Here is a 922,746-nt window from a genome sequence, read left to right on the forward strand (position 1 = left end):
TATTCTCCTTACGGATACTATGGTTGGGGATGGGGACCATATTGGGGGCCTAATAATACAACAGTGTCGACTTCTATAGAAGGAACACTTTATATAGACGTTCTAGACACAAAGAAAAAAGCGTTAATCTGGCAAGGAATAGGAACAGGATACCTAGACAACGCACCTACTCCAGAGAAAAAAGAAGAGAGAATACACGAGTTTATCGAAAAGATCTTAACTAAGTTCCCTCCTACTCTAGAGAAGAAATAATTCTTCCTGTAGATGATATATACAGAGGCTTTCCTTTAGAGGAGAGCCTCTGTTCTTTTATAGTTTCCTAAAGAATTATCTTAATGCTTCGATTAAAAACACAACAATAAGGTATTCTGAGTGCCTATCATCCATTGTTTTTATTATATTTACGACAAACAATAACAAATTTCATTTATGAAAACACAAGAATATGAAAGTAACGACTTGATCGAAAGATTACCACAGCATTTAAAACAATTTATCAAACCACAGAGTTATCAGGATTATACACCTATTAATCAAGCTGTGTGGCGATACGTTATGCGTAAAAATGTTGATTATCTATCTAAAGTTGCACACGAATCATATCTTGACGGTCTAGCTAAAACAGGTATTTCTATAGAAAGCATTCCTAGTATGTATGGAATGAATAGAATATTAAAAGAAATTGGTTGGGCTGCTGTAGCAGTAGATGGCTTTATACCACCGAATGCCTTTATGGAGTTTCAGGCGTATAAAGTACTTGTTATTGCATCAGATATTAGACAACTAGAGAATATAGAATACACACCTGCACCAGACATTATACACGAAGGGGCAGGACATGCTCCTATTATCGCTAATCCAGAGTATGCTGAGTATCTAAGACGCTTCGGAGAGATAGGTTGTAAGGCTATTTCTTCAGGTAGAGACTATGAGATATATGAGGCTATCCGCTTACTGTCTATTTTGAAAGAGGCTGAAGGTGTCGATCCAGAAGAAATCAAAAAAGCAGAAGAGCAAGTAGATTATCTACAAGGCATAACAGAAGAACCTTCTGAGATGGCACTTATCCGTAATCTACACTGGTGGACAGTAGAATATGGACTAATCGGTACTACGGAGCACCCTAAGATATACGGAGCAGGCTTATTATCTTCTATCGGAGAGAGTGCGTGGTGTATGACTGATAATGTAAAGAAACTTCCTTACAGCATAGAAGCGGCGTACCAAGGCTTTGATATCACTAAACCTCAACCTCAGCTATACGTGACTCCAGACTTTGCTTATCTAAGTGAAGTATTAGAAGAGTTTGCGAATAAGATGGCCTTAAGAAAAGGGGGCTTAATGGGAATAAACAAACTAATAGATTCTAAAGCCCTAGGTACGATAGAACTGAATACAGGTCTACAGATATCAGGTGTATTCACGCGTGTAATCGAACACGAAGGTAAACCTGCTTATGTACAGACAACAGGAAACACTGCTCTAGCTTATAGAGAGAAAGAACTAGTAGGACATGGGACAGAGACACATCCACACGGATTTGGTACTGCATTAGGTCGTTTAAAGGGAATCAACCTTGCTATAGAAGACATGAGCCCTAGAGACCTTAAAGCTTATAACTTATATGAAGGCAAGCCAGTGACTCTAGAGTTCGAAGGAGGTATCACTGTATCTGGAACTAATATCACAGGTATTCGCAATATACATGGAAAGATTATTCTGATTAGCTTTAGTGATTGTACAGTGAAACACAATGACGAAGTACTATTCCAACCTGAATGGGGTACGTATGATATGGCTGTTGGTGCTCATGTCATATCTGCTTTCTCAGGGCCTGCTGATTACCACAGTTTTGATCTAATCAATCACGTTCCTTCTAGCCAAACAATAAAAGCAAAAAGAGACGAGAGTAAAATAAAGCTCGAAAACTTCTACAAAGAAGTTAGAGCCATGAGAGAAGAGAATAAAACAACTGATTTAAACAACGTATTAGACGTTCTAATCAACGACTACCCTTCTGATTGGTTACTTACAGTAGAAATACTAGAACTTGCTAAAAAAGCTTCAAATATAGCATTAGCTGAAAAAGCAATGAGCCACCTTAAATCTGTTCAAACAAACAGACCTGAAGTAGCTCATTTAATCAAAGACGGTATAGATATTATTCTAAAAAGCTTATAAAGCCATATCTAATACTAAGTCTTTATCACTTTGAATAACGTTACCCTGATACTCTAGTTTCCAACCTAGAGTATTGGTAACTATTAATATTTTAGAAAGTTCACTGACAAGTCGATTCTCTGCATTCGATTTTAAAGTGGACTTTTCTATTTTATCCTCTAAGTCTTTCTTAACCTTCGCATTAATCTTATTGTAGTCATCCCCTTTAAAAGGGTTGAAAGTACTCTGTTCTACATCTAATATTTTATAGTCAGGATAGATATTTACTTCTGCTTCTGGGATATATATTAATTGCACTACCTTATTCTTCTCATCGATCTGATATTGTAGTTGACTCAAATCATACGCTACAGTAGCCTTAGCGTTAATAATAACAACAGCCTTCTTGTCAAAAGAAAGCATATTCAAAAAATACTTCTGCTGATCCTTATACGTCATTACTTGTGAGAAGGTAGCTTCTGTCACTACTAGCTTGCTCACATTCTTTAATTGCTCTTGGATTAGAGCTGTATTGTATTGCATATCGTCTTTACTTCCTTTTACAAAGCTGTTATACAAAACAACTCCTGCAAACATAAAGAAGAGCACTATAAATATTCCGAAGAGTACGCGCAATAACTTTCTCATAACTATCTAAAGTTCATAAATGGATATTTCTCTAATAAATAATCTATCTTGGCTACCAATGTATCTAAGAAAGCTAAGTGCTGTTCTGCAGTAGGATTAAAAGGTCTATGGTTCAGTCCTTTTTGCACCTCATCTACTTTATGCATGATCGGATACATATCAGGATGAATCCATGTCGTCATAAAGCGCTCCCAGATATAGTCTATCGCCAACTCATTTGGATGTAACATATCAGCCTTATAGAAGCGATAATCTCTTAACTCATCCATCACAATCTCATAAGAAGGGAAGTAACTAATCTCTGCTCCCTGCTCATCTTTTTGTGTATCTAACACATCGTGTAAGGCAGTAAATAATACTGACTTACTTCTCTGATTCTCTACGATACCATCTTTAAAATGTCTCACTGGAGATATTGTAAACACAATCTGTATATCAGAGTTAATAGCTTGTACTAATTTAATGATTTTAAACAGACTAGCCTTTATTTCCTCGTAACTTAATAATCTCTTTTTGAAATTGTGCTGTGGTACCTTATGACAATTAGCAACAACCATTCCACTCTCGATATGCTCATACACCCAAGCCGTTCCTAAAGTGATATACATAAAGGCACTTTCTTTTAACGCTACCTGTAGGTCAAACAACTTTACATTCAGCTTCGTCACGATATCTTCTTCTTCTAACTCATTCAAATCAGAATGCGCGATAAAGCTACTCCACACCTCATTATGACAGAACACATCTGCGCTAGTAAACTCATGTCCTTTCGCAGCATACTCCAATACACGCTCTATCGCAATAGGATGAAACAGAATACCGAATGGGTTCACCACACTCTGGAACTGATACTCTTTTAACTTATCACTGATATTCACAGCAAAGCAAGACCCCATAGATAAGATCTTATCCTCATACTTAATTCTGTCCTTGGCTACCTTAGTAGGCACTACTGTACTAAACTTCATCCTCCTAAATTTATTAATGCACCTTGAATCCACAGCCACCATTTACTGCGAATAAATTCTACTTTACATAGCTTCAATTAGCTCTAAAACCACACTATAGTGTGCTTTAATCACTAATCTTGCTCTGTTTTGTATAATTTATTCTCGTTTAAACGTTTTCTATAGATTTAAGGTTGCTTAGATTCAACAAATAAATGCAACAGCATTTAAAAGAACAGCGGGGAACATTTGCCCCATGGGGCAAATGTTCCCCGCTGTTGGCGAAAAAAAACATCTACTTTTGAAGTTCCTACACAATCAAAAAGATGTCACATTTAACGTTAGAACAAAGATACAAAATAGAAGCATATAAAAATTTAGGTAGATCACTTAGTGAAATAGGTGATTATATAGGCAAAGACAGATCAGTTGTTAGCAGAGAGCTTAAACGTAATTCAGATGGTAGAAACGGTGTTTATAAAGCCGATCTTGCTCAAAAAAAGACAACACTTCGTCATAAAGAAAAACCTAAGCATAAACGCTTAAATAAAAGTGTCAAAGCAACCATTTTGTCGCTGCTCAATAAAGATTATAGCCCTGAACAAATAGTAGGAAGATGTAAAATAGAGAAGATAGAAATGGTTTCAGTAGAATGTATTTATCAGTTTATTTGGAAGGATAAAAAGCAAGGAGGAAAGCTTTATAAGCATCTACGAAATAAAGGGAAAAAATATCGTAAAAGAGGAAGCAATAAAGATAGTAGAGGGGTAATATCGAACAGATTAGATATAGATGAAAGACCTGGTATTGTTGACAAAAAAGAAAGAATAGGAGACTTAGAAATTGATTTGATAATAGGAAAAAATCATAATGGAGCCTTATTAACTATTAACGATAGAGCCACAGGGATTTTACTAATGGGGAAGGTTGAATCTAAACAAGCTCATGCGATAGAGGCTAAAACAATAGAGCTATTAAAGGATTACAAACCTCTTCTACATACAATCACTTCTGATAATGGAAAAGAGTTTGCAAACCATCAAAATATAGCTAATGCGTTACAGATTGCCTATTATTTTGCAAAACCTTATCACAGTTGGGAAAGAGGCGCTAATGAAAATTTAAATGGTTTAGTCAGACAATATTTCCCGAAAATGAGTAACTTCGATTTAATTACACAACAACAAATAGATAGAGTTGTAAATATTTTAAACAATAGACCAAGAAAGAGATTTGGTTTTAAATCGCCTAATGAAGTTTTTGCAGATAAATTAGACAAAATAGCAACTGTTGCATTTATAACTTGAATTCACGTTGTATAAAAAAAGATTCTCATATGAGAATCTTTTTTATCTATTATTATTACAAATATAATACTATTTCAAATAATCTTTTGCGTGAGCAATAGCTTCTGCCATACCAGCTGGGTTCTTACCTCCTGCTGTAGCGAAGAATGCTTGTCCACCACCACCACCTTGGATGTGTTTACCTAACTCACGTACGATAGTACCAGCATTAAGACCTTTGCTTTCTACTATATCTTTAGATACATAACATGTCAGCATTGGCTTATCATTAGCTACACTACCGAACAGTATATATAGATTAGAGAACTCATTACCTAACTCATACGCTAAGTCTTTCGCTCCTGAAGCATCTAAGTCCACTTCTACAGCTAAGAAAGCAATACCGTTCACTTCTTGGATTTGACCTTTTAAGTCTCCTTTTAAGTTCTTCGCTTTCTCTTTTAATAGTTGCTCTACTTGCTTTTTAAGTTTAGCATTCTCCTCTTGAAGAGCACCGACCGCTTTTAGAGTATCTTGTGGATTCTTTAATACCATTTTGATCTCTTTAAGAGTCAACTCTTGTTCAGCGTAGAACTGACGAGCAGCTTTATTCGTAATCGCCTCAATACGACGAATACCCGCAGCTACAGCACCTTCACTTACAATCTTGAACTGCCAGATATCACTAGTATTCCCTACGTGAGTACCTCCACATAGCTCCATACTCTCTCCGAACTTAATAGCACGTACCTCATCACCATACTTCTCACCGAATAATGCCATAGCACCCTCAGCGATAGCCTGAGCCATAGGGATACTTCTGCGCTCTACTAATGGCAAGTGATCGTGAATTCTATCATTCACAAATGCCTCTACTTGTGCTAACTCTTCTTCTGTCACTTTAGAGAAGTGAGAAAAGTCAAAGCGCAAGTGCGTAGGAGCTACTAACGAACCTTTTTGTTCTACGTGAGTACCTAAGATAGTACGCAATGCTTGGTGTAGTAAGTGAGTAGCAGAGTGGTTAGCCATAGATTGCTTACGAGCATCTACATCTACCTTCGCTACTAAAGTTCCTTCTACATTAGCAGGAAGCTCTCTTACGATATGTAATATTAAGTTATTCTCTTTTTTCGTATCGATTACTTGGATCGTGTCATTAGCAGATACTAATACTCCAGTATCTCCTACCTGTCCTCCTCCTTCTGGATAGAATGGTGTAGCGTCTAATACGATTTGGAATAACTTACCATCTTTTTTACTGTCAATCTTTCTATAACGAGTAATCTTTACTTCATTCTCTAACTGATCATATCCTACGAACTGCTCTACATTTCCTGATACTAATACAGTCCAGTCATCTGTAGATACTTCAGATGCCGCACGAGAACGTGTTTTTTGTTCTAACATTGCCGCGTCAAATCCAGCTTCGTCTAGTTCATACCCTTTCTCTCTAAGGATAAGCGCTGTCAAGTCAATAGGGAAACCAAACGTATCGTATAGTTCAAAAGCCTTCACTCCTGATACTACTTTTCCTTCTGTTTGTTTGATTACATTGTCTAATAAATGTAACCCTTGCTCTAACGTTCTTAAGAAAGAAGTCTCTTCTTCTTTAATCACGTTTTTCACTAATTCTTTTTGACTTGTGATTTCTGGGAAGAATGCTCCCATCTGTGCACTTAACACCTCTACTAATTCATAGATGAATGGTTCTTTCTTATCTAAGAACGTAAATGCATAGCGAATAGCACGACGTAAGATACGACGGATCACATACCCTGCACCATTGTTAGAAGGCAACTGTCCATCTGCAATAGCAAAGGCAACTGCTCTTACGTGGTCAACGATAACACGGATAGCAATATTAATCTTCTCTTCCTCATCATCTTTTGCTTTCATTGTGTACTTACCACCTGTAAGCTCAGATACTTTAGCAATAAGTGGAGAGAATACATCTGTGTCATAGTTAGACTGTACACCTTGAAGCACCATACATAGACGCTCAAATCCCATACCTGTATCTACGTGCTGAGCAGGTAACTTCTCTAGAGAACCATCCGCTTTACGGTTAAACTCCATAAATACGTTATTCCAGATCTCTACTACCTGTGGGTGATCACCATTCACTAATTCTCTACCTGCTATCTTTGCCTTCTCCTCAGCACTACGGATATCTACGTGAATCTCAGTACATGGTCCACATGGTCCTTGGTCTCCCATTTCCCAGAAGTTATCTTTCTTATTCCCCATCAAGATACGATCCTTGTCAATTAGGGTACTCCAGATATCATAAGCTTCTTGGTCGAATGGTACGTTCTCCTCTTCGCTACCTTCAAATACAGTAACGTATAAAATATCTTTAGGGATGTTATAAACTTCAGTCAATAATTCCCAAGCCCAATTGATAGCTTCTTTCTTAAAGTAATCTCCAAAACTCCAGTTCCCTAGCATCTCGAACATCGTGTGGTGGTATGTATCGATACCTACCTCTTCTAAGTCATTGTGCTTACCAGACACACGAAGACACTTCTGTGTATCAGTGATACGGTTACTTTTAGGCTTGGCGTTTCCTAAGAAATACTCTTTAAACTGGGCCATCCCAGAGTTATTAAACATTAAAGTTGGATCGTCTTTAAGAACGATCGGCGCAGAAGGTACAATCATGTGACCTCTTTCTTCAAAAAAGTTTAAAAACTTCTGACGAATTTCTTGTGATTTCATATCCTTTGGAAACTAATTTATTCTTTTATATTCTTATTATTAAGTTATTCGGTTAGTTGTTAAACATATTATAAATTAACGAATAACTAGCTTTTATTTTATTCTCTTTGGCACTTAAACTATCATTATAACGAAAACATTTTTTAAATTTGTTAGCTAACCAATGACAGCACTTTTTATAAGATACAAAAAAGATAGTGCAAAAATAGTGTTTTTTTAAAAATATGGCTAAGGTAAAATATTATTACGACCCTGAAAAATTAGCGTTCCTTAAAATACGCCCTAAAAAGTTTAGACAGATAGGTAATATACTCTTGTTTTTACTCACAGCAGCTATTTTTGGAGTGCTTGGATTAATCTTTTTAATTAATAGTGACATTCTACAAACTCCTAAAGAAAAGAAACAAGCTAGAGAAATAGCAGAATTCAAAACTAACTATACTCTTCTAAACAAGAAACTTGACCTGATCACAGAGGTACTAGACGAACTAGAGGTGCGAGATAACGATATTTATAGAGCTTACTTTAATACCGCGCCTATCCCTGATGAACAACGCAAGTCCGGTCTAGGAGGTATTAATAGATATAGATCATTCGTAGGACTTAACAACGAAAAGCTGTTAACAGAAACGAATGTGAAGATGGATCAACTACTGAAACAGGTAGCCATACAGTCCCAATCTTTAGATGACATCATCGCACTGGCCAAGAAGAAAGAAGAATTCTTATCTTCTATCCCTGCGATACAGCCAGTGAAGAATGAAGATCTGAAAAGAATGGCATCTGGATACGGATATCGTAGTGACCCCTTTACTAAAATCAAGAAGTTCCACGCTGGTATGGACTTCTCTGCAGAGGTAGGTACTCCGATATATGCTACTGGAGATGGTAAAGTAATCCGTGCTAACAATGAACTATCTGGGTATGGTAACCTAATCGAAATAGATCACGGATACGGATACCTAACTAGATATGCTCACTTAAGCAAGTACCAAGCTCGAGCTGGACAATCTGTTAAACGTGGAGATATCATAGGATATGTAGGTAGTACTGGGCGTAGCTCTGGTCCTCACTTACACTATGAGGTACACTACCAAGGGAATGTAGTCAATCCACTGAATTACTACTACGGAGAAATCTCTGCTAAAGAATTTGAACTTCTATCACAAGAAGCTAACCAAGAAAACCAATCACTTGACTAATGGAATTAAACTTGCCTGATAAACGATACTATAGCATTGGCGAACTTGCCAAGGCATTTGATGTAAATGCTTCGTTATTGCGATTCTGGGAGAAAGAATTTGACATTATCAAACCTAGAAAGAACGCAAAAGGAAATCGAATGTTCACACCTCAGGATGTGCAAAATCTTCAACTCATCTATCACTTAGTGAAAGAAAGAGGATTCACACTAGACGGTGCTAAAGAACACATGAAGAAGAATGCAAAAGACATTATGGATAACTTCGAAATCATACAGAAACTAGAAGGAATCAAAACAGCGCTACTGAATATTAAAAATGAACTCTAAATAACAATAAAATCAAAATGAAAAAAGCTTTACCAATTATCATCGTACTTGTAGTATTAATCGGAGGATTCTTTATGTATTCAATGAGTGTACGCAACAAAGCATTAGCATTTGACCAAGAAGTTAATACCTCATGGGCAGATGTACAAGGGGCTTACCAACGTAGAAACGACCTTATCGGAAACTTAGTAAACACTGTAAAAGGGGCTGCAGATTTCGAAAAATCAACATTAGAAGCTGTAGTAAATGCGCGCGCAAAAGCTACTTCTATTAATATAGATCCATCTAATGTAACTCCTGAACAATTCCAAGAATTCCAACAAGCTCAATCTGGTGTATCTAGTGCTTTAGGAAGACTATTAGTAACTGTAGAGAAATACCCTGATCTAAAAACAAATCAAAACTTCTTAAAACTACAGGATGAACTAGCTAGTACAGAGAATCAGATCTTTACTCAACGCAGTCGTTTTAATCAGACTGTAAAAGCATACAACACTTATATTGGTGGAGAACCACAAACTTATTTTTTAGGAAAATACCAACCTAGAGCGCACTTCCAAGCAGAAGCTGGAGCAGAGAAAGCACCTGAAGTAAAATTCTAAAAAACTAGATAATGGATAGACTAAGAGAGTTTTTAACCAAAACGGATGAAGAAGAAATTGTTCTTGCTATTACTCAAGCAGAGAAGAATACTTCTGGAGAGATTAGGGTTCATATCGAAACGACTTCTAAGAAAGATCCTTTTGAAAGAGCTCAGGAGGTCTTCTTCGAATTAGGCATAGATAAAACAGCTGCTAGAAATGGTGTGCTGTTTTACATCTGTATTAGCTCTAAAGCATTCGTGATACTAGGGGATCAAGGAATAGACCATAAAGTTAAATCAGACAACTTCTGGGAAGGAACCAAAGAACTAGTCATTAATCACTTCAGACAAGGTCTGTTCAAAGAAGGATTAGTCTACGGTATCCTTAAAGCAGGAAGTCAACTAAAAGTACACTTCCCTTCTCTAGAAGAAAATAAGAACGAATTATCAAACGAAATTTCAAAAGCATAAATCAATGATCAAGCTATTACTAAAAGCATATCATTTTATAACCCTGATTATAATTCTATTATTATCACAGGTAACTTATGCACAATTAGACGTTCCAGAGAAACCTTCTTTCCAAACTTCTGTATACGACTATGCTACCATACTAGAAGCGAATCAAATGAAGCAATTAGAGCGCAAACTTATTGCTTATAGTGATTCTACTTCTACTCAGATAGTACTAATTACCATTCCTTCTCTAAAAGGAGAAAATATTGGTATACTAGGACCTAAATGGGGACAAGAATGGGGCATCGGACAGAAAGGAAAGGACAATGGTATCGTGATCCTAATGGCGGCAAAAGAACGTCAGATCGGTATCTACCCAGGTTACGGAGTAGAACACCTTATCACAGCTGGACAAGGAGGAGAGATTATCCGTAATATCATTATCCCAGAGTTTAAGCGCAATGATTATTACGCAGGATTAGACAAAGGGACAGATGCTATCTTCGAGCTATTGACTGGTACCTATAAGGCAGACAAGACCGTTAGAACAGATGGGGATAATAGTATCGGTGGTCTAGCCTGTTTAGGAATCATCATATTGATCATCGTACTGACTATTGTATTCGGTAAGAAAGATAACAATGGAAGAGGCGGAGGTAATCATCGCTCACGTGACTTTGGAAGTAGCCTACTAGACATCCTGGTATTAAGCAGTCTTGGCCGTGGTGGCGGAGGCGGTGGAAGCTTCGGTGGCGGTGGTGGCTTCGGAAGTGGAGGTGGTGGCGGAGGCTTCGGTGGAGGCTTTGGCGGCGGTGGATTCTCCGGAGGAGGATCTAGCGGTAGCTGGTAGACATACGTCATTCTAAATATATAAGCAGGTAATATAGTAAGTGCTAGTCGCTTCTACATTACCTGCTTTTTTTATGCACTCTCGCTTGCTTTCATTAAAACACAACTACTTTACACCTCCGTACTGACTGCGTTATTTCACTAAATAAAACGGAGTCAGTACGGACTCATAACGGACTCACTACGGACTCAGTCCGCACAAATCAAAAAGGCAAGTCGAGTATAACTCCTATTCTAGCTATACTCTACTTGCCTTTATTATATTTTCTTGTATTTTATTTATGTACTGTTTTTAATAACTCATCACACGCATCGGTCTAGAGACTCCTCCTCTTCCTCTATTCCCTCCTTTTTTAGTTCCTGCGAACTCATTAAGCTTATAAGTCAGTGAGAACATCACATATCGCTTCAGTACTAAACTCTCAGAATCCACTATCTGCATTGGGTCTATCGTACGTGTACTACTTGTATTCTGATTTAATACATCATACACTTTCACCTTAGCACTGAATTTGTCTTTATAGAAATCATACGCTAGACTAATATTCCACATATAGAAATCCTTCTTAAACCCTTTAGCAATCTGTGAATTATAATTATAAGCAAAGTCGTTACCAAATGTAACCTTCTTCGGCCAATATGTTGTAGTCTGTATATTAAATCGATGCGTAAAATTAGAAGCCTTATCCACTGAAAAATTAGTATAACTCGTTGTATTATAATTATAGTTATACGATGGTTTTATAGACACCCATTCTCCGTAATCATAGGTTAGGTACACACGTGGCCCCATCGTATTCCCTCTAGCGGTATAGGTCTCTCCGTCTATATACCCATTATTAATGGTCTTATTATATCTAAACATAATACCGTATCTCAGCGCATGCTCACCCCATTTACTATTCTTAAACCAGTCAGCCGTAACTCCCCACTGATAGTTCCCCTGTATATTCTTATACGTAGAGATAGCCTTCTTATCCTCATCATAGATTACAGATCCTACTATACTATTATCAAATATTCCTGCATTAGCCGAAATACTATATCCAGCACGAGTCTGAAAGTCATACGAACGGTAGCTAAGATTAACGTTATGCTGACCAGTAGGTTTTAGATCAGGGTTACCGATCGTAGTCGTTAATGGGTTAGAGATATCTGTGATGTCAAGTAATTGACTTGCGCTTTGATAATTGACATTATATCGATAGATACCGAATAGACTCTTGTCCTTCGTCAGTCTATAATTAATCATTGCATTAATATTCGGGTCGATATAATGTTTATCTAGACTATACCATTTCGCATTATAAAGAGCTGTAGCCGTATTCTTAACGATCTGAGTCCTCGTCGAAATATTAATATTGTACTTATTCTTATTCAACGCAAAGTTTACATAAGGAGACACCTTATTCCCAATATCCGTATATCTATTTGTCTCTAGTACATTGACATCAGTATACCCCTGTTCTGTCTCATTATAGTTAAATACTTGGAGATCATTAATGCTCTGATTTCTACTCCAGTCCACCCCCACAGATACTCTTAATGAATCTGTGATAGGCTGTGTGAACTCTACAGATAGACCATAACTATCCGTAGTCGTATAATTCTTTCTATATTGTCTACGCCAATCGTCTTCTGTATCTGATTGAAAAAACTGCGTCAGAGATTCACTCAATGCATTATTCGTAGCACTCCTATTACTGTTATTAAAACCAATACTTAGATACTGTCCTTCTTTTTTAAACTTGCGTGTATATTGTGCAGACGAACCAAAACTATCAGAATTCCCTCTAGACGAAGAATGAGCATTACTGCTATTCAGTTTTTCTCCATGCTCATCATAAGAAACTTGATTGCTCTCACTAGTCGAATAGGTGTGATCTGTACTAAAATGAGGGCTAAAATAGAAAGCGTCTTTTTCTCCCATATAATCTACAGATACATTCCCTCTATGCCCTTCATTCCCTCCTAGTGAAGAAGAATTAGAATCTGTGCTAAACTGCCCTGAAGGCAAAAACTTAGTACTAGACGACTTATTAGCTTGTTCTGTCTCTGCAAAGTTATAATCGTAACTACCATTAACCTTGAGCTTATCAGATACATCCTCTACAAAGTTTAGTCCTAACATACGCGATTCTGTAAACCCACCTCTAGAGCGCCCCGTACGCATATTATCAAACACCTTGTCCATAGAGAATCCAACAGCATTGATATTATTAGCAGATCCAATCAAACTAATCTTTCTACGCTTATTAAAGGTATTTAAGAACATTCCTGCTTCATAGTGCTCATCTGTTCCATATCCACCTGATACTCGCCCAAAGTGCCCTTTATTCTTATCCTCGTCTATCGTGATATTGATACTCGCATCATCTGTTCTACTGCGTTCACCTGTGAATTTTTCTTTCTTAGTCTTTTTTTCAGTGACCTGTACTTTCTTGATAATCTCAGCAGGTAAGTTCTCTAGTGCTACTGCACCATCTTCGTTAAAGAAAGGTTTGCCATTGACTAAGATTTCATTGACAGGCTTACCATTGACCGTGATCTTTTTATTCTCATCTAGCTGCACTCCTGGTAGATTCTTTAAAAGCTCTTCAAGATTAGCATCAGGTCTTACCTTAAACGAAGCAGCATTAAACTCTAAAGTATCTTTCTTCATTCGAATAGGTGGAGCATCAGCCACAATCAATACTTCGTCTAGCTGATTGCCATATTCTTTAAGGATAAGTGTTTTAAGGTCTAGATTTTCTTGTACCCCTTTTTCAAACTTCTTAGCGTAATCTTGGTACCCTACCATAGAAAGCTTGAGCACTGAAGGATCAGATAGCTTACTGAAGGCAAGCTTAAAGTTACCTTTGACATCCGTCATGGTGTACTCCACTAGCGTAGAATCTTTCTCTTTCGATAGATATACCGTCACCGCTTCTATCGGCTGTTTTAAACTATCTACTACTGTCCCAGTAATATTCACAGTGCTCTGTGAGTACATATTCACACAGGAGATTAATAGTAGTAACGTCAATAAGTTTCTCATAAAAAAAGCGGTCAATGTTATTACACAAAGACCGCTAGTATATATAGAATATATTACTTACTATTTCTGACGGAAATAAATATCGATAGGCACACCACTGAAGTTGTACATTTCTCTTAACTTATTCTCAATATATCGTTTGTAAGGGTCTTTGATATATTGTGGCAAGTTAGCAAAAAATACGAATTGAGGTGTAGCTGTAGGCAATTGCATACAGTATTTTATCTTGATATATTTTCCTTTAATTGCAGGAGGTGGCGTATTCTCTACGATAGGCAACATCGCTTCATTAAATTTAGAAGTCGAAATTCTTGCTTTTCTATTTTCATATACTTCCACAGCAGTCTCTAACGCTTTTAATAAACGTTGTTTAGTCACTGTAGATGTAAAGATAATAGGCACATCTGTAAATGGCGCAATCTCTTGACGGATTCTATCTTCAAACTGTTTAGTAGTCATAGTATCTTTCTCTACTAAATCCCATTTGTTTACAAGGATAACAACCCCTTTTCTATTCTTCTCTGCTAACCAGAATATATTCTGATCTTGTCCTTCGAACCCACGTGTAGCATCTACCATCAGGATACATACATCACTGTGCTCGATAGCTCTCACAGATCTCATCACTGAGTAGAACTCTAAATCTTCTTTTACTTTTGATTTTCTACGAATACCAGCAGTATCCACTAAGTTAAAGTCAAAACCAAACTGTGTAAAACGCGTATCAATAGCATCACGTGTAGTACCAGCAATATCTGTAACGATATAACGATCTTCACCGATAAGTGCATTGATAAAGCTAGATTTACCAGCATTAGGACGACCTACAACACAAAAACGTGGTAACTCTTCTTCTTCTGTCTCTCTTACTTCTTCTTCTGGCAATGCAGCTACTACAGCATCTAATAGATCTCCAGTACCACTTCCACTCATCCCTGCGATAGGGTATATCTCTCCTAAACCTAGGTTATAGAACTCGAATGTATCATCCATACGCTTCGAGCTGTCCACTTTATTAACAGCTACGAACACAGGTTTAGTCTCCTTGCGCAATAAACGAGCTACTTCAGCATCCATAGGTGTGATACCCTCTTCTACATCTACTACAAATATTACTACATCACACTCTTCAATAGCTAAAGATACTTGACGTCTAATCTCACCCTCAAAAACGTCGTCAGATCCTTTTATATATCCTCCGGTGTCAATCACTGAGAACTCTCTTCCATTCCACTCTGACTTGCCGTAGTTTCTATCACGTGTCACTCCACTAACCGAATCTACGATGGCATCTCTTCTTTGAATCAATCGATTAAAAAAAGTTGACTTCCCTACGTTTGGTCTACCAACTATGGCTACTATATTACTCATAAATATTTTAAATATGTCGCAAAGTTAGTATTTCAATGCGATATTTTAATGATTATTTTATTATTCCTTATTTCTTTTGATTATATCCAAAACGACGTAGTTGATAGTCGCTCGATCTCCAATCTTTATTCACCTTTACGAATAGTTCTAAGTGAACTTTCTTCATAAAGAATTGTTCCATTTCTTCTCTAGCTGTTATCCCTACTTTCTTTAAAGCAGCACCTTTATGTCCGATGATAATCCCCTTCTGACTATCGCGCTCTACCATAATAACAGCTTTAATACGAATGATATTCTCTTCTTCTTTAAACTCCTCTGTCTCTACCTCTACAGCATAAGGCACCTCCTTATCATAGTTAAGCAAAATCTTCTCACGTATAATCTCGTTCACGAAGAAACGTTCTGACTTATCTGTTAGGGCATCTTTAGGGAAATACGGTGGAGATACTGGCAATAGTTCTATGATGCGATCATATACAGCCTGCGTATTAAACTTCTCTAAAGCAGATATTGGAAATATCTCAGCATTAGGAACCTTCTCACTCCATAGGGTTACTTGTTCTTCTAGTTGTTCTTGATTAGATTTGTCTATCTTATTTAGAAGCAACATTACAGGTACTTTAGAGTTGTTAATTCTAGCGAAGAACGCTTCGTCTTTTAACTCTCTCTCCCCTATCTCTACCATATAAATCAATACGTCCGCATCCTCAAAAGCAGATTTAACGAAGTCCATCATTGATTCTTGTAATTCGTATGCAGGCTTAATAATACCAGGAGTATCTGAGAAAACGATCTGATAATCATCTCCATTTACGATTCCTAATATTCTATGTCTAGTAGTCTGTGCTTTAGAAGTGATGATAGACAATCTCTCTCCTACTAAAGCATTCATTAGTGTTGATTTACCTACATTTGGATTACCAATAATGTTAACGTAACCAGCTTTATGCGTCATATTATTTAATTTTTTCGGTAGCAAAGGTAGCTTATATCAATGACATAGGAAAAATTAAATATTATTTATAACAACACTTTATATATATTTAGCTTTTGAAATATAGATAAACAATTAGCCTATCTAAGGTTATATACTTAAAAATAGAAGAGAACAAATGATAGATGAGAACAAAAAACATTGGTCTAAAGTAGAATACCTACACGAAACAGTCAAGAATCCTAATATACATATCAAGGGAACAACAAGTTATTACAGCAATGCCTGGACGGACAGCTTTGAAGATAGTGTAGTACGTTACCTATATGGTGATGAATACAGTCTACAAGCCTGGGAACCACTATGGCATATAGATCAGTTATACATAGGATCTCATGTCTGTATAGCGGCGGAAGTCGTTATCTTAATGGGAGGGAATAATACGCATCGCACAGATTGGTTTAGTCTATACCCTTATCTAGATGTGATACAAGAAGCGTATCAGGCAAAAGGAGACACTACGATAGGTGATGGCGCATGGTTAGGTATGCGATCTATGATCATGCCAGGCATCACTATAGGTGAAGGAGCTATTATCGCTTCAGGTGCTGTCGTTATAAAGGATGTCGAACCGTATACTATCGTAGCTGGTAACCCTGCAAAGCCAATAAAACAGCGTTTCTCAGAAGAAATAATAAAAAAGTTATTGGATTTAAAAATTTATGATTGGTCAGAAGAAAAACTAAATCATCTCCTTAAACACCTATGTAACAATGACATTGAGGCTTTAGAATCAGCTCATTCTGAGTATACACAAGGCTTACAATCAAAATAAAAGTAAAAAAGAGCGAATTATTTTAGGAGCTCATTTGTGAGTTCCAAATATTCGTTCTATATTTGCACCACAATAACGCGGGATAGAGCAGTAGGCAGCTCGTCGGGCTCATAACCCGAAGGTCACAGGTTCGAGTCCTGTTCCCGCTACTAAGTAAAAGCCATTTCTAACGAAGTGGCTTTTTTTATATCCCTACTTTAGTTTAATTCAGATTTATATCAAGAACAAATAATACATTGTCAAAAATGAATAACCTAATCAAAACTTTATTAGAATTAGAAAAACTAAAATATGTTGAACGAAGTACATCTGTAAAAAATCGAAAAGAAAGTACTGCAGAACACTCTTGGAGTTGTTTAATGATTGCCGATGTATTAATAGAATATATAGATAAACCACTTAATAGACTAAAAGTCTTCGAATACTTACTATACCACGATATAGCAGAAGTCTATGCTGGAGATGCTAAGTTTAATAATCCTCAAGAATTACTTTTAAAAGAACAGAAAGAAAGGGATGCATTAAAAACTATTGAGTCTTTCTATCCTAATAAATCTAGATTAATCAACATATTAGACCAATATGAATCACGTTTAGATTTAGAATCGCAATTTGCTAAAGCAGTCGACTGCCTAGACTCTTGTATTAGAAATATCAACGATACCAATAAAACTAGTGCAGATGGTTTTACAGAAGAACTGATTCGCCATAAATATCTACCTTATGTATCTAAATTTACGATTACATTAAATCTATTTGAAACTTTTATGTCTATACTTAAGGAGCAAAATAAATTATAGTGTTTTATCTAATAGTTCTTATCTAAATATCAGTTTACTATAATACTCTGTTGGTACTTATACATATTTATGGCAACACTTAGCAATCCAAGCAAACCAATACCTAGTACAAGTAAACCAACTGCTATCTCTTCTAAAACACTAGAAACAGCAAAATAGTATCCTACTCCACCACCAATAAAAGAAAGCACAGCCATTAGCGTTATAATATATAAGGCTATTACACCTTTCTTCTTGTCCTGCCATATACGTTTAGAAAAATTATTCTGCGTCTTGGTCGAATCCTGCAATGCCGAAAAGCTGACCCCAATTCCTATAAACATCAATGCATTATTCATACACGATAAATAAGTATCCATATTACCGAAAGCTATTCTATCATAGATCGGTTTAAAGCTATAGAATAAAGCTATTAATAGAAAAGGGTACTGTAGGTAACTAATAATTTGAAATGTTTTCTCAATATTCTTCATATAATAGGGAAGTATTAATTCATAATAAGTCTCAGAAACAGAATAAGTACTATTATTACCCTGACTAACACAGTCAAAAATACTAAAATATTCACAAAATAAATGAATCACCTCTTTTTTAATTAACACTTACACACCTATCAAACAACTTTCTTAAAAAGAATATAACCTTCTAGTAATATTACTTCTATAAAATATATTATCAATAATAATTAAGTAAAAAAGACTCCTAGCAGTGAAAAACATTTAACATTAAAGCCAATAAACACTGTTTTACTCAATTGTCTGATTTTGTCAACCCGAATATTGGTTGTACATTTGTACCACAATAGCGCGGGATAGAGCAGTAGGCAGCTCGTCGGGCTCATAACCCGAAGGTCACAGGTTCGAGTCCTGTTCCCGCTACTAAGTAAAAGCCACTTCAATCACTTGAAGTGGTTTTTTCTTGAAATAATATAACTTTATTACGCCTATTTTATAAAAAAAGGGATTACTTAATGTAATCCCTTTTTTATTATCTATTGTAATTGTTCGTGGATTTCTTCCCACTCAATCATCAAATCATCAATCTTATTCTTTTTCTTCTCATAGTCACTAAAGAAATTAGAGTCAGCCATTAGTTTTTCATAGTCCACAGCTAGACGTTCATCATCCTTAGCTACCTTTTTTTCAAGTTCAGCTATTTCATTCTCAATCTTGCTCAATCTATTTTGAAGTGTCTTTTGCTTCTTTTGTTCTTCATAAGATAAAGCAGGTGCTTTTTTCTCCTCCACCACTACTGCTTTAGCTACTGGAGCAACAGTTACTTTCTCGATTTCACGCATATTCTGTGCATTGCGCTCTTCTAAGAAGTAATTGATATCACCTAAGTACTCTTTTATCTTTTGATCTTTAAACTCATAAACTAACTGCGTTAACCCTTGTAAAAAGTCACGGTCGTGAGATACTAACAGTAAAGTTCCCTTAAAGTTCTCTAGAGCTTTCTTCAATACATTCTTAGACTTAATATCTAAGTGGTTCGTCGGCTCATCCATCAGCAATACGTTGATAGGAAGAAGTAACATTTTACACAACGCAAGTCTGTTACGCTCTCCTCCAGAAAGTACTTTTACTTTCTTCTCGACATCATCTCCTCTAAACAAGAAAGACCCTAGCATATCACGTACTTTCACACGGTTACCATCAGTAGCTGCATCTAACATTGTGTCTAATACCGTTTTCTCACCATCTAAGTAGTCTGCCTGGTTCTGAGCGAAGTATCCTAACTGAACATTGTGTCCTAGTTTAATAGTACCCTCGTATTCAAACTCCTCCATTATAGCTTTAATCAACGTAGATTTACCTTGACCATTCTGTCCTACAAATGCTACTTTAACCCCGCGCTCTACTAATAAGTCGATATCTTTAAAGATCACTTTATCACCATAACGCTTCGTTACTTTATCAATTTCTAAAACTACTTTACCTGGATCTATACTCACAGGGAAAGAGATATTCATTACCGCATTATCATCCTCGTCTACTTCGATACGCTCTACTTTATCCAATTTCTTTATAAGAGATTGTGCCATAGAAGCCTTCGTCGCTTTATATCTAAACTTCTCGATAAGTTTCTCTGTCTCCTCTATCTTCTTCGCCTGATTCTTTTGAGAAGCTAACTGCATCTCACGAAGCTCTTCACGCAATACTAAATACTGTGAATAAGGCTTATTAAAGTCATATATCTTCCCTAGTGATATTTCTATCGTACGATTCGTTACGTTGTCTAAGAACATCTTATCGTGCGAAATAATCACTACTGCACCAGCATACGACTTTAAGAATTGTTCTAACCAAATGATACTCTCGATATCCAAGTGGTTCGTTGGCTCATCCAGAAGTAACAAATCGTTATCTTGTAATAACAATTTCGCTAGCTCGATACGCATACGCCATCCTCCAGAGAAAGTATCTGTCTGATTATTAAAATCCTCACGTTTAAAACCAAGTCCTAATAAGATACGTTCTGTGTTACCAACATAATTATATCCTCCGATAATCTCAAAGCGGTGCGTCAAATCACTTAACTTTTCGATTAACTCACTATAACTTTCAGACTCATAGTCTGTACGTTCATTTAATTCAATATTAACCTTTTCAAGATCTGCTTCTACCTTCTTGATTTCTACGAAAGCTTGATAAGCTTCGTCTAGTACAGTCCTACCAGGTATAAAATCAATATCCTGTCTTAAGAATCCGATACGGAGGTCTTTTTCAACAGCCATACTTCCAGTATCAGGCTCTAAATCTCCTGATAATAATTTCAACATAGTGGACTTACCAGCTCCATTCTTCCCAACTAACCCCACACGGTCACCTGCACCGATGCGGAATGTCACATTCTCAAATAAATACTCACCAGAAAAAGAAACTGATAGATTGTGTATATTTAACATACTTAGATTGTACTAAAATTTAAACTTCTTATATCTATGAATAGAGATATTCTCCTCTAGCTCCATAGCCTTTTCTATATTATTATATAATTTCTCTGCTAAGAAAGGGCCTAATAACACCCCTCTAGTTCCCAATCCATTCAACACATGGATTCTCGCAGACTCTCTACTTCTTCCTAACAATGGACGACGATCTTTTACAGTAGGACGCACACCAGCATTATGAGCTACTACTTCAAAGTCTAAGTCAACAACATCTCTCAATCCTTCTAATAACTCTCTTAACCCTTCTTCTGTAGTCGTATCTGTTTTATCTTCCCAATCATAAGTAGCACCTACTTTATATAGATCATTACCTACTGGGATTAAAAATACATTTGCCTTCAATATAATATCTATATTAAGATTTGGAATCTTCACCAAAAGCACCTCACCTTTAGTACCATCTAAAGGCAAATCTTTAAAGAATGGATTCTGTAACATCCCAAAACCTTCTGCAAAAACAATATGCTTAGCCACTATATCCTTATAGCTAACTTCATCCTCTGTATAACTTAAACAATCGTAATCAAAATCCTCTTGTCTATAACTATTGATTTCGTTCAAATAAGCTCTATAAGCCTTAATCAAGGTTTTAGTTTCGACATAACCTGTATAATTCACTTCACCAAAACCAAAAGGAGACTTCACTCCATTAATTTCATTACGAACTAACTTAGGCGATAAATACTTTTCTAAATTAGGTTTATCAGCTGCATGAAACCAATTATTCTGCTCCTCAACAGATAACAATCTTCTGTACAAAGGCATTTCAAAGATAAACTTCTCTCCTAACTTCTTTTCTAATGCTGCATAAAAAGGCAAAGCAATATCTAATTGTTCTCCTACTTTCCACACATCCGTGAAACGCTTTAATACAACAGGGTTATACATACCACCGGCCATTAGTGAAGATGAGCGCTTCTCATTGTCTATCACCACAAAGGTCTTTCCTTCACTAGCTAGTTTTTCTGTAAAACAGATTCCTGCCAAACCCGTACCTACTACAATATAATCTACCATACTTAAAGCCATTAAAAAAGCTCTTATCTATTCTAATAGATAAGAGCTTAATAAATTAGAAACTACAAAATTAGTAATTCCACATATCATCTTCAAGGTTTCGAATCAATTCTTTAATTCTTTCTGCCTCAAATAAACGTTTTAAATCATTACTCTTGATGTAATCATCAATTTTACGATTACCGTATTGGTTATCTGCTTTATAAATAGTAGCACTGAATCTTCTCGAGTTTAACAAATGGTCAAAATTGATTGGATTAAGTGGGTTCTTAGCATTGAATGCATAGTTTTGGAACAATGTATTACGAGCATCAGCAAAGAATATCCAGAATAACTCTACATAGTTCTCGTTAGCTGATCCTTTAGTATACAAGTCTGCTACTACTGGAGCAATACCTAATAATCTATATTTTAACTGTCCTTCATTTCTATCGAAATACCACATACCCATGATGTGATACTCTTTAACATCAGAAGGTCTTAACTCTACTTTCTGAATATATTCCTCAGGAATAGCTTCTCCAGCATTGTAATATTCGATACCAGCATCTGTAGTATCAACTCTCACGAAAGAGTCTTGAATATCTTTTAATGTACGTTGATTTTTAAAATCACTATTATCATACACTTCAGTAATCTCTCCAGATTTAATACCATCGATTAAAACTTGGAACAGAGGTTTTCTTCCTTCAGATGAATACTCATCAATAGGATATAGATACATCTCATTCGCTTTCTCAGCTAATGAAATATTCTCCCATACTTTAATACCGAATAAGATATCTTTCTCACGAACGTGTCCGTAAGGTATTGGTCCTTCTGCTTTGATTAGAATCTCCGAGATTGGCATAATACCAATATCAGCAGCAGATTTTGCATTCAATAGATTCGTCTGAGCGAATGATGCTATTGAAAACAGCGTAAACACTATATATAGTGAAAAATTCTTCAAGTTCATATTCTTCAAAATTTTCTTCTTATAAATTTAAGTGAAATTACATAATCTCAAACGTACATGGTGATGTTTTTTTCAATGCATAGTCTCCTGCACCTTCTAAACGCACTTTAATATCCGAAATTACTACCACGTCACCTAACTGAGCTCTACGAATAGCCGCTTTTGCTCTTTCATTCATTCTATTTCCAGGAACAACGATACTAGGTTGTCCAGGTATTTGCAATACAAAACTAGTAACTGTAAGATTTAAATCAAAGTCAAAGTCTTCTAATTTAGCACCGATAGTCACAATCTCTAAGTTAGACTTAGGTCCCTTAGCATTGAACTCCCCACGTACTGTTCCTCTTGGAGAAGGAATATCTTTAATACGGAAAACTTTTCTATCAGATACTTTTTGTCCATCAGGTAAAGTCCCTGTTACATTAATAACTACTTCTCTTCCTGATTGTGGTCTTAGTGTATATTTACCACCTCCTTGACTTGTAAGTCCTGGAGCAGAAGCTTGTACTTTATCATTAGCGATACCAGCAAACGAAATAGTCATAGGGTTAGAAACACCACGATATACTACGTTCATCTTATCAGCAGATATATTAGCTGAGTTTGGTTTAGGTACTACTACATAACTACCTTTAATATCAATCTCTACTGGCTGGCCATCCTCTACGAAAGTAAACTTACCTCCGATTTGGTGCTCACCTACGTTACCAACAGTAAACCCTAAGTTAACTTGTCCATCAACTAATGATTTAGATAAATCAATGTTTTGACCATTAACAACTACTTTAGTAGGAACAGTTGATTTGTCATAACGACCTAAGACAACTTTACCTTTATAAGTTTCACCAGCAAAAAGAGTAGATTTATCAGCTACTACGATTGCTTGATAGTTCTTCATAGATGCAGCTTTACTAAGTGTATTACCCATTAAGCTGTTATAAATCTCTGCCTCAACTATTTTTGCATCGTTTTGCATTGTTGATAACTTAGTCAAAGAAGCAATAGCTGGGAAACCATAGAAGTTATAATTTAAATAAGCTCTATCTTTTCCTTGGCTATCTTTAACATCGTTTAGATTAAATTTACTATTTATATCTAATACAATCGGTTGGAACTTAGCATCTTTTTCTAAGATATCAAGAAGTGCTTTTTTGTACTTATTAATACCATCGATAAAAGCCTGTCCTTCTGCTGAATAATTATCACCTGTGAACCAAGCATCATTGATAATATCAGATTTATTCATACGCTCAGCAGGTAACTTACCATTCTCTGTGCGTTCTCCTTCAAATTCGCTAGTAATTAGAGTTTTATATTTCCCCACGAAGTCATAGAACTCTTGCGTAATTTTCTCTACTTGCTTTGCTTTTTTTGCAGGGTCAGCGAATTGAGCTGGGTTTTCCTCAGCTTTCTTCTCTAAAGCCCCTAGCAAACCTTCATTATTTGCTTTTGCACCTTCATTAGCTGCCTCGAACTTCTCGTTCACTACACCAAAAGCTGATAAAACCTCTGTAGATACCTGAAGTGCCATCATCGCGATAAACACCAGATACATCAGGTTAATCATCTTTTGTCTTGGGGTCAGTTTTTGTTTAGCCATTACCTTATAATATTTTAAAAATTATAAACTAATTAGCATTTCTTCCACCACCCATAGCAGAAAGCATTCCACCATAAACGTTGTTTAATGACGCTAAATTGTTTGTTAATGCTTGCATTTGCTCTTTTAACTGAGCATTGTTTTCAGCTACTGCCTTATTGATTTCAGCATTCGCTGTTGCGCTTTCTAATTGTACTTTATAAGCTTTATTTAGAGACTCTAACTGTTGAGCAGCTAATGTCATTTCTTGCGCATATTTTTGTGTTGAAGCAACAGAATTCACAGAAGGCCCCATCTCTCTAGAAGCAGCCTCGAAGTTACGAATACTATTTCCTAAGCTATTCATTAACTCTCCATCAATTTTAGCATCCTTCAACATCTGATCTAATTTTTTAGAAAGCATCCCTTCTGTATCTTGAGGCTCTACAACAGCTTGTTTAGCCACTTTTACTTCTCTAGCTTTCCCATCTTTTAATTCTGGATATACCTTTGCCCAATCTAATTCCTCATCAACTGGCTCGAATGCAGAGATTGCAAAAATAAACGCCTCTACTAATAGACCTGCAGTTAACATATTGTTACCATTAAAAGGTCCAAATTCCATGTGCGTAATTTTAAATAATGCACCGATGATTACTACTGAAGCTCCCATTCCATAACAGAAGTTCATCACTTTTTTAGATATTGCCATAGCCTTTTTCTTCTTTTATTTTTTTGTTTGATTATTAACGAGCCATTTTTGCTTGGTTAACACGTGATAAAGAACCTGACACAGATTGTACTGTTCTAAATCCAATGTAACTTCTTGCTGAATCTGCGTACTCAGAATCACGAGTAGCAACTTGTAAGAAATATGCTGGGTCTCTCCAAGAACCACCTCTTACTACTTTTAGTGGGCTTTCGCTAGGTCTATTTCTAGGCTTTAAAGCTGACATGTGATCGTAACTAGAAGCATCATAAGTAGAGCTAGTCCACTCTGCTACGTTACCTGCCATATTGTATAAGTTATATCCATTAGGAGGGTAAGAACGAACATTAGCTGTATAAAGAGCTCCATCTGCTGCATAATCAAAACGAGTTGGTTTAAAGTTTGCCATAAAGCATCCTTTCTCATCCGTTGCATAAGGTCCACCCCAAGGATACATAGCTCCTTCTAGACCACCTCTAGCAGCGTACTCCCACTCACTTTCCATTGGCAAACGGAATTCATTGATCTCAAGAGTCATCTTATTATCTTTCAGATAAATGTTTTTATACATTGATCTCCATGCAGCGAATGCTTTAGCTTGGTGCCAGTTTACCCCTACTACAGGATAATCACCAAAAGCTTCGTGCCAGAAGTAATCATTGTGCATTGGTTCGTTATAAGAATATTGGAATTCTTTAATCCAACGTGTTGTATCAGGATAGATTAATAGCGTCTCCGTTTTTAAGTGTCTATTTCTCTTCCCTCTATTTTCTGTTGATCTATCTCTAGTAGCTGCATCTACATCTACATAAGAATATTTAAACTTCAACTTAGAGTTATCGAAAGTAGTCATGCCATTATACGTCTCACTAGCTGGGATATATAATGAATCCATTACTTCCACATAGTTAGCGTCTGGATACTTTCTAGTATCTTTCACTAAAGGAACTTTTTTATTTAAACGACGTCCAGAGTAGATATCATCACTCACCTGAAGGCTGTAATAGTTCTCATACATATATCGTTGGTATGGGGTCATTCTTTCTAAATCCTCTTCGGCATCTAAGAATGCATACGCACCGATACCACCTGATTCTTTAGCCACACCCATTTCATCAGCTGCAATAGCTAATTTAGTTCGAACAACTGAATCCTTTACCCATTCTACGAATTTACGGTATTGGTTATTCGAAATTTCAGTTTCATCCATATAAAATGAACCGATAGTAACTGTTTTTGTTGGTGCATCTTGGGCTCCTAAGAAATCCTCATTGGCTTGACCCATGGTAAAAGTACCTCCTGGAATAAGTGACATCCCTTGTGGTTTCTCACTGCTCCATCTTTTTCCAGCCTCACCATGCATCAATTCACCTCGATCTCCAGTTCCACAACTGGTCATCAAAGCTAAAACTGCTCCTAACGTAATGATCTTCTTCATATAATTTTAGGTTTTTATGTACTACTATAAAATACTTACAAGTAATTTTTTTTCTTTTTATTTCACAAAACAAAGCTAAAAATTAATTTAACTTAATTATTTATTTTTGTTAAATTAATTTTTATACTACACTTTTTTTTATTGTTCGCCACCATCTTTCAGGTATAACTTGGCTTATAGCCAGCTCATAATCCTCATAACTACAAGGCAACAACACTTTTCTTTCGGCATCCATCGTTTCTATAGAAGCCTCTATCCACCAGCGTTCAGAGATATCACTCTTATAGAATATCAAGTCGTCATATCCTTCTATCGGCACGATATACTTCATATAACTAGCCTTACTGACAAAAGGGTATTCATTCGATCTATAATTAACACCTTCCACAAAATACCAAAGGATTTGTGCTATTAATAACGTTTCATTTTTATTATTATTATAATTAAATATTCCAAAAGATGAAACTCTATCACTTAACCCACTATATCTAGCTAAGGCACATATCTCTCTTCCATCAAATCCATTCGGATTAAAGAACTCAAAATTACCAGAATCAGCAGACTTAACAGAAGTCATATCGATACTTACGATATCAGCATCTCTAAGTACTGGCTCAGCTAATTTTATATTACCAGATATTTCTCCTACTCTATACGCCTCAAAATATAAACTTGCAATTAAGTCTATTTCTTCTTGCGCATTGAAGTAAGTCTGATACCCAATATTAGAAAAATTAAACAGATTCGTAGGCTCTTCTAGTATAATACGCGTCAGATAACTATTTGCCACATCACCTTCTGTCTTAGAAAGGTCTAACTTAGCATCTATAGACACTAGATTCACAGACTGCTCTAGCGCATCATATGCTCTATACATCGCATAGGTCATATCCTGAGACCCTCCTACGAATATAGGGATTACCCCTTGTCTCACTAGATCAGCTACTAGATTCTTCACTAAATAATAAGTATCTTCTAATCTCTCACCCGCTACTACATCTCCTAAGTCTATAATATTCACACCCCAGTTACCAGGATATAACGAATACCAAGCCTTTCTTATTTTAGTGATATCTACTATACTCACTCCTTCACCATTACCTCGATTATCGCTAATACCTATAATAGCAATATTATATCGACCTTCATTCTCAAAAGAACCACCAGAGAAGAACGTTACTTTCTTCCCTATACACTGACTCTGTAAACCATCTATATAAGTGATTAATTCGTTATTTATCGGTCTTAGCAGTTCGTAGATCATTCTTTCTTATTTTTTAGTCGTCTTCTTAGTTGCTGTTTTCTTAGCAGTAGTAGTTGCTTTTTTAGCTGTCGTTTTCTTAGCAGCTGTCTTTTTAGCAGGCGCTTTTGCTTCGATCATTGCCTTTACCTCATCTAGAGATAACGCTGCAGCATCCACATCCTTACCTAGCTCTATCTTCGTTTTTCCTTTTAAGATTACAGAACGACCCCATCTTGCTTTCTCTACTCGGATACCTTCTTCTGCCCAATCGTGAATTACCTTATCCTTCTCTTTCTGAATCTTATCTTCGATTAGCTCGTTGATATCCGCTTGAGATAGATTGTCGAAGTTATACTTCTTATTCACGTTGATAAAAATACCATTCCACTTTAAGTATGGTCCGAAGCGTCCCACACCTTTCTGCACAGGCAGCTCTTGGTATGTAGCGATAGGAGCATCTGCTTGCTCTTTCTCTTTGATTAATTCTAATGCTCTATCTAGCGTCACATCAGCAGGTTCTTCTCCTTTAGGCAGAGAGATAAATGACTTACCTACTCTCACATAAGGACCAAATCTACCATTGTTTACCTCTACTTCTTCTCCTTTATATTCTCCTAATACCTTTGGCAATAGGAATAATGCTAGTGCTTCTTCTAATGTAATCGTACCGATATTCTGCTCAGCAGTAAGGCTAGCATATTGCTTCTCTTCATCCTCAGGATTACCGATCTGCGCCACAGGACCAAACTTAGCTAAACGCACTAATACTGTACGTCCACTCTTAGGGTCGATACCTAATATACGCTCTCCAGACTCGCGCTCTGCGTTCTCTTCTACATCTTTCACTGTTGGGTGGAAGTGATCGTAGAACTCTCTCATCATCTTAGCCCAATCCTCATTACCAGCCGCGATCTCATCGAAGTCCTCTTCTACCTTAGCAGTGAAGTTATAATCTAAGATCGTCTTAAAGTTCTTCACTAAGAAGTCATTCACGATCATACCGATATCTGTAGGTACTAACTTCCCTTTATCAGATCCCGTTTTCTCTGTCAGCACCTTCTCTTTCACCTCAGCACCTCTAAGCATCATCATCTTATAGTTGCGCTCTTTACCTTCAGTCTCTCCTTTTTCGACATACGTTCTAGCGATAATAGTAGAAATAGTAGGTGCATAAGTAGACGGACGACCGATACCTAGCTCCTCTAACTTCTTCACTAATGACGCTTCTGTATATCTAGCAGCAGGCTTAGTAAAACGTTGAGTAGCTACTAACGCATTTTGTTCTAATCCTTCTCCAATTCTCAATGCTGGTAAGATTCCTTCTACTTCTTCATCCTCATCATCATGCCCTTCTAAGTACACTTTTAAGAATCCTTCAAAAAGCAATACCTCACCCGTAGCCACAAATAACTCTTTAAACTTATTTGCTTCTATACGCACATTCGTTCTCTCTAACTGAGCATCACTCATCTGAGATGCCAAAGTACGCTTCCAGATCAGATCATATAGACGAGCCTGATCTCTATCTACAGGAGCACTGTGCAGAGCCATATTCGTCGGACGGATAGCCTCGTGCGCCTCTTGAGCTCCTTTGCTCTTAGTCGTATAAGTACGTGGTTTAGAATATTCTGCTCCGTAAGACTTCGTGATTTCAGCTGCTGCTGCACTCATTGCCTCTTTAGATAAGTTCACACTATCCGTTCTCATATACGTGATCAGTCCGCTCTCGTATAAACGCTGCGCTAACATCATCGTCTGACCTACTGAGTAGTGAAGCTTTCTAGCCGCTTCCTGTTGTAGTGTAGAAGTGGTGAATGGAGCTGCAGGTGATTTCTTAGCAGGTTTAGTCTCTAAATCTGCTACTCTGTACGCTGCTCCAATATTAACTGCTAAAAAGTCTCTTGCCTCTTTCTCAGTTGCAAAGTTCTTAGGCAGTTTAGCTTTTAATGTTTTTCCTTCAGCAGTCTTAAACTCTGCTGATATATGGTAAGATGACTCTACCTTAAAGTCATTAATCTCTCTTTCTCTCTCTACGATAAGACGTACAGCCACAGACTGTACACGTCCAGCAGATAATCCTCCTTTTACTTTTTTCCACAGTACTGGAGACAATTCATACCCCACTAATCTATCTAGTACACGACGAGCCTGTTGTGCATTCACTAGATTATAGTCTATCTGACGCGGGTTATCTATCGCTTTTAAAATAGCATTTTTTGTAATCTCGTGGAATACAATACGCTTTGTGTTATTACTCTTTAAATTTAGTTCTTCCGCTAAGTGCCATGCAATAGCCTCTCCCTCGCGGTCCTCATCGGATGCTAACCAAACCATTTCAGCTTTCTTCGCAAGATCCTTTAACTTCTTAACTACCGCCTTCTTATCACTCGATACCTCATATTTAGGCTTAAAGTTATTCTCTACATCTACTCCTATTTCTTTAGAAGGCAGATCCGCTATATGTCCATAGCTAGACTCTACCTGATAATCCTGTCCTAAAAATTTTTCAATGGTTTTTGCCTTTGCAGGTGACTCAACAATCACTAAATTCTTTGCCATACTTCATTATTTTGTGAAGCAAAAATATATGATTTTTTTGAATATATCCGTGCCACTACTTATTAATGCTTCTTTTAACTAATATGCCAGCATATAAAAATTGTAATAATTACCTAGTTATTCGTAAAATAAACCAACATTCTAGTAATAAACCGATATATTGATTTTTTTTACAAACAAAATCAAGAAATTACACAATTTAATAACAATTCTCTAAATTTTTTAATTTTTACCTCTCTCAATGCTTTTATACCCCTTTTATTTCGCACAATGCTTAAAGTTTTCTAAACCTTTAGAAGTAAAAAAGTCAATAGTGAATCTACTGTTTAACAACTAAACAAATTGCATTTTTTTAAAATCACTTTTTATTTATAACCTGAGTTCTATTAATCAATTGTTTTAAATAATTACTTAATAAGCAAAAACAGTATTAGTTTAAACATTATAAATACAACGACTTAGTGTTTTTTAAAGGCGTGTACGTAAAAAACTATTTTTAGCTCATCAGCATATACTAGTTAACTAAAGATATTTTCGTTCTGATCTACTAGGGGATTGCTTGAGGGTTTCTTGCACCTTTCTTCGACAAAGATGCCTTCTGGGCAAGGAAAGCCCTAGAAAACTCCTAGGAATCCCCTAAGAAGTGCAAGCGAAGTACACATATTTATATCATTTAAAAACAACATTATTCTAGAATCGTGCATAAAATCTTTTTAATTGAACTGAGGTTTATATGTTTTGTTTAATATTTATAGTTTTATATATATGCCCCACTATTCATCGTATCATTATTAGAAATTTCCTTGTATTCCATTTTATTTTGGTAGTAGATGGTTCGGGTAGAGATAGGGTTCGCTTTTAGAAAACACCTCTCATCCCAAGTAAACACTGACTATCTCCGAACAGCTTCCGAACGAAAATAAACCAAAACAACACTACACACTGAATATCAACAAAATAAAATCAAAACAAAAGTGCATACGAGGTCAAAAAGGGATTATAGAGCCATAAACGCCAAATCAGTTCATTAGTATCCATTCTGTAATAATCAACTCAACAACTTAGAATTACAACTCAAAGATTATGAGCAAAAAAGGTATTCTATAGCGTTAAATAAAATGGGGTACAAAAAAACCTTAAAACTAACACTGTCATCTTGTCAGTTAGACAAAAAAAAGTATCTTTGCTCCTTAAAGTAAAACATCCTTAAAGTATCTTATGGAAAAGGTAATTGACGAAAATAAACAAGGTACAAGCTTACATTTAGAACAAAAACAAGACAACAACAAGAAGCTATTTATCGAAAGCTACGGTTGTCAAATGAATTTCTCTGACAGTGAGATTGTAGCATCTATCCTATCTAACGAAGGGTATAATACAACAGACAACTTAGAAGAAGCGGACTTAGTGTTAGTAAACACTTGTTCGATCAGAGATAAAGCAGAACAAACTGTTCGCAAACGTTTAGACCAATACAACCAAGTAAAAAGAAAGAACCCTGGTATGAAGGTAGGTGTTCTAGGGTGTATGGCTGAGCGTCTTAAAGCAAAGTTCTTAGAAGAAGAAAAAATCGTGGACATGGTAGTAGGTCCTGATGCTTATAAAGATCTTCCTAACTTACTTAAAGACGTAGAAGAAGGTAGAGATGCGATCAACGTGATCTTATCTAAAGATGAGACTTATGGTGATATCTCTCCAGTGCGTCTACAGAGTAATGGGGTGACAGCATTCGTATCTATCACTAGAGGATGTGATAATATGTGTACATTCTGCGTGGTACCATTCACTAGAGGTCGTGAGCGTAGCCGTGACCCACAGAGTATCATAGAAGAAATCACAGACTTACAAGAGAGAGGTTTTAAAGAAATCACATTACTAGGTCAGAACGTAGATAGCTACCTATGGTATGGTGGAGGTCTTAAAAAAGACTTCGATAAAGCTAGCGATATGCAGAAAGCGACAGCTGTAGATTTCGCTCAGTTATTAGATCAGTGTGCTACTACATTCCCTAAGATGCGTTTCCGTTTCTCTACTTCTAATCCTCAAGATATGCATATCGAGGTGATAGAGTCTATCGCTAGACATGAGAACATCTGTAAGTATATCCACTTACCAGTACAGTCTGGAAGTACACGTATCTTACAGGAGATGAACCGTCAGCATACTAGAGAAGAATACATCGAACTAGTAGATAAGATCTATGCATTGATACCAGATATCTCGTTATCACAAGATATGATCACTGGATTCCCTACAGAGACTGAAGAGGATCACCAGGACACATTATCACTAATGGAACACGTGAGATATGACTTCGGGTTTATGTTCGCCTACTCTGAGAGACCAGGTACATTAGCTGCTCGTAAGTTAGAGGATGATGTACCAGAAGAGGTTAAAAAACGTCGTCTTACAGAGATCATCGCTGTACAAAACAAAATCAGCCTTGAGCGTACAAAACGCTTCGTAGGTCAAACGGTAGAAGTACTTATCGAGAAAACATCTAAGCGTAACGAAGACGAGTGGTCTGGGCGTAACTCTCAGAACACTACAGTAGTATTCCCTAAGGAGCACTATAACGTAGGAGACTTCGTGATGGTAGAGATCGCTGACTGTACTTCTGCTACATTAATCGGTAAAGCGGTAGGATACTCTCCTATGCAAGGATAGTAAATAGCAATATTTAAAATATAAGAATGGAAAACCTTCAAGTCATAAAACAACGCTTCGAAATTATCGGTAACGATGTCAAACTAAACCGTGCATTGGAAAAAGCTATACAAGTAGCTCCTACTGATATCTCAGTCTTAGTCACTGGAGAGAGTGGTGTGGGTAAAGAAAGTATTCCTAAGATTATACACTCTATGTCTCATCGAAAGCACGGTAAGTTCATCGCGGTGAACTGTGGTGCTATCCCAGAAGGGACGATAGACAGTGAGTTATTCGGACACGAAAAAGGGGCTTTTACGGGTGCTATAAGCACTCGTGAAGGTTACTTCGAAGAGGCAGATGGCGGTACGATCTTCTTAGATGAAGTGGGAGAACTACCTCTGACTACTCAGGTAAGACTATTGCGTGTGTTAGAGAATGGAGAGTTTATAAAAGTAGGTTCTTCTAAAGTCCAAAAAACAGATATACGCATCATCGCTGCGACTAATGTCAATATGATGGATGCTATTAATAAGGGCAAGTTTAGAGAAGACCTATACTACAGACTGAGTACGGTAGAGATCACCTTACCTCCTCTACGCGAGCGAGGTGAAGATATACACCTACTGTTCAGAAAGTTTGCTTCTGACTTCTCACATAAGTATAAGATGCCTCCGATAAAGCTAGAGCCTGCTGCAGCTGCATACCTTATGCGCTATAGCTGGAATGGTAATATCCGTCAGTTAAGAAACGTGGCAGAACAGATATCGGTATTAGAGACCAATAGAGATATTTCTCTACCTGTACTTCAAGGGTATTTACCCAACCATGACAGACAGTTACCTTCTATCGTGAATGGGCCAAAGGCAGAGTCTGACTTCAGCAATGAACGAGAAATACTGTACAAAGTCCTATTCGACATGAAGAGTGACTTAACTGATCTAAAGAAGCTGACACTAGAGCTACTACAACACGATAAAGGGACAGTATCCGAAACCAACAAATCTCTTATCCAAAAGATCTATGGTACGAAGAAGACTGAGCTACCAGAACTGATGGCTCCACCGAGTACTAATCTAGACATCATCGCTATGGATACTCCGGTATCTCCTAGTGCTAATCTAGGTTTTCACGAGACAGTAGATGATGACGAAGATACTTCTAACTATCTAGAAGCAGAGACAGTAGATGATGAACCTCTAAACTTAGCAAATCAGGAGATAAAGCTGATCAAACTAGCACTAGAGAGACATAACGGCAAGAGAAAGGCTGCTGCTAAAGAATTAAACATCTCAGAGAGAACATTGTATAGAAAAATAAAACAATACGACTTATAGACATGAGAATCAAACAATTATTTGCTCTAATATTTATATCTTTATTTTTTACTAGCTGTAAATATTATAACTTTACGGGAACAGGTAAGATAGATGCTAGTTCATTTCAGGTCAACTCATTCCAGAACAATGCTCCTTTAGTAGAGCCTGGTATAGAGCGTACCTTCACAATGTCCTTACAAGATCTTATCCAAAACCAAACTAGTTTAAGTCTTACTAATGCTGATGCTGACTTAGTCTATGAGGGAGAAATCGTAGAATACCGTATCAGTCCGATGACTGCTACAGCTGATCAAAGAGCGGCTCAGAACAGACTATATGTGTCTGTGAATGTGCGTTTCTTCAACAAGAAAAAACCTGATGACGACTTCGAAAAGAGATTCTCATTCTATTATGACTATGATGCGAACGTACAGTTAGCAGGGGCTAGTCTTAACACAGCTATCGAGACTATCTATGAGCGTATCACACAGGATGTGTTCAATGAATCATTAGCTAAGTGGTAATTATATAAAAATAAATATCTTGACTCTAAACGAATTAGACATATTGCTTCGTCAACCTCAGCAAATCCAAGAGAGTGACAGTCCTCAGCTAAAGCAACTCATAGAGAAGTATCCGTACTTCCAGTCTGTGAGAAGTCTTTATTTGAAGAGCTTATATGTACAAGAAAGTACAGAATATAACTTAGAGTTAAAGAAGACTGCTGCACATACGCTAGACAGAGATATTCTTTTTGATTTCATCGTTTCTCCAGAGTTCGCTACGTATACTCCTATCGCGATAGAGATAACAGAGCCTGCAGCTGCTGAGGAGGCTGAAATACCAACAGAAGAAGAACCTCAACAAGAGGCTCCAGAACCTAAGCTAACCTCTACGGCTATTAAGAGCTTGCTACAGTCTATCACCTTCCACGAGACAGACGATAAGGAAGAAATACAAGATCCTGTAGAAGAAACACCTACAGAAGTCGTTATAGAGCCTGAAGAGGTCATCACAGAGGATCCTATCGTCACTACGCTAGAAGAAAGAGAAACTGTACAGCAAGAAATAGAAAAGCTAGAAGAGAAATTAGAAATAGGAAAACCATTAAACTTCTCAGAAAACGAGAAATTGTCTTTCCAAGAGTGGTTACAATTATCTAAAATAAAGCCGATAGACAGAGAAAATGATTCTATTTTAACAGATTTAGAACAAAAATCAGATATCGAAAAACAAAAAAAAATAGAATTAATAGATAAATTTATAGAAACTAACCCCAAGATAGTTCCTACTAAGAAACCAACCGTAACCCCTGCAAACATTGACACTTCGGTACAAGAGAACAGTAGTTTAATGACAGAAACGTTGGCAAAAATCTACTTAGAACAAAAGAAATATCAGAAAGCAATACAAGCTTATGAAATATTAATTTTGAAATATCCAGAAAAAAGTAGTTTCTTTGCAAACCAAATATTAGATATAAAAGCGTTACAACAACATAATAGTTAACACCATGAACACATTTACAATATTTTTAATCTTAATCGCAATTGTATGTTTTTTACTAATCGTAGTAATTATGGTACAGAATCCTAAAGGTGGAGGATTAGATTCTTCTTTCGGTGGATCTACTGTAGCTGGAGGAGTTAAAAACACAAATGATTTCTTAGATAAAAGTACTTGGACATTAGGTGCAGCATTAATCATCTTAATTCTGTTATCATCTACTAGTTTCAGTGGTGGAGCTGCTGGAGATTCTAAATTATTAGATCCAAACGCAGTAGTACCTACTCAAAATCTGACACCAGAAGCGCCTGCTACGCAAGAAGCTCCTGTGACAACAGAAGAGACTACTCCAACTCAAGAGACTCAAAATCAAGCTGAATAATTTTAGCTTTAAACAATACACGAAATGCCGGCTGTCAAGCTGGCATTTTTTTTTGCCTATATTGTCACTTTTTAGCTTTGGCACACTTTATGCCTTTTCATTATCTATAATAATTAAAAATAATAATTCAATTTCATAAACTATAAAACTATGGCAGTAAATATTAAACCACTTGCAGACAGAGTTCTTATCGAACCATTACCAGCTGAAACTAAAACTGCTTCAGGATTATTCATCCCTGATACAGCAAAAGAAAAACCACAAAGAGGTACTGTAGTAGCTGTAGGAAATGGGACTAAAGATCATGAAATGACAGTAAAAGTAGGAGATACTGTATTATACGGTAAATACGCTGGTACTGATCTAAAATTAGAAGGTACAGACTATCTAATCATGAGAGAGGACGACATTTTAGCAATCGTTTAAAATTGAATCATTAACAACTAAATCCAAAAGAATAAAATGGCAAAAGATATTAAATTCGACATCGAAGCTCGCGAAGGTTTAAAACGCGGAGTGGACGCTTTAGCAAACGCAGTAAAAGTAACATTAGGACCAAAAGGAAGAAACGTAATCATCGGTAAATCATTTGGTGCGCCTACAGTAACTAAAGATGGTGTGTCTGTAGCTAAAGAAGTTGAGTTAGAGAACACATTAGAGAACATGGGTGCTCAGATGGTGAAAGAAGTTGCTTCTAAAACGAATGACTTAGCTGGTGACGGTACGACTACTGCTACTGTATTAGCTCAAGCTATCGTAAAAGAAGGTCTTAAGAACGTAGCTGCTGGTGCAAACCCAATGGACTTAAAACGTGGTATAGATAAAGCTGTAGAAATCATCGTAGAAGACTTGAGAAAACAATCTCAAGAAGTAGGTGGTTCTATGGATAAAATCAAACAAGTAGCATCTATCTCTGCTAATAACGATGACTTCATTGGTGAGTTAATCGCTCAAGCATTCGAAAAAGTAGGTAAAGAAGGTGTTATCACTGTAGAAGAAGCTAAAGGAACTGAGACTTATGTAGATGTAGTAGAAGGAATGCAGTTTGACAGAGGGTACTTATCTCCATACTTCGTTACGAACTCTGAGAAAATGGAAGTAGAATTAGATACTCCATATATCTTACTATACGACAAGAAAGTATCTTCTCTTAAAGAACTTTTACCAGTATTAGAGCCAATCGCTCAATCAGGAAAACCTCTATTAATCATCGCTGAAGATGTGGATGGAGAGGCGTTATCTACATTAGTAGTAAACAAATTAAGAGGAGCGTTAAAAATCGCTGCTGTTAAAGCTCCTGGATTCGGAGATAGAAGAAAAGCTATGTTAGAAGATATCGCTATCTTAACAGGTGGTGTGGTTATCTCTGAAGAGCAAGGGTATACATTAGAGAATACTACTTTAGAAATGCTAGGTACTTGTAAGAGAGTTAGCATCGATAAAGATAATACGACTATCGTGAGTGGTGATGGTGAGGCTGATATGATCAAAAACAGAATCAACCAAATCAAAGCTCAAATGGAAACTACTACTTCTGACTATGACAGAGAGAAGTTACAAGAGCGCTTAGCTAAGTTAGCTGGTGGTGTAGCTGTATTATACGTAGGTGCTCCATCTGAAGTAGAAATGAAAGAGAAGAAAGATCGCGTAGATGACGCTCTTCACGCTACTAGAGCTGCTGTAGAAGAAGGTATCGTAGCTGGTGGTGGTGTAGCTTTATTAAGAGCTAAAAATACTTTAGTTGACATTAAAGCTGAGAATGCTGATGAAGAAACAGGTATCGCTATCATCGCTAAAGCAGTAGAAGCTCCATTGAGAACTATTGTTGAGAATGCTGGATTAGAAGGTTCTGTAGTTGTTTCTAAAGTATTAGAAGGAAAAGAAAGCTTCGGATACAATGCTAAAACGAACGAGTATGTAGATATGCTTAACGCTGGTGTAATCGATCCTAAGAAAGTAACTAGAGTAGCTTTAGAAAATGCTGCTTCTGTAGCTGGTATGATCTTAATCACTGAGTGTGCATTAGTAGATATTAAAGATGACAGCGCTGCTGCTATGCCTATGGGTGGTGGTATGCCAGGTATGATGTAATACCTTATCTTATTTCAATATTATATAAGAGGTTGTCTTTTTAGACAGCCTCTTATTTTTTACCTTACCAGTAAGAACAAAAAAAGGCTTAGTGTACTGAATACACCAAGCCTTTTTTATATCATTATTTTAAACTTCTTACTTAGAAGTAATTTCTTTTAAGTCTGCAATAGTTGCGATAGGATCAGCAGCACTGAACACAAAGTTACCTGCTACTAAAGCGTCTACTCCAGCATCTACTAAAGCTTTTGCATTTTTATTATTTACCCCTCCATCTATCTCTATCATTACATTCGCTCCTTTAGCTTCTATCATTGCTTTTAGTTTACGCACTTTTTCATACGTGTTCTCAATAAAGCTCTGTCCTCCAAAACCAGGGTTAACACTCATAATAAGTACTAAATCTAAGTCTTGAATGATGTCTTCTAATACACTTACAGGCGTATGAGGGTTAAGTGCTACTCCAGCTTTCATACCTTCAGCTTTAATAGCTTGTACTGTACGGTGTAGGTGTGTACACGCTTCATAATGCACAGTCAAGATATCTGCTCCTAGCTCCTTAAACGTCTTAATATAACGATCAGGGTCTACTATCATTAAGTGAACGTCTAATGTCTTCTTAGCATGCTTATTAATAGCAGCTAATACTGGCATTCCAAAAGAAATATTTGGCACAAATACTCCATCCATAATATCAATATGGAACCAATCTGCCTGACTGTTGTTCACCATTTCAATATCTCTCTGAAGATTAGCAAAGTCTGCTGCTAATACTGAAGGTGCTATAATCGTATTTTTCATATAATTGTGTTGTTTGTACAAAGATAAAAAAAATCCCAACAGCGAAGGCTCTTGGGACGTATATTGCTTATTGTTTAATAACTTCTGCTTCGAATAATTCTGAGAAATATTGGATAATCTTAGCTCTTACCTCATCTTCATCTACCTGCTCTACACCTAGTTCTACATTCAGAGAAGTAACTCCTTTACCACGAATACCACAAGGGATAATATTATCAAAGTAACCTAAGTCCGAGTTTACGTTTAAGGCAAAACCGTGCATCGTCACCCAACGAGAGGCTCTTACCCCCATCGCACATATCTTACGTGCAAAAGGTGTTCCTACTCCTAACCATACTCCTGTCTCTCCTTCACTTCTACCAGACTCTATTCCGTAATCTTTTAAAACTAAAATGATAGTCTCTTCTAATAAACGCAAATATTTATGTATATCTGTGAAGAAGTTCTCTAAGTCTAAAATAGGATATCCTACTACCTGACCAGGTCCGTGATAAGTAATGTCTCCTCCCCTATTAATCTTATAGAATGTAGCTCCTTTTGCCTTTAACTGTTCATCGTTTAAAAGCATATTGTGTACATCTCCACTTTTTCCTAATGTGTAAACATGTGGATGTTCTACGAATAGTAAATAGTTATCTGTATCGTCTGTACGCTCTTCTCTTCTATTTCTAATTTTGACATCTAAAATAGATTGGAATATCTCTTCTTGGTAATCCCAAGTATCTTTATAATCTTTCTCGCCTAAATCAATAAGCTTTACTTGTTTATTCATTGTGTTGTTTGTTATTTATTGTATTTAGGATTATTTAGTATGACTAATGCCGCAATAACCCCTGGTACCCAACCTGCGATAGTCAACAGTGTCACTATCAAAATAGATCCACATCCCTTGTCTAAAACGGCTAAAGGTGGTAAAAAAATAGATAATAATACTCTTCCTAAACTCATGGCTAAATAATTTTGTCTGATACAAATTTCGGCATTTTTTAGTCAACTCCCTCGTTAATGAAGTTAAAATGATGAGACCTACCTCGTTTTATTACAAAGTATTGCAAATTAAGTCGTTTTATAGCGAATACTAATTGTCGCATTTTCAAAGATTAACTATATTTGCCTTTTAAATTAATTTACAGTTATTATGCAACTTTCAGAACAAGAAATCATCAGAAGAGAAAAGCTGAGCAAGTTACAAGAGCTTGGTGTGAATCCCTATCCTGCTAATCTATTTCCAGTAGACCATACATCGAAGGAGATAAAGAACGATTTTGAAGAAGGTAAGAAGGTTATCGTGGCTGGTAGATTAATGTCTTCAAGAATTCAAGGAAAAGCTTCTTTTGCAACTATTCAAGATAGCGAAGGAAAGATTCAGTTATATATCAATCGTGATGAGTTATGCCCAGGAGAGGACAAGACTCTTTACAATGAGATTTACAAAAAACTTATTGACTTAGGTGACTTCGTTGGTATCGAAGGAGAGTTATTCACTACACAAGTAGGAGAAAAAACAGTACGTGTACAAGGATTACAACTATTAAGTAAATCTTTACGACCACTTCCATTACCAAAAACGGATGCAGAAGGAAATACATTTGACGCTTTTACAGATCCAGAATTGCGTTACAGAATGCGTTATGTTGATTTAGTGGTAAATCCAATAAATAAAGATATCTTCATTAAACGTACGAAGTTATTCAACGCTATGCGTCAGTTCTTCAACGAAGCTGGTTATATGGAGGTAGAAACTCCTGTATTACAGTCTATCCCAGGTGGAGCGTCTGCTCGTCCATTCATCACTCACCACAATGCACTAGACATTCCTCTATACTTGAGAATTGCTAATGAATTGTACTTAAAACGTTTAATCGTTGGTGGTTTTGATGGTGTGTATGAGTTCTCTAAAAACTTCCGTAACGAAGGTATGGACAGAACACATAACCCTGAGTTTACTGCTATGGAGATCTATGTAGCTTATAAAGACTACAACTGGATGATGGAATTCACAGAGCGTTTATTAGAATTCTGTGCTATCGCTGTTAATGGAACTACTAAAGCTACTTTCGGAGAACACGAAATCGACTTTAAAGCTCCTTACAAACGTATCACGATGGCTCACTCTATTAAAGAGTTTACAGGATTTGATATCACTGGTAAATCAGAAGATGAGATTCGTCAAGCTGCTTTAGGCATGGGTATTCCAGTAGATGAAACAATGGGTAAAGGAAAACTTATAGACGAAATATTTGGAGAGAAATGTGAAGGAAACTACATCCAACCAACATACATTACTGACTATCCTAAAGAAATGTCTCCATTGACAAAAGCTCATAGAGATAATCCAGAATTGACAGAGCGTTTTGAGCTAATGGTTTGTGGTAAAGAGATTGCGAATGCTTACTCTGAGCTTAATGACCCTATTGACCAAAGAGAGCGCTTCGAAGCTCAAATGGCTTTAGCTGATCGTGGAGATGATGAAGCGATGTTTATCGACCAAGACTTCTTACGTGCATTAGAGTATGGTATGCCTCCTACATCAGGATTAGGTATCGGTATGGACCGTTTAATTATGTTCTTAACCAATAATCCTTCTATCCAAGAGGTGCTATTCTTCCCTCAAATGAGACCAGAGAAAACAGCTCCTTCAGTAGAATTATCAGATGAAGAGAAAATCATTATTCAGATATTAGAAAACAATGACAATAAAGTAGAATTAGGTTCTCTAAAAGAACAAGCTTCTTTAAGTGGTAAGAAATGGGATAAAGCAATGAAAGGACTTGCTTCTCACAATCTTACTAAAGTAGAAACTGAAGGTGATACAAAATATGTAGTGTACCAACACTAAGAAATAAAAAACGAGACTATTAAGTCTCGTTTTTTTATACCTATATTCAAGAAAATGACTTGCGGTAATGATCTGGTGTAATCCCTTCTTGTTTTTTAAAGAATGTAACAAAGTAAGACGTACTATCAAAGCACAATTCCTGCGCAATCTCATTGACATTAAATGTGCTAAACTGCAACAATCTCTTTGCTTCTACCACAATGCGTTGACGAACTAATTGTCCTGCAGTTATCCCTCGCTCTTGTTTGCAAAGTTTATTGAGATAGTTAGGAGTCACACATAGCTTCTCAGCGTAAAAAGAAGGTGTTTTAGCCTCTTTAAAGTGAACTTCGACTAAATCCATAAAAGCAAGAATACGATCGTTATAACCAGCCTTATTATACTCTATCGAAAAGTGCTGATCTTCTTCGTCCACGCTCTGTAACTCACATAGCAATATATTTAAATAAGAACGCAGAACCTTCATTCGATATACTCTATCAGTACTATACTCACCCAACATCATATCTACCAATAACACAACCTTAGTACGCACACTCTCACTCACTATCTGCTGAGAGGCACTATCTAATTGAAAGAAATCAAAATAACGCAATATGTTCTCATGATAGCGTTGAGAAAAGAAAGAATCCTCAAAACCGATGAATATACCTGTACATTCAGTATTGAACTGCATCTGTACAACATCACCTGGTTTTATAAAGTAAACACTTGACTGATAATCAACATAATCAACCCCATTAATCTTAATAGCATAACTCCCTCTATACACAAAGACAATCATGTAAAAGTTAGCCCTAAAACTATCTTTTAATAAAGGATAAGCATTGCCTAAGGCACTTATTGGCTTAATAAAAAATGAAGACTGATCTTGTGTAAAATAACTGATTGGAAAGGATTTTATAATCTTAGTAGACATAAGAATCTTTAATTAATATTATACATAAGCTCACTGACCGCACTACTATAGATAGACGATCAAATAATCACATTATAAATACTAATTAAACGAGAGGAGGACGTAGATCCTGACGGCTAAATAAAGAGGAATACAAATTATTATATCTATCATAAACCTTATGTACTCCTTTTATATCAAAATTAGGAGTAGGTAGTTCAGATTTATAATCAACATACATCAAAACAAAAGCAATAGTATATACCTGCTTAACAGCATCTTTCTTTTGTTCTTCCTTAGCTATCTTAGCTAATTCTTGCATTAGATAACACTGTCCATTACAATGCATCTCAGGCTTGTCTTGATTCACACATAAAAAAGTAGCGATATAATCATAGTCTACCAGGTAGTCTACCAACGGCACTACTGGTCTAAATACTAATAAGGATATGATTATAAACAAAAACTTTCTCACAATACAAATATACGCTAACCTAAGGTATAAAAAAAAGCGTTACCTAAATAGTAACGCTTCTAATCTATATTATCCTAAGTATGTCTTAAGAATTTTACTTCTAGACGTATGTTTTAATCTACGAATAGCTTTCTCTTTAATCTGTCTAACACGCTCTCTAGTAAGATCGAATGTTTCTCCTATTTCTTCTAATGTCATAGGATGTTGATCACCTAAACCGAAGTATAAACGTACAACGTCAGCTTCTCTAGGAGTCAAAGTCTCTAATGCTCTCTCGATTTCTGTTCTAAGAGACTCATGAATAAGCTCTCTATCTGGATTAGGAGACTCACCTGAACGCAATACATCGTATAAGTTAGAATCTTCTCCTTCTACTAACGGAGCATCCATTGATAAATGACGACCAGAGTTCTTCATACTCTCTTTTACATCATTTACAGTCATATCAAGCTCTACAGCGATTTCTTCTGCTGAAGGTGGACGTTCATTAGATTGCTCTAATAAAGCATACATCTTATTAATTTTATTAATAGAACCGATCTTATTCAATGGTAAACGTACGATACGAGATTGTTCTGCTAAAGCTGATAAAATCGACTGACGAATCCACCATACTGCATAAGAAATGAATTTGAATCCTCGTGTCTCATCAAAACGCTGTGCAGCTTTGATCAGACCTAAGTTTCCTTCATTAATTAAATCGGGTAATGTCAATCCTTGGTTTTGATATTGCTTTGCCACCGATACTACGAAACGTAAGTTTGCTTTCGTTAATTTCTCTAGTGCTCTTTGATCTCCTGCTTTGATTCGTTGCGCTAACTCTACTTCCTCATCCGCAGTAATTAAATCTACTTTACCAATTTCTTGCAAGTACTTATCTAGAGAAGCGGTCTCACGATTCGTTACCTGCTTGGTAATTTTAAGTTGTCTCATATTATTTCTATCCTTATTTTTGCTATGATGTGCTCTTCACACATTAGTTATACGTACACTATTACTAAAAGGTTACAACATTTTTAAAAATATTTTTTAACCTCATATTACCTACACAAAAAAAGCGCCACAAAATCAAAATCCTGTAGCGCTAACTTTATTTTATAAAAAATATAACTCTTTATCTTAGTAGTAATTCTCTTTACTTAATTCTAACTCATCTACCTCTACCTCATCCAGATACCTTTCTAAGCTATCATCTAACTCCTTCATCCATGGTGTATGATGCTCTTCTGCAGTGACACCTGTCATCACAGAAGTATATACTTTATCTCTATAATTTAGAATATTAGTTTCTTTATCATTTAACCAACTTTTAAACATCTCTGCCACTCTATCTAGATCAAATGTAGGATAATCTGTCATCTCTATCAATTCTTTGATATAATCAGTCTGGAAGTCTACATGCTCCTCTCCTGTTACAGACGCTTTTTCTAGTTCTACCCACTTAGCGATATCCTTATCCCTAGTTTCTTTATTAGGTAAAGCGATACGTCCTAACATATAATCTCTAGCAAACCAAGCTTGCGTATCGAACATATTGAACGTATAATATTGATCTTGCATTCCTAAAAAGATTAGTCGCTCATTCTCATTGAACACAACTCCTTTGTACAGATTATCTGGATATAGGTTATTCTTTGTCTTTAACCTTAAATTATCTGGCAAGAACGGGAACTTATGTTGGTACCCCGTACACAGAATTACGGCGTCATATTCCTTCTTAGAACCATCTTTAAAGTGAGCCACATTATTCTCGAAATGGGTTACAATAGGCTTTTCTTCGATACCTTTAGGCCATTTAGCACCTATAGGATTGGTTCTATATGAAATAGTAACTGATTTACTACCGTGTTTAAAACATTGTACACCGATATCCTCAGCAGAATAACTACTTCCTATTAACAAAATATCTTTATCTATAAACTGATCTGCACCTCTAAAATCGTGCGCATGCATAACAGTCCCAGGGAAGCTATCTATTCCCTTAAAATAAGGCATATTTGGCGTTGAGAAGTGTCCCGTTCCCACAACTAAGTAATCGAAGTACTCCTCAAAAGTTTCATTCTTTACTAAGTCATCGAATATAACTCTAAACTGCTTCTTATCTTCTAGGTAATCTACCCATCTAGCCACAGTATTAAACTTGATAAAATCTCTTGCATTACTCTGCTTAATACGCCCTTGTATATAATCGAATAAAACCTCTCTCGGTGGGTATGAAGATATAGGTTGTTTAAAGTGCTCCATAAATGTATAATCAGAGAACTCTAAACATTCTTTAGGCCCATTAGACCATAAGTATTTATACATACTCCCGTGTATTGGTTCACCATATTTCCCTACACCTGTACGCCAAGTATAGTTCCACATTCCTCCCCAATTATCTTGTTTTTCATAACATTTAATCTCTGGAATAGGGTTACCTTTTTTTTGTTCTGACTCGAACGCACGTAACATGGCTAATCCACTCGGACCAGCACCAATAATTCCAACTTTTAAATTTAACATAACTACATAACGAATTTGTCCTCACTATAAAGTGAAGAAATTAATAAAATGATTATCACTGATTGCTCAGCCGAGATAGAATACCACATGTTCGTATTCTATAATAGATACATCTAATAAACGATGTACATTAGGCAGCATAATTATATGCTGAAAATAAGGTCAAGTATATCAAACTTGAATTTGGATAGGAGTTGAATACACATGCTAAAAATATATAAGCATGCCACCCCCTATTAACGTTAATTGCTAATATAATACAAATTAATGACTTAACCAAAAAACACCATTATTAACCGCAAAAACACAACTACCACAATGACAATAATCAGCAGTATATAATATCGATATGGAAAGAGGAGGTCAGATATACTAACAGATATCTAGGATAGCCACCACTTGACTAGCTATCTCATAAAAATGAATACAAAAAAAGGACACCTATTACTAGATGTCCTTTATATAATAAAAAGAATTACTCTTATTTATTTTCTTGTTTTGGAGCCGCGTCTTTTTTCTCTTCTCTAGGAGGACGTGGCATTAAAGCTTTACGAGATACTTTAGCTTTTTTAGTTTTAGGGTCTATACCTAAATACTTAACATCTAATTCATCTCCCATTTTAAGAACGTCAGATACATTCTCAATACGTTTCCAATCTAATTCAGATACGTGAAGTAAAGTTTCTTTACCTGGTACAAATTCTACTACTGCACCGAAGTCAAGCATCTTAACCACTTTAACATGGTAAGTCTCACCTTCTACTGGAGAGAAAGTAGTATTACTAATAGCAGCTAATGCTCTATCCATACCTGCTTGATCAGTACCTAATACTTCGATGATACCATAATCACCTTCTTCGTTAATAACGATAGTAGTACCAGTTTCTGCTTGAAGCGCTTGGATATTTTTACCACCTGGTCCGATAACTGCACCGATAAAGTCTTTAGGAATTGTAACAGTAACAATCTTAGGAGCTTTAGGTTTAACAGTAGGATTAGGCACAGCGATAGTCTCTTGTAATAATCCCAAGATATGCATACGACCATCATGAGCTTGTTTTAACGCTTGCTCCATAATATCATAAGCTAATCCTTCGATCTTAATATCCATTTGACATGCAGTGATACCATCTTTAGTACCAGTAACTTTAAAGTCCATATCTCCTAAGTGATCCTCATCACCTAAGATATCAGACAATACAGCCCAACGTCCAGTTTTTGCATCAGAGATAAGTCCCATTGCAATACCTGAAACTGGTTTTTCAATTTGAATACCTGCATCCATTAATGCTAGAGTACCAGCACATACAGTAGCCATAGAAGAAGAACCGTTAGACTCTAATACCTCAGATACTAAACGAATAGTATAAGGACAGTCTGCAGGGATCATGTTTTTCAAAGCACGTTGTGCTAAGTTACCATGACCTACCTCTCTACGAGAAGTACCTCTTAATGGTTTTGCCTCACCTGTAGAGAATGGAGGGAAGTTATAATGTAAGTAGAACTTCTCTTCACCTTGCTCACTTGGTAAGTCGATAATATTCGCATCTCTTGATGTACCTAATGTTACAGTAGCTAACGCTTGCGTTTCACCACGTGTAAAGATAGAAGACCCATGCACTGAAGGTAAATAATCTACTTCACTCCAGATAGGACGAATCTCAGTAGTCTTACGACCATCAAGACGAATGTTTTGATCTAAAATAAGGTTACGTACAGCCTCTTTTTGAGTTTTCTTAAAGTATGTACTGATCAGTTCAGCTTTCTCTTCTAAATCTTCTTCAGAGAATAAAGCTTTAACTTCTTCATACACCTCAGCGAATTTCTCTCCACGCTCAGATTTAGCACTAGCATGAGAAGCTATTTCATACAATTTAGCATACGCTGCATCATGTACGATTTTCTCCACCTCTTCATCAGTTGCTTCTGGTTCGTACTCACGGTAAGTAAGTCCTAATGCAGCACGCATCTTCTCTTGAGCTTCGATCTGAATTTTAATCGCCTCATGAGCAAACTTTATTGCATCAATCATTTCTTGTTCTGAGATTTCTTTCATCTCACCCTCCACCATACATACAGAGTCTTTAGATGCACCGATCATCATATCAAGATCAGATGCGTCTAGTTGTTCTCTAGATGGATTGATGATGAACTGCCCATCAACGCGAGCAACTCTTACCTCAGAAATAGAATTATAGAATGGAATATCTGATACTGCTAATGCTGCAGAAGCAGCTAATCCAGCTAATGCATCAGGCATTACATTTTCGTCATGAGACATTAATTGAATCATAACTTGTGTTTCTGCGTGATAGTCATCTGGGAACAATGGACGTAAACAACGGTCTACTAAACGCATTGTTAACACCTCTTGATCACTCGGACGAGCTTCACGTTTAAAAAAGCCTCCTGGAAAACGTCCAGCAGCAGAAAATTTTTCTCTGTAATCTACAGTTAAAGGAAGGAAGTCTACACCAGGGTTAGCAGTTCTCGCTGATACAGCTGTAGCTAAAAGCATACAGTCTCCCATACGAACAACTACAGAACCATCTGCTTGTTTCGCTAATTTCCCAGTTTCGATCGAGATGCTACGGCCATCTCCTAAATCGATAATCTCTTTAGTTACCTTAGGAATCATAATAAATTAATACTTTAGGGTTTCTGTCTCTCCGAAGAGAGACATTAATAATTGTGTGTTGTGTTGTGTGTGTTGTTGTGTAGTTGTATGAAACCCAATGAAAAACCAGTCTTTTTCTGCAAAAAGGCTAAAAAGAAAAAGAGGCGCACAAAGGCACCTCTTCTCTATATTGATTATTTTCTAATACCCAATACTTTGATAATCTCACGATATCTGTTAATTTCTGTATTCTTTAAGTAGTCAAGAAGTCTTCTTCTTTTACCTACTAAAAGAACTAATGAACGCTCTGTATTATAATCTTTACGATTTTTTTTCAAGTGCTCAGTTAAATGCGTGATTCTGTATGTGAACAAAGCGATTTGTCCTTCAGCAGATCCAGTGTTAGCTGCAGCTCCACCGTGTTGTGCGAAGATCTCAGCTTTTTTCTCTTTTGATAAATACATGCCAATATTATTTTTAATGATTTTTATGCATGAAATATGGTGTATCCATATTTACGTTTGCAAAGGTAATTTTATTTTTCAAAATACAACTATAAATAATACACTTTTTTTTAGGTTCTTATTTACCCTCTAGTACATTGATTACCAATACCTCAATTAATAACAGTATAATCTAAACAAAACGCAAGTCTTCTTTATAATAGGAACTAAATAAACAATTTAGCTATTTCTACATTTAGTAATTCTAAAAATGATTGATCCTCAGCTGTAAATGCATTAATCGTATTAGAATCAATATCTATTTGTCCGATATTAACTCCATCAACAAATAACGGAACTACAATCTCAGACTTAACAGTAATACTACAAGCAATATAATTATCTTGAGCAGTCACATCTTCTACTAAAAAAGTCTCATTACTAACAGCCACCTGTCCACAAATCCCCTTACCAAAGGGAATCACTGTATGGTCTGTCTCAGGACCGCTGTAAGGTCCTAAATGAAGCACTCTCTCTTCTGGCACTGCAAAGTAGAACCCAACCCAATCATAGTACGCTATTTTCTCATTTAACAGAACACATACTTGCTTTAACTTCTCTGTTCTATCTAATACATTAGATTCTAATATTGCCTTAGATGCCACTAAAAGCTCTTGATATAAATTATTCATCTTAATTATGGTTTTATAGAAAAACAAATATAACAATCACTTCATTCTATCAATAGAAGTATTTCAAAAAAACTTACACATAGGTATAAAAGCAAAAAAGCATTAGAACTCACCTCTAATGCTTTTTTCAAACAACAATATGTAATTTCGTAGCCAAACTCACAAACTACAAAATATAATAATCTTTTTTATAGCAATTCTTTTTATTCCTTATTCGTATTGCTTTATCAAATACTTAATCAAATCAGTACTAGTAAGCATTCCTACTAATATATCTCCATCCATAACAGGCAATGATCTAAATCCTCTTTCGATAATTATTTCGGCTGCATCCTTAATACTACAATCTGCTTGTATAGTCACAACGTCCTTAACCATTACTTGTTCTATAGAGAACATATTATATATAGTGGTATCAATAATATCATCATTATCTCCTACCGTCTCTGCTAAACTAATTCTTACTAAGTCAGTATAACTGAGAATTCCTACTAACTCTCCTCCAGATAACACAGGAAGATGTCTAATCTTGTTCTCTTTAAATAACTTTTCAGCATTTGTCAATGAATCTGTTAGATTTAACTTGACAAGTTTTGAAGCCATAATACTAGAAATTGGTACATTCTGTCTCATATCATAACTTATTTTGTTAGGACAAATGTAACCTAACACTATATCTAAAAATATGATATTTATCAGATTCCATCTTTTTTCATTTATTTTTTAAAAAAAGGCAATTTTATTTTCAGTCTAACACAACACCAATTGCGTCCTCCCTTAGCGTTTATCACTACTTATCACTTCACACAAAAGAAATCTACCCCTACAGAATAATCTCTACCCACTACAAAAAAAGAATATTACCTCTCTCTTCAGCAGTCTTTTTTATTACTAAAATAGGGGTGGTCGGCTTGTGGTCGGCATATGATAGGCATGTGCTCGGCTAAAAAGTACTATAAATAAGCCCATCACTACCCGATCACATCCCCATCAATATCCGATAATATAAAAGTAGGAGTATAATAAAGAGATAATAAGAGTATAAAACAGGCTTTTGAAAAATCTATTCTTTAACTAGGAGATAGCTTGCTACATAAGTCATCATTATAGCAAACAGTAAAGTCTATAAAACAAAAAACGCTATTATCTATGATTAGATAATAGCGTATATATTTTGCGTCCGCGGGAGGGTTCGAACCCCCAACCCTCAGAGCCGAAATCTGATATTCTATCCAGTTGAACTACACGGACATTAAATCTACTATTTAGACAATAGAGATTTTACTGCAGATGAGATGGTCTTACCATCAGCTTTACCAGCTAATTCTTTAGTAGCGATTCCCATTACTTGTCCCATTGAAGACATACCACTGAAACCACCATTCGTAATTATCTCACCTATTATTTTTTGAACTTCTTCTTCTGATAATTGCTCTGGCAAGAATTGTTCTATGATTGCAGCTTGTGCTATTTCTGGCTCAGCTAAATCATTTCTCCCTTGCTCTGAAAAAATATTAGCACTGTCTTTTCTTTGTTTTACTAACTTCTGAAGAATCTTAATCTCCTCTTCTTCTGTTAAATCAGCTTGTGCTCCTGATTGAGTTTGAGCTAATAATAACTCTGACTTTACTGCTCTTAATGCTTCTAAAGCTACTGTATCCTTCGCTTTCATTGCACTTTTTATAGCGTCCATGATCTTTGATTGTAAACTCATATCAATTATTTTTATTTTTTGCAAATATATAAAAAAGCCCATGTAACTAACAAAATCATATAGTTATAAGTTCACTAAATTCTTTATATTATACAATAATCAACTTATTTATCCGAATAATGTACCTCTTTTCTGTTGGGAATCAGAATTAAAAGTTTTAAAAATTAACTTTTAAAAATATTCATAATCATAATAAAATTTGATATTTGTCAAAACTCGTCTGAACCCAATATAGAGACGGTCTACTAAAGCATCAAACCAAAACTAACAAACATAAGAAGCGATATAACGTAAACAAGCAATAAAACATTATAAACACCTATTACTACCTTACAAAATATGCTAACTTCTATCGAACTAAAATCTACCTATGGTATAGAGGTAGGTAGAGCTACTTACCTTACAGAAGACACTGTGCCGTTCGAACAACACAAAGATGTCTACCAACTACTTTGGTTACAAAAAGGAAAAGTAACTGTCACCCTAACTACGAACAAAAAAGAAATTAAAGAAGGAGACTGTCTATTCTTAGGAAAGAATGAGCTATTTCGCTTAACGGCTTCTGAGAGTTACACCTTATACTATGTGCAGTTTACAGATAATTTTTACTGTAGAACAGAACTTGACAGTCACTTTTTAAGCAAGTGTTTCTTCTTTGATAATACGAATGCTATTAATTCGATTACGCTTAAGCCGGAGCACGAAGTTTTTGTACAATGTTATTTTACCACTTTATTAAAACTGAAGTCAAAAGAATATAGTGATGTACATTATATGTTAGCTCATAATATTATAGAGAGAGTTCTTCTGTATATTATGGCAGGCCATATAGAGAAGTTTGTCAGCTTTAATAAAGAGAAACTTACTCCACTACAAATACAACATACTGTAAAATTTAATGAGTTGATCAAAAATAACATTAGAAAAGAAAGAAACGTTCATTTCTATGCAGAACAGATGAATATCTCTATCGCTAAGTTAACTGAAGTGTGCAAAGAAGTATTTGGGACTACGCCTAAAAAAATAATAGCGAGTGCAGTGGTCAACGAAATAAAGCTATTATTAAAGCATACTCCGATGACCATTAAGGAAGTTGCTTTTGAGCTAAACTTTGAAGACGTGAGTAACTTCATCCGTTTCTTTATAAAAGCAACAGGACTGAGCCCTAAAGAATATAGAGAACTATTATAATATCGTTTATCCCTTCTCCCCTTGTAATGACTATTTACAAGGGGATTTTTTACATCCTTCACAGTCAATTCTCTCTCCGACTAAATAATCCTAACAAAAAGAGGTTTTAATACCGTTTAAACTTAAAAACCTAAATAACAACAATCTACTACTATTTAAAGTGTCAATAACATATAAAAACACATCTTAGACTACATAAAACAAATTCACAAATCTTTAAAATCAAGGCTTTTATTAAGAATATTTTATCACATTATGTGATAAATGACAATTCTTTGAAGATAAATGACACTATTTGAGAATCAAAGCTGCTATACTTTTGCCAAACAAAATAACAAATCAAGTATTCCCACAATTAAAAAGAAATAAGCAAATGAAAACAACATTTAAATTAGTATTAGTAGCAGTTTTAGCTTTCGCAAGTACTTCAACTTTCGCACAAGACAAAAAAAGTACAGGAAGCACAAACTTAAACGTTAACTTATCAGACGTTTATGAATTGACTGTTAAGAATCCTAATGTAAATATCCAAATGAACACTGTAGAACAGTTTCAAAAAGGTAGTACTTCAGGTGAATTACAAAACCACTTAGAAGTAACAGCTACTCAAAAATATGAAGTAAAAGTGATCGCTAGCAGTGATTTAACAAATGATGGAGTTAGCATCCCTGTAAACACAGTAGAAGTAAGAGTAAAAGGTAACAATAACTTAGCAGAAGGTGCTGCACCAGCTAACTTTAATGCTACTCATAACATCACTCCATTAGCTACTACAGAGAGCAGCTCTTTAATCACTACATCTGCAGGAAGTGCTAAGATGGGATATGCTATCGAATACGCTATACCAGCAAGCCAAACTTCTGCATATACAGACAAAAAAGCAGGTACATACAGCACTACAGTTACTTATAACTTATATGCTCTATAATAAGATATAGCCTTATACAATATAAATCTACTGTAGTGATATCATTCACTTCAGTAGATTTTTTTTTGGACTAAAAAGCGAATTAATACCCTCTGCTTCTATTCCATTTATTTGTTACCCAAAACAGCTAAAAACATTGACGATTATTGACTTTGTACGCTTTTTTTTACTAAATTTAGAATATCTAAAACAGATGATATGAGACAATTATTCTTTACCTTCTTTTTGATCTTAGTCAGTGTGGTAATGCATGCTCAGAATACTGCGCAAACTAACCTTATCGTGACTCTAAAACCAATACAGTCTATAAAGATTAATGATCAACAATCTAATATCAATCTGTCTTTCGAAACAGTAGAAGATTATACTAAAGGAAAGATCAGCGACCAAGCAGATCATATAGAAGTAATGAGCAGTGGTACTTATGAAGTAAGGGTGGCTGCTAGCTCTCCGCTGACTAGTAATAATGAACAAATAAGTTTAGAAAACATTAGTCTAAACCCTACATTAGGAACTATCGGTGACTTTAGAGAAAATATAACCATGATACCTGTATCACTATCTATGAAAGAACACAATATGATTAGTTCTAATCTAGGTGATGTGAAAAGAACTTTCAATGTGTCTTATAAAATGGATGCATCCGAAGAATTATTAAATAAACCAGTAGGTACTTATAGTACTGTAATTACTTACACTATCTTATCATTGTAATATTACACGTGTTTAAAAAATCATTATTCATCACACTCCTCTTCTGTGTCACCAGCATCGCTATGGCTCAGATAGGATCTACAAGGGCTAGGATAGTACTAAACTTTAAGGAGCAACAATCCTTGGTTATCTCACATTCTACTGTAGATTTAAACTTAAATAGAGGAGAAGTATATACACAAGGGGCAGAAACAGGTATTCTGAAAAATCATGTGATCATAAAGTGTTCTACTCCATACGAATTGTCAGTACGCACCATAAATCCATATTTTCAATATGAGTCAACATTGTCATCACTGCCTGTGTCTATCATTCATATCAAGCCAAGTGTAGCCACATCTACCCTATTAAACTTCCCGTTGAGATTAAGTACAATCAACTTATCTGATAAGCCTCAGATAATCTTACAATCTGAGAACAGAAGTAACAGTCAACAAATAGATGTCAATTACGCGATTCCGAAACAAAACATTGTAAGTATATTAAATAAAAAAGCAGGAACATATAAAACAGAGATTATATACACGCTACTGCCTCACTAAAATTAAAGCACCACATCATAATGAAAAAACTAATACTACTATTCCTTTTACTAAGCGCTCTTCCAATATTCGCACAAGCAGGACTGTCTATCTCTCCTGGTAAAATGTACTTTAGAAATGCTGCTGGAACTATAGCTACTCAAAAAGTTCGTATAGCCAATCCAAATGACAAAGCTGTCGAAGTAGGAGTCTCTATTGGAGATTGGAATTATGATGAGAGAGGTAGTAATAATGTAGTAGAAGCTAATACATTAGAAACTTCAGCTTCTCAATGGATTCAAGTATTACCTAATTCTTATTTTGTAATTGAACCAAACGAAGTCAAAGAAGTAGAGATTATACTTAATGTTCCTCAAGACCTGCCTGCTAATATACCTGTACATACAGCGATGGTGTTCTTCACTCAGTTAAATCCTGGGAATGCAGTGGATGAAAACGGTGCTGCTATCAAAGTGACAGTGCGTATGGGACTAAAAGTATATCATGCAAATCAAAATAATACAGAGTCTGTAGAAATAGTAGATATCAAACCTGCCAAGACTGCTGAGGGAGAAAAAGCGATAGAAGTTAACTTTCAGAACGATGGAAAACTATGGAGTGACGGAAAGATGACAGCGAGTATCTTCAATCAACAAACGGGAGAGAAAACAACATTGAATACACTAGATTTTTACAGTCTACCTACTGACTTAAGAAAGCATATTATACCACTACCGAATCAACTAAAAACAGGCACTTACACCTTTATTATCCAACTAACTTATGGCAAGGATAATATCGTAAAAGTGGCAGAACTAGACTTCACGCTATGAACCTAAAGTTAAATATATACATCAGCCTATTTTTATTACTACTGAGCAATACGGTATTAGCACAGTATGACTTAAATATTTATGGAGGCGGACAGTCTGTATTAAATTCATATAATGATCTAAAAGTAGGGAAGACAGAAGATAAACAGATCTCTGTACAGTTTCGCAGATTCTACGGAACGCCTTCACCTACCAAATGGAAGTTAACGGTAAGACTACTCGATGATTACTATGCAGGAAACTATATGGTACCTGCTGAGATGTCAACATTAAGTACGAATAAACAAGGGGGTAATTTTAATCAACTTGCCTTCAGTGTCGTGGGAAGAGATTTACCTCTAAGCAAATATCAAGAAAATACGATCATAGAGAGTACAACACCTCTACCAGAAGGTAACTACTATACCTTAAACTTTGACTTGACTATTCGAGGAGGGGTACATTTACTGACTATTCCTAACAATACTTATATGAGTACATACGAGTTCTCCTTATATGATACTTCGTCAGGTAGAGACCAGTTACTTCTACGTAAAACATCTGGTACTGGTAATGCAAGATTCCAAATTAACTATGTAGGAAATCACGGAGATCAAATAGCAGAGTTGCGAAATGGTGCTAGTGAATTTGTCTTTAACTTTGATTCACCAGATGATATTGTAAAAGGGAAAACGATCACGATAAGCAATGCTCTTTACATCAAGAGTTATCAAGGTCATCAAGTACTCGTAAAGACAGCAGATAATATGATGTATAATAACACGATGTCGAATAGCTTACCTGTTTCTATACTAAAACTAAAGGCGACTTTAAATAACCTTGAAGGAGGTAGTCCTTCAGATGCTAGAGATGTAAAGATATTCGGTCCATTATCACTGTCTGCTAATGAACAGCCTCTTGCCTCCTTCTCGAGATGGAGTCAATCGATGTCATATAACCTTGAACTGAGCATTCCTCCTAATCAGAAGGAATTACAACAAGCTAGTGGTAGATACGAAACTTATTTATACTTTGTAATTGTCCCTAATTAATGCTTAAACAGCTTTATACATTACTGTTTATCTGTTTGTTTTCACTTTCATACACACAACAAACACCTATACATTTAAAGTTTACGGATATAGAAACTCCTGCGGATGAATATGGTAATATCTCATCAGCCATAGAAGTATCTAATGTCAGTAATACACAATGGTCTGGGAATATAAAGATAGAAGGTAATTCTACTAACTTACGCATATCTAGTAACGCTAATAAATTCATTCAGATACACCCTGGACAGAGAGTCTATGTCCCTATCATAGCGAATATAGACCAGTCTGCTAGTAGTGAGATAGATTTGTTCATAAGAGCTAGTCTAAGCAACAATCTAAATCAAATCATACAAGTAGCTGAACAAAAGATTTTAATACAAAGAAACAGACGTATCTTACTTCAAAATCAGAACAATCATTTACAGTTCCAAAAAATAGGAGATACGATACATTTAAAAGCTTCGATTCAAAATAGAGGTAATACATCAGAAAAGCTTCATTATATCATAACCTTTCCGAATCAGGTCAATAAACACCGTACTCATACTTCTCATATCACATTAGCTCCACAGCGAGATACTCTCATTACTATCAACCAAATCATCTCGAAAGAAGCTGTTAAACTAGAGGATTTTGATATCACTGCTACGCTATTATATGAAAATGGAGATTTTATATCACGTACTAACTATAGTGTCAGCTCTTTAAAATCTAAACGACGATATAAAATAGATAATTCGAATACAGATCCTTATTACCAGAGAAACACAATAGAACTTAACCGTGTTAGTGGTAATAATGTAATGAACTCATTTCAGTTGATAGGTTCTACAGAAGTTCACTTAAGCGAAAAGACTAAAGTAGGATTAACTGGAGATCTAATCTATTGGGACAAGGAGAACAAATATAATCTACGTCACTTCCTAGCAGATATCAAGACCGAAAAAGTACAAGTACTAGCTGGTAATATTTACCAAACAGGGGAATTCTCATTACAAGGACGAGGGATACAAACTAATATTAATATAAAAGACTCCATTTCTATACAAGGTGGATACTTAGATAAAACCTATTTAATCACAGATGCAAGTGATCGCTCTATTGGCTATAATACATGGATTGGGTTTACTTCGCTTAAACACAAGTGGAGACAATCACAGCTGTACTATGATCTAAACCATCGCTATGATGAGAAAAAGACGCTGTGGTATAATACATTTAGCCTATGGAATACTCCTACATTTAATTTAGAAATGATGGAAGGTATCTCTACTATAGATAGTAAAGAAAATAATCAATTAGGAGCCTTTATAGGGATAAATGCATATGCCCGATGGGACAAGTATCAATTCCAAACAAATAGCTTCTACAGTAGCCCTTATTATGCAGGTATTAGACAAGGTGCTTCTCAAGTGTCTAGTAGCATCAGAAGAAACTTTGATAAGCATAGTTTTGGCTTGACACAAAGTTTCGTCCACTATGCTCCTAAATACAGTTATACAGATTATAATAACTCAAAACAACAATCTAATACCATAGGGCTAAACTATTCCTATAGAATTCAGACCAATATGCTTCTACTAAGCCCACGTTATGTAAATGAACAACGCTTCAATTACAAAACTCAATTAATGGATGACTTAGATGCATTGAGATTAAGTACTTCATTCAATCACAATAGTTTCACTAGTGGCTTAGGATATAATGTATCACTTGATTTAGGGAACTATCTCTCTAAGGTAAGTTTAACTGATAAATTACACTACCGCTTAAATGCCGGAGTCAACTATAAAAGTGTTGATTTTGGAGTGAGCTATCAGTACAATTATAGCAATCTAAGTGAAGTCATCAACTCGAGTTACTTAGGCTTTATAGATACAAGTACTTATACTAATCTGATGATTATGGGAAACTATAGACAACGTTTTTTCAATAATCATGTAGGAGTGGTACTTAACGCTTATTATACGAAGACATCAACAACAGATGACTTATGGCAATTAAATAGTCGTTTAGAATATAAGTTGACAAAGGACTTTGATATCTATGTTAGTAGTTATAACAACTATGGAGGCTTTTCTAAGAACAATAAAACAAATTATGTACAAATAGGTGTAATCAAACAATTAATGCCTTACAAGCCTTATGAGAAAGCGTATACTCTAAAGATAATCGTTTACTACCAAGATGAAGCGAATAATAACTATCCTGCATCTAATAGAATAGTCTATATCAACAATAAATCATTTATCACGAATAAAGAAGGAGCAATAGAATATAAAAAGTTACCTCTTGATAGCTATACCATACAAGTCAAAAATGATCAGGAATGGTTTGCTAATACAGATAAGATCGTATTAAAATCAGATACCACACATAGCATTCACTTAAGACAGACAACTACGTTATCTGGTAGTATTAATTATGAATTCTCTGAGAACTCGCATCTTATCAATAGAAATCTCTCTGGACAACGTATCGTAGCTCAAAGCCATACTGGAGAAAGCTACACTACCTATACGTCAGATAGTGGTAACTATATTCTATACATTCCTAAAGGCGACTATATACTAACGCTATACCCAGAGAATAGTGCTTATGTAGATGTTCTAAAAAATGCTATCAAAGTAAGTACCCATATTAATCAACCGCAGATAAATAATTTCACTATTAAAATCAAGGATAAAGAAGTACAAACTAAAAAGTTTAACTCTATCCAATTCTAGCGTCAAAATATGGCGAAAAATAAAAGGACTATCTTTCGATAGTCCTTTTAAATAATATACTTGTAATTAATCTACATTATCGTGTAAATATGAGTTGTTAGATCTTAACTGCCCATCGTTATTACTATCTAACCCGAAAGTAATACGTGACTTATTAGTTGTCTCGTCTGACTCGTGTAAGTCTACTCCACTTCTTTTATAAGCTGGCTCACGCTCTAACTCTGTTAACTGACTGTTCGTATTATTAAACTTGTAGTTAAACTCTTTCATCTTTTTTCTGCGTTCAGCAGCGCGACTCTTAAGTGTAAACTCCTCGATACTCATCTCGATAGGGTTTACTTCATCTAGTTCCTCTTCTACTACTGCATTAGATGCTTCTACTGCAGCTGGAGTTGGTTCCTCAGATTTAATAGAAAATCTAAATTCATCTTCTATTGCATCTTGATGTTTATTAATCGGTTTTGCTGATGCTAACTCACTTTCTTTATCTGTATAATCTTCTAAAGAGAACATGATAATTTCTTCTTTAGGAGCAGCCATATTTTGAACTGATTTAGCTTCATTACCATAAGCAATATTGCTTTTTGCTTCTACCACATCATCCTCTAAATGATACACAACAGGAGCATTTGCTTGTGGTTGTTGAGACACTTGTGTTTCTGGTCTTTTTGCTACATTTACAATAACAAACTCAGGATCAACAACATTTATATCTCTTATATCTTTTGTTTTTGCTAAATTTTGCTCTTCTGAAATACTAGTATTTTTTTTTACTTCCTCAGAAGGCGTTACGATTTCAAAAAAAACATCTAATCCATTAGCATCACTTGCTTTCTCAGTAGCTTCTGCTGTCACTTGATTTACTTGAACGTCTTCCTCATTCATTGCCTCTACAGAGATACCTTCATCAAGATCTTCATCTTCAAAATCACCTAACTGATGTACAGTAATTTTTTCTGTTTCTTCTACTGCATCTTCTGAAGAAGAAATAATAGTAGTAACCTTAGATAATGGCTCATCTGGAGAAGAGTAGCCGAAAGACTCTACAGATGAAGCTTGCATTAAATTATGCTCTAACTTCTGATCACCTTCTAATACGTGAATAATCTTATTAGGCTCACCTGTTGTAACAATACTTTTTTGTTGTTCGATATTGAAACCTGTAGCAATGATTGTTACAGAAATAGCATCTCCTAAAGACTCATCTTCACCAACCCCCATAATGATGTTAGCATTATGCCCAGCTTCTGTCTGGATGTGGTCGTTGATTTCACCTATCTCATCAATTGTAATCTCATTTGCACCAGACACAATTAATAACAATACATTCTTAGCACCGCTAATCTTATTATCATTTAATAGAGGAGAATCTAATGCATCTACAATAGCATCTTTAGCTCTAGTTTCACCAGAAGCTGTAGCAGATCCCATTATAGCAGTACCACTATCAGATAATACAGTCTTAGCATCCTTTAAGTCAATATTCTGAGTATAGTGATGCGTAATAACTTCTGCGATACCACGAGCTGCAGTAGATAAGACTTCGTCGGCTTTGGAGAAACCAGCTTTGAAACCTAAATTACCATATACCTCTCGTAACTTATTATTATTGATAACAACTAAAGAGTCAACTTGTTTACGTAGACGTTCAACCCCTTTTAAAGCTTGGTCTTGTCTTACCTTACCTTCGAATTGGAAAGGAATAGTAACAATACCTACTGTAAGGATATCACGTTCTTTAGATAACTGAGCAATAACTGGAGCAGCACCTGTACCAGTACCACCACCCATACCAGCAGTGATAAATACCATCTTAGTGTTGGTATCTAACATCTTCTCTATCTCTTCTATACTTTCTAAAGCAGACTGTTGGCCCACTTCTGGATTAGCTCCTGCTCCTAACCCTTCCGTAAGGTTAACTCCTAACTGAATTTTAGTTGGAACTGGACTATTTTCTAATGCTTGAGAGTCAGTATTACACACTATAAAATCTACACCTTTAATTCCTTGTTGGAACATGTGATTAATAGCATTACTTCCACCGCCTCCTACACCTATTACTTTGATAACGTTTGATTGGTTTTTCGGTAAATCAAACTTTATTCCTCCAAAATCTGTATTCTCCATATACGTAGCCTTTTTATTCTTGCTTTTCAATAAAATCTTTTATTTTTCTAAAAAAAGTACCAAAGAAATTTGATTCAAATTTTTCTGCCGTTGGCGATCTAAATTCAGTCTCTTTTGGTTCTTCAGAAACTTTAGGTCTTTCTTGACTTACTGTTTCTATTGGATCTTGTGATACAACTGGTTGTTGCACCACAGGCTCTGCGCGATTAACAACAGGCGCCTCCACTTCTGGAACTCTATTCTCAACAGCAATATCTGCTAATGAAACAGCTCCTTTTATATGATGTCTTTCACTTTCCATTACTAACCCTACCGCAGTAGCGTATAATGGACTAGATATCTCTAAATTAGAATCTCCTGCTAAGTGCTCATTAGGATATCCTATACGAGTATCTATACCAGTGATATATTCTACTAATTGCTTAATATGTTTTAATTCAGAACCACCTCCAGTTAAAACAATACCAGCAATCAGTTTCTTCTGTGGGCTTTCATATCCATAACTCTTAATTTCAGAGAATACCAATTGTATGATCTCTTCTACTCGAGCATGAATAATCTTAGACAAGTTCTTTAAAGATATTTCCTTTGGTTCTTTTCCTCTTAATCCTGGAATAGAAACAATCTCATTATCTTTATTTTCTCCTGGCCAAGCAGACCCAAACTTTACTTTTAGTATCTCAGCTTGACGTTCTATAATAGAACATCCTTCTTTAATATCTTCTGTAATAACATTTCCTCCGAAAGGCACTACAGCTGTATGACGAATAATACCGTCTTTAAAGATAGCTAAGTCCGTTGTACCACCACCGATATCGATAAGTGCTACCCCAGCTTCTTTTTCTTCTTGACTTAGAACTGCTTCAGCTGATGCTAAAGGCTCTAAAGTAATACCTGAAAGCTCTAATCCTGCATCTTTAATACATCTCCCTGCATTCTTTATTAATGCGGCTTGACCTACTACTACATGGAATACAGCTTCCAAACGACTTCCATACATTCCGATAGGTTCCTTAATACCAGGCTCTCCATCTATTTTGAACTCTTGTGGAAGTACGTGTATAATTTCTTCTCCTGGAAGCATACTCAACTTCTGAACTTGAGTAATTAATTGCTCAATGTCCTTGTCTCCTATTACTTCATCAGGATTATCTCTACTTATATAATCACTATGTTGAATACTACGTATATGTTGTCCAGCAATACCTACTACTACATTCTTGATCTTATACCCTGCTGCTGACTCAGCATCAGTAACAGCATTCTGAATAGACTGAATAGTCTGCGTGATATTGTTAACAACACCTCGTTTAACACCTAGACTTTTAGCTTTACCTAATCCTAAAATTTCTAGTTTACCGTATTCGTTTTTCTTTCCAATCATTGCGACAATCTTAGTTGTCCCAATGTCTAAACCTACAGCTATATTTTCTTTTTCCATACTCTTTTTCTATTTCGTGCATACCACTTGTTGGGTAAACTTGAGGTTTATATACTTGTATTTCTCTTGTTCAACATTCTCTCTTATCAAATACTGTACAAAGGCTTTATAGTTTTGTAACTTTATTTCCATTTCATCAAACCCTCCAAACAAAATGTCAAAACGGTTTGTACGACTAATCAACATTAAAGTTCCTTTTGGTTCTATAACAATCCCTGTAATGTCTTCTCTTAAGAATTCGTCCTTGTTGATTAATTCAAGTATTTCCTTAATATCTCTTTCATTACTCTTGTTCACCTTTCCCTGCACCATAGGAACTCTATCAGAAAAATTACTTGATAATGGCATCATTTTCCCTAACTCATCAAGATAATAATTATTATCCCCATCTATCACTCTTCCGATTGCTTTTTTTTGCCAAATATCAACGATTATTTTATTATCTATCGTCAAATAAACATCCGCATTTCTGATTAATTCATTTTTTAGCACGTTTTTCTCTAGATTATTCAAATCTAAAACACTTCTATTAATCTCGGAAATTTTTGGAAATTTATTTTTAAGCAAATTGCGAATTTCACTACTTGTTACAAAGTGTTCTTCACTTTCCTTAAAAACCACATCGATATCCTTAACTTCACGATCATTACTACGTTTATTAGTAAAAGAATACAAAAACAGTAACAGTCCACACAATAGCAATATGCGAACATCTGACCACTTTATTTTCTTAAACAACTTTTCCACGTACTAAAACTTCTATATTATTCTAATCCTTTCTTTATATCTTCTACCATTTCTCCTAAATCACCAGCTCCTATAGTCAAAACTAATTCAGCCTTAGAAGCCTTTAAATAAGGTAATAACTCCTCTTTTTGCAAGACCACTTTATCCACTGATGTCATTTGATCTAACAATGCTGCTGACGTCACTCCTTCTATAGGCAACTCTCTTGCTGGATAAATATCTAATAACACTACATGATCGAAGGTAGATAATGCTATAGCAAACTCACTCATAAAGTCTCTTGTACGACTATACAAATGAGGTTGGAACACAGCTACTATCTTCTTATCACTATATAACTCATGTACCGCCTGACTTACTGCTTGTATTTCTGTCGGGTGATGAGCGTAATCATCTATATAAATAAGATCATCTCTTCTGATCTTATAAGAAAACCTTCTTCTAACACCTTTAAAGCTTCCTAAACCATCTACTAATACATTTGCATCTATTCCGTAATTATAAGCCATAGCGAAGGCTACTAATGCATTAGATAGGTTATGTCTACCTGGTAATCCAAAGCGAACACCTTCAATGCTCTCATTAGGAGTTATAATATCAAAAACATACCATCCATTATCAATAGATATGTTCTCTATTCTATAAATACAGTCCTCTCCAAAACCAACTTTAATACCATTTAAGTCTACTTGTTCAGTTTTAAAGAATTTAGTCTTATCCTCAACCTTATTTGCAAAGTCTTGGAATGCTACTAACATTTCTTCTGCAGTACCAAATATATCTAAGTGATCCGCCTCAGTAGAAGTAATACAAGCTGTATCAGGATACAATCTTAAAAAAGAACGATCAAACTCATCTGCCTCTACTACTGTTACTGTTTTACCACTTCCGATTAAGTTAGTCTGATAATTCTCTACTACTCCACCAACAAATGCTGTTACATCAACACCTGCTTGAAATAATAAATGTCCTAAAATACTTGTTGTTGTAGTCTTACCATGTGTTCCTGCTACTGCAAAACAATAGGTATCCTTAGTTATCAACCCTAATACTTCAGAACGCTTACGAATATCAAATCCATTATCGATAAAATAGTTCCACTCTGTATGTGTACTAGGTATCGCAGGAGTGACTACAACTAAAGTTGTTTCCTTATCCTTATACACATCCTTTACTAACTCTAAATTATCTTCAAAGTGGATATCAATTCCAGCTTCTTTTAATTCATCAGTTAATTGTGTTTCAGTGCGATCATATCCTGCAACATTCTTTCCTATAAATTTAAAATAACGAGCTAAGGCACTCATACCTATGCCTCCGATTCCTATAAAAAATACGCTCTTTATCTTACTTAATTCCATACTTAAATATTCATTATAGCTTCTACTTGATCTACTATATCTTTTGTTGCATTAGGTAACGCTAACCTTCTAAAGTTAGTACCTAACTTATTTTGCAACTCTTTATCTTCTACTAACGCAGTAAATGTTGGCAAGAACTGCTCTGCTAGCTCTGCTTCTTTTAGCAATATTGCTCCTTCTTCGCTTACAATACTCATCGCATTTTTAGTCTGATGATCTTCAGCTACATTAGGAGAAGGAATAAATATAACAGGCTTACCTACCAATGCTAATTCAGAAATAGAAGAAGCTCCTGCTCTAGAAATCACATAGTCTGCTGCTGCATAGGCTAAGTTCATCTTCTCCACAAAAGCAGTTACTAATACCCCCTCTGCCTGATATTTCTTATACTCCTCATAATACAGCTTACCACACTGCCATATAACTTGTATATTCTTCTTCTTTATCTCTTCTAAATTCTCTTCAATCAATTGATTTATTCTCCTAGCTCCAAGACTTCCTCCTAAAACTAAAAGAATGTCTTTAGAACTATCTAATCCAAAAGAACGAATACCTTCCTCCTTCATAGAACTAACATCTAATAAATCATTTCTAACAGGGTTACCTGTCTTTATAATCTTTGACGCAGGAAAGAATCTTTCTAGATGATCATACGCCACACATACCTTATTTACCTTCTTTCCTAATAACTTATTCGTTATACCTGGAAAGGAATTCTGCTCTTGGATTAATGTCGGTATATTCTTACCAGCAGCAACTTTCACTACAGCTCCACTAGCAAAACCTCCAGTACCAATTACTACATCTGGTTTAAACTTTTTAATTATTTTACCAGACTTCCATAAACTACTAATCAGTTTAAACGGAAACGCAAGATTATCTACAGTCAACTTTCGTTGAATACCTGATATCCATAATCCTTCTATCTTATAACCTGCCTGCGGCACCTTCTGCATCTCCATTTTATTCTCAGCTCCTACGAACAAGATTTCAGCATCTGCATACCTTGCCTTAATCTCATTAGCAATAGCTATCGCAGGATAGATATGTCCTCCTGTTCCTCCTCCACTTAATATGACTCTCGGTGCACGTTTCATTTATTATATTATTTCCTATATTCTATTTTACTAATTCTTGATTTTGCCTAAGCTCTTCTTGTTTACCTAGCTCTTCTTGCATACGCTCTTCCTCTATCATTCTTTCCATCTCTTGTTTCTGTATCTCCTGTTCTTTTTTGGTAACACTTAGAATCACTCCTAACGAAATACAAGTCATCCAGATCGATGTTCCTCCACTACTAATCAGAGGTAACGTTTGTCCTGTCGTAGGCAGTAACGACACAGCTACTCCCATATTGATCAAGGCTTGGAATATAAAATAAAACCCTAACCCAGTAACCAACAACTTCCCAAATAAAGTCGGAGCCTTATGTGCTGCAATCAAAAACCTAAAGAACAAATACAGATAAAGAAACAGTATCGATAGTCCACCCACCATACCATATTCTTCAACAATAATAGCATAAATAAAATCCGATGAAGACTGTGGTAAAAAGTTCTTCTGAACACTTTTCCCAGGCCCTTTTCCCACTAATCCACCAGATGCGATAGCTATCTTAGCGTTGTCAACTTGATAAAGATCCTTTCCTCCTTCATCTGCATTAGCGAATCTATCTATACGACTTATCCATGTATCTACACGGTTAGGCATCGTTCCTTCAGGTAAAGCTTTTGCTGCCAATACAAACAAGGTCACAAACAACATTCCTGCTCCAAAAATAGCTGCTAGATATTTAAAAGGATACTTCCCCACAAATACCAATATACCAACCATCAAGAAGATCAAAGCTGCTGTAGAAAAGTTAGCTGGAAAGATTAATCCAACTACAACCATAACAGGCAACCATAACTCTAATACTGAAGGCCAAAACTCAACTTTCTTATCTTGAATACTGACCAGATACTGCGCTACATACCCTAGTACAACTACAGCTGCTATCGCAGATGGTTGTATCTGAATAACGCCTAAGTCTAACCACCTACTCGCATTTGCTCCTCCTATGGTCTTACCTTGAATCAAAGTAAAGAACAGTAACACAATGGCTACTGGCATCATAAGAATGGACAATTGCCTAAAATATCTATACTCTAGTTTATGTGCTAAATACAATAACACAAAACCAATAGATAAGTGAGCAAAATGCTTAAACAAATAAGAGAATGTAGACTTCCCTGTACCTATCGTATAAACTAAGTTAGTACTCGCACTATATACAGGTACAAACGAAAATAAGGCCAGTAAAAATATTACTGTCCATATATGTTTATCCCCATATAAATTAGCAACTAACTTTTTCATTTTATCTTATAGATTATTTACTTCAGCTTTAAACTGATGTCCTCTATCTTCGTAATTTTTAAATAAATCAAAACTTGCACAGGCTGGTGACAGTAATACTGTATCACCACTCTCAGCTAAGCGTTGTGCCATCTTCACAGCATCCTCCATACTCTGAACCTCGATCAATGTGTCCACTACCTGTTCATAAGCTGCTTTTATCTTACTATTATCAACACCTAGACAAATAATACTCTTTACTTTCTCGCGAACTAAAGGCATTAACTCATCATAATCATTTCCTTTATCTACTCCTCCAACAATCCATACTGTTGGTGTCTTCATACTTTCTAATGCAAAAAAGGTAGCGTTGATATTAGTTGCTTTAGAGTCATTTATATACTGAACATTCTCTACTTTCATTACCTTTTCTAAACGATGTTCAGCTCCTTGAAAATCGGATAAGCTCTCTCTAATACTTTGCTTTCTTATTCTTTTTAATTGTGCCACAGCCGTAGCTGCCATAGCATTCTTAACATTGTGCTTTCCTTCAACACCCAATTCGCTAATTGGTAATACCACTGTTTCCTTGTCCATAGCCACTACAATATTTTGCCCTTCTAAATAAGCTCCATATTCTAACTTTTTAGTAATAGAAAATGGTACTCTTTTAGCGGCAGTTTTATTATTAGTTAACCAACGTTGAATCTCCACATCATCATCATCATAGATTAAATAATCCTCTTTGGTTTGATTCAATGTAATTCTAAACTTAGCATTGATATAATTTTCATATTTATAATCATATCGATCTAAGTGATCTGGGCTAATATTAGTAATAACAGCGATATGAGGTCTAAACTTGCGTATGCCATCTAATTGAAAACTGCTCAATTCTAACACATAACACTTTTCAGGATTCACAGCTACCTGCTTAGCGTAGCTATCACCTATATTTCCTCCTATACCAACGTTCAATCCTCCCTTACTCAATAGATGGTAAGTAAGCATCGTCGTTGTTGTTTTTCCATTACTACCTGTTATAGCGACAGATGGCTCTGTATTAAAAGTATAAGCAAACTCTATCTCCGAAATAACATCAATATCCGCTGCTAATGCTTTTTGAATAATAGCTACTTTATCTGGTATCCCAGGACTTTTAACTATTATATCACCACTCAATATTTCTGTTTCTGTATGTCTTCCTTCTTCCCAGCGTACATTGAACTCATTAAGAACAGCCTTGTACTTATCTTCAATCTGTCCAAAATCTGAAACGAATACATCATACCCTTTGGTCATAGCTAGTACAGCTGTACCTACTCCACTTTCTCCTGCTCCTAATACAACTACCTTCATACTATCTAATTTTTAAAGAAACAATACAGAATATTCCTAACAATATTCCGATAATCCAAAAACGAGTTACAATCTTACTCTCGTGATATCCTTTCTTTTGGAAATGGTGATGAAGTGGTGACATTAAAAATATCCTTCTTCCTTCTCCATATTTCTTTTTTGTATATTTAAAGTAACCTACCTGTAATACTACTGATAAGTTCTCTGCTAAAAATATTCCACATAATACTGGAATGATTAATTCTTTTCGTACAGCTATAGCTAATACTGCTATAATACCTCCGATAGTTAAACTACCCGTATCCCCCATAAATACCTGAGCAGGATAAGTATTATACCATAAGAACCCTATCAATGCACCCATAAAGGAGGCTATATAAATAGTCATCTCACCTGAATGGGGTATGTACATTACATTCAAATAGGCTGATAACACAACGTTCCCCGAAATAAACGCAAAAATTCCCAACACAAATGTTGAGATTGCTGATGTACCGGCAGCCAATCCATCGATACCATCTGTTAGGTTAGCTCCGTTAGAGACAGCTGTCACAATAAATATCACAATAGGAATAAAGATCAACCAAGTATATTTCTCTGCTCCTTCTCCTAACCAACTGATTAAAATCGAATAATCAAATTCATTATCTTTTAGAAAAGGAATAGTCGTTGCTGTTGATTTTACATCGTATCTACTAGCTACATCTTCTACTAAAGCTCTATTCGCAGGCATTTCTCTGACTGTCACAGTAGGGCTAAAATAAAGCACTGCTCCTACGATTAATCCTAGTCCTACCTGTCCTATTACTTTAAATCGTCCTTTTAGTCCTTCTTTATCTTTTTTCTTCATCTTTAGATAATCATCTAAGAATCCAATAGTCCCCATCCATACTGTCGTTAATAAAAGTAATAAAACGTATGTATTGTCAAGTTTTGCAAACAATAGAACTGGTATAAGAGTTGCTACAATAATGATTAGTCCTCCCATAGTTGGTGTACCTGCTTTTTCCTTCTGCCCTTCTAATCCAAGCTCACGCACAGTCTCACCAATCTGCATTTTTCGTAGATATTTGATAATTCTCTTACCGTAGATGATCGAAATCAGCAATGAGAATATCATAGCCATACCTGATCGGAAAGTGATGTATTGAAACATCCCCGCCCCAGGAATTTTGAAATAATCATCTAAGTACTCAAATAAATAATATAACATACCTTAAATCTCCCTTATTCTATTGTTCTAAAAATTCAGTTACAATCTCTAAATCATTAAAATGATTTCTTACCCCTTTAATCTCCTGATAAGTCTCATGTCCCTTACCAGCGATTAAAATAATATCCCCAGCTTCTGCCTGCTGACAAGCTAATTTGATAGCTTGCTTACGATCTACCACTATTATCGTCTTCATCGTATTCTGAGGCTCCACTCCTTTTTCCATTTCTTCTAAGATTACAACAGGGTCTTCGAATCGTGGGTTATCTGAAGTGAATATTACTTTATTACTCAGTTCTGAGGCTATCTGTGCCATCTCTGGTCTTTTTGTTTTATCTCTATTACCTCCACATCCTACTACTGTGATCAGCTTCTCATTATAAGTACGAATAGAGTTAATTGTTTCTACTACATTTTTTAATGCGTCAGGTGTGTGAGCGTAATCTACTATAGCAGTAACCTTCTTAGAAGATACTACGTATTGGAATCTTCCTGCTACACTAGTTAACTTACTTACTTCTAACAAAGCCTCATCTTCATTCACTCCTAATTGAATAGCTGCTGCATAAACAGCCAATAGATTAGAAGCATTGAAGAGTCCTATTAGTTGAACCCAAATCTCTCGCTGATTAATCTTCATCAGCATTCCTGAGAACTGACTTTCTAATACTTCTGCTTTATAATCAGCTACATTCTTAAGACCGTAAGTCTTGATAGTTGCATCTGTATTTTGGGTCATAATCAACCCATTTTTATCATCTACATTCGTTATTGCAAAAGAACCTTTAGGCAACTGATCGAAAAAGGCTTTCTTCGCATTTCTATATTCAGCAAATGTTTTGTGATAATCTAGATGATCGTGTGTTAGGTTAGTAAATATCCCTCCATCAAACTCTAGACTATGTGTACGCATCTGAACAATACCATGCGAACTAACTTCCATAAAACAGTATTCACATCCAGCCTCTACCATCTCATTTAAATAATGATTGATCGTAAGAGAATCTGGCGTAGTATGAGTAGCATTATAATCTATATCTCCTACTTTTATAACTACAGTAGACAATAAACCTGCCTCGTATCCTAAATTCTTAAACAATGTATATAGTAGAGTAGCAATAGTCGTTTTACCATTGGTACCTGTTACTCCTACTAATTTTAATTTAGAAGAAGGATTGTCATAAAAATTACTAGCAACGATGGCTAATGCCTTATTACTATCTTCTACTAAAATATAAGTTACTCCTTGTGCAATATCAACTGGTAGTTTCTCACAAATAACAGCACTAGCACCATCTTTGATTGCTTGTGTGATATAATCATGACCATCTACTACAGTACCAGGTATAGCTACAAATAGAGTCTCTTTTGAAACTTCACGTGAATCAAATGCAATCTTTGCTATAGAAAGTTCTAAATCACCTCCTGTAACAGATATCATTTTTGCTTTGTATAATAATTCGTTTAACTTTTTCACGATAGTTCTAATACTACTTTTTGATTTCTACTTATTTTTTGTCCAGCTATTACAGACTGTTTCTTTATTTTTCCTATTCCTTTTATTTCTACTTTTAAGCCTAGATTTTCTAAAAGAGGTACTGCATCCATTGCATACATTCCTCTCACATCAGGCATAACTTCAAGATTATCCATTACTATTTCATGATAATCTTGGTAACTCGTTCTCACATTAGATGGTACTTCATCTATATTGCTCAAACTTGTTGTTGTAGGCACATCCGTATATATCTTCTGTGCTATACGTTTAAATACTGGTCCAGACACATCCGCACCATAATAACTCTTCGTTCTATCTGGTTTATGTATAATTACTATACATGAATATTTCGGATTCTCTGTCGGGAAATAACCAGCAAAAGAAGAAGAATAATACATATCCTTTCCTTTTCCTTTTCCATAATTTACCTGAGCAGTTCCCGTTTTACCCGCCATTGAGAAATTAGGAGAACCTACTTTTCTACCTGTACCTTTTACAACTACATTAGTCAGTACTCCTTGTACCTGTTTAATAACCTCTGGAGAAGCAATCTGAGGGTTTAAAACCTCTGGTTCAAACTTCACCACTGTTTTATTAAACTCTTTTACTTCTGAGACAAACATTGGTTTCACCATTACTCCATTATTTGCTACTGCATTATACAATGTCAATGTATGTAAAGGTGTTATTGAAATACCATACCCAAAAGCCATCCAAGGCAGCGCTAATCCACTCCAGCCTTTTTTACCAGGTTTCGGTATATAAGGTACACTAGCTCCTTTAATAGGTATATCTAATGCCTTATCCATACCTAGAGTAGATAGATAATTAGTAAACTCACTAGGCTTATCTTTAAATCCTTCATTCACTGCTTGTGTTATTACAGTGTTTGAAGACACCTCTATTCCTCTAGCTAACGATATCTTACCATATCCTCCCCATTTAGAATCACGAACTCTAGCATTATAGAATTTCACAACACCATCATTCGTATCGTATATCCTAGCAGTATCACTTTTACCTTTTTCTAAAAGAGCTAATAATGATGCTAGCTTAAACGTAGAACCAGGCTCGTGTTTCTCTCCTACAGCATAATTAATCGTTTCATAATAATTACCACTTTCAGATCGTCCTAAATTAGAAATAGCCTTAATAGCACCAGTTCCAACTTCCATTACCACCACACACCCATGATCTGCACTATAATACTCTAATTGTTTTAGTAGTGCATGGTGAGCGATATCTTGTATATAGACATCAATGGTAGATACGATATCTTGCCCATCGATAGGCTCTATCTCATTTTCATCATTAATAGGCTTCCATTGATCCTTTCCAAGACTTTGCATCTTTCTACGACCATCTACTCCACTTAAATAAGATGTAAATGCTCCTTCTATTCCCACTCGAGTGAAAGAATTATCCTCATTCTTTCTTTCATACCCGATTGTTCGTTGTGCAATCTTACCAATAGGATGTTGCCTAATTGTTTTTTGCAGAGATATAAGCCCTCCTTTATAAGGGCCTCTTTTTAAAAGAGGAAAGCTTTTAACTCTTACATATTGTGTATAACTAAGATCTTTAGCTATGAATACATATCTGTTTCCATTCTTTCTGGCCTTTCTAAGCAAATTCTCATAATAGCTAGAAGGTTTCTTAAACATCACTCCTAAAGAATCAGATAATGGCTTCACATTCTCATAAAAATCCTTCTCACTAGGTGCCAAACCATCAAAACGAATTTCAAAGACCGGTACAGAAGTCGCTAATAGACTTCCATCTGACGAATACACATTCCCTCTATTCGCAGGAATCTCTTCTATCTTTACTCTAGTTTTATCTTGAGCCTTAGCTCTTAGCTCTTTTCCTTCTATCCCTTGGATCTGTACTAATCGATAGACAATCCCCCCTGCAAAGAGCAAAACCAAAGCAGAGATAAGGTATATATTCACATAAATATTCTTATTATTTAGCGCCATAACTTATCCCAAAAACTTTCTTTTTCTACTTCTCTAGTTACTTTAATCTTCGTCGCTGGTGTCTCTGAAGGGAATATCCCATCTTCTTCTAAGTTCTTAGTGATGGTAGATTCCATCTTCAGTTCCATTAACTCTGATCGTGTATCAACAAACTCTGCACGCAACATCTTCACTTCATGAGTTAGTTTTGCTATTTTAAATACTTTCGCCTCATACGACTGAGTATTACCAATTAACAATAAACTTAAAATGATTACATAAATAATAAATGCCCAAGTCTTAGCTGAATTCTCATTAACAAGAATCTTCGCTTTGATAATATCTCCTGGGCTACTTATTTTATTTTTCATTTTTTCTCGGCAATTCTCAATTTCGCAGAGCGAGCTCTATTATTTACTGCAATTTCTTCATCAGTAGGCAAGATTAACTTCCCTAGCTGTTTCATCGGAACTTCAAATCTTCCAAAGAAGTCTTTTTCAGGTTCTCCTTCGAACATTCCGTTTTTCATAAATCGTTTCACTAAACGATCTTCTAATGAATGGTAAGAGATAATGCTCAATCTCCCTTTCGGCTTCAAGACCTCTTGACTTTGCGTCAACATTTCTTTCAATACATCCATTTCCTGATTCACTTCTATTCGAATCGCTTGATATATCTGAGCCAAAATTCTAGCACTCTTATGTGCAGGTAAGAATCTAGCCAACACCTCTTTTAATTCATCTGTATTCTTGATTGGGGCATCTGTTCTAGCTTTGACAATTGTATTTGCAATTGCTCCGGCATTTTTTAATTCCCCATACATATAAAACATATTTCTAAGGTCTGCTTCTTCATACTCATTCACCACGTTAAAAGCAGAGATATCTCCAGACTGATTCATTCTCATATCTAGCTCACCATCGAATCTAGTCGAGAATCCTCTCTCTGGCACGTCGAACTGATGTGATGACACTCCTAAATCTCCTAACACTCCATCTACCTCCTTCACTCCATGAAAACGCAAATAACGTTTCAGGTATCTAAAGTTTTGATTAATCAAAGTAAACCTTGGGTCATCTATCGCATTAGCTAATGCATCCTCATCTTGATCAAATGCAAACAACTTTCCTTCACTTCCTAGACGGTTAAGTATCTCTCTAGAGTGCCCTCCTCCTCCGAATGTCACATCTACATAGACACCATTCGGATCAGTAATTAATCCATCAATACTCTCTGTCAACAAAACAGGTCTGTGATAACCGTATTCTTCTTTACTCATCAAAACTTATATTACTCATTACATCCTGAGCCAACTCTCCGAAATCAAAATCATCTACCTCTAGCGTTGCCTCATACAATTTCTTATCCCAAATTTCCATTATATTCACTTTAGACGAAAAAACAAGATCCTTGCTTATTTGTGCAAAGTCGATTAAGTCTTTCGCTATCAAAAGACGTCCTGCATCATCTATTTCAACATTCTTTACACCGGCCATAAAACGACGAATAAAAGCATCATTCTTTTTATCAAAAGGATTCAACTTTCCTATTTTGCTCATCATTTTATCCCATTCCGCCATCGGCCATAACTCTAAACAGCTCTCAAAAACAGAACGTTTTAATACAAAACCATCACCAATACCAGGCAACTGCTTCTTTAGAGAAGCAGGTACTAGCACCCTTCCTTTGGCGTCTATTTTGCATTCATATGTTCCGATTATTGCCATCTATGTACACCTATAAATATAATCTTAGCAAATGTAGTCAATTTTTTACCACAATTTACCACTTTTTCCCACTTTGTTGATAAGTTTTGAGTGTTAAACTAAATAATTCAAGTAAATAGGGTAATCAGCTGACTAATAGCCCTTAATTTTAAAATACAAATCACAATTCGAACCCTCGCATTTGACTATAAAAATGCTTTTATCAACATCCATAAATTAGCATTTACAACAAGGCCAGAAGCGCTGAAATGGACAAATTCACACTTTTACAATAAATTATTACTCCTTTTAGAATTTTTCTCATATTTAAAAACGTATATTTGTGGGAATTTAAAAATCGCATTTAGAAACTACATGGAGCGAACTTTAAAAGAAGATGGTAAATTCCGTTTTATAGAAATTGGCGAAGGTACACCAATTGTTATCTTACACGGATTAATGGGAGGTCTGAGCAATTTTGATGGTGTTACAAATTTTTTCCCAAATGAAGGTTACAAAGTAGTTCTTCCAGAACTTCCACTTTACACGAACAGTATTTTAAAAACGAATGTAAAGGCTTTCGCAAAATTTGTAAAAGATTTTATAGATAGAAGAGGTTATAAAAAAGTGATCTTGCTAGGAAATTCTCTAGGAGGACATATCGCTTTGTACTTTTCAAAAATGTATCCTGAATATCTTCAAGCGATGGTATTAACAGGAAGCTCTGGCTTATACGAAAGTGCTATGGGAGACAGTTACCCTAAACGTGGGGACTATGAATATATCAAGAAGAAAGCTGAAGATGTATTTTATCACCCAGAAATAGCTACTAAAGAAATCGTAGACGAAGTCTTTGCTACAGTTAATGATCGAATGAAAGTAATCAAGACTATTACTATCGCCAAAAGTGCGATACGACACAATATGTCTAAAGATTTACCTAAAATAAAAGTACCTACGTGTTTAATCTGGGGAAAGAATGATAAAGTAACCCCTCCTGAAGTAGCTGTAGAGTTCAATGAACTACTACCTGACTCTGACCTGTATTGGATCGATGAGTGTGGACATGCTGCTATGATGGAACACCCAGATCAATTCAACGAATTACTAAACGCGTGGTTTATCAAAAGAAATATCAAGTAAAATGAAAATAAATACAGCTGAATTTGTTGTTAGTAACTCTGACGCTAAGAAGTGTCCTAATGAACCTATCCCTGAATACGCATTCATCGGTAGATCTAATGTAGGTAAGTCTTCTCTGATCAATATGCTTACTAATCAAAAATACTTAGCCAAAACCTCTTCTAGACCAGGAAAGACACAACTAATCAACCACTTTAAAATTAATTCTAATTGGTATTTAGTAGACTTACCAGGTTATGGGTACGCAAAAGTATCTAAAAAGACTAAAGCTGTATTCCAGAAGTTCATCACAGATTACTTCGAGAATAGACAACAATTAGTAAGTGCCTTTGTATTAGTAGATATCAGACATGAGGCTCAGAAGATTGACTTAGAATTCATGCAATACCTAGGAGAGACAGAAGTTCCTTTCTCTATCATCTTTACTAAAGCTGATAAAGTAGGTAAGCAAAAAGTAGCTGGACTAATAGCCGACTACAGAAAGAAAATGTTAGCTGATAACTGGGAAGAAATGCCTCCGTGCTTTGTTACCTCATCAGAAGACAAAACTGGTAGAGACGAAGTCTTAAACTATATCGAAGAAATAAACGTTGAGATGTTTAAAAATCAAAACTTTATATAAAACAAAAAAACTGCTTAATAGCAGTTTTTTTTATTTCTATCATTAGATATAATACTCATTTACTGTAATAATACCTGCCCTAATAGCATATCGCGTTGCATCATACACATTGCTAACACCTAGTTTCTTAAATATATTCTTGCGATGTGTTATCACTGTATGAGCACTAATATTGCGGTCTGCAGCTATCTCCTTAGTCATTTTTCCAGATGCTATTTCTTTTAGTATCTCACGCTCAGCATTAGTAAGCACCTGTTCCACTTTCAGAATACTATCCTGATGTTCTTCCAGCTTCTTCATTATCCAAGGTGCGAGATAGGTCTCCTTAGAAATAGTCTTATAGATACCCTCCTTGATATGTTCTAGCTTATCATTTTGGAAGACAATATTAAAAGCAGAAATGCGATTAGACAAAAACTGTTTTAACCATTGCTCATTTAACTCACTAAAAAACAACAACCATTGTGACTTCTCACTTTGCTCTCGCAGCAGTAGCAATAACTCCGTTTGCTTCTCTAGACATCTACTAAAAGGATCTACAATAATGACTGCACTAGGGTTCTTTAGAAGATAACTCTTTAAGCCCGTCAAATCATCAATCTCAACAATACTTACCTCTCCTGAGCAAACCTCTCTAATAAGCCCTTGTAAAGCGTAACGCGTGATTTCTTGACTCTCTACTATCCCTATATTTAACATCCTTATCTCCTTAAGTTAACTCTTCCACTCCTCTATTGCTAGAATAAAGTATCTTATTAATATTCTACTACAAAAATACATAACTTTTTCTAGTATTAACACAACACTAAATAGTCTTATAACAAAAAAGGTTACTCTTAATTATAATATTAAGAGCAACCTTTTATATGAATAAACGCTAACTAATTCTTTTTATTTTTTCCCTTATTTATAAAGGTTTCCATTTTCGATCTCCTCTACCTCTGGAATTCTAAATAAGTAATTCACACTATTAGGAACAAAAGAAGACTTGTCAGAAAAACTAATGATTCTATGTCCTTGTGGTAATAAATCTACCGTTATCTGGCTTATCTTACCTTGGCTATCCATTACTTCATAAGTATAAGGAACCAACTTATCTTGAGGATATAACTTTCTTTCTACAGCCAACTTGTTACGCACAATATCCACTCGTGAAAATCCTTCACCAAACAATTCTTTTCTTCTCTCTATCCAGATTTCATCAAGAAGAGCTTGTCCACTTAATCCACTCACTTCCTTAGCACCTCTTGCTGTTTTTAAAACATTCAAGGCATTAATAGCATCAGCACGTCCTAATCTAGCTTTTGCTTCTGCACTTATTAGATACATCTCTGACGAACGCATTAATACAATATCTGCTATACGACCAGCTTTAAACTTAAATTTAGCATATCTCATATAAGCTACATCTCTCGTTTTCGGAGAAGTATTAGAAGGATCTGGAGTCCAGTAAATCATACTTTTTCTATAATCCCCTTCATCAAATAACTCTTTAAAGTAAGGGTCAGCATTAAAACTGAAATAATAACTCTCTTTTGATGTTACATCTAAATAGTTAAACTGATAAGAAGCCCCACTTTGTTCAGATGTCTGTTGATGTCCCCATATCCACTCTACATTACTAGAGTCGTTAAAACCACTCTTATAATCATCTTCTGACATCAATTGACCATACTTGCTCAACACTGCCTCTGCATAAAAATTAGCTTTCTCCCAATTCTGAGTATACAAATAAGCACGTGCCAATAATCCTTGTACTACAGTCTTATCAAATTTATACTTAAGATTTCTCTTATAAGTATCAGGTATCAAAGACAACGCTTCTTCTAAATCCGAAATGGCTTGTTTATACACTTCTGTCACAGTAGCTGCTGATGCAGGTACTGTACTAGGTGTAGTTGCAGTCAAATAAATAGGCCCTACTACAGCATTAGGATTTACGTCTATAGCTAATGCATAACTAGAAGCTAAGTGTAAGTACATAAATCCTCTCAACGCTAATGCTTGACCACGTACACGCTGTTTTTCATTTACAGTACCTTCTGAAGCAAATACTTTATCAATTACGTTATTAGCATTATCAATCGTTTTATACGTAAGATTCCAACTAAACGAATTTGTCCCTCCACGATTATAAAGAGCTGTGAAAGCATAATGACTACTAAATCCATACATATTATTCACCACTACATCATTCCCCATAGCGTCGTTTGTTCTTAAAAACGCTCCATATCCTGGATTAGCATAAGTACTATATGAATCCATTAAGTTAGCCCATGTACCGATCAATACCTTGTCATTACCTTCTACTGTAGTAAAAACATTCTCATTCACCACTGCATCTGTAGGTTCAGTATCTAAAGAACAAGAAGTCATTCCAATAGAAAATAGAACACTAAACGCTATATATTTAAAAATTGTTTTTCTCATGATTTCTTAATTCTTTATAATTTAATATTTAATCCTAAAGACAATGTCTTCATCGCTGGGTATCTATAATAAGTAGTCCCGTTGAATGTTTGCTCTGGATCAAAACCTTGTTCTTTTGTCCATGTAAATAAATTCTCTGCTTGGAAATAAATAGAAGCAGATGATAAATTAATTTTTCTTAACCACTCTTGTGGAACGTTATAAGCTAACGTAAGGTTCTTTAATTTTAAGTATGAACGATCTACCAAGAAACGATCTGAAGTATTCGTCCAGCTATTAGCAGGATTAGTTGTTAATCTAGCGATATCAGTATTAGGATTCTCTGGCGTCCATCTTCCCATCATATCCGCACTCCATGTACTACCGTTACCAGCATGTCTATACATTCCTACCTTATCCCCATTATAAATCTTACCTCCTATATTATAGGTAAAGTTAGCAGATAATTGCCATGACTTATAAGACAACTCTGTTGAGAAACCTCCAGATACATCAGGTAACGAAGTTCCTTTGTATACTTTATTTTTATTTCCACTTACACTGCTGTAGTTCTCAGTCACTGTACGACTACCATCCTCATTCTGAATATACCATTGTGCATTACCATTCTCTGGATTTACACCAGCCCACTCAGGCAAATAGAAATCATAAATAGATCCTCCTACTTTCCATATCTGATTTCCTTTATTGATTTCAGAACTAGGTAATGAAGTAATTTTATTTTTATATGTAGTCAAGTTTAATCCTACACGCCATCTCCAATCTTCTGTTTGAATAGGAATACCATCTAAAGTAAATTCCCATCCATAGTTTTTAATTCCTCCAATATTTACATCTTTACTAGCAAATCCAATAGATGGAGCTAACTGTTGATTAAATAATAAATCTTTTGATCTTCTTTCGAAGTACTCTACTGTACCTGTCAGACGATTATCAAACAATCCAAAATCTAATCCAATATTTAAGTTTAAGTTCGTTTCCCACGATAAGTTAGGCGTTTCCATTCTAGAGCTAACTAGTCCAGATTCTCCTAAGTTATTACGTATAGCGTACAACCCTTGATAAGCATAATACCCTACCTTATCATTTCCTTGTGCACCATAACTTGCTTTTAATAATAAATTGTTTAACCAAGTATCTCTATACTCACTCATAAAGTCTTCATCTATAATTCTCCATGAAGCACCGAATGACCAGAAACCTCCCCATTTATTAGATGATTTAAAACGAGACGATCCGTCTGCTCTATATGACCCTGATAAATAATATTTCTTATCATAAGAATAGTTTACACTCCCGAAGAAACTCAACATACTATATTTATCAGCCTTTCCATAAAAATCTATCAATCTAGAAGCAGCATCAGGCTCCTCGAATCCCATCATCGCAATCTGTTCTCTTGCACCTCCAAAATAATTAGAATCATACTGATAATACTCTTGTCCTGCCATTACAGCTAATGCGTTCTTATCATCTAAATCAATATTGTAGTTTAAAACATTATTAAACGTCATATTAATTGTTCTTGTATTTCTACGGCTAATACTTCCTCCATAATTAGCAGAAGCTCCTTTATCAGGGTTTGACACACTATGGTCATACATACTATTGTAATCAACACTTAAAGATGTCTTTAATTTTAAGTTATCCAAAAACTTAACCTGTCCGTATGTTCTAATACTCGCTACATCTCTTTTTATTTCACTCTTATCCAAAGGAAGAGTTTCTACTAAGTTGTAATTTCTATAAGATGTAGTTCTATAGTTCCCATAATCATATATCAGTCCTCCAGTATTTGCATCTCTTAGATATTCTCCTGTAGCTAAATCACGTTGATAAATAGGATAAAAAGAAGGTAACCCTCTCGCAAAACCAATTACATTATTAATCGCACTATCATCCTGTTTCGGATAGTCTTGTATAGAATGAGACGCAGAAACATTCATCCCTATTTCTAACCAATCCTTAGCATCTATCACAATGTTAGAACGCATATTAAAACGTTTAAAACCTGATTCTAACACGTATCCTTGATCGTTTAAATACCCTCCAGAAACGTAGTATCGAGTATTCTTACCTCCTCCACTTACACGTAAATTAATATCTGTAAATCTCGCATTCTGACTTAATGCATCATTCCAATCGTCATTCCACAAAGGCTTTAACCCTGGCAATAACTTACCGTCTGTACCTACAGGAAATGGATTACCTGTTCCATAAGGGTTAATACCTACAGAACCAATCAAGTTATTTGTAGCATAAGCAGCTGCTTCGGTAGCATTCATTTTTGCAGCATCCATCTGCCCATTTCTTAATGCTTCCCACTGCAATTCCATATACTGATTAGTACTTAATTGTTTATAATCACTACGTGCTCTATCAGAAAAACCATGCTTTGCACTGATTTCTATCTGAGGTTTTGTTTCTTTACCACCTTGCTTAGTTGTAATCATTATTACCCCATTAGCTGCACGAGATCCATATAAGGTCGCTGCAGTAGCATCTTTTAACACTGATATAGATTCGATATCTGTAGGAGAAATAGAGTTTAACCCTCCTTCAAAAGGCACACCATCAACTACGAATAACGGATCACTATCTGCATTCATAGACCCAATACCACGGATTCTAATTGTCGCATTAGACCCTGGCTGTCCACTAGCCGAGAAAGACTGAAGCCCTGCTACAGTACCTTCTAATGCTTTAGACACATCACTTACTTGTGCCTTTTCTATATCTTTAGCTTGCACTAAACCTACTGACCCAGTATATGTCTTCTTATTAGCAGTACCATAAGGCACTGTAATTAATACTTCTCCTAATTCACTCGCTTCGTCTGCAAGTTTTACATTCAGAACTTCCTGTCCTTTATATGTAATATTCTTTGTGGTATATCCTATAAATGAAAAGACTAATACCTGTCCATTATTAACTTTTATAGAGTAATTACCATCTAAATCTGTCATTGTTCCTTCATCACTTCCCTGAATCAGAACACTCACACCTGGTAAGGCTCCACTTATATCTGTAACAGATCCTGTCACAAGTTTTTCTTGCGCCTGTAAGTTTAAAACACTAACAAACACAAATAAGATTGCGTAAATTTTTTGCATAAAACAATTAGTTTAAAATGAACTATCTTTGAAAGACTGATTCATTATGTCTAGAAATATTGAAATGTAGTATCGGTACAGCCACTATGAGCTGACCTAAAAAGAATAAACTATAGGCAGCAACACATGCACATCATAGAAGATGCGCTAGAAGAAAAGAAATCAGTAAATCTAAAAATACGAGTGTCAAGTTCTCGCTTTTGTTGAATTGATTGCATAATATTTAGGTTATATAATTTTTTCTTATCAGTGAAAAAAGCAAAGTAGGGAAACCCTTATATGTAATTATTTTCTTACAAAACAAACAATAATTATACACAACAGATTAAGGATATAGCACTCCCTACTTTTGTAATACAAAGGTATTTCAACACCTCATTCTATGAAATACCATGTATATGGTATATTTTAATTCTCTCTCATAATATTCAGAGAAGAAAGACACCATAACCATCCAAAACGACAGAATAGTCAACCTTTTAATTAGAGCCAAAAACTAGTAAATACAACGAGGGAGTAATCCTTGTTTCTCAACAAAAACGCGACTGGTCGCATAGTTATCGCATAGTGATGGCATACTGCTCGCATAGTTTTACCCATTTTTTATGCGATCACTATGCCATCAATACCCCATTACCTTATGACCAGATAAATTATAGGCCAAAAAAAAGGGCTCCCATTACTGAGAGCCCTTATATAAGTATACTTATAATCTTACTTTACATGTAAAACGAAGTAATTTTTCTTTCCTTTTTGTAGTAATACGAATTGATCATTAATCAAATCATTTGTAGTCACTACGTAGTCTTCAGCTACTTTCTCTTTGTTTACAGAGATAGAATTAGCTTGTAACGAACGACGAGCATCTCCATTAGATGAAGCCAAATTAGAATTAGCAGCTAAGGCATCTACGATAGTTAACCCTGCTTCGATATCTGCTTTTGCTACTTCTGACTGTCCTACTCCATCGAATACCTCTAAGAAAGTCTTCTCGTCTAATTGTTTTAAATCTTCTGTAGAAGAGTTACCGAATAAGATATTAGACGCTTTGATAGCATTATCTAATTGCTCTTGACCGTGTACCATAATCGTTACTTCTTCTGCTAGGCGACGTTGTAGCACACGTAAATGTGGAGCCTCTGAATGCTCTTTAACTAATGCTTCAATATCTTCTCTAGAGATGAATGTAAAGATCTTAATATAACGCTCAGCATCAGCATCAGCCACGTTTAACCAGTATTGGTAGAATTTATATGGAGAAGTGTACTCTGCAGACAACCAAATATTACCCCCTTCTGACTTACCGAATTTAGTTCCGTCAGCTTTAGTAATCAATGGGCAAGTAAGCGCATATGCTTTCTCGCTAATTGTTCTACGGATTAACTCTGTACCAGTAGTAATATTTCCCCATTGGTCAGATCCTCCCATTTGTAATGTAATATTATTCTCTTTGTATAAATGCAAAAAGTCATATCCTTGCATTAATTGATAACAGAACTCTGTAAAAGACATTCCATCTTGGAACTCACCGTTTAGACGTTTCTTTACAGAATCTTTAGCCATCATATAGTTCACTGTGATATGCTTCCCTACTGTACGGATAAACTCTAAGAAAGAGAAATCTTTCATCCAGTCATAGTTATTTACTAACACAGCAGCATTCTCAGCACCTGAATTAAAATCTAAGAAACGACTTAATTGTTCTTTAATCGCATTTTGATTATGACGTAAAGCTTCTTCGTCTAATAAGTTTCTTTCATTAGACTTTCCTGAAGGGTCACCTACCATACCAGTAGCACCTCCCACAAGAGCATAAGGTTTATGTCCAGCTAATTGAAAGTGTTTCAATAGCATTACTCCTACTAAATGTCCAATATGCAATGAATCGGCTGTTGGGTCAATTCCCACATACGCAGCACGCATTTGCTCCAACAAATGTTCTTCAGTGCCTGGCATTACGTCGTGGAGCATTCCTCTCCAAGTCACTTCTTCAATAAAATTCTTCATTTAAATAAATTTTACACAAAGATAGCTCAAAACCTTAGCTTATGGAATAAAAATTCTCAAACACTGCATTTTTATACGTTTTCTACATTTATCCTTTAAGAACTAATAATAGGGGCGTTAGAATTCAACTTTATTTCATAATTTTTCACTATGTAAAACATATAACTTACTTTTGTCTAAATATGATACTAGTAACAGGAGGTACAGGCTTAGTAGGAGCACATTTATTATTACATCTTCTTCAGTCAGAAGGTGCAGTTCGTGCTATTTATAGAAATGAGGATAGTATTAAAAAAACGAAGAACCTCTTCGTCTTAAACAATCAAGAAGCCCTATTCTTAAAAATAGAATGGGTCAAAGCAGATCTAATAGATGTACCAGCACTTGAGAAAGCCTTTGTTGGAATTGATTATGTATATCATTGTGCAGCTTTAGTCTCTTTCGAGCCTAAAGATGAAAAAAAACTTCGCAAGACGAATATAGAAGGTACCGCTAATATCGTGAACCTATCTATCGCCTTTAACGTAAAAAAACTGTGCTATGTAAGTTCTATCGCCGCTCTAGGTGAGACATTAGCCAAAGATAAAATCATTACAGAAAAGACAGATTGGAACCCTGAGCTATACCATGGAGACTATGCTATCACTAAGTATGGAGCCGAAATGGAGGTATGGAGAGGAACTCAAGAAGGACTAGATGTAGTCATCGTCAATCCTGGTATTGTATTCGGACGTGGCTTCGGTTATGAAGGCAGTGGAGCTTTCTTCCAAAAAGTAAAGAAAGACTTTCCATTCTACACCACAGGTATTGCGGGAATCGTAGGAGTAAATGATGTAGTAAAAGCAATGCATCTCCTCATGATCAGTGATATTAAAAATGAGAGATTTGCATTAGTTTCTAATAATATTACTTACCAAGAGCTTATCAATCATATCGCAGACTTAATGGGTAAGAAACACCCTAGTATCCATGTATCGCGTACATCAAGTCTATTCGCATGGAAGTTAGACAACTTCGTCTCTCTGATAACGAGAAAAAAAAGAAGCTTTACACGATCAATCGCGCAAGCTTCTCATTCTTCTTATATTTATGATTGTTCAAAAATTAAAAACACTATTGAATTTGATTTCGAAGACTATCAATCTTTTCTCGGTCCAATTTCAAAGTATCATCAAGTTTAATATCTTCTTTCTTTAATTCGTCTTTAGGCTCTTCTTGAGATTTAGACAATAAAGAATCTGCTACAACCTTAGCTGCTTCTAGACGACTTAGAATATTGTTCTGCATAGTGTGATACACACCATCGCCTAACTCTACATAATATCTATTATTCGATACGAAAGTAAGACTGTCTATATCGTATTTTTTAAAGACAGAGTTAACGTTAAGCCTTTTCAGAGTATCTTCTCTACTATACGCACTTACACTCTCGATAGAGTATAACAATGCCATATCATATAAGATATCTTCCATTTTTTGTTGCTCGATAAATGGAGACGGTTTTACCACATCATTCTTACATGACATAAGTATAAACACAGCTAATATTACTAAGTATTTATTCATCTATTCTTTGATTTTATCGTACGAATAATAATCGTTGTCCTTTATGTTCTTCTTTTACCATATCGTTCTCATACGCTAAGAAACCATTTACAAAAGTATGAGTAATTTTAGAACTAAATTTCTCTCCTTCGAATGGAGACCACCCACATTTATATAAAATATTGTCTTTATTTACTTCCCAGTCATGATTCACATCTACGATAGCTATATCAGCATGGTATCCTTCTTTTACATAACCGCGTTTCTCTACTTGGAATAAAATAGCAGGATTATGTGCTGTTTTCTCTACGATTTTCTCTATACTGATTTTCCCTTGTTTAGAAGCTTCAAATAGCGAAACTAAAGCATGCTGCACAAGTGGCCCTCCAGAAGGAGCAGAAGAATATGCCTTACTCTTCTCTTCTAAAGTATGAGGTGCATGGTCTGTAGCGATAACATCTATTCTATCATCTAACAACGCTTTCCAAAGACCATCTCTATCAGCTTCTGTTTTTACAGCAGGATTCCACTTAATAAAGTTACCTTTTTTATCGTAATCTTTATCCGTGAACCATAGATGGTGAACACATACCTCTGCAGTAATCTTTTTATCTTTTAAAGGAATATCGTTTCTGAACAACTCTGTTTCCTTCGCTGTAGAAAGGTGGAATACGTGTAGTCTAGCTCCTGTTTTCTTCGCTAGTTCTATCGCTTTAGAAGAAGATAAATAACAAGCCTCTTCACTTCGGATAATTGGGTGATACTTCACAGGGATCTCTTCTCCGAACTCTTCTTTATACTTCGCTAAGTTAGCCTTAATCGTTCCTTCATCCTCAGCGTGTACAGCGATAAGCATAGAAGTACTCGAAAAGATCTTTTCTAATACATCCTGTCTATCTACTAACATATTACCTGTAGACGAACCTAAGAAAAGCTTAATACCAGCTACATTACGTGGGTTTGTTTTTAGCAGTTCTTCTAAGTTATCATTTGTACCTCCCATCATAAATGAATAGTTAGCAAACGATTTAGTAGACGCTATTTCGTACTTCTGTTCTAATAATTCTTGAGTCACAGCATTGGGCACTGTATTCGGTTGCTCTATAAAAGAAGTAATCCCTCCAGCAATAGCTGCTCTAGACTCAGATTCTATATCACCTTTATGAGTCAAACCTGGTTCTCTAAAATGCACTTGATCATCGATCATTCCAGGAATGACATAATTTCCTTTCGCATCGACAACAGTTACATCATTAGAAACTTCGATATTAGAAGCTACTTTCACAATAAAGCCATTCTCGATTAGAACATCCGCTTCTACAATAGTCCCTTCGTTTACGACTTTTCCGTTTTTAATTAAATAGTGTGTCATTATAGTGTGTTTAGTAGTTTACGTATACGTAGATTAATAACGCCAAAAACAGCTTCTTTAATAATTCCTCCAGACATTTTAGATTCGCCTCTCGTCCTATCTGTAAAAATAATAGGCACCTCGGTAATCGAAAAGTTCTTTACATAAGTACGATACTTCATCTCGATCTGAAAAGCATACCCAACAAAGCGCACCTTATCAAAATCAAAACTCTCTAATACTTTGCGTGAAAAACAAACAAAGCCTGCTGTCGTATCTTTAATCTTCATCCCAGTTATCATTCTAACATAAATAGAAGCTCCATAAGACAACAAAACACGGTTTAACGGCCAGTTCACTACATTTACTCCTGTAACGTATCTAGAACCTATGGCTAAGCCTTGATTCGCTTTACAAGCCTCTAAAAGTTTAGGAAGGTCATTCGGATTATGAGAGAAATCCGCGTCCATTTCAAATACATAGTCATAGTCACGTGCCAAAGCCCATCTAAAACCATGGACATAAGCAGTACCTAGCCCATTCTTACCTTCTCTCTTCTCTAAAAACAAAGATTCGGGATACTTACTTTGCAACTCTTCAACTACAGCTGCAGTACCATCAGGGGAATTATCATCAACAATCAGAACATGAAAATGCTGAGGCAATGCCATAACAGCATCGATAATCAATTCTATATTTTCAATTTCATTATACGTTGGTATAATGACAAGTCCTGACTCCATTTTTTAAAACGTTTGCCACAAAAATAACCTTTTTCTAGAAAGTTATCACTTAAATAAAATACAAAGTCAATCTAAAAGGTTTTTTTGCTAATTTTGCAGATATTATGGAGAATCTAATACTTATCGAGCGTGTACTCCCTAGTAAAGATTGGGCAACAGTCCTATTCTTTATCGGATTCTCTATTATTGCAGTTAACCGTACCATCTTCGGCGTACGTTTTTCTGAGTTTACAAAACTAGCAGCATCGAATAAGTACTTAAAGATTTATAAGGATAATACAAACTTAAGAAATAGTTTCACTTTATCTTTTTTACTTGTACAACTTATATCGATTACTTTCTTTATACAAATAACATTAAAAGCTTTCGAACTCATACCAGATTACAGTTTTGGTTCGTTCTTAATGCTTTTAAATTTTGTAACCACCTTTATCATCGGAAAGTATTTAATAGATAAGATTATATCAACAACATTTGGTATAGACGAATTTTCGGATGCCTTAAATCTACAAAAAGCTACCTATCGAAATTATATCGGAATGTTACTGTTAGCAGTAAACGTTCTTTTATTCTACAACAATATAACCAACAAACTTATAATTGGGTTCATGTTGATTGCATTAATCGCAACAAATATCCTTTTATACGTTCTTTTTATAAAAAACAACCAAAAATCAATAATGAATAAGGTGTTCTATTTTATTTTGTATCTTTGCACCCTTGAAATAGCTCCTTATCTATTATTATATTTCTGGTTAAAAGATTACGGAGCATTATAAGAAAAAGTACAATTATGAAAGTGAAAACAATTTTGGTTTCTCAACCAGAGCCTAAAGTAGAAAACTCACCTTACTTCGAATTAGAGCAGAAATTCAAAGTAAAAATTGACTTTAGACCCTTCATCCACGTAGAAGGTGTACCAGCCAAAGAGGTAAGACACCAAAAGATTGATTTAAACAATTACACTGCTATTATTTTAACAAGTAAGAACTCTGTAGACCACTTTTTCCGCGTAGCAGAAGAAATGAGATATAAAGTTCCTGAAACGCTTAAGTATTTCTGTCAGTCAGAGGCGGTAGCATATTATTTACAAAAATATGTAGTATACCGTAAAAGAAAGATTTATGTAGGTCAGAAAGACTTTGCAGAATTAGCTCCTTTGATTAAGAAGTATAAAGATGAGACCTTCTTACTTCCTGCATCAGATCAATTAAATCACGATGTACCAACTACTTTAAATGATTTAAAAGTAAATTGGACTCCAGGTACATTCTATCGTACTGTTATGAGTGACTTATCAGATTTAGCAGATGTGAAATATGATGTTTTAGCTTTCTTTAGTCCAACAGGTATTAAATCTCTATTCAAAAATTTCCCTGACTTTAGTCAAGACAATACGAGAATAGCTGTATTTGGAACTACAACGCAAAAAGAAGCTTTAGACAATAACTTAAGAGTAGACATCATGGCTCCTGCACCAGGAACACCGTCTATGACTATGGCATTAGAAAAGTACATTCAACAAGTAAATAAATAATATCTATTTATATCATAAAAAACCACCTCTATGAAGAGGTGGTTTTTTTATACTTATTAAATAAGAGTTCACTGCTTAATTAAGAGCAAAAAAAAGGAGATGATTACATCATCTCCTTTTTTCTATAGCTATAATTATATTATAATTGAGGTCCAGCAGCTACTAGAGCTTTACCTTCATCATTATTAGAATATAACTTAAAGTTTTCTACGAATAATCCAGCTAATTCTTTTGCTTTCTCTTCCCATTCAGAAGCATTAGCATACGTATTACGAGGATCTAGAATAGTAGTATCTACACCTTCTAAAGCTGTTGGTACAGCGAAGTTATAGATAGGCACGATAGTAGTCTCAGCATTCTCGATAGAACCGTCTAAGATACGATCAATGATAGCTCTAGTATCTTTAATAGAGATACGTTTACCAGTACCATTCCATCCAGTGTTTACCATATAAGCAGTAGCATTGTGCTCTTCCATTTTCTTCACTAGCTCTTCACCGTATTGAGTTGGGTGTAGAGATAAGAAAGCCTTACCGAAACAAGCAGAGAATGTAGGCTCTGGTTTAGTTACTCCACGCTCAGTACCTGCTAACTTAGCAGTAAATCCTGATAAGAAGTAGTATTTAGTTTGCTCTGGAGTTAACTTAGAAACTGGAGGCATAACACCAAAAGCATCTGCAGTTAAGAAGATAACTTTAGTAGCATGTCCAGCTTTAGACACAGGCTTAACAATATTCTCGATATGTTCGATTGGGTAAGATACACGTGTATTTTGTGTTACAGAACCATCGTTAAAGTCAATAATACCATTAGCATCAACAGTAACGTTCTCTAATAAAGCATCACGACGGATAGCACCATAGATATCTGGCTCATTCTCTTTGCTCAAGCTGATTGTCTTAGCGTAGCAACCTCCTTCGAAGTTAAATACACCTTCGTCATCCCATCCATGCTCATCGTCTCCGATTAACTCACGTTTTGGGTCAGTTGATAAAGTTGTTTTACCTGTACCTGATAATCCGAAGAATACAGCTACATCACCATCTTTACCTTTGTTAGCAGAACAGTGCATAGCAGCCATTCCTTTAAGAGGTAAGTAGTAGTTCATCATTGCGAACATACCTTTTTTCATCTCACCACCGTACCAAGTACCACCGATAACTTGAATCTTCTCAGTCAAGTTGAACGCGATATAAACCTCAGAGTTTAATCCGTAATCTTTATAGTCTTTGAAAGTAGTTTTAGAACCATTCATTACTACGAAGTCTGGCTCACCGAAGTTAGCTAACTCTTCTGCAGTAGGACGGATAAACATATTAGTTACGAAGTGCGCTTGCCACGCTACTTCCATAATAAATCTAACTTTTAAACGAGTATTCTCGTTAGCTCCACAAAACGCATCAACAACGAATAATCTTTTTCCAGATAACTGATTAACAGTATTCTCTTTTAAAGCATTCCAAGTTCTGTTATCGATTGGTTTGTTGTCATTTGGAGATTCTGGTGAATTCCACCATACTGTGTTTTCTGTAACTGAATCTTTAACGATGTACTTATCTTTAGGAGAACGTCCTGTAAACTCTCCAGTCATTACGTTAACTGCACCTAGCTCAGTTACAACTCCTTTATCATACCCTGTTAAGTTAGGGTTAGTTTCTTCATTATATAAAACGTCGTACGAAGGATTATAGATTACCTCTACAACATCTTTAATACCATATTTTTCCAGTGAAATTGATTCAGAAATATCCATTTTCATTATTTAGGTTGTGTATTAATTTGTTTGCAAACTTAGAAATAAATTTAAAATATAAATATACAAAAGAATTATTTAATCATGTTTTTACTTTTATACGCCTGAATTCCAGCATATAGCCATGCAACAATGAACAATACTCCTCCTACAGGAGTAATTGGACCAACAACTCTTAAGTCTATGGTTATCATATCTTTAAAGGTAAGAAGGTATATAGAACCGCAGAAAAACAATATTCCAAACAAAACCAGATACATAACTATTTTTTTAGCCTTGTCTGAAAATATTCCGCATATACCTATAAAAAGTAAAAAAAGTGCGTGGTACATTTGATAACGAACGCCAATTTCAAAAGTAGCTACTTGAGCCTCTGTTACAACTTTCTTTAGACCATGAGCTCCAAAAGCCCCTAGCATAATACCAATTGCGCCGATTATAGCAGCTATAAATATAACTTTTCGTCCCATTTATTTTTCTTTCAAATATACAACTTATCAGACAAATAGCACATTAAAAATTTTGTAGAATTTAATCTATTTATTGAACTACTAATTTTTGTATCTTGAAAAACCAACTAGAATATTATGACAAAAGAAATTTTAATAGTAGGAGCAGGCAGATCCAGCTCTTCATTAATCAAGTATCTCTTGGACAAATCAGACTCAGAGAACTTACACCTTACTATAGGAGATTTATCTCTAGAATCCGCGAAGCAAAAAGCGATGAATCATCCTAATGCTACGGCGATCGCATTTGACCTATTCAACGAAACAGAAAGACAAACCTTAGTACAGAAAGCAGACATTGTAGTTTCTATGTTACCTGCCATACATCACTTAGAACTAGCTAAAGACTGTGTGAAGTATAAAAAACACATGGTTACGGCATCTTACATCAGCCCTGCTATGCAAGAACTCAATGAGGAAGTAACTAAAAACAACCTCATCTTCATGAACGAAATAGGCTTAGATCCAGGGATAGACCACATGAGTGCGATGAAAATTATACATGATATCGAAAGAAAAGGAGGGAAAGTCATCTCTTTTGAATCTTTCTGTGGTGGACTAATCGCTCCAGAATCTGACAACAATCTATGGAATTACAAATTCACTTGGAACCCTCGCAATGTAGTATTAGCTGGACAAGGTGGTGCAGCTAAATTCTTACAAGAAGGCCAATATAAATACATCCCTTACAACAAAGTATTTAGACGTACTGAGTTTTTAGATGTAGAAGGATATGGAAAGTTCGAAGCTTACGCCAATAGAGATTCTCTAAAATACAAAGATGTCTATGGACTTCGTGATGCTAAAACCATCTTTAGAGGTACGATCAGAAGAGTAGGATACTCTAGAGCCTGGAATCTTTTTGTAGAATTAGGAATAACAGATGATAGCTATACTATAGATAATTCTGAAGAGATGACCTATAGAGAGTTTATCAACTCCTACTTGCCCTACCACCCTACAGATACTGTAGAGACCAAACTAAGATTAGCACTAGGTATTGACCAAGATGACATTATATGGGACAAGCTACTAGAGCTAGACTTATTCAACCCAACTAAAAAAATAGGATTAAAGAAAGCGACTCCTGCACAAATCTTAGAAAAGATCTTAAGTGATTCTTGGTCATTAAGCCCAGAAGATAAAGACATGATCGTGATGTATCACAAGATAGGATACGAACTACATGGACAGAATCACCAGATAGACTCACGTATGGTCTGTATAGGAGATAATCAGATCTACACTGCTATGGCTAAGACAGTAGGTCTTCCTGTAGCTATCGCTACGCTAAAAATATTAAAAGGAATCATCACTACACCAGGTGTACAGATGCCAATAGAAGAGGAAGTATATACTCCTATTCTCAAAGAATTAGAAGAGAATGGCATTCACTTTATAGAAGAAGAAGTTCCTTATTCAGGATATAACTAACTAAAAAAAGCTCCAGTATCGGAGCTTTTTTTCACTATCTTATTTCGGAATAGAACTAATCAATCCCTTTGTGTACTCAGTCTTAGGGTGAGCATACAACTCATCTGCCTCGCCTATTTCCTCTATCTTACCTTTATTCATCACCATCACCTGATCAGACATATACTTCACTACAGACAGATCATGAGATATAAATATATAGGTAAAGTTATACTTATCCTTCAAATCGTTTAGTAGATTCAGCACCTGAGCTTGTACAGATATATCTAGTGCAGACACAGACTCATCACAGATGATCAGTTTAGGTTGTACCGCTATCGTCCTAGCGATACCGATACGCTGTCTCTGTCCTCCAGAGAACTCATGTGGATAACGGCTAAATACAGACTCATCTAACCCTACTCGGTATAGTATTTCGATCACTCTCTCCTTTCTATCCGCATCACTACTTCCTATCTTATGTACTTTCATAGGTTCTAGAATAGCTTCTCCTACAGTCAGACGAGGGTTTAAAGACGAATACGGATCCTGGAATACAATCTGTATATCTTTTCTAAACACCCTAAACGCCTTAGAAGAAAGCTTCGTAATGTCTTGACCTTTATAGAATATCTGTCCTTTAGTAGCTCTATCGAGTTGTAGGATGACATTGCCTAATGTAGATTTACCACACCCACTCTCACCCACTAGTCCAAGTGTCTCACCTTCATATACATTAAAACTAATATCTTGTAGCGCGTGGAATACCCCTTTTTTAAACAGTCCTCCATTAATGACATAATCCTTGAACACATTCCTAATCTCTAGCAACGGAGCATTACTATATAACTTTTCTAATCTATCTTTTCTATCCTCAGTAGTCACCACATCTCTCACCACCTTATTATTCAGAAAGTCTCCTATCGTAGACAGTCTTTTTAATCGCTCTGTAAGAGAAGGTCTAGACGCTACTAAGGCTTTAGTATACATATCTTGTGGATTGTTAAACACTTCTGTTGACTTTCCTTGTTCTACGATATCCCCTTTATACATCACTAGAATACGGTCGCTGATAGACGACACTAGATTCAAGTCATGAGAGATAAATAAGATACTCATCTTATTATCGCGTTGTAGGTCTTTCAGTAGATTAATGATTTCGTTTTGCACAGTCACATCTAATGCTGTCGTAGGCTCATCAGCTATCAGTAGCTTAGGCTTGCACGCTACAGCCATAGCGATCATGACTCTTTGCTTTTGTCCACCAGAGATTTGGTGAGGGTATTTAGTATAAACTTGATTAGGATTAGGCAATTTAACTCTATCGAAAAGGCGTAACACCTCTTCTCTTAAAGCCTTTCCTCTGAGCGAAGTATGCTCTCGAAGTATCTCAGCCACCTGTTCGCCACAAGTAATAGAAGGATTTAGAGCACTCATCGGCTCCTGAAATATCATAGATATCTGAGCTCCACGCAACAGTCGGAACTCACTATCTGTATTATGCGTAATATCTTTTCCTTCAAACACGATATTACCCGAGCTAATACGAGATATTTCTCGAGGCAATAGCCCCATTAACGCAAGTGATGTAACTGACTTACCAGAACCCGACTCTCCTACTACACCAAGAATCTCGTTAGCATAGATATCAAAAGAGCTACTTTTGATAATAGTATTCCAAGATTTCTCTTTCAGAAAATCGATTTGTAAATCCTTTACAGATAATATAGGTATATTTTCTTTCATTTTTTATATTCAGTACGATCACTAGAATAACAAAAATATATAATAATTGTGATATAGTATAAGCTATCTAATAAACTAATTAAACATCTATACTATACCACAATTTTTACAGAATATACGAACATACTACGCTACTTTTACTTGGTCATATTCCTTGACTAACGTAACGATAGTAGGAGTTTTTTCTTTAAAATTTGCAAACATTGGGCAAGCTGATTTTACAGCATCTAGCCATTCTTTTAGCAACACTATAGATGCCTCAGAAGTAGGTTTTACGATTACATCTACTCTGTTGAAGTGGTCTAAGCTATCCTTTTCGAAGCCTTCCCCTTTTATCACACCAGACACTTCTATCTGAATAGATTTTAGATCTAACCCCAATGTATTACCGATTAATTTTCCCACTGCGTGGATACTACCTGCTAGCTTAGCTAATAATAACTCTGCAGAGTTCGCATTCACGTCTCTTACTAATTCTCTTCCATCTTTCACTGTGAAAGAGTAGTTGGCTGTTTTTACAGCGAATTGTTGTTCCCTTACTGAGAAGCCCAACACTTTTAAAACTTTACTTTCCATTCTTTTAATTATTTATAAAATTGACACTATACAAAAAGGTCCCTTCAGCTATCTGCCAAAAGGACCTTCTTATTTATTCTTAACTATAAAAATAGTATGATCAAAACAAGCTATCTCTCTTGGCTACGTATGTATACATCGAATGCTTAGGAAAACAAATTCCCTTATATGATGTTGACGTTAATAGATTATAGACTAAATTCATTACTTTATTTTTATATGTTTCTTTCTTAAAAAAAATAAGCCCCTGTGAGGTACAGAGGCTTATTAAATATCTTTATACGTATCCAAAGACAGCTCTATACCATAAACGATGCATTCTTCTTAGAGAATACACATTTTGTTGAATAAACCATATTTGAATAAATTTTCTGCATTACTATTTCCTTATTTGAAGTCAAAATTAGAAAAAAATTATTTTAACAACAAGCACTAACCAATGTTTTTTAATATTTCTTTAACTTAAACAGAAAATATCTCGCTCTGACTTAATAGTTCCTCACGCTTAAATCTCAGCAAAACCTGTGCCACTGCTACCACATCTTTCTCACAATACACGATTATTCTGTCAATATCTTTATCTTCATAATACACCTTAGCCACCTCACTCCCGTCTATATCGTCTTTAGGAGAGGGTATACCTAATATTCTAGTCAAAAGCCTTAAAGATGTAAAATGTTTATAATCTCCTATCTTCCACATTTCCATAGTATCTAGATGATTCACCTCCCACGGTTTTTTCCCAATAATACACAGTTTGTTGGGGATTTTTACCTCATTTATCAACATCCGCCTCACAACAAAGGGAATATCAAATTCCTTAATATTATGCCCACATAGAACGCGAGTAGGATCATTAAAATATTCGTCTATTAAATTAGAAAACTCTTGTAACAGACGGCGTTCCTCTCCTGCAAAGGATTTTACCCTAAACTGTCTATCCCCATTCTTATAGGTAAAATACCCCACTGAGATACATACCACCTTACCAAACTCTGCCCAAATCCCTGCACGTTCATAAAACTCCGCTGCAGTCTGCCCATCTCTTCTCTGATAAGCCGTCTTGATATCAAACAGATCTTGCATCTCCTCATCTAGATCATTAAAAGCAGGCACTTCAGGCACTGTCTCAATATCAAAAAAGAGTAAGCTATCTAGCATCACATTTCTAAGCATATCTTATTTCCTTTGGTTCAACATATTATAAGCCTCATCGATATAAGTATACAGATCGTTACTATGAGGATCTTCCTCTGTCTGTAATCCCTTTAAGTGTCCTAGACGCACAATGATCACATTATCCTTAGGAGACACGATCACGAACTGTCCTAAATGACCTCGCATATAGAAGAAATCTTGTCCATTGTGATTCACTAACCACCAACCATAGCCATACTCAGGCGCATCTTTAAAACGTGGAGTAACTGACTTTTTAATAAACGTACTATCTAATATCATATCACCGTTCCACAATCCCCCGTCTTTATACAACTTACCAAATCTAGCAAAATCACGTGCATTACTCGTAAAACAACAGTATGACTTCTCTACACCATCCCCTTCATGATCTATCTGCCATAACGCTGGATTCTCTGCTCCCATAGGCTTCCAGAAATGTTCTGATATATAATCCGTCATATACTTACCAGTAGCTTTCTCTAACACCATCGTCAATAGCTCTGTATCTCCACTTTTATAAATAAACTCTTGTCCAGGCTTATCCTTTATCTCTAAGCCTAGCATTACATTTCTCAAATCTTTATCAAAATAAGCTCTCGTCACCACTGAGAACGGACTGTAATATGCCTCATCCCAATCTAATCCTGACGCCATAGAAGACAGGTCTCCTACAGTCACTTCGTCTTTATACTTCCCTTTTAACTCTGGTAAAAACTCTATTACCTTCTGATCTAAGCTCTTGATCTCACCCCTCTGTAATGCCTTACCTAAGGCTGCAGATACGATACTCTTAGCCATCGAGAAAGAGTTAGTATAAGAGTCCTTTCCATACCCGTCATAATAAGCCTCATAGAAGATACTATCATTCTTGATGACTAAATAAGCTATAGACTCCAGTTCTTTATGCGTATTCTCTAAGTTGTCACTCGCTTTTATCGTATTATAATCCTTCGTGAATGCCCACGGCTGCCCTACATCATTCTTAATCTCCCTAGTCGGAAAATATTTATAATCATCTAAGAATGCTGTCTTATATCCATTAAAGTATATGGTACGCACCGCCGTAAAGAGGTAATCCACTTTAAATATATACATCAGTGCCACAACTAGCGCTATCAAAATCACTAGCCACTTCAGAACTTTCTTTAATACCTTCATAATAGTTTAAATAATTGGTTCCTATAAATTTAGAAAAATAAATCACTTCTCTAGCAGTTATTTTTAATAACACCTTTTAATATGATCACATCACGATGACTCTATTTGGAGTATTTGGCTATTAATTACCTTTTTGACCTATTATGAAGTTCTACATAGAGCATAATCCACTCTACATCAACACTTCCTGTTTATTAATGTAATTTCTGTTCGGATAGTGTTCGGAAATACCAAGTAAATACTAGGGTTAAGAGGTGTTTTTGCGAACTGTACTAATTCTCTATCCGAACCATCTATACAGTAGATCTACAGTATATATCGCTATTTACGGTCTAAGCAAACTCTAAATAGACTAATAATCATAAAACTACAGGAGTATTTGGTCAACGTTCAATCTAGGATTATATTTGTGCCTTTAATTATTACTTGAATTTCGATTATGCATTTTATATCACCAGAGTTAGAGGATTATGCGGCAAGACACTCAGAAAATGAGCCTGAGTTATTAGCCAAACTAGATAAAGAAACGTACCAAAAAGTACTACAGCCTAGAATGCTGAGTGGTCACTTCCAAGGTCGTTTTTTGAGTATGATCTCTAAGCTAGTTAACCCTCAGCACATATTAGAGGTAGGTACATTCACCGGATATGCTACACTATCACTAGCAGAAGGGCTGAGAGCTGATGGTACTATCGATACAATAGATGTAAACGAAGAGTTAGTAGACTTTCAACGAAAATACTTCGATATGTCTGACTATGGGCATCAGATCACTCAGCACTTAGGTAGTGCATTAGACATTATCCCTACTTTAGATAAGAAGTTCGACCTAGTGTTCTTAGATGCAGATAAAAAGAATTACACAAACTACTTTCACCTCATCATCGAGAAGATGAATAAGGGAGGAATCATCCTATCTGATAATGTCCTATGGTCTGGTAAGGTAGTAGAAGATATCAAATGGAATGATAGAGCTACTATAGAGATCGATCAGTATAATAAATTACTAAAAGAAGATCCTCGTGTAGAGACGATACTATTACCGATAAGAGATGGACTAACAGTATCAAGAGTACGATAACAAAAAAGGCTTAAAATATAGATTCTAAGCCTTTTTTTAGTGTTAGTTAAACTAACTTATATTTCTTTTCTACCCATTTAAATCCTTGGTAGAATAATGTTCCTGAGATAATTCCTGCACACATTCCTACGAAAATGTCTGTAGGGAAATGCAATGACAAGTAGATTCTACTATATGCAAATACGAGTGGGAATATAAATACTAAAAACGCGTACTTATAATATCTTCTCAATATTAAGAATAAGAACAGCATCGTCGCAGTAGAGTTAGAGGCATGTCCTGAGAAGAAACTCAGTGAACTACTGCACTTCACTACTCTAAGCATCGCTTTAATATCCTCTGTACTACACGGTCTAGGGCGACCTACTGTACTTTTGACTAGATTAGTAGACTGATCTGTAAAGGCGATAAGCCCTGCTATGAACAACAGGATAATACCCAGTGTCTTTAGGGATACTTTCTTATATACTAGGTAAAGTAATAAGAGGTAAAACGGAAGCCAGTTAAACTGCTTCGTGATAAATAACCAAAATGGGTCAAATGTAGGAGTACCTAAGTTGTTTAAGAACAGCATTAGTTCCTTATCCCACTGCACAATTGTTTCTAACATTAAAGTTGTCTTTTTATTGGCCCTGTAATATTCTCAATGTCCTCTTTCTGCTTCTCTACTTCATTCTGAATATCCTTCATAGGATTAATATCTATATCGAAAGTCTCTGTTATATCTTTTTTAATACCAGACTCTTCTGCGCTTTTATTGATTTCGTGTTTGATATCGTTTGTTGCATTCTTTAACTGAGCCATAAACTTACCAAAGGTACGTGCCATCTCTGGAACCTTATCAGAACCAAACAACATTAAAATTATAATAATGATGAAAAATATTTCACCCCCTCCGATTCCAAACATAAATATTCGTTTTTCTATTTATAAGGTTACAAATCTACGAAGTTTATTAAATTCTCACATAGATTTTATCTAAAACCATTTGTTAAACTATTCTATCTTAGTCTGCTTCACTTCTAGATCTAACTTCTCCTGGATCAGCTCTATAAACTCTAAGGCAAGTTCTCCAGCCCTACTAGCGACTTTCTTTTCGTCTACTATATTCGTGTTCAGAATAGAAGACATTAACTCATCTGTAGCTACATAATAGGCAAACCCGTAAACATAATCTTTAGGAATGCTGTAATCTTTAGTCAGCTTTTCTGGGCTAATATACATTAAGAACTTATCTTTTCGTCCTTCTTGTCTTTCATAAGCTAATGCTTTCTTCAGCATCTTAGTACGTCCTGAAATCATATTCACTATCGCATCTACAGAAATCAGTCCACTTCCTGTAGTAGCGGTATATAACTTACGCTCAGCTGGTGTACGTATCTTAGTCCCTTTAGGGATTAGCCCTAGAGATTCTGAAGTGATCTTCGTGATCACTATTTCGTCTAATTCATAATAGAGTGAGTTAGGCTCTAGTGGTATTAAAATAATATCTCTCTTTAAATCTATATCATCTAACTGATGTCTATATCCTAGAAAAACAGGTCCTGAAAACATAATCGTATCATTCTCCTGTGCCTTCAGTTTAAAATATCCTCCAGGAGCAGTCATCGTAGACTCTCCAGTATTAATATTCGCTACATATACCCCATCTAATCTCTTCGTTCTAGATACAATCTTACCATCTATCATCTTTCTTTCTTGCGCGAAAACAACAGAAAAGTTCAATATTAATAGAAAGGCTACAAATATTCTCATCATTCCTTAATTATAATTGTAAAAATATTCCATTCTATAGGATACACAAATTTTACCCTCGCAAACTTATGTTAAATAAAACAATGTGCTTATAAACACTATAACTGATCCTGTTTAAATAACGACCTATAACTAGATAAATCACTTATTTAATCGCTCTGCCCCGGTACTTGTTGTTCTAATTCTTTAAAAGGTCTGTCCTTAATCACTTCTAAGAAGTCGACTGCTACAGGAGCAATCACTGTCTCTAGGTAAGTCATATCTACAGGTGTTACCTCTAGTGCTTCTTTTACCTTCTCATCGTTCACTGCATAAAGAGCAAAACTCTCTACGTAGTCATAAGGTATCTTATATTTATCAACCAATAGCTCATCACTTACGTAGTCTAAAAATTTATCTGCTCTAAACCCGGCACGCTCATAGACCAGCGCTTTCTTAAGCATCTTAGTTCTACCGTTGAGCATATTGATTAAAGGTGCGATAAGACCAGAAGTAGCATAAGCTAGCTGTCGTTCCATAGGACTAGGCCCTTTAGACTTATAAGTATATTTAGGGTATGGAGACTTATTCTTTTTCGTAACAACTATTTCGTCCAATACCTCTCCTATAGTATTTCTTTCTAAAGAAAACAGAACAAGGTCTCTGTTTAAATCTACTTCAGTAATCATATACACATGTAATAGGTATGATAAACTAACGAATCTCAAAGTATCATTCGCTTCCCCCTGCAGACTGAAGTATCCCTTATCATCTGAAAATACAGAAGTTCCTTTAGAAGCATTAAGAACCAACACTTCATCTCTATCGCCATCTCTAAAAAGAATTTTTCCATTTAATGTCTTTAATCCTTCTTGAGCTAATACAAATTCTCCCAAAAGAAGAGTTACTATAATGGCAATGTATTTTATATTCTTCATATACTAGTTTATAAAGTGTTCACTTCTAAGCAAGCAAAGCATTGATAAACTCTGCTAACATTCCTAAAACTCAAAATAAGTATTCAATAAAACTTCCATCTAACCACACCCATCTATCTCTATTACCTCAATGCCCCCCGATCTATTTAAATCTCTAATAACTCAGAGGTGATCAAAAGAAGAGAAGTTACACCTCCTCTATTCTTCTAGAACAAGCAAATACTACAAGACTAGGAAGAAGTATAAGTAAGCTATAATAGGTTATTTTGTCTTCGTTTTGACCATTTCTAGAAAATCTAATACAATTGGAGCTATCATTCTTTCTAAGAATTTAGTATCAATTATCGTAGCATTTACGATATCTCTTATCTCTTCTCTAGACACAGCATAGTACGCAAAGCTCTCTACATAATCAGGAGGTATCTTATAATACTCTACTAACCTTTCTTCATCTATCGTGTTTAACAACTTACTTACTCTGAAGTCCTCCCTCTCATATGCTAGATTCTTCTTAAGCATGGCAGTCCTACCAGATAATAAATTCACCAGTGGATCTAATATTCCTGTAGTAGCTGTTCTGAGCTTTCGTTCTGCAGGAGTATATCTTTTCGTATATTTATTTGTAAATCCTTGTCCTCCTGCATCTACTTTAGTGATTAGAATCTCGTTTAATCTCGTACTTAAATCAGGCAAGGGTTCTAAGGGAAATAAGAGCACACCTCCCTTTATATCTGCTTCTGCTATGACATAAGTATATTCCATATGATATACACTACTAAATCGTATAGTATCTTGTGGTTCTCCATATATATCAAAATAACCTTTCTTATCCGCTAATGTCGTTTTGCTTCTATTGATATTAGTGACCACAGTCCCATCTAAATCACCTCCACGAGTGACTAGCTTACCACTTATCATCCCTCCCTGTTCTTGAGCCAAACCGTGACCTATCCCAGTTAACAAGATTAATAAAGTCAATAACTTCTGAATTATATTCATTACAATACTTCTATTTATTGGAAGACAATACTCTGCCTTGACAGCCTTCTTTATATTATACTAAATATGACCTTGTACACATATCATATTTCTTCTTCCTTCTTATTCTTAATCATTTCTAGAAATTCAAATACCACTGGTGTAAGCTCTCTTTCTAATTCATTGACATTAACCATTCCTACATTGAGTAACTCTTTTATTTCTGTTTTTTCTACTGCATAATACGCAAAACCCTCCACATAATCTAAAGGTATTTGATAGTAATCAACTAATCGTTCGTTAGTAACCACTTCTATCAGCTTATCTACTCTGTGGTCTGTCTTCTCATAAGCAAGGTTCTTCTTAAGCATACTCATTCTCCCTGACAGCATATTTACAAAGGGATCTATTGGTATCATTCCTCCACCTGTTTTAGCAGTTCTGAGTTTGCGTTCTGCAGGTGTGTACCTCTTCGTATATTTATCTGTAAAGCCTAGTGCATCACTATCTATCTTCGTGATGACAATCTCGTCAAGTCTATTGATGCTGTATAACGGTTCTAATGGAAATAGTACAGGACTGCGCTTGATATCAAATTCGTTAACTACATACTGATACTCTGTATGATTAGGACTGATAAATCTTATCGTATCATTAATATGACTGCGAATAGAGAAGTACCCCTTATCATCAGATAATACAGAAATGTCCTTTGAAGAATTTAGAATCACTATTCCTTCAAAGTTTCCGTCTCTAGTCACTATTTTTCCATTAAGAACGGATGGGGAGTCCTGAGCAAGGTGAATACTACTTACAAAAAGCAGTATTATACTCAAGAGTTTTTGAGTTAGGTTCATGATAGTGTTTTATAGTTAGGTGAACATTTGCAGGTGAAAAGGCAAATGTTCTATTTAAACGACTTATTTTTACAAAAATTATTTATCCACATGAAAAATCTAATTATTGCGAGTACTTCTACCATATATAATGGAACTTATCTAGAGTACTTATTACCGACATTAAAAGAACATTTTAAGAACATATCAACACTATTGTTTATTCCTTATGCAAGACCAGGAGGCATCACGCATGATCAATATACAGAAAAAGTAAGAACCGCTTTTGCTACTATCAATATTGATGTCAAAGGAATACATGAGTACACTAACCCAGTAGAAGCTTTACAACAAGCAGAGGGAATCTTCACAGGAGGAGGAAACACCTTCTTATTGGTACAACAACTCTATAAAAACAATGTACTGAATGCGGTAATAGATGTTGTAAACAACGGAACTCCTTATCTAGGATGTAGTGCGGGAAGTAATATCTGTGGACTAACAATGGAAACGACTAATGATATGCCTATCGTATATCCTCCTTCATTCAAGACATTTGGTTTCGTACCCTTTAATCTAAATCCTCATTACCTAGACCCTATCGAAGGTTCGACTCATATGGGAGAAACTAGAGAAACACGTATCAATGAGTTCCACGCTTTTAATACACAACCTGTAGTAGGGCTTAGAGAAGGTAGTTGGTTAGAAGTAAAAGGTGACCGAATCACTCTAAAAGGTGAATTAGACGCTAGAATATTTGAGCAAAATAAAGAAGCTTATGAAGTAAAAACTAATACAGACTTAAGCCATCTTAACTAAACAAAAAAAGCCCTAACAAATGTTAGGGCTTTTTTTATAGAGCGGAAGACGAGGCTCGAACTCGCGACAACCAGCTTGGAAGGCTGGAGCTCTACCAACTGAGCTACTTCCGCAGATGATGTTATTTTAAAACCTACATCAGGTTTGTAGAGCGGAAGACGAGGCTCGAACTCGCGACAACCAGCTTGGAAGGCTGGAGCTCTACCAACTGAGCTACTTCCGCAGATGATGCTATTTTAAAACCTACATCAGGTTTATAGAGCGGAAGACGAGGCTCGAACTCGCGACAACCAGCTTGGAAGGCTGGAGCTCTACCAACTGAGCTACTTCCGCAGACGATGTTATTTTAAAACCTACATCAGGTTTGTAGAGCGGAAGACGAGGCTCGAACTCGCGACAACCAGCTTGGAAGGCTGGAGCTCTACCAACTGAGCTACTTCCGCAGATGATGTTATTTTAAAACCTACATCAGGTTTGTAGAGCGGAAGACGAGGCTCGAACTCGCGACAACCAGCTTGGAAGGCTGGAGCTCTACCAACTGAGCTACTTCCGCAGATGATGTTATTTTAAAACCTACATCAGGTTTGCAGAGCGGAAGACGAGGCTCGAACTCGCGACAACCAGCTTGGAAGGCTGGAGCTCTACCAACTGAGCTACTTCCGCTTTTGTGGATGCAAATATAATGCTATTTTTAATTTTGATGCAAGCATTTTAGTTGATTTTTTTTAAATAATTCTTCAATTAAATGTTTTCTATCATAATATCAAATAGATGCAAAAATGTTCCTACTATAAAATACATCTTATATAGACGCCATCTAAATAATTAAGAAACTTTTAAGTTTGGTTGGTTCGGTAATTACAAAACTAACCGTATATTTGCATCTCTCAAAACATTAAAGTAAAATGCAATACGACCAAAATTTAGTAGACTTATTCCAAGATTATTGCGCTCACCATGAACTGGTGCACCACTTCTCACCATTAACTGCACAGATTTATACATACATTATGTTTAATAATAACAGAGATGGCGTGACTTTTGATGAATTAGTTGAAAGATTAAATGCAAGTAAGAGTTCTGTCTCTACAAGTTTAAATCTATTGATTTCGAATAACCAAATTGAGCATTTCAATAAGATTGATGAAAGAAAAAGATACTTCAGATTGAACCCTAACTATATGACTCTAAGATTACAAATCATTAGAGATGTATTAGAACGTGAGCATGCATTGTGTCTTAAAATGCTTAAATTCGTTGATGAAGGTGTTTTAAAAACAGACAATTGCAACAATAAAGTAGAACTTTATATAGATCATTTAGCAAAAAGTAAAAGTCATTTAGCAGATACAATAGAAAAATTAAAAAGTACAAATTAAGTAATTATATGAAACGTTATTTACAATCGATCACTTTCGCTGCAATCGCTATCACTGTAGCGTCATGCGGAAATAAAGATCAACAGCAAGGGGGACCTCAGGCATTACCTTACAAAGTAATCGAAGTACCTACTCAAAATGTAACAGGTTATAAAAACTACCCTACTAATATCCAAGGGAAAGTTGCTAGTAGCGTTCGTGCTAAAATAGCTGGATACATTCAAGAAGTTTATGTAGACGAAGGTGCAATCGTTAGAAAAGGACAACCTCTATTTAGACTTGAGACGAACACTTTAAACGAAAGTGCTGATGCAGCTAAAGCAGCAATCAGAACAGCTGAAGCTCAAGTTAATGTTGCTCAAGTAAACGTTGACAAATTAGTACCTCTGGTAAACAAAGGGATTATCAGTAAAATCCAGTTAGAAACTGCTGAAGCTAACTTAGCTAGTGCAAAGAGTCAAGTAGCTAATGCTAAAGCACAACACAAAAGTATAGTTGCTAATATTGACTACGCTGTGGTTAAAAGCCCTATCGATGGTATTGTAGGACAAATTAACTTCCGTGAAGGGGCATTAGTAAGCCCTAGTGACCCTCAACCGTTAACTGTAGTATCAGATGACAGTAGTGTATTTGCTTATTTCACACTTAATGAAAAAGAATACTTCGATTTCTTAGAAAAAATAGAAGGTAAATCTTTAAAAGAGAAATTAAGTCACTTACCTACAGTAAAATTACAGTTAGCTAATGGACAAGTGTATGAAGAACCTGGTAAAATCGAAACTATCTCAGGTCAAATTAATCCAACTACGGGTACAGTACAGTTAAGAGCTGCTTTTAACAACCCTAACAGATTGTTGGCTAATGGTAATAGTGGTACCTTATTACTTCCTAACGAATATACTAATGTATTAGTAGTTCCTGAATCAGCTACATTCGAACAACAAGGTCAGGTATATGTATATACTGTGGCAAACGATACAGCTAAGGCTACTAAGATCGAAGTAATCGATAGAATCAACAAGTTGGCAATCGTAAAAGATGGTGTCAAAAAAGGAGAAAAAATCATTGGAACAGGCTTAGGAACACTGCGCAGTGGATCTCCTATAACTCCAGTACCAGAGAAATTTGAAAAAATTAACGAAGACATCAAATCAACATTCTAAAGTATGTTAAAAACATTTATTGAAAGACCTGTATTATCTACAGTTATTTCTATACTTATAGTAATACTAGGGGTACTGGGATTAACAGTACTTCCAGTTACGCAATATCCAGATATTGCGCCGCCTACTGTACAGATTGCTGCTTCATATCCTGGAGCCAATGCTGAGACAGTAATGCAATCTGTTGTTATTCCTATTGAAGAACAGGTGAACGGGGTTGAAAACATGGACTATATTACCTCTACAGCATCGAATGATGGTAGTGCTAGTATTCAAGTTGTGTTTAAACAAGGAGTTGACCCGGATATCGCTGCAGTAAACGTACAAAACCGTGTGGCACGTGCTACACCACTTTTACCAGCAGAGGTAACGCGTTCAGGGGTAACTACTCAGAAACAACAAACAAGTGCATTAATGTTCTTGTCTTTCTATTCGACAAGCCCTAACTACGATGCTATTTACATCCAAAACTACATGAATATTAACGTTATTCCTGTACTAAAACGTGTAAGTGGTGTTGGGGATGCACAGGCTTTTGGTTCTCGTAACTACTCTATGCGTATTTGGATTGACCCTGCTAAGATGAAAGCTTATGGATTAGTTCCTTCTGATGTTGTAAGAGTCCTAAACGAACAGAGTTTAGAGGCTGCTGCTGGTCAGTTAGGTGAAAATAATGCTGAGGCATTCCAATATGTAATTAAGTATAGTGGTAAATATAAAACGCAAGACCAATACGAAAATATCGTAGTAAAATCATTGGGTAATGGACAAGTACTATACTTGAAAGATGTCGCTAAGATAGAATTAGGTGCAATGTCTTATGTAGGTAGTTCTGAACAAAATGGACACCCTGCTGTAGCTATGGCTATCTACCAAACACCAGGTTCTAACGCTCAAGAGATTATTCAGAACTTACATACTGAACTTGAGAATATGAAGACTTCGTTCCCTGATGGTATTAATTATACAGTACTGATGGATACGAACGAATTCTTAGATGCATCTATTAGTAAAGTAATCAGCACACTTATAGAGGCATTCTTACTAGTATTCGTAGTGGTATATATCTTCTTACAGGATTTCCGTTCTACGTTAATTCCTTTAATTGCTGTACCAGTTGCAATTATAGGTACGTTCTTTTTCTTAAGTGTATTCGGGTTCTCAATTAACTTGTTAACACTGTTTGCACTTGTACTGGCCATCGGTATTGTGGTGGATGATGCCATCGTGGTAGTAGAGGCTGTGCATGCGAAGATGGAAGAGACAGGCCAAGATGCTAAAGAAGCGAGTTTAAACACCATGAGTGAGATTTCAGGTGCTATTATCTCGATTACATTAGTAATGTCTGCTGTATTTATACCTGTAACCTTTATTCCAGGTCCTACAGGAGTATTCTATAAGCAGTTCGGTATTACACTTATTGTTGCGATTTTAATTTCGGCTGTTAACGCCTTGACCTTGAGTCCTGCATTATGTGCACTGTTCTTAACTCAACATGGAGCTCATGGAGAAGGAAAGAAAAGAAACTTTGTTCAACGCTTCTTTGATGCATTCAACGTTGCATTCAACAAATTAACTCACAAATATGGTAACTCATTTAAGTTCTTATTAAAACATAAATGGACTACGTTTGCCATCTTACTTGCGTGTTTAGGTATTACATATTATGCTGCTAAAACAATGCCTAGTGGATTCGTACCAAACGAAGACCGTGGATTCATCATGGGTAATATCGAGTTACCTGCTGGTGCTTCTCAAGACCGTGTAACGAGTTTACAACAACAGTTCTCTAAAGTAGTACAGCAAATCCCAGGAGTAGAAGGGGTAACTATCGTATCAGGATTCTCATTCATCAACGGACAAGGTTCTAACTACGGTATGGCGATGATTAAGCTAGACGACTTTAAAGATAGAACTACACCTGAGTTAGCAACTGATGCGATCATTGGTAAACTGTTTGGTATCGCTGCTACACAGTTCCAAGATGCTAGAATGATTTTCTTCCAACCGCCAAGTATACCAGGTTTCGGTATGTCTTCAGGTTTTGAGATGAAATTATTAGATAAAACTGGAGGTGCGCTTACTGACTTTGACCAAAAATCAAAAGAATACTTAGGAGCATTAATGCAACGTCCTGAAATCTTATATGCTCAGTCATCATTTAATACAAACTATGCTCAATACGAGTTAGACTTAAATATCCCTAGAGCTAAAGAATCAGGAGTACTAGTAAGTGATATTTTCTCTGCTCTTCAAGGGTATATTGGAGGTATCTATGCAGCTGACTTTACTCGTTTTGGTAAACAATACCGTGTAATGGTGCAGTCTTTACCTGAGTACAGATCAGACAAGAATAGCTTAAACGAGATTTATGTAAGAACTGCTTCAGGAGAAATGACTCCGGTAACTCAGTTCGTTGATTTGAAAAAAGTATATGGTCCACAGTCAGTGAACCGCTATAACTTATTTACATCTTCGAATATCACAGGAGCTCCTAAACCAGGATACAGTTCTGGAGACGCAATTAAAGCGGTACAAGAAGTAGCTGCTCAAACCTTGAGCACTGATTACGGTATTGACTTTACAGGTCTATCTCGAGAGGAGATTAGCTCTGGTAACCAAACTGTGATGATCTTTGCTTTATGTATTATTTTCGTTTACTTCTTATTATCTGCTCAGTATGAAAGTTACTTATTACCACTAGCTGTAATCTTATCATTACCTACTGGTATCATGGGAGCGTTCATCGCACAGAAATATGCAGGATTAGAAAACAATATTTACTTCCAGATTGCCCTGGTGATGCTGGTCGGGCTTCTTGCTAAGAATGCTATTCTTATTGTGGAGTTCGCTTTACAGAGACGTCAGCATGGAGAGTCTATAGCAGAGTCTGCAATCAACGGTGCTAAAGCTCGTCTAAGACCGATCTTAATGACCTCTTTTGCCTTCATCTTAGGTATGATGCCATTAGTATTCGCTAAAGGTGTTGGAGATGTGGGTAACAGATCTATCGGTACTGGTGCAGCATTTGGTCTATTGATTGGTACTATACTTGGGGTATTCGTAATTCCAGTACTTTACGCTATCTTCCAATACATACAAGAAAAAATTAAACCGATTAAATTCGTAGAGCACAAGTCAGAATAATATGAAAAAACAAACTTTATATAGAGCTTTACCTATTGCTGTTTTAGCTGTTACTATGCAGTCTTGTATCGTATCTAAAAATTACGAGAGACCTGAAGTAACTAACGAAGCGCAATTCCGTACTGATAACATATCTCAAGATACTCTTTCTATGGCAAATATGTCATGGAAAGAGCTATTCTCTGATCAAACGCTTATTCAATACATTGAACACGGATTAGAAAATAACTTAGATATCAGAATCGCATTAGAGAATATCAATGCTGCTCACGCTTATATGCAACAAGGTAAATGGGGATACGCTCCTACATTAAACCTAGGTGCTAACTATACTCACTCTGTATTATCTAAAAACGGACCTCAAGGTATCGCTTTTGGAGATACTAGAGTTAAAAATGATTTGTATGATGTTACAGGACAGTTCTCTTGGGAACTAGATGTATGGGGTAAAATCAGAAGTGATAAAAGAGCTGCAGGTGCTAGCTACCTACAAACTCTTTCTGCTCACCAAGCTGTAAAAACTCAGTTAATCTCTACTATCGCTACAACGTATTTTCAATTAGTAGCTTTAGATGAACAAAAACGTGTAACAGAACAAACTATCGTAAACAGAACTAACAGTTTAGAAACGATTGAAGCTTTAAAAGAATCTGGACAAGTGAATGAAGTAGCTGTTAAGCAAACTCAAGCACAATTGTTCAATGCAAAAGCTCTTTTAGTTGATCTTGAAAACAATATCAAACTAACAGAGAACGCATTCAGTATTCTATTAGGTAATAATCCTGGTACAATCACTAGAGGAGAACTTAAGAGTCAAAAACTTAATGCTGACCTTTCTGTTGGTGTACCACTTCAATTATTAAGCAATAGACCTGATGTAAGAGCTGCTGAGTATGGATTAATTAACGCTTTTGAAATGACTAATGTTTCTAGAGCGAACTTCTATCCATCTTTCAGACTTACAGCGAATGGTGGTTTACAGAGTTTAGATTTTGATAACTTATTCAATACAAGTTCTTTATTTGCAAACTTCATCGGTGGTTTAACTCAACCTTTATTAAATGGTAGAAAAGTTAGAACTGCACATGAGGTAGCTAAAGCAAAACAAGAATCTGCTTACCTAAGTTATAAACTATCTATTCTTAATGCGTCAAAAGAAGTTTCTGATGCATTATACACTTACCACAGTTCTTCAGATAAGTTAAAACTTAAAAAGCAAGAATACGAAGCATATAACCTAGCTACTGAATACTCAGAAGAGTTATTAGTACAAGGTATGGCTAACTACCTAGATGTATTGACAGCTAGAGAGAGTGCACTTGCTGCAGAATTAAGTTACATTAATACAGAATTAGCACAACTTACCTCTATCGTACAGCTTTATAGAGCTGTCGGAGGTGGTATAAAATAATTTTATAGTTAATTGTTATTCATTAAAAGAGAGTAGTTATTTAGTTAACTACTCTTTTTTTATACATTTGACTTATGAATATCTCTAGATTACTTCTTCCTCTTCTTTTTCCAAAATACACTTGGAAAAGGCCAAATACTCAAAAGCACATTTACTTAACTTTTGACGATGGCCCTATACCCGAAGTCACAGAATGGGTATTAGATATACTGAAGCAGTATCAAGTAAAAGCCACATTCTTCTGCATAGGTGATAATGTGAGAAAACACCCTGCTCTATTCAATAGAATCTTACAAGAAGGACATCAGATAGGCAATCATACTTTTAATCACTTAAATGGCTGGAAAAACGCAAATGAAGTATATATAAACAACTTCTGCTTATCAACGGAAGAAATGGCCAAACACACTAGCTTTGAGAACAGAACACGTCTATTCAGACCTCCTTATGGTAAAATAAAAAAGCAACAAGCTAAACAAGTAATATCAGAAGGATATGACATCATCATGTGGTCACATCTTACCAAAGATTATGATAAGAACACCACTCCTGAAGAATGTTATAAAAGAGCCATAACGAATATGGCTCCTGGAAGTATTATTGTATTTCATGATAGTATCAAGGCTAGTCATAATTTATACTATGCCTTACCTAAGACTATTGACTACTTATTATCTAAAGGGTATACCTTCTCTACGTTATAGTGTCTTAGTGACATTGATAAGAGAGTTTGCATCCATAACACCGCTTTGGCGCCAGATCATACTACCTCTTTTATACAGCATCATAGTAGGCACTTGCTTTATTCTTAAAGCCTCTACTAGTTCACCATTTTTCTCAACATCTATTTTTACTATACGCAACCTATCCCCCATAGCAGCTGCTACATCGATTAAGACAGGATTCATAGTAGTACATGCTTCGTTCCACTGTGCATAAAAGTGGATTAAAACAGGAACATCTGCTGTTACTAACTCTCCGAATTTTGACATATAATATAAATTAACTTTACTATAAACTTCTTTTAATATACAAAAATATCACTTTTTAGCAATATTCTTTACTTTTTTCGCCTTAATTCTATCACTGTGATTTCTGGCCAGATACCTGTACGTCCTTGATAAGCGTGATATCCAAATCCTCTATTTACATAAATATACTTACCCATCTTCTCATAAAGCCCTGCCCACTGCTTATACACATACTGTATAGGACTCCATTTTATAAATCCAGGTATCTCTATACCGAACTGACTACCATGCGTATGACCTGCTAGAGTCAATTGAAAATTCTTTTTGTGTTCTAATATTTTAGCTTCCCAGTGTGATGGATCATGACTCATTAAGATCTTAAAGTCTTTAGAGTTCACTCCTTCTGTAGACTTATCTAAATCTCCTAGTTTCTGAAAGTGTCCTCGTACTCCCCAGTTTTCTACTCCTACCACTGCTATCCGTTGACCATCTTTCTCAAACCACACATGCTCATTTCTCAATAATCTGAAACCTAACTTTGGACTGATATCACAGATATCTTTAAAGTTCTTTTGTCTCTCTTCCTCTGTGTCCCAATGTGCATAATCTCCATAATCATGATTTCCTAATATAGAGTATTTACCATATTTATAATGGCGTATTTTATTGAACACATCATACCACGGAAGCATCTCATCTGCTAGACTATTCACTAAGTCTCCCGTAAATAACAGTGCATCTGATTCTTGACTATTAATTAACTCTACCGCATATCTAATCTTCTCTTCATTGTCAAAACTCCCACTGTGTATATCAGAAATATGGGTAAACTTAAATCCATCAAACGCCTCTGGCAAATCCTCAAACTCTATGATACTCTTCCTAACCTCGAATTTATATCGCCCTATCGTGATACCGTGTAATACTGAGATAAAAGGTATAGACGCTATCCCAAAGGCAAGATGAGATACAAACTTTCTTCGCCCTGGCACGAAAGATTCTTTATCCTCTTTCTTTACTTTAACGCCTTTACTATAATTCCAGATACCTCTACCTATTCTTACTACATCCTCAGTAATTAGTAATATAGTAATAATCGCTTTAGGCAAATAGAATAAGATAACTAAAGCTCCTGCTACTAGCGACTGATGATTCCTAGCGTGATTGCGATCAAACTGTGAAAAACCATATATGATATATATAATACCCAATAAAGAGACCACCACATAGCCCCATCTCATTAGCTTATTTTTAGTCACCTGACGAACAGCCTGAAAACAATAAAACTCTATTATAATAAATACTAACAGTAATACTATAAATCTCCCCATTTCAATAATCTATAAATAACAAATTTAATTTTTTCCAAATGCTTTCAAAGTATCTTTAACAATATTTAATGATATTTATCAAACATCTAAATCACAAAACTTTTGTTCTCTCCTAAGTCCTACTACAAATTCATTATCTTTGAACATATAAATAATTACCCTTAATAAAAAACCACATTATAGATGGCTAATAAAAATCGTCTTTTCTTACTAGATGCCTATGCTTTAATATTTAGAGGATACTACGCATTTATAAAAAACCCTAGAATTAACTCTAAAGGTCTTGATACCTCTGCTATTCTAGGGTTTATGAACTCACTAATAGACGTTATAAAAAGAGAATCTCCTGATCACCTAGCTGTTGCTTTTGACAGAGGTGGTAGTGATTTAAGATTAGAATTATTTCCAGAATACAAGGCTAATAGAGATGAGACTCCAGAAGCCATCAAAATAGCTGTTCCGTATATTAAGCAAATCTTAGAAGCCATGCATATCCCTATCGTAGAAGTGAGCGGGTATGAAGCTGATGACCTTATCGGAACATTGTCTAAACAGGCAGAGAAAGAAGGCTTCGAAGTATATATGGTGACTCCGGATAAAGATTATGCTCAGTTAGTATCTGAGAATATCTTTATGTATAGACCAGCTCGTATGGGGAATGGTATCGAAATATGGGGAGTAGACCAAGTAAAAGAGAAATTCGAAGTAGACTATCCAGAACAAGTGATAGACTTCTTAGGAATGATGGGGGATGCTGTGGATAATATCCCTGGACTACCTGGTGTAGGAGAAAAAACAGCGAAGAAATTTATCAAGCAATACGGTTCTATGGAAAACCTATTAGCCAATACACATGAGCTAAAAGGTAAAATGAAAGAGAATATAGAAGCAAATAAAGAGAAAGGATTACTTTCTAAAAAACTGGCTACTATCATCCTAGACTGTCCTGTACAATTCAATGAAAAAGACTATATACTAGAATGTCCTGATATTGAGAAATCAGAAGCTTTGTTTATTGAACTTGAGTTTAGAAGAATGAAAGAACAATTCGATAAACTATTCAATAAAGGAAAAGAGGCCATTCCTACTCCAACAGTTACTGCTACAACTACAAGTGGAGCTGATGAGCAATTCTCTCTTTTTGGAGATGATTCGAGTAATACCTCTTCCTCTACTGAAGCTTATTTTGGTAATCTAAATACAACTAATCACGTATACCAACTGTGTAATAGCAGTATGGCTATTCGTTTATTAATCCAAAACTTACTAAACCAAAAGTCAGTGTGCTTTGATACAGAGACGACAGGTTTAGACCCTTTTACTGCAGAATTAGTAGGTATAGCTTTCTCTTTTGAAAAAGGGACAGCATTCTATGTACCTTTCCCAGAGAACCAAGACGAGGCAAAGGCGCTTGCACAGCAATTCGCTCCTTTCTTTGAAGCAGAAAATATTGAGAAAATAGGACAAAACCTTAAATATGATATCAAGATTCTAAAACAATATGACATTGTAGTAAAAGGTCCTCTGTTTGACACGATGATTGCTCATTATTTAATCAATCCTGATATGCGCCATAATATGGACGTATTAGCAGAGACTTACCTTAAATATACACCGCAACCTATCGAAGAACTAATCGGTAAAAAAGGAAAGAATCAAAAGACTATGCGTGACATAGATGCCGAGATAGTCAAAGAATATGCAGGAGAAGATGCTGATATCACTTATCAACTAAAAGAAACTTTTGCGCCTCAATTAGTTGCTACACATACACAAGAGTTATTTGACAATATCGAAATACCTCTAGTAAATGTATTAGCAGATATGGAGACAGAAGGTATACGCTTAGATACTGAATATCTAAAGTCGCTATCTGACACCTTATCTACTGACATTAAGCTGTTAGAACAACGCATATTCTTAGAAGCAGGAGAAGAATTTAATCTTGCATCACCAAAACAATTAGGTGACATTCTATTCGAAAAACTTCAAATAGGAGGCTCTAAACCTAAGAAAACAAAAACAGGTCAATATGCTACTGGTGAAGAAATATTAAGTGACTTAGCACCTAAGCACGAGATAGTACGAGACATATTAGAATGGAGACAGTTAGTAAAACTACAAAATACTTATGTAGATGCACTACCTGACCAAGTGAATATAAAAACGAATAGAGTACACACAGAATATATGCAAGCTGTAGCTGCTACAGGTCGTCTTAGTTCTAACAACCCTAACTTACAGAATATTCCTATTCGTACAGAGAGAGGTCGTCAGGTAAGAAAAGCCTTTGTAGCTCGTGATGAGAACTACGTTCTACTAGCAGCCGATTACTCTCAGATAGAACTGCGCATCATAGCAGCACTGAGTCAAGAGCCTAATATGCTAGAATCGTTCCAACGTGGAGAGGATATTCACCGTTCTACTGCTGCTAAGGTATTCAATGTACCTTTAGAAGAAGTAACTAAAGAACAACGTAGTCATGCCAAGACTGTTAACTTCGGTATTATCTATGGAGTATCTGCCTTCGGACTAAGTAATCAGACTAATCTATCCCGCGCAGAGAGCAAGGAGCTAATCGATGCTTACTATGCTACCTATCCTAAACTGAAGAGTTATATCGCTACTCAGATAGATTTCGCTCGTGAGCATGGATATGTACAGACTATCTTAGGTCGTAGAAGATATCTAAAGGATATTCACTCTCATAATGCTGTCGTGAAAGGTGCAGCTGAGCGTAATGCTGTCAATGCTCCTATACAAGGTAGTGCCGCAGACATTATAAAGATAGCGATGATCAATATCAACAAGAAGTTGACTGCTGAGAATTGGAAATCTAAGATGCTACTACAAGTACACGATGAGCTTGTCTTTGATGCTCATAAAGAAGAACTTGAAGCATTAAAGACAATGGTCAAATCTGAAATGGAAAACGCTTATAAACTAGATGTACCATTAATAGTAGACCTAGGTACTGGAGAAAATTGGCTAGAAGCACATTAATTAAAACATATATAGTATCCCCTTGAAGTTTAGATGTCTTCAAGGGGATTTCTTTTGTTCATATTTAGAATCAACTTATTGCATAATGATGAGCATCACTTCTATTTTTAACTACCTACTCTATTACTGATAATAACATTAGCATTTTATTACAATAATCATGTAATCTAGACCTAACTAAATTATTCTATATTTGCCTCAAATAATTATTAAGATAAACAAGATGAAAAAGTTACTAGGCAAAATAATGTTAGGAATCACGGGATGGAAGTACGCTCCTAATAACTTTGACCCAAAAAAAGAAAGGAAGACTGTACTTATCTGCGTTCCTCATACTTCTAACTGGGACTTCTACTACGCATTAGCCTGCTTCTGGATTATGGGGGTACCTATACGCATGTTTATAAAAGATTATTATACTAAAGCATGGTTTGGTTTTTTCTTTAAAGCACTTGGATGTATCGGTGTAGATAGAACCAAAAGACAAAATCTAGTAGAATACGCAGTCAATGTCATTAATACTACTGATGATATAGCTATCATTAATACTCCTGAGGGTACCCGTGGGTATTCTGATCAATGGAAACAAGGGTTTTACCATATCGCTAAATCTGCTAATGTACCTATCGTATTAGGATATGCAGATTATAAAAAGAAAGAATGTGGTATCATTAAACTTGTCCATGTGGAAGATAAAACATTCGAACAAGTATTAGACGAAATCGGCCCTCACTATAATGCAGAGATGGCAAAGTATCCAGAGAACTACAATTCAAAATTATATTAAAGGCTCATAGAAGTAGAAGAGAATAACTACACTAGGTAACCAAAATCTCTTTATGTTACCACTCTTACATTAGACATCTATCAGTTCTAAACGAGATAGATTCAGTACATGACCTTATTATTTCAATATTAAGTCCATAATGACTCCGTTATTTTATAAGATTTTACGGAGTCACTACGGACTCATAACGGACTCACTACGGACTCATTCAAAACCAAAATGCATGTTTTCTCAAATAAAAGCACATGCTGAATAGAGTAAAATCAGAGTTCAAATCACTCAGCATGATCTCCTAGTTTTACTACCATACTATATATACATGTTATAATAAACTCTTTTGTAAGCCACAAAACACGTTTCGACTACAACATCCCTCTTCAAGAATTTTATCTCTTGATAAAGAACACTCCCGTTTGACTGTGATTTACTTTCCTAGTATCATCATTTAATTACAAACTCTACCTCTTTAATAAAACTACCATTATCAGTTGCTAGTTGTTTTATAATCTTATAAGTACCTTTCTCATATTTTAGTTCCTTGCTAAACAAGTTGATATCAAAACCAACTCCTTCACCTGGCCCAATAGGATGAATCATTCTATCAAAACCAATACCTTTCATATCCATCACCTCCCAAGACTTTCCTTTTAGAACGTTGATAGAGTAGTCTGAGCCAGTACTTACTTCTACTGAAGATTGATTAGTTATCGTTAAATGAAGTACTTCAGGTGCTTTATCATAAGCCACTTGTTCTAACACCATAGTTACTTGGTTACTTATACTATCTAGCGACTCTTTCTGATTAGGCGTTTTAGTAACTACTTCTTCGATTACTTCTTCATGTGTTGCCGCTTCTTTCTTTTGTGGACATCCAGCCATTATTAGCGCTAATACTGCCATTACAGGTAATGTGATCTTTTTCTTCATATCATTTATTTTTATTTACTAAATTACTCAAAACAAACATTTTATAATTACAAAAATCAATGAATTTAGTGTACATCGTATCTAGTAAAAAATACTAACCTAAATAGAGCAATTGATATTGGAAGTAGAGTAGCGATACAATTGTTAGTCAAACAATTGAGCGCCAATATTTTCTAAAAAAGGGAGTAGAAATTTGTAAAGTACAGAAATAATTGTACTTTTGCACTCCCTTAATTGGGAATGGAATGTTTAATTAAATACAAATTTATTGTGGAAAGTTTAAGCTACAAGACAGTATCGGCTAACAAAGCAACTGCTCAAAAAGAGTGGTTAATTGTTGACGCTGAAGGTCAAAATTTGGGACGTCTTGCTTCAAAAGTTGCAGTACTTTTAAGAGGTAAGCACAAAACAAATTATACACCGCACGTAGACTGTGGAGACAACGTAATCGTTATCAACGCAGAGAAAATCAACCTAACAGGTAACAAATTAGATGACAAGACTTACATCCGTCACACAGGTTACCCAGGAGGACAAAGATCATTAACTGCTAAAGTAATGCAACAAAAAAACCCTGCATTATTGATCGAGAAAGCAGTAAAAGGAATGTTGCCTAAAAACAAATTAGGAGCACAATTATTCCGTAATTTAAATGTTAATGTAGGTTCTGAGCACAAACATGAAGCTCAACAACCTAAGGCCGTTAATTTAAACGAAATTAAGTAATGGGAGTTATTCACAAAATCGGTAGAAGAAAAACCGCTGTTGCTCGTGTTTATGTTTCTGAAGGATCAGGTAACATCACAGTTAACAAAAAAGATTTTAAAACTTATTTCCCAACTGGTACATTACAGTACAAAGTATTACAGCCTCTTACAATGACTGAGAACGCTGAGAACTTTGACATAAAAGTAAATGTATACGGTGGAGGAACAACAGGTCAAGCTGAAGCAGTGCGTATGGCTATCGCTAGAGCAATGTGTGAACTTGATGTTGAAAACAGAGCAGTTCTTAAACCAGAAGGATTATTGACTCGTGACCCTCGTATGGTAGAGCGTAAGAAATTCGGTCAGAAGAAAGCTCGTAAGAGATTCCAATTCTCTAAACGTTAATATTTATTTATTATTAAAAATCTGGGTTTTTGTTGCCCCACTTACAACATGCTGTAAGAGGTAGTTTAGCATCTAAATAATTGAGACCAATTTATTGCTACTCGATTATTGCTAAAGTAACAGAACGTAAACTATTAGAAAATGGCAAACAAAGTAGAAGTAAAAGATTTACTAGAAGCAGGTGTTCATTTTGGACACATGACTAGAAAATGGGATCCAAACATGGCTCCTTATATCTATATGGAGCGTAATGGTATTCACATTATCAATCTATATAAAACTGCAGCTAAAATAGAAGAAGCTAATGAAGCTTTGAAAAAAATCGCTGCATCAGGAAGAAAAATCCTTTTCGTTGCAACTAAAAAGCAAGCGAAAGACATCGTAGCTGAAAAAGCAGCTGCTGCTAACATGCCTTACATCACTGAAAGATGGCCAGGTGGTATGTTAACAAACTTCGTTACTATTCGTAAAGCTGTTAAAAAAATGGCTTCAATCGATAGAATGAAAAAAGACGGTACATTTATGACTCTTTCTAAGAAAGAGCGTTTACAAGTTGAACGTCTTCGTGCAAAATTAGAGAAAAACTTAGGTTCTATTGCTGACATGACTCGTCTACCAGCAGCTCTATTTGTTGTAGATATTAAAGCTGAACACATTGCGATAAAAGAAGCTCAAAAATTAAACATTCCGATCTTCGCTATGGTTGATACAAACTCTGACCCACGTCAAGTAGATTTTGTTATTCCAGCAAACGATGATGCTTCTAAATCAATCGATAAAATTTTATCATTAGTGACTTCTGCTATTATCGAAGGTAATGCAGAAAGAAAGTCTGAAAAAGAAGAAGCTACTAAAGTAGAAGCTCCTGCTGCTAAGGCATAATTTTTTAACAATATCATAAAGTCGTTATGCTGATAGTTGTCTACCTTTGTATACACTGTCGATAACGACTTTTTTTTATTAACTCATTAATACTCTTTTAAAATGGCAAATATTACTGCTGCAGAAGTAAATAAACTAAGACAACAAACAGGTGCCGGAATGATGGACTGTAAAAAAGCTTTAGTTGAAGCTGAAGGAGATTTCGATAAAGCTATCGAAGTTTTACGTAAAAAAGGACAAAAAGTTGCTGCTAACCGTTCTGACCGTGAGTCAAGCGAGGGTGCTGCTGTAGCTTTAGTTAATGCAGACAAAACTAGAGGTGTAGTTATCACATTAAACTGTGAGACTGACTTCGTAGGTAAAAACGAAGGATTCCAAGCTTTAGCAAAAGAATTAGCTGAGAAAGCTATCAACTTTAACACTAAAGAAGAATTCTTAGCATCTCCATTCGACGCTACAATGACTGTTGCTGAAAAATGTGTTGAGCAAACAGGAGTTATCGGTGAGAAAATCGAGATCGGTTCTTTCGAAGTATTAGAAGGTGCTTTCATCGGTTCTTACGTTCACGGAAACAAAATCGCTGCTATCACTGCTTTATCTGAAGCTGTTGCTAAAGCTGACGAGATTGCTAAAGACGTATCTATGCAAGTTGCTTCAATGGGTGCTGAAACATTATCTTACAAAGATTTTGACGCAGAATTCGTTGCTAAAGAAACTGAGGCTCGTATCGCTGTTATCGTAAAAGAAAACGAAGAATTAGTACGTTTAGGGAAAACTCTTAAAAATGTACCTCAATATATTTCTTACGCTCAACTTACTGAAGAAGTATTAAAACAAGCGGAAGAAGATGCTAAAGCTGAATTAAAAGCTGAAGGTAAACCAGAAAACATTTGGGATAGAATCTTACCAGGTAAAATCCAACGTTTCATCAGTGACAACACTACTTTAGACCAAGAGAAAGCATTATTAGACCAAAACTTCATTAAAGATGAGTCTAAAAAAGTTGCTGACTATGTAAAAGGTTTCAACGTAGAAATCACTGGATTCAAAAGAGCTTCTTTAGGTTAATCAATAACCTTTTAGCAATATTTAGAAAAGCCTCAGTTAATTCTGAGGCTTTTTTTTATTACTTTTACCTGACACAACTAATTTTATTATGAAATTATTAAAGAACAATCTGCTAGTGCAGATCATTATCGCTATCGCTTTAGGTAGTGTGTTAGGAAACTATCTACCAGAATCAATAGGTAGAATATTCAGTACTTTTAACAGTATATTCGGTGGCTTTCTAGGCTTCTCTATCCCGCTTATCATTTTAGGGCTAATCGTTCCTGCGATTGGTAACATTGGTAAAAATGCAGGTAAATTACTTATCATTACCACAGCTATTGCTTATGGTTCTACCCTATTCGCAGGTTTTATATCTTATGGAGTGAGTATATCGACATTCCCAAGTATACTAGCGACAGAACAAATGGGAGATATTACAGAATCAACAAAGAACCTAGCTCCTTACTTTAATATCGAAATGCCTCCAATGTTTGATGTCATGAGTGCCTTAATCATCTCTTTTATTTTAGGAATAGGAATCTCTAAAGGTAATTTCAAATACTTAGAGGGTGTTTTTAACGACTTTCAGAGTATTATCATGTCATTAATCAACAAAGCCATTATTCCGTTCTTACCGCTCTTTATTTTCGGTATATTCTTGAATATGACTTATAATGGGCAAGTATTCATTGTACTAGACACCTTTATAAAAATCATAGGAGTAATCTTCTTACTACACATCTTCGTTCTACTGTTCCAATACATAATAGCAGGTACGATAAGTAAGCAGAACCCTATTAAGCTAATGAAAAATATGTTACCTGCGTACTTTACAGCTCTAGGGACACAATCTTCTGCGGCAACAATACCTGTGACATTAGAACAAACATTAAAGAATAATGTAGATCCTAAAATAGCTGGATTTGCTATACCTTTGTGTGCGACAATACACTTAGCAGGTAGTACATTAAAAATTGTAGCGTGTGCTGTTGCATTAATGTTAGTACAAGGGCAAGCTGTAGACTTTACGTTAATGGTTGGTTTTATCTGTATGTTAGGAGTTGCGATGGTAGCAGCGCCTGGTGTACCTGGAGGTGCTATTATGGCTTCTTTAGGAGTACTAAGTTCTATCTTAGGATTTGATACAGAACAACAAAGTTTAATGATTGCACTATACATCGCTATGGACAGCTTCGGTACAGCTTGTAACGTTATGGGGGATGGAGCTATCGCTATTATAGTAAACAGAATATCTAAAAACACAGCTATAACAGAAGCATAATGTTCTAGCGAATTCACAATTATGTACGAGAAAACATATCCGAGTAAGAGATTTAAAAAGACAATGGAGTTTGTCAATAAGCACATTTCAAAAGACTCACAAATACTAGATCTAGGAGTAGTTAACCCACTAGCCAAAATAATGAAAGAAGATGGCTATCAAGTAATCAATACTTCTGGCGAGGACTTAGACGAAGATCAAAGTGTACTTTTAAATACTGATTATGATGTGCTAACAGCTTTTGAAATTGTAGAGCATTTACTAAATCCTTATACGGTATTAAAGTCGTGTAAAGCTTCTAAAATAATGATTTCTGTTCCTTTGCGTTTGTGGTTTAGTACTGCATATAGAAGTAAAACAGATATGCTAGACAGGCATTATCACGAATTCGAAGCTTGGCAATTAGACTGGCTAGTAGAGAAAGCAGGGTATAAAATCATAGATAGAGATATGTGGACACACCCTATCAAAAAACTAGGGATACGTCCGATCTTTAGATGGTTTACCCCTAGATACTATATCGTTTACGCTGAAAAAATATAAGTATACAAACGCTGAGGAATTCCCTCAGCGTTTTTTTATTATATCATGTTATCCCTACACCTAATTTGCACAGTTCAAAAAAAGACCTATATTTGCCTCAAGCTTTAGGGGTGTCTACAAGACTTTGTAGGCTGAGACTTCACCCTTGGAACCTGATCTAGTTAATACTAGCGTAGGGAAAAGTAAGATGACTTCATTAGATAGGTACGTTCGTACCCTATTGTAGCCATTCCTAAAGTTATATATCAAAACGAAAAGGAATGGAACTAAAAATCAACAATCAACAAGTACTATTTGACACGGATACCTTGAGTATTCAGGCTATGTTGGATATTTATTATCCACAGAAACAAAAAGGGATAGCGGTAGCTGTGAACCAAACTGTTATTGCTAAACCCCTATGGTCTACTTATCACTTATCTACTAGTGATGATATCTTAATTATAACTGCTACACAAGGTGGTTGATTCCATTCGTTTAAAAAACTAAATAACTCTTAAAACTAAAAGACAATGGAACAACACAGCATCTCACAAACTCCTTTCCCTAACTCAAAAAAAGTGTACATCAAGGGAGAGCTCTTCCCAATAGAAGTAGCGATGAGAGAGATATCTCTTAGCAACACTAAACTATCTAATGGCGGTACAGAAGAGAATCCTCCTGTAACAGTATATGACACATCAGGTCCTTATACTGATCCGGATATTACCATAGACATACGCAAAGGTATTCCACGTCTACGCGAAGAATGGATACTAAATAGAGAGGATGTGAATACATTATCTTCTATCACATCAGAATATGGTAAAGCTAGATTAGCAGATGAAAAACTAGATCACTTGCGCTTTGAATTTAGACATAACCCAAAGGTTGCTAAAGAAGGAGCTAATGTTACTCAACTACATTATGCTAAAAAAGGTATAATAACTCCTGAAATGGAATATGTAGCCATCAGAGAAAACCAAAGAATAGAACAGCTGAACAACGCTACCTCAGCCATGAAGCAACAGCATCAAGGCAATAGTTTCGGTGCCAATACTCCTAAAAACTTTATTACTCCGGAGTTTGTCAGAGAAGAGATTGCTAGTGGACGTGCTATCATTCCTAATAATATCAACCACCCTGAAAGCGAACCTATGATTATTGGGCGTAACTTCTTAGTGAAGATCAACGCTAATATCGGAAATAGTGCTGTGACCTCATCGATAGAAGAAGAAGTAGAAAAAGCGGTATGGGCATGTCGCTGGGGAGCAGATACGATTATGGACTTATCAACAGGTAAGAATATTCACGAGACAAGAGAGTGGATTATACGCAACTCTCCAGTACCTATAGGAACAGTACCTATCTACCAAGCATTAGAAAAAGTAAAAGGAATAGCCGAAGATTTGACATGGGAGATATTTAGAGATACCCTGATTGAACAAGCAGAACAGGGAGTTTCTTATTTTACCATACATGCGGGAGTACTACTACGTTATATTCACTTGACTGCTAATCGAGTGACAGGTATTGTATCTCGTGGAGGGTCTATTATGGCGAAGTGGTGTCTATTCCATCACAAAGAAAACTTCTTATATACTCACTTTGAAGAGATATGTGAAATTATGAAGCAATACGATATAGCGTTCTCTCTAGGTGATGGACTAAGACCAGGCTCTATCGCAGATGCTAATGATGCTGCTCAATTTGCAGAGTTAGAAACACTAGGCGAACTAACTAAAATCGCGTGGAAACACGATGTACAGGTCATGATAGAAGGACCAGGACATGTACCTATGCACATGATTAAGGAGAATATGGAAAAGCAACTTCGCGACTGTGGAGAAGCCCCTTTCTATACATTAGGCCCACTAACTACAGATATAGCGCCTGGTTATGATCATATCACTTCAGCTATCGGAGCAGCTATGATAGGGTGGTACGGAACGGCTATGCTATGTTATGTAACGCCAAAAGAACACTTAGGCCTACCTAACAAAAAAGACGTGAAGGATGGAGTGATTACCTATAAACTAGCTGCTCATGCGGCAGACTTAGCGAAAGGACATCCTGGAGCACAATACAGAGATAATGCACTGAGTAAAGCCCGCTTTGAATTTAGATGGGAAGATCAGTTCAACCTTTCACTAGATCCTGATACAGCAAGAGAGTTTCACGATGAAACACTACCTGCTGATGGCGCTAAAGTAGCTCACTTCTGTTCTATGTGTGGACCTAAATTCTGTTCTATGAAAATATCACAAGAAATTAGAGATACAGCAGAACAAGGAATGCGCGAGAAGTCAGAAGAGTTTATAGAATTAGGAAAAGAAATATATCTATAAAAGAGAACAGAGATGGTGGTCATAACCTACCCTACTCCTATAGAAAACGAGACAAGCCTTATCAACAAAATGTTTGAGAAAGGCTTGCCTCTACTTCATGTTCGCAAACCGAATATGTCCTATGAAGAGTTAGTAAAATGGGTGAATAATATCGACAATTACTATCATCCGTACTTAGTTATACACATACCAACAATAGTTATTAACAACAATGAACACGTTTTTAAACAATATAAAGCACTTATCAACAAGATAAACAGTACTTATACACACTTATCAACAACTGATTGTTTATATGTTAATAACTATAGTGTAGAACTGCCTAAGTTATCAACATCTGTTCATTGTATAAGTGAGGTTAATAAGTTATCAACAAACATAGACAGAGCATTCATCAGTCCTATCTATCCTAGTATATCTAAGAGAGGGTATGTCTCAACTATTGATTGGACAGAGGAATTAAAGCAAAGAACTAATAACAGAGTAACCTTAGTTGCCCTTGGAGGTATCACGCCTTTTCACATCGAATCTATTCATACAATGGGATTTGATGATTATGCCTTATTAGGAACAATATGGGAAGCTGAGCAACCCTTAAAACAATTTGAATTATGTCAATATTACGACCAATTGCATTGGCAATAGCTGGCTTTGACCCTACTAGTGGTGCTGGGGTTATGGCAGACATCAAAACATTTGAACATCATCAAGTATACCCCATGGCGGTGCTATCTGCTAATACGATACAGACAGAAGATAACTTTATCCATGTAAGATGGGAAGAAGAATATACTATCCGTCAATTATCTGTTATACTTGAGAACTACACTATAGCAGCAGTAAAAATAGGTATTGTCAGAGACCTTGATACATTGAAGCTATATGTGGATACTATCAAAGGTTTATCTCCAACGACCAAAGTTATTTGGGATCCTGTATTGCGTTCATCTAGTGGTTTTGACTTTCAGACTATTGAACGAATAGATTCTTTAACTACTGTCTTACAACAGATAGATCTGATTACGCCAAACTACCTAGAGATACACCAATTAGTCACTACGAATGACGATGCTATTCAAAAAGCACAGCGATTAAGTCAATACTGTGATGTTCTGCTAAAAGGAGGACATAATCCTAATGCATTGGGCTTTGATTACTATGTGAGTAAAGAGGTGATACAAACTATACCTCCAACTCAGCTATCAGATTATCCTAAACACGGTTCTGGCTGTGTATTATCCTCTGCGATAACAGCTAATATTGCAAAAGGAGATCACACATTGACAGCTATTCAGAAGGCTAAAGCCTACATAGAAACATTCTTCAACTCTAATCATACCTTACTCGGATATCATGCTAAATAAAATACAATACATCAGTCATGGAGATACTCCACAAGAACAATTATATCACATAGAAACTGTATTAGGAGCGGGACAACAGTGGATACAGTATCGCTTCAAAAATACGACGAATACTACCCTGTGGCAAACAGCAGAACAGGTCAAGAAGCTATGTGAACAATATCAAGCTACTCTGATCATTAATGATCATGTAGACTTAGCTAAAGCTATAGAGGCCGATGGTGTCCACTTAGGACTTACTGATCTAAGCATCACACAAGCCAAAGCTTATTTGCCTAACAAGATCATAGGAGGTACAGCTAATACAATAGAAGACATCCAACTTAGACATGCAGAAGGTTGTGATTATATCGGTCTAGGCCCTTATCGATTTACTACTACTAAACAGAAGCTAAGCCCTATACTTGGTCTAGCAGGTTATCAACAGCTCCTAAAACAGATGCAAGAACTAGATATCAACATCCCCGTAGTAGCTATAGGTGGCATACAACTAGAAGATGTAGAAGACTTAAAACAAGCAGGACTACATGGCATAGCGATATCTGGTTTACTTCAAAACAGCACTGATAAAAAAACATTACTACAACAACTAAACTATATACTCAAATGAATACACAACCACTTACAATAGCGGATAAGACCTTTCAGTCACGCTTATTCTTAGGAACGGGTAAATACGGTTCTAACGCAGATATGGAAATCGCTACATTAGCATCCGAAAGCGAACTAGTTACAGTCGCTCTGAAGCGAATAGACACGACCACTGACACCAATGCTATACTCACTCATCTACAGTACCCACATATCCACCTTCTACCTAATACATCAGGAGCAAGAAATGCTAAAGAAGCAGTCTTCGCAGCACAACTAGCTAGAGAAGCACTAGAGACAAACTGGCTTAAACTAGAAATACACCCAGACCCTAAATACCTACTTCCCGATCCTATCGAAACCCTAAAAGCGACAGAAGAACTAGCCAAACTAGGGTTTGTTGTCTTGCCATACATACACGCAGACCCTGTATTGTGTAAACGACTAGAAGAAGTAGGTACAGCAGCTGTCATGCCTTTAGGAGCCCCTATAGGTACCAATAAAGGGTTAAAAACAATGGACTTCTTAGAAATTATCATAGAGAATAGTAAAGTTCCTGTTATTGTAGACGCTGGTATCGGAGCGCCTTCGGACGCAGCTAAGGCTATGGAGATAGGCGCTGATGCTGTACTTGTCAATACTGCTATAGCAGTAGCTGGTAACCCTGAACAAATGGCTACTGCCTTTAAACTCGCTGTCAGAGCTGGTCGCCTAGCGTATGAGGCTAAGCTAGCTACTGTAGTAAATCACGCTCAAGCTTCTAGTCCACTAACAGCATTTCTAACAGAATAAACTATGTCTTTTATACAAACTTATGAACAATACGACTGGGAAGAGATTAAGAGAACAATCTATGAGACAACCTCTGTACAAGTAGAACAGATCTTAGCTAAGAATAAGAAGACCCTCACAGACTTTATCCATCTTATCTCTCCTGCTGCTACACCCTATCTAGAAGAGATGGCTCAGCAGAGTCAACAGCTTACTCAAAAGAGATTTGGCAAGACGATATCACTATATGCTCCGATGTATCTTAGTAATGAGTGCAATAATATCTGTACCTACTGTGGCTTCAGCTTAGATAACAACATTCGTAGAAAGACTCTCTCTCCAAAAGAAATAGAACAAGAAGTCAAAGTAATCAAAGCACAAGGGTATGATCATATATTACTCGTAACAGGAGAAGCTAATCACGTAGTCAATATCCATTACTTCAAACAGAGTATAGAACAGATACAGCAGTCTTTTTCTACCATTTCTATAGAGGTACAACCCCTAAAACAAGATGAGTATGTACAGTTAGCTGATCTAGGTGTATATGCTGTACTAGTATATCAAGAGACCTACCATAAAGAAGTATATAAACAATACCACCCAAAAGGGAAGAAATCCAACTTTGAATATAGATTAGACACCCCTGATAGAATAGGGAGAGCTGGCATACATAAGATAGGATTAGGTGTACTCCTTGGACTAGAAGACTGGCGAGTAGATAGTTTCTTTAATGCACTACATATAGACTATCTACAAAAGACTTATTGGCAAACGAAGTACTCTGTCTCCTTCCCTAGGCTAAGACCTGCAGAAGGCGTTATAGAGCCTAACTTCATCATGGAAGATAGAGACCTCATACAGCTCTTATGTGCATACAGAATATGGAATGAAGACCTTGAGATATCTATCTCTACCCGTGAGAGTGAAATACTGAGAAACAATGTATTTAAACTAGGTGCTACTACGATGAGTGCAGGTTCTAAGACCAATCCTGGAGGATATAGTGTAGATGAAAACTCTCTAGAACAATTTGAAATATGTGACTCAAGAAGTACATCAGAGATATACCACCTGATAAAAGAAGCAGGATATGATCCTGTATGGAAAGACTGGGATAAAGCCTATCAATAAATAAAAAACTATAGTATGGATACAACAGATTTCTTGCGATATAACAGACAGATGAATCTACCTGAAGTAGGAATAGACGGTCAGATGAAGATAAAACAAGCTAAGGTATTAGTAATAGGTGCTGGAGGATTAGGTTCTCCAGTGCTAACTTACCTTGCTAGTTGTGGTGTAGGCACACTAGCGGTAATAGACTTTGATACTATCGAACATCACAACCTTCACAGACAAATACTATTTACAGAAGCTGACATCAACAAAAACAAGACTAGTATAGCCAAACAACGCATCGAACAAATAAACCCACATATCCACTTCACAATATACGATGAACAGTTAACCTCTGACAATGCAGTAGCTATTCTGAGTTCATTCGATATTATCGTAGATGGTAGTGATAATTTTAGCACACGTTATCTAGTGAATGACACATGTGTAGCATTAGATAAGACACTAGTCTATGGTACTATATTAGGTTTTGAAGGTCAGGTGAGTGTCTTTAATCATCATAACAATGCCAACCTCCGTGATCTCTTCCCAGAGCCTCCTGCTCCAGAAGATGTCCCTAACTGTAGTCTTAATGGGGTACTTGGTACATTCCCTGGTATAATAGGAACTATTATGGCTCATGAGACACTGAAAGTCATCTTAGACCTTCCCTCCCTTTCTGGTCAACTTCTTATCCTCAACACATTGACCTGGGAAATAAATAAACTGAAGTATGGTAGCGTTACCTCTTAGGTAAATATTCTAGAAATACCTCTCTAGGTATCTCATAAGCACCTAAAGAACTTAGATGATCATTATATACTTGACAGTCTAGTAGCTTATACTTTTTATCACTTAGATATTCACATAAGTAGATAAAAGCTACTTTACTAGCATTTGGTACGAAGGAGAACATACTCTCTCCACAGAACACAGGTTTCATATCTACACCATAGAGACCACCTACCAGTTCTCCATCTTGCCAAACCTCTACAGATTTAGCGATGCCTAAGTCATGTAGATTGCAGTATGCCTTGATCATATCATCTGTAATCCAAGTACCTAACTGCCCATCGCGCTTAGCGTTCTGGCAATTATTAATTACATCTGCAAAACAAGTATTAAAAGTAACTGTAAATATATTTTTCTTTAAGATACTACGCATACTCTTAGAGATATATACCTCATCAGGCTCTAGCACCATACGCATATTAGGAGACCACCATGTAATAGGCTCTCCATCTTCAAACCAAGGAAATATCCCAGACTTATACGCTAATATCAATCTATTAGCAGATAAATCACCACCGATGGCTAAAATACCTGACTCATGCGTATTATCTACTGCTGGAAAGTATAAGTAATTACTGTCTAAGAGTGTTATCATAGGCATAAAAAAGTCCCTAAGAATAATCTTAGGGACATCTTAAAAGAATATTTTTAGAATGGTAAATCATCGTGATCTTCCTCCATATAGCTTGAAGCAGGAGGAAACTGTTGTCCCATATTACTTTGTCCTTGGTTAAAACCTTGTTGGTTTTGGTTTTGATTGAACCCTCCCATTTGTTGAGATTGAGTATTCTGAGCAAAACCTTGTTGTTGGTTTTGGTTAAATCCTCCTTGTTGAGCTTGGTTATTTTGAGCGAAACCACCTTGTTGCCCTTGATTAAACCCACCCATTTGTTGAGCTTGATTGTTCTGAGCGAAACCTTGTTGTTGGTTAGATTGTTGTTGCATACCAGCATTTCCGTATTGAGACTGCATATTATCTTGTTGTCCCATATAAGGTTGTTGGTTTTGTCCCATGTTACCACCTTGTTGAACTGGCATCATGTGTTCTATTCTCCACCCTTGGATTGTATTAAAGTATCTGATTTCTCCTTGTGGACTTTGCCACTCTCTACCTCTCAAATTAATAGATACACGTACTTGCTCACCTACTTGATAAGAGTCTAATAAATTTACTTTATCTTGTGTAAACTCAATCATAATGTGCTGAGGATATTGCTCTTCCGTAGTTACTACTACTTCTCTCTTTCTGAATGATGAACTGATATCTTGTGTATGTCCAATTAATTTGATTCTTCCTGTAACTTCCATTTTAATCTCTTTTTTTAATTACAATCTATTTGGCTAAAATTGTTTTCCAAGCCAAAGGTACATTATTTTCTTCTAAATATTTTTTTGCTAATTTAAATTTATTGATTTGATTCTTAGCAACCAAAATTTCTTTTAACTCTTCATTTGCATTCACAAAAGAAGCAACCTCCTCTTCCGTAGGCAGCTGCTCTACATTACCTAATACTCCAAGGTCATTACCAGAGAACACTCCACTCTCCACTACTCCTTCTGGTAGAGCATCTACTCCTAGGCCTAGTGTAGTCAATGGTTTTTCTACTTCAAATATACCATCATTCGCACGAGTATACCAGTTCGCTCCCATACGTGCTACTAGATCTATCTTATGCTGATCTATCTGTCCGTTCTCATCTAATATTTCCTCATTGACATGTATTTTTACCACCTCACAGATTACTAGATTACCAGCACCTCCATCATTACCCAGTCCGATTACCTCCTGTACCACACATTCATACTGCACTGGACTTTCTTTGACTCTGAATGGCTTCACGATATCAGATGGCACCATCGTCAATCCTGATTTGACAAACTCATTCACCCCATCCTTATATTCTGTACTAGATAGAGAAGTCTGCTGTACCATATCATAAGTCACCACGTTAATCACTACTTGTAGATTAGCTTGTACGTTAAATAAGGTATGTTTATTCGTATTATCTCTTACACGTCTAGACGGAGAGAAGACCAATATAGGCGGGTTAGTACTCACCATATTAAAGAAGCTAAACGGCGACAGGTTAGGTCTACCATCAGCATCTACGGTACTTGCTAGTGCTATAGGACGAGGTCCGATAGACGTCTGCATTAATCTCTGTAATTCTACTACAGATATATCTTTAGGTTCTATAGATTTCATATGTATATTTAATTGAAGAAAAGTAAAGTTACAAAAGCTTTTAGGAACCATAAAATTTTTAATACTTCATTAAACTAAATTCAATTCATTTATTTTAATTACTTTTAAATGTTCATAAAACCCATATCAGAACTTGAGAAGTAAAAAAGAAATATTTCGTTGGTCAGTCATTACTGCAGCCTTAATCACCTTATTAGTCATCCTATGGAACACCTATTCCTTTTTTCAAACCTATAAGACAGAAGAGAGAACCAAGATGAAAATATGGGCAGAAGCGCTGAATACACTTGATATAGCTACTTCTATAGAAGCTGACGTTTCTCTACCCTTTCTGATTATCATGGAGAATAAGACTATCCCTATTATCCAGACAGATGAGCATGATAAGATCATCTCTCTAAACAATATAGACGAACAAATAGTCAATACTCCTGAGAAAAAAGAAGCTCTACTGCGCAAACTGAAGTTTCAGAACCCTCCTATTATCCTAAAAGTAGGTAAGCAAACTCAGTATGTCTATTATGGTAACTCATCCTTACTGACCAAGCTAAAGTACTACCCTGTCACATTAGTACTTATATTCTTATTCTTCACAGTTCTGCTATTCTACTTCTATAGAAGTAATAAGATCGCTACTCAGAACAAGCTATGGACAGGAATGGCGAAAGAAACAGCCCATCAGATAGGTACACCTCTATCCTCACTATTAGGTTGGGTAGAGATCATGAAGCTAGATAATGTAAGCCCTGAAATTACAGATGAAATAGAAAAAGATGTCAAAAAACTTCAGATAATAGCAGATCGTTTTTCTAAGATCGGGTCTATACCGAAGCTAACTAATGTAGATATCGTATCAGAGACGAGGAAGTCATTTGATTATTTCTCTCTGAGAAACTCTAAGCAGATTATCTTCACGCTAGACTGTCCTGACTACGAAATTAATATTCCTCTAAACAAGGAATTACATAGCTGGACTATAGAGAACCTAATCAAGAATGCTATCGATGCCATGAAAGGAAAAGGAAAACTAGCTATCCTGATACAGGATAGTGAGAAGACTGTCAATATCTATGTAACAGATACAGGAAGCGGGATACCGAAGAAGATGTTTAATAAAATATTCGAGCCTGGTTATACCACTAAAAAACGTGGATGGGGGCTAGGACTATCTCTAACGAAGAGAATCGTAGAAGAATTCCAAAACGGAAAGATTAAAGTAACGCAATCAGAAATAGGTAAAGGAACTACATTCTGTATCACATATCACAAAAAAAAGGCTGATCTATAATCTAGACAGCCTTTGTTACATTATCCATACAGTCTTATAAATGACTGTTAATAGCTTTAGCTACACTCTCGAACTCTTCTGGAGTTAGCTTTTCTTTCTTAATGAAACGCATATCATCCATTTCTTGAAGAGGGATTAAATGCACATGTACATGAGGTACTTCTAACCCTACTACAGCCATCCCTACTCTCTTACACGGTACAGCTAGCTCTAACGCCTTAGCCACCTTACGAGAGAACCTCATCAATTCCATATAATGATCCTCTTCCATATCAAAAATCTTATTGATTTCCTTTTTTGGAATACATAGTGTATGTCCCTTTGCATTCGGATTAATATCTAAGAATGCAAGGAAATTATCATCCTCTGCTACCTTATAGGCAGGAATTTCTCCAGTAATGATTTTAGTGAAAATAGAACTCATAATATACTTTTTAAAATTAGTCTCTAGTGATCTCAAGAATCTCAAACTTCATGATTCCATTAGGAACCTGGATCTCAGCTACATCTCCAACAGATTTGCCTAGAAGTCCTCTTCCGATAGGTGAAGTTACTGAAATTTTTGCAGCTTTTAAGTCTGCTTCACTTTCAGCTACTAATGTATAGGTAATCTCCATTCCATTAGCTTGGTTCTTTATTTTCACTTTAGATAATACTAAAGCCTTAGACATATCTAACTGAGATTCGTCTATCAACCTAGCATTAGCTACTACTTCCTCTACTTTTGCTATTTTTAGTTCTAATAAACCTTGTGCTTCCTTAGCGGCATCATACTCTGCATTCTCAGATAAGTCTCCCTTATCTCTCGCATCTGCAATAGCTTGAGATGCCTTTGGACGCTCCACACTCTTCAACTGCTCTAACTCGTCTTTTAGTTTTTTAAGACCCTCCGCAGTATAATACGAAATCTTACTCATAATTAACACGTTTATATAAATAGAAAAAATCCCATAAAAACGGGATTCTTCGCTATAAAGATATTTTTATTTTTATCGTTAAATCAATAATTAACTGTTCTACTATATTTGTCAAAGTTAAATAATTAAATTTGTTTTTCAAATAGTTTATTAAAATGAAGAAATTATTTCTAATCCTATTTACTTTACTAATATCTATAGCATGTAGTAAAAGCGGTAGTGGGTATCACAACCCTTATCTACCTAATGTAAAAGTCAATCTTATGGTAAATCTGTACCAAGCAGATGCAGACTACCTAAGATATCAGAACGGTACTTATGTGAATTATAGTCAAGGCATTATAGGTGTAGCAATATTCAACGCTGGCTCACAATATTTCGCTTATGATCTAACCTGTCCTGACCATGCCTTTGACCCTGTTACCTCTAGATTAGTACAAAAAAAACCTAATGATCCGTATGTATACTGTACCAATAAACATCAACATAACGGAGAGGAACCTGCCTTCTATCTAGGTAATGGGCAGTCTATAAAACCAGGGTTAAAATACAACCAACTGAAGCCTTATCCAGTAAGAAAAAGTGGTGACAATATCTTCGTGACTTATTAATAAGTAAATCCTATCAATCTATATCAATACTCCTTCATCGGAGTATTTTTTTGTACCTTACTCTCTTGTGGAGATGGTTCGGGTAGAGATTTAGTACGGTTCGGTAAACCCCTTCTCAACCCAAGTAAATACTAGTTATTACCGAATAGCTTCCGAACGAAATAAAAACAAAAAAGAATAAACACTTATATTTCAATCATTTAAAACAAAAACAATTCTCCATTATAAGTCAAAAAGAGCAAATAGAGTCATTCTCTCTATATTAGTTCATTAGATCTTATAAGACCTACAGCATCTTACTAAAAGCAACATTACGATAAAACGAGGTCAAAAAAAACCACCATATCGCTATGGTGGTCTCTATAAATAATCTAGCCTATTAGATTGTTTATTAATATGGATTAGAACTTAATAGTCAGTCCTGCCAAGATATTAAACTCTGCCTGTGGATAATAAGCAGGTCCCCATTCTGGGTCATAATATCCATTAGACATATATTTTACATTAAATATATTATTTGCTAATACAGATACGCCTACAGATCTTACCCATCCTTTAATCGGGAACTCATAAGTAGCACTTAGATCGTTGATAAAGTATGAATCAAGCTTTGATTCCTTAGCATCTAAGTTGGCCATATATTGTTCTCCTACGAACTTCGTTAGAAGAGATACACTCATCCCCTCTACAGGTAAATACGTAATGGCATTAGAAGCAATAAAATCAGGAGAGAATGCGATATTCGTAGTACCTAGGTTTACAGGTAAATCAGCTACTGTAGTCATAAAGTTCTTATTCTTATTAGCACTAATAGTCATACTAGGTGCCCAATATAACTTATCTAATATTCTCACATTCGCATCGATCTCGATACCTGCTCTATAACTATCACCACTATTTGCTCTTAACATGGCTCCTACATCGTTTATTTCTCCTGTTAAGATAAGTTGGTTTCTATACTTCATATAGTACGCATTCACATTCACAGTAGCACGGTCTCCTTTAAATCTCCATCCTAGCTCATAGTCATCCATGCTCTCAGACTTAGGTTTTCCTTCGCCTTCGTAGTCCTTTCTATTCGGCTCTCTATTCCCTTTAGCATAAGAGAAATATAGTTGGTTCGAATCATTCAACTGATAAGTAATACCTCCTTTTGGGTTAAAGAAGTTAAATTTATCATCTACTAGCCCTGTCTCGATACCGTTAGCCTCATAAGTAACACGTCTATACTGCATATCTCCATATAAGCTCCACTGATCAGCGAACTGCCAAGTAGCCTTCGCGTAGAAGTTAAGGTCTGTCTTTACAGCATCGTCTCTGTAGTACTCATAGTTAGGTGCTATCTTCACAGGTTCTCTAGTCCACAACACATTACCGAAGTGGTCTCCTTCGTATTTATTAGCCCCTCCACCTAAGATTACATTAAGCTTATCTGTAGTGTAGCTCGTATTAAACACCATACCGTAGAAATGATTCGCTAAACTCTTCTGTCTGATAAGGTCTGTCTTATTTACCTCCTTACCGTCTACGATGATAGGTTGGAAACCATAAGTCTTAAACTTCTGGTTCGTCTTATAGTTCTCATAATATCCATCTCCCTTAGTATAGTGAAGTGACACATTAGATGACCACGCTGATGACCACTTCTCGCTCCAATGTAGTTGATAGTGCGTCTGGATATAATTATCAGTCTCATTGTCATAGAACTGTGTATTGCCTTGATCATCCTTATACTTCCCTGCAGGGTTATAACGACGACCATACTTATCTATGTCTGCCTGAGATACACCATTCCACGCTTGATAGGTCTTCTGTTTACCACCGAATACGACAGCCTTCACTAATGATGTCTCACCTACATACACTCCCTGTAAGTAGTATGACTTCATCCTAGAAGACGCACGGTCTATATATCCATCAGACTTCATATCTGATAGACGACCAGCAATCTCAAACTTATCATTGATCAATCCTGTACTAAACTTGACAGTAGACTTACGCGTATTATAACTTCCAAAAGAATTAGAGATTTCTCCATTCGCCTCATGTGAGAAGTCATCTGTCTTTAGATTAAGACTCGCACCGAATGCTGCTGATCCGTTAGTAGAAGTACCTACACCGCGCTGTAACTGTAGATTCTGGACAGATGATGTAAAGTCTGGCATATTTACCCAAAACGAACCTTGTGACTCTCCATCGTTATAGGGAATCCCATTTAAGGTCACGTTGACACGTGTAGCGTCTGATCCTCGTACCCTGAAGCTAGAGTACCCTATCCCATTACCGGCATCTGTAGTAGTCACTACTGAGGTCATATAAGACATGATGGTAGGGATATCTTGTCCGAGATTGCGCTTTCCGATCTCATTCTTAGACAAGTTAGCATAAGCGATAGGCGTCTTCTCATCTGCACGCACAGCTGATAATACGATCTCGTTAAGTGTTGATTGTTGAACAGAATCTTTAACTTGTTTCTCTTGTGCATAGGTCGAACTTGCACAAACAGCAGTTAACAATAAAGATTGAAGTAATGTTTTTTTCATTCGTAAAAAAAATATCTACAAATAAAAGGGGCAATTATTCTTATTAATTAATAATTACACTAGTCCACAACAGTTCTAGAATGAACTGTATATACTCCCTTGGCAGCATTACCCGCCCAGGTTCTATGGGTATGATCTCAGCCGTACGGCACCCCTTTGAGATTTATGGTACAAATATAGGCTGTTTTTCTAGAGAAAAACAACTATATCTAAGAAGAAGAGATGTTTAACACCTTTTGGGTTAAAACACTCTCTTTCTCAAGGCTTTCTTTAAAGAATTCTGTTGTTTATTGTCTTTTCTTTTTTGCAATACTCTACGAGGAGTTTTCGTCTCTCTACGTTCTTTCTCGATGTGTAATCCTATCGCTAATAACTGAAAGAAACGATCAATGACAATCTCTTTATTCTTAACCTGACTACGTGTATTATCTGCGTCTAGAATAAGTACACCTTCTTTATTAAATCTATTTTTCAGACGTTCTAATAGCAGTGTTCTCTCTTCTTCTGTTACTCCTTGAGAGTTTAGACAGTCCCAAGACAGAACCACTTTAGACGATACTTTATTTACATTCTGACCACCAGCTCCACTACTGCGCACAGCCTTAAATGTCAGTTCTCTTTCGATTATTTCTCTAAGCATTTTTCTCTATTTATTGTTTTATACCACGATATATAAGCCATCGTAGCTAATACTGTAAAGATAGCAAATTGTACTGCTAATATCCCATATCCTCTATAAGCATATAACGGAACAGAGATAATATCTCCTATAATCCACAGTGTCCAGTTCTCTATCTTCTTTAGTGCCATATAGTACATTCCTGTGAAGAAGATACCTGATGTGATAATATCTATATAGTTCTCAGGTAGGATCTCTTTGCCAGAGAAGTGATATACGCCATAGATGATCACAAGAGTAACTGCGAATATGATAAGTCCTTTTATCTTCTCACTAGTGTTCGTACGACTAATCTTCAGAAGAGTATCTCCGTCTTTCTGTCTAGACCAGTTATACCACCCATAAACACTCATGATAGAATAATACCCATTCAAAATCATATCTCCATAATATCCTATCACATAGAGTAAGTAAACAGTGATAATCGTAGCAATAATGCCTGTAGGGTAGACAAGGATGTTCTCCTTACCTGCATACCATACACTCATAATCCCAAAGATAAATACGATAGATTCTAACACTATCTGAAGCGTACTAGTCTCTCTATATGCTCCAAAAAAAAAGTCAATCATAACAAATACACTTAAAATAAAAAACCGCACTCTTCATGGAATGCGGTTCAAAAGTATAATATATCTTTCTAATTAGTTGTTTCTACTCATTACAATTCTCAGAATATACCAGAAAAGTAACATTAACGAAGCAAATAATGATAGAGCAGCTGGTACGTGTTGGTTAGCTGCGTATTCATTTTTAATCTGCCATGTAGAGTATAAGATCGATCCAGAAGCTAAAGCTACCATCGCTAAAGAGAACCATAACCCAAGGTTAAATCCGAAGATCATACCACAAATAATAGTACCTAAAGCTAAGAAGAATCCAATACTAAGGATAGATCTCATAAAAGAGAAGTTAGCATTAGAGCTAAATACTACTCCAGTCAATCCACCAAATAAAGCCAATGTCATAATACCTGCCTGAGAAATCAGAGTAAGGTCATTAGTCATAGACATAGCGATATATAAAATAGGCACAAAGATAAATGCCTCTGCTAATACATATAGAAACAGTCCAGCATACTGAACCTTTTTATCTACTGAGTTATCAGCAAGTCTCTGTGCATACCAAGTGATCCCCATAAAGGCACCTAGCACGATCAACCATGAGAACTTACCCATCCCAATAATAGTAAACATCCCTTCTACAATGAAAGGTGTGTTCAACATAATAGCTTCTAATACAATAAAAGCTAATACTCCTGCTGCTAAAGTAGCATACGTCTTTTTATAAAACTGTGCTCTTACTACTTCAGATTCCATAGCTACAGGTAGCGTGTAATCAACATTTTCAAAATTGTTTTTCATCATCTATATTTTTCTCAAAAGTACTAATTATCTTTTTAAAATTACTATTGCATTAAGACTCTAATGCATAAACCAACACAAAGTTATCTAATTCTATTGTTTTATATTCGAATTTTTGATTAAAAACTTCATTATTAACAAAACATTCTTTCGTTTTAAGTTCTACCTGCATATCACTTTTAAAACTCAGGCTACGTGACTCACACATCTTAAACATAGCTTCTTTCGCACACCATATCTCTGTCAATGTATCAATCTCATCCGAAGAATTTAAGGCCGTGTTTAGTTCTTCTTCATTGCAAAACTTATTTGCAATACGCTTTATTTTATCGCGCTTCATTTCTACATCTATACCCACATTCTCCTTGCCTATGATAATACTAGCATACTCAAACGAATGCGAAATAGAGATAAATGAACTATCACTAAGACTAGGTCTACCGTTTATATCATAACACAAGTCGCTATCACTATATCCTCCATGGTGCAGCAACTGTCTGACTGCCATAAATCCCTTTTGGTGTACTTCAGATTTCATTCCTTTTAATCGCTCAGCAGAGCGCTCTTGTAGCATAACACCGTTCATCAGTTCCACGAGATTCTCTTCTACTTTCCAAACTAACACCTTGTAGGTTATTCCTTTGATTTCTTTTACTAAAGGCATCTTATCTATTTAATTACGCAGACAAATATACTTGAATAATAAAAAATCCTAAAGAAACATTTCACTCAATGGTACATACTGACTTTTTAATCCACAAAAAAAGCCGCTCGAGTGAGCGGCTTTAACTAATCAATATATTTAATTAAAAAATAACATCATAATCCCATGTTGGTAAAACTATAGGAGCTTTACTAGAAATAAAAGTAATAACAGGATTACTGTATTGTACAGTACCTCTCTCTTTTCTAATATATAAATTCTCTCCTAGGAATAAATCATTTAATTCAATTACTTGGGCAGGTAAACTTAATGTATTCCAACCTAGAGGAACAACTTGAACAACATTCCCTTGTAATTCTTTTAATTGGAAGAAGTAAACGTAACTTTTTCCTTCAAAAACATATTCTGACAAAGCACAAGGCACTACTCCACTTCCTGTATTAACAGTTGTATTAAAAGTTAAATTAACTGCTGACATTTTATATTCACCATTGGCTCCTTTTCCATACTCTGCAATTTTGTTTCTAAGAAATACTGAAGTAAATTTAGATCCTAAAATTTGATAAGAACTACCTGTTCTAAACATAAAATAAGGTTCTTTAGGATTAGTAGGTAAAGACAATAGTTTTTTATAGCTCATATCAGTCCAAACAACAGGTTTATTTGAATATTTAAAACTAACCTTAACATTACCTTCTTTTCCAATAAAGGAATCGCTTATCTCATCATATAAAAAAGATGTTATCTTCTGTCCTCCAACTTCCATCGCAGGAGTTACAATAAACCCTCTAGTATTATAAGTCAAAGCATAATCACTATCTTTAAAAAGTTTATTACCTTGTAAATCAACCATTCTTACAGAACCTAGATTCGTAAAGTCGAATCTCTCAACCTTACCAGCTACTTCAACATCTACAACTCTAAAATAAGGTTTAGATAGTGAATTCATATTATCAACCATAGTATATTGTTGATTAAATGTTTCCCAATCTTCTTTAGTTGCTTTGACAAATGTTAACTCTTGATCTTGTTTTGGAGTTCGAAAATAAATCTCATTTTCAGTATTACCATAATAGCCAAACTGATACTCTCCATAATATCCCTTACCTGCAGCATACGGTGAATTAGCAGGATCTGATAATTGATGTATTTTGGAACGAGTTGTAAATACTAAACTCGCAGTTGCTCTTTGATGAATAGCATATTCTGTAACCTCACTAATAGGCCCTGATGCATCAAAATCAGATACCATTTCAACATTACGAGTATCTTTAAATCTCATCAAATAAGTATAACTACCAAAATCTCCTTCAGAAGTATTATATACTAATTTCCATCCATACTCTGAAGACAATAGTAAATCTTGTAATTTTTTTTCTTGCTCAGAAAGACGTTCTGCAACAGATTCATCGAAAACTCGATCCTCTTCTTTTTGACAAGAAGCTATTCCAGCAAGAATTATTGTTGCTAAAAAAGCTTTAGTTATATATTTTTTCATAATTCTAAATCTTAATAAGTATTATTCTTCTAGATCACCTGCCATCACTGCTTGTGTATTTCTCTCAGCAGCATCACGTAGTGCATAAAAATCCATATCAAACTGATTTTTAAAATACTGTTCTACTAATTGAAACTTCTGCTCAATAATTTTTCTCCCTTCAGCATCTTTAATATCTTTCAAAAATGCTTGTTTTTCTGCCTCTGATCTCAATAGTACAAAAGCTGCCGTTTCAGCAAAATCCTCATCATAATTACTACGAGCATAAGGTGTCACGAAGCCTAAATTATTACTAACATCATCGCGCTCAATATACCAACTTGATGTATATCCTCCTTTTAAACTTGCTACTTTACTCCAAGCTTTCAAATCATAAGGTTTAGTTTGATTTAGAATATGAATATACTCGTGTTGAATAGTATGTACAAACTGTCTAACACTTGCTAAACTTTTATAGTTAATATAATCTGTATTATACATCGTAATTCTCGCACCTCCTCCAGCATCTCCTAATACAATTGTACCATTATGATTCAGATTGTAACTTCCTATGAAATGTAATTGTCTAGGTGCTAATTTCTTAACAAAATCCTCACCACCTATCTCTGTATAAGTATCAATCCATATTTTCTTGATAACTTGCAAAGCTGGTTTTACACTAGACACTTTAGGAGGAAACAATGTTTTATCAGGCTTTCCTAATGATTCATCCCATAAATAAGTAGCCGAAATATTATATGGCTTTGTATACTTATTTTCAATCCATTGATCTAATTCTGTTTTAGGTTTTTCTGTAGTATCAAAAATAGATTCATCTCTTAATTTATCATCACTAGAGCAAGCACTTAATAATACAGAGGCTGTAAAAACTAAACCAACTCCTTTTATTATATTTTTTACTGTCATAATCTTTCTTTTTTAAGGTTTATCTTGGATTAGCTTGGATTCCATTATCTATTGCAACTTGAGGAATTTGTAATTGATATCTTAGATCTCCTTTTTTAAGAATAATTTCAGGACCTCCTACCATTTGATGTTTTACTTCCAAACCAAATCTTCTAATATCAAACCAACGATATCCTTCTTCAAAACCTTCTCTTCTTCTCATATCAGCTACAGCTTCAAGCATTACTGCTTGTTTCTCATTAATAGTTTTTAAAGGAGTATATTTTCCTGGAACATATGGAAATAATTCTTCCACATACTCATACTCCATAACATCTAATAAATCCTCTGGTTTCAACTCTGGTTTAATCAAAGAGCGACTTAACACTAAGTAAGAATACATTTTTAAAGCCTCATCAATTCTATCCTCCATCACAAATGCTTCCATACGATCTAAATATAACATATCATTAGAAAACAGCACAAAAGCAACATATGGATTACCCGTCATATTCGTAAAGTCTTTGATTTTAAAATACTCATAGAATTTAGGAACATAATACACATCATTATTCTGATAAGTAGCACTAGGATAATTCCACGTTATTCCTAATGGGTTTGCATCAGCAGTAAATAATCCTTTATCTCTACTAGCTACAGCAGATGTTAATACAAAGCGTGTTGTATGTTGGCTTCTACCTTTTATTGATTCTGAATTAGCAACTAATAAGTTAGTTACTTTATCTGTTTTAGCAAATTCTCTATTATTCTGTTTATCATCCCACTTTCTAGAATCATAAACATCTCTAAGTTTACCAACTGGCACATTTCCAAGCTGATTAGAGTACTCTATTGTTTTAGCATAATCTCCCTTAAACAAATAAAAACGAGCTGCAAAAGCTTTAGCTGAAGCCTCTGTAAAATGATACTTAGCAATTTCAGGGCTACTATATGACGCTCCTTTTATTCCTTCAAGACCTTCTAATAAATCCTGTTCTATGAATTTATAAACTTCAGCGACACTATGTCTTTTATACTCTTGTTTTAACTGTGTTTCAACAGTAGTAACATAAGGTACTCCTAAATCACTTTCTGCTGTAGCTGGATTATAACTTTTCGCCCATAAATTTACAAGCATAAAATGATTATAAGCACGAGCTAATAAAGCCTCTGCTCTCAACTGTTTTAATCCATAATTAGATGAAGGTTTATTAGCATATTCTTTCTGCATTTCTTCTAAAGCCTCCAAAGCCTTATTAGCACTAGCAATCGCTTTATAACTATCCATCCAAAAAGCATATTGAGAATCTATATCTTCCTCTGTAGCAGGTAACCATTGATAATTTTGTTCTGTTTGCAAAGAAGTAAAATGCAAACGCCCACTATCAACAACATTATCACTCATCTGTTCAGCAAATTCAGCATGACTAGTATTTGGATAAGCTCCTACCAATAATTCTCCCACCTTTTTAGGTGTATCTATTTGAGTTCTATTATCTGGCACTTCTGAAAGAAAGTCACTACAGCCTACTGTAGCAGTTGCCAAGATTAATAATCCTACTAATATCTTTACTCTGTTCATAATAATCTAAAATTTAAAAACCAACATTAAGTGTCAATGTGTATTGACTTGTTTGTGGCATAGCTACCCCTCCTGTTCTGTAAAATTCTGGATCTTCTCCATTAAGCTTTTTATCTGCATAGATTAACCATGGGTTAGTTGCATTAAAACGCAATGAGAAATTAGACATTTTCATAGAGCGTTTGAAATGATCAGGGAATTCATAAGTCAATGAAACGTTCTTTAATCTCACAAATCCACCATCAGCTACACGCTCTGAAGAATAATTATAAGTATTATAAGCTCTTTCCATGACTCTACTTCCTAACACACTTACAAGGGTATTATCAGGTATAACAGGTACATTAGTAATATTCTCATCACCTGGATTAATCCAACGATCTTCAAATGACTTACTAAATACATCTGTATCACTATATCTAGCTGCATAAGATGGATATAAACGAATTTTATTTCCTCCTGATGCTACAATCAAGAAATTTAAACTCCAATTTTTATAAGTGAATGTATTCGTTAACCCTAAAGTCTTATTTGGTTCAATCGATCCTTCATATTTTAAATAACCTGTTGGATTATTGGTATCTTGAAAATTAGCTCCACCAATTACATCTGTTTGACCAGGTGCTTGTAAAAAAGTTGGTAATCCTCTATAATCTAGCCCTGTAAATTGATAAGAATATAAAGCATTACGAGGTCTTCCTACTACGTTACCATTAAATCCTTGTACTAAATCAATCACACGAGGAGTATTTTGTAACCTAGTAACTTCTTGATTGTAGTAAGATCCGTTCAATGTAGTAGACCAGCTAAACTCAGGTGTTTTAATATTAGTAGTCGTAATACCGAACTCAATACCTCTAGTACGCATATCTGCATTATTACCTAACTTAACATTTTGACCACCTACACCTGATGTACGTACATAATCAATTAAGTCAAAAGCATTCCTTTGGTAGGCATCTACTACTAACTGCACTCTATTATTCCATAAACCTAAGTCAATACCAATATTTGCTTCATGTTGTTTTTCCCATGTTAGCTCTGTATTTTGAAGATCCTTAATAGAAATACCATTCTCTATAGTATTCAAATCAGGTCTAGGCGTAACATATGGTCTATAGATTGCTAAAGAATTCGTTGCTGGTCCAGATGTAGCAGTTAATCCATAAGAAGCACGTAATGCTAAATTACTCACCGTATGTGAGTTCTCCATAAACTTTTCACTAGAGATATTCCACTTTCCTGAAGCAGTCCAAGTTGGTAACCATCTAGAAGAACCTGTATCTCCTTGTCTATTTGACCCATCGTAACGCCCTGTTAAAGCCACTGTATAACGTCTATCATAGGTATAAGCTGCTCTAGCAAAGAAGGCTACTGTTCTTTCTTTCTCTTCACCATAAGTAAAATACTCTCCCCCTTGCTCTAACAATTTACGCATTGCTAATAACTCTGGATAAGTAGTTAAACCCTTGTCAAATTGAACTCCTTGAGCTAAGAAATAATCTTTATCACGGTTTACTACTCTCATCTCTGTACCTCCGAAAACATCTAATTCATGTAAATCGTTAAACACATTGTCATAAGTAAAGCTGTTTCTCAATAAGAAAGATGTCATATCATTCGTAAATGTTCTCTTTAGCCCTGAATTTGTCATAATAGGCATTGGAGGAACTTCTTTTTGATCAGGATCTCTATATAAAAAGATATTTTGATCGCGTTCTACTGTTGACTTATCTGCATTATAAGCACCTATCACATTTGAATCCTGAGTCACATTATGCACACGTTTTGTAGTTGCATAGCGAGCAGATCCACTTAAATTATACGTTAAGTTAGGTAATAACTTATAATCTAAATCCAATTGAAAACGAATATCTTTTACATCAATATCCATATAGTTATTGTCTAACTCATTCATGATATTAAATGGAGCCCAGTTACTTCTATAGTACTCATAGTTTCCATTGTCATCATAAGGGCGTAACGTTCTAGTTGTATTTAAAGCATAACTAAATGGATTAATGTCAAAATCACGTTTTACAGATCCATTTACTACATCTTTTTCTGCATCATAAGCCCCTGGTGCTTTCTGATCACGTACTGAAGCAATAGATGATAACGATATTTTTAACTTATCATTTACAAAGAATGTATTCTTTAGGTTCAATGTCAGACGGTGTACTTTATCAGCAATAGACCATCCTGAATCAGCTAAGTAACCAATAGAGGCAAAATAGGCATTATTTTTTCCTCCTCCATTAAAACTTAATGAATGTTGTTGTACAATAGAAGGCCTAAATAATTCTTTAAACCAATTTGTATTTGCTTTTTCATAAGTTTGTAAAAACTTATTTTGTGCAGCTTCCCCATTATGCACCCCATATTGATTATGCACAGGATCAAATTCATTCATAGCACGATACATAATTCCGTATGCTCCACTATGTCTCCCATATAACATAGAAGCATAATCTAAATAGCCTTTATTCTGAAGCTCTCTATACGCCATCATATTATCTTGTGAATTCATCACATCATATTGATTGTACTGAGGTATAGGACGCAGTGTATTCTCCATCGTATAGCTAATAGACATAGGCGTATCTCTTCTACCAGATTTAGTAGTGATCACCACTACCCCATTCATGGCACGAGATCCATAAATAGCCGTCGCAGAAGCATCCTTAAGTACGTCAATACTCAATACATCATCCGCATTAATTCCAGACAAAGCAGAACTTAAAATAGACTCTGAGTTACCTGAAGCTAACTGCTCAAATGATACGTTCACAATATCTTCCTGTACTACACCATCAATTACCCATAGTGGTTTAGTATCTCCCATAATAGAAGAAGCTCCACGAATAGTAATTTTAGGAGCAGCTCCGAAAGTACCTGAAGGGTTTTGTATAGTTACCCCTGCTACCTTACCTTCGATCATTCTACTCACATCCGCTACCCCATCTACCTTCAGATCTTTCGCTTCGATACGACTTACAGCTCCAGCCTCCTTACGTTTAGTAATAGTCTGATACCCTGTATTAATCACTACTTCGTCAATCATCTCCGTTGCTTCTCCTAAAGAAACATTGATAACTGCTAGCTCTCCGACTTTCTTCTCTGCTGAATTGAATCCCATGAATTCAAACACAAGAACGGCGTCCTTACCATTTACCTTAATAGAGTAATTTCCATCTATATCTGTCTGTACTCCCTCTTTAGTACCTTTGACAAATATAGTAGCGCCAGGCAATGATGAACCATCATCAGAAGCCACAACTCTTCCTTTAATTACCTTTTCTTGCGCATACACACTTCCAGTAACTGTAAGTGCTAATGAGAAGAAAAAGAATTTAAGTAAACCTTTCTTCATACTTGTTAACTATTAATTAATTTATCATTAACAAATAAATAACATAATATTATCAAAAACTAGAGGTAATGTGATTTTTATCAAATTATCATCATAATACACTATTTATTAAATAATATAAACTTTTAAATATATTTAATAAAAATTACACACTATAATTTATTTATATTAACTACTATGTCAGATAAGGTAAATAAAAAAGGGTATACATAAAGTATACCCTTTTTTATTATCACAAAGCGATTTTAAGAAACCACAGTCATAATATTATTGTTTCTTTAACAAATCTCTGATTTCTGCTAAAAGATCCTCTTGAGTAGGTGCTGGTGGTCCTGCAGGTGCTTCTGGTGCAGCCTCCTCTTTCTTTCTTAATGAGTTAACTCCTTTTACTAAAAGGAATACACATAGAGCTAACAATGTAAAGTTGATTACCTCTGTAATAAAGCTACCATAAGCAAATACAACATTACCGTCTATTCCTCTTGCTGCTGCTAGAGGTGCCCCATCAGGTGCATCTCCTTTTAACACTACATACATATTAGTGAAATCAGGTGTTCCGATGATAGCAGATACTAATGGCATAATAACATCGTTTACAACACTCGTTACAATTTTACCGAATGCTCCCCCGATGATTACCCCTACCGCTAGGTCCATTACATTGCCTTTGACAGCGAATTCTTTAAATTCTTTTACAAATCCCATAGTCTTTATTGTTTAAGTTTTGAATAGTTAAAAATATAACTTTTTTACTCTATAAAAAAAATTCTTTTAACGCGAAGTGCAATACTCGTTAAAATCTCATATGGTATTGTTTTTATTTTATCTGCTATAATAGTGACTGGCAGGTCTTTACCAAAAATAACAACCTCATCATTTTCTTGGCATTTTATTTCTGTTACATTGATCATTAACATATCCATACAGATAGATCCTGTGATCTCTGCTTTTTGCCCATTTACTAAGACATAGCCCACAGGTCCCCATGAGCGATGTACTCCATCAGCATATCCTATGGGCACAGTGGCGATACGTGTTTTACCTTCTGCGCGAAATCTCCGACCGTATCCTACACTGTCTTTATCTTTGATTTCTTTGATTTGCATAATGCGAGTTTTAAGCGTACTAACATTAGCCAATTGTTGCATTTCTTCTCTATCATTACCAACTCCATACAATCCTATTCCCAATCGAACCATATCAAACTGATGCTCCGAAAAGTTAAAAATACCGGATGTATTCAGAATATGACGTATTGGGTTAATCCCTAATTCTTGTATTAGTTTATCTGAGTTATCTGTAAACATCTCTATCTGTCCAAGTGTAAAGTCTGTATATTCAGGCATATCACTTGATGATAGATGTGAGAATATAGATTTGACTTCGACCACATTAGTATGTCTAAGCACTTCTATTAACTCGTCTAGATCTTCAGTCAAAAAACCATGTCTATGCATACCCGTATCCAGCTTGATATGGATAGGATATTCATAGCAGTTGCGTTCTCTAGCTACTTTTAAGAATGCATTAAGCTCACGTACAGAGTACACCTCTGGCTCTAGATCATACGCTATCATCGCTGAGAATGCATTAATCTCAGGATTCATCACGATAATCTTAGTATTCACACCAGCCTTGCGCAATTCTATTCCCTCATCTGCAAAAGCTACTCCTAGATAATCTACCTTCTCATGAGCTAATAATTTCGCTACTTCATAGCTACCATTACCATATCCGAATGCCTTCACCATGACCATCACTTTAGTCTCTGGCTTTAGCTTTGAACGGTAGAAATTAAGGTTGTGACACATCGCAGTAAGATTAACTTCTAGTACAGTCTCATGCGTTTTCTTCTCTAGCATCGTGACGATTCTGTCAAAGCGGAATCCTCTAGCCCCTTTGACTAAGATATTCTCATCACTAAAATCCTCTACAGATACTTTCTGTAAGAACTCTTCAGTGTCTCTATATAGATAAGTGTTCGTCGTCCCGATTAGATACTTACTTATATGCTCTCCTATACCGATCACACGAGTTATCTGATGTGTAGACAACAGCTCTTTTAGCTGACCATATATCTCCTCCTCCTCATACCCACTCTTAAACATATCTGATAGTATCACAGTCTTAGACGCACTCACCTTATGCTTCTCTAGAAAGTCAAGAGCGATAGATAGTGACTGATAATCTGCATTATACGCATCATCTATTATCGTACAGTTATTCACACCATTCTTTACCTGCATACGCAGTTCTACTGGATAGAGTCCTTGGATACGCTGTGCTATCTTCTCTAAGTCATACCCTAAGTAAGACATCGTACTAATACAAGTCATTATATTACGCATAGAACTATCATCTGTGAATGGAAGTTCTACTGAGTACGAATCACCTTGATCAATAGATACAGTAAGACTAGAGGAATAAAGCTGTCCATAGACATTCGCTGACGTATCTGTCAGACTCCAAGTATATACAGAAGCAACAGAACTAAAATATTGTAATAACAACTCATTCTGCTCACAAATAACTACCTCAGCATCCTGGAATAGTTTAGCTTTCTCACTCACTTTTTCTTCTAATGAGCGAAAACCTTCTCCATGCTCTTCTGTAAGTGCTGTAAAAACACCTATAGTAGGCTTGACCACCTTAGCAAGTCTCTCCATTTCACCCACAGTAGATATTCCAACTTCGAAGATACCTAAGTTGTGCTTCTCCTCTATCCCAAATACAGATAGTGGCACACCCGTCTGAGAATTATAACTCTTAGGGCTCTTGATGATCTTATACTCTTCGCTCAGTAGATAGTTAAGCCATTCTTTTACTACCGTCTTTCCTTTACTACCTGTAATTCCGATAACTGGAAAATCAAAACGATCTCTATGAAAAATAGCCGCACCCTGAAGTGCAGCTAATGTATTATTTACTTTAAAGAAAAGTACTCCTTCTATAGGACGTACCTTAGTCTGGTCAGAGATGACGATATATCTGACTCCTTTATTTACCAATTCTTCGATATAATCATGACCATCATGATTACCTCCTTTTAATGCAAAAAATAAAGTGTGTTGATCATTCTGCAATGACCTACTGTCTACGGATATATTCGAAATATCTACATATTCACTCTTACTGTTTCCTATAATGTCTGCTCCAATGAATGAACAGAACGCATCCGTATTAAATTTCATTATTTTGCCTTATTTGATACACAAAGGTAAAGAGAGTCATACCACTCTCTATCTATATAAAATCTTAAAAATTACATTTTATATAAGACCACCCTTCTTCTTGTTTTTCGATAATATAAACTAATCCTGAAGGTACGAATCCTACATTCTCGATAATATCTGATTTATCTATTTTGCGAGCATTGATTGTATTCTCACACGCAAAGAATTGTATACCTTTTTGCATCACTGCCTTAAGAGGTTCTCCTACCATCGTCTTGCTTTTTCTAAGCATTCCGATACCAGGCCCATGCACGACTACTTGTATCGTTACATCCTCTTTCCAGTGATTTCTAACATTAGATACATAAGTCATTAGTGCATTCTGTTCGTTAATGTTGTCTGTGTTTAATTGAAATACAACGTTGTGCTTTGTATTTTTCATAAGTATATCTATTTTTAAGTTTTGGGTTCTATTTTTTAAGTTCTATAAAACTACTAAAAACCACTCATATCGACTAATAAACTCTCACAAACTTTTGCTACTATTCTGTTTAAAATTCTATTCAGATCTAAATCTATCCTTTCAAAAAAAGGAATTTCTTTTTTTTGTTTTCAGCATAAATAAGTTCCTATTTATACCCAAAATTCTCTTTCAACACCTTCTTTTTTAAAAAAATTACCTCAAAAACCATCTATAAGAACAATTTTTCTAAAAAAACAATTTACTTTTTTTACCACCAAAAAAACAACAATACACTAATTATCAATACAATAACCCTAAAACACCCCTATACCACCTCAATCACAATACTCCCCTTATACTTAGTAAAATAAGGCTTTAGAGGCATTTCCTTCGACAATACATGGACAATACCCCGAGAATGATGGACATAGAAGCACTTTTCTCCAACAATACACCTTTTATACACCCAGTATTCTCCTCTTATCACAGTATTACGTAGTATTAATTTTCACTTACATTCCTATATCCAATCATCTTTCAATATAAATGGTGTACTAACAAAAAAGAAGTGCTGTGTATCCTAGGTTACATTTCTTCTCGATTTTAATCGAGAACTTTGTCTTATTAAATTAAATGTTATGGAATGGATATATGGCCCATGGCCTTGGTATGTAGGAGGTTTATTCATCGCTACTACACTTATATTACTTTTATTAATGGGCAAATCTTTTGGGTTTTCCTCTAATCTACGCACCATGTGCTCGATGATGGGAGCAGGTAAGAGTTGTGATTTCTTCTGCTTTAACTGGAAAGCTCAGACGTGGAACTTACTTTTCTTAGTAGGTACTATCCTAGGAGGGTTCATCGCATACCACTTCTTGAGTGTAGAGCCAGCAGCGATACCACTAGCCGATCAGACGATAGAGAAGCTACATACACTAGGTATAGAAAGTGCTGGCAAGGCATATATACCGACAGAGCTATTCTCTAATGAAGTATTCGGTTCTATTAAATCTATCGGACTACTATTATTAGCAGGGTTCTTCGTAGGGTTTGGTTCTAGATATGCAGGAGGATGTACTTCAGGACATGCAATCAGTGGGTTGAGTAATCTACAATTGCCTTCCTTGATAGCTGTAATTGGTTTCTTTATAGGAGGGTTAATTATGGTACACCTACTGTTCCCTTTTATTTTCTAACACAAGTGATTAACAATATTTATATCAATAAGATACAATGAAAAAATTAGCCTATTTATTAGTCGGAATGCTTTTCGGGATAGGGATGTTTAAGTCTGGCGCGGCATCGTGGTTCAGAATATATGAAATGTTTCAATTCGACAGCTTCCACATGTATGGTATTATGGGAACTGCGTTAACAATCGCTGTTATCGCAACCTATATTATCAAGAAAAAGAATATCAAAGACTTCTCTGGTAACCCGATAGAGTTCACCCCAAAAGAGAAGAGTGTACCACGCTATCTGATAGGAGGAATCTTTTTCGGGTTAGGATGGGCATTAGGAGGAGCTTGTCCCGGACCTATGTTTGCCTTATTTGGAGCAGGCTTTTTACCTATTTTGATTGCCATCATCGGAGCATTATTAGGGACTTGGTTCTATGGATTGATCAGAAGATGGCTTCCTCATTAATAAACAATATGGATTAAAGGAACTAATACTTTTGATATATTGTCACGATAAAGTAACTTAGAACCATTAATTCATTTGTTTATTCTTTTATGGAACATATCATACGAAACAAGTACCGCTCTACCTTCGAGGAGAAGTTATTAGAAGAAATCATAGAAGTATCTACTATAAAAGACTTTAAAGAAGGAGAAAAGTTGATGGAGATAGGAGAATACATTAAGAAGATTCCTCTACTCCTAGAAGGTGCTATCAAAATCATCAGAGAAGATCAGCGAGAGGGAGAGATAGTCCTATACTATATAGAAGAAGGAGATACCTGCGCGATGACACTGACCTGCTGCTTAGGTGAGACGAAGAGTCAGGTGCGCTCTATAGCAGAACGCGATGGTAGTGTAGTCTTAGTTCCTGTAGGAAAAATGGATGAATGGCTGGTAAAATATAAGAGTTGGCGCAACTTCGTACTCAACAGTTATAACAACCGTATGAACGAAATGCTAACTGCTATAGATAGTCTTGCCTTCATGAATATGGAAGAACGTCTATGTAACTTACTGAGAAGTAAAGCGAAGATATACAACAGTCGCTTTATCAACAATACACATCAAGAATTAGCTGACGAACTAAATACCTCTAGAGTAGTGATCTCTAGAATACTAAAAACTTTAGAAAACGAAGGTATTATACAGCTCAATAGAAAATATATCGAGCTACTTAAGCCTTAAGTACAGATATGGATTATACAGCATTAATAGGGTATGCACTAGCCTTACTTATCGGGATATCACTAGGCCTTATCGGTAGTGGTGGATCTATACTCACCGTACCTATCCTCGTGTATATCATGAAGGTAGAGCCCTTCGTAGCTACAGCATACTCACTATTCATAGTAGGATCTACTTCTCTAGTAGGTGGTATAAAAAACTATATAGACAAAAAAGTAGATCTAAAAACAGTATTGCTCTTCGGGATACCCTCTGTCATCACAGTATATATCACGAGAGCCTACTTACTCCCACTTGTACCAGATGTAATATCCATCGGTAGCTGGAGTATAGATAAGAATATTGTGCTGATGGTCTTATTTGCCTTAGTGATGTTCACTTCGGCAACTAAAATGATCAGACCAAAAAAAGAAATAGAGGTAATAGATACTAAGCCAGCCTTATCAGGGCTAGTATTACAAGGCATCTTGATCGGACTGCTAGCAGGTACAGTAGGTGCTGGAGGAGGATTCTTAATCATTCCCGCTTTAGTCTTATTTGCCAAAATGCCTATGAGACAAGCTGTCGGCACCTCATTATGCATTATCGCTATACAGTCCTTAATAGGATTCTTAGGCGATCTAGGTCATACCGCTATGGACTGGGCGATGCTACTTACTTTTAGCGGGATATCTATGGTAGGGATCTTCATCGGTATCTATTTAACAAAGTACGTTCCTGATAAAAATTTAAAAAAGTGCTTTGGTTATTTCGTACTAATCATGGCTATTTATATCCTAATTAAGGAAGTGTTTTTATAGTTTGTAACCTAAGTTACTGTCATTTTAAAAACATCTTCTTACTTTTACTACAAACAAAGAAATAAACTACAATATGAAAATAGAACAAATTTATACAGGATGTTTAGCTCAAGGAGCTTACTATATAGAGAGCAACGGAGAAGTTGCTATCATCGATCCACTAAGAGAGGTACAGCCTTACTTAGACAGAGCGGCTAAAGATAATGCGACGATTAAATATATCTTCGAAACACACTTCCACGCAGACTTCGTGAGTGGACACGTTACATTAGCTGAGAAAACAAATGCTCCTATCGTATACGGACCAAATGCTAACCCAACGTTTAAGGCACATATCGCTACAGATGGAGAGGTATTTAAAATAGGAAATATCACAATCACAGCATTACACACTCCGGGGCATACGATGGAGAGTACTACGTACTTACTAAAAGATGAGAATGGAAAAGATCACGCTATCTTCAGTGGAGATACGTTATTCTTAGGTGATGTAGGTCGTCCTGACTTAGCTCAGAAAGCGGCTGACTTGACTCAAGAGCAATTAGCAGCTACGCTATACAATAGCTTACGCACGAAGATTATGACGTTAGCAGATGATGTTATCGTATATCCTGCGCATGGTGCTGGGTCTGCTTGTGGAAAGAACTTAAGCAAAGAAACTGTTGGTACCCTAGGGGATCAAAAACAAACGAACTATGCACTACGTGCTGATATGACAGAAGCAGAGTTCGTAAAAGAAGTAACAGATGGTCTACTACCTCCTCCTGCATACTTCCCACTAAATGTGAAGTTAAATAAAGAAGGATATGAGAATGTAGAGACGATCATCAATAACAACAAAGCCCTTACTCCAAAAGAGTTCCAAGCTTTAGCAGAAGAGTCTGGTGCCTTATTATTAGACGTACGTTCTGCTTCAGACTTCGCTAGTGGACATATACCAGGAGCTATCTTTATCGGATTAGATGGTCAATTCGCTCCTTGGGTAGGTGCATTAATCACAGATATTAAACAACCTATCTTATTAATCACTCCAGAAGGACGTGAAGAAGAAGCTGTGATTCGTCTATCTCGTGTAGGATATGACAATACGTTAGGGTACTTAAAAGGAGGATTCTCTACTTGGAAAACAGAAGGTTTTGAATACGATACTGTACAACAAGTAACAGCAGAAGAACTAGCTGATAAAATAGTGAATGAAGATATCAAGGTAGTAGATGTACGTAAGCCAGGAGAGTACAATTCTGCTCATATCAACTATAAAAACTTGACTCATTCTCCATTAGATTATATCAATGATAATATCGCTGACTTCCCAACAGAAGGTAAATTCTTTATCCACTGTGCAGGAGGATACCGTTCATTAATCGCGTCTTCTATCCTAAAAGCTAGAGGATACCACAATATGATCGATGTAATCGGAGGTTTCGGCGCTATCAAGAACACCTCTATCCCATTACAAGAAGGAGGTAGCTGTACAGCAACATGTCCAACAACTAAACAATAATACAATGAGTAATTTTCAAGAGTTAATCGATAGAGATCAGTTAACTTTAGTTGATTTCTTCGCTACGTGGTGTGGTCCATGCCAGATGCTAGCTCCTGTGCTAGAAGAAGTAAAAAAAGAGCTACAGGATGATATCTCTATTATCAAAATAGATGTAGATAAGAATACGGCTCTTACCACACAGTACAGCACACAATACCAGATGAGAGGTGTACCTACACTAATGCTTTTTAGAAAAGGTAAACTTCTGTGGAAACAATCTGGATATATGGATAAACAGACATTATTAGGTCATATCGATCAGTATAAGCATAATTATTAAAAATAAGGCTACCTATCAAAGGTAGCCTTACTTTTTATAATACTATTCAAAGATTAAAACCCTGCTATATATCAGTTGTTCAATTTATTAGAATTAATATTATATATTTATGACAATTAACCTTAATTACTGACTTATGAAAAAAATAATGTATACACTTATGTTTGCATTGACAATAAGTGCTGCAGATTACGCTCATGCTCAACAGAAGGAGAAACCAACTTTCGTAACCTCTGTTGAAGACATTAAAGAATACAAACTGTCTAATGGGCTAAAGGTACTCTTACTTCCTGATGCTACTCAGAATAATGTGATAGTTAATATCGTGTACAACGTAGGGTCTAAACATGAGGGATATGGAGAGAAAGGTATGGCTCACCTATTAGAGCACATGCTTTTTAAAAGCACTACTAAACTAGGCGATATCAAAAAAATGCTCTCTGACAAAGGTGGCCAAGCACAGGGGACTACTTGGTATGACCGTACAAACTACTATGAGATATTCGCTACTTCTGATGAGAATCTAGCATGGGCACTAGAGATGGAAGCAGATCGTATGATTAACGCTACTATACTTCAATCTGATTTAGACAAAGAGTTCTCTGTAGTGCGAAACGAATTTGAGATAGGAGAGAATAACCCTAGTAGAGTATTAATGGAAAGAACTATTAATACAGCTTACTTATGGCATAATTACGGGCTTAGTACCATCGGGTCAAAAGAGGATATCGAACGTGTTAAAGCTCCTCAATTAAGACGATTCTACGAAAAATACTATCAACCTGATAATGCTACTCTACTTATAGCTGGTAAGTTTGATGAGGCTAAAGCATTAAAATACGTAGAAGATTACTTCTCTGTGATTCCTAAACCTAAACGTGTATTAGATGAAATATTAACTGTAGAACCTGCTCAAGATGGTGAGAAATTTGTAGAAGTAAGACGTGCAGGTGATTCTAAGCATATACAGACCTTATACCACACTGCTTCATACGCAGATAAAGACTTTGCGGCACTTGTAGCACTACAATCTATACTGACTAATGACCCCTCTGGATATTTATATAAAGATTTAGTAGAGACTAAGAAGGTATCATCACTATACTCTTTTAGCCCTACAGTGAGAGATGCAAGTTTTATCTTATTTAACTTTGATATTCCTCTTGATAAAGATCAAAATGAGACACTGAAAGATATCAAGACTGCTTTAGCTAAAATAGAAACTATCAAGTACACACAAGAAGACTTAGATAGAGCTAAAACAAGAATCTCAAAAGGTCTAGAAGATTTAAAGAACAATACTATCCGAACTGCTATTAACTTAACAGAGATTATCGGAGCTGGAGACTATCGCCTGGCTAATTTGTACAGAGATAATGTAGAGAACTTAAAACTAGAAGATATCAATAGGGTAGCTAAAAAGTACTTTAAAGATAATAACCGTACAGTAGGTATGTTTATCCCTTCTAAGGATGAAATAAGAGTGAAGCCAACTGAGTTCTTAGATAAAGACATTAAGGCGCTAGTAGAGAACTATAAAGGAAAAGAAGCATCAGAAGAGTTAAGACCATTCGAAGCATCTATTGCTAATTTACAGAAGAATTATTCTACTGCTAAACTTGGAAATGGGCTTAAATATGGTATTATAGATAAAGATATCAAAGGGGAGAAAGTACAAATAAGTATGACACTACCAGTAGGTAATCAAAAAGACTTATTAAACAAACAATACATAGGTTCTTTTGCAGCAAACCTATTGAATGCTGGGACTAAGACTATGACTAAACAACAGATAAAAGATAGGTTAGATCAATTAAAGTCAACTATATCTGTTAGATTTAATGGTCAAAATATTAGCATAGGAGTATCATCATACAGAAGTAGTATAGAAGAAACGATGGTTATTCTTAAAGATTTATTGACTAACCCTATCTACCCTGAAACAGAATTAGAGAAATTAAAAATAGACTATATTACTAATTTAGAGTCTCAACTAAGTGATCCTCAAGCTATCGCTTCCAACAAAATCTCTCAATTAACAGAGAAAGAAGAAAAAGGAAGTATCTTCTATACTCCATCAACTCAAGAGAACATTGATGGTATTAAAAAAGTTAAACTAGAGGAAATTAAGGACTTCCACAAGAATTTCTTTGGTGCCAATAACGGTATTGCTACAGTAATAGGTATGAAAGACAAAGAAGCTGTGGATAAGCTATTAGAGAACACGTTCGGTAACTTTAATAGTAAAGCTAAATATGAAAAAGCATATCCTAAGTTTATAGACACTAAACAAGTAAAAGAAATATTCGAAACTCCAGACAAAGAAAATGCTGTAGCTATAGGTAAACTAAACTTTGAGATGAATCAATCAAATCCTGACTATGCTGCATTAGTATTTGCAAACGAAGTAATGGGAGGTGGATTTATGACTGCGCGTATCCCTCAACGCTTACGCGAAAAAGAAGGAATTAGCTATGGTGCAGGTACCTCATTAAGTGTACCTAGTGATCCTAAAAACGTGAATGCTTCTTGGTCTATATACGCTTTTATGAACCCTACTAAACGCGTTGATGTAGAAAAAGCTTTGAATGAAGAGTTTAATAAATTAATTACTTCAGGTATTACTGAAGATGAATTAACTGCTAACAAATCTTCATGGAAGAATGCAAAACAAGCAAATCTAGGTAGCGATGGATACTTAATATATTTATCTTCTTTATTCTTGTTATACGACACTCCATTTACAGAGCATGACAAATTAAATGCTGAGATAGACAAACTAACTGTCAAACAAGTGAACGACGCTGCTAAGAAGTACTTACAGCCTTCTAAATTCACAACAGTTTACGCTGGTGATTTTACTAAAAAATAAAGCAAATAACCTTTAAACAAAAAGCCGATTGATTACTCAGTCGGCTTTTATATTTATATACACTAGTCCATTTACTAACAACTAAAGTCTACAGATATAGCTCCTGCTAAGTAGATAAAATGTTGAGCTCCTTTAGATAAATATACTTCTACAGACTGTATTTCATATTCAGGTGAAGCATCGAACACAAAATCTAAGTTGCCATCTCCGTCTAAATCCCCAACAAACAACAACTGTACAAAGGTGTCATTAAAGCTTGGGATATCAAGGATTACTTGTTCTGCCTCTCCATTGACTGTAAGGTATAACTTATAATCTTTAAACTTCTTATATTTCTTAGTCTTACCACTATCATCTGTATAGTCATAAGAATCTACTTGCTCACCTTCTGCTCTCAAAATATACTGTTTCCCATTAAATAGATACTCCTGTGGAGCATCAGGCCATAAAGGTTGCTCTTTAATGTTTAGAGCAGTCTTAGTGCCTTTCTTGATCATTGCATTGGGACCTAAGAAAAAAATAGGTTCCACAGGGCCTGTAGAGAAGATTCCTAGTTGCTCACTTTCTGTACACTCATTCATCTCTTCACTGATGGCATAATCTGCTTTAATAACTTGAAAAAGTCCTTTCTTTTCTTCAAAAGCTAACCATTTATCATTGACCTTATTGAATTCTTCTTGGTGGAAATCCTTGTCGTAATATCTAGGAATAAGAATGTCTAGAATGATGTTTTCTTCCTTACCATATATTGTTAGAGCAGGTTTTTCTTCTTCTGTCGCAGTTACTACTTCTTCTGTAGAAGGTTTAACCTCAGGAATCACTTCTTTCTCTTTTGTTTCTTTACACCCTACCAATGCAAGTAGTGTGAATATGAACAAGGTTTTTTTCATATCGTATATTGGTCTGTTATATTTACATTTTAAATCAAAAAAAAAGACTACCAATGTTGATAGTCTTTTCATTAAATATTTTAAAAGCTGTATTTAGTCATTTAACTTTAATACAGCCATAAATGCTTCTTGTGGGATTTCTACGTTTCCTACTTGACGCATACGCTTTTTACCTGCTTTTTGTTTTTCAAGTAATTTACGTTTACGAGAGATATCCCCTCCATAACACTTAGCTGTTACGTCTTTACGAAGAGCTTTTACTGTTTCACGAGCAATTACTTTTACTCCGATAGCTGCCTGAATAGGAATATCGAACTGCTGACGTGGGATAAGTTCTTTTAATTTCTCACACATCTTCTTACCGATATGATAAGCGTTATCAGCGTGCATTAATGCTGATAATGCATCCACTACGTTAGCATTGAGCATTACGTCTACTTTCACTAAGTTAGAAGTACGCATTCCGATAGGAGAATAATCGAACGAAGCATATCCTTTAGATACAGTCTTCAATCTATCATAGAAGTCAAATACAATCTCTGCCAATGGCATATCAAACATTAACTCAACTCTATCTTCTGTAAGGTAAGTTTGGTTAGTGATAATACCACGCTTATCAATACAAAGACTCATTACTTGTCCAACGAAGTCAGCTTTAGTAATAATAGTCGCTTTAATATATGGTTCTTCTACTCTTTCTAATTTAGAAGGTTCTGGTAAGTCAGATGGGTTATTTACTATAATAGGTGTATCAGGTTCTTTCTTAGTATATGCTAAGTAAGAAACGTTAGGTACAGTAGTAATAACAGTCATGTTAAACTCACGCTCTAAGCGCTCTTGGATGATCTCCATGTGTAACATTCCTAAGAATCCACAACGGAAACCAAAACCTAAAGCGGCAGAACTCTCTGCTGCGAATACTAATGAAGCGTCGTTAAGTTGTAACTTCTCCATAGAGTTACGCAACTCTTCATAATCTTCTGTGTCTACAGGATAGATACCCGCAAATACCATTGGTTTTACGTTCTCAAACCCTTCGATCATATTTTGAGTAGGTTCTTTTGCATCAGTGATGGTATCTCCTACTTTTACTTCTCTTGCTTCTTTAATACCAGAGATTAAGTAACCTACGTCACCTGTTTTAATCTCTTGTTTAGCTACTTGATTTAATTTAAGTGTTCCAATCTCATCTGCGAAATACTCTTTATTAGTAGCCATGAACTTAATCCTCTGACCTTTCTTAATCGTACCATTAACCACACGAAAGATTACCTCAATTCCACGGAATGGGTTATATACAGAGTCAAATATTAAAGCTTGTAATGGCTCCTCAGGATTCCCTTTAGGTGCAGGAACTCTCTCGATAATAGCTTCCAAGATATCTTCTACCCCTAATCCTGTCTTACCTGATGCAGGAATAATCTCTTCATAGTCACATCCTAATAAATCAACGATATCATCGCTTACTTCTTCTGGATTAGCACTTGGTAAGTCAATCTTATTTAATACAGGAATAATCGTTAAATCATTCTCTAATGCTAAATACAAGTTAGAAATAGTCTGAGCCTGGATACTCTGAGCAGCATCAACAATCAATAACGCACCTTCACACGCTGCAATAGACCTAGAAACTTCATAAGAAAAGTCTACGTGTCCTGGGGTATCAATTAAGTTAAGTATATATTTCTCTCCTTTATGAGTATATTCCATTTGGATAGCGTGAGATTTAATAGTAATACCTCTTTCACGCTCTAAGTCCATACTGTCTAAAAGCTGAGCTTGTTGCTCACGAGCAGTTACAGTCTGTGTAGCGTCAAGTAATCTATCTGCTAACGTACTTTTACCATGGTCAATATGAGCAATAATACAAAAGTTTCTAATGTTCTTCATCTTCGTAATATCAAAGTTTATTGGATTATATGCCCATTAGAAGTATTGAAACCACTTTCAATAATCATATAATCTAGATTCTAAGGCTCTTACATTCTTTTAATTAAAGAATCTACCTAGCCTATATTTTGCAAATATACTTTAAAGTTTCAATTTTTAGTTATTTTTCTGTCTTACAATCTCCCTTTATTTAAAAGAAATTGGTTATAATATCTATTGCATTAGATTTAGTAGTCTATTCTATGTTTTATAAAGACACATTTAGTAACTTTATATTCATAAAAGAATACACTATGAAATCATTACTTACAATATCCTTATTCTCTTTAGCGACCTTAGTAAGTTGCGGACAAAAGAGTGATATCACAAAAGATCATATCATACTTCCGAATAACCTTAAAGAGGTATCAGGGCTATACTATGATGCTACTTCTAATTCATTCTGGGCACTACAAGATAGTGGCAATAAGAATGAGTTATATCAAATCAAAGCTGATGGTAAAATAAGCCATACTCTAAAAATAAAAGACCAAAAGAATATAGACTGGGAAGAATTAACTGCAGATAAAGAAGGCAATCTTTATATCGGAGACTTTGGAAATAATAAGAATACTAGAAAGGATCTACGCATCTTAAAGATAAACAAAGACGATTTGCAAAAAGATAAGACAGAGGTAGCTGCAGTAATCTCATTTGAATACCCTGAACAAAAAGCCTTCCCTCCTAAAGAGACTGAATTATTATATGACGCAGAAGCTTTTATCTTATACAATAATAACTTCTACATCTTCACTAAAAATAGAAGTAAAGGCTTCGATGGAACCTCTTTAGTATATAAAATACCTAATCAAGCAGGGCATCACAAAGCTGAACATGTACAAACATTCAATGGATGTAATATATACAAACACTGTGCTATCACAGGCGCTGCTATCAGTCCAGACGAGAAGACTTTTGTACTGCTATCTCATTCTAAACTTTGGATAATAGACGGTTTTAATCCCAACGCTATTATGGATGGAAAGATTAGTGAGCACAAACTACACCACGTCTCTCAAAAAGAGTCTGTGACTTTTGGAGACAACAATACTATCTATTTAGCTGACGAGGTAAAAGATAAAAAAGGTGGTAAAATTTATAAAGTGGATTTGGGTACATTAAAACCCAAACCCTAATCCAAATACAAAGCGACCTCCATCTACACTGTTAAAGAAAGAGCAGTGTAGAGTCGCTTGTTCTACAGCACTTATCCACAGTCCTGCCCCATAAGAGTTATGCCATTTAGTAGAAGACTCCCCTGGCTGCCATACTCTACCGTAATCGAAGCCTCCATAGAAACCATAACTCATAGGAAGAAACCCTGCTGTAAACTGACCTGCATTAAATCTTAAATCTGTTGTTTGTACAAAAGATGTCTTTCCTGTAAAACGCTCTGGTCTAAAACCTCTTAAGTTAGCATTACCCCCTATAGTGGCTGCGTGGTAAAAATCGTAGTTATCATTAAACCTTGTTTGGTATGTAAAATTAGTCGCAAGTACTAATCTTTCACCTCTATCAATATAGTGTAAGAAACTCGCTTTAAGGTCTAAATACGCAAAGTTCTGCTTAGTCTCCTCTAAATTCATTCTCCACCCAAGTTTTGAATTAAAACCAAAGCCAACTGTTGGATTAGCAGGATAATTATACTGCTCATAGTTATACTCTACCTTAAGACCTCCATACTGTTGAAAATCAAAAACCTTAGTATCTACACCATTTACATCATCGGTGATATATCTATCCGTTTGATGTTTTACCTTTAAGGCATCATATTCTAAGTTTGCTTCAAAACTAGCTCCCTGTTTTCCTTCATATCTATACCCAGGAGAAACAGAATAGCTCTCAATGCGTACTCTCTTATAATCTTTGCCTTTTTCTTTATCAAAATAATACGTTTCATTCCCCAGTCCGTAGTAATTAACTGCAAAGTTAGGACTAGTCGCTCTACCGCCTATCGTAAACATCCAGTCATTAGTCGCATTAGGGAAATACCCTTTATACTCTGCCTCTAACCCCTTTGTATTAAAAGAGTAGAAACCTTTCAACACATGCTTTGCTGTATAAGGATCTTGAATAAACTTAGAACGTGTAGAACTGTATAAAAAGCCAAGCTTAACACCATCTTCCGGATTAAAACCAATATTTGGCAATAACATATTCAAGTTAAGAGGTACTCGCTCATAATTAAAGTTATTAATGTCATACTTATTAGTCAGTATTGTTCTTCCATTAGAACCTTCCATCTTTACTTCATTCTTCTTATCCGCATAATCATACACGATTACTTTAGAAGCATTATCTACTAAGAAAGTGTCTTGATTCTTACCACCTATTAATCTAATCTTAATCTTCGCTTTCTCATCTCCACTTACTTTAAAAGTATCCTCATCGTTCAGTCCATATACCCAAATCTCTTTAGTCTCAGTAGCATTATATACCTTATCGAATACTAGTTCTTCTCCAGTCTTTTTAGCTCTATATTGTTTTACACGAACATTCCCTTCAGCCAATCTCTCAATATCAAACATCTCTTTCTTATCAGTTCCTGATAAGATGACATACTCGCGTAACTGTTTATAATATTTCGGCAAGAAAGCATCTATCTTACTACGTCTTGCTTTGAATATTCTTTTGATTTCTTCTACCTCTTTTGTTAGTACTTCTTGAGGCAATTTACTAAACGCCTCGTCTAAAGCCTCATCGTCTAACTTCTCTACAACATCCTTAGCCTCTCTCAACCAATCTTCTAAAGAAGTACCTTTTAACAAGTATTGATCTAATGGAAAAGCTGTTTTATTAATCCATCTAGGATTAGCGAAGTCTTCTGTATAATTCTGCATATGTCTAAGTGGTGGTAGCTTCTTTATCAATGATAACAAAGCACCATCTATCTTAGCAAAAGCCTGATCTCTATCTCTAGGTACTGGTCTATAGATAACTTTATCTCCTTCTGTAAACTCTGACCATCTCCACTGGTCACCATGTCTATCCCAATCCCCGATAAGCATATCAAAGATTCTAGCACGCATATAAGCCGTCTGATCTACCTCATACTTCTCATCTTTTCTCAACTTCGCAATAACATCAGTTGTACTGATAATATTACTAACGTTCCCAAAGCTTACTTCATCCTCATATCCTGACGAAGGTCTCTCCTCAATCATATACAATTCGTCCCCATAGTTATCATTAAACCTACCTAAGACAGACTGCTTAGGTACATAATACAACTCTGGATTAGTGTGATACATCCCTATCTTATCTGCTAAACCATCAAGTATAAATGGTGTATATGGATGTGAAGTCGTATAGAAGTCATATATAAATCGCTCTGTCCAAGTATTGTCAAAAGCATTCATCACATAGTGATCCTTAAACACGGCAGTCTGTGCAAAACGAGACACACTCTTACGCACACCACGCATCACATACTCTTTACCCTCTTTATCTACTAGTCTTAAAGACATAGACTGATTACCTCCTCCAGATATAGTAGGTGTAAGTCCTCCTTTTAGAGTAGTCAAATCTGCTACAGACGCCGTTATCGGTGTACCGTATACATTGCGATAATGCTCCCCCCATAAGAATCGATAGAACTTACTCTTTTCTGTCCATTGTTTAGGATATACACTAGCTTGTGCTGTTTGTTGTTCAAGCTCTTTATTATCTATATCTCGGTTTTCTTTTCCACCTCCAAAGTTATCTAACATCACAGTGCTATATAAAGCTGTATATCCCCCATCTTGATAACCATAGAAAGAAAGCTTAGCACTCTTATCTTCTCTAATCTCAAGCTTAGAATACCCAAACACCCCAGCAGAGAAATCTCCTTCTACAACCGCTCTAGCAGGCGTAAGATTGCTCATCGCTCCACTTATTATCTGCTTTACACCACCTCTGTCTATATACTGTAGATTATGCTCATGACCTGATGCTATCACTACATTTGTATACATTTGCGCGATTGTTCTTATGCGCTTATTTAGCTCATTGTATTTTTTGCTTTGAAGATCTTGAGGATTGATTCCAGACATCTGTCTAGTATAGTTGTATATACTGCCTATAACTGGTAGAGGCACACTCCCTCCTAAAGGAAACAAATGATCTTGCACAGAGAACTTCCCTCCATGATTACCATTGCTATATACAGGGTGATACATCGCTAATACCACCACCTTATTCTGATTCTTATTAATCTCACCTCTTACTTCTTCGAAGAAATCTTCTCTCGTCTTTATATCACAGTCTTCATTGATATTCGGATGGTTATCCCAATTCTCAATGTACCACTGACTATCAATCACGATTAGCACAGTCTCATCATTTACCTTAAGCCTTTCTAGTCCACATACTTTACGAGGAAGTAGAGCTTTCTTATTCCCTGTTCTTTCGACTAAATATTTATCTAGATTCTTAATTCCTTCATAACTACCTTGCCAATCTGATTCACCGTTAATGAATACTGTCGTTCCCTTATTACTCTCCAATAACCCCAAGTGACTCACTAAGCCATCTTCTGCTTTCTTTCTTTTTTTAGAAGAAGTACCTGGCATTCCTTTCTTGGTATTATTCCCTAATAATACTAATGTTGAGTTCTTATCACTCTCTTGACTCAACATCTGTTTAAAAGCTTCTAAATGCTCTTGTTCCTCCGTATTATTTGCTTGGCTTAAGTTTCCAACCAAATAATAAGTATGCACAATTTTTTGATTGCTATTGCGTTCTTGAGAAAACGCCCCGCTTTTAGTACCGTACTGAGGCTCTAATGTTGCACAAGATACTAGACCTACTAAAGAGGTTAAAGAAAGTACAACAGCGATTTTTGAAAGCTTTAACGGTGTTTCAGAAAATATTTTCATATTTTAGGGGTTATAAAGGTTATGACTATGACGATTCTACAAAAGATTGAAGAACACATCTTTCAGATACACAAAGATACACTATCACATCAATATACGTACCACAATTTTAACCATACAGTACGTGTTGTTAATGGTTTAGAAGAAATTTTAAATCATTTAACAGTAGATAGTCATAATGCTAATTTATTGAGATATGCCGCATGGTTTCACGATATAGGTTATATTAATTCTTGGGAAGGACATGAAGAACGAGGTGCACAGATGGCACAAACTTACCTATTAGAGAACGGAGTACCTCATGATGACGTATTAACCGTTATGCAATTAATACGTGCTACTAAGCTAGACTATGTTCCAGATAATGACTTAGAGTGTATTATTAAAGATGCAGACTTCGCACACTTCTCAGACGAGAATTATGTAGAGACTAGTAATCTGCTAAAGAAAGAAATAGAAAACTTATGTTCTAAAACATTTACTAGACTAGAATGGTTAGAGCAGAATAGAGATGTGATGCTGTATAGACATCGCTATTACACCAACTATGCTCAACAAAATTGGCAACCTACTAAACAAAAGAATCTGCTAGATGTACTGTCTAAAATAGATAAAATCAACTCTAACAAAAAGAAAAAAGAGAAGATAGAATCGAATAGAACAATCGATACTCTATTCAGAACTACTTTGCGTAACCATACTCAACTTAGTGCCATAGCAGATAGAAAGGCGAATATCTTATTATCTGTCAATGCGATTATTATCTCTATCTGTCTATCGACATTAATACCTAAACTAGACAGTCCGAGCAATGCTCATTTGATTGTGCCTACATTTGTATTATTAATATTTAGTGTGGCAACTATCATCTTTGCAATACAATCTACTAGACCCAAATTAACGTCAGGTAAATTCACTAAAGAACAAGTAGAAAACAGAGAAGTAAACCTATTATTCTTTGGTACTTTCCATCAGATGCCTTTTGAAGAATATGAAGAATCTCTAAGTGAAATCATGAAAGACAAACAATACCTACACCATGCCCTGACTAAGGACTTATATAGCCTAGGTATTGTCTTAAACAAGAAGTATAAGTTCTTGCGTATCACTTATGCTGTTTTCACATTAGGTATTATTTTATCTGTTATTACCTTTACATTAGCATTTAGAGGTATTGGTTTTTAAGGTAATTATGCATCAGTGTATCATAATCTAATGATTCTATATCAAAGTCTAGATTCACACCTATACGCAGTCCTATAAGACCAGATACACTCTGCATATCTTCGATTAGGAACTGCTCTAAATTATGGTCTAGAAGACCTGCCTTTTGACCAAACTCAATGTATCCTAGATATTCTTCTAAATCATAAGTAGAAGCAAAGGCAATTGTAATCTTTTTGGGTTGTACGATGCGTTCAGTCGAATCTTTTATATTCGCTTTATCTAATCTTTTTTTGATTATTTCATATCGGGTATTATATGCACCATCGATATCGAAGCGCTTCTCGTCCATTCTGAACTGAATACCAAGAGAAGAATCATATACTAAGATTAGTACAGTCACATCCATCTTTAATGGTTCATGTACATTATTGCGATAGTGTATACACATCTGTTCACACATCACCTGTAATTGCCACAAACGGAGATTGTGTAGATAAGTAAAGTCAAAAGACTTCATCGGGCTGATAGAACTACCTATATAAATATTGTGTTCTACCCCATCTGTCTTAAATCGTTCATAATAATGAGGAAAAACTTTCTGTACAGACTCTTGTCTCTGATCTAATAGATCAGTGAAAGTCTTATTCATCTTACCCACCTGAGTATCATATATCTTTCTATATCTATAATAGATACCTAGCTCTTCATCTATATAAGAAAAGTACTCGTCTAATCGAGGTCTATAGAATAAGTGTTCATCCTTTAATAAATAAGGGTGTACCTCATTGGTCACATAGTTCTGAATGCGCTGTTCTAACCCTGTCACGAAGTCCTCTTCTAAGTGTCTCAAATAGGCTTTTAACTTTAGAATATGTCTTTCTAAGATTAACGCATTCTCGCTAAAAGTACAATTGCGAAACACAGCGATTAACTTCTCTAGCTGCTCTCTTAGGTCACCTAGAATAGCCTCGTTGCGGAGTGCTCCAGATCCTTTTATATCTATCTCTCCATATAAAGGATATACATTCTGAAATGCAATAGGATTAATAAAGTAATCTTTATCTGCTACACTATCGATATAGTTGCGTCGAGCTTCTTCTAAGAACTTCCAATAAACACTAGGGTGTATCGTCGTAAACTCTCGTTGGATAATAGCCTCTACCTGATTAAGCATATCTGACTTCACTCGTTGGAAAGTCTCTGATATAATCGGCATCAAAGCATTTAGCTTCTGTGCATTCACACTATTCAATACTCTAGGTTCTTCTGAGACTATCTCGAATACACCTTCTACACCACTAGACAGTACTACAGGGCTAAACAGTCCACTGCGCACCCCATGCCTTTTAAGGTGTAAGCACATCACGCACTCCTTATCATTAGCTAATACTACATCCACATCAGAGATACTATAATATCCTTTTTGATCAACCACAGTCGCATACGCCTTCTCTGATAAGAGAATAGAAGAGTTCTCCTCATCTAGTAAAAAACTAGGCATAGCCATCATCTCATTAGTCTCCTTCTGTATCAATGTATCTACTACTAAGGGCGTGTACCCTATACGCAGATTAGGCACTCTGAATATAGAGCTGAATAGTTGCCCTAAGATAGCTCCTATTGGTTCACGTTGTAACTCTGCTTTTAAGAAATTCTCTTTTAATAAAGACATCGCATTCTCTATTGTGGCATCTACTAGACTAATAATACCGAATCCTTTCAGCACCCAACTCTTCTGAGGAAACTTCTCTTTCCACAACTCTAGATTATCAAAATTATCTTCTAGTAGCTCGATATCTTCCTTAGTCAGCATGACCGCATCTTCTGTAGGCACTACCTCTACGAAGTCTGCATTATACAGTACTCTATAGTGATGGATAATCCCCTTAGCGTCTGGCAAGTCTACAAACAGAGGACGAGTTAAGTCAAATGTCGCCTTAAAATAATGATTCATGATAATACAACAGCACGCTATATAATACTGCTGTTGGTTAAAATCTCTGATCTCTATATTATAGTTACCACCACTCTCCTCGATAATCTTTCTAAACCTTCTACTGTGATTAAACATCAACTTCTGAAGAGGCATCCCCACTGCCTTAATCTCATTATCCGTCAAGGCTATCGGAAATAATATCTCTAGTAACTCCCCTATCAATGCCTCATGTTCTACTAATAGATTATAATCTTCTATGATCTCAAGCAAACATGGCACTTCATTGATACGACCTAATAAGTCTCTAAAATACGTCTTCTTCATTTCATTCTTCTCAGGATCATCGATAAAAGCTTGCATAGCTTCCACCAGACGGTGAAAAGAAAATTTGATATCAAACGGGGTATAATCAAAAGTGGCGAGTCTCATAATATGTTAGGTGCTTTAGGAGATAAAGATACGAAATTCTCACTTTTACATTACACTTATCACATCCTCTAATTTTCCTATTTCACAACAATATCAAAACTAAAAACCTGAAATCTAAAAAAATCGTACTTTTGCCTCAAATTTCTAGAACGAATATGATTAAAATAGGCAATATAGAACTACCAGATCACCCATTGTTATTAGCTCCAATGGAGGATGTTAGTGACCCACCTTTTCGCCGTCTGTGTAAGAAGCACGGTGCAGATCTAATGTACTCAGAGTTTATCTCTTCTGAAGGACTGATTAGAGATGCGATGAAAAGTAAAATGAAATTAGACATCTTCGACTATGAACGCCCTGTAGGGATACAGATATTCGGTGGTGATGAAGAAGCGATGGCAGAATCTGCTCGAATCGTAGAGACTGTACAGCCAGATTTAGTTGATATTAACTTTGGTTGTCCTGTAAAGAAAGTGGTATCTAAAGGAGCAGGTGCGGGTGTACTAAAAGATATTGACTTGATGATTCGCCTGACCAAGGCAGTAGTACAGAGTACTCACTTACCTGTGACAGTGAAGACACGTCTAGGATGGGATGAAGAATCTATCAATATTGACGAAGTAGCAGAACGCTTACAAGATGTAGGGGTTCAGGCATTGACTATACATGCACGTACTAGAGCGCAGATGTATAAAGGTCATTCTGATTGGACACATATAGAGCGCATTAAGAATAATCCACGTATCCAGATTCCTATCTTCGGGAATGGAGATATAGACAGCCCACAAAAAGCCTTAGAGTACAAAGAGACTTTTGGGTTAGATGGTATGATGATCGGTCGTGCTGCTATTGGTTATCCGTGGATATTCGATGAGATCAAGCACTTTTTTAACACAGGAGAGATATTACCTCCTCCTACTATCAAGGATAGATTAGAAGCTGCTAAAAATCATTTGATCTGGTCTATGGAATGGAAAGGAGAGCGATTAGGTATCGTAGAGATGAGACGTCACTACACTAATTACTTTAAAGGAATACACGGTTTTAAACCACATCGTTTAAAATTAGTGACTACTGATGACCCTATCGAGTTATTATCCCTATTCGATAGAATAGCAGAAGAATATAAAGACTACGTAATAGAGTAAATCTTATACATAAAAAAACCACCTATTAATAGGTGGTTTTTTCTCTTTTTCAAAACAATTTCTATACTGTAATCTCTGATTCACAGACTTACTAAATGAAATTATTCACATAATTACTAGCGCATAATTATGTTATCACTAACTATACCAAAATGTCCTCTGAAGCGAACTATTTTTATTGGTTTCTGTTTATAAACGCATTTCTGGCTCCGTTAGTATTACGCTGCTGGAAAAATACCATATTTAAACAACTGAAACCATCTATCTACATATTCACTGTTAAAGTCTAGCACCTTCATCACTTCTCTACTAAACTCTGTAGCTCCTATACCACTAGCTGTTACTACATTTTGATCTCTTACCACGAGCTGATCTACATAGTTCTTCTCTCCGTGATAAGTAGGTACAAATCCTTTCATATAGAACAAGGCATTACTCGTATGCTTCACGTAGTCTAGCATACCTTTCTGAGCTAAATAAAGCGTAGCTCCACAAATAGCAGCTATTGGTAACTGGTATTTATAAATCCCATAAACTACCCTATCAATAGCATTAAAGTTATTTGTACTCTTTTCCCACATCTCTCCTCCTGGCAGTATTAAAAGTTTCAGTGTAGAGATGTCTATATCCTCTAGACTACAGTCTACCTTAACCTTTAACCCTCCTACCGAAGTAACATCAGCACCTGTATTAGAGACAGTTAATACCTGGTATCGACTATCTTGTATTAATTCAGGCATCAGATATCCAATCTCCCAATCTGAATATCCATCAAATAAGTAAATGTAAATATGATTTGCTTCCATCTTCTTCTTTTTCTCAAAGATATAGCAATATTGTATCAACTTAAATAAAACAGTCGCTACAAATCATAGCAAAAAAAACTCCTTTCGATTTGAAAGGAGTTTTCTACTATTCTTATTTATTTTATTTCTTTATCTGAGATAACATGTATATCTCTCTGTGGAAATGGAATCTCGATATTAGCATCATCTAAAGCATTCTTCACTATCTGCTGAATCGCGAATACTGTATCCCAGTAATTAGCTTTATCCATCCATACACGTACATTTAAGTTTACAGAGCTATCTGCTAAACTATTCACAAAAATGATTGGCTTCGGATCTTGCTTCACCTCTTTGTGCTTCGCTAATGCTTCTTGGATAACATTCTGTGCTGTCTTAATATTAGTATCATATGAGATACCTACTACGAAGTCATATCTACGTGAAGATATATCACTATAATTAGTAATCACAGAATTGGCTAAAGGCCCATTAGGACTAAAAATCTTTAATCCAGTAGGTCCTGTTAGAGTAGTATATAACAAATCTATCTTATCTATAGTACCTTCTGTACCACTAGTATTAGATACATAATCCCCAACCTTAAAAGGTTTAAACAATAAGATTAATACTCCTCCTGCAAAGTTAGATAAACTCCCCTGAAGCGCTAAACCAATAGCTAAACCAGCAGAGGCGAATATCGTTAAGAACGATGTCGTCTGAATACCCATAGTAGAAGCAGCAGTTAATATCAATAAGATATATAAAACCACTTTAATAATGCTCAATAAGAATCCCCTTAAAGACTTCTCCATATCACGCTTCTCAAAACGACGACCTAATCCTTTTAAAATAGCTTTAACAATAAAACTACCAATAACTAGTATTAATATTCCAACACCGATTTTAGGTAGAGCTCCCAAAGTATTAGTAATCATATTCTCTATTCCTCCAGCAAATTTTTCCATAACATTTTTTTTATTTTTATTTACAATTTCATTTTCTTAGCGATTCCCTTTGGGATACCATCTTTATGGATCATGATATCCGTTGTTTTATACTTCACGAACTCTTTACTCATATACATATATCCTTTATAGTCATTCGTAGTTCCCCAAGAGTTCTTGATGATATAGTACTCTCTACCTTTTTGATCTTTAGCGATACCTACGATGTGCATCCCGTGATCATCTGTAGTCGTATAGTTATCGAATGCCTCTTGACGCATCTCAGGAGTTACTTTTCTCTCTGGTTTTGGTCCGTTAAACATTTCTTCTTTCTCTTCAGCAGACATATCCTCCCAATCCTTCTCAGGAACGAAAGCTACACCATTTTTCCAGCTAAAGTATTTCTCACTCACATCACCAGCCCATGCTACAGTAAATCCGTTATTTACAGCGTGATCGATGATCTCAGTTAGCTCCTGCATTGGTACATTATACACTTGATTAAAAGCCCAGTTATCAGGCACTAATAATACAAACTTCTCGTACATAGGGTAGTTTAGGTCTGATCCTATCTCTACATAATCATCAGCGTTAATCCCTACTACCTCTTTCGCAAAGCTCTGTGGAGTATATTTTTTACCTTCCCATGTAAACTCCTTAGGAGCCTCTCCTAGATAGGCGTCTATAGCAGCAGTATATGCTTTCTCCCAGTTCGGAGTTAATTTTCTATTCGGGTTAGATACTACCGCCTTTAAGATACCTTCTTGTACCGCAGCCATCTCTCCAAATTTATTAATCGTCGTACCATAGTTCAGTCCATCATATACAGACTGAGGTACTGCTCCATACATTCTATACATATTCATCACATCGTGAAACGCACCACCATCACCTAGCGTTACCGCACCATGCATTCTTACATACATTTTTCCTTTTTCGATATATGCATTACGAGCAGAGAATATCTGAGAAATCTCTACAGGGCGTTTTCCCATTCTCATCATTTCTGACTCGATAAATGAGTTCGCTGAGTAAGACCAACATGTCCCTGAAGAACCTTGATTTTTCACAGAAGTGTTTTCAATATTCACTACATCTGTAAACGTGTAAAGCTCTTTACTCTTTGCACTTGCATTTAATTTTAATGAGTTTACTAAGTTATCTTGCGCTACTGTAGTAACAGAATATCCAGCCGACAACATAAGGGCTAAAACCCATGCTTTTAATTGATTTTTATACATATCGTTAGGTTTGTTAGAATCGTAAAGATAAAAAAAGTGATTTAAACAGCCTTACCTTCTACCACAAAACTACATTTCTTTAGCATATTCATACAAAATCGTCTGAATAACTACTTCATTAACACTCTTTCACTCCATCTCACTCCCCATTAACTCATTTTCGTTACATCCTACTATTACACTCCTCTAGATTTAGCTATAGTTACTATGATTACAATATGTTCCCAATGTGATCGGGTAGTGATAGGCTATTTTTGGTACTTTTAAGCCGACCAAATGCCCATCACAAGCCGACCACAAGCCGACCACCCCTCAAAAAGTGGTAAAAAACACCCTATAATCATTCTTTGATTAACCTATATAAGAAAGGTAAATATCACTTTTATAAACGAAAAGTCGTATAATAAAAAAACAGTGTATCTATATTCTAGAATACACTGTCTTAACATACTAACTGAATAGTATAAAGTCTCTTTTCAATTAATAGAAAGAGTACATATATTTTATTTTGAATAACTATAAGTAGTTACAACTTCTATGTCATTAGACAACCAATCCGGAACATATTTACCATCAACATAATCACCAAAATCCATTTGTCTAGTTCCTTTTAAAACTGTTTTAGTAGGATAATTATTCTCGTCATAAGAGTAAGTTATTTTTAAGTCATCCAGTACAATTCCATCTTTATTCGTATAAGTATAAGCAATAGGATTATTATTAGGCAACAATTCTTTAGCCATTTTTAACTCTGCTGGTACGCTTGGACTAGCAAGATTTAATTCAACACCATCTAATAAATCAATAACTCCTGCAGCTCTTAATGTGTGGAATCCAAAGAAAGGTTTGTCGTCATACGTAATTTTAATTACATACTCTTCCATCTCCTTATTATAAGCAAGGATTTCAGATGGATTCTTTTTGTTGTCATACTTAAGTACTTTACCATATTTATAAGCCGAGTTTTGGTATACCAATAAATCTTTTATCAATATCACCTCTTTAGGAGTAGTGATTTTCTCTACTTTCTTATTACTTCCGTATGCTATATCTCCTTTACTATTTTCAAAGATACTACCACCCTTCTTACGTTTAATATATTCAATAGAAGTAAGTTTACCATCTGCTGCATAACTCAGGTTAAACGTTTTGTCTTCTTCCTTATCTCCATCTTCATAAACAACTACATCTATCTTCTCAATGTTCTTAATGACTTTATTAGGTTCTGTTGTCGTAGGTGTACTATTATCATCTGAACTACATGATGATACTCCAACAAATGCAAGTGCTGCTAAAGCACTAAAAATAATCTTTTTCATAGCTAATTTATTTTTATGCAAATTTAAGTTAACAAGCATATACTTTGTACAGATGAATTAATTATTCCATTTTTACTATCGAAATAACCACACTTTTATACTAATCACATATTTAAAAGTGGTTTTTAACATAAATCAAATAATTATACCGAAACGATAAAATAAAAATATTGACATAAAAAAACAGTGTACCTCTGATATCAGAGATACACTGTTCTTAACTATTAATATACTATATATTACAACGTTTCTTTCAACCAACGGAAGAATTCACCTTGCCATACTTGTGCGTTTTGTGGTCTTACTACCCAGTGATTTTCATCTGGTAAATATAAGAATCTACTTTTCACACCTCTTAATTGAGCAGCTTGGAATGCTTCTTGTCCTTGTCCAATAGGCACACGGTAGTCTTTACCACCTTGGATAATTAGGATAGGCGTATTCCACTTATCTACATTATTAATAGGGTTAAAGTTAGTGTATGCATTCTGAGCATCCTTATTATCTTTTTCCCAGTATGCTCCACCTGTATCAAAGTTAGGGAAGAATACCTCTTCTGTAGTACCATACATACTTACTAAATCAAATACTCCACAGTGTGAAATAAACGATTTGAAACGGTTCTCATGGATACCTGCTAAGTAGAATACTGAATATCCTCCATAACTAGCTCCTACAGCTCCTAATCTATCTCTATCTACATACTTCTCTTTCGCTACGTCATCAATAGCTGCTAAGTAGTCTTGCATTGGTTTTCCAGCCCAGTCTTTAGAGATTGCTTCATTCCACTCTACTCCATGTCCTGGCATTCCTCTACGGTTAGGAGCTACTATAATGTATCCCTCTGCTGCCATTAATTGGAAGTTCCAACGGAAAGAATAGAACTGAGACAATGCTGACTGTGGTCCTCCTTGTGCATATAACAATGTTGGATATTTTTTGTTTGGATCAAAGTTAGGTGGATATACTACCCAAGTAACCATATCTTTACCGTCTACAGTCTTCACGATTCTCTTCTCACTCTTGCTCAATGCAATCTTAGAATAAGCGTCATTATTCACTTTAGTCACTTGATTCCAAGTCTTCTTAGCCATATTATAAGCATATACCTCAGAAGCATGGTTAAAGTCTGTACGAGTCACTAGTGCTACATCTCCTGTCACATCTACGATACTCGTCACGTCAAAGTTACCATCAGTGATTTGTCTTACGTTGATAGCGATACGTGTTCTACCAGGGAAGTTCACTTCGAACAACTGCACAGTACCTCCTACAGCTGCGATAAAGTAAATCTTCTTACCATCTTTACTCCATCTGTAACTATCTACAGTACCATCCCATCCTGCAGTAAGGTTCATTTTGATTCCATTGTAGTCTACAATGATATCATTCTTATCAGCCTCATACCCATCACGCTTCATCTGTAACCAAGTTAGGTGTCCTTCTGGAGAGTAAGTAGGATGTGTATCATATCCTTTATTTTCTTCTGTTAAGTTCTTAGTCTGTTTAGTCGCTAAGTCGTATAAGTATAAGTCAGTATTCGTACTTGTAGCATACTCCGTACCGAATTTCTTCTTAGACACATACACAATACCTTTACCATCAGGAGTCCATACATAATCTTCGTCTCCACCGAATGGCTTCTGTGGTGCATCATAAGGTTCGTTACCTAAGATATCTATCTTCGCTTCTTTATTATCTGTAGGAGCATATAATACGTGATTATGTGTACCATCGTTCCACGTATCCCAATGTCTATAGTCTAATCCGTCATATACATATGCATCAGACTTCTCCATCGTAGGATATAGGTCTTTACCTAATACTTTATTGATTTTTACAGCCTCATCGAATAAAACTAATTTTCCATCAGGAGAAATGTTTTTATCATTAAGTAAGTGTTTGTATTCCTTAATTTCAACAGGAGTACCTCCAGTTACAGGAATTTGATAAGTCTTAGAATCAAACTTATCTTCTGTCATATTAGCGTGGCTTACTTTGTAGATTAAGTTTTTACCATCTTTAGTAACTCCTACTGGACTTACTCTACCTAATTTCCACAGAAGCTCTTTAGTCATTACTTCTTGAGAAAAAGCAGATAAACTCGCTAAGCTTAAAGCAAATAAGAATATTTTTTTCATTGTTAGGGTTTTATTAAAGCGTAAAAATAGGCTTTTCTTTTGATTTTGCTCGAAAGTTAACTAATTCTCTTAGTTTAGACATTCTTTCTTATACAAACGACAACAAATAGTGTACTCTAATAAATAATGTACTTCTATAATACTGAGCGTAGATTTAATTAATAGTATTATTGATAATAAAAAAGTAAAAAAACAACCTAAACGATAATAATTGAATTTCACACCATTATAGTACGTTATTTTTTTTTAAAATCGTCTTGATTTGAAAAAAAAAGAGGTATTTTCACGCTCAAATTTGATTTACATGAAAAACAATAAACTTTTTATAGCGATCATCATTGCGCTAGTACTTGGTGTAATCGTTGGAAGTATTTATCACTATTCATTCCCAGAATACAAATTAGGATTTGCAGAAAACATTAAATTATTAGGTACTATCTTCATCCGTTTAGTACAGATGATTATTGCTCCACTAGTATTCTGTACCCTAGTAGTAGGTATCGCCAAAATGGGAGATATGAGTATGGTAGGAAGAGTAGGTGCTAAAGCAATGGGATGGTTCATCACTGCTTCACTAGTCTCTCTAACGATAGGTTTAGTATTAGTGAACTGGTTCAAGCCAGGTATCGGAGCTAACTTTGATTTAAACAATGTCTCAGGAGCTAGTGACTTACTAACTAAAACTGATTCATTAAGCTTACAATCATTCGTAGAACACTTAATTCCAAAAAGTATATTCGAAGCCTTTGCCCATAATGAAATTCTTCAGATAGTAGTGTTCTCAGTATTCTTTGGAATCGCGCTATCTACATTAGGTAAAAAAGGAAAATCAGTAATCAAATTATTTGACAAAATATCAGAGGTAGTCTTAAAGATGGTAACTTATATCATGTGGACTGCACCTCTAGGGGTATTAGGAGCTATCGCAAGTGCAGTAGCACTATACGGTCTTTCTATTTTCTTAACGTATGGTAAGTATCTATTAGCCTTCGCATCAGGATTGGCTGTTTTATGGGCAGTCTTAATCTTAGTTGGTTACTTGATCATCGGTAAAGATGTATGGAGACTGTTAAAAGCAATCAAAGAGCCTCTACTAATCGCCTTCTCTACAACTAGTAGCGAGGCAGTATTCCCAAAATTAGTAGAGCAATTAAAAGCTTACGGATGTTCTCCAAAAATCGTATCATTTACCTTACCTTTGGGGTACTCATTTAATCTAGATGGAAGTATGATGTATCTAACATTCGCTTCTATCTTCATTGCTCAGATATATGATGTACATATGAGCCTAGCAGATCAAATCTTGATGCTGTTAGTCCTAATGGTAACAAGTAAAGGTGTAGCAGGAGTACCTCGTGCTTCACTAATCGTTATCGTAGCTACATGTGCTATGTTTAATATCCCGCCAGAAGGAATTGCGTTTATTTTACCGATCGATCACTTCTGTGATATGGGAAGAAGTATGACTAATGTATTAGGAAATGCTTTATCAACTGCTGCGATAGATAAATTTGAAACAAACAATGAACAAACTAAACAATTAAGTTAGATTACAGAACATAAAAGCACTATGGACGAATTTTCAATAGCACAACTTATAAACCCTGAATTCTATATAAACTTACAGATAGCAGGACATTCAATAGGTATATATGTCGTATTATTTATTGTATTTGCAGAGACAGGCTTATTCGCAGGTTTCTTTTTACCAGGAGATAGTTTACTTTTCTTATCAGGGATATACAGTACAGCTCTAATGGCTGAAGTAGTACCGATAGAAAGTGACTTCTTAAATGTAGCCTTATTATCTACTCTAGTCGCCTTGGCAGGTATCCTCGGTAACAGTTTTGGGTATTGGTTCGGTAAAAAGAGTGGAAACTATCTCTACAATGTCAAAGACAACTTTATCTACAAGAAGAAATACTTATACGAATCTAAGGTATTCTTCGAAAGACATGGAGGAAGAGCAATTATATTCGCTCGTTTCTTACCAGTAGTAAGAACATTCGCTCCTATTATAGCAGGTATTGTACACATGGACATCAAGAGGTTCATGCTATACAATGTGATCAGTTCTTTCTTATGGGCTACTACATTAATCTTTGCAGGTCACTACCTACAAGTATGGTTATTAGACAGCTATGATATAGACTTAAAACACTACATCGAATACATTATCTTATTCTTAGTATTAGTGACTACATTACCTATCGTAATGAAAGTGATTAAAAGCAAGAAGAAGGATAAAGAAGAAAGCGAAGAGATATAATATATAAAGGAAGTAAAGTATGTTGTACTTTACTTCCTTTTTTTAATCCTTTACAGCTACTTTTAATAAGAAAAGGTCTCTTACATGAAACCATAAAATAAGGCTTGTATCGTACGATACAAGCCTTATTTTATTAAGATATATTAAATCTCTATTCTATCCTATTGGTGCGATTTCGAAGACTAATCCTTCTACCTTCTCATCTACAGGTATCTGACAACTTAGTCTACTAGTAGGTTTAACATTACGAGCATCCGAATCTAACAATGCGTCTTCTTCATCACCCTTCTCTGGTAATTCCACTTCATCTCCATTAATCATATAGCATTGACAAGAAGCACACATCAACATACCTCCGCATATACCGAATGTACCGTCTTCTGCTAGTTCATAAGCACGAACAACTTCCATCATATTCATCCCCATATCCGTTGGGGCATCTATAACATGAGTCTCTCCTTCGCGATCGATAATGGTTACTTTTATATCCTCAGCCATAACTAGTCTATAGATTTCACTACTGCTTTTTCTGCTTCTTTACGTGTACCATCGAATCCGTTGATACCTGATACAGTAGTATATTTTAATACAAATTTCTTACCTGGATTCAACATATTGAACACACTCTGACACATCAAAGTAGCTTCGTGGAATCCACATAGAATTAATTTTAACTTACCTGGGTAAGTATTGATATCACCAATCGCGTAAATACCAGGTATGTTTGTTTGATAATCTAATGCATTATTAACCTTAATAGCATTCTTTTCAATCTCTAATCCCCAATCTGCAATAGGTCCTAACTTAGGTGTTAAACCAAATAATGGAATAAAATAATCACAAGCTATTTCGCGTTTCTCTCCATCGATATCTACGACAACCGCTTCTAATTTATCTGCTCCTTTTAACTCAACAACTTCGCCTGGAGTTAACATATTAATCTTTCCTTGGTCTTTAAGAACCTGTACTTTCTCTACAGAGTCTAATGCTCCACGGAATTCATTACGTCTATGTACCAGACTTACTTCAGCAGCTACATCTGCTAAGAAAATACTCCAATCTAGAGCAGAGTCACCCCCACCAGCAATAACTATTTTCTTACCAGCGAACATTTCTGGTTTTTTAACGAAGTATTCTACTCCTTTATCTTCATAGAATGCAAGATTCTCTATCTCTGGTTTACGAGGTTCGAAAGATCCTAAACCACCAGCGATAGCAACTGCTTTACCATGATGTTTTGTCCCCTTGTTAGTTGTCACGATAAACGTACCATCTTCTAACTTCTCAATATTCTCCGCTACTTCATTTAATGTAAAGCCAGGTTGAAACTGCTTTATTTGTTCCATTAAATTATCTACTAGCTCACCAGCTCCAACGCTAGGATATCCTGGAATATCAAAGATTGGCTTCTTAGGATACAATTCTGTTAACTGTCCTCCTGGTTGTGGAAGTCCATCGATAAGATGGCATTTTAGTTTTAATAATCCTGCTTCGAATACAGCGAACAGACCAGTAGGGCCCGCTCCAATAATTATTATATCGGTCTCAATCATGATGTAGTTCTTTAGTGCAAAGGTATCCTTTGCGAAATTTATTAAAAATGATAAAAGTCAATCTTAAGTAACTAGTGCTAATAAAGCCTTCAATTACTCAAGATTGACTATGTTATTTTTATCCCACATTAACTACAGATTCGATCTCTGGAGCATACTTTTTAATCGTAGTCTCTACTCCAGCACTTAAGGTCATTTGATTAACACTACAAGCCGTGCAAGCGCCTTCTAAGCGAACTTGTACAACTTTGTCATCTTGAATATCAATAAGAGTGATATCTCCACCATCTGCTTGTAAAAATGGACGGATCTCATCTAACGCCTTTTCTACATTCTGTTTTATAGTTTGTGATGCCATATATTTTTCTTGTATTAAGTCTTATTTTTTAGCAACTGATGAACATCCTGCCATAGTTGTAATTTTGATAGCTTCAGTAGCAGGTAATGACTCATTTCTCAACACTACTTGTTCTACTACATTTCTGCTTAAATCTTCGAATACCTTTGCGATGATAGTATCGTTTTGTAATGCTGCTGGACGACCATAATCACCAGCCTCACGGATACTCTGTACGATAGGTACTTCTCCTAAGAAAGGAACATCTAAGTCTGCTGCTAAGTTCTTAGCACCATTCTCACCGAAGATATAGTATTTGTTATTTGGTAATTCTTCTGGAGTGAAATACGCCATATTCTCAACGATACCTAATACAGGAACATTGATACTCTCTGACATAAACATTGATACTCCTTTTTTAGCATCAGCTAGCGCTACTGCTTGTGGTGTAGATACCACTACAGCCCCTGTAATAGGAAGAGACTGCATAATAGATAAGTGAATATCTCCTGTACCAGGAGGTAAGTCTAATAATAAGAAGTCTAGTTCTCCCCAGTCTGCATCAAAAATCATTTGATTTAATGCTTTTGCAGCCATAGGTCCTCTCCAGATTATTGCTTGGTCTCCTTTTGTAAAGAATCCGATAGAAAGGATCTCTACTCCATACGATGATACAGGCTTCATCTTAGAACGTCCTTCTACTTCTACTGAAATAGGTTTAGCTCCTTCTACATCAAACATGATTGGCATAGATGGTCCATAGATATCTGCATCTAACACTCCTACTTTAAAGCCCATATTAGCTAAACTAGCAGCTAAATTAGCAGTAACTGTAGATTTACCTACTCCCCCCTTACCAGAAGAGATAGCAACAATGTTTTTAATACCAGGAATAGCTTTTCCTTTAATCTCAGGCTTTTCAGGAGCCTCTACTTTTATATTTACTTTTACTTTCGCCTTGTCATATACTTGATCGTGAATTACTTTCATCACGTCAACTTCTGCTCTTTTCTTAATGTGTAAAGCTGGTGTACTAAGTACTAAGTCCACTACTACTTCGTCTCCGAAAGTCATTACATTACTTACAGCTCCACTCTCCACCATATTTTTTCCTTCTCCAGCTAGAGAAATGCTCTCTAAAGCCTTAAGGATTTCTTTTCTATCTAATTTCATTATATGCGATTCGTTTTCAACAATTTAATATAAATTCTGACTAACGCAAATATAGTGGGAATATTTGAACTTTTAATGTTAATATATTCTAAATACAAATAATGTTATAACTAATATTTATAGTGTATTTGTATTGAAAAGTTTAAGCTTGTTTTCCATAAAAGAACGATTATAAGCGTTCTTAATCAAAGCAAATTGAGAGTTCAATAATTGATTTTTTGAAGCATTAAATGAGAAAATATCAACCTTTCCATTCTCATACTTTGCTTGTGTTGTACTGAATGATTTCTCTGATAGCTCAATACTTTTTTGAAGCTGTTTTGCGATATTTTCTAACTGTGCAATTTCTGCTTTTAGCTCTGTAATTTGATTGTTTAGATTAACTTCACTCTCCTTTATTTGCAAGGTATTCAAACGTATTTCTTCATTTTTCACTCTTACTTGTCTACGTATATTTCCACCTTGAAAAACTGGTATACTCAATCCAAAACTAACGTACTGACTCTTGTTATCTCCCATCTGTTTTGAGAAAGAATTAGTGCGCAATTCTATATAACTATTAAACGGCTTAGAATAGAAAGAACCATATTGATAATTCCCAACTAATCGAGGTAAATTCTTAGACTTAATCAGTTTCTTCTCTTGTTCTAAAACTTGTTGTTTCAGTCTAGTTTTTTCTAGTGTTGGATTAAACTCATATCCTTCTATTTGTGCTATAGATTCCTCCTTTTGTACCACACTAAACTCATTCACTCCTAAATCTTCTATATTTAATAAATGAAGTAGCTTTAGTTTCTGATTCAATAAAGTATTCTCTGTCTGCTCTATACTAATAGTCTCACTGTGATAGATGTATTCTATATCATAGAAATCACTTTTAGGTTTGGCACCAGCTTCTACTTCTTTCTGTACACGCTCTAAGTTAGCCTTACTGTTAATTAATTGTTGTTGTTGTATTTCTAAAAAAGACTGTGAACCTATAATCTCATAAAATAACTCAAGAATAGCAGTCTGATATTGAAATAAGACTTCTTCATTCTCTAATTTAGCATAATCAATAGCTAGGTTATCTTTCTTGTATTGTATAAAATTACTAAAGTCAAATAATGTAACTCCAGCATCTAATGAAGCTCTTGTAGACTGAATATTAGAACTCACACGACTATTCGTAACAGGATCAATAGCAGATCCAAAATTATAAGACTGTGCCCCGTTCACCCCTATATCGGGCAAATAATAAGAAGCCACACTTTGCTTTCTACTTTCAGCAACTTTAGTCTCTAAAGCAGACACCATCAATCTTAAACTATTCTCTTTTCCTTTTTCTACACAGTCCTCCAAAGTCCACTGCTCTTGAGCTACTCCTGCAATACTAAACAAAATAGTCAATACTAAACACCAACTCTTACTCATACTTTATATATTTTAAAACATCAATACGTGTCGCTTTATAAGCCTTCCAAAACACTAACAACATTGAAAAAAGCATTAAGCTTACAAAAGCAATAACAAATGGTAACACGGTAATCGAAATACGATAAACAAAGTCCTCCAACCATATATTCATCACATAAATCACCGGGTAAATAGATAGGATAAATCCAATTAGACAATACATAACAAAACGCACAGATAATTTCAGAATCAAACTAATTGAGTTTGCTCCTAGCACTTTTCGAATAGCAATTTCTTTTAATTTACTTTCAATACTAAAGGACACGATTGCCATCAAACCGAACAAGGCTATAAATACTGATACCCCCATCAAACACACAAATAATGTACGTTGATATAACGTCTTTTGGTAACTTTTAGCAAAGTCTTCATTGACAAATTTGTATTGTATTGGATAGGTAGAATCAATTCTCTTATTCCAAAACTCTTCTAAAGCTTGTAAGGTTATTTGCGTATTGTTAGTATCTATTTTTACCGCTATATGATCTGTTAAATGATAAAACCAATCCACTGAATTAGGCATAAAATAAGTTACAGGATTAGTACTCTGACTAACCCCTTCTACCTTCATATCTTTTACAACACCAATAACTTCAAACTCTTTTCCATTCCATTTAATCTTTTTTCCTAGTATTCCATCTGAAAAATTAAAAGTTGATTTAAATGTTTCGTTAACAACAACTTTACTAATACTATCTGTCGCCAAACTACGATCAAAAAAACGTCCTTCTTTCAATTCTCCATCAAATACTTTCAAAAAATCATATCCTACAGGAACGTTGTTACTTTGTACAGAAGCTTCTCCTATTCTATTTCCTGAAGCACTATTATACCCACCTCCAATAACCATTGAATGAAGTGTTACTTCTTTTACTCCTTTAATCTTTTTTAAATCAGACTCAATATCATAGTAAAGATCATTTCGCCTCTGAATATCTTTAATTTTAAAATTAATATTAACAACCTGATCTCCATCAAAACCTAAATCCTCTTGAAGAATATGCTCTACCTGTTTATCTATAAAAACAGCCGTTGACAAAAAGAAAAAGGCGATTACAAATTGTAGAATCAGAAACATATTTCGAAGACTAACACCCGCTTTTCCTCTTAAATAATTTCCTTTCAACACTTTTAATGTATCAAACGACAATAAGAACAAGCTTGGTAATGTACCAGATAATAAAACAACTCCTAAGACAATTCCTAAAATAGGCAAAGTAAATACCCAAACATGGAAGGGCATAGTTCTATTAACCAACAAATTAAAATAGGGTAACAATATCTCAACAAGCACTAAGGCAATCACTAAAGCTAGTAATACGCAAATAATAGATTCGAAGATAAACTGTAGAAATAGTTGCCATCTTGTAACACCAATTGCCTTTCTTATACCAATTTCTTTTGCACGTTTAAAACTGTTTACTAAAGCTAAATTAACTGCATTTATAATACTCAACATTAGCAATAACACAGAAGATGTCATCATTATATTCAATACCTTAGAAGCTGCTGGTCCTCCTCCTAACCCTTTTGAAATTGGGTTTAAATGAATTGTATCTAATGAATTAAAATTAAGTATAGCATTAGCATTAAAGTTCTTCTTCACCTCTTCTAAAGTCATGGACTCCTTCTTCATATACATCTGGAAGACATCGTCATAAATCACATCTCTTATACGTTCTTGGACATCTTTAATCTGAACGCCTTCTTTTAACTTGAGTAATAGAGTGTAATTATGATCTCCCCAGTTATTCTCTTTATTATTGGCAATCTGATCTTCCGTAACGAATGAAGTCAACCCTTTAAAATTAACTGAACTATTTCCAGGAATACGATAAACAAAACGAATAGACAATACCTTTCCATTTTCCAATATAACTGTCTTTCCTATTGGATCAATACCTTTACCAAACAAACGCTCCGATTGGTCTATATCTATTGCTAAAGCATCTTTATAATTCGTCTTATATTCTTCTGCGCTACCATAAATAGTCTCGAAAGGAAAGAATTCAAAAAAATTAGCTTGCTTTTCATCAATATCATAGAGAAATTCCTTACGTCCATCCACCTCAACACTTGAAATATCGTCAAATGTAAAGCTAAAATTATATGCCTCTACAATATCTGATAACTTGTCTAAATTGTTAGCTACAGGTGCAGGAAACCAATTCTTAAAGAAAGACTCTGATGTTCCTTCAACTTCATAAACTCTCTCTTTAAAAGGGTTCCAGTGATTATAACTATGCTCGTTATGCCAAAACAACAATACAAGTATAACAGCTGTCATACCAACAGCTAATCCTAAAATATTTAGAATTGAAACCACCTTATTCTTCCAGAAATGTTTCAGGTATAATTTAAACCAATTATTAATCATAAGTATTCGGATGAAGTATTACACTGCCCAATGCATATATCCTAAGATAAGTGATAGATAGTCATTATAAACATATCTATCACTAGTCTAGAAGCTATAAGAATTAATCTATATTTTTCACTTGTCCTGAAGACGAAGTATTTGAACTAACTATCTTAGCTCCTCCTGTATATTGAACACGTCCTGAAGAACTCGCTCTACCAGATACCTCCTCAGTTACATTAAACACCATAGAACCTGATGAGCTAGCTTTACCTTCTAGTGTTTTAGTTGTAAAGCTAGATCCTTTAATAGAACCACTACTAGAAGCAGAAGCGCTCACAGAATCAGCATTCCCAGATAAACTCAACCTAGCAGAGCTACTAGCTCCGAAGTCCCCAGTTTTAGTCTTTAATGAAATATCTACACTTGCTGAAGAACTAACACTTGCAGATGATTTCTTTGTCACCTCAAAACTACCTTCTATTTTAGAAGAAGAACTTGCCTCTATAGATAGGTTATCTGCTTGTACTAACTCTCCTCTAAACCTTGCTGAACTACTCGTTTTTACATCAAATGATTTAGCAACAGCTTTGTTCAATAAGTTAAACTTAGCAGAAGAAGACAACCTTACCTCTTCTAAACTAGGGTTATTTATAGTAACTACTACTTTTCCAAAATCTCTAATATTGATACCGTTCTTCCATTTTTTATTAGTTTTTTGATCAATGAAGATATCTAACCCTCCAGTAATTGTCGTTTCTGTCTTGACATCTTTCATATTCTCAGATTTCTCTACTTCCACTACTACACTCTTAGCTCCTCCATAAGTAAAGTTCACTTCTATTCCTTGAGAAGCTTTTACAGATTTAAAATCACTAACTTGACGCGTTTCTTTTGATTGTGCGAACACACTTCCTCCTACTAATAAGAAGAACATTACTATTTTTTTCATATTTAAATTTGTTTTATGGTTATTCATATTTTATATATTTCAGTACATTGATCTTTGTTGCTGACCATGCCTTTAAGAACACAACTACGCCTGTTAATATTAGTATCACAATCAAGCAAATGATAAATGGTTCTACACTAATATCAATTCTAAAAGCATAATCACTCAACCATTTGTTTAAGAAATAATAACTAGGGAATATAGCAATACCAAAACCTACTAGACACATCACTACATACTGTACAGACAATTGTTTTAATAAGCTAGAGGAACTAGCCCCCAGCACCTTGCGAATAGCTACTTCTTTTAGGCGGTTATTAATATTAAAAGAAGCCAAACTATACAATCCAAACAAAGCAATAAACACAACTATTCCATTTAGTGTTAAGAAAATATCTCTCTCTTTCTTTACATTATTAAATGTCTTTGCATATTGCTTATCTAAAAACTCATAACTAAAAGGCTCGTCAGAGATATCCCTGTTCGCCCATATCTTCGCTATTTCATTCATTGTCTTCTCAACATTATCACCTTTAACCTTGACTGTAATCTGTCTACTATTTAATCCCACCCAAGGAATTGTTTTTAAACTAAAGAAGACTAGAGGAGCATAGTTAGATTTAAGACCATATAGATTAAAGTCCTTTACCACACCTACTATTGTCAGCTTATTACCGTTCCACTCTATTGTTTTTCCTATAGGATGCTCTTCTTTCATTTCATAGGCAGTACGTTCATTAATCAATATATTAGAGATAGAGTCAGTCGCAAATTCAGGTGATAAACCTCTTCCCTCTTTCAGCTTTATATCTAAAGTATTTAGATAGTTATAGTCCATTCCTACATTAATACCCTGTATTCTATTTCCATTATGTATAAAACCTGAAGAACTACCATAACTACTCCCTATACTGATCGAAGCGATAGACATATTCTCTACTCCATTGAGCCTTGTGATCTCCTCTTTCAGAGATTGATATATATTAATCTTCTCCTCATAAGGACCTTTACTAATGAAAGGAATGACTACCACTTGATCTCCTTTAAACCCAAGATCCTTATTTAACATATAAGTTACTTGCCCATATACAATATAACTTCCAACCATAAAGAAACAAGCCACCGTAAACTGTACTATTAACATGACGTTCTTTAATGTCTTACCTTTCTTACTCTTATTTACTTCTCCTTTCAGAACTTCTAACGTTTTAAAACTAGCAGTAAATAAAGCAGGAATAATACCTACTAATAAAACAATAATCACAATGAACAATAGCAACCATGGTAGTATATAAAATACTTCTATTTCCATCTGTGAATCTAAGAATACTTTTAACCATGGCATCGTAAACTCAATCAATACAAAAGCAATAATACAAGCTAGTATAGAGGTAACTAGAGCCTCAAATAACCCTTGTAATATCAAATTCTTCTTAGTCGCACCTAATGTCTTTCTAATTCCAACTTCTCGTGTACGACCTATCGCTTGGGCAGTGCTTAAGTTGATATAATTAAATACAGATAATACTAATATCAATAAAGAAAGGCCTATCATGATATTCAATCTCCCAACATTAGTTGCTCCCTCAGGAGTACCATTTAAGTCAGAGTTATTCTGCATTCTTTGTGTTGCTAAGACATGTAGTTTATATCCTTTATTTTTTAGATTCTTAAACTCCTCCAGTGTCACACCTTCTTCTTTTTTCATATACTCCTCAAGACTCAATCCTTCATCCTTCGCTAGCGATACATACACTTGCTTAATCAAGATATCCTTTATTAGCCCTTCCACTTCGGTAGTATACTTAGCATCGTCTAACTTTAACCAAATAGTTGAGTTATAATTACCCCATTGCTCTATTCCCTCTTTCTCATATTGATCAACTGCATTAACCAGTATATTTGCCATTATTGAATTCCTGTTCTTCCCTAGTTTATACACAGCACTTACTACATATGTATCCTTATTGTATTCAAAAGATTTACCTATCGGATCTTCTTCATTGAATAATTGCTTAGCATACTCATCAGTAATAACAGCAGTATTCGGCCCATTAAATGGCTTATTCTTATCTCCTTTTACAATCTCATAAGGAAAAAAGTCAAAGATGTTAGACTTTACATATCCTACCTTTTCTACACCTTTTTTCACCCCATCTACAGTCATTGTCCCACCTCCATAATAATTATCCAAATAAGTATAATCAATGATATGTGAAGACTCTTCTTTTAACTTAGAACCAAAAGGATATGGTAACTTCATCCAACTCGTATCTGCATTCAGAATAGACTCTACTGTGAAAATATTATCCTTATTCGGATTCGCCTGATCATAAGATGACTCTTCTCTGTAATGCACGAATGACAAGATAACAGAGGCAAAACCCACTCCTAAACTTACTAATGTTAGAATAAAATAGACTTTATTCTTCAGCACATTAGACCAATATATTTTTAACCAGTTCTTTATCATACTATTCGTATTTGATATACTTTAATACATCTACTCTAGTGGCTTTAAAAGCACGACTTATAACAATTAGTAATGTCAATATTATAATGATGACAAAACAAAATATAAATGGCCATACACTCATCTCTATTCTAAAAGCATAATCACTTAACCATTTATTCAAGAAGTAATAACTGGGAAATACAGCTATTCCAAAACCTATTAAACAAAACACAATGTACTGCCCTGTTAACTTCTGTATCAGATCTTTAGGTCTCGCACCTAATACTTTGCGTATAGCAACTTCTTTTAACCTAGAGTTAATCGTAAATGATGCCAAACTATACAATCCAAAAAGAGCAATAAAAACAACCAATAAATTCAAGACTAAAAATACTTTGCGCTCTTGTAAAGACCGTTCAAAACTCTGTGCAAAACGCTTATCTACGAACTCATAAGTAAAAGGTGAATCAGAGATATTATGTTTTTTCCAAACCTGTTCTATAGCTTCCATCGTCTCTTTAACATTCTCCGTATTTATCTTAATAGACATCTCATTCATATTGCTCCCCCATCCTTGTTCAAAATCTAATGACATAAATATCATTGGACGATAATCTTCATGCAATCCAAACAAATTAAAATCCTTTACAACCCCAACAATAGTAACTTTCTCTTCATTCCATTCAAATTCTTTTCCTAAAGCATTGTCAGTAATACCCATCATTGTTATTGCCTTTTCATTTAGCAATACATTTTTTATACTATCAGAAGCAAAATCTTGAGACAGTGCTCTTCCTTCTTTTAATTTAATATCAAATAGTTTTAAAAAATCATCATCCATAGCTGCTACACCTGCCTGTATTTGTTTGCCTTGATAAGAATATCCTACAGACGAATAATTTTTTCCGCCTATTGCCAATGACCACGCACTTGCCCCCTCAACTCCTTTTATTTTAAGAATATCTGCTTTTAGTCTTTTATAGATAGGTAGAGTATTCTCTACAAGATCTCTTTTAAGGTTATACGGTACCCCTACTATCTGATTTGCATTATAACCTAAATCCTTGTTAAGCATATAATTCACTTGTTGATTAACAATCAAAGAACCGATGATAAAAAAACAAGCAACGATAAACTGAACTGTTAGTAATGTATTCTTAAACCAAACTCCTTTCTTACTTCTTTTTATATTTCCTTTTAAAACTTCTATTGTTTTAAAACTAGAAATATAGAACGCAGGCACTGTTCCCACTAAAAAAATTACAGTTATTAGAAACAATAAAACCTGAGGCACAAATTCCAAAACATTAAACAACAATTTAGCTTTAAAAAACACTCTCAGACTAGGAAGAGCATATTCAACTATAACTAAAGAAATGATAATAGATATAAGTACTGTTACAGCTGACTCAAAATAGTTTTGCAGCATTGTACTTGCTTTATTAGCTCCTAATACTTTGCGTACACCTAACTCTTTACCCCTATTCATTACTTGTACTGTAGTAATATTGATATAATTAAATACTGACAATAACATGATAAGACTTGAAAGACCTATAGCAATATAAATTCTATTTCTATTCGCTATTCCTTCTGGCAAAGCGTTTTTTTGATTCGAATTAACTAACCGTTGTCCTTTTAAATCATGTAAATAAAATGTCAATACATAATCTTTTTCTTTTTTTAGTTCCTCTATCGTGAGTCCTTTGCTTTTTGCTACAGGAGCAATCACTTTTTCGTCGTATATACTTAATAATTGTTTCTCTATCAACTCTTTTGACTCTGGACTTTTTAATTTAATCCAAAGTGCTGAACTATAATTTCCCCAACCATTACTACCTATAGCATTTTCTACTCGTTCGTCCAAAACATTAAATACCATATTAGGATTTATAGAACTCAGTGTTTCTGCTTCCTTATAAACTCCTTTTACTGTAAATGTCTTTCCCCACAAAAGAATTACTTGCCCTACAGGTTCTTCATCTTTAAATAGATATTTCACATAAGTATCCTTGATAAATACCTGATTAGGTCCATCAAAAGGTTTTATTTTATTTCCTTGTACAATCTCAAAAGGGAATACGTCAAAAAACGCTGATTGCCCAAAACTAGCTTTTTCAAAAACTTTAGCCTCTCCATTGATCAACACTACACCTCCCTGATAATGAGCATCTAAATAACTATAAGTTTCTACACGATCTGAAATATCCTTTAAAACCTCTCCATAAGGATAAGATAATGATGGCCAGCCTTCCTCTTCACTAAACTTAGTCTCTACCATAAATACACGATCACTATCCTTGTGCCAAGTATCATAAGACATCTCTTCAGTATAATATAAATACGAAATAATCACAGCTGATAATCCTATCGCCAACCCTATGACTGTCAACAAGAAATACATCTTGTGTTTCATCGTATTGTACCAATAAATCTTTAACCAGTTTTTTATCATACTACTCGTATTTAATATATTTTAATACATCCACTCTAGTCGCTTTATAAGCACGACTGATAACAATTAGTAATGTCAATATTATAATGATGACAAAACAAAATATAAATGGCCATACACTCATCTCTATTCTAAAAGCATAATCACTTAACCATTTATTCAAGAAGTAATAACTGGGAAATACAGCTATTCCAAAACCTATTAAACAAAACACAATGTACTGCCCTGTTAACTTCTGTATCAGATCTTTAGGTCTCGCACCTAATACTTTGCGTATAGCAACTTCTTTTAACCTAGAGTTAATCGTAAATGATGCCAAACTATACAATCCAAAAAGAGCAATGAAAACAACCAAAGAATTCAATACTAAGAATACATTTCGTTCCTGTAAAGACCGTTCAAAACTTTTAGCAAATCGCTTATCTACAAATTCATACTGAAATGGTAAATCAGTTATATTATGTTTCTTCCACACCTCTTCAATAGCCTTCATTGTTTCCTCAGCCTTGTCAGCTTTTATCTTAATAGACATCTCTTTCATATTGTTTCCCCACTGATTATTAGACAGTGTAACAAATAATAATGGTCTATAATCTTCTCTAAGTCCTACTAGATTAAAATCCTTTACTACTCCTACTATAGTATATTCCCCTCCATTCCATTTTATATTCTTGCCTATAGGCTGTGACTCCCCCATTATGGACATTGCTTTCTCATTAATCAAAATATTTTGAATACTATCATTAGCTAAATCCTTTGATAACATTCTTCCTTCTTTCATTTCAATCTGATATAATTCCAAGAAATCATAATCTATTGCAGCTATACCAGGCTGCACATCTTTTTCTTTATAACTAAAGCCTGAAGACACATATCTACTACCGCCAATATCTAATAAACACGCACTCGCTCCTTCCACATTACTTAGATTTAAAACATCTGTTTTTAATCTCTTATACACGTCATATTTATTGTTTATACCCTTCTTAAAATTATATGTCACCCCTACTATTTGTTCAGCCTGAAATCCTAAATCTTTTTTCAACATATAACTCACTTGCTGATAAATAATAAAAGATCCTATAATAAAAAAACAAGCAACAATAAACTGAACTGTTAATAGAAGATTTTTAAACCACACCCCTTTCTTACTTCTCTTTATATTACCTTTTAAAACTTCTATTGTTTTAAAACTAGATACATACAGAGCAGGTATAGTTCCCACTAAAAAAACTACTAATATTAAGAAAATTAGTAATTGTAGTATAAAATCAAACAAATCGAAGATTAACTGTGCCTTAAAAAACACTCTTAAACTAGGTAAAGAGAATTCTACTATTACAAAAGACAATACTATAGATATTAGTACCGTTATAGTTGATTCAAAATAGTTTTGATATATCAGACTTAAACGATTCGCACCAAAAGTTTTACGCATACCCACTTCCTTACCTCTATCCATCACCTGTACTGTAGTAATATTAATATAATTAAATACAGATAACAATAAGATTAGCAATGATAAACCTATAGCTATATATATTCTATTAACATTAGCACTCCCTTCTGGTAATGCATTTATATCAATATTTTTCTCAAAACGTTGTCCCTTTAAATCATGTAGATAATAACCAAAATAACGCTCCCCTCTACTTCTTTTATACTCGTCTACAGATATACCTTTTTTATTAGCCTCAGGCAACATGACATACTCATCATATATAGCGAGTAACCTTTTCTCTATAGTTTCTTTAGACTGCGTATCCTTGAGTTTTACCCATAAAGCAGAACTAAAATTTCCCCAATACCCTTTCTCTACTGCTTCTTTCTCCCTTTCATCTAAATCATTTATTATGATATTAGGATTGATAGAACTTAATGTATTTGCTTCTTTAAATATTCCTTTTACTACATAAGAGACATCCCATATCACTATAGTCTGCCCTATAGGATCTTTATCTTTAAATAAATAGTCTACATATGTATCTTTTATATATGCTTGATTTGGGGCATCAAAAGGTTGTAGTTGACTTCCACTTACTATTTCAAAAGGAAATACAGTAAAGAAATTAGACTGTACGCTAATAGCCTTGGTATAAGAAAGCAGTTCTCCATTACGCAGTAACATTCCATCATCATAGCTATTATCTACATAAGAATATGCTTCTACTTCAGGAGATATTTCATTTAATTTAGATCCAAATGGATAAGATAACATTGGCCAGCTCTCCTCTTCACTAAACTTAGTCTCAACCATAAATACACGATCACTATCCTTGTGCCAAGTATCATAAGACATTTCTTCAGTATAATATAAATACGAAATAATCACAGCTGATAACCCTATCGCCAATCCTATTACTGTCAACAAGAAATACATCTTGTGCTTCATCGTATTGTACCAATATATTTTTAACCAGTTCTTTAACATCTCTATTCGTATTTAATATACTTTAATACATCTACTCTAGTCGCTTTATAAGCACGACTAATAACAATCAACAATGTCAATCCTAAAATCAACAACAAACTATACACATACACACTCCATCCTATCTCTATGCGATACGCATAATTCTCTAACCACTTATTTAAAAAGTAATAACTAGGGAATACTGCTATTCCAAATCCAACCAAGCAATAAATTACATACTGAAATGTCAATTGTCTTAACAGTCCGAAAGTCTCAGCTCCAAGTATCTTTCGGATAGCTACTTCTCTTAACTTTGTTCCTATCGTAAAAGACGATACAGCAAACAGTCCAAATAAAGCAATGAATACAACTGTATAATTTAATACTCTAAATACTTTTCTCTCTAATAACACACGGTCAAAAGTTTTCGCATAACGTTGATCTACAAATTCATAAACAAAAGGAATTTTACTATCTATATTATATTTCTTCCATATTTTTTCAACAGCATCTAGAGTAGACTCTATCTTATCTTTACTTAATTTAATAGAGACATATAGAAAATTATTTCTTATCCTTTGATTAGTATGAAAGTGGTAGTAAATCTTAGGTTTTACTTCGTTTGCTAATCTTTCATTATTATAGTCATCTACCACACCTATGATTGTGTACTTAAAACCTTTGCCTTCTATAAACTTCCCTAGTGGTTCTTTCTGTTTCATTTCTCTAACGAAGGCCTCATTGACAATAATGTTATTAATACTATCTGAAGCAAACTGAGAAGATATATTCCTCCCTTGTTTCATCTTTATATCATATAAATCAAAGTAGTTATAATCCATTCCTATTTGTTCGACTAAGAACTCTTCTGATTGATATGAATGATAAGTAAACGTATTAGATAATGCATTACTTCCAAAGTGTGAAGAAGCTGTTGACACATCCTCCACTCCTTTTATTTGTAGAAGTTCCTCTTTAAAATTATAGTATTGATTTAATCGATCAGAAGTCCCATCGTATTCTCTATTTTCCTTAAATAATACACCTATTACCTGATCCCCCTTAAAGCCGAGATCTTTATTAAGCATATAATTAACCTGTTGATGTATCAATATCCCACTTGTGATAAAAAAACTAGCAATAACAAACTGTAGAACTAAAAAACTATTCTTTATTACTCTTCCACTAGTGCTTTTATAGATAAAACCTTTAAGTGCTGATAACGTATCCATCTTATCGAGATATAGTGCTGGTAAGATACCCACCAAGAGAGTGACAACTATTAATACACTCGATAATAAGCCTATAAACTTAAAAAACGAGAACTCAATCGTTGTACCCACAAATACATTTATGAACGGCACTAATAATTCTAAAATAATAACACTTAATAATAAAGCTATTCCTGTTGTTATAAAGGACTCTAAAAGCCCTTGACTAATAATTAAACTTCTATTTGCGCCTAAAACCTTTCTCACCCCAACTTCTTTAGTTCGATTCAGAGACTGAGATAGTGCTAGGTTGATAAAATTAAATATCGATAACAATAGAATCATAACAGAAAGTCCCACTATAATTTTCAACATCAATAGATTAGTATTTCCCTCAGGAAAAAAATAACCTATTGCATTCATCCTAGCGCCATTTAAGGGTAATAAATAACTCTTAGCATAGAAGCTTTTAAAAGTCGTCTCTACAAATTCTTCTACAGAAACTCCTTTAGACTCTGCTAAAACAGAATAAAAATGTTTATAGAATAAATTATCAATAGCGACTCTAGTCTGTTCTTTATCTTTGGTTTTAACTACTAAATTATAATTACTTGTAAACCAATCTCCTCTAGACGCTATCTCTTCAGTACTTAACTTATCTATTACAATATTAGGACTCATAGAACTTCTTATATCATGTCCTATTCTATAGACAGCAGATACACTATACTTAACATCATTTATCTCAATTTCTTCTCCTAATGGATTAACATTCTTACCGAATAATAATTCAGCTAATTCTAGTTCTATAGCAATATCATTTGGATTATTAAACGCTGTTTTCTCATTGCCATAAACAAACTCAAAAGAAAAAAAAGAAAAGAAATTCTTCTGAGCATATATTACTTTCTCAATAGTATATTCCTTCTCATCTATTTTTACATTTCCTCTAAAATACACCCCATTATAGTACATATAATCTTCCACTATAGGGTAATTCTCTTTTAAGAAATACCCTAGTGCAAAGGGCTGACTATTACTAGAGATCTGATCACTTTTAGACTCTAAAACAAAAACCTCATCCTTATAAGGATTCCATTGATCATAACTAGACTCTTCTAGATAATATAACGATGCTAATGTAACTGACGCAATACCTATCGCCAACCCTACTACTGTCAACAAGAAATACATCTTGTGCTTCATCGTATTGTACCAATAAATCTTTAACCAGTTCTTTAACATCTCTATTCGTATTTGATATACTTTAATACATCTACTCTAGTCGCCTTATAAGCACGACTGATAACAATCAACAATGTCAATCCTAAAATCAACAACAAACTATACACGTACACACTCCATCCGATCTCTATGCGATACGCATAGTTCGCTAACCACTTATTTAAAAAGTAATAACTAGGGAATACTGCTATACCGAACCCAACCAAGCAATAAATTACATACTGAAATGACAACTGTCTTAACAGTCCGAAAATCTCAGCTCCTAATACCTTTCGAATAGCTACTTCTCTTAGCTTTGTTCCTATCGTAAAAGACGATACGGCAAACAGTCCAAATAAAGCAATGAATACAACTACAGTACTTAGAATATTAAATATTCTCTTCTCCATCTGTACTTTATGGAAAGTCTCTGCAAACTGCTTATCTACAAACTTGTATTGAAACACATCCCTTTCTTCTATATTATACTGCTTCCACAGCTTCTCGATATCTACAATAGTCTTACTAAAATATTCTGGAGCCACCCTTATGTATATAACAGAATACATCCCATAGCTATGCTTAGTCTCTGGCATATAAGAATATACAGATGGCAATATTTTTACTTCAAGTCTATCGATATTAAAGTCTTGAATTACTCCCACTACTGTTTTCTTCTTGCCTAACTGTTCTATTGAAGTATCAAGAGGATTAGTCAAATTCATCCTACGAACAAAAGTCTCATTCACCACCACATTATCTAAACTATCAGAAGATAATTGAGCAGATAACATCCTACCTTCTTTTAGCTTAATCTCTAATACATCGAAGAAATCATAGTCTATCATAACATTACTAATCATCAAATTCTCTTTCCCGTTGTTATGATAGGTGCCAAATACACCATTTGAAGTATTTCCAAAACCTATAGTACTAGTAGATACCGACTCAATTCCTCTAATCTTTTCTAGTTCGGCTTTAAAGCTTGCATATTTAGTAGCACGTTTCCCTGTATAACTATTATGATTAAGAAACTCTATATTAATAACTTGATCTCCTTTAAAACCAAGACTTTTATTGAGCATATAACTTACTTGTGCATTGACGATGATAGAACCTATAATAAAGAAACAAGCTATTGTAAATTGAAGAACTAAAAAACCATTACTAAGCCATTTACCTCCTCTAGTTCCTATTATATTTCCTTTTAATAATTTGACAGTCTCAAATCTTGAAACAAAAAAAGCAGGAATACCACCACATATCAGAATCACTAAAGTGGCAATAACGATAAGAACAGCTAAATCATTGATAAACGAAAATGTGATATTCGTCTCTAAATACACATTGATATAAGGCAGAATGAGCTCAATAATACAAATAGCTAATACTAAAGAAAGAATAACCACAATAGCAGTTTCAAAAATACTCTGCTGATAAAAACTTCTCTTACCTCCACCAGCTACTCTTCTCATTCCTATTTCTTTTCCTCTACTCACTACTTGCGTTAATGATAGATTGACATAATTAAAAATAGAAAGTAAGAGTATCGTCATAGATAAGAAGATACTTATGTTTAACATTTGCACATTTGCACTACCTGCAGGGAATAACCTTTTATTCGGTAGCATACGAGCATCTGCAAGCTTATTTAATACAATATCTCCTGTATAGTATTTAAAAGGCTCTTCTTCTTTATATTGCTCTAATGTTAGACCATCCTTCTCTGCATTAGGAATGGCAACATATTTATCTCTAAGCTCCACTATAGCCTTTTTAATTTTTTCAGGCTGTTTAGTCTTCACACATAGATTTAATCCAAATTCCTTCGTCCAGTCATCACTGTCCCTAGACTTTTCAGTCAAATTATTCATAACTGCATTAGGAGCAAAAGAACTGCGTAGGTCTCCTATTTTGTATACACCAGAGATTATAAACCTAGTGTTACCCTGACTATCATAGTTTGGATTAATAGCTTCTATTGTCTTACCTATTGGGTTTACTCCTTCCCCAAATAGTGCTTCAGAGATCTTAATATCTATTGCTACATCATTAGGGTTAACTAATGCTTTTTCAGTATTCCCATATACAAACTCGAATGGAAAAAACTCAAAGTAGTTATCTTGTACAGTATATGTATCCTTTACATCTATTGTCTTCTCATTATAAATAAAATTTAAAGAACCATTATATCCAAAATACATATAATCATCTAGTTCCTTATAATTATCCTTTAGATACCTTCCCATAGGACGGAACTGATCTGTCATAGAGAAATTCGGAGCTACAGTCTCTACGAGATACACCTCATCCTTATTCGGATTCCACTGATCATAACTAGACTCTTCTAGATAGTATAATGATGCTAATACAACTGACGCAATACCTAGTGTTAATCCTACTACTGTCAACAAGAAATACATCTTGTGCTTCATCGTATTGTACCAATATATTTTCAACCAGTTCTTTAACATTTTTATTCGTATTTGATATAATTAATAATATTGATTTTAACAGCCTTATACAGCTTACTTGCTAAAACCACAAAGACTAAAACAGAGAGTAGCACTAAAGAAAGTACAAATGGGTAAACCGAAATATCTGTATGATCTACAAACCTATCTAACCATTTACTCATCAACCAATATGTAGGGTATAGTACTAATACATAAGTAATCCCCAGAGCATATATAAAAGGCTTTAATAACTTCAGATAGAGTTCTTTCTCACTAGCCCCTAATACTTTTCTGATCACGATTTCCTTTAATTGTTGTTCTATTGCAAAGGACATCACCGCGTAGAGTCCGAACAGAGCGATCAACACTACTGCTCCATTCCACAGCATAAACATATTGCGCTGTGATAATGTTTTCTGATAAGTCTGAGCAAACTGTTTCTTCACAGCCATCACCTCAAACGGATACTCATAATCAACATTCACTATCCAGAACGCTTGTAGACGTTCTAGAGTTTCTTCCTTTATCTCTGGATCTATCTGCACAGATAGAGACTCTATACCATAAGGCAAAAACTCTATATCTCTCCAGTGAAACAGAAGCATTGGCTTTATACTCTCTTCAAATCCGTCTCGGTTAAAGTCTCCTATTACCCCTTTTATGATAAATGTATTACTGTCATACGCTATGACCTCTCCTACTACATCACTAGGTTGTTTACCTAGTTGAGTAACAAATTTCTCATTGACATATACGGTTGGGAGATCTTCATCTATATCCTCCTGAATCGCCAGCATATTGAATCCCATCATCTGTATATACCCTTCATCTACCCCATCCATGATGAAGTCCGTTATTTTCTGTTGTTGGTAATAAGCCGTATGGTTCGTATTCATACTATTTCCTTTAAAAGAGATCGTAGACAGCCCTACACCTTTCACCCCTTTTATATCCGCTATTTGCTCTATGACTTTAGATGATCTATACATCTTACGTCTGATCTGTTGTGTATATAGCTTGACTTGATATACCTGTTCTCCTTTAAATCCTAATTCTTTGCTTTGCATATAATCCACCTGATTATACACTAGCCATCCAGCGATTAAGAAAAAGAAAGCAATCACCAACTGTATTCCCACGAATGTCATTCTCCACTTAGAGATACTTAAATGAAGCTGTACTTGCCCTCCCTTAGTGTGTTGTCTAGCGATAATACTACCGTATAAAGCAGGTAACAAACCTCCTAGGCAAATAATTCCTCCACCTATCAGTAAAATCAAAATCCCCATAGCTTCCCAAGAGAATACTAAGTGTTGATGTAAAAAACTGTTGTAAATAGGTAAACTCAATTCTACTAAAACCAAAGAGATACTTAACGCAACTAAGACATTCAGTACCGTCTCAAAAAGTAACTGTAATACCAACTGTCCTTTTGAAGCTCCTATAATTCTTCTTAGAGACAACTCCTTTGCTCTACTTAATACATTAGACTGATTCAGACTGATATAGTTCACTACAGTCAGTAAAAAGATTAAGAACGAACACCCACTGATTAACCCTATTGTTTCTCTCTTCGTATTCCCTTCTAATAGAGTACTCTGCTTAGATTCAAATCGAGCTTCTGCTAATGGAACTAACTTAGAAGTAACCTCATCTCCTCTATCATCGAAGTATTTATTCTTCTTTTTCTTATTGTAGTAAACTTCTTCTAGTTCTTTTAATAACTTAACCTGGTCTACTCCTTCTGCTTTTTTAAACACGAGTCCACCTACATTCTCTTGCCATAACTCATACTCTTCCATATCATCAAAGTCTATAGAAGCAAGTACAACCTCAGGCATAATTGTAGCACGTTGATTTAATTCATACACCCCTCTTATCACATACTTCTGATGTGCTAACGAAAGTGTATCTCCGACAGGATTAGCCTCTCCAAAAAAACGAGTAGCTAGATTAGAAGATATTGCTATAGAATAGTCATCTATGAACAGTCTATCTTTATCGCCATACTTAAATTCAAAAGGAAAAAAGTAAAAGAACGTATCTTGTGTATTCAATATCTTACTTACAACTCCTTGTTCTGTTTTACTCTCCCCATAGAAATCTAAATACTCTAACGCGTAGTAACAGTAGTCTTCAGCTAATCGATTCTCTAATAAATAAGGTCCTACCCCTGCAGGGATATAGATAGAATTGGATTGTTTTCCCATCTCTAGGTTTACTTCATACATATTACCTACCTTAGGTATCCATCTATTATAGCTATACTCACTCTTATAGTAAGTCACTGCTAGGATAACAGAAGCCATACCAATAGCTAACCCTATGATATTCCACAAAAAGAACAATCTAGAGTTGCTGATATTTTTAATATATATTTTAAACCAATTCTTTAGCATAACACTAATTACCTGCCTTAACTGATCCCATAGAATCTGTATATTTCTTTAATTCTTTTGGTGTATTATAGTACACCACTTTACCCATAGAGTCTGCATAAGCATTTAGACTTTCTGTAGGATACACTTCTGCCTTCCCCATAGAGTCTACCTCAGCTTTTACTGTTTTTGCTTTTAAGCCTTTGCCTGCGAATGTCGCTGCACTATCCACATTGACTACAAGGGATTCGACATCTCCTGTCACTTCCACACGACCTGCTGAGTCTACATTAGCCTTCATCGTCTTCGCTGTTACATTACCTACATACTTAGAGGCTGAGTCTACATTAATACTGATTGTATTCACAGAGAAATTAGCATTTATAGATCCAGCCCCATCAACAGATATCTTAGCGCTATCACCAGATACTCTACCAGACACCACTATTCTAGCCATAGCACTAGCGTAATAAGTAAGTACTGACTTCTGAGAAACATTCACTGTAATCTTTCCTATACTTTTATATCTTCTGTTTGGAGATTTGGATTCAATAGACAATTTAGTTCCTACCTGTCTGATTTGTACTAACTCTTCTGGGCTCTCCTTATCAGTGACTATTTCTACTGTATTAGAATCCCTAGTTGCATCAACATTAACTATCACTATAGAAGATACTTCTATACTCTGTACTCCACCTGCTATAGTAACCGTTTGCTTACCTTGTCCATACATGATGAAGGACAATAGCGCAGCTACAAGTGTTAATAAAAAACGTATCATAATTCTGTGTTTTTATTCTGCAAAAACATCTACGATTTTAGTATTCATTTTCTCTGATAAGATCATTCCATCTTTCATTAAAATCGTGCGTTCTGAGTACGAAGCATCGTGATTCGAGTGAGTCACCATGATGATTGTAGCTCCTTGTTGGTGCAGTTCTGTTAATAATTCCATTACTTCGTTACCATTCTTACTATCTAAGTTACCTGTAGGCTCATCGGCTAGGATAATCTTAGGGTTCGTTACCAAGGCACGCCCTACAGCCACACGTTGTTGTTGTCCTCCTGATAACTGTTGTGGATAGTGTTTTAATCTATGTACTATATTTAAGCGCTCTGCTATCTCCATTACCCTCTTCTTGCGCTCACTACTAGGTACTTTATTATAGATTAGAGGAAGTTCTATATTATCATACACTGTCAACTCATCGATTAGATTAAAGTTTTGGAATATAAATCCGATGTTTTCTTTTCTAATCTGTGCTCGCTGACCTTCTGTTAATCCCACCATCTCCTTGTCTAATAACAGGTAGCTTCCACTACTCGCATTATCTAATAGTCCGATGATATTTAACAACGTTGACTTTCCACATCCTGAAGGTCCCATAACAGAGATAAACTCTCCTTTTTTTACATTTAAAGAAACCTGATTTAAAGCTGTTGTCTCTATTTCTTCTGTCTGAAATACACGAGACATTTGATTAATAGTTATTACCATAATTATTCTTCTATGTTTAAATGTTCTACTCTTAAATAATCTTTATAACTTGATACGATCACTTCTTCTCCTACTTCTAAGCCCGATATCACTTCATAGTAAGCAGGGTTCTCGCGTCCTATCTCTACATTCCTTCTTGTAGCCTTATTGTTTTTTACTACATATACCCATTCTCCTTTTGTGTCTTGAAAGAAATTACCTTTAGGTAATAAGAGCGCTTTCTCTTTTCCTGACAAGAATAACTTCACTCCGAAAGTCGTCCCTTCCTGTAGTTTTAATTCCTTTTCTGTATCGAAAGCCAGGTGTACTTCGAATCTACCGCTCTTCACCTCAGGCAACACTTTGATCACTTCTACATTCGTGATCTGCCCTTTCATATCGATCTGCCCTCTCTGCTTAAGCATTATTTTATCGAGATAGAACTCATCTACCTGTGCGACTAGCTTATATCCTTCCATCACATCTATCTTACCGATACTCTCTCCTCCGTTATACGTCTTTCCTAATATAGCCTCGAACGATGACAGCCTCCCCGATACAGGTGCTTTTAATAAGAAATTCTGTTTATTCTCTCTTAGCTGCTCTAAGCTTCTATTGATGACAGCTATCGATTGATCTATTTGTTTTACTTGTAACGCATTACTTTGTTTCTCTTTTTGGATACTCTCTTCCATCAGCGCCTTACGCTTTTTTTGATATGTTAGAGCCTCTCTTGTTTTGTTCCAATCACTCTCTGACAATATCTCTTGATCATATAATTTCTTATTCAGATCATACTGTAGCTCTGCATTCTTATAATCGTACTCGATGCTTATCAAATCTTTCGTTAAATTTAACTCTTGATTACGAATATTCATCTTATTCACATTCAAATTATTCATTTGATCAATCAGAGAAGCTTCTTGAGACATAAAGTTAAACTCAGAACTCGGGTTATACAGTCTTACTAAAGGTTGTCCCTGTACTACCATACTACCATTCTCTACTAATCTCTCCATCACCGCTCCTCCTTCTGTGATATTAACTAACAAAGAATGCAATGGTTCTACCTGAGACTGAAAAGAAATATACTCTTCGAAGAAGTTCTCTTCTACAGGACGAATACGTATCTCTTTCTTAGAAACGTTTAAAGCGATATGCTGAAAAAAAGTGATATAACTGATCAATAGCAAAGCGATAATACCAACTGAAACAAGTATTATCTTAACTTTTTTTCTATTTTTACGAGGAATAGTACGATCCATTATTAATTGTTTTATAGATATAATAACAATAATGTGCCAATCATTAATGAACACATTAATCATTACAAATCAACAACTTAATATTTGATCAAAAAATAAACTGTTCAGTTTCGGACACTAAAACGTTCGCTTTTGAAATAAACCTTTACACCATGAGAAAAACTAACGCTACAATTCTTGTATTAGACGACAATTCTGAAGTTCTTATCGCAGCAAAAATGTTGCTAAAAAGACACTTTGAAACCATATTGACGAATAATAACCCAAAAAAAATAGCAGAAATACTTTCTCAACAAGAAGTAGATGTGATTATTCTAGACATGAATTATCGTGTAGGCTTCGAAGATGGTAAAGAAGGGATATTTTGGTTTAAAGAGATTAAAAATATTGCACCGAATACACAGATTATACTGATGACTTCTTATGGTAATGTAGAAACTGCTGTAGAAGGTATCAAACTCGGAGCGGTAGATTATATCCTAAAACCATGGAATAATGAAGCACTTATAGAAACCGTAAAAGGAGTAGTCAAACAACTGCGCAAAAAAGAAACGCTAGTAGACAAACCACAAAAAGAAGATAACGTATTTATAGGTCAGGCTCCTAGCATTCAGAAAGTATATACGATGGCTAGTCGTGTAGCTAAAACAGATGTTAATGCACTAATATTAGGAGAGAATGGTACAGGTAAATATGTACTGGCAAAGCATATACATGACAATTCTCCTCGAAAAGAGCAACCATTTATTCATGTAGACTTGGGGTCTTTAAACGAAAATCTTTTTGAGAGTGAGCTATTTGGTTATGCTAAAGGAGCTTTTACAGATGCTAAGCAAGATACGGAAGGTCGCTTCGAAGCCGCCAATGGTGGTACTATATTCTTAGACGAAATCGGCAATGTACCTCTTCACTTACAAGCTAAGCTTCTTCAAGTCATCCAATCTAAAAGCGTGATTCGACTAGGGGAGTCTAAAGCTCGCCCTGTAGACATCCGCATCATCACAGCTACGAATGCTAATATAGAACAAGAGGTCAATGAGAAGTCATTCAGAGAAGACTTGTATTACCGTATCAACACTGTGACACTACAGCTGCCTCCATTAAGAGATCGTCTAGAAGATATCTTACCTCTACTACAATTCTTTGTGGAAGAGTATGCTCATAAATATGATCGAACTGTACCGAGTATTAGCGAATCTACTCAGCAAGCCTTAACTTACTACGACTGGAAAGGGAATATACGCGAAATGCAAAATCGTGTGGAGCGTGCATTAATCCTAACAGAAGAGGATGAGCTAAACCTTCATGATTTCGGTATTTCACCAACTATGATTAACGATACCTCTACAGAAGAGAATACCTTACAAGATATGGAGCGTATCTCTATCCTTAAAGCACTAGAGAAGTACGATGGCAATATCTCTCAGACGGCTGAAGAACTAGGGTTATCTAGAGCCGCATTATATAGAAGACTAGAAAAATACAATATCAAAAACTAAGTTTAATCCTATGCAATCATTCCACTTTAAAGCCTTCTTGCGCATTATAGTTATCCTTCTATTAGGATTGTTAGGCATGTATTTGTTCACTAAGAACCTTGTGTATTCCTTTGTCTTGGTATGTATACTGATAATCGCTTTATTCATTGAACTTTTCTTTTTTCAGAAGAAATATTACACAGCTATAGACCGTATCGTACTAGCGATGATGTATGATGACTATTCGCTTAAGACTACAAAAGAGCAGCCCAATGAGACATTAAATAACTTACAGAAACTCTATCATAAACTGCAAACACAACAACAGCAAAACGAAATACGTGAGCTGGTCTATCTAAATATTTTAAACAATATAGAAACAGGTATTCTAATTCTAGAGAAGAAGAACGATAAGTGGGACATATTCCTTATCAATGATTACTTCTCTTCCCTATTCGATATACCGAAGATTAGGTCTTGGACAAACCTAGAACGACTACTCCCTACACTGACACATCATCTACAACAACTAAACTTTAAAGAATCTAAAGAGTCTATCGATATCAAAATAGAGCATGAGGAGAAACAAACCTTTATGCTCCAAACTTCTAATACAATAAGTCAAAATCAAGAGTACTTCATCGTATTATTAGATTCTATTCAGAAAGTGTTAGAGAAAAAAGAAAAAGATACTTGGGAGAATCTAATGAAGATTATCTCTCATGAGATCATGAACTCTCTTACACCTATCCACTCACTTGCTCATAATACTCAAGAAATACTAGAAGAGGAAGAGCTGTCAGAAGAAGATATGGATGATATCAAAGTAAGTATCAATACAATCGTTAACCGTACTAATCACTTACAGCAATTCATAGACAACTATAGAAAATTAACCATGCTGACTTCTCCTAAAAAGCAGTCAGTCCCCGTTAATCGCATTATACAGATGAGTATAGAAACTCTGATGCCTCTATTCAAAAATAATGGTATCAAAGTACAAACGAACTTAAATCTGCAGATCAATCTAGAGTGGGACATTAAACAGATGGAGCAAGTATTTATCAACTTATTGACGAATGCAATACACGCCACTGCCAAACAAGAGGTAAAAGAAATCCATATTAACTTATACGAAAAGAACAATCGTATCTACATAGATATAGAAGACAGTGGACTAGGAATCATCCCTGAGATTAAAGAAAAGATATTCATCCCTTTCTACACCACCCGTGAAGAAGGAGCAGGTATTGGATTACCTCTATCTAAGAATATCGTAGAGATGCACAATGGATACCTAACGTACCACAGACGAGAAGACAGAACAGTCTTCAGTCTTAACTTCCCACTGTATTAAATTAATTAGGAATTAGAAATTGCACCTATGGCATAATATCTAGTATCTTGTCATTCCGACGATAGGAGGAATCACACTAGCATATCCACAAACGCATTTAGCCCACACGCCTCCTGACTACGTCAAAGTACAGACGCATTATCATGCGCGTCACACAATGGACATCACTAAAAATGTCTACTAGATATTTTCTTAATACCCGACCTTTTTGACCACATATCTATATATGATCTCTAAAGCTATCAAAAAGAGGAATACTATAAATAACAAAACTCCACCTAATCAAGTGGAGTTTTTTCTATAATTATTTAAAACTTTCAACTATTTCAGCTATTTTATCTAATAAAGCATCACTTATTCCCATACTTAATTGATTGGTATGAATTACTATCCTACTAGGTTTTTCAAGATTATCATAATGAATATTTATATAATTTGATTTTGTAACATCAATAGTACTTTGTTTCTTGTCAAACGTTACATCAAATATTTCTTCAATATTTATATCTTCGTCTCTTACATAGTGTCCTACTGCAACTATAACAATAGGAAAATCACGATAAAAATCATTAGATAAAAACTTTCTTCTTTTCTTTATACTAATAGTTCTCTCTAGCTTATCAACTCTAGAACTACTTTTTGCAGATGCTTCACTCAATTCAGTTATAAAAGAATTCTCAAAGAAACTAACACAATTATTCTTTACTCCATTATTATAAATCTTATCATATAATTTTTGATAATTATACCAAGTAGCACTTGTTCCTCTTTTTCCTCTTTCTATATTCTTTTTAGTATCAAAAGAATATATTGTATTCTTTTGTCCTTTATATGGATAAAGTGGATTAAATAATGGTTCATTACTACACCAACTCATAACTTCTTCTTGAGATAAATTTTTACTTATATTATCTACCCAGTATAAATGATTATTCTTTACTTCTTGATTATATCCTTTTAGATTATTTTCTATATCTATTGCAGCCTCTTTTCCAACAAACAAAATTTTCCCCATAGGGTTACCTTTTCCAATATAAAGTTCGTCTTTATTTATTGCTATTAAATCTTTAAAATTTTTATTATACTCCATAATATTAATCTCTTTTCTTATAAAGATAATGTAAGATCTAAGAACCTGAAAATTGAGTCATGACTTTTTACAACCATATTAGCACAGACTCACAGTCCATACCTATCTCGCCCCTTCATGATATCCTTTTATCTCCTGATGTATAGCTCTACCATCTCCTTCAAGATATTCTCCAGAGAGAGCATCAAATAAACTCAATCCAAATATTCGATTAAATACACTACTGTACAAAGGCAATTGATTAAACACAAGATCTTTATTCTTCATCTTAACCCCTATCCCATGCTTGTTGCGAAAGCCAATGTATATCACTTCTTCTATATCTCTCCACTTAAGGGTAATCCCTCTCTCATAGTTAATAATCTCATCGGGTGTAAGTCTCAATAGGACGTGTCGACTTGCTGACTTTCTTAACAAGATAATGCCTAGAACTATCCAGACTATACCTACTCCTATGAATAGTGATAACAATAAAGTCAACTGCCAAAATGTTATAAATAACGTGATACTCACCTCCACATCTCTAAGTATAAAATAACACAGTACTAGCCCGAATACTAAACCTATAGCACCTATGATCACAAGGCTTCTACCCATGCTAGAACCATAATAATATACTTTCTCTTCTTTCATTCAGGTATTTTTTAGTAAATATAATGATATCAGAAAAACAAAGCCTGTACTGATAAGTAACAACTAACTAATCATTCGTTTTTTCTATCCCCTTCAACACTCCCTCAATATTCCTTCAAGACTTCTTCAAGAAATAAGTGCTCTAATAGAGTAATCTTGGGGAAATGTTGAAGAACTCTTGAAGGAGCTCACTCTAAAGCGTACTATATCTAGGATTACAGGCTATTCTGGTTTTTAACCCCTAAAAACAAAAACAACCACAAACAACTAATAATCAATGATTTGAATCATTAAAATCTCAATATGAATGCAAAAAAACTAAGCTTATTTTTTAAAAAAAGACACAAAAAAAGGCTTAAATAGCCTAAATATGCAAAAAAACAGTAAATAAAGAGTCTTCTAAAACTCTTAAAAAGGAAATAACAGCTATTTATTAGAGAAAAACAGACCTCTTTCTGTAAAAATAAGAAGTAAACAAACTAATTCAAAATATGAACTAATAACATCTAAATAATTGGATTAAAATACACTACTAGAGAAAAGAAGCGGTCTATGAGGTTAATTATTCTCCTTCGTACACAGTAGGTTCCCAAAGGAGTTCTTTAAAATTGACCACTTTATTATCTACTACCTCAACCCCTTCATTCTCTAATAACTGTTGCATCAGATTAGTTCCATCAAAATGAAACTTACCTGTCAATAATCCATTGCGATTCACTACACGATGTGCAGGTACTGTATCATCATCATGAGACGCATTCATCGCATAACCTACCATACGCGCCGAACGCGCTGCTCCGATAGCTCTAGCTATAGCCCCATAAGTAGTCACTCTACCTACGGGTATCTGTCTTGCAACAGTGAAAACTCGTTCAAAGAAATTAGCCTGCTTGTCCATTATTTCAATAACTTATATATCGTGATTAAACAGATAATACCCGTAATAGTTCCGATTACATAATTAATATTGCGCAAGATAAAAGCATCTTCTCTAGAGGGTTTCTTAAAAAAGGAAATATAGAGATAAAACATCATCGCTGATCCTATCACTACCCCTAATGAGAAGAATATAGTACAGATCAGGTCAAAGATATGATAATCATAAGTAGCTAAAGTAATACTTAAAAAAACGTAATAGGGAATTAAGAATACATTGATCGAAGCTAAGAAAAGTCCATAAACAAAAGGCGACTTGCTCTTCTTAGGATTATTCTTTTTCTTCATCTCTTTTTTCTTTGCAAAAAAGAAGAAGTAAATCGTCAATATTGCAAAAATAACTAAACCGATTTCGTGTAATGCCTCAGTAATACTCGGGCTAGAATCAATAAGCTTAGAAAAGAATATGGCGATAAAGGTCTGAATAAAAATAACGGTCGAAGCTCCTAAGACATACGAGAAAGCATTGCGCCCTCCTTCTTCCTTAGCAATCTTGACAGCTGTCATATTAAGCAGCCCTGGAAGAGAAACTCCCAAGGTAGCTGCTAAAAAACCGAAAAATAAAAGTGTGACAACTTCTACTCCCATCTTACTTAATTCTAAATTGAATGTAAGTTATAGGTTTATTTTGTTCTAAATACTGTGATTCGTAAAAAGTTTGAATTTCTGTTACTACTGAAGGTGCACCTTCATTTTTATAAATGTGGTGATTAGCGTAGATAACTTCATGTCCTTCTCCATGTAGAAGTCCTAATGTATAACCATGCATGAACTCACTATCCGTCTTTAAGTTCATAATACCATCTTCTGATAAAATATTCTTATAACGTTTAAGGAATTCACTATTCGTTAGACGGTGTTTAGTACGTTTATACTTGATCTGAGGGTCTGGGAAAGTAATCCAGATTTCGCTCACCTCACCTGATGCAAATGCATACTCGATAAGTTCGATTTGTGTACGTAAGAAAGCCACATTAGTCATTCCTGACTCTACAGCTGTCTTAGCCCCACGCCAAAAACGAGCACCTTTAATATCAATACCAATAAAGTTTTTCTCAGGAAAACGCTTCGCTAGCTCTACTGTATATTCTCCTTTTCCACATCCTAGTTCTAATACTATAGGATTGTCATTCTTAAAAACGTCTTTATTCCAATTACCTTTTTGAGGTAACTCTCCTATCATATCTTCTCTAGTCGGCTGATATACAATGTCAAAAGTTTCGTTCTCTCTGAATCGCTTTAGTTTATTTTTACTTCCCACGTGATATACTTCATTATAAATTTGCGCAAAATTAAGTAATTATAGTGAAACTATCCTATTTTAATTTTATCTGCAACAAATAGATACCCTATTGGCACATAATTAATTATCAGTAGGGTCTACGAAAGCTTTCTCTAAAGTGAAAGAGAACTCTGATCCATAGCCAAAACTACTCTCTACATAAATATGTTCTTCATGTGCCTCTACAATATGCTTCACGATAGACAATCCTAATCCAGAACCACCCACTGCTCTAGCTCCACTCTTATCTATACGATAGAAGCGCTCGAATAGACGAGACACATTCTCCTTCTTAATCCCTAAGCCATTATCTGTAACACGGATAATTAATTTATTATTCACTAAGTCTTCAATAGTTACTTCCGTAGTCCCTTTTTCCTTACCATATTTAATAGAGTTATCTATTAGATTCGTAATGACTTGTCCTATGCGTTCCTTATCACCTACTACATAAATAGGTTTGTTATAATTCAGATCGAAGATTAGAGATATATTTCTTTTTTTGGCTTTATAATCTAAAAAGTCAAAAGCATGTCGAATCGTCTCTACAATATCAAAAGTCACGATATTAAGGTGTAGATCACCAGACTCAAGCTTAGTAATCATATCTAAGTCATTAACGATATAGATAAGACGATCTACACTCTGAGCTGCCCGCTCTATATAACGGTCCCTGACTTTAAGATCATTAATCGCACCATCCTGTAAAGTCTCTAAATAACTCTGTATCGTGAATAGAGGAGTCTTTAGTTCATGAGATATATTCCCTAAGAACTCTCTTCTATATTCTTCTCTCACTTGAAGAGACTCAATCTCAATTTTCTTGTTTTTAGCAAATTTCTGGATTTCTTCTGTCAAGGTCTGCATATCAGTCGTCACGGCTTTACTTCTCAGCTCAGCATGTTCTAACAGAGAGACATTGTCATATATTTTTTTAATTCTTCTGTAGATAAAGTGCTCTACACGATACTGAAGAATAAAAAAGGACATCGTAAATAAGATTAAAAGATATCCTAACACTATCCAAACTGGGATGTTTAGATAAAATACACCTATGGGAAAGGTTACAATAAAGCTTATCAAGGTAATAGAAGATGAAGACTTTATTGCAAACTTATAAGAGTTTTTAAACTTTGTAGCCATTAACTATTCTGCGTGGTCAAATTTATATCCTACTCCTTTTATAGTCTTAAAGTAACTATCTCCGATTTTTTCTCTTAGTTTTCGGATATGTACATCGATAGTTCTTCCGCCTACTACCACTTCATTACCCCATACTGCATCTAAGATCTCGTCACGAGTAAACACTTTACCTGGCTTAGCCATTAATAAATAAAGTAGTTCAAATTCTTTTCTAGGGAATACAATTTCTTCTTTGCGAACAAATACTCTGTATTCATCCCTATCTATTCTAATATCTCCTACTTCTATAGTATTACTAGAAGTATCGTCACTGAAGCGTGCACGTCTAAGTAATGCCTTTACCTTACTCATTAGTACCTTAGGTTTGACAGGCTTAGTAATATAATCATCCGCACCTGCTTCAAAACCTGCTACCTGTGAATAATCTTCCCCACGTGCTGTTAAAAAGGTGATTACACTATTAGATAGACCACTGTTTTTTCTAATCAACTCACATGCTTCTATACCGTCCATCTCAGGCATCATTACATCTAATATAATAAGGTGTGGTTTGTTTTGAGTTGCAGACTCCACTGCTAGCTTACCGTTTGTTGCAGTAAATACTTGATACCCCTCTTGCTCTAAATTATATCCAATGATATCGATAATATCTTGCTCATCATCAGCTAAAAGGATCTTAATTTCAGAATTTTTCATACTTGTGTTGCGTGTTTTAGTAGGTCAAATATAGAGCATAATACATTACTAAATATAGACTTTACAATAATTTAATATGTTAACAATTTGATAACCTAATATACGCAAAAAATTAAACTTTGATTAACATTCACTATACATTCATCTAGGTTCTTTGCACCAATAATACAACACACTTATTTATATGAAAAATTTCTTAGTGATCTTAACCTTAATGGTATCAGCCACTTTTTATGGACAAAAGGCCGAAATTAAAGGAAAAATAACAGATGACTCTACGCATGAACCACTAGCCTATGCTACCGTGGCAATTAAAAATACTTCTGAAGGAGTAAACACAGAATTAGATGGAAGTTACAGTATCTCGATAGAAGCAGGTACTTATATATTACAGTTTCAATATATGGGATATGTAACTCAAGAAAAATCAATCACAGTTGCAAAAAAAGAATCAAAAACATTAAATATAGCATTAGCCTCTGAACACGTAGAACTAGAAGGAGTGATAGTGGAAGCTACACGTTCTAAATCTAGAGAATCAGCTCTACTTATAGAACAACAGAGATCTAGTGAGATCAAACAACATATAGGTTCACAAGAATTATCTCGTAAAGGGGTAAGTGATGTAGCTTCTGCAGTAGCTAAAACAACAGGTGTAGCCAAGCAAGAAGGTACAGGAACAATATTCGTACGTGGACTAGGAGATAGATATAACAGTACTTCTCTAAATGGATTGCCACTAGCCTCAAATGACCCAGAGAAAAAGAATATTGATTTAAACTTATTCTCTACTGATATCGTAGAATACATCTCAATAGATAAAACATATAGTGCAAGAAACTCTGGAGACTTCGCAGGAGGAAATATAGACATTATTTCTAAAAAACACAGTGGAGAAGGATTCTTCAACATTAGTTTAGGATCAAACATTAATTCTAATGCTGTAGGAGAAGATAAGTTTAGATCTCTATCAGACAGAAACTTTTTAGGATTCTCTAATACAAAACAACCTAGTAATGCGCTTCAAAGTTTTAGTTTTAAAAACTCTGCTCAGACAAAAAACAAATCTCCTTATGGAATAAGTTTAGGACTGAATGGTGGTAAATCATTCTACTTCGGAGCAGAGTCTTCATTAAACATCTTTGCTACTGTATCATTTGACAATAATTACAAATTCAAAGAAGGAATTAATCGTACTGCTCAAGCTCAAAACAGTTTTACAAAAGATTTATACATGAAGTCTTATGAGTACAATACGAATACTACTGCGATGTTAAATGCTGAGTATAATATCAACTCTAGAAATAGTATTAAATACAATTCTCTTTTAATCAATGGTACTCAAGAAAAACTAGATGAATACACTGGTTTTATCAGAGATATTACAGATAGAAAAGACTATTATGAAAATACGCTTCTATCAAGACAAAACTACAGACAAGATCGTCTATTCGTAAACCAATTATTAGGAGATCATAAACTAAATGATCAAATAGACCTAAACTGGGGGTTAGCGCTTAATAACATCTCTGCTCAGACTCCTGACAGACAGATGTACACTTTAAACAAAGTTAAAGGAGAGGATAACTACGAATTCTCAACTAACTCTAGATCTGATAATAACAGATACTTCGAGGATCTAATCGAAAACGAAGTAGGTGCAAATATCGCTGCATCTTATAAATTCAGTAAAAACAGTGAGAACCTATACAATGGAAAGTTAACAGTAGGATATAACTTACGTCAAAAAAATAGAGAGTTTAAGGCTACACAGTACGTATTTCAGATCAATGCTGATTACAACAACAATATAAATCCGTATGCATTAGATAACTTCTTTAATCAACAAAACTTCAACAACGGATACTTCCAAACATACACTTTCAGAGGAGGTGCGAATACACCTAATGCATTATTACCTCAAACGTATGATGGAGATATGACAGTACATGCAGGTTTTGCGAATGTAGAATACAAATTATCAGATAGATTATCAGGTACTATCGGAGCTAGATTTGAGACAATCACTCAAAAAGTAACTTGGCAAACACAGTTAGACGCAGATAAGAGCTCTAATACATTAGATAAAAATGCATTCTTACCAAGCTTATCTTTAAAATATGCTGTTGATGATAGAAATAACCTTCGTTTTGCTGCATCTAAAACATATACTTTACCTCAATTCAAAGAGAGAGCTAGATTTATCTATGAGGATGTAACTGAGATTAAAGTAGGTAACCCAGACTTATATGCATCTGATGATTATAACGTAGATCTTAAGTGGGAATTCTTCCCTACTAATGATGAAGTATTCTCTGCTTCTGTATTTGGTAAATATATTAAAAACCCAATCAACGAGATTGTTTCAGCTTCTTCTTCTAATGATATCACGTATGCGAATACAGGTGACTATGGATACGCAGCAGGAGTAGAAATAGAAGTACGTAAAAACTTAATCAGCTTCGATGATGTAAATACTAATAAACTAACGGGAGGGTTAAACGCTTCTATAATGAAGACGTACCAAAAATTAGATAATGAAAAAGTAAATCGAGAGAATAAATATATCACTACCTCATTTACACATGACAATTCAGACTTCACAGGTGCATCAGATTTCTTATTAAATGCTGACTTATCTTATATCAAAGAATGGGGTGAGAAAAACTTAATGGCTACTGTATCTTATGCTCATTTCTCTGATAAATTATACTCTATCGGAACAGAGCAAAGTGGTAACCTAGTAGACAAAGCATTTGGTATGTTAGATTTTACTTTCAAAATGAAATTTAATAAAAGGTTTGGTATTGGTTTAAATGCTAAAAACTTATTAGACCCAAAAATTGAAAGAGAACAACAAAACAAGACTCAAGATGTCTTAGTAAGATCATATAAACTTGGAAGAAACTTTAGCTTAAGCCTAAACTATTCATTCTAGAATCTAAATATCATATAATACCCCAAAAGCAAAGCGAGAGTCTTCTAATAAGGCTCTCGCTTTATTTTTTACTAAAAAAGGTCAATTAAAATCATATTCAATATGATCTATTTTAAAAAATATTTCTCTCCTAATTACTTACAAAAGTACTCATTCCTCTTTCCTATTTACACTCGCTTAAACTACAAATCCATATACTATTATAATTAACCAACTTAACACCTATTTAATATTGAGGAAACAAACTATTAATCATTCAATGATAATGAGTTAACATACTTTTTCTGTTTTCTAGACATCTTTGTATCAAACAATATAAAAAACTATATTACACATGAAAAAATTATTAAGAGCAGGATTCAGTATTGCATTAGTTACATTAACATTAGCAAGTTGTTCATCAAGTGATGATAATAACGGAGGAGGAACAACAGATCCTGGAACAACTACTCCAGGTCTAAAAGGAGACATATTAGGTGGAGAACTTAAAAAAGGAGATAAACTAAGCTTAGAAGCAAACAAAACATATAAATTAACTTCTAAATTAATAGTAAACGATGGAGCTACTTTAAACATCCCAGAAGGAGTTAAAATTATTGGAGAAGGTGGTACTTCTGCTTATATCGCAGTGGGACAAGGAGGAAAAATCTATGTAGAAGGAAAACAAAACAATCCTGTAGTAATGACAGGTGTAGAGAAAAGTAGAGGAAACTGGGGAGGTCTAGTAATCTGTGGAAAAGCACCTATTAACAAAGCAGAAACAGCAACAGCTGAAGTATCAGACTTAACATACGGAGGTAAAGTAGCTAATGATAACTCAGGTTCTATTAAATATTTAAGAATCGAATACGCAGGAGCTAACTACAACGCTGAAAAAGAGTTCAATGGACTTTCTTTATTCGGAGTAGGAAGTGGGACTGTAATCCAATATGTACAAGCACACGAAGGGTCTGATGACGGATTTGAGTGGTTCGGAGGAACAGTTAGTGCACAATATTTAGTGTCTACTAATAATGATGATGATCAGTTTGACTGGACAGAAGGATGGTCAGGGAAAGAAAACAAATTCTGGTATTCAAAACAATCAGGTACAGCAGATAAAGGATTCGAAGCAGATAACAATTCTAAAAACAGAGCTGCAAACCCTTACTCTAATCCAACTATCGTAGGAGTAACATTATTACCTGCAGTAGACGGAAAAGGAACAGCAATGAAATTACGTGAAGGAACAAAAGGAAATATTTCTGATGTAGTAATCGGAGCTTATGCAACTGCATTCGACGTGGAACACGATGAGACTATTGCTAACGTTAAAGATGGTTCTTTAATCTTAAGCAATGTAAAACTTATCAATGTAGGTAAAGCTACATCTGGTAAAAATACTAAAGGAGATGCAGTAGATGTATCTAAAGTATTCACTGCTGGAGAGGCTAAAGGAGCAGGAAATGGAGTTGGTGTTCCAGAGTGGACTAAAGGTTGGACAGTAGGTCTATAGTAATACTAAGATAAAAATGTTAAAAAAAAGTGCTTATTTAAAAAAATAGGCACTTTTTTGTTTTTTTATGTCATTTTAAATAATTACTTTTATACCATAATTTTAGTTAGATGGCAAAAAAATACTTTTATATCATAATGCTCATTGCAATGCTAGGCGGAAGCACAGCATTTGCGCAAAGTGGTTTGCGCTATAATAATGAACCTCGATACGCTAATCAGAATATCGAAGGGCTATCTATTTACCCTAACCCAGCGGTTTCAAATGGTAAATTGTACATTGAGTCTACTAAAAATGAACCAAAAGAAGTAGAGCTTTACAATGTTGTAGGAAAAAAAGTATTTACAACTACTGTTAATAACAGAGAGTTGAACTTACCTTATAGTGTAAATGCTGGTATTTACATCATGAAGATAAAGGAAAGTAATGCTACTGCTACTAGAAAAATAGTAGTAAAATAAGAAATACATTTTAATGATTTTATATTCTTAAAAGAGTATCACTAAAGTGATGCTCTTTTTTTATTTGTATTTTTGTACTTAAATATAATAGACCGTGTTTAAACCTGAAGAAATCATCCAAATACAAACAAAAAAAGATTTTCATAGAGTAGCTATGAAAGTCTTTAGATTCCAGTATGAACATAATCCTGTTTATCAACAGTTCTGTAATCTTCTAAATAAAACTCCTGAGCAAGTCAAAACATTAACTGATGTACCTTTTCTACCTATCGAGTTCTTTAAGAGCAAAGATGTTTTATCTTCAATAGATCCTATAAAAATAACATTCACAAGTAGTGGTACTACCGGAATGATAACTAGTAAACATCATGTGACTGATCTAGACTATTACGAATACAGCTTTAGAGCAGCATTCTCTCACTTCTATGGAAATATCGAAGACTATGTTGTTTTAGCTCTTTTACCTGCTTATTTAGAAAGAGAAGGTTCTTCTCTAATCTATATGGTAGAAGATCTTATAGAAGGTTCTAATCAGCCTGAAAGTGGATTCTACCTACACAACTATGAAGAATTAGCTAAAATGCTAATCGATTTAGATAAACAAGGTAAAAATGTTCTATTAATAGGTGTTACCTATGCCTTACTAGATATGATAGAAATGCAAAAGTTTAACCTTAGCAATACTATCATTATGGAGACTGGAGGCATGAAAGGTAGACGTAAAGAAATGATACGAGAAGAACTACACCAAGTATTATGTGAAGGTTTCGGGGTATCTAAAATACACTCTGAGTATGGAATGACCGAACTATTATCTCAAGGCTATTCTTTTGGTGATGGTATCTTTGAATGTCCTCCATGGATGGATATCTTAACTCGTGATCCAGAAGATGCTTTAACCTATGTAGAAGAAGGCAAAACAGGCGGGGTCAATGTAATCGATTTAGCTAACCTTAATTCTTGCTCGTTTATTGCTACACAAGACTTAGGAAAAAAATATAAAGATGGTTCTTTCGAAATACTTGGAAGATTTGACCATTCTGACATAAGAGGTTGTAATCTTATGGTTGTATAATAAAAGAGCCTCATACATTTAAACGTATGAGGCTCTTTCTTATAATTACTTTTCTAAAAGATCTAATTTCTCTGCAAAATAATCACAGAAGTCTTTCATTGTTGCTGCCATCTTCTCATCTTCTGTAGCACGCTCAAATGTATCTGACATTGCCACTAATGTTTGATGAAAGAACTTTTTCATCTCATCTACAGGCATATCCTTAGTCCACAAGTCTATACGCAATGTCTCTTTGGCTTTATGATCCCAGATAGATAATAACATTGCTTTAGAACTAGCTTTCTCTACACCTCCATCTTTAGCAGTCCAAAACAATTTATCTGGTACTTTATTCTCGTCTAACTCTACTCTAATATTTATATCAGAAACGTGATTTTTACTCATTACTTCTTTGGTTTATACTTTGATTTTTCAAATATTTCTTTTGCATCCGTATTAAACAGATCATGCAAAGTTACATTATTATTTTGCATATACGCATTAACAATCTGCCAACCTAACCAAGCTCCAGTTCTCCCTGGGCTATCACCATCAATATCTAAATAATACTTAGAAAAAGGAGCAGCTGTAAGAAATCGACTACTCAACTTACTGTCTGTATCAAATAATAAATTATTCTCTATAAAATATCTCCACATCTCTGGCTCATTCTCCTGACACCACTGTATCTGCTCTAAAGTATACCCCATGATATAAGCATCATTAACTTTAGGCAACAATAATTTCTTAGCGTATAATACCTTACCGTATTGTACCATACCTCCTAAGAAAGTACGATCTCTATTGCCTCCTATTTTCTGTAAAACGAAGCTTTCTGCTAAATCAGGTAATATCTGTGTGGGCTCAAAAGATGGTCTTAAATACTCAGGAAAACTAACATAGAAATGATGATCCTTCCCTAAATAAGTATCTAAAGCAATCAATGCTAACGAATCTGCATAAATAGCTTTTGCTGTCACATCCACTTCCGAGATTAATGTGATTACCTTTTTCTTCGAAGCCTCATGTGGATAATAATACTTCACATGTTTAAAGAACTCTTCTAATTGCTTTGGCAATTCACCTAAATCTTGGTATTTCTTCTCTACCTCTTCATTTAACTCAATGAATATGGTATCTTGTTTTTTCTTTATCCAAAACTCATCAGATAAATTCTCATTAAAGAAATACGGATACTGCTTTTTAATACTTGCTAGATCAGCATCTTCTGACTTGAAGAACTCCTGATCAAAGCGAGTAACAGTCATATCTATAGGAATAGCATTAATCTCTTTATCAAGTTCACTCTGCTTATCTCCACAGCTAGACCAAAAAACACAGCTCACTAGTAATACAGCACTAGATAAATTAGTAAATTTGGAAAAAGTCATTTTATCTTTTTTTATTTTCAATGTACAAATATAATAAGATAGATATCAACCTATTCCATAAATATTTAAAGTCATGGTAAACAACACTAAAATGAATACTTCAGCAGTAACAGATTATATCGTTAATTGGTTAAAAGAATATGCGCAGAATGCAAGAGTAAGTGGATATGTAATAGGAATATCAGGTGGTATTGATTCTGCGGTAACCTCAACACTATGCGCTATGACAGGACTACCGCTATTATGTGTTGAAATGCCAATTCATCAAGATTCCTCACAAGTATCAAGAGCAAAAGAACATATCTCTTTCTTACAAGAAAAGTTTACTAATGTAGCCTCTACTGTAGCAGACTTAACTTCGACATTTGAAACATTAAAAACAGCTGTTCCCTCTTCAGATGATGAAGCTATCTTAAACCTTACACTTGCCAACACACGTGCTAGATTGCGTATGACTACATTATACTACTATGCTGGACTACACAGAAGTCTAGTAGCAGGAACAGGAAATAAAGTAGAAGACTTCGGAGTTGGTTTCTTTACTAAATATGGTGATGGTGGTGTAGACGTAAGCCCTATAGCAGACTTAATGAAATCAGAAGTACGTGCTATCGGAGAGTACTTAGGAGTTCCTAGTAGTATTATAGTAGCTAAACCTACTGATGGATTATTTGGGGATGAGCGATCTGATGAAGATCAACTAGGTGCTAATTATGACGAACTAGAAATAGCTATGCTAGCACACGAAAAAGGAGCTAAAGCAGAAGACTTCACAGGAAGAGAAAAAGAAGTTTTTGAAATATATAGCAGATTAAATAGAATCAACCAACATAAGATTAACCCTATACCTGTTTGTATAATTCCTATAGAAATCAAATAATTACTTACTAATATATTTTTTTATTATTAACTATATATTAAAACAAATACCTTTGTTAAAAAATATTAGTTATGAAAAAGTTTTTATTGTTTTTACTTACCATATTATCAATATCCCTAGCAGGATGTTCTTCAGATGATGATTATTGTGGTAATGAAACCTATAGATCATTACAACTTAATGAGACACCTAATTTTAGCCCTTTAAATTTCTATGTAAAAGGACTCAAAGGAGATTCCTTTATTGTCATTAGAAATGAAAGAGATTTCCAAAATAGAGTGCATGGAGCTCAATACTATAGAAATGTTATAGATTGGAGATATGATGAGCTGATTATTGGACAAAAATATGAAGAGCGTTTCAGTAAAATTATTGACATATCAACATTCTATAAAGAAAGTTGTAATTACAACTTTCAAAACATTCTAAATGTAGAAATTAAAGTGAACAAAGGCTATAGATATAATGGTTATATTACTTACCATACCATTGTTCCTAAAACAAAAAGTGAGCAATACGATGTAATAACTACTGTTCAATTCTATAATTAATACAAAAAGAGGCAATAGCCTCTTTTTTTAGTCTTCTATCGTTTTAAATCTTGATGTTACTTGACCTAATCTCTTAGAGAACATATTCATCAGACTTGTGTAATCCATAATTAGCGTAAGCATCTCATAAGATCTCTTCTCATCACTATCTTTCAGCTTTACCTTATACTTTTCTATCATGGTATTCAATAAGAACATTCTAAGAGTTAGAATAGTTTCTGTCACATATTGAGATACTCCCTGCTCCTTCTGTTTCACTATAATATTCTGAGACTCCCAATTGTGCAAAGCTTCCTTCTCATCCTCCATGATAATATTAGTTACTTCCTGAGCCATTTCTGGATCTAATGTCTTTAAATACTTCTCCAGATCCCAAGCGTTATGATGATAGTAATCCATAATATCTTTATAAATCACTTTGAACATTGGATTGGTTAGCTGTACCTCATCTTCCTGCAAACTAAGGTAAATACGTTCATATACCTTCTGTTCTACTTTATGTTCTACCTCTATTACCTCATTGTCCTCATTCACATCTAATAAGAGCTCTATAAACAACTCTTCCATATTACCATACAACAGCAATATCTCGATGATCTTGCGTTCTAAATTATATTGTGGATCAATTGCTTCTTTTGGTTGTTGCTCTGAATGCACCACCTCCATCTGCTTCCTCTCCTGTGTATATTTCTTATTTGCCTCAGCTAATTCTTTTCGACCAATCTGAGCTAAAGAATTAAAGATTACATCCTCAGAAATATCCATTATACGAGCACATTCCTGCACATAGATTTCTCTCTGTATCTGATCAGGAATCTTAGAGATACTCTGTACCATATCTCTAATTAACTCTGCTTTCTTAATAGGGTCATTCTTCGCTTCCCCCATTAATAGATTAGCCTTGTAACGGATAAAGTCAGTAGCATTATTCTTGAAATACTCGTCTAGCTGTTCTTTAGAATGCTTTCGAGCAAAACTATCTGGGTCTTCTCCATCAGGCAAAGGACATACGCGTACGTTCATCCCTGCCTCTAATATCAAGTCTACCCCTCTAAGAGAAGCTCTAATACCAGCAGCATCCCCATCAAATAACATCGTGATATTCTTAGTCAATCGACTAATCAAACGGATTTGGTCAGGCGTTAATGCAGTACCCGAAGAAGCGACGACATTCTTTATACCGGTCTGATGCATCTGTATAACATCGGTATATCCTTCTACTAAGAAACAGTTATCTTGTTTGGCAATTTCTTGTTTAGCATGATAGATACCATATAGTACCTTACTCTTGTGATAGATATCACTTTCAGGAGAGTTTAGGTATTTAGCAGCTTTCTTATCAGTAATAAGAATACGTCCTCCGAATCCTAATACTCGACCGGACATACTCTGAATAGGAAACATAACTCTTCCCTTAAATCGGTCAAACTTACGGTCTTCTTTTACAATGGTAAGCCCTGTTTTCTCTAAGTATTCTAAAGAATATCCCTTCTGAAGAGCTGCATCTGTGAAAGCACTCCACTGATCTGGAGAATACCCTAATCCGAACTCTTTAATTGTCTCTTGAGTAAAACCACGCTCTTTAAAGTAGGTCATTCCTATTGCCTTACCTTCTTCCGCATTGAACAATGTCTCTTCAAAGTACTTCTTCGCAAACTCAGACACGATGAACATACTCTCCTTTTCATTCAGTTGCTCTTTCTCCTCATCGCTCTGTTCTGTCTCTTCTATTTCGATACCATATTTCTTTGCTAAATATCGTATTGCCTCAGGATAAGAGAAGTGTTCATGCTCCATAATAAAGCTAATCGCATTACCTCCCTTTCCAGAACTAAAGTCTTTCCATATTTGCTTCACAGGTGACACCATAAATGACGGAGTCTTCTCGTTTACGAAAGGACTTAAGCCTTTGTAATTACTCCCTGACTTTTTCAGAGTTACAAAGTCTCCTATCACCTCCTCTACACGAGCAGCGTCAAATACAGCATCTATGGTACTTTTGGAAATCATATTTTTATTGGAATGTGCTTACAAAGATAAAAAAAGAAGTCGCTTAATATATACTAAGCGACTCTTTCTGTTTTTATACCGTTTATTACTATTTTACTTTTTTCTTTCTATAACATAATTCACCATCGTGAACAGAGCTTCTCTATAAGTAGATTCTGGAAACTCCTGTAGTATATTTAAAGCCTCTTGTTGATACTCTACCATCTTAGTAGTAGCGTATTCTAGACCTCCTTTTTGTTTGACGAATGCGATGACTTCTTTCACACGTCTTTTATCCTCATTGTGATTTTTAACAGAGTTAATCAACCATTTCTTTTCTTTTGGTTCACAAGTATTCAAAGTATAAATAAGAGGAAGTGTCATCTTTTGTTCTTTGATATCAATACCTGTCGGCTTACCAATAGGCCCATCCGTATAGTCAAATAAATCATCCTTTATCTGGAATGCCATACCGATTAACTCTCCGAACTTACGCATCTTCTCTATAAGTTCTGCATTATCTGGATCGACAGCAGCAGCTCCTAATGAACAACAAGCCGCAATCAATGTAGCTGTCTTCTGACGAATGATCTCATAATACACCTCTTCTGTAATGTCTAATCGTCTCGCTTTCTCTATCTGAAGTAATTCTCCCTCACTCATCTCACGTACAGCCACTGAGATAATTCGAAGTAAATCAAAATCACCGTTATCAATAGACAATAAAAGTCCTTTTGCTAATAGGTAATCACCTACTAACACGGCTATCTTATTCTTCCATAAAGCATTAAGGGAAAAGAAACCTCTACGTTTATTACTATCATCTACTACATCATCGTGTACTAGAGTAGCAGTATGGATTAACTCTATAACAGATGCTCCTCGATAAGTACGCTCATTAACCTCACCTGCCACCATCTTCGCTACTAGAAATACAAACATAGGGCGCATCTGCTTCCCTTTTCTATTTACAATGTAGTAAGTGATTCTGTTTAGTAAGGCTACCTTAGTAGTCATTGAGTTGCGGAACTTCTTTTCAAAAAGCTCCATCTCATTCTGTATAGGCTGTTTTATTTGCTGTACTATGTTCATTGCACCCAAAAATACGACTTTTTTATATCATTCGATAGTTTCCCTCAAATAGAAATCATTAAGAAATTGCTAAACAATTCTTTACGTAATTTCCTCTAAACTAAACTTATGATTTATTAGCCAACTGACCACAAGCTGCATCAATATCTTTACCACGACTACGACGTACCACTACAGTGATATCATTCTTCTCTAAAGCTGCTATATAGCTATTCGTAGCACGTTCATCTGCTTGTTGGAACTCTCCATCATCGATAGGGTTGTACTCAATCAAGTTTACTTTACACGGTACATACTTACAGAACTTCACTAATGCATCCACAGAAGCTTTGTCATCGTTAATTCCTTTCCAAATCACATACTCATACGTAACGCGACTCTTCGTCTTACTATACCAGTACTGAAGTGATTCACGCAACTCCGTTAATGGGAAATTCTTAGTAAAAGGCATAATACGATTACGTGTCTCTTCGATAGCAGAGTGTAAAGACACTGCCAACTTAAACTTCACACCATCATCTGCCAACTTCTTGATCATCTTAGGCAATCCTGAAGTAGACACTGTGATACGCTTAGGAGACATCCCTAGCCCTTCTTCAGAAGTAATCTTCTCAATGGCTTTCTGTACGTTATTATAATTCATTAACGGCTCTCCCATTCCCATAAACACAATATTAGACAACGGGTGTCCATGATTCTGTCTACTTTGTTGGTCGATTGTTAATACTTGATCATAAATCTCATCAGGATTCAAGTTACGCATACGCTTAAGGCGAGCAGTAGCACAGAACTCACAGTCTAAACTACACCCTACCTGAGAAGATACACAGGCTGTAGTACGTGTTTCTGTAGGAATCAAAACAGACTCTACGATAAGACCATCGTGTAACTTCACACCATTCTTGATAGTACCATCAGTACTTACCTGCATACTATCTACTTTGATATGATTAATTACGAAGTTAGCATCTAGCATCTCACGGGTAGCCAATGATAAGTTACTCATATCTTCAAAGCTATGAGCCCCTTTACTCCATAACCACTCGTACACTTGGTTTCCTCTAAATGCCTTATCTCCCTGAGAAACAAAGAAATCCCTTAATTGTTCCTTAGATAAACTTCTGATGTCTTTTTTGTCTATTTGCATGGCGCAAAGTTAATCTCAAATTATCCGACTGCCAAATACTGTAATAAAATTATAACAATAATGTAAGGAACAATCAATTAGGAACTAGTGTACTGTATAACCAACTAGTATCCACAAAGCTAGTCATTCTTAACCGTCCACCATAAACTGTCAACTGTCAACTGTTAACTGTTAACCTTTAACCGTAACCTTCTTCACTGCCAGCACATGCTTACACATTCCTCTATCTCCTTGGTACTTACCATACCACTCACAAGTACATCGCTCCTGATCACCATCTAAGATTACCGTATGTCTCACACCACCAGTTCCCTCTACACGAGCTTCTACCCGTCCATTAGCATCACTAATAATCTCTACTTTATTCTCAGCTATTAGTTTCTCAGCATTCTTTAGGCGAGGATTTAGACTTAGGATACGCTCTAGCTTAAAGGGCAATCTTCTATAAAAGAAAGCATTGTCATCTAAGTCAAACCCTAATAATCCCATAGCTGCTAATCGCCCTGTCAGACTATCTGCATCAGTGAAACTCATCCCTTCTTCCATCGCAAACATCGTCGGGTTAAAGCGTTGATTCGCATAAGCATACTTATCCATCGCATCTATCCACTCGTCATCCACATCATCTATTAACGACTCTAATGCTGCTCCCTCTCCCGAGAACCCTCTAAAAGCTTCACGAGATAAAGACAAACTAAATCGAATATCGCCAAAATACAACTGCCACGTGGTGCTCTGCATATCAGGATGTGGATATACTTGCATAGTATCTATATAAGGCAATAGAGGTTCTAACAATCTCAAGCGATGAATACCTCCTACACAGACTGCATTAGCAGACTTAACAGGTGTAAACACAGGCATATTACCACGTACAGTTAAGTAATAATCTGTCTTGATCGCCCCTTTCGGAATACCTCTAAACAGTTGTTGTGTCTGTATTTTATTAAACGTATGTACTTTCTCTGCCTTAGACAGATAGATCTGTACCGTACTCAGTCCCTTAATCCACTTAATCGGAAGAGGTACTTTTCGTTCCACTATTTTCTTATCCTCAGTCTGAATACTAACCTCCTTCTGACCTATTGACAGCAGTACATTTTCCTTTTGCTTAATACTATTCAGCGCAGTAAGCATCGGTTGGTTAAAGTCTACATTCGTAGTCCCATTCTCTAAGAACTCCCCATCTAACCCATCAGGCAATACATCTACACGAGCGTACACTCCTGCACAGTGAGAGAATCCTTCGAATCGCACTCTACCATCCCCAGCTGTAGCAATAGGGTCTTTTAGCTTAGCTAGATCAGCAGGAGATAAATTAAAACTAGACTTCACCACATTAGACAACGTGATTAAACAACGTGCCATAATAAAAGGATCCTTCACATTACCCCAAAAAAAGCATGGAGCATCAGTCTTCTTCTGTATCTCACTGTACTTCGCTAAGAATAATTCGTCCCCTCCCTTGCCTTTCGTTAAGCTAGAAGGGTTATTGTATATATAAGATAATAAGTCGTTCATGGTACTTACAAATGAGTAAGCAAGGTACTAAAATTCATAGAAATATAACCTTCTAGAACTGTACACATCTGTTCTCTTATTTTAAAAAAAGGCAATTACTCTTTGATAATAAACCCATTACACATTATCTTTGTCCATTATGCAGCAATAGTAAAATAACATTCCGAATCACAGTCGCCCCCTACAGCGTAGTAAGTGACTCAGTTTATTTAAGCGTACCCCCTCTTTAGGGTACCGTTATTTTATTATATATACTTATGCAATCAAACAAGATTAACAGCATCGTAATATTCATTACGATCACCATTATATTAGACAGTGCTGGCTTCGGTATTATCTTTCCAGTATTACCAGAACTATTAGAACACGTACTACATGCTGACCTCAGCACAGCAGCGAAGTACGGAGGTGTACTTACGTTAGCTTACGCCTTTATGCAATTTATCTTTGCACCAATCTTAGGGATTATTAGCGATCGTTATGGACGTAGACGAGTATTATTACTTTCTCTTTTTGGATTCTCTATAGACTGTTTTATTATGGCACTTGCTCATAGTTATTGGTTACTATTCATCAGTCGGCTTATCGCCGGGGTGACAGGTGCTACCTTTGCCGTGGCATCAGCTACGATTACAGATGTTACAGATGAAGATAACAGAACGAAATACTTCGGCTATTTAAATGCAGCTTTTAATATTGGCTTTATCATAGGCCCTTTAGTAGGAGGATTATTAGGAGAATATCATTTTACCTACCCTTTTTACTTTGCGGGAATATTAGGTTTATTAAATGTTCTTTATGGGTATTTCTTCTTTCCAGAAACCAATACTTCACGTTCACTGAAACGATTATCACTAAAAGAAATCTCCCCTTTACAATCTCTAAAAAGTATCAAGCGCTTTAAACAACTAAGTCTACTATTTATTGTATTCTTTTTACTTTCGGCTGCATCACATAGCATGGAGAGTACGTGGTCATTCTATACCATGATACAGTTTGACTGGAGTAAACAGCAAGTAGGATTATCACTAACCATTATAGGCATCATAGGTTTCTTAGTACAAGCATACCTATTGCAATACTTGTCTACTAAACTATCAGACCAAAGACTTGTCTACATCGGTTTATTAACCTGCTTTATAGGATTACTCTTATTGAGTTATTGTGTTACTGAAATACAACTCTGGGTAGGTATCACATTATACTTACTAGGAAGTATACAACAGACAGGTTTTCAGTCTATGCTATCTAAGTCACTAGATCAGCAACATCAAGGAGAACTACAGGGGGTATTAGGAAGCCTTAACGGATTAACGACTATTGTGGCTCCACCAGTATTTACCTATTGTTTCTACCTATACACACAGGACAATACCTTACCATACTTACCTGGTATAGCCTTTGCCATAGCAGCTTTATTACTCCTAATTAGCTTATTACTACTCTTGAGACATAAGAAGTAAGTTTTAAAAAAACAGCCCTATTCTTTACTAGAATAGGGCTACTTATATTATTATTCAGGCACTTATATTGACTATATCAATGTATGATATACTAATATGATTCCTCCTATCGTCGGAATAACAAAGAAGTAGTAATATTTGGAAGTTACTACTAACCTACACCTTACCCGTTGTCTTTGTCATCTTGACGTAAGGAAAGATCACACACGAGATGTAGAAATAGTCGTGAGAATAAACTAGTGCGATTCCTCCTATCGTCGGGATGACATACTGTGTGCTATACAGTATGTCAATAGGAAGTGACACAGAACAGAGCCTTAAAAAAACATCTGTTTGACACCGTTAGTGAATGGGACATTCCTAATTCTAAATTCCCAATTAAAAAAAGCCGATACTGTCGCTAGTATCGGCTTTTCATTGTCGTCTATAAATTGTTAGTTTATCCTTGTTTTAAAAGTTAGGTTTATGAATAATCACATGCCATAGGCACACATTCGTAATTCCTAACTCTCAATTCCTAATTGATTACTATAGATCTGCGAAGAAGTCATTTCCTTTATCATCAGTGATGATGAAGGCAGGGAAGTCTTTCACTACGATCTTACGTACAGCTTCCATTCCTAATTCTGGGAAGTCAACCACCTCTACGCTTAAGATATTCTCTTTTGCAAGGATAGCAGCTGGTCCTCCGATAGAACCTAGATAGAAACCACCGTGTTTTTTACACGCATTAGTTACCGCTTGGCTACGGTTACCTTTCGCTAACATAATCATACTTCCACCTACCGCTTGGAAACTATCTACATAAGGATCCATACGCCCTGCTGTAGTTGGTCCGAAGCTTCCTGATGGCATACCATCTGGAGTCTTAGCTGGCCCTGCATAGTACACTGGGTGATTTTTGAAGTATTCTGGCATCTCTTGTCCATTGTCTAACATCTCTTGGATCTTAGCGTGAGCGATGTCGCGCGCCACGATAACAGTTCCGTTTAACATTACACGAGTTTTGATAGGATGCTTCGTTAACTCTGCTAATTGTTCTTTCATTGGCTTGTCCAAGTCGATTACCACAGGCTCTTCTAAGTGAGGAGCTACTGCAGGCAAGAAGCGTCCTGGATCAGTCTCTAATTGTTCTACGAATAATCCCTCTGCAGTGATTTTCGCTTTTATATTTCTATCTGCCGAACAAGATACTCCTAATCCTACAGGACATGAAGCAGCGTGACGAGGAAGACGGATCACACGTACATCATGAGTAAAGTATTTACCCCCGAACTGTGCTCCAATCTTAGACTCTTGACAGATTAATTGTAATTTTTTCTCCCACTCTAAGTCACGGAACGCTTGACCTCCCATATTCCCAGAAGTAGGTAAGTTATCATAGTATCCAGCAGATGCTTTCTTTACAGCCGCTAAGTTTGCCTCAGCAGATGTACCACCGATCACTAATGCTAAGTGATATGGAGGACAGGCAGCAGTACCTAGATCCATGATTTTCTCTTTGATAAATTCCGTTAAGTTTTTATCATTAAGAAGAGATTTTGTTTTTTGGTATAAGAACGTCTTGTTAGCAGATCCTCCACCTTTCGCTAAGAATAAGAACTCATATTTAGCTCCTTGTGTAGCATAGATATCGATCTGTGCTGGTAAGTTAGAACCTGAGTTTTTCTCCTCAAACATACTGATAGGTACGATCTGAGAGTAACGCAAGTTTTTCTTTTGGTATGTTTCAAAGATACCTTTAGATAAACTCTCGGCATCATTCGATCCCGTATATACGTTTTCTCCTTTTTTTGCCACTACGATAGCAGTACCTGTATCTTGACAAGAAGGCAATTGTCCTTCTACTGCTACTTTTGCGTTTTGTAATAAGTTATAAGCCACAAAACGATCGTTATCTGTCGCTTCCGGATCGTCTAGGATAGCTTTTAATTTTTCTAAGTGCGATGTTCTCAACATGAATGACACATCTGTCATCGCTGTCTCAGCAATCATCTCAATCGCTTTAGGATCAACCACTAATATCTCTCTATCTCCTAATTTTTCTACTTTTACATAGTCAGAAGAAATCTTTTTGTACTGCGTATCATCTTTCTGAATCGGATACGGATCTTGATATATGAAGTCCATTGAATTGTTAGTTTATTTTTGTTTAGTAAAATTACTAATTAAAGTCCTTATAAAATCGTAGAATGCTTCTAAATAGCCAGTGTTTATAAGGGATATAGATCATTTACACTTTACAGATTAATATTAGAACTCTTCATTTTATTTCTCTAAGAATGAGCACTTTCTTCGCATATTAGACAACATTTTTTTATTCTCTTTTTATAATATGTAGCACTATCTTATTCCTTCACCTCCTATCACACTAATATTAAGCACATTACTATGCTTTCTATTCTAATTCCCTTTTACTCACTTTTACGCTCCTTCCACTTGCTCACTATATGATACCTATATGATGGGATAGTGATAGGCTATTTTTGGTACTTTTAAGCCGACCAAATGCCCATCACTAGCCGACCACATGCCGACCACCCCCTAATAAATAGTATTTTATTCCCATTTATCATTCAATCTAGTCTGAATTGCATTTTATATTAATGGGTAAAATCTATCTCTTACTGAATATAAAAAAGCCTTGAATCTATTGACTCAAGGCTTTTCGATATCTTACTGTTTATTTATTATCTATAAACTTCGCATATAGGCAATAAGTGCTTCCATTTCTAGATCGCTAAACTTCTTCGTGATCTCTAAGTTAGCTTGCATAATGATAAACTGAGACGGATCAACTATAGGTTCCTCATTTCCTCTCAAGAAAGAAACTAGATCAGCGTTGTGTTTATCATACACTTGTAATATTTCTTTGACACTAGGTCCTATTATTTTTTTATCTGTCTGATGGCAAGAAGCACAGTTTCCTTTTCCTTTAAAGATGTCTTCACCTAGTTTGATTTTTTCAGACATAGTCATTTCGGCTACTTCTCCTCTCTCTGATTCGTACACAGCTTCAGGTTGTGTTTTATCATCCTTACCGCCACATGCTACTACACTAATAGTAGCAAGAAGTAGCAAACTAGTTTTTATAATTTTTGTCATTGTTGTTGTTTATTTATTTCCATCAAAAATAGAGAAACAAAATGAACATTATAGTATACAAAACAGTCCTTTTAGTGCAATAAACGGACAAATAACATTTAGTAGTCTCTATATCGTTTAGTCAAAATCAATAAAATCATCTATCGTCAGGTAGTAATCTAATGCCATGATGAGCTCTTCTACCGTCACTGTGGGTTTCTGGCTCACTGCTAAGTCTACTACATCTTGTATATCTTCGTCAGAGCACAGATACCACATATCTAGTTCTGTAACAGCGTCTGGATATATCTCTTCATCATCCTCTGTCACCTCAACAGGATCACCAACATAAATCTCTAATTCTACATCTGCCTCATCTTCTACAGCATAAATAGCATACTGATAGGCTGGATCATACTCCGTAGTTCTTTCTTTTCGATCTTTAACAAGTAAGATAAACTCTGCTAATCGATATGTTTTATTTTTAAAATCAGGCGTCATATATTCTATAATTTTACTAGTGGATAAAGTTAAAACACTTCTTACTACTATTTAGAAAAAAAGTTATCAATAGCTTATAATGAAAAAAGCTCGTTGACAAAATCAACGAGCTTCTTTTATTTATAGTACTTATTCTAACTATTTATTCAATAAAATAGACGCTTCTTTAGCGAAGTATGTTGAGATAATACTTGCTCCAGCGCGTTTGATACAAGTTAATTGTTCCATCATTATCTGATCGTGATCAAGCCACCCTCTCTCTGATGCAGCCTTTACCATAGCGTACTCACCAGATACTTGGTACACAGCTACAGGCACATTCACAGCGTCTTTCACTTCACGTACGATATCTAAATAAGCCATACCAGGTTTTACCATAAGGATATCTGCTCCTTCTTCTACATCGTATAACGCCTCTTTCACAGCCTCAATACGATTAGCATAGTCCATCTGGTATGTTTTTTTGTCTTTTGGTATCTCTACATCTGCTCTCGGTGCGCTGTCTAGTGCATCGCGGAATGGTCCGTAGAATGCAGATGCATACTTAGCAGAATAACTCATGATACCTACATTCGTAAATCCTGATTGGTCTAATGCTTCACGCATACGTAAGATACGTCCGTCCATCATATCACTAGGTGCTACGAAGTCTGCTCCTGCCTCTGCATGAGATACGCTCATCTTCGTCAGTGCATCTACTGTAGGGTCATTCACTACTACTCCATTCTCTATAATACCATCATGTCCGTATATAGAATATGGGTCTAATGCTACGTCTGGCATTACGATCATACCTGGACATGCATCTTTTATCGCTTTGATAGCAGTCTGCATTAATCCATTAGGATTCCATGCTTCTGTACCTGCATTGTCTTTTAAATGATCACTTACTTTTACATAGATATTCACTGCGCGAATACCTAATGCATAAAGCTCTTTTACTTCCTTTACTGTCAAATCCACAGAACGTCTAAACATACCTGGCATCGAAGGAATAGCTTCTTGTACATTAGTCCCTTCTGCTATAAACATAGGGAACATAAAATCTTGTGGAGTCACGATAGTCTCTCTTACCAAACTACGAATAGACTCATTTGTTCTTAATCTTCTACCTCTTTGTAATGGAAACATAATTATTTTTGGTTTACGGTGAACGGTTTACAGTTTACAGTTGCTCTCGACATCTATAAACAGAACGTTGACCTGTGTTCTTATTTTAGTTTACGGTGAACGGTTTACAGTTTACAGTTGCTTTCTACATCTATAAACAGACCGTTGACCTATGTTCTTATTTTGGTTTACGGTGAACGGTATACAGTTTACAGTTGCTCTCGACACCTATAAACAGACCGTTGACCTATGTTCTTATTTTGGTTTATGGTGAACTGTTTACAGTTTACAGTTGCTCTCGACATCTATAAACAGAACGTTGACCTGTGTTCTTATTTTGATTTACGGTGAACGGTATACAGCTTACAGCAAGCGGTTTACAGTTTACAGTTAAATGTACCCGATAATTCTATTAATGTTCTATTTATAGAATAAACAATATTATAGTTTACTTTTTACTATCCATTGTTTCTCTTATTCTTTTAATCAACACTACAAGCATCTTTTTAATACTTACAATATCATTCTGAACTGAGTAAAAATCATTCTCATTCAAGTAACCTAAGTCTTTTGATAAAAATATTAAATACTCAACTTCATGTGCTGAACCTGAGGCGATATATAGATATCTAACAAGTTCTTTTTGTGTATCCTTACCACATCCTTCTGCGATATTGGTAGGAATTGATACTACTGCCCTTCTTATCTGATCTATTAAATTTCTTTCCTCATACTTAGGATATAAATTTAATAATGGATAGATCTTTAATACCAATTCATGGCTCAGTTTCCAAACATTATAATTTCGATAGTCTATCATATAATTCATGGTTATTTATAGTACCATAAATTGCAACAACAAACATTCCATTATACACAAAATCTAATAACTTAATAATTTGTTTATATAACTAATTATCTCTATTAAGTAGTTTTATACTGTAAACTGTTAACCGTGAACTGTAAACTATTTCATCCAATCAACAGGATTAGCTAATACCTTCAACAGCTTTTCTTCCCAACTGTTTTCTTCTGGATGGTGGTCATATACCCATTGTACATGTGGTGGCAAACTCATTAGGATAGATTCGATACGTCCATTGGTTTTTAGGCCAAATAGAGTTCCTTTATCATGAACAAGATTAAACTCTACGTATCTACCTCTTCTGATTTCTTGCCATGTACGGTGCTCATTGCTATAAGGGGTATCCATACGACGTTCTACGATAGGTGCATAAGCTTCTAAGAAGCTATCTCCTACTTCGGTTACGAAGTCATACCACTGTTGCATAGACATTTCTTCTGTTACTTCTAAGCGGTCAAAGAATAATCCTCCGATACCACGTGCCTCTTCTCTATGTGCATTCCAAAAATATTCATCACATTGCTTTTTATACAATGGATAAAACGCTGGATTATGTTTATCACAAGCTGTCTTACATACAGTATGAAAATGCGTAGCATCCTCATCGAATAGGTAATAAGGTGTAAGGTCTTGTCCTCCACCAAACCAAGAACGCACTACTGTACCTTCTTTGTCATACATTTCAAAATAACGCCAGTTAGCATGTACTGTAGGTACCATAGGACTCTTCGGGTGAATCACTAACGATAGTCCACAAGCGAAGAAATCTACATCTCCTACATTAAAGTACTTTTGCATCGCTACTGGTAATGGTCCGTGTACGGCAGAGATATTCACTCCTCCTTTTTCGAATACTGCTCCATTCTCGATTACGCGTGTGCGACCTCCACCACCTTCAGGACGTTCCCAAAGGTCTTCTTGGAATTTTGCCTTTCCATCTATATCTTCAAGTCCTTTTGTAATGGTATCTTGAAGCTGTTGTATATATTGATAAAATTGTTCTTTCATATTATAAATAGTACATATCCTCTCTCTGTCAGGATACTCATCATTAAAAAAACTATTGTTCCGTAGTTCAGCCAATACATTATATTACACCTCTCTACCTTATCTTTAAATAAACAATAGTAAGCAGACTCCTCTAGTCCTACATATCACTATCATAGTGTGTATGATACCTCAACCTGTTTCTGCTGTAAATAGTGATCTCTTAAAGACGACTAATCTTAGTCATGATATTAAATGAGAATGCTTTACTCTCATCTTGGATATATTGATAGACAGCCTTTGCTTTTGCTTTTAATAAAGGCTCTTGAGAAGACCACTTCACTAATAGATCTGTGAACTCTTCCATCTTATCCCAAGGGAAGTTGAATTTATGTAAGTGTAAGGCTAAGTCCTTACCTTCTGTTATCAACAGTTGTTCATAACTCAGGCCTATCTTTTGAAGCTCTACGTCTAGATCTTCTATAAATTTCTTGTCCTCTGGTGTAAATCCAATAGAAGACAACTTCTGAACAATAGACTCTATACGTCTTTCTTCTTCACTTTTTGTTCCTTTGTTTAACATAGGTCAAATGATATAGTAAAACAAAAAAGCCTACGTCATACTTCGGCAGGCTTTTCTGTCAATATTTTACTTGTGTTCGTATTCTTTTACCGCTTCGATAAATGCTTTTGCATGATCTACTGGGATATGAGGTAAGATACCGTGACCTAAGTTCACTATATACTTATCTTTACCGAAAGCATCGATCATCTCGTGTACCATTTTCTTAATAGTAGGGATCGGAGACATTAGACGGCTTGGGTCAAAGTTACCTTGTAATGTGATATCTCCTCCTGTGAATAGACGAGCGTTCTGTGGGCTACAAGTCCAGTCTACTCCTAATGCAGAAGCTTTTGACTTCGCCATTTCAGGTAATGCAAACCAACATCCTTTTCCAAATACAATAACTGGAGTGATATCAGCTAATGCTTCTACTATTTGATTAATATACTGCCATGAAAACTCTTGGTAATCTACTGGAGATAACATACCTCCCCATGAATCGAATATTTGTACTGCATTTACACCTGCTTTTACCTTTTCTTTAAGGTATAAAATAGTTGTATCTGTAATTTTTTGTAATAACGTATGCGCCGCTACTGGGTCAGAAAAACACATTCCTTTCGCTAAGTCAAAGCTCTTAGAACCTTTTCCTTCTACTGCATAACAAAAGATAGTCCAAGGTGAACCAGCGAATCCAATCAATGGTACCTCATCGTTTAACATCTCTTTCGTTACTTTAATAGCATCCATTACATATCCTAATGTCTCTTCGATATTAGGTACGATAACTTGCTCTACATCTTTAGCAGAACGGATAGGATTAGGTACCCATGGCCCTACTCCTGGTCTCATCTCTACATCAATGTTCATAGCTTGCGGTACGACTAAAATATCTGAGAATAAAATAGCAGCATCTGGTTTTACAATACGAATCGGTTGTACTGTAATCTCAGCTGCGATTTCTGGCATTCTACAACGTGTAAAAAAATCATACTTATCTCTTAATTCGCGAAACTCTGGTAAGTATCTACCTGCTTGACGCATCATCCATACAGGTGGTCTCTCTACTGTTTCACCTTTTAACGCTCTTAAGAATAAATCATTTTTAATCATTTCTATTCGATTTTAATACGTCAATTTTTAGCTGACTCTATTTATAATAATCCACACAAGCTTGTAATGTAGCCTCCACTGTAGGTTGCTTCGCTATTACAATATTCTGTGTAACTCCTTTTAATGGTTCTGCTGTAGTATCTCCTATACAGAAGCACACTTCTGTCGTGATGCTGTTCTGCTGAAGATAACTCTCTATCGCTGAAGGACTGTAAAAGCACAATCCATCTATTTTATATTCATTCTTTACTGGATTAAGTACAGTCTGATATACTGTGAACTCATTAAAGACCACACCATTTGCTCTAAAAGCATCTGGCAATAGATCTCTTCTGATACTTCCACTAAAGAATGTTATGTATCTATCTTTATAGTCCTGAACAATGATAGGAGCTAATTCTTTTGCATAATGTGCCCAAGCCTTAACTTCCCAACCGTTCTCTTCCAACAATTCTTTTGTTTTTATCCCTACACATAGCGCTGGTTTCTTATTCAGAACTTCTCTATACCCTTGACTAATCACACTCTTCACCGCATTCTGACTTGTAAACAATACATACTCATGTACAGCATCTAAGTCGAATACCAAGTGTTCTGTCAAGATATAATCTTGTTCTACTAAATGCACCTTCCCTAAAGCAACAGTGTCTAATACACTCGCTTTAATCTTACGTGTAGATAAAATAGTTGGATTAAAAGACATTTTATTTTTTTAATTGTTGACGTAGTGTTTCCATTAATTCACTACCACCATTCTCAAGAATTTCTTTAGCCGCAAAGAATCCAAGTTTCTTCCACTCTGCGATATCCACTACTTTGTTCACTTCGAACTTCTGTTGACCATCTAAAGAGAATAATACCCCTTTAAAATTAATCGTGTCATCGTGATCATTATAAGTAGCTAAAGCACCGATAGGAGCTGTACACCCACCTTCTAGTGTTCTTAAGAACTGTCTTTCTATATAAGTAGTCATCTCTGTTTCATAATCATTTAACTGAGCTACTGCGTCTAAAGCATGATTATCATCTGCATTTACGACTACTACCATAGCTCCCTGTGCAGGTGCTGGTATCATCCAGTCAAGATTAATGAAGTTCGATGGTTTCTTTTTAATACGATCTAAACCAGCTGAAGCGAAGATTGCTCCATTCCAATCGCTGTTTTGTAGTTTTTCCATACGAGTATTTACATTACCTCGTAGGTCAACTGTTGTATGCTTTGGGAAACGGTTTAACCATTGAGCTTTACGTCTTAAACTTCCTGTAGCTACTACTGCCTCAACCTCTTCTGACATAAAAGATGTATCTCCTTTATGTAATAAGATATCTACAGTATTAGCACGTTTAAGTACTGCTCCTTGTACGATTCCTTGTGGTAGAGCTGTTGGTACATCTTTCATAGAATGTACTGCGATATCTACCTCTTTTTTAATCATTGCCACATCTAGAGTCTTAGTAAAGATTCCTGTGATTCCCATCTCATATAGTGGCTTATCTAACACTAGATCTCCTGTAGATTTAACAGGTACTAACTCTGTTTTGTACCCTAATTTCTGAAGAGATTGTTCAACTGTTTTTGCTTGCCACATTGCTAGTTCACTATCACGTGTACCTATACGAATAATTCTACCCATTTTAATTTGATTCTATATGAAACACTTTTTCTATCCATTCTATACTCTGATCCACTACTGTATCTTCATGACGAAGATGGTTTGCAAAGTGCGTAGTGATCTTCTGTATGATGCGCATACTGATTAGTTCAGCCTGCTCAGAATCAAAGTTATCATATTTCTTTTTATGATAATCTAATTCCCCATCTTTTATCTGCTCTAGCTTAGATTTAAGAGCATGTATAGTAGGTGCGAATTTTCTCATCTTCGTCCAAGCGATAAACTCAGACATGATCTCTTCTATAATTTCTTCTGCTTGTGGAATGAACTCTCTTCTTCTCTCGATCGTCTTATCTGTCATTTGAGATAAATAATCAAGGTGTATTAATTCTACTCCTTCTATCTCAGTCACATCATCACTCACGTTCTTAGGAATAGACAAATCTAAAATAACAAGAGGTTTTGTCAAGTTAAGCAACGCCTTATCTACTGTAGGTTTCTGCGCACCAGTCGCTACGATAAGCACATCTGATTTGCGTATTTCTGCTTGTAAATCTGCATAATCCTTTACGATAAGGTTAAACTTACCTGCTACTTCTAATGCTTTCTCTTTTGTTCTATTAATAAGTGTGATATGATCATTCTTAGTATGCTTCACTAAGTTTTCGCATGTATTTCTACCGATTTTACCTGTTCCGAATAACAAGATATTCTTATTAGAGATATCTTCTACATGGTCCATAATATATTGTACAGAAGCAAATGACACAGAAGTAGCTCCAGAACTAAGCTCAGTCTCATTCTTGATACGTTTACTTGCTTGGATAACTGCATTGACTAATCTCTCGAAGTAATTTGTTGTCAATTCTTTCTCCTTCGCTAAGTAGAAAGCATTCTTAATCTGACTGATAATTTCAAAATCACCTAATATCTGACTATCTAGTCCTGTTCCAACACGGAATAAGTGTTCTATCGCCTCCTTAGTCTTATATACATAAGCCACGTTGCGGAAGTCATCCACTGTACCATTACTGTTATCACATAATAATTTAATCAGTTCGAAAGGGTGTTGTGCGAAACCAAATATCTCCGTTCTATTACATGTAGAAATCACGATTAAACTCTCGATTCCTTCATTTTTAGCTTGAGTTAATAAATTGTCTTTGGCCTCATCACTTAGACTAAACTTACCGCGCATTTCAGCGTCCGCTTTCTTATAACTTAATCCCACTGCATAAAAAGTCGCAGGTTTAGTCTTATCTATTTTGTCCATACCACAGAGTTAATTCAAAAAAGTAAACAAATTTAAGATTAAAGAATCGACAAAAGTAACGCTAGAAGGACTATTTATATCGCTAAGGGATTTCTGAAAAAAAAAGCCTTGCATTTCATTATAATACAGTACATTTGCAACAATAGCAAGGGTTAAAAGACACCCTATATAGAATCGTTCTAAATAAAAAATAACTAGATAAGTTTCTAACTTAAGTTTAAAAAGTATCGCTATGAGTCCTACGGAAGAAATAATAATTGATGATAATTTTTCGATATTAAGATTCGAAAACAACTTGACAGAGAACATAACATTTCAACGAGAAATGGGAACAGATGTTATCCAATTTTACTTTGGTTTAAAAGGGTCTGCCAAATTTGTATTCAATCAAGGAGCCTATTCTCTTCCTCTTAATGAAGAAAAGTTCTTGATCTTATACAACCCACAAAAACAGCTTCCTGTACACTTAGAGATATCCCCTAATACATGGGTCATAAGTGTTTTAATTTCTATCAAGAAGTTCCATGCTCTATTTTCAACAGAAGCAGAGTTCATCGGTTTTTTAACTGGTGAAAACAGAGACAAGAAGTATTACTCTGAAGAAGAAATTACTCCTTCTATGGCTATAGTCCTAAATCAGTTGTTTAACTTCTATATGAATCCAACTATCAAAAAGCTATACTACACTGGTAAGACATACGAGTTACTTAGTTTACTATTTAATCAGAATGAAGATCAAAACATAGAGAATTGCCCATTCTTATCTGATGAAGACGATGTCGTTAAAATCAAAAAAGCGAAAGATATCATCATCAGTAAAATGGCTGAACCACCTACTCTTCAAGAGTTAGCAGACTCAGTAGGTATTAACATTAAAAAACTAAAAATGGGCTTTAAGCAGATTTACGGTGACTCTGTATTCAGCTTCTTGTTTGATTATAAGATGGAATACGCACGCAAGCTCTTAGACAACGGTAGTTATAATGTAAACGAAGTAGGACTAAAGATCGGTTATAGTTCTGCTAGTCATTTCATTGCTGCCTTTAAAAAGAAGTTTGGCACTACACCGAAAAAATACTTAATGTCTCTCAACACAAATAATTAACAACATGCAAGGTATATTATTAGTTAACCTAGGCTCACCTAAAAGCCCTACAGCAAAAGACGTAAAACCATACTTAGGAGAATTCTTAATGGATGAAAGAGTAATAGACATGCCATACATCCTAAGAAGTTTATTAGTTAAAGGAATCATACTGAATACTAGACCAAAGAAATCAGCAGAAGCTTATTCTAAAATATGGTGGAAAGAAGGTTCACCACTAATCGTAATTTCTGAAAGACAACAAAAGAAAGTACAAGCAAAAGTGGACATACCAGTAGCATTAGCTATGAGATATGGAGAACCCTCTATCCAAACAGGTTTACAAGAATTAAAAGACAAAGGTATAGATGATGTACTAATGATCCCTCTTTACCCTCAGTTTGCCATGGCAACTACAGAGACTATTAATGTATTAGCAGAAGAAGTAAGACAGAAATACTTTCCTCAAATGAAAGTTACGAGCTTCCCAGCTTTCTACAACAAGAAAGAATATGTAGATGCTCTAGCTCATACTATACAAGGTCATCTAGAAGGGTATGACTATGACCATATCGTATTCTCTTATCATGGGGTACCTGAAAGACATATCCGCAAATCAGATGTAACGAAGGGACACTGTACTATAGACGGCTCTTGCTGTCAAACAGCTTCTAAAGCACATGAGTTCTGCTATAGACACCAATGTTTAGAAACAACAAGACAAGTAGTAGAGAAATTAAACATCCCTGCTGATAAATACACTAACTCATTCCAATCTAGATTAGGAATGGACAAATGGCTACAACCTCCAACTGATGCTACTGTAAATGGATTAGCTGAGAAAGGCATTAAAAAGCTAGCAGTAGTTACTCCTGCCTTTGTAGCCGACTGTCTTGAAACACTAGAAGAAATAGGCATGGAAGCACATGACGAATTCTTAAAACACGGAGGAGAAGAGTTTAGAACAATCCCTTGTATGAATGATGATGACATGTGGATAGATGCAATGGTTACTTGGATTAAAGAATGGCAAAACAAATAATAGCATGTTATACCTATATCTAAAAGCTCTACATATTATTTTTATAGTATGCTGGTTTGCAGGACTATTCTATATCGTACGTCTATTTGTATATTACTCCGAGACGAAGGATATGCCTGAAGTACAATCCAACATCCTAAGAGATCAATACACCATCATGACTAATCGCCTGTGGAACATCATCACATGGCCTGCGGCAGTATTGGCAACTATTTTTGGAATATGGATGCTGATAGCAATACCTGCTTGGTTAAGTCAACCTTGGATGCATGTAAAACTATTATTTGTAGTAGCATTAATTGCTTATCATCTAAAATGCCATCAGTTCGTCAAACAAATCAACAATAGAACGATGACTAAAACATCTTCCTTTTTTAGAATTTGGAATGAAGGAGCAACCTTGATTTTATTTTCTGTAGTATTTTTAGTAATTTTAAAAAGTACTTTTAATTGGATATTTGGAGTTGTAGGTCTAGTAGGATTATCAATACTATTAATGCTAGGAATACGCTTATACAAACGAATTCGCGATAGCAGAAAATAATGAAAGATGACTTTATATTAAAGAACTTTTCTCTGAGAAATAGAATATTTTTCTCACTTATATTTTTGAGTATTATCTCATCTGTATTGATATCAGCTGTATCAGTGTATCAATTCAGAGAAGAAGCACGTACTTATCATCAATATAGACTAGAAAGGACAGAAAACTCTATCAACGAGAATATAAACTACATCTTAACAACCTCAGAATACCCTCTAACAACAGAGAATATCCCTCGCATTTTTAGAGATAAAATACATGAGCTAGCAGCCATACACAATACAGAGATCAATATACACGATCTACAAGGACACCTCTTGATTACCTCAAGAGGTACCTTTTCTGTAGATAGCATCTCTAAAAACATCTCTCCTTTAGTTTTAAAGACAATACAGTCCTCTCCAAACAAACGCTTTGTAGATATAAAAACGGTAGATAGCAACCGTATACGTATCGCATATAGCTTCTTAAAGGATTTAAAGTACAAACCCCTAGGTATACTTAAAATACCGTATGAGGAGAAAACAGAGTTTTACGAGAACGAGATTCAGAACTTCATGGTTAAATTTGGACAAGTATATATCATTATGCTGATTATGTCTATTGCTATCTCTTACTTCTTGTCAAACTATATTACCCAAAGTCTAAACAATATTAGTGTCAAGATTACAAGTACTAAGTTCGGGCAAAAAAACGAAAAGATTGATTCTAGCAACACTAGTAAAGAGATCTCAGCTCTTATCACTGCATATAATGATATGGTGGAGAAACTCGATGATTCGTACGAAAAACTAGCTCAAACAGAAAGAGAGCAAGCTTGGAGAGAAATGGCTAAGCAAGTTGCACACGAAATAAAAAATCCTCTTACTCCAATGCGTCTGACTGTTCAAAGCTTTGAAAGAAGATTTGACCCTAATGATCCTAATATTAAAACTAAACTAAAAGATTTTTCACAGGTATTAATACAACAGATAGATACGATGACTTCTGTTGCAACAGCGTTCTCAAGCTTTGCTGCAATGCCTGCTCAGCAAGACGAAACTCTTGACATTGTCAATACTGTAAAATTAACACTTGACATCTTTAATGAAGACTATATCTGGTTTGAAAGCACCGATCAGGAGATCATCTCTAAAATAGATAGAACACAACTAATCAGAATTATTACTAACTTAGTCAAAAATGCAATACAAGCTATCCCATCTGAGCAGAAGAGCCCACAAATAAAAGTGAGTATATCTAGAACAGAAGAAAGCGCAATCATCAAAGTAGCTGATAACGGAACAGGTATAAAGCAAGAAGATCTAAACAAAATATTCCAACCTAAGTTCACTACCAAAACAAGTGGCATGGGATTAGGATTGGGAATCATAAAAAACATAATTACAAATTACAACGGTACAATAGTCTTCGAAACAGAAGAAGGTCTTGGCACCACATTTATTGTTACCTTGCCTATTATAAATAATTAATCAAATAAAAGATATTATGGATTTTGAAAATATTCTAGTAGAAAAAGAAGGAAGTCTGGCCATTATAACCATTAATAGACCAACTAAATTAAACGCTTTAAACAAGCCAACAATTGAAGAGCTTCACCAAGCCCTTAAACACTTTGAAAAAGACCGTGAAACACGTGTTATCATCCTTACTGGAAGTGGAGAAAAAGCTTTCGTTGCAGGTGCTGACATTAAAGAATTCTCTAGCTTCAACACTAGTGAAGGTTCACAGTTAGCTGCCAAAGGACAAGAGCTTCTATTCGACTATGTTCAAAATTACAACAAACCAGTAATCGCTGCTGTTAATGGATTTGCCCTAGGAGGTGGATTAGAGTTAGCGATGTCAGCACACTTCAGAATAGCTTCTAATAACGCTAAAATGGGACTTCCAGAAGTAACACTTGGACTAATCCCAGGATATGGCGGAACACAACGCTTACCTCAACTTATTGGAAAAGGAAGAGCAATGGAGCTAATCATGACTGCAGAGATGATAACAGCTGATAAAGCTCTATCTTATGGATTAGTGAACCACGTTGTAGAGCAAGAAGAACTATTAGCATTCACAAAGAAAATAGCGAACAAAATAGCTTCTAACTCTGCTTCTGCAATTGGAAGAGCAATAAAATCTATTAATGCTAACTTTAAAGATGGTGTAAACGGATACCACGAAGAAATCAAGAACTTCGGAGAATGCTTCGAAACAGAAGACTTCACAGAAGGAACTACTGCTTTCTTAGAAAAAAGAAAACCTGAATTCAAAGGTCAAAACTAATAACAAAAAAAGGTCAGAGCGTGCTCTGACCTTTCTTATTTCAATTCCTTATTCTTGAAATAAAAAAACCTCTTGAATGATCAAGAGGTTTTTTGTTGGCCTACTAGGACTCGAACCTAGAACGACTGAACCAAAATCAGCTGTGTTACCATTACACCATAGGCCAGTACCATTTCATTACTTTGGCATAATTACTTCAGTAATGCGGATGCAAAATTAGCACATTTTTTGATTCTTCCAAATATAAAATGTCTTTTTTAATCACTCTCAGCCCCCTATTTTGCTAAGATACTCATAGTCAAGAGAGAGTATTGATAATTTTAACATTTTATTTTTACGTACAATTAAAATAAAAAAAGCCTCTTGAAAAATCAAGAGGCTTTTCTGTTGGCCTACTAGGACTCGAACCTAGAACGACTGAACCAAAATCAGCTGTGTTACCATTACACCATAGGCCAATACCTTTTTTACATACCGTAAAGCGTAATTACTTCATCAATGCGGATGCAAAAGTATAACTATTTTTATAATCTCCAAACTTTTCTATCAAAAAAATTAATTTTTTCTAATTCCTTCACGCAACACAAAAAAAATCTTTTCTTTGTATATACAATCTGAAAAAATATCTAGTAATTACAAATATGTTGACATTCAATTACAAGAAGTGGAATGTTATAGGAGGATGGCTATGTTTTGCCATTGCCCTATTGACTTATACACTAACAGTAGAGCCTACAGTAAGCTTTTGGGATCCAGGAGAATATATTGCTACCTCTGCTAAACTACAGGTAGGACACCCTCCAGGGGCTCCTTTTTATCAAATGTTAGGAGCTTTCTTCTCGATGTTTGCTACCTCTCCAGATAAAGTTGCCCTAATGGTAAACATGGTTGCTGTTATTTCCAGCGCGTTTACCATTCTTTTTATGTTCTGGACATTATCTAATTTACTTAAGAAAATCGTCGTTGCGAAAAGTGAGTGGACGAATATCAATGCTATCGTTGTTTTAGGTAGTGCTGCTGTTGGTTCATTAGCCTTTTCATTCACAGATAGTTTTTGGTTTAATGCTGTAGAGTCTGAAGTATATGCTTCTGCGATGCTTCTGACATCACTTCTATTGTACTTAGGTGTGAGATGGTATGATGATATCGACACTCCTAAAGGTAATCGTTGGCTATTATTGATAGGATTAGTTATCGGAGCTTCATTTGGAGTCCACCTAATGGCTTTGTTGACAGTTCCATCTATCGCATTACTATACTTCTTTAAAAGATATCAAAAAGTAACTATCAAAAACTTTATCATAGCCAATATAGCGGCTGTGGGAGTTTTATTCTTCCTTTTTGCTTTCTTATTCCCTAAGACCTTAGCCTTATTTGGTAAGACAGAGATCTTTATGGTGAACTCGATAGGAATGCCATTTAACAGTGGGACTATTGTTGCCTTCTTATTGATTGTTGCCTTCTTTGTATTCGGGTTGAGATACACAGAGAAGAAAAACAAAATAATGGCGAACACGCTTATTCTAACACTTCTTTTTGTATTTGTCGGATTGACAAGTTGGATAATGTTACCTATCCGTGCCAATGCAAAAGTAGTGATCAATGAGAACACTCCTTCTGATGCTTCTGAGTTATTAGCATACTACCAACGTGAACAGTATGGAGAAGAAAGTATCTATTACGACTCTTACTTCACTAAAAAATATGTAGGATTAGATAAAAACAATCCTTGGAAAGACGAAAAACCAAACTACGAAAGAAACTACCAAACAGGTAAATATGAAATCGTAAACGAATATAAAAACGCAGGACAAAACTTCGACAGTACTCATAAAGGATTCCTTCCTAGACTGTGGAGTACAGACAAAAATCACCGTGTTAACTATATGCGTTACACTAAACCGTTAGACTTCAGAGTATCTTCTCAATATGCTGGAACAAAAGAGTTAGAAGAATTAGTATCTGGAGTAAAACAAGGTCTTGCTAGTGGTGAAATTGACTATGACGGACTTGATAAGTTCCTAGATCAATATGGAGAATACCTAGAAATCGAAGTACCTTCATTCTCTAGTAATATCGGTTTTATGTTTGAGTACCAATTCGGATATATGTTCTGGCGTTACCTGATGTGGAACTTTGCAGGAAGACAAGATGATGTACAAGGTCAAGGTGACTTACAACACGGTAACTGGATTAGTGGTATCAAATTCTTAGACGAAATACGTTTAGGTTCTCAAGATAACTTACCTTCAGATACATTAGAAAACAAAGGTAGAAACACTTATTTCTTCTTACCTTTTATACTTGGGCTTATCGGTATTGTATTCCACTATCGTAAAGACCCTAAGATGTTCTGGGTATTGTTAGTGTTATTCCTATTTACAAGTTTTGCACTTAAAATATTCTTGAATGAACGTCCATTCGAACCGCGTGAACGTGACTATGCTGTAGTACCAGCATTCTATGTATTCGCGATGTGGATTGGATTCGGAGTATATGCTATCTTCGACGGTCTTAAAAAATATGTACAACCAAAAATAGCTGGTCCAGCTGTTCTAGTTGTATCATTATTTGCAGCTCCTGTATTATTAGCACAACAAAACTGGGATGACCACGACCGTTCAGATCGTTATACAGCCCTTGCTAACGCTAGAGCATACTTAGATTCATGTGATCCGAATGCTATCTTATTTACTATTGGAGATAACGATACATTCCCACTGTGGTATCTACAAGATGTAGAAGGATACAGAACAGACGTAAGAGTTGTATGTACGAGTTTACTTCCATTAGACTGGTATATTGACCAGATGAGAGCAAAAGCGTATGACTCAGAGCCTCTACCTATCTCATTCACACATGATCAATATGTAGGTAATAAAAGAGATGCTATCATCGTAAACAAGATGATTGACGAAAGAATAGACATCAACTCTCTTCTTAACTTCATTAAATCTGATGACGATAGAACGAAGATTAAAACAGAGGCAGGAACTACATTGTATATCGCTCCTACTAATCAGATCAGAATACCTGTAGATAGTGCTAATATAGCGAAACACAATATCGTATCTCCTCACTTAAGAAAAGATATATTACCTTATCTAGACGTTAACATTACTGACCAGGCTATCTATAAGCACCGCCTTATCATGTTAGATATAGTAGCAAATAATAACTGGGAACGACCTATATACTTCTCTGGAGGTAGCTGGGGAGATGATGATTTCATCTGGATGAAAGATTACTTACAGTTAAGTGGTTTAGTATATAAACTAGTTCCTCTGAAATCTGATACAGAGAGTTCTCATGCACTAGATAGAGGTTCTATAGACGCAGATAGAATGTACGATATCGTAACGAAGTGGTACTGGGGTAATATGGGAAGTGATAAAATCTATCACGATCCTCAGACTAGACGTAATGCACTGAGCTACCGTATCAACCTTGCTCGATTGATGGAACAACTATTAATAGAGGGTAAAGATGAGAAAGCGAAGAAAGTTATCGATATAGCGATGACGAACATGCCTATCAAATACTATGGTTTATACGAAGTTGTACATCCATTCGTAGAAGGTTCTTATAAAGTTGGCGAAAAAGAAAATGCTCGTCAAATGGCTAAAGAATTAATTCAAAAATCTCAAGAATCACTTACTTACTATAAAGGCCTTGAGATAAATGATATCGAATACTATGCTAGAGAGATTATTACTGAAATAGAAATATGGCGCTCTCTGTTACAAATAATAGAAGAAGAAGACCCTAGCTACTACGCTAGTCTAGTACCAGACTTCAATACATATAATGGCTATTTTAAATATTTTAAAAGAGCTAACTTATAGTTTAAAAGGCGATAGAAATAAATCTATCGCCTTTTCTTTTTACCTTTGCATTACTTTAAAATAAAGCAGATATACGATGATCGAGAATAAAAATCAATCTAAGACAGATATAGGACATTTAGGTGAGTTTGGATTAATAGAACATTTAACACAAAACTTTACAATAGAAAACGAGAGTACAACTAAAGGCATCGGAGATGACGCTGCAGTATTGTCTTTTGGAGAAGATAAAGTAGTTGTTTCTACAGATTTATTAATCGAAGGAGTGCACTTTGACCTTGCATACTCTCCTCTTAAGCATTTAGGATATAAAGCGGTGGTAGTTAACCTATCCGATATCTGTGCGATGAATGCCATCCCTACACAGATTACAGTATCTATCGCAGTATCTAATCGTTTTCCTCTAGAAGCTCTAGATGAGTTATACGAAGGAATCGCCTTAGCGTGTAAGTATTATAAAGTAGACTTAGTAGGCGGAGACACTACCTCATCACAAAAAGGGTTGATTATAAGCGTGACCGCTATTGGTAAAGCTAAAGAAGAAGAATTAGTATACCGCAATGGAGCGAATGACAACGACTTATTAGTGGTAACAGGAGATATAGGATCTGCTTATATGGGATTGCAAATCCTAGAGCGTGAGAAACAAGTATTCTTAGTAAACCCTAATAATCAGCCAGACTTATCTATCTACGAATACATCATCGAAAGACAGTTAAAACCAGAGGCGAGAACAGATATCAAACAGCTCTTAGCAGATCTAGGTGTAAAACCAACAGCGATGATAGACATCTCTGATGGATTGTCTTCTGAGATTATGCATATTTGCAAAAGTTCTAAGGTAGGATGTAATCTATATGAAGAGAAACTTCCATTAGACCCTCAGTTTATGAACACTTGCGAAGAGTTTAATATCGATGCCACTACGATGGCTATCAATGGTGGTGAAGACTATGAACTGTTATTCACTATTAAAATGGAAGACTTTGACAAAATCAAGGGGAATCCAAACTTAACAGTGATAGGTCACACAACACAAGAGAGTGAAGGTGTTCATCTTATCTCAAGAGCAAACACTAAAATCCCTTTAAAATCAAGAGGATGGAATCCTTTAAAAAACAAAGACGAAGAATAATAACTATTATAAAAGGTAATTTCTAACTAGAGATTACCTTTTTCTTTTTACCCCCTTCTCCATTCTCACTCCACATTCCCTTCACACCTCCTCTAGACTAGTTTTCCATCTTAGCTAACTACCTATATTACCCCTCCATAATAACTCCGTTGTTTTGTATAAAATAACGGACTTACTACGGACTCATAACGGACTCACTACGGACTCAAATACAATAAAACACAATGTTGATTAAAGCCGTTTAGCTATCAGAGAATACCTGTTCTACTTAACGAGAATAGTATAAAAAATTCCGATTGAATACCTTGTAACCTCTTTTATCTTATTTATTTACAATCAGAATCAACCAAAATTATTGTAAAAAAACAATATTTCCACCATAGTGTAGTAAAAAATTAAATTATCAATAAATATTATTTATATATCACACATTTAATTATATTTACGAATACCAAAAACTAAAAATATAATGAATAAAACGTATCAATTAAAAGTGAATGCTGATACTGTTTTTGAAAGTGAAGATTTATTACAAGGAGACATCAATGTATCTCGTGTAAATGAATCTACATATCACGTACTCAAAAACAACAGATCTTATGACGTGGAAATACTTGAGAACTACTTTACAGACAAAAACTATACTGTAAATGTCAACGGGAATAACTATTCTGTTAATATCCAAACCGAACTCGATAAGCTAATCAATCAATTAGGCTTCTCCTTAAACTCTACTAAGCAGGTTAATTCTATCAAGGCTCCTATGCCTGGTCTTATCCTAGATATTTTGGTAACTGTAGGGCAAGAAGTAGCTGAGAATGACAACTTATTAATCTTAGAAGCTATGAAGATGGAGAACAACTTATCTTCTCCTAGAGCTGGGATTATTAAGTCCATCAACGTGACTAAAGGTGCCACTGTTGATAAAGGATTAGTGTTAATTGAATTCGAATAAAGATGAAAAAAATATTAGTTGCCAACCGTGGCGAAATAGCTGTACGTATTATGACTACAGCTAAAAAAATGGGTATTAAGACAGTAGCTGTGTACTCTACTGTTGATCGTAATGCTCCACACGTACGTATGGCTGATGAAGCTGTATGTATCGGAGAGGCTCCTTCTAACCAATCTTATTTATTAGGAGATAAAATATTAGAAGTAGCAAAATCATTAAATGTAGATGGTATCCACCCAGGATATGGATTCTTAAGTGAGAACTCTAACTTCGCTTTAGCGTGTAATGCAGCTGGGATTACCTTTATCGGTCCAGATACGCATGCTATAGAAGTAATGGGTAATAAACTGGCTGCTAAAGAAACTGTAAAAGACTATAACATCCCTATGGTGCCGGGTCTAGACGAGGCTATCACTGACGTAGCCAAAGCGAAACAAGTAGCGAAAGAAATAGGCTTCCCTATCCTAATCAAAGCTGCTGCTGGTGGTGGTGGAAAAGGGATGCGTATCGTAGAAAAAGAAGAAGAATTCGAAAGTCAAATGCAGCGTGCTATTTCTGAAGCAACCAATGCTTTCGGAGATGGTTCTGTTTTCATTGAGAAATATATAGGTTCGCCTAGACACATTGAGATACAAGTGTTAGCGGATAAACATGGTAACGTAGTTCACTTATTTGAAAGAGAATGTAGTATCCAACGTCGTCACCAAAAAGTAATAGAAGAAGCCCCTTCTGCTGTATTAACTCCTGAAGTGCGTAAAGCTATGGGAGAAGCAGCTATTAAGGTAGCTAAGTCTTGTGATTATGTAGGAGCTGGTACGGTGGAGTTCTTAATAGATGAGCACCTTAACTTCTACTTCTTAGAGATGAATACTCGTCTTCAAGTAGAACATCCAGTCTCAGAGTTAATCACTGGATTAGACTTAGTAGAGATGCAAATCAAGGTAGCTCGTGGAGAGAAGCTTCCTTTTACACAAGAAGACTTAGAGATCAAAGGACATGCTATGGAACTTCGTATCTATGCAGAAGACCCTCTAAATGATTTCTTACCTAGTGTAGGGAACTTAGAAATCTATCAACTACCTACTGGAGAAGGTATCCGTGTAGATAACGGTATAGAAGAAGGTATGGATGTACCTATCTACTACGACCCGATGTTAGCCAAGTTAATTACTTATGGACAGACACGTGAGGAGGCTATAGAGATTATGATCGAAGCCATTAAAGCATATAAGGTAAAAGGTATCAGTACGACATTGCCATTCGGTAAGTTCGTAATGGAACACAATGCTTTTAGAGAAGGTCATTTTGACACGAACTTCGTGAAGAAATACTACAATGCTGATTTAATCAAAGAAGAGTATAAAGATGAAGCAGAGATAGCGGCATACCTTGCGTTACAGATGTATTTAGAAGACCAAAAACAACTTCGATTACCAAACTAAGAATCCTATGAATCCGAAAATAAATAAATTACAAGAAATACAAGCCCAAGCTAAATTAGGCGGAGGGCAAAAAAGAATAGATACACAACACAGCAAAGGGAAACTTACTGCTCGTGAACGTGTAGAATACCTACTAGACGAAGGTTCATTCGAAGAAATCGGTATGTTAGTAACACACCGTACGACCGACTTCGGTATGGATAAAGAAGTATATCACGGAGATGGTGTAGTGACTGGCTATGGAACGATCAACGGTCGCTTAGTCTATGTATTCGCACAAGACTTTACCGTATTCGGAGGAGCACTGTCTGAAACACATGCAGAGAAAATCTGTAAAGTAATGGATATGGCTCTTAAAATGGGGGCGCCAATGATAGGTCTAAACGATTCTGGAGGAGCACGTATACAAGAAGGTGTAAGATCATTAGGTGGATATGCAGATATCTTTTACCGCAATGTACAAGCATCTGGTGTGATACCTCAGCTATCTGCTATTATGGGGCCATGTGCTGGAGGAGCAGTATATTCTCCTGCGATGACTGACTTCACAATGATGGTAGAAGGGTCTAGTTATATGTTCGTAACAGGACCTAACGTTGTAAAAACAGTAACTAATGAAGAGGTAACTTCGGAAGAATTAGGAGGAGCAAGTACTCACTCTACGAAGTCTGGAGTAGCTCATACGACATCTCCTAACGACGTAGCCTGTCTAGAGGATGTAAAAACGCTATTGTCTTATATGCCTCAAAACAATATGGAGAAGCCTATGAGCCTTCCTTATACTATTGGCGAAGAGTATAGATATGAACTAGATGAGATAGTACCTGAGAGCTCTAATAAGCCTTATGATATGAAAGAGGTAATTAATCATATCATAGACGAGGACTCTTTCTTCGAAATACACAAAGACTACGCAGAGAATATTGTAGTAGGTTTTGCTAGACTAGGAGGTAAAAGTGTAGGTATTGTGGCTAACAATCCTATGTTCTTAGCAGGATGTTTAGATGTAAACAGCTCTATTAAAGCGGCACGTTTCACTAGATTCTGTGATGCTTTTAATATTCCTCTATTAGTCTTAGTAGACGTACCTGGATTCTTACCTGGTACAGATCAGGAGTGGAATGGCATCATCGTACACGGTGCTAAGTTACTGTATGCATTAAGTGAAGCTACAGTACCTAAAGTAACGGTGATTACTCGTAAAGCATATGGAGGTGCTTATGATGTAATGAACTCTAAACACATCGGAGCAGATATGAACTTTGCTTGGCCAAATGCCGAAATAGCAGTAATGGGAGCTAAAGGGGCAAGTGAGATTATCTTTAAAAAAGAAATAGCAGAAGCAGCTGATCCAGCAGCAAAACTAGCTGAGAAAGAAGCTGAATATGCAGACAAATTTGCTACTCCATATAGAGCAGCACAACGAGGATTCATTGATGAAGTAATTCTTCCTAATGAGACTCGTAGAAAACTGCTTAAGGCATTCTCTATGTTAGAACATAAAGAAGTAAATATGCCAAACAGAAAACACGGAAATATTCCTCTTTAATAAATTCAACAGCCCTTTAGTCACCTGTCTAAAGGGCTTTTTTATCTACTTCTCCCTCCCTACTCAAAGGCTTTCTATTCCCTAATCCTTATGCTCTTATTTCTTAAAATCACCCTTTACTTTCTTAAAAAAAACCTTTACAAATTAACAAAAAAGAAGTAAAAAAGAACACTCAATACTATTTTAGCCAAAAAGAGTTAATTAAATATTGATTTTTAAACATATAAGTATATTTTATTTGTTAAATAAAAACTATATTTGATCTATTAAAATAGAACCACTATGGAAGATAATAAAAACCTAGAAGGGAAGAAAGTTTCTGAAAATACGGAGCATACTCCTCCTCCAGTGCCTTCATCTGAAGAAACTAAACGCGACGAATCTATTGTTGATAGAGTAACTTCATCTATCGAAGAGACAGTAGACAACATAGAGAAAGAAGTTGTTGAGCCAATCGTTGAGACGATAAAAGAAGAAGTTATTGAGCCTGTAGTAGAGGCTGCAAAAGAACTTGAGAGAGAAATAGAGCAAGAGGTTAGATCTACACCTCCTCCTCCACAACAAGGATACAATCAACAACAAGCTTATTATCCTCCTATAGTTCCAGAAAAGAATAATCTTGGATTAGCAGGATTTATTTTATCAATTGTTGCATTTCTTCTGTTTTGGCTTCCTTTTATAAACGTAATATGTTGGTTATTAGGGTTGATTTTCTCTGCTATCGGAGTATTTAGAAAACCAAAAGGATTAGCAATTGCAGGTTTAGTGATTTCATTAATAGGTGTTATCTTCTTTATATTGACACTAACTCTTTTTGCTACAGCAGCAGTCTTAGGTAGTTAAACATATAACATACCCACATACTTTATAAAAAGGTTGTCTAAATAGACAGCCTTTTTTCGTATTTTGCCGAAAAATAAAGGATGAAAACACTTACTGATTTAATAAACATAGAGGAACCAGGAATTGCCCTTATCAATGAATGGCTAAACGATGCAGTAAGACCAATATCATTATTGCCTCAATACAATAAAGAGGTAGCTGAAGAAGCTCTCTTACAACTTCAAGTAACGACACGTTCTCCACTAGGTGCTATAGTATATGAGACTGGAGGAATACTGATAGACAATGGATGGATCAGAGTACTAGGTGGAGGAACAGAAACGCTACCTTCTAGTTATCAATGGAACAAAGGCAAAACAATAGATCAAAACAATCAATCTAGTGGTTACTATATTATCGCATTAGATGTCTTAGGTGGCTACTTCTGTATCAATAGTGGAGGTCTAGGAGAAGACCTTGGTAAGGTATATTACTTTGCACCTGACACATTAGACTTTGAGCCACTTGATATCAGTTATTCAGACTTAATTTATTTTTTCATAGCAGGTAATATAGATCAGTTTTATCAAGATTTTAGATGGAATACATGGAAAGAAGATACGGCACAACTTCCGTTAGACAAAGCTTTTCATATTTTCCCTCCTATGTGGACTAAAGAAGGAAAACACATTGATTCTACATCTATCAATCCTATTTCGATTGAAGAATTGTATCAAATCAATAAAGACTTTAAAGGAGGTTTAAATAATATAGAAGAGAAATATATATAAATGAGTAAATTCAATCACTATACAGTCATTCCTAATATCCATACACAATCATCAGAATTAGTATTACCATCTGTTGAGGATATTAACAATTGTGAACAAGTACTAAACTTCAACTTTGAAGAAGATTACAAGACCTATATTTTACAATATGGGGTAGGTATACTAGGGGGCACATATATCCGTATCTATGCTCCTAATCGAATGATAACAGAAAGAAAAGAATGGTTAGAACGAGTAACGCAATACTACTTCTGGGATGATGGTAAAGATGTACTAACTAAAGAACAAGTATTAGAAGGGATTTGTATAGGAGATACTTTTGATGGAGATGAGATTATATTCTATAACAATACCTATTTTGTATTGCCTAGACATGAGGAGAATATCTATGCTTTAGGAAACAATCTATATGATGCAATAGAATGGCTATGTAAAAAAGGAATACTTACTGAAGCATTTCCAGAAAGAGAATTTGAACCTTTTAATGAATAATAGCTTTTAAAGATAATCTTAGCACAATATTTGTATTAGTATTAATCTATACAAAGGTTTATTTTAACTTTTAAGCCTTTTATTTATACTTAATTTACAGTACTTTAGTTAAGTATTCTAGGGATGATTTAAACGCTTAACCATTATATATGCAAGACAAAATAACACTTTTAGAAAAGTACTTCGAAACAGGTCTATACGAAGATTTTCACTCTTTACAGAGCGACTTAGTGATCTGGGTAGATTGGAGTGAATACGATGATGCAATAGTAGAATATATAGAAACCTGTCTTCAAACAGGTCATCTATCAGCATCTATAGAAGACCTACCAAATGAGCAACTACAACTAAAGGTAAATTATGACAATAAGATTCATACTCATATTATCGTAGACAGAGATAATACGATTATATGGCTTAACAGTATATTACAGCCTGAGTATGAGATTCGCTTTTGCAAAATATCAGATGGGTCAGATACATTAGCATTCTTACCATTAACTAGAGAACATTGGAGACAATTAGAAACTATCTATACCTTAGAAAAAATAGAAGAACACTTTGAAGCTATTCACAGTGATTCTGTTTTCTTTAATAAGGAATATGATTTTGACGAAGATAGTTTTTTATCATAGAGATACTAAGCACCTACTCTTAAGAGCTAGGTGCTTTTTTATTCAACCTACATAACATCAACCTCATTATTAAAATCTCATTAGAACTTAACAGTATATTTACTTTGAATAAATACAAATTACTATCTTGCGTCATAATTATACAAGGAATTAGTAACTTTGTACTAGTCAATTCATAAACAACCAATTAAAGTGAAAAGAAAAATAGCAATATTTCTTATGGCACTCTTTTTAATTTCGACAACTGAGCTAGGTCAGGTGTTGAAGTTTCCGCTATTGGTTGAACATTACATTGAGCATACGACAAGTAATCCAGATTTATCACTCTGGGGATTCTTACAAATACATTACAGTGAAAGTCATAAAGAAGAAGGAGATCCTATGGATGAGAAACTTCCTTTCGTTACGCACACACACTTTGTAAGTATAGTAGGCATCGTTACCCCTACTCCTATTCTAAAAATAGACCGTATTAAGTTCAATACACTGGACAATAAAATACACGCTTTCAACGAAGATGAAGTTGAGAGTAATTACCTATCCTCTATTTGGCAACCGCCTAAATACTGTTAATACCTTATCGCAAAGAATAAGTTAGCTTTCTGTGTATCTATACATGGATAAGTTGGCTATACCTATCACGCAATTTTAACGTATTAACAGACTAAAATCATGTTAAATAAAATAATTGAGTTTTCTGTAAAGAATAAACTCATCATTGGGCTATTTGTATTAGCTCTAATCGGTGTTGGTATCTACCAGACATCTAAACTACCTATTGATGCTGTACCAGACATCACAGATAACCAAGTACAAGTCATTACAGTTGCGCCTTCTTATGGAGCTACAGATATAGAGCGGTTAGTAACCTTCCCTATAGAACAAGCAAACAGTAATATTCCAGGGATTAAGAATATGAGAAGTTTCTCTCGTTTCGGATTATCTCTAGTGACTATTGTATTTGACGAAGACGTAGATATCTATTGGGCAAGACAACAAGTAGGAGAACGCTTAAATCAAATTAAAGCTGATATCCCACAAGATATTGGACAACCAGAACTAGGTCCTATCTCTACAGGACTAGGAGAAATATACCAGTATGTAGTAAGACCATTAGAAGGATATGAAGACAAGTTTGACCTTACAGAACTACGATCAATACAAGACTGGGTTGTGCGCCGTCAATTACTCTCTGTTAAAGGAGTAGCCGAAGTCAGCAGTTTTGGAGGAAAACTAAAACAGTATGAAATAGCTGTTAATTCTAACAAGCTAGACGCCTATGGCATCACAATTAACGATGTGTTCTCTGCTCTAGAAAACAATAATGAGAATACAGGTGGGGCTTATATAGAAAAAGGACCTACTGTATTATATATACGAACAGAAGGATTAGTAGCCTCTATAGAAGACATAGAGAATATTGCTATTACTTCTAAAAATACTGAATTGCCTCTTCTAATTAGAGATGTGGCTAAAGTACAGATAGGGCATGCTACACGATATGGCGCCATGACTTATAATGATAAAGGCGAAGTATCAGGTGCTGTCGTAATGATGCTTAAAGGTGAGAACAGCAATGATGTCATCAAGAATGTCAAAGATAAAGTAGCCGAAATCCAAAAGACTTTGCCTGAAGGCGTTGTTATAGAACCTTTCCTTGACCGTACTAAAATGGTTAATAATGCCATCGGTACTGTAGAGACCAATCTAACTGAAGGAGCACTTATCGTCGTATTTGTACTAGTCCTATTCTTAGGAAATATGAGAGCAGGGCTGCTAGTGGCCTCTATTATACCCCTAGCGATGTTATTTGCTATTTGTATGATGAATCTCTTCGGAGTAAGTGGTAATCTAATGAGTTTAGGAGCTCTAGACTTTGGATTAATAATAGATGGAGCTGTAATTATTGTAGAAGCCGTACTCCATCAGTTCTCCCATAACGCCAGGTACAAATCAATGAATAAGCTATCTCAAGAAGATATGAATAAGACTGTAGTACACTCAGCATCTAAGATGATGAACAGCGCAGTCTTTGGTCAGATTATCATTCTTATCGTATACATCCCTATTCTTACATTAGAAGGCATTGAAGGTAAGATGTTTAAACCGATGGCTCAGACAGTAGCCTTCGCCTTATTAGGAGCATTCTTATTATCATTAACGTATGTACCGATGATGAGCTCTCTAATTATGAGCCGAAAAGTAACTCATAAACCAAATTTCTCTGAACGAGTAATGGCGAAACTAGAGAAGTTCTATCAGAAATGTCTTGTCAAAGTATTAGAAATACCAAAAACAATCTATGCTATTGTAGGAGTCTTATTTGCTATTGCCCTATACATCTTATCTACTTTAGGAGGAGAGTTCATTCCTTCTCTTGAAGAAGGAGACTTTGCAGTAGATACAAAAGTACTAAATGGTAGTACGCTAACCACGACTATAGAAAGTACTCAAAAGACTGCACATATCCTTAAATCACGCTTCCCTGAAGTAGAGAAAGTAGTGACTAAGATAGGTAGTGCAGAAGTACCTACAGACCCTATGCCTATGGACGCTAGTGATATGATGGTTATCCTAAAAGACAAAAAAGAATGGACATCAGCAAAGACATTTCCAGAACTAGCAGAGAAGATGACTAAAGCATTAGAAGAAGTACCAGGCGTGACTGTCGGCTTCCAATTCCCTGTACAGATGCGTTTCAACGAACTAATGACAGGTGCTAGACAGGATGTCGTAGTCAAAGTATTCGGTGAAGACCTTGATCAATTAGCAGAAATAGCAGGTAAAATAGGTAATATAGCTAATACTGTAAAAGGAGCAACTAACTTATATGTAGAACCCGTAACAGGAATGCCTCAATTAATGATTGAGTATAACCGTCCTGCTATTGCGCGTTACAGACTATCGATAGCTGAGATCAATAGAATAGTCAATTCTTCGTTAGCTGGTCAAAGTACAGGCATGGTGTATGAAGGAGAAAAGCGTTTTGACATGGTTGTTCGTATGGACGAAACCAACCGAAAAAACCTATCTGATATCGAAAATCTCTTAATCCCTACTCCTTTAGGTAATCAAGTTCCATTAAATCAATTAGCAAATGTAGAAATAAAAGAAGGTCCTAATCAAATCCAACGTGAAAACGCACAGCGTAGAATATTCGTAGGATTCAATGTAAAAGATCGAGATGTACAGAGTATAGTAGAAGAGCTACAAGAAAAAGTAGAAGCACAAATCAAACTACCTACAGGTTATCAAATTACCTATGGAGGGCAATTCGAAAACTTAAACGAAGCAAAAGAGCGATTAGCCATAGCAGTTCCCTTAGCGCTTGTCTTGATATTCCTATTATTGTTCTTTGCCTTTAGAGATATCAGAGAGTGTTTAATGATCTTTACAGCCATTCCATTATCTATCATTGGAGGTGTATTCTTATTAGCCCTTAGAGGCATGCCGTTCAGTATCAGTGCTGGAGTAGGCTTTATTGCACTGTTTGGTGTAGCTGTTCTAAACGGGATAGTACTTATTGCTGAGTTTAATAGACTTCAGAAATCTGGAATAAAAAACATTGTATTCATCGTAGTTAGAGGGGCTAAATCTAGGCTTCGCCCAGTATTAATGACTGCTTGTGTGGCATCCTTTGGTTTCTTACCTATGGCATTGAGTAACGGTGCAGGAGCAGAAGTACAGCGCCCATTGGCAACAGTAGTAATCGGAGGTTTAATGTTAGCGACATTCCTTACCCTATTTATACTACCGTTGTTGTATATCACATTTGAACAAAAATTACACTTCAGCTTTATGAAAAAGAAAAAAGTGATAACAGCTATTGCTATCTTTTTAGGACTAGGTCTTTCTGCTCAGGCACAGACGCCTATCAGCCTAGAGAATGCCTTAGCTCAAGCGATAGAGAATAACAGTACTATCCGTGCAGAAAAACTAAAAACAGAATATGCTAAAGCATTTATTAGAACAGCCACAGATATACAACAAACAACTATCACAGGAGAGTTTGGACAGATAAACGGCCCTTATACGGACAATAAATTCTCTATCTCTCAGGACTTTGCTTTTCCGACGGTATATAATAAACAGAAAAACGTATACAAAGCTGAACATCAACAAAGCATTTATAACCTTAACCTAAAGGGATATGAGCTAAAGAAAACAGTCACTCAGAACTTCTATGATTTTATCTATTGGCAAGAGAAAGAAGCTCTATTACTACGTGCAGATAGTCTGTACGCCAATTTCTACAACAAGGCTACTCTTCGTCTACAAAAAGGAGAGAGCAATATCTTAGAGAAAACAATGGCTCAGAATCAACAACTAAGTATTCAAGCACAATTAGGTGAAGTACAAAAAACAAAACAGTTAATTCAACTTCAGCTTCAGTATTTATTAAATACATCTGAGAACATCGTTCCTTCATTAGAACAGAAAAAACTAGAACTGTCTAGTCTAGAAAGTGATTTAGAAAACAACCCTGTGCTTCAATTAATAGAGAACCAAAAGATAATTGCACAAGAGCAAACTAAACTAGAGCGATCTAAACAACTTCCTAACCTACAAGCGGCTTATAATAACAGTAGCTTTATGGGCATGGCGGCTAACGATGTGTATTATGACAGGAATAATCGTTTCCATTCCTTTCAGGTAGGTATCTCACTACCCCTATTCACTAGTGGGCAGAGAGGTCGTATTAAAAGTGCTAAAGTAGCAGAAGAAGTAGCAGAAGCAGAATACACGATGACTAGAGACCTTATGAACTCACGTTATCAACAGTTATTAATAGCCCATCAGAACAACCAAGGTATTCTAAATAAATATGAAAGTTTCTCTTTTGATAACTCTAATACAATTACAAAGACAGCCCAATTACAGTTCATCAACGGAGATATCAACTATCTAGAATATGTGATGCTGATCAACCAAGCTCTAGAAACTGTCAATAAGTACTTAGATACACTAAAAATGTACAATGACAATATCATCCAGATTAACTACTTAACTTCTAATAATTAATAATCATGCTATCTAAATATATCAATACCAAATACTTTGTTCTAGGACTTGCCTTAGCGAGTATCACACTATTCACCCAATGTAAGACAGAGCCAAAAGAAGAAGAACCTATCTCTGCAACAGACGAAGACACAACTACTGTACATCTAACAGATGCACAGATAAAGAATACAACTATAGAAACAGGTTCTCTGACTGAGCGCAAAATAGCAACAACGCTAAAACTAAACGGTAAAATAGATGTACCTCCACAGAACCTCATCTCCATAACTAACCCTCTAGGAGGATACCTTAAGAGTACTAAGTTATTACCCGGTATGCATATCAAAAAGGGTGAACTAATCGCTACGATGGAAGACCCTCAGTATATTCAATTACAACAGAATTACTTAATCGCTAAGGACAAATATGAGTTTGCAAAACTAGATTACAACCGTCAGAAAGACCTAAACGCAAGTCAAGCGAGTAGTGATAAGGTCATGCAAATCGCGCAAGCAGAGATGAATAATCAACGCATCACGATGAATGCATTAGCACAGCAGTTAAGTTTAATCAACATTAGCCCTGCTTCACTGACTCATACTAATATTAGTAGAACTATTAATATCTACAGCCCTATTAATGGCTTTGTGAGTAATGTTTTTGTCAATGTGGGTAAGTATGTAACTCCTTCTGATGTAATGTTCGAATTAATTAACCCTACCGATATACACCTAAACCTAAAGGTGTATGAAAAAGACCTTGATAAGCTAGAGATTGGACAGCGTGTAGTAAGTTATACTAACGGTGCACCAGATAAAAAATATGAAGGAGAGATTATACTAATCAGCATGGATGTAAACACAGATGGAGTATCAGAAGTACATTGTCACTTTGAAGCTTTTGATAAGAAGCTAGTTCCTGGTATGTATATGAATGCTGACATAGATACACACGCAGCTGTATCACAAGCTTTGCCAGAAGAAAGTGTTGTTTATTTTGAGAAACAAAACTATGTTTTTATAGAAACAGCAAAACAAACTTATGAGATGACTCCTGTAAAAATCGGCCCTAAAGAAGATGGATATGTACAAATAATAAACGCAGATCAATTAGCTAATCAGAAGATAGTTACTAAAGGAGCCTACACATTACTTATGAAGTTAAAAAATACAGAAGAGGAAGAATAACTTCACTTCTCATCTACTACCAAAGGGGGTATTATCTAGATAATACTCCCTTTTGCTTTTTACGCAATAAGGAATCACTAATAAACAATATGTCAAAGAACTACACCACAAAGCTACTATTCTACTGACACTGCTTTGATGATACAGACTCTTATGACTATATCTGACCCTATATGCCCCATAATGGTCGCAACTAATGGGACACTATAACATTAAAACCTCAATTATAAAAAAATGCTATCCAAAAAGGATAGCACTCTCTAAGTATACTATTTAAGCCGTAATTAAGGCTTTAAAGCTTTTTGATATTTCTCAGCGATAGCTTGGAATCTAGCAGTTTGCTCTTTAGTGATAGTCGATGGGTCAGTTTTTTGTAACTCCTCAGCGATTTTCATTAATTCCTCGCTTACTTTAGTAGCGTCAGTAAGAGCTGCAGTGTCTCCAGCTTGTACTTTTTTCATCAAAGCGATGTGCTCATCAGCGATTTTTTCATACTTGTCTAATACTGCATCGTATCCAGAAGCAGCAGGAGCCTCTTCTTTTGCAGGTGCTTCTACTTCAGTTGTAGTAGCCTCTCCTTCTTTTGCAGTTTCTTTCTTCTCACCACAAGCAACAGCTACCATAGCAGCCATTCCTAATACCATAAACGTGATTTTTTTCATAGTTAATTTTGTATATAATTAAACAACCTTTAAATTATTTGGTACTACCCTTATTTACTTAATTATCATAAAGATATGCACCTCATTAAAGACTATGTAAATTTAACACAAATTAACTTACAACAAAATATTTAGTAGAATATTTTTCATTTACCACCCTCATTGACAATAAGTAGCGCTATTTCGCAAAATATTCACACTACTATATTAACATCTGCTCCGCTATTCATAAGGGTTAGCAATATTATAATGTTATTTTTTACTCCTAGCCTACCCTAGTGAATTCTTACTTATTTATAATTCAACTACTTATTTCTCCTTGATTATTACACTACTTTTAACCAAACATCATAATTCTGATGTAATTCATAAAATTATACCAAAATATTCTAATCTAAGTATCGATTATTCAATAGATATCCACTAACTTTAATTTTTCTAAGAGCCTTATCTTCCGATTGAGGCATTTTTTATTTACATAATACAGTAATTCTATTCACTATGAACAGACGTGATTTATTAAAACTATCAGGAACGTTGTTCGCAGGAAGTATCCTTACACAAGGATTTGCAACAACACAAGCATTAGGATCTATTGCAGATTTAGGTTTACCAACATCAGTTGATGACCCGTTATTCTTACACTTTAACGAAAATAGCTTAGGTATATCTCCTAAAGCTAAAAATGCAATTATTGACGTTTTATCTAATGTAAATCGATATCCTGACAGTTATATAAAAGAATTACAACGCACCATCGCTGATATATTTAAGATGTCTCCAGCTCAGGTGACTCTAGGAGTGGGATCTTCTGATCTAATTAGAGCTACAGTGAATTTACAAGTGTATAAAGCAGTCAAAAATGGGCAGAAAGTACAGCTTATCTCACCAGATCCATCGTTCTTCTTAGCTGCTAGTCATGCAGAAGGCATGGGTATTCCTGTCGTTAATGTACCACTAGATAAGGAGTTCTGTATGGATCTAGCTAAGATGAAGCAAGCAGCAGACAACTTTGATGGCATCTCTATCATCTACTTATGCAACCCTAATAACCCGACAGGGACATTAACTAGCTCTAGTGCTATCGCAGATTGGGTAACTAGTGTTGACGCTAAGAAGAACTTCTTCATGGTGGACGAAGCCTATGCAGAATACATCACTGACAAAAACTTCGTGAGTGGGACTTCATTCATTAGAGAAGGGAGAGAGAATGTCATTGTACTGCGTACCTTTTCTAAGATATTTGCCATGGCAGGTATGAGGTTAGGATATAGCCTATCTACAGAAAATCTAGCGAATGAACTAAGTCCATATATGGCAGTAGAGAACATTAGTATGACTACTGCAGTAGCAGGTACAGCCTCTTTAAAAGACAATGCCTTCATCGTACACAGTAGAGCAGTGAATGCTAATTCTCTTGGTATCACGACAGAGACCTTTGATGCACTAGGAATAGAATATCTACCTAGCCAAGGAAACTTCTTATTCCACAAGATAAAATGTGATCAACAGCAGTATATAGATGGCATGGCATCAGAAGGTATTATCGTAGGTCGTCCTTTCCCTCCCCTATTACAGTGGAGCAGAATAACGTTAGGCACACCAGAAGAAATGAACCAATTCTTAGCTGTTATCCAAAAATTCAAGAAGAAAGGATGGGTATAACCTCATCACTAATCTCAATACGAAATAAATAAGCCATGCACAGAATACTTAGTGTCATAACGATGTTAATCTGTACTACATTAGTACACGCTCAATCTGACAAACTAAAAATCAAACAACTCAATGATAATATGTATATATACACTACTTATCAAGAGTTTCAAGGAGTAACATACTCTTCTAATTCGATGTACGTACTGACAGACGAAGGCGTTATTCTAATAGACACACCTTGGGATAAAGATCAGTACGAACCTCTATTAGAGTACATCAGATCGAATCATAACAAAGAGGTTAAATGGGTCATCACTACCCACTTCCACGAAGATCGTTCTGGTGGATTAGGTTACTTTAACAGTATAGGAGCACAGACGTATACCTATGCATTGACCAATGAAATATTAAAAGAACGCAATGAACCACAAGCTCAACATTCTTTTAATAAAGAAAAACAGTTTACCTTTGGCAATGAGAAGTTGGCTGTATACTTTTTAGGAGAAGGACATTCACTAGATAATACCGTAGTCTGGTTTCCAAAAGAAGAAGTATTATACGGAGGATGCCTGATTAAGAGTGCCGAAGCTACCACTATAGGTAATATAGCCGATGGTAACGTGATAGCTTGGCCTAAGACTATCGAAGCCGTAAAACAAAAATTTAAGAATGCTAAAGTCATTATACCAGGACATGATGAATGGGATATGACAGGCCATATCGAGAATACTGAGCGTATATTATCAGCATACAATCAACAACATTCAACTAAAAACGATTAATTAATATAGTAAATCAATAAACTTTAGGTTATTAACACTAAAATGCCAATGGCAGAGTTCCTAATCTTAAAGTCTTTTATTACTTTTGCACTATGGCAAAACAAGATGATATTTTTAAGAACGTTATTTCGCATGCTAAGGAGTATGGATACATCTTCCCTTCTAGTGAAATATACGATGGTCTAAGCGCAGTATATGACTACGCTCAGAATGGTGTGGAGTTAAAGAGAAACATTAGAGAGTACTGGTGGAAATCCATGGTACAAATGCACGAAAATATTGTAGGAATTGATGCCTCGATTTTTATGCATCCTACCACTTGGAAAGCTTCTGGTCACGTAGATGCGTTTAATGACCCATTAATTGATAATAAAGACAGTAAGAAAAGATATAGAGCTGACGTTCTTATCGAAGACTACTGTGAAAAATTATACCAAAAGGCTCAAAAGGAAATCGAGAAAGCGAAAAAGCGCTTTGGCGAATCTTTTGACGAAGAACAATTCGTAGCTACTAACCCTCGTGTAGTAGAATATTTAGCGAAGAAAAAAGAGATCTTAGAGCGTATGGCTCGTGGTCTTGATTCAGGAGATTTAGCAGATGTAAAAGCACTTATCGAAGAGCTAGAGATCGCTGACCCTGATACAGGTTCTAAAAACTGGACTGAAGTACGTCAGTTTAACCTAATGTTTGGTACGAAGCTAGGAGCTTCTGCAGACTCTGCTATGGACTTATACTTGCGTCCTGAGACTGCACAAGGTATCTTCGTAAACTTCCTAAACGTACAGAAGACAGGTCGTATGAAGATTCCTTTCGGTATCGCTCAGACAGGTAAAGCATTCCGTAACGAGATTGTTGCTCGTCAGTTCATCTTCCGTATGCGTGAGTTCGAACAGATGGAGATGCAATTCTTTGTGAAACCAGGTGAAGAGATGAAGTACTACGAGTACTGGAAAGAGACTCGTCATAAGTGGCACTTATCATTAGGAATGGGAGCAGAGAACTACCGTTTCCATGACCATGAGAAATTAGCACACTATGCTAATGCAGCTACTGACATTGAGTTTAACTTCCCATTCGGATTTAAAGAATTAGAAGGTATTCACTCACGTACTGACTTTGACCTTAAAGCACATGAGAAGTTCTCTGGTAAGAAACTACAGTTCTTCGATAACGAGACCAACACTTCTTATGTACCTTATGTAGTAGAGACTTCAGTAGGTCTAGACCGTATGTTCCTTTCTGTATTCTCTAAATCATTAGTAGAAGAGACATTAGAAGACGGTTCTACTCGTACAGTATTAAGATTACCATCTGTACTAGCTCCTACTAAGGCAGCTGTACTTCCATTAGTGAAAAAAGATGGTCTTCCAGAGTTAGCTCAAGAGATAATCGAAGAGCTTAAATGGGACTTTAATGTAGCGTATGATGAGAAGGATGCAGTAGGTCGTCGTTACCGTCGTGCAGATGCACTAGGTACGCCATTCTGTATCACTGTAGATCACCAGTCATTAGAAGATAAGACTGTGACTATCCGTCACCGTGACACGATGAAACAAGACCGTGTAGCAATCGCTGACCTTAAGAACATCATAGAGAACGAAGTATCTATGAGAAACTGGTTAAAGAAAATGATGTAATCCATCATCTACCCTATACACAAAAGCCACTCTGATATAGAGTAGCTTTTTTTATGTCATTAAGTGTGTACACTATGATTCATGTTGCACTTTACAAGTAATTTTACCGATTTTTAGTTCTTCTTTAGTAGGAGATTGTTCGGATACAGATTTGATTTAGTTCGGTAAAACACTCTCTAGTCTGAGTAAACACAAGGTATTACCGAACAACTTCCGAACAGTATTAATCCAAAAATGCACATACACTTAATATACAACAAGTTAAAACAGCAATCAAACTCCAAAATAACTTAAAAAAGTCTTTTAAGGGCAAAAATATTCAACTCCATTCTTATAAATAGATTTAAATAAACAAAAAACACACCCTAATAGATAATATATACAATTATTTAAAAACAATCATCATTACCTCATTCTCATAAAAAACAAAAAATAATGAATTTAATATGCTACATATTGTTTTTATTCAACTAAATACGTTCTTAATCTATATTAACCACTAATACATCTACCCCTCTGTAACTTTGTCCTATAAATAAAGTAAAACAGATTTTTTATGAAAAAGACAATATTCACATTAACTGCAATAACACTAATGACAAGTGCCTTTGCTGATGTAGTAACAAAGGATACTACAACAAAAACTGTATTTCAAGATAAAAACAAAAAAGGCAAAGGATACCAAGCGAGTACAGCTGATAAAAAACTAAAAATAGTAAACCTACACGAGCTAGAAGGACAAGTAAAAGCAGAGATGGATCAGGGTGCCTTTGGGTATATCGTAGGTGGAGCTGAAGACCAGAATAACTTAAAGATTAACACGGAGAACTTCGATAAGAAATACATCATGCCTCGTGTGCTAAAAGGGATTAAACATGAGGATATTGACTTATCTACTTCTCTATTCGGTATTCCTCTAAAAACACCTATCATACAAGCACCAATGGCAGCTCAAGGACTATCTCACGTAGATGGAGAGATAGCTACTGCTAAAGGTATGATAGCAGCAGGATCACTATTCTCGCTTAGTACTTATGGTAACAAAACAATAGAGGAAGTAGCAGAGGGTATTAATGGAGCGCCTTTCTTCTTTCAGTTATACATGAGTAAAAATGATGACTTCAACAAGTTTACGCTTAACAGAGCTAAGAAATACGGAGCTAAGGCTATCATCCTTACAGTAGACTCGCCAGTAGGTGGGTATAGAGAAGAAGATATTAAGACAGGCTTCACTTTCCCACTAGGAATGGGTAACTTAGAGTTATTCGCAGCACAACAAGCTGATGGCAACAAGACTGGTAAAGGAGCTGGTATTACAGAAATATATGCTCAAGCCAAACAAGACTTTAAGCCTTCTGACATTAAGTACGTAAAGGACTTAACTGGACTACCTGTTATCATCAAGGGAATACAGTCACCTGAAGATGCCGAAATCGCCATCCAAGCAGGAGCAGATGCGATATGGGTATCTAATCACGGAGGAAGACAGTTAGATGCAGGTCCATCTTCATTCGATGTACTACCACTAGTAGCTAAGACAGTGAATAAGCGTGTACCTATCATCTTTGACAGTGGAGTGAGAAGAGGGTCTCATATCTTTAAAGCCATAGCTAGTGGAGCAGATATTGTAGCGATAGGACGTCCTATACTATACGCCCTACACCTAGGAGGTAGTCAAGGGGTAACGTCTGTAATCGATCAGTTAAATAAGGAATTGACTATCAATATGTTCTTAGGTGGAGCAAAAAACATCAAAGAAATACAAAATACTAAACTATATACAGATAAAGATTTTCAATTATAATAAACTCCTCTATCCTACTATTAAAGAAAGGATTACGATTAAAAAAAAGAAATAAAAAACCACAATTGCACAAGATAAAAACACTTCTTAATGTAGGTTAAGTGCTTAAAGCTAAATGTGGTACTAAATTTGTAATAAATAACAGAACAATTAAAATTATTATCATGAAAAAAATAGCATTATTATTCGTAGCAACATTATTCTCTGTTGCATCATTCGCTCAAACAAAATGGAATGTAGATAACTACCACTCATTTTTAAACTTCTCTGTGAAGCACTTAGGAATTTCTTTCGTAGATGGTCGTTTTGATAAATACGAAGGAACATTCGAAGGAACACCTGAAGACCTAACGAAAGGAACATTTAAATTCTCAGTAGATATGAACAGTGTGAACACATCTATCGAGATGCGTGACAACCACTTAAAAGCAGATGTTTTCTTCGCAGCTGAGAAGTTCCCTGCAATGACTTTTGAGAGTAAATCAATCAAAAAAGTAGGTAAAGATCAGTACAAATTAGAAGGTAACTTAACAATCAGAGATATCACTAAGCCTGTAACTTTTGACCTTACTTATGGTGGTTTATTAAAAGATGATGGACAAGGAAATACTAAATTAGGATTCCAAGCATCTACTACGATCAACCGTTTTGACTTCGGAGTAGCATATGATCCATCAGGACAAGCTATCGCTAAAGATGTAAAAATCAATGTGAACTTAGAGTTCAATCAAGTTAAATAATCCTTTTACACATACTTAATTTCTGAAATAGGCTTCGCATTATTGTGAAGCCTATTTTACATTATAGCTACTCCCTAACTCACTCATACAGAGCAACCATAATCGTCAATTAATTATAGATAATAAACTATGAACAAGAACATTATCTCGTTTATATTGCTTATTTTTATTATATATTAACAAATATAATTGCTATGAAAAAGATTTTATTGAGTGCTTTTATTGGAGCATTAGTTCTTACATCGTGTGGAGATAAGAACAAAAATGGTGTAGGAGACGGAGAGACTATGAAAGAACTAGTCGCAAAACCTACTCCGCCTAAAGCAGAAGGTCCTATACGAGTACTATTCGTAGGGAATAGCCATACGGAGTACTTCGCTAGTTTTCCGAAAATGCTAGACGCACTAGCTAAGGAAAACAATAAACAAGTAGAGGTAAAATCCCTTTTAGAAATGGGGGTAAGCATTGATCAGATCATCTCTTCAAACAAGAAAAATGCTGAAAAATTATTTAAACAAACGGATAAAGATGGAAACTATCTAGACTATGTGATTCTACAAGAATCAACACCTGTAGCCATACAAGAACTAGGCAAGTATAAATCTAACACAGCAGAAGTACATGATCAGATAGCCAAAAACAGCCCTGATGTAGCTACTTATATCTATGGTCTGACGGTTCCATTTGAGTACAATAGTGCAGATTATAAAGATTATCAACCTCTACTAGTAGAGAATGGTGTAGCAGTAGCTAAAGCGTTACCTAACACTGGATTCTTAAACTTCTCTGCTGTATTAGGTGCTGCCTATGCTGGCAAAGAAGGTTATACCGCTACTAAGGATGGTAAAGATATGCTACGTCACACAGATAGATCACGTCATATGCTTAATGACGCTGTCTTCGTAAACTCTATAGTGCTATACCAAACCTTGTTCGGTGAGACTCCTAAGATTCCTCAACAGCTACCACTGAGCACTGGTCTAGGAGATGATGATACGATAAAACTGATGAATGTAAAAGAAGGTGTCAGCGATCCTGAAGCTCTACTTAAGATAGCAACTAGCTTTAAGTAATACTATACAAAATAAATGAAAGGCTTGTCTCTAAGAGATAAGCCTTTTTATTATATCTCATTGCTTTCGATAATCAAGCGACGACAGCAGTGATTCTTCGCTTCTCTACGCATACGATTGGCTACTTTAACCACCTCTATCGGTTTATACTTCATAAACAATCGCATCTTATTAAAGAAAAACAAAATCTTAGCAGCTATTCGCTCCCCCATACGGTTAGTCCCTGGACGTAATAAAAGTCCTGGACGCAGAATAATAGTATTCTCAAAACGCAAATTCAATACAGAGCGCTCTAATGTTCCCTTTAGTCTACTATAGAAGAATGCACTCTTATCAGAAGCTGCCTTAGCTGATAATAATACAAAGTTAGTTACTCCATTTCCTTTTGCATACTGAGCGAACTGCATGACATAATCATAATCTATATGCCATTGCTTTTGTTTAGAGCCTGCCTGCTTCAGCGTAGTCCCTAAACAACTAAAAGCGACATCTCCTGCTATTAGATGCTTCCATTGGTCGATTTGTTCAAAATCAACTAAATGAACGACTAACTTAGGATGCTGAATATCCCATTCTTTACGAATAAATATGACTACTTCGTGAAAATCATCGTCACAAAGTAGTTGACGTACGAGTACTTTACCAGTTGCTCCAGTACCTCCGATGACTAATGCTTTCATAACAAACATTTTAAAGCTATTATATCACTACAATAAACTTACCAATTTGTATTGAGACAACAGATTTTAAAAAAGTTACATCTATAAACAATAAAAAAGTCTCCTAGTAGGAGACTTCTTATATTTAATAACACGTATCGATTAGATCGAATGCGGTGCTAGCATATGTTTAGGGTCTAGAATCTCATCTAGTTTCTCCTTAGTTAATAGATTGTGCTCTAATACTAATTCATAAACTCCTCTACCAGATTCTAATGCTTCTTTAGCGATTTTAGTACTTGCTTTATATCCGATATAAGGGTTTAGCGCTGTAACGATACCGATACTTCCTAATACTAACTCCTTATTATGTTCTACATTAGCCTTAATACCTACTACACACTTCTCTACTAATGTTTCCATAGCATTCTCTAACCATGTCATAGACTCCATTAGAGTATGAGCTAATACAGGCTCCATCACGTTTAACTGTAACTGAGCTGCCTCAGAAGCCATTGTGATAGTCATATCGTTACCGATTACTTTAAAACACACTTGGTTTACTACTTCTGGGATAACAGGGTTTACTTTACCTGGCATAATAGAAGAACCTGGCTGCATAGGAGGTAGTTGAATCTCGTTAAGTCCTGTACGAGGCCCTGAAGATAATAATCTAAGGTCATTACAGATCTTAGATAACTTAATAGCTACTTTCTTCAAGATTCCTGAATAAGCAACAAATCCGCTTGTATCAGATGTAGCCTCTACTAAGTTCTCAGCAGAAGTAACAGGTTGTTTCATCAACATTCCTAAATTCTTAGCACATAAATCTGCATAACCTGGTACAGCGTTTAATCCAGTACCGATAGCAGTAGCTCCCATATTAATCTCTAAGAACGCTTGGCTAGCCTGGTTAAGAACTGCTATTTCTCTCTTCAAAGTGAAAGCAAAACCACCGAACTCTTGTCCTAGAGTCATTGGCACTGCATCCTGAAGTTGAGTTCTTCCCATCTTAATAATATTCTCAAACTCTACAGCCTTAGCCTCAAATCCTTTTACTAATTTCTCTAGCTTCTCTACTACTTTCTTATTCATTTCGAATACAGCTACCTTAAGAGAAGTAGGGTATGCATCATTAGTAGATTGAGATAAGTTTACATGATCGTTTGGAGAACAGTGTTGATAATCACCTTTCTCGAAACCTAAGATTTCTAAAGCTCTATTTGCGATAACTTCATTCGCATTCATATTAACAGAAGTACCTGCTCCCCCTTGTATCATATCTACAGGGAACTCAGCATGTAGCTTACCGTCTATTATCTCCTGACATACATCAGCGATAACCTTATATATTTTTTCGTCTAAAACGTTTAATTCAAAGTTGGTTTTAGCTGCCGCCCATTTTACAATAGCTAATCCTTTTACAAACTCAGGGTAATCAGACAACTTACTTGTCGATATCTTGAAGTTATTGATTGCTCTTTGTGTCTGTACACCATAATAAGCCTGTTGAGGAATTTCTAATTCACCTATTAAGTCGCTTTCAATTCTGGTTGGTTTCATACTTATACAGTTTTATATTTTCACTAAGTTACGAAGTAATTTTTATTTACCCTCTCTAAAACACAAGGATTATTCCTTAAATGTTCCTGATACATAATACCACTTCCCTCCTAACATTTCAAACAAAGAATCCTCATAGTGTTCGCACACATTGTCCTCTGCATCTTTATAATAAGCCTTAAAGACTACACGACTCTCCTCACTGACAAGAATTTCTAAGCGTTGCCATGTATTTTCTTTTGCCCACTGTAGAATTGCCTTTTTACTATGAAAGTGTCTAGTCTTAGGATGGGTAGTATTAATGATGTATATCGCATTAGCTAAGGCATAGGCTGTGTACCTAGAGCGCATCAGCTGCTCTGCAGTAGAAGGAGCTGTAGTATTCGTCACATACGGCTCACAACACTCACTATATGCGTTACCGCTACAACAATAACAAGGTTGGTGCTGCTCCATTATCCTATCTTCTGTTTTAACTCTTCGATAATCTTCAGGAATTTACCCCAACGAACGACTTCGTCATCTGTCTGTGCATAGTCAAGTCCATCATTGATACTTTCTTCTATTTTCTCTATTGCTACAGAGGCTTCTTCTTTCTTATTTTGAGCAATTAATACCATTAATTGCATGATTTGCTGTTGTACTTCTTCTATTTTCATTTCTATATCTTCATTTCAACACAAAGATATTTGTTATTAATAATTACATAGAGAAAGTTCTGATTAATTTTAGCATAGCATCTAAATAACCCACATAGTAACCTAGAACTGATGATCATAACTGATATTCTGAATCTCCTCTTTCCGAAGAACTGTATGGCTTGTAACTCCATATTATTGAGAAATGAACAATATCTATGCATTACTTGTAGAGACGAAATCCCCTATACACAAGAACATCTTATAGATCAAAATGATTCTATGGCTAAGTTCTATGGTAAGATACCCATAGAGTTTGCTGCTAGTTTACTCTTCTTTTCTAAAGGAGGCAAAGTGCAGCAGATCATCCATAATCTCAAATATAGAAATCATCCTGAGCTAAGTTATTTCTTAGGTACTATCTATGCACATCAACTAACCAAAACAACGCGTCTAAAGGAGATCACTTCTATCATACCTGTCCCCATGCATAAAAAGAAACAAAAGAAAAGAGGATATAATCAAGTAGACGGCTTCGCGAAAGCACTAAGTGATCACTTTCACATCAAAATAAATAATCAACTTCTAATCAAAACACTTCAAACCTCTTCTCAGACAACTAAATCACGTTTTCAGAGAAAAAGTCAAACAAAAGAAGTTTTTGATCTAGACCTAAACTTTAAAGACGACGAATACAATCATTTCTTACTGCTAGATGATATCCTCACTACAGGGAATACCTTAGAGGCATGCTGTAAAAAATTATTACAAATACCAAATACTAAAATCACGATTCTCTGTTTGGCTCGTAGCATTTAAAAGTTTTAATAATACATATTTTCTAACTAAAAAATATAGTCGTTAATTTGTCTTTTAAATTAAAACTATGTCTAAGTTTCGTATATACTTTATTGTTTGTTTTACAGTATTTTGTTTTATAACGTTTTCGAACTGTGCTAAAAGAGGGTTTATTTCAGGAGGACCTAAAGATACTATTCCACCTGTAGTACTAGGAAGTAGTCCTAAGAACCACTCTATACATTTTGACAAAAAGCAAATTACTATTGATTTCGACGAATTCGTTAAGATCAAAAACGTAAATCAAAACTTGATTATCTCTCCTCCTATGGATAGAATGCCTGAAGTATTACCTATGGGAAATGCTAGAAAGACGGTTACGATCAATCTTATAGACACTTTAAAGCCGAATACGACTTATAGTTTTAACTTCGGGGACGCTATTACGGATAACAATGAAGGTAATGTCCTAAAACAGTTTAAATATATCTTCTCTACAGGAGATTATATCGACTCTCTGAAACTAAGTGGGACAATCAGAACTGCACATCAATTAAAGTCGGATAACTTCGTCAATGTAATGCTATACGATGCTGAGACATTTAAAGATTCTACTATCTATAGAGAAAAACCTCTTTATGTAACGAATACACTAGACAGTCTTACGACTTTCTCTATAGAGAATATTAAAGCAGGAAAGTATTACTTAGTAGCATTAAAGGATAAGAACAGCAACTTTATGTTTAATCCTACTGAGGATAAAATAGCTTTTATAAAAGAACCGATTGAGATTCCAACAGATCAATCTTATGATTTGACACTATTCAAGTCTGATGAGAAATTCGAGGCTTCTAGACCTGCTCAGATTACCCAAAACAAATGGTACTTACCGTATATAGGAAACGCTGAAGGAGCTACCGTAGAAGTTAAAAAAGATGGGGTAGTAATCCCTAGTGCTTATACACAACTAGCAGATAAAGATAGTTTGCAAGTTTGGTTCCCAAAGATAGAAGCAGACTCTCTGCACTTCACTGCTACGAAAGGTGAGTTTACAAAGACATTTATGGTTAAACCAAGACCTAAGATGAAAGAAATAGATTCGCTATCCGTGTCAGGAAAATCAGGTACACTTGATTTCTTATCTGATTTACTAGTAGAAACAACTACACCTGTTAAGTCTATTAATAAAGATCTAATCACCATCTTTAATAAAGATTCTGTAGCAGTCCCTTTTACTATAGATAACAAAGCAAGGGAACAAAAGTTCTATCTAAAGTTTAAGAAAGAAGAACTAGATAATTACAAGGTAACACTATGGCCTGGAGCTATTACAGACTTCTTTGGAAAAGCAAATGATACAATCGTGCTGAACAATAAAACGACAGATTATACAGATTATGGAAACTTGACCATTACACTAAATGGATTAAAGCGTTATCCTGTTATCGTTGAATTACTAGATGACAAAGAAAAAGTAATCGTTAGTCAATATAGTGAAAGCTCTAATACATTCGAGTTCTTAGCATTACCCCCTAGAATGTACTACATAAGAGTTATCTATGATGACAATAAAAATGGCGTATGGGATAAAGGATACTATTGGGACAGAAGACAACCTGAAGAATCTGTCTACTTCCCTGAACAGATAGATGTCCGTGCCAACTGGGATATTAAAGAACAAATCAACTTATAAACAAATAAGGCTCTTAGCATAAAAACTAAGAGCCTTTTTTGTTTATAGGATAGTAAATGAATCAGCATCTCTAAGTACACCGAAACTCTTTCTTATTTTATCTTGTTTTGCTTTATCTAAGGTTACATACACTACTTGTTCTCCTGTCAATGGTTCTACTAAATAGCCTCCTAGCATATCTAAGGCTTGTGAATGGCCTGAATAGATATTGTCATTCTCATCACTTCCACATCTATTTACAGCTACCAAATAACTCATATTCTCTATAGCACGTGCCTTTAGCAGAGAATCCCATGCGTAAATACGCTGATCTGGCCAACTAGCCACATAGATTAATAAGTCATATACTCCGTCATTATTTCTACTAAAAACAGGGAATCTTAGGTCATAACAAACTAAAGGGCATATATTCCATCCCCTATAGTTAACTACTAATCTATCTACCCCTGCTTTATATACCTTCTCTTCTCCTGCTAATGAGAATAAGTGTCGTTTATCATAAGTACTAATCTCACCTTCATCAGAGATAAAGAACATTCTATTATAGTAGTCTTCTCCTTCTTTAATAACAATACTACCTGTAAGCGCATATAGATGCTTTTTACACAACGATTGTAACTCGGTGATATATTCGTCTTCCATAGTCAAAAAAACGCGCTCAGGCTTCATTGTAAAGCCTGACACAAACATCTCAGGTAAAACTACCAAATCTGTATCTTGTTCTATAGAATCTAGCTTTTCTAAAAAATGTTCTTTATTCGCTTCTATATCTTCCCATACCAATGGTGATTGTAACATGGCAACTTTCATTACACTACGATATTTAGATTATACTCCAAAAATAAGCAATAATTCTTACTTCTCTTCTTGAGGTCTACCACAACACGGGCAATTACAACTAGAAACATTCTTTTTTTGTAGAGCTAATAACTTCTTCTCCTTTCTTTCAGCCAAGATCTCTGAGAAACCAGATGAGATAATACCTGTAGGTAAAGCAAAAAAGCCTATTCCAATAACAGCTAACACCCCTCCTATTAGCTTACCGATCACAGTTACAGGGTAGATATCTCCATAACCTACAGTACAAATCGTAATAACAGACCACCACATAGAATCAGGAATACTAGAAAATGCCTCAGGCTGAGAAGGGTTCTCTGCATAATAAATAGCTGTAGAAGCTATTAACAATAAAAAGATCAACATAAATGCGGCAATTGCTAACTCACTCGCTTTTCTTTTAAACACATTAACTACAAGAGCCAATGCTGATACATAACGAGTAATCTTGAATACACGTAATAATCTAAACACACGCATTAATCTTATGATACGGAGATCCACATGTACAAAAGCTAGATAAAATGGTAACACAGCGCATAAATCTATTAACTGCATAGAAGTAAAAGCATATTTTAATCTTCCCAAAAAAGGTTGATTAAATCGCTCATCACAGGTAATAGACCACATTCTCAACACATACTCTACTGAAAAGAAGACTACAGAGAATAAGTTAAATAAGGAAAAAAAAGAACTGTACTCTGCACTAACTTCAGGAATTGATTCAAAGATCAGTGAGATAGCATTCAGTAATATCAAGATAATGATTCCTCCTTGTATTATTTTGCTTTCTAAAGCATTAGAATCATTATTTAATAAATTAAAGACACAGTGCTTTATTGACTTTTTACTCCTCATAACTCGAATTCTCTTTCCAATAAATTAGAGTACAAAAATAAAAAAAGCAGATATATCTCTATATCTGCTTTTTCATTTATTTCAAGAAAAACTATTATTTCAAGCTTGCTTTTAAGTATTCTCTGTTCATACGAGCGATGTTCTCTAAAGAAATTCCTTTAGGACATTCTACCTCACATGCTCCTGTATTAGTACAGTTACCGAATCCTAAAGCATCCATCTCAGCTACCATATTAAGTACACGATCAGCTGCCTCTACTTTACCTTGTGGTAACAAAGCAAATTGAGAAACTTTTGCAGATACGAATAACATAGCAGAAGAGTTTTTACATGTAGCCACACAAGCACCACATCCAATACAAGTAGCTGCGTCAAATGCACGGTCAGCATCATGTTTAGGAATTGGAATAGCGTTAGCATCTTGTGTATTACCTGAAGTATTTACAGATACGAAACCACCTGCATGTTGAATTTTATCAAAAGCAGTACGGTCAACGACTAAGTCTTTAATTACTGGGAAAGCTTTCGCTCTAAATGGCTCGATATAGATAGTATCACCATCTTTGAACTTTCTCATGTGTAACTGACATGTAGTAATACCTCTGTCTGGTCCGTGTGCTTCACCATTGATAAATAAAGAACACATACCACAGATACCCTCACGACAGTCATGGTCGAAAGCTACTGGATCATCACCTTTCTCGATTAACTCGTTGTTTAATACATCAAGCATTTCTAAGAAAGACATATCAGGAGAAACATTGTTGATTTTATAATCAACCATTTTTCCTTGTACTTTAGCGTTTGATTGACGCCATATTTTAAGTGTAAGATTCATTTGTGTCGAATTTTTACAAAAAGACTAGGTCCGAAGACCTAAGTCTCAATATTATTTATAACTACGAGTTACCAATTTAATGTTTTCATAAACTAAGTCTTCTTTGTGAAGCACTGCATCACTTGGGTTTCCTTTGTATTCCCAAGCAGCAACGTATGCGAAGTTCTCATCATCACGTTTTGCTTCTCCATCCTCAGTTTGGTGCTCTTCACGGAAGTGACCTCCACAAGATTCTTCACGGTGTAAAGCATCTTTCGCGAATAATTCACCTAATTCTAAGAAGTCAGCTACTCTTAAAGCTTTCTCTAACTCTTGGTTAAAGCTCTCTGCAGTACCTGATACTTTCACATCTTTATAGAACTCTGCTCTTAACTCAGCAATCTCAGCCATAGCTTCAGTTAAACCTTTTGCGTTACGAGCCATTCCTACTTTATCCCACATAATTTTTCCAAGCTTCTTGTGGAAGTGGTCAACAGAATGTGTTCCTTTATTGTTCATTAAATGGTCAATGATATCACGAACATTTTTCTCAGCAGCTTCGAACTCTGGCAAATCTGTTGGGATAGTTCCAGTACGAATATCATTAGCTAAATAATCTCCGATAGTATATGGTAATACGAAGTATCCATCAGCTAAACCTTGCATTAATGCAGAAGCTCCAAGACGGTTAGCACCGTGATCAGAGAAGTTAGCCTCACCTAGGATATAACATCCTTCGATAGTTGACATTAAATTATAATCTACCCATAATCCCCCCATTGTATAGTGAACTGCAGGGTAAATCATCATCGGAGTTGTATATGGATCCTCATCTACGATCTTCTCGTACATTTGGAATAAGTTACCATATTTATTTTCAACTACATCTTTACCTAATTTGTAAACTAGCTTAGCGTCGTTTTCATCTAAGTGTTGAATACGAGCTTGCTCTTTACCATAACGGTCAATAGCAGAAGCGAAGTCTAAGTATACAGCTTCACCTGTAGCATTAACTCCATATCCAGCATCACATCTTTCTTTAGCAGCACGAGACGCAACGTCACGAGGTACTAAGTTACCAAATGATGGGTATCTTCTCTCTAAGTAGTAATCTCTATCTTCTTCAGCGATTTGAGTTGGTTTTAATCTACCTTCTCTAATTGCTATAGCATCTTCCATTTTTGCAGGAACCCAAATACGTCCATCATTACGTAATGACTCAGACATCAAAGTAAGTTTTGATTGGTGGTCACCAGTTACAGGAATACAAGTTGGGTGAATTTGCGTATAACAAGGGTTAGCAAAAAATGCTCCACGTTTGTGTGCTTTCCAAGCAGCAGTAACGTTAGAACCCATTGCATTTGTAGATAAGAAGAATACGTTACCATATCCACCTGTACAGATAACTACAGCGTGAGCAGAGTGACGTTCTATCTCTCCATTGATTAAGTTACGAGCGATAATACCTCTTGCTTTACCATCAACTTTAACGATGTCTAACATCTCATGACGATTATACATTTGGATTTTACCACGACCGATTTGACGGTTCATAGCAGAATATGCTCCTAACAATAACTGTTGTCCAGTTTGTCCTTTAGCGTAGAAAGTACGAGATACTTGTACCCCACCAAAAGAACGGTTATCTAATAAACCTCCGTACTCACGTGCAAAAGGTACACCTTGAGCTACACATTGGTCAATAATATTTTCAGAAACTTCAGCTAAACGATAAACGTTTGCTTCACGTGCACGGTAGTCTCCTCCTTTTACAGTATCATAGAATAATCTGTAAACTGAGTCACCATCACCTTGGTAGTTCTTAGAAGCGTTAATCCCCCCTTGAGCAGCAATAGAGTGCGCACGACGAGGTGAATCTTGATAACAAAAAGCTTTTACGTTATATCCTAACTCAGCTAATGTAGCAGCAGCAGAACCACCTGCTAATCCAGTTCCTACAACGATAACATCAATGTTACGTTTATTCGCTGGGTTAACTAATTTAATATGATTTTTATAGTCAGACCATTTTTTATCAAGTGGTCCATTAGGTATTTTAGAATCTAATTTCATGATCAATTTCTTTAGGACTATTTAATAAAATGAATATATAATGGGATAATAGCAAATAGCGCAGGTACAACATACGCAATTAAGAAGCTAAGCCCTTTAAGTACTCCCTTATATTTAGGATTATTAGCTCCTAAAGATTGGAATGCACTACCAAATCCATGAGATAAGTGGAATCCTAAAACCACCATAGCAAGTACATAAGCAATTGTAGCGATTAATCCAGTACTTTCGTTTTGGAAGAACTCAATTGTAATTTTATGTAAATCTTTATATCCATCAGCAATCTTTAAGTCTGTACCTGCTTGATAAAACTTAGTACCTTTTACTTCTATCTGTCCCATTTCAACAGCGTTTACTGGGATAGCTTGCTCTTGTACTGTTTTATATACTACTACAGGATCTTGACCCTCTACTTTTACTTCTACAGTTTGTAAAGGCATTTCACTAAAGTGCATTTTAGCCCAGAAGTTAGCCATGTGAGTCACGATGAATACTAAAAGTAAAGTTCCTAATACCGCCATGTTTCTTGAAGAAAATGAGCTATTAGAAGCAGCATTGTTTTTTGCATATCCGATTGGACGTGCTTTTTTGTTTTGAATCGTTAAAACGATACCATCAATCGCGTGAAAAAGGATTGAAATATACGTAACATAAGATAATACTTTTACTGCTGGATTAGTAGTCATAAATAACGCATACTCGTTAAATGCAGAAGCGTCACCAAATATCAATTGAAGGTTTCCCGCCAAGTGACCTACTAAAAACAAGCATAAAAATAACCCTGTAAGAGCCATCCAATATTTCTTAGCTAAGGATGACTTTAAAAGTGCAGATTTTGCCATAATGTAATTTTAATTGTTTTTCTTGAAAAAATCTCTCAAAAATACACCTTCTTAACGTTATCAACAAAGTCTACCCTTCTATTTATACTCGATATAAACAAAGAATAAAACAATGCTAATTCACTAAAATAGACCAATTGAGACTTTTTTTAAGAAAAAAAAAAGTTTTTTATAGTAAAGCGTTAAAATGACTTTAAAATATTCGCATCTATAACAATAATAAAGTTAGCCAAGTCTAAATTATCATATTCGAAATGACCAACATTATCACTCTCTACCATCGTAATAGTAGCTATTTTTAGCGAAGGCCTATATTGGTTAAGATACCAAACTATACCTTCATAATTATTACTGTGATAAGAACCATTATAGTGCAAGAATAAATGGTTTGGTTTTAAATTTTGAACAATAAAGTGCCCCATAGTAGCATCTTTAATTGCTTGCGCCTTCGGCAAATTCTCATCTTTATGATCCTCAAACATTGCCATCATATTCTTATATCCTGGCAAATTAGCATCATAAGGAAATGGCAATGGTGCAATCCAACTCTTCTCTTGTACACTTAAAGTATCTAATGCAGCAGTACCTTTTTTAAACAATAGACTTGCATATCGTCTAGGTACATTAGTCGCAATAAATTCTAATTTATTCTCCTTTGCATATTCTACTAATGGTCTATAATCAGTTTTATAATTATTCCACAGCCTCACTTCTTCTTGAAATTGCTCTTCTGTACTATTTCCTTTTACATATTTAGTCAACCCTTCTTGGTTATCTGCTTCAAACATCTCTGCTCCTAGAGTCAATTCTCTTTTATCTCCTAAAGATTCTGTTACTTGTAATTGCAACCAATGGCCTAATGAATTATTGTGAAACTCTCCAAATAAAACAACCTCGCTTTTACTAAGCGATTTTATCATCTTTTCATAAGAAACTTTCTTTCCTTTATTTGTATAAATCTGATAAGGTAATCCTAATTGCCCATAAGTTATTCCACATAACAACAAAAACGCACCAACTATTTTTTTCATTTTACTAAATATTTTGAAATTAGAACTGCAAAGATAATCTTTTCTATTATTTAGACTGGTTTAATATAACTGTAATACCTGGAGTTCTGTTGAATGTTAAAAGATTTGACAAAGTCATAGTATATCATACATTTGCAACAAAATTAAAGAATGGCTACTACAAAAATTCTATATAAAAACACCAATTTATCATATACTGACAAAGGAAAAGGAAGCACCTTAATCTTTCTACACGGATTTTTAGAAGATAGTAAAATGTGGAATTACTACCTTGACTACTTTTCAAAGAAATATAGGGTTATTGCTATTGACCTTTTAGGACATGGTGAATCAGGTTGTATTGGTTACATACACAGTATGGAAGACATGGCCGATGCTGTTTTTACAATTACAAATTCTTTAAACCTAAAAAGGGTAACACTAATAGGACATTCTATGGGAGGTTATGTATCACTAGCCTTCGGAGAACTATATCCGGATAATGTAAAGAAAATAATCTTAGTTTCATCTACTACCAGAGCTGACAGTCCAGAAAGGCAAATTAACAGAGACAGAGCAACTGAAGTAATCAAAAAGAATAGCGACCTCTTTGTTACTATGGCAATTAACAACACCTTTTTAGAAGACACTAAAATCACTCACGCTAAAGAAGTACAAGAACACTTAGATACTGCTCTTAAAATACCTAAACAAGGCATACTAGCAGCTGTAGAGGGAATGAAATCAAGAAATGACAGAGAAGTTCTACTCCATTTTGCTCCATACCCTATAAGTATGATTGTAGGTAATGCAGATCCTGTTCTTTCTATTGACGACATCACTAAAGAAGTTGAAAATACAGACTCTGATTTAACTATTATCCCTGGAGGTCACCTACTTCAGATTGAAGCAAAAGAAGAGCTACTAGAAGCACTAAAAAATACGATAAAATAAAAATAGGGAAGCAAAAGCTTCCCTATTTTCTATAATTCTTTTTCTATAAAATCCTCATCTGGATTTAGTATTTCTAACAACAAGGCAACTAATTCATCCTTGAATAAGGTTAATGTATCATTTGTAATAGCATGATCAACCTCTCTTCCTTCTTTTACTCCAAAAAATAAGAAGCCACCTTTTCTATTCTTGAATGAATAAATACCGGCTTCCACAGATTGATTTGTATTGTGTTTCGTATACATTAAAGCATAACACAATAACTGAATAATCTTATCATTTTTCAAATCAAGTGTAAGTCCTTCCCATGTACTTAACTTAACATCATTTGCTTCTACTTTACCACTTTTATAATCGATAACTCGGATTACACCATTTCGTTCCTCTATTCTATCTACAAATCCAAATAGATTAATAGGATAAGGTAATCTAGGATCTTCAAGTGTAAAAGTAAGTTCTGTCTCTAACTCCAATAATAAAATATCATCCCCTCCGTTTATCTTTTCTATCTCTCCTTCTAGAAAATGATACACATTTCGTTTAGCTACTTCAAAAGCGAGCAGATTCTTTCCTATCTTCTCCTTATCACTGTTGTACACCTCTTCAAACTGTAACTGTACTTCTGCATCAGCTTTTGTTTTTATTGTGTTAATAATCTCCACTGTAAGCCTAGCTCCTTTAAAGGGTTTATACAAATTCTCTAAAGAGTTGTGTATAATAGTACCCAAAGTATTTAAAGCCACACTCTCCTCTACCTCTTCCACTTCTCTAATCCTTAAGACACGTTGCAAGTAAAACTGTATAGGATTACGAAGATAATTAGATAAAGCTGATGGTGAGAAACCTTTAGTTGTAGCAATATTCTTTAGCTCTTCTTTTAAGAGGTCTGACTTCGGAATCTGAATCAACTCATTTGCTTTTTCAGGTAAATCCGCAGAATAGGTAACATATTTTACATCATGTGCTTCTAACTGTTCTACTTCTAACTGCGTTAAGAATCTACTCTTTTCTCCAGCATCCATTCCCTCTGATTGAGAGTTATACAAAAGGTAAATATTCTTTGCCCTTAACAACAAGTGATAAAAGTGAAAACTATAAATAGCATCCTTTTCCTTATAAGTTGGCAAGCCTATTTCTCTCTTTACATCATAAGGAATAAAAGAATTAACTGACTTACCTGCAGGGAACTTCCCTTCATTAACAGAAGTCACAATAACAGTGTCAAAATCCAAAACACGACTCTCTAACACCCCCATTATCTGTAGTCCTTCTAAAGGTTCACCCTCAAAAGATACTTCAGACATATCCATCACTTGTTTATACAACGAATACAAAGTATCGTAACTTTGTATAAAATCATATTTCTGACAATAAGAAACTAACCTATTCAACATCTGATAGGAAGAATACAAGAATGTTTTACTAATTCGGTCACTGTGTACCTCATCATTTAAACTATACTTAATAGCTAATACAATCTCAATAAGGTTTTGTAAAACCTCAACAGATGACCTTTCATTCCATCTACCGAAAACAAGCTTACGAACAGGAAAATCAGGATCCTCTATCCACTCTGCAAAACGATTCATGCTAAAGAAGCTAAGATTTCGATCATTAATTTCTTTAATAACCTTTTCAGGAACAATAATTTGCGTTAATACAGGATTAGTCAATACATCTAAAATTTCCTTGTAGTAAACAACATATTGTTTATTTGAGCGTCGTATAGCGGCCAAATGCATCTTAAAAATCTTGTTCAATAAGATCTGAATAGGATTACTCTTACCACTATACCCCATTGTGATATTCAAACTTGATACTGAAGAAGGCAAACTATGCAATACTGGTAATAGCAAATTCTCCTCCCCTAAAACAATGGCAACCTTCTCTAATCTCGAAGCTTCCTCTCCAAGTCCTTCTACTATTTGCCCTGCGATCTTTGCTTGCCCTACACTCTTAGGAGTTTGTATCACTTGTATATTCTTTTCTTTGCCAAACTCATCTACTATCCATTCAAAAGGGTTGTATTGATAATGTATCCAGTTGCGTTTTATACGTCTCAAAAAGAGCGCTGCATCGTGATAAGGATCCTCCATAAAATGCTTATCAATATCCCAAAACACCTTAGCTCTTTTCTCCAACAAGAAATGTTGAATAATTTTCTCCTCTGCTGCATTTAATGCATTAAACCCAGCAAAATAAAACACCTTATTATTACTGTTCAAATACTCTTTATGCGACTTAACAGCTTCACGATATATCAACCCTTGATAACCGATACGCTCCTCTAGTAAAACCTCATAGAACTTTTTATAGTAAACTGGTATCTGCTCCCAAAAGGCTAAATAATTTACAATTAAGTCTGTCTTTTGTTCAGGATCTAAAGACCAGTGTTTAATGTCTTCAATATTCTTTAAATATGAAAACACATAATCAGGATTCAACAAGTAACGATCTACTTCATTAAAATCACTTAACAACATATTAGCCCAACTAGAGAAGCGATCAAAATCCTGTGCATTACCTCCCTCTATTTCTTGATAAACTACATAAAACTTAAAAAGTAATTCTATCGAATCGATCCCTCTAATCTTAGACACTTGTTGAATGAAATCCTCAATATTAATAATCTCTGGAGCGAAGACACTATTTCTGTAATACTTCTTTAAATTTTCTAACAAAAAGACCTTAGCTCTTTTATTAGGAAGAACGATCACCAAATTGTCCATGGAATTAGGAAAATCGGCATAAATCTGCGCACTCAGCTTATCTAAAAAAGTATTTGATTTCATAAAATAAAGGTACAAAAAAAACGCTCCGATTACTCGAAGCGTTTTCTATAGATTATGTGTTTTAAATCAATTATTTAGCTAATTGGATTTCAACACGTCTGTTTAACTCACGTCCTTTAACTGTTTTGTTAGAAGCGATTGGATCTTTAGATCCGTATCCTTTAGAAGTTAATCTAGCAGAATCGATTCCTTTTTCAATTAAATAAACTTTTACAGCGTTAGCTCTGTTATCAGATAATGGTAAGTTAATTCTGTCAGATCCTGTACTGTCAGTATATCCAGCGATGTGGAAATTAGCAGTTGGGTATTCTTTCATGATTTTAACCATATTATCTAACACTGCGTAAGAACCATCTTGGAAAGTATATTTTCCAGTGTGGAATAATAATGTTTTTCCGTAGTCGTTAAGCTGTTTTACTTTCTCAGGCTCGATTTCTTTAACTTCAGGACATCCGTTGTTAGAAGCTGGACCAGGTACATCTGGACATTTATCTAAATGATCAGGTACTCCGTCTCCGTCTCTATCTGGCCAAGGACAACCATTGTTTTCTTTTGGACCAGGTACTTCTGGACACTCATCTTTATTATCTGGCACTCCGTCTCCGTCTGTATCAGGACATCCGTTGAACTCAGCTAAACCTGGGATCTCTGGACATTCGTCTTTATTATCTGGAATACCATCTCCGTCTGTATCAGGACATCCGTTGAATTCTGGTAAACCTGGTAAGTCTGGACACTCATCTAAATGATCTGGAATTCCATCTCCATCTGTATCAGGACATCCGTTGAACTCAGCTAAACCTGGGATCTCTGGACATTCGTCATATTTGTCTAAAACTCCATCTCCGTCAGTATCTTTTCCTCCAAATTGGAAACGAATACCTGCAAAGTGTTGCATGTGTGAAGCAACTCCTACGTCTGGTGTTCTAGAATCAGAGAATGAATGCTTATAAGTAGATTGCACAGTTAAAGCAACGTTTTTAGTAAACCAGAAGTTTAATCCAGCTCCTCCATTAACAGTTCCTTGACTTGCATCTCCCATAAAAGTATAACCTCCACCTACTAAGATGAATGGATCAACTACTTTCGATTTCAAAATCTCTTTGAAGCTATATTTAACTTCTGCGTCAATTCCGTAGTAAGTTAAATCTCCAGGATTGTACTTTTCATATCCTTCTGCTTCTGATTTGATGAATTTGTCAATTTTATTAACAGACCCAACTAAACCTAAAGAGAATCCATCACCTAAGTATCTAGCTACATTTAAGTAAGATACTGATGGTAAGATATTCCAGTTATCCGTTTTAAAATATCCTCCTGTTCTGTGTGCAAAACCTTTAGCTGAACTTACTTTTGTGTCAACTGCGTTTGCTCCAACAGTTACAGCCCACGGATGGTCAGCGTCTTGCGCGTGAGCTGAAAGCCCTGCACAAAGAATTGCTGCTGCAAATAATTTGTTGAAATGTTTCATAACTTTTATTTTTTACTTTACCGTAATAATCTAGCAAAAGTACAATTATCAATCAATATTTACAAAAAATTTCGTTAAGAATAGTACTTTTTATTGTATTAACCTTTTTTATTGAATAACTTTTAGCTCTTTACCTACTTCTGTAAATGCAGCGATAGCTTTATCTAAATGCTCTTGAGTATGCGCAGCTGATAATTGTACACGGATTCTCGCCTTATCTTTTGGTACCACAGGGAAGAAGAATCCAGTTACATAAACTCCTTTTTCTAGTAGTCTATCTGCCATTACTTGTGATAATTTAGCATCGTATAACATTACTGGTACAATAGCAGAATCTCCATCAATAATATCAAAACCTGCCTTTTTCATTCCGTCTTTGAAGTAGTTTGTATTCCACTCTAGCTTATCGCGTAATGAAGTATCGTGTTTTAAAATTTCAAATACTTTAATAGAAGCTCCAACAATCATTGGTGCTAATGAGTTAGAGAATAAATAGGGTCTAGAACGTTGTCTTAATAATTCAATAATTTCTTTTTTACCTGTAGTATATCCTCCCATTGCACCACCTAGAGCTTTACCTAAAGTTCCTGTGATGATATCCACACGTCCCATTACGTTCTTAGCTTCTAATGTTCCTTTACCTGTAGCTCCGATAAATCCAGCAGCATGGCATTCGTCTACCATTACTAAAGCATCATACTTATCAGCTAAATCACATATTTTATCTAATGGTGCTACTAGACCATCCATTGAGAATACACCATCCGTTACGATAATTTTAAAACGGTGACCAGCCTCATTCGCTTTAATTAATTGCTCTTCTAACTCAGCCATATTGTTATTTTCATAACGATAACGAGCTGCTTTACATAAACGCACTCCGTCAATAATTGAAGCGTGGTTTAAGCTATCAGAGATAATTGCATCTTCTGCACCTAATAACGGTTCGAATACTCCTCCATTAGCATCAAAAGCTGCTGCATAAAGAATAGTATCTTCTGTTCCATAGAAATCAGCAATAGTAGCTTCTAATTTCTTGTGTATATCTTGTGTTCCACAAATAAAACGCACTGAAGACATTCCGAATCCATGGGTATCTAATGTATCTTTTGCTGCTTGAATTACTTCTGGATGTGATGACAATCCTAAATAATTGTTTGCACAAAAGTTTAAAACTTTATCCCCTGTAGAAACAGTAATCTCTGCACCTTGTGGCGAAGTAATAATTCTCTCCTTTTTAAATAATCCGTTATCCTCTATTGACTTTAATTCATTCTGAAGATGATCTTTAATCTTTCCGTACATAATATTTTAAGTTTTAAACAATTTATACTCTTCTACAAATGTATTATATTTAAGTTCTCCCCTGTATATAGCAACACCATTTTAACGACTTCATAACCCATTTCCACTAAAGACTGTCCATAAGCCTTCACCTGGTCTTTATATTTCTCTTCTTCTTTACCTGTTTTATAATCTAATATATAAGCCTGTCTCCCTCTTACCACTACTCTATCAGGTATAGTATTACGCTGATAAGGCCCTATGATTACTCGCTCGTTAAATACAATATTATCTTCTCTAAAGAAAATCTCTAAATCAGGGTTACTCACGATACGTTGAATAATCTCTTTAAAACGCTCCTTTGCATCCTCCTGTATCAATCCCTTTTCTAGCCCTTCTCTTACCACAGCATCTACATCGCGATAATCTGTTATAAACGACATCAGTTTATGGACTAAGTTACCATACTCTATCGCTTTTTGGTTAAGAGAGTCCCACATCAAGGCTTCCCTCTGTGCAATTTTGATCGCTTCAAAATCCAATACACTCTTTACAGGAAGAATCATTTTATTCACTTCATCCGTAATGACCTCTTTACTTTTTGAAACCTTTACCTTATCTCCAAATCCATAGACTAAATCTACGTCATTATAAACACCTTCTGTCACTAAAAAATCTAAGAATAGTTTAGATAAATTATTTCTAAACTCTCCCTTACTTGTTACGTTTTTATAACTAATAATATATAACTGTTCTTCTGCCCTTGTCAATGCTACATAAAGAACATTTACATTATCCAGCAACATCTCTTGTTCTTTTTTCTCGTACAGAAGTTGAGCATACTCACCATACTCCACCACTTCCTTCTTAGAGTCAACCAAAGCTTTGGGGAACATAATCTGATCTTTATCCGTCTCTATATTCACCCATAGTTTATCACGACTAGGGCGTGTGAAATCCTCTTCTGCAAAAGGAAATATAACGATTGGAAATTCTAACCCCTTAGATTTGTGTATCGTCATAATCTGCACAGCATTTCTACCTTCAGGTGTCGGTATGCTAAACTTGTGATAGTTTGTATTCCAATACTCTAAGAAGTCACTAATTCCAAATTGATTCTTTAAAGACTTTTCTAATACCAAGTCTAAGAAATACAAAACATAAGAACTAGCACTCTTATCTGGTAAAAAAGCCAAAACAATAGCCTCAACAGCATCGTACAACGACTTCGAACGACAAGACTCAAATGAGATAGGCACATTGTGGTCTACTAACCAAGCTTCTAATTCTAACTCAGTCTCAAAAGAAAGTCCCGCTTTTATAAAGTCGTGTTTCTTTGTCAAATCACTTTGCTTACCACTTACATAGTACAGCATCATCATCTTTGCTTCTAGATCGCGCTCTGTCTTTAAGAACTTCAGTACATTAATGATTAACCTCACTTCACTAGCATTGTTAATCAATAACGAATCAGAAGAAAGTATCTCTAGACCATTCTCTGTTAAGTAATTTGCTAATAGCACACCATGGTCTCTCTTACGTGTTAGAATAACAATATCTTTCAGATCAAACCCCTGCTCTAAAACGCCTTGTATAGTATTCAGCGTAGCTTGCGCATATTGCATATTCTTCTCTTCAGCATCTTCTCCTTCATCCTTTTGTAAGAATTCAATATTTACATACCCACCAGCTTTACTATTAACTTCTTGATAACTATTATTCTCATATAGATCTTTATAATCCTCGTTAATAAAGTTGCGAGAGACATCCTTAAAAAATCTATTATTAAATTGAATGACCTCAGCATAACTTCGATAATTACGACCAAGGTTCACGGTCTGTTTATCAGGATTAGCAAAGGGATTCTCATCCTTGCTCAAAGCAATAAATTGTTCTGCCTTTCCTCCGCGCCATCTATAGATAGACTGTTTAGGGTCACCTACTATCATCAGGCTTCCCTTAGTTCCTGTATGATCTTCTCCTGCTAATGCATTATCAATCAGTGGTACCAAGTTCTGCCATTGCATTTCTGATGTATCCTGAAACTCGTCTATAAAAAAGTGATGATATCGCTCTCCTAAACGCTCATAGATAAATGGAGCTGGTTGATTCTGTATTTCATTGTGAATAATCGCATTAAACTGAGTGATCGACAATATATTTTGCTCCTCTTGAATCTTATCCATCTCCTGCCCTATAGTACTTAACAGTGATAGAGGGGTAAGGTTTTTCAAGAAAGCAGTATAAAAAGCTCTACGAGAATACAAATCATATACCTGCGCTAACACCTTTAGAAAATCTGGTATAAAAGCTTCGATTAACTCCACATCTTTAGCAGTCTTCTTTATTTTAATATCATCAAATTCGTGATAACGCTTGGTTGTACCTACAGTATCTTGAATCACATTCTCTATATGCTTGACAAAATACTGTCCTGAGAACGAAGTTTTATCCATTCCTTTAGACTCTATTAAGTCCATTATACTCTGTCCCAGAACAATGCTCTCTGCTGTAATCTTTTTAATCTCTTCGCGAAGAAAATCTCTCACTTTTACAAAGTCTTGTAAAGTATGCTCAGAGAACAACGCTATTTCTTCTCTATTATTTTCATTTAATAGCAAAGCTCCTACTTCTTTCAGCTCTCTCGTGATATCCCAGCTCTTATCATTATCTGCTTTATCAATAGAAAAATCAATCAACAAATCTGTCAATTCACTATCCACACCAGCTTTTGCGATTACTGCGTCCACCGCCTCTTGTAGTAATTCATCTGAATCTAAAGACACCTCAAAAGTCATCGGCAATTCTAAATCAAAAGCAAAAGAGCGAATAACCTTATGCGTAAACTTATCTATCGTAGAGATATCAAAAGAAGCATAGTTGTGAATAATACTTCTGATAATACGTCCTGACTTAGCTCTTATAAATCCTTCCTCTAATTCTGTTTCTTCCTGTACTTGATTAAAGATACTTGCATACTTAGGATCTAGCTCTTCTTTAGAAAAAGCATTTAGACAAGATACAACACGAGTCTTCATTTCTGCTACAGCTTTATTCGTAAAAGTAATAGCAAGTATCTTTTTATAGGCGTCATCTTGCTTATCAAGGAGTAAAATCTTAAGATATTCCTTAACTAAAGTATGGGTTTTTCCAGACCCAGCAGACGCGTTATATATTGAGAATGAAGGCTTATCAAGCATGAAGTAGGTTCTATTTATTAACTTATATTAAACATTACAAACCTTCCATATTAGGCTTTATTTGTTTAAATTTGAAATAAAATTAATATTAATCTTTAAATAATACGAATTATGGCTTTCGAATTACCAAAATTACCATATGCATACGATGCATTGGAACCACATATTGATGCACGTACGATGGAAATCCACCATACAAAACATCATAATGCTTATACTACTAACTTAAACGCAGCTATCGCTGGAACAGCTTTAGAAGGAAAAACTATCGAAGATATCCTTGCTAACTTAGACATGTCTAATGGAGCTGTTCGTAACAACGGTGGTGGTTTCTATAACCACAACTTATTCTGGACAGTAATGACTCCTAATGGAGGTGGTCAGCCAACAGGTGAGTTAGCTGATGCAATCAATACTGCTTTCGGATCTTTCGAAAACTTTAAAGATGCTTTCGCTAAAGCTGGTGCTACACAATTCGGGTCTGGATGGGCTTGGTTATGTGTTAAAGATGGTAAATTAGAAGTATGTGGTACTCCTAACCAAGACAACCCATTAATGCCTGGTGTTGCTTGTGGAGGAACTCCAATCTTAGGAATGGATGTTTGGGAACACGCTTATTACTTAAACTACCAAAACCGTCGTCCTGATTACATTAATGCTTTCTTTAATGTTATCAACTGGGCGGAAGTAGCAAGAAGATACGCAGAGGCAAAATAATTAATTTTTGCACCTCATTACAAACTATTAAAAGCTCCAGCAATGGAGCTTTTTTTATACCCTTACCTCAGATTTCTCATTAATTATATGCTATGCCATACTGGATTAAACAAAAAAAGCTCAGAACCATGTCCTGAGCTTTCTATATTGTGGAAGTACGATAATTATTGTACCTCTGATATTCTTAGTGTATTCACCATACCTTTTTCGATAATTGGCATTGCTGCTAAATTGATAACCATATCACCTGGCTCAGCTAATCCTTTATCTTTTACCATAGCATTAATATCCTCAATAGTCTCATCAGTACTCACATATTTATCGTAATAGAAAGCCTGAACTCCCCATAACAAGTTTAATTGAGTAATAATACGACGATTAGAAGAGAATACTAATATATTACTATTTGGTCTCCAAGCCGAAATTTGGAACGCTGTATAACCACTATTTGTCAATGTACAGATAGCCTTAGCTTCGATATCATTCGCCATTAAAGCAGCGTGGTAACAAATATTTTTAGTGATATAACGGTTTGTCTTGATTGTAGGTGGACTTTGTGGTACTTTAATTAATGGAGAAGTCTCAACACTTTGAATAATCTGTGTCATCTTCTCGATTACTTGTACTGGGTATGCTCCTACAGAAGTTTCTCCTGATAACATTACAGCATCAGCACCGTCCATTACAGAGTTTGCAACGTCATTTACCTCAGCTCTAGTAGGAGTAAGGCTAGAGATCATCGTCTCCATCATCTGTGTAGCGATTATTACAGGGATTCTAGCATTCTTAGCTACGTGAACTAATTCTTTTTGGATCAATGGCACCTCTTGAGCAGGAATCTCAACACCTAGATCTCCACGAGCTACCATCAGACCATCACAGTAAGCTACTAACTTCTTAATATTCTTTACTGCCTCTGGTTTTTCGATTTTAGCAATGATTGGAATCTTGTGATCAGAATGTTCTTTAATCAAGTTCTGTAAGTCCATTAAATCTTCAGGTGTACGAACGAAAGATAATGCGATCCAGTCTACTTGTAACTCACAAGCAAAAATAGCATCTCTAATATCTTTTTCCGTTAACGCTGGTAATGATACTTTCGTCATTGGTAAGTTAACCCCTTTTTTAGATTTAAGTGGTCCACCTTGTACAACTACAGTTTTTACCTCATCTTCTCCATTAGTTTCTAATACATCAAAGATAAGTTTACCATCGTCTAATAAAATTCTCTCTCCTGCGTTAACGTCAGTTGGGAATTTTTTATAATTCATGTATACGCGTTCTGCGTCACCTTTAAACTCTTCTTTCGTAGAGAATGTAATCACATCACCAGGATTCACGATAACGTCTTCAGACATCACACCTACTCTTAATTTAGGACCTTGTAAGTCACCCAAAATAGAAGTAGTATATCCAAATTCTTTATTTAGATCACGGATTATATTTACTTTCTCTTGAACATCTTTATAATCAGCATGTGAAAAGTTGATTCTAAAAACATTTACACCAGCTTTAATCATATCATGTAATACCTCTCTCGTACTAGATGCTGGTCCTAACGTTGCTACGATTTTCGTCTTTTTTTGTGCTAACATATTTTTAAAAAATTAAGTTCGTTTTATTTTTTAATATCTCTTGCTTTATCTCATAAGCTGCAGATATAATTTTTACTGAATTCAACCGATCAATGATTGTACCAATTTCGAACTGACTATCAGTTTCTTCTATCTTAATCAAATAATCGACTGACTTTAATTCGGGCAATAAATACCCTTGCTTAGTTACTGGATGATTGGCTGAGACAAATAAGGGAGAGTCTAACCCTGACTCAGGTATTAGAAAAGCTTTATTCGCTACCACCTTCCAATACACATGATGATCAAAGTCATCATACTCATAGAATGAAAAAAAAGCGTGTCCCACATCTGTAAAGATGTCTACATCCCTCTTACTTCGTTCTAGATTAATTTCAAGTATTGAATTAATAAAATACACTACTTTATAATCTTCTTTTCTGGAAGTATGTATAGCGATCAAGCGATAATCCTCACTATCAAAGTCTTCAAGCTTATATTTTATTATACCCATATAAGAAATTAGTTACACAAATATACAACTTTTATCGAGCTATATTTGTATAACCTCACCATATTAGATTATATAAACGTTAAGGAATTAACAAAAATTATTGCTTTATCTGTTCTTGAAATGCGAAGTAAGCACGTTGTGATGCCTTTTCTTCTGCTTTCTTTTTAGATGTAGCTCTCGCTTTAGCTACGAGTTTATCGTCTATAAACAGACGTACACCGAAGTACTTTAATTCTTCTGCTGTATCCTCTTCGAAAGTATCGTATTTAAACGTATGCTTTCTCTTCTGACACCATTCGATTAGCAAGCTCTTATAACTAGTTATCTTCGTTTCTAACTCTTGGATATCAGATACCTTGCTCAACAGTTGTTCGTGGATAAACTTCTCACACGCAGGGTAACCTCTATCTAGATAAATAGCACCTATAATAGCTTCTAATAAATTACCATGTATATTCTCTCCGAACTGTTGATTACCCATCTTGCTTTCTACATGTGAGATTAATTTTAAATCCTTTCCTAATTGGTTCAAATTCTCACGACTCACAATTTTAGAACGCATCTTCGTCAAATAACCCTCATCACCACTCGGAACTTCTATAAATAAATAAGAAGCAATAACAGATCCTAACATTGCATCACCTAAGAACTCTAAGCGTTCATAATTAACGGGATGACCTTCTTCATCACATCTATTCATCGATCGATGCGTGAATGCAATTTTATAATAAGATAGTTCTACTGGTTTTACACCGACTATCTCAGTCACCTTTCGACAAAAATTCCCGTCTTCATTATTGAAGGAACGGGAATTATTGAATATTCTATTTAGTAACTTTTTCATCTTTATAGGATGATTTTACTTCTCTAATTTCTTAACCAACACACAAGCATTGTGTCCTCCAAAGCCGAATGTATTACTCATTCCAACTTTAACATCTCTCTTCTGTGCTTTATTGAATGTGAAGTTTAGCTTAGAATCTATCGCTTCATCATCTGTAAAATGGTTGATTGTTGGTGGAACAATACCGTGCTCTAATGATAAAATCACAGAGATAGCCTCGATAACACCAGCAGCTCCTAATAAGTGACCTGTCATCGACTTAGTCGAGTTCAAGTTCATCTCATAAGCATGCTCTCCGAATACGTTAAGAATAGCCTTAGACTCTGCGATATCTCCTAGTGGTGTAGAAGTACCGTGCATATTTAACACATCTACATCTTTAGCCTCTAATCCAGCATCTTTAAGACAGTTGATCATCACATTAGTAGCTCCTAATCCTTCTGGATGTGGCGCTGTTAAGTGGTGAGCATCAGCTGACATACCTCCTCCACCGATCTCACAGTAGATTCTAGCACCACGTGCTACAGCATGTTCATATTCTTCTAAGATAATTGCTCCAGCTCCTTCTCCTAATACGAATCCCTCTCTGTCTTTGTCCATTGGTCTAGACGCAGTCTTAGGATCATCATTTCTAGTAGATAGTGCATGCATTGCATTAAATCCACCGATACCTGCTATCGTTACAGCAGCCTCAGAACCTCCAGTTACGAAGATATCAGCCATACCTAAACGAATATAGTTAAATGCATCGATAATAGCATTAGTAGATGATGCACATGCAGATACTGTAGTGAAGTTAGGCCCTCTCAGACCGTATTTCATAGAAATATGTCCACCAGCAAGATCCGCTATCATTTTAGGGATAAAGAAAGGATTGAACTTTGGTATTCCATTTCCTTCTACGAAGTTTGTCACCTCGTTTTGGAATGTTTCTAATCCTCCAATACCTGAACCCCAAATAACTCCTGCTCTATCTAAATCAATAGTCTCTAAATTTAATCCTGAATCTTTGATCGCTTCGTCTGCACTAACCATAGCATACTGTGCATAACGGTCCATCTTACGTGCTTCTTTTCTCTCGATAAAATCCTCTACGTTAAAATTCTTTACTTCGCACGCAAACTGAGTTTTGAAATTGGTAGCGTCAAAATATGTAATGGGTGCAGCTCCGCTTACTCCATTAATTAGGTTGTTCCAATACTCTTGAATATTATTTCCAATTGGCGTAAGGGCACCTAAACCGGTTACAACAACTCGCTTTAATTTCATAAAATAACTTATATGGTTTGTACTATAAAAAAAAATCCCAATCTTCACTTTTGTAAAAAAAGGAAACATTGGGGTGTTTGTTTGATTGTATATGTTAGATTGTTGCCAATCTGTCCTTTTTTGTTTCTTCTAAAAATCAGTCATTTTCAAAAAAATAATAACACCCGCATGTTTATGGAATAAACACGCGGGATATAGTTATTACTTTTTAGCTTCTTCTATGTAAGAGATAGCTTGTCCAACTGTAGCAATGTTTTCAGCTTGGTCATCTGGAATTTGAATATCGAATTCTTTTTCGAACTCCATGATAAGCTCAACAGTGTCTAGTGAATCAGCTCCTAAATCATTAGTGAAGCTTGCTTCTGCTACAACTTCGTTCTCGTCAACACCTAATTTGTCAACGATAATCGCTTTTACTCTTGATGCAATGTCTGACATAATCTTTAATTTTAAATTTAATTTCGTAGGCAAAAATAAAAAACTTTATTTTAAATCCTGATTTTCCATGTTAATTGTCGGTGCGAAATTATAAAAATTATTAATACTTATCGCTATTTTTCTATTTATTGTCAGTTATTATTCTTTTTTTTGTACTTATTTATTGTACTTTCAACTTCATAACACAACTAACTACATGAAAAACATAGCTCTATTCGCCTCTGGTTCAGGGACTAATGTAGAAAACATCATCAACTACTTTGAAAGCAAGTCTATTTCTAATCAATACCTTATATTGGTTAACAACCAAAATGCTAAGGTAATAGAAAAAGCTGAAAAAAGAAATCTTCCAGTTCTGATTTTTGACAGAAATATGCTAAATGATGGCGCTGTATCTCAAAAATTAGAACAATTTCAACCTGATTTAATTGTATTAGCGGGTTTCTTATGGAAATTTCCCGATGACCTTGTTAAAAAATATCCGAATAAAGTAATTAATATACATCCAGCATTATTGCCTAAATATGGCGGTAAAGGAATGTATGGTCATCACGTACACACTGCAGTCGTAGAAAATAAAGAAAAAGAGTCTGGAATCACTATTCACTATGTAAACGAAAACTACGATGAAGGAGCTGTTATATTCCAAGCTTCTACTCCGATAGAGCCTTCCTATACGCCAGAAGAAGTAGGAGCAGCTGTACTTAAACTAGAACACCTACACTTCCCACAAGTAATCGAGAAACTACTATTTTAATATTATAAATGAATTTGCCACAAGTAATACTATATACCGATGGCTCCTCTAGAGGTAACCCTGGTCCTGGTGGATACGGACTGATACTAGAGTGGGCAGGTCATAATGTCTATAAAGAAGCATCCCAAGGATATCGCAAAACTACCAATAACCGCATGGAACTACTAGCGGTGATCGTAGGCTTAGAAATGCTAAAGAACGAAGGTACTAATGTCCTAGTCGTATCGGACTCTAAGTATGTGGTAGACGCTGTAGAAAAGAGATGGGTATTCGGATGGGAGAAAAAAGCCTTTAAAGACAAAAAGAATCCTGACTTATGGCAACGCTTCTTAAAAGTATACCGCAAACACAACGTCCAGTTTAAATGGGTAAAAGGACATAACAACCACCCCATGAACGAACGATGTGACGTCCTTGCAGTAAAAGCAGCAACAGGAACTAAATTATTAATAGACGAATATTACGAGTCTGAAGAAAATTAATAAAACGACAAAGAGCATCTTTTTAAGGGATGCTCTTTGTCGTTATACTACATAAGAGAAGGTCTCTCTATATCCGAAAAATCTAAGTCACTACTAAATAACCTATCGCATAACTCACTAGCTCCATATTCTGTGAAGTATGCTAATTCATTATCTGATATTGGCATTGTTTAATGTCATTCACCTCATTTTCTTCTTACCTCGTATATAATCACTGATTATACTTTCCTTGTAACACCATCTCTCTACTATAGCACATACACTGTACTTACAGCCTCTCTCTACGAATCTCTGTTACTACTAGAGTCTCCGCTAGATTATCGTGTAAAGTCTGCTTCTGATCTGACCAGAAAAACATAAAATAACCAATACAGAATATAAAACCAGATAATAATCTAGCAAAAAATCGCCCTGTAGCTTGACCAAAAGTTACTCGCTGCCCCTTACAGTCTAGCAACATGATCTTCATCGTTTTTTGCCCTATAGTCGCTTGTCCATCATTACTCTGCATTAATGAATAATAGAGCCACCCAGCTATAAATGGAAAAAAGAGGCTTGGTATTAAAAGAATCAAACCATCTAATAACCCTGCTACAAAACGCTCTCCAAAGTCAGCGTATCGATAGTGAATTCGTTCTGTAGGCGTAGTTACAATCACATATCGATTATCCCTAGTATAAGCCAAACTAACATTTTGATTATACCCATAATTTGGCGTACTATACATCGGTCTCTGAAGATACACTTCAAACTCTCGTAGAAATCTTGCCTCTGTCCAATCATGCAATTCACTATGCCAGATTAGCGTAGTCGGAGAAATTATAAACTGTCCTAACTCAGAGAACTGATATGGCCCCTGACTTTCGCCATTAATAGAGATAAAGTATTCTTTTTTCATTAATTGTATTTTTTTAACAAAAATAAACATATTAATGATTACAAAATAAACTACATACTCTTTTTATTCTTCATCATATACTCATAAAGAGTTACAGGCGTACACAGTTCCTTATTAAGATCAGGCTTATACTGCTCTGGAACATTAAATACCCATCTTAAAATAGCGATTACAATATTAAAAGGTAACAAAACCCCATTAACCATCATCATCACACACCCCTTTAAACTATATTCAAAACCTTCGGGATAAAAATAACGGTCAAATTCAAAATATTCAAAACTCACCTCAAACTCATCTTCTAGCGAAATAAGTAAATCATCTATATCAAGACCGTATCCAAAATTATAAGCAATATCACTGTTCTCAGTAATCACCTTTTCTTGTCGACTCGTATCAGTATTCAAAAAAGATATCACATTCTCTAAAGTCAATTCCCTCATAGTATTTATCTCTCTCCTGCAGCAGCATTCATTAATAATACGATAGGCTCTTTTATAATATGTGATCCCTGTGCTAACACTAAAGAAGGCACAAGAAAACAAAATATGAACCACACTATACTTATTCCTCTCATAACTCTTCTATAGTTTTATAAATTCATCCTTATAATGCTTACTCGGCTTTATCCACGCCCTAGTTCTATCTGCATTAATAATCCAATTAAAGCGTTTCATCATATCTGCTCCAAACAGACTAAAAGGTTGATTCTTTAATTCTCCTGAGAAGTACGCCACTCTCACCTGCTGTAGTTCAGCACTACCCAAACTTACTTTAGTCACCTCAGCAGTATTCGTAATCACACTTTTGCCTGCTGAGTTCTTTAATTCTTTATGATCTATAGTAACAAGTTTATCTTTTAACCTATTCTCCTCCGCAAACTTGTCATCGTATAGTATCCCTCCCGAATAACCAGACTGAAGATAAAAAGGATGTACATACTCCTGCCCAGCTATCTCACTCAGTATATCGATAAACATCGCACCGTTTCGATAATGAATAGAAACAGGCTGATACCCTTCTACACTAGGCATACTCGTATAAGAGACTAACTCTCCCTTATCATAATTTATCTCTAATATGCTATCTTTAAACAACGCCATACCGATCTTACCATCTGACTCTAATCCGCTATACTGATTATCTACAAAAGAAATACCATCCCACACATGCCCACTAATCTCTACTGTATTAGAAGCACTATAATCTTCTTTGTCAAAAATGATATGCTCTACCTTATTCATACGCACAGGCGAGATAGCGCCATCATCCATCGCTACCTGAAACATCAGGTCTAGACTATCCTTCTGATTCACAACTGTCTTTAGTATTAGATTATTATACTTAGTCAGTCTAAAAGGAATACGTACCTGAGCACTAGCGAGAGTTCCCATAGCACACACCATTAAAAGCATTAAGCTCTTTTTCATAATTAATAAGGTTATTAGTTAGTTCGTTATCGTAAATCTAAAAAACATTTCCCTTTTTTCTATTCTATCCCCTTAAAAAACACTTTTTAGACCTATAAAAGGCTAACTACAACTCCTTATTTCTGTTTTTTGACGAGATTAGGGGGTATTTACCCTCTTTTAGCAGAAAAAACAGCACACTTTTTATACCTAATTTATTGAGAAAATAAACACAAATCACTAATTACCAACATATTAATACAAAAAAAGGCAAATCACACAATAAACCTTAACCCCCTCTAACCTTAGTATTTATAAGCAGTAGAAGCGTTTCCTTCAACACTTCTTCAACATTTCTCCAAGATTGCTCTAGCTAACAAGGCTTTTGTTGAAGGAATCTTGAAGAGGTGTTGTGGCACTCTTGAAGAAGGCGCTTTTTAGAAGCTTCTGCATAGCTATCATTATGATTATTTCACTATCTTTAAGCTAATGTATAGACTCCTGTGCATGCTGTATTATGCATCGGGTAGTTTCTAAAAAAGAAGCCAGATAAGCTTCAGAGAAAAGACTTTATAATTATTTAATTCTGTGTTAAATAACAGCATGTGATAAAGATGACGACATCATCTTTTTATAGAATAATACTGACTAAGTACTAGATAATTGCATTAAAAACAACAATCTATACTAAAACACTCAGTGTTAGCAAAATAGTTAATTATAGCTTTTAAATTTGGTAGTAAAAAGAGTATTGCCATATATTTGTAGCTTATTTCTTTGCAAAAAATATGAATAAATTACTGATAGTGGGGACGGTGGCCTTTGATGAAATAGAAACTCCATTCGGAAAAACAGACAAAATATTAGGTGGTGCAGCGACATACATCGGATTGTCTGCCTCACACTTTAATATTAAATCTGCTATAGTGTCTGTGGTTGGAAATGATTTCCCACAAGAGCACTTGGATCTTTTAAATAGTAGAAACATCGATACTACTGGAATAGAAGTAGTAAAAGAAGGAAAAACCTTCTTCTGGAGTGGTAGATACCATAATGATCTAAACTCTAGAGATACTTTAGATACACAACTTAATGTATTGGCTGATTTTAATCCTATCGTACCAGAAGATTTTAAAGAATCTGATGTAGTAATGCTAGGTAATCTACACCCAAACATTCAGATCAAAGTATTAGATCAATTAACCGCTAAGCCTAAACTTATCGTTCTAGACACCATGAATTTTTGGATGAATTGTGCGCTAGATGAATTAAAGGAAGTGCTAAAAAGAATCGATGTTATCACTATCAATGATGAAGAAGCACGTCAGCTATCTGGAGAGTATTCTCTAGTAAAGGCTGCTGAAGTTATTCATACCATGGGACCAAAATACGTTGTTATTAAAAAAGGTGAGCATGGTGCTTTATTATTTGCAGATAAAGACGTATTTTTCGCACCTGCATTACCGTTAAAAGAAGTGTTCGATCCGACAGGAGCTGGAGATACTTTTGCAGGTGGTTTTACAGGTTATTTGACACAGAGCAGCAATGTTTCGTTCAGAAATATGAAGAACGCTATTATATATGGTTCTAATCTTGCATCATTCTGTGTAGAAGAATTTGGAACATCAAGGATGGAAAAATTAAATGACAAAGAAGTGGTGGGAAGACTACAACAATTTAAAATGTTAACTCAATTCGATATCGAATTAAAACAATAATGTAAAATTATAAGCCTCGTTATGGGGCTTTTTTTATTCAACAACAACACACAACTAACATGAGCGACGCTTTAAAACACGAATGCGGTATAGCGGTTCTAAGACTAAAAAAACCGTTATCCTACTACAAAGAAAAGTATGGAAGTGCTTTCTACCCGATACAAAAGATGTATCTATTACTAGAAAAACAGCACAACCGAGGACAAGATGGAGCTGGACTAGCAAGTATTAAACTTGATATGGAACCTGGGGAGCGATACATTAGTCGTGTTCGTTCAAACAAAGCACAACCTATTCAGGATATCTTCATGCAGATCAATGAGCGTATCAATGAAGAGATGGAAGCACACCCTGAATACCAAAACAACGTAGATCTTCAGAAAAAACATATTCCTTATCTAGGAGAGGTTTTCTTAGGTCACGTAAGATATGGAACATTCGGAAAGAACAATATCGAGAGTGTTCACCCATTCTTGCGCCAGAATAACTGGATGCACAGAAACCTAATCGTAGCGGGTAACTTCAACCTGACTAACGTACGTGATTTATTCCAAGACTTAGTAGAACTAGGTCAGCATCCTAAAGAAATGTCTGATACCATTACAGTAATGGAGAAGATAGGACACTTCTTAGATGATGAAGTAAATGACTTATACTATAAAATAAAACAAGAAGGATATACTAAAAAGAAAGCTTCTCCACTAATCGGAGAACGTCTAGATGTAGCGCGTATCTTACGCCGTGCTTCTAAGAACTGGGATGGAGGTTTTGCGATGGCTGGTATGATCGGACATGGTGATACATTCGTATTACGTGACCCTGCTGGTATACGTCCTGCATTCTACTTCGAGAATGATGAGATCGTGGTAGTAGCTAGTGAAAGACCTGTGATACAGACTGCATTCAATGTACCTTTTGAAGAGATTAAAGAATTAGATCCTGGTAAGGCTATCATTATTCGCAAAGATGCTTCAGTAAAATTTGAACAAATCTTAGAGCCACTTCCTCTTAAAGCGTGTTCTTTTGAGAGAGTATATTTCTCTAGAGGAAATGATGCAGATATATACCAAGAGCGAAAAGATTTAGGTAAGCTAATCTTCCCTGAGGTATTAAAAGCGATAGGAGATGATACGGATAACTCTGTGTTCTCTTATATCCCGAATACTTCTGAGACGTCATTCTTCGGAATGGTAGAAGGAGCACAAGACTTCCTTAATCAACGTAAAATAAGTGATATTCTAAAGAATAAAGAAAACTTATCTGAAGCGAAGTTACAAGAGATCTTATCTGTAAAACTAAGAACAGAGAAAATCGCGGTAAAAGATGCTAAACTGAGAACATTCATCACAGATGACAGTAGTCGTGATGACTTAGTAGCTCACGTATACGATGTGACTTATGGTGTGATCAAACCTACTGATAACTTAGTGATCATCGATGATAGTATCGTACGTGGTACTACACTTAAAAAAAGCATTATCCGTATGCTGGATAGACTTAATCCTAAGCGTATCGTGGTGGTATCTGCTGCTCCACAGGTGAGATACCCTGACTGCTATGGTATCGATATGGCTAAGTTAGAGGGATTAATCGCTTTCCAAGCGGCTATAGAGTTACTAAAAGACCGCAACTTATATCATATCGTGGATGAAGTATATAAAAAGTCTAAAGCACAAGAGCACTTACAAGACAATGAAGTCATTAACTATGTAAAAGATATCTATGCGCCATTTACAGATGAAGAGATTTCTAATAAGATCGCTGTAATGGTGAAGGATGTGAACATAAAGTCTGAAGTTAAGATTGTATTCCAATCTGTAGAGAACTTACATATCGCTTGTCCTAAGAATTTAGGAGACTGGTACTTCACTGGTGAGTATCCTACTAAAGGAGGAAATAGAGTGGTAAATAGAGCTTTCATCAACTTCTACGAAGGAAGAGACGAAAAACCATACTAGGATATAAAATAAGGTATATCTCATCACGAGAGACTAAATAATAAATGGGCTGTTATCAAAAGATAACAGCCCATTTACTTTATATAGTATAACTTGTATTTAGTTATTGTAACCAAAAGAAATACGCGATAATAGCAATTAATACCGCACAGATAATATTCAATACAAAACCTGCTTTCATCATATCCTTCTGACGAATATCACCTGTACCAAATACAATGGCATTAGGTGGAGTAGCAACAGGCAACATAAAGGCACACGAAGCTCCTAGACCTATAATCATAGACAATCCTAATGGTGGTAAGCCTAACTGGTCTGATATCGTTATAAACAAAGGAACTAACAAAGCGGCACTAGCTGTATTAGAAGTAAACTCTGTCAAGAATACAATAAAGAACGATACTACTAGCCCAATAGTGAAATAACTACTATCCTTAATCACTGATACTAATAAGTCTGCTAAAACTTCACTTGCGCCAGAATCTCTAAGTACCATACTCAAAGTCAAACCTCCTCCAAATAAAAGAAGAACTCCCCAATCCACATTGTGCTGTAACTCTTTCCATCTAGAAACCTGACTCACACAGATCAGCATAAAAGCTCCTAAGGCAATAAAGGTATCAAAATTACTAAACTTACTTTCAAAGCCTACTAGGGAAGCTACTAGTGGATTTAACTGGTCACTAAAGATCCAGCATAGCGCTGTAGTAATAAATATAGCTAATGTCAACCATCTATCAGAAGTCATTGGGATTTTCTTTGTATTAGCTTTAAACTCAAAGTCTAGCTTAGGCTTGAACACAAAGTAAATCACCCCTATCATCAATGGTAATAATATCAAGACCATAGGAATCCCCATCTTCATCCACTCTGCAAAAGAAACATTTAACTGAGAAGCAACGATGGCATTAGGTGGACTACCTACTACTGTTCCCATCCCTCCGATACTAGCACTATATGCAATACCTAAGAGTACAAACACATAGGTACTTCTATACTTCTCTTTATCTAACTGACCTAATACTCCTATCACTAAAGGTAACATCATCGCTACTGTAGCAGTATTACTAATCCACATTGATAATACAGCTGTAGCTAAAAAGAGATAAAATACAGCATAAGACAACCTTCCTTTAGCGAGGTACATAATCTTATTGGCTATGATCATATCTAGTTTCTGTACATGCAGCGCTCCTGCTAATACAAAACCTCCTAAAAATAGAAATATAGTAGGGTCTGCAAAAGAGGCTAAAGCGGGCTTAGTATCCGTCAATCCAAGTCCTATGGCAAGCACAGGTACAAATACGGCTGTGGTGGTCACATGTATTGCTTCTGTCAACCATAACACAGCTACAAAGACTAAAAGAGCGAGTCCTTTATTCACTTGAGGTTCATAAGGTAAATAGTTGATAAGAAGTAATAAGGTAATAATATTAAAAAGAATAATAAGATAATTTCTCTTTGATTTTAGTGGTCGATTTTCATGCTCATAGTCTAAACGCATATTCAGTCGTGTTTAATAATTTTAACTAAAGTTAACAAAAAAATAAATTTACAATACCTATTGTTTCGAAAAATGCTTTATTATTTGATTTCTATCAGAAATAACCACTTTAGAAGGCATAAAAAAAGCCATTCATACGAATGGCTTATTCTTATTCTTATAAAACGTATTAAGCATTACCTTCCCACTCATCGTAGAACTGGCTAAGAAAAGACTCCATAAAGCGATGTCTTCCTTCTGCTAATTGTTTTCCTGTTTCGGTATTCATTAAATCCTTTAAACGAAGTAGTTTCTCATAGAAGTGATTAATCGTAGTTCCTACGTTCTTCTTATACTCTTCTTTAGACATTCCAATCTTAGGATCAATACTCGGGTCGTGAATCAAATTATTCTTATACCCTCCGTAATTAAATGTTCTAGCGATACCAATAGCACCGATAGCATCTAATCGATCTGCATCTTGTACAATGTCTAATTCTTTAGAACGAAAAGCTTGATTAAAGTTACCTCCTTTAAAAGATATATTTTCAATTCCTTTTACAACATGGTCAATAGCATCCTCATCATACCCTAAGTTTTCTAGTAATACTCTGGCTTTATTTGGGCCTACTGTTTCATCTCCATTGTGAAATTTACTATCTGCTATATCGTGCAGTAGGGCTATTAGTTTCACTATGTCTAGATTCACTTCTCCCTCTCCTTGTACGATGTTCATAGCATTCTTATAAACTCGTTCAATGTGGAACCAGTCGTGACCGCTCTCCGCTTGCTGTAACTCTTTCTTTACATAAAGGATGACTTGATCTATACGCTTGTCCATAACTATTGTATTGTGTATTTATTATTTAATAAGGGCTGGTTTAACCCACTTAAATATGTGTTCTTCTTTACCGATAGTCATACGGTCAGCTACTCTAGCCATACGCGCTGGCAACTTCATTAGATAATCTCTTGCTTTCTCTGCGTCATCAGTAAGATTATTCAACTCTGCTACTTGCCAACGGTCAATTAATTTCTGCATAATATCGATATAATCATGTGCTGTATAAACACCTATTCGCTGTGCAGAATCAGAGAACAGCTCAAAAGCATCCCCCATCTTACCTCCTGATTCACGAATTAGGTTAGCAGGCATCGTGATCTTTCTCTTCATCATATCTACAAATGCTAATAACATTTCGCTAGGATCTACTTTAAAGATACGGTCAACAAACTCACTATATGCATGGTGATGTCTCATCTCATCCCCTGCAATCAATCTACAGATCTTAGACAACTTATGATCTCCATACTGCTTCGCTAATTTAGCTACACGATTATGAGAAATATAAGTCGCTAACTCTTGGAAACTCGTAAATACAAAGTTCTTATAAGGGTCTCTATCAGTACCTGGATCAAAACCATCATTAATCAAGTGATGAGTAGTAATCTCTATCTCTTTCATATCTACTCTACCAGATAAATATAGATACTTATTAAGAAGATCTCCGTGACGGTTCTCTTCACCAGTCCAGTGACGTAACCATTTAGCCCATCCATTACCACCTTCACCATCTTTTTGGTTCACTCCTTCTACATCCATCAACCATGATTCATACGTTGGCAATGCCTCTTCAGTGATTGTATCACCTACTAAAACAACCCAAAAATCATAAGGTAATTCTTTAGCGTATTCTCTTAATTCTTTTACCTCTTCCAAAAAGTTTTCACCTTCTGAGTCTGGTAATAAGTCTGATGGTTGCCATATTTTCTCTACGGGGATCAGATAACTTTCTACGAAGCTATCAATATTCTTTTCTAAGAATTGCATTACTTCTAGGCGAACATTCTTTATAGACATATTATTATGTTTATGTCTTTATACTACTCCTTGGTTTAGTTTGCTTGATAGTAGTAAAAGACTAGTTTATATTTAGAAACTTATTCTAGTTTTGATTTGATTTGTTCTTCACATCTCTTCATAATTTCCTCGAAAGAATACTCTTTCACAGCAAAAGGTTGATGAGCATATAAGCTTATTTTCGCTCCTAACCCATAAGGGAAGTTTCCGAAACGGAATATCTTCCAAGAATTATTAATGGTCAAAGGCACAACTAATGCATCAGGAGCAAACTTACAAAGCATTTTAACTCCATTCTCAGAGAACCTCTTCAACTTACCGTCTCTACTACGTGTCCCTTCTGGGAAGATTACTGCAGATCGGTTATGCTTAGTAATATACTGTCCTAATCCTTTAATAGCACTTAGCGCCTGCTTAGCATCCTTACGGTCTATTAATACAGAGCCTCCATGGTTAAGATTATAGGACACACTAGGGAACCCTTTTCCTAGTTCTTTTTTGCTGACAAACTTTGGGTGATTCTTTCTAAAAAACCAAATAATCATCGGAATATCAAACATACTCTGGTGATTAGATACAAATATGATCGGACGATCTGTAGGAAGCTCCTCTTCTTGACGGAACTTATAACTCGTACCAAGGATTCCTGTACAGGCCATTAGCCACCATACAAGTCCATTAACAGTAATGTTATGAGCTTTATATCCAAACAAGTTAAATGCAATCCACTGTAAGGCGTGAAATACACATAATACTATTAGCATAATAATCACAAATAGTATGGATATAGGGTAGGATATTATTTTTTGCATTAATCGATTAGTTTATCGCAAATATACACTTAAACATATATACAACAATAAACATACTTCGCAAATTAACGCTTATCTAAGTCACTATGTTTGTGAAATTACATAAAAAGTATCTGCTTAAAAAATATTTATAAACAAATTAACTAGAATCGATTAACGTACTAATAACGAAGATAGAATAAAAAAAGACCACCGTTTAGTGGTCTTCTTTCTTAACAAAATTCTTTATAAGCATCCATTAAGTTCTCTGCTATAGCATCAGCAGTATTTCCTTCAATGTGATGTCTTTCTAACATGTGAACTAATTCACCATTTTTAAACAAAGCCATAGAAGGAGATGACGGAGGGAATGGGAACATGTGCTGACGAGCAACATCTACTGCCTCTTTATCTACTCCTGCGAATACAGTGATTACATTAGTAGGTTTTTTCTCTCCTCCTAAACTCATTACTGCTGCTGGACGTGCATTACGCGCAGCACATCCACATACTGAGTTTACAACTACTAGTGTAGTTCCTTCTTTTTGTAAAGCTGCTTCTACATCAGCTCCTGTATGTAATGATTCAAATCCTGCATCAACTAATTCTTGACGCATCGGTTTTACTATTTCTTCTGGATACATAATATAAATCTAAAATTAGGTTATTAAGCAAAGTTACATTTTTTATTAAACATAAAAACATCTGAATTATAAAGAAATGTTATACTTTATTAGAAGTCCCCTTCTTCATCTTATTTATCCAGATAAAAATACCTGTTATCGGCAAACTTGTAGCTATCAAACAGACAATGAAGTAAATAACTTTAGAAAACATTCCATAGATATCTCCAAAGTGTAAAGCGCGAATAGAACTAGCTACCTTCTCTCCTACACTCTTATCACTAAACATATCTTGTCTAATAATATCACCAGAATATTGATCTATAAACACTCTGTCAGTCACAGTTTCGTTAAAACGTGCTGCTTCATTTTTACTGACTTCAAAAGATCCTGTATCTCCTTTTGGGAATGATACTGTCATCGTTCTATATTCATATGAAATGGTTTGATTAGCTCGTTGGATAACGTCTGACAAATCTAAGGTCTTAGCTCCTTCTATCAAAGTAGATTCTGGTTTGGCCTCATTGCGTCCACCGAATACCTTTGCTCCTAAAACAGAACTTAAACCATCCTTATACCATTCAAAAGACCAACACAATCCTGTCAAAGACATAATCAAAACAATAATAAGAGTATAAAAACCTAATGTATTGTGTAAGTCGTGATTAATACGTTTCCAATTTGCATTAAACTTAATTTTAAAACCTGGCTTTATACTCTTCCAACCTTTTATCTTTTTAGGGAACCATAGTATCAGACCTGATATAGAAAGAAAAACAAAAATAATAGTCGCTATCCCTACAATAGGTCTTCCTATTTTCATATCTAATAATAACCATCTATGTAGCTTAAATACAGTCATAAAAAACTCATCTGCAGGACCTCTACCTGCTCCTACTATTTCATTAGTATAAGGGTTGAGATAAACGGTTTCGTTCTTCTTATCCTTGTCTTTAAATCCTACAGAAAAAACATAAGGAGCATCCTTCTTATGGTTTATACTTACACGTTGTACTTTTCCTTGGTAAGTAGATTCAACAAAAGCCTTCATGGCATCTATAGGTATTACCTCACTCTTAACAACTGTCAGCTTATACATATCTGGTGCTAGCATTTGCTGAATCTCACTTTTAAAAGTATAGATTGTTCCTGTTAGACACACAACAAATAATATTAATGAACTGGCTATACCTAACCATAAATGTAAATCGTTCATTAATTTTCGAAAGGCATTCTTCTTTTTTGTCTTCATAAAAAGGTCTATAATCACAAAACACGACTCTACTCTGCGAGTAAAGTCGTGTTTTTATTTACTAATTCAATTGTTTTAATTAGAATCTATAAGTTAACTGAGCTGCAAAATTTCTAGGTGCAATCTCATTGATGTATCCTCCTCTATAATATGAAGTATAACCTCTATTATCAAAAATATTATTTGCGAATACTCTTAAAGTAGCATTTTTAAATGAGTAAGAAACTTGTGCATTGATTGTAGTATAATCAGGCATATCAAACGGTTCTACTCCTGCCATCGTTCCATGAGCCGCGTTAGGTGTTAAACTGTACTCATTAACTGGTCTCTTTCCTACAAAATAAGCTCCTGCTCCAACTGTTAATCCTTTCCACGATCCATCAAATTGGTAATTCACCCATCCATTAGCTGTATGTTTTGGTGCGTTCATCGGTGCTGAACCTTCATAATAAACAGGGCTATCTTTATATTGTGCATCTAGATAAGCATATCCCATCATTACTTGCAAGTTATTTGTAATCTTACCTGTCAAATCAATTTCAACTCCTTGACGATTTAAATTACCTGCTTTTTCGTAAATACCAGTAACAGCATTACCACTAGCATCATAAACTTGAGCTAATAAATTGCTGTTTTTAGCATTAAAGTATGTTACATTGAACAATAATTGTTCATTAAACCAACTTGTTTTAACTCCTGTTTCAAACTGTTTAGTATCTTGTGGACCACCAACACCACCACTAGCTAATTGATTGTTAGATTGTCTTAAACTTGTTGTAGTTGTATAAGATCCAAATACATTAATATTTTTAGTTGGCGAAACAATCAATCCAAAGATTGGATTCCATCTATCTACAGTAGCATTCTCAGTATTATTTCCATTTAGTCTACTATAGCGAACTCCTAATAAAGCACGTACATATTCTCCTACTTGGATATAATCTTGTGCCATAAAACCAATAGTAGGTGTAGTTATAACAGTTTCTTCTTTATGACCGAAAGTCACTCCATCAGGGCGATCATTAGACCAATCTCCTAAAACGTAAATTGTGTCAATGAAATCTCCTCTACCTAGTTTCTTATTATTAAAATAAGTATCATAACTATTTGAAGTAACTGTAGTTTGTCTAAAGTCAAAACCTACTTGGAAAGTGTGTTTTAATCCTCCTGTATTAAAGTCTTTACCTACTAAGTCAATTTGAACAACACTATTTTCGTCTTTTGTATTAGACTTAGACATTGATCTATTTAAATAATCATATCCAAGTTTTTTATTTTTACTAACACCAATATTTTCTTGATCATTTCTATTTACAGCAGTCACTGCAGAAACTCTTAAGCTTAACTTATCCGTTAACTCTCTTTCTACTCTTAAAGCATAAGAAAGAATATTTGTTTTTAGGTAATTATCCTTATAACCTAAGAACTTATTATGTGGCATATCATAAAGCTTATTCACATTATCAGGCCCTAAGTTAGTAGTACCTAAATCTGGTACTGCATTAGATTCCAAATAATCTAACTCAGCTGTAACTGTTGTTTTTTCATCTGGTTTATAAGTAATCGAAGGATTTAAATAATATTTATCATTTCCAGTATATGCTCTAAAGCCATCATTTCTTTCATAAGCACCATTAAAACGGAATGATACCGTTTCTTTCTTATCTAGTACCTGTTCGAAATCAACTGTAGGACGTACCTGCCCGTAACTACCAGCTCTAAAACCTATTTCTCTTTTATTTTTAAAGTTAGGAGTTTTAGTAACTACATTTATTACCCCTCCAGCTGCACCTAATCCATTACCAATACCTTGGTTGATAGCTGCAGATCCTTTGATAACTTGTACACTTTCTATTCCCTGCATATCCACAATTCCTGCAGCTGTTCTAAAATCAGAATCTAAAGCAACCCCATTCTTTAATATTGGTGTTCCTCTAAATCCACGAATAGACATACTTTCTTTCACACCTCCATAGCTAGAAAACTGAGTAACACCAGCTACGTTACGTGCCGCTTCTGTCACAGTCAAAGCTCCTTGTTCTTCAATAATAGCGTCAGAAACAATAGAAATATTTTGCACTTGATCTTGTATACCTAAAGGTAATCTTGTTAAGTTTTGAAGTTTCTTTACGTTTTTATTACTCTTCCCATAAACTGTAATATTAGAAAGAGAATTATCCACTTGTTTTAATACAAAGTTTGTTACCTCAGCATCTTTATCAACATTTAATGTTTTAGATACATTGCCAAATCCAATAAAACTAGCTCTTAGCGTTTGTTTTCCTCTCTTAAGATTATTGAAAACAAACTCTCCGTTATTATCCGTTTGAGTAGCAACATTTAATTCAACGATTTCAACTGTTGCAAAAGGAATAGGTTTGTTAGATTCATCAACTATACGTCCTTTTACCGTAGAGTTTTGAGCGATACCTACTACTACCCCAAAAATAGTAAGTACCAAAGTATTGAATAATTTCATACTATGATATATTATTTAGACTCATTTAATGAGTGCAAAAATAAATTGATTCTAAATAAGAAACAAACCTTATTAAGACTTTTTTTAAATAACTATATACCAAAAGAGTATACTCCTTACAAAATCTACATTTCAGCCTTCTAGAATCAGGCATTTTTTAGAGAATTATAATCATCCTCTATTTAGAAGAAATAAAAAGCATCCTCTATATGTTCGATATCAAAAGTTTCTCCTTTCTTATAAATACCAATAATATCAAAACGAACTTCTTCTTCTCTTTCAAATTCGGTAATAAACAGATTAGCAGCTTTAATCAGTAATTTTATCTTCCGACTATTTACAAAATCTTGAGGCAAACCAAAATCAAGAGAGCTTCTTGTCTTGACTTCAACAAAAACAAGGATATTATCTTTTAAAGCAACAATATCTAACTCTGTTTTCTCAGCAAAATAATTTCTAGTGAGAATCTCATACCCTCTTTTAATCAAATAATCAGTGGCTGCATTCTCTCCTTCTTTACCTACCTCATGATGTTTAGCCATTTTATATAAACTTTAATTGTACTTTATCTGAATCGACTTTTAAGTGAACTTGACTACCTAGATTCAATGCTAAATTACTAACCCCATGCCCTGCAGGAAAATTAAAAACAATAGGATAATCATACTCTGCTGTTATAGACAGTATAATTTGCTTTGCATCATAACCAAAAGGTATTGCGTTATCATGCATATCTGTCATGCCTCCAACAACTAAACCAACCAAACCTTCTAACATGCCATTTCGCTTTAGATTATGCATCATACGGTCAATATGATATAAATATTCATCTAAATCTTCTATGAAAAGTACTTTCCCTTTTGTATCAACTGAAGACTTAGAGCCTAAAAGACTATATAATATAGATAAGTTGCCTCCAACTAACTGCCCCTTTGCAGTACCAAGTCTATTGCTATTATCACTTTCTATTTCGTAAGCAAGCCCTTCACCAAATAAGCTTTTATATAACGAATCTCTTGACTCTACTAAAGACTTCTCTACACTAAAAGCCATAAGTCCATGTATAGTCTCTACTCCTAGATTATGAATATGGCTATGTAATACTGTAACATCACTAAAGCCTATTACCCATTTCGGATTGTCAACAAAACCACTAAAGTCAATATCATCAATAATACGCACTGTACCGTATCCACCTCTAGCACACCATATCGCTTTTATATTAGGATCTTTTAGTTGTTTTGTAAAATCACTCGCTCTTTGTTGATCTGTTCCTCCTAGTTGATAATTATCTAAACCAATAGTATCTCCTAATACTACTTCGAGTCCCCATGATTCTAACAGAGCGATTGCTTGCTTCGCTTCTTCATGACTAAACTTTCTAGCAGTACACACAATAGCTACTTTATCTCCTTTCTTTAAATATGCTGGTTTTATCATTCTTTAAACACATTAAAATTACAATCTTCAAAATACTAAAGTACCTCTCAGATTTATACAAAATTAAAAATCAAAACTTAATTGTACTGCTATAGGCTTCTTCTTTTCATCTGTATTAAGATTAGAAAGCGACACACCTATTAATCGGACAGAATCCTTTAGTTTTTCTTGATATAATAACACCTTTGCTAAATCAAGAATAATCTCTTTATCTGATACAAAATAAGGAACAGTAGTACTACGTGTTTGTTGTACAAAATCAGAGTACTTAATCTTCAATGTAATAGTCTTTCCTCCTAAGCTTTGTTTCTTTAAACGCAAACTTAGTTCTTCTACTAACATGTCAAGCTTTGTCTCAATAAAGACCTCTGAAGAAAGATTCTCATCGAACGTCCGTTCTGTACCTACTGATTTTATAGTTCGATTAGGTCTTACAGGAGAATTGCTAAGACCTCTTACAATATCATAATATATTTGTCCTGCCTTTCCGAAATGCTCTGTTAAAAACTCTACTGATTTTGCTTTTAAATCTTTACCTGTGAATATTCCCAAATGATACATTCTATCCGCAGTCTTTTTTCCAATCCCAAAGAACTTCTTTATTTCTAGTTCTTCTAAGAAATTAATCACCTCATCAGGTTCTATCGTTTTCTGTCCATTAGGCTTATTGTAATCACTTGCTATTTTTGCCAAAAACTTATTAATCGAAATACCAGCTGAAGCTGTTAAGCCTGTTCGCTCTAATATCTTCATCCTAATCTCATGGGCTATCAACGTAGCACTGGGACATCCTATCTTATTCTCTGTTACATCTAAGAATGCTTCATCTAATGCTAATGGTTCTACTAGGTCAGTATATTCATAAAAAACAGATCGAATAATACGAGACACCTCTTTATATCTTTCAAATCGAGGTTTAACAAAAATAAGGTGAGGACAATTCTTCTTTGCCATCATCGCACTCATTGCACTACGTACTCCATACTTCCTAGCTTCATAACTAGCTGCCGCGATAACACCTCTCTCTTCACTACCTCCCACAGCTAGCGCCTTCCCCCTTAGTTCAGGAAAGTCTAATTGCTCTACAGAAGCGTAGAAAGCATCCATATCGACATGTATAATCTTACGATTCATCTAATCAACTAATTATCTATTCAGACCTAAAAAACATCTTGTACAAAAATAATCTTCTTTTTTTTAAATATATTCTTAATAATCCTATTCTCTTTTTTTAATTTTGTAAGAACTATGAAAACATATAATGATAATTACATCATTATTGATTAACTAAAAAAATAGCTATACGTAATGAATGATTTTTTGGCACAAGCATTTGTCTTTCTATTTGCAGCTGTTGTATGCGTTCTAATTTCTAAGAAATTAGGAATGGGGTCTGTATTAGGATACCTTTTTGCAGGTGTACTTATTGGTCCTTTTGTACTAAAGTTTGTTGGAAATGACAGTGCTGACATCATGCATGCTACCGAATTCGGTGTTGTGATGATGCTGTTCCTTGTGGGGTTAGAACTAGACCCCAAAGAGTTTTGGAAAATTAAGAATGAGATTATTGGACTTGGTACCGCCCAGGCAGTAGGAACTACTGCTATCGTGGCAGCCATTGCCCATTGGGGGGTTGGTTTAAGTATCGGAACCTCTTTGACTATGGGGTTTGTAATCACCATGTCTTCTACGGCGATTATCTTACAGACTATATCTGAGCGGGGATTAAACCAATCCAATGCAGGTAAATCAAGTTTTGCCGTACTTCTCTTCCAAGATATTATGGTTATCCCGATGATGGCTATTATCCCACTATTAGCCGTTTCGACTAAGACACCAATTTCTACAGAGGCAAATAGCTGGTTAGATGGAGCCCCTGTTTTTATGAAAACACTAGCTATTCTTGGAGCTATATCTATTATCTTCTTAGTAGGTAATTATATTGTAAACCCTCTATTTAAATCAGTAGGTCGTTTACAGATTAGAGAAATTTATACTGCTTCAGCTTTGTTACTAGTGATTGGAGTATCACTATTAATGCAGATGGTAGGTTTATCACCAGCTCTAGGAGCCTTTATCGCAGGGGTAGTATTAGCGAATAATCCATATAAGCATCAGCTAGAAAGTGATATAGAACCCTTTAAAGCACTCCTCTTAGGAATTTTCTTTATTGCAGTAGGTTCTACTATCAACTTCCAGATTATTATCAATGAACCACTTATTATAGCTAGCTTACTAGTAGGTACTATGGCAATTAAAACTATTGTTTTACTAGCTATTGGAAAGTGGAAGAAGTTCCCAAAAGATCAGAACTTCTTATTTGCTATCTTACTATCACAAGTTGGAGAGTTCGCTTTCGTTATCTTAGCATTAGGTAAAACGATTAATCTAATCAACCAACAGTGGTATGATTACTTACTAGCTACGACAGCACTGTCTATGGTAGTGACGCCTATCTTGTTACTTCTTAATGAGAAATGGATTGCTCCTTACTTAGGATTAAGCCCTTCTACTACAGACAAACAAGAATATGACGATCTATCACATATTACTGCTGAAAAGAAAATTGTAATTGCAGGGTTCGGAGACTTTGGTAATACTATTGGGCGGCTATTGCAAGCCAATGATGTACCTACACTAGTTCTTGATAATGACGCAGAACGTGTAGACCATTTGCGCAAATTAGGCTTTAATGTTTATTATGGAGATGCTACTTCTATTAATATACTTAAATCTATTGGTGTGGATCAAGCCGATTACGTTATTGCAGCAATGGATCCTCCTGAACTAAATCAACAACTAGTAGCTGTACTTCGTAAGAACTTCCCTAATGTAGAAGTTATTGTAAGAGCGAAGAACCGTAAGAATGCTTATGAATACTTACAGGATGGTCTTACAGAAGTATATAGGGAGACTTTCTTCTCTGCTGTCTATGTAGGAGGTGTTATGTTAGAGAAACTTGGTTTCAGTCATGAAGAGGCAAATATGCAAAGTGAGCTCTTTATCAAAAGCGATAGAGCATCACTTAGAAAGCTAGCCAAAAACATACATAATTTAGAAGATTACATCAATGTCTCTCGATTAGAATTTGCAGAACAATCAGAAATGTTGAAAACTAGTTTAAAGAATACTCGAAGTCATCAAAGTCAATCTAAAACAGGAACTGATTCTAACGACATCAATTAATCAAAGAGGGGGCTATTACACGTGTAATAGCCCCTCTTATTTTATATACAAATAATTACTTTGTTTTATCTTCTTTCTTATCCCCTGTTTGCTGTGCAGATTTATCTACGATTACACTTGATGTAGGTAAAAAGAACTCCATCGGAAAACTCTTAAAATGTCTCCAAGTTGCTTTGATCAAGTCCTTAGTTTCCTTAAGAGGTATGTTACGAGATCTGAATGCTAAGAATAGAGATAAAGAGAAACTCACTAAGAAGTTCATTAATCCGATCAACCACATTCCTACAAAAGCCCAGATAAGCATATTTACAGGAGCATTAAAGCCTGATCCATACCATCCTAAAGCAATGTTACCACTTACGAATGTTATGTGGCGTATATCAATACCTAAACCTATAAACGCTCCTATCGTACCACAAGTACCCATAAAAATACCAAACCAAACATTCGAAATAATACCAGGCCATTTTGTATCTACCCAGTTTGCCAATTTCGTTGTACTAGCTACACCGATATTTCTTTTTAGCCATGGGTGCTCTTGAATTCTATAAAACACTTTATTGTGCTTATTTCTATTCGATACATTACCAGAGATAATCCCTGACATAAATAAGAACACTCCTGCTATTCCAGCATGAAATAAAGCACGTGACTCAATAGGGTCTGCATCTATTAACATTTTGTCCCAGCCATGAGAAGTGATATTTACACCAAACAACTGGTCTATTCCCCAGATCAACAAAAGTGCCACTGGGAAAGCTAGAATCACGTTACCAATGAAAGCAATAAACTGTGATCTAAACAATCTCGCGAATAGCTTAGCAAAACCAATATGCTTATCTACACTGTCTATATGTTGTTTTCTTCCATTCTCAATAGCTGTAATAATCGTAGCTGCAGTCATCGCAGGCTGTTTGGTAGCTAAAGTAAAACCTAATAAATAAATCAAACAGAAACCTAACGCATAGTTTAAACTATACAACATTGCTTCTCCGAAATTACTTACATCTGCTTCATGCGCAAAAACTTTTAAAATACACATAAAACCAACCACAATACCTGCTCCCATAGAACCGCGGAACATATGCCAGTATTCTTTACCTGTATTCGTGATATAATGTTCTCCTGTTTTAGCAGTATGTTGTGTAATCTCATAAGAGATCAACTGTGTACTCTCTTTGACTAGTCCTGTCACATTATACTTATAACAGTTATATTCTATCAGCTTACGAGCTAGTGTTATGGAATTTTGTTGTCTTTCTAATATTGTACCTTCTTTTACTACCAAGATAGAGATAAGAATATACACCCTAGCCAGCTGTTGTCTCAGTCTAAGTAAACTTTGGTTTACTTTCATAGAGATACCATACTTCGAACTATTCTTGAAGGCTTGATTTACAAATTCCTGACATTGCTTATGCAATACTACGATTTGCTTATAGTTAATATCATGCTCCAATAAGAACTTCATTTCTCCTTTATGGAAACTCTGTAATACGATAGAAAACTCTTGTTCCAAAGCTCTAAAAGGGCTTTCTAAATGAGAATACTCTGGTACCATATTGATAATCGAGCTCTCCATCGCTCTACCACTCATACGTTGAGTAATGATATCTATAGATGTCAACAGTTCATTAAGGACACCACCATCTTTCTCTTCAGTGAAGATAGTATTGAAGTTTAATAAGGTAAACAATTCTATTAACTGTTCTTCAGGGATCATATCTACCCATTCAGCATCAGTATGTTTATAGAACACCTGATTTAAAACGTATTCATACGTTTGTTTCTCTGGCTGATAAGGCAACACCTTGGCCCATAATCTCTTTTTAACCTCATCGAAGAAATCAGCATCTTGTAGTATACCAGCGTCTGATACCATACGACTAAAGTGTCGATTAGATAACAAGTCTTTTAAGTATTCCATTAAAGCAACTCTTTCTATCTCATGTGTTTTTAGATAAGCTAAGAGCGCATCAATAGATACTCTATTTATTTTTTTAGTATTCTTAGGTCTAAAAATATGCACTAAATCAACAATAAAAAGTAAATCCTCTGTAGCATAAACCTTCCCGTCAATAACATATTTATTAAATAATTCCTCTACCCCATGAGGTGAGCGCAACATATGTCGTAATTTCATTTGAAAAAAAATCTACTTTTAAATCGTTAGTAAAATAAAAACGTTTATTTTGGCATAAAATTACATTTTATTCTTAACAATCATGATCGAAATAGAAAGAAAATTTCTAGTCAACTCTCTAGAATTCATAGAGCAATCCTTTAAGTCGAATAAAATAACTCAAGGTTATCTAAACTCTCATCCAGAAAGAACTGTTCGAATCAGATTAAAAGACACTAATGCCTATATCACCATTAAAGGAAAGAGTAATGACGCAGGTACTTCTCGTCTAGAATGGGAAAAAGAAATAAACTATGATGAAGCAAATCAACTGATAGCATTATGTGAAGACTTTGTAATATCTAAAACGAGATATCTTATCCAAGTTGGTAAACACACTTACGAAGTGGATATCTTTCACGGAGATAATGAAGGTTTAATTCTTGCAGAAATAGAATTAACTGCTGAAAATGAACAATTCGATAAACCTATATGGTTAGGAGAGGAAGTGACAGGAGATCTAAAGTATTATAACTCTTATATCGCTAATCATCCTTATAAGAAATGGTAGTATTATTTAATGATTTTAATATCTACTTGTAATAATCCCTCGCCTTTGTGATCCGCTAGTTTCATGAAGGCTTTTTTAGATAGATCTATTTCGCGTCCTTTAACAAAAGGCCCTCTATCATTAATACGAACTTTTACAGATTTTTTATTACTTACGTTCGTAACTTTTACCTTCGTATTAAAAGGCAAGCTTTTATGTGCGGCTGTCATCCCCGAGTTGTGGAATTTTTCCCCACTTGCTGTACGCTTTCCATTAAACTTTTTGTGGTAATAAGAGGCCCTTACATTCGATTTATAATTACCTTTAGAAGTGTATTGTCCATTTTTTACAGAAGAACAACTTCCTAAAAACAGGGTTAATATGATTACAATAAAATAATATTTTATACTATAATTGCTCTTCATTTTCTCCTATAAACTTTTCTATTTTTACATCTAGAACACCTCGACCAACATTATCAGTTAATTCACCAAACGCTTTTTTAGAGATATCTATACTTCTACCTTTAACGAATGGTCCACGATCCGTAATAGTCAATATCACAAAGCGTTTATTCTTTAAGTTAGTCACTTTCACTTTTGTCCCAAACGGTAGTGTTTTATGGGCTGCAGTGTATTTCTGGTTGTCAAACACCTCTCCACTAGCAGTCTTTCTTCCAGTGAATTTATCGTGATAATAAGATGCTTGTGTATCATCATCTACTACGATAAAATCTTCTGTTTCTTCTTCTCCCATTACGATAGAATCGTTGTCTAACTCTAGAGAATCTGGAGTTACTTTTGTCAATGATGTTTTTACATTATTTTCTTTTACGATTCTTGTAGTCCCACCGAAACTCGATAAGAAAATTACAAAAGATATGGCTAGTAAATATTGATATGTTTTCATGTTTTATAAAATAGAACAGACGAATATTTGCAATAAGCATACCAATAAAAAAAGGACCTTCTTTCGAAGATCCTTTTTTACTCTATATTTTTATAAGCTTAAGCGAATAAACTTGGCATCCATACTTTCCATGGAAGTCTTGATAAAATCAACACTAATCCTAATGTATAGAAAATCGCAAATTTCTTAAACTTAGATTTACTATCTGTCGCTTTCTTGTGTTTAGACCATCCAATAGTAATTAATACTATCGCGATAATATTAATCAATGGGTGCTCTAAAGCATAAAGTCTTAGTGTAGAATCTTTCATTGCTACTCCAAATCCTTGAACCATTGGAGATACAAAATAAAGTACAAGACCTAATAATAACTGAATATGAGTGAATATCAATCCAAACAATCCTAATTTTCTGTCTTTGTCTTTAAACTCTTTGTTCCCTGATAATCCCATAAAAGCATTCACTGCTACTATAGCTAAGAAAATCAAGGCTAAATAAGCTACACCTGAGTGTGCCTCTTTAATAATAGTACCGAAATTCATATTGATGTTATTAGTTTAGAGGCAAATATACTTAAAACTATCGAATGCCAACGGACACAATGAAGTTTTACAATTAATTTACACTCTAACGAAAACATCATCTTTATTTATAAACATAACCTACTTGTTCTTCTAATCTAATAAATCAGTCTCTTCCTAAATTAAAATTATCTTAATTCCCTTCTAATAAATAAAAAGAGGTACATTACACCTTATTAATCTAACTACTATACATTTATGCATCCCAATATGATTATCCCTTGGAGAAACATACTATCTATACTCACCTTAAATATTATCCTAAGTATAGCGATGCGCAATGTTCTGTTTTTCTTTATCCCTATAATCACGTTAGGTCTATACAGTATCTACTTTCTGACCTTCAAGAAGAACGAACTATTCTATCACCGCAACAATCAAACACCGATTATAAAAACCTTACTCCTAACCGCTTTATGCTGTTTAGTCATCACATGTCTCATTCAATATTTATTACATGTCCTATAACCATACCCTACATATTGACAGCCTTAGCTACACGACTGATAGTAACCCAGTACTCAGGGGCATATACTTCTCTGCTTCCACAGGAGATATACTCAATATTCGTGGACGCAATGGCGCTGGTAAAAGTACATTAATGAAAATCTTATTCGGTAATACAAAACCTGATCACATCCATATCAAAGTGGATAATGAAATAATAACTAATCGCCATAAGCTTAATCAGTACTTCAGCTATAAACCACAATTCAATATCTTTCCTAAGCATCTTACAGTAAAAGATGTTGTGAAAGAAGACATGATTCGAAGCACATCCCTTCATCAATATTTAAATACTAAGATTAGTGACTTATCAACAGGTGAACAACAACTCATCCAGACGCTTTACATTCTAAACTTACCTCAGCCTATCTGTCTATTAGACGAACCCTTCGCTGGTATTTCTCCTCTGCTACAAGAGTTTATAGCAGACGCTATTAGAACTACTGCTAGACATAAAATCATCATCATCACAGACCATAATACAGATCTAGTCGACACTATCGCCACTAAATCACTACTTCTAGAGAACGGGGTATTAAAACCAATGCCCTAAGCGAACTTAGGGCATTGGTAAATCAGTTCTATTGAATCTTCTGTACTCCTAAGAAGCCTTCGTTAGAAACCATTAGTTTAAACTTCGTACCATCAGCACTAGTTAATACATTCAGTTCTAATGGTAACTCTCCAGACTCATCTGCTAAAACACCATTAATAGATCTTACTACATTTTTATCATCTAATGTAAGTCTCGCTCCTTGTAATGCAGAAACTTCTAAATTTAAGCTTCCTACACCATCTGAGGCAGTTGATATAATATTTAAAAAAGTATAATTACTTCCCATTAAGCCATAAGACACACTCCCTGTCTCTATTACATTTTCTTCAAACTTAAGAGCTTGTACAATATTACCGACTACCCTATCTGAAGTTATTGCAGTGCTAAAACTAATCGAATTATCTCCATCCTTCAACTCCTCTTCATGACTTATAACTCCAGGGGCACTAATCTGCCTATGTTTTGCATACTCACCTACCTGTTCATCTATCCCAAAGGTAGATACTATTTTTGTTTTATAATCTGATTCATTAAAAGACTCTTTTTTTAATATTTTAAAGTTCTCTCCTCCATATTCAACAATAGTTGATGTATCTCCTTTAATTTTTACTGGTTGTTCATTTGTTGACATAATTTTACTTTTTTTATTGGTTAATTAATTGATTTATACACATAGCCTCATATAACGCTCTATTCAACTATGTGCTATTTATTGATTGGTTAATATTTTATATTCTCGACTTAATGATAAAGCCTGTCATACCTAGAGCCACCAACAACATAAACCCTCTTCCCAGCCATATCTGTGTCTGTTGCCACCATGATAGACTCAGGGGTACAGCTACGGGTATTCTTGTCTCCACTACCTTTTGTTCTTTGATAAACTTATCCTTCCATTCGAAGAATAAGCGTTGAGCTTCTGACTCACAGTCCACGATTAGCTTATTATTTTGAAGCTGTACTTTTGGCGGTTGTAACACCTTGTTTTTACTGCGCTTTATATTCGCATCTTTCACAACTATTTTATTTCCTTGTACAGCTAATTCAGCCACATACTGACTCTTATCAGCAGGGATTATCAGTACTGTATCCCTCTTTACTTCTTCTACCGTTTGGGTTATCTGCTCAGTGGTGGTCGGTTGCATATTAATCGCTGTCTTGCGACTACCACAGCTCATCAATAGAAGTGCTAACAACAACACTACAAACACGAGCATATATCGATCATGCTTTTTCATATTCATATCATTTTTTGATTATGTGATTGGGTAGACTGTATAACGTCACGAGTTACTAAACACTCTAATAAATCCTTTATTGATTGTTTGGATATGACGCTTCTTCTCAGCCACGATATACCCTTCTCTACTTGCTTGGTCATTCGTATTCCCTTCTATAGTTGTGATGACATCACCATTCACAGCTATCACGATACCTGTATGACCTAATCCTTTCCCAAAGTCCATGATGAAGATATCTCCTACCTCAGGTTTCATAACACGAAGCTCTTTACTCGCATTCCATTGAGCTAAAACTCCTCCAGTTTTCTTTAAAGGATTTGACAGTTTATAATCAGTACACACCTCTTGTACACACCAGTACACAAAAGCCATACACCACGCATATCCCTCACCTAGTCCTACGCTGTTCAGATACTTTTTTACTCCAGGTCCTTTATTATTCTTGATAGGCCATTCCTGTACATGGAGTTGACTCTGAGCTTGTCTAACTAACTGTGTTCTCATTCTCTCTTGCCATTTAGCTGTTTATATTTCCTTAGTTCATCAATCAACTCCTTATTCTGTAGAGCCAATTTCTCTAATTTCTGTTCTAGATTGATGATTACCTTCTTAGCAGCAGTTAGCTCATCGATAGCCTCGCGATGCAGATTAGACGTTTTATAAAGCTCGTTGGTAGCTTCTTTTAATTTAATTCCTAAGTCATCTACTATATCTCTATAGTATTTTAGAGATTTCTCTACATTATCGAGCTCTGAGCTTTGTACCTCAGCTTTACTCTTACGTCTAGCCGCCCACCATGTCGCTAATGATGAAACGAAGCCCACTACCGTCGCTATTATTGTTTCATTCATTAGCACACTGGTTTTGGATTGGTTATACTTTACACAGTAAAATTAATTGACACACTATTTTATTCAACTCCCTTTTCATACTTTAAACGATTCACCAAAGAAATATTCTTCCCAACATATTTCTCAATATTAGGTATTCGCTCAAGTTCATTATTTATATCAAATGGATACTCTTGTGATAATCCATTTTCATAGACTACAATATAAAGTTCAGAGATAGTCTCTGGTATAGGCCCAGATGAACCAAGTACTCTTTCATCAATAATTTGAGTACCCATTTCTGAAATAGTCACCCCATTCTTTAATTGATAATTATAATAAATACCTTTACCTCCATGAAGTCTAACAAACTCCTGATACTTTTCTAATTTATCATCATAACTACCTGTATCACAACACAAGTCTTTATTGATATCTACTTTTACACTTACTAATGAATCTGCATTAGTACAATTTGTTTTTTGTTCTGTTGACATAGTTTTATTTTTTGATTGGTTAATAATTATTCTGTGATTTAAGCCACTGTTCAAAAACTGATTTATCTAGAATCATCAGTTACAATTCTTTTCATAAAGTGCAGATATACTTATCCTTGTCCACTGATTCACAGTAGATACACTTTACTAGTATTTATATTGGATTTTTAACATCTAGATGCTAGTACACATCTATTTAAAGATTTCTTTACACTGTCAACACTCTAAGCTTTATAACTAAATTTAGCTCTAACTCTTAGCATGTTCACTAATGGTAATATTAGATTTTTTCTCTATAACTTTCTTCCCATACAAAGATAGATTTCCCTATAAAATCTTCAATACTAGGAATTCTCTCTGTCTCATTATTTACACTAAAATCATAGATTTTATATTCTTGACTGTTTTCTTCATATACTTTTATATATCGTTTAGTTATTGTAATTAAACCTTCTTCATCTGGTCCATATGGGTCTGATCCTATACTTTCAATCACACCTAACTCTTTAAAAGTCACCCCATCACTCAACTGATAATTATAATAGATACCCTTTCCTCCGTGAAGTCGAATAAACTTCTGATATTTTCTAAACTCTTCTTGTGTAACGAAATCACCTGTTTGATTCCCTCCTCCACAGCATTGGTCTTTATTTACCTCTACTTTTGTAGTTACAACTACTATAGCATCATCTGATGTGCATACAGTCTCTTTTGTTTTCTGTTCTGTTGACATAATTTTATTTTTTTGATTGGTTAATATTTTTCTAAACAATAAAGACATAATTATCCTTGCTCGCTTTTTGACAGCAAGTACACTTTACTCTATTTTTATTGGATTATGAATACTGTGATGAGATTGCTCTCATCTGTAATTGAAAGAATATACTGATGGAAAGACATTGCACGTAGGCGCCAATTGTGCAAGTACTACTCCTATATTCCTAATTTTTACTTCTGCATTTCTACTCTACAAAGATCGCTCTTTTACTACCTTAACTCAACTTTCTGTTAAGTAACTGAACACTTCTGTTCAGTCTTTCGAAACACTCCTTATTGCTGTATTTCTACTCTATAAAGGTCGTTCTTTTACTACCTCAGCTCAACTTTCTGTTAAGTTACTGAACAACTCTGTTCAATCTTTCGAAACACTCTTTATTACTGCATTTCTACTCTACAAAGATCGCTCTTTTACTAACTCAGCTCAACTTTCTGTTAAGTAACTGAACAACTCTGTTCACTTCCTATAATCACTGTTGATAACCTGATTATTACGCTACAAAGATCTCACTTATCAACACCATAACCCATTTGTTGTCAAGAGACTGAACAACTCTATTCACATCTTATAAACACTGTTAATAACTCTAATCTAGGTCTTTCATGGTTGCCTCTATTTTTGCGAGTTCTTTATACACTGGCGTATTCAGCACTTCATATAGAGTCGTACGAGAGATAGGATACACAGGACAGATATATTTCTTCCACACCACTGTCACCGGGATGTCTTCTGTCTTGTATTGGTTATATAAATCCAAGATCAGTTTATATCTTCTCAACTTATTTAATTGACTACCTGCTACTCTTTTTGTCATAACTTTTATTTTTAATGATAAAACAACTTAATAATCGAAACTTTATTTATAATCACTTATTCCTTATCCACTACCTTCTATCTCTTAACCTAGCTATTTTTTCTTCCAACTCACTAGATATTTGATAAGGTTTTAGTTCTTCTTCTCCACCTACGCTTAGGTGATACCCTCTCTCTTGGTTTATACAGATACGCTCCCCTGAGGTAAAGTATCCAGTACCATTAGTTCTGTATAAGGCGCTGTATAGATACAGTTCACGCTCTATGCTTTGTTTCTCTTTTAAAGTCAGAATAGCTGGTTCTCCTGCTTCAAATACGGTTGATGTACTCATCACTGCTTTCATAACAATTTATTTTTGGTATTGATATATCGAACAAGACATACCCAAAATATAAACATCGTTCGTATTATAAAGGAGATTTTTACTGCTTATCTAGAATATCTTACTTGTATCTGTCGAAGTATTCTACCGCTATTATTTCAGTTTATCCCTTTAAAATTAGCTACCTATGCTTTTTTTGACTAATTTTGTTCCTATTACTTTTACAAATATACAAACAAAGTTTCGATTATAAAAACAATTAGAAACAAAGTTTTTTAAATATCATTACTATTATGGATAGAATTCAACGCGTAAACGATGCCATCAAGTGGATTTTCTTTGAGGGATTAGCGAAGAACCAAACAGATCTAGCACAAAAACTAGGGTATACTAAGTCTTCTTTCTCTCAGATAGTAAATGGACGTGTAAACATCAGCGATAACTTTATAGAGAATCTAACCAAATTTGCCCTAAGCTTGAGCAAACATTGGTTACTAACAGGAGAAGGAAGTATGTTATTAACATCACATACATCTCCAGCGATACAAGAACTAACTGGAGATACTCCTACTCAGGAGCTATATAACTTCGAAGCGACTAATATCACGAAGGATACTGTACCAGAGATTATGTATAATAACCACGGAAACAAGTTTACCTTCTACCCTGATGGGCGTATCTATATAGAGGTACTGAAGATCCCTTCATCAGCTCATGCTTCTTATATTACCTGCTATCAGGATGACGCACAGCTTATACAAGAGTTTGACACAGTACAGTTCAGAGTAGATAAGTTTGGGCTTGGTCATTACAAGGCCTTTGATGTAGTAGGAGACTCTATGAATGGAGGGAACATAGAAGATACCCCTGATGGAGCAGAAGTACTAGGACGTGAAGTAGGACGTCACCTATGGGAAGGCGGTTTTAGAAACACGACTTATGGGTTTATCGTCATCACTAAGGATGCTACCTTCTTAAAAGACATTACGAACTATGACGAGAAAAAAGGTGTCATCACCTTATCTAGCCGTAATAAAATATACGAACCATTTGAATACCCTATTAATAGCGTATACCAAATATTCCACGTGATTAAACGTATTTTCTAGATAGATACATTACATAAAATAATAAAGCCCAAGCTTAAAATTAGACTTGGGCTTTTTTTATTCTTAATTTATAATAGCTAGTTACATTGAGTATCGTACTTATCTACTAATTGTTTTAATCCTTCTAGGCTAAACAAATCAATTCCTTCTAAATTAATTGATTCACATCCTAGATAAGCTTTAATAGCTGCTATAAGTTTATCTTGATCACTTCTAGTTGTCGCAAAACCATTCTTAACATCTTTTAATTTTATAGTATAAAACTTCTCTGTAGGGCTGTAGAATAATTCGAGTTTATTATTTCCATATATATGTTTAAAGAAAGTAGCCCCACTAGCTAATTTATTTAAAAATCCCATAGTCTTATTTGCAATGTCATAATTAAATCCTTCATAGCGCTCTACTTTACCATCTTTAGCTAAAGTAACTTCAAACTTAACATTATCACTAGCCTTATAACTAGTTGACTTAAACTTACCTTTTGCATTTTCAGCATAAACGAAAACTTTATTACCATAGCTTGAAATATCAGCTATATTACCAGATCCACCAAAAATATCATTCTCCAGCATATCAGTATTATCAAAAGCGATAGAAATCTCACCCTCTACTCTCTCACCTTTTCCATCGATTAAGAATCCTTTCTCTCTTCTAATATTTACATCATTTTCTTTAGCTATTCTCTTTTCTTCTGCTAACTTATCACTTAAAACTTTAATAGTTTCATCACTTACATTTTCAAAGTCAATACCATTAGCATACATAATAGCTAATAATTCTTGAGAAAAAGGTGTTTTTACACCATTATTAGACATCTGATATACTCTGAAACGTTGATTATCATAAGTAAATAACATATATGCAGGACTCTCAGCTCTATACAAATCCCCCATATTAATTTTTTCTTTAAAGCTTGACCAATATCCAATAGTTGTTTTTGTCTTTTTATTAAAGAATGCATAGATAGTCCCATTATCTTTGGTTGTCTTAAAAACCACATTCCCTATTTCCGTATTATCACTAAAAATCTTATTGTCAGCAGCTATTCTAATTTTCTTTTCTGCCATGATAGCAATCCCCTTATCAATAACAGCTTGTACTGAGTCATTAATCATATTAACTCTACTCATCACATCTTGTTTAGGTTCATCCATTAAAGCGTCTAAAACAGTATAGTCTATTCCTTTGTCATTAATCAACTTATATTGTCCTTTAGAAATTAATGCAAATAATACAGTCTCATTACCAAAAGCAAAAGATAAACTCTCAAAAGGTATATTATTACTCTTATTATTACGTAAGTCTGTCACATTCACTACATGAAATGAAGTAGCTACTCTAGTATTTACATTAATATCCTCCAACTTAAATACATTTTCTCCTTGAGGGTTCTTATATATATAGGTATTACTATCTACCTTCTCAATACTCGCTAAAGGATCAGTAGTTTTATCTACATAAACAACACTTTTCTTAATCACTAATTTCTGAGCAAAGGCTCCTGCCATTGTCGCAAGTGATAGACACATTACAAGTAAATTTCTTTTCATATTAAAATATTTTAATGCAAATATAATAAAGAAAAATAAGTTTAATTAACATAACATTAATACTATTTATATTAAAAAAATTAACCTCATCATATTGATGAGGTTAATTACTCGCTAACATAATCTTATATAAGAATCTCACTTAAGGTTTTACACGTATTAGGATAACACCTTCTCTTCCTTCTTCACCATATTTTTCGACTGCTGCATCACCTTTAAATACATCCATTGACACCATTTTATCTGTGCGTATATTTTTTAGATCTTCAGCAGACTTTTTCACACCATTAACATATACTAGTCCTTTATAGTCGCTATTCTGTACTTGAGTCATATCCTTGATGACTTTTTCTTTATATTTTTTAGTTAAGGCTTCTACTCTAGCTTCATTCGCACGATCCTCATCTGTCATTAATGTAAAGCCATACACAGAACCATTACCCGTATAGCCCAGTTCGTCAGCTGCAGCTGCTCTACTATAAACACGTATACCTTTAGTACCATACTTCTCTATTAATGCTTCTGCTTCATGTTTATTACTCTCATCATACAGCTTTCCGTTTACATAATACACAAACTCCCCTTTACTGCGCTTACCTGATTTAATGATAACTACATTCTTACCATCTATTACCGCGTCTTCAGACAACTTCTTTCTGCGTTCTTCCAAACGAAAATCTAGATCACCTTTTGCTGCTTCCCTTTCCTTTCTCTCTTCTAGCATTCTAGAGCGAGCAGCTTCCACTTTAGCTAGGCTTTCTTCTCGTGTTTTTAAAGCTACTTTTCGTGCTTCTTTTGCTTTAGCTAACTCTTCTTCTCGTACTTCTAAAACTACTTTTCGTGCTTTAGCTAACTCTTCTTTTCGTATTTCTTCCGCCTTAGCTAGAATTACTTTTCTCTCTTCTAGTATCACTTTGCTTACGCGCTCAGCCTCTTCTCTTATACGCTCACTTTCATCCACTAGTCTAGACGCTTCCTCTCCTATTCTTATAGCTTCTTCCGCTATTGCTGCCATATCATCATGACTAGGAGCCTTCTTTTTACCAGATTGATCTAGTTGATCCTCTTCTGCGTCAGTAGTCATACTTGTATACTCATCTAATAAAATGTCTTCTACATGATCTTCTTCAAAAGCTGGACTCTCTATATATTTTGCTTTTACCTCTATCTGAAAAAGGAAAAAGAACCCTGCTAATACAGGAGTGATTAATAATAATTTTAAACGTTTCATATTAGTTGATTTTGGGTTGTTAAGCATTAATATACGCTTCTTCAGATCTGAAGAGCCAAAAGTATTCACCACAGGTACACACGCTATCTTATTAGACTCGTATAGTACGAGAGCGCGTTGATACGTATAGCTATCCTCTCGTTTCGCAATCTCTTGATCTACGATATACTCCAGATTTAGGTTTACCTCTTTCTGTAGTAGTCGTATCATCGGATTAAACCAGAATGCGTGTTTTAACCCCTCTAAGAGGATAAGATCTAAACTGTGCTTCTGATGGACGTGTACTTCCTCATGGAGTAGTACTACCTCTAGCTGGCTCAGCTCTTCATAATCCTTTGGCAACACGATATAGTGTAGAAAAGAATAAGCATCACTACTCGATCTATCTACTCGTATATTCTGATGAATAGCTGTCTTAGGCATATTACTAATACGTCTAGTTAACTTAATCAGTTTATACCCAAACCACAAAAGACTCAACAGCGTGATCGTTAAATAAAGATAAGATGTGTATTGGTACACCTCATTCATCGTCCATAGACTCTTCTCTTGTACTAGCTCCACATCCTCCATTACATCCATAATCGGGAGGGACATTGGCGCTAAGTTTATCGTTTCTACCTTCGTATAAGTTAGCAAAGGCAATATTAAACTCAAAAAGATCCCGCTTATAAAGTACAATCGATTCGTCTTGACATAGGTCTCTTTCTGTAAAAACAGTTTATAGCATAAATACACTACCAGCAGTAGTCCATTTACCTTCAATATATATATAAGAATAGGTGTCATAATTCAGTTGATTGGTTGGTTGATAATCAAACTATTTTTTATTCTTTTCTATAATATCCATTAGCTCTTCTAGCTCTGTCTTAGATAATTTCTTATCCTTCACGAAGAAACTCACTAGATTACTAAACGAATTATCAAAGTACTTCTCCATAGTCTCTTCCATAAACATCTTTCGATAATCCTCTTTCTTTACCAGAGGATAATACTGATGTGACTTGCCATAAGCTTTATAAGACACTACCCCTTTTTCTTCTAATATACGAACTAGCGTAGAGAGTGTATTATAATGTGGCTTAGGCTCTGGCATGTGCTCTAGAATATCATTCACAAATCCCTTTTCTAACTTCCAAAGGATGCACATAATCTCTTCTTCTTTATTGGTCAATTTTTCCATAATCCTGATTTGATATACACAAACATACAACTATTTTATTAGTTATCAAACTAAATGTTTAGTTTTTAATTAAAATAATAAAGGTATATAAGCTAATCTGAATACCTAAACAGTCTTTATCCCTTATCAACAAAGCGATGCACTCAATCTCTTCTTAATTTAGATTAAGTGTACTTGACTAAGTATCAATGTATTTTTGATACAGAAAATTAATTAAAATATAAATTACCATGAACAAGTTAACACGTATCAACGCAGACGACGTAGCATTTTTATTAATCGATCACCAGAGTGGATTATTCCAAACGGTAAAAGATATCGAGGTAGCTACACTTAGAGAAAATGTAAAAGTATTAGCAGAAATCGCAGCTGTAGAGAGCATCCCAGTAATCACAACAGCATCTGAGCCAAAAGGACCTAATGGGCCACTAATGCCAGAGATTCACCAACTAGCTCCTCATGCACAATACATAGGGAGAAATGGAGAAGTAAACGCATGGGATACGAAGGAGTTTGCAGATGCAGTAAGAGCTACAGGAAAGAAAAAACTAGTGATCGCAGGAGTATTGACAAGTGTATGTGTAGCATTCCCAGCTATCTCAGCTGCTGCAGAAGGGTTTGAAGTATTCGCTGTTATTGATGCTTCTGGCGATATGAGTCCAATGTCTACACAAGTAACGATGAATAGACTGATGATGGCTGGAGTAATTCCTATCACAACTACTGCTGTACTAAGCGAAATCCTAAAAACATGGAGACATAAAGATGCGGCTGTATATGCTAAGGGAATGTCTTCTGTAATGCCTAACTACCAAGCATTAATAGAAAGCTATGTAAAAGCACAAGAAGTAGCTTTAGAAAAATAATAATAAACCGAGTTCTATATAAAGGAGTGATGCTTGTCACTCCTTTTTTTGTTTTCTAAAGCCCTTGTCGATATGATCAATGCCTTATCTACTCTATATTATATACACTAGTAAACTCCTACCTCATACAATATTCATTAATCTCAATAAAAAAACAACATTTCCAATCCTATTAAACCCTACAAAACGATCAAAAAATAGTCTTTTTTATGTTTTTAAATAGGGTGGTCGGCTTTTGGTCGGCTTGTGATGGGCATTTGGTCGGCTTAAAAACACCATAAATAAGCCGACCACTAGCCTAGCACATCGAAATCAAATCGAAATCAACTATACCATAATCGCTTTATGTAAGCAAGAAAGCAAAAAGAGAATTAGGAGTAATACCTATTATACAGTGTACAGCATATCTAACATTACTAAACAAAAAAAGGCCTTACACAGTGGTATACTGTGTAAGGCCTGCAACATAATTCTAACTAACTATGTATCTAATACAAATGTATACGCACAGATGTACTAGTACTGCAACTATTAAATCGCCAATACATATACGCTTAACGTTCTGTACTGCATCTAGTCTTATTATTCTAAATACTAAGAAGGTTTTATAGCATTCAGTAGTTTATACATATCATTAGATCGTACATACGCAAAATGTCTATACATGATCTCTAGTTTCTCATTGAGAAATATAACAGCTGGATAAGCATTAGACTGAGCTAATTCTTTTGCTAACTCGTGCTGCTTCGCATGGACACCAGTCTTTCTCAGCTCATAGCGCTTTCCTTTATACTCTATAGCTTCTTCTTGTTCTGCGTTAAAAGAGATGAAATAAAAGTCTTCATCTAACTTCTGCATCACTTTATCATTGTTCAACGTCTTCTTTTCCATCAGAGCACAATAGCTACACCAGTCTGTATGCATAAATACGACAACGGGTTTAGGGTCAGTAGCCATCACTTGCTCTAACTCCGAAAACATTATCTCTTTGGGTTGAGCATGGAGTGCTAACCCAAAGAAATAACTAAACATGAAAAAAAAATAAAATCTCGTCATTCTGCTTATGTGCTAACTAAAAAATGTTATATCTCACTCCTAAGAATCCTCTTATCCCTTGCAATGGAGTATAACTATAATCGTTTGGTTCGAAGATTACATCATTTCTACCTGGAGGTGGTACTACACCATTACCTGGCTCTCCGAATGGATCCCACCATCTAGAGATAGGATCTTCTTTTGGTAGCGTGTTGAATAAGTTCTTCACTCCGCCATATACTTCGAATCCGTTGTTAAACTTCTTAGTCACTTGGATATTCGCTAATACTGTCCATGGTGAGTACTCTGGTCGATAGTCATTCTCTACACGTGGCAATCTCATCGGTCCCTTCCAGTCTGATGTCAAATCTGCTGTAAATCCACTACCGAAGTTATAACTTGCGATAAAGTTACCTGACCATTTAGGAGAATGATAGATTTGCTCACGTACTCCATCTTCTTTTCTGAATACATCCATATAAGTAGCTCCTGCCATCAACTTCAGTGGGAAGTCAAATGTCACATCTACGTTAAGAGAGACCCCTTTAGAGATAGCATGCCCATCTAGGTTAGCATAGATAATCTTAGTCTGGTCTGTATCTGTATCTGCATCAATCTTATTCGTGAAATAAGTATAGAACCCGTTCAAATCGAAATTAAACACTCCGAAATTAGAAGGTACTTTCACTGTATAGTTGATATTAGCATTGTATGATTTCTCTGGGTCTAGTTTCTCAGCGAATACTACTTCTCTAGCTCCTGATAACGCTCTGTGATCTTCTGTGAAGACATTCACTACACGGAATCCTGTACCAAAACTCCCTCTTAAGGTATGGTGCGGATGAGGTGTGTACTTATATCCTACTCGTGGAGAGTGAATCCCTTTATGGGTCTTATCATAGTCAAAACGGTATCCTAATAATAATTTATTCTTTTTATTAAGCGTCCATTCATCTTGGATGAAGATACCTGGTATCGGAGTTTCTTCTGGTTGATTCTTTACTAATCCATTCTCATCATAGATACCCGTAGCACGAGTATTGTCATCATAATAAGTGTACTTAAATGACGAACCTAGTAAAAAACTGTGATTTCCTAAGGTCTTATCCCAATAAGCTTGAGCGAAAGCTACTTGTTGTTTCGCATCATAAGACTCTGGTCCATACATAGAGTTCTGCTTGTGATAGATATAAGAGAACTGTGTATAGATATTCTCTGTAGTCGGTAGCTGGTACATCCCTATCGCTTCAAAGCGGTTAGTGAAGATGCTCTCTGCATATACGTCTTCTCCTCCGCGGTGTTGTTTGCGCTTCCAATTAGTCTCTCCTCCCCATCTGTCTTCATATACATAGCGCAGTGCAAGACTAGCTACTTTATCATCCTTTCTCTTTAGAGATACTTTATTGAATAGAGATACTCTGTCTTGCTGAGTTACGTCTGTAAAACCATCCCCGTTTTTATCTTTTCGTTCTCCGAACTTAAAGTAGTTCCCTCCAAAAAGTCCTTTTACTTTATTCCCTAGTTTATAACTAGCTCCTAAATCTATATTGTTTTCTAACCAAGTCGTGCTAAAAGCATCTACGCTTAACTTCGCTGCGTGCTCTGGATCTTTAGTAATCACGTTGATAATACCACCCATCGCTTCTGTTCCGTATAGTGAAGAGGCTGGTCCCTTAACTACTTCTACTCTCTCGATCATATTCGTCGGGATACCGAATAGCCCGTATACAGTCGATAGAGAAGATACGATAGGCATACCATCGATCAGGATCATAGTATACGGCCCTTCCATACCATTGATATGGATGTCTCCTGTATTACATACATTACAGTTTAGCTGAGGTTGTACTCCGTTAATCATCTGTACAGCGTCAAATAAACTAGCAGTAGGATTCTTCTCAAAGAATGCTGGCGTATATATCTCTACAGGTACTACTGCTTCTGACTTTAGCACAGGCTTCAGTGTACCCGAGATAACGATCTCATCTAGATTAGCATCTTCTTTTAGGTCGAAAGATACTGTACTGGTCTGAGTTCCTTTTACAGTTACCTTTTTAGTCTGAGCTGCAAAACCTACGAAGTCTGCCTTCACAGTATAGGTTCCTTCTTTTACTGACTCGAAAGTAAAACCACCTTGCTCATCAGTGACTACTCCCTTATCTGTCCCTACTAAGGTAACTGTAGCATAAGAAAGCACAGTACCATTAGAAAGAACTTTTCCTTTGATATTTTGAGCATAGGAATTCAATGCAAAAAAGAGACAAAGAAAAATATTTATTGTTACAAGTTTAAAAATACTTTTACACATGGCTTTTAATTAAATTTAGGCAAAGCTAAAAATTAATTTGTAATTAAAAAAACACTAACTTTGTATTTAAACAAAAAAACAATCCATGCTTACCTATTCAGAAGAGAATTATTTAAAAACTATATTCCATTTATCACTAGGGCAAACTCAAGGAATTTCGACTAATGCTATTGCTGCAAAAATCGAAACTAAAGCCTCATCTGTGACAGATATGATAAAGAAGCTAAATGATAAGGAGCTGATTAAATATCAAAAGTATCAAGGAGTTACACTTACTCCTAAGGGAGTTATGGCTGCTAAGATGATCGTGAGAAAGCACAGACTATGGGAGGTATTCTTAGTGGATAAACTTGGATTTAATTGGGATGAAGTTCACGATGTCGCAGAAGAACTAGAACATATAAAGTCAGAAAAGTTAATTAATAAACTAGATGCATTTCTAGGATTCCCAACAGAAGATCCTCATGGAGACCCTATTCCTAATGAAAAAGGAGAAATAAAACAGATAGATAAGAAGTTATTATCTGAAGTAGAGGCTAATAAAGAAGTGGTATGTGTAGGGGTGAAAGATTCTTCTACAGAGTTCTTACAATACTTGGATAAACAGAAAATATCGTTAGGATCAAAACTAGAGATATTAGATATAGAGCCTTTTGATCAGTCTTATACTATCAAAGTTGATAATCACACCATCACAATCACAAAAAAAATAGCAAGTAATCTGTTCGTTAAAAAACAATAGACATAAAAAAAGCTTCTCTTTCGAGAAGCTTTTTACTTTATTATTTGTACGCTTTCATTACTTCATCTAACATAATGTTTAGAGAGATATACCCTCCTCCTGCTAGATACCATGCATTTGGATCTAGATAAACAATCTTGCCATTCTTATACGCATTAGTCTTTTGGATCAATGGGTTCTCTACTTCTTTCTTATCCGCATTTACATTTTCCATTACAGCACCTCTATCGATGATAAAGATAATATCAGGGTTGTGCTCTAGTACGAACTCACTAGATACTACATTACCGTGATCGCTTCCCCCCATTAGACCAGCAGCTGCAGACTTCACTCCTAGATCATTAAAGATATATCCATAGCGAGAGTCCTCTCCGAAGGCACTATAACTCTTATTGTTATACAGGATTAATAACGCTTTAGCATCGCTCTTATTAATCACTTCTTTCATCTCAGCTACTTTTGTATCAATATTTTCGATCAATTTATCTGCCTTATCTTCTACTTGAAAAACAGAACCAATTGTTTTAAGATTGTCTTTTGTACTTGCTAAATAATTACTTCCTGAGATACCTAAAGAGATTGTAGGTGCTATTTTAGCGAACTCTGGGTAATCTTTATCAAACCAGTTACTCATAATGATCAGGTCTGGATCTACAGAACTTACTAACTCATAGTTAGGCTGCATAAAAGATCCTACGTTCACAATACTCTCATCATCTGCATATTTAGAAAGGAAGTTAGGACTGTATACCTTAGCCATTCCCTTAAATGGAATACCTAACTCTGCCATATTCTCCATCGCTCCCACGTCGAACACAACTACATTCTCTAGTTTTTTATTAAAACTAACTGATCTACCCATGTTCTCTATCGTAATCGTCTCTTCAGAAGAAGCTTTAGTGTTTTCTTTCTTACAACCTACAAAAAGCAAGGCTGCTAGTACTGTGCTAGTAATAACCTTAGAAGTCATTCTCATTATATCTTTATTTAAATTAATTATAAATAACAAATATAGGGTTACTTGAGAAGAACTCCTCAAATTATTGTAACTTTTATTGCTGAAAATATCTTTTAGGACAAAAGACCTTCTATTCTATTTTGGATTTAATAATTTTGCACCACCAAACAACACACAAATTATGAAAACTCTATTTTCTCCTTTAAAACTAAGGGACAACACTTTACACAACAAAATCATTGTTTCACCTATGTGTCAGTATTCTGCAAAAGATGGTTTTGCGAGTGATTGGCACCTTGTACACTATGGTCAATTTGCGATAGGAAAAGCTGCTGCCATTGTACAAGAAGCGACTGCTGTGACTCCTGAAGGTAGAATAACCTATGCTGATTTAGGAATATGGTCTGATGAACATATAGTGAAACTAAAGCAGATAACGGAGTTTATAAAAAGTCAAGCTACTGTACCTGGTATACAGTTAGCCCATGCAGGAAGAAAGGCAAGCTGTGACAAGCCTTGGATAAATAGAGCACAGATAGCTCCCAATAATGAGAACGGGTGGCAAACTATAGCTCCATCAGCTATTGCCTTCAACGAAGCAGAAAACCTTCCGATAGCAATGGATACTGCAGAGATAAAGAGAATAATAGATGCTTTTAGACAAGGGGCTGAACGCGCTGTAAAAGCAGGCTATGAAATCATAGAGCTACACGGTGCTCATGGTTACTTACTACATCAGTTCTTATCTCCCTTAACCAATCTGCGTACAGATGAGTATGGAGGAACTTTTGAGAATAGAATCAGATTAGTCTTAGAAGTCATAGAGGCTGTTAAATCTGTCTTGACTACACAAAGTCTGTGGTTAAGAATATCAGCCACTGACTGGGCTGATGGAGGTTGGACTCTAGAAGAAAGTATAGAACTCGCTAAAATAGTATATGATAAAGGGGTAGAACTTATAGATGTGAGTACAGGAGGGCTAGTAAGACATCAACAAATAAAAGTTGAGGTTAATTATCAGGTTCCTTTTGCTGAAGCTATAAAACAACAGTCCAATATATTAGTAGGAACAGTAGGTCTAATCAAAACAGGACAACAGGCAGAAGATATCCTGAAGGCCAATCAAGCTGACTGTATCTTACTCGGTAGAGAATTTCTAAGAGATCCTCACTTCGTCATGAGAGCGGCTAATGAACTAGGTGTAAGTCTAGCATGGGCAAATCAATACGAAAGAGGAAAAGAAACATTATAATAGTACATAAAATCAAACTCAGTAAAACAACAATGAACAAAAGTTTAATAGCATTAGCTGTAGGTGGGCTAGCCATCGGAATGACAGAATTCTCAATGATGGGACTACTACCTGACATCGCTAAAGACTTACAAATAAGCATACCTAAAGCGGGTAACTTCATCTCTACTTATGCATTAGGGGTAGTAGTAGGGGCTCCATTATTGGTCATGTCTTCTAATAAATATGCTCCTCATAAAGTATTGATAGCATTAATGGTGATGTTCTCATTCTTTCACTTACTATTCGTATTGTCTCCAAGTTATACAACATTAATTATTTCTCGTTTTATGTCAGGACTTCCTCATGGAGCATTCTTTGGGGTAGGGTCTGTGGTAGCAACACGATTAGCTCAAAAAGGAAAAGAGGCTCAAGCAGTAGCCATCATGTTCGCAGGGCTTACTACCGCTAATCTAGTAGGAGTGCCATTGAGTACCTACATCGGACAAGAGTATTCATGGAGAACAGCCTATATGTTAATCGCTTCTTTAGGAATCGTATCTGCTATCACTATCGCATTTTGGATACCTAAGTTAGAAGCAGACAAAGAGACAAATCTAAAGAAACAAACCGCTTTCTTTAAAACACCTATTGCATGGGTATTGGTAGCCTTAATCTCTATAGGTACAGGAGGACTATTTGCTTGGATCAGTTATATCGCACCGATGATGACTAATATCGCTTTAATATCAGAAGCAAAAATACCTTTAGTCATGACCCTAGTAGGGTTAGGTATGTTCTTAGGAAACTTCGTAGGAGGAAAATTAGCCGATACCTTCCCGCCTGCTAAAGCCGTTATTTTCTCTTTCTGTGCAATGGCAACTTGTTTAATTATTGTATATTACACAGTACATATTCAATGGATGGCTTATGCGATGTCTCTTATCACTGGATTAGTTGCTTTCACAATCGGTTCTCCTTTACAGATGTTATTAATCAACAATGCGAAAGGTTCTGAAATGTTAGCTGCTTCAGCTGGACAAGCATCCTTCAATATTGGTAATGCATTAGGAGCCTCATTAGGAGGACTACCTATCACCATGGGGTTAGGATACAACTCTCCTGAATGGGTAGGGGCAGGATTAGCACTATGTGGGGCGATATTGGCTTATGTATTTATCAAAATAAAAAAAGGGAAATAGCTTAAAAATAGATATTTATAAAATCTAAGACATATTGTTTTGGCTTTTATTCTATCATTCATAATAAGTTTATAAATTTGTAGGAAATAATTTTTAGCAATGTACAGAACGCATAATTGCGGAGCCTTAAGAGCTTCGGATATAAATACAGAAGTTACCCTATCAGGATGGGTAAGCAAGCATCGCGATAAAGGTTTTATGATTTGGGTTGATTTACGTGACCGTTACGGGATTACACAATTAATCTTTGATGCAGAGAGAACTGATAAAGCAGTATTCGAAGCAGCTAAAAACCTAGGACGAGAGTTTGTAATTCAAGTAAAAGGACAAGTAATCGAACGCGCTTCTAAAAACCCAAATATCCTTACTGGAGATATTGAGATTTTAGTAGATACGCTAACAGTATTAAACGAATCTGCTGTTCCTCCATTTACTATCGAAGATGATACTGATGGTGGAGAAGATATCCGTATGAAATACCGTTACTTAGATATCCGTAGAAATCCAGTGAAGAACAATTTATTGTTTAGACACAAGGTAGCTCAAGAGGTAAGAAATTATCTTTCTGCTCAAGATTTCTGTGAGGTAGAAACTCCTTACTTAATTAGCTCTACTCCTGAAGGAGCACGTGACTTCGTAGTGCCTTCTCGTATGAATGCTGGAGAATTCTACGCTTTACCACAATCACCACAAACATTCAAACAGCTGTTAATGGTAGGTGGTATGGATAGATACTTCCAAATAGTAAAGTGTTTCCGTGACGAGGATTTACGTGCTGATAGACAGCCTGAGTTTACTCAGATAGACTGTGAAATGGCATTCGTAAACCAAGAAGATGTTATGGATACATTCGAAGGAATGACTAGACATTTATTAAAATCAGTTCATGGAATTGAAGTTGATAAGTTCCCTCGTATGACTTTCGAAGAAGCAATGCGCAAATATGGTAATGACAAACCAGATATCCGTTTTGGGATGGAGTTCGGTGAGTTAAATGCTGTAGCTCAACATAAAGAATTCGGTGTATTTAATAGTGCAGAGTTAGTAGTAGGTATCGCTGTACCTGGTGCTGCTTCATACACTCGTAAAGAGATAGATGCTCTTATTGATTGGGTAAAACGCCCACAAGTAGGTGCTTCTGGTATGGTGTACTGTAAATGTGAAGCTGATGGATCATATAAATCTTCTGTAGATAAATTCTATGATCAAGAAGATCTTAAGCAATGGGCTGAGGTGACAGGTGCTAAAGCTGGTGACTTAATCTTAGTACTTTCAGGTCCTGCGAATAAAACAAGAGCTCAATTAAGTGCTCTACGTATGGAATTAGGTAATCGTATGGGATTAAGAAAGTCTGATGAGTTCGCACCATTATGGGTTATCGACTTCCCTCTATTCGAATATGATGAAGAAGCTGGACGTTACTTCGCTATGCACCACCCATTTACTTCACCTAAAGTAGAAGATATTCCATTATTAGATACTGACCCAGGTAAAGTACGTGCTAATGCTTATGATATGGTATTAAACGGTAACGAAATCGGAGGAGGTTCTATTCGTATTCACGATAAGGCTACTCAAGAGTTAATGTTTAAACACCTTGGATTTAGCAAAGAAGAAGCTGAAAAACAATTTGGTTTCTTAATGAATGCATTCCAATATGGAGCACCACCTCATGGAGGTTTAGCTTTTGGTTTAGATAGATTAGTAGCTATCTTAGGGGGTCAAGAGACGATTAGAGACTTCATCGCATTCCCTAAAAACAACTCTGGTAGAGATGTAATGATTGACGCTCCGTCAACTATCACTCCAGAACAATTAGAAGAATTACATATCAACGTGGTAAAACCACAGGTATAATGATAAAAAAAGGAGTTACTCAATGAGTAACTCCTTTTTTACTTTATAAGCTCTACTTAATCTACTTTCCGTTATAAGTATTCATAGCATTATTCAATCCTCCCAAAGCAAACTCTTGTACGGCTTTAGAAGCCATTTTAAGACGCTCTGGCAACTGTTCTTTCTCTTTCTCATCCCATACCCCTAAAACATAATCAACTTGCTGTCCTTTCTTAAATTCATCGCTGATACCAAATCTAAAACGAGGATATGCAGCAGAGTTTAAAGTACCTTGAATACTTTTTAATCCATTGTGTCCGCCATCAGATCCTTTTGGTTTGATTCTTATTGTTCCAAAAGCAAGATTTAAATCATCTGTAATCACTAAAATATTCTCTACTGGTATCTTTTCTTTCTCCATCCAATACTGAACTGCCTTACCACTTAAATTCATATATGTATTAGGCTTTAATAATAAAAGTGTTCTTCCTTTTATCTTTACTTCAGCTAAGCTTCCTAATTTCACAGTTTGCCAATCACCTCCAAGCTCATTAGCTATTTCGTCTACAACTTTAAAACCGATATTATGACGTGTGTTGATATACTCAGCACCAATATTCCCAAGTCCTATAATTAAAAATTTCTTCATCCTTCTATTAATGACATAATTAATTGCGTTACAAAAGTACATTAAAGCAAAGAAGTAACCTTATTTTAAGGCACAAAAAAAGCACCTGTGTAAACACAGGTGCTTCTAATAAATATCTTCTCAAAAGAATTATTTTTTCTTTGGAGTAGCTTTTGCTGCTTTTGCTGCTTCTTGAGCTGCTTTCATAGCTGCACGAGAAATTCTTACTTGACAGATTACAGTGTTATCAGTGTGTAACAATTTGTAATTGTTAACAGGTACATCAGTAACATATAATTTGTTCCCCATTTCTAAGTTAGAAATGTTTACTTCTACGAAGTCAGGTAAGTTAGCTGGTAAAGCCTTAACTTTTAATTTACGTAAGTTTAGGTTTAATACCCCTCCAGCCATTACTCCTTTAGAGTTTCCAGTGATTTTAACTGGTACGTCTAATGTAATTTCTTTATCGTCATGTAATTGATAGAAATCGATGTGTAAGATTTTATCGCTTACTGGGTGGAATTGGATATCTTGTAAGATAGCGTTGAATTTTTTTCCACCTTCCAACTCAATTACCACTGTGTGTACGTTTGGAGTGTAAACTAAATTTTTGAATGCTTTTTCTTCAGCAGAAAAATGCACAGCTGCTTCAGTTCCTCCGTATAACACGCAAGGTACCATTCCAGCATTACGTAAGGCTTTAGTTGATACTTTACCTACGCTTTCTCTTTCAGATCCTTTAATCGTAATTGATTTCATTTAAATATATTTAAAAAATTAATAAATTCTAAACTACAAAAGTCTTACTAATAGACTCGTTAGCATGTACATTGTGCATTACTTCTGCAAATAATGGAGCACAACTTAATACTCTTATTTTATCACAAGGCTTCTTCAGTGGAATTGAATCTGTAACGATTAATTCTTGAATAGCTGATTGTTCTATTTTCTCATAAGCACTTCCTGATAAAATAGCATGTGTGCATATAGCTCTAACACTTAATGCTCCACGCTCCATCATCATATCAGCTGCTTTAGCTAAAGTACCTCCTGTATCAATCATATCGTCAACTAAGATTACGTTACGTCCTGTAACATCTCCTATTAACTCCATTTTATCTATAACATTAGCTTGCTTACGTTGTTTATAACAAATTACTACATCTGATTCTAAGAACTTAGAATAAGCATATGCTCTCTTAGATCCTCCCATATCAGGAGACGCAATTGTTAAATTATCAAGTTTCAAACTTTTTACATACGGTAAAAAGATTGTAGATGCATATAAATGATCCACTGGTTTTTCAAAGAATCCTTGGATTTGATCAGCATGTAAATCCATTGTCATGATACGTGTTGCCCCTGCTGATTCAAGCAATTTAGCAACTAATTTCGCTCCAATCGGAACCCTTGGTTTGTCCTTTCTATCCTGTCTAGCCCATCCAAAATAAGGAATTACAGCTGTAATATGTCTTGCTGATGCACGTTTAGCAGCATCACACATTAGTAACAATTCCATCAGGTTATCTGATGACGGGAATGTAGAACATACTAAGAAAACTCTTCGTCCTCTAATTGATTCTTCAAAAGAAGGTTGAAACTCCCCATCACTGTAATGTGATAGAGTTACTTTTCCTAATTCTACTCCGTATGCTTTTGCAATTTTCTCAGCAAGCTCAACGCTCTGAGCACATGCAAAAATCTTAGCGTCTGGTTCGAAATATGACATTATATAATTAGTTGTTATGTTGCGAGTTAGAGCTTAACTGTTTTTATTAAGCGGTGCAAATTTATAAAATATAAATTGAGAAAACGATTTTTTTTATATTTTTTCTTTGTACCTAATTTTTTTTATCTACATTTGCACTCACAAACAATAAGTCATCAGCCCGGATGGCGGAATTGGTAGACGCGCACGACTCAAACTCGTGTTCTTCGGAGTGTGGGTTCGATTCCCACTCCGGGCACAAAAAAAGCCTAACTCATTGAGTTAGGCTTTTTTAATTTATATAATTTATTTAACATCATCAGCTGAAGGTCCATACATTCCTGGAATAGCTACATCTAATAAACGCAAATAAACTGATAATTGTCCTCTATGGTGATAAATATGGTTATTTACAATAAATCGATTAGCTCCAACCTTTGGCATAGCAACGATTATATGATCTCCTGACTTTAACTTCCATTCAGACATCCACTTTTCCTCATCAAACATATTTAAAGCTGATATAACAGCCTTTTCATACTTGTCTAAAAGAACCAACAACTCTTCTGTAGTTTGTGCTTCTAAAGGCTTGTAATCTATTTGAAAATCCAAACTATCCTTTGTTAGGATATTCTCAGTCCAAATTGTTAATTCTACAATATGCTTTGCCAAATCACCTAAGTTCATAGACTTTTCATGAGGCTTCCAGCCCCATTTATCATTAGGTACACAAGCTACTATCTTCTTTGTACTATTTAACTCATGTCCTAACTCTAACAAATAACTCTTAGTTATACTCATAATTTTTATTTTAAATATACGACTATTACAAATAGATTTTACTGTACCAACTGTTAAATATGCAATCACTTACTATTAGTCGATAATAAATCAATTTGCTATCTCGAAGCTTATTTTACAAGCTACTAGCATTAAAAACCAATAATGATTTATTAAATTTGAGGTTACATAAATTTAATATGATAGTACTTAAAGAAAGACTAATGTAAAATAGCATGAAAAAATTACAACTTCAAGAAATAGAAAGGGTAAAATCTATCTCTGAAAAAGATTTTATTGAAAAATATTTTAAAAAACAGATTCCTGTTGTAATAGAAAACTTAACTGAAGATTGGCCTGCTTACAAAAAATGGCGTTTAAACTATATAAAGGAAATAGCAGGTGAAAAATTAGTACCACTTTATGATGATAGACCTGTTTCTCATAAAGATGGTTTTAATGAAGCACATGCAACAATGAAGATGGCTGATTATATAGATTTACTTAACAAAGAACCAACAAACTACAGAATCTTTCTTTATAATATAATGAAAGAAGTTCCTAGTCTTAAGAGTGATTTCAAATGGCCAAAACTAGGACTCCGTCTAGTAAAACAACTTCCAATGTTATTTTTTGGAGGAACAAATTCAAAAGTCTTCATGCATTTTGATATTGATTATTCTAATATATTACATTTCAATTTTAATGGAGAAAAGCAATGTATGCTATTTTCACCAGACCAAACAAAATATATGTATAAAATACCGCATGCATTAATATCCAGAGAAGACATTGATTTTGACAATCCTGATTTTGATAAATGGCCTGCTTTAAAATATGCAAAAGGATATATCTGTAATCTAAAACATGGAGAAATGCTTTATATGCCTGAAGGTTATTGGCACTATATGAAATACCTTACGCCAAGTATATCTATGAGTCTAAGAGCATTCCCTTCTAAATATAGTAACCTTGGAAAAGCAATCTATAATATTACTGTAATGAGATATTTTGATAACTTCATGAGAAGATTAAAAGGACAGGATTGGATTGATTATAAAAATAAAAAAGCTATAATCAATACTCATAAAAGCCTAGGAATAAAGTAAATTGAAAAAGAACAAAAATATGTCCTTAACACTAGAACAAGCAAAAAGTAAATTAGAACATTTTTGTGCTTATCAAGACAGATGTCATACTGAAGTTATATCCAAATTATACAATTTAAAAGTTTCCTCTGATCTACACGATGAAATACTAGTTTATTTAATTAACAATAAATTTCTAAACGAAGAACGCTTTGCTCGTAGTTTTGCAAGAGGTAAACATAGAATCAGTGGATGGGGAAAAAATAGAATACTTGGAGAACTTAAAATCAGAAAAATATCAGCTAACCTAATAAAAATAGCACTAACTGAAATAGATGATAATATGTACTTCGAAACCCTAAATAAACTAGCTGAACAACGTTGGCAATCATTAACAGATCAAGACATAAATAAAAAAACACAAAAACTAATTGGGTTCCTACATAGAAAAGGATATGAAATGGAATACATACTCGATAAAGTAAATGATCTTCAAAAAGAATAAAAGCCTATTAGGGCTCTTTTTTATAGTCTTAGAACAAGTTTTAAAAGTTGTTATAAACAACGATACTTTTTCCAGTAAAACGTTTATAAGTACAAAATACACCTACCTATATAAACAAAAAAATCCCCAACCTCATACGAGATTGGGGATTCTATAAAGAAAGGCGGCGACATACTCTCCCACTGGTTAGCAGTACCATCTGCGCTAGCGGGCTTAACTTCTCTGTTCGAAATGGATAGAGGTGAGCCCCGCTGCAATAACCACCTTAAATCGGTTGTTACTTTAACGTAACTAATATTTTTAACTATATTGATATTTTAAACTTAACTATACTTTAGAAAGTTGCCCTCCCCTTGTATTTAAACAAGGGGAGATTCACATAAGCTTACGGGTTATTAGTACTACTCGACTTTGACATTACTGTCTTTACATCTATAGCCTATCAACGTTGTAATCTCCAACGACCCTTTAAAGAAATCTCATCTTGTGGTGGGTTTCGCACTTATATGCTTTCAGCGCTTATCCCTTCCCAACGTAGCTACTCTGCGATGCCCCTGGCGAGACAACAGATGCACTAGAGGTTGGTCCAATTCGGTCCTCTCGTACTAGAATCAGATCCACTCAAATTTCTAACGCCCACAGTAGATAGAGACCGAACTGTCTCACGACGTTCTGAACCCAGCTCGCGTGCCACTTTAATGGGCGAACAGCCCAACCCTTGGGACCTTCTCCAGCCCCAGGATGTGACGAGCCGACATCGAGGTGCCAAACCCCCCCGTCGATATGAGCTCTTGGGGGAGATCAGCCTGTTATCCCCGGCGTACCTTTTATCCTTTGAGCGATGGCCCTTCCATGCGGAACCACCGGATCACTATGCTCTACTTTCGTACCTGTTCGACTTGTTAGTCTTTCAGTCAAGCTCCCTTATACCATTGCACTCTACGCACGGTTACCAAGCGTGCTGAGGGAACCTTTAGAAGCCTCCGTTACTCTTTTGGAGGCGACCACCCCAGTCAAACTACCCACCAAGCAATGTCCTCCCCAATAAGGGAGTTAGATCTCAAATAAGCAAAGGGTGGTATTTCAACAATGACTCCACAACGCCTAGCGACGCCATTTCACAGTCTCCCACCTATCCTACACATCACTTATCCAAGAACAATACTAAGCTATAGTAAAGGTGCACAGGGTCTTTTCGTCCCACTGCGGGTAATCGGCATCTTCACCGATACTACAATTTCACCGAGCTCATGGCTGAGACAGTGTCCAGATCGTTACACCATTCGTGCAGGTCGGAACTTACCCGACAAGGAATTTCGCTACCTTAGGACCGTTATAGTTACGGCCGCCGTTTACTGGGGCTTCAATTCAATGCTTCTCCGAAGATAACATCTCCTCTTAACCTTCCAGCACCGGGCAGGTGTCAGGCCCTATACGTCATCTTACGATTTTGCAGAGCCCTGTGTTTTTGATAAACAGTCGCCTGGACCTTTTCACTGCGGCCAGCTTGCGCTGGCGACCTTTCTCCCGAAGTTACAGGTCTATTTTGCCTAGTTCCTTAGCCATGAATCTCTCGAGCGCCTTAGGATACTCTCCTCGACTACCTGTGTCGGTTTACGGTACGGGTACTAATAATCTAAGTTTAGAAGCTTTTCTTGACAGCCCTTAGGCACACTATCTCGTTGTCCGAAGACTCAAAGTACTATCGCATTTCTCCAAGTCTGACGCATTTTACTATCAAACCTATAGGTACGTGCTTCAACGAACTATTCCGTCAGTTCGCGGTGCTTTCATCACTGTGTCACTCCATCACAATTATCAGTAGTACGGGAATATTAACCCGTTGGCCATCGACGTCCCCCTTCGGGTGTGCCTTAGGTCCCGACTAACCCTCAGCTGATTAGCATAGCTGAGGAAACCTTAGTCTTACGGCGGGGGTGTTTCTCGCACCCCTTATCGTTACTTATGCCTACATTTTCTTTTCTAAAAGCTCCAGCAATTCTCACAAATCACCTTCTGCGCCGTTAGAATGCTCCCCTACCACTCACGCAACTAAATGCGCAAATCCATAGCTTCGGTAGTATACTTATGCCCGATTATTATCCATGCTCGATCGCTCGACTAGTGAGCTGTTACGCACTCTTTAAATGAATGGCTGCTTCCAAGCCAACATCCTAGCTGTCTGGGCAATCAAACCGCGTTTTTTCAACTTAGCATACATTTGGGGACCTTAGCTGATGGTCTGGGTTCTTTCCCTCTCGGACATGGACCTTAGCACCCATGCCCTCACTGATGATTATCATTACTTAGCATTCGGAGTTTGTCAGGAATTGGTAGGCGGTGAAGCCCCCGCATCCAATCAGTAGCTCTACCTCTAAGTAACTATCGATCATCGCTGCACCTAAATGCATTTCGGGGAGTACGAGCTATTTCCGAGTTTGATTGGCCTTTCACCCCTACCCACAGGTCATCCGAAAACTTTTCAGCGTTAAACGGTTCGGTCCTCCATTTAGTGTTACCTAAACTTCAACCTGCCCATGGGTAGATCACACGGTTTCGCGTCTACCACTACTGACTTAAGCGCCCTATTAAGACTCGCTTTCGCTACGGATCCATGACTTAATCACTTATCCTTGCCAGCAACGGTAACTCGTAGGCTCATTATGCAAAAGGCACGCCGTCACTTCACGTAGAAGCTCCGACCGCTTGTAGGCGTATGGTTTCAGGATCTATTTCACTCCGTTATTCACGGTTCTTTTCACCTTTCCCTCACGGTACTGGTTCACTATCGGTCTCTCAGGAGTATTTAGCCTTAGCGGATGGTCCCGCCAGTTTCAATCAAGGTTTCACGTGCCCCGACCTACTCAGGATACCACTATTCTTATCTTCTCTTACCAATACGGGACTATCACCCTCTTCGGTTTACCTTTCCAGGTAATTCTTATTAAATCCGCAAGAAATGTCGTGGTCCTACAACCCCAAAATTGCCGTAACAACTTTGGTTTGGGCTATTCCGCGTTCGCTCGCCACTACTTACGGAATCACTTTTGTTTTCTTCTCCTCCGCCTACTTAGATGTTTCAGTTCAGCGGGTTCGCCTCCATATTGGATAGTATGTCTTCAACATACTGGGTTGCCCCATTCGGATATCTACGGATCAATTCGTGTGTGCCAATCCCCGTAGCTTTTCGCAGCTTATCACGTCCTTCTTCGCCTCTGAGAGCCTAGGCATTCCCCATACGCCCTTATTTTGCTTATGTGCTTACAATTCTTTCGAATCGTACTTTCTATATATTTCTATATCTTTTTTATTCTTTCTAACTGTTTTGTTAGTTAAGTTTTATCAATATGTCAATGAACTTGTGGCGAATCGCCACTGATAATTAAACCAGCTTTGATATTATGCCGTAGTGGAGAATATCGGAGTCGAACCGATGACCTCCTGCGTGCAAGGCAGGCGCTCTAGCCAGCTGAGCTAATCCCCCGTATCTAGTGTTTGGTTAACAGCTTACAGTTAACAGTAACTTTTGGGCGGTTAGTTTAACCTCTAGTATTTCCTTCAAATTAGTAAATTAGTAGTCCCGGGCAGACTCGAACTGCCGACCCCTACATTATCAGTGTAGTACTCTAACCAGCTGAGCTACGAGACTCTGTATTACTTAATTCTTTTATTCTTTTTTTGGTATTAACAGCGAGAGTAAAGTATCATACTTCTATAATTATTCTCTAGAAAGGAGGTGTTCCAGCCGCACCTTCCGGTACGGCTACCTTGTTACGACTTAGCCCTAGTTACTAGTTTTACCCTAGGCAGCTCCTTGCGGTCACCGACTTCAGGTACCCCCAGCTTCCATGGCTTGACGGGCGGTGTGTACAAGGCCCGGGAACGTATTCACCGGATCATGGCTGATATCCGATTACTAGCGATTCCAGCTTCATAGAGTCGAGTTGCAGACTCCAATCCGAACTGAGACAAGCTTTGGAGATTCGCATCCTGTTGCCAGGTAGCTGCTTTCTGTACTTGCCATTGTAGCACGTGTGTAGCCCAGGACGTAAGGGCCGTGATGATTTGACGTCATCCCCACCTTCCTCACGGTTTGCACCGGCAGTCTTGCTAGAGTCCCCGCCACTACGCGCTGGTAACTAACAATAGGGGTTGCGCTCGTTATAGGACTTAACCTGACACCTCACGGCACGAGCTGACGACAACCATGCAGCACCTTGTAAATTGTCCGAAGAAAAATCTGTTTCCAAATCTGTCAATCTACATTTAAGCCCTGGTAAGGTTCCTCGCGTATCATCGAATTAAACCACATGCTCCACCGCTTGTGCGGGCCCCCGTCAATTCCTTTGAGTTTCATTCTTGCGAACGTACTCCCCAGGTGGGATACTTATCACTTTCGCTTAGCCACTCAGTCCGAAAACCGAACAGCTAGTATCCATCGTTTACGGCGTGGACTACCAGGGTATCTAATCCTGTTCGCTCCCCACGCTTTCGTTCATCAGCGTCAATAAATACGTAGTAACCTGCCTTCGCAATTGGTATTCCATGTAATATCTAAGCATTTCACCGCTACACTACATATTCTAGTTACTTCCATATTATTCAAGCTCTGCAGTATCAATGGCAGTGTCCTAGTTAAGCTAGGAAATTTCACCACTGACTTACAAAGCCGCCTACGAACCCTTTAAACCCAATAATTCCGGATAACGCTCGGATCCTCCGTATTACCGCGGCTGCTGGCACGGAGTTAGCCGATCCTTATTCTTACAGTACCGTCAAGTCCCTACTCGTAGGGAGGTTTCTTCCTGTACAAAAGCAGTTTACAATCCATAGGACCGTCATCCTGCACGCGGCATGGCTGGTTCAGAGTTGCCTCCATTGACCAATATTCCTCACTGCTGCCTCCCGTAGGAGTCTGGTCCGTGTCTCAGTACCAGTGTGGGGGATCTCCCTCTCAGGACCCCTAATCATCGTTGCCTTGGTATGCCGTTACCACACCAACTAGCTAATGATACGCATGCCCATCTTATACCGATAAATCTTTATTATCAATACGATGCCATATCGATAAACCATGGAGCATTAATCCGAATTTCTTCGGGCTATTCCCCTGTATAAGGTAGGTTGCATACGCGTTACTCACCCGTGCGCCGGTCTCAAAAAAGCAAGCTCTTTCTACCCCTCGACTTGCATGTGTTAGGCCTGCCGCTAGCGTTCATCCTGAGCCAGGATCAAACTCTTCATCGTATATTTTTAATTTCGTAAATTAAAAAAGTATAATTCCAAATCTTAGCGATTTGCCTTACTCTCTTATTTGTATGCTGTCAATCCAATATGTTTATGAACGTTGTCTTCTTATTTCTAAGTCTCACTTGTTTTTCAAAGCGAGTGCAAAAGTAGAACTTTATTTTTTACAATCCAAATGAATTTGAATATTTATTTAAAGTTTTTCCTTTTTTCAGTAAAATTTGTAGATAAAAAATCCTCGCTAGAAAATCAGCGAGGATTTCTAAAGAAAGGCGGCGACATACTCTCCCACTGGTTAGCAGTACCATCTGCGCTAGCGGGCTTAACTTCTCTGTTCGAAATGGATAGAGGTGAGCCCCGCTGCAATAACCACCTTAAATCGGTTGTTACTTTAACGTAACTAATATTTTTAACTATATTGATATTTTAAACTTAACTATACTTTAGAAAGTTGCCCTCCCCTTGTATTTAAACAAGGGGAGATTCACATAAGCTTACGGGTTATTAGTACTACTCGACTTTGACATTACTGTCTTTACATCTATAGCCTATCAACGTTGTAATCTCCAACGACCCTTTAAAGAAATCTCATCTTGTGGTGGGTTTCGCACTTATATGCTTTCAGCGCTTATCCCTTCCCAACGTAGCTACTCTGCGATGCCCCTGGCGAGACAACAGATGCACTAGAGGTTGGTCCAATTCGGTCCTCTCGTACTAGAATCAGATCCACTCAAATTTCTAACGCCCACAGTAGATAGAGACCGAACTGTCTCACGACGTTCTGAACCCAGCTCGCGTGCCACTTTAATGGGCGAACAGCCCAACCCTTGGGACCTTCTCCAGCCCCAGGATGTGACGAGCCGACATCGAGGTGCCAAACCCCCCCGTCGATATGAGCTCTTGGGGGAGATCAGCCTGTTATCCCCGGCGTACCTTTTATCCTTTGAGCGATGGCCCTTCCATGCGGAACCACCGGATCACTATGCTCTACTTTCGTACCTGTTCGACTTGTTAGTCTTTCAGTCAAGCTCCCTTATACCATTGCACTCTACGCACGGTTACCAAGCGTGCTGAGGGAACCTTTAGAAGCCTCCGTTACTCTTTTGGAGGCGACCACCCCAGTCAAACTACCCACCAAGCAATGTCCTCCCCAATAAGGGAGTTAGATCTCAAATAAGCAAAGGGTGGTATTTCAACAATGACTCCACAACGCCTAGCGACGCCATTTCACAGTCTCCCACCTATCCTACACATCACTTATCCAAGAACAATACTAAGCTATAGTAAAGGTGCACAGGGTCTTTTCGTCCCACTGCGGGTAATCGGCATCTTCACCGATACTACAATTTCACCGAGCTCATGGCTGAGACAGTGTCCAGATCGTTACACCATTCGTGCAGGTCGGAACTTACCCGACAAGGAATTTCGCTACCTTAGGACCGTTATAGTTACGGCCGCCGTTTACTGGGGCTTCAATTCAATGCTTCTCAACAATTACTCATCGATAACATCTCCTCTTAACCTTCCAGCACCGGGCAGGTGTCAGGCCCTATACGTCATCTTACGATTTTGCAGAGCCCTGTGTTTTTGATAAACAGTCGCCTGGACCTTTTCACTGCGGCCAGCTTGCGCTGGCGACCTTTCTCCCGAAGTTACAGGTCTATTTTGCCTAGTTCCTTAGCCATGAATCTCTCGAGCGCCTTAGGATACTCTCCTCGACTACCTGTGTCGGTTTACGGTACGGGTACTAATAATCTAAGTTTAGAAGCTTTTCTTGACAGCCCTTAGGCACACTATCTCGTTGTCCGAAGACTCAAAGTACTATCGCATTTCTCCAAGTCTGACGCATTTTACTATCAAACCTATAGGTACGTGCTTCAACGAACTATTCCGTCAGTTCGCGGTGCTTTCATCACTGTGTCACTCCATCACAATTATCAGTAGTACGGGAATATTAACCCGTTGGCCATCGACGTCCCCCTTCGGGTGTGCCTTAGGTCCCGACTAACCCTCAGCTGATTAGCATAGCTGAGGAAACCTTAGTCTTACGGCGGGGGTGTTTCTCGCACCCCTTATCGTTACTTATGCCTACATTTTCTTTTCTAAAAGCTCCAGCAATTCTCACAAATCACCTTCTGCGCCGTTAGAATGCTCCCCTACCACTCACGCAACTAAATGCGCAAATCCATAGCTTCGGTAGTATACTTATGCCCGATTATTATCCATGCTCGATCGCTCGACTAGTGAGCTGTTACGCACTCTTTAAATGAATGGCTGCTTCCAAGCCAACATCCTAGCTGTCTGGGCAATCAAACCGCGTTTTTTCAACTTAGCATACATTTGGGGACCTTAGCTGATGGTCTGGGTTCTTTCCCTCTCGGACATGGACCTTAGCACCCATGCCCTCACTGATGATTATCATTACTTAGCATTCGGAGTTTGTCAGGAATTGGTAGGCGGTGAAGCCCCCGCATCCAATCAGTAGCTCTACCTCTAAGTAACTATCGATCATCGCTGCACCTAAATGCATTTCGGGGAGTACGAGCTATTTCCGAGTTTGATTGGCCTTTCACCCCTACCCACAGGTCATCCGAAAACTTTTCAGCGTTAAACGGTTCGGTCCTCCATTTAGTGTTACCTAAACTTCAACCTGCCCATGGGTAGATCACACGGTTTCGCGTCTACCACTACTGACTAAAGCGCCCTATTAAGACTCGCTTTCGCTACGGATCCATGACTTAATCACTTATCCTTGCCAGCAACGGTAACTCGTAGGCTCATTATGCAAAAGGCACGCCGTCACCCCACTAAGGGGCTCCGACCGCTTGTAGGCGTATGGTTTCAGGATCTGTTTCACTCCGTTATTCACGGTTCTTTTCACCTTTCCCTCACGGTACTGGTTCACTATCGGTCTCTCAGGAGTATTTAGCCTTAGCGGATGGTCCCGCCAGTTTCAATCAAGGTTTCACGTGCCCCGACCTACTCAGGATACCACTATTCTTATCTTCTCTTACCAATACGGGACTATCACCCTCTTCGGTTTACCTTTCCAGGTAATTCTTATTAAATCCGCAAGAAATGTCGTGGTCCTACAACCCCAAAATTGCCGTAACAACTTTGGTTTGGGCTATTCCGCGTTCGCTCGCCACTACTTACGGAATCACTTTTGTTTTCTTCTCCTCCGCCTACTTAGATGTTTCAGTTCAGCGGGTTCGCCTCCATATTGGATAGTATGTCTTCAACATACTGGGTTGCCCCATTCGGATATCTACGGATCAATTCGTGTGTGCCAATCCCCGTAGCTTTTCGCAGCTTATCACGTCCTTCTTCGCCTCTGAGAGCCTAGGCATTCCCCATACGCCCTTATTTTGCTTATGTGCTTACAATTCTTTCGAATCGTACTTTCTATATATTTCTATATCTTTTTTATTCTTTCTAACTGTTTTGTTAGTTAAGTTTTATCAATATGTCAATGAACTTGTGGCGAATCGCCACTGATAATTAAACCAGTTTTGATTTTATGCCGTAGTGGAGAATATCGGAGTCGAACCGATGACCTCCTGCGTGCAAGGCAGGCGCTCTAGCCAGCTGAGCTAATCCCCCATATCTAGTGTTTGGTTAACAGCTTACAGTTAACAGTAACTTTTGGGCGGTTAGTTTAACCTCTAGTATTTCCTTCAATTTAGTAAATTAGTAGTCCCGGGCAGACTCGAACTGCCGACCCCTACATTATCAGTGTAGTACTCTAACCAGCTGAGCTACGAGACTCTGTATTACTTAATTCTTTTATTCTTTTTTTTTGGTATTAACAGCGAGAGTAAAGTATCATACTTCTATAATTATTCTCTAGAAAGGAGGTGTTCCAGCCGCACCTTCCGGTACGGCTACCTTGTTACGACTTAGCCCTAGTTACTAGTTTTACCCTAGGCAGCTCCTTGCGGTCACCGACTTCAGGTACCCCCAGCTTCCATGGCTTGACGGGCGGTGTGTACAAGGCCCGGGAACGTATTCACCGGATCATGGCTGATATCCGATTACTAGCGATTCCAGCTTCATAGAGTCGAGTTGCAGACTCCAATCCGAACTGAGACAAGCTTTGGAGATTCGCATCCTGTTGCCAGGTAGCTGCTTTCTGTACTTGCCATTGTAGCACGTGTGTAGCCCAGGACGTAAGGGCCGTGATGATTTGACGTCATCCCCACCTTCCTCACGGTTTGCACCGGCAGTCTTGCTAGAGTCCCCGCCTTAACGCGCTGGTAACTAACAATAGGGGTTGCGCTCGTTATAGGACTTAACCTGACACCTCACGGCACGAGCTGACGACAACCATGCAGCACCTTGTAAATTGTCCGAAGAAAAATCTGTTTCCAAATCTGTCAATCTACATTTAAGCCCTGGTAAGGTTCCTCGCGTATCATCGAATTAAACCACATGCTCCACCGCTTGTGCGGGCCCCCGTCAATTCCTTTGAGTTTCATTCTTGCGAACGTACTCCCCAGGTGGGATACTTATCACTTTCGCTTAGCCACTCAGTCCGAAAACCGAACAGCTAGTATCCATCGTTTACGGCGTGGACTACCAGGGTATCTAATCCTGTTCGCTCCCCACGCTTTCGTTCATCAGCGTCAATAAATACGTAGTAACCTGCCTTCGCAATTGGTATTCCATGTAATATCTAAGCATTTCACCGCTACACTACATATTCTAGTTACTTCCATATTATTCAAGCTCTGCAGTATCAATGGCAGTGTCCTAGTTAAGCTAGGAAATTTCACCACTGACTTACAAAGCCGCCTACGAACCCTTTAAACCCAATAATTCCGGATAACGCTCGGATCCTCCGTATTACCGCGGCTGCTGGCACGGAGTTAGCCGATCCTTATTCTTACAGTACCGTCAAGTCCCTACTCGTAGGGAGGTTTCTTCCTGTACAAAAGCAGTTTACAATCCATAGGACCGTCATCCTGCACGCGGCATGGCTGGTTCAGAGTTGCCTCCATTGACCAATATTCCTCACTGCTGCCTCCCGTAGGAGTCTGGTCCGTGTCTCAGTACCAGTGTGGGGGATCTCCCTCTCAGGACCCCTAATCATCGTTGCCTTGGTATGCCGTTACCACACCAACTAGCTAATGATACGCATGCCCATCTTATACCGATAAATCTTTATTATCAATACGATGCCATATCGATAAACCATGGAGCATTAATCCGAATTTCTTCGGGCTATTCCCCTGTATAAGGTAGGTTGCATACGCGTTACTCACCCGTGCGCCGGTCTCAAAAAAGCAAGCTCTTTCTACCCCTCGACTTGCATGTGTTAGGCCTGCCGCTAGCGTTCATCCTGAGCCAGGATCAAACTCTTCATCGTATATTTTTAATTTCGTAAATTAAAAAAGTATAATTCCAAATCTTGCGATTTGCCTTACTCTCTTATTTGTATGCTGTCAATCCAATATGTTTATGAACGTGTCTTCTTATTTCTAAGCCTCACTTGTTTTTCAAAGCGAGTGCAAAAGTAAAAACTTATTTTGAATTAGCAAAACTTTTCTAGAAAATATTTTTCTTTATTTTTTCACTCAACTCCCGTTTTTACTGAAGCGGACTGCAAAGATACTACCTTATTTTTTACTTATCCAAATTTATTTTTGTAAATTTTTTAAAGCTTATTTTTTAGTCGTTCTTGCTTCACTTTTTGTTTATGATCGTCTGCCTCTAGAGTCGTTATCACTTCTCTAATGCGGATGCAAAAGTAGTATCTTTTCTCTTACTTCCAAACTTATCTTTGCCTTTTTTTCAATGTTTTTAAAAAGTATTTCATAACTCTCTATTATATTACCTTTTACGAGCAAAAGTTTTTTTTATCTTTTTTTAAAGGTTATAGCCTTATACTATCTCTATACTATATATATGTAAGGTTGGATGGTGGAATGTATTTAATATTGTACTCTATTATATATATGTAATAATTGAGAATATACCTTCTTATGCCCTTTCTGTCTATTTCTAAATGTTACTTTATCCTATATAGAGGTGTTTTATCTACTTTTTTGTAGTTGATCTACTTATATAGGTATGCTTTTTTAGAAGAAAAGTCCCTTATTATATGGCTATTATCTTGTTTCGAAGAAAAACAGATGTACTTTTTTTATTCTCACATTGAGTAATTATCATCGTAAACAATTGTCTATCAAAAAGTAAAGTAAATTACCAGTATTATCTTTCTAAAGCCAAAACACTTCTGTATCCCAGTAATAGCAAGCCTTTATGCCTACTTCTTCAACACCGCTTCAACACTGCTTCAACATTTCTCCAAGATTGCTCTATCTGAGCACCTCTTTCTTGAAGCAATATTGAAGAGGTCTTGTCGCGCTCTTGAAGGGGGTTAACTTATGATGACAATAAAAAAGCCCTAGACTATATAGACTAAGGCTGTAGGTAATACATTCTTTAATGAAAAAAGCTCTTGCCTACTGACAAGAGCTCTATTCTATAATTATTTTTCTTCTTTAAAGGATTCAAGCAATGAACAATCATTCTCTTATATACCTTAATATATAGTATATCACAGATATTCTAGAAAAGCGAAAAGCGATACCTATTCGATATCGCTTTTCAAATCCCCTTAAAAAGTAAATTTCTTTACTTGTATTCTTGTTTTTAAAATTCCATAACCTAAACGGTTATAAGAAAAAAGCCAGTCAATGACTGGCTTCTCTGCTCCCCCTCTTGGGCTCGAACCAAGGACCCTCTGATTAACAGTCAGATGCTCTAACCAACTGAGCTAAGGAGGAAGGTGATGTCTTACCTTTATTGCGATGCAAATATAATACGATTTTTCATTTCTGCAAACACAACAAGCATTTTTTTTATATTTTTTTCATCTAATTAAAAATTGCCTTATAAATATCATTCCCATTCGCGAATAACAATAATGCAATAAGTATGAAGAATCCTACCATCTGAGCGTTACCCAAGAATTTATCACTTGGCTTTCTTCCAGAGATCATCTCGTACAATAAAAAGATAACATGCCCACCATCTAAAGCAGGGATTGGTAATAAGTTCATAACCCCTAACATGATAGATAACATCGCTGTAATACTCCAGAACACTTGCCAGCTCCAGAACTGAGGGAAGATATCATAAATCGCTTTAAACCCTCCTACTCCTTTATAAGCACCTGTCTCAGGTTGTACAATTTTCTTTAACTGTCCGAAATAACTCATGATTCTATCTTTCCCCATGTGTAACCCCGCAGGAATAGCTTCTGCTAAAGAGTATTGCTCTCTACTTATCTCATATAGTCCAAGTTTTTGTAAATTATCAAATGGCAAAGCAGGAGCATAATATGTCTCTATCTTACCTTCTTGATTTACCTTTACATCAACAGTCGTATCTTTTCCATCGCGATTCACTACAACAGCAACAGTCTTTCCTTTGTTTTCTTCTAACACATTGCTTACCATATCAAAGAAAGGTGTTTCTACCCCATTAATAGACTTCACAATATCTTTAACCATTAATGTACCTTCATTAATAGAGTTTTCACCAAATCCTGCTACAATAAAAGGAATACGCAATCCTATGAAACCATTTCCTTTATTCTCTGTGATTTGTCCCAAAAAGTCAACTGGCAACTGTACATGCTCTACAACACCAGCACGCTCTACCTCGATATCTTTCCCCATAAGGATTGCCTCTGGCAGACTATTAAACTTCACAATCTCCTTTCCATCAACCTTTAATACCTTGTCTCCCGTTTTTAGACCAGCGTCTTCTAAGATAGGATTCTGAACCCAGATTCCACTCTTTACATCTTTATTAGCTATATATGACTCACCATACGCATAAGCCATACCAATATAGATAACAAAGGCTAAAATAAAGTTCACCGTAACTCCACCTAACATAATGATCAAACGTTGCCAAGCAGGTTTAGATCTAAACTCCCAAGGTTGTGGCTCACCAGCTAATTGGTCTGTATCCATACTTTCGTCCACCATACCAGATATTTTTACATACCCTCCTAATGGCAACCACCCAATACCATAAACAGTATCTCCTATCTTCTTTTTAAACAAAGAAAACTTAACATCAAAAAATAAGTAAAACTTCTCGACACGTGTTTTAAAAAGTTTAGCAGGAATAAAATGCCCTAACTCGTGTAAGATAATTAACAACGACAAACTCAATAAGAATTGAGATAATTTAATAAGTATATCCATTTTTATTTTTTACAGACTCTAATATTATTCAGACAAAAGTAAAATATTACTTTAACTAATCTCACTTTTTTTTAAATCAAGGCTTAAATTATCAATTCTTTCACATAAATAACAAGATAAACAAAGTGTAATAAAGCTAAAAAGCACTTCACATATTATTCTAAAGTAATTCTATTTATTAAATTATTATTTAGAAAAGCTAATAAACTACCAAATAAAGTGCATAATGTTCTACAAAACTTATAAAGAGGTACGTAAAATAGCTGCTAATAGAAAAGTATTTTCTAACTTTGCTTTACAATTAATATTTATAATATGTTACAGATAGCTTTTATTAGAGAAAATCAAGAGCAAGTGGTTAAAGGATTAGCCAAAAGAAATCTTGATGTTGCCGATTTGCTAAAAGAAGTGCTTGAATTAGATGAGAAAAGAAGAAGCACACAGGTGGAATTAGACAATGTATTAGCAGAATCGAACAAACTATCCAAAAGCATCGGGGAGTTGATGAAAAGTGGTGAAAAAGCAAAAGCTGAAATCATCAAAGAGAAAACATCAAACTTACGTGACCAAAGCAAACAATTAACTGAAGAGCTTAATAATGTATCTGCATTATTAACTGAGAAGTTATATACTATACCAAACGTACCAACAGATATCGTACCTGCTGGTAAAGATGCTGATGATAACTTAAATGTATTCGAAGCAGGAGAAGTACCTACACTACACGAAGGTGCTTTACCACACTGGGAATTAGCAAAGAAATATGACATCATTGACTTTGAACTAGGGAATAAAATCACTGGAGCAGGTTTCCCTGTATATAAAGGTAAAGGAGCTCGTTTACAACGTGCGTTAATCTCTTACTTCTTAGACAAAAATACAGATGCAGGATATAGAGAGTATCAAGTTCCTCACTTAATCAATGAGGCATCAGGATACGGTACAGGACAATTGCCAGATAAAGAAGGACAAATGTATCACAGTACAGTTGACGATTTATACTTAATCCCAACAGCAGAGGTTCCTGTGACTAATATCTTTAGAGATGTTATCTTACAAGAGACAGAGTTACCTATTATGTGTACAGCTTATACACCATGTTTCCGTAGAGAAGCGGGATCTTATGGAGCACACGTAAGAGGTCTTAACCGCCTTCACCAATTTGACAAAGTAGAAATCGTACGTATCGAACACCCTGATAATTCTTATCAAGCATTAGACGGAATGGTAGAACATATTAAAGGACTATTGAACGACCTTAAACTTCCATATAGAATCTTAAGATTATGTGGTGGAGATATGGGATTCACATCAGCTCTTACTTATGACTTCGAAGTGTTCTCTACAGCACAAGACAGATGGTTAGAAATTAGTTCTGTATCTAACTTCGAGACATTCCAAGCGAATAGATTGAAATTAAGATTCAGAGATAAAGATGGTAAAAACCAATTAGCACATACTTTAAATGGTAGTTCATTAGCATTACCTCGTGTACTAGCAGGTATCTTAGAAAACTATCAAACACCAGAAGGAATCGTAATTCCAGAAGTTTTACGCCCTTACACAGGATTTGATATTATCAACTAATTAACACCAATAACCTTATAAACAAAAAGCACCAAATATTCGAAATAAGACATTTGGTGCTTTTTTTATCTTTGCAAAAAATAATTCATTCAGTGTAATTAAAATTATGATCATATATAATATCACAGTCAACATTCATGAAAGCGCACATGACGTATGGATGCAATGGACAAAAAACGCTTATATACCAGGAATATTAGCAACTGGAAAGTTTGACAAAGCTAAAATTGTCAAAGTACTCATCGAAGAAGAAATGGGAGGAAAAACTTATTCTATTCAATTCGAAACACAGAGTAAAGAGTTACTAGATCAGTTCTATAAAGAAGACTTTGATCGTTTTGAGAACGAAGCTAAACGCCTTTTTGGTGAGCTTATGCTAACATTTAAAACAGAACTAGAATTAATCAGCGAACATCAATAAGATAACCATGGATAAAGTAAGAGCAAAAAAACACTTAGGTCAGCATTTCTTAACTGACGAAAGTGTCGCAAAGAGAATCGCTGATACCTTGACATTAGAAGGATATAAGAAGGTATTAGAGATTGGTCCAGGTATGGGAGTTCTAACCAAATATATATTAGACAAACCGATAGAAACATTCGTAGTAGAAATAGATACAGAGTCTGTAGATTATCTACATGCTCATTATAACAAACTACACGACCATATATTCGCACAAGACTTTCTAAAATTCGATATAGTACGTGCTTTTAATCAAGAGCCTTTCGCTGTAATCGGTAACTTCCCTTATAATATCTCTACACAAATCGTGTTTAGAGCATTAGAACTAAGAGACTATATCCCTGAGTTCTCAGGGATGTTCCAAAAAGAAGTAGCAGAACGTATCTGTGAGAAAAAAGGAACTAAAGCTTATGGTATACTTTCAGTATTAGCACAAGCATTCTATGAAACAGAATATTTGTTCACTGTAGACGAACACGTATTTAACCCACCTCCAAAAGTAAAGTCAGGAGTAATGCGTATGATCCGTAAAGAAGATTACAGTCTACCTTGTAGTGAGAAATTATTCTTTACAGTAGTAAAAACTGCCTTTAATCAGAGAAGAAAGACATTACGCAACAGCTTAAAAAGCTTTAACTTGCCAGAGGAAATAAGATCCGAAGAAGTATTTAATTTAAGACCAGAACAATTAGACTATAAAGAATTTATAGAACTAACAAAGAAAATAGAAGCCTATGGAGTTTAAAATCAGTAGAGAATCTTTACAACAATTCGAAGATTTAATCGCTGAAAAGAATGAAAAGGAATTATTAGAGATTCTTAAAGATTTACACTACGCCGATATAGCAGAGATTATGAATGAGCTTTCTGGAGAAGAAGCGATATACATATTCGATATATTAGATAGTGAAGTAACAGCAGAAATCCTTTTAGAATTAAATGAAGATGTCCGTGAAAAGATCTTAAAAACGCTATCTCCAAAAGAAATTGCAGAGGAGTTAGACGAATTAGACACGGATGACGCTGCTGATATTATCTCTGAATTACCAGAATCTAAGAAGGAAGAGGTTCTTTCTGAGCTGGAAGATTTAGAGCATGCAAAGGACATCGTTGAACTATTGCGTTATGACGAGGACACTGCAGGGGGGTTAATGGCCAAAGAGTATGTCTCTGTTAATGAGAATTGGTCAGTGCTTACTTGTGTCAAAGAAATGCGCAAACAGGCTGAGCATGTATCTAGAGTACACTCTATCTATGTAATAGATAATGAAGGAAGGCTAAAAGGGAGACTGTCGCTAAAAGACCTCCTTACCTCTTCTACTACTACCCATATTAGTGATGTCTATATTAGAAATGTAGACTCAGTAAAAGTAGATACAAAAGATGTAGAGGTAGCTCGTATTATGCAGAAGTATGACTTAGAAGCCATTCCTGTTATAGATGAAATGGGAAGGTTAGTAGGTCGTATTACCATAGATGACATCGTAGACGTTATTAAAGAAGAAGCAGATAAAGATTACCAATTAGCAGCAGGTATTTCTCAAGACGTAGAGGCTAATGACAGTATCCTTATGCTGACACGAGCTAGATTACCTTGGTTAATATTAGCCATGATAGGTGGATTCGTAGCTGTTAATGTATCTAGAAGTTTTGAAGGAGCTATGGAGAAGTTTGGTGTACTATTCTTCTTCACCCCTCTTATTGCGGCTATGGCAGGTAATGTTGGAGTTCAATCTTCTGCTATTATCGTACAAGGACTAGCTAATAACTCTATCACCGGATCTATATGGAAGCGATTAGGAAAAGAAGTAACGCTTAGTTTACTAAATGGTTTCTTACTTGCTATTCTGATGATGCTAGGAAGTCACTTCTTATTAGGGGTAGATTATATCATAGGTATCACTGTATCTATAGCACTGATTAGTGTAATAATCATCGCTAGTCTTATCGGTACCTTTGTTCCGATCTTACTGAATAAATATGGTATAGACCCTGCTTTAGCCACAGGTCCTTTTATCACTACAAGTAATGATATCTTTGGAATCTTAATTTACTTTTCAATTGCAAAGGTTATTTTAGGTTTCTAGATTATTTAAAGCTACATCACAACCATGAACACTAAGAAAGTATTACATATAGATAGTAATCATCCTTTAATGATTACACAACTAGCAGAACTAGGATACGAAAATGTAGAAAACTACACTGCTAGTAAAGAAGAAATAGCAGAAAACATACACGAATATGAAGGTATCATTATCCGAAGTCGCTTTTCTATTGATCAATCTTTTTTAGAGAAAGCAACTAACTTAAAGTTCATTGGACGTGTCGGTGCAGGACTAGAGAATATAGACTGTGCATATGCAGAGACTAAAGGTATAGCGCTTATCGCTGCTCCAGAAGGTAATAGAACTGCAGTAGGAGAACACGCCTTAGGGATGCTACTAAGCCTAATGAATAAACTCAACTTAGTCGACCAAGAAGTAAGACAAGGAATCTGGATTAGAGAAGGAAACAGAGGACATGAGATAGAAGGTAAAACAGTAGGTATTATAGGCTATGGAAATATGGGAAATGCTTTTGCCAAACGCCTACAAGGGTTTGACTGTGAAGTAATCTTCCACGATATCAGAGAAGGACTAGAGAATGCCTATGCAAAACAAGTAAGTTTAGCAGAGTTACAAGAACGAGCTGATATCCTAAGCCTACATACTCCACAGACACCGGAGACCATGTATCTCATCAACAAGGAACTAATCCAAGGGTTCAAAAAGCCTTTCTGGTTTATAAATACAGCTAGAGGGAAGTCTGTCAATACTACAGATCTAGTCGAAGCTTTAAAGTCTGGTAAAGTAAGAGGTGCTGCATTAGACGTATTAGAGTACGAGAAGTCTTCTTTCGAGAATATGTTCTCAGATAATACTCTTCCTGAACCTATGCAATACTTAATACAAGCTAAGAATGTATTACTATCCCCTCATATCGGAGGATGGACTATAGAAAGCAAAGAAAAACTAGCGCAAACGATTATAGACAAAATCAAATTACTATACTAAAAACAAAAAGGAGTTTCAATAGAAACTCCTTTTTTTATGACTCTTGCTTTTCGCTTTTGTTATTTTCTTCTTGAATCTTTCTTTCAAGTTCTGCTTCGAATTCTTCCATTACAGGTTTCACTGTGCTTTCTGGTAGATCAGCAATCTTGATATACATCAGACCATCTATTGCATTATTAAACAATGGATCAACATTAAAAGCGATCACCTTTGCATTCTGCTTAATGTATTTTTTAATCAATACAGGCAATCTTAACTTTCCTGGTTCTACATCCTCAATGATCTTATCGAATTTATTTAAATCAGAATCTGTCTCACTAAAGATCAAATCTTTCTCACTATCCTTAAGATTTACTTTATATTCCATCTTAGGAGTGACGTACTGAGCGATATAAGGATCAAAATAGTGTGATCTCATAAACTCAATCATTAATGATTTAGAGAAATCAGAGAACTGATTACTAATACTCACTCCACCGATTAAGTATTTGTGTTCAGGATATCTCAATGTAGTATGTACAATACCTTTCCACAATAAGAATAGAGGCATTGGCTTCTGTTGATACTCTTTAATGATAAAAGCTCTACCCATCTCTATAGACTGAGACATCATCGGATATAACTCAGACTCAAAGCGGAACAACTCATTTAAATAGAACCCATTGATTCCATATTTCTTATAAATCTCTGTTCCCAATCCCATACGGTATGCTCCACAAATCTGTTGAGTATCATTATCCCATAAGAACATATGGTGATAATACTTATCGTATTGATCTAAGTCTAGTTCATTATTCGTTCCCTCTCCTACTTGTCTAAACGTAATTTCTCTTAAACGTCCTAATTCTGTTAGAATCGTTGGTATTAGATCTGATTTACACAAGAATATCTCGTAATTCTTACTCTGTAATAATCTATAATTACCTTCTCTCAGCGTATTAATCTCTTCTAAAATCTTCTCTACTGGCTGTGCCTCAATAATATCTTTCACGCTTTTTGGTAATTTGAAATTAAATGAAGGTACTTTAATCCATTTACGTATATCTTCATCCTTATATGCATTCGACAATAAGTATGTTTTAAAACGCAGGAAGTTACCATAATCATTTATATCATAGTGTTCACTTTGTTCTTCTACTGATATCGGTCTACCTATCCTTACTTTGATCACTCTATTTTTTTGAGTCAATAGTTCAGAAGGCAGTTTAGCTGTACGCAACGTAGGATTTATTTGAGACAAGAAATAGAATAACTTACTATTTGTTGCATGAAAATAAATAGGTACTACAGGTACATTTGCTTTCTTTATCAGCTTAATCGCTCCTTCTTCCCAAGGTTTATCTACGATAAGTTTATCATCTTTATACGTAGACACTTCCCCAGCAGGGAATATCCCTAAAGGCTTTCCATCACTTAAATGTCTTAAAGTATCTTTTAATCCTATAACGCTTGATTTAACATCCTTATTGTTCTCAAAAGGATTCACAGGCATAATATAAGGCTTTAATGGCTCTATGCGATGTAATAAAAAGTTAGCGATAATTTTAAAATCAGGATCATGCTCTAACATCAGTTTAAGCAATAGAATACCGTCTATTCCTCCTAACGGATGATTAGAAATAGTTATATAAGGCCCTTTCTTAGGCAGTCTCTTAAGTTCTTCTGGATCTATTTCAAATTCTATTTGAAATTCTTCTAAGATAGCATTTAAAAAATCTAGATTAGACAAATGCTTATTGCGGTCGTAAATTTTATTTAACGTAGTGATTTTAAGCGCCTTCATCAACATCCACCCCGTAAAGGTTCCTAGAAAACCATACTTATCTACGTTAATTGCCTTTGCTACTTCTTTCGCCGTTACTAACCCCATTAAAATTCAAAATTAAGTAATACAAATATACTAAAATCTTCAGCTATTCCATTTTATTTTATCAGACTAGTACTATAATTCATAAAAAAGAAATTACAAAATGTATAAATAACTGATTAAAACAAAGATAAGATATTAAATCAAAAAATATATTTTTTATATTTTTGATTTTTTAAACTACATACTCATTTTATATGAAGATAATCTCGTATAACGTAAATGGAATACGTGCTGCTATAAACAAAGGATTTATAGAATGGATTCAAGAAGAGAATCCAGACATTATATGTCTACAAGAAATAAAAGCAAAAGAAGATCAAATACCTGTAGCGGATATACTAGCTGCCGGATATCCATACCAATACTATTATTCTGCTCAGAAAGCTGGTTATAGTGGAGTAGCTATCTTGTGCAAACAAGAACCTAAGAACGTAGTATTCGGAACAGGTATAGACTATATGGACTTCGAAGGTAGAAACTTAAGAGTAGATTATGACGATATCTCTGTGATGTCTCTATACCTACCTTCTGCTTCTAATATAGAGCGACTAGACTTTAAATATCAGTATATGGATGACTTCTTCAACTATATCGATAACCTAAAGAAAGAGATTCCAAACCTAGTGATCTGTGGAGACTATAATATCTGTCACCAAGCTATCGATATCCATGACCCTGTGCGCAATGCTAAAGTATCAGGTTTCTTGCCAGAAGAACGTGCATGGTTAGACAAGTTTATCAACAATGGGTTTATAGACAGCTTCCGTATGTTCAACCAAGAGCCACATAACTACAGCTGGTGGACATACAGAGCGAATGCTCGTAATAATAATAAAGGGTGGAGAATAGACTATCACTTAGTGACAGAGAATATGAGAAGCAAGATAAAACACGCGACTATACTACCTGATGTAAAGCACTCTGATCACTGCCCAATACTCGTAGAGATAGACGCATAACCCCTATTTTCCCCTCATAAAACAACAAACTATGTCAATTAAAAAGATTAGCCTAGGCTTATTAGCGCTTACCATGTTATCATCATGTGTGACACGCAAGTTATACAATGAACTAGATCAACAGTACAAAGATGCATTAGCCGAAAACGAACAACTAAGTAGTGAATTAGACCTGATGAATAGTTCTAATACAGACTTAGAAAATATCAAAAGACAACTAGCTGCTCAGTTAAAAGAACTTCAACAAGAGAGAAGTAATCTTAATGCTGAGATAGCCGCTGCACAGAACAAACTAAGAGATCTAGAGAAGTCTTATAACAACTTAGAACAACACAGTGCTGAGACACTAAAAGCAGAAGCTGCTAGACTAGCTAAAGCCAAAACGGAACTAGAAGAGAAATCAAGACGTGTAGCTGAGCTAGAGAGTATCTTAGCGGCTAATGATAAGCAGATGCGTACCCTAAAAGACAACTTATCTAATGCCCTAAACGCATTCGAAGGAAGAGGACTGACCATCGAACAAAAAAATGGACGTGTCTATGTCTCTATGGAAAACAAATTGTTGTTTAAATCTGGTAGTTGGACGATCAGTGATGAAGGAAAAGAGGCAGTAGTAGAGCTAGGCAAGGTATTAGCTGACAACCCCGATATCACAGTACTGATAGAAGGACATACAGATAATGATAAGATATTAGGTAATCTAGGAGATGGAGTGAAGACCAATTGGGACTTATCTACTAAACGATCTCTAACTATCGTGTCTATTCTAGAGCAAACGCCTCAGATAGATAAGAGAAATCTTACAGCTGCAGGTAGAAGTGAATATGCTCCGCTAGCAAGTAACACCACTGCTGAAGGCAAAGCGAAGAACAGACGTATAGAAGTTATCCTAACTCCTAATCTGGATAAAATCAACTCTATGCTGAATCAATTATAGCATTAAAAGAAAATATAAAATAACCTATAAAAGGCGAGATGTTAAACATTTCGCCTTTTTTTACATCGTGACAATACACTCACTTCAGATTCACCTGTTTTTTCAACAGTTTATACTTTTCTTAAGTGATTTCTCTAAAAAATTAATTACTTTTCACACACATTAGCAGTACTCATTTGTATTTGTCTGCTATAATGCTTATATTAAAAGAGCTATAAATATAAAAGCCATAATTACATGATGATTAATAACTATCTAGTTACTAATATTAACTCTATTATCAATACAGAAGATTTCAACGGACTATATCAGTGGTTCTATAACCTGCTAGACTTCTTAAATCTATCAGAATATGCTACCCATGTAGTGACAGCTATTCTATTACTAACGTCATTTACAATCTGTATGTTCATTTTAGATTATATTCTAAAGAACTTTTTTATTGTCTTAGTAAAGACTTTTAGTTCTAAGACTAAAACGACGTTCGATGACTTATTAGTAGAAAATAAATTCTTTCACAATGTCACACACTTAATTCCGATTGCCTTAGCGAAGATCTTATTTCCGATTTTCTTTTTAGGCTTTCCGAACCTAACGAAGTTTGTGATGTCCTTGACGGATATCTTAGTCACAGTGGCTCTGACCTTAGTGATTAGATCTACTATACGCAGTATCCGAGATTACCTAAAGAGCAAGCCACGTCTAGCAGACAAACCATTAGATAGCTACGCACAGGTATCTAGCATACTAGTCTATTTCTTCTCTGGGATTATTATATTCTCTATCATCACAGGTACAGACCCTATCAAATTCTTAATCTCATTAGGAGCAGCCTCAGCCATTCTTATACTAGTGTTTAAAGATACCATTATGGGATTCGTAGCGAGTATTCAAGTTTCTTCTAATGATATGGTACGCGTAGGAGACTGGATAGAGATGGCGAAGTATGGTGCAGATGGTACAGTACTAGAGATGAACCTAAGTACGGTGAAGGTGCAGAACTTTGACAAGACAATCACCACCATACCGACTCACCTTCTAATCAGTGACTCGTTTAAAAACTATAGAGGAATGCAGACTTCTGGAGGTAGAAGAATAAAGAGAAGTATCAATATTAAAATCTCTTCTATTCGCTATCTAGAGAAGGATGAAATAGAACTACTTAAAAAGATACAACTATTAGCTCCGTATATAGAAGAACGCCAAAAAGAAATAGAAGAATACAATGAGAGAACACAAGCTGATCAATCTATGCCTATCAATGGTCGTAGAATAACAAATATAGGAATGTTCAGAGCGTATGTAACGAGATACATACAGCAGAACCCTAATATTCACAAAGAATATCCTCTGATGGTAAGGCATCTACAGCCTACAGAGCACGGGCTACCGATAGAGATATACACCTTCACGAATACCACTGTATGGGCAGTATATGAAAATATCATGGCAGATATATTCGACCACGTATTAGCCGCTGTAGATTATTTCCACCTAGATGTATTCGAGTTGCCTTCTTCTGATGACGTAAGACATTTCATACAGAACAGCACGACTAATCATGATTCGTTTGGTAATTAAGGATACTTATTACCATGATTATAACAGGTCGCTATAGCCTGTCTTCTCTTAGACATGAAAGAAAGACTATAATATAGCAAACTACATACGATGAACACGGTCATGGAGATACTCTATGACCGTGTTCTTATTTTATAGTCCTAGCTTCTCTATAATACCTTCTACTTGTTGTTCTGTAGAGGTCAATTTCTCTTTACAGAACACTATTAGTTTAGATGCGCGCTCTACTTTACTCGCTAATTCGTCTACTGTGACTTCATCATTCTTTAAATCATTCAGAATTGCTTCTAATTCTAAAGCGGCTTTTTCATAAGTAAGTTGTTCCATTGCTTCACTTCTTTTATTTCTGCTAATATAATTCTATACTTCTTATTATAGATCGCTATCTCTAGCTCATCTCCTATATTTAATTCTTGGTGTTCATTCAACAGTTGTCCATTGTGCATCACAATCGCAAACCCTTTCCTTAGAATAGAACTCAGGTCATACGCTGTCGTAATCTCTTCGAAGGTAACTAATCGTACACGTTCTTTCTTCAACTGTCCTTTTGCTTGATAGACTAGTTTCTCTAGCGAAGTATTCAGTTGTTGTTGATGTACATCGATACACTGTTGCGCCAAATATGCTACTAGTTTTGTTTTCTCTTTTAACGCCTGAGTCTCTTTACCCGTTATACGTTGAGATCGATAGGAGATAGACTGCGTAGCACTCTCTATAAACGACTCTTCTGTATGTAGACGTTTTCTTACTTCTGTTATCAGTCTATTAGACAATGTATCTAGTTCTTGCTTTTTTTGTTTGGCTTGTGCCACTCCATATAACCTTATCTCCTTCTCTGCCACTTCTAGCTTATGCTGTTCTACAGTGATACACTGTTTATAAGACTGCATAATGCCATCATACATCCTACTGATATCCGTATAGAACAGAGCAGTCCGCTCCACGATATAAGCCGCTACAGCACTCGGCGTTTTAAAATAGCGATTAGCCACAAAGTCAGCTAACGAACTATCAGTCTCATGCCCTATCCCAGTAAATACTGGTGTATGACTTGTGGCTAGCGTCACCGCTAACTCGTAGTGATTAAACACATCTAAGTCTAGCGCCGATCCTCCCCCTCTAATCAGCACGATCACATCATACGCATCTGACTCTATCTCACTCAGTGCCTCTTGTATAGACGCTACAGCCCCATCACCCTGCACTTGACAGTCATAATGATCTAGATGATAGACGAAGTTATACTCGTTCTCCTCTAGTTGTTTTATAAAATCGGCATGCCCCGCTGTCCCTTTAGAACTTACTAAGGCTATGCGTTGAAGCACAGCAGGTAGATACAGTTCTTTATTCTTCTGATGATATCCCCGCTCTACTAGCTTTCTTAGATTTTCCTGCTTTATGCGTTCTACTTCTCCTAATGAGTATGACAAGTCTATCCGATGTATATTAATAGACATCCCGTATAGATTACTAAACGTGACTTCGCAATAGCACATGATCTCAGCCCCATTCTTCAGTATCTCATTCGCATTCTCCCCTAAAGTTTTTTTAATCACATAGGCATTAGATTGCCAGATATTCGCACGACACTTAGCTAATACTACTCCATCTTTGTGCTCTACGAGTTCTAGATAGAGATGTCCCTTTCGGTCTTCTTTTAGTTGACCTATCTCTGCCCTTAACCAAAAGTAGTTATTCGATATAGCCTTATCTACTATATCCTTCACTCTATAGAGGATAGTGCTCAGTCGATAATACTTATTGTCTATATACATCTGTTTAAAATCTAGAAACTCTTTAGACCAAAAATACAATCTTTATTAAGATATCTAAACGAAATCTATGGTCATCGCTTCTCATTATTATATTTATGAATAGCACAAAAATAGCTCCGAAATAAGTCTAAAACGTCCTATCGATCAGAATTGCTATAATTTATAACAGCTCCTTTCTTACATCTCCTTATTTCAGCAGGATTATCACTTCATTCTTTGAGTCTAGTCCTTGTGATCATTATTTGCTAGGCTATTGATCGGTAAGTGGTCGGCTATTTTATAGTACTTTTTAGCCGACCACATGCCCATCATATGCCGACCACAAGCCGACCACCCCTATAAAAACATAAAAAACACAATATCACACTCATACTTAATCGCATAATGTTCTTTTAATCAGTATAACTTTTTTATCTTTGTTAACCATTAAAAAATAAATATGACTACCGTAAAAATCATCAATAAATCTAAACATTCATTGCCGAATTATGAGACGAATCAGTCTGCAGGTATGGATCTTAGAGCGAACTTAGAAGAACCTATCACACTAAACTCTCTAGAGAGAGCCATCGTACCTACAGGTCTATTTATAGAACTACCTGAGGGATACGAAGCACAGATCAGACCTAGAAGTGGATTAGCTGCAAAAAGAGGAATCACTTTACTAAATAGCCCTGGTACTATTGATGCTGATTATAGAGGTGAAATAGGTATTATCTTAGTCAATCTGTCAAAAGAACCTTTCGTGATAGAGAACGGGGAACGCATTGCTCAAATGGTAATCGCTAAATACGAACAAATCCAATGGCAGCCTGTAGAGGTACTTACTGATACAGAGAGAGGTGCTGGAGGTTTTGGGAGTACTGGAGTAAAATAGATATTGTAATATAAAGATATTAGAAAATGAAAATTATTGTACCAATGGCTGGTCGTGGGTCTAGACTTCGTCCTCACACATTAACTGTTCCTAAACCATTAATCCCTATCGCTGGGAAACCAATTGTACACCGATTAGTAGAAGACATCGCTAAAGTTCTTAACGATACGATAGATGAGATTGCATTTATCATCCACGAGAGCTTTGGGAAAAAAGTAGAAGAAGACTTAATCGCTATCGCTGCTAAACTAGGAGCGAAAGGGACAATCTGCTATCAAAACGAAGCTCTAGGAACTGCTCATGCTATCCTATGTGCTAAAGAAGCTATGCAAGGACCTATCGTGGTAGCGTACGCAGATACGTTATTCCGCGCTGACTTTAACCTAGAGAAAGATGCTGACAGCGTTATCTGGGTAAAACAGGTAGAAGATCCTAGCGCATTCGGTGTAGTACAACTAAATGATAAAAACGACATCGTAGATTTCGTAGAGAAGCCTAAAGAGTTTGTCTCTGATCTAGCGATCATCGGTATCTACTACTTTAAAAGTGGTGAAACGTTGCGCAAAGAATTAGAGTACTTACTAGATAATAATATTATCAAAGGAGGCGAATACCAACTAACAGACGCTCTAGAGAATATGAAGCAAAAAGGAATGCGCTTCGTACCTGGTCAGGTAGATGAGTGGATGGACTGCGGTAATAAAAATGTAACTGTAGATACGAATAATAGAATGCTAGGTTTCTTAGAACAAGGGAACGCTAACTATGTATCTAGTAATGTAGTGCTAGAGAACAGTACGATCATCCGTCCATGTTATATCGGAGAAAATGTAGTATTAGTGAATACGACTGTAGGACCTAATGTATCTCTAGGAGACAACTGTAAAGTAGAAAATGCTACCATCAAAAACAGTCTTATCCAAACAAACTCTACGATCAAAAATGCAAATCTAGATAATGCTATGGTGGGTAACCATGCTACTTATGACGGTAAGCATACGAGTATCAGTATCGGAGACTACTCTGTACTAGACTAAATCATGATATAGACGTCGCCTGTATACTCTGTAGATGTATTTTATAGACTACCTCTCTATCAATATTTGATAACAGAACAGGCTCTAAAATATTAAATCCGTTTTAAACTTTATTTAAAACGGATTTTTTTTATCTATCTTGCTACTATAAAATAGTTTTAGACAATTATGAGAAAGATATCCCTACTTATTATATGTACTTTATTTCTAGTCGTAGGATGTAAGAAGAAGAACATGGATGGTATACTAGACGAGAGTGAGGCTAGTAATGCTAAAACTGTGCTTACGATTCTAAACAACCACAATAAACAAATAGTAGACTTCACTACCACTGCTATTCGCTCTTCTGCATCTTATGAGGCAGATAACGAGTCTAAGAAGTTCTCTATGGATATCTTTATCGAAAAGGATAAACAGATCTTGCTGAACATTCGCTTTATAGGTATTCCGATAGCGAAGGTATATGTAACTCCAGAAGGAGTGCAGTACTATGAGAAGTGGAATAAGGTATTCTTCAAAGGAGACTTCAGTATGCTAAGCCAGTGGCTAGGTACAGACCTTAACTATACTAAGTTTCAGAATCTGCTATTAGGTCAGGCTCTAGATGCTCAGTCAGGAACTAATAAGTATGAAGCATCTATAGAAGAAGGATTGCACAAAATCAAAGCTAAGGTAGAAGAAGATATTCAATCTGCTTATTTCTTCGAAGACCAAAATGGATTATTGAAAAAAGAAGAGATATCTCAGGCATCTAGCAATAGAATTGTCACTATTTCGTATCCAGAATATAAAAAAGTGGGAAAATATACGACTCCTACTGAAATAAATATAGATGCAAGACAAGAAAAAAGCATACATTTGAACATTCGTTATGACAATGTGACTTTTAATGATAACTTGAACTTTAATTACAAAGTTCCAGCAGGTTATAAACAAGTCGGAATAAAACAATAAGATCAACAAGAAGTAATCTACAAATGAGACGAGCGTATTTATCCTTATTATTAATATGTACTGTTTTTGCTTACGGGCAAAAGAAAGAAACGCAAGAACAACTGGAGCGTAGAAAGCAGCAAATCTTAGTGGAGATAAATATTGTCAAAGATTTACTTAAAAAAGAAAAGACGAAAGAGAGAAATATTCTATTAGAAATAGATGAGAACAACCGTAAGATTAACTTAAATAGACAGTTAATAAACAATGTTCAAAAACAAATATCTGCAACAAATAGCAATATCTCTAAAACAGAAAAAGAGGTTAATACCCTAGAAGCAGAGTTGGCTAAACTTAGAAAAGACTATGCTGATCTGGTATTAAAATCATATAAAACAAAGTCTAGCCAAAGTAGACTGATGTTCGTATTATCATCAGATAACTTCCTTCAAGCTTATAAACGAGTACAGTATATGAAGCAATATGCTGACTATAGAAAATCTCAAGCAGATGAGGTGAAGGCTAAGGCTGAATCTCTAAAAGAGGCACTCGCTAGACTGAGTATACAAAAAGCAAAACAGCAAAAGCTACTTGCTGAACAACAACAGAACGAAAAGAACTTACAAGAGGATCTAGGAGAACAAAAGAACCTAATGTCTATCGTACAAAAAGATCAGCAAAAGTATAACAAACACATCAAGCAAAAGCAAGAGGAGACAAAGGCAATCGATAGAAAAATCAAGCAATTGATCAAAGAAGCGATTGAAGAAGCGAACCGTATCGCTAGAGAGAAAGCCGCTAAAGAAGGTAAGAAGACGACTAAGTCTACTGCCTCTACTAAGTCTGCTACTGCCTTTGAGCTTACTCCAGAAGGGAAAATCGTAGCAGATAACTTTAGAGCAAATCAAGGTAAACTACCTTGGCCAGTAGCTAAAGGATATATCTCTCTACCTTATGGAGATCAGCCTCACCCTGTACAGACTCAGCTGACGATACACAATAGTGGTGTAGAGATCACTACTGAGGCAGGCGCTAGAGCTAGAGCAGTATTCGGAGGGGATGTGCTTCAGGTACAGGTATTACCTGGTGGTAATAAAGCTGTCTTAATACAACATGGAGATTATATAACTGTTTATCAAAACTTAGGTGATGTATCTGTGAAAAAAGGAGATAAAGTAAGTCTAAAACAAGACATCGGGTCTATCAGTACGAATAGTAATGGTCAGACGGTGCTGAAGTTCTTACTGTCTCGAAATACAGATATCTATAACCCACAAAGTTGGCTGAGCAGAAGTAATTAATTCATATATCATACTATGAGTACACAGTCATCATTCAATATATTTAAATGGGTAAAAGAGAATAAAGATTTATTAAAACCACCTGTTGGCAATAAAAATATTTACCCTGAAGCAGCTGATTATATCATTATGGTCGTAGGTGGCCCTAATGCTAGAAAGGATTTTCACTATAATGAAGCTGAAGAGTTCTTCTTTCAACTAGAAGGAACTATCTATATCGATATACAAGAAAATAACGAGCGCAAGCGCATTACCTTAAACGAAGGAGACATTTATCTACTACCTGCTAAGGTACCTCACTCACCTATCCGTACAGAGAACTCTGTAGGTCTAGTGGTAGAGAAAAAGAGAAAAGACCCTGGGGCAAAAGATGGATTAATGTGGTTCTGCGAAAATTGTAATCATAAATTATATGAAGTCTATTTTGAATTGACGGATATAGAGAAAGATTTCTTACCTCATTTTAAACATTTCTACTCATCTGAAGAATTGAGAACCTGTAAGTGTTGTCAGACTGTGATGCCTACTGATGCAAAATTCGTAGAATAGTAGATTACTGTACATTACACTCCCTGTCAATTTTTTTTTTATATTAGCAAGTAACAATCAATTACAAACTATAAATAAAAAAACAAATGACGACATCTAATAACCAATTTGGTATTTCGGAAGTATTAGAAAAATTAGGACTCGTGGCAGAGAACAATGGTTCTTCTACAGGTCTTAACTCTTTTTCTAACGGTAGGATTATAGAATCTTATTCTCCTGTAGACGGTCAACTTATCGGAAAAGTAAAAGCTTCTACAAAAGAAGATTACCAAAAAGTAATGGCTACTGCAGAGGAGGCTTTTAAAAGCTGGAGACTAGTACCTGCTCCTAAACGAGGCGAAATCGTAAGACAAATAGGTGAAGAACTTCGAAATAAAAAAGAATACTTAGGCAAGCTAGTATCATACGAGATGGGAAAAAGCCTTCAAGAAGGTCTAGGTGAGGTACAGGAGATGATCGACATCTGTGACTTCGCAGTAGGTCTATCTCGTCAGTTATACGGACTAACGATGCATTCTGAGCGCCCTATGCACCGTATGTATGAGCAGTGGCACCCTATCGGAGTGGTAGGTGTTATCTCTGCATTTAACTTCCCGGTAGCAGTATGGAGTTGGAATACCATGATCGCATGGGTATGTGGTGATGTGTGTATCTGGAAACCTAGTTCTAAGACACCATTATGTGGTGTAGCGTGTCAGAATATCGTAGCTGGCGTATTCAAGAAAAACAATATCCCTGAAGGTGTATGTAACCTAGTTATCGGTAATGAGTGTGGTGATCTAATCAACACGGATCCTAGAATCCCTCTAGTGTCATTCACGGGGTCTACTCGTATAGGTAGACATGTATCTAAGACTGTAGCAGAACGCTTCGGTAATACTATCCTAGAGCTTGGAGGTAATAATGCTATCATCGTATCTGAGCATGCTGATATCAACATGGTATTAGTAGGGGCTGTATTCGGAGCTGTAGGTACTGCAGGACAGCGCTGTACTAGTACGAGAAGGCTGATCGTACACGAGAGCGTATATGATAAAACAGTAGATGTACTACAAAAGGCATATGCACAATTAAAAATAGGGAACCCATTAGACGCTACTAATCACGTAGGACCACTTATCGATAAAGCAGCTGTAAAAGATTACTTAGACGCTATAGAAAAGGCAAAAGCTGAAGGTGGTAAGGTCATCGTAGAAGGTGGTGTACTAGAAGGTGCTGGGTATGAGAGTGGATGTTATGTAAAACCGTGTATCATAGAAGGTAAGAATACTTACGAAATTATACAGGCTGAGACATTCGCACCTATCTTATACATCATGAAGTACAAAGATATCGAAGAGGCTATCGCTATGCAAAATGGGGTGCCTCAAGGGCTATCTTCTTCTATCTTCACGAATAGTATGAGAGAAATGGAGTTATTCTTATCTCATGCAGGCTCTGACTGTGGTATCGCTAATGTGAATATCGGTACATCTGGTGCTGAGATCGGAGGCGCATTCGGAGGTGAAAAAGAGACTGGTGGAGGAAGAGAGTCTGGGTCAGACGCGTGGAAAGCTTATATGAGAAGACAGACGAATACAATCAACTATGGTACAGAGCTACCATTAGCACAAGGTATTAAATTTGACTTCTAGTCTATATGTATAAAAATAGAGGGTGCTTACAGTTAGTAAGCACCCTCTATTTTATTCTATTATCTAGGTGTTTAGAATCTATATCCTAAGTTAATCCCTGCATTAAACTCAATAGCAGAGAATCTGTCATTCACTTCACTACTGAAGTTTCTCGCAATATCTGCAAAAGGATGAATCGTGAATGAGTCTCCTAAAGCCCACTTATACCCGAAGCCTACTCCAAAGATGAAGCTATTCATATCTACTTTAGTTCTGATAGATGTATCTGCTGCTTCTGACCATAGATTCTCTTTAAAATCTCCAAAACGGTATTTCAAGAAAGGAGATACTACATAACCACTGCCATGTGCATCATTCCCTGACCCAAAATAGTAGTTGTAGTTAACAACTAAACTATTGGTATTAAACTTTTGGTTCTTTCCTCCTTTTTCTTTGTGGTAAGAAAAACGGTCGTTGATATTAAAATTAGCTCCTATCGACTGGTTGTGCCCGATAAAGTGCTCATACCCGATTTCTACTGATGCAAGTGCAAGTGTATTAAACACATTCACTTTTACTTCATTAACAGCCTGTGCTCTAGCTCCTACTGTACCTACTAAGAGTAATAGTACTAAATATATTTTCTTCATATAACAAGATTGTGTGTGACAAATATAATAAAAGTGTTTTTTATTTATGGTTCCTTCCCTCCTCATCTGGGTATAGCTCAGCGACTACATCGCTCTGCCAATACTCCTTTGTCTCTATATCTAGAATAGAAATACGTCCTAAGAATGCTGCTCCTGTATCTATATTCCATACATTGGCAAAGTTCATAGGATGCTTAAAACCATAATTAGTAACAGGTGTATGTCCTATAAAGATTTCATGATAGTGCAACAATCTCTTCGGGTATCTAATGTCTTCCTTACTGATCGTTGTATCCATAGATAATACCATCTCCCATAACGTTCTATCCCAATAAAGGCCTTCTTCAATATACTCGTCCTTCACTCCTCTTAAATTAGTAAAGCCTGCATGAACGAAAAGTCTATTGTTCTCATCGATATAATAGTTCTGTAAGTTTCTAAAGAAATGAAGATGTTTCTCTCTCATTTCCTTTGTGATATTACCTAGTGAATAAGACTTAACAGAAGCGTCTCCTCCATTGCCTTCCCATAGTTTATTCTCCTTACCTGTTTCTAACCAATTCACTAAAAGCGTCTCATGGTTACCTCTTAAGAATGTACAATTATTTGTCTCCTTCAAAGCTAATAAATACTCTACTACCTTCTCAGATTCACTCCACCCATCTACATAGTCTCCTAAAAAAATTAATTTATCTGAAGGGGTTACTTTTGCACGTTCCATCACTTGTAATAGCGCCTTATAACCACCGTGTATATCTCCTATAACTAGTGTTCTACTCATCTATTTCTGTTTCGTATTTCAGTTTACGCAAGATACGCATTACTTCTTTAAAGGCTATAAAGAGCTGAGGGTCATTCGAATATTTTAGATAATCTTTAACGGAGATTAGTTCATCTTTAGCATCTTCAAAACCGTTTAGGTAGCACAGCATCATATTAAAACATAGTTTACCTAAGACACGTTCTTCCTTAGAAGTCAGTTTAAGGTTGTTCTGAAGTTTATAAATAACATTAAGACTAGATCCGTAGATATGTCCAAGGATATTTCTATTATAGGATGGTGCTTTAAATAAGACTGTGTTGGTCATAGAATAAGTCCCGTTCTCTGAGAAAGAGATCATCACTTCTTCGAATGGGTAATAACTCGTCTTATCATTCAGCCCTAGATTTAGATACTCTGTTATCACAAACTTATGCCCATTATACGCAATCGTGACAGAGTCAAGATCTGAATAAAACAACTTAATCTGCTCATTGACAAACTCTATATCTACTCTAGAATAAAAAGGCATCCCCCTAACCATCTTTTTATTACCTGCCCAACAGATGATAAATTGTTCTCTAAAAACATTATATCTCGGCTTCATATCTCGATGCGTATCTGTCATAAAGGTGATAACACTATCTAAGATACTCGCTAGGTCATTCTGAGAGTTCTTCTCTATGCTTTTTACTATTTCCCTATTCGTGCTACGAGGTACTACTGCATCAGGAACAGAGGTACTGCCTATCCTCACGAAATAACTTCCTTCTGCTATCTCACTGATTGACCGCTTAAACGTCGTTAGACCGATACCTGATCGAATAGAGACAAGACCTACTACCTTATCTTTGGGTAAGTCATTAAAAGCCACATTATCATAGGTGATAAGCGGAGGGTTATCTAAATAAGCGTTGACTAAGTTCTGAATCTTACTGTCATCATAGAAGTCTACACCTACTATTTCGTTATCTTCATCTTCTATCCCTACTAATAAATAGGAGCTATTGTCTGGATTTGAATTCGCTAAAGCACAGATATGTTTTAAAAACTTAGCTTTGCCTGATTTACTGTGCAGATTGAGTTGCCTCTTCTTATCATAAAAGCTATTCTCATCATAATGCGCTAGTAAATTTTTAATAAGTAATCGCTTATTAATCACAACATTCTTGTTTTGTTCTTAAAATTATAAAAAGAAACTCACAATTCAGACCTAAATCAGAAACCTCTTTGTTATATTTAACCATACATTAACAACTTAATAGAGAATATTTTTTGAATTTGCGGTAAGAATCAGAAAAGTATATTACTTTAGAAAAAAAACTATAGATATGGACACAACAGGATCTAATTATGATATCCGTGAATTAAACGAATTAATAGAAAGAGAGAGTGCATTTATCGATATCCTAACCATGGAGATGAATAAAGTTATTGTTGGTCAGAAACATATGATCGATAGACTTTTAATTGGTTTGTTAGGACAGGGGCATATTTTATTAGAAGGAGTACCTGGATTAGCAAAAACTTTAGCCATTAATACTTTATCTAAAGCAGTACATGGAACATTTAACCGCATCCAGTTTACGCCTGACTTATTACCAGCAGACGTTATCGGTACAATGATCTATAACGTAAAAGAAAATGACTTTTCGATCAGAAAGGGACCTATATTCGCTAACTTCATTCTAGCGGATGAGATTAACCGTGCTCCTGCTAAGGTACAATCTGCATTACTAGAAGCGATGCAAGAGAAACAAGTAACTATCAGTGATGACACTTTCAAACTAGACAAGCCATTCTTAGTTATGGCTACTCAAAACCCAGTGGAGCAAGAAGGTACTTACCCTCTACCAGAGGCACAGATGGACCGTTTTATGCTTAAGACAGTTATTGATTATCCTAAATTAGAGGATGAAAGACTTGTTATCCGTCAAAACTTAGCTGGTGAGAAACCTCAAGTTAATGCTGTAGTAACTCTAGAACAAATACAACGAGCTCAAGAAGCTGTTAAGAAAGTATATATGGATGAGAAAATAGAGAAGTATATCTTAGATATTATCTTCGCTACTCGTTATCCAGAACAATTTAAACTAGAGAAGTTAAAACCTATGATTAGCTTCGGTGCATCTCCTCGTGGAAGTATCAACTTAGCTCTAGCAGCTAAATGTTACGCTTTTATCAAAAAGAGAGGGTATGTAATTCCAGAAGATGTGAGAGCAGTAGTAATAGATGTATTACGCCATAGAATCGGGGTTACTTATGAAGCAGAGGCTGAGAATATTACTTCTGTAGATATTATTAACCAAATCGTAAATGAAATAGAAGTTCCTTAGTAGAACAAGGATAACTTTTAATATACAAAACCTATTTATAGTTAAGTGTAGATAGGTTTTGATGATTTTGTTAATTTGAAAGCTGTATAGTCATGGAAACCAAAGATATCTTAAAGAAGGTCAAGAAGATCGAAATAAAAACAAAGCGATTAAGTGACCATATTTTTTCGGGAGAGTATCACACTTCTTTTAAAGGGAAAGGTATGACCTTCTCAGAGGTGCGTCAATATCAATTTGGCGATGATGTAAGGGCTATAGACTGGAATGTTACTGCACGTTATAATGAGCCTTATATCAAAGTATTCGAAGAAGAGCGTGAGTTAACAATGATGCTCTTAGTGGATGTGAGTGGTTCGGAAGCGTTCGGGTCTACTGATCAGTTTAAAGAGGATATTGTACTCGAAATAGCTGCTACACTTGCCTTCTCTGCTACTCAAAACAATGATAAAATAGGTCTAATACTGTTCTCTGATCAGATAGAGTTATTCATTCCTCCTAAAAAGGGAAAAACACATGTGCTGAGAATAATCAGAGAGCTTATCGACTTCAAACCTAAAAGTCTAAAGACAGATGTAGGCTTTGCTCTTGAGTATCTCTCGAAGGTAGTCAAGAAGAAAGCTATTGTCTTTGTGCTTTCAGACTTCATTACACACTCTTTTGAACAGACTTTAAGGATATCGGCAAAAAAACACGATATTACAGGCATAAGAATCTACGATAAAAGAGAGAAAGAACTTCCTAATGTAGGTCTTATCAATGTATTCGATGCAGAGACTCATACAGAACAGTTAATCAATACTTCTGATGCTAGTGTAAGAAAAGCCTATGCTTCTCACTTCCACAAGCAAGAAGAAAACTTTACCAAAGTATTTCAAAAATGTGGAGCAGGAACTATCAATATTGAAGTAAATGATAGTTATGTCAAAAAATTACTAGGATACTTTAAATCGAGATAAGGACAATGAAATCTAATTTTCTACATATCGCTATTATTTTTTTAATTGCTACTTTCTCTACTCTAGCTCAAAATAGAATAGAAACGCAAGTAGATACTACTGCTATAAAAATAGGAGACACCTTTCTATACACCATAAAGGCCCATTCTAACACAGGAAGTTTAATTACATTCCCTGCTACAGAACAGATAGGGAACTTTGATGTAGTAGAGTCATTCCCTATTGATACGATTAAGAATGATAATACACAGGAGCTTATTAAGAAATATCACTTGACGCAATTCGACCCAGGTGATTTTAGTATTCCTGCTGTACCTGTTATAGTAGATGCTAAGCTATTTCATACAGACTCTATACAGATACATGTACAAGATGTAGCAGTAGATACATTAAAACAACCTCTTTATGAAATTAAGTCAATCTCTAAAGAAGGAGCTTCTTTCTCTACAGATTGGTATTATCTACTGTTTATCTTCATCGCTGTACTAGCGGGGATAGGTATCTATATCTATATCAGAAGACAACAAGAGAAGGACCTTACGGAGGATGATAAATACAAAACTCCTTATGAGAAAGCAGTTAAAAAACTGAAGAAACTAGAAGAGAAGAAAAACTGGAATAGAGGTGATGCTAAACCATACTATTCTGACATGAGTATTATCACAAGAGGGTTTATAGAAGATACTTTTGGAATCTCAGCAAAAGAATTGACGACTTTCGAAATTATCACTATTCTTAAGGCTACTTTAAATGATAAGAAGGTAAAGCTAGATCCTGTGGTGATTAAAGAATTAAAACGAGTTCTAGAATCTGCTGACTTAGTTAAGTTCGCTAAGTCTCAACCTACTGAAGGTGAAATAACAGCAGATACTTCTAAGATACAGAATGTCATAGACAGTATCAATACAGCTTATCCTATCTCTGCTGCAACACAAACAGAGTTAATCAGAAGAAGAGAGGAAAGTAAAAAGAAAAAGAAAAGAATACGTATATGGATCCCTACAGCCATCACAGCTTTCTTAGTTGTTGTGACTGGCATAGTGTATATTATCAATACTTCTGCTAAAGAAGACTATCATTGGTTTACATTCAACAATACGAAGAAACTGATGAACAAAGAATGGATTACTAGTACGTACGGTACTGCTCCAGGACTGACTATCTCAACTCCTGAAGTTCTAATCCGTAAGAATGAACCTTTATTGCAAGAAGGAAAACCTGATGGTATATCATCACTTAATCAATTTAAATATGGTGTACTAGAAGACCCTATTCACATTGTATTAAATAATGTAGTTACCACTAAGGAATATAAATATACTGATAAGGAATTGATTACTTATTCTATTTCATTGCTGACACAAAACAATAAAATAGAAAACTTAGAGTATAAAGATGAACGCTTTGAGAATGCAAATGGTATTCTCGGGACACTTGTTTATGGTGAGTTTGCATTCAAGAACCCTACTAATCAAGTAGAAGAGAAAGTAATGTTCGAAGGAGTATTAACAGACAATGGTGCTAACAAAGATCAAGTATGGATATTCTATCTAGCAGAAGATGAGATAGCTCCTAAGCTAGTAGAACGTATGTTTGATTCAATACAGTATAAAAAAGAGGAGAAATAACAATGATACAGAATATAACTTTTGCCAATCCTGAGTTCTTCTGGTTATTTATACTATTACCAATAGTCCTATTTGTATGGTATAAAAACAGAAAGAAACAGCGTGCTACTGTCAAGCTAAGCACTATACAAGGTGTACAAGAGCATACTTCACTATTAGTTAAGTTATTGCCTATTTCTATTATCTTACGAGTACTAGCCTTTAGTGCCATTATAGTGGGTATGGCTAGACCTCAAATCGTGAATGTAGATTCACAGATACACTCTACGCATGGTATCGATATCGTGATGGCTATGGACGTATCAGGAAGTATGTTAGCACGAGATCTAAAACCAAACCGTTTAGAAGCATTAAAAACTGTAGCTGCAGACTTCGTATCACAACGTGTGACAGATCGTATAGGATTAGTTATTTATGCTGCTGAAGCATATACTAAGACGCCAGTGACTAGTGATAAATTACTGATACTAAATGACCTTAAGAGTATAAAATATGACAATGTACTAAGAGATGGTACTGCTATAGGTGTAGGTTTAGCGACATCAGTAAACAGATTAAAAGACAGCCCTGCTAAAAGTAAGATTATCATACTTCTTACAGATGGTGTCAATAATACGGGTACAGTAGACCCTACATTAGCTGCTGAGATCTCTAAAGAGTACAATATTAAAGTATATACTATTGGTATCGGTACTAATGGGTTAGCAGAATCTCCAGTAGGAATAAGAGAGAACGGTGAAATAGTATATGAGAAAGTACCTGTAGAACTAGATGAAGAGCTTATGAAGTCTATCGCTAAGACAACAGGAGGTAAATACTTTAGAGCAACAGATACTAGTAAGCTTAAAGCAATTTATGAAGAAATCAATCAATTAGAGAAAACGAAGATTGACGAACAGAAGTTCGTTAAATCTGATGACAAGTTTCAATTCTTAGTGTTACTTGCCTTTATTCTATTGTGTATTGATTTCACATTACAAAAAACATTATTCAGAGGATTCATATAATAGATTATGTGGGAGTTAGACAATAAACAATATCTTTTTCTATTTTCAATCATAGCAATATTGATCTTAATCTTTATTGGGGATATCTTGTGGAAGAAAAAGAAGCAACAATCATTTGCTACAGCTAAAGCAATTAAAACTTTGGCACCTAATCAATCTAAGAATAAACCAATCATTAAGGCATCTATTTATCTAGTAGCTCTAATATCTATTGTAATTGCTTTAATCAATCCTAAGATAGGAACAAAGGTTATTACAGTCAAAAGACAAGGTGTTGATATCGTATTCACATTAGACGTATCTAAGAGTATGTTAGCTCAGGATATGGCTCCTGATAGATTGGCAAAGATGAAACAACTAGTCTCTCAGATTATCAATAATCTAGGACCAGATAGAATAGGTATAGTAGGATATGCAGGTACGGCATTCCCGATGTTGCCTATTACTACAGATCATTACGTAGCTAAGATGTATCTTCAGACGATGAACACAGATATGGTCTCTTCACAAGGTACCGCATTTGAGGACGCTATCTATGTAGCTTCTAATTTCTATGACAATCCCAATACAAGCAAAGTCATGATCCTTATCTCTGATGGAGAAGACCACGGAGAAGAAATGGAGAATGCTATCAAAATAGCAAAAGAAAAGAAAGTAAAGATTATCACCATCGGTGTAGGAACAGAGGCAGGAGGGCCTATCCCTATTAAGACACCTAAAGGCGTAGAATATAAAAGAGATTGGAACAATGAGATCGTTACTACAAAGCTCAATCCATCTACACTTAAATATATAGCTGATGCTACTGGAGGAAAGTATTATTACGGTTCGAATACGCAAGAGATTGTAGACCTTATTAAAAACGACCTTAGCAAAATAGAAAAAACAGATTTTGAAGATCAACAAATCGCAGAGTACCAATCTCAATATCAGTGGTTCTTAGGGTTTGCTTTCTTACTGATCTTTATCGATTTATTCATACTAGAAAGAAAGACTATCTGGATGAAGAAACTTAATTTGTTCAATGAAAAAGAATAGCATGCGATTAATTATGAAAAACTCATTCTACATCACGATATTTTTATTGTTTACTGCTTACTCATTTGCACAGTCTGCTGGTAGAGCACTGAGCACAGGTAATGAAGTATTCGAGAACAAACATTATACTCATGCAGAATCTTCTTATAGAATAGCTAATTCTAAAGACAGTAAGTCTGTAGCTGATTATAACTTAGGAAACTCTTTATACAAACAGCAATTAACCAAAGAAGCAGAAGCTGCCTACCTTAGAGCCATACAAAAAGCGACAACCAAAGAAGCTAAGCACCAAGCCTACCATAACTTGGGGAATGCTTATATGAAATCTAAGAATTATCAAGCAGCAGAACAAGCTTACAAAAAGGCTTTATTAAACAATCCTAAAGATGATGAAACTCGTTATAACTATGCTGTAGCGAAGAAAATGAACAAAGAGAATCCTCAAGACAATCAAGACAACAAGGATAATCAAGATCAAAACAAAGATCAGAATAAGGATAATCAAGATCAGAATAAAGACCAAAACAAGGACAACAAAGATCAAGACCAAAATAAAGATAATAAAGACAAAGGGGATAAAGGAGACCAAGACAAGAAAGATCAAGATCAAAATGATAAAGGAGATCAGGATGACAAGAACAAAGATGGTCAGAATGATAAAGATAAAGACGATAAAGGAGACCAAGACAAGAAAGATCAACCTAAACAGAATACCCCTAAAACACCTAATCAAGATCAGATGGATCGAATATTAGATGCGATGAATAAAAATGAAAAAGATGTACAGCAGAGGCTAATTAATAGAGGTCCTAAAGGTGGTAAACCAGAGAAAGGACAACCTGCTGGACAAAATGAACAAAGAAAAAAAGACTGGTAGAATACAATGAAAATACTGCGTTACTACATATTATTATTCGCTCTGATTTGCACTCAAGCAATCTTAGCTCAAATCAGCTTTGAAGCAACAGTAAGTAGAGATAACATACCGCTTAACGACAATGTTCGCGTTGACTTTGCTATGAACCAAGATGGAGATAACTTCTCTCCACCTCGTTTTGACAATTTCACTGTAGTTGGAGGGCCTAACCAATCTGTTAGCTACGCTTGGACAAATGGTAAAAAGTCTTTTAATAAAACCTATTCTTACTTCTTACAACCGAAGAAGAAAGGAACTTTATCTATAGGTTCAGCATCTATAGAAATAGAAGGACAGGTCTATAAAACCAAACCGATTACCATTACAGTATCTGACGCTGTAGCAAAGCAAGATCCTAGACAGCAATATAATCAAGTACAGCAGAAAGCTCTAGATGAAATACATCTAGTCGCTGAGGTGACGAATCAGAATCCTTATATAAACGAACCTGTAACGATAACGTATAAACTGTACTTCAATACCAATATCGCAGGATATACAGGAAGAAAAATACCTACTTATGAGAAGTTCTGGGTGCACAATGTAGACATCCCTAGACGACCTGAAGTGAAGCTAGGTAAGTATAAAGGGACAGATTATAACTACATTGTATTAAAGCAAGATGTATTAATGGCTCAAGAAGCAGGCAATCTTAGTATAGATCCTCTTGAGTTAATGATACAAGCAGAAGTTCCTACAGGTAGACGTGACTTCTTCGGATATCCAGAGTTTGGGTATATGGAGAAAGAATACAGTACAGGTAGAGTAACAATCAAGGCAAAAGACCTTCCTGAAGCAGGTAAGCCTGACAATTTCTCTGGAGGTGTTGGGACATTTACATTTAAAGTAACACCAACTAAGACAAGCCTTAAATCAGGTGAACAACTAAACCTAAAAGTTGAAGTTGCAGGTAAGGGTAACTTGGATTTATTGACCATTCCCACCCCTACTGCGCACTCTGCTCTAGAGATGTATGACCCTACTAGTTCAGATAAGATTACTTCTGGGGTACATGGTATGCAAGGTAGCAGAGTGAACGATTACATCATTATCCCTCAGTATAAAGGGGATTATATGATTGACCCTATGGAGTTCTCATATTTTGACTTAAGTACTAAGAAGTATAAGACTATTCACATTGACAGCTTAGCGATTAATGTACTAGAAGGGCCTACCCTACCAACTAATACAGAAGCAAAAGACACAGACGTAGTAGATAAGAGCGAATTATTCCAACCGAATAAAGCTACACCTACAGTAGTAGAAGCTTCTACTAGCACATATTGGGACACTACGTTATTCTACGTCCTTACAGTACTGCCATTCGCTGCTATACCGCTATTCTTACTTGTAGTGATACAGCGTCGTAGATATGCATCAGACACAGATGGTATCCGATTGAGAAACAACAATAGACTAGCTAGAAAATACTTAGGGGAAGCGAAGAAAAACATCAATAACAAAGAATTATTCTATGAAGCACTAGAGCGCTGTCTACACAACTTCCTAAAAGCGAAGCTAGACATGGTGACTAGTGAGATGAGCAATGAAAACATTACAGAGATTCTAACAGATAGAAATATTACTGAAGACGCTATTAAGAACTTTATGGATATAAAGAACGCTTGTGAATGGGCGCGTTACGCTCCGACTGATCAGGTTAATATCAATAAGGACTATGACAATGCGATTACAGTAATCTCTGAACTAGAAAAACAATTCAAATAGACCAACATGAAACACATCATCACTCTTTTTATATTTGTTTTGAGCTTTCATACATGGGCACAAACGGATTCTTGGAAACAACAATTTGACAAGGGGAATGCCTTGTATCAAAAAGAAAAATATAGTGAAGCAATCACAGCCTTTAAAGCCATAGAGAAACAAGAAGCTTCTTCACCAGAAGTATTCTTTAATCTAGCGAATGCTTATTATAAAACACGCGATTACGTCAATGCTGTTTATTACTATGAGAAGGCCTTAAAGCTTAATCCTAGTGACACTGCTATAGAGACTAATCTAAACTATGCACGCAAAGAACTTATAGACGATATTACGATAGTGAAGCAGTATGATAACGAAGACATACTTCACCAGTCATTAGGGAAGCTATCCGTTGACCAATGGGCTACACTAGCCACAGTGATGTCCTTTGTAGTACTATTGTGTTTTGTGGTATATTATCTGAATCACAGCAGTACTATTAAGCGTATTAGCTTTGTATTGATGCTTGTTTCTATCCTAGTGATAGGAGGTAGTGTCTACGCAGCTACATTTGAGCAGAAGTATGCTTCTAAGACTACAGCTGCTATCTTATTTACTGAAAAAGTAAACCTTAAAGAAGAAGCGAAGAACACCTCTCGTACACTAAAAGAACTACACGAGGGTACTAAGGTGTATATCTTAGAGAAAAAAGCATTGTGGATCAGAGTGAAACTAGATGATCAGCAAGAAGGATGGATAGAAGAGAATACGATTAAGTATATCTAGATCGTTTCGGGTTCTTTTATATCCTGTATCATATCGATACTCTTAGAGAATAAAGATTTAACTAAATCGTATAAACTAGGTAGTACAGACTCAGACAGAGATACATATATTTTATAACTAGTAGAGTTCATTAATGTTTCATGACTAACGAACTTAAATATCGCGTTAACCTCATCGAATATAGAGAGAAAGATACTTCCTACTAGGATCACAATCAAGATCTGAAATACAGCCCCAAAAAGTCTGTTGAACAGCCCTAAGAATACCGCTTGTACAAACTTAGTTGCTAACTGAGCGATGAAGCGTGCAGCTAATACTGCCAACACAAAAGCCAAAACAAAAGCGAGTAAAGGAATAGAAGGTGACTCCCATCCTAGAGAATTCATCAGAAATTCTTTGATAATATTTGAGAATTTCAATGCTCCTATTATTCCGATAAATAGAGATAGAAAAGAAACTACTGAAATAAAAAAACCATCTCTAGCTCCTTTTATAATAGCAAAAATAACGGCGATAAGGCATATAATATCTAAAAACATAAATACTCAAATATATTCTGTGCGAAGATATTACAATTCTATTAATTACAATAGAGCAGAACTGTAGTATATTTGTCACCATTACAACTAACAATATGGCAAGAGACGAACAATTAAAAGCTAGATGGGACGCTGTCGTTCAGAAAGTATCTGACCGATTCGGAGACGGAGAGACACTAGACTTAGAAGCTATCATATATTTAATCGGAGTACAAGAACTAGGTAAAATCAAAAAGAGATATAAAAAAGATGACAAAGTGAACTTAATGCATATCGCTATCTGTCGTCTATTAGAACCTTATGGTTATTACGAGTTTGATCACTTCGACCAAGACGGATGGCCACACTATAATGTAAAAGAAAATCTACCTAGTCTTAAAGCAGGTGAACAATCGGTTTTAATGAAAGAAGCAATAGTCAATTACTTCTTAGAAAGTAAGTTTATTGACTAACATAAGAAACAATTATAAAAATTATAGCTGTTTATAATTTTATGTCTAATTGAAAAGCAGTAAATTTGCTTTTTACTTTACTTAAGATGATAGATAAAATAAAAGAATACATCGGTGAAGCGGAACACTTTAACACCGATAATAAAGAGACGCTTGAAACATTTAGAATTAAATTCTTATCTAAAAAAGGAATTTTAAACGACTTATTTGCACACTTTAAAACGGTGCCTAATGAGCAGAAAAAAGAGTTTGGTCAAGCTATCAATCTATTAAAAAGCACTGTCGAGAATAAAGTAAAATCTATTCAAGATGAACTAGAATCTAAAGATGTGCAAGGTCTTTATGGAGACTTAACACGTCCAGGTTACCCTCTAGAGATCGGGTCTAGACACCCTATTTCACTAGTGAAGAACCAAATCGTTGATATCTTTAATAACATTGGTTTTAATATCTCTGAAGGTCCTGAGATTGAAGATGATTGGCATAACTTCTCTGCGTTGAACTTCCCAGAGTATCACCCAGCTCGTGATATGCAAGATACATTCTTCGTTCAGACGAATCCAGAACAACTATTACGTACACATACTTCATCTGTACAGACTCGTTATATGGAGAAGAATACACCACCTCTGAGAACTATATCTCCAGGGCGTGTATTTAGAAACGAAGCTATATCATCTCGTTCACACTGTATATTCCACCAAGTAGAAGGTCTTTACATTGATAAAGATGTTTCTTTTGCTGACTTAAAACAGACTTTGTTATACTTCACTAAAGAGATGTTTGGTAAATCTAAGATTAGATTACGTCCATCATACTTCCCATTTACAGAGCCTAGTGCTGAGGTAGATATCTATTGGGGATTAAAGACTGAGACAGACTACCGTATTACTAAAGGTACAGGGTGGTTAGAGATCATGGGATGTGGTATGGTTGACCCTAACGTTCTTAAGAACTGTAATATCGACCCTACTGAGTACAGTGGTTTTGCCTTTGGTATGGGGATAGAGCGTATCGCTATGCTATTATACCAAATCGGAGATATCCGTATGTTCTTTGAGAACGATGTACGTTTCTTAGAACAATTTAAATCGAACTTCTAATAAGAAAACGATATATAGTAAAAACACCTCATCTGATCTTGATGAGGTGTTTTTTTATATCCTTATACATATAAGCCCTTATAATCACTACATGCATCATAAGGGCTATTTATTTCTAATAATACTTGATGATTAACTAAAAGCTCTTCTTCACTCCTATCATAATACCGTCTTTAGCAAACGCCCCACCTTGATATGAGCGTACATAGTCTATACGGAAGAAATTAATCTTACCAAATCCGAAGTTAGACAGACCTGCTGTAAACTCGTGATATGGCTTTATATCACTTACCATAGCATTGTGATACCCTAATACTACATTCCATCCTGTCTCTCTTAGCAAAGGAACCTTATTAATCAAGAATCCTTTAAAATCATACTCAAAATGACTCTCTACATAAGACTTATTCGTGCTCAGAGCATAATATGGCAATAGGTTAAACGAGGTCAATCTATCATTCGTGATGTTTAGATGAGTCTCGTTACCTGTGAAGTGTTTTCTATCCACATAAGAGATATTATCAGCACCAAAATATTTACCCATCAATACATTATACTCAAATCTCCCTTTATTGCTCACCGTTAGTCCTTGGCTAAACCTAGCTTCTAGCTTATCATACTCTAATCCTTTCTCACTACCACTGAATCCCTTTTCATAGTTCACCTCTATCAGAGGATAGTTAGGATTGCGCATATAGATACGCTTAGTAGGATAGCTTACATAGTTCATCCCTAAGGATAGCGTAGTACCTACTCTAAACTTGTATAGATGATGATTCGTGATCGGACTACTGTTCATATCTAGAGGAGCTAGCGGATCATTAGAGGTATAAGCTCTACTACCCTTATAGAATGAGCCATTCGCATTATTATACAGCAGGCTTCTATCCTCATACCCTATCGCACTGTGTACCTTTAGAGCTTCATTGAAGAACTGACCGTAATACCCCACATACACATCATTGTGATTGTAGTACTTCGCATAGTTCTTTCTCATTAATAGGGAGAATGCAGTATTTAGTAGTTCAGGTATATTCTCCTTATTATACTGTTCTATCTTACTTCCTCCTTCTATATATACTGCTGACTTAGATGCTCCCTTAAACTGGCGCAATAGCTTTCCATACACTCTCAGCCTATCAGAGGCAAACCCGTAACCAAAACTAGCTTTACCATACGTATACCCTATCTTATCCTTATCGTAGATAGAACCATACACATCCGTCTTCATATTGAACCCCTGCACAGTATTAAATCCAGGTTTATCCATCCCTATTAACCCAGTGTAGCCGATGCTATACTTATTATCTTCTCCTCTATAGTTATACCCACCGAACACATCACCTACTTTAAATCTATTGTGCTTCTTGCGAATACTATCTTTATATGCAGGAGACTCCTTAATTAGTCTGATACTATCCTTCACTCGATAATCATTCAACTCCTCTTCAGACAAAGCAAATAATCTATTCTCTTTCCAGAAATCATCCCCTTTCTTATTCACATCCTTCGCAAAGGATAAAATCTCTTTATCAAAGCTCGCTCTAGTGAAATTAGGTGTGAAGTTATAGTTATTAAACACACTTAAGAACACGGCTTGTATCCGTACTCCTAATGCTCCAAACACTAAGTCAAGGTTCTGCGAGCGCTTCACCCAGCTCTTATTGTCCTCATTATAACTAAAGTTCTGACTCACATTGATCTCTTCTATCAATGGTTGCTGTACACTTACTCCCGTTACTTTTAAATCTATACCATAGATAGCCCCTATCCCATCTACTAAGTAGAGATCACCTGAGAACACAGGCTGAACTGATGACTTAGGCGTTACCTTGATTTTATTAATCAATACCCCTTGATCTCTGAAGGTAGCCTCTAGCGTGTACTTATAGTATGAGAACGCTACATCTGCTATCGGAGAGATTAGTTTAGTATCCATATCTCCGATCACGATATGATTATCATAGAAGTCATAGAAGGACTCATCCGCAGTATTAAAGCTATATCCACTATTGCTCCCACTTACCTTAGACGCGATGATATGCTCCTTTAATTTATTCGGTTTTTGGTACTTTAGACTAGACACCGTCTCTGACAGATACACTATCCCTCTACCTAGTGAATCCACACCAGATAATCCACTGCCATTCACCTGTACCTTCTTTTGAAAAAACTTAGACATCTTCAGCGTCTTCAGCATCCCTTTAGAGTAAAAATCTGCAGTGAAAGCAGACATTCCTTCTGTATTCTTCTGTTTGTTCTTTATCGCTAGACGGATCAGATCATCTGCAGGATTCTTACCAGCTGTGATCACGATATCTTCTAGTATGAAGTCTTCAGACTCCAGTACCACATTTACCTCTTGGGCAGTACCAGTATAGGTAATATTCTTTCGCAGCGTCTTATAGCCTAAGAATTGATATACGACTGTGTACTCCCCCTTCTGAGGTAAGCTTAATTCATATAATCCTTGTTCATTACTTATTGTATTCTGTTGGCTTTTTTCTAGATATACCGTAGTATAACTAATGGGCTTACCCTCTGTGTCTTTTATACTTCCCTTTAGTTGACCGAATACAGTCAAGCCAATCAGAAGCATAAAAAGTGTAACAAATTGTTTCATTGGTTAGGTTTTGTTTAATAGTAACTATTAGACATTGTATTTATTGCATTGTTACACCTTGACCATGATATTATACTAAATAACAGAACTCTTCATACAGTGATCATACCTCATCACATCGCTAACCTTCATATTCATTGACTTCATACCACTATATACTCACTCAGAATAAGACAATACCTAAGTAGAGAAAGTTCTAAAGCGTTAATTAACTGTAAAAGAATTAGTCATTATAACATTAAATACACCTTTAACTCATTCTCTTTTGTATTTTTGTCAGTTCAAACTAAACTACCTATGTCAAGATTCAACCTATTAACTGTAAAAGAAGTTCGCAGAGAGACTCCTAATGCAGTATCAATAGCATTTGATATTCCTGCCAACCTAAAAGAGGAATTTGCATTCACAGCAGGTCAATATCTTAATATTAAATACCAACACGAGGGGAAAGAGATTCGTAGAGCTTACTCTATCTGCTCTACTCCTACTAGTGGAGAAGTACGTGTAGCAGTAAAAAAAGTAGAACACGGTGTGTTCTCTACATTTGCTAATGACACACTGAAAGCTGGTGATCAGCTAGAAGTAGAAAGCCCAGAAGGAAGATTCACTTTTGAGCCAAATGATTCAGTAGCTAATAACTATGCAGCCTTTGCAGCAGGTAGCGGTATCACTCCTGTGATGTCTATACTAAAGACAGTATTAGAGCAAGAGCCTAACAGCAAGTTCGTACTAGTATACGGTAATAAAAATGCGGAAGAGGCTATCTTCCACGACGAATTATACAAACTACAAGAACAATACGCAGAGCGTCTATTCATCCACTTCGTTTACTCTCGTATTAGAGAGAACGATTCTATCTTCGGACGTATAGATAAAGCAGCAATCAACTTCGTAGTAAACAACAAACACAAAGATGTAGCGTTCGCTCGTTTCTTCTTATGTGGTCCAGAAGACATGATCGATACTGTAAGTGCTACTCTACAAGATAGAGGAGTTGCTAAAGACAAAATTGCTTTTGAGATCTTCACTCCTAACACAGATGGTGTAAACCCTGTACAGGCAGAAGGAGGTACTACTAAGGTGACTGCACTAGTAGATGACGAAGAAGCTAGCTTCGAGATGCCGAAGAGTGAAGTATTACTAAACGGTGTGCTTAAAGCCGGTATAGATGCTCCATACTCATGTCAGGGTGGTATCTGTAGCTCATGTATGTGTAAGATCGTTAAAGGATCTGCTGTGATGAAGAAGAACAGCATCCTTACAGATGATGAGATAGCAGACGGACTTATCCTATCATGTCAAGCTATCGTTACATCAGACGAAATCTATGTAGACTACGACGATATATAATAGATATACGATATAATCTAAGCTCTCCCACAGTGGAGAGCTTTTTTTTGCGATAATACTCCGAGGTGATAGTCTATTGCTCCCTATATGATAGGCTAGTGATAGGCTATTTTTGGTACTTTTAAGCCGACCAAATGCCCATCACATGCCGACCACATGCCGACCACCCCACAAAAAAAGGTAATAAAAGCACATTTAATACTTTAGAAATAATACTCAGATTGCAAATCCGGGTCGAAATATAAAACACATTAAAACATCACAATAAAAAAGAGCTGTACAAAGCATTATACTTCATACAGCCCTAAATCAATTATAGCTAATAACATTATATTAGCTATTCTAACATTTCACATATAGCTCTACTACCAAAAACTATCTTATTACAATAATTTTTTGTACCTGAAACCACTTCTTTTTAAAGGTAATTTCCATTTTACAGAATCATATAAAATATTAAAAATGCAGCCTATAACTATATATGTGTAAACATCTATAAGTTTTTTATCCTTATCAAAAGGGCTTCTTAAACTCTTCAATACTCTATAGTTACTTTCTATCATTTCATTATCCTCTTTGTTTAGTATCTTCATATTTAAAACACGTGAATGTAACTGAATTACTGTATAAAGAATATATACGTCGTGTTTAAAACATCTTGAACATGACAACATATCATGTAATAATTTCTCTTTTGTATTCATAATTTTATATTTAAAAGAAACAAACGTAAAAAGAAAACATACCATGAGATGTGACACGAAAAACGATAACTAAGTTGATATATAACTAATTATAAATTATAAAAAAAGAGCTGTACGAAGCATTATACTTCATACAGCCCTAAATCAATTATAGTTAACAGTGATAAATTAATAAATAGCAAGAGGCTCTCCCACCGCGTGGAAAAGCCTCTTTCAATCTATCACAACACTAAACTTACTAGTTTCTCATTTACTTGGTCAAAGTTGAATGACGTGTACACACGGTCAAACTCTCCTTTGATTGCTTCATTCATCAGGTTACCTACACTACCTTCATGTGTATGGTTTACCTCTTTTGACGGTTGATAAGTACCTGCCTCTATCGACAGCCCTATCTCTTTATATGCTTCTCTAAAAGGCATCCCCTTTAGTACATAATCATTCACTACCTCAACGCTAAACAAATAGTCGTATTTCGGATCGCTTAATATCTCTTTATTCACCTCTATATTGTCCAACATCAGTTTCAGAATATCTAAACACTCTTTCAATGACGTGAAAGCTGGGAACAAGTTCTCTTTTAACAACTGAAGATCTCTGTGGTACCCAGAAGGCAAATTAGTGGTCATTAAGGCTATTTCGTTAGGCAAAGCTTGTATCTTATTACATCTTGAACGAATAAGCTCTAGAACGTCTGGATTCTTCTTATGTGGCATAATGCTCGAACCTGTAGTCAAATGATCTGGGAATTTAATAAAGCCCATGTTCTGACTCATATACAAGCATCCGTCCATCGCGAACTTAGCTAAAGTAGCTGCAATAGCGCTTAACCCTTGTGCTAAAATACGCTCTGTCTTTCCCCTACCCATCTGTGCATAGACTACATTATAATTCATAGACTGAAAGCCTAATAAGTCTGTAGTCATCTGCCTGTTTAACGGAAATGATGAGCCATAACCTGCAGCCGATCCCAATGGGTTCTTATTCGTAACCTTCCACGCAGCTAGCATCATCTCTAAATCATCTACAAGGCTCTCTGCATACGCCCCAAACCACAAGCCAAATGACGAAGGCATTGCGATTTGTAAATGCGTATAACCAGGCAGTAAAACATCTTTATACTGATTACTCAATTGCTGTAGTGTATCAAATACCTCCTTCGTCTTAGTAACTATCTCCTCTATCTCATGGCGAAAATAAAGTTTAAGGTCTACTAATACTTGGTCGTTTCTAGAACGTCCTGAATGTATCTTCTTACCAGCCTCACCTATTCTCCTAGTCAATAATAACTCTACTTGAGAGTGTATATCTTCTACATCATCTTCTATCTCGAATTGACCAGCTAATATCTCTTGGTATATCTGTTTTAATTCTTTTTGGATAAGGACTAAGTCTTCTGACTCTAATAACCCTATACTTTCTAACATCTGTGTATGTGCTAGTGACCCCATAACGTCAAATGCCGCTAGGTTCATATCTAACACTCTATCTTGTCCTACTGTGAAGGTATCTACATTACTATCTACAGTAGTGTTTTTTTGCCATAATTTCATTTGCTACACGATTTGCGTTAACATCTCTATATACAAGGCTATTCCCTCTTCTATCTCCTTTACATAGACGAATTCGTCTGCTGTATGTGAGCGAGCAGAGTCGCCAGGTCCACACTTAAGCGATGGAATACTTAACAAAGCTTGGTCACTCGTAGTAGGTGAGCCATACGTCTCTCTACCTAGTGCTATACCCGCCTGTACGATAGGGTGATCTTTAGCTATAGACGAAGGCTTTAATCGAGTAGAACGCGCATTGACCTCACAGTCTACATGCTGTCTCACCATCTCTAATACTTCTTCGTTTGTATAAGCATCTGTCACACGTACATCTACAACAAAATCACAAGTAGAAGGCACCACATTATGCTGTGTACCAGCATTGATCATTGTCACACTCATCTTGATAGGTCCAAACTCTTCAGATACCTTAGGGAACTGATAGGTATTAAACCACTCTATATCTTTTATTGCTTTAAATATCGCATTGTCTCCTTCATTACGCGCTGCATGTCCTGAGCGCCCATGAGCTACACAGTTTAACACCATTAGTCCACGTTCTGCTACAGCTAAGTGCATTTGTGTAGGTTCTCCTACGATAGCGAATTCTAATTCTCCTAATTTAGGTATTACAAATTCTAAGCCATCATTCCCTGATATCTCTTCTTCTGCCGTAGCAGCGATACAGAAGTTATACTTCATTCCCTCTTTTTCATAGAAGTAAAGAAATGTAGCGATTAAAGAGACCAAGCACCCTCCAGCATCATTACTCCCCAATCCGAACAACTTGCCATCTATAATCTCAGGCTTAAAAGGGTCACGAGTATAGTCTTTATTTGGTCTCACAGTATCGTGGTGAGAGTTCAATAAGATCGTAGGCTTACTCGGATCATAGTGCTTATTAAACGCCCATACATTAAAAAGCTCTCGGTGAATAGCTACTCCATGAGACTCTAAAAAGTTAGCGATTAGATCAGAAGTCAAATGCTCTTCTTTACTAAAAGATGGAGATGCTATAAGGCTTTCTAATAAAGCTATTGCCTGTTGTGATAAGTTGTCTTTCATTGTGGTTTTATATAGTTATGGGTAGTTGTCTTGTTATCTTATATTAGAGTTGAATCGTAGTACCAGCTTTTATATCTAATAGATCCTCTGCTTTCTTGATACATACCTTATCTACTCCTTGGTTGACAGCCGCCAAAGCATTCTCTATCTTTGGCAACATACCATCAGCTATCACCCCTTGTTGTTTTAGTTGTGTAAAGTTCTCTTGATTAATGGTATTGATCACAGAGTTCTCATCGTTAATGTCTTGCAGTACCCCTTTGCGCTCAAAGCAATATACTAAGGCTACTTTATACTTAGTAGCGAGAGCAACGGCTATATTAGAGGCAATAGTATCTGCATTGGTATTTAGTAGTTGGCCTTCCTTATCAGCCGTAATCGCAGAGAATACAGGACTAATCCCTATCTCTAACAATTGTTGTAATCGAACCACATTCACATCGCTTGCCTCAAAGTCCCCTACATAGCCATAGTCTATCGGCTCAATAGGGCGTTTATGACTCTGTATCAGCTTAGCGTCTGCTCCTGAGATTCCCATCGCATCACAACCTCTTGCTTGAAGTTGTGCTGTGATTTGTTTGTTTATCAAACCTGCATACACCATTACAGCTATAGGCAACATCGCTTCGTCAGTGATACGACGCCCATTGACCATCTGAGTTTCTATCCCTAACTGCGCAGCCATACGCGTAGCTAATTTACCTCCACCATGTACTAAGACCTTAGGGCCTTCTATACGAGCATAGATGTCTAAAAAAGCGTTTAACGCAGACTCGTCATCGACGATATTACCTCCTATCTTAATAACTGTAAGGCTTTGCATAATTTATTGGTTTTTAAGCATTTCTTTTAATACAGCTTGTGCTGCCCATACTCTGTTCCCTGCTTCTTGTATCACGATAGCATGCTCGCTATCTAATACTTCTGACGAGATCACTAAATCACGTCTAACAGGTAGGCAGTGCATTACTTTGGCTTGGTTTGTTGCTTCTAATTTATCAAGAGTTAACATCCAAGACTTATCTGTACACGTTATCTGTCCGTAGTCTTCATAACTCGACCAGTTCTTTACATATACGAAGTCTGCATCTGCTAAAGCTTCATCCTGATTAGTAGTCACTGTAGCTCCTACTGTAAACTCCTCTTTCAGCGCATAACCCTCTGGATGAGTCACCACAAAGTCTACAAGACCTTCTGCCTGAGCTCTACACATCCACTCTGCGAAAGAGTTCGGTACTGCCTGCGGAAGTGCCTTAACGTGCGGTGCCCATGTCAATACTACTTTAGGTTTTTTGCCTTGAGGTACTAATTTATCTTGTGCAGCGTCATAATTATAATCGAAGTGCTCTACTATGGTGATCAAGTCTGTAAAGCTCTGTAGGGGATGTCTTGTCGCGCTCTCTAAGCTCACTACAGGTTTGCCACAGTACTTAGCGAACTTGCTAAACAATTCTTCGCTATAGTCTTCCTCAGCATCTTTTAACCCAGGGAATGAACGAAGTCCTAATATATCACAGTACTCTCCCATCACAGCTGCAGCTTCTCTAATATGCTCTGCTGTATTTCCGTCCATCACTACGCCGTCTTTAGTCTCTAAAGCCCAACCGTCTGATGTCATATTCATCACCATTACATTCATCCCTAAGTTAGCAGCAGCCTTCTGAGTACTCATCCTTGTACGCAAACTTGGATTTAAGAATACTAAACCTATTGTTTTGTGCTTGCCAAGAGTTTCTTCTGCAAAAGGGTTTGCCTTACACGCTAATGCGCTGTTTACTGCTTTAGATAGAGAAGGTATATCGTTAACGGAAAAAAATTGTTTCATTGTAATTGTCTTTTTAGAATTGTTGTAATCTGTTGTTGAATTTATCCAAGAATAAATCTGCATCAGCTTGAGTCAGATTTAATGCTGGTAACAACCGAATTACATTAGGGCTTGCATTACCCGTGAAGATGTGGTCTTTCACTAATAGTTCTTTACGAACCTCTTTTAACTCAGGAGCAAGGTCTATTCCAATCATCAGTCCTTTTCCTCTTACTTCCTGTATCTTGTCTAATTTCTTTAATTCATTGATTAAGTAATTTCCAACCTGTGCGGTATTTGCCATTAGGTTGTCTTGCTTCATTACTTCTAATACAGATAATGCTGCTGCACATGCTAAGTGATTTCCTCCAAAAGTAGTTCCTAACTGTCCATGCCAAGGCTTAAACTGCTCTCCTATCGCTATTGCTCCAATAGGGAATCCATTCCCCATTCCTTTCGCCATCGTATAGATATCAGCACTCACTCCACCGTCATTCACTGCGTAGAAAGCCCCTGTACGTCCATATCCACACTGTACTTCATCTGCGATAAATACTGCATCATATTGCGTAGTAAGACTTCTGATTTTCGCTAAGAAGCTATCTGTAGCTACCTTAATCCCACCTACACCTTGTATTCCTTCGATAATCACTGCTGTTACTTCATCACCGTAAGATGCGAAAGCTTGTTCAAGAGCTTGCTCATCGTTAAAAGGCAAGAACACAATGTTCTCTGTTTGATTGACTGGGGCAACTATCTTTGGGTTATCAGTAGCAGAAACAGCAAGAGAAGTTCTCCCATGAAAAGCTTTATCAAAAGCGATAACTTTCTTTTTACCATTATAAAAAGAAGCTAATTTTAAAGCATTTTCATTTGCTTCTGCTCCTGAATTACACAAAAACAATTGATAATTGTCCATCCCAGCTACTTCCCCTAATAAGGCAGCTAATTGCTGCTGAAGAGGGATTTCTATAGAATTAGAATAAAATCCGATTTTGTTTAATTGGTCCGTTAATCTCGCTACATAGTGCGGATGAGTATGTCCGATAGAGATCACAGCGTGCCCTCCATATAAGTCTAAATACTCTTGACCCGTGCTGTCATATACTCTACTCCCTAATCCTTTTACAATCTCGATAGGGTTAAGTGGGTATACATCATATAATTTCATCATAATTAATCGTTGTTAGAAAGCCGAAGCTTTTAGTTGTAAACCTGTTTTTTCGTCTAATCCGAATAGCAAGTTCATGTTTTGAACAGCTTGTCCGCTTGCTCCTTTCAGTAAGTTATCTATCGCACTAGTCACTAATACATCATTTTCATTCTTTACGATAGACACCAAGCATTTGTTCGTATTTACCACTTGCTTTAGGTCGATGCCCTTTTTACTTACGTGTGTAAATGGATGCGATGCATAATACGTATTGTACATGGTATAAAGCTCATCTTCTGTCAAAGTCGATTCAAACATCACACTTGCAAAAATCCCTCTAGCGAAGTCTCCTCTCTCTGGGATAAACTTAATGTTCTGTACATAGTCAGATTGTAGTTGTACAAGGCTTTCTCCTATCTCGCTAAGGTGTTGGTGAGTGAAGGCTTTATATACTGATATATTATTCGCTCTCCAACTAAAGTGAGATGTAGTAGATAAACTCTGTCCAGCTCCTGTAGACCCTGTCAAAGCATTGATATAAACAGACTCAGGCATCTTAGCTGCATGTGCTAAAGGCAACAAGGCTAACTGTAATGCTGTAGCAAAACAACCTGGATTAGCTATATAATTCGCTTTCTTTATCTTCTCTTTATTCAACTCTGGCAAGCCGTAAACGAACTCTCCTGCTGTATCTTTTAATCTAAAGTCTTGGCTGAGGTCTATAATCTTAATCTCCTTATCAATGTCATTCTCTGCTAAGAACACTTTAGAATCTCCATGCCCCATACACAAAAACAATACATCGATATCCTCCATCAACACATTCGTAAAATGTAAGTCTGTATCTCCGAATAGGTCACTGTGAATCTCATATACCGGCTTACCAGCGCTACTGTTAGAGTGTACAAAGGTGATCTCTACTGCGGGATGAGGTAAGAGAAGTCTCAACAACTCTCCTCCCGTATAGCCAGCACCTCCTACTATTCCTACTTTTATTGTCTGCATAATTCTATTGGTCTTGGTTATTAACTTTGTGCCAAATCATGACTTGGTTACCAAAGATCTTAGAGAACCCTTTTACATCTTCGCCTGTCCATGCATTGTTCATCTCTCCATAGCTACCAAACTTATTAGACATTAGGTCATGCGCTGACTCTATACCTATCACTACAAAACGGTGTGGGTGTAACTCTACGATTACCTTACCACTTACAGTCTGCTGTGTACTGCTCAAGAATGCTTCCATATCTCTCATTACTGGATCGTGGAACTGTCCTTCGTGTAAGTAGTTACCATAGAATGATGCTAACTGTTCTTTCCAGCTCAGTTGCCACTTCGTCAACGTATGTTTCTCTAAAGTGTGGTGTGCTTTTACCAAGATGATAGGTCCTGCTGCTTCAAAACCAACTCTCCCTTTAATCCCGATAATCGTGTCTCCTACGTGGATATCTCTACCGATACCGAATGGTTGAGCTAAGTCTTGTAACTGTTGGATAACCTCAGTAGGTTTTAGTTTCTTACCATTTAAAGCTACTGGCTCACCCTTCTCAAAAGTAATCTCCACTGTCTCAGGAGTTGCTTTAGTCACTGGTGTAGGCCATGCCTCTTCTGGTAAATATAGATTAGAGGTTAGGGTTTCTTTTCCACCTACTGAAGTTCCCCATAAACCTTTATTAATTGAATATTTTGCTTTCTCTGCATTGATTTCGACACCGTGTTTTTGTAAGAACTCGATCTCTTCTTCTCTGCTTAATTTTAGATCTCTAATTGGCGTAATAATCTGTACACTAGGCACCAATATATTAAAGATCATATCAAAACGCACTTGGTCATTCCCTGCCCCTGTACTACCGTGAGCTACCGCTTCGGCACCAATCTTCTTAGCGTAGTTAGCAATAGCTGTAGCCTGACACACACGCTCAGCACTTACTGATAATGGGTAAGTAGCATTCTTCAATACGTTACCAAATATCAAGTACTTCACACTGTCATTATAGTAGTCTTCTGTCTCATCGATAGTCGTGTGAGAAGCAACTCCTAAAGCATACGCTTTCTCTTCGATAGCCTTCACTTCTACTGCATCAAATCCACCTGTGTTTACCACTACAGAGTGTACTTCATACCCTAATTCTTCTTTTAAATAAATTACACAGAAGCTAGTGTCTAATCCTCCGCTAAATGCTAATACAACTTTCTTATTATTCATGATTGATGTGTTTTAAAATTAAAATAGATGTGTTTTTTTGACTGTTTTCTTCAATTGCATTTGCAATCGTTTCAGCAATGAGTACTTTTTCTGCATATTTTTAAGTCTCTCTTTTGCTTTGGTCTTTTGGTCTATTTTATTCCGAAGCTCTTTTTCTTTATCTTCTGGGTTCCAAAGCATGGCTGTACAAAGACAGTTCTTCTTCTCTTTACTCTGTAAGATTTGGAAGTTTACACAACTCTCACACCCTTTCCAGAACATCTCATCCTGAGTAAGTTCTGAGTAAGGCACAGGTTCATAGCCTAAATCTGAGTTGATCTTCATAACAGCAAACCCTGTAGTTAGACCGAATATTTTAGCCTTTGGATATTTCTTTCTAGATAATTCAAAAACACATTTTTTAATAGCTTTTGCCAGTCCCTCTTTTCTAAAAACAGGGTTCACAATCAGTCCAGAATTGGCTACATAATCACCGTGACTCCAAGTCTCTATGTAACAAAAACCAGCCCAAGTACCATCAACATGTAGGGCGATAACAGCCTTACCTTCAACCATTTTATTGGCAACGTACTCTGGTTTTCTTCTAGCAATACCAGTCCCTCTAGCAAGAGCTGACTGAGCCATTTCTTCACAAATTTGTTCCGCATATCCTACGTGTGTTTCATTCGCAGGAATTACGATAAACTGATTTGAATTCATTTCAAAACAAGTGATTAAGAATCAAACGAGCCAAGATATTGATACCGAATAGGTACAATAATCCTCAGACTGTCTGAAAAGCATTAAAAATCAATGATATATGTACAGATATAATGCCAAAAAAGGCATTATACTAAAAAAAGGCTAAAAAAGATTAAGCCCGGGCGCGAGATGACCGCGATGTAGACAATGAGAAAACCGCAACAGTTGCTAAGGCAATGTTGTTAGAGATAAAAGTAATATTTAAATCGGTTCTCTTCATAAGTTTTATAACTGCTTAAATAAGCATGAACAAAGTTTTCTAATTAAAATTGGATTATGCAAGGTTTTTATTAAAAAAATAAAACATCACTCAATACCTTATATACTAAGAGTTTGACAGTATTTGATTCAAAATATTTTTAGTTCATTTTACCTAATAGTTCATTTTGAACGTCATTTCTGCACTCTCCCTTTATTTAAAATAGGATATAAACCACCATTAAAAAGGGTATTTTATTCTCTAAATAAACGCTATAAAAATATCGTTTTTACCTCTAATATTCCACTCAATTAGCCTATAATAACGGTGATAAAATGGAATAAAAAAGAGGAATTATTCTCCAATAACACAATAAAAAAAGCCCTATTCAATGTCTCTTATAATAAGACACTGAATAGGGCTATAAGTATGTTTTTTATCGTATTAGTAGCTAATTAAGCTCTTCACGTCATAATTAGATAACTTATCTCTTCCGTGTAAGAATGATAGTTCCATTAAGAAGTTTACTTGTACTATCTCTCCTCCTAAACGCTCTACAAGCTTACATACAGCCTCTGCTGTACCTCCAGTAGCTAATACATCATCATGGATTAATACCTTCTCTCCTGGCTTAATCGAATCAGTATGTATCTCTAGGATATCTGTTCCGTACTCTAATCCATACGCTTCAGATATCGTGTCAAAAGGAAGTTTACCTGGTTTACGCACAGGAATAAATCCTGCTCCAAGCTTCTCTGCTAACAAAGTAGCAAAAAAGTAACCTCTACTCTCCATCCCTACTACTCTATCAATCTTCTTATCACCTACTAATGCTAATAACTGATTAGTAGCTTCTACCATAGCTGCATGGTCATTTAATAATGGAGTGATATCTTTAAAACCAATACCTTCCTTCGGAAAATCTTGAATATCTCTAATATAATCTGCTATGTTCATAGTCAATATTTTATACTGTAAAAATACAATTATTTATCTGATTTTATTACTTCTATAACCTTGTCACACACTACTTGTGGATCTATTGTATGCATCGCATTCTCATATCCTTCTACAATCTTATTTCCATACACAGACGTAGGTAATAATGGATACTGTGATCTATCTGCAGTGATACAATAGTCTGCTGGTTGATTAAACGGTGCAAACCCCGCATAAGGGTGTGTCGCTCCCCACAGAGTCACAACTTTCTTGCCAAGCATAGCCGCTATATGTGCATTTCCTGAATCCATAGATAGCATCACATCTAAATGCTGTATAAGATTAATCTCTATATCAAACTTCACCTTACCTGCCATCACGATTACATTATAGTTATCGCGCTTTAGCTGGTTCAATAAAGCTATTTCTTTCTCTCCTCCTCCAAATAAGAATATAATAGACTTCTCACGTTCTGCTAAAGAGTCTACCACTTGTTGCATCAAGTTAAGAGGATACACTTTCGTATCATACTGTGCGAAAGGAGCAATCCCAATCCATATGGTATCTTTCTCCTTTACATATTGTAATAACTCTGGGGCTAACTCTGGTACAGCAGGGAACTGAGGATTAGTTAAATCCACTTTAAAGCCAAGCTTAGCTAATGTATTCTGATGATTAGAAAACATCGTAGGCAACTGTTTAAAGACTTTGTTCTCTGCTCGAGTAAGTTCTTTCTTTCCTTCTCTTCCTTTATCTAATGCAGCTACTTTAGTACCACTTAAACTAAATAAGCTTCTGATAATCTGTGCTCGTAGTACATTGTGAAAATCAGCAAAATAATCAACCTTAAGCTTCTTTAAGTCACTAAATAATCTGATCAAACCCAAGAATCCTTTGTGTCGTTTCTTTACGTCAACTGCAAAGAAATCAACCCTGTCTATATCTTTAAAAAAAGGTTTGAAAAAAGGACGAGATACTACAGTCACCCGTACATCTGGATGCTGTGCTACTAAAGCACGCACTACAGGCACTGTCATAGCGACATCCCCCATAGCAGACAATCTAAATACCAATATATGTTTCAACTGTGCCACAACTAGTTAAATTAGGTTATGAACAAGAAAAGCGTGAATACTCACGCTTTCTATATTTTTTTATCAAAGATATGATTATTTCTTGTTTTGGTACAATACAGGGTTTAATTCCTCATCATTGTACATTTTCATTTGCTTGTATACTTTCATATACTTATCTCCGTTAGCGATATCATTTAATAAATCATCGATAGCAGTAGTTAAGTCTTTCTTTTGTTCTAAAAGTACATCCAATTTAGCTTGACATTTATCTCTGTGATCTTGAGTAGCTTCAGGTCTAGTAGCTTCTTCATTCATGTGATAAATCTTAAGAGCTAAGATAGATAATCTGTCAATAGCCCAAGCTGGACTCTCAGAGTTAATCTTAGCAGTAGCCTTTACTTGTACATCTTTATGTTTTTGTAAGAAATAGCTATCAATATATTCTACCATATCTGTACGCTCTTGATTCGAAGCATCAATTCTTCTTTTCAATGCTAATGCAGCTACAGGATCAATCTGTGGATCGCGAATAATATCTTCGAAATGCCATTGAACAGTGTCAATCCAGTTCTTTAAATACAATAAATGTTTGATATCATCTTTTGGATATGGGTTGTTGATTGGCTGGTCAACATTATCAAATTTATGATAGTCACGAATACTCTCTTCGAATATTGGAAATGCTAATTCTGAAAACATACTAATTATTTTATTTACAAATATAGTTTTTATACCTTTATCGTACTAATTATACCGAGATGAAAATTCATTATATTTCAGCAGAAAACAGTATCCTGAACCACTTTTTAGCACAACTTAGAGACGTTAATATCCAAAAAGATAGCATGCGATTTAGAAAAAATATCGAGCGAATCGGAGAGATTATGTCTTATGAATTAAGTAAGAAGTTACCTTATAAGGATATCGCTGTACAAACTCCTCTAGGAGTTAAACACACAACGTGCATTGAAGACAATGTAGTATTATGTTCTATCCTACGTGCTGGATTAGCGCTACACACAGGGTTTATGAACTTCTTTGACAACGCTGAGAATGGATTCGTATCTGCTTATCGCCGTCATGGAAAACACGGTGAGGCTAGTGAGATCTTAGTTGAGTATCAAGCGGCACCTTCATTCCAGGACAAAATATTGATCCTTATTGACCCTATGTTAGCTACAGGACAATCTCTAGTAGCCGTAATCAATAAGCTAATGGCTGAAGAAAAGCCAAAAGAACTACATATAGCTGTAGTTATCGCTGCTCCTGAAGGAGTACAATACTTAGAAGAAAACCTTCCTGATAATGTAAATCTATGGGTAGCTACTCTAGATGAGAAATTAGATGATCACAATTATATCGTACCAGGACTAGGTGATGCTGGAGATCTAGCATACGGACATAAACTATAATACTAACTGCATGAAGTAGAAGAATACCCCTAGTCCAAATACGCTGTATACTATGGCTTCTCTTCTCCACTTCTGTGGAATATCTTCTATATAATTAGCTCCTAATACAGCTAATGGGAAGAAAGTAAATATTAAAGTTCCGTTGTTTTTATCAGCAGAAATCACATAAATAGCAACGCCTATAAGGAAAGATAACAGTATTTTCTTATAGGTGCTTTGCATATTAAAAGGCTTCGAAGAAATACTCGCTGCTTGGCTAACAAAGAATAGTAAAGCAATAGGTACATAGACTGCCAAAGCAATATTCTGATATACGTTTTCAAAATACATAAAGTCAAAGCTCACTCTACACTTCTCCCAGAACCAGTCATAATAACTACCGTCTGTAATCACTAAGTACAATTCTAAAAATATAGAAACACAGAAAAAAGCAATAATTGGGATAAACCAGTTTCTATAATCTTTTGCTCCAAAATAAGTTATCGCAAAGAACAATAGAAGTAAAAATAATACACTCCAAAAGTGAAATAACCCTGCTACAAAAATCCATAAAGAGGTATCAAACATCTTCTCCTTAGACTGCTTCAATGAATGCAATGAGAATATTCTTCTCAGAGCCAACATGATAAAGTAGTTGGCTATAATAACCTTACTATGTACTAAAACAGTAGGGAATAGCATTAAAAAAGAGACGAATAAAAGAGGTACATAAGCATTGTCCCTTACTAATCGATTACGAGTAGCAATAAACTGTGATAAATACATCATCACCATTAGCAAAGCTAGTAAAACAGTTCTTTTACCAAACTCATAAGTAGTCCAAACCAACTGATCTTGGTCTATAAATAAGTACAAAACACTGATTAATAGAATTAAGATGGTCAGTATAATGTAATTAATTGGTTTTGTTTTACTAAAAATACTTGCTAACATTTATATATTTTATATTTTTGTACATATTAAGCCTATACTTCCATTTTATCGGTTGAATAAGTTTAGTAACGGATTAATAAAATAATTTTATTTAATTTAAAATAAAGTACAATGACTTCATTTTTTCTTGGATTAGGATTCCTTTTTGAAAAAGTTCTATTTATTCCAATGGATCTTTTTGCAAAATTAGAATTAACAAATTGGTGGACTGCAAATATTATTACTTGGGCGTTTATCCTTATTACTTGCTACTATTTTGCTTTTTGGTTAAAACAACTAAAAATCTTCAAAGCAAATAATGAAGATGACCAAGATACTACAGCCCACTCATTTTTAAAATAGTTTCGATTTTTACAAATCGAAACCTATATCTGAACGGTAATAAATCTTATCGAAATTTAGCTTAGCTATGTTTTGATAAGATTTTTTTAATGCTTCATCGTAACTGTTTCCATAAGATGTAACAGCTAATACACGACCACCATTAGTCACTACTTCTCCATCTTTTAGTGCTGTTCCAGCATGGAATACAATAGAGTCTGTTACGTCATCTATACCTGTAATTACTTTTCCTTTCTCATACTCTTCAGGATAACCACCCGATACTAACATTACTGTAGTAGCTGTGCGCTCATCTAACTCTATCTCTACTGTATCAAGTGTTTCGTTAGCCACTGCTTCAAAAAGATCTACTAAATCAGTCTTCACTCTAGGCATCACCACTTCTGTCTCAGGATCTCCCATACGTACATTATACTCGATCACGAATGGATCATCTCCAACCTTAATCAATCCAATGAATACGAAACCTTTAAAGTCTAAGTTGTCTTCTTGCAATCCTCTTACAGTAGGAATAACTACTCTCTCTTCTACTTTCTTTAAAAAGTCATCAGTAGCAAAAGGAACTGGAGAAACTGCTCCCATACCTCCTGTATTTAACCCTTTATCTCCTTCTCCTATTCTCTTGTAGTCTTTTGCAGTTGGTAATAACTTATATGATTTACCATCCGTTAATACAAAACAACTCAATTCTATACCAGACAAGAATTCTTCAATAACTACTTTAGAACTAGCATCACCAAACTTAGCATCTACTAACATATTCTCTAACTCCGCCTTAGCTTCATTGATGTCTTCTAAAATAACTACTCCTTTACCTGCTGCTAATCCATCTGCTTTCAATACATAAGGAGCTTTTACTGTATCTAAGAACTTCTTCCCTTCTTCTACTGTATCTTTTGTGAAAGTAGCATAACCAGCTGTCGGTATATTATGTTTAAATAAAAACTCTTTAGCGAAGTCTTTACTTCCTTCTAATTGTGCTCCTTTCATAGAAGGTCCTATTACAGGAATATGATTTACTAGATCATCTCCTTTAAAGAAATCTACAATTCCTTTTACAAGAGGATCTTCAGGTCCTACTACCACCATATCAATCTTATGCTCTAGAACAGTCTTCTTTACTGCTTCAAAATCATTTGGATTGACCGCTATATTCTTAGCAATTTTCGCTGTACCAGCATTTCCTGGTGCTACGAATAACTCTTCACATTTAGAACTTTGAAGCATTTTCCAAGCAAGTGCGTGCTCACGTCCTCCTGAACCTAATAGTAAAATTTTCATTAATTGTGTTGTTTGTTATTAAACACCAAAAATAAATATAAATAACACAATAACGAAAGTTACTCTAAAGAAAAAAGCATCTAATTTAGTTTAGATGCTTTCCTATTAATATGCTTTTTTTTCTCCTTTAAAAACATTGTAAACAGTAAGATACACAATCTTTAAATCTAAGAGTATAGACCAGTTCTCTAAATAAAACAAATCATACTTGAATCGATTAATAATATCTCTATCTGTTTCTATTTCTCCTCTATATCCATGTGTCTGTGCCATCCCTGTAATTCCAGGCTTGATAAGGTGACGTAGCATAAACTTGTTTACTCTCTTTGAATATAACTTCGTATGAACCACCATATGAGGTCTAGGCCCTACGATAGACATATCTCCTAAAAAGACATTGATAAACTGAGGGAATTCATCTAAGCTAGTTTTACGAATAAAAGCTCCTATCTTAGTTACACGCATATCATTCTTAGTCGCTTGCTTCTGATCACAATCATCATTAACAGCCATAGACCTGAACTTATAACATACAAACTCTTCATCATTGACTCCAGTTCTTTTTTGTTTAAAGAATACAGGTCCTTTAGATTCTCTTTTAATCAAAATAGCGAGTAAAGGAAATAACCAAGACAACACAAATACAATCACTAAAGAAGAGAATACAATATCAAATAACCTTTTTAATAACTTATTATAGGGCTTATCCAAAGGAATAACACGTCTAGGGACAATAGCTATCAAGTCATAATAGTCTACCTTCAGATTATGTGTAATAATCTGTTTTTGGGTAGGTACATACTTTAATGTTACTAAATTATTATCTGCCAACTCTAACAATCTATGATAATCCTCCCCTTGGATTATTGAAAACTGTATATAAATCTCATCTACCTTATTCTCCAAGATAAGTTGTTCTATCTCATCTACTTTTTCTAAACATAATACATCATCATAAGTAGCAACTATTCTATATCCAAGATCTCCTCTCTTTATAAACAGTTTATTTAATAAAGATATTTCCTTACTCTTTCCTATTAAAATGATATTTCTAGAGTTCCCCCCTAGTACTTTTCGAAAATACTTTAAAGAGAAAAAGATAAAAAACTTCACTCCTGTAATAATCCCAAAAGCATATACACAGTATAGGAATATATCTAAAGGTTCTGCAAACCTAGCTGCAATCCCGTTAAAAGAGGTAATCAATACTAAGATCAGAACAAACTGCTTTACTATTTTCTCTCCAATCTTAACTACTCGTGTATGGCGGAAGACTCCATAGAAGTCGCTCATCCATGCTGCAATAATCCAACCAATAGTAATGACTAAATGAAATAGATATACTCCTTTTAAACTAGAGAAGTATAAAGCTGCCATTGTATTGATTACAAACAAATCAATAGCTATAGTCAATGGTCTAATTAAATACGAATATCTACCTGAATTTTTACTCACTAATATATATACTTTGAAAAATCTTTATGTTCTTCTCTTAATAAATCCTCACTTGAATAAGCTTTAAAGTACTCATACGTCAACTTCATACCCTCACTTCTACCGACTTTTGGTTCCCAACCTAATATTTTCTTAGCCTTCTCAATACTAGGACAACGTTGTAAAGGGTCATTTATTGGTAAATCCTTATAAATAATCTTTTGTTCTGACTGAGTAAGGGCAATAATCTCTTTAGCAAAGTCTAATATTGTAATCTCATCTGGATTTCCAATATTAACTGGTAGGTGATAGTCTGATAACAGTAATCTATAGATACCTTCAACTTGATCATCTACATAACAGAAAGATCTAGTCTGACTACCATCACCAAAGACAGTTAAATCTTCTCCTCTTAATGCTTGCCCAATAAATGCAGGTATAACACGTCCATCATTAAGTCTCATACGAGGGCCATAAGTGTTGAAAATACGTACTATCCTTGTTTCTACATTATGAAATGTATGATATGCCATAGTAATAGATTCTTGGAATCGTTTAGCTTCATCATATACCCCTCTTGGTCCTATCGTATTTACATTTCCGTAATATTCTTCTGTCTGTGGATGTACTAATGGATCTCCATATATCTCTGATGTAGATGCTATCAAAATACGTGCTCCTTTTACACGAGCTAAGCCAAGTAGATTATGCGTTCCTAATGAACCTACTTTTAGCGTCTGAATAGGTATCTTTAAATAATCTATCGGACTCGCTGGTGATGCGAAATGAAGTATATAATCTAATTCTCCAGGTATATGCACAAACTTCGTTACATCATGATGATAAAACTCAAAGTTCTCTAATTGAAATAGGTGTTGGATATTCTTTAAATCACCTGTGATTAGATTATCCATTCCTATTACGTGAAAACCTTCAGCTATAAAACGATCACATAAATGCGAGCCTAAAAAACCTGCTGCTCCTGTTATTAATATTTTTTTCATCCTTTTCTAAACTTCTCTTTAACTACTAAAAAAATAAACTTACCATTGGTAATAAAGCTTCTTTTCCACATTCTCTTAGGTTCTTGAAGAAATCTATAAAACCATTCCATTCCACATTGTTGAACCCATAGAGGAGCGCGCTTTACCTTTCCTGAAACAACATCAAAACTTCCACCTACCCCCATAGTAAAACCTATTAAAGATAATTCCTCTTTGTATGTTGACAAGAATATTTCTTTTTTTGGAGAGCTAATTGCTACAAATAAATAAGTAGCTTTACTATTCACAATATCTTGTACAATACTGGGTTCCTCTTCTTTTGTAAAGTATCCATTACGATACCCTCCTATAACTTGATCACCATATTTTTCTTTAAACTTATCTGCTACCTTACTTACAACTTCTTCATTTGCACCTAACAAATAGACTGATTCTCCTCTATTTGCAGCATTTTCTACAAGTTTGACGAACAAATCAACTCCTGATACTCGTTCTTTCAATGATTTTTTTAAGAATTTAGAGGCCCATACCACAGCCATTCCGTCAGCATTAACTAGATCAGCATTCTTAATACTATCAAACAACTCTATATCACTTTGCATATTTACAAGTTTAGCAGCATTAACCACTATATGCATAATAGGTTCTTTAGTATCTATAGATTTATTAATAACATCTAATGTCTCATTCATAGACAAATTATCAATGGAAATATCAAAAATTTCTTCTTTCATTTTTCAAATTAATTAATGTAAAAATACTTGCATAAAAACTAAAAAATATAATAGCCATATTACGATATAAAATAGAATCAAATAAAGAACCAACACCTATAATTACAAATAAAAACAAGAAAGTAAAATTTTTTGCTCTAATATTATGTATTACATTAACTACAAGAAAATAGAAAAACAAAGCAACTCCTACTAAACCATATTCAATAAAAAAAGACAAATACTGATTATGAGGTCCGTACTTTTCTTTTACTGCATAAATTAATCCTTCTTGTTTATAAGCTTCCAGTGAAATTCTATCTTCACTTCCTGATCCAGAGCCTACAAAAGGATGTTCCATTCCTTTATAAAAAATAGCTTCCCATCTACTCCATCTGCTATCATTTTTAAACTCTCCACTATAAGATGTTCCCTTATTCTCAGTTAGCTCCCATACAACTTGGCTTGAAATTCTTTCATAAAGATATGTTCCTTTTAAAACCTGATTCAGCCCCAAAGAAGAGAATATTACCAAAGAGACCACTATCAATAGTTGTATCCCACCTTTGCGATACTTTACAAATAAAACAAATGCTCTTATTATACAAAATAATATATATAATGTTAATAGTAAAAAAGGGCTTCTACTATTTAAAAACAACAAACAAATTACTAAAACAAAAACTAATAGAACTCTTACAGTTTTATGAAATACAGTTTTATTTTCTAAAACAATTACCAATGCAAATACTACATAGAAACCATAGAAAACTGGATGAAAGTCAAGCAAAGAAGCAAATACGTGATAAGTAAAATCATAACTAAAAATATCTCTTTCTAAAACTATACTTTGCCCCTTAAATAAATAATAGTTATAGAAATTATTTAATATCAATATACAACTAGATACAAACGTTCCACCAACAAATGCCTTAAATGAAACATCCTTAATCTTCTGTAAAAAAACTAAAGGAAAAAAACTAAATATTATAGGTATAAGTAAATAAGAAGAAAACCTCTCAATCAATTTTATTGAATTCTTCAGATCTTCTGTATAAAGTAAACCTAAAATCAATAATACAAAAATAAAAACAGTCGTCTTAAAGCTATTTTTTACATATATTTTTAATCCATAAATCTCTAAATTCTTTCGATTCTTATAAATATAGAATAATACACTGACTACTAATAAGCCTAAACCTATATTAGCCAACTTTGTGTAAATAGGTATTAAAAAACAAAATAACGATGTCCCTAATAAAACTAATTTCCTTTCCATTTTAAATCTTTTTAAACATTATAGCAAACCCAAATCCTATATACACACCAGCTATTCCTGAATTTAATATATGTCCTGATAAGCACGATAGTAAAAGTAAAAAACATAAAAGAATTAAAGTTACTCGACCAAAAGGGAATTCCTGCTTTTTACTAAGCAAAATAGATTCTTTTAATAGACTTCCATAAAATTGAAAAAAAAGTAAAACCCCCATTATACCATAAGAGAAAAAAATATCTATCATATCTATTTCTACAAATTTAGATGCCCATTCATAATATTGCGTAGGCCCAACTCCTATAAAATAATTAACTAGATTATATTTCTCTTGTATAATCAACCAAGTCTCATGGAAATATAAATTCCTGCTTGACAAAACAAAAGTTACAAAATCTAACTTATCCCAAAATAAAGTATATCTATCAAATATTGATGTATTTGTTATAAAAAGAACAATTATAATTAATATGCTACTAATTCCTAATAATGCCTTACCAATTGTTGCTTTAGATATATTTTTAGAAAAATCATAAACACTTAAAAGAATTGCAATATAAACAAGAACAATTCCTAGCATCCCTGTTTTAGAGCTAATCAATAAACCTAAAACAAAACTAAAGGCTCCATAAAAAATAAAAGCTAACTTGTCCTTTTTAACAACCAAATAATAATAACCTATGATAGCAGATAGAACAATTAGTAATGCTGATATTTCATTACCTGCAATAAAATATCCTCTTGTCCCGATATTACCAAACTCATACATTGGATAACCTAAACCTACCAACTTACTCAATAAATTGGATGCTAAAATCCAAAATGAAAATTTTATCCACCTCCATAAAATAGTAAAACTATTATTATCAACTAGATAATATTTAAAATAATAAAAGGAGATAATAATAATTAGATACTTCGAAGTTCTAATAGTGTCCTGAAAAAGGAGGTTGAGGTCTGAATTATAAAAACAAAATTGAGTGATTGAAGGAATAAAAAGGATAAGCGTATATAATAAAATTTTTTGAAACACTTTAGGGTATAAAATAAGCCTAACACTTAATAATAAAATAAGAATAGACTTATACAATTGACTTAAAGAAAATATAAACTCAATCTTATTCTCATGTAATATACCATTTATCATGTCCAAAATCAATAATGGAAACAATAAATATCCTATAATAAAATCTAGCTTTTTTACATTATCATGTATTAATTTCATGTCACAATTTGTTTTAATAAGAAAAGTTCTTTTTCACCTTGTTTTCGCCAATTAATTTTCGTCATTCCACTCCTACCTTCTTTTACTATATTCTCCATCACATGAGAATCATTAGTAATCTCAATGATTCTCTGTGCAAGTTTCTCTAGATCATCATCAATTAAACCCCCTATTCTATCTTCAATAAATTCACTTATTGCAGAATTATTATTACTTATTGTTAACAATCTACTTGCCATAGCTTCGCACATAATAACTCCTTGAGAATCAAACAAAGTAAAAGCGCTAAAAATACCATAATTAGAAAACAACGTAGGCAAATCTTTTCTCTCTATAAAATCGTCTATTATCCTAACTCTATTCTCTAGATTATACTTCTTTATTAGCTGTTCATATTTATACTTCAAAAAACCTTTACCATAAATATCTAATGTAAATATATCCGGTAAAAATCTCATTAATTCTATAGACATATCAACTCCATATTTAACATCAGAGAGAGGTCTTATTGTAATAATCTTATGTCTATTTTGATAATTAAACGGAACATCAAACAACTCAGTATCAACCCCATTAGGAACTGCATAAAACTTTTCAAACTTTATAGCAAGAATCTTCTCAGTATGGTTTTTCATCCATAGTGAAGGCGTCATAATTAAGTACCTATTTGATAAACTTATTTGCCTTAAGAAGCGCTTCATCCAAAAATGATTCCAAGTATTAATATATAGATACTTCACAATACCTTTTATTGACCAAGTAAAATCATACAAATACTCAGGATACTTTAACACATCTGTTCCATGAATATAGATTGCTACAGGATATTTATTCTTTAAAATAGCATTGTATATACTAAAGCCACCATTCTTTAATGGATATTGATTAAGTAAATGCAGATATAATAGATCATACTTCCCTAATACATTAGCTATTTCACTTGACACATCCTCTATTACATGAATCCCTTGATAATTATATATACTTTTCTCCTTTGCTGGTACTAAAATAGTCACATCTACTCCTTGAGATTTAAAATACAATGCCCTAACATGAACAAACATATGATTGTATAGCTGATTTTCTTTAGGATATCTAGATGTTATAATTGCAATTTTCATTATTTATTAAATAAGTAATAAATCGATAGTAATGTAAAAATCTGTTTTTCTCTATTAAAGCCTTTTTTGTGTTGTTCAAAAATATCCAATACAGCCTTTTTATTAAACAATTCAAAATAAGGACTATCACTTTCTTTAATCATTTGTATATAATACTCGCCTAAATCCTCTCTAAACCACTTTTCAGTTGGAGACATAAAACCTTTCTTAGGTCTATTAATTATTTCCGTAGGTAAAATTTCTTCTGCAAATGCTCTATGTATTCTTTTTGTTTTTCCATCAGCTATTTTAAAATCATATGGTAAAGATTCTAAAAACTTAATTAATTCAACATCTAACATTGGAACCCTTGTTTCTATTGTAAAATTCATGGAAACTTTATCTGTATACATTAAGAGATCATCTGCTAAATTCATTCTCAAATCAACCGCCATCATTCCTTCAACACCTTTCTTGTCTTTACACTTTAATAATTCATAGTAATAACAGATTCTATCATAGCTTTTATAATCACTATGATTTATAAGTGTATTGATTTCGGTATCTGTAAATAGGGCATAGATGTTTTCCCAACGCTTTACATCATTCTTAATAGACAATGATTGAGCAGCTCTAATCCATCTCTCTTTTTTACTGTAATTAGCAATCGGCTTCATTAATTGAAACATAAAAGAAGGAAACTTATCTGCTAAGATTTCTCCTTTATAGCGAGTATATCCACCAAGTGGTTCATCTGCTCCCTGCCCTGTTAAAACTACTTTTAAATCTTTACTTACAGCCTCATTTAAATAGAACATTGGTAATATTGAAGTTGTTCCTAAGGGTTCTTCAACAATACGACATGTCTCTTCAAAAATCTCTTTAAAATTACTAGCTGATATAATAATATTATGATGATCTGTCTTTAAGAAATCAGCAGACCTTTGAGCATCTTCTATTTCATTAGCAAATTCATTCTCTTCAAACCCTACTGTATATGTTTTAAGCCTATTATCAGAATGTTTCTGAGCAAAATAAGTAACTAAAGCAGAGTCTATTCCTCCACTTAGTAAAGTACCTACTTCTACATCAGACATTAATTGTCTCTTAACAGCATCTTCAAAAAGTTGACCATATTTACCTACTGCCTTATTAAAGCTATAATTCTTAACTATTGCAACTGGGTTTATATAACTATAAATATCAATAGAGCTCTTCTCTAAGTCATACTCTAGAATATGTCCAGGACGCACTTTTAAAATACCTTGATAAATAGTATCTGGCGAAGGATTATATCTAAGTTTCAATAACTCAGCTACATTCTCTTGATCTATCTCTAATTTTCCCTTGTAATATCTTAAAGGTCTAATCTCTGAAGAGAAGAGTAATTTATTAGATTCTTCTAATAAATAGTATAAGGGTTTAACACCAAAGTGATCGCGAACCAAATACACTTTTTGACTCTTTTTATCTAGCAAACAAAAACTAAATATTCCATTAAAATCCTTTATCGCCTCAATACCAAATTTAGCTAAATAGTAAAGAATAGTTTCAGTATCAGAATTTCCTTTAAAACTAATCTCAGGCAATTTCTTTCGAAGCTCTAAATGATTGTATATCTCACCGTTAAAAACAATTACAAAATTTTGATCTATAGATGTCATAGGTTGATATCCTGCTTCTGTTAGTTCAACAATGGCTAATCGTCTATGTCCTAAAAAAACAGTACTATTCTCTATATCAAAACTTTCAATAGCTCCACTATCTGGACCTCTATGATATATTGTATTTAATGTTGCTTCACCAAATGGTAAATTTATACTTCCTAAAATTCCACACATAATTTAATATTTTTTTAATTGTTTCTCCCCACTCCACAGAATTAAAGCAAAAACAATAAATGTTGAAATCAAATTAGTTCCTATAGCTCCCACTACTCCATATTTGGGTAACAATGTGAATATGGTTATTAAATTAACTACAGCCCCAATAACCATAATTAAAAAACGTATTTTCTGTTTATTTAAAGCTACTAATAACATTTCGTACCCTGAATAAACAAAACTGAAAAATATAATCCCTAACACACCGATATACGCTTGATTAATTGTTTCTGTTAAAGCTAACTTGGCTATTTTTTCTAAAACAAATTCTCTAAAAACATACATTACTCCTAAAATCAATACTAGAATAGGAATAGCTATTTTTTGCAGAGAATGAAATACTATTCCTTTTTCTTCAACAGAAACATTTTTTATTTGATTTAATAATACTTGTGAAAACGCAAGATTTAATAGAGCAAATGGAGCCACAATTAATAACAACCCTCTATACGTTCCATAAATATCTCCTTGAACTAAAAGTGGCAATAGTAACATTCCTCCCTGAACAAAAGAAGCTGTAACTATATCCTGTAATCCATAATACTGTCTCGCTTTCCAAACAAGTAACAACTGTTTTTTAGTTAGAAGAACTGTAATATCTTTAAACAAAGAAATACCTTTAGATAAATTAAGAAAAGTAGCTGTCGTTAATAGATTAAATAAAATCAATAAGTAAAAAATTGTATTGATTTCTAATGTTTCAATATAAATTACATACCCCATTAGAGCAAAAATTAATAAAGAAAAAACAACATTTATCTTTAATTCAAAGCCAAACTGCCCTATTCCTTTTAAATAAGAAAAAAGAATATTATTAATACTAAAAACTACTCCTAAAATCCAACCTAAATATATTACATAACCATAACTATTAACTCCTAGAAAATCTAAAATCAAAATTACTCCAAATACTAAAAATGATAATATAGTAAGTATAAGAACTGATGCCTGTAACTCTTTACTATTATCCTTATCTATGTTTGTTTCTTTTATTAAATAAAACTGACTACCGAAGGGTAGAACTGATACCAAAATATTAGCCAACGAGTAAATAAATGAAAAAATTCCAAAAGGGATAATTCCTAATTTTGACAATAAAACAATACTAAGTAACCATCTTGATCCAAACTGTAATCCTAATGATAAATTATTAATAATAATATTTTTTATAAATTCCTTATTCATCAATCAATTACATTTTTTCTAATAGAATTTAAAATATACTCTACTTTATCATCTTGGTCAAATAACACATTTATTTCTCTCAAGCTCACGTTTCCTCTACTACCAACATCGAAACTTATCTTTAACTTATTGGTAGCAAATGATACAGGAAAGTAGTTTATATCAATAAATGTATCGAATCCTCCTGTTTTATAATACTTTCTATTTTTATTATAGATATCTTTATTGGTATATATTTTTTCCCAATTATCTTTTTCCCACACATAAATAGAATAATTGTGTGGTAAAGATTCTTCAGTAGGGCTATAAAAAACAATACCTTCTATATTTCTTCGATACTTATCAAACTCTATTATTAGTTCATTATCTTTATTTTTTGTACTCCAAAAATTCCCCCAACTCCACAACTCATCAGTTAACACATCTATATTTTCTTGTAATTTTAAAGAAGTTACTTTCTTAAATTTATCGAAATCATAATAACTATCAATTTTTCCAGTATCATACTTAATAAACTTATGTGCATATTCTCGTAATATTGATTCATTAGTCCAATAATATAGAGTCAAAAGTTGATAAATCTCTAATTCATGATAATGATCTGGATCTTCATTAATTGCTGAAGCATATGTCTCATTCTTCATTTCTTCTACTCGAAATTTATTGTAATTTGAAGTAAAGAAAGAATCATACACATGAATTTTTGCTTTTAAAGTATTTATACCTTGATCAAAAAGACGTTTTGCATCATTATTACCTGTAACTCGATAACTATAATACAATCCTGCTAGCGAAAACATATACCCATTCAAAACATGTGATTTAGGATCTGCATATTCTTCATAAAAAGGATAACCATCCCAAAAATTTAAAACTCCTCCTTTATCTATTGAATAATCAAATGATTTCAAGAACTTATTGGACATATCTAAATATCTATTATCTCTCGTTAAATTATAAGCTTGTAACATAATTACTACAGCGTATCCTTGTGACATAGCTGATGCCCATTTAGAAGGTAGTCGATAGTTTTCAACTTGTAGTTCCGTCTGTAAAACCGCAAAGTCTTCTATCAAAACTGCCTCGTTTAAGATATGTGAAGATATTTTTAAAAACTCTTCTTTACTATTCTCTGATTTAGTTTCTAAAAAATTAGCATGATATGCTAAAGCCACTTGACAAAAAGTAATTGGATAATAGTGATGCCCGCTATTATAATAAATTAGAGGAATTTCTGCTTCAGATCTTTCTAAATTATCATACATAGCTATATTTGAACCAGAAAAGGGAAACTTAGGGTACAGACTATCATTATTAAAAACCTTTTTGTCTAAAAAATCAACTGCATTGAATCCTACTTTAACTGTATCTTCAACATTAAAAACATTATTTTCGGTACTAATATAAGTACTCACTGTAACATCTCTTTTACATGAATAAAACAAAAGAGTTATTAATAAAATAAAATAAAAATCCTTCATATCTACATACCCAACACACTATACCTCGGTCTACTAGCCCTAGTAGGATATTCCTCAGTAGTGATTGGATTCACTTTTATATTAATATTATTCTCTTTAAATATGGATACCGCAAAGTCATACCAAGAGCAAATTACATCGCCTCTATAATGATAAACCCCATAATCATGATTTCCTTGCATCAGAGACATTAAAAAATGACATAATTCTATTGCATGAGTAGGACAACCTATTTGATCCATTACAACACTTACTTCACTTTTAGTCTCTGCTAATCTCAACATCGTCTTCTTAAAATTATGACCATAATCAGAGTACACCCATGAAGTACGCACGATATAGTAACGCTTCATATTCGCTTTTATGTATAATTCTCCCTTTAATTTAGAAGCACCATACACATTAATAGGATTTGGGATATCAGAGACAGTATAAGGAGTCTGTTTATGACCATCAAATACAAAGTCAGTAGACAGGTGCACTAACGTAGTATTGTATTGATTACATGCTCTTGTTAAGTGCATTACTCCTTCAGCATTTACTTTATACGCTAATTCTTCCTCATCCTCTGCTCTATCTACAGCAGTATAAGCAGCTAAATTAAAACAATAATCAGGGTACACTTTACTGAAAACCTCATCTATCGAAACTTCATTCGTTATATCTAACTGACTAGAATCAAAGAAAAAGAATTCCACTCCATCATATTCATGACTTATAGATTGTAAGCATTGTCCTACTTGTCCTTTAGCCCCTGTAACTAATATCTTGATCATATAGGTAAAGCATTTTCGAATAATGGTAATACCTTATCTTTATCAGAAACGATAACCTCATCAAGATTAAACTCCCAATCAATCCCTAAACTTGGATCATTATAGATGATACCCCCTTCAGATTCTTTATTATAAACGTTATCGCACTTATAAGCGAATATTGCCGTCTCACTCTTTACTAAAAAACCATGCGCGCACCCTCTAGGGATAAACACCTGTTTAAAATTATCTGCTGATAGCACTTGAGTGAACTGCTGTCCATATGTACTAGAGTCCTTGCGAAGATCCACTACTACATCTAATACCTCACCTTGTAATACTCTTACTAGCTTAGCTTGCTGATAAGCTCCTCTTTGGTAATGAAGCCCTCTTAGAACGCCCTTAGAAGACTTAGATTGGTTGTCTTGAATAAAACGTACAGCTAACCCTGTTTCTTTCGCAAAAACAGCCTCATTAAAGCTCTCTAAGAAATATCCTCGCTCATCGAAGAATACCTTTGGTTCTATGATAACACAATCTTGTATAGGAGTAGTAAATACCTTCATCTTTTCAACTAAATTCTAAGACTATAAAATTACACTTAAATTCACAATTTAACATATAAATCAAAATAAAAAGCCACCACATATATTCTGTGATGGCTCATTTATCTTAAACTATTTAGAATTTAATTACTTAATATTAAATATCTGCTCTAGTATTTTAATGGTAATTAAGTAAGTAGGCTTTACTCCTGTTGTACCTAACCCTCCTGAAGCTAATGTACTACCTGTCTCTAATGGGTTATCAGAAGCATAGTAAGCATATCTTACTTTCACATCAGGATTAATACTTTTTCTGATCTTAGAAGCAGACTGTATTGCTTTTTGGTAGTGAGCACCTTCCATCTCTAGACCGATTACACCCCATGTAGAATCGTGGAAGAACTTTAATAAATCCTTATTTTGAAGTGATGTCCCTAATACAGTTACCATTGTTCCTCCAAATACAGGGATATCATCATTCTTAAACATATCTACTGTCAATTCATTGTCAAAAGGATAATTATCCCCTGTTCCCTCATTAATATGAGCGAATGGAATCATGATATCTCCTTTACCTCCCACTAAGATACCTGCTTTACCCATGATAGATACAGATTCCACATCTATCATCGTTGTCTTTTTATAAGGCTTTAAAAGCTCATCAATCGTCTCATAAGCCTGCTCACCGAAAGCGTAATCCATAACGATAATCACAGGATACTCTCCTTCTATTTGCTGAGCCTTAAAGTTTGTAGTAGCGAAATCTATCTTAGCAGTATCGAAGATTTGTACGTCAATGTTCGTTCCTGACTCATCTCTTAAGAAAGTCATTCCTTCATTTTCAGCGCGTTCATTAACCAAATCTCTAAGGTGTTTGTTCTCAGGCTTGCTAAGCTCTTCGTATACCTCTAGCTCAGAACTTACCTCTACTTCACTCTTTACAACTGAAGGAGCAAAGATAGAATTCATAACACTGTGCATATTCGCACTGATGATATGGATTGGACGTTCTAATAATCCTTTAGCTGTGAGCACCTCTTTAATTCTATCAGACCACATTTCTCCATAGATATGGTGTCCTAGACGTTCTCTAAGTAGTGGGCTAAAAGTGATTGTACGTTTATCGTTATACACATCCTCTTCTATCGCTAACTTTCCTAACCAGTAAATCACGTCTAAGAAACGGTCTGGATTCTCAGGAATAGCGAATTTCTCATATACATCTAGAACCTCAGCAAAAGAACGTCCTAATACATTAGCTAGGTGAGACATGATTACCTCTTTCTCCTCTAATTCTAAAAACTCTTCTTTTTTAGCTGCAGTTTCTATCTTTTTCCAATCGCGAGTTACCTTACCATCTTCTCCTATCAATACACGATCTTTAATTTTATGCGATTCGATGAATATAAATGTCAAGTGAGTCAAAACATCATAGATATCAGATCTACCTCTAGTGATCTCGATATTCATCTGTTCCTCATCTATTCGATAACAGTTTCTTCTTCTCTTAGGTGGTACTATAGCTGTAAAGTGAGAGAATGAATACCCCTCATCAGATGTCAAGTTAATATAACGACACTCCTCTATTCCAATCGGAAGGCGTTCGATAACATATAACAATCCGTTTAACTCTACTTTTTCTTCTGCGATAGTACCATATATTTCTGGACGCAATTCTAATAGCGCTTCTCTTAATGTATCTCCTGACACTCCCATCGGTTTATAAAAACCTCTGTTAAACAAATGGCGCATTGTAATATACATACGCTCCACAGCTGCAGACGACACTTGCGCTCTCGTTCTAGATATATTCTTTATCTCTTTCATATACTTCTCCTTTTTACGTCTTATTATTTCTTTTTACTAATATAATTTTAATTGATCAGCGATGATTCTATCATTGCTTAATCTAGGCAACTTATTTTGCCCTCCTAGCTTTCCTATACTTTTCATATAATTATTAAAGCCTTCTTGTTTTACTTTAGAGATGACTAATGTCTTCAACACCTTTCCTACAATTAGATCATCATAATACATATTCTGCTTTCTTAGAGCATTATCTATCTTTAAAGCAAAAGCTTCTAAATCCTCAGGTTCATTGCCGAACTCTATCAACCATTCATGGTAAGGCAATCCCTCTTCTGGACTAATCTGTGGTGCTACAGTAAACTCATTAACCGTTACTGACGTACCCTCCATAGCTTCTTGTATAGCAGACTCTACCTCCTTACCGATCACATGTTCTCCGAATGCAGAGATAAAATGCTTTATACGCCCAGATACCACTACTCTATAAGGTTTCAGGTTAACGAACTGTACCGTATCACCGATATTATATCCCCATAGTCCAGCGTTGGTAGAGATAATTAATACATAATTCACACCTAGCTCTACCTCTCCTATCGTATATCTTCTAGCATTCTCATTAAAGAACTCCTCTACTTTTATAAACTCATAGAAGATACCTGCATTTAGCAACAATAACATCCCTTTCTCTGTCTGTGTATCTTGATAAGCGAAGAATCCTTCAGAAGCAGGGAACAACTCTATAGATGGTACCTTACGTCCGATCATTTGTTCAAATTTACCTCTATAAGGCTCATAGTTTACACCTCCATAAATGAACAAATTAAAGTTAGGAAATATATCCCCTACAGGTTTACCTTTTTTCTCCTTTAGTTTTTCGAAGTACATCTGTACCCAGCTCGGAATACCAGAGATCACACTCATATTCTGATCTACTGTCTCTTCCACGATAGCATCTACTTTAGTCTCCCAGTCCTCTATACAGTTTGTTTCTAGACTAGGCAGTCTATTCTTCTGTAAATAAGCAGGAACATAGTGAGCTACTATCCCTGATAATCTACCTAATTTTATACCATTTTTCTCATCTAGTATAGGGCTCCCTTGTAAGAAGATCATTTTACCATTTACGAAGTCCGCTTTACCTGTCTCATATACATAAGCTAATATTGCATTACGAGCAGCTTCTATATGATACGGCATAGACTCTTTGGTTAATGGGATATACTTAGCCCCCGAAGTTGTACCCGAAGTCTTTGCGAAATATAAAGGTTTACCTTTCCACAACACATCACTCTCACCAGCTACTACTCTATCTACATAAGGTCTTAATCCTTCATAATCTCTGATGGGTACATGTTTTACGAAATCTTCGTAGCTATTAATATAAGCAAAATTATGGTCTTTTCCAAATGCCGTATGCTTAGCATCCTCTAACAATTGTTCAAAAACCTTCTTTTGCGTATTAATAGGATCATTGACCCACTTCTGTGTTTTCTTATGTATAATTGAAGCAAATACTTTAGCCCCAAATGATTTTATTGACATATTCTCTTATTCTAAATCTATAAATAATGAGCTATCTAATGGATAGGCATCTTTCCATAATTCGAAGTGGAAGTATTTTGTAGAAGCATTTAATGCGGTAGCCTCACTACTTCCATCAAAAAGACCGATTACTTCTCCTGACCTTACACTTTCATATTCTCCTTTAGTAAGAGAAGTTAAGTGTTTATATACAGATATTAAACCTTCATCGTGTAGCAAGATGATTGTATAACCATCTTTTATAGTCCAGTCTACGAATAACACTGTGCCTTTACTAATCGCTTTTACAGGTGTATTAGCAGGGGCTCTAAAGTCCACACCGAAGTGCATTGCTCTACTATCGTATTTTCTAACTATTTCTGCATTAATTGGGCTAAACAGGACTTGGCTAACTTTAGGTTTACTCTCTTCGAAGAGATTATACTTATCCTCTAGTCGAACCATTTCTCTTAGCTTCATATCTGTTTCACTAGGATCTTTATGCTCGATTTGATTTAATGGTTTCTGAGTTAACTTTAAAGAGTCTATACTAGCCTCTGTCACCTGTATTTCTCCTAACAAGGCACTTTTGATTGCACTTAGATACTGTTGATTCTGTCTAGACTCATTCTCTAGCGAATCTACTTTCAGAGCTAATTCGACTGCCTTTTGTTTTAGCTCAGCAGAAGAATACCCAGGTATATATTCCTTTAACGGAGTTAATACCAACATCAAAACAGTTGATAGAATAAATAAAAATACCAATGTAGTACTGGCACCAAAAACATTAAGTAAATTAAGCTTAAAAGACTTTACATCTTCGAACGTCTTATCATTAACGATAACAATACGGTATTTACTTAAAAGTGTATTTTTCCACTTTTTTCTTTTATGTCCCTTTCCTAACATCTGTACCTATTTTACTACACAAATATAATAATTATAAAATTTGACTCTATCACTTTACCTAAATATTCACAGTTTAAAAGAAAATTCCTTACTACATAAACGTTAAAAGTTAAATAAAACCTATTACGAATAAACGTTTTACATTTTTCTTACTATATTTGTCGCTACTTAATGTTTCAAAAAGATTATTATGAACTCATTACACATATTTTTAGGAATGGTTGGGCCATGGCAAATTATAGTTATTGTAGCTATCATTCTATTGTTATTCGGAGGTAAAAAAATCCCTGAATTAATGAGAGGACTTGGTTCTGGTATCAAAGAATTTAAAGATGCTACTAGAGACGAAAACGCTCAACAGACAACTAAAAAAGAGAATACACAAGATAACTCTAAGACAGAATAATTCTGTTCTAAACTTATATATTTTACGCGTTATATGGCTTGCCGTATAACGCTTTTTTTGTTTCTATACATCACTATAGCTCAAAAAAAAGTACCTATCTTGACAATAAAAGATAGGCACTTCACTTATAAAACATAATAAAAACACTACTTACCTGCTTGTTTTCTTTTTCAATAACAACATTATTGTTTTCAAACTCAAGTACCAATTTAAAAACAAGTATCGTGCCAAAAACAAGATTTAGAAATGTTTTTTTATTTATTTTTTCAGCCTAGAATACGCGATAGAGTAAATTCTACAAAAACAGCTCTCAACTTATCAAAAAAGCATACTATAGTATAGTTTTAGAAGAAATGAAAGAGATGTGAAGTAGTATTTATCGTAGTATTAAGCGAATGCGGAATCTAGGTTTAATCTAATATCATAGACAGCTGTATTCTCTTTTTAGCAACATCTACATCCGTCACCTTCACTTGTACATGCTGGTGTAACTTCACTACTTCATTCACGTCTGATACAAAGCCTGCCTTAAGTTGAGAGATATGCACTAGACCACTCTCCTTAATCCCTACATCAACGAAACAACCAAAGTTGGTAATATTATTGATAATACCAGGTAATACTTGACCTATTTTTAAGTCTGTAATTTGTTTCACACTAGGATCAAACTCAAATACCTTAGCACTACGTCTAGGATCTAGACCAGGCTTCTCTAATTCTTTTAAGATATCTTGAAGCGCTAATGCTCCTACCTCACCCGTAGTATATTTATTAGCATCTACTTTAGCGATAAGCTCTTTATTAGAGATCATATCCCCTATAGACACCTTCATATCTTTAGCGATCTTCTCTACTACACCATAAGCCTCTGGATGTACAGCAGAGTCGTCTAATGGATTCTTAGCGTTCTTAATACGCACAAATGCAGCTGCCTGTTGGAAGGCTTTATCTCCTAGTCGAGGTACTTTCTTAAGTTCTGTTCTGCTCTCAAATGGTCCATTCTCAGTTCTGTATTGCACTATATTCTCAGCCATCTTCTCACCTATCCCAGACACATAGCTCAATAACGATTTACTAGCAGTATTTAGGTTAACTCCTACTGAGTTCACACACTTCATCACCACATTATCTAGCTCTTTTTTAAGCATAGACTGATCTACATCGTGCTGATACTGTCCTACTCCGATAGACTTAGGATCTATCTTCACTAGCTCTGCTAATGGATCAGACAGACGACGCCCGATAGACACAGCACCTCTCACTGTCACATCATAAGTAGGAAACTCTTCTCTCGCTATCTTAGACGCAGAGTACACAGATGCTCCAGCCTCATTCACTACGAATACTTGTACAGGCTTATCAAAAGCTATTTTCTTAATAAAGAACTCCGTCTCTCTAGAGGCTGTACCATTACCGATAGCGATAGCTTCTACATTGTATGCATTGACCATAGAGCGAATCTTCTTCATCGCCATAGTAGTATCCTTCTGAGGAGCATGAGGAAATATAGTCTCGTTGTATAACAAATCACCTTGCTCATCTAAACAAACCACCTTACACCCAGTCTTAAACCCTGGGTCGATAGCTAATATGCGTTTCTCTCCTAATGGCGAACCTAATAACAACTGAGTAAGGTTATCCGCAAATACCTGTATAGAGTTTAAATCTGCCTTCTCCTTCGCTTCTACCAAGGCCTCATTAGACAATGCAGGTTCTAACAGACGTTTATAACTATCCGCTACTGCCTTCTCTACTATCTTACCACACTCATTCTTACCTTTAACTACATTATCTTCTATGAAGCTAATAGCCTCACTCTTATCAATACCTACATTAAACTTGATAAAACCTTCTTTCTCTGCTCTTAGAATAGCTAATAATCGATGTGCAGGTATCTTATACACAGGTTCTGCCCAATCAAAATATTGCTCAAACTTCTGCGCATGCTCTTCTTCTTTTTTTGCCTTTACTACCTTAGTACTGATCACCCCACTGCGTTGGAACTTTCTTCTCAGTGATTTTCTCACATACATATTTTCATTAATCCATTCAGCAATGATATCAGATGCCCCCTGTATAGCCTCTTCTTCACTTCCTACCTTATCATTAAGATATTTAGCAGCGATAGACTCTATATCATGAGCATTCTGAGCCATAATCACTTTAGCCAATGGTTCTAAACCATTCTCTCTAGCCGTATCAGCCTTCGTCTTACGAGTCTTCTTATAGGGCAAGTATAAATCCTCTATCTCTATTAGATCAAAGCTATTTGTAATCTTATTGCGCAATTCATCTGTTAGCTTCCCCTGTTCTTCTATAGAACCTAATATAGACTCCTTTCTCTTCACTATCCCTTCGTACAGCTCGCTATACTTTGCTATTTTTTCGATAATCACCTCATCTAGATTACCAGTTCTATCTTTTCTATATCTAGCGATAAACGGTATAGTACATCCCTCTCCTAACAGAGACAGCGTATTCTCTATACTTTTTGCACTAGCACTCACAGCCTGTTGAATAAACTCTATCAACGTCATATTTTATTATTTTAAGAATAGCTAAAATACTACCTTTGTCACAATAAATAAATCTCATGAAGTTTTTATTCCTATATCTACTTATAATAAACTATTTAGCTTTCTCCATGTTTGCCTTTGACAAAGAACAAGCGATTAAAAACAAAAGACGTGTTTCTGAGAAGAACCTCCTGTCTCTTTGCTTTTTTGGAGGAACACTAGGTGCATGGATTGCGATGAAGAAACTTAGACATAAAATCTCTAAAGACTCTTTTAAACTAAAGTTTTATGCCATCCTAGCCATACAGGTAGCCTTATTCTTTATCGTCTTTAAACGATAATATCCATAAAAAAAGACCTATAACCGCAGTCATAAGTCTCTTGTATATTACTCTTCTGCAGTTTTAAGCCAAAGCAACTTCATATTGAGTCTTCTCTCAATTGAAAAACTATACCTCCAAATCTAGCAGGCTGTGCTGTAAATATTTTTCCATCTAAATGACAATCATCAAAATAAAAAGTAGTCTCTGTTTTCTCAACTACATTATTACTCTTTAAATGTTTTACTTCTATTCCATCATATCCTAAATAAACAATGTCTAAAAGTAATCCATCCTTATCATACATCTTTTTATCTGAACATTCTCTACAGATATGTTTAGGATACCTACTATAAAACTTAACTAAACTATGACAGTTAGAGCACCACTGTTTTATTTCTTCTCCTCTATATTCATCACTATAAACTAAATTTATCCAACTGTTTATTTGTTCATATTCTTTAAAGGTAAAACTTTGTTGCCTATGTAGTTCATTTATAGTCCCCAACACAACACTCGCTAAAGCAAATGGACTTGTTTTAATATTATAACATCGAATATACTTTAGGTACCAATCTTCATCTTGTACAAAAGATTCCCATAAGTTCTTAATACTTGAAAATTCAATAATAGGACTTATTGTTCCAGCTCTCACTAACTCTCTAAAATCAAATTGTTTCGATTTATTTAATTCATAAACCTTATAAACGCCCTTATCAAAAATATTCAGAACAACATTAGTCTGCTTATAATAAGCAAATAATATGTCATAATCCTCTAACTTATCCTAATATCCCTTACTAAAATCAACTATAGATGGTCTATTAGCATACTCCTGTTTAATTCTAATTCGTTCCTCTATTTCTTTAATTGTACTTTCTAATAAACCACTATGGACTGAAAGTCCATAGTTTGTTAAAGCAGACTAAAGTCTGCCTGTGTGGAAATACAGAACTTAGTAGTTTTACTTAAAACTAACTTTTAAAATATCTTAGTTTCAAAATGCACTAGATAACCAATTCACAAGTAACAACAACCAATATTGTGAAAGGTTTTTAGAAGCTGAAAGCTAAATGCACTAAAGTGCATAGTTTTAACTACCGTCTGCGACCAATAAAGTATCCTTTTTTTCTCCATAAAAAGCAACACCTTGACTTGTAGTTATATGATCTCCTTTTAAAAAGACTAACGTTTCATCTATATAATCACAATCTACTTTATCATCATATTTACGCTGTCTTGTGTATTTAAACATCCCGTCTTCAGTATAAATAGTTTGCATATCATAATTAAAGAAAGCCTTCCATTCTTTATATGTCATTATTTTACCATACTCTGGTTCAAGGATATAACTCTTTTATGGTTGTCTAATCATACCTGCACCAGATACCCATCTATCTTCATTTTGATCTACTGTATGTACATATATTAAACCTGATTCAAAATCTTTAAAACTATAGCTTACTTCCCAGCTCCAATCTAACTCAATATAATATCCCCTATTTGCACAAACAAAGTAATTTAACTTCTTCATATTTAAAAACCTTCTATTTTTCTTATCATCTAATCACTTCTAAAGCACCTCCTTCTTTCGGTCTATGCAAATTAATCTCATAAAAACTAGTTCCACCACCTTGACGAGTTACCAGTATCAAGGGCGATTTATTATAATTCTCCTTATCTATCCTTACTAACTTTACTATACGACCATTGGCATAGAACCTCATTTCATAATCTTTTAAAGGCTCTATCTCTTTGGTTTTATAGCTATTTTTCCAAAAATCAATTAAGAAATTAGCATAACTACCACTTTTTAGATAAGAATAGCGATGATAATCCAGCTGGCTTTGATAGGCAATACGCGCCAAATGCTCCGCTTCCGCTTTATTAAGAAATTCTATAGTCTCGTTATAAAACATTTCTACCTCCTTTAATAACTTAACCCTATCCTCTGTCTGAAGATCAACACTATTCATCCAATGTTGTACATCGTGTTCGTAATAAACATAAGGAGCATCAAAAACAAAATTGTCTTCAAATGCCATTAAAGAGCTTTCATCTTTGGGTAAAGAATAGGTATGAACAGTAGTAGATTCTCTATTCTTATTTTGACAGACAATACTAAAATCAAATTTAGCCTTACTTAGATCTAAGCTCTTCTCACTAACATAGTTTACATCTACAGATGGAGTGACTATTAATTCTACTTGCTGTACACCACTCTTTACTATAGCTTGATTAATAGGAATATTACCAGTGAAATCTCCTGATACATAATGACTCAAAACAGGAAAACCACTCACTAATACTTCATAAGTACAACCATGTGATTCTTTAACCTCAAGAGTGTACTCTAGCTCTTCGTCATATACTTTTACTTGTTTAAACAGCTCTTTTGTCTTCTCTACAAAGCTTGGATTCAATTTATCTTGAGCCTTATTTGGCTGTTGTCCACAAGCATTCAAGCTGAAAACTAGTATCAGTATAACTATTAGTCTATTCATGACTTACTCTTTTATTTTTAGGTACTATTCTAATAAACCATTTATTATCAAAACAATTACCATAAATATACAGTAAATTTTCATTCAATAATCACCTCCCCACATACACCACCACACTAGGATTAAAAGCCTTAGTGTTATACAGTGTCAGTTGATTAGGATTGTTATTAATCGGGTAGAAGAACTGTATCTCTGCCACCACCATCTTAAGACAATCTCGATGAGGTATCAGGACAGATAGCGGTTGAGGACTGACCACCTCATCACTCTTTTTGAAATCAATAGATAATGCACTTGTTTGCTTACCGAGCATCTCATCTGTATCCGTCATAAAGAAACCTTCTATGCGCAAACTAGCATGTGTACACATAGGAGGGAAGTCTACCTGTTCTATCGGGATAAAAGGTGCCACTGATACAATTATCTCCTTATTTTCCAACTCATCTACAGCTATATCTACCAAGAAGGTATCTGTAAATAGTTTGGTTGTATTCCATTCAAATCCGACTACCTCAGCGATAGAAGTATTGTACAGTGTAGTCTCTGCTATCGGCAGTACAGTATTCTTGCGCAAGGCCGTCATCACGAGTCCCATCAATCGCAGATGAGCAGTAGACTCATACCTCATCCCTAAGAAGTATTCGACATGCTTACGTATATGTCTCAGGCTCTGCGCAGTATGCTTAAACAGCTTAGCAGAAGGGTTCTTGCCCTTGTCTTGTTTTGAGCGATTAGGCCTGCTTTGTACGATCTGTACATTGTTTAAAGACCTAAAATACACAGGCCCACTTACTCCTGTAATTTTTCCTTTTGGTGACATCTTTGCCATAACTTTTAATTTTATAGGTTGGTATTCTAAAATTGCACAAAGACTATTCCACCTTATCGGTATATGATCAGTAGGTGATAGGGTAGTGATAGGCTATTTTGCGATGTTTTAAGCCGATCAAATGCCCATCACTAGCCGACCAAAAGCCGACCACCCAAATAATAGTAGCACAAAAAAGAGAGGTAACCCCTAATTTAAGACAATCTGTACCTGTACAATTACTGAACACATCTGTTCAGTTTAGTTGCTATTGAACTGATATTGACAGTGACAACCTCATTTAGTCAGCGACAGTTAAATAGCTCAATGTCAGTCAATATTCAAATATTGAATCACTTTTAATTTACTTATCCGACCACATACCAAAAACCTAAATGCATACTACTCTCGTCGATTAAACCAAGAAGAGAAAGACAAGCTTCATTCCCAAAATAACCATAGCAAATCTCCTTCGTATTGCCTAAGGTTTGACCTAATACGATTTCGGCATATTGGTTATCGCCACGAGTGGAGATAAAGTGCCCTTTTGTGTTCTCGAAAGCATTGAGATAAGATTCTTCTACAGCATCCGAAGCAGATAATAGAGTAGAGGCTTGGGCAGTATCTTTAAGAGAAAACTTACCATTCTCTATACAACCAAAGTAGGAAGGCACTGTGAAGTTAGGTTTGCTTATCTCGTGATACTCTACCTGCACTGTACTTATATCTACCATACTGAAGAAGTCTTGGGTTTCTTTTGTGTTTCCTATCACTGCTTCTAATGTCTTAATCACCTCCATAGAATTAGCAAACAGCACATTAGCATACTCGTTATCATAGTTGCGCACTAAGCAATGATATACTAGCCCTTCTACTTGGGTCAGCTGTCGCTCAAATCGAGCTACTGCAAATAATAATTCGTCATCACTTACTGTGGTTTTCTTTCTAAAACTGGTGAACTCCATCGCACACACTGGTGCATTGCTTACTCGTATCATTCTGTATCTTGTTAAAATTATGGAGTAAAAGTAGAGCAGAGCAGTGACAACCTTTTGTCAGGGGTGTATACGCTTATTTTTTAATTTTAGGATATACTTTCATGATATCAAAGTAGGAGTTTCTAAAGGCAACTAAGCTCTTATAACCTACTTTAAAAGCGATTTCGCTCAAGGTAAATTCTCTTGTATCTACTAGTTCTATACTCTTCAAGATACGGATGATCTGAAGGTACTTCTGTAGAGTGATACCCGTCTCTAGTTTGAACAGGCGCTGTAGATTGCGCACAGACATAGTAGAGATACTGGCTAGTTCATTTAAGTCTAGCGTTGAGGTAAAATGCTCATTGATATAAGCACATACAGGTATTAACCTATGATCTGTAGGGATAGGTAATTGAAGAGATTGATTCTCTTCACAGAACGATTTTAAACTCATCAGAATAGCCTGTAAGAACTGTTCTTTCTCTAACTCTGTATGGACTACTCTGTTCCACTTCGTTGCGTACTGTAGCATCTCTCTCAGCACAGTAGGCGCAGGGAATATATGTACTTGCTCATAGAATGAGTCAGCTGGTACATCTTTATACAACAGTACTTTTAAGTTGATATCCTTCGCTGTAGAAGTAGTAGCGTGCTGCTGTCCAGAAGGTATCCATGCTACGTGATACTGAGGCACTAGATAGATACAGTTATCTACGTGAAGGTACTGATAGCCCTGTTCTACATAGGTGAGTTGATATCGCTGATGAGCGTGCTGATACTCATCGTGAACGAAGTTGTCCTCATACCATACATACGCCTGTACCTCATTAGTATCATCATATACTCCTAAGAGTTTCTCAGTCAATCCACATTTGATATTGGCGTTTTGCATATATTTTTTGACAAATATAATATAAACTGCATACATACCTTTGTGATTATACTTAAAATAAATAATATGAAAACATTATATACTGCACTAATCACTTGTGCACTACTCTTCACAACATCACAGATCATGGCAAAAGATACCCTAACCAAGATATTAGTACTTATCCACTCTGATACAGGTGGTACGTATAAAATGGCGCAAGAAATCGCTAAAGGAATAGAAAACAATCCTCACACAGAGGCGACTATAAAACTAGTACAATCTTCAAAAAACGCACTGTTGCATGATCTACAGATAGCTACTCCTGAGGAGCTACCGACTTATGATGGAGTCGTATGGGGGTCTCCTGTATATTTTGGCAATATCAGTACTCCGATGAGTGCCTTTTTTGCGAAGACAGTAGATCTATGGACTACTCATGCTCTAGAGGGAATGCCTACGGCGGTATTTATGTCTGCTGGTAGTGGAGCAGGGAAGGAGCTAGCATTACAGTCGTTCTGGAACAGTCTAGCAGTACATGGGATGATACTCGTATCGAATGGCATCAGAGCTACGGAGAAGCTAGATAATAGCATCCCTCAAGGCACTAGTGTACTAGGAGCAAGTAGCCTTGCTTCAAACAAAACGGTGCAACGTCCTAGTGAAAGTGAACTGCTGATCGCTTATACGCAAGGTCAAAACTTCGCCAAAGTTGCCAAAGCTTTAAAAGGAACTTTTCAGAAGAAAGAGGAAAGTACACCTAAACAAGTAGTCACTGATGTAGAAACTACACTTAAACAAAAGAACATCATACTGCCTGTAGCACCAAATCCTGTGGGGAACTACACTCCTTACTCACGCAGTGGAAATCTAGTATTCATCAATCAGGTAGCCTTAAAAGATGGAAAAATATTATATCCTGGTAAGGTAGGTGTAGATATCACAGAAGAACAAGCAAAACAAGCTACTGAACAGACAATGCTGAATGTAATCGCAGTGCTTAAACTAGCTGTTGATGGTGACCTCAACAGAGTAAAGAAAACCGTACAGCTAACAGGTATATTCAACACGACTCCTGACTACTCTCAACACGCTAATCTAATGAATGTGGCATCAGATCTATCTGTAGCAATATTTGGAGAAAAAGGTAAACATGCTAGAGGTACTCTAGGTGCTACTTCTGTACCTGTCAACTCTGCGGTAGAGATACAAGCTATCTTCGAAATAGAGTAATCAAAAAAGGTATTTGAATACTGTTATTTCGTCTTATAGATAATCCCTAACTTGTCATTTCTAACATGCTAATAGGTTAGATATGCAGTATCCATCTTATTCATTTACAACAGATAGAGAAAACTCAGTCTACGAATTTACAAGCATAGGCAAAAACCAAGCTATCAAAAAATTAATTATCTTTACACCTGTTGAAGGTGAGTATAAAGTTTATAACTTAAGCTTTGGAGATAGAACCAATTACGATGGTGATTTATTGCGTATAAACGATAGAATTGTCAGTAATAATGGTGATATGAATAAAGTATTGGCTACTATATTTAGAGCTGTACTCAAATTTACGGAAGGCAAAGATTTTTATAAAATATACTTTACTGGTAGTACTCCTTCACGCACACGATTATACAGAATGGCTGTATCTAATAACTATGCTGAACTATCTAAACATTTCAGTATATACGGATTTGATATGGAAGGAAAAGTAGTGTTCTTTGCAAAGAATACAAACTATCAAGGTTTCTTAATCACACCAAATACAAACAGTATAAAATAAGGCATTATGAAAAAAAAGATTGATTCAAACGAAGTAAAGACTGATACTAAACCTAAAATTATTACTATTAATAACAACCTAAGAGTCATTGACGAATCAGGTAAAATAGAATATGCAAATAATCTATTTGCACAGCTAAGAGCTTCAGGGGAATTAGACATTTTCGAAGAAAGAGAAAGAATACGAAAAGAAGAATACGAAAAGGCACAAAAGGAATCTTAATATTCCTTCAACAATAACTAAGGACTTTTAGTTCTCACTATTTCGCCTAATAATACTTCTGATCACTAACGAATCTACTATCTATCTTCTCTGGATATACACAGTCTTTGAATACTGTTATTTCGTCTTATAGATAATCCCTAACTTGTCATTTCTAACACGCTAATAGGTTAGATATGCAGTATCCATCTTATTCACTTACAGCTTTTAACAGGAATTACAGTTATGAATTTACAAGTATCTCTGATACTCAAGTAATCGAAAAAATAATTAACTTTACACTATTAGATATAGAAGACGAATTATATAATCTAAGTTTTGGAGATAAGAACAAAGACCTAGTAAATAGTAATGCTATAGATGACAAAGTCGTTAGTAATAATGGTGATATGGTTAAGATATTAGCTACACTATTTCAAGCAATTTTACTATTCACGCAAGACAAAGAAGTTTATAAAATAGTCTTTAGAGGTAGTACCCCTTCACGAACACGATTATACAGAATAGCTATATCAAATAACTATGAGGAACTGTCTAAATATTTTAATATCTATGGATTTGATATAGAAGGAAAGTTAATATTCTTTGCTAAGAATAAAGAATATCAAGGCTTTCTAATCACACCTAATACGAACAGTATAAAGTAATGCATTATGAAAAAAGAAATTGATTTTAATAAAAACGAAGAACCTATCTTACATAAAGTTACATACTCTGATAGAGAAGAGGTTATTATTGATAATACAGGGAAGCTAGAAGGTACAATTGCTTTAATCAATGAACTAAAAGCTTCTGGAGAATGGCAACGTTTTAATGAAATGTTAGAAAGAAATAGAGCAGAAAAAAAAGCACAAGAATAGTTATTCAATAACTTACTACTGATAATAAAAAACAAGACTGTTATAAAATAAAAAAGCACGTAATCTAGAGACTACGTGCTTTTGTTCTTTTTACATTATAGTATTTACTTGTTTAGGCACAAGTAATCTTGTTCACTCTATTCTGGTGTCTTCCACCTTCGAAAGCTGTGTTTAAGAAAGTCTCTACCATCGCTACAGCTTGCTCTATAGAAGTATAACGAGCAGGTATACTGATCACATTAGCATCATTGTGCAGTCTTGCTAACTCAGCAATCTCTTTTGTCCAACAAAGGGCACAGCGCACACCTTGATGTTTATTAGCAGTCATCGCTATACCGTTTCCGCTTCCACAGATTACGATACCAAAATCAACTTTACCTTCTTCTACATCTGTAGCTACTTTATGTCCAAAATCTGGATAATCAACAGACGAAAAATCATCTGTCCCATAGTTAGTTACTGTAAATCCTTTTTCTTCTAGATACTTAACGATAGCCTTTTTGTATTCAGGTCCCGCGTGATCATTTCCGATTGCTATTTTCATTGTGTGTTGTGTTGAATAATTTTGTACAAAGTTAAGAATAAATCTTTTCTACAGCCCTAATTCTTCCACTGCTATTTGTCTCATCTCTACTTTTCTTACCTTACCTGATATGGTCATTGGGAATTCTGATACAAACTTCCAATACTTCGGTATTCTGAAGTGGGCTATCTTCTCTGTACAGAAGCCTTTTAATTCATCACCTGTCAAGGTTATTCCTGGTTTTAAGATTACCCAAGCCATAATCTCTTCTCCATATTTCTCATCTGGAACTCCAATAACCTGTACGTCTGCAATAGAGGGATGAGTGTATAAGAAGTCTTCTATCCACTTCGGAGATATATTCTCCCCTCCACGAATAATAAGGTCTTTAATACGCCCTGTAATCGAAATATACCCTTGATCATCCATAGTAGCCAAATCTCCTGTATGCATCCATCTATTCTCATCTAATACTTCAGAAGTCAGTGTGCGATTATTCCAATATTTCAACATCACTGAATACCCACGTGTACACAGTTCGCCTGCTTCTCCTCTAGGAACGATTCTACCTGTTTCTGGATCTATAATTTTGATTTCTAGATGGTCTTGTACAGTTCCAACTGTCGTGGTCTGTTTGACAATATCAATACCAATATGTGTTTGGGTAGATACAGGTGAAGTCTCTGTCATACCATAACAGATACTCACTTCCTCCATATTCATCTCTGTCTTCACACGGCGCATCACTTGCTCAGGACACAGTGAGCCAGCCATCACTCCCGTTCTCAAAGAGGTAAGGTCATACTCTTTAAAGTTAGGCAACTGTAGTTCTGCGATAAACATAGTAGGTACTCCATATAAGGAAGTACATTTCTCGTCTTGTACTACCTGAAGGGTCTTAGCAGGGTCAAATCCGTCATTTGGAATCACGATCGTAGCTCCATGAGAAGTACAACACAGATTGCCTATAACCATCCCAAAACAGTGATAAAAAGGCACAGGAATGCAGACTCTATCTGCAGTAGTGTACTTTAAACGCTTGCCGATAAAATAACCGTTATTAAGGATATTGTGATGTGTAAGGGTTACTCCTTTAGGAAAACCTGTCGTCCCTGAAGTATATTGTATATTAACAGCTTCTCCGAACTGTACAGAGTCTTCTATAATGGCTAGTTCTCCATCTGTTATCTGATCGCTATCTGATAAGAAAGTATCCCATTCTTCTCCTAAGAAAACAACTTCTTTTAACGAAGGACAATCTTCAAAAATCAAGGAGATGATCTTCTTGTAATCACTACTTTTAAAACTTGGAGCAGATACGATAAGGGATATTTCAGATTGATTAACCGCAAACTCAATCTCATGTGCTCGATAAGCAGGGTTAATATTAACTAATATCACACCTATACGAGCTGTAGCGTACTGCATAAGTACCCACTCATAACAGTTGGGCGCCCATATCCCTACGCGATCTCCTTTCTGTATATTATGCGCTAATAATGATTTTGCAACTTGAGTCGTCAAGTTATAGAACTCTTGATACGTTGCTCTGAATCCTTGATGAACACTGACTAATGCCTCGTTATTGGGGTATTGATCTGTTATCTTTTTTAGATTCTGTCCTATGGTTTCTCCTAACAATGGTGTATCAGATGCACCATGCACATAAGAAATAGTATTCATAAATATAGTTTTTTGTTGGTTTTTCTAAAGTACGAAATTTTAAATACAATTCACTTTATATAATTAATTGCTATAAAGAATCTTAGCTATACTAGATAAAAGACATCATTATCCTCAAAAAATTATCCTATTCTCTAACTCCCTTCTTTTAGTCAAACAAACAAGTAATTACTACCATAAATAGAGGCATCGCTAAAACGACTAATAGACTATAAATCAGTAACTTTATAATACACCTATATGTATAATTAAAACAGCTGAATATGAGACCTCTTAAATTAATAGCAATACTATGCACAGTCTTCTGTTCTATAAGTATATATGCACAAATAGACGATGGTACTTACAAATATGCAGATACAAATAAGCCCTTAAATGGGAAACTAAAATGCTTTTATGCCAACAACCAATTAGCGGAAGAAGCAACCTTAGTAAATGGTAAAAAAGAAGGTATTAATAAAAGTTACTACGATAATGGAAAGCTAAAAAAAGAATGTACCTACAAAGACAATAAGCTAAACGGAACTTTTAAAGAATACTATACTAATGGAAAACTAACCTATTCTGCAACCTACGTTAATGGAGATAGAGAAGGTTTAGCTCAGTCTTACTCAGAAAATGGAATGCTAGAAGATGAGTACAATTATAAAAACGGAGTACTTAATGGTATCTCTAAAGATTACTTAGATGGTAAACTTCTTCAGAAATCTACCTATATCCAGAATAAGCTCGATGGAGAATTCTTCTATTATCACCCTAATGGCAAAGTAAAGATTAAAACACTTTATAAGAATGATAAAAAAGATGGACCTGAGAAGATATACGCTCCAGCAGGAACGTTACTAGAAGACAATTATTATCTAAATGGTAAGAGGAGTGGTTTAAGAAAAGTGACAGATACTAAAGGTAATCCTGTCAAAGAAATGAACTATATCAACGGTCTGCTAGATGGGGAGTACAAACAATATGTTGCTGCTGATCTATACATTAGAAGAACATTCCAAAACGGATATGAAGTAGATAGACCTACTCTACACAATGGGAAAGGTAAGCTAATAGATCAATCTGATATCATCTATAAGAAGGTATATGAACCACTAGTTATAAAAGCAATGCAAACCTTTAATCCTGATGAAGATGAATAATAAAGCTCTATTTTCAATTTTATGTACTTTGCTTACTTGCTCAATAACAACTGTATATGGACAAGAAGAAGCTGTATTGTATCAACTAGATGGTAAACCACTAGATGGCAGAATACAACAATACAATGATTATGATATAAAAGTAGAGGATGTCACTTATAAAGGAGGCATGCGTACTGGGATTAGAAAAACTTACTATCGCAATGGAGTGCTTTTTTCTGAAGGCAAATATGTACTAGGTAAGCTAGAAGGAGAATACAGAACCTATTATGAGAATGGTAAAACAAAGGGAATATATGCCTATCAAGAAGGATTAAAAGAGGGGATAAGTAAGTTCTATGATGATGATGGAAAGATAGAATATGAGACATTATTCAGAAACGATAAGAAAGAATTACACCACCGCTTTTATGACAACGGTAAAATAAAATATACAACAACCTATGTAGAAGGTATTATTACACAAGAAGATAAGTTTACAACTAGAGGAAAACTTGATCAAAGAAGTTACTATAAAAATAGAAAAGTAATCAAAATAGACTATTACGAAAATGGGAAGTTCTCACATGGGTTAAACTTTGACTAATCCACTTTTACACTACGTTAAAGGAATAAATTGTAAAGCAAGAATAGGATATTGAGGTACCTTATTCTTGCTTTTTGTATTATTTTATCTCTCTTTTTAGGGAGTTTTTGGAAAATAAACTAGAACATTATAAATTTGCAGAATCAAACGTACTTCAAGAAATGAAAGTACAGTGCACTAATCAACGATAAAATATAAGTATTAAATAACTCTACCTTCCTTTCTCTAAAAGAGTTATTTCTCGACCTATTTCTTCAAAAACTTAGCTACAAAAGAAGAAATACTATCGCTGATTAAAACAATCAAATTAAAATATTACTAAAAAATAGGATAAAACAGTTAGTAATTCGTACATTTAAGGATAATTACCAACCCTATTTTAGGTAAACATAATGAATTAGAAAATGGCAAAAAAAATTAAACATAAAAAGAGTAAAGCATTTGACTTTGCTCCAAAAATATTAAAATTCTTATCTAAGAATACGACTAAAACGTATAACTATAAACAGATCGCTGCCCAATTAGAAATAAACGATACTCAAGGTAGAAATGAGATTATCAAAGAGCTTAAACACCTTATCTCAAAAGGAAAAATAGAAGAGATCGAAACTGGTAAATACAAATTCATTCCTAAAGCAAACTATGTAGAAGGTTATATCGATATGACTTCTCGTAAGACTGCTTATCTAGTAGTAGAAGGAGTAGAGGATGATGTGTTTATTCCAACAAATAACCTAAACAAGGCTTTAGATGGTGACTTCGTTAAAGCATATATCTACAACAAACGAAAAGGTAAAAAACCTGAAGGAGAAGTAGTAGAAATCTTAGAAAGACACAAAAAACAATTTGTGGGAGTTATCGAGATTCAAAAAAACTTTGCTTTCGTATCTACTGCAGATGCTAAGATGTACACAGATATATTCGTTCCTAAAGAAAAAGTAGGAGAGGCACGCGATGGAGATGTAGTCGTAGTAGAAATAGAAGATTGGCCAGAGAAAGCAGATAGCCCATTCGGTAAAGTGATGAAAGTACTTGGTAAACAAGGAGAGCACAATACTGAAATACACGCTATTTTAGCTGAATATGGATTAACAGCTGAATTCCCTAAAGAAGTAGATGAATATGCTAATCACTTAGATACTTCTATCACTGAAGAGGAAATAGCGAAGCGTAGAGATATGCGTGATATTCTTACGTTCACGATTGACCCTAAAGATGCAAAAGACTTCGATGATGCCTTATCATTCCGTCAGTTAGAAAATGGATTCTACGAAATAGGTATTCACATCGCTGACGTATCTCACTATGTAAAAGAAGGAACTATCCTAGATGAAGAGGCTTATAACAGAGCTACTTCTGTATATCTAGTGGATAGAACTGTACCTATGCTACCTGAGGTGTTATCTAACTTTGCTTGTTCGTTAAGACCTAATGAAGATAAATATACTTTCTCTGCTGTATTTGAATTAGACGATAAAGCAGAAATCAGAAACAAATGGTTTGGTCGTACTGTAACGCATTCTGACCAACGTATGGCTTACGAAGAAGCTCAGTATATCATTGACTCTAAAGACAGAGTTATTCCTGCTGATATCTCGCTTACAGGAGAAGATCAAGAAGTAAGTGAAGAAGTAGCTGATGCAGTATTAAAGCTAAATGAATTAGCAATGATCATGCGTAAGAACCGTATGTCAGATGGTGCTATTTCTTTTGATAAAGTAGAGGTTAAGTTTAACCTAAACGAAGCAGCTGAACCAGTAGGTGTGTTCTTCAAACAATCAAAAGAAGCTAATCATTTGATTGAGGAATTCATGTTATTAGCAAATAGAAAAGTATCTGAGTTTATTGGTAAACAAAAGAAAACATTCGTATATCGTATACACGACGAGCCAGATCAAGAGAAGTTATTTGGTCTACAGACTGTGATTGCACGCTTTGGACATAATATTAACTTCAAGTCTAAGTCTAGTATCTCTAAGTCTATCAACAAACTTCTAAAAGATGTAGAAGGTAAAAAAGAACAAAACTTAGTAGATACTCTAGCGATTAGATGTATGAGTAAAGCGAGTTATTCTACGAATAATATCGGGCACTATGGATTAGCGTTTGATTACTATTCTCACTTTACTTCACCTATTCGTCGTTATCCTGACGTAATGGCTCATAGATTATTACAACACTATTTAGACCATGGTGATAATGTAAATCCGGAGTTATATGAAGTAAAATGTTCACACTGTTCTTCTAGAGAGAACCTAGCTGCCAATGCAGAAAGAGATAGTATCAAATACATGCAAGTGAAATATATGCAAGATCAACAAGGTACAGAGTTCTTGGGTGTTATCTCAGGTGTTACTGAATGGGGTATCTATGTAGAAATAGTAGATAACAAGTGTGAAGGTATGGTGCGTATTAGAGAAATAAAAGAAGACTATTACGTATTCGAAGAGAAACAATATGCATTAGTAGGACAAGCAACGAAAAAGATGCTTCAGCTAGGTGATGAGGTTATCGTTACTGTTAAGAATGCAGATCTTGTAAAAAAACAATTAGATTTCAACTATATTAAAAAGGTAAACTAAGATGAAAAAAATCGTTTTATTCATTGCCGTAATGGCAAGTACAATTTCTTTTGCACAAAAAACGAAATCAATAGGAGACTTTTCAAAAGTTAATGTTTTTGATCAAATTGCAGTAACTTTAGTTCCTGGAGAAGAAGGTAAAATAGAAATTGAAGGAGATAAAGAAGACTATGTAAACGTAGTAAACAAGAACGGAGTTCTAAAAATAAAGATGAACTTCATTAATAGTTTTCAAGGAGATGATATCAAAGTAAAACTATACTACAATAAGCTATCTGAAGTAGTAGCAGGTGAAGGTGCTAGCATAAAAGGAGAAACTCCTATAAAAGCAACTACGCTAACTATAAATGCGAAGACTGGTGGAATGATTAATCTAAATATAGATGTAGACAAAGCAATTGTTAAGTCAAGTGCGGGTTCAGTTATTACACTAAAAGGAAAAGCAAATGTACAAGATGTACTGAATAGTTCTGGTGCTAAAGTAAAGAGTCAAGACTTAGAAACAAATCAAACTATCGTTACCGTGAATGCTGGTGGTGTCGCAGAAGTAAGAGCTACTGAACTAGTAGAAGCAAAGGTGAGAGCAGGTGGAGAAATTAGAGTTCATGGAAACCCTAAAACAATTAATGAAAAGAATGTTCTAGGTGGAGTAATTAAAAAAGTAGATTAGTAATAATACGTTTTTATACAAAAAAATGTATCTTGCAAAAGATTATGAATAAATGCCAATTCTAGAATTGGCATTTTTTAATTATATAAGATGTTTGATGATTTATTAACAGGTGTCACTCTTGGATTCTTTCTGAGTTTTATGATCGGACCTGTTTTTTTTATTCTTATTGAGACAAGTATTACAAGAGGGTTTAAGGCAGCTATAGCCTTCGATATAGGTGTTATATTAGCTGATGCGGTATTCTTCGCTATAGCGTTCTTTAGTAGCTTTAAATTAATCAATGCGATAAAGGATGACCCTGCACTATTCCTCTTTGGGGGAATGATTATGCTTACTTATGGGATTATCTCTTTTATCAAACTAAAAAAGGTACAAGTACAAACCTTACAAATAGCCCCACCTAATCTAAGACGAGAATACTTAAACTTATTTGCAAAAGGGTTCCTACTTAATTTTATCAATGTAGGAGTACTCGGTTTTTGGTTAGGGATTATTATAACATTAGGCCCGCAGATGGATATGAATCCTAATAAGATGTTTACCTTCTTTGGGTTCACTATTCTAGCGTACTTCGTTACAGATCTTTTCAAAATATTCTTAGCAAAGAAACTACGCGAAAAGCTCACAGCAACCAATATCTTAAAGATAAAAAAAATAAGCAGTATCGTTATTATGGTATTCGGGCTAGTCATTATGATTAAAGGAATACTTCCAAAATCTGCAGATAATCATATTAATCTCCCTCTCCCTAATCTAGAGAGTAAGAGATAAAGCAAAGGGCTTAGTGAATTACTAATCCCTTTGTTTTTATAATAAGATATAACGTTAACTATAATGCATAAAAAAAGGATAGTGAAATCACTATCCTTTAGTTGAGGCTTCGAGCGGATTCGAACCGCTGTAGACGGTTTTGCAGACCGCTTCCTAGCCACTCGGACACGAAGCCTTGTCCTTGAATTGGATTGCAAACTTACTAAATATTTTGATATTTCAAAACCAATTAATGTACTTTTTTACAACAATTCAAGACGATATTATCTAACTCCTTGCATTTCAACCGTTACATATTCTACATCACCACCTACAGGAGGGTTTATTTTAGAAACTAATACTGTTATTTCTTCTACCATTCTTATTTCTAGGATTACTCTATCGATGATTCGTTGTGCTACATGCTCTAATAACTTAGATCGAATAGCCATCTCTTCCTTCACGATTGTATTTAAGTGAACATAGTCTATAGAATGTTTCAAATCATCTGTAGAAGCAGCCATCGTAAAATCTCCTTTCGCAATTAAATCTACTCGGTAATCCGAACCTATTTTTGCCTCTTCATCCATACATCCATGAAAAGAAAACGTTCTAATATTGTTTAATCTAATTATTCCCATAACACATTTGTTTGTTTAATAATGGCTAAAAGTACAAATTATTTGCCTCCTATAATTCATAATATGCTAAAAGACTATCAGCTTTTGATTAGTTTTTTGATACCTTTGTAGTTATAATAATTATTTCCATGTCAACAAAAGAGAAATCATTAAACTTTATTGAGCAAATCATTGAAGAAGATATCAAGAATGGTTTGCCAACAGAAAAACTTCATTTCCGTTTTCCGCCTGAGCCTAATGGTTATTTGCATTTAGGTCACGCGAGTTCTATTTGTTTAAACTTTGGATTAGGTCTTAAATACAATGCGCCTGTGAACTTGCGCTTTGATGATACCAATCCTTCTAAAGAAGAACAGGAGTTTGTTGACGCAATCAAGCAAGACGTAGAGTGGCTAGGGTACAAATGGGCAAATGAAGTTTATGCATCTGACTATTTCCAACAGCTATACGACTGGGCTGTCCAAATGATTAAGGACGGTAAAGCTTATGTTGATAGCCAAACTTCAGAAGAAATGGCTCAGCAAAAAGGTACTCCATCTACAGTAGGTGTAGATAGTCCATATAGAAATAGATCTGTAGAAGAGAACCTTGATTTATTCGAGAGAATGAAGAATGGCGAATTTGAAGAAGGAACTCATATTTTACGTGCTAAGATAGACATGGCACATACGAATATGCTTATGCGTGATCCTATCATGTATAGAATCATGAAAAAAGCACACCACAGAACGAATAATGACTGGTGTATATACCCTATGTATGACTGGGCTCACGGAGAGAGTGATTACTTAGAGAGCATCTCACATTCATTCTGTACATTAGAGTTCTTACCTCATAGAGAGTTATATGATTGGTTCTTAGATCAAGTGGTAGATGAGAATAATATCAGACCTAAACAACGCGAATTCGCTAGAAGAAACTTATCACATACAGTAGTAAGTAAGCGTAAGCTAGCTCGTCTAGTAAGCGAAGGACACGTGACAGGATGGGATGACCCACGTATGTCTACGATATCAGGACTGAGAAGAAGAGGATACACAGCAGCTTCTATTAGAAACTACGCTGATACGATAGGTATCGCTAAGCGTGATAACCTTATCGATGTATCTCTATTAGAATTCTGCATTAGAGAAGACCTTAATAAGATAGCTCCTCGTGTGATGGCAGTATTAGATCCTGTAAAACTAGTAATCACTAACTATCCTGAAGGACAAGAAGAGTGGCTAGATGCAGAGAATAATCCTGAAGAAGAAGTAATGACTTTCCGTAAAGTGCCTTTCTCTAAAGAGCTTTATATCGAAAGAGAAGACTTCAAAGAAGAAGCGAATAGCAAATTCTTTAGATTGACTTTAGGAAAAGAAGTACGCCTTAAAAATGCTTATATCATCAAAGGTGAAAGCGTAGTAAAAGATGAGAATGGCAACATTACTGAGATACACGCTACTTATGATGCTGACAGTAGAAGTGGTAGTGGATCTGAAGCGAGCAAACGTAAAGTAAAAGGAACTATACACTGGGTATCTGTACCTCATGCAGTAGAAGCAGAAGTGCGTATCTATGACCGTCTATTCGTAGATGAGAACCCAGATGGTAATAAAGAGGTAGACTTCTTAGATTTTATCAATCCTAACTCATTAGAGGTAGTGAAAGGATATCTAGAACCAAGTCTAAGTACAGCGGTAGAAGGAGATAAATTCCAATTCCAACGTTTAGGCTATTTCTGTGTAGATAAAAACAGTACTCCAGAAGCGCTAGTATTCAATAAAACCGTAGGTTTAAGAGATACTTGGGCAAAAGTAGAACAAAAGTAATACTTCTATAAAAATTACACAAAAGCAGTGTTTTAACTAAAAATTAACGGTTAAAACACTGCTTTTTTTATACCTTAGAGTATTAATCATTTTAAAAATTAAAAGCTATGTCAAATCATTTAGGAAATACAACTATCGCAGTATTAGCTGGAGTAGTAGTAGGAGCAGGTCTAGGAATATTATTTGCACCTGACGAAGGAAAAAAAACACGTAAAAAAATCAAAAAAACATTTAATGAGTCAAAAGATGATTTAAGTGATAAAATTGATGAATTAAAAAAACAAGTACGTCAAACTGTAGCAAAAAAGAAACAAGATTTCGAAGCTGGATTTGATGAGTTTTTAGCTCATACAGAAGACAAAAAAGATGATGTTATCGCTGCTTTAGAAAAAAAATTAGCAGAGTTAAAGTCTAAAGGAAACAGTATAGCTGAAAACGCTAAGAAGTAATCAAGTAGTATATAAGAAATGGCATTTAAGGATATAAAAGAGAATCTAGACGACATTAAGACTAACTCTGAAGAGTTTATCAATACAAGTTTAGATTACTATCGCTTATGGGGGTTTAAAATTACAGCCAAAGCTGGGAGCAAGTTTATGACTTTACTTCTAGTATGTCTGTTTGTTATGATGTCTCTACTTTTCTTATCTTTATTTGCAGCTTATGCTTTAGCAGCTTGTCTTGAGAGTACAGCTCTAGGTTTTTTAATAGTAGCAGCATTCTATATGCTGATAGCTGTATTAGCTTATCTATTTAGAAAACCTCTAGTAGAGAAACCATTTCTTAGAAAGTTATCTGAGATAATATTTAACGATTAAAACTGGTACGATGAGAAAGTCTTATTCTTCTTTTGAAGAAATCAAATATGATCTAGAAGTTCTAAAACTGAAAAAAGATATACACTATCACAAAGTCTTTAGAGCAGTAGATAATATAAAAACAGAATTATCACCTGATAGAGTCGTTAGAAATACATTAGGCTCAGTTACATCTTATGTAAAAGGTTCGAGTAATATTCAAGCGTTTTTAATAACAACTGCTTTAAAATACTTCTTTAAGAATAGAACTAAAAACAAATAGTTTTTTAATAAGAAAGGGCTCCATCTATATGGAGCCCTTTTTGTATTTATTCATCTTCTAAGCCATCTTCATAGCTTGATGAGTAATCATTATATTCTTTAGAAGAAAAGTCCTCAGAACGCTTAGAAACACCTTCTACAGTACTCATTTCTTTTATCTTGCTACTAGCTGCAAATGAAGCTACCATATTCGTAAGCATATCGCTCGCTGCTGATGGTGCATTTGGTAATAGGATCAAGTTAGAACGGCTATCTGCTCCTACAGACTGTAACGTATCATAGTGCTGTGTAACCACGATTAGGGCAGAAGCTTCTTGTGAGTTAATACCTACTTTATTTAATACATCCACACTCTCTACTAGCCCTTGTGCGATCTCTCTACGTTGATCAGCGATACCTTGTCCTTGTAAGCGCTTAGATTCAGCCTCAGCTTTTGCTTTTGCTACGATGCGGATTCTACTTGCTTCTGCTTCATATTCAGCAGCTACTTTCTCTCTATCCGCCGCATTAATACGGTTCATCGCATTTTTTACCTGGATATCAGGATCGATATCCGTGATTAGTGTATTGATGATATCATATCCGTACGTTGTCATCGCCTCATTTAATTCGCGTTTCACCGCGATAGCGATATTATCTTTTCGCTCGAACACATCATCTAAGATCAGCTTAGGTACTTCTGCACGCACTACGTCGAATACATACGAAGTAATCTGATCATGAGGATATTCTAGCTTATAGAACGCATCTTCTACTCTATCTTGGATAACCTTAAACTGAATAGAAACTTTCAGTTTAACGAATACGTTATCTTTCGTTTTAGTCTCGATTAATACATCTAATTGTTGGATACGAAGATTTACTACTCCTGCCTTTCTATCCACAAAAGGTATTTTAATTTGTAATCCAGAATGTCTAATACTATTAAATCTTCCGAATCGTTCAATGATCACAGCTGACTGCTGCTTCACCGTAAAAAAGCCAAGAAGTAATAGTATAATTACCGCTCCGACTATAAAGTACATTGGTGTCATAGTGCAATTTTTATGAATTATTCTGTTAAAATAAATATTTATATCCTTATTTAAAAGAATAATTCATTATTTATTACTTTGTCAGTATAATATTAGCAAAAAGCAGGTTCAATTGACTATCCTCTATATACTCTATGTCTGGAAATAAAGGGATAAGATACTCTTTTACAGCCTTAGCTGGAACTGCAAGTACGAGAGCCTTCTCTGACTTTTTTAATAAGATCATCGGTATCTCACTACCATTCTCTAGTGTAAAGCTCAGTTCGCCTAATCTGTGATTCCATTTGAAGTTGGTTTTGCTCACCTGACAGCCCTGTACATAGTGATCGAAGTTACCTGTAAAGTCCTTTTGAAGGACTAATAGATCTTTGTTACAGTTAGGAGTATGAGGATAAGGAGAGCTAAATACTGCCTGTCCTATAATGGGTTTTACCTCTATCTGCTGAGGTGTCCATTCCCCAATCAAGTGCTTTTGAACAAATTTTATCCACTCGCTCTCAGCGCTAGAGCCACCATTATCATCACTAGAACATCCATTAAATACTAAACCTGTGAATAGAAATAAAATAATATAACCGACCTTTTTCATAGCATTACGTTTTAATACACACCTAAATTTAGGCATTTATATCCAAAATATCACAGAATATGTAATAATAAAAAAGAGGTATAAACGATGTTCATACCTCTTCTATATCTTATTTATTCGCTTCTACAGCGATAGCTATTCTCTCTATAGTCTCCTCTTTACCGATCATCTCGATGATGTCAAATAAGTCTGGTCCCTTCACAGCACCTACTAGACTAAGGCGAAGTGGTTGCATCACTTTCCCCATTCCGATACCTTGCTCATTGATCCAATCCTTCACGATAGACTCTATATTCTTCGCTTCGAATGTCTCGATACCTTTTATTACTTCAGACACTTGTGTCATAATATCAGATGTATCTTCTTTCCAATTCTTTAATGCCTTAGCATCGTATTCTGTTGGTTTTACAAAGAAGAAATCACTCAGCTCATAGAAATCAGCTACGAATGTTGCTCTCTCTTTGATTAATCCTACTACTTTCTCTACATAAGCATCTGTAGCTTCGATACCATTATCTTTTAAGATTACTTGATATGCCTTAGCTAAGTCAGCATCGCTCTGTAGCTTCAGATAGTGTTGGTTAAACCATTTGTTCTTCTCTGGGTCAAACTTAGCACCTGCCTTGTGTACACGTGTTAAATCGAACTTCTCTACTAACTCTTCTAAAGAGAAAATCTCTTGATCTGTACCATCATTCCATCCTAATAAAGCAAGGAAGTTCACCACAGTCTCAGGGTAGAATCCTCTCTCTCTATATCCAGAAGACTTCTCTCCAGATGTAGGATCTTGCCAATCTAATGGGAACACAGGGAATCCTAGTTTATCTCCATCACGCTTAGATAACTTACCGTTACCAACTGGCTTAAGGATTAGAGGAAGGTGAGCGAACTCAGGAGCTTCCCATCCGAATGCTTTGTATAACAACTCGTGTAGTGGAAGAGAAGGTAACCACTCTTCACCTCTAATCACGTGTGATGTCTCCATTAGGTGGTCATCCACGATATTAGCTAAGTGATATGTTGGCATTCCGTCACTTTTATACAATACCTTATCATCTAATAAGCTCGTTTCGAACTTGATATCACCTCTGATAATATCTTTTAGATGTAAAGTCTCACCTACAGGAGTTTTAAAGCGGATAACATAAGCCTCACCATTAGCTATCTTAGCATCCACTTCTTCTTTACTTAATTTAAGAGAAGTACTCAGCTGCTCTCTATTCGTATGATTATATATAAATGTCTTTCCTTCAGCTTCAGCTACTTTTCTTAATTCGTCTAATTCTTCAGCAGTATCAAAAGCGTAGTATGCCCATCCACTCTCGATTAGTTGATCAGCATATTGTTTGTACAATTCCTTGCGTTCACTCTGTCTATAAGGTCCGAACTTTTCATTCTTACCGATAGTCTCATCAGGTGAAATCCCTAACCATTCTAAAGCTTCTAATATATAAGCCTCAGCTCCTGGTACAAAACGATTTTGGTCAGTATCCTCTATTCTGATATAGAATACTCCGTTGTGCTTTTTAGCGAATAAATAATTGAATAATGCGGTTCTTACGCCACCAATGTGTAATGGTCCAGTTGGACTTGGTGCAAAACGCACGCGAACTTGCTTAGCCATTTTGTTTAAAATTTTTTACAAAGATAAATACTAAGGCCATTTATCTACTGATATTTAATATAATATTTTACTACTCTATCTATTTCTAAATAGATCAAACGCGTTTATCAATAAATGTAATAGGTTTACGACTCATTGGATTAAACACGATAGGTTGCAGTGTATCAAATGCTTCAAAGACTACTTTAGGCGCTACACGTAGTTTAGCTCTAAAGGTATCTTTGATATTCTTAGAGAATTCTTGACTCGTATCTTCAGTCACAATGCGAATTACTATCTCATCTGTTCCGATATCATTTGTAGAAACTTCTATAAGATGTAACTTAATCTGAGGAAAAGAATTCAACAAATCTACTATTGCAGGTGGATATAATGTCGTCCCTTTATATTTTATCATATGTCTCTTGCGTCCTTCTACAGGTCCTAAGCGATAAGTATGTCTACCACAACGACAAGGAGATACATGTTTACGCACCATGTCACCTGTCTTAAAACGGATTAAAGGCAGCGCCTCAACCCCCAATGTAGTCACCGTCAACTCTCCTAATTCTCCATCTGCTACTACATGATTCTCGTCATCTAATACTTCAGTGATAATCAACTCCGGATTCACATGTCCTCCTTGTGTAAACTCACATTCTGTAAATGCCGCTCCCATCTCTGTAGAAGCATATGTTGAATATAATTTAATATCCCACTTCTCTGTGATTCGCTGAGCCAGAACAGAAGGTGTCAAATCATCCTTACGAAGCGCTTCTCCAATACAGATTACGCCTTTTACACTACTGTTATTATAGTCTATGTCATTCTTCTCGGCATAGTCTATCAACTTCAATAAAAATGAAGGAACAGCTATTAGATACTTTGGTTGATATTGTAAGATAGAGTCCCATTGCAACTGTGGTATTCCAGCACCTACACGAATAACACCTGCACCCAACTTTCTCAACCCTAAGAAATAAGCCAAACCGGCCATAAATCGTCTATCTATGGTAGTCATTAGTTGTACCACATCCCCCTGTTGTACCCCAGCACATTTGAAGGATTGATACTCATTCTCTGCTAATCGCTCCAAGTCACCATCGGTCAACCCAAATGTAACAGGGTCTCCCAATGTTCCCGAAGTAGTGGCATAATCAATAATAGAAGTTTTAGGTACACAGAAGAAAGCATCATTCTGTCTCTGCAAATCATCTTTAGTTGTCAAAGGTAATTGCTGTAAATCTTCTATTGTTTTAATAGTAGCTATATCAATACCTTTCTCTTTAAACAAAGTTTTATAGAAAGGAGAGTATTCATTGACATAAGCTAAGACTTCTTGTAGCCTTTGCTCTTGATATTTCAGAATATCTTCTTTAGATTGATAATCTATACGAGAACTTTCCATTACTTATTTCTTATTTTCTTTAAATACTTCTTTATTTTTTGTTCGGCAGGTAAGGTTGTCACTTCTTTAGTCAGCGCTGTATTAAACTCCTCACGAGCTAAAGAATACTGCTTCTTTTGCATATAATACAATGCTGTACGGTAATACACTAACCAATACTCAGGATTCAACGCCTGATACGTTTTAATGTATTCCTCTGAGACTTCTTGTTTCTCTTTGATCACTTTCTGAAAGACGTGGTCTTCCACTCTAAAGCGTTCATAATCTCTAAATGCTTTACTATCGATAAACTGGTCTTTCGCTATCGTTAAACTATCTACACCTAAGTGATAATCCTTATTTTCTTTACTAAAGATCTTGTTTAAATCATAAGCCACGAACTCTCCCAGTTGATAAGGATTAGACGACACCCATACCAGTCTTTTCTCTGGTTGAAAGACAATGCCATGGTGTGCTAATAGTTGGTTTAACGCCTTCTCGTTTCCATACCCTATTTCCTTTCCATTCAGTCCTTTTGTATCTCTTAGTATATCAACCATCTTCTGAGGAGTCAACACCTCAGCATTATGTACATACTCGTTGACCTTATCCCATCTGTATTGCGAGTGACTCTCTTCGATTTGTTTTTTATTTCGCTTATCTTTTTTAAAGGCATCGCTTTGAAAGTGATTCGAGCAGATTAATGCACTGCTATTAGGCACTTCATATACCCCAAAGTTCTTTGGTGCTATCTCTATCAATATTGCCTTCCTATCTGCTGCACTCCCCACCATGATAGACTCAGATACAAATACTTTCTTCGTTTTAGCAATGGCGATAGCTTGTTCTATATTGTCAGCATATTGTAGTATCTCACGAGCAACTACAGAGATAGGTGTTTTTGCCTTCAGTGGGATAGAAGACTTTCCTGCATTTAGTGTTACAGTCAGTCCCTTTTCATTCATTCCTGATACCACACCTGTCATACCTCCCCACGTCACAGACATAAACGCATTTCCCTTTTCAGGTTGTATAAAAGCGATTATTTTATTCTCCGCAAAATCATCTCCTACATAAAAGTCAAAGTTTCTCCCTATCAACAAACCACCATCAGCAGAGTTCTCATCCCATACTGCAAGAGATGTACATCCTACTAAAGCTAGATCCTGAAAAGCATGTCCTATGTCATGCGCTCCGTGAAGATAAAGATTGCGCTGGTAAGCTGGTCCTAAGAAATCAAATCGGGTAGTAGCATAGTTACTTAGTCCGTATATCTCAGCTTTGTATTCATTCGGAATATATTGATATAAGTCTCTATTGTAATACTTCAATAGTTTAATCAACATCTTTTGCTTAAATCCTGCTGGTACAAACTCCTCTACTTTTGAGAAGAAGATTGTTTCTTGCTTTTGATACAAATCCTTTGTTAGAGCTCCTGTATTTAATCCAATTTGATAAGGATCACCACTAACATACAATTCCCATAATTGTTGTTTATTCTTACTTAAAAAGCCTTTATCAGTTATGCGAATACTATCCTGTATGATACTAACTTCTGGCGTAGCGGCATCCCATCCTTCAAGAATAGGAATATCTTTCAATCCTTTCTTTACACCACAACTTCCTAATAAGGCACATATAATTAGAGTCCCAATATATCTATACCAATGCTTCATCATCTCTATACTTATTGAGTTTCGTTAGCAAAGAATCTTTATCTACCATCTCTAGACAAGTTACAAATGCACCTATAGTCACTCCCATTACTCCGTGCATACGCACATTCTGCCCTGAGAAGAATAAGTTGCCTATCTTCGATCTCGGAGAGATAAATGTCTTCATAGGGATATTAGCATCCTTGATAAATCCGTACATATTTCCTCGTTCTGACCCTATAAAATCTCTATAAGTCAAGGGCGAAGAGGAATGAACACTCTTTATAGCCCTGCAGATACCAGGATATTTAGACTCTAACTTAGCTAATAGAAGTTGCTCTTTTTCTCGTTTGAAATCCTCATAGCTATTTCCTCTAGTTCCTAGATTCTTAATAGTCGATACATTGTATGTCTCTCCCCATTGTTTGACTTCCTCGAAATCCATATAGGTCATCACTGTCATACTATCTGCCCATTCTTGTGCAGGAGAAGTACAGTTCATAGAAGCTACTAACAAATTAGGCCATCTACCTTCAGCTTTTTGATGTGTATCCCATACATCATCTATACTGTTATAATAGTATATGTTGCTATTCTGATAAGGATAGCACTCTTTTTTAAATACAATATAAAGTGAGAATACCGAAGGTACCTCCTCTAGACTCATAATACGCTTTACAAATGGTTTAGAGAAACTCTCTGTCCCTACCATGCGTATCGTGTGCTTCAAGTTAATATTAGAAACAAACTGATCTGCCGTATACTGCATCCCATCTGCTGTCTTACATGATGCCAATTGTTGGTTGTCAAAAACAAAACCTACAACTTCTTTATTCTTGTAGATCTCTCCTCCATAACTCTTCAGTACTTTGATAAGTGCTCTACTGATTTGACTTCCTCCATTGACACATCTCCAAGCACTCTGTATGTAAGAATTGACTGTCAAGGCATGTACATATAAGGGGGTCTTCTCCTTATCTGCTACGTATAAAAAGTTAGAACCTATAAGCACTGCTTTTAACTTTTCATTACTTGTTATTTCATCTAAGAAATCGATCAACTTAATACTTACGATATTCTCGTCATATCCTTTCCCCCCTTCGAGGTAATACATCGGGAAGCGGTGACAGATATCATTGATAGTATCACAATACTTGCGCAGTGCGACCTCTTCTTCAGGGAAGAACACAAGTAATTGTTGCACAAAGTTTTCATACCCTTGTGCATGTGGATAATCAATCATTTCGTCTTCAAAGGAGATAAAGTCATATCCATTCTCATCTAAGCGATATAGTTTCAACTTATCCATAATCTCTAGATAAGAGAAATACTTATACAGATTCTCACCGACATCTAGACCTCCGATATAGTGTACCCCTGTATCGAACACAGACTTATCACGAGCGAACGTCTGTAGGTTACCTCCATACTGTGTGTTCTTCTCCAGTACGCAGACTTTCTTTCCTTCTTTTGCTAATATTACAGCAGAAGCTAATCCCCCAAGACCGCTTCCTATCACAACTACATCATACTTCTTCTCCATAACTTTTATTCTCTTAGATACACACTGATATATTCATTCTGTACAGATAATTTGAAACTTCTATCAGGTACATACTCCTTTACTTTTCTATGTAACACTACTATCTTATGGATAGTAGTAGGTACTTCACCACTTACTATTGTAGATACTAACAGCGTATTGACACTACCATCTATTTCAAATACATCAGTTATATATTCTACCGTTCTACACTTTGTTACATAATTGGTTTGTGCTACGCTACGCTTGTAATCATCTTGAATATAAGCATACACTTTGCGCTTGCTCTGTTGTAAAGTTAACAAGAAATTAATCTGTCCATAGTCCTCTCCTACATGCAATATCTTCTCTTTGTCAGACAAGTGATTATCCAATTCATAATAGTCCTCTGCATAATGCTTAAAATCATCTTTCACCTCTTTCAAGATACTGCCTTCTTTATAAAAATATCCTAAGAACAATTTACGTCTAAAGTAATTCTTATCCTCTAGTTGTCTTCTAATAGCTCTAAACTGTTCTTTGTAGAATTTACTTATCTTCTTTGTTCGCTCTGAGTAATCCTCACCATACGATCTATCTTCATAAGTAATGCGTTCTCCTACTGTAGTAATAATGTGCCCTCCATATATGATATAATCTCTCTTTCCATTAACCTCAGCATTCCCATGTATATACATAGGTATAATATCTAACTTCAAGGTCTCTGCTAAGAAGAAAGCTCCTTTGTGGAAGCGCTGTACATCATTGGTCAATGAGCGTGTTCCTTCAGGAAATATCATCAACGAGAATCCTTGTTTCACACGTTCCTCTAAGTGCTCTACACTGTTATCTACCCCATTAGATACAGGATAGAACCCAGCCATCTGTACCGCTCTACCAAAGATAGGTGACTTATACACCCAGTCATTCACTAGATAGACTATATTTGAGTTAACCATTCCTATCGTCAATGAATCTAAGAATGACGTATGATTAGCTATAATAACTGCTGGCTTCTTGAAGTCTTCTTTTTGCTTATTGATAATCCCTTTTTTCACAAATGGGTTTAAGTATAATACAGAAGCCATATACAAAGACATTCCCTTGCCAAACAACCTCAACTTAACTACTTTTCGCATAGGCAATATGAACATCAATATCCTTGCAATAAAAGAGTACAATACACCACATACCCCAAAATAGGTAAATGATACAATACTAAACAATAATAAACGCAACGTAATAGGTGACTTTCCTTTCTGCTGTCTATTTGTAAAACAGAAGCGATATAAACGAGGATATAATACAAATGCCGAAATAGCCGATACAGACAATCCTATCAAAGACACTACAGAGATAGAACGCAAGGCTGGATGTTTCGCAAATATCAGTGTACCTATAGCTAATAGTGTTGTCAATACAGCCAAGATAATAGACGAACGATACATCACACTCTCATTCTTACCCGTTGTATATTCTTTCTGTAGGGCACTGGTCATAAATATAGTGAAGTCCACTCCCTGACCGAATATCAAGGTACACACGATCGAACTAAAGATATTAAACTCTATGTGAAACAGTCCCATCAGACCTGTAGTAATAAATCCGGTAATAATGATCGGTACCATACTCACTAGTACCATCTCTATACGTCTAAAGAAAAACCATAGAATCAACAATACAGCAATCAAAGAATAATTGACCAAACTCGTAAAGTCTTTCACCAGATTACTCAAGAAAGTCTCATTAATAGCCTTCCTATCAATCACCAAATACTCTTCTGGCCCTTTTAACTCATCGACAAATGCAACTCTATTGTTTTCTTGTACTTTGACCAACGTATTAATTGTATAGAATCCATCCTTCTCTATGAAGAACTCATCCATAATCTGAGGATTCAACTTTGTATATTCTTGAATTGGAATAACACCAAAGCTCGTATCTAATAAATCATAGAACCCCTCATACGTACTTTCCATAAAGTCATATCGCTGTCCTTCTCTGATCAGTGTATGCTTTATACTTGATATATTTTGCTTTGCCCAGAATGTGTCCCAAAGCTTAATCTTCTGCTCTTGTTGACTCTTAGATAATACAATATTGCCTAGTGAACTATACTGCAAGATATGTCCATCTGCTTTCTCACTCTTTAAGTGCTGAGCTAGTCGTGCATTATCTTCTACCACATCATCTACAGATTCTCCATAGCACGTTATATACAAGGATTTACTATTGCTATCTAAGGTACTATTGAGCTTTTCTTCTGCTTGTTTTAATTCTTCTGGAAAGTAGTTCATCGAAGACAAATCCTTATCGAAAGTAGTCTTGTCAAAAGTAAAACAACTTACTACAATCGCTAAAAGACATAGTCCAAACAACCACTTACTCTTATCAAAGGGAAACTTAGCTACTTTATCTATTAGTGTATTCGACTTGCCTACCAAATCTTTCTCAGACGGTTTATACAGATGAGGTATGAATAGCAAGGAGAATAGACCTGCTGCCATCACTGTAATAGACGCAAATATTCCCAAGTCTTTTAAGGCTTCTGAATGCACAAATACTAGACATAAAAAGGCAATGGCTGTCGTAGCACAACTCATTATGATAGGTCTAGTGATCTCTCTATACACTTCTTTTATATCTCCACTATGCTTGTAGTGTGTCATAATATGCAGGGCGTAGTCTATCGTAATTCCTATCAATATAGCCCCTACACTCAACGATATAGCAGATATAGAATCCTTGATAAAATACAAGACAAACAAGGCTACTAATGCAGCACATATAGTCGGTATAAACAGTATGACTGGAATAAATAGTTTGCGATAAAAGGCTACTAATAGAACCATGAGCACTGTCACAGATATAGCTACGGTCTTCTGTATATCACTCTTGATCTGCTTAGCATTAGCTACAGCTACAAAAGAAGCTCCGAAATAATCTACACTTACTTTATCAGCATACGTTCCATTCAAGCTCTCTTTTACCTCTTCTAAATAGTTGATAAAAATAGTATTGTGCTCCGTCTCTGTACCGTCATATACAGGATCAATGAACAAGAGTAGCTTATCCTCATCTTTGTTCATGATATACCCATCCACAAGGTGGAAGTCATCACCGATATTGAGTTGTTGCAGCTTCTGTAGTGCCATAAAGCCTATCCCCATTGGGTCTCGCTGTATGAACTGCTTCGCTACCATTCCCGTAGGAGAGATTAGCGTCTTATAGTTGGCTTCTACGACTTGCTTTAAACTATCATTATTCAGTTTGACAGCTATTTTTTCATAGTCACTTTCTTCTAAAAACAGGGGCAAGTGTGCATAGACAAAGTTAATTGCTTCATTGATATTCTCATCATCTACCTTGCCTTGTATAGACTTGACATATTCGTTCTTCACCGCTAGAGAATCTAAGAACTGATCAGCTAACGTCACTAAGTCTTCTGTAGTTCCCTCTTGTTGTTTCTCTATGATAACTGATATCTTATCTGAGAAACGCAGCTGACTAAGTACTTTCGAAGTGATACTTGTCTTTTCATTCTTTGGTAATATACGAGTGATATCCTCTTCAAACTTAATATTTAAAGCCCCATAAGCTGTTAATACCACAAAAAGTAAGGATAGTATAAAGAACATTACTTTGTTCTTCTCTCCCCATTTATAAATATGATAAAATACACTTGACATTACTTCCTTTTTTTATTGAATACAGATAATAATACATAACTCACTGTTCCGAACAGTACACTCATTACACTTGCTAGGACGATACTTCCCACTAGATACTGTACTAAGTGTGCAGACATAGAGGTTATAGAATACTCATCTAAGATAATATCTTTCGTCCCATGTGGAACCAAATAATATCCTAGCTGCAAAGATGCAAATACGATAATAGGTATCATCGGTGGTATACTCACATTCGAAAACGTAAATGCCAACACTTTATTCAACCTGAATGTGATAGCTAAAAAAATAGATAAGAACGACTGTAGTCCCCACAGTGGCGCTATACCGATAAATACCCCTAGTCCTATAGATATCGCTTTGACCCTATTCGAATCATCACTTCCTAGTATATCTTCTCTCAAAAAATCTTTAAACCTTTTTTTTTTGAAACGTCTAAAAAAATTCCTTGGGATAATATAGACCAACAGTAAGGTTACCAAAACTGTATTCAGTATACTAATACGCGTAAAGTCCTTAAATGGTCTAAAGTGAGATACCCGCTCAGACTCATCATAGAGTACTTGTACAGGTACATTGCGCACAGCTACATCATTCCATGCTGCTCGCACAATAACCTCTATTTCGAATTCAAATTTATTTGTGTAATATTTCTTTGCCAAAGACTGCAAAGGATATAAGCGATACCCTGATTGAGTATCTGTCAAAGTAATACCCGTCTCAAACCAAAACCAAAAGTTAGAAAATCGGTTGCCAAAGCTACTCTTCTTCGGTACACCCTCTTGCTCCATATTGCGAGAACCAATAAGCAATAGGTTCTTCTCTTCACTCTCCATCAACGCCTGGACAAACACAGGAATATCACTCGGATAATGTTGTCCATCACTATCTATTGTGATAGCATATTGATACCCTTGGCGTATAGCTTCTCTAAACCCAACAGTCAGTGCATTTCCTTTCCCCTTATTCTCTGGTAAATGAATAGTATGCAACTCTCTGTTATAATCTGCTAAAATAGCTGAGGTATCATCTGTAGAGCCATCGTTAATGACAATTATCTTATTCGTATAAGACAATACTCCATCGATAACACGCCGTAAAGTCTTGTGGTTATTATAAGTGGGAATCAAGACACAAATGCCCAATTCGCCTATGGTATTATGTATGTTAGGTAAGGTAAGGTCTTCTTTCATTTATTCATCTTCCATTACAGAAGTTTATTTCTGTCATCAGTAGTAAATGCTTTTGATTGTTTCGCATAACTACTAATCCATTTCTTTACATCAGCAGACTGATTGCTATAGTTCTCTAGTATTACCAGTTTATCTTCTTGTATATTCGCTTTATACTTCACGATATTCGGTACGTGTTCTTGTATGATGAGCCTGATTAATCTTATTTCTACATCCTTTGGCTTACTAGCTACTGCTCCATCTAGCAGTGCAGCCCCCTGTACGATTAGCGCTTTTTTATTCTTAATACCTTTCTCGAATTTAGCTTTCGTGATTAGCGCACTTCCTTTGTAAGCATTGCCCAAATCTGTGTTATCTAATTTTAGAGTCTGATTATAGAACGCTTCTGCTAGTTCTACAGACTCTCCCGCGTGTTCAAAACGTTCTCTGATACTAGTCGTCGAAGTCTGAAACAGCATCATTGCACTAATGAAAATAACAGTTAAGAATTTCATATCTATTTCTTGCTATAAGTACTACTCATTTTTAAAGCGATAGTACCTACAAAGTCGATAGTACTCTTCACCTTTACGATTTCGTCTACCTCATCTACCTGTAGCGAAAACGTTAGTTCATTACACTTCTCAGGATTAATCAAGGCCATAAACTTCACATTGATTACCTGTTCCATAAAAAGTTCACACTTCGAGATTGATTCAGACAATTCTTTAATGATCTGCATCATACATATACCAGGCATTACAGGATTATTTGGAAAATGTCCTTTAAATACATCATGCGTGGTATTTAATCGTACTAAGGCAGTATATTGATTCGCTGTAGTCTCTTCTAAATTAACTACTTCATAAAAATTGTCGATAAGCATAAATACCTATATTATTTCTTAAAAAAACTTTAATGCAAAACTAATTAAAAAAAACATACTGTTATTTAAACGCCATTTAACTTCTTCACAAAAAAAACAGAAGTTCTAGCATTTATTTTCTTATTTAATCTATATTCTTCAGCAAATAACAATAAAATTTCCCTGCATATTAGGTTAATTTTTAATTATACACAAAAGAAATAAATATATAATAGAAACTCATTATATCACCTCTATTCATCCTTTCACCACTCCTATACAGAATATAACACATTAATTACAAAACGATTAACACACTAAAACTCCTCCTTTCAAAACAATACGTAGCTACTTCTCTACTGACTGCATCACCCAATATTCATCACAGAAATAACAACACTCCACAATGCAGACTAGAAACACAAAGGTAAAAAACAGACTAAAATTCATATTTCGCCCTAATTTCTCTATTTTTCCGAGTATACAAAATCGGGGTGGTCGGCTTGTGGTCGGCATATGATAGGCATTTGGTCGGCTTAAAAATATTGTTTTAAGCCGACCACATACCCAGCACTAGCCTAGCATACTGGAAACATAGTGAGCTAAACATATCGTATTTTACACCTATTGTATCTTAAATAGCACACATTGCACTACTTATCTGTAAATAAAAAGTAGGTAATCAAGAAAATTATATACTTAAAAAAGGGATAAAATTGACACGCTAAACTGTCTAGAAAGGAGGCAAACACTAAAATAATGTAATACTAGTATCTGTCTGAATAAAACGATTTTATGATCTGTTCTCCTAATTTTAGGATGTGATCCTCCCTTATACAATGTCACACTAGGCTTCCTAATACGAACGAAATTTCAAAAACTACAAATACTATTAGCTCTGTATATCGAGTAAATAATCATGAAAAAACAGCCATAAAAAAAGTCGATTAAACGCAATGTTATTGCGTTTAATCGACTTTGAATATATTTATATACTGTGTACTAGAACTTCAAATAGGCTCCTATCTGAAATGTATTATTACGCATATAATCCGAATCATCATATCGACTACTATAGTGATACTCATCAGCAGATGCATTAATACTCACTATACCAGGCATCCAGCGAGCTTCTATCCCGATGCGCTTGGTAATATCGATACCGATACCGAGGTTAAGTGTTAAGTCAATAGGAGTGACATTATACTTACTGCTATTCGTTGCTATAGCTAAACCAGGTCCTGCTTGTAAATTAATCTTACCAAAATAGAATTTATTAATCACGTTAATGTCTATGTAACTAAGTTTTAATTCATCTGCATCTCGCTGATACGGATCATAATGTGGATTATTATTTGTTCCTTTCACTCCTTGACGTGAGTATATCAGCTCAGGTTGTAATTCATAAAATCTAGCAAAACGAATAGGCAATTGTATCCCTGCGTAAAAATCAGTGCGATAATCTCCACCTATATTAGTTACATTACTAATACTCCAACCACCGCGTATACCGGGATTAAGTATCTTTCTCTTCTCTTTAGCATAAGACTGACTTACCCCCATGACTATTAAAAGTGTAAGTAATAGTTTTTTCATAATTATAGTGTGTTTATAGTAGCCAAAAGAGATTAGAATCTAAAGTAAGTTCCTACTTGAAGTATATTGTTGCGCATTTCGCCATTATCACTATCATAGTAATAATCATTAATACCAATCAGACCAGGCATCCAGCGAGCTTCTATCCCGATGCGCTTGGTAATATCAATACCGACACCTAAATTAATAGTTAGGTCTACTGGGGTCATTTCTGATACGTTATTATGAGCTTGGATGGCAATACCTGGTCCTACCTGAAGATTCAATCGACCAAAGTGAAACTTATTAATCACATTGATATCAATATACCCCATTTTTAAATCAACTGAACGACCATGTCCATTCTCATAATAGATTCTGTCAACGATATTATCTGCCCCTTGACGAGAGTACACTAATTCTGGTTGAAGCGAATAAAACTTAGCTAAGCGTATAGGAAGTTGCACCCCTACATAGAAGTTTGTACGGGAGTCCCCCCCAGAGTTTACAACACTGCTAAAGTTCCATCCTCCACGAACACCAGGCGTTAGTATTCTTTGTTTCTTTTGTGCATAAGACTGACTTATACCCATGATTAATAAAAGTGTAAGTAATAGTTTTTTCATAATTATAGTATCTGTGTGGTTCATACTTCTTATTTACTCATCAGTCATAGGGGTAAGTATTATACGCATCGGAAAATTGTAATGTTCTATCGATAAGATAGGCTTATCATTCTCTGATTGTACATAATTATATGATACTTTAGCTTTCTTCGGTGTACCATAGACTAGGCGAGAAACTCTGCCTAAGGCATTGTCCCAAAACACGACAGTCTCTAACTTATTATACCTTCCTAAGAAGACTGTATCGTCTTCTCTTAGACTAAGTTTCTTCACAGGTAACTGAACAGCAGTAAACAACTGAAAATCTTTAGCTAAGATATTTAATATTAGCTTCTTATTTATATCACTCATCACATAATTAACAGCATATTTATCCGAATAAATAGAAAAATCAAATAATGTGTTTCCAAAATCAGAAGTCATAACCACTCTGTGCTGATTCTCATCCATGCGCTTAACCACTAAGAGCCCACTTAGTTCGTGTTTAAACACTGTCATATTTGCCCTAAAGATGTGTTCTTCACCTAGGGTAGCAAAATAGTTATTCTCGATAACACTCTCCTGAGTAATAAAGCTATCTGTATAAATACCATCGAGCTTAATACTCTTACACGATACCGCTAAAAGGCTACACAGACTAATTAGTAAAACTCGAATCATTTAGTTTGATATTCGTTTTCTTATTCTTAAATACGATGCGTGTGTAGTCATCCGAAGGCTCCACTAACTTCACTTCAGATACAGTACTCTGCCCTTCATCGAAGTATAAAACGATTTGTGAGATATACTGAGATATATCTTTACTTAGAGGGATAAGCTTCGCTATACTGCGTTTATTATCTCTGAAATAAGAAATTTTAAACTCCTTTTCATCAAACATATTCCCACTGATACTGCCTACAATAAGGTTATTGATCTTAGCGAACTTCTTATTATTTCCTATATCTACCTTGTTTTTCTTGCCTTGATCATTGATACTTATTTTATTGTCTTTAAAGGCAATGCTGTACTCAAACGGCGTACTGTATTTCCACAGTAGCTTATTAGGCACTTGTAGTAGCATTTCACCTTTTGACTCGATATCTTTTGACATAAAGCTCATATGCTTATACTGCGTAAAGTCTGTAGATAAACTTGTTATTTCTTTGGTTTTAGAGACAACCTCTTTCTTAAATGAAGCAATCTCAGCTTGACTCATTGCTTTTTCTTGTGCCAATGAGACTGTTGTCATCACCAGTAAAAACAATGTACTTAATACCTTTTTCATACGTTTAATCATTTAATAATTGGTCTAGAGTGACCATCTCATATCCCTGTTTAGTCAGTTCGATAAGCAGTAGCTCTAGCGCCTGCACACTCTTATCTGTCGTATCGTGTAGTAAGATAATAGCTCCAGGTCTAATCTTGTGTTTTATACGTTCAAAAATACGTTGTTCTGTTTCAATAACAGTATCTAAAGACCGAATATTCCATCCTGCTATCTTATAAGTTGTTCTAGCCAAGGCTTTAGCGATATTAGGATTAGTCACCCCAAAAGGAGGTCTGTACCACCTCGGTCTAATACCGGTGGTATCTACTATCGTCTGTTCTGCTGTTATTATCTCTTGATAAACCTCATCTGCTGAGAGAAACCCCATACGTGTAGTGTGTGTCTGGGTATGGTTGCCAATAAGATGACCTTGTGCTAACACCTGTAGAAGAATGTCAGGATGCTGTGCTACTTGATTGCCAATGCAAAAGAAAGTTGCTTTTGCCTTATACTGTGCCAATAATTCAAGTACTTTAGGAGTGAATAGGGTAGGACCATCATCAAAGGTAAGGGCTATACGCTTGCGCTTCTCCTGTTTTTGATGAGATACAGCCTTTGTAAACACGTTTAATCTCATATCAAATGCACCCCAAGCAAGTAAGCCTATCCAAAGCACTCCACCTAAGATAAACCACCAACTGCGAACTGAATCTGTAAAAATAAGAATAACAACTACTGTTGAATACAAGATTCCAAAGAAGTTGATACGTTTAAATCTCAGCATTTTCTAAGTAAAGTTAAACTGTGGTCTTTTCCGTCAAACTGATTATACACTAAAACATACGTTACCGACTTGGACTCACCTGTGCTAAATAGTTGTTGGTATTTAAGCATTTCGCAGGCATTTAAAAGACCAAATGCCGAAGCAGTATGATACTCTCCACTAAACTCTTTGAACGTCTCTACGGCACTATTTGCACACGTAGTTTGCGCATGTAAGTAATAATCTCCATCGTTCGAAGTCAGATTACTACCCAGTACTAAAACGTCAATCTGCTCAGTAGTTAAGTTATTTCGAGACAAGAAGCTTTCGATAAAGTCTTGTACTGAATCTATTCTGTTGCAAATATCTGTGTCGACAATCTCCGCATAAGACTGCTCAGACTGCTGCTTATCTAATACTAAGAAAGTAGCTCCCTCCCCATAGTTAACCCCTTTAGAGAATATCTCTTCTGGTGTATTTATCTTCTTCGCCAATTGAAGAAATCTCATCGTAATATCTCCTATCTCATCTACACCTCCGATTAAAGCATTGTTTAACTCACCTGACTGTATCTGTAAAATACCGTCCAAAAGAGCAGACTCAAAAGAAGTATTTTGATGTACATAAGTAAAGTTATATCCCATACACTGTAGCTGTAGAGCTATCTGCCCACCTACTGTATTATGGGTAGATTGAATAAACGAAGTAGGAGTAAGGTAACTCTCGTTGTTCTCTAACATCGTAGATAAAAACTTCTCAGAGTCTATCAGACACCCTAATCCTGTGCCAGTAATCACAGCGTCAGGTATCGTTATATTAGCCTCTTCTAATGCGGTATGTGAAGCGAATATCCCCATCTTCACCCCCTTAGCCATACGTCTAATCATCCCAGCAGGGATAAGATCTCTATAAGAAGGTTGTTTCGCTAGATTAATACCCTGAGACACCTGTGTTAAAGATGTAGCTTTAAAGTTTCTAGATCCCTCTTGACAAGAGACAGACCCTAGTCCATTTACATACACTTTCATAGCTTAGATTTTAGAGAAGATAACAGTCGAACAATTACCTCCAAAACCAAAAGAATTTGATAATACAGTATTAATCTCTTTGTGCATTAGAGTAGTCTGTGGTCTTATCGAAAGTTCTTCCATTGGAGTAACGAAGTTTTGGTTCGGAAATACTACACCATGTGTCATTGCAAGTATACTATATACCGATTCTATAGCTCCTGCTGCTGCAAGAGTATGCCCTGTATAGGGCTTTGTAGAGCTAAACACAGGCATAGCATCTTCGAATATGCGTTGCATCGCTCTTCCTTCTGATAAATCGTTGTTCGGAGTAGCCGTACCATGTGCATTGACATAATCGATTTGATTAGGAGATAGATTAGCCATTTTTAATGCCTTTTGCATCGCTAAGTAAGCACCTTCACCATTCTCTGATGAGGCTGTCTGATGGTATGCATCATTGGCATTAGCATATCCACTTACTACACCTAGTATAGTTCTACCGTCTGCTATAGCGATATCTTCACGCTCTAGTACTAAATAAGCAGCAGCTTCTCCTAGATTTAATCCTTTGCGATTGTGATCAAATGGCGTATTATATCCATCTGTAAGAATCATCAAGGTATTAAACCCATTAACGGTAAACTTAGACAATGCATCAGTACCTCCTACGATAACACGGTCTAACTTACCCACTCTAAGCAATCTAGATCCTTGCATAATCGCATTCGCAGCAGAAGAACACGCAGTACTAATCGTAGTCACTAATCCGTGAAGTCCTAAATAATCTGCTATCTTCTCTGTAGAGTCACCAGCTCCCTGTGTATCAATATACTTTCTGCTCTCTACGCTAGTCTCAAACTCATAAAAGAACTTCTCAGTATAATCCATTCCACCTACAGAAGTAGAAGATATCAATCCCGTCTTACGGTCATTGATATCTTGTATTCCTGCATTTGTAACAGCCTCTCTAGCTGCATATGCTCCTAGTAAAGCTGTACGCGTATAATTATTATCACTGCTCAATCCTAGTGCTGTAATTAACTCCTCAGTAGTCATTTTGACTTCACCTACTTTAATTACTCCACGGTGAATAGACTCGAATAAAGTCAGTTCATCTATACCAGATTGACCTGAAATAAGGGCATTGTAGTTCTCTTCGACAGTATTACCTATCGCAGAGATAATCCCCATACCTGTAATAACGATACGCTTCTGCATAGCAAATTATTTAGTTCTGTTAGCAGCAATATAAGTTGCCATTGTTTCAACTGACTGAAAGATACTACGTCCTTCTTTTGGATCACTTAACTTAATCCCGTAATCTTTGTCCATTAATACAATTAACTCTAAAGCATCAATAGAGTCTAATCCTAGACCATCGCCGAATAGTGGATCGTTATCTTGGATATCTTCCACTGCAATATCTTCTAAGTTTAATACTTCAATGATTTTTCCTTTTAATTCAATCTTTAAATCTTCCATTATATCTTATGTATTTCTTTAATATTCTCTTTTGTGTGTTCTATTTTTCCTTGTTGTTGAGGTTCTACGACATACCCAAAGAACTGATACGTTCCTTCTAAATACTCTACCCAAGCACAGACAACCTTCTTCGCTCTATTAGTCTCTAGTAAATACGATGCTTGTGCATACATCAAATCAATATCGAAACGAGGCGAAATAAAAAACGTGTTCTCTGACTGTAGTTTATGTCTTATACTAACCTCTGCCAAACATATATTAGCCAATGTATAGACAAATACGGCAGGGCTAGGATAGAAGTTATCTCTGTCCACTATCGTCTCACTGTGTTTCAAGTCTGTATCTAGACTAGAACTAGCATTGCTAAACAACAGTGCAATATCATGGGTCGGTTTTTCAAATACCTCATCCATCAATAAACATTCTGCTCCAATAAACGCTAGCTTACTCATCGGATCCATTTTGAAAAACTTCGAATAATCTATTTCATTTGCTTTATAATATGCCTTAACAAAGGCAGCAAAGTCACCTTTATCTCCAGTAAATACGACTTTATCATTAAGGCTAACTACTTCGTCTGATACAGTACACCATTTGCTGATGCTATATTTATATTGTTCAGTCATATTTAATTTCGTTTAGCAATTAATAAAGCAGTATTAGACCCCCCAAAACCAGACGCTGTCTTCAAGGCAATATTTAAAGGTAATGTACTCTTCGTCGTAATCATATTCAAGACTCTAGATACACCTGATACTTCATAACCTCTAGAGACAACCAATTGATTGTGCAGCATACTTTCTATCACCATCACAAGTTCTAACAGTCCTGCAGCTCCTAGTGTATGTCCAAAATACCCTTTCAGACTATGAATAGGTGTAGTAGCCAAAGCACATCTATCAAAAGCGATAGACTCCATCTCATCGTTATAGTTAGTCGCTGTACCATGAGCAGATACTAAATCAACTTGCTCAGCTGTAATACCCGCTTCTCGCAATGCTCCTTGTATACTTAGATACAGTCCTTCTCCTGTACGTGAAGGGCCTGATATATGGTTTGCATCTGCTATAGAAGCTTCTCCTATCACTTCGAATGCTACTGTGTGCTCCTTGTGCTCTGATGATAAATGTATCGCTGCTGTAGCTTCACCTAGTGTAACTCCTTTTCGAGTAACATCAAAAGGTCTACATGGCTCATCACTCATCGCCTGAAAACTATTGAAGCCAGATACTACAAATGGCGTTAATTCATCCCCTGCTAGAATATAAGCATCGTCGCATTCTCCCATCTGTATCATTCTCTTACCGACTGACACTGCCAAGATACCCGATACACAAGCATTACAAACGACAATAGGTAGTGTACTAAATCCAAACAAATCTGCTATGCGCTGTATCATCACATTGATATCTGCACCTGTAGCACCTGTATGAGCTAGGTCGCTAATATTACCTTTAGTCGTAGCTAGAATCAGCTGTGACTTAACAGAAGGTTTTTTTTTGTCTATAATAGGCTTAAGTGCAAGGATAAGCATCTTCTCTAAGCGTGTATATACACCTGATATATTCAGCTTACTCCACTGTACTTCTATACTAGTATCCTCTATCTGACCTGCATAGATATCCTCTATAAAGCCAAGTTGTTTGACTTTCTTTATTCCTGATCGACCTTCTTGTATTCCTTGCCATGTTAGTTGCTTATCAGCACCTACACTACTCAGACAAGAAGTAGATGTGATATATACTTTCTTCATATTACAACAAACCTACTGTTCTTTTCCACTCCTCATAAAAAGCAGGCAACTGCAAAGACAAGTTCCCTTCTTTATCTAAAAATACCTGTACGGTTTCGCCTGTACAGACTATTTCATCCTTCTGATTAAATATCTTAAATCTGAATATAATCTTAGCCGCCTGTGTATTGATATAACTCGTTTCTATACGCAATACATCCCCATACTTTACTGTTAGCTTATGTGAACAAGATGAAGATACAATAGGTGTCACATACCCATTATCAATAGCGTCTAAGTACGATATCTTATACTTGCGACCGAATGCTTCTCGACCATCCTCAAAATAGGTTAGATAGTTTCCATGCCACACAATACCTAAAGCATCCGTCTCATTAAAACGAACCCTTACTTCTGTTATCTCCACTAACGGAGATACTTCGTTATAAAGATCTTTTTTTCTTATCATAAAACAGAGCAATTAAAAGTATTAATAATGAGAACAAAAGTAGCAAAATAATCATATAGCGTGCTTGCCATAAGCCTCCATCCCTTAGTAGGATAGTATAGTACCCTTCTAATGCCCAATTCATAGGTGAGGCACTAGCGATATACTGCATAAAACTTGGCATCGCAAATGTAGGTACCCATACACCACTCACTGCTGCAAGTATAACTACAAACGTAGCTCCAAAAGGAGAGGACTGCTCTTGTGTCTTAGCTATTGTCCCTAACAATACACCTAGGGACACTGCAGCTAATCCTGAAAACAGTGTAACAATAGTAAGTCCAAATAGAGTATTACTAAACTCAAATGAAGCTAAACCTATCATTGGGAAGAGATACTTTCCTACTAAAATGATGAGGTAAAACTGCAATAAACATATCGTTAAATAAGTAAATACCTTCCCCCCTAAAGTAATCATAGACGAGGTAGGCATTGTATATAATCTAATATTTGTTCCTTGATTTTTTTCTTTGACAATATTCATCGCTAAGGGTACGATGATAAAGAAAATAGCAAATAGACTCCATGCAGGTACATTGTGTTGTACTGCATTTGGGATTTTATTAAACTCCTCATCTTTAGGCGCTATCTCTTTGAAGCTAATTAAGCTCTCCTGAGCGAATAATTCTTGTGGTTCTGAACTCTCGCTCAACTGAGTTGCAAAAGCACTGTATATCGTCTTATTCTCTATCGTAGCAACTATCTTATCTATTGCTCCTTTAATCCCTTCCTTAAAAGAAGTCTGTAGAGCAGGGTCAAAGTATAATTTAACTTCCTTCGGTGTGAATGTCTCTTGCGTACTAAGCGAATCTCCATCCATAAAGTGTGCGACTACACGATTAACATTACTATCTATGCGTTCTGTTAAACTACTACTTAGATGCTCAGGAATTACGATAGCCAACTGATATTGCCCTTTAAGTACAGCTTCTCTTGCTCCTTGTTCTGTCAAAGGGCTATTGTTCATCTCACTAATAAACTCAAATGTACCAGACTGTTTTACTTCAGTGATTAGCTTATTAGATATCTCGCCTTTATCATTATCAACCAATAGAATTTCCATCTTTTGGTTAGTGATGTTCTCATAGGTGTTATTCTGAATTAAGGTAACTGTAATTACTAAAAATACAGGCATCACAAAGAGTATTGCCAATCCACCAAAGTCGCGAATCAACAACAAGAATTCCTTGCGTATGGTCATCCACAGTTTATACATCATCTCTTAAATTCGTTCCTGTTAGAGATAAAAAAGCTTGCTCTAAAGTCTCTGTATTGGTTTGTTCTTTTAATTCTTCACTGGTACCTAGTGCATAGATAGTTCCCTTGTCAATAATAGCAATCTCTGTACACAATTCTTCTACCTCAGCCAGGTGATGTGAAGTATATAATATTGTCGTTCCTCCTTGGTGCAATTGCTTTAAGAAGTCAACAATAACGAGTCTTGATTGTAAGTCTACACCTACTGTTGGTTCATCCAAAAACAAGATACTCGGTTTATGCAATATTCCTGCTATTAGATTAACACGTCGCTTCATTCCACCAGAGAATGTATCAACTCTTTTGTGTTTAAAAGCTTCTAGTCCTAAATAATCAAAGTAGTAATTAATTCTTTCTTTGAGTGCCTTCCCTTTAAGTCCGTACATACTCCCCAAGAAACACAAGTTCTCGTAAGCAGTGAGGGTAGGGTATAAGGCATACTCCTGAGGGACTACACCTATCTGTTGTTTGATAATACTAGCATGTGTACGATATGACAATTCATTAACTAGTAACTTACCTGATGTAGGTTTAATCAAACCACATAACATAGATATCAATGTGGTCTTCCCAGCACCATTAGGCCCTAAGAAACCAAAGAATGTTCCTTTATCAATACAAAGTGTCAAGTCCTTTACAGAAAAGAACTCACTCCCTTCATATTTCTTATAGAGGCATTCGATATCTATTATCTTCTGTTGCATTATATTGCTTTTTTCAATTTTTTAAAGAATTGTTCTTCTCTATCTGCTAAACTTAATAGTTCTTTAGATAGCGCGATATATACATCATCTCCATTCTTTCTCTTCTTGTATACCCGAGCAGCATTAACTGCAAAGTCACGCCAACTATCACCGATAGCAGTCATCTCTTGAGACAATTCTATTAATCTAGTATTGCTTATTTTGTTCCCTGCTTCTTGTAAAAAGGCAGCATAGATAAATCTAAAACCTCCTCCTCCAGTACCAATTTCTTCTTGCATACGCACCATTTGCGCTAAGTAATGATTTGCTTTAGCTCCACCGACCTTCTTAGGCCACTTCACAATAGCTCTTGCTACCATACGCATTCCCTTTACACCAACAATAGGTACAGGAGCAAGCATATCTGTACAAGTCTTTCTGATCGCTTTTTTGATTGCTTTTTCCCAATCTATGGATTGAGGTATTTCTATAGGATAATAGATTTGTCCTTTAGGAGCAAAAGCCCCTTGTGCAAAACGTACACGCTCTAACTCTTGTGGAGTTAACACTGTCGTACTTTCCATCACAGGGTCACTTACTAAGAACCTTTCATCCTCTTTGCCATAAACAACTAAGTTATGTGCATTAAAATGGAATCTATATTCATCAGGAAAATAAGGTAAGTGATATACACCTACTTGTAATCCACATGGAATCCCTTCTGTTATCTTTTGTTCTAAGACTTGTTGTGCCTTAGCTTTATTAGAAAACTTAATACGCTTTACCTTTAGCCCTAATCGCTTTGCCAAACGATTAAAGATTAGCCCTGGTAAAGGGCGATAACTAATTGCAGGTGCATGATTTACTTTGATAAAAGGTAAATACACATAAAACAGACCAGAACCTAAACCAAAAGCCATTGGTTCGCTAATCTTTATCCCTTGATTAGTTAACAAATTTGAAGCAACACCGTTTTCACAGTGTGCTGATTGATGATGTATAAAATCTACAGTCATAACTTATTCCTTTCCCTTAAATGCTTTTAATTCAGCTACTGTGATACCAAAAGCATCTGCATATCTCTGTAATATCGTATTGCTTAATTTATTAAACACAGTTGGTTTAAAATGTCTTTTGACTCTCCACTTCCACATTGATACATAAGCACATAATGTTTGCATATCCATTCTATTCACTTCCATGTAGTACACAATAGGACTGTAAACACCATCTATCACTTGATGTCTCGCTTCATTCACTCTTTCTTCTATTTGAGACAGGGTAGCTTCTTGTACTATTGTTTTAGTTTCCCAACCTGAGCTTAATGCTGTCACATATTCTCCATCATCATTCACAGCATAGCACAGCTCCTTAATATCATTTTCTTTTAGACTACTCTTGTCTTGTGGTACATCAGACTCTTTCATAAGCTATTGTTTTTGTAGAAATAGATTGAGTTCAGCACTCATAATCTCATCCTCTCCTAATAAAGTACTAACCTGCATCACACAGATGACAGTATCTCCTCCATCTATTTTAGAAACCAAAGATCCCTTAGTAATAATCATTTCTCCGACCTTAGGTAGTTTATCTATCTTCACTTTTTTTATCGAACTAATAAAGCCTAGTACACTGACGTTCTCTCTTTCATTATCATTCTCATCAAAGAAAAATGACTGACCAACTATAGCAGCGCAAGTCTGAGCTGCATTCTCTATTAGTGCTACCTCTTGGAGTTCTCCTTTAGTGACGAATAAGTTATCTTCCTTTATTAAAAAAGTAGTACTTACCGTTTTACTCCCTATTTCACTAATGATATCTACCATAAGCATCGGTTCGCGATGAGGTAGATAATTTTGAATACTTACAGATCGAGTAGAACGTCCCATCTATTCTTCTTTAGCTAATACAGTCTTCATCGAACCTGAAGCAATTACTACTCCTTCACAATACGTAACTAATTCTACTAAGGTCACTCCCATAAATTCTTGTAGAATATCAACCTTTGTATATATTGTATCACCTACTTTAGGTAAGTTATGTATATCTATCTTCTTGATAGACCCAATATAGCCAACTGGTGCAGGCTCATTACGCAAATGAAACTGATACCCTGTATGCAGTGCTACAGACTGAGCCATATGTTCAATTATTCCTACCTCTCTCAGCACATCGCTATTTACACACAGATTATGTTCATCTATTGTTAGTCCAGCAGTTATACTAGTCTCAGTATATTCATACAAAGCATCTACCATAACTATTGGTTCACGTTGAGGTATCAACTGTTTGACTAAGTTGCGATCTATTATATCTACTAATTTATCCATCTATACCACTTTTAGATAAGCATATGCATAAGAGAATCTTCCACTCTCTGGAACGGACAACATAATGCGATCACCTGATTTTAATTTACCTGAATTCATCAGTTCTTCTAACATTAGATAAATCGAAGCTGACCCAACGTTACCAACACGCTTAAGGTTCATAAACCATTTGTCTTTTGTTATTTCTATACCTGCTTCAACAAATTTAGTATATAAATTATCTACAAAATAATGTGATGACACATGTGGCAAAAAATAGTCTATTTCGCCTGTTTTGACATCATATTTTTCCATTGCACGTTTCATACTATCCACACCTCTTTCCAATATATTGTCATTTAGTATCTTCACATCTTGTTTTAAAGAGAATACAGATTCAGTCAACCATTCACTAGAAGAATAATCACTCCAAGGTTTGATAGAACCATCTTCTTGTTTATCTCCTCCAGCATACATACACGCTTCTAATTCATAAGCGTATGAGTAAGCATCCATCCACAATACTTCTAGAGAAGTAGTATCTCTAGGCTTATCCTCTAATAATAAAGCTGCCGCTCCATCAGATAACATCCAGCGCAAAAAGTCTTTTTTAAATGCGATAATAGGAGTCTGTTCCAGTTCCTTTAGATTGTCTATCTCAGCTTCAAAGCGGTCTGCTTTCATCCATGAAGACACACGTTCAGATCCTGTACAAACAGCATTCTTAGAATTACCAGACTTCACTGACATATAACCAAATTTCAATGCACTCATCCCAGAACAACACACCCCAGAAGCAGAGTTTAGTTCTACTGATTTTGTTTTCATTAGACCATGTACCATAGCTGCATGAGAAGGCAACAAATGATCAGGTGTAGAAGTACCACATGACAATACCTCAATATCCCTTAAGGTAAATTGATTATCACATAATCCTTTTATTGATTCAAATGTCAAATCACTATTGTTATGTGTTACATAGCCATTACTATCAATAGCATAATAACGTTGTTCAATTCCATTGTTACGCAATACAATACGTCTCGCTTTTGATTCTTTATTGTCTATCTTACCTAATTTGGCTTCCATCTGATCATTATCAACAGCTTCATTAGGCAAAAACTTTGCACTTTTTGTTATATATACTTTATTCATAATAGTAACTAATCTATTCCTTGAAAATACTTTTCGTCCTTTTTTATCTTCCAATATTTCAATGGATATAACAAGAGGTGAATCATATGCACGATAGGTGAAATCAACCATATCGCGATAAATAAATAATAATTAAATATCTTTAATAATGTCTTTCTATTTTTACTCTTATAGATTAACGCTGACCATACCTTAAATATTCTATTGGCTTTCTTATCCATAGATACTAAAAAATGCCTAACTTCTACAGCCCCTATATTTACTAGCTCTGTCTGCATACCTTGATAATTTTCTTTAAAAAGATAATTTTTTATAACCGTTCCAAAACGGTTGCTATTCATTATCTCTTCATTTGATATACCTGGTTTAGGCAAAAAGCCCCAGACTCTGCGTTGCTTACCACTAAACATCCAATCGACAATCGTAATAACACTTACCAAATTAATATGTCTATCTACAAGTGCTATATTACCAACCAACTGTCCATTGACATCCTTCAATAGTTTTTTCATCTTTTCTTGTGCCATAACCCACATATTACGGCTACCACTCACTGTCACTACAGGAGTATTAGCAAAAATATGCTGTGCATATTCACTCTTTAAAAATGAATTAATCGGAATAGATGGGGAGAGATACCACACTTGATACCCTAATATGATTAAATCATACTTAGTGTTTAATATTTCATCAACAGGAGCAATTACAGGTTGTGCTATCTGTCTAAAAGATTCTGGAAAAACATTAAAGAAATCTTCTTTGTTCCAAGGAAATAAAAAGTCTTGTTCTAACTGTATTTTACAATACGTAATTTCTACATTATCATCTAACTGAATAGGCTCAGTAAGTCTGTCTAAGACACGCTTAAGCTGTCCTGACTGAGAATAATATAAAACAAGTACTTTTTTTTTCATTATTTCTTACTATCTGTATCCCAAAAATCATAGTAATTAAACCACTGTAATGGATACTTCTTTACAATCTGAGTAACACTGTCACAATATGATTTTAATAGATGCTGCGCATCTCTATGTTTTACCTCTGCACGTCTAGTGTACAAATGGTAGTGTAAATTAGCTTCCTTCATCACATATACATACGCAACAGGTACCTTCATACGAGAAGCTATACTAAATGGACCAGCTGGAAATACAGCTTGTTCACCTAAGAATTCCTCTGTCAAGACCTTTGTCCCTGGAAAATATCTATCTCCAGTAAAACAAATAATCTCGTTATTAGACAAACAATTATTAATCTCAAAAATGTGAGACATATCATCTTTGACAATAATAAAATTAAGGTTTGTCTTAATAGATATACTCTCAAAATACTCTTTGATAAATGAGTGCTCTCTATCCGTTGTTACCAAATTTATTTGACATTCAAAATCTATATCTGCAAAGAAATATTCTGCAACCTCAAAATTCCCCACATGAGCACTAATCAGAATTGCCCCTTTTTTTTCTTCTAATAATTGCTTTAATATTTCTATGCCATCAAATTCGTAAGTAAAACGGTTGCGTAAACCTAAAGAGATAGCTGTTTTATCAATAAGTACCTGTCCAAATCTAAAATAACTCATATACATCATCATTACAGATTTCACTATTGAATATCTATGCCTATGATGTAAATAATAGTATAATGACTTATTTGACTTCCATGCTGTTATTAAATAATAAAAAGCTACAAATACTAGAACACTATAAGCTGTTCTAATACCGAGCTTCTTTATACAAAAAACAAATATTCTATATCCTAAAAGTGTCCCTTTAGATTTACCTTGCCATTGTGTCATTTTAATTACTTAGCTGCAACTTTTGTTTCTATAAGTGTATAAAAATCTTGAAATGTTACAATATTTGCAAAATCAGCTTCTACTAACTTTACCCCAAAATTTGACTCTATTAACACAACTAAGTCTACGTAATCTAAACTATCTAAATCAAGACTTTCTTTCAAGTTATTATCATTTGCAATAACATCCTCATCTACTTCAAATTCTTCTATTAAAATTTGATTAATCTTTTCTAAAATCTCTTCGTGATTCATTTCTTACTTTATATTTTTTTAACTACTAATGCTGAATTTGTTCCACCAAATCCAAAAGAATTAGACAAATATATATCAAATTTTTTATCTAAAGTTTGGTTAATTATATTTAATCTACTCGAGTCTTCATCTGGATTTTTAAAATTCAGGTTAGGAGCAATAAAATCGTTATTCATCATTAACGTAGAATACACAATTTCTGAAGCACCTGCCATCCAACATTCATGTCCTGTAAGAGACTTTGTAGAACTCACAGCAGGAGAATATCCTTTAAATACTTCATGGATTGCTTTAGCCTCATTAGCATCTCCTAGTGGAGTAGAAGTAGCATGTGCATTCACATATCCTATTTCATCTATAGCAACTCCTGATTGTACTATAGCTCTATGCATAGCTGTAGCTGGTCCTTCTACGTTAGGTGTAGAAATATGACCTCCATTAGAAGAAAAGCTATATCCCATAACCTCTCCTAGAATAGTAGCTCCTCGCTTCATAGCTGATTCATAACTTTCTAAAATTACTGTCGCACCACCACCACTAGGTACCAAACCATTACGACTACTATCAAATGGTCTAGAAGCCTTATCTGGTGCTACTCCTTCTTCTGCAAACACTCCTAATCCATCAAAACTAGCCATAGCATAAGGGTTAATCTCCTGTGCACCTCCACATATAACGATGTCTTGTAGCCCTCCTTTGATCATTAAGTATCCTAAACCAATAGCATGTGATCCACTAGCACATGCTGCACTAATAGTCATGTTAATACCTTTTAGTTTAAAGATAGTTGATAGATTCATTGTCACTGTAGAATTCATAGATTTGAATATAGCGCCAGAACCTATTAAGGCAGTATCTTTCTTCTCTCTAAAAATATCTGTTGCTTCTATAACAGCCCTAGATACACTGTCATTTCCATAAAGAATACCTACCTCATTCTGCTCTAAATACGCATCTGTAATACCTGCATTCTTCAGTGCTTCCACTGTAGCTACATAAGCATACTCTGTCTCTTCTCCAATAGAAATACGCTGTCTCCTACTCAATTCATTCTTAAGATCTGGACGAGGCACCATACCTGTATAGGCAGATCTAAATCCCTTATTATGACGCTCCTGATCATAAATAATACCTGACTTACCTGTATACAATGATTGCTTTACTTCATCTAAGTTTAATCCTAGACAAGAGTAAATTCCCATACCTGTAATTACTACTCTATTATCCATATACTAAGAATATATACCTCCATTAATATTAATCACTTCTCCTGTGATATAACCTGCCTTATCAGAAGCTAAAAAACCTACTAAATCAGCTACTTCCTCTGCTTTTCCGAAGCGATTAGCAGGAATCATCTTCACTAATTCCTTTTGATCTAATTCAGCAGTCATATCAGACTCTATAAACCCAGGTGCCACAGCATTCACAGTTATATTTCTCTTTGCTACCTCTTGTGCTAATGCTTTAGTAGCTCCTATCACACCAGCCTTAGCAGCAGAGTAGTTTGTCTGTCCTGCTGTACCTTTTACACCTGATACAGATACAATATTAATTACACGGCCATATCTATTGCGCAACATCTTTTGCATAAAGAATTGCGTTACATTATAGAATCCATTTAAACTTGTTTGCAGTACTTTATTCCAATCTTCTAAAGGCATCCACATAAATAGACCATCACTAGTAATCCCCGCATTATTAACAATAACTTCTATTACAGCTGCAGGATTAGCCTCTACCCATTGTGTTAATACACTAACTACATTCTCATGATTACTAACATCAAACTTAATAATCTCTCCTGTTGATCCTAATTTATTTACTTCAGCTAAGGTCTCTAATGCCTTTTCTTCATTAGACTGATAATTAATTAATATATGATACTTTTTATCTGCTGCTAGACGCAAACATATTGCTCTACCTATTCCTCTTGATCCACCTGTAACTATAGCAGTTTTCATACTTTTAATAACTTTTATTTACTAAATAATTCTAAGTTGTCATACCATTTATTGCCTAACAACTCTCCTTGGGTATTGATATAGCCCCATTTACCCTTATATTTTACACGAGCTAGTCCATTAATAAATCCACTACCTCTCTTTCGATAAACATAGTTTCTAGCATTTATCTCATATTTAAAAGGGATTAACTCTTTACCCTCTTTATCTATAAAGCCCCACTTTTTATTGTAGCGAGCAGCAGCTAATCCTTCTGTTCCAAAAGCTAATACATAATCATACTTAAATGGTATTACTACCTCATTTTTAGTATTAACATAGCCCCATTCACCATTTACTCTAGCAGAGATTAATCCTTCAGATAATTCCCCCATGTTTTCATACATAAATGGGATAACCTCATGTCCGAGACTATTTATCATACCTACTAACTTTTCTTTTTTAGCAATGATATAATCCATATTCTCTATCGAAATAATCTTAGTTACTTCAGGTAATTCTATCTTCTGTTCATTGTTCCACAAATAAAATATCTCATTTTCTTTTACCCAAGTTATCCCATTGTGATATTCACCAACAGCATCATACATACACGATACTATAATATTACCTTTTGCATCGATTATACCCCATTTACCTTGAGATAATGCTTTAAAATATTCATCATTTAAATACATTATTTTCTCATAAGTAGGCGGTACTATGACTACTCCTTCCTGATTAATTAACCCTACTTTTTCTCCTGGTTTATAAAACGCTACTCCACCTTTAAAGTTATAAGTCTTTCCTAACGTTTTAAATGGTTGATTCTTCTTATCGATATAAAACCAATCTTTGTCATTCAACACCATCGCTATTCCATAATTAAAGTCTTTTACCTTATCATAAGAAGGCGATATAACCCATTCCCCTTTTTCATTAATAAACCCCCATTTATTTTTTTCAAAAACAGCAGCAAGTCCTTCATTAAAGCTTCTAGCTTCTTTAAACCTTGGTGGGATAACATGTACTCCCTTTTCATTAAGAAAACCTATCTTCCCCTTCTCCTTAAACAAGGCTAATCCTTGACTAAAACTACATATAGTAAGTAGTGATATACAGCATGTCAAAATAAACCTATTCATAGACAGATATTATTGTTTTAAATAATCTTTCACTTTTTGTAGATATGGATACATTACTACATCCTCAGCAAATGTTGGGATGATGTTACGTACTTCTTTATACCACTCTTGTGTTGGTAAAGATAAGTTATCTTTACAATTCAATGCATCTATTGCTTGAGCCAAAGTAATCATTTGAATAGATAATACTTCGAAGCTATTTTCTATCACCTTATCACATAATACAGCTGCATTAGTCCCCATACTTACGATATCCTGATTATCATTATTATTAGGAATACTGTGTACATACATAGAGGTAGATAATGTCTGACACTCTGCTGTAGTAGAAGTAGCAGTAAACTGTACTCCCTGCATCCCGAAGTTAAACCCAAGTTTACCCAGGTTTACGAATGGTGGTAACAGCTCATTAATCTTAGCATTCAAAAGATAGTTAAGTTGTCTCTCTGATAACATTGTCAATCTCGTCATCACTAACTTTAGTTTATCCATCTCTAACGAGACATAATCTCCGTGGAAGTTTCCTCCGTGATATACTTGTTTAGTCTCCATATCTACGATAGGATTATCATTAGCAGAGTTTATCTCGTTCTCTAATACTTTTTTTACCTCTTGTATGGTATCATACACAGGACCTAAGATCTGTGGTACACATCGGATAGAGTAGTACTCTTGTACTTTATCCTTGAAGATACTTTCTTGATTCTCTCCAGTATATAAATGTTCGGCTCTTTTTCGCGCCATTTTACTACTCACTAATGTATCTCGCATTGCCTTTGCGATATACTGTTGACCTTTGTGCTTTTTAGCTTGGTTAAGTTCTACAGAATAGTGGTCATCATACGCACTTACAAGCTCATTAATAGCACAAGACATCTTAATAGACCAATCTAATAATCTATTTGCATTTTGCCAATTCAGAATACCTATACCAGTCATAACAGAAGTACCATTCATAAGTGATATCCCTTCTCTAATGCGTATCTCTATTGGTTGTAGTCCTTCTAGTTCAAAGACTTCTTTTGTATCTCTTCTCTCTCCTTTATAGAATACTTCCCCTTCTCCAATTAATACTAATGCTAAATGCGCCAACTGTACCAAATCTCCACTAGCACCTACGCTACCATGAGCGAAAATCAATGGTGTAATATGACGATCTAATAACTCCTTCATCAAGGTAATAACAGTCAGGTTAACTCCTGAATATCCTAATGACAATGTATTCAAACGAGCTAATATAGCCGCTCTAACTTGTGCTACTGATAATGGTGTTCCGATACCTGAAGCATGACTTCTTATTAAATTATACTGTAGCTGAATACATTCCTCCTCTTGTATTCTATATTGAGCCATAGGGCCAAAACCAGTATTCACGCCATAGATTACTTTATTCTTTGAATAATCAAGTAAAAACGAGAAACTATTCTCTACACGTGTTACTAACTCTTTAGATAAAACTATTTCATTTTTATCATTTAGTATAGTTATAAAATTTTCTAAGGTTAAGAAGTCTTTTAAGATATTCATTATAAGTCTATTAATATTTTTTAATTAAATGCTTTCAAGAATTGAATATTGTCAATAACTTTGATAGTCATAATTTTAAGGCAAATTTAATACTATTAACAAAATAACAATATAAAATGTTAATTGAAAATGTAGATGTTCTAGTTATCGGTGCTGGACCATCTGGTAGTGTAGCTGCAAGTTACCTTCACAAGATGGGTATTAGTGTGAAAGTAGTAGAGAAAACTAAGTTTCCTCGAATAGTTGTAGGAGAGAGCCTTATCCCCAGAGTGATGGATCACTTCGCAGAAGCAGATCTATTCCCTTCTCTAGACAGTATGGGGTTCCAAAAAAAACCTGGTGCTCGTTTTATACGTGGTAAGGAGATTTGTATTTTTGACTTTAGCGATAAGTTTTCAGAAGGATGGGACTGGACTTGGCAAATCCCTCGTGCTGATTTTGACTTGGCTATTGCTAACGAAATGATTAAAAAAGGGGTTGATCTTGAATTCGAATCTGAAGTAACCCATATAGAATTTAAAGGCACAGACTCTATCACTACAGTGATTGACAAAAACAAACAAGAAAAACAAATACATGCCAAATTCTTAATTGATGCTAGTGGTTATGGTCGTGTATTACCACGTTTACTCAAGTTAGATGCGGCTTCGAAACTGAGCCCACATTCTGCAATATTTAGCCATATCAGAGATGTGAGGAGACCGGAAGGAGTAGAGGGTACACAAATCTCTTTTGACATTCTAGAAACAAAAGTGTGGCTATGGGTAATTCCATTCTCAAATGGTAATACTAGTGTAGGTATCGTAGGCCCTACAGACTTCATAGAATCATTATCGAATAACAATTCGACTAAAGAAGCACTAGAAAAAGCAATCACATTATCTGATTTCTATATAAAACGCTTTGGTGATTTACCATTCGAATTCGATCCAATTAAATTAGCCAACTATTCTATCAGTGTACAAAAAATGTTTGATGATGGCTATGTATTGACTGGTAATAGTACAGAATTCTTAGATCCTGTATTCTCTTCAGGAGTGTGTTTTGCAACAGAATCTGGTATGTTAGCAGCCAAACTAGCTATAAGACAAATCAAAGGAGAAAAAGTAGATTGGCAAGCTGAATATAGCGACCACATGAATAAAGGTATAGATGTATTCACAACCTATATTCAAGAATGGTATACGGGTAATCTACAAGAACTATTCTTCCACCAACCCGAAAATCCAGATGTAAAAAGGAAGATATGCTCTGTACTAGCAGGGTATGTATGGGATGATCAAAACCCTTTCGTTAAGAAACACAACAGTGTAATACGCAATATGGCACACCTTATCAAAATGGAAAAGGAAAGCAAAAACGTTTAAAATAATAGATAAAAAATAGCCGCTCTGTACAGAGTGGCTATTTTTTTGTGCCTATATATAGGTACACTAGAATCATTATTATAATCATATTTGATCAAAATGCCCTCTAATGGAGTGAATAGCGCTAATTGGTCAAAATGACTCTAAATGAAGTATATAAATAGTTATAACTAACTAAAACATAATAATATACACATTATCTTTTTTATTTTGTTCGGATAGTGTTCGGTAGTACCCAGTATTTACTTGGGATAGGAGGTGTTTTACCGAATCGTACTAAATCTCTACCCGAACAATCTACTAACTAAATACACTACATTTTCATCTACTAGAATTTAAAAAATCAAGAATATTCTTAATCCTAAATAGGCAAAATAATACCTTATTTTAAGGTCAAAAAAATGCGTTTTTTACTCTCAAAAAACACATCAAAAACTAGATCAAAATACAGTACCGAAATCTCTAAAAAAAGAGCAAAAAATACAGCTATAAAAGCTTGCTTAAAACTCAAAATAGAGAGCATATTTCAATAAAAAAATTATCTATTCGATAAAGAAATAAGAGGTAAAAACAATACAAAAATCTTAAAAAGACACTTCATTCTACCCCCCGTCATGGCTAAAAAAACTCCTGTCCATACCTCAAAAATGAGTACGTAATCTCTCCAATCTTACCCCAAATTCCACTAACCAACTAACCCAAATAATAACCTCGGGACACTTAATTTTGAACTCAAAAATACAATCGAAACTCTGTTTACATCCTCAATTAGGGGTATAAAAGGTGCTAAAACTCAGATAGTAACTAAGTTTACTATATTTCCTAATGTATTATAATACAGCGATTTATCTTCATACACCCCATTGTTAATAAGAAACAGTATAACACTGATATTAAACAAAGTAAGAACTAACAATTTGTGTTGATAACTGTAAAAAGTTTGAAAAAAGTATTTTTTGTTTATTTCAAAAAAATTACAATACAGCTCATGCACACATATTTGCAAATTTATTTTCTAAAACATATTGTGTGGATATTAAGATCAAAAGTATAGGTTGTGAACAGTTTTACACACCCTCATTTATCTAAAAATAACTGTTGATAACGAAAAAGTCTCTTGTTAATAACCAATCTAAACTATTTGTTTTAAATGATTTGGGAATTAACAACCTGTTGATAAGTATTAATAATTGATTTTATAGAATTTATAGAGAAAAGTTATTGTACATATTAACAGACAATACTATACTATTAGTTTATTTTAAAATTTTAAAAAATCTATTTCTATATATTATAGTTGTTAATAACGTTGATAAGTGTTTTTGTTTTTCATATTTGGTGTTATGTATTGTTGAGTGTGAAATATTGAAATTATAAGGCGTTGTTTTTTAAAGGAGACTTTAGAAGGATGACGGTTAAAATTTTCGAAGCCTCTGAGGTTTGCTTATAAATTTTTGATAGGGTAGTAGGTCGCTATATGAAAAATATAGACGGTTGGTTTTTTTGAAAAGTAGAAATGTTCCACGAGGAACATTCCGAAACATCGCCTTGTATTTTGCGTATATTTTCTGACAGTGGAAGTGAGGTAAAATATCTAAATTATGAGAGGTTGTTTTTAGTAAAATTTGGCTCTGATTTTTTAGTGTTTTTTGTATCGTTTTTAAGACTGTTTCTTGCCTATTTTTTTGCTGTGATTTTTAGGTTCGATTAGAGGGATTATTTTAGAATTTTATTTCTCTATTTTTTATTAGCAGGATCATATTTTTTGACTGAGAAATTTAAGAGGTAGGTTGTTTTCATATTGTTTAAAATCTCTGGTGATGTAATCCGATTTATTGATCCAGGTGATATTTATATTTTTCTTTAAAAGAGAAAATCTTAGTCTTTTTTGATTTTGTGTTTTTTTCTCCTTGAGTCTTTATTGATGAAATGCTAATTGTTCCTCGTGGAACATTTTTGAAGGTTTTTATATTTTTCTTTTTTCATTGGATTGATTTTAGACTTTACTCATTTTTTCTCATTGGTTGAGAAAAATTTGTCAAGTAGTATTTTTTTGTTTTTGCTAGTTAATAAAAATGCTTCTAGATTTTGATATTTGAGCTTGAGATTATTTTTCTTCAAAATATGAGTTTGTGGGGAGTATATTTTTTAAGAGAATTAAATTTCGTTGTTTTTGGTACATTTTTTCAACGCGCTGAGAATCGCGTATATTTTTTTTTCTGACGATTGGTACGTTTTATCGAAAATATGGAAAGGAGAGATTTTGAGCTTTTTTATTATTTTAGTTTCCTCATTGTTCTTCTTTTTTATTTTGACCTTGGATAAAAAAAGTGAAGCGTTGAGATTGTCATATTTTGTTTTTTGTTTCAAGTGAAAAAAAATAGAGTAGTGGTAGTGTGTTGTTTTTGTATCACTAGATATTTTTTCTAATTGTTATAGATCTAAGTAGGTGTTTCGTTTTCTATTTGCGTAACTTTGGAACTTGATAAGTCTGTATATTTTATACAGATCTTTTTTTACAAGAAAACAACGCTGTATAATTTCGATATATTATTTTATTGAAGTGTTAGTATTAAATATCAAAAGCTAAGCGGGTTGTTTTAGAATGGAGAAGGCTTTTTAAGTCTATTTTTAGGCATTAAAGCCTAAAGGATTAACTATCTGTGTTTTTAGTTTGTAAAATTGATATTTTAAGGGCTTTTTAAGTCTATTTTTTATTTTTCCGTGTACCTTTGCAACAATTATTTTTTAATAGAGAAAAAGAATGATATTTTTTAACTATGAAACTGATTTTCAATTAGTTGATGAGACTAAATACGAAGATTGGATTGAAGAGATAGTGACTTCAGAAGGATTGATCCCTGGGGATATCAGTTATATATTTTGTGACGATGCTTACTTACATGAGATTAATGTTAAGTATTTAGATCATGATACTTTGACAGATATTATCAGTTTTGATTATTGTGAAGGAAAGATTGTCTCAGGTGACATCTTTTTATCTATAGAGAGAGTACGTGATAATGCTAAGGACTTTAATGTTGATTTTGACGTTGAGTTACTAAGAGTTATGTCTCATGGTGTCTTACATTATTGTGGTTATAAGGATAAATCTCCTGAGGATGAACGCTTAATGCGTAGTAAAGAAGAAGAGAAAATGACTATGTTCCACGTGGAACAATAGTGTTTTTTCAAGTATTTTAATTTAAATGTTTCACGTGGAACAATGAGTATATTCGCTGATAAATATGATGTAATAGTAGTAGGTGGTGGGCACGCTGGTTCAGAAGCTGCTGCTGCTGCTGCAAATATGGGTTCTAAAACTTTATTGATTACAATGAGTTTGCAGAACATCGCTCAGATGTCTTGTAATCCTGCAATGGGAGGTATCGCAAAAGGGCAAATCGTAAGAGAGATAGATGCATTAGGAGGTTACTCTGGTATTGTATCTGATAAGACTGCGATCCAGTTTAAGATGCTTAATAAGTCTAAAGGACCTGCTATGTGGTCTCCTCGAGTGCAGTCTGACCGTATGCGTTTCTCTGAGACTTGGAGGCTTATGTTAGAGGGAACACCTAACCTTGATTTTTATCAAGATATGGTGAAATCTTTGATTATTAAGAATCATAAGATTGAAGGTGTAGTAACTAATCTTGGGTTAGAAATAAAGGCTAAGACTGTTATCTTAACTAATGGTACCTTCTTAAATGGGCTTATCCACATCGGAGAAAAACAGTTCGGTGGTGGTAGAGCTGGAGAGGGGGCTGCTTATGGAATAACAGAAGACCTAGTGAAAGCTGGTTTTACTTCTGGCAGAATGAAAACAGGTACACCTCCTAGGGTAGATGGTCGATCATTAGACTATAGTAAGATGGAAGTACAAGGTGGAGATATTAACCCTTCTAAGTTTTCTTACCTAGATGTGACACAACCATTAGTTCAACAAAGAGACTGTTTTATGACGTATACTTCTCCTGAAGTACACGATTTATTAAGAGAAGGATTTGATCGTTCTCCGATGTTTACAGGTAGAATTAAGAGTATAGGACCACGTTATTGTCCATCTATAGAAGATAAGATTAACCGTTTTGCTGATAAAGATAGACACCAAATATTCGTAGAACCTGAGGGGTGGAATACTTGTGAGATCTATGTAAATGGATTCTCTACTTCACTACCAGAAGACGTACAGTTTAAAGCTCTTCGTTCGGTAGCTGGGTTTGAGAATGCTAAGATATTTAGACCTGGGTATGCTATCGAGTACGATTATTTTCCACCTACGCAGTTAAAGCATACGCTTGAAACTAAGCTTGTAGAAGGACTATATTTCGCTGGGCAAATCAATGGTACTACAGGTTATGAAGAGGCAGCTGCACAAGGGCTAATGGCTGGTATGAATGCTGCTTTAAAAGTAAGAGAAGAAGGAGAATTAATCCTTAGAAGAGATGAAGCATATATAGGTGTATTGATAGATGATTTGATCACGAAGGGGACAGAAGAGCCTTATAGAATGTTTACATCTCGTGCGGAATACCGTACTTTATTACGTCAAGATAATGCTGATTTTAGATTAACACCGAAGTCTTATGAACTAGGCTTAGCGTCTGAAGAACGTATGAGAAGAATGGAACATAAGCAGACTGAAGCAGAAAACTTCGTTCAATTCTTTAAAGAAACAAGTGTGAAAACAGAGGAGGCTAATCCTATTTTAGAAGAGAAAGGATCGTCTCTAATGAGTCAACCTGATAAGATGTTTAAGGTATTCTCTCGTCCACAAATCGAGTTAGAAGATATCCTTAAATTCGAAAAGGTAAAAACTTATATAGACGAGCATGATCTAGATCAGGAGATCATAGAGCAAGCTGAAATCCAAGTGAAATACTCAGGGTATATAGAGAAAGAAAAGAACAATGCTGATAAACTTAATAGGTTAGAGGATGTAAGAATCCCTGCTAATTTCGATTATGATAAGATAGTATCTCTATCGTTTGAGTCACGTGAGAAGCTTAAAAATATTAAGCCTATTACGATATCTCAAGCTTCTCGTATCAGTGGTGTAACGCCTACAGATATCTCTATCTTGTTAATCCATATGGGTAGATAAGCAGGTTTAGCAGGCTTGAAAAAATATAGAAGGCTGGTATGTTCCACGTGGAACATACCAGCCTTTTTTTATGGATGGAACTGTATAGAATAATATAGAAGTAGTGTAGTAGGTACATATATTAGAGCATAGAGTAGGTAGACGTATAGTGTATCATATGTAAAGTTCAGAGTACTTATTTTGGCGTTATTATTAGCGGTTAAGGATATGGTATCCTCTCTATAGTTATTGTGTTTTGTATTGTAAAGGATAGTCTAATACTCTTGAATTTTTACTTTATAAGAGGTATTGAGTAGATAGTATTTGATGCTTTAGTTTTTACTTTCTTTTAAAGGAGAGGATGAGTTTATACCTTAATACTATATTAGAAAGTACTCTTATCTATATGCTTATTTACTTTCATAGTGATTATATAATTTTACTACACAGTACTAATTTGAGTAGATAAAAGAAAGTAGAATATTCGTAAGAGTTTATATTTATGTATAGTTATCTGGGTTGTCTTCTATCATTTTTTATTTAGAGAATAGGGGATAATATTATGTAATGAGTTAGTACTTTATGGGGGTATTATGATTGGCTATTTTAAAGAAGAAAAATGAAGTTTAATGAAAGGAAGGAACGAAGCTTTCTAGTTATCTACTTTATATTTTTAGTTAGAGTAATTGTTTAGGTTATCTATTTTAGTTTAGTACTTTTTGTTTTTTAAGTGAATTTTTAAGGGTTGTTATTCGACGTTAAATAATAACTTTAAGTAACATTTTTAGACTTAGGTTTTCTCTCTTTTTATTTTAAAATTCCCCTTAACTAAGTCATTATTTTTTTGTGGTTTTAGAATCATACCCGATATATGTTGTTTATATTTGTGTGGCTTTTAAAACTTCATTGATGGAAATTAATGCAACTATTAAATATATAGAAGTAGAAGATCATTCTGTTTCTAAAGAGAAATTTGAACTTTATTTAGATGAGAAGTTTCAGTTATTAAAAACTGAACCAGTTCCTGATTTGGATAAATTAGATAGTTATTATGAAAGCCCTGAATACATTTCTCATACAGATAGTAAAAAGACTTTCTTCGATAAAGTATATCAAACGATCAAATCAAAAGCTATACAGAATAAGTACAAAATACTTGAAGATATTAAAAGTGATCAAGGTGTACTTTTAGACATAGGATGTGGAACAGGGGAGTTTCTATTAGAAGGGAAAAGTAGAGGTTGGTCTGTTTTGGGCTTTGAACCAAATAATGGAGCTCGACAATTAAGCTTAAATAAAGGAATCACCTTAGTAGATTCTCTAGATGATATAGAAGATCATTCTGTAGATGTTATTACGATGTGGCATGTGTTAGAACATATACCTGATTTAGATAAACAGATAATGATGCTTCAACGTATATTAAAAAAAGAAGGAACACTGATTGTCGCTGTACCTAATTATAATTCTTACGACGCTAAGTATTATGGTGAATATTGGGCAGCTTATGATGTACCTCGTCACCTTTGGCATTTTTCTCAAAAGTCAATTCCATTACTTTTTAATCTTTACCAATTTGAATTAGTAGAAACATATCCAATGTTGTTCGATAGTTTTTATGTTTCACTTTTATCTGAACAATATAAAACAGGAAAGAAGAATTGGTTTAAAGCTTTTCGTGTTGGATTAAAATCAAATATTGAAGCAAGAGCAAATTTAGAGTACTCTTCACTGATTTATTACTTAAAAAAGAACTAAGCTACTTTTTAGTAGGATAAGATGTTTTTTTAGCTCTTTAGAAGTACTATTTCTTATTTTAAAGCGATTTAAGCGAGTTTCTACTTAGTAGTGATGTCTTTGTATTCCTTTTTTGAGATAATAGTTATTTTAGTGGTTTAAAAAAGGTGTTATGTATTAGGTTTATCTATATAGTTGAATGTATTTGATAGATTTTTATTATATCTTAATTATTTTTATTTAACTGTAAAAAGTTTATTACATTTACAACAGGTTTAAAAAAGCGAAAATGAAAAAAACTATTTTAATGCTAGGTATAGCTGGATTATTATTTTCATGTAATAATAATGCAACTCCTGCTACTGAATTCAAAACTGCTTATGTAGATTCTGCTAAGTTGATGAAGGAGTATGAAGAGATGAAGGATATGGAATCAAAATATAAGATCCAATCTGAAGAAAAAGGAAAAAGCTTAGAAGCTGAAGTTGCTAAGTTCCAACAAGAGGTTCAAAACTTCCAAGCTAATGCTCGTCAAAAAGGACAAGCATGGGCTGAGCAAACTGCTGCTAACCTTCAAAGAAAAGAGCAAGAATTACAGTTTAAACAACAAACTTTAATGCAAGCTTTACAAAAAGAGAGCGGTGAGGAAATGGAAGCTGTAGTGAAAAAAGTAAAAGAACATATCGCTGAGTATGCTAAAAAGAATAACTTAGACTATGTATTCAATACTGAGGATGCATCTACTGTTATCTATAGTAAAGACGGTAATGATGTTACTGAAATCATGATCAAAGAATTAAATGCTAAATATAAAGGTAGTGCTACTCCTGCTAAATTAGAGGAAACAAAACCTGCAGAAAGCAAAGAAGATAAAAAGTAATATCTTTGAATTACTTTAGAGAAAGCCCTTGTTTTAACAGGGGCTTTTTTCGTTTAGTACAGTTTTATTATCGTATTTTGTAAAAAAAAAGGAATGACTAATTTTTCAGAAGAAGCAGAATACGTTTTAAAGTTTATCAATGAGACGAATAGATCTCTTTTTTTGACAGGAAAGGCTGGTACTGGTAAAACTACCTTGTTAAAAGAAATTATTAATACTACACATAAGAATGCAGTAATAGTAGCTCCTACTGGGATAGCGGCTTTGAACGCAGGTGGAGTGACTATACATTCTTTTTTTCATTTGCCTTTTGCTGCTTTTGTTCCTGATACTAAGAATCCTCCTATTTTTACTGATACAATCAAGTTTGAAAATCGCGTATCGCTAAGGCGTCATATGCTGATGAGTAATGCTCGTAGAGCGTTGTTCTTAAACATGGATTTGTTGATTATAGACGAGGTCAGTATGTTGCGTGCAGATGTACTAGATGCGATGAACTTTATGTTACAGACTGTGCGTAAAAGTCAACAACCTTTTGGTGGAGTACAGGTTCTTTTTATAGGAGATTTATTACAGTTGCCACCCGTAGTCAAGAACCAAGAATGGGATGTGTTGAAGCGCTATTATGACGGGGTATATTTCTTCCATTCAGAAGTTGTTAGACAGTATCCTCCCTTGTATATCGAGTTAGAGAAAGTGTATAGACAGTCGGATCAAGTGTTTATTAACTTGCTAAATAATCTTCGCAATAATCGTGTATCTAGAGAGGATCTGGCACTCTTAAATCAGTATACCAACCCTAACTTTAATATAAAAGATAATCCTGGTTATATCACTCTAAGTACACATAATGCTAAGGCGGACAAGATTAATGAAGACGCACTTAGAGGATTGTTTACGAAGGAGTTTAGTTTTATGCCTGAAGTCGTGGGAGATTTTCCTGAAAAGATATATCCTATCGAGGCTAAAATGACGCTTAAAGAAGGTGCTCAGGTTATTTTTATTAAGAATGATATCTCTCCTGAGAAGCGATTCTACAACGGTAAAATGGGAATGGTGAAGACCTTGACTAAGCATGAGATATTCATAGAGTTTGAAAATAAAGAAGTCATTGAAGTAGAACGATACGAGTGGCAGAATATAAAATATACGGTTGACCCTAATACTAAGGAAATCGTAGAAGAGGTCTTAGGTACCTTTAGTCATTATCCGCTTAAGCTAGCATGGGCTATTACAGTGCATAAGAGTCAAGGGCTTACCTTTGATAAAGCTGTTTTAGACGTATCTAAGGTGTTTTTACCTGGGCAGGCTTATGTTGCCTTATCTAGACTTCGTTCGTTAGAAGGATTAGTTTTATTATCACCTATACAGATGAACGGCTTAGTCAATGATGAGGATGTAATGAGCTATGCAGAGAATAAGGCTGGTGCAGAAGAATTAAATCTGCAATTAAAGATAGAGACAAAGAACTTTCTTCGAAACTATCTGATACAGACCTATTCTTGGTTTAACCTTAGTACACAATGGCATACGCACCTTTATAGTTATAATGCCGAGGCGGAGAGAAGTAAGAAAAGTGCATTTATGGGCTGGGCTCAGCGTATGACAAATCACTTAGATGAAATGGTTGTTCACTCAGAGAAATTTGTCAATCAGTTAAGAGCGTTGTTTGAAGAAGAACCTTTCAGATTTGAGTTTACTAAAGAACGTGTACTTAAAGCGTATGATTACTTTTTCCCTCGTTTAGATCATATGGTTTTTGAGTTATTGTTCACTATAGCACAGGTAAAAACTGCGAAGAAATCAAAGGCGTTCTATGAAGAATTAGTACCGTTAGAAGAGTCGTTATTGAAGACGGTTATTCAGATGAAGAAGGCTTCTATTATGTTGAAGTTAATAGAAGAGGATAAGAAGATATGTAAGGAGAATCTGCGCTCACTAGAGATCAGCGAGTATAAGATTAACCATTTAGTCAATATCGCTAATCTGATAAGAAGTACTAAACTAGGAGTAGAAGAGGAGGAAGATATAGAAGTGTATTCTTCTAGTCCGAAGACGAAGTCGAAAGAGAAAAAGAAGTCTACGTTTGTCATTACCCTAGAGATGTGGAAAGAGAAGATGAGTATAGAAGATATTGCATTAACTAGAAAACTGACTACGACTACGATTTATTCTCATATCGGTAAGTTGATTATGGATGGGCATATTACCTTAGAGGAAGTATTGCCAAAAGAACGTATAGAGGAGTTAACCGCTTTATTTGAAAAGAGTAAGGGAATGACATTATCTGAGATTAAAGTGAATGCAGAAGAGGACTTCTCATGGGAAGAATTAAAGTTGTATCAACGTGCAATGGCTCAGAAAGAGGAGTAAGGTATATACTGAAGTAAACATACTGTCATTAGAGAATGAATCAAGTGTGGGGCTTATTTGCTTTTGCTTTGCTAGGGGAGTGCTTGCAGTATTCTAGCACATTCCTTCGACAAAACACCTGTTTTGCCTAGGATTCTCCAAGGAAAGTCCTAGGAATCTGCAAGAAAGTGCAAGCTAAAGCTATACTCTTCTAAATAGAAACAATAAAAAAACGGTCGTATTCATCGAATGCGACCGTTTTTATTACTTCTTATGTATTAACCGTGTTAGCTTTATAGATAGATCTGTGAAGATCATTTTAGCATTACCATTTCGTTCTATATGGTAGATAGCATCACCTAGCTCTTGGTATATTTCATTTATATTTTCTCCGTTGACAAAGGGAGCAAAGTTTTCTAGTTTAAACTTATCTACTGTCGTTTTATAATACACTAGTTCTGGAGTTTGATAGTTTAACAGCAGAGCCTGTCTGAATAGTTCTATACAGAACTCTATAAACTGTTTTTGCTGTTCACGCCCTAAAGCAGCTAGTTCCTCACTCCATTCTATTAATTCTTGAATTACTGCAGCATTTCCCTTGGCTCTAAAGGCTGCTCGTACCCATTGTACAAACCATTTCTCATAAGGTAAGGCATTCGCTTTATTATGCAGTAAGCTCAGTGCTTTATTATAACTTCCTTGCGATTGATTAGCGATCATGATGGCTTCCTGTGGATCACATTGCTCACGTTGTATTAAAGCTTCTTGTATTTCGATAGCGTTAAGCGGAGGAAACTTTAGTACTTGACATCTCGAGAGGATAGTCTGTAGAATATTCTTCTCGTTCTCTGCGATTAGGATAAACACTGTTTTAGCAGGTGGTTCTTCTAATAGCTTTAGTAGTTTATTAGAAGCCTCAGTATTTAGCTTATCTGCCATCCAAATGATCATAATCTTATAACCACCTTCAAAGGATTTTAAGGCAAGTTTCTTCAGTACTTCACTCGCTTCATCTACTCCTATTTGTCCTTGTTTATTCTGAATATCAATGTGGGTGTACCAATCGAAAAGGTTTCCGTATTTATTTGTTTTTAAAAAACTACGCCATTGTTCTGCGAATAGATCACTAGTAGCATTCCTTTTTACAGCTTCTGTCGTAGCTACAGGATACACAAAGTGTAAGTCTGGGTGAGCAAGATTGTTGAATTTGATATTACAGGCATCATTTCCTCCTGTGTTTTCATTACCCGTATTTTTGCATAGTAAATACTGTGCGTAGGCGATAGCCATAGGTAAAGTACCTGTACCTTCTCCACCAATAAATAACTGTGCATGAGGTACACGACCTGATGCAGCTGACTGTATCAAATGATTCTTTAAAAAGGATTGCCCTATAATATCTGAAAATTGCATAAGGCAAAGATAAATTAATTATCAAGTGTTTAAAATAATCAGATTCATAATTGTACAACTATTTTATTTCTGTTTAGAGAATATTTACCTTCACAAAATAAGGTTTGTTCTATAACAATGTATTGTAATGATACAGCTTATTATGGGGTACTAAATCTATGAAGTGATGATTAAGTCAATGTGTTTTGCGTTTAGTTTTGTGTTAGGAGTATCTATTTTGTTTGTTATTTAGAGTTTTTTAGACAAGTTCTAGTCTATAACTGTTCTAAAATTAAAAATAGTTTAAATATTTATTTGCCCTTATTATTTTGTATTTCTGTCTGTAAATACTATAATATTGAATAATAAATATATGTAAAGTGTAATATATTTATTAATAACTCTGTTTATTGGTGTATTTATAAAAGACTAATGAGTGTAATATGTTAAAATTTTCGTTTAACAATATAATAATCAGGTAGTCTGATATCGAAAAAGATTTATATTTGTGTAACTTATCGTAAAATATATAAAAAAGTAAAGATGAAATCTATTGATAGTTTTGATTTTAAAGATCAAAAGGTGTTGGTTAGAGTTGACTTTAATGTTCCCCTAGATGAGAATTTTAATGTTACAGATACAAATAGAATAGAGGCTGCAAAACCTACTATTGAAAAAATAGTAAAAGAGGGTGGTGTAGCTATCTTAATGTCTCACTTAGGAAGACCTAAGGGAGAGCGCAATGACAAGTATTCACTACGTCATATCGTTGCAAAAACAGAAGAGATTTTAGGACATAAAGTTACTTTTGTGAACGACTGTGTAGGAAGTACAGTTAAGGAAGCTATCGCAGCTAGTAAAGCTGGAGATATCATCTTATTAGAGAATCTACGTTTCTACGCAGAGGAAGAAAAAGGTGATGAAGGGTTCTCAAAACAATTAGCTGAGTTAGCTGATTTTTATGTGAATGATGCTTTTGGTACTGCACATAGAGCACATGCTTCTACTACTATCGTAGCGAAGTACTTTGCTGATAAAAAATGCTTTGGTTATTTATTAGCTAAAGAGATAGAGAGTTTAAATAAGGTATTGAATAGTACTGATAAGCCTGTTACAGCTGTATTAGGTGGTTCTAAAGTATCTTCTAAAATTACGATTATCGAGAATATCTTAGATAAGATAGATCACATGATTATCGGTGGAGGGATGACTTTTACGTTTATTAAAGCTCTAGGTGGTAAGATCGGTAATTCTATCTGCGAAGATGATAAGCTAGATTTAGCTTTAGATATTTTGAAAAAAGCGAAAGAGAAGAATGTACAAGTACACTTACCTGTGGATATTTTGGCTGCTGATGCATTCGCTGCTGATGCGAATGTACAAGTGGTAGCTGCTAATGAAATTCCTGAAGGATGGCAAGGTTTAGATGTAGGTCCTAAGACATTAGAGAGCTTAAAACCTGTGGTAGCTGAGTCAAAAATCATCTTGTGGAATGGTCCTTTAGGAGTATTCGAGATGGAGAAATTCGCGAATGGTACGATCGAGTTAGGTAACTTCATTGCTGAAGCTACTAAAAATGGTACTTTTTCATTAGTAGGAGGTGGAGACTCTGTAGCTGCTGTAAAACAGTTCGGTCTAGCGCCTAAGATGAGTTATGTTTCTACTGGAGGTGGAGCAATGTTGGAAATGTTGGAAGGTCAAGTATTACCAGGAATTAAAGCAATACAAGAATAATAGTAGGTCCCTATGTTTATATACCAAGCATAGGGATTTTATAATACATAGCGCGATGAATTACAAAGTATTAACTTTATTAGCATGCGGTCTTTTTTCGTACTCAGTCATGGGACAGAATGAGCCTAGTACGCTTACAGAAGTAGCAAAGAAAGAAATGAGCCCAGAGGTGTATCTGGACTCTATTAAAAAGACATTCGTTAACCATGCTAGTAGTGCCTCTATAGAGAAGCGCTGGTTGAATGAGTTATTGAACCAAGATTTATTTAATGAGCTAGAGAACGAGTTAGCTGATGCAAACTTTGACGAAGGAGATGTTCGTTTTGATGAATTACCTACTGAGCTTTTAAAAGAACGTTTAAAAAGATTAAATGAGAAAACACCTTTTAATGTTGAATACAATGAAACATTAGAGCGAGTGATTAAATCATTTTTAAAGAATAGAAAACGTTCTTTTGAGAGGTTATTAGGCTTATCAGAATACTATTTCCCGATGTTTGAGGAGCAATTAGCAAAACAAAATGTTCCTTTAGAGGTTAAGTATTTATCTATAGTAGAATCTGCACTTAATCCTGTAGCTCGTTCTAGAGTGGGAGCTACTGGTCTATGGCAATTCATGTATCCTACAGGTAAACAATATAATCTAGAAGTTACTTCTTATATAGACGATCGTATAGATCCATTAAAGTCATCTGAGGCAGCTGCTAAGTTTTTGTCAGACTTGTATGGTATGTTTGGTGATTGGGATTTAGTATTAGCATCATATAACGCTGGACCAGGTAACGTGAGTAAAGCGATTCGTCGTTCTAATGGATATACGAATTACTGGAATATTAGACCAAATCTTCCACGTGAAACACAAAACTATTTGCCTGCATTCTACGCTACTATGTATATTTTTGAATATGCAAAAGAGCATGGTATCACGTCTAAAAATGCACCTATAAAGGTAGTGGAGACTGATACAATAGCGATTAAGAAAACAATGTCTTTTGACCAAATCGCTAATTTATTAGATGTCTCTAAAGAAGAAATAGAGTTCTTAAACCCAACTTATAAGTTACAAGTGATTCCTTATGATAGTGGTAAGTTGAACTTCTTAAGACTACCTATAAAGAAAATAGGTTTAATGGCCTCTAATGAAGAAAAGATGTATGCTTATGTAGATTTTTTAGATTCTAAAAAGGAACAACCAAACTATGCTGTAGTTGCAGAATCTATAGTAGAAAGTAGCTCTGTTAATCCGCGTTATCACACGATACGCAAGGGTGAGAGTGTAGGTACTATTGCTAATAAATACGGTATTTCGGTTGCACAATTAAAGAAATTAAATAATCTAAAAGGAAATCTAATCTACCCTGGTAAGAAATTAGTAGTAGGTAAAAAAGCGGTGGCTCAAGCGTCAGGTGGTACTAAGAATAATTTCTATACTGTGCAGAGAGGAGATTCTTTATCCTCTATAAGTAAGAAGTTTGCTGGAGTGACTGTGTCTAAATTAAAGTCCTTAAATAATATGAAGGACTCAGATGACATTCGTCCAGGTATGAAGTTAAGACTTAATTAGAAGAAGATAAGAGTGAGGTATATTGGTTATGTATTGTTAGTATTGTTTGCACTCGTTGGGTGTAGAGACAGGTCTGCTAAGAATAGATCTAATAATCCTATGGATGAACCTCACCAGATACTTATAGTCATTAATGATAGACTATGGTATGGTAGTGTAGGGGATAGTATAAGAGAACATCTGGCTGTACCTATAGAAGGAATTACACCACCAGAGTCTACTTTTTCTTTAGAACAGATCTCACCTAATCTATTTTCTTCACGTACGAAGAATAGAAGAAATATAATCGTCTTTTCGGATAACTATAGTAACAATAGTTTTCTGTTTGAGAAAGATAAGTATACTGCTGGTCAGATGTACTTTACAGTAAGTGGAGATTCTAGAAAGGGACTAATAAGCGAGTTTAAGAAGAATTCAGACTCGATTGTGAGTTCTATTTTGCGCTCTGAGTTTGATGTCGTTGCAAAGCGTATTCTTGAAGGGAAGATAGTTGATATTGATTATTTTCAAGACAAGTTTCAAGTAAGCCTTAATTTGCCTACTACGTATAAGTTGGTTGGAAGTAATTACCACTTTGTATGGTTTAAAAAGAATATTGCTTCAGGTAATAGTAATATTCTGATTTACGATGTACCAATAGATAGAATTGAGAATACAGATGATACTATTCTAAATAACTTATTAGCAGTGAAGGATTCAGTGAATGGTAAGTACATACATTCTATAGAAGATAATTCGTATCTAAGGCTCAATGAAGGGTTTATTCCTAATAATAAAGAGTTTGTAAGACAAGGAAGAAAGGTCTATGAGTTCACTGGAGATTGGGACATGCATAATAGCTTTATGAGTGGTCCTTATATGAGTTATGTGTTCCGTGATGAATCAGCTAGTAGGTATCTGTTTATAGAAGGGTTAGTATATAATCCAGCTATGGGTAAGAGAGGTATCTTAATGGAAGTAGAATCAATCGTCAACTCATTAAAGTTTAATGAGAGCGAAACAAATTAAATAGAAGTAAAAAGGCGTTCATCACTGAACGCCTTTTTATGTTTTAATACCTTCTGTGTAGAGGTAATTCTTCTATAGGATTTATCACCATTGGGAATCGCTCTACGGTTACAGCACTACTGTCAAGCCCAAAGGCCTTTTCTTCTGACAAGGCTAACTTTTTAAGCCATTCATATAGTGTAAGTATGATTGTTTCATGAGCAGGTAGCTCATTATCATAAGACAGTTCTTTCTCTATCAATACATATTCAAAGTCTGTATAGATATTGTTTTTTTGTAAAGAGGTGTATTTACTGATTACATCTACTTCTCCTGTTTCTGTTAACTCTTTGAGTACTTGTTTCATGAGTACACTGATCTTTTGGTCATTTCTAAAACCTAGATAAAAGTCAACACGGATAATATTATCAGCACCTATCTTCTGTATTTTGTATTCTAAGTTATAAGGTTGATCACTTACATTGACATGTATAAACCAATAGTTATCTGCTCTTTTAGGTCTACGTTGTGTGATAGAATACAATGCTTTATATTCTATTTTAGAGCATGTATTGGAGTTGGTTAGATAGATTAGATTAGAAGCAAATTTAGGAATGCTTGTATCTCCACTGATATCTAGAAGAATGTCTTTATACTGTTCTATATTGACAAACTCAGTATAGTTCTTTCTTATCTTCTTCGCTAGGTAGTTTATAATCATCGTACCTGCTAGTAAAGACGCTATGATAACAGTAACATAACCACCATGAGTGAACTTCTGAACGTTAGCAATAAAGAATGAGACTTCTAAACTTAGGTATATTAATTCGACTAATACGATTACAACAATATGTACACGTTTTAGGTACATATAATAACCTAGTAAGATTGTAGTCATAATCATACATAAGGTAATCGCTAGTCCATATGCAGCTTCCATATTACCCGACTCTTCGAAGTGCAAGACTACGAATACACAGCCTAAGAATAGTAACCAGTTGATAGAAGGAATATATAGTTGACCTTTTACATTGGTTGGGAATTTTACTTTTACTTTTGGCCATAAGTTAAGTCTTATCGCTTCATTGATTAGTGTAAAGGATCCGCTTATTAGGGCTTGTGATGCGATTACAGCCGCTATTGTTGCAATGGCTATACCAAATGGTAAGAACCACTCAGGCATAACTAAAAAGAAAGGGTTTGCGGGGTTTTGATTATCTGGTGATAGTTGTAGTAGTGTTTGGTTAGAAAAGTTGATTAAATAAGCTCCTTGTCCAAAATAACACAACACTAGCATCGCTTTTACAAATGCCCAAGTGATGCGTATATTTTTTATCCCACAATGTCCTAGATCGCTATAAAGTGCTTCTGCACCTGTAGTACATAGAAAGACAAATCCCAATACAAAATATCCTTCTGAGTGTATAGAAAGTAAATGAACTGCATAATAAGGATTTAAAGCCTTTAGTACTGTAAGGTTATCCATTAAGTGAAATAGACCAATTATCCCTATCATTAAGAACCACAAAGTCATCATAGGGCCAAAGAATTTGCCAATAGCCTTGGTACCAAATTGTTGGATGACAAAGAGAATAAAGATAATCCCTATCACTATCGGAATAGTCTGTAGGTTTGGTTCATATATTCTAAGTCCTTCTATAGCTGATGATATTGAGATAGGAGGGGTGATAATACCATCGGCTAATAGTGCACTACCTCCAATAATAGCAGGAATGATTAACCAACGTTTCTTCAACCTCTTGACTAAAGTATAGAGTGAGAATATACCTCCTTCACCATTATTATCTGCCTTTAGGGTTAGAAAAACATACTTAATGGTCGTCTGTAAGGTTAAGGTCCAAAAAACGCATGAAATAGCTCCTAAGACAATATCCTCTCGGATAATCTCTTTTCCTATGATGGCTTTCATTACATAAAGTGGGGATGTACCAATGTCTCCATAGATAATACCTAAGGTCACCAGTAGTGTTCCTAAGGTTATTTTATTCAATTGAGAACTGTGGCCATGTGATGACTGTGCTTGCATAAAAGTGTCGGATTTAAACTTGTAATTTGTAACGATATGGTTACTAATAAGCTAATAGTCAGAATAGGAATATATACCACTCCATGGCTAGTCTTAGTTTAGTAAAGATATTTTGCTTTTAATAAAGCGATATCCACTTCTAATATTTCTGTTAGGTACTGTTCTACAGAATTATAATATTCTTCTATAGTATTCAATGCTTTTGCTAAGAATTGTTCTTGTACTGTGAATAGGGTTAGAAGTGTTTCGGCTTGTTGTGTTTCTAGATTAAATTGTTGTTGTATCTGTTGTATATCGAGATTGACATATTGATTAGTCAATAGGTAATCTTCTATCACTGTATGTTGATTCACGCCTAGAGCAGATAGGAGTAGAGCAGCAGCGAAGCCTGTTCTATCTTTACCTGCAGTACAGTTAAACATTAGTGGAGCCTCAGAACATTCTACCTCTCTAAAGAAAGCTTTGTATTGACTTTGGTTGTGGAGTACCAGTTGTTCATTGATATCCACTAAGAGTTTAGTAGCTAGGTTTATATCTCCCTTTTGTACGATCTGCATGACCTGATTCTTACTAAGATTACCAGGAGTGATCGGTAGAAGTACTTCATTAGTTACTGTTTTTGGTAACAGTGTTTTCTGCTCTTCACTTTCTTCTTCACTTCTAAAGTCTACTATTGTAGTCAGCGGAAGTGAGCTAAGGTAGTTTAAATCTACGTCAGTTAGGTTACTCAATTGTCCTGAGCGGAATAAGCACCCCCATTTGACTGTTTTGTTGTCCTCTGTTTGATATCCGCCTAGATCTCTGAAGTTAGACTGACCTTCTAAAGGTAGTTGGCGCAATCTGTTATTAGCTACTTCAAGAGCTTGGTGTGTAGTATTAAGGTCTAGAGTGCTTTTGTTAGGGGTAGAGATGTGTTCTACATCACTATCTGTTTCAATTAAACAATTTCCTTTTTCTAAATTTTGCATAGAGCTATCACTATTTTAAAGCCTGAACAAACTCAGGTATATTTATAACAATGCTTTTCTGAACTCTTACATGTAAGTAGCATTAGATGCTAGATATTGTAAAAATGATCAACTCAATCAAGAATAAATAATACCTTTAAACAATAAAAAGATACTTATTTATTAGTATTTAATGATTAATAATCAGAAAACTATTAAGTTAAGTGTATTTTTAATATAGTGCAAATATAAGGGGTAAAAAAGACAAACTATTAAGAGTTGTCTTCTTTTTTTTCTGTTGTAGCGTCTATGAATTTCTCGAAAAGCTTAATCATCTTCTCGTTTACATCTTTGAATGTTAATCTATCTTTAGATTGATAGAATAGCATCATTGCATAAGGCTTATCTATATTTTCTAGTAGTAAGTGTTTATTCTGCCTATATGCTTCGCGTAATAATCTTTTAAAATAGTTTCTATCTACCGCCTTTTTAAAATGGCGTTTAGATACAGACACTCCTACTTTTAGAGGGAGGTCTTCTTGATTAGCTATCTGTACGTATACCATTCTCAAAGGGTATTTACTCACAGTTTTGCCTGTTGTAAATAACTCTTCGATTACAGCCTTGCTTTTTAGCTTTTCCTTTTTAGGATAATTGTATTTTTTTTGTTCCATATAGCCTGCAAAGGTAGCAAAGGAATATGAAATATTTATAAATAAAATAGGCCGCTACTGCGGCCTATTTCTATTTTGTATAAATACTATTTTCTTGATTTACATCAGCCATAAACTGGCTTGGGTCGATTACTATTTTCTTAATAGCACCTTTTGGTTTATTGATTGTGAACTTATATTCTGGTTGAGCCCATCCCCATCCATCTAACACTGTTCTTTCGTATTGTACGTACTGGTTAGGTTTGATCCAGTGCATTGAAGTATAAGGAATGTAGAATGTTTCTATAGAACCATCTTCGTATTCTACTAAGATATCTAGAGGCATACCCATTCTTCCCATTCTACCTAAAGTAACTAAAGTTTGGTTTTTCTGTACCTCTTCTACGAATAGGATAGAGTAGTCTATCGTGTTGTTCGTCTGTGTCCAGTCGATTAAATATTGGTCTAATACAGCACCAGATACTTTCTCAGCTACACGCTTGAAGTCATTAGGAGTAGGGTGAGTGAACTTGTATTCATTATAGTACGTTCTCAGTGTAGTCATCATATTATCCCACCCGATTAAGTAAGCTAATTGAGTTAAGAAGATAGACCCTCTGCTGTATGCAGAAGTAGAATAAGCTCTATTGGTCAAGTAATGATCTGCATGTGTGCTTAATGGCTCTTGCATTCCCTTAGACACTAAGCTATAGTAGCTCTTATAAGTAGATCCGAACGGGTTCACATCTTCTTGTTGGTCTTTAGGTAAGATCTTTAGCATCGCTAGGTCAGAGATAAATGAAGTAAACCCTTCATCCATCCATTCGTGTTTCGTCTCATTAGTAGCTAAAGCATGTTGGAACCAACTGTGCGCTAACTCATGAGCTGTCACTCCTGCTAAGCTTGGGAATGATCTCTCGCCTGTGATTAGGGTACACATAGAGTATTCCATACCTCCATCACCACCTTGTATTACAGAGTATTGGTTATAAGGATAAGGACCTACATTCTCATTGAAGAATTTCATTAACTCTGCTGTTACAGGCTGTAGTTTTTTCCAGTTATCTATAATAGCAGGATTGTTTTTATATAAGAAGTGAAGTTTCACTCCATCAGGTCCATCATACGTATCGTGTATGAAGTTAGGGTCTGCTCCCCATGTAAAGTCTAGTACATTCTCAGCTTTAAAGTGCCATGTAAGCTCTTTACCTTTTTTGATAGAATTATCATCGATACCAGCATCTTGGTATCCATATCCTACCTCATTATTATTTACGATATTACCTGTACCACCCAAGATATAGTTTTTATCTAACGTAATTTTTACGTCGAAGTCACCCCATACACTGTGGAACTCTCTACCTAGATACTGCTCAGCATGCCATCCTTCGAAGTCATATTCAGCGATCTTAGGGAACCATTGAGACATAGACAGTGCTACACCCTCTTTAGAGTTTCTACCAGCTCTACGGATCATTACAGGAGCTTGTCCATCGAAGTTCATTGTGAATACAGTAGATGACTTAGGAGCGATAGGTTTTTTTAGAGTCACCTCTAGTATAGTACCTACTTCTTTCGTCTCTAAAGCCTCACCATCTTGCATCATTTTAGATACCTTTAAGTATCCTATTTCGTTGTCTTTTAGCTTTGTGATTCTACTTTCAAATACTTTTCTACCTCTCACTGTTTTAGTATCTACCATACGAGAGTCAGGATCAGCGATATTTGATAATAGCGCATCCATATCACTATTGGGTTGGAATGCGTTGTAGTAAAGGTGGAAGTATACTGCTTTTAAAGTATCAGGTGAATTGTTTGTGTAAGTTAACTTTTGAGTACCTGTGTATTGGTACTTTTTCACGTCCATCTTCACGTCCATTTTATAGTCAACATGTTGTTGCCAATAACCTGGATTAGGGTTGTTTTGAGCGATTGCGTCTATTAGGGCAATAGAGCAGATAGCTAGAGTTAGTAATATTTTTTTCATAATGTGTTTGAAATCAAAACTCCACATATATTATGCATAAATGTGGAGCTTTTTATATTAAGGGTTACTTAGTTACAAGTTTTATTTTTTAGCTTTTGATAATTTCTCAGCTAATAATAATGCATTGTACGCATTTACAAACTTACCAGAAGTAGAGATAGATTGGAAATTTCTGATTTCTTTTTTCTCACCTACTACTACGTCGAAGTTTACTGCTACACCTGAGTCCATGATGATTTTCTTCACTTCTCCAGCTGTAAACTCTGGGTAATAAGCTCTCACTAATGCTGCAACACCTGCTACGTTAGGAGAAGCCATAGAAGTACCTTGTAAGTACTCATAACTATTCGTTGGTACAGTAGCATAAATTTTCACTCCAGGAGCGAATACGTCTACATCATAATCACCATAGTTAGAGAAACGAGCCACCATATTTTTACCAAACTCTGGGTTAAGAGCTCCTACTACTAAGAAGTTGTTAGAGATCTCTGGTCCCATCTTTACGTTATCGTTAGGGTAGCGCTCTACACCTCCAGGGATGTTTAAGTCCATAGCATCATTACCTGCAGCTACTACGATAAGTACGTCTTTCTCTTCTGCATATTTAATAGCGTCACGTACCCACTGACTGTTTTCTTCATAGTATTTACCGAAGCTTCCGTTGATTACTTTAGCACCGTTATCTACTGCATATCTGATACCTAATGCGATATCTTTATCATACTCATCTCCATCAGGTACAGCTCTTACAGCCATGATCTCTGCTACGTCAGATGCTACACCGTCTCCACCTAAGTTATTACCACGAGTCTGAGCGATAATACCAGCTACGTGAGTACCATGTTTAGCCTCTTCTCTTACAGGTCCGATCACGTTGTTATCACCATAGATTCTATCATTGATATCTGTATGATCATCACCTACTATCTTTCTACCGTCGAACTCTAAGTTTAAGTGGTGTTTCGCTTTACTTTCTACACTGTTTTTGTAAGCTTCTAACCAAGACAACTCTCTTCCACCAGCTAAGATATTATACATAACATTTTTAGAGTGGATGATTTCTTCAGTCGCGTCTAATGGAATGCTGTTTAAGTCATCCATTGTGTAGTCCTTCTTATCTAGGTATTTTGCGATACGCTCATTTGCACGCAATAACATATCTACACGTAGTTTGCTCTCTTGGTTGCTTTTTACCTCTTCGTCGTATTCCTTCACAGCTCTTTTATACTGATCAGAACCATCATCACCTCTACGGATCACACGTACCATCTCTACATTTTCGTGTACAGACTGTCCTAAGAAGTTCCACCCGTGGATGTCATCGATGTATCCATTATTATCATCATCGATACCATTACCCGCTATTTCATTAGGGTTTGTCCAAACTTGAGTCTTTAAATCATCGTGATCAATCTCAACACCTGAATCCACAACTCCTACAATTACTTTCTTAGGTAATTTCTTTCCTTTAAGAATTTCTTCATACGCTCTGTCAACAGACATTCCAGGAACAGTATCATTAATGATGTCTAAATGACTCCATCTGCGTAATTGTTCTTCTGTAAGTTTTGTTGTTCTCTTCGGTAGATTATCTACACCCGAGATCGGTGTATTGGTAATCGTACTCGTTGTACCACAGCTAGTTAAAGCTAATGCTAAAGCAGCTGATAGGTATAAAGGTTTAATCAATCGCATTATAGTTAAATTTAAATTATCAATGTTATTCGTGCTAAAAATATAAATAAGTTACATCTTGAAAGTGTACTTAACACTAAATTAAGATTTCATTAGCTTTTAAATTCTCATTTAGTCTCACTCCTTTTTCAGTATGTTGCACAGTGATGATTTCATTATGAGCATCGTGTTCTAAGAACAAATACCAATTCTCATCAGCTGCCATCTTTAAGAATTTCTCTTTTTCGTCTAGTGTTAGCAGGGGTCTTGTATCGTATCCCATTACATAAGGAAGTGGGATATGTCCTACTGTAGGCAGTAGATCGGCTACATAAGCTATCTTTTTGCCTTTATAGTTCAGTATAGGGATCATTTGTTTCTCAGTATGTCCATCTGCGAAGAAGATATCAAAGCCTAATTCGGAGTTGTGCAGTATGTTTCCTTGAGCCTTTGGGATGAAGTGAAGTGCACCGCTATCCTGTATAGGAAGGATGTTCTCTGATAAGAAAGAAGCCTTCTCTCTCGCATTCGGTTTAGTTGCCCATTCCCAGTGATTCTCATTCGTCCAGTACTTCGCGTTTTTAAAAGCGTTTACATATCCTGTCTTATCACTATTCCAGTTTACAGCACCTCCTACGTGATCGAAGTGTAAGTGTGTCAAAAATACATCTGTGATATCATCTCTGTGAAAGCCATGCTTAGCTAGAGACTTATCTATGCTATGGTCACCCCATAGATTATAATAACCAAAGAATTTATCAGATTGTTTATTTCCCATACCCGTATCGATAAGGATCAGTCTGTTGCCCTCTTCGATAAGGAGTAGTCTAGCCCCTAAGTCGATGAGGTTATTAGCATCAGCAGGGTTGGTTTTGTTCCAAATCACTTTGGGAACAACGCCAAACATAGCACCACCGTCTAGTTTAAAGTTGCCACTTTCTATAGCGTATAGTTTCATAATTGTTTTAGTTTATTTGAGTTAGGTGCAAATTACTAAAATTATTTCTCCTAGTCTCTCTTTTTTGCAAAAGTCTGTCACTGACCTTGGTATAGCAGAGGATCTAATCGGTTATCTAAGGAAGTGATACTAGTATATAGATGCTTCGGGTAGAGATTTAGTACGGTTCGGTAAAAGGGTACTTATCCCAAGTAAACACTGCTTATTACCGAACAGCTTCCGAACAATTTTTGAATAAAACGATATAAAGTGCTTATTAATAGTTGGTTATGCTTAAATGAAATGACCAAAGCAAGGCAATCTCTCCAATATTAACCAAAAAGGGCAAAAGAGGGCGATAGTTAATGAAGAATTTAGAATTGTATTGTAATTAAAGTAGAGACGGATTATTATCCGTGTCCAGAAAGTAGCCATATCAATGTACACACTGATTATCATCCGTGTCAAACAAAATAACAATATCAAAACTCATTATAAAACCTGTCCTTATTCCAACGTGAAGGATTAGTATGAATATAATTAGCAATATTATTATATGCAGAAGCTGCTCTGATTATATGGTCATGATATCCATCTTGCCAAAAGAACGCTATACCAAGACTTTTAGCATCTTTCTTTACTCCAACTTTAAACCCCTTTATTATATTTCCTAAACTTCCAGATACGCTTTTAAATTCCTTGTTATTATCAATTTTCTTAGTATTATAATTACCTCTATTAATATGCAAGATACCATGCACATGATTTGGCATTACAATAAATGCATCCAAAACAACAAATGGGTAATAATGAGGGATACTGAACCAACAATTTAAAACACATTTCCCTAAATCATTTAAGTACATCTTATCTTGAAATATATACCCAAAATAATGTTTCATATCTCTTGTACAAATAGTAATAAAATATGTCCCATCATTTGTATAGTCCCACCATTTAGCTCTATTTGAAGACCTATTATACACGCCTTTAAACTTCTTATTCATAATTTTTTTTATGATTAAACATAGCAAAAAGCAATCCTTACTGATATGTATATTAAATGTTTACAATTTATTAATATTGATTTATATCTATCCTTTTCGTGTTTAATGTAGTTTTTTAAATTCTTTGGGTGACACGGATAATAATCCGTCTCTACTTTGATATTGATTGGGTTTGTTTGACTTGGATGATGATTTGTTTATTTGACTTGGATGATGATTTGTTTATTTGACACGGATGATAATCCGTCTCTACTTTATTGACGATACAATTAACTGACCTACTTTTTGGACACGAATGATCTGTCTCTACATTGATTGGGGTTGTTTGATATGGGGGGAGGGGGACTTCTTCTTTTTAATGGATATTTAGAGATAGAGATTTGTTATTTTTCGCTTTTATATTTTATTGATAAAGGATAACTTTGTCTTTTTGAAAAAATATTGCCTTGATTTGTTCAATACATTCTTTTAAATGTCCTTGAATAGTATAATTAAAGGTACAATATTTGCAATAAAGTATTTTAGTAGAGCAAAATAATCGAATTAAGTGATTAGTTTTCAGTAGGTTTTTTACTAAAGTAGTTAGGAAAGAATATCAAAAAAGGAGTTCTAACGATAGTTTTTATCGATATTAGTATTAAAACTTCTAATCGTTATAAATATGTTAGTTAGTACAAGAAACCATTTTTTTATAATACCTTTGTAAATCAAATTTTAGAACTAATCTATTTTAAAAAAGGTATGATAAAAGTTTCAGATATAGCGAGTAAACGCGTGGCCCTTTTGATGGAAGATGAAGGGTTTAACCATACTACAGATTATGTACGTGTAGGAGTGACTAGCGGAGGATGTTCCGGACTTTCGTATCAATTAAAATTTGATCACGAGATAGGAGAAGACGATAAGGTTTTCGAAGACAATGGTGTAAGAATCGCTGTGGATAAGAAAAGCTTTTTGTACCTAGTAGGAACGACTTTAGAGTATTCTGGAGGATTGAACGGTAAAGGTTTTTATTTCAACAATCCAAATGCAAGTAGAACTTGCGGATGTGGAGAAAGCTTTTCATTATAAGACCTCAAGGTAGAAAGGCGGATGTACGTCTGTCTTTCTTTCCTTTTGATAATTAGTTTAATAAAAGAAGCGTACGAGAAAGTAGTGGCTTTTAAGTATAAATATATGAGTAAGTATACAGAAGAAGATTTAAAGAAAGAATTAGAAACCAAGGAGTATGAGTATGGATTCTATACAGATATAGAGTCAGAGACATTTCCTGTTGGGTTAAATGAAGATATTGTTAGAGCGATCTCTGCTAAGAAAGGTGAGCCTGAGTGGATGACTGATTGGAGATTAGAAGCATTCCGTATTTGGGAATCGATGGTGGAGCCAGAATGGGCTAATGTGAACTATACTAAACCTGATTTTCAAGCTATATCTTACTACTCTGCACCTAAGAAGAAGGATGAGTATAAGAGCTTAGATGAGGTGGATCCAGAACTGATAGAGACTTTTAATAAACTTGATATTTCGCTTAACGAACAGAAGCGTCTTACTGGTGTAGCGATGGATATCGTGATGGACTCTGTGTCTGTAGCGACTACATTTAAAGATACTCTAGCTGAGAAAGGTATTATATTCTGTTCTATCTCTGAGGCGATCAAGACTCACCCAGAGTTAGTGAAGAAATATTTAGGTACTGTGGTACCACAGACAGATAACTTCTATGCGGCGCTGAACTCTGCAGTATTCTCTGATGGTTCATTCTGTTATATTCCTAAGGGTGTTCGTTGTCCTATGGAGTTGTCTACATACTTCCGTATTAACCAAGCTGGTACAGGTCAGTTTGAGCGTACATTAGTGATCGCTGATGAGGGTAGTTATGTTTCTTACTTAGAGGGATGTACGGCACCATCACGTGACGAGAACCAATTACACGCTGCTGTAGTAGAGCTTATCGCTATGGATGATGCTGAGATTAAGTATTCTACTGTTCAGAACTGGTTCCCTGGAGACAGTGAAGGAAAAGGTGGAGTATTTAACTTCGTGACTAAACGTGGTCTATGTGAGAAGAATGCTAAAATCTCGTGGACACAAGTAGAGACAGGATCTGCTGTGACATGGAAGTACCCATCATGTATATTAAAAGGGGATAACTCTATCGGAGAGTTTTACTCTATCGCTGTGACGAATAATTTCCAACAAGCGGATACAGGTACTAAGATGATACACTTAGGTAAGAATACGAAGTCTACTATTATTTCGAAAGGTATATCTGCTGGTAAATCTCAAAATAGTTATAGAGGATTGGTTCATATGGGACCTAGAGCTGAGAATGCTCGTAACTTCTCTCAATGTGACTCTTTATTAATGGGTAATGAGTGTGGTGCTCATACATTCCCTTATATCGAGGCTAAGAATACTACTGCTCAGATTGAGCATGAGGCAACAACTAGTAAGATTGGTGAAGACCAAATCTTCTATTGTAACCAACGTGGTATTCCTACAGAAAAAGCGATTGCACTTATCGTTAATGGATTCTCTAAAGATGTGTTGAATAAGTTGCCAATGGAGTTCGCTGTAGAAGCACAAAAATTATTAGAGATTTCTTTAGAAGGAAGTGTAGGTTAATCTACGCCTAAACTAAAGAGTTCAAAAAATCAGATTACCTCAACAAAATTAAATAAGACAATTTATGTTACAGATAAAAAATTTACACGCAAGTGTTGAAGATAAAGAAATATTAAAAGGAATTAACTTAGAAGTAAAAGCTGGTGAAGTACACGCTATCATGGGACCTAACGGTGCTGGTAAGAGTACATTATCATCTGTGATCACTGGTAATGAAGCATTCGAAGTTACTGAAGGAGAGATTCTTTTAGAAGGAGAAGAGTTAGGAGAATTAGGACCAGAAGAAAGAGCTCATAAAGGGGTGTTCTTATCGTTCCAATATCCTGTAGAGATTCCTGGTGTTTCTGTAACTAACTTTATGAAAACAGCAATCAACGAATCACGTAAAGCACAAGGATTAGAAGAAATGCCTGCGAACGAGATGTTGAAAAAAATCAAGGAGAAAGCGGAGTTATTAGAGATCGATAGAAAGTTCTTATCTCGTTCTCTTAACGAAGGATTCTCTGGTGGTGAGAAAAAACGTAATGAGATCTTCCAGATGGCTATGTTAGAGCCTAAGTTAGCTATCCTAGATGAGACTGACTCAGGACTAGATATCGATGCTCTACGTATCGTAGCTAATGGAGTGAACAAACTAAAAAGTGAAGATAACGCAGTAGTGTTAATTACGCACTACCAACGTTTATTAGACTATATCGTGCCAGATTTCGTACACGTATTATACGATGGTAAAATCGTTAAGACAGGAGGTAAAGAATTGGCATTGGAATTAGAAGAAAAAGGATACGATTGGATCAAAGCTTCTTTAGAGAAGTAAGAATACTAGATTTCAAGAATCAATCATTTTAATCTAATTGCAAAGAAAGAATTATGGAGCTTAAAGATAAATTAATTACGTCTTTTGTGGCTTTTGAACAAGGTTTAAAAGGTGAACATGAAGGTTTACACGATATTCGTTTAGAAGCATTAAAGACATTCGAAGATAAAGGATTTCCTACTAAGAAAGTAGAAGCGTGGAAGTACACTTCATTGAATTCAATTTTAAAGAATGAATTTCGCGTATTACAGAAAGAGGAGACAGCGATAGAGTATAAAGATGTAAAGAAATACTTCTTAAGTGATTCTGACACGTATAAATTGGTGTTTATCAATGGAGTGTTCAGTTCTCATTTATCATCTACTACTCATGATGGTTTAGACGTATGTTTAATGTCATCTGCACTGACTAAGCCTAAATATAAAATGGTGATCGATGCCTTTTATAACAATACGGCTGATAAGACAGATAGTATGACGGCGTTAAACACAGCTTTTGCTACTGAGGGAGCATTTATTAATATTCCTAAGAGTAAAGTAGTGGCTAAGCCGATAGAGATTATATACTTCTCTACGGTAGCGGATAAAGCTCTGTTAGTACAACCTCGTAACTTAGTAGTAGTAGGAGAGAATGCTCATGTACAGATCGTAGAAAGACATCAGAACTTGACTAACTCTACTGTACTTACTAATGCTGTAACTGAGATCGTAGCGCATAAACGTGCTATCGTAGATTTCTATAAGTTACAGAATGATAATGAAGAAGCTACACTAGTAGACAATACATATATTACTCAGAAGCAAGAGAGTAGAGTTTCTGTTCATACTTTCTCATTCGGAGGTAAGTTGATTAGAAATAACTTAAACTTCTATCAAGACGGAGAGCGCATTGATAGTACGTTAAAAGGTGTGACACTAATCAGTGATAAACAACACGTGGATCACTACACATTAGTATCTCATAACCAACCTAACTGTGAGAGCCACCAGAACTACAAAGGTATCTATGATGGTAATTCTACAGGAGTATTTAATGGTAAGATCTATGTAGATAAAATAGCACAGAAAACAGATGGTTTCCAACAGAGTAATAATATCTTACTAAGTGAAAAAGCTAATATCTATGCTAAACCACAGTTAGAAATCTTCGCTGATGATGTGAAGTGTTCGCATGGATGTACTATAGGGCAGCTTAATGAAGATGCGATGTTCTATATGCGTCAAAGAGGAATTCCTAAGAAAGAAGCAAAAGCATTACTAATGTATGCTTTCACAGATGAAGTAATGGAGTCTGTAAAAGTACCTGAGTTAAAATCTAAGGTAGCAAAAGTAATTGCTGGTAAATTAGGAGTATCTATGGGATTTGAAATTTAATTTCACGTTTTTTATACTTGGTCAAATATAAAAGAGACTGCCTTAGGCAGTCTCTTTTTGCATTTATTAAATGCTATGGTCATATTGGTTAGGTATGATAATAAAAACGACCTAGCTATTGGGGGAGCTAGGTCGCTTAAGAAAAAGAAAGTTTGTTGTTTTTGTTGTACAAAGTATATTTCATATATCGTGCCAAAAAATGTAACGTGCTGTGTTTTAGTGTTTGAGGGTATAAAGTGTTGTTTTTTTAACTATATTTTAAGAGATTACTAGTATTCGTATTTTTATACTGCAATTAAATGTCAGTATAGCTGAATTGCTATTGTGTATTGCTGCTAGTGAGTAAATAAGAAAAGGGTATTGCACAGAGCGTGTTTAGAGGTGTTAATATGCTGTTTTTCGACAATTACTTATATAGTTGCTTTTAGTAAGAGATATTGGCTTAAAAGGTACTATATGATGCTGTGGTATGTGTCCCACTTTATGCGACCATAATAGGCTAGAAGTATGCATATACAATCATAAAAGTCAGTGTAGAGAATAAAGAAAGTATGAAGTGATAGTTTTGTCTACAGAATTATAGTTCATACGTTCTTTGACATACTGTATACTACGATGAGGTAGAAGAGTAGGGATATAAAAAGAGAGAACCCTCTGTGTGAAGATTCTCTCTTTATAGATTATAAGATAATTTAGATTGAGTTCTTAAGATTCGCAACTGCTACAAGTCACTAGGTTAGTTACCATCTCTTTAGAGACACTCTGACTACGCTGGTAGTACAATGTTTTAACTCCTAGTTTCCACGCTTCGATCATTAGGTTGTTTACTTCCTTGATCGGTAGAGCAGAAGGGATGTTTAGATTTAAGCTTTGTGCTTGGTCTACGTACTTCTGTCTTACAGCAGCTTGTTGTATGATTTCAAGTTGACTGATTTCTTTGAATGTCTTGAATACTGCTTTTTCTTCTTCAGTAAGACCTTCTATCTGCTGTACACTACCACCGTTAAGCATGATAGTTCTCCATGTTTCTTCGTTGTCTAGACCTTTTTCTTCTAGTAACTTCGTTAAGTATTTATTCTTACGCATGAAGTTTCCTTTAGATAGTCCTGCTTTGTAATAGTTACTACTAAAAGGTTCTATACCTGGAGAAGTCTGTCCTAAGATAGCAGATGATGATGTAGTAGGAGCGATAGCCATAGTAGTCGTGTTACGTCTACCATATCCTTTCATGATTTCTGGTTCACCATAGATGCGTGCTAATTCTTGAGACGCTTTGTCCGCTTTAGCACTGATATTATCGAATATTTGATTCGTAAGCATTTTAGCTTGTAGTCCTTCGAATGGGATCATATTCTTCTGTAAGTATGAGTGCCATCCTAGTACTCCTAAACCTAATGCTCTATGGCGTTTAGCAAAACGATTAGCAGCAGCTAAATAGTAGTTTCCTTCTGTTTTTTCTATAAACTCTTGAAGTACTGCGTCTAAGAAGTAGATCGCTAGTTTAACAGCTTCTGTGTCTTTCCACTCGTCGTATAACTCTAGGTTCATAGAAGATAAACAACAGATGAACGATTCGTCATCAGATGAAGGCAACATGATTTCAGAACAAAGGTTACTTGCGTTTACACGCATATTTAGGTCTTTGTACACTTGTGGTTTATGTCCATTCACGTTATCAGAGAAGAATAAGTATGGCATACCTTTTTGTTGACGACTCTCTAGTACTTTAGCCCATAACTGTCTCTTCTCTCTATCCCCGTCTATCATCTCTTGCATCCAGTAGTCTGGTATACATACTCCATAGAATAGGTTCTGAATAGGGTTACCGATGTTTTTTATATTTAAGAATTCTTCACAGTCAGGATGGTCTATGTCTAGGTATGCTGCAAAAGCACCTCTACGTACCCCTCCTTGTGATATGGTGTCCATCGCTGTATCGAACAACTTCATAAAGCTTACAGCGCCGCTACTCTTACCATTATCTGTTACAGCACTTCCTCTCTCACGAAGCGCTCCAAAGTAACCTGATGTACCACCACCAATTTTGGTTTGCATAATTACTTCACCAAGTTTGTGTGTGATTCCCTCTATACCATCTGGAATATGTACGTTAAAACAAGAAATAGGCAGACCTCTCTCTGTACCCATATTAGCCCAGATAGGAGAGCTCAGACTCATCCATCCACGTTCTATCATCTCTTGGAATGATTCTTTTAATTCGGGTTTATACAGTCTTCTGGCAGCAGCTGATGCGATACGGTCGATAGCACCTTCTACTGTTTCTCCTTTAAGCAAGTATCCTCTATTAAGGATTTGTTCACTTTCGGAGTTTTTCCACCAAAGTTTTTCTGTTAGGTTATCGTTGTCTTCTGTCAATAATGGTAATGAGAAATTGTTCATAGAATTCTTTTAGATTTTTTTGATAGTGAATTTTTTGGTTTAGAATAGGTCGTCTGCAGAGAAACTCTTATCGTGCTTAGTATAGTCAACAGGTCTCTTAGCGAAGAAATCATCTAAACTGTTTGCGAACACTTCTTCTTCGAACCAAGCCATTGGTTTGTATTGTTCGTGGGTGATATTAAATACCTTTTTAAGGCCGATCTTTTGCATACTTTCGTCTACTCTGAACTTCATGAAGTTTAATAGATCTGCTTTGTTTACCGTTTCTATTTCTCCTGTGCTGAATATCCAGTCTAGGATTCTGCTTTCAATCTCGATAGATTTATGGATTACTTCATTCACATGATTGATTAACTCATCATCAAAGAAGTCTGGGAACTCGTCTCTAATCACATTAACGATATAAATACCTGCGTTAGCATGTACTTGCTCGTCTACTGATGTCCATGCAATGATGTTGCTCACATTCTTCATTAGTCCTTTAAAACGAGTAAAAGATAAGATGATGGCGAACTGGCTGAACAGAGATACGTTCTCAATCAATAAAGAGAATAAGATAAGAGATACTACATACTTTTTGCGGTCAGTATAGTTACCAGAGTTCTCTAATACTTCTGATAAGTATTCAACTCTTTCTTTAATAACAGGTACAGTTAATAAGTTCTCGAACTCGTCATTATATCCTAATACATCTAATAATCTAGAATATGCTTCTGAGTGTCTAAACTCACATTCTGCAAATGTACTTCCTAGTCCATTAAATTCTGGTTTAGGGAAGTGTAAGTATAAGTTTCCCCAAAAGGTCTTAACCGCAACTTCTATCTGCGCAATAGCTAATAAACTGTGCTTGATAGCTAGTTGTTCTTCTTTCGTTAAGTGTGAGTGGAAATCTTGTGTATCAGCTGTGAAGTCAACTTCACTATGTACCCAAAATGATTTATTAATTGCATCTGTGAATTGGTAAATTCCAGGATACTCAAACGGTTTGTAGTTTACTCTTTTATCAAAAATCGACATAGCTTAATTTTATTAGATTATATAATTAGGATAACCTTCTTCTAGTTAAAACGTCAAGTGAGTGTACTTTTTAAAAGTGATGAACACTTGTGAACACTGCGATAGCCTTGTGTGTAAGTAGATAAGATTGACGAAGTTATCTTAGCTAATTTACTGTTTACTAATAACTAAATCAATATAAAATGTTTGAAAATCATAATTAGTTATTAAACATCTGTTGATAACTATTATTTGTTGAAATGTTGTGATTGTCGATTTTATGGTGATATCATTTAAGAGTAGGTTTATTGTGATGATATTGTCTTAATGCCATTTTGTTATTCCTAGTTTTTACAGAATAGTCTTAAAAAATATGTAATTTTCTATTTCTGTTGAATAGAAGGGCACCTACTGAAAATAAAAAAAGTGGAAGGTATGCCTTCCACTTTTTAGTATATTAAGCTAGTTTAGCAACTAGTTCTCTCCATTGTTCTAATTCAGGTATTCCTGGTTTTCTCTTACCAAAGAACTGGACGATGATTTCGCCAATCTCGTTGAATACTTCTACAGAAGTTACGATACCATCTTCTGTTGGTTTGCGCACTATCCATGTCTGTGCTATTTTATCCATATCTAGGTGCATATTGAAGTCTGGGTCTAGTACATTGTACCAGTTCTGATGCCACATCGTTCTTTTTACTTCACCTGTGTGAATCTGGATATTACCTCTATTCCCTACAAAGACCATAATAGGTGTCTGAGCTTCTGAAGCACCTTCTAACAAGGTTACGATAGCATCTTTAGTAATCTGCTTAGCGTAGTACTCATCTGGAGCTAATCTTAATGCTTGGGTACGAGTTAGGTTGTATTTCTTTAATAGTGAAAAGAAGTTATGTGTATCTTTTAGTTCTTTCCACTCTGTTCTGAATCCTTCTACATCTATCTCTTCATCTAATCTTTCGTCTAGATTATGTAAGTAAGGTTCTGTTGTTTCTTCAGTTGATTGGTTCTCTGAAGTATATTTTTTTACTAACGCATGGAATGCTTCTTCGTTGCTCTGAGGTACTAAATAAATCTTGTGAATAGCTTCACCGTCTTTACCAAAGAACTGTAAACTCATTCTGTCTTTGTCTCCTGCTTTCTCTACTACTGCGAATACTTTCTTCCAGTGGCTTAAGAATATTCTTAGATCAATATCAGGATTAACGAATAAACCAGCGTGAGGGCTACTAAAATCAGGGTTAGCATACACACCTTTTCTCTCATGTACACATTCGTCATTACGTGTAAGTGCCATTACTTTTCCTAAAGTTTCTACTTCAGATAGTATGGCTTCAAATTCAGGTTTTAATCTTGTAACAGATTCTCCTATTTGTGTAGCAAGCAGTTCCATTTCACTAGCGTTAAGTTCTTTGGCTGCATTGCGTATTCTAATATGTGGATTGGTCACCTTTAGAGCGTCCCAACGTTCTTTTAATGTTTGTGTGCTTGTACTCATAATTATTGTTTTTAGATACCAAATATTATTAAAGGATTATTGCTAACAGGGTTTTTAGTTACTACACATGGGAAGTTATATACCTCAGAGATGATCTCTTGAGTTAATACTTCTGCAGGTGTGTCATAGATTACTTTTTTCCCTTTTTGTAGCAAGAGTATTTTATCAGCATACTGTGCTGCTAAATTTAGATCATGTATTACTACGATAGCTGTATTTCCTTTAGACGTAAATTCTTTAATGATATCCATGATACGATGCTGATGTAGTACATCTAGATTGTTCAATGGTTCGTCTAAGAATAACAGCTTATTCTCAACATTATTGTTTAACTGTGATAATACTCTAGCTAAGTGGACACGTTGTTTCTCTCCACCAGACAGATGATTATACTCTCTGTGCTGTAGTGGACAGATGTCGATACAGTCCATACTCTGCTGTACTGCAGTCTTGTCTTCTTCTGTAGGGATGTGGTCAAAGTAAGGATATCTACCCATCATCACTACGTCTTCTACGTTTAAGGGGATATCTCCATTGTGATGTTGTGAAAACTTAGCTTTGTGCTTTGGTAGTTCTTTCGTACACCATTTAGGGTATTCACATGATTTCAATAAAACCTTGTTTCCTTTTTCGTGTAATTCGTCAGCAAGTATACTTAAGAATGTAGACTTACCAGCTCCATTAGGACCTAATATCGCAATAAACTCACCTTCTTTACATTCGAAATCTATATCGTTGATGATATAATTTCCTTTTGCTAAATAGTTTATTTTAAAAGCTTCAATCATAATTAGAGTGATTTTTTAAACTTGATTAATATAGCAATAAATACTGGTGCTCCCATAATCGAAGTAAGAATACCTATCGGAATCTCTGAAGGCGGCACTAGTGTTCTGCTTATTGTATCTGCAACTAATAATAATATACTACCACATAGTGTAGACAGGGGTAGGATAAAGTAATAGTTCGATTTAAAAACAAGTCTAAGTATATATGGAACTATTAATCCTACGAATCCTATAGTTCCAGTGAATGCTACTATGGTACCTACCATAAGGGCAGATAATAGTACTATTTTTTTCTTTGTTTTCTCTACTGGTATTCCTAAGTGGGTAGCATCTCGTTCTCCTAGCATCATAGCATTTAAAGCTTTTCCCTTGTTGATTAACAAGGTTATAGATACTAGTATTACTACTGCAAGGATACTAACTTTAGTCCAAGTCGCTCCTGCTAAGCTACCTAAGGTCCAGAATGTCAGGTTTCTTAACTCTTCGTCGCTTGATAGATAAGTAAGCAAGCCTGTCGCAGCACCTGTTAGGGAAGTAATAGCTACTCCTGATAATAGTAAGACACTGATATTCGTCTTACCTGCTGTGGTGGACATTTTATACACAAAAGTCATCGTGATGATGGCTCCTATAAAGCTCATGATACTCAGTAGTGAGTAGTGTACAGCTTCTGGGATCAAGGATTTAATGTGAGATCCTAAAACAATAGTAACTGCTGCAAATAATACAGAGCCAGCTGTAATACCTATAAGGTCAGGTGAGGCAAGGGGATTCTTAAACATCCCTTGAAGTGTTGTTCCGGCAAGAGATAGTCCAGCGCCAGTTAAGATTGCCATTAGAACTCTGGGAAGTCGGACATCAAAAAATACATAATAGTCGCTTGGATTTACCTCTTGCTTAGTGAACAATATTTGGTATAAAGTCTGAAATGATCCAGACTCAAATTGATAAACTCCTATGAATATAGACGCAATGGCTATTACAATTAAGATAACAGATAATACTATTGCGTAAAAAGAGAGTTTGGTTTTCATTATAATTTATTCAGATAGTAATTGATTTAATTCTTTCGCTGCTTGACCTACTCTTGGACCGAATCCACTTAATAATAAGCCATCCATTGCAATTACTTTTTTGTTTTTACCAGCATTCGTTTTGTTGATACCGTCGATTTTTAATACTCCATCGATACCTCCCATACTTTGTAATCCTGTTGTGAACATTAGGATATAGTCTGGGTTACTGTTTAGTAATGATTCTGGTGTAAGAGGTTTGAAATCTTCAAATTCTGTTACAGCATTTTGTCCTCCTGCTAGACCTACTATATTGTTTACTGGTGTTTTGTCTCCTGCTACAAGAAGTGTTGCAGCTCCACGAGCATAGATGAACAATACCTTAGGTTTGTTTTCAAATGAAGGAAGATCTTGTAAATCTTGATCTATTTTGTCTAGAAGTGGTTGGTAGTTTTCATTGTTTAATGATTTAGCTACTGTTTTTATTAATGTTTTTGTTCCTTCTAAAGAGAACTCTTGTTTAATAACTTCTAAGCGTATTTTTGTTTTTTCTAATTGACTTTTAAAGTCATCATTAAGGTCTTTTTCTGTAGCATATATAATCGTTGGTTTTAACGCCATAATGCTTTCGATAGATATTTTAGAAGTATGTCCTAGATCTTGAGCTGTTGTTTTAATGTTCTCAGGATAAGTACTAGTTACATCTACTGCTATTATATTTTCTTTTTCTCCAAGAGCAACAAGTGTTTCTGTAATTGCTCCATTTAGAGAAATAATTCTTTCTTTTACTTGAGTCGTTTCAACTGGTGTAGACTCTTGTTCTTTTTTAGAATTACAGCTCATCATTGCTGTAACGATTAGGAATAAAGCTGTTAGTTTTTTCATTTGAGTTGTTTATTTGAAATAGTTCTAAATTATGGCAAAAATAGAATCTTTTTTACGCGTTACAAAACATATTTAGATTAATTTTAAATTAATATTTAGTAGGCTAAAGTATAGTTATCCTTATCTTTGCTTTTACATTTGCATACTAAAGAAGTATGACGAGTATTTTTAATTAAATGAAAAGTAATATGTTAGATATAAAGGAGGTACGTAAGAATTTTCCAATTCTTACTCAATCAGTAAATGGCAAGCCTTTAGTTTATTTTGACAACGCAGCTACTGCACAAAAGCCAAAAGTGGTAGAGGATGCAATTGTTAAATATTACGAAACTATCAATGCAAATATTCATAGAGGTGTGCATACACTAAGCCAATTGGCTACTGATGCGTATGAAGAAGCTCGTAAAAAAGTACAAGCTCATGTGAATGCTAAGCATGATTATGAAGTACTGTTTACTGCAGGGACTACGTTTGGAATAAACTTGGTGGCAAGTGGTTTTGGTAGTTTACTTAAGGAAGGTGATGAGGTGCTTATTTCAGCTATGGAGCACCATTCTAATATTGTGCCATGGCAGTTCGCTTGTGAACGTTCAGGAGCTACATTGAAAGTTATTCCAATGAATCAGGATGGTGATTTAATTATGGAAGAATTTGACAAGCTATTAAACTCTAATACAAAAGTAGTAGCTGTAACCCATATTTCTAATGCGCTTGGTACTATCAACCCAATTAAGGAAATTATAGCTAAAGCTCATCAAGTGGGAGCTGCTGTATTAATTGATGGTGCTCAAGCAACACCGCATATTAAACCTGATGTACAAGACCTTGATTGTGATTTCTATGTTTTTTCAGGACATAAGGTGTGTGGACCAACAGGTACTGGAGTTCTTTATGGAAAAGAAGAATGGTTAAACAAACTACCACCTTATCAAGGAGGAGGAGAGATGATCAAGACTGTTACTTTTGAAAAGACTACGTATGCATGTCTACCACATAAATTTGAAGCAGGTACGCCGAATATTGCTGGAGGGATTGTGTTAGGAGTTGCTTTAGATTATCTAAATGGAATAGGGTTTGATAAAATAGCAGCCTATGAACATGAACTTTTAGAGTATGGAACAAAACGTTTATCTGAAATAGAAGGACTTAAAATATACGGAACTGCTAAAGAGAAGACCTCTGTGATTTCTTTTAATCTAGAAGGTATTCATCCTTATGATGTTGGAGTTATCGTTGATAAACTTGGTGTAGCTGTGCGTACAGGGCATCATTGTACACAACCTATTATGGACTTTTTTGGCATTCCAGGTACGATTAGAGCTTCATTTGCTTTCTATAATACAAAAGAAGAGATCGATGTATTGGTAGAAGCAGTGAAGAAAGCACAAATGATGTTATCATAATAAGTAAATAAAGAAAATATAACGATATGACAATTAAAGAAATTCAAGAAGAGATAATTGACGATTTTTCAATGTTCGACGATTGGATGCAACGTTATGAATATATTATAGAATTAGGGAAAACCCTTCCGTTAATCGATCCTCAGTATCAAGTAGAAGAGAACTTGATTAAAGGATGTCAATCACAAGTGTGGTTGTATGCAGAATTACAAGATGGTAAGGTCGTTTTTACGGCAAATAGTGATGCTATTTTGACTAAAGGAATTATTGCTATTTTGATTCGAGTGTTTTCAGGACAGAGAACAGAAGATATTCTAAATGCAGATATGTCTTTTATTGACGAGATAGGTCTAAAAGAACATTTGTCTCCGACTAGAGCGAATGGATTAGTTTCAATGATCAAACAAATTAAAATGTATGCTTTAGCTTATCAAGCTAAACAATAAATTTATAGAATATGGAAGAAGTAGATGTACAACAATTAGGGGAGAATATAGTTAAGGTTCTTAAAACTATATATGACCCAGAGATTCCTGTAGATATATATGAGTTAGGATTGATTTATGATGTTTTTGTTAATGAAAATTACGACGTTAAGATTTTAATGACATTAACTTCACCTAACTGTCCTGTAGCAGAGACTTTACCAATGGAAGTAGAGGAGAAGGTAAGATCAATAGACAATGTAAAAAGTGTTGAGATTGAATTAACTTTTGAGCCATCTTGGACAAAAGATTTAATGAGTGAAGAGGCTAAATTAGAGTTAGGAATGCTTTAATTATGGAGGGAGAAATTGTAAATAAGGTTGCTAATAGCGCTCTTAAAGTTTTTGACTTAGAAGAGTTGTATCCTACGAATCCTCGTATGGATATAGATATAGCACAATGGTTATACGAAGGATTTGTTCTTAGAGAGAAAGAATTCAGAGCTTCATTAAAAGAAGTAGATTGGTCTATTTATGAGAATGCCTATGTAGGACTTTTCTGTTCTACAGACGCTATTCTTCCAGGATGGGCATATATGCTTTTGACCAGTCATCTTCAACCAGTTGCGAAACGTATATTTTTAGGTGATAGAGCACATTTGGAAAAATCTATTTATCAGGAATTATTATTTTCTTTAGATTATTCTCAATATGCAGATTTACCAGTAATTATTAAAGGTTGTTCAAAGAAAGAAATCCCAGAGGAGGCGTATGTTTTAGCAACACAATTAATGATGAATCATGCACGTTCAGTGATGTTTGGAGAAGCATGTTCTGCAGTACCTGTGTATAAACGTACAATTAAAAAGTAGTTCATTCTTTGCTATTTTAACTTATTGTTATTATTTTTGATTAAAATTTTAACAATATGAAGAGACTTTTATTAGGAGTGTGCGCTTTCTTAGCAGTGTATTCAGCTCAGGCTCAGGAAACTGAGGCTAATACAGCAACAGAAGCTGTTAGCCCATGGACAAGAACGGGTAATTTTACTTTTTTACTTAACCAATCTAGCTTCTCAAATTGGCAAGCAGGTGGAGATAATAACGTATCTGGAAGTTTTAAAGTGAATTACGATTTCAATTACAAACAAGGTGATTGGAACTGGGATAATAAAATAATTGCTAGTTATGGTCTTACTAAGTTAAAAGGGCAAGATCAGAAAAAAACGGATGATAGATTAGAGTTTAACTCTTTACTAGGTAAAAAAGCTCAAGGTAATTGGTTCTATTCTGCATTCTTGAATTTCAAGACTCAGATGGATCGAGGGATAGATAAAGATGGAGTATACAACTCACACTTTATGTCTCCAGCTTACTTACAAGTAGGACCTGGTATGTTGTGGAAAAAGAGTGATAATTTGAAAGTGAATATAGCACCAGCTACTTCGCGTTTCATTTTTGTTCATGACCACTTTACAGAGTTTGGTGATGCTTTTGGTGTTGAAAAAGGTAAATCAATGAAATACCAACTGGGGATGTCTGTTAATGGATACTACAAATTCGACATTATGGAGAATGTATCTGTTGAGAATATCTTAAACTTATATTCTAACTATCTGAAAAAACCAGAGAATGTGGTAATTGATTATCAGTTGAATGTAGTGATGAAGATTAATAAATATCTTTCTACAAACTTTACATTCCAAACAATCTATGATGACTTAGCTTATAAAGGCTTCCAAGTTAGAGAAATGGTTGGAGTAGGAGTAAACTACAACTTCTAAGAGAATATATATAAAGAAAAGGTTGGCATCTGCCAACCTTTTCTTTATTATAATAGGTTAATCCCTTTTAGTTCAGCTTCTTTTCTTACTTGTTCTGGCCAGATACTCGCTTGTACTTCTCCAATATGCTTTTTGCGTAATAAAAACATACAAATTCTCGACTGACCAAGACCTCCACCTATACAAAGAGGTAACTTGTCCTCAAGTAATAAGCTGTGATATAACAATGATTTTTTATCTAAAGCTCCTGCTAACTCTAATTGATGTTCTAAAGCTTCTTTGTCTACTCTAATTCCCATAGAAGATAGTTCTAATGATTTACCATGAACAGGGTTCCAAACTAGTAAATCTCCATTTAGTCCTTTATAACCATCTTCTGTAGGAGTAGTCCAATCATCATAGTCAGCAGATCGGCTATCATGCGGAATGCCATTAGATAGCTTTCCTCCAATTCCTATAATAAAAATAGCTCCATATTCTTTCGCTATTGCATGTTCTCTTTCTTTTGGAGCAAGAGTAGGGTATAGTTGTAAAAGTTGCTCAGAATGGATAAAAGACAGTTTTTTAGGTAGGATAGGTTCTATTCCTAGTTCTTCATATATTCTGTGTTCTGTGTCTAGCAATGTTTGATAGATCGAACGTACTATATTTTTCAAATAACTTAATGTTCTATCTGCTTTTTCAATACGTAACTCCCAGTCCCATTGATCTACATAGATAGAGTGTATAGGACTACTATCTTCGTCAGGACGAAGAGCTTTCATATCTGTTAGAATTCCCTCATGAGCATCTAACTCTAGCTCTTGTAGTCTTATTCTTTTCCATTTTGCTAATGAGTGAACTACTACACCGCGATTGTTATTTAGAAATTTTACAGGGAATGACACTGGACGCTCTATACCGTTTAAATCATCATTAATACCTGTGCCTTCATTTACGATCATAGGTGATGATATAGGGTATAGGTTAAGTGCGTCACATAGTCCTTTAGAGAATTGTTCTTTGACTAATGCAATGGATTTTTCTGTTTGTAAAATTTCTTTTTTGCTCATGATTTTTTGTTTTTGAATTTGTTTTAAAATAAAAAAGGCTCCTCAGAGAGGAGCCTTTAAACGGATAATGAAATAATATATAATTAACTTAAATCAATGCCAATAGGATTCCTCTTCGAGTCGTAGAAACGATTCAAATTATTATTAGAGAAATTATTGTTCATTGATAAATACATATAATCAGCTTTTTAGCAATACTGTAAAAATAGAAAAAATATTATTATCTAATCTTCTTTTACTAATTAATTTATAAACAAATATTTTATTCTTCTTCTGAAGATTCAATTAAATGGTCATAATCTGGGAATAAAAAGTTGTTGTAAGGGAAACGTGTAATGTGGATTTCACGTACTGCTTCGTAAACTTTCTTTCTAAACTCTTCAAAGTTTTCTTTGTTTGTTGCTGAGATAAAAATAGCATTGTTTTCACCTACTTTATTCATCCAAGTCTTCTTCCATTCTTCTATTGAATAGTGTTTAGAAGTGCGTTCTGTCATTAGATCGTCTTCTTCGATTCTCTCAGGTTGATAAGCATCTATTTTGTTAAATATCATAATAGTAGGCTTGTCATTACTCTTGATATCTTTAAGGATCTCATTTACAGATTCGATGTGATCTACGAAGTCATGATGAGAAATATCTACCACGTGTAATAATAGATCTGCTTCTCTTACTTCATCTAAGGTACTTTTAAATGACTCGACTAACTGAGTAGGTAGTTTACGAATAAACCCTACAGTATCTGACAATAAGAATGGCAAGTTACCAATTACGATTTTACGTACAGTAGTATCTAGCGTTGCAAACAACTTATTCTCTACGAATACTTCACTTTTACCTACAGCATTCATTAGTGTAGACTTACCCACGTTAGTATATCCTACTAAGGCTACTCGTACCATTGCTCCACGGTTTCCTCTTTGAGAAGCCATTTGCTTATCGATTACCTTTAATTTATCTCTTAAAAGGGTAATACGGTCACGTACGATACGTCTATCTGTTTCTATCTCTGTCTCTCCAGGACCTCTCATTCCGATACCTCCACGTTGTCTTTCTAAGTGCGTCCACATACCAGATAGTCTAGGTAATAAATACTGGAATTGTGCTAGCTCTACTTGAGTTCTTGCATACGAAGTTTGTGCTCTTTGCGCAAAGATGTCTAGGATTAGGTTAGTACGATCTAGTACTTTACAGTCTAGCTCCCTAGAAATATTCTTTTGTTGAGCAGGCGATAGTTCATCATCGAATATCACGGTATGAATATCGTTCTCTACAATATAATTATGAATTTCTTGCATCTTCCCAGTACCAACAAAGGTCTTAGGGTTCGGCTTGTCCATTTTCTGTGTAAAACGCTTATATACTTGTCCTCCTGCAGTAAATGTCAAAAACTCTAATTCGTCTAAATACTCATTTAGCTTTGATTCATCTTGATCTTGTGTAATGATTCCAACGATTACAGAACGTTCAAAATTTATTTCTTCTCTATCAATCATATAAACTATATTATAGTGCAAAATTACTAAAATTGTAAGACTAAATAAGTAGATACTTTAAAATACTGTCTTTTAATTTGTTATCACTACCCTTAAAACGTGGAATATTATGAAAACATTTACTCTTTTTATGAAATCAAATAACTTTTACTCTTTGTTTTTCAGTATCTTGCTATAGATTGTTATGGTACATTTTTTGCCATTATAGAAGAAGTGATAACATTTTATACTTTTTGAAATGAAAACAATACAATATATATTTTTAGTTATTTTTTCTCTTACTGAGGCTTTAAGTTTTGGTCAGAGAGCTGTCGTAACAGCTAATAACTATGACATTAGCGATAATCTAGACCTTCAGGCTGTAGCTTCTATATTTGGAGAGTCTAAGGATTTAGCTGACTTTGAATTTAGATTGAATGACCCTAACTTGAGAATCAATAACCTCGATTTGAATAGAGATGGTTATGTAGATTATCTACGAGTTGTGGAATTAGTGGAAGGAAGAACACACCTTATTGTCATTCAGGCAGTATTAGGCAAGGATCTTTTCCAAGATGTTGCAACTATTGAAGTAGAAAAAGATACTAGAGAAAATGTAGTATTAATGCAAGTAGTAGGGAACTCTTATCTGTATGGACCTAACTATATTTATGAGCCTGTTTATTTAAGTAGACCTCCCATGTTTACTTTATTCTGGACGAATAATTATAGAGCTTATCACTCATCGTGGGGTTGGGGATATTATCCTGACTATTACTACCATTATTCTCCTTATAGTACAGACAGATATATGAGTCATGTACACATTCAGATTAATCATTATAATAATTATTATTATTCTAGTAATAGATATAGTACACGTGCACAAAGAATGTATTATGATGTAGCTCAGAACTCTTATGAAAGCCAGAATCCAAATCAATCCTTTAGAACTAGATATGGAGAAGATAGTTTCTACAATAGAAAAGATCTAACAGATACAAGAGGTAGTTCTAACTCACGTAGTGAATACTCAGTGGACAGTAACCAAAATCCAAATTATAGAAGATCTGCTTATACGGATAATAGTAGCACATCTAGTAATGGAAGTGGTAACTCTCGTTCTAGTTACAGCAGAGGAGGTAGTTCTACAGATACTAATGGTTCTGGTTCATATAGCAGAGGAGAGGCGATAGCGAATAGTGGAAGCAGCAACTCTCGTTCTAGCTACAGCAGAGGTAGTAGTTCTACAGATAATACTAGTTCAGGTTCTTATAATAGAGGAGAGGCGATATCGAATACAGGAAGTAGCAATTCTCGTTCTAGCTACAGTAGAGGTAACTCTTCTAATAATACGAACTCATCGTCTAATAATTCATCTTATTCTAGATCTAGCTATAGTAGAGGAAGTTCATCTTATCCAAGTAACTCATCTTCAAGATCTAGTTATAGTAGAGGCAGCTCTTCTTATCCGAGTAGTTCTAGTAACAGTAGCTACAGTCGCTCGTCTAGTAGCTCTTACCCTAGTAGTAGCTATAGCCGTTCATCTTCTGGAAGTAGCTCATCAGGCTACAGTAGAGGAGGAAGCAGTAGTTCATCATCGTCTAGATCTAGTTATAGTCGATAATTAAAAGAGTAAATAAGCTAATTTTAGCAATAAATAAGAAAAGGCGAAGTATCATTACTTCGCCTTTTTTATATGCTTTAGAATTGTCTTATTTAAAGATGTCATTTAAGATTTTAGCTAATCTTAATCCCCCTTTTAGTAATTGACTTTCTACGTTGTCTTTGTGATCAAAGTGGTATCTGTAGCTTAGAGATTCTTCAGGCTCTACACTAGCGTATAGTTTATTAGCCATCGTATACGAATCATAAATCCAATCTTCTAATGTACCAGAAGTGATTTTTTGATTGTAGTTAGCACCGTGTACATCTAGTACGGTAGCATACTCTGTGTAGCTGTATTTATCGAAGTCAACTAGAGCAGAGTCCCATAGACTGTGTAAGTTAGTTGCTTTTCTAAACCATTCTATTTTTACTCTATTTCCTCCTAGATCCTCTGGTCTACCGATGTGTAGTGGTTGATGAGCATCACCGATGATATGGATTAAAAAGTACAGATTCTCTTGTTTTTTAGCTAACGGAAGATTCTTGTCTTTTAACTCTTCGATAAGGATAAGAGCTCTTTTGTATAAGTTCTCATCTGTAGAGTTAGCTAGTTCTTTATCGAATGCTTGTCTATCTAGATCACCTGGCATATTGATATAGTGCCAGCTATCTGCGAACTTCCAAGAAGGATCCGACTTTAAGAAGTCTGGCCAGTTAGCCCAATACGCTAATTGTTGGTTACCAATGATTTCTTTTAATTGTTTTTTAGCTTTTTTGCTTAAGTTTCTTTCTGCTAATTCAGCTACTACTCTGTGACCAGTAGTACCCCAAGCAAATACATTAGCTGTCTGTAATGCAAAGAATGCAACTACAAATAGGGATAATAATTTCTTCATAATATTATTCGTTAAATAGAGCTATAAGTTCTGTAGCGTCACTCGGTTTCATCTTTCCTGCGATAACTAGACTTAACTGCTTACGTCTTAAGGCTCCGATGTATCTTTCTTTCTCTAAATCTGTTTCAGGGATTAGCTCAGGGATAGCTACAGGATGACCTGTATCATCTACAGCTACGAATGTATAGATAGCTTCATTTGCTTTTTTCTTTATTCCTGATTCTCTGTCTTCGATCCATACATCTAAGTATACTTCCATAGACGAGTTAAATGAGCGTGATATTTTAGCCTCCACAGTTACTACACTTCCTAGAGGAATAGGTCTGTTAAAAGCGACGTGGTTCACTGATGCAGTAACGCATACTCTGCGCGAGTGTCTTCTAGCAGCGATACCAGCAGCTCTATCCATACGAGCTAATAATTCTCCACCGAACATATTATTAAGTGGGTTAGTCTCTCCTGGTAGAACTAAGTCTGTCATTAAAGTAGCTGATTCAGATACTAATTTTGCTTCCATTGTTATTATTTTCGACAAATATAGGCACATTAAATAAAAATCCCGAACCTTTTCAGATTCGGGATATATGTTTTAACTATTTATTGTACTAAAATCCAAGCATCAATATTGATAGTATTATGTATTTTTCTCATTTCTCGTTGAGCCTCTTGTTGGGTCGTATAGCTACCATAAGAGACAGGATACACTCCATACTTCGTACGAGATAGTGCTTTTGCGCCTTCATACCCTTTTTTCTGTAGTTTCTTAGCCTCGGATAGCGAAGTTTGTTCTGATCTAAAAGCACATGCGATAACGTGATAAGGGGTACTTACAGTCTCTTCTAAGACTACCTCTTCTTCTTTTACAGGAATAGAGATAGTAGTAGCAGTAGGCTCTATGATGAATGTAGCTTGTTGAATTTTATTCTCCACTCTACTTTGAACATTTTTACTTACAGTGTACGCTTCGTCATTTAAATACGCTTCATATCCTTTGTTTACAAAAACTCCAGCTGTACTTATAAATAAAGCTACTACAGCCGCATATTTAAAGAATGTGTACTTCTTATTCGTTTTAACAGTAGGCACAGTTACAGTTTCTGCAAGTGGGATGATAGGAGATCGCTCTATCGTCTTTGCTATTACTGTAGATAGACCAAAAGAGGTCATTAAGTAATTACTATTAGAAGCAGGTTCGAATACTAGATTGCCTTCAGAATTAGTTTGGAACATACCCACATTCAGTAATTCTAAACTACCGATATTGCGCAACTCTACTTCCCATCCTTTAATACTCTGATTGATTAAAAGAACAGCTTCATCATAAGAGATATTCTCTTCTACAGCGATATGATTAGCTAATAACCCATCGTTATGCTTAATATTCGCATTAAAAGAAAGACTCTTCTGAGGAGGGAAGAAACATTGTTTCTCCTCACTGTAGTATGATGACTTGATTTCTGTCAATAGAGCTCCAAAACCAGGAATGATTACACACTGGTATCGATAAAGCAAAGCTGATATGTATTTTTCGATCTTCATAAAGACAAAATTACATTAAACAATAACTAATCAAAAAAATATTCACTATTATTTTTAACCACTGATAACTTTTTTATATCTAGTAAGTTATATTACTAAAACAAATGAAAGAATATCGCGGGTTGACATGATGTTGGATAGGTTTTTGAGGCTGTGATGTGAAGATACAAATACTATAATTGATTACCAATTTATCTATGGAAGAAGAAAGGTTATTTTATATGTTGGCATTACAATCTACTGTGGGCGTAGGGCCGATAACAGCTAAGCGATTATTAGATTACTTTGGTTCTCCTAAAGAAGTCTTTTTAGCAAAAGAGAAGGATGTAATTGCTGTACATCGCATTGGTAATATGCTATGGCGCAATCTTCAAGATAGCAATGTCTTAAAAAGAGCAGAACAAGAGTTAAGAAATATCCAAAGGTATCACCTGTCTTGTTTTGATTATACAGATAGTTGTTACCCTTCCTTGTTGAAAGAGTGTGAGGATAGTCCCTTACTGTTGTTTAGTACAAGACCCAGTATCAGTTTAGACAATAGAAAGGTCATTAGCTTCATAGGTACTCGTAATCCAAGCAAAAGAGGTGTGGATATCTGTATGGAATTAATAAGTGATCTGAAGCCGTATAATCCTATTATTGTGAGTGGTCTAGCCTACGGAGTAGATATTACTGCACATGTTGCTGCTTTAGACAATGGTTTAGATACTTATGCTGTTCTTGGACATGGGTTGAATAGAGTTTATCCAGATGCTCATACAGCTGTAGCTAGGCGTATTGAAGAACAGGGTGGAGCTTGTCTATCTGAGTTTTGGGTAAGTAGTAAGGTAGATAGAGAGAACTTTATTCAGCGCAACCGCATTGTAGCTGGGATGTCTCAAGCGACTATCGTTGTAGAAAGTGCTATTAAGGGGGGCTCTATGTCTACGGTGAATTTTGCTAATGATTATAACAGAGACGTATTTGCAGTTCCTGGGAGAGTTGGTGATATTATGAGTGCAGGTTGCAATCATCTGATTCAAAAGAATAAAGCTCAATTATTAACTTCTGCTAAGGAGATTGTAGAAACTTTAAACTGGGATGCTCAAGCTAAAGCGCCTAAAGTTATTCAACCCCAATTGTTTCTTGATCTCAATCCTGAAGAACAATTGATTGTAGATTTTTTGAGTAAACACGAACGTGAGTTACTAGATATTATAGCACTCAGTTGTTCCCTTCCGATTTATAAGGTAAGTAGTATCCTGCTTAATTTAGAAATGCTTGGTGTAGTAAGACCATTGCCAGGTAAGTATTTTGAACTCCTATAGTGATGATAAATAAATAAGCCTTACACTGAGGTAAGGCTTATAAGATATCTAAAGAAAGGTTATAGAAGACTATTTAGCACTTCCGTAACCTAGTTTCTCTCTTACTTTATTTAAAGTTCCTGTAGCGATTACAGACGCTTTTTCTGCACCAATACCTAGTAGACGATCTACTTCTTCTAAGTTATTGATATAGTACTCGTATTTCTCACGAATATCTTTAAACTTCTCAACGATAAGTTCGAAAAGCTCTTGTTTTGCATGTCCATAACCATAGTTACCTCCTAAGTATTTAGCTCTCATCGCTTCTACTTGTTCTGGAGTAGCTAATAGTTTATAGATCGTGAATACATTACAAGTATCAGGATTCTTAGGATCTTCTAGAGGAGTACTATCTGTCTCGATGCCCATTACTTCTTTTCTCAATACCTTATCTGTTTGGAATATATTGATGGTATTGTGTCTAGACTTAGACATTTTGTTTCCATCTGTACCAGGCACTACCATTACTTCCTCTTGTATTTTCACCTCTGGTAATACAAAAGTTTCTCCCATCTGATGATTGAAACGAGATGCTACATCACGTGTGATCTCTAAGTGTTGCATTTGGTCTTTTCCTACAGGTACGAATTCTGCATCGTATAGTAAGATATCCGCAGCCATCAGCATTGGGTAAGTAAATAACCCTGCATTAACATCAGATAAAACATCTGCCTTATCTTTAAACGAATGAGCTAATGTTAGACGTTGGTATGGAAAGAAGCAACTTAAGTACCAAGTAAGCTCAGTTGTTTGCGGTACATCTGACTGGCGGTAAAAAGTTACATGATTAACGTCTACACCACAAGCAAGCCAAGTAGCCGCAACACTATAGGTATTTTCTTGTAAAGTTTTAGCGTCTTTAATTTGCGTTGCAGAGTGCAAGTTCGCAATAAAAATAAAAGACTCATTCTCTTTTTTGTTTGCCATTTCTACTGCTGGTAGAATAGCTCCTAAAAGATTCCCTAAGTGTGGAGTTCCTGTACTTTGAACTCCTGTTAGAATTTTAGCCATTGCGTGATATTAATTATTTAAAAAGCAAAGATAAGTGAATTGAAGTTTATTTGCCTTGTTTTTACTAGCTAATGTGGTTATATGGCGATAGAATTGTTTATTTTTGAAGTTAGTAAAAGATAGAATTTGTAATACAAATGATGAAAAGTATAGGTGCGTTTTTCAGTTCACTTTGGCGACTGTGGTTTTATATCTGGATGGTAATTGTTATTTTACTATTATCTCCTTTTTTATTGATAACGATTGGATCAGAGAAGACATATCCTCAGTTTTTTAAAGTAGCTCGTATCTGGGCTATTCTCGTATTCTACGGAATAGGGATGAGGTATAAGATAGAAGAGGAGACTCCGTTAGAGAAAGGGAAGAGCTATATGTTTATTGCTAATCATACTTCGATGTTAGACATTATGATGATGCTTATCCTTGTAAAGGACAATCCTTTTGTCTTTGTAGGTAAGAAAGAATTATCGAGTATTCCAGTGTTTGGGTTCTTTTATAAACGTGCTTGTATTCTAGTAGATAGAAAGGATGCAAGAAGTAAGAAGCAGGTATTCGACAGCGCACAAGAGCGTTTAAGTAGAGGGCTGAGCATCTGCATTTTTCCAGAAGGAGGCGTGACAGATGATAGAACGATCATACTAGACAGCTTTAAGGATGGGGCTTTTCGGCTTGCTATAGATCATCAGATACCGATAGCTCCTTTAGCGTTTGGTAGGTTGAGACATTATTTCCCTTTTGTATGGGGGATAGGGCACCCAGGAGTGGTACCAGTCAAGATATTCCCTTGTATAGAAACGAAAGGGCTGACCTTAGAGAATAAAAAAGAAGTAAGAGATATGGCTTTTAATCTATTATATGATCCTGTGCTAGAATGGGAGAAGGAATATAAAGCGAAATAATGCAAAAAGCGGTGAGACAACGAAGATCTCACCGCTTTTTTAGTTATAGTGTGGTTTATGGATTCACAGTTGTATAATACCTGCTCCTGAAATTCTACCACTAGCATGAACGAAGTCATTCATAGATTGGTTTTGTTCAGTAGACAGTTTACTGTAATTAATATCAAGTTTAGAACGGCTCATTGATAAATCAAATAGTTCTTTTTGAATCTCTTTTTGACGGCCTGCATCAGTTGAAGTTTTAAACTCTTCTACTAGTGCCATCTCTTGTTTATAAGAAGCAATCACATCTTCTTGCGGCACGTCTGGTAGCTTTAGTTCTAATGCATTAGGCTCTGTAATCGTACACGCTCCTCCCGCAACCATGTTCTGTTGGTGAAAACCTTTGCTCTCTGCAGGTAAATCTTCATCGTAGAAAGCTATGAACTCTGCTTTAGTAAAGAATTTATTGTAGAAGTTACCTACAGCATTCTTATTATGCGTAATCTGTTCTTCAGGATATTCTTCACCTAAGAAGTAAGTACACCTATATAAGTTATTATCTATAAATAGAGCGTTAGTCGATTTGATATTATCTTCATAAAGTACATCATCAATAACAACTTCTCTCGCAGTAGAACCAAATTTGTCAAAGTTTCCTTCTGTAGCATATACCATAGAGAAGATATAGTGTGGTTCTAAAGTTGGGTTGATGATACCACCAGAGTTTTGTTTGAATACATTGAACTTGTTTTTTTGTCCATTGTAGTCTAATTCGTGCACACCATTATCTAGTTTTAATACCTCAAAGGTATTTGGGGCTAGGGTATATTTTTGATTATCTAGTGATACTGTAATCTCTTTATCAGTTGGGTTAGATAGATAAAAATCATGTCTTTTAAACGGATCGTCGCAGCTAATAAAGGTCATAATTGTTAGCAATAGTGCTAATAATCGTAATTTCATATTATTGATTTGTGTTTTATTGAACTACAAAATTAAGTGATTCTCCTTTTAGTGCCTAGTGTTAATGGATTATTATATAAAAGGCGTTGGTATTGTTGAGATACTTTTTTTGTACTATTTAACGTTATTATGTATTGATTAATAGATGTATGGCTTTAGATAGACAGCATAAGAAAATTGTGTTGAGAGGAATATTTAGTAGTTTACCTATGCTATTAGGCCTTTCTGTTTTGTTTATCATTGCAGAAGGTAAAGGAGTTTTTCTAATTCCTTGTAAAACTCTATGTTATTGGTTTTATGTATATAGCAGTATTGACGTTATGATATGCTGCACTAGCAGGATTTATAGGTTGATATATAAAAAAATCCCTCACAATACTATTGTAAGGGATTCATATTTAAGGATAGAAACAATTAAGCTTCTTTATTTTTGATTTCGTCCTTGATTAATTGTTCAAGTTCTTCCATTAGTTCAGGGTTGTCTTTAATCACTGATTTCACAGCATCACGACCTTGTCCTAATTTAGTATCACCGTAGCTAAACCAAGATCCGCTTTTCTTCACGATTTCATAGTCTACAGCCATATCCAGTACTTCACCTACTTTAGAGATACCTTCACCATACATGATATCAAACTCAGCTGTACGGAAAGGAGGTGCTACTTTATTCTTCACGATTTTTACTTTCGTTCTGTTACCGATCACATTCTCACCATCTTTAATCTGAGTAGACTTACGAATATCTAGACGTACAGAAGCGTAGAACTTCAATGCGTTACCTCCTGTAGTAGTCTCAGGGTTACCGAACATTACACCGATTTTATCACGCAACTGGTTAATGAAGAATACAGTACAGTTAGTCTTGCTAATAGTAGAAGTTAACTTTCTCAATGCTTGAGACATTAAACGAGCGTGTAATCCCATTTTAGAATCTCCCATCTCTCCTTCGATTTCACTCTTAGGAGTTAAGGCAGCAACAGAGTCAATTACTACTAAGTCAATAGCTCCAGAACGAATTAAGTTCTCAGCGATCTCTAATGCTTGCTCACCATTGTCTGGTTGAGATATAATTAAGTTGTCGATGTCTACACCTAGTTTTTGTGCATAGAAACGGTCAAAAGCATGCTCCGCATCAATGAATGCTGCGATACCACCTGCTTTTTGTGCTTCTGCGATAGCGTGTAAAGTTAAAGTCGTCTTACCTGATGATTCTGGACCGTATATCTCTATAATTCTTCCTCTAGGGAACCCTCCTACACCTAATGCAAGGTCAATACCTAGTGATCCTGAAGAAATAACTTCTACCTCTTCTACAGCAGTATCTCCCAACTTCATTACTGTTCCTTTACCATAAGTTTTGTCTAACTTATCAAGTGTAAGTTGTAACGCTTTTAATTTTGCTTCTTTATCTGCACTCATTTTTTATAAAAATTAGATTCTTACTGATGTAAAAGTAATATAAATTAATTACAGTCCAAGAGAGTAGTATCATTATGCTATGAATTATAGCAGGTGAGCACGATCTCTTTGCTATGATATAATTTATAGCAATGTGTTGTTTTTAACCTCGTCCTTGTGATAGTATGATGTAGGAGAAATAATCCTAAAAATAAGGGTTTGAATTTTAGGAGAATGTACCCTAAGATAAGGTTTAGACAATGGGTGATGAGATTTAGACGTTGTTTTAAGTGATAAGGGAATGATCAGTATTTGATAGGCTAGTGATAGGCTATTTTATGCACTTTTAAGCCGACCAAATGCCCATCACTAGCCGACCATAAGCCGACCACCTCAATTGTGATTGGAAAAATAAGACATGATGGCTTCGTTCTTTTAGGAGATAGTATGTGAGTTTAAGTGTGTGGTGTTGCATTTGTAGTAGGGCTTATTTATAGAACGGTTTTGATTTTAGCGTATGGAGAAGTGATGGGGTCTATACTATTTTAGAATTATGTATTTTTAGCACTTAATTTTAGCGTTATTAGGATAATATATGTATCAGGTAAAAAAGTGTTTTAAAGTATTGCTGTTCAATCTGGTAGTGTTGTTTTCATGCTCTAGTTGTGATGGTTTATTCGGAGATAGATTAGTAATAAGTAATGTAATAGAAGGTACAGAAGACGTTATATTGATTCCTTCTCAAGATAAGGATGGAAAGTGGGGATATGTAGATGAGGATAAGAATTGGGTGATAGAACCTCAGTATGCCGACGCTTGGATGTTTAGTAGAGGTATGGCTGTAGCGAGTGTAAGTGATGGTGAGTATGGTATTATAAACACAGTAGGAGAGTGGATGGTAGAACCAAAGTATCTAATCATCACCACTCATGTAGATAGACGGGGGGCGAAATATTTTATGACACAAAAAGACCATAAGACTACGATATATGATGAGGGAGGCCATAAGATTACTTCTACTCTGGAGATGATTATCGAGTCTGATACTATTTTTGAGAATGACCGTTATCGATTAGTTGGTAGTAATAATCACTATGGGTTTATTAACCCAAAAGGAGAGTGGGTTATAGAGCCTCAGTATTCTTTTGGGACACAATTTTCTGAGGGATTAGCTAGTATGAGTCTAGACGATAACAGACGTGTTATTATCAATGATAAAGGAGATGTTCTCAAGCATTTCTCTGAAGAAATTGGTTATGTCGGAATCTTTAGAAATGGTTTAGCCCCTATACGTAATAGAGATGCTTATGGTTATGTAAATAAGACAGGAGAGGTAGTTATCGACTATAAATATGTAGATGCAAGTGATTTTAAAGATGGAATTGCTTTCGTACGAGAGGATGATTCTAATACTTTTCATTGTATTAATACTTCGGGAGAGACGTTGTTCAGTAAGGAGTGTGACTTTATACTATCAGTAGGTCATGTACTAGTGTATACCACTGTGATGGCAAAGACGGGAATCCTGAATAAAAAAGGTGATATCGTATTACCAATAGCCTACGATGTAATCTTCGAGATAGAACAAGAGCATTATGTAAAGGTGCGTCAAGATGATAAATACTTCTATATAGACTTACGTAATGGTAAGTGTTATTAAATTATTTAAGGTTAGTTTTTTGTGTAGGAAGTAACTTATCCCGACTTTTGTAACAAATAGAAACACAATGAAATTACCAATATTAGCATACGGAAATAAAACATTAAAGGTAGACTGTGATGCGATAGATAGCAGTTCTGAAGACCTAAATAAGCTGATCGATAATATGTGGGAGACTATGGAGAACGCTTATGGATGCGGGCTAGCAGCTCCTCAGATAGGAGAGACTAAACAGCTATTCGTAGTAGATAGTATCGTGATGTATGAGAATGCAGAAGAGGATGAGCGCAAAGCTAATTTCGCAGAGGGAGATACAGGGATGCGCGAGACATTTATCAATGCACGTATTATCGGTAAATCTGACGAGACATGGGATGAGGTAGAAGGATGTCTAAGTATTCCTGATATTTTTAAGCGAGTTACGCGTCCATGGTCTATCACGATAGAGTACCTAGATAGAGATTTTAAACCTCATACTAAGACGTTCCACGGTACTACAGCGCGTATTATACAACATGAGTATGATCATACGAGAGGGGTGTTATTTACAGATCGATTAAGCTCATTGACTAAAAAGTTGATAGGTACAAAGCTTAATAAAATTATGAATGGTAAGGTATTTACTGATTATAAAATGAAACCATAAGGAATACAAAAGTCGCTATAAAAGCGACTTTTTTGTTTTCGGTATATGGGGTTGGGATAGCGTGATTTAGAAGAAGTATATATCATGATGAATCTTTCTGAGTATGTGGACAGAATAGGTCTGTTCCATTTTTAACTAAAAAACGATTTTTATAAGAAAAGTTTATTTGTAATTAATTGTTTTACTTGTTGTTATGAGCTTGGTTAAATTATTCTTAATTTTATTTTTTCACACTTCTCTATCCTACTTTTGATCCAACAAAAACAAAGATTTATATCGCTATGAAATTAACAAAAATGACTTTAGCTATTGCATTAGTAGCTATTACTTTCGCTTCTTGTAAACAACAAACTGAAGCTCCTGTAACTGAAGAAACAACAACTACTGAAGTAGTAGAAGAGACTACAGCGCCTGAGGCTGTGGACACTACAGTATTAGTTGCGTCTTGGACTCAACCAAACCCTATTAATGATAAAGAAGTACAAGGATTCGAATTAAAAGAGGACGGAACAGCTACTTCTATTAATATGGCTACACTTAAAACAAATAAGTGGTGGGTAGAAGGAGATAAATTGTTCTTAGAACAAGAGAGTATCGGTAATGGTACATCTAGTGTAGATACTGTGTCATACCAATTTGAGGTGGTTGATGGTAAAACATTAAACCTAGTGAATGGTGAGTCAAAAGAATCATTCACTAAAAAGTAATCTAATTTAGATTTTTTAAGTACAAATGAAACAAACAGTTCTTGCTTTAGCTTTTGTAGCTATCGCTTTCGCTTCTTGTAAACAACAGACAGAAGCTCCAGTAGTGGAAGAAACTACACCAACAGAAACAGTAGCTGAGTCTACTCCTGTCATTCTTGATATGAAACACTTGGTAGGTGCATGGACACAGCCAAATGGAGCAGATGCAAGTCTACTACAAGGATTCGAACTAAAAGAGGACGGGACAATGTCTTCTATCAAGGACAAGGCTAACGAATTCACTAAATGGAAGATGGTAGATAATACTGTTATCTTCGAAACAGCGATGGTAGGTACTGATTCTACTTCTGTGAAGTCTGCTACCTTTACGTATGAGATGACAGATCAGAATACATTAAAGCTTACTGCTAATGGTGTGACGGAAGTGTTCACTAAACAATAAGAACTACTATTATTTATATAAACAGAAGCTACCTCAAAAGGGTAGCTTTCGTTATTTTTGTAAGTATAATATAAAGGTAATGATGGAACATAAAGAACTTAATTTGTCAGTAGTAGAGCTAAAGTCGTTTATCCCGTGTAAGGACTTTGAGGTGTCTAAAGCGTTCTATACTGCTATTGGATTTAAGATAGTATGGCAGAGTGAAGAACTGTGCTTGCTTGATTGTGGAACGGAGAAGTTCTTTTTACAGAATTTTTATAATCAAGAGGCTGCAGAGAATCTAATGTTTCATTTGCAAGTAGAGAATGCAGATGATTGGTACACACATCTGCAAAACCTAGATCTTCAGTCAAAATATGCTATCCGACTGACGGCTGTAGAAGACAGAGCGTGGATGATGAGAGACTTTTTATTAATAGATCCATCTGGAGTGCTGTGGCGTATAGCACATAATATCTAATGCTGTCCAATGGACTTAGTATAATTATTAGCTACCTGTTGGGTGGCTTTTTCTATTTTTACTAGTCAGAAAAAGATAGATATGACGACAACAGACTTGAGTAAGCTACAATATTATATAGATGTGTTACCTGCTAGATTAGAGCAGTTTACAGAAGAAGAATTTTCTTATAAAGAAACAGAGGGTAAGTGGAGTAAAAAAGAGATACTAGGACATCTTATCGATAGTGCGACTAATAATCATCACCGTTTTGTTAGAGGTCAGTTTGAGGACAATCCTGTTGTTTCTTATGCACAGAATGAATGGGTAGAAGTGAGTGCTTATCAGCAAATGCAACAAGACACTGTGATTAGAACATGGAAGATGTATAATGCATTTCTCTTAGAGATAGTTTGTAATATTTCTGTTGAGGTTTTGAATACTAAAATGGCTAATGGTCATACGCTTGCCTTTTTAGTAGAAGATTATGTAAGTCATTTAGAACACCATTTAGGTCAGATATTCGATGATTTTGATTTTAAGGCATAGGGATAAACAAGAAGAGGTTGACCTATACAGTCAACCTCTTCTTGTTTAGATAATACATGTGTATTACTTAATAAAGCTAAGTGTCTTATCTGACCATTCACCGATAAGAGGTAATGGTTTTTTCTTTTCTCCTGCTGCATTAAGTATTCCCATAATCATATATAAAAGAATAATTAAGTATAACACTAGTGCTATCATGCCTGCAATGATTGGGAATATACCTGCTATTACTCGTATAACAAGTGATAAAACGAAGCTTAAGATTAATACACCAAATGATTGTCTTAGGTGGTATTTTAGTAAATCATTTGCTTTTTCTTTTCCTACAAAGAATGCTACTAACCATCCAATTAATGTGATGTATGATACGATTGATAAAGTTTTATTGTCCATTTTATGAGTTTTATTGGAAACAAATATCTGTATAATTGTCTCATATATTATTGTTTAGACTTGTCTATTTCGCAAAAATGGCTGTTTATGGGGATATTTAAGTAGTGTATTATCGCGTTCAATTCATAACAAAAGATAAATCTATAAGGTCAAGTATTCTTACAGAATACCTTTTGTAGAGGAGATGCTTAAAATAGAAGCTGAGGTTCTAAAAAAAGGATTGAATAATTTGATAGTTAACTATTTATGTAAATTTTATAAGGTTCAATTCTCATTTTTAAATCTAAATACTATCTTTGCACCGAAATTCTTCCATTTAGGATTTCAAACATATATAATCTACACTTAAAAGTATATAGCATGCAACTGTATAACACATTAAGCGCAGAGGAAAGAGCTGAACTTATCGAGCAAGCGGGAGAGAACCGTTTGACTTTATCTTTCTATGCGTACGCCAAAATAGAAAACCCACAACAATTTAGAGACGATTTATTCCTAGCTTGGGATGCATTAGACGCTTTAGGACGTATTTATGTAGCTCATGAGGGGATCAATGCTCAGATGTCTGTACCTGCATCTAAGTTTGATGCATTCAGAGAGACGTTAGAGCAGTATGACTTCATGAAAGGAATTCGTCTGAATGTAGCTGTAGAGCAAGATGACTTATCATTCTTAAAATTAACAGTAAAGGTTAGACACAAGATCGTAGCTGATGGTCTAAACGATGATACATTTGATGTTACGAATAAGGGAATTCACTTAAAGGCAAAAGAATTCAACGAATTATTAGAAGACCCTAACACGGTCGTAGTGGACTTTAGAAACCACTATGAGAGTGAAGTAGGGCACTTCGTAGGAGCGATCACTCCAGACGTGGACACATTCCGTGAATCACTGCCAATCATTAAAGACCAATTAGAAGACATCAAAGAGGAGAAAAACTTATTGATGTACTGTACAGGAGGTATCCGCTGTGAGAAAGCATCAGCTTACTTTAAACACAACGGGTTTAAGAATGTATACCAATTAGAAGGAGGTATTATTGAATACACTCGTCAGGTAAAGGCAGAAGGATTAGAGAGTAAGTTCATCGGAAAGAACTTCGTGTTTGACCACCGTCTAGGAGAGCGTATTACAGACGATATTATCTCTAACTGCCACCAGTGTGGTAAACCATGTGATACTCACGTAAACTGTGCTAACGAGGCATGTCACTTACTGTTCATTCAGTGTGATGAGTGTGCTGAGAAGATGCATGGATGCTGTTCTGATGAGTGTTTAGATATCATTCAGTTACCAGAAGATGAACAAAAACGCTTACGTCAAGGAGTACAAAAAGGAAACTTAGTATTCAAGAAAGGACGCTCAGAAGCATTAAAGTTCCAAGGAGAACGCAGTGCTACTGATGAGATCAAAGCAGTGAAGGTAAGTGCAGTAACACAAATCCGCAAGAAACAAGCAGAGCGAAAAGTTCTAATCGGGACAGCTCAACACTACTTTACTAAAGCTAGTGTAGGGCAGTTTATTGTTGACAAGGAGTTAAATGTTGGAGATAAAGTAGCTATTGTAGGACCTACTACAGGTGATGAGAGACTAACTATAGAGAAGATGATGGTAAATGGAGTGGAAGTTAGTACAGCTAATAATGGAGATAAGATGACTATGGAATTAGGTTTTCGTATTCGTAAAAACGACCAATTGTATAAAATAATAGATTAAGCATAAAGAATATGACAGTTTCAGGAAGAGTAGAGCTTATGGCTCCTGCAGGTAACTTCGAGTCTTTACAGGCCGCATTAGATAACGGTGCAGACTCAGTATATTTCGGAGTAGACCAGTTAAATATGCGTGCGCGTTCTACGGTGAACTTTTCTATTGATGATTTAGAAGAGATTGCGAGAAGATGTAAAGAGAAGAATGTACGTACTTATTTGACGTTAAACACTATCGTTTATGACCACGACTTATCAGTGGTGAAAACTTTATTGAATAAGGCAAAAGAGGCAGGGCTTACAGCAGTAATCGCATCTGATCAGGCAGTTATTGCATCTGCAAGAGCGATCGGGTTAGAAGTACATATCTCTACTCAACTAAATGTAACGAACATTGAGACTGTTAAGTTCTATAGCTTATTCGCTGATACTATCGTATTATCTCGTGAGCTAAGCTTGCGACAAGTAAAAAAGATCACAGAAGCTATCGAAAGAGAACAGGTGAAAGGGCCTTCTGGTAATTTGGTAGAGATAGAGATCTTCGGTCATGGAGCATTGTGTATGGCAGTATCAGGGAAGTGCTACTTAAGCCTTCACTCACATAACTCTTCTGCAAACAGAGGAGCATGCAAACAAAACTGTCGTAAAAAATACACGGTAATAGATCAAGAGAGTGGTTTTGAGATCGAGATAGACAATGAGTATATGATGTCTCCTAAGGACTTATGTACCTTAGATTTCTTAGATCAAGTGATCGATGCTGGTACTAAGGTACTGAAGATAGAGGGTAGAGGTAGAGCTCCTGAGTATGTAGCAACTGTGATTCGTACTTACCGTGAGGCTATTGATGCTATCGCTGATGGTACTTACTCTCAAGAGAAAGTAGCAGAATGGATGAAAGCTTTAGAAACGGTGTATAACCGTGGATTCTGGAGTGGATATTACTTAGGACAGAAATTGGGAGAGTGGAGTGATAACCCTGGTAGTAATGCAACTCAGAAAAAAGTGTATGTAGGTAAAGCTGCTCACTACTTCCAGAAAGCATCTATCGGAGAGTTTAAAATAGAAGCTTATGATATCAAGGTAGGAGATAAGATTCTTATCACAGGACCTAGTACGGGAGCACAAGAGTTAATCGTAGAAGAATTATTCGTCAATGAGCAGAAGGTAGAGAAAGCGACTAAAGGAGATGACTGTACTATCAAGATTCCGTTTAGAATTCGCTTATCTGATAAGCTGTATAAAATAGTAGAGGCATAATGGTCATAGTCACGCTACAACGAGATAAGTGTATCGGATGTAATTATTGTGTTGAGGTTGCTCCTCAGCAGTTTCAGATGTCTAAGAAAGATGGAAAGACTGTTTTGTTGAAATCTGTGAATAATAAAGGATTTCATACGCTTAAGTCACCAGATTATACTATTTTAGAGGCATGTGAACAAGCAGAGAAAGTTTGTCCAGTACATATCATTACCGTAAAAGATGTATAATATGAGAAAGATATATTATTTAAGTACTTGTACAACATGTAAGCGTATCATGGCTGAGATGCCAGAATTAGATACGTTTGAACTACAAGAGATTAAGAAGAACCCTGTAACAGAGTCACAGTTAGAAGAGATGTATAAGCAAGTGGGTAGTTATGAAAAGCTATTTAATAAGCGAGCTCAACTGTACAAAAGTGAAGGGTTAAAAGACAAGAATCTTCAAGAAGATGATTTTAAAAAACTTATTCTAGAGCAATATACTTTTCTAAATCGCCCAGTAATGTTTATCGACGGTAACATTTATGTTGGGAATAGTAAGAAAGTAGTAGAGGCTGCTATCGAACAAGTAAAGAATAAATAGTAAGGAAAAAGAGTCAGCATGTGCTGGCTCTTTTTTGTTATAAGGAAAACATTAATGCAATGAATTATATAAACGGTTCAGATAAGTTTTTTACTTGCTGAGGTGATTTTTTGTTTATAGGAGGATAAAAGTTTGCAATTTTGTGTTTTTAAAATCAAAGAGATATGAGACAGGTAGTATTATATATTTCGAGTAGTTTGGATGGTTATATCGCTAAACCTGGGGATGACTTGAGTTTCTTGGATGCTGTACAGCGAGAAGGAGAAGATTATGGTTATACCGCTTTTGTAGAGACGATCGATACGGTTTTGATTGGTAAACGTACATATTACTGGGTAGTAAGTCAAGGACATGGGTTTCATCATGCAGATAAAGAAACGTATGTAATGACTAGACAAAGTCTACCTACAGAAGGTAATGTGACTTTCTATAATGGTGATCTAAAGGAATTAGTATCTAGACTGAAATCACAGGAGGGTAAAGATATATTCTGCGATGGTGGAGCACAGTTAGTCAACAGATTATTGAAGGATAGACTCATAGATAAGATCGTATTATCTGTTATCCCTGTATTATTAGGTGATGGTACTAGACTATTTGATATCGGGATACCAGAGTCTAAGTTAAAGTTAGAGAATACAAAGTCTTTTGAATCAGGATTAGTACAATTATGTTATAGCCTAATTAAGTAGTTTATAAACTGTTCTTTTGCTGATTGACTTCCATTAAAATAAGTTTGTTAGTATTTTTAAGTATGTTTTTTACACACGCAAACGTCTGTATATCTGTTTTTTAAATACTTTTTTAAAAAATATTCTTTTTTTGATGTGACCAAATGCGATGCTTGTTGTCTTAATATCGAAGACGAAAGGGAAGAATTGCTATTAATTCCTTTATAAAAAGAAAAGAAAAAGTTTTAAGTGTTTGGGGGTTAAATTAAAACAGAAGAGTTAAGGTTAGGTTGTTTTAGTAAAAAATTTAATTCACATAGTTTCATCGCGACTTTTACTATTGCTGACTTTGTAGATTGTGGTGGTCTAAATAAGGACTTAGAAGGCGTAGTTCATAGTTATGGTTGTTTTGGTTATCTCCTATTCTAGGCGATGGAACGAACAAATAATAGGAGTATAAAACACAAAAGAGAGCTATATAGCTCTCTTTTTTTATGTGTATCTGTTATTTCTTATTAGCCTGTTTAAGAGCTTTACATCACTTAAGTATAGGAATCAGAAGCATAGAAGCTATTACTAGTGTTTTATAGGTTCTATTTATTTATAATTTGTGTTTTATTCCTTTGGGTATGAATGTATTTACTAATAAAAGAGCTTTTATTTGAAGTTATAGAAGATAAACAGGTGTATTATCACAGATATATTGACTTAGAGTTAATCTGTAATCTTATTAAGCAGTATTTTGTGCTATTTATAAGTCAGTTAGTAATGATTTTGTTACCTTTGTAGCTATTATTTTTTAATATATGATACAATCGATGACAGGATTTGGTAAGTCATGTTTGCAATTACCAACAAAGAAAATCACAGTAGAAGTAAAATCGCTTAATAGCAAAAGCTTAGATCTAAATGTTAGATTGCCTTTGATGTATAGAGAGAAAGAACTACCTCTTCGTAACCTTGTTGCACAAGAATTAGAGCGTGGTAAAGTAGACTTCTCATTATATAGTGAGATTACAGCAGAAGAAACTTCTAATAAGATTAATGGCCCTATCGTGATGGCATATATTGATCAAATGAAGGAGATTATCCCTGATGCAGATGCTACAGAGCTTATGAAGATGGCTGTGCGTATGCCTGATGCATTAAAAGTAGAGCGTGCTGAGCTAGATGAGAATGAGTGGAAAGAGATAGAAAAGGTTATCACTGAGGCTATCGCTAATATGAAGGAATTCCGAGCTAGTGAAGGAGCTTCATTAGAACAAGACTTCAGACTGCGTATCGGTAACATCCGCAAGTATATGGATGAGGTATCGGTATTAGACAAAGAGCGTATCGTGACTGTAAAAGAAAGATTGCGTGCGAACTTAGTAGAACTTCAGTTAAATATCGATGAGAATAGATATGAGCAAGAGGTGATCTACTATCTAGAGAAGATGGACATCACAGAAGAAAAAGTACGTCTGAGCAAACACTTAGATTACTTTATCGAAACACTTGAAGGAGCTGAGGCTAATGGTCGTAAACTTGGGTTTATCGGTCAAGAGATGGGACGTGAGATTAATACTATGGGATCTAAATCTAACCACGCTGAGATGCAGAAGATAGTGGTAAAGATGAAAGATGAATTAGAGAAAATAAAAGAGCAAGTACTAAACGTACTTTAGGTTATATATACAACACGACAGAATATTATTATGCAAAGAGGTAAGTTAATCGTTTTCTCTGCTCCATCTGGTTCAGGTAAAACTACAATAGTAAGACATTTATTAGAGCAAGAAGATCTGAACCTAGCGTTCTCTATCTCTTGTACATCTCGTGAACCAAGAGGGGAAGAGGTGAATGGTAAAGATTACTATTTTATTTCTCTTGAAGAGTTTAAACAAAACATAAAAGGAGAGAAGTTCTTAGAATGGGAAGAGGTATATAGAGATAACTTCTATGGTACACTTAGTAGTGAAGTAGAGCGTCTGTGGGCAGAAGGTAAGAATGTAATATTCGATATCGATGTAGCAGGAGGTCTTCGTATTAAGCGTAAATTCCCAGATGAGACTTTAGCTGTATTTGTGAAACCACCTAGTATAGATGAATTGAAGATTCGTCTTAAAAAGCGTTCTACAGAGAGTGAAGATAAGATCAATATGCGTATTGCTAAAGCTTCAGTAGAGTTGGCTACGGCTCCTCAGTTTGATATGATTATTAAGAATTACGACTTAGATACAGCTAAGAATGAGGCTGTAGAGTTAGTAAAGAACTTTATAAAGTAAGAAGATAAGTATGAAGGTAGGGTTGTATTTTGGAACATTTAATCCTATTCATATCGGTCATATAGTTATTGCTAACCATATGGTGCAGTACACTGACCTAGATGAAGTATGGATGGTGGTAACTCCTCATAGTCCTTTAAAGAAAAAGAAGGGGTTGCTAGAGGATTTTCATAGGATACATATGGTTAATTTGGCTACGGCTGATTATGATTATATCAAGCCTTCTGACGTAGAGTTTAATTTGCCACAGCCTAATTATACCGTGAATACGATGGCACATTTACATGAGCGTTATCCTAAACACGAATTTAGTTTATTAATGGGACAAGACAATTTAGATAGTCTGCCTAAGTGGAAGAACTACGAGGTGCTATTAGAGCGTTATCCTATTTATGTATATCCTCGTATATTCAGTGGCAAAGAGGAGGCTAATCCTCTTCTAGCTCACCCTAATATACACCTAGTAGAGAATGCACCAATCATGGAGATATCTGCTACGTTTATTAGAGACTCCATTAAAGAGGGTAAGAATATTATGCCTCTACTTGATAAAGAAGTGTGGAAGTATATAGACCACAACTTGTTTTATAAGAAATAATTAAATAGAATTTAATACTATAAAAGGAATGCATATGCATTCCTTTTTTTAATTTTATAAGATAAAAGAAAGTAGTTATGTTGAATTTTGAATTATATAACCCTACTCGTTTATTGTACGGGAAAGGACAGATAGGTGAGATAGCTAATCTAATCGATAAAAAAAGTAAAGTACTAGTCGTATACGGTGGAGGTAGTATTAAGAAGAATGGTGTTTATGATCAAGTGATAAAGGCTTTAGAAGGGTATGAAGTAGTTGAGTTTTCGGGAGTAGAACCTAATCCTCGATATGAGACATTAGTGAAAGCTGTTGATTTGATTAAGAATGAAAAGGTTGACTTTATCTTAGGTGTAGGAGGAGGAAGTGTGATAGATGGGGTTAAGTTTATATCTGCAGCTGTGTACTATGAAGGAGATACTATAGATATTATTCAGAAAAAACTAAATGTAAACTGGAAGGCTATGCCTTATGGTGCGATACTGACATTACCTGCTACAGGTAGTGAGATGAACTGTGGTGCTGTGGTAACAATAGAGGCTACACAAGAGAAACTATCATTCTCAGGAGAGGTATTATATCCTGTGTTCTCTGTATGTGATCCTACTGTGATTGCTTCTTTGCCTGTGAAGCAGATTGCTAATGGTATAACAGATGCATTCGTCCATGTGTTAGAACAGTATATTACCTTTCCTCAAGGTGCACCTTTACAAGATAGGTTTGCGGAGAGTATCCTACAGACCTTAATAGAAATAGCCCCTAAGATACTAAAGGATCCTACTGATTATGATGCGGCGATGAACTATATGTGGTGCTGTACGATGGCTCTAAATGGGTTAATATCAAAAGGAGTAAAAGAAGATTGGGTGACACATGCTATTGGTCATGAATTAACTGTGTTATATGGTATAGATCACGGACGTACATTAGCTATTATTGGCCCTAATCTATATAGTGTGATGTTCGATACGAAGAAAGAGAAATTAGCGCAGTTCGGTAGACGAGTATTTACTCTAGAAGGGAGTGATGATGAGGTAGCTAGACTGGCTATAGAGCGTATGATAGCGTTCTTTCATTCTCTAGGAGTTGCTACTAAACTGAGTGATTATACTGAAGATGGTGAGAAGGCTGTAGAGTGGATTGCAGAACGATTTAATGAAAGAGGATGGCTAGCAATGGGAGAAAATAAAAATATAACAATTGACAAAGTAAGAGAAATAGTCAAACTAAGTTTATAATTCTATAGAGAAGCACATTTACTGTAATGGTGAATGTGCTTTTGTTTTTTTATGTTTAAAGGAGTTGATAATTAGCAGTATATCTTATATACTGTTAATTTAATCTAAAATCGGTCACGGAATGTGAAGGTATATGCTTTGTTTTTAATTAAACTAAAATGCGAATATGTAAATAAAAGTGTTTTTTATCGGCTTGTTTCTGAGTTAAACTTAGATTTATTTCAATATTTGTTGAATAAATGATGTGTTTTTTCAGCTTAAGCTATTGTTGTTCTAATTGTTTGCAATGTGTTTTTTACTTACTTTTGACCAACTAATAAATTTAGTGTATGAATGAATATCCGAAAATTGCAGTTATAGGTGGTGGGAGCTGGGCTACTGCTATAGTAAAAATGTTGAGCGAAAACCTAACTGAGATTGCTTGGTATATGCGTAACGAATCTGCATTAGAAGAGATAAAAGTTAATTATCACAATCCTAATTACCTAAGTTCTGTAGAATTTGATGTAGAACAATTAAGGTTGACGAATGATATTAACAAGGCAATCTCTTATGCGGATTATGTAATCTTCGCTATTCCGTCTGCGTTCTTGTCACAGGAGATGAGTAGACTACATGTTAGCCTAGAAGGGAAAGTTATTGTATCTGCGATTAAAGGGATTATCCCTGAGACGAGTCTTATCGTAGGAGAGCACTTCCATCAAACTTATAATGTACCATACGAGAACATTGCAGTAATCACTGGGCCATGTCATGCTGAAGAGGTGGCACTAGAACGTCTATCTTATTTAACGATTGCTTGTCAAACAGAAGAGTATGCTAAGACAATATCTAACTGTGTAAGCAGTCATTATATCAAAGCGAAAACAACGGATGATATTATCGGTACAGAGTATGCAGCAGTATTAAAGAATATCTATGCTGTAGCATGTGGTATCGCTCATGGTCTTGGCTATGGAGATAACTTCCAAGCTCTACTGATGAGTAATGCTATCCGTGAGATGAAGAAGTTCATTAAGAAAGTGCATAGAATGAAACGTAATATTAATAACTCTGCCTATTTAGGAGATTTATTAGTAACAGGATATTCTCTGTTCTCTCGTAACCGTATGTTTGGTAATATGATAGGTAAGGGATATACTGTAAAGTCAGCTCAAATGGAAATGAATATGATCGCAGAAGGGTACTATGCTTCTAAGAGTGCTTATGAACTAAATAAGCAATATGGTGCTAAGACTCCGATAATCAATGCAGTATATGATATTTTATACAATGGAAAGGATCCTAAAAAGGTATTCAGAAAACTTACTGAGAAATTAGATTAAAAAAAATATAGATTTAGCCGTGTTTAGGTTTTATTCTAAAAATGTAAAATAACTTATTGTTTTTCAATAAGTTATTTTTTTTAGCTGTAATTTTGAGATACAAAAGTTTGTTTGTAATTTGTTGATTTAATGTTAGTTAAGGAGTGTTCTCTTGGGGGAGATTATTCCATTTAGTTTTGTCAAGTAAAAAATTAAAAGATGGATCATTTAATCAATCACCCTGCTTTATTAGGGGTATTTGGAGTAGTCGTTGTTATTATGCTACTTTTAGACTTAGGAGTGTTTAATAAACACAGTCACACTGTATCAACAAAAGAAGCACTGATCTGGACAGCTGTGTGGATAGGCTTAGCAATGTGTTTTAGTGGAGTTATTTATTATTACCTCGACTTCGAAAACTTTGCAAGGTTTCAATCAGCTTATTGGATAGAGAAAGCATTATCAGTAGATAATCTATTTGTATTTATATTGGTGTTCACCTTTTTTAAGGTTCCAAAAGAGTTACACCACAGAGTGTTATTCTGGGGGATTTTAGGAGCTTTAGTCTTTAGAGCTATCTTCATTTTTGCGGGTGTAGAGATTATTAATCATACATATCTACCTGCGATGGAAGTATTTGGTAGAACAGTAGAGATTAATGTGGTATTGACCATATTTGGTATCTTCTTGTTGATTTCGGGTATTAAGTCTTGGTTTGCAAAAGAGGAACACGATGAGAATGAAGACTTATCTAAGAATTTTGCTGTACGTATGGTGCATAAGTTCTTTAAGGTAAGTGATGAGTATGATGGAGAGAAGTTCTTTACAGTTAAGAATGGAGTGCGTATGGTGACGCCATTATTCGTAGCATTAATGGTGATAGAGTTCACAGACGTGATCTTTGCAGTAGATAGTATACCTGCTATTTTTGCTATCGCACCAGATGATCCATTTATCTTATATACATCTAATATCTTTGCGATCTTAGGATTGAGATCATTATACTTCTTATTAGCTAACTTTATGGATAGATTCTCTAAGTTAAAATATGGTTTAGCTATTATCTTATCTTTTATTGGAATCAAGATGATAGTATCGCCATTCTACCATGTAGAATCATTAGTGTCATTAAGTATTATAGGAGGTGTATTAGTACTATCAGTGGTAGCATCATTTATGTTTCCTCCTAAAAAGGATTAATAAAAGTATATCAAATATATAATAAGAAAGCCCTTCTAACAGAAGGGCTTTCTTATATCTTATCAATAGTGACATCTATAGTTTTAAAGACTGTGAAGGTTTAGTAGTACCTCTATGACACATAGCACATGATACTACATCAATAGTCTCTGGTTTCGGGTGATTCTGCCAATTAAAGTTCTCAGCATTGATCTTTTGAGTCATTGTGATCATGTGTCGAGCGAACTCTTTTTCTTTTTTTGTATCTGCAGCGAAGTCTAGTTTATCTGTTCCTTCTACTGTAGTGTGACAGTATCCACATTTCACTCCTAATGCATCATTATAGCCTCTCATTAGTCCTTTAAGGCTGTCATTAGAAATATCTTTTGGCAATACCTTTAAGTTTTTCCATTCTGTGTCTCCTGCTTTACTTTCTGTTACAAGTGTTGACGAACTAAAAGCAAATAATGTTACTAATACACCTAAACTGCATAAAATGCTCAATACGTTTTTAATTTTCATAATCATCTATTTTTTAAGTTGTGCTTACCAAATTAAGCAAACTAACATTTGGATTGATTATAAATTAAGGTATTGATAGATAGGAGAATAAATTATTTTGCTAATATCCCTTTTTTAGTAGTAAATGGCAATGTCTGTAAATGTGCATCTCCTAGAGAGTCCTGAATGAAGGTATATGTCTTATCATATAATTTACCTCCTTGGAAGAAAGTAAGCATAAATGAATTACTCAGTTTAAAAACAGATTCATCTAACAATTCTATTTTTACACTTTCTTTTGGAGCAAGAGATTTGAATGCATGTCTAAATACTCCTGTACCTCTTACTTCACCATCTATCTCACCTATCGCTTGTGATACTACTAGGATAGCTTCCATTTCTTGATCTGAGTTATTGAATAGATATGCGTACCAAGAGTCTGCTAAGAATTCTTCGTTATATTCTTTTATGATTGCAATCTCTATATCTTTTACTACTGGAATCTCTATGTCTTTTTTCATTGTATTAATATTTTGGGCAAAGATAAATGATTTTGTCCTAAATATCGTAGTCATTGAAGTGAGGTAGAGTTGGTTTACTATTGTAGTATAAATAAGTGGTTAAGTGTTAATTTTTAGGATAATTATATGTTTTTTGCTTATGTGTTTCTGTGTTGATTTTAATAATAAAGTGGTTAATTTAAAATAATGCTGTTTTAGTTGTAACGAAATACCTAAATAGAGTACTAATTGTTATAATAAATATTTATAGCAATGCGTAAGTTGTTTGTTTTTTTAGAAAAGAAAAGATTGTCTCGAAGCAATGATAAGACCATGAATACGATATTGGTTGTCTTTAAGTGGATAGCGATAGTGTATTTTGGTTTACTGTTTTTGGTAATGGGGATGAGTGGCTTCTTTATTATCGAAGATATGAATCTAGGTATGGGATCACCTATACAGGTGATTAGTAGGTTTTGGATGTATTATATGGTGATGGAGATGTTTATGAGATTTACACTTCAGAAGTTGCCGACTGCTACTATAAAACCGTTGCTCGTACTGCCTTTCCCAAAGATTAAGATCGTGAACTTCTACATAGGAAGTTCATTCATCAGTGCGTTTAACTTTATTCAGTTACTATTTATTCTTCCATTTGCGATAGTTAGTATGGTACAGGGATATTCAGTTCTAGGAGTTATTGCTTGGATGATAGCTGTCTATTTATGTGTGTGTACGATGCACTTTGTCAATATACTGATAGAATCTTATAAATCTGTTTTTATAGCTGTTATAGTCGTATTCGGATTATTAGCCGCGATTCAGTATTACCAATTATTTGACAGTACTTTATACACACAGCACTTACTGTATAGTGTGTATGAATATCCTGCATTAGTATTAGTCTATGGTGGAGTGTTGTGGTTAGCTATTAAGATGACCGTGCGTTACTACGTTAAGAATATGTATATGGATGATCTATTAAAGGTTAAAGTAGAAGTAGCTACTACACGTGAGATGAAATGGTTAGATGGATTTGGGACGTATGCTTCTTTTCTTAAGAATGATTTGCGACTGATCACTCGAAATAAAAGAGCACGTACTACGGTGCTTATGAGCGTATTATTTATGTTCTACGGTTTCCTTATACTTCGTCCAACAGAAATGGGAGGGTATCCGACCTTTATGTTAATCTTCGTTGCCTTCTTTGTATCAGGTGGTTTCCTAATGATGTTTGGACAGTATGTGCCTAGTTGGGATTCTTCTTATTACTCTTTTATGATGACTCAGAATATCACGTATAAGAATTATTTAAAGTCTAAATGGTTAATTATTGCGTTGGGAACTGGCGTGTCTATGTTGGCGGCGGTATTGTATATCTGGACGAGTATGGATCTAGTGTATTTAATCATTGCGAATGGAGTGTTTAATATTGGTATCAATGGTTATATCGTATTATGGGGAGGTGCTTATCTAAAAAGCCCTGTCGACTTAACAGCGAATAAGAATGTATTTGCAGATAAGAATGCATTTAACCTTAGGGTGATGCTGATCTCGCTACCTAAGCTCTTTTTGCCTATTCTAATCTATTATATCGGGTTTTGGGTATATGGTTTTTGGGGAGGATTTACCTTGTTAACTGGAATAGGGATCATAGGAATGTTCTTCCAAAATCAAGTGTTTAAGTACATAGAGAAAATTTATAAACAAGAAAAATATAGCACAATAGAGGCTTTTAAATCTAAGTAATATGATAGTAGTAAATAATTTAGTAAAGTCTTATGGTCAACAGACTGTTTTAAATATACCTAGTTTAGAAATAACAAAAGGACAAAGTGTTGGATTGGTTGGGAATAATGGAGCTGGTAAAACGACCTTTTTTAGCCTTCTATTAGATCTAATCAAACCTACTCAAGGGAGCATTTCTAATAAAGGGAATGTAGTTAATGAAAATGAGGAATGGAAAAAGTATACAGGATCATTCTTCGATGATTCTTTCTTAATCGGGTACCTGACACCTGAGGAGTACTTTTATTTCGTAGGAGAACTAAGAGGGATGTCACGTACAGAGATAGAGAGTTTTCTAAATGAATATGTAAGTTTCTTCAATGGAGAAGTACTGAATCAACGTAAATATTTGCGTGATTTCTCTAAGGGTAATCAAAAGAAGGTAGGTATTATAGCTGCCTTTATGGGAAAACCAGAGTTAGTTATCTTAGACGAACCTTTTGCTAATCTGGATCCGACTACACAGCTGAGATTAAAAGAATTGGTAAAGCAAAAGATGAAAGATAGAGAGATCACGATTATTATATCGAGTCATGATCTTCAACATACTTATGAGGTGTCTGATCGAGTGATCGCCTTAGAAAAAGGACAAATCATGAAAGATGTCTTGACGCAGGATATCACATTTGATGCATTAGAAGAGTTCTTTCAGGTATGATAGAATGCATTTCTTTTTCATTTCAGTTTGATTACAATGGCTTTATGCATGATGGTATAATGAGATTGTTTTAGATTGAGGGGATTAGGTTAAAATAAAGATAGAAATATTAATAGATGAGCTTCGATTTCGTTATGGATGAATAAGAGGAGAGCGTTTCGCTTGCACTTCTTAGGGGATTGCTAGGAGTTTTCTAGGGGTTTTCTTGCCTAGAAGGTGCTTTTCTCGAAGAAAGGTGCAAGAAACCCTCAAGGAATCCCCTAGTAAATCAGTATCAAAATACCTTTGGTTTATAAATAGACAGTGATAAAGACTAGATTTAGTTTGAGTTTTTTTTGCTTATTGTGTGAATTCAAAAAACTCATTATTAATCGAACGAAAAAGGAGAATATTACTTAATTGGTTAGTTAGCGGGACTCTAGTGAATCTATTTTGCTAGAGTTTTGTGTTTATAGTTATTGCCTAAGATTCCCAAGAAGTAGAATAATAGAAAATATAGGATATTGTGAATGTTTTAGTGATATGTGGTTAGATTTCTATAGGATGCTATAAATTGACTGAGATATTGCGATAAGTAGTGTAAATTACTTTTATAGGTTTTGTTTCTGTAGAACTTTAAAAACTTTTAAAATACTGTAGAAGTATTACTAAAAGTAATGTATTTTTACGTTTTGTTATATACTAAAATAGTGAATTTGTAGTTTTTAAGTAAAGCTCATTGTGTTGAATACTCGTTTTAAATATCTGATTTTTTTAGTTTTACTTCTTTTGGGAGCGGCTTGTTCTGTAAAGAAAGATAAGTTATTGAATAGAGGGTATCATGCGATGACTACTCGGTATAATATTCTATATAACGGAGAGTTGGCTTATGATGAGGCTTTAATTTCTTTAAAAAAGGATTATTATGATGACTTTTGGGAGATACTTCCTGTAGAGCGTATCGACATTAAGATAGACTCTACACGTGAGTTCGAGAGAGGTAGGTCACTAGAGTCTAAAAAAGGATCTATTCTAGACAATGTGCAAGTAGATGGAGCCAATGTTACAGGTGAAGAAGAACAGGGAGAGGTAGGATTTAGACGAGCTGAAGATAAAGCAGCTAAGGCCATTCAGAAACACTCTATGTACATAAAAGGGCGTGAGCGCAACTTCCAGATTGATGATGCTTATCTGATGTTAGGACAGGCTAGGTACTATGACGGACGTTTTGTACCAGCACTAGAGGCTTTTAATTATATTCTGTATAAGTACCCAGACGGGAGCTTAATAAATGATGCAATCATCTGGCGTGAGAAATCTAATGTGCGCCTTACTTATGATGATATTGCAATTAAAAATTTAAATGAATTTCTTCGAGATAAAAAAGATAAACTAAGGAAGCAACAGGTGGCAGATGCGAATGCTACGCTTACTCAGGCATATATCAATATAGAGGAATATGCTTCTGCTATACCGCCTCTAAAGATAGCTATAGAACACACTAAGGATAAGGAGGAGTATGCACGTTATACTTTTATCCTTGGGCAGCTATATGCTAAGTTAGGCAAGGAGACGGAAGCGAATGAGGCATTCGGTATCGTAATCGATATGAATCGAAAGAGCCCTCGATCTTATGTGATACAGTCTCATGCGCAGCAGTTTGGTCTGAAGCCTACTCAAGCTAAAGATTCGGTAGCGTTCTTAAAGAAGTATAAAAGATTAATTAGAGATAGAGAGAACAGAGATTACTTAGACGTTCTACACCGTCAGGTGGGGTTGTTCTACGAGGGTAGTGGCAATACAAAAGAGGCATTAAAATCGCTAAAAAGAGCTGTTAAACTAAGTAAAGGGGATAAGCAACTAAAGTCTAAAAACTACTTGAGTATAGCCGAGATTTACTTTAATGAAGCTGGTTATGCGTTGGCTGGTCAGTATTATGACAGTGTATTATCTATCATGCCTGCTAAGGCTAAAGAGCGCTTTAGAATCACGAAGAGACGTGATGCATTAAGAGATGTGGTAAAATATGAGAGAGTTGCTCATGTGAATGATAGCGTACTTCGATTAGTAGCGATGAGTGAAGATCAGCGTATTGCTTATTTTCAGAAGTATGTAGATGACCTTAGAAAAGAAGACTTTAGAAAGCTACAGGCAACACTTAAAAAACAAAGAGGAGGCAATCAGAATTATTTTAATATGGCTACTTTCGGTGACGCTATAGATGTGGCTTTTGGTACAAATAATCAGCAGACAGGAGGTAGTTCTACATTCTACTTCTACTCAACTCAAGCAGCTGCCTTTGGAAAGACAGAGTTTAGAAGAAAATGGGGGAATAGGCCTTCTGTAGATAACTGGAGATGGGCGGCTGATATACAAGAAGCGCAGAATAATGCTGTGGCAGAAGAACAAGCCACACAGAATGCAAATCAAAACAATAGTACTGAGCAGTTTAACGATACTAGATATGATATCAATAGTTATATTTCGAAAATCCCAAGTGATGAAAAAGAAATAGCGTCTATCAAGAAGGATAGAGACTTTGCTTATTTCCAACTGGGATCTATGTATGCAGATCGATTTAAGAAATATGATTTGGCTAGTCAGAGATTAGAGTCGTTATTGACCTTTGACCCTGCAGAGAGATTAGTCTTACCAAGTATGTATAAGCTTTACAAGATTTATCAAGAAATAGATATGGCAAAAGCAATAGCCATGAAGGATAGAATAATTAATCTATATCCTAATTCTAGATATGCCAAGTTATTACAGAATATGTCTATGGATAAGATTGATGACTTATCACCAGAGCAGATTTATGCACAGGCGTATAAGGTGTATGCTGATGGTACAGATTATAATAATGCATTGCGAACTATAGATAGTGCTTTAGAACGATTCGATGACGAAGGCTATGTAAGTAAACTAGAATTGTTAAAAGCACATGTGATTGGTCGATTAAAAGGTCTAGAAGCCTATAAAGAAGCATTGAATTTTGTAGCTCTGACATACAGTTCTTCTCGTGAAGGAAGAGAAGCAGAGGAGTTGTTAAAGACAACAATCCCAATGTTAGAAGCTAGGGAGTTCTCAAGTGGAGATTCAAAGAATTGGAAAGTAGTGTTGCTAGTACAAGACAAGGACTCAGGCGCTAATCAAATGGTTAGTCGTAGTTTTATACAGTTTGCAACAGCTAATAGCAGTAAAGGGATTAAGTACTCAGAGGATCCTTATATCGGTGTAGGAGAGTTCTTTGTATTACACGGATTTAAGAATAAAGAGGAAGCAGAGCAAGCTGCTAGAAGTGTAAACAGCAATGCTGTTACCATAACTGCAGATAATTATATTATCGTTCAGATTAAGAAGAATTGGGAGAAGTATATAGCTCCATCAGAATAAGGTTGAAAAAAAAGTAAAGAAATTATGTTCCAAAAAACGAAAAATGACGGGTCTATAGATCATTTAGGCAAGACAAATAGAATTATTGAGGCTACAATAATTAAAGGAGATATTGAAGCAGTGACGGATTTGCGTTTAGATGGTGTCTTGCACGGTAATTTAAAAGTAAAAGGTAGAGTGGTTGTAGGGCCTCAGGCTCAAATCATAGGAAATGTGGAGTGTGAAAATGCGGATATAGAAGGCTTAGTAGAAGGTGTCTTGAAGGTAAAAGATTTACTACATATTAAAGAGACTGCAGAGGTAAAAGGAGACCTATTAGTAGGCAGACTTTCGGTAGTACCAGGGGCTAAAATTCAAGTGAAATGCGATATGGCTATAGCAGGAAACGGAGAACAAGGTTCAGGTAAGAAAGGAAAATAAGTAGGAGTGAAAAAAAATTCAGGGCCAAACCGTTGGTTAAGTTTAATTAATATCCCTATTCAGATGGGGGTAACTATTTACTTGTTTCACTTGTTAGGTACTTGGTTAGATGATAAATATAATTTAGTTGACGGATTAGCAAATAAAATTTGTACGTTAATTGGAGTAGGATTAGCTTTGTACCAAGTTATAAAACAAGTAAATCAATTAAATAAAGATTAATGGATAAGGAAACAGTAAGTTTAAGTTTAAAACTTTTTGGGGTTTTAGCAGTTATATTTGCAATTCATTTTGCACTTTTCACATATACTGATTTTGGTCAGTCATTTGTAGAATTAGGTTATTCATTAGCGGGTTTTTATGGCTTTGAATTTATTTTTTCTATAGGAATGTTATTTGCTATGCAAGGAATAAAAACAAGTATGCCTAACAGTTTAGGATATGTGTTTTTAGGCTTTATTACAGTTCGATTATTGGCTAGTTACCTATTCGTAAGAGAAGGATTAGATAGCGAGAATGTAGATGAACTATTTAAGTATAATTTTCTGTTAGTTGTCTTGATTTATCTAGGCGGGGATGCATTTATTGCATATCGTATTTTAAATAAGAAGGTTAGTTAACAAAAAGATAATAAAAAAAAGTTTCGCAAGAAAGTATGAAAGTCTAAGATTTATTGTACTTTTGCACAAAATTTTAAGAACCATAAATATTCAAGAAGTTAAGGTATGGTGACTCTGAAGAAATCACTGAATTTATTAGCAGCTGTAATTTTTACAGCATCGTCGGTATTTTCGTACGCACAAAGTAATGCTCAGAAGCTTGAAGAATCTATTCAAGAAACAGGGCAGTCAATTGAAGAAACAATCGCTGCTGTAGAAGGTACAGAGCATGTAGAAGGAGAAAAAACACAAGCTGAAAAAGTGCAAGATCACATCACGCACCACTTAGCAGATGATTACTCTTTCATATTCTTCTCAGACGAGGCTACTGGTAAACACTACGGGTTTCCACTGCCAGTTATTTTAATAGACAATGGTCTTAAAGTATTTATGTCATCAGAATTTGACTACGGTAACAAAGTAGTTGAAAAAGATGGACAACACTACAAGTTATATCACAGTAAGATATACAAAACTGATGCAGCTGGTACTATCGAGTACGATGCTGAGCATCATCCTACAAATGAGAAGCCATTAGATTTTTCTATCACTAAAAATGTGGCATCATTATTATTTACTACAGTATTAATCTTCCTTATGTTCTTAAGCTTAGCTAAGACATACAAAAAAGGACCGAACAACTTGCCTAAAGGTTTTGCAAGAGCTTTAGAACCAATGGTGCTTTATGTTCGTGATGAGATGGCTATTCCAAATATCGGAAAGGACAAATACAAAAAGTTCATGCCATACTTACTGTCAGTATTCTTTTTAATTTTCTTATTGAACTTATTAGGATTGACTCCACTAGGATTCAACGTTACAGGAAGTATTTCGGTAACTGCGTGTTTGGCAATCTTTACATTCATAATTACACAGTTCTCTGCTAACAAAGATTATTGGAAGCACATGTTCTGGATGCCAGGTGTACCAGCACCAATGAAATTAATGTTAGCACCTATCGAAGTATTAGGAGCATTAATTAAGCCATTCTCATTGATGGTTCGTTTATTCGCTAACATTACAGCAGGTCACTCAGTAGTATTTGGACTTATCGCTATTATCTTCGTGATGAAAGAAGCTTTAGGTACTGCTGGAGCAGTAGGGATAGGATTCTTCTTATCAACGTTCTTAGTAGTATTAGAGATCTTAGTAGCTTTCTTACAAGCGTTCATCTTTACAATGTTATCTTCATTGTTTATCGGAATGGCTGTTGCAGAGCACGAACATGATGAGGCTCATCATTAATAGAATTAAATTAGAATAAAAATAAAATTTGTTTAATTAATATAAATCAATCACTATGACATTACCAAACATTATTGGTGCAGGTTTAATCGTAATCGGAGCTGGTTACGGATTAGGAAAAATCGGATCTTCTGCAATGGACGCTATTGCTCGTCAACCAGAAGCTGCTGGAAAAATCCAAACTGCAATGATCATTATTGGAGCTTTATTGGAAGGTTTAGCATTCGGTGCTTTAATCTTAGGTAAATAATCCAAGACAAGTAAAAGAGTTTATCTGTAACGGTTGGTTGCAGATAAACTTCTTAATTAAACAACATAGGTATTAAAAAGTATAATTTTAGATAATGGATAAATTAATTAACGATTTCGGTTTTGGATTATTTTTCTGGCAGTTCATCATTTTATTGGTGATTGTATTCATCCTAGGAAAATTTGCATGGAAACCAATTGTAAATGCTTTAGAGGCTCGTGAAGAGGGTATCGCTGATGCATTAGCAGCTGCTGAAAATGCTAAAAGAGAAATGGCTAATTTAAAAGCTGATAACGAGAAATTATTAGCAGAAGCTCGTGCTGAGCGTGATGCTTTAATTAAAGAAGCTCGTGAGATTAAAGAAAAAATGTTAGCTGACGCTAAAACTGAAGGTGAAGCTGTAGGAGCAAAAATGATTGCTCAAGCAAAAGCTGCTATCGAAAGTGAAAGAGCTACTGCTATCGTTGAGTTAAAAACTCAAGTTTCTTCTATTTCTATTGAAATTGCTGAGAAATTATTAAAAGAACAATTAGCTAACACTGAAGCTCAATCTAAATTGGTTGAGAAGATGTTAGACGAAGTTAAATTAAACTAATAAAAGGATCATTATGGTAAGCACTAGAGCAGCTGCAAGATATGCAAAAGCAATGCTAGAAGTTTCTGGTCAAAAAGGAAATGCTGAGGCTATTAATAGCGATATGATCTTGATCTCTGAATCAGTATCTCAAAGTGAAGACTTAAAAGTGTTTTTAACTAATCCTATCGTGAGTGGTGAGATTAAATTAAATGCTTTGTTAGAAGTATTCGCTAATGTTGATCAAAGTACTAAAGAATTGTTTAAAGTGCTTAAAGCGAACAATAGATTTGAAATCTTAGGTACAGTCGCTTTACAGTTTCAAGAGCAATACGAAGCTTTGAAAGGTATAGAGAGAGTTGTAGTTACTACGGCTGTTCCGATGGATGCCGCTTTAGAGAGTAAAGTTTTATCTAAAGTTCAAAGTTTAGCTCCTGGAAAACAAATTGTTGTTTCAAATATAGTAGATGCTTCTATCTTAGGAGGATTTATCTTGAAAATGGGAGATAAACAGTACAATGCTTCAATAGCGAATCAATTACAAGTTTTAAAAAGAGAATTAACTAATTAAAAAATCACCGCACGAATGTTCGTGTATAAACATAGATAAAAATGGCGGAAATTAAACCAGCTGAAATATCAGCGATTTTAAAGAAACAATTATCTGGATTTAGCTCAGAGGCTTCTTTAGAAGAAGTAGGAACAGTACTTGAAGTAGGAGATGGTGTTGCTCGTGTATACGGGTTAACAAACGCTGAATACGGAGAGCTAGTTGTATTCGAGAATGGACTAGAAGCAATGGTACAGAACCTTGAAGAGGATAATGTAGGTATTGTATTGTTAGGAGCTCCTACTGGTGTTAAAGAAGGATCTACAGTAAAAAGAACAGGTCGTATCGCTTCACTTAAAGTAGGTGAGAAAATGGTAGGACGTGTTGTTAATACATTAGGTCTTCCAATCGATGGTAAAGGTGCTATCGAAGGTGATTTATATGAGATGCCATTAGAGCGTAAAGCTCCTGGGGTAATCTACCGTCAACCAGTAACTGAGCCGTTACAAACAGGTATTAAATCTGTTGATGCCATGATTCCAATCGGACGTGGACAACGTGAGTTAGTAATTGGTGACCGTCAAACAGGAAAAACAACTGTTTGTATCGATACTATCTTAAATCAAAAAGAATTTTACGATGCTGGACAACCAGTATATTGTATATATGTAGCTATTGGACAAAAAGCTTCTACTGTAGCAGGAATTGCTAAAACTTTAGAAGATAAAGGTGCAATGGACTATACTATTATCGTAGCTGCAAATGCTTCGGATCCAGCTCCAATGCAAGTTTATGCTGCAATGGCTGGAGCTGCTATCGGAGAGTACTTCCGTGATACAGGACGTCCTGCATTAATTATCTATGATGATTTATCTAAACAAGCGGTAGCTTACCGTGAGATGTCATTAATCTTACGTCGTCCACCAGGTCGTGAGGCTTACCCTGGAGACGTTTTCTACCTTCACTCAAGATTATTAGAGCGTGCTGCTCGTATTATCGGTGATGATGAAATCGCTAAGAACATGAATGATTTACCAGAGTCTATCAGACCATTCGTTAAAGGTGGTGGTTCATTAACTGCTTTACCTATTATCGAAACTCAAGCTGGTGACGTTTCTGCTTATATCCCAACTAACGTAATTTCGATTACTGATGGACAGATATTCTTAGAGTCTGATTTATTTAACTCAGGTGTTCGTCCAGCTATTAACGTAGGTATTTCTGTATCTCGTGTTGGAGGTTCTGCGCAGATTAAATCAATGAAGAAAGTAGCTGGTACTTTAAAACTTGACCAAGCTCAATACCGTGAGTTAGAAGCTTTCGCTAAGTTTGGTTCTGATTTAGATGCTGCTACAATGAACGTTATCTCTAAAGGACAACGTAACGTTGAGATCTTAAAACAAGCTGTTAACGATCCATATACTGTAGAGGATCAGGTAGCTATTATCTATGCAGGTTCTAAAAACCTTCTTAGAAGCGTACCAGTATCTAAAGTAAAAGAGTTTGAAAAAGACTATTTAGATGCTTTAAACTCTCGTCATAGAGATGTATTAGATCAGTTAAAAGCTGGTAAATTCACAGACGAAATTACTGCTGTGCTTGAGAAAGTAGCTAAAGAAATTTCTGCAAAATATTAAGAAATAATGTTTGTCTACAAGTGTTGATTATCTTCATTTGTAGATAAATTTATATACAATTTACAATGGCAAACCTTAAAGAAATACGTAATAGGATTTCATCAATTGGATCAACAATGCAGATTACATCTGCTATGAAGATGGTATCTGCAGCTAAGCTTAAAAAAGCTACTGATACTATTATGGCTATGCGTCCATATTCAGAAAAGTTGACTGAATTGATTCAAAATGTTAGCGCAACTTTAGAGGGTGATAATTCAGGAGTATATTCTCAAACTAGAGAGGTTAAGAATGTTCTTCTTGTGGTTATTACTTCAAACAGAGGTTTGTGTGGTGGTTTTAATGCGAATATTATTAAACAAATTAATACACTTAAAGCTACTCAATATAAAGACGTTAATGTTGATTTATTGACAATTGGTAAAAAAGGTCACGATATATTACGTAAATCTTTTACTGTAATTGAGAATAGAAGTGATTTGTTTGATCATGTAGATTTTGCAAATTGTGCTGTTATAGCTGAACAAATGATGGAAGCTTTCGTTGAAGAGAAATATGATTCAATTCAGATCGTTTACAATCAGTTCAAAAATGCTGCTACACAAGATGTAGTAACAGAGCAGTTTTTACCATTGTTACCAGTGGAATCTAGTGAAAATGCTAGTTCTGACTATATTTATGAGCCTTCTAAAGAAGAGATTATTAATACATTAATTCCTCTTTCTTTAAAAACTCAATTATTAAAAGCTGTTGCAGACTCTGTAGCTTCTGAACATGGAGCTCGTATGACTGCAATGCACAAAGCAACTGATAACGCTAAAGACTTACGTGATGAATTAACGTTAAGTTACAACAAAGCTCGTCAAGCTGCTATTACAAATGAAATTCTAGAAATTGTTGGTGGTGCTGAGGCATTAAACAACTAATCTGAATATTATACTTTTAGAAAAGGGATACTCGTCTGAGTATCCCTTTTTTTGTGTTATTAATAGATTTAAGACGTTTTTTGACATGTGCTGTCTGTTTGTTTGTCGATTGACGGAAAAGAGCTTAGAAAGTTTTTAATGTAGTTAGTTAGTTAGTTAGTTAGTTAGTTAGTTAGTTAGTTAGTTAGTTAGTTAGTTAGTTAGTTAGTTAGTTAGTTAGTTAGTTAGTTAGTTAGTTAGTTAGTTAGTTAGTTAGTTAGTTAGTTAGTTAGTTAGTTAGTTAGTTAGTTAGTTAGTTAGTTAGTTAGTTAGTTAGTTAGTTAGTTAGTTAGTTAGTTAGTTAGTTAGTTAGTTAGTTAGTTAGTTAGTTAGTTAGTTAGTTAGAGTCAATAAAAAAGCCGTTTAAGATGTCTTAAACGGCTTTATACTTATATTAAGTAATGTTATTTTAATTCTCTAATTAGATAGATATAAACAGGGAAGTGGTCACTGTAACCTGGTTCTCCATTAGTATTTCTAAGAGGATAACCTTTATATTGTCCTGTTGGTTGAACCATAAATGGTTTTTTATAGATTTTCGCTTTCCAGTATGCCCATGATGAGTAATCATCTCTAACATAAGGCTCGCTAATTACCATTTGGTCAAAAACATCCCATGCATCACGGTAAGCTAATGTCCCTAATCCATCTTTTGACATTTTTTCCATTGGATTAAAAAGACCTTGTGGAGTAAGTTCAGATTTTTTACCAGCTGTTTTCAGTACTTTTTTCATACTGTTATTGTATGGACCGTCATTCATATCTCCCATAGTGATTACTTTCGCATTTGGGTTGATAGTGTATAATGAATCGATGATTTTTTTGTTTAATGCAGCAGCAGCTTCACGTAATGGGCTACTTCTTTTCTCTCCACCCACTCTAGAAGGCCAGTGATTTACGATGAAGTGTACTTCCTCTCCATCTAAAAGACCTGTTACTAACAGCTGATCACGTGTGTAGATACGAGTACCTTTTTCTCCTGTATGTTTGTCTACTTTATTCATATCGTAGATATAAAGAGGATGCGGAGTCGCATTAGTTACAGAGAAGTGTTTTTTCTGATATAACAATCCTACATCAATACCACGCTTGTCAGGAGAGTCAAAGTGCGCTATACCATAATCTCCAGGTGCAAGTTGTGGGTCGCGTACTAAGTCTTCTAGAACTGCTCTATTTTCAACTTCAGCAACGCCTATTACTGCAGGCATTTTAGTGTTTTCGTCCGTACCAATCTGAGACATAACTTTCGCAAGATTGTGGATTTTCTTTTGGTACTTTTTAGATGTCCAAGCTTGTGCTCCTGTAGGAGTCCACTCTTCATCATAAATTTTAGGGTCTCTAATTGTATCAAACAAGTTCTCGCAGTTGTAGAACGCAATTGTTTGAATCTCATACTTTTTCTCTTGTGCTTGTGCTCCCATTGTGATAAGAGCAAACAACAAAATGATTCTTTGAAGTTTGATGTGCATGACTAGGTTAATTTAAGTAAAGAATTGTCTTATTTCTTTGACAAAAATAGCTAATATTATTATAATAACATACCTTTGTATTAGAAATAACCTTACGGTGTTTCTTAACATAGCACTTTAATCATTTTTAATTTATGAAGAAACTTTTATTTAGTTTGTTCTTTGTGTTGCAGGTAGTTATATCTTATGCACAAGGAGTTCAGGAAATTAAAGGGAAAGTTGTGGATGGTACCACTCAGATGCCGATGAATGCGGTATCTGTAAGAGTACAAGCTACTACCACTTCCTCTTTAACAGACAATGAAGGAAGATTCACTTTAGAAAATGTTAAAACGGGTAACCATGATGTTGTAATCTCTTATGTGGGATATGTAACAAAGCGTTTACCTGTAGAGGTAGGTGATGGCATCATCGACCTTGGTACAATTTCTTTAGACGAGGATTTCGCTTCTATTGCAAATTTAGGGCTTATTACACTTACGGAGAATGACCTAAGTGATGATGACTCTAGTAACGACACTTCATCAGGTTTGTTACAAGCTACAAAAGACCCTTTCCAACAAGCAGCAGCTTATAACTGGGGGTCTGCATTCTACAGATTGCGTGGACTTGATAACGAATATGGTAAGACAATGATCAATGGGGTGGTGATGAACAAAGTTCATGATGGTCGCCCACAATGGGGGAACTGGGGAGGTCTAAATGACGCTACTCGTAACCAAGTTTTCTCTTCAGGATCTACTCCTTCAGATTTCTCTTTTGGTGGAATCTTAGGAACACAAAACATCACTACAAGAGCATCTCAAATCAGAAAAGGTGCTAAAGCTGGTTTCTCTGGTTCTAATACGAACTATACTTGGAGACCTTACGTTATTTACTCTTCTGGTTTAGATAAGAATGGATGGGCATTTGCTTTATCTGCATCTTATAGAGGAGCTAAAGAAGGTTATTTTGATGGAACGAATTATGATGCACTATCTTTATTCGCTGCCGTTGAAAAGAAATTTAATGATAATCACAGTTTAAACTTTACAGCTATTTATGCTCAAAATAAAAGAGGGAAAAACTCTCCTATTACAGATGAGCAAGCTGATTTAAAAGATTTTAAATACAATTCATACTGGGGATATCAAAATGGAGATAAAAGAAATTCTCGTTATAAAGATGTTTCTGAACCAATCTTCCAATTGACACACTATTGGAAAATAGATGAGTTAAATAACTTAACGACAACTGCTTCTTATCAATTTGGACATATTGCTAACAGTCGTTTAGGATACCAAGATAATTTAAATCCAGATCCTACATATTATCAAAGAATGCCAAGTTTCGCTTTAAACAAGACGGATCGAGATGATATCAGAAAATGGACTCCAGATAGAGATGGTGCAAGAGAAGCTGCTAATTATTTTATAGGGAATGGACAGTTAGATTGGGAATGGATTTATGGAGTAAACCAAAATTATGCTGATAGTCGTAGTAGAATTGTATTGTATGAAGACCGTCAAGATGATAAAACATTTTCTTTTAATACTAACTTAAAGTCTGTATTATCTGATCATGTTACTTTAGATGCAGGGTTTAATTATAGAAGAGTACATTCATCTTATTATAAAAAGTTAGTTGATTTATTAGGAGGAGATTACTATTTAGATATTGATACATATCAAAAAGGAGATAATGCACATAGTGATTTAAATAATCGTAATCGTAAAGTTGGTGAAGGTGATAAATTCGGATACAACTATACTGTAGATTCAAATATTATAGATGTATTTACACAGTTCAATTTTGATTATGATAAGTTTGATTTCTATATAGCACAGAAGATAGGATATACTTCTTATGAGAGAGATGGAAAATATAAAAATGGTGTTTATGCTAACAATTCTTATGGAAAAGGTGGTTTAGTAGATTTTAATAACTTCGGATTTAAAGGAGGAGCTACTTACCATATTACTGGGCGTCATGCTCTTAATATGAATGTTGCGTACTATAATCAAGCACCATCTATTAGAAATACTTTTGCTAATGGACGTGTAAATAATTTAGTTACTAAAGACTTAACGAATGAAGATATATTTAGTGTTGATGGTAGCTATATTGTTAGAACACCTAAGTTAAAAGCTCGTGTTTCTGGATACTTATCTGAGATTAAGAATAGTACTCAAGTTAATTTCTATTATGCTGATGGAGCAGGTGTTATGAATGCTGAAGGAGAGTTGTATAATGGAAATGGTTCAACATTCGTATCAGAGATATTAACAGGAGTGAATAAGCGTAATATAGGATTAGAGCTTGGAGCTGAATATCAGTTAACTCAAACATTAAAGGCAACAGCTGCAGCAGCTATAGGACAATCTTTTTACACAAATGATCCTACTCTTCGTTTAAATTCTGATAACGTAGCTAAGAGTTTCGACTATGGTAAATCTTATTTAAAAAATTATAAAGTAGCGAATGGACCTCAGACAGCACTGTCTTTAGGACTGGAATATAGAGATCCAGCTTATTGGTGGGTAGGAGCAAATGTTAACTATATGGATAATGCATATACGAATGTTTCTGCTTTAAGAAGAACAGATAACTTTGCTACTGAACCGTTGTATCCAGGTCAATCTTTTGCCGATATTAATCAAGCAGATGTGGATAGAATGCTTAAACAAGAGAAGTTAGCGGACTTTACTGTATTTAATATTACAGGAGGAAAATCTTGGAGATTACCTAATAGAAACCTAATTGGTTTCTTTGCTAGTATTAATAATGTATTCAATAGACATTATAAAACTGGTGGGTTTGAACAAGCAAGAAATGCTAATTATAAGCAAGAAATTATTAATAATGGGCAACTAGTAAACGAAGGTCATGGATATAATACTTTCGGAAACAAGTACTGGTACGCTTATGGACGTAATTTCTTTGTAAATGTTTATTACAACTTCTAATTCTTAGAACAATGAAAACAATTTTTAAATCAATTTTATATATATCATTTGCCAGCCTTCTTGCTGTAGGTTGTGCTAAAAATGATGATTTTACGACACCTGATGCTACACATTGTGATGAGCCTCAGATAAAAGCAAATAAAACGATAGAGGAAATTTTTAAACTTTCTTCTACTACTAAAAAAGCATATGAGTCTTCAACAGAAGATTTTATCTCTGGAGTAGTTGTTTCTAGTGATGAAGGAGGTAACTTCTATAAAGATTTATATATCGAAACAATAGATGGAGGTATTGCTGCTCGTGTAAAAATTAATAGAGGAGGAACATATGGACTTTATCCTGTAGGTAGAGTAATTCATATTCGATTGAATGGATTATTTACTCAGATAGATAATGGTGTACTAGCTATTGGTATTAATGATCCTGCAACTAATTATACTGGAGGAATAACTAATATACCTAAGCATATTTTTAGATCTTGTAAAACAATTACAGGAGATGACTTTAATAAGACATATAATCACGTTGTTAGTTTAAAAGAAGCGATTACTGATAATTATTTAGGTAAACTAGTTACAATTACGGATGTACAGTTCAAGGAAAAATTCTGGGACAAACCATTTTGGGATGAAAATAATTTAGTGTCTCCTACAAATAAAGCTACAAATGTAGAAATTGAATCTAAAGAAAGTGTTACTGCTAATGTTATTTTTAGAGTAGCTGAGCAGTCTAGTGGGTTTAAAAATCATAAGGTTCCTGCTAAGAGCGGTACTATGACTGGGGTAATGACTAAATTCTCTAAAGATTATCAATTTGTGCCTCGTACTATGGTTGACTTAGTAGGATTGGATAAAGACCCTTTCAAAGGGAATACTGGAGGTAGTGAAGAAGGAAGTTATGATGATCCTAATATGAAATTAGAGTTAGGAAAATATCTTGCTTTCCCTGGTGCTAACTTTGATAAATGGGAGGACTTTACATCTGTAGTGAATAGTTATGGATTGAAGCATGTTGCTTTAGCTGAAAAACAGGGATGGAATAATACTAATGGAATGAGCATTAAAGCTACTCCTAGTGGTAATGATTTCTTATTTACTTTAGAAAAAGTTAAGAATGTACCTACGGGAGCAACTAAATTATCTTTCTTAGTAAAAGGAACTGCTGGAGCTTCTTTAGTACCACTTATGTATAAAGCTGATGGAAAATCTTATGTAGCTTATAATGTAGGAAATCTATCTGTGCATAGAGTTGTTAAAGCAAATACTACACCTTTAGGGAATAATACTACTCCAGAATATAAAGGTAATATCGACACTAAAGGACAATGGGTAAAAGTTGTTCTTGACTTGACTTCTGCTCCAGAGGGTTCAGGATATAATACTTCAGGAGTTGGTAATTTCTTTGCTATTAAGGTTGGAAAAGAACAAGCATATGATTTAATCATTGATGAAATTCGTTTTGAGGATGGTACACCTGGAGATGGAGGTACAACTGAGCCAGAAGTTCCTGCTGGTGACTTACCAGAAGCAAAAGCACTTGTAGAAAATTTTGAAAAGAAATTTACTAAGGAAGATAGAGCTAGTAGTTATGATGCTAAGGAATTAGATTTTGAAATCGGAAAATGGTCTTTCTCTGATAGTGGTGTTTATTCGGACGCTAATGATTTAAAATCTTCAGGAGAACAATCAATAAGATTTCGTGGAAACGATAAAGCAGAAGCTTTTTTAGAATCAAAGTTTGTTGTTACAGGTTTGAAAAAAGTAGAGTTCCAATTTGGTGGGGCTACTTTTAAAGAAGATCCTGACGCAGACAAAGAGATTGCAGTAGAGTTCTTTTATTCAATAGATTCTGGTAAAACATGGAAGTTAGTTGGGAAAAAAGTTGGAAAAAGAGGTGAGTTAACTACTGCTTCTTTTGATATTGCAGCAAAAGCAACTGATAAAGTATCTATCAAAATACAAAATGCTTCTTTTGTAAGAAGTACAAAAAATAGACTTAGAGTTAATATTGATGATATTAAATTCATTAAGTAGTTAAATTCTGATTTATAAATAAAAAAGCTCGGCTATGCCGAGCTTTTTTTATGTTCTTTACTTAGAGTGTATTCTAGAATTATTGTTTTAGAATAGGACTAAAACATCTTATTGATGATCTCTTGACCATAAACCAGAGATACTTCTTCAACGAATGATTGAAAGCTAAAGCTTGCCTCTTCATTTGCGTTATCGGAGATTGTACGTATCACAATAAACGGTACTCCAAACTCAAAACAAACCTGAGCTACTGCAGCTCCTTCCATTTCTACACATAATACTTCTGGTAATTGTGACTGAAGATTGTTTTTTTGTTCAGATGTAGAGAAGAATTGATCCCCACTAGCTATTGTGCCATAATGAACAGTAGGTTTAGTAATATTAAATTTAGCTAACTCTGATGGTGTAATTAGTTGGTGTAGATTCTCTAGCCCAAACATATTCTCTATATGCTTACAAGTCTCTTTTGACCAATGTGTATCAGTATCAAAATATGTTTTGCCTAGCAGTGGTATTTCAAATTTTGGTCTTAGAGGAGAAGCATCCATATCATACTGTACCAAATCCTTTGCTACGACTACATCACCTACTTTTACATTAGGGTGAATACCGCCAGCTACACCAATAAAAGCAATACGATCTACTTTAAACTCTAATAAAAGTGTTGCCACAGTTGCAGCAGCTGCTACCTTACCAATGCGAGAGTAGACTATAACTACTTTTTGGTTATTAATATAACCTTCATAGTAAGTGCGATTACCTATTTTTCTTTCAGTTTTATCTCTTAGTTGAGTGATAATTCCATTTACTTCTTGTGGAATTGCCCCTAATATACCTATCGTATTTGTTGAGTGCATAAGTTTAGTACTATTTTGAGTAACCAAAATTACGAAAATTATATGCAACCTATTTTGATAGTTATTGAAGTAGTGTATTTCCTTGTCGAATACATGTAGAGTCCGTGCAATATTCTGGTTAATAGTAGGTTTTTTAGCAAGAATACAATTATAATTGCCATCGAATTATGCATTGAGATAGGTATGATAATTTTTATAAAGAGTTATTAAAAGAATGTTTTAATGATAAGATAACCATGTTAAGTTGTATTTCTTTTTATATCTTGTCATTTCTGATGTTTAAAAAGATATTTTTTTAGGACAAATCAAGGTCAAAATACAATGTAAAGTAAGGTCTAGATGTGCGCTGTAGTCTTTTTTAAATAAGATAATTAAGCGAAATAGGATGTGAAATAGTTGTATAATAAAAAATTATTTAAGAGAGATGTAAAAATAGTATCTTTACAGCGAGTAAATAAATGCAATAATTCCCGAAAGGGATTCAATATATAAAAATTATTAGATGGCTTGTACAAATTGTTCAACAGAAAAAGATAGTAGTGGGCTCCCGAAGGGATGCCAGAATAAGGGGACGTGCGGAACAGACGGCTGTAATAAATTAGCAGTTTTTGATTGGTTGTCAAATATGGTTTATCCTAATGGCACCGAAATATATGATATAGTAGAGGTTCGTTTTAAGAATGGTAGAAAAGATTTTTATCGATACCCAAAAGAGATTGCAATCTCTATGGGAGATATCGTAGCTACAGAATCTTCTCCTGGACATGATATTGGTATTGTTTCATTAGTAGGGGAGTTAGTGAAAGTGCAGATGAAAAAGAAAAAAGCTGATCCTAATGGAGAGGTTTTAAAAATCTACCGAAAAGCAACTCAAAAAGATATTGATATTTGGCAAGAGGCACGTAATAGAGAAGAGACCGTTAAAGTTAGAGCTCGTGAGATTGCTATAGCTTTAAAATTAGAGATGAAAATCTCTGATGTAGAGTTTCAAGGTGATGCTTCTAAGGCTACTTTTTATTATACAGCGAGTGAACGTGTAGATTTCCGACAGTTAATTAAAGACTTTGCCAGAGAGTTTAGCATTCGTATAGAGATGAAGCAGGTTGGGTTTAGACAAGAAGCTGCTCGACTAGGTGGAGTGGGGTCTTGTGGACGTGAATTATGTTGTTCTACTTGGTTAACTGACTTTAGAAGTGTAAATACCTCTGCAGCACGTTATCAACAGTTATCACTTAATCCGCAAAAGTTAGCAGGACAGTGTGGTAAATTGAAATGTTGTTTAAACTTTGAGCTAGATACGTATCTAGAAGCCTTAAAAGATATGCCTGATTCTGATACAAAACTAATGACTGTAAAAGGATTAGCAATATGTCAGAAGATAGATATATTCAAAGGACAAATGTGGTTTGCTTATATTAATAATTCTGCAAATTGGTATGTACTGTCTACTGAGATGGTGAAAGAGATTCTTGCTTTGAATAGAAAAGATCAGAAAGGACAAGAGCTAGAGAGTTATATGCTGGAAGTAGAGTGCGAGGAGATAGACTTTAACAATGCATCTGAACAAGATAGCGTTACTCGTTTTGATCAGCCTAAACGTAAGAAAAAGCCATCTAGAAATAATAAGAAGAAGGATGGGCAGGCTAGAGAGGGACAAGAAACTCAGGCTCCTAATACATCTCGCGAGAAAACATCTAATGGGGAGGCACGTAATAATAAGCAACCTAAACAAGGTGAAAGAGAGCCTAGAGATAAGCAACAATCTCGTAATAGAAACAAGAATAGAGCAGAGGGAAATAAAGAGAGAGAAGGTGTAAATCTTGAGAAACAGAATACGGGAGAACAAAAAAATACTCGTAAAGAGGTAAAAGGAGGTCCTAGAGAACAGAAAGGTCCTAGAGAACCTAGAAATGAAAATAAGGGGCCGCGAGAGGGCAAACCTCATTTTAAGGAAAAGAAGAAACCTGTAGAGGGATCTAATGAAGGAGGTACTGATGGTGAAGGGACTGCTAAGGCAAAACAACATCATAAAGGCAACCGCCCAAATAGAAATAAACGATTTAAAAAAGATAATAATAGTGACAATTCTAATGCAGAGAATTAGTAGTTATTTATTGGTGTTAAGTGCTGTGATGCTCTTTGTTGTATCTTGTCAGAGAGATACGAATATGGTCTTTGACCAATATCAGAAGACTTCAGGTGCTTGGGATAGAACAGATGTAAAAACATTTGTGTATGACGTGCATGATACAGTACAGCGTCATAATCTTTATTTGAATATAAGAGTGAATAAGAACTATCCTTATAGTAATTTATTTGTTATTTTTAAAATGCATCAACCTAATTTAGATGTCGTGATAGACACCCTACAGTTCCAAATGGCTAATCCAGATGGGACGTTATTAGGAAATGGTTTTTCTGATGTAAAGGAGAGCAAACTAGAATTGAAAGAAGACCTTGCTTTTCCTGTTAAGGGAAGCTATAAGTTTACTATAGAACAAGTTGTTCGTGAATTAGGAGAAGTAGAAGGAGTTAATTCTTTAGAAGGGGTTTCAGAAGTAGGCTTTCGTATAGAAAAACAATAATAGAATAATAGATTTATAAGTATTATAGACTTTATGAGTTCAAGTAAAAACAAAAGAGGGGATAAGAAGCAACCAAAGAGTTTGCGAGGTTATTTAAAAGCGTTTTGGATTCTATTCTTAGGAATGGTTGCCGCAGTTATTTTCTTTTTCTTATGCGCATCATGGGGAGTTTTTGGGCCGATGCCAACCTTCGATGAGTTAGAGAACCCTGCTAGCAATGTAGCGACTGAGATTATCTCTTCAGACGGTAAAACAATAGGTAAGTTTTATTTAGAAAATCGTGTGCCTGTTAAGTATGAAGATTTACCAGAGTATTTAGTTAATGCATTAATAGCCACAGAAGATGAGCGTTTTAAAGAGCATTCAGGTATAGATGCTCGTGGTACACTTAGAGCAATTACTTCTGTAGGGAGTAGTGGTGGAGCTAGTACCATTACACAACAGTTAGCTAAATTATTGTTTCATGGAGAAGGGTCTAGAAGTTTGCCTAAACGTATTACTCAGAAGGCAAAAGAATGGGTTATCGCTGTGAAACTAGAAAGACAGTATACAAAAGAAGAGATTCTTACGATGTATTTAAATAAAGCTGACTTTGTTAATAATGCAGTAGGTATCCGCTCTGCTACTCGTATCTATATGGGTAAAGAGCCTAAGGATCTTACTATAGATGAGGCTGCTATGTTCGTAGGAATGTTACAGAATCCAGCTTATTTTAACCCTGTTCGTAGACCTGAGTTAGTGCATAAAAGACGTAATGTAGTGTTGCACCAGATGGCTCGTAATGGCTTTATTTCAAAAGAAGAAAGTGTAAAACTACAAGAGTTACCATTGGCATTAAACTTCACTCCAGAAAGTCATAGAGAAGGTATCGCTACTTATTTCCGTGAGTATTTACGTGATTATATGCGCCGTTGGGTAAAAGAGAATCCTAAAAAAGACGGTACTACTTATGATATTTATCGCGATGGATTAAAGATATATGTATCTATAGACTCACGTATGCAGAAGTATGGTGAAGAAGCTGTAGAAGCACATATTGCTAACTTACAAGAAGAGTTCTTTATAGATCAGAAGAATAATAAGATGGCTCCATTTTATAAAATTAACCAACAAGAGGTTGATAATATTATGATGAGAGCAATGAAGACTTCAGAGCGTTGGAGACAAATGAAGGAGCAAGGTAAATCTGAGAGTGATATCATCAAATCATTTGATGTGAAAACAGAGATGAGAATCTTCTCTTGGAAAGGAGAGAGAGATACTGTGATGACTCCTAAAGACTCTATCCGTTATTATAAGCATTTCTTACAAGCGGGTATGATGGCAATGGAGCCTCAGACAGGACATATTAAAGCATGGGTAGGAGGTATAAATTACAAACACTTCCAGTATGACCACGTAGGACAAGGAGCGAGACAAGTAGGTTCTACATTTAAACCATTTGTATATGCTACTGCTATAGAGCAATTACATTATTCTCCATGTGACTCTATTATAGATTCACCATTCACTATGCCTAAAGGTAGATATGGTATTTCTAGAGATTGGAGTCCTCAGAACTCGAACCGTTCTTATAGAGGTATTATGACCTTAAAACAAGCTTTAGCTGGATCTGTAAATACTATAACAGCTAAGTTGATGGATAAAGTAGGGCCTAAGGCTGTTGTGAATATGTGTAGAGATTTAGGTATCTCAGGAGATATTCCACAAAGTCCAGCGATTGCATTAGGAGCTGTTGATATTACTGTTAGTGATATGGTGGCAGCTTATAGTACATTTGCGAATCAAGGTATCTATGTGAAGCCTATTTTTATTACACGCATAGCTGATAAGAATGGAGTTATTTTATTCAATGCTATACCTGAGACAAAGGATGTAGTGAGTAAGGATGTAGCTTATGCTATCATTAAGTTGTTAGAAGGGGTTACTGAGTCAGGATCAGGGGTAAGATTACGTACTACTTGGCAAGGTGCAGGTTATAAACGTGTAACAGGTCACCCTTATAAGTTTACTAACCCTATTGCAGGTAAAACAGGAACGAGTCAGAACAATAGTGATGGTTGGTTTATCGGTATGGTACCAAATTTAGCAACAGGAGTATGGGTTGGTAACGATGATAGAGCAGCTCACTTTAGAACGATGACTTATGGACAAGGAGCAACATTAGCATTACCTATTTGGGGTATATTCATGAATAAGTGTTATGCTGATAAGAGTTTAGAGGTAGCTAAGTCAGGCTTCCCTGTACCAGAACACCTATCTATACGAGTAGATTGTACGAAAATTGTTCAACCAGAAACGGATGATGTTTCTGAAGGAGCTTTAGATACAGAAGAATTTGATTTTTAATAATAGAAACGCCTTTTTTTAAAGGCGTTTTTTTTTGTATTTTAGGAACATATTACTAAACCAAATATTATGATCAATAAAAAGGTAGCTAATGTTCAAGAAGCTTTAGCAGATATACAGAATGACATGACTATCATGTTAGGAGGATTTGGCCTTTGTGGTATTCCTGAGAATAGCATAGCCGAATTGGTAAAGAAGAACGTAAGTGGTCTAACGTGCATTTCTAATAATGCAGGTGTAGATAATTTCGGCTTAGGATTATTATTACAGAAGCGTCAGATAAAGAAGATGATCTCTTCTTATGTAGGAGAGAATGCAGAGTTTGAACGCCAAATGTTATCTGGAGAGTTAGAAGTAGAGCTTACTCCACAGGGTACTTTAGCAGAGAAGTGCAGAGCTGCTCAGATGGGGATCCCTGGTTTTTATACTCCAGCAGGGTATGGTACTGAGGTAGCAGAGGGTAAAGAGGTAAGAGAGTTTAAAGGTAAACCACATATATTAGAATTAGCCTTTGACGCTGATTTTGCCATCGTAAAAGCATGGAAAGGTGATGAGGCAGGTAATTTAGTTTTTAAAGGAACAGCGCGTAATTTTAATGCTTGTATGGCTGGAGCTGCTAAGATAACTGTAGCAGAAGTGGAAGAATTAGTTCCTGCAGGACAATTAGATCCGAATGAAATACATGTACCTGGGATATTCGTTAAGCGTATTTTTCAAGGAGAACAGTATGAGAAGAGAATTGAGCAACGCACAGTTCGTTCAAAGAATTAATCACCTTTTAAACTTAAGTTATGTTAGATAAAGTAGGAATTGCAAAACGTATAGCAAAAGAAGTTAAAGATGGCTTCTATGTAAATTTAGGAATAGGTATACCAACATTAGTGGCAAACTATGTGCCTGAAGGTATGAATGTTGAGTTTCAGAGTGAGAACGGTATATTAGGTATGGGGCCTTTTCCATATGAAGGTGAGGAGGACCCGGATTTAATTAATGCAGGTAAACAAACGATTACGAGTTTACCAGGGGCGTCTTTTTTTGATTCGGCAACTAGCTTTGGGATGATACGTGGACAACATGTAGATTTAACTATTCTAGGAGCTATGGAAGTATCAGAGCAAGGAGACATTGCGAACTGGAAGATTCCTGGGAAGATGGTAAAAGGTATGGGAGGAGCTATGGATTTAGTAGCTTCTGCAGAGAATATCATTGTGGCGATGATGCATGTGAATAAGGCTGGAGAGTCTAAGATATTAAAAGAATGTACATTACCCTTAACAGGTGTGAAGTGTGTTAAAAAGATAGTTACAGAGTTAGCTGTTATGGAAGTAACAGATCAAGGTATTAAGCTATTAGAAAGAGCACCAGGAGTATCTGTAGAAGACATTATAAAGGCTACTGAGGTTACTTTAATCATTGAGGGAGATATTCCTGAAATGACAATATAAAAATTAAATAGAAGAGCTCTAAGAGCTCTTTTTTTATTTCAGCTTCTTTATTTCTGAATGTATATATGTTGATTAAGTCTGTAATTGTTTATTTTTATATAAAAAATGTACATGAATAAGTTTGTCCAATTCCCTTTGTATCTAAAGATAACCTGTGTTTTACTTAGCTTGGTTGTATTTAGTTATATCGCTATTTTACTTGAGAACATATTTGTACCTATGTTTTTAGGTGTATTGGTAGCTTCTTTATTAGTTCCTTTTAGTGAGTTTTTAGAGAAGAAATTTAGATTTTCTCGTGGTATTGCTTCTATAGTAGTTGTAGTCTTAGCTTTGCTTATTTTGAGTAGTGTTCTATTGCTGATAGGAATGCAATTAACACACTTACAAGATGATTGGCCAGCATTCCAACAGCAGTTGTTAGAAGGAGTCTCTAATATCCAAGAATGGGTGTATAGTAAGTTTGGTATTGCGAAGGAGAATCAAATGAATTACTTAGAATCAGCTGCATCTAATTCACTAAAGACAGGTACAGATATATTAGGAGCCGCTATGAGTTCTTTGTCTACTTTATTAATGTTTCTTGTATTCACGTTCTTATATTCAGTATTCCTATTGATCTATAGGGGACATTTGGTACGCTTTGTATTAATGTTATTTCACAGTGATCACAAGGATAAAGTGTTAGATACGATACATGCGATTCAGAATATGGTGAAGAAGTATTTAGTAGGGTTGATGTTACAGATGATGATCGTTACTACATTAGCATTTATAGCGTTTTTAATACTAGATATTAAGTATTCGTTTATGCTAGCATTGATTACGGGAGTATTGAATGTATTACCTTATATCGGTATTCTAATCGCTTTAGTTATTACTATTTTAGTGACATTTGCGTCAGCTTCTGGAGCCAAGGTGTTATTTGTGTTAATAGCCTTTGTTGTTATCCATGCTATTGATGGTAATATTGTGATGCCTAAAATAGTTGGTTCTAAAGTTAAAGTCAATTCTTTGGCCGTGATAGTAGGACTTATTTTAGGAGAGATGGCATGGGGAATATCAGGTATGTTATTAGCCATACCTACTTTAGCAATAATGAAGATTATATGTGATCGCGTAGATAGTTTAAGACCTTGGGGGTATTTATTAGGAGAAGAGACTTATCCCGAAAAGATAAACATAGAAGAAGAAAATAAAGAGTAAGTATAAAAGTAAAGAGGTTAGCCATTGGCTAACCTCTTTACTTTTAAAGCGATTTACTTCTTAGATTTATACACAAAGAAAGGAACTTTTAAGCGTTTAGCTAAGTGCTGTGTAACGCTCTTAGATAAGATATTCTCTATAAAAGTTTTGTTTCTTTTAATCGTTGCTACTAGATCTACAGGTTCATGTTCTATAAAGTCAAGTAGTGTCTTCTCTATATTTTCTGCATTGAATATATGGAAGCTGACAGGAGCATCTTTATACTTCTCTTTCCATTTATTATATATCTCTTCGCATGAGACACACCCTTTTGATTTAACATGAACTATTTTTAAATGTGCTTTATTGGCTTCAACACCTTTAATAAGGTCATCAAGCGTAGCTTCCTCTTCTTGTTCAAAGCGAGAAGTAAAGATGATATTATTTAGATCTCTAAAATGAGCTTCTTTAGGAATACTTAATACAGGTATATCTACCTTTGTAATTGTATTGATAGTATTAGATCCTAATAGTTTTTTGTGAAAACTAGCATTCGCTCCATCAGTACCCATTACTAGAAAGTCAATGTGATTTTCTTCAATAGCATTCAGTATTTCAGGGATTAGTAATCCCTCTTTTACTTTAAAGAATACAGGTACATGTTCTAAGTTTAGCTCACGTCTTGTTTCGATAAGTGCAGGGCTATTCGCATGTAATTGTTCCAGTTTCTCAAAATCGTTTTTCTTAATAACATTTTCCACTAGATGTGGACTGATACCACCCGATATAATAGGAGGATCATAGACATGTAATACATAGAGCTCAGCCTCTCTATAGTTAGCTAACTGCAGTGCATATTTAAAAGCATTGTTTGCAGTCTCTGAATAATCAGTTGGAAATAATATCTTTTTCATAATAGAAGACTTTCTTGTAGCATACAAGATACTAAAAAAAATGATGGTAAATTATTTTTATAACAATAGAATTAATGATACATTTCTATTGATTAACTAGAAAAATCTAGAACATATATTTGAATAATTGCTTTTTTTTTATCTAAAATTTATACGATAAATCAGTAGCCATAGCGATTTTATTTCCACTGATTTTCTTGTAAAAAGCGCTATTATTCTCTCCTATAGGAGGTAAAGTTAGACTGTGTTTAGTCGCCTCTTGTGTGTAATAATCTAACCTGTTTTTATATTTAGGTGATACGATATTGTAGATATGGTTACCTGTGAATCCCTTTTCTATAATGGCAGTAGATAGCGTGATAATATCATTAAGATGAATCATATTAATAGGCAACTCAGGGTTCTCTAATATATTTCTTCGAACGATGTAGTCTACTGGTTTTCTTTCTTCACTGAATAATCCACCTAAGCGTAAGATACAAGTGTTGATTCCATCTTCATTTAATAGTACATCTTCAGCTTCTCTAATCTGTACTGCTGTAGGTTCATTTGAGAATAGTTGATTGTCTTCTGTGATCTCTTCGTTTTGTGGAGCATATACAGATACAGAACTCATCATGATAACATTCTTGATATTGTGTTTACGAATATAAGGAAGTAACTTTTTAAAATTCTCAGCATACGTTGGTTGAGGCTCATCTCTAATAGGAGGGATAGTAATGATAAGAAGTTCAGCATTGCCAATGAATGAATCTAAAAACTGAACATTATCTTCATATAGATTAATATGATAAGGCTTGATCTGATGTTCCTCTAAGATATTCATTTTGGCTAGAGTAGTGGTCGAGCCCTTGACGTGATATCCTTTTTCTATTAAATTTTCGGCCAATGGTGTACCTAACCATCCACTACCGAGTATGCTTATATGTTTCATATTAAGTGGTGTAATTTTTAAAATAGTTATAAAAATAGGAATTTACTTTGTAAGGATAAATTTATCTACGGATATTTGGTCAAGAAAAACAAAACAACATGAAAAAAATACTATTTCCCCTATTAACTTTCGGGTTGTGTTTGACAATGTCTAGCACTGTTTCTGCTCAAGAAGTACAAAAACAAATCGTAGTAGAAAATCGAGTTAACGATAGTAAACAAGTAGATAAACCTTATGTTATCTTGATCTCTATTGATGGTTTCCGTTACGATTATATCGAGAAGTTTGGAACGAAGTTTTTAGAGAAGTTTGGAAAAGAAGGTGTGAGAGCAGAGTCTATGCAACCATCTTATCCATCAGTTACTTTCCCTAACCATTATACGATAGCGACAGGACTATATCCTTCACACCATGGTTTAGTTGGTAATAATATGTATGATCCAAAGATAGAGGAGAGATATTCTCTTAGAAATGCTAAAGCTGTACACGACCCTGCTTGGTATGGAGGTACACCATTATGGGTATTAGCAGAGCAACAAGGAATGTTGAGTGCATGTTACTATTGGCCTGGATCTGAAGCACCTATTAAAGGGACTTTACCATCATATTACTATGCTTACTCTGAGAAGTTTGATATGGATGGACGTATTAATGAAGTAGTGAATTGGTTGACATTACCAGAAGAGAAAAGACCTCACTTCATTACCTTCTATTTACCAGAAGTAGATCATGCAGGTCATGGATTCGGACCAGATGCAGAAGAGACAAAAGAAGCAGTTCACTATGCTGACCAATCTATAGAGAAACTTGTAGCAGCAGTAGATAAGTTAAACTTACCTGTGAACTATGTGATTGTCTCTGATCACGGAATGCTAGCACTTGACCAAGAAACGCTATTGAGCTTTCCTTTAAAGTTAAAAGGAGATGAGATGAAACTAGCGAGTAATGGTACTTATATAAGTGCTTTTATCAATGATAAGACTCAGATAGACAAGTACTATAAGAAGATTAAAAAAGCGAGTAACCCTAAACACATGAAAGTGTATAAAACAGAAGATCTACCTAAAGAGTTTCATTTTAGCAAAGAGCATGATCGCTTTGGTAGAATAGGGGATATCGTGGTAACAGCGGAAGCTCCATACTATTTCACTAACAGAAAATTAGCAGGAAGTCATGGTTTTGACCCAAACTCTGTTAAGGAGATGCATGCTATTTTCTTAGCTAAAGGTCCACAGTTTCAATCAGGGAAGACAATAGGAACATTTGAGAACATCGATGTATATCCTGTTATCGCTAAGATATTAGGTTTAGAGATTACAGAAGAAATAGACGGTACAGATAAAGTAGCTAAAGAAGTATTAGTAAAATAGTTAGAATAATCTATTCTATTGAAATAAGAAAAGGCTTGTAGAGTTTTCTACAAGCCTTTTTATTTGTGTTTTAAGACACTTCAATTAGAATTGGTACCCAAACCCTAAGTTTAAGTATATATTGTGCATAGAGAATGATATAGCGTCAAAATCGCTATTTAATACTCCATTAAATCCATAAGATAACTCTCCTAGTAAAAAGAAGTGATTATTCATCTTCCATTCAGCACCTACTTGAGTACCCCATTGGAATTTGCGTACTTCATCAGAGAAGTCATAAGGAGCACTACTATCATCCTCGAAAGTTAATTTAATACCATTAGGGTCAGTTTGTCTTAGATGACCATTCGATACATATCCATCAAATGTTTTGTCTATTAAAGCTGAGAAATATAGCCCTCCATAGATATTCCAGTTATCATTGATAGAATACACCACATTTACAGGTACGGTTAGATAAGTGTTTCTCACCTTCGTTTTTACATCTCCAGTGAAGTAACCTCTTACTTTAGAGTTGTCTTGTATAATCTCTGTTAAGTAACCTTTTACATTTGCCTTCGTTGTCATTCCTTTCCCTTCAAAGCGCAGACCTAAACGAACTCCCCACTGTTTATCATCAGTTAACCATTTCGTAGCATTAGCTTCTAATCCTAACTGTAATCCTGGGTTGTAACTATTGATTTTTCGTATTTCTCTTGGAAGACCTAGAGGAGAAGAACCACCGATACTAAAATGTGCTCTTATCTGGTAATCCATATTTTCTGTAAAGAACTTTTCAAAAGAATTTTTGTCTGATGCTTTTGATTCTTCTTGATTTTGTGCAGAAGTAGTAGTCAGTATTCCTAATGAGAATATTAACGTATATATTATTTTTTTCATTGTCTCTTAATTATGTATTGTACTAATATTACTTATCGAAGTCTAATTCAACTTCATCAATTTGTAGAGTACTACCAACAGCTCCATTGAAGATATCTCCTTCCACACTTGCAGAGAATACGATAGCAATCATATAGTTAGCCTTCGGATCAAAAGTTTTCCCCTCTACCATTTGGAATGGGATTTCAAATTTTGTCCATTCATCAGTTTCAACTCTGTTCTTATCGTCTAATCTTGCGATAGCAACCATCCTAGGATCTAAGAATTTGTGGTCACCTGCTAAGAATTCTTTTTTAGGATTGTCTCCTTTTTCAAAGATAATAGCATATGCATCCCATGCATCTTTAGTTAGTGCAGATCCTTCTTTGCTTGTGATTGTAAAGTCTTTTCCAGCTTTATATTTATAGTATCCTTTTAATGTTTTAGGCATATTAATTCCTGTACTATAAGGAATACCAAATCTTGTAGATTTAATAGCTGGGAATGTAAAATTAAAAGTACCTAAGTATAAGTTCCCTGCTGCGATAGGAGACCCCATCATACTACCAAGAGGTCCAGTACTTCTAGTTACCATTTTTACTCCTTTACCTTTGTATCCATCATTAATAGAGAAAGTCGGGTATACTGCTGGTGATAGCTCTTGATCGTCTTCTAGTAATGTTTCTGCCAGCATATTATAGCCTTGGTTACCACTAGCCCAGTCGTATTTTGTCATACCATCAGGAAGTACCTCGAAGAATTCGTGGTATTGTCCTTCTGGCCCTTCAGTCACTTCTGTGTGTACATTCTCAAAATCATAATGTGTAATAAACGTATTTGTCAAGAAACTTACATTGTATGCTTTTTTCCATTTACCATCTTGTGATGTAATAACGTACTGTACTGGACCTTTAGAGAAGTTTTGTTTTGACCCATTTTCAGGAGTGATAGTTGCTCCGTCCGATAATTTAAATAGCGGTGCAAACTCTCTTTCGTCTACGTCAGGAAGAAGTCTAAAGAACACATTATTATTAGTAATTGTTGGAGTAGTAAGTAAGAACTTATTCGCATCTTCAATTGTTGCAGAAGTAATGTCTGATTCCATTGTGTCTGCCTCATCTTTTATACAAGAAGAGAACGTGATCCCTATGGTTGTTAATAGGGCGAATAATAAGTAGTTTATTCTCATAAGTATTGTATTATTTATGTTATATAAAATTATTGCTTGCTATTTAATGATAACTTAATGTTTAATTAACTGTCAAATAACAAACGAACATACAAAGATAAGGATTATCACTCTAATAGTCGTTTCCTTTAAATACGTTAAAGATATGAGGACAACTTCTTGTTTTGATATTATTGTAAGTGATTCGGTTTTTTGTACTCTTAAAGTTTGCCTATTCATTGAGAAAATGAAAAACACTGTGAGAATGTTTCAAATGGTTTTTAAATAATAAAGGTCAATCTATACGATTGACCTTCATAGTTTAATGTTTTTTTAACGTTAGAACGTATACCCAAAACCGAGATTTAAGTAAATATTATACATTTTAAAAGAGATAGCATCAAAGTCTTTTTTGAAGACACCATTCAGTCCCCAGTTTAGATCTGAGAATATGCGGAAATGTGTATTTAGCTTGTATTCACCTCCTACTTGTACTCCATATTGAAATCTGTTTAGATCCTCAGAGAAGTCATAGTCGCCTTTAGCATCTCCTTCGAATTCTACAGGTGTACCGATAGGTGTACCTTCTCTTAACACTCCATCATACACATATCCTGTAAAGTCCTTGTCTATTAAGCCTGATAGATACAGTCCTCCATAGGCATTCCAGTTCTCAGATGCATTATAGGCTACTAATACAGGAAAGGTTATATAAGAGTTTTTCATCGTAGTCTTTACGTTTCCTGTGAAGTACCCTTTGGTTTGTTTTCCATCACCACCATCTATCTGAGTATAATAGTTCTTTACACGAGCATCTGTTTTCATACCTCTACCTTCCATGCGCAGCCCTGTACGGATTCCCCATTTGTGGTCATTGCTCAACCATTTAGTGACGTTTAACTCTAGTCCTAATTGCAGCGTAGGGTTATAGCTATTGATCTCTCGTATCTCAGCAGGCATACCGAGTGGAGTACTTCCTCCTATGCTGAATTGTCCTCTTAGTTGGTATTCTATATTTTCTTTAAAGAAAGCTTTAAATCCTGTTGTGTCTTTAGTTTGAGCGAAAGACACTGTGTTTATTCCTATCAATAGGATTAAACAAATACTATATCTCTGTAGTAATCCCATCTTATTCCTTATTATCTTTTTCATAAACTAACTCTATCTCGTCTACTAGCAGTGTACTGCCTACTGCGCCCTTAAAGTCCGCTCCATCTATACTAGATGTCATCACGATAGCGAGTATATAATCTTTCTGTGGATCATAGGTCTTACCAGGTACTAGCACAAACGGGACATTAAACTCCGTCCACAAGTTTGTCTCTATTCTATCTTTAGCTTCTATTCTAGCGATAGCTACATTTCTAGGATCTTTAAAAGCGTGATCACCTGCTAGGAAGTTGTTTTTCTTTTGTGTTTCAAATAATATTGCATAGATATCAAAAGTGTCTTTTGCACCAGGTATCTCGTTATAGTTACTGTCTGTCACGATTTTACCAGCAGTGTATTTAAACGAACCTCTTAAACTACTAGGTAGCTCACCTGTGTAGGGTAGCCCAAACTTGGTAGATTTAATAGGAAACAGAGGATTGAGTTTAAAAGTACCTAGGAATAAGTTACCGGCAGCTATAGGGTTACCTGCTATCTGTCCCGTTTTTGAAGTATAGACCGTCTGCATCTTTACAGACAGACCACCTCTTCTACCAGGTGCTATCGTAGTAGGGTATCCTTCTGGTGGCGTGTTTCCTGCTACAGTAGAGTATCCCTCATTACCGCTATCCCAGTCGTATATTTTATCTCCATTAGAGCCTATTTCGTAGAATCTATAGTATCTGTTTTTATTTGTAAGTTCTGCATTGTTAAAGGTGTATAATGTACTTAGCTCATCACTCGTGAAGCTAACGATATACTTCTTTTTCCAACTTTGATCTTGTGCTGTTACGATAACTTCCTGACTATTTCTGAAGTCCCTTGTTGTACCATTAGGAGGATCCATAGTAGCATTAGGCGAGATGATAAAGAAAGGTGTTTGTTTTTCTAAATCAACATTCGCTTTTACTCTAAATTCTACAGATGTATTCGTGATAATAGGATCTGTCTTTAGATACTCAGAAGGAATATATGCCTCTAGAATGTCTGCATTCGTATCTAGTTCCTCATCCTTGATACATGATGAGAAGATTAGTGGAGTTAGCAGTAAGAAGGCTTTAATGTACTGATTCATATAAGTCTTTTTTATTGGGATAACAATATTCTTGCCACAGTTAGTTTTAGTATGATGTCTTCTTCATTTAGATACCCTATATCCTCCGTCATAATCGAGATAAAAATAAAAATATTGTTCTGATTATTTATCTAAAAGATGATTTTTTAGTTAGTATTTATACCTGTTTTAATGTGGTGATTATTAGGTTTTTGCATAATAAAAAAAGGGATGACCATTCAGATCACCCCTTAGTTAGTATATATTGGATTGTATTATTTCAGAGCTCTAGTTTGATATAGATCCGTACGTCTATCTTTTTTGATACGTACACTACCGTGCTCGTGTAGTTCTTTTAGTAAGTCTACATCCACATCTACGATAAGTGTCATCTCTGTATTAGGTGTTGCTTCTGCTTTTACCCCATTTGTTGGGAAGGCAAAGTCAGATGGAGTAAGTACAGCTGCCTGAGCGAACTGTATATCCATATTATTCACCTTCGGTAGGTTACCCACACATCCAGCTATCGCCACATAACACTCATTCTCGATCGCTCTAGCAGCAGCACAGTTTCTCACACGAGTATATCCATTCTGCGTATCTGTAAGGAATGGAACGAATAAGATATCCATCCCTTGATCTGCTAGTAATCTAGACAATTCTGGGAACTCCACATCATAGCATATCATGATACCGATCTTACCACAGTCTGTATCGAAGGTCTGTATCTTAGATCCTCCTCTCATACCCCAGTAGTGTACTTCGTTAGGAGTGATATGGATCTTAGAATACATCTCGTATGTACCATCTCGCTTACATAAGAATCCTACGTTATATAAGATACCATCTACTAAGTATGGCATACTTCCTGTGATGATATTGATATTATAAGAGATAGCAAACTCCTGAAACTTCTTGCGTATAGAGTCAGTATATCTTGCTAATTCACGTATTGCATCTGCCTCAGATAAGTGGTTATAGTCAGCCATAAGTGGTGCTGTAAACAACTCTGGGAACATAGCGAAGTCACTCTCATAGTCTGATACCGCATTGATAAAGAATTCTGCCTGATCGAAGAACTCTTGTAGATCGTTTAGCGGTCTCATCTGCCACTGTATCAGCCCTAGTCTGATTACACTTTTTTTAGCATTGATCAGCTGTACATCTTTCTCATAGTAGATATTATTCCACTCTAGAAGTACTGCATATTCCTTAGAACTCGTGTCTCCCTCTAGGTAATTGCGCATTAGGCGTACCATGTGGAAGTCGTTAGCCATCTGGAATGACATCACAGGATCGTGTATTTCTTTTGTTTTTACTTTTTCTAGATATTGCTTAGGCGTTAGCTCATCAGCATATTTAGAATATTTAGGGATACGCCCTGCGAATACGATAGACTTCAGATTTAACTGTTCACACATTTCTTTACGCGCATCATATAACCTTCTTCCTAATCTAAGTCCTCTATACTTAGGATGGATGAATACGTCTATACCATATAGTACATTTCCTTCCGGATTATGCGTGCTAAAGGTAGAATATCCTGTAATCTGCTCATAGGTATGGGCAGACATTGCCTGTTTTTCATCAATAATAAGTGACAAAGCTGACCCTACTACAACACCATCTACTAAAACGACAAGCTGTCCTTCTGGAAAGACTTCTAATAATTGTTCGATTTCATCTTTGTTCCAGTACGAATCTTCTAGCCCTTGGTATGATTCGAGCATTGATTTTTTTAGCTCTAAATAATCGTCAATTAATAAATTTCTTAATTCTACTTTATTGATAGTAGTCTCCATAATGAATTTTTTTGTTTGCAATTTACGAATAAAAGAAAACAAAGTAAATGAGAAGTTTGGTTAAATATTCAAATAAGTGTTAAAAAATGGGGCTATTTTTGATATTGTTTCTATTGAACAAAGCTATATGTAATAAAATATTAACCATTAAAAAAAACAGTTATGAGTTCAATAAAAAACAAAGTGCAATTAATTGGCAGGGTTGGACAAGACCCAGAAGTGAAAATGTATAAATCAAATAAAAAGCGTGCTACCTTCTCACTTGCGATAAATGATGTGTATTATAACGATGCTGGAGAACGAGTAGAATCTTGTAATTGGCATAATATTACAGTCTGGGGGAAGCTAGCCGACATTGTTGAAAAGTTTGTTAATAAAGGAAAAGAAATTGCTGTCGAAGGTAAGTTAGTTAATCGTAGCTTTGAAGATAAAGATGGTAATCAGCGCTATGTTACCGAAATTGCTGTTTCAGAATTAGTTTTTCTAGGCAGTAAGTAAAGTTTTATTATTTCTGTTGTCGCTCAATATTCGCAAGAATTTTGAGCGACTTTTTTTTGTGCTAATCCTTTGTAGGCAATATGTAGGGCAGGATTTAGCAACTATTTAGTACACTGTAATTTAACTTTATAATTAAAGTCTTACATCTCATTTTTTAAAAAAGCCTTACCTTGCTACAGGATAATTTAAGTAGTAATACAGTGGATAAAATATTAGTTATCGAAGATGATATTCGCGTAGCAGAATTACTTCAGCGCAGTCTAGAGGAACAAAACTTTGAAGTAGATGTAGCTTATGACGGATACTTAGGGAAGAAACTTGCCTTGCAGAAACCGTATGCACTAATCATAACAGATGTAATCTTACCTAAGATCAATGGTATCGATCTGTGTAAGGAGATTAAGGCTACCTTACCTCATATCCCTATCATTATGCTTACAGCACTAGGTACTACAGATGATAAGGTAGAGGGATTCGATGCAGGGGCAGATGACTATTTAGTCAAGCCATTTGAGCTAAGAGAACTTTATGTACGTATACGTGCATTGCTTAAGCGCTTCGAACATATACAGTCTACTGACGCTCATCTTTTAAAATATGCAGATTTAGAATTAGACCTAAACGAAAAGGTATTTAAGAGAAACGGACAAGAGATACATCTGACTCCTAAAGAGTTTAACCTACTGCAGTATATGATGGAGAATCCTGAGCGTGTACTATCTAGAACAGAGATTTCTGAGAAAGTATGGGATACACACTTCGATACAGGAACTAACTTTATCGATGTATACATCAACTATCTGCGCAAAAAGATAGAAATAGACCCTTCTAAGAAAGTGATTCATACCAAATCTGGTATGGGATTTATACTAAAGAGTAATGAGAATTAAGACTAGACTTACCTTATTGTTTACCTTACTAGTGGCATCTATATTATTAGTATTTGCTGTAGTAGTGTATTGGTCATCGTCTAAGAATAGGGAAGTGGAGTTCTTTGAAGAGTTAGAGAAGGAAGCCATCACTAAGGCTAAGCTATATCTAGAGACAGAGGTAAAGTCATCTACACTACATAAGATATACAGATATAATAATGAAGTCATCAATGAGGTACAGGTAGCTGTATATGACTTTGACTTTAATCTATTATACCACGATGCAGAAGAAATCGATAGTGTCAAGGAGACTAAAGAGATGATCGATCAGATCGCTTCACAAGGACGTGTACACCTATTCCAAGATGACTGGCAGGTGATTGGTATAGTGTATAACAGTGGAGGTCAGGACTATGTAATCACAGCCATCGCTCTAGATCAGTACGGATATACGAAGCTGCACAATCTTTTTCTGACGATACTCGTGTTGAGCATTGTGTCCTTGATTGTTATTTTCTTTGTGGGAAGCTTCTTTGCAGAGCGTGTTCTACGTCCATTGAAGCTAATGAATGAAGAGATTAATAATATCACGGCTACTAATCTAGATTTGCGAGTGAGTACTGAGGCTAATCAGGATGAGCTGAGCCGATTAGGAAATACATTTAATACGATGTTAGACCGACTAGAACAGTCTTTTGATTCGCAGAAGCAGTTCGTGTCGAATATCTCACATGAGCTACGCACTCCATTAGCAGCAGTGATAGCAGAGTTAGAGTTATCACTTTCTAAAGAACAAGACACCGCTAGCTATATCAGAACAATAGAGAACGCTTTATCAGATGCGAAGAAATTGGTACGATTATCGAATAGTTTATTAGACTTCGCGAAGGCGAGTTATGATCCTACCGAGATTGTATTCAAGCCTACTAGAATAGATGAGGTGATATTAGATGCCTGTCAGAAGATACAGAGGGGAAATGCTGCATATACCTTTAGCTTTATGATAGATGAAGAGATAGACAGCGAAGAGTTAGTGACGGTACGAGCAAACCCTTACTTACTGGAAGTAGCGATTATTAACTTGTTAGAGAATGCGTGTAAGTACTCCGATAATCATCATGGCAAGGTGAGTATTTCTAATCTGAATAATGCTGTAGTGATCAAGATAGCTGATGAAGGATTAGGGATGAGTGCAGAGGATCTAGACGGGATCTTTAAACCATTCTTTAGAGGTGAGAACGGAAAACACTTAGATGGAAATGGTATCGGACTTTCATTGACCAAGAAAGTTATTGATTTACATAAAGGTACTATTACAGTCATTTCAGAGATAAATAAAGGTACAGAGTTTACGATAACCTTATAGTACAACCATATAATAGCAGAAAGCACTCCTAGTAGGGGTGCTTTTTTTTGTAGTGTTGTTTCTCCTTATGATTAGCTATTAGAGGTTGTTCTAATCTTGTTGAATGTCTTTTTTGTCCTTTTTCGGTAGGTGTGGTCGGCATGTGGTCGGCTAGTGATGGGCATTTGGTCGGCTTATAAGTACCAAAAATAGCCCATCACTAGCCTATCATACCTATATCATTAGGCAATCATGTGAACTTAAAACGAAATAATGTCAAGCAGAGTGATGATTTTATCGCTTTTGGAACGCTATATGTGGGTATTCTAATAGGATTCTAATTTTTTTCTAAAAGCTTTCTAATAGCCTCTAGAAGGGGTAATACCTACTTTTGCCAAGTCAAAAAAAATAAGAGATGGAAACAGAGTCCACATTAGTTAAACGGGAATGTTAAACCTTCTTTCTGAATATGCATGATAACAATGTAGCTCAGAAAGAGCAAAAAAATAGTTATCATGTTAATTACAGTATTTATAGGAAGATTAGCTCTTGCTTTTATTTTAGGAGCTCTTATCGGGGCAGAGAGACAAGTGAGACAAAAAAGTGCGGGTCTAAGAACCAATACGCTAGTGAGTATCGGTGCAGCAGGCTTCGTGTTGATGGCGTATACCATCGGAGATATGGCTGTGGGGAGAGTAGCCTCTTATGTAGTAAGTGGTATCGGATTCTTAGGAGCTGGAGTGATTATGAAAGACGGATTCAGTATCCGTGGACTGAACACTGCTGCTACGATCTGGTGTTCGGCTTCAGTAGGGTCTATGTGTGCTGTAGGCTTATGGATGGAAGCGATAGCGATGACAGTATTGATTTTATTAGCACATATTTCGCTTAGACCTATTGGCAATATGATTAATAAACTCTCTTTTGAGAGTGAGACAGACTCAGCTGAGGTTCATTACGAGATTATCGTAGGATGTAAAGAGCAGGTAGAGAATCATATCAGAGTAATGGTGTTAGAGAATCTACGCGCTCAGAAAGATCTTCAGCTACGTTCATTAAAAAGTACAGATAATGGCAATCCTGCTTTTTCTTACCTGAAGTTTGAGATACTATGCATCGGTAAGAAAGATGATATTCTAGAGCAGATCACGAGTAAAGTGTCTTTAGAATACGGAGTATCAGAAGTGACATGGGAATTGACAGCGTATTAATCTATTAAAAACTGAGGTATTATGAGAATGCATAACAGAGATTTAAAAAATCTACAGAAGATAGCAACTGATATGAACAGTATGGAGAAGATAACGATGATGCTGCCTGTGATCAAGAAGATGCCTATTATCGACATCAGCGAGCTACTGAGTAGAGTGGCTAATGATGATTTGGTTCTTGTGTTTAATGAGTTTACAATAGCAGAGCAAGGGGAGATTTTTGCAGAATTTCCGTTGGTGAAGCAGTTAGGATTCTTTCAGAGAGTGAGTAAGAAGCTATTCGCTAGGATATTCGAAGAGATGCCATCAGATGCTAGAGCAGATCTGTTTCAGCTGATGACACAGCAGGAGCAGGTAGACTTACTACCTTATCTAACGAAGAATATACGCGAGAATGTGCTAGCACTTAGTTCGTATCCTGCGCATACAGCGGGGGGAATCATGATTACAGATTTCGCTACAGTATCTAAAGACATGACGTGCTTCGAAGCGATACAACAAGTGCGCAAAGACTCTCCTTCTAAAAAGACGATATACTATGTATATGTAGTGAATGAGGATAAGACTTTAGTAGGCTTTATTACTTTAAAAGATTTGATCATAGCTGAGCCTGATGTATTAGTTAAGGACGAATTACATACAGAGTTTGTATTTGGTTTTTTAAGTGATAGCAGTGAGTCAATAGCGAAGAAAATAGATAAGTATCAGCTAGTAGCCTTGCCGATACTAAACGATAAGAAACAGCTAGTAGGAATAGTGACACATGATGAGGCACTAGATGTGATACAAGCAGAACATACAGAAGATATGGAACGCTTCATGGGAATCATTGGTACGAATGAGGAGTCTGATTATAATCAGACGAGTATATTCAACCATTTTAAGAAGAGAGTGTTTTGGCTAGTGACACTAGCAGTAATCGGGATAGGAGCAGGGATGATCATCTACAGTTATGAAGCGACATTAATGCAGCTGATGATTCTAGCCTTATACATGCCGATGATAGCCTCTACAGGAGGTAATGCAGGGAGTCAATCTGCGACAGTAGTGATCAGATCACTGGCACTAGGGCAGATTACAGTAAAGTCATGGCTAAAGGTATTGTGGAAAGAGCTAAGGATAGCACTGATGTTATCTTGTTTTCTTGGTTTAGTCGCTTTTGGTATCGTAGTGTTTCTAAACTGGGGGACAGAGATTCCGACAGGTTACACACTAGCGTCCATAGGAGGAGTGATCGCGTTAGCCCTGTCGCTACAGGTGATTACCTCTACGATAATAGGAGCTTTGTTGCCGATGTTGGTTCGCAGGTTTAACGGAGACCCTGCAGTAGCAGCTAGCCCAGCTATCACTACGATCGTAGATATATCGGGGTTACTGATTTACTTTAGTATAGCAGCTCATTTTTTCAACCTAAAGTAGCATGATTATTGTAGATTACACTTAACATAAATTATATAAAAAGGAATGCAAAAATTACGCTCTCGATGCGATCTGTCAGCAGAAGGATAATAAAAATTCATAAAATGCTTCGTTATTTAATATGGAATCTCCGTATTATGAAGTAACTTTAAAGTGTTTTTAAGATAAAAACTTAGTGAAATAATAAATAAGGTATTAATTAAAAATAAACATAATGGCTAAAACATTAAAACTAGCAGGTATTTTAGGAGTTAGCATATTATTGAGCTATTGTTCTGAGAAGAAAGAGCAGGCAGCAGATAGTGCTCAGTTTACAGTAGAAAATAAGATCATCACTCTAACTGAAACTTCAAATCTAAAAGACAGAATAAAAACAAGTAAGGTATCAGAAGAAGACTTTACTTTCGATCTAGTTACTGCTGGGGTAGTGAAAGCTATTCCCAACCATTATGCAGAAATAGCATCTCCTTTCTCAGGGAGAATAGTCAAATCATTTATCAAACTTGGGCAAAAAGTGAGTGAGAATACTCCTTTATTTGAAGTGTCTTCACCTGACTATTTTGAGGCTCAAAAGGATTACTTCGATTCAAAACAAGAGTTTAAACAAGCAGCTCTAAACCTTAAAAGACAAGAAGACTTACTGAACAACGGTGTTGGGGTAAGACAGGAGTTCGAAGAGGCAGAGACAGAATACTCTATCGCTAAGGCGGCTTATGATAACGCTCGTGCAGCATTAAAGATATATAGTGTAGATGCTAGCTCACTAGTACTAGGACAGGCATTGACAGTGCGCTCTCCTATAGCTGGAGAGGTCTTAGAGAACAACCTAGTGATAGGACAGTTCATTAACGATGAGGCTGACCCAGTAGTGAAGATCGCTTCACTAGGTAAAATATGGATAGTAGGTAAAGTGAAAGAAAAAGATATCAATCACTTAGCTAAACTAAACAAAGTACAAGTGGAACTTGCAGCATATCCTGATGCTCCACTATCGGGTACTATCTATCATATCAACGAGATCGTGGATGAGGAGACTAGAAGTATAGATGTACTGATAGAAGTGGATAATGAGAAGAGAATTCTAAAACCGGGTATGTATGTGAGTGTTCGTTTTATCGATCAACCAGAACCAGTAATCTTAGTGCCTTCTAGAGCAGTCTTACAAGGTGAAGATAACTCATTCGTATTCGTGAAGGTAGGAGAGAATAAGTATGCTAAGAAGAGCATCGTGATCGGAGGAGTGTCTGGAGATAAGACCGTTATCCTATCAGGATTAGACAAACAAGATGAGGTAGTAAGTGAAGGAGGAATCTACTTGCCACAAGCTATTTAATAATAAACAATAATACAATGAAGAAAGGTATAATAGATACAGCTATTCACAAAAGATGGCTTGTAGCAGCGTTGTTTGCTTTGCTGTGTATATTTGGATATTATTCTTGGAAACAATTATCAATAGAAGCTTATCCAGATATAGCAGATACTACTTCTCAAGTAGTAACACAAGTGCCAGGGCTGGCAGCAGAAGAGATAGAATTACAGATTACCATTCCGATAGAGCGCGCTCTTAATGGTATGCCTGGAATGCACGTGATGCGTAGTAATAGTACATTCGGACTGTCTATGATCACGATAGTATTCGCTGATGGAGTAGATGACTACTTCGCTCGTCAACGAATCCAAGAGCGATTAAACGATGTAGAGTTGCCTTATGATGCGACTCCTGAATTAGATCCGCTGACATCGCCTATCGGTGAGGTATATAGATATATCATAGAGGGAGATGGCTATAGTCTTAGAGAATTAACGGATTTACAAAACTTCGTGATTATCCCTAAGCTTAATCAAGTACCTGGTGTAGCTGAGGTAACTAACTTCGGTGGAATCACTACTCAGTTTCAAATCGAATTAGATCCACATAAATTAGAACAATACGGTCTATCGCTAAGCGATGTAACAGAGACGATAGAAGAGAATAACGTCAATGCAGGAGGAAGTGTTCTAACGAGAGGAGACCTTGGGTATGTGGTGAGAGGTATTGGGTTGATTAAAGATTTAGAGGATTTAGGTAAAATCGTTGTTAAGGCAGAAGATGGTATACCTGTATTCTTAAACGATTTAGGTCGCTTAAAATATGGAAATGTAGAGCGCAAAGGTATTCTTGGTTTTACAGATAGAGAAAGAGATTATTCTGATAGTATCGAGGGGATTGTACTGTTATTAAAACACGAAAACCCATCTGTAGTATTAGATAAGATACACCAATATGTAGATGAACTGAACAATGGTTTATTGCCAGAAGGTGTTAGAATACACACTTTCTTAGATCGTACAGATTTAGTAGATACGACATTACATACTGTGTCTACTACGCTAATCGAAGGAATTAGTTTAGTAGTGATTGTATTGATTGTATTCTTAGGAAGTTGGAGAGGAGCGCTATTAGTAGCGATTACGATCCCTGTATCTCTGTTGTTTGCATTTATCATGATGCACTTCACAGATATACCTGCTAACTTACTTTCGTTAGGAGCGATTGACTTCGGTATTATAGTGGATGGTGCTATCGTGATGATGGAGTCCATACTGAAGAAGAGGGAGGACAATCCAGAAGAGGAATTAAAAGAGAAGTCTATAGCACAGCGTACCAAAGAGGTAGCTAAGCCTATCTTCTTCGCTACAATCATTATTATCACAGCATACTTACCACTATTCGCTTTTGAACGTGTAGAGAAGAAGTTGTTTACACCGATGGCGTTTACAGTAGGATATGCCTTGATAGGGGCATTATTAGTAGCCTTGATTTTGATACCAGGTCTTGCGTATGCGGTGTATAGAAAGCCTAGAAAGATCTACCACAATAAGTGGTTAGAGAAACTAACGAATGTATATCACAATAGAATTATCAAGATTGTAAATAAGCCAAAGCAAGTATTCGTACCGTTATTAGTTGTTTTAGCGATTACAATAGGATTGTCAATGAAGGTAGGTAAAGATTTCTTACCTCCATTAGATGAAGGTTCTATCTGGCTTCAAGTAACCTTACCTCCTGGTATCTCACTAGAGAAATCAAAAGAGATGAGTGATACACTACGTGCTAGAACTATGAAGTATGATGAGGTAACGTATATCATGGTACAGTCTGGGCGTAATGATGATGGAACAGACCCATTTACTCCATCACATTTCGAATGTTCGGTAGGTATCAAGCCTTATAAAGAATGGCCTCGTGGTAAGACTAAAGATGATTTAATCGAAGAGTTAGCAGCAGAGTATGAGTCTTTACCTGGATTTACAGTTGGGTTCGCTCAGCCGATGATCGATGGGGTAATGGATAAGATATCTGGAGCGCATAGTGAATTAGTAGTGAAGGTATATGGAGAAGATTTTCACGAGACTAGACGTATAGCGAATGAGGTATTAGGTACACTGCGTACGGTAGATGGAGCGGTAGATTTAGCAATAGATCAAGAGCCACCATTACCACAGCTACAGATCCATGCGAATAGAGATAAGATAGCTCAATATGGATTAAACGTATCTGACGTTGCAGAACTTATCGAGGTGGCTATAGGTGGTAAGGCAATATCACAGATATTTATCGGAAATAAAGTATATGACATCAGTGCTAGATATACTGAAGAGAGTAGAAATACACCAGAGAAGATCGCTAACTTAATGTTGACGTCTAGTACAGGTGCTAAGATTCCGCTGTCTCAGGTAGCAGATGTTAAGACGAGTACAGGAGAGAGTACGATCACTCGTGAGATGAATAGACGTCACTTAACTGTAAAACTAAACGTGCGTAATAGAGACTTAGCGTCACTATTAAAAGAAGCGCAACAAAAGATAGAAAGCAATATCACGTATGATCATGAGAAGTTCCACATCGAATGGGGTGGACAGTTCGAGAATCAGAATAGAGCGTATAGCCGTTTGGCAGTAATTGTTCCTTTGACCTTGTGTTTAATGTTTGTATTACTATACGGAGCTTTTGGACAGTTTAGACAAGCTGGATTATTGATGATCGTTGTACCGTTAGCTTTATTTGGAGGGATGTTAGCCTTGAACATTAGAGGGATGTCATTGAACGTATCTTCAGCAGTAGGATTTATTGCGTTGTTTGGGGTTGCGATACAGAATGGGGTGATTATGATCTCCCATATCAATGATCTCCGCAGAAGAGGTATAGCATTAAAAGAGGCAGTACTAACAGGTGCAGAAGAGCGTTTCAGACCTGTATTAATGACGGCTACAGTGGCGGTATTAGGGTTATTCCCTGCTTCGTTAGCTACAGGTATCGGTTCGGATGTACAGAGACCTCTAGCAACTGTGATCGTTTATGGTCTATTATTCGCTACTGTTCTTACACTATTTGTATTACCTGCCTTGTATTATATGGTAGAACGCAAATGGGGTAGTGATAGCGACTTCGTAAAAAGTGAAACAGACGAAAATTAGGATTAGGTATGAATGTTATTAGAAAATATATACTAGTAGGATTATTAGCATTGTTCTGTAATGAAGTTGTGGTAGCACAACTTCATACAGACAATGTAAGTGATAAGACAGCATTGACATATAAGGAGTATCTTCATAAGATGTCAATGAACAACTTAGGATATGCAGCAGCGAAGTATAATATAGATATTGCAGAAGCTGAGGTACAAGCAGCTAAGATGTTCCCAGACCCTGAGCTGAGTTTTGGTTGGTTTGATAATCAACAGAAGCGTATGCAGATGGGTTATGGCTTTGAGGCAGAGTTATCATGGGATTTAGAATTAGGTGGTAAGCGCAAGGCAAGAAAGAATTTAGCTGCAGATCAGAAGACATTAGCAGAATTAGAGTTGCAAGAGTTCTTCCAGACTATGCGTGCAGAGTCTACTATCTTATATTTAGAAGCCTTGCAGAATAAGATGTTGTTTGATATACAACGCGACTCTTATGAGTCTATGAAGCAAGTAGCTAAGTCTGATAGTATTCGTTATACATTAGGGCAGATCAGCAAAGTGGATGCTATCCAAAGTAACTTAGAAGCTAAAGGGATGTATAATGAGTTACAAGATGCAGATGACGCTTGGGAGAATAGCTTGATAGAGATCAGAAACGTGATCAGTAAACAGAGAAACGATACGATATATTTGCCTCAGGGAGACTTCAACAAGTTTGATAGATTATTCTCTTTAGATGACTTGATTGTGACTGCTCAGAACAATAGAGCTGACTTCCTTGTCGCTAGACAGAATAAGGTGGTAGCGAGTAAGCAAGTCTCTTTAGCTAAAGCAGAACGTGCGATAGATTTAGGACTTAACTTCGGGGTAGAGAACAACTCTTTTGTAAAGAATGCTATTGCTCCTACACCTGGTAATACGGTGGTTAAAGCAGGTTTTTCTATTCCGCTGAAGTTCTCTAATAGAAAAGAATCAGGATTAAAAACTGCATTATACGAGGAACGTCAAGCTCATCTAGAATATGACTTTATAGAGCTAGAGTTAGAGAAAGAGATCACTCAAGCATATCGTAACTATCTAACGAAACAAAAGCAGATCAATAGGTTTGAAAAAGGGATGTTAGAAGAGGCTAAACAGGTATACGAAGGGATCAAGTATAGCTATCAAAGAGGGGCGAGTAGCCTATTAGAAGTGTTGGATGCACAACGTACTTATAACGAAACACAACAGGCTTATGCAGAGACACTATTTGGGTATGCATCTGCTCTAGTGGAGTTAGAGAACGCAGTGGGTATTTGGGATATTGATTTTTAAGAATGAGAGGTATGAAAAACTTATTACTAAGTGTATGCTCTGTGTTAGCAGTATCAGGTACAGCTATAGCACAAGATGTAAATCACGATTTAAAAGGGAATACTACTTTTAGTGTAAAAGGAGGTTGGATACAGTCTACGCTTAAAGGAGATGATCTAGAGTATTTAGCTATAGATGGTAAAGTGAGTAACCGCAATAACTTCTTCGTAGGAGTGAGTGTGGATAATAGTTTAGGAAAATATTTTGGGCTGAAACACGAGTTGTTTTATCAACAGTATGGTGGTCGCTTTGATAGAGAGACTGAGGATGGGGCAACACTAGATGCTAAATTGCAAATGCACAGTCTACGCCTTAATCCAATCAGTGCTGTGTTTAAAGTAGGAGGGCTACAGATATATGCTGGTCCTTATGTGAATATGTTATTATACTCTTCTATCACAGCAGTAGATGAAGAGGGGAATACATATAAAGATCACGGTATTTTCGGTAGTATAGAAGATGATCAAGAAGATGGACAGTATCTACAGAAGATGGACTACGGTATCGTAGTGGGTGCTGAGTACCAGTTTAACTGTGGGTTCTTAGTAGGAGCTAACTACAGTAGAGGATTTGCCAGTATCTTCGATAACTCTAATACATTTGGGTTAGAAGAAAATCCTGGTGTGAAGAACCTGAAGATATATAATCAGAGTTTTAATGTATTCGTAGGATATAGATTCTAATCAAAGAATACATTGTTTATAAGTGTAAGTGAAAGGCTAGTTGATCATCAACTAGCCTCTTTTTATTTATAGTAGTATCTCTTTAATCTCTGATAGTTTTTTAATAGAAGTAAAGTTCGGATGTACTATTTCGTGATCGACATGCTCGTGTAACCATGTAGTATGGAAAGGGACGTGTACTGCGTGACCTCCTAATTCTAATACAGGGAGTACATCAGATCTTAGAGAATTGCCTATCATAATAAATTCTTCAGGCTTGATATCTAAACGTCCTAGTAACTTCTGATAGTCTATTTCTTCTTTATCCGTCATGACTTCTATATGATGGAAGTATGCTCCTAAGCCAGACTTATGTAGTTTGCGGTGTTGGTCTTTTAAGTCACCTTTGGTTGCGACCACTAGTTTATACTTTCCTTGAAGTTCCTTTAGTACTTGCTCTACGTCATCTAATAGCTCCACAGGCTTGGTTAATAAATCCTTTCCTATAGCTATGACTCTACTGATTACTTTTGGGCTTACAGTTCCCTTTGAGATTATGTTAGCTGCTTCTACCATGGATAGGGTAAAGCCTTTTATTCCATATCCGTATAGAGGTAGGTTGTCTATTTGTGTTTTGAATAGTATCTGTGAGATGCTTTGATGTGTTAGGTAATCTTCCATTAAGATACAGAATGCTTTCTCAGCTTCATTAAAGAAAGGTTCATTCACCCATAGGGTATCATCCGCATCGAAAGCAACAACTTTAAATGGTTTTGTCATGTTGTTTATTTTAGTATGTTATGTAAAGGTACGGGATAAAAGGATGAAAATAAGTATACAGAATATAGTAAAGTATAGAATGAATTGTATTTTTTATATATTAAGTTAATATTAATTAAAAATTAAGAAATGAGTATTTTTAGTTAAAATAAACCTGCAAAATGAGTGTTTTTAATCTTTAAAATAGTGTATTTTAAGTTAAATAAATTAATATAATGTCTATTTTTCGGGCTTAATTTACATTTATTTTAAGTGTTTGTCTTGAATAAATATTGTATATGTTTTTTTTGATTCATTTTTTTATATTTTTGGCAATGCTAAAATAATCTTAAAAAGATGTTTATGAAATTAAAACTTTACTTAACGTTTTCTATGCTTGTGTTAACAAGTGTAGTTTTTGCACAAGCAAAAAAGACAATAACTGGAAGTGTAAAAGACACTGACGGTTTACCGTTGATTGGTGCAACTATTGTTCTAGAGGGAACTGACTTCGGAACAAGTGCAGATGATCATGGGATATTTACAATTAATGCTGGCGAAGGCGATGTGTTAGTTGTTTCGTATGTGTTCTATGAAACACAAAGAATTAGATTAACATCAAAGACACATTATGACATAGTATTAAAAGAGGATGGTCAAGTGTTGGAGGATGTAGTTGTTGTAGCTTATGGTACTGCTACTAAAGAATCTGTAACAGGTGCTATCGCAGTTATAGAGAATTCAGAAATTACTAAAAGACCTGGTACCAATGCCTTAGCTGCACTAGAAGGAGCTGCTCCTGGGATTAGAGTAAACAATACATCTGGACAGCCTGGGGCTGAGCCAACTATTCGTATTCGTGGATTTACTTCTGTGAATGGAAGTAATTCTCCATTATTAGTTGTAGATGGTGTTCCTTTTGGTGGAAGCATATCGGATTTAAATCCTAATGATATTGATAGTATGTCTGTTCTTAAAGATGCTTCAGCTTCAACACTTTATGGTAATAGAGCTTCTAATGGAGTTGTTTTAATTACCACTAAGAAAGCCTCTAAAGGGAAGGGATTCTTTGGGGTAAACCTTAAACAAGGTTTGTTTACTAGAGGTATGTCTGAATATGATAAATTAGGAGCAGATGATTATATGGAAACAATGTGGAAAGCTAATAGAAACTCTTTAATAGCAAAAAATGGCTTAGAAGAGGCTAATAGGTTAGCTACAGAAACATTGATTCCAGATTATTTGAAACTTAATATTTATAATTTACCAGCAGATCAATTATTTACTCCAGATGGTAAGTTAGTATCTAATGCGTCTGTTCTATCTGGATATGCATCAGATTTAGATTGGTTTAAAGAGCTTGAAAGAACAGGGATGTATCAAGATTTAAATATGAGTGGGCGTGTGGCAAATGAAAAAGGAGGAGCTTATTTTTCAGGAAGCTTTTTAAATAATGAAAGTTATGTTAAAAATAGCGATTATAAGCGTTTTACTGCTAGAATTAATGCGGATTATAAAGTGAATGATGCTATTAAAGTAGGAGCTAATTTGACGGGATCACATCAAGAATCTCATGGTTTAACAGCTTCTATGGATGATAATACTTCAATTGTAAATCCATTCTATTTTGCACGTAATATTGCTCCAATTTACCCTGTTTATCTTCATGATAAAGTTACAGGTGATTTTGTTTATGATGAATTTGGGCAAAGAATTTATGATAATGGAGAAGGAACACGTGGTCAATTAGAAGGACGCCATACTGTTTTGGAAAATAATAAGAACAATCAGCAATCAATTAAAAATACTGTTAATGGACAGTTCTTTGCAGATTTCAAATTCTTACAAGATTTTACATTCTCTTTAAAAGGAGATATGAGTTTAAGAAATAGTGAAGCTCGTAAATATGATAATGCATTGATAGGTGATGGACAAGGTAGTAATGGACGTTCAAGACGTGATATTTATAGATATAAAACATATACAGCTCAACAGTTATTGAATTGGAATAGAAGTTTTGGTGATCATAATTTTGATGTTTTAGTTGGGCATGAAAACTTTAATAATGATTATAGCTACTTGTATGGTATGAAAACTAATCAAACTTTTGAAGGAATGGATGAGTGGATTAACTTTACAGAGGCAGGTAGTATTTATGATTATACTGTTAAATATAGAACAGAAGGATATTTATCTAGAGCTAAATATAACTATGCTAATAAGTATTTTGCAGAAGCTTCTTTCCGTAGAGATGGATCTTCAAAGTTTCATAAAGATAATAGATGGGGGAACTTTTGGTCTGTTGGAGGTAGTTGGATTATTAGTGCAGAGGATTTCTTCAAAGTGAAGCATATTGATTATTTAAAATTAAGAGCTTCTTATGGAGAGGTTGGAGAAGACGGTGGAGCTGGTACATATGGATATCAATCTTTGTATTCTATTGTGAAAAATGGGGGGAAAGCAGGACTGTATAAATCTCAAAATGGGAATGATAATTTGCAATGGGAGACATCATCATCATTTAATATTGGTTTAGACGGAAGGCTTTTTAATCGAGTTAATTTTACTGTTGAATATTTTGACAAACGTTCTCAAAATTTATTATTTGATTTAAATATGCCTTTATCAAACGGATCAAATACTCCTAGCACTAAAGGGATTTCTTCTATAACAAGTAATGTAGGAAGTATTTCTAATAAAGGATTAGAGTTGTCTTTTGATGTAGATATTATTAAAACAGCAGATTTAAGATGGAATTTCGCTGCAAATGCGACATGGTTAAAAAACAAAATAGCTAAGCTGCCTGAAGAGAATAGAAAGAATGGAATAATTTCAAGTGATTTTAAACGATTGGAAGGTAAGAGCATGTATGAATTCTACTTGTACCAATTTGTGGGTGTTGATCAAATGTATGGTGATGCATTATATGTAATTGATGATGAGAATTTTAACGTAAATGGTTCTGCGCCAGATAAAGATGCTATTGCTGATGAGTTTTTGAGAGAAATTAATGGAGTGACTTATACAACATCTACAACGTATGGAAAAAGAGAATTTGCAGGTTCAGCAATTCCTAAAGTAGATGGAAGCTTTTCAACTTCTTTAAATTATAAAAACTTTTCTCTATCAGCATTGTTTACATATAGCTTAGGATCTAAAGTATATGATTATTCTTATGCAAGTTTAATGTCTGTTGGTAGTAGCCCACATGCGTTACATAAAAATATTTTAGGATCTTGGAACGGTGCACCAGAAGGTATGACAGAAAAATCTGCAAATAGAATTGATCCTAATGGATTACCTGTATTAGATTTTGATAGAAATGTGTATACATCTTCGCGTTCAGATCGTTTTTTACAAAATGGTAATTATTTAGTTTTTAAGAATATTTCTTTAGGATATGATATGCCAAAAGAAGTAACTAAATCTTTAGGAATTAGTAGCTTGTCTTTTACTGGAACAGTTGAAAATGTTGTGACTTTTACAAAGTTAAAAGGGATGAATTCACAGATGAGTTTTGCAGGTCAAGTTATGAACTCATGGGCTCCTCCTCGAACATTTATTTTTGGAGTAAATGTAGGTTTTTAAACTTTTAATTAATTATAGTAAATATTTAGAAAGATGAAAATTAAATATATAAAATACATTTTACTGTCAGCAGTATTAACTTTGGGTTCTTGTAGTGATGATTATTTAGATACATATCCAACAAACTCTACTTCTCCTAATACAGCTTTTAAGACTACTAAAAATGTTGAAATGGCAGTAAATGGTTTAGCAAGAATTATGACAACTCAACATATAGGTGAGCAAGGGTATAATGGAGAAGGTACTATAAAGTTATTTTATGGAGAATATACAGGAAATAATTTTAGGCGTGATCAAACATCAGTGTCTTCTCTAATGAATGGATTACTCTTTGATAATAGTGCAAGTACTTATACTTATTATCCATGGCATTATTATTATTTATTGATTACCAATGCAAATGCTATTATAGCAAATGTTGATGGTGCAGAAGGACCTGTGAATGAAAAGAAGTATTTGAAAGCGCAGGCGCTTACTTATAGAGCATATTCTTATACCATGTTACTTCAATTATATGGGAATCGTTGGCAAGATTCTAATAATGGTGAACATAAATGTTTAATATTGAGATTAACCCCAGACGATCCAAAAGAGATGCCTTTATCTTCGCAAAATGATGTTTACGCACAAGTATATAAGGATTTAGATGAAGCGATTCAGTTGTTTAATGAAAGTAATTATAAAAGAGGGAATACAAATTATTTAATCGATGCAAATGTGTCACATGCTGTTTATGCTAGAGCTGCATTAGTAAAGCAAGATTATAATGTGGCATTAAGAGAAGCTACTTTAGCTAAGAAAGGTTATAAACTGATGAGTGAAGCTGATTATAAAGGAGGTTTTGCTACTCCAACATCTGAATGGATTTGGAGTAGTTATGGAGCTTTAGACGAGACTTTACATTATTATTCATATCAAGCATATATTGCTTATAATAGTTCATCATCTATTGTTCGTACAAGACCAACACGTATAAGTAAGGAATTCTATGAAAGTATTCCAACTACAGATATACGTAGACAATTATTTTTAGACCCAACAGGATATGATGCTGCTACTTATAACGCAACAACAGGAGAGGCAGATGCAAAATCTCTTATTGATGTGGAAACTAGAACAAAGTTTCCAAAGCTACAAACTAATGCTAAGGTAGCTGCATTTATGCAGTTTAAAATAGCTGCAAATGAGATGATAGGTGTTGGACATTTAAATCATTTCCGTTCTTCAGAAATGTATTTTATTGAAGCTGAAGCTTTACATTTTTTAGGCAGAGATGGAGAAGCTTCTAAGTTACTTGAGGAATTAACTAGGAGCACGGGTAGAGATGCTAGTTATACTTGTAATAAAACAGGAAAAGAACTGTTCAATGAAATCGTTAAATATAGAGGTATAGAGTTATGGGGAGAAGGATTTGATTGGTTCGATTATAAAAGATGGAACTTACCGATTTCTCGTAAGACAGTTAAAGAAGGAGGGAATTATAATGTGGCTTCTGGAATAACTATATTACCATCAGCTAACAATAAATGGACTTGGAGAACTCCTCAAAAAGAATCAGATTATAATCCGAACATATAATCATCATTTTATAAAATAGTTAGCTTAAAGGCCATTCAAATTTATGAATGGCCTTTATTGTTTTAAATAATTCAAAATAATAACACTCTCTTAATCTTGGAATTAAGGAGTAAGTTTACTTTTGAATTAGATATTTTAAATGTTAATATTGAAGTTTTTTGTCTATTAAATGCTTGTAAAGTCTCTTAGTTTAATAGATTTGTAGACAGAGACCTTATTAAACAAAACTAATCTTAAATAAATGAAATTTAAAACAACCTTATTTGCAGCAGTAGGCTGTATGTTTTCACTTTCTGCCTTAGCTGGTGAAACATTACCAAAACCAAAGTTAGTAGTAGGCGTAGTGGTAGACCAGATGAGATGGGACTACCTTTATAAATACTACGATCGCTATTCAGATAATGGATTTAAACGCTTATTAAACGAGGGATTTTCAAGTGAGAATACACTTATAGACTATATCCCAACTTATACTGCTATCGGGCATAGTACTATTTATACAGGAAGTGTACCTGCTGTACATGGAATAGCGGGTAATGATTTTATCATTCAAGCAACAGGTGAGAGTATGTACTGTACTCAAGATGATAGTGTAGAAGCAGTAGGAGGTGTAGGTAAAGTAGGAAAACAATCACCTAAGAATTTATTAGTGTCTACTGTGACAGATCAGTTAAAACTAGCTACTAACTTCCAATCAAAAGTAGTGGGAATCGCCATAAAAGACAGAGGAGGTATATTGCCTGCTGGTCATTTTGCTAACGCTGCTTATTGGTTAGATGGGGCATCAGGTGACTGGATTACAAGTACTTTTTATATGAATGATTTACCTAAATGGGTGAAGTCATTTAATAAAGAGAAGTTAGCAGATAAATATTTCAAAAAAGGATGGAATACTTTGTATCCTATAGATACGTATGTACTAAGTACTGCTGATGATAATGTATATGAAGAACCTTTTAAAGGAGAAGATAAACCTGTATTCCCACGTGATTTAGTTAAACTAAAGAAAGACAATGGGTATGACTTAATTAAAGCTACACCATTTGGAAATTCTCTAACTCTTGACTTTGCTAAAGTAGCAATTGATAGTGAAGCATTAGGAGCTAATCCTGCTGGAGTTACAGATTTCTTAGCTGTAAGTTTATCGTCTACGGATTATGTAGGACATCAATTTGCTATTAATTCGATTGAAGTAGAGGATACATATTTAAGACTAGATGCTGATTTAGCTGAGTTCTTAACTTATTTAGATAAGAAAGTTGGTAAAGGAAATTATACTTTCTTTTTAACAGCAGACCACGGAGCAGCACATAATCCTAAGTATTTTGCTGATCAAAAAGGTAACTCAGGTTATTTTAATACAGCTGAAGCAAAAAAAGTATTGAACGAAAAGTTAGAGAAAAAGTTCGGTGAGAAAGAAATCATCAAGAGCTTAACGAACTACCAAGTTCACTTAAATAACGCTTTGGTACAAGAGAAAGACTTAGAAGAAGATGATATCCGAGAGTTTATCGTTAAGGAGCTAAAGAAAATAGAAGGTATTGCTTTTGTTACAGATATGGATAAAGCAGCTATAGCAGCTATCCCTACTAAGATACGTGAGCGAATAGTGAATGGATATAATATTAAGAGAAGTGGAGTGATTCAGTATATCTTAGAACCACAATGGTATAGTGGAAGAAAAGATGCTAAAGGAACAACACATGGAACTTGGGGGTCTTATGATGCTCATATACCAGCTGTATTTATGGGATGGGGAGTTAAGCCAGGTAAGACTATCCGCGAGACTCATATGACTGATATAGCACCAACTATTGCAGAGATCTTAAAAATAGAAGCTCCTAATGGGAATATAGGTACACCTATTCACGAAGCAGTAGATGTAAAATAAGCATATTATTAGAGTAAATATAAAGGTCAGTTGTAATATTACAACTGACCTTTTTTTGTGTTTGTAATTTAGATTGAATTTTAATAAAAGAGTGTGAAATTTATTTTATAGCTTTGGAAGATAGACACAAAAACACCGACAAATGAAAAAAAGGTATTTACTGTTCGGTTTTATTTTCTCTGTAAGTGCTTCAATGCATGCACAGTATAAAACTGTTACTACAAAAGACGCTAATGGATTTACTTACGAATACGTAGAGAATGACCCAGCTAAAGCAAGAGTGTATACTTTAGGAAATGGACTAAAAGTATATTTAGCTCAGAACCATGATGAACCACGTATACAGACGTATATTCCTGTTCGTACAGGATCTAATAACGATCCAGAAGATAGTACAGGACTAGCTCACTATTTAGAGCATATGGTGTTTAAAGGAACTTCTAAATTAGGTACTGTAAACTGGGCTAAAGAACAAGAGTTAATTAAACAAATCTCTGATTTATATGAGCAACATAAAGTCGAAAAAGACGTAGAGAAAAAGAAAGCTATTTATAAAAAAATAGATGAAATCTCTAAAATTGCATCTCAGTACGCTGTTGCAAATGAGTATGATAAAGCTGTGGCTTCTATCGGAGCTACAGGAACTAATGCGCATACTTGGTTTGATGAGACAGTTTATAAGAACGTAATTCCTTCTAATGAGTTAGAGAAATTCTTATTGATAGAGAGTGAGCGTTTCTCAGAACTAGTATTGCGTCTATTCCACACAGAGTTAGAAGCAGTATATGAAGAGTTTAATAGAGGACAGGATAATGATTATTGGGCTTCACATGAAGCAATGATGAAGTTATTATTCCCAACTACACACTACGGAACTCAGACTACGATAGGTACTTCAGATCACTTGAAGAACCCTTCTATGGTAGCTATTAATAATTACTTTAATGAATACTATGTACCAAATAATATAGCTGTTGTATTAGTTGGTGATTTAGAGTTTGAACCTACAATTAAGTTAGTTAACGCTTACTTTGGTTCAATGAAAAAAGCAAATCAACCTAAAGAATATATCGCTCAAGAGGCGCCTTTAACTAAGATACAAGTTAAGGACATCTATAGCCCACAAGCAGAGCGTGTAGAAATAGGTTTCCGTTTAGGAGGAGTTAAGACGAAAGATGCTATTTATCTTAACTTGATCGATATGTTGTTAAGCAATGGTCAGGCAGGTATTATAGATTTAGATGTAAATCAGCAACAAAAAGCATTGTATGCGTCTAGTTCACCTATGGTAATGAAGGACTACTCTGTACACCAATTGACAGGTATGCCTAATGAAGGACAGACTGTAGAAGAAGTTAAGGATCTATTATTAGCTCAAATAGAGAAACTTAAAAAAGGAGAGTTTGATGAGTGGTTGTTAAACGCAGTTGTCAATGAATTCCGTAAGAACTCTATGGAGGCTTTAGAAAGTAATGATGCAATGGCTACAGAAATGTACCAAGCATTTATTCATGGGCGTACGTGGGAACAAGCTGTTTCTGATTTAGAGCGTATGTCTAAGGTGACTAAACAAGAGTTAATCGACTTCGTGAACGCAAATTATAAAGACAACTATGTTGTTATCTATAAACGTCAAGGAGAGAATAAAGACTTAGTACGTGTAGAAAACCCAGGTATTACACCTATTGATATCAATAGAGATAGTGAATCAGAATTCTATAAACGTCTAAAAGGAATAGAAGTTAAAGAAATAGCTCCTGTGTTTGTTGATTTCAATAGCGCTATTCAAAAAGAGAAGATTGGTAAAACGAATAGTCAATTATATTCTATTAAGAATACTACAAATGATCTAGCAACTGTAACTTATATTACAGAAGTAGGTTCTGATAATGATAATAAGTTATCATTAGCTATTGGGTACTTAGATTATTTAGGTACTAGTAAGTATTCTGCTGCTGATATTAAGAAAGAGTTCTATAAGTTAGGTATTTCTTATGGTATTAGTACAGGTACAGATAAGACTTATATCACTGTAAAAGGATTGAAAGAAAACATCCCTGCAGGTATCAAATTATTAGAGCATTTAGTAACAGATGCTAAGGCTGATGATACTGCTTATGCTAATATGGTTGATCAGATCTTAAAAGGACGTTTAGATGCTAAATCAAGTAAAGGAGGAATCCAAAGAGCATTGAATAGCTATATCGTTTCTAATGGAGAGTTAAGCCGTTTTAAAGATATCTTAAGTGAGAATGAATTAAAGACTATTAAACCAACAGAATTAGTTGGATTAATTCATAACTTCTTCGATTACAATAATGATGTTTTCTACTATGGTAATGATAAGGAAACAGCGAAGAAAGCAATCGTAGAGCATCATAACTTAGGAAAAGGTAAAAAAATACCTGTTGCTAAAGTATATCCAGAACCAGCTACTGACGGAACATTGTACTTTGCTCCTTATGATATGGTTCAGGCAGAGATTACGTATAGAGCAAGAGAAGGTAAGTTTAATAAAGACTTATTAGCGACTAGCTCTGTATTTAATAACTACTTTGGAGGAGGAATGGCTTCAGTGGTATTCCAAGAAATTCGTGAGTCTAAATCATTAGCATATTCAGCTTATGCATACTATATGAATGCTGCAAAAGCTGACAAACATAACTATGTAATGGCTTATGTAGGTACACAAGCGAATAAATTACCACAAGCAGTAGAAGCAATGATGGAATTAATGAATGCTATGCCTCAAGGAGAAAGCCAATTCCAAAATGCTAAAAATACTGTTCTTAAGAATATCGCTACACAGCGTTATACTAAAGCACAGATATTCTCTTACTGGTTAAGCTTAAAAGAGAAAGGTATTGACTATGATATTAATAAAGATATCTACTCTCAAGTACAGAATATGCAGATGACTGATCTAGTTAACTACTTCGATAAATACGTAAAAGGAAAAACTTTCAACGTAGGATTATTAGGTAAGAAAGAGAACTTAGACTGGGAAGCTGTGAAGAAAATGGGTAAAGTAAAAGAACTTAGCCTAGAAGACTTATTCGGTTATTAATAGTAAGTTTTAAATTATATACTAAAGGAGCTTTGCATATAGTGCAAAGCTCCTTTTTCTTTTATTATAGAGAGAATTAGCTATGTATAGTAACTTATTATATCAGAATAAGATTAATGGCTGTAAATGTCTCTATTTAAGTTTTGATGATAGACTATATAGAAACGCCTGATATTAATACAATATCAGGCGTTATAAGTTTATGTTAAGCTTCAGCTGAATCTAAAAGTTCAATGTATTCTAACCCTTGTTTGATAGACTTTATATTTTTGAATGTTAGCAATAATCTCAGTCCATTCTTTGTCTGCTTCTCTTTCATCTCACAGATATTAGAACGGTGTTGTATGAAGATTAATACCTTTCTAAATTTGGCAGATTGATAGAAGTCTGACTGTTGATCCCCTAAGAAGTAACAAATCATCTTTCCTTGTTTCATCACGATCTTTTCTATTCCCATATTAGCAGCATGCCATTTGATTCGCAAGCTATTTAATAAAGCAATAGCCTGACGTGGCAGTGCACCGAATCGGTCTATTAATCGCTGTTCATACTGCTGCAAGACTTCTTCATTCGTTATTAAGCTCAGTTCGTTATACAGGTTTAGTCGCTCTGTGATATTATTGATATACTCATCAGGGAACAATATCTCGAAGTCAGTATCTATCTGAGTATCTTTTACGAATACCTTGTTCTCTTCTTTATTCTCTTCTTCGTATAGGTCTTTAAACTCGTTTGCCTTAAGCTCTTCGATAGCCTCTTGCATGATCTTTTGATACGTTTCGAATCCTATTTCATTGATGAAACCACTCTGTTCACCTCCTAAGATATCACCTGCCCCTCTGATCTCTAAGTCTTTCATAGCGATGTTTAGACCACTCCCCAGGTCACTAAACTGCTCTAGTGCCTGTATTCTCTTTCTCGCTTCTTCTGTCATAGCAGAATAAGGAGGACAGATGAAGTAACAGAACGCTTTTTTATTACTTCGTCCTACACGACCTCTCATCTGATGTAAGTCAGATAGCCCGAAGTTGTTTGCATTATTAATCAGTATTGTATTGGCATTAGGAACATCTAATCCACTCTCGATAATGGTAGTAGCAACGAGTACATCGAACTCCCCATTCATAAACGCGAGCATCAGTTCTTCTAACTTTTTACCATCCATCTGACCATGGCCGATACCTACTTTAGCATCAGGTACTAGACGTTGTATCATACCCGCTACTTCTCTAATATTCTCTATACGATTATTGATGAAGTACACTTGACCACCTCTTTCTATTTCATAAGACACAGCATCTCTAATCACCTCTTCATTAAATCCTACTACATTTGTTTCGATAGGATATCTATTCGGTGGAGGAGTACTTATCACAGATAAGTCACGTGCAGCCATCAGAGAGAACTGTAGTGTACGTGGAATAGGTGTAGCAGTAAGTGTAAGTGTATCTACATTCTCTGATATCGTTTTCAACTTATCTTTTACAGCTACTCCGAACTTTTGTTCTTCATCTATAATTAATAATCCTAGATCTTTAAACACAATGCCTTTATTCACTAACTGATGTGTACCGATAAGGATGTCTATTTTACCAGCTTCTAGGTCTTTTAGTATTTCTGCTTTTTGTTTAGCAGTTCTAAATCTATTGATATAAGACACACGTACAGGCATATCCTTCAGACGCTCTGTGAATGTCTGATAATGTTGAAAGGCTAGGATAGTCGTAGGGACTAGTATTGCGACTTGTTTGCCATTATCAACCATTTTAAAGGCAGCTCTAATAGCTACTTCAGTTTTTCCAAAACCTACATCCCCACATACCAAGCGATCCATTGGTCTTTCTTGTTCCATATCCGCCTTTACCTCTTGTGTCGCTTTTAGCTGATCTGGAGTGTCTTCATAGATAAACGAACTCTCTAGCTCATGCTGTAAATAGCTATCAGGAGCACATTGGAATCCTTTCTGCAAACGGCGTTTTGCATATAGTTGAATAAGGTTAAAGGCAATGTGCTTAACACGAGCCTTTGTTTTATTCTTCAAGGTTTTCCATGCAGCCGAACCTAATTTATGGATCTTAGGTACAGCCCCGTCTTTACCATTGTATTTTGATATTTTGTGTAGAGAGTGAATACTTACATAGACGATATCATTATCAGCATATACTAGCTTGATAGCCTCTTGTGTTTTTCCTTCTACTTGTATTTTTTGTAACCCTCCGAACTTACCGATACCATGATCTATATGTGTTACATAATCACCTACCGAAAGAGAGTTTAGCTCTTTTAGTGTGATCGTTTGCTTCTTAGTATACCCATTCTTGATACTAAACTTGTGATAGCGTTCGAAGATTTGGTGGTCAGTATAGCAGACGATTTGCTTCTCCTCATCGATAAATCCTTCGAAGATTGGCATCACGATTGTCTTGAATGATTGTACTACTTTGTGATTATCATCTTCTTTAAGAGACTCAAATATATCTTTGAAGCGCTTAGCCTGATTCTCATTAGAGCAGAATAGGTAGTTATAGAACCCATTGTCTGTATTGTCATTCAGGTTACGAGCCAGTAAGTCAAACTGTTTGTTAAACGAAGGCTGAGGTTTGATGTGAAACTCAACGGTCTTATTGACATCCATCAGTTTGGTATCATTCAGCTCCAGTAGCGTAAATAGCTCTAGCTTATGTAAGAAAGATTGTCCGTCTAAGAACATATCTTTTGGTTCCTTGTGCTTTAAATCTTTATTAAGTTTAGAGAAGGTATCTACAGCTCTATCGAACTGACGGTCTAGCTGTTCTACTGTCATAGCAGTATGCTGCGTTAGTACAATAGTCTTCTCAGAGATATAGTCTAAGAAACTCTCTCTTACCTCTGCAGAGAACTTGTTCTCTACGTTGGGAATGATAGTGATTTTCTTTTGTTTATCTACAGATAACTGCGTTTCTACGTCGAAGGTACGGATACTATCTATTTCGTCTCCGAAGAACTCTATACGGTACGGGGTGTCATTAGAGAAAGAGAATACATCTATAATTCCTCCTCTTACAGAGAACTCTCCCGGCTCAGCTACGAAATCAACTCGTTTAAAATTGTATTCAAACAATACCTCATTGATGTAGTCTATAGAGAGTTTATCTCCTTGATGTACTTTAAGTGTATTCTTTTCTAATACCTTTTTAGTAACCACTTTTTCGAAGATAGCCTCTGTATACGAAACAATGATAGCAGGCTTTTTACGAGAACTAATTCTATTCAATACCTCTGCACGTAGTAGTACATTAGCATTATCTGTCTCTTCTATCTGATACGGTCTTCTATAAGAACCTGGGTAGAAGAGAACATCGGTTTTATTGACTAGTGTTTCTAAATCATTTAGGTAATAAGCAGCCTCTTCTTTATCATTGAATATTAATAAAAAAGGAGCATCAGCTTCTCGGAATAAGGCTTCTATCTGAAATGAGATAGCCGAGCCTATTAATCCTTTTAGATATATTTTATTACCTCTAGATTGTAGGTCTTGGAGGAGTTGTTTTGTTTTTGAAGACTCTTGAAAGCGTTGTTTAATATCCATGCTCTATTCGTTTTCTGGTGTTGGGTTAGCCCTTCTTTCTTCGTTAATAGCCTCTAGCATCTCAGCTTCACCTTCTTCTTGTGGTAATTTTGCTTTGACAATATTTTCATCCATCTGAGCTAGAAGTAGTCTTAGCGCAGTGTTGGTATGCTTTAGATTTTGATCTAACTTTTCTATACTTATCGGAGTCACTTCTAAGAACATATTTAAGTTGTTTAGAGAAGTTTGTAGAAGTGCCATTCTAGCTTTGATGTCTGGCAAGTCTAGCTCCTTAGGATATTGTTGGTAAGTAAGGCTTTGTAGTAATTCTGTTATTCTATTAGCACTCTTCTGAAAAGCCCCTATAGTAGACACAGGTTTTAACTTTACCTCTTGTGCAAACTCTTGCCAAGGTTTCCAATCTTTTAGGATAACGTCTAACTCTGCTGAAGCAGCCGGAACACGTAGATTCCAGTTCTTCGTTAGATAGTCATACACACTGTCATTGTGTTGTGCTATTTTTAATTCTTGTTCTTTCACGAACTTCTCTTCGTCTTTACACGAGAATGATACGATAGATACGAAGAATAAAAGAGGTAGAAGTATATATAAATTGCTTTTCATTGTTCTTATGATTTAGAGGTCAAATTTACAAAGTTCTAAGCTATTTTATACCACATAGATTGTCAGATTGTTATATAAGTTATAAAGTTATGGGAATCTTGGTGGTGAAAATTGATTTGTAATAGGACTTAAACTATATTTGTGTACTTTTTAAATACACAAACAATGGGAACCAAAATTCTTATAATCGGAGCTTGCGGACAGATAGGTTCTGAGCTAACGCTTAAATTAAGAGATGTTTATGGAAGTGAGAATGTGATCGCTTCTGATATTAGAGAAGGAAATGAAGCTCTTATGAGTTCTGGACCTTTCGAGACATTAAATGCTATGGAGTTTGACGCTGTTGCGGCAGTGATAGAAAAACATCAAGTAGAGGAAGTATATTTAATGGCAGCATTGTTATCAGCGACTGCAGAGAAAAACCCAGCTTTTGCTTGGGACTTAAATATGAACTCGTTGTTCCACGTATTAAACCTTGCTAAAGAAGGTAAAATTAAAAAGATATTCTGGCCATCATCAATAGCTGTTTTTGGACCTACTACACCTAGACATAAGACACCTCAGTACACTGTGATGGAGCCAAGTACAGTATATGGTATTTCTAAGCAGACAGGAGAGCGCTGGTGTGAGTACTACTATAACAAATTTGGAGTAGACGTACGCAGTATCCGTTACCCAGGGTTAATCTCTTGGACTACACCTCCAGGTGGTGGTACTACAGATTACGCAGTAGATATTTTCTATAAGGCTATCGAGGATAAGCACTATAACTGTTTCTTATCTGAGGGGTCAGCTCTTCCGATGATGTATATGGAAGACGCACTGAATGCGACTGTAGGTATTATGCAAGCGAAGAAAGAAGATGTGAAGATTCGCTCTTCTTATAACTTAGGTGGTATCTCATTCACGCCAGAAGAGATAGCAGCTGAGATTGCGAAGCATATCCCTGACTTTACGATAGAGTATAATCCAGACTTTAGACAGGCTATCGCTGACAGCTGGCCAGCTAGTATAGATGATACTTCTGCACAGCAAGACTGGGGATGGAATCATAAGTATGACTTATCTTCTATGACAGAAGTAATGTTAGAAAACTTGACAAGAGAATTAAAGAAATAGAACTTTAAATATTCTGAAGAGCCAGCTTATAGCTGGCTTTTTTTGTACTTTAGCTTTTCGTATAGAAAGAAAAGTTCTTTGTGATATATAACTAAACTACATAATAATAAAATGATTCTTTATGTTTGGCAGTTTTTCTTACTTTCACTTATTGGGCTAATAATTTATAGCTTGTATAAAGTAGGAAGATCAACGTTAGAATATAATTATAAGGTGATATGGTGCCTCATTATTATATTCGCTCCAGTATTAGGCGCTATAGCCTATCTGTTAGTAGGAAATAGAGATAAAAAAGTAAGCCAGCTATAAGCTGGCTTTTTTATTTGCGTAGTTTTTTAAAGACTAGTTTATACAGTGGTACTACTACGATGACTAGCGATATTATAGCTAATGCTAGGATAACGCTACTACTGATAGCTGTCATAGAACGAAGTACTATAGTGATTATAAAAAGGAAAGCCCCTAGGAGCAATAACTTTACATTTTTATCCATCTTTGTTTTTTTTGACAAAAGTAAAACTTTAGTTTAACTTATTAAATAGATAGATCACTAATGGGCTAATGATCATAACAAAAGATATCAGAAGCACAAAGTAAGCTAACTGCGCGCCTATTACATTTAAGTAAAATAAGATAAATGACAGGGCAAATAATGCGATGCCGATTAGAAAAATTAGTTGATTTCTACTCATAGTCATTTCATTTTAGGATGATACTAATTTAGCTATTTTAACTGAGTTGTCAAATTTTATCTCGTTGCTTAAGGAGGTTTGTAAAACAATTATTAATTTTAGAGAAAATGTAAACATTCAAACTATGGACAAAGTAGTAACAGATATTTTAGATAATGCCAATAGTGCATTTCTAAATTGGAAGAAACTTAAAGTGAGTGATAGAGTAGCTTATCTTCAGAAAGTTAAGCAGAACCTACTTACTAATGTAGAGGAGTATGGAAAATGTATGACATTGGATATGCATAAGCCTATTAAGCAAGCTGTAGCTGAAGCAGAGAAGAGTGCGAGGTTAATAGATTATTATATAGAGCATGGAGAAGAGATTCTAAAAGGGAGAACTATACAGACAGATTGGTCAGAGACGTATACGGTGAATGATCCTTTAGGTGTCATTCTAGGAGTGATGCCGTGGAACTTCCCTTTCTGGCAAGTGTTTAGATTTGCTATTCCGACCTTATTAGCAGGTAATACGGTAGTAGTGAAGCATGCGAGTAACGTGCCTCTTAGTGCTAAGGCATTAGAAGACTGCTTTAGAGTAGAGGGGTATGAGCAAGTGTACTTTAATGTAACTGTAGCAGGTAGAGAAGTAGATGCGATCATCGAGTCACCTATCATCAAGGGAGTATCTCTTACAGGGAGTGAGGCAGCAGGTAGCTCTGTAGGGAAGAAAGCAGGGGAATTGATTAAGCCTACTGTGTTAGAACTTGGAGGGAGTAATGCCTTTATCGTAAGAGAAGATGTGGATATAGACGCTCTTATCCCCACAGCTATCAATGCTAGATTTCAGAATACTGGGCAGAGCTGTATAGCAGGAAAGCGATTTTTAATCCACAATGCTATTATTAAAGAATTTACAGATAAGTTTGTAGCCGCAGTCAGAGAGATCAGATTCGGTGACTTAATGGATCATAATACAGGTATCGGATTGATGGCTAGAGAAGATTTAGCGATAGAACTAGAGACCATTATGAATGATTCTGTACAGATGGGGGCGAAGATAGCAGTAGGAGGTAAGCGTGATGGAGCGAAGTTCGAGCCTACTGTGATCACAGATGTCACGCCTGATATGCCTGCATTTAAGCTAGAGACTTTTGGTCCACTAGCGGTTATCGTAGGCTATGATACATTCGATGAAGCGATAGAGATGAGCAACGATTCTCGCTTCGGATTAGGTGTGGCGATGTTTAGTAAAGATGTCGAATTCTTAAAATCTAAGGTTCACGAGTTCGACGAAGGAGCTGTATTTATAAACGAGATGGTAATCTCTGATCCTAGAGTACCATTCGGAGGGAATAAGTTCTCTGGAATAGGAAGAGAAATGGCAGAAGAAGGATTATTATCATTCGTAAATAAGAAGTCAGTGGTAATTAAATAAGGCGGTTTTTATACATATATTGTCGTGTTATGCTAGATAAATTTATTGATTTTTGGACTACAATACACTTTGTAGACATTATTGAGTTCTTCGGGACTTGTGCATTTGCTATTTCGGGTATCCGCATGGCCTCAGCGAAGAGCCTTGATTGGTTCGGTGCATTAGTAGTAGGATTTGTCACTGCTACAGGAGGGGGGACTCTGCGTGACTTACTATTAGGAGTTACGCCTTTCTGGATGTTAAATAGTGTGTATGTGTGGTGTACGGTAATAGCATTATTCTTCGTGGTACTCTTTAGAAAACAATTAGTGCATCTAAACAGTACCTTCTTATGGTTTGACAGTATAGGTCTAGGTTTATTTGTTGTGGTAGGTACAGAGAAGACCATGTCTCTAGGCTACCCATTTTGGGTAGTAGTGATCATGGCGACTATCACTGGGATAGTAGGAGGTATCGTTAGGGATATAATGATTAACGAGATTCCTGCTATTTTTAAACAGGAGTGGTATGCGCTGACCTGTATATTCGGTGTGATGATATACTATCTACTTGATTATTTCAGTGTAGGTATAATTTTTACACAAATATTCTGTGCGGCTTCCGTTTTTGTAATTCGCTTGATAGCAAATCGTTATAAACTGGGGCTTCCGACCTTAAAAAGTGAAGAATAAAAAAGTTTTAATTTTTTAAATTAAATATTTGCAGATACTAAAAATCGTTATATATTTGCACCGCAATAAAGGTAAAATATAACCTTCCTCCTTAGCTCAGTTGGTTAGAGCATCTGACTGTTAATCAGAGGGTCCTTGGTTCGAGCCCAAGAGGGGGAGCAAAACAAAAGCCAGTCTTATGACTGGCTTTTTTATTTTTAGACTATTTCTATATTTGTTATCTAATTTGAGTGTTCTTTTTAATTAGATTTTGTACTTGATTCTTTTCAGTCGTGTTAAATTAGTCCAATAAGTTTGTTTTGAGATTATCTGGAAGCCTATTTATAAGCTATAAATAGGGCGATAAGTAGTATTTTGAATTAGTACTTTTATTTTTTTTAGAAAAAAGTAAAAGTACTTCTATCTCATAATCAGATAGTTTTAATTCAAGCTTCATTTTTTTTGACAAAAAATGCTCAAAAAGCCTATAAACAGTGAGGTATTTGATTAAAAATGTATATATTTGCAATGCAATAAAGGTAGAATATAACCTTCCTCCTTAGCTCAGTTGGTTAGAGCATCTGACTGTTAATCAGAGGGTCCTTGGTTCGAGCCCAAGAGGGGGAGCAAAACAAAAGCCAGTCTTATGACTGGCTTTTTTATTTGATATCTATCCCATTCTTGTCTTTAAGGGGGTTGATTATCTTCATTTTATTATCTGTTCATCTACTAGAGCATAAGTTTTCTTTCATTTTTAATTCTATCGATATCAAGCTAATATTCGCTTGCATTCCATTTTTTAGAACGATTAATAGGTGTTAGAATTAGCGTATTCTGTTATCTTTTTTACATTAATATAGGGGGTGGTCGGCATGTGGTCGGCTAGTGATGGGCATTTGGTCGGCTAAAAAGTACTATAAATAAGCCTATCACCTGCCTATCACTATACTATCAAATAGGGAGCATAGGAAGGCAAGTGAAAACATTGTCTCATTTGTCTAAGAAGAGATAATAGAAATTGTCTAATTGGAATAAAAAGAAAGTCCCCTAATAAGATCTCTTATTAGGGGATTGATAATTATATAGTGTCTACAACAGCAGTGTTGGATAATATTAGTTAGTTCTATTTAAAGTTAGTCTTTTATAAAGTGATGTAATTAGAAAAAAAATCCCAACAGAAGGTTACTATTGGGATGGGATGATCAGGGGGTAAGGTCTTATTAGTACTGTCCGTCTCTACTGAAGTTGATCATCCATTGGATGCCAAATTGGTCTAATACCATTCCAAAATAGTCACCCCAAAACATGTCTTCGATCGGCATGATCACAGTACCACCTACCGCTATCTTAGCGAATAGATCATCTGCCTCTGCTTGGCTATCTGTGGATACTGATATCGAGAAATTGTTCCCTTGTACAATAGGTGTTGGATCGCCACATGAAGTATCACTACCCATTAAGACAGATTTACCGATAGGAAGTGAGACGTGCATGATTTTGTTCTTGTCCTCTTGGGATACTACGAATTCTGGGCTATCTGGAATGCTGTCGAATCTAACGAGGTAAGTGAATTCTCCTCCAAATACAGATTTATAAAAATTAAATGCCTCTTCACAATTGCCATTGAAGGTTAGGTAGGTGTTCGTTGTTGCCATAGATATAATTTTTTAAGTAGTTAATTATGAAGCAATTTAGGTAAAAAACAGGCTTTTGGATAAACTGTTTTGAGATAAATTGTCACAATTTTTATTTTTCGAGTATTGGCAAGGGATTGGAGAGTTTTGAGATTGTGGTATATTCACTTATGGTGAATAATGTGTTCTATAAATACAACATTGCTATATAAATTACGACATTATTATTTAGTAAAACCTGCTTTTTATCATGTATTATGAGGTATGTAAGTGCAATCTTTGTACTAGAACAATAAAACACTATAGCACTATGAAACAAAGAGTACCTGTATCTCAAATTATGTCTAAAGCACTTATAGCTGTGCCAACTAATAAAAAGTTAAGTGAAGTAAACCAATTATTAGTAGAATATAATATTAGACATATCCCTGTTATAGAAGCAGAGAATGTAGTGGGGATCATCAGTAGCAACGATATCTTAAAGATAGGATATGGAGCAAATGATTTAGACCAAAGTGCATTAGACGCTATTTATGACGCTTATAAGTTAGAAGATGTAATGACGAAGAACCCAATCGTGGTGATGGATGATACTAATATCAAAGATGTAGCTGAGATCTTCTCTAAACAGCAGTTTCACTCACTTCCGGTAGTAGATAAGGATAATGTACTACAAGGAATAGTGACAACTACAGATATGATCAATTACTTGATAGCACAATATTAAAACAACAACAATTATCCCCACAAAGTAACCTATAAAGAAATAATGATTGATAACTGATAGCGCTGTTTATACCATCATTATACCAATTTACTGGTTTGTACTATTAAAGAGTGCCTGTCTAATTTTTTAGATAGGTACTTTTTTTATGATGAGGTAGTGCGAGATTAGTTCTTCTTTTGATTATAGTACAGGGGTAAGATTAAGAAGGATAGTGCTCCTAATATGACTACGATTGCTGTCTGAGTAGTCCATAATATCCACCCAAAGGCTGTACCAGCGACAGCAGAGATGCTGTAAATAGACAATAATTCTGCGATGATTAGCGGGAATGCTCCAAAACCTCCATTAGTAAATGATACGGCAAAACTACCTGCTACAAAGGCAGACATAACGATAGGAATGCTGAGTGAACTAGTAGCTTCTAGGGCATGTGTACCGAAGTAGAATGTAGCGATATAACCAAACCAAATAAGAAAAGTGTGGAATAAGAAACCAACTTTATACGGCATTTTAAAGATGCTACTGACTCCTTCTGTAAGTCCTTTGATTTTATTTTTAATAAATAAGATTACTTTCCATTTGCTATAATAGAATAAGGCAATAGTGGCTAATAAGCCTACGAATGCGATGATAGCTAATATACTTAGTTTCTCTACTGGAACCTTGGCTAATAAGAAGTCTTTTAGTACTTCATACTGTAAAATTAAGGCTAAAAATACGCAAAGCAATAAACAGATAAGGTCAATAATTCGTTCTGAAACAATGGAACCAAAGCCTTTGTCAAAAGGGACTTTCTCGTACTTCTGCAAGACGATCGCTCTAGATACCTCTCCTGATCTAGGTACTGTCAGGTTAAGAAGATAACCAATAGAGATAGCCATAAAGTTAGTGAATGTGGATACAGGATATCCCATATAACGCAAGGCGTACTTCCATCTATAGGCGCGTGCCCACAGACTTAAAATAGAAAAGAAAGAGGAGATGATAATATAGTTATAATTAGCATCTCTAAACTGAGATTTCATCTCCTCTATCTGGTCTTCAGTAAACTGATTATAGGCGTAATAAACCAAAAAAACTCCCAACAAAAGTGGGAGTAATATATTCAATAATTTACTGATATTTTTTTTCAATAAGAGGCTATGTTAACGTGTTGGTCTCTTCATTAGGGAATACGATAGAAGGCTTGAATGTCTTCGCTTCTTCGAAATCCATAATTCCATAAGTAATAATGATAATGATATCCCCTTTGTGTACTTTACGTGCAGCAGGACCATTTAAGCAGATCTCTCCACTGTTACGAGGTCCAGGGATAGCATAAGTTTCAAAGCGTTCCCCATTGTTGATATTAACAATCGAAACTTTCTCTCCTTCTATGATGTTAGAAGCTTCCATTAAAACTTCGTCAATCGTAATACTTCCGATGTAGTGTAGGTCTGCTCCAGTTACAGTTACACGGTGAATTTTTGATTTTACTACTTCAACTTGCATTTCGCGTGAGTTTTAGTTAAAAGATATATTGTCAATTAGTCGAATGCCTTCGATATGAGCAACTAAGAATCCTCTGTATCTATGAGCCTCATTTTTAGATGTAGCTGTTTTTAGAGTATCTTCTTCTGCTATAGTGAAGTATTCGAGTTCAAAGTTAGGATTATTTTTAAATTCATTCTCAACAAAAGCGTTAACTTTAGAAATACTTTCACTTTTGAATAAATCCTTGGCTTTCAACAATACTTGATATAAGAAAGTTGATTTTTCTAATCCTTCAGTAGATACTCGTTCGTTACGAGAACTCATGGCTAATCCGTCCGTAGCTCTGAAGATAGGCACTCCGATAACCTGAACAGGTATATGAAGCTTATCTACCATCTTGCGGATGATCTGCAATTGTTGGAAGTCTTTTTCTCCAAAATAAGCTTTGTTAGGCGTAACAAGCTCAAAAAGTTTACTCACGATAGTTCCTACTCCATCAAAATGACCAGGGCGAGAAGCACCTTCCATTTCGTTTTCTAGTCCATCAAAATCAAATGATTGGGCTACAGTATTTCCACCATAAATCTCATCAACAGATGGTGCAAATATTACAATTTGTTCAGAAAGAGACTTAATGATCTCCTGATCTCTTTCTAAAGTACGAGGGTATTTTTCTAAATCTTCTGCATTGTTAAACTGCGTCGGATTAACGAAAATACTTACTACAGTACATTCATTTTCATTTAATGATTGTTCCATTAATGAAAGGTGCCCCTTATGGATGGCCCCCATTGTTGGTACAAGACCAATTGCCTTATTAGCGTCGCGAAATGGTTTTAAATACGCTTGTAATTCGGCTTTTGTACTAAAAAGAAACATTAGCTTCGTGTTTAAAATAATGGCAAAATTAGTTATTTAGAAAATAACTGCATAAATTTTTGTAAATTTGCAATGTTTATTTGTTTCAAACACAGAAATTATAATTGAAGATGAAAGAAAAGAGGATATTATATGTATCATCTGAAGTGGTACCTTATTTAGCAGAAAATGAAGTTTCATTAATGTCTTATGATGCTCCTAAAATGATTAATGATCAAGGAGGACAGATAAGAATTTTTATGCCTAGATATGGTAGCATAAATGAGAGAAGACATCAATTACACGAAGTTATTAGATTGTCAGGTATGAATCTAGTCGTAAATGATATGGATATGCCACTAATCATTAAGGTAGCTTCTATCCCGAAAGAGCGTATTCAAGTTTACTTTATAGATAATGACGAGTATTTTAAAAGAAAATCTACTTTCTCAGATGAGGATGGAACATTGTATCCTGATAATGATGAAAGAGCTATTTTCTTTACAAAAGGTGTAATCGAAACGGTTAAGAAACTTAACTGGGTTCCTGATGTGATACATGTACAGGGTTGGATGGCTTCATTGCTGCCAGCTTATTTAAAACATTATTATAAAGATGAAGCTATTTTCTCTGATACGAAAGTAGTTACTTCTATTTTTAGCGAAGGATTTAGCGGTGTCTTAGATGCTACTATGAAAGAAAAAATAGCATTCGATGGCTTCCCAGAAGACGTAGTGAATGACTTCGAGAACCCTACTTATGAAAGTATCATGATGAATGCTATCAAAAATTCAGATGGTGTTATCGTTGCTTCAGAAGAGGTAAGTTCAAATTTAACAAAATTTATAGAGTCTTCTGAAAAACCTTTTTTACCTTTCGTAGCTAAAGATGAGTTTGCTAAAGCTTATACTGAATTTTATCAGAAGTTTTTTTAATAACTATATCAGAATAGAATAGTAATAACCCAAATAGATTGGATTGACTAGATGAACCAAAAGAATATATTAAAAGGAATATCTCTTGTATTAGGCTTTATGGCCTTACAAGCTTGTGAGAGTGATTTTACAGAAACGGGAAGCGATATAATAGGAGGAGGAAACTTCGATATCGAATCGTATAACGTAAAGGATATAAAAGCTTATAATCAAGCTTATGGAGCAGTAGATGGAAGTAGATTAGGAGAAGTCCCTTTTGGGTATCTAGACAATGGATTATTTGGTGCTACTAGTAACGATTTAGTTGTACAACTAGCTAATTCAACATCAGTTGTTGGAGATATTGGAGATAATGTAAAGGTAGACTCTGTATATGTGTATGTGCCTTACTTTTCTCAATTTGACAAAGTAGATAATAAAGTTAATTACTATAAACTTAAAAATGTATATGGTGAAGGTTCTATAGATTTAAAAGTTTATCAGAATAACTATCACTTGATGGATGTAGACTTAACAGATGGTTCTGCATCTAAATACTATACTGACCAAACAGGTGCTTTAATCGATAAAAATAAGATTAATACACAGTTAAATACTTCGGGACAGTCGTCTCAGAATTCTAATTTTACTTTTACAAATAGAGAAATCGTTATCTATAAAACAGATAAGGACGGTAATCCTATTAAAGATCCAAATACAGGAGATAATCAGATTAAAGAACGCCTTATCCCTGGAATGTGGTTAGATTTGAATAAGAACTACTTCGAGAAATTTATTAATGATAATAAAGCGAAGTTGTCAGAGGCTAACGGATTCAGTGATTTGTTTAAGGGATTATACCTAAAAACAGAAGGAAACGGAAGTAAAGGAACTACTGGATTATTAGATATTGCTAAGGGTAAAATCGTAGTTATATTCCATGTTGATAAAAAGACAAAAGGAGAAGATGGTAAGGAAGTGATTACACGCGAAAGAAAAGAAATCACTCTTAGCTTAAGTGGTAATACGGTAGGAACTAAGAAATTTAGTGTGAATATGTTTAATACACTTCTAGACGGAACTTACCAATCAGAGGTGGCTAATGCGAATAAAGTGCAAGGTGATGAAAGCCTTTACATAAAAGGTGGACAAGGTAGCTTAGCAGTTATCGATCTTCTAAAGTCTAATAACCTTGAAGAGTTAAAAGCACTTAAGAAAGAGGACGTATTGCTGAACGAAGCTTACTTAACGATCTATGTGGACAAGGAGCGTATGCAAGGGCAACCTATCCCTGAGCGTCTGTTCTTATACGATTATGACAACAGTATTGCGTTGTCAGACTTTGCTAATGATGCGGTGAGTACATCTCAGTATATCAAACAAGGATATAACGGTATCTTCGTAAAAGAAGATAAAGAGAATAAAAAAGAAGGGTATTATTATAAGTTTAAAATCACTGACCACATAAGAGGTCTTCTGAAAAGTAAGAATGACGTGAGCCCTAAATTAGCCTTGACTGTTGCGAATAACTTTGCAGTAGGAGGGTATGTTAATCAGAAATTGAAAAACGAAATAAACAACGAACCTACTAACGTGAATGTTGTTCCAGCTTATGCTGTTAGCTGCCCAATCGGAGTTGTACTTCATGGAGCGAATACTACGCTGGACAATAAGAAGATGAAGTTAGAGATTTTTTATACTAAAGCTAAAAAGTAAACAAGTATGTGTGGAATTGTTGGATATATAGGTCATCGCGATGCGTTCCCTGTTATTATTAAAGGTTTAACAAGATTAGAGTACAGAGGATATGACTCTGCTGGTCTTGCTATATTCGATGGAGAGACAATCAATCTTTGTAAAACAAAAGGTAAAGTTGTTGATTTAGAAGAAAAAAGTACAGATGCAATAAAAAAAGGAACAGTAGGTATAGGGCATACTAGATGGGCTACACATGGTGTTCCAAATGATGTGAACTCACACCCTCACTTTTCTAATTCGGGTGAATTAGTTTTAATTCACAACGGTATTATAGAGAACTATGATTCTCTTAAGCAAGAATTAATTAAAAGAGGTTATACATTTAAGTCTGAAACAGATACTGAGGTATTAATTAACTTAATCGAGGATGTACAAAAAACTCAAGGTGTTAAGTTAGGAAAAGCTGTTCAGATCGCTTTAAATCAAGTAGTGGGAGCGTATGCTATCGCTGTAATGGATATCAAAAAACCAGACGAAATAATAGCTGCTAGACTTGGTAGTCCATTAGCTATCGGAATCGGTGAGAATGAGTACTTCATTACATCTGATGCATCACCTTTTATCGAGTATACTAATAATGCTATTTATTTAGAAGATGAAGAAATGGCTATTATTAGACTGCACAAACCATTGCGCATTCGCAAGATTAAAGATGACTCATTAGTTACACACTACGTTCAAGAGTTACAATTAAACTTAGAGCAGATCGAGAAGAATGGTTACGACCATTTTATGCTAAAAGAGATATACGAGCAACCAGAGGTAATTAAAGATACTTTTAGAGGTCGTTTATTAGCTGATCAAGGTTTGATCAGAATGGCAGGTATCGAAGATAATATCGATAAATTCTTAAATGCGAAGAGAATTATTATCGCTGCTTGTGGTACATCTTGGCATGCTGCTTTAGTAGCTGAGTATGTAATCGAAGAGTTTGCAAGAATACCAGTAGAAGTAGAGTATGCTTCTGAATTTAGATATAGAAACCCAATTATTGACTCTAGTGATGTTCTGATTGCTATTTCTCAATCTGGAGAGACAGCAGATACTCTTGCCGCTATTAAATTAGCGAAAGAAAAAGGAGCATTCGTATTCGGAGTTTGTAATGTGGTAGGATCTTCTATTTCTAGAGAGACACATGCTGGAGCTTATACACATGCTGGACCTGAGATTGGTGTTGCTTCTACAAAAGCATTTACAACTCAGATTACAGTATTGACTTTAATTGCTCTTCGTTTAGCAAAAGCAAAAGGAACTTTACCTAATTCTGAATATTTAAAATATTTACATGAATTAGAGCTAGTGCCTGAGCGCGTAGAGGAAGCGTTAACTCAAAATGAAGAAATATTAAAAATCTCTCAGGTTTATAAAGACTCAACTAACTGCTTATACTTAGGTAGAGGATATAACTATCCTGTGGCATTAGAAGGGGCGTTAAAACTGAAAGAAATCTCTTATATACATGCAGAAGGATATCCTGCTGCTGAGATGAAACACGGTCCAATCGCTTTAATTGACGAGCATATGCCAGTTATTGTAATTGCACCTAATCAAGATCACTATGATAAAGTAGTGAGTAATATCCAAGAGATTAAAGCAAGAAATGGAAAAATCATTGCTGTGGTAACAAAAGGAGATAAGCAAGTAAGAGAACTAGCTGATCACGTTATCGAAGTACCTGGTATTTCTGAGGCTTTAACTCCAATATTAACGACAATTCCATTACAACTGTTATCTTATCACATCGCTGTTTTAAGAGAGTGTAATGTTGACCAACCGAGAAACTTGGCTAAGTCAGTGACGGTTGAATGATAGTAGAAAAGTGAGTCTTTTTAAGGCTCGCTTTTTTTTTATTTAAAATAAAATTTCAAAGTTTTAATATTCAGAGAAAAAAACTATCTTTGCACTCTGAAAAAGTAGAATTTTTCGATAAACGTAAATAGCTGTTAAATAAATACATAAGCAATGTCTAAAGTTACAGGAAAAGTTGCGCAAGTTATCGGGCCAGTAGTTGACGTAGTATTCAACACTGCAAATGCCGAGCTTCCAAAGATTTATGATTCATTAGAAATCACAAAACCAGATGGTACTAAATTAATCCTAGAGGTACAATCTCATATTGGAGAAGATACAGTAAGAACAATTTCAATGGACTCTACAGACGGTTTAAGTAGAGGATATGAAGTAGCATCTACAGGATCTCCAATCCAAGTACCAATTGGTAAAGATGTATTTGGTAGATTGTTTAATGTTGTAGGAGACGCTATTGATGGTCTTGGAAACTTACCAAAAGAAGGTTCTAATGGTTTACCAATTCACCGTTCTGCTCCAAAATTTGAGGATTTATCTACTTCAACTGAAGTATTATTCACAGGTATCAAAGTAATTGACTTAATTGAGCCTTACGCAAAAGGGGGTAAAATTGGTTTATTCGGAGGTGCTGGAGTAGGAAAAACAGTATTGATTCAGGAATTAATTAATAATATCGCTAAAGGACACGGTGGACTTTCAGTATTCGCTGGAGTTGGAGAGCGTACTCGTGAGGGTAATGACTTATTACGTGAGATGTTAGAGTCAGGTATTATTAAATATGGAGATGACTTCATGCACTCTATGGAAAATGGAGGATGGGATTTATCTAAAGTAGATAAGCCAGGTATGAAAGAATCTAAAGCTACATTCGTATTCGGTCAGATGAATGAGCCACCAGGAGCACGTGCACGTGTTGCATTATCAGGATTAACTATTGCTGAGTTCTTCCGTGATGGAGCTGGTGATGACCAAGGAAAAGACGTATTATTCTTCGTAGATAATATCTTCCGTTTTACTCAAGCTGGTTCTGAGGTATCTGCATTATTAGGTCGTATGCCTTCTGCAGTAGGATACCAACCAACATTAGCTACTGAGATGGGAGCTATGCAGGAGCGTATTACTTCGACTAAAAAAGGATCTATTACTTCTGTACAGGCGGTTTACGTTCCTGCGGATGACTTAACTGACCCTGCACCAGCAACAACGTTTGCTCACTTAGATGCTACTACTGTATTATCTCGTAAGATTGCAGAGTTAGGTATTTATCCAGCAGTTGATCCACTAGAGTCTTCTTCTCGTATTTTGACTCCAGAGATCTTAGGAAAAGACCACTATGCTTGTGCTCAAAGAGTAAAAGAGATTTTACAGAAATATAAACAATTACAAGATATCATCGCGATCTTAGGTATGGAAGAGTTATCTGAAGAAGATAAACAAGCTGTATACAGAGCTCGTCGTGTTCAACGTTTCTTATCTCAACCATTCCACGTAGCTGAGCAGTTTACTGGTATCCCAGGTGTATTAGTTGATATTAAAGATACTATCAAAGGATTTAATATGATTATCGATGGTGAGTTAGACCACTTACCAGAGGCAGCTTTCAACTTAAAAGGTTCAATCGAAGAAGCGATTGCAGCTGGAGAGAAAATGCTTGCAGAAATATAATCTAATTAATATTTAAAGAGATCGACATGAGATTAGAAATTGTATCACCTGAGGCTACTTTATTTTCTGGAGAAGTTACTTCAGTTTCAGTTCCAGGAGCAAATGGAGAGTTTCAGATGTTAAATAATCACGCTCCTATTGTTTCTATCCTAACAAAAGGAAGTGTAAAGTTCACAGGGCAAAACATTTCTATTGCACCAGAGTTTAGTTCTAAATTCGAGAAAGTAAGTAATGATACTTATCATTTACCTATCAGTCTTGGAACTATCGAATTAAGCGATAATAAGATTATTATATTAGCTAACTAATTAGCTGATTAGAAATAAAAAAAGACCTACTCAATGAGTAGGTCTTTTTTTGTTCTATATATTAGAAGGTATAGCCGATACTTAATCTTAGTGCTAAACCTGTTTCTTTTTCAGTTGGTCTATGATCATAATGTATTCTATAGAAATCAATACCGATACCAGCTTCGTAAGAAAAATTAGATTGACCTATATTTCGTCTTATATTCCACATAGGAGATAGATGAGATGATTTTTCTACCTTAATGTTGTCTTTTGAATCCGTACTTGTAAGTGCATCTGGCATATAATCAAAGCCTAAAGAAAGAAAGTTAGCTGAATTATTCTTTGTGTTTTTACCTTTTCGAACTCTTTTATTAAAGTTATAGTAATATCTAGATTCTACTCCTAAGGACAAAGAAGCGATGTAATCTACATAATCAGAGTTACCGAAAAAGCCTACGTTGTATTGTACTTTCCCTAGTACAGTTAACTGATCTACTATTGGGTATTCATAGTTAACTCCAACTCCAAGTAGGTGTATTCCTGCTTCAAAGCGTTTCTCTAGTTTTTGTTCTTGTGCATGCACAGCATTAAAGCTTAAGGTTAGTGTAGCTATTAAAGCTGTGTAAATTAGTTTTCTCATGTGTTAATAGTGTGTTTTATTGTAGTAAATATAAATGTTATTATAGAATATAATTTATTTCTTGTGGAGTAATTAGTTTTTATCAAGTTATTATTGTCTAATGATAACATCGTATCTTCGTAAGAAGATTTTAAATAGAAAGTAATGGCAAAGGTAAAGACGGCTTTTTTCTGTCAGAGTTGTGGTACACAATACGCTAAATGGCAGGGACAATGTAATGCTTGTAAAGAGTGGAATACACTTGTAGAAGAGGTAATCCAAAAAGAAGAAAAGACAGCGTGGAAAGCAGTAAGTAGTTCTCCTAATACCATGAAGAAGGTAGCGAAGCCTCTAAAGGTACGAGAGATAGACAGTACAGAGGAGATACGTATGAATACTATGGATGGTGAGCTTAATCGTGTTTTAGGAGGTGGACTGGTACCTGGCTCTATGGTGCTTTTAGGTGGTGAGCCTGGGATAGGAAAAAGTACATTATTATTACAGATATCTCTGCGTTTGCCTTTTAAGACTCTCTATGTATCAGGAGAGGAAAGTCAGAAACAGATAAAGATGAGGGCAGAGCGTATTAACCCTGCTAATGATAACTGTTATATCCTTACAGAGACCAATACACAGAACATCTTTCGTCAAATAGAGGAGATACAGCCTGATGTATTAATCATTGACTCTATTCAAACTTTGCATACAGAATATATTGAATCTTCTGCAGGGACTGTTTCTCAGATTAAAGAGTGTACAGCTGAGCTAACTAAATTCGCTAAAGAAACTGGAACTCCAGTATTGATTATTGGACATATAACAAAGGATGGAAGTATAGCAGGACCTAAAATGTTAGAACACATGGTGGATACTGTATTACAGTTTGAAGGTGATAGAAATCACGTATATCGAATACTAAGAGCGAATAAGAACCGTTTTGGTTCTACAGCAGAGCTTGGTATTTATGAGATGCAAGGAAGTGGTCTTAGAGAGGTGTCTAATCCTTCTGAAATATTAATATCACATAAAGAAGAAGAATTATCAGGAACAGCCATCGCTGCTACTTTAGAAGGGATGCGCCCACTGATGGTAGAGGTACAAGCCCTTGTGAGTACAGCTGTATATGGTACTCCACAACGTAGTGCAACAGGATATAACCTGAAACGACTGAATATGATCTTAGCTGTATTAGAAAAAAGAGCTGGATTTAGATTAGGACAAAAAGACGTATTCTTAAATATCACAGGAGGTATTACAGTAGATGATCCTGCCATTGACTTAGGGGTGGTTGCTGCTATTCTATCTTCAGATCAAGATATGTCTATTGGCAAAGACTTTACATTCGCTGGAGAGGTAGGGCTATCTGGTGAGATTAGACCTGTAAATAGAGTAGACCAACGTATACAAGAAGCAGAGAAGCTTGGTTTCTCTACTATTTTTGTTTCAAAATATAATAAGATTAGTCATACTGGTAGAGGAATTAAGGTTGTTCTAGTGACTAAGATTGAAGATGTAGTAGAATACCTCTTCGGATAACTTAAAATTGAATACTATGAAAAAGAATCTAACGATTGTTACATTAGCTTTGACTACGGTTATGACATGGGCACAGAAGCCTGTGTTTACACCTGCTAAGCTAGAGAGCGCCCGAGTGTACTTTAACAGTGCTGAATTAACGCATAAGGCCAAATTGAAGTTGCCTAAGGGAACTTCAGAGGTAGTGATTACCAATGTAGCTGATTATCTAAACGAACCTACTATACAGATCGGATCTATATCTGAGGTGACAGTCATGGCTATACAGTATAGTAATCGATATGTAGAAGAATATGATAGTCCAGTAGATTCTCCATTGTTGAAGCCTGTAAGAGATAGTATTAAATTAGTTCAAACTGAATTAAAGAAGGTGAATAATGCTATTGATGTAGAAAGTAGAACAATTGCTTTATTAGACTCTAATCAGAAAGTAGGTGGAGAACAAGGAACAACTACTGCAGAAGTGATGAAGATGGTAGACTATTATAAAACAAAGAGACTACAGCTGAGTACAGAGTTAGATAAGTTAAACGAGAAGAAGGATGACCTTAATACTCGACTAACCAATTTACAAGATAAGCTTGCTTTTAATGAAGGCAAAAGTGAGAAATCTAGCAAGGGTAAGCTGATTATACAAGTAATGAATGACAGAGAAGGTGAAGTGCCTTTTCAGATTAAGTATTTAACGAATGCTGCGTCATGGAAGCCTTTTTATGACCTAAGAGTAGAGAAGATTAACTCTCCTGTAAAAGTAGTTTATAAAGCGGATGTGAAACAGAGTTCTGGTATTGACTGGAGAGGTGTGAATCTTAGCTTGACAAGTGGTGTAGCGAATCAGAGTAATGTTATTCCTACTTGGAGCACGTGGTTCCTTGATTATAATACCTATCTAACGACTGCAGGATATAATAGAAATGCAAATAAGAAATTAAATGTAATGGCAGATATGTCTGCTAAGATGAGTTATGAAGCTGAATCGTCTTCTATGCTAAATGACGCTGTTGTATATGAAGAGAGTACAATGAGTAACTTTACTCAAGTAAACGAATCACAGTTAAACGTATCATTTGATATAAATATTCCGTACACGGTGATGTCTAATAATAAGTCACATAGTGTTACACTTAACGACTTTGCTATTCCTGCGGAGTATAAATATTATGTAGCTCCTAAGCTTGACCTAAATGCTTATTTAGTAGCAACGATTAAGGACTATGGTAATTATAACTTATTAGCAGGAGAGGCAAACGTAATCTTTGATGGAGTATATGTTGGTAAGACAATGTTGAACCCTGCAAACACTGAAGAGGAGATGAAACTAAATATGGGTAAAGATCCTAAAGTAGCAGTTACTCGTATTTTATTAAAAGATAAATCAGGTACTAAGATGTTATCTTCTAAAAAGTCTCAAAACTTCGTATACGATATTACAATCCGCAACAACAAAGCTGAGCAGATAGATATACAAGTAGAAGACCAGTATCCTATTAGTTCTAATAAAGATATAGAAGTAGAATTAACAGAGACTTCATCAGGAAAGCTTAATGAAGAGAAAGGGCTTGTGAAGTGGGACCTTAGACTGAAAGGAAATGATAGTAAATCACTTCGCTTTGGATACCAAGTGAGATATGATAAGAATCAAAATTTAAACTTATAAGATTATAGCAAGTGAATAAAAAAGCAGGAGTGATAGAATATATCACTCCTGCTTTTTTTATAAGGCTATTCTAATGCCTATATCTCAGTGAACGGTCTTTAGCTGTCCATATATCTTCTAAATAATCTATCGTCAGAACAGTGTCTTTTTTGATAATCTCTAGTCTTGTAGAATTTTGTTTAGTGATTAGTGTATCTCCTATCTCTATTACCTTATAGAGGTATTCTCTCTCATAGAATCGCATATCATTGTCTAGTATGTAATAAGATCCTGCTCTAGATCCTTTATTAGCTTCTTGACTGATGACAACAGCCTTAAACTCTTTAAGTGTATTTTCTTTTAGTTGTCTATCATTCTCTGTGTAGGCATTTTCTCCTCCGCATTTATAAGCGACTAAGACGATAAGACATAATACAGCTAGCATAGGTATAAATGGGTTTATACTTATGTTTTCGAAGTCAAGTCCATCTTTAAACCAATTGTTTTTCATAGTAGGGTATAGTAGTGCAGGTAAGCTGTTATTTATAAAAGTTAGATCCTCTAGGTAATCTTGCCCAAATATCCGTTTTATAGTCTATATAGATAATAGTATCTTGTTTTCTGATTTCTAATGTAGAAGAATCTTTCTTAGTGATCAGGTTATCCCCTACATCTATTAAGTTAAAGATAGGGTGATATGTATAGAACTTCATATTGTTATCTAGCTGATAGTACTCCGTATTTTTATTATTTTTTTCAATGCCTTTATAGATTACAGAAGCATTAAACTCTCTCTTTAGGTTTTCTTCTAATTCTTTATCATTGAGAGTATACACATTTTCGTTGCTTTGGAAGTACATACCTACACCAAATATAGTCATTACTAGTAATGCCAATAACATAGGATATTTAGGAGTTTCTCCTTCGTTGAATAAATAATCAAACATTAGTTTAGTTGCTTTTGATAACATCTAAGATAAGTGTTATTGTTGAATAGAACTAATGAGATTGTCTTTGAGGTTGTCCTACTATTTTATGATATAGAAGGATGAGATAGTCTAGAAGTTGTGTTTTTTGTATTTAGCTTTTGTTTAAATTTGAAGTAAAAGCAAGTATTTATGGAGTATTTAGATATCGTATGGAGAAGTGTGGCTGTATATTTATTTATGATTATAGCGATGCGTGTGTTTGGCAAGAAACAGTTGTCTCAGTTAAACACATTTGACGTTGTTTTAATGCTCTTAATTAGCAATTCAGTACAGAATGCTATGGTTGGCCCTAATACGAGCTTAGAAGGAGGAATATTAGCTGCTTTTGTTTTGTTCTCTTTAAATTACGGAATGAAACGACTGATCGCTCACAACAAACTTGTCAATCGATTACTCCAACAAAAACCTGAAGTCATTATCCAGCACGGTGTGGTTGATTTCGCTAAAGCTACACAGCTAAGCATTACCTCAGAAGAGTTGACTGAGGCTATGCATGAACATGGTGTAGAGTACTTCAAACAAGTGAAATTAGCAACATTAGAAATCAACGGAAGCATCAGTATTATCGCTAAAGATAATGAGGGGCAGTATAAAGAGACTTTTCATAAGCGCAAGGAAAAACACCAAACAGTCTAAGCACTATAAATTAACATATCGCACCTAATGGTTACGGATTGTTAACCTGGTTTTAATTCTCTGATAATGCGAGAAGAGTTGTTTTGTGATAAAGTTTTTAAAGTATGGATAATTCACAATTCAATAGAAGGAAGTTCTTGCGCACTTCTTTATTAGCATCAGGAAGTTTATTTTTAGCTCCTATAATTATTAGTTGTTCTAATGACGATTCAAGCAATCCTAACACAGATGGTGTAGATGGACAGTTTCAGATCAAAAACTTTGACTATGGTGTAGCTAGTTTTGACCCAACTGCTACTAGTATTATCATTTGGACTCGTTATGCCAATGCTAATACTGAAATAGTATGGGAAATAGCAAAAGACCTTCATTTTAAAGATATTGTTCGTCAAGGCAAAGCGACTGTTGCCTCTCTTTCAGACAATACAATCGCTATAGAAATACAAGACTTACCTTCTAATAGTAAGTTTTATTATAGATTCTATAATACTGCTGCCAAAGATACTTCTGTGATCGGGGAGACCATCACACTACCTGCTACATCAGATCAAGTGAGTAATGTGAAGCTAGCCATAGCGTCGTGTTCTAATTATCCTGCAGGTCTATTTCATGTCTATGGTGAGATGGCTAAGTCAGATGCAGATGTCATTATCCACTTAGGTGATTATATCTATGAATACGCTCCTGGACAATATGGTACTAATGCGAGTACATTAGCCTTTAACAGAGCTCATAAACCGAATAAAGAGATCGTTACTTTAGAGGATTATAGAGAGCGATATAGACAGTATAGAAGTGATGCTAACCTTCAGTTGGCACATCAGAAGAAGCCCTTCATCTGTGTGTGGGATGATCATGAGATAGCTAATGATACGTATAAGGATGGTGCAGAGAATCATCAGCCAGAAACAGAAGGTAGTTTTGAAACAAGAAAAAGAGCAGCATTACAGGCATATAGTGAGTTTATACCACTAAAGACTGGTAAAGACGCTCGTATCTATAGAAGTTTTGACTTCGGTAATATTCTTTCATTACATATGTTAGATACTCGTGTTATTGCTAGAGATAAACAGTTGAGTTATGGCAATTATATGACGGCTAGCGGCTTTGATCAAGCTAAGTTTATGCAAGATTATATGAACCCTAATCGTCAATTATTAGGGAAAGAACAGTTGGGGTGGTTAGCTGGTCAGATGAACTCTAGTGGGGCTACATGGCAGGTGTTAGGACAACAGATCTTAATGGCGAAGATGCTTGTTCCTGCTGAGTTTTTAATGATTGTTAATCAGATCATGGCAGAGATAGAGGCAGGAGGAAGTGCTTCTGCTAACTCAATGCTTGCTTTACAAAAGGCTGTAGGAGAATTAGTAGTGATTAAAACTCGCTTACTTCAAGGAGATCCTACACTTACAGCACAGGAGAAAGCTAGAGTGACTACTGTACTTCCATATAATCTAGATGCATGGGATGGGTATGCGGTGGAGCGAGAGATGCTGTATAGCTTATGCAAGGGAAAAAAGGTAATGACTCTAGCAGGAGATACACATAATGCATGGTATAGTCAGATGAAGACACAGACAGGAGAGGTAGTAGGATATGAGTTAGCAACTAGTTCTGTTAGTTCACCTGGTATGGAGACGTATTTAGGAATATCGAATGATCCGAGTCAGGCTAGACAATTAGAACAAGTAATGCCATTATTAATAGATGAACTTGACTATGTAAATCTTACGGATAGAGGATATTTATATATTGATTACACCACATCTGGAGCGAAGGCAGAGTGGAGATTTGTAGACACTGTGTTTAATACTAATTATACAGTACAAACTAAAAAAACAGTTGTGATATAATAAGTTGTTGTATTTCATATTATTTAGGGAGCTCTTAGGAGCTCTTTTTTAGTAGGGTAATACATCTAAGTAGTTGGTAATAGAGCGTTTTATTTTGAATGGTTCAAGGGAAAAATACGAATGTTTTTAGGTCTTTTTGAGAATCTAATAGCATTGTTATAGGTTGATTATGAGTATTTAAGATTCAATTAGCGAATTTAAAATAAAAGAGTACATTTGTTCTTGTAAAAAAATATTAACATTATGAAAAAAGTTTTATTATCTGCATGTTTAGTGTGTTTTGCAATAGGAACAGCTAATGCACAGTTTGGTAAATTAAACCCAAAGAAGATCGAAGCTGGTCTAAAAGCAGCTAAGGCATTTACAGTAAGTGATGAAGAAGTAGCTCAGTCTGCCGCCGCTGCTGTTAAGTGGATGGATGAGAATAACCCTGTGTGTACAGTGAAGGATAAAGATCCTAAGAAGAAAGCATATGCAGAGCGTTTAGAGCGTATCTTCGGGCCATATAAGAACTATGATGGTCTAGATCTAAACTATAAAGTATATTACGTTACAGACGTAAATGCTTTTGCTTGTCCTGATGGAAGTGTGCGTGTATTCTCTTCATTGATGGATATTATGAGTGATGATGAGCTATTAGGTATCATCGGTCACGAGATCGGACACGTAAAATTAAAGCACTCTTTAAACGGGTATAGAAAAGTATTGTTAGCAGAAGCAGCTGTACAATTTGCTGGTACAACTCAAGGTACAGTAGGTGACTTAATGAAAGGAGACCTAGGGGCTCTAACAGAGAAACTTATTGGAGCTCAGTTCTCTCAAGGACAAGAGACTGATTCAGATGATTACTCTTATAAATTCTTAGTAGCGAATGGTAAGAACCCACAAGCGTTAGCAGATGGATTCCAAAAGTTTGCTGATATGGAGAAAGAATATGGAGCTGATAAATCTACTAAAGCTAAAATATTCTCTACTCACCCTGATAGTGAGAAGCGTGTAAAACGTATCGAAGATAAAATCAAAAAAGACGCTAAGAAATAGTCGTCTAAACAACAATATGAAGAGCCATTTCTGTATAGAAGTGGCTTTTTTTTGCTTCTATGTATAAGTGTCTAAGCCTATTTTGATGAAGTACTTATAATAGTCTTCTTGCATTTTTTAAAAAACACACTTCACTTTTTTAAAAAAATGCTGTTTTAGGGGGTACTAATCAGGTATATTTTAGAGTTATTGTCTCTCTTTTTTTAGAAAAACATTGATTTTGGGTACTAATGAAGGGCTATTCTAAAAAAAAGGATATATTTTTTTTAATAGGCTATTGTTTTAAGTTGTTGTTATTTAGTTGTTTATGCTTTTCTTGTGTTTTTTCTCTTCTTGGTGTACCTATCTCTATCCTAGAGGATATCTACCTTCGTCTTAAATCGCTCGACAGTTAGTGGAGAATAGGTCGTAAATAGTGGACTAGAGAAATAGTAGTCGAAGAATGCTTCTAGTATTGATCATGTATTATCCAAGAAGAAAGAATGGGGAAAGAAAGGGCAGAGGTTCTATGCTATTTTAGGAAATAGCCGGAAGGGGTAGCATTTGATTATAGCAATACGGTTTGTAGCGCTTGATGTGAAGTGCTTAAGTAAGTGGTGTTGGAGAGCTGTTGCTTAGAATTAAGTACTGATCAGCAGAAGAATTCATGTTGTATCGGGATTGAGAGTAGCTAAGAGAGAGCATTGATATACAGTTATCTTGATCTTTTCTTTTTTTTCCTCTTTTTCTTTTGATTAGGTTTTTTTACGATAAGGAGATGTTTTATATAAGCACCTAGTAAGATAAATATAAGTGCATCTACGAATATAAGGCTGCTGTACGTATTCCTAAGACTAATGTGATAGATAAATAAGCCCACTAGCGCTATTTGGCATAGTGCTAGTATTCTCATTTGTGTGGTTATCTTATTATGAGGTCTTGTACTCATGGTGTATTACAGACTTAGATGATACTATAATCTCTTAGAGATATGAGAGATGTGTTGTCATTATCTAAGAAGGAATTATTGGTTTATAATGAATAAAATAACTATGATTATAAGGGAGATGAAGAAGTAGATTAGTTTACGAATATTCTTTTGCCTCAAATTAGGATCATGGTCAGGTTTATCATTGTATCTGTTATCATCAGCGTGCTTATAGGGGGCCAATTCTTTAAATTCCTTGTTGTCTATCGAGGCTATACCTGTTCCAGTACCTATTAAGTCTATTGGGTCGAAGTACCGTATAGGATAAACTTGCTGTTTTTTTATGGATGTTATCTCTCTGTTTATACCCTTAATGAAGTCCTGTGGTGAGTCACAACAGCGAATATAGTATAGTATCTCTAAATTAATCACACCTCCTTGAGAGAGATGACTCTCTATACAAGCTATAAAATCATCGTATAGAGGTAATGCTTGATTGAGTTGCTTCTCTATCTTTTCTCTAGCTATTGCGGAATTGGTATGAAATTTTTCTTTAGAGATAGTGATTGTACATGCGGTATTATCTATACTCTCATCATCTCTCTCATATTCCAGATCGAAATCTACGAATCTATAAGCTTGTTCCCAGTGAGGTATTCTACTACTTATCATCTCATGGTCTAGTAGGCAAATCCAGAAGAAAGGTAAAAATAGTCTCTCTTCAAAGAGTGTAATAGAACTGTTGTCTTTAGTAATACTCAAAAAGATTTCGTTAGTCATAGCGTATTTTTTAAAGTATTAAATATAAGATATTTAAAGGCATGTTAAAAAAAATCCATTACTTAATTAGTAATGGATTCTATATTTATCTTTTGATGATTTTCTTGATCATTGCATTCTCAAATTTGTATATAATACCTAAGAATACGAGTATAAAGGCTATTCCTATGAAGTAGTTTTCTCTGAAGCAGTAGAAGTATATAAAGCTAAGGAGTATAGATATTCCTAAGTATCCTCCTATAGCTCTTTTGTCATAAGGGATAGGATAGTGTTTTTGTCCCATCACATAAGAGACTAGCATCATGGATGCATAGGCTATCAGAGTAGCTATCGCTGATCCCATATATCCCCAAATAGGGATAAGGATAAAGTTAAAGATCAGTGTGAATACAGCTCCCATAATAGAGATGTAAGCTCCTATGGCTGTCTTATCTCTTAGTTTATACCATACAGATAGGTTGGTATAGATTCCCATACATAAGTTGGCTAAGATGATAAGTGGTACGACTATCATCGCATCCCAATAAGACTCGTTTCTAATAAACAGGACTTTCAATACATCTGCAAATACGATAACGCCTAACATAATCATACTACCAAAAATAGTGAAGTATTTAGTAATGGTAGCGTATTTAGTAGGTGCGTCGTCATTCTTAGCGTAGTTAAAGAAGAATGGTTCGATACCTAGTGTATAAGCTTGTCTGAACAAGACCATAAACAATCCTAACTTATAACATGCAGCATATTTTCCTACTTCTGATAGTGCGATATCAGCTGGTAATAGTCGTTCTAACAAGATTTTATCAAAACCTTCATTAACAGCAAATGCAAGTCCTCCTACCATGATAGGAAAACTGTAGGTAAGCATCTGTTTATTCAGTTCTTTATTAAACTTAAACTTGATACTAAAGTAGTCTTTATAGAAGACTAAGAAAGTGAATAAACTAGCAACTAGGTTAGCAATAAATATATAGACTACTTGATTTCCCTCTTTGTAAATAGTGTTGAATATACTATCTGGATAAGCGTTATTTAGCTTAGGTAGGTAGTATAAGAAGAATATATTAAGAGCGGTGTAGATACATACATTCGCTATCCTGATGGCGCTGTAGTATAGAGGTCTTTGATCTGCTCTAAGCTTAGCAAAAGGAACTATAACTAAGGCGTCTAGTACTAAAATAAAGAGTACATAGTATAATAGTTCATTTGATACACTAAGGATAGAAGCCCAAAAGTCTAAGGTCAATACGCTAATTATGGCGAATAGTAAAGTGGTGCATCCAAGGAATAATAAACTGTTATTAATAACCTCTTTCTTATCCTCTTGTTTATTATAAAATCTAAAGAAGGCGGTCTCCATCCCAAATGAAAGTATCACATTTAGAAACATCATAATAGAGAAAATAACACTATACTGACCATAGTCGTTATTTTGCATCAAGTCTGTGTGAAAAGGAACTAGGAAGAACCCAATTACTTTAGGAAATACTGCTGCTAATCCGTAGATAGCCGTTTGTTTAAATATCTTTTTATAAATGCTCACAACTCTTTGTTTAGCGGGTATTATTTATTTGTGTTTGGCTTAGGTTTTAGTTCAAAGCTTAGGTAAGGGACTATTTCTTCTTGTGTGAATGAGATGGTGATTACCTTGCTTGCAACTGTGCTTACATCTGTAGTAGTAAAGTTAAGTACTACACTATCTTCATAGATAAAGATGTTCTCTGGCATCTCTAGAGAATCTTCTTCTAGTGATAGTTCGCTTATATTAGTAGCCTTCTCTTTACCGTTATCATTTAATTCTTTTAACTTGTTGATCACTAGTTTTTTGAAGTCCCCATAGTTTTTAAACAACTGTTCCTTACTGTATTGTTCTCCTGTAGCAGGGTTATAGTGCATCGTTTTCTCTCCTTGAAATCCGTTAGCTCCTCCTGTGAAAATATAGTAATCTAAGGCAAAGCTGACTAAGTTGTCCCCGTAGAAGGTTACGATATTATTCGCTTTCGCTTGCCAAGGTATTGTCGCTTTAGGAAATTTCTTAACCATATTGGTATAAGCATTCGTAAACGAGATTACAATACTGTCATAGTTAGTAGCCTGTTTCTTCTCATTTTCAAAAGAGAGAATCTCATTAATGATAGAGAGGTTATCCTTGTTGATTCTGTCTGCTATTTCATTTTGAGGATCGACTATCTCTGCTGTTGTAATCTTGATCTCAGTACAGTCCTCATCAACACAAGTGTCTAATAATATCTTCTGGTACACTTTTTCCTCAAAAGAGAAACTCTTCTCTTTCATGCAGCTCGCAACAGCTATTGAAAGGAATAGAATTAGTAAGATTTTTTTCATGCTTTTTTTCATAGGTATGTGCAAAGCTATGAAAATTGTTATGATTATAGTCTCATATTGTAAGATTTCGCTAGTCTCTTTTTTAGGATGTATTTGCACTGTATTATAATGCTTTAGGGGAGATATTTTGAGCCAGTTGAAGCAGTGCCTTTATATGTTAGGTCTGTTTTATTTTAGTACTTTTGCACACAATTAGATGAAGAAGACGTATTTTAGATTATTAAAAGAGAATAGATGCAGATAAAGACTAAAGCAATTGTACTTAGTGCTTTAAAATATCAAGAGAAGAGCTTAATCGTAAAGTGCTTTACAGAAGAGGCAGGTATGGTGAGTTTCTTTGTTCGCAATGCTTTTGCCAAAGGGAAGTCTGCACAGAAAATAGCTTATTTTCAACCTTTGACGATATTAGATATTGACTTTGTTTATAAGAATAAAGGAGGGCTAGAGTATTTTAAGGAGGTTAAAACAGCTCATGTATATCAAGATATCTATTATAATTACAACAAGAATTGTATCGCTATCTTTATCGGAGAAGTATTGCACTCAGTATTTAGAGAGCCTGTTGTAGATAAGGATTTCTTTACTTTTCTAGAAGCGGCTTTACTGTGGTTTGATACCCATGATGAGGTAGCTAATTTCCACTTGATTTTGATGGTAGAATTGACGAAGTACTTTGGGTTTTACCCTGCATCGGAAGGAAAAAGTAAGCTTTATTTTAACTGGGAAGAAGGAGTGTTTACTGATCACTTTTCTCCCTGTTGTTTTGATGAAGAACCGACCTTTTTGTTTAGAAAATTGATTGAATTAGGCTTCTCTAGTGACCAGAAAGTCTTTAATAATAAGGATCGGAAGAGACTGTTAACCATGATAATTAGTTATTATGAACAGCACCTAAATGACTTCAGAAAGCCTAATTCTTTAGAAGTTTTAAAAGAAGTCTTCTCTAACTAAATATTTTAATGTTTTTCCTACCAATTAATTAGGGAGATATTGAAGTAATTTGTTTAAATTCGCAAAATTGATTAAAAAATATTATAATAATAACGATGAGCACTAAATTTACAGAATATAAGAATCTTGACATGTCAGGGGTAGCATCGGAGATGCTAGAGTTTTGGAAAGAACAATCAATATTCGAAAAAAGTATTAGTACTAGAGAGGATAATAAACCTTTCGTGTTTTTCGAAGGCCCACCTTCAGCAAATGGTAAACCAGGAATTCACCACGTGATGGCTCGTGCTATTAAGGATATTTTTTGTCGTTATAAAACTCAAAAGGGGTTCCAAGTAAAGCGTAAAGCTGGATGGGATACGCATGGACTACCTGTAGAGTTAGGTACAGAGAAAGAACTTGGAATTACTAAAGAAGATATCGGAACTAAAATTACAGTAGAGGAATATAACCAAGCGTGTAAGCGTACTGTAATGCGTTATACAGATCTATGGAATGACCTTACTGAGAAGATGGGGTATTGGGTAGATATGAACGATCCTTATGTGACATACAAGTCTAAATATATGGAATCAGTATGGTGGTTGTTAAAACAAATCTATGATAAAGACTTGTTATACAAAGGATATACTATCCAACCATATTCTCCTAAAGCAGGTACAGGTCTATCATCACATGAGATTAACCAACCTGGAGCATATAAAGATATCACAGATACAACTATCGTAGCACAGTTTAAAGCTATTGATGAGACATTACCTGAGTTCTTAAAAGGATTCGGTACTATTCATTTCTTAGCTTGGACGACTACTCCATGGACATTACCATCGAATACAGCATTGACTGTAGGACCTAAGATTGATTATGTATTAGTGAAGTCGTTTAACCAATATACGGGTGAGGCGATTAATGTAGTATTAGGTAAACCATTAGTTGGTAAGCAGTTCGCAGGTAAGTTCGCAGCTGTAGAAACAGAAGAAGAATTAAACGCATATAAAGAAGGTGATAAAAAGATTCCTTACTTCGTAGTTAAGGAATTTAAAGGTGCTGACTTAGTGGGAGCTAAGTATGAGCAGTTATTGCCTTATGTATTACCATACCAAAACCCTAAGAACGCATTCAGAGTAATCTCTGGAGACTTTGTTACTACAGAAGATGGTACAGGTATCGTACATACAGCTCCTACTTTTGGTGCAGATGATGCTAAGGTAGCTAAAGAAGCTACACCAGAAGTACCGCCTATGCTTATCCTTGACGCTGATGAGAACCCAGTTCCATTAGTAGACTTACAAGGTCGTTTCGTTAAAGAGCTAGGTGACTTAGGAGGTAAATATGTGAAGAATGAATACTATGATGAAGGGCAAGCACCTGAGCGTTCTGTTGACGTAGAAATTGCTATTCGTTTAAAAGAAGAAAACAAAGCGTTCAAAGTAGAGAAGTATGTTCACAGTTACCCACATTGTTGGAGAACGAACAAACCTGTATTATATTACCCATTAGACTCTTGGTTTATCAAGATCACTGAGGTAAAAGAGCGTATGTTCGAATTAAACGAAGAAGTGAACTGGAAGCCTAAAGCGACTGGAGAAGGACGTTTTGGTAACTGGATTAAGAATGCAAATGACTGGAACTTATCTCGTTCTCGTTTCTGGGGTATTCCATTACCGATCTGGAGATCTGAAGATAAGACAGAAGAACTTGTAGTAGGATCTGTAGAAGAGTTAATGAACGAGATTAATAAATCTATGGCTGCTGGTATCCAAACAGCTAATCCTTTTGAAGGATTCGTAGTAGGAGATATGAGTGAAGAGAACTATGATAAAGTTGATTTACATAAAAATGTAGTGGATAATATCGTATTAGTATCTCCTTCTGGTAAACCTATGCGTCGTGAGTCAGACTTAATTGACGTTTGGTTTGATTCTGGATCTATGCCTTATGCACAATGGCACTATCCATTTGAAAATAAAGACTTAATAGACAATAATAAATCATATCCTGCAGACTTTATCGCTGAGGGAGTTGACCAGACACGTGGATGGTTCTATACATTACACGCTATTGCTACATTAGTATTCGATACTAAAGCATATAAGAATGTAGTATCTAACGGATTAGTGTTAGATAAGAACGGATTGAAGATGTCTAAGAGTTTAGGTAATACTGTAGATCCATTTGATACATTAGCTGAGCACGGACCTGATGCTACGCGTTGGTATATGATTTCGAATGCGAATCCATGGGATAACTTGAAGTTTGACCTTGATGGTATTACAGAAGTAAGAAGAAAGTTCTTTGGGACATTATATAATACTTATAACTTCTTTGCGTTATATGCTAATATCGATGGATTTAAGTATGAAGAGCAAGACATTCCATTAGCAGAAAGACCTGAGATAGATAGATGGATCTTATCTGAGTTAAATACTTTAGTACAACGTGTAGACGAATTCTATGCAGAGTATGAGCCAACGAAAGCAGCTCGTGCGATTACAGATTTCGTTACAGAGAACTTGAGTAACTGGTATGTTCGTCTATGTAGAAGAAGATTCTGGAAAGGTGAATATGCACAAGATAAAATAGCAGCTTACCAAACATTGTATACATGTTTATTAACTGTAGCTAAATTAGGTTCTCCTATTGCTCCATTCTTCATGGATAAACTTTACAGAGACTTAACTTTAGCAACACATGGAGAAAGTTTCGAATCTGTACATTTGGCTAACTTCCCTGAATTCAAGGAAGAATTCGTTGATAAAGCATTAGAAAGCAGAATGCAAAAAGCTCAAATCATTTCTTCATTAGTGTTATCACTTCGTAAGAAAGAAATGATTAAGGTACGTCAACCACTACAGAGAGTAATGATTCCTGTATTAGATGATAACCAAAGAAATGAGATATTAGCTATCGCTGATCTAATCAAAGCTGAGGTTAATGTGAAAGAAATCGAATTACTAGATGATGCTTCAGGTATCTTAGTAAAACAGATCAAACCTAATTTTAAAACATTAGGACCACGATTCGGTAAGGATATGGGGCTGATTGCGAATAAGATACAGGGTTTTGGGCAGGAAGAAATCGCATTACTTGAAAGAAATGGTGAGATTACATTAGATCTATCAGAAAAAAGTGTTACTTTAACAGTAGCAGATGTTGAGATTACTTCTCAAGATATTGAGGGATGGCTAGTTGCTAACGAAGCTGGACTAACAGTGGCATTAGACATAACTATCAGTCCTGAATTGAGAAAAGAAGGTATCTCAAGAGAGTTAGTAAATAGAATTCAGAACATCAGAAAAGACTCTGGATTTGAAGTTACTGATAAGATTGTAGTAAAAATACTAGAAGAAAAAGAAATAAAAGAGGCTGTTTTAGCGAATGAGGACTATATCAAGTCTGAAACACTAACACACACATTAGAATTCGTGACTGAGTTGAGCGAGGGTGTAGATGTAGAGTTTGATGAGCTAAAAACGCGAGTGTTAATTTTAAAATAATTAAAATTATGAAAGAAGTAGGTGAAATTGTACGTTATTCTGATGCAGATTTAGCTGAATTTAAGGTGTTAATATCGGCTAAGATTGAGAAAGCTCAAGCAGATTTAGAATTAATTAAAAGCGCCTATATGAATGATTTGAATAATGGTACAGATGATACATCACCTACATTCAAAGCGTTTGAAGAAGGAAGCGAAACAATGTCTAAAGAAGCGAATGCTCAGTTAGCAATACGTCAAGAGAAGTTTATTCGTGATTTAAAAAATGCATTAATCCGTATTGAAAACAAGACTTACGGTATATGTAAAGTAACAGGGAAACTAATCGATAAAGAAAGATTGAAATTAGTTCCACATGCTACTATGAGTATCGAGGCAAAGAATCTGCAACGTTAATCTTTAATAAATTTAAAAACGCTCCATTAGGAGCGTTTTTTTTATGTGATAAAATAACTACATTTGTTCCTTGTAAATAAAGAAAAATGTCGTTAAAGAGAGCTTACCTACTTGTTTTGATAGTATTGATACTAGATCAGCTATTGAAGATATATATTAAAACTAATTTTTTATTAAATGATGAGATAGTCGTTTTTGATTGGTTTCGCATTCATTTTATAGAGAATGAGGGTATGGCCTGGGGGGTAGAGTTACCAGGAGATTATGGTAAACTTGCTTTGACATTATTCAGAATAGTGGCTGTATGTGGTATTGCATGGTGGTTAAATGATTCTTTCAAGAAGAAAGCTTCTAATTATCTTATCGTAGCTATTGCTTTAATTATGGCAGGAGCATTAGGTAATATTATTGACTCTATATTCTACGGAGTTATCTTTAATGAGAGTACACCTGGGCAGATAGCAACGATGTTCTCAGATCAGCCTTATGGTAGTTGGTTTCACGGTAAGGTAGTAGATATGTTCTATTTCCCTATCTGGAAAGGATATCTACCTGAGTGGTTACCTATCTGGGGAGGAAACTACTTTACTTTCTTCAATGCTATTTTTAATATTGCGGATGTAGCTATATCAGTAGGAGTAGGTATCTTAATCGTATTTAGTAAAAAAGTTTTTAAAAACTAACAATATGGCTCTCTTTTAGGGAGCCTTTTTTTATATGTAGAGATTGGGTTAGATGTAGACCATTCGTTGTTTAAATCAATCTCTAAGTGTCTCGTAGAGTAGGTGGGTGTGCTATGGACTAAGTTATAAAAGTATAAAGGCTTCCTGAGGGAAGCCTTTACTGTATTATTTAATGTCTTTCAAGATTTCTTGAACAGCTCTCTCTAGTTGAGGATCATTGTCATTTAATCTATCTACGAATGTGTTTTTAACATAGATATCAGGTGCAACACCTGTTTTTTCTAAGTTCTGCCCATCCAGTGTATAAGTACCCCATGATGGTAATCTATACGATGAGCCGTCTACTAAGCTCTTACCAGAAGTGAAGATAATCCATCTATACGTCTCTTGACCTATGATTTTTCCTAGTTTTAAGGCTTTAAACCCTGCAGCAGTCATCTCGGCATCGCTCAGAGATGATTCATTGATAAGCAATACTATTGGCTTACCACTAGGGGTGAAGTTACTCTGTACTGTTAGTTTACCTTCTCTATACTTCCATTGTAGATAGGGTCTTTGTGATAAGAAATTCAGTACCTTATCATGTACATTCCCTCCTGTATTATAACGCAAGTCTAAGATTACACCTTCTTTGTTAGCCTCTTGTTCTACCATATCTAGTAAGAATCTGTCTAACTCAGGTGAAGTCATATTCTTCATATACGTATATGCGATACGATTATCACTTAGCTTGTTCACACGTTTTTTATTCGTATAAATCCATTCGTCATACAGTAGTGACTTCATGTTTCCAAAAGAGATAGGGTGCAGCTTTGTATTAATCTCTTTTCCTCCTCTATTGAATGTTAGGCTTATTTCTTCTTGACTATTAGCGAAGGTGAAATAAGTATCTCTATTCGCTTTCTCATCTACTTTATGCCCATTCACTTTGGTTAATACATCCCCAGGTTTAATGTCTATGTCTGTAGCATAAGCAGGAGATTTACGTACGATGCGCTCTACTTGATAAGGCTTATCCGTATTGAATACGATACCAGTCTCATAAGATCTGTAGCTTAGTTTTGTCTTTTCTTCACTTCCAGAAGAATTAAACCCTAAATGAGAAGAACCTAATTCTCCTAACATATCGTTCAGTAAGATACGCAGGTCATTTCTACTATTAACATCAGGTAGATATTGAGCGAATTGCTCTTTCATATTATTCCAATCTATACCGTGGAAAGTTTCGTCATAGAAATTCTCCTCTACACCAGCCCATGTCTCATAATACATTTGGTTAAACTCATCTGCTAAATTTTTAGTAAAGCTGTGTTTGATTTTAATCTGCTCAGGCTTTCCTTTGCTTAACTCAAAGCTATAGATGTTACCACTGATTAGTGCATATACTTTTTTGTCACGTTGAAGTAATTGATTCGCGCGTTTATCGAATACTTTTTCACTTTTATTGTCTTCGAAGTCTTCGTAAACTGTTTTGTATAAATTGCCCTTTCCGTTTTCTTGATTCGTGTTATAGAACACTACCTCTTTTTTATCATCAGCGAATACGATAGGATTATATTGATTACCAAAACGGTCACTTACCTGCTCTATACGATCAAGCAGTCCCTCTGTGTTTATCTTAATAGATTTCACTTTTGGGGTATCTTCTTGTTTTTTCTTTTTGTCCTTTTTCTTAGTATCTTTTGTATCCTCTTCTTTCTTTTCTACGAATAGTTTGTCAAACTGATCAGATTTAAATGCGTCTGTCTGCCAATCTACAGAGAATCGGTAGATACTAGGATTTTGCATTCCTAGAGGATAAGAAGGATTAAGTCTGTCACTCATAAAGTAGATATACTTACCACTAGGAGACCAGTAAGGGCTAGACTCTGCTACACCTGTATTCGTTAAGTTAATTGTCTCATTCTTTGCGATATGATGAACAAAGATGTCCTCTTCGAAATTGCGCTTAGCAGTGAATAACACATACTCCCCATTAGGAGAGAAAGAAGGCTTAGAGTTTTGGAATGCCCATATTTCGTCTTTCACTATTACTTTAGAAGTATAAGTCGTCAAGTCTAATAATCTCACTTCATCTCTACCACTTAGGTATACAGCTTTAGTCATTTCTTTATTTAAAGTAATGTCTCTGTTGTTGCGATTATCAGAAGTTAATTGAGTAACTGTTCCCTTGCCATCAGCAGATCTTTTAAACCAATTTTGGTATCCTTTATACGTCTGACTGTATAGTAGCGTCTTGTTGTCCTTTAACCATTTTACTTCCATTACACGTTCTTTACCGTCCGATACCGCTTGTACGAATTTTCCTTCGATATCCGATACGAATAATATCCCACGACTAACGAATGCAATCTTCTTCGCATCAGGAGACACATCGAAGTATTCCATATTTTCTTCTACAGTATAAGACTGCTCTTTCTCGATAGCTTTATTCGTGTTTACAGAAGTAGCTAGGGGTGTTATAGACTTAGTAGCTGTGTCAAGTACATAAATCATATAATCTTTCTCAAAAACGACTTTGCTACCATCAGCTGATACATAAGGTTTCTTGATAGAAGTATCGAAGTTCGTCAAGGCTACTTTCTTCCCATTCTCGAAGGTGTATAAGTTATAGTTGCCATTGTTCTCGTCTGAGATGAAGTATATCTTCCCATTCTTATCTACTGTAGGGTTAAAATCCTTTCCTTCATAATCTGTATAAGATTTGAATGCCTTAGTCGTAGGATTATAACCTAGTATATCTGGGTTGTTCTCTCCTTTATAGCGCTTACGAGTAGTCTGACTAGCACTCTCCATAGAACTAGTGAATAAGTACTCACCAGCAGGAGTAACAACTAATCCATTTGTATTATTAAAGTAGTTTGTGAACAGTGGTTTAGGAGTACCACCATTGATATCTATAGCATAAGAACCAAAGTTATTATTCGCATTAGAAGTGAAGTAAATTGTCTTACTATCCCAACTCCAACTCTCTACATCTTCAGAAGCTTGGTGGTAAGTAAGTTGTGTGATTTGTCCCCCTGTTAGAGGCATTAAGAATACATCTCTGTTGCCGTATTGGTCAGAAGAGAATGCAAGCCATTTTCCATCAGGAGATACGCGAGGGTTAGTCTCGTTGCCTTCTAAGGCAGTTACTCTTAGAGCTTCTCCACCAGATGTTGGAGCTTGCCATATATCGCCATTATAGCTAAAGTAAGTAGTCTTTCCATCAGGGCTTAGTGATGGGGTAGAAGCAAATTTAGGTGATTGCTGTCCCCATGCTAAACTTACAAGAGAAAGTGTAAGTAAGGTGATAGTGTTTTTGATCATTGGTTAATATTTTTAATAAACATAAAAATATTTTCCTTAACTCACTAATCCTAATTTAGTTTTAACTGTTGATAGAAGGCTAATAGCAAGGTGTCTGTATTCAAATAGATCTATAAAAAGAACGAGACAATACCTTAATATTGCCTCGTTTTATATGTATTAAAATCGATATACTTCTGTAGGTGTGATGCAATAGTCAAGAGGAATATCTCCTTCTCTCACATCACTGATATGGTCTTCTGGTGGGAAGAAACTCAGTCCTACTTTAACGACATCGGGCTTGCATTCTGCTAAAAATCTATCGTAGAATCCCTTGCCATAGCCTATTCTGTTCCCTTGTTTGTCATAAGCTAATAAGGGAATGAAGACTACATCAAGCTGGTTTTCGCTTACTTGAATGCCGTCTATAGGTTCAGGAATACCATAACTATTGACTTTAATCGTAGTGTTGTCCGTCAAGAGGTAATGTGATAATGTTCCCTCCTTAAAGTCAGATTTAGATAAGATAGTATTCTTATCCTTACCCGCTAGTATCTGCAGTAGGTATTCTGTATCTATTTCCTTTTTATTTCGAATACTTAGAAACAGGTGGTAGTTCACCTTATCCCAGATCGGTAACTGTAGTGCTTGATTTGCGATTTCTAAACTTAGATCATCTATTTTATCTAAGCCTAAGTTATCGCGAAGGGCTTTATATTTTAATCTTAATTCTTCTTTATTCATTTTTTTAATGTTTTTGAGATGTGAAATACTGCATCTCCTTGATAGACTATAGGAGCATCATTTACATTGATTACATAGCCTGCATTCGGTGCTTTGATTGTTGTGTTTTCTTTTCCATACGGGTCAGATACCTCTGCCAGTACAGCTCCTTTTTCTACATACGAACCTATTTTTACCTGATCGTGTAATAATCCAGAGCGCTTAGCACGTACCCAAATAGAGTTGGTGATGATGGTCATATCTTCTTTAGGAGGACAGATGCTAAACTCATCTTTCAGCATATCAAAAGAGTGTAAGAATCGCTTCGTACCTTCTACTCCCATTTCAGATACATCAGAGTTAATATCTAAGGACTTCCCTCCTTCGAATAACAACATTTTGATACCTTTCTTAGCACACGCATTTCTAAAAGAACCTGCTATCTGTGCTGAGTACAATAGGAAAGGTGGGTGAAAGATAGTCGCTAACTCTTCTAACTCTAGGTTTTCTGGAGCGATTCTGATTTGAGGAGCGTTAAATCTACTTGCACCTCCTGCGTGAAAGTCGATAGCATAATCTACATGAGGCAAGATATAGTTCACGAGATAATGGGCAAAGCGCCCTGCTAGTGAACCAGTCTTACTACCAGGGAATACCCTATTCATATCTCTACCATCTGGGAACTCTCTAGATTGGTTAATAAACCCAAATATATTAATCACAGGGATACAAATAATCGTACCTCGCTTAGGGACATTCATCCCACGATGTACTATCTGACGTACGATATCCACCCCATTCAGCTCATCACCGTGTAGTCCAGCAGAGAGTAATACGGTAGGACCGTCTAGTCTAGCTCTAGATACGATAACGGGTATTTTTAGTTTAGTAGCTGTGTGTAATCTTGCGATTTCAAGGTTTAAAGTCTTGGTTTCACCAGGATGTATTGTTTCATCTAGTATAGTCATCTTTCTAACAATTTTGGAACTGTGAAGATATTAAAAGTTTCGCATTCGTGTTTTAATCGAAAGAGACAAATCGTTACTAGTGGTGTTTTTAGTGCTTTTTTAGGGGTGGTCGGCTTGTGGTCGGCATATGATAGGCATGTGCTCGGCTAATAAGTGCTATAAATAAGCCTATCACTAGCCTATCAACTAGGGAGCATATCGGGATGATAGGGAAGGACATGTCAGCGACAACGAATCGATGAAAACGTGAGCTATATGTTTGAATAATTGAGTTTTGTGAAGAGATAAATGAGTACATTTAATGTGTTTTAAATTAGATAATAATGGTGTTTGGTCTCGGTCACTTATTCGGTAGTTATGAATTAATCCACTCTAGTGTGAATGATGAAGCAGTCTCTTTTCTTATCCTGAAAGGTGGTGAAGAATGTGGTACTCTTTTTATCTCAAAGAGCAGTAGGCGAATGACTTATCATATCGGAAAAGGACGCTATTTCGGAAAAGGGAGTATTGATCTAAAGGAGGTGAACTTTGTTTATCATAAGGGGAGGGTATCTGTACAGATACAAGGTAGTCGTACTCTAGTATTTAAGTGTAGTGAAGAGGTTTATGGTAGTATAGTGTTAGTATAATGTCACGGATTGCAAATCCGCGCCAACGAGTAGTATGTATAGTAGTTCGTTTAGTTTGGCAGTTCGCGCGGATTTGCAATCCGTGCGGAGTAATATAAACCGGGTGAATTACTTTGATTAGTATTATTCTTTTTTATTTCTAGTGTTTAACTTTAGGTGTTATTTCTAATTTTAAAAATAGTGCCATCATGTCTAGGAAGTACAAAACTCTTGAATTAGATAAAGCTTATTTTATAACTGTTACTACTGTGGGATGGGTAGATGTGTTCACTCGTTTAAATCAGAAGTATGTTATTCTTGATGCTTTGAGATACTGTCAAAAGAATAAAGGATTAGAGATTTATGCTTGCGTTTTAATGCATAGTCATCTACATATGTTTTGTAGAAGTAATGGTAAACTTACAATTGCTGAAATAATGCGTGATTTTAAAAAATTCACAAGTAAGAAAATTATTGAAATGATAAATGAAGAGCCAGAGAGTAGACGCGAATGGTTATTAGGATATTTTGAACAAAGTTGTGTTTATGTCAAAAGAAACCAACAGTATAAAGTATGGCAAGATGGGTATCATGCTGAAGAGATATATTCAAATAAGTTTATAAGACAAAAGATTAATTATATACATCAGAATCCTGTGGAGGAAAAGATTGTGGTTAAAGCTGAGGATTATTATTTTAGTTCTGCTCGTAACTATAATGGATTAGAAAACGAATTGGATATTGTAGAGGTGTTTATATAGTTTATAATGTCACGGATTGTAAATCCGCGACAACGAGTACTGCGTGAGGTAGTTCGTTTAGTTTAGCAGTTCGCGTGGATTTGCAATCCGTGCGGAGTATAAGTTTGTTTAATTTGTGTTGTCACGTCACGGATTGCAAATCCGCGACAACGCACTACGACAACAGGTATTGCGTGAGGTAGTTCGTTTAGTTTAGCAGTTCGCGCGGATTTGTAATCCGTGCGGAGTATGTATAGTGTTTAAATAATGTCACGGATTGCAAATCCGCGACAACAAGTATTGCGTGAGGTAGTTCGTTTAGTCTAGCAGTTCGCGCGGATTTGTAATCCGTGCGGAGTATGTTGTTTAAATAATGTCACGGATTGCAAATCCGCAACAAAGAGTACTGTGTGAGGTAGTTTGTTTAGTTTAGCAGTTCGCGTGGATTTGCAATCCGTGCGGAGTATTAAGTATAGTGTTTAAGTAATGCCACGGATTGCAAATCCGCGACAACGCACCACAACAACAAGTATTGCGTGAGGTAGTTCGTTTAGTTTAACAGTTCGCGCGGATCTATAATCCGTGTGGAGTATTATAAACCATGTAAATTGCTTTGATTAGTATTATTCTTTTTTATTTCTAGTGTTTAACTTTAGGTGTTATTTCTAATTTTAAAAATAGTGCCATAATGTCTACGAAGTACAAAGCTCTTGAATTAGATAAAGCTTATTTTATAACTATTACTACTGTGGGATGGGTAGATGTGTTCACTCGTTTAAGTCAGAAATATGTTATTATTGATGCTTTGAGATACTGTCAAAAGAATAAAGGATTAGAGATTTATGCTTACGTTTTAATGCATAGCCATCTACATATGTTTTGTAGAAGTAATGGTAAACTTACAATTGCTGAAATAATGCGTGATTTTAAAAAATTCACAAGTAAGAAAATTATTGAAACGATAAATGAAGAGCTAGAGAGTAGACGCGAATGGTTATTAGGATATTTTGAACAGAGTTGTGTTTATCTTAAAAGAAACCAACAGTATAAAGTATGGCAAGATGGGTATCATGCTGAAGAGATATATTCAAATAAGTTTATAAGACAAAAGATTAATTATATACATCAGAATCCTGTGGAGGAAAAGATTGTGGTTAAAGCTGAGGATTATTATTTTAGTTCTGCTCGTAACTATAATGGATTAGAAAATGAATTGGATATTGTAGAGGTGTTTATATAGTTTATAATGTCACGGATTGCAAATCCGCGACAACGAATCCACGACAATAAGTATTGCGTGAGGTAGTTCGTTTAGTTTAGCAGTTCGCGCGGATTTGTAATCCGTGCGGAGTATTAAGTTTGTTTAATTTGTGTTGTCACGTCACGGATTGCAAATCCGCGACAACGAAGCATAGCGTCTTGTATAAACTGAACAGTTTTTTTAGCAAAGGAAATAGTTTTAGTATTTTTGTGAGTATAATATTTACTTATGCAGGTTTCACCTTCTTTAGCAGTACAGATACAGACATTACCAGATCAGCCAGGAGTATATCAATACTATGATAAGGATGATAAGATACTGTATGTAGGTAAGGCTAAAAACTTAAAGAAAAGGGTTAGTTCGTACTTTAATAAAATACATGATAACGCCAAGACCAATGTGTTGGTGAAGAAGATTGTGACGATAAAGCATATCGTTGTGCCTACTGAGACAGATGCATTACTGCTAGAAAACAACTTGATCAAGCAGTTACAACCACGTTATAATGTGTTGCTAAAGGACGATAAGAGTTATCCGTGGATATGTATTAAGAAAGAACCCTTTCCGAGAGTGTTTACTACACGTCGTATGGTGAAGGATGGATCAGAGTACTTCGGGCCTTATACGAGTATCAAGACTGTACATACGCTGATTGATTTGATTAAAGAATTATATCCGTTGCGTACGTGTAATCTAGATTTGACGACTAGTAATGTGCGCAGTGGGAAGTATAAGGTATGTCTAGAGTATCATATTGGCAACTGTGGTGGGCCATGTGAAGAGCGCGAGAGTGATAAACAATACGACAATAAGATCAGAGCTATCCGAGATATCTTGAAAGGGAATTTTAAAGATAGTCTAAAGGAGTTTAAGGATTATATGATGGAGTTGGCTTCTAATATGGAGTTTGAAGAAGCACAAAAGGTTAAGGATAAAATAGACTTATTAGAGAATTATCAGTCTAAGTCTACTATTGTTAGTTCTAAGATTAGCAATGTAGATGTGTTCTCTATTATCTCAGATGAAGGAGCTGCTTATGTGAATTTCTTACAAGTGTCTTATGGTGCGATTATTCGTTCGCATACGATGGAGTTGAAGAAGAAATTAGACGAGACAGATGAAGAGTTATTAGAGCTTGCGATTACGGAATTAAGAGAGCGCTTTCACTTGAATTCAAAAGAGATTATCGTTCCTTTCGATGTTGAGGTGCAAGAAGGGATACATGTGACTGTACCTAAGCTTGGGGACAAGAAGAAATTACTAGACTTATCAGAGCGCAATGCTAAGTATTATAGAATAGATCAGCTTAAACAGATTAAGATAGTGGATCCTGAGCGTCATGTGAATCGTATTATGACACAGATGAAGAAGGACTTGCGTATGCATGTAGAGCCACGTCATATAGAGTGTTTTGATAACTCGAATATACAAGGGACTAATCCTGTGTCTGCTTGTGTTGTCTTTAAAGACGGAAAACCTAGTAAGAAAGATTATCGCCACTTCAATGTGAAGACTGTAGATGGGCCTAATGACTATGATACGATGGAAGAGATCGTGTATAGACGTTATAAGCGCGTGATAGAGGAAGGGCAACCATTACCTGATCTTATCGTGATAGATGGAGGTAAGGGACAGTTAGGTGTTGCGGTTAGCTGTCTAGAGCGATTAGGCATCAGAGGAAAGGTGGCTATTATCAGTTTAGCAGAGCGATTAGAAGAAATCTTCTATCCAGGAGATAGTGTTCCTCTGTATTTAGATAAGCGATCTGAGACGATGAAGGTGATCATACATCTTAGAGATGAAGCACACCGATTTGGGTTAACATTTCATAGAAACCAACGCAGTAAGAATGCTATTACAAGTGAGCTCGATGGAATCAGTGGCGTAGGAGAGAAAACTAAAACAACACTGATGAATCATTTTAAATCAACAAAGAGAATCAAAGAAGCTAGCTTAGAAGACTTAGAAAAAGTAATAGGAAAGTCAAAAGGGAAGCTTGTATTTGATTTTTTTCAAGTAAATTAGAGGAAAAATTAACATAGTGATGCATAGAATAATATTACTAATATTTTGCTTTATCCTTTTAGCATCAAATAGTTATGCTTCAGAGGGAGAGAAAGATAGACCAAAAGTAGGTTTAGTACTGAGTGGAGGTGGTGCTAAAGGATTAGCTCATATCGGAGTGCTAAAGGTACTTGAAGAAGAGGGAGTAAAAGTAGATTATATCGCTGGTACTAGTATGGGAGCCATCGTAGGAGGATTATATGCTTCTGGATATACTGCAAAAGAGTTAGACTCTATTTTTAATAGTATTGATGTATCGGCCTTGATAAAGGATTATATTCCTCGTATCTCTAAATCGTTTTATGAAAAAAAGAATGATGAGATTTATGCGTTGACTTTACCCTTTGATAAGTTTAGAATAGGATTTCCAAAAGCGTTGTCTAGAGGGATGTATAACTATAACCTGATGAATAAGCTATTAGCTCACGTTCGTCATGTTAGAGATTTTAGTGAGTTACAGATTCCGTTTTTATGTATTGCAACTGATTTAGAGACAGGAGAAGGAGTTGTTTTAAAAGAGGGATATTTACCACAGGTTATTTTAGCTAGTGGAGCGTTCCCTTCATTATTTGCTCCAGTGAAGATAGATGGAAAATACTTAATAGATGGAGGAGTTGTGAATAACTATCCTATCGATCAGTTACGAGAAATGGGGGCTGATATTGTAATAGGTGTTGATGTACAAGACGACCTTAAAACAATAGAAGAAATAGAAGGAGCTCCAGATTTGTTATTACAGATATCGAATTACTCTACGATTAATCAGATGAAGAATAAACTTCCTAAAACAGATGTGTACATTAAGCCTGATATTGTTGGTTATACTGTGGTGTCATTTGATAAGGGAGAACCTATTATTGAGAGAGGAGTTAATGCGGCGAATAAGGTTATTGTAGACTTAAAATTATTAGGAGGAGATAAGAACGTAGTGAAAGATCATTATGTTCCGAAAGAGTCAGATTCAATAGCAATTACTAGTATTGATATTAAAGGGTTAAACAAGTATACTCGTAGATATATACATGGTAAATTAGGGTTTAAACCTAATAGTAAGATTTCTTTTGATCAACTAGCAAATGGTATCACACAGCTAAATGGTACTGAGAACTTTAGTAGCATGACCTACAAGTTTGAAGAAGATGGCGATAAGGATAAGATGAAAATGGAATTAGTGGAGAATCCTGTTAATCGTTATCTAAAACTCGGTGTACACTATGATGGATTATATAAAGCAGCAGCTTTAGTGAATGTTACTCAGAAGAACCTTTTTACGAAAAGTGATGTTGCTTCATTAGATTTAGCATTAGGAGATAATGTTCGTTATAACTTCAATTATTTTGTCGATAATGGATTCTACTGGAGTGTAGGAGTTTCTTCTAAATATAATCAGTTTAGTCGAGATCTGCCTTATACCATGTTAGTTGGGACTAGTGGAGGAGAGATGAATATAGAGAATGCGCCTGCTATGTTTGGGGTAGATTATGCAGATTTAGAAAATAAGTTATATTTCCAGACTTTTTATCAGCAGAAGTATTTGTTGAATATAGGTTTTGAACACAGATTCTTAGATATTAGAAGTAAGACTTTAAATTTACCTAACTCAAAGTTTGATAGGAATCACTATTTAGGTGGGTTTGCGAATGTAACGATGGATACTTATGACAATAAGTATTTTCCACGCAAAGGATTCTTATTTAAGGGAGAGTATAAAAACTATTTTTATTCAACAGAACATGAGAATTATGTTCCACATGAATTTGATAACTTTTCGACACTAACTGGACAAATAGGATATGCTACGCGTATCACAGATAAGTTAGCAGTAGATATCAAATCAAGGTTAGGAACTGTGATAGGAACTACTCCAAGTCTTGGATTTGGATATGCTTTAGGGGGATATGGATTTGCAGATCGAGATAACGTTATTCCTTTCTTCGGATATGAATTATTAGGTATCGGAGGAGATTCTTTCATTATGGGAGGTATTACTTTTGATTATGAAATATTCAAGAAGCACCATATTAATTTTACTGCTAATTATGCGAATGCAGGAGAGAAGATTTTTTCAAGTTCAGACTGGTTCACTAAGGCGAAGTATTCTGGGTATGCAGTAGGATATGGAATGCAGAGTATGATAGGACCTATAGAGGCTAAGTTTACGTATTCTCCAGAGACAGGTAGTACTTATACTATATTCTCAGTAGGATTCTGGTTCTAGGTGAGTAAGATTAGATTAAAAACGGGTATAGTAAAACGAATAGTTTTACTATACCCGTTTTTTTATTGTCTCAGAATGTGAAGACGTTGTTTGTTGATATGTGTATATAATTTGTATTTTGTTGTTGATATGTAAAATATATTTGGACAAAAAATTGTATAATTCATTTTTATTTCGATATTTGTGTTATTATGAAAACACAATGGGACGGTTTATTGGCTTATTTAAAGTTTCTCATCAAGCGCAAGCCTGAATGAGTACTTTTACTTTTTATATTATTCCTAATTAAACATTAGCCAAATGTTGTAATGTACCCTAGTGTATGTAGTGTATGTAGTGTATGTAGTGTAGTAGCTTATTATGACTTTTATAGCTAACCTTTCTATACATTTTGACCTGGCAGCTCTGTTGAGGTTGACTTCACAAGATATCTTTAGATGCATTGCCTTGTATGCTTGACGTTGTCTATTCTTTTATGTTTAATCAGGAATCTGAATCACCAACCAAAAATATTAAGTAATTATGCCTTTATATCATCACTTAGGGAGTATTCCCCCTAAACGTCACACCGTATTCCGAAAGGAAAATGGGGACTTATATTATGAGCAATTGTTTGGTACAATTGGCTTCGATGGTATGTATACCAATATGTATCACGAGCACCGACCTACTCAGGTAAAGAAGATTTTAGGACAGTATAGTATTGCGCCTAAAATAGCAAAGTCTAATCACATTCAATCTTATCGTTTACGTGGTTTTCAGGTAGCTCCTGAGAATGATTATTTAGAAAGCCGAAAAGCAGTTTTGACCAATAGTGACTGTACCATTGTATTAGCGGCACCTAAACAATCATTAAGAGATTACTTTTATAAAAACACGGATTCTGATGAATTAATTTTTATTCATAAGGGGACAGGTACATTGCGTACGATGTTAGGTAACCTTACTTTTAAGTATGGTGACTACCTGCTGATACCTCGAGGAATTATTTATCAGATCGATTTTGATACGGAAGATAATAGACTATTTATCGTAGAGTCTAGACGTCCTATCTATACTCCTAAGCGCTATCGCAATTGGTTTGGACAGTTATTAGAGCACTCTCCATTCTGTGAGCGTGATATCAGGTGCCCGGATGTATTAGAAACTTTTAATGAGACAGGAGATTTTCTTATTAAAGTAAGAAAGCAAGATGAGATATTTGAGATGGTCTATGCTACACATCCTTTTGATGTTGTGGGATATGATGGGTATAATTATCCATATGCATTCTCTATTCATGACTTCGAACCGATAACTGGGAGGATTCACCAACCACCACCAGTGCATCAGACATTTGAGACAGATGCATTCGTAGTGTGTTCTTTTGTACCACGTCTATATGACTATCATCCAGATTCTATTCCAGCGCCTTATAACCACAGTAATATTGATAGTGATGAGGTGTTGTATTATGTAGATGGAGACTTTATGAGTCGTAATGATATCGCTCCAGGGCATATCTCTCTGCATCCTGCAGGTATACCTCATGGACCACATCCTGGTGCAGCAGAGCGTTCGATAGGTAAGACTGAAACACAAGAATTGGCAGTGATGGTAGATACTTTTAAACCTCTTATGGTAACTGAAGAGGCGATGAAGATAGCAGATGAACAATATTACCAATCGTGGTTAGAACCTGAGAAATAACAATCAAACAACAACCTAAAAACTATATATTATGAGTAAAGAAGTAAAGTCAGTTGAATTTGGCTTAGAAAAAATATTTGAAGGAGCGCAAGATTTCTTGCCTCTATTAGGAACAGATTACGTAGAATTTATTGTAGGAAATGCTAAGCAGGCGGCTCATTTTTATAAAACAGCTTTTGGTTTTCAATCTTTGGCGTATGCCGGATTAGAGACAGGAGTAAGAGATAGAGCGTCTTACGTGTTGGTACAGGATAAAATAAGAATAGTATTGACTACACCTTTAACGGCAGAGTCAGAATTTAATAACCATATCGTACAACATGGTGATGGTGTAAAAGTGGTGGCGTTATGGGTAGAAGATGCTCGAAAAGCGTATGAAGAAACAACGAGTCGTGGTGCAAAGTCATTTATGGCACCTACTGTAGAGAAAGATGAGTTCGGTGAAGTAGTGCGTGCAGGTATCTATACGTATGGTGAGACAGTACATATGTTCGTAGAACGCAAGAATTATACAGGTACATTCTTACCAGGATTTAAAAAATGGGAAAGTGATTATAATCCTACTCCTGTTGGGTTAAAATACGTAGATCACATGGTAGGTAATGTGGGATGGAATGAGATGAATACTTGGGTAAAGTGGTATGAAGATGTGATGGGATTCGTTAACTTCTTATCTTTTGATGATAAACAAATCAATACGGAGTATTCTGCCTTAATGAGTAAGGTAATGTCTAATGGTAATGGGCGTATTAAATTCCCTATTAATGAGCCTGCAGAAGGAGCGAAAAGATCACAAGTAGAAGAGTATTTAGACTTCTATAATGGTCCTGGAGTACAACATATCGCTGTAGCTACCGATGATATCATTAAGACTGTAGCTGCGATGAAAGATAGAGGAGTTGAGTTTTTATCTGCTCCACCACAAGCATATTATGATATGATACCTGCTCGACTAGGGGTACATATGGATATGATGAAGGAGGATATTAAAGAACTTCAGAAGCTCGGTATCATGATTGACGCAGATGAAGAAGGATATTTATTACAGATATTTACGAAGCCTGTAGAGGATAGACCGACTTTATTCTTCGAAATTATTCAGAGAATGGGAGCAAGAGGATTTGGTGCAGGTAACTTTAAAGCCTTATTTGAGTCAATAGAGCGTGAACAAGAGAAAAGAGGAACACTTTAAGATTCAGTTAATTAAATATTAAAACAGGTCTTTTGGAGACTTGTTTAGTTAAATAAAAGTTAAAAACCAATTAGGGTGGTAATAGTCCGTAAAAAGCTATACATTTGCACTCGCAAAAATAAGGTCGTCATAAGCTTTATTTGAGTGTAATAAATTTTTCATAATTTATAGTTTTTTGGTTGGTTAATAGCATAAAAACTCAGTCATTTCTTTGGCTGGGTTTTTTTGTTTGCTATTTTTGAATAAAAAACAACCAATATGAAAAAGAATCTTCTAATATTACTTGTGTGTGTGTTTACCACAAGTATTCTGTACTCACAATCTTCTGTGAAGGCTTTTGATAAAGGTGAATTCCTGAAATTTAGAATTAGTTATGGGTTATTAAATGCTGGTATAGCTACTTTGCGTTTGACAGATACTGTCCAGAATGGCGTCCCTGTTTACCATGCTAAAGGAATTGGTTATACTACAGGTGTGCCTAAGATGTTTTTTAAAGTATATGATAACTACGAGAGTTATTTTGAAAAGAAAGAGGTAATTCCTCATCGTTTTATTCGAAAAATAGATGAAGGTGGCTATACAAAGGACCAAGAAGGGTGGTTTAACTACAAGAATATGAAAGTCACTGTAAAGGATTATGAGAAGAAGACAGAGAAGCAATATACAGTTACTAAAAGCGTGCAAGATATCGTATCTTCCTTTTACTATTTGCGTAAATATCCTGGGTTAAATGATCTTAAAGTAGGTGAGTCTGTAGAGATAGATATGTTCTTCGATGGAGAAATATTTAAATTTAAATTAAAATATCTAGGAGAGGAAGTTTTAAAGACAAATTTTGGTAAATTGAAAACTTTAAAGTTTCGTCCTTATGTGATGGCAGGCCGTGTGTTTAAAGAGAAGGAAAGTTTGACAGTTTGGGTAAGTGCAGATGCTAATAAAGTGCCAGTACGTATCAAAGCCAGCCTTGCAGTAGGTTCTCTAAAAGCTGATTTAGAGGAGTATAAGAATTTAGTGACGAAGCTAGAGTTCGTAAAATAATTAGTTAATAAAAGTATGATCGATAAAAAATTCTCTGAGGTAGTGGATCGCTTTAATGATTTAGGAATTAAGGCAGAAACTCAAATAGAAGGCATGTTGTATGCTAAACCTATTACGTATTGGGATTATATCCAAACTGATGCATTGCTAAATCTCCAGACTCAGAGAACCGTCTTGCCCGATGAGATGGTGTTTATTATGTATCATCAAGTGAATGAGCTATTATTTAAAATGATATTGTGGGAGCTGAATCAGGTAAGTGAGTGTAATGATGAGAGCTTAACGGTAGAGTTTTTTAAAGAACGGCTAGCTAGAATAAGTCGTTATTTTGATATGCTTACGTCTTCGTTTACGATTATGAAAGATGGTATGGAGGTAGAGCAGTATTTGAAATTTAGAAATACTCTAGCTCCTGCAAGTGGATTTCAGAGTAGTCAGTATCGATTAATTGAGTTTGGTTGTACAGATTGGATTAATTTAATCGATAAGAGATTTGTAAATGATTTACCACAAAATATTTCTGAAAAAGAGGCGTTAGAATATATGTATTGGCAGGCAGCAGGTAAAGACTATAAGACAGGAGAGAAATCATATCTATTGAAAGAGTTTGAAAATAGATATTGTGAAACTTTTGTTAAAGCCATGAAAGATTATGAAAAAACAAATTTATGGCAGAAATTTGTGAAATTACCCCTAGAAGCCAAATCAGATAAGGGGTTGATAGAAGCGATGCGTCATTTTGATAAAACAGTTAATGTTGTATGGGTAATGGGGCATTATGAAGCTGCACTTAAGTATCTTGAAAGTAATCCAGGAGAAACAAAAGAAGCTACTGGAGGAAGCGATTGGAAAAAGTATATGTTGCCACAATATCAGAAGCGCATATTCTTTCCAGAGTTATGGAGTGAGGAAGAAAAAGCGAATTGGGGGAAATAGTAAAGGAGAAGAAGTTGAAAATAAAGATATTTTAGAGTTTTGAAGCAATTTATTTATAGTGTACTAATCGCTACAGCACTTATCTCATGTAAAAAAACGGAAGAGGTTACTATAGAAGCCCAACCAGAAAAGGAGCATGTAGAAGAGATTGTAGGAGAATTATATGGTTTTGATTTAAAAGATTACGTTTTAGTAGAAGATACTATTCGAAGTGGAGATAATATTGGGAAGATCTTCGGGAATAATAATATTGGTTCTACTGAAGTTCATAATATAGTTACGCAAGTAAAAGATACATTCAATGTACGTAATATTCGCGTTGGTCAACCTTATGCTTTGGTTAAGTATAGAAAGGATCAAGAGAAGTTAGCTGCATTTATCTATCATCCTAATATATCTGGATATCAGGTTATCGATTTGCGTGACTCGATTAGTGCTTACACAATTACTTATCCAGTAACTATTAAGCGTAGAACAGTTGCTTCAGAAATAGAAGGATCGCTTTCATTAAGTTTAAGTAAAGAAGGTGTAGATCAATCTCTAGCGACTAAAATGTCACAGATCTTTGCATGGTCTATTGACTTCTTTAAATTACAACCAGAAGACAGATTTGCTTTTACAATAGAGGAAAAGTATATTAATGATACTATTTATTTAGGAGTGTCTAAGATAGATGCTGCTTACTTTAGATATCGTGGGAAGGATTTGTATTCTTTTCCTTATAAAAGACAAGATTCTAAAGCTACTGAATATTTTGATGAAGAGGGACGACCAATGAAGAGTATGTTCTTAAAGGCTCCTTTGAAGTTCTTTAGAATTACTTCAAAATATTCAAAAAATCGTTTTCACCCTGTACAGAAGAAATGGAAGTCTCATAATGGAACAGATTATGCAGCTCCTACAGGAACGCCAATCATGACTACTGCATCTGGTGTAGTAGAAAGAGCTGGATATACAGCAGGAAATGGTAACTTTGTAAAAGTAAAACACAATGGTACATATTCTACTCAATATTTACATATGTCTAAAATACTTGTAAAAGTAGGACAAAGGGTAGATCAGGGACAGACAATAGGACTTGTAGGGAGTACTGGCTTAGCGACTGGACCACACGTGTGTTATCGCTTTTGGAAGAATGGAGTACAGGTCGATCCTTTGAATCAGTCTTTACCTAATTCTGTTCCGATGGAGAAGAAAGAATTACCAGCATTTAAAGAATATATTACACCACTTAAAGCTGAATTAGACAAGGCATTAAACGAAAAATTTAAAGGAGAATAAAAGTTAGTTAGTTGTAGAGATGTTAGAGAGTATAAATCCTTCTGGAACTTTAGCTTGGAAGAAGCTTAGGGAGCATTACGGTCAAATGGAGTTTGTTCAGATGCAAAAATTGTTTGCTGAGGATCCTGAAAGAGCTAATAAAATGAATATTCAGTGGGAAGATTTCTTGCTAGATTATTCAAAAAATAAGATTACAGAGGAAACAATAAATATATTGTTAGAGCTTGCTAATGAATTGAATCTAAAAGAAGCAATTCAAGCAATGTATAAAGGAGATATTATTAATGCAACTGAGAAAAGAGCTGTATTGCATACGGCCTTAAGAGATTTGTCTCCTAATTCTTCTGTTCTTGTTCATGGAGAGAACGTTCTAACAGAGATACAAGATACTCGCAAACGAATTAAAGAATTTACTGCTAAGGTATTAAATGGTTCTTATACTTCTCATTCAGGTAAGAAATTTACCGATGTTATTAATGTAGGTATAGGGGGGTCAGACTTAGGTCCTAAAATGGTAGTACATGCATTAGCTAACTATCGTACTGAATTAGGAATGCATTATATTTCTAATGTTGATGATGATTATTTACAATCAGTATTAAATAAACTTAATCCTGAGACTACTTTAGTTCTTATTGTTTCTAAGACATTTACTACTCAAGAGACAATAGAGAATGCAAAGAAGATTAAATCTTGGTTAGAAGGTCATCTTGGAACTATTGATTTGAGTGCTCATTATGTAGGTGTTTCTGTAGCGATAGAAGAGGCGATGAGCTTTGGAGTAAAACGAGAGAACATATATCCTATGTGGGATTTTGTTGGAGGACGATTTTCTCTGTGGAGTGCTGTTGGAATTTCTATTGCTTTGGCTGTGGGATATGATCACTTTGAAGAACTTCTAGAAGGAGCTCATGCTATGGATAAGCATTTTAAAGAAGCTGAGTTTAAGGAGAATTTACCTGTACTGATGGCTCTTCTAAGTGTGTGGTATAATAACTTTTATGGATATGAGACAGAAGCTGTCGTTCCTTATAGTCAGTTACTTGGCAAGTTACCTGCTCACTTACAGCAGATGATTATGGAGAGTAATGGTAAAAATAAGGATAGAAGTGGAGCACCAGTCAATTATCAAACAGGTACACTAATATGGGGAGAAGTAGGAGTTTCTGCTCAGCATGCTTTCTTTCAGCTATTTCACCAAGGTACTAAGGTAATCCCTATTGACTTTATTGGTTTTGTAAACCCTCATTTCAAGGAGAGTACTAATCACGATATATTGATGTCTAACTTCTTTGGTCAAAGCGAAGCTTTGTTAAACGGAAAGATAGGGGAAGAGTATGAAAGTGATGGAGGACCTTTTTTAAGTAACTTTAGAGAGTTTTGTGGTAATAAACCATCAAATACAATTTTAATTGACAAATTAACTCCTAAAAGTTTAGGTGAGTTAATCGCACTATATGAACATAAGACGTTCGTTCAAGGGGTAATTTGGAATATTTATAGCTTCGATCAGTTCGGTGTAGAGTACGGAAAGATTTTGGCAAAGAATATACAAAATGAAATTAAATCTAAAAATATATGTGAACATGATAGTTCAACTGCTTTTTTATTGCGTTATTTTGTAAAAAATAGAGTTGTAGAATAAGTCTAAATAGTGATAAAACGTTAATTTTAATGTTTTGGTAACATTGAGTATGGATGTTTTTGTACATTTGTTGCGAAAATAATTTTATCACTTACACTTACAAAATGAAAAACTTGAAGAACTGGATGCTGATGATGGTAATGGTATTTACCTCAGTATCTGCACTTTCACAAAACAAAATTACTGGTGTTGTTATAGATGGTGAATTCCAATCGGGATTACCTGGAGCGGCAATCATAGTAAAAGGAACTCTGAACGGCGCATCATCTGATATGGATGGTAAGTTCGAACTGAATGTTTCTGAGGATAAAGGAGAAGTTGTTATCTCTTTTATTGGATATCAGTCTAAGACTGTAGCTTTCAAAGTTGGCGCTGATAAGAAAGTAGATCTTGGGACTGTAGTACTTGCTGCTGACCAAAATATGTTAGATGACATCGTTATTATGGGTGTTGCTGACGTAGCAAAAGATCGTAAAACTCCAGTAGCTGTTTCTACAATTAAAGCTGCTGAAATTCAAGAAAAACTTGGTTCTCAAGAGTTTCCTGAAATTTTAAACACAACTCCATCTGTGTATGCTTCTAAAGGTGGTGGAGGTTATGGAGATTCTAATATCAATATTCGTGGATTTGATCAAAAGAACATTGCTGTGTTAATTAACGGTATGCCTGTTAATGATATGGAAGGTGGTTCTGTGTACTGGTCAAATTGGGCTGGTTTATCAGATGTTACATCTGCTATGCAAGTGCAACGAGGATTAGGATCATCTAAATTAGCTATCTCTTCTGTGGGAGGGACAATTAACGTATTAACACGTACTTCTGATGCTAGAGAAGGAGGGTCTATTTCTGCGGGAGTAGGTAATAATGATTACTTTAAAGGACTTGCTTCTTACAATACTGGGGTATTAGAGAATGGGCTTTCTGCTTCTATTTTATTAGGATACACTAGAGGTAATGGTTATGTTGAAGGTACTGGATTTGAAGGAGTAAATTATTATTTAGGATTAGGGTATAAATCTAAAGATAGTCGTCATAATTTACAGTTTACTTTTACTGGAGCTAAACAAGATCACGATCAACGTAGTACTTCTATGTCAATCGAAAATATTAAGAAGTATAATAACGGAGAATTAAATAAGAGATATAATCCTGATACAGGATTCTATAATGGTGAGAGATTTAATTTTAAATCTAATTACTATAACAAACCAGTTATGTCTTTGAACTATGATTTCAATATTAACGAGACATGGACATTTGGTACTGTAGTTTATGCTTCATGGGGACGTGGAGGAGGAACCGGTACAATTGGTGGTGGACCAAGTGGATACAGAGACTTTGGTACTGAAGTAAGAGATGCAAATGGACATATGAGATTTGATGATATTGCAGCTTGGAATAGAGGAGAGACAGTAGCTGATTGGAAGCATCCTAATAATATTGCTAGCGAAGATGGTAAATATTATGTGGATACAAATTATAAAAATGCTGGAGACGGTGGATGGGCTAGAAGATCTAGTATTAACTCACATGACTGGTATGGAACAGTTATGAATATGAATGCAAAAGTTAATGATAATTGGACTGTTGACTTTGGTTTAGATGCTCGTATTTATAAAGGTTATCACTACCAGTTATTAGATAACTTAATGGGGGCTGATGGTTTTGTTGTTAATAACAATAAAAATTATACTGGCTCTTATGTTGTGAGTCAAACTTATGATGCTAAAGCTTCAATGAATCCTTGGGTTGATTGGAACGGAAGAGAAAAAGTAGGATACCACAATGATGGAAATGTTAAGTGGTTAGGAGGATTTGGACAAGTTGAGTATTCAAAAGATAATCTATCAGTATTCGTTCAAGGAGCTATTTCTAATCAATGGATGCAAAGAGTTGATTACTTTAACCATACTGCTGATTCTGGTGAACAGAAGACATCTTGGGAAAGTATCTTAGGAGGAAATGTTAAAGGGGGAGTAAACTATAATATTAATGAAAATCACAATGTGTTTTTCAACACAGGATATTATTCAAGACAGCCATTTATGAATAATGGAGTTTTCTTAAACAATTCAAATACAATTAATCCAAGTAGTACAAACGAAAAGATTTTTGGACTTGAGGCAGGTTATGGTTTCAGAAGTGAGAAGTTTAGAGCAAACGTTAACGTTTATAGAACTTCTTGGGATGACAGAGTGTTAAGAGCATCTACTAGATATACATCAGGAGGTAAAGAGAATAATGCTACTGCTACATTAAGTGGAATTGAGCAAATTCATACAGGAGTAGAGATGGATTTCTTATATAATCCAATTGATAGATTAAATATTACTGGGTCTTTCTCTTGGGGAGATTGGAAATATGCATCTAATGTATCTGGTATCTACTACGATGAAGAAAATAATACACCTATCTATAATACACCAGGCGATCCAAACTCTGGATTCAAAACGCAGACTTTATACATTGATGGAGCAAAAGTAGGTGGAGCACCACAGTTCATTATTAACTTAGGGGCTAATTACGAAATTGCTAAGGGACTTAAAATCGATGCTAATTATAGATACAATGATAATTTCTATGGATCTTTAGCAATTGATAAAGCTGATGCAGAAGGTAAGAGTGGATCTATGAAACTTCCTGCATTTAATTTATTTGATGCTGGTCTTTCTTATAGATTACCTGTTGGTAAAGAAAAAACAAATTCTGTTACTATGCGTGTTAACGTGAATAACGTATTTGATACAACTTATATATCTTCGGCAAGAACTAACTATGAAGCTAGACCAGGTGAAGCAACTTGGAAAGGCGTTAGCGAGAAGAACGAGGTTTTATTAGGTGCGGGTAGAACATGGAACTTTACATTACGTTATAACTTCTAATAAGTTATCACAAAATATATACAAAAAAGGAGATCATTTATGGTCTCCTTTTTTTATTGCTTAACTTTAGGGGTATAATAAAAATGTAAAATTATGGCAAAATATAAATTTGGAAAGTCGGAGTTATATGTTCCAGCTTTGTCTTTCGGAGGTAATGTGTTTGGATGGACTTTAGATGAGAAAGAATCATTTAAGATGTTAGATGAGTTATATTACAATGGACTAACTTTTATAGATACAGCTAATAACTATTCTCATTGGGCGCCAGGTAATGTAGGTGGTGAATCTGAAGCAATAATAGGGAAGTGGTTTAAAGAAAGTAAGAAGCGTCACGATATCGTTCTTTCTACTAAGGTAGGTGGTACTATGGGAGATGGAACAAAAGGACTTAAGAAAGGATATATTGAAGGATGTGTAGATGCTTCATTGAAGAGGTTGAATACAGATTATATTGATTTATATTTCTCTCACTATGATGACTTAGAGACTTCACAAGAAGAAACGATGGAGACTTTTAATAGTTTAGTTAAGGCTGGTAAAGTAAGATATTTAGGAGCGTCTAATCTAGAGGTTGAACGCATTGAATCAAGTAATGCTATTGCACGAGAAAAGGGATGGGCAGAGTATATCGCTATACAGCCCCTTTATAACCTTTATGATAGAGAGAAGTATGAGCATGAATATTTGCCCTTGGTAGAAGAAGAAAAACTTGCTGTAATGAGCTATTTTGCATTAGCAAGTGGTTTCTTAAGTGGAAAGTATAGAAACTTAGATGATATAGAAGGTAGTTCTAGAAAGGATATGGTGAAAGGGTATATTAATGAGAGGGGAATGCGTATTATAGATCAACTAGAGATATTAGCAAAACAGCACAATGCCACTATTGCAGAGATTGCTATAGCATGGCAAGTACACAAACCGTCTATTAGTACTCCTATCGTTAGTGCTACATCGAGCTCTCAGTTAAAAAGTTTGATCCGTTCTACTGAGATAAAGTTATCAGTAGAAGAGATAGCTCTATTAGATAAAGAGAGTGAATATTAATAGACAGAAAATTCAAAATAAATAAAAAGGCAGACTCTTTTAAAAGTCTGCCTTTTTGTTATTGTAAAAGCTCTGATTAATTAATCGTAGCTCCGTTTTTTACATTTTGTTCGTCTGGATTCACGAATACTAACTTGCCATCTTGGTCTTCAGTCATTAGTATCATACCTTGACTCTCCACCCCTCTTAGAGCACGAGGAGCAAGGTTAGCTAATACCGTCACTCTCTTACCGATGATATCCTCAGGTTTGAAGTGTTCAGCAATACCTGATACGATAGTACGCACATCCATACCAGTATCTACTTTTAATACCAATAGCTTATTTGCTTTTGGCATTTTCTCAGCTTCTACGATAGTCCCTACACGTAAGTCTAACTTAGCGAAGTCTTCATATACAGCTGTTTCTTTTTGTGGCTCTACTACTTTTGCAGCAGCAGCATTTTCTTTTTTAGAAGCTTCTAGACGATCCAATTGTTTTTGCACCTCTTCATCTTCTATCTTAGCGAATAATAGTTCAGCTTGTCCGATAGTGTGTCCTGCAGGTAATAATACTTTATCTTCAGCGATAGTACTCCATTGGATAGGGGTATCTATTTTTAGAATAGATTTCAGTTTGTTAGCAGTGAATGGTAAGAATGGTTCAGCTAAAGTACTTAATGCAGCAGCTATTTGTAAGGCTACATACATCTGTGTTTTTACTCTTTCAGGGTTCTCCTTGATTAGTTTCCAAGGTTCCTCATCAGCTAAGTACTTATTCCCTAGACGAGCTACATTCATCATCTCTGATAATGCCTCTCTGAATCTATAGCGCTCTACAGAACTTTCGATTACACTTGGATATGCTCTTAACTCAGTTAATGTTGCGATATCAACTTCAGAGAACTCATTTGGTTGAGGCACTACACCTTCGTAATATTTATTAGTCAATACTACCACACGGTTAATAAAGTTACCGAAGATAGCTACTAACTCATTGTTATTTCTAGCTTGGAAGTCTTTCCAAGTAAAGTCGTTGTCTTTTGTCTCAGGAGCGTTAGAAGTCAAAGCATAACGCAATACATCTTGTTTACCAGGGAAATCTTCTAAGTACTCGTGTAACCATACTGCCCAGTTTTTAGACGTAGATAGTTTATTACCTTCTAAGTTTAAGAACTCATTAGCAGGTACGTTATCAGGTAAGATATAGCTTCCTTCTGCTTTTAACATCGCAGGGAATATCACACAGTGGAATACAATATTATCCTTACCGATGAAGTGTACTAACTTAGTATCATCAGACTTCCAATATGGTTCCCAGTCTTTACCTTCTCTCTGAGCCCATTCTTTAGTAGATGAGATGTATCCGATAGGAGCATCAAACCATACATACAGAACTTTTCCTTCAGCACCTTCTACAGGTACAGGGATACCCCAGTCTAAGTCACGCGTTACAGCACGAGGCTTTAGCCCATCCTCTAGCCAAGACTTAACTTGTCCATATACATTAGGTTTCCAGTCATTTTTATGACCTTCTAAGATCCACTCACGTAAGAATGTATCATATTGGTCTAATGGTAAGAACCAATGTTTAGTTGACTTTAAGATTGGTTTAGTCCCAGTGATAGTAGACTTAGGATTGATTAAATCTGTTGCGTTTAATGAAGTACCACATTTTTCACATTGGTCTCCATAGGCTTCTTCATTACCACATTTAGGACAAGTACCTGTTACGAAACGGTCAGCTAAGAACTGATCAGCTTTCTCATCGTATAATTGTTCTGTAACTTCTTCTATAAATTTACCTTCGTTGTATAACTTCTTGAAGAATTCAGAAGCTGTCTGATGGTGAATAGAAGATGAAGTACGAGAGTAATTGTCTAAAGAGATACCGAAGTCCATAAAAGATTGCTTGATAATACCATTGTATTTATCAATTACTTGTTGAGGAGTAATTCCCTCTTTTTTAGCTTTCATAGAAATAGCTACTCCGTGCTCATCACTTCCACATATAAACGCTACGTCCTTTCCTTGCAAACGCAAGAATCTTGCATAAATATCAGCAGGTACATATACACCAGCTAAGTGCCCGATATGGATAGGTCCATTCGTATAAGGCAATGCTGCTGTAATAGTATATCTTTTAGGTTCTTGTATCATATATCAATTACTGTTAATATCAAACGAATTTAATAAGAATGCAAAAATAAACAATAGTAACGGATTACGACTATTTATTTTTGAGCTTAATTCGCGATAGGTTATCTATTGTTGAATTTAAATTAAAAAGACCTTAGAACTAGTCAAATAATTCTAAGGCCTTACTAATTTATCAAATGAAGAAAGCTTTTTACTCCTGAGCTTTCTGTTCTTGAATATTTTTTTTCATACTCTCATCCATTTTGAAACTTCCATTAGTAGCAGAAGAACTATTCTCTCCAGTGCCGTGCATAGGTATAGCCATTGTACCATTGTCATCATTTGTTTTCGTAGTAGAAGACTTTATTGATGTTGATTCGGCAGGAGTAGTGGCTTTGTTTTCTTTGCAGCCTACAGTCATGATTGCCATAGCAGCCATTAGTATAATGTGTTTATTCATGGTGTGAGTAGTATTGTTGTTTTTATATAATCTAATCTATTTTGGGTTGAATGTCAGATTGATCTAATTCAGTTGTTGATAAAGGTAAAGCTTTTCTTTTACCTTTTAAACAAAAGAAGAATAGACAACTGAAGATCCAGTTAAACCAAAACATATAACCTCCTAGATGGAAGTAAAACTTCATGTGCTTGTGCGAAGTTCTCGTAAAGTCGATATACGTATAGTAAGCGCCTATAACTCCTATGATAAGTAAAACTACTGTAACGATATTAGCAATTGGTCTTGAAGAGAAATACTTAAATAGAGCTAAGATAATAATTAGCGCTACCTGAATACCAAATATAATTAATGCAGTCTTCCAAGGTGTTTTAAATACAGTGTATTGTTTATACATTAGCGAAATACCTACTCTTCCTAAGAAAGACATCTTAGAGATAAGTACAGCAGATATTATCGCTAGACTAAGTTGTATAAATACTAAAATAGTAATATTCTTTCCCATTATTTCTAGTTAATAGACCATCCGTTTTCTTCACTATAGCGAAGCTTGTACTTCTTAGTAATAAACTTGGTATTCGGGTTTTTATCTTTTGAGAACACGATAAAAGGAGTATACTGTTTTGATAGCATGACAGAGGCAGTAGCAGATTTCTTACTTCTGTTATTCAGTTGTAGATTATTGCTTTTATCTAATGTATATTCTATTGTTTTGACAGTTATCTTATCACTTTTTTGATTGATCACATAAGGGTGTGCTTTCTCAGTTAGCTTCACCGTTACATTCCAGATAGAGTCTTTAGACAACCATTTTTTCTTAGCAGACTCATTCTCAAATTCTATATAACCTTCTTTTTCCAATACTTTGTATTGATTGATCTGAAGGCTGTCTTTTTTCTTTCTAAATTTCTTAGTTCCTAGTTGAATTGTTGTACTCTCAAACTCAGGTTTGTCTTCTAAGTGAGCTTCTATAGTATCAAGAGCTTTAGAAGAAGTAATATCCTTATTGTTACAACTACTCAATAATATCACTAAAAATAGTGATAATGAAGTAAGTATTGTTCTTGTTTTCATAGCTTAAATTTTAACCAAAAGTACAAAAAAAGAGATTATATGGATAACTATTTTAAAAATGTTTGTCGTTTGAATATTAGGTGTTTAGGTGTAATGAAAGAGGTCGCTGTATAGCGACCTCTAGTTTATTTATGCTTAAGTAATATTTAGTTTCTTACCCAGATTTCAACATCTTTTTGAAGTTTCTTTCCATTAGAACTAACCTTCATATTCATTGATGTTTTTCCTGTTTTTTCATTTGTTTTGATGACTAATTCATCTCCTTCTATAGTAGCATAGCCAAACTCATTTTCTAAGTTCTTTACAGACTTTTCGATTAAGTTATATGGGCTATCTTGATCTACTACGATATCTTTAAGCGCTACTCTGAATTCTTTGTTTGGTTTTAATACTATTTGGTTCACTAAGATTTCTGGAGCATTATTATCTTGGAAGAAAGGTACAGAAGGGAACCAAAAATAACCATTAACGTCATTATAAGAAGAAGATTCTTGATTTCCACCTTCCATGAAGGCTTGACCTTTTAGAGCACCTGTATTAGATACTATTCTAGTCCAGTTATAACTTCCATTACTCCCCCATCCTGGTCTTTTTATTAATAATACTAAATCATCTTTGATAGGGTCTACTCTAAGTCCAGCAGCATAGAACTCTAGATTATTCCCCATATCATCTTGACCTAGTTCATAGAATTCACTGTTTAACTCGCCTGTTTTGGTATCGAATTTAGCTATCTTGTTTCCACCATTCCAAGCTCCGTCATTTGCTATCCAATAGATAGCATCTTCTTTCATACTTGGAGACATAGAACCAGGATTCCATGCCCCCCATTTACCTTGGATTGGAGCAGCTGCAATATTATAAGCTTTAGTGTCCTGTGTGTCTTTAGGGTTGATACGTTCTATTTCACTGCCTTTACCTGCCCATACGATACCATTTTTGTCTAAGGTTACTTGTGTATATCCACCTGCCTTTGTATCGATTACAGTATCCGTATCCGTATTGATGATTGTTAAGCCTTTACCTTGTACTACCGCATATACTTTACCATCTACATAGACCATATTACCCGTCATTGAGGTAACACCTGCTACATTACCACTAATCACCTTGTCATTGGTATTTAGAATAACGATTCCGTTAGTCGTAGCGATGTATGCTTTATGATCTGAAATTCCTACGAAAGAGTTCGCTTCAACACCAGGTATCTCTTTTATAGTTTTTACTTCCTTAAAGTCCTTATCTGTGATTACTAATTTATTTTCTTGTTTAGAGATAATGTAATAATTCTCACCGAACGCTACCCCCATTGTAGTTGTTGCTCCTAAAGTACTGCCATTATTAGCCTCTCTATATATTCTATATTTTCTATTTAAACCATAGTCTAAGAAATTCACACTTCCCTTATCTGTTCCAAACCAGTCTTCATTAGCGATATAGAAACCACTAGGTTGTATCAGAGGAGTAGGTACAGAAGGCGGGATGATTCTAAAGCCATCTTCATTTTGATTATTATCGTCAGAGCTACAAGCAAAGGTTAATGCCAGAAGCGAAAAAACTAGTGAGCGAGTCAAAATTTTTTTAGTCATAGTAGTTTAATTGTTTTTTATGTTATCTACAAAAATAAGGCTTCATCCATGCGAACAAAGACTTTTTGTTTTCTTTTTTTAAAGAACACCTATAAATAGGAGTATTTTACTATTTTAGAGGAATAAAGAATAGAGTAATATGAGAAAAATAGGAAGTTTGTTATTTGCGAGTGTATTGTTGTTTTCGTGTACAGAGAAACAACAGTCATCAAATAATCCAATCAATACAGAAGACCAACCAGCATTAACACTTACAGTAGCTGAGGCGAAGAAGATTATAGAGTTGCCTTTACATTGTATAGAATTAGAATATCCTAACCGATTAGGACAAACACTTGGCAGTAATGATGACCTAAAGAATCCTAAGGCATTGCGTCCTATATTTTATGGATGTTTTGACTGGCATTCTTCAGTACACGGCTTTTGGTCTATTGTTACTTTATTGCAGAAGTTTCCTGAGTTAGATGCAGATGGACAGATACGCACTAGATTAAATAATCTGATTACAGATGAGAATGTAGCAGTGGAGTTAGCTTTTTTCCATGACCCTAATAATAAGAACTTTGAACGTACGTATGGTTGGGCATGGCTGTTTCAGCTTCATGGAGCTTTAACCCAATGGCAAGATGCTGATGCGCAACGCTGGGCGAAGACGATAGAGCCATTAGCGAAGATTATGGAAGAGCGTTATGCGGAGTACTTACCTAAGCTATTATACCCAATACGCACAGGTACACATGACAATACTGCTTTCGGGCTATCACTATCACTAGATTATGCACGTCAGATGGGTAATAAAGCATTTGAACAATTAATAGTAGCCAATGCTAAACGCCTGTATGGTGAGGATAAGGGGTGTAATATTGCCTTCGAACCTAGTGGACATGACTTTTTATCACCATGTTTAGAGGAAGCTCGCCTGATGAGTAAAGTAATGAATCAAGATGAGTATCGCACTTGGACTAAGGCGTTCTTACCACAACTATTTGATCAGAATTTTACCATAGAAGTAGCTAAGGTATCTGATCGATCAGACGGACATTTAGTACATTTAGATGGATTGAACTTTAGTAGAGCCACTTGTTTTAAAGAAATAGGGAAGGCATTACCAGAGTTAGCGCCTAATCTGAATGCGTTGTCAGTTCAACACTTTAATAATTCGTTTGGCAATATTACAGGAGACGATTATATGGGTAGCCACTGGTTAGGTACTTTTGCCTTGTACACATTAATACACCAGTAACCTTAATAGTAGATAAATAAGAAAACACAATAGAAGTAGTATGACATTAAGAGAAATGTTTAGCATCGAGGATAAGGATAGAGACCTATCCGTAGAGGCAGTAAGGAATATATTCAGCTTATCTATTGTACAGAGTTTATATTATAATAGATGGCTTTTATTAAGAGATGATGAGAATGTAGAAGATTTTTTAGAAGCTTTTGATGTGATAGGTAAGGATAAGGAAACGAGTAATCAGTTTGCTATATATTTTCAAGAAGATGAGTTCAATACTCGTATCGTTATCTCTCGAGATTATATTAATGGGGAAGGAGAAAAGGATGCAGAGATGTATCACTACTTTATACGCAGAGTAGGGATGGATGTAAGTGATGTACTTGTATTCTACCAAGAGCACAATGCTTATAATGATCAGTTATCATTGCTTACTCCTAAAGATGAGATGCATAAGAGTAGAGCAGTAGATTGGTTTAGTAGTGTATGTGATCTATTGTATTCTGTTAATCACTTTTTTGAGTTCGATGACAAGATTGCTAATATGGTGGAGCACGCACAGATGTTTAGCATAGAGGCTATTAATCAAGAGCCAGAGATAGACTCCATATTCTACAATGGGATTATGTATCGCGTAGTCAGTATACGCAATGGACTAGATCTACTTAAAGGGCTAAAAGGAGTAAATGATCAAAACGAAGAGTTATTTACACTAGACAATTTAGTGTACGACTTAAGTGATGAGAACTCTTTCTTCTTAGTAGTGGATAATGATGCAGAACTAGAAGAACTAGAAGTACTTAACTTCATAGAAGACTATGAGATAGATATACAGGGATATATATTCTTAGGTGATCTAAAGGTAACAGATTCTTTGTTTTGTCAGGAACTAGACTTTTCTCCGATGTTGATTGTGATGGGAGATTTGGTTGTGAAGAACGCTTATTTCTGTGGGAACACACACTATATAGGAGGAAGTGTCTATGGTGAGGTAGTATATGCTAAGTATAACCATGGTGAACTGCATGTGAAGGGAACTTTAGACGTGAGATGTATTGTCTCTATAGATATGCCATGTTATATTAATAAGATTCGCATTACTAGTATTATTTCAGACAACTCTGTACATGCTCTAGATCAAGTAAAGGGCGAAGACGGATTACCCTTCTTTATGCTTAATATATATCCGACTACACACCGTACACGAGATGTGTTTATAGACGAGATCAAAGAAGAACATGCTTGGGGTGAATACTTTCCGGATGACGATGACATCATAGAAGCGATGCGCATGGGCAAAACGTTACTAAAAGAGAGTGTCTTCTCTGTCTATAAAGACTTCAACGATACTGTAGCAGAGCGCTTTAATAGACTATTTATAGAATTAATAGGGAGTAATGGGATGGCCTCAGAGCGTATAGATGGTGGATACGTAAGTGATTACTTCTTTAATGTATATATGTATAATGATCAGAAGTATAGAGAACTCGGTAGAAAAGATAAGACGAGTAACTATCAAGCACGTATTCTACATAATATAGATACAGGAGAATATACGGCTATAGTTGATTTTTTTAAAGAAGATGGTAAGACACAGTATAGCGCTTTTAGATCAAAGCTGACGGATAACTTTACCTCTACTCACTCAGCTATGTATGCTTTTAATCAAGCAGAAGAAGCCTTTTTAAAGAAATTAGGGATTTAGTTAATAGTTTACGGTTTACAGTTCACAGACTGTAAACCGTTATTTTTTATTGTTATAGGATTGAGGGATGCAAAACATTGATATCTCTGAAAAACCGCCAACTACCCATATTCAATATATGATATATCATAGGCAAACACTGTCAACAGCTAATCGTTAACCATAAACTGTCAACTATTTATCATCAATGTATTGTATGCAAATACTGTAAACTGTAAACGGTCAACCGTTAACTAAATCACCCTATTCTTAAGCCATTTTTAGTAGGCTTATCCATAGTCATTAACGTAACCTCTTTTCCTTCTACAGCTCCCATTACTAGGCATTCACTCATTAGAGTAGCTATCTGTTTAGGAGGGAAGTTTACTACAGCTACTACTTGTTTACCGATCAGCTCTTCAGGCGTATATAGTTTAGTAATCTGAGCAGAAGATTTTCTCTTTCCGATTTCTTCTCCGAAGTCCACTACTAATTTATAAGCAGGGTTTCTCACTTCAGCGAATACTTCCGCTTCAACGATAGTACCTACTCTCATTTCTACTTTAGAAAACTCATCCCAAGTCAATGTATTGTTGTTATTTTCCATGTTTTAGGTTTGTGATTAATTCCAAAAATAGGGAAAATAAAATAAAAACGATGAGCTCATTTGCTTTTAACAGGAATAGCTTTAAAACAACGACAACTGCTCTGGTTCATTAGAAGGCAAGCCTAAGAAAGGGAAAGTCGCTATGATATCGTATTGTCTTCTGTCAGGATTAAACTGGCGTAAGGCGATATGATTACACAGACAAGAGATAGCAGGTTTCTGAAAATAAACTAATGCACGCTCTAATCGCTCAGGGTCTAGCTTGCGCGCGATAGACATATGAGGTTCGTTACTCTTATAGATTTCGGGCAAAACGACTTTGCGCATTACCTTTTTTGCATAATCTTGAAGAATAGGTTTAGAGAACTCATCTACTGCTAAGAAGAACGCTCCGTTAGGATATTGTCCATAGTCGTTAAATAGTACTTGTACAGGAGTGAATGTACTACACTGTGCTCTGACTAATTCGGCTATTTTTTTGATACCATTCAGGTCAGTTTTAAACTTAGAGATAGTGATATGTGCTAAGGAATTCTTACTGTTATACCACCCTATCTCATCGGCTAGTTGTAGCTTCATTTGCTTTACCAGTTCGAGTGTAGCTTCATCAGGTTGAAAACAAAGGGAGTATTTAGAAATCATAGCATAAGTTTAAAAGAGTAAAAATAAACAATATCAAGCGTATTTATCTCTTTTTATGCTATGAATACTGCGTTATTTCACTGTTCATATTGCCTTATTCTGCCTCTATTTGGAGATATTGATCAGATATGCTTCTTTTGATTTAATATGGAGTGTCTTTTTGATTGTAAGTAATTGTGATCTAATTTATTGTGTTTTTTTGATTTGATTTTGTTCGGAAGCTATTCGGAAATAAGCTGTGTTTACTTGGGATTAGAGGTTGTTTTGCAAACGAGATTCAGATTGTATCCGAAGGATCTCTAATGAAGGATTGTATTGAGGGAGTAAGATGTATCTAATAAAATAAGGAGACCTTCTCTCGATAGGTCTCCTTGCTTTATAGAAGTATAAATAACATTCTAATTATCGTATAACCACTCTTCCTCTAAATGGGACATCAGTCGCTATATCTATATTATGAGCTTTAGAGATAAATATCTTACAAGGCTTTACTTGATAGACAAATTCATCTATAATCTCAGATACCTGTACAATAGGGTTCTCTATTTGGTGGTCTTTAAAGTCAACAACTAGTATGTCATTGTCAAAATCTAAGGCTGAAAATTCTTTTACGTATTTCATGATTGTGTTGTTTTTGAAATTATATATTAAGTTACGGATAATAAAGTAGATAGAAAAATAGAGTTGATAAAATATTTTATATCAGTGCTTTATTACTTTTAAGAAAACTATATTTGTTAAAATTTTCATTAACATTTAACGTTATTTAGAGGAGTAGAAAGTAAAGTTGCAATTGCAGTAAGTGTTTAGTAAAGTAGTTTGAGGATTTAGAAAAAGAATATGAGTATAGTCTTGCGTTATTTGTTTTTAACAGGTGCAGTCTTGATACTATTTTTTGGTATTGAAGGAGTTTAAGTTTAGAAGTTAAGTTGATAGAAATGTTAGTACTGATAGGTATTGTGATAATAGGATGGTTAATGTATAGAGTACCAACTATACATAAAAACAAAGGAGTATATGTTAAAGAAGGCGCCAGCGGGACACGTCTGTTTATTTTGTCTATTACCGTTATAGCACTTGGAATGATTAATTATGCTACTAAACAGTGGCAAATAAAAAGTGAAGAGTTCAGAAGTATGGATAGGTATACTGCTGTACTTACTGGATATAATACAGTGACAGAAGGGAGTGGTAAGATGAAAACTATAGCATATATTCCTGTTTATAAATTTGTGACTAAGTCAGGTGATAGTATTGAATATAAAGCCAAAAATTCATCAATAGGGAAACCTATTGAAGGAAGTCATTTTAGAATTTATTATAATCAAGTAGAAAAAGTAGCTTATGTAATAGATGTACAGATGATGATTAGTATAGCTTTGATAGCTATAATTTTAATAGGTGCTGTATACTTTCTTATAGGGTTACTTGCATATAGTGTATTGCCTAATCATATAAAGTATAAGTGGGTAGGAGTTGAGTTAGCTTATGCGGTTCTTACTATAGTATTCTTTAGTATTATACAGTTGTGTATATGTTTGATGTTTTTTAGTGGATATCGTTATTCTTGGGTGATGATTGTAGTGTATCTGATTATATCAACATATTTGACAATAAGAGCATTAAGGTCAACTATAAAACAGAGAATAGAAGAGTTTAAGTTGAGGTGATTAATATCTAGATAACAGAAAAATAGTTATGATAGAAGATGTGATTTATAATCAGTGGTCTATAATACTAGGATTATTATATACAGGCTGGTTAACGTCTAGAATAGTGAAACGTACTACGAAAGGGCGAAAAGAAAAAGCGGGTTGTGTAGATGTAATACGCGTATTCTTAATTATCGGAGGTTTGTTTGGATTGACTGTTTTCGGGAGTGTTGCTTTTGGAAGTATGTTTATTCGTACACTATCTAGCTTAATTAACGGAACTCTAGTATTCAGTATTGAGTTGTTTGCAGAGTTGATTTGTTATGGGACGATGGTAGCGGTGCTAGTATTCGCATTTATAGGTGTTATGCTCTATGGTATGGGAAGAGATATGCGCCGATATAATAGATTGGCTAGATTATTAGGACTAGGAGTATTAGTTCCTTTGATTATGCTTGTATTCGAAGGGGCTTTGATCTACGCACTTGTTATTAATATATACAATATTCCCCTTTCTGTATTATTAATGGTATTTATCTTGATCTTGTTAATCGGGATTATACTGTATGTGAAGATTATCAGGGAAGAGATAACAGACTTAATAGAAAAAGAAAAGAACGCTAGTAAAAGTAAGGAGAATAAGACAAAAGGAATAACACAAGATAAATCTGTGACAAGGTCTCAGACTGCTAATCACTCTAGACAAGAAAGCAATAGAAGTACTCAACGTACTAACAAGCCTGATCCTCATAATGACGAGTGGAAGCGCAGAAGTAATAGACGTAAAAAAAGATAGTAATGGACGAAATCAGAATTAATCAGTTGGCATTTGGGTTAGGGATATTGTATACAATATGGCTGACTTATAAAATAATAAAGCGTTCTTCTCATAATGGAACCAAAACAGGATGTCTGGGAATTGGGTATATCTATCTTATCGTGGCGTCTATTTCTTCATTGGCAATAGGTGGGACTGTAGCCTTGACGATGATGATCATTACGAAGACACAGACTGTATATAACGGGGATAAATATGAGGCGCGTGTGGTATCCTATACTAGCTATGAGAGTCGTAACTCTGATGATAATGGCTATACCACGATGTATACACCTACAGTACACTTCACTACCAGAGGAGGTGAAGTGGTAGAATATGAGCTTGACTATTCTAGTAGTGGTATGCCTACCGTAGGCGATCAGCACACAGTATATTATGATGAGACTAATGAGCGTGTAACTACCTTTGGGCTAGGGACAGTAGCGTTGATACTCGCTTTTGGGGTGATGATCGTTATACTTGTATATCTTTTTGTCGGTATGGTGATATATGCGATGAACTGGTCTATGGATAGATATAAAGAGATAGGGGCATTCTTAGGACTGGCTATAGTATTGCCATTGATTATGATTTTGTTTGATGGAGCTATGATATGGGCATTATTTGATGGTAAGGATAAACCGCTTTGGGTTAATATCATCTTAGTGTTTTTTAGTTTGGTACTGACATTGGCTATTTGGGGTTATCTCAAAAATATCTATGGAGATGGTCTAAAGAATATGGGGATGAATAGAAAGGGAATAAGAAGAGTAGATAACACTAGGTTTGGGAATACAACGAGAAGGGGATAAATACGGGAAGTATGGATATAATTAAGAGAGAATTAATGTTTTTATTACCTGTGATAATAGGGATAGTCATTAGTATAATATTAGGTAAATTAATTAATAGACGATGTCAGAGATATAACTCACTTCCTATGTTAAAGGACCTAGGTAAGGGGACTTATTTTATATTGTTGGGTATTATGTGGGTTACTTATAGTACTGGCTCATTATTGTACAATGTAGTGTCTAATAAAGTTAATATTATTAGTAATGGTGATAAGTACATGGCTAAGGTAGTGTCTTATACAACATATAAGACTGAGGGGAGTCGAAGTAAAAGAGGGAGTCGAAGTGGAAGTATCAATTATAAACCAATAGTTACATTTAAAACTAAGGATAAAGTGAGTATAACTCATACCCTTGATTCTTCTGTAGGGGATATGCCTATTAAAGGACAAGGCTATGTAATCTATTATAATCCTAAGACAGAAAAGATAACAACGTTAAATACAAGTGATGTGATTGTGATTACTGGATTTAGTATAGTATTTATTCTTATCGCTTTTGTATTTGTGACAATGTTTAGTTTTGCGATTGGTGCCCCTATGATGAAGTATAAAAAGGTAGGAACTTATCTTCTGTTTCTGTTTGTCATTCCTATAAGTATGTTGTCTTTAATGTTTGCTTTTATCTATACACTATTGTATAGTAATGCTGTATCAGCAGGAATGTCATTAGTATTAATCTTCGTTATTTTGCTTATGATCGCGGGAATATATGGTGTATTAAAAACTGTTATGTCTGAGAATGGTATTATTCAGAAGATAATAGCATGGAAACCAAATTAGTTGAATGATATAAACTGTCTTAGGAAATACTAAGACGGTTTTTTATTTCTTTTAGATTCAAAAATATAGTATATACCTAATATCAAAAACATAAATAGACTATACAACAAAGAACTAATAAAGTCTTTTCTGTCAATTAGCAAAGACCAAAGTAGGTTAATAACTAGTAAAACCCATAAAAAGTAATATATCTTTTTATTCATAATTATTTGTTTGTTACTAAGTTATGTTTTTTGTGCTATATAGAGTTATTAATTTCAAAGAGAATATAGGAATAAGTATAATTATCAAATAAATAGATTTACAACACCTTCTCAAAACACAGGCTACTCTCCACACCTTCATACTGACCATAGTTAGGGATAACAGTATAGTTATTCTTTCTGTATAATATCTCTGCTTGTGTCTGTAGCTTACCCATCTCTAAGATACAGCGTGTATAACCTAGCTCTAGACTCCACTTTTCTAGTTCAGCTAGTACAATAGAAGCGACACCCTTACCTCTAGCGATAGGAGCAGTGTACATACGCTTAACTTCCATAGTATGTGAGTCATATTCTTTGATAGCTCCACAGGCTATAGCCTGACTATCTTCATAGATAACAATAACATGGTTGATATGATCTACTTTATTGTACTGATCAAAGAAGTCATGTTCATCACCATCAGTTGTTTTGAGGTATTTATCTAGTTCTGTGATGAGGTTTAGAAAGTCTTTATTGTCAGAGTTAGTTCTTGTAATGGTTAGCATAGCTTGATGTTTTGTGGGTTAAAAATACTGTTTTTTAAAGTGCTATTTATTTCATTAGAGAAAAACTATTCGTTAAAGTTGCGTATCTTTATAGAACGTGATTATTAAAAGCAAGTGTAGATATGGACTTAGATTATGAAAGTAGATTTTATATGGTATGGATACTATCGAGTATTGTGATAGGTGTCTTCGGTGCTATATTGTATAAAGTAATACAGGATATTAAAAAGAAAGAAGTGACTAAAGTGCAGTATATCATTGCTTTTATAGGTAGCTTTATCATCGCATTAGCCTTTGAGTGGGTGCTGTTTTATCTTGCTTTATAGCTAATATTTGGTTTTAATGAATAGCTTATGAAGAAAGTCTTAATGGGTATAGTCTATATACACGGGTTGCTATTATGGGGAATCTATATCCTGATATATGCAGTGGCTAAGTTCTTTTTACACACCTGTAGATTAGGTAAAAAGAAGATTAGACAATGAGTCTTATAACTATGGTCAATGTATGGTTATTTAGTATAGTATATTAAAAAGGCCGTCTTCGTGAGACAGCCTTTGTGATATTATTCTTTAGTGACAATCTGCATTGTCTCTCTATTCACTTGTTTTAATAATAATGTTTTATCACCAAGTATCTTCTGTGCAGAGTGATCGTCGAAGTGTCTTATGGTATATAGAGACACATTCTCATTATAACTCACCTTAAACTTATCTGTAAGCAATAGTCTTACATCTTCGAAGTGATTAAACTTATCTTCTACACATACAGAGAAGCTAATAGCAGAGTTCTGTATTACATTCACCTTAATATTATACTCTCCGAAGAGTTTAAAAATATCACTGATATTCTGCTCCATGATAAAAGAGAAATCCTTAGAGGATAGTGATATTAATAATTGGTTCTTTTTCACAATAAAACAAGGAACATGAGGAGTCAATGGCGCTCCTTTAGATACATTCGTTCCTGGTAATAATGGATTTAAGAAGGACTTTACATATAATGGTATTTCTTTTTGACGCAATGGTTGTAAGGTCTTCGGATGGATGACTGACGCACCGTAGAACGCTAGTTCTATTGCTTCTTGATAAGAAATATGTTGTAGTAGAGTCGTATCTTCAAAATAACGTGGATCAGCATTCAGTACTCCTGGTACATCTTTCCATATCGTTACACTCTCAGCGTCTAAGGCATAAGCAAATATAGCTGCAGAGTAGTCAGACCCCTCTCTCCCTAATGTAGTAGAGAAACCGTTATAGTCAGATCCAATAAATCCTTGTACGATGAATAATTGTTTTGTACAAATCTCTTTTTTGATATTCTCTATCGTGATATCCCAGTTTACATCAGCGTCTCTATAGACTGTATCAGTTTTGATTAAGTTTCTTGAGTCTAGCCAAGTGTTGTCTATACCTGATTCTAGTAGGTAATAGTGTAAGATAGTCGTAGAGATAATCTCTCCATAGCTTACGATTTGATCATAAACGAAATTGTAATTAGGAGATTTATTGTTCAGTAAGAAGTAAGTAATAGAATCAAATAACTCTTTTAGCGATGCATAGATATCGTGATCTTCATTAGGGAATAATTCTCTAACGATCGTGTAGTGATAATCTTTAACTACATCAACAGACTCTGCTAAGTCAAATCTATTCTGAAAATAGTTGTGTACGACTACTTCTAAGGCATTCGTCGTTTTACCCATTGCAGAAGCAATGATTAGGCTATCTTCATAGCCCACTGTTTTTAATACGTTACAAACGTTTCTTACATTTTCTGCGTCTCTTACTGAGGCTCCTCCAAATTTGAATACTCTCATTTACTTAGATTGACTAAATTGTTCTATTCCGTTTTGATCCATTTGTACAGTATACCAATCTTCTAATACTGTCGCTCCGGATTTTTTATAAAAGTTAATAGCCGGTTCATTCCAGTTCAGAACTACCCATTCTACTCTTCGTACACCTTCTTTCTTCGCGATATTCATTATTTCTGCATACAGTGCATATCCCGCTCCTGTACCTCTAGCAGCTTCTGTGACGATAAGATCTTCTAAGTGAATCGTCTTACCCTTCCAGGTAGAATATCTATTGTAGAATAAAGCCATGCCGATGATTTTAGTGTCTAGCTCAGCAACAATAACATTAAATAAAGGATTTGCTCCAAAACCATCTCTGATTAGGTCTTCAGCAGTAACTACGACAGCATCAGGTTCTTTTTCAAAAGTTGCTAGTTCTTGTATTAATGCTAACACATCAGGCATGTCTTGAGGGGTTGCAGGTCTAATATTCATTTTAGTTATTGATTTAATGGTTAATGTCTTCGGTTAGACAACAAAATTAACGATATTTGCACTGTAAAATACACAACTTAAGAATCATTTTTGAAAATGACAACAGAAAGATCTCAAACTTTAGGAGAGTTTATCATTGAAAAACAAGAAGATTTTAAATATTCTTCTGGTGAGTTATCAAGATTAATTAACTCTCTTAGACTAGCTGCTAAAGTAGTAAGTCACCAAGTTAACCAAGCAGGTTTAGTTGACATCGTAGGTGCTTTTGGAAAACAAAATGTACAAGGTGAGCAACAGCAGAAACTTGATGTTTTTGCAAACGAAGTATTCATTAAAACACTTATCAATAGAGAAATCGTATGTGGTATCGCTTCTGAAGAAGAGGATGATTTTATTTCTATCCACGGTAGAGATAATAGCAACGAGAACAAGTATGTAGTGCTAATGGATCCACTAGACGGTTCGTCTAATATCGATGTGAATGTATCAGTAGGTACTATTTTCTCTATTTATAGACGTGTGACTCCTATCGGAACTCCTGTAACAAAAGAAGACTTCTTACAAAAAGGAGAGAATCAAGTAGCAGCAGGATATATTGTATACGGTTCTTCTACGATGTTAGTTTATACTACAGGTAATGGAGTACACGGGTTTACATTAAATCCAGCGATCGGTACATTCTTCTTGTCTCACCCGAATATGAAGATTAATGAGGATGGGCATATCTACTCTATCAATGAGGGGAACTATGTACACTTCCCACAAGGGGTAAAAGATTACTTAAAGTACTGTCAAGCAGAAGAGAATGATAGACCATATACTTCTAGATACATCGGTAGTTTAGTATCTGATATTCACCGTAATATTCTAAAAGGAGGTATCTACATTTACCCTACTAGTACTAAAGCTCCTAAAGGGAAACTAAGATTGTTATATGAGTGTAATCCTATTGCATTCATCATTGAGCAAGCTGGTGGTAGAGCATCTGATGGTTATACTCGTATCATGGAGATAGAGCCAACGGAGTTACACCAACGTGTTCCTTTCTTCTGTGGTAGTAAAAACATGGTAGAAAAAGCTGAAGAGTTTATGAAGAAATAAGAAGTATTTCTATAAAATAACAAGTGAGCTAATCTTTAGGATTAGCTCACTTTTTTTATTTTTTAAGGTTGTGAATTTCTTCTATGAAGGTATCTATATCCACATTTAAGACTAATAACGATAGAGATTTATCTACTAAGAAATCTATATTGTTAGTGAAACCTAAGGCAACAGCAAATTTCTTTAATATCTCTTTTTGTTTTGGTCCTAATACGTGATTTACATATACCATTCTTGCCAAATCGTATAATCTTTCGATACGATTGGTCTCTAGATAGGGAGGGTTGACAGGATAGCTCTCTGGGTTCTTTAATATATTCGCATAGTCCTCGTCGCTGATTTCTAGTCGAATAGCTAGTTCATCTAAGAAAGCTTTTTCCTCTGTACTACAATGTCCATTCGCTAACGCCACACGTACTATCGAAGCAAAGTGGCCTTTGTTTCTCTCTCTAAATCCTAAATCAAATAATTCTGAGTATGACATTTTTGTTTGTTTTTTGGTTAGTAAATTGGTTCAGTTTATTATATCTAATATAATGATAAATTATGGAGTCCATAGTTTTTTTATGATATTTTTATGCTTATCATAATTATGTATGTTTTTAGTAGTGAGTTTATAATAGATTGTTCGTTTGGATAGTAAATTAGATAAACGAAGTAAGTTCCTATTCTAAGATTGGTGAATTAACAAAAAGGTTTGTGTATTTTTGTTAGATCAAAGGGATAGAGAACTTTGTAAATATTTCTGATATGAATGAATCAAAAATAACTAAATATGATAAGGCTTATTTGCGTATGGCTCGCGAATGGGGACAACTATCGTATTGTAAACGAAAAAAGGTAGGAGCGATTATTGTAAAAGATAGAATGATTATTTCTGACGGATACAATGGGACACCTACTGGTTTTGAGAATTGTTGTGAAGACGAAAACGATACTACGCACTGGTATGTGCTACATGCTGAGGCTAACGCTATCTTGAAGGTAGCTAGTTCTACACAGAGTTGTCAAGGGGCTACACTTTATATCACGATGTCTCCATGTAGAGACTGTAGTAAACTTATCCATCAGGCAGGGATTACTAGAGTGGTGTACAGTGAAGGTTACCGTGATACAGAAGGGGTAGACTTTTTAGAAAAAGCAGGGGTGGATGTCGTATTTCTTCCTGACCTTGATTAATATCCACTGTAGATGAAAAAGTTTTTTTGGCCTCTGATTATATCGATTTCTTTATCCTTAGGTATTTTACTAGGAGGCTTTCTTGTATCTGCTTCTTATCGTGGAAAAACAGGTTTTTATACCAATCACAATAAGCTTAAATTAAATCGGCTAATTGATTTTATAGAGAAGGAGTATGTAGATAATGTAGATACTGACTCTATCGTCGATAGAACGGTGACTACTATTCTAGAACAACTAGATCCACACTCTATCTATATCGGCAAGAGTGAGCTACAGTCTGTGACAGAGTCTATGCAAGGTAGTTTCGTAGGGATAGGGGTGAACTACTATTACTATAAAGATAGTGTCGCTGTAATCAAAGATATCGTAGATGGCCCCGCTTTTAAATCTGGTATACAGCCGGGTGACCGTATCATAAGTGCTGACGGACAGCATCTGTATGGAAAGGAGATGACCTCTGATAGTATCGCTAAATACTTAAGAGGGGAAAGGGATACTGATGTAAAATTAGAAGTCTATCGTAAGACTGTAGGTAAGAAGCTAGACATTGTGGTCAATAGACAGCCTATTCCTATCAAGAGTGTAGATGCTGCATTTAAGTTATCAGACGGTAGAGGATATATTAAGCTCAATAGATTCTCTAGTACAACTTACGAGGAGTTTAAAAAGGCGCTAGAGGATCTGATTACGCAAGATATTTCTAGCCTAGTCCTAGATTTGAGAGATAATGGAGGAGGGTATATGGATCAAGCAGTGAATATGCTAAATGATTTATTAAAGAAAGATCAGGTAATCGTAAAGACTGTAAATAAAGGTGGTCAAGAGAGAGTCACAAAGTCTAAAGGAAGTGGTCTCTTTACAGATAAGCCTCTTTATGTATTGATTAATGAGAATTCTGCTTCTGCTAGTGAAATTATAGCTGGAGCGATACAGGATAATGATAGAGGTACTATCGTAGGGCGTAGAAGCTTCGGTAAAGGACTTGTACAACGAGAATTGATGCTCGGGGATGGTTCTGCTATTAGATTGACTACAGCTCGTTACTTCACTCCTTCTGGACGATCTATACAGAAGCCTTATACGATGGGGGTAGAAGAGTATAATAACGATTTTAGAACGAGATATGCACATGGAGAGTTATATGCTGCTGATAGTATAAAAGTAGCCGATAGCCTACAGTATAAAACCTTAAAAGGACGTGTAGTCTATGGAGGTGGTGGTATAGTACCAGATATCTTTGTTCCGATAGGTAATAAGCATGGAGATGACACTGTGGTACTTCTGATGAAATCGGGTATTGTAAGCTTCTTTGTATTCCAAGAGATCGATAAAGAAAGAGCGAAGTTTACTAATATGTCTAAAGAAGAGGTGATAGACTATGTGATGTCTTCTGATAAAGTATTTAAAGCTTATATTAAACATCTAGAAGGCAATAAACTATTCTTCAAATTAGATAAGCGAAAACAGATTGTGAAGCGATTCTTAGTCGGAGAGTTTTTAAGTCAATTATACACTAGTGAGGATTACTATCTATGGATGTTAGAAGTAGACCCTATGATTAAAAAGATAGACGAGAAAACCTTATAGTTAGGAAGAACTCAATATAATAATACTAAAGCATTGTGATTATCACAATGCTTTTTTGTTGGATAAAGTGTTACTTGTTTATTTCTTGTTGTCTATGATAGAACAGTCAAAGGATAACGATAACATAGTGGTCGCATACTTTTAGCTCTTTTTTATGCGAGCAGTATCCCATAACTATGCGACCACTATGCGATAAGTCCAATTAGGGTTGATATAGTGAAGCGCTGTTTTTGTATGTATGGTGTTGAAGTTGAGGTTGTTGTTTGGATTTTGTGTAGGCTTAGCCTTGTCGTATGTATAAAACAATAAAGGAGCCTCATTGAGACTCCTTTATCCTTATTTATTCTGTTCTGATTACCAGATTTTAACTCTTTCCTCAGGTTTGATGTATAATTTATCACCTTCTTTAATATCAAATGCTTTGTAGAAAGCATCTACGTTTTGAAGAGGTACATACGCTCTGTAGTGTCCAGGAGCGTGAGGGTCAGTTTTCACTTGGTTTTTAATTGCCTCATCACGAGCTTTAGTTCTCCAGATAGTTCCCCAAGAGATAAAGAAACGTTGCTCAGGTGTGAATCCGTCGATTAGACCTGGATCACCATTTTCTTTTAAATAGATTTGTAATCCGTCATAAGCAGCATTAACACCACCTAAGTCTCCGATATTCTCACCTAAAGTGAATTTACCGTCTACGAATACACCTGGTAGAGGCTCTAATGCGCTGTACTGAGCAGCTAAAGCATCACCTAATTTAGTAAAACTAGCTAAGTCAGCGTCAGTCCACCAGTTGTTTAAGTTTCCGTTTTTATCATAACGAGCTCCTGAGTCATCAAAACTGTGAGAGATCTCGTGTCCGATTACAGCTCCGATACCACCATAGTTAATCGCTTCGTCAGCTTTATAATCATAGAATGGAGGTTGTAAGATAGCAGCAGGGAATACTATTTCGTTATAGATAGGGTTGAAGTAAGCGTTCACTGTCTGTGGAGCCATTCCCCAACGAGATTTATCTACAGGTTTACCGAAGTCTTCCATGTTTTTAGCAAAATCCCATTTAGTAGCATTCTTCATGTTTTCGAAGTGATTACCACCGTCTTTAGGAGCTTTAATATCCATAGCAGAGTAATCTTCCCATTTGTCAGGGTAACCGATTTTCACTGTTGTAGTTGCTAATTTTTCTAAAGCACCTTTTTTAGTTTCTTCAGCCATCCATGGTAATGCTTTGATACGATCACCGAAAGCTGTAAGTACGTTTTTAATCATTGCTTGAGCTTTTGCTTTCGCTTCAGCAGGGAATTTTTTAGCAACGTATAATTGTCCTAAAGCTTCTCCTACAGTACCGTTAACTACAGCTAATGCTCTTTCGTCAACAGGTCTTTGTTCTTTAGCACCTTCTAATGTTTTAGAGTAGAACTCCCAGTTCGCTTTCTCCATCTCAGTAGATAAGAAGCTAGCATTTTTGTTCACTAAAGTCCATTTCATATACGCTTTGATATCTTCGATATTCTTAGCAGAAAGGATTTCGTTAAGTGCTTTCATGTATTTCGGTTGAGATACAATTAGCTTTTCAACGTTCTTTAATCCTGTAGCAGCGATATAAGCATTCCAATCAACAGCAGGTGTTAATTTTTGAAGCTCAGCTACTGTCATAGGGTTATAAGTAAGACGGCTATCTCTACGCTCTACTCTAGTAAGGCGAGGTTCAGCCATTTTAGTTTCGATCGCTAATACACGTTTAGAATCTGTAGTAGCCTCTTCTTTAGGTTCACCAGCTAATTCTAACATACGTGCTACGTGTGCTACGTATTGGTCACGTTTTTCAGTGATGTCTTTATCTTTTAATACATAATAATCACGATCAGGTAAACCTAAAGAACCTAAACTGATGTATACTGTATTTTCTTGAGAGCTTTTTGCATCTGCATATACGTAGATAGAATATAATCCTAACCCTCCTTCAGCTACTAATTCGTTGATTAGTTTAGTCGCATCTTCTGGAGTTTTGATTGCATTGATTTTATCTAAGTAAGGTTTAAGAGGAGCTACTCCTAACTCATTTCTTTTAGCTTCATCTAAGTAAGTTTGGAATACAGCTACAGCTTTAGCTTGATCAGATTTAGGATCAAGTTTAGAGTCTTCAGCAGCCTCTCTAAGGATAGCAAGGGCATCCTTATCTGTGTTTTGTCTTAATTCATCAAAACTTCCCCAACGTGTTCTGTCATTTGGAATTTCAGTTTTGTCATACCAAGCACCGTTTACATAACGGAAAAAGTCATCACCAGGCTTTACATTTTTATCCATGTATTCTAGGTTGATTCCATGAGCTACTTGATCTTCTTGCTCTGTCGTATTCTTAGCATCTTTACAAGCTACTAATGATACTACAGCGAAGGCAGAGGTTAATAAAACTCTTTTGTTCATAGTATATAATTAATTTTGTTCCTATTGATATTCTAACAAAAATAGAAAATATCTTTTATAATCGTATTTTTCTCTACTTTAAATAAGACATCTTGTATTTATCATGTCTTTAACCTTCAGGTTAAAAGGGATTTTGTAAGTTTGTCGAAACTCTATTTAAAATGTTACACTTTTTCAAGAAATATAAATACTTTTTTATTTTCTTCTTCCTTTTATGTGCAGGGATCATGGTGATGTTCTACAATGCACTGAAGTATAGAAAATCACTACCAGTATATACACCTGCTATGGTGAATCCTGAGATGGTAGATAGTTTAATCCAACATGAGGCCAATAAACAGAAGCACAAGATAGCTGCTTTTAAGTTCTTAAACCAGAATGGTGATACAATTACAAATAAAGATTATGAAGGACATATCTATGTAGCTGATTTCTTCTTTACCACTTGTACTACGATTTGTCCTATCATGAGTGATAATATGGTTTGGCTTCAAGATAAGATTAAGACTCTGCCAGGCGTTAAATTATTATCACACTCAGTAACTCCTGATATCGATAGTGTACCTGTGCTAAAAGAATATGCATTACACAAAGGCGCTGATGATAAGATATGGAACTTAGTAACAGGGGATAAAAGAGATATCTATTATATCGCTCGTAACTCTTACTTAGCTGTGAAGACGGGGTCTCCAGAAGAGATGTATGATATGGTACACACCGAAAACTTTATTCTAGTAGATGGCAATGGCCGTATCCGTGGGTTCTATGACGGTACTAATCTAGATACTCCTGATAAAGAAGCTAAGAATATGCAGCAGCTATGGGAAGACATCCAATGGCTGTATGAGCATGAAAATAGTAAGTCAAAGTAATTAAATAATTATACAGTATAATCCCTCTACATTTATTAGTTGATGTAGGGGGATTTTTTATATATGAATATTTCTGTTTCTAAGTTATGAATCAAAATAAGCTAATAATGAAAAGGTTGTGCGGTAATTATAGTAGTATTAATACTGATAATTATTAGGAATATAGTTCTATAATCTTTTTTATTGACTAAATTTGCAATATGAATTAAATCTAAATAAGGTGAGTACAACTTTAGACTTATTAAAAAGAAATGAAAAAGGAGTGATAGCAGACTTCGATATGCACAAGGTTCCTTTAAAACTATTAGAGATGGGATGTCTACCAGGTAATGCTGTGGAACTTCTAGAGGTAGCTCCTCTAGGTGACCCAATATATCTGTGTATTAATGATACGCATTTATCTATTCGAAAAGAATTAGCTAAGGAGATACAAGTAGAATTAATTGGCTAATTAGATTAAGATATTACATATAGTTGATGAAAAAAGATATAAAAGTTGCCCTAATAGGTAATCCTAATGTAGGGAAAACCTCTGTATTCAATGCCCTGACGGGTCTTAACCATAAGATAGGAAATTATCCTGGTATTACTGTAGATAAAAAATCTGGAGTAGCGAAGTTAGATGATAAAGTAAATGCTACTATTATCGACTTACCAGGAACATATAGTATTAATGCGAGTTCTGAAGATGAACGCATTGTATTAGACTTATTATTTGATCCTACTAATGATGACTTTCCAGATGTTACTGTTGTAGTAGCTGATATAGAAAATCTAAAGCGTAACTTATTACTATTTACTCAGGTTAAAGAACTTGGTGTTCCTACGATATTAGCTGTTAATATGGCTGATCATATGGACGAGAAGGGGATTAGTCTGAAGATAGCGGAGTTAGAAAAGAAATTAAATACAAAGATTGTTTTAATCAGTGCGAAGAAAAAACTTGGTATTCAAGAGTTAAAACAAGCAATATTAAATTATAGAACGTATTCTATAGAACCATGTGTGAATGCTACAGCAGTAGACACAGAGTTCTTTAGTAAACTTGCTTTGACATTCCCTAACCTTTCTGTATTCAAATTGTGGATGATCTATTCACAAGACATCAAGATCGGGAATATAGGGAAGAAAGAGATAGAGGCGAAGGGAGTTCAGTTGTCAGAAAGTGAAATCAAAAAGCTTCAACACAAAAAGACAATCAAGAGATATCAGTTTATCAACGACGTTTTAAAAGAAACGTATTCACGTGATGTCAATAAAGCTACAGATCTTCGTTCTAAAGTAGATAGAATACTTACCCATAAAGTGTATGGATACCTAATCTTCTTTGCGATTATGATGTTGGTCTTCCAGGCTATCTTTGAGTGGTCAAGTATTCCGATGGATTGGATTGATGAGCAGTTTGCTAATCTTAGTTCTTGGGTACACGATACGATGGAGCCAGGTAAGCTTACAGATTTGATAGCGGATGGTATCGTACCAGGTATCGGAGGGGTAATGCCTTTCATTCCTCAGATTGCTATTCTATTTATGTTTATTTCTATCTTAGAAGAGACAGGGTATATGAGTAGAGTGGTGTTCTTAATGGATAGATTAATGCGTCCATTCGGATTAAGTGGTAAATCAGTAGTGCCACTTATCTCTGGTAATGCATGTGCTATTCCAGCGATTATGTCAGCTCGTAATATCGAGAACCCTAAAGAAAGATTGATTACAATACTTGTAACACCGTTTACTACGTGTTCTGCTCGTATTCCAGTATATATTATCATTATTGCCTTAGTAATTCCTGATACACGTGTATTTGGATTCTTAAGTATACAAGGATTGACATTGACGTTATTCTATCTAGTAGGATTCTTAGCAGCTTTGTTATCATCTTGGGCATTGAGTAAATACATCAAAAGCGAGCGCAAGTCATACTTCGTAATCGAGATGCCAAACTACCGTACTCCGATTATTAAGAACGTAGTGGTGAATATGTATGAGAAGACTAAAGCATTCGTAGTAGGTGCGGGTAAGATTATATTCGTATTATCGATCATCATTTGGTTCTTAGGTGCTCATGGACCAGGAGAACGCTTTGAGAATGCTGAGAAACATATTACAGAAGTATATCAAGATAAAGAGGTAAGCGAAGAAGAATTAAGCGAGCATATCGCTAGTTATAGATTAGAGAATTCTTATATCGGTATTCTAGGTAAAACAATAGAGCCTGTAATCAAACCTCTAGGATATGACTGGAAAGTAGGTATCGCAGTATTGTCTTCTTTCGTAGGACGTGAAATCTTCGTAGGAGTACTTGGAACTATTTATAATGTAGGATCTGGGGATGAGAACGATGAAGATGGACGTATTAAACAAAAAATGGCAGCAGAGATATGGCCTGATACAGGACAACCAGTCTTCACGCTAGCCAGTGGGGTGTCACTAATGTTCTTTTATGCTTTTGCGATGCAGTGTACAGCTACAGTAGCAATCGTGAAAAGAGAGACTAAGTCTTGGAAATGGACTATCTACCAATTAGTGTTTATGACTGTTTTTGCGTATGTCGCAGCTTTAATAGCATATCAACTTTTAAAATAAAGTAATTATGGGTTACCAAGAAATAATTGCCTATGCAATTGTAATTATTGCATTGGGGTACATCATTAAAAAAGGCTTTTGGAAGAATAAAACGAATAAGAAAGGTTCTTGTGGCGGAGGTAGCTGCGGATGTTCTTAATCACCATTCTTTAAAATAACAAAATAGGCAACTCGCATGAGTTGCCTATTTTGTTTAGTATATATCGTTAAATCTTAAATGTGGCGAATTCGCCATAATTAGGGCTATACTTACCTAATGCTTTTGATGAAGTTATGGATACTCTCCTCACTAATGCCATGTTCATTAATATGCTTCATAAAGGCTGTTCCTATAATCGCCCCTGAGCTATATTGATTGGTCAGGTTATAGGTGTGTTTATCTCTTACTCCAAAGCCGATAAGAGCAGGATTTTTAAGCTTTAAATCTTGAATGTATTTATAGTATGCTTGTTGCTCTTCTAAAGACTTGTTAGAGCCTGTGGTTCCATTAGAAGAAACTAAATAGATAAAACCATTTGTCTGTTCATCTATATGGCGTACACGTTCTATCGAAGTATCATTACTTATCAACATGATATTACTGACGTTGTGTTGATCACAGTGTGTCTTGAAATGGGATAAGTAGTAGTCCATAGGTAAGTCTGGAAGGATAATACCATCTACACCTACTTCTGCGCATTTCGCTATGAATGCCTCTACACCATATCTTAGTACTGGATTTAGATACCCCATTAAGACAACAGGTATAGTAATGTGCTGTCTCATTTCTTTTAATTGTTCGAATAGCTTAGAGACTGTAATACCGTTTAGTAAAGCCTGCTCACTACTGTGCTGTATAACTGGCCCGTCTGCTAGTGGATCTGAGAAAGGCATGCCTATTTCTACTAAATCTACACCAGCGTTATCTAGATTCTTTAAGATGGTCATGGTGTCTTCTATAGCAGGATAACCAGCTGTGAAGTAGATCGAAAGTATATTGGATTTCTTCTCGGTGAAGAGTGTGTTGATTCTGTTATTCATGGTTAAAGTATTTAGAGTAAGTAATCATGTCTTTATCGCCTCGTCCTGATAAGTTTACCACTACGATATCGCTTTCTTTTAGCTCCATCTTATTTAGGTAAGCCAAGGCGTGTGCTGATTCTAGTGCAGGTATAATCCCATCTATACGCGTTAATTCAAAAGCAGCTTTGATCGCTTCATCATCTGTGATACTACCTACAGTGATCTTACCTGTATCACTCAGATAGGCATGTGCAGGTCCTATACCAGGATAATCTAATCCGGCTGAGATAGAATAAGGCTCTATAATCTGTCCATCCTCTGTCTGTATAAGGTAAGTCTTACTACCGTGGATAATACCTTGTTTTCCTAAGGCGATAGTAGCCGCAGTCTGTCCTGTTTCTACTCCTAGACCTGCCGCTTCTACTGCGATTAATTTTGTATGACCATTGTCTATAAAGTGGTAGAAAGCGCCCATCGCATTACTTCCCCCACCTACACATGCTACTACATAGTCTGGGTTAGGAGTATTCTCTTGCTCTATTAGCTGTGCTTTTATTTCTTTACTGATGATAGATTGGAACTTCGCTACCATATCAGGATAAGGATGAGGTCCTACTACAGAACCGATCACATAATAGGTCTCTTGTGGATTATTGATCCATTCGCGTATAGCTTCATTTGTAGCGTCTTTTAAAGTCTTGCTCCCACTCTCAGCAGCTACTACTTTTGCCCCTAGCATACGCATGCGTTCTACATTAGGCTTTTGACGTTCGATATCATGTGCCCCCATAAATACAGTGCACTCTAGATTTAACAGTGCGCAAGTAGTAGCAGTAGCTACACCGTGCTGTCCTGCACCTGTCTCAGCTATAATCCTCTTTTTGCCTAAGCGTTTAGCTAAGAGCACTTGTCCTATTGTATTATTGATTTTATGAGCTCCTGTGTGGTTTAAATCTTCTCTCTTTAGATAGATCTTCGCTTTATATTTAGCAGATAAGTTAGCAGAATAGAATAGAGGAGTAGGTCTCCCCACATAATCTTTAAGTAGCTTGTTTAGTTCTTGTTGAAAATCTTCTGTCTGTATGATATCTAGGTATCTCTCTTGTAAGTCTGATACATTCTTATACAGCATCTCAGGGATAAATGAACCTCCGTACTCTCCGTAATATCCTTGTTCGTTTGGGTTAAATTCTTTCATAGTCTCTTATTTCTTTTACTAGTTTTCTCACTAGTGTTATGTCTTTATGATGTTGATCGTTTTCTAATTTACTGTTGAGGTCAAAGCCCACTAATCTAGTATCTCGTAATAGCAAAGCGGACTGTATGTTGTGTAATCCTAATCCTCCGCTTAGTAGATAAGGGGTGCTAGCTTGATAATGCTGTAATACATCCCAATCAAATGATAATCCACTACCTCCATGCTGTGGAGTAGGCGTGTCAAATACAAATAAGTCACAATAGGATTCGTATTGTTCTAATTGACTTAAGTCCTCTGCTGTTCCTATAGAGAAAGCCTTGATTACTTTTACTCCTTGCTCTATATAATAAGCACAATCTTCTGGGCTTTCGTTACCGTGTAGCTGTACATAGTCAAGCTTATACTGCTTTATACGTTGTGCTATTTCTTGTCTTGTAGCATTGACGAATACACCTACTTTCTGAATATGATGAGGTAGGTTATCAACAGCCTTGTTAATATCTGTACTTACATATCGCTTTGATTTCGGATAAAAGATAAATCCCATCATATCAATGTGCTCTTGCCCAACAGAATTAATATTGTCTATATCAAACATCCCACAGATCTTTATCTTCTTCATCGCTGTTTATACTTTAATCTCTTGTTGTAATAGCCTTAATTGTTCAGTAGGATTAGCCATCTTCATAAAGTATTCTCCCATTAAGAACCCTGAGAATCCATTGTCAGCTAATTCTAATAACGTAGCGGCATTCTGTATACCACTTTCTGCTATCTTCACTGCCTGCTGAGGTAATAGATTAGCTAGAGCGATACTGTGCTGAATATTTACTTCAAAGGTGTTCAGATCTCTATTGTTTATCCCGATGAGGTCAAACTCAGTATGTAAATGGTCTCGTATTTCTTGTTCAGTATGTGTCTCTAATAATACTTGTAAACCAAGCTGATGTGCATAATCAGTCAATACTTTGACACGTTCGATAGGAAGCATTTTAGCGATCAATAGAATGGCGTCTGCACCTATCGCTTTAGCTTCTTCTATCTGGTACTCGTCTAGGATAAAGTCTTTCTGTAATAGAGGCAAGTCTACTGAAGCACGTGCGTTAGCAAAGTCAGTGGGTAGAGCACCGAAGAATTGACTGTCATTTAGAATAGATAAAGCCGCTGCTTCATTCGCTTCATATCCTTTTACTATCTCAGTGATATTCGCGTTGGGATGAATGATTCCTTTAGAAGGAGACTGTCTTTTAAACTCTGCGATGATGGCTCTGTTGTTTTTAGCCGTGATACAAGCTTTAAAATCAATCGGTGTTCTGTTGTATAATGGAGTATTTCTTAGTTCAGCAATACTCTTTATAGTCTTGCGTTGGGCTACTTCTATCCGTTTATGTGCCTTTATTTGTTCTAATATCTTCATCTCAATTCTTTTAGTATTTCAAACTTATCTTTTGCTTTTCCTCCTAGTAGAGACTCTTCTGCTCTTGCTTTTGCCTCTAAGATGCTTAGTTCAGGATAGTAGGTATTAATAGCTAAAGTGCTATTAGCAAGGACTACATTATTCTGAGCAGGAGTACCTTTACCTTTAAGTATTTGCCAGAAGATATACGCCGACTCTTCTACTGTTTTTCCTCCTTTGATATCTTCTTCACGGATGACAGGACTATTAAAGTAAGAAGCGTCTATTAGTTTCTCTTCTTTGTTATTGACTAGCTTAGCTGATTTAGTCAAGCTACATTCATCATAGCCGTCTAAGGCATGTATAATGCTGTACTGTGTATTCTCTGCCTGCAAGAAGTATTTATACATTCTCAACAGCTCAAGGTTAAACAGACCTACTAGTTGTACCTTAGGCTGAGCAGGATTAGTCAATGGGCCAAGCATATTAAAGAACGTCTTCACTCCAAGTGCTTTTCTCACAGGAGCGATTCTCTTCATGGCAGGGTGAAATAAAGGCGCGTGTAGAAAACAGATATTTGCTTCAGCTAATTGTTCTTTTAGCTCTGCTTCTGTGCTTTTAAAATGAATACCTAAGTTCTCCATCACACTAGAAGACCCTGAGATAGATGATACTCCATAGTTACCATGTTTAGCTACAGGTACACCTGCTCCAGCTGTCACAAAGGATGACAGTGTAGATATATTAAAAGTGTCTTTTCCGTCTCCTCCTGTACCACATAAGTCCATAGGGTTATAAGCTGACAGATCAACTTTATTAGCAAGCTGTAACATTCCTTCTCGGAAGCCTCTTAGCTCATCTAATATGATGGGTCTCATGATAAATGTAGTCAGTAGAGAAGCCATCTGAGCGTCTGTGTACTTATCATTAGCCATGTTGATAACTATCTCTTTGGCTTGTTCTGTAGTAAGTGTTTTATGTTGTATTAAGTGATTTAATATCTCTTTCATAGCATTAGTTTTTAATCCAATTTTTAATTATCTCTTTCCCATAAGTAGTCAATATCGATTCTGGGTGAAATTGTACTCCTCTAACATTAAGTGTTCGATGCTTCACCGCCATGATATTTTGTTGCTCGTCATAGGCTGTTATCGCTAGTTCACTATTACTTTCTTCTATTACCCATGAGTGATAGTGTGCGATAGGGGAGTGATCTGGCATAGACTGGAATATATCATCAGGTGCAGCTAGCTGTATAGGTGATGATATTCCGTGTAGTGGAGTCTCTAATCTCTTTAGTTGGTGACCATAGTACTCACCTATAGCCTGATGTCCTAAGCAGATACCTAATATGTCTTTATGGTCAGCAGCGTAGGCTATCACGTCCATTAGTTTTCCTGCTTCTGATGGAATACCTGGCCCTGGCGAAAGGATAATCTTATCGTACTGATCTATTTGCTCAAGTTCGATCTTATCATTCTTGATGATATCTATTGTTTCTACTCCTAGTTCTTTTAAGATGTGTATCACATTGTAGATAAAGGAATCATAGTTGTCGATTACTAATACTTTCATAACTTATATGTTTTGGGCTTCACGGATAGCTAGAGTGATAGCACTTAGTTTGTTTTCTATTTCTTTTAATTCTGATAAGTCATCTGACTTGGTCACAATACCACATCCTGCCTGATAGTGTAACTCATTCTGATAACTCAGAGCTGATCGGATAAAGATGGCATGGTTAATTTCTCCATCTAAGGTGATAAAGCCTATCGTACCTCCATAGAACCCTCGACTCTCTGGTTCGTATTGATCTATTAGTTCCATGGCTCTGTGCTTAGGCGCTCCTGATAGTGTCCCTGTAGGGAAGGTGTTGGCGAATACATTAAGGCTATCTTTTTGCATATCTATAGTAGCACTGACTTTAGACACTAGATGGATGACATGAGAGTATTGTTCTACCGTTTTATACTCTTCTACTGTGACCTCTGTTCCTGTGATACTTAGGTCATTTCTAGCCAAGTCTACTAGCATGATATGTTCTGCATTCTCTTTAGGGTCATTAAGTAACTGCTGTGTTAGTATCTCGTTCTGAGCCTTGTCTTCTGTTTTTCTAAATGTGCCTGCTATTGGATTGACATACGCTTTATTCTCCTTAACTACTACCTGGGCTTCAGGAGATGAACCGAATATCTTAAATGCTCCATAGTCAAAGTAGAATAGGTAAGGAGAAGGGTTAATAGAACGAAGAGCTCTATATACATTAAACTCATCTCCCGTAAACTGCTGCTTATACTTACGTGAGAGTACTAGCTGGAATACATCTCCTCTATAGCAGTGCTCTTTTCCTTTTTTATAATCTCTAGAAACTCTTCATCTGTGTAAGGTGTCTTTGGAGCATCTACCGTTTTGAAAGGGTAGGGAGTAATGCTATTGGTGTTTAGATAGGCATGTATTTTATTCAATTGACTTTCTTCTCCTGTACGAGTGTATTCTACTAAGTGCATTTCATTTTTATAGTGATCATATACTATGACATATTTAAAGAAATGGTATTGCATTAAAGGAATGCTTGTATCAGTAGCCTTAAACTGTATATCATGTACTAATGGGATACTGTCATAGCTCGTATATCCATAGATACCTGCCTTTAAGTAATCATAGTGATTAGCGTTTTCTACCTTGATCTCTTTGATAAATAATTGTAACTGATCTAGTACATTGATATCAGCTGTAGTATGTGTAGTCGTGTTCTCTAAGGTCTGTACTGTAGTCGTATCTGCAGTAACGATATAAGACATCATCGGGTCAAAACAGATGTATGAACAACTGTTCTCTCTAGAGTGGTTACTAGAGTTTTCTAATAAGAAGCTATTAGAGAATTTATCTCTTAGTTTGAGGTATATTTCGATAGGAGTGTATAGGTCTCCAAGTATTTTTTTGTGATTGATGTGAAGTTTCATTTCTTGTAATTATTTGAGTTTAAAGCAAAAAAAAGCCTGCTAGGGGTTCCTAGCAGGCTTTATCTATATAATATGTGTATATAATTCTATCTATAACTAATCACAACTTAAATACATAGTACGACCAACCGAACCCTGATAGGATTTAGCTAGCCACCACCAATTAGTATTTAAAAATTGTGTATTCATTTTCGTCTTTTGTTATAGGTGCTAAATTATACTTTTTTTTAATATCAAAGTGTTTTTTTTCAAAAAAGCTCTTATTCTTTTATTTTTCAGGTGTTTTCAGGGCTTCTAAGATGTTTTTACTCGTAATTAATTCATCTTTAAAGATCGTTTCATAATAAAAAATGTCAAAATCTTCTCTTTCGTACTCCGGATTAGCACCTGTATGTGATGTAACAAAAGCACCTAGTGATGCTGCTGTTTTAATAATCTGAATAGGATCATGCCCGTTCAACTTAGCTGCTAAGAAACCTGCAAGATATGAATCTCCACTACCTACCGTATCTCTAATAACGATATCTACTGCAGGATAGCTATAAAGCATCTCTTTGTTTAAATAAAGTCCTCCCTTATCTCCTTTAGAAATGATAATCTCATCACAGTCAAAGTGTTTTTGAACAAACTTAATAGCTGGACTTGGTAACTTAGCCTGGACATTAAGTTAAGCATAAAAACTTATCTTTGAATTATGAAAAGAATTAGAAAGGCCTACGATGCTGCTTTTAAGCAGCAAGCCGTTGAACTGGCTAAGGAAAGAACAAACAAATCAGAATTGGCTCGTGAACTTGGAGTCAGACCTACATTATTGTATAAATGGTGTAAAGAAGCTCAAGAGTTAGGCGATGCTAGTTTTCCAGGTAATGGTAAACAAAAGCTGACTCCAGAACAAGAAAGGATAAAAGAATTAGAAAGGAAGTTAGCGGCTGTTGAATTAGAACATGAAATATTAAAAAAAGCAATCGGCATTTTCTCAAAGACCGGCAAATGATTTACATGTTCATATTTGATCATGAACATGAATTTCCGATTGGGATTATGTGTAAAGTTTTAGAGGTAAGTAGAAGTGGTTATTATCATTGGAAACGGTCTCCTGTTAATAAAAGAAAACAAGCCAAAGCAGATCTAAAACGTGTTATTACAGAAGTTTATCTAGAATTTAAACAGCGTTATGGCAGTCCTCGCCTTACAATAGAACTCAATGCACGAGGTTATAAAATATCTAAACCAACTGTTGCTAAGTACATGAAAGAGTTAGGATTACGTAGTAAAGTAGCTCGACGATATAGAATAACCACAGACTCTGAACACAATTATTTAGTGGTTGATAATATTTTAGATAGACAATTTACACAAACTGAACCAGGGAAAGTCTGGGTGTCTGACATTACTTATATCGCTGTTAAAGAAGGGTTTATTTACCTAACTACAATAATAGATTTATACGATAGAAAGGTTATTGGATGGAGTTTGAGTAAAGATATGTCAACAGAAAACACCACCTTGGCTGCCTTTAAAATGGCTAAAAAGAACAGATCTTTTCAAGACGGATTAATTTTCCATTCTGACCAAGGAGTACAATATGCAAACTACAAATTTGCAAATTTTTTAGAGTCCTTTAATGTTGTTAGAAGCATGAGTAGGAAGGCTAATTGTTGGGATAACGCCGTAGCGGAAAGCTTCTTTAAATCCCTAAAAGTGGAGATGATTTATGGAAATTTACAACTAAATACAAAGCAAATGGAAGCGAAAGTCTTTGAATATATCGAAATCTGGTATAATAAAAAACGTAGACACTCCTACTTAAACTACAAGACAATCAATGAGTTTAATCAAATAATAAATATGAATAAAGCTGCTTAAATAATTGTCCGGATTTCATTAGGATATCCAGTAGCCATCTTCTCGATATCTTGAATGTTTGTAGTCAAGTGTGACAAGTTTTTCATTCGATGTGAGAAACTCATTTCTTGATCAAACTTCATTCTGTTGATATCTACTAGATAAAATTCATGCGAACCATCTTCTCTTACTTTTATCAAAGTGTTACCTGGTGAATGGTCTAAGAAATTAATACCATTCTCGTGTAATTTAAAAGAGAATTCAACGAACTCCTCAAGGACTCTCTCCCTGTTAGGACAATCTTGGTTTTGTGCTAGATCTCTATAAGTGATATCTGTATCAATAAATTCTGATATGTAGTATGAGTTTCTTAATGCGCCTTTAGAGACGTATTCAAAATAAGCAATCGAATGTGGAGCATTGATTCCTAGATTGTGTAATCTTTCAGCGTTTTCAAATGATCTCAGACCTTTAGACTTACGTATATTTCGGTATACATATCTATTGATAAGATTAGGTTTCTTAAAGGATTTAATAGCAACCTTCTGACCAGTAGATAGCTCTACAAGCTTGATACTATTTCTAGTTCCTTTAGCGATATAAGTATCTATTTCGTCATAGGCTTCAATGATTTCCGTTAGTTCCTTTTTAAGGTTTTGATATTGAGTGTGTATTATCGCATTTACTTTCAACTTCTTCATATAAAAAGTAATTACAATTAAGCACTAAAGATAAAGAATGCTTAGGAAACGAAATTATTAAACTAAAGGAGTTAAATTGTTGTATTTCAGTGTGTTGATTTGTATTTATGTTTGTTTTATGAAGGATTTAGCATTTGTTTTTTTTGTGCTTTTTAACTATTTTAATGCTTATAATGAGATATTGCTAGTGATAAGTTTTATTAAGTCTAGATAATTGTCACAAGTGCTGATTTAGAATAAAATAAACGTGATAAAATGCGAGTTTTTTTAGTTTTTTGAAGTTATACGGAATTAGATAGAAATGTCTTAAAAAGATATGCTTTTTAAAATTAAATGTCTTTTAAATGAAAATTAAACAAAATAATGATCACTTATATTTTAGAGGTTTTCGGTTGTATCACACTGATTGTGATGTGGGTTATAAAAAAAGGTGGCGTTTTATTAATAAAACGCCACCTTTAGGGTAATCTATCGAGTTGTTATTTATTTTGTTCTAATTGAATAGGTTTAAAAGTATCGATGGACATAGACCAATAACGATGTTAATAACGATGGCTGTAACCCCAACGATCTTATAAGTTAACGGTACTTGGATGTGCTCTGTATCTTCTTCTGTAGAAGCGTACATACCAATGATTACTTTTAGATAGTAATAGATACTGATAAATGAGTTAATCACCCCGAAGATAACTAATGCTATAAATCCATTACTTATCGCCTGTGAGAATAAGAAGAACTTACCAAAGAATCCTGCAAAAATAGGTATACCTCCCATAGATAATAACGCTACAGAAAGGATAATAGCAAGAAGAGGATTCTTCTTCGCTAACCCATTGAAGTTAGATATTTGTTCGTTTTCTTTATTCTTTGTCACGATGATTAATACTGTGAATGCTGCTATACCTGCTACAGCATACGCTGATGCATAGTAGAATAGGTTAGCTGATGCTGTACCTAATGCTGTAAGTGCCATCATCATAAATCCAGCATGTGATATACCAGAGTATGCTAATAGACGCTTCATATTATCTTGACGGATAGCCATGATATTACCTACCGTCATCGTTAGAATAGCGATTACTACGATTACGTTGATATATTGACTTGGCATATCTACTAATAAGTACATGCTTAGTCTGTATAGCGTAGCTACAGCAGCTACTTTAACTAATGTACTCATCAGTGCTGTCGTAAGACTAGGTGCTCCTTGGTACACGTCTGGTGCCCAGAAGTGGAATGGAACAGCTGCTATCTTAAATAACATACCTATGATAATCATCGTAGTTCCTAGTGCATACCATATCGGTAATGATCCTGCTAGTGCTACTTCTTTTATTCTAACTACATCAAACGACCCTGTAGCCCCATAGATTAAAGCAATACCGAATAATACTACTCCTGAAGCGAATGATCCTAAAAGGAAATACTTCATCGCAGCTTCGTTACTCTTAATGTTCTTGCGATCTGTACCACATAAGATGTATAATGTGATAGAAAGGATCTCAAGTCCTAGGAAGAACATAGCCATATTACCAAAGCTTACCATACATATCGCTCCCATTAAAAGGAAAAGTTTTAATGAGATATAGTCTGATATCTTTGAGAATTCTGTTTTATAAAAATCTTTACTTAATGCTACTAAGAAAATAGTTAAGGCTATAAATAAAGATGAAAATGCGGTAGAAAATTTAGTGCTCACAAACATATTGTTATAATATGCTTGTACCACATCAATATTGCATACAGTATATCCCAAGATACCTAGTAATCCTAAAAGTGTCGCAGGAATGACTACTTTGCGCAAATTGATGATTTCTAGTACAAGTACTAAAACCGCTAATACTCCAATTGCTATTAATGTATTCATTTGTTTTATTTTGGAATTAAATTCATCAGTTATGTACTGACTCCTTACTATTTATTACTTAATATAAGACATTATTTCAACCAAACTAGGTGTGATCAAGTCAGATAATGGCTGTGGGAATATTCCGAAGAATATAACAGCTACTGCTAATACGCCTAAGATCACTACTTCTTTAGTATTTACATCAGCGAATACTTTAGTATTAGTTTCTCCTAACATCGACTTTTGGAACATTCTAAGCATATAGAATGCACCTAAGATAATAGAGGTACCCCCAATGATAGCATACCATATATTCACTTGTGATAATCCTAAAAGCAGGTTGAATTCTCCGATGAAACTGAATGTTCCTGGTAATCCTATTGAAGCAAACATTAAGATCATGAATAATGAAGCGAATTTAGGAGCTTGTTGTCTAATACCTCCCATTTCACCAATCATTCTAGTCTGGTAACGTTTGTAAATAATCTCTGCTACGTAGAATAAACCTACGATAACGAATCCGTGTGCTATCATTTGTAAAACAGCTCCTCTTAATCCGTCTAATGTCAATGAATATGCTCCTGCTGCAATAAGACCTACGTGAGCTAATGAAGAATATGCAAAGAATCTTTTGATATTCGACTGTTTTAATGCTACGATAGAACCATATACTACACCAATGATACAAAGTACTAAGATAGTAGGCATTACTTCTTTTGCTGCTATTGGAGAGATTGGTAATTGCCAACGGATGATAGAGTATAACCCCATCTTAAGCATGATACCAGCTAATAACATTGTTCCTACTGTAGGGGCTTTCTCATAAGTAGAAGCCTGCCATGTGTGGAATGGGAATACAGGAATCTTAATCGCATAAGCAATGAAGAATGCTAAGAAGATCCAGTACTGTTCTGTAGCTGATAGTTTAGCATTATACAGGTCAATTAGCATAAAGCTACCAGCACGTTGGTATAGATAGATAAAACCAACTAACATGAATAATGAACCTGCAAATGTGTAAATAAAGAACTTAAAGATTGCTTTCTTACGTGCTTCGAAACTGTCATTACCCCATAATAAAGCAATGAAGTAAATAGGTAGTAATGATAACTCCCAGAAGATGTAATATAAGAATCCATCAGATGCTAAGAATGTTCCTGTCATAGCGAATGACATAAACATTACTAATGCATAGAATGCATTAGATTTCTCTATGTGATCTCCTAATGATGATAATATAATCACAGGAGTTAATGCTGTCGTTAATAAAACTAAAGCTAATCCTAAACCATCTGCTTTAAAGGCTAAATGAATATTAGGGTTAGTCATCCATTGCGTTACATATCCTGTGTCAACCCCAGAATTATGTGAACAGATTAGAACTAAAGTTTCTACAAAAGCAACTAGTCCGAATAACAAGGCTACTTTAGCAGCTGATTGTTTACCTACGAAGTAGGTCGCTATAGCTCCGACTAATAACGTTAATAATAATATAGTTACGTTCATCTCTCTAAGTTATCTTGCAATGAATAAATAATATAAAATCAAACAGATTCCGAATACAAAAGCAAATAAGTACAATCCGATATTACCGTTTTGAGCTTTTTTACCTTGTAGAGATAATCCGTCTGCTATCTTTCCTAAACCAAATATAGTTCCTGATAAAGCTACTTCTACTACATCTCTTAAGAATGTAGCTAGTGTGTAGATAGGGTTTACAATTACTTTTTGATAGATTTCATCAATGTAGTATTTGTTGTAAAGTACTTTATGGAAACCAACGATTTGTTCGTCTTCTTGAGGTACTTCATTTTTACTAATATACTTAGAGTAAGCAAGACCTAGTCCGATTAAGAAACCAATAGTAGCAACTCCCATTAGGATGTATTCTAATGTACCTAATTCATGACTGTGTTTAGTCACTGTATTTACGATAACAGGTTTAAGATATTCGTTTAACCAAGAGTTTCCATTACCTGGTAAGCTGATAAGTCCTCCAACTACAGAAAGTATAGCTAATACTACTAATGGTGTAGTCATAGCAGCAGGGCTTTCGTGTAAATGATTCTTTTGTTCTTGAGTTCCTCTAAAGTTCTTTTTGAACGTCAAGAAGAATAGACGGAACATATAGAAAGCTGTCATAATAGACGCTAATGAACCAATAATGTATAATACAGTATTGTGTTTAAACGCTGTTAATAAGATCTCATCTTTAGAGAAGAAACCTGAGAAGAATGGAAATCCTGAGATAGCTAATGTAGCGATTAAGAACGTTAAGTAAGTCACTTTCATGAATGGTTGTAGACCACCCATTTTACGCATATCTTGTTCTCCACCCATAGCGTGTATAACTGATCCTGATCCAAGGAATAAACAAGCTTTAAAGAAAGCGTGTGTGATCACGTGGAATACTGCAATCTCATAAGCTCCAAAACCAATAGCCATAAACATTAATCCTAACTGAGATACTGTAGAGTAAGCAAGTACTTTTTTGATATCATTTTGTACAAGACCAATAGTTGCTGCGAATAAAGCAGTAAATGCTCCAACGATAGCGATTATGTTTTGAATATGAGGTACAAGATCAAATACAAAGTTTAATCTAGTGATTAAGAATATACCTGCAGTTACCATCGTAGCAGCGTGGATTAATGCTGATACAGGAGTTGGTCCTGCCATTGCATCTGGTAACCAAGTGTACAAAGGTATCTGTGCACTCTTACCAACTGCTCCAATGAAAAGAGCTAAAGCAGCATATCCAATCCAAGTATTTACTTGATGGTTAGTTCCGCTTAGAATAGCTTCTTTAATTGTCATATAATCTAACGACTGGAATAAGAATGCTAAAATGAATACCCCTACTAGGAAACCTAAATCTCCTATACGGTTCATGATAAATGCTTTCTTAGCTGCGTCGTTATATGATTGGTTCTTATGCCAGAATCCGATAAGTAAGTATGAACAAAGTCCTACACCTTCCCAACCAATAAATGTGATTAGTAAGTTGCTACCTGTAACTAATAAAATCATGAAGAAGATAAATAAGTTAAGGTAAGCAAAGAACTTTCCATAGTTCTCATCACCTTTCATATAGCTAGTAGAGTACCAGTGTATCAGTGTACCAATACCTGTAACAAATAATAACCATAACAATGAAAGCTGATCTAATAAGAATCCGAAAGAGATATCAAATCTCGTTGTTGACATCCAATTAAATAAGTCAACTTGTATTGGTTCACCTGTACCGTTTACTTGTACAAATGCTATTACTGTAATAATGAATGAAATTAAAACTGCAAGGGTAGCAATCATTCCAGCACTATTACCTAATTTCTTTCCGAAGAAAATATTAACTAGTGACCCTAATAAAGGAGCCAGTAATAAAAGTAAAATTACGTTCGTATCCATGCGGAATTATCCTTTTAAGTTTTTTAATTTATCAATATCAATTGATCCAATATTTCTGTATATCGTTACTAATATGGCTAACCCAACAGCAACTTCTGCTGCCGCTACCGCCATCGTAAAGAATACGAATACCTGTCCCTGTGCATCTTGATGATATGTAGAAAACGCTACTAATAGCATATTAGCAGAGTTCAACATAATCTCGATACACATAAACATTACAATTGCGTTACGTCTATATAGAATACCAAATACTCCGATGCAGAATAATATGATCGATAAGTAAATGTATCTGTCTATACCAATTATTTCAATTACATTCTCCATAATTATGCTTCTTTATCGGTTTTGTCCTTTTTAGAGATTAGTACTGCACCTATCATAGATAATAATAATAGAACAGCTACCATTTCGAAAGGCATTACGTATTCATTTAATAATACTTTACCTAGTACTTGTACTGATTGGAAGTCTTGTCCATGAGTTGCGTATTGCAATTCATAAGTTTGAGCTCCACGCATAGTAATAGAAAGCAATAATAAACCTACTAAACAGAAAGCTATTGTAGCAACAACTTTAGTGATAAAAGGTTTAGAGACTTCATGGCTTATATTTAAGTTCATTAACATGATTGTAAATAGCATTAAAATCATGATAGCACCAGAGTAAACCATAATATGTACCATTCCTAAGAACTGAGAGTTTAATAGGATGTAGTGACCAGCTATTGAAAAGAAACTTACCACTAACCACAAAGCACTATGGATAGGGTTTTTGCTCAATAGGGTAAGTACTGCACTTCCGAGTGTTATAGTCGAAAGAATATAAAATAATATTTCTACCATGATTAAGCTTGATTCTGTTGTTTAGTATTTTCGATTGCTACATCTAGTGGCATAACTAATTTGTCTTTTCCAAAGATGAAGTTCTCACGAGTAACATCTGCTTTAGCAATTTGTTTAGATGTAGTCAAGTAAATTGCTTGTTTTGGGCAAGCCTCTTCACATAAACCACAAAATATACAACGAAGCATATTAATCTCGTATATCTCAGCGTATTTCTCCTCGCGATAAAGATGTGCTTCTTCAGGTTTGCGTTCTGCTGCTTTCATTGAAATTGCTTCTGCAGGACATGATAATGCACATAAACCACAAGCTGTACAACGTTCTCTACCTTCGTCATCACGCATTAGCATATGTCTTCCGCGATATACATCACTGAAAGGTCGTTGTTGTTCTGGATAAGCGATAGTCACTTTTTTCTTAAACATGTGTTTTAAGGTAACCATCATTCCTTTGAAGATAGCTACTAAGTAGATCTTCTCTGTCCAAGTCAGCTTCTTATTAGAAACTTCCTTTTTTCTTCCTGATAATGAATAAGTATTTGTCGACATGCTTAACTTTTTACTAGTAAGATTACAATAGCTGTAATCACTAAATTCAACAATGCTAATGGAATTAATGATTTCCATCCTAAGTTCATCAATTGATCATAACGGAAACGTGGTAAAGTCCAACGAACCCACATATAAACAAATATGAAGAAACATATTTTAACGAATAGAGCGAAAATACCTATTACGTTTGCAATATTTACTCCCCAGTTTTCTACAGCCCATGACATACCTGGATAGTTATACGCTCCAAAGTATAGTACAGAGATGATAGCTGATGAGATAAATAAGTTTGCATATTCAGCGAAAAGGAAGAATCCCATCTTCATAGAAGAATATTCTGTGTGGAATCCTCCAATTAGTTCTTGTTCACATTCTGCTAAGTCAAAAGGCGCACGATTAGTTTCAGCAAATGAACAAATCAAGAAGATTAAAAAACCAACTGGTTGGTAGAATACGTTCCAGTTCATTCCTTGTTGTTGTAATGCTATTTCTCGCATGCTTAATGACTGAGTCATTAATAGTAATGATATTAGTGAAAGTCCCATTGCGATTTCATACGAAATCATTTGAGAAGCAGCACGAATACCACTCATTAAAGAGTATTTATTATTTGATGCCCAAGCTCCAATCATGATACCGTATACTCCTACAGAAAGTACTGCGATGATATATAGTAAGCCAACATTTAAGTCAGCAGCTTGTAATATAATATCTCTTCCAAATAAATGAAACTTATCTCCCCAAGGAATAACAGCACTAGTCATTAATGCTAATGTCATCGCCAGGAAAGGTCCAAACTTAAATAAGAATTTATTTGGTGTGTTTGGTTGTGTTTCTTCTTTAGCGAATAGTTTTAAACCATCTGCTAGGGGCTGTAATATACCTCCTTTACCAGCACGGTTAGGACCTAGACGGTCTTGTATCCAGGCAGCAATTTTACGTTCTGCTAACGTGGCATACATCGCCATAAGCATCGTAACTGCAAACACAACTACAATGATAACTGCCTTATCTATAATAATAGTTTTATCCATACTTATGCCGATTTATTCTTTTGATTCATTATCTGTAAAAGGAATTTCCTTCATACTAATTTTAACGCGGTCTTGGTCACGTCCTTCTAAGATATGTTTTTCTGTTTTCATTACTACTTTATCTAATTTCTTAGTGTAGTTGTTTTGATTGATAACAGAGAATTTCTCAAACTTACGTGGTCCTTCAATAACCCAGTCTTTTGTGTCTTTGTGGTCAAAACGACAACTGTTACAGATAAATTCTTCTACTTCGTGGAATTCATCTTTACGAGCTGTTACTCTTTGGATTTCTTCTCCGAACATCCATACTGTTACTTTACCAGAACATGTAGGACAATCTCTATGTGCGTTATAAGGTTTGTTAAACCAAACACGTGATTTAAAGCGGAATGTTTTATCTGTTAATGCTCCTACAGGGCATACATCTATCATGTTTCCAGAGAACTCATTATCAATTGCAGCTGATATATAAGTTGATATTTGTGCGTGATCACCACGTCCACATACACCGTGTACTCTTGCGTCTGTTAGTTGTTCTGCTGTCTTTACACATCTATAGCAAAGGATACAACGATTCATGTGAAGTTGAATATTGTCTCCTATATTTTCAGGAGCGAATGTTCTTTTTTCTTCTTTGAAGCGTTTCTGACCTTTACCATGGTCGAAAGCTAGGTTTTGTAAATCACATTCACCTGCTTGGTCACATACAGGACAGTCAAGAGGGTGGTTGATTAATAAGAATTCAGTAACTGCTTTACGTGCTTCTAGTACTCTTGGAGAAGAAATACTTTTTACCTCCATACCGTCCATAACTCCTGTTTTACAAGAAGCCATTAACTTAGGCATAGGACGTGGATCTGCTTCACTACCTTTAGATACTTCCACTAAACATGCTCTACATTTTCCTCCTGTACCTTCTAGTTTTGAATAATAGCACATTGCAGGAGGTACTGATTCGCCTCCTATCATTCTTGCTGCTTGTAGAATGGATGTCCCTGGTTCTACTTCTATTTCATGTCCGTCTATAGTAACTTTCATAAACTGTGCTTTGTTTAAGCTGAATATTTAGTCAGCGTATATTATTTATTGATCAAGTGTTTTACTGTTGAGAAAGGCTCATTCACATAGTGATTTCTATCTTTAACTTTCTCTGGATATAAAACGTGATATTCAAACTCTTCTCTAAAATGTCTTATGGCTGCAGCTACTGGCCATGCAGCAGCATCTCCTAAAGGACAAATAGTGTTTCCTTCAATATTGCTCTGGATGCTCCATAATAAATCGATGTCATCCATAGTTCCGTTACCCGTCTCTATACGGTGTAATACTTTTTCAAGCCACCCTGTACCTTCACGACATGGAGAACATTGTCCACAACTTTCATGAGCATAGAAACGAGCGAAGTTCCAGGTGTTTCTAACGATACAAGCTGTATCATTATAAACGATGAATCCTCCAGAACCCAACATAGATCCTGTTTCGAATCCTCCATCAGATAACGATTCATACGTCATTAGACGATCTTCACCATTAGCTGTTTTATAGATTAAATGCGCTGGTAAGATTGGTACTGAAGATCCCCCAGGGACTAGTGCCTTGATAGGACGATCATCTATCATACCACCACAGTATTCTTCTGAGTTAATAAATTCATGAACAGTGATACCCATTTCGATTTCGTATACTCCAGGTTTTTTGATGTGTCCTGAAGCAGAAATAAGTTTTGTACCAGCTGATCTCCCTAATCCTAATTTAGAATACGCTTCTCCAGAGTTGTTTACAATCCATGGAACGTTAGCAATAGATTCTACGTTATTTACCACTGTAGGATTACCCCATAGTCCACTTACAGCAGGGAATGGTGGTTTGATACGAGGATTACCTCTTTTACCTTCTAGTGATTCGATAAGAGCAGTTTCTTCTCCACAGATATAGGCTCCTGCACCACAGTGTACGTGTAGATCTAATGAATAGTCTGACCCTAAGATATTTTTACCAAGCCATCCAGCAGCATAAGCTTCTTTTATAGCTCTTTCTAGTATTTTAAAAACCCACATATATTCTCCACGAATATAGATGTAAGATAGGTTAGCCCCTAAAGCGAAACTTGATGTAATCATTCCTTCTATTAATAAGTGAGGAATATGTTCCATTAAGTAACGGTCTTTAAAAGTACCTGGTTCAGATTCATCCGCATTACAAACTAAGTGTCTTGGTTTGCCTGACTTTTTATCGATGAAACTCCATTTTAATCCTACTGGGAATCCAGCACCTCCACGACCTCTTAAACCAGAAGCTTTTACTTCTTCCGTGATTTCATCAGGAGTCATAGATTTTATAGCTTTCTCTACAGAAGCATAACCACCATTTTGACGGTATACTTCATAAGACTTAATCCCTGGGATATTGATTTTATCTAATAATATTTTTGTTGCCATATTACTATTTGTCGTGAAGAATTACTTTACCAGCTTTACAATCTTCTATGATTTGATCTATTTTTTCTTTTGTCAAGTGCTCTTTATAGAAATCTCCTAATTGCATCATTGGAGCATATCCACAAGCACCTAAACATTGAACACCTGCTATAGAGAACATTCCATCAGGAGTTGTTTCTCCTGGTTTTATGCCTAGCTTTTCACAAGCGTATTCCATCATATCATCAGCACCTCTAATTCCACAACAAGATGTTAAGCAGAATTCGAACATATACTTACCTACTGGTTTTTGGTTGTACATTGTATAGAATGTAACTACCTCGTATACTTCGATAGGAGTTATGTTTAGCATTTCAGCGACTTTGTCCATTAGTTCTGCACTTAACCAGTTGTCATGAGCATCTTGTACCTCATGTAAGACTGGTAATAGCGCTGACTTTCTTTTATCAGCAGGGTAGTGGCTAATCAACTCATCAATGCGTTGTTGCAACTCTGGTGTGATATTTATGTTTTGTTTGTATTTTTTAACTTCCATAATCTTAAGCGTCTAATTCTCCTGCGATAATATTTAAACTTGACAGTGTAATAATAGCATCTGATAGCATACCACCTCTTACGATGTCATTATATGCTTGATAGATGATAAAACAAGGTCTTCTAAAGTGTAAACGATAAGGAGTTCTACTACCATCAGTGATTAAGTAGAAACCTAATTCTCCATTACCACCTTCTACAGGATTGTATAGTTCTGTAACTGGCACAGGTACTTCTCCCATGATTATTTTAAAGTGGTAGATAAGTGCTTCCATATTAGTATAAACATCTTCTTTTGGAGGAAGGTAATAATCTGGTACATCTGCATGGTATGGACCTTCAGGCATTTTGTCTAATGCTTGTCTGATGATTTTTAAACTTTCCCATACTTCAGCATTACGAACGCAGAATCTGTCGTAACAGTCACCACTTGTACCAACTGGAATATCAAAGTCAAAGTCTTCGTAAGAGCAATATGGTGAAGCAATACGTACGTCATAGTCAACTCCTGCCGCTCTTAAGTTAGGACCTGTGAATCCGAAGTTAATAGCTTCTTCAGCAGAGATTCCACCTACACCTATTGTTCTGTCCATAAAGATTCTGTTACGCGTAAGTAACCCTTCAAATTCAGACCAGATTGCAGGGAATTCTCTTAAGAATTCTTCGATTAGTTGGAATACCTTTGGAGACCACTCTCTCTCAAATCCTCCGATTCTTCCCATATTAGTAGTTAAACGTGCACCACTAATTTCTTCGAATATTTCGTATATTTTTTCTCTGTACTGGAATACATATAAGAACCCTGTAAGAGCTCCTGTATCTACCCCCATTACTGAGCTACAGATAATGTGGTCAGCTATACGAGCCAATTCCATTACGATAACTCTTAAATATTGAACTCTTTTAGGGATTTCAATACCTAATGCCTTTTCTACAGTTAACCACCAAGCAGTATTGTTGATTGGTGAAGAACAATAGTTTAGACGATCTGTTAATACGTTGATTTGATAAAAAGGTCTGTTCTCAGCTATTTTCTCAAATGCTCTATGTATATATCCTACTGTTCCTTCTCCATCTAGTACTTTCTCTCCATCTAGTAAGATGATATTCTGAAAGATACCGTGTGTAGCAGGGTGTGTAGGTCCTAAGTTTAATATCTGTAATTCTGTCCCGTCTTCTTGAAATTTCTCTTCAATAAGTTTAGCATATCGTTGCTCAGGAGGTAATAATAAATCTGACATAGTCTCGTTCCTTTAAGTATTAAGAATTATGAACCGTTCTACCAAAGAATCTATCATCTTTGTCTGTTCTACCTGCATCTTCCATTGGGAACTCTTTTCTTAATGGGAAAGATTCCATCTGGTCCATATTTAATATTCTCTTCAATTGAGGATGATTCTTAAAGATAATCCCATAAAAATCATATGTTTCTCTTTCTTGCCAGTTTGCACTTTTAAACAAATCTGTAGCAGACTCTACAACTGGGTTTTTGATATCTAAGAAGGTTTTAAAACGAACTCTAATATTATCTGTCCAGTTGTGCATGTGGTATACCACCGCTAATTGACGTTCCGAAGGTAAGTCAGCATAATGAACTCCGCAAATATCTGTAAGGAAGTTAAAGTTCATCTCACTATCTTCTTTTAAAAACTTAAGAACATCGTGCGAAGCATTAGTTGCAACTTCAAAAGACAACATTCCATGTTGTTCATGAAATTCACTAACTGACATACCAAATGTTTCAATTAGCCTTTTTTGTAATGTAGTATTATCTAATGCCATACTATTTGTTTATGTTGTAAGAATTTAATAATTCATCATATTCTTTCGTACCTCTGCGATTAACAGATTCAGATTTTACAATTTCTTGTAGTCTTAGTACACCATCTAGAATTTGTTCTGGTCTAGGAGGGCACCCTGGTACATAAACGTCTACTGGGATTACTTTATCTATTCCCTGTAGTACAGAGTAAGTATCAAAAATCCCGCCAGAACAAGCACAAGCTCCAACAGCAATAACCCATTTTGGTTCAGCCATCTGTTCATATACTTGTCTTAAGATAGGAGCCATTTTTTTAGAAATAGTTCCCATAACCATTAGCATATCTGCTTGTCTAGGAGAGAAACTCATACGCTCAGAACCAAAACGAGCTACGTCATACGTAGCTGCCATTGTTGCCATGAATTCAATTCCACAACAAGAAGTTGCGAAAGGTAGAGGCCACATTGAATTAGCACGTGCTAATCCAACTACTGAACTTAATTTAGTAGCAAAGAATCCTTCTCCTACATATCCTTCCGGAGCTTCTACTGTATTATATTTTTTATCGCTCATCTCTATCTATTTTATTAATCCCACTCTAGTCCTTTTTTCTTGAATTCATATAGTAATCCGATTATGATTAGGAATAAGAAAATTCCCATTTTCATTAAACCGTCCCAACCGAACTCTTGGAAGTTAACTGCCCAAGGGTATAAGAAGATTACCTCTACATCAAATAATACGAATAGTATTGCTACAAGGAAGTATTTTACATTGAATGGGATACGTGCACTACCTAGTGACTCTAATCCACATTCCCATGTACTGTCTTTAATTTTAGAAGATTTTTTGGGACCTAATTTACTAGAAACCCAAATTGTCATGGATACAAACCCAGCAGCTAGTGCTATTTGCATTAAGATTGGGATGAAATCAAGTTGACTTGCCTGCATATCTAAAGTATTTATATTAATACAACATACAAATATACATTTGAGTTCTCGTTTTACAAAGCTTTGGTACTCTAGGTGTTGCCTAGTTTGACTCTAATGGCTTAATATGTATTTGGATTAATTATAAATAGAATGCTAGGTAATAAAAAAAGCTATCCATTTTTGAAATGAATAGCTTCTTCGTAATTGAAAATTTATATTGTAAAAAATTAATTTCCTATCACTTCTACATCTACAGCGATTAAACCTTTTTTACCTTTTTCTTCAGTATAAGAAACGCGGTCACCTTGGTTAATGCTTTTAGTTTTTAAACCTGTGATGTGAACAAAAATGTCTTGTTTAGTAGCTTCATTTGTGATAAAGCCAAATCCTTTGTCTTCATTGAAGAACTTAATTACGCCTGTATGCATTGTATTGAAATAAATAAAATTATGTTCAAATATAATGTTTGTTTCGAACTAAGTTTAGTTTTTTTTGATTTTTTTTTAAAAATTAATGTTTATTTAATTGATGAGGAGATTTTTATTTTCAATTCTATAATATATTTCGAATAGTTTGTGTTACTTCTTGTAGTATTTGCTTTTTGTGGTGATGCGATAGGGCATAATTAAAAACAAAAAGGGCTATTCAGTTAAGAATAGCCCTTTGAGATATCTGATGTAGATTAATCCTCTAATGGTTTCATTGTGAAACTTTCCATAAATGCTGTTGTATAATTACCAGCGATATAGTTTGGATCATCCATTAATTGTCTATGGAATGGAATAGTCGTTTTGATTCCTTCGATTACGAACTCGTCTAATGCTCTTCTCATCTTGTTAATTGCTTCTTCTCTTGTTTGAGCAGTTGTAATTAACTTAGCAATCATTGAGTCATAATTAGGAGGAATAGAGTATCCAGAGTACACGTGAGTGTCTAGACGTACACCGTGTCCACCAGGTGTGTGAAGAGTTGTAATCTTCCCTGGAGATGGGCGGAAGTCATTGAATGGATCCTCTGCATTGATACGACATTCTATTGAGTGCATTTTAGGCAAGTAGTTTTTACCAGAAATTGGTGTACCTGCTGCAACTAAAATTTGCTCTCTGATTAAGTCATAATCGATTACTTGTTCAGTGATAGGGTGTTCTACTTGGATACGAGTATTCATTTCCATGAAGTAGAAGTTTCTGTCTCTGTCTACTAAGAATTCGATAGTACCAGCACCTTCGTATTTAATGAATTCAGCAGCTTTTACAGCAGCTTCACCCATTTTGTGTCTCAATTCATCTGTCATGAATGGAGAAGGTGTTTCTTCTGTTAGTTTTTGGTGACGTCTTTGGATAGAACAGTCACGCTCAGAAAGGTGACATGCTTTACCATAAGAGTCTCCTACTACTTGGATCTCGATGTGGCGTGGGTCAAGGATTAGTTTCTCCATGTACATACCATCGTTACCGAAAGCTGCAGAAGCTTCTTGACGAGCACTTTCCCATGCTCTGTCTAGCTCTTCTTCTTTGAAGATTTCACGCATACCTTTACCACCACCACCAGCAGTAGCTTTCATCATTACTGGGTAACCGATAGCTTTAGCTGTTTTTTTAGCGTGTTCTAATGATTCTAGTAATCCGTCAGAACCTGGTACAGTAGGTACTCCAGCTAATTTCATTGTTTCCTTAGCTGTAGCTTTATCTCCCATTTTTTCAATCATCTCTGGTCCAGCACCGATGAACTTCACACCGTGCTCTTGACAGATTTTAGAAAATTTAGCGTTTTCTGATAAGAAACCGTAACCAGGGTGTATAGCATCTGCGTTTGTAATTTCAGCAGCAGCTATTATGTTTGAAATCTTTAAATACGATAAGTTACTTGGAGCAGGTCCAATACAAACAGCTTCATCCGCAAAACGAACGTGTAAACTATCTGCATCCGCAGTAGAGTAAACTGCTACAGTTTTAATGCCCATTTCTTTACATGTTCTGATAACACGTAAGGCAATTTCACCTCTATTAGCGATTAATATTTTTTTAAACATCTCTTGAAACTTTAATTTAACTTTAGTGAGTTTACTTCGTTAGAAAGTAAAAATTGGTGTGTTATAAATTTCTTAAGATGGATCAACTAAGAATAATGGTTGATCAAATTCTACTGGAGAAGCATCGTCAACTAATACTTTAACGATTTTACCAGAAATTTCAGATTCGATTTCGTTGAATAATTTCATTGCTTCAATTACACATACTACATCTCCTGCTTTAATAGTTTTTCCTACTTCAGCAAATGGTTCTTTGTCTGGAGCTGGTTTTCTATAGAATGTTCCAATGATTGGAGATTTTACAGTGATGTATTTAGAATCTTCGTTAGCTGCAGTTTCAGTTGCAGCAGCAGCTGGTGCAGCTGGAGTTGCAGCTTGTTGAGCAACAGGAGTTTGAGATAAAGCAGAAGCTACTGGTACTTGTTGGATGTAAGTAGTTTCAGTATTACCTGTTTCAGTTGTTTTAATGGTGATTTTAAAATCATCCATTTCTAATTTTACTTCTGTAGCTCCTGATTTTGCTACAAATTTAATTAAGTTTTGAATCTCTTTAATGTCCATACCTAATGTATTGGTTAGTTGTTTTTATTTCGCTGTGTACGCCCACTTTAAGTACATTGCACCCCACGTGAAACCACCTCCAAAAGTAGCAAAAATAATATTATCACCCTTTTTAAGTTGTTTTTCATAATCGCAAAGTAGTAATGGTAAAGTGGCAGACGTTGTATTTCCGTATCTTTCGATATTCATTAATACCTTTGAGTCATCTAAGCCCATTCTGTGAGCTGTAGCATCAATGATTCGTTTGTTCGCTTGGTGTGCAGCTAACCAAGTCACATCTTCATGAGAAAGATTGTTTCGTTGCATAACTTTTTCACTTACATCAGCCATGTTTGATACAGCATATTTAAATACTGTTTTTCCATCTTGGAATACATAGTGTTGTTTGTTTGCAACAGTTTCTGCACTTGCAGGTAAGATAGATCCACCTGCTTCGATTTTTAAGAACTCACGGCCAACACCGTCGCTTCTTAAGTATTCATCTTGTACTCCATAGCCTTCTGTGTTAGGCTCGAATAATACTGCTCCAGCAGCATCTCCGAAGATAATACAAGTTGCACGATCTGTATAATCGATGATTGAAGACATCTTGTCTGATCCGATCAACAATACTTTTTTATATCTACCTGATTCGATATATGCAGAAGCTACTGACATACCATATAAAAAGCTAGAACAAGCTGCTTGTAAATCAAATGAAAATGCATTCGTTGCTCCAATTTTTGTTGCAACATAAACTCCTGTAGAAGCTACAGGCATATCAGGTGTCGCTGTTGATAAGATTATACAATCGATATCTTTAGGATCTGTGCCTGATTTGCGTAATAAATCTTCTGCGGCTTTGATAGCCATATAAGAAGCTCCTTCACCAGGTTCTTTAAGAATTCTTCTTTCTTTAATTCCTGTACGGCTAGTTATCCATTCGTCGTTTGTATCTACCATCGTCTCTAAGTCTGTATTGGTTAACTTAGTCTCTGGTAGGTAGCATCCGATCGCTGTAATGGCTGCGTGTATTTTTGTCATATGGTGTTGCTTTACTTTATAAAAACATTCCAAAAAGAAGCGAAAATTACAAAAAAAAAACGAATTAACGGTTCTTTGGAGGCGTAAAGTACGTTTTTTGGGCTATATACCAAAAAAAAACTCTCACACATTGTGAGAGTTAATTTGTACTTTGTCTAAAGTTATGCCTCTACTTCAGCTGTTTTGTCGATTACAACTTGCCCTCTGTAGTACATTTTTCCTTCATGCCAGTAAGCTCTGTGATATAAGTGAGCTTCTCCTGTTACAGGACATGTAGCGATTGTTGGAGCTACAGCTTTGTAATGAGTTCTTCTCTTATCTCTTCTTGTTTTCGAGGTTTTTCTCTTAGGATGTGCCATTTTACTATATTATTTATCCGTTAATAGTTTCTTTAATTCTGCCCATCTAGGGTCAATATCTTTATTTGTATTTTCTTCTTCCTCTTCTACATCATCATATTCTAGGTCGTCTATTAAGTCGAAGATTTCGTCATCTTCATCATCGAATAGACTGTCAAATTCGTCTTCATCCTCTTCATTAACGTAACCTAAGTAATCTAATGCTGCAGAATCTAATGTTCCATCTTTTACTCCAGGATGAACCCTTTTTTGTGGTATAGCTAGAACGATCATTTCATATATATATTGAGCTACATTTATTTGATGTTCAGTATATGGGATGATTAATATCTCGTCGTGATCATCATTAAATGAATCTCCAAATTTAACTACCAAATCAATTTCACTCTCTACTGGCATGTTAAAATCTTGGTTTGTCACATCACAAGGTACATTTGCTATACCTTTTGCAGTGAAGTGTAACTCAAATAGATTAATTTTCTTGTCTAAAAGAACGTTTATATCAGCATTAATATGATTGAAATCACTGTAGTTGTAGTTTTCGAAAAAACGGTCATCTACCTTAAAATCAAACGAATGCTTTCCGTTTTTTAATCCTGTAAAAGGTATTAAAAAGTCTTTTTCAATATTCATGGAATACATGATTTGAGCGTGCAAAGATAAAAAATTATTATAATTACAAGCTAGTTATCAAATTTTTTTGTGCTAAAATCTTTTTCTTGAGGCTGTAAAGGGTTTGCTGCTGCTTCGATATTTCTACTTCTATTGTTATAAATATCAATAGCTAGATATAGTGCTTCTTTAAAAGAAGTTTCGTCTGCAATGCCTTTTCCAGCTATTTCATAAGCAGTTCCGTGGTCAGGAGAAGTTCTAATCTTATCTAGACCAGCAGTATAGTTCACACCATGACCGAAAGAAAGTGCTTTGAAAGGGGCTAAACCTTGATCGTGGTAGCACGCTATCACTGCATCAAAGTGTTTGTGTGTTCCTGATCCGAAAAAACCATCTGCAGGAAATGGGCCTGAAATTAGAATACCTTCATCATTAAGTTTTTCTACTGTCGGTTTTATGATTGTTAATTCTTCATTACCTATAACACCGCCGTCACCAGCGTGTGGGTTTAATCCTAAGATAGCAATGCGTGGTTTAAATATATTGAAATCTTGAATTAAAGTATCGTTTATCGTTTTTACTTTTTGTTCGATTAATTCAGGAGTGATTGCTTTCGCTACATCTTGTATTGGTAAATGATCTGTTAGTAATCCTATTTTTAGATCTTCACTTACTAGTAGCATAAGAGCCTGACCTTCTAATTGCTCGTTTAGATAATCAGTGTGTCCAGGGTACTTAAACTCTTCGTCTACGCTATTATATTTATTGATAGGAGCTGTTATAAGTACATCTATCTCTCCATTTTTTAGAGCTTCAGTTGCTGCAACAAATGATTTGATAGCATATTTTCCAACGATGGGGTCATTTTTACCAAATGAAATATTAACGTTTTCTTTCCATAGATTTAGTACGTTTAATCTATTTGGGACAATTTGATTTAGATTGTCTATTCCTTGTATTGGTGTATTATTATCAATCGTTTTTTTTATATATGATAGAGGCTTTGAATTTCCGAATATAACAGGAGTGCAGATTTCTAGCATTCTACTGTCTTCGAAACATTTGAGTATAACTTCACTACCTATCCCATTTAGATCTCCGATAGAGATCCCTACTTTTATAATTTCTTCTTTGTGGCTCATAGTTTCGTCTAAATTATTCCTACTTTTGAAAGCAAATTTAATAAAATAAATGGAGTTATGTTTACAGGGATAGTTGAAAACATCGGAAATATCAAAAGAATAGAAAAAGAGCAAGAAAACTTACATATCACAGTAGAATCTGCATTTGCTAGTGAGTTACAGATCGATCAGAGCGTTTTACATAACGGTATCTGTTTGACAGTAGTAGCACTGGCAGATGTTGAATATACTGTTACTGCTATTAAAGAAACGATAGATGTGACAAGTATAGGACAGTGGCAAGTAGGGCAGGAGCTAAATCTAGAAAGAGCTATGCTGATGAATGGTCGCTTAGATGGGCATATCGTACAGGGACACGTAGATCATATCGCTACCTGTGTGAGTATTGAAGAAGTGGGAGGTAGTACATATTTTGGGTTTGAATATAAAAAGACGTCACAGCATGTGACGATAGAGAAAGGGTCTATTACTATAGATGGCACGAGTCTGACTGTTGTAGACTCTGGTATCAATACTTTTAAAGTTGCGATTATTCCATATACTTTAGAGCATACTATTTTTAAACATTATCAAGTCGGAACCGTGGTTAATCTTGAGTTTGATGTTGTTGGGAAGTATGTTGCTAAGTTGGTGCAATTGAGAAGTTTGTAGTAAATATTTAGTATTTTTATGGGACTATTGGTGTAAAAGACTTTACTTTGCACCTGAAAAAAAAGTATATGAAGTTTAATTCGCAAAATAGTAATTTTGCTGCGATGACGGATGAAGAGTTAGTACAATTCATTGTTCATAGTAGCAATACTAACTTATTTGGGATACTTTATGATCGGTACGCACAGAAAGTTTATGCGAAGTGTATTGGTTTTGCTGAGTCTAGGGATGTGGCAGAAGATCTTACACAAGATATTTTTGTGAAGTTGTATTTAAACCTAAAGAACTTTAGAGGTGATTCTAAATTTTCTACATGGTTGTATTCTTTTGCGTATAATCATTGTGTCAATTATTCTAGGTTAGTTCTTAAGAAGAAGAGAAATGAAGAAACATTGGATGATGAGAATCAATACGCATTATCTGTAGAAGACGAGATTTCGGATGAGGAGATATTCTCATTGAGTGTCGATAGGTTACAAGAGTCATTAGTAAGGTTGGATCCGGAGGACAAGATTGTTTTGTTGATGAAATATCAGGATGACAAGTCTATTAAGGAGATTTCCACCCTGTTGGATTTAGGAGAGAGTGCGGTGAAAATGCGACTCCACAGGGCTAAGAAAAAAATTGTTGAAATTTATAACTCGTTGTAATTATGGATAATCCGTTTAAAAAAATTCTTCAGGACGAAAAATTACCAGATTACTTAAAAGATAGGGTAATAGATAATCTCAACTTTATTAAGTTATCACTAGATGTGTCAGAACTTTATACTGTTAAGGTTCCTCAGGCATTAGGTAGCCTGATAGGAGAAAAAGATGTGAAAAAAGAAAATGAAATAATCAATAAAATTAAAAATAGTAAGGATGATGGAACGTTATAACTTTGAGTATCCTAGTCAAATGATTAACTCTGTAATGAGCTCGTTATTACAAGGATTGATAGGATTTGTTTTTTTAGTAGGCTATATTTTAATTTCTTGGTTAATAATTAAGGTATGTTCTTATGTCTTAAAGAAGCTGTTTAAGGTTATTCGCTTAGAGAAAATACAAAATCTATTAAGCGAAAATGACTTTTTGAATAAGGTGAATATCAAGATCAGTGTGTCTGATATCTTAATCTTCTTTGTAAAGGTGTTTTTAATCTTCTTAATGGTAGTAGTAGGAGCTGAGTTATTTGGTCTAGCTATTGTCTCTCGTGAGATTGGAAACCTGATGTTGTATATTCCTAAAGTGTTTGTAGCACTACTGATCTTCGTAGGAGGATTGTATTTTGCTACATGGGTAAAGAAAGCTATTGTGGAAGTGTTAAAGGCTGTTGACTTCAGTGGAGCACGTATGATAGGTAATATCTTATTCTATCTAATCTTGGTTTTTGTGTTTATTACTACATTGAATCAGATGGGTATAAACACAGATATTATTACTAATAATATCTCTATTATCGTAGGGGCTATCCTATTGACTGTAGCTTTATCATTAGGATTAGGGGCTAAAGATGTTGTGACTAGACTATTGTTCTCTTTTTACGCTCGTAAGAATCTAGAGTTAGGACAGCTAGTGCGTATCGATGGTCTAGAAGGATATGTGATCTCTATAGATAATATCTACCTATGTCTGTTAGTAGAAGGGAAGAAACACTATCTACCGATAGCTAAAGTATCAGAAAGTCATATCGAGATAATAAAATAGATTATTTATATAGCAGTAGCTATTAGCATATAATAAAAGGCGAATGTTCTCATGATATTCGCCTTTTTTAGTATTAGTATCTTGGATTAAGAGTTGTTCTCTAAGGTTACAGTTGTTGAATAAGGCTGTTTTTTTATTTTCTTTCCGCTCTTTTTGACTAGATATGGAGTTTATGACTTTGGTTGCTCTTTTTGTTTTATTATGAAGGACTGAGTTTTTTACAGAGTATTGATTTATAGAGGTATATTGTGTTTGGGCTTGGGGTTCTTCGGGTATTCTAGGGGTTTTCTTCGAGTTTGCTTGCCCAGAGAGGGGTTTTCTCGAAGAAATGTGCAAGGATAGTCGAAGGAATCTGCTAGGAACTAAAAGCAAAGAAGAGAGTAAATGAATAGAATAGGAGAAATAAAAAAGCTGATTGCGAATAGCAATCAGCTTTTTATATTATATAAGGATAGTACTTAGTCTATCTTGATAGTCAATACTGAGATAGGTGAGTGATTTACTAAATCTTCACTGATACTTCCGTTGAAGAAATGAGCTAACCCTGTACGTCCATGTGTAGCGATCGTGATTAGGTCTGCATTCGTTTTCTTAGAGAAGTTAAGGATTCCTTTTTCTACTGTTAGATCATTATAGATAGATAAGTCGTATTCTGTATCTGTGATGTCTTCTAAGAAGTCTTCTAATACTTGTTCTGCTACATGAGTAGGTTTAAAGCTATTAGGGGTGTTTACCATCAGTAGGTGTAATTTCGTGTCGAACATCTGGTGTAGACGTAGAATCTTTTTAAAAGGTTCTTTCATATTATCAGTAAAGTCAGAAGCGAATACAAGATCATTCACGTTGAAGTCATCCCCTTCTCCTTTAATTACTAATACAGGTGCGTCAGATGTTCTTACTACTTTCTGAGTATTAGAACCTACGAAGTATTCTTTCGCTCCGCTCGCTCCATGAGATCCCATTACGATAAGGTCTGCTTTATTCGTCTCTGCTGTCTTAGTCACGCCATAAGCCGTTCTGTCTAGGATAAGACTAGTAGATACCTTAATGCCTTCGAATAGGTCAGATAGGGCTAATTCTCTAAGTTTCTCTTCAGCAGCGTTCTTGAAGAACATTACTTCAGGAGCAGGAGTACCTTTATTGATACTATCATTTCCTTGTTGTGGCAAGTCCAAGATGTGTAATAGTAGTATTTCTGCATCTCCTTTTTTAGCTATACAAGCAGCTACCTTGATAGCGTTATAAGCTTGCGTAGAAAAATCTGTTGGGACTAGTATTTTTTTCATAGTGATATTTGTTGTTTTATTTCGATTTAATTACATGATTTAAAGTTAAGAATATAATTATCAATAGGCAAAAGTTTTATTTGTAATAAAAAAATTAATATCTTTGCACAGTTATTTATTAAAAAAGTTAAATAATGAGGGGACAAAGTAGTCCCCTCTTTTTATAGCATATGACATTAAAAAGTAAAGTACAAGAATTAATAGATAAGGCTTTAGAAGAGCATACATCTATATTTATTATAGATTTTACGGTGTCTGCTGACAATAAAATCACTCTAACTATAGATGGTGATGAAGGTGTGACATTACAAGATTGTATAAATTTTAGTAGAGCTATAGAGCATAATTTAGATAGAGAAGAGCAGGATTTCTCACTAGAGGTAGCATCAGCAGGTGCAACAGCACCTTTAAAATTACTTCGTCAATACCATAAGAACATTGGTAGAAAGCTAAAAGTGGTGACGCTAGATCAAGAGAAATACGAGGCTACTCTAGATAATGTGATCGATAATCAGATTGTCCTAAAGTGGAAGGCTAGAGAGCCTAAACCTGTAGGAAAAGGGAAGGTGACAGTAGAGAAAGAAGCTGTGATTCCTTTTGAGAATATTAAAGAAGCGAATGTTATAATTTCATTTTAAAATAAAAAAAGCACATGGAGAATAGAGATTTAGTAGATTCATTCTCAGAATTTAAAGACGAAAAAGATATTGAGCGTGTAACGCTGATGGCCATCTTAGAAGATGTATTTAGAAATGCATTGAAAAAAAGATTTGGTAATGATGATAACTTTGATATCATTGTTAACCCAGATAAAGGAGATTGCCAGATATTCAGAAACCGTGTAGTAGTAAATGATGGGGAAGTAGAGAATGATAACTATGAAATTTCATTATCTCAAGCACGCAAGATCGAACCAGATTTTGAAGTAGGAGAAGAAGTTTCAGAAGAGGTTAAATTAGAGGAGTTAGGAAGACGTGCTATTTTAGCATTGCGCCAAAACTTAAACTCTAAAGTGACTGAGCACGATAATACTACTTTATACAAACAGTTCAAAGATATTATTGGAGAAGTTTATTCAGCAGAAGTGCACCACATCCGCCCAAAAGTTGTAATTTTGATGGATGAGGAAGGAAATGAAATCGTTTTACCAAAAGATAAACAGATTCCATCTGACTTCTTTAGAAAAGGTGATACTGTAAAAGGAATCATCGAAGCAGTAGAATTAAAAGGATCTAAACCTCAAATCATCATGTCTAGAACTGCTACTGAGTTCTTAGAAAGATTATTCGAGCAAGAAATTCCTGAGATCGCTGATGGACATATCACGATTAAGAAAGTGGTACGTATCCCTGGAGAAAAAGCAAAAGTGGCAGTAGATACTTTTGATGATCGTATCGATCCAGTAGGAGCGTGTGTAGGTATGAAAGGATCTCGTATCCATGGTATCGTTCGCGAATTAGGAAATGAGAATATAGATGTAATTAATTTTACTAATAATACAGAATTATTCGTTAAGCGTGCTTTAGCACCTGCTAACGTAAATAAGGTAGTTCTGAATGAAGAGACTAAAAAAGCAAATGTTTATTTAGCTCTAGAAGAGGTATCACGTGCGATAGGACGTGGTGGACAAAACATCAAATTAGCTGGTATGTTGACTGGATATGATATTGATGTTATGCGTGAATTAAACCCAGAAGACGATGACGTAGAATTAAAAGAGTTCAAAGACGAAATCGACGAGTGGGTAATTGAAGAATTTGCAAGAATCGGTTTAGATACGGCTAAGAGCGTTTTAAGCCTAAGTGTTGAAGAGTTAATGAAACGTACTGATCTTGAAGATGAAACAATTGAGAATGTACTTAGAATCTTGAAAGAAGAATTCGAGGATTAATTACAAGTTAACAACACAACACATTTAATACACTAAAAGGATAATATGTCTGAAGAAAGAGCAATAAGAATTAATAAAGTTTTAAGGGAATTGAATATTTCTCTCGATAGAGCCGTTGACTTTTTAAAAGGAAAAGGTTTCGATATCGACGCAACACCTAATGCTAAAATTTCTGATCAAGAATATAGTGTTTTGTGTAAACAATTTTCTGCTGATAAAGGTAAGAAAGAGGCATCTATTGAAGTAAGTGAAGAGAAAAAGAAAGAGAAAGAGGCCTTGAAAATTGAGCGTGATAAAGAATTAGAGGAGAAGAAAAAACAAGAGGAAGCACGTATTAAGCGTGAACAAGAAATTATCCGAGCTAAAGCTGAAGAAATTGCAGCTATCAAAACTGTGGGTAAAATCGATCTTGAGCCTAAAAAAACTAAAGCTTCTTCAGACGATTCTAATAAAGAAAATAAATCTTTTGAAAAAGATGCCAAAGCTCCTGCTAAAGAGAGTAAGCAAAAACAAGCTAATGAGGTTATAGAGGATAAGAAAGAGACTGTCGCTAAACCTGTAGTTGATAAGGAAGCATCTAAAGTAACGAACTCAAATAAACAAGTGGAAGCTAAAAAAGAGGTGGAAAAACCAAAACAGAAAGAATCTGTAGCAGGAAGTAAGGATGCTTCATCTAACAAAGTGGATTCTAAAAAAGCAGAGTCTAACAAAGCGGAAGAGGCTGCTAAGACAGAAGAAAACGCAGGAGAGGAGATGATTAAAACTAATTATCAAAAACTTTCTGGTACTACTTTTACTGGACAGACTATCGATTTATCTCAATTCGATAAGCCTAAAAAGAAAAAAGAAGAGCCTAAAAAAGGTGGTAACAACGCTGGTAACAATGCGAAACCAGGTGCTGGTAATGCCGCTAATAAGAATAAGAGAAAACGTATAGCTAAACCAGGTACTGCTGAAGGTGGTAATACTACTAATAACAATAGCAATAATGCTAATGGTGGTAATAACAACAACAATAACAGAAACCAAGGTGGCGGGCAAAGAAATAACAACAATAATAACAATGCTGGTGGAAACAAATTTGGTAATAGAAACCAAAGACGTAACCAACAAGCTCCTGTAGTTAAGGCTGAGCCAACAGAAGAAGAAGTTAAAAACCAAATCAAGGAGACGCTAGAACGTCTTCAAGGTAAAGGTAATAAGTCTAAATCTGCTAAATACCGTCGTGATAAACGTGATGTACACCGTAAGAAAACGGATGACGAACAAAAAGCATTAGAAGCTGGAAGTAAAATATTAAAAGTTACTGAGTTCGTTACTGTAGGTGAGATCGCTACTATGATGGATGTGCCTATTACTAAAGTTATCGGTACATGTATGTCATTAGGTATCATGGTAACAATGAATCAACGTCTAGATGCTGAGACATTGACTATCGTGGCTGATGAGTTCGGATACGAAGTAGACTTTACTACTGCAGCTATTGAAGAGGCTATCGAAGAGGCTCCAGATAGACCAGAAGATTTAAAATCTCGTGCTCCTATCGTTACTGTAATGGGACACGTTGACCACGGTAAGACATCGTTACTTGACTACGTTCGTAAAGCTAACGTTATCGCTGGTGAGTCAGGAGGTATTACGCAGCACATCGGTGCGTATGGGGTAACTTTAGAAAATGGTCAAAAGATTACTTTCTTAGATACACCAGGTCACGAGGCGTTTACTGCGATGCGTGCACGTGGTGCGCAAGTAACGGATATCGTTATTATCGTAATCGCTGCGGATGATGACATCATGCCACAAACGAAAGAGGCTATTAGCCACGCTCAGGCGGCAGGTGTACCTATTATCTTCGCGATCAATAAGGTAGATAAGCCAACGGCTAACCCTGATAAGATTAAAGAAAAGTTAGCATCAATGAACTTGCTAGTAGAAGAATGGGGTGGTACTTACCAATCTCAAGATATCTCTGCTAAACAAGGTATTGGTATGACTGAATTACTTGAAAAAGTATTATTAGAAGCTGAAATGTTAGAACTGAAAGCTAACCCAGATAAGTTAGCAGTAGGTACTGTAGTAGAGGCATTCTTAGATAAAGGTAGAGGATATGTATCTACTGTATTAGTACAAGCTGGTACTCTTCGTGTAGGAGATTATTTATTAGCAGGATGTAACCATGGTAAAGTACGTGCTATGCACGATGAACGTGGTAAGTCTATTAAAGTAGCTGGTCCTTCAACTCCAATCTCTGTATTAGGTCTTGATGGTGCGCCAACTGCGGGTGATAAATTCAACGTATTCGAAGAAGAAAAAGAAGCAAAACAAATTGCATCTAAACGTACTCAGCTGATCCGTGAACAATCTGTACGTGCTCAACGTCACATTACGTTAGCAGAGATTGGACGTCGTATCGCATTAGGAGATTTCAAAGAATTGAACATTATCTTAAAAGGGGACGTGGATGGTTCTGTTGAGGCATTATCTGATTCATTCTCTAAATTATCTACAGAAGAAATTCAAATCAACATTATCCATAAAGGAGTTGGTGCGATTACAGAATCTGACGTATTGTTAGCATCTGCTTCTGACGCGATCATTATCGGATTTAACGTTCGTCCTATGGCATCTGCTAAAGTATTAGCTGATAAAGAAGAGATTGATATCCGTAACTACTCTATCATCTATGCTGCTATCGATGACCTTAAAGATGCAATGGAAGGTATGTTATCTCCAGAGCTTAAAGAAGAGGTTACTGGTACTGCTGAGATCCGTGAGTTGTTCAAAATTTCTAAAGTGGGAACTATCGCTGGATGTATGGTTACAGATGGTAAGATATTCCGTAGCTCTAGAATCCGCTTAATCCGTGAAGGTGTAGTAATCTACACTGGAGAGTTAACTGCTCTTAAACGTTTCAAAGATGACGTTAAAGAAGTTTCTAAAGGATATGATTGTGGTATTCAGATTAAAAACTACAACGACATTAAGGAGTATGACGTAATCGAAGCTTTCCAAGAAGTAGAGGTTAAAAAGAAACTTAAATAGTATAAAATATAGTTAATAAGAGAGGGTTACAGTGATGTAACCCTTTTTTTATGTCAAAATGTCTTATTTTTAGTTTGGCTTATAATTTGTAGATTTAATTAAAAAAGAAAAACGTCTAAGTATGATTTGGATTTTTATGATTGCGATAATGGGTGCTAGTTGGTTAGTAGGTTATCGCTTAAAAAGTAAATTTGAGAAATATTCTAAAGTACAACTTCAGAATGGGATGAGTGGTGCGGAGATAGCACAGAAGATGTTGTTTGATCATGGGATCAGAGACGTAAGAGTTATTTCTACTCCAGGTAGGCTAACCGATCACTATAACCCAATGGATAAAACAGTCAACTTAAGTGAGGCTGTGTATAATGAGCGCAATGCTGCTGCGGCTGCTGTTGCTGCCCATGAGGTAGGACACGCTGTACAGCATGCTGAGGCATATCACTGGCTGACTATGCGCTCTAAGTTAGTTCCTATTGTTAGCTTTTCGTCTAATATAGTGACGTGGGTATTATTAGGAGGTGTGTTAATGATTAATACATTTCCGCAGTTGTTATTAATCGGGATTATTTTGTTTGCGATGACGACGATATTCTCTTTTGTAACGTTACCTGTAGAGTACGATGCGAGTAATCGTGCGTTAAAGTGGTTACAAGCGAAGAATATAGTGACTCAAGGAGAATATGCAGGAGCTAAAGATTCGTTGAAATGGGCAGCTCGTACGTATGTAGTGGCTGCGATAAGTTCACTAGGTACGCTACTGTACTATGTAATGATCTATATGAATAGAAGATAATAAAAAAGACCTCTGCTAAAGAGGTCTTTTGGGTTATAATATATTCAACGTGATGAGTAATGGGATGTGATCAGATACTTTTCTTGCTATGCTAATTTCTTCAAAGTCTTCAAAGAAGTAGATAGGCTTAGCACTGATAAGTTCATTCTTATCAGGGTGATAAAAGATATTATCATACTCTGATGCTAGACAGTCACCTTTAAGGCATTTCTGTCTAAGGCTCGTCTTCTGTGTAGAGAAGCTAGGTAGATACCCTTGTTTCTTTAAGGGATTAAATACGCTGTGGCTTTCACTTAAGTTAAAATCACCTAAGAAGATAAGGTTGTGTTCAGGATAGTGTTCGGGAAAGAATTTGAGGTACTTGATTTCTTTCTCAGGCTGATGTTTAGTTGGTAGTGCGTGTAAACTACTTATCGTTATTTCTTTTCCTTTATAAATAAATGTAGCCATATAAGGCTCTCTTTCTATTTCCTCTTGATAAGTAGGTTCAAGAAAAGGTTTGCCTTTCAGCTTGACTTTACTAGTTCTCCATAGGTAAGCATAGCGTTCTGAGCGATATGGTGAACTAACAGTAGGATCGCTTATCGCATAGTCCCATTTGGCTCCTGATGATCTGTTTAGTTCTTCGTGTATCTTAGCAATAGCCTGTGCGCCTGTAGGGTTAGTAACAACCTCTTGTATAGCTATGATGTCTGTTTGTTTAATCGTTTTGGCGATGTATTCTATATTCTCTTGTGATTTACTCTTTCCTACATTAAGTAAATTCCAAGTCATTATTTTCACTTGGGCATTAACCGAAAAAGAAACAATAAGAGTGATAATAAATAAAGTTAAGGCTTTTAAAAATCTAGTGTTAGGCATATTGAATTTTGTTAAAAGGCGTTAGATTATAGTCATTTTATAAAGAGGCATTTATAAAAATGACGTATTTTTACGCAGTTTTGTTCTCTACCCAGTCATTGGGAATAAAGGGGCACAAAAATAGTAATGTAACTGATATAAACTTTAAAAATTGAAAACATTTTCTTCTATAGCTGATTTTAATTGCGATAAAAAAGTAGTTGCTACATTAGGTACTTTTGATGGAGTACACGTAGGACATCAGATGATTATCAAAAAGCTTGTTGATTCTGCTAAAGCTAATGGTGGCGAGAGTTTGGTGTTGACCTTCTTTCCTCATCCTCGCATGGTTTTAAAGCAGGATAACAGTATTCGATTACTGAATACTATAGAAGAGAAGAAAGAGCTTTTAAAAGGATTAGAATTAGATAATCTAGTCATTCAAAAGTTTGACTTAGAGTTCGCTCAGTTATCAGCAGAAGAGTTCGTAAAGCTGGTATTAGTAGATAAATTTAATATCTCTAAAATAATTATAGGCTATGATCATCGCTTCGGAAAAAATAGAACTGCTGATATTCATGATTTAAAGGCATTCGGTGAGAAATATGGCTTTGAAGTAGAGGAGATCTCTGCTCAAGAAATAGATCATGTCTCTATTAGTTCTACTAAGATACGCGTTGCTCTAGAAGAAGACGGTAATATGATGTTGGCGAATGAGTTCTTAGGGTATGAGTACTATTTCTCTGGTACAGTAGTACACGGTAAGAAATTAGGCCGTAAGTTAGGTTTTCCTACAGCGAATATTGTTGTGGACGAAGATTATAAATTGATTCCTGAGAACGGTGTGTATGTGGTAGAATCTGAGTTAAATGGAGCGAAAGTGATGGGAATGATGAGTGTGGGTATTAACCCTACCTTTGCAGACCATCCTTATACGATAGAAGTAAATTATTTAGATTGGGATGGTGATTTATACGACCAAAAGTTAAAAGTTCGTATCTTAGACAGAATAAGAGATGAATTAAAATTTAGTGGACTTGATGAGTTAATCGCGAAGTTAAAAGATGACGAACGCGTGACTCGAGAGTTCTTCAGTCGTTATGAAGGAAAAACTGTACCGTCAGATAGATAATTCTCCGTTAATTATCTTTCGAATATTCTTTGGTTTCTTATTCGCTTGTGAGTCATTCGGTGCGATTGCTACAGGTTGGGTAAGAGATAACCTAGTCGATGTAAAGATTACATTCTCCCATATCTATATGGACTTTCTGCAGGTGCTAGTAGGACCTCAGATGTATGCCTACTTTTTTGTGATGGGCTGTGTGTCAGTGGCTATTATGCTTGGGTATCGATATAAGTGGACTATGCCACTACTAACGATATTATGGGCAGGTGCTTATTTTATACAGAAGACATCTTATAATAATCACTACTATATGCTATTAGTGATTTGTGTGTATATGTGCTTCGTACCCGCTAATCGATATGCTTCTCTTGATGTAAAAAGCAATAGAGTAACAGAAGAATACTCCATGCCTTATTACATCTCTTGGCTATTTATCTTTCAGGTATTCATGCTTTATATCTATGGTACTGTGGCTAAGTTCTATCCAGATTGGTTAGATGGTACGTTTACAAAGTTGATGTATCAAGGAGCTAATATTCCTGATGTGTTTAAGCAAGTATTTACACAGGATTGGTTCTATGTCTCTATTGCTTATTTAGGGATTATATTTGATGGACTAGTAGTGTTCTTATTGTTGTATAAACGCACGCGTACTTTAGCTGTGATAGCCTCATTGGTATTTCACTTGTTTAATTCTATCACCTTACATATCGGTATATTCCCTTATTTTGCATTGAGTTTTGCTGTGTTCTTCTATGAACCAGAGCAAGTAAGAAGTTGGTTCTTTAAGAAGAAAACTCCTTTAGATGAGGATACTTTAAAAGAGGAACAAGTTGTAGCTAGACACTTCTCACCTCAAGTGAAGTATTTCTTATTGGCATTTATGTTTGTACAATTAGTGCTTCCTCTAAGACATTATTTTATCAAGGGAGATGTGTTATGGACTGATGAAGCTCATCGCCTTAGCTGGCGTATGATGCTTAGGTCAAGGAGTGGTTATACGAATTATATAGTAGAAAATAAAAAGACAGGGGATAGAAAGTATTACGATATAGAAGATGTGCTAACTAATAAACAGATGGCTCGCCTATCTTCTCCAGATATGATCTGGCAGATGGCACAATATATCAAAAAAGAATATGAAGTAAAAGGAGAGGACGTGGCAGTATATGCTGAAAGTTATGTATCAATTAATCAACGTGATTTAAGCCAATTCGTAGATCCTAAAGTAGACTTAGGAGCTGTAGGTTGGAATTACTTTACGCACTGTGAGTGGATATTAGAGAAGCCTTTTTAGAATAAAAGAGATAACAAAAAACGCATACTGATCAGTATGCGTTTTTTGTTATTGTTTAGCTTCAGCAAGCTCTTTCTTATATTCTATTAGATGTAGACTAGTATCGTATTTACCATAGGTGAAGTAGTTAATCCAATCTCCTAGGTTGATGTACTTAGACTTATCATTTAGATCTATAATCATTGGTAAATGACGGTGCCCAAAAACGAAGTAGTCATAGTGAGTGGTTTCTAATTTGCGTTTAGCATATAGGATTAACCATTCGTTGTCTTCTCCTAAGAATTTAATGTCTTCATCACCTGATATCAGTTTATTCTTAACAGATAGGTAAGAACCAAGTCTAACGCCGATGTCTGGATGCAACCATCTGAACAGCCATTTAGAGAAAGGATTGGTAAAGACTTTCTTCATTCTCTTATAGCCCATATCTCCAGGTCCTAGTCCATCTCCATGTCCGATAAAGAACTTCTTACCATTAATGTCAAACACTTTAGGCTCGTGATATACTGGTATTCCTAGTTCTGTCTGGAAATAGTCATCCATCCATAAGTCGTGGTTTCCTACAAAGAAGAAAACAGGAATGCCTCTATCTTTGATTTCAGCCAACTTACCAAGTATTCTTACAAAACCTTTAGGTACTACAGTCTTGTACTCAAACCAGAAGTCAAATAAATCTCCTAGTATGAATAAGGCGCCCATATCATCTTCTTTCTCGCGTAGCCACTGTAAGAATAACTCTTCTCTAGGAAGACTTTTCTCTCGAGTAGGAGCTCCGAAGTGCTGATCAGAAGCGAAGTATATACTCTTATCTGTATTAATTGTAAAACTCAAGTCCTATAAATTATCTGATTGATGCCATTCAGCGTATGATGATTCTGTCTCTTGTAATCTTAATGAGTATAGTTCTATCCCTTCAGGTAATTTGCTTTTTATCTTCTGAGCGAAGTCAATAACCATGTTTTCACTAGTTGGTTGATAATCGACAAGAATAACGTGGTGTCCGCGTTCTTCTAGTTCTTTTGCTAATTCTATATGAGGGGTATTTTTATTGAAAACAGTAGCGTGATCGAATACATCTACGATATCTCCTTTCACTATTTTTTTTAAGTCTCCAAAATCTATAACCATACCATACTTCACATTATTAGTATCCTCTATCGGAGTTCCAATAACTGTAACAGCTAGCTTATAACTATGACCGTGTACGTTACGACATTTACCATCATAACCATATAAGGCATGTCCTGTTTCAAATGTGAATTGCTTTGTAATTCTAATCTTAGGCATAACTAAAAATTTTGGCAAAGGTACACAAAAATATAGTTGACCTCCTATATTTAGCGTAGCCTTTTCTCTTTATCCTTAAAGAGATGACTGAGTTTAGAATAATCTATATCTAACTTGGACGGATACTTTAGGCCACCATTTAATACGATTTAACCATTTCTCTCCTTTTTCGTTGTATTCAAAGTCGTTATCAAGATCGAAGTGAACTTTACTTCCATCTTGTTTTAGTTCATAGTCCCCTTGGTACATAATCCCCAGTTCAAATGAAAAACCTAGTTTTTTATTCGTTACCACTCTTCCTATTCCTATCCCTAGATAAGGCTTGATGATACTACCGAGTGTAACATCAGCTTTCATATTCCCTTCATTTAACTTGATTTGGTTTCCTTGAAAGTCTAAATCAGGCCATTCGGCATATTGTTTTTTTAATTCTGCTCTATTACCATAGACGTCAATTAAATACCCGTCTAAGGCTGTTTTGTTTTGCCCAAAGTAGAAACCCCCACTAAGAAAGAATAAACCATCTGGGACAGGGTAAAAGTCAACTAAGGTGTGAGCATGTATCATGTGATTTTTACCTTTAATTCTTAAGTTAGGTTTACCTTTTTCTAGATATTGCCCTATGTTATTAGGGTCATCAATACCAACTTCATAATGCTTAGAATTATAGAAGAATAAGTCTATACCTCCTCTAAGTTTTAAATAGCTGTTAATAGGAGTCAATGCCTCTAGTGTTAGCCCCATCGTAGATACTCCTGCACTTAATGTCCATTCATAGAAGCGTTGGTCAGAGTAGTGCTTCGCTATATTATCTCTCACGAATTCGTCTTCACCTACATGTAGTAAGTAAGCTGTAGAATTATTGGGAGGTAAGGTAGGAGGTCCTGACTTCTTTTTCTTCTTTTTGTCTTGCTTAGGTTGTTGTTCATCTATTGTTTTCTCTTGACTTACTTCTTCTACAAGATTAACTGCTGTATTCTCAGTGGGTTCTTCTTGTGCATAAGAGTTTGTAGAGTAGATGAATAAGCAAGATAAGATGACTGTTGTGATATGCTTTAATTTCATGATATTTTAGAATATTCGGTAATTAATTTGAAAGTTTACCATTGGCCATAGTTTTAGCCATTTGGTTACTTTATCTGCATCTTCTATTGAAGCATTAAGGTCGCTTGTAGAAGCAACTGTTCTACCGTTTTGTTTTAAAGTATAGTCTCCTTGGTATAATACTCCTAGTTCAAACTTAACTCCTAAACGTTTTTTAGAAACAGCTCTTCCTAATCCAATACCTATATATGGTTTGATTATTTGACCTAATGTTAGCTCTGCGTTTATCTTACCATCTATTACTGCTAGTTCTTTGCCATCGAACTCTATTATAGGCCAGTCATGACCAGGTTTTAGTTCAGCTGGGGTACCATTACCATCTGTTAATAGTCCATCCGCTTCAAGTTTAGTACTTCCTAAATAGAAACCCGCAGTAAGATGAAATATTCCTTTTCTAAAAGGGTAATAATCTACTAGTGCGTGTCCATGAATAGCTTTTATACTACCATGCATTTCATAAGTAGGTGTATAACCAAAGGCTTCGTGTAGTATTCCTTCTTGATCATCAAAGTTTACATCGTACTTTTTAGAATTGAACTCAAAATAATCTAATCCTGCTCTAAGTTTTAAACTTGAATTAATAGGAGTCGCTGCTTCTATGGTAAATCCTAATGTAGAAACTCCGGCAGCAATATTTAAATGACTTAGAAAACCTCCTTCATAATGTGAGGTACTGTACCTCCCTTTATCTCTGTAATCATCTAGCTTTAGCGGTTCTGAAGCAACAGCTTTGCAAGCGATTAAAAGTATTGGAAGTAAGTACTTTAGTGATTTCATAGTTTTATATTTTTTAGCAAATATAGTACAATGAGTTAATTAAAATTAACATTATTGATAAAGAGATGATTATTGTAAGTAAAAAGATTTTATATTGACATGTTTTTATTTAATCTTGATGTATTGTGTTTTGTTTTTAAGAATAATGGTGTTTATATATAAAAAATCCTTCTAGAGATATTGTTCTAGAAGGATGAGATATGTTATTTAGCTTTAAATTGGTTAAGCGCATTTATTGTAAATTCTGATAATACTAGTCTACCTGATATTTCAGCACGTTGATGTAATAATTCTGTCCAATGGTCTGTTCCTTCCCAGAATATTTTCTTCATTTCGCATAGCGCTTCTGGGTTATATGAACTTATCTTAGTAGCGAAAGTCTCTACTTCTAAGTCAAGTCTGTCTACAGTATCATATACCTCGCTATACAATCCGTGATTTTGTGCCCAAGTAGCCGTTTTCCATTCGTGTGCTGCAAGAGACATTTCTGTGAAGGCTGTTTTACCTATTTTACGTGAGACCGCAGGCTCGATTACGAAAGGACCTATCCCAATGGCTAGTTCTGATAGTTTAATAGAAGCATTCGTTGTTGCAAAACAGTAATCACATGCAGCAGCTAGTCCTACTCCTCCTCCTACAGTTTTGCCATGGACACGACCGATAAATATCTTCGGACTTTTGCGCATTGCATTGATTACATTAGCAAAGCCAGAGAAGAAAGTCTGTCCTGTAGTAGTGTCTTTAATAGAAAGTAGTTCATCAAAGGAAGCCCCTGCACAGAAGGCTCCTGTTCCTTCACTTTTTAGAATGATTGTATTAATATGAGTATTGCTACTAAGTTTGGTAATAATACTAGTTAGCTTTTCTAATTGTGAACTTGGAAATGAGTTACTAGCTGGACTATAAAATGATATAGTTGCTACTTTATCTTGAATAGATTCTGTTATAAAAGGTGTATTATGGTCTTGGTTCATGGTTAATAATTTTATTTTAAAAATAGTAAATAAAGATTAGAATGCCTTATTTTTCTGAGTTTCCTTTCTTTGATATAAATTTAACAGTCACATAATGTGAATATTAGGTGTTTTAATTTAGCAGTAAAAAGAGCTTATGGATAATGATACCTTGTTCACTTTCTTATAATTTAATTATTAAATCATATTTTATCAAAAAATAATAATTTTTCACTTGCTTTTAAGGAATTGTATTCTGCTTTGTGTTGTAATAAAGGTTAGGATGATGAACTGTTTTGAGTAAATTTGCACAAAAATAGAGTGTTTTTTGTAATATGTAATAAGCATTATTACAGGTAGTTATGAGTTGTTGAGGAAAGTAATGTATCACAATAGGTGATTTTTTTTCATAAAAAACAATTATGGCTTAATATTTGTTTTTAACTATAGTGACGGTTAGTAATATTTGTTTTTTATATTATTAATTTAAGATTTAAATAATTGATTTGAGTATGTATTCTCACGTGAATTCAAGTTATAAATGCAACAGTTGCTATTTTGTCTAATTTATCTGCAAAAACTTCATTAGGCGATTTAAAACCAAATCTCTTTCTTGGTCTATTGTTTAAAATATTTACAACTCTATCTATTTGTTGTTGTGTAATTAAATCGAAGTTACTCATTTTCGGGAAATATTGTCTGACTAAACCATTTAAATTTTCATTAGCGCCTCTTTCCCAACTGTGATAAGGTTTTGCAAAATAATAGGCAATCTGTAACGCATTAGCTATATTTTGATGGTTTGCAAACTCTTTTCCATTATCAGAAGTGATTGTATGTAGAAGAGGTTTGTAATCCTTTAATAGCTCTATTGTTTTAGCCTCTATCGCATGAGCTTGTTTAGATTCAACCTTCCCCATTAGTAAAATCCCTGTGGCTCTATCGTTAATAGTTAATAAGGCTCCATTATGATTTTTTCCTATTATCAAATCAATTTCTAAGTCTCCTATTCTTTCTTTTTTGTCAACAATACCAGGTCTTTCATCTATATCTAATCTGTTCGATATTACCCCTCTACTATCTTTATTGCTTCCTCTTTTACGATATTTTTTCCCTTTATTTCGTAGATGCTTATAAAGCTTTCCTCCTTGCTTTTTATCCTTCCAAATAAACTGATAAATACATTCTACTGAAACCATTTCTATCTTCTCTATTTTACATCTTCCTACTATTTGTTCAGGGCTATAATCTTTATTGAGCAGCGACAAAATGGTTGCTTTGACACTTTTATTTAAGCGTTTATGCTTAGGTTTTTCTTTATGACGAAGTGTTGTCTTTTTTTGAGCAAGATCGGCTTTATAAACACCGTTTCTACCATCTGAATTACGTTTAAGCTCTCTGCTAACAACTGATCTGTCTTTGCCTATATAATCACCTATTTCACTAAGTGATCTACCTAAATTTTTATATGCTTCTATTTTGTATCTTTGTTCTAACGTTAAATGTGACATCTTTTTGATTGTGTAGGAACTTCAAAAGTAGATGTTTTTTTTCGCCAACAGCGGGGAACATTTGCCCCATGGGGCAAATGTTCCCCGCTGTTCTTTTAAATGCTGTTGCATTTATTTGTTGAATCTAAGTCAAATAAAAAGAGTAGAAAAGGAAAAAGAATAATAGTATCATAAAAACAACAACTATTTCTCAGTTGTAAATCACAATCAAGTTTAATGGGATTTTAAACACTTTGTATAAGGTGTGGACTTCTATTTTCTAAATATCTGATGTCATGTAGAGTATCAGCAAGGAAATCTTTGTCTGAAAAAAATAGTGTTTTGTTTATTATGTTATTGTAAATGTGATTGTTATTGGTAATATGTTAGAGAAGTATAGATATGTTTTAGCGTTTGTACTATGTGTTTTATTAGGGCAGTTATCTCCTTTATATGCACAGTTTACAATACAAGAAAGTTTTACTCATCAAACAGTGAATAGCAAAGTAGTATTAGGGGATCATGCTATATTAACAGCTTCACAAGGGTTAGATCGTTCTGGAGAAGGATGGCTAAGACTTACTTCTGATGGAATGAATCAAAAGGGGTATGCTATTATAGAAGAGAGTTTTCCTTCTGATAGAGGAGTATTGATTGATTTTGAATATAAATCATGGCGTAGAAGAGACGGAAATACAAAAGGTGGAGCAGATGGTATCTCTGTATTTCTATACGATGGGAGTATTCCTAAGGGAAAATTTAGATTAGGTAGTTATGGAGGTTCATTAGGATATGGACCAGGTAATGGTGTTTCTGGTGTGACAGGTGGTTATATTGCTGTAGGACTTGATGAGTATGGTAATTTTACACAAGAAGCTGTTGGAAGGCCAAATACGAATGGCTCGTTTGCCCAAAGTGTTGTATTAAGAGGAAAGGTTACAAATGACCTCAGAACAACAGCTAGATATCTGACACATATAAAGAAACCAGGAGGTAAAAATATTGATTATTCTGAATTTATATACACTAGACCTGATGATAATAATTTTTATAGAAGAGTGCAGATCGAGATGAAACCTATCTTAGAAGAAGATAGAAGTAAGAAGAAACCTGATGGAAGTTACGCTCTTAAAAAGAAATTCCATATCAAAGTACGCATACAGTCAGAACATAAAGGGGGATTTGTAGAAGTATTAGATTATAAATATGATGAGTTGCCTTACGAAACACTCAAGATTGGTTTTGCTGCTTCTACAGGTTCGGCTGTCAATATTCACGAGATTAAAGATTTAAATGTTACAACTCCTGAAGGGTTAATGATTAATAAATCTGTCACCTTACTAGAAGCAAAAAAAGGAGATAAATTAAGCTACACATTAGAGATGTCTAACCACTCATCTGACTTGTACAAAGACTTTATATTGAATGATTATTTATCCACTATAAAAGAATTCTTTCGAGTAGACGAGATTTTTTTTGATAATAGAGGTAATTATAAAAACACCTTGACACCTCCTTCTAATATTCCTAGTATATATAGTGCGAAGAGTATTGAGAATTGGAAAGTGAACCTAGACGCTCACTCTTCATCTAGAGTCATTATTAATGGAACAGTGATTGGCTACCCAGGATTAGGAGTGTTATCTAATGAAGCCTATTTAGATGTTAGTAGCCTAAAACTGCCGTATGTAGATCCTACGAAGATTCGTTCTATAGCGCATACGAATATTGTAGGCAAACCACATCCTAAGCCTTCTATCTCATCAGACGTAAGCGTAATCTGTGAAGGAGATGAAGCGATATTAACTGCTAAAAAGCCATTGACTACTATTGGTACTGTAGAGTCTTACCGCTGGTTTAAAGACGGTAATTTATTTAAGGTACGCGAAGTAGGAGATGACTTAGAAGATAGAATAATCGAGGAGTTATTGCCTATAGAGAGCATTAGAGTTACAGAGTCTGGAGAGTACAGTGTAGTATATGTTATCAAGGGTGTGAGCTCAGAAGAATCTGCTAAAGTGAAGATTAATGTAAATCCTATACCTAAGTTAAAACTGAAGAATAATTCTGATGCTCTAAGCTATACTTTGAATGTAGGAGATTCTTTTGTATTGCCAATTTTAATAACTGATAATGCTAGAGATATAATCACTTGGTATGACACAAATGGAGAAGAGATTATAGATAGAACGAGCCCTAAGGTGTTTAATCAAGCAGGAGTATATAACTATACGGTAGTTGCTGAGAGTGCTAATGGATGTTCGGATATCAAGAATATTCAAGTCAATGTATTTAATAACGAAGACTGTCCACCGACTTACGAGAGATACTGGGCAACAGATTATACAGCGTGGTATTCTGCTCTGACGGGAGGAGTATCTAATAAGAGTAATGCTATTGATGGACGACCAGATACTTATTCTACAATCACGGTAGGACTAGGACTATTAGGATTAGGTACTACATGGCAGAATATTTACTTCAAAGAAGATCAAGCCGCAGGAACTCCTGTGACAGTGAAGCTAGGTAAAGAATACAGTGGTTTAGTTGCCCTAGGCGGTATTACAGTAGTAGGACTTGATGCAAATGGGAAGAAGATAGGAACGTTACAAGGAGTAGATGGAGGACTAGTAGATCTATTAGCAGCAGATAATGTGTTGGAATATACATTCGTACCATCGAATAAGAAAGGACCGCAGAAATATAGAGGAGTACAAGTTGTCTTAGGGTCTACAGTAGGTGTTGCTCAGAACGCTAAGGTGTATGGGGCTTATGTGACGAAGCAAGTAGAGAGTCCTAGTTGTGCAGCTGTATTACCTAATATTAATCCCAATGTATTAGACGTACTCCACGGAGTAGAAGATATAGGATTAGGAGTAGCGAGTGCCACAGCTTCTGTTAGCCATCCTTGGAATGCTGTTGATGATGATCCTAACAGTTATGCAGTAATAGCAAGAGGAGTAGCAGTAGCGAATATGGCGAGTCTAACAGTCGTGTTTAAACAGACTGCTCTACCAGGAGATGAGTTGCATATTACAGCAGAGAATAAGAACCCTGGAGTACTGAGTTTAGAACTAGTCAAGGGCTTTAAGATTCAACGCTATTTAGGAGATAAGAAAGTGGGCGAACCACTTACAGAGTCTAATGGAGCGCTTCGCTTGAGATTACTAGGTATAGGAGGTAGAGATAGATACAGAATTATAGTAGCTCCTTCTACAGAACCTTTTGATAGAGTGAAGATATCGTATGGCTCAGTTGTAGGAGTATTAGGAGATTTTACTCATATCTATAATGTAGATCTAGTTCCTAGGGTAGAAGTAGGTATGGAGATAGAGACAGATCAGTACGGTTATGAATTAGAACAGATTCTCCAGTTATGTGAAGGAGAACCGTTGAGAATACAACCACAGAATAGTCACTGTACGAGTTATGAAGTGTACACTTCTGAGAAAGGGACGACTAGGTTGCCAGCATTAGGAGATATGTTCACGATAGACCTGTCTAAGCATTATAAAGTAGGTGATGAGTTTATAGTATATGTGCAGGCTGTTCGAAATGGCTGTACCATTGGCTCTAGAACTCCGATTAAGATTAAGATAAACAGTCTGCCTTCTATAGAACGTGTAGTCGCTAAGGATCACAAAGGGAAACAGACTACAGTAGTAGATCAAGTAAACATTAAAGGGGGACAGCCATTACAGCTTAGCCCTGTAGTGACAGGAGAGATACAGCGATATGACTGGGAGTATCTATTAGATACAGAGAATGAGTGGAAGGCGTTTCCTTTTGCTACAGTAGATAATCCAGAAGTAGAGGTTAGATCAACAATATTAGAAAGAGATAAGGATAACAAGGTAATATTCGATCAGAACGATAGGCCTATTATTAAACAGCAGGGAGGAGTATTTATTACCAAACATGGAACAGGTGTGTTAACAATAGCCTTTCCTAAAGATGCCAAAGTTAATGGAGAGAACTGGCATAATAAAAAAGGAAAAGTGAGATTAACCATAACTAATTTGACGGGGTGTAGTACATCTGTGATCTATGATCTTACTTTTCTTAGAGGATTTAGAGAAGGAATATTCTCTAACCCGATGTTACCAAGTAAAAAGACAAAATAACAAAACAATACAGATATTAAATAGAATTTATAATCATGAAGAAAATTATCATTTTAGCCGCTTTCTTAGGAACGTTTTATACAGCATCAGCACAGGTAGGTATTGGTACACCAGATCCTGAAACATCAGCTGAACTTGAAATTCTTTCTAGCCACAGAGGGGTATTGATTCCACGTGTAAGTTTATCAGACTTAAAAGTTTTTGCACCGATAGATGGAACCCAAGTAGAGAGTTTATTGATTTATAACCTTAATGAAGATACTTCTAAAGATATATTAAAAGGATTCTATTACTGGACAACAGAAGATGGAGGACAGTGGAATAGAATAGTGAGTAAAGCGGAACTAACTACAGTTATCAATGGATTAGATAATAATGTGACAAAATTAGAAGGAGACGTTAAGAACATCCAGAATGTAATTAACTATATCGTACCGACTAATCCTGACAATAAAGATGCTGCTAAAGAAGGGCATTCTACTATTGTGTTTGACCCAGTGAAGAATGAGTTTAAATATGTGGTTTATAACACAGTTGATAATAAGTATGAGACAGCGAATGTAGACTTCGAAGATCTAGTATTAAAAGAAGAGACTAAAACATTCTTCCGTGAAGTAGCAGTATCTGATACTGATAAAACAAAGAAATTCCTTTTCTTCTCAGAGACAACTATTCAGAATTGGTTAGCTCAGAAAGGAAATGAAGGAAAGACTGAGAACGATGTGCCTAATGACGCAGATGGAGTAGTTACAATAGATGTAGTAGGAGAAATCGCTTCTAATGTATCGAACTTCTTTAATAGTAAAACGACTGTCCTAAAAGAAGGAAGCACTAGTGAGTATTATACAATCGAAGAGTTAATTAAGAGTATCTCTACGAAGGTAGATGGTAACGTAATCTACAAGAATACTGGGGATGGTACGAATGCTAATTGGGAGTTCCAATTTTATAACAATGGCAAGTATGAGACTATTAACCTTAAAGATTTAGTAGCAGATACAGAGACGACTACAGTAGTAGTACCAGTAGTGAAAAATGGAAAGACTGTAGGGTATAAATATTTCAATGAAGAAGCAGTAAAGGTATTCTTGGCTAGTAATGCAGGTAAGACTGTTGCTGATATTACCGGAGATACTACAGGAGGTACAGAAGTAAATGTAGTAGGTGATATCGTAAATAACTTTAGTGATATTCTAAACCAAGAGGTAAAAGAGGGTGATGTTACTTATAAGGTAGGGGATCTAATCTCTAAGTTTATTAATAAAGGGGGGAATGTGTACTACGGAAAGATAGCAGACGATAAAGAAGAAGTATTCTATACGATAGAAGATAACGGAGCGAAGAAAGAAATCAGCTTTGACTTTATCACGAACTATATTACGAATAATGTGGATAAGATCAAGAATATCTTAGGAGATCATATCGATGTTCATAATAGTAAAGTAATCTTCACTGGGAATACGATTAATAATAAGAAGGTTTACAAGTTCATTGGGACTACTAATATCGCTAAAGCTAACTCAGCTAGAACATCAGGTGTGGCTATTCCTGCAGGGGCTACAGTAGGGTCAGTAGTAAGCATCCAAGTATTACAAGGAGAGATGCTGAAGACCACAGCGACTACAGATATTAAAGTGAGTGGTAGTACCTTAAACTTTAATATCGGATCTGGTAACCAGTATATCATGATTGGAGAAGGGAACTATTCTGTAATCGTAGAGTTTACAGAATAGTTATATACAATATAGACAAGCAAACAAACAATAATCAAACAACTCACACCACACTGTGCGAGTCTTGTATTGAGACTCGCACTTTTTTTTTTTCAATTACTTAAAGATAAATGATGAAGCAATTATATTTCGCAATGCTTGCTGTGCTATTCAGCGCTCTAAGTTTTGCACAAACTAAGATTGGTACATCACCAGATATAAATAAGGATGCCATGCTAGAAGTAGAGTCTGTTGATAAGGGGTTATTACTACCCAGAGTAGAGCTTACATCCACTATACTAGCGAATCCTTTAAGTGCTCACGTAGCAGGTATGACTGTGTATAATACGAAGGCAGTTAATGATGTAGTCGTGGGGTTCTATTATAATGATGGAACGAAATGGCAACAGATGGTAACCAAAGATTATAAGGCAGTGAAGTTCTTCTATATGCCTTCTATTGTATTTGATACTTCAGAAGATAGAGTAGAACAAACGATGAACTTATTTGAAGAATATAAGAAGCAATTCTCTTTACAGAACAGTAATCACTTTGTCAGTGAAGGAGCTCCTACTACAGGTATCCCTTATTTTGAGAAGCCGACAGACTTATACTATTATGTGACGAGTTATGATACAGATGTGTTTACGATAAAGTCAATATCTAAAGAAGGTGTGATGACTTATGATGTAAAGGCAGCAGCTACAGACTGTACGATTATGAATATCATATTCGTAGTGAAAGACTAATACTAGCGATAGAAGGAATGAAGATATATTTGAGATTACTACTGTGTATGGTGATGCTACCGACTATAATTTATAGTCAGGCAGTGAATAAAGGTATGTTTTATATTAAACCAGGTTCTACGGTCTCTGTATATTATACGCTAGAGAACCAAGGAGAAGGAGATTTTAAAAATAACGGTGAGCTTTACTTACATCGTGACCTTGTGAATAACGGTAAAATATTTGACTATAAAGGAAATACCCCTCAGGGGAAGACCTTTCTTATCGGAACTGCGAAACAAACTATAGAAGGACATACAGGAACTCATTTTAATACTTTGATTCTAAATAATCCTATAAAGGAAAGAGCTTTTGATATCAAGACATCTGTGAGTATTGCGGGTGGAGTAGAGTTCACTCAGGGTATCGCTAAGGTAGATTCTCTTCAAGGAGCTTTTACCTTCTTAAATAAGTCTAAGGTTCTTCATGTCAGTGATGCCTCTCATATCGAAGGAGAAGTAGAGAAAGAAGGAAATGAAGAGTTCATCTATCCTAAAGGGGATAAAGGATTCTATAGACAAGCAATAATATCTGCTCCTAAGCATCAAAAAGATATCTTCGTGGGAAAATATAGCTTAGACGATAAGCAGTTCTTCAAAGTCCGTAAGGCAGGTTCTGGTATAGTTGATAAGATTAATACGAGAGAATATTGGCTGATAGAACATTCACAGACCACAACGAGTAATATTGTGCTTACGCTGACTTGGGATGAGCGTACCACCCCTAAAGAGATTTATGAGCACGCCTCAGATAATCTACATATTTTGAGATGGGATGCCATAGAGCAGTTATGGGTAGATGAAGGGGGGATAGTAGACTTAGAGAATAAGACTGTGACTACACCAACGTCATTAGAGAAGTACGGTTTCTTTACACTAGGGACAGTGAGAACAGATAAGATGTTGAAGGGAGATGTAGTGATCTATAACTTCGTCAGTGCGAATGGTGATGGAGACAATGATTACTTCAGAATAGACAATATTCAACGATACCCAAATAATCGTGTCGAAATATTTAATAGATGGGGAGTTAAAGTGTATGAGACTGCTAATTATAACAGTAGTGGTAATGCCTTTAGAGGATACTCTGATGGTAGAGTGACGATAAAGAAGAATGAATTATTACCGACAGGCACCTATTTCTATATTGTCTCTTATGAGTATACAGATGATAGAGGATCTAGTATGATTAAGAAAACAGGATACCTACATTTAGAAACAAACTAGCTCAATGAAGAGAACTTTTTGTTGAGATTTTTTATATTACCTTACCGTAGTTAGAGAGAGCTAAGACATTGTGTTTTGGCTCTTTTTTTTGTTGTAGAATACAGAAGAATGCGATAATGTAGTAAAACAAATAATATCAGAAAGGATACTGTATGTTAAATATTTGATTATTATACTAAATTGTTAAGAAAAAGTATCTTTTTAATCTATGTGCCTAAGCTTATCTTTGTATAGTATATAATAGAAATGTGGTCGTTATATAAGAATAAAGAACACTATACTATAGGAGGAGGATCTACTAAGGGTATATATGGTGTTGAATGGATGACATGTTTATAATAGAAGGGACTGTAGTGATAAGTAACTTTTTGTTTTGTATAGACTGCTAATTCTAATTGATTAATAAAGAAAGTTTCGCAGGCTATTGTAGTTACTTTATGTGTATCAGTATCCTTCGTATCAGGATTAGATGAGTGTGATGTGTTTTTATACACAGTGTACACATACATATTAGCAGTAGGACAGTACATTAATTTTTTGTCACAAGTCTGCTCCACAGCGAAGTTTATCTTCTCTGCGCCGAATAAGGCAAAAATGATAATGAGTAGCCAGGCTATATGTCTGTTATAAAGATTCATCTGGTCACAAATATATTTGTTTCTATAGAACTTTATAGAGCAGTTGTTAAATAAGAAAGGTTTTTTAACATATTTTGAATAATGAAAGAGAAAGTTTTATTTTTTGAAGTCTTAACACAAGAGGAGGCAGTAGAAATAGCTTATAATTGGAAGTATGAGGGAATATTGAGCTTTTATAATATGACCTCAGATTTAGAGGACTTACACGATTTTTTAGACGAGAATGTAAGAGGACAGAATACCTTCAGTGTACGTACTCCACGAGAGAAGGATATTATAGCCTACTTTTATTATGACTTAGTAGATCATAATACAGCAGAAGTCATATTAGGTATCAACCCGATCCACCTTCATAAAGGATATGGAAGGGAGATTATACAGTATGCAGAAGAAGCTCTACACAAGCGAAAAGCTGTGGAGAAAATAACTGTTGCTGTAGCGAAGTTTAATACCTTAGGAGTTGACTTCTATCAAAACCTTGGATACGCTAGCGTAGGTAAATTTGAGAATTATACTAATGGTGGGCTGTATACATTCTTAAAAATGGAGAAGAAACTATAATGTTTATTCTTCAGCCATTTTTTTGACAGAATAGTTTAGCCCTAGAGCAGCTATGATTACTAATGCAGCTGTACCTAACCATAAGACATCATACCCTAGAGTAGAAGCTACCTTTGTTCCTAGGATGGGTGAAATAATAAATCCGATAGCGAAGGTCAACCCATTCACGCCCATATAAGCACCTTTATTCTTACTACCAGCACGCATCGCTGTCACCGTAGAGGTAAATGGCATTGCTAGCATCTCAGAGACACATAAGATCGTCATCGATATATAGATAGAGATATAACTGTGGTCAAAAGCTAACATTCCGTATCCTAAGGCACTAATCATAACCCCGTAGAAGATAGTCTGTCTGATCGTAAAGAATTTTTCTGCGACATGCACTAATAACATCTCTGTTAAGAAGATTAGTAGACCACTGTACCCTAAGATAAGCCCTATTTCTACTTCATCTAGCCCCACAGCTTTCTCATAGAATATAGGTAGTGTACTTAATAGTTGTAAGAAGGCAATAGAGTATAACGTACAAAATACACTGTATATTAAGAACATCTTATCCTTATATGGAGATTTATTAGAGACATCTTCTATCTCAGTCAGCTCAGTGATATCTTCTTGTTCTAATAATAATTCTTTGTTCGTCTTTCTATTTCTAAAGAAATAAATAAATACGACAGCTGCTAGAAACGCCGCAGTAGCATTCACATAGAATAATAGCGCATACGATATCGCAGCTAGAATACCTCCCATAGCAGGCCCTATAGAGAACCCTAAGTTCACTGCCATTCTATTTAGAGAGAAGGCACGGGTGATATTCTCAGGTTTAGCATACATGGTGATGGCTACAGAGTTCGCCGGTCTAAACATTTCACTGACTGCACTCTGTAATAACATCATCAGTGCTAGACTGACTACAGACGTGAAGTGTGGTAACATGATAAATACTGGAATACTACCTATTAAGCTCAAGTACTGTACTTTATAGTTACCTATTTTATCAGTTACCCATCCGCCTACTGTAGTTCCTATAATAGAACCTACCCCAAAACAAGCTAATACATATCCTGTCTGTTCTTGACTAAAGTGAAGTTCTTTCGTCATATATACACCTAAGAATGGCAATACCATGGACCCCGATCTATTGATTAACATTACAATTGCTAGCATCCATGATGCTGATGATAAACCTTTGTAAGAGTCGATATAGATTTGAGCTATTTTTTTCATAGGTGTAGTGGTGGTTTAAATATTATTCTATTTGTTCTGGCGGTATTGTATTTTGTTTTTCTGATTTTGATATATCTACACCTCTCAGTGCATTGAAAAAAGCAGCTCTACTCAGCGGCTCGTATTCTTGTGTTTCTCCTAGCATGACGATATCCTCACTAGCAGCCTTTCTGAAGCTATAATTAGCTAGATTTCCTGATCTAGTACAGATAGCATGTACTTTAGTTACATACTCTGCAGTAGCCATAAGATAAGGCATTGGCCCAAAAGGATTTCCTTTGAAGTCCATATCTAGTCCAGCTACGATCACTCTGATGCCTGAGTTAGCAAGGTCATTACATACTCTTACGATCTCTTCATCGAAGAATTGGGCTTCATCTATTCCTACCACATCACATCCATCAGCTAATAATCTGATATGTGCTGCAGAGGGTACAGGTGTAGACCTAATCTCATTAGAATCATGAGATACGACGAATTCATCGTGATATCTTGTATCGATAGCGGGTTTAAAAATTTCGACTTTTTGTTTGGCAAATTTGGCTCTTTTCAGTCTGCGAATCAGTTCTTCAGTCTTACCAGAGAACATAGAACCACAGATAACTTCGATCCAACCAAATTGTTCTTTGTTATTAACGGGATTTTCGAGAAACATTTTGTAAATTTCAAGCTGAAACCAGCGGTTTTTTCTGTTATTTTTGTATGGAGCAAATTTATCAAAAAAAGCTCGTCAATTTACTAATGCAAAATAAAAGTTATGAAGAAAGTCTTAGAAGGAGAGTTGTTAAGTCTGGCTCATCGTGTATTACAATTGAAAGACAAGGAAGTAGATAGTTTATATAGAGAAGCTAAAGAATTATATGAGAAGCTTACCATCCTAAAATTCTATCAAGATCATTTTGAAGCAGGATTAATCAAAGAAGTTTCTCCTGAGCAATTGGACGATGCGCTAAAAGCCATTGCGATTAATGATTCGAATTCAAATACTGTAGATGAGGTAGTACGTCACCAGATGCCTATAGATCTAGTGGAAGAAGAATACCCTATCGTTGCAGAAACTGAAAAAGAGGCAATTAATACTATAGATGATAGCCTTCTTGCGGATAAAGTGAATAAAATAGCACCTGAAGTGGTAGAAGAATCTTCTATTATTCAGAAAGCTGTAGTCTATGACGAACCATTCATTACAGAGGTATATATAGATGATAGTGCAAATGAAGCGGATGATGCTCAACTTCACCATTATCTAGATCAACACGAAGCGATGCTAAAACAATTAGACGAACGTGAAGTAATCGCTAATATCGAGGTAGAAAATCCTGTAGTAGAACAAGAAGTAGTAGCAAATAGCACGACAGAGGCTCCTGCAGTAGAGCAAGAAGTAAAAGTAGAGGTAGAAGAAGACAACGATGATATAGAAGTAACTACTTTCTATGAAGAAGAAGTTGTGGTACATGAGGAGGTGATAGAAGAGCCAATACCTTCTATTGTGGAAGCGAATAAAAAGGAGAGCATTGAGGAGGCATTAGTAAATATAAACGAACAATTCGCTCCTGCTAAAATAGAAGAAACAATAGAGGAAACTACGATTACTTCTACTTACAAAGTAGAAGAAGAAGTAAAAACAGTAACAGAGAATAAACCAAATACGGATGATCCTTTCTTTGGATTCGACTTCAGCGATGTAGAATTTGTAAGAGTAGAGGATGTAGATAAGCAAGAGGTACAGAAGTTCAATACAGATTTTGTACCTAAAGAGCCAGTAGTAGAAAGTACTTTCGTACAGCCAGAACCTATCGCTCCTGTAGAACAACACATCGAACCAACTGTAGAAACTCCTGTACCGCAGAGTACGCTATTTAATGTAGAGCACACTTCTGTACGCGAACCAAAGATCAATAAGCCTAAATCTATTAATGATATATATAGTTCTACTATCGTAGTAGGCTTGAATGACCGTATTGCTTTCGAGAGACATTTATTTAATGGAAGTGCAGAAGACTTTAATAGAGTATTGTCACAATTAAATACAGTGAGTTCTTTTGACGAAGCGAATAGTCTAATAGATCATTTAGTAAAACCAGAATATAATAACTGGGAAGGAAAAGAAGAATACGAAGAACGCTTTATGACGTTAGTAGAAAAACGTTTTATATAATTATGGGGAAACTTTACTTGGTACCTACACCAATTGGAAATTTAGAAGATATGACGTATCGCGCAATAAAAGTATTGCAAGAAGTAGATTATATCTTAGCAGAAGACACACGTAATAGTGGAAAACTATTAAAACATTTTGAAATCTCTACACCGATGTTTAGTCATCACATGCATAATGAGCATAAAACTGTAGAAGGATTAGTAAAGAGAATGCAAGCAGGAGAGACCTTCGCACTGATATCAGATGCAGGTACACCAGCTATCTCTGATCCAGGATTTTTATTGACACGTGCGTGTGTAGAGCAGGGTGTAGGAGTAGAGTGTCTACCAGGGGCTACAGCATTCGTACCTGCATTAGTGAATAGTGGTTTGCCGAATGATAAGTTTGTCTTTGAAGGGTTTTTACCTGACAAGAAAGGAAGACAGACGAGATATCTAATCCTAGCAGAAGAGACCAGAACGATGATCCTTTATGTATCTCCTCATAAGTTAGTAAAGACCTTAGGAGAATTTAAAGAATACTTCGGTGAAGATAGACAAGTATCTGTCTCTAGAGAATTGTCAAAACTACACGAAGAGACTGTAAGAGGTACAGTGATAGAAGTGTTAGCTCATTTCGAAGCGAAACCTCCTAAAGGAGAGATAGTAGTGATCGTAGCTGGAAAAAGTAAATAAGAAATTGCCACCTGCCTTAGCAGATAGGTTATTACAGTATAGAGAATTGCCCGTAGCAGATTGCTATGGGCATTTTTTTTGTTTAAAAACGAGTGATGTGTTTTGTGGTGAACTTAGTCTAATAGTCTAGTTTCTGATAAGAAAGAGCAACCTCTTCAATACCGCTACAAGATTTCTTCAACAGTTCTTCAAGAAAGAGGCTTCTAACTAGAGCAATCTTGGGGAAATGTTGAAGAAGTGTTGAAGAGAATGCTAGTAATACTTGTATTCAGTTACTTGAAGAGTAATAGACGCTAGATTGTTTTATAATCTGATTATTTGTTAATGTATTGATTGTTAGGTTGATATTTGATTTTGTTCACAGTATGAGGTGTAAAAAAGTGAGCCTTTTTTTATGTTTTTTTGCTAGGATACGGTTTTTTAGTTAGTATTTTGATTTAAAATTACCCATAAAAGACATTCTATTAAGTAAAAGAGCTTCTTTTGAGGTAATAAAAGAGGATATTTAGCCAAATAAAGAGTTTTAGACTAAAAAAAGGGATATGCATATAAAGGACTGTTTATAGCGTTGTACTTTATCTTGTTATGTACATATTGTCTTGTATAGAGTGAAGTGCAGTATAGAGCTTGTCTGTTTAGCGAATAATTTTGTTACAAGGATAAATAGTTAGGCTATATAAGATAGTGAGAGCAGGGTTGAGCATTAGATTCTCTTTTTGCGTCTTCTTTAACTAGTGAACATTGATTTTTTTTTGATACATTTGATAAAAACAGAACATTATGTCACATAAAGTAACTACAAGTTGGATAGAAAACATGCAATTCGAATCAACTAATCCAAGTGGAGGAACGATTAGAATAGATGCAGGCCCTGAAAATGGAGGAGATAATAAAGGTCTAAGACCTAAAGCATTAATGCTATCTGCTCTAGCAGGATGTTCAGGATTAGACGTAGCATCACTGATTAAGAAAATGAGATTAGATGTTGCTGATTTTAAAATAGAGACAGAAGGATTACTTACAGATGCAGACCCAGCTACTTATCATACTGTGATAGTAGAGTATCACTTCTATGGTGCTAATCTAGATGAGGCAAAGCTAAAAAAAGCAGTTGATTTATCTATCGAGAAGTATTGTGGTGTAATGGATATGTTTAAAGAATTTGCTGAAGTTAAAACTAGTATTCATTATCATAAAGAGTAATTAATGCGCTGGTATTTAAAACAAGATCCAGATGAAAAAATAGTTGCTCATTTACAAGAAGTTTTAGGTGTAGATCCTATAGTAGGGAGGTTATTAGCACAGCGTGGGATAGAGACCTTCGAAGCTGCTAAGAAATTCTTTAGACCTTCTTTAGAAGATTTGCACGACCCCTTTCTGATGGCAGATATGACAGAGGCTGTCCATCGCATTCTAAACGCGATTAAGAATCGAGAATCTATCTTGGTTTTCGGTGATTACGATGTGGATGGAACTACGTCTGTTGCCTTAATGTATTCCTATTTAAAGAGCCTAGGTGCTCAGGTAGATACGTATATTCCAGATCGATATAATGAAGGATATGGTATATCGTATCAAGGGATAGATTATGCTATAACGCAAGGTATCCATCTAATCATAGCTCTAGACTGTGGTATAAAGTCTATAGAGCACATACAGTATGCTAAAGAGAAAGGTGTTGATTTTATAATATGTGATCATCACTTACCTGGAGAGATTATTCCTGATGCAGTAGCCGTGTTAGATCCTAAACGCGTAGACTGCTTATATCCCTATAAGGAGTTATGTGGATGTGGTGTAGGATTTAAGTTGATTCAGGCATTAAATACGATTCAGGGACTTCCTTTCGCCTCTATAGAACACTATCTAGATCTAGTAGCTACTGCTATCGCAGCGGATGTAGTGCCGATCACAGGAGAGAATAGAGTATTGGCGTACTATGGACTTAAGGTGATTAATGAAAGCCCACGTCCTGGTATAAAAGCATTGATGAAGTTATATGACTTAGCTACATATACGATGACAGATATTGTGTTTAAGTTAGCTCCTAAAATCAATGCGGCTGGAAGAATAGAACACGGTAACTTTACTGTAGATCTATTGACAGAAGCTACTGAAGAAGGGGCAAATATGACTGTCGAGAAAATCGTAAATATCAATGAAGAGCGCAAGTCGCTAGACCAAGGTATAACGGAAGAAGCGCTTAAACAGATAATCGATCAGAAATTAATTAACTCAAAGAGTACCGTGGTGTATAGCCCATCTTGGCATAAGGGGGTGATCGGTATCGTGGCTTCTCGTCTTATCGATACGTATTATAGACCGACTATTGTGTTTACAGATAGTGGGGATTACCTAGCTGCATCAGCGCGCTCTGTTAAGAACTTTGATATCTATCAGGCTCTTGAGAAGTGCTCTGAACATCTTATTCAGTTCGGGGGGCATATGTATGCTGCTGGGTTGACAATAAAGAAAGAGAATCTAGAGGCTTTTAGACAAAAGTTTGAAGAAGTAGTAGCAAGTACGATTGAGGAGACTGACCTTATACCTGAGATCGAAATAGATGCTAAGATTCAGTTCTCAGAGATTACAGATAAATTTCTGCGTATTTTAAAGCAGTTTGAACCTTTTGGCCCTGGTAATCCTAGTCCTTGTTTCTTGACGAAAGAGGTCTTCGATACAGGATATGCAAAATTAGCAGGAGCAAGAGGAGAACATCTAAAAGTAAGCTTTAAGCAGAGAAGAAATCCTGGATATAAGTTTAGTGCAATAGGTTTTAACCTAGGTGCTCAGTATGAGAATGTGAAGGATAAGCAGCACGTAGACATCATTTATTCTATCGAGGAGAACAACTGGAGAAATAAAACTACTATTCAATTGCAAATAAAAGACCTACAGTTGTCTTGGTAATTGAATAAAGTGTTATTTTTATCCTTGATTAAAACTATTTATCAATCCTAATTTTATAAAAAATGAAAATCGCAGTAGTAGGCGCTACCGGTATGGTAGGTGAAATCATGCTAAAAGTATTAGCGGAGAGAAATTTTCCTGTAACAGAATTAATTCCTGTGGCTTCTGAGAAGTCTGTAGGTAAGGAAGTGGAATTTAAGGGTAAGAAGTATACCATAAAGTCCATGGAAGAAGCTGTTATGATGAAGCCGGATATTGCTTTATTTTCAGCAGGAGGAAGTATTTCTCTAGAGTGTGCACCGAAGTTCGCTGAGGTAGGTACTACAGTTATAGATAATTCGTCGGCATGGAGAATGGATCCAACGAAGAAGTTAATCGTACCAGAGATTAATGCTGATTCTTTGACTAAAGAAGATAAAATTATTGCTAACCCTAACTGTTCTACTATTCAGTTAGTGATGGCATTATCTCCTTTACACAAACAATACGGGATTAAGAGAGTGGTAGTATCAACGTATCAGTCTATTACTGGTACAGGTGTGAAAGCTGTAAAACAGTTAGAGAATGAGTATAAGGATGTAAAAGGGGATATGGCTTATAATTATCCTATTCACCGCAATGCTATTCCTCACTGTGATGTGTTCGAAGATAATGGATACACTAAAGAGGAGATGAAGTTAGTGAAAGAAACGAAGAAGATTCTTAGAGATGATACTGTATTAGTAACGGCTACAGCTGTGCGTATCCCTGTAGTGGGAGGCCATAGTGAGACTGTGAATATAGAGTTTGAAAAAGATTTTGACTTAGGAGATATTAGACAGATTCTTCACCAGACTCCTGGTATCACTGTACAAGATAATACAGATACAAATACATACCCAATGCCACTATATGCAGAGGGGAAAGACGATGTGTTCGTAGGGCGTATCAGAAGAGATGAGAGCCAAAAAAACACTGTGAATATGTGGATCGTAGCAGATAACCTTAGAAAAGGAGCTGCAACAAATACAGTACAGATTGCGGAGTACCTAGTGGCTAATAAGCTTGTATAATCTATTAAAATAAAGATATATAAAGCATCAAGTGTATTACTTGGTGCTTTTTTTGTATATTGAATCTTATCATTTTGTACTTTTATGTAGATTGTTGATATTTTGTGTATAAAAAGTTGTAACTTATCATAAATAAGTATTTTTATACTAGTTTAATGTTTAAATTTGTAGTATGATTCTCAAAACTCGATTATTATGTGCAGAATACTGTTAGTAGATGACCATCCTCTTATCGTAGAAGGATATGTATTGGCTCTCTCTAAAGATAAATTAGGACTCGGAGAGGTTGTCTTTGAAAAGTCATTTGACTGTTTGACTGCTAAAGAAACAATAGATGCTGCCGTTGAACGTCAGGTTTTATTTGATCTTGCTATTGTTGACTTTTCTTTACCAAGTAAGGAAGGAGCACTACTAAGAGATGGAGGAGATATAGTAGCCTATATAAAGAAAGAAATGCCTTACTGTAAGACCATTATCTTGACTGGTCATACAGAAGTGATAACGATCTATAATATCGTTAAAAACATTAGGCCTGATGGATTAGTAAGTAAGCATGAGATTACACCTGATAACTTATTAGATATCGTTAAACGCGTATTAACAGGCGATCGTTATCAGAGTGATATCGTGAAGCACTGCTTAAATGAAATAGTAAGAAAGGAAGTGATGTATGATGATTACAATAGAGAGATTCTAGTATTGTTATCTAAAGGATATAAATTACAAGAATTAGAAAATCATATTCCTCTCTCTAATCCTGCTATCAAAAAAAGATTAGCAAAGATGAAGCATGTATTCGAAGTGTCAGATACCGCTAATCTAATACAACTGGTACTAAAAGAAGGTTTCGTATAAGAAATAAAAAAGCACTCTGTATGGAGTGCTTTTTGTTTATTAAAGGGTATCGTTCTTTTATTTTTAACTGTAATTATTTGGATCTATGATATTTGTCATTTTTTTACTAAGTGATCAATAGTACTTTTAATCTCGAAAAAAAAAGTAAGATATGAAAATAGAACAGATATATACAGGCTGTATTGCACATGCTGCTTATTATGTAGAGAGTAATGGTGAGGCGGCTATATTTGACCCTCTTCGAGATGTAGAGCCTTATCTAGAAAGAGCTAAAAGTGATAATGCAGTAATTAAGTATGTATTCGAAACACACTTTCATGCAGACTTTGTGAGTGGACACCTTGATATTATGGAGAAGACAGGAGCTAAGATTGTCTTCGGACCTACTGCAGCTCCTAGTTATGAGGCTGTTATAGCAGAAGATAATCAAGTGTTTAAGCTTGGGAACATTCAGATAAAAGTATTGCATACTCCTGGACATACGATGGAGAGTAGTACTTATCTTATTATAGATGAAGAGGGTAAAGAGCATGCTATCATTAGTGGAGATACACTATTCATCGGAGATGTAGGTCGTCCTGACTTAGTACAATTAGTCAAATCTGAGATTACAGAAGAAATTTTGGCTAGGCATTTATTCCAATCACTTCGCAATAAAATCATGGTACTACCAGATGAGGTAATCGTGTATCCTAATCATGGTGCGGGGTCTGCCTGTGGTAAGAATATGAGTAAGGAAACTGTAGATACCTTAGGTAATCAGAAGAAGACTAACTATGCGCTACGTGCTGATATGACAGAAGATGAGTTCGTAGTAGAGTTATTAACAGGATTAGCAACGCCACCTCAGTATTTTCCTAAAAATGTGTTGATGAATATCACAGGGTACGAGCAGCTAGATACAATCTTAGATAGAGGTAAAACACCGATGAGTATAGAGGCTGTGAAGGAACAGATGAAGAAGAAAGAAGTGATTCTGTTAGATACACGTATGCCACAGGCGTTCTCAGAGGGCTTTGTACCTAGTAGTATTAATATCGGATTAAACGGTCAGTTCGCTGTTTGGGTAGGTGAGTTGATAAAAGATATAAAAGCACCTATTGTTTTAATCACGGAGCCAGGGAAAGAAGAGGAGAGTATGATTCGTCTATCACGTGTGGGATATGATAATACAATAGGATATCTAGAAGGTGGAATAGAAGCTTGGAAGAATGCTGGTGAGCCTATTCATACTATTACTCGTATAACGCCTCAGGAGATGGATAGGCTCTATCTAGAGGATAAAGGAGTATTGTTAGACGTACGTAAGATAAATGAGTTTAGATCAGAGCATTTAGAAGATTCGGTGAGTCTTCCTCTGAATGAATTAGAAGATAAAATAGATGTGATGTCAAAAGAGAAGAAATATATCATCTACTGTGCTGGAGGGTATAGAAGTATGATGGCTGCATCGATATTATATAAGTATGGAATTACGAATCTAGTGGATGTGTTAGGGGGATACAACGCAATAAGTAAGGAGAGTACACTAGACCATACAGACTTTGTGTGTCCTACATCTATGTTATAACTGTAGTAACATTGTTCTCAATATAGAGTTATAAAGGTTAGTTAGTTTAGGTGTTGATCAAACACAAACGAGAACAAAAGTTAGAAAAGTTAAAAAAAAGAGAAGAAATTATGCTGAAACAAAGTAGGTATTTATAGCTTTGTTTATCATAATAGACGTAATATGGCAAAAATAGTAGGATTAGTAGGTGTAGGACTAATCGGAGGATCTATTGTTTTAGATCTAAAAGAAAAAGGGTTTGTAACGAAGGTATTGGCTTCAGATTTATCTGAGCGCAATGCTAGTAAGGCATTAGAACTACGTATCGCAGATGAGATCGTAGAACTAGATACATTAATAGAGAAATCAGATATTATCATTATAGCGACACCTGTGAACGCGAGTGTAAAACTGGTGTCATATGTGTTAGACAGAGTAGGAGATGGGCAGTATGTAATGGACGTGGGATCTACGAAGTCTTTATTAGAAAAGGAGATAGAAGGACATAACAGAAGAGGACAATTCGTAGCTACGCATCCGATGGCAGGTACAGAGTTTAGTGGGCCTGAAGCTGCGTTTAAAGGATTGTTTAAAGATAGGGTAGCGATTATTTGTAATCCAGAGAAGTCTAATCCTAAGGCATTAAATGCAATCTCTGAACTGTATTATCACCTAGAGATGCGTATGATCTTAATGGATGCTGACTCGCACGATGAACATGTGGGGTATGTGTCTCATCTATCTCATGCGATATCTTATGCGTTAGCAGTAGCGGTCTTAGACAAAGAGAAAGATGATACAGCTATCTTTAATTTAGCAGCAGGAGGATTTGCTTCTACAGTTAGATTAGCGAAGAGTTCTGTAGATATGTGGTTGCCTATCTTTGAACAGAATGCAGAACATGTGTTACCGATTTTAGATACGTATCTAGAGAAGTTAACTCAGTTCAAGACATATTTAGAAGCAGGTGATACTAAAGGATTAGCTGGTTTTATAGCTGAGGCTAATCGAATAAAGGATAAATTGAAAAAATAAGTGGAGCGTGCTAAAGATAAGGCAGTTTTGATTAACTTGTTAGTTCAATAAAAAATAGACATTATGATTACACATATAGTAATGTGGAGGCTGAAAGATGAAAATAAAGAAGCCAATAAATTAGAAATAAAACGACTATTAGAAGATTTAAAAGGGAAGATAGAAGTACTAGAATCTATCGCTGTATCATTTAATGATCCTCAAGCAAACCCTAAAAACTTTGAAGTGATTTTACATACAACATTTAAGAACCTTCAAGACTTAGATATTTATGCAAAACACCCTGAGCATCTAAAAGTAGTTGATTTTATTAAATCAGTAGTAACAGAGAGAGTAGCCATAGACTACTAGTAATGTATAATAGTACAGCTTTTTTTGTATAAAAAGTTAGTTATTTAGTTATCGATTTTAGTTTAAAAGCAGTTTGTCCAATGTGATAAGCTGCTTTTTTTATTGGAGTAAATAATAGGGTTTAAGACTTAATGCGTTTGTTTTTAGTTTTATATTGATATTTTATGTTTAAATTTAACTTAAAATAGTAATTAATTAAAATGTTATATGAAAAGAATAGCTCTGTCATTATTGTGTTTAATGTTGCCTATACTAACGGTTACAGCACAGACTAAAATAGATTTTACAGATATAGAAATTGTCAATCTAGGAGATGGACAACGCTATATAAAAGAAGTTAAGTCATCTACTCCTCTTAATGGAAAGAAACGAATCATAAACGGAGTAACCGAACAGTATATAGATGTGGACTTAAAGGATGGTTTGTTAAACGGTAAATGGGAGTACTACGATAAAAGTAAGTTGAAAGAATTACTTAATTTTAAAAATGGGTACATGGATGGCAAGCAACAGGCTTTCTTTGTTGCAACAGGTAAGCCGGAATATGAAGGAAATATGAAGATGGGGAAGAAACACGGAGAGTGGATATACTTCAGTAGTAATGGAAATAAACGTGAGATGGAGATATATGCAGATAATAGTATGACAAAGCGTGTTACTTACTATACTAGTGGTCAGGTAGAGCAAGAGCGAAACTTTAAACAAGGTAAAGAAGATGGTGTGTCTAAGGCATTCACTAATGAAGGAAAGATGAAGTATGAACGTACATTCGTCAACGGAAAACAGATTGGTAAGGAGCGTTCATTGATCTCTTCTAACAATGGTGATTTCTTTATTACCTGTAATTATAATGACAAAGGGAATAAGGATGGTGACTATAGTGAAGAATGGGCTGATTCTAAAAAGCCAAAAGCTAAAGGAAAATATCTCAATGGACAGAAGGATGGTAAATGGACTGAATGGACTTCTAGAGGAGATGTGAAAAAGGAAGAAACATATAAGAATGGTGTGAGACAGTAATCTAATCAACAATTAATTAATGAAAAAGATAATATATCTCTTAGTAGGGATGACTTTAATGTTAGGTAGTTGTAAGAAAGGTCGTTCAAGTAGTGAGATTAGTCTTTATTTTGATAGTATCCACAAAGCTAAAGAGGAGTACTTTAGCCATAAAATAACTATGGACTCTGCTGCTATAGGTGAAAGATTAGATCTTTTATTACCAACTACCCCAATTCTTATTAATGGTGTAGAGAAGCGGATACCCTTTATGTATACTTTTGATATATGGGAGCAAGGTGAAAATAGGTCTATGCAATTGATGGTAGGTGATTTAAAAGTAATTGATAGTGAACTAAATATTCGATTCAGTCATATATTCTCATTTAAAGAGGAAAGCGATATGCGAGCTGGAGATTTGTTTTTTATTCGTAGTAAAGATCCTCAAGCTATAACTGTAAATGATTTACTAGATGGTATTGAAGATCGGGTGTTATATTTTGATAATGAATGCGTTATTTATCAAATAGGTGAAAATATATATGCGCAATTTTTTAAGTATTTTGCTAGCGAAGGTATATATGCTGTATTTTATACGGATACTTTTTTTAAATTGAGAGGTGAGTTCTTACCTGTTAAACTTGATTTTATTATAGACGACCTTAGGGTGATTAAGACTTTCTTTAGTCAGAATAAATTAACTTCTTTTAAAACATGGAACGAATATACTAGAGTTTTTAGTCCTGGTATGTTACTTATAGTTGAGAAACAAAGACAGTATTTATCCAAGGTATTGTCTGATATTGCAGATGAAGATGTAGTAATTAATGGAGAACAGTATATTTCATTACCTTTAGATAAGGATATTAATAAGGTGTGGGATAGATTAAATAAACAAGCTTTAAATAAAGAATTTGTTTTAGATAATGATACTTATAAGTTTGATTTTAAGGATATTAATTATTGGTATAATGGACAAAAAACTATTTCTGTATTTTATAAAGATAAGAATACAATCATATTGAAGTGTAATACATTAAATGGTTCTACTTATAGCTATATTAAGAAAATTGTACTTAGAGGTAAAGAGTTTCTTATTGTAGATTATAAGCTAATAGAATCACCTAATTTTTGGGAAAATGAACCGATGCTAATGTATAGGTTACGTATGTTAGAAAGTCTTACTGATGTCAAACAACAATAGTAAAAGCTCTTAGAGTAGTTCCAAGAGCTTTTACTATATTTTAATCTTCTTCCATTTCTCCACAGATAGGAGTCTCGAAAGCAGTTTTAAAGTCTGTTAAGTCTTTCTGTTTGAGTAAGAACATCAGCTTAGTGATGGCAGCCTCTGTCGTAATATCTTTACCAGAGATAACACCTATTTCTTTTAGCTCTGTACTTGTCTCATATTTACCCATATGTACACTACCACTAGAACATTGAGTAACATTGATTACTTTAAGTCCCTTTTTAATAGCTTGTCCTAATGTTGTTAAGAACCATGCTTCAGTAGGCGCATTGCCAGCTCCATAAGTCTCAAGTACGATTCCTTCTAGATCTTTAATGTTTAGAATTGCCTCTAAGACATTCTGCTGTATGCCAGGGAATATCTTTAGAATCATCACATTACTAGACATTTCTTTGTGTACAAGTAATGGTTCTTGAGTATGTGTATAGTTGAGTAAAGGTTTATTGATACGCAGATTTACTCCTGATTCTGCTAAATGAGCAATATTAGGAGAGGTAAACGCATTAAATAATTCAGCACTTACCTTAGAAGTTCTATTTCCTCTGTATAATTTGTATTCAAAGTATAAACACACCTCTTGAATAACAGGAGTATTGTTTTCTTGTACAGCAGCTACTTGAATAGCCGTGATAAGGTTTTCTTTAGCATCTGTACGCAAGTCTCCAATAGGAAGCTGAGAACCTGTTAATATAACAGGTTTGCGCAAGTTTTGAAGCATAAAGCTTAGTGCAGATGCTGAGTATGACATCGTATCCGAACCGTGTAGAATAACGAATCCGTCAAATTTATCATAGTTCTCTTCTACTACACTTGCCATCTTTACCCATAAGGCAGGGCTCATATCAGAAGAGTCTATCGGTGTTTCGAATGAATAGGTCTCTATCGAACACTCTAGCATGTGTAACTCAGGTATACGCTCTACTAACTGATCAAAATTGAACGCACGTAAAGCACCTGTTTTAAAGTCTTTTACCATACCGATAGTTCCACCAGTATAGATTAAAAGAATAGCAGGACTATTGTTCATCACTCAATTTAAGTTTATTAATAACAGGATTAGCATACATAGCTAAGAAGCCATCTACGATTATTTTGTTCTCTTTATCTACACGTAGTTCAAGACGTCTTTCGAATAATTGCCTCTCCTTTTCTGTATATTTATCAGCGAACTTATTGCTGTTATGCATGATATCATAAGCAATATAGTTAGTAGGCCATAAGAAATAGTTAGCAATAATAGACTTATCTATTTCTGTAGCTACAGCTTGCATTTGCTTATTAGTCTTATCTACAGTGTTTTTAATATTCTCTAATTCTTGGTCTAGAACATCTCCTACATGGATATGAATACCACGTTTTTGACCGATGATACCACTATATAAGTTGATAAAGTCTTCATTCTTATCTTTGATATATACTTCATCATTCGCTTTAGCTAATAACTGAGGCATCTTAAGTGCATCCGTAGGATCATACTCATACGAGATAGATACAGGTACTATCTTCACTTTTTTGAAGTAGTCCATTAAGTTAGCCTCATCAGAAGCCATTCCTATCATCTTCAGCACTCCCTGATGAGTTGCATCATTTCCATCTTTAGTACGTCCTTCTCTCTGTGCTATCCACACAGATCTGTTCTCTTCGAATAAAAGATGTTGTATATATTCAGACATTAGTTTAGAACTTTCTAATAGTTCTCTAGGTGGTAATCCACGTTTAACTAAGAAGTTTCTATTTACTTTAGCTAGCGCTAGTAAAAATGATTTCTGCACTAGGTTATCCCCTATAGCAGAGGCTGTCATAACTAATTTATTGTCTTTAAGAGCAACGTTGAGAAGAGAAGTATCCATAAGGATATCTCTATGGTTAGATACGTATAGATAAGCTGTGTCTTTATCTAATTTGTCAAACCCCGAAGTGGTCAAACCATTAGAGCTTTTCTCTAGGATTCGTTGAATAGAGTGGTAAGCAAAATCATCTTGAAATTGTTGAATAGACTTTACTTCCTTTAAGGCATTCATCCATTCCTCTTCCGTTTTATTAGGAAAAGTATATCCCATTAACGCTTTTATCATTGGGTGTTTAGAAATCTGTTGTAAGACTTCGTGTACCTCGTGATCGTGGTAGTGGCGTATAGAATCAAACTTAGACATTAGTGTAATGTATTATTATAAACAAGTTATGTTGTTTTCGTGTTTTAAATTCCAAACACAGCTATTGAATTTGCTGTAGTTTGTTTTGCTATCTCTTCTAGAGGCAGCGCGTAAATATCGGCTAATTTTTCTGCAATATTCACGATATATGCACTTTCATTTCTTTTTCCTCTAAAAGGAACAGGTGCAAGGTACGGAGAATCAGTTTCTAATACGATATGCTCCAGTGGTATTTTGTTTAAAAACTGATCTATTTTACCATTTTTAAACGTTGCTACCCCACCTATACCTAGCTTTAGGTTATAAGAAATAGCTTTTAGCGCTTGTTCTTCTGTACCTGTGAAGCAGTGGAATATCCCTCTAAGGCCTTCTCCTTTTTCTCGTTCTAGTACTTCGAACACTTCGTCAAAAGCATCTCGACAGTGTATATTAATAGGCAATTTATATTTCTTTGCCAATTGAATTTGATATTGAAAGGCTTCTTGCTGTATGGCTAAAGTACTTTTATCCCAATACAGGTCAATGCCTATCTCTCCTACAGCGTAATAAGTACGTCGTTCGAGTTCACGCTCTACATAAGCCAACTCTTCTTTATACGTCTCTGGTTTTACATCAGTAGGATGTAGTCCCATCATAAGAAATACATTATTAGGGAACTCTTGCTCTAGTTCAAACATTGCATTGCTATAGCTTGAATCTATCGCTGGTATAAAAAAACGCGTAACTCCACTAGATATTGCACGATTTATTGTTTCTTTACGATCTTCTGCAAAAGCATCTGAGTATAAATGTGTATGCGTGTCAGTAAATATCATTCTAATATTGTATTTTTCTATAATGTTAGATTAATGCTACAAAAGTACCTTTTAAAAAGAATTTAAACTACATTTGATTGATGGAAAACATGAAAGATATATTAAAAAAGGGAGGATATAAGAAAATTAAGTTTAAAATATCTAAAACGAACCACCTTTTTGTCAAAGCTAAAATCAATGGTGTCCTAGGAGACTTTATCCTAGATACAGGAGCATCTAATAGCTGTATTGATTTTAGTCATATAGACCATTTTAATATTATTCCTGAGAACTCGTCTACTAAAGCCTCAGGAGCAGGGGCTAATGGAATGCATACCCAAGTAGCCTATCATAATCATTTACAAATGAGCCGTTGGCATAACAAGAGTTTTAACCTAGTAATTATAGATTTAACTCATGTCAATGTTGCCTTAGTAGAGTATAAAGTAAAGACTGTACACGGTATTATAGGCTCAGATGTATTACTACAAGGGAATGCAATTATTGATTATAAAGAGCAAGTGCTCTATATACAATAAATCTATTGTCTTGATTTGCTCCACTCTTCTGCTACTAGTTCCAATTCTTTATACCAATCTTCACCATATTTTCTGATTAGAGGGGTTTTTAAGAATTTATATACAGGTACGCTTAACTCTTGACCTAGGGTACAAGCATCACTACATATATGCCATTTGTGATAGTTCACAGCAGAGAAAGAAGAGAACTCTTTGATACGTATAGGATATAAGTGACATGAGATTGGCTTTTTCCAGTCGATTAGACCTTCGTTATACGCTTTCTCTATTCCACATAGTGCCATTTCATTTTCGTAGATTACATAAGCACATTCTCCCCCTTCTATTAGAGGAGTTTCATACTCATCATCATCACCATATACAGATGTACCTTGTTCTTCTATTGCCTTAATACCTTCAGGACGTAAGAAAGGTTTTACTTTATCATATACAGCTCTAAGTATCTCTACTTCATCATCTTCTACAGGCGCTCCTGCATCTCCGTCTATACAGCATTCCCCTTTACAAGCCGAAAGGTTACATACGAATTCTTTTTCTAGAACTTCTTCTGATACGATTGTTTTTCCTATTTGAAACATCTGAATATAATAATTAATTGGCTGCAAAATTACAAATCTTTATGTAATAAAGAGTAACACCCTTTAGATTAACCTTTTTCACTAAGTAATTTAGGATGAATATAAAGTTCATAATATAAGATAGTTGTACCAGATCAGTAGAATAGTGTTAATTACGCTATTATTTTACATGTTAATGTTTTTTAGATTATTTCATTGTAGCGCTTATATCTATGATGTGTGATTCAAGAATAGTGATGAGTTCTTGATAAAAATAGTGAAAAACCACGTTTTATGACTTTTATATCTCGTTGTTAAAATATATAGTGGTAATGTTAAAGGATTGTCCGAGTGGTGGTTTTTTTGTACTTTCGGATGGTAAAATCAAATTCTTTATCATTCGAAATGAAAATTTTTAGTTACATAGTTATAGCATTTGTTGCGGCATTGATTGTATTAAATATCACAATGTTAGATTTTAATAACCTATTCCAAGGGGATAGTCTAATCGCATTAATTGGTATTGTAGCATTGCTTTGTGCAGTATGCATCTTATTGATTTACCGTACATCTAAAATGATAAACGATAAAACAAAATAAGACCTATGGAAGTATTCGATGTACTAATCATAGGGGGAGGTGTATCAGGAGTTTCTTGTGCGCAAGTTATTGGTAGTGCTGTAAAGAAACCTTTTGTAACAGATAAGAAAGTAGGTATTATTATGCATCAGAAGAGCTCAATGCTTCAAGATGCTATCTTCTATAATGCTTATGGTATAAAACAAGGGACTTTAGGAAAAGACCTATTAGAACAGTCTATAGAAGACTTAAAATACTACAACCACATTGACCAGATCGCAGGTGAGAAGGTTATTTCTGTACAGAAGAAAGATGGAGTATTTGAAGTCAAGACGAATAAGGAAGTATACTATACTTCACTTGTTGTAGTAGCTATTAATTCTAGTCCTACCTTTGAAGTAGAAGGATTAATGGAATATGTGATACCACATAAGAAGTCACTAGCTGCTAAGAATAGAATCCAGTTGAGAAACGAAGATCACTTAGTAACAGAAGGAGTTTATGTGGCAGGAACATTAGCAGGACATAGGAGTCAGTTAGCGATAGCTGCTGGTAGTGGAGCTGCTGTAGCTACAGACATTCTGACTTTGTGGAACGGAGGAATAGAAACTCATAGCCACGATAGTACTAGAGTGAAGTAATAAGATAAAAAAAAGAGGTAGTTTAATCCAGATTAAACTACCTCTTTTTTTGTATTGATATTTTTTAATAAACCAATCCTACGTTATCTATCCATAAACGACTATCCGTATTACCGATATACGCACCACCATTACTAGAAGAGAATTGTACGATTAGGTGAGTTACCTCGTCATCTGCAGTACCCCAACCTTCTTCTATGATCGGCACCATCTTACCTTTGCTATTTCGAGTGTAGTATGCATTGCTACCTGTTCTAAGTGCCATATGTGCACCATAGTAACTCTGCTTCGTGATATCGCCATAGTTTACAGTCAGGCGGTGTTTGTTTTGCCACGTTTTTACAGATTTATCCATCAGTTCCCATCCCGTACCTATACGTTTAGCATATACATTACCATCTTTGTCTTCCCATCTCTTTTGTAGTAGAATCTGTATCTCGGCCTTGTCATTTCGCTTAGCATCAGTTCCGCTTCCCATACCATTCACACGTTTAGAAGGACCACCAGTAGTTACTTTATAGTCGAACTGTAGTGCTTTAGGCTTTTTAGTAAAAGGAATACCTGTTACTAGTTTACTTTGAGGGTTTTTAGTATCTGTGATAGGTTCTATCATTTCCCCTAAGAAGATTGTTCCACTAGCAAGTACATTGATATTAATTACTCCTAACACTTTCACCTTTTCTATACGTGTCTCTAGACGAGCCGCATATCCATTATCTCTTTTTTCTGGGAATACAGTTACACTCCCTTTCGTTATACCACTTACAGTAGCTAGTACAGATGAGGTAGCCCAAGGAGACTTTTTATTCTTATAAGGCGTATTGTCCTTTAGTGTATCTTTTGTTTCAGTGATTTCGTATAGGTATTGTGTATTACCCCCGATGATAAACGATTCTTTAACTTCGCGTACCATCCAGTGATCCATATTACCTAGTTTTATAAGTTCTACTTTTTCGCTTTGCGCCGTAGCTAGCAGCGGCATAGCACACATGGCTAGTGCTAGTATCTTATGTTTAGTTTTGTGTATCATTGTTTTGTTGTTTATTCTTTAATATTATTCTTTTTCAGCATTTCGAAATCTTCTTTCTTCAAGTTCATTTTAGTATAAGGAACAGCGATATCGTGGTCATTTAAGTACATACGAGCTTCTGCATTAAAAGCTCTATTGACTAACGATAAGTCCTTTTCTAGATAAGAAGTGCGAATATGTGCTGCATTAATCATCGTATGGAATACTGCATTCGTAGAGATAGGCTTATTTTTATTCTCTTGTACCGCAGTGATTCTCTTTTCATTGTTATCAATATACTCATCTGAGAACCACATTAAAAATGGTATTCTTAGCTGATAGTAGGTTGGGCTTGGCGAAGCGTGTAAGAACCTGTTTCTATCATCGTCGAATAAGTCCTCGCCATGATCGGAAGTATATAGCATAGCTACTTCCTCATTCGTCTGTTTCAGGGCTTCTATCGTTTTAGATAAGAAGTGATCTGTGTATAAGATAGAGTTGTCATACGCATTGACTAGGTGTTCTTTCTCAGACTTCTTTACACCACCTATCTCATCAGGAGTGAACTGTCTGAAGTTCTCAGGGTAGCGCTCCATATACTTAAAGTGTGACCCATAGGTATGTAATAAGATGAATAGATCTCCAGTAGTCTCCTGTATGTGTTTTTGCATTAAGTCTACCAACTCTTCATCATAGTGATTCTCCGTCATACGGGTATGGCTATCAGTAGTACGTATCGTCTTATAGATATCTGCTTCTTTAGTGAAGTATTCTATAAACGAAGAGTTCTCTGCCTGATTAGACAGCGATATCGTGGTAAAGCCAGCTTCTTTAAACGCGTGTACAATACCTTTTTTGACATAGATAGAATTATAGTTTTCTGCCTCTGCTTCTGATAAGATGATCGAGACACTCTTATGTGTCGTATTTGATTGCGTTAACGCATCTTTGAACACGACTAAGTTCTTTTCATTCTTTAGCTTCGGATTGGTCTCGCGATTATATCCATACAGAGACCAGTTATCAGCTCTACTCGTCTCACCTATGATCAGTAAATATATTTGTCTTTTATCAGTAGAGATGCTGTCTCTAGTAGCTTTAAAGGTAAAGCCTTTAGAGGTCTCAGGGTATCGATTGACCTTATCCCATTTATTCACTGCGAACCCTAAGTTGTGTAACGCATTGATAGGATACACATCTTGGTTAAAGGCAAATGTACCAGTGTTCTTATTCGCACTGAAGAATGATAATACTAGTGATGCTATTAATAACAGTACTGCAGGTAATAGAGTCTGTCTTCTAAAGCTCCAGTCTAAGAAGTTCTTTCTCTTCCACTGAAGTATAGCGAATACGATAGGTGGAATGTATAAGAAACACACAAAGGCGATAGAAGGCAATAGACTACCTAGTAGTTCATTTATTTCTGAAGTATTCGTAGTTGCTACGTTTAGAAACATATCTGCGGCTATCACATCTTCTCCGAATAGGTAGAATAACACGATCTGGAAAGCGTGCAAAAACAGGAATGGAAAACATAGTAATAACCAGGCTCCCGAATTTTTAAACGCAGAGAATATTGTCATGAATAACCCTAAAGGAAACAGTATGACTACGATTTTTCCAATTAGATTCACGGGTTGTGTAAAGACAAAATAAATGCTCGGAACCATATTGACAGCAATATAGAACCAAAACAAGGCGATCGGGTTATTTATGATTCTACTAAAGAATCCTTTTTTATTTAATTGTTCAGTCATTTTATCCCTTAAAACGATTCATAGATATTAAAATAGAATCCACTCTGTCCTTTACCAAAACCATAGTCAAGACGTACGTTCACTCTATTTTTAAACTCCCATCTATATCCTATACCATAGGTTGGTAAGGTGTGGCTCCAGTCAAACTTGTCCATATTCTCGAACACATTACCTGCACCACCCCATACTGCTACACCATGTCGGTTATGTATTTTTTGTCTTAGCTCTACCTGTGTATTGATCTGTTTTCTATCTCGATATTGCCCACTGTAGTACCCTCTCATCTGTCTAGCTCCTCCTAGCTTAGAAAGCATTGTCCATGGCACTTCACCATTGTTAAACTCTCCGTTTAGGTCGAAGGCTATTAGACCATCTTTCCACACCTGCTGGTATGCACGTGCTGTAAAGTTAATTTTTCCGAAGTGCTTATTACTTCCCAGTGTTTTCGGGAAAAAAGTCTGTTCATATTGGATAAAGATTCCTTTACTCGGGTTAGGGATAAAGTCTCTACTGTCATATGACGCGATAAATCCTCCTCCGATAGCCGTGTCTTTAGAGTCTGTATCAGGTCTCACCTCCATATCTCTGAAGTTTCTACTCTGAATATTCTGAGCAGAAAAGACTAATCCTACATACGTATTCGGCAACACTTTTCTCAATACATCAAATTTCAAGCCTAAGTGATATTCATCGTATTTTACATAGTCTCCTTGGCTACCTGCCTCGTATCCTATACCATAGTATTTACTAGGCATATATTTAAATGCCATATCGTAGTGAAATCGGTAATCATCATTAGGAAATATCGTTGTGTTCTCTACTCCGATAGCGAAGAATCCACTTGTAGTAAAGTTAGTATAAATAGCGAGATCAGATGGGGGTAAGTCTAGGTTCTCTTTATCTACTCTGTATAGTCCAGAAGCGACTATCCCTAGTCCTAGTTTAGTATCTACAGAGTAGCTCGGCCCACCTATGAATGAAAGGTCAAATTTGCTCTGTGATTTATCTTTCTTAGCTTCTTCAAAATAAGAAACTACACGTTCAAAAAATTTCTGTTTTGCTGCCGTGCTATCCCGTTGCTCTTCATTAGAGATGACTTCTGCACTTTGTTGTGCAAAAGATACGGTGTTCGTTATCAGTGTGATAACGAATATTGTTGTTAGTAAGTATTTGTTTATCATATAATAATTTAAGCTTGCAAATTTACGCAATTTCTAGGTCTTAGAATCTGGTAAATTCCTAAATTAAAATGATACAAAACGTTTCTTAACTAACTTTTAGAAAGTTTATAAAACATTTAGGTTTTAGCTTTTGCTAACGACTAATAGTTGTGCAAATACTATTACTAAAGAAAGTATTAATATAAAACTGATAATGAAATATTGTAACAACGAAATTTTGATTTTGTGAAATCTCATTGCCTTTAAATACAGCACCACAGGAATAACTAATGCTAATATAACACCTGCTATCGCTGCATATCCTAATGCCAAGATAAAACCTTCTGGATAGAAGAGTGCAAATAGTAGTGGCGGTATGAATGTACAGATAGCAGCTAGAGGCTTGATTAATTTTTTTGACTTATTTTTAAACAAATCTTTATAGTAATCTAATAATCCAATACTTACTCCTAAGAAAGAGGTACCTAATGCTGCTGCTGCAAAGAAACTAAATAAAGTCTCTATATACGTAGAGTGCGACAACTCTCGTATACTAAGTAATAACCCTTTTACCTCAGAGTGTTCTTGCAATATCTGCATAAAGACAGTTTGATCTAAAGTTCCTAATATAACGATCTGCCAAACTAAATAAATCACTAAGGGTAGTAAGCTTCCTAGTATAAAAGCTCTTTTTAATAGTTTCTTATTCCCCTCTAGATAATCAACGATACTAGGGATACTTCCATGAAAACCAAAAGAGGTGAATATCGCAGGGATAGACATAATCACTAGACCTTGTGATAAGGGCATGTGAAGTAGATTTGCTCCTTCTATCAGAGGAGTCATAACGATCACTAATAGTGCTAAGAAGATAAGCTTACCTGTAAAAAGAATACGAGTAAACCAATCTACCCATCTCGTCCCAATAATCACAATAGTACTGAATATAGCTGAGAAGATAAGCACAGCTAAGCGGTCGTCTAGATTAGTGTCTAGTAGAAGGTCTATATTCGTCTTTAGGATTGTCCCTCCGCCAGACATATATGCAGCTGTTAGCCCATAGATTAGGAACATAAGACTTAGCCCTGCTATTCTGTTCACAGTGAATCCTGCATACTTTCTAGTCAAGGTATCAAAGCCATCTTTAGGACTATTAAAATCATAAATACGAACCATCAACAATGCTGTATAACACATCGCAAACCAAATGATAAATAACAGTAAAGTAGCCCCTATAAAGCCTACTCCTGCTGATGTGATAGGCATAGCTAACATTCCTCCACCGATAGAAGAACCCGCTATAATTAATATACTACCTAATAGTCTGCTATTCATTATTAATGATTTTTTATGAAAAACAAAGGTAACAAAACACAAACAATAATTTTTGCTTTAAGCTGAACACATTTGCACAGTTAGAGATATGGGGTAAACAATAACTGTACAGCTATAGTAGGACGAGACAAACCCTAATTGGACTTATCGCATAGTGGTCGCATAGTTATCGGATACTGCTCGCATAAAAAAGGGCTAAAAGTATGCGATCACTATGGAATCAGTATACTAGTGTTACCTTATTATACTATCGAAGGACTGAAGTGGTTTAATATTGATTACAGTGTTTTAGGAAGGAGGTTGTTTTATTGTTGTTAGAATATTTGATTTTAGTTTATGATTCTGATTTAAAATATGTTATGTATTGAGAAAGCTAGAATTGTAAGAAGTATTGTTTTAGAGTAGGAAAATGAATAAATACCTTGTTTATAAAAGAGATTAATCGAATAAGAATTAGAAAGAGGGTGACTCTCAATATGAACTAATTATTAAATATTATCATTCATATTGTCTATTTCTAGCATTCTTGTCTATATTTGCAGTATGCAAGCAAAGAAAAACATATCAAGAATATTGTTGGTGGTAGCCATTATGTTTACCATCGTTTTTCAGTTTATGCATAGTTTTGAACATATTGTTTCTTCAGTAGAGTACGAAAAAGAACACAGTACACATGCTCATTTTAATGAAAGTAGAGGAGATCTATCGGATCAACTTACTTTTAAGGAAGCACATAGTCAGCTAGACAAGTGTTTTGTCTGTGATACTATACTTAACCCTGCTATCACTTCAGATGTATTGTCTGTAGAGTTCATTACTTATGATGTAGCCAGATCAGTTCAGGATATTGTATCACTATCTATTATACCTCTTTCACAGGTATTCTTTTCCCTTAGGGCACCCCCTGTATTAGCATAAATTATTGTTTAAGTCTCTTGCAATCTTTGCAAAGGGATAGATTATTTATGTACAATTAAATTATTAGCGATTAAATGAGAATATCTATTCTTATGCTTTCACTAGTGGCTTCTATTGGTACTTACGCACAACAATATGTTGTAAAGGGTAAGGTATCAGACATATATGGAGAAGCATTAGTAGGGAGTAATATAACTTTTTCGGGATTACAGTCTGGAACTGACCTGAAGGGACAATTTATATCTACACCTGTATCTGCAGGTCAACACCGTTTATTAGTTGAATATCTTGGTTATAAGACTGTTGATACCTTGCTTACAGTGAAGTCTGATATGTATTTAGATTTGCACCTTAAGGAGGACAATACACTGCTAGACCAAGTAGTTGTATCGACACATGGGCTAAAGACGATTGCGAATACTGAGGTAGTTAGTAATAAGCAACTAGTAGAGAGTTTTTCAGGCTCATTTGCTAAAACCTTGACATCAGTACCAGGGGTTAATGCTATGGAGATAGGGGCAGGAGCTTCTAAACCTATTATTCGAGGACTTGGATTTAACCGTGTAGCTGTCGCTGAGAATGGGGCCAAACAAGAAGGTCAACAGTGGGGAGCAGACCATGGATTAGAGATAGATGCCTTCAGTACTGAAGAAGTAGAAGTGATAAAGGGTGTAGGTACTATTGAGTATGGGAGTGATGCAATCGGAGGTGTGATCAAGATTAATAATGAGAAGGTACCAGAAGTACACTCATTTAGTGGAAGTGCTACTATGTTTGGCAAGACAGTTAACGATTCGTATGGTGCTTCTGTACAGGTAAAGGGAAGAGATGAGAAGTTCTTCTATAAGTTTAAAGCAACAGGTCAAGATGCTGGTGACTATCGTGTACCTGTGTCTGAGATAAACTATTTAAACACTGTGATTCCTATCTATGGCAATAGAATGAAGAATACTGCTTCTAAGAACTTTGCACTATATGGACAAATAGGATATGTGGATAATAACTTTAAAAATATCCTGAGCATTAGTAATGTTTATGACAAGAGTGGATTCTTTCCAGGATCTCACGGATTGCCTAATGTGGCATCTGTAGCAGATGACGGGAATCACCGCAATATAGAATACCCACGTCAGAACGTCAATCACTTTAAGGTAGTGAATACAACTACATGGGATAGTTCATTACAAGATAAGTGGACTTTTATGGTCGCTTATCAAAATAATAGAAGACAAGAGCACAGCTTGTTTCACTCTCACTTTGATGATCAAACACCACCAAGTTCTAACCCTAATCTAGAGTTACAGTTTGTATTAAATACAGTAGATGCTTCTGTGAAGTATGAACATCTATTTAATAACAACCATAAGTTGACATTAGGAGTACAACAGAATTTTCAGAACAATACCATTGACGGATACGGATTCTTATTACCCAAGTTTAATAGACAGAGTACAGGTGTATTCGGGATGTATGAGTATTTCGTGAATGATAAATTGACTTTAGAAGGAGGAGCACGCTTTGACTATGCAAGTGTACATGTTAAGCCGTTTTATGATCAATTCTTATTTGACTATTTAAAAGAACAGGGCTATGCAGATCAGCTAGCTAATAAATATGCACAGAGAAGTACGACTACAGATAGAGACTTCAATAGTGTGAATGGAATGGTAGGTGCAAAGTATACGCTAAACGACAACTTTAATTTTGGAGCTACCGTGGGTACTAACTTTAGATTCCCCACTGCTATTGAGTTAGCATCTAATGGTGTTCACCACGGAGCTTTTAGACATGAGAAAGGGAATCCTGATCTTAATCCAGAGAAGGGGATTGCATTAGACTTTAGAGCAGAGTTTAAGACTCCTACGTTTAATACGACGTTTAGCCCTTATTTATATTATTTTTCTAATTATATCTACCTAAAGCCATCAGGTAAGTTCTCTATACTACCAGATAGTGGGCAGATTTATGAATATACCCAGTCAGAAGCTATCATTAGCGGTTTTGAATGGAAAGTAGAGAAACGTTTTTTTGATCGTCTAAATATATCAGCAGTACTTGAGTATATCTATAATCAGCAAGTGTCTAATGGGCAGAACGGAGCTTATCCATTGCCATTCACTCCTCCGATGAATGTATTCGGAGAGGTTAGATATAGCTTTAGAGATACGGATCTGTTTAAAGAGTCAGAAGTGTACTTTAACGGGAAGTGGTATGCTGAGCAAGAACGTATTGCACAGGGAGAAGAAGTGACACCTAGTAGTCAGAGCTTCGGTGCTGGAGTGTCTTCTACAGTACAGTTTGGTAAGTTTAAGGCGCGTACTACACTGTCTATCTCAAATATGTTCGATACGAAGATATTAAATCATACGAGCTTCTACAGACCATTAGGTATACCTGAGTTAGGACGTTCAATACAATTGATGATACAAGTACCATTCTGATATGACAGATAAGAACATACGTGCTATAGTATGTTCGCTATGGTGTACTTTATTCTTAGTACCTATACTGAACAATACTCTTCACTATGTCATCATTGATCATCACTTTGGGCAGAAGTCAGCTAAATTAGAATATGTAGATAGTAATACGATTCACTACTGTGAGCAGTATATATGTAAGCTCTCACCTGCTATAGAACACATAGTCTCCACACTAGTGTTATGGGTCGAGAGAGTACACGATGAATTAGTAATCGAGGTAGTAGTCAGCTATAAAGAGTGTCTGTTTCCTTTTTATTGGTTAAGAGGACCACCTGCAGAAGAGTTAACTCATTTTGCACTAGGTAAGAACAAAGACATTTAACTCATTCTCCAGATTGTGCTAGGCTAAGTATAAAGTCACAATCTGGATTTTTAAACATTAAAAAAATGAAACAATTAAAATATATAGCAAGCGTAACTTTATTAAGTAGTATATTATTTACATCATGTCTGAAGAGTGATTCAGATGTAGATACTCAAAAACCTGTGATCGTGTTAAACGCACCAGAAGAAGGAGCTAAATTAGAAGCAGGAGAGACTATCCACTTTGATATGGATGTATCAGATAATATCGCCTTAGGGTCTTATGATATTGACATTCACTCAGCTGAGGGGCATACGCATACACACAGTGTATCTGTACGACATGCTGACCACGATCATGACCATGATCACGATGATGAAGAGAACGCACACCGCAAATCGTTTAAATATAAAAATAGCTGGGATGATATCTATGGACAGCGAAATGCACATATACATCACCACGAAATCTTAATAGACAAAGAGGCAAAGAGAGGTGAATACCACTTTGTAGTAAAAGTATTAGATAAGGCAGGTAACCAAGCTATGGAATTTAGAACTGTGAATATTGTAAACCCAGGAGAGGGAGATCATGATCACGACCATGAACACAAGCATTAATAATAGGAAATAATGTTAATATATAGAGAGTAAGGAGGATTCTCCTTGCTCTTTATATATTTATGGATATATTTACTAACTTATTATTTAAGAAAACAATAACTAACTTAAACATTTATGAGAAAAACACTTATGACTTTACTAGTTGCTACAATCATAGTTTCTTGTAAGCAAGGAGCTACGGAAGAAGCAAATGTAGAACTAAAGTACCCAGACACGAAAAAAGGTGAGGTAGTAGATACTTACTTCGGTGTAGAAGTAGCTGACCCATATAGATGGTTAGAAGATGATAGATCAGAAGAAACTGCTGCTTGGGTAAAAGCAGAGAACCAAGTTACTTTTGATTATTTAGCTCAGATTCCTTTTAGAGATGACCTAAAGAAACAAATGGAAGAGGCATGGAACTACGAGAAGATCGGTGCTCCATTTAAAGAAGGTAAATACACTTATTTCTTTAAAAATGACGGGTTACAGAATCAGTCTATTTTATACCGCAAAGATGAAGCTGGTAAAGAAGAAGTATTCTTAGATCCTAACACATTCTCTAAAGATGGTACTACATCATTAGGAAGTATTGATTTCTCTGAGGATGGTTCTAAAGTAGCTTACGCTATCTCTGAAGGTGGAAGTGACTGGAGAAAGATTATCGTTCTAGATGCAGAAACAAAACAAGTGATAGGTGATACATTAGTAGATGTGAAGTTTAGTGGTGTTTCTTGGTTTGGTAATGAAGGGTTCTATTACTCTAGTTATGATAAACCAACAGGTAGTGAATTATCTGCGAAGACAGATCAACATAAATTATATTACCACAAATTAGGTACAGCTCAGAAAGAGGATGCTCTAATCTTCGGAAAAGATCAGAAGAGACGTTACGTAGGTGGAGGAGTGACTAGTGATAATAAATATTTAATTATTACAGCTGCTAATTCTACTTATGGAAACGAGCTTTATGTGAAAGATCTAACTGTAGCGAATAGTCCTATTGTTACTGTAGTAAATAACTTCGATAGCAGTAATGGAGTATTAGATAGTAAAGATGGTAAATTATATATCGTAACAGATTATAAAGCACCTAACACAAGAGTAGTAACTGTAGATGCTAAGAACCCAGGACAAGCGAATTGGGTTGACTTTATCGCAGAAACGAAGAATGTATTGACACCTTCAACAGGAGCTGGATATATCTTCGCTAACTACCTAAAAGATGCTGTAGCGTATGTAGAGCAGTATGACTATACAGGTAAAAAAGTGAGAGTAGTAGAATTACCAGGAGTTGGAACTGTTGGTGGTTTTGGTGGTAAAAAATCAGACACTACATTGTACTATTCTTTCACGAACTATATCACTGCAGGAAGTATCTATGCTTTCAATCCAGTAGATGGTACGTCTAAAGTATATGAGCAACCTAAAGTGAAGTTTGACTCTTCTCAATATGAGTCTAAACAAGTATTCTATACTTCTAAAGACGGAACTAAAGTACCGATGATCATTACACATAAAAAAGGTCTTAAGTTAGATGGTAAGAATCCTACTATGCTATATGCTTACGGAGGGTTTAATATTAGCTTGACTCCTTCATTTAGCATTGCTAATGCTATTTGGTTAGAGAATGGTGGTGTATATGCTGTACCAAACCTTAGAGGTGGTGGAGAGTATGGTAAAGAGTGGCACGTAGCAGGTACTCAATTACAAAAACAAAATGTATTTGATGACTTTATCGCTGCAGGTCAGTACTTAATTGACAATAAATATACTTCATCTGATTTCTTAGCTATTAAAGGTGGATCTAATGGAGGGTTATTAGTAGGAGCTACTATGACTCAACGTCCTGATCTTATGAAAGTAGCTTTACCAGCAGTAGGAGTATTAGATATGTTGCGTTACCACACATTCACAGCAGGTGCAGGATGGGCGTATGACTATGGTACTTCAGAAGATAGCAAAGAGATGTTCGAGTACTTAAAAGGATATTCTCCTCTACACAATGTGAAAGCTGTAGCATACCCTGCTACAATGGTAACTACTGGAGACCATGATGATAGAGTAGTACCAGCGCACAGCTTTAAGTTTGCAGCTGAGTTACAAGCTAAAAATACAGGTAATAACCCTATGTTAATTCGTATTGAAACGAATGCAGGACATGGTGCTGGTAAATCTATTGCTCAACAAATACAAGAGCACGTAGACTTACAAGCATTTACATTATACAATATGGGTATCAAGAAACTGAAATAGGAAACAACAGTTTTTAAATCCAATAAAGGCGAGTCAATATTTTGACTCGCCTTTTGTTTTTTTAAGAGACCTATTTTTATTCGTTTAGTTATAGTTCAGTCCAGTATGTTATTGATTCAGTTTCTCTATTAGATTAATAATGATTCTAGAAAATATAGATGTCACTAGTATCACAATATCAGATGCATACCTATAATTTATATTGCTCTCACTTTACCAATTTTGCTTTCTTAAGATTAAAAGTGAAATAGAAATTCTCAATTTGTAACAAACAAGACATATCTTGACATATATTTTAGACTTTTAAAATGTATGTTTGTGGAAATTATAAACAAAAACATGAAAAAATTATTAGCTATATTTATAGTATTAATGTGTGTTATGAGTTTTAATTCTTGTTCAAAAGACGAAGAGTTGAACCCTATTAGTACTTACAGATTAAAAGTAACAACAAATCCTAAAGAGACATATTTAATATTAACTTATGAAGGTGTGGGAGGTAATAATAGATATGAAATAGAAGGTAATAGTGAAATAGAAATTAAACAAAGAAAACACCACTCTACACAAATAAAGGTTTTAGTTTCCAATAATCCTGATAACAAAGTTAAATCACCATATATAAAATTAGAGTTATTTAAAGGAAAGAAATTAATAGCTTCGAAAGAAGGTTCTTATTTTGTTCAATTATCTCATTAATTTTTTTCTTGTTTTTTACAAAGTCTATATAAGTACTTTCACTTTAAAGAAATAAAAGTGCAAAAAAGTCTTTGGACTGACTTTAAAAAGTTGGACAAATTGATGCAACTTTTTCAATACAAGTGAATGAGACTTACAAGCATTTACACTATACAATATGGGTATCAAGAAACAGAAATAGGAAACAACAGTTTTTAAATAAAATAGAGGCGAGTCAATATTTTGACTCGCCTTTTTAATTTATCGCCTTTTTCTTTATGATGTTTTTATCTTTGGAAAGCCTCCATCTACACTTAGCTCTGTACCTACTATGTATGAAGCGGCATCAGAAGCTAAGAACATGACTGCTTCTGCTACTTCAGACGCTTGACCGAAGCGCTGTATAGGCACCTGTGGTGCAAAGGAAGTCGTGAAAGATTCGACCTGTTCTTTGGATAAGTTTGATCGGTCGAAGTAATTCGTTTGGATAGGACCAGGAGATATAGCATTAACGCGTATTCCTCTACTGATTAATTCAGAGGCAAAGGTCTTAGTGAACGATTGTACAGCTGCCTTAGCAGCAGAATAGACACTAGAGTTTTGCATCCCTACTTCTGTGACAATAGAAGTGTTTAGCACAATAGCGCTATCACTAGACATAAGAGGTAAGACCTGCTGTACAGTGAATAGAGTCCCCTTAACGATAGTATTGAACATCTCTTCATAGTGCGTCTCGTCTATTAGTTCTAGTGGAGCATATTTGCCAAAACCAGCATTGACAAACACAATGTCTAAACGAGTAGTATAGTGTCGTAACTGTTCACCTAGACGCATAAGGTCTACCATATTACCTGCGTCAGAGACGATACCTATAGCCTGATGACCTAGTTCTGCTACTGTACTGTCGATAGTATGTTTATTTCTACCTGTGATGATGACCTGTGCACCGTGTTGGATAAATAGGAGTGCCGTTGCTTTACCGATACCACTAGTTCCACCAGTGATAAGCGCTATTTTACCTTTTAGTTTCATTTTACTGTATTTAGAAACCCAAAAGTATATTGACTCTTACTCACTCACAATCCGTTTCTTGCTACTCTGCTTATTCGTATTTATAATTTTTTACACCAGCATTTATTTCTACTTCTATGAAGTTTTGTTCAGGTGGTATAGGGCATGAGTACTTAGGGTTATACACACAGAATGGATTATAAGCCTGATTAAAGTTTAGAGTGATAAGGTCTCCTTCTGGTATCTCTAAATCTATATATCTACCTCCACCATAAGTAGTCACCCCAGAAGTAAGATCTGTAAAGGGTAAGAATAGATGATTAGCATAGTCTTCTTTCTTTAGGATATCTAGATCCTGAAAGACATCTACTTTATGTTCTTTTTTATCTAATGTAAAGTGTAGTTCTCCGTATTTGACATAATTCAGCTTATTCGAAGTCGTTGTAGGCATCGTAAAAGGCTTTTCGTCTGGTGTGCGAACTAGTTTAGCTTCTACAACATAATCTTCTGTTATAGGGAAGAAATCAAGTCCTTTAAACTTCTTTAGGGCATCCTTAGGTAATGGAGATGTTTTAGAGTCGCTAAACTCTTTGTTGAGTTCTTTTTGGAATACCTCTGCTCTTTCTATATCTGTTTTAGGTTGAGAACACGATACTAGTAGGGATAATACTGCTCCCAACATAAATAGCTTTTTCATATTGGTTATTGTTGTTTGAGGTAAAAGTAACAAAAAAGGTTTGCCCAAAAAAGGCAAACCTTGATATAATGTTGTTTCACTGATTATCCTAAGTGAGAACGTAGCATCCAAGCTGTTTTCTCATGCGCTTCCATTAAGCCGATTAAGAAGTCAGCAGTACTCTTATCATTAGACTCTTCAATAGCATCTATATTCTGTCTGATGAATGATACGATTACCTCATAGTCTATTAATAACTCAGCTATCCAAGACTTACTATCTGTATCTGTAGTTTTTCTCTCTTCTGTTAAGTGAGTTAGTTTTAAGTAATCTTTTAAAGAAGAAGGAGCATAGTGTCCTAGAGTTTTAATACGTTCTGCTACAGCATCTACATTCACTGCTAGTTCTGTATATAGTTCTTCGAAGTATACGTGTTTAGAATGGAAGTCTACCCCCGTTACGTTATAATGAGCATTTCTCGCTTTAGTGTAAAGGATAAACTCATCTGCTAATAATTTAGATAGTACTTCTGCATTGAATTGACGTGCGTTGTCTGTAAGACCGATATTTGTTTTCATAGTGTTTTGATTTTTTATTACTATGTAAATGTACGAAATATATTAGGCAATGTCATTGATACGTAATTGTTTATATTTATGAAGATATTAAAAATATCTATAAAATTTATAGTATCCTTATAAGAGTAAACAAAAAAAGGAGCTCGTCATGAGCTCCTTTCCGTATTCTATAAATACTATTTTTTTAGTTTGTCAGCTGCGTCTTTCATCGCACCTTTTACTTCATCAGCTTTCTTTTCAGTAGCTTCTTTCACTTCTTCTACTTTTTTCTCAGTAGCGTCTTTTACTTCTTCTACTTTTTCTTCAGTAGCATCTTTAGCGTTTTCTACTGCATCACCAGCTTTTTTGCTTACTTCTTCGAATTTAGCTTTAGCATCATCCCAAGTTTTTTGTGCAGCTTCTAAAGCTTTGTTAGCTTCTTCTTGAGCTTTTTTGTCTCCTTTTTTAACAGCTTCTTCTACTGCTTTCTTAGCATCAGCTAATTTTGTTTCAGCTTCAGTTTTAGCTTTTTCAAATTCTGATACAGCAGCTGATTCTTCTGTTGTAGCTTCTGTGTTTTCTACAGCTGGAGTTGTTTCTTCAGCTTTTGTGTCTTTACATGAAGTAGCGAATAATAATCCAACTACTGCGAATGATAACAATACTTTTTTCATAGGAATTTATTTTAGTTCCTAACAAAGTTATAAAAAAACTATGTTAATACTGTAATTTAAATAGTTAAAATAGGATTACTTCTTTTTATTCTCTGTTTTATTAGCTCCTTTCTTATTAAAATCGAGAGGACCGAAGTTGTTCACATAACGTGTGATTGTATTCTTTCTTTTCGCGATATATGGTCCAGAGTTATTGGCTTTATATCGTCTCGGACTCGGTAGGATGACCGCAATACCTGCTGCTTGATTAGCAGTTAAGCTCTTTGCATCTTTATTATACCAATGCTTTGCCGCAGCCTGTGCTCCATAGACACCATCACCCATCTCTATACTATTTAGATAGACTTCTAGGATTCTCTCCTTAGGCCATAAGAACTCTATCAGTACAGTGAAGTACGCTTCAAAGCCTTTGCGGATATAACTACGCCCTGGCCATAAGAACACATTCTTAGCAGTCTGTTGTGAGATGGTGCTACCGCCTTTGATCTTTTTGCCTTTTTCATTGTTCTTCATTGCTTTCTCTATGGCTTTAAAATCAAAACCATTATGCGTCAAGAAGTGTCCATCCTCACTAGCGATCACTGCCTTCTGTAGATTGACATTGATGTCGTCTAGAGGTACCCATTTATGTTGTAGTGTCATTGGTTTGCCGTCTTTGACCTGTTCATACAGTCTGATAAACATCAGTGGGGTATAAGGTACAGGGACAAAACGAAAGACTAGTACTGAGAAAATACTCAGTCCAAAAAAGAGAAGTGCTAGCTTTAAAAAGAAGCGTATTATTTTTCGTATCATGACGAAATAATGTATATAAATCGGCGCAAAAGTAAATAAAAAAACGGTTGCTAAATAAAAAATTAATACAATAAAAAACTCGCCAAAATAGCGAGTTTAGGTTGTAATCATAATAAGTAATAAGAAAGAATAGGAGTCAAACCTCTCCTTCTAATTTATTGAGGATTAGTTGTCCACAGCGATGCTGTTTTAACCATGGCTCTTCTTGGTAATCTCAATGTAGCTACGATAAGCTCTGCGAAGTCCTCTGGCTGTAAGATATGATCAGGGTTACCATCTGTAAGCCCTAATTCTATAGACATATCTGATGCGATAGTACTTGGCGTTAGCGTACATACTCTAATGTTGTTTTTACGCACTTCCTTCATTAGTGATTCAGACATCCCGATCACTGCAAATTTAGACGCAGAGTATGCAGACGTAGTTGCATTTCCGTTAAGACCAGCTGTAGAAGCTACGTTGAAGATATCTCCTTCATTCTGATCTATTAAGTGAGGTAGTACTTCTCTAGTCACATTATACACTCCCATCACGTTAGTAAGTAAGATCTCTTCCCAACGCTCAGCAGACATATCTGTGAATTTTCCGAATTCTGATATACCAGCATTGTTCACTAATATATCTACTCCTCCTAATGTTTCTATTAATTTAGCTATTTCAGCTTTTACTTTTGCTTTATCAGTCACATCGAATACGGCATAAGTAGCTTTCACTCCTAATGCTTCTAACTCTGTAACAGTAGCTTGTAATGTTTTCTCGTTTCTACCAGTAATAGCAACGTTTATCCCTTCTTGAGCGAAAGCAATAGCAGTAGCTTTACCTAATCCTCTTCCACCTCCGGTGATAATTGCGTTTTTACCTTTCAATTTCATGTTTTTAATGCTTTTGTGTAAATATATGTAAATTAATGAGAAATTAGTGTTTTGTAAACGTTAAACTTACTTGGTTTTTATAAATTTTTCGATAGAATTCCACAAGTTATAACGTTTTATTAGTGCCTGTTTAGAGATTGCGATGACATCTTGCCATTTCTGTTGATCATCTCCACATAGCTCAGAGATCATCTTCATCGCCATCGGACCATGCTCATCTCCATCTAGTTCGATATGACGTTCGAAGTAATACACTAGCTTTGTCAAGTCTGTCTCAGGGAAGTTTTGTTGAAAACCTTTTAAGATTTCGGTAAACATATCTGGTATCAAATCTTCGCGACCAAATGTGAAGGCTGCTGCGATCTCATGTGCTTTACCTCCTTCGATAGTCTTGAATGTAAAGTTTAAAAACTCTTTTACCCCTTCATCTAAGTCTGTCTGTGCTATCGCTTCGAAGATAGGTGTACCAGACTTAAGAGTGCGGATAAGTGCTTCGATAGCAGTAGTATCTGCTTTAGCCGTTATCATCGCATCTAAGTACATCTCGAAGTGGCTCAGACGCTGTCCATCATAGGCTAGGTCTGACTCTTCTGCTAGTACAATCTCGTTGATCAAATAGCGTGTCTGTGGAAACTCTGAGGCAAACCAAGGAGTCGTAGTACAAGTCAATTGTTGTTGTAACGCTTTAAGCAATGACATAAAATCCCATACCGCATATACATGCCCTTCCATAAATGTACATAAGTGAGGGATAGTCTTTATTTTATTATAAAGAGGGTGTTGAAGTAACGCATTTCTTTCTTCAGCTATCTGTGCATTGATTTCTTGAATAGTCATATCTTCTAAAATTTAGTACAAAAGTAAAAAAGCTTCACCGAAAGGCGAAGCTCTTTGTATAAAGTTTATCTATAAAGATATTTATTACTTAAATGCAGGGAATCCTGTCACATCCATACCTGTTATTAACAAGTGGATATCATGTGTCCCCTCATAGGTCACTACAGATTCTAAGTTCATCATGTGGCGCATGATAGAGTATTCTCCTGTGATACCCATACCTCCCAACATCTGACGCGCATCACGTGCGATGTCTAATGCCATAGCCACATTGTTTCGTTTAGCCATAGAGATCTGTGCAGAAGTAGCTCTTCCTTCGTCTCTCAGTACGCCTAATCTCCAAGTTAACAACTGTGCTTTAGTGATCTCTGTGATCATCTCTGCTAATTTCTTTTGTTGTAACTGAGTCGCACCGATAGGTTTGTCGAACTGTATGCGCTCTTTCGAGTAGCGAAGTGCTGTGTCATAGCAGTCCATAGCAGCTCCGATAGCTCCCCATGCGATACCATATCTAGCAGAATCTAGACAGCCTAGAGGCGCTCCTAATCCTGATTTGTTTGGCAATAAGTTAGCTTTAGGTACTTTGACATTATCGAATATTAACTCCCCTGTAGCCGAAGCTCTCAGTGACCACTTATTATGTGTCTCTGGAGTAGTGAAGCCTTCCATACCACGCTCTACGATCAGCCCGTGTATACGCCCTTCTTCATTCTTAGCCCATACTACAGCGATGTCTGCGAATGGAGCATTAGAGATCCACATTTTAGCCCCATTTAGCAGGTAGTGGTCTCCCATATCTTTAAAGTTAGTCAGCATCCCACCTGGGTTAGAACCGTGATCTGGCTCTGTTAATCCAAAGCATCCGATATACTCTCCCGTCGCTAACTTAGGTAGGTACTTCATGCGTTGCTCCTCATTACCATACTTCCAGATAGGGTACATCACTAGTGAAGACTGTACTGATGAGGTAGAACGAATACCAGAATCTCCTCTCTCGATCTCCTGCATGATTAGTCCATACGAAATTTGGTCTAATCCTGCTCCTCCATATTCTGTAGGGATATAAGGACCGAATCCACCTATCTCGGCTAACCCTGGTATTAATTGTTTTGGAAATTCTGCACGTTGAGCGAAGTCTTCTATAATAGGAGAAACTTCTTTCTTCACCCATGCTCTCGCTGTATCTCTAATTAACTTGTGTTCATTACTTAACAAGTCGTCTAATAAGTAATAATCAGGTGCCTGAAATAAATCTGGTCTCATATATCAATATCGTTTTTTGTGGTTGTATAACAAAAATAGACATTATTTCGAATTGACCAATTTTTACCTCTAAAAGAGAATATAAAAATTCAAATACACGTCGTTTTTATACAAATAATGCTTTATTTCTATCTTAATCTATAGTAGATGGTTCGGGTACAACCTGAATACAGTTCGGTAAACTACCTCTTATCCCAAGTAAATACTGGGTGTTACCGAATAGCTTCCGAATAAAAATAAATGGAATAAGCTTAAAGTTTTGAATCACAGATGTCTATGTGCAATAAGAAAGTGCATATCTGTGCAAAAAGAGCTAATGAGGTCATTATCTCCATAAGGGGGCAGGGATATTTGAAATCATAAAGAGGGAGAAGGTTATTCTTTGAATAATATTGTTCTGTATAAGTTGAATTACCTATCTTGTAGAGATTAAATAGTAAGCTATGATGAATAAAGTAATGATATTAATCGCATTATTCTTCTCTATAGGAATAATGGCTCAAGATAAACTACACGTAACAGGTAAGATTACGGGGATAGATAATAAGACTAAACTTAGTATCTCAGGAGGAGAGAAAGAAAAAGAGTTCTATCTAAAGGATGGTGTGATAGATGTAGAGGTTGATCTAAAAGAAGCACCTGCTTCTGTATCTATAACTGTGTATTATGACAATGATATCAAGTACACTTATTTTTTTTTAGGTAACGAATCTGTGACTATCGATGCTTCTATTGATGATTTTCCTAATGAGGTAGTTGCTAAAAACTCGAAGTATGATGGATTAAGATATGAGAATTATGTATTGACTAAAGATCTTGAGAAGAAGCGCAATGATATTAACAAGGTCATAGAAAAAGAGATAAAGGAAGGGGCTAAGCCTGATAGCATATTTATAAAATATAAAGCGGAACTAGAAACTATTAGAAAAGAGGTGGCTGTGCGCCAGTACGAGTTTCTGAAAAAGCACATTAATACTGATTATGGTAGACATTTAATTAGGTTTTATGTAGATCAATTTACTGAAGAACAGTTTAAGACTTTGTATAGCTTAGTGGATCCTATAAATATGGATAGAAGTGAGATTAGGTTTTTAAAGGCTTTATGTGATTCTAAACAGTTAGAAGTAGGAGATATATATTATGACTTTACCGCATTAGATTTGAAAAATAAGGAAGTTAGGTTCAGTGACTATTATAATGGTAAGTATGTCCTATTAGATTTCTCTAATGTTCACTGTTGGTTTTGTGGCAAGGCAGCTCCCAAGACCGCTTTGATAGCAGAAGAGTTAAAGGATAAAGTAATGTATGTGACTTATCACACAGGTGATAATCTGAAAGAAGCTGAAGAGTATTATGAGTTAAAAGGAAAGAAAGGAAACATAATTTGGAATAAAGAAGGTTATCTCCATCCTGCTATGGCTATGTACCGAAATATGATGACACCTACTTATCTTTTGTTTAACCCAGAAGGGAAGTTGGTAAAAGAAGTTAATGGGGCTAATACAGACCTAAAGACAATTATATTAGAAGAGATAGAGAAGTAAGATTAATCTTATTGTGTAGAATTTGTGATTATTGACATCTTAAGACAGTAATAATAAAAAAGAGACAGTAGTATCTATCTGTATTTACCAACCTAATTATTTAAACAATGACTAATAAACTAATGATGTTAATCGCATTATTCTTTTCTATAGGAATAATGGCGCAAGACAAACTACACATAACAGGTAAGATTACAGGAATACCTAATGAAGCTAAGCTTACATTAGAAAATAATTTTAAGAAGGTTGTCTTTCAATTAAAAGATGGAGTACTAGATGTAGAAATGGAGTTGACAGTTGTACCTACATTAGTCTTTATGATGGTAGAACACGAAGGTAAACAGAAGTATACTACTTTTTTTGTAGGTAATGAAGCTATTGTACTTAACGGCTCTATAGAGGATTTTCCTAATAATATAAAAGCAGAGAATTCTAAATATGATGAGCTAAGATATCAAGAGCATTTATTGACAAAAGAGTTAAATGATAAGATAGAGATCCTAAGTGCTGAAGCTCGTACTATGATAGAAGAGGGAGCTATCCGTGACAGCGTGTATAAAATGTATATGAATAATGTAGAACCTCTAGGAAAGATAACGAAAATCATAAGGGAGATAGAGCAGAAGTCGGCTGACTTTATAAAGGATAATATCAATACAGATTATGGGCGTTATTCATTGAGGTATTGTTTGAGTCAGTTTACTCCTGAAGAGATTAGAGAGATAGCACCTTTAATAGATCCGAAGTATAAGAATACTGAAGAAGTTCGATTTGTCTACTCTATAGCAGATAGTAATACACTAGAAGAAGGAGATAAGTATTATGATTTTATAGCTAAAGATATCAATCAAAAGCAAGTGAGATTTAGCGATTACTTTAAGGGTAAATACGTGTTGTTAGACTTTTCTACATTGCATTGTGGATATTGTCAAGAGGCAGCTCCTAAAACAGCTCAAATAGCAGAAGAGTTAAAAGATCAGTTAACATACGTTACCTATTATGTAGACCATGATATAGAAGGCCTTCATGATTATTACAAATTAAAGAAGGATAGAGGGAACTTAATTTGGAATAATGGAGGACGTTTAGAGCCTAATCTCGGTATGTATAGACAGAATGGGACACCACATTATATGCTCTTTGACACTAAAGGAAAGTTAGTAAAAGATTTCTTAGGAATGCAAGGAGAGGATTTTGAAGAGCAGTTGAGAGCGTTGATGAAATAAGAGCGTATCTATATTTATTTGAATGTTGATATTTAGTTGTATTTTAATTAGTTATATTGCTGTTACTTAGCTCTAATTAATTTGTGAATTATGAAATATAAGATATTCTATATGCTTTTAATGCTGTGTTCTATAGGAGTATTAGGACAGGAGAAGCTACATATAACAGGAAAACTGGAAGGAATAAGCAATGAGGTAAAGATGAAGTTATCTAGTGGTGGACAAGAACAAGAGTTTAGTCTAATGAATGGTAAGGTAGATGTATCTATGGTACTAGAAGATGTTCCTAATTATGTGAGATTAGATGCTTATGTAGGAAAAGAGACAAAGAGTACCTTCTTCTTTTTAGGAAATGAGTCTGTAACTATTCATGGCTCTATAAATGATTTTTCGGGTAATCTTAGAGCGATAAATTCTGTGAATGACAGTCTGAGATATGAAAATATGTTAGTTAATAAGCAGTTAGTAGAAGAACGAAGTGTTTATATCAAAGAGTATTATCGTCTTCTAGAAGAAGGGAAAGATAAGGATAGTGTAGCGAAGGTGTATCTAAGTGATGAAGAACCTCTAGGTAAGATTAAGAAGTTGTCAAATCTTATTAACAAACAAAATAATGCTTTTATAAAAAAGAATATTAATACAGCTTATGCTCGATACCTACTACAATACCAGGCTAGAGATTATTCATCTGATTATTTAAACGAGCTATATGCTCTTATAGACCCTAAGTATTATGATACTAAAGAAGTACAGATGCTTAAGATATTTATAGATCATAAGCCTCTGGAAGTTGGGGCTAAGTATTATGATTTTTATGCTGAAGATATGCAAACTAAGCAAGTAAAGCTTAGTGATTACTTTAAGGGGAAGTATGTATTGTTAGATTTTTCGACTTACCACTGTGGTTATTGTGAAAAGGCAGCTCCTAAGACAGCTCAGATAGCTGATAACTTGAAGGATAAGCTTGTACATATCACATATTACGCAGGACATGATCAGAAAGATAAGTTTAAATATTACTCAGAATTTAAAGGTAATAAGGGTATTTTATTAAGTAATAAAGAGGGGAGACTAAGTCCTGTTCTAGCAATGTATAGAAATAATAGTACACCTGATTATTGGTTGTTTAATTTGGATGGAAAACTAGTGATGAGATTTGAAGGAATGCAAGGAGAGGATTTTGAAGAGCAGTTAAGAGCGTTGATGAAATAGGAGTAAACGAAGGTGTATACGTTAGTCTAGGACAAAAGTCTTTTACCATCAAGAAGATTACGTATATTTTCGCTGTGAATAAAACAACACAACAAAATGAGAACTAAGATTGATACCACTCAATGGGAGAGAGGGGAGCAATATGCTTTTTTTAAACAGTTTACAGAACCTTTTTTTGGTATTACAGTACAAGTAGATTGTACTACGGTGTATAATAGAGCTAAAGCGAATGAGGATTCTTTCTTCCTTACTTATCTATATGATGCACTTAGAGCAGCTAATGAGGTAGAGGCGTTTAGATATAGAATAGTGGATAACGAGGTATATCTGTATGATGAGGTGCACGCATCACCTACCATCAATAGACCTAATGGAACTTTTGGGTTTGCCTATATGAATTATTATGCTGATAAACAGACTTTCTTCGCAGAGGCAAAAAGTGAAATAGAGAGTGTACAGCAGTCAACTTCATTATTACCTGCGTCGAATAGTGAGAATGTATTACATATCTCAGCTTTGCCATGGCTAGACTTTACGAGTATGAGTCATGCACGTAATTTTGACTTCCCAGATAGTTGTCCTAAGATTTCTTTTGGGAAAGTAATGGAGGAGAATGGTCGTAAGCGCATGGCAGTATCTATACATGGACACCATGCACTGATGGATGGATATCACGTTAGTCAATTCGTAGAACGCTTTCAAGAATTATTAAACGAGCAATAGGATGAGTACAACTGCTGTTCCGTTAGGAATAAAAAGAATAGCAACACTGTGTGTGTTGAGAAATGGGAATAACTTTATGCTTCTAAAGCGTTTAAAAGAACCCAATAAAGATACGTATACTCCTGTGGGAGGTAAGATAGAACCTTTCGAAACTCCTGAAGAGGGGGTGATCCGTGAGACATTTGAAGAGACAGGGATAAGAGTAGATAAGGTGAAGTTCTGCGGAATACTGACAGAGACTTCTCCTGTGAAGTATAATTGGCTAAGCTATGTGTACGTAGCAGATATCGATGCTGTCACTCCTCCTGAGTGTAACGAGGGAACTTTAGAGTGGATAGCGTATGAGGACTTGCTAAATGTACCTACTCCGAAGACAGATTGGTTTATTTATAAATACATCTTAGAGAATAAGCCTTTTGTGTTTCATGCATTATACGATGGAGAGTTGAATCTGTTAGAGATGAAGGAGGAGATTTCTAATGAGGAATTAGGAATTTAGAATTAGGTATGGTTTACGGTTCATAGTTTATGGTTTTTACCTGCGACATTAGGTATAAGTAGGATTTTACTGTAGAGACGCAAGATTTTGCGTGTCACATAAAGCAGGTAGATACACAATTAATATAAAAAGCCCTACTATAATGGTAGGGCTTTTGCTTTATATTAGTTTATTTTATTCTGTTTTCTGCGTTTTCTGATACGTCTGATGATAAAGATTAATCCAATTGAGATTAGGATAAATGGCCAGATATAGAATAGCCCTATTACGAATGATAATAGATTACTCCATCCAGAACCAAAGGCAGATGATATTTCGTGTCCAAAGCCTGTTGTTGATTCTCCTTTTTCATAGAAAGTTACCGTAAGAGTACTTAGCGATATTCTACTCTTTAGGTACTTTAGTCGTCCTTCGAATGACTCAATATCCGCACGTAGAGCCCCTAGTTCTCTTTCTATTCTTAGAATATCATCTATCGTGTTAGCGCGTTTAAGTAATTCTTTATAGCGTTCTTCTATTTCTTTTTTCGTCTTGATTCTCGCTTCTATATCGATGAACTCTTCGGTTACATCTAAGGCATTGATATTTTTGCTGTCTACTTTAGTGGCAGTCTGTGTAACTCCTTCTAACAAGGTTTCGAAGTTCTTTGCTGGTACGCGAATCACAATGGTATGTTCAGTGCGATTGCCATAGACATTTGATGTGTCTTGTGATAGATATCCGTTGAGTTTTTTACTACTTGCTACGATATTAGCTCGAGTTTCTTGTGCATTAGAAGTTTCGAAACGTATATTCCCTTCTTTGACTATCATACGCTCAGGTACAGTGATATCTTGAGTAGAATCTGTGGATTGTGGTGCTTCGGCAGTAGTTTCTGCAGCCGCATCTGTTGTGCTGATATCTTCTAAAGCAACAGCAGAGATTTCTCCGTATTCTGCTGATTTAGAGCAAGAGGCTAATGCTATGAATAACATTAGGGTTAATAGTTTGAGTGTCTTTTTCATAGTTATTGTTTTACATTAACAAATGTAATAGATGGTTTAATATATAACCTATTAGAGGTTAAAAATATTGTTTTAAATCACTGATTATAGGGAGTAGTTTAATTGGGAATGGACAATTAAGAATGTTTTATATTGTCCTATTAGCTACAGTGTCCCACTTTCTGCTACTAAAAGTGATTAAATGATATCATTCATAGTCAGAATAGTCAGTATTAAAAAGAGCATTTGATAAGAGAAGTACTTTTGGAGGGTGATTGATAGTGTATCAGTTACCTTTTAAGTTCACTTAGAGGATGTTCTTTGAAATATTGTTTACGGTTCAATGTATTGTGGTTATTGTTTTTGACACGCAAGATATGCGTCTCTACTTTATGTGTGTTGTGGAGCTGTATGTGTAATGTTTATTGTGTAGTATTGGTGGTAGATGTTTATTGTGGTTACTGTGTTTGACACGCAAGATATGCGTCTCTACTTTATGTATGTTGTGGAGCTGTATGTGTAAGTTTTATTGTTCAGCATTGGTGGTAGATGTTTGTTGTGGTTACTGTGTTTGACACGCAAGATATGCGTCTTTACTTTATGTATGTTGTGGAGCTGTATGTGTGAGTTTTATTGTGTTGCATTGGTGGTAGATGTTTGTGGTGGAGTTATGATTTGTATAAAACATAAAACCTCTTGCTTTAAGACAAGAGGTTTATCACAACCAAAAAATTATAAATAACGAGCTTATTAGTTTGCGGTCTACAAGTGGTCAACCGCTCCCTGTTCTCTAAACTGTTGCAAGCTTAATGATGTTCTTGATATTGTCAGATTTACCCATTGAGTAGTAATGTACTATAGGGGTTCCTGCTTCTATCAATTCTCTTGACTGCTGGGCACACCATTCGATACCGATTTCGCGGATGGCAGCATTGTCTTTTGCTTTGAGTACCTCAGCAACCAAATCATCTGGTAAGTCAACTTTAAAACGTTGAGGTAATAGATTGAGTTGGCTTAAGGTAGCTAAAGGCTTTAGTCCTGGGATAATCGGCACATCAATACCAATTGATCTACATTTATCTACAAAGGCAAAGAACTTACTGTTGTCAAAAAACATCTGTGTAACAATGTATTCTGCTCCATTGTCTATCTTCTGCTTTAGGTATTTAAGATCTGTGTCAAAGTTAGGTGCTTCCATGTGTTTCTCAGGGTAACCTGCTACTCCAACACAGAAGTCAGTCTTACTGGTATTCTCAAGTTCTGGGTCTAAATAGATACCTTGGTTAAGCTCACTTATTTGGGTAACTAGGTCAGAGGCATACTTATTTCCTTTGGGTTCAGGCTTAAAGTAAGTTTCGTTCTTTACAGCATCACCTCTAAGGGCTACAACATTATCAATACCTAAGAAATCAAGGTCTATGAGGAAGTTTTCGGTGTCTTCTTTGGTGAATCCTCCACATAAGATGTGCGGTATGGCGTCCAACTTGAATCTATTTTGGATAGCCGAACAAATGCCGACAGTTCCTGGTCTTTTTCTAACTGTTCTTTTTTCCCACAGTCCGTTGCCTGCTTCTTTGTACTCATATTCTTCTCGATGATACGTTACGTCTATGAAAGGAGGATCAAACTCCATTAGCGGTTCGATAGAGTCAAATATTCCTTGAATATTTTGCCCTTTTAAGGGAGGTAATATCTCAAAAGAGAATTGTGTTTTACCGTTTGCTTTTTGGATATGTTCTGTTACTTTCATGATTCGTTCGTCGTTAATTTATTATTTTGTGCTAAGTTGGGAGATAACCAACGTTCAGCTTCTTCTATTGATATATTTCTTCTATTGGCATAATCTTCTAATTGATCTTGTTCTATCTTACCTAACCCAAAGTATCTACTCTGTGGGTGGGCGAAGTAGTAACCAGATACTGCAGCAGCAGGGAACATCGCATAACTTTCTGTTAGACTAACACCTATTCGTTCTTCGACTTGTAGGAGTTTCCATATTGTACCTTTTTCTAAATGATCAGGACAAGCAGGATATCCTGGTGCTGGTCTGATACCTTGATATGCTTCTTTTATCAGTTCTTCATTACTAAGGTGTTCTTCAGAAGCATATCCCCATATTTCTTTGCGAACACTGTGGTGCAGATATTCTGCAAAGGCTTCTACTAAACGATCTGCTAATGCCTTCACCATAATAGCGTTATAGTCATCAAGGTCATCTTCGTATTCTTTTGCTATTTCATCTACTCCAAAACCTGTTGAGACAGCGAATAAACCAATGTAGTCTTCTAATCCACTTTCTTTTGGAGCAACAAAGTCCGCTAAGGCAATATTCGGAGCCTTGATATTCTTTAATGATTGTTGACGCAGTGTTAATAACTTATCTAATGTTTCTCCTTGTTCATTATACACTTCGATATCATCATCATTAACTTGATTTGCAGGGAAAATGCCTAAGACACCTCGTGCTTCGAACCAACGTTCATTAATAATCTTGTCTAACATAATCAAGGCATCGTCATATACTTGTGTAGCTGTCTGTCCGACTACCTCATCTGTTAATATCTGAGGGAACTTACCATACAACTGCCAAGAACGGAAGAACGGTGCCCAATCTATAAATGGCAATAACTCGTCTAACTCTACTGTTACGGTTTTCGTACCGATAAAGTTGGGTTTGACAATGTCTTTAGCATCCCATTCTATCTTGACTTTGTTAGCTCTTGCTTGTTCTATTGTGATATAGCTTTTGTCTCTTGCTCTACCTAAGTAATCGCGTCTTAGCTGATCATATTCTTCTCTGATGTTATCTTTAAATGTTGCTTCAATTTCTTTTTGTAATAACTGATTAGCAATGGTAACTGAACGTGAGGCATCGTGTACATGTACAACACAATTCTTGTACTCTGGTGCTATCTTCACAGCTGTATGAACACGTGAAGTAGTTGCTCCACCAATCATGATTGGAATATTGCTATTGACCTTGTCTAATTCTTTAGCTAAGTGTACCATCTCGTCTAAAGAAGGAGTGATTAATCCACTTAGTCCGATGATATCCACTTGTTCTTTAATAGCTGTTTCAATAATCTTCTCAGGCGGAACCATTACCCCAAGGTCTATAATCTCATAGTTGTTACAAGCCAATACCACAGCTACGATATTCTTACCGATGTCGTGTACATCCCCTCTCACGGTAGCCATAAGTATCTTACCAGCATTACCTACAGAGGCTTCTGCATTCTGTTTTTTATTTTCTTCAATAAAAGGAAGTAGATAGGCTACAGCTTTCTTCATCACACGTGCAGATTTCACTACTTGTGGTAAGAACATCTTACCTGCTCCGAATAGGTCTCCGACTACATTCATTCCATTCATTAGGTATTGTTCAATGACTTGGATAGGTTGAGGTACGCTTAGACGAGCTTCTTCTGTATCTTCTATGACGTAAGTTTCTATTCCTTTTACTAATGCATGTGTTAGTCGGTCTTGGATACTACCTGAACGCCATTCTTCTACTTTGATTTCGGTTGATTGAATAGCACTTTCATTTTTAATACTTTCGGCAAAGTCAAGTAGGCGTTCAGTCGCATCATCACGTCTATTTAGCAACACGTCTTCTACGTGTTCCATTAGATCCTTGTCTACCTCATCGTACACTTCTAACATCTCAGGATTCACTATACCCATATTCATACCGTGCTGTATCGCATGGTATAAGAAGGCTGCATGCATCGCTTCACGTACTTTATTATTCCCTCTAAACGAGAAAGAAACATTACTTACACCACCACTTACATTGGCGTAAGGAAGGTTCTCTCTAATCCATTTGGTGGCATTAAAGAAGTCCAAAGCATTGTTGTTATGCTCTTCCATTCCTGTCGCAACAGGAAATATGTTAGGGTCAAAGATGATGTCCTGAGGAGCGAAGTTTACTTGGTTGACTAATATATCATAAGAACGTTGACAGATCTCTATACGTCTTTCTAAAGAGTCTGCCTGTCCTTTTTCGTCGAATGCCATTACTACAGAAGCAGCTCCATAGCGTTTAATTAATTTAGCGTGTTCGATAAATAACTCTTCTCCCTCTTTTAGGCTGATAGAGTTCACAATCGCTTTACCTTGTACTACGCGTAGTCCTGCTTCGATAATTTCCCATTTAGAGCTATCAATCATAATAGGAACTTTCGCAATATCTGGTTCAGAGGCTATAAGATTAAGGAAGTTAGTCATACAGTGTACACCGTCTAACAGTCCTTCATCCATATTAATGTCTATAACCTGAGCACCACCCTCTACTTGTTCTCTTGCAACAGCTAAGGCTTCGTCAAATTTCTCTTCTTTAATCAGACGTAGGAACTTACGAGAACCTGTAACATTGGTACGTTCTCCTATGTTGATAAAGTTAGCCTCGGCAGTTACATATAGTGGTTCTAATCCAGATAATGCAAGTACAGGCTTTAGGTTGTATTGCTTTGGTTGTCTATCTTTACTGTGTTCTGCTACTGCCTGAGCAATTAACTTAATATGCTCTGGTGTAGTACCACAACAACCTCCAATAATCTGTACCAAGTTTTGACTCAAGAAGCTATCGATTAGTTCTTTCATCTCTGTTGGTGTTTGGTCATATTCTCCAAAGGCATTTGGTAAACCAGCATTCGGGTGAGCAGAGATATTCACTGCTGCGTGTTGACTCAGTTGTTTTACATACGGCTCTAATTGTTCTGCTCCTAAAGCACAGTTAAATCCTATACTCAACAAAGGGATATGTGCTATAGAAATCAGAAAAGCCTCAACAGTCTGCCCTGACAAGGTACGCCCCGAAGCATCAGTTATCGTACCTGAAATCATAATCGGAATATCGATACCTCGTTCTGCTTGTATCTCGTCTATAGCGAATAAAGCTGCTTTAGCATTAAGGGTGTCGAATATAGTCTCGACTAATAGTAAGTCACATCCACCGTCTAATAATGCTTCTGCTTGCTGTTTATACGCTATACGTAGTTCTTCAAAAGTAATGGCACGATATCCTGGATTATTTACATCAGGAGATAAACTCGCTGTCTTATTCGTCGGACCAATAGCTCCTGCTACATAACGAGGTTTATTAGGGTCTAAGGCCTCTACTTCGTCTGCTACTTCTCGCGCTATCTTAGCCGATTGGTAGTTTAGTTCGTATACTATATCTTCAAGGTGATAATCTGCCATAGCAATGGTAGTACCCGAGAAGGTATTCGTAGATAAAATATCAGCTCCTGCCAAAAGATATTGTCTGTGTACTTCTTTTACAGCGTCAGGTTGAGTGATAGACAACAAGTCATTATTTCCTTTTAAAGGATGAGCAAAATCAGCAAAGCGCTCTCCTCTAAAGTCTTCTTCTGAGAATCGGTAAGCCTGAAGCATTGTACCCATTGCTCCATCGAGTACTAATGTTCTTTGTTTTAATAGGCTTCTGATATCAGTATGTATAAGTGTTGTTGACATAATTTTCTCTTTTAATCAATGTTTTTTGAAGTGTCTTGAACTTGTTTTACTGTGCAGCAGTTAAAGCTTGTTCTAAGTCACGGATAATATCTTTTGTATTCTCTAAACCGACAGATAGACGTATCAGGTTGTCTGTAATACCTGTGGCTATTTTTTCTTCTGCAGGAACCTTACTATGTGTGGTAGAAGCAGGGTGGGTAACGATAGTTCTACTATCTCCTAGATTAGCAGTGCGACTACATAACTGTAAAGCATCTAAGAATGTTCTACCAGCATCCAGTCCTCCTTTAATCCCAAAGGCAATGATGTTGCCCCCTTGTTTCATTTGTTTTTTAGCAATTTCGTATTGTGGATGACTTGGCAAGAAAGGGTATTTGATAAACTCCACTGCTGGATGTTTTTCTAAATACTCGGCTATGGTCAAGGCATTCTCACAATGTCTATCTACTCGTATGGCTAATGTCTCTAAGCTCTTAGATAATACCCAAGCATTAAATGGTGAGATACTAGCGCCTATGGTACGGGCAAACAGATATATCTTATGGATGTATTCTTTATATCCTACGGTGACTCCTCCACAGGCTCTACCTTGCCCGTCAATTAACTTCGTAGCTGAGTGTACTACGATATGAGCTCCTAAGGTAATAGGGTTCTGTAGGTAGGGTGTAGCGAAGGTATTGTCAACGATAAAAATAAGGTTGTGTTTCTTTGCTATTTCTCCTAAGTAGGCTAAATCTAATACGTCCACTCCTGGGTTAGTAGGACTTTCTGCAAATAGTATCTTAGTGTTAGGTTTGATTAAACGCTCTACATCATATACTTGATTAAGGTCAAAGTAACTCGTCTCAACTCCCCACTCTGGAAAGGTATTACTGAATAACCCTCTAGTAGAACCAAAAATATTAGAACAAGAAACAATGTGATCACCTGTTTTTAATAATGGGAACAAGCTACAGTACACAGCCGCCATACCTGTAGCAAAGGCAAAACCTGCTTCTGCTTTTTCGAATATACGTATCTTCTCAACCAGCTCTGTTTGGTTAGGGTTAGTAAAGCGAGAGTAAGAGTATTGTTGTATTTCTTCTGCGAATACGGCACGCATATTCTCTGCATCGTCAAAGACAAAGCTAGAGGTTAGGTATAGTGGTGTAGAGTGCTCATTGTATTGGGAGCGCTCTGTCTGTGTTCTTATGGCTTGTGTCTCAAAACAACAGCCTTCTTCATTGTTTCTTGTATTCATCTTTATTTAGTTTACGGTTAACGGTTCACAGTGGACAGTTAACGGTGTTAGTCTTTAGTTTTTGGGTAATAGTTATATATCAAATACAAATCAAAAGTAGTCGCTTGTATAAAGTCTTTTTACATACTTGACTATTATGATCTAATATGATTATTATAGTATTAAATGGTAGCATAAAGTGGGACACTATAGCGGTTCACAGTTTTTGGTTTACAGTTCACAGTCTGTCTGTTAATTCTCCACTGCTTACAGATTTAGTAAACTTGATGAAACTTGGGTGACACGAATAATAATCCGTCTCTACATTGATATACTATGTGTACACAATGCCGAAGGCAAAAAACAGTAAACTGTGCACCCAATCCGTGATAACGACTCTGTTTACAGATTTAATAAACTTGATGAACCTTGGGTGACACGGATGGTAATCCGTCTCTACATTGATATACTATGTATACACAATGCCGAAGGCAAAGAACTGTTTACTGTCAACTGTTCATCGTTAACCAATTTATTTATCAGCTAATCTTAAGATATCTCCAAACACTCCGCGTGCTGTAACAGATGCTCCAGCTCCAGCTCCTTGGATAATGATAGGGTTGTCTCCGTAGCTCTCTGTGTATATCTCGAATATACTGTCTGAACCTTTTAACTGTCCTAATGCTGAGCTAGTAGGTACTTCGATTAGCTTCGTTTCTAATACTCCTTTGTCTTCTTGTAAGTCACCTGATAGTTCTCCAACATAGCGAAGTACTGTATCTGGTGCTAAGCCTTGTTTTATCTTATCGAAATAAGGGTTTAGCTTCTCTAAACTGTTTAAGAACGTTGGTGTATCCACAGCTTGTAAGTCTGTTGGAATTAAGTTTTGGATATTAATCTCTTCGAACTCATTCTGTAGGTCTAACTCACGAGCTAGTATTAATAACTTACGTCCAACATCATTACCTGATAAGTCTTCACGAGGATCTGGCTCTGTATATCCTTTCTCTATCGCTTCTTTCAGCACTTCACTGAATGGTCTGTCTTGGATAGAGTAGTTGTTGAAGATGTAGCTTAGACTTCCTGAGAACACTCCTTTTATCTTTGTGATATTTTCTCCTGATAAGTGAAGTAGTTTAATCGTATCAATCAATGGTAAACCTGCACCTACGTTTGTTTCGTATAGATATTCTTTGTGGTTTGCCTTTAATGTTTGACGAAGCTCTTTGTAGAAGCTATAAGAGATGGTGTTTGCTATCTTATTCGATGAGATAAGGTCAAAACCATTCTCTACTAATGGAATATAATTCTTGATAAACTCACCTGAAGCTGTATTATCTATCGCTATTAAGTTCTCTAAGTGATTAGCATTCGCATAGTCGATTACTTCTTGAATAGTATAAGCAACACTTTTTTCTTTTAGATCTTCTCTCCAGTTACAGTTAATACCTCCATCGTTTAGCAATACTTTTTTAGAGTTACCAATGGCGAAGATGTTAAGAGCTATATTCTTTTTGCCTTCTATAGATTGAGCCGAGTGTAAGATCTGGTCTATTAAAGTTCCTCCTACTAATCCGTGTCCGAATACAGCGATGTTTATCTTCTTCGCGATACCGAATATCTGTCCATGGATGACATTTAATGCTTTCTTCGCTTCTTCCTTACGGACAACTAAACTTACGTTCTTTCCTGTTACTGTATTGTTGAATAGAATAGGAACGATCTTATTCTTTACTAATGCAGCATAAGGCTTGTCAAATGTGCTTAGGTTCTGACCGATGATAGAGATCACTGCTATATCTCGAATGATAGAGATACTATTCACATCACGAGTATAGAAATCATTAGAGAATTCTCTATTTAGTGCTTCTGCTGCTTTATCAGCATCTTTCTCTTCTACGATAAAACCTAATCCACGTTCTGAAGAACCTTGAGAGATAACACCTACGCTAATTCCTTCATTCGCTAATGCTGTAAATACACGTGCATCAACTCCTACGATACCTAATAACCCGCGTCCTTCAAACTGTATTAAAGCAACATTAGACTGTACAGAAAGAGACTTGATTCCTTTAGCAGTAGTCTTGTTAGAGATTAATGTTCCTTTGTTATCTGGGTTTAATGTATTCAAGATACGCAGAGGAATATTGTTTTCTACTAGAGGTAATATCGTTTTAGCATGTAAGATAGAAGCTCCGAAGTTGGCTAACTCATTTGCTTCATCGAAGTGAAGTTCTTCTATCTTCTGAGCGTTCTTTACCCAATCTGGATTAGCAGTATAGATACCGTCTACGTGAGTATAGTTTTGCAATTCATCTGCTTGGATAAAATTAGCTAATAGAGCTGCTGAGTAGTTACTACCATTGCGACCTAGTGTAGTTGTTTCTCCTTTTTCAGTTGCACCGATAAACCCTGTTACTACTGCAATAGTCCCTTTGTCTAAGGTAGCAAAGTAAGCCTGAGTCTTCTTTTTCGATACTTCATCTAATGCTTGTGCACTACCGAAGTTGTTATCTGTGATAAAGAATTGACGGCTATCTACAGCAATGGCTTTTATCCCTTTGGCATTTAACTGAGCAGCTAATATCTTACTTGATATTAATTCTCCTTGTGCTAATACTTGGTCTTTAATTTTTAACCCGTAGTCTTCAATTAAAGAAACTCCTTCGTATAATTTGCTCAATACTTCTATTTCTGTATGTATATCTGCTTCATTGTGATATGCTCTGTTTTTGAATGCTTCAAAAGCAGTTGTATAATCTTGTTTAGTCTTTGCTAAGTCTAATATATTCTCTAAGGTATCTGTTGTATCTCCGATAGCAGAAACTACTATGGTAATAGGCCCTTCGTTTACCTTTTTCTTAATGATATTGATTACGTTGTCAAAAGCTTGCCCTGATGCAAGAGACTTTCCTCCAAACTTTACTATTTTCATGATGTGCTGATTTTAGAATAATGGTTTTAATAAATTGTTTAATTGTTCGTATTCAATTAAGAAGGCATCGTGGCCGTGTATTGATTGAATCTCTTGGTATGTAATGTGTTTGCAACAGTCCTTTAATAAAGCGACTGTCTGTTCTTGTTCTTTGTTTGTGAACATATAATCTGTATCTACTGCTATACAGTGTATTTGTGCACTTGTTAGTTGAGCAAAAGCCTTTAGACTGTTTTGTGTCTGTTCTTGACCTATTGTTTTGAGCAGGTGATTCATTAGCTTGTAAGCTTGTAGTTTAAATCTACCTTCTAAAGTCTGTCCGTGATATTTAAGCCAACTTTCTATCGCATATTGGTTTTCACTTTCTTTATACCCATTGGCGAACTTCTGCTGGAGCGATGCAGGAGTGCGGTAGAGTAGCATAGCATGCATACGAGCGTCTTCTATCGGCTTTGATGAGTTGTTCAGTATGCTGTCTTGTACTAAGGCATTACCTATTAACCAATCTGATGCTTTACAACTTGTCGCGATAGGGATTAAATGATCTACTGCCGTAGGTCTTATAAAAGCTAACTCCCATGCGATACTTCCTCCTAAGCTTCCTCCGATGATCGCGTAAAGGTGACTTACGTGTAATCGGTCTAAGGCTTTCCAAAATACTTCAGCGATAACTTTAGTCGTTAGTGCTTTATAATCTTGGATGAGGTGTGCTTCTTGTTGGTTAAAACCATTGCCGGGGATATCAAAAGCGATAACTGTGTATTTGTTGAGATCGATTACTTTGTCATAACCCACTAAACTATTCCACCAGCCGTTGTCTCCAGCTACTTGACTATTTCCTGTCAAAGCATGGTTAACCAATACGATAGGAGCACTGTGTAAAGGTTGTCCCACCACCTGATAGGTGAAGTGAAAAGTATGTGTACTTCCGTTTGGTAGTGTGTGATTAGTGATTGTTATTTCTTGTAAGCGACTCATGGTATTCTATTGTTATTTATTGTGCTAATGCTTGTTTGATATCTTCTATTAAATCTTCTGTTTCTTCTAATCCTATAGATAGTCGTATTAGACTTTCTGTTATCCCAGCTTGTATTTTAGTCTCTTTAGGTACGGAGCCATGAGACATCTCAAAGGGATAATTGCTCAAGCTCTTTATACCTCCTAAACCTTCTGTTAGGGTAAAGAGCTTTAAATTCTGTATGACTTGTAAGGCAGCTTCTCTTGTATTCTCTTTTAGATCAAAGCTGATGACTCCCCCGAAATACTTTTGTTGCTTCTTAGCAAGTTCATGCCCTTCATGACTTTTTAATCCTGGATAATATATCTTGTCTATCTTCGGATGCGTGCTGAGGTATTCTGCAATCTGGACAGCATTCTCAGAGTAACCTTTATATCTCAACAAGAGTGTTTCAATACCCCTGATGGTTAAGAAGCTATCGAAGGGACTTAGTATAGCTCCTGTTGAGTTTTGGTGGAACTTAATGACCTTTCCGATTTCTTCTGTTTTGGTTATTACTAATCCTGCTACTACATCAGAATGCCCTGCTATATACTTTGTAGCACTGTGTACCACGATATCAGCTCCTAAGTCTAACGGCTTTTGCGCTATCGGGGTAGCGAAGGTGTTATCTACGCATACCCATACGTTATGTTGCTTAGCGATACTCGTGATAGCTTGTATATCTGATATACGCAGTGTAGGGTTAGTAGGACTTTCTATCCATATCAATTTTGTTTTGTCATTGATTGCTTTCTCTACATTAGCGGCTACTGTTGTATCTACATAATGAGTCTTGATCCCAAACTTTGCATACACCTCATTCAATAACCTATAGGTGCCACCGTATATATTAGCTACTGCGATTACTTCATCTCCTTGACTCAGTGTTTTAAATACAGCATCTATTGCGGCAAGTCCACTTCCAAAAGCAAAACCCTTTGCACCGTTCTCTAAAGAAGCAACTAATTCTTCAAGGGCTTGACGAGTAGGATTATTGGTACGTGTGTAGTCAAATCCTTTGTTTACTCCTGGTGCTTCTTGAGCGAATGTCGTAGTCTGATAGATCGGTACGGCGATGGCTCCTGTGTGTGGGTCTATCGGAATATGTTTTAGTATATCTGTTTGGGTACTCATCTTATAATGTTTTAAATACGTTAGCTAAATCAGCTTTTAAATCTTCAATGTTTTCTATTCCTACTGACAGTCTGATTAAGTCAGGTGCTACCCCAGTTGCTTTCTGTTCAGCCACACTTAATTGTTGATGTGTAGTAGAAGCAGGGTGGATGATTAAGGACTTAGTATCTCCGATATTGGCAAGTAGTGAGAATAGTTTTGTCTCGTTCGCTACTGTCTTCGCTGCTTCAAATCCTTTTTTCAATCCGAATGTTACCACTCCACTTTGTCCTTTAGGCAAGTACTCTTTTGCTAAGTCGTGGTAAGGGCTTGACTTCAGACCAGGATAGTTTACCCATGCTACAGCATCTTGTTTCTCTAACCACTCTGCTAATGCAAGAGCATTCTCACTGTGCTTTTGGATACGGATAGGCAATGTTTCTAATCCTTGGATGATTTGGAAAGCATTGAATGGGCTAAGTGCTGCACCTAAATCTCTTAACCCTTCTACTCTGATTTTGGCAATGAAAGCGGCATTACCTAACGCTTGGTGATATATTAGTCCGTGGTATCCTGGAGAAGGTTCTGTGAACTCTGGGAATCTACCACTTGACCAATCAAATGTCCCTGCATCGATAATCGCTCCACCTAGAGAAGTACCATTACCTGTGATATACTTAGTCAGCGAGTGTACTACGATATTAGCTCCATATTCGATCGGATTAAGTAGAGCAGGGGAAGCAACAGTGTTATCTACGATGAAAGGTATTTTAAACTCCTGTGCAATCTTAGCTACTGCTTTTAGGTTAATGATGTCTAACTTAGGATTACCTAAACTCTCTACGAATATTGCTTTTGTGTTCTCTTGAATATTTGTTCTGAAGTTCTCTACATCAGATGGATCTACGAAAGTGGTGTTGATACCGAATCTTGGAAGAGTAACATTAAATAAGTTATAAGTCCCTCCGTATAAGCTATTAGATGATACGATGTGGTCTCCTGCTTTTAATAATGTTAAGAACGTTGTAGAGATAGCAGATGCTCCTGATGCTGTTACTACTGCTCCGATACCTCCCTCAAGTGCAGCTAGGCGTTGTTCTAAGATATCGTTAGTAGGGTTGTTTAATCTTGTATAGATGTACGCTGGGATAGACAGGTTAAAAGCTCCTGCCGCATGATCAGCATTTTCGAATACATACGATGATGTCTGATAGATAGGCACAGCTCTTGTTCCTGCTGTAGATTGTACATTGTGTCCTGCGTGTAATGCTTGTGTTGAAAAATTTAGATTGCTCATGGTTATATTTTTTTAATGTTTTAGTTACTTTTTTTGTTTTCTCAATACTTAACCCTGCTGAGTAAAGGGCATAAAAAAAGTCCTTTCGGCATTGCCAAAAGGACTTCAAGTATTTTAATCTCTTTGTTTAGATTATAACTAACTCGTTGACTTTAGGCAATAGGGCGTCGTGAACATCATCATGTTCATCATCATCATTGCCATCATCATTGTGTTAGTATTGAAAATCATGGTATTTATATTTATCTAATTATATACTGTTTGGTTTGGTGTAAAAAAAAAGCCCTCGCTATTGCAAGGGCTTTATATATGTTATTTAGAATTTAAGTTTATGCAAATAACAAGCCCCGCGGATTTCTCCACATCATCATTGTCATCATCATTGTATAAACTGTATTCATTTTTTCTTCTTTGTTTTCGTTGGTACAAATATCATTAATTTATTTTGGAATAAACAAAATAAAAGTAACTTTTTTTATAATTTTAAATAAAAATCTCTCACAAGTGTCTCAAATGCTGGGGTGTACTGATGTCTCTCTACTTCGATAGTTAGCTCATCTAAGGGGATTTTCTCCACTAATTGACGTGAAAAAGCAATTAAGCTACGTTTAATTTCAGCTTGTTCGTTCCCTCGAACGCGAGTTACCTTGAATGGATAGATACCAAACTCGGCTGCTAATCGCATCAGTGTCTCTTCTTCTTTGGCTGGAATAATTACACTAAACACTCCTTTCTCAGACAAGAAATATTCTACCGCCTCAATTAATAAATCAAAAGGCATCGCATCCTGAAAACGAGCAGTATCTCTCTGCTTATCATTCGTGTGATAATCTTCACTATAGAAGGGAGGATTAGAGATAATTAGATCATATTCTTCTTCCATCTCATTAGCGAAGGTCTCTAAATCGGCATGGTAACAGAATAGTCTATCACCCCAAGGGCTGTTCTCAAAGTTCTCTACAGCTTGCTCATGTGCGTTTTCGTCTATTTCTACTCCATCTATCTGCTCTGCACCTGTGCGCTGCGCCATCATTAAGGCTAATAGTCCTGTGCCTGATCCTATGTCTAACACATTGTAAGGATTATTGTCTATCGGTGTCCATGCTCCTAATAGTACTCCATCCGTACCTACCTTCATCGCACATTTATCCTGCTGTATCGTAAACTGTTTAAATTGAAACATCTTGCTTAGTCTTTTTGCAAAAGTACAAAAAGGAGGTTTAGCGACCTAATGTATAGCTGTACAGAAGTGTAAGTGAGAATAAAAGACTTAAGTTAAAAATCACGTTCAATTGGGTTCTCACTATCACCTACTTTTCTATTGAAATATTCAGCAGTAACTTTGTCCAGAACAGTACCTTTTTCTTCTAATAGTTGAGCATACGTTTTACTAGCCGCTACTTTGCGTGCTTTATTCGTTTGGTCTTTAGAATATTTTGCATACTTATCATCAGCGACAATATCCCATGAAGTAGATACTTTCTGACTGTCAAGTAGTTCAAAAACAAAGTGATTCTCACTATCCCAAGCCTTCACTACGAAGCCAGGTAGATTAATGAATTTATAAGGGCCGCTCTGTACAGGTATATCTTGGGTGAATAGTACTGTCCATGCTCTACCACCATAAGTAGCAGTTGCTTCTTGTACCTTATAGTTATTCCAGTCTTTAACCTCTGGAAGTATAGTCCACTTTATACTATTCTTATCTTCTTCATAATAGCTAAGGTCTAACCCTATCTTATCATAGAACGAAGTAGTAGTTCCATCAGCATATACAGTCCATTTAAAGGTTCCTTGATTCCCCTTCTCAGGGTTGTCTGTTTTTTGAGAGGTTATAAAACTATAGTTCATCAGATCTGTAAATCTAGATTCTTTATCTTTTATATCAAGTATAGCATTACCATCACGGACAAGCTTCTTAGACCCATTGGCAATACTCGTTTTATAACTGTATCTCATCACTTCTACTTCAGAGGTATTCTGAGCAAAAGAAGAGGTCATAATCAATAATAAGAATAGATACTTTTTCATAATTGTGGTTTTTATGAATCTAATATAATTCTTTTATTTAACTTATCTACAGATTATTAATTATGTTTTGAGGTCTTTTATTTGTGCTGTTGATAAAAAATTAGAATATATTTTTTAAACTAATTAAGCGTAATTTATAGTTAAGGAACAACCCAAAGGGGAGGTAGAGGCTTGAAAGAACCTTGGAAAGAATAAAGAGATGATGTGAAAAGTAAGATATAGGTATTGTAAAGGGTATAAATGAATTTTAAATCAATTTAATAACTATCAGAATAGACTATTTACAATCCCCACACTCTATACCACTTCATTAGTTCTTTAAAACTTCTGATATGGATGAAGGTAGCAGAGCTATTGTTAATCAGATCTACATACTTAGGGCTTTTTTTAGGAGCTTCGAATAAGATATACTTGACCATTTTCATACTGAATTGACTCTTGGCACCATCTAAGTTGCCAGGGCGAGTATCTCTATGCGTGATACTGCGCTTTATATATCTATACAGTGCTCCGATAGGAGAGAAGTCTAACCAGATAATACAGGTAGCCTCTTTAAATCGCTCAGGCATTAAGAAGCTATAGTTGCCTTCTATCACCCAGTCTGTATGATCCGTTAAGAATGCCTGATGATCAGCTGTCATAAGCGCTTTGTCACGAGGTGTCCAGTCTGTATTAGGGATATGTGCTATCTGATCTAAATGCAGGATATTTAGATTCAGTTTCTTCCCTAAAGCTTGTGCTAGAGTAGACTTGCCAGAGGAGCTAAGTCCAATGATGCAGATGCGATTACCTAAGTCATGTAGTGCTACCATAATCGACAAATATAAAAACAAAAAACCTCGAAACAAGTGCTGCGGGGTATGCATTATATTTCTATATCCCCTATTGCTCTAAGAAGTGTTAATATTTTAATCTTACAGTCTTCTACAAAAGTAGTAGATTCTATAATGTTTGTTTGCCAATTTTCTAGAGTAAGATTTTCGTTATAAGCATAAAAAGGCCACCATTCACTAGTTTTACGGTTTGTTACATTAGACTCTTCTAATTTTTTATGTATTATAGCTCTGTTTTCTATTGACATTAAATGTGTTTTTGGGTTATTAACAATTCCATAATGATATTTTTTACTTTCAAATGTAAAACCAATCCAAAATTTGCCTTTCCATTCTGTATTTGTAAAATAGAATCGCATATACTCTTCTTTGCTTTCTTCATAAACATACTCCAATCCATTTTCTTTAGCAAATTCTTCCATTAATGGGTTTACGTATTTTTCAGCCAAATAATCAAAAGTTGCGACATAGTTTTGAGCTATAGCTTGCGCAGCTTTAAGATTCTCTATTTTTGATAGTACTGCTACTATTTCTTCTTTATTTTTGGAATCCATATCTTGTCCTGTTAGTTGTTTTAAGTGATTTATGTATTGAATAATAGTCTCTCTTACTATTGGGAAACGAGATGCAATAGTTACACACTGTTCTAACCAATCTATGATTTCTTTACCATGAGCGATAGGAAGATAGGTTACTCCTGCACTACTTTGTTCAGAAGCATCTTCACCATAGAGACTAAGGTAAAGTATTTGGTAATTTTGTTTAGTGTCTTTTGCATAAGTGTCATATCTGATTAATTGTCTATCTTGATCTTCTGCATATATCTTATTCTCTATTATTATTGCATTATTATTGTCATCTTCAATAAATATATCAATACGTCCTTGGGGTGTAGAGTATTCTCTATGTACTTTAGCTGTCTCAGAATTGAAATTAGGAATACTAAAGTAAGGATCTAATGATTGAATGAAGGCATCTAATAGTTTGTGTTTTAGTCCATGACTTCCTTTTGGATTCAAAAGTTCTGCTATGATTGCAGAGTGTGTATTTTCGTAGTGATTGACACCGCAAATGGCAAACATATTAAACAGCCCACCTGTAGTGGCTAAAGTCTCTGTATTTTTCCTATCAATAATACTTATTTGACTAAGTAGATTCTTTATTTGTACCATTGTATTTAGTTTAAATGGATAGTAAAGCTACGAAATTCTGGAAGTATTATAAAAACAAAAAACCTCGAAACAAGTGTCTCGAGGTTGTATTGTATGATGTATTATCTACCTAAATAAATATCTAATAACCCAACAGGTACATTAAGATATAACTTCTTATTCTCACGATCTACTTTATGGATAAGTTCATCTATCATCGGAACTAATATTTCGGTTCCGTTAAAGTCTATCTCGAATAGAGGTTGATAATTACTATCGTTTACTCTTTTTAGTTGACCTATTTCACCTTCGTTAGTATCTATTACATCGAAACCAGTGATTTCGTGGTAGTAGAATTTGTTTCCTTCTAGTTTAGGAAGCATCGTCAGTGGTAGGTATATCTCTGATCCGACTAATCGGTCAGCATCTTCTTCAGAGTTAGACTCCTCGAATTTAACTCTTAAAAAATCGCTTTTATGTAATGAAGCTTGTTCCATAAAAAAAGGAACCAGTTGTCCGTCGAAGTCGACGAACACTGATTCCAAGTTTTCGTATAACTCAGGTTCATCGGTGTCTAAATAAATAAGCACCTCCCCTTTAAAGCTAAATTTCTTTGCGATTTTGCCTAAATAGAAACAATCCTTTTTACGCATATCGCTAGTAAATTATGCTTGAGTTTCTTCGTTGCTTTCTTCAGTTGCTTCAGCAGTTTCTTCTGCAGGAGCAGCTTGTGCTTCAGCAGCTTTAGCTTGAGCAGCAGCAGCACGCTTAGCGTTTACTTCTTTCTCAGCAGCTAATCTAGCAGCTTTGTCAGCAGCTTTAGAAGAAGATAATCCTTCTTTCTTAGCGTTGATTTTAGCAGCTTTTTCTTCTAACCAAGCAGCGAATTTCGCGTCAGCTTGCTCTTGAGTTAAAGCTCCTTTTTTAACTCCACCTTGTAAGTGGTGTTTTAACATTGCTCCTTTGTAAGAAAGTAATGTTCTAGCAGTATCTGTAGGTTGAGCACCGTTGAATAACCATTTAACAGCAGCATCAACATCTAATTCTACAGTTGCAGGGTTAGTATTAGGATTGTAAGTTCCGATTTTCTCTAAGAATTTACCATCTCTTTTAGCGCGTGCATCAGCAGCTACTACCCAGTAAAAAGGTTTTCCTTTTTTACCGTGTCTTTGTAATCTAATTTTTACAGACATAATTAATTTAATTAGTTGAGGTACCCGACCTCGGTTCAAAATTGAGGTGCAAAGATAATATTTATTTTGAAGTGATTCGTTAATATATTGATTTTTTTTATTTTCTATCTATCTGACACACTGTGTGTTCTATGACGTAATTAAATCAATTCTCTTCTACTATTCTAAACTGAGCTAGTCTGTAGATCATTCGGGTAGAGAATTAGAACGCTTCGGTAAACCTTTCTTTACCCTAAGTAAATACTGGTTATTTCCGAATGGTATCCTAAGGAATTAGTATAGAATTATCCTTGTTGTTTGATGGTGAGGTGGTTAGGGTAGGAGTGTGTCTTCATTATTGTGCAAAAAGGGCAAAATAGATCAAATAGATTAAAAGAGGGAATATATTGATATTATACTTATTTTTAATTAAAAAAGTATGAAAAGAATATTTAGTTTGTTATTACTGAGCTTATTTTTAATTAGTTGTAGCCGAGAGGTGTATAATAGTGAGTTAGTAACATCTGGAGGCTGGTATTACTGCCAAAATGAAAATAAGCCTTATACTGGTACTGGGATAGAGTATGATGAGAAAATGACTATTCGAAAGAGGTATAATTATAAGAATGGGGGATTAGAAGGAATTACTTATTACTATTACCCAGATGGTAAAGTAGAAGAGGAAGTAATGTTTAAGAATAATGTTAAACATGTGGTGTCTAGGTCATATTTTAATAGTGGTAGACTGTCTTCTGAAACTGCCTATGTTAATGGTAAACCTAATGGTGTATCGCGTAGTTATTATCATCTCAACGGAGAGCTATCTCATGAAGGGTACGTTGTTTCAGGGTTATTAGATGGTGCACAAAAAACATATTTCGAGGATGGTAATATTAAAAGCATTGAAATTTATAAAGCAGGAATACGCGATGGTTCTTTTATGATATATTTTTCGAATGGTAATGTTAAGGTAAAAGGTTATTTTAAAGACGGAATGGTGGATGGGGAATTTAAAGAATATGACGAGAAAGGTAAGGTAGTTGCTACTCGTATCTTTAAATCTGGAGTAGAGATTAAATAAGGCGTGTCAGTTCTGAAGCTAAAGAACTTTGCTAAGGACTAGTTGAGATAGAAAGAAGATCTTGGTATACTTTGTTTTTAGGAAGTAATTGGTTAATAGTGTGTTTAGTATTTGTATTTTTTTAAAATATGTTAAAAATATTTATATTTGTTGAAAAATATATTAATATGAAAATTTTTAGATTGATTTTTATTGCTTTTTTGTTAATTGTTTCTTCATGTTCTAAAAGTGATGATGGGGGGAATATTGATAATGAAGGACCTGTACTAATAGAAGAGGTTGTTTTTATGACTCCAAACCGAACTATTTTACCACAAGAAAGATATAATATGACTCAAGATTTGAAGTTAAAAAATGTGTCTAGTAAAGATATAATATTTACTGTTGAGGATCCTACTATAGCAAAGTTTGAAGAGAACAGTATTTTAGTTGGGCTTAAGAGTGGTGAAACTACTATTAAGGCACAGTCTAAGAATTCTAAAGCTTTAGCAACTATGAAAATTGTAGTTGATAAACAGAAGGTTTTATTTACAAAGAATGATGTGGTACTGGATTTAGAGGAGAAGTTGGATTTAAAAGAATTAATAGAGTTAACTAACGTTAAGTTGGAAAATATTGTATTCAGTGTTCAGGATGAAGATAAAGGAAAGATAGAAGGTACTATTCTGACAGCATTAAAAGAAGGTGATTTTATAGTGAAAGCTACTATAAAGAATACTGATAATACAGCAGTTTTAAGAGTCAAAAGTATTGAGAGGAAAATTGTATTTAAGAAGGAGTTAGTTGATATTGCTTTAGGTACCTCAATTGATCTTAATGAGATAATGACTTTTAAAAATATTAGTAAGGATAGTATTAACTGGATAAAGGAATTTGGTGATTATGTTGTTATAGATAATATGCAATTGACAGGAAGAAGTATTGGTAAAACTACTATTACAGCGCAGTCATTAGATAAAAAGATAGCAGCTAGTTTAAAAATAAATGTTATAAAAAGAACATTTAAATTTATGAGAGAATCTGTTAAAATAGATGGAGGAGAGTCATTTGATTTAAATGAGTTGTTACTTGTTGAAGATTTTGAAGCGGATAAATTAGTATGGGAAAGTTCTAGTAAAGATTTGCAAGTTAAAAATGGTATTGTAAATGGAGATGGATTTGTTTCCAAAGAGGGTGATTATACTGTAACTGTTAAAACGGTAGCTAGTCCTATTTTGAAAACCACTATAAAAGTACAAGTTTTAAAGACAGGGGTTCTTAAATTTTCTATTAATGAAAATCCTGTTGTAATAGCGAAAAAATCATCTAAAATGTTTAATTGTATTGTAGAGCCTGCTAATGCAAGTCCTTTGTCACTAGAGTTTGTTTCAAAAAATAAAACGACAAAGGTTGAATTTTTGGGTATATATGGGAATAGAATTAAAATCTTTAATTATGATTATATAGATGATGTAATTACTGTTTATGCTCCAAAAAGTGACGGAAGTAAAAAGAAAGTAGGTGAAATATTGGTCAAAGCTCCAAATGAATTAGATTTTAGCACAAGGACTAGTTTTTATGACTTAGGTTTTCCTACAGATTTATCTCCTTCTGAATTTGATATGTCATCTTTAGCTGTACATCCAACTGGCGCGACTGCTGATTGTGTTTGGAGATCAGATAATCCTAATATACGAATTACTCCTAATGGAGTTGTAACTAAACCTTCAGTACATACAACAGGAACATTGACCGTTACACATCCTTTTTATACAAATTTTGAAAAGAAAATTACTGTTAAATCGGGTTTATATGAAGAGTTCTATAAGGTAACTTTAGAGAGAAAGTCTATGGGAGAAGAGCAACTTACTTTAAAAATTCAATTTAGTAATAATACTCCTAATCACTATTATATAAATGATTATGTATTTCGTGATTCACAAGGAAAGAAGATAAGTGTTTATTGGCCTAGTGATAAATCAAGAGATTATAATTTACAAGAGTTTAAACAGTTTAGTATAGAACCAGTATTATATACTAAAGAAGTAGATTATGTGGATTTGAAATACTTTACTAATGAGGAAAAAACAGAAAGTAAGACTATTCGTTTTAATTTGAAATAAAGTGTAGTTTAAAAATAGTTCAAAAATAGTTCAAAAATAGTTCAAAAGTTAATATTATATTAAAATAAAGCTTTTTTGTGTGGTTAAAATACTATATTTTTGTATTTGCTGTTATTAAAGAAGATAGTTAAAAATATGAAAAAGGTTATAGGGATAGTTTTGATGGTATTAGGGTTAGGATTCATCGCATGTGAGAATGAGACGAAGACTGCTGATCCGAGTATTATTGCGATGGTTAATAATGAAGAATTTACAACTGGAGTGAAATTCGAAACATGGAGACCTCAGTATACTGACTTAAGAGTGGCTAATGAGAATATACTGTATCTAAAGGCAGAAACTGATACAACGATGTTTACCTTAAGAGTTCCTTATGCTTTCTCAGACGTACCTGAAGAAAGAACATTCGCTTTTGGGGATGTAGTGCCAGTAGATGTGTCTGACCTAAAGACAGCTTTCGCACAGTATATCGTTTATGATAAAGTAACTAAGGTACCTATCGCTATCTATAAAACAGCGAATAATATCACTAATACTGGTGAATTTACGTTTGCGGATAAGGATAGTCAAGTGCCTGGAATGGTCACTGCAGAGTTCTTTGCGAATATGAAGAAAGATACTATGCCAGGGTTTTATAAATTAACTACGAAACAGAAAGAGTACTATAAGAATACACTTAGGGATATGAAGTCTTTCCAAGATGGCGTGGTGTATAAAATGCCTGTGAGCGTAGGGAAATAATTACGAATTAGGAATTACGAATTAGGAATTTTTGCCTTCGGCATTGTGTGATATATAAGACTACTCTTTATGAGTGGTCTTTTTTTGTTTAGAGATGTCATGGATTGCAAATCTGCGACAACTGTAAATCCATGACAATTGATAACTGATAACATATAGTAGTATACTGTTAAGGATAGTGGAAAAGGGAGTCTATGTTCTGAAAGTTTTGTAACTTTGTTTTTTACACTATTCTACCTTATTTAAGGTTAAAACTCTTATAATCAAGTATGTATTTAATTTTTGATACCGAAACTACAGGGCTTCCTAAAAGTTGGCAGGCGCCCATTACCGATACTGATAACTGGCCTCGATGTATACAGATCGCTTGGCAGTTACACGATGAGTATGGTAAGCTGATAGAGCATCAAGATTATCTGATTAAGCCAGAAGGATTTAATATTCCTTATGATGCAGAGCGCATACATGGTATCTCAACAGAATTAGCAGAGCAAGATGGTATTTCTCTAATGGAAGCATTGGAGAAGTTTAATATTGCGCTGTCTAAGACTAAGTTTATCGTCGGTCAGAATGCTGGGTTTGACGTGAATATTATGGGATGTGAGTTTTATCGTAAGGGAGTGAATAGTATTATGTCAGAGCTACCTGTACTGGATACGTGTACAGAGGTGACGGCTGAGATGCTAAAGCTACCTGGAGGTAGAGGAGGTAGATATAAGCTTCCTACATTGACAGAGCTGCATACATTCTTATTTGGTGAGAAGTTCGCTGAGGCACATAATGCTACTGCCGATGTGGAGGCGACTACTCGATGTTTCTTAGAGTTAATCAAGCACGGGACATTCTCTACGCAGGAGTTACAGCAGGATGAGGAGTATATCGTGCGTTACCGCGAGGCTAATCCTCAGCCATTTCAGCTGATTGGTCTTAAACATATTAACTTAAAGAAAGCGTCTGAAGAGATCCGCAAGCGACTGGCTAACCTTGAAGGTGGGACAGCTGAGGAAGTGTCTGATCACGAGAAAGAATTACTAGATCAGGCGAACTTTGCACACTTACACGTGCATACACAGTTCTCTATCTTACAGTCTACGATAGCGATTAATAATCTAGTGAAGAAGGCTGGTGACTTTGATATGTCTGCTGTAGCGATGACGGATCACGGTAATATGATGGGAGCATTCCACTTCGTGATGGCTGTGAATAACCATAATAAGGGGATAGAGGCTAAGAATAAAGAGCGCGCTGAGAATGGAGAGGAACCATTACAGACACTGACCCCTATCGTGGGATGTGAGTTCTTTATCTGTGAGAATCATACGGATAAGACTAAAAAAGACAATGGATATCAAGTAGTATTACTTGCTAAAAATAAAAATGGGTATCACAATCTAGCGAAGATGGCATCTATCGCTTATACAGACGGGTTCTACTATGTACCTCGTATCGATAAGCAGGTGGTAGAGCAGTATAAAGAAGATGTGATGGTACTGACGGGTAACTTATATGGTGAGGTACCTGGTAAGATATTAAACGTAGGTGAACGCCAAGCTGAAGAAGCCCTACTATGGTGGAAAGAGCAGTTCGGCGATGATCTATACGTAGAGTTGATGCGACATAATCAAGAGGATGAGAATCGCGTGAACAAGGCATTAGTAGAGCTAGCACGTAAACACGATGTGAAGTTGATAGCGACTAATAATGCTTATTATTTAGATAAAAAAGATGCGAATGCACACGACATTCTATTGTGTGTGAAGGATGGTGAGAAGCAGTCTACTCCTATCGGTAGAGGTAGAGGCTATAGATACGGTCTTCCTAATCAGGAGTACTACTTTAAGTCTGCTGAGGATATGAAGGAGCTGTTCTCAGACCTACCTGATGCCATCTATAATATACAAGAGGTAGTGGATAAGGTAGAGCCATTCGTGCTACACCGCGATGTATTACTACCTAAGTTCGATATACCAGAGGAGTTTCAAGATGCGCGAGATTTAGAAGGAGATGGAAGTGGTAAACGTGGAGAGAATAACTTCTTAAGACACCTTACTTATAAAGGGGCAGAGGCGAGATATCCTGAGGTGACAGCTGAGATTCGAGAACGACTAGACTTCGAGCTAGCGACTATCGAGAGAACCGGGTATCCTGGTTATTTCTTGATTGTACAAGATTTTATCGCAGCAGCGAGGGAGATGGGAGTATCTGTAGGTCCTGGTCGTGGTTCGGCTGCGGGTTCGGCTGTAGCGTACTGTCTAGGAATTACGAATCTAGATCCTATCGAGTATGATTTGCTTTTTGAGCGTTTCCTTAACCCTGACCGTGTATCGATGCCCGATATCGATATTGACTTCGATGATGAAGGTCGTGGTCGTGTAATGGATTATGTAATCAATAAGTATGGCTCTAATCAGGTAGCACAGATTATCACGTATGGTAAGATGGCGACTAAGTCTGCGATTAGAGATACGGCTAGGGTATTAGACTTACCGTTATTCGAGGCAGATAGAATCGCGAAGCTTATCCCAGGTATGATGCCATCTAAGTGGAATCTGAATCGATTCTTAACAGAGGATGAGAACGCTATAAAAGGAGTACTTCGATCAGAAGAATTTGATAAAGTAAAAGAATTAATAGCCTTAGCTCAAGAGGGGTCATTAGCTGCAGAAACTATACAGCAAGCTAAGATACTAGAAGGGTCAATGCGTAATACAGGTATTCATGCCTGTGGGGTAATTATTACTCCAGATGATATTACGAAGTTCGTTCCAGTAACGCTAGCTAAAGATTCTGACTTATATGTAACGCAGTTTGACAACTCGGTAGCAGAGAGTGCAGGTCTACTAAAGATGGACTTCTTAGGTTTAAAAACATTAACCCTTATTAAGGACACGATTAAGCTGGTGAAGTATCGTACAGGTATAGATATAGACCCAGATAAGATACCTATCGATGATGTGAAGACCTACGAGCTGTTCCAGAGAGGGGAGACTATCGGGGTGTTTCAGTACGAGTCTGCAGGTATGCAGAAGTATATGCGTGAGCTGAAGCCTACCGTGTTTGCCGATCTGATAGCGATGAATGCGCTGTATCGTCCAGGGCCATTAGAGTATATCCCTTCGTTTATTCGTCGTAAGAATGGGGAAGAGCCTATCGTATATGACTTAGATGCATGTGAAGAATACTTACAGGAGACGTACGGTATTACAGTATATCAAGAGCAGGTGATGCTTCTGTCGCAGAAGTTGGCTGGATTCACTAAAGGTGAGGCTGATGTACTGCGTAAGGCGATGGGTAAGAAACAGAAGGATGTACTAGATAAGATGAAGCCAAAGTTCGTAGAGCAGGCTTCTGCTAAAGGACATGATGCTACTACACTAGAGAAGATATGGAAAGACTGGGAAGCGTTTGCTTCTTATGCGTTTAACAAGTCTCACTCGACCTGCTATGCATGGATAGCGTATCAGACAGCATATCTGAAGGCGCATTATCCTGCAGAGTATATGGCGGCTGTACTGTCTAATAATATGAATGATATCAAGTCGGTTACCTTCTTCATGGAAGAGTGTAAGCGCATGGGGCTACAAGTATTAGGACCTGATGTGAATGAGTCATTCTACAAGTTTACAGTAAATGATAACTATGAGATTCGCTTCGGTATGGGAGCAATCAAGGGAGTAGGTCAAGGGGCAGTAAACACTATCGTAGAGAATAGAAAAGATGGGTTATATACTTCTGTATTTGACCTAGCGAAGAGGATAGATCTGAGATCAGCAAATAAGAAAGCGTTCGAGAACCTTGCTTTGGCAGGAGGTTTTGACTGTTTTAAAAACACACATAGAGCACAGTACTTCCACACAGACCCAAGTGATAATATCGTGTTCTTAGAGAAAGCTATACGCTATGGGGCTAAGTCTCAGGAGAACGATAATTCTTCTCAGTTTAGTCTATTTGGTGAGAGTAGTGAGGTACAAATACCTGAGCCTCTATTACCTATCTGTGAGGAATGGAGTACGATGGAGAAGTTGGCGAAGGAGAAAGAGGTAGTAGGTATCTATATCTCAGGACATCCCTTAGATGACTTTAAGTTTGAGATGAGATATTTCTGTAATGTGAAGGTAGAGGAGTTGACAGACTTGAATCCTTTCACAGGGCGTAATCTGATGTTCGGAGGAATGATTAGTGATGTACAGTTCCGTACTTCTGCTAAAGGGAAAGATTGGGCTATGTTTACCATAGAAGGTTATGACGAGAGCTTTGAGTTCAGAATGTTCAATGAGGAGTTCTTGAAGTTTAGACATTTCTTATTAAACAATACATTTGTATACATTAAGATATTAGTTAAGGATGGTTGGGTAAATAAAGATACAGGAGAGAAGAGCGAGCCTCGTATTCAGTTTGTGGAAATGAAGTTATTACATGAAGTAATCCCTACTTATGCTAAGAAACTTACTGTAGTGATGAACGTAAAAGATGTGGCTTCTAGGCAAGCGGAGTTAATCAAAGATGCTTTTAGTAGATATCAAGGGGATAGCTTTGTAAACTTCGAGGTACTAGAGGTAGAACGAATAGAGAAAGAAGCTACTCCTGTAGCAGTGCCACAGCTAAGAATGAATGAAGGAGATGAAGAGGATGGTGCTAGTGAAAGCTTTGATATGGATGAGCCTATAGCGGTGGATGTACCAGAGTTTAGAGTAGTGAATAGATTAGAGTTTACCAGTCGCAATAGTAGAGTGAATATCACAGCAGAATTACTAGAAGAACTGGAAGCCTTACAAGTAGATTTTAAATTAAACTAGTAAAAGCAATATTATTTGATAATGCTTTTATAGATAAAAAAAATTGTATGTAGGTCGATTACTATAATAATTTTATTAAGTTTGTTGGTATAATATAAAAAGCAAAGAATAATGGCATTAGAAATAACAGATGCTACTTTCGAGGAAGTAGTATTAAAATCAGACAAACCCGTAGTGGTTGACTTTTGGGCAGTATGGTGTGGACCTTGTAAAATGTTAGGGCCAGTAATCGAAGAGATCAGCTCAGAATACGAAGGAAAAGCTGTAGTAGGTAAAGTAGATGTTGATGCAAATCAAGAATTCGCTGCTAAATTCGGTATTAGAAATATTCCTACTGTATTAGTATTCAAAGATGGTGAAGTAGTACAACGTCAAGTAGGTGTTGCACCTAAGAAAACTTATGTAGATTTCATTGAAGGATTATTATAATCCTCGATATATATATAGTATAAAGGAAGACTCTCAGTAATGAGGGTCTTTTTTTTTGACTCTATTCTAGTGAAGTGAGTATAGTGTCCCAATAGTTGTGACCATAATAGGGCAAAATAATGCAGAAGTGACTATAATAAGCAGTATGTAAGATAAAGAATGTATGATCGTGTAGTTTTGTCAGTGAATTATAATTCATAGGTTCTTTGACATATTGTATTAATAGAGGAGAAATAATCTTAGGAGTAGCTCTTTTATGGAGGTGAGGATTACTCAATTTCTTGTTTTAGGACGAGTAAAGAGAGCGATTTATTAGATGGGACTTGTTTTTTTTGAGTAAAATAGGTTGTTGTTTCTGTTTTTTTTGATGGTGAGGCTTATTTTTTGTGGGAATAGTATGTATTTATTATGGTAAAATAGGGTGAATAATGGTGTCGGATAGTGTGATTTTGATTGTTTAGGGAAGGGGTGTGTGAAGAGAGGGAAAAAAAATGAAAAAAAGTTTATGTTTTATGTTGTTGATACTCAGTTTTATCAAATTTAATAAGGAGAAAAGTTTGATTTTTTTTAAAAGTACATTTGGAACTGTAGAAAATGGTTGTATATTTGCATCGCATTAAAGCAGTAATGACGAAGGTTTGGTAGTTCAGTTGGTTAGAATACATGCCTGTCACGCATGGGGTCGCGGGTTCGAGTCCCGTCCAGACCGCAAAAGGGGAGACTAGCATCTCTTGAAATATAGAGATGCTTTTTTATCCGCTCTTCGTTAGAAAATAAAAACTTTAAAAAAGTTTGGAAGTTTTAAAAAAAGAGTTACCTTTGTCGCCGTTAAAGAATTAAGCTTTAATACAAAAAACACTGGTTTGGTAGTTCAGTTGGTTAGAATACATGCCTGTCACGCATGGGGTCGCGGGTTCGAGTCCCGTCCAGACCGCCAGTTAAAAGGAGCCTCTCACAACGTGGGACGGCTTTTTTTGCCCTCTAAAGTTTTTTAGGGAGCTAAAGATTAGTTGTGTTGTTAAGTGCGAAAGCACTAAAGGTTTAGTAGTTAGACCAATGAAAAGCTTTCCTAGTGCGGGAGAGCTTTTTTTAATCAACTGTTGACTTTTGATAATAACACGTAGAAAATATTGAATATTGGTTTGGTAGTTCAGTTGGTTAGAATACATGCCTGTCACGCATGGGGTCGCGGGTTCGAGTCCCGTCCAGACCGCCAATAAAAAAGAGCCTCTCATGAAGTTGGGAGGTTTTTTTTGGCCTCTAAATGTTTAACATTAGAGGAGCTAAAAATAGTTGTGTTGTTAAGTGCGAAAGCACTAAAGGTTTAGTAGTTAGACCAATGAAAAGCTTTCCTAGTGCGGGAGAGCTTTTTTGTTATTATATCCTTATCTGTATTGGTCTCTATTACGATATTTAAAAATTCTTAAGGCTACCTTTAAAAGGTTATTCTGGATATAATCATCTTTGACAAATATATAATCCATATAGATGGCGTTAGGATGTGGCACTGTTACATAAGGTGTACACTTGGTAAAACCATATTCTCTATAGATAGCGTTCTGGCCCTGTTGCGCTTTACTAGTAGTTACATAAATTCTCTTGTAGTTTAGTGATTCTATATGTTGTATGATCTGCTGGCATAGTTTATTTCCTAGACCAAGCCCTTGATGCTGTGGGCGTATATATAGATTAGTAATCTCACATGTCGTATCAGTAAGTCTGTGCATGGCGATACAGCCTGCTAGTGTACCATTCACTTTAGCTATATATAGTAACGCTTCATTAGAGACGTTATCTGTACTTGAGTTAGGACTTATGCTGATGGAGTTGTCTAATGGCCTTAAATCTGCTTGTATAGCTCTATTGTATTCTGTAAGTAATTGTTCTATATCTGTAGTCATAGTTAGTGACTGTATTATCTGGATGTTCATTATTAGGTGTGTTAATCTAAAGGATAGAACAAGGTATAAAAAAGGACTATTGTACATAGTCCTTTTAATGATGTTTAATTGGTTTTATAAACTGTAAGATTTTTAGCTGTAAAGTATGCAGGTGTGTTAACTCCCCATTCTCCTTTATCAGATGAATCTATATAAAACACCAGGTATTTTATATTAGTTAGTTTTTCTAAATTTACTTTTTGCCAGTCCATATTTACCTTACCAACTTCTTTTCTATAATCAATCAGGAAGTGTTCTATTGGTTCTGTAGCAATAGCTTTATTACTATCTAGTCCATAAACAAGTACTTTAAAGAAATCTCCTTTTACAAACTTCTTTGCAAAAGCATCTCCTCTTTGAGTTGAGTGATATGTGTATGGGCTTAATGCTAATTCTATTGATTCTGCAGAGTAGCTCTCTTTAAGAGTAACTACTGTTAATGCTTTATCAGTATCTATAATATCCCCTTTCTTTAGGTCTGATGGAACTCCTGAAGTGTTAGCAACTAAGAATGGTGTAGTGTTATCAGCCATTGTACCATACATGTAAGTAGGAAAGTTGTCATTATGATCCTCTTTATCTGTACTGTTGGATACAGTAAAGCCATTCCAATATTTAACACCACTAAAATCATTTACTTTATGACTGAATGTATAAGGAGAAACAACTAGAGGTGTGTTTTCAAATGTTTCTCTCCATATTTTGCCATCTTTTGTATCTAGCGTTAAAGGAACTGAAGAAAGATTTAATGATTCTCTTTCTCTTAATGGTATGCTATTATCATCACTAGAGCAACTAGTAAATGTAGTAGCAGTAAGAAGTGTAAGCCCTAATATTAAAGAGGTGCTTAGCCTTAAGAAATGTTTTTTCATAGTTTTTTATTTAAAGATTTAAAGAACTATTCTAGTAGTTGTTCTTTAGTTAATTATTTATCTATTTTATCAACTGTTAAGTTGTCCATACAGAAGTAAACAGATGTATTTGGCCCAAAGTCTCCTGCATCTGTAGTCTCCATCTGGAATACTAAATAACTTACTTCACCAAGTGATGATAGGTCTATTTTATGCCAATCTTTAGACATGATTAATTCATCACCTCTGTAATCTGCTAAGTAATGTGTAACAGGTTTTTGGTTGATCTTATTGTCTTTATCAACTCCATAAATCATTAGCTTAAAGTAGTCTCCTTTGACAAATTTTCTAGCAAAAGAATCTCCTGTTAAGTTTCCATAATATGGCCATGGATGGTTAGAGATATCTACATTAACAGCTTTGTAACTGTCTTTAGCTTCTCCTATCTTAATCCAATTAGAGTATTGCTTTTCATTAAATACTGCTTGTGTTGCTTGCCAATCTTTCATATAGTATCCCCAATACCCTATTATAAAAGGTGTGCCTTCGCCTTGTGTACCTCCTTTAGCCATAGAGCCCCATTGGTTCTCTATGAAACCTGCAGATCCTTCTTGGTTATAATTTTTATTGTCTTTTACATTAGATACTGTAAAACCATCCCAAGTATTTGGATATTCTGACGTGTGAGAGAAGGTGAATATCTGATGTTGTAATAGTACTTTATCAGTATAAGTCTTACCCCATATTTGACCTCCTTGTTTATTCAGGCCATTAGCTAGATTGAAAGTAGAAAGGTCTAATGTAATGTAGTTATAATTATAGCTTTTAGCTACATCAACTTTATAAGTATAATAACTATGAGAGTTTCCTTGCTCTACTATTAAAATTAGGTTTCTAGTTCCAGGAGTATTGTATGTGTACTTTAATACTTGTTCATTAGATAGAATAGTTCCTGAAGTATTGTCTTTCCATCTGTAGACAGCATTAGCAATGTTCAGTTGAGGATCTATGGTGACTTCATCGAAAGTTACAGATTCAACTGTTCCACTGAATGTAGGTATTACATAAGGGACATTGTCATCATTAGAACAGCTCGTAAATATAGAAGCTGTTAGTAAAGTTAGTCCTAAAAATAGTATCGAACTTAACTTAGTAAAGTATGTTTTCATTATATATGTTAGTATTGTTCGAAATTAATTATTTTCTAGTATTAATAGAGGTTCCTTCAACATGTAAGTCTATAGCACCAGCTACTTCTGTAGATACTTCTCCTAGCCAACCTGACTCTTGATTGATACCTGTATATACTTTAACAAAATCAATACCTGGTAGATTAACTTTATTACCATCTTTATCTACAGCCCAATTGATATCAATGGCTGATTCGTCATCATTATTAGGTGCGTTGTCTGCATATCCCCAAGGATATGAATATAATACCCAATATGAACCTTGTCCGCTTTCATCTTTAGCATTATTGGCTAACTTAGTTCCTTTAAAGGTAATCTTGTCCCCTGTATGCCATTCTGGAAAATAGCTTTGTTGGTGGAAAGTGTTCTTAGGTTTCCATCCTTTATTACCTTGGTTGTCTTCCCATTTTATATATTCTAAATCAGTAGCCCAATTGATACTAGGATCTTTTACAGGTTCTTTATTTGGGTCGGGTTTGTAATATGTAATTTCGTAATTCTTTATAGTCTCTTTTTTATGATATTCGCTACCAGCTATTTCATACCATTCATCCTCATCAGGTATACCATTTTGATTTTTGTCATACGCTACCATAATGATTCCAGGTTCACAACTTCCTCCACGACCAGGAGCTTCTGGATTAGGGTTGCCACTAGCCCAAAAAGCATTTCCTAGTACTCTAAAGTCTCTCTTTCCTGGAACATTAACAATTGTGTGGTCAAATCCAAATACTACATAACCTCCAAAGCCACCAAGAGAAATCATTCCAGCTTTATCTTTAGCTATTGCGTCTTGAGCCTTCTTAATCATTGTTTCCTTTGTGTCTCCAACGTTATAAACAGGTAGTTTATTAGTGAATTGGCCATAAGAAGGCATGAAGTCAAATACTTTCGTAATATGCTTTTTGTATTCTACACTTTCTTTGTTAACAATAATATTAAATTGTTGATTGATTTTTAATTTAGGATCTTTAGCTTCTATTTCAATAGTATAGTTTCCTGTATTTAGAGTTACAAAGTCTAACTGTTGTTGGTCACTAATTATAGAGTCTTTACTAATATCATTAAGCTTTATTACTTTCCAAGAAATAGAAGGGTTAGTAAACTGTTTTAATTCTGGTTTTATTAGTACTAATTTACTTCGGTCTACTTGATATATAGAGTCAAGTTTTAAGACATTACCAGTTGGAACTACTGGATCAATTGGCGGAGTACCAGGAGATGAATCATCACTAGAACAGCTATAAAAAGTAATAGCTGATAAGCATAGAGTAGCTATTAGGCTTAGTTTTAATCTTTTTGTTTTCATATTAAGTTATTGGTTTATTTTTTAATGAATGCTATATGAGCAGGTATATTACCTCCTGTTGTCTTCCATTTAAGTTTTCCTTCAGGGGAGAAACAGTAGACAAAACCTGTTCCTATATAGTCTTGTGCGTCCGTCATGAAGATTTCTTTAGTTTCAGGATTGACTGCTATTCCATAAGGTATCTGTATTTGTTTTTCTGTGCCATCGGTGATGATGTTATCAGTAATAACTTTTTTTGTCAATGTATTAAGGATACCATAAGACACATTATTACCTCCTGTGTTATGTTTATAAGAAGTAGCGTAGTAGTATAGCTTGTCATCATCCATAGTCATATTAGATACAGGTATGTCAAGCTTCTGCTTCACTTGGTCAGAGTTAGAGTCTATTACATATAAGTTAGGTTCTACATTATAATAGTCTCCTCTCGAAGAAACATAGATATCCCCAGCTTTATCAATTTGCATACGATGTAAGTTGATGGCTACATCTATCTTTTTGGTTTCTGTAAATGAAGGAATGTCTATCACTGATACTGTAGTATCATAATTAGGAACACGGTATCCTCCAGAGTTAGCCACATATAGTTTATTTCCTTTAATGACCATTTCTTCAGGTTGATAACCTACCGTTACTCGTCTAGTTACTTCTAAGGATAAGGTATCTATCTCCGCTACAAAACCACGTTCTGCATTTGGATTAATCTCTACTTTTCCTGCATAAGAGCTAACGTACGCCTTACCATCTTTAAAAGCTAAATAACGACAGTTAGGTACATGTATTTGCTTAATATGTTTGCCTGTTTCTACATCAAATACTTCTATGAAGTTTGATACGTTAATAGTAGCATAAGCTTTAGTACCATATATCTTGATATCATTACCTACATCACCTAGTTCTTTAGTAATGTTTGGATTTCTTTCTGAGAAGATATCTCTAGTATACGTTCCGTTGTGATATTCAAATAAGTCTATAGACGCTCTGTTCATTCCCATATTACCTTCATTAAGCAGGTAAAAACCACTGAATTTATTAGTGGAAACAGGAATAGATACTTGTGAACTATCGGATAAGAATATCATCTCATCTTTGCGACAACTTACTAATGTTAGTAATGCTAAAGCAAGGAATATTATTTTATTTAATTTCATAGGTCAAAACTTAAAGTGAAACGGAAGTTACGTCCAGGCATTGGGAAGTTACTCACAACTTCATAATATTGATTAGCAATATTGTTTGCCTCTATGCTTGCTTTAAAGTGGTATTGTCGCCATTTAAAGCTTTTAAGTAAGGAGATATCATGCGTATACCAAGGCTGTATTTCATTTCGCTTGATATTGTTTTTGTTTCCATTATAGCGTTCTCCTACATAAATAAAGCTATAGTTAAGCCCCCAATCTTTATAATCTAGACTAACAATAGATGACCCTGAATGCCAAGGAGCATAAGGTATCTGATCTCCGTAATAAGAAGGCGTCCCATATAGTGTCTTGCTTTTGTCTTTGGCAACCGTATATTCATAAGTTAGATTTACTCCTAACTTTAAGTCCTCCATGATTTTTAGGGTAGTACCTAAGTTAGTTTCTATTCCGTAGTTCTCTACTTTACCTAGATTAGTCATCATCCATCTCATCATACTAGAAGTAGGAGTAGCGATAATCTTATCTGTAATATTAGCATAATAAGATTCAACAGACAGATGTACTTCTTCAAAAAGAGACTGTTGAAACTGTTTGTTATAAGTAAAACCTAAGTTAACCTGTCTAGATGCTTCAGGCTTTAAGTTAGCTGTACCTAATTGGGTATAATAAAGGTCATTAAATGTAGGTAGTCTATAAATATACTTATAGAATGAATGAATGACTAAATTCTCATTGTCCCATGGTTTATAGCTTAGGAACACAGAAGGTGCCCAAAACTGACGATCAGGTGCCTCAAAGTTATAACGTACTTTCTCTTTTGTAAATGTTCCTAGTATATTAGCCTGAGCCTTTACTTTACCTAGATTTACAGAAGTAGCAAGTGAAGTCAAGAATGTATAGCGTTCTGGATAAGAGAACGGAGTTCCTTGACCCTTACGTGTTGCGTTTAACTTATTGTATTGTAAATCTGTAGATAAAGACACATCCCATATATCAGTAAGCTTGTACAGGTGTGCTGCAGATAGATAATATTCTTGTTGAAAATAAGTATTGTCAAACTGTGGATTATAAGTTACCTCTTCTCCTTCGAAGCCTACCGTCTTACGCGATAAGTAATGCATTTCATCATAAGCATATTTTCCTTTGAGTTGGAATTGATATCTGTCTGAAACAAATCTAGTCCATTCTCCTTGTGCCATGAAGTTTTTGTCTTGTTGACGTTCATTGATATTCTCTGTTTCAAGAGTAACATCACTTTTCTTAATAACAGCACCAGGTAGTCCTCTATCTGATTGATAGTAATATAAATTAGCTTGCCAAGTATCTTTATCTGTTTTTCCAAACCATGTATTCTCTATTCGATACGCCTCTATATCACTATTCTGCCTATGACCAATAGTATCATAAGCTACAGAACCATCTATATTATGGCGTTTTTGTCTGAATTTATAATCACCATTAGAATAGATGTATTCAGCACTGATAGAGGTGCTAATATTGTTGTTTACTTTGATATCTGTGCGTACAGAAGGGTTGACTAATTGGATAGAACCAGCCTTGTATTTAGCTGATATATTTATGTCCTTTCCTTTTTGGAAGACAGGTTTTTTAGTTTGTAGATATACAGTAGAAGCAGACGCAAACTCTTTAGCAGATTGGAAGATGGCACTGCGCTGACCATTATATAGTGTTACAGTCTCAATATTATCTAAAGAGAACTTACCTAAGTCTACGATTCCATTCTGCGCATTGCCTACTTGTACCCCGTTATAAAATACTCCTACGTGATGAGTACCCATATTACGAACGTCTACAGTCTTTAGCCCTCCCATACCACCATAATCTTTGATCTTCACTCCTGCGAAGTATCGTAGAGCATCAGCTACGCTATAACTATTAAGGCGTTGAAGTTTAGCTCCGTCTAGTGTCTGTACAGGTATAAGATCTCGAAAGACTTCTTTTTGTATCACGATCTCATTTAGAGCAGTGATACTGTCTTTAGGTGTCTGCGCATATATAGCAGTATTCGCCATACATAACACAGTGGTTAGTACTAGTAATTTTGTTTTTGTCATATTAGTTTTTGGCTAGTTGATTTTGACATTTGGAGTAGATATAAATGCGTCAAAATCATTGTTGCCAATGACTATATCATAGAACGCCTTATGTTTCATCCCCCGAAAACATCAAAACTTATTTTAGAATGGCAGGTATTCTGACTTACTCATAACGAATATCCTTCCCATCTATGCGACAGTGGATAACTAGATTCGTTATTATTTATGAGCTTACAGCAGCGGGTCTGTTTAGGATTTTCACCTAATTCCCTTTTTCATATCACAGTGATAACCAGTCTGATTACAAATATATAAAAAAAGCTTAATGGAAAGTATTTATTCTGTTAATGGTATTTTATTATAGAATCTTTAAAAATTATTCCAAAAAGGCAAGTGAGATTGATAAGTCTTTAAAGCTTGCTTATTCATTTCAGCCTCTAGATTAGGATAGACACGCATTCCTCTTTTGCCTTCTTTTTGTTCGGTAGAGATGATATTAAGTTTAGCTAATTCTTCTTTGGGGTATAGAAAGTACCCTTGTTGAGTAGATATAATAAAATAGTCAAAATCATCTTTAATATGATAAGGAATAGTCTTCCCTTCATAATCACGTTGCCAAATGGCTACGAAATAACCTACCTTTTTAGGTGTTACTTTAGCTTCTCTATATATAAATTTCTTATCATTTAGAGTAAAAGTACAAGCGTTATAATCATTTTTCTCTATACCCCACTGTATATCTGAGATACTAGTAGATATACAGTTTCCTAATATTTTATTTAGTTGTTCTATATAGTAATGAGGTAGCATTTAATGATATTTATCTATCGTTTTATTATGTTTATAAATGATTGGCATTAGAAAATTTAAACTCTTTTATTTCATATTATTTTTCTACTGTAAGTGCTTTATAGTTAAAAAACTCTTCAGTTATATATTCATTGTGATTTATTTTCTTAGTATATGTTGGATAATTATCTTTATTATATTGATATTCCTTGGTCTCTATGGGATAGAAAACACCTTTATATGTCTTTATATTGTTAGAAGGGGTATAGTTATATCTAATAGGAGAAAATGCAGTACGATATTCTAATACTGATAAGTTTAAAGGCATATCCTTAAAGGGATTATATGCTTCATCATATGTAAATTCTTCTCTTGGTAGAGTAGAACCCTCTAATTTGACACTGGTTACATTGCCTTTTGTATCATATAAGTATTCTATATTACTTTTATTTTCTGAAGCTATAGGATATACATAGTAAATTTGATTATTACTGTTCGTTTTGTATTCATAGTTAGAGTTGCTATACTTATTCGAAAGTACTTTAGTTAAGATTCCTTTGTCATTGTATACTAAAGCATCATCTTCTTTGATTTTTCCTAATGAATCTTTTTCTATTAAATGAAGAAGCTTGTTAGAGGTATTATAAGTATAGTTTGTTTCTGACTTATTTAGATAGAATAACTTTTCATATCCTTTCTTCTTAAAATAATCTACAGTATAATGTTTTATTACATTACCATTTTTATTGTATTCAAAAGTTATTTCGGAGATTAAAATATTGTTGTTTTCTGTTGTAATTTTTTTGTAAGATTCTAATACAGTGATTGTTTTGTTGTTTTCAGTTGTATTGTCTGAGGAGCAACTACTTATGCTTATTGCAACTAATAAATAAGTGAAAAAAGTAATATTTCTAATCATAATTTGTAAGTGTTTAGTAAGTCTTAAAGATATACTTTTGTTTGATTACACTTATAGTTAATATGATATCCTCTCGACTTTTTTAATTTATGAATAGAAACAATGAGTAAACTTACTAATCTTATGGAAATTACTACTGTTATTATTTGACAATATAAATAAGTTTGTGTTTTTGTTTGAAAATGTTAATAAGTAATTATTTTATTTTGATTACTTTTAGATTTGTTTAACAATCTATTAAGTGTGTGAATTATGCGTAAACTATTTGTTTTTCTGTTTTTAGCTACTTCTTTAGTAGGGTTTGCTCAGATTAATTTTGAGCCAGGTTATTATGTTGATAATAATGGTAATCGGGTAGAGGGATTGATCAAAAATATTGATTGGATGAATAATCCTACTAGTTTTCTATATAAAGCAGATGAGAATGCTAGAAGTGAGAACATTCTTTTAGCGGATGCTAAAGAGTTCTCTATTCTCAATAAGAGTAAATATGAAAGACATAAAGTTAACGTTGATATTTCAAGTGATAAACTTCAAAATATGACTAGTGATTCTTTACCAATCTACAAGGAAGAAATGGTCTTCTTAAAATTATTAGTAGATGGTAAGGCAAAATTGTATACATACTATAATAATCAGAGTAAATTCTTTTATCAAAAAGAGGATAAAGAGATTATTCCATTAGTATATAAGAAGTATATTAAGGAAAATAGTAAGGTGAGTAAAGAAAATGGAAATATTGCTACTAATGATAGTTATAAACGTCAGTTATGGATGGACGTTAGTTGTAATACTGACTTAAAGAAGAGAATTAAATATTTAGAGTATAAAATTAAACCATTAACGAAGTACTTTCAGGAATATAATAATTGTGAAGGAGATGAAAGACAATTGTTTGAGAAGAAGAAAGACGGCAATAATCTTCATTTAAGTCTGCGTCCACAGGTATCTATTTCTACTTTTGATTTTGATAATAGTGTTAGTAATGAAAGTCATAATTTAGGAAGTAAAGTTGGTTTTGGAGTTGGTGTAGAATTAGAGTATACGCTTCCATTTAATAATAAAAAATGGAGCTTAATAGTAGAACCTACCTTTAAGAATGTGAATTTTAAGGAAAAGGGTGAAGTAGAGATTAAAATGAATTATAATTCTTTTGAACTACCTTTTGGAGTGAGATATTATTTCTTTATTAATGATAAGTCAAGAATATTTATTAATGCTTCTTATCAGTTTAATTTTGCTTCTAGTACAAATATTAAGTTTAGTAAGGCTAACACAGAAGCATATAAAAGTCTGGATGTTAAATCTGCTAATAATGCAGTATTCGGTATTGGTTATAAGTATGATCGATTTATTGTAGAGTATAGAATTAGTACAAAAAGAGATGTATTGAAAGATTATTCATACTGGGATTCATCTTATGGTAATATGTCATTTATTTTGGGATATTCTTTTTTTTAAAAAATGTTGATATATAATGAAATGAACCATCTTATGATGGTTCATTTTTTATTTATACCTCTAGTTCAATTAAAAAGACTTTATGTATTAGAACTTAATCGTGTTCTTTTAGCGTGATACCATCAGCATCTATTTAATAGATATGTACGCTCAGCTTGCACTTTCTTGGAGATTCCTAGGAGATTCCTAGGGGTTTTCTTGCCCAGAAGGTACTTTTGTCGAAGAAAGGTGCAAGAAACCCTCAAGCAATCCCCTAGCAAATCAAATGAAAACGATCATTAGTTTAGAAATAAACACTAATAAGAAATAGATCTTTTATGTACTTATTTTTAAAATAATGATGTGAATATTTGTTTTTCTAAGGAAGTGTTCTATATTTGTAGAACAACATCTACAAATACCAGTGTTATGAAGTATAGTGTATTCATTTTTAGTCTTGTAATAATTGTATCTTTCAGTTCTTGTAAGATTAATCAGAAAGTAGAAGGAGAGAAGGTAGGACGTTGGGTGTTTAAAAGTACAGTCGAGGGAAAGCAGGAGGTACAACGTGGGAAATACGACAATGAGGGTTTTCAGAAAGGGACATGGAGGTATAAGCGAGATGGAAAGCTGTATAAAAAAGAAGTGATACGAGATTCTATAGCTCACACTACTTTTTATCACCCTAATCATAAGGTAGAAGCAATCGGTAAAACGGTATTGGTCAAAACTAATAAAGGTTTACATTATTACTATACAGGATCTTGGTTTATCTATGATATAAGGGGGAGATTAATACAAGTAAAGCATTATAAAAAAGGAATATTAGAACATATTACAACTGTACGAGAATGATAAAACTACCACAAACAGAAGAACAACTAATGGAATATATTTGGGATATGGAGAAGGCATTTACAAAGGATATTATGGAAAAATATCCAGAGCCTAAACCTGCTCAAACAACAGTGGCAACGTTATTAAAAAGATTAGTTGACAAAGGGTTTATTGATTATAAACTTTATGGTAACTCTAGAGAGTACTACCCTTTAATAGCGAAGGACGATTACTTTGAAAAACATCTTAACGTCATGGTAGAGAACTTCTTTGATAACTCTGCTTTGCGTTTTGCTTCTTTTTTTACTAGAAAAAGTAAGATGAGTAAACATGAATTAGAAGAATTAAAAAAAATAGTAGATGAACAGTTAAAAACGAAATAACTATGTTATTATACCTATCCAAAATCACACTCATTCTCATTGCTTCAATAGTGATATATAAGCTTGTACTAGAGAATAGTAAAGCACATCACTTTAAGAGATATTACCTACTAGGGACATTGCTTATAGGACTTTTCTTACCGTTTATTACTGTTTCTACAGATGTGGAGATGGTATCATGGAATCAAACTTTAGAAGAGTTAAACGACGTCATTATGGAAACTCCTAAACAGGAGGTGATGGTTAGTTCTACTATAGATTGGTCTTATGGAATAGGGGTGTTATATCTGATAGGTATAGTATTCTCACTATCTAAGTTAGTTGTCGAAACTATCAAAATTAGAAGGTTAAAACAAGAAGGAACTAGTATAGAGTTCAATGATGTAGCGATAGTTTTATCTAGTCAAATCACAAATGCCTTCTCGTTTAGGAATACTGTTTACTTTCCTATTACAGAAGAAGTGTCAGAAGACAATAAAATATTGCAACATGAGATAGTACACGTACAGCAGAGACATAGCTTAGATATTATCTTGATAGAGATACTAAAAGTGCTCTTTTGGTTTCACCCAATATTCTATTATTATAAGACTTGTATAGCGTTAAACCATGAGTTTTTAGCAGATGACTCGAGCGTTTCTTCACAAGAGGAAGCAGGAGCATATTTACAGTTATTATTAGCTCAGACTTATAAACAGCATGAGTTACAAGTAACGAGCTCTTTCAACTTTAACTTGACAAAGAAGCGATTCATTATGATTACAAAAAACAATAGTCCATGGAGAAATAGAGTAGGGATCAGTTTGTCTTGTATTCTTTTTTTACTAGTGGGTACACTTGCTATTCAAGCCAAGTCAACTAATCAGAAAGTGACGTCAGATACAAGTAGTAGACCGTTCCAAGCGACAGATACGAGAGCTCAATATCCAGGAGGAATGAATAAGTTTATTAATGACTTTCTTCTAAATTTTACAGATCCATATCCCTATTCAGAAGAGAGTGAAGCTAAAGTAGTAATACAGTTTACAGTAGAAATGGATGGGACATTAGAGAATATAGTGGTTTTAAGAGATCCGCTAGGAGTAGGAGAAGAGATCGTAAAGACCTTAAGGACGATGCCAAAATGGCTTCCTGCACAGAAGAATGGAGAAGTAGTAAGCACAGTGTTTACTTTACCAATAACTTTTAAAAGAGCAACACCATGAGACCAATAACAACAGTATTATTATCATTTAAGCTATATGTTACTTGCGTAGTGACTTTATTAGGAGGTGTACTAACAAGTATGGGACAAGAGATATTAGAGGATTACAGTAACTTTCTTGCACTTGAGAAAGTTGAGCTTTCGTCAGGCGAGATACGTCTTCATAAAACTATAAAAGAAGTAGACTCTACTGTGAAGGGAGCAGAGTATATTAATAAGCATCGTTTGTTTTGGAACTACCTTGTAGTGAATTTTTCAGAGCCTTTAGAGAAGAATACATTTGCTTCGAATAAAGAGATTACTTTGTCACAAGATAGCGTTCTATCTATGATGGTGTCGGATACTATTTTTAGTCCGTTAGTAAAGAAGTATAACGCTCAAGTAATTAAAAAGAATAGTAAAAAAGATACGATCTCTATGGATGAAGTACTTAATGTTGCAGTTAAGTTCTTTAGTATAGAGAATATTACCCCAAAGGGAGAGTACACGGCGAGGGTGTGTGTAGGGCTAAATAGTATTAAAAATACTGAAGCTATACGTATGCCCTTTGTAGAAGCTTTTGCTTTCAATGCCATTATGAAGAATCTTAGAAATGAACAGTATGATGTGTATAATTACTTTATAGATTCAATAAGGGGTATTTATAAGTTAAACCTTGGTATTGATAAAGAAGAAAGATTGCTTCGTGCTCAGGGTGCTCTTTTTATACAGATGCTTCAGAGTGATAAACTGAAAGAGTTATTAGAAGATGAATATGATCTGAATAAGGAGGTATTACCTTTTGTACTTTCTTCGTAATTAGAATAAATTTATATCCAACCTGTCGTTAAAAGACGGGTTTTTTTATACTAGCACTTGAATAATTTGTATTTTTAAAACAAAAAATGAGAACTAATTATTTTAAGTACTTCTTCACTATTTATATCGTTACCTTAGTTATGGACTCGTTTGCACAAGATAGAGTAGTTATTCATGAGCATACCCCTAAGTCTGCTTTGATATGTGCTAGGTCCAATACAGATACTGTTGAATTCACGCATAATAAACAGTTTAAACCTGCTGCTTCTCGTGTGAGTGCTGATCAATTATCTATAAACTTTTCTAAGCACTTCTATCAAGCTTTTCCTGATAAGAAGGTGAGTAATAATATTAGCTTTGTTTTTGAATTAACTATTGAGAAAGACGGCTCTATTAATGGCGTCAGTGTATTGCGCAGTAACTTTACATCAGAAGAGAACGATAAGCTAAAAGAGATCATTTATACGATAACAGCAGATACGTGGATTCCAGCTTCTTATAAAGGAGAGAAGATTACTTCACAGTATACGTTACCAATTATATTATTAGCAGATGTTAATGAAATTTAGTGTCAATGTGATGTAGGGACTTTTTTGTTATAGTTATAAGAGATATCTTAGTTAGCTGTTAATAAAAAGCACAATATAATGTTCAATACAACGACAACTAAAGTAATACTAACACTTGTATCTACTACCTTATTTTGGTTAGGAGGAGGGATGCATAAAGTGGTAGCAAATAATCTATCGAATGAAGTATCTGTTCTGACAGATAAAAAGCACGCTAAGTATCCAGGTCATTTTATGAATGATTTTGTAAAAGCCTTTTATAAGAATAACCAAGAGATAGAGACAGAAGAGACAGAACTTAGTTTTACTATTAATTTTACAGTAACAGAGTCAGGACAAGTAGATAATATTACTGTGCCAGGTATTACAGACTCATCTATATCAGAGGAAGTTGTCCGTACAGTGAAGTCTCTAAAGAAGTGGAAGCCTGCTACAGAGGGTAAAACAGCAATAGCATCACGATATTCAGTACCTTTTTATATTAATTTATCAGATGTCAAATCTGGTAATAGTAAGCCAGTATATTATGCAAAGAAAGAGGATAGCTTATATCAGATGGCGACTTATCCAGGTGGTATAGACGCTTTTTGGAAAGAGTATAATAAGAAAAGAGGCCCTAATGGAGAAGCTAATTTTGTTGGGGATAGACTGAAATATACAATTACGGTGACTATTGAGAAAGACGGAACAATGACTAGCCCACAAGTTAAAGGAGTTGATAATGATAGACATCAGCAGGGAGTGTCAGAGGAGTTTATGAATATAGTAGGAAAGATGACCAGATGGTTCCCAGCTATGTATGATGGTAAACCGATTCGTAGTAAGATGAACTTTACATTTACCAATAATGTATCCATATTAGAAGTATAACGAAATCAAAGAAGAGGGCATATCGGTCTCTTTTTTTGTTTATCTTGAACTTGCTAAAAAAGAAAACAGAATGATACATAGAATCTTAAGACTAGTGTTTGTTTTTACCTTGTTTGTATTAGGTACGCAGTATAGTGTAGCTCAGAGAAAAAATAAAAAGTCAAAGAATAAACACACAACAGAAGTTGTTACAACACCTCAAGATACGATAGCTACGTATCAAGGAGATTTTAAAGAAGACTTCTTAAGGGCATTCTTTAAGGAGAGTGGTAAGATTGTATTTAATGGAGCAGAATTTAAGTTTGTTCTTAGTTTGTTATTGACTGATACAGGAGAGGTGAATGAAGTCATCGTTCTTGGTGTAGATAATAGCAATGTCAAGGAAAGAATGAAGACGATTGCGATGAGTGTAGGAACTTGGAATCCTAAGGTAAAAGAAGGAAAGCATGTCAAATCTCAAGTAACAATCCCTTTCGTTATTAAGCAAAGTGACTTTATTATGACTCCTGCAGATTTAAATAAGTTGTTAGAAAAAAATAAAGAGTAAACGATCTGTTAGTATAAAGCTATATCTCTGAAGAATGTAAACCTATTGATTTTTTATTGGTGTAATAATAACTCTGTAGTAAGTTCATAATTTGATACGAATTTATGGACTTACTACAGAGTTATTTAATAGAAGATTACTTCGCTACGATTTCTATAAGTTGATCTCATATAAGACATGCTCTACTAGAGGATGGTCTTTAGGAACAAGAGGATGATTAAAGTTCTTTACATAAGACATTCCTATTTTCTCCATTACATTATACGAACGCTTATTCTGTGTCGTAGTGAATGAATAGATCTTATCTAATCCTAAAGTTTCTTTACCAAATACTAGACATGCTTTAGCAGCCTCCGTAGCATATCCTTTACCCCAGAACTGTGGTAGCATACGCCATCCTATCTCTACTCCTGGAGCGAAGTCTACATTAAAGGTAATATCTAGTAACCCGACAAACCCAATAAAGCTTCCACTGCTCTTTTCTTCTACTGCGAAGAATGCATATCCTTGAGTATCTATTTTACTCTTCATATTGTTATATGCCTGTGTAGATTCCTCAGCTGTTTTCTTGTCTAAGAAGAATTCCATTACTTGATCATTCTGATTCATTGCTATAAAGTCAGCTAGATCACTTTCTTTATATTGACGAATCAGTAGTCTTTCTGTTTCTATAAATACTTTCATTGTTTTATTTATTTTATTGTTTGTAGAAGAGTAATACTATAGGTTAATCTCTTCACGTACTTTTTTAGTTAAGCTGTTGAATACTAAATCATACGAATGATCTATTAATTCTTTTAATAGAGGCCACTGTACAGAACCTCCTAAGTGTACACTGTTCCAGTGTTTTTTGCTCATGTGATATCCAGGTGTGATTTCACTATAATCAGCACGTAATTCTTCCGCACGTTCAGGATCACACTTCAGATTGATAAAGCAGTTCCCTTGTTCCCATTTCGTTAGGTTTAGGAGTAAGTATATTTTACCTCCCACCTTGAATGTCAGGGTTTCTTTATCAAAAGGGAAGTCTTCTACTGTCCCTTTTTTATTTAGGCAGTAGTCATAGAGTATGTGTACATCCATAGTTATAGTGGTGTTTTACCGAGTTGTATTAGTTCTTTTCGAGATAGAGTATCGTAGACTAGATCATAAGAGTGGTCTATCCATTCTTTGATCTGATCAGGTGTAAATCTACCTCTGAGATATACCGTATTCCAGTGTTTCTTGTTCATGGTATATCCATAAGTAATATCTTCATATTCTTCCCTTAATTCAGTCGCAAGTTGAGGTTCACATTTGAGGATAATATTACGATTACCTTGCTCCCAAAAGTGCATGGCAATCATAGCAAATATCTTCCCGCCAACTTGGAATGTCATTAAGTTTTCGTCAAATGGGAAACCACTTGTAGCGTAAGGTCTAGAAGAACAATAGTCGTATAATTCATCTAGTTCCATAGTTTATATGATTTTATATAATACAGGTTTACTAGGACTAGCATCATTGACAAAAGAAGCTAGTTGTATATTCAGAAAATAGAACCCATCCTTTACCTCATCATTCACATATATCATTTCTGTAATGGTAGATTCTAGTCTTGCATCATCGTTCAGATGATGCGTATCTGTTACATTCCAGAATGCCTTATGAGCGAGTAGTTGCCCGCCATCTTCTTCTCTGTCTACACTTGGCAGATCTATAAGTAGATGATTTATACCTTGCTCTCTTAAGAAGGTCGCAGCCTCAGCACATAAGTAAGGAGGATTAGTATGAGAGTATTTTCTATGTTTTTTGTTTAGCTCATTAGGCGTAGTACGTATGATAATCGCTTTTTGATGATTAGCAGTCCATACCTTTTTTACCTGTGCTAATGTGATTACACAGTCTCCATCTTGTTGTACTTCTGGAGAGATAGTCACAAGTTGAGCAAAGAAGAAATATTCTTTTAAGCTCTCATTGACATTGTAGAAGTCATACGTGATATGTCCTAGACATTCTGTATGAGTCCCATGCCCATGAGGGTTGAAGGCGATATTATTAAAGTTAGTCGAAGACTTTCCTTCGCTTACTTTTCCTATCCAGTCTTCTACGACTACAGGAGATATCTCAGGCTTATCTAGATACCATGCGATAGGGTTATCGTCAGTATTGATAAGTGGGATAGAGATATCTATCGGCTTAGAGAAGTCGATTTGATAGTCTGTATCTGAATAGGTTATCGTTGCTTTCATTGTTTTATTTCAAATCTAAATAAAATAAATCAGATGCAATACCATCACTTAAGAATTTTCCTTTATTTGTGATTGTAAGGATATCACCTTCTTTATGCATGAGTTCCTCTTCTAAGAAAGAGGCGCTAAGTTTGACTAAATAATCGTGATAAGTCTTACCGAACTCTCTTTCTACACGAGTCAGATCTACTCCCCATATCGTTCTCAGTCCAGTCATGATATATTCATTATATCGATCCGTTAGGTTGAGCTCTTCTATTTCTCTAGGTAGTTTATCTTCCGAAATATCTTTGATATAAAGGCTGTTATTCGCTATATTCCAACTTCTGTGTACTCCATCAAAGCTATGTGCTGAAGGACCTATACCTAAGTACTTTTTACCTAACCAATACGCTGAGTTATTCTTAGAATAATAACCCGATTTAGCGAAGTTAGACAGTTCATAGTGGATATACCCATTTGATTTTAGAGTCTCTATTAACAGCATAAAATGTTGATGAGCCACTTCTTCTTCAGGACTAGGGATAACCCCTTTTTTGATTAGCTTATTTAATGCTGTACGCTCCTCTACAGTTAGCGCATAGCACGATATATGTGGAATACCAAGGTCTAAGATACGCTGTACATTAGATAACCATCGTTCATTGCTCATATTCGGAATACCGTATATTAGGTCTATTGAGATATTGTCAAAGAGACTTGTAGCTATCTCTAGACATTCGATAGCTTCAGTAGAATTATGAGCCCTATTCATCATCTTCAGATCATCTTCATAGAAAGACTGAATACCGATACTTAATCGGTTCACTCTAGATGCTGCTAATTTGTATAAGGTCGCTTTATCTAGATCATCAGGATTCGCCTCTAATGTGATTTCAGGATTCTCATTAACCTCAAATAAATTATAGACTGTCTGTATTAGGTCATTAATCTCATCTACCTCCAAAATACTAGGCGTACCACCACCGAAATATATTGTCTCAATGATTTCACCATCTAGTTCAGTTTGGCGCAGTGCCATCTCATGTTTTAGACCTGCTAGCATTTCCTCTTTCTTCTTTAATGAAGTAGAGAAGTGAAAGTCACAGTAGTGACACGCTTGTTTACAGAACGGAATATGTATATAGATACCTGCCATTATTTCTTTACTCTATCTTGGTTTTGTTTTACGAATGCATCCCAGCCACTATAACTTTTAGTAGCCAATGTTCGCCCACTGTTAAAGAAGTGACAGACAGCCGCTGCTAGTCCATCCGTACTATCTAGATTATTAGGTAGTTCTTTTAGTCCAGGTAATAGTTGTTGTAGCATCTTTGCCACTTGTTCTTTACTTGCATTACCACTACCTGTGATTGCCATCTTTATTTTTTTAGGTTCATACTCTGTCACAGGGATATCGCGAGACAGTGCTGCAGCCATTGCTACCCCTTGAGCACGTCCTAGCTTTAGCATAGATTGAGGGTTCTTACCTAAGAACGGAGCTTCGATAGCAATCTCATCAGGGTGAAAAGTTTCAATTAATTCAATAGTTCTATCAAATATCAATCTTAGACGAGTATATCTATCCTCATACTTAGCTAATAGCAATTCATTCAGTTGAAGGAATTCCATCTTTTTATTCACCACCTTGATTACGCCGAATCCCATGATCGTTGTTCCAGGGTCTATACCTAATATGATTCTATCTACTGTCAATCTATTCTTGTTTTTAATATCTATGCAAAGATGATACGAAATCCACACTACTCCAAAAAACTGTTCAGTTTTGCTATAAACCTTAGCAACATAGCTTTTGTATAAGAGCTGTAGTCACTTTTTTGCACTAGATACACTATCACACTAAAAATATCGTTTACTTTGTAGCAATGAAGATACTATCTGACAAAACTAAGCAATATCTCGTACTTCTAATTAAAATATTAGTAGTAAGCGCTGCTTTTTATTACATCTATAATCAGCTGTCAAATGATGAGACACTGGACTTCCATATTTTAGGAGAAGTAGTGAGTGATCCTAAGAATTACCTTGCTATTGCTGCGTTGATGTTCTTGACATTCTCTAACCGCTTTGTAGAGATTCTGAAGTGGCAGAGTCTATCTTCGTTAATCAAACCAGTCTCAGTAGGACAAGCGGCTAAGCAAGTATTGAGTGCTTTGACACTTGGAATATTTACCCCAAATGGAATAGGAGAGTACGCTGGTAAGGCACTTTATTTTGAGAAGAAAGATGCCCCTCGTGTTATATTCTTGAATATGGTGTGTAACGGGGTGCAGGTGATCTACGCTATTGTTTTTGGGTTGATTGGGTTGACTATTCTGAATCAGTTCCATGAGATTATCCCCAATACGTATCTGTACATTGTATACGCTGTGATAGCAGTTGTATTTACGTTGTTATTCTCTATCAGAAACTTCGCTATAAAAGGCTATTCTATACAGACTATTCTCAATTTATTAAATGAGATACCAAAGAATAAACACCGCAAGAATCTATTCTTAGCCCTACTTCGCTATGCATCGTTTACCCATCAGTATGTGATTTTGTACTATCTATTTGGTGTAGATATACCTTATTTTGAACTCTTATGTGCAGTATCTGCTATTTATCTGATGGCCTCTTCATTGCCTAACTTTCAGTTTTTAGAGTTTGCTGTTAAAGGGAGTATTGCCATGTTTATCTTCACTGCTTTAGATGTTAATCAGTGGGTTGTTGCTTTAGTTGCTACCTTGATATGGTTACTGAATATTGTGTTGCCGATCAGTATCGGAAGTTACTTTGTATTGACATTTAAAGTAAAAAAATAGATAACAACAGCAGAGATACAGTACATATTACTGCTTACTCAAGACAACAGGAACCACGAATTGACTCTTCACAGGAACACCTCTTTTTAGAGCAGGATGTACTGTAGTGAAATCTTGACTTTGTTTGTGTAAGATATCATCTATTGTTTTAGTCAATCCTTTTAGGCTATCAGGAATCTCGTATAGCTGAAAGTCTATTTTAGAATTTGCTTGTACAGTCACCAGTATTTTGAGTGTGTCTAGTTGATCGAAGTTGCCTTGAATAGTATCTGCATTTAATCTTAACTGTAGATTTTGGGTAACATATGAAAAGAAACAATCCTTTTTAGCTTGGTTATCTGTTAGAGAATCACATGATTCTACAGACGGATAAGTATCTACCTTACTCCAGTCTATCTTCTCTAATTCCTCTTTTAATAAAGCCTCTTCGTCTAGTTGATAATTCGCTTTATTCTGACAACCTAGTAATACTATCGATAAGAAAATTGAAAAGAGTAATTTTTTCATAGCTTGGATTATTGTATCTTTAATTCTCAAAAATACAAAAAATACAGATGGAATATGTACTATTATTAATCAGTATCTTATTATTAGCAGGAGGACTTATCGGAAGTGTGCTACCTGCGCTACCAGGATTACCATTGAGTTGGGTAGGCATTCTATGTCTATATTTGACTAAGGGAGTAGAGATGGATCATCCTATTCTATGGGTTAGCTTTGTGGTGATGATAGCGATTTCCATTTTAGATTATATCATTCCCGCACAAGGCACTAAGGAATTTGGAGGGAGTAAGTATGGCGTATGGGGAACCAATATCGGACTAGTAGTCGGGATATTTGCACCTATTCCATTAGGGTTTATTATAGGGCCATTTGTCGGAGCTTTAGTAGGAGAGTTGATTTATAATAGCAAAGAAAAAGGTAGAGCATTAAGAGCAGCTACAGGCTCGCTGATTGGTTTTTTAGTTTCTACTTTTATGAAAGTAGTAGTCTCTATCATCTTTATAGGTTTAGGGATAAAGATTATTTGGAACAACGCCTCAGTGTGGTTCTAAGATAGTCGTCAATTATTTATCCAAAAAGCAATGTCATGCTGACGAAGGAAGCATCTCATACTATAAGAATTCTCGTATGAGATCTTTCCTATCGTCAAGGTGACACGCTAAGCGTATATAGCAACACATTACACCTACCACACAGTCTGTGACTTTAGTACTACTGTTCTATTTTTACTTTGAATGTTTCTCTCCATGCACTTGATACTTGAGTCTTGATTTCAGAATTAGTGATACGCACTTTTAGCTCATCATTAAAACGGACATTTACATCATTTGCGTACTCGTCGAAGTTATTGACACGTACATTCATACTACCATCTGCATTTAGAGGTACTAATCCATAGTTTGTATTAGCGCTAGGAGTGAAGTTAGCGGGAGTATTCGCTTGTGCAGGAGTGATGATAGAAATATCTTTAAATACTATCACCACTAGACATGCAGCTATTACTGTAAGTATAGCTTTAGTGTATAAATCAACTTTCATAATATTTTTTTTAATAGTTAACTAGTTGAAATATACAAAAATAAGCGTTCTAAATATAGACTATCTTTTATTTTTTACTTCCTAATAACGGTTTTTCTATAAAAGTAATTCCGATACCGAGTAAGATAATAGCACCTCCTATCATCATCTGTACAGTGATCTGCTCGTCTAAGAATACCCAAGCTAGTATAGCCGCTAGCAGTGCCTGACTAAGAAGGCTTAACGATACACGAGTAGCTCGCATATGCTGAGTAGAGTAGCTGATTAATAACCAAGCTAACAATTGACAGATAATCCCTTGTATCACTAGTGTCACCCATCCCTCTGTAGACCATCCCGTAAAAGGCGAACCTGCTATTAGATTCACTATCGCTAAGAACACAGATGAGACCAGTAAACTATATGTCATAAATGGGATAACTCCTACAGTAGATAGCACCTTTTTACTCATCAAGATATAGCATGCATACAATATCCCTGACAATATCCCGAAGGCAAAAGGCAGGTCAAAAGAGAAATCCATGAATACTTCTACTCCGATAAGAACCACCATCCCTAGAATAGCGAATACTGTTCCTATCCAGAAGTTAGACGTAGGCTTAGTACTTAAGAATAAATAACTACCTATACCTACCCATACAGGAGCGAGGTTAGTCAGTAATGTAGCCTGTGTAGCAGAAGACCCTTGTATCGCATAGTTCCATACAGCGATATCAGATCCGAAGAAGATTCCACATAGCACGATCAAGATCATTGTTTTAGCATCATATAGCTTGATCTGTTTCGTAAAGATAGCATAAGGCACTACGAATACTGCAGCTATAGCCATACGATAGAATGCAGATACTAGACTCGGAGTCAAGTTTAACTTCACAATCACAGGGAATATAGAGATACATATTATTCCGATAAACAATGCTATACGTGGTTTATTAGCCATAATGGGTCTTTTTTTTAATAGCTGCAAAGTAACACTTTTCTTTTGCTAGTTTCTCTGTTTTTTAACAAAGGTCATTAGAATATGAGTTAGATTGTTGTGATTAGAGAAAGGGGTTTAACTTTTTCTTCTTACATTTAGTTCTGATAACACATATAGAAGCCCCCAACTCTATATTACTTAAACTCGAGAAGAGAATGAATAAAGAACTTTGGGCAAAGATAGAAGCGTTCCAACTAGATAAATGGACAGATGAGTATGGATTCGTATTGCGCTTAGCGAAAGAGAACTTATGGACTAAGCATTTTACAGAATCAGCTATACTAGAATACAAGAAGTTTATGTATCTCGCTGCCACTTCTAATCAGATGGTCTCCCCATCAGATATTGTCGATATCGTATGGCATCAGCACCTTATCTTCACACAGAGCTATAATCGCTTCTGTAAGCTGTTAGGAAAGGATATACAGCATATCCCTTCTACACATAACCGTACAGAGATAGACAAATTTAGAGAAGCAAAAGAACAGACCACCACCCTCTATACTAAAGCATTCGGAGAACAACCTAAAGAGATATGGGAGTATCGCACGATGTATGACAGCCTTCGATTAAAGAAATCTAAGCTAAGTGATAATGGACTATTAGGGACATCATTAGTACTTGTTATAGCACTCTCTATTATTTTATTTTATCCTTTGCGCGCTATTTATCGAGAGATTAGTAGTGAAGTATTCTTACCATTTTGTATAATTATCTTTATTGGGTTATATATATTTATGGTTCGCCATAGTAAGACTAGGATTCAAGAGATTATTACAGATAGTAGTTACGAGTCATTTATCTTTAATCTACATCCTTATGAAGTGTTGTATCTAAAGAATAGAGGAGTTAGTGAAGGTGTGATAGGAACATTTCACGAATTGATAGAACAGAAGAATTTAAAGCTAGAACCTAAAGGTAGAATTAGATTGATACAGAGTCGTATTGTGAAAAACCGTGAACAGGCTGCTGTACTAAAAGGTATAGAAGAAACAGATATAAGAGATTATGAGGATTTAGTGAATATGCTGAAGACTAAACCCGTCTTTATGAATAACAAGATTGTTATAGATGCACTGTTTAGTTATATCCGTAACTCAAATAAAATTAACCAATTGATTATTCAACTACTTGTTACATTAGGTGGTATGTCTTTTTTAGCATTTATGCGTATAGTTATTGGTATTAGTAGAGATAAACCTGTGTTTCTTATTTCTATATTGACTATCGTGATGGTTGTAACTACCATCGCTACTATAAGTGCAGTATCATCTAGCTTAATCGAAAAAGGTGTTTTAGCCTATTATCAGTCAAGAATTATCCCTAAGAAAGCAAAAGAGAACAACTGGCAGTGGTCTTATGTAGAGGGAGGTATGGCGGCTCTAGGAGCAGCTCTAACTACCACAGTTATATTATCGAATAGTAAGCACAATAATGTATTTGATTCTAGCAATAGTTGGGGTACAGACTCTAGTAGCTCTAGTAGTAGCTCTCATAACACCTATAGTAGCGACTCAGGTAGCTCATGTGGTAGTAGCTGTGGAGGTTGCGGAGGTGATTAGAGATAATCTATTCAACGACATCCCACGTCTATTCAACCCCATCGTAGGGCTGTATTACATACAGCCGATGATGTATAGCCACACAACGTATCACAGATTATAAACATAAACACCTCATACTGAATTAATTATTTCATAATGTTAAATAAATAATTATTTTTTGTTTAAAATGTTAAAATATATTTGAATATATGTCTATATTAGCATTTTGAAAATTATTATTGCTGTGAAAAAGAATCTTTCATTGTCTGAAAGATAGAGGTACTATTAGTTTAGACTCGTTTGATTATCGTAAGTTTGTTATCTAATGTTCATATAGTAAGTGTAAGTGATAAGGTTAATTATTTTGAACATTTGAAAAGCCAAAAGGATACTTCCTTTTGGCTTTTTTGTTTCTTAACGAATGCAAAGAACGACTTAAGCCTACTATCTCTCTAACTCCACAAATGAATTGTACTATCATCATGATGGCAACCTGCATAGATAAGGAATGCTGATATCAAAACATTTAGACATAATGTATTGTTTTCCCTCTCATTCCCAATACCCTATTTTCCAAACTCTGTTCCCCGTTCCCCAATTCCCATCACTTTATCACGATAACATTGAAGAGCTGTTGTAGCATCTTGCGAAAGTGTTGTCCATATCTATCCTCTATCTCAGTAGGAGAGAGTGAGGTAGTGATATGTATGCGAGGGTACATCTGATCAAAGCGTTGCTCATAGTGACTCTCGATGATATTCGTAACTACCTCACAGGCGTACCCGTAGTGTTTTGCCACTTGTTCTTTGCCAAGGTTATCTAGGCAGAAGGGTTTTGCATTGATGTTTTCGTATCGTGTAGTCGTCTCGAATCCTCTCTGCATAAAGTCATGAGCGAGTGAGCGACACGTCTTGATATCATACTGTTTCTTTCTAGAGAAAAAAGGTTTGACCAGCTGCATCACAGCAGTCTTGCCACTACTAGGAGCCCCCATGATGAGCAATCCTTTATCTAGCGATAAATCTAATCTCTCTAGTGTAGCGTGATCTTCTATGGCATAGATAAGCACTTTGTACAGTGCATCTTTGTGAAACGGATTAATGATAAACTCTTCCCCATATAACTTTTTTCCTCTTTCGAGGATATAAGATAAGCAGGTATTAAAATCATACTGCTTCGTTCTCTCAACCAAATCGTATGTGTCTTCTAAATTAGTTTTATAGCGCTTCATCATATTTTGAAATTGTTGAATTATTTATATTTATATGTTTTTGTTTATTGTTTATAGTTTTATATATGTGTCCCACTACTAGTCCACGACTTGTCCCACTTTCGGGACAAGTGCTGACCTCCTCTAGTGTCCCACTTTCGGGACAAGTAGTGGACTGGTGCACTGTACCATTTTTTGGACTAGACGTGTCAGACTTAGCCTTCTTTATTTTCTTGTGTCGCTCTATGATATCCAGAGTATAGATGATCTTCATCACAGAGTTGCTATAGCTAGACGTAGACGGTGTATAGACTATCCATCCCCAGTCCACCATCTCTTGGAGGCACTTACTGTACGTAGTCTCGCTCCCTATTTTGCTCAAGCTCATTAGTTCAGGACGGTTGATAATAAATGTTTCTGTAAAATGGTTGAGGTTCCACTGCTGGAATAAGGCGATGTATAAGCTAACATGGGTTGGTTTTACAGCAGGATTATCCTTTAGTAATTCGAACCAAAAGTTGAGATGCTTGATGTAATTGATGTTTTTCATATTGTCTTTTTTAAGTTGATAAATAGCTTTAGAATAGTATCAAATTTAAAAAAGAGATTCCATTTAAAAATACAATTTATAAACAAAGTTTCGATTATAGGAGGTTTTGGTTTTAGGTAGTTTATAAATGGTTATAATACCTTATTTAATCAGCTATAAGGCTTGTTTTACTAGAAGAAATAAAAGGATAAATACCGTTTTTAAACCAGATTAATGTAACTATTCAAATATTGCCAAAAGCGAGAGAAGTGCATTTGTATTCGAAACATTGTTCTTGTTTGATTACATGGTTCAATAATTGGACTAGAGATGGACTCATCTGCTTTTTTTGACCGCTTATGCTATCTTGTGCCCTGATTATAAACCCATCAAAAAAGTAAAATGTTATGAGAAGAAAACCAACGAGATTTTGTATTTACCCAAAAGATGTCATGCTTATCACGGGTAAGAGTTATTCTACGTCGCTAAGACTGTTGCGAAAGATCAAGACAGTCTACCGCAAACCTAAGGAAGCTTATGTCAGCTACACGGAGTTCTGTGAGTATACAAATCTAGATGAACAAGAGGTGCTAGAGGCGATCAGTAGATACTAAGAGACGGCTATAGCGATGTAGAAGAAAGCCTATATCGCTATTTTTTTGTGCGATGAGGTAGAGATAGTTCAGATCAACTATTGATGAAGTAAGGAGATGGTTCGGATAGAGAATGACCATAGTTCGGTAAAACACCTTCTAATCCAAGTAATCACTGCTACTCTCCGAATAGTTTCCGAACGAGATAAAAATGAAATCTTGTTGTAGTTTGATTATCAGTGTGTTGTTTTAGTTTCAGTCAGGCATACTGAGTCAAAAAGGGATTTTAGAGTCATTATCTCCATATCTGTTCATTTATAGGCATAGCGCATCGCTCCACCTAGAGATAGAGGAGATGAGAATCAGGAAGGATTAGGCTATCCCAATGTTGGCATCATAGGAGTAGATGAGGTACATGTACACACAGTGGACTTCTTCTTTCTAAATAAATAGTAGAGATGATTAGCTCCGTCGACAACGAGCGTGTTGATGTGAATCAATTCATACCCTTTGCCATCTAGATAGTTCATGATATCGATATCTGAATTAAAAATCATGGGTGTACCATCATCATTTTTGAGTTGCTTATTTTTTGCCTTTTGCCCGTAGTTTATATTGGCATAATGCTTACTTGATAGGGTAGGTACAGTTACGGTTACCTCTAGATAAGTAGCCGTGATCTCCGATAGAGGCGTGTCACTGACCGTCTGCCCATAAGATATTGTACAGAATAGTGTAGCGATAAGTAGGATAAATCTATTCATAGTTGCGTTTGATTATATATGTAAAGCTAAAGATAGGCTATATCGCGAATATATATATGTGTTAGTCTTATTAATTTAAGAGTACATACTGAGAATGTTGAACTACGATATAATAAATAGGGGATATCACAGTTAATTAGGTATTGCTAAAAAGAAATAAAAACACAGCGCTAAATCGCACGAAACAAATTGTTTATGAAAAAGAAAATACTACTAGTATCTACTGTGCTTACACTACTGACTACTACTGATATCACCGCTCAAGTGAAGAAGGATAACACTCCTCCTAACCGCGATCAGACTACCAAGAGCTATAGTAAGGAGGCTACTCCTGTGCGCTCTCGCATCAGTATCGAGCAGCTATCTCGCAATCTGACCAAAGCCTTTAAGGAGAAATTTCCTACTAATTCTGTGGATTATGATCGCTCAGTTATTTTTGACTTTATGATAGAGCCTGACGGTACTGCATCTTATATCGAGGTAGTGCGCAGTGACTTCGACAAGGAGATGGAAGTCCACCTTATCCAACTAATCGATAAAGTAACCATGAACGCCTGGGAACCTGCCTCTCTAAAAGGTAAGAAAATACCCATGCAATACACCGTAAAGCTATACGTGATGAAGGGAAATTAGTTTTAATGAGGAATAATGTACGTCTTGTATATAAAGGTAGAGACGGATCATCATCCGTGTCACATAATGTATGCCACATGCGTTAGACCCTGAAACTATACGTGATGAATAATTGACAATGAATAATGAGGAATAATGTACGTCTTGTATATCAAAGTAGAGACGGATTATCATCCGTGTCACATAATGTATGCCTACATGTGATAGACAGATATTGTTTATTCCTCATTGATATGCCTTGCAATATTTTGTGTCTACCGCAATGCGTTGACATCTTTCTTTATCCATGTAGTATGTCATCTTGACGATAGGAAAGGTCTCATATTATAATTAGGAATTAAAAATTAAGAATTAGGAGTGTGTGCCTATGGCATTTATTATTTCATCCTATAGGTATGTAGAGACACAATATTTTGCGTCTACTGTAGTGCGTTGACACCTTTCTTTATCTATACCATATGTCACCTTGACGATAGGAAAGGTCTCACTCGTATTGTAGAGTGAACACTGCTTATGGATGATTTATTTCTTATAGATTTTTCTTTTTAGTCAGTTGAATATTAGTAACTAATACATTTTTGACTTTCAGATATGTACCTTCCCTAAATAAAATGAGGTGATTACGGAATACCGTAAAGGTTATGTGTAAAAAGTGGTTATTATTGTATGTAAGTTTAAAATTTTTAATTATGAGTTTATCTGCATTTTATGACTTTGTAAATTGTTTAAAAACAAAAAGTAGAAAGAGGGAATAGTAGTATTTATTGCGAAGCATTATTAGTAACTTACTATTATAACAATAAAGTAGAACAAGAAGTACTTCCTTGTACATTTAGAAGAGATACTATGGGGTATGGTAAAGTTGCGTTAGAAGAGGGAAACATAATACATCCTGATAACTTTCATTTAGATTTTGATACAGATTATCAAGAGTATAAATTTGAAAATAACACTTTAATAATTACTGGAGAATCATCAAAGATGGGTGGTAAGTATAAAGTAGAGCTAAAGGAGCAATAGTTAAAGTTGCTTACGTAAAAACACTTTATTTCTATAAATTAGAAGTAAAGTGTTTTGTTATAGCTGTATAAGCTATGTGTTTTCTCTTGCGTACTTGTCTTTTAAAGCTATTTGTGCCAAAGGTTGAACTACATCGTAAAATGTAGCTATAGTAGTTTGCCTGTTTCTTATTTTTTACTTCGAAATGTTCAAAGTGAAAGAATCCATCTATATGTTTCACTAGCCTATAACGTTTACGTTTTAAAGTGCGTAACTCTTGTAATTCAGTATCAGGTCGTTTTATAGGTACATTGTAGACTTTTTTAAGTTGATTTAGGTATAACGTTGTTTTAATATTTGAATTTTCTTCTAATAGTCTTAAAGTTCTTTTACTTCTTCTTTTTATTGTAGATACGATTTTTCTGTAATATTTAGATAAGTTAGGAGATTTAATACATACATTATATCCTCTAAATTCGAACCCTAAATAAGTTAAATGTGAAGGTACAAGTTTATTCGTATCACCAATATTTTTTATTTTAAAACATTCAAGACGAGTGTCTTTATTCTTATTAAAGATTACTTTTTTGAATAGGAATTTCTCTGTCTTTTCTTCACTAATACGAATATGATAACTTTTAATTAAGTTAAGGACAGATTCTTCAATCTGCTTTTCTTGACTTGGTTTGCACATAATAAGTATATCGTCAGAATACCTTCTATAGAATCCTCCTTGTTGTTTCACGATATTATTTATAATTGTTAAATCAAATTCATATAAGTAGAGATTAGCAAGAGTTGCACTAATAGGAAGACCTTGTGGTATTCCCATTTGTACCTTCTTACCATTGTTAAGTTCTCGATAAAAGTGATTCTTAAAGACAGGTAGTTTACCTTCTTTTATGTGATTTCTAAAATCTACATTGTCATAGAAGAAAGAGCGGTAACCTTTCTTCTTGCGTATGTCTGAGAGCTTAGATTCATCAAAGCCTCTTTTTTTACCTCCCTTTTTAGTTTTAGTTAATCGTAAGTTATCTAGTAATACATAACTAAAGTTAGTACAGGATTTAAAGACATTGTAATGATCTTTTGGAAGCACTGGTTCATTTATTAGCCATGCCCATCGTTCTTTAAGATATTTGTGATCTAGTGTTGAAAAGAAACTTTTAAGGTCAAAAGCTAGTACCATTACTTCTTCTGAGTCAAGCGCCCTATGCTTAATCTCGTCAAAACACTCTTTCGCAAAGTGGATATTACTTTTGCCACTAGAATTTTCTTTACTAATTAATATTTTTCGATAGGCAGTAATTGCTTGATTAAGTAAAGGTTCTTCTTCAAGTTTTGCAATATATTTTTGATTCAATAGATAAGCGTAATAACTATAGACTAATGAGTCAAAGTGACTTGCATAATGTAGTGGGCGCACTTTAGCATTGCGTATAGGTTCTTTAGTCTTTATATCATAGTGAGTGTGACTCCTATCATCAGTAGTGTGCTTTGTACTATTTCCTTTTTTATATTTTCTATCACTAATATTAGTATGTATAAGGGGGTAAAAAGCATAAGTACTAATGAAATGAGGATTTTGAATTATTTGTACAATTCGCTTGTAATCTTTACCTATTTGTAAAGATGGAGATAAATGTAAGTAGCCTTTTTCTTTTAGCCAAATAGGTTTTTCCATATTAATCAAAAAATAACTGCGAGTAAACAATAACGTCTTTTATATTACATACACCTTAAGGTTGGATCAGTACCCAGTAACTGAGTCATTGGACTGACGATTATCTTTGTATCAAAATTAATTAATAGTTTATTAACCCCTAAATTAATAGTTATGGAATTTATATTATCAACTGTATTTACATTAGATACAAATAGTTTATTAGAAGCAATATCATTTATAATATCTTCTCTACTCTCCTGGTTGTTTAATGACAACTGTAGAGGTCGAGAAATAAATATTAAGAAAGATTTGGATCTTAATAAATTTATGATTCCTTTACCTCTATAATCTCTTTATTATAAAGTAGACAAGATATCTTTAATCCACACAACAGTAATATGACTTTTACTCGCAGTCTGTACAAATATAAGTATATTTGTGTACTACTAACTGAAAATAAGAATATATGACATTAAAAATAGGAGATGTTGTTTTTTATAAGACACATCCATATACTGCAAATGATCAAGAAATTAAAATAGCAATGTATGCTGATTATACTACTCCTATAATGGTGGTAAATAAGAAAGGTGAAGGAGAAAAATTTAATACTAAAACTGGTAGAAAAGCAGGAGAATTTGTTGAATGTATTTATTACAATTCGAGAGATGGAAAGTATGTGTCAAAAAGGATGAATGCAGAAGAGTTGATAAAATGTGGGGATTCTTATGTAAGAAAAGAAGAAAGCCGCTCCTTTTTGAAAGAGTTAGGTTCTGAATGTACTACTATTGAGGAAGTAAGAAAAAATATTGAAGAAAAGTATATTTATAAGCAGGTTGTATTGAAATCAGTAGACTTAGAACTATTCAAACATAAAATAAATAGAACAAAAGAGAATGGTGATTTGGTAGAAACAAATCATTTAGAGTTCCTACCTCCTGTAATGACTGTTATTGGATGTAAATTTATTGATGAGAAAGATAAATTTTGTAGTCATACAGGTGGACCTGCAATTGAATTAAAATGTAAGTGGTATAACTCTCAGAGTAAAACTTTTTCTGAGGAATCATTTAGAATAGAAAATTTGTATTTGATAGACTTAAAAATAGAAGGAATTACAAATGATTTGTTGAGTGAATATAAAGAACAGATTGAAAGTAACTCATTTAACTTAATTGAGTTAAAAAAACCTTTAGTTTTAGAGGGGACTGATGGATTATCAGTGAAGTATTCTCTATTACAAATAGAAAGTATTGTGTATAAACATTATTTTTATGAAGCCTTAGTTTACAGCCTTCTAAAAAACAGTAAAGAATCTATTTTGATTAATAAAAAGATTAAGGAGATTAAGGATGGTGTTTTATGGGGAACAAGTTACCCTGATTATGCTTATAAAGGTTACCTAAGTGGTATTACAAGCTATCCTATTAGAGAGAATGAGTATTATCAAATTTCGTATAATGATAAAATGGATAGGTTTACAAAAAGAGTTATTAAAATTAAGGACATTTTTTTTGTTATTGAAAATGAAAAGAAAGAAGCTTTATTTGAGAACTTAGGGTGGCTGAATGATGATATTAGTGCAGCTGATAATGAAGTAAAAGAATTTATAGATAGTTCTAATTTATTTTTTATAAATTCTTTTGGAAATAGCAATGTAACTATTAGTAAAGATAAAGGAGAAGTAGGTATATCAGTATCATCTAAACTTATTAAGGATAAAAACATAGTAATTCTTTTAGAGACTAATTGTTTACTTAAAAATGGAGCAATTAGGCATTTTAGATTAGATGGAATATCAGAAATACGTGCGATTAATAATGGTGTTGATTTGTTTGAGAATGGAGTTATTCCTGAGAATGAAGTGTAGTGCCTTATAAGTACATAAGCTCTTTGTCAGTTATAATTAGGTATAAGATTTTTTTTGACATAATGTCTTGAAAATTAACTATATCGACATTTATTGTCTTTGTAAATATGACATTATGTGATTTTTATATAATTGGTATGCCTATTGTCTATTATTTGTCTTATTAATGTATAAAACTGTAATATGGACAAAGCTTATCGAGTAGATACTCAGAAGATTGTATGGGCAGAAGAACTTCCTATGTTAATGAAGGGAAGGACTAAGGAGGAATTATCGTTTCAATGCTCAGACCCTAAATGTAGAGTAAAAGTTGTTGCTAATAGCTACAAATTAACGAACAAAAAAATACCGTATTTTAGTATTAATCCTAAGTTAGCTCATGTTGACAATTGTGAGGAAGCATTGCTATATGGACTAACAGGTAAAGCTAAAGATCGTAAGTTAACAGTCAATGAATTAAAAGTGGTAGGTTATCCATCACAGTTAGTATTATCTGATGTTGCTGAAGATCCTATTGAAATCATTGCTGATTCTATTACTACTAATAGTAGTGATGGAACAACTACTGGGAAAATGAGATTAGGTTATAATGATGAGCTTTCTTTTGACCCAGAAGACGGTAAGAGAAATAGTAAGGTTAGTTCTATAAAAAGAATCGTTGATTTTTATCTTGGTTTTGAAAGAAATAGAGATGTTGAGATAGAGGTACTAGGAGAGAAAAGTGAGTATCGTTATTTGTTTAGACGTATCGGATATGGTTTGAATCATAGTCCATTTATTGATAATAAGATTTTTTATGCTCCCTTAAAGTTATTTAAAAGTGGGGCATTAACTGAAGATGATGATAAAATGGTATTTGAGTTATTGCCTCATAGAGAAAGTAAGGAGAATAATTATAAAGTAGTTTTGTCTAAAAAAGATCTATCTAGTCAAAAGATAAGTAGAATTCGTAATAATTATAAAAGGGTGTTTGATGAAACCTACGAAAGATTTACATTGAAGACCTTAGATAAAGGTTATGAAGGATATGTATTTTTTTTAGGAACAGGACCGACTAAGGATAAACCATTAGAATTTAATGTAGTGAGCTCTTTTATTTATTTTAAATATACCGATGTTCGCAAGACAATTAATGAAGCAAAGTAGTGTAATACAAAAAACGAGACCACTGGTCTCGTTTTTTTATTATCGGTGTCCTAGGATGCTTTTAAGATAGGTGTTACCTCTCTCTTTAGCTTCGCGTAGTTTTATTTCTTCATCGGTGAGGATGACCTCTTCTTTTATCCATACGCGTTCGATGTACTTCTGTAGGTAGATGAAGTAGTTAATCGCTTTTAGCATACGTCTGCGGGTAGATACTTCTAAGAAGAATACATCTGCATCTGGGCTGATCTCACGTTGGTAATACAGCTGTATGTACGGCTTGCCTTTTGGGTCAGGGTCTTGCTCTAGCTCGTAGTGGAAGTACTCGTATTGGTTCTCTCCATTTTTACCTTTGCCGAGGTAGTTTTGTATGGTGATACGTGGAGCATGACCTGCAGCTCTGTCCTCTAGTCTGAATCTCCACTGCTGTCCACAGTAGTATATCGTAGAGTCTTCCTTCTCATAGTATCGCTGACCTAGTCGCTGTACGACAGGGCGCTTCATGATGTCGTTAAAGTTGGCTACGGTGATGATCTTCTGTTTCTTATTATAGATACCAATCATATCACTGTATTCTACTAATAGCTTCTCCCATTCGATGGTCAGTGATTCGGCTATACTGGTATTCACCATCGGCTGCCAAGTCTGATCTAGCTCTGTAGGGTATCTATAGAAGGTCTGTAAGGCGTAGTCTTTAGAGAATGGAAGTAGAGACTTCTTCTTCTCTATGGTGACTAGCATTGCGTATAAGTCTTGGTACTGGAAGTACACAGATGTAGTGTACGAGTTTCCATTCGTAAATGAGATACGCTTATACATATCTTCTTCTGCATAGTCTATGACGATCTCTTCTCCAGTAGGGATATGATCTTGATTAAAGATGCTACCACCTGCTAGCTTCATTAGGTTGTCTAGGTTCACCTCCTTATTCGCAAAAGCAAATGGGGACTTCTCATCTGCATAGGCAGGATTAGGCGTTTCTAGTAGAATGGATTGGTTCTGAGCGAATGATTGTAAAATAGCATCAGTACGCAACCAATTTGCCCAAGAATATATGGTGTCATCTAGTTCTTCTCGTTTATATAAGAATTCTGGTTTGATCAAATGGAATAGGACTGTAGGCTCTGCTACGTCTCGTTCTAAGTCATGGTTTAGCAAGAAGTCTATCTCTATGCGATCTTTCATACTGAAGCGATAGTCGTCTACACCATAGTCTGTATTGATAAACAGTCTAGCGCGTATGGTACCTCCTACGATAAGTTCTCCATGATTATAATCTCCCCAGAATACCTCTGCTACCTTTAGATTTCTTTTGACATAGATACCTTGTCCTCCTACTGCTATATTATTAGTAGTAAGGCTACCTAGTACCACGAGTCCTGTAGAAATCTCTGTATTAGCATTGAAAATTTGGGGTACAGTAAGATTGCCATTTATAAGAATAAACGGGATAAGGTCATCAGTATAATGTTGGGCAGAGATGGTATCTAGGTTTAGTGGGTCTTCCCACTGCTGGTGCCCTTCGTAATATAAGATCGGCAAGTCTAGATTCTCATGCTTATACCAACAGTCCTCTGGTAATAAGTGCTTTATCTCTGCTAGAGGGATAAACTTCATAATCGGTGAATTAGTAATGTTTTATTATAACAAAAGTAAGTAATTATTGGCTCTATCGTTAGATGAAGATAGGAATTATCTTCATCATTTTCTAATGAAAGTAATGATAATAAGTACAATGATTGAAAATAGGGTTTAAAGAGTTTTTTTAGTTGTTAATCAATTGATTAATAGTTGGTAAAATATTTTTTTAAAGAAGAATTTGACTACTTGTCGGTTAGAAGTAGTGTGTAAAATATTTGAATAGTATAATTAATTGTTCTGATATATGTGATGAGTGTTATTATTTGTTCTCTGCTAGAGGCTTTCTTTTCGTTAAAATTCTATCAATTAGAGAGGTTTGTTTAAAAAATACGCAATTGCTATGTACCATATTTGATTTGTTTTAGTTAATAAAAAGTGAATTTTGTTAATTTGTAATTAAAATTATTTAGTTAAAAAAGTTATGAAGAGAATTTTATTTTTATTTCTAGGTCTATCATTATTAGCTTCGTGTAGTAGCGATGATAATGCTGTGATAGATGATGAAAAATTAGGTGAGTTAGTCGTAAAAATTGAACAGAAGAACTACTACGTAGGTGATAAGGTATCTATAAAGGTAGAAAGCCAAAAAGGGGAAGAGGTGAAAGGTGCTAGAATCTTCATCAATGAGACACAGGTGAATGCACTATATGAGTTTATGAAACCAGGAGATTTTAAAGTAGTAGCGAAGAAGGCGGGGTATACTTCTAGCAAGGTTGTAGATATTAAAGTGAAAGCTTATGTAAACATAAATCTATCGGTAAAGGAGAGCAAGGTAATCGTGGGAAACAAAATCGTATTCGACGTATTAAATGATTTTAAAGAGACTGTAGCTGCTAAAATATACCATGTAGAGAGTGGAACAGAGATAGAGGGAGCTGAATATACTCCGACAGAGGTAGGTGTGTACACTTTCGTAGCAAGAGGTGGCGAAGGCTATAAGGAGAGTAATAAGGTCACTGTAGAGGTGTTAGCTGATACGAGTTACTTCTGGATAGGAGGTAAAAACTATGAGGTTCATGAGTTAACCTTTGACGTAAGCCAGTATAAGTATAAATCTGGGGTTAAAGACAGAGTGTATCTCTTAAATGGAAAAACGATGAATGCTGTAGAAATCAATGTTTGGAATATAAATGGAGAAGCTGCTAATAACATGAGTATTACAGTTTGGATTCCAAACCCGACGATTAAATTGAACAGTAAGAATCAAATTACTGATTTTGGTCAACGTGTTTCTTTAAGTGATTCAAGTGATTGGATCGTAAGAAGTGTGTTTTTGATGTTAGAAGGGGAAGATGCCCAATCATATGAAGTGAATGAAGATCGATTGACTGATATTACATTAAAAACGAAAGGATTAGTAATACCAAATAATGGGGTTGGTGCTGGAAAGAAAGGTGTTGAGAGTCAAGGGGTATTTGATTTTAAAGCCTTTGGCGATAAGGAGATGAAGTTATTATTTAATGGATATTTTACTACAACAGAAGCTGTTAAGAAATTCTAAGAGAGTAACGTTATAGAAAGAAGAATTGTTTACATTTTTTTTAAAGGGAAGAAGAGCCTTACTGTTTTATACTAGTAAGGCTTTTCTGTATCTACTAGTTTAGGTGTAGATCTGATGTAAGAAGTGGCGTATAGTGTCCCACTATATGCGACCATAAGTGACTAGAATAGGTCATGTGTGGTTAAAAAAGTCATGATTTAAAATAAAGTTTTTGATATGAAATAGATTTGTATCAGAAGATTAAGCGATAGAGTAGCTACTGAGTAATAATCTGATATCATAATTAATAACCATTTTAAAAAATTAGAAATCATGGCAGAAATTAAAAAAGGAATTTTAGGAGGAGTACAAGGAAAAGTAGGTACTGTAGTAGGGGTAAACTGGAGAGGTAAAAACATTATCCGAAGCTTGCCAAAAAAGAGTGGTAAACCTGCAACGGAAGGACAGTTAAAACAACGTGCAAAGTTTAAATTAGTAGCAGAGTTCTTATCTCCGTTGAATCAATTGACAGGGAAGTATTTCGGAGAGTATCAAGGGGCTAAGTCTAGAACCAACTTAGCGATGTCTTATCAGTTATTAGAAACGGTAATAGAGAAAGATGGTGACTTAGCAATAGACTACGCTAAGGTAGTGATCACTAAAGGGGTGTTGCCTGTGCCTATCGTAAGCGATGTGAAGATAGAGAATGCTAAACTTACTGTGAATTGGAAGTCTGATGTGGGAATAGGATTGGCAAAGGAGAAAGATGATATGGTCTTCGTGGTGTATAATCAAGATGCTAACCAGTTCTACGTGATAGAGAATCAGGCTAATCGTAAGGCAGGGACTATCTCTGCTAATATCCCTGCTGAGTGGGCTAAGAATAACTCAGTGTGGCTAATCATAGTAGATGAAGCTAAGAAGTATAGCAGTACAAGTGCTTTCTTAAGTGTAGTGTAGGCTGTGTGAGGATGAATAAAGAAGAGCCTGGGGATAACTCAGGCTCTCTTTATCTTTGCATATATACTGTGTTTTCATAAAAAGAAAATAGTTCTTTTTAGAACGTTAGTCATTATTAATTTTCTTTTTGTATTTCAAAATATTTAGTGCAAAAGGGAATATACTATTTTAGTCGTTATATTAGTGTATAATTGATTTGATGTTTTCTAAAAATATAGAATTCTTATGCTGAGTAAATTAAGTATTGTTTTAGGAGTTTGCCTTATGACTGTAGTAGGCTGGGGGCAGCGCAGTAATTCTGATTATAAACCTATATTTAACGTAGGGTATAATCAAGGAACGCATAGCATGATTCAGTTAGGAGTGGAGTATGATGTATTGAGTTCTGATGAAAAATGGCTTTTTGTAGGAGGTGGTGTATTGGCAACTCCTTATCACAAGGAATGGCATTGGTTGCCGTATGTGGATATTACTAAAAGCAACGGATTATTGTTCTATGGAGCAAAAACTTCTACTAAATATGTACAACCACAAGTAGGTATATCATTATTAAACTTGATGGATATAGGACTGGGATACGGTATCCCCTTTAACGAGGATAGGATACCTGTAATAAAAGGTTTTAATCTGAATATCAAAATACGCCTTAGTGGGAATGATAGTGTATATCCAAAGTTAAAAATGGGGTTCTAGATATTGTAAAAGTAAAGAGCCTCAGTTTATTAGCTGAAGCTCTTTACTATTATCCGTGTATGTGTTCTTTGTTTCCGTAAGATTGGATTAGTTCTCCTTCGAACTCAAGCCATTCTTTCCAACGTTTGTCTACATCTACTTTCTCTGTGTATTTCTTAGCGAACTTTAAGAATGTAGTATAGTGATTTGCTTCTGATACCATCAGTTCATGATAGAACTTTGCTAACTCTTCATCTTTGATGTTTTGAGATAGTGTTCTAAAACGTTCACAACTTCTCGCTTCTATCATCGCAGCGAATAATAGTTTATCAATGAAGCACTCATTACGGCTACCGTCTTTCTTAGAGAATTTATACAGCTGACCTACATAGTCATCTTTGCGTTCTCTACCTAGTGTGTATCCACGTTCTTTAATGATGTTATGTACCATCTGGAAGTGTTGCATCTCTTCGATAGCAATCTCCGTCATCGCAGTCACTAAGTCTTCGTGCTCTGAGTTATACGTAATCAATGTTATGGCATTCGTAGCTGCCTTTTGTTCGCACCAACAGTGGTCCGTTAATATCTCTTCTAAGTTAGACTCAGCGATATCTGCCCATCGAGGGTCTGTTAATAGTTTTAATCCAAGCATAATTCCTTTTCGTTTTATGCAAAAATAGCAATTATTAGGTAGTAACATACTGTATTATTGGATTATCCTATCGCTATTAGAGAGTTGCTTTTGTCTGTATTATACGTTATTGCATATAAAATGATGTTTTAGAGGTGGATTATATGTAATTGCATATAGTTTTGTATATTTGTGTATAATTATATGTTATTGCATATAATATGAGTTAAGATTTTCATTGTATTTAATTCTGGAGTATATGAGCACATCATTAGGAGAGTTTGTTAAAGAACATCGCAAAAGGGTTGGTTTAACACAAGAGCAGTTAGCTGATAAGGCTGGAGTTGCATTGACTGTTATTAGAAAGATAGAGCAAGGGAAAGATAATTTAAGCTTAGCTAAGGTAAATGAAGTACTTATCATGTTTGGACATACTCTAGGGCCTATAAATACTAAGGAATTATGAGAAGGGCATTAATTAAGTATGATTCTGTTAATGCAGGAGTATTAACGGAGACTGATCAGGGAGAATATGTATTCGAATATCTAGTAGAGTACATAGAGAAGTATGGGCAGCAGTTCATTTGTCTATGCGTTTGGCAGAGTTGTTTGATATCAACGTAGTGTCTTCTAGCTTAATTAGAATGGCATCAGGAGAGTTGTGTTATATAACAAAAAGAGTGGATAGAACTGCAAATAGCAAAAAACTGCACATGATTGATTTCTTGCAGATCCTAGAATTAGAAGATAAGTATCTTGGCACAATGGAGCAAGTGGGTAAGGAGATAGGAGAATTATCATCTTATACAGCATTAGATAAGATGCGTTTCTTTGAGTTGGCTGTTTTTAATTTTATTATAGGGAATAATAATATGCACTTAAAGAACTTCTCTATGTTATGTATAGATAATGTGTGGGGATTATCACCTGCGTATGATTTGCTAAATGTAAAAATAGTTCTGCCTAAAGATAAGGATGACTTTGCCTTAAACTTAGGAGGTAAAAAGAAGAATCAAAATAGAGCATACTTTGAACGCTTTGCAGAAGTATTGAAGTTGAATAAAAAACAGGTAAACAATGTGTTTTCTAGAATAGAAGGATGGAATAAAAAAGCAGTGGAGCTTATCAATAAATCGTTCTTATCAGAGGATTTAAAGAAAGATTATCTTCTTACAATAAATACACAGATAGAAAGGCTTAAGCAATAGTTTATGAAACACAATTTATCCAGAAAGAAAATATTAGTTATTGGACCTGTATGGCCAGAGTCTAAATCCTCTGCAGCCGGGAAGCGCATGCTTCAGCTGCTGCAATGTTTTAAAGACTGGGGGATGCAGATCTACTTCGGGAGTACAGCGAAAAAGTCTGAGGTGAGTGATGATTTGTCTTGTTATGGGGTGACTGAAGTAGAGCTGTGGTTAAATGATGCGCGTACAGATGAGGTATTAGCTGATCTGATGCCTGATATAGTGATGTATGACCGCTTTATGATAGAGGAGCAGTTCGGATGGCGTGTGACAGAACAATGTCCTGATGCGATGACGATATTAGATACGGAAGACTTACACTTCCTTCGATTTGCTCGTCAGGAGATGCAGAAAAAAGGAGGACAGGATATAGAAGAATATTTATACAGTGAACGTACTAAACGTGAACTAGCTAGTATATTGAGATGTGATTTGACTTTGATTATTTCAGAGTATGAGTATAAGTTATTAGTAGAGAAGTTCCATATATTACCGAATGCGCTGTTGTTTATCCCTTTTATGGAAGAAGAGATTACAGTAGAGGATATTGGTAATTGGAAACGATATGAGGAGAGAGAGGACTTTGTGTTTATAGGGAACTTTATTCACGAGCCGAATTGGCAGACTGTTCTTAAGCTAAAGACGGCAATATGGCCGCTGTTGCGCAAGAAGTTACCGCAGACAAGAATGCATATTTATGGAGCTTATCCTTCTCCTAAAGTGATGCAACTACACAATGAGCGCGAGAAGTTCTTAGTACACGGTAGAGCAGATGATGCCCTAGAGGTCATTAGTGATGCTAGAGTGATGTTAGCTCCTATACCATTTGGAGCTGGGATTAAAGGGAAGTTTATTGACGCTATGAGAGTGGGGACGCCTTCTGTGTCTTCGTCTGTAGGTGGAGAGGCAATGCGTGGGGAATATGAATGGAACGGTTTTATCACAGATGATGTAGAAGAATTCGTGGATAGAGCAGTTGAGCTTTATACAACGGAATCTTTATGGAAGGAGAAGCAAGAATATGGTGTGAAGCTTATCAAGGCTAATTATGATAGTAAGTATTATGGAGACTTATTTTATAGTGCTGTCAATACCATGTTTAGCAATCTAAAAGAGACGCGTAGAGCCAACTTTATAAGTGAGGTACTAAGACATCACAGTGTACAGAGTAGTAAATTCTTTGGGATGTGGATACAAGAGAAAACAAGTAGATAGGGTGCCACGGATTATAAAAATCCGCGACAACAACTCACTATCTACTACATCCTATTAGGTTCAAAAAGCATCAGAGTAACTTCTTCTTTTCCCACAGGTTTATTTTCTACTCCCTTTGGGACAATAATGCATTCGTTAGGGTGAAGAGTAATTACTTTATCTCTAAAGTGAAGTTCTAGGATTCCATCTACTACCATAAACAGTTTGTCTTCATGGTCATGTGAGTGCCATTCAAACTCTCCTTGTAGTTTTATTAAATTGATGGTGTGATCATTGATATTTCCTAAGTTTTTTAATTGCCAAAAGTCTTTTAGAGAATCTGATTCTTGAGCTAAGTTTATTTTATTCATTTGAGTCTATTTTAGATGTATTATCTTTGTTATTTAGAATTAGTAAAAACAACTAAGCAAAGCTAAAGAGGTATACATCTGGTTTTTGCAGTATGATGTTTGTTTTTTGCAATAATAAGATCGTGTATGAGATTAGGATTAGGTTTTGACGACTGTAGAAGAGGAGAAGGGTATGTACAGATGCATAGACAATTGTGTACAGAAGACTTAGATCTGCACTTCTATCAGAGTACTCAACAGACTTCGAGTAAGACGTATGTGTATAAGGAACAACCTTATATACAGCTCCATTATGAGCTAGATAAGGGGTATACGGAGTACAAGGCACGATATCAACAGAAGTTTTCTATCTATACAGAAGTAGGGAAGTGTACCTTATTTTATCTGCCTGTACTAGATGGTTATCTATATGATCCTGTATGTGATAGTGCTATAAGCTGTGAGATCGAAATAGGAGAAAATTGGTTAATCCACAACTTGAAAGAGGAGTCTAAGGAGAGTTATCAATTCTTAAAAAAGATGTCTCTCGGTGAAATCGCCGTATTAGGAGACGATAGTTTCACAATCACTCCTGATATGAAACAGCTCATTTATGAAATCAATACGTGTCCTTATACGGGTATGGTAAAAGATTTGTTTATCGAGGGTAAAGTAATGTTACTTCTGGCATTACAGTTAAATCAGGTGCAATCTGATGTAGACCAAAAACACGCTCAGCGCATACATGCTCAAGATATAAGTAGATTATATGACCTAAAGACGCTCTTAGAGCAAGAGAGTTATCTAAAACATACCATAGAAGAATTAGCGATGCGTATAGGAATGAATCGTACGAAGCTGCAAGCAGGGTTTAAGCAGTGCTTTGGGATGACTATTCACGAGTATGTATTAGAGATGAGAATGAATGAGGCATATCGTTTATTAACGTCTTTCTCTAAGGGGACCTATAGTATAGAGGAAGTAGCTAGATCAGTTGGCTATAAGAACTATGCACACTTCTCTATGATGTTTAAAAAGAAGTTCGGTGTGTCGCCTAGTACTTTTATATAATCTACTTTGAAGTACGACAAAATAATATAAATTAATGGAATACAGAAGACGCTGTCAGGGTACTCGTTATTGCATTTTTGTTGCCCTTATCGCATAGTTATCGGATAGTGATTACATAGTGGTCGCATATTTTTGGTCGTTTTTAATGCGATCAGTATGCGATTGTGATTCTATTTTATTGTTATCACTAGAATGAAGGGGAATAAAAAAGGCATAAAAAAAGCGAGTAATTTCTTACTCGCTCTAGTATTATAGTTAATGATGGATTATTTCATCATTTCAGTATAGTATTTGTAGAACAATGGAATAGTCTCAATACCTTTTAGGTAGTTGAATACTCCGAAGTGTTCGTTAGGAGAGTGGATCGCATCAGTGTCTAATCCGAATCCCATCATTACTGATTTAGAACCTAATTCTTCTTCGAATAAAGCTACGATAGGAATACTTCCTCCTGAACGTACTGGAATAGGTGTTACTCCGAATGTATCTGTATATGCTTTAGAAGCAGCTTGGTATCCGATAGAGTCGATAGGAGTCACATATCCTTGTCCTCCGTGATGAGGTTTTACTTCTACACGTACTCCTGCAGGAGCGATGCTTTCGAAGTGTTTTTTGAATAGTTCCGTGATTTCTTCCCAGTCTTGGTTTGGTACAAGACGCATAGAGATTTTAGCAAAAGCTTTACTAGCGATAACTGTTTTAGCACCTTCGCCTGTATAACCTCCCCAAATACCATTCACATCTAATGTAGGACGGATAGAGTTACGCTCATTAGTCGTATAACCTGCTTCTCCGTATACATCGTCAATATCAAGTTTTTGTTTGTAGTCTTCTAAAGAGAATGGACGTTTAGCCATTTCGTCTCTTTCTTCACGAGATAATTCTTCTACTTTATCATAGAATCCTGGTACTGTGATATGGTTGTTCTCATCGTGAAGAGAAGCAATCATCTTCGTCAATACGTTAATAGGGTTTGCTACAGCTCCTCCATATAATCCTGAGTGTAAGTCTCTGTTAGGTCCAGTTACTTCTACTTCTACATAGCTCAATCCTCTTAATCCTGTCGTGATAGAAGGTTGTTCGTTAGAGATCATTCCTGTATCAGAGATTAAGATTACATCATTCTTAAGTTTCTCTTGGTTTCTTTTTACGAACCATCCTAAACTTACAGAACCAACTTCTTCTTCTCCTTCGATCATGAACTTCACGTTACATGGTAATGCATCATTTGCAATCATGTATTCGAACGCTTTTACGTGCATATACATTTGTCCTTTATCGTCACAAGCTCCACGAGCGAAGATTGCTCCGTCAGGGTGTAGATCTGTTGTTTTGATTACAGGTTCGAATGGAGGAGAAGTCCATAACTCAATAGGATCAGCAGGTTGCACATCATAGTGTCCATAAACTAATACTGTAGGAAGAGCTGGATCGATGATTTTCTCACCATAAACGATAGGATAACCAGGTGTTTCGCATAATTCTACTATATCACATCCTGCTTTTTCTAAACTTTCTTTTACTGCTTCTGCAGTGTTGATTACATCTTGAGAATAAGCGCTATCAGCACTGATAGACGGCTTTTTTAATAGTTCAATTAGCTCATCTAAAAGACGTTGCTTGTTTTCTTGAACAAATTGTTTTGAATCTTTCATAATATAAAAGGATACATTGATTTTGTTACTCACAAAGCTAAGAATAAAAAAATACAATTTTTTTCTTGCAGATAAAAAAACCTGTTGTATATTTGCAACGTCTTAAAGGAACAGGATGTTCCACTAGATTTCGCGGGTATGGTGAAATTGGTAGACACGCCAGACTTAGGATCTGGTGCCGCAAGGTGTGAAGGTTCGAGTCCTTTTACCCGCACAAAAAAGCCTCTTCATTTGAAGAGGCTTTTTTTATGGAATTATTTTAGGAATCATTTATTTTTAAAAGTCTCTGTATAAGAGTTTTAAAAATAAATGATTTTTTTTATTATTTAAGATTTGTTTTTAAGCAAAAAAATCTATTATATTTGCCACGTCTTAAAGGAACAGGATGTTCCACTGATTCGCGGGTATGGTGAAATTGGTAGACACGCCAGACTTAGGATCTGGTGCCGCAAGGTGTGAAGGTTCGAGTCCTTTTACCCGCACAGAAAAGCCTCTTCAAACGAAGAGGCTTTTTTATTGGTGTAAAGTTATAGCTTAATTAACTTTTTTGTAGCAATACAATAATCAAATATTATATAGCAGTACGAGAGTTTACATCATTATTTTGTATAGACCTACTCGTATTCGTTTTAGCTTTTAGAAAATATGTTTCTTGATATTATCATTGATTAGAAATTATGTATCATCTTTTTTTGTAAATTTCATTCTTTAAATATTGAATTTAGAGGAATGGTGTGACTTTTGTATGAAGTGGAGTCTAAATTATAATGTCTAAGGATTAATCAAGGAAAAAGGAATGGAATTAAAAAATTTGCTGGCAACTGTATTAGAGTTTGAGTTATATACGAGTAAGTCTATCAGTATTACGATAGGTACCTTATTATTCATCGCATTCACGCTTATGATTACTAATGTAGGGGTGAGGCTGTTGAAAAAAGCATTTATACGTATGGCTACTCCTGATGTAGCGGCTAGGCTAGGGAGTGTTTTTAATTTCATTAATTACTTTATTTACCTGATTATGATTTTCTTTATCCTGAATGTAGTAGGGATAAATATCAGTATGTTTTTGACTACTTCAGCCGCTCTATTTGTTGGTTTGGGATTTGCACTACAAGATATCTTTAGAGATTTGATAGCAGGTATTTACATCTTGTTTGACAAGACATTGAACGTTGGTGATGTGGTAGAGATAAGAGGTGAGGTGGCTCGTGTGAAGGTCATTAACCTTAGATGTACTATCGCTGAGACGCGTAATAGAAAGGATATCGTGATTCCGAATAGAAAACTGATAGACGATATTATGAATAACTGGACGCATGAGGACCCTGTGATACGTGCTAGGATTAATGTAGGTGCATTTATAGGGACGGATGTAGAGTTAGTCAAATCGGTGTTATTATCATGTGTAGAGGATAATGATGAGGTGCTAAAAACACCTAAACCTATAGTGTTTATAGATGAGTTCGGAGAATCTTCTATCCGTTTTATCTTGTATTATTTTATAGATAACGCTTTTGATAACGATCGCATCGGTAGTGAGATCCGCTTTGAGATAGACAAGAAATTTAAGGCGAATAATATAGAACTACCTGTGCCTGTACTCAAATTAAAACAAGGTGCTGAGTCTGTGTAAAAGTTATAGCTTCTAGAAGTATTCAATATCAATAAAAGGATTAATTTTGCTTTTTTCTAAAGAGAGATGGCTTCTAATAAAACTAATTCAAATCCTATGTCTGCTGTGGGGGCTAGACCAAAGAGAAAACCTCCAACAAAACGAAAACCTTCTAGAAAGAAGAGTACTAAATCATCTACATGGACTACTGTGAAGTGGGTGGTCATCATCGTGGTATTAGTGGGAATAGGTATTTGGTTTGGGTTACATTTTAGAGAGGGAATACGCTATTTCTTTAGCTCTGATGACAAGTCAGAAGGCAAGTCTATCTATGATGTGCGTACTGTAGAGGTGTTGAATAGACATGATAGTATGCTAGTCGGCTTCGATGTGTCCCATTATCAAGGGGTGATCGATTGGAAGGTGGTGGATTCTGTAGCTGGTAAAGCTTCTCTTGACTTTGTGTTTATTAGAGCGACTATGGGTAAAGATGGCAAGGACAAAGCTTTTCATCTAAACTGGAAAGGCGCTAGAGCAAATCACTTTATTAGAGGGGCATATCACTATTATCGCCCTGATGAAAATTCGACAGAGCAAGCAGAAAACTTTATCAAACTAGTGAAAATATCTGAAGGAGACTTTCCTCCTGTATTAGATATAGAGGATATGCCTAAAGAGCAGTCTATGGAGAATCTTAGAAAAGGACTGCAAAACTGGATCAAGCTAGTAGAAGCGCATTATAAAGTAAAACCGATCTTGTATTCGGGAGAGAATTACTATACACATCACCTTAAGGAATGGTTCCCTGATCATGTATTATGGATCGCTAACTACAACTTCTTTGTTGAAGAAATAAAGCCTGACTGGCATTTCTGGCAATTTACAGAGAAAGGGGTTATCAATGGAATAGATGGTAAGGTGGACTTAAATATCTATAATGGGAATAAGGCAGATATACGAGAGTTACTTGTGCCTTAAAGTTCTTTTAGGGTGTACAGTGTCCCACTTTCTGCTACCATATACACTCATTATCGTCATAATAGGGCGTTATGAGCAATATTGAAAAGAACATAAATAAGGTTATTTACTTTTGTGCTGTATCTGATTTAGATTGGATACACCGTAAGTAATGACTTATAGTATGTTCTTTGACATTGTGTATAATCCTAGAATCAGCGTTAGTTAAACCCAGATTAAGCATTAGTCAAATACGATAAAGCTATTCTACTTCATATCTCTTTCATTAGCTCTAAAACCATACTATAGTATGCTTTTATTAGTAATTCAGACCTATTTTGTATACTTGCTTTTCGTTTATATGTCTATCGCTTATTCCAGGATAATAAGGAAAAAATAAGGATGGGATGTTATTTTCTAACATCAAGGGCATCTCTTAAGGCATTGCCTATCAGCATAAAACTTATCACTAGTACAAACATAGCAAAGCCTGGTAATAAGGCTAAATAAGGTTTGCCTAATAAGATATAGTTATAGTTTTCTTTAATCATGGCACCCCAACTAGGTGTAGGTACTTGTGTTCCTAAACCTAAGAAACTTAGTCCACTCTCTACTAAAATGGCAGAAGCAAAGTTAGCAGCCGAAATTACGATGACTGGAGCCATACAGTTTGGCAAGATATGTTTAGTAATGATTCTGTAGTTAGAATAGCCTAAAGCATGGGCAGCAGTTACGTATTGTTGTTCTTTTACACTGATTACTTGTCCTCTGACTACACGAGCTACTTCTACCCACATCGTTAGTCCAACAGCGATGAATACTTGCCAAAAACCTTTGCCTAAGGCTAAAGTAATGGCAATCACTAACAGTAAGGTAGGTATAGACCAAAACACATTAATCAACCAAAGAATAAAGGCATCTATCTTTCCGCCAAAGTAACCGGCTATAGCGCCTAATGTGATACCTATCACTAAAGATATTAGCACAGCTACAAAGCCTATAGATAAAGATACTCGAGCACCAATAACTAGTCTACTTAGGTAGTCTCTTCCTTGGTTATCTGTACCTAACCAATATTTCTTTTGTTTGATAATCTCGGATTCTTTAGCGTTGTTTAAAGAACTCAGCGCTATGCTTTTAGTTTCTTCTAGTTGTGGTTGGTTACTATACCCCTTATAGAATAGGGTATCGTTAGTAATGTGATATTCACTAATAGGGATAAATCTAGTAGCTTCTTCTCTTCCAAACCAAAGCTCACTCCAGGTGCGATCTGTGTCTGTAGGAATAGTGATAGTAGATACTGTAAAACCTGGGCTCTGAGAACGAAGGGCAAGGTCTCCTGCGTTAGCATTCTTAGAGTTGTCAGGGATAATGAAGTAAGCAAAGGCTGCTACTATAGCAATGCTTACAATAATCCAAAAACACAAAACGCCCCAAAAATCTTGTTTGAATTTTTGGAGCGCAATCTGTGTATATGATTTGCTAGTGTGAGACATTCTATAATTTAGAACTTACGTTGTTTTTATCACCACTTACTTTATATATTTTCTTTGTGTCTAAGTCTTTTAAGATTTTCACACCTTCTTCGATATAGACATCGCCATTTAGCATCTCATGCCATCTATCTCTTTTGCTTTCAAGTATTGTATCGTTCTTGATTCTAGCTAATTCGCTAGGTAAAGAAGTAAATTTCAATTCGTTTTTATACTTAGAAATAGCTTTGAATTTCTTAGCTTTCTCTTCTACTTCTTTTTGTTTTGCACGATATTTCTCAAGGCTTAATGGAACTTCTTTTTCATCTTTTCTTTCATTGATCCATTGCGCGTTCTCGTCAATCAATTTGAATTGCTCATTAAGGGCAATACGTTCTTTACTTGACTTGATAACAGCAGAGAAATCATTGTTATACGGAGTATAAGTAGCTCTTTCTATCTTGTCCCATGGCATTGCGTTATCCATATCTCTTTCTCCCATGTCGATATAAGAATATCTGTCTGGTAATACGATATCACTTAGTACTCCTTCGCGTTGAGTAGAACCACCATTGATACGGTAGAACTTCTGTAGTGTTACTTTTAAAGCACCTAAATCGCCATAAGGTTGTTTTCTTAATAGGTCATTAAGTGTTATTAAGTTTTGTACAGTTCCTTTACCATACGTGTGTTTACTACCGATGATAATTCCACGCTTATAATCTTGGATAGCTGCTGCAAAGATTTCAGAAGCAGAAGCAGAGAAGTTATTTACTAATACAACTAATGGTCCTTCCCATACGATAGGAGTATCTTTATCATCTAGTACTTTTTGTTTTCCTCTAGAAGACTTCACCTGTACTACAGGGCCTTCTTTAGAGAATAGCCCAACCATTTTGATAACTGTCTCTAATGAACCTCCACCATTGTTTCTAAGATCCATAATGATACCGTCTATGTTCTGTTGTTTTAGTTCTTTAATTTCTTTTTCAACGTCTGTAAATGCGTTACGACTGTCTTTGTTCTCAAAGTCAATGTAGAATTTAGGTAAATGAATAACCCCATATTTCTTGTCACCATCTTGGATAACACTTGACTTAGCGTAAGTTTCTTCCATTTCGATAACTTCACGCATTACAGGGATAACCTTAATCGTTCCGTCTATTTTCTTAATCGTTAAGAATACTGTAGTGTTCTTTTTCCCTTTGATCAGTTTTACAACGTTGTCAAGACGCATACCAACGATGTCGATAGGTTCTTCATCTTTAGTCTGACCAACTTTAAGGATAATATCTCCAGTTTCGATTTCTTTACCTCTCCAAGCAGGTCCGCCTGGTACAAGTTCATTAATCTCTACACCTTCTGATTTTTTGCGTAAGACAGCACCAATCCCTTCGAAGCTACCACTCATGCTAGCATCAAACTTCTCCTTGTCTTCAGGAGCAAAGTAGAAAGTATGTGGGTCAAAACGCTCTACAATAGAGTTTAAGTAGATAGCAAACCAGTCTTTTCTTTCAAGGTCTTTAATGAATTCAAAAACTTCATCATATGACTTTAAAGCACTTTCACGAGCCTCTTTTTCAAGTTGTTCAAAAGATTTCTTTTCAACAGGCTTTTTGTCTTTTGCTTTTTTATCTGTTTTCTTTTCTTCTTTAACGATAGGCTCTCCGAACTCGTCAAACTCTTCTTCTTCCTCTACTTTACCTTCTTGTATTTTAAGATTGTCAGTAATGGTAGATAAGACATTAAGTTTTAGTAGTTTTTTCCAACGCTCTTTTAATTCTTCCGCATCTTTAGCGTAGCCGATATTGTCATAGTCAGCATTTAATACATCGTCTGATTCGAATTCGAATGGTTGTTCAAGAACTTCCGTATAAATACCTTTAGCTTCATTCATACGTTGAGTAATACGCTCATAAGTCAGGTCAAAGAAAGAAAGTTCCTTTAACTGAATCATGTCGTCTATTAGGTACTCATATTTAGAAAACTCATCGATATCCGATTGTAAGAAGTATCTCTTCATTGGATCCAATGCTTTTAGATATTCTTTATATACAGTAGCAGAGAATTTATCATCAATCTTTGCTGGATTATAATGCGTGTTTTCTAATATATACGTTACTAATTCTAAAAGAAGCTGATCTTTTTCAGGCGTATCCTTTTGCTGTTTAGGCATAAAACTCCACAGAAGAGCAGACACTCCGATAAGTAGAAGTATAACCTTATAATTTCTTTTCATAAATAGCTTAAAAGTATTCATTAATTAGTTTTGAACTAAAGTAGTTAAAAAAGTAAATATTTATACGATAAGGTCGATAATTATTTGTTAAAACACATAATCGTATAAAAATCCGTAGTTGTTATATGCTTAAACCCAAAATCCGTATCAGCCAAATACTGCAAAGTAATTCTACTTTATAGCTCCTTCATTAGCTCTAAAACCATACTAGTGTATGCTTGTATCACTAATTCTGACCTATTTTGTATAATTACTTTTCGTCTATATGTCTATTGCGTATTTTCGGTTAAAACTAAGTAATTTCACAAACAAAATAACATATAATCCTTACATTAGCGAATGTAATTAAAATAAATATATGATGCAAAGACCTTTAATACTTGTTACAAATGATGATGGTATCACAGCACCAGGAATGAGAGCCTTGATAAGTGTGATGAAAGAGATAGGAGAAGTAGTGGTAGTTGCCCCAGATAGTGCTCAATCTGGAATGGGGCATGCTGTAACGATCAATAATACGCTTACGTTAGAAAAAGTAAATATCGACCCAGAGATAGAATTAGAATACGCTTGTTCAGGTACACCAGTTGACTGTGTAAAGATAGCGCTAGGACAAATACTAGAAAGAACACCTGATCTGTGTGTGTCTGGTGTAAATCACGGTTCTAACTCTTCTATCAATGTTATTTATTCAGGAACGATGAGTGCTGCACTAGAAGCAGGGATGAGTGGTATACCTGCAATAGGTTTCTCTTTATTAGATTTTAGCTGGAGCGCAGATTTTGAACAAATAAAACCTTTTATAAAAAAGATTACAACAGAGGCACTTAAACATGGGATTCCAAAAGACGTGGTGTTGAATGTAAACTTCCCAAAGTTGGCTACTGAAGATATTAAAGGAATAAAAGTGTGTAGACAAGCTAAGGCTACATGGGTGGAGAACTTCGATAAACGAGTTAGTCCTCATGGAAAAGAGTACTACTGGTTAGTAGGAGAATTCGTGAACCAGGATAAAGGAGAAGATACAGATGAGTGGGCATTGCGAAATGACTATATCTCTATCGTACCAGTGCAATTTGACTTAACAGCACATCAAGTATTAGAACGTATTAATAGATGGGATCTGTAGATGAAAGATAAGATTGTTCATATTCTAATCGGTTTTGTTGGAGGTGTAGTGGCTACTGTAGTGGGTATAGAACTTTATTTGTTGTTGTTTACTAACTATGAGTTGTTTAGTGATTTTAGTTTCATTAATAACATAGGGTTGGTAGGAAGAATAACAGCGATAGGGAGCTTACTTAATTTGCTATTGTTTACGTTTTTTATTAATCGCAGATTAGATTTTATGGCTAGAGGTTGTATTTTAGCCGTAATTATTTTAACCATAATAACACAGTTAGTGTAGATGAAGTATTATATAATAGCAGGAGAGGCATCAGGGGATCTACATGGATCTAATCTTATGCGATCTATATACAAGAAAGACCCTGAGGCAGAGATACGCTTTTGGGGAGGAGATTTAATGCAACAGGTAGGCGGTAAGCTCGTGAAGCATTATAAAGATCTTGCTTTTATGGGATTTGTTGAAGTGGTACAAAATCTAGGAACAATATTGCGCAATATTAAGTTCTGTAAAAAAGATATCGCATCTTTTAATCCAGATGTATTAGTGTTTATTGATTACCCCGGCTTTAATATGCGAATAGCTAAATGGGCAAAGAAAATAGGTATAGAAACACATTATTATATCTCACCTCAAATATGGGCTTGGAAGGAGAATCGAATCAATGATATCAAAAGAGATTTTGATTTTATGTATGTAATTCTGCCTTTTGAAAAGGATTTTTATGAGAAGAAACATAATTACCCTGTAACCTTTGTAGGACACCCATTAATTGATGCTATTGCAAATTACCGTGCACAGGAGCATGAGGACTTTAGAAAAAAGCACAATTTAGATGATAGACCAGTGATTGCGTTATTACCTGGTAGTAGAAAGCAGGAGATCAGTAGATTATTAAATGAAATGCTTTCTGTAATACATCATTACCCACAATATCAATTTGTAATAGCTGGTGCTCCAGGACAAGAAGCTTCATTCTATGAGACTTTTATAAAAGATCAAAATATTTCGTTTGTATTTAATGAAACGTATGCTTTATTGAATATTGCCCATGCTGCATTAGTGACTTCAGGTACAGCAACGTTAGAAACAGCATTGTTTAGTGTGCCACAGGTTGTTTTATATAAAGGGAATCAAGTATCTTATGAAATAGCTAAACGAATTATAAAATTAAAGTATATTTCTCTCGTAAACCTAATTATGGATGACGATGTGGTTGTAGAGCTTATTCAAGGGGATTGTAATGCTGTAAGAATAGAGCAAGAATTCGCAAAAATCATACAAGGTGAAAAAAGAAATGAAATATTGTTAAAATATAAAGAATTAATTCGTAATTTAGGCGGTCGAGGAGCGAGTGATTATGTTGCGGATGAAATAATAAAAAATCATATGACAAAAAGAAGTTAGTTAACCACCACAAAATAACCAATATGAAAAAGTTTACATTATTATTAATCAGTGTTTTGGGCCTTTCTGGTTTCCATACAATAGAAGCGAAGACAACAAGTAAAGCTGTTTATAGTAGCCCTGTTAAAAAGAAACCTACAGCCGTTATCGCTGAGAGTAAAAATGTAGATGATAAAATACAAGCAGAATTAGACGCTTTATTAGGTGACTTTATGGAGGAGGCAAAAGAAGCAAAAGGGGAGTACTTCGATAATTTGACTAGTCAAGTGTTGAATACCGCTTTTGATTATGAAGGTGTGCGTTATAGATATGGTGGAATGAGTAGAAAAGGTATGGACTGCTCTGGTCTAGTGATGACTGCTTTCGGAGATACTAGTGTGAATCTGCCACGTACCTCAAGTGAAATGGCTCAAGTAGGTGAACGTGTGAGAAAAGCAGAAGCACAGACAGGTGACCTAATCTTCTTTAAAACTCGTGGCAATAGAATTAGTCATGTAGGAATAATCACTGAAGTATTAGATGACGAAATTAAGTTCATTCATTCTTCAACTAGCAAAGGAGTGATTGTGTCTTCAACAAAAGAAAATTACTATAGTAGAACTTTCGCACAGATTAACCGTGTTGTTCTAGAAAGTATGAATTAAGATTACAAGGATTCAAAAAAATAATATTAAGCTCTATCCATCAGGATAGGGCTTTTTTTATTGTATTCACTATATTTTTAGAATTGCTGATACTAATCAAAGAATCAGTTATTTTGGAAAGGGTTTTGATACTTATTGTAAGTATGAAGCCTATTAAATTCTCTTTTTTATTTTATTCTCTATTCCTTTTTTTGGGAATATACTTAGACTTACCTATAAGTACTTTTTGGGTGATAGCCACTTTATGTATTCTTCTATTTGTATTGACAATATCATTAATGAATAGATATGTACATTTTCCGTCTTGGTTTATGGGGAGTAAGGATATTGTATTATTTGTCAGTCTCTTTTTCTTTTTAGGTGTTGGGTTAAAAGGTTTGGTTAAGAATCAATATGATTCTGAGTTACTAAAAATAGAGACATATCTAAATAAGCCTAAAAATAGTAGAATAGATATAAAAATAACAGAGACTCTTAGTAATAAAACGAACAAACGATTTATAGGAGAATTGATTAGAGTAGGTGATACAGTGTGCAGTAATAAGATTGCTCTTTATTTTAATGAGCGTCAAGATTCACTTGTAGTAGGAGATGTCATTAGTTATTATGGCAGGGTAGGGAGTATACAACAACCGAAGAACTTTGGCCAGTTTGATTATCGAAAGTATATGCAAGGTAAGGGAATCTTTATTCAAAGTTACGTAGGAGATTACTTTGTAGTAGGACATGATGTACATTGGCGTTATGAAATATTGAAGTTAAGGAGGTCTTTAATTGATAAAATATATCTTGACAACACTGTTCTTCAAGAGAATACTAAAGGTCTAATCATGGCTCTGTTAGTAGGGGAAAAGTCATATATAGACTCTACTATTATTAATCAGTTTAAAGAAGTAGGAGTCATGCACGTATTAGCGATTTCAGGATTGCATGTAGGACTTATCTACTTAGTTCTTGCCCGAAGTTTATTCTTTTTACCTAAGAGGATAAGGAGTATTGTGATACTTGTATTGCTGTGGTTCTTTGTCTTTTTATCAGGTTTCTCAGCTTCAGTATTTAGAGCGGTTCTCATGTTTACGATTTATCTTGTTAGTCAACTTTTAAGAAGAAATCAGAATTTAGAGCACAGCATCGGTTTAGCCTTATTCTGTAGTCTATGTATATATCCTTATTGGGTATATGATCTAGGTTTTCAGTTAAGCTATTTAGCCGTTATTAGTATTGTGTATATTCTACCTTTATTTAAAAAGTTCTATTCTAAAAATAAAATACTACAGTATATACAGGGGATTACTTATGTGTCTATAAGTGTACAGGTTGGTCTGATACCTATTCAGTTGTATTATTTTCAGCAGTTCTCTTTTCTGTTTTTATTAGCTAATCTAATTGTCATACCGTTAATAACAGTACTTATTATTTTAGGGATGGTCTATTTGATTGTGATGTGGATTGAAAGTATATCTATAGCAGTTGGTTTTTGCCTTAATGTGTTAACGGATCTAATGTACCGCTTAATAGAACTAGTGTATCGTTTGGATTATTTCTCTTATCAGAATGTACAGATAGGCTTTACACAAATGTCTTTAATCTTGATTCTTATAGGAGGAGTATTACTTACTTATTATCAGAAGAAATTGAGATATATAGTAGTAGGGGTATTACTATGTAGTGCTTTACAGCTAGGTGCTACTTTAGGATCGAGTAAAGAAGATACTTTGGATACTGAAATTGTGGTTCCATTCATGTCTAATAAGAATAATAGATCAATATGGATTAGAGACTATGATACTGTACATGTATTAATGAATCTTATTGATAGTACTGACCAGAGATATCTACGTGATTTAGATAAATATGTACAAGAGTATGGTTTAGATAAAGTCATGTACCATCCATTAGAGGGGATCGTACCGAATACTCAAGACAAATTGCTAATTATAGATACTGATAGGATAGCGTATAATGGAGTATTAGATGCTTCTGTTGTATTATTCTCTGGGCAACCTAATATTAACTTTGAGCGAATGCTAGAAGTGAGGTTACCTAAATTAGTGATCTTTCATAATTCAGTCCCTTTTTGGTTTAAGAGAAAGTGTATTGATATATGTGTAAAAAAGAATATCCCTTTCCATGATATGTATGAAAAGGGATATTGGTCTTCTTTATTATAATGATCTTAAATCTGTTGTAATAGTTGTTGAGGGGTTTGGTACCCAACGATTACTTTAGTCACATCACCTTTTGTACCGAAGATAACCATAGAAGGGTATCCAGGTATTCTTAAGAACATCGTGAAGTCATGTGTAGCATTTCTACCTTTTCTTTCACTGTTGTATCCAGGGTTTGTGTACTTTGTTCCTTTGTAGTTTATTTCTTCATTACCTTCTGCATCAAATTTCACAGCATAGTAATTCTTGTTGATATACTCGATTACTTTAGCATCACTAAAAGTATTTTTGTCCAGCATTTTACAAGGTCCACACCAGTCAGTAAAAGCATCCATAAAGATAGGTTTAGCTTCTTTCTTTTGTGCTGCGATAGCTTCGTTAAACGACATCCATTTTATTTCTTGAGCATTAGCTGTTAATCCTAAGAAAGTAATGGTAAGTAATAAAAACAGTTTTTTCATATTTCTTTTAATATTGTTATTATTTGACCCCGTGCATTAATTTCTTCAACACTGGGTTAAGAGCAATAACTAACAACCCTGCTACAATAGGCACTATAGTGAAGATTAAGAAGAATACTGATAATGAGTATTGCTCTGTAATAGTTTCTATTTGTCCACCCAATGTGGCAGCTAAATTGTTTCCAATTGCGATTGCAAGATACCACATTCCGAACATTAGTGCAATCATTCTTGCAGGAACTAATTTAGAAACATACGATAATCCTACAGGTGATGAGAATAATTCTCCTAATGTATGGAAGAAGTAAGCAAAAACTAACCACATCATAGATACTCTCGTACCTTCTGTAATACCATGTGAACCGTATGCTAATACTCCGAATCCGATAGCCATAATAATTAATCCTAGTCCATACTTAATAGATGCAGGAGGGTTAAATCTAGAATCCCATAACTTAGATACTAGAGACGCTAATGCAATAATAAAGAATGAATTAAGGATAGAGAACCACGAAGCTGTTATCTCTACTTGATTATCTTTTATTTCTGTTATCTCTGCTTGTACTATTTCAGTTTCTTTATTTGCTTCAGTAAACTGTTTAGTTAGATTTTCTTTTTGTTTACTATCAAGGATATTAAAGTTACCTAACTCTTGAAAGATTTCTACTTTATCCCCTTTAGTTAATGTTGCTAACTGTGATACTACAGCAGTATGTTTGACCACATTATCTCCTTCTTTAGGTTGGTTAGCAGCATGTATCGCTTTATAGTCATAGATAGGCTCATTGTGCTTGTCTAGAATAGGCTTACCTTCTCTGTCTACTTTTTGAACTTGGATTGCATCATAAGTAACTTCGTATGCATGTAATGACCAGTCTCTGTTAAGCATCCAGATAGCTGATGCCCACACTCCCACAAAAGTAATCGCTAATATAATGTTAGATAGTAACGCTTTTTTAATTGTCTGTTTTGCTAATAAAATAAGTACCCAAGAGATAATTAGTAAGGGCACTATCGTCAGTAATGAGTTGAAGATATTAAATAGCAATGCCTTGTCTCCAGATAGAATTCTCTGTGTATTGTCACGTGCGAAGATGATTAGCGATGTAGCTCCTTGTTCAAACGACATCCAGAAGAATATCGTAAAGAAAGCAAAGATGATAACCGCTATCATACGATCTCTAACTACTTTAGCATATCTCATTATACGTGATATAATTAACCACATCAATATTAATAGTCCTGTGACAACAACTACTGCCTGACCATCCATACCGAATATTTCGGCAGGGAATAATCTAATCTTACCTACGATATAGAATACATCACTAAATGCATATAAGAATCCAATGATAGTAGTAATAGCTATAAGTATATAGTCTAATGTAGTAAATGGATTGCGTTTCAGTTCATCCTGTTGAGCAGGTGTTAAGTCTTTCGTATCTAGAGGTGTGTCTTCTTTTATTTCTGTAGATGTATTAGGAACATCACCTATAGCTCCGAAGATAGGTTTAGCAAACCAGAATTGTAGTGTACCTAGTAACATGAAGATACCTGCTAAACCAAATCCATAGTGCCATCCGATACGCTCTCCGATATATCCACATAGCATCATACCAAAGAATGCTCCTGCATTAACTCCCATGTAGAAGATTGTATAAGCTCCATCTTTCTTCTCAGGGAATGATTTATACATCTCTGATAGGATAGAAGTCATATTTGGTTTAAAGAATCCTGTACCTACTACTAATAGTACTAATCCTAGATACATAAAGAACTCTGTCTCAAAAGTCATAGAGGCATGCCCTAGCGTCATAATTAGTGAACCAATTACTACAGCCCATCTATAACCTAGATATTTATCTGCTAGGATACCTCCGAAGATAGGAGTGATGTATAATAACATGGCATAAGTAGCGAATATAGCTCCTGCATCTACTACACTCATTTCCCATCCAGGGTTGAGACCTATGACAGACATGGTTAAGAATTGAATCAATAATACGCGCATTCCGTAGAATGAGAATCGCTCCCACATCTCTGTAAAGAAGAGAACGAATAATCCTGAAGGATGTCCCAGAACTTTACTGTCGAAGAAGTTCGGCCGGTCAGTAGTAGAGTTTTCCATAATGTAATTTTAAAAGTCTAGTTTGTGGTTAGTTATAAGATTGTGTTTAAGACATAATCTCATGTCATAAAGGCTAAAAATAGTAAAATAAACTTAAGATTAATTGTTTTACTAAAAAATATAAATAGTTTTTAGTGAGAGATTAGTATTTATAGTTCGTTTTTATTCACTATTCTTAATTCTACTGGTTCATATTGCGATATGATAGAATAAAGTATAATCAGATTAAGTGTTTTTATATAAAATAGTAATTGTTGTAAAATAAAGTAATTTGCGGTTATGCTAAATTTAGCATACTAATCTGTAATGAAGAGTTGATCCTAACTTCGTCAGCATATAACTATATTGAGATCATGATGATATACTTCTATATAGATTATTCGGGTAGAGATAGAGTATCATTCGGTAAAGTACCTTTTATCCCTTGTAGTTATTAGTTATTACCGAATGATTTCCGAAGTTACTTCATTTTGTTTAATGATAGTGGTTGAATATGAGGTTGTTAATGTTCAATTAAACGTTCAGAATAAGGCAATAAGGGATTATGGAGTCATTAACTCCAAATGAGGGCATTAGTAGACGATTTGTTGTTAGTTGTGTTTATAGAAGTTGATATGGAGCCTCTTTAGCACACGCTAGTATAGAGAACTAGATAATGTATAAACATAAAAAAACGCCTTAGATTACTAAGGCGTTTATATGAGTATTTATTGATTTGCTTTTTTCTGTTCTAGAGGTCTGATGACTAGTCTGTCGTAGATGACTAGTGTGACCACAGAGAACATCCCGATACCGAATACCACATACCATATCTTGTTTGGATTATAAGTGCTCCATAGCATATCTACCATCTCCCAGTGAGACATGCTTAACTTCTGTTCTGCTAAAGCGAAGTACTCATTCTTAGAGAATGGGAAGTGTACTTGGCTAATGTCAATACCTTTATTGATAGCGTATTCTTTAAAAGAGGTAGCCACTTGTGACCAATCTACACTGTCCGCTTTAAGGTTAAACTGCTTTTCGAAGGCAGATAGAGACATATTTAGAGTCTTTGATCCTTGTTCCATGAACTGTTCATGTGTTACCACTTCTGGCATATCTATGCTTCTAGTAGCCATCTCTGTTTTTAGTAGTGATAGTTTGTCTGACCATGCTTGATATAAATCACCTGATATGAATTTTGTCACATAGTAACTAGCTGCCACAGGTAAGAAGTATGTCCCTTGGTAAAGTCCATCCTTACCTTTAGGTGTAATCAATGCTATAAATGAAGATACAGTAGGGCTAGACATCATCTCTCCGATAGAGAAGATCATTGTACCTAATATGGTAAACAATGGGTTGTGTGTGTAGAATGTAAGTCCTACCCCTATACTCGCGATTATTGCACCTCTGATTACCGCATTGATATGGCGCATTTTTATCACAAAGTATGAGACACTAACTTGACAGATAATAATCATCAATGAATCTATATTAGTAAACCATTCTGGTTTTACTTGACCATCTTGAGTAAGTAATGTTCCTAAGAATGGTATATTTTCATTAATCCAAGTACTTAATGTAGCAGAGTTAACCCAGTCTTCAATAAAGTTAGGCAGTGTGTTGAACAGTTGGTTGAACATCGTCCAGAACCCAATCATTAATAATAATAGTATTCCTAGACGTACATCTTTTAGTGCTTCGAAGATTCCTAATACAGAATCTTTGATCGCTTTACCAATAGAGTCTTTAGGTTTCTCTACTTTTGATTCTTTGTAGAAAAATATTACTACAAATAAGTTTATTGCTATAACGATAGCTGCTTGTATAAATATAATCTTCCAACCAAATGTAGTACGTAAGCCTGATGACATTGCTGGTCCGATAAACCCTCCGATGTTAACCATCATGTAGAATATACCGAAGCCAAGTGTTCCAGAATTTTCGTCAGTATTACTAGCAATAATTGCGGATGCTACAGGTTTAAAGAATGCTGCACCTACAGCAACTAATAAAAATGTTGCATAGACATTGGTATAGGTTGTTACTTCTCCTAAAAGATAGTAACCAGCAATCATAATGATAAAGGAAATAATCAATGAGATCTTATACCCTATACGGTCAGCAATAACTCCAAATAATAGAGGTAAAAAGTATAGGATAGCTACAACGCCTCCCATGATACTACCTTTTTGGATATGGTTAAAACCAAGTCCTCCCATGTCAGTAGAGCCTACTAAATATAATCCTAATAAGGTATAGATACCATACCATGCCCACCGTTCCATCAGTTCCATAAAGCTGGCTATCCAGAAGTTTTTATTGAATGATGTTATTGTTTGTCTCAACGTTTTATTGGACTGTGACATGGTGATAGGTGATTTAAAAATTATAGGTGGTAAGTTAAGTTGTATATTCTAAACTGCAATGGATGATAACCAAAAAAATGTTATTCAAATAGAAATATAGATGTAATCTGAGTAATTATGATGATGTATATATGATATAATAAAAGCGCCTTAGTTGTCTAAGGTGCTTTTATTAAGTTTAAAAAGAATAATTTACACTGAGTAGTAGTTGTCTTCCTAATAGCTTATAGGTCGTAGAGGTACTGCTGTAGTCTGTTAAGGCGTAGTTTGCATACGTCTTAGTATTAAAGAGGTTCGTTAACTCTAGACGCGCGTTCCACTTCGACTTATTAGGGATATACGCAATATTAAAGTCTAAAAAGGTGTAATACTTACGACTAGGTGCCACCTTATCGAAAGAATATAACTCACTGATTAGGTTTAAGAAGAGGGTATCTTTCAATTTATATTTAGCAGTCAGTTTAGTCTCTGTATCTATAAAACGCTCAGTGCTAATGATGTTCATATACGTAGTAAACCAATTCGTACTTACGGCATAGTTAAACCTTGATCTAAGGTTAGACTTCAGCTCTATTCCATAGGTAAGTGATGTGCTTCTGACCCGTCTCGTCTCAGAATCATTTAGCGTATTATAGAAGTCAGCTTGATTAGCATTTAGACTCAGCTTTAGGTTGTGTTTTAGCTTTTGGAAATAGTAATCTGTAGAGGCTAGTATGAAGTAGCTCTCATTGTTCTTTATAGTAGATATATTACTCTTCGTATGGTTAGGATAGATATAGTTATTCTGTGTATAAAAGTCGTTGTACTTATTATACGATATCGTCACCGTAGAGAATGACCTATCGTGGTAGTTGCCTAATGTATAAGTCAGACCTACTGCATTATTTGTGAAAGGATCTAGGTTAGTAGTTCCTCTTAAGAAGCTTCTATACGATGTCTGTATATACCCATCATAGGTTTTGGCAGCATTGATATTGGTATAACCATATTTATAATAGATGTCTATTTTGTTCTTGTCATTAATTCTTTTTTCGATAGAGAAGTGTGGGCTTATGACTAACTTCTGAAGGCTGTTATCCGTAGTTATTGACTTTAACTTATTGTCAAATAAGGAAGCCGAGATACTTGTCCCCATACTCCACGTACCCCATGTCATCTTCGTCAATGCCTTTGCATAGAGTTCGTTTACTTTTAAGGTTGAGTTATTCTTGTTAGTATAGATGTCATCATCTGCTAAGTTGTTTAGACTGTAGAGATGTGTGTTCGTGTTCGTATTCCCTAGCGTGATGTGAAGTAGGTGGTTACCTTTCATCATTCCTTTATAGCTGGCCTGTACAGTGTGATAGTTCATTTTATTCTGAACGAGTTGACTGAATGGCGCTGTCGCATCCTGTATATAGATATTAGGCGTATTGATATAATCTTGAGTGTTCTGCTCATAGATATTCTTATAGCTAAGCACTAAAGCTTCTCTATCAGATAGCTTAGTGGTGTACTCTAAGTTTTGTTCTACTCTTTTGTTCTCATTATCTAGAGCTTGATTATTCGAAATATCGTTGTAGCGTACATCACTATTGATTTTACTATTTGAGATATTGCCTTTTAGATCATATTTCAGTGTAGAGGTTTTATTGATATCGTAGACCATATCTCCTTTTAGAAACGAGAAGTTACTTCTGTTCTTATTGTTCATCATTTCTATATTGTGATAGGAATGATCTGGAGTATATAGAGTCTGATCCATAGACCTTTTGCCTAGTAGAGTCTCTTTATTAAACAGCCCTGATATCTTCACTTCTACTTTAGGAGATAGAGTCACAGCCGTGTTGATAGAAGCAAACTGGTTATTGTTATCCTTATATCGATGGTTTCTGAGGCTTAGTGAGATATTGTCAATATTGATAGGATTAGATAGGGCAGTAGGAGTTGCTATTTCCCCTTTATTACTATTTAGAAACGAGCTAAGGTCGCCCGTAGCATCATAGCTAATATTGTTAGACTGTAAGATAGAGTAGAACTTCGTCTTTTTGCCAAAGTTCATGATGTTTGATCTTACACCATGTACCTCTTTATCACGTACACCAGCTCCCGCCTCGACATTGCCAAACCATACACGCTTAGCCTTTTCACTGAGTTTAAGGTTAAGTGCTATTTTCTTAGCAGGGTTTAGATCTGTCAGGTGTTTGTTCTCAGAATAATTTTGTAATAGTTCTACTTCTTCTACCGGATTGACAGGCATATTCTTAGTCAGCACTCTGTATCCTCTATCGAAGAGGTCTGTGCCATCTACCATGACCTTTTCTACTTCTTGATTATTGACACTGATCTTCCCATCAGTACTAATCTCTAGCCCTGGTAGGTTCTTGAGTAGGTCTTCGATGACGCGTTCATCTCCTTTAGAGAACTGTTTGACATTATAGACTACAGTATCCTTCTTCACTGTGATGGGTGAAGTAGCCTTAATGGTGATCTCGTTGAGTACTTCCGCAGAAGAGAGTAGGTATAGGGATGTGTCTAGGCCATAGTTGTTCTTAGTAGCATCTAGGGCAATAGTCGTTTTCTCTATTCCTACTTTTTGTATCGTAAGTTGAGAGGCAGTAGGGTGGTTCGCTATGTTTTTAAACTCTACTAGTCCTTCATTGTTAGATGAGGTATACGCTAAGGTTTTATTGTTTTGGTCTTGTAGAAATACTGTGGCACGGATTATCTCTACACCCTGACTATCTAGTAGTCGTGTAGTGATATGCTGTGCTTGAGTTAGGTAAGTGCACAGGAGTATTAATAGGATAATTATATTACTCTTCCCACTCATATTTTCGCTCTAAGTCCATATTTCTAGATTTTTTAAAGTCATTCCCATCAGTAATTGTTTCTAATACTTCTACACCAGGTATACTGCCAAATAACCTAGATAACCCCATATCATAATTCTCTACCTCGGCTTGATAACTCGTTAGATAAGTTTGTAGAGTCATAGTAGCACGAGAGATATCGTATTTCATAGGAAGTACTTTAAATTTGTTTGTTTCTATTTTGGTTAATTGCCAGTGATATCGATGGTCTTCTTCTGTAATCTCAAAAGCAAGACCAGGTAAGTTATTAAACTTCCATGGCCCTATCTGAATAGGGTAGTCCATAGAATACCACACAGTATAGTTTCTCCCTCTGAAGCTTAGTGTAGCTTTATGAAGTAATACATTTTCTTTAGTTGTCTTGGTTTCATCGTGTAGTTGCCAATCCATTTGAGGAATATCTTCCTTGATAAAGTATCGCGCTTCCCAAGGCTTTATTCTTGAATAGAGCAGGTTCTTCTTAAAGTCAAAGTAGAAGAACTCTTCAAATTCTTGTTTATCGTAAATCACTATTTCATTTGGCTCTCTGGGAGGCTCTTTAGTGAATTTGTATTTGCCATTAATGTATAGACTTTTATCTTCTTTAGGGCTAATGTATAGTTTGTCTTCTGCTGAGATGATATGAGCATCAGAAGTTGTTGTCTTTAGATAAGTGATGCCGTAATTGGTATCTTGGGCATATCCAATAACACATAAGAATAGAATAATAAATAAGTAATAGGTTGATTTATACATATCTAAGTTTTAGTTCTTGTTAGAACGTTGTGTATAGATCAGATATTGTAAATATTATTAATTAAATCTTAAAAACTAAGGAAGGAAAGCTGGTTCGTTTTATTGTTTTTATTTGTTTATTGAAAGTATTGCATAAAAAAAGCGCCTTAGTTGCCTAAGACGCTTTTGTATATTAGATTAGAATAGATAGTGAACTATCTAACTTCTTGCATAAGTTTTTTCATAAGTGGAGAAAGTGCGATTAACACTACCCCTGCGATTACTGCATATAATCCTAAATCTTTATACCCATCAGTATACGCTAATAGAGCATCATAGTTAGGATGGTTACCAGTAGCTACTTCAGAACGACTCTTAGACATAGCAGCTCCTAAGATACCTGCTACATACTGTCCGTAAGCACTAGCTAAGAACCACATACCCATCATCATCCCTTGTAGATTAGCTGTAGAAAGTTTAGTCATGATTGATAGACCAATCGGTGATAAACACAGCTCCCCTAAAGTAATAATCAATAAGGCAAAAGTAAAGAAGTCTAATGATGTCATACCTGCTGCGTCAGCGAATAGACGTGTAGCAAATAATGCATAGTATCCAGCTCCTAATAGGATAAATCCTAAACCGAACTTCATTACTGTATTTGGCTCTATTTTCTTCTTAGCCATCCAGATCCATAATAGACCTAAGATAGGTGCGATGAAGATGATGAAGAAAGCTCCTCCTGAGTTATTCACTCCGTTAGGATCTAAGTGCATACCTAGTAAATCAGAGTTTAAGTTCTTCGCTGCGAAGATGCTTAATGATCCTCCTGCTTGCTCATAGATACCGAAGAATAGAATAGAGAAGAAGATAAATACTAGGGCAGCGATAATCTTTTTACGCTCCGCACTAGTCAGCTTCGTCATTTCATAGAATAAGTAGATTAATGCTAATGGTCCTACTGTGTACATAAAGTATGCAGTATAGTCTGTGTTATCAATCATGAATACGATAACAGGTACCATCGCAAACGTAAGGATGTATGTCCCTACTTCTTTCCATAAAGGCATTTTAGTCTCACTACCATCTTTAGCTACTTGCATAGGCTGTAGTCCGATAGGTCCTAAATGACGTTTTGTAAAGATGAAGTTGATTAAACTCACTAACATCACGAAAGCAGCTAAACCAAAAGCTACACTCCAACGGTTCTCTACAGCGATAGAGTCTTGGAATAAGTGTCCTTTACCGATAGCGATACATAAGTATCCTCCGATAAGTGCTCCTAAGTTAATCCCTGCATAGAATAATGAGAAACCAGCATCAGTACGTTCGTCCCCTTTTTTGTATAAATATCCTACCATAGTAGAGATATTCGGTTTAAAGAAACCTGTACCAATTACAGTAAATGCAATACCTACGAAAAAGTAAGCGTGTGGATCTATAGCTAGAATAATACTACCTAAGATCATCATCGAGCCTCCCCAGAAAAGAGATTTACGGAAACCTAAGATTTTATCAGCGAAAATACCTCCTAAGAATGTGAATGCGTAAACGAATGCTTGTGTAGCTCCATACTGTAAGTTAGCTTGTGCTTCTTCAAAGTGTAGTTGGTCGATCATAAAGAAAACCAACATTCCTCTCATTCCATAGAAGCTAAAACGCTCCCACATCTCTGAGAAGAATAAGCTCCAGATTTGCTTAGGGTATTTACCTGAGAAATTCTGAATCTCTTCTAATGTCTGTTGTTGACTCATTTTTTTTAGTTATTTATTATTGTGCAATGCACTGTGTTCTTATCGAACACCGTGCATTAGTTTTTTCAATAATGGGTTCACTAGCATTACTATGATTGCTGCTGCAAAAGGTATTAATGTGAATAGGAAGAAGAAGTGACTAAGTGAGTACTCTTCTTTAATATTTTCGATTTGTCCCCCTAAGATGGCTGCAAATTTCTGAGCAATAGCTAAGGCTAAATACCACATACCGAACATGAATGCAAGCATCTTGCCAGGTACTAGTTTAGAAACATAAGACAGTCCTACAGGTGAGATAAATAATTCCCCTAAGGTATGGAATAAGTACGTTAATATTAGGAATATAATCGACATTTTTACTCCGTCAGTAGCTCCCATAGATCCTAAACCTAAGATTAAGAATCCGATAGCTACGAAGATTAATCCGATACCGTACTTAAATGCAGCCGATGGATTATACTTAGAATCCCACAGTTTAGACACTGTAGATGCTAACGAAATAATGAAGAATGAGTTCAAGATAGAGAACCAAGATACAGTGATCTCAGATACTTCTTTATTAAACTCTGCGTTCAACATATAGATAGCCATAGCCCAGATACCAGCAAAACAGATGAATAAAATAATATTAGACATCGCGATTTTTGACCAAGTAGCTTTTGCTAATAATATAAGTACCCATGAGATGATTAACAATGGAATCACTGTAAGACATGTATTGATAATGTTGAAAGCCATTAATGCAGTTCCTTCTAACGATCTGTCTACATAATCTCTCGCTACAAGTACTAACGATGTAGCCCCTTGTTCGAAACTCATGAAGAAGAACATTAAGAAGAACGCTAATAAGATTACAGCGAACATTCTGTCTCTAATCACTTTTCCATAACGCAAGATACGTGAGATCACTAAGTATAAGAACGTGATAAGGGCTAGAATAGCCATGATGTTCTGTCCTCTTAATGCTTCTGTGTCTAAGAATGCAAATAGATCTAGTACTCCGTTTTTAGATAATGGATCATTGAAAGCATATAATAAACCGATTACAGATACGATAGCGATTAAGATATAATCTACTAGTGTGTAAGGGTTTTTAGTATCTTGATCTTCTTTGATTTGCTCTGGTGTTTTCTCTACTGTAGTGTCTACTTTTTTAAGCTCACCTAAGTCTCCCATTAATGGTTTAGCTAACCAGAATTGGATTGTACCTAATAGCATGAAGATACCTGCTAATCCGAATCCGTAGTGCCATCCTTTAGTCTCTGCTAAGTATCCACATAGCATCATTCCGAAGAAAGCACCTGAGTTTACACCCATATAGAAGATGGTATACGCAGCATCTTTTTTGTCTGGTAATGATTTGTACATTTCTCCTAAGATAGAAGGCATATTTGGTTTAAAGAAACCTGTACCGATCACAAGACATGCAAGTCCTACGAAGAACCATAGTTTAGAAATTCCTTCTGCAGCCATCGATGCGTGACCTAAAGTCATGATGATAGCTCCGATAATTACAGCCCATCTAGAACCGATATATTTATCTGCAATAACTCCACCCAAGATAGGTGTTAAGTATAATAGCATGGCATAAGTACCGTATAGTGCACCTGCTTGTTCTGCTGACCATCCCCATCCTGAGAATGCATCGCCAAAGATAACTTTAGCTGTTAAGAATTGAATTAACAATACTCTCATTCCGTAGAAAGAGAATCGCTCCCACATCTCTGTAAAGAAAAGAACGAATAACCCTGCTGGGTGCCCAAGCACATTAGATTTAAACAGGTTTGAGTTTGTAGCTGTTTCTGCTGACATTTAAGTAAATATTAGTTTGTTTTAGTTCGTACTTATTGGTGATATAGTACTTTGGTTGGTTTTAGGTGTAAGGTTATTTTGGCTTATAAATTGTTTAAGATGAAATTAGTCATCTTCGTATATAATTGTAATCTTGTATTTCCTCCTGAGATACCGTGATTCTTATCTGGATAGATTAGCCAGTCGAAGTCTTTGTTCTCTTGTACTAGCGCTTCTATCATAGCCATAGCATTCTGTACGTGTACGTTGTCGTCAGCAGTACCGTGTACTAGTAGGTAACGACCTTTTAGTTTAGAAGCATGTGTGATAGGTGAGTTATCATCATATCCAGCTTGGTTCTCCTGTGGAGTAGTCATATAGCGCTCAGTATAGATACTGTCATAGTATCTCCAGTTAATCACTGGTGCTACAGCGATAGCTAGTTTGAATACGTCGTTTCCTTGTAGGATAGCATTAGAAGACATAAACCCTCCGTAGCTCCATCCCCAGATACCTATTCTGCTAGCATCTACATAAGATTGTTGACCTAGGTATTTAGCAGCGATGATCTGGTCATCTACTTCATATCTACCCAATTGGTTTTGTGTCATTTTTTTAAACTCAGCTCCTCTGAATCCTGTTCCTCTACCATCTACAGTCACTACGATATACCCTTTCTGAGTAAGCATAGCATGCCAATAGTCGTTAGAGTCTAGCCATTTATCAGCTACTTGTTGTGATCCAGGACCACTGTACTGATACATAAACACAGGATATTTCTTAGCAGGATCAAAGTCTTTAGGTTTCATTACCCAAGCGTTAAGCTGTAATCCGTTAACAGTAGGAATCTGTATGAATTCTTTAGTAGGTAAGTTATAGTCTAATAATTTGCTCTCTAATTCTTTGTTGTTTAGAATTTCTTTTACCACTTTACCTGTTTTAGACTGTTGTAAAGTGTAAGTAGGAGCTACTGTACTAGAAGAGTACACATTGATAAACTGTTCGAAGTTAGGGCTGAATATCGCTCTATTCGTTCCTAGTTTCTCAGATAGTTTCTTTTTATTTTTTCCATTAAGGTCTATAGAATACACTCCTCTATAGATAGAACCTTCTTCTACAGACTGGAAGTAAAGTTTCTTAGATTTAGTATCGATACCGTAGTAATCCGTTACTTCCCAATTCCCTTTTGTGATTTGGTTTACTAATTTACCTTCTTTGTTATAGTAGTATAGGTGGTTATGACCATCTCTCTCACTTAGCCATACGAAATCGTTGTTGTCTAAGAAGCTAAGCGTAGCTACATCTACATAAGCCTTATCTGTCTCATTTAGAATCAGTTTTTTGCTTAATGTATTTCCATCGATGAAGAATACTTTTAAGTCATTCTGATGTCTATTGATGATTTGAGCACTTAAGTATTGATTGTCATTTGTCCATTTGATTCTAGGGATATAGAAATCGTTGAACTCGCTTAAGTCTACTTTACTTGTCTGGTTAGACTTCACATCGTAGATATGGATAGATACTAGAGAGTTCTTTTCTCCTGCTTTAGGATATTTAAACTTATCTTGAGTAGGATAAAGTCCTGTTCCATATACATCCATTGAATATTCTGGAACGTCAGTCTCATCAAACTTAATATAAGCTATCTTGTCTCCATTCTTATTCCAATCAAACATGCGTACGATACCAAACTCTTCTTCGTATACCCAATCAGAGATACCATTGATGATATGATTTTTCTTACCATCATTCGTTATCTGTTGTGTTTTTTGAGAAGCGATATCATAGATATATAAGTTATTCTGATACGCATAAGCTATTTTAGAACCATCATTAGAGAATGTTGGTTCAGATATTTTGTGATCTGCTATTTTAACTAGTGAATTTTTAGTTGGGTTGAACAAATAAAAATCAGTTAAAGCAGAACGACGGTAAATAGGAGTGGTGTTCGTTCCTATTAATAATTGTTCTTCTTTATGATCGAAGATATAAGTATCTATCGATTTAATATCTTTAAACGCACTAGTAGAAAAGATTGTTTTTGCTTTTTCTAGTGTTTCGAAGTTATAAAGGTTTATTTCTTGGTGGTCTTTAGCAACGCGCTCAATGCGTGAGTATTGATTCGATTTTTCCATCGAATTAACGGATTGCATTACTTTCGTTCTAAATGTGCCGTTCCAAATTTCTTCTTGTGCAATTTGTTTCTGAGCCAACCCAATTTGGGTAGCTATGATACAAAATAGTAGGGTTAGGTTAAGGTGTTTCATTATCTATTTAATCGAAAAAACTTCCAATTTTAATGAAAAAATATGATTTACACCAATTTATTTTTCGAATAAACCAAAAAAAGTCTAATTCTGTTGAAGCTATTTTGGTAATAAAAATCATAATATCATAAACAAAAAGTACTAATAGCTGTTTTTTTAGTTTTTTTAACCTTGTAAGAATGAGTTATCTTTGTGGCATAAACAAAAATAAAGATGGAAGGTAATATTAATGGATTCTCTAAGTTGAGTAAACAAGACAAAATCAATTGGATAGCACAAACCTATTTTTCTAATTCTGCTGATACAGTAGAATTGATAGAACAATATTGGAATTCAGATGAGGAATTACAGAAGCTTCACGATGAGTTTATAGAGAATACGATTACGAATTTCTATTTGCCTTTTGGTGTAGCTCCTAACTTTAGAATTAACGATAGATGGTACACTATTCCGATGGTGATAGAAGAGAGTTCTGTAGTAGCTGCAGCTTCTAAGGCTGCTAAGTTCTGGTCAGAACGAGGCGGATTTAAGACTACTATACTAGGGACAGAGAAGATAGGACAAGTACACTTTATATATAAAGGAGACAAGAGTAAACTAGTTCAGTTTATTAAAGATATAGATAGTAAGTTCTATGAAGATACGAACTCTATCACACAGAATATGCAGAAGCGCGGTGGAGGTATCTCAGCGATCGAGCTAAGAGATAAGACTGCTGATGTGGATAATTATTATCAACTGCATGTGACATTCGAGACAAAAGATAGTATGGGGGCAAACTTCATTAACTCTTGTCTAGAGCAAATCGCTAAAACGCTAAAAACGGAGGCGATGAACTGTACAGCGTTTACAGAAGAGGAGAAAGCAGTAGATGTAGTGATGAGCATTCTGTCTAACTATGTACCTAACTGTGTGGTAAGAGCTGAAGTTAGCTGTCCGATCGAAGACCTAAAAGGGAAGGATATTAAAGAACCGCAGTTATTCGCAGAGAAATTTGTACAAGCTGTGCGTATCGCAGAGGTAGAGCCTTTTAGAGCAGTAACGCATAATAAGGGAGTGATGAATGGGGTAGATGCTGTGGTACTAGCTACAGGGAATGACTTCAGAGCTATCGAGGCAGGAGTACATGCTTATGCTGCTCGCAGTGGTCAGTATAGCAGTTTATCTCATGCTAGTATAGAGAATGGTGTCTTTAAATTCTGGATTGATTTGCCACTAGCACTAGGAACTGTGGGAGGATTAACTTCATTACACCCTATGGTAAAGGTAGCTTTAAAGATGCTTCAGAGTCCATCTGCTACTGAGTTAATGCAAATCATAGCTGTAGCTGGATTAGCACAGAACTTCGCTGCTGTAAAATCATTGACAACGACAGGTATTCAACAAGGACACATGAAGATGCACTTAATGAATATCCTAAACCAGTTCAAGGCAACAGATGCAGAAAGAGTAAAAGTAGTAGCTCATTTCGAAAAGAATGTAGTATCCCATAGTGCAGTAGTAGAACTGCTAGAAAGCCTTCGCAAATAATGGTGAAAGAATATTATAGTAACGGAAAACTGCTTATCTCAGGAGAGTATGTCGTGCTAGAAGGAGCTAAGGCTTTTGCCTTGCCTACTAAGTATGGACAATCACTGAAGGTAAAGGAGAAGGAAGGTGACTGTATTCATTGGACGAGCTATGATGTGGACGGTAGTATCTGGATGAGTGAGGTAGTGCCTCTTCAAGATGTACTAGATACGCATGAAATCGAACATCAATCGGAGTATTATAAAACGCTAGTAGATGTACTGCGTGCTGCACATAGACAGAATCCTTCTATTCTAGTAGAGGGAACTGGATATGAGGTGGTATCTGAGCTAACTTTTCCTCGTTTATGGGGATTAGGGACTTCTTCTACTTGGATTAATAATGTAGCGCAGTGGTTTAATATTAATCCATATCAACTATTACAGGAGTCATTCGGTGGTAGTGGATATGATATTGCCTGTGCTCGTCATGATCAAGGAATCTTTTATACCTTAACTGATGTAAACCATCCTGAGGTAGAGCAGGTGTCCTTTAATCCGTCTTTTAAAGAGCATTTATACTTCGTATACCTAAATCAGAAGAAGAGCAGTAAAGAGGCTATTGCTAATTTTAAAGCGAAACGCCATGGTATTCACCATCAGGTAGAGCGTATATCAGAGATTAGTAAGGCGATGTCTGTTAGCACTACATTAGAAGAGTTTAGTCAACTAATGGATGAGCATGAGCAGATTATGAGTGAGGTATTAGGAGTCGCTACTGTGAAGCAAAGTTTATTTGCAGACTTCGACGGATCAATCAAAAGTCTAGGAGGCTGGGGAGGAGATTTTGTGATGGTCGCTTCTAAAAATGACCCTTTGGAGTATTTTAGTTCTAAAGGATATGAAGTAATGGTAAACTTTGAGAATATGATTCTTTTTTAGAAGTTTAACTACTATTTTTGATTTTAATGCTTTATATTTATCCTTTCATAATATAGTATTTTTAAAACAAAATCTATTGGATTCATTAGTGATGCTTAGGTTGATATCGCAAAGAGACTATCATTAATTAAAGAAGAAGCATAAGTGCTATGTTTTGAGTACTGATTTAATTAAATAGAGATGTTGACCATAAGGCTTTACTAATGCTTAATGTAGGTTTTAAGTAAAGAAAGTCTGAATCTTTATGAGCAAGTTGGAGAGAATGACAATCTGGAGAGGTTATCTGTTGTAGGATAGCCTCTTTTTTTATTGTATAGTGTCCCAGTTTATGGGACCATAAGTGTTTATTAGTAGGCATAAGTAGGCAATATCGTCACAGGTAGAAAGTATTATTATAGTCTTTCGTATTTTTGACACCGTATAAGAATGATAACAGACAAGATCGTTTAGCACAATAAAAAGAGTACCATGAGAAGAATCATATTAGACATCGATGAATATTTAGCAGGACATAAGGGAAGTTTGGTGGTAGGGATTGTGACTTTGTTGAGTTTTGCTGAGAATAAGCGTCTTGTTTCTTCAAGTAATTTTGATGAATATGGAGTGCTGAAGCGTGAAGTAGTTCTATATGAAGATGATCTAACTGAGGAGGGAAAGTTGGTGTTCATGGATATCTTAAAAGATTGGTTATCGTATATAGAAGGAGGTGAGAAGAAAGGAAGTGATGGTAAGTACTTGACTCAACTTTATAAGCGTCAGAAAGAAATTATAGAGAAAATAGAAAAGTCCACGCAGTGGTCATGGACATTAGCGGTATCAGAACATTGGTCTGTAGGTATTAATAATCCAATAGGAGAGGGATATCTAGAAGATACTTTATTATTTACGGCTGAGAATATAAAGGATGGTAGAGGTATATATGTGATGTATAGTAATGATAAGGTAGGGTATGAAGTAGAATATATGGAGTATAATCGTGTGCTCGGTAGTTGGGATTATGAAGGTGAGTTTAGGAAGTATGAAGTCCTCTGTCAAAGTCATGATCTGGGAAGTGTGAAAGAGGTTGTACAAAAGTTATTGAATCAGACAGATCAGGATTTGCTACCGTTTGTTCAGTACGGGTATTGGTATGTTGTCGTTCATAAGCTGATAAGAGGAAAGAAGAGTTATCAATCCAATGAGCTACTGTACTTCGCTAGTAATGACAAACTGTTTATAGAGGTGTTCTGGATAGATAATCAGTTTAAAGTATCGTTGGTTAAGGTTAAACACCCTGTTTCTAAAGGAACAACCAATGTGGACTTGAACAATATGTTAGAACATCATATTACGTATGCAGATACAGAAGAAGAGCTAATGCGAAAATTAGAAAGGGTATTGTGTATGCCTTATGAGTTTATACCTCATAAATAGTAATAAATATGAATGCATATTATAGTTATGACCATTTAGAACTCGAGGGAGTGGAAGGCTGTATCAGTTATTATGAGGTGTCTGAAGAAGGCTATTATCTGCGCAGTGTGACTAATCATAATGGCTGTTGGACGAATAGTTATATTGAGATAAGAGATCAAGAGTTCTTTTTGCCCGAAACGTTGTTAGAAGACGAGGATAAAGAGTTTCTAAATGAAATAAGTCATGAGGAGTTTCTCGATCAATGGTCACAGAGTAAAATGCTTTATGAAGAGCATTGGGCTGTATTTAAAAAGGAGCTAGGTGATCAGGTAGAAGGAGAGATAGTCTGTTTTTACCCACAAGGTGTCATGGTGGATATAGGAAGTGCTTTTTATGGATTAGCAGATTATCATCAGTGCCTGTCTGTATTGTCTAGAGAGAAGATGTACCCTGGTACAGTAGCTTGCTTTAAGGTTGAAGGAGTGGATGAAGAGAACTTTCTCGTAAATCTAACAAGCCTAGTTTAACAATACTTTGTCAATTGTAATTGTTAAAATTAAACTTAAAAGGCTATTTTTGAGCCTTTAATGATGAGAGTATATATTAAATGTTAACCTTGAAAAAGAAAGTAGCGGTACAAATACAGTGTTATCTATGGATAGCACTCTTGATGTTTACTACAGTTGGCTGTTCTGCTAAGAAGGCTTTTTTTGAGGTATCAGGACTTCAGGTAGAACGTTCTTTGAATGCAAATAAAGCATTAGGCGTTAATCAGATTTCTTGTGATGTAGAGACTTCATCTGTAACTGTTTCTTCAAAGCAGTTAAAGCAAAAAGTAAAAGGAATATCGTTGAGTTCGTTGGCTTATACAACGGGAGTAGACTTGGCTTTATTTCACCACAGTAAGGGAGTACAATTAGACTATATTCTTAATATAGCAGGAACCGACCCTCCTAAATATATATTATATCAGCAGTTTAAATTAGCTATAGCGTAAGGATTTATATACTTACCTAAGTATTGTTATTCTCTAGAATGAACGACGGGATAATGATCTATGGGTTTGTATTTTAATGAGTTAAAACAAATTGATTACACTATTTTAATTTAAAATCATGCAAATTTTTAATAAGCAGTCGTATACAACGGCTGGATTTTTTACACTTGGAATTCGCTTAGTAGTTGGATGGACTTATTTCTCTGCTTTTTGGCGTAGGTTAATATTAGAGAACAAATTAATAGAAGAAGAAGCAGGATATATTGGTGCGAAGTTTAATCATTTTTTGCCAAATGCTTTAGGTATAAAACCGCTTATAGAATATCTAGTGAGCAATCCTGATATGCTATGGTGGGCGATGGTTATCTTTACAATAGTAGAGGCTATTGTAGGATTGTTTATTATGTTAGGTCTATTCACTAGGCTGATGTCTGTAGGGGTATTCTTTTTGGCGATGGGAATCTTACTAGGTTCTGGCTGGATAGGGACTACATGTTTAGACGAATGGCAGATAGGAGTGCTAGGTGTAGCAACAGGATTTATGTTATTCTTGACAGGAGGTGGATATGGTTCTCTAGATTATTATTTTGCAAAGAAAGGCAAGGCATTTACGACTAAGAAGTGGTTTGGTTTCTTAGGCTCAGGAGAATTACCTATTAAGAATCTTAAGCCTGTGGTATTCATAGGATCTTTTGCGGTGTTATTATTGACATTATATACGAATCAAGTTTTCCACGGAGGAGTGTTTGGTACTCTACACAATAAGTCTGTTAAGCCTAAGCTAGAGTTGGCAGATGTGACTTGGAGAGAAGGACAGTTGAAGTTTGAAGTATATCGTGTAGAAGGTGCAGATGTATATGGATCATTCCTTATAGGTGTGCAATTAGAAACTAGGGATGGAGAGGTTATTCAGAAGTGGGATGGTGAAGCACTGTCAAAACTGAGTAAAGAACAAATCAGTAATCGCTATGTAGCTAAGATAGCTCCTGGTAAACACAGTTTGATTATTCCTTTAGGTGCAAAGGCTGATCTTACTTTTGAGCCTGGTGTAGCTCATCCTAAACAGAGTGTTGTTCTTCGACTGATAGATATCAGTGGGATTGAGTGGACAGCTGAAGTGAATTAATGAATATAGTGATAAGGTAGCTTCTATTCAGCTTTTGATGGTTTGAGGATATTTGATTGAGATTAATTGTCTTTAAATAGTAATAAGGTTGTGTTTATTTATGTAAATTGCTTAGTAAAAAAATACAATATGAGCCAAATAGATGATGTGTTAAGTTCAGTGTCCCATCGTCCTTGGGCATTGCCTGAAGGACCTTGGAAGTTCTATCAAGAGTGGAATAGAGCTATCTTTTTACATTTTGAAGTGCCTCTAGAGGTACTGAGACCCTTAGTGCCAGAAGACTTAGAACTGGATAGTCTAGATGGGAAGTACTATGTATCTATCGTGCCATTCACGATGGAGAATATTCGTCCACGTCGTTTACCTGCAGTGGGTGTGGTATCTGATTTTGATGAGATTAACGTGCGTACTTATGTTGTGATAGATGGAAAACCAGGAGTTTATTTTATCAATATAGAAGTAGGAAAAAGCCTATCTGCATTTGTATCTCGTACGATATCTGGGTTACCTTATGAAAAGTCAGATATAATTCGTGAGAAAAATGCTTATCTATCTTTAAACGAAAAGAAACGCTTCTTTCTAAAACTTGAATATCAAAAAGGGGAGAAAGTTAAGGATAAGTCTACATTAGATTTGTGGTTGACAGAGCGTTATTGTCTGTATGTATATGTACATGAGGAGCTGTTTCGATATCAGATACACCATAAAGAATGGCCTATTAGAACAATAAAATTTGATACAATGGAGTTTGATTATAGTATAGGCGATCTGCACTTGACAGAAGCTGATGTGATTGCACAACATTATTCTAAAGGTGTCGTGGTGGTATCATGGGATAAAGAAAAAATCAAACTCTAATAATGTATATAATGTCAAGATTACTTTTTTTGTGCTGTAGTTTTTTGTTTATCTCTTCTGTTGTGATGGGACAAAATACAAGAAACTTAGAACGTACCTTACAACCTAAATGGAAGATGCAGATATATGACAAGGAGTCTCCTGTTAAGGCAAAGACGCTATTGTATAACGATATTCCGAAGACCTTCGACTTTAGAGGAACTGTAATGGAATCTATTAGTTGGAAAGATAAAGAAGGAGAGAAAATATTGATTCTAACGACTACGGGGTATTTCCCTTATAGAGACTTGTCTCAGAAAGGGTTTGGTCAGTATTCTTCTGGAACGAAAGGTGAAATCTATATGTATATGTTCACGAATAAAGACGATGATAATGGCTATGTGATGACGATGAAGATGTATGATGTCGTACCCTGCGGTGAAGGAAGCCCTGCACCATATATAGGATATGTACCTATGGGGACAGTTGTTACTGATTTAGATAATGATGGAGTGACTGAAGTAATCGTGTCTTATGTGACGAGCTGTAATGATGGAGAGAAAGGAGAATATGATTTAAAAGTCATGTTGTTTAATGGTGAAGAGAATATTCTAGCCAAAGGAGCATTTATACCTAGCGAGGGCAAAGTAGATAAACCTGTGGTAGAAAAGGCAGATAAGACAAAGAAAGTATTCTCTAAGTCGGTAGAAGAAGGCTGGAAGAAAATAGCTAATAGTTTTAAATAATAAAAAACGCATAGATACCACTATGCGTTTTTTATTATTTATGTTTGTGTTATCATTCGCTATATTAGTAACTATGAAATACAGAATCGAAATACCAGAACCCTGTCATGAAGATTGGGATAAAATGGCTCCTCAAGATAAAGGGAGACACTGTGCTGTATGTGATAAGGTAGTCGTTGACTTCTCTAAAGCAAGTAAGCGAGATATCATCAATTATATTAAGAAAGAGGGAAAAATATGCGGACGTATTCCACGTCAGTATATAGGTACAGACTTAGAAGAAGAGAAAATCAGAAAGTCTTTTGGACTGAATGGTATGGTGGCTACAATGGTAAATTTGTTAGCACTAACAACTATAAGTACAGCTGTAGCTCAAGAGAAACCTAAGGTGGAATCTGTATGTCAAGATACTAAGACAAGTACTCCTTTACCAACGTTAGTTCAGAATGAAACTAAGAATGAGAATACAAGAGTGATTAAAGGAAAGGCTTATGAGTCAAACCTTGAATTACCTGGTACAGTTGTTATGATTAAAGGAACTAATATTGGTACTCAAACTAATATGGAAGGAGAGTATGAGTTAGTTATTCCTAAAAAATATAATACTAAAAGGCTTACTTTAGTAGCTTCATTTATTGGATTTGAAGATAATAAAATCAAAGTTGGTAGATCAACAAATAATATTGATTTTCATTTAGAAGCAAGTACTGACATTTTTATGGGTGAGGCAGTAGTAAAAGCGTATAAAAAAAGTAGAAACAAAAAGAAATATGAAGAGAAGTAAAGGGGGTATTAATAGTAGGATTATTAATGATATCTATAGGTACAAGTCTAGTAGCAATGCAAAACTTTGGGATAGGGCTATTTCTGCTTATATCAGCAGTAGTAGTATTGTTGTTTGCCTTAGTGATCGGAGCTAAAGAAAAGAGAGCTTCTAAGAACTAAGTTAGACGACTTTTTAGGGTGATAATTTTATTCTCTCTTCCCCAGTCGTAGGTCTTAGATGTATCTGATACATATTGAAATAACAGAAGTGCTTTGCTATTTAGGAGAGCACTTTTTTCGTTTAAAGAATCTTGAGTTTTGAGAGCTAGTAGTCTTAGGATGTCAGCCAGTGATTCTATATTTTCGATATCCATTCCCTCTATGGTTAATAAGTAAGTCAGAACTTCTTCATCTGTAAGCAGGATAAATTTGTCTAGATCTAGGTGTAAGTTCTCCTTAAGAGACGAGGTGAAGTCTTGTACTTGCTGTTCGGTCTCGAAGTCATCGATAGGAAGCGAATTAAAAACGGCTCTAAGTAATTGAGCCGTTTGTTGTATCATTCTAAGGACAAGGTCTCTTTTTTCCATTATTGAAGATTATCGAACAGGACGTAGCGTATTGCTAAATGTCACTTTAAAAGGAGTTTCCTTATTTGCGTTGTTTTTCATCACATAGATGAATTTAAACATTTTAGCATGGTCACTTTCTATCGTCAGTGAGCCTCCTGTATAACTGTCTTTTAATACTATATTTTGCGTGTTGTCTACACGGATAGACTTCGCTATACCAGAGCGTAGATCACTCATGGTCATGGCGTAGTAGTAGGTCTTGCTATTTCCTTTGATAGAGATATTTTCTCCTTTAAAGCCTTTAGTTAAGATGACTACAGAGTAGTTATCAGCAGAAGCATTCATTCCTCTAAGGTAGTTTGCTTTCGTTTTGTCAGTAACGGATCTAAAGTCATCTCTCACCTGAGCATAATCAGGTAGATCCATTACATCATCTTCTTCAGGAAGTCTATCTTCCTCTTTGATTTTTTCGATACGCTCATCTACTGTCAGTTCTTTAGGCGGTTTCGTGGCTACGTGAGAAGCAGATTTACACATAGAGAACAAGACAATTAAAGCTAAGAAAGGTAATTTTTTCATATTCTTAATTTAACAATGATAGTGGTGCGATCGTAAGTAAGTATCTTTGTTGGCGTAAAGATAATTTTTTACACTCAATAAAAAAACTCTAGAAGAGAGTCTTAAACGTTAAAATAGGTTTTTCAATGAATTATGATGTCATATTAGTCGGAGGTGGAGCAGCAGGTTTTTTTACTGCAATTAATCTTGCAGAACAAAATAAAGGACTAAAAATAGCGATTATCGAGAGAGGAAAAGAAGTGCTTTCTAAAGTAAGAATATCAGGAGGAGGAAGATGTAATGTGACTCATGCTTGTTTTGATCCGAAAGAATTAACGCAGTTCTACCCTCGTGGTGCAAAAGAGCTATTAGGGCCTTTTCATCAGTTTTGTTCAGGTGATACTATTGAGTGGTTTGATAGACATGGCGTGACATTAAAGATAGAAGAGGATGGTAGAATGTTCCCTGATACAGACTCTTCTCAGACTATTATAGACTGTTTTATGAAGGCAGTACAGAAGCTGAAGATAGAAGTCATCACGAGTAGTAGTGTACAGGGCATCTTTAAGAAAGAGAACAGTTGGAAGCTAGATACCACAACAGGTAACTACGAAGCGACTTATCTAATCATGACTACGGGGAGTAATCCTAAGATGTGGAATACAGTAGCCGAATTAGGACATAAGATAGTAGAGCCAGTACCTTCATTATTTACATTTAATATCAATGATAAACGCATCAAAGATTTGATGGGAGTAGCTACACCTGCTGAGGTAAGTGTTAAGGGGACTAAGTTAGAAGCATCAGGGCCTTTATTAATTACCCACTGGGGGATGAGTGGGCCTGGTATATTGCGTCTTTCTGCTTGGGGTGCTAGAATATTAGCAGACAAGAAATATCAGTTTCATATCACAGTAAATTGGATGCCACAGCACAGCTTCGAGTCTCTAAAAGAAGAATTGCAACGCATCCGTAAAGATCATGCAAAAAAGAATGTGATTAAGCGTATAGAATTAGATTTGCCTAATAGACTATGGGAACGCATGGTCGTGATATCAGGAATAGCAGAAGATACCAAATGGGCAGATGTGACTAATAAGCAGTTAGATATACTATGTGGGGAATTGACTCAAGGAGAATATCAAGTCAATGGTAAAAGCACGTTTAAAGACGAGTTTGTTACTGCTGGAGGGGTAGACCTAAAAGAGGTTAACTTTAAAACCATGGAAAGTAAATTGCACAATAATTTGTACTTTGCAGGGGAGATTTTAAATATAGATGCTATCACAGGAGGGTTTAATTTTCAGAATGCATGGACGAACGGATACCTTGCTGCATTAGCAATAACAACTAAAATAGAACATAAATAAGATGAGGTTTAGTTATTATAATTTGACGAGTAAGATATTGCTATTCGTATTTTGTTTACTTCCTTTTTTAGGGATGTCTATTTTCTTTCTACAAGTTGGCAATGGATTAGCCAAGTCTCTTAGTGCTGTTATGTTATTTCTATTCGTCGTTTTTGTCTATAAATGTTTTTTTATCAAAGTAAGTATAGACGTAGAAGGAGTGACGTATAAAAGCCTACTCAAAGAGAAGCAACTCAAGTGGAATGAGATAAACGATGTGCTGATCGTGGTGAGAGAGAGACGCTCTGTAGCTGATTATTATAAATTTGACGAATGGATGAATGCGGGTAAAGCAGGTAAGAGTTATTTCGTCTTATTTAGAACGACAGAGGGATTTCCTGAGAATCCAATGTTTATGTTTAGTGCCCCTACTAGTGAAGATTATATCAGCGTACAGTTTAGGCCTGCAATACAGAAGGCAATAGCACAATATCGAAAATAGAAACGATCGTTTTAAAGAAAAATAAAAAATATCAGAGAAGGCAGTAAAACCTCGGTTTTACTGCCTTTTTCGTTGGTTTATTTTTGATTTATCGCATACTGGTCGCATAGTTATGGGATAGTGCTCACATAATTAAGGCTGTTTTTAATGCGATCACTATGGGAGCAGTATCCTGTCAAGTTGTGATTAAGGCTAGGGAGGTGGTGTGGTTTTTATTTAGGGATGTGAAATTTAACTCCTAAGCATAATTGCTTAGGAGTTTTTTTATGGTGTTTGAATAGTGATAGAGAGTTGAGAGAATAATAGTTAACTTTATTACGCTGTACAAGTAATTTTAAATACAAAAACAGTTTACTTTCAACTAGGTGTACAATACTTCCGTTGATTAGTAAGGTTAAGAATCCTTTTTTGTAGGAGCAAAAATTGCAACTGATTGAATTCTTAGAAAGATAGATGTTTTCGGAGAAAGGAGGAGATATTAATCGACGTTGTATAGTAATAAAAGCTAGAAGAAATAATGAATAAAGAGAAGGAAGTAATAGTAAATAGGTATGGACAATCTATAATTGGGATAGAAGTCGTTACAGAGCTCTTTAATAAAGAAGATAGTAAGAGGCTTTTTTTAGAGAGCCTCGTTTTTTTAATACAACAATCTAAACCTTTAATTACAGATGTGGATGCTGTGATTAAAAATAGTGGGCTTAAAGAGACTTGTACTCCATGTGTGATGCTTCGCAAAGATGTAAAAGAGTATAGCCTCAGGAATATAATTAATTTGCCAGATTATGAATTAGTAAATGTTTTTATTCTTTTTCTAGAGTTGTTTAAAGTCGCTTACCAAAGACGTTTTTTATTAGAGAGAAATAATCCTAATAAATGGTGGTATTGGGATTTGAACAGTAAAGAGAATGTAGATAAAATATTTAGTGAGCATGACGATACTGTAGTGAAGTGAACTACTGATTAGTGATAATGTAATAATTATTCAACGAGAAGTAATGCTTAGCATTAGGCAAGAAAGATAAAAGGTTATGTATAATAAATTAATTATGAATGATATAAAGAAATATCTGAGTGAGTATGTTCGGTTTATTCATGATTTTGAAGAAACGCTTAGAGATAAATTAAGCCTTAAAGAAGAGGATATATATCAGGAGATTTATAAGATTAATATTAACTCAAATGGTACTAAAAATTATAAACATGGTAACATTGATGGATATGAATACCATTATCATGGAGCTGGATGTTTTATTCAAAAGGGAGATGTAAGATGTGACTTTGACTTCGTACACTATATTGATGATTTAACCTATAATTTTACGTCATTTGCGCTTAAAGATTTTATTGATAGTTATTATCATGTTGATATTGATGATGATAAACTGAATGAAAAACTAAAAGAATTAGTGAAAGAAGGATTTTTACTACCTGTTATATTTGGAGGTAGAGTATGGAATTCCTTTTTAATAAAGAGGTATAGCTAAAGATTGTTATTAGGGAAGTATATTATTTGTTAGTAAAATCAATTAATAAAGAAGTGAGATGTTTTTAGAAAGAGAGAGTTTTTAGTAGAAGTGGGTCTAAATAAGATGGTGTCTGGAAGATCTTTGGAACTAATGGGGTATTTAACTAGAATAGGTACTACCAATGAAATTTTAAAAAGCTTTATGATATGGTATTAAAAGAATTTGATGAAAAAGCTAGGAGTACTTTTGGAATATGTTCATTTGAAACTATTAAAGAGGTATTTAGAGTTGAAAGAATTAGTTTTAGAGAGGATAATGTTTTTGAGATTTTAGAGGTAATAATTGCTTTGATAGAAAAGAATTTTAAGAGTGGGTATTGTTATGTTCGAATTACTTTTTGGGATTTAGCTGAAAGTGATAGTTTTTCAAATAATTGTCTTTTAATAGAAATTAATGATGATAGTGCAGTAGGTCTGTATCATTTTAATCTTAAAGAAGAGGGATTGAAACAATTGCTTTTGAGCCATTTAAATTATGAATTGGGATTAGAGCCTTCAATTAATATTACTGCTTTCTTTATCAATTTTGAAGATAAGATTGTTGTAAATGTATTTGATGATCGTGGTCTTGATTACTTGGTAATTAATGATTAGATATTTTTTGATAATGTAAAAATTGCACGATATGATTTATATAGACATACTAAGACTGATGAAGTCTTGATAATAGCGAAGGAAGGAAAAGGAACACCTATCAATACATGATATATTTATTAAATAGTAAAAAATATGACAAACTTTAGATTGATATATTCGATTTTTGGGGATAATTGGAATCCTAGAGAATTAACCAAAGCAATTGGGATTATTCCTACTGCTTATTGGAAAAAGGGAGATAGAATAGATAAATATCATCCAAATGTAGTTCTTAGAAAAGAAACGAATTGGGAATATAGTTTTAGAAAGACTAATACTTTGTTATCAGAAGATGTTACTGAACAGTTTGTGGAATTATTTTCGTCTAAAGTTGATATAATAGTAAAATATATAAATGATAACAATTTAACATCAAAATTATTTATTATTCCTGAAATATTTCCAAATCAGGTACCTGGTATTTTTTTTGATAAAAGATTACTAAATCTACTAGTGAAATTGAATGCAGAGATAGATATTGATTTATATGTTATTAATGAATAGAGTTCTTGAGAATGAGGCGATCGTTAAAGTGTTAGTGGGGATAAAGAATGGATAAAGTGATAAGAGACTATATACAATAAATTAGTTATGAATGATATAAAGAAATATTTGAATGAATATGTTAGATTTATTCATGAATTTGAAAAAGTGATAAGAAGTAGTTTGAATTTGGTTGAAGAAGATATATATCAGGAGATTTATAAGATTAATATTAATTCAAATGGTACTAAAAATTATAAACATGGTAATATTGATGGGTACGAATACCATTATCATGGTGGAGGTTGTTTCATCCAGAAAGGGAATATAAAATGTGACTTTAATTTTATACGCTATATTGATGATTTAACTTATCAATTTACTTCAATAAAATTAAAGGATTTTATTGATAGTTATTATAATATTGATATTGATGATGATAAACTGAATGAAAAATTAAAAGAATTAGTGAAAGAAGGATTCTTATTACCTGTTATATTTGAAGGTAGGGTATGGGATTCCTTTTTAATAAAGAGGTATAGCTAAAGATTGTTAGAGTGAAGTGATATTAATTGATTATTGTTATTTGTTTAAATATAAACTCCTAAGCATAATTGTTTAGGAGTTTTTTATGGTCTTTGAATAATGTTATTCTGTTGAGTGAATAATGATTAATTTTATTAGATAAAGGAAGTCAGTTCTTAGTGCAGGCTGGTGTATTAGGAGATTTGATGAATGATGTAACCAGTAAATTTTGGAAGTGCTGATACATGCATTAGGATTAAGTAATTAAGAAGAATATGAATTTAATTAGAAATAATAAATTACTATATACTTTTGATGATGAAGTTGTAAGTAAGTTTGTTTATGCTATAGATGAAAAAAAAATAGAATTAAGCTTCGACGGTTTCTATGATTTAGAAAAAGATGAAGTGATAGATAGAAAATGTATTCTAATTATTGAAAGTTGGAGTAAGGCATTATCTAGATTATATCCTAATTCTAAATTTGATAACTTAGGAAGTAATTTTGGTATAATTAGTATGATTGTTGCTGTTAATGTGGAGCATGATGAAGTATATATGACTGTAAGTACAATTGATAATCGTCATTATGATTTGATATTTTTAAAGCCTTCAATGTATATATCGTTGATTTAGTGATTGACTTTATTTATTGGAGTATTTAAAATTAATTATATTTTATAAAATGTTATGTATTTTATATGAAGATAAAAATTAGAAAAACTCCTAAGCGATTATGCTTAGGAGTTTTTTTATGCTCTTTGAATAGTGATAGAGAGTAGAATAATAAATTAAAGTACTATAGTGTGATGACTCTATGTGATTGAGGAGTTGATATACTGTTTATATAGAGTAACTTCTTAAGTAAAAGATAGGGGAATAGTCTAAAGATGAGTATTCCAAATTCAGAATATGAGGTGATTACTGTTTGATAATAGTTTTTTCGGAAGATATAATCTTTATTTTTTATTTATTATTACTTGAGTGTTTATTGTAGGGTTTTATTATTTAAAAATAAAAGTTTAAAATAGTTAATTTAACAAAATTATTTATTTTTATTGTTTGTAATTTAATTAACTATTATATGATAGATAATGTAAAGTATGGGCTAAAAATCTCTGGTTATGGAGCGTTTAGTTTTTTAAAGATCGCTGTGTTTGGAGTATTTAGTGCGGTGTTGAGTTTGATTATAGGTATAGTCTTGCTATCTAATGGTAGTTATACAAACAAATTAGGAGAAGTCCGTTATAGTTCATTTAGAACTTTTATTATTGACTATCCTTATCTATCAGTGTTACTACTAATCACGTTGATTAGTATTTATTTTGTTTTTTCTTTTTCGACACAGTATGCTTTCAGAAAGGTGGCTAGACGTATCTTAGATGATAAAGCAGAGGTGCTATTAGACCCTATTATGGATAAAGTGATGGATAAGACGATGGGAAAAATAGGAGAGACAGAGAGACAGAATATGCTACAGAGAGGAGTTGATTACTCAATGTTAAAGTTGCAAACGATTAATACTGTTAAGGAAGAGACTACGAATAAATGGTTGAGGTATTTACTTGTGTTAGGATTTTCTAAGTTGAGGTTAGATGATATTCCATTTGGCGATCCGAAGTTTAATGTTCGTTCAGAGATAAAGAGTAGAGTGATCGAAGTGATTAAAGATTTTGCGACACCTGATAAGCAATTCTTTTGGATGATAGTCGCTTACCATTGGATAGTTATCTTGATTATTTCATTTTTAAGATAACGATATTTTTACGATGTTAGATAAGGTAAAGTATGCCGCTAAATTATCTTTTATAGGCGGGAGTAGTTTCTTTAAGGTATATGCGGTAGGATCATTAAGCGCAGTGTTTTCTTTTACTATAGGTCTTTTGTTATTTATGTATAGGCCTTATAACCAACCTGGTAATTTGGGTGGTTCGGCAGGTATAATGGCTATATTCGTGGTCTTTATGATTGCACCTATCCAGAGTGTCTTATTAACTGTTATAGCGATTAGTAATTACTTTGTTTTTTCTATGGCGAGTTCTCATGCTGTTAAAAGAGTAGCAAATAGATTATTGACTGACAAAGGTGAGAGTCTGCTGTTTCCATTAATAGATAGAGCATTAGATAAAGTTATTAGTGATACATCTGCGTCTGATAAACAAAACTGGATGCAAAAAGGGTTTGATTTCTCTTTAATACAAATGCAGATTATCAGTAATATTAAAAATCAGAGTGAGAATAAATGGGGTGAAGAAATTGTTGATTTATGGGTTTAAAAAGCTGAAGGTAGATGATATCCCTTTTAACGATCCGAAGTTAAATATCCGTGAGATTATAAAAGATCGAGTGATTCAGGCTATTCGTGAAATGGCAAACCCTAGCAAGAAGAAGTTTTGGTATACAATCTTGTTTCATTGGATAGCCGTTGTGGTCATTTTGATTATGAATTTGATTTATAGATAAAGGAAGTTAAGTATAAGTAAAGAGCTAATGATATAGGTGTAAATCATTAGCTCTTTTATCTTAGTGCTGTTCTAAAAAAAGAGAAGTTTCTTAAAGAATAGAGGGGCTATTAATAAAAGATGTTATTTTTGTTGTTTAGAAATCGATGAACAATGAATATAGAAGACTTTATTTTTAGCCAAGATATAGATGTTAATCAAGTAAAGGAGGGGA

General features: G+C 35.3%; 816 protein-coding genes, 25 tRNA genes, 6 rRNA genes, 2 pseudogenes and 3 riboswitches (2 of these 852 cut by a window edge). Of the genes and pseudogenes, 390 read left to right on the forward strand and 459 right to left on the reverse strand.

Features of this window, described 5'->3' with window-relative positions; translation table 11 throughout:
* Together MYRA21_RS03575 and MYRA21_RS03580 are read left to right on the forward strand one after the other, a co-directional pair.
* Positions 1-252, forward strand: the 3' end of a protein-coding gene (locus tag MYRA21_RS03575) for a DUF4136 domain-containing protein (protein WP_006262154.1). 306 nt of this gene lie to the left of the window's left edge; 252 of the gene's 558 nt are visible here — the last part of the coding sequence; its start codon lies off the left edge, out of view; it ends in the stop codon at positions 250-252.
* Between the two features lie 177 nt (positions 253-429).
* Complete coding sequence (locus MYRA21_RS03580) at positions 430-2,181, forward strand: aromatic amino acid hydroxylase (protein WP_039328581.1); 1,752 nt, start codon at positions 430-432, stop codon at positions 2,179-2,181.
* Here the strand turns inward: MYRA21_RS03580 and MYRA21_RS03585 are convergent.
* Both MYRA21_RS03585 and MYRA21_RS03590 read right to left on the reverse strand, forming a co-directional pair.
* Complete coding sequence (locus MYRA21_RS03585; RefSeq protein WP_039328583.1) at positions 2,176-2,808, reverse strand: DUF4230 domain-containing protein; 633 nt, start codon at positions 2,806-2,808, stop codon at positions 2,176-2,178. The genes MYRA21_RS03580 and MYRA21_RS03585 overlap by 6 nt on opposite strands.
* Positions 2,809-2,810: 2 nt before the next feature.
* A complete protein-coding gene (locus MYRA21_RS03590) occupies positions 2,811-3,776 on the reverse strand; it encodes a GSCFA domain-containing protein (RefSeq protein ID WP_039328585.1) in 966 nt (321 codons plus the stop codon).
* A gap of 305 nt (positions 3,777-4,081) precedes the next feature.
* Here MYRA21_RS03590 and MYRA21_RS03595 point away from each other — a divergent pair, with 305 nt between their 5' ends.
* A complete protein-coding gene (locus MYRA21_RS03595; protein ID WP_039328002.1) occupies positions 4,082-5,062 on the forward strand; it encodes an IS30 family transposase in 981 nt (326 codons plus the stop codon).
* A 69-nt stretch (positions 5,063-5,131) separates the two neighbouring features.
* Here the strand turns inward: MYRA21_RS03595 and alaS are convergent, their stop codons facing one another.
* The gene (gene alaS, locus MYRA21_RS03600) at positions 5,132-7,759 is read right to left on the reverse strand and encodes an alanine--tRNA ligase (RefSeq protein ID WP_039328586.1); all 2,628 of its coding nucleotides are present in this window, start codon (positions 7,757-7,759) and stop codon (positions 5,132-5,134) included.
* A 224-nt stretch (positions 7,760-7,983) separates the two neighbouring features.
* Here alaS and MYRA21_RS03605 point away from each other — a divergent pair, with 224 nt between their 5' ends.
* Genes MYRA21_RS03605 through MYRA21_RS03625 form a run of 5 tightly spaced genes read left to right on the forward strand, consistent with a single transcriptional unit; the run spans position 7,984 to position 11,179 of the window.
* Complete coding sequence (locus tag MYRA21_RS03605; protein WP_006259637.1) at positions 7,984-8,961, forward strand: M23 family metallopeptidase; 978 nt, start codon at positions 7,984-7,986, stop codon at positions 8,959-8,961.
* A complete protein-coding gene (locus MYRA21_RS03610) occupies positions 8,961-9,290 on the forward strand; it encodes a MerR family transcriptional regulator (protein ID WP_006259638.1) in 330 nt (109 codons plus the stop codon). The genes MYRA21_RS03605 and MYRA21_RS03610 overlap by 1 nt, the downstream gene beginning before the upstream one ends.
* A 17-nt stretch (positions 9,291-9,307) precedes the next feature.
* A complete protein-coding gene (locus MYRA21_RS03615; protein ID WP_006264653.1) occupies positions 9,308-9,892 on the forward strand; it encodes a LemA family protein in 585 nt (194 codons plus the stop codon).
* 11 nt (positions 9,893-9,903) lie between these two features.
* Positions 9,904-10,344, forward strand: a complete 441-nt coding sequence (locus tag MYRA21_RS03620; protein WP_039328589.1) for a TPM domain-containing protein — start codon at positions 9,904-9,906, stop codon at positions 10,342-10,344.
* Between the two features lie 4 nt (positions 10,345-10,348).
* Complete coding sequence (locus MYRA21_RS03625; RefSeq protein ID WP_039328591.1) at positions 10,349-11,179, forward strand: YgcG family protein; 831 nt, start codon at positions 10,349-10,351, stop codon at positions 11,177-11,179.
* Positions 11,180-11,470: 291 nt separating this feature from the next.
* Here the strand turns inward: MYRA21_RS03625 and MYRA21_RS03630 are convergent, their stop codons facing one another.
* The 3 genes from MYRA21_RS03630 to era form a co-directional block, all read right to left on the reverse strand.
* Complete coding sequence (locus MYRA21_RS03630) at positions 11,471-14,170, reverse strand: outer membrane beta-barrel protein (RefSeq protein WP_039330396.1); 2,700 nt, start codon at positions 14,168-14,170, stop codon at positions 11,471-11,473.
* Between the two features lie 105 nt (positions 14,171-14,275).
* The gene (gene der, locus MYRA21_RS03635) at positions 14,276-15,586 is read right to left on the reverse strand and encodes a ribosome biogenesis GTPase Der (RefSeq protein WP_006264649.1); all 1,311 of its coding nucleotides are present in this window, start codon (positions 15,584-15,586) and stop codon (positions 14,276-14,278) included.
* A gap of 67 nt (positions 15,587-15,653) precedes the next feature.
* A complete protein-coding gene (gene era / locus MYRA21_RS03640) occupies positions 15,654-16,541 on the reverse strand; it encodes a GTPase Era (RefSeq protein ID WP_006259644.1) in 888 nt (295 codons plus the stop codon).
* A 157-nt stretch (positions 16,542-16,698) separates the two neighbouring features.
* Here era and MYRA21_RS03645 point away from each other — a divergent pair, with 157 nt between their 5' ends.
* The 3 genes from MYRA21_RS03645 to MYRA21_RS03655 all read left to right on the forward strand — a co-directional run bounded on the left by MYRA21_RS03645 (position 16,699) and on the right by MYRA21_RS03655 (position 18,155).
* Complete coding sequence (locus MYRA21_RS03645; protein ID WP_039328593.1) at positions 16,699-17,355, forward strand: CatB-related O-acetyltransferase; 657 nt, start codon at positions 16,699-16,701, stop codon at positions 17,353-17,355.
* Positions 17,356-17,431: 76 nt separating this feature from the next.
* Positions 17,432-17,504, forward strand: a tRNA-Met gene (locus MYRA21_RS03650).
* Between the two features lie 96 nt (positions 17,505-17,600).
* Positions 17,601-18,155 (forward strand): HD family hydrolase, encoded by a 555-nt coding sequence (locus MYRA21_RS03655; protein WP_039328595.1) that lies wholly within the window; start codon positions 17,601-17,603, stop codon positions 18,153-18,155.
* Between the two features lie 29 nt (positions 18,156-18,184).
* On the opposite strand, the gene MYRA21_RS03660 is transcribed toward MYRA21_RS03655, so the two are convergent.
* Complete coding sequence (locus MYRA21_RS03660) at positions 18,185-18,628, reverse strand: hypothetical protein (protein ID WP_039328597.1); 444 nt, start codon at positions 18,626-18,628, stop codon at positions 18,185-18,187.
* Positions 18,629-18,960: 332 nt separating this feature from the next.
* Here MYRA21_RS03660 and MYRA21_RS03665 point away from each other — a divergent pair.
* Positions 18,961-19,033: transfer RNA gene (locus MYRA21_RS03665), tRNA-Met, on the forward strand.
* Positions 19,034-19,146: 113 nt separating this feature from the next.
* On the opposite strand, the gene MYRA21_RS03670 is transcribed toward MYRA21_RS03665, so the two are convergent.
* From MYRA21_RS03670 to topA, 8 genes are all read right to left on the reverse strand, one after another.
* The gene (locus tag MYRA21_RS03670; protein ID WP_039328599.1) at positions 19,147-21,063 is read right to left on the reverse strand and encodes an ABC-F family ATP-binding cassette domain-containing protein; all 1,917 of its coding nucleotides are present in this window, start codon (positions 21,061-21,063) and stop codon (positions 19,147-19,149) included.
* 12 nt (positions 21,064-21,075) lie between these two features.
* On the reverse strand, positions 21,076-22,137 hold the full coding sequence (locus MYRA21_RS03675; protein ID WP_039328601.1) for an FAD-binding oxidoreductase: 1,062 nt from the start codon (positions 22,135-22,137) through the stop codon (positions 21,076-21,078).
* Positions 22,138-22,195: 58 nt separating this feature from the next.
* On the reverse strand, positions 22,196-23,083 hold the full coding sequence (gene gldN, locus MYRA21_RS03680; protein ID WP_006259648.1) for a gliding motility protein GldN: 888 nt from the start codon (positions 23,081-23,083) through the stop codon (positions 22,196-22,198).
* A 37-nt stretch (positions 23,084-23,120) separates the two neighbouring features.
* Entirely contained in the window at positions 23,121-24,683 is a 1,563-nt protein-coding gene (gene gldM / locus MYRA21_RS03685) for a gliding motility protein GldM (RefSeq protein WP_006262171.1), read from the reverse strand.
* Between the two features lie 28 nt (positions 24,684-24,711).
* A complete protein-coding gene (gene gldL, locus MYRA21_RS03690) occupies positions 24,712-25,374 on the reverse strand; it encodes a gliding motility protein GldL (RefSeq protein WP_006259650.1) in 663 nt (220 codons plus the stop codon).
* Positions 25,375-25,408: 34 nt separating this feature from the next.
* Entirely contained in the window at positions 25,409-26,809 is a 1,401-nt protein-coding gene (gene gldK / locus MYRA21_RS03695) for a gliding motility lipoprotein GldK (RefSeq protein ID WP_006262172.1), read from the reverse strand.
* A 121-nt stretch (positions 26,810-26,930) separates the two neighbouring features.
* Positions 26,931-28,073: a formimidoylglutamase gene (locus MYRA21_RS03700; RefSeq protein ID WP_006262173.1), complete on the reverse strand. Its 1,143-nt coding sequence runs from the start codon at positions 28,071-28,073 to the stop codon at positions 26,931-26,933.
* Between the two features lie 6 nt (positions 28,074-28,079).
* A complete protein-coding gene (gene topA / locus MYRA21_RS03705) occupies positions 28,080-30,611 on the reverse strand; it encodes a type I DNA topoisomerase (RefSeq protein WP_039328605.1) in 2,532 nt (843 codons plus the stop codon).
* A 1,218-nt stretch (positions 30,612-31,829) separates the two neighbouring features.
* On the opposite strand from topA, the gene miaB reads away from it, so the two are divergent.
* From miaB to groL, 7 genes are all read left to right on the forward strand, one after another.
* Positions 31,830-33,278, forward strand: a complete 1,449-nt coding sequence (miaB, locus tag MYRA21_RS03710) for a tRNA (N6-isopentenyl adenosine(37)-C2)-methylthiotransferase MiaB (RefSeq protein WP_006259654.1) — start codon at positions 31,830-31,832, stop codon at positions 33,276-33,278.
* A gap of 26 nt (positions 33,279-33,304) precedes the next feature.
* Positions 33,305-34,594, forward strand: a complete 1,290-nt coding sequence (locus MYRA21_RS03715) for a sigma-54-dependent Fis family transcriptional regulator (RefSeq protein ID WP_006259655.1) — start codon at positions 33,305-33,307, stop codon at positions 34,592-34,594.
* A 2-nt stretch (positions 34,595-34,596) separates the two neighbouring features.
* Positions 34,597-35,100, forward strand: a complete 504-nt coding sequence (locus MYRA21_RS03720) for an LptE family protein (RefSeq protein ID WP_006259656.1) — start codon at positions 34,597-34,599, stop codon at positions 35,098-35,100.
* A 19-nt stretch (positions 35,101-35,119) separates the two neighbouring features.
* The gene (locus tag MYRA21_RS03725; protein ID WP_039328608.1) at positions 35,120-36,085 is read left to right on the forward strand and encodes a tetratricopeptide repeat protein; all 966 of its coding nucleotides are present in this window, start codon (positions 35,120-35,122) and stop codon (positions 36,083-36,085) included.
* 4 nt (positions 36,086-36,089) lie between these two features.
* Positions 36,090-36,464: a preprotein translocase subunit SecG gene (gene secG / locus MYRA21_RS03730; protein WP_006259658.1), complete on the forward strand. Its 375-nt coding sequence runs from the start codon at positions 36,090-36,092 to the stop codon at positions 36,462-36,464.
* Between the two features lie 150 nt (positions 36,465-36,614).
* Positions 36,615-36,890, forward strand: coding sequence for a co-chaperone GroES (gene groES / locus MYRA21_RS03735; RefSeq protein ID WP_006266878.1), 276 nt, complete (start codon positions 36,615-36,617; stop codon positions 36,888-36,890).
* Positions 36,891-36,926: 36 nt separating this feature from the next.
* Positions 36,927-38,555, forward strand: coding sequence for a chaperonin GroEL (gene groL, locus MYRA21_RS03740; RefSeq protein ID WP_039328610.1), 1,629 nt, complete (start codon positions 36,927-36,929; stop codon positions 38,553-38,555).
* A 138-nt stretch (positions 38,556-38,693) separates the two neighbouring features.
* On the opposite strand, the gene rpe is transcribed toward groL, so the two are convergent.
* The 3 genes from rpe to MYRA21_RS18735 all read right to left on the reverse strand — a co-directional run bounded on the left by rpe (position 38,694) and on the right by MYRA21_RS18735 (position 40,304).
* Entirely contained in the window at positions 38,694-39,356 is a 663-nt protein-coding gene (rpe, locus tag MYRA21_RS03745; protein ID WP_006259661.1) for a ribulose-phosphate 3-epimerase, read from the reverse strand.
* Between the two features lie 67 nt (positions 39,357-39,423).
* Positions 39,424-40,128, reverse strand: coding sequence for a lipoyl(octanoyl) transferase LipB (gene lipB / locus MYRA21_RS03750; RefSeq protein ID WP_006259662.1), 705 nt, complete (start codon positions 40,126-40,128; stop codon positions 39,424-39,426).
* Between the two features lie 11 nt (positions 40,129-40,139).
* Positions 40,140-40,304, reverse strand: coding sequence for a YqaE/Pmp3 family membrane protein (locus tag MYRA21_RS18735; protein ID WP_006259663.1), 165 nt, complete (start codon positions 40,302-40,304; stop codon positions 40,140-40,142).
* 190 nt (positions 40,305-40,494) lie between these two features.
* Here MYRA21_RS18735 and lysS point away from each other — a divergent pair, with 190 nt between their 5' ends.
* Entirely contained in the window at positions 40,495-42,195 is a 1,701-nt protein-coding gene (gene lysS / locus MYRA21_RS03755) for a lysine--tRNA ligase (protein ID WP_039328613.1), read from the forward strand.
* A 46-nt stretch (positions 42,196-42,241) separates the two neighbouring features.
* Here lysS and MYRA21_RS03760 read toward each other — a convergent pair whose 3' ends face one another.
* The 10 genes from MYRA21_RS03760 to MYRA21_RS03805 all read right to left on the reverse strand — a co-directional run bounded on the left by MYRA21_RS03760 (position 42,242) and on the right by MYRA21_RS03805 (position 51,539).
* Positions 42,242-43,114, reverse strand: coding sequence for a helix-turn-helix domain-containing protein (locus MYRA21_RS03760; protein ID WP_006259665.1), 873 nt, complete (start codon positions 43,112-43,114; stop codon positions 42,242-42,244).
* An 85-nt stretch (positions 43,115-43,199) separates the two neighbouring features.
* Positions 43,200-43,568 carry a hypothetical protein gene (locus MYRA21_RS03765; protein ID WP_006264640.1) on the reverse strand — a complete coding sequence of 123 codons (369 nt, stop codon included), beginning with the start codon at positions 43,566-43,568 and terminating at the stop codon, positions 43,200-43,202.
* A gap of 69 nt (positions 43,569-43,637) precedes the next feature.
* Positions 43,638-44,501, reverse strand: a complete 864-nt coding sequence (locus tag MYRA21_RS03770; RefSeq protein ID WP_002987652.1) for an RNA polymerase sigma factor RpoD/SigA — start codon at positions 44,499-44,501, stop codon at positions 43,638-43,640.
* A gap of 186 nt (positions 44,502-44,687) precedes the next feature.
* Positions 44,688-46,073 carry an NAD(P)-binding domain-containing protein gene (locus tag MYRA21_RS03775; RefSeq protein WP_006259667.1) on the reverse strand — a complete coding sequence of 462 codons (1,386 nt, stop codon included), beginning with the start codon at positions 46,071-46,073 and terminating at the stop codon, positions 44,688-44,690.
* Between the two features lie 481 nt (positions 46,074-46,554).
* On the reverse strand, positions 46,555-48,711 hold the full coding sequence (locus tag MYRA21_RS03780; protein ID WP_006259668.1) for a polyribonucleotide nucleotidyltransferase: 2,157 nt from the start codon (positions 48,709-48,711) through the stop codon (positions 46,555-46,557).
* Positions 48,712-48,884: 173 nt separating this feature from the next.
* On the reverse strand, positions 48,885-49,154 hold the full coding sequence (gene rpsO / locus MYRA21_RS03785; protein ID WP_006259669.1) for a 30S ribosomal protein S15: 270 nt from the start codon (positions 49,152-49,154) through the stop codon (positions 48,885-48,887).
* A 206-nt stretch (positions 49,155-49,360) separates the two neighbouring features.
* Positions 49,361-49,825 carry a GAF domain-containing protein gene (locus MYRA21_RS03790; RefSeq protein ID WP_006259670.1) on the reverse strand — a complete coding sequence of 155 codons (465 nt, stop codon included), beginning with the start codon at positions 49,823-49,825 and terminating at the stop codon, positions 49,361-49,363.
* 210 nt (positions 49,826-50,035) lie between these two features.
* The gene (locus MYRA21_RS03795) at positions 50,036-50,458 is read right to left on the reverse strand and encodes a CBS domain-containing protein (protein WP_006259671.1); all 423 of its coding nucleotides are present in this window, start codon (positions 50,456-50,458) and stop codon (positions 50,036-50,038) included.
* Positions 50,459-51,002: 544 nt separating this feature from the next.
* A tRNA-Arg gene (locus MYRA21_RS03800) sits at positions 51,003-51,076 on the reverse strand.
* Between the two features lie 10 nt (positions 51,077-51,086).
* Positions 51,087-51,539, reverse strand: a complete 453-nt coding sequence (locus MYRA21_RS03805) for a GatB/YqeY domain-containing protein (protein ID WP_006259672.1) — start codon at positions 51,537-51,539, stop codon at positions 51,087-51,089.
* A 339-nt stretch (positions 51,540-51,878) separates the two neighbouring features.
* Here MYRA21_RS03805 and MYRA21_RS03810 point away from each other — a divergent pair, with 339 nt between their 5' ends.
* The 7 genes from MYRA21_RS03810 to MYRA21_RS03840 all read left to right on the forward strand — a co-directional run bounded on the left by MYRA21_RS03810 (position 51,879) and on the right by MYRA21_RS03840 (position 59,486).
* Positions 51,879-52,730 (forward strand): helix-turn-helix domain-containing protein, encoded by an 852-nt coding sequence (locus tag MYRA21_RS03810; protein WP_006259673.1) that lies wholly within the window; start codon positions 51,879-51,881, stop codon positions 52,728-52,730.
* Between the two features lie 373 nt (positions 52,731-53,103).
* Entirely contained in the window at positions 53,104-53,658 is a 555-nt protein-coding gene (locus MYRA21_RS03815; RefSeq protein WP_006259674.1) for a hypothetical protein, read from the forward strand.
* A 198-nt stretch (positions 53,659-53,856) separates the two neighbouring features.
* The gene (locus MYRA21_RS03820; protein ID WP_006259675.1) at positions 53,857-54,372 is read left to right on the forward strand and encodes a hypothetical protein; all 516 of its coding nucleotides are present in this window, start codon (positions 53,857-53,859) and stop codon (positions 54,370-54,372) included.
* A 62-nt stretch (positions 54,373-54,434) separates the two neighbouring features.
* Positions 54,435-54,914 (forward strand): hypothetical protein, encoded by a 480-nt coding sequence (locus MYRA21_RS03825; protein ID WP_006259676.1) that lies wholly within the window; start codon positions 54,435-54,437, stop codon positions 54,912-54,914.
* A gap of 20 nt (positions 54,915-54,934) precedes the next feature.
* Complete coding sequence (locus MYRA21_RS03830; protein WP_006259677.1) at positions 54,935-55,726, forward strand: hypothetical protein; 792 nt, start codon at positions 54,935-54,937, stop codon at positions 55,724-55,726.
* A complete protein-coding gene (locus MYRA21_RS03835; RefSeq protein WP_006259678.1) occupies positions 55,723-56,757 on the forward strand; it encodes a hypothetical protein in 1,035 nt (344 codons plus the stop codon). The genes MYRA21_RS03830 and MYRA21_RS03835 overlap by 4 nt, the downstream gene beginning before the upstream one ends.
* Positions 56,757-59,486 carry a hypothetical protein gene (locus MYRA21_RS03840; RefSeq protein WP_006259679.1) on the forward strand — a complete coding sequence of 910 codons (2,730 nt, stop codon included), beginning with the start codon at positions 56,757-56,759 and terminating at the stop codon, positions 59,484-59,486. Before MYRA21_RS03835 ends, MYRA21_RS03840 begins: the two co-directional genes overlap by 1 nt.
* 66 nt (positions 59,487-59,552) lie before the next feature.
* Here MYRA21_RS03840 and ftsZ read toward each other — a convergent pair whose 3' ends face one another.
* The 13 genes from ftsZ to mraZ are packed head-to-tail and all read right to left on the reverse strand — an operon-like array spanning position 59,553 to position 75,254.
* The gene (gene ftsZ / locus MYRA21_RS03845; protein WP_006259680.1) at positions 59,553-61,613 is read right to left on the reverse strand and encodes a cell division protein FtsZ; all 2,061 of its coding nucleotides are present in this window, start codon (positions 61,611-61,613) and stop codon (positions 59,553-59,555) included.
* Positions 61,614-61,626: 13 nt separating this feature from the next.
* Positions 61,627-63,054: a cell division protein FtsA gene (gene ftsA / locus MYRA21_RS03850; protein ID WP_006259681.1), complete on the reverse strand. Its 1,428-nt coding sequence runs from the start codon at positions 63,052-63,054 to the stop codon at positions 61,627-61,629.
* Positions 63,055-63,063: 9 nt separating this feature from the next.
* Positions 63,064-63,801 (reverse strand): hypothetical protein, encoded by a 738-nt coding sequence (locus tag MYRA21_RS03855; RefSeq protein WP_006259682.1) that lies wholly within the window; start codon positions 63,799-63,801, stop codon positions 63,064-63,066.
* Positions 63,802-63,818: 17 nt separating this feature from the next.
* On the reverse strand, positions 63,819-65,162 hold the full coding sequence (murC, locus tag MYRA21_RS03860; RefSeq protein ID WP_006259683.1) for a UDP-N-acetylmuramate--L-alanine ligase: 1,344 nt from the start codon (positions 65,160-65,162) through the stop codon (positions 63,819-63,821).
* A gap of 2 nt (positions 65,163-65,164) precedes the next feature.
* On the reverse strand, positions 65,165-66,259 hold the full coding sequence (gene murG, locus MYRA21_RS03865) for an undecaprenyldiphospho-muramoylpentapeptide beta-N-acetylglucosaminyltransferase (RefSeq protein WP_006259684.1): 1,095 nt from the start codon (positions 66,257-66,259) through the stop codon (positions 65,165-65,167).
* A gap of 22 nt (positions 66,260-66,281) precedes the next feature.
* Complete coding sequence (locus MYRA21_RS03870) at positions 66,282-67,520, reverse strand: FtsW/RodA/SpoVE family cell cycle protein (RefSeq protein ID WP_006259685.1); 1,239 nt, start codon at positions 67,518-67,520, stop codon at positions 66,282-66,284.
* 6 nt (positions 67,521-67,526) lie between these two features.
* A complete protein-coding gene (murD, locus tag MYRA21_RS03875; protein ID WP_006259686.1) occupies positions 67,527-68,858 on the reverse strand; it encodes a UDP-N-acetylmuramoyl-L-alanine--D-glutamate ligase in 1,332 nt (443 codons plus the stop codon).
* A 1-nt stretch (position 68,859) separates the two neighbouring features.
* Entirely contained in the window at positions 68,860-70,071 is a 1,212-nt protein-coding gene (mraY, locus tag MYRA21_RS03880) for a phospho-N-acetylmuramoyl-pentapeptide-transferase (protein WP_006259687.1), read from the reverse strand.
* A gap of 19 nt (positions 70,072-70,090) precedes the next feature.
* Positions 70,091-71,548 (reverse strand): UDP-N-acetylmuramoyl-L-alanyl-D-glutamate--2,6-diaminopimelate ligase, encoded by a 1,458-nt coding sequence (locus tag MYRA21_RS03885; protein WP_006259688.1) that lies wholly within the window; start codon positions 71,546-71,548, stop codon positions 70,091-70,093.
* On the reverse strand, positions 71,545-73,548 hold the full coding sequence (locus tag MYRA21_RS03890; protein ID WP_006259689.1) for a penicillin-binding protein: 2,004 nt from the start codon (positions 73,546-73,548) through the stop codon (positions 71,545-71,547). The genes MYRA21_RS03885 and MYRA21_RS03890 overlap by 4 nt, the downstream gene beginning before the upstream one ends.
* Positions 73,539-73,898, reverse strand: coding sequence for an FtsL-like putative cell division protein (locus tag MYRA21_RS03895; protein ID WP_006259690.1), 360 nt, complete (start codon positions 73,896-73,898; stop codon positions 73,539-73,541). Before MYRA21_RS03895 ends, MYRA21_RS03890 begins: the two co-directional genes overlap by 10 nt.
* Positions 73,895-74,806 (reverse strand): 16S rRNA (cytosine(1402)-N(4))-methyltransferase RsmH, encoded by a 912-nt coding sequence (gene rsmH / locus MYRA21_RS03900; RefSeq protein ID WP_006259691.1) that lies wholly within the window; start codon positions 74,804-74,806, stop codon positions 73,895-73,897. The genes MYRA21_RS03895 and rsmH overlap by 4 nt, the downstream gene beginning before the upstream one ends.
* Positions 74,799-75,254: a division/cell wall cluster transcriptional repressor MraZ gene (mraZ, locus tag MYRA21_RS03905; protein ID WP_006259692.1), complete on the reverse strand. Its 456-nt coding sequence runs from the start codon at positions 75,252-75,254 to the stop codon at positions 74,799-74,801. The genes rsmH and mraZ overlap by 8 nt, the downstream gene beginning before the upstream one ends.
* A gap of 354 nt (positions 75,255-75,608) precedes the next feature.
* Between mraZ and MYRA21_RS03910 the strand changes: the two genes are divergently transcribed.
* Complete coding sequence (locus MYRA21_RS03910; protein ID WP_006259693.1) at positions 75,609-76,376, forward strand: alpha/beta fold hydrolase; 768 nt, start codon at positions 75,609-75,611, stop codon at positions 76,374-76,376.
* A gap of 1 nt (position 76,377) precedes the next feature.
* Positions 76,378-76,998, forward strand: coding sequence for a ribosome biogenesis GTP-binding protein YihA/YsxC (gene yihA / locus MYRA21_RS03915; RefSeq protein WP_006259694.1), 621 nt, complete (start codon positions 76,378-76,380; stop codon positions 76,996-76,998).
* A gap of 42 nt (positions 76,999-77,040) precedes the next feature.
* On the opposite strand, the gene MYRA21_RS03920 is transcribed toward yihA, so the two are convergent.
* From MYRA21_RS03920 to tyrS, 4 genes are all read right to left on the reverse strand, one after another.
* Complete coding sequence (locus MYRA21_RS03920; protein ID WP_006259695.1) at positions 77,041-77,697, reverse strand: response regulator transcription factor; 657 nt, start codon at positions 77,695-77,697, stop codon at positions 77,041-77,043.
* 204 nt (positions 77,698-77,901) lie between these two features.
* Positions 77,902-79,428 carry a RagB/SusD family nutrient uptake outer membrane protein gene (locus tag MYRA21_RS03925; RefSeq protein ID WP_006259696.1) on the reverse strand — a complete coding sequence of 509 codons (1,527 nt, stop codon included), beginning with the start codon at positions 79,426-79,428 and terminating at the stop codon, positions 77,902-77,904.
* A 14-nt stretch (positions 79,429-79,442) separates the two neighbouring features.
* Positions 79,443-82,541, reverse strand: a complete 3,099-nt coding sequence (locus MYRA21_RS03930; protein ID WP_006259697.1) for a TonB-dependent receptor — start codon at positions 82,539-82,541, stop codon at positions 79,443-79,445.
* Between the two features lie 714 nt (positions 82,542-83,255).
* Positions 83,256-84,548, reverse strand: coding sequence for a tyrosine--tRNA ligase (gene tyrS, locus MYRA21_RS03935; RefSeq protein WP_006259698.1), 1,293 nt, complete (start codon positions 84,546-84,548; stop codon positions 83,256-83,258).
* Between the two features lie 182 nt (positions 84,549-84,730).
* Between tyrS and MYRA21_RS03940 the strand changes: the two genes are divergently transcribed.
* Positions 84,731-85,729, forward strand: coding sequence for an NAD-dependent epimerase/dehydratase family protein (locus MYRA21_RS03940; protein WP_006259699.1), 999 nt, complete (start codon positions 84,731-84,733; stop codon positions 85,727-85,729).
* On the opposite strand, the gene MYRA21_RS03945 is transcribed toward MYRA21_RS03940, so the two are convergent.
* The 3 genes from MYRA21_RS03945 to MYRA21_RS03955 are packed head-to-tail and all read right to left on the reverse strand — an operon-like array spanning position 85,662 to position 88,187.
* Positions 85,662-86,114 (reverse strand): DUF4296 domain-containing protein, encoded by a 453-nt coding sequence (locus tag MYRA21_RS03945; RefSeq protein ID WP_006259700.1) that lies wholly within the window; start codon positions 86,112-86,114, stop codon positions 85,662-85,664. The genes MYRA21_RS03940 and MYRA21_RS03945 overlap by 68 nt on opposite strands.
* Positions 86,115-86,127: 13 nt before the next feature.
* Positions 86,128-87,465, reverse strand: coding sequence for a dihydroorotase (locus MYRA21_RS03950; protein WP_006259701.1), 1,338 nt, complete (start codon positions 87,463-87,465; stop codon positions 86,128-86,130).
* A complete protein-coding gene (locus MYRA21_RS03955; protein ID WP_006259702.1) occupies positions 87,465-88,187 on the reverse strand; it encodes a polyprenol monophosphomannose synthase in 723 nt (240 codons plus the stop codon). Before MYRA21_RS03955 ends, MYRA21_RS03950 begins: the two co-directional genes overlap by 1 nt.
* A 104-nt stretch (positions 88,188-88,291) precedes the next feature.
* Between MYRA21_RS03955 and MYRA21_RS03960 the strand changes: the two genes are divergently transcribed.
* Both MYRA21_RS03960 and MYRA21_RS03965 read left to right on the forward strand, forming a co-directional pair.
* Positions 88,292-88,966 carry a DUF4271 domain-containing protein gene (locus tag MYRA21_RS03960; RefSeq protein ID WP_006259703.1) on the forward strand — a complete coding sequence of 225 codons (675 nt, stop codon included), beginning with the start codon at positions 88,292-88,294 and terminating at the stop codon, positions 88,964-88,966.
* Positions 88,967-88,980: 14 nt separating this feature from the next.
* Complete coding sequence (locus MYRA21_RS03965; RefSeq protein ID WP_006259704.1) at positions 88,981-89,724, forward strand: uroporphyrinogen-III synthase; 744 nt, start codon at positions 88,981-88,983, stop codon at positions 89,722-89,724.
* 139 nt (positions 89,725-89,863) lie between these two features.
* Here the strand turns inward: MYRA21_RS03965 and pckA are convergent, their stop codons facing one another.
* Both pckA and MYRA21_RS03975 read right to left on the reverse strand, forming a co-directional pair.
* Positions 89,864-91,477, reverse strand: a complete 1,614-nt coding sequence (gene pckA, locus MYRA21_RS03970; RefSeq protein WP_006259705.1) for a phosphoenolpyruvate carboxykinase (ATP) — start codon at positions 91,475-91,477, stop codon at positions 89,864-89,866.
* A gap of 74 nt (positions 91,478-91,551) precedes the next feature.
* Entirely contained in the window at positions 91,552-91,947 is a 396-nt protein-coding gene (locus MYRA21_RS03975) for a DUF423 domain-containing protein (RefSeq protein ID WP_006259706.1), read from the reverse strand.
* A gap of 117 nt (positions 91,948-92,064) precedes the next feature.
* On the opposite strand from MYRA21_RS03975, the gene MYRA21_RS03980 reads away from it, so the two are divergent.
* Positions 92,065-93,420, forward strand: a complete 1,356-nt coding sequence (locus tag MYRA21_RS03980) for a saccharopine dehydrogenase family protein (RefSeq protein ID WP_006259707.1) — start codon at positions 92,065-92,067, stop codon at positions 93,418-93,420.
* A 39-nt stretch (positions 93,421-93,459) separates the two neighbouring features.
* Here MYRA21_RS03980 and MYRA21_RS03985 read toward each other — a convergent pair whose 3' ends face one another.
* The 4 genes from MYRA21_RS03985 to MYRA21_RS04000 form a co-directional block, all read right to left on the reverse strand.
* Positions 93,460-95,145: an ABC transporter ATP-binding protein gene (locus tag MYRA21_RS03985; RefSeq protein WP_006259708.1), complete on the reverse strand. Its 1,686-nt coding sequence runs from the start codon at positions 95,143-95,145 to the stop codon at positions 93,460-93,462.
* A gap of 126 nt (positions 95,146-95,271) precedes the next feature.
* Entirely contained in the window at positions 95,272-95,721 is a 450-nt protein-coding gene (locus tag MYRA21_RS03990; protein ID WP_006259709.1) for an OsmC family protein, read from the reverse strand.
* A 462-nt stretch (positions 95,722-96,183) separates the two neighbouring features.
* Positions 96,184-96,897, reverse strand: coding sequence for a 3'-5' exonuclease (locus tag MYRA21_RS03995; RefSeq protein ID WP_006259710.1), 714 nt, complete (start codon positions 96,895-96,897; stop codon positions 96,184-96,186).
* A gap of 3 nt (positions 96,898-96,900) precedes the next feature.
* On the reverse strand, positions 96,901-98,058 hold the full coding sequence (locus tag MYRA21_RS04000; RefSeq protein WP_006259711.1) for a serine hydrolase: 1,158 nt from the start codon (positions 98,056-98,058) through the stop codon (positions 96,901-96,903).
* Positions 98,059-98,497: 439 nt separating this feature from the next.
* Between MYRA21_RS04000 and MYRA21_RS04005 the strand changes: the two genes are divergently transcribed.
* Entirely contained in the window at positions 98,498-99,139 is a 642-nt protein-coding gene (locus MYRA21_RS04005) for an O-methyltransferase (RefSeq protein WP_006259712.1), read from the forward strand.
* Between the two features lie 46 nt (positions 99,140-99,185).
* Here the strand turns inward: MYRA21_RS04005 and MYRA21_RS04010 are convergent, their stop codons facing one another.
* The 6 genes from MYRA21_RS04010 to MYRA21_RS04035 all read right to left on the reverse strand — a co-directional run bounded on the left by MYRA21_RS04010 (position 99,186) and on the right by MYRA21_RS04035 (position 103,646).
* A complete protein-coding gene (locus MYRA21_RS04010; RefSeq protein WP_006259713.1) occupies positions 99,186-99,749 on the reverse strand; it encodes a phosphatase PAP2 family protein in 564 nt (187 codons plus the stop codon).
* Positions 99,749-100,048, reverse strand: coding sequence for a twin-arginine translocase TatA/TatE family subunit (locus MYRA21_RS04015; RefSeq protein WP_006259714.1), 300 nt, complete (start codon positions 100,046-100,048; stop codon positions 99,749-99,751). Before MYRA21_RS04015 ends, MYRA21_RS04010 begins: the two co-directional genes overlap by 1 nt.
* 87 nt (positions 100,049-100,135) lie before the next feature.
* On the reverse strand, positions 100,136-100,897 hold the full coding sequence (locus tag MYRA21_RS04020; RefSeq protein WP_230486180.1) for a hypothetical protein: 762 nt from the start codon (positions 100,895-100,897) through the stop codon (positions 100,136-100,138).
* Positions 100,898-101,043: 146 nt separating this feature from the next.
* Entirely contained in the window at positions 101,044-101,811 is a 768-nt protein-coding gene (locus tag MYRA21_RS04025; protein WP_006259716.1) for a hypothetical protein, read from the reverse strand.
* Positions 101,812-102,072: 261 nt separating this feature from the next.
* Entirely contained in the window at positions 102,073-102,810 is a 738-nt protein-coding gene (locus tag MYRA21_RS04030) for a hypothetical protein (protein WP_006259718.1), read from the reverse strand.
* Between the two features lie 83 nt (positions 102,811-102,893).
* Entirely contained in the window at positions 102,894-103,646 is a 753-nt protein-coding gene (locus MYRA21_RS04035; protein ID WP_006259719.1) for a hypothetical protein, read from the reverse strand.
* A 45-nt stretch (positions 103,647-103,691) separates the two neighbouring features.
* Here MYRA21_RS04035 and pepE point away from each other — a divergent pair, with 45 nt between their 5' ends.
* On the forward strand, positions 103,692-104,444 hold the full coding sequence (pepE, locus tag MYRA21_RS04040; protein ID WP_006259720.1) for a dipeptidase PepE: 753 nt from the start codon (positions 103,692-103,694) through the stop codon (positions 104,442-104,444).
* Between the two features lie 40 nt (positions 104,445-104,484).
* Here the strand turns inward: pepE and MYRA21_RS04045 are convergent.
* The 6 genes from MYRA21_RS04045 to MYRA21_RS04070 form a co-directional block, all read right to left on the reverse strand.
* A tRNA-Gly gene (locus tag MYRA21_RS04045) sits at positions 104,485-104,557 on the reverse strand.
* A gap of 37 nt (positions 104,558-104,594) precedes the next feature.
* Positions 104,595-104,667, reverse strand: a tRNA-Gly gene (locus tag MYRA21_RS04050).
* Between the two features lie 37 nt (positions 104,668-104,704).
* A tRNA-Gly gene (locus MYRA21_RS04055) sits at positions 104,705-104,777 on the reverse strand.
* A gap of 37 nt (positions 104,778-104,814) precedes the next feature.
* Positions 104,815-104,887 (reverse strand) — tRNA-Gly (locus tag MYRA21_RS04060).
* A 37-nt stretch (positions 104,888-104,924) separates the two neighbouring features.
* Positions 104,925-104,997 (reverse strand) — tRNA-Gly (locus tag MYRA21_RS04065).
* A 37-nt stretch (positions 104,998-105,034) separates the two neighbouring features.
* Positions 105,035-105,107: transfer RNA gene (locus MYRA21_RS04070), tRNA-Gly, on the reverse strand.
* 242 nt (positions 105,108-105,349) lie between these two features.
* On the opposite strand from MYRA21_RS04070, the gene MYRA21_RS04075 reads away from it, so the two are divergent.
* The 5 genes from MYRA21_RS04075 (at position 105,350) to MYRA21_RS04095 (ending at position 112,248) form a co-directional block, all read left to right on the forward strand.
* Positions 105,350-105,823 carry a GbsR/MarR family transcriptional regulator gene (locus MYRA21_RS04075; protein WP_006262267.1) on the forward strand — a complete coding sequence of 158 codons (474 nt, stop codon included), beginning with the start codon at positions 105,350-105,352 and terminating at the stop codon, positions 105,821-105,823.
* 8 nt (positions 105,824-105,831) lie between these two features.
* Entirely contained in the window at positions 105,832-106,986 is a 1,155-nt protein-coding gene (locus MYRA21_RS04080; protein ID WP_006259722.1) for an efflux RND transporter periplasmic adaptor subunit, read from the forward strand.
* Between the two features lie 3 nt (positions 106,987-106,989).
* Positions 106,990-110,133, forward strand: coding sequence for an efflux RND transporter permease subunit (locus MYRA21_RS04085; protein WP_006259723.1), 3,144 nt, complete (start codon positions 106,990-106,992; stop codon positions 110,131-110,133).
* A gap of 1 nt (position 110,134) precedes the next feature.
* Positions 110,135-111,544 carry an efflux transporter outer membrane subunit gene (locus MYRA21_RS04090; protein WP_006259724.1) on the forward strand — a complete coding sequence of 470 codons (1,410 nt, stop codon included), beginning with the start codon at positions 110,135-110,137 and terminating at the stop codon, positions 111,542-111,544.
* 74 nt (positions 111,545-111,618) lie between these two features.
* Complete coding sequence (locus MYRA21_RS04095) at positions 111,619-112,248, forward strand: polysaccharide deacetylase family protein (RefSeq protein WP_006259725.1); 630 nt, start codon at positions 111,619-111,621, stop codon at positions 112,246-112,248.
* Here the strand turns inward: MYRA21_RS04095 and MYRA21_RS04100 are convergent.
* Positions 112,243-112,536, reverse strand: coding sequence for a co-chaperone YbbN (locus MYRA21_RS04100; protein ID WP_006259726.1), 294 nt, complete (start codon positions 112,534-112,536; stop codon positions 112,243-112,245). The genes MYRA21_RS04095 and MYRA21_RS04100 overlap by 6 nt on opposite strands.
* A gap of 68 nt (positions 112,537-112,604) precedes the next feature.
* Positions 112,605-113,846 (reverse strand): metallophosphoesterase, encoded by a 1,242-nt coding sequence (locus MYRA21_RS04105; protein ID WP_006259727.1) that lies wholly within the window; start codon positions 113,844-113,846, stop codon positions 112,605-112,607.
* A gap of 183 nt (positions 113,847-114,029) precedes the next feature.
* Between MYRA21_RS04105 and polA the strand changes: the two genes are divergently transcribed.
* Together polA and MYRA21_RS04115 are read left to right on the forward strand one after the other, a co-directional pair.
* A complete protein-coding gene (polA, locus tag MYRA21_RS04110) occupies positions 114,030-116,849 on the forward strand; it encodes a DNA polymerase I (protein ID WP_006259728.1) in 2,820 nt (939 codons plus the stop codon).
* A gap of 223 nt (positions 116,850-117,072) precedes the next feature.
* Positions 117,073-117,636 (forward strand): 1-acyl-sn-glycerol-3-phosphate acyltransferase, encoded by a 564-nt coding sequence (locus MYRA21_RS04115; protein ID WP_039328624.1) that lies wholly within the window; start codon positions 117,073-117,075, stop codon positions 117,634-117,636.
* A 441-nt stretch (positions 117,637-118,077) separates the two neighbouring features.
* Here MYRA21_RS04115 and MYRA21_RS04120 read toward each other — a convergent pair whose 3' ends face one another.
* On the reverse strand, positions 118,078-118,563 hold the full coding sequence (locus MYRA21_RS04120; protein ID WP_006259730.1) for an immunoglobulin-like domain-containing protein: 486 nt from the start codon (positions 118,561-118,563) through the stop codon (positions 118,078-118,080).
* Between the two features lie 270 nt (positions 118,564-118,833).
* On the opposite strand from MYRA21_RS04120, the gene rplM reads away from it, so the two are divergent.
* From rplM to MYRA21_RS04190, 14 genes are all read left to right on the forward strand, one after another.
* Positions 118,834-119,289: a 50S ribosomal protein L13 gene (rplM, locus tag MYRA21_RS04125; protein WP_025124595.1), complete on the forward strand. Its 456-nt coding sequence runs from the start codon at positions 118,834-118,836 to the stop codon at positions 119,287-119,289.
* Positions 119,289-119,675 carry a 30S ribosomal protein S9 gene (gene rpsI / locus MYRA21_RS04130; protein WP_006259732.1) on the forward strand — a complete coding sequence of 129 codons (387 nt, stop codon included), beginning with the start codon at positions 119,289-119,291 and terminating at the stop codon, positions 119,673-119,675. The genes rplM and rpsI overlap by 1 nt, the downstream gene beginning before the upstream one ends.
* 141 nt (positions 119,676-119,816) lie before the next feature.
* Positions 119,817-120,557: a 30S ribosomal protein S2 gene (gene rpsB, locus MYRA21_RS04135; RefSeq protein WP_006259733.1), complete on the forward strand. Its 741-nt coding sequence runs from the start codon at positions 119,817-119,819 to the stop codon at positions 120,555-120,557.
* 102 nt (positions 120,558-120,659) lie between these two features.
* Positions 120,660-121,625 carry a translation elongation factor Ts gene (tsf, locus tag MYRA21_RS04140; protein WP_006259734.1) on the forward strand — a complete coding sequence of 322 codons (966 nt, stop codon included), beginning with the start codon at positions 120,660-120,662 and terminating at the stop codon, positions 121,623-121,625.
* Between the two features lie 88 nt (positions 121,626-121,713).
* Positions 121,714-122,889: a dicarboxylate/amino acid:cation symporter gene (locus MYRA21_RS04145; RefSeq protein ID WP_006259735.1), complete on the forward strand. Its 1,176-nt coding sequence runs from the start codon at positions 121,714-121,716 to the stop codon at positions 122,887-122,889.
* A gap of 63 nt (positions 122,890-122,952) precedes the next feature.
* Entirely contained in the window at positions 122,953-123,432 is a 480-nt protein-coding gene (locus MYRA21_RS04150) for a methyltransferase (RefSeq protein ID WP_006259737.1), read from the forward strand.
* 96 nt (positions 123,433-123,528) lie between these two features.
* Positions 123,529-123,628: riboswitch (TPP riboswitch) on the forward strand.
* A 64-nt stretch (positions 123,629-123,692) separates the two neighbouring features.
* On the forward strand, positions 123,693-123,899 hold the full coding sequence (gene thiS / locus MYRA21_RS04155) for a sulfur carrier protein ThiS (RefSeq protein WP_006259738.1): 207 nt from the start codon (positions 123,693-123,695) through the stop codon (positions 123,897-123,899).
* 45 nt (positions 123,900-123,944) lie between these two features.
* The gene (gene thiC / locus MYRA21_RS04160; protein ID WP_006259739.1) at positions 123,945-125,759 is read left to right on the forward strand and encodes a phosphomethylpyrimidine synthase ThiC; all 1,815 of its coding nucleotides are present in this window, start codon (positions 123,945-123,947) and stop codon (positions 125,757-125,759) included.
* 12 nt (positions 125,760-125,771) lie between these two features.
* Positions 125,772-126,404 carry a thiamine phosphate synthase gene (locus MYRA21_RS04165; RefSeq protein ID WP_006259740.1) on the forward strand — a complete coding sequence of 211 codons (633 nt, stop codon included), beginning with the start codon at positions 125,772-125,774 and terminating at the stop codon, positions 126,402-126,404.
* Positions 126,371-127,123, forward strand: coding sequence for a hydroxymethylpyrimidine/phosphomethylpyrimidine kinase (locus MYRA21_RS04170; protein WP_006259741.1), 753 nt, complete (start codon positions 126,371-126,373; stop codon positions 127,121-127,123). The genes MYRA21_RS04165 and MYRA21_RS04170 overlap by 34 nt, the downstream gene beginning before the upstream one ends.
* The gene (locus MYRA21_RS04175) at positions 127,113-127,733 is read left to right on the forward strand and encodes a thiamine phosphate synthase (RefSeq protein WP_006259742.1); all 621 of its coding nucleotides are present in this window, start codon (positions 127,113-127,115) and stop codon (positions 127,731-127,733) included. Before MYRA21_RS04170 ends, MYRA21_RS04175 begins: the two co-directional genes overlap by 11 nt.
* Positions 127,730-128,506 carry a thiazole synthase gene (locus MYRA21_RS04180; RefSeq protein ID WP_006259743.1) on the forward strand — a complete coding sequence of 259 codons (777 nt, stop codon included), beginning with the start codon at positions 127,730-127,732 and terminating at the stop codon, positions 128,504-128,506. Before MYRA21_RS04175 ends, MYRA21_RS04180 begins: the two co-directional genes overlap by 4 nt.
* 3 nt (positions 128,507-128,509) lie before the next feature.
* Positions 128,510-129,619, forward strand: coding sequence for a 2-iminoacetate synthase ThiH (thiH, locus tag MYRA21_RS04185; RefSeq protein WP_006259744.1), 1,110 nt, complete (start codon positions 128,510-128,512; stop codon positions 129,617-129,619).
* A gap of 15 nt (positions 129,620-129,634) precedes the next feature.
* Positions 129,635-130,357: a HesA/MoeB/ThiF family protein gene (locus tag MYRA21_RS04190; protein ID WP_006259745.1), complete on the forward strand. Its 723-nt coding sequence runs from the start codon at positions 129,635-129,637 to the stop codon at positions 130,355-130,357.
* Here MYRA21_RS04190 and aat read toward each other — a convergent pair.
* The 3 genes from aat to MYRA21_RS04205 are packed head-to-tail and all read right to left on the reverse strand — an operon-like array spanning position 130,347 to position 132,602.
* Complete coding sequence (gene aat / locus MYRA21_RS04195; RefSeq protein WP_006259746.1) at positions 130,347-130,997, reverse strand: leucyl/phenylalanyl-tRNA--protein transferase; 651 nt, start codon at positions 130,995-130,997, stop codon at positions 130,347-130,349. The two genes, MYRA21_RS04190 and aat, sit on opposite strands and share 11 nt — an antisense overlap.
* Before the next feature lie 47 nt (positions 130,998-131,044).
* Positions 131,045-131,704 (reverse strand): DUF3127 domain-containing protein, encoded by a 660-nt coding sequence (locus MYRA21_RS19495; protein WP_006259747.1) that lies wholly within the window; start codon positions 131,702-131,704, stop codon positions 131,045-131,047.
* A 25-nt stretch (positions 131,705-131,729) separates the two neighbouring features.
* Complete coding sequence (locus MYRA21_RS04205; protein ID WP_039328628.1) at positions 131,730-132,602, reverse strand: flavin reductase family protein; 873 nt, start codon at positions 132,600-132,602, stop codon at positions 131,730-131,732.
* Between the two features lie 133 nt (positions 132,603-132,735).
* Here MYRA21_RS04205 and MYRA21_RS04210 point away from each other — a divergent pair, with 133 nt between their 5' ends.
* Positions 132,736-133,890 carry a PAS domain-containing sensor histidine kinase gene (locus tag MYRA21_RS04210; RefSeq protein ID WP_006259749.1) on the forward strand — a complete coding sequence of 385 codons (1,155 nt, stop codon included), beginning with the start codon at positions 132,736-132,738 and terminating at the stop codon, positions 133,888-133,890.
* A 34-nt stretch (positions 133,891-133,924) separates the two neighbouring features.
* On the opposite strand, the gene MYRA21_RS04215 is transcribed toward MYRA21_RS04210, so the two are convergent.
* Entirely contained in the window at positions 133,925-134,314 is a 390-nt protein-coding gene (locus tag MYRA21_RS04215) for an HIT family protein (protein WP_006259750.1), read from the reverse strand.
* 16 nt (positions 134,315-134,330) lie between these two features.
* Positions 134,331-134,807 carry a transcription elongation factor GreA gene (gene greA, locus MYRA21_RS04220; protein ID WP_006259751.1) on the reverse strand — a complete coding sequence of 159 codons (477 nt, stop codon included), beginning with the start codon at positions 134,805-134,807 and terminating at the stop codon, positions 134,331-134,333.
* A 155-nt stretch (positions 134,808-134,962) separates the two neighbouring features.
* Here greA and MYRA21_RS04225 point away from each other — a divergent pair, with 155 nt between their 5' ends.
* Positions 134,963-135,418 carry a hypothetical protein gene (locus MYRA21_RS04225; protein ID WP_006259752.1) on the forward strand — a complete coding sequence of 152 codons (456 nt, stop codon included), beginning with the start codon at positions 134,963-134,965 and terminating at the stop codon, positions 135,416-135,418.
* A gap of 401 nt (positions 135,419-135,819) precedes the next feature.
* Here MYRA21_RS04225 and MYRA21_RS04230 read toward each other — a convergent pair whose 3' ends face one another.
* From MYRA21_RS04230 to MYRA21_RS04285, 12 genes are all read right to left on the reverse strand, one after another.
* The gene (locus MYRA21_RS04230) at positions 135,820-137,961 is read right to left on the reverse strand and encodes a TonB-dependent receptor (RefSeq protein ID WP_006259753.1); all 2,142 of its coding nucleotides are present in this window, start codon (positions 137,959-137,961) and stop codon (positions 135,820-135,822) included.
* A 77-nt stretch (positions 137,962-138,038) separates the two neighbouring features.
* Positions 138,039-138,127: riboswitch (TPP riboswitch) on the reverse strand.
* A 75-nt stretch (positions 138,128-138,202) separates the two neighbouring features.
* On the reverse strand, positions 138,203-138,601 hold the full coding sequence (gene arfB / locus MYRA21_RS04235) for an alternative ribosome rescue aminoacyl-tRNA hydrolase ArfB (protein ID WP_006259754.1): 399 nt from the start codon (positions 138,599-138,601) through the stop codon (positions 138,203-138,205).
* The gene (gene pnuC / locus MYRA21_RS04240; RefSeq protein ID WP_006259755.1) at positions 138,586-139,212 is read right to left on the reverse strand and encodes a nicotinamide riboside transporter PnuC; all 627 of its coding nucleotides are present in this window, start codon (positions 139,210-139,212) and stop codon (positions 138,586-138,588) included. The genes arfB and pnuC overlap by 16 nt, the downstream gene beginning before the upstream one ends.
* A gap of 72 nt (positions 139,213-139,284) precedes the next feature.
* On the reverse strand, positions 139,285-140,007 hold the full coding sequence (locus MYRA21_RS04245; protein WP_006259756.1) for a Bax inhibitor-1 family protein: 723 nt from the start codon (positions 140,005-140,007) through the stop codon (positions 139,285-139,287).
* A 49-nt stretch (positions 140,008-140,056) separates the two neighbouring features.
* Complete coding sequence (locus MYRA21_RS04250) at positions 140,057-140,668, reverse strand: 4'-phosphopantetheinyl transferase superfamily protein (RefSeq protein ID WP_006259757.1); 612 nt, start codon at positions 140,666-140,668, stop codon at positions 140,057-140,059.
* Positions 140,669-140,810: 142 nt separating this feature from the next.
* Positions 140,811-142,166 carry a DUF4302 domain-containing protein gene (locus MYRA21_RS04255; RefSeq protein ID WP_006259758.1) on the reverse strand — a complete coding sequence of 452 codons (1,356 nt, stop codon included), beginning with the start codon at positions 142,164-142,166 and terminating at the stop codon, positions 140,811-140,813.
* Between the two features lie 21 nt (positions 142,167-142,187).
* Positions 142,188-143,072: a putative zinc-binding metallopeptidase gene (locus tag MYRA21_RS04260; protein ID WP_006259759.1), complete on the reverse strand. Its 885-nt coding sequence runs from the start codon at positions 143,070-143,072 to the stop codon at positions 142,188-142,190.
* Positions 143,073-143,091: 19 nt separating this feature from the next.
* Positions 143,092-144,633 carry a RagB/SusD family nutrient uptake outer membrane protein gene (locus MYRA21_RS04265; protein ID WP_006259760.1) on the reverse strand — a complete coding sequence of 514 codons (1,542 nt, stop codon included), beginning with the start codon at positions 144,631-144,633 and terminating at the stop codon, positions 143,092-143,094.
* 13 nt (positions 144,634-144,646) lie between these two features.
* Complete coding sequence (locus tag MYRA21_RS04270; RefSeq protein ID WP_006259761.1) at positions 144,647-148,006, reverse strand: SusC/RagA family TonB-linked outer membrane protein; 3,360 nt, start codon at positions 148,004-148,006, stop codon at positions 144,647-144,649.
* Between the two features lie 267 nt (positions 148,007-148,273).
* Positions 148,274-148,711, reverse strand: a complete 438-nt coding sequence (mscL, locus tag MYRA21_RS04275) for a large conductance mechanosensitive channel protein MscL (RefSeq protein ID WP_006259762.1) — start codon at positions 148,709-148,711, stop codon at positions 148,274-148,276.
* 44 nt (positions 148,712-148,755) lie between these two features.
* Positions 148,756-151,197 (reverse strand): bifunctional UDP-N-acetylmuramoyl-tripeptide:D-alanyl-D-alanine ligase/alanine racemase, encoded by a 2,442-nt coding sequence (locus MYRA21_RS04280; RefSeq protein WP_039328633.1) that lies wholly within the window; start codon positions 151,195-151,197, stop codon positions 148,756-148,758.
* Positions 151,198-151,261: 64 nt separating this feature from the next.
* Positions 151,262-151,621: a DsrE family protein gene (locus MYRA21_RS04285; RefSeq protein ID WP_006259764.1), complete on the reverse strand. Its 360-nt coding sequence runs from the start codon at positions 151,619-151,621 to the stop codon at positions 151,262-151,264.
* A 659-nt stretch (positions 151,622-152,280) separates the two neighbouring features.
* On the opposite strand from MYRA21_RS04285, the gene MYRA21_RS04290 reads away from it, so the two are divergent.
* The 7 genes and pseudogenes from MYRA21_RS04290 to MYRA21_RS04320 all read left to right on the forward strand — a co-directional run bounded on the left by MYRA21_RS04290 (position 152,281) and on the right by MYRA21_RS04320 (position 159,512).
* The gene (locus MYRA21_RS04290; RefSeq protein WP_006259765.1) at positions 152,281-152,841 is read left to right on the forward strand and encodes a YeeE/YedE family protein; all 561 of its coding nucleotides are present in this window, start codon (positions 152,281-152,283) and stop codon (positions 152,839-152,841) included.
* Positions 152,842-152,878: 37 nt separating this feature from the next.
* Complete coding sequence (locus tag MYRA21_RS04295) at positions 152,879-153,292, forward strand: DUF6691 family protein (RefSeq protein WP_006259766.1); 414 nt, start codon at positions 152,879-152,881, stop codon at positions 153,290-153,292.
* 89 nt (positions 153,293-153,381) lie between these two features.
* Positions 153,382-154,014, forward strand: coding sequence for a Crp/Fnr family transcriptional regulator (locus tag MYRA21_RS04300; RefSeq protein WP_006259767.1), 633 nt, complete (start codon positions 153,382-153,384; stop codon positions 154,012-154,014).
* A gap of 8 nt (positions 154,015-154,022) precedes the next feature.
* A complete protein-coding gene (locus MYRA21_RS04305; RefSeq protein WP_006259768.1) occupies positions 154,023-154,814 on the forward strand; it encodes a sulfite exporter TauE/SafE family protein in 792 nt (263 codons plus the stop codon).
* A gap of 73 nt (positions 154,815-154,887) precedes the next feature.
* The gene (locus MYRA21_RS04310; protein WP_006259769.1) at positions 154,888-156,318 is read left to right on the forward strand and encodes a rhodanese-like domain-containing protein; all 1,431 of its coding nucleotides are present in this window, start codon (positions 154,888-154,890) and stop codon (positions 156,316-156,318) included.
* Positions 156,314-156,640: pseudogene (gene trxA / locus MYRA21_RS04315) on the forward strand (thioredoxin); the annotation flags it as partial. The gene MYRA21_RS04310 and the pseudogene trxA (MYRA21_RS04315), both read left to right, overlap by 5 nt.
* 136 nt (positions 156,641-156,776) lie before the next feature.
* Positions 156,777-159,512 (forward strand): pitrilysin family protein, encoded by a 2,736-nt coding sequence (locus MYRA21_RS04320; RefSeq protein ID WP_039328636.1) that lies wholly within the window; start codon positions 156,777-156,779, stop codon positions 159,510-159,512.
* A 74-nt stretch (positions 159,513-159,586) separates the two neighbouring features.
* On the opposite strand, the gene MYRA21_RS04325 is transcribed toward MYRA21_RS04320, so the two are convergent.
* Both MYRA21_RS04325 and lepA read right to left on the reverse strand, forming a co-directional pair.
* The gene (locus tag MYRA21_RS04325) at positions 159,587-160,402 is read right to left on the reverse strand and encodes a hypothetical protein (RefSeq protein ID WP_230486179.1); all 816 of its coding nucleotides are present in this window, start codon (positions 160,400-160,402) and stop codon (positions 159,587-159,589) included.
* Positions 160,403-160,495: 93 nt separating this feature from the next.
* The gene (gene lepA, locus MYRA21_RS04330; protein ID WP_006259773.1) at positions 160,496-162,292 is read right to left on the reverse strand and encodes a translation elongation factor 4; all 1,797 of its coding nucleotides are present in this window, start codon (positions 162,290-162,292) and stop codon (positions 160,496-160,498) included.
* Between the two features lie 293 nt (positions 162,293-162,585).
* Here lepA and MYRA21_RS04335 point away from each other — a divergent pair, with 293 nt between their 5' ends.
* Entirely contained in the window at positions 162,586-163,467 is an 882-nt protein-coding gene (locus MYRA21_RS04335) for a hypothetical protein (protein ID WP_006259774.1), read from the forward strand.
* Here the strand turns inward: MYRA21_RS04335 and MYRA21_RS04340 are convergent.
* Positions 163,450-167,190, reverse strand: coding sequence for a hypothetical protein (locus tag MYRA21_RS04340; protein ID WP_006259775.1), 3,741 nt, complete (start codon positions 167,188-167,190; stop codon positions 163,450-163,452). The genes MYRA21_RS04335 and MYRA21_RS04340 overlap by 18 nt on opposite strands.
* A 27-nt stretch (positions 167,191-167,217) precedes the next feature.
* On the opposite strand from MYRA21_RS04340, the gene MYRA21_RS04345 reads away from it, so the two are divergent.
* A complete protein-coding gene (locus tag MYRA21_RS04345) occupies positions 167,218-168,375 on the forward strand; it encodes a Pycsar system effector family protein (protein WP_006259776.1) in 1,158 nt (385 codons plus the stop codon).
* Here MYRA21_RS04345 and MYRA21_RS04350 read toward each other — a convergent pair.
* Complete coding sequence (locus MYRA21_RS04350) at positions 168,356-170,722, reverse strand: hypothetical protein (protein ID WP_006259777.1); 2,367 nt, start codon at positions 170,720-170,722, stop codon at positions 168,356-168,358. The genes MYRA21_RS04345 and MYRA21_RS04350 overlap by 20 nt on opposite strands.
* Before the next feature lie 155 nt (positions 170,723-170,877).
* Here MYRA21_RS04350 and dusB point away from each other — a divergent pair, with 155 nt between their 5' ends.
* Positions 170,878-171,870 carry a tRNA dihydrouridine synthase DusB gene (gene dusB, locus MYRA21_RS04355; RefSeq protein WP_006266762.1) on the forward strand — a complete coding sequence of 331 codons (993 nt, stop codon included), beginning with the start codon at positions 170,878-170,880 and terminating at the stop codon, positions 171,868-171,870.
* A gap of 218 nt (positions 171,871-172,088) precedes the next feature.
* On the opposite strand, the gene MYRA21_RS04360 is transcribed toward dusB, so the two are convergent.
* From MYRA21_RS04360 to MYRA21_RS04380, 5 genes are all read right to left on the reverse strand, one after another.
* Entirely contained in the window at positions 172,089-172,676 is a 588-nt protein-coding gene (locus MYRA21_RS04360; protein WP_006259779.1) for a type 1 glutamine amidotransferase family protein, read from the reverse strand.
* 116 nt (positions 172,677-172,792) lie between these two features.
* Positions 172,793-173,623, reverse strand: coding sequence for a mechanosensitive ion channel family protein (locus MYRA21_RS04365; protein WP_006259780.1), 831 nt, complete (start codon positions 173,621-173,623; stop codon positions 172,793-172,795).
* A 20-nt stretch (positions 173,624-173,643) separates the two neighbouring features.
* Positions 173,644-174,843 (reverse strand): aminopeptidase C, encoded by a 1,200-nt coding sequence (locus tag MYRA21_RS04370; protein WP_006259781.1) that lies wholly within the window; start codon positions 174,841-174,843, stop codon positions 173,644-173,646.
* Between the two features lie 503 nt (positions 174,844-175,346).
* On the reverse strand, positions 175,347-176,162 hold the full coding sequence (locus tag MYRA21_RS04375; RefSeq protein ID WP_006259782.1) for a hypothetical protein: 816 nt from the start codon (positions 176,160-176,162) through the stop codon (positions 175,347-175,349).
* A 239-nt stretch (positions 176,163-176,401) separates the two neighbouring features.
* Positions 176,402-178,303, reverse strand: coding sequence for a S9 family peptidase (locus MYRA21_RS04380; RefSeq protein WP_006259783.1), 1,902 nt, complete (start codon positions 178,301-178,303; stop codon positions 176,402-176,404).
* Between the two features lie 304 nt (positions 178,304-178,607).
* Here MYRA21_RS04380 and MYRA21_RS04385 point away from each other — a divergent pair, with 304 nt between their 5' ends.
* Both MYRA21_RS04385 and MYRA21_RS04390 read left to right on the forward strand, forming a co-directional pair.
* A complete protein-coding gene (locus MYRA21_RS04385; RefSeq protein ID WP_036494238.1) occupies positions 178,608-179,852 on the forward strand; it encodes a dicarboxylate/amino acid:cation symporter in 1,245 nt (414 codons plus the stop codon).
* Between the two features lie 21 nt (positions 179,853-179,873).
* Positions 179,874-180,572, forward strand: coding sequence for a DedA family protein (locus MYRA21_RS04390; RefSeq protein WP_006259785.1), 699 nt, complete (start codon positions 179,874-179,876; stop codon positions 180,570-180,572).
* Positions 180,573-180,728: 156 nt separating this feature from the next.
* On the opposite strand, the gene MYRA21_RS04395 is transcribed toward MYRA21_RS04390, so the two are convergent.
* The 16 genes from MYRA21_RS04395 to MYRA21_RS04470 form a co-directional block, all read right to left on the reverse strand.
* Positions 180,729-181,070, reverse strand: a complete 342-nt coding sequence (locus tag MYRA21_RS04395; RefSeq protein WP_006259786.1) for a 2Fe-2S iron-sulfur cluster-binding protein — start codon at positions 181,068-181,070, stop codon at positions 180,729-180,731.
* A gap of 2 nt (positions 181,071-181,072) precedes the next feature.
* The gene (locus tag MYRA21_RS04400) at positions 181,073-182,125 is read right to left on the reverse strand and encodes an NAD(P)/FAD-dependent oxidoreductase (RefSeq protein ID WP_006259787.1); all 1,053 of its coding nucleotides are present in this window, start codon (positions 182,123-182,125) and stop codon (positions 181,073-181,075) included.
* 118 nt (positions 182,126-182,243) lie between these two features.
* Positions 182,244-182,483: a NifU family protein gene (locus MYRA21_RS04405; RefSeq protein ID WP_006259788.1), complete on the reverse strand. Its 240-nt coding sequence runs from the start codon at positions 182,481-182,483 to the stop codon at positions 182,244-182,246.
* A 21-nt stretch (positions 182,484-182,504) separates the two neighbouring features.
* Positions 182,505-183,635, reverse strand: a complete 1,131-nt coding sequence (locus tag MYRA21_RS04410) for an Mrp/NBP35 family ATP-binding protein (RefSeq protein WP_006259789.1) — start codon at positions 183,633-183,635, stop codon at positions 182,505-182,507.
* Between the two features lie 117 nt (positions 183,636-183,752).
* Positions 183,753-185,048 (reverse strand): TolC family protein, encoded by a 1,296-nt coding sequence (locus tag MYRA21_RS04415; RefSeq protein ID WP_039328643.1) that lies wholly within the window; start codon positions 185,046-185,048, stop codon positions 183,753-183,755.
* Positions 185,041-187,467, reverse strand: coding sequence for an ABC transporter permease (locus tag MYRA21_RS04420; RefSeq protein ID WP_006259791.1), 2,427 nt, complete (start codon positions 187,465-187,467; stop codon positions 185,041-185,043). Before MYRA21_RS04420 ends, MYRA21_RS04415 begins: the two co-directional genes overlap by 8 nt.
* Before the next feature lie 103 nt (positions 187,468-187,570).
* A complete protein-coding gene (locus MYRA21_RS04425; RefSeq protein WP_006259792.1) occupies positions 187,571-188,401 on the reverse strand; it encodes a GIN domain-containing protein in 831 nt (276 codons plus the stop codon).
* A gap of 19 nt (positions 188,402-188,420) precedes the next feature.
* The gene (locus MYRA21_RS04430; RefSeq protein ID WP_006259793.1) at positions 188,421-190,874 is read right to left on the reverse strand and encodes an ABC transporter permease; all 2,454 of its coding nucleotides are present in this window, start codon (positions 190,872-190,874) and stop codon (positions 188,421-188,423) included.
* 1 nt (position 190,875) lies between these two features.
* Positions 190,876-193,311, reverse strand: coding sequence for an ABC transporter permease (locus MYRA21_RS04435; RefSeq protein ID WP_006259794.1), 2,436 nt, complete (start codon positions 193,309-193,311; stop codon positions 190,876-190,878).
* Between the two features lies 1 nt (position 193,312).
* Positions 193,313-195,742 (reverse strand): ABC transporter permease, encoded by a 2,430-nt coding sequence (locus MYRA21_RS04440; RefSeq protein ID WP_006259795.1) that lies wholly within the window; start codon positions 195,740-195,742, stop codon positions 193,313-193,315.
* A gap of 2 nt (positions 195,743-195,744) precedes the next feature.
* Positions 195,745-198,180: an ABC transporter permease gene (locus tag MYRA21_RS04445; protein WP_006259796.1), complete on the reverse strand. Its 2,436-nt coding sequence runs from the start codon at positions 198,178-198,180 to the stop codon at positions 195,745-195,747.
* 2 nt (positions 198,181-198,182) lie between these two features.
* Complete coding sequence (locus MYRA21_RS04450; RefSeq protein ID WP_006259797.1) at positions 198,183-200,633, reverse strand: ABC transporter permease; 2,451 nt, start codon at positions 200,631-200,633, stop codon at positions 198,183-198,185.
* A gap of 2 nt (positions 200,634-200,635) precedes the next feature.
* The gene (locus MYRA21_RS04455) at positions 200,636-203,014 is read right to left on the reverse strand and encodes an ABC transporter permease (RefSeq protein ID WP_006259798.1); all 2,379 of its coding nucleotides are present in this window, start codon (positions 203,012-203,014) and stop codon (positions 200,636-200,638) included.
* 4 nt (positions 203,015-203,018) lie between these two features.
* Positions 203,019-203,774, reverse strand: coding sequence for a GIN domain-containing protein (locus tag MYRA21_RS04460; protein WP_006259799.1), 756 nt, complete (start codon positions 203,772-203,774; stop codon positions 203,019-203,021).
* Positions 203,775-203,786: 12 nt separating this feature from the next.
* Positions 203,787-204,470, reverse strand: a complete 684-nt coding sequence (locus MYRA21_RS04465; RefSeq protein WP_006259800.1) for an ABC transporter ATP-binding protein — start codon at positions 204,468-204,470, stop codon at positions 203,787-203,789.
* 23 nt (positions 204,471-204,493) lie between these two features.
* Positions 204,494-205,735 carry an efflux RND transporter periplasmic adaptor subunit gene (locus tag MYRA21_RS04470; protein WP_156860084.1) on the reverse strand — a complete coding sequence of 414 codons (1,242 nt, stop codon included), beginning with the start codon at positions 205,733-205,735 and terminating at the stop codon, positions 204,494-204,496.
* 152 nt (positions 205,736-205,887) lie between these two features.
* Between MYRA21_RS04470 and MYRA21_RS04475 the strand changes: the two genes are divergently transcribed.
* On the forward strand, positions 205,888-207,234 hold the full coding sequence (locus tag MYRA21_RS04475) for a sigma-54 dependent transcriptional regulator (protein ID WP_006259802.1): 1,347 nt from the start codon (positions 205,888-205,890) through the stop codon (positions 207,232-207,234).
* 10 nt (positions 207,235-207,244) lie between these two features.
* Complete coding sequence (locus MYRA21_RS04480; protein ID WP_006259803.1) at positions 207,245-208,570, forward strand: PAS domain-containing sensor histidine kinase; 1,326 nt, start codon at positions 207,245-207,247, stop codon at positions 208,568-208,570.
* Between the two features lie 304 nt (positions 208,571-208,874).
* Here MYRA21_RS04480 and MYRA21_RS04485 read toward each other — a convergent pair whose 3' ends face one another.
* The 7 genes from MYRA21_RS04485 to MYRA21_RS04515 all read right to left on the reverse strand — a co-directional run bounded on the left by MYRA21_RS04485 (position 208,875) and on the right by MYRA21_RS04515 (position 214,350).
* Positions 208,875-209,660 (reverse strand): hypothetical protein, encoded by a 786-nt coding sequence (locus tag MYRA21_RS04485; RefSeq protein WP_006259804.1) that lies wholly within the window; start codon positions 209,658-209,660, stop codon positions 208,875-208,877.
* A gap of 102 nt (positions 209,661-209,762) precedes the next feature.
* Positions 209,763-210,293 (reverse strand): hypothetical protein, encoded by a 531-nt coding sequence (locus MYRA21_RS04490; protein ID WP_006259805.1) that lies wholly within the window; start codon positions 210,291-210,293, stop codon positions 209,763-209,765.
* Positions 210,294-210,855: 562 nt separating this feature from the next.
* Positions 210,856-211,191, reverse strand: coding sequence for an MGMT family protein (locus MYRA21_RS04495; protein WP_006259806.1), 336 nt, complete (start codon positions 211,189-211,191; stop codon positions 210,856-210,858).
* Positions 211,191-211,817 carry a hypothetical protein gene (locus MYRA21_RS04500; RefSeq protein ID WP_006259807.1) on the reverse strand — a complete coding sequence of 209 codons (627 nt, stop codon included), beginning with the start codon at positions 211,815-211,817 and terminating at the stop codon, positions 211,191-211,193. Before MYRA21_RS04500 ends, MYRA21_RS04495 begins: the two co-directional genes overlap by 1 nt.
* A gap of 1 nt (position 211,818) precedes the next feature.
* Positions 211,819-212,490, reverse strand: coding sequence for a tRNA (guanosine(46)-N7)-methyltransferase TrmB (gene trmB, locus MYRA21_RS04505; RefSeq protein ID WP_006259808.1), 672 nt, complete (start codon positions 212,488-212,490; stop codon positions 211,819-211,821).
* Between the two features lie 102 nt (positions 212,491-212,592).
* Positions 212,593-213,654, reverse strand: a complete 1,062-nt coding sequence (locus MYRA21_RS04510; protein WP_006259809.1) for a cell wall metabolism sensor histidine kinase WalK — start codon at positions 213,652-213,654, stop codon at positions 212,593-212,595.
* 3 nt (positions 213,655-213,657) lie between these two features.
* A complete protein-coding gene (locus tag MYRA21_RS04515) occupies positions 213,658-214,350 on the reverse strand; it encodes a response regulator transcription factor (RefSeq protein WP_006259810.1) in 693 nt (230 codons plus the stop codon).
* A gap of 184 nt (positions 214,351-214,534) precedes the next feature.
* Between MYRA21_RS04515 and MYRA21_RS04520 the strand changes: the two genes are divergently transcribed.
* The 4 genes from MYRA21_RS04520 to MYRA21_RS04535 all read left to right on the forward strand — a co-directional run bounded on the left by MYRA21_RS04520 (position 214,535) and on the right by MYRA21_RS04535 (position 220,319).
* Positions 214,535-217,288 carry a TonB-dependent receptor gene (locus MYRA21_RS04520; protein ID WP_006259811.1) on the forward strand — a complete coding sequence of 918 codons (2,754 nt, stop codon included), beginning with the start codon at positions 214,535-214,537 and terminating at the stop codon, positions 217,286-217,288.
* A gap of 334 nt (positions 217,289-217,622) precedes the next feature.
* On the forward strand, positions 217,623-218,783 hold the full coding sequence (locus MYRA21_RS04525; RefSeq protein WP_006259812.1) for a hypothetical protein: 1,161 nt from the start codon (positions 217,623-217,625) through the stop codon (positions 218,781-218,783).
* Between the two features lie 149 nt (positions 218,784-218,932).
* On the forward strand, positions 218,933-219,244 hold the full coding sequence (locus tag MYRA21_RS04530) for a T9SS type A sorting domain-containing protein (protein ID WP_006259813.1): 312 nt from the start codon (positions 218,933-218,935) through the stop codon (positions 219,242-219,244).
* Between the two features lie 94 nt (positions 219,245-219,338).
* Entirely contained in the window at positions 219,339-220,319 is a 981-nt protein-coding gene (locus tag MYRA21_RS04535; protein ID WP_006259814.1) for an acyltransferase, read from the forward strand.
* A 45-nt stretch (positions 220,320-220,364) separates the two neighbouring features.
* Here the strand turns inward: MYRA21_RS04535 and gldC are convergent, their stop codons facing one another.
* Both gldC and gldB read right to left on the reverse strand, forming a co-directional pair.
* Positions 220,365-220,703, reverse strand: coding sequence for a gliding motility protein GldC (gene gldC, locus MYRA21_RS04540; RefSeq protein ID WP_006259815.1), 339 nt, complete (start codon positions 220,701-220,703; stop codon positions 220,365-220,367).
* Complete coding sequence (gene gldB, locus MYRA21_RS04545) at positions 220,703-221,689, reverse strand: gliding motility lipoprotein GldB (RefSeq protein ID WP_006259816.1); 987 nt, start codon at positions 221,687-221,689, stop codon at positions 220,703-220,705. Before gldB ends, gldC begins: the two co-directional genes overlap by 1 nt.
* Before the next feature lie 73 nt (positions 221,690-221,762).
* Here gldB and nadE point away from each other — a divergent pair, with 73 nt between their 5' ends.
* Both nadE and MYRA21_RS04555 read left to right on the forward strand, forming a co-directional pair.
* Positions 221,763-222,569 carry an NAD(+) synthase gene (nadE, locus tag MYRA21_RS04550; protein WP_006259817.1) on the forward strand — a complete coding sequence of 269 codons (807 nt, stop codon included), beginning with the start codon at positions 221,763-221,765 and terminating at the stop codon, positions 222,567-222,569.
* A gap of 71 nt (positions 222,570-222,640) precedes the next feature.
* Complete coding sequence (locus MYRA21_RS04555; RefSeq protein WP_006259818.1) at positions 222,641-223,120, forward strand: hypothetical protein; 480 nt, start codon at positions 222,641-222,643, stop codon at positions 223,118-223,120.
* Positions 223,121-223,147: 27 nt separating this feature from the next.
* Here the strand turns inward: MYRA21_RS04555 and dnaG are convergent, their stop codons facing one another.
* From dnaG to MYRA21_RS04575, 4 genes are all read right to left on the reverse strand, one after another.
* Entirely contained in the window at positions 223,148-225,130 is a 1,983-nt protein-coding gene (gene dnaG, locus MYRA21_RS04560) for a DNA primase (protein ID WP_006259819.1), read from the reverse strand.
* Positions 225,131-225,223: 93 nt separating this feature from the next.
* Positions 225,224-226,201, reverse strand: a complete 978-nt coding sequence (locus MYRA21_RS04565) for a polyprenyl synthetase family protein (RefSeq protein WP_039328652.1) — start codon at positions 226,199-226,201, stop codon at positions 225,224-225,226.
* A 106-nt stretch (positions 226,202-226,307) separates the two neighbouring features.
* The gene (gene rlmN, locus MYRA21_RS04570) at positions 226,308-227,348 is read right to left on the reverse strand and encodes a 23S rRNA (adenine(2503)-C(2))-methyltransferase RlmN (protein ID WP_006259821.1); all 1,041 of its coding nucleotides are present in this window, start codon (positions 227,346-227,348) and stop codon (positions 226,308-226,310) included.
* Positions 227,349-227,519: 171 nt separating this feature from the next.
* The gene (locus MYRA21_RS04575; RefSeq protein WP_006259822.1) at positions 227,520-228,869 is read right to left on the reverse strand and encodes an SWIM zinc finger family protein; all 1,350 of its coding nucleotides are present in this window, start codon (positions 228,867-228,869) and stop codon (positions 227,520-227,522) included.
* Positions 228,870-229,126: 257 nt separating this feature from the next.
* Here MYRA21_RS04575 and MYRA21_RS04580 point away from each other — a divergent pair, with 257 nt between their 5' ends.
* Positions 229,127-230,332, forward strand: coding sequence for a tetracycline resistance MFS efflux pump (locus MYRA21_RS04580; RefSeq protein WP_006259823.1), 1,206 nt, complete (start codon positions 229,127-229,129; stop codon positions 230,330-230,332).
* Between the two features lie 528 nt (positions 230,333-230,860).
* Here the strand turns inward: MYRA21_RS04580 and MYRA21_RS04585 are convergent.
* The 11 genes from MYRA21_RS04585 to hemA all read right to left on the reverse strand — a co-directional run bounded on the left by MYRA21_RS04585 (position 230,861) and on the right by hemA (position 241,443).
* Entirely contained in the window at positions 230,861-232,462 is a 1,602-nt protein-coding gene (locus MYRA21_RS04585) for a fumarate hydratase (RefSeq protein WP_006259824.1), read from the reverse strand.
* Between the two features lie 564 nt (positions 232,463-233,026).
* Positions 233,027-233,437: a c-type cytochrome gene (locus MYRA21_RS04590; RefSeq protein WP_006259825.1), complete on the reverse strand. Its 411-nt coding sequence runs from the start codon at positions 233,435-233,437 to the stop codon at positions 233,027-233,029.
* Between the two features lie 117 nt (positions 233,438-233,554).
* Positions 233,555-233,917, reverse strand: a complete 363-nt coding sequence (locus MYRA21_RS04595; protein WP_006259826.1) for a hypothetical protein — start codon at positions 233,915-233,917, stop codon at positions 233,555-233,557.
* Between the two features lie 138 nt (positions 233,918-234,055).
* Positions 234,056-235,048, reverse strand: coding sequence for a porphobilinogen synthase (gene hemB, locus MYRA21_RS04600; RefSeq protein ID WP_006262347.1), 993 nt, complete (start codon positions 235,046-235,048; stop codon positions 234,056-234,058).
* 427 nt (positions 235,049-235,475) lie between these two features.
* Positions 235,476-235,847, reverse strand: coding sequence for a four helix bundle protein (locus MYRA21_RS04605; RefSeq protein WP_006259828.1), 372 nt, complete (start codon positions 235,845-235,847; stop codon positions 235,476-235,478).
* Between the two features lie 147 nt (positions 235,848-235,994).
* On the reverse strand, positions 235,995-236,975 hold the full coding sequence (hemF, locus tag MYRA21_RS04610) for an oxygen-dependent coproporphyrinogen oxidase (protein WP_006259829.1): 981 nt from the start codon (positions 236,973-236,975) through the stop codon (positions 235,995-235,997).
* Between the two features lie 127 nt (positions 236,976-237,102).
* Positions 237,103-237,462 carry a hypothetical protein gene (locus MYRA21_RS04615; protein WP_006259830.1) on the reverse strand — a complete coding sequence of 120 codons (360 nt, stop codon included), beginning with the start codon at positions 237,460-237,462 and terminating at the stop codon, positions 237,103-237,105.
* 66 nt (positions 237,463-237,528) lie between these two features.
* A complete protein-coding gene (gene hemE, locus MYRA21_RS04620) occupies positions 237,529-238,557 on the reverse strand; it encodes a uroporphyrinogen decarboxylase (RefSeq protein ID WP_039328658.1) in 1,029 nt (342 codons plus the stop codon).
* A gap of 37 nt (positions 238,558-238,594) precedes the next feature.
* Entirely contained in the window at positions 238,595-239,260 is a 666-nt protein-coding gene (locus MYRA21_RS04625; protein ID WP_006259832.1) for a uroporphyrinogen-III synthase, read from the reverse strand.
* Position 239,261: 1 nt separating this feature from the next.
* Positions 239,262-240,191 (reverse strand): hydroxymethylbilane synthase, encoded by a 930-nt coding sequence (gene hemC, locus MYRA21_RS04630; RefSeq protein WP_006259833.1) that lies wholly within the window; start codon positions 240,189-240,191, stop codon positions 239,262-239,264.
* A gap of 1 nt (position 240,192) precedes the next feature.
* Complete coding sequence (hemA, locus tag MYRA21_RS04635; RefSeq protein ID WP_006259834.1) at positions 240,193-241,443, reverse strand: glutamyl-tRNA reductase; 1,251 nt, start codon at positions 241,441-241,443, stop codon at positions 240,193-240,195.
* A 232-nt stretch (positions 241,444-241,675) separates the two neighbouring features.
* Between hemA and MYRA21_RS04640 the strand changes: the two genes are divergently transcribed.
* From MYRA21_RS04640 to MYRA21_RS04660, 5 genes are read left to right on the forward strand one after another with little or no spacing between them, the layout of a single operon-like run.
* Positions 241,676-242,548 carry a helix-turn-helix transcriptional regulator gene (locus MYRA21_RS04640; protein WP_006262354.1) on the forward strand — a complete coding sequence of 291 codons (873 nt, stop codon included), beginning with the start codon at positions 241,676-241,678 and terminating at the stop codon, positions 242,546-242,548.
* Between the two features lie 4 nt (positions 242,549-242,552).
* Positions 242,553-243,569, forward strand: coding sequence for a ferrochelatase (hemH, locus tag MYRA21_RS04645; protein WP_006259836.1), 1,017 nt, complete (start codon positions 242,553-242,555; stop codon positions 243,567-243,569).
* A gap of 4 nt (positions 243,570-243,573) precedes the next feature.
* Positions 243,574-244,113, forward strand: a complete 540-nt coding sequence (locus tag MYRA21_RS04650; protein WP_006259837.1) for a CopD family protein — start codon at positions 243,574-243,576, stop codon at positions 244,111-244,113.
* A complete protein-coding gene (locus tag MYRA21_RS04655) occupies positions 244,113-245,585 on the forward strand; it encodes a HAMP domain-containing sensor histidine kinase (protein ID WP_006259838.1) in 1,473 nt (490 codons plus the stop codon). The genes MYRA21_RS04650 and MYRA21_RS04655 overlap by 1 nt, the downstream gene beginning before the upstream one ends.
* A 16-nt stretch (positions 245,586-245,601) precedes the next feature.
* Entirely contained in the window at positions 245,602-246,387 is a 786-nt protein-coding gene (locus MYRA21_RS04660) for an enoyl-CoA hydratase/isomerase family protein (protein WP_006259839.1), read from the forward strand.
* A gap of 95 nt (positions 246,388-246,482) precedes the next feature.
* Here the strand turns inward: MYRA21_RS04660 and MYRA21_RS04665 are convergent.
* Positions 246,483-246,553 (reverse strand) — tRNA-Gln (locus MYRA21_RS04665).
* Positions 246,554-246,774: 221 nt separating this feature from the next.
* Positions 246,775-246,845: transfer RNA gene (locus MYRA21_RS04670), tRNA-Gln, on the reverse strand.
* Positions 246,846-247,028: 183 nt separating this feature from the next.
* Here MYRA21_RS04670 and MYRA21_RS04675 point away from each other — a divergent pair.
* From MYRA21_RS04675 to MYRA21_RS04730, 12 genes are all read left to right on the forward strand, one after another.
* The gene (locus tag MYRA21_RS04675) at positions 247,029-250,232 is read left to right on the forward strand and encodes a DUF2723 domain-containing protein (RefSeq protein ID WP_006259840.1); all 3,204 of its coding nucleotides are present in this window, start codon (positions 247,029-247,031) and stop codon (positions 250,230-250,232) included.
* 76 nt (positions 250,233-250,308) lie between these two features.
* The gene (gene thiL, locus MYRA21_RS04680) at positions 250,309-251,367 is read left to right on the forward strand and encodes a thiamine-phosphate kinase (protein WP_006259841.1); all 1,059 of its coding nucleotides are present in this window, start codon (positions 250,309-250,311) and stop codon (positions 251,365-251,367) included.
* Positions 251,368-251,836: 469 nt separating this feature from the next.
* Entirely contained in the window at positions 251,837-252,322 is a 486-nt protein-coding gene (locus MYRA21_RS04685) for an acetyl-CoA carboxylase biotin carboxyl carrier protein subunit (protein ID WP_006259842.1), read from the forward strand.
* Between the two features lie 2 nt (positions 252,323-252,324).
* The gene (accC, locus tag MYRA21_RS04690; RefSeq protein ID WP_006259843.1) at positions 252,325-253,764 is read left to right on the forward strand and encodes an acetyl-CoA carboxylase biotin carboxylase subunit; all 1,440 of its coding nucleotides are present in this window, start codon (positions 252,325-252,327) and stop codon (positions 253,762-253,764) included.
* 7 nt (positions 253,765-253,771) lie between these two features.
* Entirely contained in the window at positions 253,772-255,313 is a 1,542-nt protein-coding gene (locus MYRA21_RS04695) for an acyl-CoA carboxylase subunit beta (RefSeq protein ID WP_006259844.1), read from the forward strand.
* 282 nt (positions 255,314-255,595) lie between these two features.
* Positions 255,596-256,156: a DUF4190 domain-containing protein gene (locus tag MYRA21_RS04700; RefSeq protein ID WP_006259845.1), complete on the forward strand. Its 561-nt coding sequence runs from the start codon at positions 255,596-255,598 to the stop codon at positions 256,154-256,156.
* An 80-nt stretch (positions 256,157-256,236) separates the two neighbouring features.
* Positions 256,237-256,926, forward strand: a complete 690-nt coding sequence (locus tag MYRA21_RS04705) for a DUF2625 family protein (protein WP_006259846.1) — start codon at positions 256,237-256,239, stop codon at positions 256,924-256,926.
* Positions 256,927-257,418, forward strand: coding sequence for an SMI1/KNR4 family protein (locus MYRA21_RS04710; RefSeq protein ID WP_006259847.1), 492 nt, complete (start codon positions 256,927-256,929; stop codon positions 257,416-257,418).
* Positions 257,419-257,567: 149 nt separating this feature from the next.
* On the forward strand, positions 257,568-258,053 hold the full coding sequence (locus MYRA21_RS04715) for a hypothetical protein (protein WP_006259848.1): 486 nt from the start codon (positions 257,568-257,570) through the stop codon (positions 258,051-258,053).
* Positions 258,054-258,272: 219 nt separating this feature from the next.
* Positions 258,273-258,626, forward strand: coding sequence for a hypothetical protein (locus MYRA21_RS04720; RefSeq protein WP_006259849.1), 354 nt, complete (start codon positions 258,273-258,275; stop codon positions 258,624-258,626).
* Positions 258,627-258,725: 99 nt separating this feature from the next.
* Positions 258,726-263,075 (forward strand): CusA/CzcA family heavy metal efflux RND transporter, encoded by a 4,350-nt coding sequence (locus tag MYRA21_RS04725; RefSeq protein ID WP_006259850.1) that lies wholly within the window; start codon positions 258,726-258,728, stop codon positions 263,073-263,075.
* 5 nt (positions 263,076-263,080) lie between these two features.
* Positions 263,081-264,244, forward strand: a complete 1,164-nt coding sequence (locus MYRA21_RS04730; protein ID WP_006259851.1) for an efflux RND transporter periplasmic adaptor subunit — start codon at positions 263,081-263,083, stop codon at positions 264,242-264,244.
* A 284-nt stretch (positions 264,245-264,528) separates the two neighbouring features.
* Here MYRA21_RS04730 and MYRA21_RS04735 read toward each other — a convergent pair whose 3' ends face one another.
* Positions 264,529-264,906, reverse strand: a complete 378-nt coding sequence (locus MYRA21_RS04735; RefSeq protein ID WP_006259852.1) for a DUF6591 domain-containing protein — start codon at positions 264,904-264,906, stop codon at positions 264,529-264,531.
* A 501-nt stretch (positions 264,907-265,407) separates the two neighbouring features.
* On the opposite strand from MYRA21_RS04735, the gene MYRA21_RS04740 reads away from it, so the two are divergent.
* The 6 genes from MYRA21_RS04740 to MYRA21_RS04765 all read left to right on the forward strand — a co-directional run bounded on the left by MYRA21_RS04740 (position 265,408) and on the right by MYRA21_RS04765 (position 272,601).
* Positions 265,408-266,571: a histidinol-phosphate transaminase gene (locus MYRA21_RS04740; RefSeq protein WP_006259853.1), complete on the forward strand. Its 1,164-nt coding sequence runs from the start codon at positions 265,408-265,410 to the stop codon at positions 266,569-266,571.
* 35 nt (positions 266,572-266,606) lie between these two features.
* Entirely contained in the window at positions 266,607-267,347 is a 741-nt protein-coding gene (locus MYRA21_RS04745; protein WP_006259855.1) for a subclass B1 metallo-beta-lactamase MUS-1, read from the forward strand.
* Between the two features lie 92 nt (positions 267,348-267,439).
* On the forward strand, positions 267,440-268,984 hold the full coding sequence (locus tag MYRA21_RS04750; protein ID WP_006259856.1) for a glycine--tRNA ligase: 1,545 nt from the start codon (positions 267,440-267,442) through the stop codon (positions 268,982-268,984).
* A 556-nt stretch (positions 268,985-269,540) separates the two neighbouring features.
* Positions 269,541-270,788 (forward strand): lactate oxidase, encoded by a 1,248-nt coding sequence (locus MYRA21_RS04755; protein ID WP_006259857.1) that lies wholly within the window; start codon positions 269,541-269,543, stop codon positions 270,786-270,788.
* A gap of 164 nt (positions 270,789-270,952) precedes the next feature.
* Positions 270,953-271,528 (forward strand): YceI family protein, encoded by a 576-nt coding sequence (locus MYRA21_RS04760; protein ID WP_006259858.1) that lies wholly within the window; start codon positions 270,953-270,955, stop codon positions 271,526-271,528.
* 194 nt (positions 271,529-271,722) lie between these two features.
* Entirely contained in the window at positions 271,723-272,601 is an 879-nt protein-coding gene (locus MYRA21_RS04765; RefSeq protein ID WP_006259859.1) for a hypothetical protein, read from the forward strand.
* A gap of 50 nt (positions 272,602-272,651) precedes the next feature.
* Here MYRA21_RS04765 and MYRA21_RS04770 read toward each other — a convergent pair whose 3' ends face one another.
* From MYRA21_RS04770 to MYRA21_RS04785, 4 genes are all read right to left on the reverse strand, one after another.
* The gene (locus MYRA21_RS04770; RefSeq protein ID WP_006259860.1) at positions 272,652-273,281 is read right to left on the reverse strand and encodes an NAD(P)H-binding protein; all 630 of its coding nucleotides are present in this window, start codon (positions 273,279-273,281) and stop codon (positions 272,652-272,654) included.
* A 141-nt stretch (positions 273,282-273,422) separates the two neighbouring features.
* A complete protein-coding gene (gene aspA, locus MYRA21_RS04775; protein WP_006259861.1) occupies positions 273,423-274,823 on the reverse strand; it encodes an aspartate ammonia-lyase in 1,401 nt (466 codons plus the stop codon).
* A gap of 69 nt (positions 274,824-274,892) precedes the next feature.
* Positions 274,893-275,279, reverse strand: a complete 387-nt coding sequence (locus tag MYRA21_RS04780) for a YchJ family protein (protein ID WP_006259862.1) — start codon at positions 275,277-275,279, stop codon at positions 274,893-274,895.
* The gene (locus MYRA21_RS04785; RefSeq protein ID WP_006259864.1) at positions 275,279-275,482 is read right to left on the reverse strand and encodes a hypothetical protein; all 204 of its coding nucleotides are present in this window, start codon (positions 275,480-275,482) and stop codon (positions 275,279-275,281) included. The genes MYRA21_RS04780 and MYRA21_RS04785 overlap by 1 nt, the downstream gene beginning before the upstream one ends.
* 111 nt (positions 275,483-275,593) lie before the next feature.
* Here MYRA21_RS04785 and MYRA21_RS04790 point away from each other — a divergent pair, with 111 nt between their 5' ends.
* Positions 275,594-276,280 (forward strand): ComF family protein, encoded by a 687-nt coding sequence (locus tag MYRA21_RS04790; protein ID WP_225600439.1) that lies wholly within the window; start codon positions 275,594-275,596, stop codon positions 276,278-276,280.
* 67 nt (positions 276,281-276,347) lie between these two features.
* The gene (locus MYRA21_RS04795) at positions 276,348-277,952 is read left to right on the forward strand and encodes an Ig-like domain-containing protein (protein ID WP_006259866.1); all 1,605 of its coding nucleotides are present in this window, start codon (positions 276,348-276,350) and stop codon (positions 277,950-277,952) included.
* 42 nt (positions 277,953-277,994) lie between these two features.
* Here MYRA21_RS04795 and MYRA21_RS04800 read toward each other — a convergent pair whose 3' ends face one another.
* From MYRA21_RS04800 to MYRA21_RS04825, 6 genes are all read right to left on the reverse strand, one after another.
* The gene (locus tag MYRA21_RS04800; protein ID WP_006259868.1) at positions 277,995-278,762 is read right to left on the reverse strand and encodes a nitrilase family protein; all 768 of its coding nucleotides are present in this window, start codon (positions 278,760-278,762) and stop codon (positions 277,995-277,997) included.
* A 45-nt stretch (positions 278,763-278,807) separates the two neighbouring features.
* Entirely contained in the window at positions 278,808-279,647 is an 840-nt protein-coding gene (locus MYRA21_RS04805) for an ion transporter (protein ID WP_006259869.1), read from the reverse strand.
* Positions 279,648-279,741: 94 nt separating this feature from the next.
* Positions 279,742-280,485 carry a succinate dehydrogenase/fumarate reductase iron-sulfur subunit gene (locus MYRA21_RS04810; protein ID WP_006259870.1) on the reverse strand — a complete coding sequence of 248 codons (744 nt, stop codon included), beginning with the start codon at positions 280,483-280,485 and terminating at the stop codon, positions 279,742-279,744.
* A 51-nt stretch (positions 280,486-280,536) separates the two neighbouring features.
* Entirely contained in the window at positions 280,537-282,537 is a 2,001-nt protein-coding gene (locus MYRA21_RS04815) for a fumarate reductase/succinate dehydrogenase flavoprotein subunit (protein ID WP_006259871.1), read from the reverse strand.
* A 17-nt stretch (positions 282,538-282,554) separates the two neighbouring features.
* The gene (locus tag MYRA21_RS04820) at positions 282,555-283,379 is read right to left on the reverse strand and encodes a succinate dehydrogenase cytochrome b subunit (RefSeq protein WP_006259872.1); all 825 of its coding nucleotides are present in this window, start codon (positions 283,377-283,379) and stop codon (positions 282,555-282,557) included.
* A gap of 182 nt (positions 283,380-283,561) precedes the next feature.
* Entirely contained in the window at positions 283,562-284,410 is an 849-nt protein-coding gene (locus tag MYRA21_RS04825) for a ChaN family lipoprotein (RefSeq protein WP_006259873.1), read from the reverse strand.
* Between the two features lie 150 nt (positions 284,411-284,560).
* Between MYRA21_RS04825 and MYRA21_RS04830 the strand changes: the two genes are divergently transcribed.
* The gene (locus MYRA21_RS04830; protein ID WP_006259874.1) at positions 284,561-285,343 is read left to right on the forward strand and encodes an alpha/beta fold hydrolase; all 783 of its coding nucleotides are present in this window, start codon (positions 284,561-284,563) and stop codon (positions 285,341-285,343) included.
* A 29-nt stretch (positions 285,344-285,372) separates the two neighbouring features.
* On the opposite strand, the gene MYRA21_RS04835 is transcribed toward MYRA21_RS04830, so the two are convergent.
* The 4 genes from MYRA21_RS04835 to MYRA21_RS04850 all read right to left on the reverse strand — a co-directional run bounded on the left by MYRA21_RS04835 (position 285,373) and on the right by MYRA21_RS04850 (position 294,090).
* Positions 285,373-288,135 carry a PD-(D/E)XK nuclease family protein gene (locus MYRA21_RS04835; protein WP_006259875.1) on the reverse strand — a complete coding sequence of 921 codons (2,763 nt, stop codon included), beginning with the start codon at positions 288,133-288,135 and terminating at the stop codon, positions 285,373-285,375.
* A 70-nt stretch (positions 288,136-288,205) separates the two neighbouring features.
* Entirely contained in the window at positions 288,206-289,606 is a 1,401-nt protein-coding gene (locus tag MYRA21_RS04840) for an OmpA family protein (protein WP_006259876.1), read from the reverse strand.
* 108 nt (positions 289,607-289,714) lie between these two features.
* Positions 289,715-290,911: a glycine C-acetyltransferase gene (gene kbl, locus MYRA21_RS04845; protein WP_006259877.1), complete on the reverse strand. Its 1,197-nt coding sequence runs from the start codon at positions 290,909-290,911 to the stop codon at positions 289,715-289,717.
* A 32-nt stretch (positions 290,912-290,943) separates the two neighbouring features.
* Positions 290,944-294,090: an exodeoxyribonuclease V subunit beta gene (locus MYRA21_RS04850; protein WP_006259878.1), complete on the reverse strand. Its 3,147-nt coding sequence runs from the start codon at positions 294,088-294,090 to the stop codon at positions 290,944-290,946.
* A 111-nt stretch (positions 294,091-294,201) separates the two neighbouring features.
* On the opposite strand from MYRA21_RS04850, the gene MYRA21_RS04855 reads away from it, so the two are divergent.
* Entirely contained in the window at positions 294,202-294,807 is a 606-nt protein-coding gene (locus MYRA21_RS04855) for a superoxide dismutase (RefSeq protein ID WP_006259879.1), read from the forward strand.
* A 164-nt stretch (positions 294,808-294,971) separates the two neighbouring features.
* Here MYRA21_RS04855 and pyk read toward each other — a convergent pair whose 3' ends face one another.
* The 5 genes from pyk to MYRA21_RS04880 form a co-directional block, all read right to left on the reverse strand.
* Positions 294,972-296,402 (reverse strand): pyruvate kinase, encoded by a 1,431-nt coding sequence (pyk, locus tag MYRA21_RS04860; protein ID WP_006259880.1) that lies wholly within the window; start codon positions 296,400-296,402, stop codon positions 294,972-294,974.
* A gap of 4 nt (positions 296,403-296,406) precedes the next feature.
* Positions 296,407-296,895, reverse strand: coding sequence for an IPExxxVDY family protein (locus MYRA21_RS04865; RefSeq protein ID WP_006259881.1), 489 nt, complete (start codon positions 296,893-296,895; stop codon positions 296,407-296,409).
* Positions 296,896-296,992: 97 nt separating this feature from the next.
* On the reverse strand, positions 296,993-297,739 hold the full coding sequence (gene rnc, locus MYRA21_RS04870) for a ribonuclease III (RefSeq protein WP_006259882.1): 747 nt from the start codon (positions 297,737-297,739) through the stop codon (positions 296,993-296,995).
* 15 nt (positions 297,740-297,754) lie between these two features.
* Positions 297,755-299,008: a beta-ketoacyl-ACP synthase II gene (gene fabF, locus MYRA21_RS04875; RefSeq protein ID WP_025125226.1), complete on the reverse strand. Its 1,254-nt coding sequence runs from the start codon at positions 299,006-299,008 to the stop codon at positions 297,755-297,757.
* 201 nt (positions 299,009-299,209) lie between these two features.
* Positions 299,210-299,446: an acyl carrier protein gene (locus tag MYRA21_RS04880; protein ID WP_002988156.1), complete on the reverse strand. Its 237-nt coding sequence runs from the start codon at positions 299,444-299,446 to the stop codon at positions 299,210-299,212.
* Positions 299,447-299,642: 196 nt separating this feature from the next.
* Here MYRA21_RS04880 and MYRA21_RS04885 point away from each other — a divergent pair, with 196 nt between their 5' ends.
* A complete protein-coding gene (locus MYRA21_RS04885; protein WP_006259885.1) occupies positions 299,643-300,203 on the forward strand; it encodes a phosphoribosylglycinamide formyltransferase in 561 nt (186 codons plus the stop codon).
* Positions 300,204-300,211: 8 nt separating this feature from the next.
* A complete protein-coding gene (gene rnhA / locus MYRA21_RS04890) occupies positions 300,212-300,685 on the forward strand; it encodes a ribonuclease HI (RefSeq protein WP_006259886.1) in 474 nt (157 codons plus the stop codon).
* A gap of 268 nt (positions 300,686-300,953) precedes the next feature.
* On the opposite strand, the gene MYRA21_RS04895 is transcribed toward rnhA, so the two are convergent.
* Genes MYRA21_RS04895 through MYRA21_RS04905 form a run of 4 tightly spaced genes read right to left on the reverse strand, consistent with a single transcriptional unit; the run spans position 300,954 to position 303,013 of the window.
* Positions 300,954-301,583: an RDD family protein gene (locus MYRA21_RS04895; protein WP_006259887.1), complete on the reverse strand. Its 630-nt coding sequence runs from the start codon at positions 301,581-301,583 to the stop codon at positions 300,954-300,956.
* Between the two features lie 50 nt (positions 301,584-301,633).
* Entirely contained in the window at positions 301,634-302,026 is a 393-nt protein-coding gene (locus tag MYRA21_RS04900; RefSeq protein ID WP_006259888.1) for a DUF1493 family protein, read from the reverse strand.
* A 5-nt stretch (positions 302,027-302,031) separates the two neighbouring features.
* The gene (locus MYRA21_RS19455) at positions 302,032-302,160 is read right to left on the reverse strand and encodes a hypothetical protein (protein WP_006259889.1); all 129 of its coding nucleotides are present in this window, start codon (positions 302,158-302,160) and stop codon (positions 302,032-302,034) included.
* Between the two features lie 7 nt (positions 302,161-302,167).
* Positions 302,168-303,013: a hypothetical protein gene (locus MYRA21_RS04905; protein ID WP_006259890.1), complete on the reverse strand. Its 846-nt coding sequence runs from the start codon at positions 303,011-303,013 to the stop codon at positions 302,168-302,170.
* A gap of 767 nt (positions 303,014-303,780) precedes the next feature.
* Between MYRA21_RS04905 and MYRA21_RS04910 the strand changes: the two genes are divergently transcribed.
* On the forward strand, positions 303,781-304,710 hold the full coding sequence (locus MYRA21_RS04910) for a PfkB family carbohydrate kinase (protein ID WP_006259891.1): 930 nt from the start codon (positions 303,781-303,783) through the stop codon (positions 304,708-304,710).
* Positions 304,711-304,769: 59 nt separating this feature from the next.
* Positions 304,770-306,668 (forward strand): amidophosphoribosyltransferase, encoded by a 1,899-nt coding sequence (locus tag MYRA21_RS04915; protein WP_006264500.1) that lies wholly within the window; start codon positions 304,770-304,772, stop codon positions 306,666-306,668.
* A 103-nt stretch (positions 306,669-306,771) separates the two neighbouring features.
* Here MYRA21_RS04915 and MYRA21_RS04920 read toward each other — a convergent pair whose 3' ends face one another.
* The 10 genes from MYRA21_RS04920 to dinB form a co-directional block, all read right to left on the reverse strand.
* Positions 306,772-308,172, reverse strand: a complete 1,401-nt coding sequence (locus MYRA21_RS04920; protein WP_006259893.1) for a DASS family sodium-coupled anion symporter — start codon at positions 308,170-308,172, stop codon at positions 306,772-306,774.
* 169 nt (positions 308,173-308,341) lie between these two features.
* Positions 308,342-308,992 carry an HD domain-containing protein gene (locus MYRA21_RS04925; RefSeq protein ID WP_006259894.1) on the reverse strand — a complete coding sequence of 217 codons (651 nt, stop codon included), beginning with the start codon at positions 308,990-308,992 and terminating at the stop codon, positions 308,342-308,344.
* A gap of 21 nt (positions 308,993-309,013) precedes the next feature.
* The gene (locus MYRA21_RS04930; RefSeq protein WP_006259895.1) at positions 309,014-310,012 is read right to left on the reverse strand and encodes an acyl-ACP desaturase; all 999 of its coding nucleotides are present in this window, start codon (positions 310,010-310,012) and stop codon (positions 309,014-309,016) included.
* A gap of 80 nt (positions 310,013-310,092) precedes the next feature.
* On the reverse strand, positions 310,093-310,824 hold the full coding sequence (locus MYRA21_RS04935) for a 1-acyl-sn-glycerol-3-phosphate acyltransferase (protein WP_006259896.1): 732 nt from the start codon (positions 310,822-310,824) through the stop codon (positions 310,093-310,095).
* Between the two features lie 212 nt (positions 310,825-311,036).
* A complete protein-coding gene (locus tag MYRA21_RS04940) occupies positions 311,037-311,447 on the reverse strand; it encodes a BrxA/BrxB family bacilliredoxin (protein ID WP_006259897.1) in 411 nt (136 codons plus the stop codon).
* A 79-nt stretch (positions 311,448-311,526) separates the two neighbouring features.
* Positions 311,527-312,678, reverse strand: a complete 1,152-nt coding sequence (locus MYRA21_RS04945; RefSeq protein ID WP_172461570.1) for a PepSY domain-containing protein — start codon at positions 312,676-312,678, stop codon at positions 311,527-311,529.
* A 79-nt stretch (positions 312,679-312,757) separates the two neighbouring features.
* Positions 312,758-315,157 carry a TonB-dependent receptor gene (locus MYRA21_RS04950; protein ID WP_006259899.1) on the reverse strand — a complete coding sequence of 800 codons (2,400 nt, stop codon included), beginning with the start codon at positions 315,155-315,157 and terminating at the stop codon, positions 312,758-312,760.
* Positions 315,158-315,339: 182 nt separating this feature from the next.
* Complete coding sequence (locus MYRA21_RS04955; RefSeq protein ID WP_006259900.1) at positions 315,340-315,699, reverse strand: YraN family protein; 360 nt, start codon at positions 315,697-315,699, stop codon at positions 315,340-315,342.
* A gap of 1 nt (position 315,700) precedes the next feature.
* Positions 315,701-316,597 (reverse strand): LD-carboxypeptidase, encoded by an 897-nt coding sequence (locus MYRA21_RS04960; protein WP_006259901.1) that lies wholly within the window; start codon positions 316,595-316,597, stop codon positions 315,701-315,703.
* Positions 316,598-316,660: 63 nt separating this feature from the next.
* Positions 316,661-317,731, reverse strand: coding sequence for a DNA polymerase IV (dinB, locus tag MYRA21_RS04965; protein WP_006259902.1), 1,071 nt, complete (start codon positions 317,729-317,731; stop codon positions 316,661-316,663).
* A 174-nt stretch (positions 317,732-317,905) separates the two neighbouring features.
* On the opposite strand from dinB, the gene MYRA21_RS04970 reads away from it, so the two are divergent.
* Entirely contained in the window at positions 317,906-319,783 is a 1,878-nt protein-coding gene (locus tag MYRA21_RS04970; protein ID WP_006259903.1) for a monovalent cation:proton antiporter-2 (CPA2) family protein, read from the forward strand.
* 55 nt (positions 319,784-319,838) lie between these two features.
* Here MYRA21_RS04970 and MYRA21_RS04975 read toward each other — a convergent pair whose 3' ends face one another.
* Positions 319,839-321,911: a site-specific recombinase gene (locus tag MYRA21_RS04975; RefSeq protein ID WP_006259904.1), complete on the reverse strand. Its 2,073-nt coding sequence runs from the start codon at positions 321,909-321,911 to the stop codon at positions 319,839-319,841.
* Positions 321,912-322,008: 97 nt separating this feature from the next.
* Here MYRA21_RS04975 and MYRA21_RS04980 point away from each other — a divergent pair, with 97 nt between their 5' ends.
* Positions 322,009-322,476, forward strand: coding sequence for a CYTH domain-containing protein (locus tag MYRA21_RS04980; protein ID WP_006259905.1), 468 nt, complete (start codon positions 322,009-322,011; stop codon positions 322,474-322,476).
* 2 nt (positions 322,477-322,478) lie between these two features.
* Here the strand turns inward: MYRA21_RS04980 and MYRA21_RS04985 are convergent, their stop codons facing one another.
* From MYRA21_RS04985 to MYRA21_RS04995, 3 genes are all read right to left on the reverse strand, one after another.
* Entirely contained in the window at positions 322,479-322,880 is a 402-nt protein-coding gene (locus tag MYRA21_RS04985) for a septal ring lytic transglycosylase RlpA family protein (RefSeq protein WP_006259906.1), read from the reverse strand.
* Positions 322,864-323,364 carry a septal ring lytic transglycosylase RlpA family protein gene (locus MYRA21_RS04990; RefSeq protein ID WP_006259907.1) on the reverse strand — a complete coding sequence of 167 codons (501 nt, stop codon included), beginning with the start codon at positions 323,362-323,364 and terminating at the stop codon, positions 322,864-322,866. The genes MYRA21_RS04985 and MYRA21_RS04990 overlap by 17 nt, the downstream gene beginning before the upstream one ends.
* A gap of 98 nt (positions 323,365-323,462) precedes the next feature.
* A complete protein-coding gene (locus MYRA21_RS04995; protein WP_006259908.1) occupies positions 323,463-323,906 on the reverse strand; it encodes a hypothetical protein in 444 nt (147 codons plus the stop codon).
* 496 nt (positions 323,907-324,402) lie between these two features.
* Between MYRA21_RS04995 and MYRA21_RS05000 the strand changes: the two genes are divergently transcribed.
* A complete protein-coding gene (locus MYRA21_RS05000; protein ID WP_080650513.1) occupies positions 324,403-325,005 on the forward strand; it encodes an ATP-binding cassette domain-containing protein in 603 nt (200 codons plus the stop codon).
* A gap of 28 nt (positions 325,006-325,033) precedes the next feature.
* On the opposite strand, the gene MYRA21_RS05005 is transcribed toward MYRA21_RS05000, so the two are convergent.
* The 8 genes from MYRA21_RS05005 to MYRA21_RS05040 form a co-directional block, all read right to left on the reverse strand.
* Positions 325,034-325,639: a hypothetical protein gene (locus tag MYRA21_RS05005; RefSeq protein ID WP_006259910.1), complete on the reverse strand. Its 606-nt coding sequence runs from the start codon at positions 325,637-325,639 to the stop codon at positions 325,034-325,036.
* 97 nt (positions 325,640-325,736) lie between these two features.
* Positions 325,737-326,246: a hypothetical protein gene (locus MYRA21_RS05010; protein WP_016650236.1), complete on the reverse strand. Its 510-nt coding sequence runs from the start codon at positions 326,244-326,246 to the stop codon at positions 325,737-325,739.
* A gap of 45 nt (positions 326,247-326,291) precedes the next feature.
* Positions 326,292-326,753, reverse strand: a complete 462-nt coding sequence (locus MYRA21_RS05015) for a CHAP domain-containing protein (protein ID WP_006259912.1) — start codon at positions 326,751-326,753, stop codon at positions 326,292-326,294.
* Complete coding sequence (locus MYRA21_RS05020) at positions 326,750-327,100, reverse strand: hypothetical protein (protein ID WP_006259913.1); 351 nt, start codon at positions 327,098-327,100, stop codon at positions 326,750-326,752. Before MYRA21_RS05020 ends, MYRA21_RS05015 begins: the two co-directional genes overlap by 4 nt.
* A 59-nt stretch (positions 327,101-327,159) precedes the next feature.
* Positions 327,160-327,576, reverse strand: coding sequence for a hypothetical protein (locus tag MYRA21_RS05025; protein WP_006259914.1), 417 nt, complete (start codon positions 327,574-327,576; stop codon positions 327,160-327,162).
* Positions 327,577-327,856: 280 nt separating this feature from the next.
* Positions 327,857-328,309, reverse strand: a complete 453-nt coding sequence (locus MYRA21_RS05030; RefSeq protein ID WP_006259915.1) for a hypothetical protein — start codon at positions 328,307-328,309, stop codon at positions 327,857-327,859.
* 631 nt (positions 328,310-328,940) lie between these two features.
* Positions 328,941-329,168, reverse strand: coding sequence for a hypothetical protein (locus tag MYRA21_RS05035; protein WP_006259916.1), 228 nt, complete (start codon positions 329,166-329,168; stop codon positions 328,941-328,943).
* 70 nt (positions 329,169-329,238) lie between these two features.
* Positions 329,239-329,511, reverse strand: coding sequence for a hypothetical protein (locus MYRA21_RS05040; RefSeq protein ID WP_006259917.1), 273 nt, complete (start codon positions 329,509-329,511; stop codon positions 329,239-329,241).
* Between the two features lie 272 nt (positions 329,512-329,783).
* Here MYRA21_RS05040 and MYRA21_RS05045 point away from each other — a divergent pair, with 272 nt between their 5' ends.
* Complete coding sequence (locus tag MYRA21_RS05045; RefSeq protein ID WP_006259918.1) at positions 329,784-330,599, forward strand: helix-turn-helix transcriptional regulator; 816 nt, start codon at positions 329,784-329,786, stop codon at positions 330,597-330,599.
* A gap of 77 nt (positions 330,600-330,676) precedes the next feature.
* Here MYRA21_RS05045 and MYRA21_RS05050 read toward each other — a convergent pair whose 3' ends face one another.
* The 3 genes from MYRA21_RS05050 to MYRA21_RS05060 all read right to left on the reverse strand — a co-directional run bounded on the left by MYRA21_RS05050 (position 330,677) and on the right by MYRA21_RS05060 (position 334,563).
* Positions 330,677-332,149, reverse strand: a complete 1,473-nt coding sequence (locus MYRA21_RS05050) for a hypothetical protein (protein WP_006259919.1) — start codon at positions 332,147-332,149, stop codon at positions 330,677-330,679.
* Positions 332,150-332,291: 142 nt separating this feature from the next.
* A complete protein-coding gene (locus MYRA21_RS05055) occupies positions 332,292-334,037 on the reverse strand; it encodes a M56 family metallopeptidase (RefSeq protein WP_230486177.1) in 1,746 nt (581 codons plus the stop codon).
* Between the two features lie 163 nt (positions 334,038-334,200).
* Complete coding sequence (locus tag MYRA21_RS05060; protein WP_006259921.1) at positions 334,201-334,563, reverse strand: BlaI/MecI/CopY family transcriptional regulator; 363 nt, start codon at positions 334,561-334,563, stop codon at positions 334,201-334,203.
* A 230-nt stretch (positions 334,564-334,793) separates the two neighbouring features.
* On the opposite strand from MYRA21_RS05060, the gene MYRA21_RS05065 reads away from it, so the two are divergent.
* A complete protein-coding gene (locus MYRA21_RS05065) occupies positions 334,794-335,429 on the forward strand; it encodes an isochorismatase family protein (protein ID WP_006259922.1) in 636 nt (211 codons plus the stop codon).
* 594 nt (positions 335,430-336,023) lie between these two features.
* Here the strand turns inward: MYRA21_RS05065 and MYRA21_RS05070 are convergent.
* Both MYRA21_RS05070 and MYRA21_RS05075 read right to left on the reverse strand, forming a co-directional pair.
* Complete coding sequence (locus MYRA21_RS05070) at positions 336,024-336,485, reverse strand: thioredoxin family protein (RefSeq protein ID WP_006259923.1); 462 nt, start codon at positions 336,483-336,485, stop codon at positions 336,024-336,026.
* A gap of 16 nt (positions 336,486-336,501) precedes the next feature.
* Positions 336,502-338,772 carry a TonB-dependent receptor gene (locus tag MYRA21_RS05075; RefSeq protein WP_006259924.1) on the reverse strand — a complete coding sequence of 757 codons (2,271 nt, stop codon included), beginning with the start codon at positions 338,770-338,772 and terminating at the stop codon, positions 336,502-336,504.
* Positions 338,773-338,857: 85 nt separating this feature from the next.
* Between MYRA21_RS05075 and MYRA21_RS05080 the strand changes: the two genes are divergently transcribed.
* Positions 338,858-339,514 (forward strand): metal-dependent transcriptional regulator, encoded by a 657-nt coding sequence (locus MYRA21_RS05080; RefSeq protein WP_006259925.1) that lies wholly within the window; start codon positions 338,858-338,860, stop codon positions 339,512-339,514.
* 40 nt (positions 339,515-339,554) lie between these two features.
* On the opposite strand, the gene MYRA21_RS05085 is transcribed toward MYRA21_RS05080, so the two are convergent.
* Positions 339,555-340,484 (reverse strand): siderophore ABC transporter substrate-binding protein, encoded by a 930-nt coding sequence (locus MYRA21_RS05085; RefSeq protein ID WP_006259926.1) that lies wholly within the window; start codon positions 340,482-340,484, stop codon positions 339,555-339,557.
* 169 nt (positions 340,485-340,653) lie between these two features.
* Here MYRA21_RS05085 and MYRA21_RS05090 point away from each other — a divergent pair, with 169 nt between their 5' ends.
* From MYRA21_RS05090 to aspS, 3 genes are all read left to right on the forward strand, one after another.
* Positions 340,654-341,724, forward strand: coding sequence for an NADH:flavin oxidoreductase/NADH oxidase (locus MYRA21_RS05090; protein ID WP_006259927.1), 1,071 nt, complete (start codon positions 340,654-340,656; stop codon positions 341,722-341,724).
* Between the two features lie 32 nt (positions 341,725-341,756).
* Positions 341,757-342,905 carry an MFS transporter gene (locus MYRA21_RS05095; protein WP_006259928.1) on the forward strand — a complete coding sequence of 383 codons (1,149 nt, stop codon included), beginning with the start codon at positions 341,757-341,759 and terminating at the stop codon, positions 342,903-342,905.
* Positions 342,906-343,004: 99 nt separating this feature from the next.
* On the forward strand, positions 343,005-344,762 hold the full coding sequence (aspS, locus tag MYRA21_RS05100) for an aspartate--tRNA ligase (RefSeq protein ID WP_006259929.1): 1,758 nt from the start codon (positions 343,005-343,007) through the stop codon (positions 344,760-344,762).
* Positions 344,763-344,823: 61 nt separating this feature from the next.
* Here the strand turns inward: aspS and pth are convergent, their stop codons facing one another.
* From pth to MYRA21_RS05115, 3 genes are all read right to left on the reverse strand, one after another.
* A complete protein-coding gene (gene pth / locus MYRA21_RS05105) occupies positions 344,824-345,390 on the reverse strand; it encodes an aminoacyl-tRNA hydrolase (RefSeq protein WP_006259930.1) in 567 nt (188 codons plus the stop codon).
* A 129-nt stretch (positions 345,391-345,519) separates the two neighbouring features.
* On the reverse strand, positions 345,520-346,128 hold the full coding sequence (locus MYRA21_RS05110) for a 50S ribosomal protein L25/general stress protein Ctc (RefSeq protein ID WP_006259931.1): 609 nt from the start codon (positions 346,126-346,128) through the stop codon (positions 345,520-345,522).
* Positions 346,129-346,156: 28 nt separating this feature from the next.
* A complete protein-coding gene (locus tag MYRA21_RS05115; protein ID WP_006259932.1) occupies positions 346,157-347,098 on the reverse strand; it encodes a ribose-phosphate pyrophosphokinase in 942 nt (313 codons plus the stop codon).
* A 158-nt stretch (positions 347,099-347,256) separates the two neighbouring features.
* Between MYRA21_RS05115 and MYRA21_RS05120 the strand changes: the two genes are divergently transcribed.
* Positions 347,257-347,336 (forward strand) — tRNA-Leu (locus MYRA21_RS05120).
* A 47-nt stretch (positions 347,337-347,383) separates the two neighbouring features.
* On the opposite strand, the gene MYRA21_RS05125 is transcribed toward MYRA21_RS05120, so the two are convergent.
* Positions 347,384-347,878 carry a DinB family protein gene (locus tag MYRA21_RS05125; RefSeq protein ID WP_006259933.1) on the reverse strand — a complete coding sequence of 165 codons (495 nt, stop codon included), beginning with the start codon at positions 347,876-347,878 and terminating at the stop codon, positions 347,384-347,386.
* A gap of 215 nt (positions 347,879-348,093) precedes the next feature.
* On the opposite strand from MYRA21_RS05125, the gene MYRA21_RS05130 reads away from it, so the two are divergent.
* Complete coding sequence (locus MYRA21_RS05130) at positions 348,094-348,966, forward strand: cupin-like domain-containing protein (RefSeq protein ID WP_006259934.1); 873 nt, start codon at positions 348,094-348,096, stop codon at positions 348,964-348,966.
* Positions 348,967-348,985: 19 nt separating this feature from the next.
* Positions 348,986-349,450 carry a regulatory protein RecX gene (locus MYRA21_RS05135; protein ID WP_006259935.1) on the forward strand — a complete coding sequence of 155 codons (465 nt, stop codon included), beginning with the start codon at positions 348,986-348,988 and terminating at the stop codon, positions 349,448-349,450.
* A gap of 158 nt (positions 349,451-349,608) precedes the next feature.
* Here the strand turns inward: MYRA21_RS05135 and rrf (MYRA21_RS05140) are convergent.
* The 12 genes from rrf (MYRA21_RS05140) to rseP form a co-directional block, all read right to left on the reverse strand.
* Positions 349,609-349,718: ribosomal RNA gene (gene rrf / locus MYRA21_RS05140) — 5S ribosomal RNA — on the reverse strand.
* A 107-nt stretch (positions 349,719-349,825) separates the two neighbouring features.
* Positions 349,826-352,709, reverse strand: a 23S ribosomal RNA gene (locus MYRA21_RS05145).
* A 151-nt stretch (positions 352,710-352,860) separates the two neighbouring features.
* Positions 352,861-352,934: transfer RNA gene (locus MYRA21_RS05150), tRNA-Ala, on the reverse strand.
* Between the two features lie 91 nt (positions 352,935-353,025).
* Positions 353,026-353,099 (reverse strand) — tRNA-Ile (locus tag MYRA21_RS05155).
* Positions 353,100-353,179: 80 nt separating this feature from the next.
* A 16S ribosomal RNA gene (locus tag MYRA21_RS05160) occupies positions 353,180-354,697 on the reverse strand.
* Positions 354,698-354,964: 267 nt separating this feature from the next.
* A 5S ribosomal RNA gene (gene rrf, locus MYRA21_RS05165) occupies positions 354,965-355,074 on the reverse strand.
* A gap of 107 nt (positions 355,075-355,181) precedes the next feature.
* Positions 355,182-358,075, reverse strand: a 23S ribosomal RNA gene (locus MYRA21_RS05170).
* A gap of 151 nt (positions 358,076-358,226) precedes the next feature.
* Positions 358,227-358,300, reverse strand: a tRNA-Ala gene (locus MYRA21_RS05175).
* Between the two features lie 91 nt (positions 358,301-358,391).
* Positions 358,392-358,465: transfer RNA gene (locus MYRA21_RS05180), tRNA-Ile, on the reverse strand.
* A gap of 82 nt (positions 358,466-358,547) precedes the next feature.
* Positions 358,548-360,065: ribosomal RNA gene (locus MYRA21_RS05185) — 16S ribosomal RNA — on the reverse strand.
* Together the 16S, 23S and 5S rRNA genes with 4 tRNA genes alongside form the textbook arrangement of a ribosomal RNA operon.
* 1,349 nt (positions 360,066-361,414) lie before the next feature.
* Positions 361,415-361,488, reverse strand: a tRNA-Asn gene (locus MYRA21_RS05190).
* A 90-nt stretch (positions 361,489-361,578) separates the two neighbouring features.
* On the reverse strand, positions 361,579-362,922 hold the full coding sequence (rseP, locus tag MYRA21_RS05195) for an RIP metalloprotease RseP (RefSeq protein WP_006258035.1): 1,344 nt from the start codon (positions 362,920-362,922) through the stop codon (positions 361,579-361,581).
* A 315-nt stretch (positions 362,923-363,237) separates the two neighbouring features.
* Between rseP and serS the strand changes: the two genes are divergently transcribed.
* The 5 genes from serS to MYRA21_RS05220 all read left to right on the forward strand — a co-directional run bounded on the left by serS (position 363,238) and on the right by MYRA21_RS05220 (position 368,028).
* Positions 363,238-364,509 carry a serine--tRNA ligase gene (serS, locus tag MYRA21_RS05200; RefSeq protein ID WP_006258033.1) on the forward strand — a complete coding sequence of 424 codons (1,272 nt, stop codon included), beginning with the start codon at positions 363,238-363,240 and terminating at the stop codon, positions 364,507-364,509.
* A gap of 106 nt (positions 364,510-364,615) precedes the next feature.
* Entirely contained in the window at positions 364,616-364,930 is a 315-nt protein-coding gene (locus MYRA21_RS05205) for a DUF4286 family protein (protein WP_006258032.1), read from the forward strand.
* A 7-nt stretch (positions 364,931-364,937) separates the two neighbouring features.
* Entirely contained in the window at positions 364,938-365,717 is a 780-nt protein-coding gene (gene rsmA / locus MYRA21_RS05210; RefSeq protein WP_006258031.1) for a 16S rRNA (adenine(1518)-N(6)/adenine(1519)-N(6))-dimethyltransferase RsmA, read from the forward strand.
* Complete coding sequence (gene mgtE, locus MYRA21_RS05215; protein WP_006258030.1) at positions 365,707-367,059, forward strand: magnesium transporter; 1,353 nt, start codon at positions 365,707-365,709, stop codon at positions 367,057-367,059. Before rsmA ends, mgtE (MYRA21_RS05215) begins: the two co-directional genes overlap by 11 nt.
* A 24-nt stretch (positions 367,060-367,083) precedes the next feature.
* A complete protein-coding gene (locus MYRA21_RS05220) occupies positions 367,084-368,028 on the forward strand; it encodes a 2-hydroxyacid dehydrogenase (protein ID WP_006258029.1) in 945 nt (314 codons plus the stop codon).
* 34 nt (positions 368,029-368,062) lie between these two features.
* Here the strand turns inward: MYRA21_RS05220 and MYRA21_RS05225 are convergent, their stop codons facing one another.
* Entirely contained in the window at positions 368,063-369,898 is a 1,836-nt protein-coding gene (locus tag MYRA21_RS05225; RefSeq protein ID WP_006258028.1) for a lysophospholipid acyltransferase family protein, read from the reverse strand.
* Positions 369,899-370,092: 194 nt separating this feature from the next.
* Here MYRA21_RS05225 and MYRA21_RS05230 point away from each other — a divergent pair, with 194 nt between their 5' ends.
* From MYRA21_RS05230 to MYRA21_RS05240, 3 genes are all read left to right on the forward strand, one after another.
* The gene (locus MYRA21_RS05230; protein ID WP_006258027.1) at positions 370,093-370,857 is read left to right on the forward strand and encodes an exodeoxyribonuclease III; all 765 of its coding nucleotides are present in this window, start codon (positions 370,093-370,095) and stop codon (positions 370,855-370,857) included.
* Between the two features lie 31 nt (positions 370,858-370,888).
* The gene (locus MYRA21_RS05235) at positions 370,889-371,794 is read left to right on the forward strand and encodes an OmpA family protein (protein ID WP_006258026.1); all 906 of its coding nucleotides are present in this window, start codon (positions 370,889-370,891) and stop codon (positions 371,792-371,794) included.
* A 237-nt stretch (positions 371,795-372,031) separates the two neighbouring features.
* Positions 372,032-373,375, forward strand: a complete 1,344-nt coding sequence (locus MYRA21_RS05240; protein ID WP_006258025.1) for a mechanosensitive ion channel family protein — start codon at positions 372,032-372,034, stop codon at positions 373,373-373,375.
* A 132-nt stretch (positions 373,376-373,507) separates the two neighbouring features.
* On the opposite strand, the gene xseB is transcribed toward MYRA21_RS05240, so the two are convergent.
* Positions 373,508-373,702 carry an exodeoxyribonuclease VII small subunit gene (gene xseB, locus MYRA21_RS05245; protein WP_006258024.1) on the reverse strand — a complete coding sequence of 65 codons (195 nt, stop codon included), beginning with the start codon at positions 373,700-373,702 and terminating at the stop codon, positions 373,508-373,510.
* The gene (gene xseA / locus MYRA21_RS05250) at positions 373,669-375,150 is read right to left on the reverse strand and encodes an exodeoxyribonuclease VII large subunit (RefSeq protein WP_006258023.1); all 1,482 of its coding nucleotides are present in this window, start codon (positions 375,148-375,150) and stop codon (positions 373,669-373,671) included. The genes xseB and xseA overlap by 34 nt, the downstream gene beginning before the upstream one ends.
* Positions 375,151-375,589: 439 nt before the next feature.
* On the opposite strand from xseA, the gene dut reads away from it, so the two are divergent.
* The 6 genes from dut to MYRA21_RS05280 all read left to right on the forward strand — a co-directional run bounded on the left by dut (position 375,590) and on the right by MYRA21_RS05280 (position 381,481).
* Positions 375,590-376,027, forward strand: a complete 438-nt coding sequence (dut, locus tag MYRA21_RS05255) for a dUTP diphosphatase (RefSeq protein ID WP_006258022.1) — start codon at positions 375,590-375,592, stop codon at positions 376,025-376,027.
* Between the two features lie 26 nt (positions 376,028-376,053).
* A complete protein-coding gene (locus tag MYRA21_RS05260) occupies positions 376,054-377,064 on the forward strand; it encodes a sugar nucleotidyltransferase (protein ID WP_006258021.1) in 1,011 nt (336 codons plus the stop codon).
* A 168-nt stretch (positions 377,065-377,232) separates the two neighbouring features.
* Entirely contained in the window at positions 377,233-378,018 is a 786-nt protein-coding gene (locus tag MYRA21_RS05265; RefSeq protein ID WP_006258020.1) for a DUF4292 domain-containing protein, read from the forward strand.
* Between the two features lie 23 nt (positions 378,019-378,041).
* Positions 378,042-379,298, forward strand: coding sequence for a murein hydrolase activator EnvC (locus MYRA21_RS05270; protein ID WP_006258019.1), 1,257 nt, complete (start codon positions 378,042-378,044; stop codon positions 379,296-379,298).
* 15 nt (positions 379,299-379,313) lie between these two features.
* Positions 379,314-379,847 carry a 3-hydroxyanthranilate 3,4-dioxygenase gene (locus tag MYRA21_RS05275; protein WP_006258018.1) on the forward strand — a complete coding sequence of 178 codons (534 nt, stop codon included), beginning with the start codon at positions 379,314-379,316 and terminating at the stop codon, positions 379,845-379,847.
* Positions 379,848-379,933: 86 nt separating this feature from the next.
* Entirely contained in the window at positions 379,934-381,481 is a 1,548-nt protein-coding gene (locus MYRA21_RS05280; protein ID WP_006258017.1) for an aldehyde dehydrogenase family protein, read from the forward strand.
* A 71-nt stretch (positions 381,482-381,552) separates the two neighbouring features.
* On the opposite strand, the gene MYRA21_RS05285 is transcribed toward MYRA21_RS05280, so the two are convergent.
* From MYRA21_RS05285 to MYRA21_RS05295, 3 genes are read right to left on the reverse strand one after another with little or no spacing between them, the layout of a single operon-like run.
* Complete coding sequence (locus tag MYRA21_RS05285; protein ID WP_006258016.1) at positions 381,553-382,110, reverse strand: DUF3575 domain-containing protein; 558 nt, start codon at positions 382,108-382,110, stop codon at positions 381,553-381,555.
* A 40-nt stretch (positions 382,111-382,150) separates the two neighbouring features.
* Entirely contained in the window at positions 382,151-382,891 is a 741-nt protein-coding gene (locus tag MYRA21_RS05290; RefSeq protein ID WP_006258015.1) for a metallophosphoesterase family protein, read from the reverse strand.
* Positions 382,884-384,032: a DUF5929 domain-containing protein gene (locus tag MYRA21_RS05295; RefSeq protein WP_006258014.1), complete on the reverse strand. Its 1,149-nt coding sequence runs from the start codon at positions 384,030-384,032 to the stop codon at positions 382,884-382,886. The genes MYRA21_RS05290 and MYRA21_RS05295 overlap by 8 nt, the downstream gene beginning before the upstream one ends.
* 169 nt (positions 384,033-384,201) lie before the next feature.
* Between MYRA21_RS05295 and MYRA21_RS05300 the strand changes: the two genes are divergently transcribed.
* The 8 genes from MYRA21_RS05300 to MYRA21_RS05335 all read left to right on the forward strand — a co-directional run bounded on the left by MYRA21_RS05300 (position 384,202) and on the right by MYRA21_RS05335 (position 393,244).
* Complete coding sequence (locus tag MYRA21_RS05300) at positions 384,202-385,206, forward strand: MoxR family ATPase (RefSeq protein WP_006258013.1); 1,005 nt, start codon at positions 384,202-384,204, stop codon at positions 385,204-385,206.
* Positions 385,207-385,298: 92 nt separating this feature from the next.
* Positions 385,299-386,162 carry a DUF58 domain-containing protein gene (locus MYRA21_RS05305; RefSeq protein WP_006258012.1) on the forward strand — a complete coding sequence of 288 codons (864 nt, stop codon included), beginning with the start codon at positions 385,299-385,301 and terminating at the stop codon, positions 386,160-386,162.
* A gap of 5 nt (positions 386,163-386,167) precedes the next feature.
* Positions 386,168-387,790: a BatD family protein gene (locus MYRA21_RS05310; RefSeq protein ID WP_006258011.1), complete on the forward strand. Its 1,623-nt coding sequence runs from the start codon at positions 386,168-386,170 to the stop codon at positions 387,788-387,790.
* A gap of 2 nt (positions 387,791-387,792) precedes the next feature.
* Positions 387,793-388,797 carry a VWA domain-containing protein gene (locus tag MYRA21_RS05315; protein ID WP_006258010.1) on the forward strand — a complete coding sequence of 335 codons (1,005 nt, stop codon included), beginning with the start codon at positions 387,793-387,795 and terminating at the stop codon, positions 388,795-388,797.
* 6 nt (positions 388,798-388,803) lie between these two features.
* Positions 388,804-389,835, forward strand: coding sequence for a VWA domain-containing protein (locus MYRA21_RS05320; RefSeq protein ID WP_006258009.1), 1,032 nt, complete (start codon positions 388,804-388,806; stop codon positions 389,833-389,835).
* Position 389,836: 1 nt separating this feature from the next.
* Positions 389,837-390,712 (forward strand): tetratricopeptide repeat protein, encoded by an 876-nt coding sequence (locus MYRA21_RS05325; RefSeq protein WP_006258008.1) that lies wholly within the window; start codon positions 389,837-389,839, stop codon positions 390,710-390,712.
* A 6-nt stretch (positions 390,713-390,718) separates the two neighbouring features.
* Entirely contained in the window at positions 390,719-392,479 is a 1,761-nt protein-coding gene (locus MYRA21_RS05330) for a BatD family protein (protein WP_006258007.1), read from the forward strand.
* 6 nt (positions 392,480-392,485) lie between these two features.
* On the forward strand, positions 392,486-393,244 hold the full coding sequence (locus tag MYRA21_RS05335) for a tetratricopeptide repeat protein (RefSeq protein WP_006258006.1): 759 nt from the start codon (positions 392,486-392,488) through the stop codon (positions 393,242-393,244).
* Here the strand turns inward: MYRA21_RS05335 and MYRA21_RS05340 are convergent.
* The gene (locus tag MYRA21_RS05340) at positions 393,241-393,783 is read right to left on the reverse strand and encodes a CvpA family protein (RefSeq protein ID WP_006258005.1); all 543 of its coding nucleotides are present in this window, start codon (positions 393,781-393,783) and stop codon (positions 393,241-393,243) included. The two genes, MYRA21_RS05335 and MYRA21_RS05340, sit on opposite strands and share 4 nt — an antisense overlap.
* A gap of 95 nt (positions 393,784-393,878) precedes the next feature.
* On the opposite strand from MYRA21_RS05340, the gene MYRA21_RS05345 reads away from it, so the two are divergent.
* Both MYRA21_RS05345 and pheS read left to right on the forward strand, forming a co-directional pair.
* Positions 393,879-394,235, forward strand: a complete 357-nt coding sequence (locus MYRA21_RS05345) for a hypothetical protein (protein WP_006258004.1) — start codon at positions 393,879-393,881, stop codon at positions 394,233-394,235.
* Between the two features lie 86 nt (positions 394,236-394,321).
* On the forward strand, positions 394,322-395,338 hold the full coding sequence (pheS, locus tag MYRA21_RS05350; protein ID WP_036471075.1) for a phenylalanine--tRNA ligase subunit alpha: 1,017 nt from the start codon (positions 394,322-394,324) through the stop codon (positions 395,336-395,338).
* Positions 395,339-395,474: 136 nt separating this feature from the next.
* On the opposite strand, the gene MYRA21_RS05355 is transcribed toward pheS, so the two are convergent.
* Positions 395,475-397,961 carry a DUF5686 and carboxypeptidase regulatory-like domain-containing protein gene (locus MYRA21_RS05355; RefSeq protein WP_006258002.1) on the reverse strand — a complete coding sequence of 829 codons (2,487 nt, stop codon included), beginning with the start codon at positions 397,959-397,961 and terminating at the stop codon, positions 395,475-395,477.
* A gap of 297 nt (positions 397,962-398,258) precedes the next feature.
* Between MYRA21_RS05355 and MYRA21_RS05360 the strand changes: the two genes are divergently transcribed.
* Positions 398,259-399,311 carry a ferredoxin--NADP reductase gene (locus tag MYRA21_RS05360; protein ID WP_006258001.1) on the forward strand — a complete coding sequence of 351 codons (1,053 nt, stop codon included), beginning with the start codon at positions 398,259-398,261 and terminating at the stop codon, positions 399,309-399,311.
* Between the two features lie 925 nt (positions 399,312-400,236).
* On the opposite strand, the gene argH is transcribed toward MYRA21_RS05360, so the two are convergent.
* The 11 genes from argH to MYRA21_RS05420 form a co-directional block, all read right to left on the reverse strand.
* A complete protein-coding gene (gene argH / locus MYRA21_RS05370; RefSeq protein WP_006257999.1) occupies positions 400,237-401,568 on the reverse strand; it encodes an argininosuccinate lyase in 1,332 nt (443 codons plus the stop codon).
* Between the two features lie 3 nt (positions 401,569-401,571).
* Positions 401,572-402,630 (reverse strand): M20 family metallo-hydrolase, encoded by a 1,059-nt coding sequence (locus MYRA21_RS05375; protein WP_039328690.1) that lies wholly within the window; start codon positions 402,628-402,630, stop codon positions 401,572-401,574.
* A 43-nt stretch (positions 402,631-402,673) separates the two neighbouring features.
* Positions 402,674-403,453, reverse strand: a complete 780-nt coding sequence (argB, locus tag MYRA21_RS05380) for an acetylglutamate kinase (protein ID WP_006257997.1) — start codon at positions 403,451-403,453, stop codon at positions 402,674-402,676.
* A 3-nt stretch (positions 403,454-403,456) separates the two neighbouring features.
* Entirely contained in the window at positions 403,457-404,455 is a 999-nt protein-coding gene (locus MYRA21_RS05385) for an acetylornithine carbamoyltransferase (RefSeq protein ID WP_006257996.1), read from the reverse strand.
* 13 nt (positions 404,456-404,468) lie between these two features.
* Entirely contained in the window at positions 404,469-405,608 is a 1,140-nt protein-coding gene (locus MYRA21_RS05390; protein WP_006257995.1) for an aspartate aminotransferase family protein, read from the reverse strand.
* Between the two features lie 12 nt (positions 405,609-405,620).
* On the reverse strand, positions 405,621-406,592 hold the full coding sequence (gene argC, locus MYRA21_RS05395) for an N-acetyl-gamma-glutamyl-phosphate reductase (RefSeq protein ID WP_006257994.1): 972 nt from the start codon (positions 406,590-406,592) through the stop codon (positions 405,621-405,623).
* A 4-nt stretch (positions 406,593-406,596) separates the two neighbouring features.
* On the reverse strand, positions 406,597-407,793 hold the full coding sequence (argG, locus tag MYRA21_RS05400) for an argininosuccinate synthase (RefSeq protein WP_006257993.1): 1,197 nt from the start codon (positions 407,791-407,793) through the stop codon (positions 406,597-406,599).
* 18 nt (positions 407,794-407,811) lie between these two features.
* Positions 407,812-408,492 carry an N-acetyltransferase gene (locus MYRA21_RS05405; protein ID WP_006257992.1) on the reverse strand — a complete coding sequence of 227 codons (681 nt, stop codon included), beginning with the start codon at positions 408,490-408,492 and terminating at the stop codon, positions 407,812-407,814.
* A gap of 685 nt (positions 408,493-409,177) precedes the next feature.
* Positions 409,178-409,690 (reverse strand): adenine phosphoribosyltransferase, encoded by a 513-nt coding sequence (locus MYRA21_RS05410; RefSeq protein WP_006257991.1) that lies wholly within the window; start codon positions 409,688-409,690, stop codon positions 409,178-409,180.
* A 29-nt stretch (positions 409,691-409,719) separates the two neighbouring features.
* A complete protein-coding gene (locus MYRA21_RS05415; RefSeq protein ID WP_006257990.1) occupies positions 409,720-410,766 on the reverse strand; it encodes a glycosyltransferase family 9 protein in 1,047 nt (348 codons plus the stop codon).
* A 75-nt stretch (positions 410,767-410,841) separates the two neighbouring features.
* Positions 410,842-411,447 (reverse strand): DUF4254 domain-containing protein, encoded by a 606-nt coding sequence (locus tag MYRA21_RS05420; protein ID WP_006257989.1) that lies wholly within the window; start codon positions 411,445-411,447, stop codon positions 410,842-410,844.
* A 59-nt stretch (positions 411,448-411,506) separates the two neighbouring features.
* Here MYRA21_RS05420 and upp point away from each other — a divergent pair, with 59 nt between their 5' ends.
* Positions 411,507-412,160 (forward strand): uracil phosphoribosyltransferase, encoded by a 654-nt coding sequence (gene upp, locus MYRA21_RS05425; protein ID WP_006257988.1) that lies wholly within the window; start codon positions 411,507-411,509, stop codon positions 412,158-412,160.
* Here upp and MYRA21_RS05430 read toward each other — a convergent pair.
* Complete coding sequence (locus MYRA21_RS05430; protein WP_006257987.1) at positions 412,155-413,093, reverse strand: DUF6427 family protein; 939 nt, start codon at positions 413,091-413,093, stop codon at positions 412,155-412,157. The two genes, upp and MYRA21_RS05430, sit on opposite strands and share 6 nt — an antisense overlap.
* 111 nt (positions 413,094-413,204) lie before the next feature.
* Between MYRA21_RS05430 and MYRA21_RS05435 the strand changes: the two genes are divergently transcribed.
* Entirely contained in the window at positions 413,205-413,435 is a 231-nt protein-coding gene (locus MYRA21_RS05435) for a hypothetical protein (RefSeq protein ID WP_006257986.1), read from the forward strand.
* Between the two features lie 9 nt (positions 413,436-413,444).
* On the opposite strand, the gene purD is transcribed toward MYRA21_RS05435, so the two are convergent.
* From purD to MYRA21_RS05510, 15 genes are all read right to left on the reverse strand, one after another.
* Complete coding sequence (purD, locus tag MYRA21_RS05440) at positions 413,445-414,716, reverse strand: phosphoribosylamine--glycine ligase (protein WP_006257985.1); 1,272 nt, start codon at positions 414,714-414,716, stop codon at positions 413,445-413,447.
* A 105-nt stretch (positions 414,717-414,821) separates the two neighbouring features.
* Complete coding sequence (locus MYRA21_RS05445; protein ID WP_006257984.1) at positions 414,822-416,171, reverse strand: exopolysaccharide biosynthesis polyprenyl glycosylphosphotransferase; 1,350 nt, start codon at positions 416,169-416,171, stop codon at positions 414,822-414,824.
* Positions 416,171-417,154: a UDP-glucuronic acid decarboxylase family protein gene (locus MYRA21_RS05450; protein WP_006257983.1), complete on the reverse strand. Its 984-nt coding sequence runs from the start codon at positions 417,152-417,154 to the stop codon at positions 416,171-416,173. The genes MYRA21_RS05445 and MYRA21_RS05450 overlap by 1 nt, the downstream gene beginning before the upstream one ends.
* Positions 417,151-417,888 carry a WecB/TagA/CpsF family glycosyltransferase gene (locus MYRA21_RS05455; RefSeq protein ID WP_006257982.1) on the reverse strand — a complete coding sequence of 246 codons (738 nt, stop codon included), beginning with the start codon at positions 417,886-417,888 and terminating at the stop codon, positions 417,151-417,153. Before MYRA21_RS05455 ends, MYRA21_RS05450 begins: the two co-directional genes overlap by 4 nt.
* Entirely contained in the window at positions 417,869-419,146 is a 1,278-nt protein-coding gene (locus tag MYRA21_RS05460) for an O-antigen ligase (RefSeq protein WP_006257981.1), read from the reverse strand. Before MYRA21_RS05460 ends, MYRA21_RS05455 begins: the two co-directional genes overlap by 20 nt.
* 1 nt (position 419,147) lies before the next feature.
* Positions 419,148-420,368 carry an O-antigen ligase family protein gene (locus MYRA21_RS05465; RefSeq protein ID WP_039328694.1) on the reverse strand — a complete coding sequence of 407 codons (1,221 nt, stop codon included), beginning with the start codon at positions 420,366-420,368 and terminating at the stop codon, positions 419,148-419,150.
* A complete protein-coding gene (locus tag MYRA21_RS05470) occupies positions 420,365-421,489 on the reverse strand; it encodes a glycosyltransferase family 4 protein (RefSeq protein WP_039328695.1) in 1,125 nt (374 codons plus the stop codon). The genes MYRA21_RS05465 and MYRA21_RS05470 overlap by 4 nt, the downstream gene beginning before the upstream one ends.
* The gene (gene asnB / locus MYRA21_RS05475; RefSeq protein ID WP_006257978.1) at positions 421,489-423,309 is read right to left on the reverse strand and encodes an asparagine synthase (glutamine-hydrolyzing); all 1,821 of its coding nucleotides are present in this window, start codon (positions 423,307-423,309) and stop codon (positions 421,489-421,491) included. The genes MYRA21_RS05470 and asnB overlap by 1 nt, the downstream gene beginning before the upstream one ends.
* Before the next feature lie 3 nt (positions 423,310-423,312).
* Positions 423,313-424,536 carry a lipopolysaccharide biosynthesis protein gene (locus MYRA21_RS05480; RefSeq protein ID WP_006257977.1) on the reverse strand — a complete coding sequence of 408 codons (1,224 nt, stop codon included), beginning with the start codon at positions 424,534-424,536 and terminating at the stop codon, positions 423,313-423,315.
* Positions 424,536-425,951 carry a D-glucuronyl C5-epimerase family protein gene (locus MYRA21_RS05485; RefSeq protein WP_225581439.1) on the reverse strand — a complete coding sequence of 472 codons (1,416 nt, stop codon included), beginning with the start codon at positions 425,949-425,951 and terminating at the stop codon, positions 424,536-424,538. The genes MYRA21_RS05480 and MYRA21_RS05485 overlap by 1 nt, the downstream gene beginning before the upstream one ends.
* Positions 425,952-426,019: 68 nt before the next feature.
* On the reverse strand, positions 426,020-426,793 hold the full coding sequence (gene rfbD / locus MYRA21_RS05490) for a dTDP-4-dehydrorhamnose reductase (RefSeq protein WP_006257975.1): 774 nt from the start codon (positions 426,791-426,793) through the stop codon (positions 426,020-426,022).
* Entirely contained in the window at positions 426,790-427,338 is a 549-nt protein-coding gene (gene rfbC / locus MYRA21_RS05495) for a dTDP-4-dehydrorhamnose 3,5-epimerase (RefSeq protein ID WP_006257974.1), read from the reverse strand. The genes rfbD and rfbC overlap by 4 nt, the downstream gene beginning before the upstream one ends.
* Before the next feature lie 126 nt (positions 427,339-427,464).
* The gene (locus tag MYRA21_RS05500) at positions 427,465-429,144 is read right to left on the reverse strand and encodes a hypothetical protein (RefSeq protein ID WP_006257973.1); all 1,680 of its coding nucleotides are present in this window, start codon (positions 429,142-429,144) and stop codon (positions 427,465-427,467) included.
* A gap of 36 nt (positions 429,145-429,180) precedes the next feature.
* A complete protein-coding gene (locus MYRA21_RS05505) occupies positions 429,181-430,668 on the reverse strand; it encodes a GH3 auxin-responsive promoter family protein (protein ID WP_006257972.1) in 1,488 nt (495 codons plus the stop codon).
* A gap of 6 nt (positions 430,669-430,674) precedes the next feature.
* Entirely contained in the window at positions 430,675-431,556 is an 882-nt protein-coding gene (locus MYRA21_RS05510) for a murein hydrolase activator EnvC (RefSeq protein WP_006257971.1), read from the reverse strand.
* 190 nt (positions 431,557-431,746) lie between these two features.
* On the opposite strand from MYRA21_RS05510, the gene MYRA21_RS05515 reads away from it, so the two are divergent.
* The gene (locus MYRA21_RS05515; protein ID WP_006257970.1) at positions 431,747-431,962 is read left to right on the forward strand and encodes a twin-arginine translocase TatA/TatE family subunit; all 216 of its coding nucleotides are present in this window, start codon (positions 431,747-431,749) and stop codon (positions 431,960-431,962) included.
* Between the two features lie 410 nt (positions 431,963-432,372).
* Here MYRA21_RS05515 and MYRA21_RS05520 read toward each other — a convergent pair whose 3' ends face one another.
* Positions 432,373-434,499 (reverse strand): Tex family protein, encoded by a 2,127-nt coding sequence (locus MYRA21_RS05520; RefSeq protein ID WP_006257969.1) that lies wholly within the window; start codon positions 434,497-434,499, stop codon positions 432,373-432,375.
* Positions 434,500-434,555: 56 nt separating this feature from the next.
* On the opposite strand from MYRA21_RS05520, the gene MYRA21_RS05525 reads away from it, so the two are divergent.
* Positions 434,556-434,819 (forward strand): DUF1294 domain-containing protein, encoded by a 264-nt coding sequence (locus MYRA21_RS05525; RefSeq protein WP_006257968.1) that lies wholly within the window; start codon positions 434,556-434,558, stop codon positions 434,817-434,819.
* A gap of 79 nt (positions 434,820-434,898) precedes the next feature.
* On the opposite strand, the gene MYRA21_RS05530 is transcribed toward MYRA21_RS05525, so the two are convergent.
* The 7 genes from MYRA21_RS05530 to MYRA21_RS05555 form a co-directional block, all read right to left on the reverse strand.
* A complete protein-coding gene (locus MYRA21_RS05530; protein ID WP_006257967.1) occupies positions 434,899-435,453 on the reverse strand; it encodes a hypothetical protein in 555 nt (184 codons plus the stop codon).
* Positions 435,454-435,891: 438 nt separating this feature from the next.
* The gene (locus tag MYRA21_RS19275) at positions 435,892-436,119 is read right to left on the reverse strand and encodes a hypothetical protein (RefSeq protein ID WP_006257966.1); all 228 of its coding nucleotides are present in this window, start codon (positions 436,117-436,119) and stop codon (positions 435,892-435,894) included.
* Positions 436,120-436,155: 36 nt separating this feature from the next.
* A complete protein-coding gene (locus MYRA21_RS19280; RefSeq protein WP_006257965.1) occupies positions 436,156-436,332 on the reverse strand; it encodes a hypothetical protein in 177 nt (58 codons plus the stop codon).
* 25 nt (positions 436,333-436,357) lie between these two features.
* On the reverse strand, positions 436,358-437,302 hold the full coding sequence (locus MYRA21_RS05540; protein WP_006257964.1) for a hypothetical protein: 945 nt from the start codon (positions 437,300-437,302) through the stop codon (positions 436,358-436,360).
* Positions 437,303-437,393: 91 nt separating this feature from the next.
* Complete coding sequence (locus MYRA21_RS05545) at positions 437,394-438,131, reverse strand: hypothetical protein (protein ID WP_006257963.1); 738 nt, start codon at positions 438,129-438,131, stop codon at positions 437,394-437,396.
* Positions 438,132-438,478: 347 nt separating this feature from the next.
* Complete coding sequence (locus MYRA21_RS05550; RefSeq protein ID WP_006257962.1) at positions 438,479-439,108, reverse strand: hypothetical protein; 630 nt, start codon at positions 439,106-439,108, stop codon at positions 438,479-438,481.
* Positions 439,109-439,181: 73 nt separating this feature from the next.
* Positions 439,182-439,982: an AraC family transcriptional regulator gene (locus MYRA21_RS05555; protein WP_039328696.1), complete on the reverse strand. Its 801-nt coding sequence runs from the start codon at positions 439,980-439,982 to the stop codon at positions 439,182-439,184.
* Positions 439,983-440,048: 66 nt separating this feature from the next.
* Here MYRA21_RS05555 and MYRA21_RS05560 point away from each other — a divergent pair, with 66 nt between their 5' ends.
* From MYRA21_RS05560 to MYRA21_RS05580, 5 genes are all read left to right on the forward strand, one after another.
* Positions 440,049-441,194 carry an Atu1372/SO_1960 family protein gene (locus MYRA21_RS05560; RefSeq protein ID WP_006257960.1) on the forward strand — a complete coding sequence of 382 codons (1,146 nt, stop codon included), beginning with the start codon at positions 440,049-440,051 and terminating at the stop codon, positions 441,192-441,194.
* An 82-nt stretch (positions 441,195-441,276) separates the two neighbouring features.
* Positions 441,277-441,747 carry a hypothetical protein gene (locus MYRA21_RS05565; protein ID WP_006257959.1) on the forward strand — a complete coding sequence of 157 codons (471 nt, stop codon included), beginning with the start codon at positions 441,277-441,279 and terminating at the stop codon, positions 441,745-441,747.
* A gap of 6 nt (positions 441,748-441,753) precedes the next feature.
* On the forward strand, positions 441,754-441,969 hold the full coding sequence (locus MYRA21_RS05570; RefSeq protein WP_006257958.1) for a hypothetical protein: 216 nt from the start codon (positions 441,754-441,756) through the stop codon (positions 441,967-441,969).
* 176 nt (positions 441,970-442,145) lie between these two features.
* Positions 442,146-442,616 carry a hypothetical protein gene (locus tag MYRA21_RS05575; RefSeq protein WP_006257957.1) on the forward strand — a complete coding sequence of 157 codons (471 nt, stop codon included), beginning with the start codon at positions 442,146-442,148 and terminating at the stop codon, positions 442,614-442,616.
* Positions 442,617-442,622: 6 nt separating this feature from the next.
* Positions 442,623-442,829 (forward strand): hypothetical protein, encoded by a 207-nt coding sequence (locus tag MYRA21_RS05580; RefSeq protein ID WP_006257956.1) that lies wholly within the window; start codon positions 442,623-442,625, stop codon positions 442,827-442,829.
* 112 nt (positions 442,830-442,941) lie between these two features.
* Here MYRA21_RS05580 and rpiB read toward each other — a convergent pair whose 3' ends face one another.
* Together rpiB and MYRA21_RS05590 are read right to left on the reverse strand one after the other, a co-directional pair.
* Positions 442,942-443,373, reverse strand: a complete 432-nt coding sequence (gene rpiB / locus MYRA21_RS05585) for a ribose 5-phosphate isomerase B (RefSeq protein ID WP_006257955.1) — start codon at positions 443,371-443,373, stop codon at positions 442,942-442,944.
* 48 nt (positions 443,374-443,421) lie between these two features.
* On the reverse strand, positions 443,422-445,035 hold the full coding sequence (locus MYRA21_RS05590; RefSeq protein WP_006257954.1) for an AMP-binding protein: 1,614 nt from the start codon (positions 445,033-445,035) through the stop codon (positions 443,422-443,424).
* Between the two features lie 263 nt (positions 445,036-445,298).
* On the opposite strand from MYRA21_RS05590, the gene MYRA21_RS05595 reads away from it, so the two are divergent.
* The 5 genes from MYRA21_RS05595 (at position 445,299) to MYRA21_RS05615 (ending at position 450,792) form a co-directional block, all read left to right on the forward strand.
* Positions 445,299-446,180 (forward strand): toxin-antitoxin system YwqK family antitoxin, encoded by an 882-nt coding sequence (locus MYRA21_RS05595; RefSeq protein WP_039328699.1) that lies wholly within the window; start codon positions 445,299-445,301, stop codon positions 446,178-446,180.
* A complete protein-coding gene (locus tag MYRA21_RS05600; protein WP_006257952.1) occupies positions 446,173-446,766 on the forward strand; it encodes a toxin-antitoxin system YwqK family antitoxin in 594 nt (197 codons plus the stop codon). Before MYRA21_RS05595 ends, MYRA21_RS05600 begins: the two co-directional genes overlap by 8 nt.
* Positions 446,767-447,170: 404 nt before the next feature.
* Positions 447,171-449,348, forward strand: coding sequence for a ribonuclease R (gene rnr, locus MYRA21_RS05605; RefSeq protein ID WP_006257951.1), 2,178 nt, complete (start codon positions 447,171-447,173; stop codon positions 449,346-449,348).
* Position 449,349: 1 nt separating this feature from the next.
* A complete protein-coding gene (locus MYRA21_RS05610) occupies positions 449,350-450,018 on the forward strand; it encodes a head GIN domain-containing protein (protein WP_006257950.1) in 669 nt (222 codons plus the stop codon).
* Between the two features lie 90 nt (positions 450,019-450,108).
* Entirely contained in the window at positions 450,109-450,792 is a 684-nt protein-coding gene (locus tag MYRA21_RS05615; protein ID WP_006260461.1) for a LysE family translocator, read from the forward strand.
* A gap of 104 nt (positions 450,793-450,896) precedes the next feature.
* Here MYRA21_RS05615 and MYRA21_RS05620 read toward each other — a convergent pair.
* Both MYRA21_RS05620 and folB read right to left on the reverse strand, forming a co-directional pair.
* Positions 450,897-450,967, reverse strand: a tRNA-Cys gene (locus MYRA21_RS05620).
* A gap of 88 nt (positions 450,968-451,055) precedes the next feature.
* Complete coding sequence (gene folB / locus MYRA21_RS05625; protein WP_006257948.1) at positions 451,056-451,412, reverse strand: dihydroneopterin aldolase; 357 nt, start codon at positions 451,410-451,412, stop codon at positions 451,056-451,058.
* A 128-nt stretch (positions 451,413-451,540) separates the two neighbouring features.
* Between folB and MYRA21_RS05630 the strand changes: the two genes are divergently transcribed.
* From MYRA21_RS05630 to MYRA21_RS05645, 4 genes are all read left to right on the forward strand, one after another.
* Positions 451,541-453,223: a glutamine--tRNA ligase/YqeY domain fusion protein gene (locus tag MYRA21_RS05630; protein ID WP_006260462.1), complete on the forward strand. Its 1,683-nt coding sequence runs from the start codon at positions 451,541-451,543 to the stop codon at positions 453,221-453,223.
* Positions 453,224-453,330: 107 nt separating this feature from the next.
* A complete protein-coding gene (locus tag MYRA21_RS05635) occupies positions 453,331-453,672 on the forward strand; it encodes a YtxH domain-containing protein (RefSeq protein WP_006257946.1) in 342 nt (113 codons plus the stop codon).
* 18 nt (positions 453,673-453,690) lie between these two features.
* Positions 453,691-454,041 (forward strand): phage holin family protein, encoded by a 351-nt coding sequence (locus MYRA21_RS05640; protein WP_006257945.1) that lies wholly within the window; start codon positions 453,691-453,693, stop codon positions 454,039-454,041.
* Positions 454,042-454,051: 10 nt separating this feature from the next.
* Positions 454,052-454,303, forward strand: coding sequence for a DUF6327 family protein (locus tag MYRA21_RS05645; protein ID WP_006257944.1), 252 nt, complete (start codon positions 454,052-454,054; stop codon positions 454,301-454,303).
* Positions 454,304-454,349: 46 nt separating this feature from the next.
* On the opposite strand, the gene MYRA21_RS05650 is transcribed toward MYRA21_RS05645, so the two are convergent.
* The 35 genes from MYRA21_RS05650 to hutH all read right to left on the reverse strand — a co-directional run bounded on the left by MYRA21_RS05650 (position 454,350) and on the right by hutH (position 488,834).
* A complete protein-coding gene (locus MYRA21_RS05650) occupies positions 454,350-455,336 on the reverse strand; it encodes an SPFH domain-containing protein (protein WP_006257943.1) in 987 nt (328 codons plus the stop codon).
* A gap of 73 nt (positions 455,337-455,409) precedes the next feature.
* Positions 455,410-455,925, reverse strand: coding sequence for a hypothetical protein (locus tag MYRA21_RS05655; protein WP_006257942.1), 516 nt, complete (start codon positions 455,923-455,925; stop codon positions 455,410-455,412).
* Between the two features lie 109 nt (positions 455,926-456,034).
* Positions 456,035-457,549 (reverse strand): glutamate--tRNA ligase, encoded by a 1,515-nt coding sequence (gene gltX / locus MYRA21_RS05660; RefSeq protein ID WP_006257941.1) that lies wholly within the window; start codon positions 457,547-457,549, stop codon positions 456,035-456,037.
* A gap of 94 nt (positions 457,550-457,643) precedes the next feature.
* Positions 457,644-458,936: a phenylacetate--CoA ligase family protein gene (locus tag MYRA21_RS05665; protein WP_006257940.1), complete on the reverse strand. Its 1,293-nt coding sequence runs from the start codon at positions 458,934-458,936 to the stop codon at positions 457,644-457,646.
* A complete protein-coding gene (locus MYRA21_RS05670; protein WP_006257939.1) occupies positions 458,936-460,591 on the reverse strand; it encodes an acyl-CoA--6-aminopenicillanic acid acyl-transferase in 1,656 nt (551 codons plus the stop codon). Before MYRA21_RS05670 ends, MYRA21_RS05665 begins: the two co-directional genes overlap by 1 nt.
* On the reverse strand, positions 460,575-462,113 hold the full coding sequence (locus MYRA21_RS05675) for an NAD(P)/FAD-dependent oxidoreductase (RefSeq protein ID WP_006257938.1): 1,539 nt from the start codon (positions 462,111-462,113) through the stop codon (positions 460,575-460,577). The genes MYRA21_RS05670 and MYRA21_RS05675 overlap by 17 nt, the downstream gene beginning before the upstream one ends.
* A gap of 5 nt (positions 462,114-462,118) precedes the next feature.
* Positions 462,119-465,781 carry a 1-acyl-sn-glycerol-3-phosphate acyltransferase gene (locus MYRA21_RS05680; protein ID WP_006257937.1) on the reverse strand — a complete coding sequence of 1,221 codons (3,663 nt, stop codon included), beginning with the start codon at positions 465,779-465,781 and terminating at the stop codon, positions 462,119-462,121.
* A complete protein-coding gene (locus tag MYRA21_RS05685) occupies positions 465,781-466,974 on the reverse strand; it encodes a DUF2062 domain-containing protein (RefSeq protein WP_006257936.1) in 1,194 nt (397 codons plus the stop codon). The genes MYRA21_RS05680 and MYRA21_RS05685 overlap by 1 nt, the downstream gene beginning before the upstream one ends.
* A 14-nt stretch (positions 466,975-466,988) precedes the next feature.
* Positions 466,989-467,468, reverse strand: a complete 480-nt coding sequence (locus MYRA21_RS05690; protein WP_006257935.1) for a hypothetical protein — start codon at positions 467,466-467,468, stop codon at positions 466,989-466,991.
* A 2-nt stretch (positions 467,469-467,470) separates the two neighbouring features.
* Entirely contained in the window at positions 467,471-467,839 is a 369-nt protein-coding gene (locus tag MYRA21_RS05695; RefSeq protein WP_006257934.1) for a 3-hydroxyacyl-ACP dehydratase, read from the reverse strand.
* Positions 467,840-468,820: 981 nt separating this feature from the next.
* Complete coding sequence (locus MYRA21_RS05700; protein WP_006257933.1) at positions 468,821-469,414, reverse strand: porin family protein; 594 nt, start codon at positions 469,412-469,414, stop codon at positions 468,821-468,823.
* A gap of 32 nt (positions 469,415-469,446) precedes the next feature.
* A complete protein-coding gene (locus MYRA21_RS05705) occupies positions 469,447-470,043 on the reverse strand; it encodes a porin family protein (protein ID WP_006257932.1) in 597 nt (198 codons plus the stop codon).
* A 9-nt stretch (positions 470,044-470,052) separates the two neighbouring features.
* Positions 470,053-470,679, reverse strand: a complete 627-nt coding sequence (locus tag MYRA21_RS05710) for a hypothetical protein (protein WP_006257931.1) — start codon at positions 470,677-470,679, stop codon at positions 470,053-470,055.
* Positions 470,657-471,286 carry an outer membrane lipoprotein carrier protein LolA gene (locus tag MYRA21_RS05715; RefSeq protein WP_006257930.1) on the reverse strand — a complete coding sequence of 210 codons (630 nt, stop codon included), beginning with the start codon at positions 471,284-471,286 and terminating at the stop codon, positions 470,657-470,659. Before MYRA21_RS05715 ends, MYRA21_RS05710 begins: the two co-directional genes overlap by 23 nt.
* 4 nt (positions 471,287-471,290) lie before the next feature.
* Complete coding sequence (locus MYRA21_RS05720; RefSeq protein WP_006257929.1) at positions 471,291-472,052, reverse strand: polysaccharide deacetylase family protein; 762 nt, start codon at positions 472,050-472,052, stop codon at positions 471,291-471,293.
* Positions 472,046-473,059 (reverse strand): beta-ketoacyl synthase N-terminal-like domain-containing protein, encoded by a 1,014-nt coding sequence (locus MYRA21_RS05725; RefSeq protein WP_006257928.1) that lies wholly within the window; start codon positions 473,057-473,059, stop codon positions 472,046-472,048. The genes MYRA21_RS05720 and MYRA21_RS05725 overlap by 7 nt, the downstream gene beginning before the upstream one ends.
* Positions 473,060-473,062: 3 nt before the next feature.
* The gene (locus MYRA21_RS05730) at positions 473,063-474,259 is read right to left on the reverse strand and encodes a beta-ketoacyl synthase (RefSeq protein WP_006257927.1); all 1,197 of its coding nucleotides are present in this window, start codon (positions 474,257-474,259) and stop codon (positions 473,063-473,065) included.
* A 6-nt stretch (positions 474,260-474,265) separates the two neighbouring features.
* Complete coding sequence (locus MYRA21_RS05735) at positions 474,266-474,523, reverse strand: phosphopantetheine-binding protein (RefSeq protein WP_006257926.1); 258 nt, start codon at positions 474,521-474,523, stop codon at positions 474,266-474,268.
* Positions 474,523-475,149, reverse strand: a complete 627-nt coding sequence (locus tag MYRA21_RS05740) for a hypothetical protein (RefSeq protein WP_006257925.1) — start codon at positions 475,147-475,149, stop codon at positions 474,523-474,525. Before MYRA21_RS05740 ends, MYRA21_RS05735 begins: the two co-directional genes overlap by 1 nt.
* A 2-nt stretch (positions 475,150-475,151) precedes the next feature.
* Entirely contained in the window at positions 475,152-476,276 is a 1,125-nt protein-coding gene (locus tag MYRA21_RS05745; RefSeq protein WP_006257924.1) for a beta-ketoacyl synthase N-terminal-like domain-containing protein, read from the reverse strand.
* Between the two features lies 1 nt (position 476,277).
* Entirely contained in the window at positions 476,278-476,724 is a 447-nt protein-coding gene (locus tag MYRA21_RS05750) for a thioesterase family protein (protein ID WP_006257923.1), read from the reverse strand.
* On the reverse strand, positions 476,699-477,964 hold the full coding sequence (locus tag MYRA21_RS05755; protein WP_016361600.1) for an ABC transporter permease: 1,266 nt from the start codon (positions 477,962-477,964) through the stop codon (positions 476,699-476,701). The genes MYRA21_RS05750 and MYRA21_RS05755 overlap by 26 nt, the downstream gene beginning before the upstream one ends.
* A 7-nt stretch (positions 477,965-477,971) precedes the next feature.
* A complete protein-coding gene (locus MYRA21_RS05760; protein WP_006257921.1) occupies positions 477,972-478,724 on the reverse strand; it encodes an ABC transporter ATP-binding protein in 753 nt (250 codons plus the stop codon).
* A complete protein-coding gene (locus tag MYRA21_RS05765; RefSeq protein WP_006257920.1) occupies positions 478,724-479,719 on the reverse strand; it encodes a BtrH N-terminal domain-containing protein in 996 nt (331 codons plus the stop codon). The genes MYRA21_RS05760 and MYRA21_RS05765 overlap by 1 nt, the downstream gene beginning before the upstream one ends.
* 3 nt (positions 479,720-479,722) lie before the next feature.
* Positions 479,723-480,130 (reverse strand): hypothetical protein, encoded by a 408-nt coding sequence (locus tag MYRA21_RS05770; protein ID WP_006257919.1) that lies wholly within the window; start codon positions 480,128-480,130, stop codon positions 479,723-479,725.
* 3 nt (positions 480,131-480,133) lie between these two features.
* The gene (locus tag MYRA21_RS05775; protein WP_006257918.1) at positions 480,134-480,592 is read right to left on the reverse strand and encodes a hypothetical protein; all 459 of its coding nucleotides are present in this window, start codon (positions 480,590-480,592) and stop codon (positions 480,134-480,136) included.
* A complete protein-coding gene (locus MYRA21_RS05780) occupies positions 480,593-481,033 on the reverse strand; it encodes a hypothetical protein (RefSeq protein ID WP_006257917.1) in 441 nt (146 codons plus the stop codon).
* Entirely contained in the window at positions 481,034-482,167 is a 1,134-nt protein-coding gene (locus MYRA21_RS05785; RefSeq protein WP_006257916.1) for a beta-ketoacyl-ACP synthase III, read from the reverse strand.
* Between the two features lie 8 nt (positions 482,168-482,175).
* Complete coding sequence (locus MYRA21_RS05790) at positions 482,176-483,081, reverse strand: flavodoxin (RefSeq protein ID WP_006257915.1); 906 nt, start codon at positions 483,079-483,081, stop codon at positions 482,176-482,178.
* Positions 483,081-483,965, reverse strand: a complete 885-nt coding sequence (locus MYRA21_RS05795; RefSeq protein ID WP_006257914.1) for a lipid A biosynthesis acyltransferase — start codon at positions 483,963-483,965, stop codon at positions 483,081-483,083. Before MYRA21_RS05795 ends, MYRA21_RS05790 begins: the two co-directional genes overlap by 1 nt.
* Positions 483,966-483,970: 5 nt before the next feature.
* Positions 483,971-484,219 (reverse strand): phosphopantetheine-binding protein, encoded by a 249-nt coding sequence (locus MYRA21_RS05800; protein WP_006257913.1) that lies wholly within the window; start codon positions 484,217-484,219, stop codon positions 483,971-483,973.
* Between the two features lie 8 nt (positions 484,220-484,227).
* The gene (locus MYRA21_RS05805; protein ID WP_006257912.1) at positions 484,228-485,448 is read right to left on the reverse strand and encodes a beta-ketoacyl synthase; all 1,221 of its coding nucleotides are present in this window, start codon (positions 485,446-485,448) and stop codon (positions 484,228-484,230) included.
* Between the two features lie 3 nt (positions 485,449-485,451).
* Positions 485,452-486,183 (reverse strand): 3-oxoacyl-ACP reductase FabG, encoded by a 732-nt coding sequence (gene fabG / locus MYRA21_RS05810; protein WP_006257911.1) that lies wholly within the window; start codon positions 486,181-486,183, stop codon positions 485,452-485,454.
* Between the two features lie 14 nt (positions 486,184-486,197).
* On the reverse strand, positions 486,198-487,307 hold the full coding sequence (locus tag MYRA21_RS05815; protein WP_006257910.1) for a WG repeat-containing protein: 1,110 nt from the start codon (positions 487,305-487,307) through the stop codon (positions 486,198-486,200).
* Between the two features lie 9 nt (positions 487,308-487,316).
* Positions 487,317-488,834 (reverse strand): histidine ammonia-lyase, encoded by a 1,518-nt coding sequence (gene hutH, locus MYRA21_RS05820; RefSeq protein WP_006257909.1) that lies wholly within the window; start codon positions 488,832-488,834, stop codon positions 487,317-487,319.
* A 116-nt stretch (positions 488,835-488,950) separates the two neighbouring features.
* On the opposite strand from hutH, the gene MYRA21_RS05825 reads away from it, so the two are divergent.
* From MYRA21_RS05825 to MYRA21_RS05850, 6 genes are all read left to right on the forward strand, one after another.
* Positions 488,951-490,201 carry an NAD(P)/FAD-dependent oxidoreductase gene (locus MYRA21_RS05825; RefSeq protein WP_006257908.1) on the forward strand — a complete coding sequence of 417 codons (1,251 nt, stop codon included), beginning with the start codon at positions 488,951-488,953 and terminating at the stop codon, positions 490,199-490,201.
* A gap of 2,764 nt (positions 490,202-492,965) precedes the next feature.
* Positions 492,966-493,385, forward strand: coding sequence for an rRNA maturation RNase YbeY (gene ybeY, locus MYRA21_RS05830; RefSeq protein WP_006257906.1), 420 nt, complete (start codon positions 492,966-492,968; stop codon positions 493,383-493,385).
* Between the two features lie 42 nt (positions 493,386-493,427).
* The gene (gene mnmG, locus MYRA21_RS05835; protein ID WP_006257905.1) at positions 493,428-495,305 is read left to right on the forward strand and encodes a tRNA uridine-5-carboxymethylaminomethyl(34) synthesis enzyme MnmG; all 1,878 of its coding nucleotides are present in this window, start codon (positions 493,428-493,430) and stop codon (positions 495,303-495,305) included.
* An 888-nt stretch (positions 495,306-496,193) separates the two neighbouring features.
* Positions 496,194-497,042 carry a class I SAM-dependent methyltransferase gene (locus tag MYRA21_RS05840; protein WP_006257904.1) on the forward strand — a complete coding sequence of 283 codons (849 nt, stop codon included), beginning with the start codon at positions 496,194-496,196 and terminating at the stop codon, positions 497,040-497,042.
* 268 nt (positions 497,043-497,310) lie between these two features.
* On the forward strand, positions 497,311-497,901 hold the full coding sequence (locus tag MYRA21_RS05845) for an OmpH family outer membrane protein (RefSeq protein ID WP_006257903.1): 591 nt from the start codon (positions 497,311-497,313) through the stop codon (positions 497,899-497,901).
* A 93-nt stretch (positions 497,902-497,994) separates the two neighbouring features.
* On the forward strand, positions 497,995-500,274 hold the full coding sequence (locus MYRA21_RS05850; protein ID WP_006257902.1) for a helix-turn-helix domain-containing protein: 2,280 nt from the start codon (positions 497,995-497,997) through the stop codon (positions 500,272-500,274).
* Between the two features lie 243 nt (positions 500,275-500,517).
* Here the strand turns inward: MYRA21_RS05850 and MYRA21_RS05855 are convergent, their stop codons facing one another.
* Positions 500,518-501,666, reverse strand: a complete 1,149-nt coding sequence (locus MYRA21_RS05855) for a DNA polymerase III subunit delta' (protein ID WP_006257901.1) — start codon at positions 501,664-501,666, stop codon at positions 500,518-500,520.
* Between the two features lie 522 nt (positions 501,667-502,188).
* Between MYRA21_RS05855 and pgk the strand changes: the two genes are divergently transcribed.
* The 3 genes from pgk to MYRA21_RS05870 are packed head-to-tail and all read left to right on the forward strand — an operon-like array spanning position 502,189 to position 505,951.
* On the forward strand, positions 502,189-503,379 hold the full coding sequence (gene pgk / locus MYRA21_RS05860) for a phosphoglycerate kinase (RefSeq protein ID WP_006257900.1): 1,191 nt from the start codon (positions 502,189-502,191) through the stop codon (positions 503,377-503,379).
* Positions 503,380-503,434: 55 nt separating this feature from the next.
* Entirely contained in the window at positions 503,435-504,943 is a 1,509-nt protein-coding gene (locus tag MYRA21_RS05865; protein WP_006257899.1) for a lytic transglycosylase domain-containing protein, read from the forward strand.
* A 12-nt stretch (positions 504,944-504,955) separates the two neighbouring features.
* The gene (locus tag MYRA21_RS05870; RefSeq protein ID WP_225581450.1) at positions 504,956-505,951 is read left to right on the forward strand and encodes a DUF4837 family protein; all 996 of its coding nucleotides are present in this window, start codon (positions 504,956-504,958) and stop codon (positions 505,949-505,951) included.
* 43 nt (positions 505,952-505,994) lie between these two features.
* On the opposite strand, the gene MYRA21_RS05875 is transcribed toward MYRA21_RS05870, so the two are convergent.
* From MYRA21_RS05875 to MYRA21_RS05905, 7 genes are all read right to left on the reverse strand, one after another.
* Positions 505,995-507,977 carry a KUP/HAK/KT family potassium transporter gene (locus MYRA21_RS05875; RefSeq protein WP_006257897.1) on the reverse strand — a complete coding sequence of 661 codons (1,983 nt, stop codon included), beginning with the start codon at positions 507,975-507,977 and terminating at the stop codon, positions 505,995-505,997.
* A gap of 98 nt (positions 507,978-508,075) precedes the next feature.
* Positions 508,076-508,945, reverse strand: a complete 870-nt coding sequence (locus MYRA21_RS05880; protein WP_006257896.1) for a tyrosine-protein phosphatase — start codon at positions 508,943-508,945, stop codon at positions 508,076-508,078.
* A 251-nt stretch (positions 508,946-509,196) separates the two neighbouring features.
* Positions 509,197-509,598, reverse strand: a complete 402-nt coding sequence (gene rnpA / locus MYRA21_RS05885) for a ribonuclease P protein component (RefSeq protein ID WP_006257895.1) — start codon at positions 509,596-509,598, stop codon at positions 509,197-509,199.
* Positions 509,599-509,668: 70 nt separating this feature from the next.
* On the reverse strand, positions 509,669-511,591 hold the full coding sequence (locus MYRA21_RS05890; RefSeq protein ID WP_006257894.1) for a M1 family metallopeptidase: 1,923 nt from the start codon (positions 511,589-511,591) through the stop codon (positions 509,669-509,671).
* Between the two features lie 54 nt (positions 511,592-511,645).
* The gene (locus tag MYRA21_RS05895; RefSeq protein WP_006257893.1) at positions 511,646-513,259 is read right to left on the reverse strand and encodes a S8 family peptidase; all 1,614 of its coding nucleotides are present in this window, start codon (positions 513,257-513,259) and stop codon (positions 511,646-511,648) included.
* A 76-nt stretch (positions 513,260-513,335) separates the two neighbouring features.
* Positions 513,336-514,196, reverse strand: coding sequence for an MBL fold metallo-hydrolase (locus MYRA21_RS05900; protein ID WP_006257892.1), 861 nt, complete (start codon positions 514,194-514,196; stop codon positions 513,336-513,338).
* A gap of 461 nt (positions 514,197-514,657) precedes the next feature.
* Entirely contained in the window at positions 514,658-515,182 is a 525-nt protein-coding gene (locus MYRA21_RS05905) for a transposase (protein ID WP_006257891.1), read from the reverse strand.
* A 741-nt stretch (positions 515,183-515,923) separates the two neighbouring features.
* Between MYRA21_RS05905 and MYRA21_RS05910 the strand changes: the two genes are divergently transcribed.
* The 4 genes from MYRA21_RS05910 (at position 515,924) to sufD (ending at position 519,997) form a co-directional block, all read left to right on the forward strand.
* Positions 515,924-516,253: an iron-sulfur cluster assembly accessory protein gene (locus tag MYRA21_RS05910; RefSeq protein ID WP_006257890.1), complete on the forward strand. Its 330-nt coding sequence runs from the start codon at positions 515,924-515,926 to the stop codon at positions 516,251-516,253.
* Between the two features lie 105 nt (positions 516,254-516,358).
* Positions 516,359-517,807, forward strand: coding sequence for a Fe-S cluster assembly protein SufB (gene sufB / locus MYRA21_RS05915; protein ID WP_039330406.1), 1,449 nt, complete (start codon positions 516,359-516,361; stop codon positions 517,805-517,807).
* A 64-nt stretch (positions 517,808-517,871) separates the two neighbouring features.
* A complete protein-coding gene (gene sufC / locus MYRA21_RS05920; protein ID WP_006257888.1) occupies positions 517,872-518,624 on the forward strand; it encodes a Fe-S cluster assembly ATPase SufC in 753 nt (250 codons plus the stop codon).
* Positions 518,625-518,677: 53 nt separating this feature from the next.
* Entirely contained in the window at positions 518,678-519,997 is a 1,320-nt protein-coding gene (gene sufD / locus MYRA21_RS05925; RefSeq protein WP_006257887.1) for a Fe-S cluster assembly protein SufD, read from the forward strand.
* 705 nt (positions 519,998-520,702) lie between these two features.
* On the opposite strand, the gene MYRA21_RS05930 is transcribed toward sufD, so the two are convergent.
* From MYRA21_RS05930 to MYRA21_RS05955, 6 genes are all read right to left on the reverse strand, one after another.
* Complete coding sequence (locus MYRA21_RS05930; RefSeq protein ID WP_006257886.1) at positions 520,703-522,397, reverse strand: ribonucleoside-diphosphate reductase subunit alpha; 1,695 nt, start codon at positions 522,395-522,397, stop codon at positions 520,703-520,705.
* A gap of 39 nt (positions 522,398-522,436) precedes the next feature.
* Positions 522,437-523,414 carry a ribonucleotide-diphosphate reductase subunit beta gene (locus tag MYRA21_RS05935; RefSeq protein WP_006257885.1) on the reverse strand — a complete coding sequence of 326 codons (978 nt, stop codon included), beginning with the start codon at positions 523,412-523,414 and terminating at the stop codon, positions 522,437-522,439.
* 436 nt (positions 523,415-523,850) lie between these two features.
* Complete coding sequence (locus MYRA21_RS05940) at positions 523,851-524,891, reverse strand: hemin-degrading factor (RefSeq protein WP_006257884.1); 1,041 nt, start codon at positions 524,889-524,891, stop codon at positions 523,851-523,853.
* A gap of 11 nt (positions 524,892-524,902) precedes the next feature.
* A complete protein-coding gene (locus MYRA21_RS05945; protein WP_006257883.1) occupies positions 524,903-525,679 on the reverse strand; it encodes a heme ABC transporter ATP-binding protein in 777 nt (258 codons plus the stop codon).
* A 2-nt stretch (positions 525,680-525,681) separates the two neighbouring features.
* Positions 525,682-526,713: an iron ABC transporter permease gene (locus MYRA21_RS05950; RefSeq protein WP_006257882.1), complete on the reverse strand. Its 1,032-nt coding sequence runs from the start codon at positions 526,711-526,713 to the stop codon at positions 525,682-525,684.
* 6 nt (positions 526,714-526,719) lie between these two features.
* Complete coding sequence (locus tag MYRA21_RS05955; RefSeq protein WP_006257881.1) at positions 526,720-527,577, reverse strand: hemin ABC transporter substrate-binding protein; 858 nt, start codon at positions 527,575-527,577, stop codon at positions 526,720-526,722.
* A gap of 188 nt (positions 527,578-527,765) precedes the next feature.
* On the opposite strand from MYRA21_RS05955, the gene MYRA21_RS05960 reads away from it, so the two are divergent.
* Genes MYRA21_RS05960 through MYRA21_RS05980 form a run of 5 tightly spaced genes read left to right on the forward strand, consistent with a single transcriptional unit; the run spans position 527,766 to position 531,187 of the window.
* Positions 527,766-528,980 (forward strand): aminotransferase class V-fold PLP-dependent enzyme, encoded by a 1,215-nt coding sequence (locus tag MYRA21_RS05960; RefSeq protein ID WP_006257880.1) that lies wholly within the window; start codon positions 527,766-527,768, stop codon positions 528,978-528,980.
* A 26-nt stretch (positions 528,981-529,006) separates the two neighbouring features.
* Complete coding sequence (locus MYRA21_RS05965; protein ID WP_006257879.1) at positions 529,007-529,426, forward strand: SufE family protein; 420 nt, start codon at positions 529,007-529,009, stop codon at positions 529,424-529,426.
* A gap of 11 nt (positions 529,427-529,437) precedes the next feature.
* Entirely contained in the window at positions 529,438-529,758 is a 321-nt protein-coding gene (locus MYRA21_RS05970) for an iron-sulfur cluster assembly protein (RefSeq protein ID WP_006257878.1), read from the forward strand.
* Between the two features lie 2 nt (positions 529,759-529,760).
* Positions 529,761-530,276 carry a DUF2480 family protein gene (locus MYRA21_RS05975; protein WP_006257877.1) on the forward strand — a complete coding sequence of 172 codons (516 nt, stop codon included), beginning with the start codon at positions 529,761-529,763 and terminating at the stop codon, positions 530,274-530,276.
* 56 nt (positions 530,277-530,332) lie between these two features.
* A complete protein-coding gene (locus MYRA21_RS05980; protein WP_006257876.1) occupies positions 530,333-531,187 on the forward strand; it encodes a DUF3078 domain-containing protein in 855 nt (284 codons plus the stop codon).
* Positions 531,188-531,234: 47 nt separating this feature from the next.
* On the opposite strand, the gene asnA is transcribed toward MYRA21_RS05980, so the two are convergent.
* Positions 531,235-532,239, reverse strand: a complete 1,005-nt coding sequence (gene asnA, locus MYRA21_RS05985) for an aspartate--ammonia ligase (protein WP_006257875.1) — start codon at positions 532,237-532,239, stop codon at positions 531,235-531,237.
* A gap of 262 nt (positions 532,240-532,501) precedes the next feature.
* Entirely contained in the window at positions 532,502-533,734 is a 1,233-nt protein-coding gene (gene hflX, locus MYRA21_RS05990) for a GTPase HflX (protein ID WP_006257874.1), read from the reverse strand.
* Between the two features lie 238 nt (positions 533,735-533,972).
* On the opposite strand from hflX, the gene MYRA21_RS05995 reads away from it, so the two are divergent.
* Complete coding sequence (locus tag MYRA21_RS05995) at positions 533,973-535,340, forward strand: hypothetical protein (RefSeq protein WP_006257873.1); 1,368 nt, start codon at positions 533,973-533,975, stop codon at positions 535,338-535,340.
* Positions 535,341-535,428: 88 nt separating this feature from the next.
* Here the strand turns inward: MYRA21_RS05995 and MYRA21_RS06000 are convergent, their stop codons facing one another.
* The 3 genes from MYRA21_RS06000 to MYRA21_RS06010 form a co-directional block, all read right to left on the reverse strand.
* On the reverse strand, positions 535,429-536,217 hold the full coding sequence (locus MYRA21_RS06000; RefSeq protein WP_006257872.1) for a S1/P1 nuclease: 789 nt from the start codon (positions 536,215-536,217) through the stop codon (positions 535,429-535,431).
* Positions 536,218-536,221: 4 nt separating this feature from the next.
* Positions 536,222-536,734, reverse strand: a complete 513-nt coding sequence (locus tag MYRA21_RS06005; protein WP_006257871.1) for an acyl-CoA thioesterase — start codon at positions 536,732-536,734, stop codon at positions 536,222-536,224.
* A gap of 80 nt (positions 536,735-536,814) precedes the next feature.
* Complete coding sequence (locus MYRA21_RS06010; protein ID WP_006257870.1) at positions 536,815-537,756, reverse strand: SPOR domain-containing protein; 942 nt, start codon at positions 537,754-537,756, stop codon at positions 536,815-536,817.
* A 221-nt stretch (positions 537,757-537,977) separates the two neighbouring features.
* On the opposite strand from MYRA21_RS06010, the gene dprA reads away from it, so the two are divergent.
* The gene (gene dprA, locus MYRA21_RS06015) at positions 537,978-539,063 is read left to right on the forward strand and encodes a DNA-processing protein DprA (protein WP_006257869.1); all 1,086 of its coding nucleotides are present in this window, start codon (positions 537,978-537,980) and stop codon (positions 539,061-539,063) included.
* 69 nt (positions 539,064-539,132) lie between these two features.
* Here the strand turns inward: dprA and trpS are convergent, their stop codons facing one another.
* On the reverse strand, positions 539,133-540,113 hold the full coding sequence (gene trpS, locus MYRA21_RS06020; RefSeq protein WP_006257868.1) for a tryptophan--tRNA ligase: 981 nt from the start codon (positions 540,111-540,113) through the stop codon (positions 539,133-539,135).
* Positions 540,114-540,250: 137 nt separating this feature from the next.
* Here trpS and MYRA21_RS06025 point away from each other — a divergent pair, with 137 nt between their 5' ends.
* Positions 540,251-541,012, forward strand: coding sequence for a 1-acyl-sn-glycerol-3-phosphate acyltransferase (locus MYRA21_RS06025; protein ID WP_006257867.1), 762 nt, complete (start codon positions 540,251-540,253; stop codon positions 541,010-541,012).
* Between the two features lie 63 nt (positions 541,013-541,075).
* Here MYRA21_RS06025 and MYRA21_RS06030 read toward each other — a convergent pair whose 3' ends face one another.
* Together MYRA21_RS06030 and recA are read right to left on the reverse strand one after the other, a co-directional pair.
* A complete protein-coding gene (locus MYRA21_RS06030; RefSeq protein ID WP_006257866.1) occupies positions 541,076-541,957 on the reverse strand; it encodes a hypothetical protein in 882 nt (293 codons plus the stop codon).
* 414 nt (positions 541,958-542,371) lie between these two features.
* A complete protein-coding gene (gene recA / locus MYRA21_RS06040) occupies positions 542,372-543,376 on the reverse strand; it encodes a recombinase RecA (protein WP_006257865.1) in 1,005 nt (334 codons plus the stop codon).
* Positions 543,377-543,950: 574 nt separating this feature from the next.
* Between recA and MYRA21_RS06045 the strand changes: the two genes are divergently transcribed.
* The 6 genes from MYRA21_RS06045 (at position 543,951) to MYRA21_RS06070 (ending at position 547,798) form a co-directional block, all read left to right on the forward strand.
* On the forward strand, positions 543,951-545,015 hold the full coding sequence (locus tag MYRA21_RS06045) for a WG repeat-containing protein (RefSeq protein ID WP_006257864.1): 1,065 nt from the start codon (positions 543,951-543,953) through the stop codon (positions 545,013-545,015).
* A 67-nt stretch (positions 545,016-545,082) separates the two neighbouring features.
* The gene (gene def / locus MYRA21_RS06050) at positions 545,083-545,661 is read left to right on the forward strand and encodes a peptide deformylase (RefSeq protein WP_006257863.1); all 579 of its coding nucleotides are present in this window, start codon (positions 545,083-545,085) and stop codon (positions 545,659-545,661) included.
* Positions 545,662-545,942: 281 nt separating this feature from the next.
* A complete protein-coding gene (locus tag MYRA21_RS06055) occupies positions 545,943-546,368 on the forward strand; it encodes a lipocalin family protein (RefSeq protein ID WP_006257862.1) in 426 nt (141 codons plus the stop codon).
* Between the two features lie 25 nt (positions 546,369-546,393).
* Positions 546,394-546,810: a lipocalin family protein gene (locus tag MYRA21_RS06060; protein ID WP_006257861.1), complete on the forward strand. Its 417-nt coding sequence runs from the start codon at positions 546,394-546,396 to the stop codon at positions 546,808-546,810.
* Between the two features lie 79 nt (positions 546,811-546,889).
* On the forward strand, positions 546,890-547,270 hold the full coding sequence (locus MYRA21_RS06065; RefSeq protein ID WP_225581452.1) for a VOC family protein: 381 nt from the start codon (positions 546,890-546,892) through the stop codon (positions 547,268-547,270).
* Positions 547,271-547,351: 81 nt separating this feature from the next.
* Complete coding sequence (locus tag MYRA21_RS06070) at positions 547,352-547,798, forward strand: DinB family protein (RefSeq protein WP_006257859.1); 447 nt, start codon at positions 547,352-547,354, stop codon at positions 547,796-547,798.
* 63 nt (positions 547,799-547,861) lie between these two features.
* Here MYRA21_RS06070 and MYRA21_RS06075 read toward each other — a convergent pair whose 3' ends face one another.
* Positions 547,862-548,191: a hypothetical protein gene (locus MYRA21_RS06075; protein ID WP_006257858.1), complete on the reverse strand. Its 330-nt coding sequence runs from the start codon at positions 548,189-548,191 to the stop codon at positions 547,862-547,864.
* Positions 548,192-548,551: 360 nt separating this feature from the next.
* Between MYRA21_RS06075 and MYRA21_RS06080 the strand changes: the two genes are divergently transcribed.
* From MYRA21_RS06080 to MYRA21_RS06130, 11 genes are all read left to right on the forward strand, one after another.
* Complete coding sequence (locus MYRA21_RS06080) at positions 548,552-549,910, forward strand: rhodanese-related sulfurtransferase (RefSeq protein ID WP_006257857.1); 1,359 nt, start codon at positions 548,552-548,554, stop codon at positions 549,908-549,910.
* Between the two features lie 11 nt (positions 549,911-549,921).
* Positions 549,922-551,163 (forward strand): U32 family peptidase, encoded by a 1,242-nt coding sequence (locus MYRA21_RS06085; protein ID WP_006257856.1) that lies wholly within the window; start codon positions 549,922-549,924, stop codon positions 551,161-551,163.
* Complete coding sequence (locus MYRA21_RS06090; protein ID WP_006257855.1) at positions 551,163-551,393, forward strand: ferredoxin; 231 nt, start codon at positions 551,163-551,165, stop codon at positions 551,391-551,393. The genes MYRA21_RS06085 and MYRA21_RS06090 overlap by 1 nt, the downstream gene beginning before the upstream one ends.
* Before the next feature lies 1 nt (position 551,394).
* The gene (locus MYRA21_RS06095; RefSeq protein ID WP_006257854.1) at positions 551,395-551,751 is read left to right on the forward strand and encodes an arsenate reductase family protein; all 357 of its coding nucleotides are present in this window, start codon (positions 551,395-551,397) and stop codon (positions 551,749-551,751) included.
* Positions 551,752-551,915: 164 nt separating this feature from the next.
* Positions 551,916-552,443, forward strand: coding sequence for a dihydrofolate reductase family protein (locus MYRA21_RS06100; RefSeq protein WP_006257853.1), 528 nt, complete (start codon positions 551,916-551,918; stop codon positions 552,441-552,443).
* Between the two features lie 797 nt (positions 552,444-553,240).
* Positions 553,241-554,089: a YicC/YloC family endoribonuclease gene (locus tag MYRA21_RS06105; protein WP_006257852.1), complete on the forward strand. Its 849-nt coding sequence runs from the start codon at positions 553,241-553,243 to the stop codon at positions 554,087-554,089.
* A gap of 30 nt (positions 554,090-554,119) precedes the next feature.
* On the forward strand, positions 554,120-554,689 hold the full coding sequence (gmk, locus tag MYRA21_RS06110) for a guanylate kinase (protein WP_006257851.1): 570 nt from the start codon (positions 554,120-554,122) through the stop codon (positions 554,687-554,689).
* Between the two features lie 10 nt (positions 554,690-554,699).
* Positions 554,700-555,287, forward strand: a complete 588-nt coding sequence (gene nadD, locus MYRA21_RS06115) for a nicotinate (nicotinamide) nucleotide adenylyltransferase (RefSeq protein WP_006257850.1) — start codon at positions 554,700-554,702, stop codon at positions 555,285-555,287.
* 77 nt (positions 555,288-555,364) lie between these two features.
* Entirely contained in the window at positions 555,365-556,522 is a 1,158-nt protein-coding gene (locus MYRA21_RS06120; RefSeq protein WP_006257849.1) for an iron-containing alcohol dehydrogenase, read from the forward strand.
* A 329-nt stretch (positions 556,523-556,851) separates the two neighbouring features.
* Entirely contained in the window at positions 556,852-557,847 is a 996-nt protein-coding gene (locus tag MYRA21_RS06125) for an NAD(P)H-dependent glycerol-3-phosphate dehydrogenase (RefSeq protein ID WP_006257848.1), read from the forward strand.
* Between the two features lie 198 nt (positions 557,848-558,045).
* A complete protein-coding gene (locus MYRA21_RS06130; RefSeq protein WP_006257847.1) occupies positions 558,046-559,026 on the forward strand; it encodes a TerC family protein in 981 nt (326 codons plus the stop codon).
* A gap of 75 nt (positions 559,027-559,101) precedes the next feature.
* On the opposite strand, the gene MYRA21_RS06135 is transcribed toward MYRA21_RS06130, so the two are convergent.
* Entirely contained in the window at positions 559,102-559,527 is a 426-nt protein-coding gene (locus MYRA21_RS06135; RefSeq protein ID WP_006257846.1) for a c-type cytochrome, read from the reverse strand.
* Positions 559,528-559,619: 92 nt separating this feature from the next.
* Positions 559,620-560,027 carry a hypothetical protein gene (locus MYRA21_RS06140; RefSeq protein ID WP_006257845.1) on the reverse strand — a complete coding sequence of 136 codons (408 nt, stop codon included), beginning with the start codon at positions 560,025-560,027 and terminating at the stop codon, positions 559,620-559,622.
* Between the two features lie 252 nt (positions 560,028-560,279).
* Here MYRA21_RS06140 and MYRA21_RS06145 point away from each other — a divergent pair, with 252 nt between their 5' ends.
* From MYRA21_RS06145 to atpG, 12 genes are all read left to right on the forward strand, one after another.
* The gene (locus MYRA21_RS06145; protein ID WP_006257844.1) at positions 560,280-561,755 is read left to right on the forward strand and encodes a DUF5687 family protein; all 1,476 of its coding nucleotides are present in this window, start codon (positions 560,280-560,282) and stop codon (positions 561,753-561,755) included.
* 1 nt (position 561,756) lies between these two features.
* Positions 561,757-562,452, forward strand: coding sequence for an ABC transporter ATP-binding protein (locus tag MYRA21_RS06150; RefSeq protein ID WP_006257843.1), 696 nt, complete (start codon positions 561,757-561,759; stop codon positions 562,450-562,452).
* Between the two features lie 720 nt (positions 562,453-563,172).
* Positions 563,173-565,824, forward strand: coding sequence for a tetratricopeptide repeat protein (locus tag MYRA21_RS06155; protein ID WP_036496569.1), 2,652 nt, complete (start codon positions 563,173-563,175; stop codon positions 565,822-565,824).
* 24 nt (positions 565,825-565,848) lie between these two features.
* Positions 565,849-566,244 (forward strand): polymer-forming cytoskeletal protein, encoded by a 396-nt coding sequence (locus MYRA21_RS06160; RefSeq protein WP_006257841.1) that lies wholly within the window; start codon positions 565,849-565,851, stop codon positions 566,242-566,244.
* A 6-nt stretch (positions 566,245-566,250) separates the two neighbouring features.
* Positions 566,251-566,466, forward strand: coding sequence for an AtpZ/AtpI family protein (locus MYRA21_RS06165; RefSeq protein ID WP_006257840.1), 216 nt, complete (start codon positions 566,251-566,253; stop codon positions 566,464-566,466).
* Positions 566,466-566,864, forward strand: coding sequence for a hypothetical protein (locus tag MYRA21_RS06170; protein ID WP_006257839.1), 399 nt, complete (start codon positions 566,466-566,468; stop codon positions 566,862-566,864). The genes MYRA21_RS06165 and MYRA21_RS06170 overlap by 1 nt, the downstream gene beginning before the upstream one ends.
* A 105-nt stretch (positions 566,865-566,969) precedes the next feature.
* Positions 566,970-568,148: a F0F1 ATP synthase subunit A gene (gene atpB, locus MYRA21_RS06175; protein WP_006257838.1), complete on the forward strand. Its 1,179-nt coding sequence runs from the start codon at positions 566,970-566,972 to the stop codon at positions 568,146-568,148.
* A 55-nt stretch (positions 568,149-568,203) separates the two neighbouring features.
* The gene (gene atpE / locus MYRA21_RS06180) at positions 568,204-568,398 is read left to right on the forward strand and encodes an ATP synthase F0 subunit C (protein WP_006257837.1); all 195 of its coding nucleotides are present in this window, start codon (positions 568,204-568,206) and stop codon (positions 568,396-568,398) included.
* Positions 568,399-568,492: 94 nt separating this feature from the next.
* Positions 568,493-568,993 carry a F0F1 ATP synthase subunit B gene (locus MYRA21_RS06185; protein ID WP_006257836.1) on the forward strand — a complete coding sequence of 167 codons (501 nt, stop codon included), beginning with the start codon at positions 568,493-568,495 and terminating at the stop codon, positions 568,991-568,993.
* A gap of 13 nt (positions 568,994-569,006) precedes the next feature.
* The gene (gene atpH / locus MYRA21_RS06190; protein ID WP_006257835.1) at positions 569,007-569,543 is read left to right on the forward strand and encodes an ATP synthase F1 subunit delta; all 537 of its coding nucleotides are present in this window, start codon (positions 569,007-569,009) and stop codon (positions 569,541-569,543) included.
* A gap of 41 nt (positions 569,544-569,584) precedes the next feature.
* Positions 569,585-571,159, forward strand: a complete 1,575-nt coding sequence (atpA, locus tag MYRA21_RS06195; protein WP_006257834.1) for a F0F1 ATP synthase subunit alpha — start codon at positions 569,585-569,587, stop codon at positions 571,157-571,159.
* 65 nt (positions 571,160-571,224) lie between these two features.
* Complete coding sequence (gene atpG, locus MYRA21_RS06200; RefSeq protein WP_006257833.1) at positions 571,225-572,085, forward strand: ATP synthase F1 subunit gamma; 861 nt, start codon at positions 571,225-571,227, stop codon at positions 572,083-572,085.
* A 443-nt stretch (positions 572,086-572,528) separates the two neighbouring features.
* Here the strand turns inward: atpG and MYRA21_RS06205 are convergent, their stop codons facing one another.
* Positions 572,529-573,593, reverse strand: coding sequence for an endonuclease (locus MYRA21_RS06205; protein ID WP_006257831.1), 1,065 nt, complete (start codon positions 573,591-573,593; stop codon positions 572,529-572,531).
* Positions 573,594-573,727: 134 nt separating this feature from the next.
* On the opposite strand from MYRA21_RS06205, the gene MYRA21_RS06210 reads away from it, so the two are divergent.
* Together MYRA21_RS06210 and MYRA21_RS06215 are read left to right on the forward strand one after the other, a co-directional pair.
* Positions 573,728-576,538, forward strand: a complete 2,811-nt coding sequence (locus tag MYRA21_RS06210; protein WP_006257830.1) for a TonB-dependent receptor — start codon at positions 573,728-573,730, stop codon at positions 576,536-576,538.
* Positions 576,539-576,549: 11 nt separating this feature from the next.
* Positions 576,550-578,571, forward strand: a complete 2,022-nt coding sequence (locus tag MYRA21_RS06215; RefSeq protein WP_006257829.1) for a DUF5689 domain-containing protein — start codon at positions 576,550-576,552, stop codon at positions 578,569-578,571.
* A 98-nt stretch (positions 578,572-578,669) separates the two neighbouring features.
* Here MYRA21_RS06215 and MYRA21_RS06220 read toward each other — a convergent pair whose 3' ends face one another.
* Positions 578,670-579,428: a 5'-methylthioadenosine/adenosylhomocysteine nucleosidase gene (locus MYRA21_RS06220; RefSeq protein WP_006257828.1), complete on the reverse strand. Its 759-nt coding sequence runs from the start codon at positions 579,426-579,428 to the stop codon at positions 578,670-578,672.
* A gap of 502 nt (positions 579,429-579,930) precedes the next feature.
* On the opposite strand from MYRA21_RS06220, the gene ricT reads away from it, so the two are divergent.
* The 6 genes from ricT to MYRA21_RS06250 all read left to right on the forward strand — a co-directional run bounded on the left by ricT (position 579,931) and on the right by MYRA21_RS06250 (position 587,010).
* The gene (ricT, locus tag MYRA21_RS06225; RefSeq protein WP_006257827.1) at positions 579,931-581,532 is read left to right on the forward strand and encodes a regulatory iron-sulfur-containing complex subunit RicT; all 1,602 of its coding nucleotides are present in this window, start codon (positions 579,931-579,933) and stop codon (positions 581,530-581,532) included.
* The gene (locus tag MYRA21_RS06230; RefSeq protein ID WP_006257826.1) at positions 581,519-582,013 is read left to right on the forward strand and encodes a gliding motility lipoprotein GldH; all 495 of its coding nucleotides are present in this window, start codon (positions 581,519-581,521) and stop codon (positions 582,011-582,013) included. Before ricT ends, MYRA21_RS06230 begins: the two co-directional genes overlap by 14 nt.
* A 33-nt stretch (positions 582,014-582,046) precedes the next feature.
* Entirely contained in the window at positions 582,047-584,362 is a 2,316-nt protein-coding gene (locus tag MYRA21_RS06235) for a transglycosylase domain-containing protein (protein ID WP_006257825.1), read from the forward strand.
* 69 nt (positions 584,363-584,431) lie between these two features.
* Positions 584,432-585,133, forward strand: a complete 702-nt coding sequence (locus tag MYRA21_RS06240; protein ID WP_006257824.1) for a CoA transferase subunit A — start codon at positions 584,432-584,434, stop codon at positions 585,131-585,133.
* Positions 585,134-585,153: 20 nt separating this feature from the next.
* Positions 585,154-585,807 (forward strand): CoA transferase subunit B, encoded by a 654-nt coding sequence (locus tag MYRA21_RS06245; RefSeq protein ID WP_006257823.1) that lies wholly within the window; start codon positions 585,154-585,156, stop codon positions 585,805-585,807.
* A gap of 111 nt (positions 585,808-585,918) precedes the next feature.
* Positions 585,919-587,010, forward strand: coding sequence for an AI-2E family transporter (locus MYRA21_RS06250; RefSeq protein WP_006257822.1), 1,092 nt, complete (start codon positions 585,919-585,921; stop codon positions 587,008-587,010).
* A gap of 53 nt (positions 587,011-587,063) precedes the next feature.
* Here the strand turns inward: MYRA21_RS06250 and MYRA21_RS06255 are convergent, their stop codons facing one another.
* Both MYRA21_RS06255 and MYRA21_RS06260 read right to left on the reverse strand, forming a co-directional pair.
* The gene (locus tag MYRA21_RS06255; protein WP_006257821.1) at positions 587,064-587,903 is read right to left on the reverse strand and encodes a universal stress protein; all 840 of its coding nucleotides are present in this window, start codon (positions 587,901-587,903) and stop codon (positions 587,064-587,066) included.
* Between the two features lie 142 nt (positions 587,904-588,045).
* The gene (locus MYRA21_RS06260; RefSeq protein WP_006257820.1) at positions 588,046-588,837 is read right to left on the reverse strand and encodes an NAD(P)H-binding protein; all 792 of its coding nucleotides are present in this window, start codon (positions 588,835-588,837) and stop codon (positions 588,046-588,048) included.
* Between the two features lie 98 nt (positions 588,838-588,935).
* On the opposite strand from MYRA21_RS06260, the gene MYRA21_RS06265 reads away from it, so the two are divergent.
* Positions 588,936-590,207, forward strand: coding sequence for an ectonucleotide pyrophosphatase/phosphodiesterase (locus MYRA21_RS06265; RefSeq protein ID WP_006257819.1), 1,272 nt, complete (start codon positions 588,936-588,938; stop codon positions 590,205-590,207).
* A gap of 84 nt (positions 590,208-590,291) precedes the next feature.
* Here the strand turns inward: MYRA21_RS06265 and MYRA21_RS06270 are convergent, their stop codons facing one another.
* The 5 genes from MYRA21_RS06270 to MYRA21_RS06290 all read right to left on the reverse strand — a co-directional run bounded on the left by MYRA21_RS06270 (position 590,292) and on the right by MYRA21_RS06290 (position 596,238).
* Positions 590,292-591,086: a porin family protein gene (locus MYRA21_RS06270; RefSeq protein ID WP_006257818.1), complete on the reverse strand. Its 795-nt coding sequence runs from the start codon at positions 591,084-591,086 to the stop codon at positions 590,292-590,294.
* 28 nt (positions 591,087-591,114) lie between these two features.
* Positions 591,115-592,254, reverse strand: a complete 1,140-nt coding sequence (locus MYRA21_RS06275; RefSeq protein ID WP_006257817.1) for a PCMD domain-containing protein — start codon at positions 592,252-592,254, stop codon at positions 591,115-591,117.
* A 318-nt stretch (positions 592,255-592,572) separates the two neighbouring features.
* Positions 592,573-593,361: a porin family protein gene (locus MYRA21_RS06280; RefSeq protein ID WP_006257816.1), complete on the reverse strand. Its 789-nt coding sequence runs from the start codon at positions 593,359-593,361 to the stop codon at positions 592,573-592,575.
* 1 nt (position 593,362) lies between these two features.
* Positions 593,363-594,457 carry a PCMD domain-containing protein gene (locus MYRA21_RS06285; protein ID WP_006257815.1) on the reverse strand — a complete coding sequence of 365 codons (1,095 nt, stop codon included), beginning with the start codon at positions 594,455-594,457 and terminating at the stop codon, positions 593,363-593,365.
* A 254-nt stretch (positions 594,458-594,711) separates the two neighbouring features.
* Positions 594,712-596,238, reverse strand: coding sequence for a bifunctional GNAT family N-acetyltransferase/carbon-nitrogen hydrolase family protein (locus MYRA21_RS06290; protein ID WP_006257814.1), 1,527 nt, complete (start codon positions 596,236-596,238; stop codon positions 594,712-594,714).
* Between the two features lie 162 nt (positions 596,239-596,400).
* Between MYRA21_RS06290 and MYRA21_RS06295 the strand changes: the two genes are divergently transcribed.
* The 9 genes from MYRA21_RS06295 to MYRA21_RS06335 all read left to right on the forward strand — a co-directional run bounded on the left by MYRA21_RS06295 (position 596,401) and on the right by MYRA21_RS06335 (position 608,070).
* Positions 596,401-596,736, forward strand: a complete 336-nt coding sequence (locus MYRA21_RS06295; protein ID WP_006257813.1) for a single-stranded DNA-binding protein — start codon at positions 596,401-596,403, stop codon at positions 596,734-596,736.
* A 170-nt stretch (positions 596,737-596,906) separates the two neighbouring features.
* Positions 596,907-597,626, forward strand: coding sequence for a response regulator transcription factor (locus MYRA21_RS06300; protein ID WP_006257812.1), 720 nt, complete (start codon positions 596,907-596,909; stop codon positions 597,624-597,626).
* On the forward strand, positions 597,616-598,974 hold the full coding sequence (locus MYRA21_RS06305) for a HAMP domain-containing sensor histidine kinase (protein ID WP_006257811.1): 1,359 nt from the start codon (positions 597,616-597,618) through the stop codon (positions 598,972-598,974). Before MYRA21_RS06300 ends, MYRA21_RS06305 begins: the two co-directional genes overlap by 11 nt.
* Before the next feature lie 494 nt (positions 598,975-599,468).
* The gene (locus tag MYRA21_RS06310; protein WP_006257810.1) at positions 599,469-600,164 is read left to right on the forward strand and encodes an MgtC/SapB family protein; all 696 of its coding nucleotides are present in this window, start codon (positions 599,469-599,471) and stop codon (positions 600,162-600,164) included.
* Positions 600,165-600,185: 21 nt separating this feature from the next.
* The gene (gene mgtE, locus MYRA21_RS06315; protein WP_006260487.1) at positions 600,186-601,583 is read left to right on the forward strand and encodes a magnesium transporter; all 1,398 of its coding nucleotides are present in this window, start codon (positions 600,186-600,188) and stop codon (positions 601,581-601,583) included.
* 214 nt (positions 601,584-601,797) lie between these two features.
* Entirely contained in the window at positions 601,798-602,916 is a 1,119-nt protein-coding gene (locus tag MYRA21_RS06320; protein ID WP_006257808.1) for an efflux RND transporter periplasmic adaptor subunit, read from the forward strand.
* A 17-nt stretch (positions 602,917-602,933) separates the two neighbouring features.
* Entirely contained in the window at positions 602,934-606,044 is a 3,111-nt protein-coding gene (locus tag MYRA21_RS06325) for an efflux RND transporter permease subunit (RefSeq protein WP_006257807.1), read from the forward strand.
* Between the two features lie 8 nt (positions 606,045-606,052).
* Positions 606,053-607,348 (forward strand): TolC family protein, encoded by a 1,296-nt coding sequence (locus MYRA21_RS06330; protein WP_006257806.1) that lies wholly within the window; start codon positions 606,053-606,055, stop codon positions 607,346-607,348.
* A gap of 11 nt (positions 607,349-607,359) precedes the next feature.
* Positions 607,360-608,070, forward strand: coding sequence for an outer membrane beta-barrel protein (locus MYRA21_RS06335; RefSeq protein ID WP_006257805.1), 711 nt, complete (start codon positions 607,360-607,362; stop codon positions 608,068-608,070).
* Between the two features lie 66 nt (positions 608,071-608,136).
* Here MYRA21_RS06335 and MYRA21_RS06340 read toward each other — a convergent pair whose 3' ends face one another.
* Positions 608,137-608,829 carry an HAD family hydrolase gene (locus tag MYRA21_RS06340; RefSeq protein ID WP_006257804.1) on the reverse strand — a complete coding sequence of 231 codons (693 nt, stop codon included), beginning with the start codon at positions 608,827-608,829 and terminating at the stop codon, positions 608,137-608,139.
* A 342-nt stretch (positions 608,830-609,171) separates the two neighbouring features.
* Between MYRA21_RS06340 and MYRA21_RS06345 the strand changes: the two genes are divergently transcribed.
* The 4 genes from MYRA21_RS06345 (at position 609,172) to MYRA21_RS06360 (ending at position 618,932) form a co-directional block, all read left to right on the forward strand.
* On the forward strand, positions 609,172-612,396 hold the full coding sequence (locus tag MYRA21_RS06345) for a SusC/RagA family TonB-linked outer membrane protein (protein ID WP_006257803.1): 3,225 nt from the start codon (positions 609,172-609,174) through the stop codon (positions 612,394-612,396).
* 33 nt (positions 612,397-612,429) lie between these two features.
* Entirely contained in the window at positions 612,430-613,974 is a 1,545-nt protein-coding gene (locus MYRA21_RS06350; RefSeq protein WP_006257802.1) for a RagB/SusD family nutrient uptake outer membrane protein, read from the forward strand.
* A 241-nt stretch (positions 613,975-614,215) separates the two neighbouring features.
* Positions 614,216-615,865 (forward strand): alkaline phosphatase PafA, encoded by a 1,650-nt coding sequence (gene pafA, locus MYRA21_RS06355; RefSeq protein ID WP_006257801.1) that lies wholly within the window; start codon positions 614,216-614,218, stop codon positions 615,863-615,865.
* A gap of 142 nt (positions 615,866-616,007) precedes the next feature.
* Positions 616,008-618,932: a pitrilysin family protein gene (locus MYRA21_RS06360; RefSeq protein ID WP_006257800.1), complete on the forward strand. Its 2,925-nt coding sequence runs from the start codon at positions 616,008-616,010 to the stop codon at positions 618,930-618,932.
* Positions 618,933-619,137: 205 nt separating this feature from the next.
* Here MYRA21_RS06360 and mfd read toward each other — a convergent pair whose 3' ends face one another.
* Complete coding sequence (gene mfd / locus MYRA21_RS06365; RefSeq protein ID WP_006257799.1) at positions 619,138-622,500, reverse strand: transcription-repair coupling factor; 3,363 nt, start codon at positions 622,498-622,500, stop codon at positions 619,138-619,140.
* A gap of 3 nt (positions 622,501-622,503) precedes the next feature.
* Positions 622,504-623,103, reverse strand: coding sequence for a hypothetical protein (locus MYRA21_RS06370; RefSeq protein ID WP_006257798.1), 600 nt, complete (start codon positions 623,101-623,103; stop codon positions 622,504-622,506).
* A gap of 165 nt (positions 623,104-623,268) precedes the next feature.
* On the opposite strand from MYRA21_RS06370, the gene MYRA21_RS06375 reads away from it, so the two are divergent.
* Positions 623,269-624,222 carry an NAD-dependent epimerase/dehydratase family protein gene (locus MYRA21_RS06375; RefSeq protein WP_006257797.1) on the forward strand — a complete coding sequence of 318 codons (954 nt, stop codon included), beginning with the start codon at positions 623,269-623,271 and terminating at the stop codon, positions 624,220-624,222.
* 111 nt (positions 624,223-624,333) lie between these two features.
* The gene (locus tag MYRA21_RS06380; protein WP_006257796.1) at positions 624,334-624,531 is read left to right on the forward strand and encodes a PLDc N-terminal domain-containing protein; all 198 of its coding nucleotides are present in this window, start codon (positions 624,334-624,336) and stop codon (positions 624,529-624,531) included.
* A gap of 10 nt (positions 624,532-624,541) precedes the next feature.
* Here the strand turns inward: MYRA21_RS06380 and MYRA21_RS19140 are convergent, their stop codons facing one another.
* A complete protein-coding gene (locus MYRA21_RS19140; RefSeq protein ID WP_006257795.1) occupies positions 624,542-624,715 on the reverse strand; it encodes a hypothetical protein in 174 nt (57 codons plus the stop codon).
* Positions 624,716-625,038: 323 nt separating this feature from the next.
* Here MYRA21_RS19140 and MYRA21_RS06385 point away from each other — a divergent pair, with 323 nt between their 5' ends.
* The 4 genes from MYRA21_RS06385 (at position 625,039) to MYRA21_RS06400 (ending at position 627,608) form a co-directional block, all read left to right on the forward strand.
* Positions 625,039-626,331 (forward strand): aldehyde dehydrogenase family protein, encoded by a 1,293-nt coding sequence (locus MYRA21_RS06385; RefSeq protein WP_006257793.1) that lies wholly within the window; start codon positions 625,039-625,041, stop codon positions 626,329-626,331.
* A 29-nt stretch (positions 626,332-626,360) separates the two neighbouring features.
* A complete protein-coding gene (locus MYRA21_RS06390) occupies positions 626,361-627,002 on the forward strand; it encodes a trimeric intracellular cation channel family protein (RefSeq protein ID WP_006257792.1) in 642 nt (213 codons plus the stop codon).
* Between the two features lie 85 nt (positions 627,003-627,087).
* Positions 627,088-627,161: transfer RNA gene (locus MYRA21_RS06395), tRNA-Asn, on the forward strand.
* Between the two features lie 373 nt (positions 627,162-627,534).
* Positions 627,535-627,608 (forward strand) — tRNA-Asn (locus tag MYRA21_RS06400).
* Positions 627,609-628,201: 593 nt separating this feature from the next.
* On the opposite strand, the gene MYRA21_RS06405 is transcribed toward MYRA21_RS06400, so the two are convergent.
* Entirely contained in the window at positions 628,202-628,636 is a 435-nt protein-coding gene (locus tag MYRA21_RS06405) for a VOC family protein (protein WP_006257791.1), read from the reverse strand.
* Between the two features lie 289 nt (positions 628,637-628,925).
* On the opposite strand from MYRA21_RS06405, the gene MYRA21_RS06410 reads away from it, so the two are divergent.
* Positions 628,926-629,342, forward strand: coding sequence for an HPP family protein (locus tag MYRA21_RS06410; RefSeq protein WP_006257790.1), 417 nt, complete (start codon positions 628,926-628,928; stop codon positions 629,340-629,342).
* A gap of 164 nt (positions 629,343-629,506) precedes the next feature.
* On the opposite strand, the gene MYRA21_RS06415 is transcribed toward MYRA21_RS06410, so the two are convergent.
* Genes MYRA21_RS06415 through panC form a run of 3 tightly spaced genes read right to left on the reverse strand, consistent with a single transcriptional unit; the run spans position 629,507 to position 631,694 of the window.
* Entirely contained in the window at positions 629,507-630,475 is a 969-nt protein-coding gene (locus MYRA21_RS06415) for a lysylphosphatidylglycerol synthase transmembrane domain-containing protein (RefSeq protein ID WP_006257789.1), read from the reverse strand.
* 7 nt (positions 630,476-630,482) lie between these two features.
* On the reverse strand, positions 630,483-630,833 hold the full coding sequence (gene panD, locus MYRA21_RS06420) for an aspartate 1-decarboxylase (RefSeq protein WP_006257788.1): 351 nt from the start codon (positions 630,831-630,833) through the stop codon (positions 630,483-630,485).
* A gap of 12 nt (positions 630,834-630,845) precedes the next feature.
* The gene (panC, locus tag MYRA21_RS06425) at positions 630,846-631,694 is read right to left on the reverse strand and encodes a pantoate--beta-alanine ligase (RefSeq protein WP_006257787.1); all 849 of its coding nucleotides are present in this window, start codon (positions 631,692-631,694) and stop codon (positions 630,846-630,848) included.
* A 110-nt stretch (positions 631,695-631,804) separates the two neighbouring features.
* Between panC and MYRA21_RS06430 the strand changes: the two genes are divergently transcribed.
* The 5 genes from MYRA21_RS06430 to MYRA21_RS06450 all read left to right on the forward strand — a co-directional run bounded on the left by MYRA21_RS06430 (position 631,805) and on the right by MYRA21_RS06450 (position 638,127).
* A complete protein-coding gene (locus MYRA21_RS06430; RefSeq protein WP_006257786.1) occupies positions 631,805-632,608 on the forward strand; it encodes a glycogen/starch synthase in 804 nt (267 codons plus the stop codon).
* 51 nt (positions 632,609-632,659) lie between these two features.
* A complete protein-coding gene (locus tag MYRA21_RS06435) occupies positions 632,660-634,303 on the forward strand; it encodes a DUF4270 domain-containing protein (RefSeq protein ID WP_006257784.1) in 1,644 nt (547 codons plus the stop codon).
* A gap of 6 nt (positions 634,304-634,309) precedes the next feature.
* On the forward strand, positions 634,310-636,154 hold the full coding sequence (gene glmS, locus MYRA21_RS06440) for a glutamine--fructose-6-phosphate transaminase (isomerizing) (RefSeq protein ID WP_006260490.1): 1,845 nt from the start codon (positions 634,310-634,312) through the stop codon (positions 636,152-636,154).
* 153 nt (positions 636,155-636,307) lie between these two features.
* Entirely contained in the window at positions 636,308-637,819 is a 1,512-nt protein-coding gene (gene atpD, locus MYRA21_RS06445; RefSeq protein WP_006257781.1) for a F0F1 ATP synthase subunit beta, read from the forward strand.
* Between the two features lie 26 nt (positions 637,820-637,845).
* The gene (locus MYRA21_RS06450; RefSeq protein ID WP_006257780.1) at positions 637,846-638,127 is read left to right on the forward strand and encodes a F0F1 ATP synthase subunit epsilon; all 282 of its coding nucleotides are present in this window, start codon (positions 637,846-637,848) and stop codon (positions 638,125-638,127) included.
* A 61-nt stretch (positions 638,128-638,188) separates the two neighbouring features.
* Here the strand turns inward: MYRA21_RS06450 and MYRA21_RS06455 are convergent, their stop codons facing one another.
* On the reverse strand, positions 638,189-638,749 hold the full coding sequence (locus tag MYRA21_RS06455) for a hypothetical protein (protein WP_006257779.1): 561 nt from the start codon (positions 638,747-638,749) through the stop codon (positions 638,189-638,191).
* Positions 638,750-638,893: 144 nt separating this feature from the next.
* Between MYRA21_RS06455 and radA the strand changes: the two genes are divergently transcribed.
* Together radA and MYRA21_RS06465 are read left to right on the forward strand one after the other, a co-directional pair.
* Positions 638,894-640,264, forward strand: a complete 1,371-nt coding sequence (radA, locus tag MYRA21_RS06460; RefSeq protein ID WP_006257778.1) for a DNA repair protein RadA — start codon at positions 638,894-638,896, stop codon at positions 640,262-640,264.
* A 16-nt stretch (positions 640,265-640,280) separates the two neighbouring features.
* The gene (locus tag MYRA21_RS06465; RefSeq protein ID WP_006257777.1) at positions 640,281-641,921 is read left to right on the forward strand and encodes a DUF4139 domain-containing protein; all 1,641 of its coding nucleotides are present in this window, start codon (positions 640,281-640,283) and stop codon (positions 641,919-641,921) included.
* 70 nt (positions 641,922-641,991) lie between these two features.
* Here MYRA21_RS06465 and MYRA21_RS06470 read toward each other — a convergent pair whose 3' ends face one another.
* Complete coding sequence (locus MYRA21_RS06470) at positions 641,992-642,411, reverse strand: hypothetical protein (RefSeq protein ID WP_006257776.1); 420 nt, start codon at positions 642,409-642,411, stop codon at positions 641,992-641,994.
* 28 nt (positions 642,412-642,439) lie between these two features.
* Positions 642,440-642,871 carry a hypothetical protein gene (locus MYRA21_RS06475; protein ID WP_006257775.1) on the reverse strand — a complete coding sequence of 144 codons (432 nt, stop codon included), beginning with the start codon at positions 642,869-642,871 and terminating at the stop codon, positions 642,440-642,442.
* 147 nt (positions 642,872-643,018) lie between these two features.
* Here MYRA21_RS06475 and MYRA21_RS06480 point away from each other — a divergent pair, with 147 nt between their 5' ends.
* The 3 genes from MYRA21_RS06480 to MYRA21_RS06490 all read left to right on the forward strand — a co-directional run bounded on the left by MYRA21_RS06480 (position 643,019) and on the right by MYRA21_RS06490 (position 646,419).
* A complete protein-coding gene (locus MYRA21_RS06480; RefSeq protein WP_006257774.1) occupies positions 643,019-643,525 on the forward strand; it encodes a DUF421 domain-containing protein in 507 nt (168 codons plus the stop codon).
* A 104-nt stretch (positions 643,526-643,629) separates the two neighbouring features.
* Positions 643,630-645,378 carry an alkaline phosphatase gene (locus MYRA21_RS06485; RefSeq protein ID WP_006257773.1) on the forward strand — a complete coding sequence of 583 codons (1,749 nt, stop codon included), beginning with the start codon at positions 643,630-643,632 and terminating at the stop codon, positions 645,376-645,378.
* A gap of 243 nt (positions 645,379-645,621) precedes the next feature.
* The gene (locus tag MYRA21_RS06490) at positions 645,622-646,419 is read left to right on the forward strand and encodes a M48 family metallopeptidase (RefSeq protein WP_006257772.1); all 798 of its coding nucleotides are present in this window, start codon (positions 645,622-645,624) and stop codon (positions 646,417-646,419) included.
* Between the two features lie 1,003 nt (positions 646,420-647,422).
* Here MYRA21_RS06490 and MYRA21_RS06495 read toward each other — a convergent pair.
* The 3 genes from MYRA21_RS06495 to MYRA21_RS06505 all read right to left on the reverse strand — a co-directional run bounded on the left by MYRA21_RS06495 (position 647,423) and on the right by MYRA21_RS06505 (position 650,452).
* Positions 647,423-648,106: a hypothetical protein gene (locus tag MYRA21_RS06495; protein ID WP_006257770.1), complete on the reverse strand. Its 684-nt coding sequence runs from the start codon at positions 648,104-648,106 to the stop codon at positions 647,423-647,425.
* Positions 648,107-648,191: 85 nt separating this feature from the next.
* Positions 648,192-649,649, reverse strand: coding sequence for an oligosaccharide flippase family protein (locus tag MYRA21_RS06500; protein ID WP_006257769.1), 1,458 nt, complete (start codon positions 649,647-649,649; stop codon positions 648,192-648,194).
* A 20-nt stretch (positions 649,650-649,669) separates the two neighbouring features.
* A complete protein-coding gene (locus MYRA21_RS06505) occupies positions 649,670-650,452 on the reverse strand; it encodes a PdaC/SigV domain-containing protein (RefSeq protein ID WP_006257768.1) in 783 nt (260 codons plus the stop codon).
* A gap of 234 nt (positions 650,453-650,686) precedes the next feature.
* Here MYRA21_RS06505 and recO point away from each other — a divergent pair, with 234 nt between their 5' ends.
* The 4 genes from recO to MYRA21_RS06525 all read left to right on the forward strand — a co-directional run bounded on the left by recO (position 650,687) and on the right by MYRA21_RS06525 (position 655,978).
* On the forward strand, positions 650,687-651,403 hold the full coding sequence (recO, locus tag MYRA21_RS06510) for a DNA repair protein RecO (protein ID WP_006257767.1): 717 nt from the start codon (positions 650,687-650,689) through the stop codon (positions 651,401-651,403).
* Positions 651,404-651,498: 95 nt separating this feature from the next.
* Positions 651,499-654,900 (forward strand): isoleucine--tRNA ligase, encoded by a 3,402-nt coding sequence (gene ileS, locus MYRA21_RS06515; protein WP_006257766.1) that lies wholly within the window; start codon positions 651,499-651,501, stop codon positions 654,898-654,900.
* Positions 654,901-654,908: 8 nt separating this feature from the next.
* Positions 654,909-655,295, forward strand: coding sequence for a TraR/DksA C4-type zinc finger protein (locus MYRA21_RS06520; RefSeq protein ID WP_006257765.1), 387 nt, complete (start codon positions 654,909-654,911; stop codon positions 655,293-655,295).
* An 86-nt stretch (positions 655,296-655,381) separates the two neighbouring features.
* Positions 655,382-655,978 carry a lipoprotein signal peptidase gene (locus MYRA21_RS06525; RefSeq protein ID WP_006257764.1) on the forward strand — a complete coding sequence of 199 codons (597 nt, stop codon included), beginning with the start codon at positions 655,382-655,384 and terminating at the stop codon, positions 655,976-655,978.
* A gap of 165 nt (positions 655,979-656,143) precedes the next feature.
* Here the strand turns inward: MYRA21_RS06525 and MYRA21_RS06530 are convergent, their stop codons facing one another.
* The 3 genes from MYRA21_RS06530 to MYRA21_RS06540 form a co-directional block, all read right to left on the reverse strand.
* Complete coding sequence (locus MYRA21_RS06530; protein ID WP_006257763.1) at positions 656,144-659,287, reverse strand: S41 family peptidase; 3,144 nt, start codon at positions 659,285-659,287, stop codon at positions 656,144-656,146.
* 159 nt (positions 659,288-659,446) lie between these two features.
* Positions 659,447-660,010 carry a 5-formyltetrahydrofolate cyclo-ligase gene (locus MYRA21_RS06535; RefSeq protein WP_006257762.1) on the reverse strand — a complete coding sequence of 188 codons (564 nt, stop codon included), beginning with the start codon at positions 660,008-660,010 and terminating at the stop codon, positions 659,447-659,449.
* Complete coding sequence (locus tag MYRA21_RS06540; protein ID WP_006257760.1) at positions 660,007-660,957, reverse strand: succinylglutamate desuccinylase/aspartoacylase family protein; 951 nt, start codon at positions 660,955-660,957, stop codon at positions 660,007-660,009. Before MYRA21_RS06540 ends, MYRA21_RS06535 begins: the two co-directional genes overlap by 4 nt.
* A 323-nt stretch (positions 660,958-661,280) precedes the next feature.
* Between MYRA21_RS06540 and MYRA21_RS06545 the strand changes: the two genes are divergently transcribed.
* The 13 genes from MYRA21_RS06545 to MYRA21_RS06605 all read left to right on the forward strand — a co-directional run bounded on the left by MYRA21_RS06545 (position 661,281) and on the right by MYRA21_RS06605 (position 679,555).
* Entirely contained in the window at positions 661,281-661,586 is a 306-nt protein-coding gene (locus MYRA21_RS06545) for a hypothetical protein (protein ID WP_006257759.1), read from the forward strand.
* A gap of 188 nt (positions 661,587-661,774) precedes the next feature.
* Positions 661,775-662,326: a transposase gene (locus tag MYRA21_RS06550; RefSeq protein WP_039328736.1), complete on the forward strand. Its 552-nt coding sequence runs from the start codon at positions 661,775-661,777 to the stop codon at positions 662,324-662,326.
* A gap of 667 nt (positions 662,327-662,993) precedes the next feature.
* Positions 662,994-663,545 carry a transposase gene (locus tag MYRA21_RS06555; RefSeq protein ID WP_039328738.1) on the forward strand — a complete coding sequence of 184 codons (552 nt, stop codon included), beginning with the start codon at positions 662,994-662,996 and terminating at the stop codon, positions 663,543-663,545.
* Positions 663,546-663,794: 249 nt separating this feature from the next.
* On the forward strand, positions 663,795-665,591 hold the full coding sequence (gene uvrC, locus MYRA21_RS06560) for an excinuclease ABC subunit UvrC (RefSeq protein ID WP_006257756.1): 1,797 nt from the start codon (positions 663,795-663,797) through the stop codon (positions 665,589-665,591).
* A gap of 19 nt (positions 665,592-665,610) precedes the next feature.
* Positions 665,611-667,848, forward strand: a complete 2,238-nt coding sequence (locus tag MYRA21_RS06565) for a patatin-like phospholipase family protein (protein ID WP_006257755.1) — start codon at positions 665,611-665,613, stop codon at positions 667,846-667,848.
* A 522-nt stretch (positions 667,849-668,370) separates the two neighbouring features.
* Positions 668,371-669,537 (forward strand): homogentisate 1,2-dioxygenase, encoded by a 1,167-nt coding sequence (locus MYRA21_RS06570; protein ID WP_006257754.1) that lies wholly within the window; start codon positions 668,371-668,373, stop codon positions 669,535-669,537.
* Positions 669,538-669,568: 31 nt separating this feature from the next.
* Entirely contained in the window at positions 669,569-670,729 is a 1,161-nt protein-coding gene (gene hppD / locus MYRA21_RS06575; RefSeq protein ID WP_006257753.1) for a 4-hydroxyphenylpyruvate dioxygenase, read from the forward strand.
* A 258-nt stretch (positions 670,730-670,987) separates the two neighbouring features.
* Complete coding sequence (locus MYRA21_RS06580) at positions 670,988-671,767, forward strand: DUF3108 domain-containing protein (RefSeq protein WP_006257752.1); 780 nt, start codon at positions 670,988-670,990, stop codon at positions 671,765-671,767.
* 15 nt (positions 671,768-671,782) lie between these two features.
* Positions 671,783-672,703 (forward strand): tryptophan 2,3-dioxygenase family protein, encoded by a 921-nt coding sequence (locus MYRA21_RS06585; protein ID WP_006257751.1) that lies wholly within the window; start codon positions 671,783-671,785, stop codon positions 672,701-672,703.
* A gap of 39 nt (positions 672,704-672,742) precedes the next feature.
* Positions 672,743-673,984 carry a peptidoglycan DD-metalloendopeptidase family protein gene (locus MYRA21_RS06590; RefSeq protein ID WP_006257750.1) on the forward strand — a complete coding sequence of 414 codons (1,242 nt, stop codon included), beginning with the start codon at positions 672,743-672,745 and terminating at the stop codon, positions 673,982-673,984.
* Positions 673,985-674,003: 19 nt separating this feature from the next.
* Entirely contained in the window at positions 674,004-675,629 is a 1,626-nt protein-coding gene (gene pgi / locus MYRA21_RS06595) for a glucose-6-phosphate isomerase (protein WP_006257749.1), read from the forward strand.
* 53 nt (positions 675,630-675,682) lie between these two features.
* Positions 675,683-678,511: a carboxypeptidase-like regulatory domain-containing protein gene (locus MYRA21_RS06600; RefSeq protein ID WP_006257748.1), complete on the forward strand. Its 2,829-nt coding sequence runs from the start codon at positions 675,683-675,685 to the stop codon at positions 678,509-678,511.
* Positions 678,512-678,604: 93 nt separating this feature from the next.
* Positions 678,605-679,555: an aldo/keto reductase gene (locus MYRA21_RS06605; RefSeq protein ID WP_006257747.1), complete on the forward strand. Its 951-nt coding sequence runs from the start codon at positions 678,605-678,607 to the stop codon at positions 679,553-679,555.
* A gap of 76 nt (positions 679,556-679,631) precedes the next feature.
* Here MYRA21_RS06605 and metG read toward each other — a convergent pair whose 3' ends face one another.
* The 5 genes from metG to MYRA21_RS06630 form a co-directional block, all read right to left on the reverse strand.
* Positions 679,632-681,692: a methionine--tRNA ligase gene (metG, locus tag MYRA21_RS06610; protein WP_006257745.1), complete on the reverse strand. Its 2,061-nt coding sequence runs from the start codon at positions 681,690-681,692 to the stop codon at positions 679,632-679,634.
* 190 nt (positions 681,693-681,882) lie between these two features.
* Entirely contained in the window at positions 681,883-682,131 is a 249-nt protein-coding gene (locus MYRA21_RS06615; RefSeq protein WP_006257743.1) for a hypothetical protein, read from the reverse strand.
* A gap of 31 nt (positions 682,132-682,162) precedes the next feature.
* Positions 682,163-682,633, reverse strand: coding sequence for a hypothetical protein (locus tag MYRA21_RS06620; protein WP_006257742.1), 471 nt, complete (start codon positions 682,631-682,633; stop codon positions 682,163-682,165).
* Between the two features lie 5 nt (positions 682,634-682,638).
* Positions 682,639-683,202 (reverse strand): hypothetical protein, encoded by a 564-nt coding sequence (locus MYRA21_RS06625; protein WP_006257741.1) that lies wholly within the window; start codon positions 683,200-683,202, stop codon positions 682,639-682,641.
* A gap of 146 nt (positions 683,203-683,348) precedes the next feature.
* Positions 683,349-684,791, reverse strand: a complete 1,443-nt coding sequence (locus tag MYRA21_RS06630; protein WP_006257740.1) for a DUF5074 domain-containing protein — start codon at positions 684,789-684,791, stop codon at positions 683,349-683,351.
* A gap of 139 nt (positions 684,792-684,930) precedes the next feature.
* On the opposite strand from MYRA21_RS06630, the gene MYRA21_RS06635 reads away from it, so the two are divergent.
* Together MYRA21_RS06635 and MYRA21_RS06640 are read left to right on the forward strand one after the other, a co-directional pair.
* The gene (locus MYRA21_RS06635; RefSeq protein WP_006257739.1) at positions 684,931-686,034 is read left to right on the forward strand and encodes a DUF2891 domain-containing protein; all 1,104 of its coding nucleotides are present in this window, start codon (positions 684,931-684,933) and stop codon (positions 686,032-686,034) included.
* 40 nt (positions 686,035-686,074) lie between these two features.
* Entirely contained in the window at positions 686,075-687,733 is a 1,659-nt protein-coding gene (locus tag MYRA21_RS06640) for a hypothetical protein (RefSeq protein ID WP_006257737.1), read from the forward strand.
* Between the two features lie 238 nt (positions 687,734-687,971).
* Here the strand turns inward: MYRA21_RS06640 and MYRA21_RS06645 are convergent, their stop codons facing one another.
* From MYRA21_RS06645 to MYRA21_RS06655, 3 genes are all read right to left on the reverse strand, one after another.
* A complete protein-coding gene (locus MYRA21_RS06645; RefSeq protein WP_006257736.1) occupies positions 687,972-688,319 on the reverse strand; it encodes a tRNA-binding protein in 348 nt (115 codons plus the stop codon).
* Positions 688,320-688,400: 81 nt separating this feature from the next.
* Positions 688,401-688,961 carry a 2'-5' RNA ligase family protein gene (locus MYRA21_RS06650; protein WP_006257735.1) on the reverse strand — a complete coding sequence of 187 codons (561 nt, stop codon included), beginning with the start codon at positions 688,959-688,961 and terminating at the stop codon, positions 688,401-688,403.
* Positions 688,962-689,363: 402 nt separating this feature from the next.
* Positions 689,364-689,582 carry a hypothetical protein gene (locus MYRA21_RS06655; RefSeq protein WP_006257734.1) on the reverse strand — a complete coding sequence of 73 codons (219 nt, stop codon included), beginning with the start codon at positions 689,580-689,582 and terminating at the stop codon, positions 689,364-689,366.
* 317 nt (positions 689,583-689,899) lie between these two features.
* On the opposite strand from MYRA21_RS06655, the gene MYRA21_RS06660 reads away from it, so the two are divergent.
* The 4 genes from MYRA21_RS06660 to MYRA21_RS06675 are packed head-to-tail and all read left to right on the forward strand — an operon-like array spanning position 689,900 to position 693,066.
* Entirely contained in the window at positions 689,900-690,631 is a 732-nt protein-coding gene (locus tag MYRA21_RS06660) for a hypothetical protein (protein ID WP_006257733.1), read from the forward strand.
* Positions 690,632-690,659: 28 nt separating this feature from the next.
* Entirely contained in the window at positions 690,660-691,409 is a 750-nt protein-coding gene (locus MYRA21_RS06665; protein WP_006257732.1) for a hypothetical protein, read from the forward strand.
* 2 nt (positions 691,410-691,411) lie between these two features.
* Complete coding sequence (locus tag MYRA21_RS06670) at positions 691,412-692,242, forward strand: DUF3592 domain-containing protein (RefSeq protein ID WP_006257731.1); 831 nt, start codon at positions 691,412-691,414, stop codon at positions 692,240-692,242.
* 11 nt (positions 692,243-692,253) lie between these two features.
* Positions 692,254-693,066: a DUF3592 domain-containing protein gene (locus MYRA21_RS06675; RefSeq protein WP_006257730.1), complete on the forward strand. Its 813-nt coding sequence runs from the start codon at positions 692,254-692,256 to the stop codon at positions 693,064-693,066.
* Positions 693,067-693,367: 301 nt separating this feature from the next.
* On the opposite strand, the gene MYRA21_RS06680 is transcribed toward MYRA21_RS06675, so the two are convergent.
* Positions 693,368-693,817, reverse strand: a complete 450-nt coding sequence (locus MYRA21_RS06680) for a GNAT family N-acetyltransferase (RefSeq protein ID WP_006257729.1) — start codon at positions 693,815-693,817, stop codon at positions 693,368-693,370.
* A 122-nt stretch (positions 693,818-693,939) separates the two neighbouring features.
* Between MYRA21_RS06680 and MYRA21_RS06685 the strand changes: the two genes are divergently transcribed.
* Positions 693,940-694,143, forward strand: coding sequence for a hypothetical protein (locus tag MYRA21_RS06685; RefSeq protein WP_006257728.1), 204 nt, complete (start codon positions 693,940-693,942; stop codon positions 694,141-694,143).
* Positions 694,144-694,382: 239 nt separating this feature from the next.
* On the opposite strand, the gene MYRA21_RS06690 is transcribed toward MYRA21_RS06685, so the two are convergent.
* A complete protein-coding gene (locus MYRA21_RS06690; RefSeq protein WP_006257727.1) occupies positions 694,383-695,636 on the reverse strand; it encodes an aspartate kinase in 1,254 nt (417 codons plus the stop codon).
* Positions 695,637-696,110: a GNAT family N-acetyltransferase gene (locus MYRA21_RS06695; protein WP_006257726.1), complete on the reverse strand. Its 474-nt coding sequence runs from the start codon at positions 696,108-696,110 to the stop codon at positions 695,637-695,639. It lies immediately after the preceding gene.
* Positions 696,111-696,206: 96 nt separating this feature from the next.
* On the opposite strand from MYRA21_RS06695, the gene fbp reads away from it, so the two are divergent.
* Positions 696,207-697,211, forward strand: a complete 1,005-nt coding sequence (fbp, locus tag MYRA21_RS06700) for a class 1 fructose-bisphosphatase (protein WP_006257725.1) — start codon at positions 696,207-696,209, stop codon at positions 697,209-697,211.
* A gap of 55 nt (positions 697,212-697,266) precedes the next feature.
* Here fbp and MYRA21_RS06705 read toward each other — a convergent pair whose 3' ends face one another.
* Positions 697,267-697,695: a fructose 1,6-bisphosphatase gene (locus MYRA21_RS06705; RefSeq protein ID WP_006257724.1), complete on the reverse strand. Its 429-nt coding sequence runs from the start codon at positions 697,693-697,695 to the stop codon at positions 697,267-697,269.
* Positions 697,696-697,961: 266 nt separating this feature from the next.
* On the opposite strand from MYRA21_RS06705, the gene MYRA21_RS06710 reads away from it, so the two are divergent.
* Positions 697,962-698,390: a dCMP deaminase family protein gene (locus tag MYRA21_RS06710; RefSeq protein WP_006257722.1), complete on the forward strand. Its 429-nt coding sequence runs from the start codon at positions 697,962-697,964 to the stop codon at positions 698,388-698,390.
* Positions 698,391-698,402: 12 nt separating this feature from the next.
* Positions 698,403-699,980 carry a S41 family peptidase gene (locus MYRA21_RS06715; protein ID WP_006257721.1) on the forward strand — a complete coding sequence of 526 codons (1,578 nt, stop codon included), beginning with the start codon at positions 698,403-698,405 and terminating at the stop codon, positions 699,978-699,980.
* A gap of 354 nt (positions 699,981-700,334) precedes the next feature.
* Here MYRA21_RS06715 and MYRA21_RS06720 read toward each other — a convergent pair whose 3' ends face one another.
* On the reverse strand, positions 700,335-702,401 hold the full coding sequence (locus tag MYRA21_RS06720) for a M13 family metallopeptidase (protein WP_006257720.1): 2,067 nt from the start codon (positions 702,399-702,401) through the stop codon (positions 700,335-700,337).
* 161 nt (positions 702,402-702,562) lie between these two features.
* Here MYRA21_RS06720 and MYRA21_RS06725 point away from each other — a divergent pair, with 161 nt between their 5' ends.
* The 4 genes from MYRA21_RS06725 to MYRA21_RS18740 all read left to right on the forward strand — a co-directional run bounded on the left by MYRA21_RS06725 (position 702,563) and on the right by MYRA21_RS18740 (position 705,998).
* Entirely contained in the window at positions 702,563-703,273 is a 711-nt protein-coding gene (locus MYRA21_RS06725; RefSeq protein WP_006257719.1) for an SCO family protein, read from the forward strand.
* 220 nt (positions 703,274-703,493) lie between these two features.
* Entirely contained in the window at positions 703,494-703,724 is a 231-nt protein-coding gene (locus MYRA21_RS06730; protein ID WP_006260493.1) for a FeoA family protein, read from the forward strand.
* A 26-nt stretch (positions 703,725-703,750) separates the two neighbouring features.
* Complete coding sequence (gene feoB, locus MYRA21_RS06735) at positions 703,751-705,859, forward strand: ferrous iron transport protein B (RefSeq protein WP_006257717.1); 2,109 nt, start codon at positions 703,751-703,753, stop codon at positions 705,857-705,859.
* Between the two features lie 7 nt (positions 705,860-705,866).
* The gene (locus tag MYRA21_RS18740; protein ID WP_006257716.1) at positions 705,867-705,998 is read left to right on the forward strand and encodes a FeoB-associated Cys-rich membrane protein; all 132 of its coding nucleotides are present in this window, start codon (positions 705,867-705,869) and stop codon (positions 705,996-705,998) included.
* A gap of 110 nt (positions 705,999-706,108) precedes the next feature.
* On the opposite strand, the gene trpA is transcribed toward MYRA21_RS18740, so the two are convergent.
* From trpA to MYRA21_RS06775, 9 genes and pseudogenes are all read right to left on the reverse strand, one after another.
* The gene (gene trpA, locus MYRA21_RS06740) at positions 706,109-706,879 is read right to left on the reverse strand and encodes a tryptophan synthase subunit alpha (RefSeq protein WP_006257715.1); all 771 of its coding nucleotides are present in this window, start codon (positions 706,877-706,879) and stop codon (positions 706,109-706,111) included.
* Positions 706,872-708,059: a tryptophan synthase subunit beta gene (gene trpB / locus MYRA21_RS06745; RefSeq protein ID WP_006257714.1), complete on the reverse strand. Its 1,188-nt coding sequence runs from the start codon at positions 708,057-708,059 to the stop codon at positions 706,872-706,874. The genes trpA and trpB overlap by 8 nt, the downstream gene beginning before the upstream one ends.
* A complete protein-coding gene (locus MYRA21_RS06750; protein ID WP_006257713.1) occupies positions 708,046-708,681 on the reverse strand; it encodes a phosphoribosylanthranilate isomerase in 636 nt (211 codons plus the stop codon). Before MYRA21_RS06750 ends, trpB begins: the two co-directional genes overlap by 14 nt.
* Positions 708,682-708,687: 6 nt before the next feature.
* Positions 708,688-709,476 carry an indole-3-glycerol phosphate synthase TrpC gene (gene trpC, locus MYRA21_RS06755; RefSeq protein ID WP_006257712.1) on the reverse strand — a complete coding sequence of 263 codons (789 nt, stop codon included), beginning with the start codon at positions 709,474-709,476 and terminating at the stop codon, positions 708,688-708,690.
* Positions 709,473-710,465 (reverse strand): anthranilate phosphoribosyltransferase, encoded by a 993-nt coding sequence (trpD, locus tag MYRA21_RS06760; RefSeq protein WP_039328749.1) that lies wholly within the window; start codon positions 710,463-710,465, stop codon positions 709,473-709,475. The genes trpC and trpD overlap by 4 nt, the downstream gene beginning before the upstream one ends.
* A 4-nt stretch (positions 710,466-710,469) precedes the next feature.
* Positions 710,470-711,030: an aminodeoxychorismate/anthranilate synthase component II gene (locus tag MYRA21_RS06765; protein ID WP_006257710.1), complete on the reverse strand. Its 561-nt coding sequence runs from the start codon at positions 711,028-711,030 to the stop codon at positions 710,470-710,472.
* Positions 711,031-711,033: 3 nt separating this feature from the next.
* Positions 711,034-711,753 (reverse strand): annotated as a pseudogene (locus MYRA21_RS19285) (anthranilate synthase component I family protein); the annotation flags it as partial.
* Positions 711,754-711,764: 11 nt separating this feature from the next.
* Positions 711,765-712,418, reverse strand: coding sequence for a hypothetical protein (locus MYRA21_RS19290; RefSeq protein ID WP_235280042.1), 654 nt, complete (start codon positions 712,416-712,418; stop codon positions 711,765-711,767).
* Between the two features lie 268 nt (positions 712,419-712,686).
* Entirely contained in the window at positions 712,687-713,052 is a 366-nt protein-coding gene (locus tag MYRA21_RS06775; protein ID WP_255420017.1) for a carbohydrate kinase family protein, read from the reverse strand.
* Positions 713,053-713,112: 60 nt separating this feature from the next.
* Here MYRA21_RS06775 and MYRA21_RS19295 point away from each other — a divergent pair, with 60 nt between their 5' ends.
* Entirely contained in the window at positions 713,113-713,412 is a 300-nt protein-coding gene (locus tag MYRA21_RS19295; RefSeq protein WP_039328751.1) for a transposase, read from the forward strand.
* Positions 713,409-714,284 (forward strand): IS3 family transposase, encoded by an 876-nt coding sequence (locus MYRA21_RS06785; RefSeq protein WP_039328753.1) that lies wholly within the window; start codon positions 713,409-713,411, stop codon positions 714,282-714,284. Before MYRA21_RS19295 ends, MYRA21_RS06785 begins: the two co-directional genes overlap by 4 nt.
* On the opposite strand, the gene MYRA21_RS06790 is transcribed toward MYRA21_RS06785, so the two are convergent.
* The 22 genes from MYRA21_RS06790 to pdxA all read right to left on the reverse strand — a co-directional run bounded on the left by MYRA21_RS06790 (position 714,281) and on the right by pdxA (position 734,049).
* Positions 714,281-714,964 (reverse strand): lipopolysaccharide kinase InaA family protein, encoded by a 684-nt coding sequence (locus MYRA21_RS06790; protein ID WP_235280044.1) that lies wholly within the window; start codon positions 714,962-714,964, stop codon positions 714,281-714,283. The two genes, MYRA21_RS06785 and MYRA21_RS06790, sit on opposite strands and share 4 nt — an antisense overlap.
* A 493-nt stretch (positions 714,965-715,457) precedes the next feature.
* Positions 715,458-716,831 (reverse strand): NADH-quinone oxidoreductase subunit N, encoded by a 1,374-nt coding sequence (locus MYRA21_RS06795; protein ID WP_006257704.1) that lies wholly within the window; start codon positions 716,829-716,831, stop codon positions 715,458-715,460.
* A gap of 54 nt (positions 716,832-716,885) precedes the next feature.
* Entirely contained in the window at positions 716,886-718,319 is a 1,434-nt protein-coding gene (locus MYRA21_RS06800; protein WP_006257703.1) for a NuoM family protein, read from the reverse strand.
* Between the two features lie 9 nt (positions 718,320-718,328).
* Complete coding sequence (gene nuoL, locus MYRA21_RS06805; protein WP_006257702.1) at positions 718,329-720,221, reverse strand: NADH-quinone oxidoreductase subunit L; 1,893 nt, start codon at positions 720,219-720,221, stop codon at positions 718,329-718,331.
* Positions 720,222-720,227: 6 nt separating this feature from the next.
* A complete protein-coding gene (gene nuoK / locus MYRA21_RS06810) occupies positions 720,228-720,548 on the reverse strand; it encodes an NADH-quinone oxidoreductase subunit NuoK (protein WP_006257701.1) in 321 nt (106 codons plus the stop codon).
* A 2-nt stretch (positions 720,549-720,550) separates the two neighbouring features.
* A complete protein-coding gene (locus MYRA21_RS06815) occupies positions 720,551-721,066 on the reverse strand; it encodes an NADH-quinone oxidoreductase subunit J (RefSeq protein WP_006257700.1) in 516 nt (171 codons plus the stop codon).
* Positions 721,067-721,068: 2 nt separating this feature from the next.
* Positions 721,069-721,614 carry an NADH-quinone oxidoreductase subunit I gene (locus MYRA21_RS06820; protein WP_006257699.1) on the reverse strand — a complete coding sequence of 182 codons (546 nt, stop codon included), beginning with the start codon at positions 721,612-721,614 and terminating at the stop codon, positions 721,069-721,071.
* 2 nt (positions 721,615-721,616) lie between these two features.
* Positions 721,617-722,651 carry an NADH-quinone oxidoreductase subunit NuoH gene (gene nuoH, locus MYRA21_RS06825; protein WP_006257697.1) on the reverse strand — a complete coding sequence of 345 codons (1,035 nt, stop codon included), beginning with the start codon at positions 722,649-722,651 and terminating at the stop codon, positions 721,617-721,619.
* A 12-nt stretch (positions 722,652-722,663) separates the two neighbouring features.
* On the reverse strand, positions 722,664-723,689 hold the full coding sequence (locus tag MYRA21_RS06830; RefSeq protein WP_006257696.1) for a 2Fe-2S iron-sulfur cluster-binding protein: 1,026 nt from the start codon (positions 723,687-723,689) through the stop codon (positions 722,664-722,666).
* A gap of 41 nt (positions 723,690-723,730) precedes the next feature.
* Positions 723,731-725,089: an NADH-quinone oxidoreductase subunit NuoF gene (gene nuoF / locus MYRA21_RS06835; protein ID WP_006257695.1), complete on the reverse strand. Its 1,359-nt coding sequence runs from the start codon at positions 725,087-725,089 to the stop codon at positions 723,731-723,733.
* Positions 725,090-725,093: 4 nt separating this feature from the next.
* On the reverse strand, positions 725,094-725,624 hold the full coding sequence (gene nuoE, locus MYRA21_RS06840) for an NAD(P)H-dependent oxidoreductase subunit E (RefSeq protein ID WP_006257694.1): 531 nt from the start codon (positions 725,622-725,624) through the stop codon (positions 725,094-725,096).
* Between the two features lie 4 nt (positions 725,625-725,628).
* Positions 725,629-726,864 carry an NADH-quinone oxidoreductase subunit D gene (locus MYRA21_RS06845; RefSeq protein ID WP_006257693.1) on the reverse strand — a complete coding sequence of 412 codons (1,236 nt, stop codon included), beginning with the start codon at positions 726,862-726,864 and terminating at the stop codon, positions 725,629-725,631.
* A gap of 19 nt (positions 726,865-726,883) precedes the next feature.
* On the reverse strand, positions 726,884-727,405 hold the full coding sequence (locus tag MYRA21_RS06850) for an NADH-quinone oxidoreductase subunit C (protein WP_006257692.1): 522 nt from the start codon (positions 727,403-727,405) through the stop codon (positions 726,884-726,886).
* 1 nt (position 727,406) lies between these two features.
* Complete coding sequence (locus MYRA21_RS06855) at positions 727,407-727,958, reverse strand: NADH-quinone oxidoreductase subunit B (protein WP_006257691.1); 552 nt, start codon at positions 727,956-727,958, stop codon at positions 727,407-727,409.
* Positions 727,959-727,972: 14 nt separating this feature from the next.
* Positions 727,973-728,338, reverse strand: coding sequence for an NADH-quinone oxidoreductase subunit A (locus MYRA21_RS06860; protein ID WP_006257690.1), 366 nt, complete (start codon positions 728,336-728,338; stop codon positions 727,973-727,975).
* Positions 728,339-728,547: 209 nt separating this feature from the next.
* A complete protein-coding gene (locus MYRA21_RS06865) occupies positions 728,548-728,748 on the reverse strand; it encodes a cold-shock protein (RefSeq protein ID WP_006257689.1) in 201 nt (66 codons plus the stop codon).
* 254 nt (positions 728,749-729,002) lie between these two features.
* Positions 729,003-730,352: an acetyl-CoA carboxylase biotin carboxylase subunit gene (accC, locus tag MYRA21_RS06870; protein WP_006257687.1), complete on the reverse strand. Its 1,350-nt coding sequence runs from the start codon at positions 730,350-730,352 to the stop codon at positions 729,003-729,005.
* A gap of 72 nt (positions 730,353-730,424) precedes the next feature.
* Positions 730,425-730,913: an acetyl-CoA carboxylase biotin carboxyl carrier protein gene (gene accB, locus MYRA21_RS06875; protein WP_006257686.1), complete on the reverse strand. Its 489-nt coding sequence runs from the start codon at positions 730,911-730,913 to the stop codon at positions 730,425-730,427.
* Between the two features lie 24 nt (positions 730,914-730,937).
* Entirely contained in the window at positions 730,938-731,936 is a 999-nt protein-coding gene (locus MYRA21_RS06880; RefSeq protein WP_006257685.1) for a beta-ketoacyl-ACP synthase III, read from the reverse strand.
* Between the two features lie 161 nt (positions 731,937-732,097).
* The gene (rpmF, locus tag MYRA21_RS06885; protein WP_006257684.1) at positions 732,098-732,295 is read right to left on the reverse strand and encodes a 50S ribosomal protein L32; all 198 of its coding nucleotides are present in this window, start codon (positions 732,293-732,295) and stop codon (positions 732,098-732,100) included.
* A 9-nt stretch (positions 732,296-732,304) separates the two neighbouring features.
* Positions 732,305-732,928, reverse strand: a complete 624-nt coding sequence (locus MYRA21_RS06890; RefSeq protein WP_039328758.1) for a DUF177 domain-containing protein — start codon at positions 732,926-732,928, stop codon at positions 732,305-732,307.
* Between the two features lie 50 nt (positions 732,929-732,978).
* Complete coding sequence (pdxA, locus tag MYRA21_RS06895; protein WP_006257682.1) at positions 732,979-734,049, reverse strand: 4-hydroxythreonine-4-phosphate dehydrogenase PdxA; 1,071 nt, start codon at positions 734,047-734,049, stop codon at positions 732,979-732,981.
* Positions 734,050-734,106: 57 nt separating this feature from the next.
* Here pdxA and MYRA21_RS06900 point away from each other — a divergent pair, with 57 nt between their 5' ends.
* The 4 genes from MYRA21_RS06900 to MYRA21_RS06915 all read left to right on the forward strand — a co-directional run bounded on the left by MYRA21_RS06900 (position 734,107) and on the right by MYRA21_RS06915 (position 736,388).
* Positions 734,107-734,700, forward strand: a complete 594-nt coding sequence (locus tag MYRA21_RS06900; protein WP_006257681.1) for a riboflavin synthase — start codon at positions 734,107-734,109, stop codon at positions 734,698-734,700.
* A gap of 68 nt (positions 734,701-734,768) precedes the next feature.
* Positions 734,769-735,350 carry an RNA polymerase sigma factor gene (locus tag MYRA21_RS06905; RefSeq protein ID WP_006257678.1) on the forward strand — a complete coding sequence of 194 codons (582 nt, stop codon included), beginning with the start codon at positions 734,769-734,771 and terminating at the stop codon, positions 735,348-735,350.
* 2 nt (positions 735,351-735,352) lie between these two features.
* A complete protein-coding gene (locus tag MYRA21_RS06910; protein WP_006257677.1) occupies positions 735,353-735,580 on the forward strand; it encodes a hypothetical protein in 228 nt (75 codons plus the stop codon).
* Positions 735,564-736,388, forward strand: a complete 825-nt coding sequence (locus MYRA21_RS06915; RefSeq protein ID WP_006260495.1) for a hypothetical protein — start codon at positions 735,564-735,566, stop codon at positions 736,386-736,388. Before MYRA21_RS06910 ends, MYRA21_RS06915 begins: the two co-directional genes overlap by 17 nt.
* Before the next feature lie 458 nt (positions 736,389-736,846).
* Here MYRA21_RS06915 and MYRA21_RS06925 read toward each other — a convergent pair whose 3' ends face one another.
* Positions 736,847-737,674 carry a universal stress protein gene (locus MYRA21_RS06925; protein WP_006257674.1) on the reverse strand — a complete coding sequence of 276 codons (828 nt, stop codon included), beginning with the start codon at positions 737,672-737,674 and terminating at the stop codon, positions 736,847-736,849.
* 170 nt (positions 737,675-737,844) lie between these two features.
* On the opposite strand from MYRA21_RS06925, the gene rimP reads away from it, so the two are divergent.
* From rimP to MYRA21_RS06945, 4 genes are all read left to right on the forward strand, one after another.
* Positions 737,845-738,312, forward strand: a complete 468-nt coding sequence (gene rimP, locus MYRA21_RS06930; RefSeq protein WP_006257673.1) for a ribosome assembly cofactor RimP — start codon at positions 737,845-737,847, stop codon at positions 738,310-738,312.
* A gap of 14 nt (positions 738,313-738,326) precedes the next feature.
* Entirely contained in the window at positions 738,327-739,565 is a 1,239-nt protein-coding gene (gene nusA, locus MYRA21_RS06935) for a transcription termination factor NusA (protein WP_006257671.1), read from the forward strand.
* A gap of 45 nt (positions 739,566-739,610) precedes the next feature.
* Complete coding sequence (gene infB, locus MYRA21_RS06940) at positions 739,611-742,607, forward strand: translation initiation factor IF-2 (protein ID WP_006257670.1); 2,997 nt, start codon at positions 739,611-739,613, stop codon at positions 742,605-742,607.
* A 121-nt stretch (positions 742,608-742,728) separates the two neighbouring features.
* Entirely contained in the window at positions 742,729-743,400 is a 672-nt protein-coding gene (locus tag MYRA21_RS06945) for a zinc metallopeptidase (RefSeq protein WP_006257669.1), read from the forward strand.
* A gap of 33 nt (positions 743,401-743,433) precedes the next feature.
* Here the strand turns inward: MYRA21_RS06945 and MYRA21_RS06950 are convergent, their stop codons facing one another.
* Entirely contained in the window at positions 743,434-744,261 is an 828-nt protein-coding gene (locus MYRA21_RS06950) for an endonuclease/exonuclease/phosphatase family protein (protein ID WP_006260496.1), read from the reverse strand.
* Positions 744,262-744,412: 151 nt separating this feature from the next.
* On the opposite strand from MYRA21_RS06950, the gene MYRA21_RS06955 reads away from it, so the two are divergent.
* Both MYRA21_RS06955 and MYRA21_RS06960 read left to right on the forward strand, forming a co-directional pair.
* Positions 744,413-745,372, forward strand: a complete 960-nt coding sequence (locus MYRA21_RS06955) for a bifunctional riboflavin kinase/FAD synthetase (protein WP_006257667.1) — start codon at positions 744,413-744,415, stop codon at positions 745,370-745,372.
* On the forward strand, positions 745,341-746,663 hold the full coding sequence (locus tag MYRA21_RS06960; RefSeq protein WP_039328762.1) for an HTTM domain-containing protein: 1,323 nt from the start codon (positions 745,341-745,343) through the stop codon (positions 746,661-746,663). Before MYRA21_RS06955 ends, MYRA21_RS06960 begins: the two co-directional genes overlap by 32 nt.
* Before the next feature lie 48 nt (positions 746,664-746,711).
* On the opposite strand, the gene MYRA21_RS06965 is transcribed toward MYRA21_RS06960, so the two are convergent.
* The 6 genes from MYRA21_RS06965 to MYRA21_RS06990 all read right to left on the reverse strand — a co-directional run bounded on the left by MYRA21_RS06965 (position 746,712) and on the right by MYRA21_RS06990 (position 752,295).
* Positions 746,712-747,494: a UDP-2,3-diacylglucosamine diphosphatase gene (locus tag MYRA21_RS06965; RefSeq protein ID WP_006257665.1), complete on the reverse strand. Its 783-nt coding sequence runs from the start codon at positions 747,492-747,494 to the stop codon at positions 746,712-746,714.
* Between the two features lie 3 nt (positions 747,495-747,497).
* Complete coding sequence (locus tag MYRA21_RS06970) at positions 747,498-747,950, reverse strand: 6-carboxytetrahydropterin synthase (protein ID WP_006257664.1); 453 nt, start codon at positions 747,948-747,950, stop codon at positions 747,498-747,500.
* 93 nt (positions 747,951-748,043) lie between these two features.
* Positions 748,044-749,015, reverse strand: a complete 972-nt coding sequence (locus MYRA21_RS06975) for a hypothetical protein (protein WP_006257663.1) — start codon at positions 749,013-749,015, stop codon at positions 748,044-748,046.
* 6 nt (positions 749,016-749,021) lie between these two features.
* Entirely contained in the window at positions 749,022-749,831 is an 810-nt protein-coding gene (locus MYRA21_RS06980) for a hypothetical protein (protein ID WP_006257662.1), read from the reverse strand.
* Positions 749,832-750,034: 203 nt separating this feature from the next.
* A complete protein-coding gene (locus tag MYRA21_RS06985; protein ID WP_006257661.1) occupies positions 750,035-750,805 on the reverse strand; it encodes an enoyl-CoA hydratase/isomerase family protein in 771 nt (256 codons plus the stop codon).
* 509 nt (positions 750,806-751,314) lie between these two features.
* Positions 751,315-752,295, reverse strand: coding sequence for an IS30 family transposase (locus MYRA21_RS06990; protein ID WP_039328002.1), 981 nt, complete (start codon positions 752,293-752,295; stop codon positions 751,315-751,317).
* Positions 752,296-752,657: 362 nt separating this feature from the next.
* Between MYRA21_RS06990 and MYRA21_RS06995 the strand changes: the two genes are divergently transcribed.
* The 4 genes from MYRA21_RS06995 (at position 752,658) to MYRA21_RS07010 (ending at position 760,124) form a co-directional block, all read left to right on the forward strand.
* Positions 752,658-756,398, forward strand: a complete 3,741-nt coding sequence (locus MYRA21_RS06995) for a hypothetical protein (RefSeq protein WP_006257660.1) — start codon at positions 752,658-752,660, stop codon at positions 756,396-756,398.
* A gap of 35 nt (positions 756,399-756,433) precedes the next feature.
* Complete coding sequence (locus MYRA21_RS07000; protein ID WP_006257659.1) at positions 756,434-758,131, forward strand: hypothetical protein; 1,698 nt, start codon at positions 756,434-756,436, stop codon at positions 758,129-758,131.
* Between the two features lie 110 nt (positions 758,132-758,241).
* Positions 758,242-758,859 carry a hypothetical protein gene (locus tag MYRA21_RS07005; RefSeq protein ID WP_006257658.1) on the forward strand — a complete coding sequence of 206 codons (618 nt, stop codon included), beginning with the start codon at positions 758,242-758,244 and terminating at the stop codon, positions 758,857-758,859.
* A gap of 17 nt (positions 758,860-758,876) precedes the next feature.
* A complete protein-coding gene (locus MYRA21_RS07010; protein WP_006260498.1) occupies positions 758,877-760,124 on the forward strand; it encodes a gliding motility-associated C-terminal domain-containing protein in 1,248 nt (415 codons plus the stop codon).
* 275 nt (positions 760,125-760,399) lie between these two features.
* On the opposite strand, the gene MYRA21_RS07015 is transcribed toward MYRA21_RS07010, so the two are convergent.
* Positions 760,400-760,762 carry a hypothetical protein gene (locus tag MYRA21_RS07015; protein ID WP_006257656.1) on the reverse strand — a complete coding sequence of 121 codons (363 nt, stop codon included), beginning with the start codon at positions 760,760-760,762 and terminating at the stop codon, positions 760,400-760,402.
* A gap of 81 nt (positions 760,763-760,843) precedes the next feature.
* Here MYRA21_RS07015 and MYRA21_RS07020 point away from each other — a divergent pair, with 81 nt between their 5' ends.
* A complete protein-coding gene (locus MYRA21_RS07020) occupies positions 760,844-761,323 on the forward strand; it encodes a GNAT family N-acetyltransferase (RefSeq protein WP_006257655.1) in 480 nt (159 codons plus the stop codon).
* A 3-nt stretch (positions 761,324-761,326) separates the two neighbouring features.
* On the opposite strand, the gene MYRA21_RS07025 is transcribed toward MYRA21_RS07020, so the two are convergent.
* Positions 761,327-762,553, reverse strand: a complete 1,227-nt coding sequence (locus tag MYRA21_RS07025; protein WP_006257653.1) for an MFS transporter — start codon at positions 762,551-762,553, stop codon at positions 761,327-761,329.
* Positions 762,554-762,575: 22 nt separating this feature from the next.
* On the reverse strand, positions 762,576-763,208 hold the full coding sequence (locus MYRA21_RS07030; protein WP_006257652.1) for a thymidine kinase: 633 nt from the start codon (positions 763,206-763,208) through the stop codon (positions 762,576-762,578).
* A gap of 102 nt (positions 763,209-763,310) precedes the next feature.
* Between MYRA21_RS07030 and MYRA21_RS07035 the strand changes: the two genes are divergently transcribed.
* The 11 genes from MYRA21_RS07035 to MYRA21_RS07085 all read left to right on the forward strand — a co-directional run bounded on the left by MYRA21_RS07035 (position 763,311) and on the right by MYRA21_RS07085 (position 775,343).
* Positions 763,311-764,711, forward strand: a complete 1,401-nt coding sequence (locus tag MYRA21_RS07035) for a hypothetical protein (RefSeq protein WP_006257651.1) — start codon at positions 763,311-763,313, stop codon at positions 764,709-764,711.
* A 2-nt stretch (positions 764,712-764,713) separates the two neighbouring features.
* Entirely contained in the window at positions 764,714-765,388 is a 675-nt protein-coding gene (gene rsmI / locus MYRA21_RS07040; RefSeq protein WP_006257650.1) for a 16S rRNA (cytidine(1402)-2'-O)-methyltransferase, read from the forward strand.
* Between the two features lie 780 nt (positions 765,389-766,168).
* Entirely contained in the window at positions 766,169-766,591 is a 423-nt protein-coding gene (locus tag MYRA21_RS07045) for an OsmC family protein (protein ID WP_006257649.1), read from the forward strand.
* 3 nt (positions 766,592-766,594) lie between these two features.
* A complete protein-coding gene (gene recJ, locus MYRA21_RS07050; protein WP_006257648.1) occupies positions 766,595-768,298 on the forward strand; it encodes a single-stranded-DNA-specific exonuclease RecJ in 1,704 nt (567 codons plus the stop codon).
* A gap of 62 nt (positions 768,299-768,360) precedes the next feature.
* The gene (locus MYRA21_RS07055; RefSeq protein ID WP_006257647.1) at positions 768,361-769,350 is read left to right on the forward strand and encodes an aspartate-semialdehyde dehydrogenase; all 990 of its coding nucleotides are present in this window, start codon (positions 768,361-768,363) and stop codon (positions 769,348-769,350) included.
* A gap of 195 nt (positions 769,351-769,545) precedes the next feature.
* The gene (locus MYRA21_RS07060; RefSeq protein ID WP_006257646.1) at positions 769,546-770,205 is read left to right on the forward strand and encodes a response regulator; all 660 of its coding nucleotides are present in this window, start codon (positions 769,546-769,548) and stop codon (positions 770,203-770,205) included.
* A gap of 151 nt (positions 770,206-770,356) precedes the next feature.
* On the forward strand, positions 770,357-771,775 hold the full coding sequence (locus tag MYRA21_RS07065; RefSeq protein WP_006257645.1) for a rhodanese-like domain-containing protein: 1,419 nt from the start codon (positions 770,357-770,359) through the stop codon (positions 771,773-771,775).
* A gap of 162 nt (positions 771,776-771,937) precedes the next feature.
* Positions 771,938-772,789 carry a prephenate dehydrogenase gene (locus MYRA21_RS07070; protein ID WP_006257644.1) on the forward strand — a complete coding sequence of 284 codons (852 nt, stop codon included), beginning with the start codon at positions 771,938-771,940 and terminating at the stop codon, positions 772,787-772,789.
* A 63-nt stretch (positions 772,790-772,852) separates the two neighbouring features.
* On the forward strand, positions 772,853-773,140 hold the full coding sequence (locus tag MYRA21_RS07075; RefSeq protein WP_006257643.1) for a Dabb family protein: 288 nt from the start codon (positions 772,853-772,855) through the stop codon (positions 773,138-773,140).
* 207 nt (positions 773,141-773,347) lie between these two features.
* Complete coding sequence (locus MYRA21_RS07080) at positions 773,348-774,160, forward strand: toxin-antitoxin system YwqK family antitoxin (protein ID WP_006257642.1); 813 nt, start codon at positions 773,348-773,350, stop codon at positions 774,158-774,160.
* 19 nt (positions 774,161-774,179) lie between these two features.
* Positions 774,180-775,343: a hypothetical protein gene (locus MYRA21_RS07085; RefSeq protein WP_039328764.1), complete on the forward strand. Its 1,164-nt coding sequence runs from the start codon at positions 774,180-774,182 to the stop codon at positions 775,341-775,343.
* 40 nt (positions 775,344-775,383) lie between these two features.
* Here MYRA21_RS07085 and MYRA21_RS07090 read toward each other — a convergent pair whose 3' ends face one another.
* From MYRA21_RS07090 to MYRA21_RS07100, 3 genes are read right to left on the reverse strand one after another with little or no spacing between them, the layout of a single operon-like run.
* Positions 775,384-776,415: an asparaginase gene (locus MYRA21_RS07090; RefSeq protein WP_006257640.1), complete on the reverse strand. Its 1,032-nt coding sequence runs from the start codon at positions 776,413-776,415 to the stop codon at positions 775,384-775,386.
* Positions 776,405-777,541 (reverse strand): 1-acyl-sn-glycerol-3-phosphate acyltransferase, encoded by a 1,137-nt coding sequence (locus MYRA21_RS07095; RefSeq protein ID WP_006257639.1) that lies wholly within the window; start codon positions 777,539-777,541, stop codon positions 776,405-776,407. The genes MYRA21_RS07090 and MYRA21_RS07095 overlap by 11 nt, the downstream gene beginning before the upstream one ends.
* A gap of 44 nt (positions 777,542-777,585) precedes the next feature.
* On the reverse strand, positions 777,586-778,356 hold the full coding sequence (locus MYRA21_RS07100) for a TatD family hydrolase (RefSeq protein WP_006257638.1): 771 nt from the start codon (positions 778,354-778,356) through the stop codon (positions 777,586-777,588).
* An 80-nt stretch (positions 778,357-778,436) separates the two neighbouring features.
* Here MYRA21_RS07100 and MYRA21_RS07105 point away from each other — a divergent pair, with 80 nt between their 5' ends.
* The gene (locus MYRA21_RS07105; protein WP_006257637.1) at positions 778,437-778,874 is read left to right on the forward strand and encodes a retropepsin-like aspartic protease; all 438 of its coding nucleotides are present in this window, start codon (positions 778,437-778,439) and stop codon (positions 778,872-778,874) included.
* A gap of 2 nt (positions 778,875-778,876) precedes the next feature.
* Here the strand turns inward: MYRA21_RS07105 and MYRA21_RS07110 are convergent, their stop codons facing one another.
* The gene (locus MYRA21_RS07110; protein ID WP_006260499.1) at positions 778,877-779,452 is read right to left on the reverse strand and encodes a DUF3109 family protein; all 576 of its coding nucleotides are present in this window, start codon (positions 779,450-779,452) and stop codon (positions 778,877-778,879) included.
* Between the two features lie 384 nt (positions 779,453-779,836).
* Between MYRA21_RS07110 and MYRA21_RS19300 the strand changes: the two genes are divergently transcribed.
* Both MYRA21_RS19300 and MYRA21_RS07120 read left to right on the forward strand, forming a co-directional pair.
* Positions 779,837-780,031: a hypothetical protein gene (locus MYRA21_RS19300; RefSeq protein WP_006260500.1), complete on the forward strand. Its 195-nt coding sequence runs from the start codon at positions 779,837-779,839 to the stop codon at positions 780,029-780,031.
* Between the two features lie 5 nt (positions 780,032-780,036).
* On the forward strand, positions 780,037-780,651 hold the full coding sequence (locus MYRA21_RS07120) for an FAD-dependent oxidoreductase (RefSeq protein WP_006257635.1): 615 nt from the start codon (positions 780,037-780,039) through the stop codon (positions 780,649-780,651).
* 64 nt (positions 780,652-780,715) lie between these two features.
* Here the strand turns inward: MYRA21_RS07120 and MYRA21_RS07125 are convergent, their stop codons facing one another.
* From MYRA21_RS07125 to MYRA21_RS07140, 4 genes are all read right to left on the reverse strand, one after another.
* On the reverse strand, positions 780,716-781,681 hold the full coding sequence (locus tag MYRA21_RS07125; RefSeq protein ID WP_006257634.1) for a PCMD domain-containing protein: 966 nt from the start codon (positions 781,679-781,681) through the stop codon (positions 780,716-780,718).
* An 11-nt stretch (positions 781,682-781,692) separates the two neighbouring features.
* The gene (locus tag MYRA21_RS07130; RefSeq protein ID WP_039328766.1) at positions 781,693-783,417 is read right to left on the reverse strand and encodes a phosphoethanolamine transferase; all 1,725 of its coding nucleotides are present in this window, start codon (positions 783,415-783,417) and stop codon (positions 781,693-781,695) included.
* An 8-nt stretch (positions 783,418-783,425) separates the two neighbouring features.
* A complete protein-coding gene (locus tag MYRA21_RS07135) occupies positions 783,426-784,598 on the reverse strand; it encodes a BamA/TamA family outer membrane protein (RefSeq protein WP_006257632.1) in 1,173 nt (390 codons plus the stop codon).
* A gap of 123 nt (positions 784,599-784,721) precedes the next feature.
* The gene (locus MYRA21_RS07140; protein ID WP_006257631.1) at positions 784,722-785,912 is read right to left on the reverse strand and encodes an aromatic amino acid transporter; all 1,191 of its coding nucleotides are present in this window, start codon (positions 785,910-785,912) and stop codon (positions 784,722-784,724) included.
* Between the two features lie 543 nt (positions 785,913-786,455).
* Between MYRA21_RS07140 and MYRA21_RS07145 the strand changes: the two genes are divergently transcribed.
* The 6 genes from MYRA21_RS07145 (at position 786,456) to MYRA21_RS07170 (ending at position 793,174) form a co-directional block, all read left to right on the forward strand.
* Positions 786,456-786,830 carry a hypothetical protein gene (locus tag MYRA21_RS07145; protein WP_006257630.1) on the forward strand — a complete coding sequence of 125 codons (375 nt, stop codon included), beginning with the start codon at positions 786,456-786,458 and terminating at the stop codon, positions 786,828-786,830.
* A gap of 92 nt (positions 786,831-786,922) precedes the next feature.
* Positions 786,923-789,271, forward strand: coding sequence for a TonB-dependent receptor (locus MYRA21_RS07150; protein WP_235280046.1), 2,349 nt, complete (start codon positions 786,923-786,925; stop codon positions 789,269-789,271).
* A 1-nt stretch (position 789,272) separates the two neighbouring features.
* On the forward strand, positions 789,273-789,635 hold the full coding sequence (locus MYRA21_RS07155) for a hypothetical protein (RefSeq protein WP_006257628.1): 363 nt from the start codon (positions 789,273-789,275) through the stop codon (positions 789,633-789,635).
* A gap of 65 nt (positions 789,636-789,700) precedes the next feature.
* The gene (locus tag MYRA21_RS07160) at positions 789,701-790,237 is read left to right on the forward strand and encodes a DUF4625 domain-containing protein (RefSeq protein WP_006257627.1); all 537 of its coding nucleotides are present in this window, start codon (positions 789,701-789,703) and stop codon (positions 790,235-790,237) included.
* Between the two features lie 132 nt (positions 790,238-790,369).
* Complete coding sequence (locus MYRA21_RS07165) at positions 790,370-792,475, forward strand: prolyl oligopeptidase family protein (RefSeq protein WP_006257626.1); 2,106 nt, start codon at positions 790,370-790,372, stop codon at positions 792,473-792,475.
* 339 nt (positions 792,476-792,814) lie between these two features.
* A complete protein-coding gene (locus tag MYRA21_RS07170; RefSeq protein WP_225581463.1) occupies positions 792,815-793,174 on the forward strand; it encodes a hypothetical protein in 360 nt (119 codons plus the stop codon).
* A 255-nt stretch (positions 793,175-793,429) separates the two neighbouring features.
* Here the strand turns inward: MYRA21_RS07170 and MYRA21_RS07175 are convergent, their stop codons facing one another.
* The 8 genes from MYRA21_RS07175 to MYRA21_RS07210 all read right to left on the reverse strand — a co-directional run bounded on the left by MYRA21_RS07175 (position 793,430) and on the right by MYRA21_RS07210 (position 799,838).
* Positions 793,430-794,185, reverse strand: coding sequence for an SDR family oxidoreductase (locus MYRA21_RS07175; protein WP_006257624.1), 756 nt, complete (start codon positions 794,183-794,185; stop codon positions 793,430-793,432).
* A 70-nt stretch (positions 794,186-794,255) separates the two neighbouring features.
* Entirely contained in the window at positions 794,256-794,846 is a 591-nt protein-coding gene (locus MYRA21_RS07180; RefSeq protein ID WP_006257623.1) for a DUF1684 domain-containing protein, read from the reverse strand.
* 98 nt (positions 794,847-794,944) lie between these two features.
* Positions 794,945-795,418, reverse strand: a complete 474-nt coding sequence (locus MYRA21_RS07185) for a Dps family protein (RefSeq protein ID WP_006257622.1) — start codon at positions 795,416-795,418, stop codon at positions 794,945-794,947.
* Positions 795,419-795,594: 176 nt separating this feature from the next.
* Positions 795,595-796,071 (reverse strand): hypothetical protein, encoded by a 477-nt coding sequence (locus tag MYRA21_RS07190; protein ID WP_006257621.1) that lies wholly within the window; start codon positions 796,069-796,071, stop codon positions 795,595-795,597.
* 75 nt (positions 796,072-796,146) lie between these two features.
* Positions 796,147-796,866: a monofunctional biosynthetic peptidoglycan transglycosylase gene (gene mtgA, locus MYRA21_RS07195; RefSeq protein WP_006257620.1), complete on the reverse strand. Its 720-nt coding sequence runs from the start codon at positions 796,864-796,866 to the stop codon at positions 796,147-796,149.
* Positions 796,867-797,021: 155 nt separating this feature from the next.
* Entirely contained in the window at positions 797,022-797,738 is a 717-nt protein-coding gene (locus tag MYRA21_RS07200) for a 3-ketoacyl-ACP reductase (protein WP_006257619.1), read from the reverse strand.
* Between the two features lie 66 nt (positions 797,739-797,804).
* Complete coding sequence (locus tag MYRA21_RS07205) at positions 797,805-798,575, reverse strand: DUF3050 domain-containing protein (RefSeq protein WP_006257618.1); 771 nt, start codon at positions 798,573-798,575, stop codon at positions 797,805-797,807.
* An 84-nt stretch (positions 798,576-798,659) separates the two neighbouring features.
* A complete protein-coding gene (locus MYRA21_RS07210) occupies positions 798,660-799,838 on the reverse strand; it encodes an acyl-CoA dehydrogenase family protein (RefSeq protein ID WP_006257617.1) in 1,179 nt (392 codons plus the stop codon).
* Between the two features lie 446 nt (positions 799,839-800,284).
* Between MYRA21_RS07210 and MYRA21_RS07215 the strand changes: the two genes are divergently transcribed.
* From MYRA21_RS07215 to MYRA21_RS07235, 5 genes are all read left to right on the forward strand, one after another.
* Complete coding sequence (locus MYRA21_RS07215) at positions 800,285-801,382, forward strand: redoxin domain-containing protein (RefSeq protein WP_006257616.1); 1,098 nt, start codon at positions 800,285-800,287, stop codon at positions 801,380-801,382.
* A gap of 107 nt (positions 801,383-801,489) precedes the next feature.
* Positions 801,490-802,608: a redoxin domain-containing protein gene (locus MYRA21_RS07220; protein ID WP_006257614.1), complete on the forward strand. Its 1,119-nt coding sequence runs from the start codon at positions 801,490-801,492 to the stop codon at positions 802,606-802,608.
* 90 nt (positions 802,609-802,698) lie between these two features.
* Positions 802,699-803,820 (forward strand): redoxin domain-containing protein, encoded by a 1,122-nt coding sequence (locus MYRA21_RS07225; RefSeq protein ID WP_006257613.1) that lies wholly within the window; start codon positions 802,699-802,701, stop codon positions 803,818-803,820.
* A 96-nt stretch (positions 803,821-803,916) separates the two neighbouring features.
* Positions 803,917-804,543, forward strand: a complete 627-nt coding sequence (locus tag MYRA21_RS07230; RefSeq protein WP_006257612.1) for a chloramphenicol acetyltransferase — start codon at positions 803,917-803,919, stop codon at positions 804,541-804,543.
* Position 804,544: 1 nt separating this feature from the next.
* Positions 804,545-805,042: an NUDIX domain-containing protein gene (locus MYRA21_RS07235; RefSeq protein ID WP_006257611.1), complete on the forward strand. Its 498-nt coding sequence runs from the start codon at positions 804,545-804,547 to the stop codon at positions 805,040-805,042.
* A gap of 164 nt (positions 805,043-805,206) precedes the next feature.
* On the opposite strand, the gene MYRA21_RS07240 is transcribed toward MYRA21_RS07235, so the two are convergent.
* From MYRA21_RS07240 to MYRA21_RS07305, 14 genes are all read right to left on the reverse strand, one after another.
* The gene (locus MYRA21_RS07240; RefSeq protein WP_006257610.1) at positions 805,207-806,046 is read right to left on the reverse strand and encodes a DUF4349 domain-containing protein; all 840 of its coding nucleotides are present in this window, start codon (positions 806,044-806,046) and stop codon (positions 805,207-805,209) included.
* A 769-nt stretch (positions 806,047-806,815) separates the two neighbouring features.
* Complete coding sequence (gene metF / locus MYRA21_RS07245) at positions 806,816-807,775, reverse strand: methylenetetrahydrofolate reductase [NAD(P)H] (RefSeq protein ID WP_006257609.1); 960 nt, start codon at positions 807,773-807,775, stop codon at positions 806,816-806,818.
* Positions 807,772-811,503, reverse strand: a complete 3,732-nt coding sequence (metH, locus tag MYRA21_RS07250; RefSeq protein ID WP_006257608.1) for a methionine synthase — start codon at positions 811,501-811,503, stop codon at positions 807,772-807,774. The genes metF and metH overlap by 4 nt, the downstream gene beginning before the upstream one ends.
* Positions 811,504-811,549: 46 nt before the next feature.
* Positions 811,550-812,743: a PLP-dependent aspartate aminotransferase family protein gene (locus MYRA21_RS07255; protein WP_006257607.1), complete on the reverse strand. Its 1,194-nt coding sequence runs from the start codon at positions 812,741-812,743 to the stop codon at positions 811,550-811,552.
* Between the two features lie 511 nt (positions 812,744-813,254).
* Positions 813,255-815,657, reverse strand: a complete 2,403-nt coding sequence (thrA, locus tag MYRA21_RS07260) for a bifunctional aspartate kinase/homoserine dehydrogenase I (protein WP_006257606.1) — start codon at positions 815,655-815,657, stop codon at positions 813,255-813,257.
* A 12-nt stretch (positions 815,658-815,669) separates the two neighbouring features.
* Positions 815,670-816,635, reverse strand: coding sequence for an alpha/beta fold hydrolase (locus MYRA21_RS19305; RefSeq protein ID WP_006257605.1), 966 nt, complete (start codon positions 816,633-816,635; stop codon positions 815,670-815,672).
* 16 nt (positions 816,636-816,651) lie between these two features.
* Complete coding sequence (locus tag MYRA21_RS07270) at positions 816,652-817,791, reverse strand: PLP-dependent aspartate aminotransferase family protein (RefSeq protein WP_006257604.1); 1,140 nt, start codon at positions 817,789-817,791, stop codon at positions 816,652-816,654.
* A 1-nt stretch (position 817,792) separates the two neighbouring features.
* Positions 817,793-819,067, reverse strand: coding sequence for an O-acetylhomoserine aminocarboxypropyltransferase/cysteine synthase family protein (locus MYRA21_RS07275; protein ID WP_006257602.1), 1,275 nt, complete (start codon positions 819,065-819,067; stop codon positions 817,793-817,795).
* A gap of 475 nt (positions 819,068-819,542) precedes the next feature.
* Positions 819,543-820,250 carry a tRNA1(Val) (adenine(37)-N6)-methyltransferase gene (locus MYRA21_RS07280; protein ID WP_006257601.1) on the reverse strand — a complete coding sequence of 236 codons (708 nt, stop codon included), beginning with the start codon at positions 820,248-820,250 and terminating at the stop codon, positions 819,543-819,545.
* A gap of 92 nt (positions 820,251-820,342) precedes the next feature.
* The gene (locus MYRA21_RS07285) at positions 820,343-821,098 is read right to left on the reverse strand and encodes a GLPGLI family protein (protein ID WP_006257600.1); all 756 of its coding nucleotides are present in this window, start codon (positions 821,096-821,098) and stop codon (positions 820,343-820,345) included.
* Positions 821,099-821,379: 281 nt separating this feature from the next.
* Positions 821,380-821,910 carry an adenylate kinase gene (locus MYRA21_RS07290; protein WP_036474374.1) on the reverse strand — a complete coding sequence of 177 codons (531 nt, stop codon included), beginning with the start codon at positions 821,908-821,910 and terminating at the stop codon, positions 821,380-821,382.
* A gap of 53 nt (positions 821,911-821,963) precedes the next feature.
* On the reverse strand, positions 821,964-823,103 hold the full coding sequence (locus MYRA21_RS07295; RefSeq protein WP_006257598.1) for a PD-(D/E)XK nuclease family protein: 1,140 nt from the start codon (positions 823,101-823,103) through the stop codon (positions 821,964-821,966).
* Between the two features lie 101 nt (positions 823,104-823,204).
* Positions 823,205-823,735: a ribosome maturation factor RimM gene (gene rimM, locus MYRA21_RS07300; RefSeq protein WP_006257597.1), complete on the reverse strand. Its 531-nt coding sequence runs from the start codon at positions 823,733-823,735 to the stop codon at positions 823,205-823,207.
* Between the two features lie 12 nt (positions 823,736-823,747).
* Complete coding sequence (locus tag MYRA21_RS07305) at positions 823,748-824,275, reverse strand: 30S ribosomal protein S16 (protein WP_006257596.1); 528 nt, start codon at positions 824,273-824,275, stop codon at positions 823,748-823,750.
* A gap of 418 nt (positions 824,276-824,693) precedes the next feature.
* Between MYRA21_RS07305 and MYRA21_RS07310 the strand changes: the two genes are divergently transcribed.
* The 8 genes from MYRA21_RS07310 to MYRA21_RS07345 all read left to right on the forward strand — a co-directional run bounded on the left by MYRA21_RS07310 (position 824,694) and on the right by MYRA21_RS07345 (position 834,619).
* A complete protein-coding gene (locus MYRA21_RS07310; protein ID WP_006257595.1) occupies positions 824,694-825,335 on the forward strand; it encodes a toxin-antitoxin system YwqK family antitoxin in 642 nt (213 codons plus the stop codon).
* A gap of 167 nt (positions 825,336-825,502) precedes the next feature.
* On the forward strand, positions 825,503-827,437 hold the full coding sequence (locus tag MYRA21_RS07315) for a hypothetical protein (protein ID WP_006257594.1): 1,935 nt from the start codon (positions 825,503-825,505) through the stop codon (positions 827,435-827,437).
* 135 nt (positions 827,438-827,572) lie between these two features.
* The gene (locus MYRA21_RS07320) at positions 827,573-828,178 is read left to right on the forward strand and encodes a hypothetical protein (protein ID WP_006257593.1); all 606 of its coding nucleotides are present in this window, start codon (positions 827,573-827,575) and stop codon (positions 828,176-828,178) included.
* Between the two features lie 269 nt (positions 828,179-828,447).
* Positions 828,448-832,974 carry a DNA polymerase III subunit alpha gene (dnaE, locus tag MYRA21_RS07325; protein WP_039328781.1) on the forward strand — a complete coding sequence of 1,509 codons (4,527 nt, stop codon included), beginning with the start codon at positions 828,448-828,450 and terminating at the stop codon, positions 832,972-832,974.
* Between the two features lie 111 nt (positions 832,975-833,085).
* A complete protein-coding gene (gene trxA, locus MYRA21_RS07330; RefSeq protein ID WP_006257591.1) occupies positions 833,086-833,403 on the forward strand; it encodes a thioredoxin in 318 nt (105 codons plus the stop codon).
* A 635-nt stretch (positions 833,404-834,038) separates the two neighbouring features.
* Positions 834,039-834,112, forward strand: a tRNA-Asp gene (locus MYRA21_RS07335).
* Between the two features lie 151 nt (positions 834,113-834,263).
* Positions 834,264-834,340: transfer RNA gene (locus tag MYRA21_RS07340), tRNA-Asp, on the forward strand.
* Positions 834,341-834,542: 202 nt separating this feature from the next.
* Positions 834,543-834,619, forward strand: a tRNA-Asp gene (locus MYRA21_RS07345).
* A 169-nt stretch (positions 834,620-834,788) separates the two neighbouring features.
* Here MYRA21_RS07345 and MYRA21_RS07350 read toward each other — a convergent pair.
* From MYRA21_RS07350 to MYRA21_RS07385, 8 genes are all read right to left on the reverse strand, one after another.
* Positions 834,789-835,334 carry a GNAT family N-acetyltransferase gene (locus tag MYRA21_RS07350; RefSeq protein WP_006260506.1) on the reverse strand — a complete coding sequence of 182 codons (546 nt, stop codon included), beginning with the start codon at positions 835,332-835,334 and terminating at the stop codon, positions 834,789-834,791.
* Between the two features lie 74 nt (positions 835,335-835,408).
* Entirely contained in the window at positions 835,409-836,215 is an 807-nt protein-coding gene (locus MYRA21_RS07355; protein ID WP_006257589.1) for a DUF4465 domain-containing protein, read from the reverse strand.
* Between the two features lie 53 nt (positions 836,216-836,268).
* A complete protein-coding gene (locus MYRA21_RS07360; RefSeq protein WP_006257588.1) occupies positions 836,269-837,363 on the reverse strand; it encodes a DUF4465 domain-containing protein in 1,095 nt (364 codons plus the stop codon).
* Between the two features lie 28 nt (positions 837,364-837,391).
* On the reverse strand, positions 837,392-838,693 hold the full coding sequence (locus tag MYRA21_RS07365) for a hypothetical protein (RefSeq protein ID WP_006257587.1): 1,302 nt from the start codon (positions 838,691-838,693) through the stop codon (positions 837,392-837,394).
* A 14-nt stretch (positions 838,694-838,707) separates the two neighbouring features.
* Positions 838,708-839,844, reverse strand: coding sequence for a YncE family protein (locus MYRA21_RS07370; RefSeq protein WP_006257586.1), 1,137 nt, complete (start codon positions 839,842-839,844; stop codon positions 838,708-838,710).
* Positions 839,841-841,910 (reverse strand): TonB-dependent receptor, encoded by a 2,070-nt coding sequence (locus MYRA21_RS07375; protein ID WP_006257585.1) that lies wholly within the window; start codon positions 841,908-841,910, stop codon positions 839,841-839,843. Before MYRA21_RS07375 ends, MYRA21_RS07370 begins: the two co-directional genes overlap by 4 nt.
* Before the next feature lie 112 nt (positions 841,911-842,022).
* A riboswitch (cobalamin riboswitch) is annotated at positions 842,023-842,204 on the reverse strand.
* A gap of 57 nt (positions 842,205-842,261) precedes the next feature.
* Positions 842,262-842,702, reverse strand: a complete 441-nt coding sequence (locus MYRA21_RS07380; RefSeq protein ID WP_006257584.1) for a MepB family protein — start codon at positions 842,700-842,702, stop codon at positions 842,262-842,264.
* Positions 842,703-842,778: 76 nt separating this feature from the next.
* Positions 842,779-843,600, reverse strand: a complete 822-nt coding sequence (locus tag MYRA21_RS07385) for a hypothetical protein (RefSeq protein WP_006257583.1) — start codon at positions 843,598-843,600, stop codon at positions 842,779-842,781.
* A gap of 252 nt (positions 843,601-843,852) precedes the next feature.
* Here MYRA21_RS07385 and MYRA21_RS07390 point away from each other — a divergent pair, with 252 nt between their 5' ends.
* The 8 genes from MYRA21_RS07390 (at position 843,853) to MYRA21_RS07425 (ending at position 850,248) form a co-directional block, all read left to right on the forward strand.
* Positions 843,853-845,061: an outer membrane beta-barrel protein gene (locus MYRA21_RS07390; RefSeq protein WP_006257582.1), complete on the forward strand. Its 1,209-nt coding sequence runs from the start codon at positions 843,853-843,855 to the stop codon at positions 845,059-845,061.
* Between the two features lie 408 nt (positions 845,062-845,469).
* The gene (locus MYRA21_RS07395; protein WP_036496581.1) at positions 845,470-845,895 is read left to right on the forward strand and encodes a hypothetical protein; all 426 of its coding nucleotides are present in this window, start codon (positions 845,470-845,472) and stop codon (positions 845,893-845,895) included.
* Entirely contained in the window at positions 845,892-846,260 is a 369-nt protein-coding gene (locus MYRA21_RS07400) for a BlaI/MecI/CopY family transcriptional regulator (protein ID WP_006257580.1), read from the forward strand. The genes MYRA21_RS07395 and MYRA21_RS07400 overlap by 4 nt, the downstream gene beginning before the upstream one ends.
* A gap of 2 nt (positions 846,261-846,262) precedes the next feature.
* Positions 846,263-847,465, forward strand: coding sequence for a M56 family metallopeptidase (locus MYRA21_RS07405; protein WP_006257579.1), 1,203 nt, complete (start codon positions 846,263-846,265; stop codon positions 847,463-847,465).
* On the forward strand, positions 847,462-848,262 hold the full coding sequence (locus tag MYRA21_RS07410) for a hypothetical protein (protein WP_006257578.1): 801 nt from the start codon (positions 847,462-847,464) through the stop codon (positions 848,260-848,262). Before MYRA21_RS07405 ends, MYRA21_RS07410 begins: the two co-directional genes overlap by 4 nt.
* Before the next feature lie 86 nt (positions 848,263-848,348).
* Entirely contained in the window at positions 848,349-848,831 is a 483-nt protein-coding gene (locus MYRA21_RS07415; protein ID WP_006257577.1) for a hypothetical protein, read from the forward strand.
* Between the two features lie 78 nt (positions 848,832-848,909).
* The gene (locus MYRA21_RS07420) at positions 848,910-849,701 is read left to right on the forward strand and encodes an energy transducer TonB (RefSeq protein ID WP_006257576.1); all 792 of its coding nucleotides are present in this window, start codon (positions 848,910-848,912) and stop codon (positions 849,699-849,701) included.
* 70 nt (positions 849,702-849,771) lie between these two features.
* The gene (locus MYRA21_RS07425) at positions 849,772-850,248 is read left to right on the forward strand and encodes a hypothetical protein (protein WP_006257575.1); all 477 of its coding nucleotides are present in this window, start codon (positions 849,772-849,774) and stop codon (positions 850,246-850,248) included.
* Positions 850,249-850,401: 153 nt separating this feature from the next.
* On the opposite strand, the gene MYRA21_RS07430 is transcribed toward MYRA21_RS07425, so the two are convergent.
* From MYRA21_RS07430 to ruvC, 6 genes are read right to left on the reverse strand one after another with little or no spacing between them, the layout of a single operon-like run.
* Positions 850,402-850,932, reverse strand: coding sequence for a GNAT family N-acetyltransferase (locus MYRA21_RS07430; RefSeq protein WP_006257574.1), 531 nt, complete (start codon positions 850,930-850,932; stop codon positions 850,402-850,404).
* 36 nt (positions 850,933-850,968) lie between these two features.
* Complete coding sequence (locus tag MYRA21_RS07435) at positions 850,969-851,331, reverse strand: MmcQ/YjbR family DNA-binding protein (protein WP_006257573.1); 363 nt, start codon at positions 851,329-851,331, stop codon at positions 850,969-850,971.
* 2 nt (positions 851,332-851,333) lie between these two features.
* Positions 851,334-851,705 (reverse strand): MmcQ/YjbR family DNA-binding protein, encoded by a 372-nt coding sequence (locus MYRA21_RS07440; RefSeq protein WP_006257572.1) that lies wholly within the window; start codon positions 851,703-851,705, stop codon positions 851,334-851,336.
* Positions 851,706-851,708: 3 nt separating this feature from the next.
* Positions 851,709-852,479: a cyclase family protein gene (locus MYRA21_RS07445; protein ID WP_006257571.1), complete on the reverse strand. Its 771-nt coding sequence runs from the start codon at positions 852,477-852,479 to the stop codon at positions 851,709-851,711.
* Positions 852,480-852,483: 4 nt separating this feature from the next.
* On the reverse strand, positions 852,484-853,617 hold the full coding sequence (hemW, locus tag MYRA21_RS07450; RefSeq protein WP_006257570.1) for a radical SAM family heme chaperone HemW: 1,134 nt from the start codon (positions 853,615-853,617) through the stop codon (positions 852,484-852,486).
* Positions 853,617-854,174, reverse strand: coding sequence for a crossover junction endodeoxyribonuclease RuvC (gene ruvC / locus MYRA21_RS07455; protein WP_006257569.1), 558 nt, complete (start codon positions 854,172-854,174; stop codon positions 853,617-853,619). The genes hemW and ruvC overlap by 1 nt, the downstream gene beginning before the upstream one ends.
* A gap of 170 nt (positions 854,175-854,344) precedes the next feature.
* Between ruvC and MYRA21_RS07460 the strand changes: the two genes are divergently transcribed.
* On the forward strand, positions 854,345-855,283 hold the full coding sequence (locus MYRA21_RS07460) for a lysylphosphatidylglycerol synthase domain-containing protein (protein WP_006257568.1): 939 nt from the start codon (positions 854,345-854,347) through the stop codon (positions 855,281-855,283).
* 27 nt (positions 855,284-855,310) lie between these two features.
* Here the strand turns inward: MYRA21_RS07460 and MYRA21_RS07465 are convergent, their stop codons facing one another.
* Positions 855,311-855,790, reverse strand: coding sequence for a hypothetical protein (locus MYRA21_RS07465; RefSeq protein WP_006257567.1), 480 nt, complete (start codon positions 855,788-855,790; stop codon positions 855,311-855,313).
* A gap of 47 nt (positions 855,791-855,837) precedes the next feature.
* Between MYRA21_RS07465 and MYRA21_RS07470 the strand changes: the two genes are divergently transcribed.
* Positions 855,838-856,338, forward strand: coding sequence for a DUF456 domain-containing protein (locus tag MYRA21_RS07470; RefSeq protein ID WP_039328785.1), 501 nt, complete (start codon positions 855,838-855,840; stop codon positions 856,336-856,338).
* 160 nt (positions 856,339-856,498) lie between these two features.
* Here the strand turns inward: MYRA21_RS07470 and MYRA21_RS07475 are convergent, their stop codons facing one another.
* A complete protein-coding gene (locus MYRA21_RS07475) occupies positions 856,499-856,825 on the reverse strand; it encodes a hypothetical protein (RefSeq protein ID WP_006257565.1) in 327 nt (108 codons plus the stop codon).
* 67 nt (positions 856,826-856,892) lie between these two features.
* Complete coding sequence (locus tag MYRA21_RS07480; protein WP_006257564.1) at positions 856,893-857,765, reverse strand: DMT family transporter; 873 nt, start codon at positions 857,763-857,765, stop codon at positions 856,893-856,895.
* A 194-nt stretch (positions 857,766-857,959) separates the two neighbouring features.
* Between MYRA21_RS07480 and MYRA21_RS07485 the strand changes: the two genes are divergently transcribed.
* Positions 857,960-859,366, forward strand: a complete 1,407-nt coding sequence (locus MYRA21_RS07485) for a glycine-rich domain-containing protein-like (RefSeq protein WP_006257563.1) — start codon at positions 857,960-857,962, stop codon at positions 859,364-859,366.
* 586 nt (positions 859,367-859,952) lie between these two features.
* On the opposite strand, the gene MYRA21_RS07490 is transcribed toward MYRA21_RS07485, so the two are convergent.
* Positions 859,953-860,582: a hypothetical protein gene (locus tag MYRA21_RS07490; RefSeq protein ID WP_006257562.1), complete on the reverse strand. Its 630-nt coding sequence runs from the start codon at positions 860,580-860,582 to the stop codon at positions 859,953-859,955.
* Positions 860,583-861,494: 912 nt separating this feature from the next.
* Here MYRA21_RS07490 and MYRA21_RS18745 point away from each other — a divergent pair.
* A complete protein-coding gene (locus MYRA21_RS18745) occupies positions 861,495-861,701 on the forward strand; it encodes a hypothetical protein (protein WP_006257560.1) in 207 nt (68 codons plus the stop codon).
* Between the two features lie 356 nt (positions 861,702-862,057).
* On the opposite strand, the gene MYRA21_RS07500 is transcribed toward MYRA21_RS18745, so the two are convergent.
* Positions 862,058-862,444: a hypothetical protein gene (locus tag MYRA21_RS07500; protein ID WP_006257559.1), complete on the reverse strand. Its 387-nt coding sequence runs from the start codon at positions 862,442-862,444 to the stop codon at positions 862,058-862,060.
* Positions 862,445-862,639: 195 nt separating this feature from the next.
* On the opposite strand from MYRA21_RS07500, the gene MYRA21_RS07505 reads away from it, so the two are divergent.
* Both MYRA21_RS07505 and MYRA21_RS19080 read left to right on the forward strand, forming a co-directional pair.
* Positions 862,640-863,077, forward strand: coding sequence for a hypothetical protein (locus MYRA21_RS07505; protein WP_006257558.1), 438 nt, complete (start codon positions 862,640-862,642; stop codon positions 863,075-863,077).
* An 846-nt stretch (positions 863,078-863,923) separates the two neighbouring features.
* The gene (locus MYRA21_RS19080) at positions 863,924-864,097 is read left to right on the forward strand and encodes a hypothetical protein (protein ID WP_006257557.1); all 174 of its coding nucleotides are present in this window, start codon (positions 863,924-863,926) and stop codon (positions 864,095-864,097) included.
* A 31-nt stretch (positions 864,098-864,128) separates the two neighbouring features.
* On the opposite strand, the gene MYRA21_RS07510 is transcribed toward MYRA21_RS19080, so the two are convergent.
* Positions 864,129-865,760 carry a reverse transcriptase domain-containing protein gene (locus MYRA21_RS07510; RefSeq protein WP_006257556.1) on the reverse strand — a complete coding sequence of 544 codons (1,632 nt, stop codon included), beginning with the start codon at positions 865,758-865,760 and terminating at the stop codon, positions 864,129-864,131.
* 448 nt (positions 865,761-866,208) lie between these two features.
* Here MYRA21_RS07510 and MYRA21_RS07515 point away from each other — a divergent pair, with 448 nt between their 5' ends.
* Positions 866,209-867,612, forward strand: a complete 1,404-nt coding sequence (locus MYRA21_RS07515) for a hypothetical protein (protein ID WP_006257554.1) — start codon at positions 866,209-866,211, stop codon at positions 867,610-867,612.
* Between the two features lie 183 nt (positions 867,613-867,795).
* The gene (locus MYRA21_RS07520; RefSeq protein ID WP_006257553.1) at positions 867,796-868,758 is read left to right on the forward strand and encodes a hypothetical protein; all 963 of its coding nucleotides are present in this window, start codon (positions 867,796-867,798) and stop codon (positions 868,756-868,758) included.
* Positions 868,759-868,797: 39 nt separating this feature from the next.
* On the opposite strand, the gene MYRA21_RS07525 is transcribed toward MYRA21_RS07520, so the two are convergent.
* On the reverse strand, positions 868,798-870,372 hold the full coding sequence (locus tag MYRA21_RS07525; RefSeq protein ID WP_039328788.1) for a hypothetical protein: 1,575 nt from the start codon (positions 870,370-870,372) through the stop codon (positions 868,798-868,800).
* Positions 870,373-870,817: 445 nt separating this feature from the next.
* Here MYRA21_RS07525 and MYRA21_RS07530 point away from each other — a divergent pair, with 445 nt between their 5' ends.
* From MYRA21_RS07530 to MYRA21_RS07540, 3 genes are all read left to right on the forward strand, one after another.
* The gene (locus MYRA21_RS07530) at positions 870,818-871,897 is read left to right on the forward strand and encodes a hypothetical protein (protein WP_006257550.1); all 1,080 of its coding nucleotides are present in this window, start codon (positions 870,818-870,820) and stop codon (positions 871,895-871,897) included.
* A gap of 312 nt (positions 871,898-872,209) precedes the next feature.
* Complete coding sequence (locus tag MYRA21_RS07535; RefSeq protein ID WP_006257549.1) at positions 872,210-872,836, forward strand: DUF6266 family protein; 627 nt, start codon at positions 872,210-872,212, stop codon at positions 872,834-872,836.
* Positions 872,837-873,061: 225 nt separating this feature from the next.
* Entirely contained in the window at positions 873,062-873,529 is a 468-nt protein-coding gene (locus MYRA21_RS07540; protein WP_006257548.1) for a hypothetical protein, read from the forward strand.
* A 49-nt stretch (positions 873,530-873,578) separates the two neighbouring features.
* On the opposite strand, the gene MYRA21_RS07545 is transcribed toward MYRA21_RS07540, so the two are convergent.
* Positions 873,579-874,160, reverse strand: a complete 582-nt coding sequence (locus MYRA21_RS07545; RefSeq protein WP_006257547.1) for a tRNA-(ms[2]io[6]A)-hydroxylase — start codon at positions 874,158-874,160, stop codon at positions 873,579-873,581.
* 238 nt (positions 874,161-874,398) lie between these two features.
* Between MYRA21_RS07545 and MYRA21_RS07550 the strand changes: the two genes are divergently transcribed.
* The 4 genes from MYRA21_RS07550 to MYRA21_RS07560 are packed head-to-tail and all read left to right on the forward strand — an operon-like array spanning position 874,399 to position 876,601.
* Positions 874,399-874,605 (forward strand): type II toxin-antitoxin system Y4mF family antitoxin, encoded by a 207-nt coding sequence (locus MYRA21_RS07550; protein WP_006257546.1) that lies wholly within the window; start codon positions 874,399-874,401, stop codon positions 874,603-874,605.
* Positions 874,602-874,763: a hypothetical protein gene (locus tag MYRA21_RS19145; protein WP_006257545.1), complete on the forward strand. Its 162-nt coding sequence runs from the start codon at positions 874,602-874,604 to the stop codon at positions 874,761-874,763. Before MYRA21_RS07550 ends, MYRA21_RS19145 begins: the two co-directional genes overlap by 4 nt.
* Positions 874,730-875,347 (forward strand): HipA domain-containing protein, encoded by a 618-nt coding sequence (locus tag MYRA21_RS07555; RefSeq protein ID WP_006257544.1) that lies wholly within the window; start codon positions 874,730-874,732, stop codon positions 875,345-875,347. Before MYRA21_RS19145 ends, MYRA21_RS07555 begins: the two co-directional genes overlap by 34 nt.
* A gap of 3 nt (positions 875,348-875,350) precedes the next feature.
* Complete coding sequence (locus MYRA21_RS07560; protein WP_006257543.1) at positions 875,351-876,601, forward strand: glycosyltransferase family 4 protein; 1,251 nt, start codon at positions 875,351-875,353, stop codon at positions 876,599-876,601.
* Between the two features lie 44 nt (positions 876,602-876,645).
* Here MYRA21_RS07560 and MYRA21_RS07565 read toward each other — a convergent pair whose 3' ends face one another.
* A complete protein-coding gene (locus MYRA21_RS07565) occupies positions 876,646-876,951 on the reverse strand; it encodes a cupin domain-containing protein (protein WP_006257542.1) in 306 nt (101 codons plus the stop codon).
* 126 nt (positions 876,952-877,077) lie between these two features.
* Between MYRA21_RS07565 and MYRA21_RS07570 the strand changes: the two genes are divergently transcribed.
* Positions 877,078-878,001: an AraC family transcriptional regulator gene (locus tag MYRA21_RS07570; protein ID WP_006257541.1), complete on the forward strand. Its 924-nt coding sequence runs from the start codon at positions 877,078-877,080 to the stop codon at positions 877,999-878,001.
* Between the two features lie 266 nt (positions 878,002-878,267).
* Here MYRA21_RS07570 and MYRA21_RS07575 read toward each other — a convergent pair whose 3' ends face one another.
* Positions 878,268-879,656 (reverse strand): dipeptidase, encoded by a 1,389-nt coding sequence (locus MYRA21_RS07575; RefSeq protein ID WP_006257540.1) that lies wholly within the window; start codon positions 879,654-879,656, stop codon positions 878,268-878,270.
* Positions 879,657-879,788: 132 nt separating this feature from the next.
* Here MYRA21_RS07575 and MYRA21_RS07580 point away from each other — a divergent pair.
* From MYRA21_RS07580 to MYRA21_RS07595, 4 genes are all read left to right on the forward strand, one after another.
* Positions 879,789-879,870: transfer RNA gene (locus MYRA21_RS07580), tRNA-Leu, on the forward strand.
* Positions 879,871-880,056: 186 nt separating this feature from the next.
* Positions 880,057-880,138: transfer RNA gene (locus tag MYRA21_RS07585), tRNA-Leu, on the forward strand.
* 314 nt (positions 880,139-880,452) lie between these two features.
* Positions 880,453-881,292, forward strand: a complete 840-nt coding sequence (locus MYRA21_RS07590) for a mechanosensitive ion channel family protein (protein WP_006257539.1) — start codon at positions 880,453-880,455, stop codon at positions 881,290-881,292.
* A 66-nt stretch (positions 881,293-881,358) separates the two neighbouring features.
* Complete coding sequence (locus MYRA21_RS07595) at positions 881,359-882,249, forward strand: glycoside hydrolase family 25 protein (protein ID WP_006257538.1); 891 nt, start codon at positions 881,359-881,361, stop codon at positions 882,247-882,249.
* A 389-nt stretch (positions 882,250-882,638) separates the two neighbouring features.
* On the opposite strand, the gene MYRA21_RS07600 is transcribed toward MYRA21_RS07595, so the two are convergent.
* Positions 882,639-883,724: an ABC transporter permease gene (locus tag MYRA21_RS07600; protein WP_006257537.1), complete on the reverse strand. Its 1,086-nt coding sequence runs from the start codon at positions 883,722-883,724 to the stop codon at positions 882,639-882,641.
* 1 nt (position 883,725) lies between these two features.
* Positions 883,726-885,960, reverse strand: a complete 2,235-nt coding sequence (locus tag MYRA21_RS07605; RefSeq protein ID WP_006257536.1) for a carboxy terminal-processing peptidase — start codon at positions 885,958-885,960, stop codon at positions 883,726-883,728.
* A 340-nt stretch (positions 885,961-886,300) separates the two neighbouring features.
* Here MYRA21_RS07605 and surE point away from each other — a divergent pair, with 340 nt between their 5' ends.
* From surE to MYRA21_RS07630, 5 genes are all read left to right on the forward strand, one after another.
* Positions 886,301-887,068, forward strand: a complete 768-nt coding sequence (gene surE / locus MYRA21_RS07610; RefSeq protein ID WP_006257535.1) for a 5'/3'-nucleotidase SurE — start codon at positions 886,301-886,303, stop codon at positions 887,066-887,068.
* The gene (locus tag MYRA21_RS07615; protein ID WP_006257534.1) at positions 887,069-887,347 is read left to right on the forward strand and encodes a hypothetical protein; all 279 of its coding nucleotides are present in this window, start codon (positions 887,069-887,071) and stop codon (positions 887,345-887,347) included. It abuts the gene before it with no gap.
* Positions 887,348-888,472 (forward strand): lipid-A-disaccharide synthase, encoded by a 1,125-nt coding sequence (lpxB, locus tag MYRA21_RS07620; RefSeq protein WP_006257533.1) that lies wholly within the window; start codon positions 887,348-887,350, stop codon positions 888,470-888,472. It abuts the gene before it with no gap.
* A gap of 23 nt (positions 888,473-888,495) precedes the next feature.
* Positions 888,496-889,116: a C40 family peptidase gene (locus MYRA21_RS07625; protein ID WP_006260523.1), complete on the forward strand. Its 621-nt coding sequence runs from the start codon at positions 888,496-888,498 to the stop codon at positions 889,114-889,116.
* A gap of 143 nt (positions 889,117-889,259) precedes the next feature.
* The gene (locus MYRA21_RS07630) at positions 889,260-891,287 is read left to right on the forward strand and encodes a ComEC/Rec2 family competence protein (protein ID WP_006257531.1); all 2,028 of its coding nucleotides are present in this window, start codon (positions 889,260-889,262) and stop codon (positions 891,285-891,287) included.
* Between the two features lie 5 nt (positions 891,288-891,292).
* Here MYRA21_RS07630 and MYRA21_RS07635 read toward each other — a convergent pair whose 3' ends face one another.
* The 8 genes from MYRA21_RS07635 to MYRA21_RS07670 all read right to left on the reverse strand — a co-directional run bounded on the left by MYRA21_RS07635 (position 891,293) and on the right by MYRA21_RS07670 (position 905,605).
* Positions 891,293-891,745: a DUF255 domain-containing protein gene (locus MYRA21_RS07635; protein ID WP_006257530.1), complete on the reverse strand. Its 453-nt coding sequence runs from the start codon at positions 891,743-891,745 to the stop codon at positions 891,293-891,295.
* A 19-nt stretch (positions 891,746-891,764) separates the two neighbouring features.
* On the reverse strand, positions 891,765-893,873 hold the full coding sequence (locus MYRA21_RS07640) for a peptide MFS transporter (RefSeq protein WP_006257529.1): 2,109 nt from the start codon (positions 893,871-893,873) through the stop codon (positions 891,765-891,767).
* A 707-nt stretch (positions 893,874-894,580) separates the two neighbouring features.
* The gene (locus MYRA21_RS07645; RefSeq protein ID WP_006257528.1) at positions 894,581-896,224 is read right to left on the reverse strand and encodes an MFS transporter; all 1,644 of its coding nucleotides are present in this window, start codon (positions 896,222-896,224) and stop codon (positions 894,581-894,583) included.
* A 178-nt stretch (positions 896,225-896,402) separates the two neighbouring features.
* Complete coding sequence (locus MYRA21_RS07650; protein WP_006257527.1) at positions 896,403-899,036, reverse strand: hypothetical protein; 2,634 nt, start codon at positions 899,034-899,036, stop codon at positions 896,403-896,405.
* Positions 899,020-899,811, reverse strand: a complete 792-nt coding sequence (locus tag MYRA21_RS07655) for a GLPGLI family protein (RefSeq protein WP_006257526.1) — start codon at positions 899,809-899,811, stop codon at positions 899,020-899,022. Before MYRA21_RS07655 ends, MYRA21_RS07650 begins: the two co-directional genes overlap by 17 nt.
* 194 nt (positions 899,812-900,005) lie before the next feature.
* A complete protein-coding gene (locus tag MYRA21_RS07660) occupies positions 900,006-901,544 on the reverse strand; it encodes a peptide MFS transporter (protein ID WP_006257525.1) in 1,539 nt (512 codons plus the stop codon).
* Between the two features lie 39 nt (positions 901,545-901,583).
* Complete coding sequence (locus tag MYRA21_RS07665) at positions 901,584-903,356, reverse strand: peptide MFS transporter (protein ID WP_039328793.1); 1,773 nt, start codon at positions 903,354-903,356, stop codon at positions 901,584-901,586.
* 83 nt (positions 903,357-903,439) lie between these two features.
* Positions 903,440-905,605, reverse strand: coding sequence for a S9 family peptidase (locus tag MYRA21_RS07670; RefSeq protein WP_006257523.1), 2,166 nt, complete (start codon positions 905,603-905,605; stop codon positions 903,440-903,442).
* 213 nt (positions 905,606-905,818) lie between these two features.
* Between MYRA21_RS07670 and MYRA21_RS07675 the strand changes: the two genes are divergently transcribed.
* From MYRA21_RS07675 to MYRA21_RS19460, 10 genes are all read left to right on the forward strand, one after another.
* Positions 905,819-907,135, forward strand: coding sequence for a hydroxymethylglutaryl-CoA reductase, degradative (locus MYRA21_RS07675; protein WP_006257522.1), 1,317 nt, complete (start codon positions 905,819-905,821; stop codon positions 907,133-907,135).
* Positions 907,135-908,055, forward strand: a complete 921-nt coding sequence (locus MYRA21_RS07680) for a GYDIA family GHMP kinase (RefSeq protein WP_006257521.1) — start codon at positions 907,135-907,137, stop codon at positions 908,053-908,055. Before MYRA21_RS07675 ends, MYRA21_RS07680 begins: the two co-directional genes overlap by 1 nt.
* 468 nt (positions 908,056-908,523) lie before the next feature.
* Positions 908,524-909,468, forward strand: a complete 945-nt coding sequence (locus MYRA21_RS07685) for a hypothetical protein (protein WP_006257520.1) — start codon at positions 908,524-908,526, stop codon at positions 909,466-909,468.
* 8 nt (positions 909,469-909,476) lie between these two features.
* Positions 909,477-909,977, forward strand: coding sequence for a hypothetical protein (locus MYRA21_RS07690; protein ID WP_006257519.1), 501 nt, complete (start codon positions 909,477-909,479; stop codon positions 909,975-909,977).
* 80 nt (positions 909,978-910,057) lie between these two features.
* A complete protein-coding gene (locus tag MYRA21_RS07695; protein ID WP_006257518.1) occupies positions 910,058-910,447 on the forward strand; it encodes a hypothetical protein in 390 nt (129 codons plus the stop codon).
* A gap of 118 nt (positions 910,448-910,565) precedes the next feature.
* On the forward strand, positions 910,566-911,573 hold the full coding sequence (locus MYRA21_RS07700; RefSeq protein WP_006257517.1) for a TQO small subunit DoxD: 1,008 nt from the start codon (positions 910,566-910,568) through the stop codon (positions 911,571-911,573).
* Positions 911,574-911,702: 129 nt separating this feature from the next.
* Positions 911,703-912,431 (forward strand): YqjF family protein, encoded by a 729-nt coding sequence (locus tag MYRA21_RS07705; protein ID WP_006257516.1) that lies wholly within the window; start codon positions 911,703-911,705, stop codon positions 912,429-912,431.
* 11 nt (positions 912,432-912,442) lie between these two features.
* On the forward strand, positions 912,443-913,156 hold the full coding sequence (locus MYRA21_RS07710) for a M949_RS01915 family surface polysaccharide biosynthesis protein (protein WP_006257515.1): 714 nt from the start codon (positions 912,443-912,445) through the stop codon (positions 913,154-913,156).
* Positions 913,157-913,178: 22 nt separating this feature from the next.
* On the forward strand, positions 913,179-913,940 hold the full coding sequence (locus MYRA21_RS07715; RefSeq protein WP_006257514.1) for a carboxypeptidase-like regulatory domain-containing protein: 762 nt from the start codon (positions 913,179-913,181) through the stop codon (positions 913,938-913,940).
* 26 nt (positions 913,941-913,966) lie between these two features.
* Complete coding sequence (locus MYRA21_RS19460; RefSeq protein ID WP_006257513.1) at positions 913,967-914,101, forward strand: hypothetical protein; 135 nt, start codon at positions 913,967-913,969, stop codon at positions 914,099-914,101.
* On the opposite strand, the gene MYRA21_RS07720 is transcribed toward MYRA21_RS19460, so the two are convergent.
* Positions 914,098-914,508, reverse strand: coding sequence for a hypothetical protein (locus MYRA21_RS07720; protein WP_006257512.1), 411 nt, complete (start codon positions 914,506-914,508; stop codon positions 914,098-914,100). The two genes, MYRA21_RS19460 and MYRA21_RS07720, sit on opposite strands and share 4 nt — an antisense overlap.
* Before the next feature lie 9 nt (positions 914,509-914,517).
* Entirely contained in the window at positions 914,518-915,069 is a 552-nt protein-coding gene (locus MYRA21_RS07725; RefSeq protein WP_006257511.1) for a hypothetical protein, read from the reverse strand.
* Between the two features lie 125 nt (positions 915,070-915,194).
* Between MYRA21_RS07725 and MYRA21_RS07730 the strand changes: the two genes are divergently transcribed.
* The 12 genes from MYRA21_RS07730 to MYRA21_RS07780 all read left to right on the forward strand — a co-directional run.
* Complete coding sequence (locus tag MYRA21_RS07730) at positions 915,195-916,418, forward strand: NAD(P)/FAD-dependent oxidoreductase (RefSeq protein ID WP_006257510.1); 1,224 nt, start codon at positions 915,195-915,197, stop codon at positions 916,416-916,418.
* A 1-nt stretch (position 916,419) separates the two neighbouring features.
* Positions 916,420-916,899, forward strand: a complete 480-nt coding sequence (locus MYRA21_RS07735; RefSeq protein WP_006257509.1) for a hypothetical protein — start codon at positions 916,420-916,422, stop codon at positions 916,897-916,899.
* Positions 916,900-917,416: 517 nt separating this feature from the next.
* The gene (locus MYRA21_RS07740) at positions 917,417-917,854 is read left to right on the forward strand and encodes a DUF5958 family protein (RefSeq protein ID WP_006257508.1); all 438 of its coding nucleotides are present in this window, start codon (positions 917,417-917,419) and stop codon (positions 917,852-917,854) included.
* Between the two features lie 94 nt (positions 917,855-917,948).
* Complete coding sequence (locus MYRA21_RS07745) at positions 917,949-918,386, forward strand: hypothetical protein (protein ID WP_172461563.1); 438 nt, start codon at positions 917,949-917,951, stop codon at positions 918,384-918,386.
* A gap of 188 nt (positions 918,387-918,574) precedes the next feature.
* Positions 918,575-919,021 carry a hypothetical protein gene (locus tag MYRA21_RS07750; protein ID WP_006257506.1) on the forward strand — a complete coding sequence of 149 codons (447 nt, stop codon included), beginning with the start codon at positions 918,575-918,577 and terminating at the stop codon, positions 919,019-919,021.
* Between the two features lie 135 nt (positions 919,022-919,156).
* Positions 919,157-919,567 (forward strand): DUF4279 domain-containing protein, encoded by a 411-nt coding sequence (locus MYRA21_RS07755; protein WP_006257505.1) that lies wholly within the window; start codon positions 919,157-919,159, stop codon positions 919,565-919,567.
* Between the two features lie 87 nt (positions 919,568-919,654).
* Complete coding sequence (locus MYRA21_RS07760; protein ID WP_006257504.1) at positions 919,655-920,092, forward strand: hypothetical protein; 438 nt, start codon at positions 919,655-919,657, stop codon at positions 920,090-920,092.
* Between the two features lie 254 nt (positions 920,093-920,346).
* Entirely contained in the window at positions 920,347-920,706 is a 360-nt protein-coding gene (locus tag MYRA21_RS07765; protein ID WP_006257503.1) for a hypothetical protein, read from the forward strand.
* Positions 920,707-921,154: 448 nt separating this feature from the next.
* Positions 921,155-921,826: a hypothetical protein gene (locus tag MYRA21_RS07770; protein WP_006257502.1), complete on the forward strand. Its 672-nt coding sequence runs from the start codon at positions 921,155-921,157 to the stop codon at positions 921,824-921,826.
* A gap of 13 nt (positions 921,827-921,839) precedes the next feature.
* Complete coding sequence (locus MYRA21_RS07775; protein ID WP_006257501.1) at positions 921,840-922,346, forward strand: hypothetical protein; 507 nt, start codon at positions 921,840-921,842, stop codon at positions 922,344-922,346.
* Entirely contained in the window at positions 922,318-922,533 is a 216-nt protein-coding gene (locus MYRA21_RS18750) for a hypothetical protein (RefSeq protein ID WP_225581571.1), read from the forward strand. Before MYRA21_RS07775 ends, MYRA21_RS18750 begins: the two co-directional genes overlap by 29 nt.
* 152 nt (positions 922,534-922,685) lie before the next feature.
* On the forward strand, positions 922,686-922,746 hold the start of the coding sequence (locus MYRA21_RS07780; RefSeq protein WP_006257499.1) for a diphosphomevalonate/mevalonate 3,5-bisphosphate decarboxylase family protein. Its footprint extends 1,025 nt past the window's final position; 61 of the gene's 1,086 nt are visible here — the first part of the coding sequence; the start codon lies at positions 922,686-922,688; its stop codon lies off the right edge, out of view.

This window comes from Myroides sp. A21 (assembly GCF_000807225.1).
In the GTDB taxonomy this organism is placed as follows: Bacteria; Bacteroidota; Bacteroidia; order Flavobacteriales; family Flavobacteriaceae; genus Flavobacterium; species Flavobacterium odoratimimum.

What these genes read in the sequence shown, in the direction of transcription:
- MYRA21_RS04795 (WP_006259866.1), top strand. Translation starts at nt 276,348, where the DNA reads ATGTCTAAGTTTCGTATATACTTTATTGTTTGTTTTACAGTATTTTGT.
- MYRA21_RS07685 (WP_006257520.1), top strand. Translation starts at nt 908,524, where the DNA reads ATGAGAAGAATCATATTAGACATCGATGAATATTTAGCAGGACATAAG.
- MYRA21_RS06005 (WP_006257871.1), bottom strand. Translation starts at nt 536,734, where the DNA reads ATGGAAGCAAAATTAGTATCTGAATCAGCTACTTTAATGACAGACTTA.
- MYRA21_RS04595 (WP_006259826.1), bottom strand. Translation starts at nt 233,917, where the DNA reads ATGACGCCTGATTTTAAAAATAAAACATATCGATTAGCAGAGTTTATC.
- MYRA21_RS19140 (WP_006257795.1), bottom strand. Translation starts at nt 624,715, where the DNA reads ATGGATAAAAATGTAAAGTTATTGCTCCTAGGGGCTTTCCTTTTTATA.
- accC (WP_006257687.1), bottom strand. Translation starts at nt 730,352, where the DNA reads ATGTTTAAAAAAATATTAATCGCTAATAGAGGTGAAATTGCCTTACGT.
- MYRA21_RS04465 (WP_006259800.1), bottom strand. Translation starts at nt 204,470, where the DNA reads ATGTCTCGTGTATTTCAGACAGAAGAAATAGAGACAACAGCTTTAAAT.
- MYRA21_RS04380 (WP_006259783.1), bottom strand. Translation starts at nt 178,303, where the DNA reads ATGAAAAAAATATTCTTATTTGCTTTAAGCTTAGCGAGTTTATCTGCT.
- atpE (WP_006257837.1), top strand. Translation starts at nt 568,204, where the DNA reads ATGACATTACCAAACATTATTGGTGCAGGTTTAATCGTAATCGGAGCT.
- MYRA21_RS04565 (WP_039328652.1), bottom strand. Translation starts at nt 226,201, where the DNA reads ATGAACATAGTACAGCAAATAAAACAGCCTATACAGAATGAGATGGAG.
- MYRA21_RS07385 (WP_006257583.1), bottom strand. Translation starts at nt 843,600, where the DNA reads ATGATTAGAAATATTACTTTTTTCACTTATTTATTAGTTGCAATAAGC.
- MYRA21_RS04985 (WP_006259906.1), bottom strand. Translation starts at nt 322,880, where the DNA reads ATGAAGAGCAATTATAGTATAAAATATTATTTTATTGTAATCATATTA.
- MYRA21_RS05905 (WP_006257891.1), bottom strand. Translation starts at nt 515,182, where the DNA reads ATGAATAAGAAGTTTAAAGGCGTGTATAATAGGTCTTCAAATAGAGCT.
- MYRA21_RS07085 (WP_039328764.1), top strand. Translation starts at nt 774,180, where the DNA reads ATGAAAAAGATAATATATCTCTTAGTAGGGATGACTTTAATGTTAGGT.
- MYRA21_RS06330 (WP_006257806.1), top strand. Translation starts at nt 606,053, where the DNA reads ATGAATGTTATTAGAAAATATATACTAGTAGGATTATTAGCATTGTTC.
- MYRA21_RS05615 (WP_006260461.1), top strand. Translation starts at nt 450,109, where the DNA reads ATGTTTGATGATTTATTAACAGGTGTCACTCTTGGATTCTTTCTGAGT.
- MYRA21_RS05335 (WP_006258006.1), top strand. Translation starts at nt 392,486, where the DNA reads ATGAAACACATCATCACTCTTTTTATATTTGTTTTGAGCTTTCATACA.
- MYRA21_RS04515 (WP_006259810.1), bottom strand. Translation starts at nt 214,350, where the DNA reads ATGAAAAATTCTGAAATTAAGATCCTTTTAGCTGATGATGAGCAAGAT.
- MYRA21_RS07625 (WP_006260523.1), top strand. Translation starts at nt 888,496, where the DNA reads ATGAAAAAGTTTACATTATTATTAATCAGTGTTTTGGGCCTTTCTGGT.
- MYRA21_RS05330 (WP_006258007.1), top strand. Translation starts at nt 390,719, where the DNA reads ATGAAAATACTGCGTTACTACATATTATTATTCGCTCTGATTTGCACT.
- MYRA21_RS04810 (WP_006259870.1), bottom strand. Translation starts at nt 280,485, where the DNA reads ATGAATCTTACACTTAAAATATGGCGTCAATCAAACGCTAAAGTACAA.
- hemA (WP_006259834.1), bottom strand. Translation starts at nt 241,443, where the DNA reads ATGGACAAAATAGATAAGACTAAACCTGCGACTTTTTATGCAGTGGGA.
- thrA (WP_006257606.1), bottom strand. Translation starts at nt 815,657, where the DNA reads ATGAAAATAGTAAAGTTTGGAGGAAAGTCTCTTGCATCAGGGCAAGCT.
- MYRA21_RS05655 (WP_006257942.1), bottom strand. Translation starts at nt 455,925, where the DNA reads ATGAAAAAGGTCGGTTATATTATTTTATTTCTATTCACAGGTTTAGTA.
- MYRA21_RS06570 (WP_006257754.1), top strand. Translation starts at nt 668,371, where the DNA reads ATGCCTTTATATCATCACTTAGGGAGTATTCCCCCTAAACGTCACACC.
- MYRA21_RS04085 (WP_006259723.1), top strand. Translation starts at nt 106,990, where the DNA reads ATGTTAAAAACATTTATTGAAAGACCTGTATTATCTACAGTTATTTCT.
- MYRA21_RS04215 (WP_006259750.1), bottom strand. Translation starts at nt 134,314, where the DNA reads ATGAGTTCTATTTTCACTAAAATCATTACTGGAGAAATTCCTGCCTAT.
- MYRA21_RS04405 (WP_006259788.1), bottom strand. Translation starts at nt 182,483, where the DNA reads ATGGCATCACAAACTATAAAACAGAATGTAGAAAAGGCGTTAGATGAG.
- MYRA21_RS05550 (WP_006257962.1), bottom strand. Translation starts at nt 439,108, where the DNA reads ATGATACGAGTAAGCAATGCACCAGTGTGTGCGATGGAGTTCACCAGT.
- folB (WP_006257948.1), bottom strand. Translation starts at nt 451,412, where the DNA reads ATGGGAATAATTAGATTAAACAATATTAGAACGTTTTCTTTTCATGGA.
- MYRA21_RS07355 (WP_006257589.1), bottom strand. Translation starts at nt 836,215, where the DNA reads ATGAAAAAACATTTCTTAAGGCTAAGCACCTCTTTAATATTAGGGCTT.
- MYRA21_RS04115 (WP_039328624.1), top strand. Translation starts at nt 117,073, where the DNA reads ATGAAAAAGTTACTAGGCAAAATAATGTTAGGAATCACGGGATGGAAG.
- dinB (WP_006259902.1), bottom strand. Translation starts at nt 317,731, where the DNA reads ATGAATCGTAAGATTATACATGTCGATATGGATGCTTTCTACGCTTCT.
- atpH (WP_006257835.1), top strand. Translation starts at nt 569,007, where the DNA reads ATGGTAAGCACTAGAGCAGCTGCAAGATATGCAAAAGCAATGCTAGAA.
- MYRA21_RS06975 (WP_006257663.1), bottom strand. Translation starts at nt 749,015, where the DNA reads ATGAAATTAAAGCATATCACAACAGTCATCTTATCTTGCTTATTCATC.
- MYRA21_RS07540 (WP_006257548.1), top strand. Translation starts at nt 873,062, where the DNA reads ATGCTGAGTAAATTAAGTATTGTTTTAGGAGTTTGCCTTATGACTGTA.
- MYRA21_RS07695 (WP_006257518.1), top strand. Translation starts at nt 910,058, where the DNA reads ATGTTAACCTTGAAAAAGAAAGTAGCGGTACAAATACAGTGTTATCTA.
- MYRA21_RS05935 (WP_006257885.1), bottom strand. Translation starts at nt 523,414, where the DNA reads ATGTCGATTTTTGATAAAAGAGTAAACTACAAACCGTTTGAGTATCCT.
- MYRA21_RS04265 (WP_006259760.1), bottom strand. Translation starts at nt 144,633, where the DNA reads ATGAACAGAGTAAAGATATTAGTAGGATTATTAATCTTGGCAACTGCT.
- MYRA21_RS03655 (WP_039328595.1), top strand. Translation starts at nt 17,601, where the DNA reads ATGAATAACCTAATCAAAACTTTATTAGAATTAGAAAAACTAAAATAT.
- arfB (WP_006259754.1), bottom strand. Translation starts at nt 138,601, where the DNA reads ATGCTTAGAGAAATAATCGAAAGAGAACTGACATTTAAGGCTGTGCGC.
- MYRA21_RS05360 (WP_006258001.1), top strand. Translation starts at nt 398,259, where the DNA reads ATGTCAAGATTCAACCTATTAACTGTAAAAGAAGTTCGCAGAGAGACT.
- MYRA21_RS07465 (WP_006257567.1), bottom strand. Translation starts at nt 855,790, where the DNA reads ATGAAAAAATTACTCTTTTCAATTTTCTTATCGATAGTATTACTAGGT.
- MYRA21_RS06665 (WP_006257732.1), top strand. Translation starts at nt 690,660, where the DNA reads ATGATAGAAGATGTGATTTATAATCAGTGGTCTATAATACTAGGATTA.
- greA (WP_006259751.1), bottom strand. Translation starts at nt 134,807, where the DNA reads ATGAGTAAGATTTCGTATTATACTGCGGAGGGTCTTAAAAAACTAAAA.
- MYRA21_RS06540 (WP_006257760.1), bottom strand. Translation starts at nt 660,957, where the DNA reads ATGACTATACTAGATGAAACAATACATCCTGGTGAAACCAAGACTTTA.
- MYRA21_RS07545 (WP_006257547.1), bottom strand. Translation starts at nt 874,160, where the DNA reads ATGCTTGGATTAAAACTATTAACAGACCCTCGATGGGCAGATATCGCT.
- MYRA21_RS05745 (WP_006257924.1), bottom strand. Translation starts at nt 476,276, where the DNA reads ATGAAGAAAGTATATATCACATCTACTTCTTGTCTGAGTAGTGTAGGT.
- MYRA21_RS07705 (WP_006257516.1), top strand. Translation starts at nt 911,703, where the DNA reads ATGAGCCAAATAGATGATGTGTTAAGTTCAGTGTCCCATCGTCCTTGG.
- MYRA21_RS07140 (WP_006257631.1), bottom strand. Translation starts at nt 785,912, where the DNA reads ATGAATAGCAGACTATTAGGTAGTATATTAATTATAGCGGGTTCTTCT.
- xseA (WP_006258023.1), bottom strand. Translation starts at nt 375,150, where the DNA reads ATGTATATAGACAATAAGTATTATCGACTGAGCACTATCCTCTATAGA.
- MYRA21_RS03585 (WP_039328583.1), bottom strand. Translation starts at nt 2,808, where the DNA reads ATGAGAAAGTTATTGCGCGTACTCTTCGGAATATTTATAGTGCTCTTC.
- MYRA21_RS07655 (WP_006257526.1), bottom strand. Translation starts at nt 899,811, where the DNA reads ATGTATAAATCAACCTATTACTTATTTATTATTCTATTCTTATGTGTT.
- MYRA21_RS05285 (WP_006258016.1), bottom strand. Translation starts at nt 382,110, where the DNA reads ATGAAGAAAATATATTTAGTACTATTACTCTTAGTAGGTACAGTAGGA.
- MYRA21_RS06170 (WP_006257839.1), top strand. Translation starts at nt 566,466, where the DNA reads ATGGATAAGGAAACAGTAAGTTTAAGTTTAAAACTTTTTGGGGTTTTA.
- MYRA21_RS06055 (WP_006257862.1), top strand. Translation starts at nt 545,943, where the DNA reads ATGAAATTAACAAAAATGACTTTAGCTATTGCATTAGTAGCTATTACT.
- MYRA21_RS05090 (WP_006259927.1), top strand. Translation starts at nt 340,654, where the DNA reads ATGAAAACTCTATTTTCTCCTTTAAAACTAAGGGACAACACTTTACAC.
- MYRA21_RS05910 (WP_006257890.1), top strand. Translation starts at nt 515,924, where the DNA reads ATGATAAAAGTTTCAGATATAGCGAGTAAACGCGTGGCCCTTTTGATG.
- MYRA21_RS03700 (WP_006262173.1), bottom strand. Translation starts at nt 28,073, where the DNA reads ATGATCTACGAACTGCTAAGACCGATAAATAACGAATTAATCACTTAT.
- MYRA21_RS04900 (WP_006259888.1), bottom strand. Translation starts at nt 302,026, where the DNA reads ATGAGGGAATTGACTTTAGAGAATGTGATATCTTTTTTGAATACTGAT.
- MYRA21_RS06470 (WP_006257776.1), bottom strand. Translation starts at nt 642,411, where the DNA reads ATGAAAAACAATTGGTTTAAAGATGGACTTGACTTCGAAAACATAAGT.
- MYRA21_RS07130 (WP_039328766.1), bottom strand. Translation starts at nt 783,417, where the DNA reads ATGACTGAACAATTAAATAAAAAAGGATTCTTTAGTAGAATCATAAAT.
- thiC (WP_006259739.1), top strand. Translation starts at nt 123,945, where the DNA reads ATGGAACAACACAGCATCTCACAAACTCCTTTCCCTAACTCAAAAAAA.
- MYRA21_RS06785 (WP_039328753.1), top strand. Translation starts at nt 713,409, where the DNA reads ATGATTTACATGTTCATATTTGATCATGAACATGAATTTCCGATTGGG.
- MYRA21_RS06855 (WP_006257691.1), bottom strand. Translation starts at nt 727,958, where the DNA reads ATGAGCGATAAAAAATATAATACAGTAGAAGCTCCGGAAGGATATGTA.
- MYRA21_RS05975 (WP_006257877.1), top strand. Translation starts at nt 529,761, where the DNA reads ATGGAGGGAGAAATTGTAAATAAGGTTGCTAATAGCGCTCTTAAAGTT.
- MYRA21_RS06455 (WP_006257779.1), bottom strand. Translation starts at nt 638,749, where the DNA reads ATGAGAAAACTAATTTACACAGCTTTAATAGCTACACTAACCTTAAGC.
- MYRA21_RS06820 (WP_006257699.1), bottom strand. Translation starts at nt 721,614, where the DNA reads ATGTCGACAAATACTTATTCATTATCAGGAAGAAAAAAGGAAGTTTCT.
- MYRA21_RS04010 (WP_006259713.1), bottom strand. Translation starts at nt 99,749, where the DNA reads ATGTTAGAAACAATTGTGCAGTGGGATAAGGAACTAATGCTGTTCTTA.
- MYRA21_RS07060 (WP_006257646.1), top strand. Translation starts at nt 769,546, where the DNA reads ATGTGCAGAATACTGTTAGTAGATGACCATCCTCTTATCGTAGAAGGA.
- MYRA21_RS07510 (WP_006257556.1), bottom strand. Translation starts at nt 865,760, where the DNA reads ATGGAAAAACCTATTTGGCTAAAAGAAAAAGGCTACTTACATTTATCT.
- MYRA21_RS04310 (WP_006259769.1), top strand. Translation starts at nt 154,888, where the DNA reads ATGAAAATAGAACAAATTTATACAGGATGTTTAGCTCAAGGAGCTTAC.
- MYRA21_RS05790 (WP_006257915.1), bottom strand. Translation starts at nt 483,081, where the DNA reads ATGAAAAAAAAAGTACTTGTTTTATATTATTCTCAGTCAGGACAGCTT.
- MYRA21_RS06605 (WP_006257747.1), top strand. Translation starts at nt 678,605, where the DNA reads ATGGCAAAATATAAATTTGGAAAGTCGGAGTTATATGTTCCAGCTTTG.
- MYRA21_RS06215 (WP_006257829.1), top strand. Translation starts at nt 576,550, where the DNA reads ATGAAAACAATTTTTAAATCAATTTTATATATATCATTTGCCAGCCTT.
- MYRA21_RS04170 (WP_006259741.1), top strand. Translation starts at nt 126,371, where the DNA reads ATGTCAATATTACGACCAATTGCATTGGCAATAGCTGGCTTTGACCCT.
- ftsZ (WP_006259680.1), bottom strand. Translation starts at nt 61,613, where the DNA reads ATGGAGAATACAGATTTTGGAGGAATAAAGTTTGATTTACCGAAAAAC.
- MYRA21_RS05000 (WP_080650513.1), top strand. Translation starts at nt 324,403, where the DNA reads ATGTCCTATAACCATACCCTACATATTGACAGCCTTAGCTACACGACT.
- MYRA21_RS05080 (WP_006259925.1), top strand. Translation starts at nt 338,858, where the DNA reads ATGCTTACCTATTCAGAAGAGAATTATTTAAAAACTATATTCCATTTA.
- gldK (WP_006262172.1), bottom strand. Translation starts at nt 26,809, where the DNA reads ATGAAGAAGATCATTACGTTAGGAGCAGTTTTAGCTTTGATGACCAGT.
- gmk (WP_006257851.1), top strand. Translation starts at nt 554,120, where the DNA reads ATGCAAAGAGGTAAGTTAATCGTTTTCTCTGCTCCATCTGGTTCAGGT.
- MYRA21_RS04935 (WP_006259896.1), bottom strand. Translation starts at nt 310,824, where the DNA reads ATGCAAAAAATAATATCCTACCCTATATCCATACTATTTGTGATTATT.
- MYRA21_RS06720 (WP_006257720.1), bottom strand. Translation starts at nt 702,401, where the DNA reads ATGAACAAAAGAGTTTTATTAACCTCTGCCTTCGCTGTAGTATCATTA.
- MYRA21_RS04435 (WP_006259794.1), bottom strand. Translation starts at nt 193,311, where the DNA reads ATGATAAAAAACTGGTTAAAGATTTATTGGTACAATACGATGAAACAC.
- gldN (WP_006259648.1), bottom strand. Translation starts at nt 23,083, where the DNA reads ATGAACTTGAAGAATTTTTCACTATATATAGTGTTTACGCTGTTTTCA.
- MYRA21_RS07055 (WP_006257647.1), top strand. Translation starts at nt 768,361, where the DNA reads ATGAAAATCGCAGTAGTAGGCGCTACCGGTATGGTAGGTGAAATCATG.
- MYRA21_RS05545 (WP_006257963.1), bottom strand. Translation starts at nt 438,131, where the DNA reads ATGGCAAAGATGTCACCAAAAGGAAAAATTACAGGAGTAAGTGGGCCT.
- MYRA21_RS04005 (WP_006259712.1), top strand. Translation starts at nt 98,498, where the DNA reads ATGCATTTTATATCACCAGAGTTAGAGGATTATGCGGCAAGACACTCA.
- MYRA21_RS07395 (WP_036496581.1), top strand. Translation starts at nt 845,470, where the DNA reads ATGAAGTATAGTGTATTCATTTTTAGTCTTGTAATAATTGTATCTTTC.
- MYRA21_RS04100 (WP_006259726.1), bottom strand. Translation starts at nt 112,536, where the DNA reads ATGTCAAAATTCGGAGAGTTAGTAACAGCAGATGTTCCTGTTTTAATC.
- MYRA21_RS03830 (WP_006259677.1), top strand. Translation starts at nt 54,935, where the DNA reads ATGAAAAAACTAATACTACTATTCCTTTTACTAAGCGCTCTTCCAATA.
- MYRA21_RS03945 (WP_006259700.1), bottom strand. Translation starts at nt 86,114, where the DNA reads ATGAATAAATACTTAGTAATATTAGCTGTGTTTATACTTATGTCATGT.
- yihA (WP_006259694.1), top strand. Translation starts at nt 76,378, where the DNA reads ATGAAAATAAATACAGCTGAATTTGTTGTTAGTAACTCTGACGCTAAG.
- panC (WP_006257787.1), bottom strand. Translation starts at nt 631,694, where the DNA reads ATGTTTCTTTTTAGTACAAAAGCCGAATTACAAGCGTATTTAAAACCA.
- MYRA21_RS03995 (WP_006259710.1), bottom strand. Translation starts at nt 96,897, where the DNA reads ATGCTTAGAAATGTGATGCTAGATAGCTTACTCTTTTTTGATATTGAG.
- MYRA21_RS04080 (WP_006259722.1), top strand. Translation starts at nt 105,832, where the DNA reads ATGAAACGTTATTTACAATCGATCACTTTCGCTGCAATCGCTATCACT.
- MYRA21_RS05690 (WP_006257935.1), bottom strand. Translation starts at nt 467,468, where the DNA reads ATGAAATTCTTAACTGTTATTTTCATTAGTGCAATGATGCTGTTTCAG.
- rseP (WP_006258035.1), bottom strand. Translation starts at nt 362,922, where the DNA reads ATGGATATACTTATTAAATTATCTCAATTCTTATTGAGTTTGTCGTTG.
- MYRA21_RS04295 (WP_006259766.1), top strand. Translation starts at nt 152,879, where the DNA reads ATGAAAAAATTAGCCTATTTATTAGTCGGAATGCTTTTCGGGATAGGG.
- MYRA21_RS03675 (WP_039328601.1), bottom strand. Translation starts at nt 22,137, where the DNA reads ATGGCTTTAAGTATGGTAGATTATATTGTAGTAGGTACGGGTTTGGCA.
- MYRA21_RS06620 (WP_006257742.1), bottom strand. Translation starts at nt 682,633, where the DNA reads ATGGGAAAGAATATTACTATTTTAGTATTTATACAACTTAGTCTAGCG.
- MYRA21_RS07025 (WP_006257653.1), bottom strand. Translation starts at nt 762,553, where the DNA reads ATGAAAAAAATAGCTCAAATCTATATCGACTCTTACAAAGGTTTATCA.
- MYRA21_RS04365 (WP_006259780.1), bottom strand. Translation starts at nt 173,623, where the DNA reads ATGGAAAAATTTGCTGGAGGAATAGAGAATATGATTACTAATACTTTG.
- MYRA21_RS03920 (WP_006259695.1), bottom strand. Translation starts at nt 77,697, where the DNA reads ATGTTAAATATAGGGATAGTAGAGAGTCAAGAAATCACGCGTTACGCT.
- MYRA21_RS07100 (WP_006257638.1), bottom strand. Translation starts at nt 778,356, where the DNA reads ATGATATTTACTGACACGCATACACATTTATACTCAGATGCTTTTGCA.
- MYRA21_RS07715 (WP_006257514.1), top strand. Translation starts at nt 913,179, where the DNA reads ATGCGTTTTTTATTATTTATGTTTGTGTTATCATTCGCTATATTAGTA.
- MYRA21_RS04000 (WP_006259711.1), bottom strand. Translation starts at nt 98,058, where the DNA reads ATGAAGGTATTAAAGAAAGTTCTGAAGTGGCTAGTGATTTTGATAGCG.
- atpG (WP_006257833.1), top strand. Translation starts at nt 571,225, where the DNA reads ATGGCAAACCTTAAAGAAATACGTAATAGGATTTCATCAATTGGATCA.
- MYRA21_RS06090 (WP_006257855.1), top strand. Translation starts at nt 551,163, where the DNA reads ATGGTCATAGTCACGCTACAACGAGATAAGTGTATCGGATGTAATTAT.
- MYRA21_RS04835 (WP_006259875.1), bottom strand. Translation starts at nt 288,135, where the DNA reads ATGAAATCAAATACTTTTTTAGATAAGCTGAGTGCGCAGATTTATGCC.
- murC (WP_006259683.1), bottom strand. Translation starts at nt 65,162, where the DNA reads ATGGAATTAAGTAAGATAAAGAGCGTATTTTTTATAGGAATCGGAGGC.
- MYRA21_RS04150 (WP_006259737.1), top strand. Translation starts at nt 122,953, where the DNA reads ATGGAGTTTGTCAATAAGCACATTTCAAAAGACTCACAAATACTAGAT.
- MYRA21_RS05260 (WP_006258021.1), top strand. Translation starts at nt 376,054, where the DNA reads ATGAAAATTATTGTACCAATGGCTGGTCGTGGGTCTAGACTTCGTCCT.
- surE (WP_006257535.1), top strand. Translation starts at nt 886,301, where the DNA reads ATGCAAAGACCTTTAATACTTGTTACAAATGATGATGGTATCACAGCA.
- MYRA21_RS05980 (WP_006257876.1), top strand. Translation starts at nt 530,333, where the DNA reads ATGAAGAGACTTTTATTAGGAGTGTGCGCTTTCTTAGCAGTGTATTCA.
- MYRA21_RS04990 (WP_006259907.1), bottom strand. Translation starts at nt 323,364, where the DNA reads ATGAAAACATATCAATATTTACTAGCCATATCTTTTGTAATTTTCTTA.
- MYRA21_RS06750 (WP_006257713.1), bottom strand. Translation starts at nt 708,681, where the DNA reads ATGAAGAAGATAAAGATCTGTGGGATGTTTGATATAGACAATATTAAT.
- metG (WP_006257745.1), bottom strand. Translation starts at nt 681,692, where the DNA reads ATGATACAAGAACCTAAAAGATATACTATTACAGCAGCATTGCCTTAT.
- MYRA21_RS04025 (WP_006259716.1), bottom strand. Translation starts at nt 101,811, where the DNA reads ATGAAGAATATAAAATACATTGCCATTATAGTAACTCTTCTTTTGGGA.
- nuoK (WP_006257701.1), bottom strand. Translation starts at nt 720,548, where the DNA reads ATGGAGAATGTAATTGAAATAATTGGTATAGACAGATACATTTACTTA.
- MYRA21_RS04740 (WP_006259853.1), top strand. Translation starts at nt 265,408, where the DNA reads ATGAACAGACGTGATTTATTAAAACTATCAGGAACGTTGTTCGCAGGA.
- MYRA21_RS07390 (WP_006257582.1), top strand. Translation starts at nt 843,853, where the DNA reads ATGCGTAAACTATTTGTTTTTCTGTTTTTAGCTACTTCTTTAGTAGGG.
- MYRA21_RS04840 (WP_006259876.1), bottom strand. Translation starts at nt 289,606, where the DNA reads ATGAAACATTTCAACAAATTATTTGCAGCAGCAATTCTTTGTGCAGGG.
- MYRA21_RS03610 (WP_006259638.1), top strand. Translation starts at nt 8,961, where the DNA reads ATGGAATTAAACTTGCCTGATAAACGATACTATAGCATTGGCGAACTT.
- MYRA21_RS06070 (WP_006257859.1), top strand. Translation starts at nt 547,352, where the DNA reads ATGACGACAACAGACTTGAGTAAGCTACAATATTATATAGATGTGTTA.
- MYRA21_RS04500 (WP_006259807.1), bottom strand. Translation starts at nt 211,817, where the DNA reads ATGGGAGTAGAAGTTGTCACACTTTTATTTTTCGGTTTTTTAGCAGCT.
- MYRA21_RS06265 (WP_006257819.1), top strand. Translation starts at nt 588,936, where the DNA reads ATGAAAAAAATACTATTTCCCCTATTAACTTTCGGGTTGTGTTTGACA.
- MYRA21_RS06660 (WP_006257733.1), top strand. Translation starts at nt 689,900, where the DNA reads ATGTTAGTACTGATAGGTATTGTGATAATAGGATGGTTAATGTATAGA.
- polA (WP_006259728.1), top strand. Translation starts at nt 114,030, where the DNA reads ATGGCTAATAAAAATCGTCTTTTCTTACTAGATGCCTATGCTTTAATA.
- MYRA21_RS07775 (WP_006257501.1), top strand. Translation starts at nt 921,840, where the DNA reads ATGTTAGATAAGGTAAAGTATGCCGCTAAATTATCTTTTATAGGCGGG.
- tsf (WP_006259734.1), top strand. Translation starts at nt 120,660, where the DNA reads ATGGCAAATATTACTGCTGCAGAAGTAAATAAACTAAGACAACAAACA.
- MYRA21_RS06025 (WP_006257867.1), top strand. Translation starts at nt 540,251, where the DNA reads ATGATGAAAAGTATAGGTGCGTTTTTCAGTTCACTTTGGCGACTGTGG.
- MYRA21_RS07175 (WP_006257624.1), bottom strand. Translation starts at nt 794,185, where the DNA reads ATGAAACTAAAAGGTAAAATAGCGCTTATCACTGGTGGAACTAGTGGT.
- MYRA21_RS04300 (WP_006259767.1), top strand. Translation starts at nt 153,382, where the DNA reads ATGGAACATATCATACGAAACAAGTACCGCTCTACCTTCGAGGAGAAG.
- MYRA21_RS04495 (WP_006259806.1), bottom strand. Translation starts at nt 211,191, where the DNA reads ATGGACAAGCAGGCTAATTTCTTTGAACGAGTTTTCACTGTTGCAAGA.
- MYRA21_RS07440 (WP_006257572.1), bottom strand. Translation starts at nt 851,705, where the DNA reads ATGGAACTAGATGAATTATACGACTATTGTTCTTCTAGACCTTACGCT.
- MYRA21_RS03965 (WP_006259704.1), top strand. Translation starts at nt 88,981, where the DNA reads ATGAAAGTGAAAACAATTTTGGTTTCTCAACCAGAGCCTAAAGTAGAA.
- MYRA21_RS05970 (WP_006257878.1), top strand. Translation starts at nt 529,438, where the DNA reads ATGGAAGAAGTAGATGTACAACAATTAGGGGAGAATATAGTTAAGGTT.
- accC (WP_006259843.1), top strand. Translation starts at nt 252,325, where the DNA reads ATGAAAAAAATATTAGTTGCCAACCGTGGCGAAATAGCTGTACGTATT.
- MYRA21_RS07505 (WP_006257558.1), top strand. Translation starts at nt 862,640, where the DNA reads ATGAAAAAGAAAATACTACTAGTATCTACTGTGCTTACACTACTGACT.
- MYRA21_RS07600 (WP_006257537.1), bottom strand. Translation starts at nt 883,724, where the DNA reads ATGTCTCACACTAGCAAATCATATACACAGATTGCGCTCCAAAAATTC.
- MYRA21_RS03910 (WP_006259693.1), top strand. Translation starts at nt 75,609, where the DNA reads ATGGAGCGAACTTTAAAAGAAGATGGTAAATTCCGTTTTATAGAAATT.
- dut (WP_006258022.1), top strand. Translation starts at nt 375,590, where the DNA reads ATGACTACCGTAAAAATCATCAATAAATCTAAACATTCATTGCCGAAT.
- MYRA21_RS07570 (WP_006257541.1), top strand. Translation starts at nt 877,078, where the DNA reads ATGAGATTAGGATTAGGTTTTGACGACTGTAGAAGAGGAGAAGGGTAT.
- topA (WP_039328605.1), bottom strand. Translation starts at nt 30,611, where the DNA reads ATGGCAAAGAATTTAGTGATTGTTGAGTCACCTGCAAAGGCAAAAACC.
- MYRA21_RS04705 (WP_006259846.1), top strand. Translation starts at nt 256,237, where the DNA reads ATGAAAACACTTACTGATTTAATAAACATAGAGGAACCAGGAATTGCC.
- tyrS (WP_006259698.1), bottom strand. Translation starts at nt 84,548, where the DNA reads ATGAAGAATTTTATTGAAGAAGTGACTTGGAGAGGAATGCTCCACGAC.
- MYRA21_RS03825 (WP_006259676.1), top strand. Translation starts at nt 54,435, where the DNA reads ATGGCTCAGATAGGATCTACAAGGGCTAGGATAGTACTAAACTTTAAG.
- MYRA21_RS04830 (WP_006259874.1), top strand. Translation starts at nt 284,561, where the DNA reads ATGGCTACTACAAAAATTCTATATAAAAACACCAATTTATCATATACT.
- MYRA21_RS04575 (WP_006259822.1), bottom strand. Translation starts at nt 228,869, where the DNA reads ATGAACGACTTATTATCTTATATATACAATAACCCTTCTAGCTTAACG.
- atpA (WP_006257834.1), top strand. Translation starts at nt 569,585, where the DNA reads ATGGCGGAAATTAAACCAGCTGAAATATCAGCGATTTTAAAGAAACAA.
- rlmN (WP_006259821.1), bottom strand. Translation starts at nt 227,348, where the DNA reads ATGCAAATAGACAAAAAAGACATCAGAAGTTTATCTAAGGAACAATTA.
- pth (WP_006259930.1), bottom strand. Translation starts at nt 345,390, where the DNA reads ATGAAGAAATTTTTAATTATAGGACTTGGGAATATTGGTGCTGAGTAT.
- MYRA21_RS05010 (WP_016650236.1), bottom strand. Translation starts at nt 326,246, where the DNA reads ATGAAAAAGCATGATCGATATATGCTCGTGTTTGTAGTGTTGTTGTTA.
- MYRA21_RS07675 (WP_006257522.1), top strand. Translation starts at nt 905,819, where the DNA reads ATGGAAGGTAATATTAATGGATTCTCTAAGTTGAGTAAACAAGACAAA.
- MYRA21_RS05015 (WP_006259912.1), bottom strand. Translation starts at nt 326,753, where the DNA reads ATGAGAACACAGTTAGTTAGACAAGCTCAGAGTCAACTCCATGTACAG.
- MYRA21_RS04895 (WP_006259887.1), bottom strand. Translation starts at nt 301,583, where the DNA reads ATGAAAAAAGAATACTTTATCTCTATTAATGGCGAAAGTCAGGGGCCA.
- MYRA21_RS06320 (WP_006257808.1), top strand. Translation starts at nt 601,798, where the DNA reads ATGGCTAAAACATTAAAACTAGCAGGTATTTTAGGAGTTAGCATATTA.
- MYRA21_RS04120 (WP_006259730.1), bottom strand. Translation starts at nt 118,563, where the DNA reads ATGAAGAAAAAGATCACATTACCTGTAATGGCAGTATTAGCGCTAATA.
- sufC (WP_006257888.1), top strand. Translation starts at nt 517,872, where the DNA reads ATGTTACAGATAAAAAATTTACACGCAAGTGTTGAAGATAAAGAAATA.
- MYRA21_RS07445 (WP_006257571.1), bottom strand. Translation starts at nt 852,479, where the DNA reads ATGAAAGCAACGATAACCTATTCAGATACAGACTATCAAATCGACTTC.
- MYRA21_RS19280 (WP_006257965.1), bottom strand. Translation starts at nt 436,332, where the DNA reads ATGAAGAAGTTAAATTACTTTGTTTGTGCAAATAGGGGATATTATATT.
- MYRA21_RS05060 (WP_006259921.1), bottom strand. Translation starts at nt 334,563, where the DNA reads ATGGAAAAATTGACCAATAAAGAAGAAGAGATTATGTGCATCCTTTGG.
- MYRA21_RS04700 (WP_006259845.1), top strand. Translation starts at nt 255,596, where the DNA reads ATGGAAGATAATAAAAACCTAGAAGGGAAGAAAGTTTCTGAAAATACG.
- MYRA21_RS04685 (WP_006259842.1), top strand. Translation starts at nt 251,837, where the DNA reads ATGAATAAAACGTATCAATTAAAAGTGAATGCTGATACTGTTTTTGAA.
- MYRA21_RS06450 (WP_006257780.1), top strand. Translation starts at nt 637,846, where the DNA reads ATGAGATTAGAAATTGTATCACCTGAGGCTACTTTATTTTCTGGAGAA.
- MYRA21_RS05235 (WP_006258026.1), top strand. Translation starts at nt 370,889, where the DNA reads ATGTCAATTAAAAAGATTAGCCTAGGCTTATTAGCGCTTACCATGTTA.
- MYRA21_RS04305 (WP_006259768.1), top strand. Translation starts at nt 154,023, where the DNA reads ATGGATTATACAGCATTAATAGGGTATGCACTAGCCTTACTTATCGGG.
- MYRA21_RS07650 (WP_006257527.1), bottom strand. Translation starts at nt 899,036, where the DNA reads ATGAGTGGGAAGAGTAATATAATTATCCTATTAATACTCCTGTGCACT.
- nuoH (WP_006257697.1), bottom strand. Translation starts at nt 722,651, where the DNA reads ATGGATAAAACTATTATTATAGATAAGGCAGTTATCATTGTAGTTGTG.
- MYRA21_RS07165 (WP_006257626.1), top strand. Translation starts at nt 790,370, where the DNA reads ATGACTTTACTAGTTGCTACAATCATAGTTTCTTGTAAGCAAGGAGCT.
- MYRA21_RS05720 (WP_006257929.1), bottom strand. Translation starts at nt 472,052, where the DNA reads ATGCTGAGATTTAAACGTATCAACTTCTTTGGAATCTTGTATTCAACA.
- MYRA21_RS06085 (WP_006257856.1), top strand. Translation starts at nt 549,922, where the DNA reads ATGACAGTTTCAGGAAGAGTAGAGCTTATGGCTCCTGCAGGTAACTTC.
- MYRA21_RS07725 (WP_006257511.1), bottom strand. Translation starts at nt 915,069, where the DNA reads ATGAAAAAATTACCTTTCTTAGCTTTAATTGTCTTGTTCTCTATGTGT.
- MYRA21_RS06140 (WP_006257845.1), bottom strand. Translation starts at nt 560,027, where the DNA reads ATGAAAAAAGACATAGAGATTCCAGTAGTAAAAGATATAGAGATTGCA.
- trpD (WP_039328749.1), bottom strand. Translation starts at nt 710,465, where the DNA reads ATGAAAGAGATATTAAATCACTTAATACAACATAAAACACTTACTACA.
- MYRA21_RS06685 (WP_006257728.1), top strand. Translation starts at nt 693,940, where the DNA reads ATGGACTTAGATTATGAAAGTAGATTTTATATGGTATGGATACTATCG.
- MYRA21_RS04530 (WP_006259813.1), top strand. Translation starts at nt 218,933, where the DNA reads ATGCTAGGCGGAAGCACAGCATTTGCGCAAAGTGGTTTGCGCTATAAT.
- MYRA21_RS07470 (WP_039328785.1), top strand. Translation starts at nt 855,838, where the DNA reads ATGGAATATGTACTATTATTAATCAGTATCTTATTATTAGCAGGAGGA.
- MYRA21_RS07400 (WP_006257580.1), top strand. Translation starts at nt 845,892, where the DNA reads ATGATAAAACTACCACAAACAGAAGAACAACTAATGGAATATATTTGG.
- MYRA21_RS05030 (WP_006259915.1), bottom strand. Translation starts at nt 328,309, where the DNA reads ATGTCAACAGAACAGAAAACAAAAGAGACTGTATGCACATCAGATGAT.
- MYRA21_RS05420 (WP_006257989.1), bottom strand. Translation starts at nt 411,447, where the DNA reads ATGTTTTCAGAATTAGCATTTCCAATATTCGAAGAGAGTATTCGTGAC.
- MYRA21_RS04955 (WP_006259900.1), bottom strand. Translation starts at nt 315,699, where the DNA reads ATGGCTAAACATCATGAGGTAGGTAAAGAAGGAGAGAATGCAGCCACT.
- mscL (WP_006259762.1), bottom strand. Translation starts at nt 148,711, where the DNA reads ATGGGATTTGTAAAAGAATTTAAAGAATTCGCTGTCAAAGGCAATGTA.
- MYRA21_RS04250 (WP_006259757.1), bottom strand. Translation starts at nt 140,668, where the DNA reads ATGCCTTTAGTAAAAGAAATCAAAGGAATAACCTACAAGGTGTTAGTT.
- MYRA21_RS07430 (WP_006257574.1), bottom strand. Translation starts at nt 850,932, where the DNA reads ATGAAAGTATTTATAGAAACAGAAAGACTACTGATTCGTCAATATAAA.
- MYRA21_RS19460 (WP_006257513.1), top strand. Translation starts at nt 913,967, where the DNA reads ATGATATCTATAGGTACAAGTCTAGTAGCAATGCAAAACTTTGGGATA.
- MYRA21_RS07765 (WP_006257503.1), top strand. Translation starts at nt 920,347, where the DNA reads ATGAATTTAATTAGAAATAATAAATTACTATATACTTTTGATGATGAA.
- lepA (WP_006259773.1), bottom strand. Translation starts at nt 162,292, where the DNA reads ATGAAGAACATTAGAAACTTTTGTATTATTGCTCATATTGACCATGGT.
- MYRA21_RS05305 (WP_006258012.1), top strand. Translation starts at nt 385,299, where the DNA reads ATGGAAACCAAAGATATCTTAAAGAAGGTCAAGAAGATCGAAATAAAA.
- MYRA21_RS06555 (WP_039328738.1), top strand. Translation starts at nt 662,994, where the DNA reads ATGTCTACGAAGTACAAAGCTCTTGAATTAGATAAAGCTTATTTTATA.
- MYRA21_RS05410 (WP_006257991.1), bottom strand. Translation starts at nt 409,690, where the DNA reads ATGAACATAGCAGATTATATTAGAGATATTCAAGATTTTCCGAAGGAA.
- MYRA21_RS06095 (WP_006257854.1), top strand. Translation starts at nt 551,395, where the DNA reads ATGAGAAAGATATATTATTTAAGTACTTGTACAACATGTAAGCGTATC.
- MYRA21_RS05455 (WP_006257982.1), bottom strand. Translation starts at nt 417,888, where the DNA reads ATGAAAGAAGAAATTTTTGATATTTCCATTGATAATTTGTCTATGAAT.
- dprA (WP_006257869.1), top strand. Translation starts at nt 537,978, where the DNA reads ATGTTGGCATTACAATCTACTGTGGGCGTAGGGCCGATAACAGCTAAG.
- MYRA21_RS07555 (WP_006257544.1), top strand. Translation starts at nt 874,730, where the DNA reads ATGCGTTTGGCAGAGTTGTTTGATATCAACGTAGTGTCTTCTAGCTTA.
- MYRA21_RS05640 (WP_006257945.1), top strand. Translation starts at nt 453,691, where the DNA reads ATGGCATTTAAGGATATAAAAGAGAATCTAGACGACATTAAGACTAAC.
- MYRA21_RS06335 (WP_006257805.1), top strand. Translation starts at nt 607,360, where the DNA reads ATGAAAAACTTATTACTAAGTGTATGCTCTGTGTTAGCAGTATCAGGT.
- MYRA21_RS05780 (WP_006257917.1), bottom strand. Translation starts at nt 481,033, where the DNA reads ATGGATAAATTAGTAGATATAATAGATCGCAACTTAGTCAAACAGTTG.
- MYRA21_RS03820 (WP_006259675.1), top strand. Translation starts at nt 53,857, where the DNA reads ATGAGACAATTATTCTTTACCTTCTTTTTGATCTTAGTCAGTGTGGTA.
- hemC (WP_006259833.1), bottom strand. Translation starts at nt 240,191, where the DNA reads ATGGGTAGAATTATTCGTATAGGTACACGTGATAGTGAACTAGCAATG.
- MYRA21_RS05695 (WP_006257934.1), bottom strand. Translation starts at nt 467,839, where the DNA reads ATGCTTATCGACAATTTTTATGAAGTAGTTAATTTAGAAGAGACTACA.
- MYRA21_RS05875 (WP_006257897.1), bottom strand. Translation starts at nt 507,977, where the DNA reads ATGCAAGCACAGTCATCACATGGCCACAGTTCTCAATTGAATAAAATA.
- MYRA21_RS04525 (WP_006259812.1), top strand. Translation starts at nt 217,623, where the DNA reads ATGAAAAAATTATTAAGAGCAGGATTCAGTATTGCATTAGTTACATTA.
- MYRA21_RS05430 (WP_006257987.1), bottom strand. Translation starts at nt 413,093, where the DNA reads ATGTTAGCAAGTATTTTTAGTAAAACAAAACCAATTAATTACATTATA.
- MYRA21_RS07180 (WP_006257623.1), bottom strand. Translation starts at nt 794,846, where the DNA reads ATGTTGGGAGCAGTATTATCCCTACTAGTATCGTGTTCTCAACCTAAA.
- MYRA21_RS06655 (WP_006257734.1), bottom strand. Translation starts at nt 689,582, where the DNA reads ATGAAATACGTAAAAGAATTTTCAGCCTTAGATTTTGACAATGACATA.
- MYRA21_RS05505 (WP_006257972.1), bottom strand. Translation starts at nt 430,668, where the DNA reads ATGTCAATAAAATCATTTGGGGCTAAAGTATTTGCTTCAATTATACAT.
- MYRA21_RS06240 (WP_006257824.1), top strand. Translation starts at nt 584,432, where the DNA reads ATGATCAATAAAAAGGTAGCTAATGTTCAAGAAGCTTTAGCAGATATA.
- hemB (WP_006262347.1), bottom strand. Translation starts at nt 235,048, where the DNA reads ATGTTTCCATTACAAAGAGGTAGAAGATTAAGAACAAATGAGTCTATT.
- MYRA21_RS07350 (WP_006260506.1), bottom strand. Translation starts at nt 835,334, where the DNA reads ATGAACATCCAGATAATACAGTCACTAACTATGACTACAGATATAGAA.
- MYRA21_RS07490 (WP_006257562.1), bottom strand. Translation starts at nt 860,582, where the DNA reads ATGATGAAGCGCTATAAAACTAATTTAGAAGACACATACGATTTGGTT.
- MYRA21_RS05685 (WP_006257936.1), bottom strand. Translation starts at nt 466,974, where the DNA reads ATGAAAGAAGACCTTACCTTACCTAACATACATAATACCATAGGCGAA.
- MYRA21_RS05500 (WP_006257973.1), bottom strand. Translation starts at nt 429,144, where the DNA reads ATGAAAGAGATAAAGAATATATCTAGAACGAGAGCGCAAGTGTCGTCT.
- nuoF (WP_006257695.1), bottom strand. Translation starts at nt 725,089, where the DNA reads ATGGCAACAAAAATATTATTAGATAAAATCAATATCCCAGGGATTAAG.
- MYRA21_RS04865 (WP_006259881.1), bottom strand. Translation starts at nt 296,895, where the DNA reads ATGGGTATAATAAAATATAAGCTTGAAGACTTTGATAGTGAGGATTAT.
- MYRA21_RS03625 (WP_039328591.1), top strand. Translation starts at nt 10,349, where the DNA reads ATGATCAAGCTATTACTAAAAGCATATCATTTTATAACCCTGATTATA.
- MYRA21_RS07285 (WP_006257600.1), bottom strand. Translation starts at nt 821,098, where the DNA reads ATGAAAAAGTATCTATTCTTATTATTGATTATGACCTCTTCTTTTGCT.
- MYRA21_RS06705 (WP_006257724.1), bottom strand. Translation starts at nt 697,695, where the DNA reads ATGTCATACTCAGAATTATTTGATTTAGGATTTAGAGAGAGAAACAAA.
- rsmI (WP_006257650.1), top strand. Translation starts at nt 764,714, where the DNA reads ATGGGGAAACTTTACTTGGTACCTACACCAATTGGAAATTTAGAAGAT.
- MYRA21_RS03980 (WP_006259707.1), top strand. Translation starts at nt 92,065, where the DNA reads ATGACAAAAGAAATTTTAATAGTAGGAGCAGGCAGATCCAGCTCTTCA.
- MYRA21_RS06980 (WP_006257662.1), bottom strand. Translation starts at nt 749,831, where the DNA reads ATGAAATCACTAAAGTACTTACTTCCAATACTTTTAATCGCTTGCAAA.
- MYRA21_RS07690 (WP_006257519.1), top strand. Translation starts at nt 909,477, where the DNA reads ATGAATGCATATTATAGTTATGACCATTTAGAACTCGAGGGAGTGGAA.
- secG (WP_006259658.1), top strand. Translation starts at nt 36,090, where the DNA reads ATGAACACATTTACAATATTTTTAATCTTAATCGCAATTGTATGTTTT.
- MYRA21_RS04095 (WP_006259725.1), top strand. Translation starts at nt 111,619, where the DNA reads ATGAATATCTCTAGATTACTTCTTCCTCTTCTTTTTCCAAAATACACT.
- MYRA21_RS07740 (WP_006257508.1), top strand. Translation starts at nt 917,417, where the DNA reads ATGAATAAAGAGAAGGAAGTAATAGTAAATAGGTATGGACAATCTATA.
- rnpA (WP_006257895.1), bottom strand. Translation starts at nt 509,598, where the DNA reads ATGGAACAAAAAAAATACAATTATCCTAAAAAGGAAAAGCTAAAAAGC.
- MYRA21_RS03645 (WP_039328593.1), top strand. Translation starts at nt 16,699, where the DNA reads ATGATAGATGAGAACAAAAAACATTGGTCTAAAGTAGAATACCTACAC.
- MYRA21_RS06860 (WP_006257690.1), bottom strand. Translation starts at nt 728,338, where the DNA reads ATGCAGGCAAGTCAACTTGATTTCATCCCAATCTTAATGCAAATAGCA.
- MYRA21_RS04145 (WP_006259735.1), top strand. Translation starts at nt 121,714, where the DNA reads ATGAAATTATTAAAGAACAATCTGCTAGTGCAGATCATTATCGCTATC.
- MYRA21_RS06495 (WP_006257770.1), bottom strand. Translation starts at nt 648,106, where the DNA reads ATGACTAACGAAATCTTTTTGAGTATTACTAAAGACAACAGTTCTATT.
- hemW (WP_006257570.1), bottom strand. Translation starts at nt 853,617, where the DNA reads ATGGCAGGTATCTATATACATATTCCGTTCTGTAAACAAGCGTGTCAC.
- MYRA21_RS03630 (WP_039330396.1), bottom strand. Translation starts at nt 14,170, where the DNA reads ATGTACTCACAGAGCACTGTGAATATTACTGGGACAGTAGTAGATAGT.
- MYRA21_RS06645 (WP_006257736.1), bottom strand. Translation starts at nt 688,319, where the DNA reads ATGGAAAATAACAACAATACATTGACTTGGGATGAGTTTTCTAAAGTA.
- MYRA21_RS07065 (WP_006257645.1), top strand. Translation starts at nt 770,357, where the DNA reads ATGAAAATAGAACAGATATATACAGGCTGTATTGCACATGCTGCTTAT.
- MYRA21_RS07460 (WP_006257568.1), top strand. Translation starts at nt 854,345, where the DNA reads ATGAAGATACTATCTGACAAAACTAAGCAATATCTCGTACTTCTAATT.
- MYRA21_RS06380 (WP_006257796.1), top strand. Translation starts at nt 624,334, where the DNA reads ATGATTCTTTATGTTTGGCAGTTTTTCTTACTTTCACTTATTGGGCTA.
- MYRA21_RS05840 (WP_006257904.1), top strand. Translation starts at nt 496,194, where the DNA reads ATGGAAATTAATGCAACTATTAAATATATAGAAGTAGAAGATCATTCT.
- pepE (WP_006259720.1), top strand. Translation starts at nt 103,692, where the DNA reads ATGTTCTATTTAAACGACTTATTTTTACAAAAATTATTTATCCACATG.
- MYRA21_RS06360 (WP_006257800.1), top strand. Translation starts at nt 616,008, where the DNA reads ATGAAAAAAAGGTATTTACTGTTCGGTTTTATTTTCTCTGTAAGTGCT.
- MYRA21_RS18735 (WP_006259663.1), bottom strand. Translation starts at nt 40,304, where the DNA reads ATGAGTTTAGGAAGAGTATTATTATCTATTTTTTTACCACCTTTAGCC.
- MYRA21_RS05735 (WP_006257926.1), bottom strand. Translation starts at nt 474,523, where the DNA reads ATGGAAGATTTAAAGATTGAATTAAAAGGAAAAATCATTGAAGTATTA.
- MYRA21_RS06345 (WP_006257803.1), top strand. Translation starts at nt 609,172, where the DNA reads ATGAAATTAAAACTTTACTTAACGTTTTCTATGCTTGTGTTAACAAGT.
- MYRA21_RS07425 (WP_006257575.1), top strand. Translation starts at nt 849,772, where the DNA reads ATGATACATAGAATCTTAAGACTAGTGTTTGTTTTTACCTTGTTTGTA.
- ybeY (WP_006257906.1), top strand. Translation starts at nt 492,966, where the DNA reads ATGATATTTTTTAACTATGAAACTGATTTTCAATTAGTTGATGAGACT.
- MYRA21_RS06995 (WP_006257660.1), top strand. Translation starts at nt 752,658, where the DNA reads ATGTTAGAGAAGTATAGATATGTTTTAGCGTTTGTACTATGTGTTTTA.
- MYRA21_RS03620 (WP_039328589.1), top strand. Translation starts at nt 9,904, where the DNA reads ATGGATAGACTAAGAGAGTTTTTAACCAAAACGGATGAAGAAGAAATT.
- MYRA21_RS07205 (WP_006257618.1), bottom strand. Translation starts at nt 798,575, where the DNA reads ATGACTATTCAAGAAATCAATGCACAGATAGCTGAAGAAAGAAATGCG.
- ricT (WP_006257827.1), top strand. Translation starts at nt 579,931, where the DNA reads ATGGCTTGTACAAATTGTTCAACAGAAAAAGATAGTAGTGGGCTCCCG.
- MYRA21_RS05825 (WP_006257908.1), top strand. Translation starts at nt 488,951, where the DNA reads ATGTTAATTGAAAATGTAGATGTTCTAGTTATCGGTGCTGGACCATCT.
- MYRA21_RS05945 (WP_006257883.1), bottom strand. Translation starts at nt 525,679, where the DNA reads ATGATTGAAGCTTTTAAAATAAACTATTTAGCAAAAGGAAATTATATC.
- MYRA21_RS06710 (WP_006257722.1), top strand. Translation starts at nt 697,962, where the DNA reads ATGAATGAATCAAAAATAACTAAATATGATAAGGCTTATTTGCGTATG.
- MYRA21_RS05480 (WP_006257977.1), bottom strand. Translation starts at nt 424,536, where the DNA reads ATGAATAAGGAATTTATAAAAAATATTATTATTAATAATTTATCATTA.
- MYRA21_RS05680 (WP_006257937.1), bottom strand. Translation starts at nt 465,781, where the DNA reads ATGTCAAGTGTATTTTATCATATTTATAAATGGGGAGAGAAGAACAAA.
- nadD (WP_006257850.1), top strand. Translation starts at nt 554,700, where the DNA reads ATGAAGGTAGGGTTGTATTTTGGAACATTTAATCCTATTCATATCGGT.
- MYRA21_RS03770 (WP_002987652.1), bottom strand. Translation starts at nt 44,501, where the DNA reads ATGAGACAACTTAAAATTACCAAGCAGGTAACGAATCGTGAGACCGCT.
- rpiB (WP_006257955.1), bottom strand. Translation starts at nt 443,373, where the DNA reads ATGAAAATAGCAATCGGAAATGATCACGCGGGACCTGAATACAAAAAG.
- MYRA21_RS07680 (WP_006257521.1), top strand. Translation starts at nt 907,135, where the DNA reads ATGGTGAAAGAATATTATAGTAACGGAAAACTGCTTATCTCAGGAGAG.
- MYRA21_RS05270 (WP_006258019.1), top strand. Translation starts at nt 378,042, where the DNA reads ATGAGACGAGCGTATTTATCCTTATTATTAATATGTACTGTTTTTGCT.
- MYRA21_RS06480 (WP_006257774.1), top strand. Translation starts at nt 643,019, where the DNA reads ATGGAGTATTTAGATATCGTATGGAGAAGTGTGGCTGTATATTTATTT.
- MYRA21_RS04015 (WP_006259714.1), bottom strand. Translation starts at nt 100,048, where the DNA reads ATGTTTGGAATCGGAGGGGGTGAAATATTTTTCATCATTATTATAATT.
- trpB (WP_006257714.1), bottom strand. Translation starts at nt 708,059, where the DNA reads ATGAAAGAATTTAACCCAAACGAACAAGGATATTACGGAGAGTACGGA.
- MYRA21_RS06525 (WP_006257764.1), top strand. Translation starts at nt 655,382, where the DNA reads ATGTCGTTAAAGAGAGCTTACCTACTTGTTTTGATAGTATTGATACTA.
- MYRA21_RS05775 (WP_006257918.1), bottom strand. Translation starts at nt 480,592, where the DNA reads ATGGGACGTTCTACTCGATCTGTAAGTATTCAAAATTATCTACCTCAT.
- MYRA21_RS06295 (WP_006257813.1), top strand. Translation starts at nt 596,401, where the DNA reads ATGAGTTCAATAAAAAACAAAGTGCAATTAATTGGCAGGGTTGGACAA.
- MYRA21_RS04270 (WP_006259761.1), bottom strand. Translation starts at nt 148,006, where the DNA reads ATGAAGAAAGGTTTACTTAAATTCTTTTTCTTCTCATTAGCACTTACA.
- MYRA21_RS03615 (WP_006264653.1), top strand. Translation starts at nt 9,308, where the DNA reads ATGAAAAAAGCTTTACCAATTATCATCGTACTTGTAGTATTAATCGGA.
- MYRA21_RS05555 (WP_039328696.1), bottom strand. Translation starts at nt 439,982, where the DNA reads ATGCAAAACGCCAATATCAAATGTGGATTGACTGAGAAACTCTTAGGA.
- sufB (WP_039330406.1), top strand. Translation starts at nt 516,359, where the DNA reads ATGAGTAAGTATACAGAAGAAGATTTAAAGAAAGAATTAGAAACCAAG.
- MYRA21_RS04820 (WP_006259872.1), bottom strand. Translation starts at nt 283,379, where the DNA reads ATGGCAAAATCTGCACTTTTAAAGTCATCCTTAGCTAAGAAATATTGG.
- MYRA21_RS04445 (WP_006259796.1), bottom strand. Translation starts at nt 198,180, where the DNA reads ATGTTAAAGAACTGGTTAAAGATTTATTGGTACAATACGATGAAGCAC.
- MYRA21_RS06135 (WP_006257846.1), bottom strand. Translation starts at nt 559,527, where the DNA reads ATGAAAATTAAAAACGTATTGAGCATTTTATGCAGTTTAGGTGTATTA.
- MYRA21_RS04780 (WP_006259862.1), bottom strand. Translation starts at nt 275,279, where the DNA reads ATGGAGCAGCACCAACCTTGTTATTGTTGTAGCGGTAACGCATATAGT.
- MYRA21_RS06465 (WP_006257777.1), top strand. Translation starts at nt 640,281, where the DNA reads ATGAAAAAGAATCTAACGATTGTTACATTAGCTTTGACTACGGTTATG.
- MYRA21_RS05725 (WP_006257928.1), bottom strand. Translation starts at nt 473,059, where the DNA reads ATGAAAGTGTATGTAAATGGACTAGGGTCTGTCTCTTGTCAAGAGGGA.
- lipB (WP_006259662.1), bottom strand. Translation starts at nt 40,128, where the DNA reads ATGAATAAACAAGTAAAGCTTATTGATTTAGGCGAGAAAGATTATAAA.
- MYRA21_RS06625 (WP_006257741.1), bottom strand. Translation starts at nt 683,202, where the DNA reads ATGAAAACAAGAACAATACTTACTTCATTATCACTATTTTTAGTGATA.
- MYRA21_RS07075 (WP_006257643.1), top strand. Translation starts at nt 772,853, where the DNA reads ATGATTACACATATAGTAATGTGGAGGCTGAAAGATGAAAATAAAGAA.
- MYRA21_RS04765 (WP_006259859.1), top strand. Translation starts at nt 271,723, where the DNA reads ATGAAAAAGATTTTATTGAGTGCTTTTATTGGAGCATTAGTTCTTACA.
- MYRA21_RS03670 (WP_039328599.1), bottom strand. Translation starts at nt 21,063, where the DNA reads ATGTTAAATATACACAATCTATCAGTTTCTTTTTCTGGTGAGTATTTA.
- MYRA21_RS19455 (WP_006259889.1), bottom strand. Translation starts at nt 302,160, where the DNA reads ATGAGAGGAATAAGTATAGTGTGGTTCATATTTTGTTTTCTTGTGCCT.
- MYRA21_RS07375 (WP_006257585.1), bottom strand. Translation starts at nt 841,910, where the DNA reads ATGACAAAAACAAAATTACTAGTACTAACCACTGTGTTATGTATGGCG.
- purD (WP_006257985.1), bottom strand. Translation starts at nt 414,716, where the DNA reads ATGAAAATTTTACTATTAGGTTCAGGAGGACGTGAGCACGCACTTGCT.
- MYRA21_RS07290 (WP_036474374.1), bottom strand. Translation starts at nt 821,910, where the DNA reads ATGGTAGCACTACATGACTTAGGTAATCGCATCTGCATCATTGGACTT.
- MYRA21_RS04410 (WP_006259789.1), bottom strand. Translation starts at nt 183,635, where the DNA reads ATGAAATTAGATAGAAAAGAAATCCTTAAGGCTTTAGAGAGCATTTCT.
- MYRA21_RS04450 (WP_006259797.1), bottom strand. Translation starts at nt 200,633, where the DNA reads ATGTTAAAGAACTGGTTGAAAATATATTGGTACAATACGATGAAGCAC.
- MYRA21_RS06695 (WP_006257726.1), bottom strand. Translation starts at nt 696,110, where the DNA reads ATGAATATTAGACCTGCAACCCCTCAAGACATGCCTGATGTGTTAGCA.
- rpsI (WP_006259732.1), top strand. Translation starts at nt 119,289, where the DNA reads ATGGGAGTTATTCACAAAATCGGTAGAAGAAAAACCGCTGTTGCTCGT.
- MYRA21_RS07230 (WP_006257612.1), top strand. Translation starts at nt 803,917, where the DNA reads ATGAGAACTAAGATTGATACCACTCAATGGGAGAGAGGGGAGCAATAT.
- MYRA21_RS06865 (WP_006257689.1), bottom strand. Translation starts at nt 728,748, where the DNA reads ATGCATACAGGCGTAATTAAGTTCTTCAATGAAGACAAAGGATTTGGC.
- MYRA21_RS05435 (WP_006257986.1), top strand. Translation starts at nt 413,205, where the DNA reads ATGACTTCATTTTTTCTTGGATTAGGATTCCTTTTTGAAAAAGTTCTA.
- MYRA21_RS04735 (WP_006259852.1), bottom strand. Translation starts at nt 264,906, where the DNA reads ATGAAAAAAATCACGTTTATGGTATTAGGAATGGCTGCTATGGTAGCT.
- MYRA21_RS06670 (WP_006257731.1), top strand. Translation starts at nt 691,412, where the DNA reads ATGGACGAAATCAGAATTAATCAGTTGGCATTTGGGTTAGGGATATTG.
- MYRA21_RS07755 (WP_006257505.1), top strand. Translation starts at nt 919,157, where the DNA reads ATGACAAACTTTAGATTGATATATTCGATTTTTGGGGATAATTGGAAT.
- MYRA21_RS07750 (WP_006257506.1), top strand. Translation starts at nt 918,575, where the DNA reads ATGGTATTAAAAGAATTTGATGAAAAAGCTAGGAGTACTTTTGGAATA.
- MYRA21_RS04970 (WP_006259903.1), top strand. Translation starts at nt 317,906, where the DNA reads ATGAATGATTTTTTGGCACAAGCATTTGTCTTTCTATTTGCAGCTGTT.
- MYRA21_RS05035 (WP_006259916.1), bottom strand. Translation starts at nt 329,168, where the DNA reads ATGACAAAAAGAGTAGCAGGTAGTCAATTAAATAAGTTGAGAAGATAT.
- MYRA21_RS05760 (WP_006257921.1), bottom strand. Translation starts at nt 478,724, where the DNA reads ATGCAACAGAAGATAATAGATATCGAATGCCTCTATAAGAAATATGAA.
- MYRA21_RS05750 (WP_006257923.1), bottom strand. Translation starts at nt 476,724, where the DNA reads ATGATAAGAAAAAAAGATCTTTATAACGAAGTATCTCCGTTAGTGGAG.
- pgk (WP_006257900.1), top strand. Translation starts at nt 502,189, where the DNA reads ATGAAATCTATTGATAGTTTTGATTTTAAAGATCAAAAGGTGTTGGTT.
- MYRA21_RS04320 (WP_039328636.1), top strand. Translation starts at nt 156,777, where the DNA reads ATGAAAAAAATAATGTATACACTTATGTTTGCATTGACAATAAGTGCT.
- MYRA21_RS07770 (WP_006257502.1), top strand. Translation starts at nt 921,155, where the DNA reads ATGATAGATAATGTAAAGTATGGGCTAAAAATCTCTGGTTATGGAGCG.
- MYRA21_RS07720 (WP_006257512.1), bottom strand. Translation starts at nt 914,508, where the DNA reads ATGGAAAAAAGAGACCTTGTCCTTAGAATGATACAACAAACGGCTCAA.
- rfbD (WP_006257975.1), bottom strand. Translation starts at nt 426,793, where the DNA reads ATGATCAAGATATTAGTTACAGGGGCTAAAGGACAAGTAGGACAATGC.
- MYRA21_RS19295 (WP_039328751.1), top strand. Translation starts at nt 713,113, where the DNA reads ATGAAAAGAATTAGAAAGGCCTACGATGCTGCTTTTAAGCAGCAAGCC.
- MYRA21_RS05800 (WP_006257913.1), bottom strand. Translation starts at nt 484,219, where the DNA reads ATGAATCACGAAGAGATTTTAGAAAAGATTAATCAAATTTTAATAGAA.
- MYRA21_RS04880 (WP_002988156.1), bottom strand. Translation starts at nt 299,446, where the DNA reads ATGTCAGACATTGCATCAAGAGTAAAAGCGATTATCGTTGACAAATTA.
- MYRA21_RS04190 (WP_006259745.1), top strand. Translation starts at nt 129,635, where the DNA reads ATGGATACAACAGATTTCTTGCGATATAACAGACAGATGAATCTACCT.
- MYRA21_RS03805 (WP_006259672.1), bottom strand. Translation starts at nt 51,539, where the DNA reads ATGAGTTTACAATCAAAGATCATGGACGCTATAAAAAGTGCAATGAAA.
- MYRA21_RS05770 (WP_006257919.1), bottom strand. Translation starts at nt 480,130, where the DNA reads ATGAAAGAGTCTGATGTACCACAAGACAAGAGTAGTCTAAAAGAAAAT.
- MYRA21_RS06375 (WP_006257797.1), top strand. Translation starts at nt 623,269, where the DNA reads ATGGGAACCAAAATTCTTATAATCGGAGCTTGCGGACAGATAGGTTCT.
- MYRA21_RS05300 (WP_006258013.1), top strand. Translation starts at nt 384,202, where the DNA reads ATGGACACAACAGGATCTAATTATGATATCCGTGAATTAAACGAATTA.
- MYRA21_RS06715 (WP_006257721.1), top strand. Translation starts at nt 698,403, where the DNA reads ATGAAAAAGTTTTTTTGGCCTCTGATTATATCGATTTCTTTATCCTTA.
- MYRA21_RS05730 (WP_006257927.1), bottom strand. Translation starts at nt 474,259, where the DNA reads ATGCAGAAGCGTATCGTTATTACAGGTATGGGGATTATCTCTGCGATA.
- MYRA21_RS04770 (WP_006259860.1), bottom strand. Translation starts at nt 273,281, where the DNA reads ATGAAAGCATTAGTCATCGGAGGTACTGGAGCAACTGGTAAAGTACTC.
- MYRA21_RS04345 (WP_006259776.1), top strand. Translation starts at nt 167,218, where the DNA reads ATGACGATTCTACAAAAGATTGAAGAACACATCTTTCAGATACACAAA.
- MYRA21_RS04960 (WP_006259901.1), bottom strand. Translation starts at nt 316,597, where the DNA reads ATGATAAAACCAGCATATTTAAAGAAAGGAGATAAAGTAGCTATTGTG.
- radA (WP_006257778.1), top strand. Translation starts at nt 638,894, where the DNA reads ATGGCAAAGGTAAAGACGGCTTTTTTCTGTCAGAGTTGTGGTACACAA.
- rfbC (WP_006257974.1), bottom strand. Translation starts at nt 427,338, where the DNA reads ATGAAGGTATTTACTACTCCTATACAAGATTGTGTTATCATAGAACCA.
- MYRA21_RS05645 (WP_006257944.1), top strand. Translation starts at nt 454,052, where the DNA reads ATGAGAAAGTCTTATTCTTCTTTTGAAGAAATCAAATATGATCTAGAA.
- alaS (WP_039328586.1), bottom strand. Translation starts at nt 7,759, where the DNA reads ATGAAATCACAAGAAATTCGTCAGAAGTTTTTAAACTTTTTTGAAGAA.
- MYRA21_RS06285 (WP_006257815.1), bottom strand. Translation starts at nt 594,457, where the DNA reads ATGAATCAGTACATTAAAGCCTTCTTACTGCTAACTCCACTAATCTTC.
- MYRA21_RS05595 (WP_039328699.1), top strand. Translation starts at nt 445,299, where the DNA reads ATGAGACCTCTTAAATTAATAGCAATACTATGCACAGTCTTCTGTTCT.
- MYRA21_RS07530 (WP_006257550.1), top strand. Translation starts at nt 870,818, where the DNA reads ATGAAGAGAATTTTATTTTTATTTCTAGGTCTATCATTATTAGCTTCG.
- MYRA21_RS07305 (WP_006257596.1), bottom strand. Translation starts at nt 824,275, where the DNA reads ATGTCTGTAAAAATTAGATTACAAAGACACGGTAAAAAAGGAAAACCT.
- panD (WP_006257788.1), bottom strand. Translation starts at nt 630,833, where the DNA reads ATGCAAGTTGAAGTAGTAAAATCAAAAATTCACCGTGTAACTGTAACT.
- MYRA21_RS06000 (WP_006257872.1), bottom strand. Translation starts at nt 536,217, where the DNA reads ATGAAGAAATTATTATCCCTATTTGTAGTTGCATTCTTTGCATTACAG.
- MYRA21_RS05130 (WP_006259934.1), top strand. Translation starts at nt 348,094, where the DNA reads ATGAAAAAATTACAACTTCAAGAAATAGAAAGGGTAAAATCTATCTCT.
- MYRA21_RS07315 (WP_006257594.1), top strand. Translation starts at nt 825,503, where the DNA reads ATGAAAATTTTTAGATTGATTTTTATTGCTTTTTTGTTAATTGTTTCT.
- def (WP_006257863.1), top strand. Translation starts at nt 545,083, where the DNA reads ATGAAATTACCAATATTAGCATACGGAAATAAAACATTAAAGGTAGAC.
- argH (WP_006257999.1), bottom strand. Translation starts at nt 401,568, where the DNA reads ATGAAATTATGGCAAAAAAACACTACTGTAGATAGTAATGTAGATACC.
- MYRA21_RS04255 (WP_006259758.1), bottom strand. Translation starts at nt 142,166, where the DNA reads ATGAAAAAATATATAACTAAAGCTTTTTTAGCAACAATAATTCTTGCT.
- MYRA21_RS07120 (WP_006257635.1), top strand. Translation starts at nt 780,037, where the DNA reads ATGGAAGTATTCGATGTACTAATCATAGGGGGAGGTGTATCAGGAGTT.
- atpD (WP_006257781.1), top strand. Translation starts at nt 636,308, where the DNA reads ATGTCTAAAGTTACAGGAAAAGTTGCGCAAGTTATCGGGCCAGTAGTT.
- MYRA21_RS07420 (WP_006257576.1), top strand. Translation starts at nt 848,910, where the DNA reads ATGTTCAATACAACGACAACTAAAGTAATACTAACACTTGTATCTACT.
- argC (WP_006257994.1), bottom strand. Translation starts at nt 406,592, where the DNA reads ATGCAGACAATAAAAGTAGGAATAGTAGGAGGTGCTGGCTATACGGGA.
- hflX (WP_006257874.1), bottom strand. Translation starts at nt 533,734, where the DNA reads ATGATTGATAGAGAAGAAATAAATTTTGAACGTTCTGTAATCGTTGGA.
- pgi (WP_006257749.1), top strand. Translation starts at nt 674,004, where the DNA reads ATGTTAGAGAGTATAAATCCTTCTGGAACTTTAGCTTGGAAGAAGCTT.
- MYRA21_RS04370 (WP_006259781.1), bottom strand. Translation starts at nt 174,843, where the DNA reads ATGTATAAAAATCAATTAAAAGCATGGGTTTTAGCCCTTATGTTGTCG.
- MYRA21_RS04930 (WP_006259895.1), bottom strand. Translation starts at nt 310,012, where the DNA reads ATGTCTATAAAGAATGTTCGCCTAGAAGTAATGCAATTCTTAGAAAAG.
- MYRA21_RS04350 (WP_006259777.1), bottom strand. Translation starts at nt 170,722, where the DNA reads ATGAGACTCGCCACTTTTGATTATACCCCGTTTGATATCAAATTTTCT.
- MYRA21_RS07435 (WP_006257573.1), bottom strand. Translation starts at nt 851,331, where the DNA reads ATGGATGTACACATACTCTATGACTACTGCCTAAATAAAAAAGGGACA.
- MYRA21_RS06235 (WP_006257825.1), top strand. Translation starts at nt 582,047, where the DNA reads ATGAGTTCAAGTAAAAACAAAAGAGGGGATAAGAAGCAACCAAAGAGT.
- MYRA21_RS07550 (WP_006257546.1), top strand. Translation starts at nt 874,399, where the DNA reads ATGAGCACATCATTAGGAGAGTTTGTTAAAGAACATCGCAAAAGGGTT.
- MYRA21_RS05850 (WP_006257902.1), top strand. Translation starts at nt 497,995, where the DNA reads ATGACTAATTTTTCAGAAGAAGCAGAATACGTTTTAAAGTTTATCAAT.
- MYRA21_RS05275 (WP_006258018.1), top strand. Translation starts at nt 379,314, where the DNA reads ATGAGTACACAGTCATCATTCAATATATTTAAATGGGTAAAAGAGAAT.
- MYRA21_RS06520 (WP_006257765.1), top strand. Translation starts at nt 654,909, where the DNA reads ATGAAAGAAGTAGGTGAAATTGTACGTTATTCTGATGCAGATTTAGCT.
- mraZ (WP_006259692.1), bottom strand. Translation starts at nt 75,254, where the DNA reads ATGGCAATAATCGGAACATATGAATGCAAAATAGACGCCAAAGGAAGG.
- MYRA21_RS07760 (WP_006257504.1), top strand. Translation starts at nt 919,655, where the DNA reads ATGAATGATATAAAGAAATATTTGAATGAATATGTTAGATTTATTCAT.
- MYRA21_RS04440 (WP_006259795.1), bottom strand. Translation starts at nt 195,742, where the DNA reads ATGTTAAAGAACTGGTTAAAAATATATTGGTACAATACGATGAAGCAC.
- ftsA (WP_006259681.1), bottom strand. Translation starts at nt 63,054, where the DNA reads ATGGAAAAAGAAAATATAGCTGTAGGTTTAGACATTGGGACAACTAAG.
- MYRA21_RS07405 (WP_006257579.1), top strand. Translation starts at nt 846,263, where the DNA reads ATGTTATTATACCTATCCAAAATCACACTCATTCTCATTGCTTCAATA.
- rimM (WP_006257597.1), bottom strand. Translation starts at nt 823,735, where the DNA reads ATGCGTAAAAAGGATTGTTTCTATTTAGGCAAAATCGCAAAGAAATTT.
- MYRA21_RS07700 (WP_006257517.1), top strand. Translation starts at nt 910,566, where the DNA reads ATGCAAATTTTTAATAAGCAGTCGTATACAACGGCTGGATTTTTTACA.
- MYRA21_RS03975 (WP_006259706.1), bottom strand. Translation starts at nt 91,947, where the DNA reads ATGGGACGAAAAGTTATATTTATAGCTGCTATAATCGGCGCAATTGGT.
- MYRA21_RS07160 (WP_006257627.1), top strand. Translation starts at nt 789,701, where the DNA reads ATGAAACAATTAAAATATATAGCAAGCGTAACTTTATTAAGTAGTATA.
- MYRA21_RS07210 (WP_006257617.1), bottom strand. Translation starts at nt 799,838, where the DNA reads ATGAGACCAGATTTATTTCAGGCACCTGATTATTACTTATTAGACGAC.
- MYRA21_RS06765 (WP_006257710.1), bottom strand. Translation starts at nt 711,030, where the DNA reads ATGAAAGTATTAGTAATCGACAACTATGATTCCTTTATCTACAATGTG.
- gldB (WP_006259816.1), bottom strand. Translation starts at nt 221,689, where the DNA reads ATGACTTTTTCCAAATTTACTAATTTATCTAGTGCTGTATTACTAGTG.
- thiH (WP_006259744.1), top strand. Translation starts at nt 128,510, where the DNA reads ATGTCTTTTATACAAACTTATGAACAATACGACTGGGAAGAGATTAAG.
- mnmG (WP_006257905.1), top strand. Translation starts at nt 493,428, where the DNA reads ATGAGTATATTCGCTGATAAATATGATGTAATAGTAGTAGGTGGTGGG.
- MYRA21_RS07595 (WP_006257538.1), top strand. Translation starts at nt 881,359, where the DNA reads ATGGCTTCTAATAAAACTAATTCAAATCCTATGTCTGCTGTGGGGGCT.
- MYRA21_RS07215 (WP_006257616.1), top strand. Translation starts at nt 800,285, where the DNA reads ATGAATAAAGTAATGATATTAATCGCATTATTCTTCTCTATAGGAATA.
- MYRA21_RS03720 (WP_006259656.1), top strand. Translation starts at nt 34,597, where the DNA reads ATGAGAATCAAACAATTATTTGCTCTAATATTTATATCTTTATTTTTT.
- dusB (WP_006266762.1), top strand. Translation starts at nt 170,878, where the DNA reads ATGATTAAAATAGGCAATATAGAACTACCAGATCACCCATTGTTATTA.
- pafA (WP_006257801.1), top strand. Translation starts at nt 614,216, where the DNA reads ATGAAATTTAAAACAACCTTATTTGCAGCAGTAGGCTGTATGTTTTCA.
- MYRA21_RS05710 (WP_006257931.1), bottom strand. Translation starts at nt 470,679, where the DNA reads ATGATTCGAGTTTTACTAATTAGTCTGTGTAGCCTTTTAGCGGTATCG.
- MYRA21_RS05845 (WP_006257903.1), top strand. Translation starts at nt 497,311, where the DNA reads ATGAAAAAAACTATTTTAATGCTAGGTATAGCTGGATTATTATTTTCA.
- rnhA (WP_006259886.1), top strand. Translation starts at nt 300,212, where the DNA reads ATGAATTTGCCACAAGTAATACTATATACCGATGGCTCCTCTAGAGGT.
- MYRA21_RS05930 (WP_006257886.1), bottom strand. Translation starts at nt 522,397, where the DNA reads ATGAACAATTTCTCATTACCATTATTGACAGAAGACAACGATAACCTA.
- MYRA21_RS04625 (WP_006259832.1), bottom strand. Translation starts at nt 239,260, where the DNA reads ATGTCTTTTAATCCAACTATTTTATCTACACGTAAGATTAAAGCGAGT.
- hemH (WP_006259836.1), top strand. Translation starts at nt 242,553, where the DNA reads ATGCAAGGTATATTATTAGTTAACCTAGGCTCACCTAAAAGCCCTACA.
- MYRA21_RS07415 (WP_006257577.1), top strand. Translation starts at nt 848,349, where the DNA reads ATGAGAACTAATTATTTTAAGTACTTCTTCACTATTTATATCGTTACC.
- trpC (WP_006257712.1), bottom strand. Translation starts at nt 709,476, where the DNA reads ATGAAGATATTAGAACAAATAAAGGCACATAAACGGATAGAAGTAGCC.
- MYRA21_RS07520 (WP_006257553.1), top strand. Translation starts at nt 867,796, where the DNA reads ATGGACAAAGCTTATCGAGTAGATACTCAGAAGATTGTATGGGCAGAA.
- MYRA21_RS06960 (WP_039328762.1), top strand. Translation starts at nt 745,341, where the DNA reads ATGAAGGAAAAACTGTACCGTCAGATAGATAATTCTCCGTTAATTATC.
- rsmH (WP_006259691.1), bottom strand. Translation starts at nt 74,806, where the DNA reads ATGAGTAAAGAAGAATACGGTTATCACAGACCTGTTTTGTTGACAGAG.
- MYRA21_RS03960 (WP_006259703.1), top strand. Translation starts at nt 88,292, where the DNA reads ATGGAGAATCTAATACTTATCGAGCGTGTACTCCCTAGTAAAGATTGG.
- MYRA21_RS07605 (WP_006257536.1), bottom strand. Translation starts at nt 885,960, where the DNA reads ATGAATACTTTTAAGCTATTTATGAAAAGAAATTATAAGGTTATACTT.
- MYRA21_RS04020 (WP_230486180.1), bottom strand. Translation starts at nt 100,897, where the DNA reads ATGATGAGAATATTTGTAGCCTTTCTATTAATATTGAACTTTTCTGTT.
- MYRA21_RS06275 (WP_006257817.1), bottom strand. Translation starts at nt 592,254, where the DNA reads ATGAGAATAAACTACTTATTATTCGCCCTATTAACAACCATAGGGATC.
- MYRA21_RS05115 (WP_006259932.1), bottom strand. Translation starts at nt 347,098, where the DNA reads ATGTCATATTTCGAACCAGACGCTAAGATTTTTGCATGTGCTCAGAGC.
- MYRA21_RS07095 (WP_006257639.1), bottom strand. Translation starts at nt 777,541, where the DNA reads ATGTCTAAGTTTGATTCTATACGCCACTACCACGATCACGAGGTACAC.
- MYRA21_RS06120 (WP_006257849.1), top strand. Translation starts at nt 555,365, where the DNA reads ATGTTGAATTTTGAATTATATAACCCTACTCGTTTATTGTACGGGAAA.
- MYRA21_RS06030 (WP_006257866.1), bottom strand. Translation starts at nt 541,957, where the DNA reads ATGAAATTACGATTATTAGCACTATTGCTAACAATTATGACCTTTATT.
- MYRA21_RS05280 (WP_006258017.1), top strand. Translation starts at nt 379,934, where the DNA reads ATGACGACATCTAATAACCAATTTGGTATTTCGGAAGTATTAGAAAAA.
- MYRA21_RS07565 (WP_006257542.1), bottom strand. Translation starts at nt 876,951, where the DNA reads ATGAATAAAATAAACTTAGCTCAAGAATCAGATTCTCTAAAAGACTTT.
- MYRA21_RS04430 (WP_006259793.1), bottom strand. Translation starts at nt 190,874, where the DNA reads ATGATAAAGAACTGGTTAAAAATATATTGGTCTAATGTGCTGAAGAAT.
- MYRA21_RS04825 (WP_006259873.1), bottom strand. Translation starts at nt 284,410, where the DNA reads ATGAAAAAAATAGTTGGTGCGTTTTTGTTGTTATGTGGAATAACTTAT.
- MYRA21_RS06325 (WP_006257807.1), top strand. Translation starts at nt 602,934, where the DNA reads ATGAAGAAAGGTATAATAGATACAGCTATTCACAAAAGATGGCTTGTA.
- MYRA21_RS06615 (WP_006257743.1), bottom strand. Translation starts at nt 682,131, where the DNA reads ATGAATAAACACATTATACTAATGGCTGCTATGGCAATCATGACTGTA.
- MYRA21_RS06220 (WP_006257828.1), bottom strand. Translation starts at nt 579,428, where the DNA reads ATGCACTCAACAAATACGATAGGTATATTAGGGGCAATTCCACAAGAA.
- MYRA21_RS06565 (WP_006257755.1), top strand. Translation starts at nt 665,611, where the DNA reads ATGCATAGAATAATATTACTAATATTTTGCTTTATCCTTTTAGCATCA.
- MYRA21_RS06905 (WP_006257678.1), top strand. Translation starts at nt 734,769, where the DNA reads ATGAAGTTTAATTCGCAAAATAGTAATTTTGCTGCGATGACGGATGAA.
- MYRA21_RS07380 (WP_006257584.1), bottom strand. Translation starts at nt 842,702, where the DNA reads ATGCTACCTCATTACTATATAGAACAACTAAATAAAATATTAGGAAAC.
- MYRA21_RS05320 (WP_006258009.1), top strand. Translation starts at nt 388,804, where the DNA reads ATGTGGGAGTTAGACAATAAACAATATCTTTTTCTATTTTCAATCATA.
- MYRA21_RS06390 (WP_006257792.1), top strand. Translation starts at nt 626,361, where the DNA reads ATGCTAGATAAATTTATTGATTTTTGGACTACAATACACTTTGTAGAC.
- MYRA21_RS06150 (WP_006257843.1), top strand. Translation starts at nt 561,757, where the DNA reads ATGATAGTAGTAAATAATTTAGTAAAGTCTTATGGTCAACAGACTGTT.
- MYRA21_RS07640 (WP_006257529.1), bottom strand. Translation starts at nt 893,873, where the DNA reads ATGGAAAACTCTACTACTGACCGGCCGAACTTCTTCGACAGTAAAGTT.
- MYRA21_RS04950 (WP_006259899.1), bottom strand. Translation starts at nt 315,157, where the DNA reads ATGAAATTATTCAATACTTTGGTACTTACTATTTTTGGGGTAGTAGTA.
- ileS (WP_006257766.1), top strand. Translation starts at nt 651,499, where the DNA reads ATGAGCACTAAATTTACAGAATATAAGAATCTTGACATGTCAGGGGTA.
- MYRA21_RS04925 (WP_006259894.1), bottom strand. Translation starts at nt 308,992, where the DNA reads ATGGACAAGCGTATAGATCAAGTCATCCTTTATGTAAAGAAAGAGTTA.
- MYRA21_RS05070 (WP_006259923.1), bottom strand. Translation starts at nt 336,485, where the DNA reads ATGACGAGATTTTATTTTTTTTTCATGTTTAGTTATTTCTTTGGGTTA.
- feoB (WP_006257717.1), top strand. Translation starts at nt 703,751, where the DNA reads ATGAAAAAAGATATAAAAGTTGCCCTAATAGGTAATCCTAATGTAGGG.
- MYRA21_RS04030 (WP_006259718.1), bottom strand. Translation starts at nt 102,810, where the DNA reads ATGAATATAATTCAGAAGTTATTGACTTTATTAATCTTGTTAACTGGG.
- MYRA21_RS04650 (WP_006259837.1), top strand. Translation starts at nt 243,574, where the DNA reads ATGTTATACCTATATCTAAAAGCTCTACATATTATTTTTATAGTATGC.
- nadE (WP_006259817.1), top strand. Translation starts at nt 221,763, where the DNA reads ATGGTAAACAACACTAAAATGAATACTTCAGCAGTAACAGATTATATC.
- MYRA21_RS03660 (WP_039328597.1), bottom strand. Translation starts at nt 18,628, where the DNA reads ATGAAGAATATTGAGAAAACATTTCAAATTATTAGTTACCTACAGTAC.
- MYRA21_RS07000 (WP_006257659.1), top strand. Translation starts at nt 756,434, where the DNA reads ATGAAGAAAATTATCATTTTAGCCGCTTTCTTAGGAACGTTTTATACA.
- MYRA21_RS06985 (WP_006257661.1), bottom strand. Translation starts at nt 750,805, where the DNA reads ATGAACCAAGACCATAATACACCTTTTATAACAGAATCTATTCAAGAT.
- atpB (WP_006257838.1), top strand. Translation starts at nt 566,970, where the DNA reads ATGGTGACTCTGAAGAAATCACTGAATTTATTAGCAGCTGTAATTTTT.
- MYRA21_RS05795 (WP_006257914.1), bottom strand. Translation starts at nt 483,965, where the DNA reads ATGACACAATGGCAAGGTAAATCTAAAGGGACACTTTTAGGATATAGA.
- MYRA21_RS03760 (WP_006259665.1), bottom strand. Translation starts at nt 43,114, where the DNA reads ATGTCTACTAAGATTATAAAATCCTTTCCAATCAGTTATTTTACACAA.
- MYRA21_RS04455 (WP_006259798.1), bottom strand. Translation starts at nt 203,014, where the DNA reads ATGCTAAAGAATTGGTTTAAAATATATATTAAAAATATCAGCAACTCT.
- MYRA21_RS06635 (WP_006257739.1), top strand. Translation starts at nt 684,931, where the DNA reads ATGAGAAAAATAGGAAGTTTGTTATTTGCGAGTGTATTGTTGTTTTCG.
- pyk (WP_006259880.1), bottom strand. Translation starts at nt 296,402, where the DNA reads ATGTTAGCACAAAAAAAGACGAAAATCGTAGCAACGTTAGGACCAGCA.
- MYRA21_RS07410 (WP_006257578.1), top strand. Translation starts at nt 847,462, where the DNA reads ATGAGACCAATAACAACAGTATTATTATCATTTAAGCTATATGTTACT.
- MYRA21_RS05095 (WP_006259928.1), top strand. Translation starts at nt 341,757, where the DNA reads ATGAACAAAAGTTTAATAGCATTAGCTGTAGGTGGGCTAGCCATCGGA.
- rnr (WP_006257951.1), top strand. Translation starts at nt 447,171, where the DNA reads ATGGCAAAAAAAATTAAACATAAAAAGAGTAAAGCATTTGACTTTGCT.
- MYRA21_RS03955 (WP_006259702.1), bottom strand. Translation starts at nt 88,187, where the DNA reads ATGGAGTCAGGACTTGTCATTATACCAACGTATAATGAAATTGAAAAT.
- MYRA21_RS05580 (WP_006257956.1), top strand. Translation starts at nt 442,623, where the DNA reads ATGAAAAAAGAAATTGATTTTAATAAAAACGAAGAACCTATCTTACAT.
- MYRA21_RS06790 (WP_235280044.1), bottom strand. Translation starts at nt 714,964, where the DNA reads ATGAAGAAGTTGAAAGTAAATGCGATAATACACACTCAATATCAAAAC.
- MYRA21_RS04415 (WP_039328643.1), bottom strand. Translation starts at nt 185,048, where the DNA reads ATGAGTAAGAGTTGGTGTTTAGTATTGACTATTTTGTTTAGTATTGCA.
- MYRA21_RS04615 (WP_006259830.1), bottom strand. Translation starts at nt 237,462, where the DNA reads ATGTTAAACAAAGGAACAAAAAGTGAAGAAGAAAGACGTATAGAGTCT.
- MYRA21_RS06100 (WP_006257853.1), top strand. Translation starts at nt 551,916, where the DNA reads ATGAGACAGGTAGTATTATATATTTCGAGTAGTTTGGATGGTTATATC.
- rpsB (WP_006259733.1), top strand. Translation starts at nt 119,817, where the DNA reads ATGGCAAACAAAGTAGAAGTAAAAGATTTACTAGAAGCAGGTGTTCAT.
- MYRA21_RS03895 (WP_006259690.1), bottom strand. Translation starts at nt 73,898, where the DNA reads ATGAAAAATAAAATAAGTAGCCCAGGAGATATTATCAAAGCGAAGATT.
- MYRA21_RS03950 (WP_006259701.1), bottom strand. Translation starts at nt 87,465, where the DNA reads ATGACACACTATTTAATTAAAAACGGAAAAGTCGTAAACGAAGGGACT.
- MYRA21_RS06680 (WP_006257729.1), bottom strand. Translation starts at nt 693,817, where the DNA reads ATGCTAACCATTACAAGAACTAACTCTGACAATAAAGACTTTCTAAAC.
- MYRA21_RS05325 (WP_006258008.1), top strand. Translation starts at nt 389,837, where the DNA reads ATGCGATTAATTATGAAAAACTCATTCTACATCACGATATTTTTATTG.
- MYRA21_RS06910 (WP_006257677.1), top strand. Translation starts at nt 735,353, where the DNA reads ATGGATAATCCGTTTAAAAAAATTCTTCAGGACGAAAAATTACCAGAT.
- MYRA21_RS04915 (WP_006264500.1), top strand. Translation starts at nt 304,770, where the DNA reads ATGAGCGACGCTTTAAAACACGAATGCGGTATAGCGGTTCTAAGACTA.
- MYRA21_RS07070 (WP_006257644.1), top strand. Translation starts at nt 771,938, where the DNA reads ATGGCAAAAATAGTAGGATTAGTAGGTGTAGGACTAATCGGAGGATCT.
- dnaE (WP_039328781.1), top strand. Translation starts at nt 828,448, where the DNA reads ATGTATTTAATTTTTGATACCGAAACTACAGGGCTTCCTAAAAGTTGG.
- MYRA21_RS19145 (WP_006257545.1), top strand. Translation starts at nt 874,602, where the DNA reads ATGAGAAGGGCATTAATTAAGTATGATTCTGTTAATGCAGGAGTATTA.
- MYRA21_RS06290 (WP_006257814.1), bottom strand. Translation starts at nt 596,238, where the DNA reads ATGGAGACTACTATCAATAAAGTAGAATTAAGAAATTTATTAATTGAC.
- MYRA21_RS06205 (WP_006257831.1), bottom strand. Translation starts at nt 573,593, where the DNA reads ATGCACATCAAACTTCAAAGAATCATTTTGTTGTTTGCTCTTATCACA.
- MYRA21_RS05355 (WP_006258002.1), bottom strand. Translation starts at nt 397,961, where the DNA reads ATGAAACAATTTGTTACACTTTTTATGCTTCTGATTGGCTTGACTGTA.
- gldL (WP_006259650.1), bottom strand. Translation starts at nt 25,374, where the DNA reads ATGGCAATATCTAAAAAAGTGATGAACTTCTGTTATGGAATGGGAGCT.
- MYRA21_RS07235 (WP_006257611.1), top strand. Translation starts at nt 804,545, where the DNA reads ATGAGTACAACTGCTGTTCCGTTAGGAATAAAAAGAATAGCAACACTG.
- MYRA21_RS04975 (WP_006259904.1), bottom strand. Translation starts at nt 321,911, where the DNA reads ATGTTGCGCTCACCTCATGGGGTAGAGGAATTATTTAATAAATATGTT.
- MYRA21_RS04375 (WP_006259782.1), bottom strand. Translation starts at nt 176,162, where the DNA reads ATGAAAAAGATTATTTTTAGTGCTTTAGCAGCACTTGCATTTGTTGGA.
- MYRA21_RS07200 (WP_006257619.1), bottom strand. Translation starts at nt 797,738, where the DNA reads ATGAAATTGAAAGGTAAAAACGCAATTATCACCGGAGGTGGAAGAGGA.
- MYRA21_RS04750 (WP_006259856.1), top strand. Translation starts at nt 267,440, where the DNA reads ATGGCAAAACAAGATGATATTTTTAAGAACGTTATTTCGCATGCTAAG.
- MYRA21_RS07480 (WP_006257564.1), bottom strand. Translation starts at nt 857,765, where the DNA reads ATGGCTAATAAACCACGTATAGCATTGTTTATCGGAATAATATGTATC.
- MYRA21_RS04715 (WP_006259848.1), top strand. Translation starts at nt 257,568, where the DNA reads ATGCAAGACAAAATAACACTTTTAGAAAAGTACTTCGAAACAGGTCTA.
- MYRA21_RS04655 (WP_006259838.1), top strand. Translation starts at nt 244,113, where the DNA reads ATGAAAGATGACTTTATATTAAAGAACTTTTCTCTGAGAAATAGAATA.
- MYRA21_RS04480 (WP_006259803.1), top strand. Translation starts at nt 207,245, where the DNA reads ATGCAATCATTCCACTTTAAAGCCTTCTTGCGCATTATAGTTATCCTT.
- MYRA21_RS05960 (WP_006257880.1), top strand. Translation starts at nt 527,766, where the DNA reads ATGTTAGATATAAAGGAGGTACGTAAGAATTTTCCAATTCTTACTCAA.
- metH (WP_006257608.1), bottom strand. Translation starts at nt 811,503, where the DNA reads ATGTCAACAACACTTATACATACTGATATCAGAAGCCTATTAAAACAA.
- MYRA21_RS04800 (WP_006259868.1), bottom strand. Translation starts at nt 278,762, where the DNA reads ATGAAAGTTGCCATGTTACAATCACCATTGGTATGGGAAGATATAGAA.
- MYRA21_RS04075 (WP_006262267.1), top strand. Translation starts at nt 105,350, where the DNA reads ATGCAATACGACCAAAATTTAGTAGACTTATTCCAAGATTATTGCGCT.
- MYRA21_RS04035 (WP_006259719.1), bottom strand. Translation starts at nt 103,646, where the DNA reads ATGAACCTAACTCAAAAACTCTTGAGTATAATACTGCTTTTTGTAAGT.
- MYRA21_RS03790 (WP_006259670.1), bottom strand. Translation starts at nt 49,825, where the DNA reads ATGAATAATTTATATCAAGAGCTTTTAGTGGCATCTAAGGCAATATTA.
- MYRA21_RS07365 (WP_006257587.1), bottom strand. Translation starts at nt 838,693, where the DNA reads ATGAAAACAAAAAGATTAAAACTAAGCCTAATAGCTACTCTATGCTTA.
- MYRA21_RS04920 (WP_006259893.1), bottom strand. Translation starts at nt 308,172, where the DNA reads ATGCGTTTAGACTATGAGCATGAAAATCGACCACTAAAATCAAAGAGA.
- MYRA21_RS07270 (WP_006257604.1), bottom strand. Translation starts at nt 817,791, where the DNA reads ATGAGTACCCAAACAGATATACTAAAACATATTCCGATAGACCCACAC.
- MYRA21_RS06060 (WP_006257861.1), top strand. Translation starts at nt 546,394, where the DNA reads ATGAAACAAACAGTTCTTGCTTTAGCTTTTGTAGCTATCGCTTTCGCT.
- MYRA21_RS04755 (WP_006259857.1), top strand. Translation starts at nt 269,541, where the DNA reads ATGAAAAAGACAATATTCACATTAACTGCAATAACACTAATGACAAGT.
- nuoL (WP_006257702.1), bottom strand. Translation starts at nt 720,221, where the DNA reads ATGGATACGAACGTAATTTTACTTTTATTACTGGCTCCTTTATTAGGG.
- mgtE (WP_006258030.1), top strand. Translation starts at nt 365,707, where the DNA reads ATGGAGTTTAAAATCAGTAGAGAATCTTTACAACAATTCGAAGATTTA.
- MYRA21_RS04710 (WP_006259847.1), top strand. Translation starts at nt 256,927, where the DNA reads ATGAGTAAATTCAATCACTATACAGTCATTCCTAATATCCATACACAA.
- MYRA21_RS07560 (WP_006257543.1), top strand. Translation starts at nt 875,351, where the DNA reads ATGAAACACAATTTATCCAGAAAGAAAATATTAGTTATTGGACCTGTA.
- MYRA21_RS07170 (WP_225581463.1), top strand. Translation starts at nt 792,815, where the DNA reads ATGAAAAAATTATTAGCTATATTTATAGTATTAATGTGTGTTATGAGT.
- MYRA21_RS07005 (WP_006257658.1), top strand. Translation starts at nt 758,242, where the DNA reads ATGATGAAGCAATTATATTTCGCAATGCTTGCTGTGCTATTCAGCGCT.
- MYRA21_RS04940 (WP_006259897.1), bottom strand. Translation starts at nt 311,447, where the DNA reads ATGTATCCAGAAGAAATAGTAAAACCGATGCGTCAAGAATTAGTTGAT.
- MYRA21_RS04385 (WP_036494238.1), top strand. Translation starts at nt 178,608, where the DNA reads ATGAAAAACAATAAACTTTTTATAGCGATCATCATTGCGCTAGTACTT.
- argG (WP_006257993.1), bottom strand. Translation starts at nt 407,793, where the DNA reads ATGAATAATAAGAAAGTTGTATTAGCATTTAGCGGAGGATTAGACACT.
- MYRA21_RS07125 (WP_006257634.1), bottom strand. Translation starts at nt 781,681, where the DNA reads ATGATACACAAAACTAAACATAAGATACTAGCACTAGCCATGTGTGCT.
- MYRA21_RS18740 (WP_006257716.1), top strand. Translation starts at nt 705,867, where the DNA reads ATGGGTTACCAAGAAATAATTGCCTATGCAATTGTAATTATTGCATTG.
- MYRA21_RS04660 (WP_006259839.1), top strand. Translation starts at nt 245,602, where the DNA reads ATGGATTTTGAAAATATTCTAGTAGAAAAAGAAGGAAGTCTGGCCATT.
- MYRA21_RS07615 (WP_006257534.1), top strand. Translation starts at nt 887,069, where the DNA reads ATGAAAGATAAGATTGTTCATATTCTAATCGGTTTTGTTGGAGGTGTA.
- MYRA21_RS04225 (WP_006259752.1), top strand. Translation starts at nt 134,963, where the DNA reads ATGAAGAAATTATTTCTAATCCTATTTACTTTACTAATATCTATAGCA.
- murD (WP_006259686.1), bottom strand. Translation starts at nt 68,858, where the DNA reads ATGAAGGTAGTTGTATTAGGAGCAGGAGAAAGTGGAGTAGGTACAGCT.
- MYRA21_RS04360 (WP_006259779.1), bottom strand. Translation starts at nt 172,676, where the DNA reads ATGGAAGCAAATCATATTTACATTTACTTATTTGATGGATATTCAGAT.
- MYRA21_RS04850 (WP_006259878.1), bottom strand. Translation starts at nt 294,090, where the DNA reads ATGCTTGATAAGCCTTCATTCTCAATATATAACGCGTCTGCTGGGTCT.
- MYRA21_RS07500 (WP_006257559.1), bottom strand. Translation starts at nt 862,444, where the DNA reads ATGAATAGATTTATCCTACTTATCGCTACACTATTCTGTACAATATCT.
- MYRA21_RS06340 (WP_006257804.1), bottom strand. Translation starts at nt 608,829, where the DNA reads ATGACAAAACCATTTAAAGTTGTTGCTTTCGATGCGGATGATACCCTA.
- gltX (WP_006257941.1), bottom strand. Translation starts at nt 457,549, where the DNA reads ATGGCTAAGCAAGTTCGCGTGCGTTTTGCACCAAGTCCAACTGGACCA.
- MYRA21_RS07360 (WP_006257588.1), bottom strand. Translation starts at nt 837,363, where the DNA reads ATGAAAACATACTTTACTAAGTTAAGTTCGATACTATTTTTAGGACTA.
- MYRA21_RS05345 (WP_006258004.1), top strand. Translation starts at nt 393,879, where the DNA reads ATGGCAAGAGACGAACAATTAAAAGCTAGATGGGACGCTGTCGTTCAG.
- MYRA21_RS05940 (WP_006257884.1), bottom strand. Translation starts at nt 524,891, where the DNA reads ATGAGTACAAGCACACAAACATTAAAAGAACGTTGGGACGCTCTAAAG.
- MYRA21_RS06385 (WP_006257793.1), top strand. Translation starts at nt 625,039, where the DNA reads ATGGACAAAGTAGTAACAGATATTTTAGATAATGCCAATAGTGCATTT.
- MYRA21_RS06280 (WP_006257816.1), bottom strand. Translation starts at nt 593,361, where the DNA reads ATGGGATTACTACAGAGATATAGTATTTGTTTAATCCTATTGATAGGA.
- infB (WP_006257670.1), top strand. Translation starts at nt 739,611, where the DNA reads ATGTCTGAAGAAAGAGCAATAAGAATTAATAAAGTTTTAAGGGAATTG.
- MYRA21_RS07015 (WP_006257656.1), bottom strand. Translation starts at nt 760,762, where the DNA reads ATGAATCTTTATAACAGACATATAGCCTGGCTACTCATTATCATTTTT.
- nuoE (WP_006257694.1), bottom strand. Translation starts at nt 725,624, where the DNA reads ATGGAAGTTAAAAAATACAAACAAAACATAAATATCACACCAGAGTTG.
- MYRA21_RS07035 (WP_006257651.1), top strand. Translation starts at nt 763,311, where the DNA reads ATGAAGAAAGTCTTAGAAGGAGAGTTGTTAAGTCTGGCTCATCGTGTA.
- MYRA21_RS07280 (WP_006257601.1), bottom strand. Translation starts at nt 820,250, where the DNA reads ATGTTTCAATTTAAACAGTTTACGATACAGCAGGATAAATGTGCGATG.
- MYRA21_RS04090 (WP_006259724.1), top strand. Translation starts at nt 110,135, where the DNA reads ATGAAAAAACAAACTTTATATAGAGCTTTACCTATTGCTGTTTTAGCT.
- MYRA21_RS04285 (WP_006259764.1), bottom strand. Translation starts at nt 151,621, where the DNA reads ATGAAAAATACAAAGCACAACGTTGTATTTCAATTAAACACAGACAAC.
- MYRA21_RS04340 (WP_006259775.1), bottom strand. Translation starts at nt 167,190, where the DNA reads ATGAAAATATTTTCTGAAACACCGTTAAAGCTTTCAAAAATCGCTGTT.
- pheS (WP_036471075.1), top strand. Translation starts at nt 394,322, where the DNA reads ATGATAGATAAAATAAAAGAATACATCGGTGAAGCGGAACACTTTAAC.
- mraY (WP_006259687.1), bottom strand. Translation starts at nt 70,071, where the DNA reads ATGTTATATTATTTATTTGAGTACTTAGATGATTATTTCAAAATTCCT.
- MYRA21_RS06800 (WP_006257703.1), bottom strand. Translation starts at nt 718,319, where the DNA reads ATGAACGTAACTATATTATTATTAACGTTATTAGTCGGAGCTATAGCG.
- MYRA21_RS06410 (WP_006257790.1), top strand. Translation starts at nt 628,926, where the DNA reads ATGAAACAAAGAGTACCTGTATCTCAAATTATGTCTAAAGCACTTATA.
- rnc (WP_006259882.1), bottom strand. Translation starts at nt 297,739, where the DNA reads ATGAAAAAGTTACTAAATAGAATATTCAATAATTCCCGTTCCTTCAAT.
- MYRA21_RS06145 (WP_006257844.1), top strand. Translation starts at nt 560,280, where the DNA reads ATGCGTAAGTTGTTTGTTTTTTTAGAAAAGAAAAGATTGTCTCGAAGC.
- MYRA21_RS07635 (WP_006257530.1), bottom strand. Translation starts at nt 891,745, where the DNA reads ATGAAAAAACTGTTTTTATTACTTACCATTACTTTCTTAGGATTAACA.
- dnaG (WP_006259819.1), bottom strand. Translation starts at nt 225,130, where the DNA reads ATGATTTCCAAAAGTACCATAGATGCTGTATTTGACGCTGCTCGTGTA.
- MYRA21_RS05765 (WP_006257920.1), bottom strand. Translation starts at nt 479,719, where the DNA reads ATGACTGTAGATTTTATACATCATCAATCAGCACACTGTGAAAACGGT.
- MYRA21_RS06435 (WP_006257784.1), top strand. Translation starts at nt 632,660, where the DNA reads ATGAACCAAAAGAATATATTAAAAGGAATATCTCTTGTATTAGGCTTT.
- MYRA21_RS05390 (WP_006257995.1), bottom strand. Translation starts at nt 405,608, where the DNA reads ATGATGAAATTATATGATGTATACCCACTTAACCCTATCGAGATTGTA.
- MYRA21_RS05460 (WP_006257981.1), bottom strand. Translation starts at nt 419,146, where the DNA reads ATGGAAAGGAAATTAGTTTTATTAGGGACATCGTTATTTTGTTTTTTA.
- MYRA21_RS04585 (WP_006259824.1), bottom strand. Translation starts at nt 232,462, where the DNA reads ATGGACTTCATATATCAAGATCCGTATCCGATTCAGAAAGATGATACG.
- MYRA21_RS07735 (WP_006257509.1), top strand. Translation starts at nt 916,420, where the DNA reads ATGAGGTTTAGTTATTATAATTTGACGAGTAAGATATTGCTATTCGTA.
- MYRA21_RS04555 (WP_006259818.1), top strand. Translation starts at nt 222,641, where the DNA reads ATGAAAAAGTTTTTATTGTTTTTACTTACCATATTATCAATATCCCTA.
- MYRA21_RS07475 (WP_006257565.1), bottom strand. Translation starts at nt 856,825, where the DNA reads ATGAAAGTTGATTTATACACTAAAGCTATACTTACAGTAATAGCTGCA.
- MYRA21_RS06970 (WP_006257664.1), bottom strand. Translation starts at nt 747,950, where the DNA reads ATGCCTAAGATTAGAATTACAAAGCAATTCACATTTGAAACAGGACAT.
- MYRA21_RS04260 (WP_006259759.1), bottom strand. Translation starts at nt 143,072, where the DNA reads ATGACAGTAAAAAATATAATAAAAGGAGTTGGTTTAGTTTTTACAGCC.
- MYRA21_RS05670 (WP_006257939.1), bottom strand. Translation starts at nt 460,591, where the DNA reads ATGAAGCATTGGTATAGATATATTGGGACTCTAATTATATGTGCCTTA.
- MYRA21_RS04590 (WP_006259825.1), bottom strand. Translation starts at nt 233,437, where the DNA reads ATGACAAAAATTATAAAAACTAGTTTGCTACTTCTTGCTACTATTAGT.
- lysS (WP_039328613.1), top strand. Translation starts at nt 40,495, where the DNA reads ATGCAACTTTCAGAACAAGAAATCATCAGAAGAGAAAAGCTGAGCAAG.
- recO (WP_006257767.1), top strand. Translation starts at nt 650,687, where the DNA reads ATGCAGATAAAGACTAAAGCAATTGTACTTAGTGCTTTAAAATATCAA.
- MYRA21_RS06010 (WP_006257870.1), bottom strand. Translation starts at nt 537,756, where the DNA reads ATGAAGATCGAAAAATACATATCAGCTTTGCTTTATCGATACCAGTGT.
- MYRA21_RS07295 (WP_006257598.1), bottom strand. Translation starts at nt 823,103, where the DNA reads ATGGTACAAATAAAGAATCTACTTAGTCAAATAAGTATTATTGATAGG.
- MYRA21_RS04510 (WP_006259809.1), bottom strand. Translation starts at nt 213,654, where the DNA reads ATGGCTACAAAGTTTAAAAACTCTTATAAGTTTGCAATAAAGTCTTCA.
- MYRA21_RS06535 (WP_006257762.1), bottom strand. Translation starts at nt 660,010, where the DNA reads ATGAATAAAGAAGAATTAAGATTAAAATATAAAGCCCTTCGCGATAAC.
- MYRA21_RS04420 (WP_006259791.1), bottom strand. Translation starts at nt 187,467, where the DNA reads ATGATTAATAATTGGTTTAAATTATACCTGAAACATTTCTGGAAGAAT.
- MYRA21_RS05240 (WP_006258025.1), top strand. Translation starts at nt 372,032, where the DNA reads ATGATGATTAATAACTATCTAGTTACTAATATTAACTCTATTATCAAT.
- MYRA21_RS06125 (WP_006257848.1), top strand. Translation starts at nt 556,852, where the DNA reads ATGAATGAATATCCGAAAATTGCAGTTATAGGTGGTGGGAGCTGGGCT.
- MYRA21_RS03780 (WP_006259668.1), bottom strand. Translation starts at nt 48,711, where the DNA reads ATGATTCCTAAGGTAACTAAAGAGATTATCGATTTAGGAGATGGCCGT.
- MYRA21_RS04230 (WP_006259753.1), bottom strand. Translation starts at nt 137,961, where the DNA reads ATGAAAAAAACATTACTTCAATCTTTATTGTTAACTGCTGTTTGTGCA.
- rpe (WP_006259661.1), bottom strand. Translation starts at nt 39,356, where the DNA reads ATGAAAAATACGATTATAGCACCTTCAGTATTAGCAGCAGACTTTGCT.
- MYRA21_RS05540 (WP_006257964.1), bottom strand. Translation starts at nt 437,302, where the DNA reads ATGAATAGACTAATAGTTATACTGATACTAGTTTTCAGCTTGAATGCT.
- MYRA21_RS05650 (WP_006257943.1), bottom strand. Translation starts at nt 455,336, where the DNA reads ATGACACCAATGTACTTTATAGTCGGAGCGGTAATTATACTATTACTT.
- MYRA21_RS04785 (WP_006259864.1), bottom strand. Translation starts at nt 275,482, where the DNA reads ATGAAAATAGAAGAAGTACAACAGCAAATCATGCAATTAATGGTATTA.
- MYRA21_RS06485 (WP_006257773.1), top strand. Translation starts at nt 643,630, where the DNA reads ATGGATAATTCACAATTCAATAGAAGGAAGTTCTTGCGCACTTCTTTA.
- MYRA21_RS04745 (WP_006259855.1), top strand. Translation starts at nt 266,607, where the DNA reads ATGCACAGAATACTTAGTGTCATAACGATGTTAATCTGTACTACATTA.
- MYRA21_RS05075 (WP_006259924.1), bottom strand. Translation starts at nt 338,772, where the DNA reads ATGTGTAAAAGTATTTTTAAACTTGTAACAATAAATATTTTTCTTTGT.
- MYRA21_RS06350 (WP_006257802.1), top strand. Translation starts at nt 612,430, where the DNA reads ATGAAAATTAAATATATAAAATACATTTTACTGTCAGCAGTATTAACT.
- trpS (WP_006257868.1), bottom strand. Translation starts at nt 540,113, where the DNA reads ATGGCTAAAATTCTAACAGGAGTTCAAAGTACAGGAACTCCACACTTA.
- MYRA21_RS05405 (WP_006257992.1), bottom strand. Translation starts at nt 408,492, where the DNA reads ATGAATTCAAATCAGTTTATCGTAATTCCTGCGAATGAAACACACGTA.
- MYRA21_RS05225 (WP_006258028.1), bottom strand. Translation starts at nt 369,898, where the DNA reads ATGGGGTTAGTAACGGCGAAAGAAGTAGCAAAGGCAATTAACGTAGAT.
- uvrC (WP_006257756.1), top strand. Translation starts at nt 663,795, where the DNA reads ATGCAGGTTTCACCTTCTTTAGCAGTACAGATACAGACATTACCAGAT.
- MYRA21_RS07010 (WP_006260498.1), top strand. Translation starts at nt 758,877, where the DNA reads ATGAAGATATATTTGAGATTACTACTGTGTATGGTGATGCTACCGACT.
- thiS (WP_006259738.1), top strand. Translation starts at nt 123,693, where the DNA reads ATGGAACTAAAAATCAACAATCAACAAGTACTATTTGACACGGATACC.
- MYRA21_RS19305 (WP_006257605.1), bottom strand. Translation starts at nt 816,635, where the DNA reads ATGAGTCGCTTACAAGAAATAACAATCACTAATCACACACTACCAAAC.
- sufD (WP_006257887.1), top strand. Translation starts at nt 518,678, where the DNA reads ATGGAGCTTAAAGATAAATTAATTACGTCTTTTGTGGCTTTTGAACAA.
- MYRA21_RS05560 (WP_006257960.1), top strand. Translation starts at nt 440,049, where the DNA reads ATGAAAACATTATATACTGCACTAATCACTTGTGCACTACTCTTCACA.
- MYRA21_RS04815 (WP_006259871.1), bottom strand. Translation starts at nt 282,537, where the DNA reads ATGAAATTAGATTCTAAAATACCTAATGGACCACTTGATAAAAAATGG.
- MYRA21_RS04425 (WP_006259792.1), bottom strand. Translation starts at nt 188,401, where the DNA reads ATGAAAAAAATAGTAATGTTCTTCTTATTAGTAGGAGGAAGTGTGTTC.
- MYRA21_RS04730 (WP_006259851.1), top strand. Translation starts at nt 263,081, where the DNA reads ATGCTATCTAAATATATCAATACCAAATACTTTGTTCTAGGACTTGCC.
- MYRA21_RS05755 (WP_016361600.1), bottom strand. Translation starts at nt 477,964, where the DNA reads ATGACCATACGCAAGGAATTCTTGTTGTTGATTCGCGACTTTGGTGGA.
- MYRA21_RS05955 (WP_006257881.1), bottom strand. Translation starts at nt 527,577, where the DNA reads ATGAAAAAACTAACAGCTTTATTCCTAATCGTTACAGCAATGATGAGC.
- MYRA21_RS03605 (WP_006259637.1), top strand. Translation starts at nt 7,984, where the DNA reads ATGGCTAAGGTAAAATATTATTACGACCCTGAAAAATTAGCGTTCCTT.
- MYRA21_RS03890 (WP_006259689.1), bottom strand. Translation starts at nt 73,548, where the DNA reads ATGGCGCTAAATAATAAGAATATTTATGTGAATATATACCTTATCTCT.
- MYRA21_RS04395 (WP_006259786.1), bottom strand. Translation starts at nt 181,070, where the DNA reads ATGGCTGAGGATATAAAAGTAACCATTATCGATCGCGAAGGAGAGACT.
- MYRA21_RS05045 (WP_006259918.1), top strand. Translation starts at nt 329,784, where the DNA reads ATGGATAGAATTCAACGCGTAAACGATGCCATCAAGTGGATTTTCTTT.
- MYRA21_RS06580 (WP_006257752.1), top strand. Translation starts at nt 670,988, where the DNA reads ATGAAAAAGAATCTTCTAATATTACTTGTGTGTGTGTTTACCACAAGT.
- MYRA21_RS19080 (WP_006257557.1), top strand. Translation starts at nt 863,924, where the DNA reads ATGGGGTATGGTAAAGTTGCGTTAGAAGAGGGAAACATAATACATCCT.
- MYRA21_RS04675 (WP_006259840.1), top strand. Translation starts at nt 247,029, where the DNA reads ATGTTGACATTCAATTACAAGAAGTGGAATGTTATAGGAGGATGGCTA.
- fabF (WP_025125226.1), bottom strand. Translation starts at nt 299,008, where the DNA reads ATGAAATTAAAGCGAGTTGTTGTAACCGGTTTAGGTGCCCTTACGCCA.
- MYRA21_RS04910 (WP_006259891.1), top strand. Translation starts at nt 303,781, where the DNA reads ATGAATAAATTACTGATAGTGGGGACGGTGGCCTTTGATGAAATAGAA.
- thiL (WP_006259841.1), top strand. Translation starts at nt 250,309, where the DNA reads ATGATCGAGAATAAAAATCAATCTAAGACAGATATAGGACATTTAGGT.
- MYRA21_RS03715 (WP_006259655.1), top strand. Translation starts at nt 33,305, where the DNA reads ATGGAAAACCTTCAAGTCATAAAACAACGCTTCGAAATTATCGGTAAC.
- aspA (WP_006259861.1), bottom strand. Translation starts at nt 274,823, where the DNA reads ATGAAACCAACCAGAATTGAAAGCGACTTAATAGGTGAATTAGAAATT.
- MYRA21_RS19300 (WP_006260500.1), top strand. Translation starts at nt 779,837, where the DNA reads ATGAAAATTTTTAGTTACATAGTTATAGCATTTGTTGCGGCATTGATT.
- MYRA21_RS06230 (WP_006257826.1), top strand. Translation starts at nt 581,519, where the DNA reads ATGCAGAGAATTAGTAGTTATTTATTGGTGTTAAGTGCTGTGATGCTC.
- MYRA21_RS04105 (WP_006259727.1), bottom strand. Translation starts at nt 113,846, where the DNA reads ATGGGGAGATTTATAGTATTACTGTTAGTATTTATTATAATAGAGTTT.
- mgtE (WP_006260487.1), top strand. Translation starts at nt 600,186, where the DNA reads ATGAGAATGCATAACAGAGATTTAAAAAATCTACAGAAGATAGCAACT.
- MYRA21_RS06675 (WP_006257730.1), top strand. Translation starts at nt 692,254, where the DNA reads ATGGATATAATTAAGAGAGAATTAATGTTTTTATTACCTGTGATAATA.
- MYRA21_RS06850 (WP_006257692.1), bottom strand. Translation starts at nt 727,405, where the DNA reads ATGGCATTAGATAATACTACATTACAAAAAAGGCTAATTGAAACATTT.
- MYRA21_RS04805 (WP_006259869.1), bottom strand. Translation starts at nt 279,647, where the DNA reads ATGAGGAGTAAAAAGTCAATAAAGCACTGTGTCTTTAATTTATTAAAT.
- MYRA21_RS06310 (WP_006257810.1), top strand. Translation starts at nt 599,469, where the DNA reads ATGTTAATTACAGTATTTATAGGAAGATTAGCTCTTGCTTTTATTTTA.
- MYRA21_RS07220 (WP_006257614.1), top strand. Translation starts at nt 801,490, where the DNA reads ATGACTAATAAACTAATGATGTTAATCGCATTATTCTTTTCTATAGGA.
- MYRA21_RS07665 (WP_039328793.1), bottom strand. Translation starts at nt 903,356, where the DNA reads ATGTCAGCAGAAACAGCTACAAACTCAAACCTGTTTAAATCTAATGTG.
- MYRA21_RS05855 (WP_006257901.1), bottom strand. Translation starts at nt 501,666, where the DNA reads ATGCAATTTTCAGATATTATAGGGCAATCCTTTTTAAAGAATCATTTG.
- gldC (WP_006259815.1), bottom strand. Translation starts at nt 220,703, where the DNA reads ATGAGTAAAAATCACGTTTCTGATATAAATATTAGAGTAGAGTTAGAC.
- MYRA21_RS07575 (WP_006257540.1), bottom strand. Translation starts at nt 879,656, where the DNA reads ATGAAAGATTCAAAACAATTTGTTCAAGAAAACAAGCAACGTCTTTTA.
- MYRA21_RS06370 (WP_006257798.1), bottom strand. Translation starts at nt 623,103, where the DNA reads ATGAAAAGCAATTTATATATACTTCTACCTCTTTTATTCTTCGTATCT.
- MYRA21_RS07320 (WP_006257593.1), top strand. Translation starts at nt 827,573, where the DNA reads ATGAAAAAGGTTATAGGGATAGTTTTGATGGTATTAGGGTTAGGATTC.
- MYRA21_RS06305 (WP_006257811.1), top strand. Translation starts at nt 597,616, where the DNA reads ATGAGAATTAAGACTAGACTTACCTTATTGTTTACCTTACTAGTGGCA.
- upp (WP_006257988.1), top strand. Translation starts at nt 411,507, where the DNA reads ATGAAAATTCATTATATTTCAGCAGAAAACAGTATCCTGAACCACTTT.
- MYRA21_RS03985 (WP_006259708.1), bottom strand. Translation starts at nt 95,145, where the DNA reads ATGAAAGAAAATATACCTATATTATCTGTAAAGGATTTACAAATCGAT.
- MYRA21_RS05570 (WP_006257958.1), top strand. Translation starts at nt 441,754, where the DNA reads ATGAAAAAAAAGATTGATTCAAACGAAGTAAAGACTGATACTAAACCT.
- MYRA21_RS06080 (WP_006257857.1), top strand. Translation starts at nt 548,552, where the DNA reads ATGCAACTGTATAACACATTAAGCGCAGAGGAAAGAGCTGAACTTATC.
- MYRA21_RS05965 (WP_006257879.1), top strand. Translation starts at nt 529,007, where the DNA reads ATGACAATTAAAGAAATTCAAGAAGAGATAATTGACGATTTTTCAATG.
- MYRA21_RS07670 (WP_006257523.1), bottom strand. Translation starts at nt 905,605, where the DNA reads ATGAAACACCTTAACCTAACCCTACTATTTTGTATCATAGCTACCCAA.
- MYRA21_RS04175 (WP_006259742.1), top strand. Translation starts at nt 127,113, where the DNA reads ATGCTAAATAAAATACAATACATCAGTCATGGAGATACTCCACAAGAA.
- MYRA21_RS07745 (WP_172461563.1), top strand. Translation starts at nt 917,949, where the DNA reads ATGAATGATATAAAGAAATATCTGAGTGAGTATGTTCGGTTTATTCAT.
- xseB (WP_006258024.1), bottom strand. Translation starts at nt 373,702, where the DNA reads ATGGAACAACTTACTTATGAAAAAGCCGCTTTAGAATTAGAAGCAATT.
- MYRA21_RS04245 (WP_006259756.1), bottom strand. Translation starts at nt 140,007, where the DNA reads ATGATGAAAAACAATTTTGAAAATGTTGATTACACGCTACCTGTAGCT.
- pnuC (WP_006259755.1), bottom strand. Translation starts at nt 139,212, where the DNA reads ATGATTGACTTTTTTTTTGGAGCATATAGAGAGACTAGTACGCTTCAG.
- MYRA21_RS04325 (WP_230486179.1), bottom strand. Translation starts at nt 160,402, where the DNA reads ATGAAAAAAACCTTGTTCATATTCACACTACTTGCATTGGTAGGGTGT.
- MYRA21_RS05205 (WP_006258032.1), top strand. Translation starts at nt 364,616, where the DNA reads ATGATCATATATAATATCACAGTCAACATTCATGAAAGCGCACATGAC.
- MYRA21_RS06105 (WP_006257852.1), top strand. Translation starts at nt 553,241, where the DNA reads ATGACAGGATTTGGTAAGTCATGTTTGCAATTACCAACAAAGAAAATC.
- fabG (WP_006257911.1), bottom strand. Translation starts at nt 486,183, where the DNA reads ATGAAAACTGCTATAGTTACAGGTGGATCAAGAGGAATAGGTAGAGCA.
- MYRA21_RS04280 (WP_039328633.1), bottom strand. Translation starts at nt 151,197, where the DNA reads ATGAAATTTAATACGGATGCGTTCTGTTCATTCATTGGAGCAGACATT.
- MYRA21_RS05700 (WP_006257933.1), bottom strand. Translation starts at nt 469,414, where the DNA reads ATGAAAAAACTATTACTTACACTTTTAATAGTCATGGGGGTAAGTCAG.
- MYRA21_RS05520 (WP_006257969.1), bottom strand. Translation starts at nt 434,499, where the DNA reads ATGACGTTGATAGAGTTTATTCAACAGGCTGTGAGTGCTAGTGCAAAA.
- recA (WP_006257865.1), bottom strand. Translation starts at nt 543,376, where the DNA reads ATGAGTGCAGATAAAGAAGCAAAATTAAAAGCGTTACAACTTACACTT.
- MYRA21_RS05630 (WP_006260462.1), top strand. Translation starts at nt 451,541, where the DNA reads ATGTCAACAAAAGAGAAATCATTAAACTTTATTGAGCAAATCATTGAA.
- MYRA21_RS05575 (WP_006257957.1), top strand. Translation starts at nt 442,146, where the DNA reads ATGCAGTATCCATCTTATTCACTTACAGCTTTTAACAGGAATTACAGT.
- rpsO (WP_006259669.1), bottom strand. Translation starts at nt 49,154, where the DNA reads ATGTATTTATCAAAAGAGAAAAAAGCTGAGATCTTCGCACAACACGGT.
- MYRA21_RS04485 (WP_006259804.1), bottom strand. Translation starts at nt 209,660, where the DNA reads ATGGAGTATAATAAAAATTTTAAAGATTTAATAGCAATAAATAAAGAC.
- MYRA21_RS05715 (WP_006257930.1), bottom strand. Translation starts at nt 471,286, where the DNA reads ATGAAAAAGGTATTAAGTACATTGTTTTTACTGGTGATGACAACAGTC.
- MYRA21_RS06530 (WP_006257763.1), bottom strand. Translation starts at nt 659,287, where the DNA reads ATGATCAAAAACACTATCACCTTACTTACACTTTCTCTTGTAAGTTTA.
- MYRA21_RS06250 (WP_006257822.1), top strand. Translation starts at nt 585,919, where the DNA reads ATGAATAAGTTTGTCCAATTCCCTTTGTATCTAAAGATAACCTGTGTT.
- MYRA21_RS06545 (WP_006257759.1), top strand. Translation starts at nt 661,281, where the DNA reads ATGGTGTTTGGTCTCGGTCACTTATTCGGTAGTTATGAATTAATCCAC.
- MYRA21_RS04460 (WP_006259799.1), bottom strand. Translation starts at nt 203,774, where the DNA reads ATGATACGTTTTTTATTAACACTTGTAGCTGCGCTATTGTCCTTCATC.
- MYRA21_RS07105 (WP_006257637.1), top strand. Translation starts at nt 778,437, where the DNA reads ATGGAAAACATGAAAGATATATTAAAAAAGGGAGGATATAAGAAAATT.
- MYRA21_RS06795 (WP_006257704.1), bottom strand. Translation starts at nt 716,831, where the DNA reads ATGAATACATTAATAGCAATTGGAGTATTAGCGGTTTTAGTACTTGTA.
- MYRA21_RS03795 (WP_006259671.1), bottom strand. Translation starts at nt 50,458, where the DNA reads ATGAGACAGAATGTACCAATTTCTAGTATTATGGCTTCAAAACTTGTC.
- MYRA21_RS06900 (WP_006257681.1), top strand. Translation starts at nt 734,107, where the DNA reads ATGTTTACAGGGATAGTTGAAAACATCGGAAATATCAAAAGAATAGAA.
- hemE (WP_039328658.1), bottom strand. Translation starts at nt 238,557, where the DNA reads ATGATTAAAAATGATTTATTCTTAAGAGCGTTAAAAGGTGAAACAGTA.
- argB (WP_006257997.1), bottom strand. Translation starts at nt 403,453, where the DNA reads ATGCAAAGCCTTACAGTTATTAAGATAGGAGGTAATATCGTCGATGAC.
- MYRA21_RS06890 (WP_039328758.1), bottom strand. Translation starts at nt 732,928, where the DNA reads ATGAATATTGAAAAAGACTTTTTAATACCTTTTACAGGATTAAAAAAC.
- MYRA21_RS06650 (WP_006257735.1), bottom strand. Translation starts at nt 688,961, where the DNA reads ATGATTTCTAAATACTCCCTTTGTTTTCAACCTGATGAAGCTACACTC.
- MYRA21_RS06490 (WP_006257772.1), top strand. Translation starts at nt 645,622, where the DNA reads ATGAAAAAAGTTTTATTATCTGCATGTTTAGTGTGTTTTGCAATAGGA.
- MYRA21_RS07645 (WP_006257528.1), bottom strand. Translation starts at nt 896,224, where the DNA reads ATGTCACAGTCCAATAAAACGTTGAGACAAACAATAACATCATTCAAT.
- MYRA21_RS07020 (WP_006257655.1), top strand. Translation starts at nt 760,844, where the DNA reads ATGAAAGAGAAAGTTTTATTTTTTGAAGTCTTAACACAAGAGGAGGCA.
- MYRA21_RS06915 (WP_006260495.1), top strand. Translation starts at nt 735,564, where the DNA reads ATGATGGAACGTTATAACTTTGAGTATCCTAGTCAAATGATTAACTCT.
- MYRA21_RS07660 (WP_006257525.1), bottom strand. Translation starts at nt 901,544, where the DNA reads ATGAGTCAACAACAGACATTAGAAGAGATTCAGAATTTCTCAGGTAAA.
- murG (WP_006259684.1), bottom strand. Translation starts at nt 66,259, where the DNA reads ATGAAACGTGCACCGAGAGTCATATTAAGTGGAGGAGGAACAGGAGGA.
- MYRA21_RS05385 (WP_006257996.1), bottom strand. Translation starts at nt 404,455, where the DNA reads ATGAAACAATTTTTTTCCGTTAACGATATACCTTCTCTATCTAAAGCA.
- asnA (WP_006257875.1), bottom strand. Translation starts at nt 532,239, where the DNA reads ATGAGCAAAAAAGAAATTTTACAAACAGAAAAATCCATTGCATTAGTC.
- MYRA21_RS04290 (WP_006259765.1), top strand. Translation starts at nt 152,281, where the DNA reads ATGGAATGGATATATGGCCCATGGCCTTGGTATGTAGGAGGTTTATTC.
- mtgA (WP_006257620.1), bottom strand. Translation starts at nt 796,866, where the DNA reads ATGATACGAAAAATAATACGCTTCTTTTTAAAGCTAGCACTTCTCTTT.
- MYRA21_RS04490 (WP_006259805.1), bottom strand. Translation starts at nt 210,293, where the DNA reads ATGAAAGAAGAGAAAGTATATTATTATGGTTCTAGCATGGGTAGAAGC.
- MYRA21_RS05590 (WP_006257954.1), bottom strand. Translation starts at nt 445,035, where the DNA reads ATGAATACTATTTCTTATGTGCATGGTGCATCTGATACACCATTGTTA.
- fbp (WP_006257725.1), top strand. Translation starts at nt 696,207, where the DNA reads ATGACAACAGAAAGATCTCAAACTTTAGGAGAGTTTATCATTGAAAAA.
- MYRA21_RS05675 (WP_006257938.1), bottom strand. Translation starts at nt 462,113, where the DNA reads ATGGAGAAGAAGTATGATGTAGTTGTGATAGGAAGCGGTCTTGGGGGA.
- MYRA21_RS05880 (WP_006257896.1), bottom strand. Translation starts at nt 508,945, where the DNA reads ATGCAAAATTTAGAAAAAGGAAATTGTTTAATTGAAACAGATAGTGAT.
- MYRA21_RS03595 (WP_039328002.1), top strand. Translation starts at nt 4,082, where the DNA reads ATGTCACATTTAACGTTAGAACAAAGATACAAAATAGAAGCATATAAA.
- MYRA21_RS05025 (WP_006259914.1), bottom strand. Translation starts at nt 327,576, where the DNA reads ATGTCAACAGAACAAAAAACAAATTGTACTAATGCAGATTCATTAGTA.
- MYRA21_RS04720 (WP_006259849.1), top strand. Translation starts at nt 258,273, where the DNA reads ATGGCACTCTTTTTAATTTCGACAACTGAGCTAGGTCAGGTGTTGAAG.
- MYRA21_RS07535 (WP_006257549.1), top strand. Translation starts at nt 872,210, where the DNA reads ATGGCAGAAATTAAAAAAGGAATTTTAGGAGGAGTACAAGGAAAAGTA.
- MYRA21_RS03870 (WP_006259685.1), bottom strand. Translation starts at nt 67,520, where the DNA reads ATGAAAAAGTTAGTTGCTAATTTATATGGGGATAAACATATATGGACA.
- groES (WP_006266878.1), top strand. Translation starts at nt 36,615, where the DNA reads ATGGCAGTAAATATTAAACCACTTGCAGACAGAGTTCTTATCGAACCA.
- MYRA21_RS04520 (WP_006259811.1), top strand. Translation starts at nt 214,535, where the DNA reads ATGAAAAATTTCTTAGTGATCTTAACCTTAATGGTATCAGCCACTTTT.
- MYRA21_RS07240 (WP_006257610.1), bottom strand. Translation starts at nt 806,046, where the DNA reads ATGAAAAAGACACTCAAACTATTAACCCTAATGTTATTCATAGCATTA.
- MYRA21_RS07090 (WP_006257640.1), bottom strand. Translation starts at nt 776,415, where the DNA reads ATGAACAATAGTCCTGCTATTCTTTTAATCTATACTGGTGGAACTATC.
- MYRA21_RS04980 (WP_006259905.1), top strand. Translation starts at nt 322,009, where the DNA reads ATGATCGAAATAGAAAGAAAATTTCTAGTCAACTCTCTAGAATTCATA.
- MYRA21_RS06600 (WP_006257748.1), top strand. Translation starts at nt 675,683, where the DNA reads ATGTTTTTGTACATTTGTTGCGAAAATAATTTTATCACTTACACTTAC.
- MYRA21_RS19275 (WP_006257966.1), bottom strand. Translation starts at nt 436,119, where the DNA reads ATGACATATAAAGAATGGAAGGCTTTCTTTAATTATGATATGCAAACT.
- MYRA21_RS07080 (WP_006257642.1), top strand. Translation starts at nt 773,348, where the DNA reads ATGAAAAGAATAGCTCTGTCATTATTGTGTTTAATGTTGCCTATACTA.
- MYRA21_RS07190 (WP_006257621.1), bottom strand. Translation starts at nt 796,071, where the DNA reads ATGAAAAAAGTATTGTTATCATTCGCAGTAGTTGGATTATTATTCGCT.
- MYRA21_RS06210 (WP_006257830.1), top strand. Translation starts at nt 573,728, where the DNA reads ATGAAGAAACTTTTATTTAGTTTGTTCTTTGTGTTGCAGGTAGTTATA.
- lpxB (WP_006257533.1), top strand. Translation starts at nt 887,348, where the DNA reads ATGAAGTATTATATAATAGCAGGAGAGGCATCAGGGGATCTACATGGA.
- MYRA21_RS05525 (WP_006257968.1), top strand. Translation starts at nt 434,556, where the DNA reads ATGAAGTTTTTATTCCTATATCTACTTATAATAAACTATTTAGCTTTC.
- MYRA21_RS05050 (WP_006259919.1), bottom strand. Translation starts at nt 332,149, where the DNA reads ATGAAAAGAAATTTACTTGTAATGTGTCTATCACTTGCGACAATGGCA.
- MYRA21_RS05785 (WP_006257916.1), bottom strand. Translation starts at nt 482,167, where the DNA reads ATGAATAAAGTATATATAACAAAAAGTGCAAAGTTTTTGCCTAATGAA.
- MYRA21_RS06130 (WP_006257847.1), top strand. Translation starts at nt 558,046, where the DNA reads ATGGATCATTTAATCAATCACCCTGCTTTATTAGGGGTATTTGGAGTA.
- MYRA21_RS05950 (WP_006257882.1), bottom strand. Translation starts at nt 526,713, where the DNA reads ATGAAAACCAAACTCTCTTTTTACGCAATAGTATTATCTGTTATCTTA.
- mfd (WP_006257799.1), bottom strand. Translation starts at nt 622,500, where the DNA reads ATGGATATTAAACAACGCTTTCAAGAGTCTTCAAAAACAAAACAACTC.
- MYRA21_RS04335 (WP_006259774.1), top strand. Translation starts at nt 162,586, where the DNA reads ATGAAATCATTACTTACAATATCCTTATTCTCTTTAGCGACCTTAGTA.
- MYRA21_RS07515 (WP_006257554.1), top strand. Translation starts at nt 866,209, where the DNA reads ATGACATTAAAAATAGGAGATGTTGTTTTTTATAAGACACATCCATAT.
- gldM (WP_006262171.1), bottom strand. Translation starts at nt 24,683, where the DNA reads ATGGCTAAACAAAAACTGACCCCAAGACAAAAGATGATTAACCTGATG.
- MYRA21_RS03840 (WP_006259679.1), top strand. Translation starts at nt 56,757, where the DNA reads ATGCTTAAACAGCTTTATACATTACTGTTTATCTGTTTGTTTTCACTT.
- pdxA (WP_006257682.1), bottom strand. Translation starts at nt 734,049, where the DNA reads ATGAGCCACAAAGAAGAAATTATAAAAGTAGGGATCTCTATCGGAGAT.
- MYRA21_RS06405 (WP_006257791.1), bottom strand. Translation starts at nt 628,636, where the DNA reads ATGGCAACAACGAACACCTACCTAACCTTCAATGGCAATTGTGAAGAG.
- MYRA21_RS05805 (WP_006257912.1), bottom strand. Translation starts at nt 485,448, where the DNA reads ATGGATAATAGAGTAGTAATTACAGGTATGGGAATTTACTCTTGTCTA.
- MYRA21_RS05110 (WP_006259931.1), bottom strand. Translation starts at nt 346,128, where the DNA reads ATGAAATCAATTACGATTAAAGGATCTGAAAGAGAAAGCGTAGGTAAA.
- MYRA21_RS05470 (WP_039328695.1), bottom strand. Translation starts at nt 421,489, where the DNA reads ATGAAAATTGCAATTATAACATCTAGATATCCTAAAGAAAATCAGCTA.
- MYRA21_RS07485 (WP_006257563.1), top strand. Translation starts at nt 857,960, where the DNA reads ATGAATAAAGAACTTTGGGCAAAGATAGAAGCGTTCCAACTAGATAAA.
- asnB (WP_006257978.1), bottom strand. Translation starts at nt 423,309, where the DNA reads ATGTGTGGAATTTTAGGAAGTATAAATTTACCATTTGGTGAAGCAACA.
- MYRA21_RS05040 (WP_006259917.1), bottom strand. Translation starts at nt 329,511, where the DNA reads ATGAAAGCAGTGATGAGTACATCAACCGTATTTGAAGCAGGAGAACCA.
- MYRA21_RS06430 (WP_006257786.1), top strand. Translation starts at nt 631,805, where the DNA reads ATGAAAGAAAAGAGGATATTATATGTATCATCTGAAGTGGTACCTTAT.
- MYRA21_RS07185 (WP_006257622.1), bottom strand. Translation starts at nt 795,418, where the DNA reads ATGAAAACAAATATCGGTCTTACAGACAACGCACGTCAATTCAATGCA.
- hutH (WP_006257909.1), bottom strand. Translation starts at nt 488,834, where the DNA reads ATGAATATCTTAAAAGACTTCTTAACCTTAGAAAATTTTATAACTATA.
- MYRA21_RS07310 (WP_006257595.1), top strand. Translation starts at nt 824,694, where the DNA reads ATGAAAAGAATATTTAGTTTGTTATTACTGAGCTTATTTTTAATTAGT.
- MYRA21_RS07155 (WP_006257628.1), top strand. Translation starts at nt 789,273, where the DNA reads ATGACAGATAAGAACATACGTGCTATAGTATGTTCGCTATGGTGTACT.
- MYRA21_RS05705 (WP_006257932.1), bottom strand. Translation starts at nt 470,043, where the DNA reads ATGAACCACACAGATACTATAATTATGAAAAAACTATTACTTACACTT.
- MYRA21_RS19290 (WP_235280042.1), bottom strand. Translation starts at nt 712,418, where the DNA reads ATGAAACTTCACATCAATCACAAAAAAATACTTGGAGACCTATACACT.
- MYRA21_RS05635 (WP_006257946.1), top strand. Translation starts at nt 453,331, where the DNA reads ATGTCAAATCATTTAGGAAATACAACTATCGCAGTATTAGCTGGAGTA.
- MYRA21_RS06475 (WP_006257775.1), bottom strand. Translation starts at nt 642,871, where the DNA reads ATGTTATCAAAAGCAACTAAACTAATGTTTGATTATTTATTCAACGAA.
- MYRA21_RS05125 (WP_006259933.1), bottom strand. Translation starts at nt 347,878, where the DNA reads ATGAGTATAACTAAGAGTTATTTGTTAGAGTTAGGACATGAGTTAAAT.
- kbl (WP_006259877.1), bottom strand. Translation starts at nt 290,911, where the DNA reads ATGTACGGAAAGATTAAAGATCATCTTCAGAATGAATTAAAGTCAATA.
- MYRA21_RS04855 (WP_006259879.1), top strand. Translation starts at nt 294,202, where the DNA reads ATGGCTTTCGAATTACCAAAATTACCATATGCATACGATGCATTGGAA.
- MYRA21_RS03940 (WP_006259699.1), top strand. Translation starts at nt 84,731, where the DNA reads ATGATACTAGTAACAGGAGGTACAGGCTTAGTAGGAGCACATTTATTA.
- accB (WP_006257686.1), bottom strand. Translation starts at nt 730,913, where the DNA reads ATGGACATTAAAGAGATTCAAAACTTAATTAAATTTGTAGCAAAATCA.
- MYRA21_RS06550 (WP_039328736.1), top strand. Translation starts at nt 661,775, where the DNA reads ATGTCTAGGAAGTACAAAACTCTTGAATTAGATAAAGCTTATTTTATA.
- MYRA21_RS04945 (WP_172461570.1), bottom strand. Translation starts at nt 312,678, where the DNA reads ATGAAGACAAAAAAGAAGAATGCCTTTCGAAAATTAATGAACGATTTA.
- MYRA21_RS07630 (WP_006257531.1), top strand. Translation starts at nt 889,260, where the DNA reads ATGAAGCCTATTAAATTCTCTTTTTTATTTTATTCTCTATTCCTTTTT.
- MYRA21_RS07730 (WP_006257510.1), top strand. Translation starts at nt 915,195, where the DNA reads ATGAATTATGATGTCATATTAGTCGGAGGTGGAGCAGCAGGTTTTTTT.
- MYRA21_RS05515 (WP_006257970.1), top strand. Translation starts at nt 431,747, where the DNA reads ATGAACTCATTACACATATTTTTAGGAATGGTTGGGCCATGGCAAATT.
- MYRA21_RS07225 (WP_006257613.1), top strand. Translation starts at nt 802,699, where the DNA reads ATGAAATATAAGATATTCTATATGCTTTTAATGCTGTGTTCTATAGGA.
- MYRA21_RS05865 (WP_006257899.1), top strand. Translation starts at nt 503,435, where the DNA reads ATGAATTACAAAGTATTAACTTTATTAGCATGCGGTCTTTTTTCGTAC.
- MYRA21_RS07710 (WP_006257515.1), top strand. Translation starts at nt 912,443, where the DNA reads ATGTCAAGATTACTTTTTTTGTGCTGTAGTTTTTTGTTTATCTCTTCT.
- MYRA21_RS04790 (WP_225600439.1), top strand. Translation starts at nt 275,594, where the DNA reads ATGATCATAACTGATATTCTGAATCTCCTCTTTCCGAAGAACTGTATG.
- era (WP_006259644.1), bottom strand. Translation starts at nt 16,541, where the DNA reads ATGACGCATAAAGCTGGTTACGTTAACATTATTGGTAATCCAAATGTA.
- MYRA21_RS07150 (WP_235280046.1), top strand. Translation starts at nt 786,923, where the DNA reads ATGCTTTCACTAGTGGCTTCTATTGGTACTTACGCACAACAATATGTT.
- MYRA21_RS03580 (WP_039328581.1), top strand. Translation starts at nt 430, where the DNA reads ATGAAAACACAAGAATATGAAAGTAACGACTTGATCGAAAGATTACCA.
- MYRA21_RS07030 (WP_006257652.1), bottom strand. Translation starts at nt 763,208, where the DNA reads ATGTTTCTCGAAAATCCCGTTAATAACAAAGAACAATTTGGTTGGATC.
- MYRA21_RS05230 (WP_006258027.1), top strand. Translation starts at nt 370,093, where the DNA reads ATGAAGATAATCTCGTATAACGTAAATGGAATACGTGCTGCTATAAAC.
- MYRA21_RS06245 (WP_006257823.1), top strand. Translation starts at nt 585,154, where the DNA reads ATGTTAGATAAAGTAGGAATTGCAAAACGTATAGCAAAAGAAGTTAAA.
- MYRA21_RS05565 (WP_006257959.1), top strand. Translation starts at nt 441,277, where the DNA reads ATGCAGTATCCATCTTATTCATTTACAACAGATAGAGAAAACTCAGTC.
- aat (WP_006259746.1), bottom strand. Translation starts at nt 130,997, where the DNA reads ATGCCTATGATAACACTCTTAGACAGTAATTACTTATACTTTCCAGCA.
- MYRA21_RS06160 (WP_006257841.1), top strand. Translation starts at nt 565,849, where the DNA reads ATGTTCCAAAAAACGAAAAATGACGGGTCTATAGATCATTTAGGCAAG.
- MYRA21_RS04205 (WP_039328628.1), bottom strand. Translation starts at nt 132,602, where the DNA reads ATGAAATCTATAGAACCTAAAGATATATCTGTAGTAGAATTACAGAGA.
- MYRA21_RS05290 (WP_006258015.1), bottom strand. Translation starts at nt 382,891, where the DNA reads ATGAGTAGAACACTAGTTATAGGAGATATACACGGTGGTTATAAGGCG.
- glmS (WP_006260490.1), top strand. Translation starts at nt 634,310, where the DNA reads ATGTGTGGAATTGTTGGATATATAGGTCATCGCGATGCGTTCCCTGTT.
- MYRA21_RS06505 (WP_006257768.1), bottom strand. Translation starts at nt 650,452, where the DNA reads ATGAAAAAAATCTTACTAATTCTATTCCTTTCAATAGCTGTTGCGAGC.
- MYRA21_RS07590 (WP_006257539.1), top strand. Translation starts at nt 880,453, where the DNA reads ATGGAATTAAAAAATTTGCTGGCAACTGTATTAGAGTTTGAGTTATAT.
- MYRA21_RS06725 (WP_006257719.1), top strand. Translation starts at nt 702,563, where the DNA reads ATGTTACACTTTTTCAAGAAATATAAATACTTTTTTATTTTCTTCTTC.
- MYRA21_RS05510 (WP_006257971.1), bottom strand. Translation starts at nt 431,556, where the DNA reads ATGTTAGGAAAGGGACATAAAAGAAAAAAGTGGAAAAATACACTTTTA.
- MYRA21_RS03815 (WP_006259674.1), top strand. Translation starts at nt 53,104, where the DNA reads ATGAAAACAACATTTAAATTAGTATTAGTAGCAGTTTTAGCTTTCGCA.
- MYRA21_RS04470 (WP_156860084.1), bottom strand. Translation starts at nt 205,735, where the DNA reads ATGGATCGTACTATTCCTCGTAAAAATAGAAAAAAAGTTAAGATAATA.
- metF (WP_006257609.1), bottom strand. Translation starts at nt 807,775, where the DNA reads ATGAAAGTAACAGAACATATCCAAAAAGCAAACGGTAAAACACAATTC.
- MYRA21_RS05315 (WP_006258010.1), top strand. Translation starts at nt 387,793, where the DNA reads ATGATACAGAATATAACTTTTGCCAATCCTGAGTTCTTCTGGTTATTT.
- MYRA21_RS06945 (WP_006257669.1), top strand. Translation starts at nt 742,729, where the DNA reads ATGATTTGGATTTTTATGATTGCGATAATGGGTGCTAGTTGGTTAGTA.
- MYRA21_RS06630 (WP_006257740.1), bottom strand. Translation starts at nt 684,791, where the DNA reads ATGACTAAAAAAATTTTGACTCGCTCACTAGTTTTTTCGCTTCTGGCA.
- MYRA21_RS05610 (WP_006257950.1), top strand. Translation starts at nt 449,350, where the DNA reads ATGAAAAAAATCGTTTTATTCATTGCCGTAATGGCAAGTACAATTTCT.
- nusA (WP_006257671.1), top strand. Translation starts at nt 738,327, where the DNA reads ATGGAGAATAGAGATTTAGTAGATTCATTCTCAGAATTTAAAGACGAA.
- MYRA21_RS07255 (WP_006257607.1), bottom strand. Translation starts at nt 812,743, where the DNA reads ATGAATACAAGAAACAATGAAGAAGGCTGTTGTTTTGAGACACAAGCC.
- serS (WP_006258033.1), top strand. Translation starts at nt 363,238, where the DNA reads ATGTTACAGATAGCTTTTATTAGAGAAAATCAAGAGCAAGTGGTTAAA.
- MYRA21_RS04885 (WP_006259885.1), top strand. Translation starts at nt 299,643, where the DNA reads ATGAAAAACATAGCTCTATTCGCCTCTGGTTCAGGGACTAATGTAGAA.
- hppD (WP_006257753.1), top strand. Translation starts at nt 669,569, where the DNA reads ATGAGTAAAGAAGTAAAGTCAGTTGAATTTGGCTTAGAAAAAATATTT.
- MYRA21_RS05375 (WP_039328690.1), bottom strand. Translation starts at nt 402,630, where the DNA reads ATGAAAGACAACTTATCACAACAGGCAATAGCTTTATTAGAAAGCCTT.
- MYRA21_RS04605 (WP_006259828.1), bottom strand. Translation starts at nt 235,847, where the DNA reads ATGATAGACTATCGAAATTATAATGTTTGGAAACTGAGCCATGAATTG.
- MYRA21_RS06640 (WP_006257737.1), top strand. Translation starts at nt 686,075, where the DNA reads ATGACATTAAGAGAAATGTTTAGCATCGAGGATAAGGATAGAGACCTA.
- MYRA21_RS06830 (WP_006257696.1), bottom strand. Translation starts at nt 723,689, where the DNA reads ATGAAAGTTACTATAGACGGACATGAAATAGAAGTAGAACCAGGGACA.
- MYRA21_RS06925 (WP_006257674.1), bottom strand. Translation starts at nt 737,674, where the DNA reads ATGAAAAAAATACTAGTCCCAACAGATTTTTCTACGCAAGCTTATAAC.
- MYRA21_RS05600 (WP_006257952.1), top strand. Translation starts at nt 446,173, where the DNA reads ATGAATAATAAAGCTCTATTTTCAATTTTATGTACTTTGCTTACTTGC.
- MYRA21_RS04760 (WP_006259858.1), top strand. Translation starts at nt 270,953, where the DNA reads ATGAAAAAAATAGCATTATTATTCGTAGCAACATTATTCTCTGTTGCA.
- trpA (WP_006257715.1), bottom strand. Translation starts at nt 706,879, where the DNA reads ATGAATAACAGAATCAACACACTCTTCACCGAGAAGAAATCCAATATA.
- MYRA21_RS05310 (WP_006258011.1), top strand. Translation starts at nt 386,168, where the DNA reads ATGAAATCTAATTTTCTACATATCGCTATTATTTTTTTAATTGCTACT.
- MYRA21_RS05265 (WP_006258020.1), top strand. Translation starts at nt 377,233, where the DNA reads ATGAGAAAGATATCCCTACTTATTATATGTACTTTATTTCTAGTCGTA.
- rsmA (WP_006258031.1), top strand. Translation starts at nt 364,938, where the DNA reads ATGGATAAAGTAAGAGCAAAAAAACACTTAGGTCAGCATTTCTTAACT.
- groL (WP_039328610.1), top strand. Translation starts at nt 36,927, where the DNA reads ATGGCAAAAGATATTAAATTCGACATCGAAGCTCGCGAAGGTTTAAAA.
- MYRA21_RS05450 (WP_006257983.1), bottom strand. Translation starts at nt 417,154, where the DNA reads ATGAAAAAAATATTAATAACAGGAGCAGCAGGTTTTTTAGGCTCGCAT.
- MYRA21_RS06990 (WP_039328002.1), bottom strand. Translation starts at nt 752,295, where the DNA reads ATGTCACATTTAACGTTAGAACAAAGATACAAAATAGAAGCATATAAA.
- MYRA21_RS19495 (WP_006259747.1), bottom strand. Translation starts at nt 131,704, where the DNA reads ATGGAAGTTACAGGAAGAATCAAATTAATTGGACATACACAAGATATC.
- MYRA21_RS05085 (WP_006259926.1), bottom strand. Translation starts at nt 340,484, where the DNA reads ATGACTTCTAAGGTTATTACTAGCACAGTACTAGCAGCCTTGCTTTTT.
- MYRA21_RS07370 (WP_006257586.1), bottom strand. Translation starts at nt 839,844, where the DNA reads ATGAAATTAAATAAAATAATATTCCTTGCTTTAGCATTACTAACATTA.
- MYRA21_RS06585 (WP_006257751.1), top strand. Translation starts at nt 671,783, where the DNA reads ATGATCGATAAAAAATTCTCTGAGGTAGTGGATCGCTTTAATGATTTA.
- MYRA21_RS06950 (WP_006260496.1), bottom strand. Translation starts at nt 744,261, where the DNA reads ATGCCTAACACTAGATTTTTAAAAGCCTTAACTTTATTTATTATCACT.
- MYRA21_RS04165 (WP_006259740.1), top strand. Translation starts at nt 125,772, where the DNA reads ATGGTGGTCATAACCTACCCTACTCCTATAGAAAACGAGACAAGCCTT.
- MYRA21_RS06065 (WP_225581452.1), top strand. Translation starts at nt 546,890, where the DNA reads ATGATGGAACATAAAGAACTTAATTTGTCAGTAGTAGAGCTAAAGTCG.
- MYRA21_RS05465 (WP_039328694.1), bottom strand. Translation starts at nt 420,368, where the DNA reads ATGAAATTAATACATGATAATGTAAAAAAGCTAGATTTTATTATAGGA.
- MYRA21_RS07145 (WP_006257630.1), top strand. Translation starts at nt 786,456, where the DNA reads ATGCAAGCAAAGAAAAACATATCAAGAATATTGTTGGTGGTAGCCATT.
- MYRA21_RS06845 (WP_006257693.1), bottom strand. Translation starts at nt 726,864, where the DNA reads ATGTCAGATTTATTATTACCTCCTGAGCAACGATATGCTAAACTTATT.
- MYRA21_RS18745 (WP_006257560.1), top strand. Translation starts at nt 861,495, where the DNA reads ATGAGAAGAAAACCAACGAGATTTTGTATTTACCCAAAAGATGTCATG.
- MYRA21_RS03835 (WP_006259678.1), top strand. Translation starts at nt 55,723, where the DNA reads ATGAACCTAAAGTTAAATATATACATCAGCCTATTTTTATTACTACTG.
- MYRA21_RS04475 (WP_006259802.1), top strand. Translation starts at nt 205,888, where the DNA reads ATGAGAAAAACTAACGCTACAATTCTTGTATTAGACGACAATTCTGAA.
- MYRA21_RS05995 (WP_006257873.1), top strand. Translation starts at nt 533,973, where the DNA reads ATGAAAACAATACAATATATATTTTTAGTTATTTTTTCTCTTACTGAG.
- MYRA21_RS04640 (WP_006262354.1), top strand. Translation starts at nt 241,676, where the DNA reads ATGAGTCCTACGGAAGAAATAATAATTGATGATAATTTTTCGATATTA.
- MYRA21_RS06045 (WP_006257864.1), top strand. Translation starts at nt 543,951, where the DNA reads ATGTATCAGGTAAAAAAGTGTTTTAAAGTATTGCTGTTCAATCTGGTA.
- MYRA21_RS06815 (WP_006257700.1), bottom strand. Translation starts at nt 721,066, where the DNA reads ATGGTAGAAATATTATTTTATATTCTTTCGACTATAACACTCGGAAGT.
- MYRA21_RS03925 (WP_006259696.1), bottom strand. Translation starts at nt 79,428, where the DNA reads ATGAGAAAAACAATTTTTAAATATATAGCGTTTAGTGTTCTATTTTCT.
- MYRA21_RS04390 (WP_006259785.1), top strand. Translation starts at nt 179,874, where the DNA reads ATGGACGAATTTTCAATAGCACAACTTATAAACCCTGAATTCTATATA.
- aspS (WP_006259929.1), top strand. Translation starts at nt 343,005, where the DNA reads ATGTACAGAACGCATAATTGCGGAGCCTTAAGAGCTTCGGATATAAAT.
- MYRA21_RS05665 (WP_006257940.1), bottom strand. Translation starts at nt 458,936, where the DNA reads ATGGAAAGTTCTCGTATAGATTATCAATCTAAAGAAGATATTCTGAAA.
- MYRA21_RS06270 (WP_006257818.1), bottom strand. Translation starts at nt 591,086, where the DNA reads ATGAAAAAAATAATATATACGTTAATATTCTCATTAGGAATACTGACT.
- der (WP_006264649.1), bottom strand. Translation starts at nt 15,586, where the DNA reads ATGAGTAATATAGTAGCCATAGTTGGTAGACCAAACGTAGGGAAGTCA.
- MYRA21_RS06260 (WP_006257820.1), bottom strand. Translation starts at nt 588,837, where the DNA reads ATGAAACATATAAGCATACTCGGTAGTGGATGGTTAGGTACACCATTG.
- pckA (WP_006259705.1), bottom strand. Translation starts at nt 91,477, where the DNA reads ATGGATATTTCTGAATCAATTTCACTGGAAAAATATGGTATTAAAGAT.
- MYRA21_RS04725 (WP_006259850.1), top strand. Translation starts at nt 258,726, where the DNA reads ATGTTAAATAAAATAATTGAGTTTTCTGTAAAGAATAAACTCATCATT.
- MYRA21_RS06880 (WP_006257685.1), bottom strand. Translation starts at nt 731,936, where the DNA reads ATGACAAAAATACACGCAGCCATTACAGCGATCGGATGCTACCTACCA.
- MYRA21_RS07135 (WP_006257632.1), bottom strand. Translation starts at nt 784,598, where the DNA reads ATGATAAACAAATACTTACTAACAACAATATTCGTTATCACACTGATA.
- MYRA21_RS06185 (WP_006257836.1), top strand. Translation starts at nt 568,493, where the DNA reads ATGGATAAATTAATTAACGATTTCGGTTTTGGATTATTTTTCTGGCAG.
- MYRA21_RS05020 (WP_006259913.1), bottom strand. Translation starts at nt 327,100, where the DNA reads ATGAATGAAACAATAATAGCGACGGTAGTGGGCTTCGTTTCATCATTA.
- MYRA21_RS05815 (WP_006257910.1), bottom strand. Translation starts at nt 487,307, where the DNA reads ATGAATAGGTTTATTTTGACATGCTGTATATCACTACTTACTATATGT.
- recJ (WP_006257648.1), top strand. Translation starts at nt 766,595, where the DNA reads ATGCGCTGGTATTTAAAACAAGATCCAGATGAAAAAATAGTTGCTCAT.
- MYRA21_RS06075 (WP_006257858.1), bottom strand. Translation starts at nt 548,191, where the DNA reads ATGGACAATAAAACTTTATCAATCGTATCATACATCACATTAATTGGA.
- MYRA21_RS05890 (WP_006257894.1), bottom strand. Translation starts at nt 511,591, where the DNA reads ATGTGGAGTTTTGATTTCAAACACATTATGAAAAAAATATTACTAACT.
- MYRA21_RS07525 (WP_039328788.1), bottom strand. Translation starts at nt 870,372, where the DNA reads ATGAAGTTTATCCCTCTAGCAGAGATAAAGCACTTATTACCAGAGGAC.
- MYRA21_RS07110 (WP_006260499.1), bottom strand. Translation starts at nt 779,452, where the DNA reads ATGTTTCAAATAGGAAAAACAATCGTATCAGAAGAAGTTCTAGAAAAA.
- MYRA21_RS05340 (WP_006258005.1), bottom strand. Translation starts at nt 393,783, where the DNA reads ATGTTTTTAGATATTATATGCCTTATCGCCGTTATTTTTGCTATTATA.
- miaB (WP_006259654.1), top strand. Translation starts at nt 31,830, where the DNA reads ATGGAAAAGGTAATTGACGAAAATAAACAAGGTACAAGCTTACATTTA.
- MYRA21_RS05135 (WP_006259935.1), top strand. Translation starts at nt 348,986, where the DNA reads ATGTCCTTAACACTAGAACAAGCAAAAAGTAAATTAGAACATTTTTGT.
- MYRA21_RS04580 (WP_006259823.1), top strand. Translation starts at nt 229,127, where the DNA reads ATGCAATCAAACAAGATTAACAGCATCGTAATATTCATTACGATCACC.
- MYRA21_RS04905 (WP_006259890.1), bottom strand. Translation starts at nt 303,013, where the DNA reads ATGAAAAAGAGCTTAATGCTTTTAATGGTGTGTGCTATGGGAACTCTC.
- MYRA21_RS04400 (WP_006259787.1), bottom strand. Translation starts at nt 182,125, where the DNA reads ATGATTGAGACCGATATAATAATTATTGGAGCGGGCCCTACTGGTCTG.
- MYRA21_RS05065 (WP_006259922.1), top strand. Translation starts at nt 334,794, where the DNA reads ATGAACAAGTTAACACGTATCAACGCAGACGACGTAGCATTTTTATTA.
- MYRA21_RS03775 (WP_006259667.1), bottom strand. Translation starts at nt 46,073, where the DNA reads ATGTTAAATTTAAAAGTTGGAATTATTGGTGCTGGTCCGAGTGGATTA.
- MYRA21_RS05740 (WP_006257925.1), bottom strand. Translation starts at nt 475,149, where the DNA reads ATGACTGAACAATATAAATATAGCATCAGCAAATGGTGTACTGTATCA.
- MYRA21_RS07275 (WP_006257602.1), bottom strand. Translation starts at nt 819,067, where the DNA reads ATGAGCAATCTAAATTTTTCAACACAAGCATTACACGCAGGACACAAT.
- MYRA21_RS03810 (WP_006259673.1), top strand. Translation starts at nt 51,879, where the DNA reads ATGCTAACTTCTATCGAACTAAAATCTACCTATGGTATAGAGGTAGGT.
- rimP (WP_006257673.1), top strand. Translation starts at nt 737,845, where the DNA reads ATGACATTAAAAAGTAAAGTACAAGAATTAATAGATAAGGCTTTAGAA.
- MYRA21_RS06255 (WP_006257821.1), bottom strand. Translation starts at nt 587,903, where the DNA reads ATGAAAAAGATATTATTTCCAACTGATTATTCAGAGACTGCAAACAAT.
- trxA (WP_006257591.1), top strand. Translation starts at nt 833,086, where the DNA reads ATGGCATTAGAAATAACAGATGCTACTTTCGAGGAAGTAGTATTAAAA.
- MYRA21_RS06690 (WP_006257727.1), bottom strand. Translation starts at nt 695,636, where the DNA reads ATGAGAGTATTCAAATTTGGAGGAGCCTCAGTAAGAGACGCAGAAAAT.
- MYRA21_RS04180 (WP_006259743.1), top strand. Translation starts at nt 127,730, where the DNA reads ATGAATACACAACCACTTACAATAGCGGATAAGACCTTTCAGTCACGC.
- MYRA21_RS04695 (WP_006259844.1), top strand. Translation starts at nt 253,772, where the DNA reads ATGAATCCGAAAATAAATAAATTACAAGAAATACAAGCCCAAGCTAAA.
- MYRA21_RS07045 (WP_006257649.1), top strand. Translation starts at nt 766,169, where the DNA reads ATGTCACATAAAGTAACTACAAGTTGGATAGAAAACATGCAATTCGAA.
- MYRA21_RS03930 (WP_006259697.1), bottom strand. Translation starts at nt 82,541, where the DNA reads ATGCAAAAAATTTACGCAATCTTATTTGTGTTTGTTAGTGTTTTAAAC.
- MYRA21_RS05005 (WP_006259910.1), bottom strand. Translation starts at nt 325,639, where the DNA reads ATGTCAACAAATGAACAACCAGTAAAAATTAAAGGAGATACATCAACT.
- MYRA21_RS05895 (WP_006257893.1), bottom strand. Translation starts at nt 513,259, where the DNA reads ATGCGATTGATTAAACCTTTATACCTATCAGCTGCTTTAGCATTAGCT.
- rpmF (WP_006257684.1), bottom strand. Translation starts at nt 732,295, where the DNA reads ATGGCACATCCTAAGAGAAAAACCTCGAAAACAAGAAGAGATAAGAGA.
- MYRA21_RS04995 (WP_006259908.1), bottom strand. Translation starts at nt 323,906, where the DNA reads ATGAATTTCGGTACTATTATTAAAGAGGCACACTCAGGTGTAGCTTAT.
- MYRA21_RS05900 (WP_006257892.1), bottom strand. Translation starts at nt 514,196, where the DNA reads ATGAAACTATACGCTATAGAAAGTGGCAACTTTAAACTAGACGGTGGT.
- MYRA21_RS03590 (WP_039328585.1), bottom strand. Translation starts at nt 3,776, where the DNA reads ATGAAGTTTAGTACAGTAGTGCCTACTAAGGTAGCCAAGGACAGAATT.
- MYRA21_RS03990 (WP_006259709.1), bottom strand. Translation starts at nt 95,721, where the DNA reads ATGGAAAGTAAAGTTTTAAAAGTGTTGGGCTTCTCAGTAAGGGAACAA.
- MYRA21_RS05220 (WP_006258029.1), top strand. Translation starts at nt 367,084, where the DNA reads ATGAACACTAAGAAAGTATTACATATAGATAGTAATCATCCTTTAATG.